Below are 922,746 nucleotides of genomic sequence, written 5' to 3'. Positions count from 1 at the left end.
AATGATGAAGCAAATGTTTACTCATTCAGGCGTGACCATTGAAGAATCGTTCACTGGAACAATCATGATGGTTATGATTGCTTTGGTTTCAATCTTACCAATTGTCATTGTAAACAAACTTTTTTCTGAAGAAAGTCGGTTACACTTAAGTCAGCTTTTTGCTACCAAAGTGACCCGAAAGCAATTATATTGGACCAGTATTGGTTTAGCCATTTTTGCAGGTGTAATAGGAATTTTATTAGCAGCAGGCGGTCTTGGTGGTACAGCTATCACTGCCATGGGTGATAATTTAACGATGGATCTATTTGATTTTCTTGCTGCTGGCTTCAACTTCTTACCATCCGTATTATTCTTTACGAGTCTTGCGGCTTTAGCTCTCGGTTGGAGACCGAAACTAGGTAAAGTGGTGTATATTTATCTAGCCTATTCATTTTTTCTAAACTACTTTGGCAGTATATTAGATTTACCAGAATGGTTTTCAAAAACAGCCATTCAAAGCTGGATACCTAGAATGCCAGTTGAAGAATTTGATGCACCAATTTTCATGACAATAACCGTGATTAGCATTGTTTTGATGATAATTGGTTATCTTGGTTATAACAGACGGGATATGATGGAAGGGGCTTAATATTAACCAAGTGCTAAGTTAGGAATATAGTAAACTTCTAAAAACAAGAATTACTTTTTAGACACTGTAAGAGCAAATTTCAATTTTGAAAATCAAGTCACTAGTATCGGACGCGATTATTGAAGAAAATTCGTCTAATTCCTCGTTGATAATCTAGAGGAATTAGACTTTTTTTATCGTGTAAGATTCTTTAAAACAAAAGCACCCTCTTATACGAAAAAGGAGGTGCTTAATTAGGATTGCCTATAAAAACATCTTCTCTAATTCTAACGGTTCGATGTATTCTCCGTCTTTGTATGCACGCATATTTCCACCGGAGATTTCATCAATCAGAACGATTTGTCTGTCCTCACCAGTACGTCCAAATTCAAATTTTATGTCGTATAAGTCGATGCCTTTTTTCGCGAGTTCTTCCTTCACGACACCACCGATTTGCTGGGTAAGCTCTTTTAAGACTTGATATTCGGCTTTTGTTAAAATACCAAGCATGTCCAACGCGTCTTCACTTATTGGTGGATCTTCACGTTCATCATCCTTTAAGGTAACCTCTACAAACGCATCAAGTTGTTGTCCTTCTTCCGCATATAAGCCATATCTACGCAAAAAGCTACCCACAGCGCGATATCTGCAAATGACTTCAAGACCTTTTCCGAATACCTCAGCGGGTTTTACCGTCATCGTTGCTTGTTCGATATCAGCATCAATATAGTGAGTAGGAATCTCTTTTTCTTTTAATCTTTCAAAAAAGTATGTAGTTAGTTTTAATCCCGCACGCCCAGCACCCTCTATCGTTAACCCAACTGTATTTGCACCTGGATCAAAAACACCATCAACTCCAGTAACGTCATCTTTAAATTTTAATAAATAATCACCATTCTCTAGTTCATACACATCTTTTGTTTTACCTGTATACGTAAGCTTCATGTCCAATCTCCTTAGTATATTAGTATTTATGAGATAACCAACATAATTATCATAATGATAAAATAACTAGAGTACAAGACTAAATAACGAAAAATCAGAATAGTAGCGCAAGGGCTAATGACCTAAGACTAGTTATAGTTTTGTTAGTAATCCCTTGATTGAACATGTAAATGAGATGTGGTTTATTGTTTGAAATTTAATGTGTACGACAATACGTTGGTATTGGAAAATAAAAGGAAAATATTGCGTGTGGCTAGAATGGAATAGCTCCATTAAAATGACAGAGTAGCTATTTTAAAAGGGGGAGAACACTTGAGGAAAATTGTACTATTTCCTTTATTTGCTTTATTGATTTTACTAATGCCATCACTATCTTCAGCAGAGTATGGATGGAATGTTAGATCTGATGATTTTATGATCGATGAATATGATTGGAATGATAATGATACACAAAGTTATGATTATGATTATGATTACGATTATGAGTACGATACTACTAGTAGATATGGTATCGAACCATTAGAATCAAATTATCGTTCGAACATACGTAATAGATATATAGATAGATCATATGAAAACAGCTATATCAAGCCTACACAATATGAACGAGCATCCTACAGAGGTAGTTTGTATGATTATTCCACTTCATCATACTATGATGTAAAAGGCACGGCAGAATCTACTGGTGGTGGTTATCTTAGGAACAAGGGGTCTTACTATGATTATGATTCATCCAAGTTGTAGATTTTGATATTAAGCAAAGTACTTATTCGAATAGTTGGTCCGGCGAGATATATGATAACGAAAATGGATATCAGTATATAGATAGTTATTCTACTCCATACTCCTCTAACTCTTCTTCATTTTCTAGCAGATTACGATGGACATTTAACTAATAAGCAAAATTACTATAAAATGACCTACGTCTATTCAATAGATCTAGGTTTATTTTTTTGCACTAATCTGATTAAAGCCTCTAGTGGTGTTTGACTAAAGCTTATTTCCTCATCTATTACTTTCGTAACAACTTCCTCGTCTTTTAAAAACATAACAAAAAATAGCCCTTTCGACCTTAATGTAAAACTGATATTCATGACTTTTGAATCATTAAATACACACTCCTAATTGGTAAAATTTACAATATATAATATATCCAAGAGGAGAGGGATAATGGATCTCTTAGACGACATAGAACGGAAAGTTCAACGCAGAAAGTATTTACTGATGGTTAATATTTTAGAAGGCCATCGGTCAAATATTAACCAGGCATTAAGCCGAATGGGGAATAGTAAGCAGCTGTATCAATCTGCCCATAGTAGATATGCGTATAACTGGAAAGGGCAGACAAGAGAGGCCTATGATGAAATTGGGGCTGAGTTGCATAGTACTGGGAACAAAGTAAACGTTCAGGGTGAGCAATTAATAAGGGAGATCAATAAAGAGATTCGAAGATTGCTAGCCAAAGCGAAAGGCTTAAGATGAGTGATATTAAGGTCAAGGCGGAGGAGTTGGAGGAGTTTGCGGATCAAATTGGTAAGGCGGAGCGGGAATGTAATGATGCCTTGGATGCGATTAACTGGCACTTCTCTTCTTTGCTGGCCAATTTCCCAGGAGTGGTTCCAGGTTCGATCCATCATTTAGAGGCTGATTTAAAATATTCAATCAAAAAATACAAAAACAAGCTTGACGATGCCCAACGATTAGTGAAGCTCACAGCTGCCAATATGAAGAATGATGAGCAAAAAATGTCTGGGAAAGTCGGAGAGTTTTTGCTAGAGCTTGTCGGTTGGTATGACATTCAGCGTGTATTTAGCGAGTACGACCCTGTGACTGGTGAGAAGCTTTCAGCAGGAGATCGAGTACTAGCTGTAGGATTTCTTGCACTCACATTTGTTCCACCGGCAAAAGCCGCAGGTGTTGGGGGAAGAGCAGTAATCAAAGGAGTCGATGCCGGTCTTCCTGCCTTGGCAAAATCACCAGAAGCATTCATGAAAATACGACATGTGCTAGACCCAAAAAGAGTGCAACAAGCTTTTCGCTCCGTGTATAATGAAGTGGTAAAAAACCCAATTGCAGCTACTAAAGTCTGGTTCGATAAAATCAAAAAAGGCATTGGAGACATTCCCATTCCACAAATCAGACAAGAGGCATTAGCAGGAGTTGGAGTTGTCAACAAAACCGTTAGGGATGCCTTTGGCGATGCGAAGGATTTTATTCAACGAATCAATAGCTCGAAAGTGGATGAAGTGGATGTTAAGGGTGTAGATGGCGTTGAAGGAGTTACTAAGGGTACGGGTAAAGACTATAAAAACTATAAAGCTGTGGACTATACTGGAATAACGAAGGTTAATGGAGAAGAAAGAGATATTAGCAGAAGGGTTTTTCAAAGGATTGATATCGATTTTAAGAGAATCGATCCTGATACTGGCATTACAAATCTTCAATTAATGAAAAAAGGAAGAGCACCAATTTGGAAAGATGGAACAGTTATAGAGCTTCATCATTTAATCCAAAGAGAGCCAGGATCAATGGTGGAAATTCCTGCAAGTATGCATGATGAATATAATAAAATATTGCATGGTTTGGTGGAAAATGGTGGGAGCTTTAGAAATGACCCTGTATTAAAAAAGCAATATGACAACTTTAGAAGTAAATATTGGAGATGGAGAGCTAAGCAAATAGATAAAAGTGAATTGTAAAAGGAGGAACCTTGATTGAATAAAGAGGAATTAATAAATTTTATAAATGAACATAAAGAATCAGATGACTTTACAGGTGGAGTAGATGATAGTCAAATTAATTCTATCCAAAATGAGCTAGGGGTAGAATTACCAGAAAGTTATAAGTGGTTTTTAACTACATATGGTTCTGGGGGGTTATTTGGAGTTGATATTTTAGGAGTGGCTAAGTCAAATAGAGCTCCTGTTGTTGTTAATACAAAGAGATATAGAGATTTAGGAATGGAAAAGAATTTAGTAGTTATTGAAGATGCCGGAGAATATGCTTATTGTCTATATATCAGTGAAATGGTAAATAATGAATGCCCGGTAATAGCGTGGAATAGACCAGGGGGACTTGATGACTACAATACAGCAAAGAATTTTTATGAGTTTTTATCTCAAAGGTTGTTGGAAGCAAAAGAAGCATGGGAAGAAGATTTTTAAGATAGAGAAACAACAAAAAAGCACTTGGCTGTATATTATGCACAAGTGCTTTTTTGTGAGCAACTTACGTAATACGTTATCTACAATGTAATTAATGATAGCCCCAATAGTAAAATAAGTGAATTTTCTTTACATCTTTGTATGTATGCTATTCAATGTGCATGTAGCGAGTACGACACTGGTCCTAATGAGAGCTGGAACGGAATTAGTTCTGCTATATTTCAAGCCATTAAGTCGTCCACTTATTCATAATTTAATCCTACAATTCCCATTTTCCCCGATTAAATCCTAACTATTCGGCATATAATTTTGATAATTCGTTCAATTTTTAACTTGTAGGGGCTTAATGGATATAAAGGAGCTGTTCAAATGCTGAAAGTAAGTGATAGGATCGGATGGCTTGAGGGGATTATCGAGGCAGTTCATGATGGGATACTTGTAATTGACAAGGATGGGATTGTTCAGCTAGTGAATGAGGAATATACAAATATTACAGGTGTCGATAAGGAACAAATCATTGGGAAGCCACTGACGGATGTTCGTCCTGGTGCTCAACTTCCTACAGTAGTAAGTACAGGGCTACCCCAAGAAGGAGTGTTTCGAAAAGAGAAGGGCCTGGAATATGTAGTCGATATGGCCCCCATCTATGATAATAACGAAATTATTGGAGGAGTCTCTGTCTGTAAGAGCATTCCTGAGGTGTATCAATTATCGCTAGAATTAAAGAAAAATAAGCAGCGGATCAATCAGCTGGTGAACGCGATAGGACGTATTCATCAAGTGAAATATACGTTTTCTAATATGATTGGTACTAATCAACGTTTCAAAAAGGTGATTCATCAAGCAAAGAAAATAGCGCCAACGGACTTAAATGTTTTAATTACAGGCGAATCTGGTACTGGAAAAGAGCTTTTCTCTCAGGCTATTCATCATGCTAGTCCAAGAAAGGCATATCCGTTCGTCCCTGTGAATTGTGCTGCGATTCCGAGTGCACTTCTTGAGAGTGAATTGTTTGGCTATGAAGAAGGTGCGTTCACGAATTCGAAAAAGGACGGCAAGGTTGGGCTGTTTGAGCTAGCAAACAAAGGGACCCTTTTTCTTGACGAAATAGGGGACATGCCGATGGACCTTCAGGCGAAGCTACTTCGAGTGCTACAAGAAGGCACCTTTCGAAAAATAGGTGGATTAAAAGAGCAACATATCGATGTTCGAATCATTGCGGCAACGAATAAGGATTTAGTAAATATGGTAAAAAAAGAACGGTTTCGCGAGGATCTGTATTATAGAATTAACACCGTCCATCTTGCAGTTCCGCCACTTCGTGCGAGGAAGGATGATATTCCGAAGTTTGTTTCTTCTTTTATGGACAACCAAAGTAATTCCACACAATTCGAAGTGGAAGAAGATGTTATGAATACGCTCATTCAATATGAGTGGCCAGGGAATATTCGTGAATTAAAAAATACGATTCATTATGCGATGAACATGGCTGACCATGATGTAATTACGTTCGATAATCTCCCAGAAACCATTAAACTCGCATTTCAACATCATAAAAGAGCACCACAAAATCTCCAATCTCTAGAGGAACTGATACGAGAAACGGAACGAAAGGCCATAGTAGCCGTGCTTCAAGAAACAGGGATTACGGTGAAAGGCAAAAAAGCGGCCGCCAAAAAGTTAGGCATTTCATTAGCATCCCTCTATAATAAAATGTCAAAACTCCAGATTAATTTGTGATTTCTAGTTTCTTAGAATAACTCTGAAAATCCTTCTAGTTTTATAGAAAGCCTTATCCGTCAGAGGATACAACACATATTCTAGCATTTGGTTTCTAACTTATAAGAAAAATAATAATCAACCTTACCGTTAGAGCCTTTTAAAATGAGGCTTATTTTTTTTGGCACAAAACTTGCAACATTTGTATGTGAGTGCATTGAAGAAGAAAGGAGGACTATTATCAAGTTGAAATTTTAAATTGGGAGGTATGGAAATGTTTAAGAAAAGCATGTTGAAAAAAATGACTGTAACATTCTTGTTCTCGCTCCTTTTATTGCCCTTGTTTAGCTTACATACGTTTGCTAAGGGAAACCATGGCAAAGTTGCTGCTCCTGAATCTTCAGTCGCGTCAGGTTCCTATTACAAATCTCAATTCGTTGAGTTAACTTCACCAACACCCAATGTCAAAATTCTATATACAACAGATGGCAGTAGTCCGATAAAGCATGGTCAGGTTTATTCCGAACCAATCCTTGTTGATGAAGACACAGAGATTAAAGCAGTATCCGTTCGTGGAAACGTAAATGGAAGAGCTTTGGAAAAGGGCAAAGGGAATACCCATAGTGAGGTTGCTGTATTTACTTACCAGTTTGAAACTAGAGAATCGATTGCTGAACAATTCGAAAGTTTTACCTATGACGGAATGCCGTACCGATTGTATGTCCCTGCTAACTATGACTCTACTAAGTCCTATCCGCTAGTATTATTTTTACATGGTGGGGGAGAGCGAGGAACTGATAATCAAAAACAACTTCTAGCAAATGATGGTGCTATCATTTGGGCTGCTCCAGAAAATCAAGCGAAACATCCAGCGTTCGTACTGGCACCGCAAGCTCGGAATGTCCATGACGGTGGATTCACTGTGACACGTAATACTGATAATATCGTAGACTTAAGCAAGGTTTTCGAGTTTTCTATGGATCTGGGGAAAGCCTATGAAATTCTTCAACACGTGTTGGATGAATATACTATTGATGAGAGCCGCCTCTACTCAACCGGATTGTCCCAGGGTGGATATGGTACATTTAATTTAAATATTCGATACCCAGATTTATTTGCTGCTATGGTTCCAATAGCAGGAGGTGGAGATCCTAGTGAAGCGCATAAGCTAGTCGACAAACCAATTTGGGCTTTTCATGCTGAAGACGATGGTGTTATTCCAGTTGATCACACAAGAGATATCATTGCAGCAATCAGAGAAGCTGGTGGAAACCCAATTTATACAGAATATCCTGAAGATTTAGGCTACAATCATGCTTCATGGGTACCAGCGTATGATACGAATGAAATGGTTGAATGGGTCTTTAGCCAAGTCAATCCGAACTAATCGTTTTATGTAATCTGTACACGTTTCTAAAACTTTAGAAATAGAAAGAAAGACTTCTAAAGTTTTAGAAATGCTTTTATGTAAAGGTCCATACCGTTTTTTTGTACAATCCTTTCTAATTTGTTAGAAATCTTTCTTGCTGATACCACTAAAAAAGTCCTCTATAAGTGGGTTTAAAAGTTGGCACGTAACTTGCAACTATATTATGTAAGCGTTTTAAAAAATGAGAGGGGGATTTTATGTTAGCGTTACTTGGTTTTTTAACGATTGCAATCTTTTTGTATCTTATTCTATCGAAACGAGTTTCTGTCATTGTTGCTTTGATTTTGGTGCCGATTTTGTTTGGGTTATTCACGAGTGAACGAGCAAATCTAGGTACGATGATCTTAGACGGGGTTTCTGGAGTTGCTCCGACAGGGATTATGTTAGCATTTGCGATTTTGTTCTTTGGATTAATGAACAGTGTTGGCTTATTTGATCCGATCATTTCTAAAGTATTAAAAATGGTTAAAGGTGATCCTTTAAAAATTGTAGTAGGGACAGCTGTCATTGGCATGGTAACCCATCTTGATGGTTCGGGAGCATCTACCTTTTTAATTACCATTCCTGCCTTGCTTCCGCTTTATGATCGATTGGGTATGAGTCGCCTAGTGCTAGCGGGGGTTGTAGCACTTAGTGCCGGAACGATGAATCTCGTTCCATGGGGCGGGCCAACAGCTCGTGCTGCTAGTGCACTCGGATTGGATGCGAATACGTTATTCACACCCGTTGTCCCTGCAATGATTGCAGGACTCATTTGGGTCTTGTTTGTTAGTTATCTATTAGGAAAAAAGGAGAGAGCACGTTTAGGTGTAAAAGAATTGCAGTACGATTTTAACCAAGAATTAACTGAAAAGGAACTAAGCTTAAAACGACCAAAATTATATTGGTTTAACCTATTATTAACGATTTTAACAATTGTCGCGCTTGTAGAAGTTTGGTTACCATTGCCTATTGTGTTTATGGTTTCGTTTGCTCTTGCACTTATTGTGAACTATCCAAAACCGAAGGATCAGCAAGACCGAATTACTGAACAAGCAACCGGAATGGTTACCGTTGTAACGATCATCTTCGCTGCTGGTATTTTTACTGGTGTCCTATCTGGAACAGGCATGATTGAAGCAATGGCTACTGCAATGGTAAGTGTAATCCCTGATAGCACAGGTTCTTTTATGGGATTGATTGTTGCGATTACTGGTATGCCACTTAGCTTAGTGTTCACGCCAGATGCCTATTATTTTGGCGTCTTACCGATTTTAAGTGAAACAGCTAGTGCTTTTGGCGTTGCTCCAGCTGAGATTGGACGCGCTGCGATCTTAGGACAAATGACAACAGGGTTTCCATTAAGTCCGCTTACAGCGTCGACATTCCTCTTAATTGGGTTGGCCGGTGTAGAGCTTGGAGATCATCAGCGCTTTATTTTTAAATGGGCATTTGGTACTACGATTGTTATGACGATTGTCGCATTACTAACTGGCGCAATTTCGATTCTTTAATTGAGGAGTGTTTATTTTGTTGCGAATTGGATCTGGAGCAGGCTTTGCAGGGGACCGTATTGAACCGGCAATAGCACTAGTTGAACAAGGAAACCTAGATTATCTTATTTTAGAAGGATTAGCAGAGCGAACCATTGCTCTAGCTCAAAAACATAAGAAAACGAATCCGAGACATGGATACAATATCTATCTTGAAGAACGTATCAGAGTTCTCTTACCACTTTTATTAAAAAAGAACGTTCGTTTGATTACGAATATGGGGGCAGCCAATCCGGTTAGTGCTGCGAATAAAATCATGGAAATCGCGAAGGAAATGGGGCTAACGTGTAAAGTCGCAGCAGTAACCGGTGACGATGTAGTAGACAGGGTAAATGGAGAATGTGAAGTGTGGGAATCAGGTAAACGTCTCGAAGAATACGAACCTATTATTTCTGCGAATGCTTATCTTGGCATTGAGGCGTTACTCCCAGCACTTGAAACAGATGCCAATATCATTGTAACAGGTAGAGTGGCTGATCCTTCACTGGTCCTTGCGCCAATTGTTCACCATTATAAATGGGATCTTGAAAACTATGACTTGATGGGGCAAGGCACATTAATCGGTCATTTATTAGAATGTGCAGGACAAATTACGGGTGGCTATTTTGCCGACCCTGGACGTAAAGATGTCGAGGGGCTTGATCATCTTGGATTTCCATATGCTATTATCGAACCGAATGGCAATGCGACCATCACAAAATTAGCCAGTACAGGTGGCGTTGTAAATTTACAAACGGTAAAAGAGCAATTACTCTATGAAATTCATGACCCGAAACAATATTTCACACCAGACTGCATTGCGGACTTTACTACAGCCCAGCTTGAAGAAATCGGAAAAGACAACGTTCTCGTACGCGGAGCAACAGGAAAAAGGAAGCCAGAAACGTTCAAGGTCTCAGTTGGCTATCACGCTGGTTACTTAGGCGAAGGTGAAATTTCATACGCAGGCTCATCTGCCTACCAACGAGGGGAGTTAGCCCAACAGATTCTAGAAAAGCGACTTCTCCCAAACTACCCGGAGCTAAAATCAGACTTAATTGGCGTTTCTTCACTTCATCACGGCAAGTTTGCTGGGTTTCAACCGTATGAGGTTCGAGTTCGAGTGGCTGCACTTTGTGAGACGGAAGATGAAGCTAGCAGGATTGGGCATGAAGTAGAGTCCTTGTATACGAACGGTCCCGCAGGTGGAGGGGGCGCTAGAAAAAGGGTAGAAGAAGTGATTGGAATTGTTTCAACCTTTATCAATCGAGAAGAAATCAACGTTAATACACAGGTCTTGGAGTGAAGCAAAATGAATAAAGTAAAATTAATTGATATCGCCCATAGCCGTTCAGGCGACAAGGGAAATACTCTTAATATCTCATTAATTCCATATCATGAGGAAAATTACGAATGGCTTTCGTCAACTGTCACCGCTGACAAAGTAAAACATCACCTTAAGCACATTGTAAAAGGAAAAGTAACGAGATATGAACTGCCTAACATAAAAGCATTCAACTTTGTTTGCGAAGATAGTTTAATGGGTGGGGTAACCACGTCGCTCGCCATTGATACTCACGGTAAGAGCATTAGCTCTGCATTACTAGAAATGGAGATTGAGAGGAACTTTTAACCTAAGGGTTAGACACATCATTGCGAATGGTAGTGATGTGTCTAATCCCTTATTTTAGTTATGGAGCTCTACGTTAAGACAACGTTTTACCAAGTGAATAAGTCGTTTCTTAAAACCTTGTTTGGCATTGTGCCTTTTAAGGTTTTTTTTATATTTTTTAGAAAATAGTGTTGCAAAACGACACTAGTGTCGGTATAATAATAGTAAGACAAAACGACATGCATGTCGTTTTTAAAGGAGGGCAAGGGTATGAGTGGGTTAGTGAAAAATAGAAATTATGTAACATTAATGATGGCGCAGGCAGTATCGGGTCTTGGAGATTGGTTAAGTTTGGTGGCGATTATTACACTTGTTGGTCTGAAATGGAATGCTTCACCGATGGAGGTATCACTTCTTATCCTATGTCTGGCAGTTCCAATGGCTCTTTTAGGTCCTGTAGCGGGAACTGTCGCAGACCGGTTTAATCGAAAGGCGTTAATGATAACATCTGATCTTGTTCGGGCAGGGCTCATTCTTGTTCTTACGGTTGCGGATACCATATGGGTTGTGTATCTATGTTTGTTTACAATTGGGGTGTTTTCAACTGTATTTATTCCAGCAAAAAACGGAAAAGTAAAGGAATTTGTTGCTCAAGAAGATATGAAAAGTGCCATGTCCATCACGTCTATGATCGACTCCAGTACGAAGGTAATGGGGCCTTTACTGAGTGGGGTATTGGTAACGGCATTCGGTACAAATCCTGTGTTTTATATCAACTCTGTCACGTTTTTCCTATCTGCTCTTTTCATTCTGTCTTTACCGGGAGGGGTTCAGCGATTTGTAGAAGAAAATGGCAACGAGGATAGAACAGATACTTCCTTCAAAAAAGAATTTTTACTAGGCCTTACTTTTATTAAATCCAACACATATATCCTTGTAGGACTATTTTTCTTAGGATTTAGCCTTTTGATCTTACAGCTATCAGACTCACAAATCATTGTCTTAATTCGAGAGCTTACTACAGCGTCACCGGATTTATTTGGCTATATAGTGGCTTCCTCAGGGATTGGTATGTTTTTATCAGGGCTGCTTTTAGCGAAGAAAACGAATTATAACGCCTTTGCTTTGTTGCTTATTGGTGTTTGTGGAATGGGACTTAGCTTTGGTATCATAGCAGTATTCACTCATTTTGATATACGTTTTTCTATGATTTGGGCCCCTTTACTAGGAATGTTTGCAGGATTTTCAGCAAGCTTAGTGTTTATCCCATTTCAAGCAGCGGTCCAAATTGAAACGCCTGTTCATATGACTGGGAGGGTGTTTGGAGTTATAAATAGTGTAACAACAACAGCGACCATTATCGGACCTTTGCTAGGAGGGTGGCTCTCCACAATTCTAGGGGCCGTTCCAACATTTATGATCACATCCTCACTCTTGGTCTTATTATCAGTAATCGGGTATTTTACAAAGAATAAAATAGAGAGGAGTAAGAAAGATGTCTCCGAAAGTCAGCGAGGAACACCTAAAGCAACGACGAGCTAATATTTTAGAAGCAGCTACACAAGTATTTATCGAACTTGGGTACGAACGAGCAACCATGAAGGATGTAATGGATGCAGCTAACGTAAGCAGGGGAGGATTATATCACTATTTCTCTAATAAAGAAGACTTATATGAAGCTATTTTAAAAGAAAACCAGTCTAGAAAAGTCAGTGAAACAAAGGAATTACTGGATGAATCAAATGATTCTTATTGGGATTTGCTTCTTTTGACAATGTTTGGTGAGGATCGAGAGCCAGATGATAAAATCGACCCATTAGTGCCAAGTAATTTAGAATTCTTCATCACAGGGAGAAATGATCAACGTCGAAGCGCGTTTGGTATAGAACGTTATCAGTATGGTGTCACTCTATTTGCGGATATTATTAGGGCCGGCCAAGAAAGTGGAGAATTCAGTACTACATTTGATAGTGAAATCATTGCCCGGTCTATTGTCACATTCACGGATGGGCTTGCACTAAGCTATGCGATCCTTCCAATGGAAGATCTAAAGGTAAAGGAACAATCTATGTTGTTCGTGGAAAACTTAAAAAATGTACTGGAAGTAAAGTAGATAAAAACAAAGTAACTATCTGTATTGCCTTTATCGCACCCCCGTCCTTAACAGGATGGGGGTATGTGTGTTGGAAGGATTCACGTATCCTTGACGCTTTCATTTCTAGATTTGAATGGTTTTTAAACAAATTGACTACAAAAGCATTCGCAAATGTAGTTTACGAATGCTTTTACCAGCTCGGCTCTATGAAATGCAACCGCATCATCCACTATATGGAAACGAGAGCTCAAAAATTGGCTAGAACTGTAATTACTTTCCAGATTCGAATGCTTTTTATACAAATTTACAGCATAACCATTCGCAAATGTAGTTTGCGAATGCTTTTACTAGCTCGGCTCTATGAAAAGCAACCGCATCATCCACTATATGGAAGCGAGAGCTTAATAATCAGCTAGAACTGCAAGTACTTTCCAGATTCGAATGCTTTTAACAGCTATGCTCTATGACATGCATTCGCATCATCCATAATATGGAAACACAAGAGCACTCTAATCAACGGAAACTATATTCATTTTTTAAATTATAAATATTTTCAAAAAACACTACCATACAAGTATGGTAATATGGTAAGATAAATCCGTACAGAAAAGGAGGGGCGTTAATCCAATGTTTGATATAAGTGCAAAACATAAAGTAAACAATTATTCAACAAGAGATTATGTGTATGAAGTGTTGAAAGAGAATATTATCTCTCTTAAGCTAGAGCCAGGTAGAAGCATCTCAGAGAAAGAGATTTCCGAAATGATCAATGTGAGTCGGACACCGGTTCGGGAGGCCTTCGTAAAATTAGCACAAGAAGACTTACTGGAAGTTTATCCTCAAAGAGGTACATACATATCGTTAATTGACTTGAATCATGTAGAGGAAGCAAGGTTTATTCGAGAACATCTAGAACGAGCAGCGGTGAGAGAGGCTTGTACCAATTTTTCAAGTGAATCTCTTTTGAAATTAAAACACAATCTTAGTATGCAAACACTGTGCGTGGAAGAGAAGAACTATACGAGACTGTATGAATTAGACGAAGAATTCCATTATACGATTGCATCTGGAAGTGGAAGAGAGCTTGTTTGGAATGTGATTCAATTAATGAATGCCCATTTGAATCGGTTCCGAATGTTGAGTTTAGCAGCGAATTATAATTGGGATCTGATTTTATCTCAGCATCAAACGATTATTACAGCAATAGAAGAGAAAAACCCTGATCTAGCAGAAAAAGCAATGGAAGAACATTTGAAGAAAATGTTATTTGAGAAAGATGACTTGAAGAAAGAATATAGTACGTTTTTTAAATAAAAGCTTCCTATATTTCAATAAATTTGTAAGCGCTTCATTTATATGTCGGTTGTCGTCCATTGTCTTCGGAAAATCTAAAATCTAGGGGGAAACGGAAGATGAATGTTAAGGGGAAAGTGATTTCAATTTTACTAGTTTGTGCCATGTTGTTACTTAGTGCGTGTAATGGGGATAAAGCGTCAGGTGATGGAAGTGGGGAAAAGGGTAAAGAGTATAAATTAAAGGTTGCCACAGCTCTAACTGAATCAGATCCTATTTATCAAGGATTGGTTGCGCTTAAAGAAAGTGTAGAAGAGAAAACAAATGGCGAAGTAGTGATCGAGATTTTTGGCGGAGGATCTCTTGGAGAGGATAATGACATTATTGAACAGGCAAAGGTTGGTGCAAATGTCGCAGTACTGACTGATGCTGGGCGTCTAGCGGAGATGGTTCATGAAATCGGAATCTTGTCTGCTCCATATCTAGTTGATAGTTATGAAGAAGCAAATACTGTGGTTCAGTCTGATTTATTTAAAGGCTGGGAACAAAAATTAGCAGATGAACACAATCTTCAAGTTCTTTCATTTAACTGGTATCAAGGTGATCGCCACCTTTTAACAAATAAAGCAATCGAAAAGCCAGAAGACCTTAAAGGAATTCAAATGCGAACTGCAGGTTCTCCAATTTCTCTAGAAACGGTATCCGCGATGGGGGCAAGCCCGGTTGGATTAGCTTGGGCGGAAGTATATCCTGGTCTTCAACAAGGGGTTATTGATGCTGCAGAAGCACATCATTCAGCTACATTTGGTGCTAACTTACAAGAAGTTATTAGTCATATTACGAAAACAAGCCATTTTCAATTATTAACAGGTCTCGTTACTTCTGCCGATTGGATGAAAGCCCTTCCTGAGGAGTATCAAACGATTATCTATGAAGAGGCAGTAAAAGCTGCGGAAGAAGCGTCAGGGAATATTTTGAAAAAGTCTTCTGAATTTGAACAAAAGTTAGTAGACGCTGGTGTGGAAGTGAATGAGGTAGACATAGAACCATTTAAGAAAGCAACTGAGGGAGTTTATGACAAGTTTGATGGCTATCAAGACCTACGTAAAGAGATTAATAAAATTTTAGGAAAATAGAGAGTGATAACTATGATGAAACATTTTGCTAAAGCGTATGTGAAAGCTGAAAATTTTGTCACGAACGTATTAATGATTGGTATTGTGATTTTTGTATTCTTTGCAGCGGTAATGAGATGGGTGGGTTCCCCCATCTCCTGGTCCGTTGAATTTGCTCAGTTACTCTTTGTTTGGGCGATTTTCTTAGGCGCCAACCGATGCTTGCGTGAGGATAAGCATATAAGTGTCGACTTTTTCACAAAAAAACTTCCATTAAAAATACGTGCAGGCATTGAAATGTTAATGAATGTACTCGTAATCGGATTTCTTATCTTCTTAGGATATTACGGGATTCTGCTTAGTATTGAGAATTCAGAGCGAGTCATTAACAATCTATCAATGAGCTATTCTTTGGTCACGTTATCTGTTCCTGTGGGAAGTATCTTAATGATTATTACCATTCTTGTAAAAATCGTAGGAAAATTCAATTTTTCTAAAAGTGTTACAGGAAATGTAGATATAAAGGGGTGAGATAAATGTTACTCGTTGCTGTTATCTTTTTCATCTTACTATTTCTAAACATGCCAGTCGCATTTGCGATAGGGATTGGGAGTTTATCGTTTTTTCTATTCGAACCGAACTTACCAACTGAAATCGTTACACAACGAATGGTTGCTGGTACACAATCCTTTCCATTGTTAGCCGTTCCGTTTTTCATCCTAGCAGGTAACCTCATGAATTCATCAGGGATTACATCACGTCTCATTCGATTTGCCAATTCTCTTACAGGACATTTACGTGGAAGTCTCGCACACGTGTCGATCGTCCTCAGTACAATCATGGGTGGTGTATCTGGTTCGGCCAATGCTGATGCAGCGATGCAAAGTAGAATACTAGGACATCAAATGGTCGCAAGGGGATATTCAGGAGGGTACTCTGCTGGTGTTATTGCCGTTAGCTCACTGATTACAGCAACGATTCCACCAAGTATCGGTCTGATTTTATATGGATATGTAGGAGAAGTTTCAATTGGAAAGCTCTTCTTAGCTGGTATTATTCCAGGATTCTTAATGATGGTATTCTTAATGGTTGTTTCGTATGTCATTGCTAGAAAAAGAGGCTACGATGAAAATGTAGAGATAAAGAAGGCAACTCTCCAAGAGGTGGGTGTTTCCTTCAAAGAAAGTATTTGGGCCCTCCTTTTTCCAGTCATCCTTATTGTTGGGATTCGATTTGGCTTATTTACAGCATCAGAAGCAGGAGCTTTCGCGGTTGTATACGCACTAGCCATCGGCTTCTTTGTATACAAGGAACTTAATTGGAAAAAGTTTAAGGAATCTATTGAGCAGTCTGTTATTGACAACGCTTCAATTCTATTAATTATTGCCACATCATCTATCTTAGGATTTTTGATTACATACGAAAGATTACCAAATAATGCGGCAGATTTCTTACTAGGTCTTACAAGCAATTCAACACTTCTATTAGTCTTAATTTTGGTGTTCCTTGTTGTTGCGGGGATGTTTATAGAATCAACTGTACTTGTGTTGTTACTTACACCAATCTTTTTACCTATCGTGGAGCAGATTGGCGTAGATCCTGTTCACTTTGGAATCTTAATGATGACGATTGTGACCATGGGTGGAATGACTCCGCCAGTTGGTGTCACCATGTATACGACTACCTCGATTATGAAGGTGCCAATTGAGGATTATGTAAAGGAATCCGTTCCATTTTTACTAGGGGTCATTGCATTGCTCGCACTGTTATTGTTAGTTCCTGAAATTGTCTTATTCTTGCCAGAAATGTTTATGTAACTCTATTTTACTATTTATTAAAAACCTTGAAATAATCATGAGATTGCAAGACAGAATATAGAAAACGTAGGTGAATTCAATGAAAATGGTGTTTAGGTGGTTTGGCGAGGGAAATGATCATGTTAGTCTCTCTCATATTAAACAAATTCCAGGGGTTACTGGAATTGTATGGTCACTGCACGATCTTGATCCGGGAGTAAAGTGGCCAAAAGAAAGAATCCAAGAAATGAAACAGATATCCGAGCAAACTGGGTTGAATATTGATGTTGTGGAAAGTGTAAATGTCCATGAGGATATCAAATTAGGACTACCGTCGCGAGATCAATACATTGAACATTACAAAGAAACGATTAGAGACTTAGCGAGTGTGGGTGTAAAAGTTATTTGTTACAACTTTATGCCTGTGTTTGATTGGATTCGAACCGATTTGTTTAAGGAATTGGGTGACGGATCTACGGCTTTATTTTATGAGAAAGCAAAAGTTGAAAATATGAGTCCAGCAGAATTGGTAAACAGCTTTTCCACTTACAATGAATCTACTTTACCAGGCTGGGAACCAGAACGAATGGGTAAGCTCTCAGAGTTATTCGAAGCGTATAAGGGATTTACTGAGGAAAGACTTTGGGAAAATTTGCAGTACTTTTTAGAGCGGATCATTCCGGTAGCAGAAGAACACGATATCAAGATGGCGATTCATCCGGATGATCCACCATGGACGATGTTTGGGTTACCAAGAATCATAACGAACAAAGAAAATATTAGAAGATTACTAGGTTTAGTGGATAGTCCCTACAATGGATTAACCCTATGTAGCGGGTCATTAGGGGCAAATGAAACAAATCATATTTCTGACATGATTCGAGAGTTTGGCAGTAGAATCCACTTTGCCCATATTCGGAATATCAAAAGATATGAGAATGGGAACTTTATTGAAACGTCACATCGAGCGAGTGATGGTTCGCTTGATATTGTGGATATTGTCAAGGCGTACCATGATATTGGGTTTACCGGGTATGCGAGACCTGATCATGGAAGACATATTTGGGACGAAATCTGCCGACCTGGGTATGGACTATATGATCGTGCCCTAGGGATTATGTATATTTGGGGTATTTGGGATTCACTGCAGCAAATGAAGGGAGTACATGATTATGTTGGTGCTAAATAAGGAACTTAAAGGGAAGGTTGCGGTTATTACAGGTGGTAGTGGTGTACTTTGTAGTGCGATGGCAATCGAACTTGGCAGACAAGGCGTAAAAGTAGCAATTCTTAATCGAAATATAGAGAAAGGAAAGGAAGTAGAAAGGGCGATTACCGAAGCAGGTGGTGAAGCCTTGGCAATTCCTTGTAATGTATTACAGAAAGAGGATGTGCAAAAAGCAAGGGACATCATCACGGAGAAGCTAGGAGTTTGCGATATTTTACTTAATGGTGCAGGCGGAAATCATCCAAAAGGAATGACAACGAATGAGACCTTCCAATTGGAGGATCTTGAAGACAATGACATTCAGACGTTTTTTGATCTAACGACAGAGGGATTTGGGTTTGTATTTGATCTTAATATCCTAGGGACACTAATCCCGACACAAATTTTCGCGAAGGATATGGTCAATCGCAAAGGGTCGGTTGTGATTAATATGTCGTCGATGAGCGCACCTTCTCCAATGACGAAGGTTCCGGCATACAGTGCCGCCAAAGCAGGGATTGAAAACTTAACGAAATGGTTATCGGTTCATTTTGCGGATGCTGGAATACGAGTAAATGCGATTGCTCCTGGCTTTTTCTTAACTGAGCAAAATCGTACTCTATTAACAAATGAAGATGGATCCTTGACAGAAAGATCGAATAAAATTATCAGCCATACTCCAATGAGACGATTTGGGAAACCGGAAGATTTGCTAGGAACTTTATTATGGCTGGTAGACGAGAATATGTCCGGATTTGTCACAGGAGTAACAATTCCTGTTGATGGTGGGTTTATGGCCTATTCTGGTGTGTAAAAAAACAGAAATAGAAGGGAAGTTATTTTAATGACAAGAGTAAGCTTTGAAACAATGAAAAGTGAAATAAAACGAGCATTCCTCGATGCCGGGATGAGTGAAGAAAAAGCAGAGATTTGTGCAACTGTCCATACAGAGACCAGTTGTGATGGAGTTCCTTCCCATGGACTTAACCGTGTACCACGATTTGTTGATTACATAAAAAGAGGCTGGGTAGATGTCGACGCAGAACCAACATTAGTTAAATCACTAGGCGCAATTGAAATTTACAATGGCAATCTTGGTCCTGGAATTTTAAATGCTCGTTCTTCGATGGACCGTGCAATGGAAATCGCGAAAACATATGGTGTGGGCATCGTCACTTTACAAAATACAACCCATTGGATGCGCGGCGGTACATATGGATTACAAGCTGTCGAAAAAGGATTTATTGGAATCTGTTGGACAAATACAGAATCCGTCATGCCAGCGTGGGGAGCAAAGGACACAAGGGTAGGGAATAACCCATTCGTTATGGCGGTCCCACGTAAGAAAGGTCATATTGTGCTAGACATGGCAATGTCACAATACTCGTATGGAAAGCTGCAAACAACTGATTTGAAAGGGGAATTGCTACCATTCCCTGGAGGCTTTGATGAAGAAGGAAACCTAACCCGTGAACCAGGTCCAATCGAGAGAACGAAACGCATTTTACCGATGGGGTACTGGAAAGGTTCTGGTTTTTCTATTTTACTAGATGCGATTGCTGCGATCATGTCTGGTGGACACTCCACAAATGAAATCGACACGATTCAAGCTGGTAGCTGTGGCGGATGTTCACAGGTCTTTATTGCGCTTGACCCTTCCCAGATTAATGGAGAAGAGTATTCGGAAAAAATTACAGATGGCATTGTCGAATATATTAAAGCGTCTGAGCCTGAAAAAGAAGGCGGTCAGGTTTTCTATCCTGGAGAAAACTCGAAAAACAATCGTCAAACGAACATGGTAGAAGGAATCCCAGTTGATGATGGGATTTGGAAAGAGGTCTTATCTCTTTAAACGTTTATAAACGTTTTTTACGAAAGGAGGATGTAGATGAAGGCGATTTATGTAACAGAACCTGGGAAATTAGAGATAAAAGAGACAAGTGAACCAGAAATTATTCATGGTGATGATGTGAAGATCAAAGTAAAGGCTGGAGGGATTTGTGGGTCAGATATCCATATTTATCACGGTACATCTCCGGTCGCTACGTATCCAAGAGTAATTGGGCATGAAATTGTCGGTGAGGTTGTCGAGGTAGGTGAGCAAGTCGAGAATTTCAAATTACAAGATCGAGTTGTCATTGATCCCATTATTAATTGTGGAGAGTGTAAGTATTGTAAAAAGGGTCGACCTAATCTATGTGCGAGCTTAATAGTGAGAGGCGTCCACGAAGATGGTGGCTATCGGGAATACGTTGTAGCACCAGAAAAGAACATTTATAAAATTCCGGACTCGATTTCCTATGAAGAAGCAGTTATGATCGAACCATTTACAGTCGCGGCTCAAGTTAATTCACGCGGTCAAGTCGAACAAGGCGATTTTGTGTTTATTATGGGTTCCGGTCCAGCTGGTCTTAGTGCACTCAAAGTAGCAAAAAATAAAGGAGCCATTTGTGTGGTTTCAGACTTAGTACAGGAAAGGCTTGAAAATGCGAAGAGGCTAGGCGCGGACTATGTAGTAAATGCTAGCAAACAAGATGTGAAGGAAGCGATAAATCAATATACGGATTATGCGGGGGCAGATGTTGTGATTGACGCAGTCGGTAACGCGAAATCCTTTGAACAAGCAATCGAGGTCGTAGGAAAAGGTGGCCGTATTGTAGTACTAGGTTTTACCGATAAACCGTCACAAATCCCACAGCTATTACTCACGAAAGATGAAATTGATATCAGTGGTTCCCGACTTCACAGCAACAAATTTCCTGAGGTAATCAACTGGTTTGAAAAAGGAGAAATCAACGGTAATGACTTCATTTCCCACACCTATCACTTTGAAGACATTCACGAAGCTATTCATCTCCTGGAGACAGAACCAATGAAAGTTTCGAAGGTAGTTTTGAGGTTTTGATTTATATGATATGGGATTTAGGAGGCACATCTGGCTGTTTTTACAGGCTAGGTGTGTTTTTTTGTTTAATAAATACATAGGTCTTTCCGAAAAATTCATTACTATTTGCCATTATTAATTGATTACATAGTCCCTTGTATCTTTCAAATTTGTGATTTATAGTTGACGTTTAATGGAGGTGCATCAAATGGCGAATAAAAATATATTGCTATTATTGATGGTTTTACTTTTTGCTTTAACTGCTTGCAGCGATAACAACGAAACAAGTTCTCCCAATCAAAAAGAAACAAAAAACGAAGATAGTTCTAGAGAAGATAGTAAAACAGTTGTAAGTGACGATAGTGGTACAGCTGTCCTTACGATTGGTGAAACAGGTTTAATTGAATCTACTATTGGTAATTATGAAGTTACTCCTGAAAGTGTAATTTTTATCAATTCTATCGAGGGAAAAACTTCAAGTTATGGAACACTGATTGAAGCGACGATTCATTTTAAAAATGTTTCTGACAAAGCAATTGAAACATCTTCAATTCTTTATGGTGATGGTAGAATTATTCCTTTATCTGATGAAGAAGTTTACGCGATTGCAGTACATATTACAGATGAAGTTCAGGAAATTCAGCCTAATGAAACAGTTACTATGAAAATTGTGTATGACGCTTTAGAAGACAAAAATTATCACCTTGCATTCGGTGATGGATTAACCTCAAATGAAGTAAGATGGTCAATTGAAAATAAGTAAGTAATTTTATTCAGAGCCATAATTTTTTATGGCTTTTTTTGATACTCTTTGACATTTTCAAGACAAGAAAGTAATAGTCTTTGCAAACACTGCCAATCTCCTAATAAGTACTTGTACTATTCAATATTTCCATGACCTTAGTAACAAACACAATTGGTACAATCTATTCATTTTCATAATTTTCAGTATTTTATATTGAGATAAGCTCCTTCCCTTGTTATAATAAAACAAACGTTCTCATCAAAGTGATAGACTGACACAAGTTAACCAACCTAGAGGTTCGATCAAAAGGAAAGGTGACTGTGGGCCAAGTGAAAATAGCTTTGAAGGAGGAGATAGTTGTGAAAAAACAAGTCAAATTAATTCCGTATACCATTCAGTCAGTGGTGGAGCACACGAATGAAACGCCCGAGGGAGTTCAATTGATACAAGCTCCTGATATGTGGGAAAGTAGTGGACAAGGTGAAGGCATTGTTGTGGCTGTCATCGATACTGGAATTGATACGAACCATCCAGATCTATCGGACCGCATTATTGCTGGACGAAACTTCACAAGTGATTATAATGGTGATCCAGAAAGATTTGAAGACAATAATGGTCATGGTACACATGTAGCGGGTACCATTGCGGCTAGTCTTAACAACTCCGGAGTCGTGGGGGTTGCTCCGAAAGCTCAAATTCTCGCTTTAAAAGCGTTAACAGGAGAAGGGGCAGGTGAGTATGACTGGATCATAAATGCTATCAACTATGCTTCAGAATGGCGTGGACCTAATAACGAAAGAGTGCGTGTAATTTCGATGTCACTCGGTGGCCCTGAAGATGTACTGGAAATGCATCAGGCAATCCAACATGCAGTTAGTCAAAACATATCAGTCGTTGTGGCAGCAGGGAATGAAGGGGATTCCCAGGATAATACGTTTGAGTATTCTTACCCTGGCGCCTATAACGAGGTTATTTCTGTAGGTGCTGTCGATATGGATTTGCAACTTGCTCCATTCTCCAATACACATACAGAATTAGATCTTGTCGCACCTGGGGTAGATGTGGTATCCACATATCCTAACAATAGATATGCTAGACTAACAGGAACATCCATGGCTGCTCCACATGTAGCAGGTGCTATCGCGCTACTTGTTAACTTAAGTGAAAAAGAGTTTGATAGAACACTTAGTGAAGCTGAAGTATATGCACAACTAATCAGACGAACCGTACCACTTGGTAACCGAAAAAGCGCAGAAGGAAACGGGTTTCTCATGCTTAATCTGGTAGAAAGATTAGATGACCTGTTTCAACCTTCAAGTATGAGTGTGACAAAATAGATTATGAGAGTGATGAGTGTCTTCGGTTAAGAAGGTAAATTACATTACTCGCTTAGCCTTATTGAGTTTGAGTTAGTAAAACACATTTATATTTCCTAGCAAAATACAAATTAGTTCAATGTAAAACGGAGTGCCAAAGTATTGGCGCTCCGTTTTTTCGATTTAGAGTTAGTAAGGAGAGAAGGGAATATTATAATTTGGATATTGTGAGTATGGGTATGGGTATGGGTACTGGTATGGTGGATAAGGTGGATAATAAGGGTATGGGGGGTATTTATAACCAAATCCAGGTCCTGGCGTCAATAATGCACCAGTAGCAAGACCTCCTAAAAAGCCTAAGCCCAATCCTATACCCGGTAGTCCAAATCCTAAACCAAATCCAGGGAGGAATCGTTGATCATTGAAACGATTCAATGTTCTTGGTAACCCGATATACGGATAAGCATTATACAAAGTAAACACCTCCTATTCATTACATTTCAGTCCAACCAAATAGACTTCTGCACTTATTAAAAACAAGTAAACGATTGGATTTGTCGTAGGTCCATTCCAAAATACATCCACCTTGATCCTGTCCAACGATACCCTGAAACAGAGTTTCTTCCAACAAATGTTGGGTAAAACCAAAACTGTTCAAAACCTCTCAGCCATACATAGGTGTATCTAAATTGGCATCCTGCAATACTTCCTGGATCAACAGCAAATTATTCTACGTGTAGTTGAGGGATATACACTCCATTACTCAGTAATCTCTTAACATCATATTCTCTAGTCATTTACCTATCAACTTGTACCCACATAAATGTGTGTTTTACCTATTAGATTTTTACGAACCCTTATGGTGCCATTTACGTAGTAATCTGCATATGGTAGACCAAGTAATTACCAAGAAAAAATTGAGAAAAACACTTTTTTTACGTAAAGAAACGAAATGGTCACAAATTAAAAAGTTCGTTTCAGCACATCACAATAATTTTATAGGGAGTGGTTTGAGCTGGAATGCTCATTGTGGTAGGACCATATACAACAAGTAAATTTCTGTTTGTAGGAGGTAAGTTGAAGGGTTGATTGTTCTGTAATAATATCGGGGTATACATGGAAATATTTAATTGTAACTGACCATCACTACTCACCAGTTGATTGTCAAAAAAGTCTACTTTTACATTTTGATAAGGATGATCCTTGGCAATAATAAGAGCTTGATATTGTGGTGGGTAAATAAGGAGAACAGGTGCATTGGCATCAAAAAAGCCAGTTACACGGTCTCCGATTGAAACCATCACATGGTCAAGAAAATAGGTTGTTGGACTAATAACGAAATTTACTATCGTCCCGTCTTCACTTACTAATGACATTAACTTAAAACACCCATTTAATTCCTCATCTGAACCTACTGAATAATCTTGAATCATGGTAACCGTCCCAGAAATTGAACTATATTTTTTCATGTCATTCCCTCCGTTTGTTGAGTAAGTAACAAAATTGCATGGTTTAGGACTGAATATGCAATTTCTAGTAGTCTTTCATCCTATGTTTTTAACGAAAAGTGAGTGCTTATTAATATGAAGCACTCGTTTAGAATTCTTTTAGAATGCAAGAAATTGAAAGGAGCAAGTTATGTATTCGTATTACGCTAGGCAGAATATGATCCAGCCGCATGTAGTTTCGTTTGCTCGGGGAGATGTAACGGGGGATAGAATTCCCGATAATGTCTATTTAACGGGGATAATGACTCCAGATAGTCCATTTATACAAAAAATCACACTTCATGTTCAAGATGGAAAATCAGGCGAGCTATTCATGATCCCACTTGGTGAGAATGCAGGTTACAATCCGACTGTATTCTTAGGAGATTTTACGGGGAATGGAGTAGATGATATTTTCGTAAGTATTAATTCAGGTGGTAGTGGTGGAATGATGTACCATTATCTTTATTCCTTTTTGAATCATACATCACAATTATTATTTGATTTTACTGTTTATAACGATATGTACCAATATGAGGTTACCTATCAGGATGAGTACAAGGTGGAAGTGATAAGCAAGATTAATAATAAAAAGTACATGATAGACATCTCAACAAAAGACATTGAGTATTTACATGAAATATATGATAAGAATGGCAAACTGAAAAGTCCGATTACTGGATTTGTAAATCCTCTTAGTGGTTTATATCCTGTAGATTTTGATTTAGATAACAAGTATGAGCTATTAGCCTATCAGAAAATTGCAGGGAGATATAATGCTGATACGTTAGGGTTTGTGTTAAATACGTTAGACAGGTCGGATAATAGGTTTGTATTGCAAAATCAGTATGTTGCTATATTGGGAAGTTAGGATAAAGATATAAAAAACTCATTTCGTTACCAGACTGTGAACCGTATCACAAATAGTGCTAAAGCAGAGAGTGGAAGTAACTCTGGATAAAGATTTATTAAAAGCCAATTTAAATTGAAGGAGACCGTTTGTTATTTAGACGGTCTCCTTTTGGTTTCTTAAACTTGTACTTCACTCATAAATGCATGAGTATTATCTTCTGTATCTTTAAAAAATACCATCCATGTTTCTGTTTGTCCCATTTTCGCTACAACATGTGGTTCATCAATAAAGATAACTTCTTTACCTATTAAGCGCTCATAAGTATCTTTAATATTAGTTACTTGAAAATAAATAACTGAACTTGAATGAGCGAATTTATCTTTTTCTGGTAGTGATAACATTAGTCGCAACCCATTACATTCAAAGAAAGCCATACTATCAGTGTTAAATAAAAGGGAGAGACCTAATTTCTCTTTATAAAAATCTAATGCTCTATTCAAGTCTTTAACAGGTACACCAATCTGCCCAACCCTTTGAACCATTGTTGTTTCCATAAAACATTTCTCCTTTCAAATATCTATTCGATAAGCATAAGTAATTTCCTCTAATTTCTCTTATCCAATATCACCTTTTTTCGATATTCTGTAGGAGATATACCAACATGTTGTTTAAACATTTTACTAAAGGACACAGGGTTTTGAAATCCAAGAATAAAGGTTGGTGTTTTTCCTCCTTCCAATCTGTAAAGGCAATTTGCTACATACAGTGACCTCACAACTCAAAATTCCTTGTTTTACGACCACATGCACCAAAAGTACTAAAAAGGTACTATTTCCTTCAAAATATGCATGGAAAAAGATGCTTGAAACAAAATATTTAACTGAAGGAGGGGGAAAAGTGCCGTCATTTTTTAAAAAGAGTGAAAAGAAACGACAAGATGTCTCCTTACCAGACAGTCAAGTGTTGGAGTCAAAGAAAGTGACAATAAGCAATAACGTAGAACAAACCATTGATGAGTTTACACAGATATTTCAGAAGGATATCGATTTTTCAACAAGAAGGTTTCATTTGTACGGTGAAGCCTCTGCTGTTGTCCTTTATATAAGTAGTTTAGTTGACCAGGAAAAAATAGATAGAGACATTATTAGGCCTCTTCAAGAGAGCAAAAGACCTGAACGTGACCATGCTTGTATGACAACAACTTTACTGAAAGACGTGCTCTATCACTGTTCAGGAACAGCAGAGTCTGTACTTTCTAGCTTGCTTTCAGGACTAGTAAGAGGAAAATGCATCGTTCTTATTGAGAATTCAGACAAGGCTCTCCTCCTAGATGCTTATAAACCCGAAAAAAGGGGGCTCACTCAGCCCGAGACAGAAAGAGTGGTTCGTGGTCCACGCGATGGGTTTATCGAACAGATTATGACCAATGTATCGCTCTTACGGTACAGATTACCAGTACCAGAATTTAGAGTGGAACATATGGAAGTTGGTGAACGGACAAAAACAAGAGTAGGGATTTGTTATATGGAGGGGATTGTTAACCAAGAGCTTTTAACAGAAGTGAAAGTGCGCTTGGACAAAATTAATATTGATCGAATCCTAGATGCTGGGTATATTGAGCAGTTAATTCAGGATAATCCACGGTCTCCGTTTCCTCAGGTTCAAAATACGGAGCGTCCAGATAAAGCGGTAGGTAATTTACTTGAGGGCAGAGTCGTCCTTTTAGTAGATGGGTCACCGTTCGCCTTAATAGTTCCTGCCGTTTTTAACCAGTTTTATCAAACGAGTGAAGATTACAATGAGAGATTCATGATAACAAGCGCCATACGTATGATTCGCTTTATGTCTTTGATTTTTTCATTAACGTTTTCTTCCTTCTATGTAACGGTACTATCGTATCACCCGGAAACGATCCCAGCGAAGTTTGTCGTTGCTGCATCTAGTGGCAGATCAGGAGTACCTTTCCCTGTATTTATTGAAGTGCTGCTAATGGAGATTGCGATGGAGATATTGCGTGAAGCCACAGTCCGCATGCCTCAACAGGTAGGGGGAGCTTTATCTATTGTTGGGGTTCTTGTCATCGGACAAGCAGCTGTCATGGCAGGTTTTGTTAGCCCGATAACAGTTGTGATCATCGCTCTATCCACAATTGGCTCGTTTGCAACTCCCTCCTATAATGCAGCAACAGCCTTTCGGATGCTTCGGTTTCCATTAATTGTTCTAGCTGGCACATTCGGTTTACTTGGGTTAGCGTTTGGGGTCATTTTTATCCTAAATCATATGCTTTCCTTACGTTCTTTTGGTCTACCATATATGGCACCAGTGGCACCTGGGAATTTTACAGGAATAAAAGATACCTTTATTCGTGCACCACTTCGCTGGTTAAAGGAACGACCTGCCGAGTTACAGACACTGGATGTGCGAAGAACGGATCCTGGAAAGGAAAGAGTACCTAAACCAACACTGAATGGTCAAAAGGAAGGTGACTCTAATGGATAAGCAAAGAGAAAAGATTACTACCGTACAGGTTGCATTTATCGTCATTAGCTCCATCATTGGTGTTGCTATGCTGGCTTTCCCAAGGTTTGTTGTGAAGGGAGCAGGGACGGGTGCTCCCTTTGCTAGCTTATTAGGAGTTGCTATCGGATTTATTGGTCTTTTGGCAGTAGTATATTTAGGAAAACGATTTCCGAGGCATACCATCATCAAATACAATGAAATCATCTTAGGGAAACCTATCGGTCGTTTTTTTAGTGTAAGTATTATCCTTTTCTTTATGCTTAGTATGGGGCTTGAAACAAGACAATTTGCAGAAGTCGTTGCAGGTGCACTGCTGCCGAATACACCCATTCATGTTGCCATTTTTATGATGATTTTCTTATGTGCCACAACTGGCTTTCAAAATGTGGCGACATTTGCGTATATTCATTTTTTCTATATGCCCCTTATCCTTTTTCCTTTAGCCTTAGTGCTTTTACCTGCTATCGGTGATATTGAGATCTATCATATTACTCCTCTTTTAGGGAATGACCCAGCATGGAGGGGGTTTTTACAAGGTGGTCTTGTTGTTACTCAAACCATGTTAAGCTTTTTTGTTATAACGATGGTTATTCCGTATATGAAAAAACCAGAAGCATGTATAAAGGGAGGAGTTTTCGGATTCTTGATTGCTGGTTTTTTTGTCATTTTTACCGTTGTCATGACTGTTGGTGTATTTGGGGATGAGGAAATCTCTCAAATGATATGGCCGACCTTAATACTTGGGAGAATGATTTCTGTTCCAGGAGAGATTCTTGCTAGAGTTGATGCAATCTTGGTTATTTCCTGGATATATGGAGTTTTTACAACGTTACTATCTAACTATTTTATCATTGTCCGAGGTATAGGTGAATTATTTCGTTACTACAATTACCGAGTTATCTCACTAGCTGGGTTTCCAATCATCTTCTGTATTGGACTGTTCCCTCAAAACATATATGAAATGTCTCATTATATTTTGATTGTGACATTTTCAGGGTTACCTTTACTCATTGTTTATCCTATCATTCTTTTAGGAATTGCAAAGTTTCGTAAAAAAGGAGGGGTTTCTGCATGAAAAAAGGACTTGTTTTCGTAGTCCTCCTTATTATAACTTTTTGCCTAACAGGATGCTGGGACCGGTATGAGCTAGAGGATCGAGCGAATATTCTTGCATTAGCGATTGATCTTGCTGAAAAAAATGTGGAGGATCAGGTATCTCATAAAAAAGGCGACTTTCCGATTAAAAATAGAGACACATATTACAAGGTAACGGTGCAGGTCGCTTTGCCAGGTAAAATCAAGTTAGGTCCTGAAGGCGGAGGTGGGGATGGCTCGGAGAAAACAGCTTGGATCCTTGAAACATATGGCCATACGCTAAGGGATGCGATGGGCAATCTGCAACAACAGCTTGCCGAGAAGTTATATTTGGGTCACTTGCAGATTATTGTTGTTTCGGATGAAATTGCAAAGAACGGTATAGAGGAAATCAATGAATTTTTAAAACGGGACTATGAAGTCCGTAGAACAGCTTGGATGGCGATCAATAAAAAGAATGCGGCGAAGGTATTACGAACAGCACCACCATTAGAAACAGTTCCAGCTCTTTATCTGTCAGATACTCTAGACAATGCCGTGCGTTTTGGGAAGCTTCCAAAAGAATATTTAGGGAAGTTTTGGATTGATGCTTCCGATAAAGGGATTGACCCAGTTCTACCAGGAATTAGAGTGATCGACAATGATCGAATTTTAGTAGATGGAATTGCATATTTTCGAGGAGAAAAGATGGTGGGGTTAACAACACCAATTGAAATTGGTGCATTTATGGATATGAAAGAGAAGAACTCTGGAGGGTATCCACTCAGCTTATCCTTAGATGATGGGGATGTCTATATCATTCAGTCGCAAGAAAGACAGTCTGACATTCAAGTCGATGTGAAAAATGGAAAACCTTCCGCATCCATCCATGTAACAGTAGATGCCAATTTAGACGAGGCAATAGGAGCAACCGTAAATGCTGACAAAATAAAACGGATCGAAAAAGCAGCTAATAAGAAAATGAAGGAAATTAGTGAGGAATTAGTCATGCAGCTGCAGGAAAAGGGATCAGATGTACTCGGACTAGGGGCTCGCGTTAGAGCAAAATTTGGAACGTACTGGAACGAAGTGGTAAAAACTGATGAAAAATGGTCTGATATATACAAGGACATGGAGATACACGTGACGTTTGACTATACGATACGACGGACAGGAATAGATTGGGAGTAATTGTAGTGTTGTTGTTAGCATAGGGGCCATGTTCTTATATGGCCCTGGGTTATTGATACCTAAATCAAAGAGGAAGAGATACAACTTTTTTCATGATAGAAATCGGTTTCTAAAAATACGTTTTTTCTGCTGAAAACCTTTGTTTTTCTATGAGTTTTTGGAAGATACACTTGGTTTCAAATGCATATTTCAGTATTTAAATTTAGAAAATTTTTAAAAAATGTCTTGATTTTTCCATTTTAAGAGATTAATATGAAGTTGAAAGCGGATACATATTATTTTTTTGACCATTAGCGAAACCGGTTTCCTAAACTTGTCCATAACCATAAGGGGGTGTTCATTTCTTTCGCAAATCAATAGAGTTTTTAAACTAGTAAAATACTATATTTGGGGGGCATGAAACGTGAAAAGTATGAAAAAATTTGCTGCTCTTGGTTTATCATCGATGCTTGCACTTTCGTTAGCGGCTTGTAGTGGAGATAATGCTGAAAAGTCTAGTAACACAAATGATGGCGGGAAAAAGGAACAAATTACGTTAGACTTCTGGACGTTTGGTGCAACAGGGTATGAAGATTTAGCGAAGGAATACGAAAAACAAAATCCAAACATTAAAATTAAAGTGAAAGCATCTGAAACAGCGGATCATCATGATGCCCTATTTACGTCTTTATCTGCTGGTAGTGGTGCACCTGATATCGCGATGCTTGAGATTGATCAATTCGACCGTTTCAAAGTAGCTCAAGATCGATTTGCGAACCTTTATGATCTTGGTGCAAATGATGTGAAAGACCAGTACTTAGAATGGAAATGGGAAGTTGGAGAAAATGCGGATGGCGATTTCTTATTTGGTCTTCCAACGGATATCGGTCCTAAAGCGTTGTATTACCGCACAGACTTATTTGAGCAAGCTGGTCTTCCAATAGAGCCAGATGAGGTAGCATCGCTCATTAATTCACCAAAAGCGTTTGAAGAAGCTGGTGTGAAAATTAAAGAAGAAACAGGAATGCCTTTTGTGGATAGTATTGAAATGGCATACCGTGCATACTTAGATGCTGCAAAAACTGCTTACTTAACTCCTGAGAATGAATTAAATCTTGGGGCAGATAGTGAAGTGAAAAAAGCATATGACTATGCTGTACATTTAAATGACATTGGGATCGTAGGGAAATATACGATGTGGAGTCCTGAGTGGGCGAATGCTGTCAACAAGGGTGAGTTTGCAGCTGAGTTAGGTGCAGGTTGGTTAAAAGGCTGGATGGAAGGAAATGCTCCTGATGCTGTAGGTAAATGGAAAGTGGCTACATTGCCAACAGAATTTGCAGCTAACTGGGGTGGTTCATACATCGCAGTACCAAATGAAACTAAACATGCACAAGAAGCGTATGATTTTGTTGAATGGCTCGTATCACCTGACAATCAATTGAAATCTTTCCAAAGCCATGGTTTATTCCCATCTGCTCATGCTGTCTATGATATGGAAGAATTCAAGTCAAATCAAGATGAGTTCTTCGGTGGGCAAGCGTCTGCTCCAGTATTCGCTGAAGCTGCTCAAGATATCGCGGGTATTGGGTATAAAGGGGAAAAGTACTTCCCAGTTCATAATGAAATCTTAAATGCACTTAAAAATGTTCAAAACGAAGGGGCAGACCCAGAAAAAGAATGGGAAGCTGCTGTGAAGCGTGCCGAAGATTTAATGAAGCGCTAATCTAGTAAACTTCGTAAACAAGAACAAATAAATTGATCTGGTCGGCTTATGAAAGTAGGCCGACCATCCTCACATAAAAACGTGTGAATGGTCAAGACGGAAGGAGATGAAGCCCTATTCTACCTGAAACAGAAAAGAGGCGTGAAAAAGTGAATTCGATCAGTAAGAAAGAACCAAGCGTTAGGAAAAGGAAATACAGGTCTGAAGAAAAGAAAAATATGATTTCAGGATATTTATACATAGCGCCTTTCTTTATCATCTTTTCAATTATTGGTCTATACCCAGCCCTTTTTAGTATTTACCTAGCCTTTCAAAAATGGAACGGGTTAAGCCCGATGACATTTAATGGATTAGCTAATTTTGAACTTGTGTTAACTGACCCTCTGTTTTGGAAGTCAGTGTATAACACCATTGTAATAGGAATTATGGGGACTGCTCCACAGTTAGTTGTTGGTCTTATTCTAGCCTACTTACTAAATATGACTTTTCTTAAGTTTAAAGGATTTTTCCGAGTGACCATCTTTATGCCATACTTAACGTCAATGGTTGCGGTTGCTTTAATCTTTAGTGTGTTATTTAGCAATCATGAATCCTCGCTTGCCAATTATGTAATGACTCATTTCTTTGGACTTGACCCAATTGCTTGGGCGGCTTCAGAATGGGGAACCAAAATTGCCATCTCGATCATGGTTTTCTGGAGATGGGTAGGGTATAATACAATCATTTATTTGGCAGGGATTCAAAGTATACCAAATGATTTATATGAGGCAGCTACTGTTGATGGTGCCAATAAGTTTCATCAGCTCTTGTATATTACCATCCCAATGATGAAGCCATTTATTATCCTGACTGTATTCACATCAACGGTTGGTGCGATGCAATTGTTCTCTGAACCGACTGTCTTCTTAGGATCTGATGCTTTTACAAGGGACGAGGCGATGACGATTGTGATGTACTTGTACCGAGATGCGTTTCGATTACAGTCATTTGGAACAGCTTCGGCAACAGCGATTATTCTGTTAGTCATCATTTCTGTATTTGCTGTCCTTAATATTAAATTAACGCAAGGCTTTGGAAAGAAGAGAGGTGTCAATAAATGAGTACTGTAGCAAAGAAAAATCGAAAAAAGTTTTCGGTAGGCAGAACACTCGTTTACGTATTTTTGCTCATTGCCGCGCTCCTTTCTTTGTTTCCATTTTATTGGATGTTCGTGATGGCGACTCGACCAAGTGCTGCTTATAACAGTATTCCGCCAACCCTTACACCAGGAACAATGTTGGTCGAAAACTTTAAAAAGGTACTAAGCCAGATTGATTTCTTTGGTGGGATGTGGAATTCGTTTGTGCTGTGTGCTGTCGTTACAATTGTCGTTCTGTTTATTAGTTCATTAGCAGGCTTTGCGTTTGCGAAGTTTAAATTCCCAGGCAAAAACATATTCTTTGTCGCCATTTTAGTAACGATGATCATACCGCCACAGCTAGGGTTAATTCCTCAATATTTCTTAATTTCAAAAGCAGGGCTTCTTGATACCTTACAAGGGGTTATGATTTTATTCTTTTTAAATCCATTAGGGATTTTTCTAATGCGACAGTATATTACGGAAGCCGTTCCGGATGAATTAATAGAAGCAGCGAAATTAGATGGATGTTCAAACTTCCGAATTTACCGAGGAATCGTCTTACCGATTATTTTACCGGCATTTGCAACACTTGGAATCATTGTTTTTACAGCTGTTTGGGGAGAATTCCTATGGCAGTTTACGGTATTACGTGATCCAGAAATGTATACGATTCAAGTTGCATTGGCACAATTGAGCAATACCCATAATGTTGATTTCGGGATGATTTTATCTGGTGTATTCTGGGCTACGGTTCCATTACTAATTATTTTCTTATTATTTAACCGATTGTTTATTTCAAGTATTACGGAGGGGTCCGTAAAATAATGAATTTTCCTGCCAAGCTATTGTTTCACTCTGTAACTCTTAGTAATCTAGCAGTAGGAGAATTTTTAGACGGAATAGAAGGGATAATACGATGAGTTTAACGATAAAAGACATCGCACAAATGGCAGGAGTTTCACAGGCAACCGTTTCGAAGGTCATCAATAATTATGGCGGGATAAGTGAGAAAACAAAGAATAAGGTCCTGACGGTTATCAATGATATGGGGTATGCGCCTAATTTTTCGGCTCGCTCATTGGCAACGAAAAAATCGAATCTGATTGGCCTCATTTATGCCGGTAAGATCAATGTTGATATGACCCATCCCTATTTCAATGAGGTTATTTCAACCTTTAAAAAGAATATTGGATTACTAGGGTACGATATCTTATTGTTTTCCAACGAACATTTTCTACAAGACCAAGGCAGTTATCTAGCGAGATGCAAGCATTTTAACGTGGATGGCTGCTTGGTTATTGCTGGTGAAAAAGTAGAGTCTGCGACCTATGAACTAGCGGAAAGCGGTTTCCCTTGTATCGGAATTGATATAGAGTTAACAGGACCAAGGGCGAGCTATGTGATAACGGATAATGAAAATTTATCACGAAAAGTGGTCGAGCATTTTTACTTGAATTCAGTTCGCAAAATCGGATATATCGGCGGGATGCGAGATTCTGTCATTTCAAATTACCGGTTAAAAGGATATACGAATGCAATGACTCAGTTTGGTCTTGAGAAAAGAGATGAGTGGATTCAGTACGGTGACTACAATGAGGAAAGTGGTTATCGTTGCATGAAAGAAATACTGAAGCTGAAGGAATATCCGGAAGCTATTTTCGCTGCATCGGACTTAATGGCACTAGGGGCAATAAGGGCTATTAAGGAAGCTGGGTTACAAGTTCCGCGTGATATCCGAGTTGTTGGATGTGATGACATTGCCGCTTGCCGATACAGTGACCCTGCCTTAACAACAGTGAAACAGGAGAAGGAGAAAATCGGAAAGCTTTCCGCTTATATGTTAAATGATTTAATTGAGGGAAAATCAAAATTAAAACCTGTGTTCACGGACTCTGAAGTGATTGTCAGGGATTCGTGTGGCACGAAGAAAACCTTCTGGTAAATTCAGAACATCACGCCTGATTTTTTCAGAAAAGGAAGAACAACAAGAATGTATGAGGTGTAAGGGGGGTTACGGTGAACTATTATGCAGTTTTCGATGTTGGTGGTTCCACAATCAAATATTCCCTTATGGATGAAAGATGTGGTTTTTTGGAAAAGTCTTTTCTTCCTACACCGAAAGATGGCATTGATGCTTTTATAGATGCGATTGATTCAGTGGTGAAGGAATTTCAAAAAAGTCATGTACTTAGTGGCATCACCTTAAGTATGCCTGGGGCTGTCGATGTGGAGTCTGGATATATTAAAGGATTCACGGCCATTCCATATATACATGGTCCCAATATAAAGGAATTAATTCAAGAACGAACAAAACTTCCGGTTGAGCTTGAGAACGATGCGAATTGTGCAGGCTTAGCGGAAGGCTGGATTGGTGCTGCGAAAGGTGTCAATGATTACATTTGTATTGTGATCGGTACTGGAATTGGCGGTGCACTCGTTCTTGATAAAAAAGTTCGCCGTGGCAGCAATCTTTTCGGCGGAGAATTTGGGTATATGATTCTCGAAGACTATTTGAATCAGCCAATTGGGGAGACCTGGAGTTCGCTTGCCGCTACATGGGGCTTGGTTATGCAAGTCGCAAAGCGTAAAAACATAGACCCACATACGCTTGATGGGCTAAAAGTGTTTCAGATGGCAAATGAGGGCGACCTAGATGTACAGGATGAAATTGACAAGTTTATTAAACGCTTAGCAGTAGGGGTTTATAATTTGCAATACATTATTGATCCAGAAAAAATTCTAATCGGCGGCGCCATTAGTAAACGGGAAGGTTTCATTGATCGTATAAATGAAAAGCTTAAGGCGATGAAGCCGAATGAAGAATGCATCGACATTCAAATCTATCCGTGCCAATTTGGCAATGACTCAAATTTAATTGGGGCGCTATGTCATTTTTTACAAAGAGAAGCATCACGTCTAGTAAACAATGTGAATCATTCACATGATAAGGAGGGAATACATTGATACATGAGAAGTTAAAGCCATTTCCTAGTACCTTTTTATGGGGGTCAGCCTCGGCAGCCTATCAAGTAGAGGGCGCATGGGATGAAGATGGAAAAGGACCGTCTAACTGGGACCAATTTGTCCGAATTCCTGGTAAAACGTTTAAAGGAACGACCGGTGATACGGCAGTCGACCATTACCATCGCTATAAAGAAGATGTTCGTCTTATGGCAGAAATGGGCTTGAAAGCATACCGATTCTCCGTTGCATGGACCCGTATTTTTCCAAACGGCAAAGGGGAAGTCAATGAAAAAGGCATCCAGTTCTATAGTGATTTAATTGATGAACTACTTGCTCATAAAATCGAACCGATTCTAACAATCTATCACTGGGATTTGCCACTGGCGCTTCAAGATGAGTACGGTGGATGGGAATCTCGTCAAATTGTAGAAGACTTTACCAACTATTCCGTTACCTTATTCAAGCATTTTGGTGACCGAGTAAAGTATTGGGTGAGCTTAAATGAACAAAACATTTTCACTAGTTTTGGATATCGAACGGCCCTTCATCCTCCAGGCGTAAAGGATGAGAAACTCTTTTATCAAGTAAATCATCACGCAAACCTTGCGAATGCAAGAACGATTAAAGAGTTCAGAAACTATGTTCCAGACGGTAAAATTGGACCGAGTTTCGCATACTCTCCGTCCTATGCTGCGACCTCTCATCCAGAGGATATCCTTGCTGCAGAAAATGCGGAGGAGTTTAATGCCCATTGGTGGATGGACATCTATACATGGGGAACGTACCCTAAGGCTGCGTGGGATTACTTAGAACGAAAAGGCGTCGCGCCAACACTTGAGAGTGGTGATCTCGACTTATTAAAAGAAGGTACACCTGATTTCATGGGATTAAACTATTACCAAACCACAACCTTCGAAAAGAACACATTAGATGGTGTGTCTGCAGGGAAAATGAATACATCCGGAAAGAAAGGCAGTTCACAAGATACGGGAGTTCCTGGTCTCTATAAAACAATTAAAAATGAAAATCTCGAACGCACCAATTGGGATTGGAACATCGATCCAACCGGGCTGCGAATTGCTCTTCGTCGGATCACGAGTCGGTACAAGTTACCAATCTTAATCAGCGAAAATGGACTTGGTGAGTACGATGTTCTCGAAGAAGGCGATATCATAAATGATGAGTACCGCATTCAATATCTTCAAGCACATTTAAAAACAATACAAGAAGCGATTAGTGATGGCGTGGACATGCTTGGCTATTGCACTTGGTCATTTACAGACCTATTAAGCTGGCTAAATGGCTTCCAAAAGCGTTATGGATTTGTTTATGTAAACCAACATGAAGAAGGGACACACGATCTCCGCCGCATCAAAAAGAAAAGCTATTATTGGTATAAAGAAGTTATTGAAACGAATGGTAGTATACTAGAATTTGCGGAAACGGCGAGTGAAAGAGAGTAAGAAATTTTGTGCGTTAGCGAATATGGGTACAGTAATGACGTGTGAATTGTCACACGTCATTTTCTTGTTTATTAAGGTTTTTAGACTTTTACAACTTTATTTGCAATACAATTGACTTTTATTAATAAAGGACAATAGGTATTGTAACTTCTTACAGGCATTTAATCTATTATTTTTTCAAAATTTATTTAATAAGGGCTTTTTTGTGACCATGTGTTTGTATAAAATAAAAATAGAATACATACATAGTTAAAAAAGGGGAAATTATGGAGGATAATAGAGAGAACACAGTGAATACAGAGATACCAGACGTATCTAAAGAGTTGATTTCGAGTAAGATTAACCTACTTAAAACCGATTTACAGCCGATTCTTACAAAGATTCGTACTGGACTTGGAAAAGAAGATTGGGATAAATATTGGTTCAAATTATATGTTCAGAAACCTTGGTCTAAGAGCAAAGAGACGCTCTTAAACAATAAAATTATTGCAGGTGTTACATTGGTAGTAGGCACGTTCCTTACCTCTAAATTCGCAACACCAATCGAAGATTTCTCAACATTTCTTTTTGAGAAAATCAATCAGCTGGACAACCCACTTGTCAAAGATTTACTCACGGAGAATGGTGAAGCCAAACTCGATGAAAAAGTGAAAACTTATGCAACTGCAATCATTTCCGCACTCCCGGTAACTGCTCTTATCTATGCAGGTTTACATATATGGCATTTTGGTACTGCTAGAAAAGAGATGCTTGACCATAAAAATGAATCTTTTAATTTAGGATTGTATAAGATTCATAATCCTGAAATTTTTCAGTTGGCAGAATCGTTCGGGAATGGTGGTTTTGATTTAGGTCAATTTGAAAGCTACATCCGCTCGGATGACGACAGTGAAAAACAACAAAAAACCATTGAAATGATTATAGATATGCAAACGGGTTTGAAAAAATTTCAATCTGATGCAATCAGTCTAACCAATGATACAAATGCATTGAACGAATTGTTGGATACTTTTCAACGAAACTTCAACCGCCTAAGCAACGTAGTGCTTCATAAAGATTTTGATAACTTCGAATTTAGTTTGTCTCTTTTGAGTAAAAAGTTTGTCCTTTATCGCTTTATAAAGAATGATAAAAATGCCGAAAAAATCACAGAGTCAGGAGAGGTCGGAACGGATCGCTTTTTAGAAATAGAAGCGAATAAACACCAACCTTTCATCGACCTTTACTTAAAGGATAAGAGTTCCTCTATAGACCATAAAGTCGTTTCTTATTTGGTCAGATTGAACGATGATGAAACTTGGGTCATTACATATTATTTGGACACTGATACAAATCTAAGAGTGAAATTCTTGATTGGAGATGGTAAAATAGGGGAAGAAGAAGAGAGTATCTTTTTCAGTCAAGAATTATACGATATTATTCGAAAGCACCTGTTGGTAATCCATCATATTGATTCGATAATGAATTCAGTAGAGGAGGAATCGTAATGAGTAAACCGAATAAAACATTTCGTTTGAATAAAGAGATAGAGCATAAAGCAGTTTTGCTCTCCAAAGGTGTTAAAGGCTTTAAAGTTAAAACAACCGATGGGCGTGTCCTAACTGTTAAAATCAGCAATGAGCTAAGCCCAAGAGGTAAAGCGGTAAAAGTTCAGTTAGAAAATGAGCGGGAAGAAATTTTGAAAAGAGCACAATCTATGGACCAAAAGTTTGCCGAACTTCTTCAACTGGTCAGCAGTAAATAAACAACAAAGATAAGTCTCCTTATTAAAGGAGGCTCATTTCTATTTTTTTTGAACGTGCTCTATGAGCTTGCCCATTTTTTGGTTTAGATGTTCAATCTCTTGATTAATTTTATCTGATTTATTTTTCATAATTCCTTTTATGCTCTTCATATCCCGATAGTTTTTATATTCTTTTGCCACACGGAAACCTCCCCGTCAAGATTCCTTCTCTGATAAGTATGAGCCAGAAGTTTGAGGTATTACTATCTTTGACCAATTTTGTTCACCTGCTATCATCATAAGTGATTAAATTTTGATAAGTTAAATCGCAATTAATAGTCAAGTATCTCCCGCAATTGATTTCATAAGAATTTTCTCTTGAAATATTAAGGTTCATTAGATGAAAATGGACTTTAAGGAAAAAGGATACCCGGTTTAGATCCTAGCTAGATTTTTATTACAGTACCTTGCAATGTACAGTACAACATGTTATCTTATACTCAACTGCTATATTTTATGGTTAGGTACTGTCTATTGTAAGGTAGTGTTCATTGTTATATATAAAGCAACCAAGAGAAGAGGTGAGTACAGGTTGAACGTTCAATTTAAAAAGGGTGTCTTAGAATTATGTGTGCTTGTGCTGCTGGATAAGAAGGATCGGTATGGATATGAACTCGTGCAACGGATTTCTGACCAAATTGAAATCTCGGAAGGATCGGTCTATCCATTATTACGACGGTTAACGAAGGAAGAATATTTTACAACATATTTACAGGAATCAAGCGAAGGGCCATCAAGAAAGTATTATCGACTGACTGATAAAGGGCGTACTTACTTACACCAATTAGTAGATGAGTGGAAGGAATTTTCCGAAGGGGTCAATCAGCTAATTAAGGAGGGAATATCCCATGAATAAGAAACAATTTTTATCAGATTTGGAAAGGCGGTTACGAACGCTGCCAAAAGAAGAAAAGGATGATATCTTACAAGATTATCAGGAATATTTTTCGATCGGACTGGAAGAAGGAAAAACCGAAAGTCAGATTGCTGAATCACTAGGTTCACCGAAACAACTTTCAAAAGAGCTATTGGCGACTTATCATATTGAGAAAATGGAAACCACCACTTCCACTCGAAATATGTTCAGTGCGGTATGGGCAGTGATTGGCCTTGGTTTTGTTAACTTATTGATTGTTCTCGGACCATTTCTTGTCATTCTTTCCCTTTTACTAGCAGGTTGGATTACGGGCGGAGCAGGAGTGTTGAGTCCACTATTGGTAGTGGTTAATACCGTCGTACAACCTGACATATTTGAATGGTTTGATGTATTCGTTTCAATCGCGTTTTGCGGAGTGGGTTTATTTATTTTAATAGGAATGTATTATGCAAGTATTGGTGTGAAAAATGTCTTCCTTCGTTACTTGAAATTCAATGTGTCCATTGTGAAGGGTGGGGTGAAACATGGCTAAAAAGTTATCGGTAGTAGCACTATTATTATTCCTTATTGGTGCAGTCGGCAGTGCCGTTACATACGGTTCGGTGAATCAACAAGTTACCATCCATGAGAAGAAACCGATTGAAAATGAGAATATCACATCCATACAGGTAGATCTAGATAGCACAGATGTGGAGTTCATATCTGTTCCAAGTATGGATGAAGCACGAGTGGAGTTAGTCGGAAAAGGTGTAGAAACGACAACGAATGATTTTTCTGTAATGGAAGATGGTCAAACGCTTTTTGTTTCGTTGGAATCGAATCGTGAAAAATGGTTTAGCTTCGGGTTTAATTTTCCGTCCCTAACCTTAAAAATATATGCACCAGAAAAAATGTATGAGAACGTAAAGGTAAAAGGATTCTCGTCAGATTTGCTTGTCCAAAACCTTCAGTCAAAAACAATGAATCTAGTAACAGATAGCGGTGACATAAAGGTAGAAAATATCAAATCTGAAAAAATGAACGTCAAAACATTTTCTGGTGACATCCATATGAATCAGGTAGAAGGGGTTATTGAGACGGAAACAGACAGTGGAGATCTAACCGTACAAGATGCATCTGTCACATCCTTTGATGCCGTTACATTTTCTGGAGATCTTGAATTAGAGAACATACAGGGTGCAATCACAACAAAGACAGATAGTGGTGACGTTTTTATCTCGACAAGTGAAATTACCGATGATATACATGGGAAAACATTTAGCGGGGATATAAAAATTAAAACTGCGAAAGAACCAACTGACGTGACCTTTGAAGTGAGTACATTTGCAGGCGATGTGAATTTATTTGATAAATATAAGCATAATGCCAAAGTAGGAGAAGGAACGATTTTGATTCAATTAGAAACAGATAGTGGAGATATTACAGTTAAATAAATGAAGAGAGTGCTTTCCCCAACAAAAGGGACAGCACTCTTTTTTATGTTTCAGGAGCTTTTTTCACTAGAGCCAGTAAGACGATCATTCCAATAATACAGGCAGTTCCAAGCCATTGATAAGCCCCAAAAGGTTCTTTTAACCAGAAGACTGTCGTTAACACGGCTGCTAATGGCTCAAGCGTACCGAGTAGACTTGTTTCTTTAGGAGAAAGACTTTGTAAGCTTTCAATATAAAACCAAAACGCGATCATTGTTCCAAAGATGATGACAAAAAATAAGTAGAAATAGGCTTCCCCCGTTAGACTTGCAAAGTCTATCTGCCATGGGGGATGGATAAAGCTTAATGCAAAGCCACCAATTATCATCGCCCAGCCAACTATCAAAAGCGAATCATATTGAGCAAGAAGCGGAACAGCATACAAGGTGTAAAATGCTAATGCTACCCCTGATAAAACGCCCCAAATAATCGCAATTCCTGGTACAGATAGCTCGGAAATGGAGCCGTTTGTTAATAAGAAAAAAGATCCAACTAAGGCAAGAATTACAGTTACTAGATCTTGACGGGTAAGGACAGTTTGTTTTCGTAACAGCAAATAAATGATTATCATGACAGGTGCTAAGTATTGTAAAAGAGTCGCAACAGCAGCATTTCCATGATTAATGGAAGCCATATATGTATACTGAACCGCGAGCATGCCGAGTAGACCAAAAATTATTAGTTGAGCTGCTACCTTTTTATTTTTCCATACACCTAGTATTTGAGAACGGTCCTTTCTCAAAAAGTGTACGCCCAAGAGTAAAATTCCAGCAATGAGCAAACGTGTGGTTACGAGCCAGTTCACATTTATGTCGTATGCTTGAAAGAGCTTCTGAGCAACAGTTCCACCAACACCCCATAACGTTGCCCCTGTAATGACAAGAAGTAATCCAATTCGTCGAGTCGAATTATTCATAATTATTCTCCATGATTTATATAATTTTAGTTTAATAATAACTGAAAAAACCTCAATTTAGTACGAATACGTAAAAAAAAATCCAAGTGTATAACGTGTGAGGTAGAAATGTAATAGATTCAGACCGTTTAATTATGCAGAAGGTTTAACTGAATGTTCAAAATATTATCGAATTACAGCAGAATGTGTTAAAGATTTGTGTTATAATTAGTGAAAAAATCATAACAGGTGGCGAAAATTGGAAGTTTCATGCATTACAAAACTAGCTAGTTTACTTACATAATTTGCAATTGGCACGGAAACTTGTTTATACAGAATTTTATAATAAGGGGTAGCTTATGGGTGTTTTTGAAAAATGGCGAAGGAAGAAAAAGAAAAAGAAAATAAATGACCAGCCTCGCTTAGTTGATCAATTAAAAGATTCGTTTTTTACATTAGACAAAGATTGGCGTTTCACGTATATCAATCAAAAAGGCGAAAAGCTTCTTTTACGAAAAAGAGAAGAGCTCCTAGGGAATATTGTCTGGGATGAGTTTCCTGAAGCGTTTCGAACCACTTTTTATTATGAGTACAACAAAGCGATGACAATGAGGAAACCTGTTCAATTTCAAGAGTATTACTCTCCGTTAAAGACATGGTTCGATGTAAGTGCATTCCCATGGAACGACGGTCTTGCTGTCCATTTCCAGGATATTACGAAAGAAAAAGAAGAGTTAGATATGAACAGGGAGCATTACCAATCACTTTTTGAGAATAATCCAGATGCGATTTATTCATTAGACCTGGAAGGGAATTATTTATCTGTTAACAGTAGTTTTGAGAGAATGCTTGGATACAAGAAGGACGAGGCTCTTAGACTGAATTATAAACCAATTGTAGTGGACGAGGACTATGAAAAAACAAAAAGACACTTTCAATTAGCGGCAAAAGGGGAACCTCAAAACTATCAAGTACATGCTGTCTCGAAGCAAGGAGAGAGGCTAACTCTCTCTGTTACAAATATTCCAATTTTGATAAATAATAATATCGTGGGTGTTTACGGTATCGCGAAGAATATCACGGAAAGAATAGTTGAACAGGAGAAACTACGTAAAAGTGAGGAATTACATAGGTTGATTGGAGAAAACTCTCAGGACATCATTAGCAACAGTACAGCAGATGGCTTGTTCCACTATGTATCTCCAGCCGTATATCATCTATTAGGATATAACCCTGAAGAACTAGTAGGGAAAAGTAGAGATAATCTCATTCACCCAGATGATTTAGAAGCCATAAATAATCGTTCATACTGTGATTCAAATATTGTAATGTGTAGATTGAGGCATAAAAATGGGACGTATCTTTGGTTTGAAATAAATAACAAGGTGATTCGAAATAAACAGGGTGATATTGAAAATATTCTTAGTGTAGCCCGAGATAGTAGTGAACGAATTGCAAACGAAGAGTTGATTCGGAAATCCGAAAAACTTTCAATGACAGGTCAATTAGCCGCAGGAATTGCACATGAAATCCGAAATCCGCTAACAGCAGTTAAAGGATTTATCCAACTCATGCAAAATGGCCAACATCTTGAAAAAGAGTATCTCGACATTATGCATTCCGAAATCACGAGAGTAGAAGGGATCATCAAAGAACTGCTGCTCTTATCAAAACCAAATAAAGAGAACTTCAGCGACAAGAATATTGTCTCTGTTTTAAAAGAAGTGATGACACTTATGAATACAGAGGCACTATTGGCGAATGTGCGGATTATCTCAGATTATGGCAGCGAAGATCAATATATAACCTGTGATGAAAATCAATTAAAGCAGGTGCTAATTAATCTCATACAAAATGGAATTGAAGCCATGCCAAGCGGTGGAGAAATCCTGGTCCAAACCTATAAAAATGAGCAGTATGTGGTGGTATCAATAGCAGATACTGGGCATGGGATACCAAAAGAGATTTTATCGAATATAGGACAACCATTTTACACAACAAAAGCGAATGGAACAGGACTCGGACTTGCCGTATGCTTAAATATCATCGAAAACCATAAAGGCACGATTGAAATTGATAGTGAGGTTGATCAGGGAACAACCTTTACCATGAAGTTTCCGCTGATAGCTAGTAATACATACATATAGCCTTTGAAGTAATGGTAGTACAGATATAGAGGTAGTAGCAAAAATCTTAGCTAGATGACTGTTTAGCAAACAGTAGTGAGTAGATTGATTATTGAAATTGACGGGTTCTCTCAAAGAGTTCTCCTTACTGGTAAAAAGTGTTCAAAGCAACAATTGAAACAAATGTATCATCAAGCCAAAAAAGTAACCTTTGAGCCTAGCGAATTTCCACATGTATTTTGTAGACTTTACAGCTTTGAACAAATCCCGTATTCAGAGGATATCGAGGTTGACTTTGTTTTGGATACAGACACTGATCGCATTTATTCTCCTTCATATTAATATTAACTATATGAAAGCACTCCTTTATTGGGAGTGCTTTTACTGTTCCATTTTACTCTTGGGGTGCAGATGGAGTCGAAATACTTTGTAAGGCTTGCTCAGCCTCGTTTGCGAATTGATTCTCTACAGCTAGATCCCCTAAAGCAACCATTCCAACAATCTGACCATTTTCTTCGATTGGTAATCGGCGAATTTGGTGCTGCGCCATTAGATTTGCTGCCTCATGCGCATCCATATCAGGTGTACCTTTTACAATTTGTTGTGCTGTCATTACTTGAGAAACCGGTGTTTCTGGACTTTCCCCCTGAGCTGTCGTACGAAGGGTAATATCGCGATCGGTTACAATACCAACGATTTGCTTGTTGTTATTTACAACTGGAATAGCGCCGATATTATATTGACTCATTAATGCAGCCGCTTCCTTCACCGTCTGTGTTTCGTTCACTGTCAGAACGTCTGCTGTCATGATATCTCTAACGTTTTGTGCCATTACAATAACCTCCACATTCTATTATGTAATACCGTTATAGGATTACGAATATCCGCAATTAATATGCGACAATACGTTTTCCATCTTTTGTAGAATAGCGGAAAGTGAATGAAGGGTAATTTGAAGAGCACACTAACAGCATAATACAATAAATGTAGATGTACAGCCTAAGTGACAATTACAAGTAATAGGGGATAGCAATTATGTATTATTTTTCACATTACAAAAGAGATAAAATCATCCTAAGAATACTCTGGTTGGTGACAGCAGGACTATTACTGAAATTTATCCCAAAAGATAAAGTAAGACACGGATTAGTTGCCTTTACATTCAAACAGACCGTAACGTGGTTGTTCGGCCTACTTGTAGTTGAAAAGCGTCTCATAAAATATCCTGTTAGGGATTTTAAGAGGGCAAATAAAACAAGTTTTTCATTCGAATATTTTATTTATCCAGCCTTGTGTGCGATGTTTAACTTACATTACCCCGAAAAAAAGAATCGATGGATCAAGTTTCTTTACATACTCTCTCATTCAGGCGCCATCACAATTGGAGAATTGATTGCCAAGAGATATACAAACCTTATTAAGTATGTAAAGTGGAAGTGGTATTGGAGCTTTCTCACAGTAGGGGCAACAAATTATTTATCAAGGATATTTTATCGTTGGTTTTTTAAAGAAGAGTACAAACAAGATTCCATTCATTAAAAACAGTTTGTCCTACTGGAAAAATTCCATATATGTAACAGATTTAAACCATTCGTGTTAAGCCAATCTATACAAGAGCGTTTAATATCCTAGTGATTATATAAACGTCTTTATATAAAAAAGGGGGCTAACACATGAGAAAATCAGTACCGTCTATTTTAGGCGCAGCTATATTAGTGGTTGGACTAGCAGGATGCGGGACGAACGATAATAATAATAACTTTGACACAAAAAATGATGGGAACGTAAGAATTCTAGATCAAAGAAATCAAGACGATAATGGCAACAATCGAGGCTTCAATCAAAGAAATAACGAACATAGAAACGACAATAACAATGGACGTAGTAATATAATGAATAACCGTGTACAAGATTGTGACGAAATCAATGGCCAAAGAGGAACTGGCATTAATAGTACAGGCGGAGCCGGAGGCACTGGTACTACGGGAACTGGAACTGGAACAGCTGGAGATGGAGGAACTGGCATGATGGGAACTGGAACAGGGACAAGTGGAGCTGGCGGTGCTGGCATTACTGGAACTGGGCCTTGCGGTAACGGAACAGGTGCTGGTACTTCCGGAGCTGGAGCTGGTACAGGCATAGGATCTAACAACCGCTAATCCTTACTTCACTAAAAGAGAGACTGTAAACAACCTCACCTATAGGGATGTTTACAGTCTCTTTTTACATGGAAAAGGGTATGTAAGTGTTTATTGTTTGTTTTTTTGACCACGATTTTGATTGCGGTTTTCGTTGTTTTCTCCTGTAATGGTGTCTACAACATTTTCAATCGTTTGGCCAACTTTCTCCATAAAGCCGCCATTGTTGTCGTGACGGTTTCTATTTTGACCATTATTTTGATTTTCCATAAGTATCACCTCCCATTATAGAATGTGTAGAATGCAAGATTCTACACATATTTTTTTCTATATAAAAAAGCTTGGGCACTTTATACCCAAACTTTTGGTACTTATCTTTTATTTACCTGCAACATGATTTTGGTAACGTATTGTTCCTTTTGATTTTTTACAACTGTATCATAAATATACTCTTCAAACACATATTCACCTAAACCTAAATCAAGACGTTCCAGCTCGGTAAATAGTCTCTCGTATGTCGTATGTATGGTCTTTTCATCACCGATATGATATCCAATTAGGAAATCACCCTTGACTGCCTGGAAATACGGATATCCTTCCTTTGGATGTGGTTGCTCAATGTATAAATAGCTATATTTTGAGTATTCACCCTTAAGGATTCGCTCACGTTTCGTTATGCTACCTATCGGATAGCCTGTATCAAGCTGCAATTCATTTAATTCACTAATAAATTCAGAAATTACCTCTACAAATTCTTCATTTGTAATGTTTTCAATGTTTCTGCTTAAATATAGGGTAGCCGCTGGAAAATGTTCCAGCGTAATTTGATGAAAATCTAGCTGAGAAGCCTCCTCCATTAATGCTATTTTTGTTTCGACTAGTTTCTCCTTCATTTCAATCTCCTGGCGCTTTTTCACAATTTCTTCTTTCTTTTGATACATTAACGCTAAGAAACTCTCAGGAGATTTATTTTTCGTGTACTGCTGAATATCATGTAGCGACATGTCTAGTTCTTTTAGTAAATCGATCACAAAAAATAACTCGATTTGGTTGATGATATAAAAACGATAGCCTTTTTCATTTTTATAAATAGGAGAGAGCAGACCAATTTGATCGTAGTAAAAAAGGGTTTGTTTGTTTACTTTGCAAAGCTTTGCGAATTCACCTGTGGTTAAATATTTTTTGTTTTTTTTACTCATTTTTACATCACCGCCCTTGACTATATAGTTACTATATACACTAGGATATAGAAAGTAAAGATTTCGGGTTGGTAAGGAGAATATAGAAATGAAGTCTTATAAAGTAACATTAGGATTATTATTATTGAATTTATTTATCGCGTTTATGGGGATCGGTCTTGTCATACCAGTACTACCTACACTGATGAATGAATTAGGAATAGATGGAAAGACAGTAGGATATTTAACAGCAGCCTTCGCAGTTGCTCAATTAATTGTTTCGCCATTTGCTGGGAAAGCAGTCGATACATTTGGCAGAAAAATCATGATTGTTCTTGGATTATTTATTTTCGGATTATCTGAGTTATTATTTGGACTTGGTAAAGAAATTGAAATGTTGTTCTTTTCTCGTATTTTAGGAGGGATCAGTGCGGCATTCATTATGCCAGGTGTTACTGCTTATATTGCGGATATTACAACACTGGAAACTCGTCCGAAAGCTCTAGGCTATATGTCAGCTGCGATTAGTACAGGATTTATTATTGGTCCAGGGATTGGCGGGTTTTTAGCTGAATTTGGAACACGTACACCATTCTATTTTGCTGGAGCACTTGGTACTGTAGCAGCGATCTTAACGATTTTGTTTATTTCGGAGCCAGAGCGGGTAACAGAGGTGTCTGAACAAACGTCAATTGGAGGCAAGAATGGTTTCAGACGTATTTTTGAGCCGAAATATTTTATCGCGTTTATCTTGATTTTTGTTGCTTCATTTGGTTTATCCGCTTTTGAATCGTTCTTTAGTTTATTTGTGGATCACAAATTTCAATTTACACCATCTGATATAGCTATTGTTATTACTGGTGGAGCGATTTTTGGTGCTGTTTCACAAGTCTTATTGTTTGACCGGTTAACACGAATCTGGGGAGAAATTAAGCTGATTCGATATAGCCTGCTATTATCAGGACTGCTTGTGTTTTTAATGACGGTTGTCCATTCGTATTTTGCTATTTTACTTGTTACGTTTATTGTATTTGTTGGCTTCGATTTATTCCGACCAGCGGTCACTTCCTACCTTTCAAATATCGCTGGGAACGAACAAGGTTTCGTTGGTGGGATGAATTCGATGTTTACAAGTCTAGCGAATATAACTGGCCCAATACTAGGGGGCATATTATTAGATATAGATATTGACTATCCGTATTACTTTGCGACAGTGGTACTTGCACTTGGAATTGTGATGACATTCTTCTGGAGGAAGCAGGCAGTGAGTGCTCCAACCGAAGTGAAGGCTAGAGTGGCGAATGTATCAAACTAAATCATAGAAAGAACAAAGGCGCAAGCGCCTCGTATGAGGAACGTCGACTAAAACTGCCACGTCCTGTGGCAAACGTCGACGTCAGTACATCCTCGAAAATGCTATGCATTTTCTTCGTGCGATGATATGCTATCGAAGCTTTCCTTGTCCTGTGCAAGTCCGACAAGTATAAGACGATTTAGATAGAAGGCGCTCTTTGCCTTCAATGCTAAATTGACTTATGACCTCGAGGGGCTTGTTGCTGGAACTTGATGTCCAAATAAATATCCACAGTTCAAAAATTTTAAAATTACCTAAACAAGAAAAAATAGCTCACTGAACTGAGCTATTTTTTCTATTTTATAAATAATCTTTTCGTAGTTCCTCTGCTGAACGTGGCGAGATGTAACTAGGTGCCACATCATAAACGGTTTTCGCACCAAATTGCTTCTCACGACTTAAGCGATAGGCAGCTCTTGCATATGCCACAAGTACACTAGCTGTAAATTCAGGATTGCTTTCTAATGTAAGAGAGAACTCATAAATTTGTTTGTTATTGTCTCCGGTATTTCCGCCACGAATCACGAATCCACCATGTGGCGCTTTCGAGTGGTCGCGTTGCAATTCTTCCTCTGCAATAAAATTCACTTCTGTCTCATAGTCTGCGAAATAATTAGGCATCGTTTTGATTTCATTTTCAATGGCAGCCTTGTCCGCACCATCTTCCGCAACCACATAGCACACGCGACGATGTTTTTCAGCCGTAGATAATTCTGGGTTTGCGCCGCTACGTACTTTTTCTATTGCAGCCTCAGAAGGGATAGTGTATTGTACACCATTTTTCACGCCATTGACTCTTCTAACTGCATCCGAGTGACCTTGGCTAAGTCCTTTGCCCCAGAAAGTATAGTTTTCACCATTAGGTAAAATCGCATCTGCCATCACACGGTTGATAGAGAAGAGACCTGGATCCCAACCTACGGAGATAATCGCGGTCGTCCCATATTTTGTTGCCACTTCATTTACAGATTGATAGAATTCAGGGATTTTTGCATGAGTATCATAACTATCTACTGTGTTGAACATGCTCGCAAAATGTGGCGTTTGTTCAGGAAGATCTGTTGCAGAACCACCGCAAAGCAGCATAACATCAATCTCAGATTTATAATCACTCGCATTTGAAATATGTACAGTTTTCACATTCGGCTCATCAAGAATAAGTGTTTCCGGATCTCTTCTCGTAAAAACAGCTACCAATTCCATATCCGGTGTTTGTTTAATCGCTTGAATTGCACCCTTACCTAAATTCCCATATCCAACGATCCCAATGTTAATCTTATTACTCATCTTATTCATATCTCCTTTTCCAACATCTTTACTAGTAATCTATATGTCGATTTAAACATATTCCTCTAATAATAATAGAAATACTCAAAATTTGCGAATATTTGGGACAGTGGGATGATTGTGGGTCAAGCGTGGGTCAGGGGGACAGGTCAACTGACCCACTTTTTTATCGAGGTTGATAGATCCAGGTGGGATAAGGAGTTGCATCAGGTGGAATTTACCCTTTTTTTGTCAAAGTCCCCAACTCAAACTTCTTGATAGGACACCATTTTTCCTCTAAAATAATAGAATGTAATGGTCTGATTGATAAATCAGGCCTTTTATTTTTGTGTATATGAAGGGACAACTAGATATGAATTCATCACAGTATTTTTATCAATTTTTAGAACCAGTATCAAAGGAGTTGGCATCGTTAGCAGGGGAATTGGAGAAAAGTATTTTTACAAGTCCTCGGACCATGCTAACTCATTCGCGTGTACTGATTGAGAATATTCTTCAGCAAGTCATGGAATATGAAAAGCTTAAGGAACAGCCACGGATTACATTAAAAGAAAGAATAACCATACTAGATAATGAAGGGATCCTGACTGATGAAATCAGAGATGCCTTACATCTTGTGCGTCAAATTGGAAATCAGGCTTCACATGATACACGGATGTTTCGTTTTTCGGAAGCACTCACATCGTGGGAAGCCATTTACAAGATTGTTAGATGGTTTATCGAAGTCTATTCTTCTTTAACGATAGAAGTACCAGAATACAAGGATCCGACAACACCAAAGGATCAAACCTATGACATTTCTGAACTAGAAATTCGGTTGAAAGCCATTGAAGCATTATTGAAGCAGGAAAATGAAGGACAAGAGGTGCAGGAGGAAGTGGCAGCAACAACTACAGCGACGCCATCAGCCAAATTAGTGGAACCCGGATATACTGCGATTCGAATAATCGAGTACAAAGGGGAAACTCTTGAAGTACCATATTTCCTTCGCGATGCGTTTTTATTACCGCAGCGCTTCGATAAATCAGAGACGTTTTTGATTCGATTAGGTGCAGAGCAACAGGCGCGTATCATGAGCGAGTTGCCTAGCAATCTAGTAGACTTGCATAAGCATGTGAAACGATTTAACGAGAACAATGACAAGCAATTCTTTGAAGAGCTGCAAATCTTCATTGAAGAAGAGAAGGTACGTAGAACTGTAATCCTTGAGCGACCAGGGGAACTATTTTTATTTTATAAAGCTGATTACATCATCTTAACCGATGCATTAAAAGACATCACACTTACGAAAGAAGAATTCACTGGCATCCCAAGCCTTATCAAACAATTAAACGAAGACGGCATCCATACCGTCGGACAACTACCAAAAGAACTCGTGATTCTAGGGAAATACAAAAACGTAGGAGTCGTGAACGTAGGGAGATTATTTGAGCAGTTGAAGGGGAGGTGAAAGTGGGTCAGTTGACCTGTCCCCCTGACCCACATTTTCAGTCACCAAAATCTTTTACATAGAAATTCACAAAAAATATGTCCAAATAGACTAAATTGGATTTTACCATTCTCGCTTTAGCTCTATCTGGTAAAGCTTCTAATGTTCAAATCCCTATGGTTACTCATGGTTCGTTATATGCCATTATGATTGTAGTAAAATAATTATACCTCTGATTAAGAATGAAAGACTTGGTTATATATGGTAAAATCAAATTATGGAGGGGATGTAGAGTGGCAATAGGTATTGCTTTACTTATCGTTATTGGCGCTATCGTAATTGGGTATAAATTAAGTGTTGGTAAGTCAAAAAAAAGAAAATTCACCATCTGGGGTATAGCTACCATGGTTGGAATAGCTCCATTCTTTTCATGGTTAGTTGGTATTTCATATGGAGATTATGTTGGTGATGGTTTTGCAGGGGGAGCAGTAATGGTGTTGTTGTTCGGTATCCTTTTTCTAATCGGTCTCATTACGCTTTTAGTGGGTATTTTTAGTAAGGATACTAGTACAGTTTAGCTGTTTCTCGGTGCAACATGCGTATTCATCTTTGTATTTGTTATAAAAGTAATTAAAAAGAAGAAACACATTAGAGTTCATACAGGAATTCTAATGTATTTTTTTATTCTATTGTAGAATTAACACATTGAATAATAATAAGATTACCCTAATACATAAATTCACCTTATATTAAATATATTGGGGGTTAATGAAACTAAGGAACTGGAAAAAATAGGTGATATGATTTAAAGAAAAACTAACGGTGTTAAAGGAACGGCTCAATGAACTAAGTCGTCGAAATCGTTCTATTCGTATGTTGAAAAACTATCATAAGTGAAATTTTGACTTGAGTGAAGACGACAACATACAGAAAAATCCTCAAGATATCATTTGGGACACGGGGACAGGTACCGTGTCCCACAATAGACACTCACATGTGTAATCAATTCTTACATAAGTGGGTGTTTTTTTATTTACTACCCACTAATCTTTTCTATGTTTTATTGGCATAAATTTACACCTGTAAATTCGACCTTTTTAGAACAAAAAAAAGAAGGAAATTCTCATCTTTTGACGAATTTATAGGAACGTCCCACTAGAAATGTAGATTGTACTAATAAGTGGAACCTGTATGAAACATATTGAAAATTTCCATACAGTTAATCTAGTAAGTTGCTGGAATGTAGGTAGCCCTTCGTTTTGCTTTCCTAATAAGACTATCAGGAGGAATAAGGTGTTTTCATATCTAGAAACGTTATTATTAAATATGCTTTTTTTAGTCGTTTTTCTCTTATTTATTCCTCATATCATCGAAACGAATGTTAAGAATATATCGAGTAGACAAAAATATCTTATTAAACTACTCTCAGTCATCACGGCTATGATTAGTTGTATGCTCTTCCCGTTTCATATTGGCGATGAGATTAATATGGATTTACGAACGATTGCGCTAATGGTCGGAGGGTTATACCTCGGAAGAAAAACAAGTGTAACCTTAGTAGCTATTTTTATACTTTTTCGAATGTACATAACAGGCTTAGGAAGTGGTTTCTATGCATCGGCCATTTCCTCAATTGTCATTTTGGTTATGTTATTTCTTATCTGGAAATCGTTCGATAAAGCTATGAAGAAAAAACGAATCATGATAGCTTGTAGTTTTTCATTTTTTGTCTGTATGGTTATTTTTGTTTTACGATTTTTTCTATTTGACCATATAAATTATTCAGATTACATGGTGATACTCACGTTTTTCTCAATTCATTTACTAAGCACGTTTTTTATTGTTTATTTTTATGAATTGTTACAAGAGAGTGCTTATATGAATCAGCAAGTCATAAAAGCAGAAAAATTAGAGGTCGTTAGTCACCTTGCGTCAAGTATTTCCCATGAAGTCAGAAACCCTCTTACTGTCGTGAAAGGGATCTTACAAATGCTACATAAAAAAGAGTGGGATGAGGAAAAGAGTAAAGAGTTTATTGAAATCTCTCTTCAAGAAATAGACCGAGCAAATGATATTATTATCAATTATTTAACGTTCGCGAAAACAGCTCCAGAAAAACATATAACAGTCGATCTTGCACAAGAACTCAAACGTTCAATAAATGTCATCACTCCCATGGCAAATATGAACAGTGTTGATATTCAAACCACTATCGTTCCTTGCCAGATCAAAGGGGACCCACAACTTCTACAGCAATGCTTCTTAAACATTACGAAGAATTGCATAGAGGCAATGCCAAATGGCGGAAATTTATTCATAAGGACAGAAGAAATAAATGATAGTATCCTAGTGGAAATAAAAGATACGGGCGATGGAATGACAAACGAACAACTAAGCCGTTTAGGAGAGCCGTTTTTTACAACGAAAGGCAGAGAAGGCACCGGTTTAGGAATGATGGCCGTCATAAAAATCATAAAACTACTGAAGGGAAAACTAGAAGTAACGAGTAACAAAAATGAAGGAACTCAATTTCGTCTTACCTTTCCTCGGGACAGGGGGACAGGTCAACTGACCCAAAACTAATTTATATACAATAACGTAAGCAGTTCTGCAACTAGCAGAGCTGTTTTTTTTTGTGTGTAATTAGGGATTAGAGTACAAATTGCACCTTCATGGGGGTTAATTGCACCTTCATTGGGATAATTGCGCCTTCCCGGGACAGATTTGCACCTTCATTTGAATAATTGCACCTGCATACCGAATAATTGCACGTTACGAACATTTTTCGAAAAAAACCATGTGGTAACAAGGGAAGGCCTTACACAATCAAGAAACAATAAAAACTCAAATTGTGCGGAAAGTATAAGATTCTAGTTAATTTGAACCACTCCTTATTACCTAATTTATTTTGCGTCACATTCTCGTCAATAGGAACGCAGAGGAAAACACAACATTACCTAGAATCCTAGTGTAACAAGGTGAAGCGAAGGCCTTGTTTTAAATATAAAGAAAGTGGTGGAGTCAATTTACTATTCTTTACTGTACAAAAATTAATGAGGAGGTAGATATATTGAAGAAGCAAAGAATGAAAAAGCAGCTCGTGCTGTTATTCTGTTTTACGCTCATTTTCACCATGTTTGCACCATACACGGTATCAAATGCGCAAACAACTGGGATCAACACAACGGATGTTACTGTCACCAACGGGGGATTTGAAGAAGCCGAGATTCCTGGTTGGAGTCTAGTCACCAATAATCTAGACACAAGTATTGCGATAAGTGATGATCGAGCAAATACGGGAACAAAAAGCTTATATCTGAAAGATTCAAATACGAATACTTCTGGCGGGAATTTACAGGTCACAAGCGAGAAAATTCCTGTTACATCAGGAGATTCTTACACAGCGAAAGCATTTGTGAACGTTGTCAGTCAATCCCATAGTATTGGCTATGAGGTACACTATTTTGATGCTGAAAACCAAAGAGTTGGAAGTGCGACATTTGTTAACTTTCGCACTGGTGATCTTGGAACAAATCAATGGAGAGAAATCACTGTACGATTTGCTGTGCCCGAGGGAGCAACGGCTGTTGAGCTTCGTTTCAACTCTGGCCATCCTTCTAACACAGAGGCGTACTTTGATGATGTGAAAATTGTGAAGGACTCTGACTCTACAGAAACACTACCTGCAAATGCATCCTTTGAAGATGAGGTTGTTCATCCAGGCTGGAGTTTGGTTACAAATACTCCTTCTACTAGTTTCGCAATAAGTGGTGAAAAAGCACGTACTGGAAACAACTCTTTATATTTCTTAGATGAAAACAGCAATAGCCCAGGCAACCTACAAGTAACAAGTGAGAAAATTTCTGTTATTACCGGTGAGTCCTACACGGCGAAAGCCTTCGTCAATGTCGTACGACAATCCCATAGTATCGGATACGAAGTTCATTATTTTAACGACGAAGGACAAAAAGTTGGAAGTGCAACCTTTATTAATTTTCCAGCATCAGATCTAGGAAAAGACCAGTGGACGGAAATTAAGGTCCCTTTTACCGTTCCAGTGGGGGCGACACAGGTGGAACTTCGATTTAACTCTGGTCATCCATCTATTACGGAAGCGTATTTTGACGATGTATCCATTGAAGGTACAGCGATTGAAGAACCTCCGGCAGAGGATATCAATGCAGTAGTCGAAAATCCTGGTTTTGAAGAGGCGGTTGCAGATGGAAATATTCCTGGTTGGAGCTCAGAGTTTGAAGGTCCTGGCATCCAAATTTCAGCCGATCGAGCTCATACGGGTGCGCAAAGTTTACACCTACATGATACAACTGATAAGGCAGGTGTAAGTGTGTTAAGTGATAAGATTGCAGTTGAACCTGGTTCATCTTATTTATTAACTATCTATTCAAATGTGGTAAGTCAGACACATAATGTCGTGACAGAAATTCGGTATTTTGATGCGAACAATAATAGTATTACAGATCATCGAGAACTGAATGGAAATCTACCGAAAAATGAATGGACAGATTTAAAAGTATTTAGTGTAGCTCCAGCTAATGCGGCATATGCAAGACTTGCCTTCTATTCTGGTGGAATTAGTTTTACAGAAGTCTATTTTGACGATGTTACATTTGAAAAAGTAACCGATGATTCTCAATTTGATCGAGAATATGCAGATCCTATTAATCTAGGGGAAATGGTTCATGTACAATTAGGACAAGCGGGTGCAATCCAAGAAAACAGTCTAGGTGAAAATGAAGTATACTACCATTCAAATGGTGCTCCAGGAACATTCTCTGTTTTAGACGCGGAAACGGGAGAGTTAAAGTTTTCTAAGGTCATTGCAAACACAGAAGCTGTCTGGGCAATTACAATTGGTTCGGATAAGAATGTGTATTTTGCTAGCACATCTGACGGTAAATTATATCGATACGTTCCAGAGTTAAAAGAAGTCCAAGATCTCGGAGCAAATCCGTCTGATGCATGGGTGTGGGATTTAGAAGCAACGGAAGATGGAAAAATCTATGGTGCAACATATCCTAGTGGTGGTGTATTTGAATATGATACGAACACTGGTGAATATAAGGATTTTGGTAGAGTAACAGACCAGGAATATGCACGTGGGCTAGCGGTAGATGGCGATTTTATCTACGTTGGAATTGGAACAACGAAGCATGTGTATAAAATCAACCGACACACAGGTGAAAAAGAAGAGCTCCTTATCGAAGGACATTCAGGAGAAAGTGGATTTATTCAGGACATTTGGATGGTAAATGGTAAGCTTCTTGTTGCGGTTTCAACAATCAATATGATTGTTGTGAATCCTGACACAATGGAAATTGAAGACTCCTTTGGATTCAGTAATATGATTTCTGAACCAGACCCAGCGAATCCAAACGTGATTTATTATAAAAATGGAACCCAATTTTACAAGTATGACCTTAGTACAAATGAGGAAACATTACTTGACGTTCCATTATTACCAGATACGCCACGTGTAAAGGATATGGCGTGGATTACGTTATCAAATGATGAAACGGTATTGGCAATGGTGACGCAATATGGTGAGTACATGCTATATAATCCAGAAACAAATGAAATGAACTTTGTCGCGTTAGACCTTGCTGCAACAGCTGTCGCGATTCAATCGCTAGAAACCGGTCCTGATGGCAAGCTATATATGGGCGGATATCAGCGTGGAATGAGTGTTTATAATCCGTTCACCGATGAAATCGAAGTGAATATCTCATCCTTTGCGCAACCAGAGGGAATCGGTTTCTTGAATGACACTGTTTATTTTGGGACATATGTCGGTGCGATTATGTACAGCTATGATCCAACAAAGCCAGTGGATTTAAATAGCAATCCAAATCTAGAATATGATATTACAGATGAACAAGACCGACCTTTCGCCATTACTTCAGGTGATAACAAGCTGTTCGTTGGTACAATTCCTGATTATGGTGTGTTAGGCGGAGCTCTTGCTATCTATGATGAGGAAACAGATGAGTGGACGCAGCACCGAAACGTAGTGCAGGATCAAAGTATCATCGGCCTCACGTATCATGACGGTAAGCTATTTGGAGGTACATCTGTTTGGGGTGGATTAGGAATCGATCCGAAAGCGGAAGAAGCAAAAATCTTTGTCTGGGATGTAGAGAAGGGTGAGAAAATTACGGAATTCACACCGGATATCCCAGGAATTGACGTTACACCTCGCATGATTGGTGATTTATCAATAGGACCTGATGGGTATTTATGGGGTGCTGTTGAAGGAACTATTTTTAAAATGGATCCAGAAACCTATGAAGTTGTAGATAGCAAAATGATTCGTCCTAGTTTATACAACAGCAGTAAATGGTTCCCATATCGTCTTCAATGGGGTCCAGATGGCATGCTTTATACTACGTTATCTCGTAGTCTAGTTGCCATAGATCCAGAAACGCTAAACTACAAGGTGCTTGTAGAAGATTTCATGAACAGCATGACAGTCGGTGTAGATGGAAGCATCTATTATGCACATGAAAGTATGCTATATAAAATTCCAGTTGCTGAAACGGATGCGACCTTGAAATCACTCTCGATTAATGGGGTAGCTCTTGAGGAATTCCAGCCTGGAGACTTACACTATACTGTACAAGCTGACCAGACAGAAAATATCGTAGCGGAGTCTACTCAAGCTGGCGCAACTGTTGATATCGCACACTCAACCGATCTAACAGAAATTACTGTCACTGGAACGGATGGAAAATCAACACTAGTTTATACCCTAAGCTGGGCGGATGAGCCTACGAATCCAGAAGAACCTGGAAAGCCAGATAAGCCTGGGAAGCCTGACAAACCAGGAAAACCGGATAACCCTGGAAAGCCTGACAAACCGGGGAAACCAGAAAAGCCTGGAAAGCCGGATAAACCGGGGAAACCAGAAACGCCTGGGAAGCCTGACAAACCAGGTAAGCCTGGAAAACCTGGACATCCAGGAAAACATAGTTATGCGAAGTAAAAATACCTTAATGGCTATTAGTTGTTTTTCAACTAGTAGTCTTTTTTATTGGGTAAAAGTGAGGAAATATTGAAGTTGTTAGGTTTGTAAAGTGGGATTCTATATAAAAGGGGTGATATGACCCAAGATGGCTCCATGCTTTTTGTGTTATGGTTAAAGAATCACTTTTTAGAAAAATAATTGCACCTTCAAGGAGCCTAATTGCATCTTCATTTAGATAATTGCGCCTTCATAGCTACGAATTGCACGTTACGAAGATTTTTCGACAAAATTAGATGGTTGCGAAAACGTCATATTTTAATTAGAAACACTTAAGGCAATAAATAATAGAGAATACTGGAAAAACGATTAGTTAGTTCTAACCAGTTAAGGGAGAGATTATTGTGGAACATCATTGGGAGATTGCAGTCGATTCACTTTCCAACATTACAGTTTTATCAAATCCGAATAACGAGCCAGTCACGATTATGGGGGATGCTGACGACCTAAAGTGTATCGGGGTTGGAACAGATGCGGCGGTTTTTCGTTTTCTACCTGCCCCAGAATATGCATATAAGGTCTATGCAAAAGACAAAGCCGAAAAGATTAAAATTGAAGCCGAGGTTTACCAGACACTCGGAACTTCTCCATACTTTTCTACATATTATGGTTCTGATGAAAATTACCTTGTATTAAGCTACGAAGAAGGGGAAACCCTCTATGATTGCATTCTCCAAGGAATTCATATCCCGAAGCAGGTTGTAATTGATGTAGAAGATGCAAGGGATTTTGTTCGTAGTAAAGGCCTAAACCCACGTGATATTCATCTGAAAAATATCATGCTGCAAAATGGAAGAGCGAAGATACTTGATGTTTCTGAATATATTCTGCCAGGGAATGATTATCGTTGGGAACATCTAAAAAAAGGGTATGAAGAGTATTATCATTTAATAGACGGAAAGTCTGTTCCGTATTGGGTCTTAGAAACAGTCCGCAAGTGGTATAACCAACAAAGTACCTATTTTCCGTCCTTCGATGACTTTATGAAGATCGTTCAGAAGCTAATGTTTATAAAGTAAATGATAGGAAGCAGCAGAAGAATCATATTTTGCAACCTGCTGCTTCTTGCTACACCCTAATTTTTCCATCATAGGGAATGTAAGCGATTTTTCTTGTGGTTTTTTTCTCCTGTGCTATACTAATGCTTTGAGTGTAAACAAATCAAGGAGGAAAAAATGAAACGACATCCATTGTTCAGCTATCTATATATTTTTTACTCATTCGTTTTTGTATTGTCTGTTGTAAATGTTTTTATAGATAGTGAGACTATCAATTACATATTAGGGATATTAGCTATCATCATGCTGATCGTGTCATTCCCACTGGCAACACGACTTTTCAAAATTCTTGGGGGTTCCTTTCTATTAGTAGGTGGAATATTATACTTTACTACAGGTAATTCCTTCGCTTCCATTCCTAGTTTACTAACTTCGAATCTATCACTATTGACACTTTTAGCTATGCTTCCTTGGATGAATAGTATTGTTCGGAGTGGAAGATTTGACCGGAATATGAATCTACTTATGAAAGCGAATGTCTCAGACCTGGGTAAGCTGTATCCGCGGAGTTCATTAACGACGCATATACTTGCGGCCTTTTTAAATTTATCAGCTGCTACCATCTCACAAGATGTACTAAAAAGCACGCTGGCACCTTTTAGTAAAAAAATTCGTAATTCATTCATCACAACTGCGTCACTTAGGGGATATTCATTAGCGTTATTATGGAGTCCATTGGAGATCATGGTCGCTGTTTCTATTTTTGCTACAGGGGTAGAATATGTCACACTCCTGCCATGGCTAATTCTTATGGCATTTATTGCCTATTTACTAGACTCCGTTTTTGGTCACTTTTATTATAAAAAATACAAATTTGAAGATGTACAACTACATAAACAGCCGAAAATTAATTTAAAAGCAGTTATGAAGAAGATCATACAGCTTGTCATTGCACTTGTTCTATTCTTGACACTTGTTGTCGTAATTGGAAAGCTGTTTGATTTAAACTTTACATTAACCGTAACCATCTTGATCTTCCCATTTGCTTTCATTTGGTCAATCCTAATGAAAAGACGGAGAAGTTTTTGGACAATCGGTTGGAATAATTGGAAAACCAAAACAAACACCATGCAGAACTTTATCGTATTATTTATCTCTCTCTCCTTATTTTCTAGTAGTTTAGGAGATACATCGTTTCTGCAGGTCATTCAAAAACCACTTGCGTTTGTTTCTGAATATCCATTGCTTATCTTATTCCTGATTCAAATTATTTTTGTATTCTTAAGTATGTTCGGGGTTCACCCAATTGCAACTGTAGGTATTTTAACTGGAATCATCACACCGTTGTTAGATGTGATTAATCCAGTAAGTATTGCTCTCGTTATGATCACAGGATCTGTTGCTACCTTCACAGTAGGAACTTACGGATTGCTTGTGACATTAACCGCAATGGGGACGGAACAAAGTCCATACCGAATTACCTTGCAGAATATGCCATTTGCGATAGGGATGGGGATTATCGGAACGTTTGTTGCTTATATGTTATTGTAATTATTTTGATATAAATAAAGAGTAGAGCGTCCAAAAAGGATTGCTCTATTTTTCTATATTTTTTTTATTTAAAATCTACTTATACCTAAACTTCAAATAGTAATTCCTTTATAATGGAAATAAATTCTATATTTCTAGATAGTGCATGACTATAGATAGATACGTTTTGTAAGGGGGAAAAATTGTGGTTTTAGGACCGAGACATAATCCGTTTAAGAAAAACCATTCAACAGCAGTTAGAGAATTTACAGATCGGGAAGAACCACGAAAGGCGTTTAGAGATGCTTTTCTGAAAAAAGATATGAATCAATATAAAATCCTTACTTATTATGGTGTTGGTGGTATCGGAAAAACTCGATTGTTGGAGGAGCTCTTTCAACAGGTAAATCAACTGAATCCAAGTGCACTAAAAGCATTAATTGATTTTAAAGAGGAAAAGTTTCGTCTTGCTGGTGAAGGTTTGATCGTTTTAAGAGAAGAACTCAGAAAACAGCAGACTATCAAATTTTATAGCTTTGATCTTGCTTACTCAATTTATTGGAAAAAATTAAACCCCCAGGTATCGATGAAAAATAGTCGGAATGACTTGCCTTTCATTGAAGAAGGGAGTTTTATCGCTGATTTAATGGAACAGCTGAACTATATACCATTTGCGCAGTGGGTGCCGAAAACACTTAAACTTATACATACAATGGGCAAGTATAAAGACTCATTCCAATGGTGGCATGGAAGAGGCAAAACAGTGATGGAACAGCTGGAAGGATTACAACCAAGTGAGATTGAAAACATGCTCCCCGCATTCTTTGCTATCGATTTGAAGGATTATTTAGAAAAAGTAAATTCAAAGATTGTATTATTTATAGATACATATGAAGCGCTTTGGGAGAAAGGGCGACTACATGGCTCATTTTATGATAAAGATACGTGGGTACAAGAACTTGTCCTCCAGCTTCCAGAGGTTCTATGGGTTATTGCTGGCCGGGAAAAAATTCACTGGGCTGACAGTGAACGAGAATGGGAACTTTATTTAGAACAACACTTAATGGGTGAACTCTCGGTTAAGGACTCCGATCGGTTTTTATCGTCGTGTGGAATCTATGATGCCACAGTGAAACAAATAATCATTGAAAGCAGTAAGGGATTGCCTTACTATCTTGATCTTATGGTTGATACATATATGCTTATTCAAGAAAACGAAAAACGAATTCCTGTGCCAAAGGATTTTTCAAAAACGCCAGAAAAAATTCTGAACAGGTTTTTATGGTATTTAGATATCAGAGAGAAGGAAACGCTGAGAGTTTTATCTTTTACAAGATTTTGGGATGAGGAGCTATTTGTTACGCTTCTGACAGAGTTTAAGACTGGTTATCCTGCAACTGCCTATATGGAATTGTTCCGTTTTTCATTCGTAAATGAGATAGATGATGATATTCGCAAATGGACTATGAATCGGATTATGGCTACTAGTCTACAAGAGGATGTTAAGAAAAAGAACCCAACTCTCTATCATCGGATCCATACCTTTTTGTTTGAGTATTACAACGAAAAATGTATACAAGTCGCAGAAGAGAAATACTCTGAAACAGACAAGCTTCATATCCAGGAAGCTTTTTACCATGCGCCATTTGTATTGACATCCGAAGCGTATATTTCCTGGTTTTTAGAAACAGTGAAATGGCTCCAATTTAGCGGTCAATTGGAGTTTGTATGGTCTGTTCGAGACGATGTGTTTACAAAAATTGCTGATGAAAAGACGATTCAAGCTGCTGATGTATACCAAAAATTTGGAGAAATTGGCTGGATGAGAGGGAAATATGATCAAGCAATTGAATTGCTACAAAAATCGATCAATCTTACTAAAATGATAAATACTGATTTGAATCCAGCATTACGTAGCAGAATTATGAAAAGCTATGCTGATATGGGAGAAATTATGGTTCAAGCTACGGATTATGATAAAGCATTTGAGTATTTTTCCAAGTCTGCATTACATATTCAACATACTCACAATAAGAATGTTCAAACATTGAAACTTGAAGCACAGCTTTTCACTCGTCTAGGAAAATTAAATATTCGTTTTTCCAAATATGAGGAATCAAAGGCGAATTATCAACAGGCCATAAAGGCTTGTATGAACGCTTTAGAAATGTCATCAAAGGACTCAGACCTGTTTGCAATAGTTGCAGAATCCAATGAAAAATTAGGTGAACTCTACGGACGTAAACAATACGAACTTCAGGGAGAATGTTACCATAAGTCAATTAACTACTATAAAAAGGCAATTGAGACTAGATCTCTGACTAATAATATAGAGGTTCACACAAATATGGGACTCGCCTATAAACGATTAGCTGAGCACTATAGTAAACAAGCCGACCCAGTAAAAGTCATCGATTGTTTTGAAGAAGCAATCAAAATATACAATGATGTGCTTGAACAGGCTCCTGATTATGTTGATGCATTGGAGAAAAAAGGCCATGCAGCAGTAGATTACATGATGTTCCAAATTAAAATAGGGCAGTATGACCATGCCTTGAGCACCTTCACGAAGGCAGTGGACACCTTTGAGAAAGCGATTGAACTATCTCCAAAACAAGGAAGTTCAAAAAATAGAGTCGGTTCTGCCCATCGAGAAATAGCTAAAATGTACATGAAAAATAATCAAAAAAATGAAGCATTAGCCTATTTGAACAAAGCCGAAGCAATCTACAAGGAACTATTAACTGAATCGAATTATGTCTATATTCATAATAGCTTAGGAAAAACGTATGAAACATACGGTGATATCTATACTCATTTTAACGAGCCAGACCATGCAAAAACAGATTATAAACTTGCCATCCAGGAATACAAAAACATGTTGAAGTTGGCCCCTCAATTGAGAGAACCATTGGAGGGGATTGAGCGATTAGAGGGAAAAATAGGTAGGCTATAATTTTAGATTATATTTTTAAAGAAGCAAAAAGGTCCGTAAGTTGTAAGAGTCACGGGCCTTTTTGTCTTGTGATAGCAGTAATAAACTCGTATATATATAGTCACAATAAGAATGTAAGAATTCCTATTTTTATAAAATAAGTATTCTCACTTCACCGCCGCTAACCCCTTATTAATCAAATTATTGATCAACTCCGCCATTTCCTTCGGTGTTTTGTCCATTCCGTTGTATAACCAGCTCTTCATGACATAGATACTTCCACTTATAATAAAGGTGGTTAGGTATTCAGAATTGTCTTCATTCAGATTGTCCACTGCCCAATTTTTCATGAGGAATTGATGAGCGACGTTCATCACTTTTTGCTGAAAACTTGTATCTCCGTTTTCCTTGAATAACGTTTGACATACATCCTGCTTCGTCACGATGTACTCAAGCAATTTTTCAGTCATTTGTAAAGTTTCATCTTCTTTATCAAAATTATATTGGCTGAGGTAGGTGAACATTTCCTCTATGATTTCTGTTTCAATCTGTTCAAGTAGGTCAAATTGATCCGAATAATGTGCGTAGAAGGTGGAACGGTTGATTTCAGCATGTGCACAGATTTCTTTTACTGTTATCGCTGAAATTGTTCTTTCCTTTAACAACTGCATAAGAGTATCCTTTACTACCATGCGTGTATATTTTTTTCGTCTGTCCATTTTTAAAGATGTCATAGTGGTTTTCCTCTCTAGTTTTCGAGTTATCCAACACAAACTTATAAACTGTTGAATTATGTACTTATTGTAGAAAACTGTTTGTTGAATTGGCCAACACCGTGTCGATATAATGTTATAGTGGAATTGTCGTTTATGCAAGAGAGGGTGAAAGGCTATAGGTATTGCAGCAAGAATTATTAAACATAGAAAATCCGTCGTAATTACATTTATGATCGTAACCATTGTATGTGTTATTGCACAATTTGCGGTTTCAGTTAACTACAATATGGTTGATTACTTACCTGAGGATGCACCATCAACTATTGCAATGGAAATTATGGAAGAAGAATTTGAGGGAGCTGTCCCTAATACAAGGGTAATGATCCATGATGTTACCGTACAGGAAGCGCTTGTTTTTAAAGAACAACTCGCCGCTATTGATGGTGTATCAGATGTCACCTGGCTTGATGATGCCATTGATGTTAAAACGCCGATTGAAATGGCAGATACAGAAACGGTGGAATCCTACTATAAGGATAATGACGCATTATTTTCGTTTACCATTCGTAAGGGTGATGAAGTTGCAACAACAAATGCAATCTATGACTTGATTGGTGAAGATAATGCAATGGCAGGGGAGGCGCTCGATACAGCGACCTCACAAAATATGGCTGGTCAGGAATCATTAAATGCAGGCCTTTTATTAGTGCCAATTATTATCATCATATTAGTACTATCAACAAATTCATGGGTGGAACCTGTGTTTTTCCTAACAGCTATAGGCGTTTCGGTCCTCATTAATTTAGGAACGAACATTTTCCTCGGCGAAGTATCGTTTGTTACACAATCGGTTGCACCAATCTTACAGCTCGCGGTGTCGCTCGATTATGCGATCTTTTTGCTGCATAGTTTTACGGATTATCGAAAGACTGTAGAGGATCCTAAGGAAGCGATGAGGCTTGCAATGAAAAAGTCGTTCCCAGCAATTACAGCTAGTGCATCAACGACCTTCTTTGGGTTTATGGCATTATCGCTCATGAATTTTGAAATTGGTTCCGATCTAGGGATCAACCTAGTAAAAGGAATTCTTTTAAGTTTTATAAGTGTGATGGTTTTCTTACCAGCACTTACGCTTTTATTCTTTAAGTGGATTGATAAAACACAACACAAGCCACTTATTCCAAGTGTATATAAGGTAGGACGTCATATTATCAAGATTCGAATTCCAACATTACTCCTTGTCGCTCTGATTATAGTACCTGCGTTCTTGGCACAAAGTCAGACCAACTTTATTTATGGTCTTGGTGATCAACCTGAGTCTTCGAGGGCTGGAAGTGACAAAATCAAAATTCAGGAACAATTTGGTGCATACACACCAATGGTTCTACTTGTACCAAAAGGAGATATGGCTAAGGAAGAGGAGCTCGTATCTGACCTTGAAAAAATAGACCAAGTATCAAGTGTCCTTTCGTATGTGAACACAGTAAGTAGTGCGATTCCTCCAGAGTATTTGGATGAATCCATCACGGACCAATTTTATTCCGAGAACTACAGTCGAATTATTGTGAACACAACGACGAAAAATGAAGGCGATGAGGCATTTTCTTTAATTGAAAACATTCAACAAACCGCAAAAGGGTATTATGGAGATGAAGCTCATTCTCTTGGTGAGAGTGTGACTTTGTACGATATTAAAAATACGGTCCAAAAGGATAACGCGTTGGTCAATCTGTTAACAGTTCTTACAATTGCCTTGGTTCTAATTGTGACATTTAAATCGATTTCGTATCCGATTGTGCTACTACTCACCATTCAAACAGCCGTTTGGATCAATCTATCGGTACCATATTTCTCAGATTCATCATTGGTCTATGTCGGCTATTTGATCATTAGTACCGTGCAGCTTGCAGCGACTGTCGATTATGCCATTCTATTAACAGAAGATTATACCGGAAATCGAAAACAAATGACCGCGTTACAAGCGATAAAGAAAACCATTGATGAAAAACTTTTCTCAATCGGAATTTCAGCTGCTATTTTATCAAGTGTTGGTTTCATTTTATCCTTTACATCTTCAAACCCAATCGTTTCGTCCATTGGTCTTCTATTGGGAAGAGGGGCATTGCTTGCATTTATTATGGTGGTTTTGTTCCTACCAGCAATGCTATTGGTGTTTGATAAAATAATCGAAAAAACAACGTGGAAACCAAATTTTCATTAAGGAGAAATGATGATGAAGAGAATACAAAAAGTATTACTAGTCTTAGTTGCATCCACTCTTGTATTGCCGTCATTTCTTGTCTCTGCTGCTTCAACTGAAGGGGATGTTTCATCTAAGGATGAAGTCGTATATGCGACACTCGGTGCCAAGGGTGAACAACGAGACATCTATATTGTCAATACATTGGACATTGAAAAAGCAGGGAAAATTACGGATTATGGCTCATATTCAAGTCTGAAAAACCTAACAGATTTATCGGAAATTGTGCAAAAAGACAATACAGTTGAAGTGGAAGCGAAAGAGGGAAAATTTTACTACCAAGGTTTGATTAAGGAAAAAGCATTGCCTTGGGATATTTCTGTTGCGTACGTATTAGATGGAAAAGAAATTGAACCTCAGAAGCTTGCAGGTAAAGAAGGACATATCGAAATACAAATTTCAACTTCTAAAAATGAAGAAGTAAACCCTGTCTTTTTTTCCAATTATTTGTTACAGATATCACTAACACTAGATCCGGCTATCTACAGCAATATTCACTCAGACAAAGGGATGCTCGCGAACGCTGGGAAGAACAAACAGGTGACGTTTACAGTCATGCCTGAAAAAGAAGAAGAACTTGCTCTTGAAGCGGATGTTGTAGACTTCGAATTAGAAGGAATTAACATTACAGCTGTTCCATCCTCCATGTCAATTGATGTGCCCGATATAGACGATATGACAGGAGACATGGAGACATTAACGGATGCAATTGAACAGCTGCATGACGGAGTAAGCAAATTAAAAAATGGTGTGACCGAATTAAATAGTGGTGTCTCTGAACTTCGAAATGGGTCAGGGCAATTTAAAAATGGAATGACTGATATTAGTAAAGCATCCTCGGGACTTGTAAGTGGTTCTAACGAAATCGATGGCGCATTACAGACAATCAGTGAATCTCTAAGTGGTAGTTCAGAAGAAATGAACCTGGGCGAGTTAGCACAACTTAGTGAAGGGCTTGCGCAAACAGCTGATGGACTTAGAAACATGTCAACTGGACTAGGCACATTGAAAGAAAATTATGCGATTGCCTATACGTCCTTAGATCAAGCCATGGGAGCAATTCCAAATCATGAGGTGTCGGAAGCAGATTTCAAAGCACTATCTGAAAGTGGAGCAAATCAAGAGGTACTTAACAAACTAAAAGCAACGTATTCGGCTGCTATGGCGGCAAAAGAAACGTATTCCAAAGTGAAGCAGGGCTTTGCAGCAGTTGATGGTGCATTACAGGAATCGATGAATGGTCTTGGCGGTGTAGCAACAAAATTGGATGAGATGGCGAACGGTTTATCAGCTTCGCTAGAACAAAATAATGTGACGGAGTCTCTTGCTCAATTGCAAAAAGGAATCGGAACACTTGCTACAAATTATAGAGCCTTTCACTCTGGATTGGTTGAATATACAAATGGTGTTGGGACATTGTCTAGCTCCTATCAAGAGTTACACAATGGAATTGTAGAATTTTCTCAAGGGACAGGAGAACTCGAACAAGGTGTCGGTGAACTTCAGGATGGTACTGGTAAACTATATGAAGCTACAAGTGATTTACCAGATCAAATGAAAGAAGAAGTGGACGAAATGATCTCAGAATTTGATAAGTCAGATTTTGAAGCCGTCTCCTTTGTTTCCGACAAAAACGAAAATGTAACCCTAGTACAGTTTGTGTTAAAAACAGAAAGCATTCAACTTGAAGAACCAGAAGAGAAAGAAACAACCGAAAAAGAAGAAAAAGGCTTCTGGGCAAGGTTGATGGATTTGTTTAAATAGGAATGAGAGGGATGTCAGGAAATCTGGCATCTTTTTTATTGTTTAGCGTACAATGTCAAATACTTTTTTCAAGTTTTTGGGTAACTCAAACACGCTTACTGTAGTTTCCTTTTTCTACCAGTAACGATTAACCAAGTTTTTATAAGACAGGTGCCATCTTATTGATTCAGAAATGGGCTTTCACTCGCTTCTTGGTCTGCATTGATGCAATCTGGCATTGAGTACAAATTTAATATTAACGTACTGATTCGCATTTACAGGACGAGTGGGATAAGGCTAAACATCGAGGTCTGGGCCTCAGGAAAATAGATTCGATCTCCACTCGAACCAAAAGGATGGCACCTATTTATTTTTGTTTTTTAAGCAGCTATTGGTAGTGACAGTTTTTTAAAAACTTCTTCTTTGTAATTAAAAGTGGAGTTATTCCACTCAAATGGTTTTTTGTTTTTAAGCATCGCAAAAGCAATTTTTAGAAATTTGTTTCCCATCGCAATATATATGGAACCTGCTTTTTTCCCTTTTTCTTTTAAACGTGTAGAGAAGGGTTTTAGTGCTTCATTATGGACAGAAAGGCTCTTACCGGCAGTATAAACCGCTCTACGCAAATTCGCGTTTCCTTGCTTGGAAATACGGCCATGATAGCCTTCTGCTTTACCAGATTGTTTAATAACAGGGTTTGTTCCGGCATTTTTTATGAGCTGATTAGCACTTGTATAATGAGTAAGGTCGCCCATCTCACAATAAATTTCTGCAGCTGTGACTAGCCCGATTCCTGGAACAGTAAGGAGAAGCAAACCATCTGTTTTGATGAGAATGCGTTCGATTTCCTGCTCATAGGTTTGAATGTTTTCGGTATGCCATTCATAATCTTTTAATTTCTGTTTCAAGAGAAAAAGCTCAGTAGAAAGGTCTTCTAAAGGCTTAGATACACTTTCATTGGCAGCGAAAAGAAGCTTTCTTATCGTTGTATTGCGTATCTTTAAATTATGTTGTTTAGAAATTCTCTTTAAGCCTATTTCTCCAAGTTCAAGAATCTGGGAAGCATGAGGGTAGTAGGTAAGTATATGCAAGCTTGACTTCCCCCAAAAGTCACTAAATATCTTTCTCGTCTTAATCTTACCCTCCTCTAAAATGGAGCACCCTTGGTATTCACGCCAGATGTGGTCATGTAGGGTACGGATCTCTGTTTTGATCCGGGAGCGCTTATTAATTTCACTTCTTCTAGCTCGGGTAAGATTTTGCAGCTTTCTATATTTACCAGAAGAAAGCTTGGCATTCGTCGCTTTATTGCCCACCAATGCCTCGGCAATCAGGTATAAATCGATGTCATCCGTTTTGGTATAAGTGAGGTGTTGTTTGCGCTCCTCATGGGTGGAGGCAGGATTAATTATATGAACAGAGAACCCTTTGGTTGTTAAAATGCGAACAATATATTCGTAATAATGACCAGTGGCTTCAATACCTACAAAAAGTCGATCAGCCTGGCAAGATTTTTTAGCCTCCTCCATCTTTTGGATGAGGAACTTTATGCCAGTTTGATTGACCATAAAGGCAAATGGCGTATGAACCACATCACCAAAATAATTCAGGATCATTGCTTTCTGTACAACCTTTGAAGCATCGATGGGAATAATCAAACCTCTTTCTAAATCAGCACCTTTAAGTTCTTTTGCGAATTGACTTCTTCTTAATCCTTGTTTACCATTAAGTAGTCTCATTGACTATGACCTCCTTTGGTTGGTGGGTGATTGAGTAAACTTGGTTAAGTATCACAATCGTAGCATAGTCATGAGACTTTTTTGTGTCTGAAATCATTATTTCATACACCAGGAAATTATAAAAAATCAACCTTGTGGACAAGTTGTAAATGAGTTTATCTACATCCAGCTCCAGCGCCTAGCCCCTCGAGGTCATAAGCCAATCCGTCAAGAAGGTCAAAGAGCAACCTTCTCACCGTCTCGTCTTATGCTTGTCGGGGCTGATCAAGGCGCTTGCGCTTTTGTTATGTCAGGTTTAAGTACATAAAAGGTTATTTTAGACAATATTAATTTTCTTCAATAAGTATAGTAGAATTGTTGAAGGATGTCGGTTTTCAACGAATGTTAGTTATGATAGACTTAGTTTATCAAAATTTTCCAAATGAAATTTTTAGTAAAAGAAGGTACTTGAATGGAGTTTTTGACAGAAAAATTGTTATTTATAGCCTTATTTATTTTTATCATTCATTCGATAGAAACACTTGCTTATGCAGTTAGATTATCGGGTGCAAGAGTTAGAATGATAGCTTCGGCTTTATCTCTTTTTAACATTATGGTCATCGTTTCAAGATTGGCTAATATGATGCAACAACCTTTCACAGGTAGTCTAATTGATACTGCCCCAAAAGAAAACGCACTGGAGTTTGTAGAAACTCAATTTCGAGTTCTTATCGGAGCTTCCACTATTGGAACTGTGTTTGGCATTATCTTGCTTCCTACTTTTATTGCGTTATTTTCAAGAGCAATTATCCATTTATCAGAGGAGCGAGGTTCTGTACCATCTCTAATGAAAAGGATCTTCTCAATCCGATATATAAAGCGAGGGATAACACATTTCAGTCTACCCAAGTTTTCATACTTACAGGATACTAGAGTGAAAGATATACCCATTCGACTATTTTGCGTGAATATGATAATCACTGCCATTTATACAATCGGAGTATTATCTGCTTTATATGCAGCCTTATTAGCCCCTGAAAGAGCTTCAACAGCTATAATGGCATCAGGTCTCATTAATGGGATAGCAACCATACTATTGGTAATCTTCATTGATCCAAAAATATCTGTAATCGCAGATGATGTTGTTAACAGAAGGGGTAGTTATAATAAGTTAAAGAGTTTGTCATTAATGATGGTAACATCAAGGTTATTAGGTACCATACTTGCTCAATTCATGTTCTTATGGGGGGCAAGGTATATTGCTTGGTTCACAAAATTCATTGTATAAACCTTCTTCTATTATCATTAATGGAAAGAAGGGAACTCCATAATTTCTTGGAGTTCCCTTCTTTTGCAATAGTTATTTTTTAAATACTTCCTCAATTGCAAGCACATTATTTTGTAGTGTAATTTTGATAGCACCATCAACATCACTATTCTCGAGATGTTTCGTGAAGTCTTTAAGATGCTTGATTGCTTGATCTGTATTTCCTTTTTCTTGATGATGTGCTGCTTGTGATAAGCGGTTCGTGAGTTGCTGAGCTACTGAATGAGGGATACTCCCAGCAGCTTCTAAACTAGTAATCTGGTTGGATAATGTTTCTGTTGTGACGTTAACAGTTACGACAATGGTGTTTGTTTTAAGTTCTTCACCATTGTACCAAACAGTCGCATGTATCTCGGTAGTGCCTGCATTTTTCCCAGTAATTTTTCCGTCTTCAAGACTTGCAACATCAGGATTTGAGTTAATCCATTGAACCTCTGCACCAGCAAGATTAACTGTGTTTCCGTTGACAAGTGTAACGATTAAGTTCAGGTCTTGAGACTGTCCTTGTAAAAAGGCATCATTCTCTACCGATACTGTTCCTTTTTCCAGTTTGACAGGTAATTGATACAGGTTGTGGTCAGCCGTATAGTAAATATTTCCTTCGTTATCAACATCCAATAGATTGACATTATCTGTGATCAATTGTTTACTTTTCATTGTTTCTGGATCTATTACTGTTAATTTACGAGCAGCTGTTGTATACATGAGGCCCTGGTTATCCCAACGAATGAAGAATGGACGCCATTGACTGCCTCTTGTTACACCTTTGTAAAGTTCCAGACTTTTTACAATTTCCCTGTTTTCAGGGTTCATGGCGAAAATGACTGTGTTAGCTACACCAGCAGAATCTAACCCCCAAGCAACACCCCAAATGTTTCCATCAGGACCAACAGATAGTTCACCTATCATTTCTGGTTTTGCTAAACCATCTACTTGTAGGTCAAATACTTCATGTGTACCCGTTTTAACATCGTATTCAAACATTTTTGCTTCTGGCTCGGATGGGTCAATCCCTAGGCCACCAGCAGTTGTAGAACCACCAAATACAGTACCATCATGATAAGCTAATCCAATTATACTTTGATTTTTAATGATATTACGAATTGTCTTCCAATCGTTCGTATTCGCATCATATATTGTGAGAGCTCCGCCTAATCTTCCATAATCAGAGATGGTTCCAACGAAGAGTTTGTTATCTCCTGATGTAAAAGTGAAAGGTCTACTTTGATCATCCCCAATGTCATACACCATCTCAGGATTATCACCACTTCCGCCGCCTGTGAAGGTATAAGGTAGATCTGGATTATATTTAAAAATTCTAGCTCCACCGTACGTACCTAGATATACATCACCATTCAAGAATCCAATTCCTTCAATTTGATGTGGATCACGTTCTTGTAGGATATATTCGTCAGTGTTTGTATCAAAGACTCCAAAAGAACCTTGGTAACCACCCATATATATTTTTTGATCTTCTCCAATTTCTAAACTCTGCATTAACAGACCTTGCATATCCACTTCAGGGTAACTAATTTCTACAGAATTTGTAGTAGGGTCATAGATTGAATATTCAATCTGGTGATGTAAAATGGCTAATACATCCTTACCATTTTCATCCTTTATCCAACTCATGGCTTTTGAAGGGGTAGCAGGTAACTGTACAGTCGGTTCTACCTTTGCTGTTTCATGTGTTGTCATATCGTACGTCCATAATTGCTGTGTATTCTTATTAATATAGTAGAGTATGTTTTCATCATATGGAGAAGGGGATGAGATAATACCGTCAAAAGTACTTTCATCCTGCCAATTCATTGTATTTTCTTCCTCACCTGTTGTTTTGTTAATCGTCACCATTGAAGTTCCGTATACAACAAAAATATGATTTCCATATTCCCAAATATTCGAAACGGATGTTGACGTACCCGTAATCGGTAACTTTATTTCGGACTTTTCACCTGTTGCAAGGTCCATTTTCATTAAATAGGCGTTTGTACCAATCCCAACATAAAGGCTATCTTCGGTAATACCTAGTCCTCGTGCATATTGTTGGCCTTCATAAAAGCTGCCTAAATCTTTAAATTGAGCAGATTCGATATCATATTCAAAAACTTTTGCATTAGGGTATGTTGCTCCGTAAATTTTCCCATCATGTGAAGCCTCTAATTGCCATACCCAATTGTCAGATGGATTCTTACCAAGCTGTTCTAGACGCTGTTCCTCCACTACATATCTGTATAGTATTCCATTGTATGTGCCTGCAAAATAGACATTCCCATCCGAACCGATTGTCATTGCCCACACAACATCACTTCCAGGTAGCTCCTGAGAAAAAATCTTCTTTCCTGTTTTAGCATCTGCTGCATAAAACATTGCAGGTGATCCATTAGTTGCATAGTATAACTCACCATTCCCAATGGCAACTCCTTGTGATTTTGCAGCTAATGCCGCAGGACCGTGATTAATAGGTGTTCCATATTCAAATGGTAGGTCTAAAATGTCAGATTCTTTTTCAAATAACTTTACATCATCATAATATCCCTTCATCTTGGAAGTTGATGATTGATAGATAAATATTTTTACACCAGTTGCACCCGCAGGAGCTGTTGCTTGAATTTCTACTGTTTGCCATTCATTTACATTTTTAACTTCGAAGTATTGTGCAGTATTGGAAATAATTGTCCCTTTATTATCGATCCAACGTAGCCAAATACCTGGTTTTCCTTCGGATTCCTTTATATACAGCTGTGCAGACAATTTATATTGATTACCTTCTGTAACATCAATAAGCTGACTAAATAGGCCAACAACACCGTTGTTATCAACGGCTAGACTTTGATCACCCTCATTCACAACATCTTCTGATATTTGCATACCTGCTTTAAAGCCACCCGTCCAGTAATCCCATGATGGCAAATCTGTCTCAACTGATGGTTTAGCTTCAAAATCACCATTCACCACATTTAATTCTTTCCACTCATTAGAAGCAGCATAAACTGATTGTTGAAGAATAGGAAGGGTGGAGAATACTAGAATCATAACAACTAAAACAATCGTAAATTTTTCCATGTGTTTCCTCCTTATATTTTTTTATAAAATGACAAGTGTAAAGGGATGAGCCAGTCAAGTTACTCTATAAATCTATCTTCTGTACATTCATTCCTATTCGATATGAGATTTTTCCATCAAATTCTTCTAACTTCTTAGAGTTCAATTTTTAGTATTTAATTACTTATTACATACGTTATCGAACATATTCACCCCCAATTTGATGATTGATACAGAGTTCATTTTTTTCTTCTAGGATGACATGAATAATAGTGGACAGTTAAACCCAAAGAAAAAGTTACCAATCAGAGGATTGCGAAAATTAACTGCCTTATGTAGGTGCTGAATGAACTCATAAAACTATTTAAAATTTTCTAACTTCACTTAAAGGATATAGAAAGAACCTAGTCTTTAAAATGACTATTTGATTTTTGAGTCTTTAGTAGGAGGGAGGTATAGTGTGTCGTGGAAGTAGATTTTTCACTGCCAAGTCATGATACGGTTGTTTTCATAGAGGGAAAGTAGCCAAGATTCATTTAAAAACGAGGAGGACGTAGGTTACGATAGAACCAAACAAAATCTAGTTCTTTGTACGCATAGAGAAAAGACCCCATTTATGACAATGGAGTCCTTGTATTTATTGCTTTCCGAAAGTCTCTTTCATCCGTTTTACAGGGTCGTCCTCAATAGAATCATCCCATTCCAGTACTTGACCAAATGAGACTAATTCTTGTTTTAATTGTTCGTAGGAAACGTTCTGAACGGTTGTATGATTGCGGTGTGCTAATGCAGCCGCTGCTCCCGCAGATTGTCCCAAAATCATGAACACTGGTTCCATACGGATGGATCCATAGGCAATATGTGAGCTTGATAAACAAACCGGTACGAGAAGATTTGTACATTCTTCAGCTTTAGGTCGAATTGAGCGATACGAAATCGGATAAGGGGAGATTGGAATTTCTACATCACCTTCATTGTAGACACGTCCATCGATAATCACTCTTCGTACATGATGAGAATCCATCTGATAGGAAGCTAGTCCGATTGAATCGTCAACGGTCCTGTCTCCTAAGCAATTGTGATCGGTCATCACATAGTCCGCAATCATTCGTCTCGCTTCCCGAATATAGAGTTGATGTGGCCAATGACCTGTTTTTTCAAACTCATCACGGGCTAAACCCCACTGACTAACCTCATCACGGATAGCTTGTGGAACTTGTTCATCAGTAGCTAAAAAATAGAGCATGCCGAGATTGTATGTAAAATGGTCCTGGAAAATCCTTTCACGTGTCTCATAATCACCATCTGGCCATTGATAATTCATCCCGATGTTATCTGTAGAAAATCCTCCATAGTTATTTAAGTCGGTTTTTCCATTCGGTAACATCGTATGTAGATTCATCGCATCCCAAACTCCCGCATTAATATAGCGGAGTAATAACGCATAGCGCTCTCGATTATAGGAGGGAGGCTTCGGAAATGCAACACGATTAGCAGGATTCTTCGTTAAGCAAATTCGAAAATTATAGGCTTGTATTCGGTTATCACCTTGGCCTTGAAACCCTAGAGTTTCTTGACTGGTTTCTGTAATACCTGGTAACACGCCACTAGAAGGGTCACCCTCCACAACATATGGATCGATCCATTTTTCAAATTGATGGTGGGGATGTCCAAATTGTACACCATTATATGTCTCTTTATAGGTTGCATTTGATTCTCTTCCCACGATATAGGTAACACCGGCTTTGGCCATCACATCACCTTCGTAGCTTGCATCAATGAAGTAATCACCATTATAAATCGTGCCATCTTCCATTCGTAATTCTTTGATGCTTTTATTCTCTGTTTTTACGTCTATAACGTGTTGATTAAAGACAATTTCTATTTCATATTCGTGTAGCATTTTTTCAAATACATAGGAAGCCGCCTTAGGTTCGAACGTCCATTGTTCTTCCTTATTGTAATAGTTTCCTAGTTCTAGGAAAAATTGTCTAGATAACCCGCCAATTGCTTCTTTTGCACCAACATCTGAGGCTCCTAATCCACTAGCTGTAATTCCGCCAATATGTCTACCAAATTCAGCAATAACGACTGATAGACCCATTCGTTTCGCCTGTATGGCTGCGGTTATTCCAGCAGGTGTTGCCCCATACACGATTAAATCCCTTGTAAAAACCTTAGGTTCATTCGCCTTGGGAGTAGGCGAATAATAATATAGTTGACTGAAATCCATTTTCTGTTCCTCCTTAGGTGATACCCTAATAATCCATTAAACTTATATAAAGTGTAAAAGAATAGTAGGAATAATCAAGACTTTTAACGGTCTTTAAATGATAAGCAAGTATCAGCAAGGTGCATATAATTTTTTAAGAAGATATTGACATTACATTTATCACTGTTTATATTATAGATAACCAAACGGTTATATGAAAAGTGAGGGAATGTTAGTGCCAGATATTTATCGTGCATTAGGAGATCCAACTCGACGATGTATCTTACGTTTGCTTAAACAAGGAAACAAAACCCAAAAGGAGATCGTTGAGGCATTTGATATCTCTCAGCCAGCTGTTAAAAAGCATTTGAATATTCTTTTAGAAGAAAAAGTGATTTCAGAGAGTTTGAAAGGAAAATATCGCATTTATTCATTACATACTAGATCACTACAAATTGCGTACCATGAAATGTTGCAATACATCGAAGAACTACTTGATGATCAACTTGTAAGTCTAAAAAACTATGTTGAAAAAGGAGAGGTTCGAGATGAACAAAAGCATTGAATCCGTAAAGCGGGAAATTATAGTTTCCGCGCCACTTGAGCAAGTGTGGGATGCACTGACAAAGCCTGAGCACTTAAATCGGTGGTATACAAAACATGCTGAGATTGACTTTCGTGTCGGCGGAAGAGGGTATATGAATCATGGGTGGGGAGCAACATCAGAGGGTGTATTTACAGAAATAGTTCCGATGAAACGCTTTGTCCTTCAAAGTCTTGATGGGGATTTCACAACCATAACTTCATTAGAAAAACTGGAGGAAGGGATAAGTGTCCGTATTGAATATCAAACGTCCATTCTTGATGAAATGAATCAAGCTACAAAGGAAAATATGCTATTCGGAACGGGTCAATTCTTAGAAAATCTGAAAAGTGTCTATGAAAAGGACACAGACATACGCCCAAAATTATGGAGAACTTGGATTGGAATCACACATACAACAAATGAGAGCTATCCTGGAACAAAGGTGTTACAAGTGAAGGAAGGTTCATTAGCTGCGGCAGCGGGAATCCAGCCTGGAGATATTATCGTAGAGATGGATGGAGAACAAATTGTAGGTTATGAATCCTTTGAACGAACAATAAATCAAAAAGCAGTCCATTCTATCGTAACTTTAATGGTAAGTAGAAAGAGCGAGAAGATACAGTTAAACTGCCTTGTAGATACGTATCCTGTCTCTTATTAATTACTATTTGTTAGAACCATAGTTCCCATGGTAACTTTATATTTAACAGAGTAATAGATAGTGCCCTACTTCCTCTTGTGAGTGGGGCATTTATTTTTATATCTAAAAATGTAAACTAGTAGTCTAACAATTGAATATTATTGGAGGTAATGTAGGTGAAAGCAGCCATTTATCGTACGTATGGTCCCCCAGAAGTGATTGGTATCAAGGAAGTTGAACAACCGACCATTATAGAACAAGATAGGGTGTTGATTCGTGTACACAGTGCATCTGTCAATACATTAGATTATTTGTACCGGAAGGGTTATTTACCCACAAGGATGGATAATGGACTAACAAAACCAAAGAATCCTATACTAGGCATAGATGTTGCAGGGACGATTGAGGCTGTTGGTGAAAATGTCCGTAAATTTAAGGTAGGTGATCACGTTTTCGGGAGTTGCTTCGGATCTCATTCTGAATATGTCGCTCCACGTGAGAACTTCCTTAGTCATATGCCAAATAACATCTCTTTTGAGGAAGCGGCTGCTATACCGTGTGCTGCTCAAACTGCATTACAAGCATTGCGAGATGTAGCTCAGGTTAAGCAAGGTCAAAGAGTCTTGATATATGGAGCTTCAGGAGGAGTAGGACATTTTGCCGTACAGCTCGCAAATTACTTTGGGGCTGAAGTAACTGCAGTATGCAGTACCTCCAATATAGATTGGGTTAAGAAACTTGGGGCACAATATGTCATTGATTATACAAAAGAAGATTTCACGGATAATGGAATAAAATACGATATTATACTTGATGCAGTTGGGAAGCGAACCTTTTTCAGTTGTTTACACTCTCTAACCGAAAAAGGGCTTTATATTACGGAGCACCTATTTTTCCCTACATACCATCCGTTTCAATTGATGATAGGGTCATTAATAGGGCGCAAGAAAGCGAAAACTCATTTTACAAAACCGAATGATAAAGATTTAGATTTCCTACGAGGACTTGTAGAGGAGGAAAAGGTAAGACCTGTTATCGAGAAATGTTATCCCTTTGAAGAAATTGCAAAGGCACACCAGCATATTGAAAATGGACATACAAAGGGGAAGATCGTTCTAAGAGTTAAATAGATACATATTTGAGAGCATTGATGTTATAAAAAACAAGCGTTTTTCGTACCTGATATCGCTCCGAAAAACGCTTCATCGGTGGTATGAAGGGCTTTTAACACTTGATACCGCTCCGAAAAACGCTTCATTGGCACTATGAAGTGTTTTTCACCCCCATTTCGGCTAAAAAAAGTCCTTCATAACCGTTATGAAGGACTTTTTTTTCAATATCACCCTAAATTATTATTTTCTTCTTTTCGAATGATTCATCTCACTTACGAAAGATGTACACTCTTCTTCTGACCTTTGATCTTATGCAAAGCTCGGTTGCTGCACCATGTAATCGCGACCGCTAGTACACTTCCAGTAAACAACGGGATGATTCCAGGGATTAAATTGACCACAATCCCAAGTAGCATACAAGCTGTTAAAATGAGAAGAGTCTCTAACAAAGAACTAGCCCCAATTAAAAATGATTGCTTGATATATTGAAAGAACTTCATCTCAAATTGCGTGTAGATAGGGAAGAAATAGAGTAACGCTACCAAATAACAAATCGCTAAAAATAGAAGAACGGGAAACAGCAATTGTAGCTTGTCCACATTCTGATAAATAAACAAAAAGTCATATACCAGCATATAACCAATTAGGATAAAAAATAATCCGTATTTGTTAAGATCGAAAAATTCTTTTCGAAAGGTTTTCCAAAAAGAATGAAAGATCCTGTCAACCGGTTCGTTTCGCAGCCATTTTTGTACAATTTCAAACATGGCACCAGTTGCTGGAAACAAACCGAACACTCCTAATCCTGCGATTGTAAAGCCAATCCATAGTAAATTCACATAAGCCACTTTTACCATCCATGTCGCATAGCTATTAAACTTTTCCCAACCACTCAATATCTGTCACCTCATTATGAAAAAATAGTTGTGTGGAATTATTAAAGACACTTAATAGACTTGTCACTTATTAAAATTCAAATAAAATAGTAAGTAAGTTCAGATAGTTGTATTATAACATGATTCAAACTGTTAGCGATTACAATTTTCGAAGTTGGGAAAGCTGTAAGGTTGTAAATACGAACAAAATTTCATAGAAATTGAGGTGAAACAAATGGTTGAATATAGACTACTAGAGGAAAAAGACTTTCAACAGGCGATTGATTTAGCTGATAAAGTGTTTCGTAAAGAAGGTCATGTTTCCATGGGAATTGCCTTCCCGCAAGTTTTCTCGTCAGCATTCCACCAATCCTACGGTGCTTTTATGGACGGAAAATTGGTTTCTTTTATTGGATTGGTTCCCTCCGTGCTACATATTGAGGATGCTGAGGTTCAAGCGTATTCGATTGGTGCCGTATGTACGGATCTGGATTACCGGAAGAGAGGATTAGCTAACACACTTTTACAAATGATTTTTGAACATATCAACAAGTCTGGTGCCTCTGTGCTCTTTGTTTCTGGTGATTTACCACTTTACTTGAAACAGGGCTGTACATTCTATGGGAAGATGAACCAATATACCATTCAACAAGGCGATTTGAAAAAAGGGAAAGGTTATACTGTACGCGAACTTCAGCCAACCGACTGGTTTCATATGAGGAGACTTAGTCATCAACGCCCGATACGGTATGAGCAGAGCATATATGAAATCGCACAACTTAATGAAGCGGCAGGATTCGCAAGTATTTCTAAAATGAAGCACAAGGTTCTTGTGGCAGAAGAAAACAGCGAAGTAAAAGCATTTTTAGTGTTCGGCGTACCATATCAGGAACAAGAAAACGTTAACTCCCGAATTATTGAGTGGGGAGGGGATCCAGAAGCGATTCAAGATTTGATTGCTGAAGCATTTACATCTGGGTTACATACGTTATTATTCAACCTACCAGTCTATGAAAAAGACATGGCTCAAAAGCTTGACTCCGTACTGGAGAAGAAGGAACAACCGTTTCCAGGAACCATGAAGATAATGAATCTAGATTTATTGCTGCAGCAGCTTGCTCCTTATTTTAAGGAAAAGCTCCAGGTTTCGAAAGTAGACGAACATACTATAAAACTTACATCTAAAAACGAGTCAGTTACCATCAGCCAGTCTGAACTGGAAGAGCTAATCGTAAAAGGAGACAAAACCAAAGATTCCTGGTTAGATGAATTCTTTCCAATTCCGTTCCCATTTCCACAAGGTTTAAACTACGTGTAATCAACACATATTTGTCTGGGAACTAAATTAATTCCTGGTTTTTATTAAAGACACTTTATAGACTTGTCACAATATTACAAACGAACTAGAATAAGAGTAGTAAAGTAATTTGAAATTACAGAATTTTTTTAAGACAGAATGTATCGGCTTTCAATTTTGTGTATTTTCTCAAACGTTTAAAGGGGGGATTGCTTAAAAGAATATCTGATAGGTTGTTAGTTTTTTCAAGATTTTATTTATGAACTTAATAGGGGGTAATTCGTAGATGAAAAAGAAACGTTTTTCGTTCATGGCACTTTTGCTTTCAGGCAGCTTACTTTTTTCAGCTTGTAGTAATGACTCAAGTACAGAGCCTAAAAAAGAAGATGGTAAAGTTGATGGTGAAATCACTGTATGGGTACATCCTTACACAGGTGATGCTAAGAAAGAAGAAGAAATGTGGAAAGAAATCACTGCAAATTACAATGAAGAGTTTCCAGATGTAGAGGTAAATATCGAAACAATTCCATGGGCAAATCGAGACCAGAAAGTTCTAACTGCTCTAGCAGCTAACAATGGACCGGATGTATTTTATGCAATTCCTGACCAAATGCCTCAATATGCGGATGTAGGAATGCTACTAGAATTGGATCCTTACTTAGAAGATGGAGACCTTGATGGATTCGTAGAGTCCTCATTAGTTTCTACAACTTGGAAGGGTAAAAAATACGGTTTACCAATTCTTCAAGAAGCGTATACGTTCTTCTATAATCTAGACGTAGTGAAAGAAATTGGCGAAGATCCAGCAAACCTTCCAACAACATGGGAAGAATTTGATGCTTGGGCTGCAAAAGCAAAAGAAAAAGACATCTATGCTTTATCATATCTAGGTGGTGGATCCATGAATGGAACAATCTATCCTTGGATTTGGCAAGCAGGCGGTGATGTTGTCACACAAGACAATGAAGTGTTAATCAATAGTCCAGAGAGCGTGAAAGCGTTCGATTACGTGAACAACATGTATCAAAAAGGGTATATTCCAGAAGATTCAATCACGGCAACTACTCAAGACGAATTATGGTTCGGTGGAAAATTATTAGCAGTTCTTGGATCTGGAATAAGCATTACAACAACACAAAAAGAAGGTACATTTGAATTTGCTATCGCACCACCATTAACTGGGGAAAAGCAATTAACATACGGAACAACTGGTATGTTCGTAGTACCATCTAACAGTGATAATCCAGATGCAGCTGCAGAATTTGTAAAGTCAGTAACGAATGCTGAAAACCAACGTATTTTCAATACAGTAACTCAGTATATCCCGACTCAAGAAGAGGCAAAAGATATCTTTGACTCGAACGAATATATGAGCCAGCTTGCACAGTATACAGAATTTGCATTACCTGGAGTTATTCATCCAAAAGGTCGTGCGATCATGCCATATATTCAAGCTGAAGTTCAAACAATGATGGCAGGAGAAAAAACTCCTCAAGAAGCAGCAGATGCAGCAGCTGAAGCAATCGAAGCTGAATTAGCTAAGCCGTAAACAAATAGCTTCTTACTAATGAGAGTTTTATTCCTTCGTGAATAAGACTCTCTGTTTATTAAAGGTCATTTATTAAAAAAGAAATAAGGTGATAGCTTGGAAAAGGTCGTAGAAACTCATAACAAAGCACCCCTAAACACTGTAAAAAAAGTCAAGCCTCCTTTAAAAAATAGGATTAAAGCTGAATTAAGAAAAAATGGTATCGTGTATATTGTACTGACTCCAGTTCTAATTCATTTTTTAATATTTCAAGTCATTCCATTTGTTTATAGTTTCGTATTAACGTTTCTTAATTATCGAATTATCGGTACTTCTGAGTTTGTTGGATTACGAAACTGGAAGCAACTATTTGATGATCCGATTGCTTTAAAATCAATTTGGAACACTGTATTATTTTCCTTCTATTATATTCTTCCTACAATGGCACTTGGTTTGATTTTAGCGCTTGTCATAAAATCAGGAGTTCGTTTTACGAAAATTTTCAAAGGGATCTTTTTCCTACCTGTTGTTACATCGTTTGTTGTTGTAGCTGGGATCTGGGAATGGCTGTTTTCTGGTACAGAATCTGGTTTTATCAACTATTTGTTAAGCCTAGTTGGTGTCGATACACAATTATTCTTATCTGATGCTTCACAGGCCCTTATCGTATTGGCTGGGTTGAGTATCTTCAAAGTATCAGGTAGTACTATGATCTATTATTTTGCAGGTCTGCAGTCCATTCCAAAAGATATGTATGAAGCCGCAAAAATCGATGGTGCTTCACCTTTAAAATCCTTTTGGTTGATTACTTTCCCATTGTTAAAACCAATCCATTTCTATGTGTTAATCATAACGACAATTGGTTCGTTCCAGATCTTTGACTCTGCATTCTTATTAACAAATGGAGGACCAAACTTCTCGACAAGTACCATTGTGTTTTATCTTTACCAAATTGGATTTACGAATTTGAACTTCAGCTATGCAGCGGTTTTATCTTATGTATTATTCGCGATAATCTTACTCATATCGCTCATTCAGCGAAAATATTTTGGTAAAGATCAAGGTATCTATTAAAGCTCGAGAGTTGAAAGGAGATGAACGAACTTGTTTACGAAACTACTAAAATACATTGTCACGATATTCTTAGGATTTTGCTTTCTCCTACCATTTTTGATAATGGTATTAAGTTCATTTAAAGAGACAACATTTGCGGCAATGGACCCATTATTCTGGATTCCAAGTGATCCGTCTATCAATAACTTTACGTATCTATTCCGAAATGATAACTTCTTACGATGGATCATAAACTCTATTGTAATAACAGTTATTCCAGTATTTTCACAAATGTTTTTTGCTGGATTATTAGGCTATATTTTTGCTAGAAAGCAATTCGTTGGAAGGGAATTTATTTTCTGGACATTCATGGCCGTCATCATGATTCCTTCGCAATTGTTAATTATTCCGAAATTTATCATGTTCTCGAAATTTGGCTGGATCAACGAGTATCAAGCATTAATCGTTCCTGAACTTTGGGCTATTATGGGTGTGTTTTTAGTTCGTCAATTTATGCAAGGGATTCCTATGGAATTAGATGAAGCAGCAAGAATGGACGGGGCCAATGATTTTCATGTGTTCCGAAAAATTTATATGCCTTTGGCATTTCCATCCATTGCAACAGTTGGAACGTTTGCATTCGTAAGTAACTGGAATGATTTGTTCCAACCACTTATTTATATGACAAATGAAAAAATGTATCCAATTACAGTAGGGTTAGCTTCAACCTTAAGTAAAGAAGGGAACTTTGGAATTGAAATGGCAGGGTCAACGATCTCATTTATCCCTACATTTCTAATCTTCTTATTCTTCCAGAAGTATTTTACAGAAGGTATTCAACTATCAGGACTAAAATAATAGTTTTTGAGGAGTTAAAATATGAGGGACGTAAAAATAGGAATGATTGGGTTAGATACCTCACATGCATCTGCTTTTACTAAATTATTAAATGATCCGACCAACCCCTTTTCTATTAAGGGAGGGGAGGTAACGATTGCCTTCCCGGTTGGATCAGCAGATTTTGAGCTGAGTTATTCTCGTATCGAGGGGATAACAAAAGAAGTGGAGCAATATGGAGTTCAAATAGGTAAGTCAATTGAAGAAGTAGCAGAGCAATGTGATGCGATTCTCCTAGAGTCTGTCGATGGCCGAGTTCATCTAGAACAGGTACGTAAACTCGTAACTTATCAAAAGCCTATATTTGTCGACAAACCGTTTTCACTATCTTCTTCAGAGGCAGCTCAAATGGTAGCCTTATCTGAACAATATGGTACTCCTATCATGAGTTCCTCTGCTTTACGGTTCGCAGAAGAGGTAAAGCAAGCACTCGCCATACAGGATAAAGGAAAAATCATTGGAGCCGATTGCTATGGACCAATGGAGATGATTGACACCCAACCAGGTTATTTTTGGTATGGGATACATACGATTGAGATGCTCTATACCATTTTAGGTAGTGGGGCGCAGCATGTCACTTCCGTATCTACTGAGGATTCTGATCTGATTGTTTCACAATGGAAGGATGGCAGAATTGGTACGGCAAGAGGGAATAGGAAAGGGAATGGCGAATTTGGAGCGATTATTCATTTTGAAAAAGGCAGTCACTCCGTATCGATTTCGAATTCCTCAAAACCGTTTTATGCTAGTTTATTAGAAGAAATTATGCTGTTTTTTACTAGTGGAAGATCAAGTATACCTTTACACGAAACTGTGGAAATCATTCGTTTTATTGAAGTGGCTAATGAAAGCAGGAAGAAAGGAAAACGGGTGTATTTATAGGATACCTCCCAGATTGTTGACAAACGCTCGCATACTGCGTTGCTTGCCTCTCTAATCCGCTCATGAAGGCAAGTATTTATGGGGAACCGAAAAAATAAACAGCGGGTAATCAATGTTACCCGCTGTTTATTTTTTCTCACTTTGTATTTATTCATTTTCATCAATGATGAAGCTAAGTCGATAAATTCGTCTAGGTCTTCCTTTGTAGGTGATTTTTTCTTCCCCTACAATATCTACTAAATTGGCATCCATCCATTTTAATAGGATGCGATGAGCACTTCTTGTTGTAATGTTTAGTGTATCAGCTAGCTCTTGAGCCGTATAATCAAATTTCTTATGGCGCGCTACCCTTGCCATAAGCTTTGTCATATAGGCAGCAGACATTCCTGCTTTTTCTGCCTTTTGGAGAAGTTCAGCATCTGTGATCGATAAGTCATATTTTTCATATTGGGTATCGGTTATCATATCAACTGGCCCAATTACACTCTGGTCTTCACGAACGATGTAACAGACATTACCGCCTAACTCTTTTGATTGTCGGAGTGCAAGTCTTGCGTGGTTGCCAGCTTCAGCTGCCGAGAGCCCAAACCCAACTCCAATACTGATTGATACACCTAGTTCGGTTTTCGCATTATTCAATAAGGGGATAAATTTATAACCACGAGTTTCTCGTTCAAAAATACCGCGAGTGGTAATAAAAGAAAATTCTTCACCACCGGAATTGATTAAATGTCCATCAAGGAGCTTTGTATAATTCAACATCATTTGTTGGAACTTTAACTTAAATACTTGTACTTCATGCTCTGATGTATATTTTTCTGTAGCTCTATCAAACTTGTCGATATCTATGATTCCAAAAACGATTTGAGATTCCTTATGTTTACGCGCTTCCGTCGCAAGCAATGCACGCTCAAGTGAAACGATTAAGTCTTGGGAAGTCGGGGTGACCCATTCATTTGGTATGTTTACATCCGAAAGCCTTTGTGAGATTTCTTGAACACCGGTAATCGCAATGGAACCATACCTTTTAAAATTTTCTTGGTGAAATTGAACAATTTCCTCAAATGAATCTGGCTGACTGGAGTGGGGGGAGGATGTACAGGTAAAGTTCGTCTCATCTAATTCGTATAAGATCCGGCGAATGTACTTTTCTTCAACCGTGTCGATGGAGAAGTGTTTACTATCATATTTATTTTTAATCAGGAATAAAGACCGATAAAGACCTGTCCCCATTAAAGGTACATAATGTGCTGGTTTCGAAAAATTGATAAGCTGTTTGGCTTTTAAATAAGTAGGAAATTCCGTAAACAATAGAACTTCCACTTTAATGAGTAAGCTAGTTAGTACCTCTGATTCGATAGAAGATGGGGTCGAGTGTAAAAAGATCGGTTGAAAATTAGGAAATGCTTCAAGCGCTTTCATTATTTCCTTTTCAAGTGCTTCGGGACTGACTATGCCGATAATAATTTCAGTACCATTGTCTGATAATTGATTTGTTTTCATCATGTCATCTCCTGTTAAAAGACATATTAAAGAAATGTCTTTAAATAATCATACTATAAGAGTAAAAGGAATTTTTAGAAATGTCAATCAATTTTAACTAATTATTAAAAGACCTTTAAGTGACTTGTCTTTTAATAATGTCATAGATAAAATAAAGGTAATTCAGAATTATCAAAGTTTTATGTTGTAGAAACAGCTAAACTACGTTACGAGGAGGATTTAGATGGAAACGATTGCAGAATTAGAGGATTTTATGTCAACACCTAGCACAGATTTAATAAAGGATCTCCAGCAACTTGATGGAGATATCATGATATTAGGTGTAAGTGGAAAAATGGGACCGACTTTAGCGAAATTAGCCAAAAGGGCTGTTGATCAGTCAGGTCAAGCAAAAAAAGTAATTGGTGTCGCAAGATTCTCAGATGAGAGTTTAATAGATGAATTAGAAGCATGTGGTATTGAAACAATCAAAGCGGACTTTTTGAATGAAGAAGACCTACAAAACCTGCCAAATGTGAAGAACATTATCTTCATGGCTGGCACAAAATTTGGAACAGTTGGAAATGAGCATCGTACATGGGCTATGAACGCTTATTTACCAGGACGCATTGCAGAAAAGTTTAAAGACTCGCGAATTGTTTCTTTTTCAACCGGGAATGTATATCCACTGACTTCTGTTTTAAGCAATGGGTGTACAGAGGATGTAGCACCAAATCCAGTTGGTGAATACGCACAATCCTGCCTAGGTAGAGAGCGAGTTCTAACTTACTTTTCTCATAAAAACCAAACGCCAATCGTTCATTTCCGCTTGAACTATGCGATTGATCTACGCTACGGAGTTCTACTTGAAATTGCAAAATCCGTACACAAAGGCAATCCAATTGATTTAACAATGGGGAATGTTAATGTGATCTGGCAAGGGGATGCAAATGAATACGCGATTCGCTCCTTGTTGCATACAAATTATCCACCAAAGATCATCAATGTTACTGGGCCTGAAACATTATCAGTTAGATGGCTAGCAAAAGAATTTGGAAAACGAATGGAAAAAGAACCTGTGTTTGTGAATAGTGAAGACCCAACAGCGTTACTAAACAATGCGTCACAAGCTCATAAATTATTTGGGTATCCAAAAGTAACGGTTCAACAAATGATTGACATGATCGCTCACTGGGTTGTGAGTGATGGGCAGACAATCAATAAACCAACACACTTCCAAGAAAGAGAAGGTGCATTTTAATGCTAAACGAGGCTGTTAAGAAAAAGCTTCATGAAGGCACAGTCATACCAGCCCATCCGCTAGCGTTAACGGAAGATAGACAGCTGGATGAAGCTGGTCAACGCGCACTGACTCGTTACTATATCGATGCTGGTGTTGGTGGGATTGCAGTAGGGGTTCATACCACTCAGTTTGAAATTCGTGATCCTGAGTTTAACCTGTATGAAAAAGTCTTATCCATCGCGATTGAAGAAACAAAGCGTGCCAAGGTACCGGATGATTTTATTAAAGTGGCAGGGATTTGTGGACCTACGGAACAGGCTCTCCAGGAGGCAACATTCAGTAAAGAGGTTGGCTATGATTTAGGACTACTGAGTATGGGTGGTTTGAATCATTTATCTGAAGATGAATTACTAGAGCGCGCTGAAAAAGTGGCAGAGGTTATTCCCGTATTCGGTTTCTATTTGCAGCCAGCAGTAGGCGGCCGAATATTTACCTATGAGTTTTGGGAACGATTTGCTTCCATTCCAAATGTTCATGCAATAAAAATTGCTCCATTTGATCGCTATTGTTCTATTGACGTTGTTCGCGCCGTATGCCATTCTCCTCGAAATGAGGAAATCGCTCTTTACACGGGTAATGACGATAACATCATTAATGATTTAGTAACGACCTTTGAATTCACTGTTGGAGGTCAGAAAATCGAAAAGCAAATTGTTGGTGGTCTTCTCGGACACTGGTCCGTATGGACGAAAACAGTTGTTGATACCTTTAAGGAAATTAGGATGGTAAGAGGTCAGAAATCGGTTCCTAATGGGCTATTAACACTTGGACAACAAATCACAGATGCAAATGCAGCAATATTTGATTCTCGCAACTCATTTAAAGGAAGTATCGCTGGAATTAATGAAATATTGGCAAGACAGGGTTTGTTACAAGGAAATTGGTGTTTAGTTGATCGCGAAGTGCTAAGTCCAGGCCAGTCAGAAGAGTTGGATCGGATTTATGCAAACTATCCACATTTACATGATGACGAATTTGTAAAAGCAAATTTATCAAAGTGGTTTGCGAAATAATCGACGGAAGAAGGATTTCAAATGAAAAGATTGGTCGCACACAACAAGAAAGTTGAAATCATTGAAGATGAAATGCCAAGCCTGGAAGGAAGATCATCTTATGTGCTAGTTAAAACATTATATTCCGTTATTTCACCTGGAACGGAACTTTCGATGCTTTCACAGAGTGAAAATAAACAATTTCACTTAGGATACAGTGCAATGGGAGAAGTTATTGAATGCTCAAGCGACATCACGGATGTAACGAAGGGTGATTTGGTAGCCTGCTATGGTGCACCATACGTACATCATGATGAATATTTGCTTGTACCAAAAACACTATATGCGAAGGTTCCCGAATCTGTGGATCCGAAAGAAGCTGCTTTAGGTGGCTTAGGAGCGATTGCCATTCACGCCCTTCGCATTGCCAGCCTTCAATTTGGTGAAACTGTCGTTATTGTCGGTCTTGGTGTTCTCGGACAATTAATTGCAAAAATTGCCAACGCAGCTTCCTATAATGTAATTGCATTTGACCTACACGAAAGTCGAGTAGAAATGCTGAAGGAAGACACTATCAAATCCTTTGCGACTGTTGAGGAGATGGAGGAGGCAATTAGGCTTGAAACAAAATCTCGTGGTGCCGATGCCGTTCTATTATGTGTAGGAGGGAAACGCTCTCCGCTTACTCATGAATGCTTGAACTGGATTCGAAACAAAGGTAAGGCAGTCATCGTAGGTGATATTGAACCTGATTTCCCACGTAACCTCATGTTTGGGAAAGAGGCGCAGCTTCTTATTTCTCGAGCAGGTGGGCCGGGTAGATATGATAGCGTCTATGAAAAGGAAGCCATCGATTATCCGTATGAATATGTACGCTGGACAGAAGGCAGGAACCTTGAAGAATATATACGACTTGTGAACGAAAAACGAATCGACGTTTCTCCGTTTTTAACAGAGGTTGTAGAATTCGAAGATGCTCCACAGGAATTTGAAAAATTGTTAAACAAGGAATCTACAACACTTACAAAATTAATCTCATTTAAATAGAAGAAAGTCAGGTACCAAACGGAAAGGATTTGGAAGTCTATGATGAGTAACCACTTTTACGTATACGGAAATGTTGTTACGGATAAGAAAAGCTATGAAAATACGCTTGTGGAAATCAAAGACGGAAAAATCATTTTCGTTGGTAAAAAGTCTACTATGATACGAAAGGATCTACCCTTCTACCAAATAGATGGGTGGATCTGTCCTGGTTTTATTGATACTCATATTCACGGTCTGAATGGTGTTGATTTTATGGACTGTACAAAGGAAGGTTTTTATCATATTCAAGATGGGCTCCCACAATTTGGTGTGACAAGTTACTTGTCAACATCAAGGGCTGCTTCATTAGAGGATATTAAAACCTTCCTTTTGTTAAGTAAGGAAGTTGCAGATGAACAACGTACTGGTTCCCAACTAGTAGGTATTCATTTAGAAGGACCTTGGATTAATCAAGAATATAAGGGTGCGCAAAGAACGGAGTTCATCCTAAATCCAACTTTGAAGGACGTACAATCTATTACCAAATTGGCTGAAAAGTTGATTCGAATAATCACATTAGCACCTGAGCTACCAAATGCACTAGATGTCATTGACTATTTACATGATCAAAAAATAGCGATATCAGCTGGTCATACGGCCGCTAACTATGAAAATATCGAGGAAGCAATGAGACACGGTCTTTCAAGAGTAACGCATTGCTTCAATGGAATGGCACCGATTTCACACCGGACAGCAACAGCAGCTTTTGCGGCCCTTGACATACAAGCGTTACATTGTGAAGTCATAGCAGACGGACTTCATGTCCATCCGAAAATGATTGAATGGCTTTATCACATAAAAGGTGCAGATAACATTACCTTGGTATCGGATTGTACAGGGACGAATCAATTACAGGATGGGTATCATCAAATTGGTGGGAAAACAGTCTACAAACAAAAAGGAAAAGTAACTTTGGCGAATGGTAGTCTTGCTGGAAGCTCATTAACGTTAGATAAAGCAGTCCATTTTCTAGTAAATCGATGTTGCATACCGATTGAAGAGGCTGTATATATGGCTTCTTATAATCCAGCTACTGTAAGTGGGCTCGGTGATCGAAAGGGAAGGATTGCGATTGGCTATGATGCGGATCTAGTCATCTTATCACAAGATATAGAAGTGGAAAGCACGTTCATAAAAGGTGAACATGTATACAAGCGTAAATAATCTTTTTTTTCTTGAATAATATGAGAATAGTAGAAATGAAAAGAGGTACGTATATGAAAATCAATTTACAGGGCGAAACACATTCCATCATCGATGGGTTACAGTTATTATCAGATGATCTGAACATTCAATTACACGAAGACGGATATCCCATATCTGTCACACAGAGGGTTGGTCCTATTGTAGTAAGCAATAAAGGCGGAAAAGGTGAGATATTCTTTCAAGAAAAAATTCATTTCTTTCGTGCTATCGGTGTTTGGATTGAGAACTATACCAAAAGTGGTGAATTTCAAATAACGGAACAACCTAAATTTCAGACAAGTGGCGTCATGCTTGATGTTTCCAGAAATGCCGTTCTAAAAGTAGATGGTGTTAAAATTCTGTTACGACAAATGGCTGTCATGGGATTAAATGTTGTTATGCTTTACACAGAAGATACATATGAAGTACCCGATTATCCGTACTTTGGGTATATGCGTGGCCGATATTCGGAAGCGGAATTAAATGTATGTGATGAATATGCAGATACCTTTGGCATCGAGATGATTCCATGTATCCAAACTCTCGCCCATCTATCAATGGCTTTAAAATGGGGTTACGCAAAAGAGATACGAGATACAGCTGATATTTTATTAGTTGGAGAATCAAAAACATACGATTTTATTGAAAGTATGATCAAGGCTGCTTCAAGACCTTTCAAATCAAACCGCATTCATATTGGAATGGATGAAGCCCATCAACTTGGGCTAGGTCGGTATTTAGATTTGAATGGGTATGAGAATCGTTTTGACATAATGAATCGTCATCTAGATCAAGTCGTCTCAATTGCAGAGCGTTATGGATTGAAACCTATGATCTGGAGTGATATGTATTTCCGACTCGGTTCAAAACTCGGTGAATACTACGATAAAGACTTAGTTATACCAGAGGAAGCAATACATTCTATTCCTAAAAATATTCAACTTGTGTATTGGGACTATTATCATGATGACGAGGAGTTCTATCGTTCTTATATTCAAAAGCATAAGGAGCTAGGTAGGGATACCCTTTTTGCTGGTGGAGCATGGACATGGAATGGAATTTCACCAAACTACGGGAGAGCATTTGAGACAACAGAGGCTGCCTTAGCTGCGTGTAAAAAAGATGGATTACAAGAAATCTTTACAACATTGTGGGGAGATAATGGAGCAGAAACACCGCTTACAACAGCACTGCCTGTCATTCAGCTTTACGCAGAGCATACCTACCATGAAACAGTCACAAAGGAACACTTATCCCAACGGTTTCATTTCTGTACGGGCAATCATTTAGAGGATTTTCTCATTCTAAATCAATTAGACGAGACGCCTGGCGTTATGAAAAATAATCTACATTCATCAAACGCTTCAAAGTTTTTATTATGGCAGGATCCTTTAATGGGCCTATTTGATGAAAATATCCGTGGGCTTGACATGAATGCGCATTATCAAGCGCTAGTACCTCAATTGCAAGCTGCGAAAGAAAGAAACCCACATGCATCTCACGTTTTTGGGTTTTATGAACATCTGGCAAGAGTGTTGGGTGTGAAAGCAGAGATAGGAATCCAGTTGAAGGCTGCCTATGATCAACACGATAAGGGGAGAATGACTACTCTCTTGGATGAACTTAAAGAAATGGCCAAAGTGGTAGGGGCGCTTCATAGCAAACATCGGGAAGTTTGGTTCTCTTCAAACAAACCTTTTGGATGGGAAATTATCGAATTCCGCTATGGTGGACTTATTGCCAGATTGGAAACGATACAATTACGAATTCAACAATGGCTTGAGGGTAACATTGAGAAAATGGAAGAATTAGAAGAAAAGAGACTAGTACACGATGGGCCAAATGGAATTGCAGAAGGTTCTTTAGGTAACCATTTTTACCATCGAATTGCAACAGCAGGTAATTTTCACATGTAGTAACTAGTAGGTTTATAGCCTATAAAGAGATAGAAAGGGGAGTCTGGAGAGAGGGTAACTCTTTATCCCAACTCCTTTTCATCACTAGAAACATACAGATCACGAAAAACTATGGAATAGAGGGTCGATCTTATGCAAAACGTGTTAGTAATTGGTGCAGGAACAATGGGATTGGAACATGCCACCTCCTATTATGCAATGAAGGATGTACATGTAGTCGGAATTGTTGATATACGAACCGAACAAGCAAAAAAAATTGTTGGAGATCATGATACGAGAGTATTTCAAACGGTAGAAGAAGCAGTAAACGGACTCGAACATATCGATGTGATTGATATTTGTGTTCCTACTTTCCTACATAAGGAGTATGTACTCAAGGCAGCCGATTATGGAATCGATGTCATATGTGAAAAACCATTAGCGTACACCCTCCAGGATGCAAGAGAAATGATTGATTATTGTAATGAGAAAAATGTGAAATTATTTGTGGGCCATGTTGTACGGTTTTTCCCGCAATATTCAGAAGCAAAACAGCTTGTTACGAATGGTGCAATCGGAGATGTTGGGGTTGTTCGTACGAGACGTGGGGGGAACTTCCCAGCAGGTTGGAGCGACTGGTATGCAGACCATGGGAAAAGTGGTGGAGTGATTCTTGATTTAATCATTCATGATTTTGATTTCCTACGTTGGACGTTTGGGGAAGTTGAACGAGTATATGCAAAAGGGCTCGCTGAAAAAAATCTGGAGCATCTTGATTATGCAATCGTAACATTGGTTTTCAAAACCGGCGTCATTGCACATGTGGAAGGATCCTGGGCACATGACAGATTTTCTACTCAGTTTGAATTTGCCGGTAAAAAAGGAATTATTGAATATGATAGTTTAAAAGAAGAGCCCGTTTTACTTTCTCTCAAACAAAGTAGTGAGGAAAAAGCTGGCGTTGCGGTCCCTCAAAGTCCCTTGAAAAAATCACCTTATTTTATCGAGCTAGAACACTTTTTAACATGTTTGAAGACCAATGAAACACCACTTGTTACGGCAGAGGATGCATATAAAGCGTTGGAAATTTCAGCAGCAGCTCTTCAATCCTTACAAACAGGGGTACCTGTCATTCTAAATCAAAAGGGGGAGAACTAATATGAAAATTGGAATTATTAGTTTTGCCCATATGCATGCCACTAGTTATGCTTCTGTTCTGAAAAAGATGAAAGGTGTTACGTTAGCTGGAATTGCTGATGATAATGAAGAACGAGGTCAGAAGTATTCCAAGCTTTTTGATACAACGTATTATAAAAATTATCAAGAATTGCTAGATTCTGATGTTGATGCCGTTATTGTCACATCTGAGAACAGTCTTCATCACCAGCATGTGGTAGCAGCTGCCAATGCCGGGAAGCATGTACTATGTGAAAAACCATTAGCTACTACTCTACAAGACATGGAAGAAATGATCCGGGTATGTGAACAAAATAAAGTTTTATTAGGAACCGCGTTTCCTGTTCGATTTAACACACCTATTCAGCAAGCGAAAAAATGGTTGGATCAAGGTGCCTTAGGGGATATCTTAGCGATAAAAGGTACAAATCGCGGAACCAATCCTGGAGGGTGGTTTATCGATAAGGAGAAATCAGGTGGTGGGGCCGTTCTTGATCACACGGTCCATGTTGTCGATATTATGAGATGGGTTACAGGAGCAGAAGTAAAAGAAGTATATGCAGAAATCGGCAATTTGTATATTGATCACCCAATTGATGATAGCGGCATTCTTACGATGGAATTTACAAATGGAATGTTTGCTACATTGGATTGTAGTTGGTCAAGAAATGACTATTATCCAACTTGGGGCGATGTAACCATGGAAATCATCGGCACAAAAGGAACAATAAAAGTTGATGCTTTTTCACAGAAAATCGATTTATATTCCAATCAAGAAGGTGTCAAATGGATTGGATGGGGAGACGATATGGACGCAGGTTTGATTGAGGATTTTGTAGCGAGTGTGAAAGAAGGTAGATCCCCACTTGCTACAGGACACGCAGGCTTAAAAGCAGTCGAAGTTGCTCTAGCAGCCTATCAATCTTTTGAAGATAAAATGCCTGTAAAATTGAAGTAATCTGTCGGCTAAAATAAAAAATAATGATGCCCCCACATATATAGGTGGGGGTTGAATGCAATCGTACAGAATTTATGAATGGTAAGGTTGCTCTTTTCAGCTAGGAAACACGTCCATTCAAACTGAGGAAAACCAAGACAAGATACGGGGTGAAACATTGACAATCTCTCAAGAATTACATGCAGATTTGGTGATTATAGGTGGAGGTCTCGGAGGGTGTGCTGCTGCACTGTCCGCCCTACAGACTGGAAAAACGGTACTGATGACAGAGGAAACTAAATGGATTGGTGGTCAAATTACAAGCCAAGGCGTGCCGCCAGATGAACACCCATGGATCGAAAGCTTTGGCGCAACAAGAAACTATCGAAAGTTCCGAAACAAAATACGAGAATACTATACAACCAATTACCCAGTAACGACAACGCAACGCTTCAATGATCAATTTGATCCAGGGAATGCAATTGTGAGTACCATTAGTCATGAACCAAGAGTGGCGTTGCACGTGCTCTATGATATGCTTGCTCCTTATCTTTCAAACGGGAAGCTCACCTTATTACTCGAATACAAAATTGTAAAAGCAGAAACAGAAGATAATCAAGTTCGTGCTGTTACTGTTCAGCACAACGTAACAGATCAGACTTATCTATTAATAGGAACGTATTTTTTAGATGCAACAGAAGTCGGTGATGTGTTGCCTCTTGCGAATGTCGAGTATGTGACCGGTGCTGAATCACAAGCAGATACAGGTGAAGACCATGCAGCCAAAGAAGCAGAGCCCTCTAATATGCAAGCTTTTACCTATTGTTTTGCCATTGATCATATAGACGGGGAAGAGCATACAATTGAAAAGCCAGCTCAATATGAGTTTTGGAAAAACTATCGTGCTGACTTTTGGCCGAAAAAGCAATTAAGCTGGTGGGGACTGGTGCCTCATACCTTGGAACCAATTCAGTATTCCTTTTTTTATGAACCAAATACATTTTCATTATGGAATTATCGGAGAATCGTAGATAGCAGTAATTTTGAAAAGGGTACGTATCAAAGTGATATAACAGTAGTGAATTGGCCACAAAATGATTACTGGCTTGGTCCAATCATTGATGTAACCCGTGAAGAGAAAGCCAAGCATTTATATAATGCCAAACAATTAAGTTTATCACTGCTGTATTGGATGCAGACGGAAGCACCTCGTCCAGATGGCGGATTCGGATATCCAGGGATACGGTTACGAAAGGACATTTTGGGAACAGAAGATGGTTTGGCGATGTACCCATATATCCGCGAATCACGACGAATTAAAGCAGAATTCACAGTAAAGGAACAACATATCAGTGGTGAAATAAAAGGAAAAGAGAGTGCTACCTATTTTGAAGATAGTGTAGGAATTGGCTGTTACCGTCTCGATCTTCATCCTAGTACAGGGATGAACACATATATCGATTTTTCGGCACACCCTTTTCAAATTCCCCTTGGTAGTTTGATACCAATCCGAGTCCAGAATTTGTTGCCAGCAAGTAAAAATATCGGTACCACACATATAACAAATGGATGTTATCGACTTCACCCTGTTGAATGGAATATCGGGGAAGCTGCAGGACATTTAGCATCATATTGCATCGATCATGGGCTTGTACCACATGACGTACGGAACAATGAACAATATCTAAAAGATTTTCAATCACAATTAGTGAAAGCTGGTATTGAACTGGAGTGGCCAAAAATCCATAAGGTATGAGGTGTTTGTAATGATTGCTGTCGTTGACAAAAGTAAGAACATGAAAAGTCTTGTGAACCATACACATCACTTTTCAAATCCAAATCAATTACTAGATGAAGATCTCCGCCACTATCACTCCATTTTTATTAATGGTAACAACAATGGGGTACCGATGAAGTTAGACTACGAATTACTTGAAAAGCTTTGGGCATTTGTTGAGCAGGGTGGAATAGTGTACGGAGAACTACTGAATTGTGAAGACTTTCCATCCTCCCGTCTTTTCGGTTTCAAGCAAGACTTTGCAGTTACCAACCGACGTCTCGAAAAAGCCGTCATTTCAACGGAAAATCCCTATTGTAAAATAGGACAGGTACTCGAATGGCAGGGTCCATTTTTGACAGGCTTTACCTTTGATACAGAGAGATTATTGGATATTGGTCTTTTCAAAGAAACACATAGGACAGAAGAAAAAGGGAAGTATCCTGGTATTGTTATGAAGAAACACGGTAAAGGAACAGCCGTTTATTCCACGTTTTCCTTTTTAGGAAGTGACCAGAATTGGACATTACTACCGAATTGGTTATGGAATAACGTTATACAATGGCTGCAAAATGACTTTGGGCTGCCCATTCAAAGCCTTCCATCCGTTATTCAACCTTCCAAGGAAACGGAAAGCAAAAAGACAATCGAAAAGGGCATGAACTGGTTTTTGCATTCAGGGATTCTACCAAAGGATGATGGAACTCTTGGAATTTATGAAAATGTTCATTCGATTCGAAGTGATATAAGTAAGGATTATCGACCAGATTGTCATGCCCATAGTGCATTGCTATTTTACTTGTATGGAGAATATTCGAAGGATCAAACGTGGGGGGAGAGATCTAGCAATTTACTCACCTACTTGTTTGAAGCGGGTTATCAAGATACAGACCCTTCCTCCGCTACATACGGTTTTTGGAAGTGGTTTCAAAGTCCTAAGAGCAAGCCGGATCAGATATTTTCAGATGACAATAGCTGGGTTGCACTGGTGTTATTATATCTATACCGAAAAACAGGCAATGAAGAGTATAAGAAAAGAGGCTTATTAACCGCGTACGCTCTGCTAAACACGCAAAATAGTAACGGATTACGTCCGGAATGCATTCGTGAACATGAATTACTCGACAAAGGGGTTACTTATTTTCAAGAGTCAACAGGAGCCAGTATGAATCCTCATTTTGAATCAATCGTTCATGCTGCATTTATACAAGCGTATGATGTTTCAAAAGATGAACGTTTCTTACAGACAGCTAAAAAAGGTACCTTATATATGCTCGAGAATAAAAATGAGTTAACGTTCATGTATAGCAAGACGGCAGGGTACAGTCGATTTATATTAGCTTTAGCCCAAATGTATGCCGTTACAAAAGATAATCGTATCCGCAACGGTTTATATGAAATCTTTTCCTACTTAGCTGATAAGCAACATGAACTAGGAGGAATTGAGGAAAGTGATAATCCAGATCCAGAGCGCTATGGGACCGAAGATACAGGTGTGTTCCGTATGAATGGGGAGGGTATTGCTGACCAATTATATACCAATAACTTTTTACTTATGAATGCATGGGAAGCGTGGAAGGCAACGAGTGACCCGGCTGTGAAAGAGATGAATGATAAATTGGGAACCTTTTTAACGTCTATCCAAATCTCGTCTCAAAAGCAGGAATTTGATGGGGGCTGGATGCGTTCCTTCCATTTGGATAGCAGGGAGTATTTCGGAAATAACGGTGACACTGGTTGGGGTGCATATGTGATTGAAAGTGGTTGGACAAATGCCATTATCTTAACTGGACTTATTTTAAAAGAACTAGATCAATCCATCCTTGATTGATGGAAGGAGACGCTATATGACAGCTTTTACTTGTAGTATACTGAGTCAGGAAACAACTATTGTATTTGCGAAAGAAGAGCTACTAAAGTATGGGGGACAGGTTCATCAACCTATCTCTTATTCATTTATCATTGGGCTTGAAAAAGACTTTCTTGAAAAAGGTTTACTTGATCAACCTTTACTTACAGATTCTTTGGTTGATGCTTTTCAAGTCGTATACAAAGGAAATGACATCTATATTATCGGTTCAAATCCAAGGTCCGTGTTATTTGGTGTATATCATCTATGTAAAAAATTGTTTGGCTTTAAATGGGTCAATTTTTTATCAAAGGAAAAACTTGAATACAAGGAAGATCGTTTCGTCCCATCTACCGTCCAAAATGGGAACATGAAGAGAAGGGGGTTAGTCATTGAAAATTATGACGACACTTCATTTCTGTTACAGCTAATTGATTGGGCAGGAAAACATTACATCAACGAGCTGTTCTTTACATTTATGTTATGGGATAAAGTAAAGCAAGTAGTCGAGCCAGAGATAGAAAAACGCGGACTGTCCATTACGATCGGCGGACATAGTATGCACTATTTGTTAAAGGGTATCTCAGACTCGGATAAACAGCAGATTAATTATAAAGATGATGGGTGGAAAGCACCACTTATTGATAAAATAAGGGGTTATCTTGAACAATCCTCATCCATCAATCGATTATCATTGTGGCCAGCAGATATTGGGATTGACGATGACCAAGATTTCTTAACATGCTACATCGAATTTACTGAACAAGTAAAGAAAGAGCTTCCTAGTATTGAAGTTGAACATATAGCCTACAATGCAGGATTATCGTGGGATATGTTAGAACTTGCTGATGGGGGTGCGAGCTCAAAAACAGTGAATACGCTATTCGCTTATTGGGGTCGAAATTATCAGCAGTCCTTTACGAAGGAAGAACGAGCATATGATGCCTTACAAAAATGGTGTCACGCAACAAAAGCGAATCAACAACAACTAACCGTTTTTGAATATTACAGTGACCATTTTATGTTGGGTGATTTATTCCCACCTTTATTTCACAGGATACATGAGGATATCAAGATGTACTCTAATCTAGGAATTGAACAAATGGTCAATTTAATTGTTCCGTACATTCCAAAAGAAGATGCTAGTGACTTGGATCACCAGTTCCCATGGGAATTACTGCAGTTACTAAACAGTTATTACTTTGCTCGCTTAACTTGGGGTGATGATTTTGAGGAGATTGAAGAAGACTTTTATTCAATTTTTGATGATCAACAAATGGAAGTAAAACAAGTCTTTCGGAAGATGGAGTCTATACTCTCGGAGGTTTCAGGCTGGAATGTACCTTTGTTTCCAAGTCGAGTAATCGATCCTGAGAAAGTAACAGAGTATATGGATGTTCAATACATTATATCAGACTTGAAAAAGTGGAAAAAAGAGGCAGCACCGCTTCAGTTGCATGCCGTAAACGAACTAGTAGACCCATTTACGATGATTTCGTTTTATAGGTACTATATATGTGAAAAATTAGAAGAATACTTGTGTAAATGGGAGAATAAAGCCGCTGCTTTAGGCAAGAGAATCACATAGTCAGTTTGTTACGATCTTACTGTAAAGTCTACTTATTGAGTATGCTTTACAGTTTTTTCTATACATGTCTAGCAAAATACTACAAACAAAACGAAAAGGCCCCAAAATAGGTTGGAAGCGGAGCCTCGTTACAAATGTTCCTTATCATAGATAAGAACTTAGTCTTTTTTCTTTTTCTTTTTTTTCGTATTTGCTAGATTTTCATTCATTTCATCGAATCGTGTTAGTAAATCGTACATATCATCCTGTAGCTCTGAAATCGATTGGTTGACCCTATGATGTAGATTCATTTCACTTTGCAAGTTAATAAGTCTACCATTTATTTCATTTAAGAGGGAAGTAGAATCATTATCCGGAGAGTCATTACCAGGTTGATTCATTTGATTTAGCTTTTCTAGGATCTCCTTAAGCTTTGTGTTTACATCATCTTTATTTGATGACGAAGTAGTCAATTTTTTAAACATGCTACCCAAACCTCCTATTCCAGCCCCTGAATTTAATCCGGATAACCCATTTAGATTCAGATCCTTTAGACCAGGTAGTTTCGAAACGTTTTTAATAATCTCTTCATTTACAAAAGCAGCGTCGCTCTCTTCAAATTTTGCTGATAATTTCCCTAATGTTTCTGGACTAAATAAGTTTTTTGCCACTTTCATTAAATCATTCATATCGTCTGTATTTAGTGCACTGGTTGATTCCGTCTGTTGCTCTTTCTCATTCATTCCACTCATATTTCTCACCTCATTTACAGTTTAAATTTAGAAAGAGTTCCCTCAGATAGAAACCTATCTAAGGGAAAACTCAAGTTGGTGGGATTATACGTTACCCGATTGTTCCTAGAATGTCAGAGATACAATCTCTAACGATATTGCGTTGTTGTGGGCTTCCTAGTAATAGAGTAATTAGCAACGCGATAAAGAATAACACAGCAACTAACAATGCAGCTATGTTCATAGATGTCATCCTCCCTTCAGATTTCTTTGTAGGAGACGTCTCAATCATAATGTATGTAAAACGAGAGCAAGTGCATTGGACAAAAGCTTGTTTTCTAGTAAAAATGGTCAAAAAACTAGAATAACTTGTACAATGAACTAGTAAAAAAGTAGTAGGTTCTAGGGAAAATGGTAGGGAAGACGGTGTAATAAAGTAGTAGCTACAATAAAAAAACCTGCAGGCGAGTACCCACAGGTCCTTGATACTTATTATTTTTTCTTCTGATAAGCTTCCGTGAATTCTTTCATGATTTGTTCTCCACCTTGTTTTACCCATTCTTGAACGGCTGCCTCAAATCCTGCTTTATCTAGCTGTCCAATCATATATTTATAAGTAGCATCATCAATGATTTGTTGTAAGCTAATGCTCTTTTCATTGAAAGTAGGGGAGTGAAGACCAACTGTTGGGTCTTGGATTAAATAGGACTCGTTATCAATAAATAAATCTTCTGCCTTCGCCATTGGTTCGTAATCGTACTTCGCCTTTAATCTGCCATTCGTTTCTTGCTCTGCAATTTCAAGTGTTTGGATAGGCAAGACTTCTTTGTCAAAAAGGTTTTGGTCTTTGATAATCACTTCATCGTTTTCGACTGTATAATGTTCACCTTCAATTCCCCAGAATACTAGATTTGCACCCTCAGGAGTCATTAGGTAATCATAGAAACCGAGAATCTTTTTTAACTCTTCTTCATCTTTAACAGATGATTTAGGGAAGAGAATTGCATTACCATATCCTGGTATTGACCAAACAGTAAATTTCCCATCTGGACCTGCAACTCTGTTATGTACGTCAAGTTCAGCGCCAGGATTGTTTGCTGCTGTATCAAGATAGAGTGATTGTACATCACCCATTGAACCGACATACACACCTGCTCTTCCATTTTTCAATAATGCTTGCTGATCTGTTTTACTTGTAACAGGGAAGTCTTGGTTTATGTAACCCTTTTCATGTAAGTCTCTGAAAAAGTCTAACGTCTTCATATATTCTGGGAACATAAATTCCGGCTTGATTTTTCCATCCTCAATACCAAAATTGTTTGGAGTATGGAACCAGGATGCAACTGTTTTAAATGCACCAAAGATTAATTCATTTCGATCAGTCAGTCCAAATGTATCATCCTTACCATTGCCGTCTGGATCATCCTCCGTGAAAGCTCGCAGCATTTCATAAAATTCATCAATGTTGGTTGGAGCGGAAAGACCAAGCTTATCGGCCCAATCTTTTCTGTAAATGACACCTTGACGTGAAAGTGGCTTACCTTCATAGATCATATAAAGCTTGCCATCCACCTTTGTGTTTTCAAGAACTTCTTTTTTCATCTTACTTAGGTTCTCAAATTCATCTAAGTAAGGACCAATTTCCCAAAACTGTCCATCTTGAATGGCTTCATGATATTGGGTAAGCATATCTAAATCTAATACAACTGAGTCAGGGAATGAGCCAGCTCCAAATAGGGCATTTACTTTTTCAGGATATGTTGTTGCAGGGACAAATTGAATATCTAATTCCATGTTGGTTTTTTCTGAGAGGACGTCTAAAATCTTTTTGTTAGGAACTTCTGGGGAGTGGAGTTTAACCATAGCTGAGAATTTGTACGTATCATCCGATGAAGCGTTTTCATTTCCGCATGCAGCTAATGTACTAAGACCAATTGTAGCGGCACAAACGAGAGAAAGAACCTTTCCTGCTTTCTTCAATAAGATCAACCCCTTGGTATTTGGTATTTTGTGTTTGATATTTGATATATCATGTTTTTTATCTTAAAGGATGAGGTTGAAATAGTAAATACTTTTTTTAGAATTTTTTAACTGTTTTAAATAATTAACTAATAAGAACAAGCGTCAGAACCGCATGAACACTGGATTTGTAGGGGTTAGGAAACGCTTTTGAAAAACGAATAGATATTGACAACGCTTTCATCCTAGCTTTAAAATTGAAATATGAAATATCAGAATTTTATTACACTATCTTATTATGACTAATGGAGGGGAACGCAAATGAACATTGAACTAGTTGAAAAATTAAGACAGGATTATAAGCAATCAGAAGGGAAATGGTATTCGCACCGTTGGCATTACATTGAATCATGTATTTTAAAATCTTACCTGGATAGCTATGAGGATACAGGTAATGAGGAAGATTATGAGTTTGTAAAAGACTATATTGATCGTCTTTATAATGTTGATGGAGTTATAGAGGAAATTGACATTACATATTACAGCATTGATCAAATCCGAATGGCGAATATTTTATTTACTCTTTATAAGAAAGAAGGAGATGAAAAGTATAAGAGAGTCTTAGATTTATTGTATTCCCAACTAGATACATACCCACGCACAACTAGCGGCAGCTTCTGGCATAAATCCAATTATGAAAATCAAATTTGGCTAGATGGTTTATATATGGGTCAGCCATTCTATGTACAATATATCAAGGAATTTATTGCGAAGAAGGATTACTCAGATACAATCAATCAATTCAAAAACGTGAGAAAGTATCTATATAATGACAATACTAAGTTATATGTCCATGCATATGATGAAAGCCGCAGCATGTTTTGGTGTGATAAGGAAACAGGACATTCACCACATGTATGGGGACGTGCAGTCGGTTGGTACGCAATGGCCTTAGTGGATGTGTTGGAACTTCTAGAGGGTGAGGATGCAGGTCAACAAGAGCTAATCGATCTTTTAACAGAGACTGTTGATGGTATGCTTCAGTATCAGCAATCAAATGGGATGTGGTACCAGGTAGTTGATTATGTAGGTGAAAAGGGCAACTACTTAGAAACAAGTGGAACATTAATGATGTCGTATGCGATTTTAAAAGCTGTTCGATTAGGATACTTGTCAGAAATCTATAACGAGCATGGAATTGATGCATTTGAAGGAACAGTGAAACAGTATGTACGAGAAGAGAATGGTGAAGTATTATTAGGCGGTATTTGCAAGAGTGCTGGTCTAGGCAGACACCCTGAAAGAGGCGACATTCGTAAGGGAGATTATGAGTATTACGTGTTCGGAGAGAAGATGGTAGACAATAACGGGCATGGTGTTGCGCCATTGTTCATGGCCTACAATGAAATGAAAAAAATAAAGGTGTCAAATATTTTAGACTAATCAGTATTTACAAAAAATACAACACGTGCTAGTATTTGATATATCAGATATCACACTTCAGATTTCAGGAAAGGAGGTTTGTGATGGAAGATTTCGCAAACAACGACGTATTTTCATTTAAAACGGAACAGGTTCGATCATTACGGGATATTGTTGTCGAATCTCTTAGAGAAGCGATAATTACTGGGCAATTGAAACCGGGAGATCACTTAAAGGAACGTGAACTTTCAGAAAAAATGGGGGTTAGTACTACTCCCATTAAAGAAGCGTTTCGTATGCTTGGTCATGAAGGACTTGTTGAAACGGTCCCTCGGAAAGGAACGTATGTATCATCACTAGCAGAAACAAATATTCACGAGGTCCAAATTCTACGCGCATCTGTCGAAGGCGCATGTGCACAGTTAGCCGCAATGAAAATCAATGAAGATCAAGAAAAAGGGTTAACTCAACAAATTGAAAAAATGGAATACCTTCTGAACAAAAACGAAGGAAACCAATTGGTCGAAGAAAATACAAAATTCCATCGGTTAATAAGAGACATTGCAGATAATCCAATGGTTTCACAAATATTGGATACAATTGGGAGCTTTGATAAGGCTTTTCGAAAGAGAGCTCTAAAAGAAAAAGGTGAATTATTATTGGGCTTTACAGAGCATCGAAAAATATATGATGCGATTGTTTCACGAAACCCAGGGCTTGCTGAACACCTTATGAAACAACATATTTTACGAACCGTTCATGATGTGTTACATGGTGCGAAACAAAAGTAATAGATTGTCCAAATTACGATTAAAAGGAGGAAATTATGTACTACGCTGAATGGAAGAAAAAATTTGAAACCATATCTGGTATTACCATTACACCTTTTAAAAAAGAGACAAGAGAAATTGATTGGGATGGAGTAAAGGACAATGTCGAATTTCTAATCCAAAAAGGAGTGAAGGTCATTGTTCCTTGTGGAAACACAAGTGAATTCTATTCCCTAACAATAGAAGAAGCAAAAGAAGAGATTAAGAGAGTTGTAGAATATGTAAATGGAAGAGCCATCGTTGTTGCAGGAATTGGATATTCCGTTGATACAGCCATTGAACTCGGAAGATATGCACAACAGGTTGGCGCTGACAGTGTCATGATTCATATGCCAATTCACCCATACATTACAAACGAAGGGGCTTATGAGTATTTTAAAGCCATTATTGAAGCTGTAGATTTACCTTCTGTTGTATATTTCAAAGATCCAAACTTAAGTGACGATGTACTTATCAAACTAGCCCCCTTAGAAAAACTCGTTGCAGTAAAATATGCTGTAAATAACCTCCCTAGATTTGCTAACACTGTACAATCCGTTTCATCCGAACACAATATTGCCTGGGTTTGTGGAACTGCTGAAAAATGGGCGCCATTTTTCTTCCAAGCCGGCGCAGTAGGCTACACTTCCGGACTCGTCAATTTATACCCTGAAAAATCATTTGAAATGTTAGAAGCCTTACAATCAAATAATCTCGAGAAAACATGGAAGATTTGGAAAGAGGTTGTTCCATTCGAAAATCTTCGCGCAAAATACAATAACGGAAATAATGTGGTTGTCATTAAAGAAGCAATGGAGCTCATCGGATTAAACGCGGGGATTACAAGACAGCCGGTTTCCTCGCTTAATGAACACGATCGAAAAGAAGTACGAGATCTCCTTGATTCCTGGGGATTTACATCGCAACTTGTTACGAAGGGGGAGATGATCGTAAATGAACCAAGTCTATGATAATTTCATTAATGGAAGCTGGAGTCAATCCAGTAATGGGGAAACACTTGAAAGTAAAAATCCAGCAGCCTTCGCAGAAAATGTAGGACTTTATCCAAGTTCGACAGAAGCCGATTTGGACAGTGCTGTTCAATCCGCTAAAAATGCGTTTCCAGCCTGGAAGAATCTCTCCGCACTAGAAAGAGGGAACTATTTACATAAAACGGCTGACATTTTAGAAAAGAAGTTGGAGGATATTGCGAAAACAGCAACATTGGAAATGGGGAAAACCTTAGCTGAGACGAAGGGTGAGGTTACACGAGCTGTTCAAATTTTACGCTACTACGCCCAAGAGGGATACCGCAAAATAGGTGACAACATCCCATCTGGAGGAAGTCAGAATCTCTTATTTACAACAAGAGTGCCCGTTGGAGTCGTTGGAATTATTTCGCCATGGAATTTCCCGATTGCAATCCCAATTTGGAAACTGGCTCCTGCACTTGTATATGGAAATACCGTCGTTTTGAAGCCTGCATCAGAAACAGCTATAACCGCTATTAAAATTATGGAAGCCTTTGCAGAAGCAGAATTTCCAAATGGTGTTGTAAACATTGTTACAGGTAAGGGATCAGTCGTAGGAGAAAGACTACTCAATCATCCGGACGTACATGCAATCAGCTTTACAGGTTCAAATGAGATTGGAAAAAAGGTTGCAATGAGTTGTATTGAAAGAGGAGCTAAGTATCAATTAGAAATGGGTGGAAAGAACCCTGCCATTATCCTGGATGATGCCGATTTGGAACTTGCAGCAGAATTGACGGTAAGTGGGGCCATGAAACATACTGGACAAAAATGTACAGCTACCAGTAGGGCGTATATACAAGAAGCGGTATACGACGAATTTAAAGCAAAGGTTTTAGAAAAAGTTTCAGCTATCAAAATCGGTTCTGGGTTACTTGAATCTACGTATATGGGGCCACTTGCCTCTAAATCTCAGCGTGATACTGTCTTGGATTATATAGAAGAAGGTAAAAAATCGGGTGCAACTCTATTAACAGGAGGAAAGGTTCCCGAAGACATCGAATTCAGAAAAGGTTATTTTGTAGAGCCTACTGTGTTCGAGAATGTTGACAACAAGAGTGCCATTGCTCAAGAAGAAATTTTCGGACCTGTGCTATGTTTATTTAAGGTTACTAGTCTAGAAGAGGCGCTACAATTAGCCAACGATAATAGGTTTGGATTATCTGCCTCGTTATTTACACGTGATATCGGAAAAGCATTTACGTACATTAATGAAATAGATGCTGGGTTAATCAAGGTGAATGGTGAAAGTGCAGGTGTAGAACTACAAGCACCATTTGGTGGAATGAAACAATCTAGCTCACATTCAAGAGAACAAGGTGAAGCTGCGAAGGAATTCTTTACTTCTATTAAAACAGTAACGATTACACCAGTTTAATACATAAAATTACTCAGAATAGGATGATGATAGATGAAAATTACAGATCTTACGTTAACCGTAGTTGGCGTTCCGCGTCATACAGGATTTGTCAATAAGCATGTAATCATAAAAATCTTCTCAGATGAAGGAATTGTGGGAATTGGGGAGATGTCGGATTTCTCCCATTTACCACGCTACGCACCAGATGTGGAGGATTTAACGAATGTGTTGAAATCAATCCTCGTTGGAGAAAATCCATTTGATATTATGAAGCTTAACAAAGAGTTACAAGGGAACTTCCCAGAGGCAATGTATTATTATGAAAAGGGAAGCTTTATTCGTAATGGGGTAGATGTGGCGCTGTATGATCTATGTGCAAAATATCTTGGGATTTCCGTTGCTGATATGCTAGGTGGTAGAATTAGAGAGAAATTTAAGGTGTGCTACCCGATTTTCCGCATGAGATTCATGGAGGAAGTAGAGGAGAATCTAAAAGTCGTTCGAAAGCGCCTTCAGCAAGGTTTTGATGTGTTCCGCCTATATGTAGGGAAAAATCTTGATGCAGACGAAGCATTCTTAGCTGCTGTACAAAGTGAATTTGGGGACAGAGTGAAAGTAAAGTCACTCGATTTCAGTCATCTACTAGATTGGAAGACAGCGTTAAAGGCTGTGAAACGATTAAGTAAGTATGATCTTGGTCTAGAAATGATTGAAAGTCCAGCACAAGCAAACGACCATGAAGGCTTCCACCACATTCGCATGAGAACGGATTATCCTATAAGTGAACATGTGTGGAGTACAAGACAGCAATACGAAATGATCAAACATGATTCTGTTGATATATTTAACATTTCACCTGTATTTATTGGTGGGTTAACGGCAGCAAAACGTGCCGCAGCAGTTGCAGATGTTGCTGGAAAAAGCGTCATTCTTGGGACTACTCAGGAATTATCAATCGGAACAGCATCAATGGCACATTTGGGAGCAAATCTCGTAAATATGAATTATACATCAGATCCAACAGGTCCAGAGCTGTACATCGGTGATGTTGTGAAAAATAGAATTACCTATCAAGATGGGTATCTACATGTACCAAATCGAAACGTGCCTGGTCTAGGAATTGAGTTGGATGAGGAATTAATCGAAACATACCGAGTGAAGGATTTAAGCTGGGGCGAGGTTTCGGTACATCAATTACAAGACCGCACAGCGCAGACAGCAAAATAAAACTTCCTAATTAGTAAATAACAGAGAGACGATCTTGTCACTCTGTTATTTTTGTGTATTATATGATAATAGTAAAAATAATTATATGAAATTACTTGAAACATTCCAATTATTGTATTAGAATGACAATTGAACTCAGAATAGTCAATCAACTAAATAGTTATGTACTAGGGGATCCCTTGATAAGGGCTGAGAATAAAGTAGTTACTTTTAAACCCTCAAAACCTGAACAGGTTAGAACCTGCGTAGGAAAGTAGCGATTGTTTGTACTTGTTTGCATGTAAACAATTAGTAAACCAAACCACTTTTCTATGTAGAAGAGTGGTTTTTTTATGGAGAAAAATACGAAATCTGTTTGAAACTAGGAGATTGGTAGATAGCAATTGCCTTTTTAAGGAGCGAGTAATGTGAAGCTAATGGCAGTGACAGATGATACACGATCTGTACGTAATCTTGCATCCATGATTATTGAAATAAAGAATACCATCGACAGAGTTCAAATACGTGAAAAGACAAAAACAGCTCAAGAAATGATTACCTTACTACAGTATTTGGAAGAGGGTGGTGTGGAAAAAGAGAAAATTATCCTAAATGACCGATTGGATATTGCTTTGTTAATGAGTATCCCTACTATCCATCTACCAGAGAACGGTCTTCCTGTAAAAATGGTAAAACAACGTTTTTCTCATATAAAAGTAGGACGCTCTGTTCATTCTGTTGAGGGAGCTAAGAAGGCGGAAAGGGATGGAGCCGATTATGTTTTATATGGCCATTGTTTTGAGACTTCTAGTAAGAAAGGAAAGACTCCAAATGGTACACAGCCCGTTCTTGAAATGAAAGAGAAGCTACGCATCCCTGTTTATGCAATTGGGGGTATCAACTTAAAAAACATATATAAGGTACGAGAAGCGAAAGCAGATGGCATTGCTGTCATGTCGGGGATTTTTTCCGCACAAAAACCATCCTATTCAACTAAACAGTATTATGAGGCGATAAATCATGAATCAATCATATGATGTAGTCATAATTGGTGGTGGAATTATAGGTTGCTCCATTGCTTATTATCTAGCAAAAGAAAACATGAAGGTAGCAATATTTGAAAGCAATCAAATTGGTTCCAAATCGACAAGTGCAGCCGGTGGTATGCTTGGGGCTCACTCTGAATGTGATGGAGATGTTGATGTATTTTTCCCATTTGCTAGGAGCAGTCAATATGCATACTCGGAATTGAAAGATGAACTGTATCACCTAAGTGGTATTGATATCGGATACAAAAAAGGTGGTATTTTAAAGCTTGTCTACAATGAATCTGATAGAAATGGACTTCAGACTATCCTGTCACAACCTACTGTAAAATGGCTCGATAAAGAGGAAGTTTGGGAGATGGAACCTTCTGTTTCTTCCAATCTAGCAGGAGCAGCTTATATTGAAGAAGATGTCAATGTGATGCCGAGCTCTGTTTGTCAGGCATTTGCCAAAAGTGCTCAGATACGAGGGGCTTCTCTTTTCGAATATACACCCGTATTCGAAATTCAGAAAAAAGGGAATGGCTTCTTGATTCACACTGCAACTAGTAGAGTTGAAGCCAAGCAAGTAGTGGTTGCCAGTGGGGTTTGGAGCACGCCATTTTTTAAGCAACTTGGGTTAGACCATCAAGTAAATCCTGTAAAAGGAGAATGCATCTCTGTACTAGATGAGAAAGCAACATTAAAACATACAATCTTTCATGATGGCTACTATATTGTACCAAGAACTAACGGAAAACTGGTGATTGGAGCTACCATGAAAGAAAATGATTGGAATGAAAGAGTTAGTCTGGATGGAATCGACACCCTTATTGCAAAGGCAAAAATGATGCTTCCAACTATTGCAGATATGAAAATTGATTCATTCTGGGCAGGATTACGTCCGCAAACATTTGATCAAAAACCATACATAGGACACCATCCGGAAGATGAAGGAATTTTATTTGCTACAGGGCATTTCCGTAATGGGATCCTACTCGCTCCTGCAACAGGACAAATGATACGAGATTTGATACTCAAAAGAAAAATAAAAAACGAATGGGTGGAGGCCTTTAAAATCGACCGCCAGAAACCACTAACAGTAAGCAGGTGAAAAAAATGTCAATTATTCTAAATGGAAACCGCGTTGACCTTCAAGAGGGAGTCACGACGGTTGAACAATTACTTTCACATTATCAGGTAGAAAACCGTATTGTCATCGTTGAGGTCAACAAGGAAATTGTCATGAAAGAAGACTATCAAACAATAAGTCTCTCACATGGGGATGTTGTTGAAATCATTCATTTTGTAGGAGGAGGATGAAGTATGTTACAAATTGCAAATCGTACGTTTCAATCTAGACTTTTATTAGGAACTGGTAAATATCCTTCGTTTGAAATTCAGAAAAAAGCGGTGGAAGTATCGGAATCAGAGATTTTAACATTTGCGGTTAGAAGAATGAATATTTTTTCTGAAGAACAACCAAATTTTTTAGAACAACTGGACTTGACTTCATATACGCTTCTTCCTAATACAGCAGGTGCGAAAACAGCGGAGGAGGCTGTTCGGATTGCGAGATTGGCAAAAGCTTCTGGACTATGTGACATGATTAAGGTTGAAGTCATTGGTGATGATCGCACACTTTTACCAGACCCTATTGAAACATTAAAAGCTTCAGAACTATTATTGGAAGAAGGATTTATTGTTTTACCTTATACGTCCGATGACGTTGTGTTAGCTAGACGTCTTGAAGAACTTGGAGTACATGCTGTTATGCCAGCTGCATCACCAATTGGTTCTGGCAAGGGACTTATCAATCCACTTAACTTAAAGTTTATCATTGAGCAGTCGTCCATTCCGGTAATCATTGATGCGGGTATTGGTTCTCCTAAAGATGCTGCATTCGCGATGGAGCTAGGTGCAGATGGAGTGTTACTAAATACAGCGGTATCAGGTGCAAAAGATCCTGTTAAAATGGCAGAGGCAATGAAGTTGGCAATAAAAGCAGGGAGACTAGGATTTGAAGCGGGGAGAATTGAAGAAAAAGACTATGCAGTCGCGAGCAGTCCCACAACTGGGCTGGTGACTTCTTGACGGGTTTGCGTTTGCAGTAAGGCACTCCTAAATGAACGCTACACATAAAGACAAGTGTACGATTGATTGGACATCTCAAGGGAGGTGTCTTTTTTTGTACATACTATTTATACAATACATACATAGAAGGAAATAATTCTTTACACTTTCTTTATACTTTTCTAGTCAATTTATTTATCACTACCATTTATTCTAAGTATAGTAACAAGCGAAGGGATGATATTGATGTCGGAAACAATTCTTAAAGCAACAAACATATCAAAAATCTACGGAAAACATAAAGCCCTTAATAAAGTTTCAATTGAAATAAAACGTGGAATGATTTACGGATTAATCGGAGAGAATGGCGCAGGAAAATCTACTTTCATGCGGACGGTCATGGGATTAATCACAATCGATGAAGGGGATATTGAACTGTTCGGAAAAACTGGGACGAAAGGATTGCAGCATGCACGAAGAAAAATGGGACAATCCATCGAAACACCAGCACTTTATCCAGAATTAAATGCAAGAGAGAATTTGCGTGTACAGGCAGCAAACGGAGGCGTGGGTGAACGCGAGATTGATGATTTGCTACGCTTGATGAATCTTGGCAATACGGGAAAGAAGAAGGTCAAGAACTTTTCATTAGGGATGCGTCAACGATTAGCTATCGCCATCACACTTATCACAAATCCTGAGTTCTTAATACTTGATGAGCCGACGAACGGACTTGATCCATCAGGTATTGTTGAAATGCGTGAAATTATTCAGCGATTAGTGACAGAACGGGGAATCACTGTTTTACTTTCAAGTCATTTGCTTGACGAGCTATCACAACTTGCCACACATTACGGAATTTTACATGATGGAAAACTAATAAGTGAACTATCTCGAGAGCAGCTCGCACGAGAAACTCGCCAGTATATTGAATTAGAAACGACAGAAGTTCAAAAAGCAGTCATTGTACTTGATAACATTGGAATAAAGGATTATGAAGTAATCAATGGGACTGAAATTAATATATATGAACGCTTAGATGAAGTTGCCTCAATCAATCGTTCGTTAGTCTTGGAAAACGTGAATGTTTTACGAATTGGGACAACACGACAAAAACTAGAAGATTATTTTTTGCAATTAACAGGGGGAACAACACATGCTTAATCTTTTAACAGCTGAACGAATTAAATTGTTTCGAAGTAAAAAACTATGGATCGTACTAGGCATATTAATTTTCCTTCCTATCTATCAAGTCATCAATAGTAAAGTATCTGTGAATTACGGTGCAGATTTAGTACAAGCAAAGGATACAGTTATCAATGGAGCAACAGGTATCCTAATGATTGAGAAAAATGGATTAACCATTTTATTGGTCATCATGGCTTTTGTCAGTTTCTTTATTGGAGAAGAATTTCAAAATGGTACGATTCGTAATGCGTTGTCATTAGGGCGTAGTCGAACGCATTATTATTTATCAAAACTTGTAATTGCTGCATTACTAACTCTTATTGGTACAGCCGTACTAACAGCATTAGGTATAATGGGATATACAATTGTGTTTGGATTTGGTGAAGTTGCTGCCATTAGCAATTATGGTCAATATGCGTTAAAAGTGTTTGGTACGCTATATTTATTAATTTTGTCAAATGTATCTATTTTTGTGATGATTAGTTTCCTGACAAAAACGAGTGGGGTTTCATTGATTTGGAGTTTTTTATACACAATTGGTACCGGATTTGGTGCGGGAATCTTCCAGCAAACTGAACATTTTACGTTCATCACGAATTGGTTTACAGAAACTTTCTTGTTCTATTACGATTTTGCACAACCAGCACATATCGCGATGTTTCCTGAGTTGATATTGGTAAGTATCATCACAATCGTGGTATCATCGACAATAGGAATTCTTCTATTTAATAGAACGGACATAAAGTAGGTCGATTGAGATGGCAGTGGTTTTACTCATAGAAGACGATAATGCAATACATTCACTTATTAAAGAAACGTTGGAGCTTAATGGGTATCAAACACTTAGTGCATACTCAGGAACGGAAGGGAAACTACTTTTTCAACAAAATCAAGTAGATGTGATCCTCTTAGATCTAATGCTTCCTGGGATGGAGGGTGAAGACTTTTTAAAAGAAATTCGCCAACATTCAAGTATCCCTGTAATTGTGATTTCAGCAAAAAATGACCAAGAAACAAAAGTAGATCTTTTGACAAATGGGGCAGATGATTTCATTACTAAGCCTTTTGATGTGAAGGAACTACTTGCACGCATTCAAATTCAATTACGACATTCAATGAAGGCATCATTCAATCATACGAAAGAAATCCACTATAAAAATATCAGCATTTATTCTGAAACTCGAGAAGTAAAGGTCAATGAACAAACAGTTCATTTAACTGGGCGGGAATACGCTATACTTCTACTTTTTATAGAGAACCCTCAAAAAGTCTTCAGTCGTGCCAATATTTATGAAAGTGTGTGGAATGAACCCTATTTTGATAGTGATAAAACGATTAACATGCATATCAGTAATTTACGAAACAAGATTAACGTGGATGACCAAAACTATATTAAAACTGTATGGGGCATAGGCTTTAAATTTGATTAAAATTATTAATGTTAAAGGAGCGTGAATGTGATGTGGGGATGGATATTTGTCTTACTAGCATTGGCGCTTTTTCTTTATATTCTCTTCTTGAAGCGTGAATTAAAGAAAGTAACACTTGAAATAAAGGACTTACCAAGACGATCAAGCTACGGGAGTAGGCTTTCTTTAGATTTCCGTGAAAAGACATTAATGAACTTACTCGATGAATTGAATCAAATGGTGGATGCTTTTGAAGAAAAAAATCGTCAAGCTAGACAGATGGAAGAGAATGTAAAGTTATCAATTGCTGGACTCTCCCATGATCTACGGACACCACTCACATCCATCAATGGGTATGTTCAACTCTTACATACAACTACAGATGAAACGAAGAAGGAGCACTATTTACGGATAATCGAATACAGTATCAAACGTTTGATGGAAATGACTGACCACTTTTATGACCTTGCACGCATTGATACCAATCAAAAAGAGATGTCCTTAACATCGATTACTCTTCCCAATATGGTTGAAGAAATCTTTTTGTCGTATTATGAACAATTTGAGGAAAAGAATATTGAGATACAATTTCCCGAGCACAGTAATGAGGGACAAATTATTGCTGATCATTTAATGCTAACACGGGTTATACAAAATTTGGTCCAAAACATACTTCGATATGCCAAAAGCAGAGCGGTTATCAGCTACCGGAATGAAGAAGACTATCTACTTTTCACCGTTAAAAATGATAGTAAAAGTGATAGTAAAATTGCGATTGAAAAAGTTTTTATGCGTTTCTATACAGAAGTCGAAAGTCGGACGAACACAGAATCCAGTGGGTTAGGCCTTTATCTATCGAGAAAGCTAATTGAGAAGATGAACGGAAAAATGGAGGCTCAACTGGATGGCAATTGGTTTATACTTACCATATCTCTACCGATTAACAGAATCCAAGAACAGTAGGGAATGAAAACAAGAAAAAGTTTGGTAGCTTGCAACTCTATATTCACGCTTATCAATCAAAACTTCTACACAGATGCTGCTTTTTTTGAGCATCTGTTTTTTTATGCAGAAACTAACACTTTTCGACACTCTACTATTTGTATAATAAGGGAAACTTGTGTATTAGGGAGGATCGAATCTTGGTAGGAATTAGGAATGAGTTTTATTTAAGTCGGACTGAAAAACTATTAATCGTACAAGGAATCAAACGCGGATTAGAGCGTTTTTATAAGGAGAAGGGGACATCGAGCATCATTACTTCTAGAAACTTCATTTCACGACAACGTGCTTCCTATGTATTTGACTCCATTTATCACCTCGCGAATCAACACCCAGAACTACAAGTCACACCTGAAATTCGAACAGCAGGATTATCCTACGAATATGTCTCGTTATTTTTTGAACACAGGAACATTGTGGTCACCTTTAGCCAAGTAAAACGTCCCGAGGACCTGCCTGAATATAGTGAATACAGAAACGAATATACAGAGGGTAATCGTTTGTACAATCCTCAGCTATCCTTCTTTCGAGAAGAGGAGGAACGCAATTTAAAAATCTATAAACACCTCGTGGTAACGTTTAACGGCTCCCATGGACCTGATCCACTCTTTGTTTGGATTGGTGCAACCACTCCAGAACAAAATGCTTGGATTTATCATGAGGATATGGTGGAAGAGCTGAGTGCAGTTGAAAACTAAGAAGATCTGGGTGGCAGTGTTGCTACCCATTTTTTTGTGGACATGAAGTTCTTTATGCTGGTTTTGTGATGACAGATATCAACTGGTATGATATATGTAAGTCATTGGTATAAGTAGGGATGTGGTAGCTATGCAAACATTAAATCGTGCAATACATTTTAGTAATGTGAATTACTCTTCTGATGATAAGCATATTTTAAAGAATATTACTGGGTCTTTTTATGAGGGTACAATCACGTCTTTGGTGGGACCTTCTGGGGCAGGGAAATCGACACTGCTCAAGCTTTGTAATGGATTACTCTCACCCCAATCTGGTGATATTTACATTAATGACAAAAGCATCAATGACTTCGAGCCAGTTGTCTTAAGAAGGAATGTGGGAATGGCTCTTCAAAATGCACCAATGGTAAATGGGAGTGTGCTTCATAATATTGCATTACCCCTGACACTTCAAGGTAAGAAGTTGGAAGCAGAGAGAGCAAAGGACTTAGTAGAGCATGTAGGCTTGGAGCAGGATTATTTACAGAAGGATGTTCGAGATTTATCTGGTGGACAACGCCAAAAGGTTTCGATTGCACGTACATTGGTTAATAAACCTTCTATTTTATTATTGGACGAGATTACGTCTGCACTCGACCGAGTTTCCAAGGCAGAGATTGAAGAACTCATCGTAAAAATCAATCAGAAGTTTAACGTAACCATTATCTGGATTACACATAACCTCCAGCAAGCCATTGATATCGGACATTATGTCTGGGTGCTGATGGAAGGCGAAGTCATCGAAACAGGAAAGAGTTCTATATTGACGTCTCCTACAAATGAAAGAGTGAAGCATTTTGTAAAGGGGGAGATGGGATGAGTACGATTAGTCTTGTGATTGCATTGGTTTTTGTCCTGATACCGATTTTTTTATCCAAAACCTTTAAACTTGGATTAGAGAAGGATACTACGATTGCTGTTGTACGTTCCATCATTCAATTGTTTGCTGTCGGATATATTTTAAAATTTGTGTTTGATTCGGAGAGCATAATTTACATACTTCTCATGGTCGTTGTCATGATTGTAGCGGCAACACTGAATGCCAGAAAAAAAGGGAAGTCAATAGAAGGAATCACATGGAAGATCGCGATAACATTGATCTTTATGGAAGTGTTAACACAAACGATTTTACTTGGTTTTAGCATCATACCACCAACCGCACAATACATTATTCCCATAAGTGGAATGGTGGTAGGAAATTCAATGGTTCTTTCAATTTTGTTTCTGAATCGTTTTACCGCTGAAGTTGACACACATCAAGAACAGACTGAACTGATTCTCTCTTTTGGCGGGACTCCAAAGCAAGCTATACATACACAGCTGATTACATCCATCAAGGCAAGTATGATTCCCACAATCGAAAGTCAAAAAACAATTGGTCTTGTACAGCTGCCTGGAATGATGAGTGGACAAATAATTGCGGGAGCAAGCCCCATACAAGCCGTTCAGTTTCAATTGCTCGTTCTTTTTTTACTGTTAACCACTGCAGCAGTGACCAGTACAATGCTTGGATTCTTGTCATATCCGACTCTGTTTAATCAGAGAATGCAATTTATGAAAATTCGATAAAAGATATGGAAGAATCAATAACCTTAATTTGCAACATCAAAAATGCCTGAACGCATTGGTTCAGGCATTTGCTCTTTTATATAAATTGGCTACCAATTGGTTTCCATCTTATTTTCAAATTTACACTACTTTGGCTATCCTTTTAATATTTAAACACATGTCGTCCAATTTCAACAGCGGTTGCTCTAGTATCTAACCAACGACTTGTGGCAATGGTAGGATTGTAAAAGAATAGAGCACCTTGTACAATATTTCTTTGACCCGAAATCGCTGCACGCACAGCTTTTATCGATTCTTCATCGGCTGCTCGATTAATTTGACCATTAGAAACGGGTTGGAATTGACCACGCTGGTAAATAACTTCTCTAATTGAATCCGGAAACTTAGGGCTTTCTACTCGATTTAATACAACTGCAGCAACAGCTACTTTACCTTCAAATGGCTCAGTTTGAGCCTCAGCTCGTACGATTCTAGCTAATAAATCAAGTTCTTCTGCTGAAAAATTATATGTTGTTGAAGCACTTTTTACCTCAGTCACAACTTTTTCTTCTTTTTTAACAACTTGTTGCGTTACAGGTTCTACCTTGGAAATATTCATTCCTTGAAAAAGTTTGGGTGCATTATCATCTACATCCGTATATATATTTTGCCCGACAACAATCAGGTTTAAATCGTTCACTTGTGGGTTCATCTCTGCTAACTCACTTAAGCTCATTCCATGCTCACGAGCAATTTCTGACATGGTATCGCCTTGTTTAACCGTATATGCAAATGCGGAATCTGCAAAGAATAGAGATGCTATAAAGATAGCTAGTCCAAATATTATTTTTTTCATAGTGATAGTTCCTCCTAGTCAATTTAAGTACTGGGTAACTCTCTATGGTTAATTTCTATGAAAAAAATTGATAGGATAGTATTACAGTTGTATTACAGGTAAATTACAGCTTGTTCTATTACCAAATAATAGAAATCATATAGATGTAAATTGAACGAAAACCTACTATTAGCCGCATTTTATATATAAATAAGAAAGTAAGCCGGATTATAATTGTATGGGTATATGTAAAAACTTACCAAACTAATAGAGTAATAGAAGGAGCTGTATTACCCTTCCAAAAGAGAAAGCTAAATCCTTTGATGAGTTGACAAATCAATTGTTCGCCTTCCTAGAAAGCAAAAAACTCTCCTTATTGGGATCGATGATTGCAGAGGATATATAATGTAGAAAATCATAAGCCACATGAAATAGCTAATATTGTTAGAAGTGGATTCGAAAAAGAATGAAAAGCAGCAAAGTATTTATTAAGTTTACCAATTAAATGGTATAATATAGTAAAAAAAGGGTGGTTTCTTTGAGTTTGAATATTGGTGATATACTATTCCAGCTATTTTCTTTGCTGATTCCTATTGTTTTTATAATGGTAGTAATAAGTTTGTTTCGTTCTTCAAGGAAACGCAAACAACAATTATCCCGGATTGAAGAGAAATTGGATGAACTATCGAAACAAGATTGAAGGACTACTCGACTATCAAAGTCGAGTTTTATTTTATATAGTGAGGTGATTTAGTTTGATCCATCAAATGGGATTATACGGAGAGTACATGAATGCCATTACATCAGGCAAAAAGAGGGTAGAGGTTCGTCTATATGAAGAAAAAAGAAGAAAAATAAAAGTGGGGGACCTGATTGAGTTCATCAAAGTTCCGGAACAGGACGAAACAATTAGAGTAGAGGTTACTGGTCTACGAACCTACAAAACATTTGAAGCAATGTACAAGGACATTCCATTCGAAGAGTTTGATTGTGAAGGATGGACGATGGAGGAAATGGTTAGAGGAACATATGACATCTATTCACCCCAACAAGAAAAGGAATGGGGGACACTAGCGATATACATAAAGGCTCAATTCAGATGAATTGAGCCTTTAAATATTGTTTTGAAAATGAAGGTAAGCTTTTCTACATCCAGTTCCAGCGCCAAGCACCTCGAGGTCTTATGCTTGTCGGGGCTGAACAAGGCACTTGCACTTTACATTTTATTCATATAATCCTTCTAATTGCTCAATTAAGTCACCCACATAGGCAACAGCCTTGCGAATCGCATCTGGTTTTGACATATCTACACCCGCATATTTCATTAATTCAAGTGGTTTCATTGTGCCACCAGCTTTTAACACTTCTAACCAACGATCAACAACAGGTTGACCTTCTTCTTTAATTAACTGTGCAACAGCAGTAGAAGCAGTCAAACCAGCAGAATACGTGTATGGATATAGACCCATATAATAATGAGGTTGACGCATCCATGTTAAGCTTGCAGCATCATCGATTTCAACTGTATCTCCCCAGAAGGATGTTAGCACATCACGTTTAATTGAGCTTAAACCAGGAGCTGTAATTGGCTTACCTTGTTCTGCTAACGCATAAACTCGTCGTTGATACTCACCTTCAAGTAAATGGGTGACAAAGTTATGATAATACGTTCCTAATAGCTGAAGGATTACCCAGCGCTTCATTTGCTTATCATCTGTTTTCGATAAAAGATGTTCAGCTAGAAGAAGCTCGTTAATGGTAGATGGCGCTTCAATAAAGTAAGTGGAAGGACGTGTATTTCCAACTCGTTGATGTCCATTTGCTAAGTAAAAATGACCTGCATGTCCAAGTTCGTGAGCTAGAATAAATGCTCCGCGCATTGTATCAGTCCATGTAAGTAAAATGTACGGATGTGATCCGTATGGACTTGAACAGAATGCACCTGTTGATTTTCCAACGTTTGCAGGAAGATCAACCCAACGTTCGGTTAGACCTTTCTCCATGATGGCATTATATTCTGGCCCCATAACCTTTAATGCTTCAAGAATTGTTTCTGATGCTTCCTCATAAGTTGTTTTTGGATTGAAATCTGGATCAAGCGGTGCTTTTAAATCACAAAAACGCAATGTATCTAAGCCAAGAACGCGTTGTTTTAACTTTGCGAATTTACGCATATGTGGTGCAAGCTCGGATTGAATAATATCTAATTGATTATTGTACATATCCAATGTAACTTGCTGCGGATGCAACAGCATATGTGTCACAGATTCATAGTTACGTAGTTTTGATAACGCAACTTGCTTTTTCACTTCTGTGCCATACGCAGCTGCAAATGTATTTTGATATTGCTTTAAGCCATTTGAAAAAGCTTCATATGCGTTACGTCTAACCGTTGCACTTTCTGAAAGTTCATAGCGATCTTCAAATAATGCAAAGGAAAGAGGAAGTTCGTTACCTTCTTCATCCTTAAACGAAGAAAATGTCATATCTGATGCTTTACTACGTTGGTAAACCATATATGGTGCATCATGTACTTCACCAAGTGCCGCTAACGCTTCTTCCGTTTCTGGTGATAGAGTATGTGGTTTTCTTTCAATAATCAGTTGCAGATTATTTTGGAATTCTTCTAATTCTTTTTCTTCCTTTATGTATTGCTCAACTGTACCCTCTGGCAAAGTTAGAATTTCAGATTCGATAAAGGATAGAGCAGCGTTGATTGATGAAAAAATAGACGAAATGCGTGCTGCATTTCCTTGATTCTCTGGGTTTGTGGCGTCCTCAGAGAAACGTAGACTTGCATATGTACCAACTAAAACCATTCGTTTTTGAAGTGCTTCTTTCGCAAGAAGGCAATCTACTAGTGTTTTTGCTCCATTTGCTAAATTGCCTTTATATGCTGTTACAGTAGATACAGCTGCTTCTACTGCTGCTAATTCTTCTTCCCATGCTTGTACTGATGGAAACAAGTCCTCAAGTTTCCATGTTTGTTCAACAGGTACATCGGCACGTGTTAACAACTTTTCTTTTACTTTTGTCAAGATCATTACCCCCTCATGTTTGTTATAAAAAGTATTTCGTAACTCTAACAATATCCATTATAAACGAAATGAGGGAGTAATTAATAGTTTTTTCAGAATGCTTACAACATTTTTTCGAAAATATGTTGCTAACGCCGATAGATTTCAATTATCGCCGATAGAAAGCAAATAACGTTGATTAAAATCATGTAATGCCGATAGAAGTACGTTTTCTCTACGTTTCCTTCACCGAAACCAGCCTTTCCGTTTAAACCACACAAACATCCCAATGCCAATTACTATCATAATTCCTTGAATAACAAAATACCCATATCGATAGGTGAGCTCCGGCATATGTGCAAAATTCATTCCATAAATACCCGCTATGAAGGTAAGAGGCATAAAGATTGTCGTAATAACCGTTAAAATACGCATAACCTTGTTTGTTTGATGAGAATTTAAAGAAAGATAGCTATCCCGTATATCAGCCGTTAATTCTCTACTAGCATCAATCTTTTCTGTTAGCCGTAAAAGATGATCATGGATATCATGGAAATATTCAATCCGGTGCTGGAGAATATCAAGCCGGTGTGAATTGATAATTCGGTACACAAGATCTCTCATTGGTGTTACTGTATGTCGAAGTGTCAGCAAATTATGGCGAGTGTCGAATAATTCATCCAACAGTTCTTCCATTGACTTTTCATTTGAATTATTTTCGATTTCATTTAATGTATCCTCAAGTTTATAGACAATTGGGAAGTAGTTATCAACCAGCTTGTCAATAAGATGGTATAACACAAGGGAGGGGTCCCATTTGTTAATTGCGTCACTATATACTAACCGGTTCCAGACATCATTTACTTCTTGTGACTCTTTGAGATGAAAGGTAACGATGTATGTATCACTCAAAAACATATTGATTTCTTCTTTTTCCAACGATTCCTGATCGAGACTGTGTGAGACAAAGAATGTATTAGTCTCATAAAAATCTAATTTGGGCCGTTGTAAGACATGAATGCAATCCTCGATTGCCAATGGATGAAAATGAAGGGTTTGTGATAGTTCGTCAATCTCACTCTCAGTAGGACGGTTAAAATCAATCCAACACCATTTCCACTCTGTGTTCGTTATTTCTTTTATAGAGATGTCTGTACGGAGCTTATCTTGTTTTGTAACTGCTGTAATACGTATCATGAATGAACCTCATTTTCGTTAGTAAACCTCATTTTTTAGTATAAATTACTTCTTCTTATTGCAAATATCTGTAGTATAATGAAATGATTCTATACGGTAAGGGGAAAGACGAAAAATGAAATCAAAATCTAAATCATTTGTTTTAGTAAGTATTGTTCTTGCCATGCTTATTAGTGCGATGGATACAACCATTCTTCAGACAACTGCACCTAATATAGCTGACGCATTGGGTGGGTATAAATATTATGGCTGGATGTTCTCGATCTATGTTTTATTCTCTACTGTTTCGTTACCAATATTCGGGAAGCTTGCTGATATTTATGGCAGAAAAAAGATATTCATCATATCGATGATTCTGTTTACGATTGGATCATTGCTATGTGGTCTTGCAGACTCGATGCTTGAATTAATTGTATATCGTGCAATCCAAGGGTTAGGTGCTGGTGGCGTAACACCACTAACAATGATCATTGCAGGAGATCTTTATTCAATTGAAAAGCGAGGAAAGATACAAGGCTTTTTCTCTGCCATGTGGGGAATTGCGGCAGTCATTGCACCACTCGTCGGAGGATTTTTCGTTGAAACAATGTCATGGCGCTGGATTTTCTTTATTAATATTCCAATTGGTATCCTTGTTCTTCTATTACTGATTCCATATGAGGAACATATAACAAAGGATAAAAGTTCTCTTAATTATGTGAGTGCATTCCTTTTCACAGGAAGCATGCTAGCCTTCCTCATGAATACAATTACGACTGACAATCTAGTAATTTATAATGTACTTGGCATACTGTTTTTATTTTTATTCATTTATACTGAGAAAAAATCGGATAAACGATTTATCCCAATTGAACTATTAAACAATAAAAATATATCTTGGCTAAATATAAACGGTGTTTTACTATTTTTAAGTACGTTTGCATTCCAAAATTATGTACCTCTGTTTATGCAGGAAGTACAGGGATATTCAATAACAGTAAGTGGTCTTGTTTTATTCGGTATGAGTATTGCCTGGTTGTTTGCAGCTGTTCCCGCTGGTACTCTTATCTTAAAGTATGGGTATCGGAATACGATCTTCTTAGGAAACGGACTTTTACTGCTTGCAGCCATTCTTGCATTATTTATTAATAAGGAATCAAGCTTTTGGTATCTATTCGGTATCTTAACGATTCAAGGGTTTGCATTCGGTCTAGTCGTAACCATTGGCACAATTGGCTCACAGGAAATGGCCGCGGCGCACCAGAAGGGATTATCGACAAGTCTGCACTTCTTTGCCAGAAACATTGGCACTACCTTTGGGGCAAGTATCATGGGAATGCTCATTACAAGACAAATTCATGTCGCAGATGGCATGCATGATTTAATTATCTACATGCTCGCATCCGTCATCATTGCGATTGCGATTAGTTACTTTGCCAGCCAGCGATTATATACACATACACTTCAGAAACAATAAATATATCACATCAAAAGCAATTGCTTTTGGTGCCAGACTGTTGACAAACGCTCGCATACAGCGTTGCTTGCCTCTCTCGTCCGCTCATGAAGGCAACTTCTATTCGCGTCTTCGATCGACTGCGCGCCTTGTCTGACAAGTGTTTTCAAGACAGTCTGGGGAAAGTAATTTATTTTTAGAAGTACTGTGAAAAATCGTGTAGACAAAGTCAGTACTGACTTTGTCTACACTCTGACATCAAAAGCATTGCTTTTGGTGTTTTTTTTACTTACACATCATATATTGATGGAAAAAGAGAAGTGACTATGGTTTTCTAGTAAGTAGATAGCAGATAAAAATTAGCATAGGGAGGGTTTTCTTTGAAATTATTAATTCTTGGTGGCACCAAATTTTTAGGTAAGCATTTGGTTTTAGAGGCTTTGAAGCGTGGACATGAAGTTACACTATTTAATCGCGGGAAGAGCAATCCTACCTTATTTCCGGAAATAGAAACCATTATTGGAGACCGGGACAGCGATTTGAAGGGCCTTGAGGGGAGAACTTGGGATGCCGTAATCGATCCGTCAGGATATGTTCCAAGAATCGTTCAAAAATCTGTTGAGAAATTAAAAAATCATGTAAAACACTATACATTCATTTCCACTATATCCGTTTATGAAGATTACAGTCATGCTGGGATTTCAGAGACGGATCCTGTCAGTACGTTACAAGATCATTCAGTAGAAGAGGTAACAGGAGAAACGTACGGCCCATTAAAGGCCCTTTGTGAAGAAGTCGTAAAGGAACAAATGCCAGAACAACAGCTTACTATTCGTCCAGGTCTTATCGTTGGGCCAGATGATCCGACTGACCGTTTTACATATTGGCCAATGCGTTTTTATGATGGAGGAGACATTCTCGTACCTAATTGTCCTAATCAGCCAATCCAATGGATTGATGTCAGAGATTTAGCAAGTTGGACTCTACACTTAATCGAAAATAAAAGCACAGGTACATATAATGCGGTCGGACCATCGGCTCCTTATACATTCGGTGAATTTCTTGACGAGTGTAAGAACTTCTCGAGTAAAGAGACTCAAGTTCATTCTGTCGAAGAAGACTTCTTATTAAAAAATGAGGTTGGTATGTGGGTAGAGATCCCTTTTTGGCTGCCATCAGTACCAGGAGAAAACGAAATGAAAGGAATGCTCCAGATCAACAATTCTAAAGCAATCGAAAATGGTCTTACTGTTCGACCACTGAAAGAGACCATTGAAGCAACAATCAAATGGAATTTAAATGAAAAGGGTGGCGAAGTGACACGTGCTGGATTATCAAAAGAGCGGGAGAAGGAGCTTTTGCATAAATGGCACAGTTTTGCTGAAAATAAATAGGAAATAATAAACGAAGCACAAGAGAAATGATGAAAATCACTCTTGTGCTTCTTTCTTTACGATAAATATGGAAAAGAAACCCTTTGAAAAGTTTCATAATATAATGTATTTAGACGATGTTTATTGTATGATAGTAATATTCAGAAAATGATGACATGTTTTTGAGATAATTTGGAGGCCATTATGTTACGAATGTTTACGTTTTTAAAACCCTATCGAATAGCGATTACAGTTGCAATTCTATTGACACTTGTCGAGCTTGCAGTTGAACTTTCGCAACCACTACTAATAGCAAAAATCATCGATGATGGTATTTTACAGAACGACCTCTCTGTTGTTATGAAGTGGGGAGGAATTATGGTTGGAATATCATTACTTGCCTTTATAGCAGGAATCACGAATTCATTCTTTTCTTCCCATACAAGTCAAGGTTTTGCTTACGATATAAGAAAAGAGTTATTTGGAAAGATTCAAGCCTTCTCCTTTTCTAATCTTCAAAAGTTTGATACAGCTTCATTAATTACAAGAATGACAAATGATGTTACTCAGTTACAAAACACTGTTTTTATGAGTCTCCGAATCGCAATGCGTGCACCTTTACTAATCATTTTTGGTATAGCAATGGCATTGCTGGTTAATGTGAAACTTGCCCTCATGTTACTCGTAACAACTCCGTTTTTAGTATGGTTTCTCATTTTTGTGATGACAAGAGCGAGGAAGCTTTTCCAATCTGTACAAAAGAAATTGGATAATGTGAATGGGGTCATGCGTGAAAATCTTTCAGGTATGAGGTTAATTAAGGCATTTGTACGTTGGAAACATGAAACAAAGCGATTCTTCCATGCAAATGAAGAACTGAAGGAACGCACGGTCAAATCACTCCGTCTCATTGAGCTAACCATGCCAGTCCTTTTGTTACTTATGAATGCTAGTATTATGGCGATTCTTTGGTTTGGAAGTATGGATGTCAATTCAGGCAATGCTGGGGTCGGAGAAGTAGTAGCTGTTATCAATTATGCTACAAGGATAACTGGAGCATTAGGTGTGTTTTCTTGGATCATTATGCATTTTTCTCGCGCAAAGGCATCATCCGAGCGAGTGGTGGATGTGTTAGATACGGAAGTAGACCTAATTGAATCAAAAACAAATGTGAAAAGTCTTCCGCAAGGAATTGGAAGCATATTGTTTGAACATGTGGATTTTCAGTATCCAGGAACCAAAACGAAGGTGTTACAGGATATTTCGTTTTCGATAAATCCTGGAGAAACGGTTGCCATTTTAGGTGCGACAGGCTCTGGGAAAACCTCCATTTTTCAATTAATCCCTCGACTTTATGACGTGAATAATGGTCGTGTCATGATTGACAAGATTGACGTCAAGGAAAGGAAGCTTGACGAATTACGTAAGCAAATTGGCTATGTGCCACAGGAGGCACTATTATTTACTGGAACAATTAAAGACAATATTCGTTGGGGTAAACAAGATGCAACAATGGAAGAAATAATGGAAGCAGCAAAGATGGCACAAATTCACGAAACGATTGAAGAGCTTCCACTACAATACGACACGGTCATTGGTCAAAAGGGTGTCAATTTATCAGGTGGTCAAAAACAACGAATCTCCATTGCAAGAGCACTTGTTCGTAATCCGAGAATTCTGTTACTTGATGACAGTACAAGTGCTTTGGATTTAAAAACAGAGGCCAAGCTATTGGCAGAACTCAAAACATATACGTGCACAACGTTAATAATTACATCTAAAATTTATACGGCAATGGCAACAGATACAATTTTACTTGTAGAAGATGGAAAATTACTTGCTACTGGCAGTCATGAAGAACTAGTGAAGTCCTCTTCATTTTACAAAAAGGTTTATGAGACACAGTTTGGAGAGGAGGCACACCGTCATGTCAATGCGAACTAATGAATCAAAACGAAATGATGGTAAAAAACCTCAACTAACAAAAGACAGAGTGGGAACTGTTAAACGAATTTGGTCCTATCTAGCTGTGAATAGCAAGTTATTGTATGCAGTGCTTGCTATGGTACTTGTTAGTTCAGCCCTTGGATTACTTGGTCCATTCCTATTAGGTAGGGGGATTGACAACTTCATAGTGACCAAGGATAACCATGGGATTGTACTTCTTTTAGTGGTACTAGCAGCTGTTTACATTCTTCATTCCTTATCACTTTGGTATCAAAACTATTGGATGGTAGGAATCGCACAAAATACCGTATTTTCGATGAGAACGGAGCTTTTTGACCAGCTTCATCGATTGCCGATTCATTTTTTCGATAAGCGACAGCATGGTGAATTAATGAGTCGAATCACAAACGATATTGAAAATGTCAGCTCCACGTTGAATACTTCTGTCATTCAAATTTTCTCTAGCATACTTACTTTGGTCGGTACAGTCACGATTATGCTTTGGCTTAGTCCACTTTTAACATTGATTACAATGATCATTATTCCCATCATGTTTTTGGGGCTTAAATGGATTACAAAGCGAACAGGTAAACTATTTAAAGAGCAACAAAAACATCTAGGTGAGCTAAATGGTTATATTGAAGAAACCATTTCAGGTCAACGAATTGTAAAGACTTTCTCACAGGAAGATACCGTGATTGAAGAGTTCTTAGAAAAAAGTACAAAGCTAAAGAAAGCAGGATATTTTGCACAAGCGTATTCTGGATTCATTCCAAAGCTAATGAACGTATTAAACAATCTTAGCTTTGCCATCATTGCAGGCGTTGGTGGGGTGTTAGCCCTAAATGGTCATATTACAATTGGTACAATCGTTATTTTTGCGGAGTACTCTAGACAATTCACTCGGCCATTAAATGACCTGGCAAACCAGTTCAATACCTTGTTATCTGCTATCGCTGGTGCAGAAAGAGTATTTGATATTCTGGATGAAGAGGTTGAAGCAAAGGATGAAACACATGCAGAACAGTTGAACAGTATATATGGGGATGTTTCCTTTAGGAATGTTTCCTTTTCCTATGAAAAAGAAGGGAATACCCTTAATGATGTTACATTCGATGTAAAAGCAGGGCAGTCTGTTGCATTTGTTGGTCCAACGGGTGCTGGTAAAACAACGATCATCAATTTATTGTCAAGATTCTATGATCCAGATTCAGGGTCTATTTTAATTGATGGGATCGATAGTAAGACGATGACGAGAGAAACACTTCGTCAACATATGGGATATGTTTTGCAGGACACATACCTATTTCAAGCATCGATTATGGATAATATTCGATACGGTAGATTGGATGCAACAGATGAAGAGGTGATTGAAGCAGCAAAATCAGCAAATGCCCATTCATTTATCATGAAGCTTCCGAATCAATACCAAACCATTTTAAAACAGGATGGCAGCGGGATTAGTCAGGGTCAAAAACAACTACTTTCCATCTCACGAGCAATCCTTGCAAATCCGTCAATATTGATACTAGATGAAGCAACAAGTAGCATTGATACGGTAACTGAAATGAAAATTCAAGAGGCCTTGCAACGTCTTATGAAGGGGAAAACAAGCTTCATTATAGCTCACCGCTTAAATACAATTGAAAAAGCAGATCAAATTATTGTGTTGAATGCAGGTCAGATTGTTGAGAAAGGAGATCATCACTCCCTCCTTGAACAAAATGGCTATTACCACAATCTATTTCATAGTCAGTTAGAGAAACAAGTGATGTAGCTCCCAGTCGTGGAGCTTTTTTTGTCCAAATATTACCTTCTATATTCTTTAGGTTATCTTCAAAAGCTATAGGAAATAAGAAAATAGAAGGTGATTTTTACAATGAAGCATGCAAAAGCTCTAGGAATCAAATTTATCGTAGTAACCATTGTGATTCTGTCACTGTTTGGGATATTTCGTGACACCTCGATTTGGGAGCTCCTCTTAATGAGCGTACTTGTTACAGGTCTTGCATATGTAGTGGGTGACTTATATACCTTACCAAGAGCAGGGAATGTGGTAGCAACTATTGCAGATTTCGGGCTAGCCTTCTTCTCTATTTGGGCTTTGAGTTTCATGTTGATGGAAAATAACTCTTCTCTGATTACAGCATCACTTGCTGCAGCTGGTGCGATTACCTTAAGTGAAATACTCTTTCATGCATATATGAAAAAGAAGGTGTTTCCTAACGAAGAGAATCAAACACAAACACATACACAAACGAAACAGCAACTCAGACCTAGTTATCAAACCGAGATTGCAGAGGAGTATGACGTACGAACAAAGGATTGGGGAAAAATAAAACCACATGATGTAGAGACAAAAGATTTAAAAGAAGAATAAGATTAACAAGGACTAAATCTGATATGGTTTAGTCACAGAGTGTAGACAAAGTCAGTACTGACTTTGTCTACACGATTTTTCACAGTATATCTAAAAAGAAATTACTTTCCCCAGACTGTCTTGAAAACGGTTGTCAGACAAGGCGCGCAGTCGATCGAAGACGCGAATAGAAGTTACCTTCATGAGCGGACGAGAGAGGCAAGCAACGCAGTATGCGAGCGTTTGTCAACAGTCTGGGACTAAATCTGGCATGGATTTAGTCCTTTTTCTTGCCCTAAAAGAAGGATTCACAATTTTTATGTTGAATATTGTGAAAAGACTATTTAAGTTTTAGGCAATTAAAGGGGAGACATACAGTTTGATAGAACTTGATACAGATCCAGTTTTCTATAAGATGAGAAGAGAAAAAGATCTCAATGTCATGATTGACTGGATTGAGAATAGGAAACACCTTTTTTATAAACTTTGCTGGAATTATGTAAAAAACCCACCTGAAATTCAGGACATTTTTCATCGTGTGATGAATAGGATTCTAACTGAGATTCGACAACAAAAAAAGAATACGTCTTTTGACACATGGGTGTATTCTCTATTTTTACAGGAATGTCGTGCTAAGAGTGTAGAAAAGGCTGAAATGCCCACATCCTCTTTGGAACGACTTGACGCGAGCTATAAAGAGCCCATTATTTTAACATATGTCGTTGGTTTATCTCATGATGAGTCTGCAAACATCCTTCAGATATCTGTTAAAGAGGTTAAGGATCGACTACATAAAGGAATCCAGCAAATTAGTGGAATGGAAGAAGGTCACTACCAGGAGAATTTTCTGGATTACTTAAATCGCACTCTACAGAGGGAGAAAAAGATAGAGCTTGAGATTCATTTACATGGTTGTCAAAGCTGTCAACTTGCACTTAGCGCATTCCAGGAGACAATCTATCGAGTTATCAATGAATCAGAAGCTATTAAAGTACCTGTTGACTTACTTGATAGCATCATAGCTAACCTGCAGGCAATTGATGAGCAAAAGCAGTTGAAGAAAAAGAAGCGTAAAACAGCTAGTGTGGTAACAGTCATCGGCATAACACTTATACTTATTCTTGGGTATGTCACAAATAGTTTTTCTTATGCCTATTATACCTGGCTTGATTGGCGTGGACAGGAGGACGAAGAACTACTAGCGTTTTATAAAAGTGGAATTAGCGAACCACTAAACCTCGTTCAAGAAAACAATGGTGTAAAAATAACGATAAAAGCTGCAATAGCGGATGACAATCAGACGCTATTGTACTATGAACTGGAAAGTCTAGAGGATAACGAATCCTATGCGATTAATTTTGCCGATGGTGTCATGGTAGAGAATGAATCTGAAATCATTAATCTGAATTACTATCCAATGTACCATTTTCCTTCATATGAAAATGTAAACGAAGAGGGCGTTTATCAAGGAAAATTAGGACTTCATCCCATCTCAAAAGAAAGTGGAACAATTAAGCTTAAAATCATGAAGGTAGAAAAGGTAACGGAAAGTCTTGCCATTCCAACCTGGTTTTCTCCTGAAAGTGAAACGGAAACGATTCGAGGAGATTGGAGCTTTGAAATTCCTGTTGTAAAACAACCTTCGATTGAGGTTGAATTGAACGAAGATGTAGTCGTTGACGGCGCGACAATGATGTTTGAGAAACTCATTCTTTCACCAACATCAACTGTTCTACAATATATGTTTGATGGCGATGTAAATCATCAAAAGAGCATTAATAATATCAATATAGAGAAAATAGAAACAGATGAAACCGTTGCAAAGGCTGATTCCTGGATGGGAATGTATCCGAATCCCAATGGGTCAATGGATGAGTTTTCGTATCATTTACGGTTCGACTCACTCTACTTTACGAAGCCCAATGAAATCGATATTCATTTAAGTTCCATTGATTATTCGGTTCAAGATAATTTCACATTCCAAATTGACAATAAAAAGGATTTTCCTCAAACCTTTGAATACCTTGGTAGTGAAATTTCAATTGATAAAGTAGAAACAGGGGGGCCAAGTAAAATCGAAATAGCAATTGAAATGTCTGAGGATCGAAAGTTCGAACAGCTTTTTGTTGATTTAGTTGATCAAAATATGAATCCTATTACAGCTGGAATGATGAATAGCGATGCAGTATTGATGGACAGGGATGGAAAAACATTTAACAGGGAGGAATATAATTTTTTTGAGCATTTGGATGCCAAAGAAAGCCCACGTTATTATCAAACGAAATATGTATTTGAAATGCATGGAGATGAAAATCCTGGCGCTCTCACGATACAAGGGTATACTTCCACAACTTATTTAGATGAAGTAGTGAATATAAAGATAAAATAAACCTCAGATTCAGATCTGAGGTTTTTTCACATTGTTATCAAATTTTTAATTTCAACCTTGTGAATAAATTGCAAATTAGTTTATCTAGCTTCAGCGCCTAGCACCTCGAGGTCATAAGCCAATCCGTCAAGAAGGTCAAAGAGCAACCTTCTCGCCGTCTCGTCTTATGCTTGTCGGACTTGCACATGATGTGCTGATGTCCACGTTTGCCACAGGACGTGGAAGCCTTTAGTGGACGTTCCTTTATCAAGGCGCTTGCGCTTTTGTTCCTACATTTTTGAGTTTCGAAATTGTAAATACTCTTTTTTAACGGAAGGGTTGTCTTCGAAAAAGTCGAGAAGGTTGGACAAACAAAGAGCAGTCTCTTTGCTTATATAATGCTCGAGCTTTTCCACTTCCTCATAAATGTTCTTATCGTGAACTCCGATCATTTTTAAGAAGTCCTCTAGCATTTCATGCTTCTCTACAAGCTTTTTTGCTACATTTGTTCCTTTATCAGTAAGGACAAAGCCTCTATATTTTTCATAAATTCCAAAGCCTTCCTCGTCCAATTTCTGCATCATTTTTGTAACAGACGAAGGTAAGACATTTAATGAAGAAGCAATATCTACGCTTCGTGCGTAGCCTTTTTGCTGAATCGATAAATAAATTTTTTCTAAATAATCTTCCATACTCGGTGTCGGAATCGCCATTACCGCCTTTCAATCAAATACGCCTTGGCATTTTTACGCACAGATTTTTATCCGAGGCATGTGCCAGTGGCTTACGCTTATAAGTAAAGGTTGTGAACCTTATTAGATGGTATGCTTTCCTTTATGCTAGCACAACTAGTCATAATGGAAAATACTTCATAAGCTTATTATATAATGAAACACTGGTAATTTTCTATTCTATTCCTCCAATTTAAATCGGAATTCATCTGTTACATAGCCAATTGACGTATTTAAGTCTACAACGTCTACTGAAATCAATGATATTTCACTCAATTCTACGTCATCAAGTAAAAACGTGATGGAACCACTAGCATCGTCCGTAATTTCAAAAAGCTCCATGTTTTCATCTTCATAGTTTGATAGATTTAACCGATATGCCACATCTTTTTTCTTAGATATTGAGAAAGTAAGGCCTTCGTCTGTTACTCTATCAAGTTTTGGAGTGTGAAGTTTTCGCTCTTCATCAATTTTCACTCCTGTTTCATGTTCTAAAAAGGCATGTAGTTTTTCATTTCCGAGTACATTTTGTAGTTCTTGGTTTTCATGCTGGGTACGCATATAAAAAGCCTCATTTGAGGTAACATCATGTGGAGTAACCTCATTAGTTGCACCATATAAAAGCACATAATCCTCAGCAAAGATCTCTTGAGGATGCCATTTGTGATCAGATATTGAGTAATTGAAGAAAGAATTCCAGCGTACAGGCATATCATCTAACCCACGTAATTCTGCCCATTTAGAAAAGGGAAAATGATGGGAAGGGAAGTAATGATAAGCAAAATGATGTCCATATTCATGTGACAGTGTATCACGGTAGTCACTTGCTTCTGTATATTGATTACCCTTATAAAGGGTTATGCTATTTAGTAAAGGTTGATAGATTCCAGTGATGTTTGGATGTGAGGTTGACTCTCCACCCATTACACGAATCTCCTGTAATAGATTTATTTCATCACCATGTTTGTTTTTGAGTAATTCTTGATAAAGGTCCTCTAATTGTTGTTCATTCCATGTTTCTGAATAGCTAAGGAATTGAATTCCTTCGGGAGACTCATATTTAGCATGATAGGAAGAGTCATACGTAATAGGATCTAAACTTGCTAGAATGGGAAGACTACAAAATAAGAACAGAAAGAATAATAGTTTGCCATTTTTCCTCATCATATCACTCCTCCTCGTCATTTTATCATGCGTCTTACTTTTGGTTCGATGTTTTATTTTGCCAAAGGATCAACATACCTCCACATCTTTGTGTATAAGTTTTTTACTCTAACAATCATATAAGCATGATAGAATAAATACGCACACCCCAAAATGTAAGAAAATCTTAAGAATTGAATTCAATGTTTGTTAAGATTTCATTGATATATTTCTTTAAGCAAATACTAAAGGAGTGTCTGAAGAAAACGTATACCACTCAGAAGTAGATTATAATGAAAAAGGAACTTTTTAAATTCTAAAATAGGTTGGTGAATAGAATGAGTTTTCAATCTCAAGTAGTAATCATAACTGGGGCCGCAAATGGAATTGGTAAGGGTATTGCGAAGGCTTATGCAGAAACAGGAGCAAAGGTAGTTGCAGCAGATATTGATGTAAAAGCAGGAGAAAAGGTAGTAAGTGAGCTTCTAGATTTAGGTATGGACGCCATTTTTATCAAAACAGATGTAAAAAATGACCAGGATATTGTCGAATTAATGAACCAAACCGTTCAAACATATGGTAAAATTGATATTTTAGTAAACAACGCTGGTAAAGGCCTATTTAAATCACCGTTTGATGTAACAGTTGAGGAATGGGACGACATCATCAATACGAATCTACGAAGTGTTTTCCTTTGTTCAAGAGAAGCGGCTAGATATATGAAGGAAAATAAAAATGGTGGCGCAATTGTAAATATTGCTTCAACAAGAGCGATCATGTCTGAACCACATTCTGAAGGCTATGCAGCAACAAAAGGTGGCATTGTGGCCATTACCCATGCACTTTCAGCCTCATTTGCAACTGAACATATAACAGTGAATGCTATTTCACCAGGGTGGATCGAAACTGGGAACTATGATGAACTCCGTGAGATTGACCATGAGCAGCATTTTTCAAAACGTGTAGGGAAACCAGCTGATATTGCAAATGCCTGTCTTTACCTTACAGACCCAAAAAATAATTTTGTAACAGGAATTAATTTAGTGGTAGATGGTGGCATGACAAGAAAAATGATATATGAGGAGTAACATAGAGGGGAAGCTATAAAGTTATGAAACTTGTTTCATGGAATGTAAATGGTTTACGAGCTTGTGTAAAAAAAGGATTTCTCGATTATTTTCACGAAATGGATGCAGATATTTTCTGTGTACAAGAAACTAAGCTACAAGAAGGTCAAATAGAATTAGACCTTGAGGGTTATCATCAGTATTGGAATTATGCGATAAAAAAAGGATATTCAGGTACGGCTGTTTTCACTAAGAAAAAGCCACTCTCTGTTTCATATGGTGTCGGAGACGATACAGAAGAATCAGAAGGACGCATTCTTACATTAGAGTATGATGATTTTTATTTAATCAATGTTTACACACCGAATTCGCAAAGGGATTTAGCAAGATTAGGCTTCCGCTTGAACTGGGAAGACCGGATTCGAGACTATCTTATTGAATTAAATAAGATAAAACCTACCGTGCTTTGTGGAGATTTAAATGTGGCTCACTCTGACCTAGATCTAAAGAATGCCAAATCAAACAGAGGAAACTCTGGTTTCACTGATGAGGAACGAGGAAAGATGACAGATTTACTTAACTCTGGATTCATTGATTCGTTTCGACATTTTTATCCTGATAGGACTGATCAATATTCATGGTGGAGCTACATGCGAAATGTTCGCGAAAGGAACATTGGGTGGCGTATAGACTATTTTATCGTTTCTGAGCAACTTAAGGAGCGATTAAAGGATTCACACATCCATTCACATATATACGGAAGCGATCATTGTCCGGTCGTTTTAGAGCTTCATTAATCTTAAAAATTTTTACATGCATACTTTAAACAAGGACAAACATAGATTACAATAAGAATGCTATCTATCAGTGAGCCTTTATGTAAAATTGCATAGAAGCATCTTATTTGGAGGTAAAAATGGAAAATTGGATAACGGAATTTATGGACCAATTTGGGTACCTGGGAATTTTTCTATTAATAGCACTGGAAAATATATTCCCACCCATTCCATCTGAAGTTATTTTAACAGCAGGTGGATTTATGACGATTAAGACAACTATGACAGTAACAGGAGTCATCATTGCTGCAACACTTGGTTCTGTTGTAGGTGCCATCATTCTTTACGGAATTGGTCGATTGCTTGATGTTGAACGTCTAGAAAAAATTGTTGACCGTTGGGGTCGTATTTTACGAGTAACAAAAGAGGATATCCACAAGGCAGACGCATGGTTTGATAAATATGGGTATTGGACAGTATTTTTCTGTCGTATGATTCCATTGATTCGAAGCTTAATCTCCATACCTGCGGGGATGTCCAATATGAATTTTTGGATGTTTATTCTATTTACAACGCTTGGTACTTTAATTTGGAATGTGATACTTGTTTCATTAGGTGCTGCATTTGGAGAATCATGGGACGTAATTGTTCATTACATGGACGTTTATTCAAACATTACCTATGCGCTTATTGCACTAGCGGGAATTGGATTTTTGGTTATATTTTTTACAAAGAGACGATCTAAAACTAGATAAAAGATAAAGGAGTACTTTACGACTAATGGATATTATTGAATTACTAAAAGCGATTATATTAGGATTAGTTGAGGGACTTACTGAGTTCGCACCAGTATCCTCAACTGGACACATGATTATCGTGGATGATATGTGGTTAAAAACCGAGGAATTTCTAGGGAAGTACCCAGCAAACACATTTAAAGTAGTAATCCAGCTTGGTTCAATCCTAGCAGTTATTGTTGTCTTTAAGGACCGTTTTATTGACTTACTTGGTCTGAATCGAAAAAATAAGATTGTTCCTGTCGGAGCAAGTCATTTAAAATTAACACACATCATTGTAGGTTTACTTCCTGCAGGGATTCTTGGAGTATTGTTTGAAGATACAATTGATGAATATCTGTTTACAACCGAAACAGTTTTAATTGGTCTAGTTATTGGAGCTATTTTAATGATTTTTGCTGATCGTTACAGCGCAAAAAACCCAAATACGCAAACAGTTGACCAAATTACGTACAAGCAAGCATTAACAGTAGGTTTGATTCAGTGTTTATCGCTTTGGCCAGGGTTTTCACGATCAGGGGCTACCATCTCTGGTGGTGTACTAACTGGATTAAGTCACAGAGCGGCAGCAGATTTCACATTTATTATGGCTGTTCCAATTATGGCAGGTGCTAGTGGAATATCACTTCTGAAAAATCTAGAGTATTTCTCAATGGATGCACTTCCCGTATTTATTGTAGGTTTCATTAGTGCTTTCGTATTTGCTCTGATTTCGATTCGATTCTTCCTACGTCTGATTGACAAAATCAAACTTTTACCGTTTGCAATCTATCGTATCGTGTTAGCAGCTGTTATTTATTTCGTATTTTTATAAGTAATACAAGGGAGATACCATTCGTAACTGAATGTGTATCTCCTTTTTCGTTTTAAGGCATCATAATCCCCCGACTTTTGTATAAAATATGGTAAAGATTCCATACTTGTACATATGTACTAGTGTGTAAGGGGGGAGACCTATTAACAAATCTAGAAAAATCCAACTATGTCTTGTCCTACTGATCCTACTTGCTACGATACCCACACTTCACCCGCAGCAAGGTAAAGTAACCGCAAACAGTAATCAAAAGCAAGTGTTCCAGCAACTGAACCAACTTGTTATAAATGAGCCCAACCTCAAAGGGGCAATTGCTGGTATTAGTATTCGATCAGCCAAATCAGGAGAAATCCTCTACGAACATGCAGGGAATATTCGGCTTCGACCTGCATCAAATCTGAAGCTCTTAACTGCAGCCACTGCCTTGTCATCACTAGGAGAAGATTATCAATTTTCAACGGAAGTCTTAACTGACGGAAAACTTGTCGGAAAACGATTAGAGGGTAATCTCTATCTGAAAGGAAAAGGGGATCCAACCCTGTTACAGGCAGATATGGATCTGCTAGCGAAAAAAATTAAGAACGCTGGTGTAGACGTCATATTCGGAAATGTCATTGCAGATGACTCGTGGTATGATGATGAACGCTATTCCATCGATTTAACGTGGAGTGATGAAACCTATTACTATGGTGCTGCAGTATCCGGATTAACTGCATCGCCTAATAAGGATTACGACTCCGGAACCATTATTGTCGAGGTGTCACCTGGACGAAAACCTGGAAATAAAGCATCCATTTCGGTAAGCCCGACCAATAATTACGTAAAAATCATCAACAACACAAAAACAGTTCAAGAAAAAGAGAAGAAGGATATCACTATCATTCGTGAGCATGGCGAAAATGTGATTACAATAGAAGGGACTATCCCGGTAAAAGCAAAGCCTATTGAAGAATGGATTACCGTTTGGGAACCAACAGGCTATGCGTTAGATTTATTTAAACAAGCATTAGCAAAGCAGGATATCCATGTGATTGGAGCAGAGGGCATTGCAAAGGCACCTGAAACTGCAAAAGTGATTGCATCTGATACATCGATTCCCCTGCGGGAACTTCTCGTTCCTTTTATGAAACTTAGTAACAATGGCCATGGCGAAACACTGGTTAAAGAAATGGGACGGGTAAAGCAGGGAGAGGGTAGTTGGGAAAAGGGTATTCAAGTGGTAGAAAATGAGCTTAGTAAAATAGGAGTCGATCCAAGTAGCATGGTAATAAGAGACGGATCAGGAATATCCCACGTAAACCTTATTTCAGCGAATGATATATCAAAGCTCCTTTTTTCCGTTCAAAAACAGAGTTGGTTTCCTTCATTTCTTCACGCATTACCTGTTGCAGGGAATAGTGAAAGGATGATTGGAGGCTCATTACGATATCGACTGAAACAACCAGAAATGGCAGGGAAGGTAAAGGCCAAAACAGGAACCATTCGAACCGTGAGTTCGCTATCAGGATATATGGAAACGAAGAGTGGAGAGGAGATCATCTTTTCAATTCTGTTAAATAACCTTATGAACGATGAATATGGAAAACCAATCGAGGATAAAATCGTTACATTATTATATCAATACTAAGAAAAGCAGGCGTTGGCCTGCTTTTAGACTGTTGACAAACGCTCGCATACTGCGTTGCTTGCCTCTCTCGTCCGCTCATGAAGGTAACTTCTATTCGCGTCTTCGATCGACTGCGCGCCTTGTCTGACAAGTGTTTTCAAGACAGTCTGGGGAAAGTAATTTATTTTTAGAAGTACTGTGAAAAATCGTATAGACAAAGTCAGCTGACTTTGTCTATACTCTGAAAGCAGGCGTTGGCCTGCTTTTTTTGATGTTTATTATGCTTTTTGAGCTTCGATTTCTAACGAGATTTTCACTTGATCTCCTACAAGTACTCCACCAGTTTCAAGTGCTGCGTTCCATACTAGACCATAGTCACTACGGTTTAGACTTCCAGATGCACTGAATCCAGCTTTTTCATTGCCCCATGGATCTTTTCCTTGACCTTCAAATACGACTTTAAATGTTTCTGTTTTTGTAACACCATGAAGTGTTAGATCACCTGTTACAGCATACTCTCCATCGTCTGTTTTCACGATTGAATTTGATTTGAAAGTCATGGTTGGATGATTTTCTACATCAAAGAAGTCAGCTGAACGTAAGTGATTATCACGGTCTGCATTCTTTGTATTTACACTGTTAAGATCTACTTTAAATTCAATATTTGCTGTAGTTAAGTCTGCTGGGTCTGCTTCAATCGAAGCCTCAAAGCTCTCGAAAGAACCTTTTACCTTTGCAATCATCATGTGTTTCACTGAAAAATCAATACTGCTGTGTGATGCATCTACTGCCCATTTCGTGTTTGTCATGTTAAAATCCCCCTAAAATTAGTTTGTCTTCATTTATCTTAAATTCAAGATAAATAACTTTAAGATAAGTATAGTTTCGGTATGACTGAATGTCAATATAAATATTGTAAAGAATAGGTAAAACTTAAAAACCAGATATCATGTTCGCGTAAAAAGCATAATGAACCAAGAAGAAGGGGAATTTATAAAAATAATGATTGTTTCCGCGTTTCTTACTTTGGAGGTTATGAACATGCTTGCTGAAATCTTAATACTTGTTCTTTTAATTTTATTAAATTCATTTTTTGCAGCTTCTGAAATGGCGATGGTTTCGTTAAATGACAATAAAATAAAGATGATGGCTGAAAGTGGAGATAAAAAAGCCCTACTGCTTCAACGGCTCCTTTCAAATCCTAGTGGATTTTTAGCAACCATCCAAATTGGTATCACATTAGCTGGGTTTTTAGCAAGTGCATTTGCAGCAGGTAGTTTTGCTACTTATTTAACAAACTGGTTACTTAACTTAGGGGTACCAGTTGCACCTGCAGTCCTTGATTCTCTCTCAGTCATAGTCATTACCTTGATTTTATCCTATTTCACTCTAGTAATAGGGGAGTTAGTACCCAAAAGACTTGCCCTACAAAAAGCAGAACAAATTTCATTATTTGCTGCTAGACCCATTACATTACTGTCAAAAGTGACATTACCCTTTGTTAAGTTTCTCACCTTATCCACAAATGGAATTGTGCGACTGTTTGGGGTAGATCCAAACGCTGAAGACGAGAACGTGACAGAAGAAGAAATCCGGATGATGGTTGATGTAGGGAAAGAACGTGGAACGATTCAGGAATCAGAAAAAATAATGATCAACAATATTTTCGAGTTCGATAATAAAACCGTCTCTGACATTATGACACATCGAACAAATATCGTTGGGATACCTCTTGATTATACACTTAAGGAAATCATTCATTTGGTAAATATCGAAAAATATACCCGTTTCCCTGTTTACAATGAAAGCATTGATCAAATTGTAGGCATTTTGCATTCCAAGGAACTTATAAAATTTGCGGAAGACTGTGATGAAACTACATTTAACTTAAAAGAGCTTTTGCGTGATCCATATTTTGTCCTAGAATCAAAGCATACAAATGAATTATTTAAAGAAATGCAAAAAAATAATCTTCATATGGCTATCGTAATTGATGAATACGGTGGTACAGATGGAATAGTCACAATAGAGGATCTAATAGAAGAAATTGTTGGGAATATTTTTGATGAATATGATGATTATACCATTGACGATGAAGAAGTTCTTCAACTTGATGAACATACGTATTCCATGGTGGGCACAATTAACCTCCACGATGTGGAAGATGTCTTAAACATTACACTACCAACTGATGAATATGACACATTAAGTGGATTTGTTATCGGACAATTAGGGTATATACCATCAGCCGAAGACTATCCAGAGATTCAGTACGAAAACCATACATTTAGTGTGATAGAAATGGATGAAAAACGTATCATGAGAATTAGGGTCATTCTAAACTCACCTTCTTTAGAAGAAAGCGATCAAACAGAATAAGAAAAGCATTAATTGAAAAAGAGGCGGGACATAACGAAAATCTCAATTAATGAATGCCGAACATTAAAGTTGTGAAAATCACAAAAAAGAATATACTTCTTTTAAAAGTTTGCTGCATTTGTTTATAAATGGAAACTATGTTGATTGAAGAGAAAGGCGGCGACTCCTGCGGGACAAGCGTGAGACTTGAGACCCCACAGGAGCGCAGCGACGAGGAGGCTCAAGTTACGCCCGAGGAAACATACTAACATTAGTAGTACAGACCAAGGCCACGGTTTGTGCTACTATTTTTATATAGTAGAAGTGAAGTGAAGTCGTGCGGACGCTGGGATCTTAGAATCCGTATAAGGAAACCGACTCACTTCACACCCTTATTAGAATCAGTTTAGTATGTTGGGTCTTCGAGATCGTGTATAAGAAAGTGGAATCGATGAGGCGCTGTGAAGAACTTCTATGGTATATAAACAGGAGGAAGAATTTTGAAACATGTAATTGCTTTTGACGTAAGTATGGGGAAAAGTACAATGGTAATCTATGACAGCTATCAACGCTGTCAATATGAAGGGGAAATAGAACACACGATATCTGGATTCGAATCATTAAAAGGTCGTATCGAATCACTTAGGAAACAGGATGGCAAAGTACCTGACATTGTCTTCGAGGCTACGGGTGTCTATTCAAAAGGGCTTGAGGACTTCCTGCAGGTACATCACTATCCTTACGTTCGCTTGAATCCATTGGAGGCCAAGCTACAGATGGCAGCCATGCGGCGACATAAGACGGATATCAGTGATGCCCATGAACTGGCTAAATCCCATTTCAGATCAGAGCGGCAGGAAACATACGTACAAGAAGACTACTTTGAACAAATACGAGCACTTGGACGCTACTACGAAGATATAGAAAAAGAGATTAGGCATCACTATAACCGGCTACACGCTTTCCTACAATTAAGCTTTCCGCTAATGGAGAAAGTATTTGTGAAGAGCTCAGTCCTGTTTTTAAATATCGTGCAGCTCTATCCACACCCTGCATTCTTACATATGCTTTCTAAAGAGGATTTACGCAACCAAATCAAACAGGCAACTCGTAAAAATATATCTAATCAAAAAGCAGAGGAGAAAGCAGCCTTACTAATCACCGCTGCAGAAAATTCTTACTCGGCTATCAGTCCGGAGGACGTACGTTGCCAACATCTAAAACAATATGCAAAACGTATCTTAGAACTGGTTGATCAGAAAAAGGATATCATCAGACAGATGGTAGATTTATCGAAGGAACGAGTGGAATTCCAGGTCCTCGTGTCATTTCCTGGAATTGGAGAATCCACAGCAGTTAGATTAATTGGCGAGTTAGGCGACATCCGCCGCTTTAAGAGTCACAAACAGATCAATGCATACGCAGGAATTGATATCCAACGGTTTCAATCGGGTAAACTCCAGTACCAGGATAGGATAAATAAACGTGGTAACCGAAGGTTGAGGAAAATCCTTTATTTTATGGTGATGTCAATGATCTCTTTGCGGACAAAAACTAAAAATACGATTGTCCATTATTACGACCAATTAAAAAGGCAACCCCAGGGTAAACCCCATAAGGTTGCGATGATTGCATGTGTGAATAAGTTCTTGAAAGTCGCATTTCACCTTATTCAACATGACCTCCTGTATGATTATGAATCTGCCAAAGCTTCTTAACAGGATAGCTCTACTATAGCACATAAGACCTTGCGAAAAAAACAATTATCCGCTAGGTCTATTTGGTATCCCCATTTCTATAAATTTAATCGCACCTGTTGCTTGGAGTGCAGGCGCTCGACTCCTGCGGGAATAGCATGAGCCTTGAGACCCCGCAGGGAGCACGATTTTCGCTACCGAGGAGGCTCAAGCCATGCCCGCGGAAAGCGAGCGCCGGAACGGAGAACAACAGCCTGTTGAAAAGATTAAACACTTTATATCACTCAGACAGAAAAATAATTATAAAAAACACTTGACTACAGGTAAGAAAGCGTCCAACTGTAGCGCAGATCAACAGTGTAAAACCCAAAATGTATGCGAAAACTTCAAAGAAAAAAATCCGAACTAATATGAAATTCAATTTAGAATTTCAAATAATAGTTCGGAATTTTCTTTGCTTGAACCTTTCTCCTAGCCTCTTTATATGACCCCAAGACTATCTAAGAACACGATAACTATCACTACTGGAATCACATAACGAATCAAGAAAAACCAAACTTTAAATAATCCTAGCGTTAAGTTACTTCCTTGGCGAAGTTCCTCGTAAAGAGCTTTTCTAGGAAATTTAAAAGATACAAATAATGAAATAAAAAATGCACCAATCGGCAATAGGATATTACTCACAACAAAATCCGCAAAATCGAAAATTGATTTTCCAAATAAGCTTACATCAGCTAAAACCCCGAACGATAGGGCAGAGGGAACTCCAAGTAAAAAGATAAATAAACCAATTCCCCATGCAATGGGCTTCCGTTTTTGTTCATTTCCTTTTGATAGAACAGCAACAAGTAACTCAAGCATCGAAAACGCGGAAGTTAAAGTAGCAAATAAAAACAAAAGTAAAAATGCTAGTAAAAAAATGATTCCAAATGGCATCTTACTAAAGACAGTTGGTAATACATTAAAAAGTAAAACAGGTCCTGCATCAGGCTCCAACCCAAATGCAAAGACTGCTGGAAATATCGCCAACCCGGCTAAAAGTGTCACGAGAATATTTAATAGTACAATTGATACGGCAGACTGCACAAGATTCTCTTTTTTCGGTAGATAAGAGCTATAGGTAATCATGACGGATGCTCCGACACTTAAAGCGAAAAATGATTGCCCTAACGCAAAAAGAATGGTTTCAGATGTTAGTGATGTAAGAGAGGGTTTCAGTATAAATAAAATTCCCTCTAAGGAGCCTTCAAGCATAACTGACCGAACGATGATAAAAACAAACAATATAAATAATGCTGGCATCATCCATTTGCTTGCTTTCTCAATTCCTGCCTGTACCCCTCTTGCGACGACAACAATCGTTAGTAAAATAAATAAAAATTGTGCTACCACGACAAGGATGGGATTTGCGATGGTGACTCCGAAAAACTCACCATATTCCACTTCCGACAACCCGTTAAGTCTTCCAATGATTCCACTCACCAAATAGATTAAAATCCAACCACCTACTACACTATAGAAGGAAAGTAAGATGATATTCGTTACAAATCCTAAACGTCCGATCAAATGCCAAGCACTATGCGGCGCTAATTCTTGGAACGACTGTATCGCATTCTTTTGTGTGGATCTTCCAATCACAAATTCGGCTAATAAAAGAGGCAATCCAATTAAAAGCGTAAAGAGTAGAAAGATAACGAAGAAAATACCGCCACCACTTGTTCCTGCCACGTAAGGAAACTTCCAAATGGCTCCTAACCCGATTGCAGAACCTGCTGCCGCTAAAATAAAACTAATTTTTGATGACCATTGCTCTGATTGCTTCAAATATACACACTCCAATCAAATGTGCCTTTACGTATTTACACATGATTTTTAATCGTCCTCGTGAGGTGGCGTTCATCCTATAAAAAATCAAGGCACTGCTATCATTATAGTATTTGCTATGTATAGCAAAATATGTTGCTTTTCCATTCTAATCTATTTTTGCACAAAAGCTATTAAGCAGAAAGTGTAAAATCTTCAGAAAACAATTGACGGAAGGCGTAAGGAATGATAATATTACGATTAACCAATGACGTGCATTAACGCTTTTATGCTTTTATGCAATAAAGTTATTGCGTAAATGCTATTCTAGTAAAACAATAAACTACTAGAGTATAAAAAAGAATCCGGGGGGATATCGATGAAACGATCAAGTAAGGTTTTAGGAGTATTGTTAGCTGGCTTCCTTGCTCTAACAGGATGCGGAACTGATGCTGCAGATGACACTTCAAAGAGTGCTAATGGCAGTGCTGAGAAAGACCAGGTGGTAGTTGGAATTACCCAATATGCACCACATACATCACTAGATGCTGCGACTGAAGGCTTTAAGAAAGCATTAGAAGATGAAGGTTTTAAAGATGGCGAGAATTTAAAAATTGACTTTAAAAATGCACAAGGTGAGCAAAGTAATACAGCAACAATCGCACAAAGCTTTGTTGGTGACAAAGTGGATTTAATATTTGCAAATGCAACTCCAAGTGCAATGGCTGCACTTAATGCAACAAACGAAATTCCAATTATTTTTACATCTGTTACAGATCCAGTAGGGGCTGGTTTGGTTGAAGCTTTTGATAAGCCAGGAGATAACATTACAGGTACAACTGACAACCATCCAGATGCAACAAAGACAACAATCAACTTCATGACGCAAGAAATGGGAGCGAAGAAGATAGGAGTTATTTACAACTCTGGTGAACAAAACTCTGTGGTTCAAGTTGAACAAGTAAAAGAATTTGCTGAATCAGACGGTGCAGAATTAGTTGAAGTATCTGTTTCAACAACTGCTGAAGTGAAACAAGCAGCGGAAAGCTTAGTTGGGCGTGTAGATGCCATCTATATTCCAACTGACAACACGGCTGTTCAAGCATTAGATTCCATTATTGCAGTAGCAAATGAAAAGGACATCCCACTATTTGTTGGAGAGCTTGATTCAATGAAAGCTGGTGGATTTGCAGCTAGTGGATTTGATTATTTCGATTTAGGATACCAATCCGGACTTATGGCTGCTCAAATTTTAAAAGGTGAGAAAAAAGCATCCGAAATTCCAGTTGAACTTCCAGATAGCCTACAGCTTGTTATTAATAAGAAAGCAGCGGAAGAGCAAGGAATCGAATTAAAAACAGAATGGGAAGATATTGCTGACATCTACGAAGAAGAGTAAAAGAAAGGATGATTCAACATGTTTACAGCAATTTTTGGGGCATTTGAATCAGGAATCATCTATGCAATCATGGCAATTGGTGTATACCTGTCCTTCCGTATATTAGATTTTCCAGATTTGACGGTTGACGGCAGCTTCGTAACAGGAGCTGCTGTTTCCGCCATCTTGATTACAAATGGAGTAGATCCTTTTATTGCAACACTTCTAGCATTAGTGGCTGGTTTTATTGCAGGTAGTATAACGGGGTTACTTCATACGGTTGGTAAAATAAATGCATTATTATCTGGTATTTTGATGATGATTGCTCTATATTCAATCAATCTACGAATAATGGGCAAATCAAATGTTTCCCTATTAAATATTGATACTACATTTACAGAAGTATCGACTTTATCTGCTTCATTAGGATTGGATTCATTATTTAATTCCATTCTTACAGCAGTCGGCTTAGGGGATAGCCTACCGAAAACATGGGGCATTTTGCTATTCATGATTGTTGTTACGTTTGTAATTAAGATTGTAATAGATCTCTTCTTGCGAACAGAAGTAGGTCTTGCAGTTCGAGCAACGGGAGATAACAAGAAAATGATCTCCAGCTTTTCTGCAAATACAAATATGATGACAATTCTAGGCTTAGGTCTTTCTAATGCACTTGTTGCATTTTCAGGTTCTTTAATTGCCCAACAAGGTGGTTTTGCTGATGTGGGTATGGGAATCGGGATGATTGTTATTGGCTTAGCATCTGTTATCATTGGTGAAGCACTATTTGGTGCAAAAACAATCGTACGTGCAACACTTGCGGTTATCGGGGGAGCCATTATCTACCGTATCGTTGTTTCATTGGCTTTACGTGTAGAGTTCCTACAGCCTGGAGATATGAAGTTAATTACAGCAATTATCGTTATAATCGCATTAGTCCTTCCAAAAATTCTTGAGGGAACTAGAGATAGAAGAAGACGGGTAAAACGACAACAACAACTTGTAAAAATGAACAGCATACCGTCTAATGGAAAGGGTGAGGCGAGTGCTACACTTAAATCAAATTCATAAAATTTTTAATGAAGGTACACCAGATGAAAAGATTGCACTTGACTGGACCAATTTATCCTTAAAAGAAGGCGACTTTGTTACCGTAATCGGCAGTAATGGTGCAGGAAAATCCACGTTAATGAATGTCATTTCAGGTGTATTAATCCCTGATGCTGGTTCCGTTCAAATAGCTGGTAAGGATGTTACTTTTTTACCAGAACACAAGAGAGCTAAGTTAATTGGCCGTGTATTCCAAGATCCAATGGCAGGTACAGCGCCAAATATGACGATTGAAGAAAATTTAGCAATGGCTTATTCTCGTGATAAAACACGTAGCCTTCGTAGAGGGGTTACAAAAAAAAGAAAAGAGTACTTTAGAGAGGTTCTCGAATCACTAAACTTAGGCTTAGAAAACCGATTATCTGCTAAAGTAGGACTTTTATCGGGTGGAGAACGTCAAGCATTGTCATTGTTAATGGCAACCTTCACAGAGCCAGCCATTCTATTGCTTGATGAACATACGGCAGCACTTGACCCAGCACGTGCTGAGTTGATAACAAATTTAACAAAAGACATTGTGAAAAAATATAACCTTACAACATTAATGGTTACTCATAACATGCAGCAAGCTCTTGATTTAGGTAACCGTCTTATCATGATGGATAAAGGACAAATTATCTTAGAAGTTGATGAACAAGAAAAAGCGAACTTAACAATTGATCAACTACTAAACGAGTTTCAAAGAATTAGAGGTTCTAAGCTCACGAATGACCGTGCGCTACTCTCTTAATAGTAGTTTTCAAATTAGAGCACACTCGAAATCATATATGATTTCGCGGTGTGTTTTTTGTTTTAGTTGATGATAATTTACGATTCTCGAATTAGATGTAAAATGTGATGAAGTACATAATTCACGGAAAATCTTTGGCTTATGTTCTTCATAAGAGGGGATGAAGAACTTAACCAATTAAAAACACAGCACGAATGTTCTTCATAAGAGGGATGAAGTACTTAACTATTCCGAAAACAACAAGAAATGTCGTTCATAAAGCTTATGAAGTACTTAACTCATCCAGAATCCCAGGCTAATGTACTTCGTAAAGGAAATGAAGTACATAACCCTAGCAGAAATCCTCTATTAAGTACTTCATAAACCCATGAAGAACATACCCCGTAAAAAAACCAGTAGTAACGTCCTTCGCAAACCAAAAGGGACATTATACCTACTATTATTGTCGAAAATTGAATATATCGACTTTTCTAAAAATAACATTGACAGCGCTTACAACACCCGGTTAACATTAAAAATGAGCAGTTCGTTTTACCTAAAACATATGAATTGGAGGGATTTACTTGAGTGCAATTTGGTTAGCCGTATTCGGAACAATTGTGTTTATTTTAGGTTACCGATATTATTCCAAGTTTGTAGCAGAAAAGATTTATCGCCTCGATCCAAATTTTGTTACACCTGCTCATGAATTTAATGATGGTGTAGACTTCGTACCAACGAAGAAACACGTGTTATGGGGGCATCACTTTACCTCTGTTGCTGGAGCTGCACCAATTGTAGGGCCGGCTATTGCTGTTTATTGGGGATGGGGACCGGCACTTCTATGGGTCGTGCTAGGAACAGTATTTGCTGCAGGCGTACATGATTTTGGAACGCTTGTACTTTCTGTTAGAAATAAGGGGCAGTCCGTGGGTACTCTTGCGGATAAATTGATTGGTAAAAAAGCAAAGCTCTTATTTTTATTTATCATCTTGATTTTAGTATTAATGGTTAATGCTGTGTTTGCATGGGTTATCTCAAATCTATTTATCAAATTTCCGGCGAGTGTTATCCCAGTGTTTATCGAGATTCCACTTGCGATTTGGATTGGGATTGCCGTTTATAAAAGAAAGGGAAGTATGTTACTTCCTTCGATTGTTGCATTAATTGTCATGTACGGCTCAGCTGTACTTACTAGTAAGATTCCGGCTTTACAGATTGATTTAGTTAGCTACTTTGGAGGAGCAGAAGCAACAACCTTATTTGGGCTAAGTGGTGTCTCAATGGCGTTCTTCGTTTGGATTATCATCCTAATGGTGTACTGTTATTTTGCTTCGACGTTACCCGTATGGAAATTACTCCAACCACGTGATTATATTAACTCTCATCAATTGGTTATAGGATTAGCCATCATGTATTTGGGTCTTGTATTTTTGAATCCAGAAGTAACTGCACCAATGATGAATGGTGATGCGGTAGATAAATCATGGTTACCGCTCATGTTTATTACAATTGCCTGTGGTGCCATTTCAGGATTCCACGGACTTGTATCTTCTGGGACCTCTTCAAAACAATTAGACAAAGAGACAGATGCACGGTTCGTCGGTTATTTCGGTGCTGTTGGTGAAGGTTTCTTAGCGCTTATTTCCATCATCGCGTGTGTAACTTTATTTGCTAATGCTGGAGATTTTAAAGCAGCATATAGTAGCTTTGGTGCTGCAAATTCAGGTGGGTTAGGAAACTTTATTTCTGGTGGAGCTAATTTAGCTACTGGAATTGGGATTCCCGCGGATATTGCTGCAACCATTATCGCCATTATCGTCGTAAGTTTTGCTGCTACAACATTAGATTCATCTGTTCGTTTAATGAGATATATCATTGCAGAATTAGGTGCGGAATATAAACTGCCTAAGCTTCAAAAAGCTCATGTTGCCACAACTGTTGCTGTAGCAACGAGTGCGGCCCTTGTTTTACTGCCAAAGGGTCCAAATGGATTTGGTTCAGGTGGGTATGTATTATGGCCACTATTCGGAACCTCAAACCAGCTTTTAGCCGCAATCAGTTTACTATTAATCTCTGTTTGGTTAAAACGTCTGGGGCGTAACTACTTAGTTACACTCATCCCAATGCTCTTCCTACTTGTCATGACTGTGTGGGCGATGATCCAACAGGTTGTGTTCGAATGGTCTGGTGTAGGGACAGCAGATGCAAACTTACTGTTATTTATCCTTGGTAGTATCATATTAATTTTTACAGTGTGGATTGTTCTTACAGCATTTAGAGAGCTAAGTAAAAATGACACACCACCTAATATCGATTCAGAGATGTAAATGAGAAGTGATGGGGAAGGAACCTCGATATCCGGGGTTTCCTTTTTCACTTTATACAAAGTAGGTGATGAAATGAAAGGAATAGACGCTCTAAAAAGAATGCTTCAATTGTATGATGATATATTGTCTGTCAATCATCGGACCGAAATAGCTAGAGAACTGAGAGATGAGGATGATCTATTTTTACTTCTCTGTTTATCTGAAACTCTTGGACTGCCAAATCCAGCGTTTTATTATACATTGGAATTGTATCCATATATACTAGAAAAATTTCACGAATGGCATTTACGAATGGGGATGGAGAAATCTCCACTTACCGGGATTCGGTGCTGTTAAGGGGGGATAGAGATGTTAGGAGAAAAGAAGATACTATTTGTCGGAGGAAAAGGTGGAGTTGGAAAATCCACGAGTGCTGCAGCCCTCGCATTATTGCACGCCCAGCAAAACAAGAAAACATTACTTGTTTCGACCGATCCAGCCCATAATGTTGGGGATATCTTTCATAAATCATTGAAAAATCAACCTCTTCAGGTTTATACAGGCTTGGATGCGATTGAAATAGACCCTGAGATAGAATCAAAGAATTATATAAATACTGTTAAAGAAAACATTCAGGGGGTTGTTAGCTCCCATATGCAGGATGAAGTGAACCGCCAAATCGATGCGGCAAGTTCTTCGCCTGGTGCAGAAGAGGCGGCTCTATTTGATCGTATTGTATCCATCATTTTAGATGAAAGTGAACACTACGATACGATTATTTTCGATACAGCACCAACTGGGCACACAATCCGATTGTTGACACTTCCTGAATTAATGGGTGTATGGATTGATGGAATGCTTGAAAGAAGGAAAAAACGAAATGAAACGTATACACAGCTATTAAATGATGGAGACCCCATTGATGACCCAATTTTTAAAGTGTTGCAACGAAGGAAGGAGCGCTTTGCAGCTGTTCGGAACATACTCTTGAATCGTAACGAAACGGGTTTTATTTTCGTGCTAAACCCGGAGCGACTTCCCATCATTGAAACTGCAAATGCATTAAAATTGCTCGGAAGACATGACATAGAAGTCCATACGTTGATTATTAATAAAATTCTTTCTGAGGAAATAGACGGTGAGTTTTGGAAAAAACGTAAAATAATCGAAACGGAATATATTAATCAAATTGAAGCGGAATTCACGCGTCAACAAAAATATTATATTCCGTTATTAGAAACAGATATAAATTCCGTAGAACTACTAGAACAATTTGCAACCCATTTAAAATCAAAAATCCTTAAAAAATAGGAAAAACGGCCGCTTCATTATAAAGCGGTCGCTTTTTTATGCGGCACTCTGACTTTGACTTAACTGATTTTTCTCTTTTTCCATTTCGATGGCAGACACAATATATGCAAAACCATTTAGAACAAAAATTACCACGTTTGTTTGTACCCGTTCTTTTTCCCCTAAATAGGTGTTCATCAAGATGATACCGGAGTATAGAATGACAAAGAATAATGCCATTTTATTTACAACTGCCAATCTACCACAACTCCTTTGTCAATGGGATATTATTATTGTATTTAGCCTACTGGTAGTCCTATGTGCTCAAAGAGAAAGATTTCCAAAAATCCTACAGATGCAGTAAATATTTTCACGATTAAGGATAGAATGTGTATAATAAGTACGGAGTTACTAGCACGAATATAAAAAAGGTGGTAAAAGAATGAACATTAGTGGATATTCTGTTGAAAAATTAAAGGATCCGACTGGTATTCTAGAGGGTGAGCGATTTGAGTTCTTTTTAGATATAGAGGTTTCAGAAGATGACGAGCTTTATTCTGAAAATGGAATTGAACTAAAAGTGATTTATGCCGTTGACAGTAAAGGTGCTCGGATTGCCCAATATCATTTTTATGAAAAAAGCACAGGGAAATTATTAGAATTTGGGTTAGAGGAAGAGGAAGAAAAAATAGTTAATGAATTTTGTAGGACTCATGTAGATGAAGAAATTGAATAAAAATGTCTAAAATTCTTTATTGAGTGCGAATCTTTGTGTAAAATGAGAGAGTACATCATACATACTATCGCAATAAGGAGTAATGAATAAATGGAAAAAGTACTTGTTTTTGGTCATAAGAATCCTGATACTGATACAATTTGTTCAGCAATTGCATATGCTGAGTTAAAAAAACAGCTTGGCTTAGATGTTGAAGCTGTTCGTCTTGGTGAAGTGAATAGTGAAACACAATTTGCGTTAGATACTTTCAACGTAGAGGCACCACGTTTAGTGGAAAATGTAGCGAACGAAGCAAAAGCTGTTATTTTAGTTGACCATAATGAGCGTCAACAAAGTGCAGATGGACTTGAAAATGTTTCAATCAAAGAGGTTGTCGATCATCATCGTGTAGCGAACTTTGAAACGAGTGATCCATTATATTTCCGCGTTGAGCCTGTAGGTTGTACGGCAACCATTCTTAACAAGCTTTACAAAGAAAACAATGTTGAAATTTCAAAAGAGACTGCTGGTCTTATGCTATCAGCAATCATTTCTGATTCACTATTATTCAAATCACCAACATGCACGGAAGAAGATGTAACAGCTGCTCGTGAATTAGCTGCCATTGCTGGTGTAGATGCGGATAGCTATGGTCTTGAAATGTTAAAAGCAGGTGCAAACGTAAGTGATAAAACAGCACAACAATTAGTTTCATTAGATTCAAAGGAATTTTCAATGAATGGAAGCAAAGTTCAAATTGCACAAGTAAACGTTGTTGACCCACAAGACGTCCTAGCTAGACAAAATGAGTTAGAAGAAGTTATGAATCAACAAATCAATGAAAATGGTCTCGACTTATTCTTACTTGTTATTACAGATATATTGAACAATGATTCTGTTGGTCTTGCTCTAGGAACAAAATCAAACGCAGTTGAAAAAGCATACAATGTAACACTTGATAACAAAACGGCAGTACTAAAAGGCGTTGTTTCTCGTAAGAAACAAGTTGTTCCTGTACTTACTGAAGCATTTTCTAACCTATAATACGACTAGAGTGAAAAGCCCCGAAGGATTACACCTTCGAGGCTTTTTTTAATAGTCATCAGCAATTAATTGTCTGTCTAAGTATGTTTCAATCATTTCACTAATTTGGTAGGATACTTGAGGCAGGTCGTAATTTTCATACACATGTTCACATGAGTTTTTATAAGCCATTGTTTCATCATAATGATTCATGTGTCGCTCAATATCTGATTCGCTATCCCCACGTTCCTTTTGTCTTTGATATACAGTGTCTCTGTCTGCATAGACGAAGATACGAATGGCTTTGTCACCATACATCTCCTTTAGAAGCTGTGCACCTTCATGATTCAATGTTAAGTAAACAACCTTATTCTTTTTAAAAATATTTACGATGTCAATTTCACGAATACCATAATAATGTCCATCTATTTCGACACTTTCGAGAAATTCATTTTGTTGAACCATTTGCTGAAAGGTTTCTTTACTTACAAAGTGGTAGTCTTCTCCGTTGTTTTCAAAAGGGCGGGGGCTACGGGTTGTGAATGAGGGTACGGTTTGCATTTCAAAAGCTGTTGCGACCATTTTTCCTAGTGTTTTTCTACCGGATCCATCTGGACCAGTATAAATAAAAAGCATCTCTTTGTCCTTTAATCGATACATAGGTTTCCTCCTTTTGAATGATAGTGAGTTAGAACAAACAACAAGTTGAAATATTCTGTATATTAAGTATAGCATAAAATAGCCTATCTATTCTATTTGGTATGTTAAAAATTTGTGTATTTTTGTTAAATTCCTAATTTTCTCCAGCCATATATGACATTTATCATATTTTCGATATGACACCTATGTCTACCGCTTTTCTTTTTTCTTCGGTACCATTAGAAATGTAGAAAACAGTAGGATTTTTAGCTACTCAAATCACTAATTTCCGAATAATTTCATCGAACAAAATTCAACATAATTATATGAAAAGCGAAAAAAGAAAGGATACGATTACATGAGTAAATTAGATCATCGTAGTTTACGAAAACAGGTAGCACCTTTTGAAAAATCAAATTTGAAAGCTAGTATATGGCAACTAATCAATACCCTCGTTCCATTTTTTGGTCTATGGGTACTTGCTTTTTACTCACTAGAGATATCTTACATTTTGACACTAATGATAAGTTTTGTAGCAGCGGGCTTTCTGGTTCGAATATTCATCATCTTCCATGACTGCTGTCATCACTCTTTCTTAAAAAATCGAAAAGCAAATAAAATCATTGGTACTATTTGTGGAATTCTAACATTATTCCCATACAGCAAATGGGGTCATGACCATTCCGTTCACCACGCGACAAGTTCAAACCTTGATAAACGTGGAACAGGTGATATCTGGGTAATGACGGTTGAGGAATACTTGGAGGCATCTATTTGGAAGCGTATGGCGTACCGGATCTATCGTAATCCATTCGTTATGTTCTTTTTGGGCCCGATTTTTGTATTCTTAATTGAAAATCGTTTTAACCGAAAAAAGGCGAAAATGAAGGAACGCCTAAATACGTATATAACTAATGTTGGAATTGTGGTACTTGCGACTATTTTAGGAATGACATTAGGTTGGCAGTCGTTTTTACTTGTACAGGGAACTATTTTTATGATTTCAGGTATTGCAGGTATATGGTTGTTTTATGTTCAGCATACATTTGAAGACTCCTATTTTGAAGAAGACAAAAATTGGGAGTATGTAAGAGCAGCTGTTGAAGGAAGTTCATTTTATAAACTTCCACAACCATTACAATGGTTAACAGGTAACATCGGCTACCACCATGTTCATCATTTAAGCCCTAGGGTGCCTAACTATAAGCTTGAAGAAGCGCACAATCAAACTCCACCATTGCAACATGTACCAACCATTACACTAAAAACAAGTCTAAAATCGCTCAAGTTTCGTTTGTGGGATGAAGACGAGAAAGTGTTTGTAGGGTATGGAAAGGTAAAAGAAATGGTAGCAAAGCAAAAAGATATTAAAAAGGTTCCCAGCTTAGAAAAATAAGCTGGGTTTTCCTTATTATGTATTTTTTGTGATATCATACAAATTAACTACGTTTTAAAATGAGGGTTTATCCTATGAAGAAGTATTCATTGTTTCAAAAATGGTCAGGTATTTCACCCTATATATGGGCTGTTTTTAGTATCCTGCCGTTTTATTTTATCTTTCAGTCATCGTCAACTGCTGAAATTATTGTTGGTATTACCTTAACAGTTATCTTTTTTATCACATTCCGATTAGCATTTGCTTCAAAAAAATGGCCGGTTTATTTGTGGACATCCATTTTAATTGGAATATCACTTGCAATGACAATTCTTTTTCAATTTATCTATTTTGCATTTTATATCGCTTACTACAATGGAAATATAAAAAACCGTGTAGCATTTATGACTCTGTATGTTATACATTTAGTCGCTACGACCTTTTCCATCAATTATAATCTCGTATTACAAGATGAATTATTTTTAACTCAAATTCCATTCATTATCATCATTTGGATAAGTGTTATCCTGTTACCATTTAACATATACAATAAAAAGAAACAGGAGCAATTAGAGGAGCAACTCGAAGATGCAAATGAGAGAATTGCGGAGCTTGTGAAACAGGAAGAACGACAGAGAATTGCAAGGGATCTCCATGACACATTGGGACAAAAGCTTTCGATGATCGGCTTAAAAAGTGATTTGGCTAGGAAACTTGTATATAAAGACCCCGAGCAAGCACGAAATGAATTAAAGGATGTACAGCAAACCGCAAGAACTGCATTAAATGAAGTGAGAAAAATGGTCTCTCAAATGCGTGGAATTCGCATAAAAGATGAGATACACTTGGTACAAGAACTGTTACGGGCAGCAGGTATCAATTTTGAGTTTACACAGAACGAACCAATTAAAAATGTTTCTTTATTCTATGAAAATATAATAAGCATGCTAATTAAAGAGTCTGTTAACAATGTTGTCAAGCATAGTAAGGCGACACATTGCAGTATTACGATTACTCATACTGAAAACGAAATCAGTGTAACCGTTAAAGACAACGGTGTAGGTATAAACCTGGAAAAGGATATACGGAATGGGAACGGACTACAAGGTATGAGAGAACGATTGGAATTTGTAAATGGAAGCCTGGATATTTTATCAGATGAAGGTACAACCTTGTTGATTAAAATACCAAATATACGAAAACACCTAGAGGTGGAGGGGCTAGTATGATTCGGATAGTTATTGCGGAAGACCAGCGGATGGTTCTTGGAGCTTTAGGATCACTACTTAATTTAGAGGATGATATGGAAGTAGTTGGAATGGCAAATGATGGGCAGGAAGCAATCTCTCTTGTCAAAAAGCTTCAGCCAGATATTTGTATGATGGACATAGAAATGCCTAAAAAAACAGGCCTCGAGGCAGCTGAAGAAATAAAAGATTTGGAGTGTAAGGTAATCATTTTAACAACCTTCGCTAGAACGGGTTATTTTCAACGCGCGTTAAAAGCGGGAGTGAAGGGGTATCTTTTAAAGGATAGCCCGAGTGATGAATTAGCAGACTCGATTCGAACTGTTATGAGCGGGAAGCGTGTGTATGCTCCAGAACTTATGGATGATTTATATTCGGACGAAAATCCGCTTACAGACCGTGAGAAGGAAGTTCTTGAGCTAGTTGCTGATGGTAAAAATACGAAAGAAATTGCTGATGAGTTACGATTAAAGACCGGAACAGTCAGAAATTATATTTCTACCATTCTAGATAAACTTGAAGTGAAAAACCGTATTGAGGCGATTACACAATCAAAGGAAAAAGGCTGGTTTAAGTAAGGAGTGATAGGATGCTTGAGCGAGTAAAAAACGCCTTAGATAAAGCATTATATGATTGGGGCATGATGCAAAAGACAACTGGGGACGAAGGCGCAGAATGGGCGGAAATTTTTGAACGAGATTTTTATCTTTTCATCGACTCATTCGAGGCTTGGTTCCAACAAGTCACTCCAAAGCCTCAATCTATTGAAGCGGCGGAAAAATTACCAGAAATACAAAACATTCAACAAATCCTTCCTGGACCACTTCAGTTGAATTTTGAAATGGAGCTAGAACGGATTATCGACGGACAGACAGATTATCGTTATGATTGATTAGTAATTTCAGAAATGGGATTGAAAAATGAGTGAAAGAGGAATAAAATTGTAGTGCAATACATATCGACTTTAAGGTGGAATAATCATGGGAAACCTAGGTATCGGAGAGCTACTACTAATTGTATTTTTTGCATTACTTATTTTCGGACCTAAGAAGCTACCAGAGCTTGGGAAAGCTGCTGGAACAACACTTCGTGAGTTTAAGAAAGCAACAAAGGGTATTCTAGAGGATGACGAAATAGAAACTAAAAGAAAATAGTTTATGGAGAGAGATAACCTCTCTCAGAGTGTCGACAAAGTCAATTGACTTTGTCTATACGATTTTTCACAGTACTTCTAAAAATAAATTACTTTCCCCAGACTGTCTTGAAAACACTTGTCAGACAAGGCGCGCAGTCGATCGAAGACGCGAATAGAAGTTACCTTCATGAGCGGACGAGAGAGGCAAGCATCGCAGTATGCGAGCGTTTGTCTACAGTCTGGGAGAGGGATAACCTCTCTTTTTTTTGTCTTACATTTTCTTCAATCACATCCTTCCTTACTATCATACTATACGTAAAAGGTAGTAAAGGGAGGCTATGAAGTGAACAGAAAAGCAAGTGAGAAACCATCCACATCTCGTCGACCTAATTTCTTATTTTTTATTGTTGATGAGATGCGTTTTCCAACGGTCTACGAGGATGAACAGTTGAAAAAATGGTGTAAAGATAATCTTCGCACACAAGAATTATTTCGAAATAATGGGTTTGAATTTCTAAACCATTATGTAGGAAGTACTGCTTGTTCTCCAAGCAGGGCAACCTTATATACAGGACAGTATCCATCCTTACATGGACTTACAAAAACTATAGGAGGTGCAGCGGAAGGCTTCGAACCTGATGTGTTTTGGGTTGACCCAAATACAGTACCTACATTCGGTGAGTATTTACGTAAAGTAGGTTACCAAACTTACTGGAAGGGTAAATGGCATGCTAGTTTACAAGACATCTTAATCCCAGGTACACATGATGCTCTTCCTAGCTATGATCCTTCAACCGGTGTTCCTGATCCAACATTAGAGAAAGTGTACCTAGATGCCAACCGTCTGGATGGTTTTGGATTTTCTGGTTGGCTTGGTCCGGAACCGCATGGTGCAGATCCACGCAATTCCGCTTCTTCGGCAGCAATTGGAACGAAAGGACGAGACGAAGTATATGCAAGAGAGGCTGTTGAATTAATTCAGTCACTTGATAACAAATCAAACGGGGATAGCGACGAACCTTGGCTACTTGTATCATCATTCGTAAATCCACATGATATTACGTTATATGGTGAACTTACGAAGAACTCTCCATTGTTTCATTTTGAAATTGATCCATCACTTCCATTTATTCCACCAGCACCCACAGCAACTGATTCATTCGATACAAAGCCTTCTGCACAGGAAAGTTATCATGAAACATATCCGAAAACCTTTCAACCAACTAGAGACAGCCTCTTTTATCGTCAATTATATTATTCGCTTCAAAAGCAGGTAGACCGTGAGATGGCGAAGGTGTACGACGCATTAAAAAACTCTCGTTTCTTTGAAAATACGATTGTCATTTTCACATCCGATCATGGTGATATGTTAGGAGCACACGGAGGCTTATTTCAAAAGTGGTATAACGCCTATGAAGAATCAATTCATGTTCCATTTATCATACACAGTCCAAAACTATTTCCAGAGAGAAAATCGACAACCATGCTTACAAGTCATGTAGATATTCTCCCTACGTTATTGGGACTTGCGAATGTTGATATAAATAAGGTACAAGAAGAATTACGGAACGATCACTCCGAGGTTCATCCACCTGTTGGACGTGATTTAACTCCATTATTAAGGGGGAATTCTGAGTTTTTCAGAGCGGATGAACCGATCTATTTTATGACTGATGACGACGTGACTAGAGGGCTTAATCAAACAACAAATAGTGGGCAGCCCTACAATTCTGTCATTCAACCAAACCATCTTGAAACAGTCATAGCCTATCTACCAACAGGTGTAAAACGGAAAAACGAACTCTGGAAATTCACTAGGTACTTTGATAATCCTCAATTTTGGAGCGAGCCAGGTGTAGAAGACCAAGTGACAACCATTGAAAGTCAGGTACCGGTTACCGACGATGTGGTGATTTCCGTTTCAAAAATCACTACAAAAACGGAGCCGGTCGAAGATCAGTACGAACTTTACAATATAACGAAGGACCCATTGGAACAGGAAAACCTTGCACACCCAAAATATGCGACGATTGAATCAAGATTTGCCCAAACATTGCTCACAGGATTGCTAAACGAACAACGTAACCAAAAGAGACTTACGCCAACCAATGATAAGTAATTATTCAAAAGCATGTGCCCCAATCAGGTACATGTTTTTGATGTTTATCCCAAAAAAAGGAGTCACAAAAATTGAAAAATTTCTCAACCTATGAGAAACTGTTTATGGTAAATCTTTCATTCTTAGGAGGATAAATATGGTAAAAGGTCTTCAGGAAACAACTACATTACATAATGGTGTAAAAATGCCTTGGTTTGGACTTGGTGTGTTTAAAGTTCAAGAGGGTCAAGAAGTTATTGATTCTGTAAAATGGGCCATTAAACATGGGTACAAAAGTATTGATACTGCTGCTGTCTACAAGAACGAAGAAGGTGTTGGACAAGCTATTCGTGAAAGCGGAATCAACCGTGAAGAATTGTTTGTAACATCAAAGGTTTGGAACGGTGATCAAGGATATGAATCAACGCTAAAAGCGTACGATACTAGTCTTCAAAAGCTAGGGCTTGATTATCTAGACTTATATCTAATTCATTGGCCTGGTAAAGATAAATACATTGAAACATGGCATGCATTAGAAAAGCTATACAAAGAAGGCCGTGTTCGCGCGATTGGAGTAAGTAATTTCGAGATCCATCATCTTGAAAACCTAATTAAAAACTCAGAAATCAAACCAATGGTGAATCAGGTGGAATACCATCCGCATTTAACACAAGTTGAGTTACACGAGTTTTGTAAAAAAGAAGGCATTCAACTAGAAGCCTGGTCTCCACTTAAGCGCGGTGAACTATTGAATGACCCAACAATCGTTGAAATTAGTCAAAAATATAACAAGACTGTTGCTCAGGTCATTTTACGTTGGGATCTTCAAAACGAAGTGGTCACAATTCCAAAATCAATCAAAGAACACCGCATTCAAGAAAATGCTGATATCTTTGATTTTGAACTCACTCAAGAAGATATCGAAAAGATCAACGCACTTAATAAGAATGAGCGTATAGGTTCACACCCTGACGAAATGACAGCTGGGTTTGAGTGATAGGTGAGAACAAGTTTTATATTAAATAAATGGTGAATAGCAAAAACGCTAATGATTTCAAGTTTAAAAATCATTGGCGTTTTTTTAGTTATTTTTCGATTCTGTTTTAGATGAAATGCCATATGTATGTAAAGATTATTAAAAGGGTGAAAGATATATGAACCATTCTACATTTCTATATTTGACAAAAAGAAGGAGAAATACCTTTTTTTGTAGAAATACATTTCTTTAGTGAGGTGGCGCGTAATGACAATTGGAAATGAGTATCTAAAAGTAGTCCAAGAAAGATTTAGAAGTGTTAAAGAGTTAGGGGATAAGACTATCCAACAATTGTCTGACGAAGATATACATTGGGCATTTAATACATCTTCTAATAGTATTGCCATTATTGTAAAGCATGTAAGTGGCAATATGATTTCTAGATGGACAGATTTCTTAACAACAGATGGAGAGAAAAAGGATAGAAACCGTGACCAAGAATTTGAAAACACCATTTCTTCAAAGGAAGAAATGATTTCTATTTGGGAAAGAGGTTGGGAGACTCTTTTTCATGCTATCAATCATTTGAAAGAAGAAGATTTAGGTAAAACGATTACGATTCGGGGCGAAAGCCATAGTGTGATAGATGCGATTGAAAGACAAATCGCACATTATGCTTATCATGTCGGGCAAATTGTATATGTGGGTAAGCAAAGAAAAGATCTCGAATGGGAGAGCCTGAGTATACCTATTGGAAAATCAGATGAGTACGTAAGAAAGATGCTTGAAAAACATAGAAAATCTAAGTGAATTGTCAAAGGGGCTTGATTAAGTAGAATATCTAGTTCTCTATAGATTTTAGTAAGTCGGAATAGATTAGTGTTTTATAGTTTCCAATATATAGGAGTAATACATGAAGCTAGTAAATAAAATAGAAAAATGGCTATTGTATATTGGAGTTGTAACGAGTTGCTTCGGCTTGATGTATGTATTAGATATGTCAAATCGTATGGAATATATGTATGCTAGTGGAATTGGTCTTATCTTGACAGCCGTAAGTGTATTCCTTAGTTCCTTTTCTAAGAAGAATATGTAAATACCTGTTCATTTTAAGAGGAAGTATCTATTTGTCGTTTTATCCAATACAGATTACATTATTTGAGGTGATAGAAATAAAGACATTAGCGTTGCAAAAGTGGATCGAGTATTCATCAGATTTACATTATATTGATGGTCAAATAACTAGGGATGGATCATTATTATTAATAGAAAGTAAGTTACAAGAGCTTGATTTTTTTGAACGCCCTGTGCCTAAAAATGACTGGAGCATTAAGATCATTAAAGACGGGAGTATACAAACTATAGAAGTAAAAAATTTACCGCTTATACCTACAGAGGTTGACTTGTTTTCAGATGGAACATTACTTCTTGTACAAGGACGTTGTGTAAAAGATGGCACATACATTGAACGAAACGCCAGGAGATATAATCCTAACGGGCAATTAATCGATGCATTTACGTTGGGTGATGGTATTAATGACGTGCAAATTGACGAGACCGACACCATTTGGGTAAGTTATTTTGATGAAGGGATATTTGGGAATTTTGGCTGGGAGCAGCCTATGGGTAGTGATGGAATTGTTGCCTATTCAATGAATGGCGAACGATTATGGGGTGCAGGTGATTATGGAATCATTGATTGCTATGCACTAAATGTTGTGAGTTCGAAGGAAGTCTATTTCTACTACTACAATGATTTTTATCTGGTTCAACTGAATGAAATGAAGGAATCAATTCGTTATCGTGTAAATCGTCATCATGAGCCGATACAACAATTTATAATCGATGAAAAGGGATTAATTGGCCAAATAGATACATATACATTGATGCGTTATCGAAAAAACATTCACAGTTTTGACCCAAGAGAAAAGCTCCAATTAACAGATGAATATGGCAAACGGATCATGGGACCTGTATTCATGCGAGGTTCGTATCTTTATGCGTATGGAAAAGACGGGATTTATAAAAAGACATTTGAATAGGTAACATGACGATCCACAGAAATGGGGATAAAACCGAAGATATTTCATCGTGTTTATTTTATAAATAAGGTCAGGAAAACGATCTTTCATGTATATGATGACAGAGGGTGTGATGTACTAGCATCCAATCCAGACACAATAAAAAGTGTCTATGAAACCTTTAACAGGTGGATAGTAAGGTTGTAAGAGAAACGGAAGAACCCATTCAATAATTGTTAGTACTTAGGTATACATATTAACTAGAAACCTTTTGTAAAATAAAGGAAATACCTAAATGAAATCATATAAGGTGGTGGCAACCTTGTTTTCAGATTTAATCGGAAAGCAATCAACGAAGGTTAAGAATGTTATTGAAAGAGGCGCTGTTAAAAAGTTCGCAGAAGCTATTGGAGATCCTCATCCAATTTATGTTGATGAAGAGGTTGGCAAATCGTCGAGATACAAAGCAAATATTGCACCACCTACATTTCCAATGGTTCTTGATTTTGGACACATTGAGGGGTTTAGTCTTTCGGCAAAGGGACTTATTCACGGAGAACAGGTCTACAAATATCTACGTCCATTGCTTGTGGGAGAAGAGGTATATTGCTATTCGGAAATTGAGGACTATGTAGAAAGAAAGGGTTCAACAGGTACATTAGGGATTGTAACCATTAATCAAAATGGTGAAAATAGTAATAGCGAACTAATCTTTACTTCAAAGATTGTTGTCATTCTTACAGAAGCCGTAAGAAAGGGGATGATGGCATGAGCTTGAAGAATCTACAAATTGGAGCCTCACTTGAAGAAATACAACTACCACCAGTAAGTCGACTCGACTTAATTAAATATGCTGGAGCCTCAGGTGACTATAACCCTATTCATACGATTGATGAAGAGGCGAATAAAGCTGGTTTGCCTGGAGTAATCGCACATGGAATGTGGACGATGGGTAACCTAGCAAAACTGTTTACCCCATTTTATGAAGAGGGATTTGTCCAAACATACTCGATTCGCTTTCGTTCCATGGTATTCTTGAATGATGTAATTACATTAAAAGCTTCATTAGCAGGAAAAAATGAAAATGAGTATACCTTCCATGTTGTTGCGGTCAATCAGAATGAAAAGAATGTGATTAAAGGTAATGTCGTGTTTCAAATATTTGAGTAGACCAGACCAGACCAGACTGTCTTGAAAGCGTGCAGTCGATCGAAGACGCGAATAGTAGTTACCTTAATGAGCGGACGAGAGAGGCAAGCAACGCTGTATGCGAGCGTTTGTGGTCAACAGTCTGGACCCATTTACAAATGGGTTTTTTTTATGTCTTTTACTTTATCCTAGTAGACTGCTACTATATTAATATACTAAAATTTACCAAATTCATTGACATATAGATTGGCTCCCCTATACAATAATAATAAGTTACTAGATAATAGGAAAATTCAGAAATTAGAGGTCTTTTATGAGTCAAAAAATTGCAATCGGGAAAATAGCTGTACTCCTTGCGACACTTACGGAACAAGAACTCGAAATACTTTCTCCTACACTACACGATATTACGTACTGCCAAGGAAAAGTGGGTTCGATGAATATGCAGAAAGTCATTGCTGCAGTTGAAACAGCTGCTAAAAGACATGGCCTAATCCACGAGTCGCGCTACCGTGAAACTCATGCCTTATATCATGCGATTCTAGAAGGAATTGAGGGTGTGACACGAGGGCAAACCGCGATTGGTGAGATTAGTCGGACTGTCGGACTGCGTTTTGCAGTTGTTAGAGGCGCACCTTATAAAAATGAGGAAGAAGGCGAATGGATTGCAGTTGCTTTCTACGGAACAATTGGTGCACCGATCAAAGGTTTGGAACATGAAACAATTGGGTTAGGAATTAATCACATCTAACTTTTATATGTATGTTGTTTACATTGCCTATAGTCCTTTAGTCAATAGGAGGCGATGATGGTATCTCTATGCCATTATCGTCTCTTTTTTGTTTTTTAGACTCAAAAAGAACTAAGATTTCTAGATAAAAAAAGCAAAATATAGGTTTAGGGGGATGATGTATGGTTGAGTTAACAGGACATTCACTAACATTAGATCAAATTATATCCATATGCTATGACGAGGAACAGGTGACAATAAGCAAGCAATCTCTTCATAAGGTAAAACAAAGCCGTCGTGCAGTTGAAAGAATTGTGGCCGATAAAAAAACTATCTATGGGATTACTACTGGCTTCGGAAAATTTAGTGATGTCATCATTGCGGATGATGATGTGAATGATTTACAACTTCATTTAATTCGTTCACATGCATGCGGCGTAGGCGATCCTTTTCCAGAAATTGTTTCACGGGCAATGGTCTTACTACGATTGAATGCTTTACTGAAGGGTTTCTCAGGAATTCGACCCGTCATTGCAGAAAGACTAGTCACCTTATTAAATATGAAAATACATCCAGTAATCCCTCAACAGGGCTCACTCGGCGCATCGGGGGACTTAGCACCTTTATCCCATCTTGCTCTCGTCTTACTTGGAGAGGGAAAGGTGCACTACAAAGGTAAGATTCTTCCTACCAAAGAAGTGTTTCTAACAGAAGGGATTCAACCAGTTGTCCTACAAGCAAAAGAAGGGCTTGCGCTAATCAACGGTACTCAAGCCATGACAGCCATGGGAGTCGTCAATTGGATTGAAGCTTATCAGCTTGGGTTACAAAGTGAACTAATCGCATCTCTTACACTTGAGGGGCTTGAAGGAATAATTGATGCTTTCCACCCAGCCATTCATGAAGTACGTGGATATCCTCAGCAAATGGATGTAGCAAAGAGAATACGAGATTATTTAGTAGGAAGTCAGTTGATTACGAGACAGGGAGAAAAGCGTGTTCAGGATGCCTATTCCTTACGCTGCATCCCCCAGGTTCATGGTGCCTCTTGGCAGGCATTGGATTATGTGAAGGAAAAACTAGAAATTGAGATGAATGCTGCAACAGATAACCCATTGATTTTTGATGATGGAAATCTGGTCATTTCAGGTGGCAATTTCCATGGTCAACCGATTGCGCTTGCGATGGATTTTATGAAAATAGCTGTTGCTGAGTTTGCGAGTATTTCGGAGCGTCGAATTGAAAGATTGGTAAATCCTCAGTTGAATGATTTACCACCGTTCTTAAGTGCACAGCCTGGCTTACAATCTGGTGCCATGATTATGCAATATGTAGCGGCGTCACTCGTGTCTGAAAACAAAACACTTGCTCATCCAGCAAGCGTCGATTCAATCCCATCTTCTGCCAACCAGGAGGATCACGTAAGTATGGGAACAATTGGTTCGCGTCATGCATACCAAATTATTCAAAATGCGCGCCGTGTTCTTGCAATTGAATGCATATGTGCTCTTCAAGCGGTTGAATACCGGGGTATTGAGAAGATGGCTCCTGCTACTCGTTCATTTTACAAGGAAGCTAGAAAAATAGTTTCTTCCATCACCTGCGACCGTGTATTCTCAGAGGACATTGAAGAAGTTACGGAATGGCTTAAAAAAAATAAACTAGTTGGGACAGCCAATTCTGAAGTCATAAGATAACTATTATGAAAAGGGGAGAAGTATATGACAACTGAAAATCGAGTGGTTCGTGTAAAAAAAGGAGTAGAACTAGAGTGTAAGGGTTGGGAGCAGGAGGCAGCATTACGTATGCTTTATAACAATCTAGACCCTGAAGTTGCAGAAAAACCAGAGGAGCTTGTTGTATACGGAGGAATTGGCAAGGCCGCTAGAAATTGGGAAGCGTTTGATGCAATTGTCACCACTCTTCGTCGCTTAGAAAATGATGAAACAATGCTTATCCAATCAGGAAAACCAGTTGCTGTTTTTAAAACCCAAAAGTCCTCACCACGTGTATTGCTTTCGAATTCTGTTCTCGTTCCAAAATGGGCAAACTGGGAACATTTTCATGAATTAGATCAAAAGGGTTTAATGATGTATGGCCAAATGACGGCAGGAAGCTGGATTTACATTGGATCTCAAGGAATTTTACAAGGAACATATGAAACATTCGCAGAGCTAGCACGCCAGCATTTCGGAGGTACATTAAAGGGAACAATTACTCTCACCGCAGGATTAGGTGGGATGGGCGGTGCACAACCACTAGCTGTGACAATGAATGGCGGTGTTTGTATTGCAGTAGACGTAGACCAAACCCGAATTCAGAAACGAATTGATACAAAATATTGTGATAGAATAACAGATTCCATCGATGAAGCACTTAAATGGGCAACTGAAGCAAAACACAACGGAGACGCCCTGTCGATAGGACTGATCGGAAATGCGGCTGAAGTACATCTTGAAATTCTAAATCGAAACTATGTGATAGATGTGATGACAGACCAAACGTCTGCCCACGATCCGTTAAATGGCTATGTTCCGGTAGGTTATTCCCTTAAAGAAGCGAATGATTTGCGAGTGAAAGACCCAAAGAGATATGTTGAATTATCATCTGCCTCGATGGCTCAGCATGTTCGTGCAATGTTAGAATTTGAGCGTCGTGGAACAGTGACATTTGATTACGGAAATAATATACGCCAAGTCGCAAAAGACCATGGTGTTGCAAATGCATTTGACTTTCCAGGATTTGTCCCGGCCTATATTCGTCCATTATTTTGCGAAGGGAAAGGCCCATTTCGCTGGGCAGCACTTTCGGGCGACCCACAAGATATTTATCGAACAGATGCATTAATTAAAGAGCTTTTTCCAGAAAATGACGCATTGCTACGCTGGATCGACATGGCGCAGGAAAAGGTAGAGTTCCAAGGTCTTCCTGCTCGAATCTGCTGGTTAGGCTATGGGGAACGAGTAAAGATGGGTCTTGCCATAAATGAATTGGTTCGAAAGGGCGAATTGAAGGCACCTATCGTAATCGGCCGTGATCATTTAGATTGTGGATCAGTTGCCTCACCTAACAGAGAAACAGAAGCAATGAAAGATGGCAGTGATGCAGTAGGAGACTGGGCTATTTTAAATGCATTAGTGAATGTCGCTGCTGGAGGTTCGTGGATTTCAGTACATCATGGAGGCGGTGTAGGTATGGGTTACTCCCTACACGCTGGCATGGTCGCCGTAGCTGACGGAACGGATTTGGCTGAAGAACGCCTACGTCGTGTACTAACAACAGATCCAGGCATGGGGATTGTCCGCCATGCAGATGCAGGGTATGAAAAAGCGATAGAAGTAGCAAAGGAAAAAGGTGTCGATATCCCGATGTTGTAAGGAGTCTGCGTATTGACTTTTTTGGGATTGTCCCATTTCCCTCTAGTATTGTCCTATAAACCTAAAGAAGTGGGACATTTATCTAAAGTTATGTCCCATATTTCTTGAGTTATGTCCCATATATTTGTTTCTTTGTCCCATAAATCAGAAAATCCCATACTTAAACATTCAAATTCTATCATTCTACCTAAGAAAGGAGATAAAACCATGGAATATGATTTACTCGTCCACAATATTGGGCAACTTATTTTACCCAAAGAAACTGAAAAACCTTTAAAAGGCGAAGAAATGAAACAACTATTCATAAAAGAAAATGCAGCCTTCGCCGTCAAAGACGGAAAAATTGCTTGGATTGGTACAAATAAAGAGGCAAGCCACTTACAAGCAAAAGACAACGTCAACGCAAACCATAAAGTAGTATCACCCGGCCTTGTCGATCCACACACACATCTCGTATTCGGCGGTTCACGTGAGAAGGAGCTTGCTTTAAAACAAGCCGGTGTCCCGTATTTAGAAATCCTTGCAAATGGAGGGGGCATTTTATCAACTGTAGAAGCTACGAAAAAGGCAACGGAAGAGGAGTTGCTTGAAAAAGCATCCTTCCATTTAGAACGAATCATTTCTTATGGTGTCACTACAGTGGAAGCCAAAAGTGGCTATGGATTGGACGCTGAAACGGAACTAAAACAACTTAGAGTCGTCAAAAAGCTTCAAGAAAAATATCCAATTACAATCATTCCAACATTCTTAGGTCCACATGCCATCCCTCATGCTTACAAAGGAAAAGAGGATATATTTCTGGAAGAAATGATTGAACTGCTTGATACGGTGATAAATGAGAAGCTGGCCAAATTCGCGGATATTTTTTGTGAAACAGGTGTATTCACAACTCAACAATCAGAACATTTTTTACAAAAAGCAAAAGAGAAAGGATTCGGCTTAAAAATTCATGCAGATGAAATCGATTCTTTGGGAGGTACAGAGCTGGCAGTAGAGCTTGGGGCAACGAGTGCTGACCACTTAGTAGCTGCATCTGACAAAGCAATTAACATGTTAGCCAATAGTGAAACAGTAGCCGTTTTATTACCGGGAACCACCTTTTACCTAGGGAAAGAAGCGTATGCACGTGCCCGAAAAATGATTGATGAAGGTGCTGCCGTAGCACTTGCGACAGATTTTAATCCAGGTAGTTGTGTCACAGAAAATTTACAGCTTATTATGTCACTAGCCGCGCTGAAACTCAAAATGACTCCTGAAGAAATCTGGAATGCTGTGACGGTAAACGCTGCATGTGCCGTTGGTCGTGGTGGAGAAGCCGGAATTCTCGCAGTTGGAAAGGAAGCAAATTTTGTCCTTTGGGATATTCCAAATTATATGTACCTTCCATATCATTTCGGGGTAAACCATACAAATCGTGTGTATGTACATGGAGAGTTACTATGGGGGAAACATGCTCATGTTTAATTACCTGACCCCCGGCCAATCAACAGTCTTTAAGGATCGATATGTAACGAAGGTCACTGAATGTATAAAACCGTATTCAAGCGAGGAAAAGGGAGACATCGGAATCATGGGTCTGCCATCATCAAAGTCATCACTTTCACCATCGCTAGCAGCTGATGCAACGAAAACAATTCGGCATTCTCTTCAGTCTTACTCCACCTATTCCGGGGTGAAGGAGCATGATTTCAAAGACACATCGATTCTTGATTTTGGCGATGTTCACACACATCCTACAAATACGGAAGAGACAATCGAGCGGCTATACATTAGTGTAAAAGAAATGCTACAAACGAATGCCTGTAATCGCTATATCCTGCTTGGAGGAGACCATGGAGTAAGCTATCCATCCATACGTGCATTTCACGAGCACTTTGGAAAAGTCGGAGTCATCCAATGGGATGCACACCACGATGTTCGAAATCTAGAGGACGGTGGACGTACAAACGGCACTCCTTTTCGAAGTTTATTGGAAGGTGGGTTTCTTCATGGGGAGAATCTCACTCAAGTTGGCATTCGCGATTATGCAAATGCGAGGGAATACCACAAGTATGTTAAAAACAAAGGTGTCACAGTATACACGATGGACGATGTTGATCACATAGGAATACTACCAATCATTCAAAAGGAAATCGTAAGACTGTCACAGCAGGTCGATGTCATCTATCTATCAGTTGATATGGACGTCGTTGATCAGGCGTTTGCACCTGGATGTCCTGCAATTGGCCCTGGTGGTCTAACATCTCGTGAACTGCTATCAAGTATTTCTACGGCTGCAGCTCACCCTAAGGTCAAGGCGATGGATATTGTCGAAATTGATCCCTCAAAGGATGTGCGAGACATTACGAGCAGACTCGCTGCACATGCCATGTTACGGTTTATGTATAACAACAAAGGCTAGGTTTAAAATAAATGGTAAAAAGGAGATGCGTTTTGGTCATCTCCTTTTCTAATGGAGAGGATTAGCATGAAAGAACATATTGTAGAGATTTTACAGCAAATTGAAAAAGAGTATGACATCAAAATACTTTATGCATGCGAAGCAGGAAGCCGGACGTGGGGGATTTCCTCTGATTCGAGTGATTACGATATCCGTTTCATTTATATACATAAGATCGATTGGTACCTTTCCATTGACCACAAACGTGACGTCCTCGAATTTCCAAAAGAAGATCAACTAAACATACCCATCCAATCGTTAGTTGATGCGAGTGGCTGGGAACTAACAAAGGCTTTACGTCTTTTTCGAAAGTCAAATCCTGCTTTACTGGAGTGGCTGCACTCCAGTATCGTCTATTACCAAGAATCTTCATTACTTGAAAACATACAAAAGCTCGAGCCTATCGTTTTTTCACCTGTACCATGTATATATCATTATGCCAAAATGGCTAAAGCAAATTTTAAAAGAATACAGGAAAAAGGAGCAGACATAAAAACATATATCAATGTAATCCGACCTTTATTGGTTGCGACTTATATTATGAAAAATCATAAAGTAGATACTCTTAACGTACATTCTTTGATTGAAACTTTACTACCAGAAAGTGAATTAAAAACGAGTATACAAACAGTACTAGAAATGAAAAGCAATAAAGAAATGATACATAACCGGATACCCATTATAGATCAGTTTATTGAAGAGCAAATTGATCATTTAGAAAAATATGTGTCAGCAATAGAGCCAGCAATAGAAAATCCAACAAATAAGCTTGATCAATTATTTCGAGACACATTATATGAGGTATGGGGTTAGACTCGGTAGGGGCGTTTTGCACTCATTGACCAAACGCTACTATACTGCGTTGCTTGCCTCTCACGTAGAAAACTTTATTCGCGTCTTCAATGGCAACATCAGTAGTGACTTTGTATATATTAAAGGAGCTGTTACCCACAGCTCTTTTTTTATAAAAATAGGCAACCTATTATTCAAATAATCCCTTGAATGACAAAGAAGAAAAGATGTATACTTTATTCAAGTGAACACTTTAATGAGCAGGGGGAGGACTGAACATGACACAAAAAGATACATGTGAAATTTATTGTTATGATGAAGAAAAAGTGAATCGGATACAAGGCGAACTTGAAGCAGTCGAGTTTCAAGAAGTAGCCCAGTTGTTTAAAGCCATTGCCGATGAAAATCGAGCTAAAATTACCTACGCTCTGTGTCAGGATGAGGAATTATGTGTTTGTGATATAGCCAATATCATCGGTATTACAGTTGCAAATACCTCTCACCATCTTCGGACCCTTCATAAACAGGGCATAGTTACGTATCGAAAAGAAGGGAAACTAGTGTTTTACTCCTTAGATAATGAACATGTTAGGCTATTACTCTCAGTTGCTCTAATTATGCAGGAGGTGGAAAAACATGTCTGAACAACAAACAAAAACATACCGAGTGCAAGGCTTTTCCTGAGCAGGCTGTGCAAAAACGTTCGAAACGAACGTGAAACACCTGGATGGTGTTTTAGATGCAAAGGTTAACTTTGGCGCTTCAAAAATTACAGTAACAGGGGATACCACAATTGAAGCCCTAGAAAAGGCTGGTGCCTTTGAAAATTTACAACTTCGCGACGAACATGAAAAGAAGGTTCAACAAATTCCATTCTGGAAACAAAGACAAAATTTCAAAGTCTATCTCTCAGCGATTCTCCTTCTCATTAGCTGGCTTATAGGTGAACAGGTAGGAGAAGGACATCTATATTCAACAATTGGCTATGGTGCATCTATTGTTATTGGTGGATATACCTTGTTCCAGAAAGGTGTAAAAAACTTACTTCGTTTTCGCTTTGATATGAATACACTCATGACTGTCGCAGTTATCGGTGCTGCCCTCATTGGAGAATGGGGCGAAGGTGCAACGGTTGTGATTCTATTTGCAATAAGTGAAGCCTTAGAGCGATACTCGATGGATAAAGCGCGCAAATCAATTGAATCGTTGTTGGAAATCGCTCCGAACGAGGCATTGATTCGCCGCGGAAACAAAGAAATATTGGTGCATGTTGATGAAATCGTAATTGGGGACATTATGATTGTCAAGCCCGGTCAAAAGGTAGCAATGGACGGGATCATCGTAAAAGGTACATCTACTATTAATCAAGCAGCGATAACAGGGGAAAGTGTTCCTGTTGCTAAAAAACGAGATGATGAGGTGTTTGCGGGTACACTGAATGAGGAAGGTCTTCTTGAAGTAAGGGTTACGAAAAGAGTAGAAGACACAACAATCTCAAAAATCATTCATTTAGTTGAAGAAGCACAAGCAGAGCGTGCGCCATCACAGGCGTTTGTTGATAAATTTGCAAAATATTATACACCTGCCATTATTGTTTTAGCCGTACTAATTGCAGTTGTACCACCGCTATTGTTTAACGGAGATTGGAATGCCTGGGTGTATCAAGGCCTAGCTGCTCTTGTTGTCGGTTGTCCCTGTGCTTTAGTTGTATCAACACCGGTAGCGGTCGTTACTGCGATAGGAAATGCAGCAAGACATGGTGTTCTAATAAAAGGTGGGGTCTACCTAGAGGAAGCAGGGGCACTTTCAGTCATTGCGTTTGATAAAACGGGAACCTTAACAAAAGGTGTACCAGTAGTGACTGATATCGTCTCATATGATCCGAATGAATCCGAGTGGTTAACGGTTACGGCTGCTATTGAAAATGGATCACAGCATCCACTTGCTTCAGCAATCCTGAAAAAGGCTGAGGAATATGGATTATCCTATCAAAATCTTCCGATTGAAGAGTTCCAATCTATTACTGGAAAAGGTGTAAAGGCAAAAATGAAAGACATAGAATATTTCGTTGGGAGCCCTCATTTATTTGAAGAATTACACGGCAGCCTTTCTTCTGAAACAAAAGAAAAAATTGCAGAATTGCAATCTCAAGGTAAAACTGTAATGGTTTCAGGAACAAATACAAAAATTCTCTTGCTACTAGCTGTAGCAGATGAAATAAGGGAGTCTTCGAAAGAAATTATTCAGAAGTTACACGAGGTTGGAATTAAAAAGACAGTGATGCTGACAGGGGATAATAAACGAACCGCGGACGCCATTGGTAGAAGATTGGGAGTTTCAGAAATTAAAGCAGATCTACTTCCAGAGGATAAATTGAATTATATTAAGAATCTCCGCCAAAAACATCAATCTGTCGCCATGATTGGGGATGGCGTGAATGATGCACCAGCATTAGCGGCTTCAAATGTAGGTGTTGCTATGGGTGGAGCTGGAACAGATACTGCACTGGAAACTGCAGACATTGCCCTGATGTCAGACGACCTTAGCAAATTGCCTTATACCATTAAACTAAGTCGCCAAGCATTACGTATTATCAAACAGAATATAACGTTTTCCTTAGGAATTAAAGCATTGGCCCTTTTATTAGTTGTTCCAGGTTGGTTAACACTCTGGATTGCTATATTTGCTGATATGGGTGCAACATTGCTTGTGACCTTAAATAGTTTGCGGTTATTGAAAGTCAAAAAATAGGGGTAACATCGTTATCCCTTTTTTTATGCGATTTTGTTATCCGAATCATCATCCTCGATTTTGTTCAGATGACTATGCCGTACATCCCAAAAATAAACTCTCGGGAGTCCCCAATGTAACCAATATTCGTGAACCAATGTTGCTCCTACAAATAAAATCATCTGAACATCTAATTGTTTCATCATTATCGCCCCCTTAAAAGAGTATACGGTTCGTTCTAGTTGTCCCATGACTTAAAGAGCAGTTTTTCATTTTCTTTGTTAAAAGATTTGAGTAGAATGGGACGAAATACATCGATATAAACAATAAAAAAACCCGTACCAATTGTGCATCTAGGTACGGGCAATATGTATGGATTGTAAGTCACTATCTATCGCAGTTACTTTTTCCGATTCTCACGAGCTGCTTTTTTTCGTGCCTTTTTACTGAGACCTTGCTCTGAACCAAATTCAGTGTCCATGCTTTTAGATCCAGTATGAGGTTGCTTTCGATTATCATTCTTATTAGTCAAACCAATACCTCCTTTCATTTTTCTACCGCTGATTTTTTCCTATATTTTACAGCGGTTATGTTATATACTGTATAACTACTAGAAAATTATACAAAAATCGACAAAATGATGTTTTCTTATTCTTTTTTTCAGTAAAATAAAATTGAAATATCTTTGAAGGGAATTAGGTAAATGAATACATATATTGTTGTAGGAGCAGGGATTCTTGGGGCATCAACTGCGTATCATCTTGCAAAAGCAGGTGCGAGCGTTACAATTGTAGACCGACAGGATAAAGGGCAAGCAACTGATGCTGCAGCTGGAATTGTCTGTCCATGGCTTTCTCAACGACGAAACAAGGCCTGGTACAATCTTGCCAAATCTGGTGCGAACTATTATTCGTCATTAATACCTGAGCTTGAGGCAGTAGGGGAAACAAAAACTGGATATAAAAAAGTTGGAGCCATAAGTTTACATAGTATGGATGACAAACTGCAGAAAATGGAAGAGCGTGCATATACACGACGCGAAGATGCTCCTGAAATTGGAGAGATTACAAGGCTGGACGCATCTAATTCTAAAAAACTATTTCCACCTCTTTCGGATGAATACTCGTCCGTATACATTAGTGGAGCTGCAAGGGTAAATGGACGTGAACTCCGGAATGCACTCATTCGAGCGGCCAAACACTACGGTGCTGTTGAGAAAAATGGAAGTGCAGCCCTACTTCAAGAAGGAGATCATTTAATAGGCATAAAAGTTGAGGGTGAAGTAGTGAAAGCAGATAAACTAATTGTGACCGCTGGGGTGTGGGCACATGATCTACTTGCTCCACTTGGTATCAATTTCCTTGTTTCGTCCCAAAAAGCTCAAATTGTTCATTTGCAGCTTGAAGATACGAATACAGAAAATTGGCCGGTTGTGATGCCTCCAAATGACCAATATATTTTAGCCTTCGATGAAGGTAGAGTGGTAGTTGGTGCTACACATGAAAACGATAAAGGTATTGATTTGAGAGTAACAGCAGGTGGTCTTCATGAGATTTTTGACAAGGCTATACCCATTGCTCCAGGTTTATCAGATGGAACAGTACTTGAGACACGAGTTGGTTTTCGCCCGTTCACTCCTGATTTTCTCCCTGTGATTGGATCAATCCCAGGATTTGATAACCTTTATGCAGCTAATGGTTTAGGGGCTTCTGGGTTAACCGTCGGCCCTTATCTAGGAGGAGAACTGGCAAAGCTTGCAATGGGACAACCACTTGAAATTGATAGTAGTCAATACGACATTGAAAAAGCAATCACAAAAGAGTCATAAGAAAGCCAAAGTTCCATGCCTGACACATTCGAAGTGTCGGGCTTTTTGAGTTTCTATAAATTGAAAATATTTGTAAAATACTACAGAAAAACTTCCAGAAAAATGATAAAATAGGCGTTATTGGGAGTTTTCCGTTACATTTTGCAATAGTCCTACTCTTCGATAAGTAAAGCATACAAACTCCTTCACACAATTGATTACATAATAGGGGGATTGAACGTGGATACAAAATTTTCTAAGCCAAAAGGTTTTGGTGAAATCCTTGACCACACATTTAGCCTGAGTAAGAATCGGTTTAAGGATTTTTTCACCATTCTTCTTATTTTTATGGGACCCGTATACTTGCTTGAAGCTATACTCCTATGGGCTTCTGGAGCAAGCTTTTTTCGAGAGGTTGCGGCAGGGGATGACTGGTTCTCCCAAGTACTTGGAAGTTTTGATAAGACAGCCACATCAACTGAGTTCAGTTTTGCAACAGCTTTTGCTTCCTTTATTGTTGGCCTTGCAACGATCGTTTTCTTTCCAGTTGGTGAAGCTGCCATTCTCATCGCACTTAACCATATTCGTAAGAATGAGGAGTATACGATAGGATCTGTCATTAAAAAGGCGTTTACAAGATTTTGGCCCATTCTAGGTAGCAGCATTTTGTACGGACTGATTATTTTTGGATTTGTTCTTATTTCGTTTTTCATCATATTTACTGGAGGCATCTTCGGTGTAGTTGCGAATCCGTTTGGAGGAATCCTACTAGGATTGCTGTTAGCACTCGGATTATTTGTGGGATTAGGGTATCTACTTACTCGTTGGAGCTTTTACTTTGGATCTGTTGTTCTAGATTATGAAGCACCAGGATTTACTAGGAGCTGGCATCTCACAAAGAGTCGACCATGGGTACTTTTTGCACTTTACATTATCTTCTTCCTAATTATGGGTGCAATTAGTTTTGCCGTTGAAGCTACTTTTGGAATCTTCTTGGGTAATAGTGTGCTTCTCACGCTAATTCTCAGTCTGACAACTATATTTACGAGTTTACTATTTGCGGTAGGATACGGTGTGATGTACCTAGATTCAAAGATTCGCTACGATGCAGAAGATTTAGATGAAATGATTGAGGAATTCAATGATCCTAGATAAGTTAGGTGAGTGAGAAATGGGACAAATAAAGGATGCAAAGAACAGCCTTGAAGAAATCCTTGATGGAAAAGAATATCGAATTTACTATGATGAATCAAGAAATATATTCGAGGTATGGTGGGATCGTGCTAAGGAATGGTTAGCTAACTTACTTGAAAATCTATTTCCTTCAATTCAATCAGGAAGTGGCGCTGCGGGAATCGTTCTTTTTTTTGTTGTTCTTGTCATTGTTTTACTTTTGGGCATTTCAACTTTTTTACTTGTCCGATATAGCCGTAGAAACAAGAGATTTAGGAAGCAAACACCTCTCCATTCTGCTGAAGAATTAAGTTGGACCTATCACAAACACTTACATGAGGCAAAGATACAGGAAGAGAGTCAGCAGTACTCTTTTGCAGCAAGACATTACTTTTTGGCACTGTTGCTCTATTTCCATGAAAACGAATGGCTTGAGGCCAAATTGTGGAAAACAAACTGGGAGTATTATGAGGAACTTCGTAAAATAAACCAATCCTGGGCAAATGAATTTTATGATCTTGCTTTACTATTTGATAAGGTTGCATATGGAGAGTATGAGATTTCAAAAGAGGAATTTATTCAATTTAAAGAAAAAGCAATGGTGTGGTTCAACAATATAGAGAGGAGTAAGGAGGTAAAGCATGCAGAATCGTAAAGTCTGGATAACTTTAATAGGATTAATCGCCGTCTTCCTCTTTCTAACTTATTTTATAGATACGTATAATCCAAAAGAATATCCACATTATGTTTCTGAATCTCCTTCTCCGACCGGTGTAAAGGCATTATATACCTATTTAAATGATGAAGCAGAAGCTAAAAGATGGATACATTCTCCAGAACGACTATCCAATAGCGATGAAAACCAAATCCTACTTATGGTGGAGCCATTTTTCACACCTGAGCAAGAAGAAATGAATGCGTATCTAGATTTTATTGAAGCTGGAAATACGATCGTGCTATTTAAATCAAACCCAAAAGGGATGTTTACTATAAACACATTGCCAGCAGATGTTGAACCTTTCGACAACGAAGCTATTTCTATAAGGAATCACAATGGTCATGAATATAAAGCAAAGCTAGAAGCAACCAACAGAATTATTCCGAATGATTCGGATACGGTACTTTTGGAGGACGAGGCAGGGGTAATTGCTACAAGTCGAACAATCGGAAGTGGGGAATTAATTACGTCTCTTTCGCCGGAATGGCTTATGAACCAAAATCTACTAGACTATGAACATATACCATTACTCATGTCACTGCTCGATATTGGTCCAGCTACAAGCTATTATTTTGATGAATATATCCATAGCCCGAAGAATGCTTCTACACTTACAACCCTTTATCCAAATTGGTTCTTACTCTTACTTCTTCAAGGTGCAATACTAGTCGTTTTGTGGCTATGGTATAAAGGAAAACGATTTGGACCGGTACGTATACCTAGAGAAGAAACCGTTCGTTTTAGTGATGAGGGCATACGTGCAGTGAGTGCTTGGTATTTGCGTGGCCGTTACTATCACGATTCTCTACACATTCAAGCAGAGTATGTAAAACAACTTTTACAGGAAAAGTGGGGGATTCCGTATCATAAGGAATGGACCGACCTTAGCCTTACACTCCAACAAAGATGGACGGATAAAAAGCCGAAAGAAATTCAACATTACCTACGTGCCCTTTCAAATATGTTAAAAAATGAGAAGGTATCTGAGCAAGAATATTTGCTATGGTCGAGGAATCTAGATGAATTACGAAAAGAGGTGGAGAAAGGATGAGAACAGAAATCACATCCTTACTGGAGAAATATGAGCAACGAATTTTAGGACAGAATATCAATTTGCGACTTTTACTAGCTAGTATTCTAGCTGGTGGCCATGTATTGATTGAAGGTGTACCTGGAACGGGGAAAACACAGATGGTACGAACTCTCGCAACGTTGCTTGGAGGAGATTTTACTCGGATCCAGTTCACCCCCGATCTGTTACCGAGTGATATTACCGGAAGTATGATTTACAACATGAAGGAAGGTACCTTCGAAACATTAAAAGGCCCTGTTTTCACAAATATCCTTTTAGCGGATGAAATTAACCGTACTCCTGCAAAAACACAAGCAGCGTTATTAGAGGCGATGGAAGAAAAACAGGTAACCATTCAAGGGGAAACATATCCGCTTCCAGAAATATTTTTTGTTGTTGCGACACAAAATCCTATCGAATTTGAAGGCACTTATCGCCTGCCAGAAGCACAACAGGATCGCTTTTTATTTAAGTTACAAATCGATTTTCCAGCCTTTGAAGAAGAGAAAAATGTTGTGAGACAGGTGATTGAAAAAAGCTTCGAAACTCTTGGTTCTTCACAAGTACTTGATTTACATACATTTTTATCAATTCGTAAGGAAATTGAACGTGTTAACGTAGGTGATGGTGTATTAGCATACATCATGGAAATTGTTCGTAAAACAAGAGAATCCGAGACGATTCGTTTTGGAGCAAGCACAAGAGCAGTGATTTCAATTGCCAAAGCAGCTCAGGCTTGGGCATATTTAGCAAGTCGTGATTATATAACACCGGATGATATAAAGATGGTAGCAAAGCCCGCATTACGGCACAGAATTCAGTTATCCCCGCATTCAGAATTGGAGGGAATAACCATTGATGAAGTCATTGAAGAGCTTGTGGGATCGGTTCCTGTTCCTAGATAAAGGGATACTTCCGACAAAGCGTTTACTCATCCTATTGTTTCTTCTCTCGGTTGGTCTTTTATTACTGACTCCGTTTACGCTTTCTTGGGGAACCATTCTTGCAGTCAATGTGTTTGTTGTTTTTGGAAGTTTAGTAGATATCGTCTTTTCTCCGAGGAAAAAAGAGCTTACGGTAAAACGTAGGGTGGAAGCTGAAATGGAGCGAGGGCTTCCAACTACTGTAAAGCTAGAAATAACAAACAATTCTACATATGATGTAATGTTTCGATTGATAGATGGAGTTCCGGATAGTTTCACCCAAGCATTCCCTTTGAAAGGAAGTCTTTCGAAGGAAACGACCTCTGTATACTCTTACGAAACAAGACCGTTGGAACGTGGAGATTATCAAATAAGCAAACTATATCTCAGATACAAAAGCATGTTGGGGTTATGGGAAAAACAACTTACATTTCCTCTTTCTACTCAAATAAAGGTGATTCCTGACCTTTCTGAAGCAAGACAGTATTTGGAAAACGCACAGAAATACTTATTATATGATGGAGTGAAAATAAGAAAACAGCAAAGTGGTACTGGAGAATTCTCAAAAGTAAGAAGCTACGTAGTGGGAGATGACCCCCGTACAATCAATTGGAGACAAACCGCAAAGCTTCATCAAGTAATGACGAATGAATATGAACCCGAGCACGGGAAGTATATTACGATTCTACTTGATTGTGGAAGAATGATGGGGGCAGAATTGGAGAAGGGAAATCGACTTGAAAGGGCAGTTGAATCAGCTATAACCGTTGCAACCGCAGCCCTACAAAATGGTGATCATGTATCTGTTCTGGCATTTTCAACGGATGTAAAGGTATTTGTACCGGCTGGTAAAGGAATGCCCCATTTACAGACAATCTTACAATCTATTTATCATTTAAAAGTAGACGCAGCAGAATCAAATTATGGTGCTGTTTTATCTTATTTGGAAACGGTGCAAAAGAAACGTAGTCTTCTGCTTTTATTTAGTGATGTACATACTTTTTTACGTGAGGAAAGTACCTTACTGTATTTAAAAAAGTTGAGGCAGCGTCATTATTTTCTACTTATTGGTGTAGAGGATAAAACGCTACAAGAACGGATTGAAGACGTTCCTACTGGTGTTCAAGAAGCTATGTTAAAGAGTATAGCTCAGCAACAGATGCTCATGAAAAAGCGGGAAAAACGTAAGTGGGAGAATCAAGGCCTCATTATGGTCGAGGCCAAGGAAGAAAAATTGGCAGCTACCGCAGTTTCCCATTATATCGACATTATAAATCGGAATTTGCTGTAGCCTCTTTTTTTACTAGAAATAGTTTACCGGTGACAATGTAGAGTACTAATCCAATAACCGTAATAAATGCTACCGCATATTTAGCTTCTAGCGATATGGCAGCAGGGGTGATAAAGCCTTCAATAATACCAGCTATAACGAATAGAGGAATTGTTCCTAGAAGAAGTTGAACAGAGCGTTTTGCCTGAACCTTCAGCTGATATCCTCTCGTATATGTTCCTGGGACGAGAAGCTTGTAACCCATTAATAATCCGGCACCACCGGCTATAAAAATCGCAGTCAGCTCAATCATTCCGTGTGGAACAATATATGCCCAAAAATCGTATGTCATATCATAATGCCAAAATAATGCGGCAAGGGCACCAACGATAATCCCGTTATAAATTAATATATATACGGTTAGTAAACCAAAGGTTATTCCACTTGCAAATGCAAGAATGGCAACCTGAATATTGTTTGTCATGATGCTTGCTGACATTGATGACGAGTCAACTGCACCATCTTGACTGCCTAAATAAGTAGGATCTACATTCTGAGCAATATCAGCTGGCAGAATCGAGTATAGATGGAGGGGATCCTGTAGGACAGAAATATAAGATCCTACTCCACCTAATGTGAACAGAATCATAGCAGCAACTACGAATTTCCATTGTTCAAGTAAGAGCCCAATGAATTTCGTACTAAAGAAATATCGAATTTGTTTAAAACTCGATACTTGGTCCTTATAGAGGAGATTGTGTGCTTTTGAAACAAGTCCGTTTAAATAAGGTGTAATCTCCTCATTCGGAAAGTATGTCTGACTGTAGGAAAGATGCTGGGCGACCTTTTGATAAAGTCTATGAAACTGATTAACATCGTCACTATTATGGGCTTTTCTACGATTATGTAGGGTGGAAATCAATTGTTCAAGCTGCTTCCATTCGTCTCGATGCTGTTTCACAAATTGCTTTATATTCAATGAGCAACACCTCTTGGGTTTTCGAATACCCTTATTATAGTAATTTTAGAGAAAAATAGAAACAGTATATGGAAAATACACCTAGAAATGGGGGATATTTTTGAAACATGAACAGGCATATATTAAAACTCCAGAATATGTTTCGATTCAATTTCAATTAGCTGGGTTAGGTAGTAGGGCCGCAGCTTTCATACTTGATACTTTGCTGCTAGGTGGAGTAAGTATCATTGTATTACTTGTGCTTTTTCTTATTTTATACGGGGCACCAGATATGTGGTTTTTCACGGAAGAATTTTTTTCAGTACCCGTTGCACTTACAATAATACTTTTATTTCTATTAAATTGGGGTTATTTCTTTGTACTTGAATTTTTTTCAGGTGGGAAAACTCTAGGAAAAAGAATAGTAGGTATTCGCGTCATCCAAGAAAATGGCCATAGTATCACATTGTTATCAAGTTTCATTCGCAACTTTTTGCGTATCATCGATACCTTACCCGCTAGTTATTTCGTTGGGATTATGATGATCTTTTTCCATTCAAAGCATAAGAGAATTGGAGATCTTGTTGCAGGAACAATTGTCATTCATGAAAGAAGAGCTAAAAATCACAAAAAACTCACTCCTCTTGAAAAAGAAATACAGAACAGAGGCCTTTCGAAAGATACCATAACCGTTGATCAATGGGCGTTAAAAGCATTTGGTAACAAAGAATGGAAACTTCTTCAGACGTACAGCAATCGTTTTTTACAGCTGAAAGACGATGTAAAAAACAAAAGAACCAAACAAATTGCGGATATTTTACTTCCTATAGCAAGGCGTGAGGTCAATGGGAAAACGTTTGAGGAATTAGAAAATGAGCTATTAGTCCTATACTTACTTTTGAAAGATGAATGGGACTTTGAACAAAAATAAAGTACGAAATGAATATAAAAATGTAATAGATAGTAAGATATCATCCCTCATACACTTCTGACAAATATCTACAATAACGTAAATAAATCTCCTACTTTAGACTGACATCTAAAGCTGTCACCTGTATAATAAATGGTAGATTCGCACTACGAGACGAACATCCACATTGTATACGGGTAAGATTGCCTACAAATACTATGTGTTTACAGATGACAGGAGAATTTACATATGAAGACAAGATTTTTGTTAGTTGGTTTCTTATTATCGAGTATGCTCCTTGGTTGCTCTTCGAACGAAACAAAGGAACCAGAAGAAGTAAAGCAAACAGATCGTAAGGAAGTGAAAATTGAAAGAACTGAGGTTGAAATTGCTTCTGAAGAAATAGCAGCCGAACCAATTGAACCTCAGCCTCAGCAGCCGGTTATTGAAACTGAAACACCGATAGTTGACCAGACCACAACGGAAACTTCTACAAACGTAAAGGAGGAACCTAAGGTTACTACTACCAGCAAAAAGCACGAACCTGAAAATGTAGTACTCGTGAAACCAAATATTTCTACTGTTGAGAAATTATTACCACTGGATCATTCCGAGGCTCGTACAACAGATACTACCCACATCATGATTCATTTTATTAGCAATGCAGCTGCTAACCCGAGGGACCCCTATAATGTAAATGATGTCTATTCAATTTTTGAAGATTATGGTCTATCCGTTCATTACATGATCGATCGTTCTGGCCAAATCTACCAGTTGGTCTCAGAGAATAGGGTTGCATACCACGCAGGAAAAGGGAGTTTACCTAATCTTCCTCGATATGAAAATAAAATGAATGACTATTCCATTGGAATTGAGTTACTTGCGATTGGAACAAAAGAGGAAATGACGGCCATTATGCCTGAAAACACCTATAATCAAATTGATTCCTCTATTGCGGGATATACGGATGCACAATATCAGTCACTGCAGGTATTGATTACAGATATTGTAAAGAGAAATCCATTAATACATAGTAACAGACAACATATAATTGGACACGATGAGTATGCACCAGGGAGGAAAACAGACCCTGGCTCGCTATTTGATTGGTCAAGAATAGGTTTTTAATGAAATATCCTTACCTTGAGGAAGTACACTTCCTCAAGTAAGGATTCTTTTCACTTGCAAATAATTTGAAAACTCTGTAAATATTCCTTATAATGAAAACGTGTACATATCGTTTTATTTTCATTAAAGGGGGATGCTGAATTGTACGTACCTTTACTTTTATCTCAATTCTTAGATCGAGCTGTAAAACTCTATGGAGGAAAAACAGCAGTGATTGACGATGACAAACGTTTTACGTATTCAGAAATAAACGAAAGAGTGAACCAGCTTTCAAGGGGGTTACGTCATTTAGGGATTAACAAAGGGGACCGTGTTGCCTATTTAGCCCCGAACACTTCTGAAATGTTTGAGGGATTTTATGGTGTGCTGCAAATTGGTGCAATCATTGTTCCGTTGAATACTAGATTACTTCCAACTGATTACGAGTACATATTAAACCATAGTGAAACAAAAATCCTTTTTGTTGACCATGAACTTGTGGAAAACATTGAGCCAATCCGAGCAAACTTAAAAACGGTTGAGACGATAATCGTCCACGGACAACAAAACGATAATGAATGGACAATTTCTTATGAAGAGTGGTTAGCGCGGTTCGAAACGACATCGATTGATCGCCCAGAAATGGATGAATCTGATATTGCAACACTTTTATATACTAGTGGAACAACCGGAAAACCAAAGGGTGTTATGTTATCACATCGTAGTAATTACCTCCATGCATTAACAACCATGCATCATCTACGCGTATCAGACCGTGATACTCTTCTTCATATTCTGCCAATGTTCCATGTTAATGGCTGGGGTTCGCCATTTTATTATACGGCTAATGGGGCTACACAGGTTTGCTTACGAAAGGTAAAGCCTGATGAGATATTTAGAAAAATAAATAGGTACAATGTAACAGTCATGCATATGGCTCCTACAGTTCTTAATACATTATTACAATATGCATCTACTGAAGGATACACCAAACAAGAACAAGCGATTCGGATAGTTGTTGCAGGTTCAGCACCTCCACCAGCATTTGTAAAGCGTGTGGAAGAAGAACTAGAATGGGAGTTCATACAGGTATATGGCATGACGGAGGCAGCACCACTTATCACAACATCCATCATCCGAGAAACACAGACTGACATTCCAAAAGAAGAAAAATACCGGTTAAAAGCTAAAGCCGGTTATGAATTTGTCGGGGCCGATGTGCGTGTTGTGAATGAATTTGGAGAGGACGTAGCCCATGACGGGAAGGAAATTGGTGAAGTAATTGTTCGAAGCAACACCGTAATGGAAGGCTATTTAAATAACAAAGAAGGAACCGATGAAGTCATTCGAAATGGCTATTACCATACTGGAGATATGGCAATTGTAGACGAAGACGGGAATATCGAAATAGCTGATCGAAAGAAGGACATTATTATCAGTGGAGGAGAAAATATTTCCTCCATTGAAGTCGAAGGAGCTTTATATGATCATCCTGCTGTTTTGGAGGTTGCTGTAATTTCGGTTCCGCATGAAAAATGGGGTGAAACTCCTCAAGCAATCGTAGTAAAACGTGAGGGCCACGACGTGACAGAGGAAGAACTAATTTCGTTTTCTCGAAGCCGTCTCGCCCATTTTAAAGCACCAACAAAGGTTGTTTTCACGAATGAGCTACCAAAAACAGCCTCAGGTAAAATCCAAAAGGTACACTTGCGTAAGGAATACTGGCAGGAAAAAGAGAAGTTTGTAAACTAACCATCCAATTGAATAGTAACAAAGAATACACACGTCGATTTCATTTTAGAAATATGTGTGTATTTTTTGTTGTCATGTAAAAGCATTCACCCTAGATTTAAAGGATTTTAATACTTTTTAGCGAATAGAATATAAAAAATATACTGGAAAGGTGTTTCATGTTTATGGAATTATTTTTAACTCGACCATCAATGGATTACGAAACTGAGTATCTATCTTTTTATAAAGAATGGAAAGAAAGTTTGGAGGTTATGATTCCTTGGGTCATCAGTAAGGATCCATCAAATTTCCGTGAAATGATCCAATCCTTAGTAGATTCTGAGAAAGGTGAAAATCTTCCCGAAAATTGGGTACCTGATTCAACCTTCTGGTTAGTAAATACAAATAAAAAAGTAATTGGTGCTGTTAATATTCGACATCAATTAACTGAAACGTTATTACATTGCGGTGGACATATTGGGTATGGTATCCGTCCTTCTGAGAGGAAAAAAGGATATGCTACAAAACTTTTATCCCTCGCACTTAAAGAAGCTAAAGAGATGGGTCTAGAGAGGGTACTTGTAGTATGTGATGAAGATAATATAGGTTCTAAGAAAACAATTCTGAACAATGGTGGTATTCCAGATAAGGATTTTATCGAAGAAGACGGAAATGTTATAAAAAGATTTTGGATTGAAATGTAAAATGCGTTGATCAAAAGATTAACGTATTTTTTAATTGAATGAAAAAGAAAATTTACATGAACATTGTTACAATGAAAATGTTAGAAGAGTATCGATAGTATCAAATAAACTGAGAAATACTGATAGTAACCGATTTTTCATATTGGTAAAATCGAAAAGATGGGATGGTATAGTTTGATAAAAAGATTTGTGATTCTTACACTACTTATATGCCTTGGATTTACAACAATCGCATTTGCACTAACAGAAACGAAAATTGTATCCAATGAAGCGGATAAATCTTTGATAATTGCTCATCGAGGAGCAAATGATCGGTTTAATGAGCATACATTAACAGCTTATAAAATTGCTTCGACTGATGGTGTAGATTATTTAGAAGTTGATCTGCGTATGACAAAAGATGGAGAACTTGTGGCCATGCATGACGAGACCATCGATCGAACAACAAATGGAAAAGGGAACGTTTCTAATTACACATTAGATGAACTAAAACAGTTCCATACAACATCAACTATTAATCATAAAGTAGTATCCGAAGAAATACCAAGCCTGCGAGAAATATTGGATGCATTTTCAGATACCGAGAATTTTTATATTGAAACAAGACTAGTGAATAATCAGGTAGCCATGGAGGAAAAAGTTCTAGAACTACTAAAAGAATATAACCTACTACATAGTGACAGGGTCATTCTGCAATCCTTTTCTACTGACAGTCTAGACAAGATTCAATCAATAGCACCAGATATCCCACTTACACTACTATATAAAAAAGGGCAATTTGATGTGGATACCGCTATTTCATCGAACTATTCTATGATAGGGATAGAATCAAGAGATGTAACACAAGAGATTGTAAAGAGGTTACAAGATAGCGGGAAGAAAGTACATGTTTATTTTACGAATAAGAAATCGCAAAAAACAGAACAAACGCGGATGAAAAAATTCAAGGTAGACGGTTATTTTACAGATTACATACTTTATACGAAAGAATTATTGCAAGATCAATAATTATAACCTTACGTTATTCCTTGCAACTAAAAAATGCTTAGATTTCGTCTAAGCATTTTTGTTATGAAGGATAATTTATACATCAAGAGTATGTACTGCTTTTTTTTCCTTTGAAAACGTCCAATTCACTAAAAAGATTCCAGCAAAAATGAAAAGAGCACCTAGATATACAAACCATTCTACAACTTCATTCAACAGAATCCAACCTGATAGTACGCCGAAAAACGGAGCTAAAAATAAGAAGGCGGATGTTTTTCCTGGGTCACCCGTATTAATCAAATAAAACCAAATTGCAAATTGCACAATAGAAGCCATGATGGCAAGCCATAATATGATAAATATAGAGGTTGCTGTAAACTGAATACTTGGTGTTTCAAGAGTGACACTCAGTAAAAGAAGAATCATTCCCCCAAATAACATTTGGTATGCCGTTAACACCCAGATGTTAAACCGCATACCCCATTTTTTTATTAACAATGTGCCAATCGACCAAGAGATAGAAGCACCTAACCCTAACAATATCCCGAATTCTAACTGTAAATGAAAGCCAAGCGTGATAAACACTCCTGAAAATCCAATAAGTACACCCAACCAATGAAATAGGTTATAACGGATTCCTAAAAAAACAGTACTTAAAATGACAACAAGTAATGGATTACTAAAGGTGAGAATTGATGATTCTCCTGCTGAAATTGTCCGTAGGCTTAGAAAGATACAGCCCATTACACCAGCTGTTTGAAAAAAACCAATCGTAATGATTCGGAGCCAATCAAGACTATTTCTAGGAAGTGGCTTCCTCCAAACCAACAAAGCCATTAGAATACCGGCTATTGTGAAGCGTAATCCAACTAGTAGCAGGGGTGATACATAGGTTAATCCAATTTTGCCAACCGCAAAGGAGGATCCCATTAATGCAGTAGTCGTAACCACAAGTACTCCAAATAAATATCGATTCATGTATGAACTCCATTTTTTCCCTATCATAACATAGGACAAGAGTTGGAATATACAATTTAAAAGAAAAAGGCAAGCCAGATATGGCCTACCTTTTCACAATCAATGAGTTTATTGGTGATACGTATTGAATATTCCTTTTTACGCTAGAGCTGGGATTCGTAATAAATAAGCAAGTCTAGAAGTTAACCTTCTAATAAAGATTGATACCTTTACGAACGAATAAAATAACTCTGGGAACAAGCGAAATAGAATATTCAATGTTTATCCCTCCACATTGATGTAGTTGTGAGAGTAAAACCCTACACAAGGTTAGTGTTAACAATTAAGCCTGAATTAATGAGTATGTCAAAAAGAAATTCTTATTATCACGGTAAAAAAGGGAAAGATAGCACTATATAAGGTATGATAGGAGTGAAAGAAAAAATATCAAAAATTTACCTATTTATGGTATTAATTACTTTCAGTACTGGAAAGATAGATAATGTACATACATTTTGGGGAGGAAACAAACATGGAAAATGTGAAAGTAGGAGAAGTATTTTCAATTAGCGATGAATCTGGAGAAGAACAAGATGTTGAAGTTCTTGGAGTAGTCACAATTGAAGGAACTGATTACGCGGCAGTTAGCTTTTTAGCAGATTTGGAAGAAGAAACAGAGGACGATATTGATATCTTCTTTTTAAAGATTGATGAAGAGGGTGACTTCTCAGCAATCGAAAGTGATGAGGAGTTTGAAAAAGTATCTGCTGCATTCGATGAAATTTTTGATGAAGAAATAGAAGATTAATTAGTAAAAAATGTGTTCACGAAACAATTATTACGGCTTTTACAATTGTTTCATTGAATATTTCACACGGGAAAGGGCTAAGAGGAACGATCTCTTAGACCTTTTTTTGTTCCTAATGAAGTATATTCATCTAAAACTATTTGTTGAGAAAATTTCTTTATAGATACTATTTCACGAGCCTCTAACTAGATGATTATGTGTGCTTCATTATTACATATACTTCGCAACTAACTCGTAGCATCTTTCTCTTGTAAGTTCTGCTTGTGTAGCTACATATTCTAATGCTTCTGTAGAACCGCCCTGATATTTTAATGATGACTCTTTCGCAACTTCATCTCTATGTATTACCCAATCACGTTGTTCAGCTTTTAATGATTCAAATTGTTGTGTAGTAAGCTGCGCTTTCAGTAAGCCGTATATTTCATTTAATTCATTATCCCATTTTTTATATCTTTCTTTTTCTTGTTGCTCCATTTCTACCGTTGTTGTTTTAGCCTCTTCGTTTCGATCAGCTTCTTCCATTTCATTTAGCTTCTTAAGATATTCATCTTTGCTGATTTGTGTACTGTTACTAGTAGTTGATGCTTCTTCATTCGTCTTATTGGTAGAAGTTTCTTCGTCCTGTTTAGTACCATCTTTTGACGGGTCTACGGCCGACTCTTTCTCTGAATCTGATACTTCTTTATTTGACGAAGCATGATCTGTTTCAGGTTGAGTGGAACTGTTATTTGATACTTGGGTACTAGATTTGATTTTGGTTTCATCTGCTGAATTTGAACATGCAGCCAACAAACCAACTACTACTGAAAACAATACCAGTAAGAATTTCCTATTATTTTTCACGATTAACCCTCCGAAAACTTTATGCTTATTTAGTTGTCATCCATGTACGTACTCATTAAATATGAATTTTCCCAACATTTTAATAGTAACATAATAAATGGATATTTAACCTTATGTTTCCTACTAAAGTTGCAATAAATTGGTCTTGTGAATTGACATATAAACTACCACTAAATTGGATATATATGTTAATATTAATAGAAATGATACTTATTAAGAGGATTCTATGAACATACCATTTATATAATCACACAAGTGGCAATGTATCTTTGTGCAGGTAGTTATCTACTTTTATTTATGGATAAGAATTTTGGGTAAGAATAGTAGGTGAAGGATCATACTCTTATAAATGTTATTCTCTCCATTCCTCGATAATTTTTTTCACTTTCTTTTTATCGATGATGTTAATCGCATAGTACGTAATTTCTTTACTTTGCATCTTCCGGACAGGATGATGTGAAACACCATATAAATCACCTAGAATCAACACGTCCTCCACTGTAAAACCAATTAGAATAATCATTGGTTTTTTATTTCCTGTCCATGTACCCTTTGTTCCTAAAACAACGGGAAGAGGTTTGCTTTTCTGATTCATATACTTATATACCCAATCCTGCTCAGTTATCGTTTTGAACATATACCCAACTCCACATCCAACTTTGCACTCATAAGATTTAACAAAAAAGACATATTCTATTCAAATTTACATGTAATTCATATAAAATGAGAGCTATAGCCTCATAATAAAGCAATGATATAAATGTTTCTTTGCTAAGAAATGTACAGCTTATTTATTGTTAATAGGAGGAATACATATGAAAAAAGCCTTGTTGAACATTGATTATACAAATGATTTTGTCGCTACTGATGGAGCATTAACCTGTGGGGAACCTGGACAAAAAATCGAGAGTGAGATCGTCCGGATTACAGAGGAATTTATCGCCAATGATGATTTTGTCGTATTTGCGATTGATATGCATACTGAAGGAGATCATTTACATCCGGAAACAAAATTATTTCCTCCTCATAACATTGAAGATACATCAGGTAGGTTACTTTACGGTGATTTACAGAGAGTTTTTAATGAGCAACAAGCAAATCCTAATGTGTTCTGGATGGATAAGACAAGATATTCTGCTTTCGCAGGAACAAACCTTGAGATAAAATTAAGAGAACGTGGTATAACTGAGGTACATCTCGTGGGAGTATGTACTGATATTTGTGTGCTGCATACTGCTGTGGACGCTTATAATAAAGGATTTAGCATTGTCGTTCATCATTCAGCAGTGGCAAGCTTTAACCAAGCTGGACACGAATGGGCACTGGGTCATTTTAAAGATTCTATTGGTGCAGAAGTTCGTTAAATAGAGAGACAGACGTGGGTTAATTACTGGAGGTAAATTTTAATGAACAAGTATTTGAAAGACGACAGCCTTGCATTACATACCGATCTATATCAAATTAATATGGCTGAAATATATTGGAGAGAAGGACTACATAAACGAAGAGCCGTTTTTGAGGTTAATTTTCGAAAGATGCCATTTGGGAATGGGTACGCCGTTTTTGCAGGTCTAGAAAGAGTGATTCAGTTTCTTGAAAACTTCTCTTTTAGTGAAACAGATATTCAATATTTAAGAGAAGAAGGATATAAGGATGATTTTCTGGATTATCTAAAGGATTTACGGTTTACTGGTACACTCCGCTCAATGAAGGAAGGCGAGTTAGTTTTTGCAAACGAACCAATCATTCGAATTGAAGGTCCTATTTGTGAAGTTGTTTTACTCGAAACACCTATATTAAATATTATCAATTACCAAACATTGATCGCGACAAAAGCATCAAGAATTAAGCAGGTTGTCGGGGACCAAACTGCAATGGAATTTGGGACAAGAAGAGCTCAGGAAATGGATGCTGCTATTTGGGGAACTAGAGCAGCATATATTGGTGGTTTTGATGCAACATCTAATGTTAGAGCTGGTAAAATATTTGATATCCCAATTTCAGGAACACATGCACATTCTATGGTACAAGCATATCGTGATGAATATAAAGCATTTAAACATTATGCACAAACACATAGGGACTGTGTGTTTCTAGTTGATACATATGACACGTTAAAATCCGGTGTTCCTAATGCAATTCGAGTTGCAAAGGAAGAAGGCGACAATATTAACTTCATTGGAATACGGTTAGATAGTGGTGATTTGTCCTATTTATCGAAAGAAGCGCGAAAAATGCTCGATGAAGCCGGTTTTAACGATGCAAAAATTGTCGCGTCAAATGATCTTGATGAACATACAATCATCAACCTAAAATCCCAAGGAGCTAAGATTGATTCATGGGGTGTTGGAACTAAATTGATAACTGCCTATGACCAACCAGCTTTAGGCGCGGTGTATAAACTTGTCTCCATTGAAGATAAAGAGGGGAATATGGTAGACACTATCAAAATAAGCGGAAATCCAGAAAAAGTGTCTACACCAGGTCTAAAGAAAGTATATCGCATTATTAATATGGCCAATCAAAAATCAGAAGGTGATTATATCACCCTCGAGCATGAAAACCCTGGAAACGAAGAACGTATCAAGATGTTCCATCCTGTACATACGTTTATTAGTAAATTTGTAACTAACTTTGAAGCAAGAGAATTACAGCATACTATCTTTGAAAATGGCCAGCTTGTATATGAGGTGCCAACTCTTCAGGAAATTCGTGAGTTCCTTGAGGAAAACCTAACTCTTTTATGGGACGAATATAAGCGTACTACATTACCAGAAGAGTATCCTGTCGATCTTAGTCAAGCATGTTGGGACAATAAAATGAAGAGAATTGAAGAAGTAAAGCTAAATATAGAAGACATGATTAAGAGAATTAACCAATAGCAGTTGTTGCATAAATGGAACCATTCATATATGGAGGGGATGCTCATGAGTATTCAGCAACGAATTATGAAAGAATTACATGTAAAAGCTACAATCGATCCTAAGGAAGAAATAAAAAGTAGAGTACAATTTTTAAAAGAGTATCTTAAAAAAAGCAAGACGAAAGGCTTTGTGCTAGGTATCAGCGGAGGACAAGATTCAACATTATCTGGAAAGCTATGTCAAATGGCTGTTGAGGAACTGCGGGAAGAAGGATATGATGCTACTTTTATCGCAGTTCGTTTACCGTATCACATGCAAAAGGATGAAGATGATGCACAAGCAGCGCTTTCATTTATTAAGCCAGACCGAGCAATTACCTATGATATCGCTAATACAGTCGATGCCTTTGTGTCAGACTACAGCCCATCTACATCAGAAGAGTTAAGTGATTTTACGAAAGGAAACGTAAAAGCAAGAGTACGCATGATTACCCAATATGCAATCGGGGGCATGCACAATCTACTAGTGGTTGGAACCGACCATGCAGCCGAGGCAGTAACTGGCTTCTTTACGAAATATGGGGATGGTGGGGTAGACCTTACGCCATTAACAGGTCTCACGAAGCGTCAAGGGCGTACTCTTCTCAAGGAATTAGGGGCTGAGGAGCGTCTTTATTTGAAAGTTCCAACAGCGGATTTATTAGACAATAAACCACAGCAAGCAGACGAAACAGAGCTTGGCATCTCGTATGACCTACTAGATGATTACTTAGAAGGTAAACAAGTTCAGCCAGACATTGCTAATAAAATTGAAACGCGCTATTTTATAACACAGCACAAGCGAGAGCAACCAGCAAGCATGTTTGATACTTGGTGGAAATAACACTAAGCCTGTACCCCGGTATGATCATAATCGAGGGACAGGCTTTTTTTTGAAACAGATACTTGTTATTGGAAACTTTTGTTAAAATGTAGGTAACAAGGGAAAAGGAGACTTTCAATGAAAAACGTAATTATCGGCATTTCATGTCTCATAATACTTATTTTAAGCATTTCACTTTTTACGTATGAAGAATCACTTACTCTTTATACTCCAACACAAGATATAGAAGAGTCTACAGATGAGATATCTAAGGATGGTACCAAATTTGAGGAATTACGACCAATCATCGTAAGTGATTCCATAGGGTATTCCTTACAAAATAACGAGCTCAATGTTACATATGACAATGGAGAAAATTGGACGAGTGTTCCAATCTTCGTGGATGCACTATTTACCGGAGAATATAGAGGAAATAAACAAGAGCTAATTGAGAATAGTTATATTTTGACAGAGGCTAGAACTACATTTTTATTAGCTGAAGATTCGATTAAAATAGTCACTTCGTTGGATCAGGGGAAAAGCTGGAAGAAGTCGGTTGTTACCGAAACTTTCCCACCTCTTCGGTATCGAAAGGTAGACTTTCTGACTGATCATTTTGGTTATGTCATTCTATCTGGCGATCGTACGATGTCTCAAGAGTGGTCAACTGTTTTCGTTACGAATGATGGCGGACAGAGTTGGAGAGAGGCATCTCAATCAGGTACAACGAGGTTACTTTACGATGGCGGCTTTGTAGATGAACGCACAGGGTTCTTGTCTTACGGAATTATTAATCCAGAAACACCTGATTTGTATGTAACCCTAGATGGAGGATCTTCCTGGACAAAGGCGAACATTGTTATACCAGAAAAATACAATAAGATTTTTGTTACTGCTGAAATACCTTACAAAGAAGATGGCAGTTTAGCAATGCACCTTAATCAAGGTCCAAATGGTGACTATAAAGGGGGAAACGTAAAAGGGAAATTTGTTTCAAGGGATAATGGCTTAACATGGGAATTTGTTATGGAGGTACCACCAAATGCAACCGAATAAGAATCAGTTGTTAAAAATAGGAGGATGGTTGTTATTCCTTCTCGCCTTAGGTTTATTTTTTGTCCAAATTGGCTACTCTTTTCTCCATACAAAATACGAAATGGAATATAGTGATAATCGGATATTTTATTTTATTAATATAACAATAGCATTCTTACTAGCATCAGCTCTACTCCTACTACTAAACGTAAATAAGAAATGGATCTTCTTTGGTTCTTCTCTATTGCTTGTTTTTATAACGATAAATGGTGTGGGAGTTTACAATCATAAAATTAACCACATTGTGAGTATTTCTGCAGACAATAACCATGTTTTTGTATTGAAAGAAGATACGACAAATGGTGAATCTACTTATTATCGAACCTACTACGGGTTATTTGCTCGTAAAGCAGAAACATTACCCTATAAAACAAAGAGTGCATTCAAGGTAAAATGGGTAACAAATGACGTTGCAGCTCTGACATACAAAGCGGAAGATCAAAAAGTCCATCAATTTATTGGTACATACGGAGATCGAGGTGGGGGAGGCTCTTATTATTATGTTGGTCCGTCCATTTATGGGGAATGGAAGGGTGATACAAGTCATGTTAGTAGTTCGTCAGAAGGGATCACAGTTACAACCGACAGAGAAATTGAAACATTCACTTGGGATTCAATTGTCCAATTTGGTACGTTGGCAGTTGTATTGGTTAAGGATCAAGAGGCTAAATGGATGATTGCATTAAATGAGGATTTTAAAATAGATTCATCTACAAATGAACCACCTAAAGGTACTATTAGCCTTTACAAAGCTACGATGGAGGAAGAGAACTCAATTATTCAACTTGTACGAGAAAAATAGAAGAATACCTGTCTAATGGGGAGGAGATACAATGTTTGATGTAGTCCCAGCTATCATTAATATCGTATTTTTTGTATTTATTATTTATTTAATTTCACGTGTGGCACAACACTTTCATAATACAAAAGTCAAATTAAATGAAATTGACCAAAAGCTTGATGAAATTAAACAACTCATTTCTGAAGAGAAAAAGTAAGGTGCGATTGAATTACTTGAGTGAGCTTTATTATTAGTGATTTTGTAGCCCATGCTACTCACACAACTCATCAAAAGAACGCACCATGTAAAGTGCGTTCTCGAAAGTCATACTATCATCGTCTTTTCTTTTTCTTATCATCGATTAGTTTTTTACCTTTTTGAATGCGGTCTAATGCCACATGGATTTGTATATTTTTATCATCAATGGCTGTTACACTTGTGACCTTACCTTTACGTCCCTTAATTTTTATATCTTCATCAACAATTGGTACACGTTGTACAAATTGAGTTAATACGTGACTTCTATTTTCATAGTAATGAATAAAATACATCATACTCACCTTCTCGTAAAGATTTATAAAAGCCCAAAGATTTTTCTTGATAATATATGAAACAAATCAATTTTGGTTATTAAAAATAATAATAAATGTTGTTATTTTAATACCTCAATTCAAACCAACATTAGTTTCGTATAATCATATTATGTAAACTACTAATGTAAAACGTATTCTCCTACAAGGAGGGTACGTTCTTTTTTTACAAACAATCCACAATTGTCCACTTTCAATAAAAATTCATATCATTATTAGATTGGTTTAATCAATAATCAATATAAGGCCTATAAAACCCTTGAAACTACAAGCCTACCAATTTATCGGACTATCAATTTCATGCGACAAAACCCTATAAATCAATACTTTTTAAGCAAAAATACATAAAAAACGGACAAATATCCTATAGTTATTCATTTTATTAATCTCAAAATTAGATTGATTTAATGAAATATTGATATTGTTTAGATTAATACTTATGCCATACAATAAATTCCAAGAGGGAAAACGATTTCGAAAATTTGTAAATCATTTTCTAGCTATTAGATTAACAAATGGAAAGGGTGACATGATGCAACAATACAAACAACCAAATAAACAGGGTCTGTATGATCCGAAGTTTGAACATGACGCTTGCGGGATTGGATTTATCGCCAATTTGAAAGCTGAGGCTACCCATCAAACGGTTACGCAAGGTATTTCCATGCTTTGTCGATTGGAACACCGTGGTGCGCAGGCTGGTGATTCAAAAACTGGAGACGGCGCAGGGATCTTAACACAACTCCCACATTTGTTTTTCCAAAAGGTTTGTTCAGAAGTGAGCATAAAAGATCCAGGTAGTTATGGAGTGGGAATGGTATTTCTTCCTCAAGAGCCTTTACTCAGAAAACAATATGAGGAAGAGTTCCAATCAGTTGTTGAAGAAGAAGGACAAGAGGTACTCGGTTGGAGAACAGTACCTGTTCAGGATAATACTATTGGGGAAAGCGCGAAGCAGAGTCAGCCTTTTATTCGTCAGCTATTTATAGGTAAATCGGAAAATGTCAGAACTGAAGAGGAGTTTGAACGAATTCTATACGTTATTCGAAAGCGAGTAGAAAAGCGTATTCGAGAACAACAATTTGCAGATAGTGATTCATTTTATGTAGCAAGTTTATCTGCAAGAACGATTGTTTACAAAGGAATGTTGACTCCTGAGCAATTAGATCACTTTTTTCTTGATTTACAAGATGAGGCGTTTCAATCATCCTTTATCCTCGTTCATTCCCGCTATAGTACGAATACATTCCCTAGCTGGAAACGAGCACATCCAAATCGAATGTTAGTTCATAATGGGGAGATTAATACTCTTGATGGGAATATCAACTGGATGAAAGCACGTGAGCAAATGATGGAGTCACCTGTTTGGGGAGATAAAATCAAGGAACTCCTTCCCATTATCGATCAGAATGGTAGTGATTCAGCGTCTTTTGATAATGTTTTAGAATTCCTAATCCAATCCGGAAGATCGTTGCCACATGCTGCGATGATGATGGTTCCTGAACCTTGGGAAAAGGACACATCAATGGACGAATCTGTAAAGGCGTTTTATGAATACCATAGTCATCTAATGGAGCCTTGGGATGGGCCAGCAGCCTTTGCTTTTTCAGATGGCCTACAAATTGGAGCCATGCAGGATCGTAACGGACTTCGCCCAGCACGTTACTATGTAACTGTTGATAATACTGTCATATTTGCATCAGAGGCTGGGGTTATCGATGTAGAACCTGATCAAATTCTGGAAAAGGGCAGATTGAGTCCTGGAAAAATGCTACTGATTGACTTGAAGAACAAGAGAATCATTCAGGATGAAGTTGTGAAAAAAGAAATTGCAAATGAGTACCCTTATCGCGAGTGGTTAGAAACCAATCGTTCACATCTTAACCACCTACCTGTTTCACATCAAGAACAACATACGTTTTCTCTTAGTACCTATCAGCATGCATTTGGATATACAGTGGAGGAACTGTCACAAGTAATTGGAGCGATGGCTTCAGACTCTAAAGATCCTATCAATTCAATGGGAAATGATATGCCGCTAGCCGTTCTATCAAATCATTCACAGCTTTTATACAACTACTTTAAACAGTTGTTTGCACAAGTTACGAATCCGCCAATTGACGCGATTCGAGAAAAGTTTGTTACATCCACAACATCTTTACTTGGTGCTGAAGGAAATCTTCTACAGCCTTCAGAAGAAAGCTGTCGACAGATACGGTTACAGACACCCATTTTGTCAAATCATGAACTAGTTAGTCTCGAACAAACAAGCACATTCAAGGTAAAAGAAGTTCCAATTGTGTTTAACGCATCCGACAATGAAGGAGTTTTAGAAACGGCATTACAAGACTTATTTTCTAAGGTCGACGAGCTCATACAAGATGGCTATACTTTTATCAAATTGTCTGATAAACACGTTACGAACGAATACGCTCCGATACCAGCATTACTTGCAGTTAGCGGGCTTCATCACCATCTTGTTCGTCAAGGAACAAGAACAAAAGTGAGTATCCTCCTAGAAACGGGTGAAGCGCGAGATGTTCATCAATTAGCAATGCTAATCGGTTATGGTGCAGATGCTGTAAATCCATATGTAGCATTAGCTAGTATACAAGAGTTGGTAGAAAAAGACGAACTTCAAACAGATTTAGAGAAAGCCGTACAACACTATATCAAAGCAGTAACAGACGGTATTCTTAAGATTATGTCAAAAATGGGAATCTCGACAATCCAAAGCTACCGAGGTGCACAAATATTTGAAGCCGTTGGAATTTCAGAGAACGTGGTTAATCAGTATTTTACTGGAACAGCCTCAAGCCTAGGAGGTATTACCCTAGATATAATTGCGAAAGAAGTCATTATGAGACATCAAATTGCCTTTAGCGAAGAGGAATCAAAACTCAAGCCAGGTAGTGATTTTAAATACCGAAAAGACGGAGAACTTCACGCTTTTAATCCACCCACAATTCATGCACTTAAAAATGCTTGTCGGAAAAATGATTATGAGCTTTATAAAAAATATGCTGAAAAGGCAAATCAAGAACAGCTAATTTTCATTCGTGACTTATTAAAATTTAAAGAAACGACACCGATCCCTCTTGATGAAGTAGAGCCTGTAGAATCAATACTCCGACGTTTTAAAACAGGAGCAATGTCGTACGGTTCATTAAGTCAAGAAGCTCATGAAACATTAGCGATTGCAATGAATCGAATCGGCGGAAAAAGCAATAGTGGAGAAGGTGGAGAACATTATGACCGATTTATCCCTGATGCAAATGGGGATTCCAGAAGAAGCGCAATTAAACAAGTAGCGTCTGGAAGGTTTGGTGTTTCAAGCCACTACCTTGTAAACGCAGACGAAATTCAGATAAAAATGGCACAAGGAGCAAAACCTGGTGAAGGTGGACAGCTACCTGGAAACAAGGTATACCCGTGGATTGCAGAAGTACGTGGATCTACTCCAGGTGTTGGGTTAATCTCACCACCGCCACACCACGATATTTATTCAATTGAAGACCTTGCTCAACTTATTCATGATTTAAAAAATGCGAATCCAAATGCAAGAATTAGTGTGAAGCTTGTAGCAAAAGCAGGTGTCGGAACGATTGCAGCTGGTGTTGCAAAAGGATTAGCAGATGTCATTTTAATTAGTGGGGCTGACGGTGGAACAGGGGCAGCACCAAGATCAAGTATTAAGCACGCTGGGATGCCTTGGGAGATTGGTTTGGCAGAAACCCACCAAACACTTGTACTTAATGGGCTTCGTGAAAAGGTTGTTCTTGAGTCAGATGGAAAAATGATGACAGGACGCGATATCGTCATGGCTACATTATTAGGTGCTGAGGAATACGGTTTTGCTACATCTGCCTTAGTCGTATTAGGATGTGTACTTGTTCGACAATGTCACTTGGACACATGCCCTGTAGGAATTGCAACACAAGATCCAGAGCTACGCAAGAAATTCTTAGGGAAACCTGAACATGTTGAAGCATTTATGAGATTTATCGCGCAGGATGTGCGTGAAATCATGGCCCAATTAGGCTTTAGAACCATTAATGAAATGGTGGGTCGAACTGACTTACTTGTCCCAAGCGACCGTGCTACGTCGCATTGGAAAGCAAAATATCTAGATTTAAAGAAAATCTTGCATCAACCAACTTTAGGAAAAGGATCCTTGTACAATCAGAAACAACAGAACCATGGGTTAGAGAATTCTCTTGATTATCAAGAATTATTCAAGGTTTGCAAACCGGCACTTGATATGCAGCAAAGAGTGAAGGCAGCCTTTTCAATCAAAAATACGAACAGAACGGTTGGTACAATGCTTGGCAGCGAGATTTCAAAGCGCTATGGCCGAGAAGGACTACCCGAGGATACAATCCAGCTTTCATTTAAAGGATCTGCAGGTCAAAGCTTTGGCGCATTTATCCCTAAGGGTATGAGCCTTGCTCTTGAAGGCGATGCAAATGACTATGTTGGAAAGGGATTATCAGGTGGAAAAATCATTGTTTATCCAGGTGAAAACTCTATTTTTGTTCCAGAGGAAAATACGATAATCGGTAATACAGCATTTTACGGGGCAACCTCAGGAGAAGCTTATATTCGCGGGCTTGCAGGTGAGCGCTTTGCTGTAAGAAATAGCGGGATGAAAGCCGTTGTGGAAGGAATCGGCGACCATGGGCTTGAGTACATGACAGGTGGAATTGTAGCCGTACTTGGCAGTGTTGGCAAAAACTTTGCCGCAGGTATGTCAGGTGGTACTGCCTTTATATTCACAGAAGACTATGAACAATTCCATACAAATTGTAATCACATGCAAGTGGATATTGACCCTATGGAAAAAGAAGATCAACTTCAACTTCGGGGACTAGTAGAAAAGCATTTTACCTTAACAGGTAGCACAAAAGCTTCTTATATCCTTAACCACTGGGACCAACTTCTAACAAAATGGGTAAAAGTGATTCCGAAAGAATATAAGAAAATTTTACAAAGTCACGTAAAAGATACCTTACTGAAATAACACTGATTCCTATTGGACGAAGTGATTATTATATCAAACTACTAAACTTACTTTTAAGGGAGGAAATGACATGTCACCAGTACATTCATATTCAAAGGAACAAATTACACAAATAGTAAATGAGGAAAATGTTCGTTTTATTCGTTTACAATTTACCGATTTATTCGGTCAAATAAAAAACGTTGAAATTCCAGTAAGTCAGCTTGAGAAAGCATTGGATAATAAGATGATGTTTGACGGATCATCAATCGAAGGCTTTGTACGTATCGAAGAATCTGATATGTATTTATACCCTGATTTAGATACATTTGTTATTTTCCCTTGGACTGCTGAAAAAGGAAAAGTAGCTCGATTCATCTGTGATATTTATCATCCAGATGGAACTCCATTTGAGGGTGATCCAAGAAGTAATCTAAAAAGAATACTAAATGAAATGAAGGCACTTGGCTTCACAGATTTCAATGTAGGGCCAGAACCAGAGTTCTTCCTATTTAAATTAGATGAGAAAGGGGAGCCAACTCTAGAATTAAATGACCAAGGCGGTTATTTTGATCTAGCACCAACTGATTTAGGTGAAAATTGCCGACGTGATATCGTGCTTGAATTAGAGGAAATGGGATTTGAGATTGAGGCTTCTCACCATGAAGTGGCACCAGGTCAGCATGAAATTGATTTTAAATACCAAAATGCATTAAAAGCATGTGACGATATTCAAACCTTTAAGCTAGTAGTAAAAACAATTGCTCGTAAGCATGGACTTCATGCAACATTTATGGCAAAACCACTATTTGGTGTGAATGGATCTGGTATGCATTGTAACCTTTCATTATTTAGTAACGGGGAAAATGTCTTCTACGAACCAAACGGAGATTTAGAATTGAGCGATACAGCAAGACAATTTATTGCAGGGATTATGAAGCATGCAACGAGCTTTACAGCTGTAACAAATCCAACTGTCAATTCTTACAAGCGTTTAGTTCCTGGCTATGAAGCTCCGTGCTATGTTGCTTGGTCAGCAAGAAACCGAAGCCCGCTTATTCGTATCCCGGCATCACGCGGATTAAGCACACGTGTTGAGGTTCGAAGTGTAGATCCATCTGCGAATCCATATATGGCAATGGCTGTTTTACTTGCAGCAGGGCTTGATGGTGTCAAAAATAAATTAACGCCACCAGCACCGGTCGATTCGAATATATATGTAATGTCAAAAGGAGAAAGAATTGAAAATGGAATTGTAGACTTACCAGCAACCTTAGCAGCTGCTTTAGAAAATCTAAAGAAAGATGAAGTAATAACAAATGCGTTAGGCACCCATTTAGTAGAGCATTTTATTGAAGCGAAAGAAATTGAATGGGATCAATTTAGAGTATCTGTTCACCCTTGGGAAAGAGAACAGTACATGAAGCAATATTAATCAAATAGAAGAGCTTCCTTAACTACCCAAGCCTTAACATTATTCAGTTGAATGTAACCTTATTGATATTAAAAAAAATCCTACTTCCACTAAAAAGGACTTCAACTGGATAATGTTAAAAAAATAGGAAAGAGTGATGACAATTGTGTGGAATAACAGGATTGGTTGATTGGCAACAAGATGTAAAACAACAACAGGTTTTCACAGTCAAAAAGATGGCGCAAACATTATCGAAGCGCGGTCCAGATGCTTCGAATGTGTTTAGCGATCAACATGCTGCACTAGGTCATACAAGACTCATTGTTGTCGATCCAGTCGGAGGCGCTCAGCCAATGACAAAACAGTCAAATCAAGGAAAATCATATACAATGGTTTACAATGGAGAACTTTACAACACCGAAGATCTCCGTAAAGAATTACAAAAGAGAGGTCATATTTTTCAATCTCATTCCGATACGGAGGTACTTCTTACTTCCTATATTGAGTGGGGTGAGAACTGCGTTGACCATCTGAATGGCATTTTTGCCTTCGCTATTTGGGTGCACCAGGATGAAAAGCTCTTTATGGCACGAGATCGTCTTGGAGTAAAACCATTATTTTACAAACATGACAATCATAGACTCCTCTTTGGCTCAGAACTGAAAGCCATTTTGGCTCACCCTCAAGTAGATGCTGAGGTTGATCGCGAAGGACTTCAGGAAGTTTTCGGATTAGGCCCTTCCCGAACACCTGGAAGCGGCATTTTTAAAGGAATTAATGAGTTAAGACCTGCGCACACTCTTCTTTTTACCCGAAATGGCATGAAAATCACACGTTATTGGAATGTAAAAAGTCACGCACATCAAGATTCCTTTGATGAAACAGTTGAAAAAGTTAGATACCTTGTTACGGATGCAGTTGAAAGACAGCTTGTCGCTGATGTTCCTGTTTGTACATTTCTATCGGGTGGCCTTGATTCAAGTGCCATAAGTGCAATCGCTTCTCGTTATTTTGAAAAGGAAGGGAGAGGCCGTCTTCATACTTATTCGATTGATTATGAGCGTAACAGTGAATTCTTCGAATCTAGTATGTTCCAACCTGAAGAGGACCGACCGTGGATTGAAAAAATGGTCCAATACTCGGGTGTCAAACATCATTCTAAGGTGATTACACAGGAAACGTTAGTCAAATTACTCGAGGATGCCGTCATTGCAAGGGATTTACCAGGAATGGCAGATGTGGATTCTTCTTTGCTTTGGTTCTCTGAGGAAATCAAACAGAACTTTACAGTTGCGCTTTCAGGCGAATGTGCAGATGAAATCTTTGGGGGATACCCTTGGTTTTATAGAACAGAATTACTTCAGGATGACCATTTTCCATGGATGAAGTCTGAAGAAGAACGCCATAAGCTACTACTTCCACATTGGCAGAAAAAGCTCAAATTAGGAGATTATGTGAGAGATAGATATAGAGAAACAGTGAATGAGGTTCCTAGATTAGACGGAGAAAGCCCGTTAGAGGCACGACGAAGAGAAATGTTTTATATGAATATGCTATGGTTCATGTCCACGCTATTAGAGAGAAAAGACCGAATGAGTATGGGAGCTAGCCTCGAAGTACGTGTACCATTTGCAGACCACCGTCTAATTGAATACGCTTGGAATATCCCTTGGGATATGAAGATGCATGACGGTCGTGAAAAAGGGATATTGCGAAAAGCACTAGAAGGAATCCTTCCAAATGACATCTTATATCGAAAGAAGAGTCCTTACCCAAAAACCCACAACCCAGAATATTTACGACTCGTAAAAAATATGCTTACAAACATCATTGATAACAAAACTTCCCCGCTGCTGGAAATCGTTTCAAAACAAAGGGTTAAGGAAATTATTGATTCAAATGGATCCTCCTTTAAAGTCCCTTGGTTTGGCCAACTTATGACAGGGCCTCAGCTTATTGCTCATTTATCCCAAATTAATATGTGGCTTGATCACTATAATGTAAACATTATTGATTAAACTGTCTAAAAAAAGAGAAAGAACGCACCTCCTAGTGCGTTCTCTTTCAATTATAGTGTAACTATTTAGTAGTCATCCCGCCTGAAACAATAAACTTCATTGCATCCTCTGGTTTCACATCAATAATTTCGACTTCATCCTTTGGAAATAAAAAAGTGAAGCCTGCAATCTGAAACGTTTGTTGAACATAAACAGCTACATAATCCTGTAGAGGATCATAAAAACTTGCAACATCTTCTGTGGTAATAAAGCCTATTGCTTTGACCTCTGTTCCTGGAATCGTGATGAGAGCAACTTTCGAGAAGGACTTCTTTTCTCCAAGAAACGAGTTGAATGTGTCTTTTATAACAGAATAGAGCGTTTTAATTAATGGAATCTTTTCTAGTAATCTGTCAACTACTCGAAAGACGGTTCCGGTAAAAAACTTTGTTGACAACCAACCTAAAATAGTAATTAGAACAAACGTAAGCAGTAAGCCTATTCCAGGAATATAATCCTCCCTTAAATACGGTTTAAGGAAACTCCCTAAGATGCCATCTAAAAACATAAACACTTTAAACACAACATACACAACTAAAATAATAGGAACAATCGTTAAAATTCCTTTGATAAAATTTTGTACGATACTCTTCATTCTTTTTTCTCCTTATAGAGTAATACAGTGCTGGTACAAATTGTACACCACTTCTCATCGTGGTTACAAATGTAAATGGTTCTATTTTTTCATGTAATTTATATGATAAACTTTACAAAATTATCCAAACTTTTGATAGAATAAAAGATAGAGATAAAGGGGGAACGGTAAAATGGGATTATTTAGTTCAAAAGAGTCGTCAAAAAAGAAGGTATCCTCAAACGAAATTTCATGGAGAAAAAATAAAATCACAATTACAGATGATGGATATTTAGTAACTGAGGGGGTTATTAATGTCAATAGAATTCCAATCCGACATATTGAAACAGTTACATACAGTATAAACGTAACAAAGGATGTGGCTGCGCCAGAAATTCAATTAATTGGAAAAGGGGTTGTATTAGGTACACTAAAGGTTGGAAACGAAACAAAGGACGAAATCCAAGACTGGCTGCTAGAGAAACTAGGGATATGATGAAAGGCAAAGCTCGATTCTTACATCAGCTTGCCTTTTTTTATTGATCTTTTACTAGTCTCTTTGATTCCATATTATATCTAATTAGTTTGAAGTTTTGTTGCATCAGCCCTCTCTTTTAAGATTATTGTTACATATTTTATTACATAGGTAGGATAAAGGAGGGGAAGAGAATGAATCAAAGAAGGGGGTTCGGTTTTTGTATGCCTGGTTATAGATGGTGTGGACCAGGCTGCGGGGGATCAGGTCCGCCAACCAACCAAGTCGACTCTTGCTGCATGAGACATGACCTATGTTATCAGAGATATGGCCCGTCGCGTGAATGCGATCATGCATTTATGAACTGTTTACGTCATAATAGAAATCGGTATACAAAACAAGGTAGGGATGCCGCTTTTTTCTATAATGTCATGAGGTTTCGGGATCTTTTCAGACTATAAAAAAGTGCCTTTCCATACAACTATGTAGGGAAGGGCACTTATCAGAACTCCACCTTAGGCAGTTCCTAATGTTACACCTAATTTTTTTAAATATTGTCGGTATGCAATACTCATACGATCTGATTTTAAAGAAAGTTCAACCTGTAGATCTAACGGAAGGTCTTCAGGTTTTTGATTTTCAACAATAGGTTTGTCCTGTGCAAATATCATATCTTGAAACTCAATCGTTTCTTGATCTGATGTTCCTGTATCATAGTTAAAAGAAATAATACCGTGAGCGATTGATTTACCTTCTGTTACTGGTTGAATCATAAGAACAATTGTCATTTTATTATCTGAATCCGGGTCTCTTTTTGTAAACTGTACAACAAGTGGATTAAACACTTCGTACGTATAATACACGTCTTTCGATACACCAGTACCATCTGGATCTGGTTGAAATATTGCAATTTCATCTGAATAAATACGTTCCTCATCCTGATGAACACCGTAGTCCCCAATAACTGGTTTATCTTGAACCCCAAGGAAACCTTCATGAACAAAAGCGAGATGACCCACATCTAGGAAGTTCTCAACAACCCTCGGTGGGTTTGCATGAATTTCAGTTTGTCCCCATAACACATTTCGATAACTATCATCTAGAAACGGACGATAGGTAAACATTTTTGGATTATTATTATTTAAATTGACCCACACATAGCCATATTCTTCTCTACATAAATATTTGATTGCTTTCGCTTTAAGCGGAATCGCTCTACCTTCTGGAAGCTGAGGTATCTTTGTACATTCACCTTCCGAATTGTATTCCCATCCGTGATAAGGGCAGACAAGTTGTCCATCTTTTACACATCCTAATGAAAGAGCCGCACCACGGTGTACACAGAGGTCTTTAAACGCATGAATACCATCTTCAGTTCTAAAAAGTACAATTCTTTCCCCTAAAACAATGACTTGTTGAGGTTCTTCTTTAATCGTTTCAGCTTTTGCTGCAACCACCCAATTATCTCGTAATACTTGGTCTTCAACTAACATGACCAATCCTCCTTATTTCTTGTATTCCCTGATTATATTCTAGTGATAATTCTTTATTTAGTCAACAAAAACCGAACATTAAATAAACCGCATAAATAAATATTCGTATTTTGTATTTACATTTTTGGAATCTTTATTTATAATGCAAAATATGTTACACGAAAAGCAATTTTCTGAATCATTCCGTTTTTACCATTCGTAACCAGAGTATTACACTCTGAAGTAGCAGTCATTTTTCATATTTTTCATTTCTAGGGGGAAGAGTAGTGGAACAAAAAGTGCAAAACCCGAACTTAACAGTCGGTGTAAATGACAAAATCAGTGTGGGAAAATCACTATTATTAGGTTTTCAGCATGTTCTAGCTATGGATCTTTACATCGCACCAATTATTATTGCGGGACTACTAGCTTTAAACACAATGAACACAACTTACTTTATTCAAATGTGTTTCCTTGCAGCTGGTATCGCAACGCTTATCCAGACAATTGGGGGATTAAAATTGCCTGTGGTACAAGGACCTTCCTACGTTCCGATAGGTGCATTAGCTGCAATTGGCGGGAAGCTTGGAATGGGGGCTGTATTTGGTAGTTTATTACCTGGGGCACTCCTAATTGCGATCTTAGGCTATCCGCTAAAAGTTTTTGCTAAAACCGTTCGAAAGATTATTCCTCCATTAGTAGGCGGAACTGTTATTGTCATTGTAGGAATTTCATTAATGCCGAGTGCATTTAACAGCATTTATTCAGCACCGGGAAATGTAGGTCATAACGTACTTATTGCTGCTGTGTCAGCCGGAGTATTAATCATTAGTATGTTACTTGGTCGCAAGAAATCAGGAACAGGAACATTCTTCCGTTTGCTTTCTGTTATTTTCGCAATTGTTGTAGGAACAATTACTGCTTCCATATTCGGAAATGTAGATTTTTCACCAGTTAAGGATGCAGCATGGATTTCATTACCTAGCTTTTTCCCATTTGGTGCACCCGTTTTTGATCTACAAGCTGTGTTAACAATGGTATTCATTTATATGATTATTTTAATTGAGACAACTGGTACGTGGTTTGTAGTTTCAACGGTTACTGGGGAAGAATTAAATGACAAACGTCTAAATCGTGCATCAGCAGGGGAAGGAATTGGTTGTTTTGTAGGTTCTTTATTTGGTGGAACTCCAATGACTGGCTATTCATCAAATGCAGGAATTATCGCGATTACAGGTGTTGCGAGCCGTATGGCAATCATCGCTGCAGGTGTTATTTTAATTGTTCTTGGTCTCATTCCAAAGCTATCTGCGATTATTACATGTATCCCTGAACCAGTTATCAACGGGATCTTTGGTGTCGTTTGTGTAGCCATCGTGATGAATGGACTTAAAGTTATTCAACATATAGATATTGATGATCGTAATATGATGGTAATTGGTGTTCCTATCCTTTTAACTGTTGGAACGATTGTTATGCCAAAAGAAATTTTGTATAGCGTACCAGACTTCGCAAATTACATTCTTTCTTCTGGTACTGCTGTTGGGGCAATTGCCGTACTTGTTCTGAATCTGTTGATTCCAGAGGAAAAGAAGAAAACGAAAAAAGCTGCTGCTTAAAGACAAAAGCGCAAGCGCCTTGATCAGCCCCGACAAGCATAAGACGAGACGGTGAGAAGGTTGCTCTTTAACCTTCTTGACGGATTGGCTTATGACCTCGAGGGGCTAGGCGCTGGAGCTGGATGTAGATAAACTCATTTACAACGTTGATTTTTATAATTTCCTAATCAACATAGAAGCCATCTAGCATAAAAGCTAGATGGCTTTTAACTAGTTTGAGAAATCACTAGTTACTTACTTAGGCATTTACTGTTTCGGTAACAGGTTCTTGTAATTCACTTGCTGGACCGAAAAATTCAAAATGAATGTTATCATCGGCAACTCCCCAAACCTTTAACGCGTTGTACATCATCTTCATAAATGGCACTGGACCGCAGAAATAGAAATCTGCTTCCTTTGAGTCAACAGTCGCTTTTAACCAATCTAAGTCAACAAAGCCTTCCTTATCAAAATTCATCTCTTGTTTGTCCTGTTCGGTAGGGGAAGAATACACTACAAAATTCTTCACATTTTCTTTTGTTGCTGCTATTTCCGCTACCTCATCCTTTAATGCATGAACCTGACTATTTAGTGCACCATGGATAAACATTACTTCACGTTCTGGCTGTTGCTCTACAATTGTATGAAGCATACTAACCATTGGTGTTAACCCAACTCCTCCACTAATAAGCACAACTGGTGTCGCTTTTTCATTAAGTACGAAGTCACCTGCTGGAGCACTAATGGCAACAACATCGCCTTCATTCACATCTTGATGTAAAAATGAGGAAACCACACCATGTTCTTCACGTTTTACACTGATTCTATAATAATCCTTACCAGGTGCATCAGAAAGACTATAGTGACGTAGATGTGTATACGTATCACCTTTAGGCTGAATTTTTACAGTTAGATATTGACCAGCCTTGTATGACGCGATTTCTTTTCCGTCCTCAGGTTTTAAGTAAAAGGAAGTAATGACTTCACTTTCAGTAACCTTTCGATCAACAATGAAGTTTCTGAATCCAGCCCAACCTCCAGACTGTTCTGCAGCTTCTTTATACATTTCTTCTTCAACACCAATAAATGCATCTGCAATGACACCGTATGCTTCTCCCCATGCATTGATTATTTCATCGGTAGCTGCATCACCAAGAACATCTTTAATGGCAGCAAGTAAATTTTCACCAACGATAGGATAATGCTCTGGCTTAATTCCTAATGCACGGTGTTTTTGACCAATTTGTTTTACAACTGGAAGAATAGCTCCTAAGTTATCAATATTTGCTGCTGCTGCATATACAGTATTTGCAAGGGCAGTTTGTTGGCGTCCTTGTCTTTGATTGGCATGATTAAAGATATTCAATAATTCAGGATGGTTACTAAACATTACTTGATAAAAACGTGTTGTGATATCTTTTCCGTGTTTTTCAAGAACTGGAACTGTGCTTTTAATGATTTCAATTGTTTTTTGATTTAACATTACGAAAAAACGCCCTTCCTAAACATATATTTACTATACATGTTTATAATATAACGACAGTGATAACAAAAGATACCCTAAAAATACATCTTTTAAAAAGTTGTCACATTTACGAGGGGCCGGGACTTTCGTGCTATAATAGAATAGAAAGCTCATCAATTTAAGGAGTTTTAGTAGAATGAAGTTAACAAACTATACCGATTATTCCTTACGCGTACTCATGTATTTAGCTATGAAAAATGAGGATGAATTAAGTACCATACAGGAAATTGCAGATACGTATCATATCTCTAAAAATCATTTAATGAAAATTATTCATCATTTAGGAAAGCTAGAATATATCAAAACCGTTCGGGGCCGTAACGGGGGATTCAAGCTAGCAATGCATCCAAAGGATATAAACATTGGAGAAGTCGTTACCAAAACAGAGGATGATTTTACAATAGTAGATTGCTTTAAAGACGGTGGGGGATACTGTTCGATTTCTCCTTCTTGCAAATTAAAGCATGCCCTTTATGAAGCACTTCAGGCATTTATTAATGTACTAAAAAGCTATACATTAGAAGACCTTGTGACAAACAAATCTGATCTTGTTCAGTTAATTCGTGCATCTACTGATAGTACCGATTGATCGGCAGAGGTACAGCATACTATGATCCCACAAAGAAGAGCATCGATCATTAGCGATGCTCTTTTTTGTTATCTCGTTTCCACAATTGATCGACTTCTGTATAACCACAAACCGATACCGTAAGATAGAAGACCCCAGATTACAATATTGCCTATTCCAAGCCAAAGTGATGCTGTAAATATACTAGTATCATAGACCATACTATCTCTCAATCCTTCTGCAAAATAAGTAAGTGGTAAAATGTTTGAAATAGGCTGTAGCCAATCAGGCATTGTTTCAACCGGAAAGAAGATGCCACTTAAAAACATCATCAGAAAGCTACTAATATTCGCAACTCCCATATACGCTTGTGTTGTGTTGCTAAAAGAAGAGAAGAGGTATCCCATTGCAGTAAACGCTAGTGAGCCAATTAAAAATATGACAAGTAGACTCGGAAAATTAATGAACAAATTCGCGCCAAATAATAAAATTCCAATTAGGGTTAATAGTACGATTTGTACAACACTAAATAATAGTCTCATGATGATATCACTCAACCCAAAAAGTCCCATGTGCGCAGGGGTCATACGTAGTCTTTTAATCAATCCTTTTCGTCGCATGTCAACCATACCAACCATACCAAACATTCCACCTTGTGATATCGACAAAGCGATCATACCTGTTAAAAGAAAATCAGTATAGCTCAATTCAGTATTGCCTGCAGATACTGACTCAAATTCAATCGTATAAGTAGGAGAGGCTCCGACAACTGATAAGTTCGCTTGTTGAACAAGTTTATCTAAAATCGCTGAAACCGCTTGGGTGGAAACAGATTGTTCATCTTCTTTATTAACAATAAGTCCAATCGAATTTCCTTCTCCTGAATCCGGTAATACGATTGCAGCATCAACATCTTTTTCTTTTACTAAATGGATGGCTGTATCTTTACTAACAGGTTCTTTTGTTTCGATTTGTAAGATTGGAATGCTGGATATTTGAGAGAGCAACAGTTCTGAGTTTTCGTTACTACTGTTATTTACAATCGCAACCTTAGCTTGAAAATCTTCGCTTGAAGAACCACCAAATATAAGCATAAAAATACTCATTAAAATAACAGGATAAAAGATTCCCCAAAACCAAGCTTGTTTTTCACGGAGCGTCATTTTCCATTGTGCAGAAAACATTTTCTTAAACTGATTCATTTAATCCCTCCATTCCTTACCGGTAAAGGAGATAAACACATCTTCCAGACTCATTTCACGAATTGAAACCTGCTCAACCGAATAATTATTCTCCTTTGTAAATTTAAAGATGTCATATAACGTTTCTTCTGGTTGAATCGTCCAGAGTTTTACATTACTGCCATGGCGTTCAGTTCTAGTAACTGTTTCTAGGGCATTCGAAATTTCCTCCGCTTTCATCGCGACTTTTTCACCGTCTAGAAAGGATAATCTTACTTCTCGTTCCTTTGTCAATTTTTCAATAAGGGCGGAAGGAGTATCGATTGTCACAATTTTGCCCTGATCAACAATACAAACACGATCACTCAGTTTCTCAGCTTCTTCCATATAATGAGTTGTAAGAATAGTCGTTTTCCCTAGCCTTTTTAGCTCCAAGACGATATCCCATATATTCCTACGTGCTTGAGGATCCAGTCCAGTGGTTGGCTCATCCAGAAAAATAATTTCAGGATCACTAATCATCGCGAGTCCGATTGCTAATCTTTGTCGTTGTCCACCAGATAGTTTTTTCACTTGATTTTTTCGGTGCTCCATTAGATTAACTAGTTGTAAAATTTCTTCAGCAGACCGCGCATAATCGTAAAAGGAAGCAAACAATTCTAAATTTTCCTCTGGCGTTAGCAGGTCAAACATTGCCTCAGATTGCGGTTGAACCCCAATTTTCTTTTTTATCTCTGTTGCATGTTTATCCCATGTTAGCTTTCCAAATTGTATGTCACCTTGATCAGGAGTAACCAAACCTTCAATCATTTCAAGTGTAGTTGTTTTACCTGCACCATTCGGTCCAATAATCGTGAACACTTCGCCAGGGTTTACATAAAAGCTAATATCTTGCACAGCATGAATTGTACCGAACGATTTCTTTAGATTTTTCACTTCAAGAATTGTCATCTATTTTCACTCACTTTCTAGAAATCTATATTTCACGATTTCTATGGTTCATCCCAAAGAAGTATATGTGTAATCACAAAGTCTTACGACAGAAATCCGAAATAGGAACCAAAAATTGTCGTCGCACATACATTTAAGTAGACGAAGTAATTAGAAAATATGAGAGAAAAAGGAGAAGAAAAGAGATGACACGACAAATGTCTGGTTTTTACTGCCCTTATTGTCATGGTTACGTAGATACACGGAATATGTATGAACAGCATTACTATCAGCCATACACACCACAATACCCGGGACCATATTATGGATGGGATTGGAATCGAAACCCAGAGACAATTTTAGGAAAAGCAACGTGGACATGGGGAGGGACCCCAACAAAGTGTGAAATTGGGTGGTCCTATGATAACAACATGACAGTGGCTGTCGGAGAGAAAAGTCCTTACAAATGTGGTCAGCAATTACGTATACGAAATGTAACGTTTGTTCCACATCAGGACATTATAGTTACGGTAGTTGATGAGGTAAAAAATTATCCTGCTAACCGAATCAATCTCCATCGGAAGGCTTTTGAAGCATTAGGTGCCGCACCAAGTGTAGGGGTATTAAATGTAGAAATCACACCTTTATCGTAACAAAAGGAAAGGGATGACAAGTACAAAAAATATTTGTCATCCTTATTTTGACTACTTATCTACGTCTGTTTGAGACATCTGCTCAAGAGCCTTTTCCTCTTGGGCTCCATCATGGTTTGTTTCCTCATTACTTTCAGCATGTAACGCATCATACGCTGGATTCGTTATGTAAAGTACTTGATTCTTCAGGTGTTCGTTTTTCTCCATTAATACCCATCCTTTCTAACATTTTATTTTTCTAATATGGCTATTTTGGATAAATTTTACACATCAAAATCTATTTTCTTCTCCTTAGCATAAGAAACCCTTATACGCACTTTGAATGAAAAACAGATGAAGTAGTAGATAGACTTAAGAAGGAATGGAAAGCATACATCCAAACTGCAGACAAAAATGAAACACACTTAATACATATGGGTGACTTATTAACGGATGGCATTGTCAAACAGTTTCCAGATAAATTTAAATAAGTAACAAAAAAGACCGTCCACTAGATGTAGGCGGTCTTTCAAAATGGTTACAAAAACTAGCGTACGAATTTGCTAATTCGCCGTCTTAATTCCAGCACTTTCTAAGATTTAACTAAAGATTCTAGAGTCAAACATTCTAAACCGGAGTTGCTAGCAACTCACCTAGATGCTTGTCAATTTGCTCAAAATAAGCTGGACCATCTCCACCAAACAAACCAAAATGACCACAGATGCTTGTAATAACTCTAAGCTCACTATTAGGGATCATTTTTTGTTCGGCTTCGCAATCTCTTGGTGGAAAGAACATATCTTCATCAATAGGCATGACAAAAGTTTTTGCTTTTATCCTTCCAAGTGCTTCTTCTAGGTTTCCATCTGTTAAACGACTAACGTCTCCGCGCTGCCATTTCCACGCCATTGTTAGTAACGCATTTGGATCCATCGCGGCAAATAGAGGTTGTAAAAAGTCATTTACAAATTCATCTACAGAATTCACACCAAACGCGGTCCATTTTTCCTGCTTATAAAACTCTGTACTTAGTCCCATAACAGCCCATATTTTCGCATGTCGGTTTAGCCCATCTGTCACATCCGCACTAGACTGATAGTTTCCGTCATTCCAGCCTGGATCTGATGTAATAGCCTCCATTAAGGTGTCTGTGAAGATAAAATCATGTATCGTATTTTTAGCAGTCCCCGCAATTGGAGCCGCACGTTTCACCATGTCTGGATATCTGACTGCCCATTCATATGTTTGCTGTGCACCCATCGATCCACCAACTACAAGGGCAATTTCCTCAATTCCATACTTTTCTGTAAGTAACTGATGCTGTGCCCGGACATCATCACCAATTCTAACATTCGGGAAACTAGCCATACTTATTGGTGCAGGACTATTATGAGGGGAACTAGACAGCCCATTCCCAATTTGGTTCATAATTATAATAAAATACTTGGAAGGATCAAGTGCTCGCCCTTCTCCAATATAAGGCTCGTATGCCTTATTTGTACCAGAAAACCAAGTAGGGATCACAATAACATTATCCTTTGCCTCGTTTAACTCACCGTATGTTGCATAGGCAAGATGGCAATTAGGAATGTTTCCTCCTTCTTCAAGTACAAAATCTCCTAGATTATGTAGTTCATATGGGCCATGAAATTCTTGCGTATAAAACGAATTTTCTATCATATAAAATACCACCTTTCTTCCTACTAGATTCTATTACTAAATATATAGAAGAACTACGGTATTCAGAACTACAAGATGGACAAACTTAAACAAACCGTCCTAGGTTGGATATAATAGATTTATAAAACTATTGACTGTGTAGTGTACCCCATAGTTTACGATAATAGGGGAGGACAAATAAAGATGTATAAAATTAGTGATTTTGCTGAAATGACAGGTTTAAGTAAGGAAACGTTACGGTATTATGCCGAGGTAAAACTGCTCGAACCAGCTTACATCGACCCAAAAAACAAGTATCGCTACTACGATGATGGCAGCTATTTTCTAGCAGTGCTTTTAGTGAAACTTCGGAAACTAGGCTTTTCCATTCAAGAAATGATTTCAGTAATGGAAGACGAGTCTTTCGCAAACTTAGATCAATTACTATTGCAAAAAAGATACAAGATCGAAAAGGAAATGGATGAACTTCGTCAACAACGTAAAGAAATTGATGAATTTCTCGCATCAGGCAAGGAGGAAATAGAATGATTCAGTGGAAAGAAGAAATGATAATCGAAGCAAATATTGAAAAGGTATGGAGTTTGTTTGCGGATCGAAACATTAAAAAGATCATGCCCAAAGTGGAAGAACATACCCTAATCGAAAAATCAGAAATTGAGGTCGGAGCGAAGCACCAACAAACATATCGTGAAGGAAAACGATTGGAGACGTACATTGTTGAAACCAAACAATATGAAAACAAAGAGGATCTAAAGCTTAAACAGACAAGCTTTGTATTAGGGAAAGCCTTTGAAATTAAGACAACCTATACATTAGTAAAAATAGACGAGTCCCACACAAAGTTCATTTATGAAGGACAAAACAAAGGAGTAAATTTTGTTGGTCGAGCTATGCTAAAACTCAGTAGCCAGAATGCGAACAATCATGTTGTAAAAGAATTCATGGAACGAGTACGTGACGAAGCACTAACAAATTGATTCTCATTAAAAATATTTTTATTCGTATGCACATATTCGGTTTCCCATCATATACTACCTATTGTGTGAGAAAATAGTTAGAAGGGAAGTAAAGAACATGAGCAACCAGATTAAAACACCTATTACCAATGATTACAAGGATCAAGACGGCTACAAAATTATCGAAGTAAACATCGCTAATCCAACAGAAAACCTCTATGCTGTCGTAACTCCTATCAAAATGCAGTAGTCATATAATAGAAATACTATCTTTTCAACGTAATGTTACATAGAAAGGATAGTATTTTTTATTTTCTTTTTATTCTGCCATTTCCTAAACCATATGTTTCCAAAATATAGTAATATAGAAGTAGGAATTTTGATCTTTTCGATACCACTTTAGGAGGAACGTATGAGAGTAGCTGCAGGGATATTCATCGTTTTATCAGTCGGTTTTATTGGATTTATCGCAACGATTTTTTCGGCTCTATCAAGGAACGCTGAATTTTATGTACCTTTTACCATCATCAGTACGATTGGAGTCATCATCTTTCTTAATCTAGCAATCTTTGGACAAGTAAAGAAAAAGATTCCAAAGATTGTATCACTATTATTTTTTGCTCTATGCTTACTATCTATAATTACTTTTAACGGATACCAAGCCTATGTAAATAGTCTTGAAGTAGTAAGCACACAAGATGTTGATTTAACAGAGTACCAACCTTTTACTGAAAATACAAAAGCTGTTTCATTAGAAGAGCCTTCTACATTTAAAATAAAGGATAACCTGCCAACGATTGATGGTGCGACTGCTCTTTATCCAGTTTATTCAGCTTTTGTGCAAGCCGTCTATCCTGAAAAGGAATACCCACTATACGACAGCGAAGTGGTATCTAGTCAAACGAGCGAGGCTTTTGGGCGCTTGCTGAATGGGGATGTCGATCTTATATTTATGGCACACCCTTCAGATAATCAAATGAGGAGTGCTGAAGCACAAGGAATCGACCTACATTTAACACCAATCGGCAGAGAAGCTTTTGTTTTCTTTGTCCATTCAAAAAATCCCATAAGTAGCTTAACAGTTGGACAGATTCAAGGTATTTACTCTGGGCATATTACAAATTGGAATGAAGTTGGAGGAAAAGATGAAGAGATTCGTGCATTTCAACGTCCTGAAGGAAGCGGTAGTCAATCTGCTTTACTCCGTATTATGAATGGTCTCTCACTCATGGAACCTCCTTCTGAAGATATTGTATCTGCTATGGGTGGCATTATAACCGAAACAACGAATTATCAAAACAGAACAAATGCAATCGGATTTTCTTTCAGACATTTTTCGCAGAATATGGTTCAAAATGGTAAAATTAAAAATATAGCGGTTGAAGGTATTCTACCCACTAAGGAGAACATTCAAAACGAAACCTATCCATTTGTAGATCAATTCTATGCAATCACTGCTAAAACTGATAATCCACATATAGAGGCATTTCTTACCTGGATGACATCTGAACAAGGTCAGGAAATTGTTGAAAAGACTGGATATGTACCATTGAACTAGATTGTATGTAAAAGGATGTTAGATAATGAATGAGATAACGTATTTAACTGCATTATTTGAAGAGAATCGGTACATTGAAAATGCAGGACCCATGCAAAAATATATGAAAAACCATTTTCCGTTCCTAGGTATTAAAACACCAGTAAGACGGAAATTGATGCGTGACTTTTACGCCGAAACAGGGATTGTAAAACAGGAGTTTCAACAGGAACTTGTAGAGCAATTATGGAGGAAGGAAGAACGGGAATATCAGTATGCTGCGTTGGATTATTTAGTGAGGTCATTAAAGAAGCTTACTTCCTCGCATCTACCATTTATCGAAGAGCTTATCACAACTAAATCATGGTGGGACACTGTTGACGTTTTATCTCCACATATAGTCGGGAAGATTGGGAGGGAAACGCCTCAAGTCATTACCGAAACAATTAATGAGTGGGCATATAGTAATCATTTATGGCTAATACGTTCCTCGATTCTGTTTCAGCTAAAATACAAAGAAGAAACAAACGAAACCATTTTATATCACTACATAACTGCGAATGCTTCCAGTAAAGAGTTTTTCATCCAAAAAGCTATTGGCTGGGCATTACGGGAATACTCCAAAACAAGTCCTGACTCGGTACGAGCTTTTATTCAAGAAAATACGTTACCAAAGTTAAGTATCAGAGAAGGTAGCAAGTACATATAAGAAGGTTGAGTTATTATCCCCGACTGTTTGAGAGCGCTTGTCAGACAAGGCGCGAAGCCGATCGAAGACGCGAATAGAAGTTGCCTTCATGAGCGAGGTAAGCAGCGCCGTTTTGCGAGCGTTTGTCAACAGTCTAAAGACCAAATCAGTTTTGATTTGGTCTTTCATCATTCACTGTTAAAATAGTATACTTTCCTTGTTTAAAAAGATAGGTAATATCATAGGTCTCCCCATTCTTAAATACAGCGCAAAAATCTTCCACCTCTTTTTTATCTTCACTAAAAAATTGATAAACAGAGTACGGATCATTGACATTACAGCTGTATTTTCCATCGCTATTTTTGTCAGAAGACACGGACGTTTCTTGAACAATAATCGATGTGTCTTTTTCATAGGAAGGACGAAGCTTTCCAGATACCATTGTTCCGACAATAAGGAAAATTCCTATTACACTTAGCATAATAGCTTTTTTATGTTCCATTTTCACAAAAAACATAAAGATTCCGCAACCAAGTGCACCAATACCTACTGCAAACAAGGCCACCATTACATAAAAGAACTTATTTACACTCCTTTTATAGTACGAAAATTCGAACAGTTTCTTTAATAATACCATATTATGGGTACTAGCTCTTTACAATTAATTATGAAAGGTCTATGATTATAGAAAGAATATTCGCAAACTACTAGGGGTGCCCGGTTGGGCTGAGAGAAAAACGGACGTTTTTTAACCCTTTGGACCTGATCCGGGTAATACCGGCGGAGGAAAGTAGAGAGTAAGATGTCCATTTTTCTTGCTAACTAACTAAGCCAGGTCCATTTTATGTGGATCTGGCTTTTTTGCGGTTTCTTTTTATCTACTAAATTAGGAGGATACCATAATGAAGCTACATAATCAGATTGTATTGGTAACGGGCGGGGCTCGTGGATTAGGAAAGGAAATTGTAAAAGCTTTTGCAAATGAAGGTGCAAAGGTTGTAATTAACTACTATCAAAGTGAAGAGAATGCAATGTTATTGCAAGAAGAGATTGGGGAGCAAGCTTTAGCCATTCAAGGAGATATTCGAAATCGAAAGGATGTCCAACACATTTTCGTTCAAGCGAAGGAACACTTTGATCAGCCCATTACAACAGTTGTCAACAATGCGTTGATTGATTTTCGTTTTGACCCGATTGGCAGGAAAAATGCGGAAGCAATTTCGTGGGAGGATTATCACATACAGCTTGAAGGCGCAATTCGAGGAGCATTACATACTACACAAGCTGCACTTCCAGACATGAAGGAGAACCACTTTGGAAGAATTATTACAATAGGAACAAATCTTGTCCAAAATCCAGTTGTTGCCTATCACGATTACAATACAAGTAAAGCAGCCTTATTAGGGTTTACTCGTAGCATGGCAAAGGATTTAGGAGCTTTTGGCATTAACGTAAATATGATTTCAGGGGGATTACTACAAACAACCGATGCAAGCTCAGCGACTTCTGAAGAAGTATTTCAATTAATCAAGGATTCTACTCCACTTCAAAAGGTGACAACACCTGAAGATGTCGCAAATGCGGTGCTTTTCTTTGCATCACCTTGGAGTTCAGGGATAACTGGTCAAAATCTTGTCGTTGATGGTGGACTCGTAATGGATTAATACATAGAAAGGGGGACTTAGCTTGAATAAAACATTAAAATTGACACTCACTGCCATGTTTGTGGCTATCGGAACAATTACAAGTCACTTATTTTCGATTCCGATTGGATTTACCAAGGTTTTTCCGATGCAACATTTCATCAATGTATTATCAGCAGTTATACTTGGGCCAGCCTATGCTGTTCTGCAAGCATTCTCAGTAGCGCTTCTCCGTAACATGTTAGGTACAGGTTCCTTGTTTGCGTTCCCTGGGAGCATGATCGGAGCCTTTTTAGCAGCTTATTTGTACTCAAAAACAAAAAAGGCGTCAATGGCTATGACTGGTGAAATTGTCGGAACAGGGCTTCTAGGAGCAATGGCTTGTTATCCAATCGCGACTCTAATCTTAGGGCAAGATGCCGCATTATTTGGGTTCGTTCCATCTTTCATTTTTAGTTCACTAGTCGGATCAATATTTGGTTTTGTGATTGTAGGAATTGTGTTAAAGAACTCAGCTTTTAAAACGTTTCAAGAACGTAATTTGTAACATGCGAAATAGACTAAAGCCCAACGGTTTAGTCTATTTTTTATCAAATCATTACACCTGCGATAATATAAAAAACAATAGCTATGACTCCACCCACTGCAGAGAGTCTTAGTTTGTATTGAGCATAATCGACAAGATCCATATCTAAGATGGAGGCAGTGGTAATGGTCGTATCGCCCAACGGTGAGGTCAATGCCCCAAACGCACCGCTTGCAAAAACCGCACCCACGGTTAATGGAATGGAAGCTCCAGTAGATAAGGCTAGGGCAATTCCTAATGGCATAAATAGCCCCCAGGTTCCCCACGAAGAACCAATAAAATAACCAACTACTGAACCTATCAAGAAAATGGTAGCAGGTGTTAAGAATCCTGGTAAAAACGAGCCTAATGTTGAACTAATAAATTCTGAAAATCCAAGCTCTTCAGCAGATAATGTGAGTGCCCAAATCAGGATGAGCAGGCTAATCGCTTGCATCATTTGATTTCCACCATCATAGAAATGATACATGATTTCGTTTAATTTTTGCCTTCTGACTACATAAAACACAAATGTGAATATCAAGGTGATGAAAACTGCCAAAAGCATCACAAAGGTTGCATCCGCCATAGAAAATGCTTCAAAAACCGTCTGCGCGCCAAGTGATGTTCCATCCTCCCATAAGAGATAAAGTGACAATCCTAATAGCAAAAATACAGGCACTATTAAATTCCACGGCTGCGCTTTTACCATTGACAGCTCTTTCTTGATCCCCATTCGGTGAAACTCATGCTCTTCTTCCTCTAGATCAACCTGGTTATTCGATTGGTTCGCTGTTTTAGACGGCCAAAAGGTTTGAATTATACCAATCAGTAACATGACAATTGCATAAAAATTAAACAAGATACTCAATAAAAACACTTGATATGGTGACATACCTAAATCAAGTTCTCTAATGCCACCCTCAACAAGTGACACCATAAACCCAACAAAAGCTGTTGCAACTGGTAGCAGCACAATGACTGACTCCGTTGAAATATCTAATGTCATTCCAACCTTTTGTTTCGATAGATTCATTTTTTTAATTAATGTTTTTATAATAGGACCTATCATCATAATCCGAAACATCGGCATCATAAAGGTGAAAGGGAGGGTAAGCCAGATTAAACCAAGTAAGCCTCGCTCTGATTTTATCTTTGTTCCTATCCATTCCGTAAAACCTTTAATGCCTCCTGCAATATTCATCATTCCAACTAAACCGCCAAATACATAAAGGAAACTGACGATCTTAATATTGGTCGAATCTGATAAAGTTGTGACCACATACGTAACAGACTGTTGTGTGCCACTTAATATATCAGACGTAACAAGAATTGATCCAACAAGGAGCCCAATTACAAGACCCGGTAAAATATCCTTGAGCCAAATAGCAAATAGAATCACAATCAGAAAGGGTATCAAAGACAGCCATGTATGTTCCAATCCTAAATCCTCCACTTCAAAAAAAACTCTATCTAGGTAGTATGACCAATTTTAGGGGTGAGTATTTGAAAAGGAAGGATGGAGTGATTTTTTCAAGTGCGATTGGATGAACTACTAATCGTTTTTTTAATGATATAAAAAGATAGAGACGTGTTCATTTTCATCAATCGTCCCAAGTAGAATTTCATTAAGTGTGACATGGTTATAGGTGGTTGATATTTTTTGTAACAGCCATTCTTCACTTTTGCCCAGCTGTTGTAACTCGTTATAATCGATTTTCCTTTCTTTAACTACTGTTTTCGGATACTGAAACGTTTTAACAGGTTTCTCATGTGAAAACGGAGTGAGTGGTTGATATTCAGACTTTAAAAAGAATGATACTGTCCCACTTGGCTCCCAAAATGCAAGAGCTACCTTTTGAATATCTTCTACATTTTTTCGACGCAATTCAGAGAGTAAGACATCAATTGATATTCTGGATTTAAGAAGATTTTTATACAAAATTATACCGTTTTCAATGATGGGTATGGGAGCAGGAATGAATAATTTCCTTATCCTCACTGACCGTAAACTTAATAAAATCCCGATCAAATACATTACAAGAATAACAGTCATGGTAATCATTGACCCTTTTAATCCAAGTCCTTCATCTGATAACGGATGTGCGATAATATTCCCGATTAGTAAGACGATTACAAAATCAAGAAGACCCACCTGGGATATCGTTCGTTGTCCCATAATTCTAGCAATCACAACAAAAAACGCGAAGCCAACAATTGCTCTTAGCATCCACTCAATAGCATTTAAATCCTCCTGAGAAGCAAAAAAGTGCATAATTACTCCACCTTACCCTTAATTTTCCTCCTTAGTGTGTACCAATTTTTCTATAAACATAAAAAAATAAATGCACTTCCAACCATGAGATTGAAAGTGCATTTTACTACTAAAATAACCCAATTAATTGTTGGACAGACAAAATCACAAATAATATCAAACAGGCAGTTAACACGAAATTTGATAAGAAACTATTACTATATTCTTTATCAACTCGTTTTGAATTCAACAACCACAATAAACTAATAGATAAAAACGGCATGAACAATGCACCAAGTGCGCCGTACAAAATAATTAATTGAACTGGCTTACCAAAGAATAAGAGAAGCATCGGAGGGAAGGTTAACCACGCTAAATACGCACGGTAAGCTGGATCTTTTTCAGTCGCTGTCCGATACTGTTTTTTTTGCATAAGTCGTACAAAGTCTGCAAAAAGATAAGGAACACCGTTCCACACCCCTAAGAGAGATGAAAATGCGGCTGACCAGAAACCAATTAAAAACAGCCATGTAAAGACACTACCAAACTTGTCTCCAATCATCTCTGATAATTGATAAAGACCTTGTTCACCTTGTATCACAATACCAGTTCCATGTAGAAATTGGCTTCCAACGATAAGTAGGGAGAGAGTGAAAAGTGCTGTCATAAAATAGGCAGCCTTCGAATCTAAACGCATCATCGGTACCCATTCTTTCCCTTTCCAACCTTTTTCTTTTAACCAATAACCATAGGAAGCCATCGTAATCGTACCACCGACACCTCCAATTAACCCAAGTGCAAGCATAAATGAGCCTTCAGGAACCGTTGGAACAAATCCCGTTAACAAATTACCGATTGTAGGAAGAAATAGTGCTGCAGAACCAATTACTGTTACAAACATTAACCCTATTAAAATCATCATCACTTTTTCAAATAAAAGATAACGGCCAGTCCAAATGAGTAGGAACCCAGCAATCGCGTGAATGATTGCCCAGGCCCAAAAGGGAAGGGCAGGGAACATCGCTGTCATAGCAAGTGCACACGCAGATGTGGCTGCAGCTCCATATACAAATCCCCATATCACGGCGTATACTCCGAAATAACCAGTAGCCCATTTACCCATCTGCTGCCAGCCTTCAATAATCGTCTTTCCCGTAGCAAGGTGCAATCGACCTACACCTTCATTTAAAAAATACTTAAGAATTGAACCAATAACGATTGCCCACACAAATACAAGTCCAAAACCCGCACCTGCTACCAATGCTGCAACTAAATCCCCAGTACCGACACCTGTTGCAGCTGCAACAAAACCTGGACCAATCATAGCTACTCTCTTTTTAAAAGTCTTCGGTGCCTTAACCGGGAAATTCGTATGTAGATTTGCCATGTTAAAAGCTCCTCTCATGGTGAATTTAATGTTTGCTTCAAATATTTTTTAAATTATAACACAATTAAGACAATTCCTCTTGGTCTAATAGTCTGAACTTTCGAAAACACTTTACTAAGCAAGATAGTTTGTTTCTTGTCTTTCAATTGGTAAGATAGTAGGGAAACGAAATGGAAGGAATGAATATTGCGAATGACTACTATAAATATACCTATGTCAGTTCTGAATCTCGCACCTATTCGTAAGGGAGAGACCGGGAAGGACGCAATCGATGCAATGGTCGATTTAGCTCAAGCAACAGAAAAAATGGGGTATACACGTTATTGGATTGCGGAACATCATAATTCACCAACTCTTGTAAGTTCTGCAACGCCTATTTTAATTAAACATACCTTAGAACATACTGAGAAAATCCGTGTTGGTTCGGGCGGTATTATGCTACCAAACCATGCACCTCTTGTCGTGGCAGAACAATTTGGGACAATGGCAACCATATACCCAGAACGTCTTGATTTAGGATTAGGGCGTGCACCAGGGACGGACATGATGACGGCGAACGCACTAAGACGTTCAAATAAAGATTCAGTTTATACATTCCCAGACGATGTAAATGCGTTACTTACTTATTTTGGACCACTTGAACGCCAAGGTTATGTTAAGGCATATCCTGGTGTGGGTACAAATGTACCAATCTATATTCTAGGATCGTCAACTGATTCCGCATATTTAGCTGCAAAATTAGGACTACCGTATGTATTCGCATCCCATTTTGCACCAAGATTCATGGAGGAGGCGATTTCGATCTATCGTAGTCGATTCCAACCATCGGAATACTTGAGCTCACCATATATGATGGTTTGCTTAAATGTAATAGCTACGGAAACAGATGAAGAAGCAGAAAGAGAATTAACGACCATGCAACAATTCTTCTTAAATGTGGTTCGTGGCACACAATCACCACTACAACCACCTATCGATAGTATGGATTCTCTTTGGACTCAACCTGAAAAAGAAATGTCATCAGCAATGTCTAGTGTCACATTGTTAGGAAGCAAGGATTCCATCCGTTCACAGCTAACAAGCTTCCAGGAAAAATACAATGTAAATGAGCTTATGGCTGTTTCCTATATTTTTGATCGCGACAAACAAAAGCGTTCATACGAGATATTAAAAGAAGTTGTTGACGGAAAGTAACACTTTTAACGGACCCTATGCATAAGACATAGGGTCTATTTTAACGGGTAAAAGTGTTATTCAAGCATTTCTCTTCACAACACGACAATTTATTGGTAAAATGAAGTGAAATTAAATATGATCTATCTTCGGGGCCGGGTGAAAATCCCGACCGGCGGTGATGAGAGATACTCTCTAAGCCCGCGAGCCGCAAGGCAGGATTTGGTGCGATTCCAAAGCCGACAGTATAGTCTGGATGGGAGAAGATGGAGGTTCTGCGCGTTCAAAAAATTTTATTCTTTGAACGTTTATTAAGCATGCCTTTACATTAACTCCCTCAAGAATTCATTCTTGGGGGTTTTTTATTTGGGTATGTCTTAAATATGCCGAACCTTTCTTCTTTTGAGGTGGATCGACAAAAGAGGAGAGGACAGTAACATGAAAAAAATACCTTTGCGTCAATTTGTGGCAATCGGAATGTTGAGTACAATCTCATACATTTTAATGTTTTTTAATTTTCCATTGCCAACATTCCCAAGCTTTTTAAACGTCGACTTTAGCGATGTACCAGCACTGCTCGCCGCGCTCATATTCGGACCGATGGCAGGAGTACTTGTAGAATTGTTTAAAAACTTGATTGATTACTTTATTACAGGCAGTGAAACAGGTGTACCAATTGGTCACATGTCAAACTTTGTAGCAGGCATAATTTTTGTTCTCACAACCTACTACATTTTCAAGCTACTTAAAACAAGAACAGGCTTAACAATAGGTCTAGTTGGCGGAACAGCTATGATGGCTATTATCATGAGTGTGCTAAATTATTTTATTTTTCTGCCGGCATTCAACTTTTTCTTAAACATCCCATTGATGTCATCACCAGAAACACTCAAAATGGTAGTCTATATGATTCTCCCTTTTAATCTACTAAAAGGTCTCATCGTCGCAGTCATTTTCATGCTGTTATACGCTCGCTTACATCCTTGGATAAATAAACAAGCTTCTATATAAAGTTTGAAATGGCAGGCACCCACAGGTTTGTGGGTGTCTGTTTTGGTTTGTTAATACTTTTTATAAGACTGAAAACCATAACTTGATATACAGACTACGTTTTGCTTTTCGTGTGTTGGATGAAGTACTTAACTAGGTACTAAGATCTAAGTTATATTCCTCACAAGTTTGATGAAGCACTTAACCTGATTCGAAGTCATGAGTTATGTTCTTCATAAGCCCGATGAAGTACTTAACTTGGTACTATGATCTAAGTTATGGGCTTCATACACTCGATGAAGTACTTAACCTGGTACTAAGATTTAAGTTATGGGCTTCATACACTCGATGAAGTACTTAACCTGGTACTAAGATTTAAGTTATGGGCTTCATACACTCGATGAAGTACTTAACCTGGTACTATGAGCTAAGTTATGGGCTTCATACGCTCGATGAAGAACTTAACCTGGTACTAAGATTTAAGTTATGGGCTTCATACACTCGATGAAGTACTTAACTTGGTATTAAGACCTGAGTTATGTTCTTCATAAGCCCGATGAAGTACTTAACCTGGTACTATGATCTAAGTTATGGGCTTCATACGCTCGATGAAGTACTTAACTTGGTATTAAGACCTGAGTTATGTTCTTCATAAGCCCGATGAAGTACTTAACCTGGTACTATGATCTAAGTTATGGTCTTCATACACTCAATGAAACACTTAACTTTGCATGAAAATCTGAGTTATGTTTCTCATAGGCTCAACGCTAGAAAACCAGTGCTGTTTTACCACCCTAATAATTCCTACTCGTAATAAGACCATTGGTGCACACCTATTCTTTTATAATGCTTATCTAAAATCCTACCTATTCTTTTTTTAGACTCCACAACCCGACACCACTCATAAACCAGATTTGTAGTAATCCGCATATCCGGAAACACCAACTTCAGCTCTTCAACACTACGTTTTACGGCATCCACAACCATTTCTTCATTCCCACAATCCCGACAAATGCACTTTCTACCAACAACATCTATCGAAAATGACTTACATGACTCACAGAGAATTCCTTTTCGAAGTTGTTCAAACTCATACGCTGAATAGTTCCGAAAGGGGGAGTTCTCAATATGTAAGAAGTCTAACTTTTCAGCGAGGGCTCTATGCTTCTTATTTAGTTTTGCCGATAACATATTTAAGTTTTTACAAAAGGCATGTAGCTGTGTTGGAAAAATAAATGGTTTATGAAGAGGTGCTTGATATAGGGTAAATGCGGGGTTAATAAAGATGCAGAAAGCCTGTACTGGTATAGTAAATCCATGGCTTTGGAGCAACTGTCGTAGTAAAGATTCACTTCGACTCATCTGGACAAGAGGGTTATTAATTTCTATTTTTGTTTTCGTATAAAGTCGATCGGAGTCGTAATAAAAATCACCTTCGTAATTTTTCACTTCAAAAAGATAAAGGACATCTGAGGTAATTAGTAAAGAGTCAATTTGAAATGTAGTGTTGTTGAACTGGAGTAATAAATCATTCAAAACGAGGCATTCACATTCTAGTTTTTCAGTAAGCGTATCAAACATAACCTCGCCCTCATAGCCTTTGATAAGATTAGAATGATACTGTTTTTCTTTATTTGATAAGTCCAACCGATGATACAAAGATTTCGATACAAGCATATCAGCAGTTTCTGTACGAGATTTATAAATCATATCCCACCAACCTTTCCTATTATTCAAAATCTATTATACTTGTTTTTCTGACAGAAACAATACAACGCGCACCAAATAATGGTAAAATAATTCTAAGTCAATAGAAGGGGATGGTATTATGAAAAAGAAGGTCGTCCTTGCGGGTGGAACAGGATTTGTAGGTACATATTTTTCAAAAAGATTTACTGAACTCGGTTATGAGGTCAAAGTTATATCCAGAAATACACCGAACATAACATGGAATGACCGACAAGAGATTATTCAAGCGCTCGACGGTGCTGAGATGCTCATTAACCTTGCAGGAAAATCCGTAAACTGTAGATATAATGATAAAAACAAAGAGGAAATATTGAATTCACGGATTGAAACTACAAATATAGTAGGGGATGCGATTAACCAATGTCAAAATCCTCCTTCCTTATGGATCAACTCGAGTACAGCAACGATCTATCGGCATGCCGAGGATAGGCCGATGACCGAGGCAAGTGGCGATATCGGAACCGGATTTTCGGTGGATGTGGCAAAGAAATGGGAAGAAGCTTTTTTCTCCTTTAAATTTGCGAAAACCAGGCAGATCGCTCTACGAATCTCCATTGTACTAGGGGCAGAAGGTGGCGTAATGATTCCGTATAAAAACCTTGTAAAATTTGGACTTGGGGGAATTCAAGGACCTGGCACTCAAAAATTCAGTTGGATTCATATAGAGGATCTTTTTAGAATCATATTATTCCTTAGGGATCGTGAGGATTTATTCGGTGTTTTTAATTGTTCAACTCCACACCCAATCACAAACCATGAGTTGATGGCAAACCTGAGAAAAGTTTACAATCGTAAATTCGGTCTTCCTGCACCAGAATGGTTACTTAAAATCGGTGCTGTTTTTATCAGAACGGAAACTGAATTAATTTTAAAAAGCAGATGGGTGGTTCCTGAACGTCTCCAAAGAGAAGGGTTTATTTTTACATATCCAACAATCGAAAAAGCCCTAAATCAAATTAAGAATTTTTGAAACTATTTGCACCGGTATTCGTAAATAATAGTAGTTTAAAACCATATCGGAGGGGATAACATGCAAAATAAAGGCTGCGTAAAATGCGGTAGCACAAATGCTGGAACCAAAGATGTTGCAATGACTGGAGCAGGAATTTCGAAAATGTTAGACATTCAAAAAAATCGATTCACTGTTGTCTATTGTAAGAACTGCGGGTACTCTGAATTTTACAACAAGGATACTTCAACCGCCTCTAATATACTAGATCTTTTCTTTGGATAATTGATAAAGGAGAATGCAATAAGATGCTACAAAAATTCACCATACAAACAAGCAAACGTGATCAAATGATTGATGTTACTGATAAGGTTCAGGAAATCGTCGGCAAAAGTGGCATTATAGAGGGAGCAATAATTGTATATTGCCCGCATACGACTGCAGGCATAACGATTAATGAAAACGCTGATCCAGATGTTAAACGTGACATGCTTCGACGATTTGATGAAGTCTATCCATGGGAACATAAACTTGACCGACACATGGAAGGAAACACAGCAGCCCATATGAAAGCAAGTACAGTTGGCGCATCACAACACGTGATTGTAGCTGATGGTCGATTACTATTAGGTACATGGCAGGGTGTTTACTTTTGTGAATTTGACGGCCCACGAACTCGTGCCTTTTATGTTAAGATCCTGTAAAAAAAGCGGATGCTCGAATTCGCTTTTTTTGTTTATATTTTTTCAAATATCATGACCACAATATAAGACCATGTCCACAGTCCTATGATTCATGTACAAAAGTAGTAGCAAAATAGTACAAAAGCTATTAAAAGTTACACCCAAAGGTGAATAGATACAAAGTTTCACCTAGTAGATAATGAAAGAAAAAGTAGAAACTTACTAGTAGGAGGGTTAAAATGAGGAGAAAAGTACTATACCTATCAATACTTGTACTGAGTGTAACAATATTTAGTATTTCACCTACAACAACAAATGCAGGATATCAATTGGATGAAAGCATTATTAATGTGGAACGCCCGAATTTTGCTTAATATGGTGATCTAAAAAGGACTTGATCGTGCTGGTTAAACAGGATCAAGTCCTTTTAATTTGTTTAAAAAATGAAGGATTTCATCTTTTTATAACGAACCTTTAAAGTATCAAATTCTCCTAGGAGGAAATTACATGGACAAAAGGTACCCAATTGGTGAATTTCAATTCGAGGGACAAGTTACGGAAGAGTTGATTGAGAGTTGGAAAAAAGAACTTGAAATATTACCTTCATTAGTAAGAAAGGCTGTTAAGGATTTATCAGAAGAGCAACTAAACACACCCTATCGTGAAGGCGGTTGGACTCTTCGACAAGTTGTACACCATATTTCAGATGCGTCGATGAATTCGTATATTCGTTTTAAATTAGCAGCAACGGAAGATAGCCCAGTTGTTAAACCATATGATGAAACGAAATGGGCAGAACTTGCGGATTCAGCTATATCGATTGAAGCGTCATTGTCCATCATAGATGGTGTTCATCAACGTTGGGTAGCGCTTTTACAAAACTTTACTATAGACAACTATCAATTAACTTATATCCATCCTGATGCAGGAGAAATGAAACTCGGAGTATTTTTAGGTTTCTGTGCATGGCATGGTAATCATCATTTAGCACATATCACTTCTTCACTTACTAATAATGGATAGCCACTCCTAAGATAGGGGGATACCAGTATGTCAAATCAGGAATCATTAAAAGTACATCTTGAGAAATTGGAAAAACGTTTATTATCGGCCGAAGTGAGAACATCACCTAAGAAAATTAGTGAATTACTTGACAATGATTTTTTTGAGTTCGGGAGTTCAGGGAACATATGGTTTAGAAAAGATTTTGTAGGAGAGAGTGGAATTGGTTTAATTGATGTGAGCTTACATAATTTTGAGATAAGAATGCTAGCTCCTCATATAGCACTAGCTACATATATTATAAAAGACAATACACAAACTCGATACTCGCTTCGTTCTTCTATATGGAAGCAAGTAAATGGACTTTGGAGAATGTCGTTTCATCAAGGAACAATCACAAAAGCAAAATCTGTTATTTCACTCACTGAGTAAGGGGGCATTCCAATGGCAAAAGGAAAGACAAATGCCATGCGAATTTTAGATTCAAAAAATATCCACTACACGATTTTTACCTATGAAAGCAATGATGGAAAAATAGATGGAGTTTCTGTTGCGCATAAAATAGGAATTGATCCAAAGAAAGTATTCAAAACATTGGTTGCTCAAGGCAATAGTAATGAAACGTTTGTATTCATAATCCCTGTAGAACAAGAGCTAGATTTAAAAAAGGCAGCAAAAGCAGCAGGAGTAAAAAAAGTTGAAATGCTACCAGTAAAGGATATCCAAAAACTTACCGGTTATATAAGAGGTGGTTGTTCACCTATAGGGATGAAAAAATCATATCCTACATTTATAGAACTAACCGCAAACCAACATGATAGCCTTATTGTAAGTGCAGGTAAGATAGGGATGCAATTGGAGCTTCTAGTTTCAGATTTAGAAACAGTCACAGATGCTACTATAATTAATGTAGTTAAAGATTAACTACATGTGCATCGTACATCATTTGTTATATTGATATAATTAAAAAAATCCACAATATACCATTTGAATACACTTTGAATTGGTGGTACTATATTCATTGTCGCTTCAAACAAAAGCGAATTTATTCACACAAAAAATTAGGTTTGACATAAACAAATCAATATGTTAATATAATTAAGTCGACAAAATTCGACAAAAAGATCTTTGAAAACTGAACACAATACAAGCGTCAACGTTTTAAAAAATTTATTGAGCTTATTTAATACTCAATAAAAAAGGTTTAGAAACAAAGAGTTCGAGGAAGATGAGGAGATAAACACCGGAGTGTACACAAACGTACATGAGGATGTTTGTGGACGAGACTGACGAAGAAATCTGCAGTTTATAAAGCTTTTTTTGGAGAGTTTGATCCTGGCTCAGGATGAACGCTGGCGGCGTGCCTAATACATGCAAGTCGAGCGGATCTTTGGGAGCTTGCTCCCAAAGATTAGCGGCGGACGGGTGAGTAACACGTGGGTAACCTGCCTGTAAGACTGGGATAACTTCGGGAAACCGGAGCTAATACCGGATAACATATAAGACCACATGGTCTTATATTAAAAGATGGCTTTTAGCTATCACTTACAGATGGACCCGCGGCGCATTAGCTAGTTGGTGAGGTAACGGCTCACCAAGGCGACGATGCGTAGCCGACCTGAGAGGGTGATCGGCCACACTGGGACTGAGACACGGCCCAGACTCCTACGGGAGGCAGCAGTAGGGAATCTTCCGCAATGGACGAAAGTCTGACGGAGCAACGCCGCGTGAGCGATGAAGGCCTTCGGGTCGTAAAGCTCTGTTGTTAGGGAAGAACAAGTACCGTTCGAATAGGGCGGTACCTTGACGGTACCTAACCAGAAAGCCACGGCTAACTACGTGCCAGCAGCCGCGGTAATACGTAGGTGGCAAGCGTTATCCGGAATTATTGGGCGTAAAGCGCGCGCAGGCGGTCCTTTAAGTCTGATGTGAAAGCCCACGGCTCAACCGTGGAGGGTCATTGGAAACTGGGGGACTTGAGTGCAGAAGAGGAGAGCGGAATTCCACGTGTAGCGGTGAAATGCGTAGAGATGTGGAGGAACACCAGTGGCGAAGGCGGCTCTCTGGTCTGTAACTGACGCTGAGGCGCGAAAGCGTGGGGAGCGAACAGGATTAGATACCCTGGTAGTCCACGCCGTAAACGATGAGTGCTAAGTGTTAGAGGGTTTCCGCCCTTTAGTGCTGCAGCAAACGCATTAAGCACTCCGCCTGGGGAGTACGGTCGCAAGACTGAAACTCAAAGGAATTGACGGGGGCCCGCACAAGCGGTGGAGCATGTGGTTTAATTCGAAGCAACGCGAAGAACCTTACCAGGTCTTGACATCCCATGACAACTCTAGAGATAGGGCTTTCCCTTCGGGGACATGGTGACAGGTGGTGCATGGTTGTCGTCAGCTCGTGTCGTGAGATGTTGGGTTAAGTCCCGCAACGAGCGCAACCCTTGATCTTAGTTGCCAGCATTCAGTTGGGCACTCTAAGGTGACTGCCGGTGACAAACCGGAGGAAGGTGGGGATGACGTCAAATCATCATGCCCCTTATGACCTGGGCTACACACGTGCTACAATGGATGGTACAAAGGGCAGCGAAACCGCGAGGTTAAGCAAATCCCATAAAACCATTCTCAGTTCGGATTGCAGGCTGCAACTCGCCTGCATGAAGCCGGAATCGCTAGTAATCGCGGATCAGCATGCCGCGGTGAATACGTTCCCGGGCCTTGTACACACCGCCCGTCACACCACGAGAGTTTGTAACACCCGAAGTCGGTGGGGTAACCGTAAGGAGCCAGCCGCCTAAGGTGGGACAGATGATTGGGGTGAAGTCGTAACAAGGTAGCCGTATCGGAAGGTGCGGCTGGATCACCTCCTTTCTAAGGAAAAAGTCGAAAAGTGAAGGCGACTGTACAGCCTCGACAAGTGCTGGAGCTTCTGTCGGAAAAGTCAATAGACTTTGACAGAAGAAGTGAAGCAACCTCGAGAGGCTAGGAGCCGTAACTAGACATTAGAAGTTCTACGAACTTCATAAAAAGACGCTTTGTATTGTGGTCAGTTTTGAGAGTGCTTTTTCTCTCAAAGGTAGATTTTTGCTTGTTGCAAAAATCATTGCGCTTGCGTCTACAAGATGAATCGAAGATGATTGATTCCTCAGCGCAAGGCAGCATGATGCCGAAACACTGATGATTAATCACGATGTGATTGAAGTCAGTAGCCTCGTTCCTTGAAAACTAGATAACGTAACAAAACATTCATTGAAGTAACATGTAAGTTCTTTAAACTATAGGCGCACGAGAAGCAAGGAGTTCGAGGAACCGATTGAGAAAGCACCGGAGCGTACTTAAGGTACGTGAGGATGCTGACGAATGAGGTAACGAAGAAATCCGCAGCTTATCGAAGCCGAACAGGTTAAGTTAATAAGGGCGCACGGTGGATGCCTTGGCACTAGGAGCCGATGAAGGACGGTACTAACACCGATATGCTTCGGGGAGCTGTAAGTAAGCATTGATCCGAAGATTTCCGAATGGGGAAACCCACTGCCCGTAATGGGGTAGTATCCATACCTGAATTCATAGGGTATGAGAAGGTAGACCCGGGGAACTGAAACATCTTAGTACCCGGAGGAAGAGAAAGCAAACGCGATTTCCTGAGTAGCGGCGAGCGAAACGGAAGATAGCCCAAACCAAGAGGCTTGCCTCTTGGGGTTGTAGGACACTCTATACGGAGTTACAAAAGAACGGAGTAGACGAAGCGACCTGGAAAGGTCCGTCAGAGAAGGTAACAACCCTGTAGTCGAAACTTCGTTCTCTCTTGAGTGGATCCTGAGTACGGCGGGACACGAGAAATCCCGTCGGAAGCTGGGAGGACCATCTCCCAAGGCTAAATACTCCCTAGTGACCGATAGTGAACCAGTACCGTGAGGGAAAGGTGAAAAGCACCCCGGAAGGGGAGTGAAATAGAACCTGAAACCGTGTGCCTACAAGTAGTCAAAGCACATTTATGTGTGATGGCGTGCCTTTTGTAGAATGAACCGGCGAGTTACGATCCCGTGCAAGGTTAAGTTGAAGAGACGGAGCCGCAGCGAAAGCGAGTCTGAATAGGGCGAAATAGTACGTGGTCGTAGACCCGAAACCAGGTGATCTACCCATGTCCAGGGTGAAGTTCAGGTAACACTGAATGGAGGCCCGAACCCACGCACGTTGAAAAGTGCGGGGATGAGGTGTGGGTAGCGGAGAAATTCCAATCGAACTTGGAGATAGCTGGTTCTCTCCGAAATAGCTTTAGGGCTAGCCTCGAGTATAGAGTCTTGGAGGTAGAGCACTGATTGGACTAGGGGCCCTCATCGGGTTACCGAATTCAGTCAAACTCCGAATGCCAAAGACTTGATTCTCGGGAGTCAGACTGCGAGTGATAAGATCCGTAGTCAAGAGGGAAACAGCCCAGACCACCAGCTAAGGTCCCAAAGTATACGTTAAGTGGAAAAGGATGTGGAGTTGCTTAGACAACCAGGATGTTGGCTTAGAAGCAGCCACCATTTAAAGAGTGCGTAATAGCTCACTGGTCGAGTGACTCTGCGCCGAAAATGTACCGGGGCTAAACGTATCACCGAAGCTGTGGATTGTTCTTACGAACAATGGTAGGAGAGCGTTCTAAGTGCAGCGAAGTCAGACCGGAAGGACTGGTGGAGCGCTTAGAAGTGAGAATGCCGGTATGAGTAGCGAAAGAGGGGTGAGAATCCCCTCCACCGAATGCCTAAGGTTTCCTGAGGAAGGCTCGTCCGCTCAGGGTTAGTCGGGACCTAAGCCGAGGCCGAAAGGCGTAGGCGATGGACAACAGGTTGATATTCCTGTACCACCTCTTTACCGTTTGAGCGATGGAGGGACGCAGGAGGATAGGGTAAGCGCGCTGTTGGATATGCGCGTCCAAGCAGTTAGACTGGTAAGTAGGCAAATCCGCTTACCGCGAAGGTTGAGCTGTGATGGCGAGGGAAATATAGTACCGAAGTTCCTGATTCCACACTGCCAAGAAAAGCTTCTAGCGAGGTAAATGGTGCCCGTACCGCAAACCGACACAGGTAGGCGAGGAGAGAATCCTAAGGTGATCGAGAGAACTCTCGTTAAGGAACTCGGCAAAATGACCCCGTAACTTCGGGAGAAGGGGTGCTTTTTAGGGTGAATAGCCCTGAAAAGCCGCAGTGAATAGGCCCAGGCGACTGTTTAGCAAAAACACAGGTCTCTGCGAAGCCGCAAGGCGAAGTATAGGGGCTGACACCTGCCCGGTGCTGGAAGGTTAAGAGGAGGGGTTAGCTCTAAGCGAAGCTCTGAATCGAAGCCCCAGTAAACGGCGGCCGTAACTATAACGGTCCTAAGGTAGCGAAATTCCTTGTCAGGTAAGTTCTGACCCGCACGAAAGGTGTAACGATCTGGGCACTGTCTCAACGAGAGACTCGGTGAAATTATAGTACCTGTGAAGATGCAGGTTACCCGCGACAGGACGGAAAGACCCCGTGGAGCTTTACTGCAGCCTGATATTGAATTTTGGTACAGCTTGTACAGGATAGGTAGGAGCCTTGGAAGCCGGAGCGCTAGCTTCGGTGGAGGCGTCGGTGGGATACTACCCTGGCTGTATTGAAATTCTAACCCGAAGGCCTTATCGGCCTTGGAGACAGTGTCAGGTGGGCAGTTTGACTGGGGCGGTCGCCTCCTAAAAAGTAACGGAGGCGCCCAAAGGTTCCCTCAGAATGGTTGGAAATCATTCGTAGAGTGTAAAGGCACAAGGGAGCTTGACTGCGAGACCTACAAGTCGAGCAGGGACGAAAGTCGGGCTTAGTGATCCGGTGGTTCCGCATGGAAGGGCCATCGCTCAACGGATAAAAGCTACCCCGGGGATAACAGGCTTATCTCCCCCAAGAGTCCACATCGACGGGGAGGTTTGGCACCTCGATGTCGGCTCATCGCATCCTGGGGCTGTAGTCGGTCCCAAGGGTTGGGCTGTTCGCCCATTAAAGCGGTACGCGAGCTGGGTTCAGAACGTCGTGAGACAGTTCGGTCCCTATCCGTCGTGGGCGTAGGAAATTTGAGAGGAGCTGTCCTTAGTACGAGAGGACCGGGATGGACACACCGCTGGTGTACCAGTTGTTCTGCCAAGGGCATCGCTGGGTAGCTATGTGTGGAAGGGATAAGTGCTGAAAGCATCTAAGCATGAAGCCCCCCTCAAGATGAGATTTCCCATAGTGTTAAACTAGTAAGATCCCTCGAAGATGACGAGGTTGATAGGTCAGAGGTGTAAGCATGGTGACATGTGTAGCTGACTGATACTAATCGATCGAGGACTTAACCATATATACAACTTCATGAATGTTTCAGTTATCTAGTTTTGAAGGAATGAATATTTCTTCATATAGTTTAGTGATGATGGCGAGAAGGTCACACCCGTTCCCATACCGAACACGGAAGTTAAGCTTCTCAGCGCCGATGGTAGTTGGGACTTTGTCCCTGTGAGAGTAGGATGTCGCTAAGCACACGAAAGACCAGCTAATAGGTTGGTCTTTTTTGTGTTTAATCTAGATAATGTTGCGATTGTTGATTAAAGAAATCACAGAAAAGCAACCTAAACAGTATAAAGCTAACCCGAGAAACGATAAATCATTTCCCGCAAACGAGCAAAACGGGATTTAAGCTAAACCGGCCACCTAACACAGTAGGTAAGCTCACCAACCGATAGTAATTGAGAGATTTTCCCCTCTTAGAGTAAGCCATTACTAAGCTAACTAAAACGACCAGTCACCATACTGGTCGTTTTTTCATATATACATTTTTTATTTAAATTAACACTCCCGTTATCTCTAAAGGGGATAGCGCATCTGTACTGTTCACATAGATAAATCCATCATACCGCTCTGACATGACAGATGGAACATAGTTTCCATACTGTTCATACTGTGGATTGTAGACAACACCTATTGCACGATGACCGATTTTATTTTGAAATAGTTGCCTGTTTTCTTCTGTAAATACAATCAGCTTATCATACGCTCCAGCCTGATACATAACATCTTCCCAGCTTCCTGAAACCGCAGGAGGGATGAGCATTCTTTCATAGTTTACACCCCACTCGGATGATGCTATAACCGTCCCATGATGGGTGCCAAACCCTATGATATATACATTCTCAGCACCAATTTGCTCTCGCAGTAATTGTCCTACATTTACAATTCCCTCATTGATCATATCCGTAGCTCTAGCATCACCAACATGTGTATTGTGTTCCCAAATGATACCTTTTGAGCGATTGTTATAAAATGAATCGATTTTATGGATTACTTCTACCATATGTTGGTCCCGAATATTCCAAGATTCATTATCATTTACGATCATCGTTCTATAATAATTTTCTGCATTAGCCGTAATGAGGGCATTTACTTCTAGATTTAAATTACTCTCTTCGGAATCCTTATATATATGCTTGTTTAATGTTATTTCTGTCAATAGTTTCGTTACTTCCTCATGACAGCCTTCCGAGTAAAAAGAGGCAGATAACGCATATTTTTCGGCTTCTTTATTAAATGGTTCAAAACAAGCAAAAGCCTTTCTCGCTGTATCTAGGTCTGGTGAGTTTCTTTTTTCTAAATAAGCTAAAATTTCATCCATCGATTCCCATAAACTATAAATATCAATACCATAAAACCCAACTTGCTTATCAGCTGGCTTTCCTTGATTGTAGTCCTTTAGCCACTCAATGAGACCAACTATTTCTTCATTTGCCCACATCCAGGTTGGCCATCGTTTAAATGTTTGTAACACGTCGCGAGCACTGTTATAGATATGGTCGTATCCTTTAATATAACGATTTACTTCCTGACATGCAGGCCAGTCACCTTCAACAGCTATATAGGTAAAACCCTTTTCGATTATTAATCTTTTTGTGATCTCAGCTCGGATTTTATAAAACTCCGAGGTTCCATGTGAAGATTCGCCTAATAGTACATGTTTCTGATTCTTTATATTCTCAAGAAGGTGAGGCAGGGCATTTTGGTCGTTAAGTGGAATGGAATATTGTTTAATACCTTGTTTCATTTTATCAGTCATAGTACAATCCCTCAGTTTTTGTATTCTGCATTATACGAATTATTGCCTGAATGAACAGATAGTAAAGTATCGGCGTATCCAACTAAACGGTTGACTAACTCATCTGATATAGCATAGACAAGTGAATGTTTTGACTCAATATGTAATGCAGGATCATCGAAAATAATGGTCGTATTGATAAAAATTTCTTTTGTGTCATAAAGGTTGTAGTGAATAATAACTTTTCCAGCCGCACCACCAGTAACAGGATCCTGGTAATTAGGTAAAAAGACATACCATTCCTCCGCAGTTGGTGATCGAAAGTTCTTGGTAAATTTCATTCCATTCATTTCTTCATCAATTTGTTTACGTAGTAGAGGATCGCTCAAATCAACTATTTTCTTTTTCATATCATTTTTCCTCTTTCAAAACCTACTCAGCAGGGTTTGCGTCAACTGCTATTTCATAAGCATCAAGTACCATATCCCGTTCTGATGGGTCATTGACTCCTACTAAGTACTGGCCTTCATCTGAATTCTCCACTTGCATGACAAAGGTGTGGTCCGCATTTTGTGGAGAGCGAAGTAACGCGAATGTTTTGTTCTTCATATCAAATAACGCCTCGACAGAGAACTCTTTTTCAATACCATTTTCATCCATCACTACAATTTTGTCCCGATATACATCGCTGAACATGTATTCCACCTCCAACATATATTTTTACCCAAACGCTAAAAAATACTAAAAAAAGACCTATCAGAAAATAGGTCTTACGACTGTACTTAACACATATTAGGAGGAATCATATGATCTTTTAATACACTAGGTAATGTATCATGAATATATGGTGGTGCAGGACGTAAAACTGGTTTCTTAGCCAATGGTTGAGGGTTTTCAACATATTGGAATACACCTTCACCATCCATACTTGGTCCGCTAGCCCATCTTCCTGTAGCACTTTCATTTCCTCTTGAAAAATTAAATAACACGTGTGAAACTTCTCGTTTTTCAAGCTCACGAGGGAATGTACTTGGTACAACAATATTTTCTTTTGATTCAAGTTCATAAATAGCAGCTTTCCATTGGTTTTGATGCATGGTGTCTCTGGCAATTAACCATGAAAGCATATCCTTTACACCACGGTCCGTAGTTGATTCATACAAACGGACTACCTGAAGTCTACCCTGGGATTCTGCATTGAGGTTTGCTCGAAAATCTGCTAACAGATTTCCACTTGCAATAATATAATCGGCAGTCCAGCGATTACCTACAGAGTCAGCAGGCATAGCACCAAGACCGGAAACAATGGCATGCTGTGGATTCATCCCACCTAAGATAGCTCCAATGACTGGATCTTTGGCCGCTACCTCCTGATCACCTACAGGAGCTCCATCTAATAATCTGGCAATCATAGTAGCTAACATTTCAATGTGAGCAAGCTCTTCCGCACCCGTATCCATTAGTAGGTCTTTATACTTTCCGTCTGATCCGCGAACAGACCACCCTTGAAATAGGTATTGCAAGGCAACGGAGATTTCTCCGAATTGTCCTCCAAGTACTTCTTGTAATTGTTTTGCGAACAATGCATCTGGGCGATCTGGCTTTGATCGATATTGTAATTCTTTAATATGATAAAACATCTTTCATCAACCTCTCACAATGTAATCATCATAAAACTGGGGTATTATCATGTTTTCCCATATCCTTACCTTATGAAAGAGTGACAAATTAGGTGTTTACCATGTATAAAAATAGGTGGAATGCCTATAATCGTTCTAGAATTCATCATCCTAAAAAGAGGTTGTTAGAGATTAGCCCATATGGTAAAATATATATCAAATAACTAAATTACATAGTACCATCCTTAAGGGGAGTAGCTTTTACAGCAGGGTCGTCAATACAGAGATACTATCTCTCGGCTTTGTTGGCAACTATCACGTTGTTAGCAAGACCTTACCAGAAAACATGGTATAGGTCTTTTTGCCTTTTTATAGGCCTGTATCCATCGAGATATAGGCCTTTTCATTATGTGAAAATAAGAAAGGGGAGTCTTTATTTGAATATATTTACAACGAAGACGCTTCCAATGTTTATCGCAAAAGAACTTGAACAACTACACGAAAAAATTGGTCCGATCATGGTAAAGACCTCTAAATACATGTTTTGGTCGTTTCCTTTGATCACCATTTCACTTATTAATTTATCTTTTTTACTCTTTTTCATGCCGTTTACAAATGAAGCAATTCCTTCACTTGTTATTTATGCACTTATAGGAGCAATAGGTTTTGCATTATCAAAAGAAGCAAGACATAAAAAGAAAGAAATTGAGACAATCTCTTCAACCTATATCATTGAACGTATAAAGAAGAGTGATGTTCTAACAGAAGGACGGCAGCAGGATTATATTACACGTCTAAAAAGCCAACCTAAACTTGCTTTACAGCATTTTATTGAATTTTTAAATGAGGAAAAACAGAAAGAAAATAGAAGTCTATATTCGTAATGGAGGAGATAAACTTAATGAAAAATGAAACAAAGAACGAAAAACCTGGACCTGTAAAACCAAAAAAATCGATTCAACAAATTTTATTTCAACTTCAAAGTCAAGGTGTAAATGCTAAATTATGCAAAAGAAGTAAATTTGTTTTAGGATCCTAAAAGGAAAACCTGACCCACAAGTCAGGTTTTTTTCGTTTTTAACACCGTATGTAACATCAGCATAAGGGATAGGTACACACCATATCCCAAAAATGAATAGATGTGTTTCCAGGATTCGACATGTACAAACAGACCAAATTCCTCCGACAATCTTTCTCCAACGGACATAATCGAGGAAAGCAGTAGGATAACACTTATTTTTTGCCAAAGTCTTAGTCTTTGACAAATATAGAGAAATACACAAAGCATCATTGGGAGCCCAAGTAGAGTGAAGCCTATATGAATCGTGAATATGTCAGATAAAGGTCTCATAGGAAAAGAATATACACCCTTGCCAACAAAGTATAAATCAAGATACGTACCAATTACTGTACCTACTAAAATAGTAACTAGATAACTAGAATCAATCCAAAATTGAGATTGCTTTTTTGGCAATTGCTGCGAGTTCGAGTTTTTCAAGTGTTTTACAGTATTCATGTAAAATCTCTCCATCCACATTTTCTTGATCATCTACTAAATAGGTAATTACTTGCCAATCCTTGTACCAATCTCCACCACCCAAACCGTGATGCTTCCTGTTTCTCCACGCAACCTCCAATCTTGGGCTGTATATTCTTGGTGAACCATTTGTTAATTTACATGATTTAATCCGCATCTTTAATAATGAACCAGGTAATCCTTCGTCAACATCATTAAAAATATGTGGCCAGTAATCCTTTCTTGAACCGGTATGTCTGACTGTATTTGCCCAAGTTTCCACTAATTTTAATCGTTTTTTATCACCAAATAATAGGGAATATAACCGTTTGCCTAAGTTAATGCGTTCACTCACACTAGTAAACTGGTGGAGTGTTTGACCCATTAAATGAACAGATCCTTGTTTGTAAGGAAATAAAATATGGCTCAAATCCAAAAAATCCTGCAACTTAAACTGTAATGTATCGAAGATTTCTTTTTTATAGGTAGGATTAGATATCACTCTTTCCTCGAGACAACTTTGCTCATTAATAATTTGGGCAATAGTTAATAAATAGGTGTCCTGCTTTTGCCAAAAATAATTCCACATGGTTTCCATAAAAATCGAGACGTGAAAGAAGGGAAGTAAGTAAAATAAATTTTGCTGATATAATTTACTTGCTTCATAGAGTAGAAACTGGGGAAATGCATCTTGAAAAATGAGCCAATTTCCTCGTTCCAAAAATGAAAAATAAGACTCCGCTTCTTGCTTGGTTAGAAGCCTTGAAAGCTGTCCACCTTTTAGATCGGTCATATTCCAGCCACCATTTCGTGAAACCATATGTCCAAGAAATGCCCAATGAATTTCGGGGTGAGCCTTATAATAATCGAGATATGCTTTTGTCCTCGTAACATTATTTCGATTAAGTCTAGTCGTCATTTCATTAATTTTCCAAATGAGATGACGTTCTTCGACGGTAAGCTGTACGATTGTTTTAGTCTTTTTTTTATTTTTCTTTAAGTCTTTCTTTATTTGTAAAAGAGATTCAGAGAGTGGTGGACTTTTCTTTTTAAAGAGTTTACACATATGAACGCCTCCTCAATGAATTCTCTCGTCTGATAATGAATAAGATTGACTATGTTACTATTTTCACGGGAGGAGAGGATATATGATGAATCACGTTTCTGAAGGAATACGGAAACTTATAGATACTGTAAGACGTGACCAGTCCCCGAATGGTGCTTGGGATTACCCCTTTGAAACGGGAATATCGACTGATTGTTATATGATTATCTTATTAAGAACTCTTGAAATAAATGAGGAAAAATTAATACAGCAATTAACAGAAAGAATCTTGAGCAGACAAGAAGAAAACGGAGCATGGAAGCTTTTTTATGGTGAAGGAGATGGAAACCTGACCGCTACAGTGGAGGCATACTATGCTCTTCTTTACTCTGGATACATTCCTAAACAGGATGTAAAAATGAGGCGCGCAAGGAATTTTATCATAAGAAATGGTGGAATAGAAGCTTCTCATATGTTTACAAAATTTATGCTTGCTTTGACTGGACAACTCAAGTGGCCATCTTTTTTTCCTCTGCCAATTGAACTCATTCTTGTACCTACTACCTTCCCCGTACATCTTTATAGTTTCTCAGAATTCGGAAGAGCAAATCTGATTCCGATAATGATCCTAGCTGATAAAAAATTCACTCGTAAAACATCGAATAGTCCAGATCTGTCTAGTTTGTTTACCAGCCGAAATGAAGATGATGTATTTCAATTTCGAAGATCTGATGAATGGCGTTCAATCTTTGCAACTATCAAACAGGCACTAAAAAGCATAATTGGATTCCCTTCACATCTACATCGGCTAGCAACTGAACAAGCCAAACACTATATGATTCGAAGGATTGAGCCGGATGGAACATTCCTGGGCTATTTTAGCTCGACATTTCTTATGATTTTTGCATTACTCTCACTCGGGTATTCGAAACGAGATCCTCTTATAGTGAATGCAATACACGGATTAAAAGGAATGGAAACAGATATTGATGGTCATCCACATATGCAATACACGACCGCATCCGTCTGGAATACTTCATTACTAGGTTATGCCCTGCAGGAGGCTGGAGTACCTATTACAGATTCAATGATTAAGAAGGCTAATCGCTATTTACTTACTCGTCAACATGTGATGTACGGGGATTGGGCAATTCAAAATCCAGGAGCAATACCTGGAGGATGGGGATTTGCCGATATCAATACAATCCATCCTGATGTAGACGATACAACTGCTTCCTTACGGTCTATCGCAAGGTTGGTTAAGAAAGAACCCATATACCGGCAATCCTGGGATAGAGGAATAGCGTGGCTCTTATCCATGCAAAACAGTGACGGAGGCTGGCCTGCATTTGAAAAAAATACGGATAGTAAGTTACTTCGCATTTTACCGATCGAAAAAGCAGAATACATTCTAACTGATCCATCGTCAGCAGATGTTACAGGAAGAACTCTTGAATTTTTAGGCAACTATACAAACCTTCCAAAAGAACATCCATCTATCCAATCTGCTTTAAAATGGCTTTTTAAAAACCAAGAAAACGACGGTTCTTGGTATGGTAGGTGGGGGATTTGTTATATCTATGGTACGTGGGGAGCAGTCACAGGCTTACGAGCAGTGGGGATTTTACCAAAACATCCTACTATCAAAAAAGCAGTAACATGGCTAGAAAACATCCAAAATGAGGATGGGGGATGGGGAGAATCTTCAAAGAGTGATAGCAAAAATAAATATATTCCGCTTGGAACAAGTACATTGACACATACGGCATGGGCAATCGATGCGCTTATTTCTGTGAGTGATACCCCAACAAAAGCGATTGATAATGGGGTGAAATTTTTGGTTTCTAATTTGGATCGTGAAGACTGGACGACACAATATCCGAAAGGGCAAGGAATGGCAGGTGACTTTTACATACATTACCATAGTTACCGCTATATTTTTCCAATGCTTGCGCTATCACATTACAAAAGAAAATACTCACAAGAAAAAAGCTAAAAGAACATCATGCTCTTTTAGCTTTTCTTTAATTTTGAAGGGTTGTTTATTTTATACTGAACAGGTTCCTCAATGATAAATTCTTCTTCCACATCTTTACCTTTTGCTAATTTCTTTTTGACAATCTTGCCATCAAACTCTAGGCTCTCACCAGGTTGCAGCTCTAATTTTTTCAAGGTTTTGGAATGAGAGCACCAGGCAAGTCCTATTTCAATCGGATTCTCATGCTGAATTACAACATTCTCAAGAATAACGACTTCATCATTGTCTTCGTTAAAATGGTTCCATGTTAACGCAAATTGTTTTACATTAGCAGTAAAGTGAACCTTATCTTCTGGCAATTCTATTTTTGGAGATTTTTCCTTTTTAGGCTTTTTCTCGGTATTCTCTGCTTGAACTTTTTTTACCTCTTGTTTACTTGCAGACTTTTCCTGTGGATCCTTACTTGTTGTTTCTTTTTTCTTTGTAGGTGTTGTTGTTGTATCTGAAACAGCACTTTTTCCGAAACTAGGCGATTGCATTTCTTTTAAATAGGCAGGGTGAATACAAGTTAGGTTGCCATCCTGGAATTCGAGAACAATAGTATGATGTTCTTGCGTTTGTCCGTACACTTCATATCCTTTAATTGTGACAAGCCGCTGTATTGTCCGTTCCTTGTACCAATATTCCTTTTTTACGGAGAGACCCCATTCTCTTATTTTTTCTTCATAGTGAGCTTCATCCACAAAGGTTTCGTACTCTCCTTTTGGTGGAAAATAGACTGTACTCTGAGAGTCTTCTATATGTGGCAATTGGTTCGCCATGTATGAACATCCTTTCATTTTTTACAAATTTATGTAAGTACTTTACAATAGATAAGACATATCATATTTCATATCATATCGATATTTCTTACATAATAAAAGGGGTTAGCCTGGAATCATACGAATAAAATATGTACTATTACCACATTTTACTAAAAAAGGAGAATCGCGATGACCACTACATATTCTTCACGAAACGAAGTACCGGAACAAGAGAAATGGAACCTCCAGGATTTGTATAGTGACATCAGTAAATGGGAAGAAGATTATCAGCTTATTGAAAAAATGGGTGAGGAGCTGAAAAAATTTGATGGCAACATCCATGACGGACACTCTTTATGTGAGTATTTAACACTAAGCGAAAAGCTTTCTTTTCATTTTAATAAGCTGTTTGCCTATGCCATGTTGAAGGTGGATGAGGACACAAGAGTTACAAATTCGCAGTCATACCTAGACCGCGCAAAGCAGCTTAGTGTAAAAGTTAGCTCAGCAAATTCCTTTTTCATGCCATTTTTATTAAGTCTAGAAGAAGAAACACTAAAAAAATATATAGAAGATGAGGACGGACTTCAGTATTTTGAAAAAGAACTGTTTGAATCCTTTCGCTATAAACCACATGTCCTTACTAAAGATCAGGAAGAAATCCTTTCCCAATTAGGAGAAGCACTTTCAGCACCAAGCAATACATATGGAATGATTAATAATGCAGATATTCGCTTTGGGAAAGTAACGAAAGACGACGGAGAAAAGGTTGAACTAACAAGGGGAATGTACGCGAAGCTAATAGAGGATGAGAATCGCGAGAAGCGGAGAGAGGCCTATAAAGCATATTATGAGCCATATGTTCACTTAAAAAATTCAATTGCTTCTACCTTGTCAGCAGCGATTAAGAACAATGTCACCCTTTCTAAGCTTCGCCATTATCCATCTGCTCTTGAAAAAGCATTGTTCGGAGACAACGTACCTAAAGAAGTCTATGTAAATTTAATTGACACAACGAAGAAAAATATCGATGCTATGCACAGATACACGAAACTCCGCAAGGAAAAACTTGGTCTTGATGAGTTACGACAGTATGATTTAAGTGTTCCACTCGTTAGTGGGGCAAAGAAGGCTATATCTTATGAGGAAGCTTTTGAAACCATGTGTCGTGCATTGGCTCCATTGGGTGAAGACTATATCAAAACGCTTCAAGATTTCAAAGAGGCTCGCTACTTTGATGTGAGGGAGACTCCTGGAAAGCGCTCAGGTGCCTATAATTTAGGAGTGTACGGTGTGCATCCATATATCCTCCTTAATCACCAGGATGACTTAGACAGTTTATTTACATTGGTGCATGAATGTGGTCATGGGGTGCATAGTAAGTTAAGCTCTGAGCACCAGCCACAAATTACGGCTAGATACAGCATATTTGTGGCGGAGGTAGCGTCAACTGTAAATGAAGTACTTTTGATCAATTACTTATTAAACAATGAAAAGGACGAACAGGTTAAAAAATACCTACTAAATCATTTTATTGATAAGTTTAAAGGGACATTCTTTACACAGGTTATGTTTGCTGAATTTGAAATGAAAACACATGAAATGGCCGAAAAGGGGATGCCTTTAAATGTGGAATCATTCAGTGAAGTATATGAAGGATTGTTTAGAGAATACCATGGCGGGGAATTAGTCTTTGATGAGGAAGTAAAATATGGCTGGTCACGAATCCCGCATTTTTATCGACCATTCTATGTTTACAAATATGCAACAGGCTTTGCTTCCGCCATTCATATTGCGACAAAGATTCTAGAAGGGGATCAACAGACACTAGAATCCTACCTGGAATTCTTAAAGAGTGGCAGTTCAGATTACCCGCTAGAATTATTGAAAAAAACCGGGGTTGACCTCACAGCACCATATCCAATTGAAAATTCATTAAAGAAATGCAATGAATTGATTGAAGAGTTTTCAAAGCTATCATAACAAAAGTGGAAGTGCCATTAATAGCGGAACATCTACTAATTACCGCCACGTCCTGTGGCGAACATCGATGTCAGCACATCCTCTGCAAGTCCGACAAGCATAAGACGATTTAGAATAGAAGGCGCTCTTTGCCTTCAATTCTAAATTGGCTTATGACCCAAGATGCTTAAAGCTAAGCTTTTCGCAAAGATACTCCTAGAAGCTTATTCAAGGTGAAAACTGGCTAGGCACTGGAACTGGATGTAAACACTCTTATCCATCATTCGAGATTGTATTAAATTTATGAAACTAACAAAACTGAGCCTTCATGCACTAGGAAGGCTTATTTCAATTCCTTCGGATAAACCATTTCTTCAGGTTTTACATATTGATCAAACTCTTTCTCAGTCAATATCCCTAACGCCAATGCTGCTTCCTTTAAGGTGGTGTTATGTTTATGTGCATACTTTGCGATTGTGGCTGCTTTTTCGTATCCAACATATGGATTTAAAGCTGTCACAAGCATTAAAGAATCCTTCAAATAGTTCAGAATCACCGCTTCATTTGCTTGAATACCTGCTACACAATTTTTGTTGAAGGATTCCATCGCATCCGCTAACAATCGGACAGATTGCAAGAAATTATAGATAATCACTGGTTTGAACACATTTAGCTCAAAATTCCCTTGGCTTGCAGCAATTCCGATCGTTGCATCATTCCCCATGACTTGTACTGCCACCATCGTCAAAGCCTCACTCTGTGTAGGATTCACTTTTCCCGGCATAATCGAACTTCCTGGTTCATTTTCTGGGATAGTAATCTCGCCGATTCCACAGCGCGGGCCACTTGCAAGCCATCTTACATCATTCGCAATTTTCATGAGATCAGCAGCAAGGGCCTTCAAAGCTCCATGTACAAACACTATTTCATCATGACTTGTGAGCGCATGAAATTTATTTTCTGATGAAGTAAACGGGAGTTTTGTATATTGAGCTATCTCCTTAGACACATATTCACCAAACTTCGGATGGGCGTTAATACCTGTACCAACGGCTGTACCGCCAATGGCAAGGGCCAGCATCTTTTTTGAGGACTCTTGAATCATTTCCTTAGAACGTCTTACCATATGGACCCATCCACTGATTTCCTGACCCAGCGTTAACGGTGTTGCATCCTGAAGATGCGTTCTCCCGATTTTTACAATGCCAGCGAACTCCTTTTCCTTTGCTTCTAATGTTGCTTGTAATCGACCAAGAGCAGGGAGGAGGAGCTTTTCAATCGCTTTTACCCCAGCAATATGCATAGCAGTGGGAAAGGTGTCATTTGAACTTTGACTCATATTGACATCATCATTCGGATGAATGTTCTCATCTATGCTATTTTTCCTTAGCCACTGATTCGCGAGATTTGCTATGACCTCATTCACATTCATATTACTTTGAGTCCCGCTGCCTGTTTGCCAGACAACAAGCGGGAAATGCTCATCAAACTTTCCTGATAAAATTTCATCACATGCAAGGATTATAGATTTCGCTTTCTCTGGACGTAACGCACCTAATTTTTCATTGGTGATAGCCGCACTTCTTTTTAAAATTGCAAAAGCCTCGATTACCTCCAGTGGCATTTTCTCCGTACCGATTCGGAAATTTTCTCGGCTTCTTTGAGTCTGTGCTCCCCAATATTTATCGGCTGGTACCTTTATTTCACCCATCGTATCCTTTTCGATTCTGAAATCCATAATAGTCACCTCATCATTCCTTCTTTATATAAAATACCAACTACAACCTTAGATTATGAATCCACTTTGGAATCATTTCGAGAATAGATGGATTTCATTACCCTTGTCTATGAAAAAAATAGAGACTATAATGATACTTTGAATGAATTGGAGGTGGCTAACATGCAGAAAGAGGATCACTTTTTTAATCGTAAAAAAGAACAGCTTGGCGTTCAGCTAAATGATATACAGAAAAAAGCTGTTCTTCATACGAAGGGACCTCTACTCTTATTAGCGTCACCCGGATCGGGTAAAACGACAACAACTATTATGCGAATTGGCTATTTGATTGAAGAGAAGGGCGTACATCCTTCTCGAATAAAGGCCGTTACCTTTAGCCGTGCGTCAGCTACCGATATGAAAGAAAGATTTGCCCGCTTCTTTCCAGAACATCCTTCCGACACAGTGGATTTTTCAACGATTCATAGTTTGGCGTTCCAGGTTGTACGAGATTATTTCTATAAGCAAAATATTTCTTATCAACTGATAGAAGGTAACCAAGACGGCACCCCCGGGATGAACAAAAAGCTTCTACTGCGGAAAATATATAAATCTATTAATGGTGAGAATATTACGGAAGAGCAGCTAGAAGAGCTAACTACGTATATTAGTTTTATTAAAAACAAGCTACTTCCAAAGGCTAAATGGGGAAGTGTTGATTGCGATATTCCTAGCGTGGAAGGAATCTTTGAGGAATATGAAAAAATCAAGAATCAAAATCCTTACAGTCTCCTATTAGATTATGATGATATGCTTACTATCGCGAAAGATGCATTCACAAAGGATCAAACGATTCTACGAAAATACCAGAAAAGATATGAGTATATACTTACCGATGAAAGTCAGGATACCTCACTAGTTCAACACTCAATAATTGAGAAACTAGTAGAACCTCACAAAAACCTGTATGTTGTTGCAGATGATGACCAATCCATTTATTCATGGCGTGGAGCTGAGCCAACGTACTTGCTTGATTTTAAAAAAGTGTACCCAGAAGCCGTCATCCTGAAAATGGAGCAAAACTATCGTTCCTCAAAGGATATTGTAGACGTTGCAAATAAGTTCATCAAGAGAAACAAAGACCGATACGACAAAAACATGTTTACAGATAATCCAACTCATCAACAAATTGAAATAAAACAGTTTGAGGATTACGGTATTCAAGCAAAATATCTTGTTCACAATATAGCTCCCATAGAACATAAGAAGGATATCGCGATATTGTATCGTAATAATTCATCCTCCATTATGTTAATCAACGAACTAGACCGGAACAATATCCCTTTTTATAGCAAGGATTCCGATAATCGCTTTTTCTCACATTGGGTCGTTAAGGACATATTAAACTTTATGCGAATGACCTTCACAGATAAACGCTATGATATATTTGAACAAATTTATACGAAATGTGGCTTTTTCTTAACGAGAGAACAATTGTTCGATATTGCAAAAAAGAAGCCCACCGAATCTATTTTTGATAGACTTTTACAAAATAAAAGCTTGAAGGACTATCAAGTTAAGCAAATACAAGAATGCAAAAACACCTTTCTACAAATGAAGGGAACTGCACCGCGTCAGGCTATTAAAATGATTCGAAACCAAATTGGCTATGATAAAACGTTAAAGGAAATGAGTAAGAAGCTAGGGTTTAAAACAGACTATCTTTTCGGAGTACTACAAACACTTGAGGAAATTGCCGATACTCTCCAGACAATGGAAGAATTTGCAGAGAGACTAAAGCATCTAGAGAATCTATTAAAAGCTTCCAAATTTAATAAAAGCAAAGATGCCATTACACTTTCAACATTTCATAGCTCCAAAGGGCTTGAATTTAAAAAAGTATATATGATTGATCTCATTGAAGGACTCATTCCTTCTCACGACGAAATCAAGAAATATAAAGATGGCGATAATCGGCTAATGGAAGAAGCAGTCCGACTATTTTATGTAGGTATGACTCGTGCAGAGAAAGAACTTGAGCTACTGTCTTATAAAAGACAAAATGGGAAGGACGTCATTCAATCTCGTTTCGTCATGAATGTAAAGAACATCATTTCGCCACCTGTAAGAGTTCAGTCAGACGATGAGATGATAAGAAAAATCAATCAAAAAAAGCCAGTTATTCCATTTAATCCTCATGCAATGAAGAGGGAAGATGAAGTCAAAGTCGGAATCATTGTCAAGCATCGGGTATTTGGACATGGGAAAATTGTTGAGGTAACTGATGACCGAGTTGATATTCAATTTCAAAAAGAACGGAAAACCCTGCTACTGGAAACATGTTTGGAAATGGGGCTGTTGGAGCTGGCGGATGGGGTTCAAGCGAAATAACTGCATGAAGACCATAACTTTGGTAAATGACCATCATATAGGTTTTCATGGAGCTGATGAAGGACGTAACTCTTGAAATTTAGCATTATTATGGTCTTCATACGCTCTATGAAGACCTTATCTTTTGAAAGTAACGAGCATTATGGTCTTCATACGCTCTATGAAGACCTTAACTTTTGTAAATAACTTGTATTATGTTCTTCATGTCAACGATGAAGAACGTAACATTTGAAATTGACATGCATTAGGGTCTTCATCCCTGTCATTTTGTTATTTTTTAAAAATAGTTTCATTTGTTCGTTTTATTTTTCTAATTCGTCTGTTTTCACTACATCTATTTGTTCACTATCAATTTTCACAGGCGTATCTTCAGACTTCGCTGCTTTCAACTGTTCCACTTCTTTTTCCAGCTTTTTAATATGTCTTTGTTGTTTATATTGACGAAGAATCCCAAACATCCCCACAATAAGGCCACCCAATAAGGCAGAACCCAAAATAATAAGGATTAGCGGGCTATCCGCATATCCAAATAAATAATTGACCCGGACAGGATCAACATTCACGACTGCAAATATCGCGACAATAAGTGCAAAGATAAGACCTAAAATTAAATTCCATTGAAATCTCAAAACATACAACTCCTTAAAAAATTTTCCCTATATTTTATCCTACCCAATTGTAGCATATATGTTCTACATGAAATTCAATTATTCGTAATTGAATTACCAACTATATATAATAAACGTATTGAGCCTAATGGAGTTGATTAGAATGAGCACTATTTTCCCTAAGTTGTATGACTTTTTCATGAAACCACTTGAAAAAGGTACATTTAGAACCATCCGACAAGAATTATTAGAGAATGCAGAGGGGAAAGTACTAGAATTAGGGTCAGGAACAGGCATAAACTTCTCACTTTATCGTGATGTTCATAGTGTTACAGCCATTGAACCCAATCCTTCCATGACTGAACGAGCTGTTCACAATCGATCAAAAGCAACAATCCCAATCGAAATTGTTCAATCGAATGCTGAAAAACTCCCGTTTGCAGATAATACATTTGATACAGTGGTAGCTACTCTTGTTTTCTGTACCATACCTAATGTTACTGAGGCAATACATGAAATGAAGAGAGTCTGTAAACCGAATGGAAAAATCGTAATGTTCGAGCATGTTAGAATGAGAAATGCTTTTTTAGCAAAATTGCAGAATGTGCTCACTCCAGTGTGGAAAAGGGTTTGTGATGGCTGCTGTTTAAACAGAGATACAGTTACAACCATTACACAAAGCGGATTCCTACTTGTTGAAAAGAAGGAATATTATAAGGGACTATTCGTATCAATGGTGATAAAAAACAGGAAAGAAGAGGACGTTACTTATGACAAATGAAATATACTTGAATGATTATAAATTGAAGATTACGGATTACAAGGAAGATCTCCATGAGGGAGTACTGCGTGTAACTGTTGATTTTAAAGTATCGAGCGAAGATTATCACGATGTAACAACGCTTTTATATAAAGGAAAGTTTGACTTAAAAGTGCCTGATAGGAACATTGAATGTAAAGTAAGTATCGAGCAATATTCAACTTCCATAACAAATCTATATGAAAAAGATCAAGTAGGAGATTTCACCTTATCACTTGTAGAAGTGAAAGAGTAGAAGGAGAGCTGGTAAGATGAAACTTAGTATTTTGGATCAGGCTCCCATTTCAGCTAATCAAACTCCACGGGAAGCATTGATAGAGTCCATGAAGCTAGCAAAAGCGGGAGAACAATTGGGTTACACAAGATATTGGATTGCTGAGCATCACGACCTGCCTGGTCTTGCAAGTCCAGCACCTGAAGTGATGCTAGGTTTTATTGGTGCCAACACGAACTCCATTCGCTTAGGGTCCGGAGCTGTTTTGTTGCCACATTACAAACCATACAAGGTAGCTGAAATCTATAATATGCTTGCGACTTTATTTCCAAATCGTATCGATATTGGAATTGGTAGGGCACCAGGTGGCTCAGCAGAAGCAACCAACGCACTGTCAGATAACTTTCTGCAACAGGTTTATAAAATGCCAGAATTAATTGAGGATCTGCTTCATTTTTTACATAATGACTTTCCATCTGATCATGCGTTTTCGACTCTTAAAGCACCACCACTTCCTCCAACACCACCTGTTCCATGGTTGTTAGGAACAAGCAAAAAGAGTGCACTACTTGCTGCAGAAAAAGGAATGGCTTACACATTCGGTCTATTTATGAGTGATAACGACGGCGAAGACATTGTACAGCAATATATCCAAAACTTTACCCCACGTAAGGAAGGGGACAAACCACAGGTTATTGTCACGGTCTCAGCCATTTGTGCCGAAACTACAGAGCGTGCACAAGAAATTGCCTTAAGTTCGTATGCCTGGGGAAAACAAAGAGAAAAGGGAGAGGAGACTTTCGGAGTGCCATCTATCGCGGAGGCTAGACAATATCTAGAGAAGAATAACCTCCTTGAATCATTTGAAAACATGAAACAAAAGGTCATTATCGGTAACCCAAGTGAAGTAAAAGAGAGACTCGTAGCACTTCAACAAGCATACCAAGCCGACGAAATTATGATTGTCACAATCACTCACACACCTGAGGATAGGATTTCATCTTATGAGCTGATTGCGAAAGAGGTAGGTGATTAATCGTTCAACAAATCCTCCAAAAGAAAAATTGACAAATGGAAAATATTGAAATAAACTAAATTTTATAATAAAAGGCATTGAAGAGAAAAAGTAAAATGTACATGTTTTTCGACAGAGAGCTTCGGTAGCTGAAAAGAAGCAAAAACAGTCATTTGAACAATGGTCTCTGAGCTGCGTACTGAACATACGTTACGTATAAGTAGGATACGACGAGATTTGGCACTCGTTACAAATGTCACAGTATAAGAGTAGCATTAAATACTCCGTACTTGTTGAGGCAAATGGCATGAGCTATTTGTGAATAAAGGTGGTACCGCGTGGAATGTAAACCTCGCCCTTAACTTATTACAGTTATGGGCGAGGTTTTTTTGTCTTTCTATTTCATTTTAGGAGGTAAGTTTGATGAGTATTTTTATTGGTGGAGCATGGGCATACGCGAATGGTTCATTACATGTAGGTCATATTTCGAGTCTGTTACCTGGGGATATACTAGCTAGGTATTACCGTTTAAAGGGAGAAAGTGTTTTGTATGTATCAGGGAGTGATTGCAATGGAACACCAATTACCGTACGAGCAAAACAAGAAGGTGTTTCTCCAAGTGTGATTGCAGATCGGTATCATGAAGAATTTGAAGACTGTTTTTCAAGATTAGGATTTTCCTATGATATGTATACAAGAACGGACACCCAACATCACCATAAAATAGTCCAAGAGATTTTTCTAACATTACTTGAAAAGGGACTGATTTACAAAAAAGAAATGGAACAAACGTATTGTGAGCATTGTCAGCAGTTCTTACCTGACCGGTATGTTGAAGGAATTTGTCCAGTATGCAAAGAGCCTTCTCGTGGTGATCAGTGCGATAACTGCTCCACGATTGTAGAGCCGCTAGAACTACTCGAAAGAAAATGTAAAATTTGTGCACATGAACCCTCTACAAGATTAACTGAGCATTTTTATTTTGCATTAAGCCATTTCCAAACAATAATAGAAAACTATACCCAAGACGCAGAAAACAAGAAACGTTGGAGAGAAAATGCCATTACTCTTACGAAACGATATATAAACGAAGGGTTACAAGATAGGGCAGTATCTAGGGATTTGCCAATTGGAGTAAGTGTTCCAGTAGCTGGATATGAGGATAAGAAAATCTACGTTTGGATTGAGGCGGTGTCCGGGTATTACACAGCAAGTAAACTATGGGCCAAACATACAAATAACGATGACTCTATCTTTTGGAATTCTTGTGCTCGATCCTATTATGTTCACGGGAAAGACAATATCCCCTTTCATTCCATAATATGGGCTGGGATACTTGCAGGACTTGAAATAGATTCCTTACCGACGCATATTGTTTCAAACGAGTATTTAACTCTAGAAAAGAAAAAATTATCTACAAGTAAAAACTGGGCAGTATGGGTTCCAGATCTTTTAAAAAGGTACGATCCGGATTCTATTCGATATTTCTTAACGATTAATGCACCTGAGAACCGAGATGCCGATTTTTCTTGGAAGGAATTCATCTATAGTCATAATAGCGAATTATTGGGTGCTTATGGGAACTTTGTTAATCGCACGCTCAAATTTATTGAAAAGTCATTTGATGGTGCTATTCCTAAAGGTAACATAACTTCATCTGTACAAGATAAAATAAATCAGTTATACAAGGAAGTAGGGGATTGCATTGAAACGACTTCCTTCAAACAAGGCTTGGAGAAAATATTTGAAGTTGTTAGATTTTCAAACAAATATTTTGATGAACAAAGACCGTGGCAACAAATAAAGGAAGATACTACATCATGCAAGCAAACACTAGCAGATTGTGTCTATCTTATCGCAAATATATCTCATATTCTCACTCCATTTCTTCCTTTTTCAAGCAGAAAGGTCAAGGAAATGATCAACATAACAGAAACGAGCTGGCAAGCATTCTTCGTCCATTCGGAACATCTGTCAAACGTAGAACCATTGTTTGAACGAATAGACCCTGTAAGGATCGAAGAGGAGCTTCGAAGATTAATTTAAGGAGGAACGTATACTTGAATAGAAGTAAAAACAATGGTTTTGAATTCCTTGATCTACTTACCATCCGCGAAGAGGAAATACATTACTATGAACCCGTTGCTGGTTCTTTTGCAATCATTACGTGCTCTGGCAAGTATCTCCTATGCTTTAACACGTGGAGACAACAATGGGAAATACCTGCTGGAAAAAGGGAAGAAAATGAAACACCACGTGAATGTGCGATAATAGAATTATATGAAGAAACAGGGCAAGAGGTAGGACATATGGAATTTTTGGGTTTATTGAAGGTCAAAAACATTTCAAATAATGCTCTGAAATATAACCCAATTTACTTTGCCTCTATTGAGAGTTTACAACCCTTTCAAAAGAATCATGAAACATCTGATATAAAATTATGGGATGTAAAAGAAACTATTGGAACAATAGATGAAGTTGACTTTACATTACTTACAACGATATCTAAGAAGCCTGGGTTATATTGGTAAATATCAGACTGTAAGATATAATGTTAAGGTGGGGGTGGTTAAATGAAGGAGTCCAAGATTACGCAAGGTCTAGACAATCATGTTAAATCTGTATTTTCAATTCAAATGGCTATTACTATCATCACTCTAGTTTTATTCTTGTACCTAGCTTTTTCAGATAATATGATGGTGGCTCCATTCTTTTACCTATCACTTAGCCTTTGCTTTTTTGTAAGTGGTTATCGGTTATATAAGAAGAATAGAGTTGGTAGTCAAAAACGAGTCTTCTATTTTGCTGGAATTGTCATATCTATTATTGCCATCCAAGATTTCATGCAATAAGGTTCCCCAAATATATACTTACTAAAAAAACAAGGCTTAGAGATAATATTCTCTAAGCCTTGTATAATTAGTTTGTGTGAACCGAGTACATTACCCTATACATCCGTTGTTAAGGTCACCTTTTTCTTGGCCCGCAGGAATTTAACTATATTGATGACAATTGTTTTGACAACTGCATAGGTCGGGATAGCTAATATCATACCCAATACTCCTGCAAGGTTACCCGCTGCGAGTAAGAGAATAATAATTGTAGCTGGATGTGTATCAAGAGATTTTCCAAGAATGAGAGGGGAAAGTACATTCCCTTCGATTTGTTGAGCAACTAATATCACCACTACAACTAAAAATGCTTTCGTTGGTGAGTCGAATAGAGCGACTATCACTGCAGGTGCTCCACCAAGAATTGGTCCGACATATGGGATGATATTTGTGACAGCAACAATTAATGCCATCACAAGGGCAAACGGTAAATCAATTATTAAATAACCGATAAAGGCTAGCGTTCCGACAGCTAAAGCAACTGTCACCTGACCTTGGATATAAGAAGAAAGTGTTTCACCTGTCTCTTTTAAAATGGTAAGTGCTTCATCTCTGTATACCTTTGGGAAAAATCGAACAATTGCCCCTGGAAATTTATCTCCATCCTTGAACATATAAAATAACAAGAAGGGAACGGTAACAAGTATGATTGCAATACTTGTTATTACCCCAATGATTTGAGTAATACCACCAGTAATTCGGTTTGGAAGTGTATTCGCAAAGGCAATTAATTTTTCCTCAATTGTTTTTAGTAAATCCTGCTGTTCATCCTGAATCCATTTAAATTCCGAGGATTTAGAGAAATCCTCAAAAAAGTCCATCGCTTGATTCGCATAACCTGGGAGAGCATTTCCTAACGCTGTAAATTGAGCTGAAATAACAGGGACTAAATTTCCGATTGCTAGCACTATTAAACCAAAGAACACGACATAAATAATTAATATCCCAAGAACTTTTGGCACTTTCTTACGGTGTAAAAACCGAACGACAGGATTTAATAAGAAATACAGGAATCCTGTAATTAAAATTGGGAAAAAGACTGTAGAGAAAAACACGCCAATTGGTTTAAACAGAAATGTAATTTTCGTAGAAACAAAGATAATCGTTAAAATTAATAGGATTTGAATTAACCAATATTGTAATTTTTTTTTCGACAATGTGTGTACCTTCTTTTCTAATAATATACAAGAAGTATAACAATTCGGGAAAAAGAAAACAATTACTTCCTATAAAGGAAGTATCTTCATCATTTAGTTCATAGTTCCATATGTCTGGTTATACAAATCTGTAGTAAAATCCCCGGGTATTCCATCGAAAATGATCTCTCCATTTTTCAAAGAAATAATTCTAGTAGCAAACTGTTTTGCAAGCTCGACATCATGAAGATTCATCACAGATAAGAGATTATGACGTTGATGTAGTTCGTTTAATAAAGTAAAAATCCGATTGGCTGTTCCGGGATCTAAACTTGCGACTGGTTCGTCTCCTAAAAATACACGTGGCTTTTGTAGGAGTGCTCGAGCAATCCCAACTCGTTGTTTTTGTCCGCCGCTCAAGTGTTCGATCCTACGATTTTCAAACTCAGAAAGTCCTACAATCTCAAGGACCCGTCTAGCATGTTCCATTTCTTCTTTCGAGAACAAGCCAAGCAGATTCTTAATCGAACTTCGATATCCAAATATCCCTGTTAATGCGTTTTGTAAAACAGTTAAACGAGGGATTAGGTTAAAATGCTGAAATATCATCCCGATTTCTCTCCGAGTCTGCCGTTGCTGTTCAGTACTCTTTTTCGTGAATGCTTCTCCATTAAAAAACACATCGCCAGTTGTGGGTTGTTGCAGCCCATTCATACAACGAATAAGCGTTGACTTTCCTGCACCACTTTTACCTAATATACAGACAAATTCACCCTCAGTTAATTTGAGATTTACCGAGGTTAAAGCAGGTTTATTAGAATTAGAATAATAAACAGTAACATCCTTCATTTCGATCATCCCTGACAACCTCCATTAGATAACCCGATTACGAACATAGCTTCCAATTGAGTCCACAACAATCACAAGTATCATAATTAGTAAAACATCTAGCGATACAGAAGAGTATTGAAAGCTTTTAAAATCATTAAAGAGACGTTGGCCAATCCCTCCGCCACCAATAAAACCCAAAATAAGGGAGGTCCGAATCGCCACTTCAAATCGATAGAAGAATTGCGACAATACATTGGGCCAGATTTGTGGGAGGATGCTAAAAAGAGAGGCGAACCAATCCTTTGATCCTACCGCTTTCATTGCTTCCTGTGGACCAGGGTCAGCCGACTCGATTAGCTCAGACACTAATTTGCCAAGTACTCCCGTATTATGAAACATAATCGCCAAAACGGCAGGGAAGGGACCAAGTCCTAAAGCCGTTAATAATATCAACCCAAACACGATTTCTGGAATCGACCTCACAAAACTTAATATGAACCTAACGATGTTATAAATAATAGGGGAGGGTGACGTGTTTCGAGCAGCAAAAAAGCTAATCGGTAAAGCGATAATAAGTCCAAAAATACTTCCTATAAAAGCCATGGCAAGTGTTTCAGCACTATCCTCAAGCATTCGAGGTAGTGCTGAAACATCCATAGGAAACCATTGAGAAAGAAAATGAATCATATTCCGAAAATCACGAAACTTTGAAAGGTCAAATTCAGTTATTCTCATACTAAAATATACTGCGATACTTAATAGAACCACGGTTAGCAAAGTAGTTCGTTTAAACCACATGTTTATCAGCTCTATTCGTTTATTATTCCTTGTTTGACAGCAGCCTGACGTATGCTCTCATAATCTTCATCAGATGCTTTCGTAAAACCACTAGCTCCAAAAGCATTTAAGATTTCCTCGTCTTTTATGGCTAAAAAGGCGTCTTTCAGCTTATTGATTGTTTCTTCGTCTGTGTCTTTATGTACAGCCCATGGATATTGAAATAATTTCTCGGATTGCCAGATCTTTTTAAATAAAGAGCCATCTATTTTTCCAGATTCAACTAACTGGTTGTATATAGCACTATCGATTGCTCCTGCTCCAACTTGTTGATTTTGAACGGCTAACGCTGTAGCATCATGAGAGCCTGTGAATCGGACAGATTTAAATTGGTGTTCATCCTCTGATGTATAAACTCCTTGATCCTGTAATTCGATAGAAGGGATGAGAGAGCCAGACGTCGAATTAATATCACCAAATGCGAAATCAATATCTTTTGAATTTGCTACTACATCTTCAATCGAATTCAACGGACTATCTTTATGAGTGATAATGTAAGAGTGATAAAAGGGTTCACCATCTATCAATTGAGTAATAATTGCTTTTGCTCCACTTTTTTCATGAGCTACCACATACGTTAATGGACCAAAATAAGCCATATCAATTTTGTCGTAATTCATTGCTTCTACAACACCGTTATAGTCCGGGTATACCTCTACTGAAACATCTTTATTCAATTCTTCCGTTAAAACCGTTTGAAGTTTATCCATCGCGATTTCCATTTCTCCGACTGTCTGAACAGGAATAACACCTATCGTAAAAGCTTCTTTTTTGTCTTGTTCCTTATCTTCACCGGTCTCTGTACCACAGGCAGCAAGTAAGAGAGTAAGGAACAAACTAATACACATAACTATTTTCTTTTTCATTTGAGCACCTCGTTATTTTTCTCTAGCTGTTATTACAATCTAAAAAGGACTCAGTAAAGAGTCCTTAGATAACCTTAATATAACCCGGAGAGTCTTTTGTTACTTCCCCAATCATGCTCGCAATTACATTTTTTCCCTGTAACTCCTGTAGCATTTTTTCTGCATCCGCCTCAGGAACTGAAATCAGAAGCCCGCCTGACGTGATTGCATCACACAGGATGAGTTGATCTACTTCATCAAGTGTGGAATTATATTCAACACGTTCAGCTAGCCAAGTATGATTTTTCTTGGTTCCACCAGGAATTACCTTTTGTTCAGCGAGTTCTTTTGTTTTGGGTAGGATAGGAACATTCTCAAAATGGATGGTCATTCCTACATCGCTTCCTTCAGCCATTTCCATGGCATGTCCAAGAAGTCCAAAACCAGTTACATCTGTACAGGCATTTACATGGTAGTTTTCCATGACTTCAGCCGCGTCTTTATTTAACGTTGCCATTACTTCTGTAACCTTGTGAATATCAGCTTCATCTAGAAGATCTCTCTTGATTCCTGTTGTTAATATCCCAACACCAATTGGCTTTGTTAAAATCAAACGGTCACCAGGCTTAGCACCTGCATTTGCTCTAATTTTGTTTGGGTGAACAGTACCTGTTACGGATAACCCGAACTTTGGCTCCTTATCATCAATGGAGTGTCCTCCGACTAAAGAAGCACCTGATTCTCTTACTTTTTCCGCAGCGCCAGCCAAGATATCAGCTAAAATACTTTTATCCAATGTGTTAATCGGGAAGGCGACGATGTTCATGACAGTAATCGGTTTTCCTCCCATTGCATACACATCGCTTAATGCATTCGCTGCAGCAATTTGACCAAACATATATGGATCATCCACAATAGGGGTGAAAAAGTCTAACGTCTGCACAAGTGCGAGTTCATCATTAATTTTATATACACCCGCATCGTCAGGTGTATCAAGTCCTACTAATAAATTAGGATTTGGTGTTGCTTTTGGTAAATGACGCAGAACCTGCGTAAGGTCCTCAGGACCGATTTTGCATCCTCAGCCAGCTTTTGTAGAAAGGGAGGTCAATTTAATAATTTCTTCCTTCTTTGACATCAATCTTCACTCCTTCCACATTTATATTCTTTTACATTTTCACTTTATTTTTTTGGCGGGACTGTGTGGGAATCGAACCCACCGAAGACGACACGCGCCTCCCTCAGGGTTTTGAAGACCCAGGGGGACACCAGCACCCCAGCCAGCCCCAAGACATCTTTCATTATATACAGGAAATTCTTGATTAGGCAAATAGAAAGAGTTAAATACCTTCTACTTGAATTTCCCCTGTAGTACCTAGTAAAGTAAAAGATAGAAAATACGGACTAATTGAGAGGAGGGGAGTCAATGGTTGATGCATTCTATACAATTGGAATGGCGGGACATATTGATCACGGTAAAACAACACTTACAAAAGCATTAACAGGTGTTGATACCGATCGATTAAAAGAAGAAAAGGAACGACAGATATCCATTGAACCGGGTTATGCACCTCTCCAATTAGAGGGTGGAACTCACGTGTCCATAGTAGATGTACCAGGTCATGAACGATTTATCAGGCAAATGATTGCGGGAGTAGCCGGGATTGATCTTGTTCTCCTTGTAATAGCTGCAGACGAAGGGGTTATGCCGCAAACAAAAGAGCATCTGCAAATCCTAACATTCCTAGGAATTAAAAAATGTTTGGTTGTCCTAACAAAAATTTCGAAAGTGGAAGAAGAGTTACTAGAACTTGCTTCAGAAGAGATTAAAGACATACTATCTGAAACAAATTTTAAGGATGCCCCCATTTTCTCCGTCGATAGTGTAACCGAAAAAGGTATTCCCGAACTAAAACAGGCTATCCAAAAGGAAGTTGCACAGCTTGAACAGAAGGAGAGAAGAGGTTCGTTTCGTCTACCTATTGACCAAGCATTTACCGTACAGGGCCATGGAACTGTCGTACGAGGTACTGTTTTTGAAGGTGAAGTGACGACTGACACACCGTTAACGTTATTACCAGCAGGGAAAAAGATTAAAGTACGCCAAATTCAAGTACATAATCAAGAAACAACAAAAGCAATAGCTGGGCAACGTGCAGCCATTAATATAACTGGTGCAATAAAAGAGGAAATTCAGCGTGGTGATGTATTAGTAGATTCTGATACATATCAAGTTACGAGGACAATTGATATTGCACTTAAGTTGGTTCCGTCCCTTTCCATTCCGCTTAAACAACGAGCACCTGTTACGTTTCATGTTGGAACCTCTGAAACATTTGGAAGAATTGTATTTTTTGATCGTAATGATGTACAGGATTCTTCTGAAGAATTACTTTGTCAGGTACGACTTGATAACGAGATTGTGGTTCGCCGTGGCGACCGGTTTATTTTACGACGACCAACACCTGTTGAGACTCTAGGTGGCGGATGGATTATTCAACCTCAGGCAGGAAAATACCGGTTCGGTGAAGAAACTATTACTAAGCTTAAAAAACAAATGGAGAGTTCACCTGATGAAATAATACATGATCTTTTCCGTACACATAAACTACTCTCAAAGGAACAGTTACTCAAGCTTTCCTCCCTACAAGAGGATGAACTTACTCCTATTCTAACAACTGGAATAGAAGCAGGTGAGTACATAGAAATTAACAAGAACAGCTATAGTTCATTATATAGTGTGCTAGATCTCCAGCAAACTATAGTAGACAAGCTGGAAGAGTATCACAACGAATACAGCTTACGAATAGGTATGAGTAAAGCGGAGCTACTTCAGGTACTTGGGAAACAAAGTCCGAAAGACTTAATTGAATATAGTCTAGCGGATCTTATCCTTCATAAAAAAATAAAAAAAGAAAATCAATATGTATCAATGGCTACTTTTCAGCCTAAAGTAACGAATAAAGCTATGAAAGCAGTTATTCATGATCTTGAAAACGACGGAATACAACCAAAAAAATGGGAAGATTATATAAAAGATGCGTCGATTTCAACTCATGATGCTAACGAGCTCAGAACGCACCTTATAAAATCGTCACAGGCAATGGTAGTAAACAACGAAATCCTTATTCACAAACATGCCTTTGATAAAGCGGTGCAACAATTAAAGAATCAAACTTCTGATCATTTTTCAATCACAGAAGCAAAAGAGATCCTATCTCTCTCCCGAAAATATCTCATCCCATTCCTTGAGCTACTTGATGAAAGAAAAATAACATCACGTGCAGATGGGAATCGGGTTTGGATAAATAAAGAACAAAAGTCCTAAAATAAAAAAGGTACTGGAGGTTATTTTTATGTACAAGGTGTCAATTGAATTCTGCATGCAATGAAACTATGCACCAAAAGCCGCAGGTCTTGCGGAATCATTACTAACCCACTTCAGGCAGAATATATCAAGCTTTGAACTTATTCCTGCTTCAGGTGGTGTGTTTGAGGTAACAGTAAATGGGGAACTCATTTTCTCAAAGAAAGAAATAGGAAGGTTTCCACTACCTGAAGAAATCATTACAAAAATGGAACAAGCATAGATGCCTTTGATAGGGCATCTTTTTTTCTGTTAATACTTTTTACGCCAAAGGGAATACTACTAGGAAAACTGTGTAAATAGGTGAAAAATATGAAAATCCTATGTATTGATGGGGGCGGAATTCGCGGGGTATATGCTGTTGCCATTTTACGTGCTATTGAAAAGGAATACAAGAAACCCATTTCAGAGATGTTTGACTTGATTGCAGGTACGAGTACGGGAGCCATCATTGCTGCTTCAGCCACTCTAAACCTACATATGGGAGATGTTCAAAAAAGCTATATAAAATATGGGAAGAAGATCTTCACAAAGCAAGCGAAAATTGGCTTTCTTAAAAGTGTATACAGTGATAAATACTTACGTAGCTATATTCAAGAAGCATTTGGGGAAGTCACACTTTCTGATATAAAAAAACCCTTGCTCATCCCGGCTGTCGATATAACTCACGGAAATCCTTTTGTGCACCGGACCAATTATGGAAATAGAGAACAAAACGATTTCTCTATAAAGCTATGGGATGCCGTTTTGTCGTCATGTTCAGCACCTGTTTATTTTCCACCTAATAATATCAATAACAACTATTTAGCAATAGACGGTGGACTATGGGCAAATAATCCATCCTTAGTTTGTATCACAGAAGCCCAGCATCATTTTAATAAAAAATTAACAGATATTCAGATTATGTCAATCGGAACTGGATTACAAAAAATTGACTTTATGATTGAAACAAGAAAAGAGTGGGGTGTTAATAAATGGCTACCTTTTCACCTTCCATCTATGAGAATGACACCAAAATTATTAGACCTTGCTCTTCATTTATCCTCTGAATCTGTTACGTATCATTGTCAGCACCTCCTTGGTGAACATTATTTTCGAATAAACGAAGACCTTGGTCAGGAGGTTCCGTTTGACGCACCGGAATATGTTGATTTTTTAGTAGGACTGGGAGAAAAATCATTTCAAAAACACAAAACAGAAATATCCGCATTTTTATCAAGAACATCTACATAATTGACACATAAAAAAATTTATGTTATTAAAAAAATGGGTGTTAGCACTTAGGTTTTCCGAGTGCTAACTAAAAAAACATAATAATAGATACCGTTTATATGGAAAGGGGAGCTTGCAGTGGCAAAGAAACAGTTTAAAGCAGAATCTAAACGCTTATTAGAGATGATGATTAACTCTATTTATTCACAGCGGGAAGTATTTCTACGAGAATTAATCTCAAACGCTAGCGATGCAATTGACAAGATCTATTACAAAGCATTAACAGACGACCGCTACCAATTCAACAAAGAGAGCTATTTTATTAAGGTGACACCTAACAAAGAGGCTCGAACTCTTACCATCTCTGATACTGGTATTGGTATGACAAAAGAAGAGCTGGAAGCAAATTTAGGAACAATTGCGAAAAGCGGTTCACTTGCGTTTAAAAATGAAACAGAAATTAAAGATGGACATGATATCATTGGCCAATTCGGCGTTGGCTTCTATGCAGCATTTATGGTTGCTGATGTTGTAACGGTTCGTAGTAAGGCGCTTGGAAGCGAGGAAGCATATCAATGGGAATCCAAAGGTGCAGATGGTTATACGATAAAAACAGTAGATAAGGAAACAGTAGGTACAGAAATCATACTAACAATCAAAGAGAATACGGAAGATGAATCGTATGATGAATTTTTAGAAGAGTACCGTTTAAAAGAAATCATTAAAAAATACTCAGATTTTATTCGTTATCCCATTAAAATGGATGTCACAACAAGCAAGTTAAAAGAAGGTAGCGAATCTGAATATGAACAGGTTACAGAAGAGCAAGTAATCAATAGTATGGTTCCAATTTGGAGAAAAAACAAAAGCGAACTAACCGATGAAGACTATGAAAATTTTTATAATGAAAAGCACTATGGGTTTGATAAACCTTTAAAACATATTCATATTAGTGTAGATGGTTCAATTCGCTACAATGCCATTCTATATATTCCCGAGAATATTCCATTTGACTATTATTCTAAGGAATATGAAAAAGGACTTGAACTGTACTCAAACGGTGTTCTTATTATGAATAAGTGCGCAGATTTACTACCTGATTATTTTAGCTTTGTAAAAGGGTTAGTAGACTCTGAAGACCTATCACTTAATATCTCACGTGAAATGCTTCAACAGGATCGACAATTAAAGCTTATCGCCAAGAACATCAATAAGAAAATTAAAAGCGAACTACAAAGTATGATGAAGAATGAGCGTGAAAAATACGAAACATTCTTTAGTAGCTTTGGCCGCCAATTAAAATTCGGTGTGTATAGTGATTTTGGAAGTAATAAAGATACGCTTCAAGACCTTCTACTCTTTTATTCTTCCAAGGAGAAGAAGCTTGTTTCATTAGATGAATATGTTTCAAGAATGCCAGAGGATCAAACCTATATTTATTATGCAACTGGTGAGTCTGTGGATCGTATTGACAAACTACCACAAACAGAATTAGTAGCGGATAAAGGCTACGAAATCCTGTATTTCACTGAGGATATCGACGAATTCGCGATAAAGATGCTACTGAATTATAAAGAAAAAGAATTTAGATCCGTATCAAGCAGTGATTTAGGATTTGAACCTAGTGAAGAGGACAAAGTAACCGAGGAAGAGAAAAACGAAAATAAAGACCTCTTTGACTATATGAAGAATGCGTTAGCGGGTAAGGTTACAGATGTACGAATCTCAAAACGATTAAAAACACACCCAGTTTGCCTTTCTTCCGACGGAGATATCTCAATCGAAATGGAAAAGGTGTTAAATGCGATGCCTGATAATCAAAACATCAAGGCAGATAAAGTCTTAGAGATCAATGTGCATCATGATGTATTCCAATCTCTAAAGAATGCGTTTGAAAATGATAAAGCAAAACTAGATTTATATACACATTTATTGTACAACCAAGCGCTTCTAATCGAAGGACTTCCACTACAGGATCCTGTTGATTTTACAAATGATATTTGCAAAATCATGGTTTGATTTGTAGGCACGATTTTTGATTATGGCCGATAGCTGGCTTTAGCCACACTTAAAATAGCAACAGCCAAGAGAATATGGCTGTTGCTTTTCGTATTCATTGATCGCTCAATATAATTTCTGCTTCACGTAATGCATCACATGCAGCATCCAACTTTTCAAGTGAGTCCGCTTCAATTGTGTGCAAGTGGACACCATTCGTCAGTTGGGATAGGAGGGAGGCCTTTGTTTCATTTACTTTTTCGATAAATCGTTTTACCTCAAGACGATTGCTTATTAAAAGTGAGCCTGATAAATCCCCATAAACTGGATGCTCAACAATGACGTCTCTTACAGTTACGCCATTATCCACTAATATATTTAGTTCCTCAGCAGTTTGCTCTTGGGTGTGCTTACATACAATTAAGCGTGAGTACTTATCTTTCTTTGTTTGATCTTGCAGATAAATATATCCTTGACTGGTGGCAACAATCGGCTCATTTCTGGCTTTTAATAAAGATATATCCTGTACAATCACTTGGCGACTTACATTTGCCCGCTTTGAAAGTTCCTCGCCAATTATTGGGGTGGGGCTTTCTTTTAACCATGTAATGATCGTTTCTCTTCGTTTTTCTCCTAGTAGTTTTTTATCTACATTCACTTCTACCACTCCTAAATATACATATCAAATGCGCCTTGACGTATTTGCGCCCGATTTTTTTTCGAACTTGCTCGAAAAACTTCTTTGAAAAATCGAGGCATCCGCCGGAGGCTTTATCTTTATCCAGCCAGGGTTTGAACCCATTCCGAATTGAATAATTATTACATTCATCACACCTCTTAGAAAGTGAGGGACTTCTTCGGAATAAAGTTATAACTGTTTGGTGATTTTTTGTAATACTTCAAGCACCTTGTCAATATCCTTCATTTCAGTTAACCGCCCAAAGGAGAGGCGAATAAGCTGTTTTGCCTCATCCTCCGTTTTTCCAATGGCAAGCATCGTTTTCGAGGGCTTTTGCCTGCCAATTTGACATGCACTTCCAGTTGAGATCGCTATACCATATCGATTGAATTCAAGCATGATATATTGGCCCTGACTTCCCGAAACAGACATACCTACAATGTGTGGAAGCTGGCTAGTAGGATGACCCTCCACGGTAATGTCATGCTCTATATTGATTATGCCTGTCAGCAGTCGATCCCTCATAGCACGATATTTTTTTTCGTTACTTTCCATTTCGCTAAAAATGAGTTGGGCTGCTGTAATAAAAGCGGCAATACCGGGTACATTTACAGTTCCAGGGCGAAATCCATTCTCATGGGAAGTTCCTGGCACTTGCTCTTTCCACATTACCGAAGGACATATATAACAAGCTCCTACACCTTTAGGTCCATAAATTTTATGACTTGAAATAGACAAACTATCAATGCATGCCTTTTTCACATCAATGGACACTTTTCCAAAAGCCTGAACACAGTCACTATGAAACAAAACATTATTCGAGCGAAGCAGTGTTCCGATTTCTTTTATTGGATGAACTGTACCTATTTCGGGATTCGCGTATTGAATGGATGCCAGTATCGTTTGCTCTGTAATAGCTACTCGCACATCCTCCAATCGTACCTGACCATATTGATCAACAGGGAGGTAGGTAACCTCATAACCCTCTGTTTCTAAATGTTGGAACAAATGGTGAACAGATGAGTGTTCAATAGCGCTTGTAATGATATGATTTCCTTTTGTTTTATGTGCATCAAGTAAGGATCGAATGGCAAGTATATTGGATTCAGAACCACCACTTGTAAAATAAATACCTTCTGTTTCACCATTTATTTTATCAGCAAGCTCTTTGCGACACAATTCAAGTACCTGCTTCGCATTTGATCCAGTATCATGTAAGCTGCTTGGATTCCCAAAATACGTTCTTGAAACCTCTGTATACACCTGTAAAGACTCCTCACGGATAGGAGTAGTGGCTGCGTAATCTAAATAAATCATTTTTTCTCATCCTCTCAATCTATCTCAACCATACTATAAATCACTCAATAAAAAAATCTCTTGTCTTTAGTCTATATTTGTGTAAATATAGGTGTCAAGACAGTTGTAAAGTTTACATGTGTTTTACCATTTTTGGAGGACTTGTTACAAGGGAGGCTTATAAATGCCGAACAACGATGTCGTTATTATCGGCAGTGGTATATCAGCATTAACCGCTGCTTATCGATTACATTCGGATAAGAATGTGATTATACTCACAAAGTCTAATATGACGAATAGTAATTCAATTCTTGCGCAGGGAGGTGTTGCAGCGAGTATTGGACAGGATGATTCTTGGCACTCCCATTTTACCGATACAATGACCGCTGGATGTCACCATAACAGTGAGGAAGCCGTCGAAACATTAGTGAAAAATGGCCCTTCCTATATGTTTGAACTGATTAGCAAAGGGATGAAATTTGATACAGATAGCGAGCAAAACCTCTTACTTGGTAAAGAAGGGGCACACTCCACTAGACGCATTTTACATGCAGGCGGAGATGCGACAGGAAGAGCACTCGTTTTGCACATGCTAGAACAAATAAAAAATAGAGTTCAAGTTATTGAAAATCATACTGCGATAGATCTACTACTGAACAAAAATCGTTGCAACGGTGTCCTCGTTAAAACACAACAAGGGACGGTTAAACCGTTTTTTGCAGAGCATACGATTTTAGCAACTGGGGGCTATAGTGGCCTATATTCCTTTACATCAAATGATAAAACCATTACAGGTGATGGACTTGCGATGGCATATAGGGCAGGTGCTGAGCTTTCAGATTTAGAATTTATTCAGTTTCACCCTACACTTTTACATATAAATGGAAAAGTGTGCGGGCTTGTATCTGAAGCTGTAAGGGGAGAAGGAGCTATTCTTGTGGATGGGGACGGAACACCAATCATGAAAGGGATACATCCTTTACAAGACCTCGCTCCAAGGGACGTGGTCTCCCGAACAGCTTACAACACAATACTTGAGGGTAAAAATATCTTCTTAGATATATCGATGATTGACGATTTTGAATCTCGTTTTCCAACAATTACAAATCTATGTAGGGCAAATGGAATTGAGACTTCTCATGGTTTAATCCCTGTTATACCAGGAGCTCATTTTTCAATGGGAGGGATTAAGACGAACGAAAAAGGACGCACATCTATTCCTGGATTATATGCGGTTGGGGAAGTAGCCTGTACGGGTGTTCACGGGGCGAACCGATTAGCTAGTAACTCTTTACTTGAAGGAATTGTATTTGGAAATCTCCTTGCTGAAGATATTCTTACTAATCTTTCAGTTGAAGAGGCACCTAGTTTTCATCTAACTGAGGCTGCTAGTAGACATACATCTATTCATTTACCAACAAAAGCCCAAATCCAACACATGATGATGGAGAATGTGGGAATCGTCCGAAACAAAGAAAGACTCCAACATGCACTTACGTTTTTTGAATGTTACAAACAAAAACTGGATGGAGTTTCGCCCGAAATCTTATCGATTGAACAGATTGAGGTACTAAATATGATTACAGTTGGTTGGTTAATTACCGGATCCGCTTTGTTACGTACAGAAAGCAGGGGAGGTCATTTTCGTGAAGATTTTCCTCTAGTGGATGATTTTCATTGGCTCAAAAAAGAAGTGATACGAGCGAAATATAAAGAAGAAGCTGTATATTCTTAAAGATTACTAGAAAAGGAGTCAGCCAAATGAATGAGATAAAACTAAAAGAGATGCTACAATCCTATTTCATTGAGGATATTGGTGAAGGAGATATTACAAGCGAAAGCATTTTTCCATTTGATACGCGAGGAAAAGCTGAATTTTATGTAAAGGAAGATGGAATCTTAGCTGGTGCTTCCATTATCAAAAGTGCATATTCTCTTCTTGATCCTTCCATAGAGGTTTCACTCGTAAAAAATGATGGTGATCCACTTCGGAAAGGTGACACCCTTGCTATTGTCGAAGGACCGATGGGAAAACTCTTAACTGGAGAAAGAGTTATTCTAAATTTGATTCAGCGTATGAGTGGTATTGCAACGGCTACCAATCGAGCAGTTGCTGCCTTAGATAGCTCTCATACTAGAATCTGTGATACTAGAAAAACGGTTCCTGGATTAAGAATGCTAGATAAGTATGCTGTTACATGTGGCGGTGGTTACAATCACCGTATTGGTCTTTATGATGGTGTAATGATCAAGGATAATCATATTGCTTTTTGTGGTTCGATAACAGAAGCCGTTAAAAAAGTAAGAGAAAAAGTAGGGCATATGGTGAAAATTGAGGTTGAAACAGAATCTAAAGATCAAGTAATGGAAGCTGTTACTGCCAATGCAGATATTATTATGTTTGATAATCGAACACCTGACGAAGTTCGTGAATTTGTCAAACTAGTTCCAAAGCATATTGTGACTGAAAGCTCAGGAGGAATCACACTAGAAATATTACATGAATATGGAACTACAGGCGTGGATTATATTTCATTAGGCTTTTTAACACATTCAGTAAAAGCACTAGATATAAGTTTACATGTGTAAAAGGAGGGCGTATAGATTATGAATATACTAGAAATGATGCAAAAAAACTCAAGTACCGTTATACCAGATGAGTATAAACATTTATCTATTACCGAAATGGAAGAACGAGTACTAGAAATCAAAGCAAGGCTTGGTAAAAAACTGTTTATTCCAGGTCATCACTATCAAAAGGATGAAGTAATTAAGTTCGCTGATGCAACAGGTGATTCTTTAAAACTTGCTCAAATTTCAGCTGAGAACAAAGATGCAGAGTTTATTGCCTTTTGTGGTGTTCATTTTATGGCCGAAACAGCCGATATTCTTACAATGGAATCGCAAAAGGTCTTTTTACCTGACATGCGTGCAGGCTGCTCAATGGCTGATATGGCTGATATTAATCAAACAGAAAGATGTTGGACGAAACTACAGGATCTGTTCGGTGATACAATCCTTCCATTAACTTATGTAAACTCAACCGCTGCAATTAAAGCGTTTGTCGGTAGGAATGGAGGTGCGACTGTTACATCATCAAACGCGAAAAAAATGCTGCAATGGGCATTTGAGCAAAAGGAAAGAATTTTATTTCTACCTGATCAGCATTTAGGAAGAAATACAGCAGCCTTTGAATTAGGAATACCACTGGAAAGAATGGCTGTTTGGGATCCTATCAATCATTCCTTACAATATCGGGGTGACCTGGAGGACGTTATAATCATTCTTTGGAAGGGACATTGCTCGGTTCATGAAAACTTTACACCGGCAAATGTAGAAGCTCTACGTAAATCAAAGCCTACTATGAATATCATTGTACATCCTGAATGTCCATATGAAACAGTGGCTCTTGCAGATTATGCAGGCTCAACATCGTATATTATCGATATGATTGAGAAAGCACCCGCAGGCAGTCAATGGGCAATTGGTACGGAGATGAATCTTGTTCAGCGGATTATCAAGCAGCATCCAGATAAGGAGATAATCTCACTCAATCCACATCTTTGTGCATGCTTGACGATGAATCGTATTGACCTCCCACATCTACTTTGGTCATTGGATATGATTGAAAAAGGGGAAGGTAGCCACATTATTAAGGTGCCGGAATACATTGCGAAAGATGCAGTACTAGCACTCGATAGAATGCTAGAGAGAGCGTAAACTAAAAAACAGCCCGATTCAAAGGAATCGGGCTCAGACTGTTGACAAACGCTCGCATACAGCGTTGCTTGCCTCTCGCGTCCGGCTCATGAAGGCATCTTCTATTCGCGTCTTCAATCGGCTGCGCGCCTTGTCTGACAAGCGCTTTCAAGACTGTCTGGGAAAGTAAATTATATATAGAAATCCTGTGAAAATACGAGTAGGCAAAGTCAGTACTGACTTTGCCTACTCTCTAAAGCCCAATTCAAAGGAATTGGGCTAGTTTTTTACATGACTAGATTTAGATTTTCATAATCCCGCCAGTGCTTGCATTTGTTACTAGTTTTGAATAGCGAGCTAAGTAACCTTTTTTCACTTTTGGTTCAAAACCTTTCCAGTTCGCTTTGCGCTTTTCAAATTCTTCATCAGAAATTTCTAATGTGATTTTACGATTATTTAAATCAAGCTCAATGATATCGCCATCTTCTACGAATGCAATAGGACCGCCTTCAGCAGCTTCTGGTGAGATATGTCCGATTGAGATTCCTCTTGAAGCACCAGAGAAACGACCATCCGTGATTAGTCCAACCTTCGCACCAAGCCCTCTACCTACGATTTGTGATGTAGGAGCAAGCATTTCTGGCATTCCTGGGCCACCCTTAGGTCCTTCATAGCGAATCACAACAACATCGCCTTCTTTTACCTTCCCAACAATGATAGCTGATAGGGCATCCTCTTGAGAATCAAAGCAAATTGCAGGACCTCTATGATATCCTCCAACCGATGGATCAACTGCGCCTACCTTAACAACCGCACCCTCAGGAGCTAAGTTACCAAATAAAATCGCTAATCCACCTTGTTCAGAATGTGGATTATCAAGCGGGCGGATAACTTCATGATCCGTAATTTCGCAACCTTCCACATTTTCACGAAGTGTTTTACCTGATACAGTTAAACAATCTCCGTTAATAGCTCCAGGCTTTTTAAGTAATTCATTTATAATTGCACTAACACCACCTGCATTGTGTACATCTTCAATATGATGATCAGAAGCAGGGGCGATTTTTGCTAAGTGTGGAACACGAGCTGCAATTTCATTAATACGATCTAATGAATACTCAATTTCAGCTTCATTTGCTAACGCTAGAGTATGAAGTACTGTATTTGTTGAGCCACCCATCGCCATGTCTAAAGCGAATGCATTATCAATTGTATCTACTGTCACGATATCACGTGGTTTAATATCTTTTTCAATTAACTCCATCAATTGTTTCGCTGACTTTTTGACAAAATCTTTTCTTTCCTCAGCTACTGCTAAAATTGTACCGTTACCTGGAAGGGCAAGTCCAAGTCCTTCAGCTAAACAGTTCATCGAGTTTGCTGTAAACATTCCAGAACAAGATCCACATGTAGGACAGGCAACTTGTTCAATCTCTTGGAGTCTAGCTTCGTCAATTTGGCCCGATTGGTAAGCTCCAACTCCTTCAAAAACAGAATTTAGGTTTAGAGCATTACCAGCTGCATCTCTACCAGCTTTCATCGGACCACCACTTACAAAGATGGTTGGGATATTTAAACGCATAGCCGCCATCATCATACCCGGTGTGATTTTATCACAGTTGGGAATACAAACCATTCCATCAAACCAGTGAGCTGCAACAACTGTTTCTACTGAATCTGCAATAATTTCACGACTAGGTAGGGAATATCTCATTCCAATATGACCCATCGCGATTCCATCATCAACACCAATTGTGTTCATTTCAAATGGAACACCGCCAGCTTCACGAATGGCATCCTTAACTATTTTTCCAAACTCTTGTAAATGAACATGCCCTGGAACAATATCAATATAGGAATTTACTACTGCTATAAATGGTTTACCAAAATCCTCTTCCTTAACTCCAGCTGCGCGAAGCAAACTTCTATGAGGAGCTCGATCGAACCCTGATTTAATCATATTACTACGTTGTTCTGCCATTAAATAAACCTCCATTATTAAAAAAAATTACATATAATAGGATGTAAAAAGTCGCGATAATTTTAGTCCATGTCGCTTGGTCTCTAAGTTCCTCACGTTTTCATGAATACGTAAAGGACCCCTAAGCCGTCGTTCCATTATTTCGCCAACTTTTTGAACACACATTATAATCAAAAAATTTAAATTATTACTCATTGTAACACTATTTTTGAGATAATCAATTATTAATTCTTGTACTTTTTCCAAGATTATATTAATAATAGAGTGAAAACTTCATAGAATCTCCCAAACTCAAGTGTTGACGAAATACTTTAAAGGGTGATATTCTCTTAGTATAAATAGTTAGTTTAGAAAACAAATTAATTATTTAGCTAAAATAGCATCTTTTAGAAAACAATAGTAATAATCAAATAAAAGATACGCAAAATAACATCATGTTTGCGATAATTATATTTGTTTTCTATATCTATTACATAAGTGGAAAGGTTGATTTAAATGTCTAAGCAACAAATTGGTGTAGTTGGTTTAGCGGTAATGGGTAAAAACTTAGCATTAAACATAGAGAGCAGAGGATACTCTGTTGCTGTTTTTAACCGTTCTTATGAAAAAACAGAAGAGTTTCTTCAAAATGAAGCATTAAACAAAAACTTTGTTGGTGCAAAAACAATTGAAGAGTTTGTAAACTCACTTGAAAAGCCTCGTAAAATCTTATTAATGGTTAAAGCTGGTCCAGCAACTGACGCAACGATAGATTCTTTAAAGCCGTTTCTTGAAGAAGGCGATATCCTAATCGATGGTGGTAATACATTCTTCCAAGATACAATTCGCCGTAACAAAGAACTAGAATCTACTGGTATCCACTTTATCGGAACAGGAGTTTCTGGTGGAGAAGAGGGCGCATTAAAAGGACCTTCTATTATGCCTGGTGGACAAAAAGAAGCATATGAATTAGTAGAACCAATTCTTACTGCTATTTCTGCAAAAGTAGAAGGCGACGCTTGTTGTACATATATTGGACCAAATGGTGCAGGTCACTATGTAAAAATGGTTCACAATGGTATTGAATACGGAGATATGCAACTGATCTGTGAAGCATACTTCATCTTAAAAAATGTACTAGGTTTAAGCACAGATGAACTTCATGAAGTATTTGCTGAATGGAATAAAGGTGAACTTGATAGTTACTTAATCGAAATCACTGCAGATATCTTCACTAAAAAGGACGACGAAACAGGTAAGCCACTTGTTGATGTAATCCTTGATACTGCTGGTCAAAAAGGTACTGGTAAATGGACTAGCCAAAATGCTCTTGACCTAGGTGTTCCACTACCAATCATCACTGAATCTGTATTTGCTCGCTTTATCTCCGCAATGAAAGATGAGCGTGTGAAAGCTAGTCAAGTACTTTCAGGTCCATCTTCAGAAGGCTTCGATGGTGATAAGCAAGAGCTTATTGAAGCAGTACGTAAGGGACTATACTTAAGCAAAATCATTTCTTATGCTCAAGGATTTGCACAAATGCGTGCAGCTTCAGAAGAATACGATTGGAACTTAAGCTATGGAGATATCGCGATGATCTTCCGTGGAGGCTGCATCATTCGTGCACAATTCCTACAAAAGATTAAGGATGCTTATGACCGCGATTCAGGATTAGCTAACCTATTATTAGATCCTTACTTCAAAGAAATCGCAGAAGGTTACCAAGCTTCTCTTCGTAAGGTAATTTCAGTAGCAGTTGAAAAAGGAATTCCAGTTCCATGTTTCTCTAGCGCAATTGCATACTACGATAGCTACCGTACTGAAACATTACCAGCAAATCTTCTTCAAGCTCAACGTGATTACTTTGGTGCTCACACGTACCAACGTGTTGATAAAGAAGGTACTTTCCACACAAACTGGATGTAAAGAAATATTGTTGGGGTTTCTCAATGGAAACCCCGGCTTTTATTTGTATATAGTACTACTTCCCAATGTAAGGGATTACAATTCGTAAGATAGCCAATAGCGACTCTATTAAAAAAGTAGAGGCATTGTTATACATAATACGTAACCTATATAAAGGTTAACATTTATATCTGATAAGGAGGGAGTCTTACAATGGGTATTCTCCAAGAATTATTAAAGGATATACCGGTTCCAAAGATGGTCAAGGTGAAGCAACAGTTTGATGAATCAAAAATAGAAAACCTTGAGGAAGAGTTAAAAAGTCATTTACAACGAGAAGCGGTTAAACAGACGATAAAACCTGGTATGGAAATTGCAGTTGCGGTGGGTAGTCGTGGAATTGACCGCTTAGTTGACATTACGAAGATAACCGTTCAATTTATTAAGGATCTTGGTGCTACACCTTTTATCGTACCTAGTATGGGCAGCCATGGTGGAGCAACTGGAGAAGGTCAACGTGAGGTTCTTGCACATCTAGGGGTAACAGAAGAAAGTGCAGGCTGTGAGATCCGTTCCTCTATGGAAGTTATTAAATTGGGCGAATTACCAAATGGCTTACCTGTATACATTGATAAGTACGCTTCAAAGGCAGATGGTATTGTTGTAATCAATCGTGTAAAACCTCATACAGCCTTCCGTGGCCCTGTTGAAAGCGGCATACAAAAAATGATTAGCATTGGTCTTGGTAAACAAAAAGGGGCAGAAGCGTGCCATCAATTAGGTTTTAAATATATGGCAGAGAACGTTCCTGCAATGGCTCAAATGATCATGGAGAAGACACCTGTTATTTTTGGTGTTGCAACTGTGGAAAATGCATTTGACAAGGTTGCAAGAGTGGAAGTTCTTTTACCGAATGAAATTATCGAAAAAGAAACTGAGCTTCAACAACTTGCTAAAAAATTGCTACCAAAGCTTTTCTTTGATCAAATTGATGTACTTATCATTGACCAAATCGGTAAAAACATTAGTGGGGATGGAATGGATCCGAATATCACAGGTCGATACCCAACTCCTTATGCACACGGCGGACCTGAAGTAAACAAAATGGTCGTTCTTGGGTTAACTCCAGAAACGGAAGGAAATGCAAACGGAGTTGGAACAGCTGACTTCACAACACAACGTCTTGTTGACAAAATGGATTTAGAATTCACTTATGCAAATGGACTTACTTCAACAGTTGTAGCACCTACAAAAATTGCGACAACACTTCCTAATGACAAAGAAGCGATCCAAGCTGCAATTAAAACGTGTAATATTTTAGATTTTACAAAGGTAAAAATGGTTCGTATCAAAGATACCTTGCATGTTAGTGAAATCGAAGTCTCTGAAGCATTACTAGATTACATTAATGAACATCCAAATATTGAACAGGCGTCAGACCTATATGAACTAGGGTTTGATGAAAAAGGCAACTTATTCTAAAAAGTAGTAGAAGAAGGGATCCCCCTTCTCCTACCTGATTACATAAACAAGAAAAAGGGGAATAAACATGACGAATTTATTTGACTTAACTGGAAAAACAGCTGTAGCAATCGGTGGAAATAGTGTTCTAGGTTCTTCTATTTGTAAAGGGTTCGCTGCACAAGGAGCAAAGGTTGCAATTGTGGGACGTAATCTTGAAAAAACAGAAGCAGTTGTAAAGGAAATTGAAGCAGAAGGTGGAGTAGCAAAAGGATTTACTGCAGATGTTCTTTCACGTGAATCACTTGAAACCGTTGCAAAAGAAATTGAAGCATGGTCTGGTGGAATTGATGTTCTATTAAATGCACCAGGAATGAACAGTCCAACTCCATTCTTTGAGCTTGATATGGACGAGTATGACAAAATCATGGATGTAAACCTAAAAGGTTATATCGTAGCTACTCAAATTTTCGCAAAACGTATGATTGATCAAGGTCGTAAGGGAAGTATTATCAATATTTCTTCTGTATCATCTACAACTCCATTATCAAGAGTATTCACATATTCCGTTTCAAAAGCTGGAGTTAACAGCATGACACAATTCTTAGCAAGAGAATTTGCACCACATGGTATTCGTGTAAATGCGATTATTCCTGGATTCTTCCCTGCTGAGCAAAACCGTAAGATCCTTAGCCCAGAGCGTATCGAATCTATCATGAATCATACTCCGATGAACCGTTTTGGTAACCCTGAAGAGCTTCAAGGTGCAGCTGTATTCTTAGCGTCAGACGCTGCTTCAAGCTTTGTTACTGGTACATTCCTTCGTGTTGATGGCGGATTTGGAAGCATGACTATCTAAATTCGTACTTCTTTTACGTAAGGAGAAATTATATAAATAGAGAGAAAAAATCATCATAGACACCTTCAGCGTATCTGGCATAGATCCTTTCGAGTTGCTCGAAAGGAGTCAATGTCAGATGCGAAGGAAACCTTGTTAGAGGAGCAACCTCCTCTAACTTAAGGTATATTACAACCGGGAGAGAAGGGAGAAGACAATGTTCGACGAAAAGTATCAAAAGCTTGTGTCAATTCTCCAAGAGATGGGATCAGTTGTCGTTGCATTTTCAGGTGGTGTTGACAGTACGTTTTTATTAAAGGTTGCTGTTGAAACATTGGGGAAAGAAAATGTGTTAGCTGTTACTGCTGATTCAGAAACATATCCCTCTAGCGAACTTAAGGAAGCTCAGGCTCTTGCTCAACAAATCGGAGCAAATCATCGCGTGATTGAAACATCAGAGCTAGCCATCCCAGGCTATACTGAAAATGATCGAAATCGTTGCTATTTCTGCAAAAGCAGTTTATTTGACCATTTACTTCCTGTTATGGAACGTGAAGGCTTCAAAAATGTTGTGTACGGGGTAATTGCCGATGATCTAAATGAATTCCGTCCTGGCATGAAAGCTGCCAAGGAAAAAGGAATTCGTGGTCCTTTACAAGAGGCAAATCTATTTAAGGATGAAATCAGAGAATTATCTAGAGATTTTGGATTACCAACTTGGAGTAAACCATCCTTTGCTTGTCTATCTTCACGTATTGCATACGGTGAAAAAATCACCATTGAAAAACTGACGAAGGTTGAAAAGGCAGAAGAATATTTAAAATCTCTTCAAATTCGTCAAGTCCGTGTTCGTACACATCAAGATATCGCAAGGATTGAAGTGGAACCTGCGGATATGAAAATTGTATTAGAAAACCATGAAGCTATTACAAAAGAACTTAATTCAATAGGATATAAATATATAACACTAGATTTAGTTGGGTATAAAAGTGGAAGTATGAATAAAGTTCTTTCTTAAAGATTTGTTGTCTAGCTCCAGGCGCCATCGGCTCGAGGTCATAAGCCAATCGCTTCGGAAGGTAAAATGCACCTTCTGTCAGCGCTTCTCTTATGCTTGTCACCGATAAGCGGGCGCCTTGCGCTTTTCTCATAAGAGTGCTTTGGAACCTTTCCAAAGCTTTTTCTTTGTAAAGAATAATATGGTACCATTGGGATAAATAATAACCACTACTAATAGAACGTGTAAAGGAAGATGTTGTATGTCACATGAGTACGTCATAGGTCTCGATCTCGGGACAACCAGTGCAAAAGCAGTTATCTTTACATTAAACGGTAAAGTAGTTGCAGAAGCAGAGGATTTAATAACCTCCTATTATCCTCAACAGGGTTGGGTTGAACAAAACCCTGTTGAAATTGAAAGATCTGCCGTAAAAGCTATCAATATGGCAATACAGCAGGCTAACGTCAAAAAAGAAGAGATCCTCACATTAGGTATATCTGCAGCGATGCATTCGCTCATTTGTATTGATGCGAATGGTACACCACTTTCTCAAGCCCTAATTTGGGCAGACGGTAGAAGTACAAAACAAGCGAATGATCTAATTGAAGCTGATGGAATAGAGATTTTTTCAAGAACTGGTATGCCAATCCATCCAATGTCACCATTAGCAAAATTAATTTGGATGAAGGAAAATGATTTTTCACCATATAACCAAGCAAACTCTTTTCTATCTATTAAAGAATACCTACTATTAAAATGGTTTAATCAACATGTTATTGATTATGCAATGGCGTCAGCGACAGGTATGTTTAATGGGACTTCATTTAATTGGGACCAGGGTGCTCTTGAGAAAGCTGGCATTACAGAAGAAAAGCTTTCAAAAATTGTTCCGCCAACCTATCAATTAACAGATATTGAACCTGAGATTGCTGAACAAATGGGGATATCAGAGGACATGCCATTTGTCATTGGTGCAGCTGATGGGCAATTTGCGAATCTCGGTATCGGAGCAATTTCCCCAGGCGAAGTTGCCATAACAGTAGGAACAAGTGGGGCAATTCGCCAGTTCACGAAAGGCTTTCAATCGAACAAAAATCACGAGACCTTCTGCTATGCATTCTCTGAAGAGTACTTTATAGTTGGAGGACCAACGAATAATGGTGGAATCGCACTTCAATGGTTAAAAGAGTTACTCAATTATCAAGAAAGCTTTGACCATTTCACAGCCGAAGCTTCGAAGGTAGAACCAGGAGCAGACGGTTTGTTTTTCCACCCATATATAAATGGGGAACGTGCACCATTATGGAATCAACAAGCAAGAGGAAACTTCTTCGGAATGTCTGTCACTCATAAAACTGAACATTTTGTACGTGCGGTTTTAGAGGGGATAACATTTAACCTCTACCAAATTGGGAAGGCACTAGAGAAACAAGCTGGTGAGCCTGAAAAGCTTTATGTAAACGGCGGAATGGCTCGTTCTAAACTCTGGCTACAAATGCTTGCCGATGTGTTTGGTAAAGAAGTGTACGTTCCAGAAAGTCATCATAGTGCAGCTTGGGGAGCAGCATGGACAGGACTTGTTGGTATTGGCAAAGCAGATTCATTTGAAGATATTAAAGACAACATCCCAATGGGAGAGGCTGTAGTTCCAAATAAAGAAAATCACAAGAAATATCAGGCGATTTATGCAAAATATGAAGTACTGGCAAAGGATATAATGAAACATTTCTAAATTCAAAAGCGTCAGTATTGTACTGGCGCTTTTGGAAATACATAGATGATAAATACGCCTTAGCGAATGATGCTGATCCTTAAGCTTGTTGGCAAGTTACTGGCAATGGAGCAGGTACCTTATCCTATCAGATCATTGTCTAAGGCTATATTTTGATGAAGAATATAAAAAAAATCCTTCTGAAGAAAGTTAATTCGATTTTCAAATCGAGTAAGGTGTGTGAAACATGGTAGATAAAATTTTAGAGCAAGTCAAAAAAGGAACGTTAAGTATTGAGGATGCAAAGCAGCAATTATCCACCTATGAGAATTTAGGCTTTGCAAAAATTGACCATCATCGAAAAAATCGACAAGGCTTTCCCGAAATCGTGTACGGAGAAGGAAAGACAAAAGAACAAATACTTACGATAATTAATGCGATTAAGGATAAAGGGGACAATGTCCTCGTAACTAGAATTTCACAAGAGAAGGCAGATCATATTTTAAAAACTAACCCCGAATTTGTTTACAATGAAACGGCAAACATACTTTATTGGAAAGATCATTCTGTAGAAGCCCCACAAAGACATGGCTATATTGCCATTGTATGTGCTGGTACCTCTGATTTAAGAGTTGCCGAAGAGGCAGCTGTAACTGCAGAGGTTCTAGGAAGTGACGTGCGTCGTTTTTATGATGTAGGTGTTGCAGGCATTCATCGACTATTTGATAATATTGAAGAAATTCGAAACGCTAATGTATCTGTAGTTGTGGCAGGGATGGAGGGAGCCCTACCAAGTGTTGTGGGAGGGCTAGTCTCGCATCCGATAATAGCTGTCCCAACAAGTATTGGATATGGGGCAAACTTTCATGGATTATCTGCACTATTAACGATGCTAAACTCCTGTGCCTCTGGAATTAGTGTCGTGAATATCGATAATGGATTTGGCGGGGCATACAATGCAGTTTTAATTGACCAACTTGCACAAAAGGAGAACAAGGAATAATGAAGACACTATATTTTGACTGTTTTTCCGGTATTAGTGGAGACATGGTGGTAGGCGCACTTATTGATGCTGGTGCAGATCCACAGATACTAGTTGAAGAATTAAAAAAGCTAAAATTTGAAGATGAATACCAATTGGAATGGAAAAAGGTTGTAAAAAATGGGATTACCTCTACAAAATTTGATGTCTTACTAAAAAGTGATCACGCACATACTCATCACCATGAGCATCATCACGAACATGAGCACAATCACAGCCATGACCATGAGCATCATCATACACATGATCACGATCACAGCCATAACCATGAGCATCATGAACATGAGCACAATCATGAACATAGCCATTACCATCACCATACACATGATCACGATCACCATCATAGCCATGAGCATGGACATCATCATCACCACCATGATCATCGTGCCTATAAGGACATTGTGAAAATGATTGAGGAATCAGAATTAGCTCCTGAAGTTAAGGAAATGTCATTGAACATTTTTAAGAAAATTGGTGAAGCTGAAGGTCTCATTCACGGACTTCCATTAGAAACGGTACATTTCCATGAGGTTGGTGCTGTTGACTCCATTATCGATATTGTTGGGGCAGCTATTTTGCTTCACCAATTAGGGGTAACAACGATCAAATCATCGTCTGTGCCAGTTGGAACAGGGAGGATACATATCGATCATGGAATCTATCCTGTACCTGCCCCAGCAACACTAGAGATTCTTAAAGGTGTTCCAATTGAGCAAAGTGATGTCCGTTTTGAGCTCACAACACCAACCGGGGCAGGAATAATCTCTGTACTTGTTGATGAGTTTTGTAGTTTCCCGTCAATGAAAGTTGAATCAATTGGATATGGAGCAGGTACGAAAACGTTTAACGATCGACCTAATGTTCTTCGCGTTATTATTGGAGAATAAATTGTTTTTTAGAGTCCCCGTCAATTTCTATTTGATTGGGGACTTTTGTATGTATTATCGTACTATTGACACATAATATAGTAGTTGATATAATTATCTTGAATTAAAGATATTTTAAGTAGAGAGAATTTATCAACACCAAAAGAAGTTAGAAACAGATACATTGGAGGCTTATTATATAATGAATGGATTAAAGGGGATACATCACGTTACAGCTATCACAAGTAGCGCAGAGAAAAACTATGAATTTTTCACATATGTATTAGGTATGAGACTGGTAAAGAAAACAGTTAACCAGGACGATATACAGACGTACCATCTATTTTTTGCAGATGATACTGGAAGTCCAGGTACAGATATGACATTTTTTGATTTCCCTGGTATTCCTAAGGGAGTCCACGGAACAAATGAAATTTCAAAAACATCTTTCCGTGTTCCAAGTGACGCAGCTATTGATTATTGGATAAAACGCTTTGACAGACTGAATGTAAAACACACAGGTGTAAAAGAACAGTTTGGCATTAAAACACTTTCATTTGTTGATTTTGATGACCAGCAATATCAATTGGTGTCAGATGAGAATAATAAAGGTGTACCTGCAGGGACTCCATGGCAGAAAGGACCGATTCCATTAGAGTATGCCATTACAGGTTTGGGACCTCTGTATGTACGTACGGCACATTTTGATTTCTTTAAAGAAATGCTTGAAAAAGTGTTACAATTTAAAGAAATTGATGCAAATGGTTCTTTTCACTTATTTGAAGTTGGAGAAGGCGGTAATGGTGCTAGGGTAGTAGTTGAAAATAATACAGTTCTTCCAGTTGGGCAGCAGGGCTTTGGAACTGTACACCATGCAGCTTTCCGTGTAGAAGATAAATCAGTCATTGAAGAATGGGACAAGCGTTTACGCGGATTTGGCTTCCAAACCTCCGGATTTGTTGATCGATTCTTCTTCGGCTCCCTTTATTCTAGAGTTGCACCAGGAATATTATTTGAGTTTGCTACAGATGGTCCTGGATTTATGGGAGATGAACCATACGAGACACTTGGTGAAAAATTATCTTTACCACCTTTCTTAGAATCAAAACGTGAAGCCATTGAAAGTTACGTTAGACCGATTGATACAGTAAGAAGTACAAAAGAATTAGTAAAAGAATAGCATTATGTAAGGATGTCTCATTTACGGGGCATCTTTTTGTATGTATATGAATTAGTGTATGGGCTTTTGACTTCTTTTTGTATATAGGTCAAAGGTTGCGAAACAGTACTATTTCCTCGTTAATTATTTCCATTCGTACTGACTATGGAAGGATTTTAGCGAAACTAATCGAAATTTGTCTCATTTCGTTGTATAATTATCTGTTGTAAGACTAAAACGCAAGGAGGATGATGTCCAATGATGGAATGGGCGTTGGTCATATTATTTGGTGTAGCAGCTGTGTTGCTCATTTTATCTTATGCACTTACTAAAAAAGCAAAATCAGCAGAGAAGCGTGAGCTTGAGTTGTTTTCAATAGGTTTTATGGAGGAAATCAATAAACTCCAGAGTCAAATGAGAGACCTTGAACTTGATAATGAAATACTTGCAAACCAAGCAGGAATTGATACGAGTGATCAAACCCAACGAGAACTGCTTCGTCAGGTACTTGATTTATATAAAAGAGGATACTCTATCACAAGTATCGCAAACGAAACAAATATGACGGAAAATGAAGTACAAGGCATGCTAACTCCTTTTTCAAAGCAAAAAGAAGAAAGGAGATTAGTGGCCAATGAACGCTAAAATAATAAGTAGCTTCGCTTCTGGAGTACTTCTTGCAGCCGTGGTATGCGCCATTATTTATTTTTTTGGACCAGATCAAGCTACAACTACAAAGGCGGAAGAACAACCAACTGTTGATGAGCTTAAAAGTCAATTAACAGCAAAAGGGTTTGTCATCCATACTGAAGAAGAATGGAATGCAGCAATTGCTGAAGCAAAGAAGCCTGTAGAAAAAACTCCGGAACCAAAAGAAGAGGTTAAGGAAGAAAAGAAAGAAGAACCGGCTGAACCAGCTGAACCGGCCGTTACCTCAACAGTCATTACGGTTTCTGAAGGTATGACAAGCTATGAAGTTGGAAAAGCCTTAATCGCAGCAAAAATAATTAGCGGTGATGCCTGGGATTTCGCAAATACAGTTGAGAAAAAGGGAGTTGCTAAGTATTTAAAGCTTGGTAGCTTCGAGATTAACAGTAACATGACAACAGATGAAATTATTGCAACCATTTTTAAGAAGAACTAACGTTTTATGACCAAATCAGGTAAAATGATTTGGTCTTTTTTTGTCCAGCTCCAGCGCCTAGCCCCTCGAGCCGGCTAGTTTTGTACTTGTCGGAATTGCACTGGACAAGGAAAGCTTCGACAGCATATCTTCAACCGAATAAAATGCATAGCATTTTCGAGGAATTGCTGACATCGACGTTTGCCACAGGACGTGGCAGTAAGTAGTCGATGTTCCTCGTTCAATTCGCTTGCGCATTTCTGTTTTTGTGAAACAATTTCGTGAAACAAGAAAATTCGGTAATGACAGGCACAAAAATTAGGCTTTTATCACAAAAAGTAGACAATTGTTATCATTTTGGTGGTGCTTACATATTATAGAGTATAAATTAATAATCATTATTAATTTAGTACGTAGTTAACTATATACAACAGAAGACAACTTATTCTGTTATATATAGTTAAGACCTCCAGCGGAAGCCTCGATTTTCCAATCAGAATTTCAGCAGCAAAATAATCGTGTGCAACTACGCTAAGGCGAATTTGTTTTTGAGTGTTTATAAAAAAGATTTCTGTCAAGAATGAATGTATAATAAAAAAGCTATGGGGTGATACGATATGTATACCAATAAAGCAATTCAGGTTCTTGACCGTATGCGTTTATCAAATGGTGCTTATACTGCCAGTTTATCAAATGATTATAACTATGTCTGGATTAGAGATATAGTATATACAGTTCTTCCATTTATTAATGAACCTTCTGAAAGATATGCAAAAGCTTATCATGCATTGTTTGATATGTTTAGAGCCTATGAGTGGAAAATTGATATCCATCGGAAAAAGAAACCTATCTATTTATTTGAATATATCCATTCCCGTTATTCCACAGATTTAAAGGAGATGCCTGTTGAATGGGGGCACGCGCAAAATGATGCAATTGGCGCTTTTCTATGGGGCGTTGGTGAAGGTTACCGCCTTGGGCAAAAAGTAATCCGTGATAAAAAGGATATTGAAATCGTCCAGAAGCTTGTAGATTACCTTGAGTGCCTTCAATATTGGCAGGCAAAGGACAATGGTATGTGGGAAGAAAATATGGAGGTTCACGCCTCTAGCCTTGGTGCCTGTGTAGCTGGGTTGAATGCCGTGAAGATCCTCGTTAACGTGAAAGACGATCTTATTAAAAAGGGTGAAGACGCACTCCGAAATCTATTGCCAAGAGAAAGTGAAACAAAGGATACAGATTTAGCATTACTTTCACTCGTCTACCCGTACCGAGTTGTTGACAGAGATACAGCACTGAAAATTGTTGAAACCGTTTCCTCAAAATTAGAACGTAATTATGGTGTTATTCGCTATGAAAACGACCAGTATTATAATGAAGGCAGTGAGGCAGAGTGGTGCTTCGGTTTCCCTTGGCTTGGTCTGTGTTACCTTGAACTTGGTCTATTCAATAAAGCAAACGAATATATAGAAAAAACTAAACGAGTTGTTCCAGACAATTGGGAAGTTCCTGAGCTATATATCGGGGGAACCAATCGTCCAAATGGAAATACTCCGTTAGCATGGTCGGTTGCTATGTCCTATATCTTCCTAACTAAGATTGAAGACCTCTTGCAACAAAAAATTTCGTAAAAGAAGGTAGTAAAAATAGTACCCTTAAGATGGATCATATATCCACCTTAAGGGTTTTTTAGTGCACAGTCGTAGGGACGTACGTTTATTGTTATTTTAATATAATAAAATACACGCAACTTATACTAGGTAACAAATTATTATAAAATAATAATGAGTATTATCAAAATGTAAAAAACTCTCAAAAATCAACAAAAATATGTAAACGGTTTCAGTCGAAACGTGAAATTTATCTCCAAGAAAATAATATTTTTCTTCTCATTCTACCTTATACGACAATAAAAAACATTATTCGCTAAAGGAATATATATGCCTTAACACGAATTAATATAATAAAGTGAAACAAAGTAATACCACCTTTGGAATTATTTGAATTTTTGAATTTCATACATATGACATAAGTTTATGGTATTACGAAGGTTATCATTACATATATCAAAAGGAGGATATCATGGATGTATTCAATTGCTGAAAAAGAGGCGAGACTATTGCCAAGTGATTTAGAGCTTTATTTATTTCATGAAGGTACATTATTAGAAGGCTATAACATGCTTGGTGCCCATCTTATTTCCTACAAAGGAGAAGAGGGAGTACGATTTACTCTATGGGCTCCCCATGCAAAATCTGTTTCCGTAGTTGGCGATTTCAACAGCTGGGATGGCGATAGGAATATACTTGAAAGAGTATCAAACTCTGGTATATGGACTGGATTTATTCCGGGGTTACAAGAAGGCAACTTGTATAAATATGAAATCACGACAGCCAACGATGAAAAAAAGCTTAAAGCAGATCCATTTGCATTTTATTCTGAAGTCAGACCGAATACAGCATCGATTGTCAGAGATTTGAGCAAATATGAATGGAACGATAAAAAATGGATAAAAAACAGGGATAAGGCAGAATCCTTCAATAATCCTATGCTTATCTATGAGGTACATAGTGGATCATGGAGAAAAAAAGAGGATGGAACCTTTTATACATATCGTGAACTTGCAGATGAACTAATCGATTATGTTATCGATCATGGATTCACGCACATCGAGTTAATGCCTATTATGGAACATCCATTTGATTTATCATGGGGCTATCAAATTACAGGTTTTTACTCTGTCACGAGTAGACATGGTACACCAGAAGACTTTATGTATTTTGTGGATCAATGTCACGCAAAGGGGATTGGAGTAATCCTCGATTGGGTGCCTGTACATTTCTGCCGCGATGAACATGGACTTGGTAGATTTGATGGAACACCGCTCTATGAACATACCGAGTCTAAAAGAGCCGACCGGCCATTATGGGGAACGTATAGCTTTGACTTTACTAAACCAGAGATTCATAGTTTTTTATTATCAAATCTAGCATTTTGGATGGATGTTTATCATATTGATGGCTTTCGTATCGATGCAGTATCATCTTTAATTTACCTCAACCACGATAATCCACAACAAGAAAAACTAGTAAACCAATTTGGTGGGGAAGAGAATTTAGAAGCAATTGCGTTTATAAAAAAAGCAAATGAAGCTATTTTCGAGAGATATCCAGGAGTGTTAATGATTGCAGAGGAAGCAACTGATTATCCTCTTGTTACAGCACCAACCACTGCAGGTGGTTTAGGGTTCAACTATAAATGGAACATGGGCTGGGTAAACGACGTTTTGAAATATATGCGGCTACATCCAGCTGAGAGGCGCTATCACCATAATTTATTAACTTTTTCTTTCTTCTATGCATTTTCTGAAAATTTCATATTGCCATTTTCTCATGATGATGTAGTACATGGGAAAAAATCGTTATTAGATAAAATGCCGGGTGATTATTGGCAAAAATTCGCCAACCTGCGGCTTTTATATGGGTACCTGATGACTCATCCAGGGAAAAAACTTTTATTCATGGGTGGGGAGTTCGGACAATTTACCGAATGGAAAGAACTTGAACAATTAGACTGGTTCCTTTCAGATTATGAATCTCATTCTACGCTTCAATCATATTTCAAGGAGCTTCAGCATTTTTACCATATGAATTCAAGTCTCTGGAGACTGGATCATGAGGAAGAAGGCTTTGAGTGGATTGATGCAGATAACCATGAACAATCCGTTCTTACTTTTATGAGACATGGAAAGCGTAAGGGAGACTATTCTATTATAGTTTGTAATTTTTCAACCGAAGTCTATGAAAATTATCGCATTGGCGTTCCATCTACTGGAAATTATATAGAGTTATTTAATAGTGATGCAAAAGAATTTGGAGGTTCAGGTCAACTGAATCAATCTGAAATCCAGGTTGATAAGACGCCATGGCATAATCAACCATATAGCATGACAATCAAAGTTCCACCATTAGCAATAAGTATCTTTAGAAAACAGACAAATAAGCGAAAACGAGGTGTCGTCAAAAAATGAGGTCAAAGAAGTGGATTGCAATGGTTTTAGCAGGAGGTCAAGGGTCAAGATTAGGGGAGTTAACAACAACCCTGGCCAAACCCGCTGTTCCGTTTGGGGGTAAATACCGCATTATTGATTTTCCTTTAAGTAATTGTACACACTCTGGCATAGATACTGTCGGTGTGATTACCCAATATCGCCCACATGTTCTAAATAATTATGTTAGTAACGGACGTCCGTGGGATTTAGATCGTAATAACGGAGGTGTAACAGTCCTACCACCATACCTAGGTAAAAATGGTGGGGACTGGTACAAAGGAACTGCCAATGCAGTCTACCAAAATATTCACTACATTGAGCAATATAATCCTGAATATGTTCTAATTCTATCTGGCGACCATATTTACAAAATGGACTATAGTAAAATGCTACGCTATCATCTTGATAAAGATGCTGCAGCTACAATCGCTGTTATTCAGGTTCCATGGGCAGAAGCAAGCCGTTTTGGAATTATGAACACAAATGATGAAGGTAGAATTGTAGAGTTTGATGAAAAGCCAGCAAATCCAAAAAGCAATCTAGCATCAATGGGGATCTATTTATTCAAATGGGATTTATTAAGACAGTACCTAACCGAGGATGAAGAAAACATTCATTCTTCAAATGATTTTGGGAAGGACATCATTCCTAAATTGCTGAGTGATGATAGATCATTATATGCCTATCAGTTTGAAAGCTATTGGAAGGATGTAGGTACAATCGAAAGCCTATGGGAAGCACATATGGATTTATTAGATGATGCTCCAGGCTTTGATTTATATGATCCTAGTTGGCCATTCTTTACGGGAATTGCAACTCATCCACCACAATATATATCATCAGCCTCAAAGATTTCTCAATCACTTATTAACGAAGGCTGTATTGTGCAAGGGACGATTGATCACTCGGTTCTCTCATACAATGTCCAGATTGGAGAGAATTCCGTCATTAAAGACTCAGTAATCATGCCGAATGTAAAAATCGGTAAAAATGTGACCATACACAAAGCCATTATAGCAAGTGACCTTACGATTGAAGATGGGGCACAAATTGGGTCTGATTCCCCCGATGCTCCTATTACATTAATTGGAGAAGTTTCTACGACAAGACCTTTAACGATTAGCAAATAAACACTTACATTCAAAGGGGAGCGATAGGGATTGGAACGAGTAATTGGGGTAATTAATTTAGTGAATGATAAACAATATTTAAAAGAATTAACACAGCATCGTTGTTTAGCTGCGGTACCATTTGGGGGAAGATACCGATTAATCGATTTTACTATGTCAAATTTTATTAACGCTCAAATTAAAAAAGTAGCAATCTTTACAAAGGATAAATATCGTTCCATTATGGATCATCTAGGTTCCGGTAAGGAATGGGACCTTGATAGACGAAATGGTGGTTTATTTATATTACCTCCTATTCATCCTGACAAAAGCATAGCAGGAGATATTCAACAATTTTATGATCATATTGAGTTTTTCAAGCGTTCACATGAAGACACTGTCATTTTTTCTCCTGGTCACCATGTTTGCAAATTAAATTTTAATGAAGTGATTAAAAGTCACAGAGAAAGTGGCGCAGATCTTACCATTGTCTATAAACGTTTTGATGGTGAGCCTGTTAACAAACCGATTTATCATAAATGCGTTCTTAATTCTGAAAATAATGTGACAGATATTGAACTCTATTCATCTCCAAAACAAGGGGATCTTGTATGTACGGAAACTTTTGTTTTCTCAAAAAAGTTATTAATTGACCTACTTACAAAATGTCATGAAAATGAGGAATACGATTTTATTCGAGATATTGTTAAAGCTAACCTCCATCGGCTTAAAGTAAACAGCTATCATTTTACAGGTTATATGCCATTTATACATTCTATTTCTAGTTATTATAAAAGCAATATGGAGTTTTTAAATCCGGAGGTCACAAAAGAATTCTTCTTTACAAATTGGGAGATTCATACAAAGATTAAACATGAGCCTCCTGTCAAATATTCTACGACTTCTTCTGTTTGTAATTCGCTAATTGCAAACGGAAGTGATATAGAGGGGACTGTAGAAAATAGTATTATTTTCCGCGGTGTAAAGATTCGCAAAGGCGCGATTGTTAAAAATAGTATTATCATGCAAAAAGGTGTAATTGACGAGGGTACATACCTTGAAAATGTCATCACAGATAAACAAGTGAACATAACTGCTGAAAAGGTGATTGTCGGGGAACTTTCTCCTAAAGTCATTAAAAAGGCAGATATCATTTAACCTTATTAATCCACTTACCTACAACTAAATAAGGTTAAAAGCCTTCGGCGGATGCTCAGATTTTTATAGGTGGTTTTTAGAAGAAAAAATGAAAGACCACGAACGCCACATCGTGTGGGCCTAAAGAAATCTGGGCTATTACGCCAAGTCGCATTTGATTGGGGGAAAAATCATGAACGTATTATTTGCCGCATCTGAGTGTGCCCCATTTATTAAAACAGGCGGACTAGGGGATGTCATAGGTGCTTTACCACATGCATTACAACAGGAAGGAGTACACGTGTCGGTAATTCTTCCTAAATATGGTGATTTAAAAGCTGAATACAAAGACCAGCTAGAATTGGAAAGAATCATTGAGGTTCCACTTGGCTGGCGAAGACAATATTGTGGAATTGAAAAAATGGTCCAAAATGGCATAACGTACTATTTTTTAGATAATGAATACTATTTTAAACGGTACGGTAGCTATGGGTTTTACGATGATGGAGAACGGTTTGCATTTTTTTCAAGGGCTGTGTTAGAAGCAATTCCTTATCTCGAAAAAAAGCCTGATATCATCCACTGTCATGATTGGCAGGCTGGACCGATTCCACTGTTACTTGATGCTCACTATTCGAATCATCCTGAGTACCAAAGGATCAAAACGGTGTTTACCATACACAATTTACGCTACCAAGGAGTTTTTTCAAAATCTGTATTAGGTGAATTACTAGATGTTAGTGATCGATATTTTCACATTGATGGTGTAGAGTTTTACGGGAATGTTAGCTACATGAAGGCTGGCCTTGCATTCGCGGATTCCTTAACAACAGTAAGTCCTACCTATGCAACCGAAATTCAAACAGCTTATTTTGGGGAACAGCTCGATGGTTTCTTACGAAAGCGAAACCAACAACTACAAGGTATTGTTAACGGGATTGATCATGTTGCCTATAACCCAGCTACCGATAAAGCACTTTTTACTACATATGATTCCTATGAAGGAAAAATGGAAAATAAACAGGCGCTACAGGAACAGCTGGGACTTCCAGTTAACGAAGAGATACCCGTTATCTCAATGATTACTCGTCTCGTAGAACAAAAGGGGATAGACCTTGTCTTACATGTAATGGAGGAAATTCTTAGTCAAAACATACAATTCGTCTTGCTTGGAACAGGTGATCAGAATTACGAGGATGCATTTCGTGAATTAGCACACCGATATCCAACAAAGGTTTCTGCTAATATCTTTTTTGATGAAGAATTATCACGAAAGGTATATGCTGGCTCAGACCTATTTTTAATGCCGTCACAGTTTGAACCATGTGGTATCGGTCAACTATTGGCGTTCCGCTATGGTACATTGCCACTTGTAAGAGAGACTGGGGGACTAAAGGATACGGTCCAACCTTACAATGAGTTTACAGGAAAAGGGAATGGGTTTAGCTTTAGCAATTACAATGCACATGATATGCTTTACACGATTGAGCGAGCGCTTTGGTTCTATCGATTCCAGCCTAAGAAATGGAGACAGCTATCGGAACAAGCACTACGTCTTGACTTTAGCTGGGCTGCATCTTCAAAAGAATATCTGGAGCTTTATGAGGAACTACTATTTGCAAAAGTGTGATAAGAAATGCTTCCCGTGTCTCCTTGTCAGCACCTAAAGCTGAACAACGAGAAAATAGAATGTTAAATTTTATATCTTTATGTAGAAACGTTAGGAGGACCTAACGTTTTTTACTGTTTTCGACCTACTTGTGTTAGTGCTATACGCCTTAAGGATGAACTACTAAAATCAGCGGGATTTCTTTTTTTAATTCGCTCCCTTATCGGGTTATCACCTGACATGGCATGTTTGTCTTCATGGTTAGTAGTATCCACAAGGTATTCCTCCCATCCTTAAGATGGCTTTATTATATCCATATGACCTCTTCTTTATGAAAGCCTACACAAGGGGATAATAATGTTCATACCTAGGATTGTAATAATACGGTGGTCTTGTTCCTATGTCGGGCAGTTCAAACTGATCGTCATTATTATATAAAACATTAACTCTTTCCATTGATTCATTCATTAGCAAAAACTTGACCTCTAAACTAAAGTAATAATGCATGGCAATACCTCCTTTAGGATCTTACCATTTAGTGTATTCATTAATTCTTAAGATGAGCCCGTACAGCCTAAGTCGTTTCCAGATGCACTAGTGCAAGTTCATTGACATAGTCTACATCAGATTGTGTATGCTAGGAGGTTTATCATGTCCCATTCAAGAGAACAAAACAAAGAGAATCAACGTTATCCGATGTATCCTAATTACGGAAAAATCACAGAATACCAAGATGTCGCTCTAACAGTACCTGAACAACGTCAATTCAGACAGCCAGGTATTGAGAGCCTAATGGTACCAAGACCAATTATTGAAAATCCTGCTTATAAAGGTAGTGGAAAGTTAAAGGATAAGGTTGCACTTATAACCGGTGGTGATAGTGGAATTGGTGCAGCTGTTGCAATTGCCTTTGCAAAGGAAGGCGCAGATGTAGCCATTTCTTATTTAGACGAGCAAGAAGATGCAAGTCGCACGAAAGCAAGAATAGAAGAGTTAGGGAGGCGGTGCTTACTATTACCAGGTGATGTACGCCAAAAACAACAGTGTATTGATATTGTCGAACAAACCGTTCAAACATTTGGAAAGCTTGATATACTCGTCAATCATGTAGGTATTCAATTCCAACAGACTAATCTTTTGGACATCACAGATGAACAATTTGATGATACTTTCAAGGTCAATGTATACTCTCATTTTTATACAACAAGAGCCGCATTATCTCATTTGGAAGCAGGTAGCTCCATTATTAATACGGCGTCAGTTGTAGCTTTTTATGGGAATGAACAACTACTCGACTATTCAGCTTCAAAAGCTGCGAATGTTGGTTTTACTCGTGCACTTGCAAATAATCTTGTTACAAAGGGAATCCGCGTCAATGCTGTAGCACCTGGACGAATATGGACTCCGCTCATTCCTTCAAGCTTCTCCGCCGACCAAGTTCCGCTAGCTGGAAATCCAATGGATCGGCAAGGACAGCCTTTTGAGCTCGCCCCAACGTATGTATACCTGGCATCAGATGATTCCCGCTTTGTAACCGGTCAAACCATGCATGTAAATGGTGGTCAGATTACATCTTCATAAGTATGAGGGACACATTATTTACTAAAGAAAAAAGTGATTCGTGCTGAATCACTTTTTATTGTTTAGTTTTCCTTTTTTATCGATACATTTTGAGGACGTTTTGGATGTCCCACTTTTCCTTCTTCTTCGCTAGGACCTGTAATTGTATTTCTTTTGTCCAACGCCTTTCCTGAGAATTCAACTGGATTTTGATCTGCCATGGTTTTTCACCTCCATCTTTAGGATGGATAAAAACACAAATAACATGACAATTATTTTCTTTTAAAAGCATATAAAAAATACCCCAGATTACCTCTGGAGTACTAAGCAGGTTTATTTCATAGAATAGTAATTCTTACTGTTCTTCGCTGCTAACGATTCATGAAGAGTAGCTGTTAAACTATGTGCACCTTTTGCGTCTAGTCCAAGCTCCCAAATCATCATTCCACCAAAACCATTATTTAAAGCAAGTTCCGTTTTTTTCGTCATCATCGTTTTTCCGTTATAATAATACGTCGTCCCATTCATATTGACAGTATCACTCAATGCATTTTCGGGATTTTCATTTATTATAGCATCATATGATACTTGTTTACTATCTGGATTAACTGGCTGAGCGTAGGAAGGTACACCAAGTACTAGCTTTTCTTTTGAAAGCTTGTGATCATCGAACAAATTCGCCCAGTAGTTTACAATACTTTCGGTAAACGGATATGGTGATAGATTTTCCGCATGATATCCACCATCCCATTGACCATCGTATGCCATGATATTCACATAGTCGATATACTGAAACATGGGAGGCTCATATTTTACATATGCTAATTCAGTCAATGTTTGTCCATGTATTTTTGAGTGAACGGCAATGGAAAGTTCCTTGTTTTTAGAATGAAGCTTTTCACTTAACTCCTTCATAAAAACATGTAAATTCTTCGCATCCGCGTCCGTACGAGGGTGTTCAAAATCAATATCAATTCCATCAAGGTTCTCACGTTCCACTATCTGAATAAGTTCTTTCAAAAGCTTATTTTTACTTTCCTGATTCGCTAGCGCAGCAGAAAAATAGTCATATGATTCTCCACCATTCATATGGAACCAACCACCGACAGCAAGCATTACCTTTGTATCATGTTTTTTTGCATTCGCCACCATTGCTCGAAGATTCCCTAGAGCATGGTCTCCAGTAAACAAAACCTTTCCATCTTTTGTTGGATGTGCGAACGAAAAGATCACATGTGTCAGTTTTGAATAATCTATTTCATTTGGATTTCTAAAATCTTGCACGTATCCAAGTAATACGTTCGATTGTTTTTTTTCAAGTCCTGGCATTTCTTTTGGTACTGGCACTTTAGAAGAACGAGGTGTTATAGTTACATTCTTTCTTTCTTCAGACTCATTTTTTGTCAACTTTGCACCTGTTAAGAATCCACCAATAAATATAGTAATTAGTAAAATAATAAGGAAGACATACCGTTTTTTCATGTTGTTTCCTCCTGTTGTCTTTATCCTTAAAATTGTATCAGACAGTTGACGAATAAAGTTGTGGTAATATAAACCTTAATAGTAAATAATTTTTCATAACCTATATAAACTAAGAACATTACGTCATAATGCAAGGGGTTCACTATGGGAAATAACCTACAAGAATACTTTAACCAAGCTGTCGTCCGAGCAAAACAAATGGTGCTAGATGATATTCAGCATTACTTTGAACAAAACGAGACAATCCCTTCGTATGAACAATACATACGTGAAAGAGGACATTATATTGATCAAATCTGGCAAAATGCCTGGTTAAATACTGCTGGAAGTCATGCTTCTTTTGCAGAGAAAAGAAAATATTTAACACATAAAGGATTTGAAGTAGAAGGGGTAGCAAAAAAACTGCTAAACAAATTGTTTCGGACAGAAATTCGAAATGTCGACCCCTATGATTTAATGGGGTGGCTTGAAGACACATTTGCTAACCAACCGAAGAAGTGGGAACAAAAGTATACGAAGGCAAGGGAAGAATATAAGGCTCGAATGAAAAAGCAACAAGAGCGCCAAAAAAAGAGTAAATTTCTTGATAAATTTGATTTCTATTTGAATGAAATCCTAGGTGACCATTATGATGAACTCTATCTACGAATTCGGTATTTACTAGGAAGTCACCTCGCAATTGAGATTGAACAAAAAGGCATTGTCCTATCCTCAGAGGATGTATCATTTTCCTCATACTTGTATCAGGAAACGGAACTTGCACACAACCGATACTTTTTCGAAGAAGATATTGTGGAGCAATATGAAGACATTATCTTACATCAATTAATGGATTTTGGGCCGAATTGGTTAAAACAACACCTGCCAAAACATGTGTTCGATGATTATCAAGATGCATTTGGCGACCCTTTAGCATCTGCCTTTCTACAAGAGGTAGCATATGAATACTTTCTAGATTTACGTGCTGATTTATTCGAAGATATACTTGAAGAATATGTGTCAGACCTGATAAAGCTACTTGATATACCGTTTGATGTCGATACGCATCGTGAAATATTTGAAAAAGACATCACAGAAAGAGAACAGCGTGTTAAGAGAGAAAAAGAAGAATTAAAGAGGCAACGTGAAGAAGAGCTAAGAATGATTGAAGATATCTTCGGTCGAGAGTATAATCTGTTTCCGGGCCGAAACATTCAATATGTGGTTCACGTCGGTGAAACAAATACCGGAAAAACCTTTCAAGCCATTCAAAGAATGAAGGAAGCGAGCAGTGGTATCTACTTAGCTCCCTTACGGTTATTAGCACTGGAGATATATGAGACATTAAATGGGGATGGCGTTCCGTGTAGTTTAAAAACTGGAGAAGAAGAAAAAGTGGTAGAAGGGGCAAGTCATATGTCCTCTACAGTTGAAATGCTACGGGAAAAAGACTTTTATGAGGTTGTCGTTATTGACGAAGCGCAGATGATTGCGGATAAAGATCGTGGCTTCTCGTGGTACAAAGCCATCACAAAAGCAAACGCAAAAGAGGTACATATAATCTGTAGCTTCCATGCAAAATGGATGATTCTACAACTACTTGGGGAGTCAAATGTAGAAGTTTATGAATATGTGAGAGATGTTCCATTAGAAGTAGAATCCCAACATTTTCGGTTGAACCAAACACGAAAAGGGGATGCACTCGTCTGTTTTTCAAGGCGCAGAGTACTTGAAACAGCATCTGAACTTCAACGAAATGGTCGTCGTGTTAGCATGATTTATGGTAGTATGCCTCCAGAAACAAGACAAAAGCAAATTCAGCGATTCAACAAGGGGGAATCAACCGTTATCGTTGCAACTGATGCCATTGGGATGGGACTAAACCTCCCCATCAGAAGGATTGTATTTCTGGAAAATGATAAATTTGATGGTACCAGAAGGAGATTGCTTACCTCCCAGGAGGTGAAGCAAATAGCGGGAAGGGCCGGCAGACGAGGTATCTATGATATAGGGAAAGTTGCATTTACAAGTGATATCAAAACAATGACGCGGCTACTTGAACAAGAAGATGACCCGCTCCAAGGGTTTGCGATTGCACCAACCATCGCTATCTTAGAGCGGTTTCAAAAATACTCACGTAAAATGAGCATGTTTTTCTACCTATGGGATCAATTTAAAAGCCCAGAGGGGACAAAAAAGGCAAGTCTTAATGAAGAACGGCTACTCTATGAAATGATTGAAGACACCATTATTGAAGCAAAGCTCTCGTTACCCGACCTATATGGATTTTTACATTTACCTTTTTCCACAAATGAACCAATATTACGCGCACAATGGAAGAAAAATCTTGAAGCGATTGTTGATGGACTCGAGCTCCCAGACCCTATCCTTAAAGAATCGGGTCTAGAGGAACTAGAATTATCGTACAAAGCTGTAGGACTACATTTATTATTTTTGTATAAACTCGGAAAACAAACAGAGGCCCAATACTGGGAAAGAGTAAGAGATGAAATTAGCGATAAAATACATGAACAATTGAAAACTGGGATACAACCTGCCAAACGTGTGTGCAAACGGTGTGGCAAAAATCTACCGATCGGTTTTTCGTTTAATATTTGTAATGAATGTTATTTTGAGCGACCAAGAAGAGGGCATCACGGATAATTCTTTTAAAAAAGTAGCTTAGCGGCTGCTTTTTTATTATGTAGAAATTATCCAAATAAAGCTTTGATTCCCTGGTATGCAAAATAAAGGCCGAAGCCTACAAGGGATAAACCTGACAAAATGGAAATCCATATTAATACGATGCTATTAAGATATTTCCGAAAGACTGTTGTAAGGGCGGCTACGAAAATGTCCCAAATGGTTAAACCTAGAAATATCATCGAACTATAAAGCAGTAAATCTCCTGTCCCATTTTCCTGAGCTGTTTTCGCCAAAACGGAACCATAAATGCCGAGCCAAAATAGGATTGATAAGGGACTTGTAATTGACATGACAAAACCTGTTAGAAAACACTTTAAGAGGGAATCCTTTTCTCGTTTGTACTCTAACTCAAGGGAATTAGCTCCTAACATACTTTCAATACCAGAATAAAGGAGAATAAAGCCACCGAATAACCACAAAAACACCTGAACAGGGGGAATTTCAAGAAAGTGAACCAACCCTAAATATACAACAAGCATAAAAATCGCGTCTGCAATCATTGAACCAAAACCAACTACCCAAGCATGCCAAAATCCATTCTTAATTCCCTTATCAAGTCGTACGGAATTAACAGGACCTATAGGTGCCGCTAACGTTAACCCTAAAAGAATATAACCTAGTAAAATACTAACATTCAAAAGCCCTCACTCCATTTATAAAATGCGCCTTACCGTATTTCTGCCCGATTTTTCAGCCCCACAAGAGATGGGTCACAAAGATGTCGCAACAGGTTGTGGCGCACTTAGTCTTTGACCTTATGCTCGAAGATCCCCTTAAAAAATCGAGGCATCTACCGGAGGCTTATCTTATTCAGCCAGAATTTGATTCTCTACTAAATTGATGTTCGTGCATTCACTTTTGCTGAAAAAAGGTAAAAAATACAACTTGTACATTTTATGAGAAACCCTAGAATGTATTACTGTTTGTCCAATAAAAATGTATTTATCTATGGTAAAATTAGGGTTATGTAAGTAGTAGGTTATAAAAGTATAGGGGGTTAAGTATGAAAATGTTTCGATTTGACCAAGAAATAGGGAAACCCATTCATCAGTTTGGTTCTACTTTTACAATGTCCCGAATTGGACTGTTTGATAGTACGCTTCATATTGGCTGTATGCACCTAGATAACAATGGACTTATTGGAAGACATGAGGCAGTTACAGATCAATTATTTCTTGTTATTGAAGGAAGTGGTTGGGTTTCAGGTGATTCTGGAGAGGTGATTGAAATTAAAGCAGGACAGGCTGCTTTTTGGACCAAAGGAGAAAGTCATGAGGCAGGAACCTATTCAACAACTATGAAAGCCATTGTGATTGAAGGCGATAATTTACAGCCTGAAAAGTTTATGGGCAGCTAAATGCTTTGTATAAGTTGCGTTATCTGATATAACTAATTAAAAACTTAGAGAAATGAATAGGTGGATTTGCATGGCTAAATCATTAGTAGAAAAAATAAACTTACAAAAGTATGGTAAAAAAGCGGTATTACATATACCTGAAGGAACTGATTATCTGTCCGATTTAACTGATTACGATACTACTTTACGAGGTGGCATTTCGTATGACCTGATTTTTGCATTTGTGATGGATCTGGATACATTAAAACACCTTATGAATACAGTGATTGAGAATAACTCCCTCAACAAGAAGGGCTATATTTACGTTGCATATCCGAAAAAGGGGAATAAGGTCTATCCAACGTTCATTCATCGTGATGATCTATTAAGCGGGTTAGGTGCGGGTGAAGATTATTATATCGGTAACAGTACAATCAAATTTTCAAGAATGGTTGGATTGGACGATGTCTTTACCGTTGTCGGATTTAAAGAAGAGGCAAGGAAAAATACAAAGTCTCCAAAAGCAAGTCAATGTGTCGATGACTATATTGATTTAATCCCATCTATTGAGGATGATTTGAAGGATACTCCTGACCTTTTATCATTCTACCAATCGCTCACACCTGGATATCGTAAGGATTGGGCACGTTATGTCTATAGTGCTAAACAAGATGCTACAAAGCAAAAACGTCGTGATGAAATGAAAATGATCTTATCAGAAGGCTATAAGACCCGTGATTTATACCGTATGGGTAAAAAATAAATACTATTTGACGGGGGCACTTAAAAAGTCACTTTCTAAAATTGGTGTTGATTTCCGCTGCATGTACTCGCTTTCCGCGGGCGGTCCGGGAGCCTCCTCGTGAGCTGCGCTCCTGCGGGGTATCCCCTGGCCACGCTTTTCCCGCAAGAGTCTCGTACCTTCCGCTTCAATCAACATCGTTAAAGAGGTATTATTTTCTCTGAATTTGAGAAAATAATACCTTTTTTCATTGTATAATTGTTGGTCAATTCTTGTGGGTGGCTTCTATGACTCAAAAACAACAATCAATGATTTTTAGTCCGTTTATGCAAATCTATGATATTGTCGTTCCAAAGGATAATATGCTACTACGGAAAAGTAATGAACTTAGTTGAATATAAAAATCGCAAGTTTTTCAGCAGCCTCCTATTTGACCGACTATTCTACTGGTCGGTCAAATTTTTTATTAAAAATAAATAATTTTAGAAAGTTTGTAAAAAAATGAAACTATTTGTTAAAATTTGCCGTTATAATAGGTAAGGATATATTTTGGGTTTTTGAGTCTCTTTATTTTGCCAACTAGAAGAAAGAACAACCTGTAATAGATAGAGAGATTCCCAATTGCCCTATCCTGATGAAAATATAGGGGGATGTATGGTGAAGAAAAAGAAAATTATCATTTGGGTTTTATCGGTTGTCGGGATTTTGGCAATCGCAGGTGGTGCTGCAGCTTTTTTACTGAAGGATAAGACTGTTGCATCAGTAGGGAATGAAATGGAAGAAATTAGTGTAACTGTACAAAAAGCAAAAGAACAAGAATTAATTGAAACAATCTTAGTGACAGGTGAAATTGTTCCAGAAGGTGAACAAAAGGTATTTTTAAATCCAGAGCAAGGAGAGATAAGTGAATACAAGGTAGAGGAGAATCAAACGGTTAAGGCAGGAGATCCTTTATTTGTCTATGATTCTTCAAAGCTAGATACTGAGATTACTAGGGCAACAAGGGAAAGAGATTTAATACAGGTACGTGCCAAAACGGAACAAAATCAAATTGCTGCACTCGGGAAACGAATAGAAGAAGCAAAAAAGAACCTTGCCGCACAAAAGAGCAAACCAAAGGTTGAAACGAAAACAGATTCGGATGCAGATCCAGAAGCTGAAATGAAAACCGAAACAGAGCCAGCAGAAGAAATTCCAGTTGAAGATGTAAACCAGCTTACAAGTGAAAAAGTTCAGATGGAACTCCAATATGAGAATACGAAATCAGAAGTAGCTGCGGCGAATGAGCGAATTACTGAACTTACAAATCAAAAAAAAGAAATGACAGTTGTAAGTAAGATTAGCGGTATTATTGTTAAAATTAATAAAAATGTTGCAGCAACTGAAACGGGAGCAACTGAACCAGTTATACATATCATTTCAAACCAACCGTATAAGGTTATTGGTACGATGAGTGAGTTTGATGCTGTCAAGATACAACAAGGACAAGAGGTTATCGTCCGTCCAAAGGTATTTAAGGATCGAGAATGGAAGGGTGTTGTAGAATCTGTTTCCCATTTCCCTAATGATGATGGTAGTGGCGGTGGAGAATTTGCTGGAATGGGTGGTGCCAATGTCACGATGTATCCATTCAAGGTTGGAATTACCGATGATACGTCCGAGCTTCGTCATGGCTTCCACGTATCATTAGAAGTTAGAATTCCTGGAGCAGAGATTCTCCCAGTTATCCCTCATACAGCTATCATGGATGAAGGTGGCGTCGCGGTTGTTTACGTGTTAGCAGACGGATTACTTCAAAGACGTGAGGTCCAAACTGGTTCTATGAATGACGAATTTATTCAAGTTACAGAAGGTGTAACCAAGGATGAACTAATTGTACTAACACCTTATGAAGGATTGTATGACGGAATGGAAGTGACCTCCTTTGATGAAGTTGAGTAATATTACAAAGGTGTACGGAAACGGAGCATTAGAGGTTCCGGTCTTACATGGAATCAATTTGACGATAGAAGACGGTGAATTCGTTGCTATTATGGGGCCATCTGGATCTGGTAAATCAACTTTGATGAATATCATTGGATTTTTAGATTCCCCATCTTCAGGAACATTCGAATTGAATGATGAGTCAATAGGGTTAGTCAAGGACAAAAAGTTAGCAAAGCTACGAAACGAACATGTTGGTTTTGTTTTTCAGCAGTTCTTTCTTCTGCCTCGTCACAATGCACTAAAGAATGTAGAGTCTCCTCTAATTTATGCAGGGATCTCTAAACGGGAAAGAACAGAACGGGCAAAGGAAATGTTACAAAAAGTAGGTCTTGGCGACCGAATGAAGCATTTACCTAACCAACTATCCGGGGGGCAAAAACAAAGGGTTGCAATTGCAAGAGCGCTAGTTAATAACCCTTCAATTGTGTTGGCGGACGAACCAACCGGTGCCCTTGATTCGAAAACAAGTGAACAAATAATGGACCTTATGGTTCAATTGAACAAAGAAGGAAGAACAGTGATTATCGTCACTCATGAAGAAGAAGTTGCCGCATATGCAAATAGGGTTATCACGATAAAGGATGGTTTGATAACGGATGATAAGAGGAGAAATCTATGAGTCTATGGGAAAGTTTTAAAGTAGCATTATCCTCTATTTGGAATCATAAGGTTCGGTCCATATTAACCATGTTAGGTATCATTATTGGTGTTGCAGCAGTTATTATCATTGTTGCAATTGGACAAGGTGCTAAAACAAAAATGACTGAGGAGCTTTTTAGCCTAGAGGAAAATGCAGTTGATATTTGGTATCAACCAATGCCTCCAGAAGGTGAAGAAGAATCAGAGATGTATTGGATGGAACCTGAACTGACAACAGAAGACGTTGAAACTCTATCAGCGGTACCTGGTGTAAAATCAGTCATTGCTACAAACCAAGGCTGGGGTCCAATGATCTATGATGATCAACAAGGTGAAATGCAAATAACGGGAGTAGGGCCTGAATTCTTTTCAGCCCGGGACATTCAGATAGTCGAAGGCCGTCCCATTAATGCAAGAGATAATGATGGCAAGAATCGAGTTGTGATGATTGACACGGTAGCAAGGGAAAAATTCTTCAAAGATAAGGAAGACATTATTGGTGAAATCGTTGATTTAAACGGAAACCCCTACAAACTAGTTGGAGTTTATGAATCTCCTATTCCAGAACAATATCGATATAGTGAAAATGGTGAAATGCTCATGCCTAGGGGAGTTATCTCGATGATGTTTGGAAATAGAGAGATTGAACGATTAGCTATCATCGCGGATGACCCTGAACGTATTTCTGAAATAGGAAGAGAAGCTGCTGAAACTCTAACGGTTTCGAAAAAGATTGAAAACGGGATGTACACGGTAAATGACTTCTCAGATTATGAGGAAGAAGTCGATACTGTCATTACAATCATGACTTTAGTAATTGGGAGTATCGCTGGCATTTCCTTATTAGTCGGAGGTATTGGCGTTATGAACATTATGCTAGTTTCTGTAACTGAAAGAACAAGAGAAATCGGATTACGGAAAGCACTAGGAGCCACAAGAGGTCGTATCCTACTACAATTTCTTATTGAATCCATGACACTCACCTCATTAGGAGGGTTAATTGGTATCGGTTTAGCATCATTAGGAACATATATCGTAACACAATTTGCACCAATATCCGCTAGCGTGAGCCCAATCATCGTGCTTATTGGGGTTGGATTCTCAGCGTTTATTGGAATTATTTTTGGAATCCTGCCAGCAAATAAGGCGTCAAAACTGAGCCCGATTGATGCACTGAGATATGAGTAGAAATCTTATAAGGCTGGTATAGTAGTAATTGCAAGGAGGTGCCAACCTCCTTTTTTTATTTGTAGAAGGAAGTATTGCATTTCTGTCGAAAGTTTATAGTAGAAAAATTCAATTTTTTATAGGGATGTGAACATATTGATACATGAAAGAATAGAGCTAACTCACAATAACGAAAAAGCGGATTTATATACATATCTCCTTGATAATTCGCCAAGTATTGATCCTGACCGAAAAAGACCAATGGTACTTATCTGCCCTGGCGGGGGTTACGTTCATACTTCAGATCGAGAGGCTGAGCCTGTTGCCATTCAAATGCTTAGTCAGGGATTTCATGCAAGTATACTAAGATATAGTGTGGAGCCCGCTATCTTTCCAACGTCACTTTGTCAATTAGCAAGTGCGATTGGATTGATTCGAAAAAATGCGGATGAATGGAATGTTGATTCCAATCGAATCATTGTAATGGGATTTTCAGCAGGAGGACATTTAACTGCAAGTCTAGGGGTTTTCTGGAACAAAGAATTTTTAGCCGAGCAGCTAAACTTTACAAATGAGCAAATAAAACCAAATGGATTAATTTTAAGTTACCCAGTTATTTCATCTGGTGAGCATGCACACGAAGGAAGTTTCAAGGCCCTTCTAGGTGACCAGCATGAAGATGCAGCACAATTAGAATTCCTTTCGCTTGAAAAACAAGTTACGAGCGAAACACCTCCAACATTTTTGTGGCACACTGTGACTGACGCTTCAGTACCAGTTGAAAACAGTATGCTGTTTGCACAATCACTTTTAAAAGATAAAGTGCCTCTTGAAATGCATATATATCCTGAAGGGGTTCATGGATTGTCCCTTGGAACCGAAGAGACACAATCTGCGGGGAAAGATACACATATTCAGCCCGAAGTAGTCAATTGGATTGAAATGGCTGGTAGATGGGTGAAGGGACTTAAATAATAGAGTTACCTTATACTGAATCTTATTTTATGACATACAGTAGCTATCATTTGGTAGTTACTGTTTTTATTTTTCCTAGAAATACCACGGCAAACAAGAGTACCTATTACTTTGACAAAAATTTCTACAAAATAGTTAGTGACATAATAAAATTACCGAAAAGTATTTTAGTAATACCGTAATTATAGGTATAATTAACTAATAAAAATACAGATACGTTTTTTCTTAAGTAGTAACGAAAGGTTGACTAAACAACGATGCGTTTAATTAATATTGAAAGATGCTATTCCGGGCTAATATTAGGCCAATCAATTTATAATGAGAAGGGTACCGTTTTATTAGCAAAAGGGACCGAACTAACAGAGATCTACATAAAAAAACTACTAAAATATAATGTAAACACGATATATATTGATGATGGTGTATCAGAGGGTATTGAAATTATTGAAACGTTTCCTGAAGCATTACGGATGGAAGCTATAACTAAAATCACAGAGGGACTTCAAACTATTGCAGATATACAGACAAGCAAACCCACGCTTCAAAACATGATGAATTCTAGTAAAGCGATAAGAGGTTTTCAAAGGGTATTTCAAGACATTTTACAAACGTTAACAGAGAATAAAACGGCATTAAATCTGCTAGCATCTACTAAGGTTTATGATAATTATTTGTATTCACATAGTGTGAACGTAGCCATCTACTCATGCCAATTAGCCCTTTCTAATGGACTACCTCTAAAAAAAGTAGAGGAGATTGGACTTGGCGCTATCTTACATGATGTGGGAAAACTATCAGTTCCTCTCGAAGTTTTAAATAAACCTGGAAAACTAACTTATGAAGAATACGAAAAGGTTAAATTACACTCATCGATTGGCTTTGATTTTTTACGGAAGATTCATGAAATACCGGTAGTCATATCTCACTGCGCGTTACAACACCATGAAAGAATAGATGGGAAAGGCTATCCAAGGGGTTTAAAAGGAGACGAGATTCATCCTTACTCAAAAATTATTAGCGTCGCAGATGTTTTTGATGCCGTCACTAGCCAACGTACCTATCGAACAGCCCTCCTTCCTCATATGGCAATGGAGCTGTTATATAGTGGAAGTGGTACACAATTTGAAACTGAACAAGTACGGCTTTTTAAAGACGGAATAGCTATCTATCCAGTAGGAATTACCGTTACATTAAATGATGGCAGGACAGGGATTGTTTCAAACTACAATTTCAATGCCGTTGGACGACCTGAAATCCGTATTATAAAGGATGAAGAAAACCAAGAAATAGAACCATATGAAATTGATTTAGCTGCGTACGAGAATTTGAGTAAAGAGATTGTTGAGGCGGATGCACTGTTGTAACAGAACAATGCATCCGTTTTATTACGTTTTTTAAGGGGCTACCAGAAAGCTTTTTTTCTGACAGCTCCTATTTTTGCATATTTTTTATTTGTTAAAACACTATTCCACTTCTTTATCCTATCAACCATATGTATATGCTTGTTGATATGAAGGGAAAATAAGTCTTTCTATAAACGAAACCTAACCGCTATATAAATCGTATAAACATAGTAACAGCACTTATATGAAAATAATAACTTTATAAATTCTAAAATTTTAACAGATTTAATTCAAGTAGGAGGTTCATAAATGGGAATTGTAAAAGCAGCGGTTAGCGCTGTAAAAGGAAATCTAGCAGATCAATGGCTTGAGGTCATCGAACCACAGGATATGAGTGATACGACAGTGATGTCTGTAGGTGTTCAAGTTAGATCCAAAGATCGACGCAATCAAAATTTTAAAGGAACAAACACCACTATTTCAAACGGTTCAATTATTCATGTATATCCGAATCAATTTATGATACTCGTTGATGGTGGCAAAATTATTGATTACACGGCAGAAGAAGGCTATTACCAAGTTGTAAACTCTTCTCAACCTTCCTTATTTAATGGGCATTTTGAAGAAGCATTATATGAAACATTTAATCGCTTCAAATTTGGAGGCGTTCCGTCAACATCTCAAAAAGTGTTTTATATCAATCTGCAGGAAATCAAGGGTATTAAATTCGGTACACGTAACCCAATAAATTACTTTGATATCTATTATAATGCTGAGTTATTTTTACGAACTCACGGTACATATTCAGTGAAGATTGTAGACCCAATCAAATTTTTCATGGAAGCAATTCCACGAAATAAGAATAATGTCGATATGAATGATATTAATGAGCAATATTTATCTGAATTTATGAACGCCTTACAAACGGCAATAAATCAAATGTCTAGTGACGGAATTCGAATTTCACATGTTTCTTCTAGAGGAATGGAACTTGCAAGGTACATGGCAAATGTCCTTGATGAAGAGTGGAAAAGAATGCGTGGAATGCAGGTTGAATCCGTCGGGATTAACAGTATCAGCTATGACAGTGAATCCCAAAAGCTTATAAATATGAGAAACCAAGGTGCCATGCTTCAAGACCCATCCGTTCGTGAAGGTTATGTGCAAGGTGCCATTGCAAGGGGTTTAGAGGCCGCTGGTTCCAATGAAGCGGGATCTATGCAAGGTTTTTTAGGTATGGGTATGGGTATGCAAGGCTCAAGTGGATTTATGGGCACTGCTTCTGAAACCAATCGTCAGCAAATGAAACAACAAACAGAACAACAGCAAAACCAAAAAGGTGAAGATCCAAACCAATGGAAATGCTCATGTGGACAAACAAATACAGGGAAGTTTTGTTCAGAATGCGGATCGCCAAAACAAGAAGCGAAAAAAGAAACCTGGACATGTGAATGTGGACAAGAAAATAGCGGCAAATTCTGTTCGAACTGTGGTACTAAAAAACCGGAAGAACTTACATGTAGTAATTGCGGGTATAAACCTTCGAATCAGAATGCGAAATTCTGTCCAGAATGCGGAAATCGACTTGAGAAATAGTCTTAGATAAGCACCATATACCAAAGAATAAGAGGTGATACTGGTTGGGGCTTGTAGTATATAAATGTATAAATTGCGGGGGACCATTAGCATTTAAAGCGGACACCCAGAATTGGACATGTGATTACTGTTTGAGTGAATTCACCGAAGCAGAAGTGAAAAACTTTGTAGATAACGAAAAGGTAGCAGAAGAAGCCGAAGTAAGTGAAGAGGCTCTTCATCATGAGAAAGAATTAGACCAGGAGTTCAATGAGAAAGCGACAGGCTATACCTGTAACAGTTGTGGAGCTGAAATTGTAACTGATGATACGACAGCCGCAACATTTTGTTATTATTGTCACAATCCAACAATTATTCCTAGACAATTAGAGGGAGAATTTCGACCTGAGAAAGTGATTCCATTTAAGATAGACCGAAAGAAGGCTGAGGAATTATTCATCAAATGGTGTAAAGGGAAGCCTCTACTGCCAAAGTTTTTCACTTCAAATTCACAGTTGGAAAAACTCTCAGGAATCTATGTTCCTTTTTGGTTGTTTGATAGTAACACGTCTGGGAAAGTTGAAGGTGAAGCGAGAAGAGTTCGAACCTATACTAGAGGAGATACAAGGTATACAGAAACTAAATACTATAAAGTCATGCGGGAAGGAAAAGCAAAATTCCGAGATGTACCTGCTGACGGTTCAAAAAAGATGGATGATAAGCTAATGACCATTCTTGAACCATATGATTATAAGGATTTAACAGACTTCTCAATGTCCTATTTATCAGGTTTTTTTGCTGAAAAATATGATATGAACCAGAACGATGTATATGGCAGAATCTCAAACCTTCTTCGAGATAACATAGGAACCTTACTCGAGGGAACCATTCATGGCTATAGTGTTGTTTCAATACAGAATACAAATGTAAAACTATCAAATGTGAAAGCGAAATATGTTTTATTACCAGTTTGGATGTTTACGTATCAATTTAAAGGGAAGACCTATATTTTTGCGATGAATGGTCAAACTGGAAAAATTGCAGGTGACTTGCCTATTAGCATTGGAAGGGCCAGTAAATGGTTCGGTATGATTTCAGCTAGTATTTTTGCAATTCTTTCAGTGGGAGGGTTATTTATATGGTGAAGAAAATCCTTGCCTTTATCCCATTTTCCCTTCTGATCTTATTCATTTCTGCGAATGCTATTTTTGCCAATACTGAAGCTATATTTGACCAGGCAGATTTATTTACAGAACAAGAAAAAATAGAGCTTCAAGAGCAAGCAACTAGCTTAAGTGAACAATTCCAAATGGATATTCGTATTGTCACAACATTTGACAGCGAAGGAAAATCAGCTAGACAATATGCAAGTGATTTTTATGATAGTCACGGATTTGGTTATGCTGGGACACAGGACGGGGTACTGTATCTAATCGACATGGATAACCGTGAAGTGTATATCTTCACAAGAGACCGAATCGTTGATTACTTCCCAGACGTAACAGTGGAGGAAATACTTGATCATGTTTATCCATTTTTAACGGAAGAAGCATTTGGTGAAAGTGCAAAAGCCTTCTTGTCTTATCTAGAAACAACAATGAATGCAGGTATTCCAGAAGGATCAACTTCATCTGGTGGATATGCACAGTCAGATAATTACACATCTTATACAGAGGCCACAAGCGATGGGGAGCTGCTAAAAGAACTCTTACTTTATCTCGCAATTGGGATTGCAGCTGGAGTTATTTCGGTTGGTGTGATGGCGATGTATAACAGGGGGCGTGCCACTACCACTGCCAATACCTATCTGGAATCGAACTCCTTTACTGTTACAAACAAAATGGATCGTCATTACAATACAAGAGTAACTCAGCAAAAAATTCAAAGAAATAACAATAACGGTGGAGGGTCTTCTTTTTCCGGCGGCGGTAGGTCAGGCGGTGGGGGAAGAGGATTCTAAAATTAATAAGAAAGGAGGTCTTTCTTACTTGCATTATGATGTAATTGTAATTGGAGCAGGGTCTATGGGAATGGCGGCAGGATATTTTTTATCAAAAAGCAGGAAAAGAACTTTATTAATAGATTCTTTTAACCCTCCCCATAATAAAGGAAGTCATCACGGTGACACGAGAATCATTCGGCATGCGTATGGTGAAGGGGAGCAATATGTTCCATTAGCGCTCAAGGCCCAAGAATTATGGAATGACTTAGAAAATGTGACAGGGAAGCAATTATTTCTTCCAACCGGGGTATTAAACGTTGGTGAGGAAAAAGCGAGTTTTATCAGAACATTATCTCAAGTTCAAGAACCTATTCATTGCCACTTGAGGTATTGGATTCAAGTGAAGTGAATAGTCGTTGGCCAGGCATGAATTTGCCGGACGAATACATTGGGTGCTTTGAACCAACATCAGGAGTCCTGAAATGCGAGGATTGTATAGAAGCTTATCGAGAACTCGCAGAGAAACACGGAGCTACCATCTTAACCAATAATAAAGTAAAAGAAATATCCGTTCATGATAATAAAGTTACCATAAAAACCGAAAATCAAACTATTAATGCCGATGCATTGGTGGTTGCGGCAGGCGCATGGTCAGAAAGACTTCTTTCTATGTTAGATTTAAATCTTCCTCTACGTCCTGTCAGAAAAACTTTTGCATGGTTTCATGTTGATGAAAACTTATATAATTCTAAAGATTTTCCTGCCTTTTCTTTTGAAACATCTCATGGCCAGTATTATGGATTTCCAAGCATCAATGGTTCTGGATTAAAAGTTGGCCGACACGATGGAGGAGAAACAATCAATCCAGATGAGTCTATCCTAGCATTTGGAGAACTAGAGGAAGACGAAGTAGATGTAAGTCAATTTTTACATCAATATATGCCTTCAGCACAACAATTGAAGTATGGGAAAACCTGTATGTATACACTTACTCCAGATGAAGATTTCATTATTGATCTACATCCTAGCTATTCAAACGTTGCTATTGCTTCAGGCTTCTCAGGACATGGCTTTAAATTTAGCAGTGTAATTGGACAAATTTTAAGTGAATTACTTATTTCAGGGAAGACAGAACAGAACATCTCTCCATTCTCAATCAAGCGATTCTCATAAAATCTCTAGCAAACCTTTTGCATTTATTCAATAATAAAATTATCAAAGCAGACAATTTTGTATATTGCCTGCTTTTTTTCATTACTGCCTTAATAGCTACTAGATAATATAGGACAAATTGTTGACTATTCGAGGAAATATGGTAATCATTTCATCAAATGGTAATCTTTATATCACATTTATATACCAAAACTAGGAAAATAGGACCAGAGAAGTCTGAAAATTCAATAAAATGATTGTATACGTAACAAATGAAGGCTCGTAAGATTGTATTCATGTTCCCGTTTTCAAAACAAACGGTTAGGAACAGCACTTTTGAAAACCCTTACTTTTGTTCTTTTTTACAAAAGTAAAAGGGTTATTTACGTTTGAAAGGAGGTTATACATATTTGCTTTTGTATTAAAATTCAATAGGAAAGGTGGCATTTATTATTGAAAAGGTTTAGAGCATGTAGCACAATCTTGTTAGCAATTGTTTTAACATTGAGTACTTTTAGTGGGGCTGCCAGTGCAAATAAGCAACCCTCAGTTACTGGTCCTGAAGTACCTGTAAACCTACAAATTCCAAATCTTGCTTTCGATGAGGACAGTATTACCCTTGTATGGGAAAAACCAGAGAATTACAGTGATATCGTTGATTTCAATGTGTACATGAATGGTAAGAAAATTGGAAGCGCTTTAAAAGATAATAGCGGTCCAGCAAAAGACTATATTGATAATTTCTATGAAAATATAGACAAAGATAACTTCCATACAAAGATTCTTATTCATAATTTTATGGTTAGTGATCTTAAACCTAATAAATCGTATGAATTCTATGTAACGTCGGTCACTGCAGATGGTGTTGAATCATTACCTTCCAACAAAATTACGGGAAAAACAACTAAAGTTCCCGAAGTCTTCAACATTACAGATTTTGGGGCGACACCAGACGATGAAACAAAGGATACCGTGGCCATTCAAGCAGCAATCGATGCTGCCACACCAGGTTCAAAAATAGTCATTCCAACTGGAAAATTTATATCTGGAGAGCTATGGCTTAAATCAGAAATAACCTTACAAGTGGATGGATATCTACTCGGCTCGCCGGATGCAGAAGACTATAGTATGAACTTTTGGCTATATGACTACTCTACGGATGAGCGTTCTTATTCACTCATTAATGCTCATACCTACGATTATGGAAGTTTAAAGAATATCCGTATAGTAGGAAATGGAATCATTGATGGAAACGGATGGAAATATGATAAAGCTCATCCAACTACTGACGAGCTAGGAAACGAGTTACCTCGATATGTGGCAGGTAATAACTCTAGAGTTACCGGAAATGTGAAGGTTGAAAATGGGAAAATGAGTCCTTTAGATCTCGGATCCGATAATACTTACGGAATATTAGCAGCGACCCAATCCTATGCTGCACAAGAAGCCGGCATGGATATGAAATCTGCTTATGCCACACGTTCAAATTTAATTACAGTACGTGGGGTCGATGGAATGTATTATGAAGGAATTACCCAACTCAACCCTGCCAATCATGGAATCGTTAACCTTCATAGTAAAAATATTGTTGTGAATGGTACGATTTCAAAAACATACGATGGAAATAATGCAGACGGATATGAGTTTGGAGATTCACAAAACATTATGGTTTTCAATAACTTTGTTGATACTGGCGATGATGCGATTAACTTTGCATCAGGTATGGGTCAGGCAGCAGCAGGAAAAGAACCAACAGGAAATGCCTGGATTTTTAATAATTATATTCGTGAAGGTCATGGTGGCGTTGTAACAGGTAGTCATACCGGAGGATGGATCCAGGACTTTCTAGTAGAAGACAATATCATGTACAAGACGGACGTTGGTTTGCGTAGTAAAACAAACACACCAATGGGTGGAGGAGCAAAGAATATTATTTTCAGAAATAATGCATTGGAAGGGATTGATGGTGATGGCCCATTCGTCTTCACTTCATCTTATACAGATGCGAATGCGTCCATCCTCTATGAACCGTCACAGAAAATTTCTCAATTTAGAGATATGGAGATTGTCGATACAACTGTCCGCAACCAAGGGGGCAGTAAGAAACAATCAATTCTTGTAAACGGTAACAATGATGAAGGAGAGGTCTATCACGAAAATATCACCTTCAAAAATGTGAAGTTCGATAATGTCTATTCTGTAAATATGAATTACGCAAAAGATTTCAAGTTTATTAATGTATCATTTACTAACGTAAAAGATAATGGTGGGAACCCGTGGAGAATAAAAAACTCTACTGGACTAGTTTTTGAAGATACTACAGCGGCTCCTGACGATGCTACTCAACAACCACAATGGAATCAAGACTCAGCTATTGAAGCCCAGTCTTCATCGGATGGAAAAAGTGTAACATTATCTTGGAACGAAGCAACAGATAATAAAGGAGTTACCGGTTATACCATCTATCAAAATGGAGAAAAAATTGGGGATGAGTATACAACAACGAATGGTACTAGTTTTACTGTAAAAGGCTTGACTCCAGCAAAAGAGTACACATTTAAAGTTGAAGCAGTTGATGCAATCGGAAATCGTACTACTAACGGCCCTGAAATTACACTTACAACTGATGGGGTAGTCGATCAAACGGCACCAACTCTACCAAATAATACCCAAATCAAGGAATCTACTACTAAGATACCTGCTAGTGATACTTTCAGTGGTAAAGAGGTAAATGTTGTTTATACAGGATTTACTTGGACATCAATTACGTGGGCAGCTGCAAGTGATGACACTGGAATCGCAGGTTACAATGTTTATACAAATGGAGAAAAGCATGGATTTGCAACATCCAACAAATATACTTTAACCAATCTTGAACCAGGTACAAAATATAATATTGAAGTAGAAGCTGTAGATCTTGCAGGGAATACAACACCTTATAATAGTTCACTAGAATTTGAAACAGCTATTCCATATGCGATTGGAGCTCCGTCTTTTGATGGTGGATTAGAAGCAACAATTGGAAAAGATGGTACTAGCGTTTCCCTTTCTTGGAATAAAGCAACAGCAAAAAATCAAGAGGTTATTGGATATCGGGTGTATGTGAATGGGCAACCAATTAAACCTGATGGTGCTACTTTTACACCAATAAACGGGGAAATGACAACACCTGAAACAAGTTATACAGTAACTGGCCTAAAACAAGGGAAAAAATATACGTTTAAAGTGGAAGCTGTTGGACATGGGATCAAATTTTCTAAAAGAGAAAGATTAGCCGATGTCATTCCAAATGGTTTAGTAAAAGTCTCAGGATATCGATGGAGTGGGTTTGGTCATAGTCTAAATGTCCACCTAATTCCTGGTAAAGCTGAAGGTAAGAGTAACTAATTCAGGTTTCTAATATACCTACATGTAAATGTGAAGATGGCATTAACAAATTGTAATGCCGTCTTCACATAAGTTTACGATTCAAACAAATCTAACAAAGGTGTGATATTGTGAATTTTAAAAAATCAATAATTTGGTCATTGATCTTATTTTTAGTTGCTTCATCATTGTTTTTAGGTGAAGGTAGAATAACAGAGGCTGCGGTAATTGACTCTATACCAAATACCACAAGAGAATTTAAAGACTATGACAATAGTTTTCTATCAGTTACTGGTTATGCATCGTTAGGAGTTAATGACAGAAGTAAATACATTGATACCTCCTTTTATCGTCAGGTAAAAACAGAAAGAGAATTTTTGCAGGCTATTTTGGATGCTAAAAGTGGAAGTGTGAAAGTAATCGAGGTAGCGAAAGATTTGAACTTTGGGTGGTCCAACCTAAATTTAAGTAAAGAAGAAGCAGCTAAATATCGATTTATCACAAAATATCGTGATCCAATGAACGGATTTACAAATCCAAACTTGGCTTCCTCCGGTGTCTCACAAATGAATATTGATGGTATTGATGGCCTAACTATTTTTTCAAAGAAAGGCAAAACAATTAGGTCTGTAGAGTTAAAATTAGCTAGATCTACAAATGATATTATCTTTAGAAATCTGAAGTTTGATGGCATGTGGCAATGGGATGATACTGGAAAACATAAGGAAGTAGGCTGGTCATTTATTAAAGTAAATGGTGCGAATAATGTATGGATCGACCATTGTAAATTTACCATTGCTTCAGATGGATTAATTGACACAGAGAACGGTGGTTCTAACATTACCATTTCATGGTCTCAATTTGGTTTACCTGCAAGTGAAAATCCAGCACAAGATAGTGATATTTATCAATCCATTCAGTTTATGGAGGAAAAATATGCTGCAAATGAACTGAATTCTGATAGTGTGTACAATAATATGCGTAATGGCGGTGCGACAAAAGAACAGATAATGGCTTATGCAGCCTATCACAGTAAGGTGCACTTAACTGGTTCCGGAGATAAAGACTATACGAACTATGTGAGTGGTAGTGGAGTAGATTATAAAGATGGAAATCAGAGAATCAGATTAACACTAGCCTATAACACGTATACCAATGTTGGTCAGCGAGTACCGATGATACGACAAGGAACGGGCCATGCATACAATTTGTACCTAGACAATTCTACACATCAAGATGTGTTGGAGAATGTAAGTGCAATTGCGGAATATGGCACAGACAAACTTTCACGTGCGTTAAATGCGAGGAACGGGGCATCAATCGCAGCAGATACGTCCGTATTTAAAGACATTAACGAGCCAATCACAGGTGCAGAAATTCAAGGTTTAGATATATCTAACATGAACCAACAATGGGCTGAGTTATTCCATGATGCGTATAACAGAAATTTAATTGTAAATTCCAAAATCACCAATCAATATGGAACATATACAGGAAGCAGTTGGGACAATAATGGGGAAAATCTATTTACAAAAGGATTTACTTGGCATGACAAATCAACAATAGGAAATTGGGCATGGTCTTCTCATATTGTGGGAAGTGAAAATATGAGTAAAATGAATCCACCAACTGAACCTTTTACGTTTGAATATAAGTATAATGAAGAACTACCTTATACCTATACTGTTCTTCCTTTAGATAGTGTTGTAGCAACACTTACAAAGCATGCAGGGGCAAACAAAGTGAATATGAGTCCAATAGGTTGGTTAAAAACAACTTATTAATTAGTAATGTTTGATTTATAATTGCGGGTTAGGGAAAACAGTAAAGTGAAAGTATAAAATAATAAGAGTTTTTAAAAAACTTGTTGACAAGTAAATGCTTTCGATGTAACTTAGTAACTACAATTAAATAACAGATGAATTCTTATCTAGAGAGGTGGAGGGACTGGCCCTTTGAAGCCTCGGCAACAGACTTTGAAGTACTGTGCCAAATCCTGCAAGCCGTGAGCTTGAAAGATGAGAAGAGATGAATAAATTTACATTAAAACTCTCTTCTTTTGTGAAGAGAGTTTTATTTTTGCCAAATTTCAAGTAATCATTGGTCAACCAAGGTACTGAAGGGAGATGGAAAATGAAATACAATGTTTCGTTTGAAAAAGGAAGACTCTCCAAAAGTGGAAAATAGAAAATAAAATACTATGCCGATTAGACAACTAAAGGCATCTTTATCCAAACGCTTCTTTTGAGGTTGTTGGAATAAAGATGCCTTTTTCTGTCTTTTTAGAAGAAATTATGAAACCAACCAAGATCAGAGGAGGATAACAAGTTGATTAAGTTTGAGGAAGTAAGCAAAGTTTTTAGTTTCGGCGGGAAGGAGGTTCATGCGGTACGTAATGTTTCATTAACGATTTCAAAAGGAGAAATCTTTGGGGTAGTAGGATTTAGTGGAGCTGGGAAAAGTACATTGCTCCGACTCGTAAATTTACTAGAACGTCCAACATCGGGAAGGATATCGATCAACGACGTAGATATATCTAGTATTTCTCAAGCAAATCTCCGGAATTTGCGGAGAAAAATCGGGATGATTTTTCAATCTTTTAACCTCTTTAACTCTCGTACTGTTTATGGAAATATCGCTTATCCTTTAAAGCTTGCCAAAATGCCAAAAGAGCAAATTGACAAACGAGTAAAAGAATTACTTCAATTTGTTGGATTACAAGATAAGGCAGATCAATACCCAGAGCAGCTCTCAGGTGGACAAAAGCAAAGAGTCGGTATTGCAAGAGCATTAGCGACATCACCAGACGTTCTTATTTGTGATGAAGCCACTTCTGCGCTGGATCCCGAGACAACCGGAGAAATCCTTCACCTATTACGGAAGGTGAATGAAGAGTATAACATTACAATATTGCTTATAACTCACGAGATGCATGTAATCCGTAGCATTTGTCATCGAATGGCCGTGATGGAAAATGGTTCGGTAATTGAAGAAGGAAATGTTTATGATATATTTTCGAATCCACAATCAAAAACGACGAAAAACTTTATTAGTTCTGTACTAAACGATAAGCTTTCTAGCAAACTTCTAGAAAAATTACGAACTAGTCATTCTGCAAATTTGTATCGAGTGATTTTTACTGGGGCAGCTTCGAGTGAGCCAATCCTATCACGAGTTACAAGAAAGCATGGGATTGATTTTAACATTATCTATGGAAGTATTAACGAATTACAGGATCAATTATTTGGTAGTTTGATTGTTGAGTTTCAGGGTGCTAGTCACCTCATTCAGCAAGTCATTACTGAGCTCAAAGAAATTGTGGAAGTAAGGGAGGTGATTAACCATGAGAGTTGATTGGACTACATTTTGGCCACGTATTGTCGAAGCAACTGGAGAAACAATTTTGATGGTCATTTTCACGTTAATTTTCTCAAGCATTATCGGGATCGCAATGGGCGTACTCTTTTTTGTCACACGTAAAGGAAACATATTGGAAAATAAATATATCTTTTTCTTACTTAACCTATTAGTAAACATTGTTCGTCCAATCCCTTTTATTATTTTACTAGTTGCGCTTAGTCCCTTAACTCGAGCAGTAATGGGAACTACCATTGGAACGGCAGCAGCAATTTTTCCTATGACGATCGCTGCATGTTTTGCGGTCGCCAGGATCGTAGAGAGTAATCTTGTCTCGGTAGAACCAGGAATTATTGAAGCCGCACAGGCTATGGGTGCAAGTCCATTACGGATCATATTTGGCGTACTTATCCCTGAAGCGTTGGGTCCCCTTATTCTAGGTCTCACCTTTGTAACGGTTGGGCTTGTTGATTTCTCAGCAATGGCTGGAACAGTTGGCGGCGGCGGATTGGGTGACTTAGCCATGACATATGGCTATCAACGATTTGATACATCAGTCATGATTGTAACAGTTGTAATCTTAATCCTACTTGTTCAAATTGCACAGTTTTCTGGAAACTTTTTATCTAGATTCTTTTTACGAAGATAATTAAAAAAGGAGAGATACAAATGAAAAAGCGGTTGATTATTTTCTTATTCATGGTGTTTTTTGTTTCATTACTTACAGGCTGCACTAACAGTACATCCGGAAAAAACCAAGAGGTAGTAAAGATTGGTGTGACAGGTGCTGATGGACCTTACTGGAAGCTTATCGAAGAAAAAGCAAAGAAAAAAGGGATCACAATTGAGTTGGTTGAGTTTTCCGACTACATACAACCAAATAATGCGTTAGCAAATGGAGAAATTGATATGAATTCGTTCCAGCATCTTGCTTTTCTAGGTCCGGCTAACGTAGAGAATGGGTATACGATTGTTCCGATAGCATCTACGACAATTAACCCAACAGGGATTTATTCTCAGAAATATGATGATTTATCAGACATACCAGACGGGTCACAAATTGCCATTTCAAACGACCCTGCAAACCTTGGAAGAGGCCTTCTTTTATTAGAAACTGCAGGACTAATTGAGCTAAAAGAGGGTGTTGGTATATACGGTACATTAGATGATATTGCGAAAAATCCAAAAAACTTAGAAATTGTTCCAGTTGTTTCGCAACAAACTGCACAGGCACTTCAGGATGTTGCCGCATCACTAATCAATAATGGGATTGCTGGTCAGGCTGGTCTGAATTTTAAGGATTCGTTATTATACGACGATCCAGAAAGTGAAGAAGCAAGACCCTATGTAAATGTATTTGCCGTTCGCGAAGAGGATAAAGACAATGAAACACTCAAAACGATTGCCAAACTATATCAAGAAGCTGACGTGAAAGAGGCCGTCATAGAAGATACAAAAGGAGGAAGTATTGTCGTAGATATCCCCGCGGAAGATCTTCAAACGACTTTAACACAGTTAGAAGATTTCATAAAGAATCGCCAATAAAAAGGGAACATGAAAGATTTATAGGTTTAATAATCTAGTAAAGGAAGTGGTAATTTTGGTAAAACAAATACGACTAAATGCATTTGATATGACCAGTGCTATGCACAATTCACACGGGCTTTGGAAGCATCCAAAAAGTGAACGACATACCAGGTACAAGGATTTGGACTATTGGATAGATTTAGCAAAATTATTAGAACGAGGAAAGTTTGATGCCGTATTTTTTGCAGATGTGCTAGGTATTTATGACGTTTATCAGCAAAGTAAAGACCCTTCCATACGTGACGGAGTTCAGGTGCCATTAAATGATCCAGCTTTTGTAGTACCAGCAATGGCAAGTGTAACAGAACATCTTTCTTTTGCAGTGACAGTAAGTACTACTTATGAGCATCCGTTTGGCCATGCTAGAAGGTTTTCTACCTTAGACCATCTTACAAAGGGAAGATTGGCATGGAATATCGTGACTTCCTATCTTCCTAATGCAGCAAAAAACTTTGGTTTACCAGAAATGCTCAAGCATGATGCACGCTATGATTTGGCTGACGAGTTTTTAGAAGTCTCATATAAGCTATGGGAAGGGAGCTGGGAGGACAATGCTATCATTGGGGATGTTGCTAATGAGGTCCTCGTGGATCCGTCAAAGGTACATGAAATAAATCATGTAGGTGAGTATTTTTCAGTAGAAGGACCTCATTTAAGTGAGCCTTCCTTACAACGAACCCCTGTTCTATACCAAGCAGGTACGTCGGAACGTGGCAAGGAGTTTGCAGCTAAACATGCAGAATGTGTATTTATTGGAGGAACAGTAGAAAAAATAAAATCTTCTATTCATGATATCCGACAAAGAGCGCAGAAGTATGGTCGAAATCCTGACCATATTAAGGCATTTACTTTTCTGAATGTTATTGTAGGTGAGACCACTGAACAAGCAGAGGAAAAGTATCAGGAAATTGCTAGTTATTGGAGTGCTGATGCGGCAAAAGCCCAATATGGTGGCTCTAGTGGTTACGATTTATCACAGTATACAGATTTAGATAGTCCTTTTGAATACAAACATACCGAACACGGGCAATCAAGGGCAGCCTCCCTTACAAAGGATGCACCTAAAAAACTAACAGTTAGTGAAGTGTTAAACCGATTTGAAACACTAGATCGGAATCATATTCTTGTAGGAAATCCGCAAGAAGTGGCCGATGCGATTCAGTTTCAATTCGAGGAGAGTGGTGTAGATGGCTTTAACCTAGCACATCTTGTCACACCAGAAACCCTAAAGGATTTTGTAGATTTGGTCATTCCTGAATTACAGAGACGCGGAATCTATAAAACTGAATATAATCAGGGAACCTTTAGAGAAAAGTTATTTGACCACGGGAGTTCTTTATTACCTAGCGATCATCCAGGAAGTCAGTATCGGAAAACAGCCATTTTGGAAGGGAAGTAATATTTCAATTGTTACTAGAAATGGGGAGATTTTATGAAATATAAAACAATAGGAGATACGGGCATTTACGTATCAGAGTTGTGTTTCGGGACGATGTCTTTTGGTGGGATAGCGGATGAAAAAACTTCTGAAGCCATGTTTAACCGTTGTCGGGAAGTTGGGATTAATTTTTTTGATACAGCTAATATTTATAATGAAGGAAGGGCCGAAGAGATACTTGGTAAGTGTATAGCGGATTGTCGTGATGATATTGTGTTAACATCTAAGGTCGGCCTTCCTTCTGGGGTTGACCGAAACGAAGGTGGAGCATCAAGAAGACATATTTTTCTTTCGATTGAAAAAAGCCTAAAACGTTTGGGAACAGATCGCATTGAATTTTACTTCCTCCATCGCTTTGACGATAAAACAGATATTGAGGAAACACTTATTGCATTAGATGATTTACAAAGACAAGGTAAAATACTATATCCTGCCGTTAGCAATTGGGCAGCCTGGCAAATTGCAAAAGCTCTTGGTATATCAGAACGAAAAGCTTTAGCTAAATTTAAACTTATTCAACCGATGTATAATCTAGTGAAAAGACAAGCGGAAGTTGAAATACTACCACTTGCTAAATCGGAGCAACTTGGAGTAATTAGCTATAGCCCATTAGGTGGAGGACTATTAACCGGTAAATATGGGAAAGCAGAGAAGCCTAAAGAAGGGAGACTACTAGAACAACGAAATTATCAACTGAGATACGGCCGAGAAGATTATTACGAGACTGCTGATCGATTTACACAATATGCAGATGAAAACGGATATAATCCAACTTCTCTTGCTGTCGCATGGGTGAAAAATAATCCGAGTATTACTGCGCCAATTATTGGTGCAAGAAACCTAGAACAATTGGAGCCATCACTTGATTCTATTCATATCTCTTTAGAAAAGAGTCAGTGGGAAGAAATTGCTTCCTTGTCCAACACTCCGCCTTTAGCTACAGACCATCATGAAGAGGAAGGAGTAGGTAAAAGGAAATAGGATAAGGAAACCTGTAGCGTGACACGCACTGCTGCAGGTTTTAATTTTGTGAAAGTATATAAAATGATACATTCTATGTGATAGAACTGAATCCTAGGTGAGGAAATAAATAACATAACCATAATGCTAATCTAAATAAATATTAAAATCATTCCTTCCGCTTGAAGGAAAGAACATTTGTTCTTATAATAAAATTATAGAACGAATGTTCCTATTTCGTTGGAAGGGGAGAGAAATATGAATCGAACTACTAGGAGGACAAAAAGAAAGAGAACACTAGAATTCATTGAAATTATTAAATTATACGAGGGAGGGCATGAAACATCTGAGATTGCAGAACTTGCTAATGTGTCTTCTAGATACATACGCAAGGTACTATCAGAACATCATGTAGAAATGAGGCCATTTGGTAGCTGGAAACGTCAGTATAGCCTTAATGAAAATTATTTTAAAGAATGGTCAAATAATATGGCATATATCTTAGGTTTTATTCTTGCAGATGGCTGTATATCAGGCGAAACACAGACTGTTACAATTTCTCCAAAAGAACCGGAGATTCTAGATAAGATCAAAAAAGAGGTAGGATCTAATCAGCCATTGCAACAAAATAAGAAAACAGGTGTTTATTTATTAAACCTAAATAGCAAGATATTAAAAGAAGATTTAATTACCTTACACGGCATTACACCAAACAAATCATTAACCGTGCAATTTCCTAACGTACCAAAAGAATATTTGAGCCATTTTATTAGAGGTTATTTTGATGGAGATGGAAGTGTTTATACAAGAGGTTATTTTGTCAGCTTTGTTGGAGGCTCAATAGATTTTATGATTACTTTAAAGGAACTACTAGGATATCATGGATTTGAATCCCGTATAATACATAAAGGTAAACATTATCGTTTATATATTAGCGGTAGAAAAACTATTAAAAACTTCCATGATTGGATTTATGAAAATAAAGATATATATTTAGAACGGAAATTTAACTCTTTTCCTGATAAAGATCTAAACTCAAACATATTAAAAGATGCAAAATTTAAGACCAATAAATCTGCTGTTATTGAAAGAAAGAATATATTTATTCAAGCCTATACAACTAACCAATGTTTAGAAACTGCTTGTGCTAAGGCAGGTATAAAAAAAGAAACACTCTCTAATTGGATTAAAAGCGATAATGAATTTAAACTTACAATTGACGAACAAAATGAAAATAATAATAACCAGGAAAACTATGAGTAGGCGGGTTATCGAATTCACCTATTTCCTTTTAAAAATAATCTAGCAGACATAATATCTACTAGATTTCGACAGGAATCGATTTATCATAAACTTCCTATAATTATAGAAACGGGATAGTTATTTATACGGTGTGTCAAAGTCAGTTATGTTTATTAAACATAGCCGTTTTTATAATGTCTTTTAAATTAAGATGTTAAACCTGTTATCAAATTAAAAGTGGAAGCAAAAGATGAACTAAAAGCATTTTACCACATTTCATTTTAAATAAATCGAGATTACGTCGAGGAAAATGTTCTAGAAATATCCCGTTAGAAAACTTTATGTCTTTCGTTAATTATGGAAGTAGTAGTATGTGCAAAATAGAACTATTTACAATAAAAACAATTATCGAAAAATAGTTAGGGGTTGAAGTGGACATAAAAAAGATGACTTCGGAAACTTACCGAAATCATCTTCTAGTTTGTTAAACCAGTACCAATTTCTCTTTTAATAATGAAAACTCTATAAAATAATTAGTTTTAGTGAGAAAATAGTACCCTTTAATAATCCTAATTTGTTTAACTTTCATAAATAGATTTTCTTTAAAGAAGATAGATTAAACTTGCAACTAAAATATCACCCGCTTATTTAATCCTTTCATCATTACCATGTCATATATATAACCAATTTCAGCAATAGGTATAGTAATCGAATAATTTTTTTCGATAGATGAGAAGGATGTCTTGACAATATTTATAAAATTGTGTTGTTCATTTTCGAAGTAAATGATATTTGGGTAACTGTCAATTGGACGTTGAGTTACTAATCTTTCTACCAAGCAGCACAAATGTATATACATACTAATCCTAGTTGCATTTGTGAATACAATTTGTAAAGCCTCTTGTAAATCATCTAAGGCATCACTAAGATGCTCCATTAATTGATTTGCATTCAATATAGTCAGGTGGTTTAAAACACTTTGTAATGAAAAATACTTTATCATATTATTATTAATCTTTTTAATACTCTCCTCATCAATAAAAGGAATTAAGAGATTTGTAAGTTGATCCTCTTTGTATCCCGAAATAATGTCTTCTAAAGCAATAAATGAAATTGTATCTATCTCCGGATTTGCTGTACCAACGATGCAAATAACATTAAAATCGTGAAAGACAGCCTCTTTTTCCTGATTATTTTTCAAGCTAGAGTAATCACATGCAATAATGTGGATGTCTTTTCCCTTAAAGCTTTTTTCAAGTAAGTCTTTAATTTTTCTAGCCGTTCCAATACCTGTTACACATGTAGCGATTATTGCTTTTGGTCGCTCCTTAACTTTTGGATAAAATATCTTATATTGTGGCTTATGGACATGTGTAATCTCTTCAACAATATTATTAATTGATATCCCTTTTAGAATCTTTTCTCCTGCATCTATTGCTAGTTGAGTTGTTATATTGTTAACTACAGCAACGGTTGAGTGTTGTAAAGAATCAAGATGCTTATATATATCAACTAAAGATCCCATATCAACAAAAATAATAATACCTTTTGATATATCAACATTTTTTAAATAACTGTTTAATTGTTTACCAATTTCATCTGGTTCAACTTGTAGTGGCATGTCAAAAGGTTTAAACATTTGTTTTTTTAAAATACGATTAGCTACATTTGCTATGCTACTAGCTGTTGAGAAGCCGTGAGCTAAGATAAGGCATTGAATGTTTTCTACAATTAGCTGACCTCGCAAATCGCAAATAAATATTACAAGGATACACTTGTCTAAAGGAGAAAAGTGAAAGTTAAAGGTTTTTGAAAGCTCTTTTGCAAGTATGTCAATAATTTCCCACTCGGTCTGAAACTTTTCTTGAAGATAATTTACTAATAACTGACTTTCACTCATTCCATAAAATACTCTTTGATTTGAGCAGTAAAAAATAAAATGTGTCAATGCAATTATCGTATTTCCATTCATTCTAGACCAAATTTCTGATGAATTATTATTTTCTTTGTGAAGAGAAACTAATTGCTTTAGGAATTGGTGAATGACAATAAACTCAATTCTCTTAGTTTGATTTGTTGATGCAAATATGATCTTATCCATGAAGTGGTTTACAAAATGTCCAACCCGGTCAATGTAATATAAATTATTTTCTTTCATTGAATCATTAAATTTTGATATCAGATGATTATATAGCATTTCTAAATCAGTTTTAAATTTTTCAGTATGGGGATCTGGATGAAGGGTATTATCGATGTTTATGGGTATAAAATGGTCAATATAATGTCTATAATTCTCTCCTTTTAAAGCATTATTCATGTAATTATGTACTTCATTTGATGGTAAATGTTTAAGAGTTATTTGTAGCTTTTTATTTCTTCCTTGCTCTAGATTTTCTGAATAGGCTTTTGCACATGAATAACGGATAATATTTTTTAAAGTACCAACATTTCCTTCATAGCTCTTATTCATAAAGAAATCTAATACATTCGTGTGAAGACTTACATTTAATCCCAACTCCAAACTTTCTTTTTGATAAAAAGTTGTAATTAAAAGATATTTTTCTTCTGTAGATCTGTTAATTAACGAAGGGATCTCAACGACAATTGGGATTCTCCTAGTTAGAGTAGGTAAGAATACCTCATTTGGATTTTCAGTTGTAGCAAATATAAGCCGAACATTAGCTATTTTCCACTGATTATTATCACCTAATCTGTGAAATATACCTTGATCCATAAAAAGAAAAAGTTTTTCCTGGCATTCTGGTGTTAAACGATGTGCCTCATCAAGAAATAAGACCCCTCCATCAGCCTTCTCTATAAGTCCGATATTATCTTTATCTGCACCAGTAAAAGCACCCTTTTTGTATCCAAATAAATTTCCCGTTACAAGTTCTGGGTTATTTGCATACTCAGCACAATTCATGGTGATAAATGGTGAAATTTGTTTAATTACCTTTTGATTAATTGCATGCTGATGAACGAGAGATGCAAGATAACTTTTACCAACTCCACTTTCCCCAAGTAATAATACCGGTAACCCTTTTGGTGGGTAACAAATAGCTGCTTTACATTGTTCAACAGCCGGAAAAAGACTTTTATCCCATCCAATTAATTTATTAAATGCGTTTATACTTGTTTTTCTTACTAATCCAAGTGCTTCTTCTAAATCACTAAACTGTTGGAACTCTCTATATTCTAAGTAACAATTAAATAAACTTTCAATAGATTTTCTATGAAAAAAATAAACTGGTCGGCTGTTAATCTTAATTAATACACCTTCTTTTACAAGTGAATTTAGATATCGACTAGCAGCAGTTCGATCTAGTAATAGTTCTTTTGCAATTTCCATGGTGTCCATGGCATTTTCGAGGCTAAGTGATTGGGATTTAATATTTTCTACCTTCTGTTTAATTAGTAGTTCAATTTGTTTTTTCATTAATATCACATCCTCTATTACAGAAATAATTGAATCTAAAATTTATCCTCCTTTATTTACCTAGCAAAAAGTATGCCAATATCTGTGATTTCTTATTTTTTCCTATACAATAGCGAAAACTTTTAAACAGCGGCACTTCCTTGCACACTAAATTGTATTTTATGAATATTTTAACTTGTGTGATTATTTTACATTATATTTATTGATTTTACTAATATTAGTTACTTCTAAAAAAGTACGCACACAACTTGGCATGATATTTGCATTAAAGATAGTTAGCCTAACACAAAAGAAATGGAGTGACTTAAGACATGTGGAAATTTATCATTGCCACTCACGGAGACCTAGCAAAGGAACTAGTAAATACTGTTCAAATGATAACTGGGTTAGGTAAAGATTTTAACTATTTATCAATGAAGGAGGATACAAGTGATGAAGAAATTAGAAACAGCCTAGAAAAATCGATAACAAATCTAAAAGAGGGGGATTCAATCTTAATATTAACGGATATTTTTGGAGGAAGCATAACCAATATTTGTACGAATTATCTAACTAACGGAAATGTCCATATCGTTTCTGGAGTAAATCTCCCTATGTTATTAGAGTTGGTTAATATGCAGAAGGATATCCCAATTGATGAGATGATTGCATCCTTAGTTAATCAGTCAAAAGAAAGTATTATTCATATCAATAAACTTTTAAGGAAGGAAGTGTAGTATTGATGATTAAATTAATTCGAATAGACGATAGACTTGTACACGGTCAAGTAGCTTATGCCTGGACAGGAACTTTGAATGCAAATGTCATTCTAGTTGCAAATGATTTGGTTGCCAAAGATGAATTTCAAAAAATGACTTTAAAATTAGCTACTCCTGGAGGTGTTGATTTACTTTGTTTGAGTGTTGAAGAATCAATAACTTATTTAAATGGAGAAACTTCGAATTCGAAAAATGTTTTTGTTCTTGTTAATAATTCTTCTGATGCATTGGCGCTTGCAAGAGAAGTAGAAGAGGCAAAGAAAATTAATATTGGTGGTATGAGAATGGGTGAAGGCAAAAAGATGAGAACCGCCGCTGTTGCCTTAGATGACAAGGATATAGCTAACTTTAGAGAAATACTAAAAACTGGAGTAGAACTAGAAATTCGACAGGTCCCTTCTGAAAAAATTAAGAGATTAGAAGACATAGTAAAATAAATGGAATGAGGTGGAATATTTATGGTATCAGCCTTATTAATTGGTTTAATTGCAGGTTTAGCCTACATGGATTCGAGGGTGTTTGGTGAAAATTTTCTAGGAAGACCAATCATAATTGCCCCACTTGTTGGACTTGTTCTAGGTGATTTTACTCAAGGATTAATAATAGGGGCTACTTTAGAACTCATCTTCATTGGAATTATTGGTATTGGAGCGACGGTACCTGCTGATGTAATTACTGGTTCAGTTGCTGGCACAATTTTTGCTCTTACCTTAGGCGAGGGGCCAGAAATGGCTGCAACCCTTGCTGTACCAGTTTCATTACTAACCATTCACTCAATTAATCTAGCAAAAGTTACTAATTCAATTTGGATAAATAAAGCAGATAAATATGCTGAAACAGGGAATTTGACAGCAATTGAATGGCTTCATAGAGCTGGATATGTTGTATTGTTCCTTTGTATGTTTATTCCCAACTTTATTATTGCCTACTTCGGATCCGCGTTCACAGAAGCAATATCTAATTCTATTCCAAGTTGGTTAACTGCTGGATTAAGTGCGGGAGGTGGCCTTTTAACAGCAATCGGTTTTGCAATGATCATGCAAATGATACTAAGAAAGAGTCTTCTACCATATTTTATTGGTGGTTTTATTCTAGTCACATATTTTGGACTTGATATCACAGGTGTTACTGTCGTTGGAGTCTTGATAGCCTTTGTTTTAATGAAAGTTAGTGAAGGAAAGGTGATGAACGATGTCGGATAAAGACCAAAAATTAACCAAAAGGGATTTAATTAAAGTATTTTGGAGATCTCTGCCTCTTCTAGGTTCTTTTAATTTCGAAAGGATGCAAGCATTAGGTTTTGCGTTTGCAATGATTCCAATTATTAAAAAACTTTATAAAACGAAAGAAGAAAGAGCAATCGCAGTTAAACGGCATCTAGAGTTTTTTAATACGGCTACACAACCAGCAACTTTCGTAATGGGTGTTACTGCTGCAATGGAAGAAGAAAACGCTAGAAATAAGGACTTTGACTCAAAATCAATTACAGCACTGAAGGTAGGATTAATGGGCCCACTTGCTGCTATGGGAGATTCTTTGTTTTGGGGAACGATTCGATTAGTTGCTGTAGGAATAGGAACCCAACTAACTCTGCAAGGTAATCCTTTAGGACTGTTATTCTATATTTTAATTATTAACATTCCTCATTATATTATGAGATACTTCGGTCTTTTCCTAGGTTACCGTGTAGGAGCAAGTTTTTTAAGTAAGGCCATGGAGAGCGGAATCATGAAAAAGATTACCTTTGCAACTTCTATTGTAGGTCTGATGGCTATTGGTGGAATGGTAGCAACAACTGTCAAATTTACTACACCACTCGAAATAGGGTCCGGAGATGGGGCAGTAAAAATTCAGGATATGCTCGACAGTATATTTCCTTCTATATTACCGTTAGCATTTACGTTCTTAGTTTATTATCTACTTATTAAACAAGTAAAAGTTGTTTATATAATCATTGGAACACTATTATTTGGAATTCTTGCAAGTGCTATTGGAGTTATGTAAGGTTAAGCGAATATATAAAACTTAACTTTTTAGTATGTATTTTCTGTTACTTACTTTAATTGTTATAAATTTAAATTGGAGATGAAAACTATGACATTATTAAACCAAGATTTCTATTTAGATAGAGGTCAAAAAAACTGTGATTTACGATCAACTGCAGAACTAATAGCAGATGAAATATCTGAAAAAGGTTATAAAAATATCTTTTTTGTGGGTTCTGGTGGTTCGATCGCGATGCTCACATCATTTGTAGATTATTTTAAGAAACTATCAGATATACCTGTATACGCTGAAACATCTGCTGAGTTTATAGTTGCTAATTACAAACAACTCACAGGAGAATCTTTAGTCCTTTTAGTGTCAAAAACAGGTGATGCGGAAGAAGCAGTAAAGGTCGCACAATATTGCCAGGATCAAAATATTCCTTTAGTTGCTTTTGTTGGTGTAAAGGATTCTCCAGTATATAAATTAGCCCAATATAAAATATTTATTGATGAGGATATATCTGCTTTTCGATATATACAAGTATACTTCTTAGTGTTTAAACTACTATATAATAAAGGCTATTTCAACGAATACCCTAAATTAGCCGAGGAAATAATTCAGTTACCCAAAGCATTGATTAATGCTGCGCTACATTTTGATGTAATAGCCAAAGAATTTGCGCATAGGCATCATACCGATGATTATCAACTTTGGATTGGAAGTGGTCCGAATTTTGGAGAACTTCGTAGATATACTGAATGTGTATCTGAAGAGTTATTTCGAATTAAAACACAAGCAGTACACTCTGCAGAATTTTTCCACGGTAGTTTTGAAATAGTTAACGAAGGGACATCAGTAATCCTTGTAAAAGGAGATAATGAATCTCGAAAGGTAGATGAACGTGTAGAGAGATTCTTAACAAAATATTGTCCAAACGCATTAATAATAGATCTTAAAGAATTTCCTCTTTTGGGGATTAGTGAAGAGTTTAGAAAATTTTTTAATCCGCCATTACTATCTATCCTTTTAGGAGATCGATTACGTAAACACATGGTGGAGTTCACTGGATTATCATATAACACTAGAAAGTATTATCGTGTTGTTAATTACTAAGCATGTTAGTAATAACGTTAGATATTGAAAACGGAGATAGATAAAAGGAGCACTTAGTATGATATCTAAAAATTTTTTAATTACTGATAAACAAGGAATGCATGCAAGGCCGGCATCTTCTTTAGTTAAAGTTGCATCTAAATATTCTTCGCAAACTGAACTTAATATCGGGGAAAGAAAGGCAAATGTGAGATCGATAATTAGTATCATGACATTGAATATTAAAAGTGGAGAAAGGGTTACATTGGTCACCGATGGTCCAGATGAAGAGGTAGCTATGGCCTCACTAATAGAAGTTATTGAGAAAGAAAAAATTGGTCAATTAATCTAAACGATTTGATAGTTTTGTTAAAGAAAATACCCGAATAGCGACACTTAAAAGTGATACTATTCGGGTATTTTTGTTAAAAACCTAGTTTTTCCTCAAATTTATCCCAACCCTTTGATTTATCCGACCACCCGAGGTAGTTAACGGTATGACTCCAAGATTATAAGGAACCTAAGAGGGGGGCATGATTTCTAGAAACTTAGAACAATACTTATTGCCGAAGTTTCTAACAGGTAGACATAATATCTATTCTAGGAACTTAGTTCAATTAACAAAATTAACAGCAATCCATGGTATAATAAACTACAAATACATATAACTCGTTACGTTAAAGTTATAACAACCGTTTCATTTACTACTGACATACATCAATCTACAATTCACATATCTCAATTCCCAGGAGTTGATCTACATATGCCGTACGAAAGTAAAATTCGACCACACAACGCTGATCGTGTTACCAAAAATACTACGGTTAGCAGCCGTTTGCTACAGCAGATAAAAGAAATTGCAAGCCACAATGACGTGCCATTTAACCAACTACTTAGCCAAGGAATTGATTACGTACTAAATACTTATAAAAAACCTAAAGAATTTACGGTACCTACAAAACCTGATGATCGAATTCAAATGGGAACTACTTTTAGTAATGCGCAATATGAATTGCTAAAGGAACGTGCACGTAGACTACACACGACTACCAATACATTACTTGAACTTGGAATGAAGTATATTATCGAACTGTATCAAAAAGAGTAACCCTCCCTCTTTTTCAGTAACTTTTAGTTTACATAATATTATTATGGTTACTCTTTGTTTTTTCATTAATGAATACAATAACCTCTAGTTTAATCTTGCACGTATATCCCTCAATTCTGACAATAGCTCCTCCATCTCATTTTGACTAATCCTAACGGGTATTTGATCATTTAGTGTAATAAAATGCTCTTGTACTCCACCTTCTACCTCCTTCTTCAAATACTCACAAATTGCATCAAGTCTCTCTCTACTGATTACCGATTGTGTCTTCATATGCTTAAACTGAGTTAAAATATATGTATTATCTTCAATGTCTCCAGCAATAAGTCGATTCTCTTCCACCCTATTTCACACTCCTTATGTACCTTTAAAATGCTCCTCCTCTCTCTTTTTTATGACACATAAACGTTTATTTATTGAATCTCTGTCTCTTTTCTTGTATGTTTTTAATATCTACTGTCGAAAGGACCGAGTAAACCATGACGAAAAAGCTATATTATGATAAACCGTATCTAACAAATTGGTATACAACTGTTAAAGAAGTGATCCAACAGGATGACTATTGCCTTGTTACTCTAGAAGAAACAGCATTTTATCCAGAAGGTGGTGGCCAACCATCTGATTCAGGTTTTATCGATGATATAAAAGTATTGGATGTTTTTCAAGAAGGTGGAGTCGTGTATCACAAGCTCCCCCATCCCCCAGTATCTACAGCAGTAGAATGTCAACTTGATTGGGACCTTAGATTCGACCATATGCAACAACATACCGGGCAGCATTTATTATCTGCAATTTGTATAGAAGAGTATAACGCTCATACATCAAGCTTCCATTTGGGCAAAGACATCGTTTCAATTGATTTAAGTACTTCAGGGTTTACTGAAGAACAACTCTTGCATATTGAAAAGCTAGTTAACAAAGAAATCCTACAAAACCGAGAAATAAGGACGTACTTTGTTTCAAAAGATCAAGCCACTTCACTTCCGCTTCGTAAAACGCCTGACGTCGATGGGGATGAGATGCGAATCGTTGAGATTAATGGAATTGATACATCAGCATGTGCTGGTACCCATGTAGCAAGAACAGGTGAATTAGGTCTTATGAAGCTATTAAAAACCGAGAAAAGTAAAGGAAATACTCGAGTTTATTTCATCTTTGGTGTTCGTGCACTAAACGATTATCAAGCTAGCCATACTGTTCTAACAAAATTAATGAATTTACATAGTACAAACCGTGACGGACTCCTCGAAAAGATTGAGAAACTAGAGAATGAAAACAAACAATATCAAAGAGAAATTGAGCTATTAACTAATGAACGTAACAACTTCCTTGCAAAAGAACTAATTCACTCTCAGGAGGGTCCACTCATTATTAAGTCTTTTTCGGATAAATCGCTAAAGGAGCTTCAAGGGATTGCCAAACAAATAAACGAAATTGCCAGTCTGTGTGTAATCTTTACAACATCCCTTGAAAATAAACTTCTCATCTCACATAATGGCTCGATACCAGTTCATTGTGGGCAATTATTTAAACAGGAGCTACGAAACTATAATGGTAAAGGTGGAGGCAATAGCACTGCTGCCCAAGCTGCTTTCGAAGACACAAATGACATGGAGTCTTTTAAGGAATTCTTAACATCTCAAATAAAATAATCTGCAAATAGAAAAAGCTACCGTATTGGTAGCTTTTCTTATAACTTATCAGATTTCGTAAAGCCAAGATTAATGACTCCCGCTTTTGTTAGTGAATCGTAAAGGATAACAAGTAGTGGTCCGAGTAAGAGACCTATAATACCTATAATTTTAAATCCTAGATACATACTAACTAACGCTGCTAACGCACTTATGCCAAAGCTTTGTGAATAGACTTTAGGTTCTATTATCTTCCGGATAACTGTGATTAACACGAATAGAATTAATAATCCTACACCAAGCTTAGTGTTCCCGTTAATTAAGACAAACACTGCCCAAGGAACAATAAATGACCCGGTTCCTAAAATAGGTAGTAAATCAACAATCACGATAAGTAACGAGACTATTAAGAGGTAATTCACATCTAGGATCCAAAGACCTATGTATGTGATAAGGAAGGTTACTCCACTAAGTACAATTTGCGCTTTTAAGAAACCTACAAAAATCTTTTTTAATTGGGTCGTTACAATTTTCATTTTTTCTATCGAGCTATCCTGTAATAGATCTTTTAACTTACTCTTTATTGTCGGCAAATCGTTCATGAATAGAAATGCTGCAACTAAGTACACAATGAGTTCTAACAGTAGCTCCGGTAGACTTGAAACGAATCCGAATGTACCCTCCGTAATGTTACGTGCAACTACAATTAATAGGTCCTGGAAGGAATACAAGGTATTCATGATTGAATCCATTACTTCTTTTGGTAAACCCTCAAAATAGGTTTCTAGCTTTTCAAACGTAGATATGATTTGGTCTGTATTAATATTTGAAATATAAAAGGGTATATTTTTCACGATGGTAATTAACTGATTAATTATTACGTTGATTAATAAATATCCCATGAATAAAACAAACACCATAAAAATGACAAAGGTTACCGTCACAGAATAAATCCGCTTAAACCTATACTTTTCTATTAGAAAACGAACAATTGGCTCTAATAACATAGCTGTAAGAAAAGCCAATATTAATGAAATTGACATTGGTAGTAAATACAATAAAACAACTGCAATGATAATAAGGAGAATATTTCTCTTATTTATATATTTTTTTACCATCTTCTCATAATTACCTACTCTCTACTTACTAATCAAATTCGCTTTGGAGTATGTATGCCCGATTTTTTTGGGAAGAAAAAGTTAAACTTCAAACTGTGGATGATCTATTCTACAGATTGTTTGTTTAACCAATCAATCATTTACTGGCAGTTGCCTGCGAACGCATACTGCAAGTAATCCAGGGAAAACTTCCTTATAAAAATCGTTGCATCCGCCGGAGGCATTAAACAATTATCCAATTAAGTTTCAAACCCTGACTGAATAAAGAAATCCGACATCCTTATACAATTATTGTACAGTAAAGCAGGCATATTTAAAATATAAATATTTTTCAAAATAAACCCCATATCATTTGACAATCTTACGCATACAAAAAGAAGCTACTGATATATCAATAGCTTCTTTTATCTTTCCTTACTTTGTTTCTTCCGTACTATCCTCTTGGGTAATGACCCATGTATCAATTACTTCTCCTGCAGCCTCTGTATCGACTACAAAGGAACCATTACTGTAACGATCATTCGGACGTAAGGAATTGGCATTTATTGATTCTATATTTCCGTTCTGAGTTTTCATGAATATCTCATCTGAGCCAATTACAAAATGTGCACCTGCCACTCTATGTGCATGATTCTTCAACTCTCGAAGCATGACTAACCCACGTTTTGCTCTTGTTGCTTTCTCGAATTCCGTTAGCTTCATTTTCTTTGCGGCACCGCGTTGAGTTACGATACTTAATTCGGCTGGAGTGGACGGTGGTAATACATGTCCCGCTATTACATAATCTCCATCCTTAAGGTTAATCCCTTTTACACCCGCTGCTCTTGCACCAACGATATTTACTTCTTCCTCGCTAAACCATAAACCATATCCAAGATGAGTCACAATGAATACATCCATATTTCCGTTAGTTACATAAACATTGGTCACTTCATCTTCATTTTTTAGATTAATAGCAACAAGCGGTTTGGAATAACGCTGTGCCTTATATAAAGATAACTCCGATTTTTTTACCATCCCATTTTTCGTAACAAAAAGTAGATATTCTGGTAAATCGAAATTGGTAACCGGAAATGCCTCAATGATGGTTTCATCTCGGTCTATAGGAATAATATTTGCGACATGCTGACCTAGGTCCTTCCAACGAATATCAGGAAGCTCATGTACAGGAATATATAAGTAATTCCCTTTGTTTGTGAAAAGTAAGAGTGTATCTGTTGTGTTAATTTCAAATTTCCGTAATAATCTATCTGTATCCTTCATTCCAAAATCCTGCCCATTCGAAGCAGCATAGGAACGAGGACTTGTACGCTTCACATATCCATCCTGAGTAACCGTTACAATTACATCCTCCGAAGGAATCATAACCTCAAGATTGATTTTGATTTCTTCAATTTCGTCCTCAATTTTAGAACGACGATTGTCAGCATACGTCTTTTTTACACGTTTTAGGTCTGTTTTGATAACCTGTAGTAGCTTACTTTCATTTTGAAGAATATCAACTAATTCACTTATTTTTTGATTCAACTCATCAAATTCTTGTTGAAGAGCTGTGATATCTGTATTTGTTAACCGGTATAATTGGAGCGATACAATTGCTTCAGCCTGTGGCTCAGTAAAATCGAATTGTTGTATTAAGTTATTTTTTGCATCCCTTTTATCTTTTGAAGCACGAATGGTTGCAATAACTTCGTCTAGAATTGATAAGGCTTTTATGAGTCCTTCCACAACATGCTGGCGTTCTCTTGCCTTTTCCAATTCAAAATGTGAACGGTTGGTAATAACCTCTTTTTGATGGTTGATATAAGCATCTAGTATCTTCGGTAAACTCATCAATACGGGGTGTCTATCTAAAATTGCAACCATATTAAAATTATAATTAATTTGAAGATCTGTATTTTTATAGAGGAAGTATAAGACACCATGAGCATCTGTTTCTTTCTTTAGTTCGATCACAATCCTCAATCCCGTACGATCTGTTTCGTCACGGACTTCATTAATTCCTTCTACTTTACGATCTAAGCGGAGCTCATCTATCTTCTTAACAAGATTCGCTTTATTCACTTCAAATGGTATTTCCGTAATAACGATTTGTTGTTTTCCACCACGAAGATCTTCAATTTCAGCTTTACCACGAACAATTATTTTTCCTTTGCCTGTCTCGTATGCTTTCTTTATCCCTTCGATTCCTTGAATAATCCCACCGGTAGGAAAGTCAGGTCCCTTAATAACCTTCATTAGTTCATCTACTGTTGAGCTAGGTTTATCAATGCGCATGATAACCCCATCAATAACCTCACCTAAATGATGTGGTGGGATATCAGTAGCATAACCAGCTGAAATCCCTGTTGAGCCATTGACAAGTAGGTTGGGGAACATAGCAGGTAAAACTACTGGTTCCTTACTAGTATCATCAAAGTTCGGAATAAATTCTACAGTGTTTTTATCAATATCCTGCAATAGTTCAGCAGCAAGTTTTGACAGACGTGCTTCTGTATAACGCATCGCTGCAGGTGGATCACCGTCATTACTACCGTTATTCCCGTGCATCTCAATTAATACATTCCGTACCTTCCAGTCCTGGCTTAGACGGACCATCGCTTCATACACAGAGGAATCTCCATGTGGATGATAGTTACCAATTACGTTACCAACCGTTTTAGCTGATTTACGAAATCCTTTTTCCGCTGTATTCCCTTCGACATACATTGCATATAAAATACGTCTTTGAACGGGTTTCAAGCCATCTCGTGCATCAGGTAATGCACGATCCTGAATAATATATTTACTATATCTGCCAAAGCGATCCCCTATTACTTCTTCTAAAGGTAAATCACGATATCTCTCTGTTTGTACCATTTATTGTTACTCCTCTTCTACGACCGTTAAATTTTCATTGTCCAAAATATTCGAATCATCTTCTAAACCAAATGCAACATTCGTTTCAATCCATTTTCGGCGCGGTTCAACTTTATCGCCCATTAGGGTTGTTACACGGCGTTCGGCTCTTGCTGCATCATCGATACGGACTCGAATTAGCGTTCGTGTTTCAGGATTCATTGTGGTATCCCATAGCTGATCTGCATTCATTTCTCCTAAACCTTTATAACGCTGAATAATGTAGCCTTTTCCTACCTTTTTGATAGCACCACTCAGTTCGTTATCGTTCCATGCGTATTCGATAATTTCTTTTTTACCAGAGCCCTTACTTACCTTATAGAGAGGAGGTAGTGCAATATATACCTTCCCCGCTTCAATTAAAGGCTTCATATAGCGATAAAAGAAGGTTAATAGTAATACCTGAATATGTGCCCCGTCAGTATCAGCATCTGTCATAATAACAACTTTGTCATAATTGATATCACTAACAGTAAAATCAGCTCCAACACCGCCACCAATTGTATGAATGATTGTATTAATCTCTTCATTTTTAAAGATATCAGCGAGTTTGGCTTTCTCAGTATTGATGACTTTACCCCTCAGTGGCAGAACTGCTTGGAAACGACGATCACGTCCTTGTTTTGCTGAACCTCCTGCAGAATCTCCCTCAACTAGGTAAAGTTCATTCTTATCAGGATTACGTGATTGAGCTGGTGTTAACTTACCACTCAGTAGTGCTTCTGATTTCTTTCTCTTCTTACCACTTCTTGCTTCTTCTCTGGCTTTTCTAGCAGCCTCTCTAGCTTGAGATGCCTTTATCGCTTTTTTGACAAGAAGTGTACTCACATTGGGATTTTCCTCAAGAAAATATGCAAGGTTTTCTGATACAACTGAATCGACAGCAGAGCGAGCTTCACTTGTTCCAAGCTTTCCTTTAGTCTGTCCTTCAAATTGCAACAATTCTTCAGGAATCCTCACGGAAACAATTGCAGTTAAACCTTCACGAATATCGGAACCATCAAGATTTTTATCTTTTTCCTTTAATTGACCCGTTTTTCTGGCGTATTCATTAAACGCACGGGTCAATGCCGTTTTAGATCCTACTTCATGAGTACCGCCATCCTTTGTTCTAACGTTGTTAACAAAGGATAGTATATTTTCTGAATATCCATCATTAAATTGAAAGGCAAAATCCACTTCAATCCTATTTTGTGTCCCTTCGAAGGAAACTACAGGATGAAGTACGTCCTTTTCCTCATTCAAGTACTGAACGAAGGCTTCTATTCCACTTTCATAATGATATACATCATGGAAATCATTACGCTCATCTATTATCTCGATTTTTAATCCTTTTAATAAAAAGGCGGACTCTCTTAAACGTTCGCTTAGTGTTTCAAAATTATACGTAATTGTACTAAAGATTGTTGGATCAGGTTTGAAATGGATTGTTGTCCCAGTTTGATTGGTTTTTCCTACATTTTCTAATGTTGTTACTGGGATACCACCGTTTTCAAAGCGCTGCTCATAAACAAAACCATTACGCTTGATTGTTACCTGAAGCCATTCAGATAATGCATTCACAACTGAGGCCCCTACTCCATGAAGACCACCACTTGCTTTATAGCCACCTTGTCCAAATTTACCACCTGCGTGTAATACAGTAAAAATGACCTCAGGTGTTGGCTTACCCATTTTATGCATTCCAGTAGGCATTCCGCGTCCTTTATCTTGAACACTAATACTATTGTCTTTATGAATTTTTACAATGATATGGTTTCCATAGCCAGAAAGTGCCTCATCTACAGAATTGTCTACAATTTCATAAACTAGATGGTGAAGCCCTTTGCTATCTGTACTTCCTATATACATACCAGGTCTTTTTCTAACAGCTTCAAGGCCCTCTAGTACCTGAATTGCATCATCATTGTAATCAAATTGTTGTTGCTTAGCCAAAAAACATACCCCTTTCGTCTACAAAACACTTGGAAAGTAATCCAAGTACATGGCTCATTAGCCTCTCTCTATATAAGTAGTATCACTATAATAAGTATATCTTACTTGCAGAACAAATGTTTTATTTTTTCAAACTCTATGTCTTATTTTATAACTTTCTCCAGATTTCGCAAACCGTTTATGGCAAAAATGCAAAAATCCTTGCCTTTACACAAGGATTTTTCTCACTTATATTGCGTTTTCGAAAGCCAAAGTGGAAAAAATTACGTTACTTCGTTAATGCATGTTCTACTTTAATACACCGATCCATAACAACTGTATACCCTTTTCCCTTCAAGAAGTCAAAAGCTTCCTCACTCACACAACCAAGTTGTGACCAAAATACATCGGCATCAATGTTGACAAAATCTTGAGCCACATCCATTAAATACTCTGAACGGCGAAAAACATTTACAATATCAACATGTCCTTCGATATCAGTTAGCGATTTAAGAGCTTTAACACCTAAAACTTCATCGATGGTTGGGTTTACAGGAATGATTTCATACCCTGCTTCCTGCATTGCCTTACTAACCATATGGGACGTTCTTTCAGGGTTACCTGACAAACCTACAACAGCTATCCTTTTACTCTTTTTTAAGATCTTACCCAGTTCTGTACGTGATGGAATTTCCATTGGCATCTTAAACAAATCCCCTTCTTACATTTTCTCATTCGTTACGACAAAATCTTGTTAGTTAGTATTTCGGTCCTCTTCGGAGTTATTCCTGCATTAAATGGTAATCGTCATAAAAATCATTATTTTCATCGTGGCTTTGGGAAAGTTTTGTCGAAATAAAAAGAAAACATCATATTATGATAAAAAATTTTGTATAATGATAATACTTGTACAAGCATGGTATCATGAGTAAATAGTGATACAATGATTTACATGCACTTATTATTATAATTATATTGAAGGAGTTATGTGTATGGGATTAGAAGTAATAATTATACTCCTTGCTTATCTTCTTGGATCAATCCCTTCTGGTTTAATCGTAGGGAAGGTTGGCTACGGTATTGATATACGGGAGCATGGTAGTGGAAATTTAGGAGGGACAAATACGTTTCGTACCCTCGGAAAAAAGGCAGGCTTAATCGTTACAATTGCAGATATTTTAAAAGGAACACTTGCTACAGCACTACCTTTGATAGTTTCTTCAAGTGACTTACATCCTTTATTAGTTGGGATGATTGCTGTTGTTGGACATATGTATCCGATATTCGCTGGTTTCAAGGGTGGTAAAGCAGTAGCAACCTCTGGTGGGGTATTATTGGCGTATAACCCAATTCTATTTATTACAACACTTCTTGTCTTTTTTATTTTCTTAAAGGTTACGAAGATGGTGTCTTTATCATCTATGCTAGTAGCCATTTATTGTGTAACATTTAGTATTGTTTATAGTATTTTTATTCAACTAGATGTTCCACTAATTATCGTCGTTTCATTACTAGCAGCTTTTGTGTTTTATCGACATCGTGCCAATATTACTAGAATTAAAAATAAAACCGAACCAAAAATAAAATGGTTATAAGTAAAATATTAAAGAAAGGACGTGTGACATCATCTTAGTCGCACGTCTTTCTACTTTACTTAGATAAATCGATCAAAGAATTCCAATATACTACGATTCACTTTAATTTCATTCTCCTTTTTCGAGAATCCGTGACCTTCATCTTCTAATACAAGATATTCGACTTTTACCCCTTTGTCCTGTAATGCCTGAACAATTGTATCAGACTCTGCCTTTACTACTCGTGGGTCATTTGCACCTTGAATAACTAACATCGGTTTAACCATATTATCTAAATGTGTAATTGGTGAAAACTCAATTAACTTCTCGCGATCTTTTACTGGATCTCCCACCCATTGGTTCATGACAGGCTTCCAATGCTCAGGAACAGATTCGATAAAGGAGAATAAGTCACTTGGTCCAAATATATCAATTACAGCCTTGAAATATTCTGGATGTTTCCCATGGAGCAAGAGTGACATATACCCACCAAAACTACCACCTAATAAAAGAATTTTTTCTCGATCGGCATAGCCATTTTTTATTAACCACTCAAGACCTTCAACGTTGTCTAAACGTGGTCCGTGTCCCCAATCTCCTTCTACCATTTTCGAGAATGACAATCCATACCCAGTTGATCCTCGGAAATTAGGAGCAAAGATAGAATAACCACGGTTTACTAAAAACTGAAACATTGCTCTAAAAGACTTTCTTTCTGCAGCCTGTGGACCACCATGTGGCCATAAAATAACATGACCATTTGAGACATCCTCGTTTGCTTTAAAAAATAAAGCCTCGATTTCCAATCCATCGAACGAAGGATATGTAATAACATCTGGATTAACCAACTCATCCTCGCTTACGCCAGGTACTCCAAGGTTTGTACAAGCATCCCATGTGTTTTTATTTACAGAACGCTTATAAATGTTAAATGGTTGTGTTGCTGAACGTCCTAGAACATAAAGATTATTATTTTCAGTTACAAGTAATTTTTCAATGACGCTCGTTGGAGTATCAAGTTTTTCTATTTCACTAGATTGAATATTAAAAGAGTATAAATAGTCTTCAACACCCTTTTCACTTACGATGTAAATGGATTGTGATTGTTTATTATACTTAATGCTCTTGAAATTTTCCTTTTCAAAGGAAATAATTTTTGTGAATTGGTTAGATAGAATATCAAATTTTGCTAAATAAGAAAAATCGTCATCATAATCTGTCACTACATATACCGTATTCTCATCAGTAAATAGTACATCTGAGACAGTATGTTGTCTTTGTGTTTCAGGAGTTAATCGAATAACCTCATTATCTTTGTGTAAGTATACTAAAGAATACGTATTGGCAAAATGCTTCAAATACACTTGAGCTGTTTCTTCCGGGCTAATCGCAATTAAGTACGTTGCAGCATCAGCTCCTTCATTAATAAGTATCTCTTCTTCGGTATCAAGATTAAAGCAATATGTATTCAAATACATCTCGTTTTCTTTCGTTGAAGTATAATACAATTTACTTCCATCATTGGATAAGATGGGAATCATATGTCTGTGTCCTTCCGCTACACGTACAGGCTTTAGCTCTCCTCCCTGGGGCTGAAGTGCAAAAAGCTGAGTATTCTCGTCACCATCTTTATCGAAGCCCGCGATGAAAAATTGACCATTTTTATCATACGTAAGCTCTTGGCAACTTTGATCAATAAAAGTAAGCGGATAAGGATAATTGTTTGGAAGATCCATTGCCCACAAATTATATGTACCACTTAGATTTGTACTAATTACTAGCTGCTTTTCATCCGGGCTTACCGTGAAATTTTGAATTGCAAAGGTTCTAAAAAACTGTTCAACATCAGGTTTTTGAAAGTTCATTCTCCTACACCTACCTATTAGAAATAAAAAAGCTATATGCATTTTATTCGACAAGTTGTTTGAATATCCTCCCTAATTATTTCGAGTTATGAAACATCTTATAGTTATGACAATTTTCGCTAAATTTTTAACATTTTTTCATTCATTTATATTATAGTAGAATTATCATATCTTAGGGAGAAATGTCATATGAGAAGAAGTAGAAAGAGTAGAAAAACAAGAAATATCTCAAAATACCTCATAAGTTTTATCCTTCTACTACTTGTATCAGCAGGTGTTTATTATTCAGTAGATCGTATAAAGTCCAATAGTTCAGCTAAAGTCTATGTTGCTCATAGTCATGACTTAAAAAAGACCGCACAGGAATTTAAACCATTTACAACATCGATGACACTCGCAGCAGTTGGTGATATATTAATACATTCAATAGTATATGATGATGCGAAGACTGGTGAAGGATATGATTTTAAACCAATGCTAGCAAATGTTAAGGATTTGCTTAAAAATCCAGATCTTACGATTGCAAATCAAGAAACTATTGTTGGTGGAACGGAAATAGGTTTATCTACCTACCCATCCTTTAATAGTCCATTTGAGGTTGCTGATGCTCTTAAGGATGCAGGTGTTGATATTGTATCAATCGCAAATAACCACACCCTCGATCGTGGTGAGAGAGCTATTTTAAGTGCAATCGATTACCTTACTTCGATTGGAATCGAATATACAGGGGGCTACCGTAGTCTTGAGGATAAAAGTAGAATTCGTGTGTTAAACCGAAATGGGATAAGTATAGCATTCCTATCGTATACGTATGGAACAAATGGAATTCCAGTCCCTAAAGGAAAGGAATACCTAGTAAACCTAATTGACATGAATCTCATTAAAAGTGATATAAAAGAAGCAAGGCAAGTAGCCGATGTTGTTGCAGTAAGTATGCATTGGGGTAATGAATATCAACTCTACCCAACTGATCAGCAAAAACAGCTTGCACAGGAGCTGTCAGATGAAGGTGTAGATCTCATTATTGGTCACCATCCCCATGTATTACAGCCTATGGAATGGATAAAAGGCAAGGATGGAAATGAAACATTTGTCATATACTCACTAGGGAATTTTATCTCTGGTCAAATGTGGGATTATAAGGATATTGGTGGCGTATTAGAAATTGAAATTGTAAAAGAAGTAAAATCAAAGGATGTAACAGTTGTTCAATTACAAAACCCTGTATTCACTCCAACTTTTGTTTCCAATAGTCACTATCGAAACTTTCAAGTTGTACCCTTGCAAAACGCTGGATCGTTTGGTCTGAAAAATGCTAACAGCAAATATGAAGAAATGAATCAACATATGAACCAATGGATGAATTCTACACAACAAAATTAATAAACTTTAAAAGGAAACAAATTATGTAGTAAATAAAATTTATTAATAAACCACTCTCAAACGTCCGATTTAACCTACATCGGACGTTTTTTTATGAGTGAGATTTTAAGCAAATTAACAGGAACGAAACTGATGTATAACGAATAAACAAGAACATAAAGGTAGTAAAAATGCATAAATGCTCAGAAATTCTCTGAGCGATTTCTATGTATTATTTTTATGTTGTTTTGTTTTTATAAGACTTTTATTTATCAAACTTTCACTTATAATTCCTTCTGTTTTTTCGCTTTTTCATATGCTGCGTGCCAATCTGGATAATGCTTTCTAATTTGAATCGGACGGAACGAATCCTTCTTCACACAAACATGTGATGATGTAGCAAAAACCGACAACTCACCATCTGGCGTTTCAACTTCATACCCATAAATAACACGTAAACCATCATAATGCTCAATCCAAGTTTTTACGAGTGCTGTTTCACCATAGCGTAATGGTTTTTTGTATGATACTTGAAGGTCAATGACTGGAGAGATAATACCCTCACTCTCCATTTCAGCATAACTGAAGCCTAGGTCTTTAATCAGTTGTGTTCGTCCTACTTCCATCCATACTAAATAGTTGGCATGATATACAACACCCATTTGATCTGTTTCTGCATATCGTACTTCAACTTCCTTCTTTGAAATAAGCACATAAACCTCTCCCTATCTTCATTCAACTTTTTATTACAATAATAGTATCACAAATAGGAAGCGTCTAAAAATGATACGAATATGTCAAAATATAAAAAGGAGTATGCCGTATGGGCATACTCCCTGTCAATTACTGATATCCATTTTCACGAGCTGATGCTTCATCTTTAATTTCTTCTCTCATAGCCTCAATAGCCTCTTCACGACGTTGATTTTTAGCTTGAACTCGTTGACGATCTTGTTCATTAGAAAACGCCATAGATTCTTCTGCCTCTTCGATGTTTTCAATCGTGTTCTGAACCATATCTTGAAGTTTTTCTACATTATCGCTACGATCATCTGGTTTTGGTTTGTTGTGAGTCATTTTCTTTCCTCCTATGTAGTAAGTAGTAACACATACCTATTTTGCTTCATATATGGAGATTTTATTTCTGCTATTAAGAAGATTTAACTGGTAAAAGGATAAAAATAAAAGGACGTTGTCAAAAACGCCCTTTTATCCAATGTATTACTATTCACCTTTTGTTTGCATAACCTGTGCATGTTTACCTGATGTATCTTGCATTTGTTTCCCTTTATTTCCACCAAATCCACGTGGTTGTGTTCCAATTTGGTTGTTTTTAAATTGGTTATGATGATTTTTTGGCATGTTTTATTTCCCCCTCCTCCTTTTCATTATCACCCGTAAAGGTGTTTCTCATGTAATAAAAAGAGTGGAGAATGTATCCAGATATATATAAAACATTAAAGATTTGATGGGAAATTTTACTCAGCTTTTTCTAATCTTTTTTGCTCTAGTCTCGCCTCAATACGCTCCATTGCTTCCTGGTCTTTTAGCAATTGTTGCTTGTTTTCCTTTACCAAATCAGCAAATGAAACCTTTCTAACTTTTCTCAATATTCTCACCTTCCTCTATCTACCATTGTAATAGTAATAATCTCCAAAAAACGCATAAATTATTACAAATTTTCGAAAATTTATTCAAAACTTTTTTATAAGTAAAATTTTGTGTTGACATTCACATAATATATTCAAGAATACACTTAAAAAGTGTAGACGTTTGTCTACACTTTTAGTAATAAATCTATTTAAGTTTGCTCACATAGCTCTCTAACATCTCTAAATCCATTTGACCCTTTATATAATCATTAATTGTACCATCTGAGTTGATAAAGAAGGTTTCAGGCAATCCTAGAACCTTGTAATCACTACTAGCTTGGTTTTTTGGGTCTACTAACAAGGGAAACGTATAACCTTTACCATCTACAAATTCTAGCGCATTTTCAGCTTTTACTTCTGAAGCAGTCATATTAACCGCTAAAACCTCTATATCATCACTTTTTGATTCATAAAATGTTTGAATCTCCGGCATTTCCTCACGGCATGGCTTACACCAGGATGCCCAGAAATTAATAACCACCTTTTTTCCTCTAAGATCAGAGAGTTGAATCGTATCGTTTTCATTATTTAATACTTGAAGTTCAAAATCAGGAGCTGTATTTCCAATCTCAATACCTGTAACTCCTCTTTTCTGCTCCTCCAAATATTCAAATACAGCATATCCGATAAGACCAAGCAGTACCAAGCCAATTACAATTTTTTTAACCATATAAACCTCCGTGTTCTTCAGCCCATATCAATTACGCCTCGGCATAATGGCGTCCAGATTCGAATTCGTGTTTCGAATAAACTCTTCTCCAAATCTGTGACATCCGCCGAGGGCTTCAACATTGTTCAGTTGGCGTTACAACCTTAGAAAGCTAAAAAGCATAGCTCACCACTTATAGAGGGAAGAGTTCAATCGACAATGTTAAATTGGTTCCGGTATTACTATTACCCTAATTAAACCATAAAAATGGACAAAATTAAAAGGCAGTTCTGTGAAATTCACAAAACTGCCTTATATAAAGGTTAATTTTAGCACCAGCTCCCAACGACTAGCGAGACTTCCCTCACCTTCTGTACGATAAGTCAACATCGATTCACTATGTTCTTCGTGTTTCCTTTATCTCCCAAAAGGAACACAGACTAAGTTCGCCACGTCCTGTGGCAACGTCTGTGTGACCTTCATCCTGTAGGCCTCAGTCCGTACGTCGTTATTCAGTCGCTTTTGCCTTATGATTTAGCCTTTCATTTTGTCACGTAGAACCATTTGTAGGATACCACCGTGACGGTAGTAATCAATTTCAACTTCACTGTCGAAACGAACAAGTACTTCAAATTCTTTCTTGTTTCCTTCTTCGTCAGTTGCAATTACTTTTACATAATCACGTGGTTTTACAGTTTCATCGATTTGGACCTCAATAGCTTCTTTGCCAGTTAAGCCAAGAGTCTCAGCATTTTCACCTTGCTTGAATTGTAGTGGTAGAACACCCATTAATACAAGGTTACTACGGTGAATACGCTCGAAGCTTTCAGCAATAACTGTTTTAATGCCAAGTAGGTTTGTACCCTTAGCAGCCCAGTCACGAGATGATCCCATACCATAGTCATTACCAGCGATAACAGCTAAGCCAGTTCCATCTTGCTTGTATTTCATACATGCATCATAGATTGACATAACTTCACCAGTTGGCCAATAAGTAGTCCATCCACCTTCAGTGCCTGGAGCAATTTGATTGCGAATACGGATATTCGCAAAAGTTCCTCTTGTCATAACACGGTCGTTACCACGACGTGAACCGTAAGAGTTAAAGTCACGAGGTGTTACACCTTTTTCTTGTAGGTACTTACCAGCTGGTGTATCTTTACCAATAGAACCTGCAGGAGAAATATGGTCAGTTGTTACGGAATCACCGAATTTACCAACTACACGTAAACCACCTAATGGCTTAACTTCACCTGGTTCTTTAGATAAGCCTTCAAAGAATGGTGGGTTTTGAATATAAGTTGAATCCTCATCCCACACATAAAGTGCTTCATCAGTGCTTTCAATTGCATTCCAACGCTCGTTATCATCAAATACACGTTCGTATTCTTTGCGGAATAGCTCTGGTGTAACAGTCTTTTTAACTTCTGCCTTTACTTCTTCTGCTGATGGCCAGATATCATTAAAGAATACATCGTTACCATCTTTATCCTTACCGATAGGTTCTTTTTCAAGGTCAATATCAACAGTTCCCGCTAATGCATAAGCCACAACAAGTGGTGGAGATGCAAGGTAGTTACCCTTTACTAATGGGTGGATACGCCCTTCAAAGTTTCGGTTACCAGAAAGTACAGACGTAATAACTAGGTCATTTTCTGCAACAGCCTTTTCAATCTCATCAGCTAATGGACCGGAGTTACCGATACATGTTGTACATCCATAACCTACAGTACTAAATCCAAGCTTTTCTAGATATGTTAGTAAGCCTGAATCTTCTAAATATCCTGTAACAACCTTAGATCCAGGAGCTAAAGATGTTTTTACATATTTAGGAACTTCAAGTCCTTTTTCAACAGCCTTCTTCGCAACAAGACCAGCACCCAACATTACGTATGGGTTAGAAGTGTTTGTACAGCTTGTAATTGCAGCGATTGCAATATCACCTGTTTTCATTTTTACTTCTTCACCATTGTTGAAAGTGACAGTAATTTCCTTATTAACTTCTTCAGGTGTTAAACCATAGCCTTGGTTACCAGTAGCTGTTAGAGCTGTTTGGTAAGCTTCTTTCATTTTTGAAAGTGGAATTAAATCTTGTGGACGCTTAGGACCAGATAGATTCGCTTCAATTTCAGAAAGATCGATTTCAACAACGTCAGTGAAGACAGGATCTACTGCATCTGGTGTGTAGAATAAACCATTCGCTTTTGAATATTCTTCTACAACCTTTACATGCTCTTCTTCACGACCTGTTAGGCGAAGATATTCTAATGCTTCGCTATCAACAGGGAAGAAACCACAAGTAGCACCATATTCTGGAGCCATGTTAGAAATTGTTGCTCTGTCTGCCAATGGAAGTTGTGAAACTCCAGGACCGAAGAATTCAACAAATTTACCAACAACACCTTTTTGACGCAATACTTGAGTTACTTTAAGCGCTAAGTCAGTAGCAGTCGTACCATTTGGTAGTGTACCTACTAATTTAACACCAATAACTTCAGGAACTGGGAAATAAGAAGGCTGACCAAGCATTCCAGCTTCAGCTTCAATTCCACCAACACCCCAACCAAGTACACCAATACCGTTAATCATTGTTGTATGTGAGTCAGTACCTACTAGTGTATCTGGGTATGTTTCATACTCTCCATTTTCACCTTCAACAGCATGAACAACATTTGCTAAGTATTCAAGGTTAACTTGGTGAACAATACCTGTTGCAGGTGGTACAGCACGATAATTATCAAATGCCTTTTGAGCCCAGCTTAAAAACTTATAACGCTCTGCATTTCTTTCAAATTCTAAATCCATATTAAATTGAAGTGCATCTAGAGTTCCAGCTCTGTCAACTTGTACGGAGTGGTCAATAACTAGATCAACTGGAATTTCAGGATTGATTTTTTGAGGATCTCCACCAATATCAGCCATTGCCTTACGAAGTGAAGCCAAATCAACAACCGCAGGTACTCCAGTAAAGTCTTGTAGAATTACACGAGACGGTTTAAATGGTACATCAACCTCTTGTAATTCATCAGTTCCCCATTTTGCTAAGTTTTCAACATGTTCTTTCGTAATTACTCTTCCATCAACTTGACGTAGTACAGATTCTAAAAGAACCTTAATGGAATATGGCAATTTTGAAACGTTACCAATTTTAGCATCTTCTAATGCTTGTAAGTTATAATAGTTATACTTTTTGCCGTTAACTTCGAAAGAAGAACGTGCATTAAAAACATCACGATTTGCCATATGTATTCCCCCTTTGTTTAAATAATATCGCAATTTAACGAAATTGTAGAAATTTGAGAGAACAAAATCTCTCCACTGTAATTCACTTACATTACATATAGTAATATAACTATATTCATAAGTAAATAACAAGTAAGTTATTGCGCCCTATAAGTTTTACTTATCAACCAGCCGGATAATTTCATGGTAAGAGATACAAAATAAAGTTGGAGGTGAAAGAAATGTCGAAACGAAAAGCCAATCATATTCGCCCTGGTATGAATAATGCAAGTGCACAAGGTGTGGGAGCAGGTTATAACGAAGAGTTTTCAAATGAGCCATTAACAGCAGAACAGCGTCAAAACAATAAAAAACGCAAAAAAAATCAATAAACATTAAGATAGACGTAAGGCGCGCAGACTTAGGCGACAAGCACAAGACAAGCGCTGACAGTAGGCGCTATTTGCCTTCAGAAGCGATTGGATTGTGACCGCGAGCCGATGGCGCCTGAAGCCAGAGATTGAATACTAAGTACGAAATTTTATACTTTCTTACCTGTAAAAATAGCCCGCTTTGGCGGGCTTGTTTGTTTACTCATTAACCTCATTTAAAATCGATTGTAAATCCTGTTGATATTGCTGCAGCTGCGTTTTTTGGTGTTCAGATGCAACTTCTAATGCATTTTCAATCTGTTGATAAGCCTCATTCACTTCGTTTTTTAATCGCTTTAAGTGAGTACCATAATCAGGATCATCTTTTACAATATTTTCATACACGTCTCTAGCTTGTTCTGTTCCTTGCTGCGCTGCTTGAAAGGCTTGTTGTTTATCTTTATAATATGGCATAATTTCAACTCCCTTACGTGATATAGGTGCAATAATAGCTTACCTTTTTTCCAAAAAATCATTCCGGAAGCTTCGCATAAAAAAGTGGAAAAAACCTATCCTAATACATATGAAGGGGGGATAAAACAATGGGAGAAAAAAATACTTTCAAGGATATTAGAGCTAACGGTGGACAAAGTACGGGTAGTCAACCACAGCCAATGAGTGGTTCTAAAAAAGTGAAAAATCGTAATCATTCCCGTCAAAATAACAATCCAGGGCATGATATGTAAGTTAAAAAAGCCGCTTATCTGCGGCTTTTTACCCTATTAATTCACATGCTCTCACAACTTCTTCCATATCGGCGCTTGTGACTGTGCGAAAATCAAATAATACCTCATCATTTTTTATCCTTGTAATAATTGGAACCCGGTGTTTTCGAAGAAATGTTGAAACCTCTTCAGCAGACTTTGCAGAATGTTTCATACAAACTACATAGGTAGGTACTTCTATTCCCGGCATAGTCCCTCCACCAATAGGTGAACCATCCTCTTTTATTTCAACCGTTAAATCATTTGTTTTATCCCCAACCATGTCAATAAACCACTGGCAACGCTCAAGTATTTCCTCTTTTGGAGTTAGGATATCTCTTATTGTTGGAATATCTGCGTACTTTCTTCTTTCATAAGTCAATAATGTGGCTTCAAGTGCAGCATATGTCATCTTATCGACACGCAGAACTCGTGCAAGCTGATGCTTTTTCAATGTATCAATCAGTTCCCTTTTTCCTACTATAATACCTGCCTGAGGACCACCCAAAAGCTTATCTCCACTAAAAGAAACAAGGTCCACCCCTTGCTCGATGATATCCTTGATAACTGGCTCATCACCGATTCCATGTTGGTTAAAATCGTATAATACCCCACTTCCTAGATCTTCATATATAATAAGATCTTCTTTTTTCTCACGTAGTGTGATTAAGTCAGAAAGTTCTACCGTTTTTGTAAATCCAATTGTCTTAAAATTACTTGTGTGTACTTTCAACACCATAGATGTCTGCTCTGATAAGCCATTTATATAATCTTGTAAATGGGTTTTATTGGTTGTACCTACCTCAACTAACTGCGCACCGCTTTCCTCCATGATGGCAGATATTCGGAAGGAACCCCCAATTTCAACTAATTGGCCACGGGAAACAATAACCTCTTTGTTTTTAGCTAATGCTCTCAATATAAAAAACACAGCAGCAGCATTATTATTCACAACAATCGCGCCCTCTGCACCAGTTAGTTGCATGAGTAGCCTTTCAACAATGGAATGTCTTGATCCGCGCGTACCAACAGAAATATTATACTCTAAATTCGAGTAACCTCTCGCTATCTTTAGAACCTGTTGGATAGCTTCGTCACTAAGCCTTGCTCTACCCAAATTGGTATGTAAAACCGTACCTGTGGCGTTTATTGTTTCTATCAAGTAATAATTTAATCTGTTCTCTAGTTCACATTCCGTTTTTTGCAAAATCAGTGTAGTCATTTCATCCTTAGAGGTGATGTTCTCTTCCCACTCGCCATTAATGATTTGGCTACGAATGGTGGTAACTACTTCACGTAATACTGTTGTGGCATATTCCATCCCAAAATGTTTGTCTGAGAGTTGTTTGAAAGTTGATTGAGCCTGAAGCTCATGAATAGCTGGGAGCAGTTGAAGCTTATTTTTCATACCAAAATCCTCCAATAAGGCACATGTACCTTTATTTTTACATTATTCAATCGCATTTTACAAACAGATTGTACCATTTTTCAGATTTCACTATCACGAACAGAATGCGTTTTGAATATCATGAGTATAGAATTCCATGGAGGTCTGAACATGAATAACTTTGAAAATTCAAAGCCTCTACCCATAGATGGTTTGGAAGATTGGATGAGGCAGTTTTTGGAAGACCCTTATTTACTAGATGAATACCAGTTTAGAGTCGATTTGTTTGAAACACAGAATGAATATATAATTGAGGCTGAATTATCTGGTTATCAACCCGAACAGATTCAGTTAAAGGTTAAAGACGATACCTTCCACATTAAACTATCTAATTGTGACGAGCCCTCTACGAACACCGTGTTGGCTGAAAGAATTGTTACACTTCCATTTGAGTTGGAAAAGAAGAAGATAGAAGCTCTTTTTCGAAATGACATTCTTGAGATCTATATCAAGAAGAATGGAAAACGGAAAAAGAAAAAGAATACGATAAAAATAAAAGTCCTGTAATAGTTACAGGACCCTCTCTATTCTACTAGTCGTTATGGATTAATCTTTGTAATGGTTGTTCCTGGAAAATAGAATTGAATGATCTCATCATATTTTTTCCCTTGGTCTCCCATTTTACTTGCACCCCATTGACTCATCCCTACTCCATGGCCATACCCTCTACCCTTCATCACATATGTCGTGCCATTATCTTCGAGGGAATCAATATAATAACTTTTAAAAACACTTCCTCCAATCATCGGGCGAATACGATTTAAATTAACATTTTCAAGAGAGATATTGCCTAAAAGAACTGTACCGTCAATCAACCTTTGTAAAAATTCGACCTCAATTGAACCGGTTTTTGAACGCTTTGATTTATAAGTATTAGGATCTACTTCAAATTTAGGGATCGATAGAATGGCTATATCCCCTCCATAACCTTGACGATTAATAGAACGTTTCATGGCGGCTGATATCTCTTTGTTCTTTTCTTGAAGTTGGTCCCATGCATCCTTTGAGTTCCAATCAATATCCTTGAGATTAATTTGCGTCTTCTCAAGTGTAAATTCCCATGGCTGTATTGGATCATACGGGTCTTCTTTTATCGGGTAGAACGACCTGCTCTCACCACCCCACACATTTACATTATTCTCTGTCATTCCACCATTGCTAGCTGAATAAAAGGCATCTACTAGTTTGTTATGATACGTAATCACTTGTCCTTTCGTTGCTTCAACTGCCCTAGTCGTTCTGGCGTTCCAGGCATATCCTCCATATACTTGGTAAAAGGTTGTATCATCCATCTCCTCGTTTATATGAGAGACTGCATAAGTTCTTGCAGCTAGGGCCTGTGCCTTTAATGCTTCTATGTTCCAAGATGGAAAAACTTCTAATGGGACTACACCCTTTAAATAATCTTCTAATGGGAGTTGGTTTACAGGACGAACGTAACGCTTATTCTCAACCTTAAATTCCATTGCACCTAAGTAAGGACGCTCATCAATGTTGACTCTCGTTTCCTCACTATATGTTCTTGGAATTAATAAAAAGGGTTGATCTACCTGTTGGCTACTTTTTCCTCCTCTAATATACAAATTCCCTTTTTTTACATATAACCGATAATTCACTCCCTCTTGTAAGTGTAAAGTTGGATCCAACGTAAAATAGTCCCCTGTGAATTGCAGTTGAATCTCATTTGAATCTCCAACAAAGTTTTCAAGTCTTACCCGCACCATTCGTTCTTCTTCTGCATTCCCTTGATGTACGTGTAAGGTAAACACAATGATTAATGTAAAAAATAGAATTCTCTTCATATTTGTATATTACCCATTTGAAATCATTTATATAAAAAAGGTAGAATTCAGTTTTATTGACAAAAAGATAATATTTAAACCATCTATTCTAGTTCAAAACAATTGTCGAATAAGGTATAATGAACCATTGAGGTGAACTTATATATGGGTCATTTAACAGGATGGTTTTTATGGTTTATTCTGATATGGGTATTCTTTTTTATAACAATGCTAGGAATCGGTGGTTATTTTATGTTCCGAAAGTTCTTAAAAAAACTGCCAAAAGAAGACGGAAAATCAGATTTAGACTGGCAGGACTATTACATAGAAAAAACGCGACACTTATGGCCAAGCGATCAGAAGGCATTACTAGAAGATTTGGTCAAACCTGTTCCAGAACTTTTTCGCGATGTTGCTAGAGAAAAAATTGCTGGTAAAATAGGTGAACTTGCACTAACTGAAAAAGCGGATCGTATTTCACAGGATTTAGTTGTTCGAGGATATATAGTTGCTACACCGAAAAGAGACCATAAATTTCTTCTAAAAACTCTTAAAGAAAAGCAAATTGATGTAACACCCTATAAAGAGCTTTTTTAACTACTAAATCGATAGTTGGCCAACTATTAAAAGTGATGAATAAAAAAGGGATTAAACACGCTTCACATCTATAAACCCTACTTTGGTTTTCCCCTTATTACGAAGTAAACAGAACAACCCCCTTAGCTGGATAAACGAGCTTAGGGGGTTGTTTGTATAGTTAATTTTTTTGTGTAAGTTCTGACGCAAGCTTTTTGTATTTTAGATACATAGCTATTCTCCAAGGAACTATCATAGCAAAAGCAAGTATCCAGAACATACCACTTATCTCTCCAATATCTAGAGTTGTACTTAGGATTGATTTTAAAACAATCCGGATTACTAATAGTCCTACTAGAATATAGATGAACGCCTTTGAACGTTTTAAATAGATTGCATGTTCCTTTATTTCAAAGGTTGATGTTTTAATCAATAAGATTGAGAAAAGCATCCCTACAGTAACTGCCTCGAGTATCTCGATGGGGGTAACTCTAAACATAGGGTGTATAAACATCAAAGCCCCGGTACTCATGAAAACAGGTGGCAGAATAATTTTTTTTACAGTAGCTGGTTTTTGTGCAGATCTTGTTCTAAGAAATGTCACGAACACCGCCATCATAATTGCAACGATAGAAGATGCAATTGCCAAATGAATCAGTCCTTTATATACAAAAAGTCTACATTCCATGGAGATTAGAAACCCATTTAAGACAGCGTCTCAAATGGGTCTCGTCCTAATTTAACACTCTATTAATTGCTTCAAGAACTCTGCTACCGTCAAAGGGCTTTACCACATAGTCCTTTGCCCCGGCTGAAATAGCCTCCACGACCATTTTTTGTTGTCCCATTGCAGAACACATGACAATACAAGCATTTGAGTCAATTTCTCTAATTTTTTTTACAGCATCTATGCCATTCATTTCAGGCATAGTAATATCCATTGTAACAAGGTCTGGCTTTAACTGTTTGTATTTTTCTACAGCTTCAATGCCATTTTCAGCCTGCGATACGACCTCATGGTTAGCGTTTACTAGTATATCCGTTAAGGTAAGTCTCATAAATTTAGCATCATCTACTACTAAAATCCTAGCCATTCCTTGGTCCTCCTTGAAAACAGTGCTCACTTATTACTAATTCAACTAAAAACCGGTAAATCCTCCAAATAAAGCGGAAGCATATGCAATTATTTTTGTCATCCAGTCAAAATATAGGACAACTCCCATAATGATCATCGCATATCCTCCAATTTTTACAATTTTCATGCTGTTTTTTCGGATCCATTGTATGCGACCAATAAAAAATGAAAGTACAAGAAATGGTATGGAAAATCCTAATGAATACATGATCATATATAACATTCCTGACTCAGGATTCGAACCTGCAAGGGCAATAACAGACATTAAAATAGGACCTGTACATGGTGTCCACCCTGCTGCAAATGCCATACCAATAAAAATTGAACCCACATATCCGGCTGGTCGATTTTTGAATTCGAACTTTCGATCTTTCATTAAAAATCCTGGTTTTAAGATTCCAACAACTACTAAACCAAAGAATATAATAAAAATCGCACCCAGCTGACGGATTAGATTTTGATAGTCACTAAAAACTTGACCAATAAAAGAAGTTCCAAAACCAAGCATAATAAAGATACTAGAAAAACCTAGTAAAAAGAAAATTGTATGTAAGATACTACGTTTTTGCAGCATTGCGTTATCAGATTTTAATTCACTCACTGAAGCACCGGTTATATATGATAAGAAAGCAGGATATAACGGTAAACAACAAGGGGATATGAACGATAAAAATCCTGCACCAAAAGCAAGAAACATATTTACATCTGCCATTTTTAACAACTCCTAAATAGATGTCTTTATCATTCTAGCAAATATACGTTAGGTATCATAATTATTTGTATGAACTTTTTGTGTCACCTACGTTTAACTTGAATACATTTCCAAAAGAACTTGTCTTACTCCTATTACCATTATATGTTATACTATAATGACTCAAAGGGGTTTCTTCGTTCCTTATCTAGGCAAAGTACAAAAAGAAAGGACTAATCCTTGTGTCTAAAGAACAACTTCTACTTAAAATCGAACAAAAAAGAGCTGAACTAGTTGAAATTGTTACAAAATACGGTTTTACTTCAGCATCAACTATTAAAGTTAGCCAAGATTTAGATAGTCTTTTGAATCAATATAATACAGGAAGAACAGGAAAGAGTCTCTCAAGATCTTGAGAGACTTTTTTATTTTATTTACATCACAGCATTTTCAACCCTATCTGCACTACCGTTTTGGAGTAAGTACATCTTATAATATAAACCTTTTTGTGCAAGAAGCTCCTGATGTGTTCCTCTCTCCACAATTTCCCCTTGGTGCAATACCAAGATCAAATTTGCATCCTGAATGGTCGACAATCGGTGAGCAATTGCAATCGTCGTTCTGCCTTTTCTCATTCTATTAAGCGCTTCTTGAATGGCCTCTTCTGTCTCAGTATCGATATTTGCAGTTGCCTCATCCAAAATCAATATTTTTGGATTGGTAACAATTGTCCGTGCAAATGCTAATAATTGTCTTTGGCCACTTGAGAAGGTAGATCCTCTTTCGGTAACCTGATAGTCATAACCACCATCCAGATTTTCAACAAACTGGTCAGCTTGAACAAATTTAGCTGCTTCTTCAATCTCCTGATCTGTTAGCTCGGTGTTATTCAACCTCAAATTATCCTTAATTGTCCCTACAAATAAAAATGGATCCTGAAGAACTAATCCCATTTTTTGACGAAGTTCATGATTCTTATATGACTTAATTGAGTGCCCATCAAGGAGAATATCTCCTCTCTCAACATGATAGAATCTCATTAATAAATTAATAATTGAGCTTTTTCCACTGCCTGTATGACCAACTAACGCTACAGTCTCACCTTTTCTAGCTGTAAATGAGATATTTTTTAACACATCACGCTTACCATCATACGAAAAGCTTACATTTTTAAATTCTACTTCCCCAGTCTCAATGGATGGATTTTCATTTCCATTTGACTGTGGTGCAAGTTCATGATGATCTAAAAGCTCAAATACCCGCTGTGAAGCAACAACTGCTTGCTGTAGTAAAGAGAGCCTCATCATCATGTTATTAACAGGCTCAAAAAACCTTTCAAGGTAATTTACGAATGCATAAAGAACACCTATTTCAATTGGACTTTCTAATGCTGATATTCCGAAGAAGCTTAACACCATGATAATTGTTAAAATATAAATAAAATCAACAGCGGGTCGAAGCAGTAGACCATCTAATTTAATGTTCTTAAATCCCGCTTGATAATGAGCTTCATTGATTTCAGCAAATTCTTTTCTCATTCTTTTTTCCTGACGGAACACCTGGATAATAGACATCCCTTGAAGAGATTCATTAAGCTTTGCATTAAGCTGACTAATTCTTTCTCTCATATCATGGTAATACTTTGAGCTAAATTTGCGATACGTCTGCATAAGGATAAATATGATCGGTATTAAGAGTAAACAAACGAGAGCTAACTTAACATTAAGATAAAACATTGCCACAAAAATCCCAATCAAAAACACACCATTTTGCACAAAGGTTGCGACTACCTCTACAAACATATCCTTTATTGCTTCCGTGTCATTGGTTACCCTGGAAACAATACTTCCACCTGGGGTTTTATCAAAATACTTTAGTCCAAGTTTATGAACCTTTGAAAATACTTCAATTCGCATTTCACGTATTATTTTTAATGCAATTTCCTGGAATTTCACTAATTGAAAATATTGCAGAATTACCTTTGCGAAATGAATGAATAGATAAATAGCTCCCAAATAAATGAGAGGCTCCATAGGGAGATTTCTAGGTGTTAGATAATCGTCTATGAAAATCTTAATGATGATAGGTCCTACAATGTCTGCAATCGTTGCAAGTAAAAGTAACGCAAACGCAAATACAAATTCCTTCATATGAGATTTCGTATAGGAAAGTAGTCGTTTCAAAACACGTCTTTGTTCTAGCTTTGTTTTTTTATCCATATCCTACCCTCCATGCTCAACGAGAGACTCAAGTTGCTGGCGATGGTACATATCACGATACCAACCTTCTTGATCCATTAACTCGTCATGTGTTCCGTGCTGTGCAATTCTCCCATCCTCTATGACAAGAATGCGATTCGCATGCTGTATTGCACTTAATCGATGAGAGGTAATAATGGTTGTTTTACCTGCTCTGTTTTCCCGTAATGCGCGTAATATTTCTTCTTCCGTCTTCGCATCAACAGCTGATAAGGAATCGTCGAGGATAAGAACTTCTGGATTCGTAAGCAATGCTCTTGCTATGGAAATTCTTTGCTTTTGTCCTCCCGATAAGGATACTCCTCGTTCCCCTACTACTGTTTCATATCCATCGGTAAACTGCAAGATATCCTCATGGATGTTTGCAAGCCTTGATGCTTCTATGATTTTACTAAGGGAAGCTGTCGGATTTGCAAAAGCAATATTATCGGCAACAGTTGCTGAGAAGAGGAAATGATCCTGAGGAACATAACCAATTCCTTTTCGTAAACCCTCTAGTGTATAATCTGTTATTTCATGATTCCCTATTAGGATACTTCCTTCAAAACCTTCAAATTCACGAATCAACAGCTTTAATAAGGTTGTTTTCCCGACACCAGTCTTCCCAACAATTCCTAGCGTCTCACCACGCTTTAATGTAAAATCAATTCCTTCTAGTATATGTTTTTCCTCTCCAGGGTAAGAAAAATGAGAAATGGAATACGTGATGTCACCAGTTGGAATCGTATCTCTAGCATTCTCATAATCTCTAATTTCCACAGGTTCGGCAAGTAGACTAGAAACACGATCATATGAAGCCCTTCCCCGCTCTACGATATTAAATAACCAACCAAACGCAAGAAGAGGCCAAATTAGTAAGCCTAAATATGTTGTAAATGTAACTAATTCACCAAGTGTCATTTCTCCAATTAACACATATCTTGAGCCAAATACTACGGCAAGGAAAAAGGATATACCAACGATTAATGAAATAGTTGGATCGAATAATGCATCAACCTTTGCTACAGAAAGATTCTTTTTCACAACGTCATCTGACTGTTTTCGAAAGGAAGCAATATCTTCTTCTTCTTGGCCAAACGTTTTAATAACCTTAATTCCACTGACACTTTCCTGTACTTTATCGTTAAGACTTGAGAATGCCTCCTGTGCCTTATGAAACCGTTTATGTAAAAGTGTACCGTAATAATTTGTTGAAAGAGCCATGAGAGGCATTGGGATTAAACAAATTAACGTAAGCTTCCAGTTAATTGTAAATGCCATTGTCAGTAAAACAAAACCACCGGTAGCAAGGGAATCTACTAATGTTAATACTCCGGAGCCGGCTGTTTGTTGAATCGCTTGTAAATCATTGGTGGAATGTGCCATAAGGTCACCGATTCTTCTCTTTTGGAAAAAGCCTTGTGACATCTTTGTAAAATGTTCATACAAGCTGTTACGTAATAATCTTGCCAACTTCACAGATGAACCAAATATCATAATCCTCCAGAAAAAACGTACAATATAAACTGTACATGCTGTAGCAAGTAACAAACCTAGCCATTTCATTAATGAATCAATAGTTAACGTTCCTTGCGTAATAAAATCTACAATCATACCAATTACTTTTGGAGGAATTAGCTCCAAAAAAGCAACAATTAGCAATAAAAATATGCCTGTTAGATATGATTTTTTTTCTTGCTTAAAAAACCACATTAAATCTAAAAAGATTTTCATCCTATAGTCCTCCGAAAGGCGAAATGAGTGCGTAAATAGTTTATCAAATTTTAAAATTTCTGGAAAGAATGAATATATAGGGGAAAACATAAATTCAATATAAGACAAAACGAGAATGCTAAAGATTTATATTTTATTGCTTTTTACAATATAATGAACATAGTCGATAAAATGAATGAGGTGAAGTCACTATGATTACATATAAAGAAATCCATCACGTAAGCCTAACTGTTACAAACCTTCAAAAGGCGAAGGATTTTTACAGCAATATTCTGTGTTTGAAAGAAATTGAACGGCCAGATTTTGATTTCCCTGGCGCTTGGTATGAAGTACAAAATCAACAATTACATCTAATTGTACTTCCTGAATCACAAACCATTCGAAAAGAGAAATCAATACAAAGTCGTGAAGGTCATTTTGCACTAAGGGTTGAAAATTATTATGATACACTGAATTGGTTGACGATGCACAATGTTACAGTACTAGAAAAACCAGATAGTGTTAGCGGGTTTGCCCAAATATTTTGTGCAGATCCCGATGGTAATCTAATAGAGTTAAATGTCGATCAAAGGGACTTATAATCTATGAACAAAAACAGCCACTCTTCTGAATCGTTTTCGTCGGAAGAGTGGCTGTTTTTCTTAGAGAACATCTTTTTCCAGGTAACTCCCTTCCCCCAGCAACGGTGAATTCGTTAGGAAGAGCATTATCATGCATGGCAGGTAACGGCTAGAGAAGAAAACATTATAGCTACTTTAGAAAAGTACTACCTCCTCATGGATTTACTGCAAGGAATTATACGAACTATCAACTAAATAAGGAATATGGATGGGGCATTTATCAATATTTTTCAACCAAAAAGACCGCTTATCTACTGGATATTTCAACAGTAAAAAAGCGGTCTTTGTGAACCCTTGAAAGTTAAATCAAATGTTTATCAAAATGAACGTGGAAGATTTCACGAATGTACCGTAATCTTAAAAACCGTTACCTCAATTGAACGAATAAAAGTGACAAAAAACCCTTATATGATAAGGATTTAGCTTGTCCAACTTATTATTGCTTGTCCATCTGACCGTTCATTGCTTTTAGCATTTGATTGATCTTCTTTTGGGATGGTTTCATACCCATTTGCATCATCATTACTTTTAGCATTTGCTCATTAATTGGTGGGTTTTTCTTTAGGTAGCTCATCATGTATTTACGCGCAATAAAGAATCCCAATGCAACGCCACCAAGTAAAGCTACCACAATTAGCAGGATAGCTAACCATAATTCCATAAAAACTTCCTCCTTCATGTTGTCTACATTACAGTGTACTAAACCAATAGCTATTATACAATATTTACTTTATGTTTTCCTAGCTTTTATACAAACTTTCTTTCCTTGATAGGATTTAGCCATCCATATTTATTAGATTTGAAGTCCATAGCTAAAAAACATCTATCATATTTACGTAAGATTTCAAAAAAGGCAGTCTCTGCCTCATAACTTCCGGTAGATTGTAAATGGATGTACTCACTAGTAATCGTTAATTTTGCATAGCTATTAAATTCGTTCCATTCAAGGGTATGAATATTTGTATGATATTGTTTATAAACGGAGTAATGTGCAAGGCTTGATTCTATTTTTTTCTGGATTCGAAACGTAGGAATAGCCCTTGTAATAAACTCTATTTGTTTGTATAGTACTTCCTTTTTCTCTTGATTGGAATGGTTGTATTCTAAGAACAAATGATAGATTAGCGATTCACGTCCAAAGTAATGAGTTGCAAATTCTTCTTCTATTAAGTAAATATAATATTCTCTCATAACTCTTTCCTCCTAATACTATCCACTAATAATACTAGTAGTATATTCGAAAGAGTCAGTGTTTTTTGTCTTAAGTTGGAGTAAGAATCGTCTAGTTTTGTCGAAACGAAAATTTATTATAAAAGGGGTCGTATCCGACCCCTTTCACTTGGATTATTGCAGCAACTTTTTCACCTTATTCACGACATTTTCAACTGAGAATCCATATTCCTTCATAACAATTTCACCGGGTGCAGATGCTCCAAATTCATGGATCGCAAGGATATCCCCCTCATCACCCGTATATTTTTCCCAACCTAGTGGGGTTGCCATTTCAATTCCTAAACGTTTTTTCACATTCTTTGGAATAACAGACTCTTTATAATCCATTGGTTGTGCCTCAAATCGGTCCCATGAAGGCATACTTACAACTGAAACATCAATATTTTCAGTTGCTAATTGTTTTTGTGCTTCTACAGCTAAGCTTACCTCAGATCCTGTAGCCAGTAGTAACGCGTCTGGTTGTCCTGATTTAGCAGGAGAGATCACATAAGCACCTTTCTGGACTCCTTCATAAGCCTTTTTGTCAGTCCCCTCTATTGTTGGCAAGTTCTGTCTTGTTAAGATAAGGGCTGTAGGTACACCCTTTGATTCTAAGGCTGTCCGCCATGCTGCTGCAGTCTCATTCCCGTCTGCTGGACGGATAACAGAGAGATTAGGCATTGCTCGTAGCGCTGGTAATTGTTCAACAGGTTCATGAGTAGGCCCATCCTCACCTACAGCAATACTGTCATGTGTAAATACATATGTCACAGGCAACTTCATTAATGCAGCTAGTCGGATTGCAGGTCGTAAATAATCTGAGAACACAAAGAACGTTCCACCAAATACTTTTAGACCCCCATGTAGAGCCATTCCATTCAATGCCGCACCCATCGCGAATTCACGTACTCCAAACCAGATGTTTCGGCCACTATAATCATTTGGCATAAAATCTGCTGCGCCATTTATCATGGTTTTATTAGAACCTGCTAAATCAGCAGATCCTCCAAAAAATTGAGGGACACTATTTGCAATAGCATTTAACGCTTCACCTGAAGATGCACGAGTTGCCAGCCTTTTTCCTACCTCATAGACAGGTAACGAGTTTTCCCAGCCTTGCGGAAGCGTACCATCAATTGCCATTTCTAATTGATTTCCTAATTCAGGATTAGATTCCTTATAGGAATCGAACAAACGTTTCCACTCTTGTTCTTTTTGCTCTCCTGACTTTTTAATCGTTTCCTCAAAATGAGTATATACCTCGCTTGGAACATGAAAGTCTTCCTCAAACGTCCAATTATACGCTTCCTTGGTCAGCTTTAATTCATCAGCACCAAGTGGTTCACCATGGGCCTTTGATTTCCCTTGTCGATTCGGAGAGCCATACCCAATTGTTGTTCTAACTTCAATCATTGTTGGACGTGAAACATCACTTTTCGCTTCTTCGATTGCCTTATCAATCGAATCCACATCATTGCCATCCTCAACTCTTATATATTGCCACCCGTATGATTTATATCGCTGCTCAATTGATTCTGAGAATGCTTGATCCAAGTCACCATCCAATGAAATATCATTAGAATCATATAAGACAATCAAACGCCCAAGTTTTAAATGACCAGCAAGCGAGGAAGCTTCTCCAGAAACACCTTCCATTAAATCACCATCCCCACAGATAGCATATGTATAATGGTTGACTATCTCGAATGATTCTTTATTGTAAACTCCTGCTAAATGACGCTCTGCCATAGCCATTCCGACCGCCATCGCAATACCTTGTCCAAGTGGACCTGTTGTTGCATCTACCCCTGCAGTGTGACCAAATTCAGGATGTCCAGGTGTTTTGCTTCCCCACTGACGGAATTGTTTTAGGTCATCTAGTGTAAGGCCATAGCCTGCCAAATGAAGCATGCTGTACAACAAGGCAGAACCATGTCCTGCTGAAAGGACAAAACGATCACGGTTAAACCAACTAGGATTCTTCGGATTATGATTCATATGTCTTGTCCAAAGAGTATATGCCATAGGTGCTGCACCCATCGGCATCCCCGGATGCCCTGAATTTGCTTTTTCTACAGCATCAATAGAGAGTGTTCGAATTGATGCAATTGATAAATCAGTGATTGAATGAGTCATATACATAATCATCCTTTCAAAAAAGTTCATTCTTTAAGAGATAACACATGAATGATTGTTCTTATGTAGTATGTACAAAAAAGAAAAGAATACATAGAAACCTATGTATTCTTTGTTAATGTAATCTTTTTCGTTTGCTATCTTTTAACTTTTTGGGTGTTACATCCTTACCTTCCGGATCAACGACCTTTACTGAGTGCAATGTATTTGTCATTGAGTTCCTAAATACTCGCAAATACTCCTGCCTTAGTTCTTGCTGTTCTTCCTTTTCCTGCTCAGAAAGACCAACTGACTTAGCTTTTTTTGCAAGTGTATTGATCCGATCTATTTTATCTTTTGAAAGCATAGAATATCTCCTTAAAATTATCTTTTCTAAATCATAGTTCATAGTACTAGAAGAAAAGGTATTTTACAAGTATTCTACATCCCTCTATTCTTCACAATTTTATGTAAATGCAAGTTAACTTGCTGTTATAAAAACCATGCCCATACTTAACAACAGAAAAAGAATATAATAGATAAACCCGCTTTGTAATTTTTTCAACATCTTGTTTCACTCCTATAAGAATGTTCGTTCGCATTTGTTGATTTTATTATAAACCGAACAAATGTTTTGTGTCAACAAAAATTCGAACTTATGTTTGTATAAACTAGTAAAACATGCTATACTCTACTTAAGAATTTCGGTATTTTTAATAACCAAAGGTTCTCACCGAACACTTTCAAAAGGAATGAAAATACATAGAACAATATAAAAATTACTATATAGGGGATGAGCGGGATGACAAAGCTTTCTAAAAGACAGCAGGATATTTTGAATTACATTAAACAAGAAGTCAAAGACAAGGGTTATCCACCTTCCGTGAGGGAAATAGGAGAAGCTGTAGGACTAGCTTCAAGTTCTACTGTTCATGGACATTTGTCCCGGCTAGAAAGCAAAGGTTTAATAAGAAGAGATCCAACAAAGCCTCGTGCTATTGAGGTCTTACAGGTCGATGAAAACGAAACAATTCCAACCGCTAACGTTATCAATGTACCTGTAATAGGAAAGGTTACTGCAGGTCAGCCAATAACCGCAGTTGAGAACATTGAGGAGTATTTTCCATTACCTGACCGTTTTGCTGCACACGACGATCAAATTTTTATGCTTGAAATTATGGGTGACAGTATGATTGAAGCAGGAATACTTGATGGAGACTTCGTTATCGTTAGACAACAAATCTCCGCTAACAACGGCGATATCGTGGTTGCAATGACAGAAGAAGATGAAGCTACCGTAAAGCGCTTCTTTAAAGAAAAGGATCATATTCGATTACAGCCAGAGAATTCTATGTTAGACCCAATTATTCTTAAAAATGTATCAATTTTAGGTAAAGTTATAGGTGTCTATCGAAACATTCATTGATAATCCAGGAACATTCAGACGAATGTTCCTTTTGTTTGCAAGAACAAAAGCGCAAGCGCCTTGATCAGCCCCGACAAGCATAAGACGAGACGGTGAGAAGGTTGCTCTTTGACCTTCTTGACGGATTGGCTTATGACCTCGAGGGGCTAGGCGCTGGAGCTGGATGTAGATAAACTCATTTACAACTTGTCCACAAGGTTGATTTTTATAATTTCCTAAACCAAAAAAACCCTCAACACCAATCGTGTCAAGGGTCCATTAAACTTAGTACATTGTCATACATTGCTCACGTTCTCAACGATGAATTTGTGTACGGAACATTATCAAAAACATTTTTATTGACCAGGATAATGCATCTCTTCAAAATAGCATTTCATTTTATTTTTTATAGCATCAAACATTTGTATTGTAGGCGTGTCTTTTTTACGGAAAAAAGTTAAGGATAAAACTCTCCTATAATAAGCGTTCCTCACGCCTATCAAATCTTCCCCTCACCTCACCAACTCATACGTATTAAACTCCCCTTCTGGCGCGGTGTTGAAATAGCTTGTTCCATTAATGTCATAACGCACGGCATAGGTAATCCCACCACCACCATCTCGGATTCCTTTTATCTGGACAGATCCTGTCGATGGTACCGTTAATTCCCTTGGTTTATGCTGAATCATAAAAGATTCCGAAACGGGGGTGCCATCAACCAAAACTTGGACATAGTCGCCGTCCTCTGCTGCATAATCCCAAACCCAAATTTTCGTCTCATCCAGATCAGAGGCATGCGTTATTGTGTAATCCTGCGCCCCTAGATTTTCATCATTTTCAAGGAGTACAACACCTGCGGATATAGCTGTTGAAATTTGGTTTTCAAGTGCATTTCTTGCTGACTCAGACGTATCCACAGTTGTTGTATCCGTGAACAACAGTGCACCAATTCCAATCGCTAACGCAATATATCCTAAACGTTTCATCCCTTTTAACTGTTTCCCTTCAAATACCTTTCCTTTATCTAAAGGCACAGTTTCAATGTTTTCTTTTTGCTCTACGAACTGTGCCTCATTTCCCTGCTGCACACCTTCATCTCTAAATTCAACATCACTATGTTCCTCCCCAAAAGTTTTCATTTGTCCAGCATTCTTTGATTTTTCTTTAGCTCGTTGAATTCGTTCTTGTAAATCCTTTTTATACTGGCTCATTGTTACTCACCTTCTTCATGGACAGGATTTCGATGAAAATAGAAGCTCATCCCCAGACGTCCTAGTACAACAAAAACAATCATTAAGATAAAAAATAACATATGTCTCGTACCACTTACCGTTTGATAACCAAAATTCAGTATCGAAAGGGCTATATTAATAATGACCATGCCTACAAAAAAGATCTTCACAAAAGGATACAACCACGGGAAAACCGCGTAAATTCTACGTAAGACTGGGACCAGTAATGAAATCCCAATCACAAGTCCACTTACCCCAATCATCGAAAGTGCAGTATCTGGCCCAGCAAAACCAGATGTTCGAATCGCACTGACATCCGAAAGAAACATCAACGGGGTAACAAGCAGTATAAGTAGGATAAAGCTCATCGGAAAGATTAAATAACCAAACGCCAACGTACTCCCTAATAACTTTCGCATCACATTACACCTCTTTAATATCTTCCAGTGTGATCGTCGTGAGCATTTCTTCTGTTAAGTTCTGCTCTTTGCTTAAACGACTAGCCTGATGATTCAACGATTTCTCATATACATTTCGGACATAGCGACCATTTCCGAAGTTATCCATCGAGCCTACACGTTGGAATATGTCCAATAGCTTGTCCTTGGCCTCTTCCGTTAGGACAAAGCCCTTTTCTTCATAAAACTTCTCCGCGATCTCCATTAATTCATGTGGAGAATAATCCTTGAAATCAATAATAGTCGGAAATCTTGACCGCAAGCCAGGATTCAAGCTTATAAAACGCTCCATATCTTCATCATAGCCTGCTAAAATGACGACAAGTCGATCCCGATGGTCATCCATCATTTTCACCAGTGTATCAATTGCTTCTTTACCGAAATCATTTGGACCACCTTGAGCAAGTGCATAAGCCTCATCGATAAAAAGAACACCATCTAATGCTTCCTTGATGACTTCTTTTGTCTTGATTGCAGTTTGCCCAACATAGCCAGCAATCAAATTGGCGCGATCAGTTTCCACCAATGTATTTGTTTGTATAACACCTAGATTATACAAAACATTGGCCACAATTCTTGCCATCATCGTCTTTCCTGTACCTGGATTTCCTTTGAAAATCATGTGTAACGTTTGTGTACCATCAACTGGCAATCCGAATTTTTTACGCTCTTTTTCCAAACGTAATCGAGCCTGTAAGCTCCGGATATAATTCTTCACTTCATCTAGACCAATAATGCTAGCAAGTTCAGTTTCTAAGTCAAAATTCTTTAAAATCCGCTCAGTTGGCTTAATATCTGTCGGTAAAATAACATTTAGTTCCTCAACAGGTACATCATTCATCGCAATCCGAACCGACTGATTGCGTGTAATTTCTTCAATGAAATTTCGAATCATTCGTCCATTACCTGATTCACCTATTGTTTTCCGGTGTTTCTTCGTAATTTCCTCCATTAATACCGATTCAGCCGCATTGACAAGGCCAAATCCTTTAAAAGAGATTTGTATTTTCGCAATCTCAAACAATTCTCTTGCTGAATAATCGGGAAAATGGATGCGGTGCGGGAAACGAGATTCAAGTCCGGTATTAACCTTTAGAAATTCATCCATCTCTTTTTCATATCCAGCTAAGATTACAACGATATCTTCACGGAAATCCTCCATCAGCTTGACTAACGTATTAATTGCTTCTAGGCCATAACTTCCACCACTTGTTGCTAGTGCATAGGCTTCATCAATAAACAAGACTCCACCGAGGGCCGAACGAAATACTTCCTCTGTTTTCTTCGCTGTATGTCCTGCATATTGCCCTGTCAATCCACCACTATCGACTTCTACAAGATGTCCAGCTTTTAACAGTCCCATGTCCTTAAACATCGTTGCGATAATTCGAGCAATCGTTGTTTTCCCCGTCCCAGGATTCCCACTAAAAATCATGTGTAACGTTTGGGACGTATCTACCTTCAATCCTGCATTCCGTCGCTTTTCCTGCGCAATTAACATATGATATTGATTCCGAACAAAATCCTTCACATGATTCAGCCCTACTATTGGAGCCAAACTCGCCTCCAAATCAAAGCTTGATGTATCGTCAAATTTAAAATCTTCATAAGTCAATTCGTTAATGTCCGCTGTTTGATTTTGAATTAGCCGCTGTGATTGATTCAAAATCGCAGCCTCAATCGTATTTCGTACCAGCCTTCCGTTCCCACTGTCGTTTTTCCCTTTAATTTGGCTCTTATCATATAATTCAATCAGTGGTTTCTGACAAGACGCTGCGATGCTGTAGCCTTTTTGTTTTGCAATAATTTGCGTGATTTCCCACATCTCTTCTGATGTATAATCAGGAAAATGAACATTATTTGGGAAACGCGATTTCAAGCCGGGGTTCGCTTTTAAAAATGTCTCCATCTCTTCGCTATACCCTGCAAGGATGACAACCAAGTCATCACGGTAATCTTCCATTCCTTTTACCAATGTATCAATTGCCTCTACACCGAACGTGTCGTGTTCATTCCGATAAAGAGCGTATGCTTCATCAATAAACAAGACACCCCCGAGAGCGGACTTAATCACATCATTCGTAAGTCTGGCTGTTTGTCCCACATATTCCCCAACCAAATCCGCTCGACTGACTTCCCTTAACTGACCCGTCGATAACACACCAATCGCTTTTAAATACTTCGCAACAATTCGAGCAATCGACGTTTTCCCTGTACCAGGATTTCCGGTAAACACCATATGCATAGAGATTCTCGAATTCTTCATCCCGTGACTTTGTCGACGTTTTTGGATTTCGACATGATCCTCCAATTGCAACACATAATCCTTCACTTCTGTTAATCCAACAATCAAGTCAAGTTCTTTCTTTATATCTTCTAATCCCGCTTGATTGGTATCACGGACATAATGATGTAATGGAATGCTCTGCTGATTTAACTGTGCTGCGATCATGCCATCGGTCAACATTAAATTGACGGCATCATTATCCATTTGCGTATTTCTCAACTTATATTCCGCCAATGGTTTAAAAATTTCTTGTTCCACTACGGTTTCTAATCCTTTTATTCCAGTTGAATCAGAGAATTTTTCTGCAATATAAGAAGCTACATCATCTGACCATTCCAGCGCCATCGAAAGCTGACTTCCGACTTTTTCCCGTATACCAATAAGAGCACGCTCTGCCAACTGCTTCTTTTCTTCATCGGAATACGGCTCTATATGAATGAAATCACCAACAGCATTCATAAAATGGGATCCCACTAAATCCATCAAACTTTGCTGATTCTTATCATAAAGAAAAACGAGGTATTTACCATTCGCATAGATCTCACTAATCGACTGCTGCAGTAGTGCCCCTGTTGCCTCGACAAGATTATTTTTTTCCATGATATATCGTGCTGGTAATGCATATTTTCCAGCTGTAGTTAGTTGTTTGATTGAATTGAGCACTTTCGATGGTGCTTTATCAATATGTTCAAAGAGAACGATATCCGACTTCGCATATAAACATTTATATAAGTCCGTTAAAAATAACTGAAATTCAGAATCCGTCGTATAGGACGCTAAATCAAGGATAGAAATCGTATCGTACTTCACTAATTTATGCTTTTCAAGAAGTTGGGCCATTTCCATTACACTTTGTTTTCTACCTGAACCAGGATGACCAAATAAAACGAAGGAATTCTTCGGTTTATCCTTAGTTATCCCCGTGACAAATGGTCGCTTCATTGCCAAAGAAAGTTCGTCCAAATATCGTTTTTGTCCAACCATTTTCTGACCCATTTCATTCCGTATGGTGTTAAAAATGATGTCCAATTGGTCGCTCTGTATGGTAGGCTGCTTTTCTTTTCGTGTGATAGGATGATTAGTTGTTGGTTTATGAGCAGCTGGAATCCCACCTTTCTCTGTAGAGCGTGACATAGATTGGGGAACTTGGGTTTGTCGTACTTGTTGTGTAGACTGGGTCTGGGCTCTGAATGTAACTCCAGCCTTTCTAATCCAGCCATGTTTTTTTATGCTACGAACGACTTGCCACTCCGGAAATAAAAACGTTACGATCTCTTTTATATTCCTTCTCATTGTATGAAATCACCTACCAATCTGTAATTCGTTCCACTGGTCGAAAGCCCTTTGTCTTCAAATGGTCGATATGATGCTGGAAATTTTCCATGGCGTCAGAAGGGTCAAGTCTCTCAAAGTTTAGTCTATCCAATGTTGCCCGATTGAATAAAATCGATAAAAGAACTTGGTTTTCCATATTACCAGTAGCTGTGTTCAACGCATGTTCGGTCACATGTACCAAACACCGCTCAATTGGCAAAAAAGCAAACAAATGACGTGCGCCCCAAACGGCATGACTACAAACATAATCCTTCTTAATCTCGTTATAGTTAGAAACTCCCATTTTACGTCTGGATACCTTACCTGTTTTCGTTAAGGACAATTGCTCGGTTGGAACTACATCTCCATTCACCTGGAACTCCAGTTCAACAGTATGGGCATCATGAACATGGAAATCATACGATAATTCTTCAAACTCACTACTCTCTGTGATTACTTTTTGATAGGCTCGCGACTGACCAGCTAAAACAGCGTTTGCCATAGTAGTTAATTCCTGCCACTCTTGATAATCTGATTGATCCTGTAGCTTAGCCTGCTGGATTGCATGTTTTAATTTTTCCTTCTTACGTTGTGCTAGTTTCTTAATGATGCGTTCCAAAAAGTTTGGTGTGTAAGTCTGAAGGTTATGTAACGCTTCTTGCTGTAATGGACCCATTTCGCCTGGTGTAAATGGGGCCGGCATTGCTTGGATTTCTCTCCAATCGATTGGTTCTGGGGAAATTTGATGCATGGATGTGATTGTTTGAATATAGTGATTATGTTCTTCGACCAGAGCCTGGTTGTCTACAGTGTGAGATGTAGAAGTGGAGGATACTGTCCCTGAAGAATTTTTCTTTTTCTTACCGGAAGTGGTCTTTACATAGGAGATACCTGTTCCCGGAATTCCAACAGACCTCGTTCGTCTTCCAGATGAATGGATCGAATAACGCATCCCTCTTGTACCAACACTTACCCCCATTCCCTTTTTACCAAAGTTGACCCGAACACCCTTTGCTATTTTGATACTTTTTCTAAAGCGGAAAGCCATTGTTGTCACCTCTTATTAGGATATAAAGTCTCTCGATATTAAAAAAAAAGCAGTAGTTCCTCATTTAAGGGGCAACTGCTTTATTAAGAATTATTTAGAAATAGACATTATCTATCACAAAAACTAACAATCATTGTTGGCATTGTTTAGTATGGGTCTAGAAATAGGCTCTTATTAATTTTTATATAAATAGGGAAATTCATCGCTTATATCAGAATCTTTTTTTCTTATCAACTTAACAATAAAATAAACAAAAAAGAAAAACCCTCAACACCAACGGCATCAAGGGTTATATCCTATTAATACATTGTCATATATTGCTCACGTTCCCAAGGATGAACTTGTGTACGGAACATGTCCCATTCGATTTCTTTTGCTTCTACAAAATGTTCAAATAAATGACCACCTAATGCCTTAATTAGCACTTCATCTTGCTTTAATTTATCTAATGCAAGTGCTAAAGTTGGCGGTAAGTCAACAATTCCTGCTTCATTACGTTCTTCTTTATTCATAATGTAAATATTTCTATCCACTGGTGCTGGTGGTGTAAGCTTGTTCTTAATTCCATCTAATCCAGCAGCCAGTAATACAGCCATTGCCATATATGGATTCGCTGCAGGATCGACACTACGTACTTCCACACGTGTACTTAAACCACGAGAAGCTGGAATACGCACAAGCGGACTTCTGTTTTGTGCTGACCATGCCACATAGCAAGGTGCCTCATAACCAGGTACCAAACGTTTATATGAGTTGACTGTTGGATTCGTTACTGCTGTAAAATTCGGAGCATGCTTTAGAATACCTGCAATGAATTGCTTTGCAGTTTCGCTTAATTGCAGGTCTGCATTTGGATCAAAGAATGCATTTTGTCCACCTTTGAATAGAGATAGGTTACAGTGCATACCTGAACCTGCTACTCCAAATAACGGTTTTGGCATAAATGTTGCATGTAGACCATGCTTACGTGCTATCGTTTTTACAACTAGTTTAAAGGTTTGAATTTCATCACACGCAGTAAGTGCGTCTTCATATTTAAAGTCAATTTCGTGCTGACCAGGGGCTACCTCGTGGTGGGAAGCTTCAATTTCAAAGCCCATTTCCTCCAGTTCTAACACGATATCACGTCGGCAGTTTTCTCCAAGGTCAGTTGGTGCCAAGTCAAAATATCCGCCATTATCGTTTAACTCAAGAGTAGGCTCCCCATTTGCATCCAATTTAAATAAGAAAAATTCAGGCTCAGGTCCGAGGTTGAAATTCGTAAATCCTAACTCTTCCATTTCCTTTAATACTCTCTTTAAATTATTACGCGGATCTCCCTCAAAAGGAGTTCCATCTGCATTATGGATATCACAAATTAAACGTGCAACTTTTCCTTTTTCAGCTGTCCATGGAAAAACAACCCATGTATCGAGATCAGGGAATAAATACATATCTGATTCTTCAATTCGTACAAAACCTTCAATTGAAGAACCATCAAACATCATTTTATTGCTTAATGCTTTTTCTAATTGACTTACTGGAATCTCAACATTTTTAATTGTTCCTAGAATATCTGTGAATTGTAAACGAATAAATTTTACATTTTCTTCATTTGCCAAACGAAAAATATCATCTTTCGTATATTTAGCCATTAAGACTTCCTCCTCAAACCTTCTGTAAGTGTAAGTATGAAAACATTTTAATTATGAAAAAATCTCGACATATCACCATGATGTGGACTGGATTGTTTTTTAAACCTTCCTGCCTGTAGCAACTCATTTCTCAAAAGTTTTCTCAGCTCAGAATTAGATAATTCCTGTTTCACTGGCTCAACCGGCTTTTCTTCTACAACTGGCTCGGGATTTTGAACTGCGAAAAGCTGTTTAATCCCTGCTAAATTGACTTTCTGTTCGATCAAGCTTTTGATTTCAAGTAGTCGGTCAACGTCATTAAATGAATATAGTCTTCGATTTGTTTCAGTTCTTGCAGGAGAAATCAAACCATTTTCCTCATAATATCGGATTTGACGTGCAGATAATTCAGTTAATTGCATGACAATTCCAATTGGAAATAGTGGCATGGACCGTCGAATAGTATCACCCAATATATGATCCTCCTTTTTGCAATGATAAATTGATTTTAAACGATGTTATATTTTATGTCAAGGTGATGTAAGGAAACCTCACATGAAAAAAATCAAAAAAACAGAAGCCTTTACTCTTCTGTTTTATATGTTAACAATTTATTTGTTAATAATCTATTTAACGCCAAGCTTATCGCAATTTTCACATGAGAATATGTAAGACCACCCTGTATATATGCCACGAATGGCGGACGTGTAGGTCCATCAGCCGTTAATTCGATGCTTGCTCCCTGAATAAACGTTCCTGCAGCCATGATGACATCATCCTCATACCCTGGCATGTAGCTAGGATAAGGCGTTACATGAGAATTTATAGGTGATGCAAACTGAATGGCTTGACAAAATGCAACCATCATCTCTTTATTATCAAATTGTACGGATTGAATTAGATCAGTACGTTTACTGTTCCAACTAGGATGAGTTTTTAATCCGATTCTCTCTAAAATAGCTGCTGTAAATACAGCACCCTTTAATGCTTGTCCAACAACATGCGGCGCAAGAAACAACCCTTGATACATATCTTGCAAAGTATAAAGGGACGCTCCAGCCTCTGCTCCAATTCCAGGAGATGTCATACGATACGAGCATGCCTCAACAAGTTCTTTTTTACCCACTAAATAGCCACCTGTTTTTGCAAGTCCTCCACCTGGATTTTTTATAAGAGAGCCCGCTATTAAATCAGCACCTACATGACATGGTTCTAATTCCTCTACAAACTCGCCATAACAATTGTCAACAAATACCACTACATCAGGTTTGATCTCCTTAACAAAGTCAATCATTTCTTTTATCTCTGCAATTGTAAAAGAAGGTCTAGTAGCATAGCCTTTTGAACGCTGGATCCCAATCATTTTGGTGTTTTCATGAATGGCCATTTTTATCGCGTTAAAGTCAGGTCTTCCCTCTGGAGTCAAATCAACTGTATTATACCCAATTTGAAATTCCTTCAAAGAGCCGTTGCCTGATCCACGAATCCCAACAATCTCTTCTAATGTATCGTATGGTTTTCCCGTAATATACAGCAATTCATCATTAGGTCTTAGGACTCCAAAGAGGGCAATCGAAATCGCATGTGTACCAGAGATAATTTGTTGCCGGACCAGGGCACTCTCCCCACCAAATATATGGGCATAAACAGCCTCTAATGTATCTCGACCGATATCATCATATCCATATCCTGTTGAAGGGATAAAATGAGAATCACTAACTCTATTTTCTTGAAAGCTCTTAAGAACACGGTACTGGTTGTAATCAATATTTTTTTCAATATTCTCATGTACCTCTTTAATTTGTGTTTCTGTTTCGTCCACTAATGTTTCTATCACTTTACCATAATCTAATTCTGTAAACATCTTGCTTCCCCTTTATGAATAAAAATCACGCAGCTGTCCAGTTAAGGAATGATTCGAAAAAATATAGCCGGTACAATCATATTTTTCCGACTCTTCATTGTATCTAAGTTCTTTTAATATCGTTTCTTGTTTTAAATGTGCTAAAATTCTACCTTCCGAACTAGGAAGTGACACTTGATATTTTTCCATTTCACGGGTCATGGTCTCTTCAACATTTGTCTTAATGTTTACCAGATCATTTTCAACAAATGCGCTAACCAATATCGAGGTTGTCTTTGATGACGGCACAAAATCCGGGTGAACTTTATCTTTTTTATTATATAGAGTAAGAATTGGTATTGATTCTACACCTAGGTCATCTAATAGCTTTAGGACCGTTTTTTCATGATTGAAATAATCAGGATTAGACGAATCAACCACATGCACAATCAAATCAGCTTCTTTTACCTCTTCTAAAGTCGAACGAAATGCTGCGATTAGAGACGTTGGTAAATCCTGAATAAAACCTACCGTATCTGTTAAAAGTGTCGTCAATCCACATGGAAGTATCATTTTTCGAGTCATCGGATCTAGTGTCGCGAATAATAAATTCTCTTCGAACGAGTCTGCCTCAGTCAAGCGATTAAACAACGTAGACTTCCCTGCATTTGTATACCCTACGAGAGCAATTTGGTATGTATTATTTTTCTTCCTTCTTTCACGATACCGTTCCCGATGTTGAACGATAACGGATAGTTGATTTTTAATATCGTCAATTCGCCTATGTATGTGTCGTCTATCCGTTTCTAATTTTGTTTCACCTGGCCCTCTTGTACCAATTCCTCCTCCTAATCTTGATAATTCAATACCTTTACCAATAAGTCTAGGAAGCAGATATTGGAGTTGCGCTAATTCAACCTGTAACTTTCCTTCTTTTGAATTTGCTCTCGATGCAAAAATATCAAGAATAAGTTGTGTCCGATCAATGACACGCGCCTGAAAACTCGAGGATAGATTACGAACCTGACTAGGTGATAGTTCATCATTAAAAATAATGACATCTGGTTCTAGTTCTTCTTCTAAGTTAACTAATTCTTCCACTTTTCCTTTACCAATATATGTGGCAGGGTGTATGCGTTCCCGCTTTTGAGTAACGGTCATTACAACCTTTCCCTTAGCTGTCTTTGTCAATGATTCTAATTCTTCTAGTGAATAGTGAAATCTACTCTCATCATCATTTTGAGTTTGGCATCCAACAAGTATTGCTTTTTCGAATTCCTTGTTTTGTTCATTTTTCAATCCAGATTCCTACTTTCATGAAAGGTAATTTTCCTTACACTATCATATCAAAATTATCATACTAACACCAATCCAAAGAGACTCTCCTATTATACACAATAAATATGCCACCCAGAGTGGGCAGCATATTTATTCTTTGAAAATTAAATCCTGAGTGCGTATTGTTTGAAGCTCTTGTTTACTATACGCATCATCTACTAATAATCTCATCGCTTGGGTTCGTATAGACTTCTCAATAATATTACGTACATAGCGACCATTGCTAAATTTCCCAGGGTAAGAATCTTTTTTTATATTTAATAGATGATCTCGCAATTTCCGTTCAGCTTCAGTACTGAACACATACTCACGTTCCGCCATCATCTTTGCTGAAATTTCCATCAATTGATCAACGGTATAATCGGGAAAATCAATGACAAGTGGAAATCGGGAATACAGTCCGGGATTTAAGGATAAAAAATGTTCCATTTCTTTGGAGTAGCCTGCTAGGATTAAAACAAATTCATGCTGCTTATCCTCCATATGTTTTACAAGGGTATCGATAGCTTCCTTACCAAAGTCCTTCTCTCCACCCCTTGCTAACGAATAGGCTTCGTCAATAAAAAGAATGCCTCCTATTGCCTTCTTAATCAAGTCTCTTGTTTTTTGCGCAGTGTGACCTATATACTCACCGACTAAATCGGCCCTTTCCGCCTCAATAAGATGACCCTTCGATAGCACATTCATTTGGAGAAATAATTTCCCTAATAATCGAGCCACTGTTGTTTTCCCTGTCCCCGGGTTTCCTTTAAACATCATATGCAAGGCTTGCTTACCAGCTTTTAATCCCTGTTCTTCCCTTTTTTTATTAATATAAATCCATGCATATACCTCTTTAATCATCTTCTTCATTTCATCCATACCAACAAGAGTGCTCATTTCTTCTTCTATTTCTTTAAGAGCTGTATGCTTTGTTTGTATTTTGGAGGAAATGACTTCCTTAGAAGCTGGATGCAAAACTTTTAATTTTTTCTTTTCTCCATTTAGAATTACATTTATTTGTCCATTATTTTTCATTGTAATTGGTTGATCCAAGAGCTCTCACCTCTCATTCTGTGTACATTATACGTTGTTGTGTTATTTTTCGTGACAAAAGCCCAAGGAAAAAAACAAAAGTGCAAGCGCCTTGAATAGCGGGACATCGGCTAACTGCCGCCACGTCCTGTGGCGAACATCGATGTCAGCACTTCTTGTGCAAGTCTGACCAGGCCACCTCGAAGGGCCAGGCGCTGGAACTAGACGCAGAACGCAAGCCTTTCCCTTTTGTATTCCTACAAAATAATATAAATTATTACAAAAACCTCTTGCTTTTTGTCAAAGATTGCGCTTTCCCAAGAAATATTTCATAACACTATATGTATATGAGACAATTTCTAAATCTTGAAGAAAAAAATAGACAAGAAGAAAAAAACAACCCTACTCTTAAAAGTAAGGTTGTTTTTACTACATTATTCAAGTTCAAGCTTAATATTTTTTTGTGGTGCAAAAGTAGAGATTGCATGCTTATAAATTAGTTGCTGCTTTCCTTCTGTTTCTAGTAGGACCGTAAAGTTATCAAACCCCTTAACTAATCCTCTTAATTGATAACCGTTTAATAAGAATACAGTTACAAATGTACCATCCTTACGTAATTGATTCAAACATTGGTCTTGAATATTGATTGCTTGTTTCATATTCTGTCCTCCTCTAGATCTTTCCCATATACTTAGGAACTAACATATTCCATTATGGATACTTGAATAACCCTATTATTATCTATTCTCTTAAATTCCTAGCTTTCCTGCTATATATTTATAAATTTCATTAAATTTTTCATTTAAATCGGTCTTCCCTGTCATATCGAACCATTGTACATCCATTTTATTTCGAAACCATGTCAATTGTCTCTTAGCATATCTACGAGTATTCTGTTTTAATTGATTGATTGCTTCTTCTAACGAGACCTTACCCTCTAAATAACTGTAGATTTCCTTATATCCAATTGCTTGGATGGATTGACAATCCCTTAAACCTTGTTGAAAAAAGAAAGAAACCTCATCGAGTAAACCCGATTCAACCATTACATCAACTCTTTTATTAATTCTGTCATACAGGCTTTCTCTTTCCATTGTTAATCCAACGAGGGCAACTTCATAAATAAGTTCTTGCTGTTGCTCTTCCATGTATTCCGTCATCGTTTTTCCAGTTGTCTTACATATTTCAAGCGCACGAATGACCCGTCTGCTATTATTCGGATGAATTCGCTCTGCACTTTTAGGATCAATTTGTTTCAGTTCCTGAAAAAGAGGCTCAACCCCATTTTCTTCTAGTTGTTGTTCTAGCAATGCCCTATACTTTGGATCAGATGCTTCATCAGTAAACTGGTAATCATAAATAACAGACTGAATGTAAAGCCCAGTTCCGCCCACAATCATTGGTAATTTTCCTCGTTTATGTATATCCGTAATCAATTTTCTTACAATTGTTTGGAATTCTGCAACTGAAAAGCTTTCATGGGGCTCCTTAATATCGATTAGGTGGTGTGGAATTCCATCCATTTCTTGTTTCGTTATCTTTGCAGTACCGATATCCATCCCCTTATAAATTTGCATTGAATCTCCACTTATAATCTCTGCATTTAACTTTTTCGCTAGTTCAATACTTAATTGTGTCTTTCCAACCGATGTTGGACCAATTAGAACAACTAGATTTTCCTTCTTCATTTCTTCCAATCAATCACTACCTTTACATCAATTCATATTATTATCGTATCATAGATAATAAGACGAATACTAAATTATTATAACCAATTTATTTAAGAAAATAACATTTTTTTCAAACCTTATCTAAAAATCAATAATACTTTTGTCTTATAAGTAAAAAACTCGCTTAAAGGCGAGTTTTGTTAGCGAACAAATCTATTTTTTACATAACTCTTTTAAACATTTTCTCCATTTCATAGGTCGAATGGTGTATGATTATCGGTCGACCATGTGGACATGTAAAAGGATCACTTGTTTTCCGAAGTGTCTCTAATAAAGAAAAAATCTCATCATTTCGCAAATGATGGTTTGCTTTTATCGATGCCTTACAGCTCATCATAATAGCTGCAGCTTCTCTTAATTTCTTAATATCAATTTTTTTATCGTTAAGCACCTGTTCAATTATTTCTTCAATTACCATTTTTTCTTCACCCTTTGGAAACCATTGAGGGTGGGATCTCACGATATAACTGTTATGACCGAATGGTTCAAGAAAAATCCCAACCTGTTCTAGGTCATTTTTATGGGCATTGATATGAATGCACTCGTCAGTTGAATATTCTAGAGTAATCGGTAAAAGTAGTTCTTGAAGATCGGTTATGTTTTCTCCTACTTTTTCTTTGAAGTACTCATACTTTATCCGTTCTTGTGCGGCGTGTTGGTCAATTATATATAATCCCTTATCGTTTTGAGCAAGAATATACGTTCCGTGCATTTGGCCAATTGGATACATGACAGGCACTCGCTCTTCCACACTTCCATACTCCTCAACAGCTTTTAAAGGAGTACTTTTTTCTTCAACTGCATTCATGATTAAATCTTCATTTTCCGCAATCATTACATTCTCTTTATGAATGATTGTATCTCCATAAGAAGAATCAGATGTACTCTCCATTTCACTCGAAGGAAAAACTTTATTTGGAACTTCCTGTTGGTCTACAACAACAGTTGAAGATACAAATGAGTATGGTTGATTTTTTGGAAGTTCGGTTGCAGGCGAATGCTGAAACACAAATTGCTGTTGCTCTGGCTTTTGGTGATTCTTCATCTTTGGAATAGACACTTCTGGTATTAATTGTTTATGTTTAAAAGCATCCCTAATCCCCTCTTCAATGAGTTGATTCAGCTCTTGCTCTTTACTAATTCTTACTTCTAGCTTAGCAGGGTGAACATTGACATCCACTAGTAGAGGGTCCATTTGAATGTTTAATAATACAATAGGATACCTCCCTATCGGTAATAGAGTATGGTAGCCTTGTTGAATTGCTTTCACTAACGGAAAGTTCTTTATATATCTCCCATTGATAATTGTGGAGATATAGTTTCTGGATGCTCTTGTAACCTCTGGCATAGAGACGAAACCATCAATTGTAAAATCCAAGGATTGTAACTTTACAGGAACCATTTGCTTTGCAATACCTAAACCATAAATAGCAGCAACAACCTGTCGTACGTCTCCGTTTCCACTTGTATATAGGAGTCGTTTTCCATTATGCAACAGACGGAATGATATTCCAGGATGAGATAGCGCAATTCGGTTCACGGCATCTGTAATATTCCCTAGCTCTGTATTTACTGTTTTTAAATACTTCAGGCGAGCAGGCGTGTTAAAGAAAAGATTTGATACCGTGATATCAGTACCTTTGCGACTATTTGTTGCTTTTTTTTCAACTACGTGACCGCCTTTGATAAGGATGTGAGTCCCAGAATTGTCACCAGTGCTCGTTTTCATTTCGAGTTCGGAAACGGAAGCAATACTTGGAAGAGCTTCTCCTCTAAATCCTAACGTTCTGATTCTAAATAAATCATTTTCATCTTTAATTTTACTAGTTGCGTGTCGATGGAAAGCATTTAAACAATCTTCACTGTCCATCCCATCACCATTGTCAATTATTCTAATTTTTGAGAGTCCCGCTTCTTCAATCTCAATTTCAACAACGGTACTGTTCGCGTCAATTGCATTCTCTACTAGTTCTTTGACAACAGAAGCTGGGCGTTCCACAACCTCTCCTGCCGCTATTTTATTTGAAAGAAGGTCATCTAGTTGTATGATTTTCCCCATGCCTTCACCTCATTTTCTTAGAAATCGTTCAAAAAGTCGAAGTCCCACTTTTTCTCCGGTCCCTTTACTCTTCTCGTTAGAAATTAGTTGACTTTTTACATTCTCATTTTATCCCTTTAGTTGTTTTTGAATCTCATATAGTTGATTGATAGCTTCTAACGGTGTAATACCTAGTAGATCAATTTCTTTTATAGACTTTAGTACTTCCTTTTCCTTCGATGATAAAACCTTCTCTTCCTTCACAAATGATGATTTCGTTTCTTCGAAAAATGACAGCTGTTGGTTGTCAGCTTGAGAAATATTTTCTTCTTTAGCTGCGGAGATCTGTTTTTCACCTTGTTCAAGCGTAAAAAGTATTTCTCGAGCACGTTCGATTAGATTTGGCGGTAGCTCTGCAAGCTGGGCAACATGAATACCATAGCTTTTGTCAGCTGGTCCCTCTTTAATTTTATGAAGAAAAACAACCTTTTCGTTTTCTTCAATCGCACTAACATGAACATTTACTAAATTTTGTAGCCCACTATCTAAATCAGTAAGCTCGTGATAATGGGTTGAAAATAAAGTATGTGCACCGATATTTTCATGGATATACTCAATTATTGCTTGAGCTAATGCCATACCATCATAAGTAGATGTACCACGCCCAATCTCATCAAATAATAATAAACTATTTGATGTAGCATTTACGATAGCATTTCTTGCTTCGAGCATTTCAACCATAAATGTACTCTGGCCAGATATGAGATCGTCAGCAGCTCCAATTCTAGTAAAAACTTGGTCGTATATCGGCAAAATTGCCTCACTAGCAGGAACAAAGCAACCGATTTGTGCCAATATAGCCGTTAATGCAATCTGTCTCATATACGTACTCTTACCTGACATATTAGGTCCAGTGATAAGTAGTAAAGAGTGACCATCCTCCATCATACAGTCATTTGGTACATATTCTTGAGCTTTCATCACTTTCTCAACTACAGGATGGCGCCCATCCTTAATAAAGAGCTTGTCCTGTGAAAAAACAGGCTTACAATAGTGTCTTTCCTCACTAATTGTTGCAAAACATTGCAGGACATCAAGCTCACTAATTACCTTTGCTAAAGACTGCAGACGTGGAATATACTCTTTTACCTGCTCACGAATTTCACTGAATAGATCATATTCTAATTGGACAATCTTTTCCTCTGCTTCAAGAATAAGCGTTTCTTTTTCTTTTAAATCAGGTGTAATAAATCGTTCAGCGTTTGTTAATGTTTGCTTTCTTTCATACATACCTTCAGGCAAAAATTGTAAGTTAGCCTTCGTAACTTCTATATAATATCCAAATACGCGATTGTATCCGATTTTTAATGATTTGATCCCTGTTCGTTCTCTCTCCTGCTGTTCCAATGAAGCAATCCAGGTTTTTCCGTTTCTACTTGCATCACGATATTGATCAAGGGTTTCATTATAGCCATCTTTAATAATGTCTCCCTCTTTGATTGATAATGGTGGCGATTCCTTAATTGAACGTTGAAGAAGATCTGTTAGCGATTCACAAAGATCCATTTGCTTACTTAGGTTTCCTGCATGTGGATGTTGTAATTGATTGACAAGCTTATATATCCCAGGAACCTGTTCGAGTGAACTTTTTAGCTGTAAAAGATCTCTTGCATTTACATTTCCATAAGCCACTCTTCCAGCAAGACGCTCTAAATCGTAGACCTCTTTTAACATATCCCTTAACTCTAGACGCTCAAAATACTGGTTAATAAAGGTTTGTACCATATTCAGGCGAGATTCGATCTCACTCTTATTTATTAACGGTCTGTCAATCCATTGTTTTAACAAACGGCCACCCATTGCTGTAACAGTCTGATCAAGTAACCACAACAAAGAACCTTTCTTTCCTTTGCTACGAATTGTCTCAGTAAGTTCAAGGTTACGCTTCGAATATAAATCAATCTTCATAAATTGATTTGTAAAATACACCTGTACCTGTTGCAAATGGTCAAGTGATCTTTTTTGTGTCTTAATTAGGTAATTTATCAATCTGCCAAAGGTTAGGACAAGTTTTTCATCTTCTAGACCACCGAGAAGATGCTGCATTCCAACATCAACGTGACCATTATCTTCATATGAAATTGTAACTTGGCAGCGATCTATCATTGCTTTTTTGTATTTATCGTCAAAATCTGATGGTACCACAATCTCCTTTACACCATTCGCGTAGATTTCTCCAATGACATCTTCAAATTGGGCAGATAATAGTGATACTCTGTTTTCACCAGTTGTTAAATCTGTTAATGCAAAACCAAAATAACCATCAGAAAAGATGGAGGTAGAGGCTAAGAAATTATTTTCTTTTTCTAACAAACCTTTCCCTTCCATAACTGTACCAGGTGTAATTAATTGAACAACCTCACGCTTTACAACACCTTTTGCATTCTTTGGATCTTCTGTTTGTTCGCAAATTGCCACTTTATATCCTTGATTCACTAATTGTTCAATATACCCAGGAGCTGAATGATAGGGTACCCCACACATAGGGATTCGTTCACCCACACCCGCTTCCCTGCCTGTTAAAGTGATTTCCAAAACCTGTGATGCTTTAATCGCATCATCAAAAAACATTTCGTAAAAATCACCTAGTCTAAAAAATAAAAAGGCATCTTTATAATCTGCCTTAATCGTTAAATACTGCTTTATCATCGGCGTATACTCTGCCATTTATAAATCCCCCAACACTTCAATTCTTTCAATATTATATCATAAGTGTAAGTGGTGGTGGGTAAGACTTGTCTTCCATAAAATGAAAAAAAACTAGGAAGTCATACCTCCTAGTTCTCCATTATTCCTCTAAATCTCCAACTAAAAAGTCAGGATTTAGATCTTCAAATTCTTCATCATCTACATCCCAATCCTTGTCGTCGTCATAGCAACCATCAGGATTCACGTGGACGCAAACCTTTGTTTCTCCAATAATTTCTGCTAGTAATTCCCTTTCAACCTCTACAAGAATTTTGTTCCCGTTTGGTGAAATGGTACATTCTAGGCAGTTAGGCTGTTGAAGAACTTCTACAATCACGTCACAACTATCACCTATGGAATTCTCATCTCTATACTTTAGTTTGATGCTGTCGTTGTATGAAAGTGTTTCGGTAACGACCTCTGTTTTTGTATTGTTACCAAAGGAATACCACACGTTGACATCAAATTTACCATGTACTTCTACTTTATTACCCTCTTTCTTCGCCTCATAGCGGTGATTAATAATCCAGCATCCCAAAATACTTGATGGGTTGTGAGGTGGAGCAATCGTATAAGTAGATTGCGAAAACTTACGTCCCTTACCTACAACAGCTTTTGTGATAATCTCTCTGTATTCAGACATTCGAACAAACCCTCCTCAATCAATCTTCAATTCATCCTATGCGGGACATATGACTAGTGTGCTAAAGACTGATTTCTTTTTAAAAACTTTTTACAGTACTACCATGCTCAGTGTTGAACCACTGAAAAAGTTGATTAGCTATTTTTGAATAAGTACCTAAATAGTGTTCAAATAGTCGACGAATCATAAGTGAGCAACGATAAGAACGTCAACATCAAGAACCAATCGTACCTATCTATACATGAGAAATGAGGTCGATTGATGCCGCCAAGATTCGAAGTTATATCATCAGATGACTCTTTGAACTATCGCTAAAAACGCATTGTTTTTCTCTCTATACATCAACCCTTACGATTACCGTATAGTTCATTCTATGCGGGTTCGCCTATTTATGTACCTTTTTTTAAAAGCTGTACAAGCAAAAATAAAAAACTCGGTAAAATTACCGAGCTCAAAAAGAAAAGACAAAAGCTATATGCTTTTGTCCATTATTATTTAGAGAATTATAAAATTCTTCACTACATTTTCGAGGATGTGATGACATTGACGTTTGCCACAGGACGTGGCGGAGATTAATCAATGTTCCTATTTCAAGGAGCTTGCGCTTTGTTCCTTAGTGACATCCACAGCCACTCTTATTATTTAACTTTGAACCAGTTTCACCTTGTAATAGGTTTCCGCCAGTTGATGTGATGATTTCATTTGTTACATTATTTGATATCGTGTGAGCAACAAGTTGTAAAAGATCATTTACTTCTAGTTGAGAATTTTTGAATTCCTCTACAACTGGAATGCTATCAAGTTCTGCTTGAAGATTATCAATTTTTTCCTCTACTTGCTTTAGTGCTTCAGACTTTCCATAGTGTTGGAAATTGACAGCTTGTTTTTGTAAGCTCTTGATTGTATCAATAATCTCTTGAACTTTTTTGTTCTGATTTATTTGTGCTTCCGCACGCTTGAAGAAATCAACTTCTTCTGTTTCCGCAATCATTCTTGCAAGCTCAGTTGCGCGTTCCACGATTTGTTCTTTTGTAAATTGTGCCATTTTAGTTCACCTCTACCACTTCTTCGATCATTTCCCCATCTAATGACCAAGTTTTTGCTTGTATAATTTTTACTTTTACAATATTACCAATTGCTGATTTTGGACCTTTAAAGTTGACTAGTTTATTTTTACTTGTGTATCCAGCTAACACATCCGGATTGTTTTTACTTTCCCCTTCAACAAGAACTTCAACAATTTGATCCTGGTATTCAAGATTTTTCTTTGCAGAAATTTCATTTACAAGTGCATTTAGACGCTGAAGTCTTTCCTTCTTTACTTCCATTGAAATATTGTCTTCCATTTTTGCTGCTGGTGTTCCCTCACGCGGTGAATAAATAAAAGTATAAGCAGAATCAAACTCTACTTCTCTGTACAAGGAAAGAGTTTCTTCAAATTGTTCATCCGTTTCATTAGGGAAGCCTACAATAATATCTGTTGTAAAGGAAGCGTTCGGTATTTGTTCCTTCATTTTACGTACAAGCTCTAAGTATGACTCTCTTGTATATTTACGTGACATCAATTTTAGAACTTGTGAGCTTCCAGATTGTACAGGAAGATGGATGTGCTCCATCAGGTTTCCACCTTTAGCAAGTACTTCAATTAAGTAATCATCGAAATCTCGAGGGTGACTTGTTGTGAAACGAATTCGTGGGATGTCGATTTTACGAATCTCGTCCATTAAGTCTCCTAATCCATAGTTGATATCTGTAAAGTCTTTACCATAGGCATTTACGTTTTGACCAAGAAGCGTAATTTCTTTATAGCCTTGTCTTGCTAAGTGACGAACCTCTTCAATAATATCCTCTGGGCGACGGCTACGTTCCTTTCCACGAGTATAAGGAACAATGCAGTAAGTACAGAATTTATCACAGCCGTACATAATGTTTACCCAACCCTTGATACTCCCTTTACGTACTTTAGGAAGGTTTTCAATGATGTCACCCTCTTTAGACCATACTTCAACAACCATTTCTTTACTAAACATTGCCTCTTTAACAATGTTAGGAAGACGGTGTATATTATGTGTACCAAAGATCATATCGATAAATTGATGTTTTTGAAGGATTTTATTAACTACTGATTCTTCCTGGGACATGCATCCACAAACACCAATTAAAAGATTAGGATTTTGCATTTTTAATGGTTTTAAATGCCCGATTTCACCAAAAACTTTATTTTCTGCGTTTTCACGAATCGCACAAGTGTTAAGTAAAATAATGTCAGCATCCTCGGCTTTTTCAGTAGGCTCATAGCCCATTTCCATAAAAATACCAGCCATTACCTCTGTATCATGCTCATTCATTTGACAACCATACGTACGGATTAAAAAGCGTTTTCCTTTTCCTGCGTTCATCATGTCCTCAGGAATTGAAAATTCTTTCAAGTAATTAATTTGTTCTTTACCACGTTTCTTTGCATCTTTTAATGAAGGTGGCTGGTAAACGGTTTGAAAATACTGACTGTAATCCTTCTCGGATTTTTTGTCCGAAGGTGTTACTTGAGTACTTTCAAGACGTTGTTTTTCGTTCATGTTGGAGCTCCTTCCTTTTTCGAAAACTATCTTACTAGAAACATGTTGATAGTTCCTCACGATTCACTACCTTACAAAACCTACACATTAAACTAGTATAAGGTTTAACAAAATTTAATACAATAAAACAATGAAATTGTAGAAATTTGTACAATTTTAAAAGAAATGCGCAAGCGCCTCAGGTTGAACGTCTATTAATAACCGCCACGTCCTGTGGCAAATGTAGAATACAGCACATCCTCGAAAATGCTATACACTTTGTTTGTGAGGCAAATAAGCTTTCGATGCTTACCTTGTCCTGTGAAAATCCGACTAGCATAAGTCGATTTAGAATAGAGGTCCATAATACCTTCAATTCTAAATAGGGTCTACGCGTTAAAGCTAGACATTACTAGACAAGAGTAATGTGCAGTTTTTCCTTTGTATTCAATTCTACTAATTTTTCAAGGCATACATGATTATTCTATCATTCAAGAATAAGCGAGTAAAGACATAACAAATAACCCTACTAAGTAAAATATACTAAGTAGGGTTATGAATTATCTTACATAAATTCTGTTACTAGTTTATTAAATTTTTCTTCATCTAACTCAAGATCAGCATGTACTAGAGGTGTTTCACTATACCCGTGTACTAGTTCTTGGTAGGATGGCTTTTCTGTGTTTTGATAAATTAAACCAGTAACAAGACTATTATTCTCCATCAACGTTTGCATTGCTTGAGAACGATTTGAAGGATCATACCCCTCAATCGTACCTAGCTTTGTTAGGTTTTCTTTAAACCAGTCATACGTGTTTACTTTGTTATACGTAACACACGGACTAAACACGTTAATTAAAGAGAAACCTTTGTGCTTGATTCCAGCTTCAATTAAAGCTGTTAAGTCCTTAAGATCTGTAGAGAAGCTTTGCGCAACAAACGTAGCTCCAGCCGTTAATGCCATCTCCATAACAGAGAGTGAAGACTCGATGGATCCTTGTGGCGTACTCTTCGTTTTAAAGCCCATATCACTTCGAGGAGAAGTTTGGCCCTTTGTTAACCCGTAGATTTGGTTATCCATAACAATATATGTGATATCAATATTACGGCGAATAGCATGAATGGTATGACTCATACCAATTGCATATCCGTCACCATCTCCACCTGATGCAATAACGGTTAAATCACGGTTTGCCATTTTCACACCTTGGGCAATTGGTAAAGAACGTCCATGAATCCCATGTAATCCATATGCATTAATATATCCAGATATCCGACCAGAACAACCTATCCCAGAGATCACGGCTAAGTTTTCAGGTTCAAGTCCTACATTTGCAGCGGCACGCTGTATTGCTGCTTGTACAGAGAAGTCCCCACACCCTGGACACCAGTTAGGTTTTACATTATTTCGAAAGTCTTTAAATGTTGCCATATTAGAACAACTCCTTACACTTTGTGTGAATTTCATGAGGTAGGAATGGATTACCATCATATTTAAGGAAATTGGTAATCTTATCGGCATGTCCTACATTCATCTTCATAATGTTTGCGAGCTGACCTGTAGCGTTATTTTCAACAACCACTACCTTTTTCGCTGATTGAACTAAAGGTAGCAATTCATCTGTTGGGAATGGGTGAATTAAGCGAATTTGAGCATGATTAACTTTTATTCCATCATTCTCGATTCGAGTCATTGCTTCCTCAATTGCACCACGAGTAGAGTTAAAACCAACTAATAATACATCTGCTTCCTCATGCTTCACATTCTTATGAACAGGAGTCTTAAATTGAATATTATCTATTTTTTTAAGTCGTTTTTCCATTTGATCCTTACGATTACTTGCTACTTCAGATGGTTTACCTTGCTCATTATGTTCCACACCCGTTACATGGTGTATTCCATTTTTTACACCTGGAACCACACGAGGAGAAATTCCATCTTCTGTTACTTCATAACGCTTAAAATACTCTTTGTTCTCTAATTCTGGTAGTTCATCATTTAGAATTAGATGTCCACGACGGATTTCAATTTTTGAGTAATCAAGTGGCTCAACTGTTTGCTTACCAAGTGAAAGCTGTAAATCTGTAAGGAAAATAACTGGACATTGATATTCCTCTGCAAGATTAAATGCCTCTATAATGTCATAAAATGCTTCCTGTACTGTACTAGGAGCCATAACAATTTTCGGAATTTCTCCATGAGTACCATATATCATTGCCATTAAATCTGATTGTTCTTGCTTTGTTGGAAGTCCTGTACTTGGGCCACCACGTTGCGTATCGATAATTACAAGTGGAGTTTCAGTTATACCAGACAAACCAATCGCTTCCATCATTAATGATAAACCTGGTCCAGCAGAAGCAGTTAGGGCACGAACACCCGCATAGTTAGAGCCAATTGCCATTGTACATGCTGCGATTTCGTCTTCTGTTTGGATTACAGTTCCACCGAAGTCTGGTAGTTTTTTTATTAAGTATTCCATGATTTCAGAGGCAGGGGTAATAGGATATGCAGGCATAAATCTTGCTCCACCTGCTAGAGCACCCATAGCAATTGCATCATTACCAATCATGAACATACGTTGTTTTCCGTCGGCTTTTTCTAGCTTCATTTTCACGTCTTCAGTTAGTTGTTTTTGAAGGAATTCAGCACCAGCCTTAATCGCTTCCATGTTTTTTTCCACAACTTGCTGACCCTTACGCCCAAATATTTCATCAACAACATTTAGGTATACGTTTAAATCAAGGTCTAATAATGAGCTTGTTGCACCAATTGCAACCATATTTTTCATTAAAGACGTACCTAACTCTGTTGCCATTTCGGTAAAAGGAACTGAAAAAAGATGAACTTTTGTATTTTCAGGAATCGTTGGTCCGAACTTTGAATCCGCTAGAACAACTCCTCCGTCTCGTAATTCATGAAAATTAAAATCAATTGTTTCTTGGTCAAAAGCTACTAAAATATCAAGGTCGTCTGCAATTGAGCGAACTTGAGTCGTACTTACACGAATTTTGTTATTCGTATGTCCACCTTTGATACGTGATGAAAAATGGCGATAACCGTATAAATAGTAGCCTAAACGATTTAGAGCTATGGAAAAGATCTCTCCCGTACTCTCAATTCCTTCCCCTTGCTGTCCGCCAACTTTCCATGAAAGTTGATTGATCATGTCTTACACCCCTTTGGAATACGTTCTATATAAGATTTTTTTAAATTTTTTAATGAATAGTACCCTCCAACGGAGTTCCAAAATTCTCCTGTTAGTATGATACGAAGTACGAAAGAAGGGCTCTTTCTCCAATAAAAAATGATGTTTATATATTACTAATATTGAAGATTTAAAAAAGCTTCTAATTCGCATGTTGGATATGTACTAAACGCTTTCAATTCTAGACCTATCAACCCAAAAAAGCAACCCTTAGTAAGCAAATAATGGATAAAAATAAATATTTTTTTACTTTTCGCTCTATTTATTTTTCCACCCACTTAAAACACGATTATTTACTGGGGTAAATGCTCAAGAAAATTCCGATAGAGAAACTTTTTCACTTGAATCTCAGAGTAATGCTTTAGCAACAGATTAATTAATCCATCATATCCAGAATAATTTTCGAGCCCGGTTACAGTTTCTGTAATGCCATCAAAATCAGAACCAAATCCAACATGATTTTCTCCACCCAGTGAACAAATATAGTCTAGATGCTTCAATACATTATTAATTGTTGAATGGGACTGACTGGTTAAAAACGGGGGAACAAATGTAATGCCAATCATTCCATCCTTCTTTATCAATGCTTCAATTTGATCATCTCGTAGATTGCGGGGATGGTTACAAAGTGCAATTGCATTTGAATGGGAAGCAATTGGATAATCTGCAAGTTCAATGACATCCCAAAATCCATTTATCGATAAATGAGAAACATCTGTCCATAAATAAGAGCGATTAAGTTCATGAATAACTTTTCTTCCAAAGGTCGATAGCCCCCCACCTCGTCTCTCAAGAATACCATCAGCAACAAAATTCGAATAATTCCATGTCAATCCAACAGATGAAACACCAAGTCTAATTAGTGTTTGAAGCTTTATGAGACTTTGGTCAATAGCGTCACACCCCTCTAGTGTTAAAAAAGCACCTATCTCATCTTCTTTTAATGCTAAAATATCATCCCTAGTCTTTACCACCTTTAACAACGGAGAAGGTGCTACTACCTTTTCGTAAAAGATTTCTACCATTTCAAGTGCAATTTCAAAACGACTTTCAGGTCTCACTTCTTCAGGTATGTAAATGGCAAAGCACTGGACTTTACTATTGTTTTCTATTAAATGATTATAGGTAATATGCAGTTTTGGTGAATCCGCAAAATTGATGGAAGGATCCATCCACATTTTATATAAAACATCTGAGTGTGCATCAAAGATTTTCATACTGATCAACTCCTTTTTCAAATGCGCTTTGGTGTATTTGCGCCTATATTTTTGGGCCACACGATGTGGGCAGAGGACGTTGCTTCCCTAGTCTTTGTTCACCCAATAAAGTTAATCCTTTTACACAAAAATACCTGTTTGTCTTTATATATGACAAACAGGTATTTACCCGCTAGTTGACCACTTTATAAAAACGTACATACACTTAACGAGGTTCGATTATTAATTTTATAGCAGTTCTTTCTTCTCCATCAATGAGAATATCCGTAAATGCAGGAATACAAATTAGGTCCACTCCACTCGGTGCTACAAACCCTCTAGCTATCGCTACTGCCTTCACTGCTTGATTTAATGCACCAGCTCCTATCGCCTGGATTTCTGCAGCTCCTCTTTCACGTAATACACCCGCTAGTGCCCCAGCTACAGAGTTAGGATTAGATTTTGCTGAAACTTTTAATATTTCCATTTCTAATTTCCTCCTTGTTCTTTACAATGTTCATGAGTGTTTGGTAGAACCATATACATTATGTGCACGCCCTGCCAATACAGCGATCTATTATCCCCTAACATTCTCTTATCACTATACCAAGCACAGGCTTCCTATGTTCAAAAAGGGTTAGCATACCCTTTATTTGAACAATAAATAATGATCCCATAGATACTATATTCACTAGAAACTCCTAGTATTCCTGCTTGTTCGTAATCTTTTTCTAAAAATTCAAAAACTTATAATATAGAATAAAAAAAACCAAGACTACCGAAATTGGTTGTCTTGGTTTAAATAATTAATCAAAAAATGGATGGTCATCATTAATAAGAATACGTTGAATTCCTTTTGCCTTTCCACTTTTAGGATCGATATCTATAAGAACCCCATTTAATTGTGTTCTTCCTTCATCTACCTCAAAGCGAACTGGTAAGGCAGTCTGAAACCTTTTAATAACTGCATCTTTATTCATTCCTAAAATTCCATCATACGGACCAGTCATTCCAACATCTGTAATGAAAGCTGTCCCCTTTGGTAATACACGATTATCTGCAGTTTGAACATGTGTATGTGTTCCAACGACTGCAGTAACCCTTCCATCAAGGTACCAGCCCATCGCAATTTTCTCACTTGTCGCTTCTGCATGAAAGTCTACAAAAATGATTGAAGTCCGCTTTTTTGCTTGTTCAATTAATTCATCGCATTTTTTGAATGGGCAGTCTATAGCCGGAAGAAATGTCCTACCCTGGAGGTTTATTATGGCAATCTCTTGACCATTCACTTTACTGTACATGATTCCTTCTCCCGGAGTTCCTTCAGGAAAGTTTGCTGGACGTATAATGAATTTAGCAGTATCAATAAATTCAAAAATATCCTTATTGTCCCACGTATGATTTCCCATTGTAATGGCTTGTGCACCATTCTCCAGAAACTGATTATATATCTTATGGGTAATTCCTCTACCCGATGCTGCATTTTCCCCATTAACAATGGTAAGCGCTGGGTGAAATTTTGCCTTTAATTTTGGAAGATATTCTCGGATCATATCTCTCCCTGGTGAACCAACTACATCACCTATAAATAAAATCTTCATGTAATAGCCCCTTTCATACTAACAAGTGAAGCATACTATCAAAAATATAACAATGAAAAATACAACTAGTTTTCATATAGTTTATCAAAAAAAATAAAGTGGTCAAAATGACCACTTTATTTTGCATATTCAACTGCTCTCGTTTCACGAATGACCGTTACTTTGATATGACCTGGATAATCCAACTCTTCTTCGATTCGCTTCCGAATATCACGAGCTAATCGATGAGCATTAAGATCATCAATTGTATCAGGTTTTACAATTATTCTCACTTCACGTCCTGCTTGAATAGCAAAGGATTTTTCAACGCCTTCATATGACTCTGAAATTTCCTCTAGTTTTTCAAGTCGACGGATATAATTTTCAAGCGTTTCACTTCTCGCACCTGGTCTAGCAGCAGATAAGGCATCAGCTGCAGCAACTAGTACAGCTATTATTGATGTTGGTTCTGAATCACCATGGTGGGAAGCAATACTGTTGATTACAACTGGATGCTCTCTATATTTCGTTGCTAGTTCTACTCCAATTTCGACATGACTACCTTCCACTTCATGGTCAATAGCTTTACCGATATCATGTAAAAGTCCAGCACGACGAGCTAATGTTTCATCTTCACCAAGCTCAGCTGCCATTAAGCCTGCTAAGAATGATACTTCCATTGAGTGTTTTAAGACATTCTGGCCATAGCTTGTACGATACTTCAAGCGACCTAGTATCTTAATTAAATCCGGATGGAGTCCATGAACACCAACCTCAAAGGTTGTTTGTTCACCCACCTCACGAATATACTCATCTACCTCACGTCTAGACTTATCAACCATCTCTTCAATACGTGCAGGATGAATTCGTCCGTCTTGAACAAGTTTTTCAAGTGCAATTCTCGCTGTTTCACGGCGAATTGGGTCAAAGCCAGATAAAATGACCGCCTCAGGTGTATCGTCAATAATTAGATCAATACCCGTTAGTGTCTCAAGCGTACGAATATTTCGTCCTTCTCTACCAATAATACGACCCTTCATCTCATCATTTGGCAGGTTAACTACAGATACTGTGGTTTCTGCAACATGATCAGCGGCGCATCTTTGAATAGCAAGCGAAAGTATCTCTTTTGCTTTTTTATCGGAATCTTCTTTTGCACGATTTTCTGCTTCCTTCACCATGATTGCAACATCATGTGAAAGCTCATTTTCAATACGATCAAGGATAATTTGCTTTGCCTCTTCACGTGTTAAGCTAGAAATTCGCTCAAGTTCAGCTTGTTGCTTGCGTATCATCTCTTCCACTTTGCTTTCCATCTCTTCAATATGCTGTTGTCTTTGAGCGAGAGAATCTTCTTTCTTCTCTAACATGGATTCACGTTTATCTAATGTTTCATCCTTGCGATCAAGATTCTCTTCTTTTTGCATTAAACGATTTTCTTGTTTTTGTAGTTCGTTTCTTCGATCTCGGATTTCCTTTTCAGCTTCTGTACGAAGTTTGTGAATTTCATCCTTTGCCTCTAATAGTGCTTCCTTCTTTAGTGAATCAGCTTCTCTATTCGCATCATCAATAATTTGTTCAGCAACACTTTTTGCACCAGCAATTTTAGTTTCGGCAATAGATTTACGAACATAAAAGCCAACAATCGCACCGACGATTAGGCCAAACAAAGCGGAGATGATTATAGAAATGGGATCCATCTTCTTCACCTCCTCTTGCTATAAACTTTTTCTTGCTAGATCAAAATGTCGGCATGTACATTGTTATTATTGCAACATACAGCACTAAGGCTTTTTAAGCTAATCAGATTCTTAGGTTACGACCGAAAGCAGCGAGTCACTACTCCGGGTCTGAATAGCAAAAGCTCTAAACCGAGTTTTGCTTCTAACGTTTTAAGACTAACAAAAATGTAAAATATACATTTTAATTGTAAATGTGTGAAATTTTATTGTCAAGGCCTGTCAGAAATAGAATTACATGAAAATGGAATTTCAAGGAATATTTTTTGTAGTAAGCGTGGTGAGATAAAGAACTTAGTTGAGATATGGGGATATGTTTACGGGGAATACATTATAGAAAAGAGACACAGCTAATGTGCCTCTTCAAAATTAATCTAGTAATTCAAACTCATCTTGTTCTTCGTCAGCAGGTGCAACTACTACACCGTCAAGTCCATAATGATTTCTGATTTGCTGAAGGATATCTTGACGGACATCAGGATTTTCTTTTAAGAATTGTTTTGCATTCTCTCGACCTTGACCAACTCGTTCTTCTTTATAAGAATACCAAGAACCACTCTTTTGGACGATATCAAGTTCCGCTCCAATATCAATAATTTCGCCCTCAATTGAAATTCCTTCTCCGTACATAATGTCTACTTCGGCAGTTCTAAATGGTGGTGCTACTTTATTTTTAACAACCTTCACTTTTGTTCTATTACCTACAATATCATTACCCTGTTTTAATTGTTCTGCACGACGTACTTCTAGTCTTACTGAAGAATAGAATTTAAGAGCACGTCCTCCTGGAGTTGTTTCTGGGTTTCCAAACATAACTCCAATCTTTTCACGGACTTGGTTAATGAAGATTGCAATTGTATTTGATTTGTTGATTGCACCTGATAACTTACGTAGTGCTTGTGACATTAGGCGTGCTTGTAGACCCATATGAGAGTCTCCCATTTCACCTTCGATTTCTGCTTTTGGAACAAGTGCCGCAACAGAGTCAACAACTAAAATATCGACAGCCCCGCTTCGAACTAACGCTTCAGCTATTTCTAATGCTTGTTCACCTGTGTCTGGTTGTGATAATAATAATTCATCAATGTTTACACCTAATTTTTGTGCGTAAACTGGATCTAGTGCATGTTCTGCGTCAATGAAAGCAGCTTGTCCACCAGTTTTTTGTACTTCTGCAATTGCGTGAAGTGCTACAGTTGTTTTACCTGAACTTTCTGGGCCATATATCTCAATTATCCGTCCTCTTGGATATCCGCCTACTCCTAATGCAACATCTACAGCTAATGAACCACTTGAAATTGTGGATATTTTACGATCAGTTTGTTCTCCGAGCTTCATGATGGAACCTTTACCGAACTGTTTTTCTATTTGCTTCAGTGCCATTTCTAAGGCAGCTTGACGATCACTCACAATGTTTCCTCCTTTATTCTTTGAAACTATTATTACTATACAATGTTTTGATTGATTTGCCAAGTAAAAAATCGAACGTTTATTCGGTTTTTTTGGTTAGTTGTTTTTTCCATAAATTCATTTATTATCTAACAAAAATCAATTTTTCAGAGCAATAACATGCAATAATTTTTAATTTCGCCTAATTTAAAAAATATAAAAACAGCTGAAATACATCAGCTGCTGTGTTCGGTTAATAACTTTAATAAATAATAGAATCCATACTTTACAGTTCTAATCCGAATTCCTTGACGGGAACCAGCTAGGTTTAGTTTATATACCTTTGTTGGTTGGTCTAAATAGGAAATACCGATATACACAGTACCTACAGGTTTTCCTTCAGATTCAGTTGGACCTGCAACACCAGTAAAGCTAATCCCAATATCAGATTTTAAAAGCTTTCTAACGTTCTCTGCAAGCTGTTCAGCCGTATTACTACTAACGGCACCATCTGTTTCAAGTGTTGTTTTCTTAACGGAAAGTACCTGTTCTTTTACTTCGTTAGTATAGCAAACGACTCCACCTTTCACAACCGCAGAAGATCCTGATAGATTGGTAAGTTCTTCTGCAAACAAACCACCTGTTAGGCTTTCTGCACAAGCTATCGTATAATTCGAGGCTTTAAGTTTATTCATCAACTCATTTACTAGAGAAGTGGAATTATACCCATACAAGTACGAACCCACTCTTTTAAGTATTTGTGCCTCTGTATCGTCTAATAGCTTGTTTGCTACTTCAAGTGAACTATGTTTCGCTGTTAATCGGAGTGTGACTTCCCCATCACTTGCTAAAGGAGCAATCGTCGGATTTGTTTGATTATCGATTAAATCCTCAATTTCTGTTTCTAGCTGAGATTCTCCTATACCGAAAAAACGTAAGACCCTTGATTCAATTCGTTCCACGACACCCAGTGACTGTAATAAATACGGGGCGCCGTATGTCAAAAACATTGGATTCAACTCTTTTGGTGGTCCTGGAAATAGCATGTACGTAATATTATTTACGTTAAGTCCCATACCAGGTGCCATCCCATGGTCATTCGGTAAGACCTTGGATCCCTCAAGAACAAGTGCTTGTTTTTTATTGTTCTCAGTCATATGTCGATTCGTTTTCTTAAAATAATCCTCTATACTTTGTAAAGCATCCGAATCAAAAGTAAGCTTTCTACCTAAAAGCCTACCGATTGTTTCCTTTGTAAGGTCATCTTTAGTGGGTCCTAGACCACCAGTGAAAATGATCAAATCGGAACGTGATTGAGAGATTTTTATAGCATCTTCTAATCTTGTGGAGTTATCACCAACAACTGTGTGGTAGTAAACATTAATACCAAGCTCAGCAAGCTGTTTTGATAAAAATTGTGCATTTGTATTTGCGATTTGCCCCAAAAGGAGCTCAGAGCCCACTGCTATGATTTCAGCATTCATTGAATCACCATCCTATTTCGAGTTTGCAAATACACCTTTGTTCTTAGCAAAATAATCCCAACCAGAAATAACAGTAAATATCACTGCCACCCAGAGTGCAATCATATCAAATGGAATTGAAATAAATTCAAACGGCCAATTATGTAATAACAAAGCAGAAACCGCGACCACCTGTGCCCACATTTTAATCTTACCTAGCATTTTAGCAGCAGATACCTCTCCACCTTCTGCTAATAGCAAACGCAACCCAGTAACTGCAAACTCTCTACTAATAATAATAATGACCATCCAAGCAGGTGCTAAACCGAATTCCACTAACGAAACCAGTGCAGCCGAGACAAGAAGCTTATCAGCAAGTGGATCTAGAAACTTACCCAGGTTTGTTACTAAATTATGCTTTCTTGCTAAATACCCATCAACCCAATCGGTACTGGATGCAAAGATAAAAATTAAAGCTCCGACTAAGTGCGAAACAGGAATTGACATTGAACCAATTTCTAAGTTGCCCCAACCAAATGGAACAAACATCACAATTAAAAAAAGTGGGATTAAAAATATTCTTGCTACAGTAATCTTATTTGGTAAATTCACGTAAATACCTCCAAAATAATCTAAATACCTACAATAGTGATAATACACGTACAAGAAACAAAAAGCCATCATTTAGATGGCTTTTGCTATTCTTGGGCTTTAGGAGTGAACTTTATGGTAATAATTTGCTGAACCACATCACCCGTGTTAAATGGATATTGGAATGGTTCACCGTTTATTTCAATAGCAAGATCAGAGGACCTTCCTATATTAAAATTCACTTCAGTTTGATTAGATAAATCTACTTCCTCTGATTGACCATCGGCAATTGTTTTATAAACAAATTTTTCCCCTTGTCTATTTCTAACAGATACCCAAGCTTGGCCTCCAGCCTTTGCAGTAAGCTTTACCTTAAACGAATCCGTATTCTTCAACTCATAGGCTGCACTGCTAGTTCCTTTTTCAATTTCAACAAACTCTTGAACAGGAGTCTCTACCGCAGGTTGTTCTTCGTCTGTCTGTTGTCCTTCATCTGTTTCACTAGCTACTTGTTCCTCTTCATTAGGTTCTTCCTCTTGCTTAGCAGGAGGTGGCTCATTTGATTCTTCATATTCCGTTTCTCCACTTTCAACCTGCGTATCAGGCTCTTTTGCTATGTCCTTATTCGAAACAAACCAATATATTGTCATAGCACCACCAAGGAGAAAAATAACCAATAATATCATTGGTACCTTATCTACTATTTTGGACCCGGTAGAAGAGATTTGTCTTCTTGATTGGACCCTCGAAATTTGTTCAGGGATTTCATCGTTAGTTGTACCAGGAATTTCTGACTTGTATTCTTCAAATATCTCATCAGGGTTAAGTCCTACAGCTTCTGCATACTGTTTAATGAACGCACGCACATAAAATTTACCCGGCATAACATTATAATTACCTTCTTCAATTCCAACCAAATACCTTTTTTGAATTTTCGTCATTTGTTGAACATCGTCTAAACTCAATTCTCTTTTTTCCCTGGCTTCTCTAAGCCTAGATCCTAATTCGCTCATTATTTTCACCTACCAATTCAAATGCGCCTTAGCGTATTTGCGCCCGATTTTTAGCCCACACGAGGTGGTTAACTAAGACGTTGCACAGAGTGTAACATTCTTAGGCTTCGGTGTTATACTCGAAACAATTTCCTTTGTAAAATCGAGGCATCCGCCGGAGGCTTTCCCTTTAATCAGTAGGTTGAACCCTACTGATAACTTTCATCCCAACTACATATAGAAGTGGGAGACTTCTGTTAAATAACGTTAAAAATCAAAACCAGAAAAATCAGACCCCGAAAACATACGTTGGTCTTCAATCTCATATGTAATTTCCTCTTCTGGATTGTTACGAAGTTCGATTATATAATCAAAATCCTTCAGTGTATACTCAGTATGACGTACAAAAATGTCAGGATGCTCCACAACCTTTACAGCTGGAAGCCTCATTATTTCTCTTACTAACTGCAAATGTCTTTCCGTTGCACGCTTAGTCGAAACAATTCCATCTATAATAAAGAGGTTATCGGCATTGTACTCATCCTGAATAAGTTCACTTCTCATCGTTTGTTTTAATAATGTTGAGGAAACAAATAACCATTTCTTATGTGCACAAACACTAGCAGCAACAACTGACTCTGTTTTTCCGACCCTTGGCATGCCTCGAATTCCTATTAACTTATGACCTTCTTGCTTAAAAAGCTCAGCCATGAAATCAACCAGCAAACCTAATTCATCTCTAGCAAAACGGAATGTTTTTTTGTCATCCGCATCACGCTGAATATATCTACCATGTCTTACTGCTAGTTTATCCCGAAGCTTAGGCTCTCTTAGTTTTGTAACATTTATCGTATCCATTGTATGTAAAATTGATTCAAGGCGCTCTATTTGTTCATTATTGTCACTTAATAAAAGCATTCCCCTTCTACGGTCATCTACACCATTTATTGTAACAATATTTATAGAAAGCATTCCTAATAAAGAAGAAATATCTCCAAGTAGTCCTGGGCGATTTTTTGCAATTTCATATTCTAAATACCACTCTTTTTTTTCCAACTAGGCCAGCCCCTCACAACAATGGTGGTTATAATTTCCAACTATGAAACAGTGCATCATTTTCATTATAAACCAATCATTTCATATTTTATAGAGGGTTGTAAAAATTTCAGTTCTGATTTTTTTGTTCGTTAACGTTCGTGTAATCGCAAAATAAAAAAGAGAGGAAATTCCTCTCTACATTTAGAACTGCTAACTATTGAACAAGCTTTACCATTACGTTAGCAATCGCTTGTTGTTCTTCTTCAGAAGCAACGTTCCAAAGGTCACGTAATACTTTTTCTTGAGCATTCTTTGGCTCTACCTCACTTGCAAGGTAATCACCTAATTGATGAGCCATATCATTAATCACATTTTGGTCCATTCCTTCAGATTTAGCATGTTGCAAGCGATTGCCTAAAAAATCTTTCCACTCTTCAAAATTGTCTAGTACTGACATAAGTGACCCTCCTTATTGTGTTAGTCATAGTTAGTTTGTCGTTTGTAAAATAAATTATTCATTTTTATATCAGATAAAACTCGGAGTGTTAGTGCGAGGCTTGCTGCCATCCACAGTTAACAATACCAGCCTCCATTTACAGATAAAACTTGACCTGTAATATAGGACGATTTATTAGACAGTAAAAAAGATACTACATCCGCGACCTCCTTTGGTTCTCCAATTCTTCCAAGTGGAATTTCTTCACTGATACCTTTTAGATCATCTTCGGTAAATTTCTGAAGCATATTAGTATTAATAGCTCCTGGTGCGACAGCATTTACTCGAATTCCGCTTAATGCGACCTCCTTTGCTAATGCTTTCACAAATGAAAGTTGTCCACCCTTTACCATAGAATAGAGTACCTCACATGAGGCACCCGTTAATCCCCAAATAGAGGAGATAACAATTATATTCCCGCTCTTTTTTGTAATCATATTTGGGAGCAGTGCCTTAGTTAGTAAATAAGGGGTACTAATATGAAGTTGTACCATCTGATCAACTGTTTGTTGATCAAAGTCTGTCATAAGCCCAAAGATACTTTTGCCTGAGTTATGTATAACTGTATCTATAGGGTGCTCCAGTTGGCTCATAGCCTCTTCCACACCATGTGATTGACTAAGGTCTGCCTTTACGAGATGTATGTCTACTCCTTGACTAACCAATTCTTTAGCCAAAGCTTTTACCGCTGATTCATTTTCATTATAGTGAAGGTATAAGGAATAGCCACAAGTTGCTAATTCCCTTGCAATAGCACTTCCTATCCCTCCACTTGCACCCGTAATTAACGCATATTTGTTCATTATTCATTCTCCTTAAAAAAGCATCCTTTGCGCAAAGGATGCTTGCTAACACCTATTTTTTCGGAACAACTTGACACTCTGTCATACGTTCCTCTTCAAAAAATTGATTTGCTGTACTCGTGATTTCATCAACTGTTAAGCCTTCCATCACAGGAACAACATCAAATAAGTTCATATCATTAAATGCATACCTGGTAAATTGGTTCGCTATATAATCTGGTGAATTAAGGGATCGTAAGAAGGCCCCAATCTTTTTCTTTTTCACACGTTCAAGTTCTTCCTCTGAAATTGGAGAATCTTTACTTGTAAGCATGATGGACCGTAGTCGTGATGAAAGTTCGTCAGGATTTGCTGTATCACCACCAACGACCGCAAAGCCAAAACCAAGTTCCTCCGTATAATCATACGTGAATGTATCATCAATCAAACCTTCATCATACAAAGCCTGATAATGGCTAGAGCTCTTTCCAAATAACCAATCCAGAAGAATAGTTAATGATAGTTCCTGTTTTAGCAATTCGTCTCCAGAACGCGACGGGTTCAATGCCTTTACTCCTACCATACATTTAGAGGTTTGTACATTCATTTCAAGAACCTTCTTCTTTTCATTAACCTGGACAGGCTCTTCCTCAAAATGACGTTGAATTTCTGACTGTTCCTTATAATCTTTTTGATCTTGGTTTGAGCGAATTTGCTCCATTATTTTCTCTGGATCGATAGGTCCAACTATAAATAAAACCATATTACTTGGATGATAGAAGGTCTCATAGCACTCATAAAGCATATCTTTTGTTATTTTTGCAATTGATTCAATCGTACCTGCTATATCAATTCTAACAGGGTGATTTTTATACATATTTTCAATTACACCAAAATAAAGTCTCCAGTCAGGGTTATCATCATACATTGTAATTTCTTGACCGATAATTCCCTTTTCCTTTTCAACTGTTTTTTCTGTAAAATATGGACTTTGCACAAAATCAATTAATGTCTCTAGATTTTGTTCCACATTCGATGTACTAGAAAAAAGATAAGCCGTTCTAGTAAACGATGTAAAGGCATTTGCAGATGCTCCTTGTTTACTAAAGTCCTGAAACACATCTCCATCTTCTTTTTCAAATAGCTTATGCTCCAAAAAATGCGCAATCCCGTCAGGAACGGCTACTAATTCGTTTTTTCCTAATGGAACAAATTGATTATCAACCGAGCCATATTTTGTCGTAAAGGTTGCATAGGTTTTGTTGAATCCTTTTTTCGGAAGGATATACACATTAAGGCCATTTGCAAGCTTCTCATGAAAAAGATTCTCTTGAAGTTGATCAAATGTTATTTTTTCCATTAAAGATCAGCCTCCAATCCAGTAAGGAAGTAGATTGTATCAAGCTCAATTTTCTTTGCCACATTGACTACTTCCTCCTTTGTAACTGCTTCAATACCTGATATCCATTCCTCAATTGTTCGTGAGCGTGATGAAACTACATTATGATATAGTACTTCTGCTATACCACGTGAATTATCAATTGTTTCAAGTAACTGGTTTCTAATTACAGCCTTCGTTTGGGATAAGGTTTCATCTGTGAAGTCCCCATCTACCATTGCCTTCATTTGTTCTTTAATAATGGTGACTGCTTTTTCATAATTTTTAAAATCAATGCCGGACATCACCATTAAAAGCCCCTTATGACTTTCAACTCTTGATGCAGCATAGTAAGCAAGGCTTTCTTTTTCACGTACATTGATAAAAAGCTTAGAATGCGAGAAACCACCAAATATACCATTGAATACTTGGAGAGCATCATAATCCGGGTCACTATATGTTGTATTTGTTCTAAACCCAATATTAAGCTTGCCTTGCTTCACATCTAGCTTTTCTATGACTTCATTCACATTATCTACTTTCCTAGGTAAGCTTCGAGCGTGAGGTTGCTTATTTCGGTCTGCAAAAACAAATGCATTTGAAACCGTTTCTGTTACCTTCTCAGGATCAATATTTCCGATAATATATAAATCAATTTCATCTTCTGATAAAGCTTTTTGATAATAATCAAATAGTGATTGTGCAGTAATACGATCAAGGTCTTCAATTCTGCCGTTTACATGTAAATGATACGGCTCTTCTTTACACATCTCTTCGACTAATCGTAAATTGGAATACCTCATTTTATCATCATATACCGCTTGGATTCGTTGTTTTAGACTTCGTTTTTCTTTCTCGACAACTGAATTCTTAAACACACCATTTTCGGTTGCAGGTGAAAGCACTATTTCACGTAATAAAGTAATAGCCCTATCGAACAATGGGGTCTGATCCTTTAAAAAGATTTCATTTGCAATTTCCATACTGAACGAAAGAATATGGTTCTCACCTTTTTTGGCTAAGTCGACATTCAATGTCGCACCATATAAATCATCTAAATAGGCCCTTAGACTTGTTGTTGAAGGGTAACTAGGCGTTTCACTTTGAAGGACATATGGTAATAGAGCTCTTTGAGTTACAAACTCTTCCTCCAACGCTGCTTTCATTCTCAAAACAATGGTAATCGTTTTAAATTTATCTGTTTTAATCGTGTGGAGCGTCATACCATTCAATACATGCTCAGTTTCATTCAATAATATCATCTGAACATAGCCTCCTTTTTTGGTCATATCAAAACCCTTTATAGAAGATGTTCAAAAAGGCACCTAATGATAAGCTTCGAATCTCAGCGTCACTCTGCCTCTTGAGGTCCTCACGTATTAAAACAATACGCTCCTGTCCTCAAGGCTGTCGTTCCTTGATCTTCTTGCTTTTTGATTCGTCGACTTTTTGAACACTCACTTAAAGCTATTTTTCAACTAAAACCTTTTAAATAATCTTAAAATCACTATAACCTCTAATTAGCAATAATTTCAAGTTTAAAAGAAAAGTGCAAGGCGCCTGCTTATCGGCGACAAGCATAAGATAAGCGCTGACAGAAGGCGCTTTTTTGCCATCAGAAGCGCGATTGGCTTATGACCTCGAGCCGATGGCGACTGAAGCTAGCCATAGACCCATACTATTTCCTAACAAAGAAAAACAATCCAGCTATGTAACAGGTACAATGCATAGCTGGATTGTTTTATTATATGCGATTTTTCACTAACTCACCTTTTAGATAAGATAAAAACTCACGAGCCTTCTCTTCAGGTGCTTTAGTAGCCATACTCACACCTACAAATAAAAGAATTGAGAGCAGTAACCCCCACACACCAGAACCATATCCAAATGGTTTAAGTTTCATGGCTTCTAAGAAAATGACAACCAAACCACTAACCGTCACACTAGAAATAACACCCGCCGCTGTCCCTCTCTTCCAGAAAAAAGCACCAATAATTGCTGGTACCACAACAATTAAACCTGCTGAAGATGCCACAGAAAGAACAGCAATTAAGTCTAATTGGAGTTCCGCAAAACCATAAGCAAGAATAGCGATAACGGGGATCACAAACTTCCCAATTTTTAATTGTTGACTTTCGTCTTTCCTCTTTGAAGAAAGTCCATACACATCTCTGGCAAAAAGAGAAGAAAGTGTTAATAATATGGAGTCAATTGTAGAAATGGCTGCTGCCATAATCGATACCATCACGATAACACCAAGTAATGGTGGTACATGCTCAGAGGAAAGTAAACTTGGAGTCGCCACATCCGGATTGTCGAGTCCAGGGAATAGCAGAATGGCTGAATACCCCCACATCACTGAAACGATAGTATAAATAAATCCAAAAATTAGAAAGCCTAATAACATTTTTCGTAAGCTACCTAGTGATGCCGGCATATATAAACGCTGACTCACCTGCGGATTTGAAAGGCTAAAGAAAATCCAAGGTATTGTTAAGGATAAAAATGTCGGGAAACTAAAATAACCATTTCCAGGAACAGTTAAAGAGTCTGGATGACTAGTATGCAGCTCATTAAAAAAGCTATTAAATCCACCTAATGCGTTAACCAATAGTATAACAACGAGTGTAGATGAAACAATCATCACAAGTGCTTGTAGAGAATCAGTCCACATAACAGACCGGATACCTGAGATATATGTAAATACGAGAGCTAAAATAGTAGCAATTATTGCACCCGTTGAAAACGAAATACCACCATTTGTGATACCTTCAAGTAAATAACCAACACCCGCTAGTTGAACGGCGCTATAAGGAATAAGAAATATACAACTAGAAATGGAAACAATGGCGGCCACTCTTTTATCATTGTACCGATCTCCTAGCATTTCTGACGGGGTTACATACCCATACTTTTTTCCTACAATCCAAAAGCGTGGACCAAAAAAAGCAACTAGAGAAACTCCAATAAAATAAATAATTTCAAAACCCAGTGCACCCACGCCTCCGCGATAAGTCAGCCCGGCTAAACCTACCATCATAAAAGCACTATATGTCGTGGCACTATAGCTTAGCGCGGAAATAAATCCATTCATTTTTCTACTTCCTAAAAAGAAGCCCTCCATGCTGACTTGTTTTTCACTTCTCGATAAATAGGCTATATAAATTGCTATGACAACATAAATGACAATACCCCACCAAACAACAGTTGCACTCACGTTACAATCACTTCCAGTTCCTTGTTAAGATAAAATTAATTATGATTATTAGAAGAGCTAAGACAATCCAAATAAGAAAACTACCATACCAGACTGTCACACCTGATAAAAACCCATACGGAATTACATAAGCTAGTAGGACTAAGAAGAGACATAAACTTCCGAATAAGGTCTCTTTTTTACTCATTTGCCAAACCTCCTACATTGATTATTTTAAAAAAGGAATGACATTTTCAGCCATTCCTTCATTACTACTATATAATTAACGTTTACCTGAATCAAATGGTTCCCCAGCAGCCTTAGGTGCTTGTGAAGACTTAGAAAAGATAACCAAAGCAATCAAAGTCACCACATAAGGGAAAATCTTAAGAATAATTGGTGGAATTACTGCTAATTCCGGAATTACTTGAGAGACGTTTGCAACTGTTGTTGCAAATCCAAAAAATAAAGTTGCGCCTAATATTCCAAAAGGTTTCCATTGACCAAAGATTAATGCAGCAAGCGCTAAGAACCCAAGACCACTAACGTTACCTGTGAATTCTCCTGCATACGTTACTAAAATAAGAGCTCCACCTAGGCCAGCACATGCACCAGATAACATTACCCCAACATAACGGACTCTACGGACATTAACTCCCGCAGCTTCTGCAGCTTGTGGAAATTCTCCACATGATCTAAGTCGCAAGCCAAATTTTGTCTTATATAATGCAAATGCACTAATCAAAAGGACTGCTAAGAACACCCATGTCGTTAAATACGTGTTAGAGAAAAATAACGGACCGATAATTGGAATATCCGAAAGAAATGGAATATCATCAGATAAAAATCCTGAAGTAATACGAATGTTCCCACTACCAGTAATATTTCTCGCTAAGAATATAGTTAAGGCTCCTGCGATCATATTAATTGCAGTACCACTGATGATTTGATCAGCATTTAAATTTATACTTGCAAAAGCATGTAATAAAGAAAACAACATACCCGCAATTGCAGCGATGAGTAAGCCAGCCCAAAGAACTAACGAATTATTGGATATAACATCCTGTAGATAATAGATAGAAAGTGCCCCTGAGAAGGAACCGATAATCATTAATCCATCTAGACCAATATTTACAACACCACTTCGTTCACTAAATAATCCGCCTAATGCTGTTATTAGAAGAGGAATAGTATAAATTATTGCATATGGAAATATCTGCTCAATTAACGCCCACATATTATACTTCCCCTTTCTTGACAGTATCATCTTTTGATTTTGCTCGTTTAGTATTAAACTTAGCAATTAATCGATGAATTAAGATGCTAGTAGCCGCAAAATAAATAATAATAGCAATAATTGTGTTTGCAATTTCAGGTGGAATTTCAGTCATTGCATTCATAAACCCTGTACCTGAATAGAGGATCCCGAAAAATACAGCTGCAAAAAATACACCAATCGGCGCATTAGCTCCAAGTAATGCAACTGCAATACCGTCAAAACCTTGAGATGGCATGATACCAATTTGCATGGTAGAAGCGTTACCAGAATACATTGCAACACCTGCAAGTCCAGCAAGTCCTCCTGAAATAAGCATTGATAAAATGATATTGCGATTCACTCGCATACCAGCATATTCTGCTGCATCACGGTTAAAACCAACAGCTTTTAATTCAAAACCAAGTGTTGTTTTATTAATAATAAAGCCAACGATTATTACAGCAATAATTGCAAGGAATAGACCTAAATTCACATAAGATCCCTGAAACATTTCTGTTAAAAATGGAACTCGTAAAGAAGCTGTATCTGGCAACTTTTGTGATTCAGTCTCTAAGAATTCACCTTTAAAGTATCCTGGCACTACATAGTAAACTGTCCAATAGCCAACCCAGTTCATCATAATAGTTGATACTACTTCATGAACATTAAACTTTGCCTTTAATAAACCAGGAATAAACGCCCATAGAGCTCCACCGATAAAACCAACAAGAATCATTACAATGAGTAGTAAAGGTCTTGCCAAATCAAATGTTAATCCGACTGCAGTTGCACAAAGTCCCCCGATTAACATTTGACCAGGTGTACCGATATTAAACAACCCTGTACGGAAGGCAAATGCTACGGATAATCCTGTAAATACTAGAGGAGTAGCTGTAGCTAATGTATTACCAATACGTTCGAGATTTTTTAATGCCCCTTGAAATAAATATGAGTATCCTTCAATTGGATTACTCCCAATGAAGAACATTAGTAACCCACCGGCGATGAGTCCTAAAAGCACAGCAATTAATGAAACTATCGTTGTTCTCATACACTTCTCTCCTTACTAACGCCCGCCATCATTAAGCCAACTTCATTTTCGTTAGTTTCAGAAGCATTAACAACGCCAATTAGCTCACCATTATTTACGATGGCAATACGATCAGAAAGCTGTAATACCTCGTCAAGCTCTAACGATACAAGTAGGACAGCCTTTCCGCTGTCACGATGGCTTACTAACCGCTTGTGGATATATTCAATAGATCCTACATCTAATCCACGTGTTGGTTGAACAGCAATTAAGAGATTAGGGTTTAACTCTAATTCTCTTCCTATAATCGCCTTTTGCTGGTTACCACCTGATAACGTTCTTGCAATAGATGCTTCTCCTTCTCCAGAGCGCACATCAAAATTCTCAATTATTTTCTTAGCATACTCTTTAATGGCTTTGAAATTGAGAAGTCCATTTTTCGCAAATGGCTCTTTATTATAGACTTGTAAAACCATGTTAGATTGTAACGGATAATCTAGGACGAGCCCGCGTTTATGTCTATCCTCAGGAATATGTCCAATTCCCTTTTCGATTCTTTGGTGAATTGAAAGATTTGATATCTCATCGCCGTCCATAAAAATTTGTCCATTTTCAGCTTTACGTAGGCCTGTAATTGCCTCTACTAATTCAGATTGACCATTACCCTCAACGCCTGCAATACCAACAATTTCTCCAGCTCTAACTTCAAGAGAAAAGTTTTTTAACCCCAATACTTTTCGATTATTCTTAACAGACAGATTATCTATTTTTAGTACTACCTCTCCTGGAGTACTTTCTTTCTTATCAACGTTAAATGATACATGGCGACCAACCATCATTTCAGCAAGACTAGCTTCACTAGTTTCAGCTACATTTACAGTTCCGATTCCTTTACCTCTACGAATAACAGTACAACGATCAGCAACTGCTTTAATTTCCTTTAATTTGTGAGTAATAATAATGATAGATTTTCCTTCTTTAATTAAGTTACGCATAATATTCATTAATTCATCAATTTCATTTGGAGTTAATACAGCTGTAGGTTCATCAAATATTAACACATTTGCTTCACGATAAAGCATTTTCATAATTTCTACTCTTTGTTGCATTCCAACAGATATATCTTCGATTTTTGCATGTGGATCTACATTTAACCCATAGCTCTTTGAGAGTTCTTCAATCCTTTTTGCAGCGCTTTCGGTATCAAGTACAACTCCCATTTTTCTAGGTTCACTACCTAAAATAATATTTTCAGTAACAGTAAAATTATCAACCAACTTAAAGTGTTGGTGCACCATCCCAATACCTAGACGGTTTGCCACATTTGGATTCGAAATACGAACTTCTTCACCATTTACTTTAATTACACCTTTTTCAGGCTGATACATACCAAACAATACTCCCATAAGAGTCGATTTACCTGCACCATTTTCTCCTAATAATGCGTGTATTTCCCCTTTTTTCAACGTAAGCGTGATATTATCATTTGCAACAATACCAGGAAATTCTTTTCTGATATTCAGCATTTCAACAACATATTCCATAATAGCACTCACCTTTTTTATAGACTCGTATCCTTTTTATAGGAGTCACCTATCCCAACATAAAAATTGCAACTGAGATTCAACTTTCAGCTAGGTAATTACTACATTAATGTAGGTCATAGACAAAAGAGACGGAGCAAACCGTCTCTTTTATCAACAATGTTATTACTTGATTAAGTTACCTTGTTCACCAGAGACTTTAATTTCGCCTGATTTAATCTTTTCATACACATCGCCAACTTGTTTAACAGTATCTTCACTTAAGTTTGGATTTTCTTCTGGAATATTAACTCCATCATTTTTTACATCATATGTTAGAGTTTCTCCACCAGGGAATTTACCATCAAGTTCTGCTTTAATTAATTCTTGTGTTGCAAAAGCTAACTTTTTCATTGCAGAAGTTAAGATTACAGATTTGTTATTAGCTTCATCATAGATTCCATCTGCATATTGGTCTACGTCTACACCAACGATCCATACTTCCTCACCAGCTTGTACGCGTTTCTTTGCTTCGTCAATAGCACCAACACCTACACCACCAGCAGCAGCAAAGATTACATTTACACCACGATCGTACATTTGAGCTGCGATTTGACCACCCGCTGCTTTATCATCAAACGTACCTTGATATACAACATTGTCTTCTTTAATAGTTAAATTTGTGCCTAAGTTTTCGTTTGCATAAGCTAAACCTTGTTGGAAGCCCCAGTTAAACTTTTGAACAGCTGGAATTTCCATACCACCGATAAATCCTGCTTCTCCTTCTTTTAATTCAAGAGCAGCAGCAACACCTGCTAAGAAACCAGATTCATGTTCAGCGAAGAATACTGCAACAGTGTTGTCAGCAACAGCTGGAACAAAGTCACCCTTATGTGGGTTACCATCTAATATTACAAATTTAGCATCTTCATATTTAGATTGTGCTTGGAATACTGCAGTTTCGAATTTAAACCCAGGTGATACAATGAATTTGTAACCTGCATCGTATAAGTTACCCATTTCTTTCAGGTATTCTGCTTCAGTAGTACCTGCTGGCTTTAGATATTTTTCTTGGATTCCTAGCTCTTCTTTAGCTGCTAGAATCCCTTCCCAAGTACCTTGGTTAAATGATTTATCATCGATAGTACCTGCGTCAGTTACCATACCTACTTTTAGGTCAGCACCTTTAGCGTCACTTCCGCCATTACCTTCTTTTTCGTCTGCACCACCACATGCGCCAAGTAATGTACCAGCCGCAAGCAGAAATGCTAATCCTAAGCTAGCTTTCTTTTTTAACATGGATATACCCCCTAATAATTTGTAATAGTACTTTCCTTAACTATTTGTAAGTAACGGACTACTTATTCACCTCCTTAAAGTGTGCAATAACTCCCATCTTTATAACAGGCGCTTCCTAACTACATGAAATGAAAATTTATCCGCTCTAAAATAATTTTGAGAAAATAATACGGGTTCATCCTTTTCGTCAAAATGCATTTGCTTCAATAAAAGTAAGGCTGTCTCCGGCTCACAGTTCAAAATGGGAGACACATTCTCATGGTAGCCTATAGGCTCAATATGGGTAACCGCATACGAAATCTTTCTTCCCGCTTTTTTTTCAAGTAATTCAAATAAAGATTCTTCATGAGAGTAATTTGCTGGTAAATTTTTAGAAAGTATTTTATCGACACAATAGACGACAGGTTCTCCGTTAGCGGTTCTAACTCTTTCAATTACAGTTATTTCATCATGTTCCCTACAACTAAATCCCTTTATATCACCATCAGTTGGTCCTTTAACGGTTTTAGACAGAAAAATAGTTCCTGGTGTCATTCCACCTTTAATAATCATATCTGTAATACTACTTATTTGCTCAATCCCTGAATTGAAAAGTGGTTTTGAATTAACAAAAGTTCCTACACCATGTCTTCTAATGATGACATTCTCTTCCTCGAGAATTCGTAATGCTTCTCGTAAGGTAGCCCTACTGACACCTAATTGTTTTGCTAGGAGAAATTCTGATGGTAGTTTTTCTTTTTCTTTATAAATACCATTTTCAATATCAAGTTTGATTTGATCTATCACTTGTAAGTACAATGGTCGATTATCTAACTTGATAGCCACTACGATCCCCCCTATATGTATAGTCATCAGACCTCTGATGTTAGACAATGTTTAATCCGAAATAAATATATCATTTTTTCCAAAATAAATAAACAAGAATTGAATAAATTGTCGAAAAAAAAAGAAGAGCTAGTAACTCTTCCTTTACACAATTAGTTAACTCCCTACATCTTCACTTTTAGTAGAGATAAGTACGGCTCTCGGTTTACTTCCTTCATATGGGCCTACGATACCCCTAGCTTCCATTGCATCAATCAGTCTAGCAGCTCTTGTATAACCAATTCTAAATCTTCGCTGAAGCATTGATACTGAAGCAGTTTGCATTTCGATTATGAGCTGGACAGCATCATCAAATAACTCATCTTCTACCTCTTCTGTAGCTTCAACCGTTTCAGAAGGAATCATTTCCTCTTGATATTGTGCCTTTTGCTGAGAAATGACAAAATCTACTACCTCTTCAACCTCATCATCTGATAAAAATGCTCCTTGAACACGTACAGGCTTCGAGGCACCAACAGGTAGGAAGAGCATATCACCTCGTCCTAATAGCTTCTCTGCACCGCCCATATCAAGAATCGTTCTAGAATCTGTTTGTGATGATACACTAAATGCAATCCGCGAAGGTATATTTGCTTTTATGACACCTGTTATAACATCCACAGATGGCCTTTGAGTTGCAATAATTAAGTGTATACCTGCGGCACGTGCCATTTGTGCTAATCGTGTGATAGAGTCCTCCACATCAGAGGATGCAACCATCATTAAATCTGCTAATTCATCTACTATAACAATGATATATGGTAGAGTAGGTTGTTTTGCCTCTTCTTCCGCATTGTGACGACGAATATAATCATTATACCCTTCTATATTTCTTGTGTGCGTATGAGAGAATAGTTCATATCTACGTTCCATCTCATTTACAACTTTCTTAAGAGCTTGAGATGCCTTTTTGGGGTCTGTGACCACAGGTGCTAATAAATGAGGAACACCATTATAGACATTCAATTCAACCATCTTTGGATCAATCATCATCATTTTAACTTCATGAGGCTTAGCTCTCATCAAGATACTTGTGATAATTCCATTAATACACACACTCTTACCGCTTCCAGTTGCGCCTGCAACTAAAAGATGGGGCATCTTGTTTAGTTCCGCAAACATTGCTTCTCCAGAGATATCACGCCCCAGTCCAATTAACAATTTTGAGTCTGAGCGTTGGCTGTCTGATGCTTCTAGTACCTCACGAAGTGACACAACCGCTACTTCCGAATTTGGAACCTCAATTCCGACTGCTGATTTTCCAGGAATGGGTGCTTCTATCCGAATGTCCTTAGCCGCTAAAGCAAGTGCTAAATCATCGTTCAGATTTACAATTTTACTTACCTTGACTCCCACATCCGGGTAAACCTCATACTTGGTTACTGCAGGTCCTAAGTGTACCTTTGTAACCTTCGCCTTAACACCGAAGCTATGAAATGTTTTCTCTAGCTTTCTAGCATTTTCATAAATGTTTTCATGCTCAGCGCTTTGGCTTGTTTTCTTTGGTGGATGTAAAAGGTCAATCGGTGGTAATTCATAGTCCACATTCTCAAGTTCACCCTCTGTAAAGGTTATTGGGATCTTTTCTTCATGATCATCTTGTGCATCCTTAGTTGGGTTCCCTTTTTCACGAGGTGCATCCTCCTGAGTAGTATAGGCCCTATCGGCAAAATTTGAAATGATCGGCTCAATAGGAATTTCTACAGGCTCTGCGTGGAACTGTTCTTCTAATTGTGTTTCACTATCGACATTTTCTTTTTTCTTACTGCGTTTTTCCTTTTTGGGTTTTGTCTTGTGTTGATGAAACCAATCCTTTGTATCTTCTATAAAACCTGCCCATTGATTCTTGCTAAAAGTTACAATTGGCCCAAAGAACTTAGCAAGTGTATCATGTAGCGATTTACCAGTTACAAGGACACCGCCAATGATAATTAAAAAAACAGATATTATTTTTGTTCCCGCTTCATCAAATAAAAAATAAGAAGCGGCAAAGAGTATTGATCCTATCATTCCTCCGCCAAGATCTGTCGTTGTCGTATTACCACTAACAACAGCCCAAAACATTGCCCATGTATTCTTGATAACACTAGGGTCAGTAAACTTACCTTCATTTGTTTGTAAGTTAAATAACGGAATGTGACTTAATAAGAGAATTGCACTTATGATTAAATAGACGCCGATTAATTGCCTTGTAACAATCCTTGGCCAGGCACGGTTCCAGATTATGTAAAATGAAACGAGTAGTAATCCAATTAACCCGAGAATATCCCAATTCCCTAGGAAAAAACGAAATAAATAAACAAGTCCCGTTCCAACAGTTCCTAGTCTAGCTAATCCTATACATGCTAAAGCTAATAATAATAACCCAAGTAACTCAAATTTCAGTGTCTTTTTCCACTCATCTTTTCTCTTCGCACTCCTACGTTTTCGTTTAGCCATACTACACCTACTTCATCTATCAAATGCTCCTTAACTAGTTGTGTCAGATTTCTTTTGTGTTTTAAAGAAATCTACATCCTAAGCCAAAGGTTTTTACCTTAATCAGTATAAAATCAAGACTACTATTACTGAATATATACTGCATAACGAGAAAGCAGCCACTTCATGGCTGCTTCTTCTAAAATCTAGTTAAATTATAGCACATTATACCAATGTCGGACAATTGGTAGTGAAAACAGGCTTTAGGAGATCATGCAAGGAAATAACATACCTTGTCTCCTTCTTCACTTTACATTTCAATTCCCCAGTAGCTACAAAAATAGTATGTTAAAGTTTTATTTTTTGTCCTGGTGAATATCTTCCGTCTAAATAGTGTTGAGGATTCGTACTCATTATTCTTTCAATGGTATATTCACCGTTAGATGCTTGACTAACCGCTAATGAAACTCCATTAATGTCAACAAATTTCAAGTTGCTTTCGTGCTGTTCATCTTGTGGATATATGAGTTCCTGTGGCATCATTGTATATAAAATCATTGAATCATCTGCTCACTTTCTTGCGCAGGGTTTCTCTCATCAATTAACTCATTCAACTTTTTGATTGCCTGCCCGATTCCACCAATATCATCTATAAGTCCATATTTAACAGCATCGGAACCTATTACATTTGTTCCAATATCTCTTGTTAGGTTCCCCTTAGAGAACATTAATTCCTTAAACTTCTCTTCAGAAATATTTGAATGTCCTGTTACGAAATTAACAACTCGATCCTGCATTTTGTCGAGGTATTCGAAAGTTTGTGGTACTCCAATGACAAGACCTGTAAGTCTGACGGGATGGATTGTCATAGTTGCAGTTTCTGCAATAAACGAATAATCGCATGCCACTGCTATTGGTACACCAATAGAGTGCCCGCCTCCCAACACAATTGATACAGAGGGTTTGGAAAGTGATGCTAGCATTTCTGATATAGCAAGTCCTGCCTCAACATCTCCACCAACTGTATTTAATACAACAAGTAACCCTTCAATCTTTGGGTTTTGTTCGATGGCAACGATTTGAGGAATGACATGTTCATATTTAGTTGTCTTATTTTGTGGTGGCAATTGGATATGTCCCTCAACCTGACCAACAATTGTTAAGCAATGTATCTTACTATCATTTGACAATTGAGGGACATTTGTTTGCCCTAATTGTTGTATTTTATCAACTAAAGAAGATCCTTTTGTCTGTTCATTTTTATCTTGATCCCCTTGTGGTTGTTCTGCATTTATGTACTGATCGTTATTCATAGTAATCTCCTTTCAAACCCATTTACGATTTAGTATTAACACAAGAATAATTTTCATTCTTGAAATAAACGAGTGAAAGAAAACCACTAGCTTAGAGAATCGCTATTGCATACTAACCATATATCTTAACATCTTATTAATTTACAAAATAAAAAGCCAATCATCATGATTGGCTTTACTGTGAGGATTATTATCCTGAGATTAGTTTTGTTAGTTGAATCCGTTCCTGTTCGGTTAATGGCACTAATGGTAATCGAACAGAACCTACATCTAATCCTTTTAGTTGGAGTGCTGTCTTTACTGGGACTGGGTTTGGAGATGTAAACAGTCCTTTCATAATAGGCAATAACTGCTGATGAGATTTCGCTGCTTCGCTAATGTCACCACTCACAAACGCTTTTACCATTTGTTGCATTTCATTCCCAATTACATGAGAAGCAACAGAAACAACACCTTTTGCACCAACAGAGAGTGCAGGTAATGTTAACCCATCATCACCACTGTATAAGACAAAGTCTTGATCTGTATTTGCAATAATCTCAGTCATAGCATCTAAATTCCCACTTGCCTCTTTAACAGCTACAATGTTTGGTATATTTGACAACTTTTTAATGGTTTCTACCGACATATTTACAACTGACCTACCAGGAATATTGTATAGCATAACAGGAAGATTTGTACTTTCTGCAATTGTTTTAAAATGCTGATACATGCCTTCTTGATTTGGTTTATTGTAATATGGGACAACAAGCATTACAGCGTCAACGCCAACTTCTTGTGCTTTTTTGGTAAGTTCAATTGATGCATAGGTATTATTACTTCCTGTCCCAGCAATAACAGGAACTCTCCCGTCCACCACTTTTACAACATGACGAAAAAGAGCAACCTTTTCCTCAGATGATAAAGTAGGAGATTCTCCAGTTGTACCAGCCACAACAAGTGAGTCTGAACCATTATTTATTAGATAATTAATTAATTGTGTTGCTTTTGGGAAATCGATGTTTCCTTTATTATCAAATGGCGTCACCATTGCTGTAGAAATTCTACCAAATTCGATCATGATATCACACCTACTCCCATTTCAAATACGCCTCGGTAAGTATTTTGAATAAAATACCCCGAGACTTTGTTCACAAAATTTCCAATTTGAATTATATCATAAAATGAAGGAAAAGCCTTCACTATAAATAAATTCCTTGTGCAAAACTTAAAAGTCTTTAACTTCTGAACCTACAGGGCCATCTGAAAGTTGGAAGGCCTTATGAAGTGCATTAATAGCCTCATTCATTTCAGTTTCTCTTACTAGTACCCAAATCGTTGATAAGCTATCCGCAGACTGTAGAATTTGAATTCCTTTTTCTGAGAGTGCTGTTACAATTCTAGCTGTTACTCCAGGGACTCCATTCATTCCCGCTCCTACAGTCGCAACCTTAGCACACTTCTCAGTAACCTGAGGTTCATATCCTAATTGTTTCAGTTTTTCTACGGCACGTTTGGTCATGTCTCCAGACACGGTGTAGACAACTCCATTTGGAGTTATATTAAAAAAATCCACACTAATTTTTTCATTTGCCATAGCTTTAAATACTTCTGTTTGAAGATTGTACTGCCCCTTTTTAGCTTGAACCTTTAATTGAGTTACATTTGTTACATGAGCAATGCCAGTTATCAAGCGATCTTTCACTTCTATGCCTTTGCTACGCTGTTCTAAGGTTGTAACAAGTGTTCCAGGTGCATCAGAATATGTTGAACGAACTCTTATTGGCACCTTTGCTTCCATGGCTATTTCAACAGCACGGGGATGTATCACCTTTGCTCCTTGGTATGCCATATTACAAATTTCATTGTACGTTACGACAGATAAAGGTCTTGCGTCTCCTACAATCCGTGGGTCAGCCGTCATAACACCTTCAACATCTGTAAAAATATCAATCCATTCTGCCTGTAAAGCTACCCCAAGAGCTGCTGCTGAGGTATCACTTCCTCCTCTTCCGAGTGTAGTAATATCTCCAACCTTCGAGATCCCTTGAAACCCAGTAACGACAACTACATCGTGATCTTCAAGTGTACGAAGCAATCTGTCACAATTCATCTCTATAATTCTAGCATTCGTATGATCATTATTTGTTCGGAATCCAGCCTGCCCCCCGTTAAGCGCAGCAGCTGAAAGGCCATGTTTATTTAACATATTTGTAAAAACTACACTAGAAATAATCTCCCCACAAGAAATAAGCATATCCGTTTCCCGATTGCTAATCTTGGCATCTGTATCTTCGACTAAACTTAGTAATGTATCCGTGGCGTAGGGATCACCCAGACGTCCCATTGCTGATACCACGACTACTACTTTATATCCGTCAGCCACAGCACTTTCAATATGCTTCCTAGCTCTTTCTCTTGACTCTTCATCTCTTACTGACGTTCCACCAAATTTTTGCACAACAATTTTCATGAAACCACCTCATGTTAGGTTAAAAAAGAATATCTTGCAGTAAGGAAATAGTACATTGTTCAAAAAGAAGGATGAAAAGGACGGTGTCATCAAGTACATACTTGTGGCATGTTGACTCTAACACGTCATGTACGACAAATGTTTGATGCGGCAAAGCTCTTACGGTCCCAATAAATACGTGAGGGTTGCCAAAACATGCCAGCAAGAATTTCATTGTGTTATTTCACCAGACTCTACTGAACATTCTATATTTATTTTGAGACTAAACCTAGTTTTAATAGACTTCCAGCAATTTGTACAGAATTCCATGCAGCACCTTTTAATAAATTGTCAGAAACAACCCACATGTGGAATCCATTGTCCTGGTCTAAGTCCTTTCTAATTCTTCCAACGAATACATCATTCTTTCCAACAGCATGTATTGGCATTGGATAAAGCTGTTCTGCTGGATTGTCTTCCAGTACAACTCCTGGTGCAGAAGCTAGTAAATCTTTTACTTCTTGAGCGGAGACACCATTTTGAGATGTTTCAAAATAAACAGATTCCGAGTGACCTGTTTCAACTGGTAAACGTACACAAGTTGCAGCAACATGCAGCTCTGGAAGATGCATAATTTTCTTAGTTTCGTTTATCATTTTCATTTCTTCAAAAGTAAATCCGTTATCCTCGAATTTATCTATTTGTGGAATGGCATTAAATGCAATTTGAAAATGCTTTTTATCTCCCTTTACAGGTAATACTTCTGGAGTAAATTCATTTCCTTCAATTATATCCTTCGTTTGATTCTTTAGTTCTGAGATAGCTGCGACTCCTGATCCAGAAACAGCTTGATAAGTTGAAACAATTACCTTTGATAATCCATACGCTTTGCGGATTGGTTCTAATGCTACTACCATTTGAATTGTGGAGCAGTTTGGATTTGCAATGATACCTTTATGAGTATGGAGGTCATTTTCATTAACCTCTGGTACTACTAGAGGTACATTCTCATCCATTCTGAAGGCACTCGTATTATCGACAACAATAGCGCCACGTTTCACTGCCTCAGGAGCTAGAACTTGTGAAACACTACCCCCTGCACTAAACAATGCAATATCAACACCTTCAAACTTCTCAGGCGTTGCGACCTCAACTGTTATTTCTTGCCCTCTATACATAATCTTTTTACCAGCAGATCGTTCTGATGATAATAAGGTTAGTTTCGTTAAAGGAAAATCTGTTTTCTCAAGAGTCTCAATCATTTGTTTTCCTACGGCACCTGTAGCACCTACAACGGCTACATGTAATTCTTTTTCTAATGTCATTTTTGATATACCCCTTCCTAGTAGCGCTAGAATGTCTAAAATTACGTTTAATGATATATATTTTACCACATACAAGCACTAAAGGAGAGAAGAATTTTCATTCTTCCCCTTTATTTAAGCTAATTGTTTTTATTTTTCGTCATCCCGGAATTTTTCAATAATAACGGGCTGTAATTGCCTTCCCTCAATAGCCTCTACAACCGTGTCTCTTAGCAGTTCCATCCGTGCAACCATTGAATTTGGTTTTGCTGTAGGAGCATCTTGACCATAAGGGATAAAATAAATATTTTTTGTGGCCATAAGTCTCATTAAATTTACACCATTTAATCCTAGTGCATCATTCGTGGAAATTCCTAAAACGACTGGACGTGAGTTTCTCAACGTTGCCTTCGCAGCCATTAACACTGGAGAATCTGTTAATGCATTCGCAAATTTGCTCATTGAATTACCTGTAAGAGGTGCAATTACCATACAATCAAGCGGAATTTTCGGCCCTAGAGGTTCCGCTTTTACAATGGAATCAATCACCTTATTTCCAGTCACCTTTTCAATCTTTTCAATCCACTCCGCACCTTCTCCAAACCGAGTGTTCGTTGATTGAACAGTATATGAAACGACTGGAATTACGTTTGCACCCTCATCTACAAGTCTAATAATTTCTGGTAAGACAGCATCATACGTACAATGTGATCCAGTTACACCGAAACCTATTCTTTTACCTTTTAAAGAAGTCATTTACTTATTCTCCTCCCTTTGCTGTAATAACTCTAAAAGAAGCTGTGACAACACATTTGCGACTATTTGCCCCGCCGTCTTCGGAGCGACAATTCCAGGCAAACCAGGGGCAAGCAATGCTTTAATTCCTCTCTTTTCGGCATATCTAAAATCCGTTCCACCGGGTTTAGAAGCTAAATCAACAATTAGTGTGTGTGCAGGCATTTTTGAGATGACGTTTGCAGTAACGATTAGATGAGGTATTGTATTAATGCAAACATCTACATCCTTCACTTCGTTCGCAATTTCAGATAAATGAAACGGGGTTAATCCCATCTCAGTAATCCTAGCAATATGCTCAGTTTTTCTTGCGCCTACTTTCACTTGTGCGCCTAACGCTGCAAATGTTCTTGCAACACTCATTCCTACTCTACCAAGTCCAAGCACCGCAACCTTTGAGTTATGAATGGTTATATCCGTATGTTGAATAACCATCATGATGGTTCCCTCTACAGTGGGGATTGAATTATAAATTGCGACATCATCTCGTTCGAATAAGCGTACTAGTTTACGATTTGTTGCATCAATTATCTTATCTAAATAGGAATTGCTGATTCCAGAGTAAACAACACAGTGTTCAGGAGTATTTGATAAAATTTCTTCAGATAATATGACTGTTTCATTTGAAAAAATCGTCTCTACTTCACCCTCACTGTTTGTTCCTGAAACTGGTAAAATAATGGCATCTATATCTGAAAAGTCGATTTCGTCTACCCTCTCTTTTGATGCACCTGTAAACCCGTGATCCAATTGATCAAATCCAATTAAGGACAGTCTTGCATCTAACTCAATAAGTTTACGAATCACTTCTAGCTGTCTTGCATCTCCACCAATAATTGCAACATGCATATTTGTTAACATAAGATTTATCACCTTCTTTTATTTAAAGTGAAATGAGGTTGTTTCTATAGTAACAATCAGAAACGTTACCTCATCAACTACATCCGCATTAAATTGAAGATTAATAAGCGGTATTACCTCTGGAGAGCATTTAATAAAATCACCATAATTTTATTTACTTCACATACTATGAGGTAAATTGTAAATCGGTGAATAAACGACACTAATTCCGCCCATTTTCCTTCTGCGAGTAACACAGTTTGAAATATATACATCATAACCACACAAAAAACCCGTGGAAAACAATCCACGGGTTTAACTTGTTTATTATTGATTTTCTTCTGAGCCATATTCGTCTGGAATATCAATAATAATCATATCAGTTCCTATTTTACGAATATGTTGCCATGAAACTCTTACCTCACTACCTTGCTTTTTTAAACCAAACCACTTTAATGAAGGTATAATGAGCGCTTTTATTTGCCCTGTGCGTTCATCTATTTCAAGATCGGTTTGGCCTAGAACACCTAATCGCTCTGCTCTTTTTACATCAACGATTTCTTTTCCACTTAATTCACTTAGCCTCAAAATAGACCACTCCTTATTCGTCCTTATTACATGTTATGGAGTAGTCCTATTTTTTAGAAGTAAAATCAAAGTGACAGCTTTTGTGGTAGTTCGTCAGCTGGGCCGATTAATGCAAGTGAAAAGTCATTCGTGAAGATTTGCTTCGACATATCATTTACACTATTTTCGGTGACTTCATTAATTTCGTCTATTATTTCGTCCAGACTCTTATGTCTTTTAAGTAATAACTCGTTCTTACCGTTACGACTCATCCTGCTATTAGTGCTTTCAAGACTCAGCATTAAACTACCTTTCATTTGTTCCTTGCTGTTCTTTAATTCTTTTTCAGTAATTCCCTCTTGTTTAAGCTTAACTAACGTTTCTTGGATGGTTTCAAATAAAAGGTTTAATTGTTTACTACCTGTTCCACCATATACCGTTAACATTCCAGTATCCTTATATGAAGAATGATATGAGAATACCGAATAAGCTAACCCTTTTTGTTCTCGTACATCTTGGAACAGCCTACTACTCATCCCACCACCAAGAATATTATTTAACACAATAAGATCATATACATTCTTATCTCCGATTTGTAGGCCATTAAAACCTAAACAAAGATGAGCTTGTTCGGTTTCTTTTTTACGCGTAATTTTATTTGTATGAAACGATGGTTTCTCAATGCTTTTGTTTATGTGATTTGTAGAGTACGATCCAAAATGATTTTCGACTTTAGAAATAAAGGTTTCATCTATATTTCCGGCTATAGATATAACCACATTTTCAGGTATATAACTCTCATTCATATACTGACGGAGCATATCACCATTAAAAGTTTCCAAGGTCTCCTCTGTTCCTAAAATAGGATAGCCTAACGGATGATTTTCATATGTAGCTTTGCTTAATAAATCATGTACGATATCATCAGGTGTATCTTCGTACATTTTTATTTCTTCTAATACTACGTTCTTTTCCTTTTTTAATTCCTCTTCATCAAAGGTTGAATGAAAAAACATGTCAGCTAAGACATCTAACGCATAATTAGCATGCTCATCAAGCACTTTTGCATAATAACAAGTATATTCCTTAGAGGTAAACGCGTTTACCTGTCCACCAATACTATCGAATGACTCTGCAATTTCTCTCGCCGTTCTGGTTTTTGTACCTTTAAAGAACATATGTTCTAAAAAATGCGAAATCCCATTGTTTTCTGGAGTTTCATTTCGTGAACCTGTCCCAATCCACACTCCTATAGCAACAGATCGAACAGTTGGGATATTCTCTAATACAATTCTTACGCCATTTTGACAAGTATATTTTTTGATCAAGGTTGTAATTCCTCCAGTTCTATAACACGATTTATTACTTTTTCTTTAGTATTATACGTTCTTCGTTTAATAATGTAGAAACATTATCGATTGCTAGTTCTTTTTGTTTAATAGAGAGTATGAGTCTCTCAAGACTTTGTGCAGTTGGCGATGTAGGATGCATTAAAATCATTGCACCTGGGTGAACCTTTCCCATAACTCTTTGAACTAACACATGTGGTTGTGGCTTTTGCCAATCAATTGTATCGACACTCCACATGATTGTCTTCATCCCTAGCTCATCAGCTATTTTCACAACCTCATCCCGATAATTTCCACTTGGTGGTGCAAAGAGTGTTGGTTTTTTTCCGGTTGCAGCCTCAATAACATCGTTCGTCTTGATGAGCTGCTCCCTAACAAGCTCAGTAGATAAAGTCTTCATATTAGGATGAGTATAGGAATGATTCCCTACTTCATGTCCAGCATCTACAATCATCTTAGCCAAGTCAGGATTTTCCTTGACCCATCTGCCCTCTAAGAAAAAAGTAGCGTTTACTTTGTGCTTTTTTAGGGTTTCAAGCATGTCGGGAATATATTCATTCCCCCATGCAACATTTATTAAGAATGAAACAACAGGTTTGTTTGGGTTTCCACGGTATATCGCTGTAGCTGGTAAATCATTTAGATGAACCTTTGGAGAAATTTGTTTATAGACAAGCTTATTTTGATCAAACACTCCATCTTTTTTCATCTTTTTATAAGATTCCTCAACATCCACCTCAACTCCATTAATTCCAGGAGTTGCTTTCCAAACAGGGTCTATTTTTGCGTCCTCTGCTGGGATATGATATTCAAAAGCCCTTTTTTCAATTTCATTTAGGAGCTTATCACTTCCACTAACACTAACTGCAATTTCATCAGAATTTGCCTTTAAACTACTAACGTAGTCATTTGTAAAAGGATTATGTAGTGTTCCAATTGATATCAATAGAATACAAATAAAAACAAAAAATTGTATGTACTGTCTTTTCATAACAATCCCCCTCTTTACTAGAAAATATGTAAAGTAGGGACAAGGTAGAACATAAATTAAATAAATCGACGTATTTTAGATAAATGCATTTATATAAACGGAAAAAGCCCGGTTTACCAGGCTTTTTCATACTTTCTATTGTTGTTGCTTTTCTTTCTCTTTTTCTTCACGGATAACAGCTTTCCTAGATAGGTTAACACGACCTTGCTTATCAATTTCGGTAACCTTCACGAGTAATTCATCACCAATGGAGACAACGTCTTCCACTTTTCCTACACGCTCTTCAGCAAGTTCAGAAATATGCACTAGTCCATCTTTACCACTAAATATTTCAACGAACGCACCAAACTTTTCAATTCGCTTAACTTTACCTAGATACATTTGCCCCACTTCTACCTCACGAACAATATCCTCAATGATCTTCTTCGCCTTTTGATTCATTTGCTCGTCAACTGAAGAGATAAATACAGTACCATCTTGTTCAATATCAATTTTTACACCAGTTTCATCAATGATCTTATTGATTTGTTTACCACTTGGTCCAATAACATCGCGAATCTTATCTGGATTAATCTTCATTGTTAAGATTTTTGGTGCATATTTTGATAGCTGTGTTCTTGGTTCTGTTAAAGTTGCTAACATTGAATCAAGAATTTGCATTCTACCCGTTTTCGCTTGCTGTAGTGCTTCCTCTAAAATTTCACGAGAAAGACCAGCAATCTTAATATCCATTTGTAATGCCGTTACACCTTTAGATGTACCTGCTACTTTGAAGTCCATATCTCCGAGATGGTCTTCCATACCTTGAATATCCGTTAATACGGTGTAATGTTCGCCGGATTTAACAAGTCCCATTGCAATACCAGCTACAGGAGCTTTAATTGGTACACCTGCATCCATCATTGCCAAGGTACTTGCACAAATACTCGCTTGAGAAGTAGAACCATTTGATTCTAGCACCTCAGAAACAAGGCGGATTGTGTATGGAAAATCTTTCTCATTTGGAATCACAGGTTCTAATGCGCGTTCACCTAATGCCCCATGTCCAATTTCACGTCGACCTGGGCCTCTCATAGGTCCCGTTTCACCGACACTGAACTGTGGGAAATTATAGTGGTGCATAAAACGCTTTGTCTCCTCAATTCCTAAACCATCAAGAATTTGCACATCACCTAAAGCTCCAAGCGTACAAATACTTAATGCTTGGGTTTGTCCACGTGTAAACAAGCCCGAACCATGTGTTCTAGATAAAATTCCTACTTCAGAAGAAAGAGGACGAATTTCATCAGGCTTTCTACCATCTGGACGAACCTTTTCAACTGTAATTAGTCGTCTAACTTCCTCTTTTACAAGTTTGCTTAGGATTTCCTTCACTTGCTTCAAGGTTGCGTCATCTGCTTCTTGTTCTTCATAGCTTGCAACGATTGAACTTTTCACTTCATTAATTGCATTTTCTCTTGCGTGTTTTTCAGCAACTTGTACAGCTTTAGTAATGCTCTCTTCCGCTTTTTCACGAATTTGACCTTCTAGGTCTTTATCAAGCTCATAAAGAACAATTTCTCTTTTTTCCTTACCAATTTCAGCTACAATTTTCTCTTGAAATGCAATTAAACGTTTGATTTCATCATGCCCAAACATAATTGCTTCGAGCATAACTTCTTCAGGTACCTCATCGGCTCCTGCTTCTACCATGTTTATTGCGTCCTTTGTTCCGGCAACAACTAAATGGATATCACTAATTTCTTGCTGTTTTACAGATGGGTTTATGATAAATTGATTATCCACTCTTCCAACTGTTACCCCAGCAATCGGGCCTTCAAATGGGATATCTGATACAGATAGTGCTAAAGAAGAACCAAACATTGCAGCCATTTCTGATGAACAGTCTTGGTCGACACTCATGACAATGCTCACTACTTGTACTTCATTTCTAAATCCATCTGCAAATAAAGGTCGAATTGGTCGATCAATTAAACGACTTGCAAGAATTGCCTTTTCACTAGGTCTACCCTCACGTTTAATAAATCCTCCAGGGATTTTTCCAACTGCATATAATCGTTCTTCATAGTTTACAGTAAGTGGAAAGAAATCCAATGGTTTTGGCTCTTTTGATGCTGTTGCTGTACTCAAGACAGCCGTTTCTCCATAGCGAATTAATGCAGCTCCATTAGCTTGTTTCGCTAGCTGACCGATTTCTACGGTCAGCTGTCGGCCAGCCCACTCCATAGAAAAGACTTGCTTTCCTTGATCCATATAATAGTACCCCTCTCTAAATCACATTAATCAAATGCACATGGAAGATCTACAAACAGATTTTAAAAACCTTAGTGTCATTCCGCCAATGGCATTTACTTATCAGTAGTTTTTACCCACTTAATTCTAAATACTATATCTCACATTTATCCACCTTGTTATGTAAAAACACAGATGAATAAAGGTAATAGTAAATGTATATTATGTATTGATAGTATTGACTAATTTATTAGAACATATCAATACTAGCTAAATATGTAAAGTGAATTTTGTACAAATAGATAGTAACAGAGGAAAAAAATCCCTCTATTTTTAACCTAATAAAAAAGCGGGAATTCTCCCGCTTTTTCGTAGATTATCGACGTAGTCCAAGCTTGTTGATTAATTCACGGTAACGAGTTACGTCATTATTACGAAGATAAGTTAATAAATTACGACGTTTACCAACCATCTTTAATAGACCACGACGTGAATGATGATCCTTCTTATGTGTACGTAAATGATCATTCAACTTGTTAATTTGCTCAGTTAGGACAGCGATTTGAACTTCTGGTGAACCAGTGTCATTTTCATGAGTTTTATACTCGCTGATAATTTCGTTCTTACGCTCTTGTGTGATAGCCATCCTATTCACCTCCTATAATAGTATCCCCGATTACCTAGCAGACGTTGGTGATTCGAACTGCCAAGCAATGGTTCTTTTTCATACTTATCTAGAATACAACTTATTATGAGAAAAAGCAAGTATGTTCGCCTACATTTTCAAAGTAATTCTGGGCCTGCTCCTTATCCAATCCAATTTGTTTCACTAATTCATCAATTGAAGTGAATTTTTTTTCGGACCGAATTCTCTTATGCCATTCAACAATAACATCCTCTTGATAGATATCCTCATTAAAATCAAAGAGATGAACCTCAATGGAAGGTACTGTTTCATTTTCATGGAATGTAGGTTTCACACCTAAATTACATACACCATTATACCATGTAGAACGAACTTTTAATCGGACTGCATAAACACCCATTTTAGGGATGATGTAATCCTCATTTGTTTTCACGTTTGCTGTAGGAAAGCCTATTGTTCTTCCACGCTTTTCACCATCAATAACTGTACCCTGAATAGTATAATATCTTCCCAACAGCATTGGAAGTTGATCTACTTCTCCTTTTTGAAGTAGATCACGAATCAAAGTGGAACTAACCTTTTCATGATTGAAGGTTAATTTTGATACAGTTGTCTGTGTAAATCTTCCTTCAGCATGTTCGGGGAGAGTCTCCATTGTCCCTTTCCCGAATTTCCCATAGGTAAAGTCAAAACCTGCCACAACATGTTTTACATTAAGACCAATAATGTATTTATTAACAAACTGTTTTGGTAATAAACTTGCAAACTCAGATGTAAAGTTCACAATATACAAATAATCTATATCCATTTCTTTAAATAATTCTTCTTTGTGCTGTAACGGAGTAATATACTCTATATGGTTTACGTTTTTCCCTAACACAACTGATGGATGGGGGTCAAAGGTCATGACAGAGCATGTTAATCCTTGCTTTTCTGCTTCTTTCTTTGCCGTTTCCACAACCTTTTGATGACCTAAATGTAAACCATCAAAATATCCCAACGCTAAAACAGTTGGTGGTAAATCCGAATTATTAAATGAATGTGGATGAGAGATTCGAATCGTTTTCACTTCTATTTCACCTTTTCTACTAGATCAAATGCGCCTTGGCGTATTTGCGCCCGATTTTTAGGCCCACACGAGGTGGGTCACAAAGACGTTGCCACAGGAAGTGGTGTTCTCTTTGATCTTATGTGCGATAAATTACCTTTGAAAAACCGAGGCATCCGCCGGAGTTTACAACTTTATTTAATCTGAATTACTACTTAGCTATTAACTCTTATTGCATTCATCCCACTTTTGTGGAATAAGGGATACCTATTTTAATTCTTGATTATTCACTAATACTTTTATAGGCTTTAGCAATTGTGTCTTTTCTGGATGTTTTTGGTATATTGCTAGGATTTCCCTATTATGTTCAACTGCAATTGGTTCTCCCACCTTAAGATCATGCAGTTCTTCAGGCAGGGGTAATACAGAACCATTTTTTACTTTCTCTGCTACTTTATCATTAATTAAAATTTTCCGCAAATGTGCTAGAGCGTCTTCGATTGTTAATAGATGGTCCTGAATCGATTCATTTTGCACTAGATTTTCTACATCTTGAAGTGTTATACAATGCTCAAGAGTAAACTCCCCAGAAGCTGTACGTATTAAATCTGACATATGTGCTGGAAAACCAAGTTCTTCTCCAATTTGGACTGCCAAAGTTCGCACATACGTACCTTTGCTACAAGTTACTTGAAATCGAAATGTGACAGTTCCATCGTTATGTTGGATGTCACTAAGCAATGTTAATTCATGTATTACTATCTTGCGGGACGGTCTTTCAACTTCAATTCCTTTTCGTGCATACTCATAAAGTCTTTTCCCATTAACTTTAATAGCTGAATACATAGGGGGAGTTTGCGTAATTTCGCCAGTTAGTGATTGAAGTACTTTAATCACTTCATCCTTTACTATGGGACGCTCTACCTTTTTTTCATTTACTTTTTCCCCAGAAGAGTCTTCAGTAGTTGTTGAGTAACCAATTGTTACTTCACCTACATAGGTTTTATTTGCAGCGGTTATGTATTCAACAATCTTTGTAGCTCTACCTAGGCAGATTGGTAAGACTCCTGATACATCCGGATCGAGGGTTCCTGTATGTCCTACCTTTTTCATCTTTACTAATTTGCGGACCTTGAATACACAATCATGGGAAGTCATCCCCTTTGGTTTATTTAGGAGTAAAATACCATCCATTTAGACTCGTTCCCCTTTTCTACGTAAAATTAATTGAAAAAAAGGGATAGGCTTTTTAAAAAGCCTATCCTCCTCTTATTCTTGATTTGATTCTTGATTAGGTTGCTTATTAATTTCATGAAGGAGTGTTTCAATACGATTTCCATAATCAATTGATTCATCAAATTCAAAAAGAATTTCAGGTGTTTTTCGTAATCGAATACGTTGCCCAATTTCTGAGCGGATAAAGCCTTTTGCTTTTGCAAGACCCTTTAACGTATTCTGCCTTTGTTCTTCATCACCTAATACGGAGATAAACACTTTGGCTTGCTGAAGGTCACCCGTGACTTGAACATCCGTGACAGTTACAAAACCTATCCGAGGATCCTTGATCTTTCGGCCAATAATGTCACCTAGTTCTTTTTTCATTTGTTCTCCAACACGATTTGGTCGTAAACTCATACTACTATCACCTCGTTTATAACCACTCAAAGTCTGTTACTGTTCGATCTAGTTCAGGGAACGAATCAATAAACTTAAGAGCATTGTTTAATTCGAGTTCAGATTGCTTACGGCTAGATGATACAGTAACAATCGCTAATTTGGTTCGTTGCCATGTATCTTGGTAATCAACCTCTGCAACTGATATATTAAACTTTTGCTTAAGTCGAGTGATGACACTTTGTAAAACTGAACGTTTTGCTTTTAAGGAATTGGTATCATATATTACACATTCACATTCAACAAAGCCAATCACTTACGATCAACTTCTTGCATGACAAATGCTTCAATGATATCTCCTTCTTTAATATCGTTATATTTTGCAATTGTTATACCACACTCATAATTTGTTGCAACTTCTTTTACATCATCCTTGAAACGCTTTAATGTATCAATTTCACCTTCAAAGATAACAACTCCATTACGAATGAGGCGAACTCCGCTATCTCGTGTAATTTTACCATCTGTTACATAAGCTCCAGCAATGGTTCCAATTTTTGAAACTTTGAAGGTCGTACGTACTTCTGCTTGACCAATAACTTTTTCTTCGAATTCAGGATCAAGCATTCCCTTCATTGCTGATTCGATTTCTTCAATTACTTTATAGATTATACGGTGAAGTCGGATATCTACCTCTTCTGCTTCTGCAGTACGCTTGGCATTCACATCAGGTCTTACGTTAAATCCGATGACAATCGCATTTGACGCAGAAGCAAGGGTGATATCTGATTCATTAATAGCCCCAACACCCGTATGAATAATTTTAACTTTAACACCTTCTACATCAATTTTTTGAAGAGAAGCTGCTAAAGCTTCAACAGAACCCTGTACATCTGCTTTTACAATTAGGTTGATTTCTTTCATTTCACCCTGTTTAATATGTTCAAATAAATCTTCAAGACTTACCTTCACTTTATCGCCACGTTGCTCTACTAACTGCTTTTGAGCTCTAGCTTCCCCAACTTGACGTGCTTTCTTTTCGTCTTCAAAAACAACGAATTGATCACCAGCTTGTGGTACATCATTAAGACCTGTGATTTCAACCGGAGTTGATGGACCTGCCTCTTTCACACGGCGGCCAACATCATTAACCATTGCACGGACACGACCAAATGTGTTTCCAACTACGATTGGGTCACCAACACGTAGAGTTCCATTTTGAACCAATAGAGTTGCAACAGAACCTCTACCTTTATCAAGCTGAGCCTCAATTACTGTACCTGTAGCTCTTCTCTTTGGATTTGCTTTATATTCCTCAACTTCACCAACTAGAAGAATCATTTCAAGTAGGCTATCGATTCCGTCTCCTGTTAGCGCTGAAATAGGAACAAAGATTGTGTCGCCACCCCAGGCTTCAGGAACAAGACCATGTTCTGTTAATTCTTGCATAACACGATCAGGATTTGCAGTTGGTTTATCCATTTTATTCACAGCCACAATAATTGGTACTTCTGCAGCTTTAGCATGGTTAATGGCTTCAACTGTTTGTGGCATTACCCCATCATCTGCAGCCACCACTAGGATAGTAATATCAGTTATTTTTGCACCTCTTGCACGCATTGTTGTGAATGCAGCATGCCCTGGAGTATCTAAGAATGTAATTTTCTTTCCATTATCCACAACCTGATATGCTCCGATATGCTGTGTGATTCCACCAGCTTCTCCAGCAGTAACTTTCGTATGACGAATAGAGTCAAGAAGAGTTGTTTTACCATGGTCAACATGTCCCATAATTGTAACAATTGACGGTCTTTCGACTAAATCGTCTTCGTTGTCATCTTCAACATACTGTTCAAATTCTGTAACATCAAAAACAATTTCTTCTTCAACCTCGACACCATATTCAGATGCAATAAGTTCGATTGAATCCTTATCTAGCTCCTGGTTAATGGTAGCCATAACGCCTAACATGAATAACTTCTTAATAATCTCAGAAGGTTCTTTGCCTAGTTTTTTTGCTAATTCCCCAACTGTTAATGAACCGATAAAAGTAATCTTTTCAGGTAATTTTTTTTCAGGCTTTGGTTGCACAGGTTGTTGTTGTTGATTTGGACGATTATTACCCTTTTGTCTGTTTTTATTCTTTTGGTTATTGTTTCTATTATTTTGCTGGAAACCTTTTTTCTGTCCTTGTCCTTGATTTCTAGAAGGTACTGGCTTATTTTTAACTTCTTTTTTGTCAGCCACTTTAGTAGCAGTGTTATTATTCACTGTTGGTTTAGGATTATTGTTTTTATTTTGTTCGCTTGTAGCCTTAGTTGTTTCAGGCTTTTTTCCAAATGATTGATCCAATTTATTCAAAATATCTCCTTCAATTGTTGCCATATGATTTTTAACCTCTATGTCCATCTCTTTTAGCTTGTTAATAACTTCTTTGCTTGAGATATTTTGTTTTTTTGCATATTCGTATACACGCATTCTGCTCATATGTTCACCCCCAAATATTTAATCGAGCAAGTGATTAATTTTTTTTGCAAACCCACTTTCTGTTATAGCGACAACTACCCTTGCCTCTTTCCCAATGGCATGGCCTAGTGTGTAACGGTCGCTGACAGTACGAAGTTGAACTTTATAATACGTGCTTTTATCCGTAATTTTTTTTGTAGTGTTTGCTGATGCATCTTCAGATATGAGAACTAACTTTGCGTTTCCATTGCGTATTTCCTTTACAACTAGTTCTTCTCCTGAGATTACTTTTCTCGCTCGATTAGCAAGACCTAATAACGATATCCATTCATTATTTGCCATCTATGAAAGTTTCTCCTTTTCAACCAATTGCAGTAACTCTTCATAGATCGAATCGTCAATTTTAGCTTTCAGTTGATTGGCTAGAATGTTCTTCTTCTTTGCAAGTATTATACATTCTTTATCCTTACTGAGGTACGCTCCACGACCAGACTTTTTTCCTGTGAGGTCAATTGAAACATCACCTTCTTTAGAACGTACAATCCTTACAAGTTCTTTTTTGGGCTTCATTTCCCCACTTGCTATGCATTTACGTAATGGTATTTTTTTATTACCTACCATCTTTCATCACCTCACTCGATTTCTTCAGATTGCAAATCGAATGTTTCTTCTACAAGCTCTTCATCTTGATCATCTTCAAATAATCCAAAATCTTCTCTTGGGTAAATTCCGGCTTGTTCTGCCTCTGATTGACTCTTAATATCTATTTTCCACCCAGTTAATTTTGCTGCTAATCGAGCATTTTGTCCACGTTTTCCAATTGCTAGTGATAGTTGGTAATCTGGAACAACAACTGTTGTAGCCTTGTCCTCTTCGCTTACTATCACATCAAGTACTTTTGAAGGACTCAACGCGTTGGCCACAAACACAACTGGATCATCTGACCATTTTACAATATCAATTTTTTCGCCTTTAAGTTCATTTACAATTGCCTGAACGCGTTGTCCCTTTGGACCGACACATGAACCTACGGGATCAACTTCTGAATTATCAGAGTGAACTGATATCTTTGAACGATCACCAGCTTCTCTTGCTACTGATTTGATTTCAACTGTTCCATCATAGATTTCTGGAACTTCTATTTCGAAAAGACGTTTTAACAATCCTGGATGCGTTCTTGAAACAAAGATTTGCGGTCCTTTTGTCGTTCTTTCAACCTTTGTTATGTAGACTTTAATTCGATCATGAGGCTTATAACGTTCATTTGGCATTTGTTCATTAACTGGCAGTAATGCCTCAATTTTCCCAAGGCTCACATAGATAAACTTTGAGTCTAATCGTTGAACAATTCCCGTCATGATATCTTCTTCACGGTCAATGAATTCAGAATAGATGACTCCTCTTTCTGCTTCACGCACTCGCTGTGTAACTACTTGTTTTGCAGTCTGAGCAGCAATTCGACCAAAATCCTTTGGTGTAACCTCGATTTCTACTACATCTTCCACTTGATAATTTGGATTGATGGTTCTAGCTTCATCAATGGAAATTTCCAATCGTGGGTCAAATACTTCTGACACGACATCTTTTCTAGCAAATACACGCATTGAACCGTTAGCTAAATTTAAATCTACTCTTACATTTTGAGCTTGATTAAAATTACGCTTATAAGCAGAGATAAGTGCTGCCTCAATTGCTTCAATTATAATATCCTTGCTTATGCCTTTTTCTTTCTCGAGCAATGTTAAGGCATCTAATAATTCACTACTCATTTGACTTCTAATCCCCCTTTATTATCTCAAACCTTATCAAATGCGCCTTGGCGTATTTGCGCCCGATTTTTTTGAGCAAGCTCGAAAAATTCCCTCTGAAAAATCGTGGCATCCGCCGGAGGCTTTAACTTTATTCAGCCAAGGTTAAACCCCACTGAATTGGTTACTCTAATTGCCTTTATCCACCCACATAACTAAGGGACTTCTTCTGAATAAAGTTAGTTAAATGTAACAGCAAGTCTTGCATTTGCAACTTTGTCATACGGAATTTCGATTGTTTTCTTCCGTGTTTTAACCATTACATCGATTGTTACGATGTTTCCATCAAATGAGGATAATACTCCCTCGAAAATCTTTTCACCGTCGATTGGTTCGTATGTTTTCACATAAACTTGTTTTCCAATTGATTTTTCGAAGTCACTATCCTTTTTTAAGGGACGCTCTGCACCTGGACTTGAAACCTCTAGAAAATAGTTATAAGGAATTGGATCTGTTTCATCAAGCTTTTCGCTTAATTTTTCACTAACTGTTCCACAATCCTCTATATCGACTCCTTTTTCAGAATCGATAAAGACTCGTAAAAACCAGTCTTTTCCTTCCTTTACATACTCAATATCAACAAGCTCCATTTGTAATTCCGTTAATATAGGTATCACTAATTCTTCTACTATTTGTGTTACCTTTTTACTCATGTTTTTCCTCCTTAGCTAATAAGGAATTGTTGTTTTATACATTAGTATTTCCTAAGTAGTGTAAAAACACCCTGCTATAGTAGCAGGGAGGCAGTTGGAAAATATAGAGAAGTTCCATCAATCAAATACGCCGTGGCGTATTTGCACCCGATTTTTTTCCGAGCCTGCTCGAAAAAACACCTCTGAAAAATCTTGGCATCTACCAGAGGCTATAACTTTATTCACTAAAGATCGTCTACTGAATAAAGTTAATCTAAGCTACACAAATGTTTTTACCTCAGCCAAATAATAAAGAGTGGGAAGACCCACTCTTTTACCAGTAATATACATAGCATTTCCATAAAAACTATAACATAATCGCTATTTATATGCAAATATAATTAAAAGCGTATGGTGCTTGGCACTTCAAAATATATCTTGGAATAATTGCGACTGAGGTTATTTTCGAACTTGTCCTCTTAAAAAATCGAGGCTACCTTAAGAAGCTTTAACATTGTTAAGAATGGATTTGAATCCCCTTGTAAAATATCTTTAATATGGCATACATCACACATCATTTACATTGGGGACTCTGCTGAATAATATTAAAACAAGGATAATTGATTTTGTTCAGGTAAGGCCTCTAAGCATCCATGATTATCTAAGTATTCCATGATTGTCTTAGATACCTTTCCTCGTTTTTGTAAGTCTTCTTTTGATAAAAATTCACCTTGTTCTCTGGAATTGACTATATTTATTGCAGCATTTGTACCTAAGCCGGGAATAGAATTGAATGGAGGAATTAAAGAATCTCCATCTATGATAAACTCTGTTGCACTTGATCGATATAGATCAACTTTTTTAAATGAGAAACCACGTTCAACCATTTCGAGAGACAGTTCCAAAACGGTCAATGTGTTTTTTTCCTTAGGTGAAGCATCAAGTCCTTTTGCATTGATTTCTTCTATTTTTGCTCGGATTGTACTTGAACCTCGGACCATTGCCTCGATATCAAAATCGTCTGCACGAACAGTAAAATAAGCTGCGTAATATAGTAACGGTAAATGCACCTTAAAGTACGCAATCCTTACAGCCATTAACACGTATGCTGCGGCATGGGCTTTCGGGAACATGTATTTAATTTTCAAACAAGAGTCAATATACCAATCCGGAACATTGTTTTTCTTCATCTCTTCGATAAACTCATCGGTAAGTCCTTTTCCTTTACGAACCGATTCCATAATTTTGAACGCTAATGATGGGTCTAAACCTTTGTAAATTAGATATACCATGATATCATCACGACACCCAATTACTTCACTTAATGTACATATATTATTGTGGATAAGCTCCTGCGCATTTCCTAACCATACATCTGTACCATGTGAAAGTCCAGAGATCTGTACTAACTCAGAGAAAGTAGTTGGCTTCGTATCCTCAAGCATTTGACGAACAAATCGTGTCCCAAACTCAGGGATACCAAGAGTTCCAGTTTTACACATAATTTGTTCCTCAGTTACACCTAATGATTCAGTGCCGCTAAAGATTTTCATAACCTCCGGATCATCTGTCGGGATGGTTTTCGGATCTATACCACTCAAATCCTGTAGCATCCTAATTACCGTAGGATCATCGTGCCCGAGAATATCAAGCTTAAGGACATTATCATGTATGGAGTGGAAATCAAAATGGGTGGTTTTCCATTCAGAACCCGAATCATCAGCAGGAAACTGAATTGGAGTAAAATCATAAATGTCCATATAATCAGGAACAACGATGATTCCGCCTGGATGCTGACCAGTTGTTCGTTTTACACCTGTACAGCCTGAAACCAAGCGATCCGTTTCAGCACCGCGCATCGTTAGGTTATTGTCATTGGCATACCCTTTTACATACCCATAGGCTGTTTTTTCAGCTACAGTACCAATTGTACCTGCACGATATACATAATCCTCACCAAACAATACCTTCGTGTAATTATGGGCTCGTGGTTGATATTCACCTGAAAAGTTCAAGTCAATATCAGGTACCTTATCACCTTTAAATCCTAGGAAGGTTTCAAACGGTATGTCGTGGCCATCTTTTTTATAGTTTGCTCCACAATTTGGACATACCTTATCAGGCAAGTCAAATCCAGAACCTACCGAACCATCATTAAAGAACTCAGAGTGCTTGCAATCTGGACATACATAATGCGGCGGCAGTGGATTCACTTCTGTAATTTCAGTCATAGTTGCAACTAAAGAAGAACCTACTGAACCACGAGAACCAACTAGATACCCGTCATCAAGTGATTTTTTTACAAGTTTATGGGAGATTAAATAGATTACCGCAAATCCATGTCCGATAATACTTGTAAGCTCTTTTTCTAATCTCTTTTCTACAATCTCAGGCAAGTCGTCCCCATAAATACTTCTTGCCATATCATAGCTCATATTACGAATTTCGTCTTCTGCACCTTCAATTTTAGGCGTATATAAATCGTCCTTAATAGGTTTTACATCGTCTATCATATCCGCTATCTTTTGTGTATTCGTAACTACAATTTCCTTTGCTTTTTCTTTTGCAAGGAAGTGAAAGCAATCTAGCATTTCGTTTGTTGTTCTAAAATGAACCTCTGGTAATGTGTGGCGATTTAATGGATTTGCCCCACCTTGAGACCTGACGAGAATTTTTCTATATATATGATCTTCAGGGTTTAAATAATGAACATTGCCAGTTGCAACAACTGGTATATTCAACTTTTCTCCTAAATTAACAATATTTTTCAATATATCCTTTAGTTCTCTCTCATTTTGAATGAGATCTAGTTCCAGAAGATGCTTATAGTTTGAAGGTGGCTGAACTTCTATATAGTCATAAAATTGAGCAATCGATTCAACTTCCTCCGGTGATTTCTGCATCATTCCCTCAAATACTTCACCTTTATCACAAGCTGTCCCAACAATAATACCTTCTCTAAATTTTTGAAGTTGAGAACGCGGGATCCGTGGAACACGGTAAAAATAATTTAGATGAGATAAAGAAACTAATTTAAATAAATTCTTTAATCCCACTTCATTTTGAGCTAGAAGTGTCATATGATACGGTCTTGATCGTTGATACGCCTTTCCTTGTCCCATATAATCATTCAATTGATCATGATATTGGATTTCCTTTTCGAGTGCGTCCTTTAGTAACTTCACCATTAAATATCCCGTAGCTTCTGCATCATAAATCGCACGGTGATGCTGTGTCAATTCAATATCAAACCTCTTACACAGCGTATTTAATCGATGGTTCTTTAGGTCGGGATATAAGAACCTAGCAAGCTCAAGTGTATCAATTACAGGATTGGTTGCATGGCCAAGGCCGCACCTTTTATAACCTACATTTAAAAATCCCATATCAAAGCTAGCATTATGTGCAACTAACACTGCATCTTCTGCCCATTCTTTAAATTTAATAAGGACATCTGAAACCTCAGGGGCAGTATTAACCATATCGTCAGTAATTCCTGTAAGTTCGATTGTTGTCGCACTTAATCTATGGTGTGGATTTGCAAAAGATTCAAAGCGGTCAATTATTTCACCATTTTTTACTTTAACAGCAGCCAATTCGATAATTGTGTTGTAAACCGCTGATAAACCAGTTGTTTCAACGTCAAATACAACGTACGTATCCTCTTCTAAGTGTCGGTGCGCTGTATTATAGGCAATTGGTACTCCATCATCTACTAAATTTGCTTCTACACCGTAAATCATCTTGATTCCGTTTTTCTTTGCTGCTGAATAGGCTTCAGGGAAAGACTGAGCGCCACCATGATCGGTTAAAGCAATAGCTGTGTGCCCCCACTTTTTGGCTTGCTCAACTAATCGACTAACAGAGGTTACAGCATCCATCTGACTCATTGGAGTGTGCAAATGAAGTTCAACACGTTTTTCTCCCTCAGGTGCTGTGTCCTTTCTTTCATTCATAGGCTTTATTTCATTTATATCATTCGCAATCATAACAAGATCCCGAACAAACGTATCGTTTTGAATACTGCCTCGAACTCGTACCCACATGCCTTTTTTAATAGACTGAAGTAAATGTACATCCTCTTTATCACGAGAAAATACTTTAACAAGAATTGAATCAGTATAGTCCGTAACTTTAAAGGTTAACAGAGTACGGCCACTACGTAATTCCCGGGTCTCAGCAAAGAACACGTACCCTTGAATAGCAATTCTTCGTTCTTCATCAAGGATAGAGCTAATTTCTTTAAAATCTTCATCATCCTTGATTGTATAGCCAATCGTAATCGGACCTGAAGCAGTGTTAGCTTGGTCTTTTTCTTTCTCTTTCTTTTGCATATCAGCTACTGCTAACATTGCCTTTTCCTGATCTTCCTGTTGCTTTTTCTCTAGGAACTGTTCATATTCATGGCTGGAGGCTTCTACCTCTGATTCAAGCTGAAACATAGGAAAACCAAAACTTTGATACACATCACTAATCATTTGGGCATACTTTTTCTTAATAGTCATAGACTCAGTATCATTTCTAGTTTTTATCTGTAGTTTAAAACCTAATTGAGTTGGTATTTGGTTATGCAATAAGGAAAGAATTGGTGGTGAAATACCATCTAACTCTTGTAAGCAAAGTGGCCAATAAGCTTGTACTATTTCCTCTGTAACATGTTGTGACTGGACATGTATTGAAAAGGTTACAGATGCAATATGGGCGAACTTCGATCGGAGTTGTGTTGAAAATAATTGCATAACATCAGGTGGTAACACTTTTTCAAATGAGAAAAAGAAATGCCAGGCTTTCTTTTCTTTGTCTATGATTAATTTCTCTATCGCAGCATTTGCGAAATGAGTGACAATTGCATCATCTGTTAATTCAAGCTGTTGAAGCAATACCATAAATCGTTCTTTTTGCTGTGGAGTTAATTCCATCCTCGTTCCCCCTCTTCAGACAGAATAATGAAGGTACCTCATTCTAGAGGTACCTTTTATGTTTTCTACTATTTATTTTACTACATATTTCTCAATTGTCTCGACAAGATTTTCAATATTAATTTCCAATGTTTCCCCTGTCTTTCTAATCTTCACTTCTACAACACCTTCATTTGCACGCTTACCGACGGTTATACGTAAAGGTAAGCCCATTAGGTCGGAGTCTGCAAACTTTACACCTGGACGTTCTGTACGATCATCGAGTAATACGTCATATCCGCTTTCTTTAAGTGTATGGTATAAGGTTTCGGAAAGAACTCTCTGTTCTTCACTCTTCATATTTACAGGGATCAAGTGTAAATCAAATGGTGCTAAGTTTGCTGGCCAAATGATACCATTTTCATCATTAGATTGCTCAGCAACAGCTGCTAGTGTCCTCGAAATTCCAATACCATAACAACCCATAATCATCGGTTGCGCTCTTCCATTTTCATCAAGGAATGTTGCATTCATAGCTTCACTGTATCTTGTACCTAGCTTAAAAATATGCCCAACTTCAATTCCCTCAGCAAACACGATCTTACCCTGTCCATCAGGAGATGGGTCACCTTCTTGTATAAAGCGTAAATCAGCATATTGAATACCTGCAAAATCCCGATCAGGATTTACATTGATATAATGGTAATTTTCCTCGTTAGCTCCACATACACCGTTAACGATCGATGCTACAGCATGGTCAGCAATTACTGTTACTTCTTCTTTTATACTTATAGGCCCTAAAGAGCCAACTGTGCAGCCCATAACATTTTCGGTATCCTCAGTACTTGCTAATTCAACATTAGTAGCCTCTAGTAAATTCTTTACCTTTATATCATTTACTTCATGGTCTCCACGAACTAATACAAGTAAATACTTTTCATCTGCTTTGAAAAGAAGAGATTTAATACATTTTTCCTTTGAAACCTCGAGGAAGGAAGCAACATCTTCAATTGACTTTTTGCCAATTGTTTCTGTCTTCTCTAATTCTTTTACAGCTTCATCGCTTTTTGGATATTCCATAACAACAGGTGCCATTTCTATATTTGCCGCAAAAGAGGAAGTATCTGAATAAGCGATGGTATCCTCACCGATTTCAGAAAGAACCATGAATTCATGCGTATCTTTCCCACCCATTGCACCGTAATCAGCTATTACTGCTCTAAAGTTAAGACCACAACGCGCAAATATATTTGAATATGCAGTGAACATTTTTTCATACGTATCATGAAGACTATCTTGATTAGCATGGAAGGAATATGCATCTTTCATGATAAACTCTCTTCCACGTAATAAACCGAATCGTGGTCTTTTCTCATCTCGAAATTTCGTTTGAATTTGATATAAAGAGAGAGGTAGTCTTTTGTAGGACTTAATTTCATCTCGTACTAGACTAGTAATTACTTCTTCGTGGGTTGGACCTAATACAAAGTCTCGCTCATGGCGGTCATGAAGACGCATTAATTCAGGACCATATGAATACCAACGGCCAGACTCCTGCCATAATTCAGCAGTTGTCAAAGCAGGCATAAGTAATTCTGAAGCACCTGCTCTCTCCATTTCTTCACGTACAATCGTCTCTATTTTTTGAAGTACTCGTTTTGCTAATGGAAGATAACTATAAACTCCACTAGCGTTTTGTCTAATAAACCCTGCACGAATTAAGAGTTGGTGACTTTTAATTTCTGCATCTGCTGGTACTTCTCGTAGTGTAGGTATAAGCATCATACTCTGTTTCATCTTTGCACCTCATTATCGTTATCAACTTACTATCAAATGCGCCTTGGCAATTTTACGCCAGGACTTTATTCGAGTTTAACCCTTGTTCAAAAGGACGGTGAAACGACCAAGCCGATAAGTTTCACCAAGCCTTCTGTACATGCTTTATAAGAAAAATCTTTGAATATCATTCCACGTCACAACCAACATAAGCAGCATCAGTAAAGCAAACCCAATAAAATGAACCATACCTTCCTTTTGCTTGTCAATTGGTTTTCCACGAACAGCCTCAACTGCGAAAAATACTAATCTACCACCATCAAGAGCCGGTAGTGGTAAAAGGTTAACAATTCCCAAGTTAATACTTAATATGGCAGCCCATTTCATGACATAGAAGATTCCAGACTGTACAACCGTATCTGTTGAAACGTATATACCCACTGGACCAGAAAGCATATCAATTGAAAATTGTCCAGTAACCAACTTTCCAAGACCTAGCAAAATCTCCTTTGTCCAAAGGAAGGTTTCCATTACCCCATATTTTAAGGAAGGTAACACTGATTTTTCAACGGGTCCGTAGACTCCAATGATTCCAATTGTCTTATCCTCTTCCAGTTCTTGAGCCTTAGGAGTAACACTTATCTCACGAAGCTCGCCGTCACGTTCAACAACAACATCGATTTCCTCATCTGGATGCGCCTGAATAATAGTCACAATTTCTTTCCACGTTGAAACCTGCTCGTTATCTATCTCTCGAACAATATCCCCTTCTTGAAGACCTGCCTGAAGGGCAGCACCATCCTTTGTTATTTCACCTAGGATTGGTTTATCTATAGGAGTACCCTGTAGTAACCCTAATGCAATCAATATGATAAAAGCCAAGATAAAGTTCATCGCTGGGCCAGCAGCGATTGCCAGCGTCCTTTGCAGTAACGTTTTGGAGGCAAACTGACGATTGTATGGTGCAATTTGGGTTTCTTGTCCATCTACAACAAAAAATGCCTTCTCACTGATCTCATATCTTTTAAGGTGTTCATCTTCCCCATCTTCATAACCTGAAATAAAGAGATTGTGTTCTAAGTCAGCTTCCTCAACCTCTATTACCTTTAAGTCAGGGTATTTGTCTTTATTGTTTAATACAATTTTATTTATCTTCCCATCTCGGTTGAATAGCAAGCCAATATTATGACCAGGCTTAATTTCAATCATTTCTGGGTCTTCGCCAGCCATTCTAACATACCCACCAATAGGTAGGAGACGAATCGTATATAGTGTTTCATTCTTACTAAAGGTAAATACCTTTGGTCCCATCCCAATTGCAAATTCGCGACAGAGAATTCCCGCTCTTTTTGCCAAGAGAAGATGTCCTAATTCGTGAAAAAATACGAGTGCACCAAATATTATAATAAAGGCTATCACAGTCTCCACATATTTAACCACCTTTTGTTAGATTGACTATGGTAATAAGAAAAGCGCAGTGCACCTGCTTATCCGCGATAAGTACAAGGCCAAGCGCTGACAGAAGGCGCATTTTGCCTTCAAAAGCGATTGAATTGTAACCTCGAGCCGATAGCACCTGAAGCTAGACCATTGAAAACTAAGTAGGAATAATAGTTTATTTTTTCTCTAATAAATCTCGAACGTACATCCGTGTTTCTAGATCTACCTGTTGTATCGCTTCCAAACTCGGGTTTTGGATGGTGTTATGTTTTTCTAAGGACTCTTCAATAATTTCCTCGATGCCTAAGAATGATATTCTACCACTTAAAAATCCAGAAACCGCCTCTTCGTTTGCCGCGTTTAATACGGTTGGTAGAGTTCCACCTATTTTTCCGGCATGAAAGGCAAAGCCAAGGCAAGTAAAGCGCTCAAAGTCTAATTTGGAAAAATGAAGTTTCCCGATTTCCCAGAGTTGTAGTCTTTCCTTTGTAGAAGGCATTGGAAACCGATCAGGATAAGAGAATGCATACTGAATTGGCACCTTCATATCTGGAGTACCAAGTTGAGCTATTACACTGCTGTCATGAAACTCAACCATAGAATGGATAATGCTTTCTTTATGTAGAAGTACATCTATCTTTTCATACGGTAAGCCAAATAACCAATGAGCTTCAATTACCTCTAGTCCTTTGTTCATCATTGTTGCAGAGTCAATTGTTATTTTTGCACCCATTGACCAATTTGGATGATTTAGTGCATCCTCAATGGTTACATCTTTTAGCTCATTACGTGTTTTATCCCGAAAACTACCGCCTGAAGCAGTCAGAATAATTTTTTCAATATTCTTTTCTTTTTCCCCTTGAAGACATTGAAATATAGCAGAGTGCTCACTATCAACAGGCAATATGGGGACATTATGTTTTTTGGCTGCTTCCATTACTAAATGTCCGGCTGTTACCAAAGTCTCCTTATTTGCTAATGCAATTGTCTTTTGTGCTTCAATTGCCTTTAAGGTTGGCAGTAAACCAACACTTCCAACAACTGCATTTAGTACTACTGAAGCTTCATCAAAGGTTGCTACCTCAATTAATCCCTCATCACCATAAACAAAAGTAATATGACTTGAAAATTCATTTCTAAAAATGTCATATGTCTCTTTTGTTTTTACAGAGACAAGTTTAGGTGAAAATTTATGTATAATTTCTCGACCTAAGGTAATATTTTCACCAATTGACAAGGCTACAAGCTGTAACTCTTCAGGATGCTGCTCAATAACTTCAAGAGTTTGTTGACCAATTGAGCCAGTAGCACCTAATAAACTAATTTTTTTCACAAGCTCACTCCCTACTACATACAAAACAATCCGTCTAAAATCCATTAGTTTTTCTGCAAAAGTTTATCAAGAATGTCAGCTTTATAAAAATTTGCAACATTGCTTGATTTACCCGTCTATTCAACTAAAATTCCTTTGTAAAAAGGGACCGTCTTCTGTATAAGATTAAATAAACACAATTAAAAAGTAAAGAATTGGAAGGATAAATAGCATGCTATCAAAGCGATCTAAAATTCCACCATGACCTGGTAGTAATGTCCCTGAATCCTTCACCTTATAATGTCTCTTAAGTGCCGATTCTACTAGGTCCCCAATTTGTCCAAAAATAGAAACCAATATTGTAACAATCAGTAGTGAAGAGAAGGATTCAAATACATCTGCAATCATATTAAAGATAAACGCAAATACAACAGCAGTTACAATTCCGCCAATAAAACCTTCTATTGTCTTATTAGGACTGATTTCCGGCCATAGCTTTTTCTTACCGAGTTTTCTACCAACAAAATAAGCTCCCGAATCAGTTGTCCAAATAACGACGAATGCATAAAATATGAATTCTAACCCTATTGCTCTTATTTCAAGCATATAATAAAATCCAAATCCAATATATAATGCTGATAATATTACAAGTCCAGCATCATCAAAGTTAAAGCTATTTTTAGAAACTACTGTATACGTTAATATTAATAACACAAAAAGGAGAACTATTTCTATTTTAGTAAATTTAAGAGTAGTAAATACCTCATTATATTCAGTAGGAACTAAAACAATCCATAATAAAATAATAGCAATTACGCCTGGGATCGATGCGATTTTAAGCCGTTTCATGCGTAATAGCTCAAAAACAGCAATCGCCCCCATAAGATAGACTAAAATCGTGAACGGGATACCCCCGATAATGACAATAGGTAGAAAAACTGCTGCAGCGATAATTGCTGTAATAATTCGTTGTTTCATCATATCATTCCTTTTATTAATGCAAACTTAGGTGGTTAAATACCACCAAATCGTCGCCCTCTCTTCTGAAATGCATGAATAGCCTCTAACAGGTGTCTCTCTTTAAAATCAGGCCATAATACATCGGTAAACCAAAATTCAGTATATGCCAACTGCCAAAGCATAAAATTACTTAATCGTATTTCTCCACTTGTCCGAATTAACAAATCTGGGTCTGATAAACCATCGCTCATCAAATACCTAGAAAATTGCTGTTCATCTACTTCATTCTTAAGTTTACCTTCCTTGGAATCAGTTATGATTTTATTCACCGCTCCTAATATTTCAGCACGTCCACCATAATTAAGAGCGAAATTAAGTACAAGTCCAGTATTTTGCTTTGTTTCCTGTATAGCCTTATTTACCGCATTCTGAGTGTGTGCAGGTATTTCTTCTTCATTACCCATAATTCTTACTTGTACATTTTCTTCAATTAATTCTGGCAGAAAGGTTCCCATAAATTCCTGTGGAAGTTTTAATAAGAAATTAACTTCGTCCTCTGGTCGCTTCCAGTTTTCAGTTGAAAATGCATAGACCGTTAAAGTCTTAACACCAAGTTTACTTGCAAGCTTTGTTACTCTCTTAACTACCTTCATGCCTTCATGATGACCGGCAGTTCTAGGAAGTGACCGTTTCTTAGCCCATCTCCCATTTCCGTCCATAATAATGGCTATGTGATCAGGAATTGGGCCTTTTGCTATTTCTTCTTCTGAAATAGAAACTGGGTTTTTCTTTGACTTTATAAATTTTTCAAACATACATAAGTCCTCCAACACCCTTATCAAATGCGCCTTGGCTACTTGCTACTCGATTACGCACACGTTCTAAAAAATCTGTGGCTTCAACCAGACAGTAACTTTATTCAGGAATATCACTCTTTTCTCCATAAAAATAAAATAAAGTTATAATCCAGTTTCATTTATTTTACCACTATTTATGAAACGAGGCAGTAATAGTAGACAGTATTAACAAAAAAACCCCCTGTAAACGTTAGAGGGTCTTTTTACAAATATATTGTACATTGAATTGGTTTAGACTTCCATGATTTCTTTTTCTTTTTCTTTAGCAACTGCATCAATTTTAGCAATTGATTCATCAGTAAGTTTTTGTATATCTTCCGTAAGGCTACGTAGCTCGTCCTCAGTGATTTCGCCATTTTTCTCAAGCTTCTTAAGATCATCGTTTCCATCACGACGTACATTTCGAATAGCAACTTTGGACTCTTCTGCATACTTCTTTACGAGCTTTACCAATTCACGACGTCTTTCTTCTGTTAATGCCGGAATGGAAATACGAATAATAGAACCGTCATTCGTAGGATTTAACCCTAAATCAGCCTTTTGAATTGCTTTTTCCATATCGCCTAGCACTGACTTGTCATACGGTTGAATAACAAGCATTCTAGCTTCTGGAACATTGATAGAACCAAGCTGATTTAATGGAGTAGGTGCCCCATAATAATCAACAGTTACTTTATCTAGAAGGGCCGGGTTCGCTCTACCAGCTCTAACAGATGCAAGTTCACGAGATAACGCTTGGATTGCCTTAGACATTTTATCCTTAACTTGATTTATTGTGTTATTTGCCATAAAGTTATTTCCCCCTTACAATTGTTCCGATATTTTCTCCTAAAACAACGCGTTTAATATTTCCTTCTTCCATAACTGAAAATACAATCAGCGGAATATCATTGTCCATACAAAGAGAAGATGCTGTGGAATCCATTACAGCTAACCCTTCTTTTATTACATCGAGGTATGACAATGTCTCATATTTTACTGCAGTTTTGTCAATAGATGGATCCGCACTGTATACTCCATCCACATTGTTTTTTGCCATTAGAATAACTTCAGCTTCAATTTCAGCAGCACGTAAAGCAGCCGTTGTATCTGTGGAAAAATAAGGATTTCCTGTACCTGCCGCAAAAATAACAACACGTTTCTTTTCTAAATGACGAATCGCTTTTCTTCTTATGTATGGTTCTGCGACTTGACGCATTTCTATCGAAGTTTGTACACGAGTTTGAATTCCTTGATTCTCTAAACTATCCTGTAAAGCCAAGGAGTTCATTACCGTTGCAAGCATTCCCATATAGTCTGCATTTGCACGATCCATACCCATTTCACTTCCGATTTTACCTCTCCAGATGTTTCCTCCACCAACGACTACTGCAACCTCTACTCCAAGTTCAGCAATTTCTTTCACTTGTTTTGCCACAGATTGGATTACAGATGGATTTATGCCAAATCCCTGATCTCCCGCTAATGCTTCACCACTTAATTTTAACACTACACGTCTATATTTGGCACTACTCACTATCATAAAACCTCCATCCTTGAAAAAGAGGGAACACATAATGTGTTCCCTGTTTTCTTTTTACTTCTTCACTTGGCTCATTACTTCTTCAGCAAAGTTATCTTGACGTTTCTCAATACCTTCACCAACTTCGTAACGAACGAAGCTTTTCACTGTAGCACCTTTTGATTCTACAAATTGACGAACTTTTTGATCCGGGTTCTTAACAAAGCTTTGGTCAAGAAGACAAACATCTTCGAAGAACTTGCCAAGGCGGCCTTCTACCATTTTCGCAACTATGTTTTCTGGCTTACCTTCATTTAACGCTTGTTGTGTTAATACTTCACGCTCACGCTCAACTTCTTCAGCAGAAACTTGATCACGAGTTACATACTTAGGGTTAACAGCAGCAACATGCATTGCTACATCTTTCGCAGCGTCAGAATCAGTAGTACCAGCTAAAACAGCTAACACACCAATACGGCCTCCAGCATGAAGATATGCACCGAATGCATCATTATCCTCTTTTGTTACCACTTCAAAGCGACGAAGAGAAAGCTTTTCACCAATTTTTGCAATTGAAGCATTAATGTATTCGCCAACTGTTGAACCGTTGTCCATTTTTTGTTCAGAAGCTTCCTCGACATTTGCAGGTTTATTAGCTAGTAAGTGAGCAGCTAAATCCTTTACTAATGTTTGGAATCCTTCATTTTTTGCAACGAAATCAGTTTCAGAGTTAACTTCTAAAATTACTGCTTCGTTACCTTGTACCTCAATACTAGTTAAACCTTCTGCAGCGATACGGTCACCTTTTTTCGCAGCTTTAGCAATACCTTTTTCGCGAAGGTAGTCGATTGCTTTTTCCATATCACCATCAGTTTCAGTAAGAGCTTTCTTACAGTCCATCATACCTGCTCCTGTTTTTTCGCGAAGCTCTTTTACCATTTGTGCAGTAACTGCCATTATGTTTTCCTCCTTATTTACACTATGTACAAAATCTAAAACACTAGATAATACATGTTAATTGGTTAATCTGTTACTATTATTACTTAATTTGCCAGATAATAATCTTTAAAAAAGGTGATAAAAGGCATATCCCTCTTATCACCTTTCGCCCATTAAGCAGATGTTTCTTCACCTTGTTTAGCTTCTAGGATTGCATCTGCAATTTTTCCTGTTAAAAGCTTAACCGCACGAATTGCATCATCGTTTGCAGGAATTACATAATCAATTTCATCTGGATCACAGTTTGTATCAACGATACCTACGATTGGGATGTTTAATTTATGTGCTTCTGCAACAGCAATACGCTCTTTGCGAGGGTCAATAATGAATAAAGCATCTGGTAATTGCTTCATATCTTTAATTCCGCCTAAGAATTTTTCTAGTCGCTCTAATTCTTTCTTAAGTTGAACAACTTCTTTCTTAGGTAGAACATCAAATGTTCCGTCTTCTTGCATTCTTTCAATGTCTTTAAGACGCTTGATACGCTTTTGAATTGTCTCAAAGTTAGTTAATGTACCACCTAACCAACGTTGGTTAACAAAGTACATTCCAGAACGTTCAGCTTCTTCTTTAACAGAATCTTGAGCTTGCTTTTTTGTACCAACAAAAAGCATAGTTCCGCCGTTACCTGCTAATTCCTTTACGAAATTATACGCTTCTTCAACCTTCTTAACTGTTTTTTGAAGGTCGATGATGTAGATACCGTTACGCTCTGTAAAGATGTAACGCTTCATTTTTGGGTTCCAACGGCGTGTTTGGTGACCGAAGTGAACACCAGCTTCAAGCAATTGCTTCATAGAAATTACTGACATGTGTAAATCCTCCTAATGGTTTTTTCTCCTCCGTCCATATCATCTTTAAGTAAAACTGATTTCACAGCACCATTACTCAAATCTATGAACGTGTGTATTAACACCAAAAATTAATATAACATAATCCGTTCTTTCAAGCAAGAAAAATTAGTTGTTTTGACGAAATTTGAGTAAAAGCTCGATTTCTGTTTTCCCTTTATTAAGTTTCTTTGCGATTTCTTCCTGTGAGAGTCCCATTTTTTGTAACAATTCAATATCCTTAATTAAGGTACCAACATCATCCTCTTCTTTTGAAGGCAATTTTTCTTCTGTTTCGTTATCAGTTATTATGCCACTTAGATCTTTAGTATTCTCCTTATCTGGATAGGAAGGTAACAGAGCTTGGATATCTTCTTTTGTTAATTCTAGTTCTTTTATTTGAATGTTTTCTGGTTTATTTTTTTCTTCCTCTACTACTTCTGCATCGTTTTTTTCCTCATAATTACTAGCAGTCTTAGCTAGTTTCACGTCCTTGATTCTATGTAAAAACACTTCATTTTCTTCCTTCATTTCCAAAACGTATGAAGTGATAACACTCTCAAATTCTTTTAGTAGTCTCTCTTGTTTTTTTTCTATATCCTTTAATTGGGTAATTTTTAAATATAATAGGATTATCATAAAAAAAGCAATTGCCAATAATGTAAAGCACAGAATAAATAATATTGTAGTCATGTAACTTCCCTCTATCTCATAATGTCAATGACATTACCCTTATATGGATGACGTTCCTTTTGTTCAGTTTCTGGTTTATTTTTCTTTTCTGTATCTTTGTGTTGGAACGGATATGATGGTACGTCCTTATGTATGTTAGCGTCTTCAGGTTCGTTATTTTCATTTACTCTCGTTCTTCTTCTTTTATCTGATTTATCAGCCTCTGCTGTAATATGATCCTGCAAATGCTGGCCGCGCATATTTAACTGTTCCTGAATTCTTCCCGCATCCTGTGTTCTAGGAATAGCAACCTGTAATTCAACTAACTTTAGACTCATTTTTTCACTTCTCTCATTTCTTATTTTCAGAAAAGATAGTAATTGAAATCTCTTTGTTTACTAGTTGCACTTTCACATGATGAAATAGTCGATTTATGTTCTTTTGATATTTGCCAATTTGAATACGTACATTCGGAAACAGTGTTCCGGTTACTATCAAATAATTAGCCATTTCTTCTTTTTTAGTGATTATTTCATTTAATTCAGCTTCTAGTCTACTTAATTTATTTGTTAATTCTACTTGAGTAAGCTTATCACGCCTTAGTAGTAAAATCTCTTCATTTGAAAGCGAGGAGGTTATCCTGTATTTTTCAGCTAGTTTTTGAAGGATTAAGAGTACTTTTTGAAGTTGAATTTTGGCTTCATTTATTTCTTGAGTAATCCTTTTCTCATCGTCATTATAGGAATTTCCTGGTCCAATATATAGTTCTGTCTTTGTATGATGTTCATTACCTACATCCTTGGCTGATATATAGCTACCCGTAGTCATACTTCCACCTATAATACTTCCCGCTAACGAACATATCTCTCCTTTAGCATGACATGTACTATGAAGAATAGATCCTGATACTTCAATGTTATTTCCTGCATTTACTGTACATTGATTCAAATACGATGCAAAAATATCATTTTTGGCAGTAATAATAGCTCTGTTAAAACCAACAATTCCTCCTGAAATATAAATAGATCCACCTGCTTTAAGCTCGGCTCCTTCTACAATCCCATATATAGATATATCTCCACCTGCTTTGATGATATAGTCGCTAGGAACATTGCCTTTTATTGTTACGTTTCCAATAAAATCAATGTTTCCTGTTTTAAGACTTATATCGCCTATTACTTCAAAAACAGGAAGAACGTTTATCCTTTTCTCTGATATATTGATTTGACCATCAGTTGTAGCATAAATTTTTCCATTGACCTCAACTACATTTTTGCCTAATTTAAAAGTATATGGTTTACCATCAATAGCCTTTAGTAGGTTACCATAGACATCTTTTCCAGGAATACCTGGTGTAGGTGGAAAAATCGTTGCGATCAATTGACCTTCTTTTACAGAAGGAATTTCCCTCACATTTCTAAAGTTTAAAACACGTTCAAATTTTCCCTCTTGGTCCTTTTCTACTCCCTCTAACTTAATAAATCCATCCTCGCCTGTTTTAGGCGCTTCCCCTTCTGCAATCAACAAGGGAAAGGTGGTTTCTGGCAAAGTAGCAATCATCTTTGTAATTTCATCTCTTTTTATTCCAAATGATATACCTTGCTTAGAGAGTAATGCGTATATATCTGACTCATTTATTTTCAATTGCGCAAGATTCTCTTTCAAACTTACATATACAGTAAATTTATCCTTTGAGACTAGAAGTTCTACTCCTGACACAGTCCTCCCACCCTTTTAGTGGATATGTTTTTGTAAGATATCCTTTAGTTTAAAAAGTGCTTTAGAATGTATTTGAGAAATTCTAGATGTCGATAAACCCATTACTTGTCCAATTTCGGTCAGTGTAAGCTCTTCTTTATAAAATAAGCTAATAATAAGCTTTTCTTTATCATTCAGTTGGTCAATTACACGAATTAGTTGAGTAAGTATCTCTTTTTTCACTACATGCTCTTCAGGTGTTAACGTCGTATTATCTTTTATAGAAAATGCTGACTTATCACTTCCGTCGTCATCAAACTGATAATCGTCCATGGAAAGGACATTTGCAAAGAAACCTTCATTTATTGTTTGATAAACCTCATGTTCACTCATCTGAACTTCTTCAGCAACTTCCTGAATGGTCGCGTTTCTCATTAATTTTTGTTCTAATTTTTCGATTGCAGCCTCTACCTTTTTTGACTTTTCTCTTGTGCTTCTTGGGAGCCAGTCTTCTTTCCTCAGACCATCAAGTATAGCCCCTCTCACTCGAAAGGAAGCGTACGTATCGAATTTTAAATCTCGAGTAGGATCGAATTTCTCAAGTGCATCATATAATCCAATCATCCCTAAACTTTTCAAATCATCTTTACTCACACTTTTTGGAAGCGTTGCTGAGATTCGTTGAACATGATATGTAACGAGTGGCATATACTTACGAACAAGCATATCTCCGGCATGTGAGTCACGTGAATCAATCCACTTCTGCCAATATTCCTGATGATCGGTGGATGTTATTTTGGACATTCTACTCCTCCTCTACATGCAAAACTCTAATTTTTTTCGACTATAACTAAGATTAACTTTTTTTAAAAGAAAGATACGAGGGATCTCCCACGTATCTGTTATTTGATTTATGTAAAACTGTAAAGTTACTGTTTTTTCTACACTTCTTTTATACCTTGATTGACTGTACGAATTTGTAGTATTGATGTCCCGGGATTGAATTCAATTGTCCGTCCATTACTACCACCAACATCAGAGGCTACAACTGTAATATTAAGGCGTTTAAGCTCTGATAGTACTGCATCAACATTTCGTGGGCCAATTCTCATAATATCACTGCCTGAAGTGAATTGGAACATCTGGGCTCCACCAGCAATTTTAGCTTTTAAACTTCCTGCTTTACCGCCAACATATACTATTTTTCTAATAAGTTCCTCAATAGCTGTATCTGCATATTTAGCAGGATTTAAATTTGTTCCTTTATGTAAAACAGAGCTGGGTAACATGATATGAGCCAATCCAGCTATCTTGCGAGCTTGGTCATATATAACTACACCTACACATGATCCTAACCCAGAAGTTCTGATTAAACTTGGAACAGTGATAACATTCATATCAGCAATCCCAACTTTTACAATCTCACTTTTCTCAATCATGCGTCGTTAACTCCTAATGCGGCGAAAATTTTATCGAATGAATCCGGGTCAGGTAATAATAAAAAATGGCCATTGATATTAGATTCTTTTTGATTGCCTGGTTCATTTATTATTGTGTCAATAACAATTGCAAAATCACTCACCTGAGATAGTTCTAATAACCCATAACCAATAATTGCACCAACCATATCAATTGAAAAACCGGGTACAGAAGGAAATAAATTCAGTTGAGTAAAATCAGATAAGGAAGTTAAGTAGGACCCGGACAGTATATTCCCTACTTCTTGAAAAGCTGATATCCCCATTTCATTCTGAGCTTCACCAAAAAAAGTGAATGTTTCATCCCCAATTAATTCTTGTATTAATTGGGTGGCTTGAGGTAGTTGTAGAATGAAGAACATGTTGCCTGTAACATCCCCTTCAATTCGGAGAAATAGGCCTGCAACAACATTATCGGCCCCTCCAGTAAAATCCATCATTTCATCAAAGGAAACAATTTTTACATTCGGTACAGTCATATCAATTTTCCGATTTAAGAGTTTGGAGAGTGCAGTAGCAGAATGTCCGGCTCCTATGTTCCCAATTTCTTTTAAGATATCTAAATGAGTTGAATCGATTTTTTGATAAAACGACATAGCTCCTACCCGTCAACCTTTTCAGTAACAATCTCTGGATTTAGAACCTTTTCAAGATTTAATAGAATAAGGAGTCTTTTGTCCAGCTTTGCTACACCATCTAAATATTCAATCTCAACACTGCCGACTATTTCTGGTGGTGGTTCAATTGAATCAACAGGAATATCCATTACATCATTGGCCGTGTCTACGATTAAACCAACCTCGAGTTCTTCTGTTGCAACAATAATGATTCTAGTATTATCTGTATAAACTGATTCACTAATACCAAATCGAGTCCGTAAGTCGATAACAGGTGTAACAACTCCTCTTAAATTAATCACACCTTTAACAAATGGCGCAGTTCTTGGTACTCGAGTAATATGCTGCACCTTTTCAATTGAACGCACCTGTGCTACCGGAATTCCATACTCCTCATTCTCAAGTGAAAATACAATTACTTTTAACATTGAAACTGCTTCCTCAGACATCGTAATCTCCCCTTTCACATTTGAACAACTTTATTTTATTAATGCATTACAATCGATGATTAGGGCTACTTGACCATCACCTAAAATCGTTGCTCCGGAAATAGCAAATACAGATGATAGATACGTACCAAGCGACTTCAATACAATCTCTTGTTGTCCAATAAAAGAATCAACGACCAAACCAGCAGCTTTATCACCTTTTTTCACGATAACAACTGATAATAAGTTATCTTCTTCTGACTGAGCTGGAACATCGAAGATATCCTTCATATTTAGAAGCGGAACAACCTTTCCTCTAAAATCAATCACCTTTTGATTATGTGCGTAAAGTATCTCATCTTTCTTCACAATTGCAGTCTCTATTATTGAAGATAATGGGATTGCATATTTCTCTGCTTGAACTTCAACAAGCATTACAGAAATAATAGATAGAGTAAGTGGTAACTGAATTGAAAACGTTGAGCCCTTCCCAAATGTGGAACTAATTGTTATAGAACCACCTAAGGATTCAATTGTATTTTTTACAACATCCAATCCCACTCCACGTCCAGAGACATCTGAAATCTTCTCAGCTGTTGAAAACCCCGAAGAAAAAATAAAATCAAATACTTGGCTATCGGATAAAGATTCTGCTGCCTTAGCTGTAATTAGACCTTTGGAAATGGCTTTATTAATTATCTTATCCCTGCTAATTCCAGCGCCATCATCCTCAATTTCAATGAAAACATGGTTCCCACTATGATATGCACGTAACACAACTGTACCTTCTTCTGGCTTACCGTTACGTGATCTGACCTCAGGTGTTTCGATTCCATGGTCTAGTGCATTTCGTAAAAGATGTACGAGAGGATCTCCAATCTCATCAATTACTGTACGATCCAGCTCTGTCTCGGCACCAATGATTTGCAAGTCAATTTTCTTCTGTAAATCCTTCGCCAATTGACGCACCATTCTTGGAAAGCGATTAAACACTGTCTCAACCGGAACCATTCTCATTGTAAGAATGATATTTTGCAAATCTCCAGAAATTCTCGACATCCTCTCAACTGTTTCATGCAGTTCCGAATGATCCAAATCCTTGGATATTTGCTCTAGACGTCCTCTATCAATCACCAATTCTTCAAATAAGTTCATTAGAATATCAAGCCGCTCAATATTCACCCGAATTGTCTTTTGATTGCCACCGTGTTTGGTTGAAGCTTTGGCAGGCTTGCTCTCATTTTCTGACTTTTGTTCAACATTTTCAGCTTCAATAGTAGGAGCCATTTCAGTATTCACTTGAATTTGTTCACTAACTTGGGAATCCAATGAATGGAGTAGAAGTTCAGTAATATCTACTTTATCTATCTCAGATACCTTTAATATGCGCTCTTTCAGATTTTGTAAGGATTCCTTCGAAACGATTGTTACACTAAACTCACTCTGAAATTGCTCATCTTCAAGTTGATCGACTGAAGGCATTGATTTAATCACTTCACCAACCTGCTCAAGTACCTCAAATACCATAAATACACGAGCAGCCTTTAATAAACAATCCTCACGTAAACGAATTGTTATTTCATAACAGGTAAATCCTTGTTCTTTAGATTGATGTAATACCGTTAATTCAAAGTCATCATAAGTCGTTTTGACTTTTTCACTTTCATTTCCAACTGGTAGGTTAGTGGACATGGTATTCTCTTGATTTGAGATTTCTTCACCATTCTCGATTTTTTTAAGCAGGTAAACAACGTCAGAAACATCCTTCTTTCCTTCGCCACCATCTGCAATTGAAAATATCATTTCTTCAAGATAGTCCACTGCTTTAAATACAACATCTAAAAGAGCAGGGGTTACTTTAATTTTCATATTACGAATGCCATCAAGTACATTTTCCATTTGATGGGTAAGACTAGCCAAATCTTCATACCCCATCGTAGCAGACATCCCTTTTAATGTATGTGCAGATCGAAAAATCTCATTAACAATCGTAATATTTTCAGGTTCTTTTTCTAATTGCAACAAATGTTCATTGCAAGCCTGAAGATGCTCTTTACTTTCTTCAATAAATACCTCTAAGTATTGGTTCAATTCCATCCTTAACTCTCCTTCACTTATGTAAGGCTTAGTACAGTACTTGCAATATTATCTAATGCTTCCACTCTATCAACTAAATTGGTCTCAATCGCAGCCTTAGGCATACCAAACACAATCGAGGTTTCTTGTGATTGTGCAATGGAAATAACTTGTCCATATTCTTTGAGTTTCTTCAAACCATGAGCCCCATCAGAACCCATACCTGTCATAATAACTGCAATCTTTTGAATTCCCTTAATTTCACAAACCGATTCAAATAACACATCAACTGATGGGCGATGACCATTTCTAATTTCACTATCATCTATGCTTAATGCAAGTGTAGTACCGATTTTTTTGACCTTCATATGATAACCACCAGGTGCAATATATGCTGTTCCCGCTTTCACGATTTCACCATTTTCGGCCTCTTTTACCGTTATCTCACACAAGCTATCGAGCCTTGTTGCCAATGATTTCGTAAATCCCTGGGGCATATGCTGAACGATAACAATAGGTGCAGGATAGTTCTTAGGAAGTGCCGTAAGTACTTGTTGTAATGCCCTAGGTCCACCAGTCGAAGTACCAATACATACGATTTTATTTACATGCCTTCCTCCGACTAGTTCTATTTTACTATATTCTACGACTCTACTAGTAGGGAATTTCTTTGTAATTGGTGTCTTTTTTAATAAATCTAAATTAACTTTCTTTGCATGTAACACTTTTGCCACAATTTCGTTTTTTATCAGATGAAGATCCATAGAGATTGGACCTGAAGGTTTTTGAATAAAATCAACAGCTCCCAGTTGCATAGCAAGTAATGTATTATCAGCACCTTCGTTCGTAGTACTCGATAACATCACAACTGGAAGAGGGTGTTCACTCATAATTCTCTTTAGTGCTTCAATTCCGTTCATTTCAGGCATTTCAACATCCAATGTTATGACATCAGGATGTAACTTCTCAATTTTATCCAGTGCGTCTATCCCATTTCTTGCTGTACCCACTACATTTATACGTGAATCCTCTTCAAGAAAATTAGAAATAAGCTTTCTCATAAATGCCGAATCATCTACGATTAGAACCTTTGTTTTTGTCATTTGTCGCTCCTAACTACCACGCACGAAGAATCGCTGCAGCTTTGAGATGAAGGATACATGATGGTTTTGGTCAATTATTTGAACCTTGTTTTGTTCTAAGTAGTTTTTACAAATTTCCTGTAGGGATTTACTAACCAATGACTTGGGAGAATATAGTAAAAAAGGCACTTGATGAGTTACAGCCTTTTGGACAGTTTTATCATCTAATAAAACACCCAATGTGTTAATCTCTTTTACTAGAAATTGTAATACAACCTGTTTTAACCTTTTCATTGTTTGAAAGCCCTCAGCTTCGCTTTCAGCACGGTTAACGAGTAGATAAAATGGAATTGATTGATCAAACATACATAAATATTTCATAGCAGAGTATGCATCAGTAATTGAAGGAGGTTCTGGTGTAGTTACGATGAATATTTCATCCATGGCCATTAAGAATTTAACATTCTCTTCAGTCATCCCAGCTCCCATGTCAAAAAGGACGTAATCATAGTCTTTCAAAACAAATTGCAATTGTTCAATTAAATACTCTGACTTTTTATCATCTAATTTAAATAAGTTAGGTAACCCGTTCCCTCCCGCAATATAGTCAATACCTTCCGTCCCCTTTATCAGCAAATCATGTATGGAAAGATTCTTCTCAAATAGATCCACGATTGTATGATGGGCCGTTACCCCCATAAGAATGTCAATATTACCCATTCCTATATCCATATCAAAGAGCAATACTTTTTTTCCGAATTTAGAAAGTGCAATGGAGAAGTTAAGTGACAGATTAGACTTACCTACTCCTCCTTTTCCACTGATTACAGCTATTGTCTTCGGTTGTTCTTGATTGTTATTTATCATTGCGAGTTTATTACGAAGAGCTGTAGCTTGATCTATCATAGTTCATCGACTCCAAGGATTGTATTCGCGATTAATGAAGGGGAAGCAACAACAATGTCATCAGGCACATTTTGTCCATTGGTAAGATAAGCGACACCAACACCTGAATTGGCAACTAGATTTACCATCGCACCATAATTTTTCGTTTCGTCTACTTTTGTGAAAATAAACTTCGATATTGCAATTGTTGAAAATTGATTATAAATTTCTTCCATGTCTTCCATTTTCGAAGTAAGAGATAATACCAAAAACGTATCCATGTCATTTGAAAAGTGAATGAGGTTATTTAAATCCTCTACGTATTTTTTATTTCGGAAATTTCTACCGGCTGTATCTACGAAAACAACGTCATAATCCATATATTTATTTCTTGCCTGTTCAAATTCTGAAAAAGAATAACATACCTCTACTGGTGCACCAAGAATTTTCGCATATGTTTTTAATTGTTCAATTGCAGCAATTCGAAAAGTATCAGTCGTTATAAATGCTACTTTTTTATTATCTTTTAACATGCAATCCGCTGCAATTTTAGCAATGGTTGTTGTCTTACCGACACCTGTAGGTCCCACCACATTAATAAACTTCTTCTTGTACGACAAACCTCCGTACTTTACATTTGAAATTTTTGAAACAATGATTTCTTTTGTCCATTCCAAAACTTCTTTATGAGAAGCTTTTTCTGATAAGGAGTACCATTTCTCCAATAGTAGTGAAATTATATCCCTTCGAATACGAAAATTCAGTTCCTGTTTACGTAACAAACGATTTATATCCTGAATTGGTTCTGCAAGAGGTCCGATGTCAGAAGAAAACTCCAACATTACCTCTTTTAATTCTTGAACTTCTTTTAGAATATCTGGTGATGTCTCATACTGATTTTTTGTTTGGTATTGAATGTTTTGAGGTTCTTTAATAACTGGTATTTCTTCATTAGCCTTTCTAGTAGAAACCGGAGTTAATGGAACCTTTTCTTTCTTTTGAACGTTTTGTTTAGTTCGCACCTCAGGATCTATGGCTGCAATTACCTCAAAATTCTTTTTACGAAACAAGCCAAAAATTCCTTGAGTTTGAACAACCTTCGAATTTAAAATAACGGCTTCACTGCCTAATTCGTTACGTATCATTTTCATCGCTTCTGGCATAGAAGGTGCAATATATTTTTTTACCTTCAATCTATATTCACCACCCCAACACTTTGGACTTCGACATTTGCTTCAAGCTCATTATATGAAAGCACAGGAACCTGAGGAAAGTAACGTTCTATTAATTGACGGACGTACATCCTAACAGCTGGTGAGCATAATAATATCGGAGCTTGCGCTTGTATGCTTACACTTTCTATTTGCTTAGCGATTGATTCAATTATCGACTGAGAAACACTAGGTTCTATCGACAGATAGTTACCATGTTCAGTTTGCTGAACACCATCAGCTACGTGTTTTTCTACTCTACCTGAGAGTGTGACTACCTTCATAGTCTCTCCTTGGACAATATATTGATTAGTAATTTGTCTTGCGAGCGATTGCCTTACATACTCTGTTAATAAATCAGTATCAGTTGTCATTCTGCCAAAATCAGCTAAGGTTTCAAATATAACAGGAAGATTTCGTATTGAGACATTTTCCTTGAGCAATTTTGCAAGCACCTTTTGGACCTCTCCAACAGAAAGTGGATTGGGAGTGACTTCCTCAACTAGAATTGGATAAGATTCCTTCAAATGGTCAATTAATTGTTTCGTTTCTTGTCTTCCGAGTAAATCATGTGCATTCCTTCGAATTACTTCTGTAATATGTGTGGATACCACAGAAGGTGGGTCAACTACTGTATATCCTTGCATTTCTGCATGGTCCTTTATATCATCAGATATCCATTTAGCCGGTAGCCCAAAGGATGGTTCTATTGTATCAATACCTTCAATTGAATCATCCTCGTAGCCTGGACTCATAGCCAAGAAATGATCGAGCAACAGTTCCCCTCTTGCCATTTCATTTCCCTTAATTTTTAATCGATACTCGTTAGGCTGTAATTGAATATTATCGCGAATCCGGACAACAGGAATAACTAGTCCTAACTCAATTGCGAGTTGCCTCCTTATCATGACAATTCGATCTAGTATATCTCCACCCTGGTTTGTATCAGCTAACGGGATTAAGCCATAACCAAACTCAAACTCAATAGGATCCACATTTAAAAGATTGACAACACTTTCTGGACTTTTCAAATCTTCAACCTCTACTTCTTCCTCCGTATCAGTTTCCAATTGAAGTTCTTGATCCTTATTTCTTGAAATCATAAATGCACCAACCGCTAAAAAGCCAGAAATCGAAATTGTTAACAAATCATGTATTGGTGTGAATAAGCCTAGTAAGAATATTGTGCCGGCAGTAACATATAACATTTTCGGATAAGCAAATAATTGTTTTGTGATGTCTGTACCAAGATTACCCTCTGATGCAGCACGGGTGACAACAATACCTGTAGCAGTAGAGATTAATAAGGCAGGAATTTGACTTACGATACCATCTCCTACAGTTAAGAGTGTGAATTTTGAAAGTGCTTCTTGAAACCCTAACCCATGTTGTGTCATACCGATAATAAAACCAAAAATTAAGTTTATGAGTACGATAATAATCCCAGCTATTGCATCACCTTTTACAAATTTACTAGCTCCGTCCATAGCCCCGTAAAAATCAGCTTCTCTAGATACCTTCTCACGGCGTTCTCGTGCATCCTTTTCGGAAATCATGCCCGCGTTTAAGTCTGCATCGATACTCATTTGTTTTCCGGGCATTGCATCTAACGTAAAACGTGCAGCAACTTCAGATACACGTTCAGACCCTTTTGTGATTACAATAAATTGAATAACAATGAGGATTAAAAAGACAACAAATCCAACTACAACATTTCCCCCAACAACGAAGGTTCCAAAGGTGTGAACAACCCCGCCCGCTTCTCCAGTTGATAAAATAGATCTTGTAGTTGAAACGTTGAGCCCTAATCTAAATAAGGTTAAGAGTAATAATAATGATGGGAAAATTGAAAATTGAAGTGGTTCTTGCATGTTCATAGAAGTTAAGAGAACTAAAAGTGCAAGAGAAATATTTATAATAATTAAAATGCTTAGCAGCCATGATGGAAATGGAATGATCAGCATCGCAACTATTAAGATAACACTTAACAAAACAGATAAATCTCTTGCTTTCATTGTATTTCTCTCCTTCGGTGGTAACTCATGTGGATTTGAGGAGTAGCAGACTAAATCTCCTCGTACAATCTTTCACTTTGAATTTCATATTCTTTCTTTTAAACGGTATACATACGCAAGAATCTCAGCTACTGCCTTAAAGTATTCCTCAGGGACTGCATCTCCTATTTCGGTCTGACTGTAAAGTGCTCTTGCTAATGGTCTATTTTCAATTGTGGTAATTTCATGTTCTTTTGCAATTTCCTTTATACGTTGAGCTACAAAATCGACGCCCTTTGCGACAACAAACGGAGCATCCATTTTTGATTCATCGTATTTTAGTGCTATGGCAAAATGAGTAGGGTTTGTTATAATAACATCTGCTTTTGGGATCTCTTGCATCATTCTTTGCATGGACATCTCACGTTGTTTATGCTTTATTTTAGACTTTATGAGTGGATCCCCTTCTGTCTTTTTATATTCATCCTTAATATCTTGTTTTGACATTCTGATATTTTTTTCATGGTCAAAGCGCTGATATAGAAAGTCCAAAAATGACAGAAATAGAAGTGCACCAGCAGCAAATAGTCCCATTTGCACTGTCAGTTTTGCAAGGACTATTAGTGCAGCACCTACACTTTTTTGTGACAGAGACAAGATATCTTCTAATCGAAACCAAAGAATAGCAAATGTTACTCCTCCTACAATGACAATCTTCAATATTGATTTAATCATTTCAACAATTGCACGGATTGAGTAAATTCGTTTAAAACCTTGGATAGGATCCAATTTATTTAATTTCATTTGAATCGATTCAGTTGAAAATAAAAAACCCACTTGCATTAAATTAGCTGCAATTGCAGCTAATAGTGCCACAACCATAATGGGCGCTAAAAGAATGGCAGCTTCTAAAGAAAGCTCAATAAAAATTTCTTGAACACTTTGTTCGGTCGGGGTTATCGACAAATAATGACTAAAGGAATGCTTCAATACTGCTAAGATACGATCAAGTAAAAATCCGCCAAATACTAGCAGAGTAAAAAATATTGCAAGTAATAAGATCGCTGTATTAACATCTGCGCTCTTTGCAACCTGTCCCTTTTTCCTCGTATCTTGACGCTTTTTAGGAGTGGCTTTTTCTGTTTTTTCACCTGCAAAAAACTGTAGGTCTAGTTGAACAAAATACATCTAGCTTCCTCCTATTAATTCCATAAGTCCTCTCATCGTATATAACATGTTTTCTGCCAAGTTCCCTACCAACATAAAAAGCATAGACATTGAAATTATTAAAACGATAAAACTAACCCCTATTTTGAGTGGTAATCCAACAACAAAAACGTTAAGTTGTGGTACTGTTCGAGCAACAATACCAAGTGCAATATCAACTAAAAATAGAGAACCTACAACTGGCATTGACATCTGAAAAGCGATAATAAACATCGAATTAAATGCTTTAATAACAAACTCTAATAAATTCTCATTACCAAAAGGTATCCATAATTGTTCCATTGGTACAAATTGATAGCTATAAAATACCCCGTCTAGCAGAAGATGATGGCCATTAATCGCTAATAAAAACAATAAGGCAAACGTATATAAATACTGGCCAATCAAGGGGCTCTGTGCCCCAGTTTGCGGGTCAATTACGTTCGCGATAGCAAACCCCATTTGAAAATCAATGAAGCTCCCTGCTATTTGTATTGCAGCAAAAATCATATAGGCAATCAAGCCAATCAACAAGCCCACCAATGCCTCTTTTATTATCAACATATAAAAAAAGCCATCAATTTGAAGGATTGGTTTATTCATTGACAAGAACATAATCCAAGCAACAAAAAAAGCGACTCCAATCCGATGACTTGCTGGAAGAGTCCGATAAGAAAACAAGGGTAGTGTCACGAAAAAACTAGATACTCGCACTAATACAAGCAAAAAAGCTGGAAGATAGGAATAGACCTCTGTCATTTTTTTACCCTACAAATCTCGTTAAATTACTAAAAATATCATGTGTATAAGCAAGCATCTTTGAAAGCATCCACGGTCCAAAGAAAACTAATCCAACCAATACGGCTATTATCTTTGGGATAAATGCCAGGGTTTGTTCCTGTATTTGTGTAGTTGCTTGGAACACACTGACAATTAGTCCTACCACTAAAGCTACCAACAATAGTGGACCACATATCATCAAAGTTGTATATACGCCTTTTTCTGCCAATGATATCACTACTTCAGGACTCAACAATGTTCACCTTCTTCTAAAACGTTTGTAATAAGGATTTAACGATTAAATACCATCCATCAACAAGGACAAATAAAAGAATCTTAAATGGTAAAGAAATCATGACCGGAGGTAGCATCATCATCCCCATAGACATGAGTATACTTGCTACGACCATATCAATTACGAGAAAGGGAATAAAAATCATAAAGCCGATTTGAAACGCCGTTTTAAGCTCACTTATTGCAAAAGCTGGAACTAAAGCTGTTAATGGAATATCTTCAATAGACTCAGGACGTTCTGCCCCTGTATAATTTAAAAACAACTCTAAATCCTTTTGGCGGGTATGTACGCTCATAAATTCTTTAAATGGTGTGGCCGCACGATTATAGGCTTCTTCCAAATTGATTTCCTCATTAAACAACGGCGTTAATGCTTGATCGTTAACATCACTAAATGTTGGTGCCATTATAAAAAAGGTTAGAAACAACGATAGTCCTAGAAGTACTTGATTAGGAGGCATTGACTGGGTCCCTAATGATGTACGAACAAACGATAAAACGATAATAATCCTCGTGAAGCTAGTCATTAATATCAAAATACTAGGTGCAAGTGAGAGAACAGTTAGCAGAAGAAGCATTTTTACCGATGTCGATACATTTTCAGGGGCGCTAGTATTAAAAAACTCCATAAATTCATTCATTCTTGCTAGACTCCTTATTTTCTAAATGCTCGACAATTTTCTTTCTACCTTGTTTTAGTTCAGATAGCTGTTTTTGTAAAACAGAGGAGAATAAAGGTTTCTCGCTTTCCTTTGCTTCATTTCTTTTTTCAAGGAAACGATTGAGAATATCTCTTGGCTGAATCATTGATTCTAATGATGTATTGTGTTGCTCGATAATTTCATTAATTTCGTCAGTATCTTCAATTTCCTTCAAAAGCTGGATTGAATCTCCAACCCCAACGACTAGAATTCGATCGCCTACTTTTATCATTTGTATTGATCGATTTGTACCTAAACTTGTACCACCTAAGTTTTCAATATGTTTATATTGATTAAATAACTTGTTTCTCTTGTTAACGAATTTTAGTAATAAGTAGATAAGCCCAATTACAAACAAGGTCGTAAAAATCATTCTGAAGAAATCCCCAGCTGTCAGTTCATCGGCAGTAGTAATTGGAACCTCATCTACATTGTTCTCTTGCTCATTATTATTCGTTTGTTCTTCTTGCTTTCCGAAATTGTCATGTACACTTTTATCAATCTGTCCATCTTCTGCTTGTACAGGAAAAGTGACAAGCAAGGCATGGAAAAATAGTATGGCTATTACAACTTTTTTAATGAAATTCACTTTTGTTGCCACTCTCCTGGAAGATTTACATTCGACCCCTCTGAAAACAGGGAACGGTGACGAAATTTAACTTAATGTTTTACTGATTGCTTCAATAACTCTATCTGCTTGGAACGGCTTAACAATAAAGTCTTTTGCTCCCGCTTGGATTGCATCAATTACCATTGCTTGTTGTCCCATTGCTGAACACATAATAACCTTTGCATTTGGATTAATCTTTTTGATTTCCTTCAATGCAGTTATGCCGTCCATTTCAGGCATCGTAATATCCATAGTAACGAGATCTGGTTGATGTTCTCTATATTTGTCAACAGCCTGTGCACCATCTGCTGCCTCCGCAACAACTTCATACCCATTTTTAGTTAGGATGTCCTTAATCATCATTCTCATAAATGCTGCATCATCCACAATTAAAATTTTATGTGCCATATAAAGTTCCCCCTAAGTTAATTTAATTTCTTTAATCGGTCGCTTTGACTAATAATGTCTGTAATTCTGACACCGAAGTTTTCTTCGATTACAACTACTTCACCTTTTGCAATTAGCTTACCATTTACAAATACATCGACCGGTTCACCTGCAAGCTTATCTAATTCAATAATAGATCCGGCAGATAATTCTAGAATATCTTTGATTGATCGCTTTGTTCTCCCTAGTTCAACTGTTACTTGAAGCGGAATATCTAAAAGCATATTAAGATTTCTAGACTCCGTTTCTTGGAGTGGTACAGGGTCAAAATCCGAGAATACTGCAGGCTGAATTTCCGGTTGCTTTGCCTGTGTTCCACCTAGATGTTGCGGACTATTATTTGGTTGTGTTGGCATGTTTTGTCTATTATCTTGTACCCTGTTTGGCTGGTATGATGAATCATACTGATGTTCAATAGACTGTTCAGATTGACTAGATTGCTGTATAGGCACTCCAACATTACCTAAACCTGAAGGAACTTCCAATGTTGGCGCAGCCTCAATGCTTGAGGTTGGTGAAAGGAGTTCACTTACAAGTTCTTTTGCAAATTCAACTGGTACTAATTGCATAATATTGGAGTCAATGAGTTCACCTATTTTTAATCGAAATGATATTTTTACTAAAATATCATCATGTGGAAGATTTTCTGCACCTTCACCCTGTCTAATATCTAAGATATCAATGCTAGGTGGTGAAATGTCTATTTTCTTACTAAATACTGTTGACATTGAGGTTGCGGCTGAACCCATCATTTGATTCATTGCCTCTTGAACTGCACTTAATTGAATCTCTCCTAATGAATCAGGAGCAGCTAGTCCAGACCCACCTAGCATTAAATCAGCAATAATAGCAGCGTCACTTTGTTTAATCACTAAGAGATTTGTTCCTGTAAAACCCGCAGTATAGTTTACATAGACTGCAACATGTGGGTGCGGGAACTCATCAGCAAGTTTTGAACTCTGAACAAGAGTCACATTTGGTGTAGTTATTTCAACCTTTTGATTGAGTAGTGTTGATAAAGCAGTTGCTGAGCTGCCAAAAGAAATGTTACCAATCTCCCCAAGTGCATCCTGCTCAATTAATGATAAAAAATCTGCGACAAGGGGTTGTTGAGTACTAGCTACCGGTTTTTCGTTGTCTAAATCTTCAGTACCTCTTAAAAGAGCATCTATTTCATCCTGTGATAGCATATTTCCATTATTCATCTACACTGTCCCCCCTTTTAATCTCCTCTAGGATTTGTACAGCCTGTTTCTTATTAACCTTACCAACCTGAGCGTAAAATTTCGGTATACCCTCTACCTTAAGTTCAATTGGTTGTTGAATCGTCTTCTCAAGCTGTATTGTATCTCCCGTATCTAATGATAGAAAATCCTGAATTGCTATATTGGCAGTCCCTAATTCTGCAATTATAGGTAGATAAGTATCCTTTAGGTTATGTTTAATATTTGAGAGTTCCTCAGAATTCCGATCCTTTTTAGGCGCTGTTTGCATCCAGTAATGGGCAGACAATTTTGGAATAATTGGCTCTAGAAACACATGTGGAATACAAATATTTATCATTCCACTTGTTTCTCCAATTTGAGTGTTAAGCGAGATAACAACAACTGTTTCATTAGGTGAAACCATTTGAAGAAATTGTGGATTTACTTCAAAATCGGTTAATATCGGATCAATTTCAACTAGATTCCCCCATGCTTCTCTCGCATTGTCAAAAGCCTTTTCAAACATATTACTCATTATTTTCGTTTCAATCTCCGTTAGATTCTCAATTTTATTATAGCCTGCACCTCTACCACCTAGCATTCGATCAAGCATTGCATATGCTATGTTAGGGTTGACCTCTAAGAGAATTCGACCATCTAATGGTGGCATTTCAAACACATTTAAAATTGTCATTTTAGGAATTGAACGAATGAATTCCTCATAGGGTACTTGATCTGCAGTCCCAACAGTAATTTGCACAAAGGTTCGAAGTTGCGCAGAAAAATAAGTTGTTAATAACCTTGCAAAATTTTCATGTATTCTCGTAATGCTTCGGATTTGATCCTTCGAGAAACGTAGTGCCCTTTTAAAATCATATACTTTAACACGACGCTCACTTTCTTCTCGTTTAAGCTCTTCAGGATTCATTTCACCTGTTGATAGGGCCGAAAGTAAAGCATCTATTTCACTTTGAGATAATATTTCACCAGGCAAGGTTCCACCTCCGCTCATTAAGGACTTTTATTGCTTTATGCTTTATTGCGGAAGAAAAGAAGTCGCATATACTTTAACGACAGTACCATCTTGCATTAACTCGTTAATACGTTCCTTTAATCTATTTTCTAGATTTACGATTCCTTCTTCACCTTTAAACTCCTCGGACGTCATATTGGAAAGCTCTTTTATAATGAGATTATTTACCTGGAAGCTACGCTTTTCCAATTCTTCTTTTGCTTTTTTACCATCTGTTTGCATGTTAAAAGAAATACGAATATAATCATCACTCAATAACTTTGTTGTGATCTCTGGAATCTCTACGGTAGACTTGATCACTTCATCGATGGATGGTTCCTTTTCGCTATCACTAGCAGTTACCTTCGTTAAGATAACAAAGGCAGTTGTTCCAACTAATGTAATTGTGCTTAAAATAATGATCATAATAATGAGCAACTTGTTTTTCATAGCACCTTATCCCTCCAGGTTTTTACGAAGGCCCAGTACATTTATTTTTTGATAAAACTCAATAACCTTCTCTTGTACATCTTCTTCTGTTTCCTTCACAACAAACTTTTTACCATTCGTTAATGTAATGGTTGTATCAGGAAAGGATTCAACCTGCTCTATATATACTGCATTTAGAGTGAAACTTTTATCATTTAATTTAGTTAAAGTTATCAATATTTACCGGGGTTCTTTATTCTGTCGGAGCTTAACCCCGGACAGAATAAAGATACTACTTAAACCCCTTACCCCCTTAACGTTTTAAGTTTACTAATTCTTGCAGAATCTCATCAGAAGTTGTGATGATACGAGTATTCGCTTGGAAGCCACGCTGTGCCACAATCATCTCAGTAAATTCTTCAGAGAGATCAACGTTCGACATTTCTAGGGCGCCAGCCATTAATTTTCCGCTTCCTCCATTACCTGCTGTTACCGCAGTTGGGGTACCGGAGTTCAGAGTTTCAGAGAATAGATTATCACCTTGTTTTTCAAGACCATCAGGGTTTGCAAAAATACTAATTTCAAGTGTTCCTGCAGTTACTAGGTTACCTGCATTATCTACGTAACTTACAGCACCTGAAGTATCAACGCTAAAGCTTTTTGCATCTGATGGGATATTAATTCCTGGTTGCACATATAATCCGCTAGCAGTTACCAATTGACCTGTTTCATCTAAATAAAAGTTCCCAGCTCTTGTATAAAAGTCATTTGTTCCGTCAGTCACTGTGAAATAGCCTGCACCAGATATTGCTAAATCAAGTGGGCGGTTTGTAGATTGGATACTTCCTTGGGTAGAAATTGTATCAATTGTAGCTAACGTAGAACCCAAACCGACTTGTTTTGGGTTTACACCACCCATTGTACCGTCATTTGCTTTTGCCCCTTGAATTGTCTGATTCATCATATCTGAAAATATCGCTCTACCTTTTTTAAATCCAAACGTATTGACGTTAGCGATGTTATTCCCGATTACATCTAACTTCGTTTGGAAATTTTTCATACCACTGATTCCTGAATACATTGAACGTAACATTTGTTTTTCCCCTTTCGATTATGGTGGCTTCTATCAGTCCGCACACCTTTGGCTTCCTGTTAAGGTCCAGCCCGTTTTTAGTTTTTAGTCTAAAATAATGGTTCCATTGATATTGGTGAAAATCTGAGAATTTGCTTCATCACGATTCATTGCCGTAATGACCGTGTTATTTGGGACATTGACAATTAAAGCTGCATCATTTGTAACAACCAATGAATCTCGTATTCCCTTTGTTTTTGCCTCTGAAATTTTCATTTGGATTTCGTTCCATTTAGAATCTTGAATACTTATGTTTCTCTCATCCAATCTCTTTTGAGCATGCTTGCTAATAATTAACTTTGTCTCTTGTTGTAAAGTGTCCTTAAAAGAAACATTTGGTTTCTCTGTATGTTGTACTTTTTTACGAGTTTGCAACGACAAAGGATGATTTTGCATTTGTAATATACGATGGTCCACGGTAAACACCTCCTACTCTTCTTCGTTAGAAGGTTCCTTTACTTTCGTAATTTCATCACTATAAATTTTTGTTCCATCCTTTAACTCGAGTTCAATAAAACCTGATTTTTGAGATACTGAATGAACCAACCCTTGTCCATCCTTTATTACTTCATTGCCATTCTCATCTGTAGATTTATAACTGTACTCAACTTCTTTTCCAATCATGCTGCTGTATTTTAGAAGCTGTTCACCTTGTTGCCCATTCACAAACTTTTCTAATGTACTATTCATATTTGTCATTTGTTCAAGCGAGGTAAAAGAAGCCATTTGAGCAATAAAGTCTTTATCCTCCATCGGATTCATTGGATCTTGGTTCTGGAGTTGTGTCATTAGTATTTTTAGAAAATCATCTTTTCCCAGAATATCAGAACCTGTTTTCCTCTCCTGTTTAAGATTGGTAAGATACAGGCTTGAATCAATTTTTGCAGTCACTTTGTTCACCACCTACACTTTGATATTTACGAGTTCATCTAGGAAAGAAAAAAAAGATTGTTCTTCATTCGTTTCATGCTGCTCATTTTCTTTTTTCCCCTGATCAGGTTGACGTTTTTGTTGTTCACTATCCTTATACAAATTACTTTCCTCCGTCTGATACTGTAACTGTGAAGAAACTTCTATTTTTTCAACAGTTATATTCTGTGATAAGAAAGAATGTTTTAGGTTAGTTAACTGCGATTCAATCAGTTCCTTCGCTTGGCTAGTTGTTGCCATAATTCGTGCAATCATTCCCGATTCACTTTGAAGGAGCTCAATTCTTAATGAACCTAAATGTTCAGGATACAAATTAAGTAAGAGCTTTTGTCCTCCCGCCCCATTCATAAAGCTACTTCTAGCGAGGATGTTTTGAAACTGCCTAATAAATTGTTGTTGGTCCGGTAATTGTTTAGCACCTTGTTCAATAAACAAAGAAAATTGCTGCACTTTTGGTAACTGGTTATTGCCAATATCACTGGCAATCAAACCTTCACTTGCAATAGAAGATACTTGCGTTGTATTACTAGCCTTTTGCAATAGCCTTTCAGTAATCAACGATTCCTTCGAATCTATCCCTTTAGGTGTAGTGAAATACCTAGCATGGACTGTTTGTAAATAATGAGTTCGAGCTGTTAAATCTATTTGTGGCTTCTCACTAACGGTCAGCTTGTTCTCAATATTTTGTATTAAATCATTAATAAGCTTATTAGATCTATAATCAGTTTGAACGATCTGCTTACTCTCTTGCGTGTTTGCATTAGCTTGAAGTGTTTCTGTTACATCCGCCTTCAATTGTTTAAATACGTTTAATAGATCTACCTTATTTGAATGAGTTTCTTCTTCAACAAAACGAGTTGTTAATAAAAGTAAGCCAATTCGTTCAGGATTTGCTGTTACCTGTTCTATTTTTAGATCGTTAGTGCCATTGATAATACCAGTAAGAAATGCTTTGATTTGTTCAGTTAATTCAGGCGGTAACATATAAAGAATTTCATCAAAATCAGATATGTCAACCTCATCTCTTACGAAAGCTTCCATTTCTGCTAAGAATTGATTAAGCATTTCAACTGATTCTTGCTGGAGTTGCTCTACTTCTTCATTATCACTCCGTAAAACATGTGGTAGTTTTATATCAGTATTAAGTGTTGAAAATGTAGAACTACTCATAATCATAGATTGTAGTTTTTCACGAAAAGAATCTTCTTTGACACCAGGAGTCACTTTCCCAATTATCGTAGGTGCTCCCGTTTTATTTGGTGATACCGTCGTACCTAAATTTGCTACCATGTTCACTTGTTTCTCACCCCCTTTCAAATAGGATCATACGATTCTATCTTCGACTACTGCGTGATTAATTCTGTGAATCTTGCTGCATCTTGAGGAGACATTTTTTCAAAAATAGCTGCTAACTTTTCCGTGTCAATACTAGTCAGGATCTCTTTTGCTTCATTCTCCTTCAGATTCGGGATGATTTTAGCTGCATTTTTGGGAGACATTAGCTCATACATCTGCGTAAGCTCCTGTAAGGATTTACTTTTTGCCAAGTGTTCTTCTTGGAGCTGAACGATTTCTTCTGAAAGTCTATCAATCTCATACTGCAAGGAATCTATTTCTCCACTTTTTTTATCCAGTTGATTTTTTAGATCTGCAATTTCCGATTCTTTTGTCTGGATTTCTAATTCCAAATCTACGGTTGACACTTCAGCCTCTCCAGTTTTTTGTGTCTGCTTATCTTCCTCATCGTTAAAAAGAGAAGACACTACCGGTAGTTTGTTTGTAAACTCCTTAATTGTTCCTACAGGATTAAATCCAGCAACAGTTAATAGTACAAACACAACAACTAGAGTAAAGAGAGAAGGTATTAGAACAACAAACAGAAACCACTGGAATTTGCTATATTCTTTTTCGGTTGTTTCCATTCAATCACCTATCTTCCCTTTGACAAAAATTGTTGGATTGAGATTTCATCCATCATTTGACTCTCATAAATCTTTAATTGTCCTTCATAATTGGCAATATCCTTTTCATGGATAACCTCATATTTTTTAACCTCAATGTTCTTTTCAGTCAATAATGCCTGTAATTGTTGCATCTTTTGTCTTGTTTTAATAACAAGTTGTTGATAATATACAATCGTTTTCTCCAGACCCGTAATAAAAGATTGCTGATGACGAATACTGTGAATGGATAAACCATTGGTTAGTTGCTGTCTTTGATGTTCTTCAAGTGTTTCTTTCTTTTTTAGCGATTCATATAAAGCTTCCGCAGCTGTCTCAAATTCCTTGACTGATGATTTATAATCCGCAAGTACTTGATTCTTCTCACTCTCTTTTATCGACAATACCTTTTGAAACTTGAACTGATAACTCATTGGTATTATTCACCTTTTTCAGCTAACTGTGCTAGTAAGTGTAAGCTTTCTTCAAATGTATATTTATCATCTGTTTGTTGTTTGACGAACGAAATAATCTTTGGATAATATCTTATTGCTTCATCAACTTCAATTGACGAACCTCTTTTATATGCACCAATATTAATTAAATCCTCTGAGTTAAGATACGTTGCCATTAGCCCTCTAATTTTTTCTGCATAAGCTTTATGATCGCTTGTAGTAATCTGATTCATTACACGACTTATGGATTTTAAAACATTAATAGCCGGGTACTGCCCCTTATTTGCAAGGCTTCTGTCTAAGACAAAATGCCCATCTAATATCCCTCTAACTGTATCTGCAATCGGTTCATTCATATCATCACCGTCTACTAATACAGTATAAAAGGCGGTGATTGAACCTAAATGATTCGTTCCCGTTCTTTCTAGTAGTCTTGGTAGGGTAGTAAATACACTTGGTGTATAACCTTTTGTAGTTGGAGGCTCTCCAATTGCTAATCCTATCTCTCTACTTGCCATTGCTACACGAGTAACAGAATCCATCATGAGCATTACATCTTGACCCTTATCTCTAAAATACTCTGCAATCGCTGTTGCTGTCATTGCGGCCTTTATTCGAAGAAGTGCTGGCTGGTCAGAGGTTGCAACAACCAATATAGATCTTTTAAGACCTTCCTCACCTAAGTCCTTTTCAATAAATTCTCGGACTTCGCGGCCCCGCTCTCCGACAAGAGCTATAACATTAATATCTGCAGTTGTATTTCGGGCAATCATACCCAACAATGTACTCTTGCCTACACCACTTCCTGCAAATATACCAACACGTTGTCCTTTACCCACCGTGAGAAGAGTATCAATCATTTTCACGCCTACCTCTATCGGCTCATGAATAGGTGGACGAGATAATGGATTTGGAGGATCCTGCTCAGTTGGAGCAGCTGATAACCCCTTTGGAAGTGGAGTTCCGTCAAGTGGTTGCCCTAGTGGGTCTAGTACCTTTCCAATCAAACCAGCACCTATCTTTATGTCCAGTGGTTTACCGGTTGCTTCTACAATGCTACCAGGTGATATATCCTTCACATTTGAAAATGGCATTAGTATTACATGTTCCTCACTAAAACCAACCACTTCAGCTTGGATGGACCTTCTGTGTTTCAAACCTACATAAATATGGCACAAATCCCCAATAGAACACTCCGGCCCCCGTGATTCAATCATTAGACCAACAACTCTAGTAACCTTGCCATATCTTTTGTAGGAGTCTATTTCACGTATCTCATCTAGAAGTTCGATAGCCTTCACAGCCTATTCCTCCAATAGCAAAGAGAAGAGTTTCTCTTTAATCTCTGTTAGCTGGGTATCTACACTTGCATTAATCTTTCCAAAAGAGGATTCAATCACACAATCTGTCTCGTTCAACTCTTCTTGAGGATAGATGAAAAGATCTGTTTCTCTATTAAGGATGGCTAGTAACTCTTCTTTTTGTTCCACAATATACGGATAAAATTGAGGACTTACATGTATTGTGACATCTGAATGTTCCTTTACTTCCTTAATCGCATTTTTTACAAGGTTTTTAAAATCCTCAGGTTTAGTAGATAAATGAACCCCTATAATCTTCTCCGCAACTGTCATTGCTAATTGCAAAATGACTTCTTCAGATGAAGAAAGATAGAGATCATAATCCTTTTTGGAAGCATCAATAATTTGTCTTGCCTCAGAAAGAATCGTTACAAACTCTTCATATCCTTTGTCTCTACCTTCTTTCAAACCAGACTGGAAGCCTTCGTCAGAAGTTCTTTTATAAAGCTCCTGTTGTTCTTGCTCCCAATTTCTCTTTTCAACTAAAATTTGTTGCCTTAGAGAATTTGAATATGCGATTGCATCCTTCACAATCTTGTCAGCTTGTTCTTTCGCTTCATCTAGCACTTTTTGGGATGTAAACTGTTCTTTATGATTTTCTATTTGAATATCGTTATTTGATTGGAGTGTTTTTAGCCCGATAATTCTTTCAGGTAGGTCTCTCGTTCTAGCCATATCCGACTTTATGACATTAGACAATAATATCATCTCCTCCACCACGAGCGATGACGATTTCACCTGCTTCTTCAAGTCTTCTTATAACAGCAACAATACGTGATTGTGCTTCTTCTACATCACGTAATCGAACAGGCCCCATGTACTCCATTTCTTCTTTAAATGATTCGACCATTCGCTTAGACATATTCTTAAAGACAATATCCTTAACCTCTTCACTTGCAACGCGAAGTGAAAGCATTAAATCTTCATTTTCTACATCACGAATTACACGTTGAATTGCACGATTATCAAGTGTAACAATATCTTCAAATACAAACATTCTCTTCTTTATTTCTTCTGCAAGTTCTGGATCTTGAATTTCTAATGCATCAAGAATCGTTCTTTCAGTAGATCGATCTACCCCGTTTAACACTTCTACAACCGCCTCTATACCACCGGTTTGTGTGTAATCATGAGTCACAGTTGCTGAAAGTTTCCTCTCTAGAATTTGCTCTACTTCATTAATTATTTCGGGTGACGTCCGATCCATTATTGCAATTCTTCTAGCGATATCAGCTTGAACCTCCTGGGGAAGCTCCGATAAAATCTGAGCTGACTGTCTAGAATCCAAATACGATAAAATTAAAGCAATAGTTTGAGGATGTTCATTCTGTATAAAATTTAATATTTGTCCTGGGTCAGCCTTCCTTGCGAAATCAAAAGGCTTAACCTGAAGTGAAGATGTTAACCGATTTAAGATAACACTCGCTTGTTCCTCTCCAAGTGCTTTTTCAAGTACCGTTTTTGCATAACCAATTCCGCCCTGTGTAATGTAGTCTTGGGCAATTGCTATTTGATGGAACTCTTCCATGATATGTTCCTTAGTATCTGACTCTACTTTACGAACACCCGATATTTCTAACGTCAATTTTTCAATTTCTTCTTCAGAAAGGTGCTTATAAACTGAGGCTGAAACATCTGGTCCTAGTGAAATGAGGAGAATGGCTGCTTTTTGTTTTCCGGTAAGCTCATTTTGACTGTCTCTCTTTGCCATTTCTCCACCTCCTATTCTTCTGCTAACCATGAACGTAATAATTTTGCAAAGTCTTCAGGCTTATCCTTAGCAAGCTTTTCAAGCTGTTTTCTTCTTGCCGAGGCATCCGTTTCTTTTTCTTCGTTAACATCTGGTATTTGATTAAAGAAAATTGGCTCCGATTCGGGAACTTCTTCTTCCAATCTCTTTTCTTTCTTTTTACGTATGAACAAGAGTAATAGAATGATAATACCTACAACTAGAAGTCCCCCAATAATATAAATATATAAAGGTATCGTTGCTGTAACAGGAGTTTCGGTAACAGTTGTACTTTTCCCATTAAACTCTTGAACCGAAACGACAATTTTATCTTGAATCTCTTCTTGAGTTAATTCATTGTTTACATCTTGGTTTATACTAGTACTAACAATTGTACTTAGTATTCTCTCAATATCATCTACACGTTCCTGTGGCATTGATGCAGGGTTTTCCGGGTCCGGAGCTTCGACCATTACCTGGATTCCTAAATCTCTGATCTTATATGGAGCTTCAACAATATCTCGAGTAATTCGACTTACGTCTTTGTTTACTCGTTCTTCGATTCTTTCATAATCCCCATTGCCTGCTTGTCCATCTGCATTATAGGTTGGAACGTCTGTTTCCCCAGTTCCAACAACTCCACCGACCTCAGCACCATCACCAGTAAATGTTTCTGTTATACGTTCTACACTGATTTCGATACCTTCCATATTTTCTTGGTCAACGGGTGTAACTAAATTTTCTTGGCGATTTTCTTGAGTAAAATCTATATCAGTTGTGACAGACACAACTACTTTATCTTGTCCCATCATTGTTCCGAGCATTTGTTGTACATGCCTTTGGATATCTCTTTCAATTTCACGTTTTAAATCAAGCTGTGACGCTATATTTCCAGCTCCTGATAAATTTTCTTCATTTTCGAGATCAAAGTACTCAAAATTTTGGTTCGTTATGACGATATTATCAGTAGGTAGGTTAGGAATACTTTTCGATACTAAGTGATACAGTGATTTTATCTCTTGTTGATCAAATTTGTATCCAGGTTTCGTATTAAGGACAATTGACGCAGATGCCACTGCTTGGCTGTCCGTAACAAAAATACCTTCATTCGGCAAACTAATCATTACCTTTGCATCGTTAATTCCATCGATGCCTTTGATTAGGTTTGCCAGCTCAGTTTGTGTCGATTCAAGCTTGAGCATATTAAATTCATTATCGGTCATACCAAAACCAGCGTTTTGTCCGAAAAATGAGTAATCAATATTACCACTATCTGGTATTCCTTCTGCCGCAAGATCAACCATTAAGGTTTCTACCACTTCCTCTGGTACCTTAATGGTTGTTCCATTATCTGCTATTTCTGATTGAATGCCCCTTGAATCTAAATTCGCTTTAATTTGTCCTGTTTCCTGTGGAGTAAGATTGCTATACAGAGGAACAAGAGTTTGCTTCGTCGTAAAAAACACAGCAACGGAAACAACTAAAATTAACAGCAAAGGCAATCCAATAATAGAAGTCTTTTGAAGGGCAGATTGTTTTTTCCAATATTCACTTATCTTGGTTTTATACAAAGTTAAATTTTCCTTCATGACATACCCCTATGCAACAAGTTTTTTTACCACTCTAGACTAAACCTGCATTCTCATAATTTCTTGGTATGCTTCAATTACCTTATTTCGAATTTGAAGTGTTGCCTGAAGAGACACACTCGCCTTCTCTGAAGCAATCATTACCTGGTGTAAGTCTACGTTTTCGCCTTTAACAAGCTTTTCAGTCATTTTATCTGATGTTTGCTGTGCTTCATTTACATTGTGTAAAGCGTCCTTTAAAAAACTGCTAAATTCCTTTTGGACCTCATTAGCAGTTTTTGATTGAATTCCAGGTTTTGAAAAAACACCGGGTGTCGTTATATTTATCTTATCAATCACTTACATCACCTATTTCCCGATTTCTAATGCTTTCATTAACATTCCCTTTGATGCATTAAATACTGTAACGTTTGCCTCGTAGGATCTTGTGGCACTAATTAAATCGACCATTTCTTTTAGTGGGTCTACATTAGGAAGAACTACATAACCATCCTCATTTGCATCAGGATGCTCTGGATTATAGACAAGTTGAGATGGAGTATTATCCTCCACGATCCTTGACACCTTTACGCCGTTTCCTACATTGCTGTTATTCATTGCTTTTGATAAATAGGATGAGAAAGTTGCACCTTGGGGTTGCTGAACAACCATTTTTCTTTTATAAGGCTGCCACTCACCATTTACTAACTTCCCTCTTGTAGTATCAACATTAGCCATATTAGAAGAAATCACATCCATGCGAAGCCTTCCAGCAGTTAATGCAGAAGCACTCGTATTAAGACTATGAAAGATCGACATGGTTAGTTCCCTCCTCGTATCACTGTTTTTAATGTATTAAATTTCCCACTTATTCGCTGTGTTACCGCATTGTAATAGATCTGATTCTCTGCAAGTAACGACATTTCTTTATCGATATCAACGTTATTCCCATTATGGTTATACGCAGTGTCATTTTTTGTAATATATGGACTGCTGTTAAAATGACTACTACGTTTAAAGTCAAAATGCTTTTCACTTGTTCTATTTGCACTCATTTGACTATTCATCTCGTTTGATAGGATGTTTTTAAAGCTAACGTCCTGTGACTTATATCCTGGTGTATCAACATTAGCGATATTGTTGGATATCACCTTCTGCTTTAAAGCTGAATAATCCAATGCTTTTTCGAGTGAATGTATCGTATTAGAAAAAAGTTTCATTATATCCCCTCACAAAATTTCTCCAAGTAACGAATAAATATATCGAATTGTGTTAACCCTTCCTTATTGTAATGAAATTAAGTCTATCTGTCTATGAAGCTTTCGTTAAAAAGTGATTAATTTCGACAATATAGGACTTTTTTCACATAAGATTCTACTGTAATTATAGAGTGTTGTAAGCAGACTTTCACGCTTTATTTACAGAAAAAGACAAGTACATATTTCCACTAGCATTACTTCGACATTTTATGATAGTAATCTATTTACAAATTTTAATAAAAAAATAAAAAAACGAAGATGGTTTTGACCATCTTCGTTTTTTATCTTAGTGTGATTTTAATTTTTCTAATTCAAGTAAGAATTTATCGTTTAATACTTTGATGTACGTCCCTTTCATACCTAATGAACGAGATTCAATAACACCGGCACTTTCAAGTTTTCTCAAAGCATTAACAATAACTGATCTTGTTATTCCAACTCTGTCAGCAATTTTACTTGCTACTAAAAGTCCTTCATTACCATTAAGCTCTTCAAAGATGTGCTCAATCGCTTCAAATTCACTATATGAAAGTGAACTAATTGCCATTTGAACAACTGCTTTACTTCTAGCTTCCTCTTCAATTTCCTCAGACTTTTCACGAAGAATTTCCATTCCAACTACAGTTGCTCCATATTCAGCTAGAATTAAGTCATCGTTTTCAAAGCTTTGATCCAGTCTCGAAAGAATAAGGGTACCCAATCTCTCGCCACCACCTATAATAGGAACAATTGTCGTTAACCCACTTTTAAATAGTTCCTTGTTCTCCACTGGAAAAGCAGTATATTCGCTATCCATGTCAAGATTAGAAGATGTTTCACTAATATTGAATAGATTTTGTGTGTACTCATCTGGAAACTGACGATCTTCAAGCATCTTTTTCATTCTTTCATTTTCAATTTGCTGGTTAATTGCAAATCCTAAAAGTTTTCCACGGCGACTAACTATAAAAACATTTCCTCCGATTACATCGCGTAGAGTTTCTGACATTTCTTTGAAGTTAACTGGTTTACCAGCCGCTTTTTGAAGCATTGCATTAATTTTTCTAGTTCTTTCTAATAATGGCATTTTTACCGTTCCTCCTGATAATCTTAGTGAGTGTTCAAAAGGAGGATGAAAAGGACCGAGAAGTTCGGGGCGGCGTAGTTCCTGCGTAGCGGAACGTATGTAGTTAATACGTGAGCAACGGAAAAACAAGCCAACGAAGAAATTCGATGTGTCATTTTCACCGGACCTTTTGAACATCCTCATTACAAAATAAACTGACTTAAATCCTTGTTCTTAACAATTGTACTTAATTTGTCATCAACGTATTGTGGCGTGATTGTGATCTTTTCCATCGTAATATCAGGGGCCTCATATGATAAGTCCTCTAAAAGTCTCTCTAATATGGTATGTAGTCGGCGAGCACCTATATTGTCTGTGTCCTGGTTTACTTGGAAGGCAACTTCAGCTATCTTACGAATAGCATCGTCAGAAAATTCGAGTTGTATACCTTCTGTCTCTAATAATGCAGAATATTGTTTCAATAGTGCATTATCCGGTTCTACTAAAATCCGATAAAAATCATCAATCGTTAGCTTTGTTAATTCTACCCGAATTGGAAAACGGCCTTGTAGTTCTGGGATTAGGTCAGAAGGTTTAGACATATGAAATGCACCTGCTGCAATAAATAACATATGATCCGTTTTAACAGAGCCATACTTTGTTACGACAGTGGATCCCTCTACAATTGGTAAAATATCGCGTTGAACACCTTCTCTTGAAACATCAGCCGAAGAAGAATTATGACTTTTACCTGCAACTTTGTCAATTTCATCTATAAAAATGATTCCCGTTTGTTCTGCACGATTAATTGCTTCTTGGGTAACCTCATCCATATCAATTAATTTTGCTGCTTCTTCATTCGTTAAAACTTTACGAGCTTCCTTAACAGTTAACTTACGCTTTTTACGTTTTTTGGGCATTAAGTTACTAAGTGCATCTTGCATGTTCATACCCATATTCTCCATGCCTGAACCCTGGAAGAGATCGAACATGGAAGTCTGTTGCTCCTCTACCTCAACTGTTACATAATAATCCTCAAGTTCGCCTAACGCAAGCTTATGAGCCATTTTTTTTCTTGTGTCACCTAAATTATCTTCTTCAGACGACTTTTCTGTTTCAGAATCATTAGTTGCTCCACCAAATAACATTTCTAGTGGATTCTTATATGAAGTTTGTTTTTTTGAGCTCGGAACGAGCAATTCTACAATGCGTTTATTCGCATTTTCCTCGGCACGTTCTGCCACTTCTGCCATCTTCTCTTCTTTAACTAGTCGAACAGAAGTCTCCATAAGATCACGAACCATTGACTCAACATCTCGACCAACATAACCGACTTCAGTAAACTTCGTTGCCTCAACTTTAATAAACGGAGCTCCAACTAATTTTGCGAGTCGTCTAGCAATTTCTGTTTTACCTACTCCAGTTGGTCCAATCATTAAAATATTCTTAGGTACAATTTCATCTCTTAGTTTTTCATTTAGTAAACTACGACGGTACCTATTTCTTAGTGCAACCGATACAGCTTTCTTTGCTTGATTCTGCCCAATAATATATTGATCTAATTTTTCTACAATCTGTCTTGGGGTTAAATTTGTTTTCAATGTAATCCCCTCCTTATAGCTCTTCAACTATAATATTTTGGTTTGTATATACACATATCTCGCTAGCAATTTCTAATGAAGCTTGTGCGATTTCCCTAGCTGTTAAGTGATCACCTGAATATTTTTTCAACGCACGTCCAGCTGAGAGAGCATAATTTCCTCCTGATCCAATGGCTAAGATTCCATCATCGGGTTCAATTACCTCACCAGTACCAGAAATAAGCAACAAGTCCTTTTCGTCCATTACAATTAGCATTGCTTCTAGTTTACGAAGGACTTTGTCACTTCTCCATTCCTTTGCAAGTTCTACGGCAGCTCTCTGTAAATTACCATTGAATTCCTCTAAACGCCCCTCAAACATTTCAAAAAGAGTGAAGGCATCTGCTACAGAACCAGCAAATCCAGCAATGACCCTTCCTTGAAATAGCTTTCGCACCTTTTTAGCTGTATGCTTCATAACAACAGCATTCCCGAAGGTTACTTGACCATCTCCTGCCATTGCCGAGTTCCCTTTATGTTTAACAGCGAATATTGTAGTTGCATGAAAATTTGACATTTCGTCTAACTACCTCCTTATGCACGTGGATGTGAGGACATATAAATATTTCGTAAATGATCCTTTGTAACGTGTGTATAAACCTGTGTGGACGAAAGATTTTCGTGACCAAGTAACTCTTGAACAGACCTCATATCTGCGCCCTCGTTTAGTAGGTGTGTAGCAAATGTATGTCTAAGTACGTGTGGACTAATATGTATTGTCGAAGAGGTCTTTTTAATCATATTATTTAAAATTAACCTAACCCCTCTAGGCGTCAAGGGTCCACCCCGAAAATTTAAGAATAAGTGGTTTGTATGTACTTGCGCTTTTACTGCTAGTTCATTACGACCTTCAGAAATATAACTCGTTAATGCGTCTTCCGCATAACTACCAAAAGGAACATAGCGTTGCTTATTTCCTTTTCCATGAACAAAGACGGTACCTAAGGAAAAGTCCAAATCCTGTAGTGTGAGTTGACAACATTCACTAACACGAATCCCAGTCGCATATAATAATTCTAGTATAGCCTGATCCCGTTGACCTAAACTTGTCGTAACATCTGAGACTCCAAAAAGCTTTTCCAATTCTTCCTCATATAAAAAATGAGGGAGTTTTTGTTCCCTTTTTGGTAATGAAACCAACGCAAAAGGATTATGGGTGATTAGCTTTTCTTTTAAAAGATAGTTAAAAAAACTACGCAATGTTGAAATCTTTTTAGCTACAGTACGTCTAGCATATTGTTTCTTATACAACTCAGTTAAATACAAACGTACATCTAAATATTCTACTTCAGACAAATTCGAAATGGTTTCCCGCTCCAAAAACAAGAAAAAGTGTTCGATAGATTGCTCATAATGAACAATAGTATATTCTGAATAATTTTTTTCTATTTGTAAATATTCTTTGAATAACTGTAACGATTTGTTCACATTTTCCAATATTTTCACCTCACAAGGGCTACTAAATATTATCACAATTTAGTAGCCCTTGCAAATAAAAACTCTGATTTTTTTACAAAATTCTGAATTGTGTTCAATAGGTAAAAAAAGATGAATTTCTAAAATAACTAGTAAAGTGGTGAGCAGCTTTTTGTGCTCACCACTTCATGTTATTTTTGTGCTTCTTCTTTAAAATCACAAGTAACACATTGTACCTGTATACCTTTTTTAAGCTTTTTCTCAACTAGCAGACCTTCACATTTAGGACATTTCCTTGGAAGTGGCTTATCCCATGATAAAAAGTCACATTCAGGAAATTGATCACAGCCATAAAAGATTCTTCTCTTCTTACTCTTTCTCTCAACAATGTTTCCTTTTTCACACTTAGGACATGGAACACCGATTTCCTTAACGATTGGTTTTGTATTGCGACATTCAGGGAAATTTGAGCACGCCATAAATTTTCCATAACGCCCCATTTTAAATACCATTGGGTGGCCACAGTTTTCACAATCCACTCCAGCTGGTTCATCCTTTATTTCTACTTCCTTCATTTCTTCTTCGGCAACTTGTAAACTCTTTTCAAAATCCTTATAGAAATCATTAATGATAGAAATCCACTCTACTTTTCCATCTTCAATCTCATCTAGATCATGTTCCATTTTAGCTGTGAACTTTACATCTAATATTTGAGGGAAAAATTCTAGTATTAAACTATCAATGATTTCACCTAATTCAGTAGGAATGAAGCGTTTATTATCTAAAGAAACATATCCTCTTTTTTGAATGGTATCTAAGGTTGGTGCATAAGTAGATGGTCTACCTATTCCTAATTCTTCAAGGGTTCTAACGAGTCTTGCCTCTGTATATCTAGGAGGTGGCTGAGTGAAATGTTGTTTAGGATCAACATCCTTAGAAAAAACAGTATCCCCTTTTTCTAAGTCAGGTAGCATGTTTTCTTTTTCTTCAATATTATCATCAGTACCCTCAACATAGACTTTCATAAATCCAGGGAATTTCACCTTTGACCCTGTAGCTCTGAATACGACATCCCCGTTGTTCAGATTGACACTCATTGTATCCATGATAGCCGATGCCATTTGGCTTGCTAAAAAACGTTCCCAAATCAATTTATATAATCGAAACTGATCTCGACTTAGGTATTGTTTTACACTACTCGGTTCTCTAAAAACAGAAGTAGGTCGAATCGCTTCATGAGCATCTTGTGTATTTGTACCCTTTTTTTCTTTTCTCTTTGTATCCGATATGAATTGATTCCCAAATGTGCTTTCGATATATTGTGAAGACTCTTGGATAGCCGTCTCTGAAACCCTTGTTGAATCCGTACGCATATACGTAATTAAACCAACAGTTCCATCTTTTCCAAGATCAATTCCTTCATATAATTGCTGCGCAAGCATCATCGTCTTCTTGGCACGGAAATTTAATTTTCGAGCAGCTTCCTGCTGTAAAGAAGAAGTAATAAAAGCAGGTGCAGGGTTTCTTTTACGTTCTTTCTTCGTAACTGAGGTGATAGAAAATGAGTTCCCCTCAATGGTAGCAAGTACCTTCTTAACCTCATCTTCATTATTCAACTCTACCTTCTTACCATTTAAGCCATAGAACTGCCCCTCAAATTGTTCATTACCCTTTATGAAGTCTGCTTTAATGGTCCAATATTCTTCAGGTTCAAACTTTTGAATCTCTTGTTCTCTTTCAATGACAAGTCTAAGCGCAACAGATTGAACTCTTCCAGCACTTAATCCTTTTTTAACCTTTTTCCAAAGTAGTGGGCTGATATTGTACCCTACTAATCTGTCAAGAACTCTTCGTGCTTGTTGTGCATCTACAAGGTCAGTGTTTATTGGACGCGGATGCTTGAATGATTCTTTAATCGCATCCTTGGTAATCTCGTTAAATACTACACGACAATCAGATGTTATATCTAGGTCAAGACTATGAGCCAAATGCCAAGCAATCGCTTCCCCTTCGCGATCCGGGTCAGCTGCTAGATATATTTTCTTCGCCTTTTTCGCAGCAGTTTTTAGTTCTTTTAGGACAGGTCCCTTGCCTCGAATTGTAATATATTTTGGTTCAAATTGATTACCTACATCCACACCCATTTGACTTCTTGGTAGGTCACGAATATGACCCATTGAAGCTTTTACTTTATATTTTTTCCCTAAGTATTTTTCGATTGTTTTTGCTTTTGCTGGTGATTCAACTATGACTAGATAGTCCGACATGTATCGCTTCCTCCTTGGAGGTAAAATAATTTTTCAATTTTATGATCAAATTAGACTCAGCGGCAAAACTTCTTTTTAAACTGAAGAATCCGCCAGAGACTTTATCTTTATTCAGCAGTGTTTGAACTTCCGCTTAATAAAGTTAAATCTTACCTATTATTAAATAATAATGTTTAGTTTGTCAAACCGTTCTTATGATTTTTATACATTTTTATACTTCTTTTTATCTTTAAATATGTATTTCAGATAGAATATCTCCGCTTGTGAGTACCAATTTTGCCCCTGTTTGTATCAATTTATTTGTGCCTACACAAGAAGGTTCTAAAATCGAACCTGGAACAGCAAAAACTTCTCTCCCTTGGTTTAAGGCTTGATCAGCTGTTATCAATGAGCCACTTTTCTCCTTAGCTTCCACAACTAACGTGCCATGCGTCAACCCACTGATAATTCGATTTCGCATAGGAAAATGCCATTTTTCAGGTCTCGTATTTGGGGGATACTCAGAAATTAGTATATGATTTTGAGTTATTGTAGTTGCTAATTCTCTGTTTTCTTGAGGATATATATGATGCAGGCCACCTGCAATTACCGCAATCGTTTTGCCATTATAATTGATTGCTAGTTGATGTGCCATCGTATCAATTCCACGTGCCAAACCACTAACCAATACCCAATCTTGCCTTATTAAAGGTACTAAAAGCGTTGTCATACTTTGTTTACTAGTGGCTGTTGGAGTTCGTGAGCCAACAACACTAAGTAATTTATCGCTATTTAATAATGCATTGTCACCTGACGTATACAAAACCCAAGGCGGATCATAGATTTGCTTGAGAAGACGAGGATATTCATTATCGAAAATGGTTATTATCCCCACATTGTTATTGCTATATTGTTTTAGCATACTTTGGATTGTTAAAGAATGCAAATCTTTTAAAAAAATATTCATTTGGTATTTGGATAATGGAAGAATTTTTTCATAGTAGGTTGAGGGGATATTATATATAGAAGAAAGTGTAGGGTCATGTTGCAGGATTCGAAAAATTGACTTCCAGCCAATGCCTCGACAATGGTGCAGATGTATTAAATTTTCACGAAAGTTGTCCATGCGGTCTCCTTTATTCATCACAAAGAGACAGTTCCTTTGAGGAGAACTGTCTCTTTTCATTTTATTAGTGAGTTTTACATTTTTCGTATAAGCCTTTTTCTTTTAAAACAGAAATTAATGTTTCACCCATTACAGATGGTGTTTCAGCAACTTTAATTCCACATTCATTCATTGTTTTGATCTTTTCAGCAGCAGTTCCCTTACCACCTGAAATAATCGCACCAGCATGACCCATACGCTTTCCTGGAGGTGCAGTTTGACCACCGATGAATCCTACTACTGGCTTAGTCATATTAGCTTTTACCCATTCAGCAGCTTCTTCTTCAGCTGTACCACCGATTTCACCAATCATGATTACAGCATATGTTTCTTCGTCTTCATTAAATGCCTTTAGTACATCAATGAAATTTGTTCCGTTAACTGGGTCTCCACCAATACCAACAGCTGTAGTTTGACCAATACCAGCTTGAGTTAATTGATGAACAGCTTCATATGTTAATGTTCCAGAGCGAGATACTACGCCTACATGGCCTTTTTTATGAATGTAACCAGGCATGATACCAATTTTACATTCGTCAGCTGTAATTACACCTGGGCAGTTAGGACCAACTAAACGAGTCTTTTTCCCTTCCATGTAACGCTTTACTTTTACCATATCTAATACTGGAATATGTTCAGTAATACAGATTGCTAGATCAAGCTCTGCATCAACTGCTTCAATAATAGCATCAGCAGCAAATGGCGCTGGTACATAGATTACTGATGCAGTTGCGCCTGTTTGGTCTACTGCTTCTTTCACAGTATTGAATACAGGAACTCCTTCTACTTCAGTTCCACCTTTACCTGGAGACGTACCTCCCACGATTTTTGTACCATATTCAAGCATTTGTTTTGTATGGAATAATGCCGTTGCTCCAGTTATCCCCTGAACAATTACTTTTGTATCTTTATTAATAAAAACACTCATGTTTGTCCCCTGCCTTTCTATCCTACTAGTGATACGATTTTTTGTGCACCGTCTGCCATTGACTCAGCAGCAGTAATATTAAGACCAGATTCTTGTAAAATCTTTTTACCTAAGTCTACGTTTGTTCCTTCAAGACGTACAACTAGAGGAATTTCCAAGCCTACTTCTTTCGTTGCAGCTACAACACCTTCAGCAATAACATCACACTTCATAATTCCACCAAAGATATTTACAAAAATACCTTTAACGTTTTCATCAGATAGAATAATTTTAAAAGCTTCTGTTACTTTCTCAGCAGTTGCGCCGCCCCCAACATCAAGGAAGTTTGCGGGATCTCCACCATAATGCTTAATAATATCCATGGTAGACATTGCAAGTCCAGCTCCATTTACCATACAACCGATGTTTCCATCAAGTGAAATATAGCTTAGGTCATATTTAGAAGCTTCAATTTCCTTTACATCCTCTTCGTCTAAGTCACGATACTCTAATACGTCCTTTTGACGGTATAATGCATTGGAATCGAAGTTAAGTTTCGCATCAAGTGCCATTACTTTACCATCCCCTGTTACAACTAACGGGTTGATTTCAGCAATAGAGCAATCTTTTTCAACAAATGCTGTGTATAACGCTGTCATAAATTTAACAGCCTGATTTACTAGTTCTTTTGGAATATTAATGTTAAAAGCGATTCGACGGGCTTGGAATGGTAATAAACCTACTACTGGATCAATCGTTTCTTTGAAAATCTTTTCAGGAGTCTTTTCAGCAACCTCTTCGATTTCCGTTCCACCTTCTTCAGAAGCCATTAAAACTACGCGAGAAGTTGCACGATCTAGTACTAGTCCAATATAGTACTCTTTTTTGATATCGCATCCTTCTTCAATTAGAAGACGCTTCACTTCTTTACCTTCTGGTCCTGTTTGGTGTGTAACAAGTGTTTTTCCAAGAATTTCGTTTGCATATGTGCGAACTTCATCTAGGTTTTTTGCAACTTTTACGCCACCAGCCTTACCGCGTCCCCCTGCGTGAATTTGTGCTTTTACAACACAAACTTGTGTTCCGAGTTCTTTTGCCGCTTCAACAGCCTCTTCAACCGTGAATGCAACCTTTCCATTTGGAACAGCTACCCCGTATTTTCTGAGGATCTCTTTCCCTTGATACTCATGGATATTCATTTCCCATCCTCCATTCTTATGTAAAAAAAGTAAAAATTCTAATGCGCCTTCATTTATTTGCGCCCAGAGTATGAAATCTGAGGCAACTACCAAAGGCTTTAACTCTACTCAGTCTAGGTTTGAATTTGTGCTACTATTTTTCACATTCATCGAACCAAAATAAAAGTTTACGAGTGTTACTGAATAAAGTTAAGAATGTCAGTCCAAATGTTATTATACATTTTCTTTTTGAAACTTTCTATGACAATTATAATTTTTCTAAAAAATCTAATTGTTAACGAAAGCTAGTTTTATTACTTACGTAATAGTCAAGTCTTTACATTACTGTAGGCAAGACAAAAACAGACTGCGCTTTCATTTTATAACTAGATTTTCTAATTGTCTACCATTTAGAACGAATTTGTCTTATTTTCCGACAAAATAAATTATATTAACAAACTATTTTTCAGCATTTTCAAGATCACGATCAACATTGTAAATAAAAGCAAAAACCTCAGCGACGACTTGAAACAGGTCTTCAGGTATAGCGTTATTCACTTGTAGTTTGTTTAATAACTCTACTAAATTCGTATCCTCTTTGATTGGGATTTTATGCTCTTTGGCCATTTCAATGATAGTATCTGCAATTATACCTCTTCCTTTTGCAACAACCTTTGGCTCTGAATCCACTTTCTCATCGTAGGATAGTGCAACAGCTTTTGTCTCTAAAATCTGGTGGCTCTTCTTCATATTTTCACATCTACCTTTTCATGAGATTCTCGAGATTTTACTAAATTTGAGTAACTATCCTTATCCATTTTTTCAACAATTTTTATTGATGAAAGCTTATAACCATGATTTTCAATTTGCGATTGAAAGGTAGGTTTTAACGCATCGATTATGTACCTTAATCCTGGTGTTTGATTATAGATTGAAATGGATAAAATGCGGTTTTGGACCTTAACATCAATAACTACTTCTTTCATACTTTTTAATTCTAAGAAAAAAAGAAGATGACAAAAATCAGTGTCAATTTTCCCATTCTTCTTTTTTCCTGACATTTGGATTCTACCATTCATAAAGTACTTATTTGCCTGATGCAGAGAAATAGATTGGTTTAGGATTTGATCAGAATTATTTGATGTAATTTCAATTGTATCGGTAAGTGCTCCAAATTTATTCTTTCCTGTACTTTCGGTCCTTTCGTCTTTAAATACTTCCTTTAACCCTACTAGGTCCCCGAGAGGTTTTAAGACCTTTGGTTGACTGTGCATATGACCTGGAAGGTTATCGAACATTTTAAACGTATCATTTCGAAACAATATATCAATTAGATTAATTGGTTTCATTTGCTATTCCTCTATGATCAGCTCTCGAATGGGTGCAAAAGAACGTCGATGTTCTTCTGTCACACCATGTTTCTGTAACGCCTCAAGATGGAAAGTAGTACCATAACCCATATGCTTTTCAAACCCATATTGAGGGTAGGTATGAGATAAACGTTCCATTAGACGGTCTCTTGTAACTTTCGCAATAACCGAACTTGCTGCGATTGACACACTCTTTGCATCACCTTTAATGATAGACGTTTGAGGTATATTGATTGGAAGTTTCATTGCATCTACTAGAATATGGTCAGGAGTCTCAGACAATCCAAGAACCGCTTTTTTCATCGCCTGTTTCGTAGCTTCATAAATATTTATCTCATCAATGATTTTCGCAGGAATAATCCCGATTCCAACCGAAATCGCACACTCTGAAATTTGGCTAAATAATTCCTCTCTTTTTCGCTCGGTCAACTTTTTTGAATCGTTTAGCCCTGGTATATAAGCGTCCTGAGGTAAGATGACAGCTGCGGCTACTACAGGTCCTGCTAATGGCCCGCGACCCACCTCATCTACTCCAGCAATAAACCTATTTCCTTCTTGGTAGAGTAATTGTTCGTATCGGGACATCTCTATGTATTGATGTTCTAACGCCTTTTCATCGGCCCTGTTCTTTTTCCAACGTTGTAATAGAGTTTGTACGCCTTTTCGATTATCCTGTTCGAATTTTATAAATAATTCATCCTGTTCGTCACGTATCATTGCTAGTATTTTTTCAATTTCCTTAATTGTAAATTGTGACATTCTTTCACCTTCGATTTCATTCTTTACGTATTATATCGGCTATTTTTGAAAAAAGTAAAGGCTCGCTAATGCGCGAGCCTCGTTTACATATCTGGCTTCTCAAATGTAAGCCTTCCTAATTTCTCAGATCTGATTTCTCGAATAATTAATTCAGCTGTTTTGTCATAGTCAGTTATACCACCCGACATCATACAACCTCTAAGCTTCGCAATTTCATCAAATAGCTCAACAATATCCTCAGGGATTTCAGCAAGATTAAAGCGCTCTGTTAATCGTTCTGGATAGTTATGCTTTAAGAAACGCAATGCGTACACAGCAATATCTTGTAGGTTTAAGATTGTATCTTTAATTGCACCTGTGGTCGCTAATTTCAATCCAACCTCTTGGTCCTCGAATTTAGGCCATAGAATACCGGGTGTATCAAGTAGCTCTAATTCTTTTCCTACCTTTATCCATTGCTGCGCCTTAGTGATACCTGGGCGATTACCTGTTTGTGCAATATTTTTATTAGCTAACCGATTAATCAAGGTTGACTTACCAACATTTGGAATTCCAACAATTAATGCTCTAATAGCACGCGGTCTTATCCCTTTTGCTGCCATCTTGTCGAATTTCTCTTGTAATATAACCTTTGCTTCTGCGACAATTTGCTTCATGCCATTCCCAGACTGTGAATTAATTGCTAAGGCAGGAATACCATTTTCTTTATAATAGGAGATCCACTCCTTTGTAATCTGTGGGTCTGCCATATCAGCCTTATTTAGTAACAGAAGTCTCGGTTTGTTCTTAATAATTTCATCTATCATCGGATTTCTTGATGATGCAGGTATTCGGGCATCAACTAATTCAAATACAATATCAATTAGTGATAATTTTTCTGTTACCTGTCTTCTAGCTTTTGCCATGTGGCCTGGAAACCATTGAATAGTCAAACATTCTCACCAACTTATACGGGTAATTTACTAAAAAGTTAATTCGCTCTCCTCATTACAAGGGAGCTAGTCCATCAATATTACATTGTTTCGTATCAAACTCCGAAGACTTATTCCACGATACCAAAGTCTGATAATGGCCAATAGATTAAACTCGTTTCCCCTAATACCTCGCTAATAGGAACAGGTCCTATATGACGGGAATCTTTGCTGTATCTCCGATTGTCCCCCATAACAAAAAGATGTCCTTCTGGAACTTCTTCAAATACGAACGGGTCAGTTAGTGGCCCATCGATAAGGTTCTTCTTGTAATCAGCTAAATAGGGCTCATCATAGGATTCACCATTGATATAGAGAATATCATTCTTATATTCAATTCTATCACCTGGCAATCCAATTACTCGCTTAATATAATCCTTTTCTACGGTTGCGTGGAAGACAACAATATCAAAGCGATCTGGTTCTCCGACTTTATATCCTATCTTATTGACTATCATTCGGTCTTGGTGATGCAGGGTGGGCATCATTGATAGCCCGTCTACTACAATTGGCGCAAAGAAAAAATAACGTATAACTGCTGCCAAAATAACAGCAATCGCTAACGCCTTAATCCATTCCCAAAGTTCATTTTTTTGTTTGGCCATCATTGCTCCTCCACTTGTTCTTATCTCTATTACTAGTCTCTATATCTAAAACCATTATTATGTAATCAATTGAAGTGGATAACTTCTGTTGAATAAAGGTACTACTACCATTATAAATTTTATCGACACAAATGTAAAAGGAGCTTGTTACTTTTATACAAGCTCCTTTCAGGTTTATTATCGAATTTCTTTAATACGTGCTTTTTTACCACGAAGTTCACGTAAGTAGTATAATTTCGCACGGCGTACTTTACCACGACGAACTACTTCAAGCTTCGCAATTTTCGGTGTATGCACTGGGAATGTACGTTCAACACCAACTCCGTAAGATACCTTACGAACTGTGAATGTTTCGCTGATTCCTCCACCACGACGCTTAATCACAACACCTTCGTATACCTGAATACGTTCACGAGTACCCTCGACAACTTTCACGTGTACACGTACAGTATCACCAGGACGGAATTCAGGAAGGTCAGTTCTTAATTGTTCTTTTGTGATTTCTTCAATAATATGTTGCATCGTCTTTTCAACTCCTTCCAACAGATGCTCTTACCAATATTCATTCATTGCAGCGGAACATCTTAATAAGACAAAAGAGCAATTATGCCCAAGTCACAAAGAGTATGATACCATAACGGCACTATAGTTGCAATAGTTACTCTGGATTTGATTCAAATTCTTTTATCCACTTTTCTTGTTTTGATGTCAGCTCATAGCTTTTAAGTAAATCAGGTCGTCTTTGAAATGTTCGGCGTAGCGATTCTTTCTCACGCCAGTCTTCAATATGCGAGTGGTTACCGGAAAGTAATACATCAGGAACTGCCATTCCTCTAAAATTTGCTGGTCTAGTATAGTGAGGATGTTCTAGCAATCCACTACTATGTGAATCGAGAACAGGAGAGTCCTCGTTTCCTAGCACACCAGGTAGTAAGCGCACAACGCTATCAGATATGACCATAGCTCCAAGCTCTCCGCCAGTCAGTACAAAATCTCCGATTGAGATTTCTTCTGTAATAAGGTTCTCGCGAATTCGTTCATCATACCCTTCATAATGACCACAAACAAAGATTAAATGCTCTTCCTTAGCAAGTTCTTCCGCTTTTTTTTGGGTAAATTTCTCCCCCTGTGGACAAAGAAGGATCACTTTCGGTTTTGAAGTAGTTTGACTGGTTAAATCCTCTACTGCATCAAAGATAGGCTGTGGCATTAATACCATTCCCGCTCCTCCACCATATGGATAGTCATCTACCTTTTGATGCTTGTTATCCGCATATTCTCGAAAGTTAATAATCCTAAATGACACCTTATCTTTTTCCTGTGCCTTTTTTAGGATTGACTCACCTAACACTCCAGTAAACATGTTTGGAAAAAGAGTTAGAATATCGATTTTCATCCTAAATTAATCCTTCCATAAGGTGAATTTTTATATTTTTTTCTTCAATATCGATTTCTTTAACAATCTCATCAATAAAAGGAATTAGTATTTCTTTTCCCTTTGCTCCCTTTACTACCCAAACATCATTTGCTCCAGGGGTTAATATTTCCTTAATCGTTCCTAATTCTTCTCCTTCATCTGTGACAACTTTGCAACCAATAATTTCATGGAAATAATACTCTCCTTCTTCCAATTCACCTAGTTGACTTTCATGAATTTTGACTATAGACCCTTTAAATGGCTCTACTTCATTTACATTATCATATCCCTCAAAGGTAAGTAGATCGAAGTTTTTGTGAGTTCTATATGATTTTACGGTAACTTCTATAGGTTCCTTATCTGGTGAAAATATGTGCAGCGTATTTCCGACTTGATATCTTTCTTCAGGGAAATCCGTTCTTGAAATAATCCGTACCTCACCTTTAATACCATGCGTGTTCACAATTTTCCCTACATTGTACCATTTGTCCATTTCTTTTCACCCCTAGCGAATTTCTTCAACGATACCTTCTTTAATTACAATTGTTCGTGCGGTTGTTACTTCATCCCAATTATCTCCTACATTTATATCAATAATCGATTGTACTTCCTTATCTTTAAATTCACTACCTACAGGTAGCATATGTATTTGTTCCATCTGAAAAACAATATGTTTGACTTTTTCCTGCCTAGCGTCTATTTCGCTTGTAAAATACAACTTTATTTTAGAAGGATCATACTTTTTAAGCTTCTCCATCTTCTTTAGTTCGAATTTTAGCTGTTCACACTCTTTTTGGAGCTGGTCTTTGCTACTTTGTAATGAATATAATAGCTTTTTCTTACTATTTTCAGTTAGGATTTGTTTGATTTCAACTGTTTGGATGATTTTCACACCGACACAACTCCTACCATTTAATATAGAAAAAAAGGGGAGGTTGCCCCCACCCTTTTTCTATGTTCTGTGTAGCTACAGCGGCTAGAAACTCGAGAATCTTCAACTCCTCCAGCAGAAGCAAAAAACGCTTCTTCGTCGGAGTATCCATATTTCTCGTTTCTGAACAAGCCGCTTTCACATTTCATGTCATTCGTTAATTTCTAGATGAATTCGTTTATTATGTCCAGTTCCTGCTGCATAAACAACAGTTCTGATCGCTTTTATAACACGACCTTGTTTCCCGATTACCTTCCCCATATCTTCCTTATTTACTGATAGCAGATAAGTGATACTGCGGTCGTCAGATGTTTCAGTGACTTCTACATCCTCGGGACGATCAACAAGCGGCTGTACGATTGTCTTAATTAACTCTTTCATCTGTAAGTTATCCATTACTTACCGTTTTTTGCGTTATGGAATTTCTCCATAATACCTTGTTTCGAGAACAAGTTACGTACTGTGTCAGATGGTTTTGCACCATTTTGTAACCATTTTAATGCTAATTCTTCGTCAATTTTAACCTCTGCAGGTTGAACAACTGGATTATAAGTTCCAACTGTTTCGATTTGACGTCCATCACGTGGAGAACGAGAATCAGCTACTACAATACGATAAAAAGGAGATTTTTTTGCTCCCATGCGTTTTAAACGAATTTTTACTGCCATTTAATATAGCACCTCCGAAAATATTTCAACAAGATATAATATTAACTGTTCCAAATGTGTTTGTAAAGTGTTTTTTCTTTACATCTATGAAATGGTTATTATTACTACATTTTTAATAGAAAAGCGCAAGGCGCTCGTTCATCAGCGACAAGCATAAGAAAAGCGCTGACAGAAGGCTTTTTTTGCCTTCAGAAGCGATTGACTAGCTAGTGAGCCGAAAGCGCCTGAAGCTAGTCAAAACTAAGTATTACATAAAAGGAAATTTCATTCCTTTTTTCTTACCTTTTGACATATTCGTCATTTGCTTCATCATCTTCTTCATGTCTTCAAATTGCTTTAAGAGACGATTTACTTCTTGAACAGTACGACCGCTTCCCTTTGCAATCCTTTTCTTGCGACTTGAATTTATGATTTCAGGTTGTTCTCTTTCCATTTTTGTCATGGATTTGATAATCGCTTCCACATGACCAATTTGTTTGTCATCAACCTGAACATTTTTTAAACCCTTCATTTTGTTTGCACCTGGTAACATACCAAGAATCTCATCAAGTGGACCCATTTTACGAACCTGTGCTAACTGATCGAGGAAATCATCAAATGTAAAGGACATTGACTTGAATTTTTTTTCAAGTTCTTTTGCTTTATCTTCGTCAACTGAAGCTTGGGCTTTTTCAATTAGAGAAAGAACGTCACCCATTCCTAAAATACGAGATGCCATTCGTTCTGGATGGAATGCTTCAATTGCATCCATCTTTTCTCCAAGACCCACAAATTTAATTGGAGTATCTGTAACTGCTTTGACAGATAATGCAGCACCACCACGGGTGTCTCCATCAAGCTTAGTCAACACAACTCCTGTTAATCCTAGTAAATCATTAAAACTTTGTGCAACATTGACTGCATCCTGCCCTGTCATTGCATCAACAACAAGAAAAATCTCATCAGGTTTTGCCACTTCTTTTACCTGTTTAAGCTCTTCCATCAGCTCTTCATCGATGTGTAAGCGACCAGCTGTATCAATTAATACATAATCATGATGGTCTTCTCTTGCTTTTTCTATAGCTTGTTTCGCAATTTCTACAGGACTTACCTTATCTCCAAGGGAAAATACAGGCATACTAAGTTGTTTCCCAAGAGTTTGTAATTGATCAATAGCAGCCGGACGGTATATGTCTGCAGCTACGAGCAATGGTTTACGGTTATGTTTTTTTCGCAAAAGATTAGCAAGCTTACCAGTAGTAGTTGTTTTACCTGCACCTTGTAAACCAACCATCATAATAACAGTTGGTGATTTTTTGGCGACAGCAATTTTACTCTGTTCTCCGCCCATAAGTGCTGTAAGCTCTTCTTGAACGACTTTGATAACCTGTTGTCCAGGAGTTAAGCTTTTCATAACTTCTTGTCCAACAGCTCTTTCACTAACACGCTTTACAAAATCTTTAACAACCTTGAAGTTAACGTCAGCTTCTAATAAAGCAAGACGAACCTCTCGCATCATTTCCTTTACATCGGATTCTGATACTTTTCCTTTGCCTCGAATTTTCTGAAGTGTTCCTTGCAGTCGGTCGGCTAACCCTTCAAATGCCATCTTTGCCGCCCCCTATTCTAATTTCTCAAGCAACTGTATCACATTTTTAAGCTCTTCGCTATCATCATATACATGAGAAAGTTTCCTTAGCTCTGTAATAAGTTTCCTTCGCTCTTGAAATTTCTGAAATAGTAACAGTTTTTCCTCATACTCTTCAAGCATTGTTTCTGTTCGTTTGATATTGTCATATACAGCTTGACGACTTATCTGATATTCCTCTGCTATTTCACCAAGGGAAAAGTCCTCTAAGTAATATAAAGACATATAGCTTCTTTGCTTAGGTGTTAACAACGATTGATAGAAATCAAAGAGATAATTCATTCTCGTTGTTTTTTCAAGCATAGTATCTCCCCCTTGTTAAGTGAAATACCTTTACAATTCACTAGTTTACAGATTAAATGATAGATTGTCAAGCTGTTTTACTTTACAAAAAAAGAACCAGAAATTGGCTCTTTTTTATATATTATTCTTCTGTTTTCTCTACTAAATCCGCAAACAATCCATAAACGTATTGTTCTGCATCAAACTCTTGAAGGTCATCTACCTTTTCTCCGAGTCCTACTAGTTTTACTGGTATGTGTAATTCATTACGGATAGCTAAGACAATTCCTCCTTTAGCTGTTCCATCTAACTTTGTTAATACAATACCCGTTACATCTGTCGCTTCTGAGAAGGTTTTTGCTTGCGTCAAGGCATTTTGTCCTGTTGTAGCATCAAGTACTAATAAGACCTCATGTGGGGCACCAGGTAGTTCACGTTCAATAACACGTTTTACTTTTTCTAGCTCCTTCATTAGGTTTACTTTGTTTTGTAAGCGACCAGCTGTATCACAAATTAACACGTCGACATTCCGTGATTTTGCTGCTTGAACTGCGTCATACATGACTGCAGCCGGATCAGAACCTTCTGACTGCTTGATGACATCAACTCCAACTCGTTCTCCCCATACTTCTAGCTGTTGTATTGCCCCTGCACGAAAGGTATCTCCAGCAGCCAATAGTACTGATTTCCCTTCATTTTTAAGTCGATTTGCAATTTTCCCGATTGAAGTTGTCTTACCAGCTCCATTAACCCCCACAACTAAGATGACAGTTAATTCATCATCTTGTATGTTTAATTTAGGAGACTGTTCCTCACTTCCCTTGTAGATGTCAACCAACTTCTCTGAAATAACACTCTGAACTTCTTTTGTATCCTGGATGTTTCTTCGCTTTACTTCCATTTTTAATTCATCGATAAGTTCCATAACTGTCGAAACCCCTACATCGGCTGCAATTAATATCTCTTCAAGCTCTTCAAAAAAGTCTTCATCCACTTTGCGGTAACGAGCTACGAGGTCATTCACTCGCTCAGAGAAAGAATTACGGGTCTTAGAAAGACCATCCTTAAATTTTTCAGTAACGGAATCGGCTTGATTAGCAATTTTTTCTTTTAACTTCTTAAAAAAACTCATGTAAATCCCCTTTCAGCTTTATGTTTGTGAAACCAAATTCTCAGATTCTTCAAGTCGTACAGAAACTAGCTTTGAAACTCCTGATTCCTGCATTGTTACACCATATAATACATCCGCTTCCTCCATCGTACCCTTCCGATGAGTGATAACAATGAATTGCGTTTCTTTACTAAACTTTTTTAAGTATTGTGCAAAACGAAACACATTTGCTTCGTCAAGTGCAGCTTCCACCTCATCAAGTACACAGAACGGGACTGGTCGAACCTTGAGGATAGAAAATAACAAAGCGATTGCTGTTAGCGCCCTCTCTCCACCAGAAAGCAGGCCAAGATTTTGCAGTTTCTTTCCAGGTGGTTGAGCAACAATATCTACCCCGGTATTTAATAAATCGGTAGGCTCTGTTAATCGGAGATCTGCCCGTCCACCGCCAAATAAGGCCTGAAACACGGTTTCGAAATGAGAACGAATGCTTGTAAATGTTGCTTCAAACCTTTTTTTCATTTCGTCATCCATTTCATCGATAACCTGAAACAGTGTGTCCTTCGCTTCTTGAAGATCATTTTTTTGTTCAGTTAAGAAGGTATATCGTTCGGAAACTCTGTCATACTCATCAATTGCACCTAAGTTAACATTTCCGAGTTCTTCAATCGCGAGCTTTATCAGTTTTACCTTCCTTCTCGCTTCAGAAACTTCAATTTTAAGAGGAAACTGTTCCTTCGCCGCCTCATAGGTTAATAAATACTCTTCACGAAGATGGGTTAAACAATTCTCAAGCTCTACATCTAATCGATTCACTCTTACCTCTTCGTCCTGCACAACATCCACAAGCTGTTTATACTGACGTCTATCTTCCTTTAATTCACGCTCTACATCTTCTAACGTTGTTTGTAATTGAAGTCTATACTCTCTTTTGCTACTAATCATTTGAATAGTGGCGTCTTTATCATTTGATTTTTGTTTTGCAGCTTCCTCGAGCTCCAGTTCACCAGAATTACTTGAAGTCATTTCATTCTCAAGAAGAGCTAAGTCTTCCTTCAACTCAGTAAGTTTAGCAGATCCGTCTGAAAATTCCTCTTCCAAACGGTCCACTTTTTCTTGTTGATGCTCGTAGGCCTGTTTTTTTCTTGCTAGTAAAACTTTTTGATCGGTAATTTCGGCTTGTACTGTTTCACGTGATGTCTGTTGATGAGATTTTTGTGAATTCAGCTTAGTAATGGTTTCATCTAGTTGTTGCAATTCCTTTTCAAGCATAACTAATTCCTGATTAAGTTGCTCCAATCGGCTAGTCATACGTTCTTTATCTAATTGGAATTGCTGTTTTTCGTCATCATATAATTCTAAATGCTCATTTACATTTTGCTCTTTTAAAGAAACCTCACGATATTCTCCTTTAACGGTTTGTTCTTTTAACCGTAATGTTTCCCCTGCTTGTCTAAGCTTTTCTACCATTGTTTCTTGTTCGGTTATTTGCTTCTTCTTTTCCTTTACATCCTTTTCAAGTTCGGCTGTCTTTATCTCCATATCGGTAAGCTTCTGGGTAATAGCCTCTAACTCTCGTCCTCTACTTAATAAAGAATTCGATTTTTGTTTTACAGCTCCCCCCGTCATCGAACCTCCTGGGTTCACGACATCACCATCAAGAGTTACAATTCGATACCTATGACCCATAAGGGAAGCAAGCTCATTTGCGCCTTTTAAGTCATTTGTAATCAGGATTGTCCCTAATAAATTGCCCATTACATTCTGGTAGCGCTCTTCAAATGTCACTAATTCTGAAGCGACTCCAATAAATGCAGGATGCCCCTTAATCCCTGAAAGTTGAGCTGGTGAAATGGTGCGTTCCTTAATCACGCTCATTGGTAAAAAAGTAGCACGTCCGTATGAATGCTTCTTTAAATACTGGATAGCAGTTCTAGCATTCTTTTCATTATCCACAACTATGTGCTGTGTCGCAGCACCCAAGGCGATTTCAATAGCCGTCTCATATTCCTTAGGAACTTGTACTAACTCTGCAATGGCTCCTTCTATTCCTTCAAGCTTCTCATTTCTCGCCTTTAATACTTCCTTAACACCCTGAAAGAACCCAGAGTAGTCATCTTGCATTTCTTCTAACATTTCTTTTCTAGACTTCGTTTGTTGTAGATATTGATATGCCTGATAAAGCATACTTTCTTTCTTTTGGTAAATTGTCCTACTGTTTTCGAGCTTAGCCTGTAACTCCCTAAAAGATACAATTTGATTATTTATTTCTTGTTCAATCACAGAAAGCTTTGTTTGAAGTCGAACTTTCGCATCAAGGATCTCATTACGCTCAAGAATATATTTCTGATTAGATGTATCTAAACGTGCAGCCTTACCTTCTTGCTGCTGTAACTGGTCCTTAATATAACCGACTTCATTTCGATAGGAGGCCTGTTTATTTAGCAACTCAAAATAGTCACTTTTCAAACTTTCTATCTTCTCTTCAATATTTTGATCATAGGAAGCTAGTAATGTCATTTTTTCTTTTAATTGCTGCTCTAAATCCTTAACTTCCTCTACTAGAGAAATAAGCTCTTGTTGCTCAAATTGTTTCTTTTCTGAAATATTCTCGAGCCTTTGAGTTAAATCCAGAATAGATTGTTTCAGTTGACCTTTATTTTGACTTGCATTTTTTTTACGTTCCTTAAGAACTTCTTTTCTACCTTCTAATTTTTCAAGCTCCTCACTCGTACGCAATAGCAATTGTTGAAGCTCATGAATGGATGAATCTGTATTCTCGATCCCACTACGAAGTTCCTCTATCTTCGCTTCCTTACTTTGTAGGACAGTATTTAAGGAAAGCTCTTTTTCTTTATGCTCCTCGATAAGTTTGGATAGGTTTTCCCACTTTTCATGCAGGTCTTCAATTTCGTAAACAGTTAAACCTACTTCAATCGTTTCAAGCTCTTCTTTTTTTTCAAGATAATCCTTTGCAATCGAAGCCTGGATTTGGAGTGGCTCAATTTGAGACTCAAGCTCATGAATAATATCATTCACTCGATTTAAATTTTCCTGGGTTTCCGCAAGCTTATATTCAGCTTTCTTTTTACGGGTTTTGTACTTAAGTACTCCAGCAGCTTCTTCAAAAATACTTCTTCTTTCTTCAGCTTTACTGCTCAAGATTTCTTCTACTTTCCCTTGGCTAATGATTGAAAATGCTTCACGGCCAAGGCCAGAGTCCATAAATAAATCAACGATATCCTTTAACCTACATGATTGTTTATTAATAAAAAATTCACTTTCACCCGACCGGTATACACGGCGTGTTACACTTACCTCATGGTAATCAATTGGTAAAAACTGATCCTCATTATCTAAAGTTAATGTAACTTCAGCTACATTAAGTGCTTTACGGCTATCACTTCCTGCAAAAATGATGTCTTCCATCTTTGTGCCACGCAACGATTTTGCTGACTGTTCTCCTAGAACCCAACGTATTCCATCGGTAATATTACTTTTACCACTACCATTAGGTCCTACAACAGCAGTAACGCCTGGTACAAAATCAACTGCTATTCTTTCTGCAAACGATTTAAATCCTACTATATCTAAACGTTTGAGGAACATAAACTTCCCCCTCAATCTTCATAATTTTTTACCAAATACGCCTTGGCGTATTTTCGCCCAGACTTTATTCGAGCATGCTCGAAAACTTCCTTTAAAAATCTGAGGCATCTTCCGGATGCATTAACTTTATTCAACAGGGTTTAAAACCCTGCTGAATAAAGTTAATACACAATAAGTCCTACATATTTTATCACAAAGTATTATTTAATAGGATTACTTTTTATTAACTTCCTTGAAACTAGTAACCCCACGTCTTGAATATACGTGGGGTTGTTGTCTATTTTATTAGCACTTTGGATTACTTTTTAAGCTTTTTTAAAGCTACTTCAGCAGCATGTTGTTCTGCTTCTTTTTTTGACCTTCCTGATCCAATTCCAAGTTCCTCCCCATTTAGGGAAACTCTTGAAACAAATTCACGGCTATGTGCAGGCCCTTTTTCTTGAAGAACCTTATACTCGAGCGTTCCTGTTCCATCTCGTTGTACGAGCTCTTGCAACTGACTCTTATAATCCATCACATGAGAAAAAGCACCAGCATTAATTTTAGGTATGACCGTTTCGTCTAAAAACTGGTAGACAACCTCTAGTCCTTGATCAAGATATAGAGCACCAATAAACGCCTCAAACACATCGGCAAGCAATGCAGGGCGCTCTCTTCCACCAGTCATTTCCTCTCCCTTTCCAAGTAATACAAGTTCCCCAAATTTTAGATCATGTGCAAAAGTAACAAGTGATGGTTCACACACGATTGCGGCACGCATCTTTGTTAATTCCCCTTCACTCATGATTGGAAACTTTTTAAATAGAAACTGGGAAATGGTAAGTTCTAAGACAGCATCTCCTAAGAATTCAAGCCGTTCGTTATCTTCGTGCGGCTTCTTTCGATGCTCATTCACATACGATGAATGTGTAAATGCCTGTATAAGTAAGTTCTCATCATGAAAATGTATATTTATTTTCTCCTGAAAATCTTTAAATTTCAGAATGAGCTTACTTCCCTTATCTTTGTTCGTTCGTTTCACATTACGTACCTCCATTTAAGAAAAGCGCAGGGCGCACAGCCTTTGGCAACTAGCACAAGACAAGCGCTGATAGAAGGTGCCTCTTACCTTCAGAAGCGATTGGGTTGTGACCACTAGCCGATGGCGCCTGGAGCTAGACACCATAACTTGAGAAAGCCCCGTTTACCAACGGGACTTTTACATTGTAACAAATTTAGAGCTGGCTTTGTATGTAAGTAACAGCGTCACCAACTGTAGAAATTTTTTCAGCCTCATCATCTGAAATTTCCATGTCGAACTCATCTTCAAGTTCCATTACTAGTTCAACTACGTCTAGTGAATCCGCTCCAAGATCATCCTTAAAAGAAGCCTCTAACTTTACTGCTGATTCCTCAACACCTAAGCGGTCAACCACGATTTTTGTAATTCTCTCTAAAACATCTGCCATTTTGATTCACCTCCCCTCAAAGTATTATATTTTGTTTTCTACAAAAAAACTAGTTTCTATTTTACTATGTTGAAGTAGAAGGAGAAATTCAACTAGTAAAATGTACTTTTTACATCACCATTCCACCATCAATATGCAAGGTTTGACCTGTCATGTAGTTACTACTATTTGACGCAAGGAATAATACAACTCCAGATATATCAGTAGTTTCACCAAATCTACCTAAAGGAATCATTTTAAGCATTTCATTTTTCACATCTTCTGGAAGCTTCTCAGTCATATCCGTTGTAATAAAACCTGGAGCCACTGCATTAACAGTAATATTTCTGCTCGATAATTCTTTTGCAGCAGTTTTTGTTAAACCAATAACACCAGCCTTTGCAGCAACATAGTTTGCTTGTCCTGGATTCCCACTAACACCTACGATAGAAGCTATATTAATAATTTTTCCAGAACGTTGCTTCATCATTTGTCTAGTAACAGCCTTTGTGCACAGGAAGACACCCTTTAAGTTTATGTTAATGACATCATCCCATTCTTCTTCTTTCATTCTCATCAATAAATTATCTCTTGTAATTCCAGCATTATTAACAAGAATATCAAGACTACCAAATGTTGTGATAACCTCTTTCACCATTTCTGTAACAGAATCAGCATTTGAAACGTTGGCTTGTATAGCAATTGCCTCTTGTCCTAAAGCTTTAATTTCATCTACAACTTCATTTGCTCTTTGTTCACTACCAGAATAATTGACAGCTACCTTCGCACCAGCTTTTGCTAATTCAATGGCAATAGTCCTACCTATCCCTCTAGACGCACCTGTTACTAATGCAACTTTCCCATTTAGCATATTACTTCCCCTCCTGTAACGCGCGAATTGTTGCCTCAAGGGTTTCTGAATCACTAATTGCATATGTAGAAACCCTACGATTTACCTTTTTAATTAATCCAGAAAGGACCTTTCCAGGACCAATTTCTATAAATGTGTCTACCCCTTTATCTAACATATATTCTATTGAATTCTCCCACAATACAGGTGAGTATAACTGCTTCACTAGATTTTCTTTTATTTGCGTTGCAGATGTCATCTCTTCTGCATTTACATTTGCGATAACAGGAACGGACGCGTCCTTGATCTCAATTTTTTCTAAAACAGAACGAAGCTTTTCTGCAGCTGGCTCCATTAAAGATGAATGAAACGGACCACTTACCACAAGTGGTATAGCTCGTTTTGCTCCTTTTTCTTTTGCTAGCTCACAAGCTTGCTTCACACCTTCAGCAGATCCCGATATTACAATTTGACCAGGACAATTTATATTAGCAAGTTGTACAGGGTTACCCGTTGCGGAGATACTCTCGGTAACTTCTTGTAATTCTACACTATTCATTCCTAATATTGCGGCCATGCTACCTTCTCCTGCAGGAACTGCTTCTTCCATAAATTCACCACGTTTGCGTACCGTATAAACAGCATCCTCAAAACGAAGTGCACCTGCAGCGACCAAAGCAGAATACTCACCTAGACTATGGCCCGCAACATAATGTGGAGTAATGTTTGCTTCCTTGAATTTTTCAAGTATGGCAATGCTTGTGGTTAAAAGAGCCGGCTGCGCATTTACGGTTAACGTAAGTTTTTCCTGAGATCCAGAAAAAATTAGAGTCGAAAGCTCTTCCTCTAATGTATTATCAGCTCTTGTAAAAACCTCTTTCACAACTTCAGACGAGTCAGCTAATTCCTTCCCCATCCCAACTATTTGAGAACCCTGTCCTGGAAAAACAAATGCGATATTTCCCATTCTACATCCCCCTATTCCTCTACCTTCGGATTACTATCCTCTAATGCTTTATAGATGGTTCCCGCAACATCCTTTTCAACCATTTCATATGTTTGACGAACGGCGCTAAATATCCCATTCGCATCGGATGAACCATGTGCTTTTATAACAGGAGCTTTTAGACCAAATAAACCAGCTCCTCCATATTCAGAGTAGTCCAATGTCTTTTTTAATATTTTTAGTTGTGGCATTAACATACCCGCAGCTAATTTACTTTTAAGATTACTTGTAAACGCAGTTTTGAGCATTGAAAACATAGATAGTGCTGTACCCTCAATCGTCTTTAACGCAACATTCCCTGTAAAACCATCCGTTACAACAACATCTGCTACACCCTCAAGCAGATCACGTGCCTCTACATTACCAACAAAATGTAAATTTGTTGCTTTAATTAAGTCAAATGCCTGTTTTGTAAGCTCATTTCCCTTTTTATCTTCTGTACCTACATTCAATAATCCAATTCTTGGATTCGTTATTCCTCTGACTTTTTCAGAATATATTGACCCCATAATGGCATATTGAAGTAAATGCTCAGGTTTCGCATCGACATTTGCCCCAACATCTAGCATAAGAAACCCCTTTTTATCTAAAGTAGGCAATGTAGGTGCTAATGCTGGGCGATCAATTCCTTCAATCCTCCCGACAATGAAAAGGCCCGCGGTCATCAGTGCACCGGTATTGCCAGCCGATATACAGGCATCAGCTCGTCCTTCACTGACCTCTTTAGCCATTAAAACCATGGAAGCATTCTTCTTTCTTCTAACAGCTCTCACCGGTTCATCTGTTGCTTCAATCACATCTTCAGTATGTATGATTGTTACTCTTTCCTCATTTGTTAAAAATTGTCGGATTTTTGTTTCGTCACCAATTAGTGTTACTTCAAGGTCTTTATAATGTTGTAGAGCGTTCATTATGCCCTTTACGATTTCTTCTGGTGCATGATCTCCACCCATAGCATCAATCGCTAGTCTCATTATGTATCATTCCTTTTGTTTTGCATTTAGTAAGTATGTACTTTATCAATCAGTATTTACTTGTTTATTAGAGCGATACATTGTAAATTCTCCTGAAAATACTAGTTCATTTCCAACATAACTATTTACTTCTACCAATGTTCTCCCTTTTTCCTGCCCGATACTCTTTACTTTTGCCTTAGCAACGATCCTTTCACCAACCTTAACCTGCCGGGTGAATCGGATATTAGCTGTAGCAGTTAGAGCAAGTTCGTCATTAATCACCGCGACTGCAAGTGAGTTTGCTTGGGCAAACAGATGGTGACCACGCGCAATCTGATTTCGTTTAAAAACGTGCTCATTCGTTACCTCGAATATCGATATGGCACTTTGATCTAATTCTATATCAATAATTTCACCAATCACTTCATCAATTGGTAAGGATTTCACTTCATCTTCTAACTTTTTTTCAGCTACATGCTTTATTCTCTCTCGTAGTTCTGGGATAGATAATTCGAGCCTATCCAAGCGAATGGTTTGTACACTTACCGAAAATGTTTCTGCAAGATCTTCATCCGTAATAAATGGATTTGCTACTATTGTATCCTGAAGTAATTTCTGCCGTTCCTTTTTATTTCTTCTCATAAAAAATACACCGTCCGCACTCTTAAGACTAGGTACTAACAGTAAGTATATAATTAAAAAAAGCAGATTGCAAGAAGAAATCCTTCTAACAATCTGCTTCTAAATGAGTGAAAACCACAGTTGACTTAAACTGAATAGATAGGTAATTTAAGTGTGTCTACATGCCTATAGTATTTATATCTTTTAGGATGGTTCGAGGTTAATCAAGCTTATCCCCATCTAAGATTCCAGCCTGCTCTAGACTTTCCCTAAGGTATCTATACGTAGGATCCTCCCAAAAGCTTTTCGAATTTATTAGTTTTACGGCATCATCTCTTGCTACCTCTAAAGCTCGGTAGTCATGGACCATGTCAGCTACTTTAAATTCCGGAACACCACTTTGTTTTCTGCCAAAAAAGTCACCAGGTCCACGAAGTTCTAGGTCCTTTTCAGAAAGGACAAAACCATCATTGGTTTCGGTCATAATACGCATTCGCTCTTTTCCTACTTCAGATTTTGGATCAGCAAGAAGAATGCAATAAGATTGTTCACTTCCTCTACCGACCCGGCCTCGCAATTGGTGAAGTTGCGATAAACCAAATCTCTCAGCATCATAAATGACCATCAACGTTGCATTAGGAACATTCACTCCAACCTCAACAACAGTCGTTGACACGAGAATCTGAACTTCATTTTCACTAAATTGTCTCATTACTTGTTCTTTTTCATCGGCTGAAAGTCTACCGTGCATCAATCCGACCTTCCCTTTATTTTGAAAATGATAGGAAAGCATTGAGTGAACATCGATTGCGTTTTGAACATCAAGCTTATCTGATTCCTCAATGAGAGGACAAATTATATAGGCTTGTCTTCCTTTTTGTAGTTCTTTCTCAATAAAGACGAGAATTCGCTCAAGCATCTCATGTTTTACCCAATACGTTTCAATCTTCTTTCGCCCTGCTGGCATTTCATCAATAATTGAGACGTCCATTTCACCAAATACTGTAATGGCAAGTGTTCTTGGAATAGGGGTAGCCGTCATAAAGAGGACATCGGGATTTTCACCTTTTTCACGTAAAACCCTTCGCTGTTCTACACCAAATCGATGCTGTTCATCCGTAATGACAAGTCCAAGTTTATAGAAATTTACTTCTTCTTGGATAAGGGCATGTGTTCCAACAATAATATGAACTTCACCTGTTGCTAATTTTTCGAGTATATCTCTTCTTCTTTTTCCTTTAACAGAGCTTGTTAGAAGCTGAATATTTAATCCAAATGCCGAAAACAACTCCAAAAGAGATTGCGCATGCTGTTCTGCTAAAATTTCTGTCGGTACCATTAGTGCCCCTTGATAACCTGATAGAATAGCTGCATACAACGAAATAGCTGCAACTACTGTTTTACCAGAACCTACATCACCTTGTAGCAATCGGTTCATCCGATACGGAGAACATAAATCTTGAATGATTTCATCCACAACCCTATTTTGTGCATTGGTTAACGGGAAAGGAAGTTTATCCATAAATCCATGTAGTTGATCCATTGAAAAATTGAGGGCTGTTCCTTTAGTTTGTTCCCTTTCAAATTTTCGCAATCCTTGCATCTTTAGCTGAAACAGCAAAAATTCCTCGTACACAAAACGCCGTCTCGCTTGTTTTAAGTCTTGATGGCTTACTGGCTGGTGCATTATTTTAATTGCCTCTTTTTTGGGTAATAATCGATACCTTTTTAATAACGTCTCAGGAAGATTTTCCTCAATCGAGTCAGCGTGTTGTCCGAGGGCAATGGCGATAAAACGTTTTATACCTTTAACCGTTATTTTACCCTTGACAGAATAGACGGGTTCGATTCGATTGTCTTTTGTGATTGGAGCAAAAACAAGCTCACTCACTGTGATTGTTTGACGATGCTGGTCCCATTTCCCAGTAATCGTAATTGTATCGTTTAGAGTGAGCTTATTTTTATAATAGGGTCGATTAAAACACGTTGCCGTGATTAAGTAACGACCAACCAAGACTCGAAAGGTTAAGCGTGAACGTTTGCGGTTGTAATAAGTTAAAAGGGGTTCACTGTGAACTTTACCTTCTATTGTTATCTTTTCTTCGTGCTTAACCTCTGCTAGATCCCTAAGACTGTAGTCTTCAAATCTATAAGGGAAGTATAAAAGTAGGTCTTCTATTGTGAAGATATTCATCTCAATTAATTGTAATCCTGTTTCCTCACCGATGCCTTTCAATCCGGTAACAGGCTGCTTAAGGAGTTTATTCACCCTTATTTAGCGATATCCCAAAGATCTTTGCTTCAAGAGCACGACCTGTTGGGGTAGCCGCTAACCCTCCCTGTGCTGTTTCTTTAAGTGCCGTTGGCATAGTCTGACCTATTTTATACATCGCCTCAATAACTTCATCACATGGTATCCTGCTTGTAATTCCAGCTAACGCCATATCTGCTGCCACCATAGCGTTTGCAGCCCCCATCGCATTTCGCTTTACACAAGGAACCTCAACAAGACCAGCAACAGGATCGCATACCAGACCGAGCATATTTTTTAGAGTTATCGCCATTGCTTCTGCAGATGCTTGGGGGGTACCACCCGCCATTTCAACAATAGCAGCAGCAGCCATTCCTGCCGCTGAACCAACTTCAGCTTGACACCCACCTGCCGCTCCTGAGATCGAAGCATTATTTGCTACTACAAATCCAAATGCACCCGCTGTAAACAGAAATTGAACCATTTGTTCCCTGGTAGGATTTAATTTTTCCTTCACAGCAAACAGTGTACCAGGTACAACACCCGCTGAACCTGCTGTTGGTGTAGCACAAATGGTACCCATGGCTGCATTAACCTCATTTGTTGCAACTGCTTTACTTACTGCGTCTAGTACTGTTCTTCCAGATAAAAAAGTTCCCTTTTTCATATATTCTTGTAATAGAACTGCATCTCCACCTGTTAATCCAGAGTGGGAGGATACCCCAGCAAGACCTCTTTCAACCGCTTGCTCCATCACTTCTAAATTTTGTTCCATCTGGGAGATTATCAGTTCACGGCTTTTACCTGTCACTTCAACCTCTTGTTCAATCATTACTTCTGCTATTTTCATATTTTTAGTAGTAGCAAGCTCTACTAGTTCAGCAACATTACGAAACATATAAATCCTCCTGTTCGATAAAACGTTGGATGGGTTATATAATTTGAGAATTAGTCGACAATTTTGGTTACCTTTAAGATATTTGGCAATGTAGCTAATTCATCTAAAACCTGCACGTCAATATTTTGATCCACTTCAATTGTCATGAGTGCCTGCATTCCTTTTTCTTTTCTAGCCACTTCCATGTGACCAATATTAATTGCGTGCTTAGCCAGGACATTAGCAACTCCTGCAATTGCGCCATATCGATCATTGTGGACAACTAGTATAGCAGGATGATTACCAGATAATCGTAGCTGAAACCCATTTAGTTCCGTTATCTCAATTTTTCCACCGCCAATTGAAATACCCACTAGTTCTAGATCACCATCATCATCACCGATTGAAACCCTAGCTGTATTAGGGTGATCAGTAACAGCATCCTCTTCAATAAACTTTACCGTCATCCCTGCTTCTTTCGCTATATCCAAAGATGTTTTTATTCTTTCATCAAATGTATCAAAATCAAGTAGGCCACCAACTATTGCTACATCTGTACCATGACCTTTATACGTTTCAGCAAACGAACCATAGAAGGAGATAGTAGCCCATTTTGGTTCTCGACCAAACAAACTCCGCGCAACCCTTCCAATACGAGCCGCTCCAGCTGTATGAGAGCTTGACGGGCCTATCATAACCGGTCCGATAATATCGAATACACTTCTATACTTCATATTTCTTCCTCCCCTTAACCAAATGCGCTTTGGCATGTTTTTCCAAAATTTATTCAAGCATGCTCCAAAAGCTTTCTTTAGAAAATCTAAAGCATCCGCCGTAAGCTAAACCTTTTTGCAGTGAATATATTCCCTACTGATTAAAGATATATTTATGGAGGTAGGCCAAACTTTGTTACTGCGTTAACAAATGTGCTCGGATATTTGTCGCCAAAACCTTTAGCCCACACGAAGAAGTGCACATGATGTTGTCACATAATCCGTAAAAATACGTGACTACTTTATATATACATACTATTACTCTATTTCTCTATCGTTTCTTTATCTACAGGAAAATGTCTCCAAACATTGAAATAGAAGGGATTCATCCCTTCTATAGTATCTCATTATTCAACTGAAAAAATAAAGGAGTAAAGTGGTTGGTTTCCATTGTGAACTTCTACCTCAATATCCTCATATTCTGTTTCTAAGTATTCAACCATTGCGTCCACATCATCTTGTGATGCATCCTGACCATAAATTATGGTCACAATTTCATCCTCGTCAGCGGATACAATATTTGCTAGTAGACTTTTTGCAGCGTTTAATTTGTCCTTATCAGTCACTACAATTTTTCCATCAGCAATACCCATAAAATCATCTTTAGAAATATCAATTCCATCTATATTTGTATCTCGAACAGCATATGTGATTTGTCCTGTCTTAACATTTCCTAATACCTCGGTCATAGAAGCCTTATTATCTTCTAGTTCACCTGACGGGTTAAATGCTAGTAAAGCCGTCATCCCTTGTGGTACCGTCCGAGACGGAACCACAACTACATTACCACCAACAACAGAAGCTGCTTGTTCAGCTGCCATGATAATATTTTTGTTATTAGGAAGTATAATAAAGTTTTCAGCATGCACTGATTCAATTGCCTTTACAAAATCCTCAGTACTAGGATTCATTGTTTGTCCGCCCTCAATCACAGCATGAGCGCCAATACTCTTAAATAAATCCGTTATCCCTGACCCCATCGCAACCGTAATAATCCCATACTTTTCTTTTGCTTTAGCCGGTTTTTCTTGGCTAGAAGAGTGTGATTCATCTTCACTAAGGATCGCTGTATGCTGTTCACGCATGTTTTCAATTTTCATGTTAATTAGGCTTCCGTAACGTTGTCCGTAAGATAATACATCTCCAGGTTTTTCTGAGTGGATATGTACTTTTACAATATCATCATCAGAAATTACCAATAATGAATCCCCTAAATGACTTAGATCATTACGGAACTTATCTTCAGAAAATGGATTATTACTTGTTTTTTCATCCTCGAATTTCACCATAAATTCGGTGCAATAACCAAAAATGATGTCCTCTGTGCTCATATGGCTTTGTACACTTTTATGGTGTTCAGCATTTACTAGTTCATTCATTGATGGCGCTGTAATTGACATTTCGTCAATTGTTTCACCTTTTAATTCTGCAAGAAATCCTTCATATACAAGTAATAACCCTTGTCCTCCACTATCTACTACACCTACTTCCTTTAAGACTGGAAGCAAATCTGGTGTTCGATTTAGTGACGCTTGTGCTTCTTTTACAAGCTCCTCCATCACTACAATAATGTTTGTTTCATTTTTTGCTACAGCAACCGCATGTTTTGCAGCATCTTTAGCAACAGTTAAAATTGTTCCTTCAACCGGCTTCATCACTGCTTTATATGCTGTCTCTACACCATTATCAAATGCATGAGCAAATTCAGAAGCTGTTAAAGTTTCCTTCTGTTCGATCGCCTTTGAAAATCCTCTAAAGAGCTGGGAGAGAATAACACCGGAATTACCTCTTGCGCCCATTAGTAATCCACGAGCTAAGGATGAACCAACTTTTCCAATATGTGATGTAACATTATTTTTCACTTCTTTTGCTCCGGATGTCATAGACAGGTTCATGTTTGTTCCTGTATCTCCATCTGGAACAGGAAAGACGTTAAGGGCATCCACCATTTTCGCGTTATTAGATAGGTGATTAGCACCTAATAACACCATTTTTGCAAAACGCTTTCCATCTAATGTAGTAATTGACACGCAAATTTCCTCCTCTTCTAGGGGTTCGTTACACGAACTCCTTGCACGTAAATATTAACCGAGTCAACAGCAAGTCCTACTGTTTGGTTTAATGTATATTTCACCTTTGATTGAACATTGTGAGCAACCTCAGATATTTTCGTGCCATAACTTACAATTATGTACATGTCGATATGAACTTCATCATTTTCTTGACGAACAACAATACCGCGGGCAAAGTTTTCTTTTCGTAAAAGCTCAGTAATTCCATCTTTGATTTGCTTTTTTGATGCCATTCCAACAATACCATAGCAATCAATAGCAGCTCCTCCTGCAACTGTTGCGATTACGTCGTTAGAAATATCAATTTGTCCGTATTTCGTTTTTAATTCGATGGACATGTAAGTCTCCCCCTTTATAATTGTTCATCTTGGCTACAGTCATTTTACTATAACATTGCATATTTTAAAAGTAATTCATTAGCTAACCATTTGTCGTCATTATCTTATATTATACAGCATTTTAAAAATTCTATGTCTTGACAAGTATTTTTCCTTTAAACACATGACTTGAACTATTGCAATATCGAAACAGTTATGATAAATTATATAAGTATTTCTATGAAAAAAGCGATATGAATGATTGTTGCTTGTGCAAGTTAGGAGGGAAATAGAATGGCACGTAAATGTGTAGTTACAGGAAGAAAAACTAGTACTGGTAATGCTCGTTCCCATGCAATGAACGCTTCAAAACGTAAATGGGGAGCTAACCTACAAAAAGTTCGTATTTTAGTTGACGGTAAACCAAAACGCGTATACGTTTCTGCAAGAGCATTAAAATCTGGTAAAGTAGAACGCGTGTAATAATGAAAAGCGCAAGGCGCTCGGCCTTAGGGACAAGCATAAGACAAGACCTGACAGAAGGCGTTTTTTGCCTTCCAAAGGCCTTTGCTTAGACTTGTGCTAATGGCGCCTAGAGCCAGACAATAAAGAAATGAATTTAGCTCTTACATAATGTAAGAGCTAAAATTATATCTAAATTTTATACTGAAGTTTTAAATTACATAAAACATAACAGAAAAAAGCACCTATTAATCGGTGCTTTTTTTATCCCTTTTTAAATGATCCTAACATCGCACGAACGATACCACCTAAGAACTTCGGTAACTTAATCGTATAAAATTTCATACTTTCCCTCCTCAATGCAATATCCACGTTCTTTCATTCAAGATGAAGTCTACCTTATAATAATATTCAAATGAAAATAAAGAGTACCAACGTACATATAAATAATAGCTAAGAAATTTTTAAAGCTTCTTACCATCATTCATATGCCACACCGAATAAAAAAAGTACAATTCAAAAAAAGTTCGTTACTAAATCATAGAGAAATGGCATCATTTTTATACTAAAAAGTAAAAAAGAACAGAAAAAAATCTGTTCTTTAGAAATTACCCAAGGACAACCACTCACTACCGGATGTGTTACCCCAAGTTAGTTATTATTCAATTAAAGACATCACTAATTAGTATTCCAATCAATCTATTTTCATATCTCAGTAAAGTTGATTATCAAGCAAACAAAGCTCTACTCTACTTACATGCCTCTAATTTTTTCTATTGCTGCTTTCCGATCACTTTGGTTATAAATAGCCGATCCAGCAACTAAGACATTAGCACCAGCTTCGACACATAATCTAGCTGTCTCTTCATTAACTCCGCCATCCACTTCAATCTCTACATCTAGATTTCGTTCCCTAACCATTTGTGCTACCTCTCCGATTTTGGCTAATACGGAAGGAATAAACTTCTGTCCACCAAAGCCAGGATTAACGGTCATTAATAGCACCAAATCAATATCATCAATAATGTGTTTTATCGTATCTACTGGTGTTGCAGGGTTTAGAACAACCCCTGCTTTCACACCGTGTGATTTAATTAATTGAATGGTTCTATGTAGATGTGAACATGCCTCTACATGGACCGTTAAATAATCCGCACCAGCTTCTGCAAACGCTGGAATATATTGATCAGGGTTTTGAATCATTAAATGCACATCTAATGGTAAAGTAGTGATCGGACGTATTGCATCAACAATTAACGGGCCAATTGTGATATTTGGAACAAAATGACCATCCATGACATCAACATGAATATAGTCTGCTCCCCCATTTTCAACATCCTTTATTTCTTCTCCAAGCTTTGCAAAATCTGCTGAAAGAATGGACGGTGCAATTTTTATCATGATTAGTACCTCGGCTTTCTATCCTTTATTTCTTCATAAAAACTTACATAATGTTCATAGCGAAATTTTTGAATAGTACCATCCTCGAGTCCTTGTCGAACGGCACATTTTGGCTCAGAAGTATGTGTACAACCTCGAAATTTGCAATTTGCACCTGCATCATATATTTCTGGAAAACAATATGAAAGTTCATCTAATTCAAGTGTTAAAAATTCTAATGAACTAAAACCCGGAGTATCAGCAACTAGACCATTCCCAACCTCAATTAGTTCCACATGCCTAGTCGTATGCTTCCCTCTACCTAACGAGGAAGAGATTTCATTGGTTTTTAATTCGAGGTCTGGTCGAAGGGTATTTAATAAAGATGATTTTCCAACCCCAGATTGTCCAGCAAAAACGGAAATTTGATCTTTTAATAACGGTAAAAGGGTATCCATTCCTCCCTTTTCTTTTGTAGAGGTTAGTAACACAGGGTACCCAATCTGCTTATAATGTTCCGCATAGTCCTTAATTTCCTGCAAGGATTGATCTGGGATCAAGTCCGTTTTGCTAATACAAATTATAGGTTTTATATCGTTTGATTCAACTAAAACAAGAAAGCGATCTAATAACAACGGACTGAAATCAGGTTCTATCGCTGAAAAAACTAAGATAGCTTGATCGACATTTGCGATAGGTGGCCGAACTAATTCATTTTTCCGTTCAAAGACCTCTAAGATATAGCCATCGGTTTCGTTTTCTGCTTGATACAACACATGGTCGCCTACTAATGGGTTAACTTTATTTTTGCGAAATACCCCTCTTCCTCGACATTGTATCATTTCACCATCTTCATTTTTAACATAATAAAATCCGCTTAGTGCCTTAATGATTTTGCCTTCAGGCATAGTTTCACTCCTTGTTAATTTCGTTCGTAACGATATAGGAGGTAGTGGAAATTTCCACTACCATTTAAACTACCTATTCTTCGGGATACTGAATAACTTTTTCTTCATAAGGTACTCCATCGACAAAAATAACATATTTAGCCGATTCATCAGGGTTAATTGTAAAGGTAATGTCCTCAGTCCATGTGGCTGTTATTGGAAATTCCCTATAAACTGTTGTGATAGAATTATTTACATCCTGGATATAAATTTTTACCTGTTGCGGTGTTCCCTCTTCATCAGCAGTGTAAGGAATGGTAATTGTTTGTGTAACCTGCTTTGGTTCTTTAGGTTCCGGTCCTTTGGACATGATTACCTTAACAGTGTCGCCCTTTTTCAATTTAGCACCTTTTTCAGGTGATTGAGAAATAACTGATCCATCAGGAATGGTATCTGAAAACTCCTCTTCAAATTCAATAACAAGTCCCTCTGTGCCCGCATAATCAAGAATGGCCTTTTCTGTATAATCTTTGAAATCTCTTAGAATAATAGTTTCGGCACCTTTACTAACTACAAACGAGACTTTAGTCTCTTCGGGTACCACTTCTTCGCCTTCTTCGATTGATTGACTAAGAATGGTTCCTGCAGCACTTTCGTTAAATTCTTCGTCAAAACTTACAGCTAAGTAACCTTCTTTTTCTAAGCGTTCCATTACTTCATCGATATTTTCACCGATATAATCCTGAAATTTCTGCTTTTCTTTACCGATGCTCTCATATAAATCAATGGTTGCCCCTTCTTTAACAGTTCGTCCAGCCTCAGGATCCGTTTTAATAATATAACCTTGAGGTATATCTTCATCACTTAATTCAATCGTATCACCGATTTTAAAACCAGATTCTTGCAGTTCGTTCTCTGCTTCCTCATATGTCATGTTCGTTACATCAGGAACATCAACATCCTTAGGTAAAAATAATGCTGGAATTATAGTTACAATAGAAACTCCTGCAGCAATAATTAAGAAGAATATTATAGCAAGAGTTACTAAGAGCTTATTCTTCTTTTTCTTAGGCTTTGGTTGATCTGAATCAGTAGGACTTTGATTTTTCTGAGATTTACGGACAGCTGTTTCAGTCATTGGTGCCGGGTTGCTATCCTTAATAATTGGAATCGCTTTTGTTACCTCATCATCTGTATTAGGGATAACAAACTTCTCTTCATTTAAACGATCTGGATATAATGCAGTTTGTAAATCTACTTCCATTTCTTCAACTGTATCATAACGATGAAATGGATCCTTTGTCGTTGACTTCAAAATAATGTTTTCTACACTTTGTGGAATTGTCGCATTCCATCTTTTTGGTGATGGAGTTTCCGATTGTAGATGCTTTAACGCAATCGAAACAGCAGATTCACCTTCAAATGGAACCCTTCCAGTCAGCAACTCAAACATCACAATACCAAGAGAATAAATATCAGATTTACGTGTTGACAAACCACCTCTTGCTTGCTCAGGTGATAAATAATGGACAGAGCCCAGTACAGAGTTTGTTTGTGTAATAGTTGTTGAGCTAAGAGCAACTGCAATACCAAAATCAGTTACTTTCACTGTTCCGTCATGATCAATTAGTATATTCTGAGGTTTTATATCACGGTGAACAATCTGGTTTTGATGTGCATGTGATATTGCAGATGTTAATTGCATCATGATATTAATCGCTTCTTTTGAATGGAGCGGAGCATTTCTCTGTATGTATTGCTTTAAGGTTTGTCCTGGAACATATTCCATAACAATATAATAAATATCTTCCTCTTCGCCAACATCATATATACCTACAATATTTGGGTGAACCAAGCTCGTAGCTGCATGCGCCTCTCTCCTAAAACGCTTGATGAATTCTTCATCATTAGAAAAATCTAAACGAAGAACTTTTATAGCGACATCTCTCTCCAAAATAACATCTCTGGCTAGATAGACATTTGCCATTCCACCCCCGCCAATGACCTCGAGAATTTTATATCTTCCACTTAATCGTCTTCCAATAAGCATAAGACTATTCGCCCTCACTTTCAGGCGTGTAGTCGACGATTACAAGGGTAATATTATCTTCTCCACCATTGTTATTTGCTACATCGACGAGCTGTTCACCCTTAGCTTCAATACTCTTTTCACTTTCTAGGATGTTCTTTAGCTCTTCATCTGCTACTTTATTCGATAACCCATCTGAACAAATCAAAAGCATATCTCCCTCTTCTAAAATAAGAGTCTTAATGTCCATTTCTACGTGGGTTTCCGTACCTAACGCACGTAATACAACATTTTTACGAGGATGATGTTCTGCATCTTCCTTAGAGATATGACCTGACCTTACAAGCTCATTTACAAGGGAATGGTCTTCCGTAATCTGTTGAAAGCCATAACTATTAAGCACATAACCACGGCTGTCTCCGATATGAGCAACGGTTGAGAACAAATCTGTACATATTGCTACAACTACGGTTGTCCCCATACCCTTGCATTCTGCATTATTTTGTGCGTGTGTATAAAGATTTGTATTTATCTTAGAAATATGCTGTTTAAGCCACTCTTCTGCTGTCTCAGAAGTTGAAATATTTTCAGCTTCCTCCCAAAATAACTGAAGTTGTGACGTAGTCATACTACTAGCAACATCTCCTGCCAAATGGCCACCCATTCCGTCTGCAACAACTGCCAAAACTTGTCCGGACTTATTATGAAATACGCCACAACTATCCTCATTGATTTGCCTTACTTTTCCCCGGTTTGTTAAAAAGAACGACTTCATTTGTTCACCTCGTCTCCTCTTTACGCTCCTTTGCTCGTAATTGACCACAGGCAGCATCTATATCATGTCCTTGCTCACGACGAATTGTCACATTTACACCATGTTTCTTCAGTGTCTTTTCAAATTCAAAGATCTGTTCTTTTGGTGTTCTGACATAATCTCGTTCAGGTACATAGTTTACTGGAATTAAATTCACGTGGCACTTAATTCCTTTTAATAGCTTCGCTAACTCTTCGGCATGTTCAACTTGATCATTAACTCCACCGAACAGCCCGTACTCAAAGCTAATTCTTCTTCCTGTCTTATCAATATAATAACGAACAGCTTCCATTAGGTCAGGTAGTTTGTATGCACGATTTATTGGCATTAACTTACTTCTTATTTCTGTATTAGGTGCATGTAAAGAGATTGCAAAATTTATTTGTAATTTTTCATCAGCAAACTTATAGATCTTTGGAATGATTCCACTTGTCGAAACGGTAATGTGACGTGCTCCAATATTGAGTCCTTTATCATGATTAATGATTTTTAAGAATGAAAGCATTTGGTCATAGTTATCAAACGGCTCACCGATACCCATTATTACGACATGACTGACACGCTCACCAAGTTCATCAAGTGCTTTTTGAACCTTGACCACCTGTGCTACGATTTCACCTGCTTCTAAATTACGCTTTAGTCCACCTAATGTTGACGCACAGAAGGTACAACCTATCCGACATCCAACCTGTGTTGTAACACAGATAGAGTTTCCATATTCATGTTTCATAAGGACGGTTTCAATTGAATATCCATCATGCAGTTCAAATAAAAACTTCATTGTCCCGTCACTTGATGTTTGTTGAATAATCGTATTTAATGTCGTAATCGTAAATTTCTCTTCAAGCTTTTGTCGTAGTGCATTTGAAAGGTTCGTCATCTCATCAAATGATGTAACTCGCTTCGTATAAAGCCATTCAAAAATCTGATTTCCACGAAATTTCTTTTCGCCATTTTCAATCAACCAATTCTCAAGCTCAGCTAATTGAAGAGAATAAATTGACGGTATTGTATTTGTTGTGTTTTGCTTTTTCCTTCTAGTTGCTTGTACTTCTTCCAATTACATTACACCTGCTTTCTTAATCTTGCAATATAAAATCCGTCCGTTCCAAAATAATGTGGATAGAGCTGTAGTTGTCCGTTATTCACATATGGTTTCACTATTTCAGGCAGAAGATTTTCGAGTTTGTCGTCTAACATAAAATCTTGATTATGTTCTAAGAAGGTTCTAATTACCCCTTCATTTTCTTCATGATCTATTGTACATGTGCTATAAACGAGTATACCACCTTTTTTTAGTAAAGTTGAAACCTCAGTTAAAATTTCAAGCTGAATGCGTGCTAGATTATTGCTATCAGATCCTGATTTTGAGTATTTAATGTCAGGCTTTCTTCTAATAACACCAAATCCTGAGCAAGGTGCGTCAACAAGTATCTTATCAAAGGATTCTTTTTCGAATACCTCTCCAGATTTTCGACTATCCATTGCTTTTGTATCCACATTCTCTAGTTTTAACCTAGTAACCTGCTCATTGATCAATTTTATTTTATGTTCATGAAGATCTAGGGAAAATAGTTTTCCTGTGTTTTGCAAAAGTTCTGCAATATGAGTTGTTTTTCCACCAGGGGCGGCACAGCTGTCAAGAATGATATCTTCAGTCTCAACCCCGAGTGCTCTTGCAACGAGCATCGAGCTCTCATCCTGAATTGTAAAATAGCCCTCTTTAAATGCCTTTGAATGTGCTAGATTTCCACGTGTAGCTTCAATCGAATCAACTGAAACTTTTCCTTCAGTTGCCTCAATCCCTTCCTCCTCAAGCCTTTGTATGAGTTCTTGTTTTGTGGTTATCATTGAGTTCACTCGAGCTGTTTGTAACGGCGGAGTACAGTTTATCTCGCACATTTTACGAGCTTCATCTAGTCCCATTTGATTAACCCAACGCTTCACTAGCCAAAGTGGATGACTCGTTTCTATTGCCAATCTTTCAATGTCATCCTTAATACTTGAAATTGAAGGTAATCCTTCTCGTTGAATAGAACGTAAAACCCCATTTACGAGGGACGATGTTCCTTTATGTCCTCTTTTTTTCGCAATCTCTACAGCTTCGAAAAAGATGGCACGCTCAGGTACTCGGTCCAAATAAACCATTTGATAAAGGGAAAGTCTTAATAAAATCCTTACCCACTGTTCGAGCTTTTTACTCTTTTTCAGAAATGGCGCTAGATAAAAATCTAGCGTGTCTCGTCGTTGGATTGTTCCGTATACTATCTCTGTAAGTAAGCCGATGTCCTTTCCTTTCAAATCGTTCTTTATGATCATTTGATTTAAAAGGAGATTGCTATACGCTTGGCTTTTTTCAATTTGCAATAAAATGTCAAGTGCAATGTCCCGAACCTTATTTTTCGTCATTTTCGGCTCCCAACCTGGCTCCCACTTCTATACCTGCCCCGAGCAAGAATTGCTCTGCACTCATTTTTTTCTTACCAGCAGGCTGAAGTTGTGTAATCTTAATAAAAGTAGTATTCCCGGTCGATACGATAAATCCATCTTTCTCAACTCCAACAACTGTACCAGGTTTATTGGTAGTAGAAGAACTCACTTTTTCACCCCACCATACCTTCATAACATCGCCTTCTAAAGTTGTATAGGCAACAGGCCATGGATGAAGTCCACGAATATGGTTATAAATATCCTCCCCATTTTTTGACCAATCTATCTTTTCTTGCTCTCGTTTTATGTTTGCAGCAAATGTAGCTTTTGTATCATCCTGTTTAATGGGTGTAATTTTTTCAGATAACAGTAATGGAATAGTCTCTGAAAGTAGCTTTGCTCCAGCAACACTTAGCTTGTCATGAAGGGAACCCACATGATCTGTATCTAAGATCGGAATTTCAACCTGGGTTAATATATCCCCTGCATCTAGTTTTTCCACCATGTACATAATCGTTACACCTGTTTTTTTCTTTCCTTGTAGGATGGAATAATGGATTGGTGCTCCACCTCTTAATTCTGGAAGTAATGATGCATGTACATTTATACATCCATGTTTTGGTGCATCCAGTAATTCATTTGGAAGGATTTGTCCAAATGCCGCTGTAACAATTAAATCAGGTTGGTAGCTTAATACTTTTTCAACCTCTTGTTTTTCCCTAATTTTATTTGGTTGAAGAACAGGAATATTATGCTTTAACGCCTCCACCTTTACTGGAGGCGGTGTCAATACTCTTTTTCTCCCAACTGGTCTGTCTGGCTGTGTAACTACTGCAACTACCTCATATCCATCCTCAATAATTTGTTGTAACACTGGAACGGAAAAGTCTGGGGTACCCATAAATACAATTCTCTCCATACGCTTACCTACCCTTCTATTTCTCCTTCTTCATAATACCGATTCACCTTTGTGGTAAATAATATTCCATGTAGATGATCTATTTCGTGCTGTATTGCGCGAGCTAAGAATCCACTTGCCTCAATTATGTATGTTTTTCCTTTGCGATTTTGTGCACGTACCTTCACAAAGTCATAACGCGTTACTTCACCAAAAAGGTCCGGAAAACTTAAACAGCCTTCTGGACCAATCTGTTCACCTCGTTGTTCTATGATCACAGGATTAATTAATTCAATAAGTCCGCTTTCATCATCAATTTCTACAATGGCGATTTGTTTTGCAACTCCTACTTGAGGAGCGGCTAGTCCAACACCATCCGCCTCAAGCATTGTATCATACATATCGTTAATTAATTTTGAAAGTTTTCGATCGAATGTGATTATTTTTTCACACTCAATCTCTAATATTTCATTTGGATATTTAACAATCGGTAATAATGACAAACCATTTCCTCCAACGTTCTACTTTTTTACTATTCTCTACTTTCTAGCATTACTTTAAACTACATCATGATATAAGGGTTTAAATCGATAGATAATGTAAGTGAGTTTTGAGTCATTTCTTTTTGATAGCGATCCAATATTCCCTTTAACATTTGGTTCAAATTTGGTTCATTTTTGTATTTTATCATGCATTGGTATCGATATCTATTATTAATCCTTGCGATTGGCGATGTAACTGGACCAAGAATAATCGCCCGATTCGATAAGGACTTACGTAAATAGGAGGCAATTTTTTCTGCTACATCCACGGTCTTCGTAAGTTCTGGATGTGTGACAGTGACAAGCGCTAGAAAATAAAACGGTGGATATGCATGTGACTTTCGAATCTGCATCTCATTTTGATAGAATCCATCATAATTGTGCTGACTTGCCAACTCAATACTATAATGCTCTGGCGTATAGCTTTGTATCACTACCTCTCCAGGCAATTCATGTCGTCCAGCTCTCCCGCTAACCTGTGTTAGAAGCTGAAATGTTTTTTCTGAAGATCGGAAGTCAGGCAAATTTAGCATTGTATCTGCAGTAAGTACACCAACTAATGTCACATTCGGAAAGTCCAGTCCTTTTGCGATCATCTGTGTTCCAAGCAGAATATCAGCTTTTTCATCACCGAATTCCTTTAATAATCTCTCATGAGAGCCTTTTCGGCTTGTTGTGTCAACATCCATGCGAATAACCTTTGCTTCAGGTAGAATCTTTGCAAGCTCTTCCTCTACCTTCTGTGTTCCAGTACCAAAGAATCGAATATGTTCACTTCCACATTCATTACAAGTGTTAGGCATATACGTTTCATACCCACAATAATGGCATTTTAAGCTGTGACTAGAACGATGATAAGTCAATGAAATGTCACAATGTGGACAATTGGCTACATACCCACAATCTCTACACATGACAAAGGAAGAGTGTCCCCTCTTATTTAGGAATAAAACAGACTGTTCCTTCCGCTCAAGTCTAGCTGTTAATTTTTCAAATAAGGCTGTCGAGAACATGGAACGATTACCTGATCGTAATTCTTCCCTCATATCGACAATTTCTACACTTGGTAGGGGGCGATTATTGACTCTTTCTTTTAATGTTATCAGTTCATAAACATTCTTCGATGCTCTTGCGAAGGATTCAAGAGTAGGGGTCGCACTTCCTAATATTACGGGACATTGATGTAACTCACCACGAAAAATAGCGACATCTCTCGCATGATACCTAGGATTATCCTCCTGTTTATAACTTGATTCATGTTCTTCATCAATAATAATAATTCCCAAATTTTCAAAAGGAGCAAATATTGCTGACCTTGCACCCACAACGACACTTACTTCCTTACGATAAATTTTCCTCCACTCATCGTACTTTTCACCCGTGCCAAGTCCACTATGCAGAACAGCTACACGAGAGCCAAATCGACCTTTAAACCGGTTTACCATTTGGGGAGTAAGTGCAATTTCTGGTACAAGGACTATTGCCTCTTTACCTTCTTTCAATACAGCATCAATCGACTGCATATACACTTCCGTTTTACCGCTCCCGGTCACTCCATACATTAAAAACACTTTATGTATATAATCCTCAATAGAAGTAAGTATAGGAGCAATTGCATGTTGCTGTTCCAAAGTTAACGGCATTGGTTTAGTCGGTTCAAATTGCTTGTCCGCGTATGGATCACGATATACCTCCACTGCCTGTTCCCTTAATAGTCCTTTTTTCACCATTGTTCGAATCGTACTATCAGTGACTCCTACCTTTAGAAGTAAATCCTTTAACAGAATAGGCTTAGGATGTAGTAGAAAAAATTCGAGTACCAATTTCTGCTTATTTGCTGAAGCTGGGAGGTCTTCTAGTACCTTTTCCGTTTCACTTGATGGTATAGCCAGCAGAACCTGTTTCAACGTTTTTTTATTGCTACGATTCTTAACGTTGTAGACAACTTCTAAGAGTCCTTTTTTTATCTCCTTTTGATAAACATGTAACAAATCATTTTTCTCTGCTTCTTCCCAGTTTATTGTATCCTTATGCTCGAACGATGCCTGAATCGCAGGATCTAACTCAGTTCTTCTCTGGGTGTCTAGGAGTTTTATTTCTTTTTCATATTTTGCTCGCATTGCTGAAGGAAGCATAGCTTGTAAAGCCGAAACGGTAAAACAAAGAGTTTTCTCCGTCAACCATTTTCCAATATGCAAGAGCTCTTGATTTAAGGCTGGAGTTAAGTCTAGTAAAGAATGAATTTCTTTAAGTTTATTCACTTCTGCTTCGTTTGATAGACTCATAACAAATCCTTGAACCTTACGAGGACCAAAAGGAACAACAACCCTCATACCAGGAACAACAATATCTTTCCATTTTTCCGGAATCAAGTAATCAAACGTTCGATCGGTTTGCATTGCCGGCACATCGACGATAATACTTGCAATTTTCATCTTCTTTCTTCCTCATCCAACACTTGTTTCAGTTCATGAAGAATGGCTTTTGCAACTTCTTGCTTTGTCATCATAGGCAAATCAAGTTGTGTCCCATCTTTTTTAAAGATAGTAACAATGTTTGTGTCTGTTCCAAATCCCGCTCCTACTGTTGTCACATTGTTCGCAACAATCATATCTAGGTTCTTAGATTCGAGCTTATTTTTTGCATATACCTCAACATTGTCCGTTTCAGCTGCAAAACCAACTAAAATTTGATGTTCCTTCTGTGTACCCAATGTTTTTAATATATCAGTAGTTCTTTCAAGCTCTAGAACAAGATCTCCTGATTTCTTTTTCATTTTTTCATTATAGATGTGCTTTGGTCGGTAATCGGCCACAGCTGCAGACTTTATCACGATATCACTATCTTTATAATGTAACATTACCTGAGTTAACATGTCCTCGGCAGATTCGATTTGAATCAACTTTACTCTTGGGGGAACCGGTAAGTTGGTAGGTCCAGATATTAAAGTAACGTCAGCGCCGGCTGCACTAGCTGCCTCTGCTAGGGCATAACCCATTTTCCCTGTCGATCGATTTGTAAAAAACCGAACAGGATCAACCTTTTCCCGAGTTGGACCCGCTGTAATGACTATTTTTTCACCTTTAAAAAGTGGTTTTTCTGAAAAATGTTTATGTAGGAGGTCAACAATTTTTTCAGGCTCCTCAAGCCTTCCCTTTCCAACATAACCACATGCAAGATATCCTTCTGAAGGCTCTATAAATTGATAACCATCCTGAGCAAGAATCGATATATTTCTTTTAACAGCAGGGTGATCATACATATGGACGTTCATAGCTGGTGCAATCCAGACAGGTGCTGTTGTGGCAAGAAGAGTAGTTGTAATCATATTATCTGCGACACCATTTGCAAGCTTTCCAATGATATTAGCAGTTGCAGGTGCTACTAGTATCAAATCAGCCCAATCCGCTAGATCAATATGTGCTATTACTGCTGGATTCTTTTCATCAAATGTATCATAGTACACATCATTTCTTGAAAGTGCTTGGAATGTTAAAGGATTGACGAATTTTATTGCAGATTCACTCATAATCACTTTCACTTCAGCGCCTGCCTGTATCAGCTTGCTAGTTAAAGCAGCAGCTTTATATACCGCGATACCTCCACTAACACAAAGTACTATTTTTTTATGTATCATTCCAAATCCCCCTTATTTGAAAAGCGCTAGGCGTGTAGCCTTCGGCAATAAGCATAGGACGAGAGCTACAGAAGGTTCTAATCACCTTCCGAAGCGGATTGACTTATGCCTGAGTGACGAGGCGCCTGGAGCTAGACAACGAAAATTTTGGTTACTTTTTATGCTTCCTTTTCCTTAAAAAAATAACAACCTACATGAGAGGTTGTTATCCTAATCAAATACGCCATGATGGCCTATTTGTGCCAAACTATTATCGGGCTTGTTAGTCTGTAGTAGTTGGTGTTGTATCAACACTTGTTTTCTTCTCATTTGAATAAAAAAGGATTCCACCATCAATTTCTTCTAAAGCTTTTCCGACTGGTTTATGTGACACAGGTTTTTTTACCATTCCATCATTTTTATCTTGCATAACTCTTGCTCTCTTAGCAGCAACCGTAACAAGTGTATATTTTGAGTTTATTTTATTCATTAATGAATCTATAGACGGATTTAACATATTAAAAATCACCCTCCAGCATTTTTTTATAACGTCTCGCTACACGGTCACGTCTGCAGTGTTCTGCAGTAACAATTGCATTAATCCTTTTGCAGGCTAATTCAACTTGATCATTCTCTACTACATAATCATACGCGTCCATCATTTCAATTTCTTCTCTAGCGACCTTCATCCGATTTAGAATTAAATCGTCTGTTTCAGTACCTCTTGTAATAATTCTGTTTTTTAATTCCTTGAGGCTTGGAGGTGCTAAGAAAATAAATAATCCTTCTGGAAAAGCATTACGTACTTGTAGTGCCCCCTGAACCTCTATTTCCAGAAAGACATCTTTGCCTTCCTGTAAGGTAGACTCCACATAATCAATTGGAGTTCCGTAGTAGTTACCCACATATTCTGCCCATTCAAGGAGTTTATTCTTTTTGATTAATTCTTCAAACTCTTCTCTCGACTTAAAGAAATAGTCTACACCGTCTACTTCTCCTTCACGAGGTTTTCTTGTTGTCATTGAAATCGAGTATTGAAACCTTGTATCTGGCTCTGAAAAAATCGCTTTTCGTACTGTTCCTTTTCCTACGCCAGATGGACCAGATAAAACAATTAGTAAACCTCTTTCATTCATTGCTTCTTAACCCTACCCTTCGTCTGTTAGCTCATCCTCTTTTGATAGTCTTTGCGCGACTGTCTCTGGTTGGACTGCAGAAAGTATAATATGATCACTGTCCATAATCATGACAGCCCGTGTCCTTCTCCCATATGTTGCATCAATGAGCATTCCTCGATCACGCGCATCTTGTATTATTCTTTTAATCGGAGCAGATTCCGGACTAACAATTGATATAATGCGGTTTGCTGAAACAATATTTCCGAAACCAATATTTATTAACTTTATTTGCACTTAATCTCCCCCAAGTCATATCCCCCACTATTTTTGCCGTGAAAATGTCTTTATAATCAAATTTATTCAATATTTTGAACCTGTTCTTTAATTTTCTCTAATAGGCTCTTCATTTCCACTACATGTTTAGTAAGTAAAGAATCATTTGCTTTTGAACCGATAGTGTTAATTTCTCGATTCATTTCTTGAACGATAAAATCAAGCTTTCTACCTATAGGTTCATTAGTAAGTACTGTTTCTCTAAATTGACTTATATGGCTTTGTAGGCGTGTAAGCTCTTCACTGATATCAGCTTTTTCCGAAAATATTGCTACCTCTGTAAGAATCCGATTTTCATCAAATTCATTCCCCACATAGTCTTTCATTCTTTTTTCAATGCGCTCACGGTAATGAGAAACAACCAATGGTGCATAGGTCTCAATGTTATGTACGTTTTCTTCGATTAGGTCAAGAAATACAGCTATATCTTGAATTAACTTCTGTCCTTCAATTTCTCTCATTTTTTTTAATTGCAGTACGGCGATTTCTATCACCTCAAGAACAGTAGATTCTAGCTCAGTGTTCTCCAGTTCCTCTTCCTCAATTGAAAGTATGTTTTCATTTGATAACAGTTGTTGTGTTGTTATCTGATCAGTGAGTTGATACTTACCTTGAATTTGCATTGTGGCGGCTAAAAGGCTATCTAATAATTCCCAATCAATAGCAAGTGACTTTTTAACAAGCCCTTCTCCATCAATCGTGAGGAATACTTCAACTCGACCTCTTTTCACATGATGCATGATTGCCTTTTTTATTTTATCCTCAAGGATTAATAATTGTCTAGGTAATCTTATATTGATTTCACAAAATCGATGGTTTACTGACTTTATTTCTGCAACAACTGAAAAAGTGGCCGTTTCCTTTTTGGCACGTCCAAAACCTGTCATACTTACAATCATCATATCACGTCCAATCTTACATAGCAGGTAATCCATTTATAAGAACACCTGACAAATTTGCACCTAGATTTTTCTATTGAAGTATTGTAAGCCTTCCCTTTATTCAGCCACAGTTATTTATTCCCACTTAATTATACACTATCATACATTGTTACTTTATAGAGGGTGTTCAAAAAGTCCGGTGAAAATGACACAGCGAATTTCTTCGTTGTCTTGCTTTTCGGTTCCTCACGTATTAGTCGAATACGCTCCGGTACGCGGGAGCTTCGCCGCCTCAAACTTCTTGGACCTTTTCATCCTCCCTTTTGAACATGTATTTATATAGAAGTAAAGAACTACTGCTGATAAAAGATATAATGCAATACTCATTTTACCATTGTTCACCAAAATGTAATAGATGTTAGTAGATCATAAGGAATTAAAAAAGGTAATAGAGCTTTAAACTCCATTACCTTAAAAATTATATCATAGTTTCTTATCTAAATACCAAGTTGAAAAACTTATGCTTGTGATGTAGAACGTTTTTTTGTTAATAATGACCCAGCCAAGAGGAATGTAGGTACTGCTGACATTCCAAGAATCAATAACCAATCTCTTGGTTCGATTGCATACGTCTTAAAGATTGGTTGTAATGGTGGATAATAAATAACAATTAACATTAATACGATTGATGAAATAACAGCCCATACTAAGTACATATTTTGGAACGGATTCCGATGGAAGATAGAGCGTTCACTCCGGCAATCAAAAACATGAATTAACTGCGCCATTACAAGTGTTGCGAATGCCACTGTTTGTGCGTACCCTAGGTTATTAGGATCTCTTCCATACACAACCATAAAGGCTGCAAGGGTAGCAATACCAATCAAAAATCCTCGACTAACGATTTTCCAACCCAAGCCCCTTGCAAACACTCCTTCCTTAGGATGACGCGGACCTCGTTTCATTACATTACCTTCTGGCTGATCCAATCCAAGAGCCATCGCTGGCAATCCGTCTGTTACAAGGTTAACCCAAAGAATCTGAATAGGAACGAGTGGTAACGGCAGACCTAGTAGCATCGCAAACAACATAACAAGAATTTCACCAACGTTAGATGCTAATAAATAACGGATAAACTTCCTAATATTTTCATAGATGTTTCGTCCTTCTTTAATAGCTGCTTTTATTGTGGCGAAGTTATCATCAAGTAATACAAGTGATGAAGCTTCTTTAGCTACATCTGTACCAGTTATCCCCATTGCAATACCAATATCAGAAGCCTTAATCGCCGGCGCATCGTTTACACCATCACCTGTCATGGCAACAATATGCCCTCTACTCTGAAGAGCTTTCACAATTTTCAACTTGTGTTCTGGTGATACTCGTGCATACACATACACGTCATCTACGATTTCTTCTAATTCCTCAACATCCATTTTCGATAACGCGTTTCCATCTAGTACCTTTCCACCATGTGGTAAGATCCCAAGTTGGGTAGCTATAGCCTTTGCAGTAATAAGGTGGTCTCCTGTAATCATGACGGTTTTTATACCAGCATCCTTACATTCTCTTACCGCCTCTTTTACTTCTGGTCGAGGCGGATCTATCATTCCTTGAATACCAATGAAGATTAAATCACATTCTGCCTCATTCTCATTCAATACGTTTTGATTGGGACGTAGAGGTTTAAAGCCTACAGCTATTGTACGTAATGCATCTGAAGCTAGTTCTTCAATTGCATTCATTATCTTATTCTCGTAATCTCCCGATAATGGTTGTTGCCTATTGTCCCATAATACAGATTTACTAACTCCCAGTAATACATCCGGTGCACCTTTTGTAACCACAAACTGATTTCCGGAACTATCCTTTACTATGACACTCATCATTTTTCTTCCAGAATCAAAAGGAAATTCTTCCACTATTTCAAATTGGTCTGCCAACAGGTCTTTCGTTAGTCCAGCCTTCATTCCAGAAACGATTAACGCACCCTCTGTCGGATCACCATCTACAACAATGTCATCTTCTTTTCGTTTGAGGGAAGCATTGTTACATAGCACACCAAAGGTTAGTAATTGGTGAAGTGCCTTATTATCGGTTGGTCTAATTTCCTTTTCACCTGCAAAGAATGTACCCTCTAAGTCATAGCCCGTACCAGTTACAGACCACGTTTTACCACCAGACCATAGATGTGTGACAGTCATTTTATTTTGTGTCATTGTTCCGGTTTTATCTGAGCAAATAACAGAAGCACAACCTAATGTTTCAACGGCTGGAAGTCTACGAACAATTGCATTTTTCTTGATCATCCTTTGAACACCCAGTGAAAGAGCAACTGTTACAATCGCTGGAAGCCCTTCCGGAATCGCTGCAACGGCCAAGGAAACGCCAGCAAGGAACATATTATATAGATCATGTCCATTAATAACGCCTACAACAACAACTAACAGTGTTAGTAAAAGGGCAACCGTTATTAATATTTTACCTAATTGCTCTAGTCTTCTTTGTAACGGTGTAATCATTGTCTCTGCAGATTGGAGAAGCTCAGCAATTTGACCCATCGCCGTATTCATTCCAGTTCCTACTACTACCCCCACACCACTTCCACGTGTCACCATGGTTCCCATGAAGGCCATATTTTCTTGATCACCTAAAGAAATTTCACCCCCAACAATTGGAGCCACATGCTTTGTAACGGGAACAGACTCACCAGTTAAAGCCGATTCCTCAATCTCTAAGCTTTTTACGTCAATTAATCGAATGTCAGCTCCGATTCTGTCACCACTTGTGAATTTAATTACATCTCCTACAACAAGTTCCTTCGAGGGAATTCGAACCCATTCCTTATTTCGAAGAACATTCACCTGAGGTGCAGAAAGCTCTTTTAACGCTTGTAGTGATTTTTCAGCTTTTCTTTCTTGGAAAAAACCTAGGAAGCCATTAATTAAGACAATTGCCATAATGGCGATGGCATCAATGTATTCCCCTAACAATCCTGATATTAGGGTTGCTGCAAGTAATACAAGTACCATAAAGTCCTTAAACTGAGCCAAAAAAAGCAATAGTGCTGAAGGGGTTTCAGCTTCCTTCAATTCATTATAACCAAATTGCTTTTGACGCTGTAATACATCTTGGTCTGAAAGACCCTTGGAAAGGCTTGTATTTACTTTTTGTTCGATTTCGTCTGATCTGAGCTCATACCACTTCATTCTTGTTTTACACACCCCTCATACATAATCAAATGCGCCTTGGCGTACTTGTGCCTGACTTTTGCGAGTCTGTTAAATTGATTTCTCAAAAAATATCATGCATCTGCCGGAGGCTTATCCTTATTCAGCTAGCTTTGAACCCTTACAAGCTTGTATACTCTTATTGCATTCATCCCACCCCGTAAAGTGTGGGGGACTTTTTGCTGAATAAAGTTTATCTACATCCCTATGAAAGCTTATTCAGTCTCGTCCAAAAAAATGCTATACTTTTTCTAAGTTACTGTTTTGTTGAAATAAATTGTTTAGGCTATGTAGAGGGGAACCCTTCTATGTAATAGAAAAGAGGAAGAATACACATGACATTCGATGGAATCTTTACACACGCAATTGCGGATGAATTAAAACAAGCGCTTCAAAATGGAAGAATTTCAAAGATATATCAACCATACAAAAATGAATTAATCTTTCAGGTACGTTCAAATGGTAAAAATCATAAACTACTGCTATCTGCCCACCCAAGCTATGGCAGAATCCATTTGACCAATGAATCGTATGAAAATCCAAATGAACCACCAATGTTTTGCATGCTCCTCCGTAAACATCTTGAGGGTAGTATTATTGAAAATATTCATCAAGTTGAGATGGATCGAATTATCATATTTGACGTAAAAGGCAGGAATGAACTTGGTGACATATCCTACAAACAGTTAGTTATTGAGATTATGGGAAGACATAGTAATATCATATTAATTGATACCGAAAAACAGACGATCCTTGATAGTATTAAACATATATCCCCAGCAGTGAATCGTCACAGAACAGTTTTACCTGGATATTCATATGTGTCACCTCCAGCCCAAGAAAAAACAAATCCATTCACTGTGGATGAAGAAGGTTTCTTGAAGAAAATCGATTTTAATGCAGGTCGATTGGATCAGCAGATTGTTAGTAAATTTTCTGGAATCTCTCCATTGTTTGCAAAAGAGGTCATATCTCGGGCTGGCATTGCTAACCGTAGAACACTTCCTGGCCCCTTTTTATCAATGATAGAAGAAATTCAAGAGAACAAAATCTCACCGCAAATTATTTCAAAAGGTCAAAAGGATTATTTTTATATCCTCCCGCTTACCCATTTAGAAGGAGAAGCAAGGAAATTCCCTACCATTAGCGAAATGCTCGACCGATTCTACTTTGGGAAAGCAGAACGAGATAGAGTGAAGCAGCAAGGGAATGATTTAGAGCGTTTTATAAGTAATGAGAAAACGAAAAACGAGAAAAAAATAAAAAAACTGGAAGCTACACTGGTTCAATCGGAAAAGGCCGAAAAATATAAATTATTTGGCGAACTATTGACTGCCAATATGTATGCTATAGCTCGTGGAGATAAAGAAGCAAAAGTTCAGAACTATTACTCGACCGAAAATGAGATAGTGAATATACCACTTCATCCACAGAAGACACCTTCTGAGAACGCGCAAAGCTATTTTTCTAAGTATCAAAAAGCGAAGAATTCAGTGGCCTATATTGAAAACGAGATTCAGAAGGCGAAAGCAGAAATAGATTATTTCGAGTCATTATTACAACAAATTGAATCTGCAGCACCAAGAGACTTACAAGAAATTCGCGAGGAATTAATGGAAGAAGGCTATCTTAAGAATAAGCAGCAAAAAGGAAATAAAAAAAATAAACAATCGAAGCCTATTATAGAGAACTATGAATCAAGTGATGGTACACCAATTCTTGTTGGCAAAAACAATAAACAAAATGATTATCTCACAAACAAACTAGCTGCAAGGGATGATATTTGGCTTCACACAAAGGACATACCCGGTTCACATGTCATCATTCGCAGCAAACAACCTTCTAAGGAAACGATTCTTGAGGCAGCAACAATCGCTGCATATTTTAGTAAGGCAAAGAACTCATCATCGGTACCGGTTGATTATACGTTGGTACGTCATGTAAAGAAACCAAATGGTTCAAAGCCTGGGTTTGTCATTTATGACAATCAACAAACTGTATATGTAACTCCAGAAGAGGATCTAATAGTAAAACTTAGAAAATAAACAATACCCTAGGTGTGAAAACCTAGGGTATCTTCTTATAATTTTGTTGTAAGCCATTCTGCTGGATTTTGTCTCCAGCTTTTTAAACTATCAATATCACTTTCTGTAACGACCTTTTTTTCTAAGGCAACATCAAGTAATGTAGAGTAGTCTGTAATGGTATGTGCCGTGATGTTTGCTTTTTTGAAACTTTCTTCTGCAGCAGGCAGTTGATATGTAAAGATGGCAACAATTCCTACCACCTCACAACCTGCTTCACGAAGTGCTTCAGCTGCTGTAATCGCACTTCCACCAGTTGAAATAAGGTCTTCTACAACAACTATCTTCTGTCCCTTTGTTACTTTTCCTTCAATTTGATTACCTTTTCCATGTGCTTTTGCTTTACTTCGCACATAACACATCGGTAGATTTAATTCATCACTTACCCATGCTGCATGAGGAATACCTGCTGTTGCCGTTCCGGCGATTACTGCTGCCTCTGGATAGTGTTCTGTTATCAATTTTGCTAATCCCTTTGCAATTTCCTTACGAACATGTGGGAATGAAAGGGTCATACGGTTGTCACAATAGATGGGAGATTTTATACCCGAGGACCATGTAAATGGCTCATTTGGTCGTAAAAAAACTGCTCCGATGTCCAGTAAATATCCTGCTATTTCTTTCTTCATACTGTTACCCCTTCCCACGCTGTTTTCATATTTTTATAGGTTTCTAATGGGTTATCTGCCCTTGTTATCGATCTTCCAACAACAATCGCTGTTGAACCTAGCGCTCTTGCTTCTTCTGGTGTAACTACACGTTTCTGATCCCCAACTTCATCACTTCTCTGACGAATTCCAGGTGTAACTGTAATAAAATCAGTTCCTTGGGTTTGATTAATATATGGTACCTCGAGGGACGAACAAACAACACCATCTAACCCACTATTTTTCGTTAGAGTCGCATATTGAACAACCACATCTAGTAATTTTTTTTCAATCAATAATTCTTTTTTCATCATCTCTTCAGATGTGCTTGTCAGCTGTGTGACAGCAATACAAAGTGGGCGCTCCTTACCGACTGATGTTCCTGCTTCAAGACCTTCACGGGCAGCCTCCATCATCTTGGTTCCGCCTGCTGCATGTACATTGACTAAATCAACGCCAAGCCCAGCTAAACGTTTCATACTAGAATATACTGTATTTGGAATATCATGTAGTTTTAGATCAAGGAAGATGGAATGCCCTTGCTCTTTTAAGAGACTTAGAACGGATGGACCTTCTTGATAAAACAATTCCATGCCTACTTTTACAAATAATTTTTCTCCTTGAAAATCTTCAAGAAATTCTTTGGTAGCATCTAGATTAGGAAAATCAAGCGCGATAATGAGTGGTCGTTGCATATTGCTTCCAGCTCCTTCCTCGACATTCAGAAATATGGTCAAATCCGTACTTATCTAGTAATCTCGGAAGTTCATCAATGATGGTAGGACAGACAAATGGATCAACAAAGTTTGCCGTACCTACTGCAACTGCACTAGCACCTGCATAAAAATATTCGAGAACATCTTCAGCAGTTTGGACGCCTCCCATCCCAATGATAGGAATTGACACAGCTTGACTTACCTCATGAATCATACGGATAGCTACTGGTTTTATTGCTGGCCCTGATAAACCGCCTGTCTTATTTGCCAAGATAGGATTGCCTGTTTTTAAATCAATCCGCATTCCAATTAACGTGTTAATCATGGTTAAACCGTCTGCACCTGCATGTTCAATCGCCTTTGCCATGTCTACTATATTTGACACATTCGGAGATAACTTAACATATACAGGAACACTAGAAGCGTTTTTAACATGCTTTGTGAGTTCAGCTGCAACTTCTGGAATCGTACCAAAGGCAATTCCGCCAGTTTTCACATTAGGGCAAGATATATTTAATTCAATGGCATGAACATTAGGTGCTTTTGATATCTTCCTAGCAACCTCTACATAGTCTTCAATTTGAGAACCTGCAACATTTGCGATGATTGGCACATCAAATTGTTCCAACCATGGTAATTCCTCCGTCATAACCTTATTGAGTCCCGGGTTTTGTAGACCTATGGCATTCAACATACCTGCACTCGTCTCAGCAACACGAGGTGTTGGATTTCCGAATCTCGGCTCTACAGTTGTTGCCTTTATCATGATTGCTCCTAATTCACTTAGATCATAAAAGTTGGCATATTCTTTTCCAAAACCGAAACAACCAGATGCTGGCATGATTGGATTTTTTAGTGTTAAACCTGGTAAATCAACGTGTAGTCTGTTCATAGTACCACCTCTCCAACCTTAAAAACTGGGCCATCGCTACATATTTTTTTATAAGAGTGGCCGTTGGGATCACTTTGTAAATGACAGACACATGCAAAGCATGCTCCAATGCCACATCCCATTCTTTCTTCAAGAGAGATGTAAACATTTCGTTCCGGATAAGACGCTTCGAGTGCACGAAGCATAGGAGTAGGTCCACATGCATAAAGCGTATCAAATGGAATACCGTAGTTTTCTATTATATCTGTTACAAATCCTTTTGTTCCCGTTGAACCATCTACTGTTGCTATATATGTTTCGCCTAGCGCATGGAATTTCTCTTCATAAAATACAGCTGATTTTGATCGAAAGCCTAAAACATGAACCACTTTGACACCTTTCGCGACTAATTGCTTTGACAATTCATAGAGAGGTGGTACACCAATACCACCACCGACTAACAATGCCGTTTCACCCTGCTGAACCTCTTCCACTGGGAAGCCGTTTCCTAGTGGTCCTAGGACATCTACAAATTGATCCTTGTTTTTTTCAGAAAGGACTCGGGTTCCGAGTCCTTCCTTTCGATAAATAAGTGTACATTCCTCTTGTTCACGGTTAATATCTGCAATACTAATCGGTCTTCTTAACAACGGATCTAAACCTTCACTGACTTTTACATGGACAAATTGTCCAGGTTGTAACATTTTATTTACTACCGATCCCGCCAATGTTAGTTCGAAAATATCCTCTGCAATCCTAGAGTGTTTTATTATTTTCATATTTTGTTTTTGCATCATGAATGTACCACCTCACGCTTGGTAACGTGAGAGGCCATTGCTTCACTAGAGAATGTCATAGATTCTAAAACTTTTACAATTGCTTTTGCAGTATCAAGAGAAGTTAAGCAAGCCACTCCATTTTCAACTGTTTCACGACGAATTCTAAAGCCGTCTCTAGCAGGCTGTTTGCCTTTTGTTAAAGTATTTATCACAAATTGCGCTTTACCTTGACGAATTGTATCAATTAGATTTGGCTTCTCGGAACCAATTTTATTAACTACGGTTACAGGTATATTTGCCTTTTGTAAATAGCTTGCGGTACCACTTGTAGCTAATAGCTGATATCCAATTGTATGGAATCGCTTTGCAATTTCTAATGCTTCTTCCTTGTCCTTATCAGCTACGGTTAATAGAACCGATCCGTATTTCGGAATTGTAATTCCTGAAGCAACTAGTCCTTTATATAAAGCTTTTTCGAGCGTACTATCTTTCCCCATTACTTCACCAGTAGATTTCATTTCTGGCCCAAGTGAAATATCTACATTTCGAAGCTTTGCAAAGGAGAAGACAGGAACCTTCACATATACACCTTCGCTTTCTGGGTGTAATCCAGTTGTGTAACCTAGTTCAGGCAATGTCTTTCCAAGAATTACCTTTGTCGCAATATTTGCCATTGGTACCCCAGTAATTTTACTTAAAAATGGTACTGTACGGCTTGAGCGTGGATTTACCTCAATAACAAATACTTCTTCTTTATAGACAACAAATTGAATGTTTAGGAGGCCAATTGTGTTTAGTCCTCTTGCTAAAGCAATTGTATGATCAATGATTTGTTGCTTTACATTTGCAGATATCGTTTGTGGTGGGTACACTGCAATCGAATCACCAGAGTGAACTCCTGCACGCTCTATATGCTCCATAATTCCTGGAATATATACTGATTCCCCATCCGAAATCGCATCTACTTCTATTTCTTTCCCAGTTAAATAGCGGTCAATTAAGACTGGATGTTGTGGGTTTACCTTCACTGCGTTTTCCATATAATGAAGTAGTTCATCCGTTTGATAGACAATTTGCATTGCTCTGCCACCTAATACATAAGAAGGTCTTACGAGTACTGGGTACCCTATATCTTCTGCAATGACAATCGCTTCTTTTACAGATGTTGCTGTTTTTCCTTTTGGTTGAGGGATACCAAGCGTTGTGATAGTCTGCTCAAATTTATCCCGATTTTCAGCTCTATCTAAATCTTCTAGTGATGTACCTAAGATTTTCACGCCACGCTCTTCTAGAGCACTAGCAAGGTTTATTGCTGTTTGACCACCAAATTGGACAACCACACCAAGTGGACGTTCGAGATCAACGATGTGCATGACATCCTCAATTGTGAGTGGTTCAAAATAAAGCTTGTCAGAGATACTGAAATCTGTCGAAACTGTTTCAGGGTTGTTGTTAATAATAATAGCTTCATAGCCTGCTTCTTTAATCGCCCATACTGAATGTACTGTTGCATAATCAAATTCAACACCCTGACCAATTCGAATTGGGCCAGACCCTAGTACGATAACGCTCTTTCGGTCCGTTACAATTGATTCATTTTCTTCCTCATACGTTCCATAATAATAGGGTGTTTCGGATTCAAATTCAGCCGCACAAGTGTCAACCATCTTATATACGGGAACTAGTCCAGCTTGTTTACGAGTTTCATAGATTTCTAATTCTGTAGTATTCCAAAGCTTCGCAATAATCGAATCAGCAAAGCCTTTCTTCTTCGCAAGCTTTAATGTTTCAATATCATCTATATTTTTGATTAACGTGTTTTCAAGAGTAATGATATTCTCGAATTTTTGGAGGAAGAAAAGGTCAATTTCACTCCACTCATGAATTTGTTGGATTGTGATTCCTCGTCTAATCGCTTCTGCCAGATAAAATAGGCGTTCATCCCCTGCTTTTCGGATTCGTTTCTCAATCGTAGTTATATCAGCATTTGTTGCATCTTCAAGATTCAAATGATAAACTCCTGCTTCAAGTGAACGAACAGCCTTTAAAATCGACTCTTCAAAATTTCTACCGATAGCCATTACCTCTCCAGTTGCTTTCATTTGTGTTCCAAGTCTACGATTGGCAGACTCGAATTTATCAAACGGCCAACGTGGAATCTTCGTAACGACATAGTCAAGTGCAGGTTCAAATGCTGCGTACGTTTTCCCTGTAACAGGGTTAAGCATTTCATCAAGAGTTAATCCAACTGCGATCTTTGCCGCAAGCTTTGCAATCGGATAGCCAGTTGCCTTTGATGCTAATGCCGATGATCGGCTCACACGAGGGTTTACCTCGATAATGTAATAATTAAAGCTATACGGATCAAGTGCTAATTGAACATTACAGCCGCCTTCGATTCCAAGTGCACGAATAATTTTTAATGATGTATTGCGTAGTAGTTGATATTCACGGTCACTTAACGTTTGGCTTGGTGCTACAACAATGGAATCACCAGTATGAATGCCAACTGGATCGACATTTTCCATGTTACAAACAACGATTGCTGTGTCAGCAGAATCTCGCATAACTTCGTATTCAATTTCTTTAAACCCTGCAATGCTCTTTTCAAGAAGACATTGTGTAACTGGGCTATTTTTTAAACCACTCGTCACAATCTCAATTAGTTCCTCTTCATCGTTACAAATACCGCCACCTGTTCCTCCTAATGTGAAGGCCGGACGAACGATTACAGGGTAACCGATTCTTTCTACAAAAGAATATGCCTCTTCAAGCGTATGGATAATATCACTTTCTGGAACTGGTTCATTTAGTTCGTTCATAAGGTTTCTGAATAAATCACGGTCTTCAGCCTTTTGGATGGCTGATAATGTGGTACCAAGGATTTCAACACCACATTCCTCTAGAACTCCTGACTCAGAAAGCTCTACTGCCATATTTAGACCCGTTTGTCCCCCTAGTGTAGGAAGAATGGCATCTGGGCGTTCCTTACGAATGATTTTACTTACAAACTCGAGTGTAATAGGCTCGATATATACTTTGTCAGCAATTTCCACATCTGTCATAATTGTTGCAGGGTTTGAGTTAACCAAGATTACCTTATAGCCTTCTTCTTTTAATGCTAGGCATGCTTGTGTGCCCGCGTAATCGAATTCTGCAGCTTGCCCTATAACAATTGGTCCTGATCCAATTACTAATATACTTTTAATGTCTAAGCGTTTTGGCATTGCTCTTCCCCTACCTTCTTGAAGTTTTCAATCATCTGTAAAAAGTCGTTAAACAAGTTATTTGCATCCTCAGGTCCTGGAGAAGCCTCTGGATGATATTGAACTGTAAAGGCTGGAAAATCGAGATGTTTTAGTCCCTCAACCGTTTCATCATTAAGCGCAATATGTGTAACCTCAAGTCTAGTGGAATCCAACGATTCTTTTCGTACCGTATAACCATGGTTTTGAGAGGTAATGGCAACTTTTCCTGTTTTAAGTTCTTTAACCGGGTGGTTGGATCCTCTGTGACCAAACTTCATCTTTTCAGTATCAGCACCACTTGCGAGTGCAAATAATTGGTGCCCTAAACAAATTCCGAATACAGGAACTCTTCCAAGAACCCCATTAATCATTTCAATTGCTTCTGGTACATCCTTTGGATTTCCAGGTCCATTACTGAGCATAATACCATCAGGGCTTAAGCGTAAAATTTCTTCCGCCGTAACATTATAAGGAACGACAATGACATCACAGTCGCGATTATTTAATTCACGTAATATCCCATGCTTCATTCCAAAATCCACTAGCACTACTCGGTGCCCTCTACCAGGACTTGGGTAAGAGCCTTTTGTTGAAACTTGCTTAACTTGATCAGTAGGAAGTGTGGTATTTTTTAATTGCTTAATGATTTCATTTAGATTGACATCCATTCCACAGATGGCACCTTTTAAGGTTCCATATTTACGAATAATTCTAGTGAGCTTTCTTGTATCTATACCCGAGAGACCAGGAATATTCTTTGATTTAAAATATTCATCCAGGTTAAATTGACTTCTAAAATTAGAAGGATGATCACAAACCTCATTGACGATAAACCCGCTAATTGCTGGGTTAATTGATTCAAAGTCATCCCTGTTAATCCCATAGTTTCCAATTAAGGGATACGTTAATGTTACGATTTGTCCGCAATAAGAAGGGTCTGATAAAATTTCTTGATATCCCGTCATCCCAGTATTAAAAACAATTTCACCTATATTTTCTGTTTCACTCCCAAATCCTTCACCAACAAATACTGTTCCATCTTCTAATATTAATTGACGTCTCATACGAGCACACTTCCTTTCTGCCAAACAATGCTGCCATTTACGAATGTCATTACCGGCCAACCTTCACACTCCCAGCCAGCAAATGGTGTGTTTTTTCCTTTTGATACAAACGTACTTGGATCAATCTGATCTTTCTCATCTAAATCAATGACCGTTAGGTCAGCATTGGAACCAACCTGTAATGTCCCTAATGGTAAGTTAAATGTATTTGCTGGTTTACTAGTTAAAAAGTCTACTAGTTGTTTTAACGTGATTATGTTTGTTTTTACAAAATGAGTGTAAAGGAGTGGGAAAGCTGTTTCTAATCCTACTATCCCAAATGGAGCTAGAGACATGCCCGCTGCTTTCTCTTCACTCGAATGAGGAGCATGATCTGTTGCAATAAAGTCAATTGTTCCATCGAGTAACCCTTCAATTAGTGCTTCTAAATCCTCTCTTCCGCGTAACGGAGGGTTCATTTTATAATTCGTATCTAAACCAGGGATATCTTCCTCACATAGTAATAAATGGTGAGGTGTAACCTCTGCTGTCACATGGATTCCTGCGCGCTTTGCATCTCTTATCACACGTACAGATTCCTTTGTACTTACATGACAAACATGATAATGACATCCAGCGGCCTCAGCTAATAACACATCCCTTGCAATATGTACGGACTCACATACAGACGGAATCCCATTCATTCCGTGTTTCTTAGAGAACTCACCCTCATGAACTGATCCTTTATTGATCAGTGTATTTTCTTCACAGTGTGCAACAATTGGCATATTGATAGCTGCCGCTTGCCTCATTGCTTCAAGCATCATTCCTGCAGACTGAATTCCAACACCATCGTCTGTAAAAGCGAATGCCCCAGCTTCTTTTAACCCCTTCATGTCTGTTAACTCTTGGCCAAGCTCTCGTATTGTAATGGAAGCATATGGTAGAACATTTACATGTGCCGTTTCCTTGACTCGTTGGTGTAACCAGTTCATCTGTTCCACTGTATCAGGAACTGGTCTTGTATTTGGCATTGCTGCAATTGTCGTAAATCCTCCTTTTGCAGCTGCAAGACTACCTGTTTCAATCGTTTCTTTATGTTCTCCTCCTGGCTCTCGTAAGTGCACATGAACATCTACAAATCCAGCTGATACAAACTTACCTTGCACATCAATTACTTCACAGCCGCTCTGCCCAAGGTTATTACCTATTGCCTCAATTTTTCCATTGTTCATTTTCACTTCTACTGTTACAAGTTCACCTTGTTCATTAAGAATCATTGCATTTGTTAATAGGATACTCATATTAAAATTCCTCCTTCTACTTGTTGTAAAACTCGTTTTAGCACAGCCATCCGTACATACACACCGTTTTCCATCTGTTTAAAGATACGTGAATGTTTTGCTTCAACTAGTTCACTTGCCATTTCCACACCACGATTAATGGGAGCTGGATGCATAATAATACTTCCATTCTTCATATTGTTACCTCGTTTAAGCGTTAGCCCGAATTGTTCGTGGTACTCTTCCTTTGTTAATCCCATCGTTGATTCGTGACGTTCATGCTGGATTCGAAGGAGCATTACAACGTCAGCTTCCTCGATTCCCTGATCAAGGTTAATGTACGATCCGTATGGATTCGTTTCATCTTGCCATTCTAGTGGAGCTGAAAAATAAACGTTTGCTCCTAGTCTCCTTAGTACCTCTGCATTGGATCTGGCTACTCTACTGTGGCGAATATCTCCAACAATAAGAATATTTAAATCTTGAAATCTATCAAACTCTTGTTTGATTGTTAATAAATCAAGGAGAGATTGTGTTGGATGATGTCCACACCCGTCACCTGCATTTATAATTGGAATGCTTATTCCATTACGTAACTCATTAAAATATTCGTCCATTGGGTGACGTATCACGACCGCATTTGCTCCGATTGATTGGAGAGTTCTTACCGTATCATAAAGACTTTCACCCTTTTGGACGCTTGAGTTCATCGCTTCTAAGTGCAAAACTTCTGCACCAAGCTTTTTTTCAGCAACCTCAAAGCTAAATCTTGTGCGAGTACTAGGTTCAAAGAAAAGATTGGCGACAAATGTTTGTTTATCGAGCTTCCATTTGCTTCCTTCCGAAAACAGCCTCGCATCAAATAAAATTCGGTCAATATCTTCAACGCTCAACTCAGTCATAGTCAGTAAATGATTCATATTCTCTCCTCCAGTCCGTTCGATACTTATAAAAAAAACCTTACCTTGGACAGGTAAGGGTGTATAGAAAGGTATTTTAAAGCTAAAAGGGTATAGATAAACGAACCCTTTACGCCAAAATAACTAACACCCTTAATAGTCTCTCTGTACTACTTTAAAAGGTGATGCTTATGCAACTGAGTTATCATTCTCAAGATGAGTCTCATATATATCTTCCTCTTCCTGAACTTTACCACCAGGAAGTAGTATATTTAATAAAACACCGATAATTGCAGATAGTGCCATACCATGAATCTGAAAGCCAGCAATATCGATAAACGCTCCGCCAATCCCAATTACAAGGATCACAGATGAAATAACTAAATTTCGATTTTCTCCAAGATTTACTTTACTATCGACTAACATCCGTAATCCTGAAGAAGCGATAATTCCGAACAAGAGGATGGATACTCCACCCATAACAGGAGTAGGAATGGAACTGATTAGTGCATTGATTTTTCCAACAAAGCCAAACACAATCGCTACTACAGCTGCCCCGCCAATAACATAGATACTATAAATACGTGTAATTGCTAGTACCCCTATGTTTTCCCCATATGTTGTATTTGGTGGACCACCTAGTAATGCTGCAATCATAGTTGCGACTCCATCACCCATTATAGAACGGTGTAAACCAGGATTCTTAATTAAGTCCTTTTGCACAACCTTACTTAAAACCATTTGATGACCAATATGCTCTGAAAGAGTTACAACTGCTACTGGAACGATTAGCCAAAACATTTCGTATGAAAAGCTCGGTGTGTATGATACGAATGGTATGATAAAATCTGGCATTTCAATAAACTTAGCTTCTTTTACCCCTGTTAGATCAACCAACCCGACTGCTAGTGCATATAAATATCCACCAATAATCCCAATTAATACTGGGATTAGATTGAAAAATCCTTTAAAGAATATCGTTGCTATGATAACAATTGCCAATGTTACTAACGCTACTGAAAAATGTAGTAAACTATAATCCCCTGCTGGGTTATTCATTGCCATTCCGACTGCAGTACCTGCTAAACTAAGACCAATTACAATGATAACTGGACCAACTACAACTGGTGGCAATATTTTCACAATCCATTTATGTCCTGTTACTTTGATTAACACTGCCACGATACCGTAAACAATACCTGCTAGCAAGCTTGCCATCATCGCAGCTCCAGGGCCATCTGCTGCAATTGCCGTTTGTAATGGAATAATGAACGCAAAGGATGATCCTAAATATGCTGGCACTCTGCCTTTTGTAATGAGTAGGAACGCTAATGTTCCTAGTCCACTCGAGATAAGTGCAACTGCAGGACTAATACCAACAAGGAATGGTACAAGGATTGTCGCGCCAAACATTGCAAATAAATGCTGAAGGCTTAATATCGCAAATAGTCCTGGGGATGGTTTTTCATGTATCCCTAAAACTACTTTCTGGTTTTCTTTTTTCAATTTGGTTCCTCCTCATTAAATAAAAAAATCTTTGTGTGTTTACACAAAGAGGTATACCAATCCTTTCAATTCGAGAAGGAATGTTACCCCTTTGCTAGCCTCTCTGGACTACAATTAAAGGGTGATATTATTTTTTTATCTTTAGTGCCGAAACTCATAGAATTTTGATCCTCTGTCTTAGCATTAGGTTTTTATTTTTTATGAATGGTTACTTGGTCTTCCTTATCAATTTCTTCTAGTTCTACTACAATCTTTTCAGCGCTAGATGTAGGAATATTTTTCCCAACATAATCCGCGCGAATTGGGAATTCCCGATGTCCTCTGTCAACGAGAACAGCTAATTGAATCTGAGCAGGACGGCCTATATCTATCAATGCATCAAGTGCAGCCCGTACAGTTCTTCCTGTGTATAATACATCGTCCACAAGAACAACCTTCTTATTGGTAATATCAACTGGGATATCTGATCCTTTTACAATTGGTTCGCGATCTTGTGTTTTCGTTGTTAGGTCATCTCGATATAAGGTAATATCCAGTTCTCCGATTGCAATCTTTTTCCCCTCAATTTGTTCGATTCGTTCTGCAATTCGTTTAGCTAAATAAATACCTCTTGTTTTGATTCCAACAATAACAGAGTCTTCAATACCTTTATTTTTTTCTATAATTTCATGAGCTACTCTCGTTAATGCTCTTCTAATTGCTTGGTTATCAAGAACTACAGCCTTTTCTGCCATTTATATTTACACCTCACTTAAGGAAAGATTAACTTCAAAAAAAATGTCCCCCCACCGTAAGTGAGAGGACATAGACATAACACAATCAGATACATCGTATCTCTGTGTCATCCGTTACCTTCTCAGCCTCACGGGACTGATTTTAAAGGAGCTCATTAAATTAACTTAATCTTACCTTCCATATCGAAATTTGTCAATCATTTATTTATACATTATTAATGTCTTAATTTTTGAAGGAGTTCCTCAAAATATGGAGGAAGTGGTGATTCGAATTCGATATATTCAGAAGTTCTAGGATGTATGAAACCTAATAAACCAGCATGGAGAGCTTGACCACCAAGATCCAGCGACTTTTTTGGTCCATATTTTGGATCACCCGCTAACGGATACCCTATATATTTCATATGAACTCGTATTTGATGCGTTCTTCCAGTCTCAAGTTGACATTCAACAAAAGTAAAATCTTTGAATCGTTCAATAACATTAAAGTGAGTGATGGCCACCTTGCTGTTTTCATCAGTTACTGTCATACTTTGACGATCTCTTTTGTCTCTTCCAATTGGTGCATCAATGGTGCCATGATCATGCGGAATTACCCCGTGTACGATAGCCTTATACTTCCTTGTCACTGTTTTTTCTACTAACTGATTTACAAGTGATTCATGCGCAAAGTCATTTTTTGCAACCATTAAAAGACCTGAAGTATCCTTATCAATTCTATGAACAATTCCAGGTCGTAGAACCCCATTGATACCAGAAAGATCTTTACAATGTGCCATCAGCCCATTAACCAGGGTACCTCCTGTATGACCAGGAGCTGGGTGAACTACCATACCTTTAGGTTTATTTACTACAAGAACATCTGCATCCTCATAATAGATATCCAAATTCATCTCTTCAGGGACTACATCTAATAATTCTGGTTCAGGAATATCGATTAGTATCGTATCCCCAAGACTGCACTTATAATTAGGTTTTGTGGGATTCCCGTTAACCTTTACATTCCCTTCTTTTATCCATCCCTGTACTTGACTTCTTGACCACTCCGGATTATAGGCAGAAATGATCTTATCAATTCGGTCATTCTGCTGATGTTCTTCAATCGTTAGTTCGAATTGATTCATCGGTTTTCTCCTTTTCTAATTTTCCTTCTAGTAAAGTTAATAGTAATATCATAACAACACCAATTACTAATGCAGAATCGGCAATATTAAAGATTGGGAAGTCATATGTAAAAATGTATGTATCTATAAAATCGACAACTTCCTTACGAAAGATACGGTCAATAAAATTACCAATTGCACCGCCCAACATGAATGCAAGAGCAAGACCAAATAGTTTCTGATTTGGCTTGAGACTTCGGATGTATAGAACCAGCATAATAACAACGATAGTGGTCACAATATAGAAGAACCACATTTGCCCCTGTAAAATCCCCCAAGCCGCTCCACGATTACGGTGAGAAGTTATGTACAAAAAGTTTTCGATTATTTGAATAGAATCCCCTTTTTCCATATAGCGAACAATTATCCATTTAGTTATCTGATCTAATACAATCACAAACAAAGCAAGCAAATAATAATACACACCAAACGCCCCCATCTTAAGAAACTATACCTTTTGAATTTTAGCATAAGTTTAGGGGGCTGTACAATGGATTGTGGGATTTGGGAACAAGACGAGAGATGGAAACTATTCCAAGACACTCCGGCGTATTCTACCTCAGATTCTTTTGAGTCATAAATCTCTCGTGATGAGAAATGTGGTAACCACCGAAGGCCAAAAACTTTATTCAGCAAATGCTGAATAAAGTTCTACTTCTGTTCCACTAAATATAGATGGTTTTCACGATGAAGAGGTATGACTTTTCGGTCATATAAATCAGTGAAGGAAAATTCAAATATGCTACGTGCAGTAGGTAGTATTCTCAGTTTATCAATTGGGATTTCTGTTCCTGTTTCTTCACATATCCCATATATTCCAGAACTCATTTTATTTAATGCTCTTTCCACGTCGCTTAGATCTTCTTTTATATGATTCATTACAATTTTTTCTTTTTCCGTTTTTGCATTCGAAAATAAAAACTCTTCGCTAACCTCATATTGTGTTGACTGCATCAATCTAGATAATAGTTCCTGCTTTGTTAACTCTAACTCCGCTTTAATCTCTGCATACTGATCGTTCATTGGAACGCCTCCTTATCATGCTTTTGATTAAATGCTAAAGAACATCTTTATAAGGTAGTAAGGATAGTGTTACCTGAACTGTTTTCCATTAAAGCCAACAAGTTTTTCCTGTTAGGAAGTAATGAAGTATCCAGATGTTTTGCCAGCTTGCTTATTGTATTCATTCTGGTAATCATTGTTGTGCTACTTCTATTTACATAATACGTTTTTCACAGTTATATTTGACGGCAGACAAGTGTTTTGGATGATTACAGTTATATTAACGAAATATTTCATTATGTCTAGGAATGCAAAAATAACGCCAAGAACCTTTTGATTCATGGCGTTATTTCTATAAATTATTCAGTGTAACTAGTCTCAATTACTGTAGCACAACGAGTACATAATGAAGGGTGATCTGAGTTCTCACCAACTGTTGGAGTTACAACCCAACAACGGTCACATGTTTCACCTTCTGCCACACTTACAGTTATTTTAACATCATCAAATACTTGTGCTGCGTCAGGAGCTTGATCATATGAACCACCGATTGAAAAACCAGAGACAATAAAGAGCTGTTGTAGATTTTCTTCCACAGATTGTAGTAGCTCTTGCGTTTTTGAATTTGGATAAAGGGTGATACTCGCAGCGAGTGATTTACCGATAACCTTCTCATTTCTCGCATTTTCTAACGCTTTAAGAACATCATCACGTAACTTCATAAATGCATCCCATTTTGCTTCAAGCTGATCTGCATTTGGAATCTCTACTGAAGTTGGCATATCAACTAATTGAACACTTTCTTCTGAGACTGAATCAATATGTGACCATACTTCATCCGCAGTATGAGGTAGTATTGGTGTAACAAGCTTTGTTACACTTAATAATGTCTCATATAATACAGTTTGAATTGAACGACGATCGTGCTGATTAGCTGCTTCAATATATAAAATATCCTTCGCAAAATCAAGATAAAATGAGCTTAACTCAATGGTACAGAAATTATGAACAGAATGATAAACAGCTGCAAATTCATAATTCTCAAAAGACATTTTTACTTTATCAATCAAATTATTTAATTTTACAAGGATATAACGGTCAACTTCACGTAATTCATTAACTGGCACAGCGTCTGTTTCAGGGTTGAAATCATTTAAATTACCTAGTAAGAAGCGGAATGTATTTCTAATTTTACGATACACTTCTGCAACTTGTTTTAAGATGTTATCTGATACTCTTACATCTGCTTGATAATCAACAGAAGCTACCCATAAGCGTAAAATATCTGCACCCAGCTGCTTCATAACTTTTTCTGGAACAACAACATTACCAAGGGATTTACTCATCTTACGTCCATCACCATCTAAAGCAAAACCATGGCTTAGTACACCTTTGTATGGTGCTTTACCTGTTACTGCAACGGCAGTAGATAGAGAAGAGTTAAACCAGCCTCGATATTGGTCAGAACCTTCCAGATATAAATCTGCTGGACGTTGTAGTTCTTCTCTTTCAAGGAGAACTGCTTGGTGTGAAGAACCTGAGTCAAACCAAACGTCCATGATATCTGTTTCTTTCGTAAAGGTACCATTTGGGCTCGCTTCATGCGTAAATCCATCTGGTAATAAATCTTTTGCTTCACGTTCAAACCAAACATTTGAGCCATGTTCTCTAAATAAATCAGAAACATGATTAATTGTTTCATCCGTGATAATTGGTTCACCATTTTCCCCGTAAAATACTGGGATTGGAACACCCCAAGCACGTTGACGTGAAATACACCAATCTCCTCTATCACGAACCATATTATACAGCCTAGTTTCTCCCCAAGAAGGTACCCATTTAGTATCTTGAACTGCTTGCATAAGTTCATTTCTGAAATCCTTAATGGAAGCAAACCATTGAGCTGTTGCTCTAAAAATCGTAGGCTTCTTTGTACGCCAATCATGAGGATAAGAGTGCGTGATAAAGGAAAGCTTTAATAATGCACCCACTTCTTCTAGTTTCTCTGTAATAGATTTATTTGCTTCATCATAGAATAAGCCTTCAAATCCTTCAGCTTCCTTCGTCATATACCCCTTTTCGTCAACCGGGCAAAGAACGCCAATTCCATATTTTTGACCAACGATAAAGTCATCTTCTCCATGACCAGGAGCAGTATGAACACATCCAGTACCAGCATCTGTTGTCACGTGTTCACCTAACATGACTAACGAATCACGTCCATAAATTGGATGCGACGCCACTACATGTTCTAATTGGCTCCCTTTTAACGTTTTAACTACTGAAACTGATTCCCAACCAATTTCTTTTGATACAGATTCAACTAGGGCAGAAGCAACAACAAACTTATTACTATCAACAGACACTACACTATATTCTAAATCTGGGTGTACACTAATTCCAAGGTTAGCTGGAATGGTCCATGGTGTCGTTGTCCAAATTACGATTTTTTCGTCACCCTCTAGTACACCCTTACCGTCTTTTACAGGGAATGCTACATAAATGGAAGCTGAACGCTTATCCTGGTATTCAATTTCAGCCTCAGCTAGTGCAGATTCACTTGATGGGGACCAATAAACGGGCTTTAGTCCTTTATAGATATAGCCTTTTTTAGCCATTTCCCCAAAAACCTTAATCTGCTGTGCTTCATATTCAGGTTTTAACGTAATATAAGGATTTTCCCAATCTCCACGTACACCTAGACGTTTGAATTGTTCTCTTTGGTTATTGATTTGCTCGTACGCATATTCTTCACAAAGCTTACGAAATTCTGCTACGCTCATTTCTTTTCGTTTGACTTTCTTGTTTTTTGTAAGAGCTGTTTCAATCGGGAGTCCATGAGTATCCCATCCTGGAACATAGGGAGCACAATAGCCATTCATTGATTTGAAACGAACAATCATATCTTTAAGAATTTTATTTAAGGCATGCCCCATATGAATATCACCATTAGCATATGGAGGTCCATCATGCAAAACAAATAAAGGGCGACCTTTTGTCCGTTCTTGAACCTTTTCATAAATATTCATATTCTCCCATTTTTCTTGCATCTGTGGTTCACGATTCGGGAGATTTCCACGCATCGGGAATTCTGTTTTCGGCATCAATAATGTGTCTTTATAATCCATTTGTATTTCCTCCTAAATGTTACATCAAATTATTTCTACAGTTTTAAAATGTCTTAAAACGTAAGGGATTGGCACCTAGTACTATGTAACTCGTATTGAAACTAAAATTTTACATACAAAAAGACCTTCTCATCCCAAGAAGGGACGAGAAGGTCTCCCGCGGTACCACCCTTATAGACGTATGACTCTACTCATTCGTCCACTTTATCATTCGTAACGTGAATGATACGCTAATGCCTACTTTAGATGGTTGGAAGTGATACACTTTCTAACCGTCCTTACTATGTTCAGCACAGAACTCCAGGGTGATTTTCATTCCTATCACTTATATCGAGCTTCCACCACCCTCGACTCGCTGTCTTTTCATTTAGAATAAGTGTTGATAAGAACTACTGTCCCTTTCATAGCTGCTGTTATATTTGATTAATTAGTTGTTTTAAAATTATATGCGTATTATGACGAGGAGTCAAGTATAGATATTATTTTTCTTCAGTTTCTGCAAAAACAGGCTCTACGTTATATTCCATAAGATGATCCCAATCATCGTTATCTAGCATATCCAGTTGTGCTTCGATTAGCATTTTAAATCGATTTCTAAATACTTTAGATTGTTTTTTCAATTCTTCAATTTCAATTGAAATTTTTCTAGATTTAGCTAATGATTCATTAATAATACGATCTGCATTTTTTTCTGCTTCTTTAACAATGAGTTTTGCTTCCTTCGATGCATTTCGCTTAACTTCCTCAGCTGTTTCTTGAGCTATCAAAATAGACTTATTTAATGTTTCCTCAATATTTGTAAAATGGCCTAGCTTTTCAGTAAGCTCTGAAAGCTTAGATTCTAATTCCTTTTTTTCACGAATAACCATTTCGTAGTCTTTGATTACCTGATCGAGAAACTCATTTACCTCGTCCTCATCATAGCCTCTGAATCCTTTATTAAATTCCTTATTATGAATATCTAATGGCGTTAAAGGCACGAATGCCACCTCCAAAATTAATAAAATGAAATATTTCTTTTACATCAATATATGAATGATACTTTATATTTCGACAAAAAATAGTAAAATCCTGCATTCTTTTTAAAATTTATTTATGTCTTCCTACAGTAATTCGCCATTTGTCCTTTTTCGTTTTACCTTCAATTGAACGAAGTTTGCTTCTTCCATATCCTCTGACTGAAAGGACATCTTCTTCCTTACATTCAAACGAAGATTGTTCAATCTGCTTCCAGTTTACTTTTACAAGCCCACCTTCAATGAGGACTTGTACTTTTTGTCTTGAAAGATTAAGAATAGAAGATAAAAGAACATCCAGACGTAAGGATGAAACTGTTACCGTTTGTTCAGACCAATCCTCAATTGGTTGGAGTAGGTCAGATCCAAGAATTTCCGATAGTGTTACTGTTGCTTTACCTACCGAATTCAAATTCATTCTCACGTAATCAGCAACCTCTTTTGCAACGACTATTTGAATTTGTATGTCATTTGTAAGAATATCACCAAACTTTGTACGTTTTAAACCAAGTGACATAAGAGAACCTAGTACTTTACGGTGATCAACTGTAACAAATTTAACTGGATACTTCACCTCGAAATAGATAAGGTTAAAATCTGTTTCGTTTGGTTCAAAATAAGCTGGATACAATAATGCCCTTTTTCGTTCAAAGCCAGGTTTACCCCCAAAAAAAGCTACTTGTGTATCACCTGTTGTTCCAATAACTTGTTTCACAATTTCCTGTTCCCGTGGATCTAAAAAATCAGTTAGCTTTGGACTATATTGGTTCTCAACAGATTCTTTCCACTCAATTACCTGATCAATAAACGCATGTTCTTCTTTTCTAAAATGTTGATATAGATTCATCTTTTGTCTACCTCTTATAAATCAAAACAATTTTATTTACTTGTTGTTTATTTTGTAAAAATTTTCGTATACTCCATCACATAGCCAGTATAGTCGGAGACGAAATTACTGAATTCATTTCAGGAAAAAAAGAAAGGGACCTACGTAAAGAAAGGCCCTTTTTTAGAACATAGATTGAAGCATATGTACTCCTCTGCCTGCAAAATTCAACACTAAGATTGCTACAATTGGCGAAATATCAATCATTCCTAATGGTGGTATAAACTTACGAAACGGCTCCAAGTAAGGTTCACAAATTCGTGTTAAAAATTGCCCAATACCTGATTCACGAGCATTAGGAAACCATGACATTAGAATGTAGATAATAAGCGCATATGAGTACAACACCAATGCTTGGCTAATTATATAAAAAACGATATCCATTTAATCTACCACCCCTTATCTGAGAATTCTTCATTAGCAACAATTTCAGAGATATTACCGGATACATCAACATTATCAGGGGTACATAGAAATATATTTGACCCAATTCGTTGAATATCTCCACCTATTGCATAAACAGTACCACTTAAAAAGTCCACAATCCTCTTAGCCTGGTCGTGTTGTACTCGTTGAAGATTTACAACAACCGCTCGTTTGCTTTTAAGATGGTCAGCAATTTCTTGTGCTTCCGCATAAACACGGGGTTCAAATAAGACTACCTTAGAAGCTGTAGACTTTTGAACACTTTGTAAGCTTACGACATTTTGTTTTGTATTTGCTCTTGTTGGTTTAGGTGGTTCAATCTCTTCCTCTTCATAATAGTCATCTTCTTCATAATCATATTCATCTTCAAGTGCAAAAAAGCTCTTAAATTTTGACTTTATACCCATTCTTATCACCTCATATCAAATACGCCTTTAGCGTTTGTCCAACAAACTTCTATAAAATTAATGACATACGCTGATGGCTTGCCTTTTTCCATCTGATAGTACATTAATTCACTTTCAATTCATTCATATCCAAAAGAAGCGAATAATTAGAACTCTTTTCCAACAAGCGATGTTCCTATCCTGATGAAAGTAGCACCTTCTTCAATTGCAATGTCATAATCATTTGACATTCCCATGGAGAGCTCTTTACAAGGAGCGTAAGGAAGATTTAGAGCTTGTACATCATCTCTGAGTTTTCGCAAATTATTAAAACTTGTTCGAATAACATCTTTGTCCTCAGTATACGGAGCCATTGTCATTAATCCGACTACCTCAATTGATGGAAACTGAGCAAGTTTAGTTAAGAATTCTCCGATGTCATCAGGTGACATTCCATGCTTCGATTCTTCTCCAGATGCATTGACTTGTAGAAAGCACTTTATTTTATTTGTCGATCTCTTCTGAATCTCTTCTGCTAAAGAAAGTCTGTCTAAAGAGTGAATGTAATCAACCTTATCAATGATATTTTTGACCTTTCGAGTTTGAAGCGAACCGATAAAATGCCATATAGGTTTTGAGCCAATCTCTTTCCATTTCTTCAGTAGACCATCATCCCGGTTCTCACCAATATGTACAATTCCTGATTCAATGGCTTCTTTCGTTGTTTCTATACTAACATATTTCGTTACAGCAATAACAGAAACTGAATCTATAGGACGATTCGATTTTTTGCATGCTTGTGCAATATTTTTTTGTATATCTATTAAATTCTCTTTTACGCCCATGTTTATTACTCCTCCTTAAAACCAATAAAACTCATCATTCTTCCAGTTTTCCCTGCATCTCTTCGATGGGAAAAGAACAACTGATTCTCACAAGATGTACAATATGAGGAAACTTGAATATTTTCAGGAGGAATTCCTGCTCTCGTTAACAACTGATTGTTCAGCTCTTTTAAATCTAAACGATATTGATTATCCATTATTTGTTGATACGCTTTAGAGTTCACATTTTCTAATTTATTAACAAAATTGATTACATAACCGTCTACTATGTAACAACACTTTCCGATTGCTGGGCCAACAACAGCTTGTATCTCATGAGGCTGGACACCCTCTTGTCCCCATTTTCGAACCATTTCTCCAGCTATATCCTGTACGGTTCCTTTCCATCCTGCGTGTGCAATACCAATGATTCCTTTGGATGGAGCGAAAAAATAGAGAGGAACACAATCTGCAAAACAGAGTGTTAACAGTACATTTTTTTCTGTAGTGTATAGTCCGTCAGTGTCTTTTATACTATCCTCATAAGTAATAACGCCTGACCCAAGATGCTCTTTATAAATTTTAGCAATTTTATTCTTATGGGTTTGTTCAGAGCATGCCCAACTTTCAAGTGGAAAGCAAAGGATGTTCGATAACTTCTTTCGATTCGCCACAACTGTCTTCTCATCATCATTGACGTGTAAACCAAGGTTAAAAGAATCGTATTTCATTTTGCTATCTCCACCATTTTTAGTGGTGAATCCAGCAATTAGTTGGTCTGAATAATGATTCCAAGTAGTAAGTTCTAACACTTGTTCTTCATTCTTTTGAAAAAATGGTTCAAGCTTCATAACAACAATCCCTTATGTTTTGTTCTTCATTTCTTAACAGAGTTTTATTTGAAAGATGAAGCCTTCCTTTCGCTTATTTTATCATAGTTTAGCAAAAGAAAGGAGAATATGTTAGGAAAAATGTCAAATTTTAGCCTCGAGAGGGTGGTTTTAAAAGTCCAAGTGACAAGGCTACTAAACTTGGTATCCCACCGCCACCAAGTTTCACAAATTATAAACGTAAGATTTTTGCCTTAAGCTGTTGTTCCTTGTCTTCTAGCTTTTGTTACGACAACTTTTTGAACTCACATTTATTGTTCAAGATTATTTTGTGTTCGTACCAAAATTACATCTTTTCCTACCTTTATGATATTTCTCCATGGAATTACAATTTCCTCGTCACGTCCAAATAATCCTAACACTTTTCCATAACCGCTTATAATGATTGATTCTATTTTACCAGTTGATAGATTAATATCAATATCTCCAATATTGCCAAGTCTTTTCCCATCCACAACACTCACAACATCCTTAGCCTGAAAATCAGAAATCTTAACCATATCTGCTGCCCCCCTCAATTAAATACACCTTAGCGTATTTTGATTTTCTCTTCTCACACTGTCGATTTTATTTTTTATATAAATTCCTCTTATTGTACTACTATATGTTTAACTCACTACCTTTTATGAGAAAAATAGACGGATGGAGAGGGTAAGATTTTTTGACGATAAAAAAGACATTCGAAGAAACGAATGTCTAGTTATATAACCTTATACATGCTATTACTTGTCCACCAATGGGGAAAGTCATTATTAGTTTTGGATATTCTTATTCATTTGTTTAATTGCCGCTTTTTCAAGACGTGATACCTGTGCTTGAGAAATTCCAATTTCTTCAGCAACTTCCATTTGTGTTTTCCCTTGAAAAAATCGTTTTCGAAGTATTAATTTTTCACGATCATTTAGTCGTCTCATACCTTCTTTTAAAGCGATCTCTTCAATCCACTGGGTATCACGACTGCGCTCATCGCTTAATTGGTCCACCACATAAATAGGATCTCCACCATCATTATAAATTGGTTCAAATAATGACACTGGGTCTTGAATTGCATCAAGCGCAAATACTATTTCTTCATGTGGAACTTCTAAGACCTTTGAGATTTCTTCAGCCGTAGGTTCCCTGGATGTTTCACTCATCAAACGCTCTCTTACCTGTAGAGCCTTATAGGCAATATCACGAAGTGAGCGTGACACCCTGATAGGATTGTTGTCTCGCAAATAGCGCCGAATTTCACCAATAATCATTGGTACCGCATATGTGGAGAATTTTACATTTTGACCTAGGTCAAAGTTGTCGATTGATTTCATAAGGCCAATACAACCCACTTGAAACAAGTCATCAACAAATTCTCCTCTGTTGTTAAATCGTTGAATGACACTAAGTACAAGCCGTAAATTTCCATTTACGAGCTTATCGCGGGCAGACAAATCACCACTTTGCATTTGTCTAAATAACTGCCGCATCTCTTCATTCTTCAGTACTGGAAGTTTTGAAGTATCAACACCACAAATTTCTACTTTATTTCGAGTCAATTCTTTCCCTCCTAACAGGAGTTGCTGTACAAAGTTAAGTATCTCCGTTAGAGGGAAAAATATGCATTTCTAATTCACAACTATTTCCAAAACAGGCTCAAAAAAACTTAAAAATCCCGGTGTAGCAAGAATAAAATCACTTTTAATTTATTTAAAATTAAATGCCTTATATCCTGTTCATTTATCGCTTCACTAACTAGAAAGAAGTAGAACTACTACTTTCTTACATTAGACCATTTTGTTAAATTCTTTTCTAAGTCGTTTAATGATTCGTTTTTCTAATCTAGATATATACGATTGAGAAATCCCTAGCATATCAGCTACGTCCTTTTGTGTCTTTTCTTCACCGCCAATTAAACCAAAACGCAGTTCCATAATTTGTTTTTCACGATCATTTAACTGGTGTAATGCTTTTACTAAAAGTTTACGATCAACATTTGCTTCTAAATCCTTTGTGATAATATCCTCTTCGGTCCCGAGTACATCGGATAATAATAACTCATTTCCATCCCAATCAATATTTAATGGTTCATCAAAAGAAACTTCTGACCTTATTTTATTATTTCTTCGTAGGTACATTAATATCTCATTCTCAATACATCGTGAAGCATAGGTAGCGAGTTTTATTTTCTTTTCAGGATTAAATGTATTGACAGCTTTAATTAGTCCAATTGTGCCGATACTTATTAAATCTTCAATGTTAATTCCTGTATTTTCAAACTTACGTGCAATATAAACAACAAGACGCAAATTTCTTTCTATTAAGATTGACCTAGCTGCTTGATCCCCGCTTGGCAGCTTATTAAGAAGTACCTCTTCCTCGTCCTTTGACAACGGGGGAGGAAGCGCTTCACTTCCTCCAATGTAATAAATTTCATCCGTTTTTAGTCCTAGTTTTATTAAAAGTTTATACCATAAATATGTAAGTTTTAATTTTAGTTTAGCCACAGTAAGTTCTCCCTTCTAATTTGTAAAAAAATGAGTATGATATTTATAAATAGTAGTTAGATTAGTTCCGAATTAAAGAAACTTATGAAGCTGTCTGGATACTGGATGAAATAAGCATTTTCGGATGTACGATACAATCATATTCACCATCGGTTGAAAGTGTTGTGTGATTTAATGCCATTAGTCCTTTCTTCACAACATGCTCTTCATTCTCATGGTGGATTATTATTCGATCTGGTTTAATAGCTAGTAAGAATTGATGCTCTTGCCCAACCCCTCTATACGGAATAAGCCTTACTCGACTTTCCCATTCATGGGTTTCGGTTGTGATATCACCTGTTAATAGCTCTATATTCTTTGATTGTTCAATAAGTAATTTTGGGAACTGGTCCTCATATTTTTTAGTGTCTAGAATCATTACGGGACTTTTGGTAATTGGGTCAAACAGTTGATTCCCACTATCGACTAAGCCCTTAAGACGCAAAACAAGTCCATCAATTTCAAGTGTGACTGGAACAATTTGATCATAATGAATTTTTTTCGTCTCGATGTCTTCAATTCGATTCTTTGAGAAATACCATATGATTGGAAAACCAAGTAAAACAAATCCCCAAGATATTGGGCTTCCATAGCCTGATGATTGTGTCAATATTGTTCCATCAAATGCATTCACATCAAATTCTAGGAAATAATGAACCCCTATCATTCCACCTCCAATCATGAAAGTAGCAAAATAAAAGGTTAGCAAGCTTTGTATAAAAAAACGGAATCGTTTATATCCAAAGGCAACTCCTACAATCACCATCGAAAAGAGTAGTTTCGTACCAGGATGTGAACCAACCGTAGCGAATGGGGAAACTACAAAAAAAACTAATAGTGATCCAATGAACGCACCTGTTATAATCCGCCATTTAACAATTTTTCGCTTTAAAATAAGAGCAGTTAAAAGTAATAGCAGGGCATCAAAGAAAAAGTTCAACAACCATATGACATCCAGATAAATAGACAATCCTTTTCTCCTTTCACTAAACTTACTGCCTTTATTTACAATCTCAAAAGAATATCATGAATTCTAAAATTAAAATACATCCCATTCTATAAGACAAGTTGGCAAAACTAGATAACTTAGAAATTAGTATATAGTACATCTTATATGAAAGTCTGTCAGTTCATGCCGACTGTTAAAGAGAAATTTTGGAAGATTACTTCTTATTTTGTCAATTTACAATTTTTCATTGAAAGCTACCAATAAATTAGGAGGAGATAGGATAAACATAAAATAAAAATTTCAGCTAGTTTCCGGGCTTAAGTAGGTCGAATCCTACAGTTAGGCGGGGGATATGAAATTTGTCGAAGAGACTCGTTACTATTTTGTCGCTAAAAAGGAGGAAAAACAAAAAAGCACTCGACAATTTAACTTGTCGAATGCTTCACCATTAACTTAGATTATCCTCTTCTATTACGATTACGCAAGAAAGTAGGAACATCGATTTCATCATCTGCATGAATTGTACCTCGTGGACTTACATCCTGTACTGGTTCTTCACGCTTGATTTCCCTTCTAGGGGAAGTAACTTGTTGTACTTGTTGTGGTTGTTGTGGCTTTGAAGTAAATGAAGGTCGACTCGGACGAGTTGGGTCAAACTCCGCTTCTGTAAAACCTGTTGCAATTACAGTTACAATAATTTCTTCTTTTAGATTTTCATTAATTACAGAACCGAAAATCATGTTAACCTCTTGATCTGATGCAGATGCTACGATATCAGCCGCCTCTTGAACCTCATATAGGCTAAGGTTAGTACCACCTGTGATATTCATTAAGACACCTTGCGCACCATCAATCGATGTTTCAAGCAATGGACTAGAGATAGCCTTTTTCGCAGCTTCAGCAGCACGGTTTTCACCTGTAGCAACACCAATACCCATAAGAGCGGAACCTTTATTGGACATGATTGTCTTTACATCTGCAAAGTCAAGGTTAATTAAACCAGGGACAGCAATTAAATCCGAGATACCTTGTACACCTTGACGTAATACGTTATCTGCCTCACGGAATGCTTCAAGCATTGGTGTATTTTTGTCTACAATCTCAAGAAGACGATCATTAGGTATAACGATTAACGTGTCAACAGATTCCTTCATTGCAGAAATTCCACCAGCTGCCTGTGTTTGACGCTTTCTACCTTCAAAAGTAAATGGTCTTGTTACTACACCAACAGTTAGTGCACCTAGATCTTTAGAGATTTGCGCAATGACAGGGGCAGCACCTGTTCCTGTTCCACCACCCATTCCAGCAGTTACAAATACCATATCAGCTCCTTTAAGAGCTTCTTCAATTTGTTCTCTACTCTCTTCGGCAGCTTTTTTTCCGACCTCAGGGTTTGCACCAGCACCTAACCCACGTGTCAACTTTCCACCAATTTGCATTTTTATTTCAGCTTTTGAAAGGTTTAAGGCTTGAGCATCTGTATTAACTGCGATAAACTCTACACCTTGAACTCCATGTTCAATCATTCGGTTAACCGCGTTATTACCACCGCCACCTACACCTATTACCTTTATAGTAGCTAATTGATCAACGTTTGTATCAAACTCTAACATTATAAGATCCTCCTAATTTGCAAATATACTACATTAAAATCAACAGTGCCTTTAGCGTAATTCACACGGATTAGTAACTTGAAAGATTTCCTAGTTTTAATCTGATGCGTCCGCCGGAGGCTTTACCTTTTTTCATTTTTAGGATCCGGTTTAAACTTGAATTCTATAATAATAGCTCTTCATCGTCTTAGGACAACCTATGAATAATGTTACTAATTATTCAAAGAAGAGACCAAAGAATCGCTTTACCTTTTTCCCAATGTTTGGTTCATCTTTATCTTTCGTGTTTTTAGGTTGATTTTTAGCTTGTGGCTGTCTTGTAGGTCTTTTTTCTGTAGTTTCCATAGAGACAGTTGTGCCAATCTTTCTCCCTTGAATTCTTGCCTGTTCGTATGCAAATTGAATTAACCCAACACCAGTTGAATATTGGGGCTCTCTAACTCCAATATAATCTGGCTTTGCGATTCTAACATTACTTCGTAATACAAGCTGAGAAAGTTCTAAAACACCAGGCATATTCACTACTCCACCCGTAAGTACAAAGCCCCCAGGAAGATTTCCTACGCCCATTTTCTTAAGTTCTTTTTGAACCAATAATAAAATTTCCTCGAATCTAGCTTCAATGATTTCAGAAATTTGCAATTGTGAACAACGTTCTTGTTGATCACTGCCGATAATTGGAACATTAAAAACTTCTTCTTCAGATGCATCATCATAGAACGCATGTCCATGCTTAATCTTGATTTTTTCAGCATCCTCAGTAGATGTTCGTAATCCAATTGCTAAATCCTTCGTAATATGGTCCCCACCAACAGGTAAAACACTGGTTGCTTGTAAGTACCCATTATTGAATACAGCAATAGTCGTTGAACCTCCACCAATATCAACAAGAGCAACACCAAGATTTTTCTCATCATTAGATAAGGAAATTGAACCTGAAGCAAGAGGCTGTAAGGAAATAGCAGTAATGTCAAGTCCAGCTCTTTCGACACAGCGAAGCAGGTTATGTAAGATTGTTCGAGAGGTAGTAATAATTGTACCTTCAACTTCCAGCCTAACACCTAACATACCACGTGGATCACTAATTTCATCGTACCCATCCACAATAAATTGTTTTGGAGTCATATCTATAATTTCTCTTTCCGGAGGTAGAGAAATAAATTGTGCCGCATCAATTACTCGTAATACATCTTCATTACTAATTTCACGATTCTGACGAGACTCAGTCGAGACAGCCACTACACCATGGGCATCTTGTAATTGTACGTTGATAGCTGGAACTGATACAACTACTTGGTTTATTGAAATGCCCACCATTCTTTCTGCTTGCTCAACTGCCTTTTTTATAGAATGAACGGTTTCATCAATGTCTACAATCGAACCTTTTTTCAATCCTTCTGATTTAACATTACCCACACCAATTATGTTAAGGGAGTCATCTACCATTTCTCCGATGATTACCTTAACACTGGATGTACCGATGTCAAGACTAACACATATTTCATTGCTGTTCATTCTGTGGCACCTCCTTTTTTCCCTTAGAACATTTCATAAAAAACTATTATTATTAAACAACACAATTACTATTATTTTTCATAAAAAATTATACATATGAAAAATATTCAACAACCATTTGGAATTTCCCTCTATAAAAATCAATTTTTTTCTATTTTATCACGAGATAGGCTCCATTTGGATAAAATTATTCGTCTGATAACCGCAATATTTTGGAAAAGCCTCACCCCAAATGCAAACACAGCTACCAAATACAAGTCTACACCAAGATGTACGCCTAGAAAAGCTAAACTTGCTGCCAATAAAATATTAAAAAAGAAACCAGAAACAAAGACGGACTGATCATAAATATTTTGCAAGTGGGCACGAATACCCCCAAATAACGTATCTAACGCTGCTAAAACAGCAATGGATAAATAATTTGAATACTCTGCGGGAATTTTAAATTCAGATAACAGCCCGAGGATGATTCCGACTATAAGACCAAAAATTGGAAGCCACATTCCTTTGTTCCACCTTTATCACTTTTTATCTGGTTCCATATTAGGTTCCATCTCTGTAATCCTAATTGCGTCATCATAGGCAGGTATTGTTACTACCTTGCTTGGTTTTGATATTTTCAATCGTAAATTATCGATAAAAAACTGACGCTCTGCTTCGGATGCTTTTAATTTGTTATATAATCGCTCCGCATCTTCTGCAATGACTTTTATTTCAATCGGCAAAGGACTAATGGTATATGAGTCTATTTTAGGTCGGCCCTGGATTTCACGTATAACCGTTGTTGCTATGACCCTATGTCCATCGATAGATATTGCCTGTGCTTGGTAAGAGTTTAGTTCATTTATTAGCCACCTTAGCAGGCTCGGGGATATAGTTGTTGCTTGCCGTCCTGCTTCATTGAACGATTGCTCAACTGTAATCGTAATCCCGGTACCTGATACTGTTGTTAAACCAGCCTCTTTTTTCAATTCATCTAGTGTCTCTTTAAGGATAAGGACTCTACTATCTTCACGTTGATTTTCATATTGATCTAACTTTGCCTCATATGTATAGATCTTTGTTAACAGATCTGTATATAATTCTTGAGATTGTTTTAAATCCTCGCGTAATTCCCATAAATCACGGGTATCACGTATTTCAGGTTCTTTAATGGTTTGAAATTGGACAGCAACCATAAACCCTATTATGCTCGTAATAACCGTGAAACTTATGCCAGTTTTTTTGTCCAATTAAACCACTCACCCACATTAATTTTTTGCACGAAGTAGAGGATCCATTTGAATTTGTGCTTTATTCTCTAGTTTTACAACGATATTATCCTGTATTAATTGATCAGTTATCCCACCATTCATATTTAGGGCAGGTGTTAGGACATTCGGATCACCAATTGCTGATATAACAAAAGGCGCAGGATAGGGGTCACCATCTACCACTACTACGGGTCCATTACAGTAGATATAAGAATCGTGACTAAGTCTTTTGCCATTTACCGACACTGCTTGTGCGCCAGAGATGTACAATTCATTAATAACCTTGAATAAGTGACTTTCGTGGACAAGATAATTATTCACGTCTTTCCCTGATGGTACATAAGATGCATCCTCAAGTGTTACGACAACACCTGGACCTTTTACCCCTATCTCTCCAACAACCATACGGTATTTTTCTACCTCTTCAACTAGGTTGTAATAAACTTGTTCCTGTTCCTTTTTTGCGAGTTCTTCTTCAATTGCTTGTATTTGATTTTGTTTGTCTAGCAGTCTTAATTGAAGTTCATTATTTTTTTCATTTTGATCATTTAGTTCTGTTCGGATTTTAGACACTTCGTTCCATTGTTGCTCGGTGACTTGATTTGATTCCAGTTGTTCTTTTGTAAATTGATACGAGAATGAAATCATAAATCCAAGGACCAAGCATACAAATGAGAGAATGACATGTTTACCCTTCACCTTCATTTGTAACCATCTCCTCTAGTTCATTAGTGTTCTCGTATTCATATGGAATAAAAGTCGGTACAACATCAAGTTCAATATATCCATTCCGGGATGGGTCTAACTCAGACACTATTGACGGGTAAGCAGTTATATTTTTTGCAAAGTTTCGAACAGTTGCTTTTACTTCATAGCCATCAATCATATAAAGTGTCATCTGCAGAGGATCGTACTCTGTAGGAGTATGATGGATTTCAGAAATAAGATTTGAAATAGATGGTTGAACCTTTTCCAATTCTTTTGCAAGTATTTCTAATGCCTCGCTATCCCAATTTATTAGAATTGGAGCATCTACTGGTAGGGCTTTCGAACCGTTCTTTTCAGCATTTTTAATAATGGTCCCATCTTCGAGAATAGGATTAAAAGTGTTTTGACTGCTTAAATAACCTACCCTTTTATACTCACTTACATGAATCATAATTTTATTTGGAAGTTTTTTTTCAAGTTTTACATCCTTAATTTCCTTATGATTACTTATATTTTGAATCACTTCATCCTTGCTAACTTTCCAAAAGCTTGTCCCAATTTGCAAATTACTAAGCTCCTTAATTTGCTCGGATGAAATATTTTGGTTTCCTGTTATTGTTATTTCGCCGATTTTACTTAAAGGGGATTGAAAATAGAGAATTCCTGAAATCAATAAAAAGAAAAAGGTAATGTACATAATCAGTCTTCGATTCGCTTTTTGTTTTCTACGTTGCTTTAATTTTGGAATGCGGTCTTCAATTGTAACAACCTTTTGCTTCGCCAAATACATTCACCCCACTAGGAATACCTAGATATAAATACTTATGTATGAATTGTAACTACCTTTTAAAATGTAGTACGATTTATTTCTTTTTCACGAAAGAATAAACGGCATGTATACATGCCGTTTAAGGATTAAATACCTTGGCACTTTTTCGAGCAGCTACCAAGGTTTAACCATATTCAGCCGGGTTTTAGCTCCCGGCTGAATATAGTTACATACAGTAACACAAACATGTTATTGTATTATATCATATTTTCCTAGAAATTGGGTGATGAAACTATCTACATTCGACCAATTATTTCAACCTCTGTTTCCATTTGCACACCATGTAGTGAGTCGATCTTTTCTTTTATAAATTGAATCAAGTCAAGAACATCTTGTGCCTTTGCATCACCTGCATTGACAATGAAATTCCCATGCATTTCTGAGATTTTTGCTCCCCCTATGCTATATCCTTTTAATCCGGATTTCTCAACTAATTGTCCTGCATAGTTTGGAAGGGGATTACGGAAAATGCTTCCCGCACACGGAAGGTCCCAAGGCTGAGTGTCTCTACGATATTCTTTATTCTTCTTCATTACCGCTGAAATAGCTTCTTTTTCCCCCTGTTCAAGTTGAAAAACAGCTTCAACAACAATACCAGGTCGATTTTTCTGAAGGACAGAGGTCCGATACGAATATTGCATGTCTTCATTCGAAAGCCATTCTAAACTTCCATCCTCAAAAAGAATATGGGCCTTCGTTAATATTTTAGATATATCAGAACCATGTGCACCTGCATTCATATAAACAGCACCACCAATAGAACCTGGAATACCGCTTGAAAATTCTAACCCGGATAATCCCTTCCGAGCAATTTGAACCGCTAAACTTACAACAGAGTACCCAGCCCCGACAGTAATTGTTGTCCCATCTATTTCTAGGTGATTTATTCCATTTCCTAGTTTTATTACGGCACCTTCAATCCCTTTATCAGATACTAGTAAATTGGAACCTCTCCCAATTGCTCTCCATTTGATATCATGCTTTTTTATAATGTCTATTGTCTTTTTGATTGAATCAATGCTATTTGGTTCTATAAAAATATCTGCCGGACCACCAATTTTAATGGTTGTATGTTTAGATAAAGGTTCGTTTACTAAAACCTTACCAACGTTCGCCTCTTGAAGTTCTTTTACAATTTTGTCCATAATAACCTCCTTTACCAGCACTGTATACATGTAGATAAACGTTACTTATACTATATGCACCACTTTACCTTCATGGTACATTTGCCTACTTACCCCTAGTTACCCTTGCTTATTTGCACAAGATTTACTTAAGGACGCATGGTGTTACCACATAATCAGCATTCGTAGTCATAAATTAAGAATCAAAAAACTCCGCTATTAAAAATCGTTGAATGCGCCATAGGGCACTACATTCATTCAAAGTTAAGTTAGTTCATTTATCACATTGTATAACCTTTTTGCAGCGTCTGGTATACCTATTTTTGAGGAAGCTTTTTTCATATCCTCTAGTCTTTTTTGATTCAAAAGGATTGAATCAATATCATCGATAAGCTGTTTGCCTATTAATTCCTTTTCTAAGCGTAAAATAGCAGCTCCCTTGTCACTTAAGGATCTTGCATTTTTCTCCTGATGATTGTTAGTAACATATGGACTTGGAACCAGTATGCTCGGAAGGCCTAAAGCGGTCAGTTCAGCCAATGTTGTCGCACCCGCTCTGGCAACAACGAGGTCAACTCCAGCCAATACTTCTGGCATATTATGAATAAACGGTTTAATAATCACATTATCAGGGTTTCCAACAGCAGAAACCTTCTCCAGCACTGCATCATAATGAACCTCGCCAGTTACATATAGAAATTGATAATCTTTTTCTTTTGCTACTGGTAATGCGTCTAGAAATGCATCATTTAATGGTCTTGCACCTCTACTGCCACCCACAAGTAAAACAGACTTCTGAAAACTGTTTAGACCTACAGATTCTCTACCTTTTGCATCATCTTTTCCTACTACCTCAGAAGCACGTGGGTTCCCTGTAAGGATTACTTTTTCTTTTGGAAAGTACTCCTTTGCCTCTTCAAAACAAACGGCTACTTTATCCACGTAACGACTCAAAAATTTGTTCGTAAGGCCAGGAATGCTATTTTGCTCATGAATGATAGTTGGAATATGTAGTTTCGATGCTGCATATACGACTGGACCACATACATAACCGCCTGTACCAATAACAACATCTGGATTAAAATCCTTTATGAATCTTTTACTCTTTTTTACACCTGTAATAAAACGAGATATTGTTTTGATGTTGTCAATGGAGAGCTTGCGTTTAAAACCTGTAATGTCTATTGTTTTAAACGGAATACCTTCCCTAGTTACAATACCGTTCTCAAGACCTTTTTCGGTGCCAATATATAAAAATTCAGCTGAAGGATTAAGTTTTTTAATTTCTTTGATTAAGGCTAGTGCAGGATAAATATGCCCACCTGTACCTCCACCACTTATAACTATTTTCAAGGAAACTCCTCCCACAATGAAAAGCAAACGGCGACTGTCTATCGAAGAGGTTAGAAAAGATGATACTAACAAAATGTTTATCTCACCTTTCTAAGCAAATGGCCTATGTCGTTGAGTCAATAGAGCCAGTTACTAGACATCTAAAGTCGGCCGAACTTTCCTATTTTTTCATTCATAAAATGGTTTAACCCTGTTAGTTAAAACAGGGTTAAACCATTTCATAGTATAACATATATTCATACGATTTTGGGTTAATACCTTGAATACCTACTTATATTTAAAAGGACTCCGACAGCCATTAACATTAAGGTTAAAGATGAGCCACCATAGCTCAAGAATGGAAGAGTAATGCCGGTTACTGGCATTAGGCCGGTTACAACTCCGATATTTATGATAACTTGGATTGCAATCATCCCGATAATTCCAATTCCAAGGAAACTTCCATAAAGATCTGGGGCACCTAAGGCAATTCGTACGCCCCTCCACAACAAAATACTAAATAATATTATAACAAAAGAGCCACCAATGAAACCCAGCTCCTCGGCAAGTATTGCAAAAATAAAATCTGTTTGAGGTTCAGGAAGATAGAAAAACTTCTGCCTACTTTGTCCTAAACCTAATCCAAATAATCCACCAGGTCCAATTGCATATAATGATTGTATAATTTGAAAACCAGTTCCTAACGGATCTTCCCAAGGATTTAAAAAGGAGGTAATCCGTTTTATCCGATAAGGTGCAGACAAGATCAATCCGACAAATCCAGCAGCACCGATTAAACCTAGAACAGCAAAATGAGAAATCCTTGCACCAGCTACATAAATCATAACTATGCAAGTACCTACCATTACAGTTCCTGTCCCTAAGTCAGGTTGAAGCATAATCATTCCAAAAGCAAGAAAAACTAGAGCCAATGAAGGCATTAACCCTTTTTTAAAGGATGTAATTTTTTTCTGATTTTCAGATAGATATTTTGCCAGAAACGCAATCATGGCCAATTTCATAAACTCCGAGGGTTGAATTGAAAATGCCCCAACACCAATCCAGCTTTGAGATCCATTTCGTTCCATCCCAATTCCAGGAATTAATACAAGAACCAATAAAACAAAACAAATAATAATAAGTACTTTTGCCCAGGTTCTCCACGTCCAATAATCTACATTCATAATAAAAAACATGGCGATAATTCCAACACTTGCAAATAAAAGTTGTCTTTTAGCAAAGAAAAAGGAATCATCAAATTTATATGTAGCCCATATTGCACTGGCACTATACACCATTATCAATCCAACTGCTAAAAGAGTAAGTGTTGTAATAATTAAAATAATATCCGGAGTCGTTTTTTGGGTCACAATCAAAACACCTCTACATTCTAGATTCAGAGCTTATGAAAAACAATCCTCAAAGTGAATTTCCGAAAAATCCACCACAAGCCTTTCTCTAGATTGTCCAAGCCCTTACTTAAGCTTATGCACGGCGTTTATAAAAATGTCTCCTCTTTCTTCAAATGTTTTATGTTGATCCCAGCTCGCACAAGCAGGTGATAGTAATATAACATCACCTTCATTTGAAAGGTTGTAAGCTTCTTTTACCGCTGCTTCAACATTATCGACATGTTTAATTAAATCTATTCCGGCAATCTTTCCTGCTCGTTCTAGCTTGTGCGATGTTTGACCAAAGACAACCATCGTCTTTACCCTTTTTAATTCAGGTACTAGATCATCAAACTCATTTCCTCGATCAAGTCCACCTGCTAAAAGAATTACAGGTTGTTCAAATGCAGTAACCGCTTTTTGTGTAGCTAGAATATTCGTTGCTTTTGAATCATTATAAAACTTTCGACCCTTAATCGAAGTTACATACTGAAGTCGATGTTTTACACCAGTAAATGTAGTAAGTACTTCGATAATTGCAGTTGTAGGAACTTGTTTAAGTTTTGCCACAGCTACAGCAGCCAATATATTTTCTAGGTTATGTGCCCCGGGCAGGACAATATCCTTAATCTCAATTATTTTCTCATTCGCAAAGTAAATACTATGGTCCTTAATAAAAGCACCGTCTTCTATTTGTTGTGTAGTAGAAAATAAAACCTTTTTCGCACGACAAGTTTCTGCCGCTTGAAGGACCTCTTGGTCATCGTAGTTGATCACACAAAAATCCTCTTCCGTTTGATTTTCAAAGATTCTTGCTTTTGCCTTAATGTATTCTTGCTTCGTCCCATGATAATCAAGATGAGCATCAAAAATGTTTAATAGGACTGCGATTTTTGGAGCAAAATCTTCTATGCCCATTAATTGAAAAGAGGAAAGCTCTGTAACAATTACATTTTCCTGCTTAGCAACTTTTGCAACCTCACATGCAACTGTACCGATGTTTCCGGCAATTAGAGGGTTTTTAAGTCCTTTATCGAGCATTTCAAATATTAAAGTAGTGGTAGTTGTCTTTCCGTTTGAACCTGTAATCCCAATAAAATCTGTAGCAGAAATGTGATAGGCAAGTTCCACTTCCGTTAAAATGGGAATCCCTTTTTCCTTCGCTTTAACAAGCAATGGATTACTGTATGGAATTCCTGGGTTTTTTATTACAAAGTCAAAATGATCATCCAAAATATCAATTGGATGACCCCCACAAATAACCTTTATACCCTTTTTTTCGAGCTCTTGAGCAGCCTCATTTTCTTTAAACGGCTTCTGGTCATTAACGGTGATATATGCCCCAAGCTCATAAAGGACATTTGCAGCTGCAAACCCACTTTTGGCGAGGCCAATTATTAATATATGTTTTTTTGTAAACTTCATTGTATTTTTCAATTAAACCCACACCTCGATATAGATTCCAAGAATCGCACATAGTAATCCAACTGTCCAGAATGTCACTACAACACGCCACTCAGACCATCCTACTAGTTCGTAATGGTGATGCAAAGGACTCATCCTGAAAACACGTTTTCCTGTTGTTTTAAATGAAATAACCTGAATAATAACAGACAAGGTCTCAATGACGAAAACCCCACCAATTAACAATAATAGGATTTCAAGCTTTAGCATAATTGCAACTGTAGCAATAGCTCCCCCGAGCGCAAGCGAGCCCGTATCCCCCATAAATACCTTTGCAGGGTTTGCATTAAATACAAGGAATCCTAAGACAGCACCTACCACCGCCACACAGAAGATCGCTACATCATATTGGGCTTGATTCCAGGCTAATACCGCGAACGCTCCAAACGCTATAGCTGCAGTACCTGATACTAACCCGTCTAAACCATCTGTTAGATTCACAGCGTTTGAAAAACCAACTAACCAGATGATTAAGAACAGTACATATAGTATTTTCAAGTCAAATTCAATTTCAGTACCAGGAATAGAAATTGAGGTAGAGAAATTATTTTGTTTGAAAATAAAATAAAAGATAATAGCAATTATGATTTGACCAAAAAGCTTTTGTCTTGATGTTAAACCAAGATTTCTTTTTAAAACAACCTTAATAAAATCGTCTAAAAATCCTAAAACTCCATATCCTAGTGTTACAAATAAAAGCAAATATGTAGTTACTGATAGCTCACCAAGTCTATTTGATACTAGGATAGTAGTAATCAAAATAGAAACAAGTATAATAATACCACCCATAGTTGGCGTACCTGATTTCTTCTGGTGAGACTTTGGACCTTCTTCGCGGATACTTTGTCCAAATTTTAATCTACGTAAGAAAGGGATAAAAATGGGTGAAAGGACTACACTTATGACAAAGCCAATTGCAATGGAATATAATACTACTTCTTCAATCATTCTTATCCCCTCCCTTCTTCAATCATAGCTAGCTTATTAGTAAGTTTCTTCATTTCGTCTATTGTGTTTTTTTCATAATTCATTTCTTTTTCATCTGTGAATAATATAAATTTTGTCATTGTATCATACCTATTTTCTTCGATTTTTTGCTCGTATAGTTCGACTATTTGTCTGAGTGCTTGTAGTGTATCATTTACTAAGAATACAGGAAAATGATTAGGAAGAAAACGTGGAAGTTTTTCACCCTTTGGCCACACTGCTCCAATTGCGCCATTATCCAATGCACGTTTTAATGACTCATCACTTTTTTCTTTCTTAATTGAAACATATAATCCTTTTTTTGAAACAACAGACGGACTACACACTACTTGTTCAAAGACAATTCCTGCATCTTTTATACCAAATGCATTATTAAATAGCTTCCATAAATCTTGATTGGATAACAATTATTTCAACTCCTTAATTGCACGAGCTGCAACAAGGCGATCATCAAATGTATAGGTTTTGTTACCGATAATTTGATAGGTTTCATGTCCTTTACCAGCAATGACTATTATATCATTTTCAACCGCATTTGAAATAGCATAAAATATCGCTTTTTCCCGATCCGGAATCGTGAAATAAGAATCTCCCGTAACTCCTGCTTCCATCTCACTTAAAATTGTCATAGGATTCTCGGAACGGGGATTGTCAGATGTAAAAATAGGGACATCTGCGAACCTCGTTGCAATTTGAGCCATGATCGGTCGCTTAGACCTGTCTCGGTCTCCACCACAACCCACAATAACGATAATTCTCCCAGCTGACAATTGTTTAACAGTTTTCAAAACATTCTCTAGGCTATCAGGTGTATGAGCATAATCCACAATCACAGTAAAGTTTTGTCCTTCTTCGACTATTTCAAACCTCCCAGGAACACCTTTTACTTTTTCTACTCCAGCTATTATGGATGACATCGATAACCCCGACACAAAGCACGAGGCTATTGCTGCAAGTACATTATACACACTGAATAAACCGATTAATTTCGTTTTCACTTTGTAAGATCCTATTGGTGTTTGTAATTCAAATTCTGTTCCAGAAGAAGTCATTTGTATGGTAGAAGCCATGAAATCACTAGATTGATTGATTCCGTATGTAACTATAGTTGCGGAAGTAGATCTAGTGTATTCTTCTGAAGCAGGATCATCATTATTTAGGACGGCATATTTGGGGGCTTTTGCCTCGAAACGGTTTCCTAAACTAGCAAACAATAAACCCTTTACCCTACGATATTCATCCATGGTTTGATGATAATCTAAATGATCTTGGGTCAAATTCGAAAATACAGCAACATCAAAATCACAGCCATGAACTCTCCCTATATCGAGCGCATGAGAAGAAACCTCCATAACAACTGTATTCACATTTTCTGAAACCATTTGTTGAAAACTCTTTTGAAGTGTTAATGATTCTGGTGTAGTATTTTGCATTTCAATTGTTTTGTTTCCAATTTTCGTATACATCGTCCCTATTAAGCCCGTTTTTCGTCCTGCCTCATTAAAGATCTGTTCGATAATATGACTTATCGAAGTTTTCCCGTTAGTCCCGGTAACTCCAATTAAATGGAGTTGGTGTGTCGGGTGATGATAAAACGCATCAGCAAGTTTTGCCATTGCTCTACGTGTATTCTTTACCTTAATAACTGGAATAGACACAGCAACCTCTTGTTCGGCGATAATTGCAACAGCACCTTTTTCTTCAGCCTGTTTCGCAAAAGAATGACCATCAAATGTACTGCCTTTGACACAAAAGAATAAACTTCCCTCTATTACCTCCCTCGAGTCCATTTCAAGAGATGTGATTAAAGGATTTGCATTACCTTTGTTTGTAAAATCATGCAAGTTAGCTAACAACTCTTGTAATCTCATCATGAATTTTACCATTTCCTCTCGAAAAATTTACTCAAGATTTCACATACAAATTAACATATTACGCTAGACTTTTCTTGTTGTCTAGTACCCTATTTCCTATTACTTATCATCTGAAAAAAGGACACCTTACCAAAAATTTTATTCCCATATATTAAAGGTATTCCTTTTTATAGAAAAAAGAAGCCAAAAGGGGGATTCCTTTTTGCTTCTTAGTTCTGATTTTTCGATTCTTTTTTGTCGGAGGATTCCCCAAGGTGGATTCGTAGTGTTGTACCTTCTTGTACCCGCTCTCCTGCTTTTGGAGCTTGGTCAACTACAACATTTCCTTCTCCACTTATATCAAGTTTTATATTGGTAAGCTGCTGCTGTAGTTCTTTTTTTGTTAAACCTAGCACATTGGGAACTTCAATATATTTTTTGTCTGTCCACAATCTAATTTCCTTCTCGATTTGTTCCTTTCGCTTTTCAATACCTAATAGGGGCAAGCTTTCCCTCATGATATCACCAACGATTGGAGCGGCAACTACGCCACCAAACTGAACTGTTCCCTTTGGATTATCTACTGCAATGTAGACAACAATTTGGGGGTCATCAGCAGGTGCAAATCCGATAAATGAAACAATATGATTATTCTGAAGGTAGCCACCACCCTTTTTGGATTTCTGGGCTGTACCTGTTTTTCCGCCGACACGATATCCATCCACATACGCTCCACCACCCGATCCTTTAGCAACAACATTTTCAAGAGCGTATCGTACTTTTTCTGATGTCTCTTCAGAAATAACATTGCGCTTTGCCTGTGGTGTATTACTTTCGACAACCTTACCTGTTATCGGATCAATCCATTCTTTTGCTACATATGGTTTGTATAAGGTTCCTCCATTAACAGCGGCTGCAACAGCTGCTACTTGCTGAATTGGTGTTACTGCAACCCCTTGACCAAATGCGGTCGTTGCTAATTCAACAGGTCCTACATTCTCTGGTTTAAATAGTATTCCAGTACCTTCCCCTTGCAAATCAATTCCTGTTTTTTGCCCGAAGCCAAAATCCTTAATATACTTAAATAATGTATCTTTTCCTAATCTTGTACCAAGCTCCACAAAACCTGGGTTACAAGAGTTTTGAACCACTTCTAAAAAGGTCTGATGTCCATGACCTCCTCTTTTCCAGCACTTTAGTGTAGCCCCTCCTACCTTGACAAAGCCAGGGTCATTAAAAGTGTCCTTTTCTAAGTCCACTTTCCCCTCCTCAAGTGAGGCTGCAAGAGTAATAATCTTAAAGGTGGAACCTGGCTCGTATGTACTCCAAACAGGTAGATTACGATTATAGATTTCCTGTGGTACATTACGGAAATTAGCTGGGTCAAAGTCAGGACGTGAGGACATCGCAAGTATCTCACCCGTATTCGGGTCCATGGCAATTGCAATAATTCCATCAGGATTATATTGAGCCTCAGCAATATCCAACTTATTTTCAATAATTGTTTGGATACGTGAATCTATTGTTAACCGTAAATTAAGACCATCTTTCGGGGGTGTATAATCATCTGCAATATCGGGCATTCTTTTACCTTTAGCATCTGAATAAAACTGGACACTACCCCTTTCCCCTTTTAACTTTTCATCGTAATTCTTTTCAATACCTGTTAATCCTTGATTATCTATCCCCGCAAATCCTAATACATGGGAGAGATAGCTTCCATTCGGATAATGACGTTTCGAATCTTCCGCAATATACACACCTTTTAACTCTAATGCTCGAACTTCATTCGCTTTTTCATGGGTTATTTTTCTGCCTTCAGGGTTAATGTAAACTTTAGACTCATTCTGGGTAATTTTTTTATAGGCTTTTTCCTTGGACATGTTTAATACAGCTGCTAGTTTTTCTGCTGCTTCTGCTGGGTTCTCAATTTGTCTTGGAACCACTAGCACTGTTGGAGCACTTTGATTTGTAGCTAATTCCACATCATTCCTATCAAGGATTTTTCCTCTTTCCGGCTCAAAAGGGATGTCTCTGCTCCACGAATCCTTGGCAAGTGCGGTAAGCTTTTCTCCTACAAAAAACTGAACATACCCTAAACGCACGTCAATAATAAGAAATAATAAAAAACCTATAAATAAGACTAGTGATAATCTTCTTCGAACAGTCACGTTTGAAACCCGCATATTATTTACCTCCTAATGCATCCCACAATAGAAATTGTGGACCTTTTCTGATAAATAGTCGCCCCTTATTAGATTCCATTGAAAAGTTAATGAATAAGTATTTCAGGCTCGTCTAAATATATGCTTGTACAGAAATGATTAGAACGGAATAACAGAGATACATAACTTATAGAATTAAAAAAAGGAACTGAATATCAGCTCCTTTTACCCTTCGTCTTTTGTTTCTTCTTCACTAGTTTCCTCTATTAACGGATCCTCTTTTTTTGTGTTCGGCGGTTCTAATGTTACCTTCACAGAATCTCCAGCCTTTATAATCGATCCAGGTGCTAAACTTTGTCCAATGACATATCCACTTCCATCAAACGTTATAATTGCACCAGTTAAATCAGCAACCCTCATAACGTCACGCAATGACCACCCCGTCATATCAGGCAAGGTTAGCTCTTGGTCTGTCAGCAACAAAATAGGTTCATTCGGGAGGATCTTTTCACCCTTGGCTGGACTTTGTCCAATTATATTCTTGCCATTACCGATTATCGTTGTTAGTAGATTTTGTTTTTCTAGTATAGAAGTAGCCTCATTTGTTGTTTTACCAATATAAGAATCTACTTCTATTTCTCTGTCTAAATCCACGTTATCTTCTTGCTTTTTTTCAGTAGGTTGAATATTTAGATACTGTAAACTATTTTTCATTACATGATTAAACACTAGTGCTACAGGTTCATTTCCTACATCTGTATCTTTAAGCTTTGGTTGCTTAACGGCTATATAAACGATTAATTTTGGATCATCTTTCGGAGCCATTCCTAGGAAAGAGTAAAAATAATTACCCCGTCCACTTAAATAACCACCCTTTGGACTTGGAATTTCGGCAGTACCGGTTTTACCTGCGACTTGGTAGCCTTCTAAATTATAGAGCCTTCCTGTTCCATCTGTTACAACCTTCTCTAATAAGTTTCGGACATGTTTCGCGGTGTCCGCAGATACTGGTTGTCCAACAGACTTGGGCTTATGATCAACTACGATTTTTTCTGTATCAGGATCCACGATTTTATCAACAACATATGGCTGCATCATTTTCCCATCATTCGCAATCGCAGTTGCTGCTTGGATCTGCTGAATTGGAGTAACTGATGATGCTTGTCCAATCGCAGTTGACACCTTATCAATCTCCCATTTGAAGTTTATGGTGTTCTTCACTTCACCTTCTAAATCAATGCCTGTCGGTTTATCTAGACCAAAACGACCAATATATTCTAGTAGCTTGTCAGTTCCTAACTGTTCATTCGCAATTTTGGCGAATGCCACGTTAGAGGATTTAAGGACACCTTCGTCATAGGTGATATTTCCCCAACCTACCCTATTATAGTCGCGAATAGTCTCCCCCCCAGCCGTATAACTTCCGGAAGCAAATTCTGCATTGCCATTATATACACCTTCTTCAATAGCGGCGGCAAGTGTAAAAATCTTCATTGTTGAACCAGGCTCATAGGGATAAGAAATGACATCGTTTAAGTAATTCTCAATATCTCTTATATTAGGGTCAAAGCTAGGTCTTGAGGACATTGCAAGTATTTCACCTGTCTTAGGGTTTGCTACAACACCGATTATCTTTTCCGGCTCGTATTCCTTAACAGTTGTATTCATTGCATCTTCTAAGAAGGTTTGTATCGTTTGGTCAATGGTCAAATAAACATCACTACCGTTATCTGGTGCTACAATTTGTTCCTTAGCGTCCGGTAGTTTGTAACCTTTCGTATCACTTCGGAATGTCATATACCCATCTTTTTCACTCAAGTGATCGTTCAAGCTCTTCTCGATTCCAAGCATTCCTAAAGTTTCTGTTTTCTTATTATCCTCATCTGTTACTTTTTGGGCATATCCAACAACATACGAAGCAAAGGTCCCGTGAGGATAGTACCGTTTCATTTCTCTCCGAAAGGCAATGCCTGGCAATTCTAGTGCCTCAATTTCTTGCTTTAATTGCTGACTAATATCTCGCCCAAACGTACCAAATTCAACCTGCTTTTTAGGTCTAGTTAAAATCTCATACATATCGTTTTCTTCCATTTGTAGAAGTGGAGCAAGCTTTCGAGCTGTCTCTTCAGGATTTACAACATGCTTTGGGTTGTCCTTATTTACAGTTAATTCTTCATCTAGTATGGCAACAACCGTATAGGAGGATGTATCTTCCGCAATCGGGGATCCATTTCGATCGTAAATTGTTCCTCTTGTAGCCTCTATTTCTCTTTGTTTTGTATATTTTTCCTCAGCTAGTGCAGCTAATACGACACCATCAACCTTACCTGTCACTTGTATGTGAATAAATCTTGCCATTAATATAAAAAAGAGCAAAGCAAATATTAAAGTAATAAATGCTGCTCCTCTATTTATATTATTATTTTTACTCTTCATTTTCATCACTATTTACCTTGAACAACCTTAACATTATTCTCATTCAAGTTAAGACCAAGTTCTCTTGCTTTTTCCCAAAGACGCTCATATTCACTTAATTCTTGAACTTGAACATATAAATCACTGTTTGTCTTTGTTTGCTGGCTGATAGTTGATTCGATTTGCTGAATTTCAATATTAGTTTTATATATCGATACTTGGTTTGATATGATATGGATTGCACAAACTACTACAGCCACGGAAAAAAGAATACCTAAAAGCTTCTCTCCTATTGTAAGTCGAAATTTCTTTTTAATGATTGGTTGTGTCTTTGGTGTTTGTTCTGGTTGAATGTTTTCTGTTTGTCTAACTTTATATGCTAAATTACCCATCATATCCCTCCTTGAGTATCTTTCTTAAAATAATTGTGACATTCTAGTCACGGCCCAATTTTCAGGCTTTTATTATAGTTTTTCTGCTATTCGTAGCTTTGCAGAACGTGCTCTTTTATTAGCTTCAATTTCTTCTTCTGAAGGTATTATCGGCTTTCTTGTAATAAGTTTTAATGTTGGTTTATATTCATCGGGAATAATTGGAAGTCCAGGTGGTAGCGGTGGTCCCTCACTTGCCTTTTTAAAGGCTACCTTACAAATCCTATCCTCAAGTGAGTGGAAAGTAATAACACTTACACGTCCACCAGTTGCAAGAAGCTCAATAGACTGATGAATAGCATCCTCAAATACCTTTAACTCATCGTTTACAGCAATACGAATTGCTTGAAAAATTCTTTTTGCAGGATGTCCTCCAGTTCTTCTTGCAGCAGCAGGAATTCCTTCTTTAATTAGTTCAACTAATTCCCCTGTTGTTTCAATCGGTTTTTTCTCTCTGGCAGCTTCTATTTTTCTAGCAATTTGCTTTGAGAATTTCTCTTCTCCATATTGGAAAAAGATTCTTACCATTTGTTCATATGTCCAATGATTCACGATTTCATAGGCAGATAATGATGCATCCTGATTCATTCGCATATCAAGTGGGGCATCGTGGTGGTAACTAAATCCTCTTTCAGGTGTATCAAGTTGTGGTGATGATACTCCCAAATCAAATAAAATACCGTCAACAGCCGTTACACCTTGCTCATGTAGTTTTTCGGTAATATTTGCAAAATTACTTTTGATGATGGTAACAATCTCGCCATATTCAGCAAGCTTGTCCTTTGCATTTTCAATCGCAATGTCATCTTGATCAAATGCATATAACTTTCCATTGGTAGAAAGTTTTGAAGCTATGTATGAGCTATGTCCTGCCCCACCAAGAGTACAGTCAACATATATTCCATCTGGATGAATCTTTAATCCATCTGCAGCTTCTTCTAATAGAACGGTTTTGTGTTCAAACATGCTAGCACCTCTTATAATCATCTTGTTATATCCTTATTATCTTTAACACAATAGATAATTATATATCAAAACCGATCATATTTTCAGCAATATCAGCAAAAGATTCTTCGGAAGCAGCGAAGTATTCTTCCCACTTCTCCTTACTCCAAATTTCTATACGGTTTGATACTCCAATCACAACACATTCTTTTTCTAGCCCTGCATACGAAACAAGTGGCGTTGCAATGTTTACTCTACCTTGTTTATCGAGTTCGCATTCAATTGCACCAGAAAAGAAAAATCGTGTGAAAGCTCTTGCGTCTTTTTTTGTAAGTGGGAGTGTTTTTAATTTTTCTTCAAGTATTTTCCATTCTGATTGTGGGTATCCAAATAAGCATTGATCTAAACCACGAGTTAGAACAAACGTTTCACCAAGGTTTTCCCTAAACTTAGCAGGTATGATCATTCGGCCCTTGTTATCAACAGTATGATGGTATTCTCCCATGAACATATCTATTGTCCCCACTTTCTGAATTTATTCTACCACAATCCCCCACTTTCCACCACACTAAATTTATTCTATTTTTATAAATAAAAAAATCCTCGGAATTCCGAGGATTTTCAACAAAATTTATACTATTTATGGTGAAGATTAAAGTTTTATCACCTTATGTTTTCCATTAAATTCAAAAGATAAATGTAATAGGTCAGAAATAAAGTCTTCACCATATTTATTTAAGTAGTAAAATATATTCCAAATTCTCTCCTGTGGGGAGCCTAAAGGAAGAAGAGACACTTCAACTCGATTGTACCGATTAAGTTCAATGTCATTACGCTCCATGATCCTCCGATTAAACGTATTCTTCAGGAAATCAAATTGGTCTTGAATCTTCTGAGCGTTTTTTAATAAAAGGTCAGATAACCCTGGATCAACATCAAGTCCAACAGTTCTGATTCTTTTATGAATGGATTCTACTTCTTGCTTTGCTGCTAGGATCACTTCATCCACATCAGCAGTTTGTTTTTCCATCCAATTTTCTTTTTCTTTTCTAAGCTCTCCAGTTAACGCACCTTTAATGGTTAATCCGATATCCCCTATATTTGATTCTATTGGTCTTTCAACGATTGTCATCATTAGACGAGGTACTACGGGTGGCATCTTGATGCCCATAACTGAAAATACTTTTTTTAATTCCGACCAGTATGAAACCTCACCAGGGCCAGAAATAAAAGCAAGTGTTGGAAATAATAATTCCTGCATTAAAGGCCGTGTTACAACATTATTACTCAAATACTCCGGTCGCTTCTCGGCCACCTCAAGTAATTCTTCACTACAAAGTATACATTCATTATTCTTTCCGCTAAACAGATCATGCTCAACATTATATTCGAGTAATATCCTTTCTTCATTTTGATGATAGAAAAGATTTGCGCTATTTTCATTCATTTCAATTGTACTCGGATATTGAGAGGCAGATAATACTTCCTGTTGCAATAGTAGCGCATCATGAATCTCTTTATTTTTTTCAATCATTTTTTTAAAATATACTGTTTCAAGACTTCTAAGCTCTTTAGACCCTGAATCGACTAGAACAAGTCCTGTTTTTCCAAATAAATCATTTACAATCTGGACAAAAAAATCAACATATGTGGCTGACTTTTCAACATATCCACGCAATCTTCCGAGTAGATCCCTGGTATGACTAGTTTCACCATATGTCTCGAAAATCTCTTCAATCCACCTCACAACTCCATCTTTTTCGATTTCAATTGAAGAAACCATTGTTTTTAGATTGTGTTGTTGAGGAACAGTCTTTTTACGAATACCATTTTTAAGCTTTACATATAAATGATTAATTTCTGCAAAGTCGTGGTCCTCACCCGCAATCCAAAAAACTGGTATAACAGGAACATTAAGTTTTTCTTCTTGTTCTTTTGCAAGCTTAATAATCGAAATAATTTTATGTATTGTGTATAAAGGCCCAGTAAGTACTCCCGCTTGTTGGCCACCTATTACAACAACAGAGTCTGGGTCTGTTAATTTATGTATATTAGTAATGCTATTTTGATGATAATTTAATCGTTGATTAAAGGTAAGCAAATGCTTGACAAGTTCTTCCCGCTCAAATTGCCTACTTGTTACTTCTTTTTTCCTAACCTCATACACAAGTGGAGAATGTATGTCATAGTCAAAAAATTTATCTATATCCATTTTATTTGTAAGATAGTCGTTCACTAACCTATTTGAAGCTGGCAAAGAGAGATCCATAACCTCCATAAAATTTCGTTCTTCCTTTCTTATCCAGTATGTATCTTAGAAGAGTATAGCACGCTTTCTTAGGAAACAAAAAATATCCGCTCATTAGAAATCAATTTACCGAAACTGAAAGGATTCGATGAAAAAGTCCTATAAGCAACAAAACAAAATAAGCAATAGTAGACGCTAGGAATGCAAATCGCCAACTCTTTCTAAGAACCTTGACTGTTTGAATCTCTTGTCTATTTCGCCAATTGATAAACCCAAAAAATATGACAGCTAGTACCAGTAACAGAATTATAAGCCAAAGTGCACTTTTACCAAGAATTACAAGTAAAAGATAATGCACAGCAATTAAGAAGAACACAGTCGTAATATCGACCGTTAGAAAAAAAGATTTCCTACTGTTTTTCAAAATGAATCTACTTATTAGATAGACTAGTATAAATCCAAGTAGTGGAATTGTAACAAATGTGGCAACTATTCCTGCAAAAAAGTTTACCATCTACTCTACTCTCCTCTTTTTTCTATTCCTTTTATTGAGTGATAAAGAAATGTAGTAATAACTATTTCTTTATTCAATGTAGCTGCTTTTTTAACTATGTAGCCAAGAATGGCATCCACCTCAGTTTTCCTACCTTCCTCAATGTCGCGAAGCATAGAGGATTTGTTGTTCGCAGTACTTTGACAAATTGAGGTAACGAGCTCCCACACGTCATTTGTATTGGACTGAATAACAGATGTTACTTCGTTGAACAACGTTTTCATTTGATTGTAAAAATACTTATTTTGGAGTAATTCCCCATTTTTCACTCTATACAAAGCTGTTAAAGGATTTACAATGGCGTTAGCTATTAGCTTAGCAGAAAGAATATCATGCCAGTTGTTATGAAATTCAAATGGAAAATCATTTATACTCCCCAGCGCGTGAGACACCGTGTTGTGTGTGCCTTTAAAAATTCCAATTTTAGTTCGACCAACCCCCGTGTGTTTCACAGTTACTTCATTTACTTTCATTGCACCATGTTCAACAACTCCAACAAGCACATTTGGGTTAGTTAGTTGTTCGAGAAGGTCAATATGGCCCATACCATTTTGTAGAAAACAAATAGTTTGTACCTTTTCTATGTCCTTAACTTTTGTCAAAACATCTTCTAACGAATATTGTTTTACTGCCACTACAAGGAGTTCTTCCTCGATTACGCTAGCATTGGTTGTATCAGCATGTATTCGATACGTTTTAGTTGTATCATTTTTACGAATTGTAATGCCTTTGCTTCTAAGATATTCAGACTGAATCTCTGTTCTGGTGTATATTGTTACATCATGCCTATCCGCTAGGTAACCTGCAAATAAGAGTCCAATTGAACCTCCGCCTATAATCCCTATTTTCATCGTTCCAACTCCATAGTTCGTCCTATTTTTTATTTTACCAAAACACCCAACAATATGACTAGTATGGTCGTAGCTTTAAAGGATCAGTTTTTTCCTGTTGTACTTGCACCTTTTCTTGAGAGAGTAGATGAACGACCTTTACTACAGGAGGGTAAATTTACAAATCGTTAGGTTAGGAATACGGTTACTTAATGCAGAAAGACTAATACCCTATTACTTTTCTATTAGAAATAAAAGTAACCCCAAAGGATTAACCTCTGGGGAAAATACAATTATTATTTATACGGGATAAACAGGGTGTTTTTTATGAGCTATTTCAAGTTCCTTTGTCTCATAAGCTGCTAATCTGCTAACAAGAACATTTCTAAGTGCAGATGCCGGAACAATATCATCTACAATTAACTCGGATGCAAGCTTGTAAATATCAATATGCTCTTTATATTCCTGTTGCTTTTGCCCAACAAATGCTATTTTTTCTTTTGGGTCTTCTATCTCATTAATTTTATTTGAATAAACTGCATTCACAGCAGCTTCTGGACCCATTACAGCGATTTGAGCTGTTGGGAGCGCTACGCAATAATCCGGTTCAAATGCCGGACCTGCCATCGCATACAATCCTGCGCCATATGCTTTTCTAACAATAACTGAAATTTTCGGTACAGTCGCTGAACTCATAGCCGCAATAAGCTTCGCACCATGTCGAATGATTCCTGCCCTTTCGACCTTTGTACCAATCATAAATCCGGGTACATCAGCTAAGAACAACAATGGAATATGGAATGCATCACATAACGTTATGAATTTAGCAGCTTTATCTGCTGAATCTACAAAAAGCACACCACCTTTTACTTTAGGTTGGTTTGCAATTATCCCAACAGGTCTTCCATCAATACGTGCAAGACCTGTAATAATTTCTGGTGCAAAGAGCTTTTTAATTTCATAAAAACTTCCTTCATCTATTAGTGCATCTATACCATCATACATATTAAAAGGAGCATTCTGATTTACTGGTATGATGTCTTGTAGGTTTTTCCCTTCCTTTGGTAAGCGTCCCTCTGTAAGAGGTGGTTTATTTTGATAATTCGCAGGAAAGAACGTCAAATACTCACGTGCACTTTGTATTGCTTGCTCTTCATTAGCAGCAAGGATGTCTCCGCAACCACTAACAGTACAATGCATTCTTGCACCGCCCATTTCTTCTAGTGTAACTTTTTCACCAATGACCTTTTCGGCCATTCGAGGAGACCCCAGGTACATCGATGCATTTTTATCGACCATTATCACAATATCGCAAAAGGCAGGTATATAAGCACCACCTGCAGCAGAAGGACCAAATAAGATACAAATCTGTGGAATCATACCTGAAAGCCTTACTTGATTGTGAAAAATACGGCCTGCCCCACGTCGATTCGGGAACATTTCAAGCTGATCCGTAATACGTGCTCCTGCTGAATCTACTAAATATAACAGAGGAATTTTAAGTTTCTCTGCTGTCTCTTGAATTCGGATGATTTTCTCAACTGTCCTCGCACCCCAAGAGCCCGCCTTAACTGTTGAGTCATTCGCCATTACACACACTGTTTGCCCATTGACTTCACCAATTGCAGTGACTACACCATCAGCTGGTAGGTTATCCGCTATATTGTTTGCGAATTTTCCATCCTCAAGATACTGTCCGTTATCGAACAACGCCTTTAGACGGTCCCTGACAAACAATTTATTTTGCTCTTTTAACTTCTGATGATACTTTTCGTGTCCACCAGCTTCAATCTCTTTACTTTTCTCTACAAGACTCTGGTCTAAATCCTTTGTATGAAGCATTGGTATCCTCCTATTCTAGTACAAGTAATACATCATCTTCATTTACAAAATCACCTATGCTCACTCTTACTTCCAGAACTTTTCCAGCTAGTTGACTTTCAATAGGAATTTCCATTTTCATTGATTCAAGCATAACGACAACTTGGTCCACTCCTATCTCTTCTCCAGATGAAACCAATACCTGTAAAACCGTCCCTGCCATACTTGCTGTAATTTCCTTCATTTTTTTCCTCCTAGTAGCTTCTTTATTTAGATTTTTGTTGATTGAATATGTGTTAAATAATTTGTTGTATAATTTCCTTTACGATAGGAGTCTTCCTCTATAATTTGTTGAAACAACGGTATATTCGTTTTTATTCCCTTTATAACTACCTTGTCTATAAAGTTCTTTGCGCTATGTAGTGCTTCTACGCGAGTTTTGCCTTTCACGATAATTTTCGCAATCATAGGGTCATAGAACGGTGTAACATTCGTCCCTGCTTCGTATCCATTATCCACTCGAACGTTCGGATGATCCGTAGGAAACGTAAACTCCTCAATTTTTCCTGGAGAAGGTAAATAACGTATTGGATCCTCCGCATAAACACGAAACTCAATTGCGTGTCCAGATGATATTATTTCTTCCTGTAATAGAGGCAGTTTGTTACCACTTGCAACAAGAAGCTGCCACTTCACTAGATCAACATTTGTAATCATTTCAGTAATGGGATGCTCAACCTGAAGTCTTGTATTCATTTCTAAAAAATAAAAGTTTTCATTTTCATCAACAATGAACTCAATTGTTCCGGCATTTGTATATTTCACATGCTCTGCTGCCTTTTTCGCTGCATTGCAAATTTTTTCCCTTGTCTCTTTTGATAAAAACGGCGATGGAGTTTCCTCCACTACTTTTTGATTTCGGCGTTGAATAGAACAATCTCTTTCAAATAAATGAACAATATTTCCGTAGCTGTCACCGAATACTTGTACCTCTATATGTCTTGCATTTGGAATGAACTTTTCAATAAATACCTCATCATTTCCAAAATAGGTTTTCGCTCGCGTCTTTGTTGTTTGAAACGCCTTTATTAATTCATCTTCTGTGGAGCAACAAACCATTCCGATACCGCCACCTCCACCACTTGCTTTTAGCATGACCGGATAGCCATAAGCTTCTGCAACCTGGCAAGCATCTTCAATTGTCTGTATATTTTTATCACTACCTGGAACAACTGGCACCCCCGCTTCAATCATAGTTCTTCTCGCTTTTACCTTATCCCCCATTAGTGAAATGATGTCAGGGGAGGGACCGATAAATACGATCGATTTTTCTGCAACCGCCTTCGCAAAATGCATGTTCTCGGATAAAAATCCGTAACCTGGATGTACAGCATCAACCTGCTCCTTTTCGGCAATTTCACTTATCTTATCGACTTGAAGATATGATTTCACAACGGGAGGTTCACCAATTCGATATGCTACAGTCGCCTCTCTTACAAATGGTAATTCCTTATCTGCATCCGAATAGATTGCAACTGTCTCCACCCCCAACTCACGGCATGTACGAATGATTCTTGAAGCTATTTCCCCCCTGTTTGCAATCAACACTTTTTTCAAGAATTTTTTCCCCTTTCGTCAAAAGATACAGCTGACATACTATTATTTCTACATCTATCTACATATTCCTGCACACAATTGAAAACGCTTTCTATTATTTTCTACAGAATTTTTTGTCACTTTGTTGTATAATGAATGTATTATCATATTTACTGGTTACAGAGTAAAAGTTTGAGGGGGATACCAAATGTATACGGCAAAGGTTGAAAAATTATTAGTAAACTATAAAACGCTTGAGGAATTCAAAAAGTTTAAAGAATACGGCCTTCAAGAACTTTCTATGCTTGAAGACCTTGAAGCCAATATTATTGAAAATGATAGCGATTCACCTTTTTACGGTATTTACTTTGGAGACAAACTGGTGGCTCGTATGAGTCTTTATCGTGTAGATAAGAATTTTAATAAATACTTCGAGCCTGCACAAGATTATTTAGAGCTCTGGAAGCTTGAGGTCCTACCAGATTACCAACAAAAAGGGTTTGGTAAAGCGTTAGTTGATTACGCAAAATCATATAATTTACCGATAAAGACCAATCCAAGGGTTAAATCTTCCGAGTTCTGGGAAAAAATGGGGTTCACACCCGCAGCTTATAATATGGAACGTGACCTTGGTGAAAACCCACTTCTTTGGTTCCCAGAAGGTGTACACGAAGTAGAGTAGTTAGAAAGACTTATAGCACTATTCTATGAGTCACATGAAAGAAAACAGCTGATTATGTTGTCAGCTGTTTTCTTTTTTATTTTTCAACTCTTTCTAAATTACCATTGCGATCCATCTGAAATTTCACTTTTTTGCTTCTTTCATCCTCTTGCAGTACCACCATTTTGCGTGCTCGCTCCATAATTTCAATTAATGCCTTGTAATCTTCCTCAATTAATTGAATATTATTTTCCAATGTCTTATTTTCTGCTTTCAACTCCTTTATTTGCCCTTGGAGTTTACTTATTTGAGATGTCAATGTTTTATTTTCGTTCACAACATCTTCGAGCTGACTCTCGGTTTTTTCATATTCCTCGAGGAATCGAATCACATCCCGTAATCGAAGCTCCGTTGATTGGTGTGTTGTACTCTCATCTAGTTCAGGATTTGATTGATCCAGAGGTACCTGTTCCACATTATGCTGTTGTTTCTTAACCTCTTTGCGCTGTTTCTTTGCAAGTTCAATGCCTGATTTATATTGTTTTCGAACATATGAATTCCATCTAAACCCACAAGCAGCCGCAGTACGAGATAATGCGCGACCAACCTCTTCAAATGCACCGAGTTGAGTGCCTCCCTCTCGAATATGGCGAAGCACAACCTCAGCTAACAATAAATCTTCATCTTGAGTCCATGCATCTTGACGTGTTGAAGTCATATCTTTCCCTCCTAAACTTCTTTTTACATATACATATGCATGTAGTAGAAAAGATAGACTATTCACACTCTATCAAGAACAGAATTATTCTTTTTGCATAATCTTACTAACAGCCTGATGATGCTCGTCTGAAGCCCACAAGTAAGAGCATTCCTTGATTTCCTCCTTCATTCGTTCCTTTACTTTTGTAGCAAACCATTTTCTATTTACTACCTTTTTATATGCGTTTATTACTTTAGTAGTATGTAAAAATTCTTTTGATATATATTCTTCACATTCCTGTGTGAATTCATCAGATTCTAGTACATGCTGGATAAAACCAAGCTCCTTACCCTCTATTGCTGAATAAATTTTACCGGTCATCAGCAAATGAAGCGCCTTCTCTATAGGTAACCTTTCTAGTAAGATAGTTGCACCGCCCCAACCTGTCGTAATTCCTTGTGTACCTTGAACAAATCCAAATCTACTTTCCCGGAATGCTAGTCTATAATCACAAGCAGTTGCTAACTCACACCCACCCCCAATTGCTAGTCCATTCAATAGAGCAATCGTGGGCTTCGGTAGCGTGGCAAGGGAATATAGTATCATTCCCATTTTTATAAGCATTGTGTAGGCTTCCTGCTCAGTATGAAGATGTTGAAAAACAGATAAATCTCCTCCAGAACAAAATGCTTTTTGGCCCATACCCGAAATAACTAGTATCCTATCGGGATCATTTTGCTTTACTTCATAAATAGTTTTTTCTAATCCGTCCATCACATCATAATCAATGGCATTCCATTTTTCTGGTCTATTGATCGTAAACCAAACAATCCCCTTCTCATCTCTTTTTACCATATATTTTTGCATAGTTCCACTCCCCACCATTAACTATGTATCCTTTTAATATTCTTATCTTTATTGTAATGTGTGAAAATAGAGGTTAGCAACAATCTCATTTGAGTAAATAAAAATGAATTACTGTTCAAGAAGGGGTTTTAGACAAATTAAAAAGCGTACTGATAACATAGTTATCAGTACGCTTTAACTTGTTAACAAAGATTATTTGTTAACAACTTCTTTTCCTTTGTAAGTACCGCATTCTTTACATACACGGTGTGCTAATTTCATTTCACCACAGTTTGGGCATGCCACCATACCTGGCACTTGTAATTTGAAATGTGTACGACGTAGTCTTTTTCTTGTTTTAGAAGTTCTTCTAAAAGGTACAGCCATTATTCCCACCTCCTTAAAAAATGGTTAAGAGGATGTCCATGCAGAACACACTCTTGAAGATAGATGGATTCTATTCGTCTTCAAAGAATTTTGCTAGTCCTGCCAAACGGGGATCAATCTTGTTCTTGTTATCCTCTTCCGTGATAACTTCCCAATCTTTACCTGATTGTGGTGCAGCATCTTCTGAGTTCGAATCATCACAAAAAATCTGAATTGGTATTTCAAGCAAAATATTTTCCTTGATTAGAGGAAGTAAATCAATTACTTCTCCTCGTACTTGATGAACATCTTCTTCTGACTCAAAGTCTAAATCAGATGTCTGTCTAAGTAAAAATGTTTCAGTAGTTCGTATCTCAAATGGAAATGTAACATCCACTAATGTTCGAGAACAAGGTAGGATCATTGAACCACTAATTGTTACATGAAATGTGATCTTAGTTGAACTAAGATCGCCACGACCCGTTACGTGGACCGGTGAGATATCTCGGATAGATTTTTCGATATCCTTTAACTCACTTACATCAACAACATCGTCAATAAGTAACCCTTTCCGAGCTAACTGATTTAATTGATTAATTGACCATTTCAAGTGAAATCACCTCAAGGCAACAAAGGTAATTATAGCTTTGCAGATTACATTTGTCAATATTTTTTCTTTACACTATACTAAATGTAAATATTCTTATATACTATACCAGTTTTTCCAGAGAAATGATATTTTTAAATTTTTTCTACAATACGATAAAAAGGGTGAAACCATGAAGGCTGTTGGTGTTATTGTTGAATACAATCCATTCCATAATGGACATAAATTTCATCTAGAAGAGACAAAAAAGAAGACAAAAGCAGATTGTACCATTGCAGTTATGAGCGGAAACTTTTTACAACGCGGTGAACCTGCTTTAGTCTCAAAATGGACGCGAACAAAAATGGCATTAGAAGCTGGCGTTGATCTTGTCATTGAATTACCTTATGGATTTGCAACACAAAAGGCAGAAATCTTTGCAAGTGGTGCTATATCCATACTTACTGCACTCCAATGTAACGAAATTTGTTTTGGTAGTGAAAATGGCACGATTGAAGACTTTGAAAGCACTGTGCATTTTATGAAAGACAATCAACAAGCATACGACAAGCATATTGAGTTGTATATCAAACAAGGTTACAGCTATCCTAAAGCAGCTTCTCTTGCCTATTCTTCACTTTCGGGTACAGATACATACCTTGATTTATCTAAACCGAATAATATTTTAGGTTATCACTATGTAAAGGCTACCCTTGATCAAAAAAGTCCAATAAAGGCATCTACGATCAAGAGAATGTCTGCCGATTACCATGATGAAACATTTACACACGAATCGATTGCTAGTGCAACTAGCATTCGAAAAACCTTGTTTTCAACCGAAAAAAATATGGATGAAATCAAAAACTATCTACCAGCTACGACGATCAAATGGCTGTTGGCTTATTACAAGGACCATAAGCTTTTCCACCGTTGGGAGGAGTATTTTAGTTTATTAAAATACAAGCTACTTACAACAACACCTTCTGAACTAGCTAACATATATGAGGTGGAAGAAGGAATTGAAAATAGGTTGTTAGCCAATATCTCAGAATCCCTTTCTTTTCAGGATTTCATGGAGAATATCAAAACGAAACGTTATACGTGGACAAGGCTCCAAAGGCTTTGTTCTCATATTTTAACAAATACAACAAAAGAGCAATTAAAGCCAATTTATGATCATCCAAACGCCTCATATATACGATTATTAGGCATGTCCAAAAAAGGACAAAACTATTTAAATTTTGTTAAAAAAGAAGTGGAGATTCCAATTATCTCAAAAGGAACAGGATATACAGATCTACTCTATTCACTTGACTGGAAAGCTACCCAAACTTATTTAGCTATATACCCTGAGCCTCTACGTTCTACATTGTTACGACAAGAATATACCACCCCACCAATCCGATACGATGAAGAAGAAAATACATACCTATAAAGAACAGCCGTTACGTAAAAGTAACGGCTGTTTTACCTTAATTCTTCTTATTCAAGTCCCTCTAAATAATGAAGTGCGTCTTCAAACGTATCAACGGGAATAATTTTCATGTCACTTTTAATATCCTTGGCTGTGGCTACAGCATTTTGAAAGTCCGAATTGGTAGCTCCATTTTGATTTGGCGCAAAGAAAATATCAACATCCGAATTGTCTGCTGCTACTATTTTTTGACCGATTCCCCCGATTGGTCCTACCTTTCCTTCCTGATCTATGGTTCCTGTACCAGCTATACGTAAACCTTGAGTAAGATCCTGTTCCGTTAACTGGTTATAAATTTCAAGTGTAAACATAAGTCCTGCAGAAGGCCCTCCAATTTTTTCTGTATCAATTTCTATTTTAGGATCGGTTATCACCTCTACATCTGTTATCAATTCAATGCCAATCCCAATTTTGTCGGGATTAGTCGGAAATGGGACAAGAGGTACAGAGATTGTTTCTTCTTCTCCGTTTCGTTCAAAAGAAATGGTTATTTCATCATTTTCCTTTTTTGCAGAGACATAGGACATAAATTCTGTGTGTTCTTTTATTTCCTGACCATCAACTGCAAAGATTCGGTCTCCCGGCTTTAATATTTCGCCAGCAGGCATTCCTTCTACAAGTCCCATAACGTAAATACCGTGGTTTTTAGTAGTTACTTGCTTATTTGCATATTTATATGCAACAGTAATAGCAGATTCTTGTGAGTCCTCCATATAATATAATTGCCGATTTGAATACTCCTCATCACTCTCATTCTCTCTTCTAATATGATTAATGGGAATAATTTCATGATATTTCTGGAATTTTGCCCAGGCATAGCTAAATATATTGGCCTTCCCCATTCGAATCGTCGTTAACATGAAATCTCCTTCTTCTTTATAGCCATCCTCTACAGCAATAATTGGGTCAAGTTCCGTCGCCATACCCGGCTTTGTTATGTAATATGGGAGCTGAATAAAGGTCCCTAGTACAGCAAGAACCACGCCAATTACAAGTGCCCTTATATAAGCTTTATTTCTCTTTTTCTTCATTCACGCTAGGCTCCTTCCACTTTGCTATCACCTGTTTGATTACTGGGATTTGCTTTCTTGCTTCTTCTTCCCCAATTTGGATGATCTCCTCAATATTCGTAAAAGCTCGTGAGCTATAATGAGCAACATGTGGTCGAATCATGATGTCAGATGAAAGCTCACCATATTTAACTAGCTCCTTTTGCATGATATCTATACTTTGTAAAATGACATCGAATATTGAAGCTACTTCTTCATTTATTTTAACATGGGAGACGTCTACAGCAATAACAATATCTGCTCCCATCTCTTTTACTACTGAGATTGGTACCCTATCGATGACACCTCCGTCAACGAGAATACGTCCATTCACTTTCTCTGGTACAAATATACCTGGTATCGCTATACTTGCACGTACGGCGTCAGCTACTGGCCCATCTCGAAAGACAACCTTTTCTCCTGAAAGCAAATCGGTAGCCACGATTCCAATGGGTATATCAAGTTGTTCAATATTTTTGCCATGAGTAAACACACGGATTAATTCTTTCACTCTTTTTCCAGCAATAAATCCCATTTTGGGAACTGTAAAATCCAGGTAATATTTACGTTTAAAAACCTTTGCGAGCATGTAGAGCCTTTCAATATCTAAACCTGCTCCGAAAAAACCGGCTACTAATGCCCCCATACTACTTCCAGCAATGAGATTGATTGGGATTTTTTCTTCTATTAGAACTTTTATTACTCCCAAATGCGCAAATCCTCTAGCACCACCAGATCCTAATGCCAAACCGATTCTAGGTTCATTCAAGTGAATCGTCCCCTCCCTTTGTTCCAACACGTTGCAACTAAACCTATTCCAGTATATGAAAAAGAAATGAAATCTTGTACATTCTTTTTGGTCTAAACTGACTACCTATATACGTATATTTAAATAGATGTACAAACCATTGATTAAATTCGAAAGATGTTAATACGCAATCTAATTTTGTGTGAGCTTCTTATAGAAGAAAAGGAAAATTGTGGGCTCTCTTATTTTATCACTAATAATGTTGTTCAAAAAGGAGAATGTAAAGGACCAAGAAGTTCAAGGCGGTGCAGCTTTGAGTAGCAGAACGTTTGTATTAATACGTGAGCACAAAGGATTGCTTCTAAGAATCCGCATCGCACGAAGGAAAAGTGGTTTTCTTTTCCGAGGAACGGCGAGTCTTGCCAACGAGCTTCCACAGGAAGTGGTGACTTCGATGTTCGACACAGGAAGTGTCGGTATTTAGTCGAAGATCATCTAAAGATGTGTCATTTTCATCAGACTTTTTGAACTTCCTCTCAAATGAACTCACTGTATAGAAAAGAAGACTTCCATAGGAGGAGTACCATTGACACGTTCAAGATTTAAAACCGTAGCACTTGCTGCAGGAATATCTTTACTAACCATCGCACTAATTTATTTTCCAAAAGAATCTCTTGAAGCATCAAGAGTTGGGTTAGAAATGTGGTGGAAGATTGTTTTCCCTTCATTACTACCATTCTTAATTATTTCCGAATTACTAATTGGCTTTGGTGTAGTTAAATTTATCGGTGTATTATTCGAACCATTAATGAGGCCCTTGTTTAAAGTACCAGGAGTTGGTGGCTTTGCATGGGCAATGGGAATGGCTTCGGGTTTTCCAGCAGGTGCCAAACTAACAGCAAGACTTCGACAAGAGAAACAAATTACCCGAATTGAAGCTGAAAGACTAGTATCCTTTGCAAACGCATCAAACCCACTATTTATATTTGCAGCAATATCTGTTGGCTTTTTTAACAATCCTCAACTTGGGATTTTATTAGCAGTTAGCCATTATCTTGGGAACTTTTTTGTTGGGTTAATCATGAGATTTCATGGCAAAAAGGACGATGAAACTACTCCGACGAATCAAGGAAAAACCAAAATTGTTATTAAGGCACTCCAAGAACTACATCGAACTAGATTAAAAGAAAAGAGACCATTTGGACAAATATTAGGCGATGCAGTAACCACATCTATACAAACATTGCTAATGATAGGTGGATTTATTATTTTATTTTCTGTCTTTAATAAACTCCTATCTCTTATTCATGTAATTGACGTTATTGGTGCAGGTATATCAGTACTGTTAAAGGTATTTCAAATGCCCCCAGATCTTAGCATTCCTCTTATCTCAGGCATATTTGAGATTACAACAGGCTCAATGATGACTAGTGAATTGGAACATTTAACATTACTTCCAAAGGTAATTGCTGTAAGTTTTATCTTAGGATTTTGCGGTCTATCCGTACAAGCACAGGTTGCAAGTATTCTTGCCGAAACGGATGTACGATTTAAACCATTCTTTCTGGCTAGAATTATGCATGGATTTTTAGCCGGTATTATTACATTCTTATTATGGAAACCTCTCTATGTTAAGAATGCAGATTCCCAGGAAACTGGTGCTGTTATCTCCCCACTGGTACCAGAGCAAACACAAATGTGGGTTAGCATGATGTGGAATGGATTATTAAAATACGGACCGCTAGTTACGATTATGTCATTACTACTTTATATATTCATTTATAGCAGCAAAATGAAAAGCCCTCGCATGTAAATTGCGGGGCTTTTCATTTCCAAAGCTATTTAATTCTCTTTTGTAGCGGAAAATTTCCCTTTAAGAGCTACTTCTACTGGTTTTGGTACAAGTTCCGAGATTTCTCCATGATATTTTGCCGCCTCTTTAACAATACTTGAGCTTAAAAACGAATATTGATTATTTGTCATCATAAAAAATGTTTCAATTTTCTCATTTAATATACGGTTCATGGAGGTAATTTGCATTTCATATTCAAAATCCGAAACGGCGCGAAGCCCCCTTAATATTGCACTTGCATTTTTTTCACTAGCATAATCCATCAAAAGTCCTTGGAAAGATTCAACTTCAATATTTGGCAGGTCCTTTGTCACCTCTTGTAAAAGTTCAATCCGTTCTTCCACCGAAAACAAGGGGTTTTTGGAAGAATTATTTAGCACACAAACATAAATTTTATCAAATACCTTGGAGCCTCTTTTTATTATATCAAGATGCCCATTTGTTACTGGATCAAAACTCCCCGGGCAAACCGCAATTCTTGTCATATCTTTTCCCCCTCCTGTCCCTCAATACGTCTATAAATGGATACTCCAATAACCCCATAGACTTCATGACGTACCTGTGTCAGCATACCAATAGATTTTTCTAGGATTACATCAGACCCATGCTCCGCAACAACGTAGCCCTCGTTTGATAAGACCTCATGTTCGCTAATTTCTGTCATGAGTTCAGTTAATTTTTGTTGCTTGTATGGAGGATCTAAAAAAATTAAATCAAATTGTAACTCCCGCTTTACGATAGCCTTTAAAGCTCTTGAGGCATCATTTCGGTATACTTCCGCTTGATTATGTAGGTCACAGGTTTCTAAATTTGTTTTTATGGTTTGGATTGCTTTTTGGTCACGGTCAACAAAAATCATCTTATCAATCCCGCGGCTTAAAGCTTCTATACCAAGTCCTCCGCTTCCGCCAAATAAATCTAGTCCATACCCACCTTCAAAATACGGGCCAATTATATTAAATATTGCTTCCTTCACCTTATCGGTTGTAGGCCTTGTCGATACTCCTGGTACCGCTTTCAACCGAAGACCTTTTTTCATTCCAGATACGACTCTCACAAAATCACCACATTCTAGTATGTATATGTATCAAAACACCATGCGTATTTACTTCGAAGATTTCTTCGGGCTAGGGTGAAAAATTTCTCTAAAATCTGAAGCATCCGCAGGCTTTACGTCTTTTTTGGAGTTAACAATCATAATAAACGTAAAAAGATAACATTATCCTACCATAAACCATTTCGTTTGTTAATGAATAACCAAAAATTCTAGGTACAGGTTCACTAAAATTTTATTCAAATAATAAAAATAACTGAAGCATGTATACACAATTTTCAATTGGTCATAATTAGTACTAACAACATCATTCGAGGATGTTGTTGCCAACCGCGGAGAAGACTTACGTTTCCCCATAAGTTCTTCCTCCGGTTTCTCCTCTCCCTTTGCCTTCTCCCATGTGAACGTACAAAAAACATGGGTTAGAAGGACCCTGCAGGTAAACTTGCAGGGTTTTTTTGTTTTTGCGTTTGTTGAACGCTCTATTTTCATGGTACAGTATAATTGGAAACTATCTAATTAAGGGGAATAATATATGATACAACGTTTTATAGAGCTTGGAGAAGGTTATTCTGATATTTATGAAATACTAGAACTAATTAGAGGAAATAGACATAGAGTCTCAAAGTTATTTGCTTTTCACACCACTATTGGAGATAAGCAAGTTACTTCCATAGCTGTTGCATTTATACCTACTAACCCAGGAAACTTTCAGGCAATTTATATTTGTAGAGAAGGTATTCCTAATCCAGAATTCACACTAAACAAACGGTATACTCTTTTTGCAGAAGTAGCAAACGAACTAGATATGAAGATTATCTCGCTTGAAGTAAAGCCGTCAACCATGTTTAACGAAAAAGAACTTTATTATCAACACTTAATTGGAATATTACGAATGAACAGGTACATTCCACCCATGCAATAAGGAACAAACGTCCCCGAAAGGCTGCTATTTTCAGTACGTCCTGTGCAAGTCAAACAAATTTACCTCGAGGGATTAGGAGCTGGAACTAGATTCCACTGCAATTAGCCTTACGTTTTGAAAATTCTGTTACTCTAACAATGTAAAAAGCTTACCACATAAATGGTAAGCTTTTTTATAATCCAATCTTATAATCATATTCCTTAGCTCGATCTGGCTTTTTATTTTCAAATTCAATCTTTAAAAATGGCTTATATGAAGGCTCAACCTTTTTAATGTAAGTTAAAGAGTTAAGTTTTTCTACGATTGAATCTGTATTTTCCATATCGTTATAAAGGACTACGTATTTTAGACGTTTGGATACATAGTGTATATTGCCAAATTTCCGCAGCATCTTTGAGTGCTTAAGCGAATGAAGCCAAACGATAATTCCTTGGCGCTGTCCAATCATAGTGTTTTCTCCTTTAAATCAAATGCGATCTTGGCGTGTTGTGCACATAGAATTTTTGAAATCAATTTCGTAAGACCTAAGCCTTCAAAAAATCTGTGGCACCGCCTTTTTTAATGTCAACAGTGCATTGTATTGAATAAAATAAAATACTTATTCATTAGTCTAGCATATTGAGTTAAATTTTTACAATATGAAATAAGGTAGAAAACTTATTTTTTTCTGAAAAATAGTGAATCTTCATCCACACCCACAGCTTCCGCCACTTCCACAGCCTCCACCGCAGCTTGAGATGGAGTCAAAATATGGGTTTCCAGTCGGAACTTTAATATGTTTTGAAACAGCTCCACCTAGTAATATACTTATCTCATCTAACACCTTTTGAATACCATCCTCTGCTTGTTTAAAAGCAGCAATCGTATCATGAAGGTCAAGTTTCCTTTTTAATTCTCTCGTCTCTTTAGAAACTGTTCGAAAATCAGGATGATATTTGCCAAATCGCTGAACTTCATCGTATTTTTCTTTCATTTTTTGAAAGTCTGCAATTAATCTCTGTGCTTCTCTATCTCTCTGGACTTTATATAAACAGCTTCGGTATTCCTCAGCCAGTTCTGATTGTAGAATCATTGATGAAATTTGTTCTGCCTCTTCAAGGATCTGAACTCTTTCAATTGTAGCTATCAAAAAAAACACCTCCACATTCACTATACCATGATTTTTAGTGAATAGCACCTGCAGAGTACTTGTTATATTGAATGTAGAAGAATCGAAGTTTCTTTTTTAATCATTTTGTCGCATTCCTTGATACATTTGGAGCATAAAGGAAGCCATCTCTAAAGATTGATTAAGCTTTTGTACCTTATGTGGGAATGTCTGTTTAAAATAAGCCTTCGCTTCCCTTTCTAATGCTTGAAAATCAGAGGGATTTCGTGAAAGTTTCCGATACCAAATTGGATTTTCACGTATAAAGGTTTGTATCTTCTTTTTTGATTGTATATATTCATATGTTTCTTTTCTCATCCTACTCTCCTTCCTCACCTAATCTTTTCGAAAAGCAAAAGGATGTGGATGGCGTTGTTGAGGTTGCTGAGTCGTTGTATTCTTTTCACCTTTGAATTGGTGGATAACAGCTTGAATCGTTGTTATTGCCTCACCTACATTAGATATCTGTTGTTGAATGTCATCCATATTTGCATTTTTAAAAGTTGAAAAAATCTTACCAATAAAATCATCTTTGTTACTTTCAGTATCTTTCTCGTCTTTTTCCTTATAGTCCTTCCACTTCTCGTCTTTTTCGCCCAGTAAATACCAGTCCTCATAAATTTCCTGCCACGAGTATGTTCCTTTCCGTACCTCCATTATTAACTTAGGATGTTTTTTAACAAAACTTTTAAATTCTTGTACTGTTGGGTGTAACGGTTTACCCATATCAATCACCTCGTTTTTATACGTTTGCCTACTATATTTTATCTTTTATAAAATGAATTGTTCGCCCATTTTAAATTGCCAACTTTCTAATGTAGTTGTTAAAATAAGAATAGTAAAAAAATTATGGATTTGAGGTATGTGTTTATGGAAGATCGTATTTTGGAGAATTTACAAACGTTCTTATTGGAGGCAAATGAGGAAGAAAAAAAAGCATTGGAACACGTAATAGAAGCCGTGATTCGAAAACAAACAAAACAAAACGGATCTTATATAGGTGCCCTACTACAAACGAGCCGAAAAGTAATTGATGATCATATCTATGAGATCACCATTCCTAATACAGAATTAATTCAAAACCCTCTACAAATCGTACATGGCGGTATTACAGCAACGTTACTAGACTCCACAATGGGGTCAATTGTCCACCACGTCCTTCCAAAAGATAAGGCGGCTGTAACAACGGAAATGAAAATTAATTATGTTGCCCCTGGAATAGGAAAGGAATTACGATGTGTAGCTTCCATGATACATACAGGATCAAAGATATGTGTTACAGAGGGGAAAGTGTACCGTGACGACGGTACATTGATAGCACATGCAACGGGTAGCTTCTTTATCATTAATCGTCCAAAAATCAAGTAAAGAGGTGTAGGCATGGTTACTGCAATTGTCATTCCAGTTATCATTCTATATTTTTATTTTTTATCAAGGAAAGAAAGGAAAAAATATGAAGATAAGTGGAATGCTCTTGAGAACGTGAAGGAAGAAGCGGTAATTCATGGACGAATCATCAACAAAAACGAAGAAAAACAGAGATTTTATTACCATAAAGTCATCGTAGTTACTGAATTAACATTAAAAACATCCTCAGGGTTAATTAAAGCCAGGCGCATACTGCCACTTAAGGATGATGCTTCTCCACTTGAGCTAAATATCGGCGATGATATAACATGTATCGGGGAATGGACGAAGGACTGCTTCCGATTTATTAACCACAAAATTTCAAATAAAAATTAAGTTTTCATAAGGTATGTAGAGTGTAGACAAAGTGATCAAAATTTTATCTACACTCTCTTTTTTCACAGGCAATATTCGTGATATCTAAATCCACTTGAGTTCAGCCAATTAGAGGCGTCTGTAACAATGGAGCATAGTCGTTATATTGTAGGTTATCTGTCACTTAGTTTTTCTGGATGAAATTTTGCGTATAATATTTTTCATATACCCCAACACCAAGGTAATTGTATTCCTCATGTAAAAGAGTATCTCGGTGTCCCTCACTATTCAACCAGCCCTCTACTGCAGCAATACCATCAATATACTTTGCAGCAATGTTTTCCCCTGCCAAAAGATAACTGACATTTCCTTGTGCAAGTCGCTCTGCCAAACCACCTTTTGTTGGTGAAACATGGTCAAAATACTGATTCGTGCTCATATCTTTACTATGTAGGTAAGCTACCTCAGCAGTTTGTTCATCCCATTTTAGTGGAGGAATACCATGTCTCATTCTTATAATATTAGATAAATCCAGAATCTGAGCCGTATTTCCTTGTTCAATCAACTTCCATTCATTTGAGGATACTTCGTTTGCAGAAAGTAATTCTCCTCGATATGCTAATTCATAGGGACGCAGCTTTATTAAAGTCTTTCCATCTAAAAAGCGTACGCTTGAAATAGATTTTGTAAAAGTGTCAACATATAGTTGGACATAAACACTTCCCATTGCAATTAGAGGGTTTGTATTCAATTCTTGTTCGGTTAGTTCAAATCTATACGGATTTTTTTCCACAGATAGCGAAATTTCAGGCTTAATTAATCCCTTTGACTGAAGCTCTTCAATTGGTTGTCCAATATGAAAAGGCGAAATGTTTACATTGTCTCCTGTCCCAAAAACAGTAACTACTTTATTATTTTCAATCCCAACTTGAATATAATTTTTGGGATCCGAATTATAAACCCACCATACATAATCATATGACGAGTAATCAATTCGTTTTGGTTCTCCCAATATATCTTTTATCTTAGACTGTTCCATCCCGATAAATGAGTAGAGTCCATCAAATTGTTGAATACCATATTTATATTGTTCATTTTCCTTAAGTGAATTCGTGTGTGTAGTAACTACTTGAATGGCGTCTAATTCATGTATCTTTTCTACTCTTCCATGGTTAATTGAAATAAAGTAAATGCTAGAAACAAGAAGTAAGACAATGGCTACAATCTTTGCTACTTTCAGAAGAATCACTTCCTGACATTGAACATATTTCTACCATGTATATTAAAAATTCACTAGATTTATTCATGGTGTCAGGTAAGTTTTTATAGGGAATCACATAACGCAAACAGGCACCCAAAATAGGTGCCTGTTCGTTAATGGAGTTGGTCTTGTTCAGATATGTCGCTTAACGCGTCTCCCGCGCTTTCATCGGAAGTCGTATTTGTGGCCAAATCTCCTAAAGAGACGATCCCAACTAACTGATCATTCTCTACAACAGGTAAACGTCTAATTTGATGCTTAGACATGAGCTGAGATGCTTCATCAAGCGATGTATCGGGTGAACATGTTATCAGGTTTTCGCTCATAACATTTGTAACCTGGTTTGATCCTGGTCTTTTTTCAGCAATACCACGCACGACCAAATCTCTGTCTGTTATCATTCCAATTAACTTATTATTATCTAGGATCGGAATCGCCCCAACATCTAAATCCTTCATTTTAACAGCAACCTCATATACATTATCAAGTGGTGTACAATACTCAACATCTGTACTCATTACGTCACGAACAGATTCCATAATATCCTCCTTCCATCTTCATTACTTACCAATAAACATCTGTGTCCAGTAATGCCTTTTTGAACCGCCTTCCGCATAACCTACACCAATATGCGTAACATCCTGTTTAAGAATATTTGCACGATGTCCTGGACTATTCATCCACGCATTTACTACTTCCTGTGGAGTTCTTTGACCTGCAGCAATATTTTCAGCAGCTGTTCTGTACGTTATGCCAAAGTTTCGCATCATTGTAAATGGAGAACCGTAAGTCGGTGAAGTATGTTCAAAATAATTACGGTCTCGCATATCAACAGATTTATAACGCGCTACTCTAGATAGCTCCCAATCAGCCTTTAGTGCTGGCAAACCATGCTTTGCTCTTTGTTGATTGGTTAAAGAAATTACCTGATTCTCAATACTTTTTACATTATCCAGAATTGGAATGGTAACCTTTTGCCCAGGATAGATAAGATGCGGATTAGGAAATTGTGGGTTTGTCTGTATAATTTCAGACAGTCCGATCTGATATCGTACGGCAATCTTCCACAAAGAATCACCAGGCTGCACGGTGTATGTAGTTGTACCTTGTCCATTTGCAATAAGTGGACTACATAATACGAATAAAAAGCATACAAAGCTTAAAAGAATTTTTTTCATTTTGCTCCTCCTTTCTCCATTAGTTTGACCAATACATCCAATCAAATGCGCCCTAAGCGCATAGTCTGGAGAATTTTTTAAACTGTATTAAAAACTTCTTTTTAAATAAGTGGTTCCTATAAATTATCCACATTTAGTAAGCCAACAGTAAATGAGTATGTCTCTACCTGGTATGATTATTTTTACAAATAATTATTTATTTTTAGTGACATATTAATGTCAAACGTTGCAACTTCCATCTTTTCGTACTATTATTATACTGAGAACATATAAATCGTATTGACGGTTTTGGAGGGAATTTTAAATGAGATTTGAAAAAACGGGGATTGAAAATGTAACGATCGAATTGCCAAGATTAACTGATATAATGAGATCGGAAGGATTTATCCTTGCTGGACAATGGGATTACGAAAGAATTACATATGATCGTAAGTTTGAAATTAAAGGTGAGATTTTCTACCTTCGCGTACAAGGATATGCTGTTGAAGGTGTAGTTGAAGAAAATGCTACTGATGCAGTAATCAAATTGCTTACTCCATTCGTAGGAAAATACTATTACCCACATGGTGTGGAATATGGTGAAGATGAAAACTTCCCGAACTCACTTATCGAACAATGTAATCGTATCCTAGCAAAAGTAAAAGAAAATCTTGATGCAGTTGTAAACGCATAAGTTCAATAACGCAAAAAGGGAAACCTAGGGTTTCCCTTTTTTTACGGTGCAGGTGTTAGGCCCTCGACTTTAATTGTTAGACTAGAGAGGCTTATACCTGTCATTGCTTTAATTTCATTTAAGATTGCCGACTGCAAAATTTCGCATGTTTTAAAAATTTCCATCCCATACTCAACTGCAATTTTCACTTCAATACCAATTTGTTCGTCTTCTTCGATTACGGTAATTCCATTTCTATGGTAATATCGATTTAATATACCTGAAACGCCATCCTTTAATCCTGAAACAATATTTACCCCTTCCATTTCCTTTGCACAAATGGATGCAATCATCGCTAATACATCGTTCTTTATATAAAGAGAGCCATTATTTAATGCCTTTCTAACCAACCCAACCACACTCCTTCTTAATCTCATATACCTGTTGTTATATTAACTTATGCTAGAAGAAAAAATTGGGCACTAGTCTAGAAAATTTTTTTTAAAATGTACATGCATTTAGTAAAGGCTCCATATCCATCATGAAAATAATAAGAAACTCTCAAATTGTCATTTATATTACCTTACGAAGCTCCCATGTTAAAAATCTACCATCCTTCTTTGTACATCTCATTCCAAGTTTTTCAAAGAGCTGAATGGACTGATAATTGCTATCACTACATTCCATTAATACTTTTTTTGCATCAGCCTGTGTAATTAACCAATCAATTAAAGCATCAACTGCTTCATACGTTAGGCTGGTTTTCTGATATTCACGATTCATGGTATACGTTAATTGAACATTTCCTTTCTTATCAGGCTTACCTTGCAGATAAATATCACCTATTATCCGTTTTTCCGCATAATTAATGATTAGCCACAGTCCCCAACCATAATGACTTTCATCCTTTTCAAGTTTTTCTATATAAAACGGAAGAATACCTGTAATTAATGGTGAAGGCCAATTGGTTGGAATCGTTATAGGTGATCGCTTTTCAAGTTCTGTGCGATGGAATATTAATGATTTTGCGATATCCAAGGAACAAGGTACCAATAATAAGTTTTCTGTAAAGATTTCAATCATCCTTAACACTCCCTTCTACCTATATTGAAGTAAAATGTGTTAATGCAATTTAATAATCCTATCAAATGCGGCTTGGTGTATTTGTGCTAGAAAAAACCCGTGGCATCTGCCGGTGGCTATACCTTTATTAATGGGGTATCCCCAGTGAATAAAAGTATACTTGATGAAACCCTATCTACATTCATGTGAAACTACATACAAAATAAAAAGGTGCTCTAGAATATTGTATTCTAGAACACCTTATACATATTACACCCAATCATATTTAGACTTTTACCTTAGAACCCTAGTATTGCTTTAAACATGGATGTTGTTTCCCCACCCTTATAAAAAACGTACAATAATAAATACACGGCAACACCAGTAAGAGCTGAAAAGAACCAAATAATACTCGTTATCGGGCCAATCTTACGATGCTTTGCAATCTTATCTTTATAGCCAAGATATAACGTGACAATTCCAAATATTGCTCCTATTGTAGCTAACGTTATATGAAAAACTAAAAAGATAGTATAGTAAATCTTGATATCGTCTGGTCCACCAAATGATGTATTCCCAATAAATATGGTTCTTGACATATAAATAATGAAGAAGATTAAAGCAAAAATCGCTGCAAGTGTCATCGTTTTTTTATGTGCGGCAATATTCTTCTTTTTTATAAAATACCAACCGATTGCAACAGTTACTGCACTAAGAAAAATAAAAATGGTACTAATTGTAGGCAGAATTGGTAGATTAAAATTCATGGTTACCCTCTCTCATAAAACTTCTTTATTAGTTTGTTTGTGGTTCAAGCAATTGTTCATCAAGCTTATCTTGTTCACGTTCTTTACGTACCCATTCAAAGAATACTATACTTAGCAATACTGCATATACAATTTCTTGGATAATCTTCATTATTACTCCACCTGTACGTTGATCTTCAAGCGCTGGCATAAAGTTGAACATTTCTGGACCAGTTAACGTTATACCAGAAAGCATAGATGCTGGTACACAAAGTTCTAACGCATTAACCCAAGCCCCCATCTCAGTATAGGTTGCATACAAAGCAGTTTCAGAGAAAATAATGAGTGCACATGCGGGTGTTAATAACATTCCATCCGCAAAGATATAACCTACCTTTTTGAGTCCACTCAACGTATCCCATTCCTCTAATTTATTAAGTAATGGCCACCACATTAAAAGTGAGAAAATAAAAATAACTATCGTAGTTACAGCATGAATAATCATGCTTGTTTTAACAAAATCAAAAATTAGTGGAATATGGTAGAACGAAAATAATCCATTAAACATAACTAATGCGATTAGTGGCTTTGTAAGAAATGTAAAAATCGGTTTAATTAAGGCCGCATTTATAATTTTCCTCCATAGCCAATTCGGTAATCCTACGATTAATAATGGCGGTACCACTAAATATAGAAGAGCCATTTGTGTCATATGCGCACTAAAAATGATATGACCTAATAAATCGATCGGGCTCCCTTTACAAATATATAGTAGGATCATTCCTAACACAAAAAACAATTTTGTCTTTATAGACGTAGGTTCAGATTGGGCAAAACGATGTCGCCATGGACCAACAATCATAAAATAAAGAACAGTAATGATTAATAAAGAAAGAAAAAAGTATGGACTCCAAAGTGCCCGAAATCCAAATATATCAATAGTCATTAAACCTTCACCCCACTGAAATAAAATAACTTGCATATTTGCTCACGTTTTCACTATAGTTTGCTTTGCCTAATTATAGTTAGATAAAAAATTCATGCAACACCGGAGCTGTTTTCTATAACCATCAGAAATTCACTTCCACTAAATGATTAGCTTTGTTCCGTTCATCCTAACACTAAAAAATTTTTGCTCTAATAAAGGAATTTAGGAATAAACATTATACACATATTATTAATTATACCCCTAGGGTAATAGCCATGCAAACAAACCATTATGAACATTTAGTGTCAAAAATAACAAACAAGCAAGCTATTCAGACTGCGTTGGAACAGGATCTTCATGTAGTTCCTAACCTTTGTGATAGACACTATTTATTTGACGAGATGTAGGTATTTCAAATAGTTCTAGAATTCTAAAAAAATAAAAGAAAGCCGGCTTTACGCCGACTTTCTGTTTTCCTTACCACCAAATAATTGTCATGAAGCATAAGACTGTAATTGCAGCAATTAATACTCCCGAAAACAAGAACATTTTTGGTGCTTCATGACCCTTATGATTCATATGCATGAAGTAATACAATTGTAAAATTACTTGAATTACTGCCAATAGCAGGATAAATGGTACTACAAACCATGGTGAAAAATCACCATATCCAACTGCTATAAAGGCAATAATAGTAAGAAAAATCATTAAAGCGAAAGAAATGACATGATGTTTCATTTCTTCAGCGCTTTTTCTTTTACGATACGCTAAATCAACATTAGGGTTACCTGAATTTGAATTATTTGTCGCCATCAGTTTATCCCACCATTCCCATTAAGTATACAACAGTAAAGATGAACACCCAAACTACGTCGATAAAGTGCCAGTAAAGACTTGCAACATAAAACTTAGGTGCATTATAAAGATCTAACCCACGATTCGCATTACGAATCATGATAGTAAGGATCCAAAATAGCCCAAATAATACGTGAGCACCGTGTGTTCCTACAAGAACATAGAATGCAGAACCAAATGCACTACTTTGAATCGTATGCTCTAAATGTACATAATGATTAAACTCATAGATTTCTAATCCTAGGAATGCTGCACCAAGAAGTACAGTTAAGCCTAACCAAAGTTGCATCTTTTTAAAGTTGAAATTTTTCATGTGATACATTGCGTACACACTAGTTAGCGAACTTGTTAAAAGAATCATTGTCATAGCAAAAGCTAATGGTATTTCAAACAAATCCTGTGAAGATGGACCTGTTCCATGGTTATTTTTTAATGCTAGGTAAGTAGCAAATAATGAAGCGAAAAGAACCGTTTCGCCTCCTAGGAACAACCAAAAACCTATAAATTTATTTTTCCCTTCAAGGGTTGCTTTTTCAGGCTCTGCAGGAAAAGTTTCAGCTGTAAATTTTTCTTCAACATGCATTATGCCTTAACCCCCTTATCATTATCATCAACTAATTCTTCTTTGTGAATATGATATCCATGATCATCTTTAACTGAACGTAGGAACATGGAACCAAATGTGATAATCGCACCAATGATGATTGCAGCAATATCCCATGACTTTTCAGTATAAAATAGGAATCCAAACGCTGCTACGAATAAACCTAATGAAATCGTGAATGGTAAGAATGAACTATTAGGCATATGGATATCCCCTAGTGGTTCAGCAGGTGTCATACCTTTTTTACCTTGCATTTTCTCAATCCATAATGCGTCTAAACCACGAACCAATGGTAATTGCTTAAAGTTATACTCTGGAGGTGGTGATGAGATTGCCCATTCAAGAGTACGTCCATCTCCCCATGCATCAGCTTCAGCTTTTGGTCCATTAATAGATGTCTTCACAATATTATATAGAAGAACAAGTACTCCAACTGCCATAAATGCAGCGCCAATTGAACTGATTAAGTTTCCAAGTTCCCACCCATGATTTGGTAAGAATGTGAATACACGACGAGGCATACCCATTAATCCAAGGAAATGTTGGATAAAGAACGTTAAATGGAAACCAATTAAGAATAACCAGAATGTTACTTTACCTAAAGTATCATTTAACATTCTCCCAAACATTTTAGGCCACCAATAATGTGTCCCTGCTAATACTGCTAATACTACCCCACCAACAATTACATAGTGGAAGTGAGCAACTACGAAATAAGAATCATGATACTGATAATCTGCAGGTGCAGATGCTAACATAACCCCTGTTACTCCACCCATGATGAATGATGGAATAAAAGCAGCCGCATATAACATTGGTGTAGTGAAGTGGATTGATCCACCCCAGATTGTAAAGATCCAGTTAAAGATTTTAATACCTGTTGGAACGGCAATTGCCATTGTTGCAACAGCGAAAATCGCATTTGCAATTGGTCCTAATCCAGTTGTGAACATGTGGTGAGCCCAAACCATGAATCCTAAGAACCCAATTAGTACAGTTGCGAAAACCATTGATGAATATCCAAATAGGCGTTTTCTTGAGAATGTAGAGAAAATCTCAGAGAAAATTCCGAATGCTGGAAGAATTAAGATATAAACCTCTGGATGACCGAAAATCCAGAATAAATGCTCCCAAATAATTGTATTTCCTCCCAATACTGGGTTGAAAAACGCAGTTTCAAAGATACGGTCAAACATCATTAGCAGTAGCCCTACAGTTAATGGAGGGAATGCGAATAAAATTAGTGCTGATGCAACAAATGTAGTCCATGTAAATAATGGCATACGCATGTAAGTCATTCCAGGTGCTCTCATTGTAATGATGGTCGCTAAGAAGTTAATACCACCAATCAATGTCCCAATACCTGAAATTTGGAGACCTAGAACATAGAAATCTATACCGTGTCCCTCTGAATGTAATGCAAGTGATGCATAAGAAGTCCAACCTGCATCAGGTGCACCACTATCTGGTCCACCTATGAACCAACTTAGATTTAAGAATACTCCTCCGAAGAAAAACAACCAAAATCCTAATGCGTTAACAAATGGGAATGCTACGTCACGAGCTCCAATTTGGAGTGGCATGACAGCATTCATAAATCCAAGTAAGAGTGGCATCGCTGCCAGGAAAATCATTGTTGTACCGTGCATGGTTATCATTTCATTAAATAAACCAGCACTTACGAAGTTATTGTCCGGTACAGCAAGCTGTATACGGATAATAAGGGCTTCTATTCCTCCGACGAGGAAGAAAAAGCCACCTGCCATTAAATAAAGTTTAGCTATTTTTTTATGGTCAACTGTTGTTAAATAATCCCATAAAGTAGCGCCAAACCCTTTTTTCTGAGCTAACGTACTCACTGTGTGACCTCCTTATTCAGTTCTAAAACATTATTCTTCAATTTTTAGTCCCATTAAATATTCAGCTAAAGCGTCTAAATCTTCCTCACTTAAACCTTTATTATCATAAGTACCTGACATTTGGTTACCTGGCTTAATAGTTTCAGGATCCTTTATCCAAGCCTTTAGATTTTCTTCGCTGAATTCTAATTTACCAGCAATACTTGAACGTTCTCCAAAATTAGCTAAGTTAGGAGCATTTCGTTCCATTTCGCCAGGATTAACAGCATGACAAGCAATACAGCTGTTAGCGTTAAATACTTCTTCTCCAGCTCTCGCTAAATCTGATGCTGGTTCAGGTTTTTCTTGGTCCTTTGCAGCAACCATGTTATCAACCCACTGGTCAAACTCAGCTCTTGGAAGTGGTTTTACCTTGAAGTCCATTAATGCATGTGATGGTCCACAAAGCTCTGCACACTTACCATAGAATAAGCCGCCAGCTTCTTCTGTTTTTTCTGAATCAAACTCTAACCAGAACTTGTTAACATTTTCTGTATTAGTGTCCATCTTACCCCCAACTGCAGGAATCCAAAATGAGTGCTTTACATCATTAGCCTTGAGGTTGAAATAGACCTTTTCATCCATTGGAACAACAAGTTCTTGTGCAGTTGAAATAGCATGGTCAGGATATTCAAACTCCCACCAATATAAATTTGCATAAACATCAATTACAACTGCGTCTTCATCTCTTGTACCTTCTTCCATTGCTCTTACATCAGCTAATTCAAATGTAGCGGATACAGTTGGAACTGCAAGAACTAAAAGTAAAAGAATTGGGATAACAGTCCAGATCACTTCTAAAGTGTGATTTCCTTCTACCTGCTTAGGTATCTTGTTTTCGTCACCCTTTTTACGTCTGAATTTCACAATAGAGATAACAAAGATAACTCCAACCACTGCCATAACGATTACCATGATTACTGTAGCTAAAATCATTAAATCGTATTGCAATTGTGCAACTTCACCTGATGGACGAAGTGCAGAAACGAATGGTTCCCCACACCCTGCTAACAGTAGCGCCATGAAACTAAACAGTGTAAACATGCGCATGTTTGGTAGCCATTTTTTCATAGCTTAATCAAACCCCTCTTTCAAGATATATTTAATAATAATATTAAATCCTTCTAACATAGTTAGAAGAATTAATTATATTTTGAAACCCGCTTATATCAACGTAACGATTATCATTGCAACAAACATAATCGTCAAGTAGTTTAACGAGTAAACAAACATTAGTTTTGCCCATTTGATATCATCTTTCATCTTAAAGCCTCTAATACCTAACACCAACCATCCAAGGTTTAAAAGAGTTGCTAGTATAACAAAAGGAATACCTAATGGATACATATAAAATGGAAGTGGCAGTAAACAAATAACCCAAATGACTATTTGTCTTTTTGTCATTGCAAATCCGTGTACAACGGGAAGCATTGGTACCCCTGCTGCACGATATTCCTCCACTCGCCTCATTGCAAGTGATAAAAAATGTGGAGGCTGCCAAATAAACATAATTAAAAACAAGAGCCATGCTATTAAATGTAGTTTAGGATCAATAGCTGCCCAACCAATTAGTGGGGGCACAGCCCCAGATATACTTCCGATAACGGTATTTATTGTATATCTACGTTTTGACCACATGGTGTATAGAAAAACATATGAAAAGACTCCAATTAAACCAATTACTGCAGCAGTAATAGTTGTTAATAGTAGGAATCCGGTTCCTATTAGTATGAGTATTAAACCCATTCCTAAAACATGAATTGGATTAATTCTCCCTGTAACGGTTGGACGTACTTTTGTACGTTCCATAGCATGATCAATATCTCTATCATAGTAATTATTAATCGCACAAGACCCGGCAATTACTAATGCCGAACCAATAAGCGTATAAAGAACGATGTCTAACTCTTGCAAAAAGCTTTGGCCGGTAAAATGAAGCGCAAGCCAGACACCCGTAAACGTAGTAATTAAATTGGAATTTACAATCCCAATTTTTATCAGTTCAAGAAAATCCTTATATGCTGTGGTTTTATATTCTTGATCACGATTTTTTTCATTTTGTAACTTTTCATCTGCACTAAGTACAGACCTTGTCGTAGCCATCGTGTAGCCTCCTTAAACTTATCCACCCATACTTTTGTGTAAATCATGATGAAACAAAAAGTTACATCTTTACTCATTTATCTATAGTAAGTAGTCGTTTGCGAATCTTATTTCCATTTTGCACTAATATCAATCTTAAAAAACGCTCTTCCAAAAAATAAAGCGTTTTCTAGTCTTGAGGTATGTAAAAATATACTTCCATACTTTTTATCGGTTTGGTATGTGGATAGTATAAATTATATTAAAAAATACCCTTTCTGTATATTAAATCACATTTTTTAGTTTTTTTGTGAACATTTTGTTAATAAATTATGACTATTTTGTGACCTGAAAAAAGATAGGATAGATCTGTAAATACTATTACCACTATAATAATAGTGTTAACCTAACAAGTATGTAAGGTGGTTATTTGAAAAATCTTATCCCCCTATCTATTTCTAGCAAACTCCTTCATAATATTCAACCTTTTTTACTATAATAAAATTATTTTTTTCATTTTCTGGTGGTTGTAAAGAATGCATAAATTGTGTAATATCGATAGGAATGTGTTTCTTTGAAATTTATCTATTTATTGGGTATGATGAATATCGTAGAAATGTACTATAAGAATAACTATATAAGTTTTATTACGGTAAGAAGGTGATGTCTTGAGCCGTCCACTAAAATGGCTATCAGTATTAACAACGATCGGTATGCTATTTGTACTTATCGGGGGTGCACTTGTAACTAAAACAGAATCAGGTGCTGGTTGCGGGGATTCATGGCCGCTTTGTCATGGTAAGTTAATCCCAGAGGAAATTACTTTTGAGTTAGTTATTGAACTCAGTCATAGAGTTGTTTCAGGTGTAGTTGGTATTTTAGTTCTAGTATTATCAATATGGGCTTGGAAAGCAATTGGCCATATTAGAGAAACAAAGTTTTTATCATTCATCTCATTCTTTTTCCTTGTTTTACAGGGATTAATCGGGGCAGCAGCTGTTATGTGGGGACAATCTGATGTTGTACTTGCACTACATTTTGGCATTTCGCTCATTTCATTTGCATCAGTATTATTACTAACATTACTGATCTTTGAAGTAGATAAGAAATTTGATGCTGATTCTCTTGTAATTGACAAAAAGCTGCGGATACAATTTTACTCATTGACGATATATAGCTTAATTGTTGTCTATTCTGGGGCATTGGTTAGACATGTAGGTGCTTCCCTAGCTTGTCCTGACTGGCCAGTTTGTACGTACAATAATATAGGCCTACCTACTCAGATGCATGAGTGGGTTCAAATGGGACATCGTGCCTTGGCCGGTGGAATATTTATTTGGGTTTTACTTTTAACTATTCATATTATCAAGCACTATAAGACTGAAAAGGTGTTATACAATGGATGGTTAATAGCTTTAGGTCTTGTTTCAGTACAAGTAATTTCTGGTGCTGTTATTGTATTCTCTAGACTTAATTTATTTATTTCTTTAGCACATGCCTTGTTTATCGCTTGCTTATTTGGTGTATTTAGTTACTTTATTCTTTTATCATCTAGAAGTAAGAAAAATGAAATAGCCCTACAAGCAAAAACAGAGGGTTCGAATGATGAACAGGTTCAACCAAATCAAACAATTACAGTTCAATAAAGTAAAAAATAACCCAAGGATTGCTAGGGTTATTTTTTTTGCGCATCAGGAAACCCCGAAGATTTATCTTCAGGGCTTTACTAATTAATTATTTTGTTAGTTCAAGTAATAAATCACCTGTTTGTATAGCTTCACCATTAGAAACATGTATATCTTTTACAACACCTGTGAATGGTGCCTGAACAGTTGTTTCCATCTTCATAGCTTCAGTAATCATTAAGTGATCACCTTTGTTAACTTTGTCACCCTTGGAGACTAACACTTTAATAACCGTCCCCGGCATGGTAGCACCAATGTGATTTTGATTCTCACGATCAGCCTTATGTTTAGCTACGACTGTTGACTTAATACTTGCATCCTTTACAATTACCTCACGCGGTTGACCATTTAATTCAAAATAAACAACTCTTGTAGCGTCTGCTTGTGGTTCACCAATTGAAACAAGCTTGACGATCAGTGTCTTCCCTTGCTCAATCTCTACTTCAATTTCTTCACCTAGTCTCATTCCATAAAGGAAAGTTGGAGTGTCTAGCATTGAAATGTCACCGAACTGCTCAAACATCTTCTGATAATCCAAGAATACCTTTGGATAAAGAGCGTATGAAATCATTTCTTGCTTACTCACATTATTACGATGAAGACTATGAGTTAAGGTATCTTTTATTTCATCAAAATTAACTGACTCTAGTAATTCTCCAGGTCGAACTGTTAATGGCTCACGGCCTTTTAAAATAATACGTTGCAGTTCTCTTGGGAAACCACCATGTGGTTGACCTAAATATCCTTCAAATAACTCAACTACTGAGTCAGGGAAATCTAGCGTTTCTCCTCTTTCATAGATATCGTCTTCAGTAAGGTTGTTTTGTACCATATAGAGTGCCATATCACCAACTACTTTAGAAGATGGAGTTACCTTAACGACATCACCGAACATATCATTTACACGTCGATACATTTCCTTAACATCTTCCCACTTTTCACCAAGTCCAACTGCTTTAGCTTGTTGCTGTAGATTGCTGTATTGACCACCTGGCATTTCGTGTCTATATACTTCGGTATGTGGTGAGTTCATGCCGCTTTCAAAATCTTGATAATATCTTCTAACACCTTCCCAATAACGTGCAAGCTCTTCATATGCACTTACTGAAAGTTGCGGTTTTCTATCATTCTCTTCTAATGCATATAATAGTGTATTGGCACTAGGCTGAGATGTTAAACCAGCCATAGAGCTTACAGCTACATCAACAATATCTACACCCGCTTCAATCGCTTTCGCATAAGTGAATATTCCATTTCCGCTTGTATCATGTGTGTGTAAATGAATAGGAATTGATACAGTTTCTTTAAGCGCTGATACTAAAGTATAGGCTGCCTGTGGTTTTAGTAACCCAGCCATATCTTTAATACCTAATAAATGTGCGCCGGATTGCTCCAGTTCTCTAGCAAGGTCTTTATAGTATTGTAAATCGTATTTTGTACGTGTTGGGTCGCTTATATCACCTGTGTAACAGATTGCAGCTTCGGCAATTTTTCCATTATTTCTTACAGAGTCAATTGCAAGTGACATCCCTTTTACCCAGTTTAAGCTATCAAAGATACGGAAAACATCAATACCTGCTTCTGCCGATTCTTTTACAAATTCTCTAATGAGATTATCAGGATAGTTTTTATAACCCACTGCGTTTGAAGCTCTTAATAACATCTGGAACAAAATATTAGGTGATTGCTTACGCAATGTTTTTAAACGGTCCCAAGGATCCTCATTTAAGAATCTATATGCAACGTCAAACGTTGCCCCTCCCCACATTTCTAGAGAGAATAACTCCGGTAACAATCTTGCAGTTGGATCTGCAATATGTTTAATATCAGTTGTTCTAAATCTTGTCGCCAATAATGATTGGTGGGCATCACGGAATGTAGTATCAGTGAAAAGTACTTGTTTTTGTTCTTTGACCCAATTAACGACTCCTTCAGGACCATATTGATCTAAGATTTGCTTTGTTCCTGCTGGAACTGGCTCATTGTGTCTTACCTTAGGGATAAATGGCTTGTCAAAAACAGGCTTCCTTTTCTTCTCTACACCTGGAAAACCGTTAACTGTAACCGTTCCAATATAGGATAGCATTTTTGTTCCACGGTCTTTAGGCTTAGGGAAAATGAAAAGTTCTGGTGAAGAATCAATAAAGGATGTATCGTATTCTCCTGATAAAAACTTCTCATGCCTAACTACATTTTCTAAAAATGGAATATTTGTTTTAATTCCACGGATTCTGAATTCCTTCAAGTTTCTGACCATTTTGGATGCAGCATGTTCAAATGTCAGTGCCTGTGTCGATAGTTTTACTAGTAGTGAATCATAATATGGTGTAATAACAGCACCTGTAAATCCATTTCCTGTATCAAGACGGACTCCAAATCCTCCACCACTTCTATATGCACTAATCTTTCCTGTGTCAGGCATAAAGTTATTTAATGGGTCTTCCGTTGTCACACGAGATTGAATCGCATAACCGTGAGTTTTAATGTCTTCTTGTGCAGGAATACCAACTTTATTACTGTGTAAAGAATGTCCTTCAGCTACTAAAATTTGCGTTTGAACAATATCAATTCCAGTAATCATTTCAGTAATCGTATGTTCCACCTGAACACGTGGATTTACTTCAATGAAGTAAAACTCATTATTAGAAACTAAGAATTCAACAGTTCCAGCATTAACATACTCTACTTTTTTCATCAACTTTACTGCAGCATCACAAATATCTTGGCGTAATTGCTCTGGTAAAGATACGCTTGGAGCAACCTCGACGACTTTTTGATGTCGTCTTTGAACGGAGCAATCGCGTTCATAAAGATGAACTATATTACCATCTACGTCCCCAATGATTTGAACTTCAATATGCTTTGGATTTTCAATAAGCTTTTCAATATAAACTTCATCATTACCGAAAGCAGCCTTAGCTTCAGACTTTGCACGTTCAAACGACTCTTTCAACCCAGCCTTGCTTCGGACAATTCGCATTCCACGTCCGCCACCACCAAGAGAAGCCTTTATAATAACTGGATAGCCGTGTTCTTCTCCAAAGCGAACAGCTTCTTCTAAACTTTTTAAAGGTCCATCGCTTCCCGGAATTACCGGAATTTCAGCTAACTCTGCTTGGTGTCTAGCTTTCACTTTATCCCCAAACATATCTAAATGCGTAGATGTTGGTCCAATAAAAACAATTCCTTCTTCTTCACATCTTCTTGCGAAATCGATATTTTCAGATAAGAATCCATATCCTGGATGGATAGCATCCACACCATTTTCCTTTGCGATTTCAATAATACCCTCAATGTCTAAGTAGGCATCAATTGGCTTTTTTCCTTCTCCGACTAGATAGGCCTCATCCGCTTTATAGCGATGGAATGAGCCAACATCTTCCTTTGAATAGATCGCTACTGTACGGATATTTAATTCAGTACAAGCTCTAAAAACCCGTATTGCGATTTCTCCTCGGTTTGCTACTAGTACCTTCTCGATGCGCTTATTCATATGTATCCCCCTTTTATGATTTGCGTTTATAAGTAATTCTTTTATCATCAACAAATAGATAGGTATTATCTATATGAGACATAGTTTTTTTGAAAGTTACGAACTTGTTCGTCTTGTGGCTTTTTTTCTTTTTTATTATACATAGATTGATAGTTTGTGAACATTGAAACGTTAATCAATATTCCCATGGAAGCAAGCAATAATAGAAGAGATGACCCGCCATAACTAATAAAGGGCAATGTTACCCCAGTAATAGGAATTAATCCTGTTAGTCCACCTAGGTTTATTGAGGTTTGTATCGCAATCATTGAAGAAATACCTATTGCTAGCAAACTACCGAATGGGTCTGTACATTTTCTCGCAATTTGGAATCCTCGAAAAACAATGTATGCTAATAATAATAATACAAACATGACTCCAAATAAACCTAATTCTTCTGCAATAACGGCCATAATAAAATCGGTATGGGCTTCAGGTAGATAGTTGAATTTTTGTATACTTTGCCCTAAACCTAGGCCTGTCCAACCTCCAGCACCTAATGCAATATAGGAATTAACTAATTGGTACCCATTTTTTTCATCTTCAAAGGGATTCATAAATCCTAAAAAGCGACCCATTCTACCCTCTGATAATATCCCATCCGATAAAAAATATAAGAATGGTGATAATAGAATAGCTGTAACGATACCTAGTAAGACTAGTTTACCTATGCTTTTAATTCCCATTCCTGAACATAAAATAATTGATAACGAAATCAACCCAATAATAAAGGCAGTTCCATAGTCAGGTTGGATTGCTACTGTCATACAGATAAATAAGGTGAACGCAATAGGTGGCATTACTGCTATACCGAACTGGTTTATATATGCTTGTTTTTTAGAATAAACCGCTGCAAGATAAATGATTACGCTCAATTTAGTAAATTCAGATGGTTGAATCCCCCTAGCACCCACCATAATCCAACTTTGAGCATTATTTGCAGTATGTCCTATGCCGAAAACTAACAAAAGCATTGAAACAGATCCCAGAACGATAATTAGGAGAATTTTTTTGTTAGCATATATTTTATAAGGTAATATCATCGTAAACAAAAAGGCTCCTGCACCAATTAACAACGCTATTTTTTGTCTATCAAAAAAGAAGGAGGGATTTTCTCCAAACTTAGGTGCAGAGGCAATGACCATACTTGCACTATAAACCATGACTAGTCCAAATGAACATAATAGAAACACGGCAAGTACTAATGTATAATCATATGATTTTATTATTTTTTTTAGCATAAGGCATCTTCCTCTAAAAATAAATAGGCAAAGTTATTTATTTATTGTACTATATTTTTTCGATTTATATCGAGAAAATCCTGCATTTCTTATAAACTTGCAGCCTTTCATATGCAAAAATACTATTAAATACAAGGGTCCCTCTATTTTGTTTTTTAGAATGAAGTAGGCCTATCTTTATAAAAAAACTCAAATTATCCTTTAGCAGAATAATTTGAGTTAATTTTATCTATAAGTTTACTTACTTTCGAGTCGAAGCTTCATGTAGAACGGATAATTCACGCTCAAGTTTTGAGAGGAGCTCTTTGCCTTCAAGCCCTTCTATTAATCCTAATCTAACAGCAAAGTCAATTTCTCTGGATAATCCAAACATTTGTGTATCAAGCACTTCTTCATACAATGGGCATTGTGGCATTGTTAAATTATCCATTTGAACTTTTATAAGTTTCAATATTTTTTCTGCATCTGCCTGTAATAAGGACAATGCTTTCTCACGATGATTCACCGAAATCTCTGACGTCAATTTATAACCCCTCCGTTCAGAAGCGATACCTAATCCTATCTATAAATATTAACCTGTATATAGTAAAATTGCAAGAATAAATAGATAAGACTAGCATTCTTTTATTTGAAATAGAGTAACAATTCGTTTACTTATTCCTATTCATTCAGCCACTAAAGAGAATCTACTTTCTATAATATTTCAAAACAATTATAATAAAGAATGAAAGGATTGGTGCATGTATGAATTCAATAATTATGATTGAGGGAAAAACGAAGTATAAGATTACCCTTGACCCTAGTGTGTGGATATTTGATGATCGTAAAGTTGATTTACTTACATATTTTCAGTCAAATCAAAAGGTCGAAGAAGACTTAGCTGAATACACAAAGGCTGTTTCTCATCAATGGGATAGGGAAATAAGGGAAGGTGCAATATATCCTCCTACCTTAAAAACAGAGAAAAAATATGAGAAGGAGAAAGTGTTAACTGGCACATTCGGAATTCCTTTTAATGATTTTATCAAAAATGCAGAACCAGAAATGGAAGCTACTACTTTAAAAATTGTTCAAAGAGAAAAAGAAACTGTTATTCCACTTATTGAAGCACAAGATGCGATACTAGGATTTTCAAAAGTAGGAAAACCTCTACGCGAAGATGGTCCTGTCCATTTTTATTTTGGAGATGGGTCAAATCAAAAAAATCCAATAAAAAATATAACTGCTTTTATCGTTGAATAACATTTGTTCTCGCCTGCCACCAACATAAAATTGGTGACAGGCTTTTTTGGGCCTACTTTTAAAAGACAGTGAACTGTCGAATCAGTTACAGTATATCTGCTGCGAGCTGTGCAAGCCCGGAACGCTCCCCTTTTACTAACCGAATATGGCCAGCTATCTTTTGGTCTTTAAACTTTTCAACCACATATGTTAGCCCATTATTATATTCATCTAGGTACGGGTGGTCAATTTGTTCCGTATCTCCCATAAAAACAATTTTACTTTTTTCCCCTACCCTAGTTAAGATTGTCTTAACTTCATGCTTGGTTAAATTTTGCGCTTCATCGATGATAATGAATTGCTCTGGGATACTTCTTCCTCTTATATAAGTTAAAGCCTCTACCTCGATTGAACCCATTCCTGCTAGAATAGCATCTAACTCGCCAGGCTTTTTCGTATTGAATAGGTACTCTAAATTATCATATATCGGTTGCATCCACGGTCTAAGCTTTTCCTGTTTTTCCCCAGGTAAGAAGCCAATATCTTTCCCCACTGGGACAATAGGTCTTGCAACTAAAAGTTTCTTATAATAACCTAAATCCTCTGTCTGCAAAAGACCTGCAGCAAGCGCTAATAGTGTTTTTCCTGTACCAGCTTTACCGATTAATGTAATCAACGGGATGTCTTCTCTTAATAATAATTCAAATGCCATGGTTTGTTGTACATTTCTAGGCTTAATCCCCCAAATATGATCTTGTGTAAATATGAGTTTTTTTACAATTTTGCCTGTTTTATCTACAATACCTATCGCTGAGGAAGAGCCTCCTAAAGCATCTTTTAATAGTACAAATTGGTTTGGATAAAAAGGATGATTCACTAGTTCTGTAACGTGAAGCTCACCTTTTTCATAAAAGAGATCCAATAGATTTCGATTTATATATATCTCGAGAAACCCCGAATATATATGATCTACTTCAACCACACGATCATTCAAAAAATCTTCAGATTGCAATCCTAATGCGTCTGCCTTTACTCGTACAAGCGCATCCTTACTAACTAAAATGACCTGTTTCCCATTTTCTTTTGATTGTTCTTCTAAGGAGAGATTTTTGGCTACTGCTAGGATCCGATTATCATTTGTTTTTTCAACAAATATATCTTGCAATTCATGGAAAGACCTATGATTCAATTCAATCCGTAAGCTCCCACCCGTTTCAAGCTGAATCTTTTCATGAAGCTTTCCCGTTTTTCTAAGATTATCGATAAGTTTAGAAACCTGCCTTGCATTCCTACCGATTTCATCCATGTATCTTTTTTTCGAGTCTACCTCTTCTAACACAACCGCTGGTATTACAACCTCATTATCTTCGAATAAAAATATTGATCTTGGATCTTGTAGTAGTACATTTGTATCTAATACGTAAATTTTCTCCAAATTTATGCCTCCTACTCAAGTATGATTCATTTTTTGTTTTAGGAGTGAAGCCGGTAATTCATCTGTTAAAAAATCGTTTTATTTATATTTTTATTATATTAGTCAATCCTATTTTTGTTCGTGAAGGACGGACCATTGATAAAAATATATGTCTTGATGCATAAAGATAGAAGAATAATTAAACAATAAAAAAAGAAAACACAAGAACGATGGGAGGCAAAACTATGAGATATATTTATATCCTTCTGTTCGCAAGCATACTCTTTATGTTATCTGGATGTGGTACAACGAATAATAATGCTGGAGAAGATGAGAAAGAAAGTCGTGTACAGGTTAAAAATACAGTTGAAGATCATGTTGACAGAAAGACAGGACAGGAAATCGCTAGCCACCTTGTAGAGATAGCAAGTAGTGTTCCTAACGTAAATGACGCTACGGCAGTCGTGATAGGGAAATTTGCAGTTGTAGGCATTGATGTAAGTGCCAAACTGGATCGTTCTAGAGTGGAGACTATTAAGTATTCAGTTGCAGAGAGTTTACAGCATGACCCACATGGAGCAAATGCAGTCGTTGTAGCGGATGCAGATACTTTCGAACGCTTACGTAAAATGGGACAAGAAATTGAAAAAGGAAGACCTATTACAGGTATATTAGACGAACTTGCGCAAATTGTCGGTAGAATTATTCCAGACGTTCCTAGTGATATTATTGATAATGACAATACGGAACCAACCGAAACAAATGATCGACAATTAAATCAAAAAGAAGAAAAGAAAATTAACAAAGAACAGGATGACCAATCTAACAATAATATGGATAAGTAATGGTAAAGGAGCATTGTTCAACACGTGAATGCTCCTTTTTATATCATTCCATCTACCTCTCCCTCGCTATTAAAAAGACAAACTTTGTCAGAAAAGTATGTATTGTTGTATAATAAGAAAAGTGCAAGGTGCGTTGATATAGGTGACATAAGGATAATGCTGAGCGACGATACTCATTACTTTAGCAGCATTGGCTTATAAATCTGAAACCGATAGCGCCTGGAGCTATATATTAAATAAGAATAGATACTAGATAATACTAGAGGGGTTCAAAGATATGAAAGTAAAATGCGTAATATGCGATATAATTGAAGACATAGAGGATGAATCAAGCCTCGCAAAACGACTCAGAAACCGACCAATACATACATACATGTGCAACCAATGCCATGATCGAATTGAGACAAGAACAAACGAGAGAATCGCAACCAATAATTTCAAACTCTATCGTAAAAAGAAAAAAGATGACGATTGGTGGTAAGAAGTAACAAGGTATCAGAAAAGATATTTGTTTCTTTGAAACCCTAGTCTTAACCTCGAACCGTTACACATTAAAAAAAGCCGAGCTGTACGCTCGGCTTTTTCTTTACTCATAATTTTGATATCTTTCCGGATTTTTTTGAATTTGGTCATGCATAACCTCGATCAATTCAGTTGGAAATCTTGCACTCTTCACTTCTCCATCGATTTTATACGTAACAAGGTACATGACCTCATCCTTTTGAATTGATATATCCTTCAATTTAAACTCATTGACCAGAATATCTTCAAATAGTTCAAAGGTATCTCTTGCTGCTGTATCATCTGGCCTTGCCTCGGCTACAATTTTTATTGTTAACCAATTATAGATTGCATCTTGCAGAGATTTCATTAGTTCGCCTCCCCTATTTTTAGTTATTGCGCTTCACTTTTCTTTGTTTGGTGAAGGCGAACTTTATAAATGATTAAAATAAGAGCGACAATCGCTAGTCCCTCTGCAATAGGCAGGAGTGAACCTAGTAATGTTAAGACAGTACAACCTAACGCTAAAAAAATATAAATGATAATATTTTTTAGCAAAGGGAGTTTCTTTGCAAAGCCCAGATTATAAACAACAACTGATAATAGAAAAATGACAAGATATAAAATATTGCCACCTACTGCCGGATCAGTGTTGCTATATATTGTTCTGGCAATAGGCCACATTTGTTCAATAAAATCCATTCAATCCCCTCCTTCTCCCAGTTTCCTATCATTAAGGTAGCAGAAAGGGACAAGGTTCACAACATTATTGATTTACTTCTGCAAGTTTTTTTCTTTTTGCCGCTTTTTCACGTTCATTTTTATCAAGGACTTTTTTACGTAAACGAATTGATTCTGGTGTAACCTCACAATACTCATCATCATTCAAGTATTCAAGTGATTCCTCTAATGACATGATTCTAGGCTTTTTCATTGTTGTTGTTTGATCTTTGTTTGCTGAACGCATGTTAGTCATTTGCTTCATTTTTACAACATTAACAGTAAGGTCATTTTCACGTGTATGTTCACCAACAATCATACCTTCATAAACCTCAGTACCTGGTTCTACGAAGATCGTACCGCGGTCCTCTATACCCATAATTCCGTATTGTGATGCTTTCCCTGATTCCATTGATACAAGAACCCCTTGTCTACGTCCACCTACGTTTCCTGCAGCCATTGGCTTATAGCTGTCAAACGTATGGTTTAAAATACCAAAGCCTCTTGTTAATGTTAGGAATTCTGTTGTATATCCGATGAGACCACGTGCCGGTACCATGAAAATAAGTCTTACTTGACCATTTCCATTGTTAATCATGTCTAGCATTTCACCTTTGCGGGCACCAATAGATTCCATAATTGCACCTGTATGCTCTTCTGGAACATCAATTTGAACACGTTCAACTGGTTCACAACGAACTCCATCAATTACACGAACAATAACCTCTGGCTTCGAAACTTGTAGCTCGTATCCTTCGCGTCGCATATTCTCAATTAAAATGGAAAGGTGAAGCTCACCACGACCAGATACAACCCAAGCATCAGGAGAATCCGTATTTTCAACTCGTAAGCTTACATCAGTTTGAAGCTGTGCACGTAAACGCTCCTCAATTTTACGAGCAGTTACAAACTTTCCTTCACGACCTGCAAATGGACTGTTATTTACAAGGAAAGTCATTTGTAGCGTAGGCTCATCGATATGCAAAATTGGTAAAGCATCCTGATGTTCAATAGGACATACCGTTTCACCAACATTAATATCTTCCATACCTGATACAGCTACAAGGTCTCCGGCTTTCGCTTCTTGGATTTCAACACGCTTTAGCCCAGTGAATCCAAAGATTTTTGTCACACGGAATTGTTTTACACTGCCATCAAGTTTCATTAAAGCAACCTGTTGTCCAACAGTCATAGTTCCTCTAAATACACGTCCGATTCCAATTCTTCCAACATAATCATTGTAATCAAGTAATGCAACTTGAAATTGCAATGGTTCTTCACTGTTATCAACTGGAGCTGGGATATTTTCTATAATCGCTTCAAACAATGATTCCATGTTCTCATCTTGTTGATGCGGGTCAGTACTTGCAGTACCATTTATAGCTGACGCATAGACAACCGGAAAATCAATTTGTTCTTCAGAGGCATCAAGCTCGATAAACAAATCAATCACTTCATCCACAACTTCCTCTGGTCGAGCAAAGTCACGGTCAATTTTATTTACAACAACAATTGGTGTAAGGTTTTGTTCTAATGCTTTTTTTAATACAAAACGAGTTTGTGGCATACAACCTTCATATGCATCTACAACTAATAAAACACCATCAACCATTTTCATAATACGTTCTACTTCGCCACCAAAATCAGCATGGCCTGGTGTATCCATAATGTTGATTCGTGTATCTTTATAATTGATTGCAGTATTTTTCGCAAGAATTGTAATACCGCGCTCACGCTCAATGTCATTAGAATCCATTGCACGCTCTTCAACATGCTCATTGGTACGGAAAGTTCCTGATTGATGAAGCAATGTATCAACAAGTGTTGTTTTACCATGGTCTACGTGGGCAATAATTGCTATATTTCGTAAGTCATTACGTGTTGTCACTCTTTCACATCTCCTACTGTCAAATTAAATTAGAATAGCGCATAGCGCTTTATCTAGGCACTAATAACTAGATTTACATTTTTTTACTTCCAAAAAAACTTGTAACTAAAATATTATAAACCATAGAGTAGAAATAATACACATTTATCTGTAAAATAATAATGGAAAGGGGCTATTACAGATGAAAAATGTGAATATACCTATGCTTTTGATTGCAATTGCTACTGCGGTTTGTATTATGTTAATTGGTGTTGCAATTGCTGAAAAAAGTCTCCTTGGTATTATTTTGTCTATTATTGCTGTTATTATTTTTACAGGTTTAGGATTTACGACAAAGAAAAAAATGCGTGAGAATGGCAGACTCTAATTCTGCTCCTTCTCACGCTTTTCTTTTGGATTTTATTTTCTCTTTAAAAAATTAGTAAATATTTCATTATGTAAATTAGCTCTAGCAACAAAAACACTGTTTTCTGTTAGTAAGTTAAGTGGTTCTCCATCCAATGTTGTTATGACTCCTCCAACTTCTTGAATCAACACAACACCTGCAGCAAAATCCCATGGAGATAATCGCATTGTAATATAGGCATCAATTCTACCTGTTACAACATATGCTATTTCTAATGCAGCAGACCCGTATGATCTTGTTCCACGAACAGCATTCACAATTGGTATAAGAATCTTTGGATCAATCCGCTTATTTTCCGTCACCCATGTAGCATTAATTGCTAACATGGCCCTTTCAAGTGGAACGTCCCCCAGAGGTTCTATCTTAGTTGAATTAAAATAAGCACCCTGTCCTTTTCTTGCACGATAAAGTTCATCATGTACAACATCATAAATAAGACCTATATGTCCTATCCCTTCTTCATAAACAGCAACTGAAATGGCAAAATGACGCTGTTGGTGAACAAAGTTCATAGTGCCATCAATCGGATCTATGATCCAGGTTATCTCCTTCAGCGCTTCAATTTGGTCCCCTAGACCTTCTTCTCCAAGAATTTTATGAGTTGGATAAGTTTGATGTATCTTTTCAATGAAAAATTGTTCCGTCTCCTTGTCCATATTTGTGACAAGATCATCTGGGTTTGATTTGGTTTCAATAACAAGCTTCATGTTAAAAGATTGTCTAATTCGTTCCCCAGCCTCTTTTATCCATGCTACTGCATGATGTTCGATTTCATCCCAATTAACCATATTATGAACCTCACTTTTATCAATTGCACTTTAGCGTATTTAGTATACTCCAAGAACGGTTTCACGATTACTTGTGTTACATTTACTGTAAAAAGCTTACTTTAGTCGTCATCGAAAAAGCAAGTAATAAGCAACTTAAAAGGCAACAAGAAACCATTATCATCTTCTATTCTTATAGATTGGCTTTAACTTAATTCAGCCGGGGTTCGTAACCCCGACTGAATTAAGTTATGCTCTTAAAATAGTCATTTCTTGTCTAAGTTTTTCTAATTTCTTTTTACATTCTGCTTTTTTTATTTCATCTTTTTCAATCATCGCATCATAAAGGGTTGCTAATTCGTAATCTACTTCCAAACGTAACACAGCCAAGCGTTTTTCTCCGTCTTTCCGCTTCCGATCATTAATTACTTGTTTCATTTTACGCACCCCTTTCACTTATTTCAATCAACCACTTTCCCCTTTTGCAACTACCTTCGAAAGTTACTATTATCTTATGATGAAATTTGCGCATCGTAACAAATATGTGCGTATACCTAGAAATGCTCTAATCGTCTCCTATCACACGTATAAAAAACACGCAATATTCTAAGCAGGCTAGTTCAGATTTTGATTCGTTGTATGTTAAAATACGAAGTGAATACCATTAGGAGGATATAAAATGACTTTTACAGGATTTACGGAAGATGACTTTGATGTTTTTACAATAGATGGACTTGAAAACAGAATGGATGCGTTAATTTCACGTGTTCGACCTAAACTTGAGGAGTTGGGTAATCACTTTGCACCTACACTTTCGAGTCTTACGGGAGACGAAATGTTTCCTCATGTTGCAAAACATGCAAGAAGGACCATCAACCCACCTAAAGATACTTGGGTTGCGTTCGCAAGCAGTAAGCGTGGATATAAAATGCTGCCTCACTTCCAAATTGGGTTATGGAATACACACCTGTTTGTTTGGTTTGCTGTTATTTATGAAGCGCCTATAAAAGCTGAATTCGGAAAAATACTGTTGGATCATTCAAAACAAATTAGAGAAAGTGTCCCTAACCATTTTGTTTGGTCAGCAGATCACACAAAACCAGAAACTATTTCACACAACGATATGAGTGAACAGGAACTAGAGTTGATGTTTTCGCGTCTACAATCAGTTAAAAAGGCTGAAATATTATGTGGTATAACAATTTCTCAAGACGAGGTAGTGACAATGAAGCCAGAAGAGTTACTCCATACAATTGATGGAACCTTCAGAAAGTTATTACCATTATACCAGTTTGCACAGAAAAGTTCAAAGTAAAAAACAAATATGCAAGCGCCATATCAATAGGTACATGACTAGTTATGTAACCTTGTTGCAACTACGAAGTTTGTCTTATCGTTTCAATGTAGAAAGCAATGTAGTTGGATTTTGCCTTAGAATACCTCCATTTCGAATTTGATTTTAAATTTTCCATAACAAAAAGGATGTCCTACACAAATATAGGACATCCTTTTACATTCTTACATTTTCACTAATTCTTTTTCCTCTTTTGCTTTTTGAATCACACGGTATGCAGAATAACCGCTTGTTTCTTCAAATTGCCCACATACCTGCTTTTCCTCTAATTTACTTGGGATAATTTCTTTAAAACGCTTATAAGACTTCATGAGATGTTCTCTTCCAACCCCTTTTTCATATGCCTTTTCAACACATTCAAAAAAAGCAATGACATCTACAACTTCTTCCGTACTCCACTCATATGATATCGGATACTGATAATCCAACTTCATCACCTCTATTTACTCCACTTATTTCGGATTTGCTCTGCTTCTGAGATTATTCGTTCAAAAAGCTCAGCAACAGTAGGTTCGTCTTTTATTAGACCCATTACCTGACCTGCCCACGCATACCCTTCATTCATTTTCCCCTCATATATATAGTTCATATTTGCTTGGCCACTTATGTATTCTTTTAAGCCCTCATAACCACTATTTATTTCTTCAAGCTCTAGTATCTTAGACGTCCATTCATTTGATAGGGCTCTTCCTGGTGCGCCAAGTGAGCGTTTAATAACGACTGTATCATTTTCAGTCCCTTTAATCAATGCTTCCTTATACGATTGGTGGGCATGAACACATTCCTTTGTAGCGATGAAGCGTGTCCCCATTTCGATTCCTTCTGCACCTAAGCTAAGTGCAGCCATTAGTCCTCTTGCATCTCCTATTCCCCCAGAAGCGATTACAGGGATAGAGACTGCGTCCACAACTTGTGGAATAAGAACCATCGTACCAATATCCTGTCTCCCAAGGTGTCCGCCACCTTCTTGTCCGACAACCATTACCGCATCAGCACCTAATTCCTCAGCTTTTTCTGCCTGCCTTCTGGCTGCAACAAGGACTAGTTTTTTTGTATTTACACCTTTTAATTGTTCAAAAATAGGAGCTGGATTTCCCCCAGTCATGGTAATGACTGGCACCTCTTCCTCTATTGCCACCTCAAGCATATGCGAAAAAGGTCTCCCGTGTTGACCAATGGCGTAATTTACACCAAAAGGTTTGGTAGTTAATTGTTTTACTTTTTGAATTTCCTTGCGAAGATCCTCTGGTGTTTCTAGGGACATAGCTGTTATTTGGCCAAGCCCACCTGCATTTGAAACCGCTGCTGCAAGTTCAGAGTATGCTAAATAGGCAAGCCCTCCTTGAATAATTGGATATTTAATACCAAGTAGTGTTGAAACCTTTGTTTTCCAATTCATTAAAAATCCCGCCTTTCTACCATCCATTTTCGATTTCTGCACTTAAATATCCTTTTTTTAATAAATGATTTAACTTTTATGGTTAATAAAGCGTGGTTGTGACAATTTAAAAGAGAGAAATATTTTCTATGCAAACTGTTTTAGTAGTGCTATAATTCATTTGTTTTATTGATAAGATTTGAATTCATACAAATGCCAAGTCTTAATTTAATACTATTTACTACATATAAAGAGGTGTGATTATCAATTGTCTCAAAACGAAACACCATTATTTACTGGTCTTGTCGAACATGCTAAAAAAAATCCAACACAATTTCATATACCTGGACATAAAAAAGGAGCTGGCATTGATCCAGAATTTCGATCATTTATCGGTGATAATGCCCTTTCCATCGACCTGATAAACATCGGACCACTAGATGACCTCCATCAGCCTAAAGGAATTATTAAACAGGCACAAGATCTTGCAGCTGATGCATTTGGCGCTGATCATACATTTTTCTCAGTTCAAGGTACTAGTGGGGCCATTATGACAATGGTAATGGCGGTATGCGGCCCCGGGGATAAAATCCTCGTTCCTAGAAATGTGCATAAGTCAGTCATGTCAGCAATCGTCTTTTCAGGAGCGGTACCAATCTTTATCCATCCTGATATCGATAAGAACCTAGGGATTTCACATGGTATCACCACTGACTCTGTCGAAAGAGCACTGGAGCAGCACAGTGACGCAAAAGGATTGTTAGTCATTAATCCAACGTACTTCGGTATTGCAGCTGACTTAAAAAAGATTGTAGATATTGCTCATTCCTATAACGTGCCTGTCCTAGTTGATGAAGCACATGGAGTTCACATCCATTTCCATGAGAGCCTTCCTCTATCAGCTATGCAAGCAGGAGCTGATATGGCTGCTACAAGCGTCCATAAGCTTGGTGGGTCTATGACGCAAAGCTCTGTGTTAAATGTACGAGAGGGCTTAGTCTCATCAAACCGAGTTCAATCGATTTTGAGTATGCTAACAACAACTTCCACTTCCTATTTGTTACTAGCATCATTAGATGTAGCAAGAAAACGATTAGTTTTAGAAGGACATGAATTAATTGAAAAAACAATACAGCTTGCTAATTATACAAGAGACAGGATTAATGACATTGAAAAGCTTTATTGTGTAGGGAAAGAAATATTAGGAACAAAAGCAACATTCGATTTTGACCCTACAAAACTAATTGTATCCGTAAAAGACCTCGGGATTACAGGATCTGATGTAGAGGTTTGGTTACGGGAAAAATACAATATTGAGGTCGAAATGTCGGATCTCTACAACATCTTATGTATATTCACTCCTGGTGATACCAAGAAAGAAGCAGATTTATTAATTGAAGCACTTGCGGATCTTGCAGATGAGGTTTCACATTATTCCGAATCGAGAACAATACCAGATGTATTACTTCCAGACATTCCGGTACTTGCAATTTCTCCAAGAGATGCGTTTTATTCAGAAACAGAAATTATACCAATTGAAGAATCTGCCGGAAGAGTAATTGCGGAATTTGTGATGGTGTACCCTCCGGGGATTCCAATATTTATCCCAGGAGAAATTATTACAGAGGATAACCTAACGTATATCCAGAAAAACGTCGAGGCAGGTCTTCCCGTACAAGGACCTGAAGACTCTGAACTAAAATATCTGCGCGTCATTAAAGAGCATCGTGCAATAAAATAAGAATACTCCTATATAGTAAGGGTTAAAATTTTTTCATGGAGATAAATGTATTCTTTACTTACTACTTACACAAAAAGCAGTTGCACCTGGAAGACAAAAATAAAGCATGCAAATCTGCATGCTTTTTTCATATACTTTATTAAATTCCTAGTTCTCTTTTTGGTTGCAATCGCAGTGGTCACATTTTGAATAAAGTGTTGTAACCTTCTCATATTCAAAGTGCTCGATTGTTTCACTGCAAGTTTGACAGATGATTGTACCCATTATTCAAAACCCCTTTCAAAGTGTGTTTACTTTAGATTGTTTTGAAAACGCTTTATGTTATGTTATTTATATAATAGTATGTCATATTAAGTTAGTCAATGGTTATTTGTATAACATTTTAATGTTTTTATATACATATTTATTTTTGAAGTTGCTGCAGACAAAGACGTAGTTGTAAGTAGGCTGAAATAAATGCTAGAATAATAGTGAATTCATAGAGGAACTTACATAAATCACACATTAGGGAGTGGGAGTGAAGAATTTGGCAAACGCATACATAAAACTTGTATCTGCATCAACTGCACAAAGTATTTCACTTGAAGAAGTTAAAGATCTATTTATCTATTACAAAGAAATAACTAGTAAAACCGGCCAGCAATTAGACTGGGAGTATAACAACGCTGCATTTCCGTATCAAATTAAAGAAGTCGATCAACAGAACAACTGGTTCTACTTAAAATCAGATCATCAAAATTACAATGCCATTATTGTTGGAGTAGGCTCAGAGGAACTTGAAGGTGAAGATGGAGAAAAAGTGGAACAATTCTATATCCAAGTTTCCCTACCACAAGTTTCAACAGCCGGTGATAAAGGGAAAGCAAACGAGTTTTGTAAGTTCCTAGCGAAAAAGCTGGAAGGTCAACTCCATCTTTTTAACGGAAGAATTATGTATTTTTACAAACGAAAATAGCCGTTAAGGCTATTTTTTTGTTATTCTTTTCGTACTTATAGCAAAATTCCCTTTTACCCTAATGAGTAACATCATACGTATTACTTCCTCATATTTCAATTACTCCATATTACTTATTATGTACATAAGATATACAGATAAATATAATCTTTTTTTACGTAAATGCCCAAAATAGCTTTTCAAACGAAAAGAAACAGGAAAACGAGATGATAGTTATAAGCAAAGAGAGTTTGCGTGTAGTTCCGAATTTAATGGCAATAATAAAAGCTAAATAACAAAATAGAACTAATAGAATTCCTTTAGCCAGCAAACTATCTGACCGTGATAACCAAGTCACTAAGGAAAAGGCACTCCAAATTAAAACCTGTACCAAAACAATCACATATATCTTCATTACAAAGACTCCCCTTTACACTAGGCTTCTTTCGATTGTCCTCTATGAATATCGTATTACTATATTAATTATTATGCACAGGAATATGGTAGTATTTTTCATTTGTGTAACAAATTGATTACATTGAATAGAATTTTTTGAATACATGATAAAATGAATTCGAATAAAGAAATAGGTGTTTTGTATTAGTAAAATAGCTGTTAAGACCTATACATTTTGATTATTTAAACGGAAGAGTGATAATAAAATGAAAGCATCCATTCTATTTGTACTTTCTTTTTTTATTCTTTCCTCTTGTTCTTCAACTAAGTCGCAGCCTCCGGTATTAGAATCTGACGAGAAACAGATTATCTTTTTTTCAGATGAGGATAATCTCAGAGATGAAAGTAATTATTATGATGCCTTACTTGAGCTTAGAAACAAATTTCCCACAGAAATCGCAAACATGAAAGTCATCTCTTCAGATGACACCAGATACTATACACAATACGATATAGAGGAATATCCCTCTTTATTAGTTGTTCACCAAGACAAGATCCTACAAAAAATTGAAGGCATTGCTGAGAAAGAGGAAATTATGAACCCCATTGAGGATGCTTTGTCATCTACTACCAGTTCAAAAAAGTAAATAGAAAAAAATCGCCCACAAACATGTGAGCGATTTTTTAATGTAATGACATCCAGTTTCAGAGCCTAGAACCCGAGTCATAAGCCAATTTAGAATCGAAGGCAAAGTTTTGCCCTCAATTCTAAATCCTAATGCTTTTCAAGGTGAACGTAGCTACTTGAAGTTTTGTTCTTTATTTTACAATGTGTATTGGCATACCTAAAGCTACTTCAGCAGCTTCCATTGTGATTTCACCAAGAGTTGGATGAGCATGTATTGTCATAGCGATATCTTCTGCAGTCATACCCGCCTCAATAGCAAGTCCTAATTCAGAAATAATATCAGAAGCACTCTCACCAGCTACTTGCGCACCGATTAAAAGACCGTCTTCTTTACGAGTAATTAGTTTTACAAAACCATCTGAAGCTTCAAGTGCAAGAGCACGACCATTTGCTGCATATGGGAACTTAGCTGCAATAATATCAATACCCTCATCTTTTGCTTGCTTTTCAGTGTAACCAACTGTTGCTAGTTCAGGTTCAGAGAAAACGACAGCAGGAATTCCTAAGTAGTCAATTTCAGAACTCTCTCCAGCAATAGCCTCTGCTGCAATTTTACCTTCATAAGATGCCTTGTGTGCTAATTGTGGTCCAGGAACAACATCTCCAATTGCATAAATGTTGCTAACACTTGTACGGCACTGTTTATCGATTTCGATAACGCCTCTTTCGTTCATTTTCACACCTGCAAGCTCTAATCCTAGCTCATCAGTATTAGCACGACGTCCTACCATAACGAAAACATAGTCAGCATCGATTGATTTTTCTTCACCGTTAGCTTCGTATTTTACAGTTACGCCAGTTTCAGTTTCTTCTACGCCTTTAGCAAGGGCCTTTGTAATAATTTCAGCACCTTTTTTCTTTAGGTTACGTTTAACAAGTGAAGTCATTTGTTTTTCAAACCCAAGAAGGATATCATCTGCACCCTCTAAAATCGTAACTTGGGATCCGAAGTTAGCATATGCTCCACCAAGTTCAACACCAATAACGCCGCCACCAATAACAACGATTTTCTCTGGTACTTCTTGAAGGGCAAGAGCGCCTGTTGAATCTAGTACTCGTTTAGAGTATTTGAATGATGGTATCTCAATTGGGCGAGAACCAGTAGCAATAATAGCATTTTTAAAGGTATAAGTTTGTGCTGAGTTTTCACTCATCACTCGTAAAGAGTTTGCATCTACAAAGTATGCTTCCCCTTTAACAGTCTCAACTTTATTACCTTTAAGCAGTCCTGCTACTCCACCAGTTAATTTCTTTACAACACTTTCTTTAAATGCTTGTACTTTTGAGAAATCTACTGTAACATTCTCAGCTGTTATTCCCATTGACTCGGAATTTTTAGCTGTTTCATAACGATGTCCAGCGGAGATTAGAGCCTTTGATGGAATACATCCAACGTTAAGACAAACACCACCTACATTTTCTCTCTCTACAATAGTTACTTTTTGTCCAAGTTGTGCAGCACGAATAGCTGCTACATATCCACCAGGTCCAGCACCAATAACTATAGTATCTGTTTCAATTGGGAAATCTCCTACTACCATTTATTACGCCTCCATTAATAATAATTGTGGGTCATTTAATAAGCGTTTGATTTGGTTGAGTGCGTTTTGAGCGGTAGCCCCATCGATCATACGGTGATCAAAGCTTAATGATAAAGCAAGTACTGGAGCCACAACAATTTCACCATTACGAACAACTGGCTTTTCTGCAATTCGACCAACACCTAAAATAGCAACTTCAGGATGGTTAATTACAGGAGTAAACCATTGGCCACCGGCTGAACCGATATTGGAAATTGTACATGATGCGCCCTTCATTTCATTAGGAGCAAGCTTACCATCACGTGCCTTACCTGCTAATTCATTGATTTCATTTGAGATTGCAAAAATTGACTTACGGTCCGCATCTTTCACAACAGGTACTAAAAGACCTTTGTCTGTATCAGCGGCAATACCGATATTATAGTAATGCTTATGAATAATTTCATCAGTTGCATCATCAAGTGACGTATTTAAAGCTGGGAAATCACGTAATGCAGCAGTTAAAGCCTTAACTATATATGGAAGGTATGTTAATTTAATACCTTTGTCAGCTGCAACAGCCTTGAATTGCTTACGATGTGCTACCAACGCAGTAACATCTACTTCGTCCATTAATGTAACGTGCGGAGCAGTATGTTTTGAGTTTACCATAGCTTTTGCAATTGCTCTACGGATTCCACTCATTTTCTCACGAGTTTCTGGATATTCTCCAGCTGGAATTGGTTGTTTTGCAGGAGCTTTTACTGCTTCTTCAGCAGCTGCCTTTGGAGCTTCTGTTGCTGGAGCAGCAGTTGCGCCACCAGTACCAAACGCATCGATATCCGATTTAAGAACTCTTCCATTATCTCCGCTACCAGCAACCTTCTTTATGTCAATTCCCTTTTCACGAGCATATTTACGAACTGAAGGCATTGCGATAACACGACGGTTCTCGTCAACCTCTGTTGTTGCTTCTTGGTTAGCAGCGGCTGGTTGTTCTGTTTGTTCTTCTTGTTTAGCTTCTTCTGCTTTCGGAGCTTCGTCTGAATCATCACCTTTAAATTTAAGGTCCTCGTATCCGGGAGCGTCAAATTTAATTAGTGTGTCACCAACAACAGCTACTGTTCCCTCTTCTACTAAAACGTCAAGTACTTTTCCTTTTACAGGAGATGGGATTTCTACTACAGCTTTATCATTTTGCACTTCACAAAGTACATCGTCCTCATTTACTTCATCGCCTGGCTTTACAAACCATTTTACGATTTCACCTTCATGGATACCTTCACCGATATCTGGCAGCTTAAATTCAAATGCCAAGGTTTTCGCCTCCTAATTTAGTTAGTTTCATGTAGTATAGCCCTGACGTATAAAGATACTTTTTAAAAAACGCCGAGGGCTTTTAAAGGGGAATAACCCCCGTTATGTTTGACTAACTTTTGTTTTTTATCAATTATCCCTTACGGAATTAGCCTTGATTATTAAATACCCACACGATATGGGTCACAAAGACATTAAACAGGCAATACCGTTCGTAATCTTGGTCTACTTAAAAATCATGGAATCCAATAATGGCCATTCTTATTTATTCAAATAAGGTTTATACCTAACTAATAAAGTCTTTTACATTACCCAATCAAAAAAGGTAACTTAGAAGCTTAATACTTTTTTCGCTGTCTCTAATACATCCTTGAAGTTTGGTAACCAAACTGATTCTGCTTGTGAGAAAGGAAATACTGTATCAGGTGCAGCAACGCGTAGAACAGGAGCCTCTAGACTTAAAATTGCACGGTCATTAATTTCTGCAACAACATGAGCTGCTACCCCCGCTTGTTTTTGAGCCTCTTGAACAACAATTGCTCGTCCAGTTTTTTCTACTGAGGCAATAATAGTTGGAATATCTAACGGACTAACCGTACGAAGGTCGATAACTTCAGCAGAAACACCTTCTTTTTCCAACTCAGTTGCAGCCTTTAGACATTCATGTACCATAGCACCGTACGTAATCATTGTAAGGTCTGTACCTTCACGCTTAACTTCTGCCTTTCCAATTTCAATTGTATATTCGCCTTCTGGAACTTCTTGACGGAATGAGCGATATAGCTTCATATGCTCAAGGAAAATAACAGGATCATTATCACGGATTGCAGCAATTAGCAGACCTTTTGCATCATAAGGAGTTGATGGAATTACAACCTTAAGACCTGGTTGTTGAGCCATTAATCCCTCTAAGCTATCAGCATGAAGTTCTGGTGTATGTACACCACCACCAAACGGCGAACGAATCGTTACAGGTGCACTATAACGACCTCCTGAGCGGTAACGCATACGTGCTAATTGACCACTAATTGAATCAATAACCTCATATACAAATCCAAAGAACTGAATTTCTGGAACTGGACGATATCCCTGTAAGCTTAGACCAACAGCAAGCCCGCCAATACCTGATTCAGCTAACGGTGTATCGAATACTCGATCTTCACCAAATTCAGCTTGCAGTCCTTCTGTTGCACGGAACACACCACCGTTAACACCAACGTCTTCCCCAAAAACTAAGACATTTGGGTCATTTTTTAATTCTGTGCGTAACGCATCAGTGATTGCTTGAATCATTGTCATTTGCGCCATGGCTTACTTCGACTCCTTCGCTTTATAAATTTCCATCTGCTCTTCAAGATTTTGAGGCAGTTCTTCATACATAAATGATATCAAGTCAGTTACCTTTTGTTTTGGAGCTTCATCCGCTTTTTTGATTGCGTTTTTAATATCTTCTTTCGCTTCTTCAATTACTTTGTTTTCTAGCTCTTCATTCCAAACACCTTTTGCTTCTAGATATTTACGGAAACGAACTAATGGATCTTTCTTTTCCCACTCATTGTCTAGCTCAGAAGTACGATATCTTGTTGGGTCATCCCCAGCCATAGTGTGTGGACCATAACGATATGTTAATGTTTCAATTAGTGTTGGACCTTCGCCATTAATCGCACGCTCACGAGCCTCTTTTACAGCTGCATAAACTGCAAGTGGATCCATTCCATCAACTTGAATACCAGGGATACCTGCAGCAACTGCTTTTTGCGCTAATGTACTAGCTGCTGATTGTTTTTCAACTGGAGTAGAAATTGCAAATCGATTGTTTTGAACGATAAATACTGCAGGCGCTTTGAACGCACCAGCAAAGTTGATTCCTTCATAGAAATCACCTTGAGACGTTCCACCATCTCCAGTATACGTAATGGCAATTGATTTACTGCCTCGCTTTTTCATACCTAATGCAACACCAGCACATTGTATGTATTGAGCACCAATGATAATTTGTGGTGAAATTACATTTACACCTTCAGGAACTTGATTCCCATGAAAATGTCCACGAGAGAATAAAAATGCCTGATAAAGTGGTAGACCATGCCAAACGATTTGAGGTACATCACGGTAACCAGGTAAAATGAAATCCTCTTTTTCTAAAGCAAATTGAGATGCTATTTGAGATGCTTCCTGACCTGCAGTAGGTGCATAGAAACCTAAACGCCCTTGACGGTTTAATGAAATGGAGCGTTGGTCAAGGATTCTTGTATAAACCATTCTTCTCATTAATTCTTTTAATTGATCATCACTTAAACTAGGAACAGCAGCTTCATTAACTACTACACCTTCCTCATTTAAGATCTGAAACATAGGAAAGTTTTCAGCAACTTTATTTAGTTGCCCTTGTAAATCAAAGACATTTGCTTTTACAGCCATCTTCTTCTCGCTTCCTTTCTTACCCTATTTTTCAATGAAAATACAACGAAACATACAGCTTTAGGTTACCCAAATTTATATCTTTTCAAAGACTTTTTTTAACCAGTTGTTCATGGTCTAAAAAAATTATCGCAATTTCAAACTCCTCAAAAAGTAAATTCCGTTTCCTAAATGACCTGTATCATTTTATTTGGTAAAGCAATTAATACAACTGCTCTTTATCCAAAACCAAGTTTACAACAATAGAACATACACGTCAAATTGTTTGTTTACTGTTTTATTTCCCATTCGACAAAAAATTATTTTTGAATAATTTCCCATTATGAAAATCTGTATCAATACAGCTTTTGTATCTGTACTATAAATAAATCGATTTTTACAGTACAGGTATTCCCCTAAAAAAACACCCACAAAGAAAAGGACTACCCTTAATTGGTAGCCCTTTCATTGCTGTACTATTATTTTTCCTCTTCAAACTCTACTTCAAGTCCTGCATTTTCGTAAAATGAAACTTTTGATTTGTTATATTGGTCTGTGAGGTTATTAAATGTTTCATTTGCTGATACAACTTTTTCATATGTGTCATTAATCAAATTTATTTGAGTTTCCAGTTCATCAAATGTTAGTTCCTTATTTTGGAACATTTCGTATAATTTTCTATCATGTTCAATTGCCTCATTGTAAGTAGAGTACAAATCCTCATAGCTTTCATAACGTTTCGTCATTACAGTAACCAATTGATTTGCTTCCTCTTTTACTTTATCTTCTTTAATTTCTGAGATAAAATCCTCAATCTTATTAAATTCTTTTTTAGAAGCTTTTATACTTTCATATTCGTTCTTAATCCTTGTTTCACGATCTGAAACGATAGTTAAAGCTTCGTTAGAAAGAGTTACAATTTGATCAAATTCTTTCATCCCTAATGTTAAAATTTCATCATATATCTCTTTTTCTTTCTTTTCGAGCTCAAGTAACGGGTCTTGCTGCTCGGCAAAATCTTTCTCAACAGCCACAACTTTCTCTAACGTTTCATAAATTTGCTCTTCAGGCGAGGGTCCCCCCATACACCCTACTAAAAGTAAACTTACACTAATTAATAGGAATACTGCTTTATACATGTTTTTTTTCACATCGTGTTCCCCCTTAACTACTTCCAATATACTATATATTAATACGATTTCATAACTATAAATATATATATGGATATTTAAAAGTCGGGTGAATTATGACACATCTAAAAAGAGGCTTCAACTAAAATATGCCACGTCCTATGTCGGCATCGAAATTCGCCACATCCTGTGCAAACTCTTTGTCTTGCTGTTTTAGTTCCTAAATTATTAAATGTATAGGTTCCCGTACTAAAAGCTTCGACTCCTCGGACTTTTGACGTACAGGATGTGGCGTTCTTATCGACTGGTCCTCTTCCACCTCCTTTTTGAATATCGCATATATATAGAAATGCTTTTAAAATATATGTACTAGTCACTGCTTTAGAACGAGCTACATTGGTGTTTGCCTGTTTAAAATACAATGAACCTTTGCTACACTAAAAAATGAATACAGCTACAAAGATCAGGATGTGATAAGAATGATTACAATGGAACATATAATACGTGAAGGTCATCCTACATTGAGAATGGTTGCACAGGAGGTTACGCTTCCACCTTCAGCAGAAGACTGCAAAATATTGGAACAAATGATTACCTATGTAAAAAATAGTCAAGATCCTGAAATCGCTGAGAGGTATGGTCTCAGACCTGGAGTCGGTCTTGCTGCCCCACAAATAAATATTTCAAAGCGTATGATAGCAGTCCATGTAAAAGATGATAACGATTGTCTTCATAGTTATGCGTTATTCAACCCAAAGATTATTAGTCATTCTGTTGAAAAAAGCTATTTAACTAGTGGGGAAGGTTGTCTATCGGTAGACAGAATTGTACCAGGTTATGTGCCGCGATATGCCAAAATTAAGGTAAGAGGTACTTCGCTAGCTGGAGAAGAAATGACAATTAAGCTAAAAGGTTTACCTGCAATTGTATTTCAACACGAAATAGATCATTTAAATGGAATTATGTTTTACGACCATATTAATCAGGAAGATCCGTTTAACGAATTGGAAAATGCCATACCAATTCAAAGGTAAATTGAGAGGAGTGCTGTTACGTCTAGTTTTTAGACGAGTCAGTGCTCCTCTTTTAATACACAGACTTTATTCCAATTTTCTCCATGATAAACTTCCCCTTTTTACCACATAATAAAAACAAAGAAAATGAACAAGCGCGTCGCTGCGTTGGAATTGAAGCTTAGAGCGTCAAAGATTTCTACTACCTTCTATAAAATTTCACTAGCAAACTGCCCCTTACTGGAATGTTTAAAGTTTAAAAAAAAAGGAGATGATAGTCATGCTTAAAAGGTTACGGAAAAGATTGCTCAAGCAATGGCAGGATTTACTGAGAAGGAAAACAATTGCTTAAATAAAAAGTAGGGAGCCCCTCAAATTTGATGGGCTCCTCATATACTATTATTCGCTCGAATGCTATAATATCTCTATTATGTATATTGAAAACTCTTTCATAATGCGTGAATCTCGTAACAGTTATGGTAATAACCTCTAAGTGATTCCCCCTCTTTTTACCTATTCTTATATCATTCGATAAGAATTATTTAGGAAAAGTAAGAAAAAACATGAAAAACATGTTATATTTTTATATAATAGAAAAAGTTACTCTAACTTTCGGAAATTAAGGAGAGATTTGGCAATGATTTTTAAAGTATACTATCAAGAAAATGCCCATGAAGTTCCAGTAAGAGAAAATACAAAAACCGTTTATATTGAAGCAGAATCTCAAGTTGAGGTCCGTAGAAAATTAAAGGAACGGAAAATTAATATTGAATTTATTCAAAAGGTTGAAGGGCCTTATCTTGAATATGAAAAACTAAATGAAGATTATAATGTATTGGAGATTTGATGAATTATGAAATTTGTAAAGAATGATCAAACAGCTGTTTTCGCCTTAGGTGGACTCGGGGAAATTGGTAAGAACACTTATGGCGTGCAGTTTCAGGATGAAATCATCCTGATTGATGCTGGAATTAAATTTCCAGAGGACGAGCTGTTAGGGATCGATTATGTTATTCCTGATTACAGCTATCTTGTAAAGAACGTAGACAAAATTAAGGGGTTATTTATTACTCATGGTCATGAGGATCATATCGGTGGAATCCCTTATTTACTCCGTGAAATAAACGTACCTATCTATGGAGGTAAACTTGCCTTAGGATTGATACGAAATAAACTAGAAGAACATGGATTACTACGTCAAGCAAAGCTTATTGAGATAAAAGAAGATGATGTAATAAAATTCCGAAAAACATCGGTTACTTTTTTCCGAACAACACATAGTATTCCAGATTCCTATGGGATTGTTGTAAAAACCCCTCCTGGACAAGTCGTACATACAGGTGATTTCAAATTTGATTTTACTCCTGTTGGTGAGCCAGCAAACCTTCAAAAGATGGCGGAAATCGGAAGAGATGGTGTTCTCTGTTTATTATCTGATAGTACAAACAGTGAAATACCTCATTTTACAATGTCAGAGAGACGTGTCGGCGAAAGTATCCAAGATATATTCCGTACGGTAGATGGGCGCATAATATTTGCTACTTTTGCATCAAATATCCATCGTCTACAACAGGTGGTTGAGGCAGCTGTAAAATATGACCGAAAGATTGCTGTATTCGGAAGAAGTATGGAATCAGCAATTAATATTGGCTATGATCTCGGTTATATTAAATGTCCAAAAGATACATTTGTTGATGCAAACCAAATCAATAGAATCCCTGCTAACCAAGTCGTGATTCTTTGTACAGGTAGTCAAGGAGAACCAATGGCAGCTCTATCAAGAATTGCAAACGGAACTCACCGACAAATTCAGATTATTCCTGGGGATACAGTGGTATTTTCATCTTCTCCAATTCCAGGTAATACACTGAGCGTTAGTCGAACAATCAATATGCTATACCGTGCCGGAGCAGAAGTTATATCCGGACCTCTTAGTGACATCCATACATCTGGACATGGCGGACAGGAAGAACAAAAATTAATGCTTCGCTTAATGCAACCTAAGTATTTTATGCCAATTCATGGTGAATATCGCATGCAAAAAATGCATGCAAAATCCGCTGTTGATTGCGGTGTTCTAGAAGAAAACTGTTTTATTATGGATAATGGCGAAGTTCTCGCTCTAAGTGAAAATGAGGCTTCTGTAGCAGGCAAAATACCTTCTGGAAATGTATATATTGATGGTAGCGGTATTGGTGATATTGGAAATATTGTGTTAAGAGACCGTCGTATTCTTTCGGAAGAAGGACTTGTAATTGTAGTGGTAAGCATTAATATGAAGGACTTTAAAATTGCAGCAGGTCCAGATTTAATCTCTCGTGGGTTCGTATATATGCGTGAATCTGGTGATTTAATCAATGATGCACAAAGTCTAATTACAAAGCACCTAAGTAAAGTAATGGAAAGAAGAACAACTCAATGGTCCGAGATTAAAAATGAAATCACAGATACACTTGCACCATTCCTTTATGAAAAAACAAAACGCCGTCCTATGATTTTACCAATTATCATGGAGGTTTAAATTATCAAACCACCACTGAGGATCTTACCTCAGTGGTTTTTGCTTATCTTTGAAAAAAAAACGCCTCATATCCGAGACGTTTTACTCCTCTATCAAGTTTTTCTCAAAACGGCTAATGTCCGTATCCGCTCCAATAATAATTAATATATCTCCCTTATGTATCTGCTCTGTTGCCTGTGGCGATACAATGATTTCTTTTCCTCTTTTCATCGCAACAATTGTGACACCATATTTTGCACGTACATCTAATTCAATTAACGATCTACCATCAATCCTTGAGCTTGCTACAATTTCAATAATACTATGTTCATCTGAGAGCTCTAAATAATCCAGCACATTATTAGATATAATGTTATGAGCAATTCGTTTCCCCATATCTCGTTCTGGGTGGACAATTCGATCTGCTCCGATCTTACTTAAGATTTTCTCATGGTAATCATTCTGAGCTTTTACCCAGATTTGTTTAACCCCTAATTCCTTAAGGATAATGGTTGTTAAAATACTGGCCTTCAAGTTATCTCCTATTGCGACAATAACAAGGTCAAAATTTCGTATGCCTAGACTCTTAAGTACTGATTCATCTGTGGAATCACCAACAACTGCATGAGATGCAATTGTAGAAAATTCATTTACTTTATCTTCATCTAAGTCCATCGCCATTACTTCCATGCCCTCATCACTTAATGCACGACAAATACTACCACCGAAACGACCAAGACCAATTACTGCAAATTCTTTTTTATTCACTACTATTCCCCCATCAATTTGATGATAACTTTGATTTTAACATAAGTTTTATCTAATGTGTAATCACCTTTGCTATCCCACAAATATTAGTAAAAACAAAAAAAGAAAGAACTAGTAGTATAGTTCTTTCTTAGCTTATCTACATTGCTTCTAACATTTTAAATTGAGCTTTTACTAAGCCGAAATATTCGCCCTGCTGTTTCATTAATTCATCATGATTTCCATGCTCGATAATCTCACCGTGATCTAATACGAAAATATTATCTGATTCACGAATGGTTGATAGTCTGTGAGCAATGATAATAGCTGTTCTTCCTTTTAGTAGTTTCTTTAAAGCTTGTTGAATCTTCACTTCTGTTTCCGTATCAATACTCGCTGTTGCTTCATCTAAAATTAATATTTTCGGATCAGCTAACAAAGCACGAGCAAAGGAAAGGAGTTGTCTTTCACCAACTGATAAAATATTCCCTCTCTCCTCGACTTCTGTATCATATCCGTTTACGAGTTTTTCGATAAAGTTATGGGCACCTACTGCCTTTGCAGCTTCCATTACTTCTTCATCCGACGCATCAGGACGTCCAAAACGTATATTATCTTTAATGGTGCCAGAGAAGATAAAGGTATCCTGCAGAACAACACTTATTTGAGAGCGGACACTTTGAAGTGATAATTCTTTAATATTGATCCCGTCAATTTTCACTGCACCACTTGTTGCGTCATAGAAGCGGCTTATTAAATTCGCTATCGTCGTCTTTCCGGAACCGGTATGACCCACAAGTGCAATGGTTTGCCCAGCATCAATAGTTAAGGAAATACCCTTTAGAGCCTTCCGAGTCTCGTCATAAGCAAATTCAACCTTATCAAATTCAATTTTTCCCTTCATCTCAGTTATTTGAATTGGATTTTCTGTTTCACCAACGATTGGTTTCTCATCTATAAATTCGAAAATACGTTCAGATGAAGCCATCCCAACTAATAGTTGATTATAGACTTGACCCAATCTCGAAATAGGCTCCCAAAACATTCCTAAATAGAAAGCAAAAGAAACAAATACACCAATTGTTAAACCATCCGCCTGGATAAGGGTTGCTCCAAACCATATTAGAATGGCGGTCCCTACCGCATTTGTCATTTCAACAAATGGACGAAACATAGCATTCTTTTGGCTAGCATCTCTCCAGCTTTCAAAATTTTCATTGTTCACACCGTCAAAAAACTCAATATTTTCTTTTTCCTGTGTAAATGACTGAGTAACACGAATCCCCTGAATACTTTCATTTAGATGTGAGTTAAGCATAGACTGTTTGATACGAACCGTTTGCCATGACCTCCGGATTTTTCTTCGTAGCTTTGTTGTGATTAATACCATAAGTGGCAAAATAATCAAAATCGCTAACGTTAACTCTGGGCTTAACGCAAAGAGAATAAAGATGACACCAAATAACAAAACAAAATCCATTAATAGATTGATAACCCCATTCGTAAATAACTCTTGTAGAGAATTTACATCATTTAATATACGGACTAAAATGGAACCTGCTGAACGCTTATCAAAAAAGCGATGAGAAAGACCTTGCACATGTGTAAAGAGGTGCTTTCGTAGATCATAAATGATGTTTTGCCCCAGCATATTCGTCCATTTTATTCTAAAAATATTTGCAACGTAGTTCACTGCATAAAGACTAGCAATGGTTGCTACTAAAATGATTAAAAAATCCGTATCTTTATTTGCAATTGCATGGTCAATTGCATATTTCCCAATTAATATTGGAGCTATTAATCGAACTGCTGTCGTAAGTAAAACCATCAAAATTGCTAATGGTAATAGACTTTTAGAATAAGGCTTCATATATCCTAATAGACGCGCCATTTGTTTCCAGTTAAATGGTTTTTCAATTGCTTGGTCTGTTGAATAATGGAACCGATGTTTCACATCTTGTTTTTCTTTTTCCGTTGACATATGACTCACCTACCCTACTTGTGACTGAAGGACTACTTTTTGGTCTTTGTATTGGATATCATAAATTCGTTGATAAGGTCCTTCATTTTTCAATAACACTTCATGTTTCCCACGTTCAACAACTAATCCGTTTTCTAATACTAGAATTTCATCAGCATGTTTTAGAGAAGAAATTCGGTGGGCAATGATAAATGTTGTACGCCCCTTCATCACTTCTTTTAACGCCTTTTGGATTTCAAATTCTGTTTCCATATCGACGGCACTAGTCGCATCATCTAAGATTAAGATACTTGGGTCTATGCAAATAGATCGTGCAATGGCAATTCTTTGCTTCTGACCTCCAGATAGTCCCATACCACGTTCTCCAAGCATCGTATCGTAACCATTTGGCAGTTCCATGATAAAATCATGTGCTTGAGCTCGCTTCGCAGCATCAATTATTTCTTCCATGGAAGCGTCGGGTCTACCGTACGCAATATTCGCACGTATGGACGACGAGAATAGGAAGGATTCTTGCATAACAAAGCCAATATTGCTTCGTAACGTTTGAATCGAATAATCAGTAACATCTCTACCATCTAAAAGCACTTGACCTTTTGCTGGCTCATAAAATCTCGTCATAAGTTGAGTAATACTTGTTTTCCCCGAGCCTGTCGCTCCAATAAGACCGATTATTTTCCCTGGTTCTGCTGTAAAAGTGATCGATTGGAGGGCAGCCTCATCTTCTTCTGTATATTTCAGTGTGACGTCTTTAAATTCTACATGACCTCGTAATCTTTCATTTGCAAGAACATCTTTTCGGTCAACAATCTTTTCATCTGCCTCAAGAATTTCTAATAACCGTTCCCCTGAAGCTTTTGCTTGAGAAAACATATTGATAATAAACCCTAGATTCATAATAGGGTTCAGTAAGTACCAAACCAAACTAAAAAAGGCAACGAGTTCCCCATGTGAAACCGAACCTTCAATTACTAAATATCCCCCATAAGAAAGGAGTGCTACTACACATACATTTCCGATAAACTCCATCAACGGAAAGAATTTTGCCCAAATCGTTGAAGTTGCTAAGGAAACGTCGCGATACCCCTCGTTTGAACGATTAAACTTATTAATTTGAAACTCCTCACGTGAAAGTGACTTCACAGTGTTAATTCCACTTATATTTTCTTGAACATTCGTATTTAACCGCCCAAAGTTTTTACGTACTTTACGAAATGCGGGATGTACGCGTTTGTCAAAGCGATAAACAACTATCCCTAGAAAAGGCAAAGCCATAATAGTGACTAATGTAAGTGGAATTGAGTATGAAAACATTACAATTAAACTAAAGATAATTAAAAGTGTAAACCTAAGTAACTCCGCAAATCCGAAGGAAAGGAAGAACCGGAACCCCTCTACATCTGCTGTAAGTCGGGACATGAGATCTCCTGTTTTCGCATTGTCATAATAGCTAAAAGAGAGGCGTTGTAGCTTTTCATATAACGCATTCCGCATTTTATAAACAGCTGTAATTCCGAAAAAGTCTCCTAAATATTGATTAAAATATGTAGCCACCCCTTTTATAACCATTATGGCAACAAATCCCAATGCAAGGTAAGGAACAAGCTGATAATTTCCTGCTCGAATTACTTCATCAATCGTTACTTGGAGTACAATTGGGTAGACAACTGTAATTCCAGTAACAAAAAGCATTGCAAATAGTGACCAGTAAAAAAACTTTCGATGTGGCCAATAAAACTCCTTTAATTTCTTAAAGGTCTCCATTATAAATCCCCCCTTGGTGTTTCAAAAAACCAATTAAAAAATTCGCAACACGTAACTAATAATATATCGGTTTTCGAAATAAATTACTAGTGTATTATCTGAAAATGTTAAATTTTTTATAAAATAGAATAAGGACTAAAAAAGGCCGAATCAACAGACTCGGCCAGTTATAGTAGCGTAGAATGCGCGTTTTGCCCTCAAATTATAATGTTTTATGACCTCAAGGGGCTACATGCTAAAACTCAGATGTCAGTACACTTATCCCAAAATCTCAAGAATTTTATAAATTTCTTACCCATGGAAAAGACTAGGTATTTTTACCTAGTCTAATTTCGCTTTATACTTATTTAAGCTCTTCCTAAACGACTTTCTACTTCTTGACATACCTGTTCAGCAGATAATCCGTTTGCCTCAATAACAGATCCTTGAGTTACAGTATTTGCAATTCCCATAACATTTGAGTCTAAACCTGTAACAACGCAACAGTCACAGTTTTGTGCATCGCTTTCTTGACGAAGCTGAACAACGTCATACCCTTTTTCTTGAAGAGCTTGTTGAACATTTGTTAAGGAACCTTCAATTCCAATTTTTGCCATTAATCATCCACCTCCTCATATATGTAATTTGTCACAATCAGACTTTGATTATTCTACACATATTCCGAGATTGGATTCATCGATTAAGCAAAAACTAGTAGGAATCGATATTATGCAAGTATTTTGTTACAAGATCAATTGCAATGGGTATGGCATTTTCATTTGGAGTAAGTTTCGCATGGTGTAGACCATGTTCAGAATCAACACCCAACCAGAACATAAACCCAGGAATATCACGGAGCATATATCCAAAATCCTCTCCAGTCATTGCTTCCTTGCATTCGATCACTCTTACATTTGTTTGTTCGCTTGCAAATTTCATAAACTCTCTTGTTAATTCATGATGATTGTATACTTGGTGATACATGGCACCATAATCTATCGTAACTTCACATTGGTACCCGACTTCCACTCCATGTACCAATGCTTCAATTCTTTCTTTTACCTTTTTCATGGACTCAACAGATAGGGTTCGAATGGTACCTTCTAACCTTGCTCTTTCTGAAATGATATTCTGAACAGTACCACCGGTAATTTTCCCGATTGTGATGACTGCACTATCCAATGGATCAACATTGCGCGAAACAATGGTTTGTAGCTGTGACACTAAGGTGCATGCAGCTATTACCATATCGTTTGTTTGGTGAGGATATGCCGCATGCCCACCCTTCCCTTTTAGATCAATAAATAATTCGGAAGTATTGGCAAAGAGTAGTCCTTCCCTTGTTGCTATCGTCCCTACTGGATGTTCTGGTGCGACATGTAAGCCAACTATCATATCTGGTTTCCATTGCTTCATGATCTCACTTTCCAACATTGGTAATGCACCACCTGGGCCCTCTTCAGCCGGTTGGAAGATGAACAAAACATCATCATTTATTGGATTTGAAACAACATTTGTCAAAATTCCTAGTGCTATACTCATATGAAAATCATGTCCACAAGCATGCATTGCTCCTGGATGCTCTGATTGAAAATCATAGTTTGTTTCTTCATCAATTGGTAATCCATCAATATCCGCTCGATAGCCAATCATTTTATTCGGAGAATCGCCTTGTACTTTTACAAAAATACCCGTCTTCCATGTTTTCACTTCGATTCTTTCAGCCGGCAACGATTGTATATAATCAAGTAAGTATTGTTGTGTCTTTGTTTCTTGAAAACCTAGTTCAGGAATTTTATGAAGATCTCTTCTTATTTTTATATATGGGCTTACATTCGTCATTTTCATCTTCTCTCCCGCTATAGTTTAGGCGTGGATGATCACATCCACGCCTTAGTTTTTTACATATATTTTTTATAACTGGCGAAGTTCTTGTTTGATTTCTGTCTTGGACTTTGTTTTTTCATCAATTTGTTTAATGACACGAGCAGGTGTTCCAGCTACAACTGTATATGGAGGAACATCTTCAATAACAATTGCTCCTGCAGCAACTACTGCACCTTTACCAACAGTCACACCTTCTAGAACAACTGCATTTGCACCAATAAGAACATCGTCTTCAAGTACAACTGGTTTTGCAGAAGGTGGCTCAATTACACCAGCTAACACGGCGCCAGCACCAACATGACAGTTCTTACCTACTGTAGCTCTTCCACCTAATACTGCATTCATATCAATCATTGTACCTTCACCAATAACAGCTCCAATATTGATAGAAGCTCCCATCATAATAACCGCATTATCACCAATTTCAACCTGGTCACGGATGATTGCTCCAGGCTCGATCCGAGCTTTAATACCTTTTGTATCTAATAATGGTATTGCGGAGTTTCGACGATCATTTTCTACAACATAGTCTTCAATCTTACTCTTATTTTCTTCAAGAGTAGCTTTGATTTCAGACCACTCTCCAAAAACAACCCCAGTATTTCCAGTAATAAAAACTTTTGAAGTATCACCGAATGTTAATCCTTCTAATTTACCCTTTACGTAAACCTTTACAGGTGTAGATTTCACACTGTTCTGAATAAAAGAAATAATCTCATTTGCATCCATTTGTTTCATATGTAATTCCTCCTCAATACCAACTGTATGTCATTTATTTAATGTAACAAACAATTTATTTGGTGACAAGAAAAAAAATCTAATGAAGTTTTTAGTACATAATTTGAATTAATTAATCTTCCGACCATGAATCCATGTTTTCCTTTATTAAGGATACAAATGCTTGTACCTGTTTTAGCTCAAATGCGTAATCGTAGCCAACTAACCATGTGTCACGTTTCATAGGTTCATTATTCTCATTAAGTAACGGTATTTTATAGATATTTGTTTCCTCATCATTTAACGTTACTGATGGTAAAATTGCATAACCTATTCCGTTTAAGGTCATTTGTTTACATGTTTCGATTTGGTCGACTACAATTGTACGTCGAGGTGTTGACTGAAACGTACGGTGCCACCATTCCTGTATCTCTTGATAATAGGTAGAATCACTTTTAAATTGAATAAATGGTCTGTCTGTTTCCCAAACCTGTTCTATTTTTTGAATTTCTTTATCTACTAAATACATCGTATCCGTCAACAGATGATGTTTTGCACCTTTCCAGTCTGGTTTACCCCGAATTATACCTATATGTACAGTATCGTCATAAAGATTCTTTAGAATTTCACTACTCCATCCTGTAATTAAAGAAATCTTGGCATGAGGATACTTATTTACATATTTTTTTAACACCTTTGGCAGCCAGTTTTGGCCAATAATAGATGCACATGCAATTTTTAATGTTCCATGGACCTCCTGATTAAGCCCTTGGAGCTGCTCCCTTATTTTTTCTTCCTTTTCAACTACCTCTTTTGCAAAATCAATAATTTTTTCTCCAGCCGGAGTCGGAGTAAGTCCTTTTTGTGATCGTATAAAAATTTTGGTGTCCCAGGACTTTTCAATCGTTTGCAGACGTTGAGATAGTGCAGGCTGAGTGACAAATAACCGTTCAGACGCCTTTCTCATATTTAATTCTGATGATAATACAACTAATAATTGAAACTCTGAAAATTGCACGTATTTTCCTCCTGATCTCAGGTATAAGTTTTACTTATATTATATGTTATTACATTTACATTTTCATTATTAACAAAGGAAGACCCTCCAACAAAAATGTAGAGGGTCTGTTTGTATGACGTTACCTATTTTGGCTTTTCACTTGTTTATTTACTTGCTTTAAAATTGCACGACGGGTAAATATCCCTTCAAATACTAATTCATCATTTTCGACACATACGAAAGGATTATCGATCACTAGGTCTAGGCCCTTCCCTACATTGTCATTCAAATTTAACCTAGGGATCTCCCTATTCATTACCTCTTCAACCTTCATTTTTTCTAAGCGTTCAAACTCTATACGTTCTAATCCCAGAATTGCGTCAAGAATATGAGTTGAGCTGATTAAACCGTGTAGCTTATAGGTGGGATCCAATACAGGAACAGCCGTATAGCCTGTTTTTGTGAGAACAAGAAGGGCGTGTTCCAAGCTATTGCCAATTTGTACATGAGCTACCTTATCTGCAGGTATTAATAAATTTTGTATTGTTGTTTCAAAAATGTTTTCACTTTGAAGACTAAACATGAAAGCCTCACAACCTCACATCTTAGTTATTTTCATATATTACCAGGTTCCATTTTTTATACTCCTCCTTTATTTTAACATAATTTTCAAGGGATAACTTGTATTATTTGGTTTGAATTTCATTAGGGTAAAATTCACAAAAAGAAAAAGGCTCGGCGTTGTGCCGAACCTTTTTAGCTAATTAAATCAAAAATTTCAATTGCAATCATATCAATATTATCAAATTGGTATGTTTTTGGTTTTTCCCCTTGCTGATATACCTCAAGTTCAAACGTGCTAGTTTTGCTAAAATACTTCACGCTACATCTTCTTTCACCATTAACTTCGAAAAAACGTTGAGGTGGCTCTCCACCATTTGCATTTTCTTGAAGACTTATAAGACGGGAAATAATTCCTTGTAACTGCGACATATGTAGCCTCTCCTTTCGTATGTATGAAGCTTTCTTCTTTTAGGATTAAGCAATATTAGCTCTTCTATCCATGATATTGACCATTTTTCAACCGAATAATATTTTCAGAATATTTTAATCAACATCTTTACACAACTACTATGTAACAATACAATAAAATTAGCCTTGAAACAATAAAAATTAAGGAGAAGAACATGAAAAATCCTATTCAACTTACTGAACGTATTTTTCTAATCGATGCTCATGATCTAGGAAGACTCAATCGAACAGGCGTTTATATACTAAAAGAGGAAAAAATAACGATTATCGAAACGAGTGCTAGTCCCTCTATCCCCTATATCTTGGAAGGACTAAAAACGCTAAAAATCGATCCATTCGATGTAGAGTATATTATTGTGACCCATATTCATTTAGACCATGCTGGTGGTGTGGGCTTATTATTGCAATACTGTCCGAATGCAAAGGTTGTCGTTCATCCAAAAGGTGCAAGACATTTAGCTGATCCGACTCGCTTGATTGCTGGAGCAAAGGCTGTATATGGGGATACATTTGATTCTTTATTTGATCCGATAGTACCGATTTCTGAGGATAGATTAATTGTGAAGGAAGATAAGTCCCAACTAGAAATTAGTTCCAATTGTTCACTCGTATTTTATGATACGCCAGGGCATGCCAATCATCACTTTAGTATCTATGATCCTGTTAGTAATGGTATTTTTACAGGTGACACAATTGGTGTCTATTATTATGAACTTTTACAGGATCAAATTGACCTATATTTACCATCGACATCTCCTAATCAATTTCGTCCTGACGCAATGCTAGCATCAGCAAATTTGATTAAGGATCTAAACGTATCTGCTATTTATTTCGGTCATTTTGGAATGTCAACAAATGTGGATGAGGTTTTCAACCAACTTTCCTATTGGTTGCCTATCTATGTTAATGCGGGGCATGAAGCTTTTCAAAATTATCTGTCAGCAACACCGATGGAGCAAAAAGATCATGTAAAAGAAAACTTGTTACAGGCTATTTACACTTATTTAGACAAGCGTAATGTCCCTAGAGACCATGAGGTGTATGAAATTATTCAAATGGATGTTGATGTATGTGCAATGGGTATAGTCGACTTACTAATGAAAAACCCAAAATAGGTATCTCTATTTAGAGATTTCCTGTTTTGGGTTTTTTACTGAGTTAAAATATTCCATGGAAATAACCAGCATACAAAGGTGTTCGACTCTCCATTTCAAGTAAAGAATAAATTGTCATCTTAAACGGATTCCATGTATGAAATGATGTTAATTTAGTCTCAATAGCCTCTTCCACGTCTTCTTTCTTTTCTACGCTCTCTTGTATAATCGGAGGCTCATCCTGCATTGACAGTTCAGTAATTAGCCAATCCTCATTTCTCTTTTCAATCGTAATCACTTCATAATGATCATCATACGAAACAGGTCCTGATTCTGGTGTTTTAAATAATTCGTATACAAAGATTTTTTCCTTTTCCTTGTCATACATCACTTTCGTTTCTTCCGTATAGGAAAAGAACGGAATAAAATAAAGAGCAAAATCAGATCCATACACAATATATCCTTCTTCTTCTTTCATTAGATTTTCTTCTAAAAAGGATGAACTGTATTGCTCATCAAAGTATGGAGAAAGAATTTGTTGCACAGCTTCATACGTACGAAACTCAAATGTTAAGGAAGACTGCGCTTGAAAAGCCTCCTGAAGAAGGGTAAACACTTGGTCATTTGATAGAGGCTGCTTAGATGAAGCGTTAACTGGTTGGGTAATCACTAGTCCGAATAAACATAATACAACCATGAATAGTGCGATTCGCTTACTCAAAATACCACCCTTTCCTCATAATAAAATCCGCCTTGAAATAATTACGAACAGACTTTCTCACAAATATGCTTACATTCCTCTAAAGGTTAGTGAAGGTTAACATTGTATCGGATTCAAATGTAATTTATTATTCACCTTCATACATCATACGTAAATAGAGTATGAGTTCGATTGAATAAGAGTTACGTCTTTTACAAGTACCCTCATTTTAACAAGTTCAGGACAAGCAGTGGGCACGAATCGTTCGTTAAATAACTGCACAATCTGACACCTTTTTGGGAATACAATCAAAATATTCAAACTATAAGCGTGGAAAAGATAGAATTTTGGCATAAAAAAAGACCACCCGTGTGGTTTTCCTTTCTATGACACCTACTTTTGCAGCTACGAATGCATAACATCAGCTCCTCAACCAACTTTTTGTTTCTATCTATCCAATTCTTTGCTATACAGACTAGAATTCTTTTTTTCTTTCCTATTACAACTGTAATACATATTTAAAAATCACTAGCATACTAATGTGCTATAATAACCACTATGTGAAAAAGAAGGAACCATAAAGTAAAAGTAAAAAATGATAGGTTGGCGTTGAGGATGTCTAAAAAATATACAAGACGAAAATTTTTAAAACGTGCATTTATTACTACTTCTACAGCTGTTCTTGCATCCTCTTTAGGATATTGGTATGCAAGATACTTCGAGCCCAAACAAGTAGAAATCACTACACATACTATAAAAAACCCTATCATTCCAAAGGAATTTCACAATCTCAAAATTGTACAATTTAGCGATACCCATATCGGCCATTATTTTACATTGGAACAACTTACGAGGATCGTCGATAAAATTAATGAACAAAAACCAGATATCATTTTCTTCACTGGGGACTTAATGGATGAGCCAAATAAATATGCAGCTGCTAATCACTTGATTCCATTACTCACTCGATTAAAAGCACCACTCGGGAAATTTGCCATTTACGGAAACCACGATCACGGAGGCTATGGTTCTGAAATCTATAAAAACATAATGAACCAGGCCGAATTTACACTATTATTAAATAGCTCAAAAGAAGTAGTACGGAATGATTCCAAAATAACAATCGTTGGATTAGACGATGTCATGCTTGGAAGGCCTGATTTCGAACAAGCCTTTCAGGATGTGGAATCTTCAACATTCACCATCTTGCTGGCACATGAGCCTGATATTGCCGAAAGAGCTGCTGAGGTTGGTGCACACGTTCAATTATCTGGTCATAGTCATGGTGGGCAAATTCAGCTACCATTTGTTGGACCACTCATTACTCCACCCCTAGGCAGCATCTATTATGAGGGTGACCATATGATCGGGATTAACCAAATGTTTTTGTATGTGAATAGAGGATTAGGAACGACAAGGCTTCCACTCCGATTTTTAGCAAAGCCTGAAATCTCTATCTTTACGCTTGTATCGAATTAGATTATTTGAGGTAATGGTTAAATTACCATTTAGTAGATTAGTCACATAATATTTTTTATTGGTTTAAGTAAAATGTATTGTTAAAAAGCTTGGTGATCTACCAAGCTTTTTTGATATTGTTGATTACACTTTGTTATTTAGCTAAAAGAAGCTTAATTATTATCTAAACTACTTCAGCAAAGTATGTTTGTTTTCTTTTTACCTAGTTTTTTTGTAAATAGTGCTCCACCATTTCCTGTTCAGGTATCGGTTTGCTGAAGAAATAGCCCTGTGCTTTATGGCATCCCATAAGCTTGAAAAATTCTACCTGTTTTTCCTCTTCTACTCCTTCAGCAATTACTGAAAGTCCGAGGCTATGTGCCAAATGAATAATTGTTGTTGTAATTGCAGCATCTTTTTCATCTGTTAGCACTTCTCTTACAAAGGACTGATCAATCTTCAATGTATCGATTGGTAGTTGCTTGATATAACTTAAGGAAGAGTAACCAGTTCCAAAATCATCGACAGAAAGCCGTACACCTATCTTCTTTAATTGTGTGAGAGTTCTTAAGGTATTCTTTGGATCTTGCATAGCTCCTTCTGTTAGCTCAAACTCAAGACTACTTGGATATATTTGATTTTTTTTAATATTGTCTTGGATTAACTCTACTAATCCAGGTTGCTTAAATTGTTTAGGAGATAGATTAATACTTACTGAGACTGTACCATAACCCGCTAACTTCCATTCTTTAATTTTCTGGCAAACGGTATTAATAATCCATTCTCCGATAGATAGAATAAGGCCAGTGTCTTCTGCAAGCGGAATAAACTCAGCTGGCGATACAAATCCAAGTGTGGGATGTTTCCATCTTAGTAACGCCTCGAAACTTGTTACTTTATTTGTTGCGAGATCTAACTGTGGTTGGTAATAGATTTCGAGCTCATTTTTCTCGATTGCCTTTCTTAGCCCAGTCTCCAATTGCATCAAATGGGACATTTGTTGTTGTAAGTCAGAATGATAAAACTGATAAAGTGATCTACCTAATTCCTTGGCACGATACAGGGCTGTATCCGCATTTTTAATAAGTGTATCTCCGTCTTCGCCATCTGATGGAAATAGACTTATACCTATGCTAGCCGAGATAAAGAACTCCTTTCGTTGCAATACGAAAGAATTTTCAAATGCATGGATTACCTTTTCAGCAAATTGTACAGTTGATTCTCTAGATGTATCGTTTAGGATGACAATAAACTCGTCACCACCCTGGCGAAAAACTTTATAGTTCTTTTGATCAATTGATGTTAATCGTTTCGCAACCTCTTGTAATAAATGATCCCCTGCAACATGACCCATTGAATCATTAAAAAATTTAAAGCGATCAAGATCAATAAACATTAAGGACAGCTTTTTATGATTCGTTTGTGCGTCCTCGACAGCTTTGTCTAATTCTTTTTTTAATGAACTTCGATTTGGCAATCCCGTGAGTTGGTCATGATAGGCCATGAAGGTAATCATTTCTTCATCAGCGACACGCTTAGAAATATCCCGTGTAACACTTACGATGAACTGAATGTTTTCATTTTCGTCAAATATTGGGGTTAAAATTGACTCACCATGAACAACCTGTTGGTCTGATAGAATGACAACGTCTTGAAATGATACTACTTCCCTTTTTTCCAAGACAGATGTATATTGTTCATGTAAGTGATTAGCCGTATCAATCGGTAAAACCTCATGAAGTGTCTTGCCAATACTTGAACTCGTTAATTTGGCGTGTCCCCTTGCTTCCTCATTTAAGAATACATATGAAAATGTACCATCATTTACCCTCATCACATAAATTAAATCTTTTATATGCTTAAGAATGATTTCAAAAATAATTGTTTCTATTTTGTCGCCAAAATGGCTGTATTGTTCGCCCGTTAAAATTATATTATTCATTCGATTCATGAGACCATTCCCTATTAAAAGTAATAACTATTCTTTCTACATATATCGACAAAATCCTGTATTTCTTTATCATTATTTTTTCGTAATAGAGATTTGGCTTAATCTTTACAGGAATTTGCAATAAAACCAGTAATACCAGTATAATAAAAGATAGAAAGGAGAGAAAGTATGAAAAAACAGGTAAATCCAGTTCCACTTGAGCCAAATGTGGACAACCTTGCTCGAGCCATCTTCGTAGTCAACCGACACGCCAAAACAGCAACCAACCCAAAATTTTTATACTTACTAAAACGTAAAGCATTAGAAAAGCTACTTTCTGAAGGAAAGGCAAAAAAAGAAGGACTTCATTTTTCTCGAAATCCAAAAAACAGTCAACAACAATCTGATGTATTAATTTCAGCCGGAGATTATTATTTTCACATGCCTCCTACAAAAGATGACTTCTCTCGCCTACCACATCTTGGAAAGTTAAATCAGACTTATCGCAACCCTAAAACCCAACTATCTCTTACACTTGCAAAAAGCCTACTACAGCAATATGTAGGGATTGAAGAAAAGAATGAACATACGCATAATCCAAATAAAAAAACATACCAAAAACCAGTCTTCAAAAAATTAGGAGAAAGCTATCGGTAATTTTTTTCCCATAAATAGGATTAAACCAGGTACAAGCTACCTGGTTTTTTGTATGATAATTGTTCTTAGATTAAATGTGATCTGCCCTATATCGTAAAATGCTAGTCAAATTAAGATTGCCTTCATACGAGGTTGGGAATAGGTGTAACTACAATGAACGACGCTAAGTATAGTTATGTTTATGCTATCGTAACGTTATTGAACAGTTGTACCTGATAAAAGGTAAGCATGTTCGAAAATAACAAGAGTAGTAATCATTATCACTTTGCGCATTGTTTCTAAACGAAAAGAACGTTATTGCATGTGTAACTTCAATTTGCGGATGCTTTTACTTATAGTAGGTCACTAAAAGCATGTGTATAATCCAATAAATAGTAAAAAAAACCAGAAGGCACTGAAAATTGTAAGTATTATCCACTTATGCATGCGTAATTACGATTCTCGCAGTCATCATTATAAACAGTCTGAGTCATGCTCTTTTATTCTAAAATAAAAAATTCATTGCCCGCTGATCAGCCAAATTTGTATCGATTGGGCATTGGTCTGCATCTCTTCCATATTGCCAAACCCACGTATTTGCTTTACATTTCGGGGACGCTGGCTTAAAGGCCGGAGCATGTCGCTCCCTTGTTACCCCTGTTTGAGGTTCAGCGCTCCATAAAATTGCTTGTACGCCAATTTGGCTATTATTCCGAACTGCTTCACAATACGCCGCAGCAAACGCACCTTCAACAGGATCATGATATATTCCTGGACGAAATCCTGACGGATAAATGGATTCCACCCAACCGCGAATCCATGCTTCATCAACTGCAAAAAAACGCTCCACATTTGCAAACAATGCTACATTATTGGGAATTGCTAGCCTTCTTGCATTAAAAACTGCATTTCTTGCGGCAATTTGCCCTTTCTCATAACCGACTGCATCTGAAAAAACATTATATATGGGTAAGATCTTAATTCCCCGATTCCTCAAAAACGAAATTTCTTCCCTAGTTAAACCTGCAGATACATTTGGTACCTCGCTAAGATATCTTCCCCAGAACTTAGGATTCCCAAAATTTTGTTTCACGCAAGAATATAGTTCTTCATCAACCGACGCCGCCGAATCTACACCCCAAACATACCTAGGCATATTTCTCAACCCCTTTTCATAATCTAACCTGTTTATATGTATATGAGGAGATAGTCTGTCTAAATCAATCTAATTCATAGATGTATAATCGATAATAATTTCTGTTTAAATAACAAAAAAAAGGGCATCACTGCCCAAGTTAAGCTTTCCACTTATGAATTAACTGATCTTTATCTCCTTTAGCAAAAACATCTATTCGATTTCGGCCCCATGAAGCTGAAGAAGGCTCAGAAGTTAATGTTCCACCGAGATCAACCCAATCATTCCAACGACTTCCATCCCAATTTTTATAATAGAGATGGTCATTCGTACCTTTCACAAATACATCAATATTATTTGGTTCTCTGGAAGATGCAGCTGGACTTGATGTTAATTGTCCGCCAAGGTCTTCCCACTCACTCCAGGATGAGCCATTCCAATACTTGTGATATAGCGCTCTATTTTGCCCGCGGCCAAACACGTCAACTCGATTTGGTCCCCACGAAACAGCCCCTGGAGCAGAAGTCAGAATGCCACCTAAATCTTCCCACTCACTCCATCTCGAACCATCCCAATAGATATGATACAGATGACGATCCGTACCCCTGCCAAACACATCAAGTCGATTTTCAGACCAAGATGCTACTGCGGGGGATGAAGTAAGTACCCCACCGAGATCCTCCCAGTCACTCCAGGAAGAGCCATTCCAATACTTGTGGATTAATTGCTGATTCTCTCCCCTTGCGAAGACATCAACTCTGCCAGGTCCCCATGAAACTGCTGCTGGAGATGAAGTAAGGGTCCCGCCAAGATTTTCCCAATCTGTCCATCTCGAGCCATCCCACATTCGATGATAAAGAACTCGATTTCTTCCACGAACATAGACGTCAAGTTGATTTCTCCCAGGAACCGCCACAGATGGACCAGACGTTAAGACGCCTCCCAGATCCTCCCATTCGCTCCAACTCGATTCTGGTGTGTATCCAATATTTTCATAGGTTAGTCTAATGATTGCCTTACTTACCCTTTCAATCTCTTGATTTGGAATCCGATAAGGTGCCAATACGACAAATAACCAATTCATTTGATTACGGAACGCTTGGTACGTGCGATTTACCTTTTGGTCAAGTGACCCGGAATATTGATTTTGTGTCATCACGGTAAACATAACCAATTGCATGGCAAAATACTGAGATATCCTACGGGTAACATTATACTCTGCTAATTTGTTGTATTGTGGTGCAAGTTTGTCTCGTACTGCACCCCACACTTGTTGAAAATCCTCCATCTGTCTACTGTTTTGATTTTGTAGTGGAGTATTTATATAATATGCTTGCTGATAACCATTCGCTGGATGGTACGGGTAATAATAGTGAGGAACTTGTCGATAATAAGGATTCATTTGGTATCCACCATATGGTTGATTCATATACGGTACCTCCCTTTCAAAACGTCTTCATATCATATTATGAGTATGAGTAGGAAAGTAACCCATTTTTTCGTATTCTCCAACATATATACAAGCGAGAAGTAGTATGTTAAGTTCTGATATATCTAAATTTTCTAAATAATGCTTTACTTTTTTCATTTTTGCCTTCATAATGGAAAGACAACTAGAAATTGAAATGTTTTCCTACGATAACATGATTCTAGTTGTACATTTCGTGAAGTACGTGAAAAAATTGAAGGAGTGATTAGCAATGGACCATTTGAACAAAGAGCAAAAAAACGAAGTAGTCGTTATTTCTGAAATGCCTGATGAAGAAATCTATGAAAAGGTAGCCGAAATGGTTCTAAAACAATCACAGGCCTCCTTTAAAAAAGAACGATTGCTACAACAAATTGACCAATCACTAATTGATCGAGATGAGACATTATTTATGGAACTTACAAAACAATATAATATGTTATTGTCACAATACAGCTTTTTGCAATAACCATTGGCTAGTGCTATGCACTAGTCTTTTATTTTGTCTATATACATAATTGAAATCATGATATTATTGTGAGACAAGGAAAGAAAGGAAGGATTCAGTTGGAACATCTACTTAATCAATCTGCAAGAAACATTGAAATCTCAGGGATTCGGAAATTCTTTAATATGGTATCTGACTATGAGAATGTAATCTCCCTAACAATCGGACAGCCTGACTTTTTTACACCAGAGCATGTTAAAGCGGAAGCGAAAAACGCAATTGACCAAAATTACACTTCATACACCCATAATGCTGGATTTCCTGAACTTAGAAAAGCAGCGACACATTTTATCAAATCAAAATACAATCTTTCTTATGATTATGAAACGGAGGTTATTACAACTGTCGGTGCTAGTCAAGCGCTAGATATAGCCTTCCGTACAATTTTATCTCAAGGCTGTGAGGTAATTCTTCCTGGGCCGGTGTATCCTGGATATGAACCATTGATACGATTAGCTGGTGCAACTCCAATCCTTGTGGATACAACTCATAATGAATTTCGTTTAACAGCTGAATTAATTGAAAACAATATCACTGATAAAACGAGATGCATCGTACTTCCCTATCCGTCTAATCCAACAGGCGTTACCCTTTCTACGCATGAACTTGAGGAAATTGCATCATTGGTAAAGGGTAAAGATATCTTCATACTATCTGATGAAATCTATAGTGAACTAGTATTTGACGGAAATCATCACTCGATAGCTACATATTTACCTGAGCAAACAATCGTTATTAATGGTTTGTCAAAATCACATTCTATGACTGGTTGGAGAATAGGTTTTCTGTTTGCACCTGCATTTATTACCAAACATATTCTTAAGGTACACCAATACAATGTTTCTTGTGCCTCCTCCATATCACAGAAAGCTGCTTATGAGGCATTAACAAACGGGATCAACGATGCAGATGGTATGAAAGCAGAGTATGTAAAGCGAAGAGATTTTGTATATCAACGATTAGTTGATATGAACATTGATGTCGTGAAACCAAACGGAGCATTTTATTTATTTCCTTCTATCAAAAAGTTTGGGCAACCATCCTTTGATTTTGCATTAAACCTTGTGAAGGAAGCAGGTGTTGCTCTCGTACCTGGGAGTGCATTTTCCCCTTTAGGAGAAGGGTATGTCCGACTGTCCTATGCATACTCCCTTGATACATTAGAAGAAGCTTTACATCGACTTGAAGGATATATCATGCGAAAATAAATTTAAAAAAACGATGGGACCAAGTTTTGGTTACATCGTTTTTTCAATTACTCTTGGCAGCATGATTTCGAAGGTAGTTCCTTCATCCTCTTTGCTATCTACGGATATTTTCCCATTATGGTTTTCAATTATATTATAACTGACCATAAGTCCAAGCCCAGTCCCTTTTTCTTTCGTCGTATAAAAGGGCTCTCCAACGCGATCCAAAATGGTGCTCGGAATTCCACAACCCTCATCAATGAAAAAGGTATAAATGGAATCTTTCGTTACAACAGTTCGAATAAAAATATTTCCCCCATTCTCCATCGCATCGATCGAGTTTTTGATAAGGTTTATAAACACCTGTTTGATCTGATTCTCGTCACACGTGATGATAGAATCCTCATTTGCAAAATCAATATTTATTTGAATGTTTTGTAGATTCGCTTGGGTATCAAGTAATGTAATTACATCACGTAATATCGTTCGAATATCTTTATTTTTATACTTAACCTCAGATGGTTTCGCTAGTAACAAAAGCTCACTTAGAATCAATTCAATTCTATTTAATTCGGAAAAAATAATGTCAAAGTAATTCTGTCTATCTTTTATTTCAGCATTAAATAATTGCAAAAATCCTTTTATTGCTGTTAAGGGATTTCTTATTTCATGCGCAATTCCTGCTGCAAGCTGTCCGGCAATTGACAGTTTTTCAGATTTAATCATTAACTCCTCTGCTTTAATTCGATCTGAAATATCACGAATGATAACCTGTACCGCAGACTCGCCAAAGTAGGTGGTTGGAATTCCGATTAATTCCGTGTATACCTGAGTTCCCTTCAATGTGTACCATGACTGTTTACTAAAATTAATTTCCTTTTTTTCCGCATGTACAATATCAATAAAATCTCTAACTTGTTGGTGATTTTCTGGATGTAGAAATGTATATATGTTTTTACCTAACATTTCAGTGTAGCTATTTGCCCCAAACATTTTTACCCCTGAGTCATTAATAAAGACCCAGTTATTCTGAAAAATAACAGCAATTGTATCGATTGAATTTTGTACAATTCGTTGGTATCTTTCGCGACTTCGATGAATGATATCATGAAATGATTTACGTGAAGAAATATCGTGTAAAACAATGTATTCATATATCTCATCATTCACATAGAGTGGGACTTCCTTTACCTCAACGAAAATATCTTTCTTGTTCTCTTTTTTCCACTTTTGTTCGATAATTCCAACACGAAAACCATTCTGTAACTGTTGGATTCGTTTTGTAACCACCTCGTGAAATTCATGATCGATAAGCTGATGTATAGAGTTTCCGATTACCTCTTGTGGCTTTTTAATTTCCAATAAAGATATTAGTTCTTTGTTTATATAAACGATCCGACCCAACTTAGAAATAATGATCGGGAATGGCGCCTCATCAAGAATAACGGAAGCATCTAATAATTGATCCGGGCTCATCTCAACATTTGGAATCATTTTTGAAATAAGACTCGTATGAGTACCATCATCAGCGTCAGTACAATTTGAAGACTCTACGATCAATTTCATTTTTAAAAGAACCTCATCATAGGTAGTGGAACTAGTGTGATAGATAGGTTCAATTGTTGTTTCAAACCAGATATACTCGCTAGTCGTTCTCTTAACCCTTAATGTACAGGTTAGGCTACTTTGTTTATTAAAAAGGAAACTTTCCAGCATAAAGCGATCATCATCATGAATGATATCTTTAATAGAAGTTCCGATTACCGTTTCCTTTGCATAACCAAGAGTCTCCTCACAATTATTTGAAACATATAGAATTTTCCCATTAACAGTTACTGTTAATACAAGATTTACAGCAGCCTGTCCGTGGGATAAGTGTTCGGGCAACACACTTACCTGATTTTCTGTTTTCATGTGATTCCCCCTCTCCCTACTGATTATTTTTTTGTACAAAAACGATATATATATAAAGGACCTTAGATTCTTTTGTAGAAGGTAAAATATATGCTTAACCCAGAATTTTACTATACTATTACATTAATTTAGGCTTCAACCCATATCCATAGGTAGAAAGACCTGTTTTAAACAATTTTAAAGAAAATTCGGCAAAGTTCAATTTCCAATTTCGACATTTCATTTTTTATAAAAAAAATCCAGGTTCAGTTTTAGAACCTGGATTGTTGATACAGTATATTTACTTATTTATTAAAGTCCACCTTGATATTTTCCATCATTTTTAGAAGCCTTTTCTTTTTTCGCTTTTTTCTTATGCATTTGATTTGCAGCATGACTGCCAAATTCTTTACCAAATTCAGAGTCAGTTACAGCTGAATCAAAACCTTTTTTATTTTTCTGCTCAGGATCATTCTTTTTCGTACGTTTAGCCATGGTATTTGTACCCCCTTAGAAAATAATCATAGTTATTGTCTGCCTATCGGGGATTTTCTATACCATTTCTACTCGTCTTATCGTTTTACAAGTTGCAATGAATAAGTTATGAGAAAAAGCCTCTGACGGGATTCGAACCCGTACTCCTTTCGTAAGCATAGGCTAGGGGAGAACACGCTTCCCTACGGAATTTCACCGACAGGAATTTCACCTGTCTCAGCTTAGTTGCTTTTCGGTGCTTCTGAAACCCTTGCCTTGCGACCCGGTTCTACAATGTTTTCCGGCGCTCTTCCCTTCTAGAGCTACAGAGGCGTATATATCCAATATATGCAAAATAACTCATCGAATCAACCTAATCTTAACGAAACTAGCTTTTGTTCCATTAAAGGAATAGATCTTCAAGTCGATTCAAAAGCACAATGTCCTCCGATTGAAAGATGAAACGCAATCTAATGTAAATAATATAGTTAAAATGCGATTCTCATTGTCAATTTGGGATTCGTTTAAAGTTTAAAAACGATACTCCATTCTAAGAGTATCGTTCCGTCGTACTGCTATAAATTATATAAAATTATCTTTAGAGAGTTGGATTTAAATAGTGACTTACTATTAGTCCCATAGTTTGTATAAAGCTTGTGTTCCGCTATTCTCTTCTCCCTTCTCAGCCAATTCATCATACATTTTTTTCGCAAGCTTTAGTCCAGGCGTTTCCATTCCCATAGCATTTGCTTCCTCAAGTGCAATCCCCATATCCTTAATAAAATGCTTAATAAAGAAACCAGGTTCAAAATCTCCTGCAATCATCCTTGGTGCCAAGTTACTTAGGGACCAACTACCCGCCGCTCCAGTAGAAATACTTTTTAACACTGTTTCAGGATCTAATCCAGATTTTTTAGCATAAGCCATTGCTTCACTAACACCGATCATATTGGATGCAATCGCAATTTGATTACACATCTTTGTATGTTGTCCGGACCCAGCTTGTCCTTGATAGACGATATTTTGTCCCATCATTTCAAGGAGAGGTGTACAAGCGTCAAATACTTCTTTATCTCCACCGACCATTATGGCCAATCGTGCTTCCTTTGCCCCAATATCCCCACCAGAAACTGGTGCATCTAATGAGTACATTCCTTTTTGCTTCGCCTGTTCATATATTTTTACAGCCAGGGAAGGTGTTGAGGTTGTCATATCAATAAAATATGTACCTGGCTTCGCATTCGCTAAAAGACCATTCTCTCCTACATACACTTCTTCCACATCATATGGATATCCAACCATCGTGATCACGATATCCGCTTCTTTAGCAAGCTCTGCAACTGACTGTTTCCAAACTGCACCCTGATCGACAAGGTCAACTGCTTTTTCCTTTGTACGAGTATAAACGAGTACCTTGTATCCCTTTGAAAGAATGTGTCCAGCCATACTTTTCCCCATTACACCTGTTCCAATAAAACCCACTACTGTATTCTCTTGTGAAATATTTGAATGATCCATTTTTTCATCCCCTTTTTGTTTTATCATATCATATCTAAAAATAGTCACATCTAAAAGATAGCTTGTCAATGTAGAGAAAGAATCTTTTTAAAAAATATAGGAAAATTGGGGATTTGTACCTTACGAAAACTGTGTACTTTCCATAGGATATAACAAATAGATATGGAGGTGTTCTAAATGAGTGGAGGAAAAGGCGCAGGATATGGAGCAGGCTTTGCTTTGATTGTTGTATTGTTCATTCTATTGATCATTGTTGGAGCTGCATATGTGTATTAAATTCTTTAATTAATTTTGAAGATTAATAATAAAAGAAGAAAGGGAGATGTAAAATGGGCTATTGTGGATACGGAGGATATGGATACGGCGGCTACGGTTATGGTGGTGGCGGCTACGGTTTTGGATCAGGTTTTGCGTTGATTGTAGTATTGTTCATTCTATTAATCATCGTTGGAGCTGCTTGGTTCTAAAATAACCATAAAATTAAAAGAAACCAGCAACTAGAAAAAGTTGCTGGTTTCTTGATGTTTCTTACTTGTCCCCTTCGAAAAACTCACCAAACTTCTTCATTTCTTTATCAACTTCAGGTTTTATATGAAAAGGGTTTTTGGGCTGAGTCAGATTCTCGGGATTCACATCAGATCGTACTCCCATCTTTTCCCCGCCTTTGTCATCATTTATAACCCCTTCATATCTTCCATCAAAATGCGGATCTCGTGCATGATAATCTCGATCATTTCTTTGCATGGGTAACTACCTCCTTATGAATTAAATTGTCATGTTTTGTGAAAAATATGTACATTTCGTATAAGTAAAAAACCAAATTTAAAAGGAGAGATTATATGGGAGCAATTGAACGTGATGGCTATCGTTTTGAAACAGAATATAGTGTTATTAATCAAAGAGGAGCTGTCCATGTGTATCGAGAAGGTGAATTTGTAAAAGAGTTACCATTTTCTTTTACTGGTGAACAGCCCGAACCTGCCTTACTTGAAGATGTAGTGGAGGCATTTTTTGTCACCAACCAAAAATGTGAATAGTTTTGCTTCTCATCCTCTAAAATGTAACGTAAAATGTGGATGTGAGGTGATAGCATGTTTCATAAAGAAGTATATGTTTTTGCTGAGAATAAACCTAAAAAAGCAGTAATCCGTAACTATGGTGAGAATGATTTTGATGACCTAATTCGCGTTCAACAAGAAAGCTTTCCCCCACCATTTCCTTCTGAATTATGGTGGAATAAAGAACAATTACATAATCATGTGACACGTTTCCCTGCAGGTGCCCTTTGTGTTGAAATTGATGGAAGAATATGTGGTTCAATGACAGGTTTAATTGTTCCTTTTGACCCAGACCATCCACAGCATACGTGGGAAGAAATCACAGATAACGGATATATTCGAAATCACACAACCAATGGGAACACTTTATATATCGTTGATATATGCGTGAGTCCCGCTTACCGTAAATATGGCTTAGGAAAATGGTTGATGCAGTCGATGTACGAGGTTGTTGTACATTTAAATCTCGATCGATTACTGGGTGGTGGACGAATTTCCGGATATGCGAAGCATGCAGAAGATATGAGTGCTCAAACTTACATTGAAAAAGTAGTTGATGGTGCATTAAAAGACCCAGTAATAACATTCTTACTACGCTGTGGTCGTACTCCTGTACAACTCATTGAAAACTATCTCGAGGATGAAGAATCCTGTAATTATGGATTATTAATGGAATGGAAAAATCCTTTCAAGCAAGCATAAAGAAAACGAGTCTAACTCTAATAAAGTCAGACTCGTTTTTATTTTTAGTTCATGAAATTTGCTTTAACAAACTCCACAACCTCTTCTGTTGTACTCATAGAAAGAATCTTATCTTTAAAGCTTTCGATCTCTGCTTTAGATAGCTTTTTAATTTGAGTACGTGCAGGCAAGATAGATGTTGCACTCATACTAAATTCATCTAGTCCAAGTCCTAAAAGGATTGGAATTGCAATTGCGTCTCCTGCCATTTCTCCACACATACCTGTCCATTTGCCTTCTTTATGAGCTGCTTCAATAACCATTGAAACGAGGCGTAGGATGGATGGTGAATATGGCTGATAAAGGTAAGACACCCGCTCATTCATACGATCAGCAGCCATTGTATATTGAATTAAGTCATTTGTTCCAATACTAAAGAAGTCAACTTCTTTCGCGAATTGATCCGCCAATACAGCAGTTGACGGAATTTCAACCATAATTCCAATTTCAATTGAATCAGAAACTGAAGTTCCATTTGCAATAAGCTTTTCTTTTTCGTCAAGTAAAATTGCTTTTGCTTGTCTAAACTCATCAAGTGTAGCAATCATAGGGAACATGATTTTTAAATTGCCGTGTACACTAGCTCTTAGTAAAGCTCGTAGCTGGGTACGGAAAATATCCTGTTCCTCTAAGCAAAGACGAATTGCTCTAAAGCCCAAGAACGGGTTCATTTCCTTTGGTAGGTTTAAGTATGGAAGTTCTTTATCCCCTCCAATATCAAGAGTACGAACAACAACTGGCTTTCCTTCCATTTTTTCAAGAACCGTTTTGTAAGATTCGTATTGCTCTTCTTCTGTAGGTAGTTGATCACGGCCCATGTACAAGAACTCTGTTCTATATAGCCCAATCGCTTCTCCACCGTTTTCTAAAACTCCCTTTACATCTTCTGGTGTTCCGATATTTGCTGCAAGCTCTACATGTTGCCCATCGCTTGTGACAGTTTTTTCATTTTTTAATTTTGCCCATTCTGCCTTTTGTGCTTCATATTGCTCTTTCTTTTGACGGTACTGAGTTAACACTTCTTCTGAAGGATTAACAATAACATCCCCATCGAGTCCATCTACAATGACCATCACGCCATTTTCAATGTCTGAGGTGACTTTTTTTGTACCCACTACTGCTGGAATCTCCATAGATCTTGCCATAATAGCAGAGTGTGAAGTACGTCCACCTATATCAGTTGTAAAACCTTTAACATAATTGCGGTTTAGTTGAGCTGTGTCAGAAGGAGTTAAGTCCTCTGCGATTATAATGACTTCTTCTGAAATCATACTTGGATTTGAGATTGTAACACCCAAAAGATGTGCTAATACGCGTTTTGTAACATCACGAATATCTGCAGCACGTTCTGCCATATATTCGTTTTCCATTCCTTCAAACATCGTAATGAACATAGATGCAACTTCATGTAAAGCGAATTCAGCATTTACACCTTCTGAGCTTATTTTATCTTTAATTGGTGAAATAAGCTCAGGATCACTTAAAACGAGAAGATGAGCGGAGAAAATTGCAGCTTTGTCTTCCCCTAGTTCTTCATTCGCACGATTTTTTATAGCTTCTAATTCTTCTTTTGATTGGTTTACTGCTTCATCAAAGCGTTTGATTTCAGCATCTTTGTCACTGATTATTTGTTTTTCTACAGTTAAATCAGGATGCTCTAATCGAAAGCTTTTTGCTATTGCAATTCCTGCTGAAGCAGCAATTCCTTTTATGATTGTTGACATTATTCACCAAGTCCTTCTTTTTGAATAGTTTCTGTTAGAGCTGCAAGTGCTGCATCTTCATCTGAACCTTCAGCAACAATTTTCACTTCTGCACCCTGACCAACACCAAGGGACATAACACCCATAATTGATTTCAAGTTAACGGACTTCCCATTATATTCTAAATGAATATCTGAGTTATATTGTCCGGCTGCTTGTACTAAAATAGTTGCTGGACGTGCATGTATTCCTGATTCACTCGTAATTTTAAACGTTTTTTCTGCCATTTTGCATTTCTCCTTTATTGTGTAATTGAAATAATATTTTCTTGTTTTGCTTCAACAGTACCTTGCTTGTTAATGGTGATTTGTTTGCCTTCTTTTAAATTCGTAAAGACAATTGGAGTCATTAAAGATGGTACATGTTGTTTTACATAATTTATATCAACTTTTAGGAGAGGTTGTCCTTTTTCAACATCGTCCCCTTGGGTAACCAATGCCTCAAACCCTTCTCCTTTTAAGTTAACTGTATCAATACCAAAATGAATTAAAATTTCTCTACCATTCTGAGTCTCAAGACCAATCGCATGCTTTGTAGGAAACAGATTTACAATCTTTCCTGCAGCAGGTGCTACAACTAATCCTTCACTTGGGAGAATCGCAAATCCATCACCCATCATTTTGCCCGAAAAGACTGCGTCCGGTACGTCTGTTATTGGGTGTATTTCACCTTTAAGAGGCGAAACAAATTCATCAAGACCAAGATTATTTTCTAATGGATCAGGCATGACATCTTCAACCTGCTCCTTCACTTCTATTTCTGGTGATACATTACTTGGAGTCGGAACTTTGCCATCCATTATATCTTTTATCTGAGATTTTAACGTATCTGATTTGGGCCCAAAAATCGCTTGAATATTATTCCCAATCTCTAAGACCCCAGAAGCACCCAAACTTTTTAGTCGATCCTTATCCACTTGCTTACTGTCATTAACACCTACACGTAATCTTGTTATACAAGCATCAAGGTGTGCAATATTTTGCTTTCCTCCCATTGCTTGAAGAATATTGTATGGAAGATCTCCTGATTTTGCTGCAGCTTTTGTTTCTACTGCATCCGCTGTAACATCCTCACGACCAGGAGTCTTAAGGTTAAATTTACGGATTGCAAAACGGAAACCAAAGTAATATATCAAAGCAAGGATTAAGCCGACAGGAATGACTAACCACCAATCAGTTCTACCTGGTAAAACTCCGAATAATAGGAAATCTATCACTCCACCCGAGAAGGTCATTCCAATCTTCACATCCAATAAATGCATGGTCATGAATGATAGTCCAGCAAAAATCGTATGTATTCCGAATAGTACTGGAGCAACAAATAGGAATGAGAATTCTAGTGGTTCTGTAATCCCAGTTAAAAATGATGTTAATGCTGCAGAACCCATAATCCCTGCGACCATTTTCTTTTGTTCTGGTCGGGCTTCATGGTAAATAGCTAATGCTGCAGCAGGTAATCCAAACATCATGAATACAAATTTCCCAGTCATAAATGTACCTGCTGTTAACTCAACACCATCTCTGATTTGTTCGAAGAAGATTTTTTGATCTCCGCGAATTAATTCTCCAGCAGCATTGGTATATTGTCCAAATTCGAACCAGAATGGGGAATAGAATATGTGATGCAAGCCAAAAGGTATTAATGCACGTTCAATAACCCCAAAAATGAAAGCCGATAAGGTACGATTTGAATCCACCATAAAATGAGAAAAAGCATTAAGACCCGATTGAATTGGCGGCCAAATAATAATCATGAGTAATCCTAAAATCAAAGCAGATACAGCTGTGACAATAGGAACAAAACGCTTACCTGCAAAAAACCCTAAATATGAAGGTAATTCTATTGTATAAAACTTATTATACATATAGGCTGCGAGTATACCAACGATAATACCCCCAAAGACACCCGTTTGCAGGGTAGGTATACCTAAAATATATGCATATGAAGGATCTGAAAATCCAGTTGTAACAGGATCTTGACCCGTTATCGTTACTTTTGAGGAGACATTTAAAACAACCCCCATTGTAACATTTAAAATAAGATATCCTATAAATGCTGCTAATCCGGCAACTCCTTCTCCACCTGCTAAGCCGATTGCTACACCAACAGCAAATAAAAGGGCGAGATTATCAAAGACAATTCCTCCCGCTTGCTCCATAACAGTCGCAACAAGTTGAATCCAATCTGTTTCAAGAAATGGCAAGCGCTTTATTAAATTTGGGTTCTGAAAAGCATTACCAAAAGCCATCAATATACCAGCAGCTGGAAGGATAGCAACCGGTAGCATCAATGCTTTTCCGACCTTTTGTAGTGTGCCAAATATGTTTTTAAACACAAATATACCTCCTTTTTATTTTTCTGTGATACACGCATTAAAATAAAAAAGGCATGAGCAAATAATGACGAAATATGTATAGGGATAGATTACCCTAGATACATGATTTCAATCATTATAAACTCATGCCTGATCGTATCAGTAACACGTAAGAATTTATTTGTTTTTGGTTACAATCCGTTGAAGATGCATGGTCAAGTACACCGCCTCTGCATCATAAACCTTTGTCTTCAATGCTTGTTGCATCACCTTAATCACTTTCCAGGACAGATTATAGCATATTGGATATTCTTGTTTCAAGACTTTTTTTAAGCTCTCAGGTTCTTCAATAATTTCCCCTGATTTTACCCGTTCAATGGTATACCGTAAATGGCGGATTAGCCTTAAGAAATTGATGCTATCCCGATCCAAAGAGACATTCAATGATTTTTCAATGATTGCAATGATTTGTCCGATTAACTGAGAGTGTTGATTAACCTCAGATAGAGTTCGATTTGAAATAGCACTATGAATGTGTAAGGCAATAAAGCCTATCTCACCTTCTGGAAGCAAGACCCCTATTTTGGTATAAAGAATTTGGACAACTTCCTCCGCTATCTCATATTCGGTAGGATATAATGTTTTTGTTTCAATCAGGAATGGGTTCGAAAAATCTAATCCCTGCTCCATTCTCTTTATTGCAAAAGAAAGGTGATCCGTTAATGCAATATGTATATGCTCATTAAGCTGACCTTCGACTCTACTTTTAATATGATGTATGACATCATTCATCACTTCAATAAAATCTTCGTCAACTTGAGAAACGAGCATTTTATATTGTTCTTGTTCTTTTTGATTTTTTAAAACAAAAATTTTCTCAGCTTTATCTGGAGAAATTTCTTCACCCTGCTTCTTTCCAAAACCAATACCTTTGCCGATTAAAACAACCTCTTGAAAGTTGGAGTGGGCCGCTATAAGTACATTATTATTTAATACTTTCTTTACTTTATAGGATTCCATACTAATTCCCAGCTCCTTAATACTTATAACTAACTTAACCCATATATCTTACTAATCATTTAAGGTGTAAGTCAATTATAAAAGGCTTACAAAAATTGTTTTTGGATGATGTTGACAATAGTAGAAAGTGTAAAGGTACAATTCTTTTTAGATTTCATGTATAATGGCACAATATTGAAATTCACCTATAAAAAAACAAAACATAGAGGTGTTAGCATGATTAAACTGATTGTAAGTGATTTAGACGGGACACTACTACAAGAAGACAATACCGTTAAACCTAAAGACGCAAAAGCCTTAAATCAAGCTTTACAAAGTGGACTTCAAATAAGCATCGCAACGGGTAGAATGGATACTGAAATAAAAGAAGTCTTAAAATCAATCGGACAAAAATTTCATCGAATTAGTCAAAATGGAGCATTTGCATCAACTATTGATGAGAAGTCGATTTTTTCCCGTACATTCTCATCAGAAATTGCCGAACGCATTTATCAAAAGGTATTAGATCCTAGATTCGTAACAATTGTCTGCAATTATGATACAAATTTCACACATGAAAACAATGAGTATGTCGAGGATATTCAAAAAAGGATGTTCCACCCCATTATCATTGACGGAGAAATCGGGACGAAATTTAACGAAATCAAACCATCAAAGATTACCTTAATTGGACTTGAAAATGATATTTTCGCTATTCACCAAAAACTTTCAAATGAATTTATGGATGAAATAGATTTATACATTTCAGAAAAGCATGTTTTGGATATTATGCCAAAACAAATTAGTAAGGGGAATGCAATTAAAAAGCTACTGGAGGATCTATCTTTAAACCCAGATGAAATTGCTTGTATCGGTGATTCTTTTAACGATATCCCAATGTTTCAATTAACGCCTTATAGTTATGTCATGAGCCATGCACATGAACTGGTAAAAAAGGAAGCAAATTATATAGTTGATTCTGTAGCTGAGGCTGTTGAAATGGTAATAAAAGAAAACAGTAAGCAGAGTGTGTAACCCTTCTCACTTTCACAATAGCAAAGACCCGAATCGTATATTTGGGTCTATTTCATGTTCATCATTTATATGATAGTGAGACATACTATTTATCGAAGTATTGTTGGAAAGGAGGTTGTTAGATAATGGCAAAAAAAGGTAGACAAAACAAGGTTAGCCAAGAAGTTGCAAACCCAAACGTGTCTCATAACGAGGAATTTGGTGAGGAAATTGGAGGAACACCTAAAAAACAAAAAAAGAAGAAGAAATAAACGAGTTTTAATAGAACGAAAAAGAACCTATCCGCTAGGTTCTTTTTTTAATCCACTATTTTCTCTTCGTCCTCTTCAGACTCTTTATTTTTTCTTTCAGTTGTTTCACAATTTCCTCGCAAGCCAGGTTTTCTTCTGTAGATAATTCTTCATCGCCATATCTGACTCTCCCGTACATCTCTGTAAGACGTGTATCTAGAAAATTGGTTCGTCCCAACCATTCTGTTACACTCTCATAATGGTATCTGCCTAAATCGTACTGCGACGCGAGCACTTCTAGTTCAAGAAGTAGTTTACGAACTTTCGCTTGAGGAGTTTGACGCTTTGGTCTTATCCACTTTCGTGAAGTTGTTGAAATAGATTCGGTCACAGTCGAATACTCATATGCTTCCACAACCGCTATGGGTTCCTTTATAAATCTCTTTCTAGCTACTAAAAATACTAGTAGAGCCAGGATAATTAGACCAATAATAGAAAGGTAAAACCAGATATCAAAACTCCCAAGAGCCGCGAGAAACGGATTTTTCTGCTCAGTGTCTTCCCAATTTAACGTTCCCACACTTTCTCCTGAGGTCCTTCTTGAAGAATCAATATCCTCCACTGCATTAAAAAGTGGCCTTGAAATAAAATATAACCCATTTCCAACAATCGACATAATTAGTGAGAGTACTTTTGCAAACACAATTGGAAATACAACAGCTAAAGCTATTGCGCTTACAAACAACCCACTAATTAAACCAAAGACTGACCAAGATTGCTTTCTCATGTCTATTTTTTTCATGACAAGTGAACTATTTACCACATTATTGCCAATTTTTCCGATAAAAAAGAAGAGCAATTGCGAAAGCAGTAAATACAAAACAATATCGCTATAGATATATCCTTGTACACGTGCTGCAAAATAGATCAGACCCCCAATCAGTAGACTCCCATTTAGGATCATTGCTTCTGTTAACTTTGGAGTCTTATGAAAATGAACGATTACCCGGTAACAAACGACTGCTGCAATGACGAGACTTTCTCCAAACCCTACTCCCATTTCACTACTAACAAGAGCAAGAAGTGGTACTACAAGCATGATAAATACATACGGAGTATTTGTCTTCATTAATGATAATAAAAGAGTAATTAAGATTGCCCCCACACCTGTAAGAAAAAGAAATGGCAGGATGGGCGGTAGCATGTCTGTATGGATATATAAAAGGTTCATTACAATATAGAGAAGGATGACCTCCATTACATACTGATACGACTTAAGTAAAGCTAGACTAAATCGCACGGGAATCCGCCCCCCACTCAGATGCTTTTTGTAAGTAGATTGTTTCCTCATTCTCGAAAAGCGTAAAACAACCCACACCTTTTCTTGCAAAACCACGCAACAAGAGTTGTTCGTTTTCCTCTAACTCCCCAATCATAATTATATAAGGTGAAAGTAGCTGCTGTCTTTGAATACCATGAATCATAAAATGAAACGGTATCGTAACACTATGTTTACTAAGTCTAGCAATCAATTCTAATGCTTTTGCAAGATGTTCCTTCCCCGTTCCAAGGGGTAAATGAATAAAAGGTGTTTTGCCAGCTCTTCTAACATTTACGAAAACCTCAAATGGAATATTCTTTACTGTTGCAGTTTCAAGTAAGTACGTTAACCCACTCAAATACTGTTCTAGCTTTGATTCACGTACATTAATGATAACAGTCCACGAAAACTGTGCTGTTTTATCGAAAAGCTTTGTTTGAAGAGTCGTTGTCCTTGCACTAGCCTTCCAATGAATCCGGTTAAACGGATCTGTTGAAACATAACCTCTCGTACCAACAATTGCAGTCTTGTCTTCATAATAAGAACTACGAATACGGTAGTCACCTTGATTTTTCGGGATGATTTTCTCAATTCCTCCGACTGTCTCAGGGGACGAATAAATAATTGTTTCATAGTCTAATGGCTTCGTATAATGTAAGTATACTTCGCCAAACCCAAATAAATGGGGAATTCTAACCTCCAGTGAACGAACCTTTGCTACTCCCCTCAACCGACCTTCAAATGGAAGAGTCAGGGTATAGGATTGCCTACCTAAAAGGGTAATCGGCAATGAAAGTTCGATCTGTTCTGTCTCTAACATTTTACGCTCATCCTGAAAGCCAATTACATCATCAACGGTGAGCCGAATCTGCCCATTGAAAATGGGCAAAAGGCCCTCCTGCTTAAAAGTGAGAGAAAACTCACTTTGTTCACCTTTAAATAGCTTGATAGATTCCTTGTCGATTGAGACGCCCATTTTATGACCTATATGTTTTAGATAAAATCTATTAGCGTAGACAAATACTAAAAATAAAACCCCAACAAAAATAAGTAAAAATACTTGTGAAATAATCCCTACAAGAATCATGACAGATGAAAGAAAGGATAAATACGATAGTTCATTTCCAATCGATATTTGTCGTTTCCAGTTCATTACTTAACAGCTCCAGCTTCCACCGGAACGGTAACCGTAGCAAGTAGCTCTTGAACAATCTGGCGATTGGTTTTCTTCAATGAACCCTCCATAGTTAGTACAAGTCGATGAGCGATTACATATGGAGCCATAAATTTAATATCTTCTGGTGTTACAAACATCCTATCTTCTAGATATGCCTTACCTTGGGCAGCCCTCATCAGCGCTAGAGCACCCCTTGGACTCACACCAACCTCCACATCTGCATGTTCTCTTGTTGCATGAACTAACTTCAGCAAATAGTCCTCTACATCACCAGAAAGAGATACCTGTTGAACTTCCTCTTGCATCGCTTCAATTTCTTCCTTTGATAGAACCTCTACAATGTCCTCAATCGGATTATTTTGACGATATGCTCTCATAATTTGTTTTTCTTCTTCAAAGCTTGGATAGCCTAAATCAATCTGAACAAAGAAACGGTCCATTTGAGCTTCTGGAAGTGGAAATGTCCCCTGTTGTGATTCAATTGGGTTTTGGGTTGCGATTACAATAAACGGTCTAGGAAGTCGTAATGTCTCACCATCGATGGTAACTTGTCTTTCCTCCATAACTTCTAATAAGCTCGATTGTGTTCGTGGTGTTGCACGGTTTATCTCGTCTGCTAATAGTATATTCGTCATAACTGGACCAGGACGCAGTTGAAACTCTTGTTCCTTAGGGCTAAAGAACTGTATCCCTGTAATATCACTAGGAAGAACATCCGGTGTAAATTGTATCCGTTTAAACGTACCACTAATAGATTTCGCAAAACTTTTCGCAAGCATCGTTTTCCCTGTTCCTGGTACACTTTCTAGTAAAATATGACCTTTATTGATAAGTGAATTTAATACTAGTTCAATGACATGATCTTTCCCAATAATGACTTTTCCAATATTTTCTTTCATTTTACGAACATTTTCTTTTGTAGACATAAAAGCCTCCCGTTTTCTCCAAAGAGTAGTAATACTATGATAATTTAAATTTATCAAAAATATCACGATATTCCAACATAAATATAGAAGGAGATGAAAGTCTCCTTCTAGTTATGGGGTTTTACTTTTTTGAAACTGGAAGAGAAATCATTACTTTTGTACCAAATCCTACCTTACTCCTGATTGTAAATGTTCCCTTATGGTCTTGAATAATTTTATTGCTCATCGTGAGTCCAAGTCCCATTCCCTTCTCTTTTAAGGTAAAAAAAGGCTCGCCAATTTTTTCAAGTCTCTCCTCCGGAATCCCTACACCTGTGTCAATTACTTCAATATAAATTGTATCGTGTTTCATATGAGTACGTATTTTAGTCTGTCCGCCATCTGGCATGGCATCTATTGAATTCTTTATCACATTTACTAGTACTTGAATTAATTCATTTATATCGCCATAAAGAATAGAGTGTTTTGCATCATTCTCTACTGTTACTTCCACATTGTGAAGAATTGCTTCATGTGATGTGAGCTTAATGACGTAATCAATTAATTCCCCAACTTCAAATTCTTTCATGATTTTACTTTGTGGTTTCGAAAATACCAGCAGTTCGCTTACAATTTGATTAATCCGGTCTAGCTCAGAAAGAATAATATCAGAAATGTGAGAGGTGGAATCATTTTTTTCCCGTTGCAACTGGACAAACCCTTTAATGGTTGTAAGAGGGTTTCGAATCTCATGGGCAATTCCTGCGGCTAGCTCACCAACAACTGATAGTTTTTCTCTTCGTAGCGCTAGTTCCTCAGCAGCTTTGACGTTTGAAATATCCCTTCCAATTGTGACAAGCCCCGACCTTTGCCCTTCTTCATAAAGAGGCACTCGAATGACATCAAAAGTTCTAACCCCCCCACCAGGTATAGGTACAGATTCCTCGATTCTTGTCGTACTTCCCTTTTCCCAAGCCTCCTCATCAGAAAGTGAATTATGTAATAATGTTTCTTTAAATTCCGGATAAGACTCCGCTATTTCACGGTCTGTTTTATTTTTAAAAATTTCTTCCCGAAGATGATAAAGTTCCTTCCCATATTTATTAACGCGGAGCCATCTTCCTTTTCCATCTTTAAAACTTACAAAGTCCGGCATAGCATTAATCAAAGTTGATAATTCATTTTGCTCTTCTAATGCTCGGATATATGCATCATGTTTTTTTATAATAAGGTGGATAAGAACTGTAGTAAATATAACAAAAAGAAATCCTTTGCCAATTTGAAAATAGTTATCGTTAACTGATGGTATTCTATCGATCAATACCTCAGAGGAAGCAATCCAAATAAGACTTACTAATAGATAAATGTATAACAGGTTCTTCTTTATAAAATGTTTAAAGGACATGAAAACAGCACCTCAATGTTAATTTGACAAAGTGATTTAATTGTTATATAATTAATTTTTGTTCCCTATAACTTCAAAACATAATTTTTATATATAGATAAAGTAATTTTCGTTTTATCTTTTACATTTGAGAAAGACTTATTCACACTGGACCGGCTTCGGAGCCGAAAGGACGAAAGAGAGGTAGGGCTTTCGTTGTGTAAGATTTTCAAATCTACCGCGGCAATATAAATTAAATTATGAAACAGAGTTACATGTTACGCCCAAGCATGAAAAACCAACCGTACGTTACGGTTGGTTTTTTTAGTATAGTTGATACATCCCCCCATGCAGATGTAGTAATTTTTCCTTACTTGGAGAAATACCGATTACATATGGCCTTTCCCTCTTTGATTGATTTGTAATGCTAAAAAAGATTTCAATTGAATCAAATTTTACTTTCTTAGCTTCAACTTGATATCCAGGAATCAATGCATCACTAACAGTTCCGTTGAATGTTTCAGCCCAAATGGCAGCAGTTTTATCCGGATCTTTTACCGAATAACCGATGTATGTAATTTCCTTTCCATCTGGTACATAAAGTTCTTTAGAAATTAGTTCCTGCTCTCTCGTAGTATCCTCATCGCCCCACTCGATAAAAAATGGCATAGTAGAGGTATGTTCAATAAAGAGCATGGACCATTTTAGGAGAGTCCCATCTGGCCGTTTCCTAGAGCCAGGAAAAGGTCCAATTGTTTTGATTCCTTTGTGTGTAAGTTCAAGTTGAACATCCTTTATAGAGGAAGTTCGAAATGCAATGTGGGAAAGACCTTCCCCATACTTATAATCGGCTAAGAGATGCTGACTAAATGGGTGATTCGATGCTCTCGTTACATCTAAATGCTTGATTCCAATCCATTCGATATAAGCAAGGTTTTTAAAATAACTCAATGTATTATATGTCCCCCAACTTTCATGGTTTCCGCCATTGGTAGTATGAAAACCACTCTTACGAAATGACTTCATCGCCTCCCATGGATCTTCCACATAGTGCACAACATGATCAAGTAAAATTTCCAATCTATCATCTCCTAACCCTATTTCCTAAATAGTATCATGGTATGAGGAACAAAAAGTATAAAAAAATAAGACCCAAAAGTGGGCCTTATCTTTTCTATTATGCACCAAGTTCTTGTGTTGGACTTGTGTAAACTTCTGTATCTAGCTCTTTTGTAACCTTACTTGTTAGAACACCTGCTGTCATACTTCCACTTACGTTAAGTGCTGTACGACCCATGTCGATGAGTGGTTCAACAGAGATTAGAAGACCAGCCAATGCAACAGGTAAATCAAGTGCAGATAATACGAGGATGGCAGCAAATGTTGCACCCCCACCTACACCAGCAACACCGAATGAACTAATTGCAACAATCACAACTACTGTGAAAATGAATGCCGGGTCTAACGGATTAATCCCGACTGTTGGAGCAATCATGATTGCAAGCATGGCTGGATACACACCCGCACATCCGTTTTGACCAATGGATAGTCCAAATGAACCTGCAAAGTTTGCAATTCCTTCTGGTACACCCAAGTCATTTGTTTGAGCCTTAATATTAAGCGGTAATGTACCCGCACTTGAACGTGATGTGAATGCAAATGCTAATACCGGGAATGCCTTTTTAAGATATGTGAGTGGATTCAACCCTGCTAGCGTTAGTAACAAAAGATGGATGGCAAACACGATTAATAGTGCGACATAGGATGCAACAACAAATTTACCAAGCTTAAAGATGGCAGCATAATCACTTGTAGCTGTCACACGTGTCATAATCGCTAATACACCATAAGGAGTCAATCGTAGGATTAATGTCACAACGCGCATGACAACTGAGTAAATCGCATCGATTATTTTAGCAAATAGTTCTGCATTCTCTTGATCTTTTCTCCTTACTCCTAGAAAAGCGATCCCGATAAACGCCGCGAAAATAACAACGGCTATTGTTGATGTTGAACGAGCACCTGTAAAGTCTAAGAATGGGTTAGCTGGTAATAAATCAACAATCTGATCCGGGAACGTTCTGTCTTGTATTCCAGCATACCTTTCGTCAAGCGCTGCTCCCCTGGCTGTTTCTGCTTCTCCTGCTTCAATTTGGAAAGCTTCTAAATCAAATGCAACTGTTGTACCGATTGCAACAAGAGCTGAGACAGCAGTGGTACCTATTAAAATCCCAATAATTAAAACACTAATTTTTCCAATATTGTTCGCCAATTTCATCTTAGTAAAAGCAGCCACGATTGAGATAAAAACAAGTGGCATGACAATCATTTGTAACAGTTTTACATACCCATTCCCAACAATATTAAACCAACTAATCGACTCGGTTATAACCTCCGAACCAATTCCATAGATGAGTTGTAGCACAATACCAAATACAATCCCTAAACCTAATGCTGTAAATACTCGTTTTGAGAATGATACGTGTTTTCTTTGCATGAAGAATAATAAAACTAATAATAAGACCATTGCCACGATATTCACAATACCAAGTAAACTCATATGAATAAACCCCCTTTTATATCAATGTATTAAAATATAATTCCTTTAGACCTATTCGTCAAGTAGGATTTTTAATATTTCGGAAAATCTAATATGTAGAAGAAAAAACGCCTAGAATATTTTATTCTAGACGCCAACCTTTTCTATGCTACCTTTATTGCCTTCCCAAATGGTACCTTAGGAACATAGTCATCAGGTACCAGCCAAAACACCTCGGCTTTTACATTTAGTTCTTCATAAAAATAGCCTGTTACATCTGTTATATAGAAAAGTGTATCTATCTTCTCTTGATCTGCCCATTCAAGTACCTCCGTATATGAGGACTTACCATGTGTATAATACTTGATACTAGGATTTTGAATAGGTGTGATACTTCTTATTTTAAAATCTGCCTGAACGAGTTGTGTTTCGGGTATCATCTCACCAAAAAATTTGATGATATTATTTATCAAGATGGTACGTGTCTGGTTAGTTGATGTATCAATCGCAAGTGCTATAGACTTATCTTTTCTATTTTTAAGTAAATCCAATAGTGACCTTTGCCATCTCACTCACATTCAACTCCTCATGAATCAAATACGCCTTGTTTACGCTATTCCTTGGCTACACTATTTTGTCACGTTTAGAGGACAAATATTAACCTTAGGAATAGCAATACTTGGATAGCTTATTTGGGTCATTTTAGGAAAAACTAACAGCAGAAATAGGGGGGTGCAAATTAATGAACTTATCAAAAGAAGAGATCCTACAAAAGCTCAAGGAGAGCAACGGGATTGGGTTTGTGGAATTGAACGGTGTGTTACATGAAATAAGACTAATAAATGAGAATCAAATTACCTTCTCCGGCGCTTGTTGGAAATGGGAGCAAACCGAAATGCCATCCTCAAATGGAGACTATTCAGTATTAACTGATGTTCTTATTGAAGAGGACCCTATTATGCACCATTTCCCTTTGCAGCATTCCTATGTATATTACGAAACAGTAAGTGACTTTCTTTCTTAAGCAAGTTAGTGGATATTTGTTACCCTTTTGAATTATAGTAAATGCAAACAACTATAAAAACAAAGGTGGAAATACATATGGCAAACTTACAATCTTGGTTTGAAAAAGGCATGAATCAACATGATTATATTCATCATATGCAAGTCAACAAAGAAAACCTATTAAAGGTATATAATGAATTTCAATTAGAAGAGTCCGATAGAGAATTCCTCCAAGCACTTCAACAAAAAGAATTAAAAGCAGTAGTTCTTACGGCTGATTGGTGTGGAGATGCAATGGTGAACCTTCCCATTTTAATGCGTATAGCTGATGAAGCATTAATGGAAACCCGCTACTTAATTCGCGATGAAAATCTGGAATTGATGGATCAATATTTAACAAATGGTACAGCTAGATCCATTCCAATTATCATTTTTGTTAATAAAGAATTTGAAGAAGTTGCAAAATGGGGTCCTCGATCACCAGAAGCACAGAGAGTTGCAGACGAATTAAAAGCAAATGTGCCACCAAAAGAATCTCCTGATTACGAAGCAGCCTTTAAAGAATTCATTACATCATTTGTAGGTAAAATCACATCTGATGAATCTCTCTGGGCTGACATTAAACAGGATATGATTTCAACATTAAAAAACATTTAATTAAAGGGAATGAATGAAGTTCCTAGACAAAACATATACTGAATGTAAGGCCGTCCACCTCTTCTAAATCGCTTCGTTGCGGGACTAACCAGACCGGAAATGTGGACGGTCTTTTTATGTTCAAATTGGCAGAAACAAGTGCAATAAGAATGAAAATACAAACAGAAATGCAAATGTATAATGAGACTTTCTTCTGCGGCCCGAAGCCTTTTTATGCCGAAGATATCCTGCAAAAAGTGTAATTCCTAGTAGCATGATAGAAAAAAAACCGCTTATGATTTTACCGTGAGTATACCCAATTACTTCTCCGAGTTTTACTAGCATTATTCCCCCATGAAACACAATCAGTATTGTCCCTAACACTGCTAGCTTAATATGTGATTTCATCATCTGGCGTGAGAGCTTAGCAAGTGTAATTTTCACATTTCTTACCCTAGTTTTGCGAATAACTAAAAAAATATAATACATATTTACATTCACAATAAAAAAGAGTATCGCAATTTGTGCAAATACCTGTCCAAGGGTAACAATTTGAGAATCATGCGTTCGAAACATCCAAATGTAAATCAATGTACTTATGATGAGTATTCCATTAAGAAGGAGCCAGATAAAATATGCCATTTCCTGTACCTCCATGTTTAGTCTTTGCCCATTGTACCAAATGGTGAGTATTGATGATGTGGTCTTTGTCACTTTTATGAAACACTGCGATATTAATCCTTTATCAAACATGCTAGAATGAAAACTATCATAATATATGGAGGTCTGTTCATGTCTACTTGTAATCTTGATCATTCAAAAGAGGATGTATTCAAAAAACTCAAAAGTCAGGACAGCTTTTTACCGAAGGAAATATTTGAGGCTGCTGGTGAATTTTTAACAGGAGATCGTACGCAATCGGAACTTAATGAGTTGTTTCACCTTTTAAAGAAATACGATTTGGCTACGGAAGAAGAACAACTAAAGCGTGAACAAGGGATGGAAAAACTGTTTCAAGCTTGATGTATTCTGTCCATTATTAGCCTAGAACACTCTTACGAGACACGTTTGGGCTCTTTTATCCGAAGCTTGTTTCTCCGAAAATACATAGAAAAAGGCACCTCATTCTAAGTGCCTTTTCCATTGCTATCTAATATTTCATCGATAGAGCCTTTTGCGCTAATGCCACATCATTGTTCAGCAACTTTTCAAAATCGTAGGACGGGTAATAACCCTTTTTATACATATAGTTATAGACATTTGCATGACATTTGATGGCCTTTTGTAGATGCTTTGTAAATACATTACGTAATTGCGGTGTAGCTGTTTCAGTTATTGCAATGGCATAATTTCGAACGGCTGTTTTTGCAAACGCTAATAAATCACCTGCATAAAATGCCTTATCCAATCGTCTTTCATCCACTTCTCCCCGGGGAGCCATTGGATAGAAAACTAGTAAATCATTTAAATTTGCCTCTAAGTCCTTGATGGTTTGTCCATAGAGCTCCTTTAATTGCGGGTCTTCTACCTTTCCGATTGCATCCTTAAGCTTTATAAGTCCAATTGATTGAAAAGCCACAATTTCATGTAGTTCTAACGTTTCGTGCCATGCAAGTGTTTTTTGTCGCATATCGTTTGAATTGTTGTAATAATCCATATTCTCTCTCCTCTTACACAATAGTCCTTACAGAACTATTCTTAGAGAGAGAGAATGGTTAATTGTCCTAGGTAAAATAGGCTACACAACTACATACTTATTACTGTACTGCTACATTTTTTTCCTCTACATACTTTCGAATCGCAGAAAGAAAATCGGCGCCATAGCGTTCCATCTTGGTCCCTGCAACCCCTTTGACCTCTAACATTTCTGATTCATTCATTGGGGCTGTTTCACTCATTTCACGTAGTGTGCTATCTGAAAAAACGATATATGGTGGCACATTATCACGAGCAGAAATGCCCTTTCGAACCTCACGAAGTATTTCAAACAGATTATTATCAGTTACAACCTGTTTTTTTGTTACTTGTTCTTTTTTATAAATCTTTTCTTCCCCTTTTAAAACAGGTACAGCTTTCGCATCAAGAACGAGAACAGGGTATTGCGAGTTTGTTAGTTTGACATACCCTTCTGCAGTTAAGTAATCAATTAACCCAACTATTTGCTTTTCCGAATACTGTTTAAGCAACCCATAGGTGGATAATGAGGTAAATCCGAAATCCTGAATCTTTTTATTCTTGGATCCCTTTAGCACCTGGGCTACTAGTGTTTTCCCATAACGTTCCTTCATTCGTTTGATGCATGAAAAAACCATTAGTGCTTCCGTCGTTACATCTATTTTTTCTCGGTCATCTGTACAATTTACACAACGTCCACATTCCACACTTTCATCTTCCCCGAAGTATTCAAGTATATAGGTCTGTAGACATTTTTCCGTATGACAGAAATCAATCATTTGTTGAAGCTTATGGTATTCTTTTTCTTTTTTACTTTCGTCCATAGTTGATTGCTCAATCAGAAATTTTTGAAGCTGGATATCTTGGGACGCAAATAATAGATAGCAATCACTTTTTTCTCCGTCTCGCCCTGCTCGACCAGCCTCCTGATAATACGCTTCGATATTCTTCGGAAGACTATAATGAATCACATATCTCACATTGCTTTTATCGATTCCCATCCCAAACGCATTTGTCGCGATCATTACGTTTACATGATCAAACAAGAAATCCTCCTGTGCCTGTTTACGCTCTCCATCTGAAAGTCCCGCATGGTATTTTCCAACTAAAAAACCTTCTTTTTCTAGAGAAAAATGGAGCTCGTCCACCTCCCTACGCGTAGCAGCATACACAATACCAGATTGATTCTTATTTTCTTTCAAAAAGCTCTTTACAAAATCACGTTTGTTTTCTCCCTTAAGAACATTGAACGTTAAATTATCACGTGCAAATCCAGTGACAAACACATCGGCAGAACCAATCTGAAGCTGATTACAGATATCATCCTTCACTTCCAGTGTGGCAGTTGCTGTTAATGCAGCAACAACTGGTTTTGCAGGTAGTTCCGCAATCATATAATCGATATTTCGATAACTCGGCCGAAAATCATGGCCCCACTGAGAAATACAATGTGCCTCATCTACAGCTATCATAGAGATAGGTAATGAAGAAAGCAAGGAACGGAATTGGGAGGATTCCAGTCGTTCAGGAGCAATGTAAATAATTTTATAACGGCCCGCACGTGCATCCTGGATTCTTTCCTGGATTTCCTGTAGTGAAAGACTACTATTGATAGAGGTAGCTGAAATACCTACTCCGTGCAACGTATCTACTTGATCCTTCATTAAGGAGATTAAGGGTGAAATGACGATGGTTGTGCCTTCCAAGATCAATGCCGGAATTTGATAACACAGTGACTTACCTCCACCAGTAGGCATGATTGCTAATGTATCATTTCCTTGTAAAATATTTTGGATAATATCCTCCTGACCTGCCCGAAAAGAAGAGTATCCAAAATACGTTTGTAAAACCTGTTTCGCCTGTTCAATCATAAAAAACACCTTTATTTTTAAATTGTTTTTAGAAATGGAGTTCAATCTACCAAAAATGTGCGTTTGACGCAGTGTACATACCCCACATGTCCGTAGCACTTCTTGCATACTATACAGTGTGGTGTTAGCTCCTTATTCTTTATCTGTTCGTGTTTGGAAGTGAGTAGTCACTTCCTCTTTTTTGTTTAAAGAGCTTTTCATTATTTTATTGAATACAATTCATTATAGAGGAATATGCATGAGGTGTGAAGGGTCGGTTTTCGATGTCATTTTATCCAACATTGTAAGAATGCGATACTTTTTTATTATACTAAGACACCTTTTTACTAGTAAAGGTGAAATCTTACAATTTAGAAAAACATAAGTTCTATTCCAACATATATAAGCTATGGTAAAATGGAATAAGTCAATCTATACATGTAAGTAAAGGATGAATGATGTGAGCAACGCAGATGTACAAGTACGTCAATCTTCGTATGAGAAAAATACACTATCTATCGGCACTTCTATTTCATTTCGCAACAAATTACCAGGCGTGGCCCTGGTCTTAATTATAGGTATTTTAGCTAACTCACTAGGAAAGGATTTTCCTTTAGTCGGTGGCGCAGTTATCGCCATTATCATCGGAATTCTCGCTCGGAATTTCCTTGGTATCCCTGCAGTTTTTACAGAGGGAATCTCTTATACATTAAAGACATTACTAAAGGTAGCAATCGTTCTACTTGGATTTGGACTTAGTTATGCGAGCATTTTTCAACTTGGATTTGAAGCAATTCTTTTAGTGGTTGCAGCTGTTCTCTCGGGTATTTTATTTACGTTTACCCTTGCGAAACTATTTAAACTTGAGGGCAATATTCCGATTTTAGTATCCCTTGGAACAGCTATTTGCGGGGCGACAGCAATTGTGACATCGAGCCCAATTGTTCGAGCAAAAGAGGAAGAAACAGCATATGCGATCAATACCATTTTTGCTTTTAATGTGTTAGCAGTCCTATTCTATCCACTTTTAGGACAAGTCTTTTCTATGACTGACGAAGTATTTGGGTTATGGTCAGGGGTTGCTATACATGATACTTCTTCTGTGGTAGCTGCAGGATATAGTTATAGTCATGCAGCTGGTGATACGTCTGTTGTCATTAAATTAATTCGAACACTTATGCTTATTCCTGTTACCCTCCTTCTATCATTCTATATTTCTATGAAGGCAAAAAGAAGCAGCAACAAGGTCAAGGTCAGCAAAGTGTTTCCAATGTTTATTTTATTCTTTGCCGGTGCAGTAGCTGTTAATACAATATTCTCACTGCCCACATCACTAACGGACATTACAGACAGTGTTGCGAAGTTTTTAATCTTAATGGTAATGGCAAGCGTCGGTCTTGGTACAGATTTTAAAAAGATAAAATCAGTTGGTCTACGCCCCTTATTTGTTGGGTTACTTTCTTCTGTGATAATGGGACTCTTAACGTTATCTCTAATCCATCTATTATTTTAATGTGTGTTTTAACAAAACATGAATCGTTTTTCCGCTCATGAGGACAAACGTCACAATAACCCAATCCACTACCAAAAAAGACGTGTGAATTTACACGTCTTTTTTTGGTCCCATCATTCTCCGGCTTCTTTTCGTTCTTGCAAAATATCGAGAATCATTTGAATATGAAACGACGCCCAAGCCTTCTCACGGAAATGAAGAATTACACTAAAGAAAAGCAAGGTAAAATAAACGATACCAAAGACTAACCAGTGTAGACTTCCTGTTTCAAATAGAAACTTTTCTAATTGGTTTGATACAAGAAACAAAAACCAGGGGATAGCTGTGATGAGAATAGGAATGATTCCTGAACCGTTCTTTTCCTTTAACATTCGATAATGAATGACTTTTAATGTTGAAGTATCAAGTCCTTTATAGAAACGTTGAATATTTCGCACTTCTTCCATTTCCTTAAGATGTTTGAAGGTCCGGTCCTTTCGCGCATTACTCTTTAACTTCAAATAGATTTTATGTGCATCTCCACGAAACGAAAACAATTGTAACATCCCTTCTTGACGAACTAACTGATCCCTTGGTTTAACTGTTCCCTCTTCATACCGTAAACATGTAAAAAAACTCCCCCAACAAACATGTTGGAGGAAAAATAATTATGCTGGCGGATTTACATCCAAATCATCTTCAATCTCTTTTTCTTGGTATTGCGTATCTTTACGAGCATTGAATCGTTCTGCTTTCTCTACATAGACCGCAATATTGTAATCAGGAATCCCTGCATATTTTTCATATCTTCCTCTCGGTAATAAGAAATTCCCCTCTGGAAAATGGACACCTAGATTTTTTTGTGCAATATCCGCGAATTTTGCTTTACCTTGAAATACACCAAAGCCGTTGTGAACGACGATAGCTTCACCTTCTGTTACACGTAGTTGCTGAGCATCCTTAGGATTGATTAACACATCATAGCGGCCTGCACCATTAAATGGGTCTACTTCCTTATAAACCATGGAGTTAAATTGTTTACCACGACGCGTCGTTAACACGAATTGCTCCTCTTTTTTACCTAAGTCAGGTATTTCAACCTGGATTAAGCTACCTTTTCCATCCGGTGTTGGACAAACCCCGCCTTCACATAACCATGCTCCACCCCATTGGAACACATCACCTTTTTTCTTCAAGTGTTTGATACCATTGTAGTTTGGGTTAGCAATTGCGATTTCATCTCGGATTTCCTGTCCCGTTTTAAAATCAATCAAGTGAGCGTATTCAGGTTTTACTCGTTTGGCTAGATCAATATAGATTTTCCACTCAGCACGCGCTTCTTCTATTCTATTTTTATTACCTTCTATTTCTGGTGAAAAATAGACCATGCGCTCGGTTGATGTTGATGTTCCACCACCCTCTTGTTCATAACGCGTTTTAGCTGGCAGAACAAGTACAGCTTCTTTTGCATCTAGTAAGGTAGATGTATTCAAGATGATATCTTGATGAACTCGAATTTCAAGCTCGGACAAAGCCTTCTCTACGAAGTTAGGATCAGGCATCGTTTCTAAGAAATTGCCACCCGACATATAATATAGCTTTATTTTTCTGTCATGATCCTCTTGAAGTACGATATTTTCAAGTGTAACCCCGACAATATCTCCTTGCCATCTTGGAATAGTAAATCCCCATACCTTTTCAAGACGTTCTCTATTCTTCTCATCAAATTCACCGCCAGGTAAGACAAACGGATCTGCCCCCATCTCACCCGATCCCTGAACAGAAGAGTGACCACGGAACGGCATAAGACCATTATTTTTTCGTCCAAGGTGACCACGAAGTAGAGCAAGGTTCGCTACTTGTGAGATATTATCCGTTGCGAAAGAATGCATTGTTAAGCCCATTGCCCATGTATAAACGGCATTTTTACTTTTTGCCAAGAGCTCTGCCAATTCTATGATTCTCTCTTTTGTCACACCAGAGGATTTTACAATGTCGTCCCAGTTTTGTATATTGACATGTGCTTTCAAATCCTCGTATCCGTTTACATGTTCCTTCACGAACGGATGATTAATCGCAGAGCCTTTCCTTTTTTTATCCATATCAAACCAATGCTTCATAATGCCAAACATAAAGGCAATATCTCCACCGATATTTACCTGGTAGAAATCATCTGCAACCTTCGTCCCGAAGAGTGCAGATTCCATATTGGATGGAATCCAATATTTGTCCATGGCAGGCTCTCGATGTGGGTTAATCACAATAATTTTTGTACCACGTTTTTTCGCTTCCAACATATATTTTGTTGAAACAGGTGAACTATTAGATGCTACGCTTCCCCAGAACAATAAGACATCAGCCCCAAACCAATCCTGATAATTGGCTGTTGACGCTCCTACACCTACTGAACGCTTTAATGCAGTCTTACTAGGCGAATGACAAATACGTGATGCATTATCAATATGGTTAGTTCCCAGAAAGCGCGCTGTTTTGGCAGCTACGTAATAAGATTCATTCGTGATTCCTCTAGAAGTTAAATAAAATGCATATTGCTTTGGATCAAGCTTCTTCATTTTCCCTGCAATCATATCCATTGCCTCATCCCAAGAGATACGAGAAAACCTCCTCTCCCCTTTTCGACGGATGAGCGGATACGGAATTCTACCAAGCTGTCTAAGCTCCGTACTATTAAATTTACGTAACTCATCAATATCTGAATGAAGAATCTCTTCCTTAATGGCTGGCATGGTGCTTAATCGAAGCACATTCAATCGGGTTGTACACATATGTGGACCTTTTAGGGTTTGGTCATATAGACCAGAAACACCTAATGCACAACCGTCACAAACACCTTGAGTCAAAATCCGAGTTGCATAGCCAAAATTGTCTTTGTTTTCCCAAGCTACTTTCATTGTATCTCGTATATGTTTTGGTTTCACCTTTCCTAAGCCAAATGGTATTGGACTTACCCAGTGCTTTGGTTGAGGCATTTTCGTTCCTTTTATCGGTCCAGGATGTTTCGTTTCTCCCACGGTAAATTCCCCCTCTACTTATTCTCTCTTATTATTTGTATGGTTAAAATTTATATATATTCAAGTACGCCTTGGCGTATTTGTGCCCAGATTTTAGGCCCACACGAGGTGGGTCATGAAGACGTTGCCACAGGATGTGGCGTTCTTAGTCTTCAATCCTATACTCGAAAGACTTCCTTTGAAAATCTGTGGCATCAGCCGGAGGCTTTACCTTTGCTTTCGGATTCGTGTTTTCTATATATAGAAAAACCACCGAACATAATTCTATGATGGTAGAAAAATGCTACGGTGGTTAGTCTTTAGCAGGATCGCTACCAAGTGCCAACACAATGATTTTTATTTAGTAGAAAACCTTTTTTCTAAGTCTTGATCAAATACAAAGACTGACATTCCAAAATCTCTGTCGATATCAATATCAACAAATAAATCTACTAGATTTGAACCTAAAAATTCTTCCATTTCAACTGGTCGATTTTTACGATACATTTCCTTTACCATTTCTGTCCTAGCCGAACGAAGAAATTGTTTTCCTTCATCTGCACCAGCAATAAATTTTTCCACAGGGGATAGGTTCCCCTCCATCTCACAAATGGCCCAATTCTTACAAAAGGTTGTCGTAATTTTACTAGGTCCTTTTCCCATATGTTTTTTCCGAAAAGACCTTACTAGATTACTAAACTCAGCCTCGTATTTATTCATTTTGTCCAACCCTCTAACTTGAAACTTCATTAATTTTAGTTAATCAAGTTACTCAATGAATGTCAACTAGCAAGCTCAGAACCTTGTTGTTTTTGTGCATTTCTAAGCTTCTTAATATCTAAACGAATTAACAATGATACAGCAAGTGCTATTGCAAATAAAGCTGTAAACACTGTCAAGCTTTGCGCGTAACTTCCAGTAGTTTCCCGAATCCATGAAGCAAACAATGGTCCTGCGAGTCCTGCTGCTGCCCATGCTGTTAAAATATATCCGTGAATTGCACCAAGTTGTTTTGTACCAAATAAATCTCCAATATATGCAGGAATGGCCGCAAATCCTCCGCCATAGCAAGTATAAATAAGAGCCAATAAAATCTGGAATAACAATGGGTTTGAAACATGTGGTAATAACGGGAATGCAATGACCTGGATGACGAAAAATGTTGTATATGTATTGGGTCTACCTAAGAAATCTGAAATCGATGCCCAACCAATCCTACCTAATCCATTAAATGCACCTAATACACCAACTAATGCTGCAGCAGCTACTGGAGTTAATCCAATACTTTCTTGCGCAAGTGGAGAAGCCGCTGAAATTATTGCAATTCCACACGTTACATTGATGAATAACATAATCCATAGATAGTAAAAACGCTTTGTTTTTACAGCTTGGTTTGCCGTTAATTGAGATAGATCTTGCTTTACCTGTTTTGTCCCTGCATCTATTTTTTCTTTAAAATCCGCTGGTAACCAACCTTCTTTTGGTGGCTCAAGGTATAAAGATGAAGCAATCATAATGATAAAATAGGAAATTCCTAAAATATAAAACGTATTTGCGATACCGACGCCTTCAATTAATGACTGCATAATTGGGCTACTAATCAAGGCTGCAAACCCAAAGCCCATAATCGCTAAACCAGTAGCAAGACCGCGTCGATCAGGGAACCATTTTACCAGTGTAGAAACTGGAGCAATATAGCCAACACCTAGACCAATTCCACCTAACACACCATAGAATAAATATAATAATGGCAGTGATTCTAATGTAATGGCTAAGCCAGATCCTGTAATACCTACGCCAAAAAAGATAGCAGCAAGTGTTCCAGCTTTACGTGGTCCGTATTTTTCAACAAAATGGCCTAGAAACGCAGCAGACAATCCTAAGAATAAAATGGCGATACTAAATGTCAAACTTATGTCTGTAAGGTCCCACCCAAATTGTGATTCAAGTGGTTTTGTAAACACACTCCAAGCATAAACAGAACCGATTGATAAATGAATCCCAACAGCAGAAGCGGCAATTAACCAACGATTTTTTGTCTTTTCCATTTCTTCTCTCCTTTATTTTGAATTTGTGATGTAGCACATCCACACATTCTTGCAGCTAATACATGCTTTTTCGAATGCCCACGCAGGGACACCTTCACGATTCTTATAAACATCTGATAGTTTAATGCATGTAAATAAGCAAGACGTGTAAGCCCTAAATAATAAAAAACCGTCAACAACCCTATGCCTGTTAAGCGTTAGGGTATGATGACGGTTAATTTCACTAGCAGGGTCGCTACTATAAAACTAACAGTAATCGCTTACAATTTCCACCTTTTGCAGCAGAGACAGGGTCGCTATCCTGTGACAAAAAAGTGGCAATATTGTGAACTATTTGTTACGATATTACCACATACTAGCAATTTAGCACAACTGTTTTTGAAAAATAATTCTGATAATATGATAAAATATAAAACTTGTGCTACCAAATAAAGTATGATTAGATAATTAGTAATCAAAATGACAAGAGTTCACATGTAAAATAAATGTAATCTAGTTTGATAGTGAGGTGAATCAATCATGGAATCCATTACGGTAAAAAAAGAAATCATCAAGTTTGAAGATGGTCAATTAGTTGAAGAAGAAGATGTAATTGTAACTGAATTTCCTTTGACGATCATCTTGAATCAACAGGAGTTTGCAACAATGGTCTGTTCCCCATCAGAGCTTGATGAGCTAGTAGTTGGCTTTTTAGCTTCTGAGGGCGTGATTCGTTTCCGAGATGATATCAAAAGCCTGCACATTGACTCAGGCCAAGGATACGCTTATGTTGAAACGGTTGCTCCGGTAACGACAAGTCAAGAGTATTATTCAAAACGATTTATCGGTTCTTGCTGCGGAAAAGGTAGACAATTCTATTTTGTAAACGATGCCAAAACAGCAAAAACTTCAACATCTACCATCACCCTTACACCTGAAGAATGCATTGATCTTATGAACGAAATGCAACAAAATAGTCTTGTCTTTCAAGATACAGGTGGTGTTCACAATGCGGCACTATGCATACCAGATAAGATGATTGTAAACAGAACCGATATAGGACGACATAATGCTCTAGATAAAATTCTAGGACATTGTTTAATCCATAAGATTCCAGTAAGGGATAAGGTGATTGTTTTTAGCGGAAGAATTTCCTCTGAAGTACTACTAAAAGCAGCAAAAATCGGGGTTGGTATTGTATTATCAAAATCTGCACCTACTGATTTAGCAATCAAAATCGCAGAGGAACTGAATATTACTGCAGTCGGCTTCATTCGTGGAGGCAAACTAAATGTCTATAGCCACCCAGAACGTATTGTACAAGAATCATTCGAGCATTCAAGTTAAAAAGAGAGTAGTAGATTTGGTCTACTACTCTGCTCCTGTAATGGTGATAATCGTTTTTTCTCCAAACTGTATCCTCATACTAGAATCTAAAACCTAATTTATTGACCAAAGTTTTCAGGTAATGACCATTATGAATACTTTTCTTTATAGATTCTGAAGCAAGTCCTTTACATTTTTCATAAATTCTTCTGATTGTTTATTATTCGACCCCTTCATTAACAGTTCACCTATTGACGCTAACTTACCTGTTAATTCAAAATCCATTTCATATTCAACCAAAGTTTTATTTTGTTCAATTGTTTTTAGTTGTGCCGTCAGTGTATTTGTAAAGGAACCTGCCAATTTAACGGGCTTCCCTTTCATTTCAACGACTATTTTTTCGTTCTCAACGGACTCTTTCAACTCCCCAATCCCTTGAATTTTAATAGGGACAAACTGCACCTTTACCTCGACCAATGCCTCATATTTTGTTGGGCTTATCGGTATTACCTCTTTACAACCAGGAAAACACGGACCTAATTTCATTGGATCCATAAAAACGGCATATACACTTTCTCGGTCAGCATCTACAATAAATTTATCAACTTTTTTCAAACTCCCACTCCTTACGAACTTTTTCTAGGATGATGTTACAAGTTTATTAAATAAATCATTTTGTAGAACAAAAACAGGTAAGTGTTACTCTTTTGACACAATCTACTATCCTTTTTGCTTTTTGGTATAATAGATAAAACTGTTTGAAAAAAAATTAGAGGTGGAACAGATGGCATTTGGCATTAAGCGAAAGGAACTCATTGAGTGGAAGGAAAAGGTTTCCCAAGGTGAGATCGCCTTTCTGACGCATTATTGGATTGATGACCGGTTTCCCGGAGCAAAGACTGTGACAAAGGTTGGTTGCGCGAATATTAAAACACTTATTGAATGGGGGCAGAAATACAATATCCCTTCAAAATATATCCATAACCGGGCTGGTTTTCCCCATTTTGATTTATTGGGAGAGAGACAAATTGAGATATTAAAAAGTGAAAATATGCTACATCAACTGGAGAGATTTAAAGGTTAATCCATTAGTCCTATTCCCTTTTGAATGGACTTCTGTAAAATTAGGATTGGATTTGAAAGGAGAATTATATATGCTTACTGAATTTAAAAAATTTGCGTTAAAAGGCAACGTTATTGACCTTGCAGTAGGGGTTATTATTGGTGGCGCGTTCGGAAAAATTGTAACATCTCTTGTTAATGATATCATTATGCCACTCTTTGGCTTCCTCCTTGGAGGAGTAGCTATCTCAGAGGCAGCAACTACATGGAACGGAGTAGAACTAAAATACGGTGCTTTTCTACAAACTGTTGTTGACTTCTTAATTATTTCGTTCTCTATTTTTCTATTCGTTCGATTCTTCCAACGTTTTAAGAAGAAAGAAATAGAAGAACCTACAGTAGAACCCATTCCTACGAAAGAGGAACTATTGCTTACTGAAATTCGTGATTTATTAAAAGAACAACGTAAATAAAAAGGATGTCCAACGTCAAAATTTGACTGCGGACATCCTTTTTATTTAAATGTTCAATTTTCTAATTTGGGAGCTTCCGTTTTTCCAATTTCCCATGGTAATGCTAAACTAAATCTACCTGCCATTTTTTCATTTTCTTTTTTGCGTTTTTTCCTTGTTTCTGCTCGTTCCTGTGCAGATTCATGAAGCATCTTTTCCTCGTCCGAACGAGGGATAACCTTTGGAACCGGCTTTGGTTTGCCATTTTCGTCAAGGGCTACAAAGGTTAAAAAGGATAATGCACAAATGTTACGTTCTCCCGTGTATAAGTTCTCGGAAATCACTTTCACAAATACTTCCATCGAGGACCGCCCTGTATAGGTTACATATGCCTCTAAACAAACAGAGCTTCCTTCTTGAATTGGATGTAGAAAGTCTACTGAATCAGTAGAAGCTGTTACAACCGCACTACGTGAATGCCTAACAGCGGAAATGGAGGCAACATCATCAATATAAGCCATCAATTTTCCACCAAACATCGTACCATGATAATTTGTATCAGGCGGAAACACGTTGCTTGTCTTCACAACAAAGGATTCCCTGCAATATTTTGTCTCTTCCATTAAGTAGTAGTCTCCTTTACTGTATGCTATGTACTATTCTACACTATCTTTTTTCATTAAAGCATATAATTAACTAGCTTTTCTCCCCAAGGAGCCATTCCTTTCGATTGAAAACCCACACGTAGATATGTTCTTTCTGCCTCAATATTTTCGGGCTTGTAGCCAATGATTATCTCATTCGCGTCAGGCTTCTCCTTGATCCGTTCGATTACTTGTAAGAGTGCGTTCGTTCCGTAACCCTTCCCCTGGAATCGCTCATCTACCAGTAAGCGATAGACCCAATAATTATGATCGTCCTCATCTAATCCAAACATGACAAAACCAACCATTTTGTCATCTGCATAAATGGCCAACGCCTCAAAATTCGGTAAAAACTGAACCTCGGCAATTGAATATACAGTAGGTGCCACAAAACTTTTTTGCGCTTCACTAACCTTCAATTCAATGCATTCTTCCCAGTTTTCACGAGTAATTTTTTGCAATGTTACTGTCAAGTACCATTCCCCCGGTATGTATAGTAGGTCAAAGGCGCGTAACTTGCACCCTCTTTAGATACAATACGCTTTTGCCAAATGAATTTCAATTTATTTCACAAAGAAAATATATCATAAGGAAAATAATGTTATTTTTATGGTATAATTATCATAATGTTCTAATAACTTACTACCCACTTATGGAGTGTGATTCCAATTGGTAAAAAGAAAAGTAGGAATATCATTTATTGCCATATCAACTATTTTAATCGTAATTAAAATGGTTAGCGATATCATGTTAGGACGCGAAGTTGGGAGTAGCCTTATTACTAGTAGTCTATTTGCACTCTTAGTTGGAATGATTTATTTGGCTTGGGGAGAATCTGAGAAATACAAAAGAAATAAAGGAAAATGAAAAAAGCGCAAGTCACTTGTGACTAACGCTTCAGTTCATTATGCTGTAAATTTTTGTTCAACAGGGTTATAGATATATGCACGATCCATAAAATATGCATAAATGGAAGCTAATATTTGTTGAAAGAGCATACCCACTACAACAGGTACAGCAACTTCTGCCGGAAAGAAGGTAATTGCTATAACGGCACCTGCACTAATATTACGCATACCACCTGTGAAAACAAGCGCAATAATGACTTCTTTTTCTAATTTCAAGAATCGACCAATCCCCCATGATAGTAGATAGCCACAAAACGCGATGAAAAATACGACTGCTGCAATCATTACAAGTTTTAGGTCTACATTTTTTAAGTATGGAGCAATCTCAGCACTATTAATCATCACCACTACTCCTAGTCCAATTTTAGAAAATGGAGCTAGATTTGGGCTTATCGTTTTTGTGCATGTACCATTCGTTGCATGGTTTACAACCATACCAAGAATAGACGGTAATACAACCATAAAAAATAGACCTTGCATAATACGTAAAATATCCATTTCAATATTACTTCCCACAAAAAGCGTTAAACTATAAGGAACCACAAAAGGAGAAATCAAGGTATCTATTAATATAATAGAAAGTGTCAGCGCAATATTCCCGTGCTTCATTGAGACCCAGATAAAGCTAGAAATACCTGTTGGAATGACCACAGCCAAGATTAAGCCGGTTATGGTAAAGTTATCACCAGGAAAAGTTACATGTCCAACCAGCCACGCCCAAGCAGGCATGACGAGATGCAAAATAATCAGAGCAAGAATGATTGGAAATGGATGAGTAATTGCTCGATGCAACGACCTAAAATTGGAACTTAGTGCCCCAGAAAATGTAATAAATGCAAAAATCCATGGAACTAAAAAGGAAAGCGGACTTAAAAAAGTTGTAAGTAATACACCCAGTACGACACTTGTTGGGGTGATAAGTGGCATGAGTTTTTCTAATTTTTTGTTTAGCTTTTGTAACATAAACTATTCTCCTACATTGTGAAAATCCTTTGATCTTCTAAATTATTATTTTAGTATACTACAATATACGATTGTATGACTTATCAAATATTTGGATAAGATTATCGAGTGACATAAAAAAGAAACACCATGTCGTAGTGTTTCATCAAAGATTTGCAAGTCGATCATATACATCACGCAACGTTCGAAACCCTAATTCCTGGGCTTTTTGTATGTAAAGCGCCCAAAGTTTCGCTGTTAACATCGCATCACCCAATGCGTGGTGTCGGTCCTTTACAGGTATTTGGTGATGTTCGCATAATTCTTCTAATCTAGTCAATCGCACATTCGGTTCGGCAATTCTATATAAGAAGGAGGTATCAATAATGCGGTGCTTAAACGGAGTACGAAACTGCTTCCAGCTCGCTGCATGCATGAAAGCTTTTTCATGATTCGCATGGTGAGCAACGAGGGGATTCCCTTTGGCAAATTCAAAAAATTGAATGAGTACCTGTGAAAGCGGTGGGGCGTTTTGTAACTCTTCAGACGCTAACCCCGTTAGTTCTTGGATACTTTCAGGCAGCTTATTCTTATAGAATACAAGTGAATAGAATAAATCATTTTCACGAATGACTCCACCCTCCACTTTAACAGCGCCAAGCGATATAATTTCATCTCCTCGCTCAGGAAAGAAACCCGTTGTTTCAATATCAAACACAACAACACATAATTCATCAAGCGGAATGGTCATTTTATCTTCTTGTTGGAGGTCCCTTTGAATTTGACGGAGAAAGGCAGCCTGCTGAAAGCTAACACTCTGATTGCCGCCCATGCCACTAGTATTGATTTTACCTTGCAGACCACGTACAAACTGGATAAACGGTTCAAATGCCATACACGAAACACCCCTTTACACGATCACAGAACGAACATAGTGATGCAATTTTAAGCCGCTTTTTATTATAGTCCGAAGCTCTTTTTTGTGTAGTTTATCTAGTTGCGAAATCGGTATATAATGGCTTGCTTCATAAGACTGATTCTGTTTAAAAAATTGGTTTCGTAGAGTGAGTAAACGTTTGAAATGAGTAAGATATTCAAGAAACTCAGAAGGGTAACCTTTCTTGATTAATATCTCCATACGATCGATTGTCGATGTTTCGGATAGACCTTCCTTCATAGCAAGTACTCTAATCGCGCTTACGTAAGGCAAAAATGCTGTCTGCTTTAGATCGAGAGAACCTTCATACTTACCGCTCTCCTCCCCAACTAGTTGACCGAGTGGACCAATCGCTTTTTTGACAAACATTACATTCTCCATATGCCGCTTAAACAAATGGTTATTTACAGCTTGATAGGTTACCATTTGTGACTTGAGTTGCCGTAAAAGTCGACTACTTCCAACTAGAACTCGTGAATCATAAAAGATTTGCAAATAACGAATCGCCTCGAAACTTTCTTCTTCCATCCATGTTACTACCTGATTCTCCCATTCTCCCACCGTTTTACACCAAAGAGGATTTGATGCCATAATTTTACCTTCACAAAAAGGATATCCAACCTTAGCCAAACCAATAGAAAGCTCTTTTCCTAATTCACTGAAAAAATAGTTGGCTTCTTCGGAATTCTCCGCGTAAATGATTCCATGGTCTTGGTCACTCATATAACCCTGCTCAAATCTACCCCCGCTACCTGTTATAAACCATGCAAATTCACAAGGTGCTGTTGCTTGCTTCAGTTGTCCCACCGCTGCATCAAACACATATTTCATTACCTTATCGTGAAAATGGTTAAGAGAATTCGAATCAATTTGATATTGGTAAATCAACTTATCCTTTAGTTTTATTATAGATTCGTATGTTTGTACGTTCCCATTCATAGACACACCCCCTACCAAGAAACATTTATACTATGATAACTCCATTTTTACATGTTGCAATGCAACAAACTAGAAATTTACCAATTATTATTAAATAATCTATGCGTATTTACAAAAACCTTACTTCAAGTACCTATTCTATTAAAAACAGCAAGGCTCTCCATCACAGAGGCCTTGCATATATTTTACGAACTAAGCTTATCTTCCTTTGCTGAGAAAACTTCCGGATATCCATAACTACCATGTTCACTAATATCCAGCCCCATGACTTCCTCTTCTTCTGTTACACGAAGTCCACCCATAATCTTTTTCAATACCGCAAGAATGACGAATGAAACAACAAATGCAAAGATACCAGAAGTTGCTACACCCAAGATTTGGACTCCAAGTTGTGAAAATCCTCCTCCATAGAATAGTCCTGCCTGCCCAACAGTTGCAAGTTCAGGTGTTGCAAAGAAACCTGTAGAAATAGTTCCCCAAACACCAGCTACACCATGAACTGATAATGCAAAGATTGGATCATCAATTTTTCTCTTTTCAAAGAATTTAGCACTATAGAATACGAGAATACCAGCAATCAATCCAATTACAACCGCTGCCCACGTATCAACAAACGCACATGATGCAGTAATCGCCACTAGTCCTGCTAATGCTCCATTTAACATTGTTGGTACATCAGCCTTACCTGTTACGACCCAGGAGATGAATAGAGCTGCAACCACTCCAGCTGCTGCCGCAAGATTTGTATTAAGTGCTACAAATCCAAAGAACCCCTCATCAACTGATACAGTACTACCCGCATTAAATCCAAACCAACCTACCCAAAGAATTAGTACTCCCAATGCTGTGTACACTTGGTTATGTCCATGAAGCGCATTTGAGGAACCATCTTTATTGTATTTCCCAATTCGAGGTTTTAATAAGATAGTTGCAGCAAATGCGGCCATCGCACCTGTTAAATGAACGACCGTGGAACCAGCGAAATCTTGCTTACCATGTTCCGCTAACCAGCCACCTCCCCAAATCCAGTGAGCAACTACCGGATAAACAACTGCCGAGAAAAGAATCGTAAAAATTACGTATACTGGTAATTTGGCACGTTCAGCAAAACCGCCTGTTGCAATTGTAATTGCTATTCCAGCAAATGCTAATTGGAATACGAAGAAGACAGATGAATTAAAACCTAAATCAAGTTCATCCCCAGAATAAAAGAAATTCGATAACCCTACAAAGAAATTCGCATGATCACCAAAGATAAATCCAAATCCTACTGCCCAAAACACTAATGAGGCAAGACCAAAAGTAAAAATCGTTTTACCTGCAATATGGCCTGCGTTTTTCATTCGAGTAGAACCAGCTTCAAGAAGAATGAAACCACCTAACATAAAAATAACTAAAATTGCACCTACCATAACCCACAAGCTGTTCATTAAATACATAACATCCATTTCAATTCCCCCTTATCGTAAATACATCACATTCAATGTTAGATAATCTAACATCACGTTATGATTATTAATATTAATCTAAAATGTAGATTGAAATCAACAACTTTTTAAAATTTTTAGATTAATTATTTTTAAATCTATATCAAATTGTTAGTTTTCCTTATCTTTCATCACCAAAAAAGCATTACCACCGTGTGTGATAATGCTTTTTGTTGCTAACTTAGGTCATTTTCATCTAATGAAAGAGTAGTAACGTTTGTATAGTCACCACTTTCAACCTCTTCCATTGTCGCATCCTGTTGTAGGTCGCCTTCCGTATCCATTCCAACAGCAATTGTCGGTTCTTCGTTATTTTTTTCTCGTTTTTTCAATTTTGTAACAGCTCCTTTCGAATTTATGTTTCCTTTGATTGATCTAACTCATTCCTTTTGTTTTAAATTATGGAAAAAAAGAAGGTAGTTGGGAATGCTACAAGAAGAAGGTAAAGACACCAGCTTATTTTTATGCATAAAAGAGAATTTTTATAATAAAACTCTTTCTTTTTACTGCAAAATGTTATAAAGTATCATTTGTGACTTTTTGCAAGTAACAACTAGAAAAACCTAGGCTTCGTCACATGCCAAGGGCAGATTTGATATTATTTGAGGTGAAACAATTGGCAATCCAAAAACAACAAGAAAAACAATCCTTTGCTATTACGGACTATTTACAATTTATTATTCCATCATTAATCGGAATTATTTTATTCATTATCCCACTTCCATATGGGGATGGTTTTACGATTCCTGTTGCGATTTTAGCAGATAGGGTTCAAATTTTATTAGGCGGTTCAATTCCTTATATTATGACCGCACTTATTACAGTTATGGGAATCATTTCTCTCATGACATTATTTACAAAGCCAGCATTTATTACAAACTCTCCCTTCTTATCAGGGTTGTTCTACGTAACACCCGTATGGGTTGTGACAAGAATTCTCGGGATGATTTTTGCGATTATGACGTTGTTCCAACTTGGCCCAGAGGCAATTTGGTCAGAAGCAACGGGCGGACTATTGTTATTTGATCTCATTCCTGTTTTGTTTTCCGTATTTTTATTTGCAGGACTATTTCTACCATTGTTAATGAATTTTGGTCTCCTAGAGTTGTTTGGTGCGTTATTAACAAAGTTTATGCGCCCACTATTCAAATTACCAGGTCGCTCATCAGTTGATGCGATTGCATCCTGGTTAGGCGATGGAACCGTCGGGGTACTTCTTACCAATAAGCAATATGAGGAAGGCTACTATACGAAGAAGGAAGCAGCGATTATCGGAACAACCTTCTCTGTCGTTTCGATTACATTTACTGTCGTGATATTAAAGCAAATGGAATTAGAAAATATGTTTGGACCTTTTTATATCACGATTGTACTTGCAGGTTTAGCAGCGGCGATTATTACTCCAAGGATACCACCATTATCGAGAAAGAAAGATACGTACTATGAAGGAGCTACACAAAAGTCTGAAGAGACAATACCGACGAATGTAAATCGGTTAAAATGGGGAGCTAACCAAGCAGTGGTACAAGCGAAGAAAAATGCCGGTATCTCAGGGATACTAAGAGGCGGAATGCAAAACGTACTAGATATGTGGATGGGAGTTGTTCCAGTAGTTATGGCGATTGGAACAATCGCATTAATCATTGCCGAGAACACTCCACTGTTTAAATATCTAGGTGCACCATTTGTTCCAATTCTTGCTTTACTTCAGGTACCAGAAGCTGCAGCCGCAGCAGAAACTATGGTCATTGGATTTGCTGATATGTTCTTACCTTCTATCATTGGGGGAGATATCGAAAGTGACCTCACTCGATTTGTGATCGCTGGTGTATCGATTACTCAATTAATCTACATGTCAGAGGTTGGCGGACTATTACTCGGTTCAAAAATACCAGTAACGTTCTTTGATTTGGTTCTTATTTTCTTATTACGGACTATTATTACGTTGCCAATCATTGTCGGAGTTGCACATTTTATTTTTTAATATAGTTAAAATAAGTGCTCCGAAATACTTTCGGGGCACTTTGTCTAGGTTAGTTGTCTTCGGATAAGCTTAGTGTCAGTATTTTGGTAGATAGTGACAGTATTTCTTGAATAGTGACAGTATTTGTGTGGTTAGTGATAGTATTTGTGCAATAGTGGCTGTATTTAAATAAATAATTGCACGTTCTATGATGTTAAATCAACAAACAATACCCATGGCTTACCATGGGTATTATTTGAATTACACGTATTTCTCCAAAAACTCCATGATTTTTCGATAAACTTTTAGCGCATTTTCCGTCTTTGTGAAGCCATGGCCCTCATCCTCGAGCACTATGTACTCGACATCTTGTCCTCTTTGTGCCATTGCTTCAACAATGACATCTGATTCAACTTTTACCACGCGTGGATCGTTTTTGCCCTGGATGACAAGCATCGGCTTTGTCATTTGATCGATATACGTCATTGGAGAATCCTCTATTAATTTTTCACGGTCCTCCACTGCATCACCAATTAATTCACGATCTGCTGCTTTCCAATGTTCCGGCGCTGTTTCAATTGTCGTAAACAGGTTACTTGGACCAAAGATATCGACAAAAGCTTTAAAGCGGTCTGCGTGCCGCCCATGGAGCAGCAGTGTCATATATCCTCCATAGCTACCCCCAATGCAAAACCATTTGTCAGCCTGTGATTTTCCTTGTTGATCAAGCCAATCCATACCTGCAATGATGTCTAGTCTAGGGCCACCGCCCCAATCCTTATTTACAAGCTTCATAAAACTATCACCATATCCTGTACTTCCTCGGAAATTTGGCGCGAATACACGATAACCTTGTCCGCTTAAATATTGAAACAATGGGCTAAAATTATTTCGGACTGCATGTTGTGGACCTCCATGTGGCCACAGTATCGTATGACCGTTATCACATTCAGGATTAGCAGCAAAATATAATGCCTCAATTTCAATACCATCATAGCTTGAATATGTCAGAACATTAGGCTCCATTAACCTCTCGTCTCCAACACCTATTAGTTGATGTCTTGTCAGTTGTTTCCACGATCCTCCATCGGGACTAAAGAATAGATTTGCAGGTTGTGTTGCTGAGCGTCCTAAAGCAAACAATGTCCCCTTTTTCCCAACAACAACCTTATCCACAATATCAAATGGTGTCTCAAGCAATGTGAGACTTCCAGAAGTCATTTCAAAAGTGTAGAGCTTATCTACTACACCACGACTGGCAACAAAAAATAGTTGGTTACGGTCATTATCAATTGTTAGTTCACCAAGTTCATAGTCATTGATTTCCACCACTTTTTCAAAGCTGCGTGTGCTAATTTGAAACTTCGCTATGTAGCTAAATTCACTTTGATAGTTTGTGACAAGTAGTAGTGTGTCATTATCAAGATATTCCACTTGGTGTACTGCATGAGGAATCTCTTGTGATGGTGTGACTGGAATAGACTCTTCAGCCTTTAGAACATATCCAAACACACTACTGTTACCAATTTCCTTTGAATAGGCTAAGGAAGATTCATCAGGACTTACTGAAAAAAGATAGCTCGGCCCACTTTCACCTCGGATTAACACTTCATTTTCACCAGATTCTAACCCGTACCTACCAATATTCAAAAAGCTTGGATTATCTAGACTTGTTATGTAATATAGTGTCTTTCCATCTTTCGAGAGGTCACCATAATAGTATTTTTCCCCTTCTTTTTGAAGCAATGGTGTGGTTTCACCACCCGTTGGTGGCAATGCAAAAATTCGATTATCTTCATCTCCATCAAGATCATGACCTAGTAACAAGAAATCTCCGTTAGGATCATATTTAACAAATGAAATGGTTTGGTTCACAGTCGTTAATTGGTATGGGTATGGATGGTTAAGCTTCATCCCCCACAGATTGTAATATCCATTAATGTTGGTTGAGAAGACAAGTTCATCCTCGTTTGGATGAACATCAAAATCAGTAATATTTAACGTTCTAAAATAGCTTTCAATATTTGCTTTTGGAAAAGATAGCATAATTAAGTTCCTCCTTATACCTTTACCGGAATTTCTTCCTTCGTGAAGCCTTCCTGATAAATACGGCTTATGATTGATTCGATCTCTGGTTCTTCCACAGTAAGATCAGTTATGTTATGAGTTCTTGTAATTTGAGAAATTACATCTGAAGCAGAGTGGATATCTCGATTGAAACGAATCCATTTTCGATTTCCTTCTTGCCTGCATATTTCACCATTCGTAACTAGTAAATCAACACCATTTTCCTCTACATCCACAACGAGCGTACGCATTTTTCCATAGCGAGATTTTACAGCTTCAATTTCCCCATCATATACCTTTTGACCATGATCAATGAGAACCATGCGTTTACATAGCTTCTCAATATCTTCCATGTCATGTGTGGTTAAAATAACCGTTACATCTCTAAGCTTATTAATCTCTTGAATAAATTCGCGCATTTTCTCCTTTGCTACTACATCCAATCCTATTGTTGGTTCATCCAAAAACAGGATATCTGGATCATGTAGTAATGATGCGGCTATATCAGCTCTCATACGTTGGCCTAATGAGAGCTGACGTACTGGCGTATTTAAAAACTCACCAAGACCTAATATGTCGGAGAATGTATCCATATTTTCTTTGTATCGTTGACTTGGTACCCGGTAGATTTCCTTCAATAATTCAAAGGATTCAATTGTCGGCAAGTCCCACCAAAGCTGTGTTCGCTGTCCAAACACTACTCCAATGTTTTTCGCGTTTTCCTTCCGGTTCTCATACGGGATTATTCCATTTACACGAACTGTACCACTTGAAGGGACAAGGATTCCCGTTAACATTTTTATCGTAGTAGATTTACCTGCACCATTTGGTCCAATATAGCCAACCATTTCCCCTTTTTCGATTGAAAAGGATATATCCTTCACAGCCTCTTTAATCACAAACTGACGGTTCGTAATGCTTTTTAATGCCCCAACGAAACCAGTCTCTCTTTTTGCAATCTTAAAATCTTTCTTTAGGTTTTCAACCTGTATGATGGCCACATGTAGCCCTCCTTTTTTACGAGCCTGCGCTTTTATACCGACTTAACCCTAACATCCATACATAATACGCAAGCCCAAAAAATACAACACCTACGAGTGGTGTAAAATACCCGATGTAGGAAGGAAAATGTGGCGTTTCCTTCTCTAAAATGACAGCTGCAGGAAAGTAGTTTACAAACCCGAACGGAATAACAAATGCTGTTACCCATTGGACCATTTTTGGATAAATCGAAAGTGGATAATTTGTTAAATTTCGTGCAGGATACATGACCACCCAGTAAAAACGCTCAGATTTTGTAGTCCAAAAGGCAATCGCTGAGATTAAAACAAGCAAGCCACCTTGGACTAATATCCCCCCTATAATAGCTCCAAGTAAAAAAAGGAGTTTGCCAACCTGCCATTCAATCCCTAGGGTATCGCTTACCCAAATAAAAATAAAAATACTGAAAATGAATTGACCTGCAGCACCAATATCAAATTTCATCGCCATAAAATGAAAAAATGGATTGATTGGCCGTACTAAGAACCTATCAAAGGTCCCATTGACAATATATGTGTCCAAGCTTCTAAAATGGAAAAAGAGAATAATACAAAATCCCCATGATAACACGGCTAGTGCAAATAGAAACAGGAGCTCATAAAAATTCCATTCTCCTAGTTCTTTAAATTGATAGAGCATCACCCACATGGTAATCGCTGTTCCCGTGTATGCTGCAACCATTCCAACGATACGCATGACAAACGCAAAACGATATTGCATTTGGGCACGGACACCGGCACCTACCAGTCGAAAATATAAACGTACATACTCTAGTAATTTTTTCATTATTTACCCTCCCTGTACAATTACTTTGTTTGAAGCTTTACGCCAAACAAAACGGAGGATTGCGTATGATACAGCCACCCAAAACAGCTGGATGCCAATCGAAAGAAGAACCTCATTACCGGTTATTTCTTCTATAAAAATAGCATTCGGAATAAAATAGATTCCCTGAAACGGTAAATACTCTGCAAACGTTTGCAACCAACCCGGGAAAAACCACAACGGAATGACCGATCCGGATAAGAGTGAAACAGAAAAATAGAAAATATCCTCTATTCCACCTGTTTCAATTAGCCAAAACGTAAATAAACCAAATGTCAATTCAATACAATATCGAATGAGAAATCCCAAAATCCCGGAAATGATAAACAATATCCATGTAACCCAATTTGTTGGAAAGGTCAAATCAACAAAGAAGAACAAGACAACATACAAGGGTACAAGTGCGGTAAGCATATAAAATGCCACACTACCAAAGTCTGCAAATAGATATCTCAATGGCACATCAAACGGCCTCATTAATTCTAACGCAATATCTCCAGTTCGTACCTTTTCTTGTAGCTCCCACAACGGAGTTCCTGCACCATTTACAGCCGTTAGAAACTGGCTAACAACAACATATGTAAGCATTGCGGTTAAGGAGATCCCACTTGCCTCTTCCCTATCACCGTAGAGGGCATACCAAATCGACATCCACATTAAAAGAAAGATAATATTCGATATCAGCCTTGTCCACACATCAAACCGATAGGCTGCCGACCTCAAAAAGGCCTTCCTCGAAAAAGCGATATACATTTTGACTGTATTCATTCATCCACCTCTACTAAACCATTACTCTATAAAAGAGCCTAGAAAATCATACACATGAAGTTAACAGATTTTTCTATATAGTAGCATAGTTGTGCATGTTTCGACTAGAGGGTTTGTGATTGCTTCATTATGTTCGTTTCGTCTTCTTTCCACCTATTCTTACCAGAGTTTGTTCAATTATAATAGCAACAACCGTTCCGAGTACTAACCCGTTATTTAGGATCGATGTTAAGATCGGTGGTACATTTTTAAACGCATCTGATGGCACGAACATAGACCCGACACCAACAAAGAGGGAAAAGACAATAACCCGCCGTTCGCTGCTACTCTTTTCTAGCTTTTCAAAAGCAGAGAAAGCTGGGAGCATTAAATTTGCAAATATAATAAAAACAGTCGCATATCCTACTGGTGCTGGTAACCCCGAAACAAAATTCATCACACCTGGAAAGAAACTAATTCCAACTAAAATTACGCTCCCAACAATGAAGGGAAGCTTCGAATTAATTCTTGTTGTCGCGATAAAACCTGCTGCCCCTGAAATCGGAACGGGGGCAACCGTTGAGAATACACCAGACAATAGTTGGTTTATTCCAGCCATAAAGCCTGCAGGACGAAATCTACTTTTTTCAGTTGTCACATTTTGTGAATGGAGAATCTGTTCAACAACTTTTACACTTGCAATTAAGTTTGTTAAGAGTAGTAATGTCACGAGTATAGATGTAGCAATCATTCCGCTCTCAAATAGTGGCTTTCCAAAAGGAAAGATGTTTGGAATCTCGATTAACTTTGCAGAAGCAACTTGTGTCGGTTTGGTAAGCCCGAACACTGCAAATAGGAGCCAGCCGAGGGCTAAGCTAATGAGAACTGAATATTGCTTTAGAGCCTTTGGTCCTTTTTCAGCAAATAGGATGGTAAAAAGGATAAGCAAGATACAAATTCCCGCTATTTTTAAATCTACAGTCTCCGCTCCTTGATATCCCACGCCAAAGATTCCACTTAAAAAGGATCCACTAAGCTGAAGAGACAGTAAAATTAAATAAATCCCTGTTACAACTGGTGTAAACAATTTTGAAATTCGGTCAATGATACCAAAAACACTTAGGATTATAAAAAGACCTCCACTTGCTAAAATTCCAGCTTCAATAGCACGAAGTGTCACTTCACTCGATCCGTATAAGGTTGGCCCTAAGCCGGCATAAATAATAAATACACCCCACCATAACCCTGCCGGCCCCTCATTAATCGGCAAGCGATGCCCCATAAAAACCTGTAGCAAACCAGCAACCCCCAGCACAAGGAAGGTGCGTTGAACGAAGCTCGCGGTTTCAGCAGGATCCATTCCATAAAGTGCAGCAATAGCAATTGGAGCCACAATTGAACTAGCAATGATAAACGATAACCATTGTAATGAGCTAATAAATACTTTCAAATTCCTCATCCCTATCTTTTTATATGCCTACTTATTTTATCATTTTTTCCAAGACTTGCATGTTTGCTATAATGATTATACACTTTTCTCTTACATTCATTCATAATAGGTTAAGCAACTAGATGTTATAGCATTTAGGTGCTAATAAAAAAATCATGCAAGGGTATTTTACGATTTGGAGGATATTTATTTATGATTCGTTTTGGAATTATCGGAACTAACTGGATTACAGATGCATTTCTGGAAGCCGCACAGGCTCTAGATGATTTTCAACTTACTGCCGTATATTCACGGACAGATGATCGCGCAAAGGAATTTGCCGAAAAATACAAAGCAACCTACACATTCACCTCACTTGAGGAAATGGCAAAAAGTGATGTGATTGATGCAGTCTATATCGCAAGTCCGACATCTTTCCATGCATCACAAGCAATCATTCTTTTGAAACACGGAAAACATGTATTATGTGAAAAGCCGATTGCATCGAATACAAAAGAGATTACCGAAATGATACATACTGCAAAACTAAATAATGTACTTTTAATGGAGGCGTTAAAATCAGGGTTCCTCCCTTCCTACAAAAGCATTCGAGAACATTTACATAAAATTGGACCTGTTCGTCGCTATTTTGCAAGCTTTTGTCAGTATTCATCACGCTATGATGCATACAAAAAAGGAACGATTTTAAATGCGTTTAATCCCGTTTTCTCAAATGGATCTTTAATGGATATAGGTGTGTACTGTATCTATCCAATGGTCCAGCTATTCGGAAAGCCAGAGTCTATCAAAGCAAGTGGGCTCATGCTTGATTCAGGAGTGGATGGTGAAGGTAGTATTCTTGCACACTATAAGGATATGGAGGGTATGGTGATGTTTTCAAAGATAACAAACTCCTATATCCCTTCCGAAATTCAAGGTGAAAATGGGAGCATATTGATTGATAAAATCTCATCACCAGAAAAAGTGGAAATTCACTATCGAGATGGTCGTATTGAAGATATTTCTAATCTCCCTGATAAGCACACGATGTATTATGAAACAAAGGAATTTATTGAATGTATCAAAAATGGGTTCTTAGAATCAACAGTAAATACACATGAAAATTCAATAGCAGTTATGGAAATGTTAGATGAAGCTCGTAAGCAAATCGGGTTGGTTTTTCCAGCCGACAAATAAGGAAAGGCATGTCTAGACCAAATGAGAAAACACGTTATCTCAACTATGAAGTAACGTGTTTTTTCTCTTTCTATTCATCTGAGTCTACTTATACCTGAAGTGATTCTGCTTGCATTCGATACATTTGAGCATATATGCCACCATGTGACAATAGTTCTTCATGTGTACCTTGTTCTTTAATCTCACCTTTTTCTAATACAAGAATTCTATCGGCATTTTTGATTGTTGACAGACGGTGAGCAATAATAAAGGTGGTACGTCCTTTCTTAAGAACATCCATCGCATGTTGAATAATCTCTTCCGTCTCCGTATCGATATTTGAAGTGGCTTCATCCAGGATTAATATCGCTGGATCAAATGCAAGTGCTCGTGCGAATGAGATGAGTTGGCGCTGTCCAGACGAAAGGGTACTTCCTTTCTCAATTACAGGTTCGTCAATTCCTTTTTCAAGATTCTTTAGAACTCGTTCTGCCCCAACAGCTTGTAATGCTTCCTCTACTTTATCCCGAGAGATCCTTGGATCATTCAAGCTTACATTCGAAGCGATGGTCCCTGTGAACAAATACGGGTCCTGCAAAACAATTCCCATATGTTGACGAATCGTTTGTCTAGGCAATTCCGTAATATCAATGCCATCGATAAAAATTTTTCCTTTAGATGGATCATAGAAACGGAATAATAGATTCATGATTGAACTTTTTCCTGACCCTGTATGACCAACTAGGGCAACCGTTTCACCACGTTTTGCTTCGAATGATAAATGCTTTAATACATATTCATCATCCTTATATGCAAAAGTGACGTCATCAAAGACAACGTGACCATCATATCTTTGAATTGTTTCCTCTGATACCGTTTCACCCTTCATATCTAACACATCGAACACACGCTTACCTGCAACAAGTGAGCGCTCTAACTGAGAAAATTGATTGACAACATTCGTAATTGGATTAAAAAGTCTTGTTAGATAATCAACAAAAGCATACATTGTACCTGCTGATACCACCTCACCCATCGATAAGGATTGTGTTCCAAAATAGATGATGAAGATGGTGAACATAATAAGACGCAGCGTATTGACCAAGTTAAACGAAGTTGCTGAGTCTAATAATAATAATTTTCTCCCATATGCATAATGCTCATCATTCATTTCGTCGAATTCTTTCGTCATTTGTTTTTCACGTCGAAACGCCTGTATGATCGTCATACCTTGAATGGATTCATTAATCATCGCGTTAATATCCGCAATCTTTTTACGAATCACCTTATTATATTGTGATGCGTATTTCCGATACAAAATCATCCAAAGGTAGATAAGTGGAATCATAAGTAATGCAAACATCGCCATTTTCCAATTGAGTATGAAAAGAGCAATATATACACCGGCAATCGAGATTAAGCTTGTAGCAAAATTCGAGAGAACTTGCACGTATAAATTCCGTACGGCTTCGGTGTCATTTGTGACACGTGCGACAATTTTCCCGGCAGGAAGTTGATCAAAATACTGAATTGGTAATGTATGAATATGACCAAACACATCTTTTCGTAATTTTTGTATGACGCGATTAGCCCCTACCTGTAAATAAACATACATGAAATACCGTAACACCGCGGTTGCAATTGCTAAAATAAAATAGAAACAAAGCAACCAAGCAATTGGCCCAATTTCAATATTTCCTACAACCATATGCTCATCAATAATGTATTTTGCAATGAATGGACCTGCAAGTTCTGTGAATACAGCAATCGTCAAGAAAAATAATCCTAGATAAATCGGCTTCTTATAATACAGCGCATATTTTGTTAATCGTTTACCCGTACTCATGCCCCGCCCCCCTCTAACTGTTGACGGTCAAATTGTTCCTTATACCAGCCATTTTGTCTTAGTAACTCTTCGTGAGTTCCTTGTTCTGTAATTTGTCCCTCATCCAGAACGATGATGCGATCAGCGTGTTGAATACCAGATAAGCGGTGAGTTGTAATAATCGTTGTTTTATCACTTCGTTCTGTCTGTATGTTTTTAATGATACGTGCCTCTGTTTTTGCATCAACTGCTGACAAAGAATCATCCAATATTAAAATTTCCGGATCTTTGATTAGGGCGCGCGCAATGGACACGCGTTGTTTTTGTCCTCCGGATAAGGAGACTCCCTTTTCACCCACAAGAGTTTCAAGCCCTCTCGGTAAGTGTTCCAAATCTTTTTTGAAGTATGCCAAGTGAATCGCTTTATCTATTTCAGCGTCAGTCGCATCTTCTTTACCAAACAAGATGTTTTCACGAATCGTACGCGAAAATAGCACATGATCCTGCGGAACATATCCAATCCAATCAAGTAATTGTTCCTTCGTTTGTGACGCAATATCAATCCCATCAATGTGTAATTGCCCTTCGCCCAAAGGGTATTCACGAAGTAATTGTCGTAAAAACGTTGTTTTACCAGCCCCTGTTTTCCCAACGATACCCAGAGTCTCTCCTTTCTTTAGAGAAAGGGTTATCTTCTGGAGATTTTTCACTTGGCTTGTAGGATACTGGAACATTAAATCATGAAATCCAATGTTAGTTGGTCGAGAAAGTTCAACAGGATTAGTTGTGTCCTTGACATCAGCTTCATATTGTAGCGTTTCTTGTACTCGATCAAGTGATGCATTTCCTTGTTGCATGACATTAATAAGTTCCCCTATTGCAAAAATTGGCCATACAGCAAGCCCTAAATACACATTAAATGTAACAAGCTGACCTACTGTCATTTCACCATTCGTTACTAGAAATGCTCCGTAACCAAGCGCAACAACATAACTTATGCCAGTTCCAACCTTAGTGATTGGACCGAATAAAGCATTTATTTTTGCAGTGTCCATATTTTTTTGATAGACTTCCTCGCTCTTAGTCGCAAAGACTTCTTCATCTCTCTTTTCTTGTACATATGCACGTATAACTCTTACTCCTGCAACAGACTCTAGTACATTATCATTCAATTCTCCAAATGAATCCTGTGCTTTCATATATCGCTCATGGACAATTTTCCCCAAATACTGAATCAGAACGGCCATGATTGGAACAGGTAGCATGGAAAAGAATGTTAGTTTCCAGGAAATCATGAATCCCATCGCAAAAATAATCGTGCCCAAAAATAAAGTGGAATCGATTAAGGTCATAATTCCAAAACCTGCAGTTAATGAAACAGCATTTAAATCATTTGTTGCACGTGCCATTAAATCCCCTGTACGATTTTTCTCATAAAAAGTTGGCGTCATTTTTAGAAACTGTAGCATGAGCTTTCGACGCATAAGCTTCTCGAGATTTAAAGAGCCTTCAAATAAACGGTACTGCCAGAAAAAATTCAAGATATAGCCAATTACAATTATCGCTGCAAAAATAATAACGTATTGGATTAGTACTGTTTTTGTCATTTCACCCGCTGTTAATATATCAATAATGGAACCAAGTAAATATGGTGGAATCACTTCCAATACAGTAGCAATCATTAACAGAACGATAGCAATTGTATATTGCAACCAATATTTTTTAAAGAACCAGCCAAGCTTTCCTAAAACTTCAAACATATCTCATACCTTCTTTCTTTTGTCACTGGCTGATGACATAAGCTACCCACTATCCAGCAACTCCTTATTGAAAATTAATACTCTTCGTTTCTTCCACATTTTTCATCTCTCCTTTTTGATTTTTGGTGCGTCTTGCCAGCTCGTCACCTATGAAGTCAGGTGCTAGACTTCCTCACTAAGAATATCCAACCACAAAAAAGATGCATACCCAAAAAGAGCATGCATCTCTATGGAAGGTATAGTACGTGTACCATACCTTTTATTGCAATCGGAATCTACAATTATGCAAATAAGAGGTATGGACAATGTATAAAATTGTTGTAGTTTTGTAGTAATAAGTCTTTCATTGTCCTTTCCTCCTTTGTCAAATTTTTCTTAGTGCTCTTGCAGATTATCATTTTTTTCATGCAATTGTCAATAATCAATTTCTATCAAAATAAGACTTCATTTCGACAGTTATATAAAATGTTAGTATAACATTTACTTTTACCAATATATAAAACAACAAAAATGGGATACATTACGGTTACTACTAAAAACATTATTCGTCTCTTACTCTGATACAGGAGGCCTTTGTCCCTTAGTTCCTATCACTTCAATCTTTTCTTGGCGCTTCAAATACCAGTTTTCAAATTCTTTCGCAAATGACAAGGGTATATCCTGAATAACTTCGACATGTGTCGGTGTCGAACGATTCATTGTCGTTATGGATGCCACTTGGAAGAGACTTTGTAATCTTGATTGCGAATACGACATTTCAATCACTTGTCTTCGTTTCGTTATGAACATGGTACTCGTTAGACCGCCATGCCACCATTGAACTTGGTCTTCATTTACCGCGTATCTTGTATGATGATAATCCAGGATGCGATGTAAGGCAATGATACAAAGCAACAAAAGGGATATGATCCACCACATCTGATTACTACCGAATAACTCCGGCTTTACATAGAATAAAATGATTGTTGCAATGATCCAAACCCAGCTTGGCCTCGCTAATTTTAACCATAATGATTTTCGTGGTAATCTTTCTAGTGTGGTTGCATTCAACTGATAGTGTGGAAGTAATTCTTCAATTAACTCATATGCTTTTTGGACTGGCAAAAATGGATATAAGGAGTTAACATTTATTGATTCTTCCGCTTTATTCGGATTCGCAGAACTAATCAATTTGACTTCCGCTAACCCGAAAAGACGCTTTATCCATGTTTGCTTCATTTCTAAGCCTTGGATTTTCCTCTTTTCAATCGCAAAATAACTTTCATCCAGTACCCCTCGATCAATATAAATATATCTTTCATCAGATGCTATTTCATATTTTCCATATCGAATGAACGTCCTTGCAACCCCGAACGTGACAGCCACAATAATAGCTAAAATAAGGACTATAACAAATAGCCACTTACTAGCAATCAACACCTGAAAGGTACCCTCTAACTGTTCGGTATCTGGTAAAAATGGCCTTAAATAATCCAGTCCTGCAAAAACGATAGGAATAATCGCCAGGAAGCTTAACGATGTAAAACTTGCCTTCCATAAGTCTTTTTTCTCTGGTGTAAAATGAACCGTACGACTTTTTTTCTGGACGTTTTGCTGTAGCTCTTCGTCTTCTATTTCTTGTTGCACTTCAACATCCTGTTGCTTATCAGGTTGAACCAAATCTAGTAAAAAATCCGCATGTTTCTTCGATAGAACCTCAAACCTAATAGCATCATCTTCCCCGTCCATTGCTGTTTCAAAAGTAAGGGACGTTACTCCTACTATTTTATGAAATACGGAAGTCTTTCTCGTGACATTCTGAATTTTAGAAAACGGGATAGTTGCTGTACGTCTAACAAAAACGCCTTTTTGAATATGGAATGTACGGTCTTCCCATTCATATTTCTCAACAAACCAACTAACCACTATGTAAGACAATCGGAGCACAACTAAAACCAGAAAAGCATATCTTCCATATACAAATAACCAAGATTCTGAGTCTCTTCTAATTACAAATAAAAGCAAAATGAGGACGAAACTACTTTTTATGAATTGATAGATTCGATAACCAATACTAAGTGGATGATGGCGCATCATTCATCAACTTCCTTCAACTTTGCATATTCTGCTAACTTCTCTCTTAGCTCTAAAGCAACATTTTCTTCCAACGCCGGTATTGTATGGGAAGAACCCATTGTTTCTACCTTGATTGAACGGGTATGATAGCGTTTCATAATAGGGCCTTGACTCGTTGCTACCGACTGAATTTTCGTCATCGGTACAGTCACCCATTCTTTTGTAAAAACGCCGTAGCTCAGTTGGAGGTATTCATCGTTAAACGTATAGCTCCAATTACGATAAAGCAGTCCAGGTTCGATAAAAGACCAAATCGTACCGAAAACGGCGAACACAAGTACAGCAATCAGTATCCAAAATACCCAAGATGGCCAAGAGAAATAATGATTCAACCAAAAGAAAAACCCTACAAGTAAAAATCCTACAAGATTTGTAATCGTATCAGAAATCATTTTGATTTTCGGAAAAGCAGGGGACAATTTATTTTCTAAGTTTATACCACTCATATAACGCAACTCCTTATGTAATTTTTAATCTAGTAGTTTAGTGCTGCCTTTATTACATAACAACACTTCCATTTCTATAGTTTTGAGTAGATTCTTCCATATTTTACGATTACTAGAGTCATAAAGTTTCATTTTATATATATAAATATTTTTGGTATTTAAAAAACGCCTGCGACAAATCGAGTCGCAGGCGTTAATGCTATTCACCTTTTATGTTTTTCAATGCATCTGTAATGGGTAGTTCCCCACTTACAAGATCGAATGATTGATAATAAGTATTTTCTTCAGTTAAGGCTGCAACGATTGTTTTAGCTACATCTGCACGAGGAATGGAACCTCTAGTTAGTTCTTCTCCAACATATACTTTCCCCGTACCCTCTTCATTTAACAAGCCGCCTGGTCGAAGAATCGTATAGGTTAACTCACTCAACATAAGCATTCTATCAGCATAATGCTTCGCTACATAATAGGGACGAATCGCCTCATTCCAATTCTCTCGCTTGTGGGCACCCAGTGCACTTACCATAACAAAACGTTTCACATTTGATTGCTCTGCAGCTTCAATTGTTTTAACAGCACCATCAAGGTCAATTAATAGGGTTTGATCTGGGCCAGTATGTCCTCCTGAACCTGCCGTAAATACAATCGCGTCACAGCCTGTGATTGCTTCAGATATACTGTCTACATCTTCCGAAATACTTGCCAAGACTGTATCCACACCCAGATCCTTAAAATAGGCCACCTGCTCTTGTTTACGCACCATTGCAATTGGTGTATGTTCACTACTTTTCTTTAATAGGTCTACCACCTGTTTTCCAATCTGTCCATTTGCTCCGACTACACAAACCTTCATCCATCTAGCCCCTTTCCTTACCATTTTTCTTTATTATGGCAAGATTATACAGAGATAGCAAACGATACGGGTTGTTAAACATCACACCAAAGGAAAGGACTATCTCTTGGATAGCCTTTCCTTTTTTAGACTTGAAGTGGTGCTGAGGTGGTAGGACTACCTCCTGAGTCTTGATCATTTCCATCGTTGTCCATCCACCCATTACTCATCGGTGACCATACTTTCGAAAGGTCCCCAATACTAAATGCATTCCCCTGTGCCTTCACTGTAACAGAACTACTGGAAATGGTGGCATCCCCAAAATGGATAGATGCATTTCCAGAGACCGAATTTATCTTAATGCCTCCGATGCTACTGCCGTCAATCATGGTTTACTCCCTTCTATGGATAAATCCCGGTTAAAGCCGGGGTTTCCTCTTCTTTTTCTTGTTCTATCTTAGACTGTTTATTTGTTTTTCTCTTTTTCTTCTCTACTTCCTGATAATTGGTCATTTTCGAATAATTGTTTGAAGAATCACCTATCGAACTATTTGTGCCTTGTGATTGATCTGTATATGAGAGTTCTTTTTGCCTCGACTCCCCTACAGTAAAAGAAGAATTTCCACTCATGGTATAAATCGTTATTTTATCTAATGTAATATTGATTTTCATTGTAAGCAGCACCCTTCTCCCAGTTATTCTTACTTTATGTGTATTTTTAGGAAAAGGTGTTGGATTAAGCATGAGAATTTCGCCTAGTGGAATGCTATGTAGATAAAATGTAAACATCATTAAAAATTAAAAGAGAGGGGCTTTATGGTGGAATTTCCTGAATTACTTTTGCGAATTAGTCTTGGATTTATTACATTATTTATACTAACGAGAATCTTGGGCAGGAAAGAGATCAGTCAGATGACGTTCTTCAATTTTGTTTCCGCAATCGCTATTGGGTCCATTGCAGCCAATCTTGTTGTAAGTCAAAATCTAAGTATTCGTAATGGGTTGCTGGCACTTGCAGGTTGGACAATATTTACACTATTAATGGATTTTATAGATATTAAATCAAAAAAGGCAAGAAAAGTTACGACTGGTGACCCGATCGTTGTAATAAAGGATGGAAAAATCGTGGAGAAATCTCTTAAGAAGAGCAGACTTGATATCGACTCCCTAATGGCAATGTTAAGACAACAAAGCGTCTTTTCGATGAAGGACGTAGACTATGCGATATTTGAAACGAACGGAAAGTTATCTGTCCTTAAAAAGGAGGAGAAACAAAATGTAACGAAAAGCGATTTAAAAGTGACACCATCAACGGACAGGATTTATCCTATTGCCACCGAGGTTATAACGGATGGTACTGTCTTAGAAACTAATCTATCACAGCTTAATTTAAATCAAGAATGGTTACATCAACAGCTTAAGCTAGCTGGGATTTCCTCTCCCTCAGACGTGATGTATGCGGAGGTCCAACAAGATGGCTCATTATTTATAGATAGTAAGGATCAAATACTTCATTAGTAAAAAAAGAACGGTCATTTATTTAGGTGACCGTTCCATCTGTTGGTAACGTGAGAAATCTTAACTACCTAATTTTACTGCTTTTATCAATCGAAATATCTCGCTTGAGACGGTTTTTAAATTTTTATATGTACGCCTAAAGTCCATCGCTTCATCTAAACTCATTGGTTCATTACTAATGGAAAAGAAAGAGGTGACTCCACATTTATGTAATGATTTTGTTTCATCAGTTGTCGCACCTGCCAATGCAATCACTGGAACACCTTGTCTATTTGCCATTTGGGCAACACCAACTGGGGCCTTTCCCATTGATGTTTGGCCATCCATCTTCCCCTCACCAGTAATCACGAAATCAACACCCTCTAACTGTTTATTCATTCCAATGGTTTTAAGAACTAACTCAATACCAGATTGAAGTTGCCCATGTAAGAACCCGCTAAAAGCAGCTCCGAGACCACCTGCTGCACCTGCTCCTGGGAAGGAATGAATGTCAATGTTCATACTAGCTTGAACAACTTCCGAAAAACATCTAAGACCTTCATCGAGTTCTTTTACCATAGTTTCATCCGCCCCTTTTTGCGGACCAAAAATAGCGGCCGCCCCATTTGGGCCATACAGTGGGTTGTGAACGTCACAAGCAATCTGAAACGTACATTCCTTTAGAACAGGATGAACATTGGTAGTATCAATTCTTTCAATCTCTTTTAAGACTTGTCCACCAAAGCGAACCTCATGACCTTCCTTAGTAAGAAACCGATAGCCAAGGGCTTGCAGCATGCCTACTCCAGCATCATTCGTTGAGCTACCACCCAAACCAATTACAAATTTTCGACAACCTCGATCACAAGCATCAAGAATTAATTCTCCTACACCATAGGAGGTTGTTACTGCTGGGTTCCGCTTTCCATTTGGAATAAGTGGGAGTCCACAGGCGGCTGCAATCTCTATAACAGCTGTTACTTGATCACCTAAAACTCCGTAAACAGCATGTACCTTCTCTAATAGAGGACCAGTAACGGTTGTCTCAATTAGATTCCCAGAAGTAGCATGAAGTAAAGCTTCAACAGTTCCTTCACCTCCGTCCGCTAGTGGCAGGATGACTATTTCAGCTTCCTGATATACCTCTCTTATACCTTCTGAAATTGCCTTACTTCCTTCAATTGAAGAGATGCTTCCTTTAAATGAATCGAGTGCGATTAGAACCTTCATTGTGATCTCCCTTACGTATTTCTGATAAACCGATACCTTCCCCTTATCTAATGCTTTAACCATTGCTTTCGCAGCTTTTTGCACACTGCTTCTATTGTCATTTATAAACTCTTCAGCAATCCCTCGGATTTCCGATGGTACATACCTCGACACAATCACCTATTAATGTCATTTCTTGCTAAATACATCGCCCAATAGAGGCCCTGGATCCTTGAGACATTCCCGCGCATCCCTACGGTTCCCTTCTTCCGATCTATCTCCTAATTGAGAAGATAACTTATTTATAATGGTCATGAGTCCTCACTCTTTCACGAAAATTTCGCTTTAATTTCTTCTAAATGCCGTGAATCTTTTTCCTTTATGAGCAGACTCATTGTGATGTAAGCAACGAGTGATAACAGAACTGGTATCACAACTGAATGCATCCCAAATGGCTCAGGATGAAACGTATGAATGAATACATAACTGCCTACCCCAACCACCATCGACGAAATGGCACCATACTTATTCCCAGTCTTCCAATATAAACCAAGTACAATTGGCCATATAAAAGCTGCTTCTAGTCCCCCGAATGCGAAGAGATTTAACCAGATTAGTAAGTCAGGGGGATTGGTTGCAAATAATAAAACGAGAATACCAATAAGGGCTGTAACAGTCATGCTTAATCTTTTGACAACACGTTCTGATGCATCAGGTCTTATATAATTCAAGTACACATCCTTTACAATCGCTGAACTCACCAATAACAATAAAGAATTCACAGTAGACATAATCGCCGCCATCGGAGCAGAAAGAACAACCCCTGCTAACCAAGGGGGCAAAACCTCCATCGCAAGTAATGGCATAACTGTGTCTGGTACTTCAATTCCCGGAATGATTGCTCTTGCAAATACACCTGACAAATGCATACCTAGCATAATAAATCCCACTACTATCGTACCGATAATTATCGCTTGGTGCATAGCTTTCGCATGCTTATATGACATTGCTCTAACAGCTATTTGTGGCAATCCGACAACCCCTACGCCAACAAGAATCCAAAATGAGGACAAATATAAGGGAGAAAGCGACCCATCATGCCCAAATGGAGATACTAGTTGTGGATTTTCTGCTACAAGTTCTTTGATAATAGCTGGGATACCACCACCAGCAATAATAGTTCCTACTAGTATAATAACTGTTCCAACGAACATAATGATTCCTTGAATCGTTTCTGTTAGTGCAACTGCCCGAAATCCTCCAATTGTCACATAAACTAACACAGAAACTGCGAAAATAAACAATGAAGTTGTATAGGATAACCCTGTTAGGGACTCAATTAATCTGCCTCCGCCAACCCATTGTGCAGACATTGATGCAAACAGAAAGACAATGATACTCCCCGCCGATAGAAGAACAACCCATTTCGAGTTATAGCGTTCTTTTAAGAAATCAATAAGGGTTACCGCATTAATCTTTCGGGCAACAATTGCAAACTTTTTTCCTAAAACCGCTAGGACAAAATAGCCTGTAACTACTTGAATCATGGCAAGCAGAACCCATCCCATCCCAATATTGTAAGCAGCCCCTGGCCCACCTATAAAACTACTTGCACTACCATAGGTTGCAACCATTGTCATAGCAAGGACAAACCCGCCAAGCTCACGACTCCCTAAGAAATAATCTTGGAGAAACCCAGAATTCGCTTTTACACGACCTGCAGCATACATTCCAACAAAAAAAATAATGACTAATAAACCAAGCATTGGTAATAATACTTCCCAGTTCAAAAGGAGTCTCCTCCTTCATCATCAAAAGGCACTTCTTTAAATACACCTTTTACTAATATGACCACCAATAATACAACTACTAAAAAGCCAACAACGCAGCTATAGAAAAACCAGCTTGGTAATCCAGCAATATATGTATATTCTTCAACAGGCTTTGAGCCTAATCCATAGGCAAATCCAAACCACCATATAAAATTAAAGATAGCTAAACAAATCCCAATTATTGCTTCTCTATTGGCGACCTTGTACCTACGGTCACCTGTATGTTTACTATTTTTCATTCCTATTTGCTCCTTAATAAGTTCAGACTTGTACTTATATTCTTTATCCTTCCCTAAAAATCCTGCATGAACACGAACATCGCTGGTTCCTGACAGCATAGATTCTCTATAAAATGCAAACGCTAAGATGTGAAAAATGTCTAGGAGGTCTATAATGAATACACAACGCGCACAGGAAATTGCATCATCACCAGATTTAGCAAATGTTACATACAATGGCGTTCAAGTTTATATCCAAAACGTCGACGATAAAAATGAAACAGCAAGAATTTTCCCATTAGATAATCCACAGCAAGAACAAGATGTCCCCCTATCAAGTTTAGAAGAGAATTGATTTTCGTTAAGTTGGCTAGTTAATGAAGTACTTAACTCTACCTCGGGCGGTGTGTTTTGTTCCTCATCCACGTGATGAAGCACTTAACTCTACCTCGGACGGTGCGTTTTGTTCCTCATCGGCGTGATGAAGGACTTAACTCTACCTCGGGCGGTACGTTTTGTTCCTCATCGGCGTGATGAAGGACTTAACTTTGACTTGTTCGAAGCGTTTTTTTCCTCATCCGCGTGATGAAGGACTTAACTCTACATCGGGCGGTGCGTTTTGTTCCTCATCCGCGTGATGAAGCACTTAACTCTAACTCGGGCGGTGCGTTTTGTTCCTCATCCGCGTGATGAAGGACTTAACTTTGACTTGTTCGAAGCGTTTTTTTCCTCATCCGCGTGATGAAGGACTTAACTCTACATCGGGCGGTGCGTTTTGTTCCTCATCCACGTGATGAAGGACTTAACTCTACATCGGGCGGTGCGTTTTGTTCCTCATCCGCGTGATGAAGCACTTAACTCTACCTCGGGCGGTGCGTTTTGTTCCTCATCATCATCCCAAATTCAGACCGTTCCACTAGATTATGCCCACAAAAAAGCTACCTAAGAGATTGGCTCTTAGGTAGCTTACTTTTATTATTCAGATTCCTCATCAGAGAGATAGTTAAAGTCTGCTCGATTAATTGGTTCAAACTCTGGAGGAGTATAGAATCGTAAAAGATCGCCATTGACAACCTTATCTGATGTTGATAATTTTTCCTCTACAACATTACGAAGTTTTTTGGCTGCTTCTACTCGTTCTTCCTCTATTTCGAGTCCAGTAACGGAATCATAGTACTTACCGTCAACTGAAGAAATTAACGGACTTACAAAATCACCATTTCTGAATGGAACAACCTGATCATGTTGTTCAGATAGTAAGTCTGTACCGAATTGAACATATTCCTTCGTATCGACACCAAGTAAGTGTAGCAATGTTGGCAGAAGATCAATTTGCCCACCATACTGGTGCATCTCTCCACCTTCCATGCCTGGAACACGAATAAACAATGGTACACGCTGAAGACCCGCGTTATCAAATGAAGTGATTTCTTCTTTTTCTAACACTTTCTTCATTGCTTTGTTATGGTTAGCAGAAATACCATAATGGTCTCCGTACATAACAATAATGGAGTTATCGTACAATCCACTATCTTTTAAATCATTGAAGAATTGCTCAAGTGCCTCATCAGCATAACGTGCAGTTTGGAAATATCTATCAACAGAACGGTCACCTGTTGTATGAGGATCAATTGTCGCATCCTCTACATCAATTAAATACGGATAATGGTGAGTTACCGTAATAAACTTTGTATAAAATGGTTGAGGCAATGTTTCAAGTAAATCGATCGATTGCTCAAAGAACGGCTTATCCATTAGACCATATTCAGCAAGTTCCTCTGGATTCATGTCATAATAACTTGAATCGAAGAAATGGTTATAACCGAATGATTTATAGATCTCATTACGGTTCCAGAAACTACCTGAGTTACCGTGGAACACAGCAGATGTATACCCTTTTTGACCAAGAATAGCTGGTGCTGCTTGATATGTGTTCATACCTTTTGTAGTAAAAGCTGATCCTTGTGGAAGCCCGTATAATGAGTTTTCAAGGATAAACTCTGCATCAGCTGTCTTACCTTGTGCTGTTTGATGGAAGAAATTATCAAAGTAAAGCGTATTTTCATCTTCCGTTAATGAATTTAGGAAAGGTGTTACCTCTTCGCCATGTAATTCATAATCAATTAAGAAATTTTGGATAGATTCAAGATGGACATAAATTACGTTCATCCCTTCACCTTTACCAAAGTACTTCGGATTTGGCTCCGCATAATTTGCTTTTGTATAGTTAATAACTTCAACACTGTCATTGCTATCCGCGAGTGCCCTTTGCGTTGAAGCTTTCGTACTTTGTACAGCATCGTAGATTGTATAGTTATACATTCCTAAATATTTCACAATATAATGTCTGTCAAATCCACGAGTTAACAATTGTGGACGATCAACCTCAGCAAGAGCTAAGTTTGCAACAGAGATTAAGATTGAAAATGCAAATAAAGCAGCTACTTTAAATCCTTTAATTTGAGTTGTCTCAATTTTTACTACTTTGAAAGCAACAAGTGCTACTAAGACAATCCAGTCAATAAAGAATAAAAAGTCGTAAGGTTTTAACAGTGAGACAACACTTCCACTTACATCACCAAAGTTTTGTGTTTGAAACAGTGTTGGTAATGTAATAAAGTCACTGAAAAATCGATAATACATAATATTTGCGTATAAAAGGAACGACATTAGAAAATAGATAATGAGTAATCGTCTATATCTCTTTGTCCCTTTACCAAGAAATGCAAAACCTAAGAAAAACAATGCAGATCCCAGTGGGTTTAGTAGTAATAAAAAGGTTTGTAAGGAATTATCTATTCCTAGGTTAAACTCTGATACTTGAGCAACATAGGTCTTTAGCCAAAGCAATAGTACCGCTAATAAGAAAAAGCCAAAAAAGTTAGTGAAGATATTTTGACCACGTTTTAACATATTCATTTTCATGATTGCACCTACCTTCAATTAAGGAAAGAATATTATATCACTAATAATTCTTTTTATGAAATCTAATAAACATTTTATCAAGAAATTATGAACAAATTATTAACAAACCGAGAATGAAATTTACATCTGTAACACATCATATTACTTTACTACGTTTATTAAAAATGTCAAGAGTCCTATAAAACCGCGAAATTTTCATAAAACTTTTATAATCCTTTTTTTAAATGCCTGTACACGCTTTTTACGACAATTATATCGTACGTTAAAACACCATTAAATATGACCATTTTTTTCTTTACAAAGGACAAGCAAAACAAAGGACGTATCCTAGGGTTTCAATTATACTATTATAATAGGAACAAACTTAACTAGAAAGGGCTTTTTGGACTATGTTAGTAGTAACGGTTATTTTATTTGCTTTGTTCTATGTCGGAATGTGCACCTACTTTGGAATCACAGGGTGGAAATGGCTAAAGAATTCCTTCTCGTTTCAATATAAAAAGACGTATAGTCTCGTAATTGTTTTACTCTCCATTTCCATATTCGTTGGGTATGCGACATCTTCCGCTTTTTTACAAACAATTGGCTATTATTGGCTTATACTTATTGGCTATGGACTTATCCTACTCCCGATTGCAACTCTCCTTTTCTTTCTAATAAAGAAGAAAGGAATCCGAATTATTGGATGTAGTGTCGTCTCGATTTATATGTTGATTTTCATTTTCGGGACTTTTTATGCATGGAGTCCTGTCGTTCGAAACTATGAAATTACTATAAATAAAAATATTGAACGTAACCAATTGAAAATATTGATGGCATCCGATTTTCACCTTGGCCCAATTGTTGGAAAAGGACATCTTGAAAAGTTTGTTCATTTAGTTGAAGAATCACAGCCCGATATTGTGCTGCTACCAGGGGACCTTATCGATGATTATATCGAACCTTATTTAGATGAAAATCTGGGTGATGTTTTTAAGAAAGTTTACGCCCCGCTTGGTGTTTACGCTACATTAGGCAACCATGACTATTACGGAGACGATGATGAACAAATTGTCTTAGAAATGGAGAAGCTTGGCTTTGAGGTTTTAACGGATGAAGTCAACATGATTGAAAATGAAATCTATATTATAGGAAGAAATGATAATACAGATAGTGAGAGAGTGCAGATTAAGGAGCTTATACAAGCACTAGACCAGTCGAAACCGATGATTATGCTCGATCACCAACCCAATGAACTAAGTGAAGCAAAAGAAAATGGAGTTGATCTCGTATTATCCGGCCATACCCACAGGGGGCAGGTATTTCCTGGAAATCTCATAACCGATATGCTCTATGAAAATGACTGGGGATTACTGAAATCAGAAGACTTCTATTCCATTGTTTCGTCTGGATTTGGTACATGGGGGCCACCATTAAGACTTGGAACACGGTCAGAGGTAGTTATTATTAATGTTACATTTACTAAAGAATAGGCAATTGAAAGAGCATTACTTCCATTAAGAAGTAATGCTCTTTTTTGTACAATTAATTCACAGAACTTGAAGTAGTACTCTCTTTCCCTTTAAAAATAAGTTGATCAAAGGCAAGTGCCTTTGAACCAGATATTACAAGGAACACCGCCATTGCAAGTAATGCTACGTCTAATTCGTAACCTGCCATCTGTCCATTTCCTAGAAATCCTAATGATAACTTCGCCTTAACAATGGCACCAACCATTACTAAAGCAAATAATACTGAAATAGCTCTACTAAACAAGCCAAGTACTAGCATGATTCCTCCAACGAGTTCTATAATCGCGACAACATATGCAAGTATACCAGGTAGTCCAATGCTTTCGAACCAGCCTACAGTATTCTCAATTCCACCTTGAAACTTCACAAACCCATGGATAAAGAAAGTTATTCCTAACACTACCCTAATGATTAAAGTACCTAATTCAAATTTGTTATCCATTTCTATATTCCTCCATTTTCCTGAGAATTCGTGATCCATTCGACTAAATCACGATAATTTTGTAAAGAAACTATATGTCCTTCTGGATAAGAATGAAAAGTCACGTTTGCACCTAGCTTTTTGAAAAACTCTTTGCTCTCTACTCCCCATTCAAATGGGAGTACATTGTCATATTCCCCATGAGATATAAATAAAGAAAGCTTGTCATTTAACTCAATATTGTATTCCTCTTTTACGAAATAAGGAATATATCCACTTAAAGCCGCTATACCTTTAATTCTTTTACCCAAGGTGAGCCCAAGAGTCATTGAGATAATGGCACCTTGACTAAATCCTAGTAAATAAATGTTTTCCTGGTCGATTGGATATTCTTCTGAAGCATAATCAAGAAAGCTGGTCAGTTGTTTGATATTTTGGTCAAATACCTTTCTATGAGGTTTTCCATAGCCTTCAATTGTGAAAAATGCATACCCTGGCGGTTGTGACAAAGGACCGCGCAAACTAAATATATAAAATTTATCCTCCAACCCACTTACTAATGAAAGCAAGTCCTGCTCATTGCTCCCTTACCATGCATTAAAAACAATGCAGGATATTTTTTCGTAGGAGAAACTTTTGGTGGTTTACGAAGCTCATATACCATAGGCGAATTAATATTTATCATCTCCTTCTCTAAGTACTTATTAAAAAATATTCCTACAAGTGTATTTAAATAGGAATAAAATATTCATAAAGAAAAACATAAGGGCAAAAAAAGAAGCCTTTTCAGCTTTTGTTTCTAAATATGAATATTTGTTATCTATAAGATAACTTCAACCGAAGTAGATTGTCAACACTTTATTTGCTACTATAGAAATATGTTTCATAAATGAAAACATGTGAGGTATGAAAATGGATCTTGGAACAAAAATACGCGCGATACGTAATAAGAAAAAAATCACAATTGCCCAGATGTGTGAAGGCACTGGTCTCTCAAAGGGTTTTATTAGTAATGTAGAAAATAATAATACATCCCCTTCTATTAATACATTAAAGACGATAACAGATTTTCTTGGTGTACCACTTTCCTATTTATTATTAGAGAAGAAAGAACATATGCGAGTCGTGCGTATGGGTGAACGAACTTCATCTACATTTAACAATCTGAAAGTAGAGCATCTTACTTCAAAAGGTGGTCTTCGTATGATGATTGTTGAATGTCCACCAGGTGCTTCAATGGGGGAACCTAACGCACATGAAGGAGAAGAAATTCATTTGGTATTAGAAGGTAAGATCCTTGCTGAACAAGGTGAAGATTCAGTCATTGTGGAGGCAGGAGACTCTTTTAGTTGGAACGCAAGTGTACCCCATTTTGTAAAGAACATTGGAGACACAAAAGCCGTTATTTTAATTTCTGTCTACTCAGATACTAAAATGAATGATATTTTTTAAATAACAACAGGCCTGCAATTGCAGGCCTAAAATTCTAAACTCTATTTTTGTAATGCCTGCCGCAGAGTTTCTAGGTTTTCTCTCATCAAAGAAAAATAATCCTTCTTGCTTTCCAATTCTTCCTCTGAAATTGATTCTAAGTTACTCAAATATAGAATTTCTGCACCAATTTCATCCTTCAGAACATTTGCTATTTTACTAGTACTATTTTTATCGAAAATAATATATTTGATAGAATGCTCCTTTACTGATTCAATAATCTCAGTTAATTGCTTTTGACTTGGCTCTTGGGATGGTGCCAACCCATTTATAGAAATTTGTTCAATCTTGTAACGCTCTTCCCAATAACCATATGCCGCATGTGATACGAGGATTTTGTTTGTAGAGGCATTAGAAATGACGCCTTTCATTTCCTCATCCAGTATTTCTAACTCTTCTTTCACTTCTAAAAAGTTCTGTTCGAACTCTTCTTTTGCTTCAGGCTTTAATTCACTTAGTGTGTCTTTTATATTTTCAGCCATCGTAATCGCTCTTAGTGGGTCTAACCAAATATGTGGGTCTGTGTCACCATGACTATGAGTATGGTCTTGTTCATTCTCATGGGCATGTTCTTCCTCCTGGGCATGTTCGTCCTCATGAGCCTGTTCTTCCTCGTGGGCATGTTCTTCCTCATGAACATGTTCATTCTCATGGGCATGTTCTTCCTCATGGGCTTGTGTATTTTCGCTGCTTCTCATTGGTATTCCCTTTGAGGCCTCTATTAGCTTCACATTTTCCTTTTCCAAGACCTCTACTGCTGCATCCACAAAACCTTCAATTCCAGCACCATTATAAATAAAGGCATCTGCTTCTGCAATTTGAATCATCATTCGGGTTGTCGGCTCAAAAGTATGTGCATCAACATTCGGTGGATATATGCTTTCTACGAGTACATGCTCCCCGCCAATCTTCTTCGTAAAATCGTATATAGGGAAGATTGTTGTATATACCTTTAGTTTCGTTTTATCTTGATTGATGACTTCCCCACTACTTTCCTTTGATTGACAACCATACATGAAGATTGAGAGAAATAAAACCGTTAATATTCCAGTCATTGCTTTTTTCATAATGTTTACCCTCTTTCTCAATTCGTAATTATTACGATTTAAACCACAAAAAAATTATGTTTTTTAAAATAATTGTATGTAACTTAAATCGTAACTATTCCTATTTGTAACCAAAAACTACTTTAACACCGTTTCCTATGTTTGGCAAGAATTTTTATTAGACACATTTTTCGGTTAATAAAATCTTTGACAGTGTCTTTAAAATGTTGTACATTATCTAATGTACGAACATTATTAAATAACAAAGAAAATAATATTCGGTTTTAGGAGTGTTTTTAATGGATAATGTATTTGATTACGAGGATATTCAATTAATACCTGCAAAATGTATTGTAAATAGTCGTTCCGAGTGTGATACAACCGTTACATTGGGTGGACATACATTTAAGCTTCCAGTAGTACCGGCAAACATGCAAACTATTATAGATGAAAAGATCGCAAATTATTTAGCGGAAAATGGTTATTTCTACATCATGCACCGTTTTGAACCTGAAAAACGTGTTGATTTTATAAAAGATATGCAATCACGTGGACTAATTGCATCAATTAGCGTTGGGGTTAAGCCTGAGGAATATACATTCGTTGAACAATTAGCAGAAGAACAACTTGTACCAGAATTCATTACAATCGATATCGCACATGGTCATTCTAATTCAGTAATTGAAATGATCAAACATATCAAAAAAAATCTACCAAACAGCTTTGTGATTGCTGGTAACGTTGGTACTCCAGAGGCTGTAAGAGAGTTAGAAAATGCTGGAGCTGATGCTACAAAAGTAGGGATTGGACCTGGTAAGGTTTGTATAACAAAGATCAAAACAGGTTTCGGTACAGGTGGTTGGCAGTTAGCTGCATTACGTTGGTGTGCAAAGGCAGCTACAAAGCCAATTATTGCAGACGGAGGAATCCGTACACATGGAGATATCGCAAAATCAATCCGTTTTGGAGCGACGATGGTTATGGTCGGTTCCCTTTTTGCGGGCCATGAGGAATCACCTGGTGAAACAACAGAAATTGATGGTAAGTTAGTAAAAGAATATTTTGGTTCAGCTTCTGAATTCCAAAAAGGCGAGAAGAAGAACGTTGAAGGTAAGAAAATCTATGTGGAGCACAAAGGTTCATTACAGGATACGTTAAGGGAAATGGAACAAGATCTTCAGTCTTCAATCTCATATGCTGGTGGAACTAAGTTAGATTCAATCCGCCACGTCGACTATGTGGTCGTAAAAAACTCTATCTTTAACGGAGACCGAGTATACTAATAAAAAAGGGATGAGCTAGTTATATACTGCTCATCCTTTTTCTATTTACTTCTAACAATTTTCAGCGCGATATTGCTTATTCTTACTATTCATTTCCTTCTTTACTCACATTTTTTTCTACAAGCTCGTCTATGAATTGATAAGCAAGCGTCCCTTCTGTGGAATAATGGAAGAAACCTTTATAGCGAATGGTGTCTTCAGAGTTAATAATGAGCTCCTCAATGGGGTACCCCTCTACGTCGTAAATAGTTGTATTAAATCGATACCCCAAATAACCCGCTGAGAGTTTTCCTTTTTTAAACGTAACCTCATTTAGGTTATTAATGATATGACTAATTTCTTCTTCTGATGTAAGTGTAATCTCATATCCAGAATTACCATCAAAAATTTCAATACGGGAAACCTCGGTTGGGTCCATCTCAAATAATGTTTGAGGAATATATGTTAAACTGTATAGTAACAGGAGCATGAGTGGTATTAAAATAAGTGTGAGTTTCAGTTTTAATTTCATCATTCATCCACCTTCTTCTGAGGGATTTACACATACATATTTATGGGAGTGGTTTGTCATGCATATTAAATTAACAAAGGAACAGCAACAACTGATGATTTCCGACATACAGCGCTTTTTCATAGAAGAAAAAGATGAAGAGATTAGTGAATTTGCAGCGGAGCGTGTATTACATTTTGTAAAAGAAAAGCTCGCTCCACACTTCTATAATGCTGCCGTACACGATGTCAAGCACGTGGTGGAACAACATTACGCATCCCTTGAGGATGAAATACTAACACTAGAAACACCAATAAAAAGATAGCTAGGTAAAGGGAATTGCAAATAGATTGCAATTCCTTTATTCTTTTTTTTGATGCCAACGTCTATTTTTTATATAAAAATAGAGAAACCAGCTAGCAACACCTAAGAACACATTTACTAGAAATAAATAGGACGAGACACTGTCCCCTCCAAGGCCCAGTTCGTCGGCAAGTATACCCTCGTAAAATAACACTTGAGCAGAAACAAAGACAGAAATGAAGGCTATAGCTACCACACTGAATCCGTTTAGAACTTGTATTCTCGTTTTCGGAATAATGACTAGAATTAATAGTAGAAGCAACACAATTGTAATCATGATCAGGATCGGTCTGAGTAACGTAAATACCCCTAAGGTTTCAAATGAATCGTATGTATACATAAATATCCTCCAACTTAGTAGCACACTTTTGCATGCATTTTAAATGATTGTGAAAACTATAAAAAAGAAGAGTAGGAGTGAATCGGATGAAACGAAAAAAAGAAAAAGTTTTTGATCCAAACGATACATATGGTGTATTGCGAAAGGAAATGGAAATAGACACAGATGTCAACGAAGATATGAACCGAGAAAATTTGTTAGATGATTCGCTTGATGCATTTCTTGAAGAAAAAGGGTTTGACCACAAGTAATCGTTCCCCTACTAATTCTAGTTAGTTGTATCTATTTCCTTCATGAAGTTTTGGAGTTTCGTAATTTTCAAAAATAAATGAGTGAAAATGACTTTGCTAGTATGGCTCATGGACAGTTCACTTCAAACTGAATTGTTTTTGTATTTGAGACCCCTCCATAAGGATATAGAACCTAGCGGAACATATTAAACGTCCTAGAGAATATACCCTTATGAAAAAACGTTTCAACTTATTTTTACAAACTTTTCAGAAAAAATGTGATAAGATAGTGAGTAATTTAGGTACTAATGGAGGGTTATGCTATGAATGATCTCTTCACGTTTTTGGTTCTATCTCTTTTCGTTGTTATGAGTCCAGGAATCGACACCGCGCTTATTACAAAACGAACTATCGCAGACGGTCGCAAAGATGGCTTTATGATGGCAATAGGTATTACCACTGGATCTGTGGTTCACACTTTCGCTGCAGCATTTGGACTTTCTGCCATTTTGATGCAATCTGCCTTAGCTTTCGAGATCGTTAAGTATGTTGGTGCATTTTATTTAATTTACTTAGGTGTTTCTTCATTGATCACAAGAAAATCAAAACCAAAAAATGATGATCAGTCTCTAAAAAGGGGCTCAGCATTTAAACAAGGACTCCTTTCAAATGTTCTCAATCCTAAGGTTGCGATGTTTTTCTTAACGTTTTTGCCTCAGTTTGTGATAATTGGTGAGAATACAACCATTCAGTTAATATCAATGGGACTCATCTATACTTTTTTATCAATTTCCTGGTTCATCATTTATGTCGTCTTTATAACCTATTTACGAGACTGGTTATTGTCACCAAAGGTTCAACAGGTAATGGATCGTGCTACAGGTATTGTCTTGATTGTATTTGGGCTAAAGCTAGCGTTGAATAAACAGCAGTAGGAGAATTTCAACCCACACCACACCACAGCACTTCTAGGCTCCAAATACTGGGTGAATGTGAATTTCAAAAAAAAACGGATAATCTCAAGCCAAACACAAAAGCTAATACTACATTATCGGACTGGGGGTATTGTAGTGTTAAATAGAGGGACAAAAATCACAACCTTGTTTTGGATTGCCATACTCGGAGTCATATTAACGACAATCTACACGATTGTGATTATGGTACAAGGTAGTAAAACGATGAAGATGATCCGATATATCTATAACCAGAATAAAAAATTTGAGAATGAAGAATATAGCGGGGAATAATCCCCGCTTCAGAGTGTAGACGAAGTCAGTACTGACTTTGTCTACACGATTTTTCACAGTACTTCTATAAGGAAATTACTTTTCCCAGACTGTCTTGAAAACGCTTGTCAGACAAGGCGCGCAGTCGATCGAAGACGCGAATAGAAGTAACCTTCATGAGCGGACGAGAGAGGCAAGCAACACAGTATGCGAGCGTTTGTCAACAGTCTGTAGCGGGGAATAATCCCCCGCTTTTTATAGGTATCATCTCCTTTTTCCCATAAACTTCATCCACTTCTTTTGCTTATAATTACAAATTAAATACCCAACTCCCGAAATTAAGGTCAACCCTGTTGAGATGATTACAATATTAGGGTGGGAAGAAATTGTTCCTGCTGCAACCCCCACTAGACCTAGTATTGATAGCTGGAATAAATGCTTTTTGTGATTTTCATATAGAGTAAATTGAAAATTCCTTCTTTGTTCGACCTCCTTCATGTCCTCTAGCTTTTGAGGCAGATGTAAAAACTCCGTGACAGAATGAAATATTTTAAAAACGGGTTGTGCTTGAATCCACTGCCAAACAAAGGACCATTTGTGATTTCCTTCTTTGTTCACCCACTCCATGAACACAGGTTTTGCGATATCGATTATCTCATCCTCCCTTACCAATTTAAGTATGATTCCTTCAATTGATACAAAAGAACGGCCTAAAAAGACAAACCGGGTTGGAACCTGAATTGGTAGTGCTTGAACGATATCATTCATTTCGAGTTTCAGGGCAATGAGATCCATTTCTTTTAATTGATAGGGCTGATGGGCCATCAATTCCTCCAATAATTTTTCCATTGTTCGATGATCTGCTTCCGGTAATAAAAATCCTAGCTGTACGAAACTTTCTACTGCTTTTGAGTAATTTTTCGTGAGAAAACTCTGTATTAATCCTTGAAAGTTTGTCGCATCCTTTTTCGTGATTTCACCCACCATTCCGAAGTCAAGTAGGATGATGTTCCCTTCCTTAGATACAAGTACATTACCAGGATGGGGATCCGCATGGAATATTCCAGGTTCAAGCCATTGTGGTAGAAATAACTTCATTAGATTCTGAGCTAATTTGATACGATCTTCTTTTTGCAAAACCTCCGCTTCCGATATTTTCATTCCATCAACCCATTCCATAACCAACACCTTCGAAGTACAATATTCTGGGTATGATACAGGTATGCTGACACTGTCTAGATCCTTAAACCTTTTTTTAAAAGCTTCCAGGGCTTGTAGCTCCTTTGTATAATCAAGTTCACGTTCAATTACTTGTTTTATTTCTGTAAATAACACGTTAAAATTGATAAATCCTTTTGGCACTGGGGCAAAACGATCGGCAAACCAAATGATAATAGCAAGCGTTCGAAAATCTATTTTTAAGATGGAGTGTATATGTGGCCGCTGCACTTTTATAGCAACTTTCTCACCACTTTTCAAAACGCCTTGATAGACCTCACCAATCGATGCTGATGCAACCGCCTCTGTTTCAACAGACAGAAAATGATGATGAATCGTTGTTCCCCATTCCTCTTTTAGAATGTTTTCAATCTCTTCCCACTTTGATGGAGGAACCTTATCTGTAAGGTCTTGAATTTGTTTAATAAAAGGCGTAGGAAGTAAATCAGCCCTTGTACTTAGAATCTGCCCGACTTTAATGAGCAAACCCTCTAATTCAAATAATGTTTTCCTAAATCGTGAACCCATTTCTTCCCATAACCGATCCCACTCTGCTTGGGGTTTTTTACGAATTTTATACCAATAAATCTTACTAAAGATGACAAACGCCAAGGATAGCACCTTTATCATTCGAACCCATTTATTTTTCGTGCTCATACTAAGACCTCTCATTCACAAACGATTGTATGTAAATCAATTCAATAAAAAAAGCATTTCTCCTTTAAAAGAAATGCCTTTTGTGTAAAGCTATACTATGAAGTTCTTTCTTTCTTCTGCAATAATACAGCAGCAATTACAATAACTCCTTTAAAGGCTTCTCGTAAAAACGGTGGTACCCCGAAAAGATTAAGAAGGTTATTCATAACGGCAATGATTAGCATACCGTAGACTGTGCCCAGAATGAAACCTCTCCCCCCCATCATATTCGTTCCACCGACAACCGCAGCCGCAATAGCATCCATCTCCATTCCTCTCCCTGCATTTGAAAAGTCCATGGATCCAATCCGAGATACTTGTATAATTGCTGCAATTGAAACAAGAAGACCCATTAATGCATACACACGCAGTTTTACTTTTTCTACATTGATACCTGAAAGCTTTGCAGCTCTTTCATTTGATCCGACGGCAATAATATGTCTTCCAAATGTGGTTCTTTTTGATACATAATATAAAATATAGGCAATGACTGCCCAATAAATAATTGGCATAATCATGTAATTTCCAATTTTAAAGCTTGCAATCTGCAAAAATTCCACTGGAACGGTTGGATTATAACCCTGCATAAAATGCTGTGTAACACTTCTAAATATCATCATTGCTCCTAATGTAGCAATGAATGGCGGCACATTCCCCTTTGTAATACTGACACCAATCAGTGATCCTACTAAATATCCTGCTACTAAAACCAATAAAATTGTGATGATAAATGCTGGTACACCTGAAATTCCCATCATTCCTAGGAATCCATTTGTACCTGTATCAAGGAGCATCATCGAAAATGCACCTGTTACAACTAAAGTAGATCCAACAGCTAAATCAATACCACCAGTCATTATAACAAACGTCATTCCCAAGGCGATAATAGCTGTACCTGCATTATTTCGCAAAATATTAATCCAGTTATTCGTCCAGGAATGAAACCATTCTCCAAATGAATCATAATCAAATCCTAATACTAATGTTTGTAAAATAACCATAATGAGCAACGCAATCGCAATACTAAACAGTGGATCATTTGACCACTTGTAGGAAAACCATACAAAGAAGTTTTTCTTATTTTTTATGGGTGTATGATTTATACTTGGTTTCATATCCTTACCTCTCCCTCAATTAAGTCCCCACCGGTTGCAAGACTCATGATGGAATGCTCATTCATATTCTCGCCAGAGACCTCACCCTGAATGACTCCATGATACATGACAATCGCCCTGTCACAGATGCGGATGATTTCATTTGCTTCACTGGATAAAACAACAACTGCAATGTTTTCTTTAGCGAGTTTCAAGATAATATCATATATATCTTCCTTCGCACCCACATCAACACCTTGAGTAGGATTGTCCAAGATTAGAAGTTTTGGACTGGCTGCTAACCATTTTGCAAGGACAACCTTCTGCTGGTTTCCTCCGGAGAGACTTGTGATACTGTCTGTATGCTCCCCCATTTTCAACCGCAATGCCTTCTTTTGCTCTTCAAATATCTCTTGGTGCTTTTTCATATTAATGGTGCCTCGTTTTGAAAAAAAAGGCCACGTGACAATAGATGCATTCTCTAAAATAGTCATGTCCTTAATAATCGCATTTTCTTTGCGATTCCGTGGTAAATAGGCAATGCCTTCCTTAATTGCTTTCGCAGTACTCGTTATTTTTACTTCTTTCCCATTCAGAATAATTTTTCCCGATAAAATTTTATCTGCTCCAAAAATAGATTGAAAGAGTTCACTTCGACCATCCCCTAGAAGACCTGTAAACCCAACAATTTCTCCTGCTTTGATAGAAAAGCTTATATCCCGAAAGATATGACCTGACGTTAAACCTTCAACCCGTAAAACTTCATTTCCTACATTCTTCATTCTTGCTAGCCGCTCTGTTCTTACATCATGACCTACCATATAACGTGCGAGATCATTTGTTGTCACTTCTTCGACATTTCCCTCTGACACCAAAATACCATCTCGCAGCACGAGATAACGATTACAAATCTCCATTACTTCATTTAATTTATGAGAAATAAAAACAATCCCGACATGGTGCTCCTTTAATGTTCTCATCATCGTAAATACGCGCTCGATTTCCTGATCTGTTAAGGAAGTAGTCGGTTCGTCCATAATAATGAAAGATGCATTTGTCATCATCGCCCGGCATATTTCAATAATCTGTTTATAGGAAGCATCAAGACTACCTACCAATTTATTTGGATTTAGGTCAACGTTCATTCTCTCAAACATATCTTTTGTTTTTTGATACATTCTAGCTAGATCCAAACTTCCGTTCTTGGTTTTCAGCTCTCGACCAAGAAACATATTTTCATAAATGGGTAAATCATTTATCAAGTTCAGTTCCTGGTGGATGAAGGCAATTCCAGCTTCCTGGGATTGCGCCGGTGAAGCAAATTCCACTTGCTTCCCGTCCATATAAATGGTACCAGAATCCATTTGTAGCACCCCGCCTAAGATGTTCATCAAAGTGGACTTTCCAGCACCATTCTCCCCTAGTAACGCACAGATTTCACCGCCCTTTAAGGTGAAAGATACGTCCTTGAGGACATCATTGTTTCCGAAGGATTTACGTATATGGTTCATTTCGATTATCATGTAATCACTTCCTTAAAAATCAATCCATCTCGGTACTACGGTAAGGAAAATGATAGGCTATAGCAGTTTTGCCATAGCCCACTTTATATCCCGAGCCTCTATTTCTAGTAAGGTGAACCCCCATCGAGAAATTCTTCATAATTCTCTTTATCTACAATTGTGGTAGGAATAATCGTTTCAAGTTCTACGTCTTCACCTTTAAGAACCTTAATTGCAATATCTACAGCATCTTTAACCATTGCAGGGCTATATAGAGCTGATTGAATCCAGATATCTTCATTTTCTGGCATCATATTAAAATATTCCTGCATACCACCGCCGCCAGTTACAACTTTAATATCTGTTCTTCCTGCTTCTTTTATTGCCTGTAGTACACCAATAGACGTTTCATCATCCATTGAGTAAACAGCATCTATTTTATCAAGGCTTGTTAAAATATCGGCAAAATCCTTCAATCCATCTTCTCTCGTAAATTGTGTGGCATATGTGTGTAGTTCTATATTTGGTGCAATTTCTTCAAGTGTATCAACAAAGCCTTTCTTTCTTAGCTCTGAAACTGAACCTGCTGACGGAACTTCAAGCACAACGACATTTCCTTCTTTACCAATCTTTTCAACGATGTAATTTGCACCTTGCACACCCATATCCTCGTTGTCTCCAGCTACACGATATACACCATCTACATCAATTGCAATATCAAAGTTTATAACTTTGATTCCTTCATCTAAAGCTCGTTGAATAGGTACTTCCATACCCTCCCATTGTGGGAAAGCAACAATCGCTTCTGCGCCCCACGTTATTAAATCATCTAATTGTGAGGTCATTTCTGCAGCATTGCTACTTGTTTGAATCTGGTAATCAATTTCATCACTAAGTTCTTTTGCGCGTGCTTCCGCATGGTAAGCAACTGCTGCAACCCATCCATGTGTGACCGCTGGCGCTAAAATACCTACCTTATATTTATCACCCGAGTCTTTTTCAGAATCCCCACTACTAGAATCTCCCGTTTGTTCTGAGTTACCACATGCACTAAGGACTGGAATTAAAAGCAATACAAGCAACGACAATAGACGTAACGCTTTTTTCATTTACATAACCCCCTCGTTTTTGTAAAACTAGAAATCTATTACAAAATGAAATGAAACCTTTTTCAATTGCATTCAAGCCTTGTGCCTTTGTACTTCAAGTTTTGAAGGCCATATGATTTGGATCATACTGTGGCTATCCTCAATCACCGTTGAACTTCTTATTCTAGCTGAGGTACGTGAACTTATATAAGTATTAAATTAAGCGCTTCCATAACAATAAAATTATTTCCATTTTAACTGTAGGGTCTTTGGTATAGTACGAGGTTTTGTCAGCTATACGAAGACTTCTTTTCTTGTTACCAATGACTCTTCAATAGCCGTGAGAAGTTTTATCGTATAGATGACATCTTCAAGTGGAACAGTTTTGTTTACTTCTTCCTTATCAACACAGTTAACAAAGTATGCTAGTTCATTTTGAAATGCATCTACCTCATCAATCAGTAGGACGGACACTTCATTATGATGGTAGTAGATTAATTGTTGTTTACTTTCGTCAATATTTTCAATATTCTCGCCAGCAGTCAGTTTAAACTCTAGGGTCCCTTCAGCTGCCTGTGCTCGTAAGGACATTGTAAAAGGATATCCAATTGGCATTCTCTGAGAAGCCTCAACAAATGCTTTACTCTTATTTTTAAAGGTAAGAATTGTCATGACATGGTCCCAAGCGCCATACTTATTCTTATTACCTACTGCATACACAGACTCTACCTCGCCTTGTAAGTAAGAAACGAAGTCAATATCGTGTAGATGAAGATCAAATAGGGAACCTCCGCTTTTTTCTGGATGTAAAAACCACTCACTCCATGTAGGTACCTGACCTAATCTCTTTGCATGAATAATCTCAATATCTTTTAATTTATTCGTTTCGCTTAACGTTTTAAACATTTTATACGCAGGCCAAAATCGAAGGACGTGTCCTACAAATAACTTCACACCATTTTTATTCACTTCGTCGATAATGCGATTTGCAGATTCTGTTGTTAAGGTTAATGGTTTTTCACAAAAAATATGTTTACCTGCTCTAGCAGCCTTAAGAATATATTCTTCATGCAAGTATGTTGGTAAACATAGATCAATTATGTCAATTTCCTTATTCCGTAACAAGTCATCGTAATCTGTAGCAATTGATCCAGCGAAATGTTCAACAATTTCTTGGTCTTTTATTTTACTTCTTGTTAAGATAGCTTTCACCTGGCAGTGTTCGATATGGTGATACGCCTCAAAATGCTTTTTACCGATAAACCCCAAACCGACAAGCCCAATATTCTTCATTATTCCCTCCCATATTCTATTAATCTAGAAAGTTATTCAAGAGCTACTAGCAAAGGCGCGTTTACACATATATTCAATTGCTACTAAGGTAACCAACAACGAAGATGTACTATATGTATGGGAGTGTATGGTGTGCTATGTTACCATTGTTCGCTCCAACTACTATTTTCACATATTGATATAGAACAAGCATTTACTAAAATCAATACTTGAGGAGAGGAATTGTATGTAATCCGTTACAATCATACTATAAGATATCAAATATTCAGTCAATTCTTTTTTAGGTATATTTGTTCATTTTTACCAGAAATAGTATATAAGGAAATTAATAGCCCAGGATTTGTTCAACTACTCGGAGAGAAGCAATTGCCTGCTCACCAGTTATTGGTGGTTGTGTGTCATGAATGATTGAATTGATAAATGCATCGATGACACCTGTGTTCGTTTGATTATCATTTGTCTGAATCGCTTCCAATTCATACTTCACAGTAGAGCCGTCTCTCATCTCTATGATAAGTTGTGCATGAGGATCATGATATATTTTCATTATCCCTTTTTGACAGTATAGTATCGTAGAATTATCTTCTGACCCATAATACGCCCAGGAGAACGATGCCGTACCCAAACGCCCCTTCTTCGTTTTCAACGCACAAACAACATTGTCACATACTTCGATGGGATTTCCATCATTATCAACTTTATCCAATATGCCATAAAAGGATCGAACATCTTCAATCTCATCATCTAAAAGATAATGGATTAAATCAATTTTATGAATTCCTAAGTCACCTGCTACTCCTAAATGGGATCTTTCTTTTTTAAAAAACCAGGTGGAATTTGTTTTATTTACTCCCCAACTCTCTGGTCCTTTGTGACCAAATGACGTTTTAAATGTGAGTACATCTCCTATTTCCTTTTTCTCTATAATTTCTTTTGCTTTTTGATGAGCTTTCGTGAAACGTTGATTATGATCCACCATTAGTTTTTTACCTGATTTTTGAGCTGCTTCTAGGATCTTCTCAGCATATTTCACATTAATGGCTATAGGCTTTTCACATAATACATGCTTCCCACTTAACAAAGCATTCGTAGTGTTGATATGGTGTGCTTCATTCGAGGAACAATCACTAACTGCAACAATTTCTGGGTTATTAAAAATTTCTTCGACTGTTTTTACGGCTCGCCCACCAAATTCTTTTGCTAGACGCTCTGCTCTTTGAACATGATGATCATAAAAAATAATCTCCTTAACGTGAGGATTTGCTTTATACTCAGGTGCGTGTCTATACCTTGTAATGGAACCACATCCGATAATACCCACTTTTAGTCCCACTCATGAATACCTCCCCTACTTTTCAAGTGTAAGTAGGACAACCTACCCCATTGTTGACTCGCGAATAATTAATTCATGATCTAATACTGTACTTTCTACTTTTTCTCCTTGAATACTCGTAATCAACATATTTACCGCTATGCAGCCCATTTTATACATTGGCTGTGAAATTGTCGTTAATGTAGGATTCGTCATAGTAGAAAAGCTAATGTTATCAAAGCCGACAATGGCAATATTATTTGGAACATGTAACCCACTCACATTCATTCCTTTTAGGGCTCCAATTGCTAGTGTATCTGATACTGCAAACACGGCAGTTGGTTTTTCATCTTGCTGGAATAATATCCTTATTGCTTGAACTCCGTTTTGGAAATCTACTTCTTTTGTATGGTAAATCCATGCATCACGTAGTGGTATCTCAAATTCTTTGAGTGCTCGCTCATACCCATTCCTTCTTTGCCTGGCATATAAAAACTTTTCATCCGAGTTAATGAGAGCAATTTTTTGATGACCTAGTTTAATCAAATGTTTAACAGCCTGATATGCTGCTAATTCATTATCTATTGTCACATAGGGGATTCTTCCTCCCTCTTCATACTCACTACAAAGAATTACTGGGTAATTTCCCGCCAATTCGTTAAGCTTTTGCATGTTGACCGTCGGATCCATTGAGATAACACCATCAGCCAATTTGTTCTTAATCATATTAAAATAAATGTTTTCACGTTGTGGATTTGAGTCTGTTTCGCAGAGAAGGATGTTATAGTTGTGGGCAATTGCTGTATTTTGAATTCCATTTATGATTTCTGTGTAAAAAGGATTTGAAATACTTGGAAGTAGTACTAACAAAAGTCGACTTTCAGAGTTTCGAAGATTTCTCCCTAACATACTGGGTTCATAATTTAGATCTTTTATCGCATTTTCAACTTTAAGTCTTGTTTTGGTACTTACGGATGGAGCATTATTTAGGACCCTTGAAACCGTTGCAACGGAAACACCTGCTTTTTGTGCTACTTGTTGGATATTTGCCATTTTGGTCCCCTCTTTCAATACTATGATAGCAAATTGTAATCGATTACAATTTTGATTGTAGATAGCAAACGAATATTTGTCAATGATTAACCATATACCTGAAATTACACATTTTCGGACATATATTTTAGTAATTCTTGTGATAATTTGATGTAATGGATTACAATTCATTACGGGAGAGAATATATATTTAGCAAACGTTAGATGACAAGGTTTATATGAGAATCGAAAAAGAGAAGTTTTCGCAACTTCTCTTTTTTAATACTATTCCTGAACCTGAACCTGAGCCCCTGCTTTCACGAGTGCCTTACTACCTAGTAGGAAAAACGCTAGAATGAACATGAAGATTCCTGTTCCGATCATAAGCCATTCAATATCTACAATATCTGCAATTGGACCGAAAATGAGCATACCTAATGGCATCATGGAGGTAGAAATCATACCTAAGACCCCAAATACCCTTCCTAGATAGTTTTCCTCCACCTTTTCCTGTAACAACACAGTAGCAGGTGTATTGAAAATCGGCATCGCAATACCTGTTATGAGCATGAAAACTAGATAAATCCAAAAAAGAGGTACAATTCCTAATGCAACTGTACAAAGACCGAACATAATACTTGCCAAAGTCATGGTATGAATTTTATTTTTAAAACCACCCCATGTTGCGATAACTCCTCCACCAAGCATCATCCCGATAGAAAACGCTATTTCAATTGCTGTTAACCGCCACACATCGTCTCCGAAGCTACGCGTCACCTGTAATGGCGTGAGAAAAGCGGCCGGTGCCATTAAAATAAAAAAGACAGCAAAAAATGTAAAAAACGGCTTTAGAAAATCATGATCGCGAATATATTTGAATCCTAACTTTAAGTCTTCAAGATACCCGATAACTTGCTCCCCTTTTGCCTTCGCATGAGAAGGAATTTTAAGAAAGACAAGCAAGGTGAAGATGGCAATCGCTGCTGTAATCACATCAATAAAAAATATAATTTCAAGTGAAGAAACTGTAAGTAACGCAGCACTAACCATCGGGGCAATCAGCATAATTACAGCCTGAATACTTCCGTTCGCCCCGTTTACCTTTGTAAGCTTATCCTGAGGCACAATTTGAGGAAGAATCGCTCCAACTGCTGGAGTTTGAATTCCTGTACCAAGGCCTCGGATCGCTGACATGACGAAAAGCAGCCAAATCGAGTCATAGCCCATTAAAAACAATATAGCGAGAATGAGTGTTGAAAAAGCTATCATTCCATCTGCTATGATAATTAACCATTTTCGGTTATAACGATCCGCCCATACCCCAGCAAATGGAGAAAGAAAAAAGGTAGGTAAAAATCCAAATATTATCGCAAGCGTCATCATCACACCAGATTGAGTATTTAGCGTGATATACCACATAATTGCGTACTGAACGAGCGCTGATCCAAACAGTGAAATCGTTTGACTTCCTAAAAAGAGAACTATATTTCTTTTCCAATTATCAAAGACTTTATTATTCATCGTACCCATATATTCTCCCCTATCTTACAATAAGATAAGAAACTCCCCACAAGAGTTCCGGTTACCAAGAATAATAGTATCCCATTTCCTGTTCGTTTACCATTAGATTTTTTATTTAATCATATCTAAAGGTAGTGGAAACATAGTAAATAAAAAGAGAATCCATAAAACAGATAAGCCCCATGTGACGAGTGGTTTTTTATGATGGAGAAGAAGCATAGGAAACATCACGATATTAAAGAGTATCGACCAAGGCATACTCCAGCCATTATGATGTTTAATTAAATGTAAATACTCAAGATTAATGTATTCAATCGTTACGTAAATAAATATCCAAAATACTATCCATACAAGTTGTTTCCATCTTTCTTTTGGAAATCGTCCAAGATAGATGAGAATCGTGGCGGGATATGAAATATACATAATCATTAAAGAGATAAACGTATGATTACTAAAAAGATTTTCAGCAAAAATAGTTTCTTGATATGTCCAAAGCAAATAATCATGAAACAGAAAATTTTTTAAAAGGTCACCCATGATAAAGAACAAAATGGTTGGGTAGTAACTACGCCATCCTTTCCAATCACCCCATTTAACAGCAGCCAGAAGGAGAGTGGCGTTATAAACTAAATGCATAAGAGACACTCCTGAAGTAGTAGTACTTTTAGAGTACCCAATATTTTACATATCATTTAATACACTAAAAAATTTTATAAAAATAGAAGGCTGCTCCACACGGGAATACCTTCTGATATTTTTCAACATGGGTCAGGGGGACAGTGGGTCAGGGGGACAGGAACCGTGACCCACAACGCTATTTGTATTTAATTGTAAGAAACCGTTTATGTACTAAGTCAAATCTACCCGTTTATTGTCCCTAATAATAAATTTTTGGTCCCTTACTATCCATTCCTTAATTAACCAAGGAACTCCGTTTCAGTCTATCGACTACTTCTTGTAAAATCTCTTCTTCTTGAACAAGACCAATGCGGACGTAGCCTTCACCACTAGGGCCAAATGCGTTGCCAGGAGTGACCACGATACCCGCTTCGTCTAACAATAAATAAGCAAATTGTGTTGATGTGTATGTATCAGGAACCTTTGCCCATACAAACATGGATGCCTTTGGTGAATCCACTTGCCATCCTGCATCAGCAAGACCACGCACAAGAATATCACGTCGTTTTTTATAGACTGCTCTCAAATGGTCGCTAAACTCTGCTGAATAACGTAATGCCACAATGGCTGCTTTTTGGATCGGTAGGAATACACCATAATCTAAATTCGATTTTAGTCGGTTTACTGCTTCAATGACAGTTGCGTTGCCAACAATATATCCGATACGACAACCAGCCATATTAAAGCTTTTCGAAAGCGAGTTGAATTCAACACCTACATCCTTTGCACCTGCAACCGACATAAAACTAAGTGGTTTTTCCTCATAATACAATTCCGAATATGCAAAATCATGCAAAATAACAATTTCGTGTTTTTTCGCAAACTCAATTACTTTTCTAAAGAAATCCTCCGTTGCCATTGCTGGAACAGGATTACCAGGAAAGTTGAGAATCATTAGCTTTGCTTTTTTACAAATTTCCTTAGGAATCGCATCCAAATCAGGTAAAAACAGATTTTTCTCCTCTAACGGCATTCCATATGGAGTTGCACCTGCCAACGAAATCCCTGCCGCATACGCAGTGTAACCCGGATCTGGGACAAGAATCACATCCCCTGGATTTGCAAATACCATTGGAAAGTGAACAAGACCATCCTGTGAACCCATCACCATTAGTACCTCATTATCCATATTAACCGAAACTTCAAATCTTTGGAGATAATAATCAGCTATCGCATCGTATAATTCGTCAATGCCTGTTAACGAGTAGCCATATAAGGAAGGATTCTTTACATGTTTCTCTAATTCTTCCATAACAAAAGAAGGTGGAGGTAAATCAGGGCTACCAACACTTAGATCGATAATGTCGTGCCCTTCTCGTAGTTTTCGTTTTTTATAGTTTGCTAGTTCATTAAATATTGATTCTCCAAATTCGTTCATTTTCTGTGAAAGAGTTATTTTCATTGCTGTCACCTCAGTTGTTTGAATTAGTATCATTATAGCAAGATTTTACTAGCTATGCTTCCTACTTTGGACAAGCAATACATATAGGTACATACATAGCATAAACCATGTTCCCCCTGCTAAATACCCACCAATTACATCTGATACATAATGTTTATTTAGCACTACCTGACCAACACCGATAAAAACTATGAGAAGGGAAAAGATTGTAATGAAGATTCTTTTTACTCCTTTGGTTTTCAGTTTGGATACCAGCAGATAGATAAGGAAACCAAAAAACAACAGCCCCTTCGCAGCATGGCCACTTGGATATCCGTACGAAACAAGAGTTTCACCGATGTTCATAAGATCAATATATACAATCTCACCAGGCCTCTCCCTTTCAATGGTAATTTTCAGCAAAAAAGTGATGACCACTCCCCCTCCCATGACGAAGAGAAATAGGATCATTTGAGCAAGGAATCGTTTTCTAACTAAGAACACTATCATAATTAAACTTAAAATAAATAGTGTACTCGTGTCTGCGAAGAAGGTAATGGCTTGTAGTAGGTGAGACGAAGACGAAGTAACTGCTAATGTAGCCCAATTGGAGGCTAGGCTGTCTATTTGTGAAATACGTTCGGTGATGACTAAATATGTAAAAAGAACAGTGCAAATTACAAGAATGATAGTGAGTATTCCTATAGATTTTGTACGTTGAATCATCAACCCCTCCTTTGAACTAAATCCAACATATTATTTAATTTATATGAAGAAAGTCGCAAAAAAAGCATGTGTCCATAAAACACATGCTACTTTGTAAAGTTTATCACAGCTTGTCTTTAATGTTACAAAAAGAAGGTATTTTTTTACATCTCCTTTTTTGTTTGCCAATCATGAATCATCATTTTATACACTTCTTCTATGTCCAAACTCCTATACTCTTTTAACTTTTCTTCTTTTACCCATTGTTTGGCAAGAGACACCGCATATGGATAGTCCTCCTCCATCATATCAATTACAGCAATACCTTTTTCATATCCTAGTTTCAAATCAAAGTATACATTCAGAAGAATAGACAAATTAGCTAATTGCTGGATCGGACCTGCGATCTTAATTTGTTTTCTACTTAGATAAGGAGTTGTCCCCACTAAATTTGTACTACCACCATATTTATCCTTAGCTGCAAATGCGAGATTTTTTATCCCACTCATATAGAACGCTCCGAAGCAAAGGGGACAAGGCTCCATTGTTGTATACAGAGTATACTTATTAACTTTATTATGTATCCGATTATCAAGTTTAAGCATGGCATTCATTTCAGCATGAGCTAGTTCATTGTGACTCACAACTGTATCGGATAGCTCACCAAAAACAGCACTTTTTCCTCTGGCAACTATCTCATCCTCAGCATTCACAATTACAGCGCCAATCGGCCTTGAGCCTTCCTGAAATGATTCCCATGCTTCTTGAAAGCATTGTTGCCAGGTTGTGGGGATGGTGGACCATTTATAATAGATTGGTAGATGTGTACTATTAACTACCATTGTGCTCACCTCGGATTATTCCTTTACCTTGATTATAAGTAAGTTCGAATTTTTCGTCACTAAAAAATGGCGGAAAATAGAAAATAAGCAAAACCTAAGCTCTTACAGAAATTATCCTACTTTTTTTACAATGGCTCTTTTCTAAAAGATTGTTGCTTTTATATAAAGTGCCAACTATGTTGATTGAAGAGGAAGGTGGCGACTCCTCGAAAATGTATTCACATTTTCTTCGTGCGTGGGTTATTTCAAGGAAGCTATTCAAAGTCCTACGGGAAAAGCGTGAGACTTGAGACCCCGCAGGACTAATTTCACAAATCATATTCCCCCTTTGGGTCAAGGTACCTGTCCCCCTGTCCCAGCACCCCTTTGCACCCTTTATTATAGGTATAATTATGTAAAGTATAAAAAAATGCCAGAGTCCACTATTTTGTGGTCCCTGGCATTTTAATTATACTTGATCCTACTATTTTACTGCTCCCAAATACTCTTCTAATGTAAGGTTATGTTCGGCTATATATTTAGCATGCTCTACACCTACATACCGAATATGCCACGGTTCATACATATAGCCCGTGATGTTCTCTTTGCCTTGTAGATAGCGAATGATAAAACCGAATTCAGCAGCGTGCTGTTTCACCCATTGTCCTTCGGGTGTGTCCCCAAATTCTTGAACGAGTTGGTTGTCCACACTTTCACTCGTAACATCCATGGCAAGACCTGTTTGGTGTTCACTTTCTCCGGGCTTTGCGCTAAAGGTACTTGCCTCTTCCATGCCAAATCCGCCGACATATGAATCAAAAATCACTGCCTGTGTTGAATATGATCGATATCCTGATTGGGCGTGTAGCGTAATTCCAGCATTACTTGCCTCGGCAAACATTTTTTCCAATGCTTCCGCAGCCTCTTTAACCATAAGCTTCCGTTCAGCAACATTTGTGGAAAACGCAACGTTTGGAACAACAAGATTAGCAGGTACATAGTCTTCGGCTAACACTCCAACTTCCTTATTGACAAGTAAAAGAAAGGGGTTATTTGAATCAATCACTGGTTTTATATCTTCAGGCTCCACATTTTCAATCTGTTCACCTGCTGTTTGTGTTTCGGGTGCCTCAATTGTATCTGGCAATCCAGCTGCATTGCTTTCCTTACTTTGGGCAATTTTCCCTACTACAACTTCTTTAATCGACGTATAGCCATCTTGTAAAATATCTGAAAAAGCTTCCTTTGTGAATAGAAAGGAAGACGCTACTAATACGACCACAAAAACCATACAAAACAAAATAATCTTCTTCATGTTTCTATCACTTCCCTATAAAATCGAACTCTAGTACTCTATCTATCATTCTACTATATATTCCACAATTCGACATAGGGAATTAGTTGTAAATTTTCTCCACGGAAAAGGCCGCTTCCCATAAAACACATTAGAATCGTTACCTTGTTTAGCATTAAAGTAGATCAAACCAGTTTTTGTAATTATTTGGCATGTTTATTTTGATTTAAGAGAACAAATGTTCTATTATATGTGTAGGATAATATTCGGGGGTGATAGTAATGAGGCCAAATTTAACCAAAGATCTTAGCGTAGAGGACTTTCTTGATTACTATTGGTTGAAAGAGGAACTGCAATCCTTTTGCAGAGCAAATGGGATAAGTGCTGCTGGATCAAAAATGGAGATTTCTGATAGAATTGTAGCATTTCTTCAGTCAGGAGAGATAAGAAAACCTATTAGAACAACCAAAACAAACAAGAAACCAGATTCTGAATTAAGTCTAGATACAGTCATTCATGAAAACCTTCGTTGTAGTCAAGATGTAAGAGCCTTTTTCAAATCAGTCATTCCAAATTTTCATTTTTCTACCTATATTCAAAACTATTTTAAGAACAATATCGGGAAAACATATCGTGATGCAGTTGATGCTTGGCATGAGGAAGAAGCGCGTAAGAAAGACCCATCTTATAAGAAAATGATCGCTCCTCAATTTGAATACAATCAATTCATTCGTGATTTTTTTGCAGACCCGAGAAATCGTGGAAAAAGTCGTGGAGAAGCGATTGAGGCATGGAATTCTATCAAGAGCGTACCAGGAAGCAATATATATACAGAGTAACACTTATGAGATTGGGTCAGGGAACCTGTCCCCCTGACCCACTTTAACATAATGATTATGTTTCACCCATAACCAGTGGTAACCTAACATTAACAGTAGTCCCTTGATTTTCAATACTTTCAAATGTAATGGTTCCCTTGTGTTCTTTTATAATTCGATAGCATAACATTAAACCTAGACCTGTTCCCTTTTCTTTGTTACTAAAGAATGGTTCTCCAAGTTTCTTAAGTCTGTCTTCGCTAATACCAGTGCCGTTATCAATGACTTGAATAAGTAATATATTTTCATCCTCAAAACGTACAGTAATTGTAACGAATCCATCTTTCTTAGTATCGATTGCCTCGATACTATTTTTACAAAGGTTCAGTAAGACCTGCTTGATTTGATTTGCGTCACACATAATCATAGGGATTTCTTTTTCAATCTTTAGTAAAAATTCAACATTTTTGAGATGAGCTTCTGACTCTAGTAGGGTTGTTATGTCCTTCACTAAAGAAGGGATACTTGCCGGTTTTAATCTTATTTCCTGTGGTTTGGCAAGCGACAGAAATTCCTTAATAATGTCTTCAATCCTATTAAATTCATTAAGAATTACATGAAAGTATTCTTCTTTTCTCACTCCTTGCTGGAAAAGCTGTATAAAACCTTTAATAGAAGTAAGAGGATTTCTTATCTCATGAGCAACACCTGCTGCTAACTCCCCTACTAATGATAACTTCTCGGATTTCCATAATAGTTCTTCTGCTTTTCTTTTATCCGTAATATCTTTTGCAACAACCATGATATGTTCCACCAAATCATTTTCACCTATTACAGCTGTACCAGTACATTCAAATAACTTCCAATTTCCATTTGAATGTAAAAGCCTCAATTCCACCTTAGATGGAGTTTTCGTCTTAATTACCTGTTCGAAATGATACAAAATAGTAGGCAAATCCTCAGGATGAATTAGGTGCTTTGTATCTTTCGTCTCAAAATACGTTGGAGAATAACCTAGTATTGTTTCATGAGACGGTGATGCATAAATTCCATTTCCGTAAAGATCGAATAATATAATTAAGTCAGTCATGTTTTCAGCAATCAACCTATATTTAGACTCACTCTCAAGTAAATCATGTTCTACCTTTTTCCGGTCTGTAATATCTATACAGGAACCAATCACCTCAACGACTTCCCCACCTCGGTATATAGGACTTAATGCTGCTAGATAGCTAATCCCATTTATCTCTCCTTCATAGGTAACATTTTCTTCCCCATTCCAGGCTCTTTGATAGTAATTATTCTTTTCTTGGGCTTCCTCTGTTGGGAGAAAGTTAAATAACTGCTTCCCTACTACATCTCTTGGAACTAAACCTAATCGATATAATAATTCACCGTCGCATAAAGTATGAATAAATTGGTTACTCACTTTTTTATATTTAAAAGTCATACCTTGCTGAAGACGTATTGTTTCAGTAAGTTCTATTTTTTGTTCATTTACTTTAAGTTGATTATACAAGTGTACGTGTGCACTTTTATATTCTGTAATGTCATAAATGGAACCACCTATCGCAATGACCTTACCCTCATCATTAAATATAGGGGTCGATCGATCTCGTAGCCACTTAATTTCCCCATCAGCTCTAATAATTCGATATTCTATATCTGTAGGTAATCCTTTCAACTGTTGACTAATCACACTTTCTATCATGATCCTATCCTCAAGATATACCGAGTCTATCCAGAGTTTAGGATGAGTGATAAAATCTGACTGCTTATATCCATATAATGAGGCATATCCAACCGATACAAATAAGGTTTCGTCTATTATATTTCTGTACCAAATCGTTACTTCTGGACTATCTAATAGTCTACGTACTTGTTCATTAATCTCTATATTTTCTTCAAAAAGTGAAGCAATAGATGTAACATTCATTTGAAAGCTCCGTTCCTTATATAAATATATAAAAAGACTTCTCTTCTTAAGAAAATAACCAGTACATATATCTTTGATGTAACCTTTACTTTTTACGATTCACTACTTTCTTTTAAATTTAATTCAAACTTATACAGGAAAAGTATACTATGTATTCGAAGTAAATTAATATAATTTTCAAGTAATTTAAAAATAAATTTTTACAGAAAAATAAAGCCCACCTTCATGAATAGGTGGACCTTACTTAATACAAAATTTTATGCAACTGTGTTTACTCTGTTTTATAGTTTTGTATACCATATGAAAACGTCTACTCATCAATTCCCTAACAACTCTCTTGTTTTTTCCAAAATCTCTTGATCCTTTAAACGGAATTTGAATTCAACTCGACGGGATTCTTGATTGCTGTAGTTTCCATTGGGATCCGTTCGTCCATCTGTAAACGACCGACCGTTTACGGTTAGTTTTGTTCGTAGGTGTTCCTGGATGTTTTTATAAGGAAATTGTGGACTTAGGATATATTCTGCCACACTGAATGCCCTCTGCTGGGAAAGTTCCATGTTATATAAATAGGTTCCGTCTTTATCAGCATGTCCTTCAATGATGATTTCAGAAATATATTCCTCATAGCCGTTTTCAAGCAACACGTCCAAATAAGCAGGGACGAACTCGTTTAAAAATGTAAATGCCTCAGGCTTCAATACAGCTGAATCATATTCAAATAAAATATCTGTATTAAAAAGCAATGCACCCGTTTTTTCATCAATTTCAATGCTCGAGTCACTAAATTTTTCATTCAAATCCTCTATTAGTCCTACCCTTACTCCCATGATTTGATCAATCGTTTTCTTCATTTCTTGGATTTGGAATGATTTAATTACCATCATAATGATAAATACCAGAATAAAACAAAGTAAGACTGTTGTTAACAAATCTGTAAATGACGGCCAAAATGAACTTTCCTCTTGCTCCCGGTGAAATAACCTCTGATATTTATTAATCATTGGTCCCAATCCTTATCCGACTGTGTTCTTGTACCGTGTTATGTGCGATCGTCTGAAGTTGACGATTGAGTTGTTGAAATTCCTGACCAATATCTCCAAGCGTTTGCTGCAACTGACGCGCGCTTCTTTGCTGTGTATCTCCAGTAATATCGCTAATTTGCTTAAACTCCCGCTTCACAGCATCATTCATTTCTATGATATACTCCCCAATATTCCTACTAACTTTATCAAGCTTCTCGCCAAGCGTCCCTTCCAAACTAGAGACATACTTTGAAAGAGTATCCCTTAATGCATTCACACTCGTATCAATTTGATTCTCTTTATACGTGAAGGAATCTGCCATTTGTGTGATTGTTCGATTCATCTCTTGTAATAACTTCCCGTACTTCATAGCTGTCTGTTCATTCGAACGGGAAGCTTCACTTAAGTAGCTTTCGATTGCTTGAGAATTTGTTAGATGAACCTGTAAATGTGAATTAAATTCATGGGTAAACTGTGTTAGCTCATCGAACCGATAGGATAATAGGTTCTTATACTCACTTTGTGCTTTATTAATTGTGTCTAACGCATGTGGCAGACGACTAATGGAATTACCGAGAGCCTTAAAATCATTCCGAATCTCACGCATGGAAGAGATGACATCAGAAAGCTTGGAGCTAACTTCGTTCCCAAATACACGTTCAAACTGTTGATTGTTTTCCTTAGCAATCTTTACAAACTGCTCACTTTGAGCATTCATTTTATCAAATGCACCATAAATCGATTCCTGCCTCTCGGCAACCGAGGAGAAATAATCCCTCACATCAACAACTGATTGCTGGAAATGTGTCATAGTTTCCTTTTGAGCAGTTGTTAGTTCAGATACTTTTTTATACGTTTCGGTAAAAGCACTTGTCATCTTTTCATTACGCTGATCCATTTTCTCAAAATAGGAGAACAATTGATCAAATTTTTGATTTAGATTCTTTACACCCTGGTCGAATCCCTCAGTTAAATCCTTAACTCCATGAAAGATAACTGAGAATTGTTTTAAATTATCTGTGAGTCCTTCATTAAACTTCGCAAGGTCTTTTGCAGATTGCTGTAAACCGACTGTATATTCTTGAAACCCTTTAAATGAATTTACAATGCTTTGAAGTGATTCTTGATTTGTTTCGCGTAACTCCAGTATCGAAGAATTAATCGTCTCTGAAACCGTGATGAGCCGCGCCATTCCATCCTGTTCATTTCCTTCTAAGATTGACTCTGTTTTCAGCATGATATCCGTTAACATGAATTCCGTGTTCGCAACCCGTGTCACTACTGTCATAATAAGGGATAGTCCCATACCGGCAATACTTGTGTAAAACGCCACATCAATTCCTGCAAGCACCAGTGCTACATTTTCTACCAACTGATCACCTGTTGCATCGATGCTTCCGAGTGACATCGCAAGACCTATAAAGGTCCCTAACACACCGATTAAAATAAAAATGGATACGGTCATCTGAATGATTTTTATGAGATTCACAACTGGGACTTGAAACACACGCCATCCTGATATTTTGTTTTGAACAAATGTCTCGAATTTAACTGATTCCTTTTGATTGATTTGTTCAAAATCTGCCTGAAATCGATTCAGTGGATCAATATCTAATGAATTGGTATCCCGGATAAAATTTCGTACCCTTCTCAATTTTCCGTACAACGTAAAATGGGCAAAAATCGTGATAATGAACCCTACAAATAAAATCAAGAAAATAAGCTCGACCAACGGACTTGATAACACAGCTTCTACCTGCTGTTCACTAACAAAAACTTTCAAAATCGCTTCTACCATTATAAGTCCCCCTTCATTGCACGTCCAAAATATACCTTGTTTATAGCTATTCGATAAATGGACAAATCATGCAAAGAAGCTTCCGTGAATTTCTTTATTTCACTCACACACTTTTTCTATTTGAATATGATGTGGAAAAAAGGACTGTGATATATGCCTATTTCGTTTCCTGTAAATATAAGTACGTTTTTTGTTGGCAGTGGACCAGATAAGAAGGTTTTTTATCCACAAGTATTTCACTTGAGAAATCCACAACTACAACACTTAATTAATCAATCCGTCAATCAGCAAACACAACAGCTTATCAATCAGCAAGTTGGTAATATGCCATCCACGGTAAAAGAAATGCTAGGTTCGTATGAAATTAAAAACAACCAACGACAGGTACTTAGCCTATCACTCTCTAACTATACGTATCACGATAGAGCTGCACATGGTATGACCTTTATAAAATCTCTAACATTCGATTTAGAAAAAGGGACACGTTGTGAATTGAAGGACCTATTTAAGTCTGGGAGTGATTATGTCAATCGGTTATCTACTCTGATCCAAGAGCAAATCAAGGAACGCGATATACAGTTAATTTCTGACTTTACAACCATCGCACCAGATCAAGATTTCTATGTAGCAGATAAAACACTTGTCATCTACTTTCAGTTGTATGACATTACTCCATATGTATTTGGGTTCCCAATGTTCCCTATCTCTGTGTATGATATTCAAGACATCATTGACGAGAATGGACCACTAGGGCGGTTGGCAGAGAATAATTAGAGTAATGGAAGTCGTATCAGCTGCACTTAATATTCTTGCCAAGAAGCAATACCCCAGTAGTAAATAATAAAAAGGACATACCTATTTATCTAAAAAATTAGGTTATGTCCTTCTATTACTATTACTCTCAAATTAGGGATTAATTTTTTCATGTATGGGTCATTATATCCCGATCGCACAAATGTCTCTTTAAGAACCTATGTCTTTCTTGGTAGGATAATATACATAGAACATACCTAGCGCATATAGAAAAAGCCCAATAGTCGTAGCTCATGGAAAATAACCATCACCCGCTTGTAAGATAATACTAACAAGCGCACAAATACCAATAATAGCAATAAAAAGTAAACCGAAGGGTAAGCAGAATTTTTGATCTTTCTTAATAAAAAAAACCTACTTTTAAACTTGTTGATTTTACTTGAGCTTGAGATATAAAAATAGCAGATTAATTAGAAATGTAAGTAATAAAAGTGAAATAGTGAGTGTTGTGGAAGATATTAAAGGATCAGGAGAATGAATGATATAAAATACAACGCTAAAGGAACCTATTAATTAAAGTAAGATATGAAATACTAAGTATCGTTTCTATTTCTAATACATTCATATCGTCCTAGTCCATTTATTAAATTTCGAATAAGTAGGCCATACCAGAGAGAGGAATCCATAGCACCATAAGTTCTACAATAAATTTCTACAAAAATAGCGTTAATCCTTCTAGAATTAACGCACTCGTATGTAGAACGGTTAAGGTGCTTGATGCGCTTCACTTATTGATAATTAATACTAGAAAGCACAATAGTTTCAATCATCTGTTGATCAGTTAGGTTCTTTAGCTTAAAAAATCCTTTTTATAGCGAATAGCTAGATATATTCCTGAGGCGCAGAATGCAAGAGAATATTTAAATAAGAAGAAAATTTGCCACATATATTCTTTCGGGAAAATCACATCACACAAAATTATGACACATAACATAATAAGGGTACTTATCAAAGTTATTTGATTTGTTCTTTCGTCAGCCTTACCCATTTTTCTTTGAAAAACATATATTAGTATAAATGCTAACCTAAGAATGTACAAAAGTGATTGTTTAAATATGTACACTTTTGACGAATTATCTGCATAATATTCTTGGAGGGGAATATCATGCATATGCAGATAAATATTAATACTGACATAGAAATTAATAGTCTATTAGATTTACCGAAATTAAAAATGTTAATGGAGAGCTTAAACATGAAAGTTAATAAGAGTAAATTAGCTCGAGATATGGGAGTTGATCGGAGGACGATTGAAAAATATCTTAATGGTTATCTGCCTAAAAAGAATCGAGATAGGTCATCAAAGATTGATGATTATTATGAAATTATAAAGCTACTTCTTTCGGAGGAGTCAAAACAAGTATTTTATTATAAACGAGTTTTATGGCAATACCTACAGGATAATCATGGATTAATGTGTGGTCAATCCACATTTCGAGCGTACATATCAAGCATACCTGAATTCCAAAGTTATTTTGATTCAGGAAATCGAAAGAGTTCCAACAGCGAAGTAATTCGATTTGAAACTCCACCAGGTGAACAAGCCCAGTTGGATTGGAAGGAAAATATTCGATACATCACTAAAGATGGGGAGATTTTGTATATAAATGTTTGTGTACTTTTACTCGCCCATTCAAGGTTTCGAACATTTAATCTATCAATCTCAAAATCACAAAGTGTGTTACTGTCATTTATTACGGAAAGTTTTGAGGTATTTGGGGGTGTTCCAAAAACGATTGTAACGGATAACATGAAGACGGTCATGGATGAAGCACGAACAGAGTATCAAAAAGGAAAAGTGAATGAACGGTTTTATCAATTCTCAAAGGATATGGGATTTGAAGTAAGGCCTTGTATAGCTGGAAGACCAAGAACCAAAGCAAAAGTGGAAGCCCCAATGAAATTTCTTGATGAAATTCATGCTTATCAAGGAAAATTTGATTATGAAGAACTACATCAATTTATACAAAAGTTATGTAATCGTATAAATAATAGTTACCACCAGGGTACAGGAAAAATACCAATATTAGCACTAAAAAAAGAAAGAAACCTCTTATCCCAATTACCACAAAAGAGAATAAGAGATTTCTATAAAATTGACCATATACCTGCGAAAGTGAATACATCAAATATGATCACTTTCAAGTCCAATCAGTATTCAGTCCCACCTGGATACATAGGAAAAACTCTTAGTTTACAAGTATATGATAACCATATCTTTGTTTATTATAACACGGATTTAATTGTCCAACACCCTATTAGCCATCAAAAACTTAATTACAAACCTGAACATTATGTTGATGCATTGGCTAGAGGGCTTCCTTCTTCGACCAATATTGAGGAGCTAGCAAGGAAAAATTTAGAGGCGATTAATGAGGTGTATAAAAATGAATAGTAGTTATAGCAAGCTAGTACAAAATTTAGAGTATTTAAAGTTGAAACAAATGATAGCTCATCTTGATGACACAATTGATTTTATGACTAAAAATCAATTGTCATTTACGGATACACTACTCAAACTTACGGACTATGAAATTGATATGAAAGAAATAAACATGGTGAAATCAATGGTAAAGGTAGGTGCCTTTCCACATTTCAAAGAAATTAAAGACTTTGATTTTGATTTTCAGCCTTCAATTAATAAACAGCAGATATTGGATTTCTCCACCTTACGGTTTATTGAGCAAAAAGAAAACATCGTTTTCTTAGGCACAAGTGGAGTTGGGAAAACCCATTTGGCGACCTCTATTGGAATAGCAGCTGCCAAGAAAAGGACGAGTACGTATTTTATAAAGTGTAATGATTTAATCATGAATCTAAAAAGAGCAAAACTTGAAAACCGCCTGGAAAATAGACTTAAACATTATGCGAAATATAAGCTGCTTATCATCGATGAGATTGGTTATTTGCCTATTGATGCAGAAGATGCCAAGTTGTTTTTTCAGTTGATTGACTTGCGGTATGAGCAGAAAAGTACCATTTTAACAACGAACGCTAGTTTTAAAACCTGGGGTGAGATATTTCAAGACCCCAAAATAGCCAATGCGATTTTAGATCGTGTCCTCCATCACGCAACAGTGGTGAATATTATCGGAGATTCATACCGTCTAAAAAACCATTTCGATAAAGAAAACAGCAAACAAGGAGATCGATGAAATGAATGCATTGGTGTTAACAGAAACTATAAAGTTCTTTCGCTCATACGGATTAAAATGTGATGAGAGGTTGGTTGAGGAATGGCTAGAAACTACTCCCGATACCAAAATATTTAATTTTCAAGTGTCTGAGGATGATCTTTACGATTTTAATGAATGGTGCAGATGGAAAGGTACAGCATGTGAGAATGGAATAGATGATAAGACGAAAATCGCAAGATTATTAGATGAAATAAACGAACTGAAATGTGAATTATCATTATTAAAAAAGGAGAAAGAACGTTTAGAAGGTAAACTAGAGATTTTTTGAATTAATAAATCCTCCCCTATCCTGATTAACGACTGCTTGGGGAGGATTCATAAAAATAGTTGAGAAGCAAAATTGTACATCCTTAAACGAGCGAAAATGTACATTTTATCATTGACATTTATATATTAGAATCCCTCCGACTAAAAGCAATACAAAACCACTACCAATAAGCATATTCCAATTAGCAGTTGATTCTTCGGCCCAGGTTTTAAAAGGATGAAAGATTGTATTTGATATTTTTGTTAAATCAGTTTTCATTACTTTACATCTCCTTTCACATAAGAAAAAATATCGGTAACCTCTACGTTAAAGAAGTCAGCTATTCGAAAAGCTAATACAAGAGAAGGTGAATAATTATTTTTTTCCATAACAAAGATGGTTTGTTTAGACACGCCAACAGCATCAGCCAACTCCTTTTGTGACATTCTCCTTAACACCCTGTATTCATAAACTTTATTTTTTATTGAATCTCCAAAATCTGCTTTCAAAGCTAACACCTTCCTTTTTGCTTATAAACTCATATTATACTTTTATTTTATAAAAGTAAAGTAAACTTATACAAAATATATTTATTTCTTTATTTACGTGAAGTTTACATTTGTCATATACCTTCAAAGTAATAAAAAAGGTTAGTTTCTAAATGTTGATTAGAAACTAACCCTATTTATTATGATTTTAATTCCGTAACGTTATTAAATTCTTCCTACACTCCTCAGTTTAAGACGAATCTGTTCGCAAAAATTTCATATCCCTTAAAATTGGATAGGAGTGAATTATCGAGCAATTGCACTGGCAGTTAATCAGAATGTTTATTTAATGCTGTCCATTGATTTCATGCCACTTAAGATCTTCGCTTTTAAATTCATTTGTATCCTTTGGGTATCCAAAATAATATAATTTTTTTCCAGCTTTATTAAATGCTGTTGGATATAGAAAGTCTATTTGTTCACTGAATGGAAACAAAAAAGAAATACGTTCTCCTTTTTTTATTTCCTTCCTTTCTAAGCTTGGCTCAACACCAGCCTCTATATATGCAACCTCTTCATCGTATGAAATCACACTTAACAAAGTTGCTGCATCATTTTTAGTGGTAAAACTAATACCCCCAACTGTTTGAATAGTATCGGAAATATACGGAATAGTAGTGGATGCACTACTACGATATAACAGACCTGACTTTTCAGATAGTACCGTTTGGTAAATCTCTTCCTCATCATCTTTAAATAAAAAAATAACTGATGCACCTATTTTATATTGTTCCATCAATTCTGCATCTTTTGAAAGGAAATCATTACTTTTGGCGGCACTAAACGCTGTAAACCTATACCCACTTATAAAAAAAATAAATATAACCACAATTAATAGGGGTATACCAAGTTTCCATTTTCTCACCTATAAACTCCCCTTATATTCCATCTCCTAGATTCAATCACTCTGTCGTTACTTGAAGAAGAAAAAACATTATTAATTTTAAGTAATGCCAGCTATATAAAAAAGGAATGGTATTATATAAACCATTCGCCCTGAGCAATTTTCACTACTTTACCTCCTACATAAACATTGATTTTCCCATTCTTCTCATTGGCTTTTAAAAATAATAATGAAGGTCTTTTTATTTCATAACCTTGTTCTACCCGAATGTTGATTTCACTTTTATTGAAATACTGATAGTTAACCAAGTAAGAAGCTAAGCATCCATTAGAACTACCAGTAGCCGCATCTTCGGGAATCCCATAATAATCCGCAAAATCTCGAACATTTACGTCATTTTCTACTTGGTATACCTCATGAGAAAAAACCATTATTGCTTTTGCATCTGTATGCTCAATTAATTCAAAGTATTTTTCTTTATTTATTTTGACACTTTTCACTGCATCTAATGATTTCAAAGGGACAATTATTACCGGAAGGCCCGTAGAAACTTCTTGGATAGGAAATCTATTATCTATGTCTTCTTTATTAATGTTTAAAACATCCGAAACTATTTTACTATCGAAAACTTCACCAAACGTTGGTTCATTTTGTTTCATCCATAAAACTTCTTCCTGATCATTAAATGAAACGGGTATCTTTCCGCCTTTGAAATTTAGTACAAGTTCTGCTGTTGGCTCTTTTAACACTTCATTTTGAATGATATATGCAGTTCCTAAAGTCGGATGACCCGCAAAAGGAATCTCTTCATTAGGTGTAAAAATACGAACATCAAAACCACCATTGTTCTTTGAATCAGACAAGATAAATGTAGTTTCGGAAAAATTTATTTCTTTCGCTATTTGTTGCATTTCGCAATCGGAGATGTTTCCAGCATTTTTAAAAACAGCAAGTGGATTTCCTGTATATTTCCCTTCTGAAAACACATCAACAATGGAATAATGAATTGTCCCCATAAGAACTCTCCCTTGTTAGTTTTTTCAAACATACCTTTTATTTCATTTTAAGTTATATTATTCATGAGTTTCTGTCATTCTACTTAGCGGTAACGCTCCCAATATAACAAATTTACAAAGCGGCTCTAGTTCTCCCCTTATCAATCACAATGGTTGCTCCAATAAGAATAAGGGTAAAGATCAGTAAAAACATTGGAAATAGATTCATACCGATATCCTGAAAGAGTGTTCCCACTAACGGTGGTAATACTGTTATTCCAACATAACCTGATGCTACCTGAAACCCAATTATTGCCCTCGAAGATTTTTCTCCAAACCTTCTTGGAGTTTCATGCATCATGGTTGGAAAGATAGCAGCACACCCAAAACCAATTAGGATAAATCCGACATATAATATAATACTTCCTGACCCAAAAGCAACTGTAAGAATTCCTATAAGAAGAGTGATCTCACTAAACAACAACAACTTTTGATTTGCTAACCAGAAGGTGATAAATCCTGAAAAAATCCTTCCAACCGTAACACTTGCGAAAAAGATTGATAATATGAAACTTGCTGTTGGGACAGACAACGATTTCGCTTCGATTAAGTAACTACTCCCCCACAAAAAAATAATACCTTCTAAACCAACATAAAACAAAAAGGATAACAGTGAAAAGATAACTCCTTTTTGTTTCAAGATTGTTTGAAAAGAACCTGAACTATTGTCAGATTCATAAGGGATACTTTTTTCATTTTGCCGCCAAAGTGGTAGAGAAAGAATGAGAATAACCACTAAAAGCAATTGAATAACACCAATTATCAAATAACCACTTCTCCAAGAAAAATGATTATTCAGAGAAATACCCATAATAATTGGTCCTATGGTTGCACCCACTCCCCAAAATGCATGCAACCAATTCATATGATGTGCCTTAAAGTTGACTGATACATAGTCGTTTATAGAGGTGTCAATCGCACCCGCTCCAAAACCTAAAGGTAATGCTGCAACTATTAATAGTAAGAAATTTTGTGTATACGCAAACCCTAATAATCCAATCGCAGTTAGTAATACACTACCTAGAACTAGTTTTCCAGTTCCTATTTTTCTAGTAATTCGTATAGTCTGCAAACTTGAAATAACGGTACAAATTGCGATTGTCATTGAAATAATTCCAGCTGCACTATATGCAACCTGAAACTCCCCTACCATTTCAGGCCAAGCTACTCCTAAAAGTGAATCTGGTAATCCTAAACTGATAAAGGTGGCATAAATAATAAATATAAAAAGTAAATTACGCACGTAGCTAGCCCCCATTATTCTCCTATGTATAGACGATACATCACAGTCTCTACCTACAACTTATATGCATTCTTTAGTATAACAGAAAAGAGGCAATAACCCTTTATGAAAAAAGGAATGTACATAGTTTTCTCCATCGTTACGAATCAAAGTAAGATTAAGCGTGCTTTTCTTGTTATCTGCTAAAATATCTACGTATACTATAACAACCTTTAATTTAATAATATTCAACAAAAAGAACTACATTTTTTCCTATTTTTGGTATAAAATAAAAACATAAAGGAGCTGTTGTGATGGATTTTCTTATTGGTATTTTACGAGCAATTGGTGATTTTGCTTCTGCGGTCGCAACTGCGGCGATTAGCAAATATCATGATAAAGCTGAACAAGATTAGATTCTTTTTGGGGCTATCTGTAAAGATTAAGCCTTTTTTTATTATCTAGCCTTTTTTATCTACTTTGAAAAACGTTAGTGTAAAAAATAAAAAACGATCCTTTACTGAAGAATCGTCTCTGTTTCAAGAAATATATCTCGTCTAGATTATGTACGTGAAAGTTTAAAAACACTCGTTGTTCTTCTGTTAATAACTGACATTGTACCCTGCTACTCTAACCTAAGAATTTCAGCAATAATTTCAGAACTCCCAGGTGTAAATAAAAAGATTGATAAACCTACTAACAAAATACCAATAGCACTCAAAAATATAACCCTTTTTTGTGACATTGAATTGTGCTTAAATGCTTGAAAACCTGCTCCTAAAATAAAAATGATCCCTAGAATAAGGATTATAAAATAATAAAATCCCACTTCATCACCTCATCACTTCTTTGTAATCAAACGTCCCCTCGTTATACAAAGGAAAAGTTTAATTTACTTAAGAGTAAGTTTATCTCATATTATATTGAATTACAATAAATAAATATCATTTTTAATTATTTATTTATCCTTTTATTTACCTCCTATTATAAACTTATTAAATTTTACATACTCAAAAAAATGCCAAAGGCAGTAGGATTTTTTGAAAGTATAACACTGCCTTTTGCAAGTAAGATCTGTTACAGTAACTGAATATTATATTCTTCACACTCTTTCATGATTTGTTCATTCCAAACTGATGCTTGCACTTCTCCAATATGGGCCTTCTTTAACAGGAAAAGACATAATCTCGATTGTCCAATCCCCCCGCCAATTGTATAAGGTAGCTTTTTTTCGAGGATAGCCTTGTGATATGGCAGTGTTTTTCGATCCTCATTGAACGTAAACTTCAACTGTTTACGAAGGGATTTCTCATCTACTCGTATCCCCATTGATGAAATTTCCACGGCCGTTTGAAGTACCGGACTCCAGAACAGAATATCACCGTTTAATGTCCAATCATCATAATCTGGTGATCGTCCATCATGCTTCTCACCCGAACGCATAACCCCTCCAATTCCCATAACAAAAACGGCACCATGCTTTTTGGTAATTAGGAATTCTCGTTCCTTTGCTGTGTTATATGGATACATATCCTCAAGCTCTTGCGCGGTTATAAAGAAAATGTCATTCGGAAGAATCGGTGTCAGTTCTGAATGCAATTCAAACATGTGATGTTCAGTTGCCCTAATTGCCTTATAAATTTTCCTAACTTCCATCTTAAGAGTGTCAATGTTTCGTTCCTCTTTTGAGATTATTTTCTCCCAATCCCACTGATCGACATAAATCGAATGGAGCGAATCAAGCTCCTCATCTCTTCGAATCGCATTCATATTTGTGTACAGACCTGTACCCTTTGTAAACCCATAATCATGAAGGGCTACTCTTTTCCATTTCGCGAGTGATTGAACAACTTCAATCTGTTGATTCTTAATGTCTGATGCCTCAAACGAAAGAATACGCTCATACCCATTTAGGTTATCATTGATTCCCTTACCTGCTTTCACAATCAAAGGTGCCGTAACCTTTAATAAGCTAAGAGACTTAGAGAATCTATTCTCAAAATAATTCTTTAGTTCATGAATCGCAACCTGTGTGTGGAGGATATCAAGCACAGGCTTATATCCACCTTGTAATGATGTATAACGAATGGTTCATCCACCTCCAGAAATTTAAACCGCGCACTTCTTACACGACTCGGAGTACTATTTACTATGTGGCAAAGACCTACATAGGTGTTGACTTTTTTACAATATGAAAAAACACTCTATTCTGTTACAGTATCGAAGTATAGATATATGAAAAAAACCGCTCAAGTATGAGCGGCCCGCATGTATAAATGTGAAAATATGAAAAATGCCTATGGACGTCCTGGTTCTGTCCACTCTTTGTTTCATCTACAGCGTAAACAATAACATTACTTATTTAGGATATTTTCCTCTAGAACTTCGGATTTATCTCCATAAACCTTAACGATATGAGTTTCTCCCCATGCACATAAAGAATCTAATATATGTTCTAAACTTTTACCGTATTCACTCAGTTTATATTCCACTTTGGGTGGTACTTGATTATACACAATACGTTCAATTACACCGTCTACTTCAAGCTCCCTTAGTTGTTGTGTGAGCATTTTTTGTGTGATATTCGGCATCAGTCGTTTTAACTCACTTGTTCGTTTTGTTCCATGTGTTAGATGGCAAAGTATTACACATTTCCATTTTCCGCCGATAACTTCCAATGTAGCCTCAACTGATATATTGTATTTCTTTTTTTGCATCGTTTTGTCCTCCCACTTATAGGAACCAAAAAGTACCTATGATACTTTTCGGTGTCTATATTACATAAAAGTGCGTACTTTTCTTTTAGAAACAACTATCACATAATAGCATTTGTCGGCCGACAAAACTACTGATTTTATTATTCTACAAAAATGATGACTTATCATACATCACAAACAAAGAGGAGGAACTATGATGGCTAACGGCAAATCATCAAGTACGTTTGCATTGCTTGCTTTAGCAGTAAGTGCTTTTGCAATCGGCACAACTGAGTTTATCAGTGTTGGTTTATTGCCATTGATCGCTAAGGATTTAAACATCCCAGTAACCACTGCCGGGTTAACTGTTTCGATATATGCATTGGGTGTAACATTTGGGGCTCCTATCTTAACATCCTTAACATCTAAAATGCCTAGGAAGACTTTATTACTTTGGATTATGGTTGTATTTATTATTGGAAATAGCCTTGCTACTATGTCTACTTCAATCGGACTATTATTAGTAGCTCGTATCATATCCGCATTTTCACACGGTGTTTTTATGTCTATCGGATCTACCATCGCTGCCGATTTAGTTCCAGAAAATCGAAGAGCCAGTGCGATATCTATCATGTTTACTGGACTAACAGTTGCCACAGTAACAGGTGTACCATTTGGAACTTTTATTGGCCAAGAACTAGGCTGGAGAGCTGCATTTATGGTGATTAGTATCATAGGTGTCATCGCGTTATTTGCAAATAACATTCTAGTACCAGCGACCTTACAAAAAGGAAGGATGACAACATTTCGCGATCAACTTTCACTTATTAAAAATGGTCGCTTATTGTTAGTATTTATTATTACTGCTTTCGGATATGGTGGAACCTTTGTTGTATTCACATTCTTATCACCATTACTTCAAACAATTACAGGATTTAAAGAAGGATCAGTGGCAATAATTCTCCTTATTTATGGAGTTGCAATCGCAATTGGTAATATGGTTGGTGGAAAACTATCAAATCATAATCCAATTCGCGCCTTATTTTATATGTTTGTTGTACAAGCAATCATTTTATTTATTTTGATGTTTACGGCACCATTTAAAGTTACCGGGCTTATCACAATTTTATTAATGGGATTGTTCGCTTTTATGAACGTACCCGGATTACAAGTATATGTTGTCATGCTTGCAGAGAGATTTGTACCACGTGCAGTAGATGTAGCTTCAGCAATAAATATTGCAGCATTTAATGCAGGTATCGCCATAGGTTCATATGTTGGTGGGCTTATTACGGATTCAATCGGTCTCATTCATACTTCATGGATCGGTGCATTAATGGTCTTAATTGCCGCTCTCTTAACAGGTTATAGTAGATTGTTAGAAAAAAAGGATAAAGTAAAACTTGCAGCATAAGTAACAATAAAAAGTACATGGAGGTTATTAATATGGTTACACATTTACAAGATAAAACAACTTTGCATAACGGAGTAAAAATGCCTTGGTTTGGGCTTGGAGTATTTAAAGTGGAAGAAGGTCCTGAACTCGTGAACGCTGTAAAAACAGCAATCACTCATGGCTATCGAAGCATTGACACTGCTTCGATTTACGGGAATGAAGAAGGTGTCGGAATAGGTATAAAAGAAGGGATTCAAGCAACAGGAATCGCGAGAAAAGAACTATTTGTTACATCAAAGGTTTTGAATTCGGATTTAGGATATAAATCAACGATAGCTGCGTATGAAAAAAGTCTATCAAAACTTGGGTTAGATTATCTAGATTTATATTTGATTCATTGGCCAGTTGAAGGAAAATACAAGGATGCTTGGAGAGCTCTAGAAACATTATACAAACAAGGTCGAGTAAAAGCGATTGGGGTAAGTAATTTTCAAATCCATCACCTAGAAGACTTAATGAAAGATGCTGAGATTGTACCTATGATTAATCAAGTTGAATACCATCCACGTTTAACACAACGTGACTTACAAGCGTTTTGTCAGAATAACGGCATTAAAGTAGAGGCATGGTCACCATTAATGCAGGGACAATTGCTAGATAATGAAGTCCTACAAAGAATTGCAAGGAATCATACTAAATCAGTTGCACAAATCATTTTGCGTTGGGATCTACAAAATGGAGTCGTTACAATCCCAAAATCAACAAAAGAACATCGAATCATTGAAAATGCGAATGTATTTGATTTTGAATTAACTAATGAAGAAATGGAGATCATCCATGGTTTGAATGAAAACCTTCGCGTAGGACCAGACCCAGACAATTTTGATTTTTAATATATAAACACGGAGATAGGTATGTAGTTATTTGCCTATCTCTTTTTTTATTTTAAATGAAAAATAACAAAAAAAGACATGGCTATTCCATGTCCTAATAGTACTTTTCACAATCGTAACATTAATAGTGTCGATACTGTTGCCCGTATGGTTGCTGTGGGTAATGTTGAATATATTGTGGTTGTTGGTATGCGGGTGGCATTTGTGTATGTGTAGGCATACTATTCGGTCCATTGTTACAATCTGTATATGGACCAATATAGGTGGAAGGTTTAATAGGTGCAATTACTTGTTTCCATTGATTTTCGTCTAGACAGTAAGTATGTGCCATAATATGTGTTGGAGTGAATTTTAAAATATCCGACCCTAGAATTACTTGGGGAGTAGGTGCATTAAAGATCGCTAATAGATGTGTGTTATCTACTGTGGCAATTTCATAATGCCACCAACCTTGCGGAACATTTGCCACCTGTCCAGGGGTAATCGGAAAATTAAGTATCTGTTTTGTGAACGGATTTAGAATCGAAACCGTGGCTGCACCGGAAATACAGTAGACAAGCTCAGCTGCATTTTGGTGATAATGAGGCTCGACAACATTATTGGTACTAAGAAAAATGTCTAACAAAGACACGTTTTCCAACGTATTTAGCTGTTTCTCACCTAGCACGTTAATATAGTTTTTGTTATCCTTTATAAACAAGGGGCTCTTATTTACATCAAAAGCAAATTGAGTCGTTGGGGCTGTATAATCCATATATGAAACCATAATCTTCACCTCTTTTTTTATAGGCATATAGTATGCCTATATTACAATTGGTGTGATAAAAGTTTTGTAAATGTGACCTATAGTTTCAAGTAAGACCTAAGTGAAGGAGAATGTATATGAAGATTCGAGAAATAAAAAAAGAAGACAATCCGAGAGTAAAAGAAATCATCCAAGAATCATTAAAATCACATGGGTTAGCAATTCCTGGAACAGCTTATTATGACCCTCAACTAAATGACCTACACCACTATTATCATAATCTAGAGCATGCGAAGTATTGGGTCATTGAGCATGAAGGTGAAGTGGTTGGTGGAATAGGTATTGCACCGTTTAATGAACAGGATAAAGTTTGTGAATTACAAAAGCTGTACGTAGATTCAAAAATGCAAGGGTTAGGCTACGGAAAGAAGTTAATGGAAACCGCTTTGTCTTTTGCTTCACAATATTATGAAACGTGCTACTTAGAAACAACGAATGAACTAAAAACTGCATGTATTCTGTATGAAAAGTTTGGATTTACACGGTTACAAGAACCACTACCAGGTTCTGACCATTCAGCTATGGATGCATGGTATGTGAAAGATTTGACAGATTACTAATGTCTGAACGTTTTTACTTTCATAGGTAAGATAATAACTTATCAAAAGAACTAATCTCGGCATATGGCTTTATTTCGGTATCATTCTTGATTTTGTTTGGATTAAACCATATGCCCTTTATATTTGCATTCTGACAACCTCCAATATCCTTTTCTAGGTCGTCTCCTACGAATAACGCTGTTTCCGGTTGGACGTTAAGCTTATTTAATGCTAATTCAAATATGCGTTTGTCAGGTTTACTAAATCCTACTTCTTCAGAAATAATGATCGTATCAAAAATACCATCTAAATGAGTGTTCATTATTTTTGCTTTTTGTCTCTGAGTAGAGCCGTTAGTTATAATGGCAACGTTAACAAAACTCTTTATCGTATTTACGATGTGTATCGTTCTTTGGTTGATAGAAAAACATTGAGGAAAATGCTTGTCCCAAAAATCTTGAATAGTAGTGCGTGCCAATCTATGTTTTGGTGGAAAATCTTCGAAAAACGCTTCCAAGACTTTTACCTTATCATTATTACCATAGCTTCTGCGATCATATGCTTTGAAACTTTGTAACATCTTGTTTTGGGTTGTTGATGTCACAACCTCATAACACCTTTCTAAAATAAGTAAAAATATTTTATCTACTGCCTCACCCCTATTAAGTAAAGTGTCATCTAAATCAAATATCATTGCTTGATAATATGTACCCAAAAAGCTTCACATCCTTTTTTACATAATTAAATAATCCCTAGAATTTCTTACAAATGAGAATTAATTTGAATTTGTACTTTCTCTTTCTTTTAAAATATAAAATTCTCTAACAAATGCACCTATACATAAAGAACTCCCAATTACCACAAGTAAATTTACAACTCTAACAAAATTGAATGGGGAAAAAATCACTTGTAAACTTCCGGTAATAATAGATATTCCAAACATAAAAAAACCAATGATAAGCTGCTTTTTTACCTTTTTCGCTGGCATCTTTTATACACCCTTTAGTAAAAGTATTTCATCGTTAGCTACATAAGTTCAACAAAACAAGCGAAAACCCTTCTTGGATCTTCGCTCAATTATTTCTTTTATTGTTGTTATTTAATATACCTCTCGATTGAACCCGTCAACTTAAATAGACTTGCGTTCTAAATGTCACTCATGTGTATCGCTGCCTTTTTTCTTAACAGGCATCCATATTTCACTATATACATTTTCTGATGTGGCATTGTACTTTGTAAATGAAATTCCAGGTAAATTTGTTATTTCATAATCAGATGTAGGTAACCATTCAGAATATACTTTGGCAGTAGTTTCCTGAAGTGTAGCCGGAAATGGTCCTTGGTTAGGGAAAATGGCCCACAAACTTTCATCTATTGTTATCTGCTCTAAGTCTTCGAATGGATTTTCTTTTGTCGTTGCAAAACCAATCATATGCGTTAAATATCCTTTTTCTTCCAAGTATCCTTCATCAAAATCATAAGATACATTCAAGACTTGTTGAGGATATAAATCAGCCAATTGATGCATTTCGTTTCTTTGTTGCTCTGTAATGGTTTTGGCTAGTTCAATAATTGCATTGTTTTCTCCTTCGAATTGAATAGGCACTCTTTTCGATCTACCTACTATATTAAATTTCTCTTTCTTTTCAATTTTGAATTCCATGGATATTCCTCCCCTTATATCAATAAAAAATGTAAATTTGGGAAATGACTTTTGAATTTTGTTTTTTGTTACTTCTGAGGGTAAAAAACCACTCCATTCACGGAACGCTCTTGAAAATCCTTCTATAGACTGATAGCCATATTTTAAGCCTATATCTGTAACTTTTGCTCCATTAATTAATTCAGCATTCGCGACGGATAATTTCCTGTTCTTGATGTATTCATTCAATGACATTCCGGCCATATACGAAAACATTCGTTTAAAGTGATAATCCGATAGTCCGACAATCCTTGAAATATCTTTTCCGGAGATTTCTTCCGTTAAATGTGTTTCAATGTAATCCATTAACTGATTGAATTCATGTAACATAATTTCCCCTCCTTTCCTAACCATCATATCGTCACAATTTATTTTTTACTCGATATTATACATACGGGTTATATCGGAACTTGTTTTCCCTTATAGTTACTAGTATAGTCGCTTAGATTACCATTTCAAAAGCATTGCATCTTTATTGATAAAAGAACGTAGTCTTTCAAAATGCCTTTCGATTTAAGAAATTATGGAATTAAAATTGCCAGCCAATTAATCGTCCATTTTTAGCAGCTGGATTAAAATTAATGAGAAAAAGGGACAGTACTTTAAAACAAGCACTGTCCCTTTTATGATTTTATTAACAAGTTTAATAAGTTGGACTTATAGCCCCTAATACAATTAGTTCACTTTTCTTGACCTATCAATTAGCTATTAATCTTTTAAGCCGATAATCTAGACTAAAGTTTCCGAACGGAATGAACGCCACCAGAAATGCACCAACCGTAAATTCTCGTACTCACTTCTTTTTTAGTTGCAATTACAATATTTTGAGTCGAATGAACAGTAGGTTCCATTATCACACCTCCACTTTAATAAACCCCATTAATAAGATCTACCAATTCGTCTAACGTTCCGAAGCACTTTTGGATCTCAGGTAAATGATAAAATGTGCTGGTGGTTTCAAGATTATCTATTTCATTGTTCGTTGAGTAAAGATAGACTTTCTTTCTATTCCCAATAGCAATGCCGAGTTCAGTGTGGCTACCCTTACCTGCTGGAAATAAAACAACGACAAAATCAGCTTCTAGTACAGCATTTGTTTCCTTTTGACCGATCTCCCTTAGTTCTTCTAAAGTTGTTACGTTTTCATTTTGAGTCCAATCATATGTATGGATGAATCCTTTTTCTTTCAACCTTTTGCTAACGTATCGAACATTTACTTTATTGTTAAGACTGGATGCAATATAAAACTTCAACGAATTCTCCCCCTCATTTATGAACGATTCCCTTTCTAGAAAACCACAAGCGTAAATAAGAGTAAACCTACTAAAAAATAATAGGTTACTTTCTCACCCTTTGGTGCTTCTCTCTTTTCAATTAATGCATAAAATAGAATGACTAAAAGTACTATATTTATTGTTTTAATGATAATATCAATCAAAAAGGAATCCTCCTTTTAGCTTTAGTCTATTGTAGTGCACTAGCTTAATACTATAACGTGCGTGCGGCATCCTCTTCTACTATTTTGATATTAATATTTGAAGATGAACCTCCTTCAATGTGGTTTGGTACATCTGATAAATCTAGTAACTTCCTTAAATGAATAGATTTTTTTTCATTAGCTTCTACTGTAATATGATATGGACCAGCTAGATTCATAAGTGACTCCATTCGGGCACCATCATCCATAAATAATGAGTCTAAAAACTCCAAGTCGAATGATACTGCTGTATTACTTCGATTGTGTAAAACCAGACTGCATTCCCCATCCAACACGTCGTCATTCACATACAGAAAATTGCAATTTCCATTTCCATCGTAAGAAATGGCATTGATCCCACTTGCGAATGTTTCTTGGTACAACATAATAAGAATGTATGGTAATAGTGTATAGACGACTAGAACAATAACGATTGTTCTCAAATGATATTTCTTCAGGCTACGAGCAAGTAAAATAATGGCGATGATAAACAAAATGGAGCCGATGATTCCGAGCAAAATGTACCCATTGCTGTTGCGAATTGGGAAAGACATGATCGTAGAACGGGCTTCAATCATACCATTATTTGGAAACGGAAAGAATAAACTCATGCAAATACCCAATAGAATAAACGAAGTAATGAGTGTCTCTTTATTTTTGATCATCTTATCTCCCCTTACTAAACATCTGTACTACTATTACGTTTTACAGATGTTTAGGTTACAGACTTTTTGGTAAAAACAAGAAAAAAGGGGGTAATCCACCTTGGACCAACGCCCCCTTAAGAGAAACTTAGATAATTAAACCTTAATAGCTCTCGTAGCAATAAACGATTTTATATACTTGTCTAGAATCCTCGTTCCCCCAAAATCATCTTCATAGAATCCTGTAAGAACTAAACCAGCATCTAGTTGCCCTTGAATTTGGTCTTCCAACGTATGCGCATATTCAATGGTCTGGCTTGAATTGAGATAGTCTTGAACTTCATCCTCTGGTAAATGGTCCAATGTCGATGAAGGGATGGAATGCTTGACATCAAGAACCCCATTCCTTTCTTTTAGGTCATCAAATATCCATACTAATGGATTTGTAAAACCAGCTATTAAAATACCATTCATTTTTAACACTCTTGAAATCTCATTCCATACTGGACGTACATCTTTTACGAATAAATTAGAAACGGGATGAACGACAACATCAAAAGACTCATTTTTAAAGTCATTAAGGTCTGACATATCACCCTGTACCGTTTTCAACGTTAAACCGTCACGTTTCGCTACCTTTTCATCTTGTTCTAATTGTTTCCTAGATATATCTAGCACTGTTACATCCCTGCCATTTTAATCCTACTGCCCGATAAGCTGGTAACGTAATAATTTGATAACTAACTTTAATCCCTCCGATCATAAAGATTTTATACTCGCCTATATTAAGTAGTGAAACAGAATCTGCGACTCTCCTTATCACACAATAGAAATTGATGATTATTTGTCTTACTGTTTTATGTTATTCAAAATAACTGGTTAATTCTCAGGATGTCATAGCCATTCTGATTAAGGAATTCAATAAAAAATTTAAATTTCCTGCATCAAAATTCCGCCTTGATAGTATATTAATGGCCACCATTTTTTCTCTTTCAGTTTGATTTTATTAAAATAACTAATATTCATAATTTCATAAAAGGATATGGGTATTATTGGTAGAATTATTTATATAAGAAAATGTAAAGGTGGTTTGTTTATGACCTCAACTGTTTCTCCAATTGCTGGTAAGGTAAATAATGTTTTTATTCATGTTAGTGATCTTAAAAGTTCTGCAGAATGGTATAGTGATTTACTTGGTTTACCATTTAATAATGATGAAGTTAACTCCCCTGTTTACAATATTCCAGTCACCTCAGAAACCGGACTCACATTAGATGACCACACATTTGATCCAGGTTTTACTTTAAAACCTTCTGAACATGTTTTATTTAACTTTTTCGTTAGTGATATTGATGAAGCCTATGCATTTATTAAAAACAAAGACATTACAGTCGTGAAAGAGATTGAGCGTATCGGAGATTTTGCCTATTTTAATTTCAAAGATTTAGATGGTAACGTTTTAATGATATGTAATTCTTAGCAAAGGTAGAAATTTCCTGCCTTTATTATCCGTATTGCATAATGTACACTATCCGTTATTACACATTTAAACTTGTTACCAGTGGACATTCTCATGAGTCATACCTTGGACGACACAAAAGCAACAATATAAAGAGCGTGCAAAAAGCATTCTTTGGAACAAACTTGACCGTGGAGTATTTGGGTAAATCGAAGATAAAGAAATGACAAAACAATGCAACTACAATAAAGTTAACTGTTTTTTGAATTACGAATTAATGAATCGTTTATACTTCTACCACATAAATATGCAAGGTAAAACACATTACAATCAGCATAGAAAAACGCTCCGAGTTGTTAAAAACTTAGAGCGTTACTGTCCAATGTCTAATTCATATTAAGTATACTTTTTCACTCAGCGGCTTTCGTAATTTTATAATTTTTATGATTGACTATGGTTGTAATGGGTTCGTCTTTTTCTTTATTGTAACCGTACTCAACAATAACAGAATTTTCTCTTACAACTGTAACTTTCCCTTCATGACTTTTCCCTTCACGTTTAAAGGAAATATTGTCCCCCATTTTAGCAGTTGCCATATTATCACCTCTTGACTTATTATTTTCATCAAAAATAAAAAAATGCAGGAACAAATAAGAAAAAGTTTTTGAGCCTTTTCTTTATTTTTATTGGCCCCTATTTACTAAATATTATCTTCTAGCTATCATCTCAATTTCAACTTGTGCACCAAGAGGTAGGGATGACACACCTATTGTTGTACGAGCAGGATAAGGCTCCGAAAATTGTTTCGAATAAACTTCATTCATTGCTGTAAAATCATTCATATCAGTTAAGAATACATTCACTTTTTCAACATGATCTGGAGTTAAACCTGCTGCTTCCAATACATTAAAAAGATTCTTAAAACATTGATTTGTCTGTTCAACAATATCTCCTTCTACAAGCTTTCCAGTCTGTGTGTCTACTGGGGTTTGCCCAGATAGAAATAGTAAATCTCCTGCTTCAATTGCATGCGAGTATGGACCTACAGCAACAGCTCCAGTTGCACTAAAAGCCTTTCTTGACATGTAAAACTCCTCCTTTAGATATAATAAAGTAAAAAAGATACATAACGTAATAGTGGTAATGCAATAAATGTGATAATACTTAGACCTCACCCATTTTTACGAAAAGTACTTATTTTATCGTTTTATTGTAAAATCTCCTCTTTTCTCACTAATAGGAATATTGATACTATCACACTTTTTACAGAAGCACGTTTCAAAGACCTCATTGATTTTATTAGAAAATCTACCTTCGATTCTTCTCCCTGTAGTTCTGCTTCTACACTACCATCTTCCAAATTTTTTACCCAGCCTGTAACGTTCAATCTTTGAGCAATAGTAAATAATTCTAAACGGAAGCCTACTTTTTGAACTCTCCCAGAAAAAATGACTTTTTTTCTGACTACGATACTAGAAGGAAATTCGGGAAGTTTTATACGATTCGCGTGCCGGATAACATAATCATCTCTTAATCTTTTTAATGCATTCATTCCTCTTCTAATCCTCTTTCCACAAATGTTATGGTAGCACCGATTTTTTACAAGCAACATTAGGCATTATCTATTTAAAAGCATTCCAAAATCATCTATTTATCTTATTTAAGTAAACGAAATACCCATATCCCCTATTTTATACCAATTTGAATCATAAAAACTGTAAAAGTGATTATAAAATTTCATAAATTTACCTAGTTCTAAATATTTTCAATTATACATTCCCGATTGTATATAAAACTTGTCCCATGATAAGATATGGTTCCTTTCATAGATATGCTACGAATGGCCTTCCTTCATAAACAGACCACAGGTCATAAAATCAAACCTTTGCCACTAATAAAGAAACACGCTATTCTAGCGATGAAATAGCGTGTTTCTTGACATATATATTTTATGCATAACTCGTCCTACAACTTGGACAGGTTAACGTTGATGTTAGGAGCTTTCAAGTATGCATCATTAGGAAGTTACTGCTGAATGATTTGAAGAAGGTTACCGCATGTATCGTCGAAGACAGCTATGGAGAAATCGCCCATTTTTGTCGGCTTCATTGTAAACCTTACACCTTTTTCCGTTAATCGTTTGTATTCTGCCTCAATATCTGCAACTCCAAACATTGTCACTGGGATTCCTTCAGCGAATAATTTCATCTGATACTCTTTTGCAGCTGGATGATTATTCGGTTCGAGTACGAGCTCGGTGCCATTTTCGTCCTCAGGAGAAACCAACGTGATCCACCTAAACTCCCCACTAGGTACATCATGTTTCTTTACAAATCCTAGTGTATCTGAGTAAAAGGCAAGTGCCTTTTCTTGGTTTTCTACGAATATACTGGTAACAATGATTTTCATATTATTATTGCCTCCTTTAGTAGTTACTGTTAAGTACAGTACTATTATTCGGCTGTGCCATTACAACCATACGTTAGTCGAAAATTACCCTATCCATCCTTTCAATAAGTGTTTAAGTGGTTCGTTATTGAATAGTAGTACCCGATATTTTCCCTTTCGTTTTGAGGTAACGAGCCCTGCATCTTCCAATACAGAGAGATGTTTAGCTATCGCTTGTCTTGAGATCGAAAGGTCATGCTTCGTAATAAGACGTACCGTAAGCTCATACAACGTCTGTTCGTTTTGCTCAGAAAGCTCGTCTAAAATTAAACGTCGAGTCGAGTCACCCAACGCTTTGAATATAGCATCTTTATCCCAATTCATATAATAAGTATAAGCAACTATATAGTTGCATGTCAAGTGTGAGCAACCTATTGGTTGCATGAAAAAAGAACCTGTTTTATAACAAAAATCATTGTACATACACCCTAAAACGTAAAATACTTTGATGAAACCAAAAAGATAACAAAAAGTATTCCTGTTAGTCCAGAAACGCTTTTACATATCTGTTGTAAGTAAAAAATATTCCAAAAACTTTCCTGAACTATTTATCATTATCTGAAGGATATATTAGCCATCTTTCTTCCCTTCAAAAGGTATTCTCGCCCAATTATACAGGGCGAAAAACAAAACATGATAATACGGACACCTAAATTATTTATCCTTTGAACATCTTTATTAAAAAATGACTGCCAAATAATTGATACCACAAAATATATCAGGGGATATCTGATGCTCTTCTTTAGCATTCTATACATCCAAGCAATACTATCTTTAGTAATCCATTCTGCTTACATTTGTTAAAGTACATGATTTCACAAACTTTCATTCTAACCTTCTATTTACCTCTTAAAATACTTGAAAGTTCAAAAAATTGACGTGGAAATCTGTTGCTTGTTATTATAAGGAAAAACTACATAGTATACGGTGGGACATTTTTCGCGTCTAATGACCGTGCAGAAAGGCGAGACCAACATGAACAAACCTACAGGAACAAAACGTTTGCAACTTGCTTTACTTTTAGGCTCACTTGGACTCCTAGGACCTTTCACGATTGATATGTATTTGCCATCATTTCCTACAATTGTGGAAGATTATGAAACGACTGCATCACTAGTCCAAATCAGTCTAACGACATGCTTGCTAGGACTAGGAGTAGGGCAATTAATTATTGGTCCAATGAGTGATGTACTAGGTCGACGAAAGCCATTACTTATTTTTCTTATCATGTATTTGATTGCTTCCGTCATTTGTGCTTTTGCCCCATCTATTTATCTATTTATTACTGGACGTTTTCTTCAAGGATTTGCTGCAGCCGGTGGGCTTGTCATTTCAAGAGCGATTGTTCGGGATCTCTATAGTGGAAGGGAATTAACCAAGTTTTTCTCATTATTAATGTTGGTTGGTAATCTCGGCCCTATTGTCGCACCAATTGCTGGTGGCGGAGTACTTGCATTTACTGATTGGAAAGGTGTATTTATTGTATTATCAGTTGTTGGCTTGGTGTTGTTTCTTATCATTTCCTTTAATCTTGAAGAAACATTGCCGGTGGAAAAACGCGTGCCTAGTAATCTAGCACAAGTACTAAGTAATTTTGGTTCACTTTTCAAAGACCGAGAATTTCTCGGGTATGCACTTACACAAGGCTTTATCGTTGCTGGTATTTTTGCGTATGTGTCTGGCATTCCATTTGTTTATCAGAATATTTATGGAGTGTCACCTCAAGTATTTAGTTTGTTATTTGGGGTTAATGGTCTGGCATTAATAATTGGAACCCAGTCAGTTGGCCGTTTATCAGATATTATCCCAGAAAGAACTTTCTTGAAAATCGGGTTATTTCTATCGACTACAGCGGGTACTTGTTTACTTGTAGCCCTTTTGTTAAAAGCACCACTTCTAGCAGTTGCGATTCCGATTTTCTTTTTAGTGTGTTCGATTAGTATTATTTCAACAACTTCCTTCGCATTAGCTATTGAGTCGCAAGGACATATTGCCGGAAGTGCATCCGCACTATTAGGTTTACTACCATTTGTTCTGGGTTCATTAACGTCACCGCTTGTTGGAGTAGCGGGAGAATATTCAGCCATTCCGATGGGTGTTGTCATTTTATCAACAAGCTTACTTGCTCTACTTTCTTATTTCGGGCTAGTTCGTAGATCAACTATACGCGTACAAACTACTAAGAAATATACTGGTTGATTAGACTCTTACATGGCACTCTTAAACAAGTCCAGTTGTAAAAAAAGGCTTATGTCGGATATTACTATCAGACATAAGCCTTTTTGAGTAAGTACAATTTAGATGAATTATTTCTATTACTATTATACACTGAGCTATTCATAACATTAAGAATCATAAAATTCTTACTGAATTTCTATAAACCAAGTAAATAGAACGTTACGGGTGACTGATAAAAAACACTTTACTATTTCAGTGTTTTAGTCATGATAAAGTCCGTTTGTTCCTCATCACCCATATAAAAAGAATGAGCTCCTGTTTGAACAAACCCCATTTTCTTATAAAAAGCAATCGCATTTTCATTCTTTTCCCATACGCCTAACCAGATTTTTTGTTTATTACGTTCCAACGCAAATTCAATCGCCTTTTGTAGTAGATATTTACCTAACCCGTGTTTTTGAAACTCTTTCTTTATATAAATCCTCTCAATTTCCAGAGCCTCATCACCCATTTTCTCTGACTGAGCATGATTGGTATTAATCTTTAAATATCCAGCAACTTCATCCGAAAAATAAATAAAATAAAATTGCGAAGAAAGATTGGATAATTCTTTTTCTACTTGTGTTAAGCTAAATGCTTTTTCCAAATAAGCCTGCATATTTTCGGGTGAGTTTTGGTCCTTAAATGTTTCATTAAACGTTTCATAACTAATTTCCTGGAGTATATGTAGGTCTTCCCTGGTGCATTTTTTAATCGTTATCGTCATATAAAATAACTCTTCCTTCCTTTTAAAATTACCTTCTAACCTAGACGAATAACAAGATTCAAACCAATCCCAAAAATAATGGAACTAACGATAATCCACATTGTTTGTATGTACACAAATGGACGTACTACATTCGTTTGTTTTAGGTTAGCTCTATGTGCAGCAACTTTTACATTGATTGGAACAAAATAAAGTGAAAACAAAAACCCTCCTGTGAGCGACATGCATAGATGAACAATGACAAAGTTGGCTGTTACATCTGAAACTGCACTTCCAATAACAAAAACAGGAACACCAGCCCAGATAAAAAAGGTTAAAAGTAACAGCATGGAAGACATAATGACTAACATATAATTCTTTTTAAGCACATATGTATAATTTTGAAAATAAAGGCTCATCACTACCTACTCCTTCCTGTACTGTAAGGTTTCTTTACTCAAAAAACTCCATGTGATTTTTGTCTTGTTTATAGTAATCCAATCGTTCTTGTAAAGTACCCGTATGAAATTCAAACTTATGACCATCCGGGTCTGTAAAATAAATCGATTTCTTATCTTTGTCTTCTCTTGGACGACCAGGCAATATATGTACCTCTAATTCCTGTATTCTTTCATACATTCTATCAAATTCGGCTTCCTCGATGGTAAAAGCAATGTGGGTATATGATTGACTTATTTCATTACGCGGAATGTCCTTCTCTACATTAAGAGCAAGCCACATACCTTGTAGATCAAAGTATGCCGTATTTTCCCCTTTTACTAACAGTTTAGCACCAAATACGTTTTGGTAAAAATTAATTGAAACATCTAAATCAGAAACTGAAAAGAGAAAATGATTAAGACCTTTGATAATCATTGATATCACTCCTACGTTAAAAATCTACCGAATATTAAACTTCAACAAGGAAAAGCGATACTCCTTCAAGATTACTTAACAAATTCATTATCCTAAAAACATAACAAAGAAGCGATGCTATATTAAAAGCATCGCATCGGATATTATATATCCGTTCCAAAACAAGCAGACATAGCTCCTCTTTTCCCTTAACTGCACGATTTACCATCTCGAACCTACACTTATTCACACTCAAAATACTCAACACTCTTATCCGCTTTCTTTAAAATTATCCCTCCTGCTTGAAGAGTAACAATCAAAAATTAAATGCTTTTAGGCAAACAAAAAAGCCACAGGGTACAAAAATAACCCTGTGGCTTTAAAATACGTGCTTGCAAAGATATGCCCACACTAGGGCATCAAAATACTTTGAGCAGATTCTAAAACAGTCCCAAATTTAACTCTCATTGTTTCTACACTAATAAAACTGTTCTATTTAACTCTTTTCCTTCTCATCCATTGTGTAGCAGCCCACTTATCACCCATTATGACAGGTGCCCCGCTGTGTAAGGTTAAGTCATTTATAGATTGGTCATTATAAAAGTATTCAAAATACACGGCCATACCCTTTTGTGGAGATACTGAAAAATTCAGCTTCGGGAAGTACGTTTCCCCACCATGCTCCACATCGCTAAGATACATGACAAGTGTACTAATTCTAGGGTTGTTATTTGCAGCACTAGCAGAATTGAAAAAGTCAAAATGAGCTTTATATTCTTGTCCGATCTTATAATTAAGAACTTGGAGACCTTCCCCATGTTCAGTTGGTATATTCATAATTTGTGAGATTCGTTTCTCAATTCTAGTGACAATGATATTTTCACTTTCTTCTAAAAATGTACTACTACTTGTTCTCATTGTATTAACTTGTGCATTGGCAATCTTTGAACGATGCATCCGATCCTCTGCCAGCCTAATTAACTCATCACATTCTTCTTCACTTAAAACATTTCCTAAGATGACGATTAATGGCTCTTCCAATCTTGCGATAATCTTTATCTCACGATCATCCGTTATGATTTTATTCCCACTATGAGTAAAAATTGTTGGCTCTTTCATCGTTACATTTGTAGCATCCATTGTCACTTTCATCAACCTCTTCAATCAATAAGATTTTTTTAAATAAATGGATTGATATAAAAACTGAAAGCAATTAGTTAGTAGATTTTGTTGTGTGGGTCCCCCCTATAATTCAAAATGGATGTCAATGTTTAGAAAATTAAATTTTGTTTTTTTATTTTACACCTTAAGTCGTGATTTTTCTATTCTTTTTTTAGCCAAAAAGAACCGCACCTCCAATTGTTAATCTATAAGTAACAATTGGGGTGCAGTTCAATCATGAAATACACTATTTCTTTATAAACACATTCAATTTTTCAGGCTTTTGACAAGTACTCTCTAACATATAATGCGTTCCAAAATCGGATGAATCATGGAAGCCATGCATAGCTTCTAGCACATGGTACGCCAATTCTCCTGATGCACGGAACGGTTCTTGATGTAATATCGCATTTGCCATATCAGCAACACCGACACCTCGGTTATTCTTAGGGTTCTCAAAAGTTAGAGGTACTTCTACAAATTCTTTTTCATCGCGTTTCCTAATTTTAACAGGCCCATCAAATGTGTTAGGGTTTGGAACAAGAAGGGTTCCTTCACTTCCATAGATTTCAATTGGAGGCAACGTTGTACCACCAAAAGCATCAAAACTTGTCGTAATGGTTCCAATTGCACCAGAAGCAAAGTCTATCGTACCAGCAATATGGGTCGGAGTAACAACTTCGATTTTTGTTCCCTTCTTCGGTTCACTAAGAACCGTCCGCTCATGATAACTAATTCGAGTCGAACCAGAAATTCGCTTTATTGGACCTAAAAGTGCAACTAACGCAGTCAAGTAATATGGGCCCATATCAAACATTGGACCGCCACCGTGATCATAATAAAAGGCTGGGTCTGGATGCCAATGTTCATGACCACGATTAATCATAAAAGCAGAGGCTCCAACTGGAACACCAATTTCACCATTTTCAATTAAATGGATAGCTGTCTGAATTCCAGCTCCCAAAAAAGTATCTGGAGCTCCACCAACAAGTAAGTTATATTTCTTCGCCGTTTCTAAAATCTGTTTTCCCTCTTCACGCGTGACAGTAAGAGGCTTTTCCGTATAAACATGCTTACCCGCTTCTAATGCCTGCAAACTAACTGTTGCATGGGCACGAGGGATCGTTAAATTAATCACCAACTCGATTTCTTCATCAGCCAGAAGCTCTTCCACAGAATAAGCTTTAGGTATTCCAAATTTTTCTGCTTGCTGCTTTGCCCGGCTAACGTCTAAATCTGCACAAGCAACAAGCTCAAGTTGATCAAATTTCTGAGTATTTTCCATATAGATCGAACTAATTGTGCCACACCCGATAATACCTAGTTTCACTTTACTCATTTATTGTTCCCCCATTTACTAAGGCTGACGTTTATTGGCTATCTCCCATTCCGGAATATGCTCGAACATCTCCAGAAACAGATCCTACTAAACTAGCAGCATGTTGCTTACCGTCTGCCGCCCATAAAAATCCCCTACGCATAATTAAAGAAACCTCTGGCATCTCGATAATATCCGCATGATGTCCTAATGAATTATAGAACACACGCCCTTGCCCCCAACGCTTTGTCCAAACGACAGGCATATCAACTGCATTGTTGGTCGAATGAGGACCATCAACAACCGGGAATCTCGTCGTTGCTAATACTTCGACAGCAGGATCAACATGAAGATAGTACTGCTCACTAACCACTTTAAAATCTGACAATCCTTCTAATAATGGACTTGAGCTCTTTTTAATGTTAACCATGTACTCAACACCATCATTACCAGGATGTGCGACCCAATTCCCGCCAGTCATAAACTGCCAATCTACATTCTTACGAAAAGAGTCACACATTCCACCATGGCATCCGGCTATGCCAACTCCGTTCGCTACTGCATTTGAAATATTCAGCACATATTTTTTCTCAATCTCTCCCATTGTCCAATGAGGAACAAGCAAATCTAACGTTTGTAATTTTTCAGAATCAGCATATGTTTCAAGCGAATTCGAGATCTCGACTTCAAAGTTTTCTTCTTCGAGGATATTTTTAAAAATACTGGCAACCTGTTCGGGTTCATGACCATCCCAGCCACCCCACACGATTAGTGCTTTCTTTTGCATAAATAACACTCCTTCTTACAACTCTGATATTTTTACCCATTGACGCTTTTCAATCGAATATTCCACAGCCTCTAACACCGCCTGGCATTTGACTCCATCGTTAAAATTAGGAACAGGCTGGCGATTTCCTTGAATAGCATCCATAAATTCGACCATTTCGTGAATAAATGTATGCTCATACCCAATCGTGTGACCTGCTGGCCAATAGTGTTGGATATACTCATGGGTAGGCTCTGTTGCAACTACACGTCGGAATCCTTGTGCATCCTCCCTGTCATCTGTAAAATAAACCTGAAGCTCATTTAATCTCTCAAAATCAAAAATGACACTACCTTTACTACCATTGATTTCAAATGAGTTTGTGCTACGATGTCCTGTTGCAAAACGAGTTGCTTCAAAGCTACCTAACGCACCATTGGCAAACCGAGCCATGAATAATGTAGCATCATCGACGGTCACCTGTCCCTTTTCACCTTGACTACTTCCGGTTGCTGATAACCCCGTCATATTTTCTGGCAACGGTCTTTCTTTAATAAACGTCTCACTCATCCCAATTACCTCAGTGATATCTCCGATTAAGTAATGGGCCAAATCAATAAGATGAGCACCTAAATCACCATGTGAACCAGAACCAGCAATCTCCTTTTGAAGCCTCCATGTAAGTGGGAAATTTGGATCAACGAGCCAATCTTGGAGAAACCAGGCACGGAAATGATAGATGTCCCCCAATGCGCCTTCGTCAATTAGCTTCTTCGCCAATCGCACGGCCGGTGTAAAACGGTAATTAAATCCAATCATATGCTTCACACCTGCTGCCTCTACTGCATGGAGCATTTCACGAGAATCCTGAAGTGTAAGCGCTAACGGTTTTTCACAAAAAACATGTTTCCCCGCGTTTGCTGCAGCAATTGCAATCTCTTTATGTACATCACTTGGTGCATTAATATCAATCAAATCAATATCATCTCGATCAAGAAGCGTTTGCCAATCAGTTGTATACTCTTCCCATCCAAACTGTGTTGCTGCCTCTGCAACCGCTTCCGTATTTCTGCCACAAATCACTTTCATTTTAGGATGTAGACTATCTGGAAAAAACAGAGGAAGATCACGATAGGCATGACTATGTGCTTTCCCCATAAACTTGTAACCAATCATTCCGACATTTACTTGTTTCATAGGTACCTCCTTTTTTCATATACAATTTACATGTATATGTACTACCTCTATTAAATCATACGCGGTTTATAACGTTAACTATCATTTTGTTAGAATATACAGTAATTTCTCGTAACTATATGTTTTCTTAGTTTGGGATTCGGCAAATTAAAACACCCAACGTATACGTCAAGTGTCAGATAAACTAAGATATTGTTTACTTCGATTGATGTGGTGGTGATTCGTCCTTCATACCTGCTGGTAGCATTTGAATGGAGTCAATGACAAAACACTCTTATGAAACGATGATGACCTTATAATCCTTTTAAACAAAGTTAGAAAAACGCCTATTAAGAATTAATCAGATTCTGAATGTAAGTTACTTTACTAACACTTATATCCCTTTACTTATTAAATGATATAAGTAATATCATATTTATTACACAACACTTACTTAACCATGTCCTAAAGCCTCCTGTATAAACGTATACAACCCCACATCCATACCATACTGCAGACCATTATTAGGGTTTTCCGCATGGAATGTTTCAGTTTGTTTTTGTAGTGCTTGATCATTCCCTGTGAATGAGTAGACAATGTCACTCCATCTCTTTGCAAGAACCTGAACCTTTCTACTCGTTGGAGGGTTTCCCTTTTCTTTCTCTGCTTGTAATTTATTTAGTAACATCATAAATTCTTGTTCTACTTCTTTTAGAGTATCTTGGTCGTATTGTTCATAGCACGTCTTCATTTTGTCTAGTTGCTCTTTCGTAAAGTATTTTCCTTGATAAAGTTTCATTGCTCCTATTAGTTTTGTTACTTCCTCTACAGACATGGATTTTTTACTTTGGATGGCCTTTCGCGCACTCTCTAATTCAAAAAGTAGATTTTTTTGAGCTTCAATATCTTTTTTTATACGCGTTATTTGTGTTTCAATGATTGTGACGGTTAAATCATCAGATTGGTTCTCGATAACATTCTTTATATCATCCAAAGGTATTCCAATTTGCTTTAAAGCCAAGATCTGTTGAAGTTTTGACAAATCCTTTTTTGTATATAGTCGATGTCCCGATTCTGTATATTCGGAAGGAGAGAACAAACCAATTTGATCATAATAACGTATTGTTCGTATCGTGAGCCCCGTTAATGTCGCAATCTCTCCTACCTTCCAGTTTTCTTGCATACTTTCTTCTCCCTTCACATGTTTAATCTCTATCGTTATTTACAAAAGACTTTTTATATCATCATGATCGAAATGATAAGTCCTCCCACAGATTTGACAATGTGTATCAATTTTATCTCTATTTGTAATCGCTTGTGCTAGTTCATGCTCACCTAAGGAATTGAGCATCCCGTAGAACATCGCTTTAGAGCAACCACAGAAAAATTGTACAGGGCTATATCCAATGACTCTTACATCCTCAAATAGTTCACGCAGCTTTTCTTCTATGTTGTTCTCACTACATTGATTCAAGTTGGTCAAGAACTCTTGATTTCCCTTAACCTTGTGTTTTACTTCATCAAGTAGCTCAAGCATAGCACCTGGAAGCAATTGAGCATACGTCGCAAAACTATATCGTACACAGTTGTTTGTTCCAAATTCAATATGGGTTCCTATATATGTTTGGGTTTGCTCACTTTGATTAAAATAATGGGATATGTCATCCGCAATGTTTCGGTGTGGCATATCAGTAATGCCAGTAAATTGATTCATAGCCGAGCCTTTTATCACACGAATCGTTCCTTTATTACCGATAAGGCGGTCAAGTGATACATGATTTAAATACTCTTTAGAGGTGTTTCGAAGATCCCCATTGAGATAACCACGAACATTCCCTCTTGCATCGGTATCAGCAAATACTTTAAAGGTTGGGTCACCCATCGTCAGTTGGAGACTCATCCTCTGGTCCCCTTTTAAGGTTCCTGAAAGTACGCTCGCAACGGAGATTGTTTTTCCTACTATATTTTTAAGAATTGGGCTTGTTTCATTGTTCATTCTAAGAATTTCATTTATTAGTTTTGTATTATCAACAAAGTACAAACGAATTTGTTTGTCATAAATAAGTGTCTTAACAATCGTATTTTCCATTTAACTTCTCCTTCTCTGATAAGCTATTACGTCCACTATAAAACATTACCTTACGTAAGGTTCAAGTATAAATAGTAAAATTATTATCCAATGAATTAAGTAAGCCCCAAGACCTAGTTCAAAATATTCCTTAGGTTCCTTACTAGCATGGCCTTTGCTCGGTACGATGGAGGTACTAGAAAAAGGTTGAGGAGTAGTGAAATGTATGAAAACGAAACGGAAGTTTAGATTTTGGATTGTCGTACGGAAGGTTCTATTTGCTATCTTAGCTACACCGGTGATGTGGTTCATTGTAAACAGCATTATGACGGTCTATGAACAGAATAAGTATCCTCCAATTGGGGAGTTAGTAGAAGTCGATGGGAAGGACATGCATGTGTATACGCAAGGTGAAGGTGAGGAGACGATTGTTTTATTAAGCGGTCTTGGAACGGCTGCACCAGTACTAGATTTCGAGCCTTTGATAAATGAATTATCTAAGAAACATAAGGTAGTAGTGGTAGAAACATTTGGGTACGGATGGAGCGATCTAACCAACAAGGATCGAACAGTGGAAAACATCGTAACGGAAATCAGAACGGCGCTAGAAAAAGCAGACATTGCTGGGCCATATGTTTTGATGCCTCATTCGATTTCTGGGATCTATAGTATGTATTTAGCTACTACCTATCCAGAAGAAGTGAAAGCCATCATCGGAATCGACCCAACATTACCTCAGGCACTGAACTATTTCAATGAAGATGCCCCTAGCATGCCAAGTTATTTGGGGCTTGTGGCACCAACAGGAATTGCCAGATTTGCCTTAATCGCTGACCCCGAAGGTTTTTTACCTATTAGTGAGGATGGTACTTATTCTTATGAAAATAGGAAAATCACCAAGGCGATTTCCGCTTGGAAGGGTATTAACATAAATATCGTAAATGAAGCAAATGAAATAAATGAAATAAATGATAATATCGACAAAACGGTTACGATGAATTTCCCTATTACCATACCCGTATTACTGTTTACACCGAAGGAAGATGAAGTAACAGACGATGGTAAAAACATGGTAACTTTTTATGAAACACAGCTAACTCCTTCTCCAGCTAGTAAAATTGTTACGTTAGAGGGGCATCATTATCTTCATTGGACTCGTTATAAAGAAATGAGTATGGAAGTAAATCATTTCATAGATTCATTTTCTACTACTGAATAAAAATAAGGTACATTAATTTGGGCTAGTTTTCTCACTGTCGGAAGGTCCGCTGGTGCCCAGTCCAACCTTAGAAGCTCTTCCGGTGACAACCATTGAAGTGCCAGATGTTCAGTGAGTGTTGGTATTCCTTGTATTAATTTGCATTCATACGTTGATAGGTGAACAATGCCAAAATCATATTCATAGTCGGTTTCATCAATTTGGGAACCGACTTCTATTGAACAAAGCATTTCTCTTTTATTTCACGATCAAGTGCCTCTTCAGGCGTCTCTCATGTTTCGATTTTCCCACCCGGGAATTCCCATTTTAACGATAATAATTGGGATGGTCCCCGCTGAACGCAGAGGATTTTATCGTTATGGGTAATAACTGCTCCAACTATATAGATACGCTTCGCCATACTTACCTCCTATTTGGTAAATAAAGTGTATTCCACATAGTTCCTACCTTCTCCTTTTTGTTAAGATCTTCCGACAGCAAATGAGAAGAAGTCCAGAAATCAAAGCAAATCCAATAAAGGTAAATAACAAAAATAGTGGAGATCCTCCCACACCAAAAGCTACTTCTAGATGTAGGATTTCTACGTTTTCTCCTTGATTTGTTATTACTGGTTTATATTTTTTTGTTTTAACATATCCAAATAGCAATGTTCCACCTATAACAAGGAAATGTACAACAAAAGAAATAATGAATGATTGAATAATAGTTTTCTTTCTAACACACCCTACATTTCCTTTCTTTCCATATTAACTAAGAGGGAATTCAGTAAGCTATGCTTTAATAGGTAATTTCGGTATGTCATAGCATCTTCTTAACAAAGATAGCACTGATTTAGTAAAAGGTTCCCCTACTCCAGTGCTATAGGTTGCTTAATGTGATTCTATTCTTTCATGTTTACCCCTTCCATGAACTTCGTTTTAAATACCTTATCTATTAGTCTTAGTAAAGGAAATGCACTAAATACAAACAACATGGCCAAAAATAGTAACATGGGGCCATCAGAATGCTGTTCAATTTTGTATCTGCTATTAAAAAAAATAACATTCCAAATGCTACACAAGCAAGATAGATACCCGCAAGTAACAGAACTAACTCAATACTGAAAAAGTTAGTTTTTATCGTATCTATTAATCTATTTCCTAAATACATAAGGGCACCAATAAAACCGCCGATTAATAAATAACTTCCTACCGTTCTGAGAGCCTTCATTATTAATTAACTCCCCCGTCAACATGTGATTTATCAATTTATTATAAGACGGATTAAATGTGCTAACAATGATTCATTTCAAAAAAGTGGAAAATAGGACTTTATTCGTATCTAAAATCTATTTACATTCCGACCAGTATAGCAGTCATATCCAATCATACCCCCTCATACCCTTTGTAGTAAAAGGAGGGAAAAACATGTTAAATAGAGTGTCTGAACGTTTTGCTCGAGTGGTACAGCGTTACTTACCAGATGCTTTTGTAATTGCGGTATTAATGACATTGCTCGTTTTTGTTCTGGCCTTTTTTACAGCTCCTGCCGATCCGAGGGCATTATTTCAGTCTTATGGCGATGGGTTTTGGACGTATTTAGCGTTTACCATGCAAATGGTGCTTTTACTTATGACTGGGATGGTACTTGCATCGGTTCCTTTTATTCGTAGAGGGTTAGAAGCAATCTCGGCTATGGCGAATACTGCAACGAAAGCCTATTTATTCACATTCTTTATCTCCGCTGCTGCGTATTACATTAACTGGGGATTAGCGGTTGTTGTCGGGGCAATCGTGGCTCGTGAGGTTGGAAAAAGGAATCAAAATGCCCACTTCCCGCTTTTGGTTGCTTGTGCATACGCTCCAACCGTGCTCTACACAGCTGGACTCTCAAGTTCGATTAGTCTAACAATCGCAACTGAAGGTCATTTCCTTGCAGATGTCATGAATGTCATTCCAACATCTGAAACAATCTTCCATCCAGGGACAATTACTATCTTCTTAGCTCTTCTTTTCACCATACCTATCTTTATTCTTCTAATGGCTCCAAAAAAGAATGTCATTCCATACACCGCTATAAAGGAGAAGCCCCTGACAGAGGTGGAAACTACCGAGGAAGCTAACACACCAGCAATACGACTTGAGAACACACCCATATTGGGGATCTTAATTGGTTTAATTGGTATCGTTTATACGGTTATACAATTTTCGAACAGCATTGATTTAAATCTTAATCTTATAAATATCTTGTTTTTATCTTTGGGTTTGATTTTCCACCGTTCACTTGGTCAATATGGTCAGGCTTTCAAGGACGCAGCCGGTTCTATTTCGCCAATTATCCTTCAGTTTCCTTTCTATGCCGGGATTATCGCATTACTAGGAAGTTCGGGACTAGCGGACAAAATTATTCAAGGGATGGCTTCTATGTCTAGTGCTGAATCATTTGGCGTCTTCACCTATTGGACAGCAGGACTTGTAAATATCCTTGCTCCATCTGGTGGTGGACAATGGGCACTACAAGGTCCGCTACAAGTTCCAGCAGGAATGGAACTTGGGGTAGATCCTGCCGTTGTGGCAATGGCAGTCGGCTGGGGAGATGCATGGACAAATCTCATCCAACCATTCTGGGCATTGCCTATACTTAGTATCGTTGGCCTCCATATTCGCCATATTATGGGTTACTGTATTTTGCTTAGTGTGTGGATTGGGATAGTAACTTCGATTTTGATATATTTTGTTTATTAGGTGTAAATCTATATAAGCGAACAAGGCGCCTCTTCAACAGAAGCGCCTTGTTTCTTGCTATTGTCTTACCTTTCCTTTAATCTGATTATGCTTTCATTTTGTTTCCTTGTGGTTTAACTGGTTAGTTTTAGGCAAAATGTAACAGGTCTTTAAAAGAAACGTGTTCATACAAAGGGATTTACTCACGAAATTCAAAGTGAAGTTATAAAAGGTCTTGAAATCGACATATTATGGATGATATTACCATATGCGAATGGTCTTCAAGATAAACTGCGATTAAAACATGCGGAAGTGAAGGGTGCGAATGCTTTTTGCTAATTCAGGTATATAAGAACATTCACAAAATCCAAAATGTGGTAAAATAAGTCTTCCAAACCGCATTTTATGTAAATCTTTCCACTTGCGGATGGTTTTTAAAAATAACGGCCATAAAAACATGCGGAAATCAAGGGTGCGAATGCTTTTTGCCAGATCAGGTTTCTAAAACCATTCACAAAATCCAAAATGTGGTAAAACAATTCTTCCAAACTGGAGTTTATGTCAATGTTTTCCATTCACGGATGGTTTTTAAGAATACAGCAAAAAAAAATGCGGAAATGAAATATACGAATGCTTTTTGCTAGATCAGGTATATAAAACCATTCGCAAAATCCAAAATATGGTAAAACATGTCTTCCAAACCGCATTTTATGTAAATCTTTTCCACTTGCGGATGGTTTTTAAGAATAACTGCCAAAAAAACATGCGGAAATGAAATATACGAATGCTTTTTGCTAGATCAGGTATATAAAACCATTCGCAAAATCCAAAATATGGTAAAACATGTCTTCCAAACCGCATTTTATGTAAATCTTTTCCACTTGCGGATGGTTTTTAAGAATAACTGCCAAAAAAACATGCGGAAATGAAATATACGAATGCTTTTTGCTAGATCAGGTATATAAAACCATTCGCAAAATCCAAAATATGGTAAAACATGTCTTCCAAACCGCATTTTATGTAAATCTTTTCCACTTGCGGATGGTTTTTAAGAATAACTGCCAAAAAAACATGCGGAAATGAAATATACGAATGCTTTTTGCAAGATCAGGTACCTAAAATCATTCAACAAATCCAAAATATAGAAATCCTACTTGGAGGAGATCAATGTAACCATTGGATCACCATCAACGCGATAATTACTCAAGTAGCTCACATCTATAAATAAAGGAGACCAACATATGACAGAATTCTGGGAATCAAGTTTTATAGATAATCAAATGATGTGGGGCTATGAACCTGCAGACTCTGCGATACTAACAAAAGACTTCTTCCTTGAAAAGAATGTGAAAGATATATTGATTCCTGGTATTGGCTATGGCCGGAATGCAAAGATTTTTCTTGAAAACGGAATGAATGTTACAGGAATTGAGATTTCAAAAACAGCAATCGAATTAGCAAGGCAAAATGGACTGACGATTCCTATCTTTCATGGTTCAGTATCCAATATGCCTTTTGACGACAAACGTTATGACGGAATTTTTAGTTATGCACTTATTCACTTATTAGGTAAAAGTGAGAGGCAGAAGTTTATACAAGATTGCTATAATCAGTTAAAGCCAAATGGATATATGATATTTACTACGATTTCAAAAGAAGCCTCTATGTATGGAAAGGGCAAACAACTCGGTGAAGACTATTTTGAGATTATGGAAGGAGTCAAAATGTTCTTTTATGATTCTGACTCGATTAAGCAAGAATTTGGAGATTACGGACTCATCGAAACTTCAAAAATTGTTGAGCCACATAAACATGCGGATCATAAGCCTCCATTTACCTTTTTAATGATAAAGTGTCGTAAAAAATAAAAAATAGGCGCATACTCCTCAAAGAGAGATGCGCCTGTTCATTATTCACCTAGTTGTTTAATTTGGTCAATTGTATTAGTGATTTCCTGTAAATTTATAAGGAGTTCACTATTTTCAAAGAGAGCTGGATCAATTTGTCCATTCTCGACATTTTCTAAATAGACGTTAATCCCTTCGATAGCCTGTTGGTTATAATCGACAATTTGCTGATGAAGATCTGAGGCTATGCCGGGTGCCTCAAGAGAATTGAATGATTCCATATCTTCAAGCATTTCGGTTAGTTGTGTTTCTAAATCAGCCCTTGCCTGTTCATCAGTAACCGCTTGTTCCGCTAGACTAGGAGCATCATTAATAAACGTACTCACTTCATTTACGTAATCTGTTGCTTCATTCACATAAGTAACCGTATTATTCACATCCTCGAGTACCGAGCAAGCCCCAAGGAATAACAATCCTAGTAAAGAAAAAGCTAAAAATCGTTTTTTCACTTTATCTACCTCCGTTACGGTCATAGTATATATACGATTCAAAACGGAAAAGGTTTCAAAATAAAAAAGTGAAGCTCCCCACGAGTAGCTCCACCTCCTATAAAATCAACTAGAAATGAATAGCTTCATCAAAAAGAACAACCTGCTTTCGATTTCCAATCCCATTACTTTTTTTATCCCAGAATGGCAAAAAGTCAACAGTGATATGGTCAATATACAAAGGCTCTTCCATTAAAGTAAGAAAAACATACTCTTCCCTCTCATTCCCACGATACTCAATGGCAATGTCCAAGTCACTTTCATCATAAAAATACCTGTTTATTCGACTTCCAATTATAGCGATTTTTTTTATTTCTATATCAAGATTTTGTAGAGGGTCTTTAATATGAGTCATAATGAATGATGTGATTTCTTCCCTAGAGTAATGGCTTAAACCGTAAACCTCTAACCTACCCAGAATTACACCCCAATTCTAGCTTTTACATAGTGTATTTCTTTTTTACCTATTCGTGTGGACTACTATCACGGTTAATGAAAAATCATTACGTTCTATCAAGTTAAATCCTCGGATTCTGAGATTTCCTTTTTACTGATGCCTATTTTCTAATCTTAAGTTGAGGTGAAGCTTTGTCTCTTTCTTATGCTATGCATAATTTGGAAGCGCAAGCAAAACCTAACAATAGTGGAATGTAAATGGCGGTGTTTGTATGCAATTTTCTCGAACTCAATTATTCTTTGTTCTTATTCTTTTTATCGGAATTTCCAATCATGTTCTCATCATGCCTCATTTGCTCACAACAGGTAAACGGGATGCATGGATATGCGCATTGGTTGCTTATGTATTCATACAGTTTTGGGGATATATCCTTAATTTGATTATGAAAAAAATCATCAGCGATTACGACTTTATGAATGGATAAAGGCACGTGCTGGGGTCACGGTTTCCCGTATTATTAGTAGCATCCTCTCAGCCTTTGTTTTCTTGATTACAACAATTTCTTTTTATGATTTACTTCAATCCATTAATATTTATTTTCTACCCCGAACCCCATCCTTTGTGGTGATGTTCCCTTTCCTGTTTATTAGTGCTTGGTCCGCTTATAGTAGCTTAAAATCAATAGTCTATGTTTCATCTGTTTTATTGCCGATTGTTTGGGTAGTCGGGATATTTGTTGCTACGTTTACAATGGAAGAAAAAGATTATTCGTATCTTTTCCCTGTTCTCGTTGAGGGCTATCAACCAGTTGTATATGGGACAATCATCATTCTTGGTGGGAGTGCGGATTTGCTTGTACTTCTGCTTCTTCAGCATCATTTAAAAAAATCATTTTCATTGATGAACCTATTCTTACTTATAACCATATTAGTTGGCTTGATACTTGGCCCTACCATGGGCTCCTTGTCTTCATTTGGTCCTGCTGTTGCATCTGACAAGCGATTTCCCGCCTTTGAACAATGGCGACTTATTACCTTGGGAGAATATATTTCCCATGTTGACTTTTTGGCTTATTTCAGTTACTAAGTGGTGAAATCATCAGGGTTTCGTTAGGCCTCTACCTTCTTATGGATATGGGAGGCCTTTCGATGTTGTCTCAAAAAAAGCACATGATTGTTGTCTCTTCCCTTCTTTTAGGGTTACTGACGTTACTTCCGTTAAGTGATATATGGGTGCAAACAATCATTGGAAAATACTTTTATCCAGCTGCTTTTGTTTTTGGGGTGTTAGTTTCGTTGGCATTGCTGATTATTAGCTACTTGCCGATGAAGAAAGGAATTCAGAACATATGAACATGAAACAAATAGATCAATTTTTAGCAGATGGGACGTTAACATGTAATGAAGTAGCACGATTTTTCAATAACTATGCCGATATTACGTTTATTCCAACCGAGAATGAAGAGAAACTTCAAGCATTCTATTGCAGAGATTGATTTTTTAAACTTGGAGCACCTGATTTATAGAAAATATCACTCCGATTGGAAAAAGCTTAACGATCAGGATACCTTCCTACGTGAAGATAGCATAAAGTCAATTGAAGTGCATATCACGCTCGAACATTCCGGGTCATTTAAAAACCGGAAAATACAGATTAAGGAATAAATGATTGCTGAGCCCCCATCTTCACATCAAAAGCAGCCTGGATCTCAGGGAACTTATCTCTTAAGAACTGTAAGCATACGTATATACGTATGCTTTTTTCATTTTTTTGGTAGAATTCCATTCGTGAGTGGAAAATTATTATAATTATTGCCGAAATCGAGGTCATTTTTTCCTTATTATGGATGTATCGAATGGAATTCTACAACCTAGCTACAATAACCATACGAATCTACTTTGTTAATTTAATTGTGAATCATTAGAACTAAAAAAGAAACTACTAACGTATCATTGTAACTCCCTACAACTTCTGCAACTCATTCACCGTTAGAAACGTATATCCCTCAGTTTGTAACGCCTGTATAATACCCTCAATCTCTTCCAGCACCTTATCAGTCTCTTCGTACATTGGATGCATCAAGATGATAGACCCTGGTGTAATTTTATCTTTCACATACTCTATTCTCTCATCGGATGCTGCAAAATAACTATCTGGCTCGAGGTTCATTGTAATTGTTTCTTTGTTTTGTTTGGAAAGATAATAAGGTAGTCCTACAAGTTTTTTACTGTTTGGTGGGCGAAAATCGATTTCCCCCTCGTAACCTGCAGACCGAATAAGTTGGTCCGTTTTTTCAATTTCTTCTTTTATAAAGGATAGTGATTTGAAAATCATTCGGTTGTGGGAATAGGTATGATTCCCAACCTGATGCCCCGCTCCAACAATCTGTTGTGCTTCTTCTGGGAATTTCTCCATATCTTGTCCGATTAAAAAGAAGGTCGCCTTCACATCGTACTTTTCTAAAAGAGGTAGTATTTCGTGCACATTCTCTGTTGGCCCATCATCAAAAGTTAATGCAACCACCTTTTGATTAGTTTCTACCTGTTGCGTAAGACCCCCAAATAACTGGAATTCCCTTGAATTCATTAGTTTATACACTCCGAATAGCACTATAAATACCAGCAAAATTCCAATGCAACTAAACATTAGTTTCTTTTTCATATAATACCTCTTCATAAATTTAGTAACTTTTATTCTATTATAGTAAAATAAAACCATCAACTATAAAAATAGAGAGATTTATCGCTCTAGTTAGGAGTTACTATGGAATCTTTAATTCAAGCATTTAAAGAAAATTACTACGAATTAACAAGAGAGACAACAAAATCAATTGAATTTGTACATACGAAAAATGGTGGGATTATCTATTTACTTCCCTTCCAAGAAGCTACGATTGCAGTTCATCCTGCAATTGTGGAGGCCAATCAGAACTTACTAGAAAAATCTGCTGGATACTCACACAATACGTCCTTTAGAGAATTTCCAAAGAGACAAAATACAGGAAAAGGCCCAATCCAATACGGGTATTCTTTTAAGTTCCAGTCTGCAGAAGAGTTGTCAAGCTTTTTAAAGGGATTGTATGTGGGATAAAGTAGTTGTTTACCTACTTTACTTTTCCAAAAATTAGCATTATAATATTGATAAGAGTAAGAATTCAATGAGTATAAATCATATAAAGAGGTGCTTATTTGTGAGTGCGGTAGTTTCTAAATAGGAGAAATATAAAAGGAAATAAGGATGAGAACTAACAAGGAATTCTGTTCATTTCAGACCCTTTATTTTGTTATGTCTTATTTCCACCTATGAAGATACCTACCCCATTTTATAAACAAGCGTGTAGACTCCTGAGTAAAACTATATCTTATATATAGTTTTATTTATGTACCTACTTTTGCCTGTAATCATAAAAGCTGCGGTAGCTACCGTAGCTTTTTTTGTATAGAGTTCTAACCTGTAGGTATCTTCAGTGCTGATCAAAATATCTCATTGAGGAGAAAAAAATATGAATATAGGTACATTTGAAAAATTACAATTTAACGAACTTAAAGAAATCGTAAAAACGTACTGTGTTAGTGGTCTAGGTAAACAACTAATCGATAAACTATCACCTAGTCCTATTATAAAGATTGTCAAACATCGGTTAACAGAAACAACGGAAGCACGGGCCATCCTTGATGCAGGTGGAACTGCCCCTTTTACAGGTGTGTCAAACATTGAACATCTTATTACCAAATTAGAAAAAGGCATGATTTTAGACCCTTCTGAGTTGGTCAGTATTTCGGATTTTTTACGAGGGTGTCGTAAAATTAAAGTGTTCATGACTGACAAAGAATTTTCTGCACCCACACTTGCGTCGTATGCTAATTCCATGACAGAGTTCATAGATATTGAAGAAGAAATTAATTTTTCGATTAAAAATAATCAGGTTGATTCAGCTGCCAGTAAAGAACTCAAACGGATTAGGTATCAAATTCAAACAACTGAGCAAAAAATTAAAGAACGATTAAATAAATTCTTAAACAGCAGCACAAACAAAAAATTCATCCAAGAATTCATAATTAGTATAAAGGATGACCGATTTACCATACCTATTAAATCATCTTACAAAAATCAAGTACAAGGTACGGTTATCGAAGTATCATCAAAGGGTTCGACCGTCTTTATGGAGCCACAAGTGGTCGGAAAACTAAGTATTGAATTAGCCTCATTGAAATCAGAAGAGGAAGTAATTGAATATCAAATACTCGCAACGTTAACTGGAATAGTGGCAGAAAAACTCCAGCCTATTAAAATCAATATCGAGCTAATCTCCCAATACGATATGATTTTCGCGAAGGCAAAATATAGCAGACACATAAATGGAATAGAGCCGAGATTAAATGATTATGGTCACATCAAATTAGTAAATTGCAAGCATCCTTTACTCTCTGGCGATGTAGTTCCACTTCAATTTGAGATTGGAACGGATTATCGTAGTTTAATCATTACCGGACCAAATGCTGGAGGAAAAACAATTGTATTAAAAACGATAGGTCTTGTTACGTTAGCGGCAATGTCAGGTTTTCATATTACTGCTTCAAAGGAAACGGAAATTGCAGTATTTGACCATATTTTCGTGGATATTGGTGACAATCAGAGTATCGAAAATGCACTTAGTACGTTCTCGTCTCATATGAAGAACTTGTCAGAGATTCTACGCCAAGTAAATAACAATACCCTACTCCTTTTTGATGAAATTGGCAGTGGGACGGAACCAAATGAAGGAGCGGCTTTAGCGATTTCCCTTTTAGAAGAGTTTTATCTAAGAGGATGCATGACAGTAGCTACTACACATTATGGCGAAATAAAACGCTTTTCCGAAATGCATAGTGACTTTATGAATGCAGCCATGCAATTTAACTCAGAAACTCTCGAACCATTGTATAAGCTCCTTATTGGTCAATCTGGAGACAGTAACGCCTTATGGATATCACGGAAGATGAATGTACCTGAACATGTGCTGTCACGGGCCTTAGGCTATATGAAAAATAAAGAATATGGGCTAGAACGACTACATGAAAGCAAAATGAGAAAACCAAAAATTGTTGCAGATAAAGTAAGGAACTCAGTCGATTATGAAAAAGGGGATCGAGTCAGACTACTTGATCACGAAGACTTTGGAATTGTTTACCAAGAAAAGGACAAATTTTATAATGTCACTGTTTTTTATCAGAATCAGTTTATCGAGGTACATGAAAAGCGGCTAGAACTAGAGGTTAAAGCTACTGAGTTATACCCAGATGGTTATGAGTTAGATTCTTTATTCATTGATTATAAGACAAGAAAACAAAATCACGATCTTGAACGAGGTTCAAAAAAAGCACTACGTAAAATAAATAAAGAGATTCGAAAAAATAGGTAAACGAAAAAGGGGCCAAGATTTGGCCCCTTCATGTTTGGTATCATTACTATCGGATCAATAGATTCTAAATGTTTTAGAAGCCGAACTGCTAGAGTACCCGCTTTTTGATGCTGTTGCATCCACACGATACGTACCTGTTGCTGTGGAGTAGCTCGTTCCAACAGACCAAGTCGCTACACCTGAAGAGTTTGTTGTAGCAGTTGAAGTAATCGTTGTGCCGTTTGGACGAGTGATTTTGAAATTCACTGTTGCGCCAGCTACGGCAGCTCCATTTGAATCCTTTACTGTGCTTGAAACATGAATGGTCTCACCACGGTAATAGTAGCTATAGTTTGTAAATACGGTTGTAACTGTTTCTGTTGATGCAGGCGGTGGTGGAGGTGTTGATCCGCCCCCTCCAGAAGCAGCCACTACTGCTGCATGTGCATCAACAATACCATACCCATATTGAGTAAAGCTTCCTGCTGATTGTGCTGTGTCACGTAAAATTTGTCTTGCTTCAGAAACAGAGATGTTAGGATTCGCTGCTCTTATTAATCCTGCTACCCCTGCCACGTGAGGAGTAGCCATTGATGTCCCCGATAATGTTGAATAACGGCCGTTTGGATAGGTGCTGTAAATACTTGAACCCGGTGCCATCAGCTCTAATCCTGACCCATAATTTGAGAAGCTTGAACGTGTACGATTCGATGTTACAGACCCTACTGCAATTACACTGCTGTATGCAGCCGGGTATGAAATACTAGATGCTCCATCATTCCCAGATGCAGCAACTACGATTGTTCCTTGTGCAGCAGCTGTTTGGACAGCCTCATCCATACTCTGATTGTATCCACCGCCACCAAGTGACATATTGATGACGTCTGCATCAATATCGGCAGCATATAAGATTCCTTGTGTAATTCCATACAACGAACCGCTTCCATCATCACCTAATACTTTTACCGGAATAAGGGTGGCATTTTGCATTACGCCAGAAACAGATCCATAACTAGCAATCGTTCCCGCAACATGGGTACCATGACCTTGAACATCCATTGTCGTACCACCTACAAAACTTCTGCCTAAGCTTGTGTTTACAAAATTTGCTAAGCTAGGGTGATTATGGTCAATTCCTGTATCCAACACCGCAACCTTCACTGCGCTAGACCCGTTTGTCACACCCCATGCCTGTGGAGCCTTAATCATGTTGTAGTGCCATTGCTGATTCTGGTGAACAGCTTGGATTGTTGCTGTCCCTTCAATTGCCATCATCTTATGGTTTTCGGAAATATATCTCACTTTGAAACCAAGGTCCATTAGTTGTTGTTTCAATTCTTTTTTTGCTATATTGCTAGATTTAAACGTATCTGGAGAGTATTTAATTAAGTAGACCAAGCCCATTTTTTCGACTACTTTTTTATTAAAGTTTTTACTAATAAGTGGTTTGATTGAGGTATCCTCTACGTGAAGTGAATCAATAATTGAAAATCCTGATGCTTTTAAGACATCTTCATTTCCTTTTAAACTATCCGAGCTTTGAATCGAGACGTCGGCCTTTTTCTTCGGTTCTACCGAAACAATTAGTTCACCTTCAACAAAATTCTGATTCCCTTTCGCTTCTGGTTGGTTTGCAAATGTTGTCCCAGCAAACATCGTTAACACTAATAAAACTACAATTGAAATACTTACAATTTTCTTCATCCACATACCTCCGTTAATCTTTTCTTTTTACCCAAAGAAATAGATGATTTTCGTTGAAGCACTCCTTTCTATGTATGTATATACAGTTAAAAAAGTAATAAAGAAAGAAACACATTCTATCTTTTTACTTTTGGACTGTCACGACCTATCTACTTGGGAGTCTAATTTAGGATTCTTTGAGGAATTGTTGAGTAGATGTTGAATGCGTTATGCTAATGTAACGTTTGTAAAGTTCTCTGTCCTCCATTACACTACTATCTTTCGTGGATTACGGTCAATATTTTTTGTAAATTCAGTTATTTGTTACCAAGTTCTTTCTTTATGATACGTATCCGTACGGGCCTAATTAGCTAAATGAAGAGACAATCTTATAGTAGGATAGTCTTTTACAAGAAATCACCGCTTTGATGCGGTGAATGGAGGTACTATGAGGATTAGTTAGGAGGAATTATATAATATGAATGAAATGGTTAATGAATATAAAAAAAGAGCCCCAATCACCATGCAAATTTGCATAATTACGGCTCTTTCATTTTATACCCAATTATTTAAAAATAAATAATTTAGTAGTTCTTACTTTTCAATAGGGGCTCCCCAACTAAAAGTATAAGTTTATCAGTCATTTCTTTAGACAACGTATAAATTGTATGCGTATCATCGGTATTCATCAATGTAGTCCTTTGTGAGGTTTGGTCTATCCATAAATCAAATCTTTGCTCACTTTCATTTCCATAGACAACATCTACTATATAATCTGGATTAGACATATTTGCTATACCGTCTTCTTTCACAGCACTCGATAGGATACTTCTAAATGATTCAATATAATCTTCATTTTCAGACGCAGTTACAGTACTTTTACTTGAATCTGAAATAATAACCTCTGTTATCTTCGAATCTAGTAGCAATGTTATATTGTCTTGGTGTAGTTCAGGTTTTTGAGTTTTACTTGTAGATTGGCAACCAAATAGAATAACAAAAATTAAAATTAAAAATAATAGCATGGTGAATTTTTTCAAATTATATATCCCCCATTCCCTTACTAAAACTTGCTTTAAAGACTTATCTTATTTAGCCTGTAAGTTGAAAATCAAGTTTGATCAAATAAAGTCGTGTTATATTATTTTTATAAAGAATAGTAGGAAGGCGGAGTTTTTACTAAATACTGAAGTGTAAAAGGGTTAAAGTAAAGTTATATCCGTTACTGTTGTCGGTGCGTTTTTTTATTTTATTGATTCCTGTACTTTTTTCTTTTTACGTATAATCATCTTTTATAGCCTACCGTAGCTTCCTTACTAACGCCACAATCTACCTTGCGTTACAACTATACTTCCCTACCCATTCGTACATCCATTTTTCTTTTACTGTTCACTCGTTTTTGCTTTCTTCATTCGTTGTATAATGTAAACACCAATTGCTAGTATGATAAGAAAAGGTAAAATATATATAGCTACATTCATCCAATGAAAAGGCGCTTCGTTAACATAAACGGCTTTTACCCACTGCTTTTTCTCGATTTCAACAGCAATTGCTGATTCAGTAGGCGTACCACTAATTTCATAATACTTTGTTCCTTTTGGATAAGAATTTGATGCATTACCATAGAAATTCCCTGTCATATCGTTAGGTTTTGTTTTAACTTCCCCGATGACTTTCCCTATTTCAGTTTCAATCATATTTTCGTCTGTGACTTCATATACATTTCCATTCCATACGACAAAAGAATACGCCCAACTTAGTGCCTGAACAGTAGATGTAAACGAAAATAGAACGAATATAAAAAACAATAGCTTTCTTTTCAAACGCATCCTTCTCCTTTATCCACTACATTTTAAAATACAGCTAAATCAACAATTACTTTACATTGTCTTCGCATCTTGTTTCGACGCTTTATTTAACCTAATCATTTAATCCTTTACCATCTAGAATTTGTTGCATATATTTCTCAACCCTTGACACTCGAGTTTTTGATTGTTTGGGTTGTGAGAAGTACAGTATGTATTGCCTTTGCCTACCTGGAGTTAATGCTTCAAAAGCAGTTTTTAATCCAGGAATATCGACGAATTTATTTTGAAGTTCTTCTGGAATGGTGTATTCTGAAATCTCTTTTAACTTCACCTCCATTCCGTTTTTTTCAACTTCAATCGCTTCGAAAATATACGCTTTCAAAATCGATTCCATTTCATCTATTTCCTGAACGTTTGTGAACCGAATCTGACGTTGCGTCTGCGAACTCTCACCTGGTTTAATTAAAATAGAGTGAGGATCCTTTAATAAAACTCCTTTGAAAAACATAAGTGCACAATATTCTTTAAATCCTTGTATGATAACTATGTTGCTTTTTTCGAACATGTAACAAGGCTTGTTCCACTTTAACTCTTCGGTTAGTCCACTGTCATGAATGATCATTCGTAACTTTTCAGTTTCTTCCTGCCACCTCGTTGCTTCCCTTATATATTCATCCACCTTGGGATTCATTCGATTATTTGTCATCAAGGAGCACCCCTATTTCCATTAATTTATTACCAAAATGTATCTTCTTATTTTAGCATTTCGTATAAAACATGAATCCTACTTGGGATAATAATCCTTTATCAATCACTCTAGCGTCATTATATTACCTTCTACAAAATAGAAAATCCTCCTTGAATTATCGTGGTTCAATTCTACTTTGGGAGCCAGTTTTCTTACGTAATTTATCGTTGAGGTTGTAATAATAAAACCATATCAATATCAAAAAACGTGTTTGTTGGTGAGCTTCTTGTTAAAACATGCCTTTGTTATCCAGTTCCTTGATTTCTTCAGGAATATTATAAGACAATTTCATATTTACTTAGCTCAACACGGCATTAGCTACCTACTCATCTGAACTCAATGTGACAACCACTATTTCTGGACGATTAAAAACCCTTATCGGAATTATACTGTTTCCAAGCCCTCTATTTACGATCATCGTTGTGCTATCTAATCGGTATGTCCCAGATGTATACGTTGGAAATAATCCTTGGTCTGGAGCAATTAAACCACCCACAAAAGGAATTCTGAACTGTCCACCGTGTGCGTGTCCCGAAAAAACAACATCAAACCCATACTCACGGTAAAGAGAAAACATTTCAGGTCTATGTGATAACAGAATTTGAAAACTAGGTTTTCCCTTTATCCCTTTTATTGAATTCATGATATTTTCTTCCGTTATAGCCCTTTCTGTATATGATTCGGTTCCATACGTCGGGTCATCAATACCTATCATTTGAATTTTGTCTTTTCCAATGGTGATTTCCTCTCTTGTATTTCTCATTACGTTGACACCAATACTGATTAACTTTCTCTCTAGTATATCGAACTCCCCAGACCACCGTTCATGATTACCTGTCACATAGTAAACTGGAGCGATCTGAACCAATCTTTCCATCAAATGTAAACTAGGATCCTCATCATATCTGTCTGAATCTATTAAATCTCCTGTAAAAACAATCAAATCTGGTCCTGTCCTTTTCACCTTTTTAAGTAAGTTGTTTTGTTCGTTTCCGAAAGACTTATTGTGAAGGTCAGATAATTGAACAATTTTATAGCCATTAAAACTTTGTGGAACCTTGTCAGAGCGCACCGTGAATTCACTTGTTACAATGGAATTGTTTTGAAAATAAAAAAAGAACAGGATCAGAACTATGCCAATGAAAAATGATACCCACAGCTTTTTCGTTTTTTTCTTCATGATGTATCTCCTCTATATTTATTATCTACTTATTTATTGTTTTGTACTTCAATCATTACAACAGAAATAAGCGATAATCCTTCTAAGACTATCGCGCAGTTAAAAAGCAGGAATATCATGTCGTATTGATTTAGATTCAAGTAGCCACAATGAAAATTGTTACTTAATTTCTCTCTTGGTTTGGGGAACAATATCTTTGAGGTGGTCTACATGATAAGGAATGTGTTGGTATCTTTATTTATTTTTCAAATAATTTCAACTACTGTTATGGCTCAACCTGCCCAGCAAATACAAGTATTTGATGTCAAACAAGGAGAGGTTATACAACATGTTGAACGAAACACAGAAATACAAAAAGAAGTAGAAATATTTCTTGAACGAATAACAGGCGTATTTTCTAAATACAATCCAATTCCTTCTAGTGGATACATGATAAGAATTCCACTAGAACCAAATATCGTATTGAGAAACAAATGGTTTGACGACCTTGTAGATGAAGTAACGATTGTTTTATCTGGTCAAGATGATCCATATTTAATGATATTTGACGATGAAAACAAACCTTATTTCTTACTATTTGAAGGCAATATAGATAAGCTATTGGCATTATTTTACACCATAGACCTCATTGAATTGGGGTCTTTTTTACCTATTAAATCTACAATTGCATACTTTTACATACGTTAGGAATCTGTATTTCTAGAAGTAACTAGTTTGTTTGCTGCATAAGAAATTACAAATATTGTAACACCTATTAATATGGCCCTTACTACATTATTCTCAATGAAAATTACGATTAAAACTGCAATAATACCGGAGATTAGCGAGGAGATACACGCACTTTTTAAATTAAATGTTTTCATTCTAGTCTATCCCCCTACTTTTTGATTAATCGCCTTATCTTTACATCCCGATATATTTCGTTTCATCCTGCTCAAGATCAAGAAACTTCAAAAATCGTATAATCTCCATATCCCAGAAGTCCCATGTATGACCGTATCCTTCAGCACTTTGATATGTATAGTCATAGGTATGCTGTAACCCATAAAAGAAGTCCCGCAACGTTTCATTTAAATCCAACCACGGATCGAGACTGCCACATGCATGATAGATCCTAGGTAATTCTTGCCCTGATTTAGCTGCTTGAACAGCTAGGTACTTAAGGTCATGATGTGTGTTCTTGATATCACCGTCACCAAATACTTCGATACGTCCTTGCGCCTTCTTAGATCCATCATTCACAAAAGGAACATCCGCCTTATCTCCTGCTGACAATGCTCCAATAGCTGAGTATAGGTCTGGCCTTGCTAAACCAATTCGTAAGCATCCATAGCCACCATTCGAAAAACCAGATATGTAGTTATCATTGCGTTCCGGAGAAAGTCTTGGAAACAATTGTTGCATGATAATAGGGAGTTCCTCCGTCATATACGTGTAGAACTTTCCCCCATGTTCCATGTCCGTAAAGCATGAGTTCATCCCTCCAGGCATAATAACCGCAAGTCCATATTGGATCGCATAACGTTCAATAGTACTCATCCGATGCCACGCGGTCTCATCGCCAGAACCACCATGAAGTAGCCATAAAACCTTATGTTTTGTATCTTTACGAAAGGGCTGCTTTTCCTGTGGATGAATGACATGTACAGGTACTTCCATACTCAACACTTCGGAATATACATAAGTTTCAATCCAGGCCATTCAGAGTCCCCCTTTTTACAATACTTGGCTTATTTTGAGCTAACCATGTAAGAAACATTTCTAATGAGGAATCCCATTGTTTCCAGCCCTTATTCCCAATTGTCGTTTTAGAGAAATGTGGTTGAAGTCCACATTTTTCCAAATGCCGGTAAAAATGTTCATTCTCCTTTACAAATTCATCTTCAGAATCAGTAGACAAATAGATTTCTGGAACAGGCTTGGTCGTGTTTAGGAAGGAATCTACAATTGCGTACAGGTCATGAGAACTTCCTTTCAACTCATCCAAGTTTCCAAAGACGTCTGTAGCCTTTTCATGTTCTAATCGATTTACTATTCCCATGACATCGATTGGACTTGAATAGGAAGCAGCAACACTAAAAACATGTGAAGCTGACAGACCAGCTTTCATTGCCCCATACCCGCCAATACCATTACCCGCAATAAATCGGTCGCTTCGATCTTGACCTAAGGGAAACATGTTCTCACAAATCGATGGTAACTCCTCCGTGATAAATGTAAAATATGGTTTTCCATTTTGCATATCACTATAGTAGCCAAGGTGTCCCGCCGGCATTACAACTGCGAGGGATAAATCTTCAACATATCTTTCTACACATGATTTACGTAACCATGAAGAATGTCCATCGCCCATATCATGTAAGAGATACAGAGTTGGGTAGGTTTGAAGATTTCCAGAATGTGGTCGTGGCAAGATAACCTCCATTTCAACAGGCATACCTAATGTTTCAGAATAATAATGTACATGTAAACAAGCCATTTCAATCATCTACCTCTATAAAAGTTAATATTACTATCTTTCTAACTAAAAGAGAAAATTCCTTCTTTTACTTGAATGGAATATCATTCTGAATAAACTTTTGTTGAATTTTATTTACTTCTTGTACATATGACTTCTGTATTTCTAACGTCTCTACCTTCCCATTTTCAAATAGTAACTTAATCTTTTTTGTAGGTTCTTGGGTACTGTTACTATAAGTCGCTTCTTTAATGTCATTCCAATTATAAGTAGATTCAGACATAGATTTCCTAAATGTAATCTCATTATTTGAAATTAGTGTATAGTTTCCAAAACCAGCGTAGTACCCCATCCCCAATGCTGCTATCAAAAATAATATCCCTATATAGTTCCAAGCTTTATTTTCAAACAACATACCAATGCAAAATAAGACAAAAAAGGCAAATGCAATGAACATCAAAATATTTGAAATGATAGGAGTTAAAACTAAAAAGGTAGTACCGTGTTTAAAAAGCACGAGGTGTAGGAATTGAGGCCCTATAAATCCAAGTATGAAAGATAAAATTACAGTGATGACCAATAAAGCTACCCAATATGTTTTATCTATTTTTTGTAACATAAGCTCTTCTCCTCACTATGCAATAATAATATGTACGGATTATTATTGGAAAAAGTTTCATTTTTAATGCTAATTAACTAAGATAAAAATAGTAGGTCATCCTATCTATTAGGAGGGATGATTCGTGCGAATTTGTATATTTTTATTTATAATCTTATTCAGTTTTCATATACCGATAATGGTGAGTGCTAGTTCTCCACTCACTGCCGCATTTATACGTGACCATCAGCTATGGATCAAAAACGGAGATACTGAGATCCAACTCACCAAAGACAAATATGTTTATTCTCCAAAATGGTCATATGATGGACGATTTCTGGCTTATGTTGATAGTGATAAGCTTGGAGAGAAGGCGGAGTTATTCATTTATGACACAAAGGAAAAAGAAATTTATCAGCCCTATGTTACGGTTGAGACTAGGAATTTTAAATGGTCACCTAGTAAAAATCAATTAGCGTACAATTCACACGGCGTGTTAAATGTAACAAAAATGAAGAATGATCGCCCTGAGGGGTTTGAAAATGTTGCATTAGGGGTTAGTGATTTTGAGTGGTTTCCTATTGGGGAAAAATTTATCGTTTCGTCTCAAGCAAGCCTACGTCCAACAGGTTGGGGGCCGGTTCCACTTTATCAAATTCCTGTTGATGCAAACCTGGATACAAGTAAGATGAAGCCTTTTTATACCATCCAAACAAAAGAACCAGATTTATTTGCTATTTCGGCAGATGATTTTAAGTGGAGTTTTGACGGAAATTGGGTTAGTTTTTTAGCCACTCCCACTGCTTCGTGGTCAAATGACAGTAACACATTGTGTGTGTTGTCCTCAACAGGAAAGCAATTTCTAGCAATCGGAAAGATGCTTTGGTACCCCCAATGGATAAAGTGGGCTCCATCTGAAAATAAACTAGCCTATATTTCAGGAGAAGGTCGTTTCTTCGTCGAAAATAAAAAAACAGCCATTGCAGATATGCCTGCTGCTACCCAACAAAAGGAATATACCCCAAAAGGCTATGTTGACCTTAGTCTTGAATGGTTCTCTGAGAACGAGGTGATTGTATCCCGCTCAAAAGAGAATAAGGTGTGGAATGAAGGACCTGTTCCCACTATGTTCACGGCCCTATATACGATCAATTTAAAAACCGAGGAACAAAATCAACTCACGTTCCCAAAGAAGAATGAATTTGATCGAGATCCTCAAGTTGTTCATTCTACTCTAACTTGGCTTCGAAAAAGATCAGAGGAAGATCACGGAGATGTATGGGTGAAGGAAGGTTTAACCGGTAAAGAGCATATATGGATTAAAGATATTGATTCAGCCCCTACCTTTTTTATGCCTTAAATAAAGGACCTACTAGTAGTAGGTCCCTCAGTGACTGTTGACAAACGCTCGCATACTGCGTACAGTCTGGAAAAATAATTATATTAGTAATCTGTGAAAAATTGTGAAGACAAACTACTTGTTTATACCATTATCTGTACCATAGTTATCTGCAATTTTTTGTAACTGTTCTAATGTTGATTGCAAATAGGTTTGTTCGCTTTCAATCTCAAATTGGAGGATATTCTCTTGATTTGTTACTTCTTGAAAAAATCCTTTTATCCTTACCTGACCTAACGATGTAAAAGTAAGGTCTATTTTAAGTTTATTCTCTGATTCCGAGAAGGTAGCACTACCTGTTAAATTGTTATAGCATTCTTGTAGTTGAATGAAGAATGTGTATATTTGACCTGTTGAACACCAAAGTTCAGCATCTTTCACTAAATAATTTCCGCTCTTAATCTCAACCTTGCTTTTCACATCATATCCACCTAAATAACTTGTTTCAGTTGGATAACCATATACTTCAACAAACTCAATTCGTATAAATCCCTGTTTCCCCGCAATTATAAACTCTTTCACCTTTGCCAACTCTTTTCAAACGATTACTAATATACTTGATTCTCCCTACCAACCTAATCCATAAAAAATTACTGACTATACTTCTCTCTCCACCTTATTCACTTTACTAAGCAAACTAATGATTGCTCGAAACGCTACTGGAAAAAATATGGCCGCCATAATAAATCCAATAATTTCAATTGGATTGAGAAACGCTAGAATCAACTGAATAGATAGAGCAAAAAAATAAAATATTACAACCGCTTTATACATGAAATTAAAGTATTTAGAACGAAAGTTATCTTCTTTTTTAAAAGGCTTTCCAAACAGAAAATGAACCAATTTCTTCATTGATGACCCTCACCTTCACTTACCATTGCTTCTTCATTTATTTGATACTAGATTCATATAAAATCATAACATAAATATGGATAACCATGAGTGAAAACATGAACTTTTAATGAAATTGGATATACCTGTGTTTCTACATCTATTTTTAATCGTCCTTTATCGTCATACATATTCCTTCACCTTAATCCCACTCTACTATTAAAGACTACCTGATTAAAATTATAGAAGCACCTATCCTTTGGATAGGTGCCAATTAGTTTAATACCCCGAGTCCTCAGATGTCAGAATGTCTAGCATTGTGAAATCGTGCTGCTGTAATGGTTTCTCTGCAGGTCCTTCCAAGACCTCACCTGTATAGGAAAATCTCGAGCCATGACATGGACAATCCCACGATTTTTCCCCTTTGTTCCACTCTACCTCACAGCCCATATGAGTACAGGTAGTATCAACAACAAACAGCTTTCCGGTTTCATCTTTATAAGCCCCTTTACGCTCCCCGCCTACTGAAATAACAGCTCCTTCTCCGACTGGAATTTCGTCAGCATTTCGTTGAGGAAGATCCAATTTTCCTTTGATTAAATGCTTAACCACATTCGCATTTGTGACGAAGAACTTTTTCAGACTAGGATGAGCATAAAATCTCGAAGGTGAGTAGATGTCACGATAAGGATTCTTTCTTTTTAAAATGATATCTCTTAATAACAAGGCAGCTAGAGTACCACTCGTCATTCCCCATTTTCGATAGCCGGTTGCAACCAAAATCCTTGGTTCGCTCTCCGTAATTTCGCCAATGTATGGAATCTTATCCAACGTGACTAAGTCTTGCGCAGACCATCTATACTTAATGCTTTCAACATCAAATACTTGTTCACTAAACGTCCCTAACGAACTGTATTGTTCATCTGTATCTTGTAGTTCTCCGGTTACATGACCTCCACCAGCAACAAGAATGATTTCCTCCCCATTGTCACTTGCGGAACGTAATGAACGAACCGGTTTATCAGCACTAATATACATTCCTTCAGGATAATTGTCCTTTGTTTTGACACCAAGTATGTATGAACGATCTGCGTGCATTCTGGCAGAATACAATCCTCTTCCTTCATAGAATGGAAAATGGGAACAAGCAAGAGCAAAACCACCGGTTACCCGATTTCCATCTCGTGTAAGAACCGTTGGATTTTCACCTGGTTCTACATTAACGGCAACTGTTTGTTCAAAAATCAATCCGCCCTTTTCCTTAATAATTTGGACGAGATGTGTCAGATATTTTATTGGATGGAACTGTGCCTGATTTTTCATAACCAAAGCATTTTTCACTTTTATATCGAATGGAATGGAAGGAACTAGCTCGCCTTCAATTCCGATCTTTTTATAGGCTTCAGCTTCTTTTTCAAGCTTCTGTGCATACTCATCTGTCGTAGAGTAAATGATTGCATCTTGGTCTTTAAAATCACATTGTATTTGGTGCTCATTCACAGTTTTTCGCACAAATTCTAGCGCATCAATATTCGCTTCATAATAGAGTCTAGCTGTCGTTCTACCGAAATTTGTAATGAATTCATCGTAAATCAAATCATGCTGTGCCGTAATCTTAGCGGTCGTATGCCCGGTTGTACCGTTCAATATTTTATCCGCTTCTAATACAGCAACTTTCAATCCTTCATTTACTAACACATAGGCTGATGTAAGTCCGGTAATCCCACCTCCGACAATGACAACATCTACTTCAAGGTCATTCTCTAACTTCGGAAATTCCGGAATATCAACATGCGCTCTCCATAACGGCTCAATTTTTTCAGGAAGTTTTTTGTCATTAGACACAATAAACTCCTCCATTCTAAAATAATAATATTTGCCATTAGGTTTTCCAGTAATTTACGTATCATGCATGTTAAGGGAATGTAGGTTTCTATTAATAAAGAACCAGTTACCGGTATAAGTTATTAAATTTGTAATAGTTAGAAAACTCTCGAGCGGAAATATAGTTATATATGTTAATATCAGTTGAAAAGGTATGTGCTTAACGTAAGAGTATGCCTTGTTGATGAGAATTGTTTTTTATATAAAGAAAGGAGGATATTTATGGATACGTGGAAACTTATTTTAACTGCGTTAATGGCTGGTATCTACTCTGGTATTCTGGATGGAGTAGAAGCAAATTACGGACTTAGTCATTTTGTAAGTGCTAGTATATTAATACTGCTAACATTTATGACAGGATACCTGTTGGTTAAGATGCGGCCAAAAGTAGTAGCAGATTAAATAATAATCTTTTAAAGCATAAAAAATAGCAGAGCGAGCTCTACTATTTTGCTTATGCCTTGTAAAGACACACGAAGAATATTTAGCTAACACTATCTGTCATAAATTTTGTATAGGGTATTTGACTTCTTCGCGTGATACATTGCCATATCCGCATGACGAAGGAGTAATTCCATGTCTACCCCATGATCAGGATAAAAGACAACCCCTATACTGGTAGTTACTTGTACAATCGTATTTGCGATATATATAGGTTGTTTTATAACTTCAGCCATACTATTTGAGATTTCTCTTATTTCAGTTTCACTTTTTTGTCCGGGGAGTACTATTGCAAACTCATCTCCACCTAATCTATAGATGAGACCTGCAGAACCTAGGACTCCGGTTAATCGTGCAGTAACTTTTATTAAAGCTAAATCTCCAGCCTGATGACCATAAGAATCATTAACTGGTTTTAATCCATGCAAATCTAAATACATAATCGTAAACATTGTATCTTTGTTAATCTCTTCTTCTAAGTCTAATTGAAATCTCAGACGGTTTGGTAAATCAGTTAATGTATCATGATAGGCACGATAACGGATCAAATCCTCTTCTTTCTTTTTGTTTGTAACATCCCAAAACACTACCTGTACAGCTGTTTCTCCATCTAATTGAACAGGCATCCCATTCACTTCAACGTCTATTTCCCGGCCATCCAATCGAATAAATTTTTCATATAAGGTTGGAACACTCTGTCCATTTTTTTCAACACTTTCAATTCGTTTTGATGCAACAAGTCTGTAACTTGAATGGATTATATTCAAAATATGTAATCCGATTACATCGTTTAGTATTTCAGCTCCTAATAATCGTAACGCTGTTGTATTAGCATATTTAATTATGCCTTTTTGATGTACCAAAATCCCCAGTGGTGAAAATTCAACTAAATGTCGATAACGTTCTTCACTCTCTTTAAGTGCCTGTTCCATTTTTTTTCGCTCTGTGATATCACGGTAACTTAACATGATCGCTTTTTCACCTATATAAGTAATAGGAATTGCTGAAAGAACCACATCTTTAAGTTGTCCATTTTTACTACGAATTTTTATATCTATATCTAAAAGTGGTTTGTTATTGGCCAACATTTTCTCTATAGCCCTTTGGGCAATAGTAATATTTTTCTGTTCGATAATTTCTGCAATAGATTTCCCTACAATTTCTTTTGCAGTTGAACCAACTAGGTCCGCTGCAGATTTATTAGCATACATGATTATATCCTTGTTATGTACCATAATAGGATCTGGCGAATAAGTTAAAAGGTTCCGGAATCTTTCTTCACTTTCGATTAAATCGAGTTCCAAGCGTTTTCTTTCCATGATATCTTGTACTTGGGCAATTAAATATAGAGATTTATCTCCCTCTCGAACAATGGATACCGATAGAAACACCCATACAAGTTCCCCACTTTTATGAATATACCTCTTTTCCAGCTCGTATGAATCTCTTTTTCCATCAATTAATTCCTTTACAAAGGTAACATCTACTTCTATATCACCTGGATACGTTATAGCTTGAAACGTACTTGAAAGAAGCTCTTTTTCGCTGTAGCCAGTAATCTTGGATAACGCTGGATTCACCTTTATCCAATTTCCTTCTAGTGAAACTAACGCCATACCAATTGGTGAATAGTGAAAAGCTTGCTCAAATCTATCAATAAAATGTAACATAAAACTCCCTCTATTATTAAAATATCTATTATTGTTTAAATAGTAACATACTTCAGTTTCCACAAGTTTTTGTTTAGTACCACACAATAAAAATAATTATTTTTTTATGAAATATAATCGTAGTAAGGACATCTTAACATAAAGACTAGACCTTAAACAAAAGGCACTTTAGGTCCAATGATGGAGCTTGTAAAACATTCATGCAAAAATGTCCTCAATTAAAATTATTTACAAAAATTTCTTGACTTGTTATAATTATCATATTAAATAATGAACGGAAAGAGAGGGATGTATTATGAAAAGCATTGTATTGGTACTTGTATCTAAATTGAATATTCATACACAGCCCTCTTGTGAACGATACTGATCGAAAGAAGTTACTTCTTTTGAACCCTAATGTTACCGTGGGCTGTGTGCTCACGGTTTTTATATGTCTCAATTTATTGAGAGAATGGACCGTATTTGTGTACGGTCCTTTTTTATATCTAAAATTAGGATTCAGTTGGAGGAATTTAATAATGAATGTAAAACAACTAGGTTGGAATGAAACTTTGCAAGAAAGCTTTAAGAACTATGAATTAGATGGATTCTCAGTTGGAAGAGTAGCATTAGAACATAAACATATGTATCGTGTAATTACAACAAATGGTGAAGTTTTGGCGGAAGTATCAGGAAAGTTTCGGTTTGAGGCAATCAATCGAGAAAGTTATCCGGCAGTTGGCGATTGGGTTGTTTTGTCAATTAGAGAAAATGAAGGAAAAGCAATCATCCATGGGGTCCTCCCGAGATTTAGTAAGTTTTCTAGAAAGGTAGCTGGAAATGTAACAGAGGAGCAGATTGTGGCTTCAAATGTAAATACAGTCTTTCTCGTAAATGCATTAAACCATGATTTTAATGTACGTCGTATTGAGCGATATTTACTAATGGCATGGGAAAGTGGAGCAAATCCAGTAATTGTTTTGACAAAGTCAGACCTGTGCCTAAATATTGACGAGAAGATCAATGAGGTAGAAAATGTTGCGTTTGGTGTTCCGATACATGCATGCAGTGTAAAAGAAGACATCGGTATCGAGCAATTGAGAGTTTACTTCGATGATGACAAGACGGTTGCTTTGCTTGGCTCCTCAGGAGCAGGAAAATCCACTTTAACAAATGTGCTACTTGGTGAAGAGAAACAGCTTGTACAGGATGTTCGGGAAGGTGATGACCGCGGAAGGCATACGACAACACATCGTGAGCTTCTTCTATTAAAAACAGGAGGAATCATTATTGATACACCAGGAATGCGTGAGCTTCAATTATGGGAAAGCGATAATGCCTTAAATCAAAGCTTTCAGGATATTAAAGCAATCGCAGAAAATTGTCGTTTTCGTGATTGCAGCCACAAATCTGAGCCTGGCTGTTCCATCCAATCTGCCATTTCTTTAGGCATGCTCGATGAAAATCGATACCAAAGCTATGTTAAGCTTCAAAAAGAACTTGCGTACTTGGAGAGAAAAACAGATAAAAAAGCTCAAATCGCTGAAAAAGAAAAATGGAAAAAGATAACCAATGGTGTAAAAAAGAAAAGATAGAATTCTCAATTAAGGATTCAAACAGACCATTTTCCTATTTCGGAAAGGGTCTGTTTTTTATAAATATATTATTTTTTTCATGGTCAGATTCCAAGTGAGTCTCTTAGTATCGTTGATAAATAGGCAACATTCGTTATTTTCTTATTGCATTCGTTACTATCTGCACAAATAAGATTGCCGATAGCCTTGTAATAATCAGGATTATTTGACTTTTTTGCTTTTGTTACGGTAGAAAAATAGGCAACCTCACCAAAACTTTTACACAATGAACAAATATTCTTTTTGCTAGTCGGTGCAAGTTCGCATTCAATCCCTACCAAATTTCCTTCTAGCTCGTATACGATAAATGTCTTATTATACCTTAGATCGTTCCAGCCTAAATAGGTCACGTGGTTGTGGTCGATATTCGAAAAATCGGGCAATTTTAATTTTTTATGTTTCGGAAATATCTTCTTCAATTGCTGCTCTGTGATTTTTGGAAAGGGTAGCATATAGTCCGAAAGACTCTGAATATATTGGTCATATTCTTTATCTGTTTTCAATCTGGAAATGTCCAGTATTTCTTGTTGCTCCACTGATACATTTGGAAAGATATCCAGGATGTTAGTATTAGCTAAACCAATTGCTGCAGCTAATACGTTTTGGGGGACGTTCTTTTTGGTGCTATCCTTAATAAAATCAATCTGTTTTTTTATAAAATTCAATTGTTCATTTTTAATAAACTTTTCAATCATTGCTATTTCTCCAATCCTTTCTACTGGCATATCTACTAACCTATTTTACACAATCCAGCCATTATCAAAAATGGAAAAAATGATTCAGAAACGTTTTTTACATAGAAGAAGCACTGATGAAAAGAAGTTCACCAGTGCTGTTCGCCTACTTTTTATGTGAATATACAATTTTCTTAATGGTTTCAGTCGAAAGGTAATATTCATCAGCCAGTTGCTGGATATCGCTGCCGTTCATAAAAGCTTTTCGAATGTTCTCGTTACGGCGATCAAGTTTCTCTCTCCCACCACTCGATGTTCCCCATTTCTTGTACTCTGTTTCCAGCTTCGGTATATAAAGGGTATCCCCCTGGACATACTTTTGAATTTCTATTATAAGCTTTTCAGGTAAGACTTTGTTTGCATTTATATATTTCACTTTTGCCCGCACTCCTTATTTTGATTTAGGAAAAATAAGGTGCAAAGCCAAATTAGAAGAAAAGCTTGCAAAGCGATAAAATTAAATGTTTCGCCCCATGCAAAGTATCGCCTTTCCAATAATAGGCTTTGCATGAGTGTGAGAAGTACCAGATAGTCTTACAAGATTATCCAACTGTAAGCACCCCCTTTAGATAGAATTATAGCGGAATTTATTTATAATTGAAATGGAGGTATTCCTTTTTTTGAAACCTATTAGAATAATAAATTGGAAATTAGATACGGATAGGTAAATTCCTTCTTACAAAATATTTAAGAATTTGTAAACAAAATACACACACATCCTCCTATTGCTTTTTCATACTTTCTCCATCCGCTATATTACTCCTAAAATTTGTAGTTCAGTGCTCATAGCTTTAATCCAATAATCATGTTTGTTTCCTTGTATGTTAGTTCCTTTTTACTGTTATTACCGATTTACAAAGTCCACACTTGTCTTTAATCAAACATTAAAACTACCAGCCTATACTCATACTTGAAATAGATTATGAGGAGGAATAATGGATGCGCAAAAAGAACATGAAGAAGAAGCTTTTACCATTAGCTGTTTTATCTGCGGTTACAATTGGTAGTTTAGGAGGTGCCTTTACGACTGCAGAAGCAAAAGGGCCAAGTGATAACAACGCAAAAATTAAGAATGTCATTTTCCTTATCGGAGACGGAATGGGAGTTTCTTATACGTCTGCATATCGATACTTACAAGATAGTCCTGATTCAAAATTTGTAGATCGTACCGTACTAGATCAATACCTGGTCGGTCAACAAATGACGTATCCCGAAGACCCTGAAGAAAATATTACTGACTCTGCCTCAGCAGCAACAGCAATGTCTGCTGGCATAAAGACATACAATAATGCAATTGCTGTGGATAACGACGGTTCTGATGTAAAACTGTCCTGGAGGCTGCGAAAGAACAAGGCAAAGCAACAGGACTTGTCGCGACTTCAGAAATAACGCATGCAACTCCTGCTTCATATGGCGCACATGACCACAGTCGTCAGAATATGAACGCGATTGCTGAAGATTATTACGATGACTTAATAAACGGTGAGCATAAAATTGATGTTCTGCTTGGTGGTGGATCAGATTTATTTGTTCGTGACGATCGAAATATTGTTGAAGAGTTTAAAGAAGATGGTTTTAGCTATGTTACGAATAAACAAGAGCTTCTAAAAGATAACAATGAACAAGTCCTTGGTCTTTTCGCTGAGCGTGGCCTTCCAAAGATGCTTGATCGCGCGGAGGATGTTCCATCATTAGAAGATATGACTACTTCAGCGATTAACCGTTTAAACAAGGACAAAGACGGATTCTTCCTTATGATTGAAGGAAGTCAAATCGACTGGGCGGGGCATGACAATGATATTGTTTCAGCGATGAGTGAAATGGAAGACTTTGAGAAAGCCTTCAAAGCTGCGATTGAGTTTGCAAAAAAGGACAAGCATACATTAGTTGTAGCTACCGCGGACCACTCTACTGGCGGTTATTCAATTGGATCTGATGGGATTTATAACTGGTTCGGCGCTCCGATTAAAGCTGCAAAACGTACTCCAGACTTTATGGCACAAGAGATTGTAAATGGTGCAAAGGTGGAAGACGTGTTGTCTAGCTACATTGACCTTGATCTTACTACTGAGGAAATCAACTCGGTCAAAGATGCTACTGCTACTGGAAAGCTAGTTGCTATTGATAACGCAATTGAGAGCATCTTTGACAAACGTTCCAATACTGGCTGGACAACTGGTGGACATACTGGTGAGGATGTCCCAGTATACGCATTTGGACCTGGTGCAGATCGTTTCGCTGGACAAATTGACAATACTGACAATGCAAAAATCCTCTTTGATATTCTTCAAAAAGGGAAAAAGAAACCAGTCATTAATGATAAGTAATATGGGATATGAACTGCCCCCTGTCAAGTAGACAGTGGAAATAATAAAAAATGACCTAAGCGGCTTTAGCTCTATATTCCATAGGGCTGAGGCCGTTTAGTCGTTTTTGATATCTATTATGATTATAGAAAAATATATACTCGTCTATCGCTTTAGATAATTCTTCAAAAGTCCCATACTTACGCAAATAATACTTCTCGCATTTAAGCGTTCCCCAAAATGATTCCATAGGTCCATTATCAATGCATCTTCCAACTCTGGACATGCTTTGTGTCATCTCTGCCTTGTCTATTCTGCTTTTGAATCCGTTAGAAGTGTATTGGAAACCACGATCGCTATGAATAAGTGGATGGTCTCCATCCAACAATTGTGTAGCTTGATCGAGGGTCTTAAAAACAAGTTTATTGTTATTTGAATGTCCTAATACATAACTCACAATCGATCCATCATATAGATCACGAATAGCGCTTAAATAGGCCTTCTTTGATGTTCCATATTTAAATTCCGTGACATCAGTTACCCATTTTTCATTTGGTTTTTCAGCCGTGAACTCGCGGTTTAATACATTTTCTGCAACATGTTGAGGGATAGAGTGCTTATAACGTTTCTTCTTTTGCCGGATGACAGACTGTATACCAGCGACTTTCATTAGTCTATAAAAACGTTTGTGGTTGAAGTTTTGCCCAAGTTTTCTATTAATGGTCATCGTCATTCTCCGATATCCATAGATGCCTTCTACCTCTTCATGAAGGTCTTTCATCTCTTTAATAATTTCTTCATTCTGTAGTTCCCGTTCAGAAGGAGTACGCTTTAGCCACTTATAGTAAGCTGCCCGTGTAATACCAGCGATATCACAAAGTAACAAGATGCTTAGATTTTCTTTCTCATGAAGTTCCTTAATAGCGATGTACTTGTCCTCAAATCGGATTTGGCTTATTTTCGCCTCCTTTCGATCTCCTCTAACTTTTTTAAGAACAAATTCTCCGCACGCAAACGTTCATTTTCTCTTTCTAACTTTCTCATCTGTAACTTGATCTTATCCTCTGGAGTTAACTCAGTTTCTTCTTTTTTTCTACCACGATTATCCTTAAGCGCTTCATCTCCACCATTTTCATACTTCCTAACCCATTGATATACCTGTTGATAGGATACTTCATAAGCCTCAGCTGTTTTCTTAAAATCCTTCCCGTTCCCTATACAATCCATTACTATTTCAATTCGTTCAACCCAAGTAGTTTGTCTCCCTTTAGTCATAGAGCTCGTCCTTCCCTTCGACGTATCCTTTAATTCTCTATGACTATTATACTTGGAAATCCACCTCTGAAGGACACTTCTACTTGAAATTTCATACTTTCGAACAATCTCATATTGTGAATATTCCCCCGATGTGTAATCTAGAACAGCGGCTAATTTCACCTCTTTAGAATAGGACTTCCAGGTGCTAGAGTATTCAAATCCTTTTTCCCCATCTTTATCAAATATCTCTACCCATTTATATAAAGTAACTTTAGGTATTTGATATCTCTCGGTGAGTTCTTTGTATAATCTTCGTTCTTATAAGCTGTTACTACTTCATACTTAAACTGACTAGAATAGATTTTATTGGACATAAAAAACTCCCCCTAAGGTAAAACAGATTATATTTTTTAATCTGTCTACCTAAGGGGGAGCATATCAACTTGACGTCAGCCTTTCTTTTTGACAATGGAGGGATTTCAATTGAAGAAATATATGGTACTTTTACTCTTATTCACTCTTATTCTAGTAGGTTGTACAAACCAAGTATCAATTAATACAAGTAAATCGGTTGCAAATGAGACTGACTATCTGAATGACTATGCAGCAAATCCACAAGTTCCTGATGACCGTACACTTCTTGAAGCTGGGCAATCTATCTTAGATGAAAAAGGCGAAATTACCTTAAAAAGAATCAAGCAGGTAAATGAAACATATGAAATCGGTCCAATCAAGATTACGATTCGGGATATGAAGCTTATACACTTACGGCCTGATTATAGTCTAATCGATTACTTTCATGTATTAACACATAAGGAGGAGTTTGATTTTGTGAAGGTATTTGTTGAAATTGAAAATACGTCTTCTGAAGAGGTTAATTTTGCTCCAGTTGCCCTGCTGAATTCAAATACAGGTGAGACATTCGATTGGGAGAAGGATATATACTTAGAGGATTTAAATGGTGTAATAGAGGGGAATTCTTCAAAAAAAGGCAATCTTGGCTTTATCCTCAAGTCATCTGATAACCTCGAATCCATTGAAATCACAACGAGTGATGTATTTGACCAGGATGAAAAGAAAATTACGAATGCGCAAAAGGTTACACTTGAGTTTTAACTTAATTAGTAGCCGACTAGGAACACTTCTATCGGTGGTGAGTGACTAAGCTCAAACACGCTAAGGCGCATTTGATTAAGAAAGCGCCTCCCTCAAAACGGGAAGGCGCTTGATTTATGTTACATAAAATACTCCATTACACCATACACAACCATGCATAGCAAGGACCCAACTAAAAAAGGATTAACCCTTAATGTTAACTTGTCATTTCGGGGCTTGTAGCTACCTAGAAATGTATTAAAAACAGCAACCTCGGAGTTTTTTGTGAAAATATCTCCTGATGAGCCGGTTAAGAATGCAAAGAGAACAAAGAAACAGGAGCCAAAAAACATGGTCGTTAACAGATTATAGTCAAAATAAAGGGATATTCCAAAGAGAATCGCCACCTCAACGGCAGTAACTAGCAGTGAATACGTCATAAATCGTACCACAATCATTCCCCCCTTCCCCATGCAGTCATTACCTTATCTACGAATAAGAGCGAGAAAAGTTTCGGAATATTATATATTATTATATTCCTCAATTTCCTTATTTAGTCCAACGAACAAAAGCGCAAGCGCCTCATATGAGGAACGTCAACTAAAAGCTGCCACGTCCTGTGGCAAACGTCGACGTCAGTACATCCTGTGCAAGTCCGACAAGGGCACCTCGAGGGGCTTGGCGCTGAAACTAGATGTCGGAATAATTATCCATAGTTCAAAAATTTTATAAATTCCCATACAATAAAAAAAGCCTGAACCAGGTCTTTCTGGTTTCAGACTTCATTACTTTTTATATCGCCTTCACCATTCCACCATCAACCAGGAAGGATTGACCCGTCATATAAGAATTTGCGTCTGACGCTAAAAATGTGACGAAGTTTGCAAATTCTTCTGGTGTACCATAGCGTTTCAATGGAATTGTTTCCTTAAACATTTTTTCAACTTCTTCTATGGACATGCCAAGTTTCTCCGCATTCACACTGTCAAGATGTGTAACACGATCTGTTGCAATTCGTCCTGGTGCGACTGTGTTGATAAGAATATTATGAGGCGCCAATTCCTCAGCAAGCGTCTTTGATAAGCCAACAATTCCTAGCCGGAATGTATTCGATAAAATCAAACCAGGAATTGGCTGTTTGATAGAGGAAGAAGCAATATTGATGATTTTCCCACCTTTTCCCTGCATATATGGAAGAATGCCTCGAATCATACGAATATAGCTTAATAGATTTAATTCAAACGCATCTTGCCATGCTTGATCATCCAACTGATCAAATGTACCAGCTGGTGGACCACCTGCATTGTTGACCAGAATATCAATTGTTCCAAATGTATCAACTGTATGCTTAACTAGCGCATTAATATCTTCTGTTTTCGTGATATCTGTTTGAAGATAGGAAACGGCAGCCTTGTTGTAACATGTTAGCTCTTCTTGAACCGTTTTTAATTTTTCCACATTTCTGCTAGCTAACACAACTTTTGCGCCTTCTTTTACAAGCTGTGTAGCGATTGCCTTTCCAAGTCCTTGACTTGATGCAACTACAATAGCTACTCTGTCTTTTACATGTAAATCCATATGTAGGTCCCTCCTTAGATTCTATATGTCTAGCTTACCTTTTGCTGTCCGTCTTAGCAATTGTTGCTAATTCTGTAACATTGTAATCAGCCAAATTAACATTGTTATTCCTATTAGATTTTTTCTAGTAGTACCATGTTTTTGGATATTTGTGCTAGTTATCAGTAAAAACATGCCTTACAAACCAAATAAATATTCTATTCTCACGAATACAGGCCAGCCTCCCAGTAAGAATGCTGACCTTACATATCTATTTTGCTACTGTAACGCCAACCTGCTTATCACGTCGCGGTTTTCTCTCAAACAATTCTGTACCTAACAATACCCCACATACAATTAAAAGAAATCCTACTAATTGGATAAACTTAAATTCTTCACCTAGAAATAAGACTGATCCCACTAATGAAAAGAATGGTGAAAGATTTAAGAAAATCGCAGTTTCCCCTGGACCAATTTGTGAAATTGCAAAATTATAACACAAGTTTCCAATACCCGTAGATAAAATGGCGGATGAAAGGAAAATAAGCCATAAGTAAGTAGGGCCACTTCCAATGCTGCTGATTACCTGATACTCCATTCCAAAACTCAGTACAGTCAGAAATCCTGCTCCCATTAACAATGCATAACAGGTAATTGTTTTTGTACCTAATGTATAGGAAGCTTTTCTAATAAAAATAAAACTAAGCGCCTGGGCAATAACGGATAAAAACACTAAAAAGTCACCGCTCGAGAGCTTTGTAAAAGAGCCCCCACCCACTACTAAAATAAAATAGATTCCGATAATTCCTAGTAATACACCGCCTATTTTCAAGAATGTCATTTTTGCTTTAAGAAGAAAGACGGCTAAAATGTTAGTAACTAGCGGAATTAATGCAAGAATTGATGCACCGTTGGTTGCACTTGTATGTACCAACCCTATTGAAAGCAAGGCTTGATGACCAAAGATTCCTGTAAGTGCACTCAGTGATACATATCCTAATTCGTGCAGGTTCATTTTTTGAAGGTCTTTTTTCATGTATAAAAACACAAAAATAACAAGACCCGCTGCAAAAATCCGTAGTGCTGTAATAGTTATTGGGGGAAAGTTTTGAACAAGAAGCTTAATCGCAACGATATTAAACCCCCAGGCCATCATTACAAACAGCAATAATCCATATAAATAGAGTTTCCGCATGTCACCCATCCAATCTCACATTCTCAATGGACTATATTATACTCTATTACACGTAAAAAAAGGGTCGAATCCCTTTAAAATTATGTAAAGCCTTGAGAACACAAAAATCCGGCAAGAAACATCAAGAACGCCTTCTGCCGGACTCATCCTATTCAATGGGAAAGTCCCTTTTTCAACAAATTTATTTCTGTTTTGAAGTGCCCCAACGCTGCCTCTGATGTAAGTTCGTGTGCAAATGCATGAATTAAATTTCGTAACATCACAGATGTAATAATCTGCATGATATGGAATAATTCCTTATCGTCCGTAAAATTTAAGTTACTGGTATCTATTCGCGAACGTAGTGCAATAAAATTTTCATTTATTTCATGTTCACTCGTCATTCGGTCAAATGTGCTTTCAATTTTATGGGTCATGTTAAGTAATGCGTTCTTTAAGAATGTCAGGTTTTCATCTTCTTGCAAAAGTAAATCAAAGAAGTCGACAAAGGTAGGAAATATATTACCATTATAATTATCTAACATCGTAAGAAATTCCGTCTTCTTTTCCTTTGCAAATTCACCTAATAAAAAGAAAAAGGCATCCTCTTTATCTTCAAAATATTGATAAAAGCTACCACGCGGAATTTTAGCAGCTTTAATAATATTTGAGATGGAAGCGTCAAATAAGGGAACTCGCGAAAATTCCGTTTTTGCCGCTTCAATAAGTGTTTGTTTTTTGTCTTCAGGTAAGTTGAAAAACGTAATCTTCGGCATGTCACCTCTCCCTTTCGCTACTTTCTAATCGATGCCAAAAAATCATAAGGCAGGAGTATTTTATCTTCATTACTGAAGAGGTCTTCCTTCCTTGAAGTTTCTTTTAGTTTGTTCATCTCTTGTTGTAGTTTTTCCATTTTTTTATCCAAATGAGACGCGGTTATGGCTGCTTCTTTTAATTCATCCTTAATATGCTGTGGAATTTCTTTATTGTATTTATAGTATATTTTGTGTTCTAAGCTTGCCCAAAAGTCCATCGCAATTGTACGAATTTGTATTTCAACAAAAATATGTTCCACTCGATCTGACATAAATACTGGAACTTGAACAATTAAATGAAAACTTTGATACCCATTTGGCTTAGGATGTGTTATATAGTCTTTACATTCAATGACAGTTACGTCCTTTTGTTTTTGAAGCATTTCACTTATTTTATAGATATCCGAAATATAGGAGCAAGTAATTCGAATCCCTGCAATATCACGGATATTTTCTTTTATAGAATCAATGGATAATTCATATCCTTTTCGATGAATCTTATTTAAAATACTTTCTGGAGATTTTACACGAGATGTTATATGTTCGATGGGATTGTAATCATGGATATACTGAAACTCTTGTTTTAAGATATTAATTTTTGTGTTCATTTCTTCTAATGCAAATTTATATGACATCATAAAACGCATGAGTTCCACTTTTAGTTCTTTAAATTGATTGATTGTTATATCAACAGACATTTTGTTCTCCCTTAGGTTAGTTTCACTATTAAATGCGGCTTGACGTATTTTTTCCCAGATTTTTTCGAGCTTGCTCGAAAAACTTCCTTTGATAATCTGAGGCATCCCTCGGAGGTTTCTTTATTCTACGAAATTATTAACTTTATAATTGATCTCTTACTAAGAACAAGATGGAACTTCTACCTCAATAAAGTTACAGGTTTCTTACAGATCGTAGCTTTAACACCTAGATCTTGTAACCGTTCTACAAGCTTTCGCAGCCTTTCTTTGTGTTGTTCCTTAGTACCCTCTACTTTTAACATGACATCATGTCACCTCACTATCGCAATCATAAACGACACATTGTCATTTGTAAATGAATTATGACATATTGTCATAATTTCTACACAAATTAAAAAGGTTCAAGGAGTCATACGTAAATCAAAAAAACTCCCTTCTCATTGATGAGGAAGGAGTTTTTTCTGAATTAAGCAAAATCTAAATAATTCCCTCTACTGTATGTACATCTTCAGCTTCCAGTAACCTAGTATGCTCATCAAAGAGTTCTCTTGCAAATTGGCATATTTCCTCTATATCAATTGTCTCCCACTTTTCAATCCGTTTTTCAGCAACTGTATCAAAGAAATGGTTCGAAAATCGTTTTAGTATGATATATGCTGAGTAATTGTGCGGGTTCGGGTTATTTACTGCTTGGACAAGTAATTTTTCAAAGAAATCAAGATTTGAATAGTAGATTATCTCAACAAGCTTTGCTCGATACTCTAAGTCAGGTCCCTTCAATTTTGGAAATTGCTCATAATCGCTGAAATGCTGTGCTTCGTGCTTTAGAAACGATACATGAAACGCGTCTGTATCTAGCTTATCGAAATAATTAGGCAAAACGCAGTACAACGCATCCTTTCCTGCCCAGCCACCTGCATATACCTCTCCAAAAGTGGCAAAGTGCAACCAACTGATCATCAGAAAGTCATCCAAAAAGCGTACCTCAACCTTCTTTGTTGCCCCAGGAAGGTCGACTATATACTCTTTTTTGTACTCGCTTTTCCAAATAAACGGCCCATAATGAGGTTGAACCTTTCCACCTAAAAAGGAATAACCCTTTTCGTTAAAAATAACTTTTAAATTGTCCTCAGTCGTTTTCATGTTCGTTCCTCTTTGACCGATGGGTAAATAATGATTTAATTTTTCAAGTAAACGCCTTTCTGCTTCCAAACGGTCGACTCGATTGGTTAACACAACCTCAAAATACTCCCGATATGTATTGATTATATGTTTAATCCATGTATCCTCATGTTCAATCAAAATATTCTTTTCTTCCTTAAAAAAACGGTTTTCATATTTCTCCACTAGCTCAAGTTGCTCTTCCGTCTTAGGAACTAGTGTTTTTAAATATTCGTACGTTTTAATCACATTGCCTTCAACGCATTGATGAAATAAATGTTTCACCTGTATTCCCCTATCAAAAATTGATTTTTGAACTATTCAAATTCTACCATAGATATTCCTTCCACACATGAAAAGGAGTGAATTTCTAACACGAAATCCACTGCCCCATTATATACGTATTTACGTTATACAACTGTTCCTGTTTTTTGCGCGACGGCTTCATTCTTTCCAAGGTCCGGATGAGCTTTTCGAACAACACTCGGTCTAGCTAAGAATAACACTACCCCAATTAATATAACTGCAGAAGTAATGAGAATATATTGCCCTGGTAATACATCGTACAGATAGCCAAAGATAATCATACCCAATGGCATTAACGCAATGGACATTGTCTCTAGGATAGAAAATACTCGGCCCTTATAATCGTCATCAATAAGCTTTTGCATCATAACTTGTAGCGGTGTGTTCACCAAAATTATGGTTGAACCGAATAAGAACATTAGAATGAAATAAAAGGTAAACACAGTCCAGTATGACATCGAGAATAGTAATGGAATTGACATTAATCCCATAATAACACCTAACCCGAGTATTCCCCGCTTAGAAAACAGGAACGGATATTTTACTTCTTTTCGAATTGAGAAGTAGATTGAGAACAACAACATGCCAATAGCAAATGCTCCTTGTGTAAAACCAAAATGCTGGGACTCCAGTTTTAATTTTTCAATTAGAATAAACGAGTAACCTACTTCAAACGCTCCAAATAGGAAGTTTATGATTAATGAAATCCAAATCATAATCATAATAACTTGTTTTGTTTTTAGATAGGTAATCCCTGCTTTGATGCTCTGCCATACTGTTTCGTTTTGATCTCCCTCTGCTTGTTTCTTACGTTTAGCAAAGAGAGTAAAATTCATTGTTGATTCAAGTATGACAGCTATCACAGATGCAACAATATACATCACTAAAAATAATTCCATGGAGACTGCACCATACAATAGCCCACCGACTGCAGGACTACCAATTGCAGCAAAGGACATTGAAATCTGGTTTAATGACATTGCTTTTTGAATCCTCGCTTCATCCACTAACCCTGTAATCGATGAAGTGAAGGTTACCCCAGTAAAAGAAGTAGCAATGGAGAGGACTACGGTTGTAGTATAAATCGCAACCAATGATAACCCATAGGTGAGACTCACTACTAACAGTCCGGCAATTGCGGCAGTAGTGACAAGTTGTGAAATAATAATAATTTTCTTTCTTGAATATTTATCTGCTGCATACCCTGCGAGTGGTGCGACGAGTGTTCTTGGTAAAAGGTTACAGATAAGGTTTGTGGCAAAGCTTGTTGCTGACCCGGTTAGTTGTAGAATATAAAAGCTGATTGCAAATGCGTATACTTGTGCGCCAAATGAGGAAATGATTTTACTAAATGTGAACGTATACAAATGATACGTTGCCCTTCTAAGCTTTTGGGTTTCATTCATGTTAATTCCTCCGCTTTCGGGAAAGTTTAATTTAATTAAACAAATCATACCATACATATTACTTTCCATTCAATAAAAAGTTTAATATAATTAAACAAAATAACAAAAATAGGGGAGTGCCTACTACACATGCTTGGTGAACGTATACGTAAATTGCGAAAACAGAAGAAACTTACCCTTGAAGAGCTTGCAGGAACAAAGCTCACAAAAGGCATGCTAAGCCTGATTGAAAATAATAAAGCAAATCCTTCCATGGAGAGCCTATCCTATATTGCCGAACGATTAGAGATTGACCTGTCACAGCTCTTACATGAGGTTAATTTCGATGAATTACGTGATGTGTTAGACGAGGCTGAAAAACTCTTCGCTCTTGATTTTGAAGATCAGCCTGATAAATACAAAAAACTATTACAGCTGATTGAACCGTTTGTAACTAAATTAAACACGGGATATGTAGCAGCAAGATTGTTAGAGCTCTATGGATATTGTCTTTACTGGGAGAAAAAAGTTGATTGGCAAGAACCACTTAATCGAGCAGCTCTTCTTTATGATCAAATGAATATAACCACAAAGAGAACTAGTATAGGTATTTTTCGTGGAATCGTTTATTTGATTGATAAGAAATATGAAAAAGCATTAGAGACAATTCTTTATGAGCGAAATGAAATCGAACAGAAGCATGCGTTTATAGATCCAATTTCAAGATTAGATCTTGATTATCATGAAGCAATCCTTCAATTCGCAGTGGGTGATACTCACTCAGCAAAACGTGTTATGGACGAGGCAATTTCATTTTCTCAACAAAACAAAACATTTTATTTAATTGATGATTTATATAGACTTGCTGCTGCTTATGCAATGATGGCAGAGGAATGGGAGTTACATGATTACTATCTAAAGAAATTAAAGCAGTACGCTGAGTTCTCAGATGATGAAATGTCCAAGGCCTCATATCAACTTTTTTATCTTGAATCTTTAAATACGGTGAAACGAGATTACAAGCAAGCTCTCGAAATCATTGACAAGTCGTTAACTGAAATAAATGTTAATCCACAATTAAAATATTGGCTCTATCTTGAAAAAGGGAAGGCATTACATGGATTAACCCTTTATGAAGAGGCGATCGAATTCTTTGACCAAGTTCAGATCCCCACATTCCATCACCATCCATTTGATTTGTCTCAATTTTATTTAGCAGAAACGTATAAAGCCCTTTGTTATTACGAACTCGGCAACACAACAGAAGCCATCTCTGCTGCCAAAAAAGCCGTTGAATTATTTGATCATCTTCCTGATTCTCCATTTAAAGAGTTTAGTTTTCAAACGTACCATACTCTTAAAACCGAGAGTTCAGAATACTAAAACAAATGTAAAAAAGGTATTTTTCTAACCCGAGAATCGGAAGAAAAATACCTTTTTGTTACTCTGTTAGTTTAAGTGCTGTTTGAGTAATAGCTAGATCAGTTTGTAGTTGCTCTCGCAAATCATCTGGGTGATACATTCCATTTTGAATCATATAATTTGTGATGTTTTCATGTGTTTCAACCGCATTCCTTAGTTGCTCTCTTAATACATCCCTTACCTGGGGAGTTGATACCTCAGTAATCGCAAATGCAATGTTTCGGATACCAGCTTTGGCAGAAATGAGAAAATCGGTTGCAATAACCTTATCTGTCATCCCGCCCATACCCATAAATTTTTTAATTAAATCATTCATTGTTTTGGCTCCTATCCGTGATTAATTGCTGTAGTTGGGTAATAAATTTTCTTCCCGATGCCACATCATTCGTTAGGATACTTTTTAGCTGAGGGTCTTGAACAAGTCCGCTCATCGTAAAGGCCTTTGTCACGCATAAATTTTTAAATGTAAGTAATTCATGAACCTCTAATGTCTCATGCAGCCCCATATATTGTGTCATGAAGATTCTCCTTTCTCATGTTTCTTACTGTTAGATTTCCTTTGACGTTGTATCTTATTCCACCCCTAGCACTTACTAAATTTGGTAATAAGTATTTTCATTATTTTTGGTGGTTCATGTAAAAAATAGGTCATCCTAACATTAAAAAGGAGTGACACATTGATGAATCATGATGCTCTAGGCTTCCACGAAACGATGGATACCCATGAAATGATAAATTTTAAAACAATTTGTTTGGTTCGCTCAAAATTAATGCAAGGCATTTGCTTTGATAATGATTTAAAAAAGCTTATGCAAAAAGATGTGCAGCAATCAGTTGCAGCGATTGAAGAATTGAAGGCATTGTATGAAAAAGCACGTACGAATTCAAAACAGTAAGAGGTGATGATGATGAACCAGGATTATTTAGATCCTAAATACTCAGAAGGAATGCCAAAGATGGCCGATGCCTCATTCGCGATGGATTTCTTACTTTCTGTAAAAACAGGAATCCGTTACTATTCAGTTGCTTTAACTGAAACGGCAAACCCTGAGTTACGACAAGCACTATACCGGCAGATGGAACAAGGAATTGATTTACATCAAGAAATTACAGATTTAATGATTAGCAAAGGCTGGTTGTATCCCAATGATGTTGAAAAGCAAATTGAATTAGATCTAAAATCTGCTGATATGGCCCTTGCCATTGCTAGAATGGAGCTTTATCCGAATGACACTGACAGACGCGGAACATTCGCAACACCGAATAAATAGAGTGCAGGAGGAAATTACCAGATGAAAGCTGTTACATATCAAGGCATCAAAGATGTTGCTGTTAAAGAGGTTGAAGATCCCAAAATACAAAAAGCGGATGATATTATTGTGAAGGTAACAAACTCTGCCATTTGCGGATCGGATTTGCATTTAATTCATGGCATGATCCCAAATACGCCTGAGAATTTTATCATTGGGCATGAACCAATGGGAATTGTGGAAGAGGTTGGACCAGAAGTTACAAAGGTGAAAAAAGGGGATCGGGTGATTGTTCCATTTAATATGAGTTGTGGAAAGTGTTGGTATTGTTCCAATGACTTCACAAGCCAATGTGACAATGCGAACGAACATGGTGAAATGGGTGGATTTTTAGGTTATTCGGAAACAACAGGTGGATTTGCTGGTGGACAGGCTGAGTATTTACGTGTGCCCTATGGAAATTTCATCCCTTTCAAAGTACCAGAAGATAGCGAAGTTGAAGATGAGAAACTTGTATTACTAGCTGATGTTTCATCTACTGCGTATTGGTCTGTCGAAAATGCAGGGGTAAAAAAAGGAGATACCGTCATTGTTCTCGGTTGTGGTCCAGTAGGTTTACTTGTTCAGAAATTTGCCTGGATGTTTGGAGCAAAAAGAGTAATTGCAGTTGATTATGTAGAATACAGATTACAGCACGCCAAAAGAACCAATAACGTTGAAATTGTGAACTTTGAAAGTGAAGAGAACATTGGAAATCACCTAAAGGAAATCACCCAAGGTGGCGCAGACGTTGTGATTGACTGTGTAGGTATGGACGGAAAAATGACACCAATGGAATTTTTAGCAACTGGCTTAAAACTCCACGGTGGTTCAATGGGTGCCATTGTCATTGCCTCTCAGGCCGTAAGGAAATGTGGAACGATTCAGCTCACTGGTGTTTATGGTATGAGATACAATGCATTTCCTCTTGGAGATATTTTTGAGAGAAACGTCCAACTAAAAATGGGTCAAGCCCATGTTATTCCTGTCATTCCAAAACTTCATGATCTCGTTGCTGAAGGAAAGTTTGATCCTAGTGACATCATTACTCATGTGATACCACTGGAGCAAGCAAAACATGGATATGAGGTATTTGACACCAAAACTGAGGATTGTATTAAAGTTATATTAAAGCCGCATTAATCAGGACAGAAAGGTTTCCTTTCTGTCTTTTTATATGGATGTAACTTTGCTACTATCAAGATAGTGAGGTGAAAAAAATGATTGATGCACATATCCATCTTGAGCAATATGAAGGTAACACAATTTTTGAGGATCTAAAAAAATGGCAGGAAGCTGGGATTACTGGTGTTATAGCTGTTTCAAATGATCTTTCTTCCTCCTACCGTACTCTAGAGCTTACATACCAATTCCCCGAGTTCGTCCATGCAGCGTTAGGGTTCCATCCTGAACAACCACTTCCGTCTGAACTGGATTATCTTGAATGGGAACAATTAGTTCATAAAGAAAGAGGAAACATTGTTGCTATTGGTGAAATTGGCTTGCCTCATTACAATCTTGCAAACTTACCGTTTTCATTAAAACTCTATAATGATTTTTTAGACCGTTGTTTGGGTGTTGCTGCCCAGAACCATTTACCAGTTGCCCTCCATGCGGTCCATGATAAAGCCCAGATGGTGTTAGATTTAGTAGAGAAAAATCAGATCACACATGCCCATTTTCATTGGTTAAAAGCACCAACGGATGTCATACAAAAGATTGTTCAAGCAGGTTATTTTATTTCGGTCACACCTGAGGTTTGCTACCGGTCTCGTGATCATGCATTGGTAAAACAAGTTCCACTATCACAGCTGTTAATTGAAACCGATGGTCCTTGGCCATATAAAGGTGATTTTACAGCTCTGCCTACTACTCCACTGTTTTTGCAGGATATACTTACGCAGCTCGCCCTGTTGTACCGAATGGAAGAAAAGGAATTACGAAACCTGCTTCTCGCAAATACACAACGTTGCTACCGAATAAGGAAATAAAAAGTACCTTTATTTGCCCCTTACTTTTTGATATTATACATTAAGGAAAAAGCATTATATTGAAATAGGTGAAGAATATGGATTATCAAGTATTACTTTATTATAAATATACAAACATTGAGGACCCACAAGGTTTTAGAGACGCTCAATTTGAGCTTTGTTCTTCCATAGGACTACGAGGAAGAATACTTGTTGCCACAGAAGGAATCAATGGTACGGTTTCTGGAACAGTCGATCAGACTGAAAGATATATGGAGATAATGCGAAGTGATTCCCGTTTTTCAGATATGGTATTTAAGATTGAGCCAAGTGAAGAACATGCATTTAAAAAGCTAAAGGTCAAAGTAAAACCAGAAATAGTGAATTTGAACTTAGAAGAAGACTTAAATCCTAACGAGATAACTGGGAAACACCTTTCTCCAAAGGAATTCCTCGATACACTACAACAAGAGGATGTTATCATACTTGATGCACGTAACACGTATGAGTATGACCTAGGCCACTTCAGAGGTGCAATTCGACCTGATATTGAAACTTTTCGAGAGCTTCCAAAATGGGTAGAAGAAAACTTAAGTGAGCACAAGGATAAGAAAATTTTAACTTATTGTACCGGTGGAATTCGCTGTGAGAAGTTTTCTGGATTTCTTGTAAAAGAAGGCTTCCAGGACGTTTCACAGCTCGAAGGTGGAATCATCTCATACGGCTATGACCCAGAAGTAAAAGGTGTACTTTGGGACGGAAAATGTTATGTTTTTGATGAGAGAATCTCTGTACCAGTCAATCGAACTGGTGAAGAAACAGTGGTTGGCAAGTGCTATCACTGTGGAAAATCTGAAGAACGATACGTGAAATGTGGCAATCCAGAATGCAACAAGCACTTACTACTTTGCGAGGACTGTGAGCATGAGCATTACAGATCCTGCAGCCAGGAATGCAAAGATCATCCTCACAATCGATATGTGAAGGAACATCAATTAGCATAGAAATGTGAGCACGGTCTATTCTAAAAAGAGCATGTAAGGGCATGAGTCAGTATGATGCTGGGCACATGCCTTTATATGTAAGATTTATAAATCTCTCCAATAATCCCTTTCATCTGATGTACACCTAATTCAGTATTCGTCATAATAATGGTACCTTTTTCTATATGCGGATACGCCACCACCATACACTGAAAACCTACTCCCCAGCCTAAAGCTGTAACTTCTAATTCGGTTCCAGTTCCCTCTAGAAATACACCTAATCCTGTCCAACTTTTTCCTCTTTGAGACGTTATCATTTCTTTAGCCAAACTTTTTGAAATTCCAATCTTACTTTCCCCTTTTACAGCATCCATTAACTCGAGGACCAATGTAGCTAAATCTAATGAAGTTGTCCATACTCCTGAAGCTGTTGGATAAGGGTAAATAGGATATTTCCCATTAACTACTTCGCCCTTTCTATTATGACCACATGAAAATTCTTTTTTCTCTATCTCTTCCAATGTGTTATGGAAATAGCTATTTTTCATTCCTAATGGTTGAAATATGAACTTATTTACTACTTGATAAAATGGCGTTCGTGTCACATCTTCTATAAGTTGCTGAATAATACAATAACCTGCATCTGAGTAGTGAAATTCACTCTCCGGCTCGTAATGTACTTCAATAGGATCCTTACAATAAGGCGTCTTTCCCTCTAGTAATTCAACTAGTAATGGAGTACCTATGTCAGATCGTAGTTCATAAAAACTCCCTTCAGGATCCAAAATTCCAGATTGATGACTGAGTAAATTTCTTAACGTAACTTTTTTAATTTTTGTATAGTTATTTTCAGGCACTTTCCATGTTACCAGTCTATCATTTGCATTTTCATCTAAAGTAAGATGTCCTTCCTCTACCAGCTTTAAAGCCGTCAGTCCAGCTATGAATTTACTAATAGAACATGCACTAAAAATAGAATTCTCATTTACTTTTCGATTACTGTTCGCCTCAAGAATTCCATAATTCTCTGTTCCACTAATTTGACCGTTTTTAATCAATGCAATACTTACACCTTGAACTTTATAATGTTCCATTCGTTCTTGTATATTAATAGTAATCACCTTTTCTTCATAAGGTTTTTAATTATCATAACACGAATATATGTTCGTTTGTTTGTGTTTAGAAAATAAACTACTAGGATCTTACATTTGGTTCAAAGCAAGTAAATTCTATAACCCTTGTGTACTGAAAAAAGACACACCTTTTTGTGAAATTGAGTGTGCCTTTGCTAAATTTAATTGTTTTCCTTCTGGGAGGATTGCTCGCACTACTTCTTCCCTATCTCCTCAATTTCAGCAGAGGAATAAATTATTTGGTCTTTCCCTTTTCCCTGAGCAACTCGGTACATTGCTCTTGCAACTGTTTTTCCTTCAATTGCTTTATACTTCTTAAGCGGGCCGACAAATAAGAATCGTAATCCTTTTGATAACGCAGCACCAATTTCCTCGCCAAGCCTGAATTCTTGCCTGTTACCAAGAAGAAGAGATGGACGGAAAATAGACAGTTGCTCAAAGTCCAAAGCTTTTACTTTTTGCTCAAGCTCACCCTTCATCCTTGAATAAAAAATTTTTGAATTTGGATCAGCGTTCATTGCGCTCACAATTGAGTAATGTGTTGCTCCATTTTCCTTGGCAATACGTCCAATTTCTACAGGGTACTCCACATCAATCTTATACATTGCTTCCTGTGTCTTTGCCTTTTTAATCGTTGTACCCAAACATACAAACACATCATTAACACTAAAGTACTGTGAATACTCATTTAGAAGACTGAAATCGACTACAACTTCTGTTAGCTTTGGATGATTCATCCCTAGTGGGTTTCGTACCAACGCATATACCCGTTCATATTGTGTTGTTTGTAACAAAAACTGGAGCAACTCACTTCCAATTAAACCTGTCGCCCCAGCAATAAGTGCACTTTTCCCTTCCATTTTACAACTTCCTTTCAAACCTCAACTATGTAAAAATTATAGCATTACATCAGGCTCCATGCTATAATGAATGAACATTCACTCAATTTACATATAAAAGAGGTGTTTATATGGAACGAATTGGACCGCTCCTTATTATTGAAGGTCCCAGCAAAAGCAAAGTACCATTTTCACGAAGCCTTTATATTGATTGTCCTGATAAAGTATTAATTGATACCGGTGCTGCGCCTGAGGCATTGGTAGAAATAGAGAGTCGAAAAGGGGTTGACCTAATTGTAAACACTCATTACCACCCCGACCACACACAGCATAACCACTTGTTTCCCTATACACCAAAGCTGATTAATTCGATTGAATATAAGACTGCACGTTCCATTGACGGTGTCGCAAAATTGAATGGAATTTATCAAGAATGGGGGTCGTCTGGAGTTGAGTTATTTCGCAATTCTGTGCCAACAGAATGGGTAGAAAACCTTACCGATATTTCGGATTTCTATGAGTATGAAAAAGAATATCGATTTGGTGATGTAACTGTTAGATTCCTTCATACACCGGGACATACAAAGGGATTCGCTTGTCCTTATTTCCCTGACTTAGGTGTTGTTTTTGCAAGTGATTACGATATGACAACCTTTGGACCTTGGTATTGTGGAACAGATGGAGATATCGATGAATTTATTGCTTCTGCCAAAAGATTACTTTCCTTAGATGTGAACACCTACATAACCGGACATCAAAAAGGTGTTTTTACAAAAAAGGAATTTAACGAAGCGATGGTTCCTTATTTAGATATAATTAATGAGCGCGATCGAAAAATTGAACAACTAGTTCACAAAGGTCTAGATTTTGAAGAACTCACGAATGTAGGTATTTTTTATCCTAAAAAAGCACTTACACAACCTCTTTACCAAACGTGGGAAAGAGTTGGGATTCGTAAGCATTTAAAACGACTTGGATTATCTGTACCAGAGGCTTCTTCTACATTTTCATTGCAGAACTAATAGGTTTTGGCTAGCCCTGCGACTGCTTGTCCACAATCAGGAACGCACTTTTTAAAAGTGCGTTTTAGTATGTTATCCACTCGATGTCCTCACGATCAACTAATTCTTGAATCGTTTTGAGATGATCTGAGTGATTTGTTATTTCATATTCATCCAGAAACTCCTCGTCTAAACTAAAGTTAATACTTTCCGTATAAAGAATGTCATCTCTTTCATTCGTTGTAAGAATACTTATCCTGTATTTTCTATATAATTGTCGTGCGTCTCTATCCTCTCTAAGTTTCATGGTTGAGAAATCTTCCAGAACATTTTCAATTATTTTTTCGTCCGTAAGAATAACACTTGCTTTTCTATTCCCAGTAGAAGGTTCCAGAATCTGAATAGAAACATTCTGAACAATACTCTGTTCATTCAAATTACGAGATACTAATTTGTTAAATGTTGTGCGCTTATCAAGCTCAAACAGGAGAAAAGTTCCCAGAAGAATGATGAGCATTACAAAAATCACAAGTATTCTCTTTTTTAATGTTAAATCAATACCTAAACTCCCCAAAACCCGATCCACAATATTATTCATCCGTTCCTCCTCTTGTTCTCAATATCTATAACAATAGTAAATAAGGAATATGTAACAGTAAGTAATAAGTCCCATTTTAACCCAAATTCATTCTATTTCAAAGGTTTTACTTGCCCAATTGCTATATAAAAATACTTATGAGAAATAATTTACAAAATCTGTAGAATTATATTGTCGAAACATTAAATCTATTATAAACTTTTAGTATCAACTTCTTTTGTAGGTGAATTATGGAAATTACACAGCACTTCTTATTTAACCTTGCAATATTAATTATTATTCTATTTATTGGATTAATATGGTTTGAACGAAAACGAAACCTGACCATCTCAAAATGGGAGGCTTTCTTAGGGTGCGTTGTGCTTCTTTTGATTTGCTTTACAATTTCTTTTAAACCTACTCCTTCCTCTTATTACGACCTCCGTTATCTTCCAGTTTTAATTGGAGGATTGTATCTAGGAATAGGTCCATTTTTGTCTATTGCAGTCATCATTATGAGAGGTATTTTCGGTCTTGACCCAGGATTTTATGCGACTGCTCTACTGTATTTCCCTCTTTCCATTCTCTTATGGAAGATGTATCCATGGTTCTGGAAACAAAGTTCTAATAAGCGTGTGTGCATCGCTGTCTCTTTGACTTTTATTATCTCTGTATTAACAGCCTGCGGCATGCAGTTTTTCACACCGCCAAGCGATCCTTTTGATGCTTGGTTTGCTTATTTGGTCGTTCCACCCGTTGGATTAGGCATTTTATCTTATTTAATCGAATTTATTAGAAAAAATATTCAGTTGCGCCTGACTGTTGTAAAAACAGAAAAATTACAGGCTGTCGAACAAATGGGGGCAGCTATCTCTCATGAAATTCGAAATCCACTTACAGCAGCATCCGGTTTTGTCCAATTACTAATGACGAGCAACCTTCCGCGTCATAAGCAGAAAGAATATCTATCAATCATAAAAGAAGAGTTAGGGTCTGCCGAAAGAGTTATTCAGGATTATTTAACTTTTTCAAAGCCTGCTTTAGAGACTGTTGAAGAACTGCAGGTAAAAAGAGAATTACAACAAGTTATCTCGATTTTAAAACCAACTGCGAATCAATATTCAGTCAAAATCAATACAAGCTTTGCTCTAATTGGCTCTATTGATGGTGACCGCCAAAAATTCCATCAATGCTTTATCAATGTTATTAAAAACGCTATAGAAGCAATGCCACGCGGTGGTGAATTATTTGTAGAAACTGGCTATGATCGATCAAATGTTACAATTGTCATTAGAGATACAGGTATAGGTATGTCAAAAGAACAGATTGAACGACTTGGTGAGCCCTATTATTCTACAAAAGGCTCTAAAGGGACTGGCCTAGGAATGATGGTGGTTTACAGTATCGTCAAGGCAATGAATGGAGCTGTACGCGTTAAAAGTACGATAGGAGAAGGAACTGAATTCACGTTTGAATTTCCTTCCATTACGTAACAACCCCACGCCTAACGTGGGGCATTTATTTTGATACCTTCCTTATAATTCAATTTATACATATTCTAAAAATGCTTTTCCCCTCTTTTTAGCTCTAATCGTACTCTTAATTGACTCGTAAACTGCGTTTTTCGTACCTTTCAATTCCAAGTTTTCACCCGTTAACATGCAATAGAGTAGTTTTAAATCTAGTGCAGTAGAATCCTTCATGACTGTTGTTTTCGAGCTTCCTTCTATATAATCAACAACTTGTTGTGGTGTCTGTAGCTCCGTATATGTTAGTTTTGTCCCCGATAATTCTCCGTACTTTTTTTGAAATAAAAGGTCTACAGTGGTAGAGAATGACATTTTCCCCTTTTTAGTTGCTTGTTTACCCGTTTTCTGTTGCTCGGTCACTAATGCATCGATCGAGATTTCTCCGTATTTTTTAAAAGTCTCTATTGCTATTTCAATTTCACTAATCTCCTTTCTTGAAAGGTGTAGTGTTTCGTAGATTGATTTTACCTTTTCTAAATGAACAACTAGTTTTTGAAATGTAACTGTACTCATCGAATACTTCCCCCATTTATAGATAGCTATTGAATAAATTTGGTTCCAAGCAAGCTAGAATTTCTTCGGTTAAATCAGCGTATTCGGAACGCTTCTTTCCATGAGCTGTATCACGAGCAATATCTTCATAATTATTAATAATTGTGGTAAATAGATAATTCCCCTTCTCTATATCCGACAACATGGAGTCAATCCCAGATGCTATCAGATCTTCTTTTAGCTCCTGTAAAACAGATTGATTTTTTACAGACCCTTTCTTCAAGGTTTCAAATATCCCCATAAGCATTGGTTTCGGGCCAAATAAAAGGGTTGCGAGGTTCGCTTTTTCATCTTCTACACAATGCTTTCTATATATCTTTTCGACCGTCTTAATATAATGAACGACTCCCCGTATACTCATCGTTTGTATAATTGATGGAATAACGTAATAGTCTGATAGAAGAAATGCACCTTGTGTAATAACATTATTGCTTGGTGGACAATCAAATAAAATATAATCGTAGTTATTTCCAATTCCACTATTTTGGAAGAATTGTTGTAACACGACAAGGTCCTCAAAATCATCTTTCAAATATGTAGCAATTTGATCAAGACCCCCATTTCGATAAAAGATATTGGATGGAATAAAGTGGATTTTTTCAGAGGTTTGTTTTATTAGGTTTTTCGTATCAAGAGTATAGGTCAAATATGGATATTGTTTAAATTGGAGCCACATATCATACACATAATTTAGGCACTCTTGTCCCTCAAGTTGATCAAGGGTAGTACCAATCCTTGTAAGACAAATCTCACTTAACGAACATTGTGGGTCTAAATCGATAAGCAGTACACGTTTCCCTGCTGCTGTTAGGTGTAAGGCAATCTGGTAAATACTCGTAGTTTTGCCTACTCCTCCTTTATAGTTACCAACAAAAATTTTCTTCCCCTCCGCCACGCGCGTACCTCCTCAGTCGTATTCAATAAAATGTATTAAGGAATGGGGTTACTTAGAAGTGACTACCTGAAAAAGAAGGTAGCTCGCACAACATGTGACAGGCAGGATTTGTCCTTTTTTGATAAGAATGATAAAAAGCCGACATGTTTCTAGGCTTTTTTCATACAATTCTTGTAGAGGTGATGAAAAGTGCCAAGAGTACAGTACACAGACCAAGACATCTCTTTAATGGCAAGGATGATGAGGGCGGAAGCAGAAGGCGAAGGCCGACAGGGTATGCTGATGGTGGGTAACGTCATTGTTAATCGACGAAAAGCGAATTGTTTAGATTTTAAAGGGTTACGGACAATACGGCAAGTGATATATCAAGTGCAAGGTGGAAATTATTCTTTCGAAGCCGTTCAAAAAGGGAATGTTTTCTATCAACCTGCTCGTGATGTAGAAAAAAGGTTAGCCAAACAAACCTTAGACTTCTGGAGAGAACATCCTTCCAAACATGCTCTTTGGTATTTTAATCCGTATGCTGAATGTCCACCCACATGGTACAATCAACCATTCACAGGGCAATTTAAGCAACATTGTTATTATGAACCACAACCTAATACATGCGAAGGTGCTTATAGTTGGTAGTCTATCCCCACAATTGTGGGGATTTTTTATTATGCAAGTTTTATTTTCGTAGGCTTATGAAGTCTATTATGTTACTAAGATTGATTAGTTACAGTCTTCAACAGGCGTTGAAGTACTTAATCCCTATCTGTTTCATACGTTATGGTCTTCATCATGCCTATGAAGAACATAACCCCTATCTGTTTCATGAGTTTTGGTCTTCATCATGCCTATGAAGAACTTAACCCCTATATGTTTCAGAAGTTATGGTCTTCATCATGCCTATGAAGTACTTAACCCCTATCTGTTTCATACGTTATGGTCTTCATAAGGAGTATGAGGGCTACAATGTTCGTCAGTTTCATGAGTTATTTACTTTATTTAGATTATAAGACTAATACGCTAGGTAGTTTCAAACGTTATGTTCTTCATCTGAGGCATCACGTTTAGGCTTATAGGATGATAATATCAATCCAAGTAATAGCGCAATAAGTCCCCCTAAACCTGTCGTAATAATAGACAGTTCCTCTTTAAAAAAGTACTCACTAATCCCTAAAAATAGTATAATAGCAAAGCCTATAATGTTTATTTTGGTTACTTTCATTTCACACCACCCTACCTAGCTTTAGTTACATGAGCTCTTTTAACCGTTTCATTACCGAATGAACTGTTAATCTGTGAAACGAAATGAGTTCTCCCTTGAATACAACTGAAAAGATACCATATGGCGTTGGAGAGGTCTCCATGAGTTCTTCTCTGTTATTAAAATCAATTATGGTAATCTCTAAACCTAATTTATCTGCAGCTGCCATGATGTTTTCAGTCGCAACCTCTACATATGGACACTGAAAGGATCGTAGTATAGTAAGACCCTCGAATCTAACTAGCCTTTCTTCCCAATTTGTTGGGAAGGATGGTAGTGGTTTGCTATGATCAAACTGATAAACGAGTAACTCAAAATGAAAAGGTGCTGTATCAACTAATGTAAAATCGTTCTTAAAAAAAATATCCTTACTAGGTGTCCAGGATGTTCTAGGATTTGTCACCACTACGACACCTTGCTTGCCTTTTCTTCTTGCATCTTGAAGACATTTCGTAATTAATTTGGTTCCATATCCTCTTCCCGTTTCACTTACCCAAAGACAATGGATGACCAAATATTCCTCAGCATGAACGACTCTAGAGGAATACTCTGCCTCCGTGTATTCAATAAATCCTACTTGTTTGTCACCTTCCATTAATTGTATGTACTTTAAACCTTCTTCAAATCTCTGATGTAACCACTTATTTTTTTTGATATATCCCCCCGATTTCTTTTTGCTCCTGAGACAAAAGCTCCCTATCCCTTCGAGAATTTCAGTATCAAGCTCTACCAATTTTACATCCACAAAGCAGCCCCCCCTTTTTCTATATAACTACTTTCGCAACTAGTTAACCTTTATACAACTTTTAATACGTATATTTTACCATTTTCCTCCAATAAGAGTGATAGTAACTTACCCTTCCCTAACAAGTAAACGACCTTTATTCTCGGCGACATCCAGATTAATCTCTTCTCCACTCTTCAAATGGATTGTAATCATTTCTTCATGATTCTTTTCATCAATATAAATAAAGACATAGTCTCCTTCTTCGATTGAAACAAAGCCTTCTTGCTCTCCTTGTTGAAGTTCAAGCAAACCATAACCTCCACTTGAGTATGTAAATAAAGCAATTGTTGGTGCTTCATCAATGCTTAATGCAAATGCTGTTAGTTCACCTTCCATCCATTCATCTTTCTTAGTTATATGGGAAAGTTTTTTATCTAACGTATAAGTTTCACCGTAGATATATTTGATTTCCTGCCACAAATCATGCTGCCTTGGATAGTCTTGATTGGTCCAAGTGCCAATTTGCTTCACTTTCCCCTCTTTATCTACCCGAAAGGTTACCCCCACTGTGGGTGTCTCGATATCATTAATATCAAACTGACCGACTGTATATCCTTCTTCATACTGTTCAGGTACAACCGTAAACTCTCTATCCCGATAGTTGTTATTTAAATAGTCGATAACTAGGTCATATCGTTCCTCATGCTCGTTTTCTTTCAGAGTAGGATAGTACACGTAGAATCCCAGATAGCTAATGACAAGCACACCCGTCACAGCAAGTGCCCACCTTTTTCGTCTTCTTAACTGAAACCACAACAGTAATATCACTGCTAATATAGTGAACCCAATAAGAAAGAAGTATCTTTTTTCAACACGCCTCAACTACATTCCTCCTTTCAAAATCATTGCGTCACATTTTCAAATATGATAATTACTAATTCTACGTATCATTCAAAAAACCTGTTAGGATTAGTCCCTATTAATTGGGATCTTTTATAATTAAAATCGATTGACCTGCCATAACACTATTATGACTTACTTTTATGTAGAATTGGTATAAGGGCAATCTATAAACACTACATATTCTTGGACTTTTGGGTTAACCTGGTTAAAGCCGTATTATATACCAAGTTATCACCTCAATCTTTGATGAAATTGGAATCTCCCCACAAACTTCCCATAAAAAAATCGATGCTCCAAACAGAGCATCGATTCCGGTTCCATAATTCTTTTATAACTTTCTATCAATTTCTTCCTTAACCGGGCTTGCGCTTAGGCATTCAACTAAGAGATAGCTACCGTCGCTAGGATTTTGTTTTGTTGCGTTCATTGCATCCAAGTCATTAAAATGCCACCATTCAGATGCTAACGGGGTAAGACCCGCACCCGTTAGATACGATTGAAGTATAATAGCAGACTCATTCATTGTTTCCGCTAATTCGGCCTCTTTCCAAGCTGTAGGAGAAGATGATGGAACTGGTGTAGTAAACGTAATAGATGCCAAACTTAGTTCGTGTATAGGCGTTGGCATTGTATACTCTGTGTAATCGGTTATTTCAATAGCGAAATAGTCACCAATCGCTATGTCTTCCTTTGAATCGACTTTAGCAAGACTTACATCTATTGCATATCCCATTTGATGATTAGAGACATTTCTTGCAATAAACCACCCAGTGCTCCAAGGATATGTGTTGATACCAGCCATCACAGCCATATCGTCGTTTGCTAAGGTAGTCAAGGCATCCACGACTGCTTGTTGAACAGAATATGGTCGATATCCTTCGTAGATAATTAATGAGTCGCCGTTAGCCAATGCCTCTTTCTGAGCAAGAGATATCTTTTTTGACATAGAATATAGGACTGGTACGATAAATTCTTCTTTTCCAAGTCTCTCATTAAAGGTTCTTCCTTCATACAAAGCCTGATCGGTGATTGCCGGAATCACTTTACCAGATGACACAAATTTGGAAGCATACGTATTGCTACTATCATAAATGATAGACGGGATAACATCAGGAAGATTAATTAAGCAATACGTGCTATCAACCCATCCTTCTGAAAAATCATTTTGAACAAACCACCATTTCCCTTCTTCTTCTATTATTTGAAAGCCTGTGCCAGCTTCTAGTATTTCAATAGTTTCAGAGTTAGAATTTGGTGAAGTTTTTACATTTAATTTTACAGATGCATATCCCGTAGCACCATAAACAGGCAACTCCAATTCCCCTTCATAATGAATTGGAGCAGGAATTGGATTTAATTCTTGTAATGGATCCTGCTCCTTAATGGTAGCCATTGTCTCTTCAGTCTCGACTACTTCTTCAACCTTTGATTGATTTTCAGAATGAGAACAAGCTGTTAGAATCAGTACAAACGATATAAATACAAACATATTTATTTTACTTATTTTCGGCATAGTACCTCCGCTAGGCAAAAATAATGTATTTGATAATATAAAGAATGATTAAATGTACGGGATAAAAAACATAGAATCCCCATTTTAACAAGTTTGATTTTCTACCACGTCTACCTTTGTACATGACTAACAAAGGGATCGCCAAGAAAACTCCAATTTGATACGCATGGTGTAGACCCATATTTAGAATAGTCGGTATGAAATGAACAAAAATTCCTATTAATACAAAGCTGATAATTTGTTTTTTTACTTGTCCTCGGTATATTCCAAAAAATAAGATCCATAACACAGCCACGTAATTCCAATCTGCAGGATACGCAAGCATACAACATAAAAATACAAGACCCAGCTTCGTCAAGAGAGGAAACCTTTCATTTTTTGCAATTGTCAAAGCGATTAATCCTAACGCTAACCCCCATATAACACTTGTCGTTTTCCACCATGGTAACTTAAAGTATAATACATATGGAAAATGAGAGATAGCTGCAAATATAACCAGTCTTTCGATATACTTTTTAACATTTGATGTGTAAAAATACCCCATCGCGATTAAATAACAAAAAATAGGTGCAGCAAGCCTACCAGGTGTACGTAATATCAGCTCTGCTACTGTCTCTTGAGGGACAAAACCAGCAAACAGATGATCAAAAAACATGGCTATAATCGCTATATACTTTAATGCATTTGAAGACAAATCCTTCTGAGCAGTCATATTCTGCATTCAATCCCTCACCTTTTGGAGACAGGTTCCTGAAAGGAGATCCTTCTCTAACGACTAATATTATAAAACTCATTTTATATTTTCGTTTAAATACGAGATAATATACAAGGAACTATAACCTCACTTATATACGGATGCAAAAAAACAAGGTTAGTCTTGATATACAAGACAAACCTTGTTGAAATGCTATCCTTTTTTCAATAACTTGTTACCCTTCGTCAGGTCTGTATTCTAAAAGATCTCCAGGCTGGCACTCTAATGCTTTACAAATCCCCTCTAAAGTGGATAATCGAATTGCCTTTGCCTTGCCATTTTTTAATATAGAAAGGTTCGCCATCGTGATTCCAACCCTTTCCGAAAGTTCGGTTACACTCATTTTTCGTTTCGCCAACATTACATCAACATTTATTATAATCGCCATGTTTTCACCTCAGACTGTTAGATCATTTTCTGATTTTATGTTAATCGCATCTTGTAAAAGTTTTTGGAGAACAGCGGCGAATACTGCAATTACCAACCCAGCAAACACTGGAACCATTCCAATAATGATGAGACCTGGTGCATCGTCTAGCTCTGCTAAGAAAAATACAAATGGCAAAATTACCACATACAAACCACTAAATGCTATTGCACTGTATTTGATAACCTTAAGAGCTTTGACAGACATTTGCGAGAAGGCTTGGTTTTTGTCAATATAGCTTAAAAGTTTATACGCTTGATACAAGGCAATGAAAAACGGTATTACTGAAAGATACATTCCTGTTACAATCGGATAGAGGATTTGGTCATAATCTGGGTTGGCTGGATTATTCACCAAATAATATAGACCGAATATACCCATAGCAAGAACGGGAAGTCCCATTAGAAAAACCGTTATTTTTAAAAATAAAGTAGACCCTATTTTCATGTAAAGCACCTCATTTATTTAATTTCTCTCTGATTATAATTCTATATTTATCGTTTGTCAATAAACTATTGCTGAAACTTATGATATTATTGTTGTTAAAATATCTCAAACACAACAAAAGACGTGCAAAAATTCACACGTCTCTTTACATACTTTATTATAATGCATAGCAATGATTAAGTGGTCCGCTTCCTTTTCCAAGGTCAAGGTTTGCTTCTAGGGCACCTGTTATATAGCGTTTCGCCCCATCTATACTTGTTCCTATATCTAATCCTTTTGCTAAGTTACAAGCGATTGCCGAAGAGAGCGTACAACCTGTGCCATGAGTATTAGGATTGTTAATTCGTGCTCCTGGGAACCACGTATATTCCCCTTTAGTATATAACAGATCATCCGCTGTTTCTTGAAGATGACCCCCTTTTATTAAAATAGCACCTTTGTACGTTTCTGCCAATTTGACTGCTGCCTTTTGCATATCTTCCTTTGTAAGAATCTCAAATCCACAAAGTGCTTCAGCTTCATGAAGATTTGGTGTAATGATTGTGGCTAATGGAAATAAACTTGTTATTAGTGCATCCATTGCTGATTCACTTAACAACCTGCTTCCACTTGTCGAAATCATAACTGGATCTACTACTATATTCATAGGTTTATATTCTTCTAGCTTTTCCACAATCTTGTGTATAATTTTAGGAGAAGAAACCATTCCAATTTTCACACTATCAGGAAAGATATCTGTCATAATGCTATCAAGCTGCTGGCCTACAAATTCGGGTGTAGAGTCAACAACACCGAATACTCCCGTTGTGTTTTGTGCAGTTAGAGCTGTAATTGCACTCATTGCGTACATTTTATGTGCGGTGATTGTTTTGATGTCGGCTTGAATACCTGCTCCTCCACTACAATCAGAGCCAGCAATTGTAAGTACCTTTTTCATAAAATACTACTCCCCACTCTTATTTTTGGTTGACCATTTTTGTTGCAAGAGTTCGTAATTCTTGGGTTGCTTCAACAATATTTGTCTTTGCAAAAATGGCAGACACAACCGCAACCCCATCAACTCCACTTCCCATTAACTCCAAAATATTGGATTCATTTATTCCGCCAATTGCAACAATTGGAATTGATACGCTTCTACATATTTCTTGTACCGTTTCAAACGTCATCGGTTTTGCGTCTTGCTTAGTGCTTGTTGGAAATACTGACCCAATTCCCAAATAATCTGCACCAGCCTTCTCAGCAGCAATAGCTTGTTCCACGTTCTGTGCAGACACACCAAGAATTTTTCCAGGCCCAATCATGTCTCTCACCTTTTCAACTGGCAAGTCCTCTTGTCCAACATGAACTCCATCGGCTTCGCATGCAAGTGCAATCTCGACATTGTCATTAATAACAAAAGGAACCTTATAGGAGTCTGTAAGTTCTTTTATTTGCTTTGCTTCCTGTAAAAATATGTTGAAATCCAGACTTTTTTCCCTAAGTTGGACAAATGTCACTCCACCTTTTAGGGCTTCTTCCACCTGTTCAACTAGTGTTTGTTTTCCTGTCCATGCACGGTCTGTTACCGCATATAAAAGCATCGTTTCTTTACTTACTTTCAATGTTCATTCCACCTTCTAATGTTGGATAATCTAGCATGCTCATGTAATCAATCAAATAGGTTCGGAACGATGAGGTTCCTCCATTGGTCTCTTCCACATTCTTATAGGCCTGCTCACCGCAATATCCAAAAGCACTCACTGCAAGTACGGTACTATGTAAAATTTCACTAGGATTAGCCCCACAATATGCACCAATCACAGATGTGAGCATGCAACCAGAACCTGTAATTTTAGCCATCATGGGGTGACCATTTCTGATAATAAAAGCTTCTTCTGCATTTGCAACAATATCAATCGCACCAGTTATTGCAACAACCGCTCCAGTTTGCTTACTTACTTGTTTTGCAAATTGAATGTCGCCCTCTAGATTGTTTTCGGTGATTACATCCTCTTCAGCAGCGTCTACGCCTTTGGTATTCCCGCTACCCTGATGGACTGTTTTTATTTCAGACATATTCCCTCTAATCACAGAGAATTGAACCTCGTGTAATAAGCGGTAAGCAGTATTCGTCCGCAATGTTGAGGCACCTGCACCTACTGGATCCAAAATAACAGGACGTCCTAGTTTGTTTGCAGCTTTTCCTGCTAGAATCATAGATTCTATTGTTCGTTCATTTAACGTTCCAATATTAATGACTAAGCTGTTACAAATGCTTGTAATGTCTTCTACTTCCTTTGGATCGTCCGCCATAATTGGAGATCCCCCACAAGCCAACACCATATTTGCCACATCATTTACAGTTACATAGTTTGTAATATTATGTACAAGTGGGCAATTTTCTCTCACATTTACTAGGATTTGTTCAAACATTTCGATTCCTCCTGAATGATGAATACAAAAAAGCGGTATACCTAAAAAAGATATACCGCATGAATATACATACTTACTTACATTCCCTACGTTGGCATTATCCAAATCAGGTTAAAGGGTTAAAGCTACGTTTCGCTTACTCTCAGCCTGCATGTGCAAGCTCCCCTAACTTTATTCACTTTTAATGTAGTATAACATATTTCGCAATCATCCTGTTAGAAATAGCCTTGTTACTTTTTAAGAATTCCTAAGTATTCGGTCCATGGACCAACATCATCTCGATATCTTTCCGCCATCACCCGTACAATTTGCGAAATATGTGTTAAATCATGTACGACCCATGTTGATAACAATTCCCTTACCTTTACAATTCCAAAGGCTGGATGATACCCTGTCACCTCAAGGAATTCTTGAGTGTGAACAAGTTGCTTCAATTTAAGGATATTCTGTTTTCGAATCACTTTAAATTCAAGTAACTTTTCTTCAATTGAACGATTTTCTTTTTTCAAATGTGAGAAACGATCGAATGCAGGAAATGGCTTACCTTCACCTTCAGTTAGGATGAACTCTAATCGTGGTATCCAATTGTTCTTTTCACCCTCAATAAAATGCTCTATCACGTCTGAGGCATTCCACGTGCCTTCCCCTTCGTTACAAGTGAGCCACCCTGCTGATATTCCTGATAAAAAATGCTCCAAAGTTTGTGGTGTACGTTCCAACACTTCTATGGCCTCATATAGATTGAAATTCACAGACATCTCCTCCCGTTGATTTATATGTTTCTCTTATTTTGTAACATCTATTAAAAAATATATCCATACTCTTTTTACTAAAGTTTGTGACGTGATTAGTTGTCCTAATCTTTTCAGTTATGCATATAGATAAATTAAAGGAATTTGTGCTCAGGAAAAGGAGTTTGGTAACATTGAATAAATTCATGGTAGCCATTGGCATTCTTTCAATTATATTTGTGGTCGGTATTATGGAGGCAGACGATGTATACAGGTATAAGGATGAGATTGTTGTTTCTGATATGACCCCAAATGAAGAAGTTTCTGCCAATCCAGATGCTGAAAACGCGGTGGAAGAGTTAATTCCAACCTATGAAATGGAATTAGTAGATACGGAAGTAATTAATGGAAACAAAGTAGAAATCTATCGTGAATATGAAATCTATCGTAATGATGCAAACGAAGTGGTTAAAAAAGTACCTACCGACAATTACGAGTATTTGGAGTATTGGAGATAATGGAGCAAGACCCTGCTAACAGGGTCTTGCTCCATTTTCTTTGGGCTAATTTATATTTTTGTCATGACTTCTGGATAAATCTTGAACAAGTCCTAGTTTAAACTCCATTTATATCAAGACTTTTGGACATATACGGAAATACTCAGATGTTAAACTCCATATTACTTTTGACCATTGGATAAACCTCGATAACATCATACATTATCCTTTAACAACTCTCTACAAACCTAGTAAAAATACGCTTAGCCACTTCATTTCCGTTGACCGCCAGACACTCTGGATGCCATTGGACCCCTAACACAAAGGAATGTTCCTTACTCTCGATTGCCTCGATAATACCGTCGGAGGCAACACCTGACACTTCAAGTGGAAAAGGTACATGTCGGACTGCCTGATGATGGTACGTATTAACCCTAAATTTTGTCTCTCCCGAAATTGTGGCTAGTAGACTATTTTCTTTTACTTCTACATAATGGGCTAGATGATCCCTTGTAGCTTTTTGAGAATGCTGGAGCAATTGGCTGTCATGCTGTGTGTAAATATCCTGGTACATATCCCCGCCTAGTGCAATATTCAATATTTGAATTCCCCGACATATTGCAAGGATTGGCAAATCCTTTGTAAGCGTTTCTTGAATAATCGATAGTTCAAAACTATCTCTACCTGGGGAGATCGTTCCAAGCTTCGGATGAGGCTCCTCACCAAATAAGGTTGGGTCAATATCCCCTCCCCCTGTTACAAGGAGTCCATCAAGTTTTTCAACAATTTGAGCAACATCCTCATCAATCCCAATCGGTAAAATGACTGGAATTCCTCCAGCTTTAAGGATGGCTTGAATGTAATCATTGGACAGCGTATGTTTAAAATCTAGTTCAACATGTGAGGTAATGCCAATAATCGGTTTCGTCATGTTGTATTAACCTCCACAACGTCAATTTGGTAAGATAACTTTCATATAATCAGCTAGTGAAAATAATGTGCTTCCGTTACGGGTTATTGTTGTGTTTGCATGTAGCATTGATTGTAGAATTGCTTCCTCGGTTGCATCAGCCACAGCTAGAAAAGCATGGTCCATATCCTCTTCGTGAATGACTTTTAGAGAAAGCAATTCTCCTTTGTTTTCATGGCTAATTGTTGTTGCCGTTGAAAAGCCAATGAAAACATCCCCACTTCCATTTCCAATAAACGAACCTGTTCTGCTAAGTCCAACTGAAGCTCGTTTAATGATCCGTTTTAATTGACGAGAGGTGACCGGCAAATCGGTACCTACTAGTACCATAATTGAACCTTTGTCACCGTCTTGTTCCCTTACACCTAATTTCTCTTTAAGCATGGGTCCCACAAGATTTCCATTCAATCGAAACTGTTCCATTTCGCCAAAATTTGAGAGTACTAGTACCCCAAGAGTATAGGTACCATGTGGATAAGTAAGGACTCTTGAAGAAGAACCAATGCCACCTTTTAAACCAAAGCATTTCATCCCTGTCCCCGCACCTACACTGCCCTCCTCAAATGAAATATCTGCAGCCTCTAATGCCTCTCGAACATGTTCTTTTGTAATGGATCGTTTACGGATATTGTTTACATACATATCATTGCATTCACCAACAACTGCATTAACAGTCCCCGTGCTATCCCCGATTTCCTCGTTATGTTCAAGCATGTAATCAATTAGATGGCTAGCACACTCTCCTACACATAACGTATTGGTGAGCAGAATCGGTGTTTCAATTGTCCCAAGCTCTTCAATTTGAATGGTTCCCATCGTCTTTCCGAACCCATTCATAGCATATGAGGCACCCACAACTTTATTGTTAAAAATATTTCCCCCATGAGGAAAAATTGCCGTAACACCTGTTTGGATATCCCCATTATCTATCGTTGAATGACCTACTCTAACACCTTTTACATCTGTAATCTTATTTTGAGGTCCTGTAGGCAATGTACCAATTTGAATTCCATAATCTCGTAAACTCTTTTTCATGTTACATCCTTTCCAATTGTTTTTTTATTAGTATAGGCAGATATGAGAGAAAATACGAATACAAATGTTAGGTGGGGGTATGTACTTTACCAATTATTAGGAACCTGGTAATCTTAGGGAACCTGCAGCAATACCTATTAGTTGAAATTTTAAAAGATTCTATTAGAATAGAACTATATGTTGGACGAATTAGGAGGGGAAAGAATGAAAGCGTTTGTACACCACAAAATTGCTGGAATTGAAGGAACTGCTTATACAGAGATTGCTGAAAAAGAACCAAACCATGGTGAAGTAAAGATAAAACTGAAAAGTGCTGGTCTAAACCACCGTGATTTATTTGTTTTAGATAGACACAAAGACACAGATCCACCGCTGGTAATTGGTTCTGACGGGGCTGGTATTATTGAGGCTGTTGGTCCCGGTGTTGAGGATGTAAAAGTGGGAGATGAAGTTGTCATCAACCCCTCACTAGGCTGGAAAGAAAAGAGTGATGCTCCACCAGAGGGACATGAAATTCTTGGTTTACCGGACCATGGTACGTTCGCTGAAAAAGTTACGATTTCTGCAGAGAACATTGGTCCAAAACCAGCCCATTTAACATGGGATGAAGCCGGAGTACTATCCCTTGCTGCACTAACTGCCTACCGCGCCTTATTTACACGAGCAAACGTCAAAGCATCGGATACTGTTCTTTTACCTGGAGTAGGCAGTGGAGCGGTTACTTTCCTTTTACTCTTTGCAAAAGCGGTTGGGGCACGTGTGATTGTAACATCACGTTCAGAGGCTAAGCGTAAACAGGCCCTCGAATTAGGTGCGGATATCGCAATAGATAGCAATGGAGATTGGAATGAGGCACTGAATGGAGAAAAAGCTGATATTGTCATCGAAACGGTTGGGGCTGCAACATTCCAAAAATCCCTTGGCCAACTACGTAAAGGTGGCAAAATGGTGACCTTCGGCGCGTCTGCTGGGGATGTTGTGGAATTAAATCTCCGCGAGTTCTTCTATGGACAATTCACATTACTCGGCTCCACTATGGGCAGTACGGAAGAATTTAATGAGATGCTTCAATTTTTGAATGAGCATAAAATTAAACCAGTCCTAGACAAGGTATTTGCACTAAGTGAAGTTGAGAATGCATTGAAACGCATGGATGAAGCTGAACAATTTGGAAAAATAGCAATAAAAATTCAAGACTAAGAACAAAAGCGCAAGCGCCTTGATCAGCCCCGACAAGCATAAGACGAGACGGTGAGAAGGTTGCTCTTTGACCTTCTTGACGGATTGGCTTATGACCTCGAGGGGCTAGGCGCTGGAGCTGGATGTAGATAAACTCATTTACAACTTGTCTACAAGGTTGATTTTTATAATTTCCTAAACAAGAACAAAAGCGCAAGCGCCTCGAAAGTGAACGTCCACTAAAGACTGCCACGTCCTGTGGCAAACGCGGACGCCAGCACTTCGGAGTGCAAGTCCGACAAGGGCACCTCGAGGGGCTTGGCGCTGGAACTAGATGTCGAAATAAATATTCACAGTTCAAAAATTTTATAATTTCCTAAACAAGAAGCTTAACAAGGTTCGTTTTGCTATAGAAGACGAACCTTGCTCTATTATATATAGAGTTAGTATTAGATCATCACTTCTTCAATAATGGAATGACCCTCCGTTCTCTCATCATCAAGCCATTGCCAGTTTTCGTGTAGTCTTATTCGACCATCGGCCAATATTTCAGGTGTAGAAGAACATTTTCCACCTCTTATTTCATTTTTACTATTTACATGATTATATCGAAATTCTAAACTTCCTTCTTCCTTCACCATTCCAATTATCGTACCTTTTACAATTTCACCTCCGCTGTATGTTGCAAAAAGGATATTTCCTTCTTGGCTATATGTAAAATAGGTTTTATCGGAAACCTCTCCGTTTGAACTGTTTTCAGTAGATACAAAAGTCTTATTATTATAATTAATCACACTACACACCCCATCTTTTGAATGTTGAGTAAATCATACCTTATTTTTGTGAGGTACGGTACTAGTAATCTATACGATTATACATACTTTTTCTAAGCTGCTTCTCCCGTAAAAAATTCTTACAGTAGGAAAAGTAGCATATTAAAATTGGATATTTATGTTAAAATAATTGTGTTGTCTACTAACATATATTCAAGCTTGAGGAGGGAATTATGGGATATATTGAGGACTTACGAAGTGTTGTTGGCAATCAGCCTCTCATATTAGTTGGAGTTGCAGTCGCTGTTTTGAATGAAAATGGCGAGATTTTATTACAAAAACGTCGAGATGGAATATGGGGTGTTCCAGGTGGATTTCTTGAATTAGGTGAATCGACCGAGGAAGCTGGTAGAAGAGAAGTCTTAGAGGAAACCGGAATTGAGATTGGTAAACTTGACTTGGTGGGTGTTTATTCAGGGAAGCAACATTTTGTAACTTTACCAAATGGAGATCAATTCTATCCCGTGACAATTGCTTATGTTTCTAACGAAATTAAAGGTGGAATCCTAGAGGCTGATGGTTTAGAATCGACTGAGGCGAAATTTTTCAATGTAAATGAATTACCAGAAAAACTTAATCCTTTACTAAAAAAGCTTATTACACAATATTCACTGTCGTTTAATAGATAGACAATGTAATCGTAAATTTTCAAAACAAGGAGGGGTTTGAAACCTATTTTCTAATTAATACCCGGTCCAGGAGAAAGCTCTAATCACAATTCAGAATTTTATACCACACCACGGTTATTCTTTTATTTTTCTCACCGCAGTCTTTACATTCTTTCACATTACGCCAAAATAGATTATACTTGATTAACTGTTCCATTAAAAAAAGGAGGAATTTCCTATGACCGAAAATAATCAAACTGAAGCACCGAAAAAGAAAATCAGCCTGCAAGAAGCTATGAAACAACAGCTTGAAAACAAAAAGAACAAAGCAGCTGCTGGAAAAGGAGTAACGAATGGGGACCTTTCAACGAAAAAGTTGAAGAGTCAGCAAACGAAAAAACCAAGCAATACTCGCAGAAAAATGGGTGTTTAATTTACCTCGAGCAATATAAAAAAGGATGGAGACCAATGTCCCATCCTTTTCATTATATCTGAATTATTGGATATCGTCTGCTGCAATTTCCCATACAAGCTTGTTAGGGTTAGTTCTTCCACCTAATTCAATTGTGTAAGTTTCTGAGTTCCTTGTATCAAAAATAATTTTGCCAGTGACTGAATCACCTTCATTTACCTCACCATTAATTTGACTACCAAAACTGAATGATTTATCAAAACCTACATTATTCCAGTTGATCGTATCATCTATATATATTTTAAATCCCAAAATATCTTGTACATTTACAGCCTTTGAAGCCTTACTTGTTACAGTAATATCTGCGACAATGTAGGATCCTCGTAGAGATGCCTCAGACCCATCACCCGTTTCAGTCTTAACCTCGTTCATTACAACCTCAAAATCACCTGAATCAGTCTTAAAAAGACCCGTTTCACCTATTGTTAAATTTCCGTCTTCACTTACATCGCTTCCTGTTTCTGAAGATCCTCCACAAGCACTTACCACCATCACCAAGAAAACAAGTACAAACAAGAAACTAAACTTTTTCATTTCATCAACCCCCATCTATTTTTATAAAAATAAAACTACCAAGATTATTTTTTTCTAATGTTTTGGAAATCTAGATGTAAATATTTGAGAATATTTCGAAAACTAAAAGCGCAATTTTACCCTGATTATATTCCTCCCCACTAGATTTATTTATAAAGATTCGACAATCATTACCATAATACCTTCAGATAATGATAAATATTACTAGTTTTATATGAAAATTTTAAATATTTTTAATTCTAAATAAAAATACTTTTATAAAATGAATGTTTATTTCTTTTTTTATACCTGGATTTGAATAAGCTGCCAATAGACAGCTTAAATTTTAAGTTTATCCAGTGTATTACTATTACTTCTATTATTCTGACAGTTGAACTAGTTGGTGATTACTCATTATTAGTAAACACAGTCATCAGTTCAATGCAAAGTATTCACCTAGTCTTCTTTTCATTTGTTGCTTGTTTTCGGCAAATTGTTTATGGCGATGCCCATTGCCTCCTGATGGATGTGGGAACCCATGAAGAATGGATTCAGACGACAGATAACCAGCTTCTGCAAGATGATTCACCACTGCTGACACATTTACACCTAACGGGATAATAAGCGGTTGTTTCTTAAGACATTCCACTTCTTTTGCAAACCCCTCCATAATGTAATGCATTAACATAGTAGACCGTAGCATTTTCGGAGTTGACCCGCTGTAGTTTTTCCCCTTATAAAACACTGGATAACGAATCACGGAAGCCGTCTGCACGAGATGACTTGCAGTTGAAAATAGCTCTGATGTTGAATCTATGTTTAGATATGTATGTAACTCAAGCTCATCAAGCATATGTATTAAGTTTTTCCTCATAGGGCCCTCAAAACTAGAGTTCTTCTTTACCTCATGTAACAACTCTTCATCACTAAGTTGATAATTAATGGGATCAAGTATTGTGGAATAAGATTTCTTCATTTGGTAGAGTCCTGGAGTAATTCCTACAATCAGTACTTTTGCATCATCATTTACGTATTCAAATGGCGCATAGTAAATCTCAAGACTTTTTGACTCGTCCTTGTCCAACAAAAACGTGTCACTTTTAAGATCTTGTTCTCCATACTCCAATGGTAATGCCAGGATTTTATTTTTAAACGTATTGAACTTCGAATTTGGACCAATTGCCATTGTCACTCCTCCTAATCTCTATATGAAAAGCATACCAATTCTGGTATGCTTCCTTACGCAACGACATCTCGTTCATTTTTATATTTTTCATATTGTTTTTCAGTCATTATTGTTTTTAACATTTGAACAACATTCCAAACATCTTCAAAGGAATTGTACAGTGCAACTGGTGCGAGTCGAATCATATTAGGTGCACGGAAATCTGGAATCACACCATTATGTTTCAATGCTTTACAAATTCTCGCTGCTTCCTTATGCTCCAAACCAACATGCCCACCTCTTTGGGTATCATCACGTGGAGAACCAATTATAAATCCCATTCCTACTAACTCGAGGTCAACTAATTCAATTAAAAACCTAGTCATTGAAAGAGATTTCTCACGAATATTCTCAATTCCTGCCTCTGCAAACATGTCAAGTGATCCAAGTAAAGGTGCTAGACTTATTACATGCGGTGTTCCGATTTGAAAGGCACCCGCATTTGTTGCCGGTGTAAATGTATGCTCCATATCAAATTGTTTTTCTTTATTGGAACCGAACCATCCTGCTAATCCAGGTAATACACCAAAATGCTTACGGTTTACATAGAGTCCGGCAACACCACCAGGTCCCCCGTTAAGGTGCTTGTAATTGCACCAAAAAGCAAAATCGACATCCCACTCACTAAATGAATGTGGGATTGCCCCGACTGAGTGGCAGGCATCAAATCCTATTAAAATGCCCCGCTTATGTGCTTCGGAGGTCAGTCTCTTCATATCTACTATTTGACCACTTCGATACAAAATGGACGGCAATACCACAAGTGCTACCTCATCTGTCATCGCCTCAATTATATCTTCCTCTACCAAATAGCGACCGTCCCGACTTTTTACCCGTACAAGATGTTCATCAGGGTCAAGTCCATGAATTCGCAGTTGGCTTTGTAAGGCATAAATATCAGATGGAAAATTCAATTCATCTGCTACAATCTTTGTTCTCTTCCCTTTTGGTTGATAAAACGTTGCCACCAATTGGTGTAAATTAACTGTTGTCGAGCCAGTAACTATTACTTCCTCACGTGAAGCCCCTACTAATGGCGCAAGTACTTCACTTGCTTTCTCTGACATATAAAACCAAGGCTGTCTTCCTTGCGTCCAGCCATCAATCCCATGTTCCTTCCAGTCTGCAATTGAATCGAGCAGTGATTGTTCTGCTCGTTTTGATAATAGTCCCAATGAGTTTCCATCCATATAGATTGTATTAGGTTTGAGATAGAACTCATCCCGAAACGTAGCTAAAGGATCTTCACCATCAACTTTTCTTGCATATGCTAAAAAGTCCATTACAAACACCACCTTTTAGAAAAAGTCATACATAAATCCAGGTTGATTTGGGATCATTTGTTCAAATCTTAGTACGTTAGCTTCATTCCCCGTAATCATACCTGCCTCATATAATTCAGTCGGCCGTTGGTGCCCAAAAAGTGCCGTTGACAATGCATTAATAGAAAGTATAAGAGACTCATCACTTTCTTCACTAATAGAAACACTTCCATTTTCAATAACAAAGGTCTTTTCATTCCATTCTGCATAAGGATCGGTTATCTGAAGCTTCAAGCTTTCGTTACTAACAAATTTGTAATCTTGTAAAAATGACTCTACATCAACAATTCGAACCATAAAATAGGTGGAAACCTCACGTTTAACCGTCTTTTGTTTCTTTAGAGCGAAGAACAAAGGCTCTCTCTCATACGAACTAATTTCTACTTCCGTAATCATGGAGTCATGTTGGCAGATAAAGTTCCATAAACCTTGACGGGCTTCAAATGATAAAGCCACTAGCTCCTCAACTACCATCTTATTTTCTTTTATTTCATAAAGTAAATACCCTAGTGGTTTTTTGGAAGAATCATAATAAACTGCTATCGTAAGATCATCTATAACATTTTTCCACCACTCATGATCACGTACAAGCATGCCAGAAAATTTTGTGGCATATTGTATATAAAGTTGTTGAAGTTCTTCCAAATCAACATTCTCAAAAAGATAACGTTTCACTTCTCCCTCAACAGGTTCAAGCATAAGCAAGTCACTGCCCTGTTGAATTGTTTTTAAGCGATTACTATATAGCTCCCACCCAAATTTTCTATAGAAAGACACATCAAAAGGGTGTAGCATAGAAACATTCATGCCCTGTGATTTCATATTTTCTAAGACATGTATAAGCATTTCTTTTACATAGCCTTTTCTTCGGTACTCTGGATATGTCGCAACACCCGCAATTCCACCCATCTTATATGTCTGATTCCCTATGTATGTAGTAAGAGGAATCAAATGTAGTTTCGCTGCTAGGTTATCATTGTCAATAATTCCAAAAAGTTGATGCTTTTTTAGTGTTTTATATCGTTCCTCTATCTCATCCTTCGGTACCTTATACCGAAACGCATACTCTGATAATCGAATTGCCTCTAAAAAACGTTCATCCGTTACTCTTTTTACTACCATCTTCAACACCCCAACCTATCAAATATGAAAAAAATGAATCATCCTAAATCGGGTGGATGTACCCTATATTTACTCACACGTTACCTTGGAAAGACCAATGAATAATTTTTCTTCAATAAAAACGTTCCCATCATCCTCTCCTACTAAAAGGGTACCATAGGTACTAACATTTTTACATTTCTAAAATATCTAACTTTAAAACTTGTAAGATCATTTAAATAGATTTTTAGGTATCGGAGGTGTATGATAATAACATTAACACAAGGGAGATGGTAAAAAATGAGGAAAATAGTATCCCTTGTTATACTCTTGTTCGCTGCGATCCTCTTATTTTCAATTACTTTCGCACATTCCCATACCTTTTTATCTTCTGATATTGAAGAAACAACAAGTTCAATCAGTAGTGGATCTCATGATCAATTTCCATTTGATAATAATGATGGTAAAGTAAAAATTTCAAGCATACTCTTTTTAGTTACATTGATTTTTATAGTCTTGCGAGGGAACTTTGATAACCACTTACTTTATCAGTCCATCCGTAGACCAGTTTGGATGACCCCCATTTTTTATCAATCCAATTATGTGATTAAAACTCTTTGATTTTTTATATTTTTTAAAATCAAGGAGGAAAAATAAATGTGGTTTAGATTGATAATGATTGGTTTATGTTCGGTAACGGTGACAAGCCTATTCATCTTTCAAGGAATTGAAATTACCCAAGCATTTAAAGACTATTTTTCATCAAAATAGTGACACAAAAAACGAATGTAGGAGTTCACTACATTCGTTTTTTGTCGTGGTAAATGATACACCATCGTACGAGAAAAGAGCAGGAAATAAGTCAAATACAAAATTGACTTAAACCCTACTCTCTTTTTCTGCTCTTATATTTCAACTTTTTTTATAATCCTCGCGGGATTCCCACCAACTACAACATTATCAGGAATGTCTTTCGTAACAACCGCACCTGATGCGATCACAACATTATTTCCGATTGTTACCCCTGGGTTAATAACAGCTCTTCCACCAATCCAAACGTTATCACCAATTCTGACTGGTTTGCCAAATTCAATCCCTGTCGCCCTTTCCACAGGGTGAAGTGGATGTGTAGCAGTATAAATATGTACGCCAGGTGCGATAAAACAATTTTCACCAATTCGTATCTCACAGACATCTAGGAAGACACAATCAAAATTCGCATAGAAATTTTCACCCACGTGAATGTTATATCCATAATCACAGCGGAAGGTCGGCTCGATGCAAATCTTATCGCCTACTGTACCGAATAGATCCTTCAAAATCATTCGTCTTTGCTCATCGTCCGTTTCCATGGTTTGATTGTAATAACGTGTTAACCGTCTTGCATTATTTCTATCTTTTACTAATAGTGGATCTGCTGCATGATAGAGCTCGCCATTTATCATTTTTTCTCTTTCACTTTTCATGTCGAGACCTCCAACATTGTTGCTACTATTGATTTACTTCTCTGTAGATTAATTTATTTACAGTTAGGCTGTATGAATCAAAAAATTCATCCTTAAAAGACTCCCATTCACCTAAAGAATCATAATATTTAGCCATCGTGTTTTTCTTTCCGACTTTTTTTCCTCTAACCGTAAATTCTTTTGATGGATAGTGATGAATATCTCCATTTTTCCTTAATTTAAGAGGGATGATCACGGAAAAATCAATACCCATTTTTTTATCTCGTACCACCATTTTTTTCGTAACATTGTTTTCGTTTCGCTCGATAACCTGAGTTAAACATAGTGCCCGATCATTTTCAAATGTGAACTTGTTCTCGCCTTTACTTTTTACACTAACCATTTTATCCGTCCTCCTTAGGGTAATTCCTACTCTAATCTTACCACACAAAAAATATAAAGCTAATTTTTGTCAGAAAGCCATATTTTGAGAATAAAAAAAGGATGAAACCAGTGTTGATTTCATCCTTGAATAAATAGTCCGTCACATTATATTTTATTCTTTGTTTTTGCCATTTCCGTTGCCATTGCTTTTACCATTGCCGTTATTTTTATCGGCATTTTTATTTTGACCGTTTTGCTTGTTTTCTTTTGCTTGTTGTTTTTCAGCCTGTTTCTCTTGAGCCGCTTGCTTTTTTTCTTCAGCTTTTTGCTGTGCCTGCTCACGCTTCTCATTTTCTTTAACTTGTTTCTTTTCTACTACAGGTGAAACTACAACCGGTGCTGCCTCTGTTTCAGTAGTTTCTTCGACTACCACTGGTGCAACAGCAACCTCTTCCTCAACTACAATTTCCTCTTGTTCCACAATCCGCTCTTCAACGATTTCTTCTTTTACATCATCGTTTTTAGCAGCAAACTTCGCAGCCTTTTTCTCAAGCTTTTGAAGTTTCTTATCTAATTTCGCGAAAGACTTTTGAATATTTTTCATTAAAGCTTGTTGAGCTGTTGGATTTTTTACCTTTGCTAAAGCAGCTGTTAACGCATCGATGTTGTTTGCAAGCTTCACTTCTACCTCTGTTTCTTCAGAGTCCTCAGCTACAACTTCTTCTGTTTCTTTTACTTCATCAGGAGCTACTACAGTATCATCCTCAGCAACGACCTCTTCAGCAGTTTCTGTTTCTTCACTAGCTTGCTCATCAGACTCTACAAAGTTTTCAGTAGCAGCCTCTTGAGACTCAATTGCTTTTTTAAGTAGTTCTTCTGCTTCTTCTGTTTTACCTTCTGCAAATAATGCATTTGCCTCAGCAATACGTTCAGCAGCAAAGTCGGCTAGCAAACGTGCTTCATCGTAGTCATTGAAGGTTACAGCAAGACGAACCTTCTCAATCATGATTTTTGCAAAATAAAAGAAATCTCCAGGTACAAGTGATGGAGCTTTTTCGTCTGTAACTTCATCGCCTTCTTCTACTTGTCCATTTTCCTCAGTTACATCTTCTTCAACAGATACTTCTTCAGTAACCTCAACACGATCTTCCTCAGTATCTACATTCTTTTCCGTAATTACCTCTTCGGAAGTGCCGTAATTAACTGGAATTTCTTCTACAACAGTTTCATCCGTTACTATTGTATTCTGATCAGCTGCCTCTTCATTTGCGAGTGCAGCAGGTGTTGCTAATGTAAAAATAAGCGCAGATGCTACTGTCCCGCTAATGATAGACTTCTTGATCTTCCCACTTGTCATAATTTATTTTCCCCCTAATTGTGAATTACGATAAAAACATTCGACGAAAGCTGACACATATATGTCCGTCTATCCAAAATAAAAGAATATATGATTCGTAAGTCTAATGAAATGGAAAATATCCACCAAAAAACCTAGTGCTGCTCAGCACTAGGTCTTAGTCCATTTTTCATGATGTTGCTTTCGTATCTACTATTTTCTCAGCAATGATTTGTTCAATTGCTTCTGTTGCTTCCTCTACATTCTTCACATGCAATACAATGTTTCTGTCTTCCGCGATTTTTTCGGCTGTATGATGGTACCGAGGATCGTAATAATATTCTAATAGCAACTTCACGGCATTTCCGTATTCTTCATTCTGGAGATCTACTTCGATCTGAGCCGCGATAGGAGTATGAATCCGTTTTTTAATCCGTTGAAAGGCAGCCATACATTCATTCGGAAACTCCCAAGGACGATAATCCTCTAATATGTTCATGACTCGTTCTTCCATTGGAAGGTCGATAAAAATATGAAATCCTTGTTCTTTAATTTGAAGCAGAAAATCAGGGACTGTTGCTCTACCAACACGCTTGCTTTCCGCTTCTAACAAGACATAGGGGGAATCCTTAATTTCTAGCGCCTGCTCCACCAACTGTAAATCAAACACTTTTTGATTATGTGGTTTCTTCCCAATTTGTCCAAATACAGAGCCACGGTGGTTTGCCATTCCTTCAAGATCTAGGACAGGGTAGCCCTTCTCTTGTAACTTGTGTAATATTTTCGTTTTTCCAGAACCTGTATATCCATTAATAACTAGGCCATTTGCTGTAAAATCAGTCGCAAGCTGCTCTAATTTCTCTACCACCCATGTGCGGTATGCATGAATTCCGCCGATTAAACGGTTGGTTTGGATTCCCATTAAGTCAACTAATGTAGCCGAGGTTTTACTACGCATTCCACCACGCCAACAAAATATCACTTTTTCACCTGGGAGTTCAGAAAACTGTTTAATAAAAGTAGGAAGCTTAGCAGAAACTATTTCTAGTCCACGTTCCTTTGCTGCATCGGGACTAGTTTGTTTATAAATCGTTCCGATTTCCGCTCTTTCTTCATCCGTAAATATAGGAATATTTATACTGCCAGGTATGGTTGATTCAGCAAATTCAGAGGGTGACCTGACATCAATTAATGCAAGAGGTTTCTCCTTCTGCATTTCCCGAAGATAATCTACTGAAATATCTTGAAACATCTATTTTCTTCCCTTCACACATATCTATCTACACTATATCCACAAATCCTACTCTCTATTATATCCCACAAAACCAATACTCGCACAAATAGTGCTACTAGAAAATACTTCTAGCTTTTCTATTCTACTTACATACAACCAAATGATAGAATAAGAGTATTATGAATTTTCGGGGGTTGTTTATGCTGATACCATCACTTGCGAAGAAAATAATTAAAGAGGTACGGAGATTAATTGATGAAGATATAATCATTGCCGATGTTACGGGGACAATTATTGCGAGTACGGATATAAGTCGTATTGGTAGCTTTCATGAAGGTGCATTCCTTACGGTTAATAACAAAAAAAGAATGACCATTACTGCTGAGATGGAAAAAACCCTAAAGGGAGTAAAAGCCGGCATTAATTTACCAATCCTGAATAACCATAAGGTTGTAGGTGTCATAGGTATTACCGGAAACCCTGATAAAGTTAATGCCTACGGGGAGCTAATGAAAAAAATGACCGAACTTCTGATTCAAGAAAGCTATTATGCTGAACAAATGGAATTGGATTCCCGTGCTATTGAAACCTTTGTTTTCGAATGGCTTCAAAACAAGGAAGTAACGGTCGAGTTTAGGAACCGCGCTGAACATCTACATATTGATATTGAAATGGAACGTCAAGTCGTAATCAGCTCCATCAAGAGTGATAAAGAAATTCCACTTCGAGATATATCAAACCACCTTCAGCAAAACTCATTGTTACATGAAAATGAAATTTTTGTTAGATGGGGAAATGATCGGTTCCTCCTCCTATTAACGGACCGTACGAAAGATCAAATTCAAAAAATACTTCGTCACATAAAAAAAGACGTAGAAGATACCTTTACTGTACAAGTAGCGTTTGGAGTAGGAAGCTCTGGTTACTCGTTAAGGAAATCATTTGATGAAGCTGATCGTGCCCTTGAGGTTGCAAAACGATCTAACACGATACAATTTGATGAAGACCTACTATTGGAGATGCTCCTAGAGGAATTAAGTGACCAAGTTCAATTGGAATATATACGACGAACCACCGTTAAGCTTCTCGAAGATATCGATTTACTCAAGACACTACTCGCATTTATTAAACAAAATCAATCCATTAAAGATACTGCAGAGACTCTACATATTCATGTCAATACTCTTTCATACCGTTTTAAGAAAATTGAAGAGCTTACGGGCTTACACCCAAGAAACTTTTCTGATTTAGCAATCCTCTATATCGGTATTTTGATTTTAGATAAAGCGGTAAAAATTATTGATTAAAATCGGAAAATTTTGTAGTTATCTACATAGCGGATTACTCCGCTTTTTTTTATGCTTAAGGTAATGAAATCTATTGGAGGCGTTTTCATGATTGATACCAAAGCTAAACAACAACTTATTACTATCGTTGGAACAGAAAACTTTGATGATACAAACGCAGGGAGACTTGTCTATTCGTACGATGCTACGCCACAATTCCAGTCCATGCCTGATGCAGTAATCGCACCACGAAGCAAAGAGGAAATCTCTGAGATTGTGAAGGTTTGTAGTGAGTACAAGATTCCAATCGTTCCGCGCGGATCCGGTACAAATCTATGTGCCGGCACTTGTCCTACGGAGGGTGGAATTGTTCTATTATTTAAACACTTAAACAAAATCATTGAGATTGATGAAGAAAATTTGACTGTTACTGTCCAGCCTGGGGTCATTACACTTGACCTGACGAATGCAGTTGAAGCAAGAGGTTTATTTTATCCTCCAGATCCAAGCTCCATGAAAATCTCAACCATAGGTGGCAATATTAACGAAAACTCTGGTGGATTACGTGGCCTAAAGTATGGTGTAACAAGAGATTATGTAATGGGACTTGAGGCCGTATTAGCGAATGGTGAGATTATTAAAACAGGAGGAAAGCTAGCCAAGGATGTAGCTGGTTATGACCTTACACGTCTATTTGTTGGCTCTGAAGGAACACTTGGCATCATTACTGAAGCAACACTTAAACTGATACCTATGCCTGAAACAAAACAGACCATACTTGCTCTTTATCAGGATTTAGATGCTGCAGCCAAGTCTGTCTCAAAGATCATTGCCAGCAAAATTATCCCTACAACACTGGAATTTCTAGATCAACCTACCCTTGAAGCGGTTGAGGCCTTTGCACAGATTGGACTTCCAACCGATGTAAAAGCAATCCTTCTCATTGAGCAGGACGGACCAGAGGAAGTTGTAAAACGAGATATAGCTAAAATTGTAGACATTTGCCAGGTAGAACATGCTGTATCAGTGAAAGCAGCCGAATCGGAAGAAGAAGCAGAAGCCCTCCGTACCGCTAGACGCGCTGCATTATCTGCACTTGCGAGATTAAAACCAACAACCATTTTGGAAGATGCTACAGTGCCACGTTCAGAAATTGCCAATATGGTTCAAGCAATTGAGGAAATAGCAAAAAAATATGAGTTGCGTATCTGTACGTTTGGTCACGCTGGTGATGGTAATCTCCACCCAACATGTCTTACAGATGTTAGAAACCATAAAGAAATTGAACGAGTCGAAAAAGCTTTCGAGGAAATTTTCCAAAAGGCTATTGAACTTGGTGGTACAATTACGGGTGAGCATGGTGTTGGTGTGATGAAGGCTCCGTATCTTGAGATGAAGCTTGGAACAGCTGGGATTGCTGTCATGCAGGCAATAAAGAATAGTTTAGATCCACTTAATATTATGAATCCTGGTAAGGTATTTGCAAAGGATTCTAAAAAACGTGTGGTGATTTCAAAATGACAATTGGTAAAGAACAGCAAGCGATACAAGCAGAGTTCAAGTCACGGATGGATCAGGATGAATTATTAAATTGTATGCGATGTGGATTTTGTCTCCCAAGCTGCCCAACCTACATCGAATCTGGCTATCAAGAATCACACTCACCTAGAGGAAGACTAGCGTTAATGAAGGCAGTCGTAGACGGTTTAATTGAGCCGGATGAAGACTTTGAAAGATCACTTAATATGTGTTTAGGCTGTCGCGCATGTGAGCCTGTATGTCCATCTGGGGTAAAATATGGGCATTTATTAGAAGAAGCAAGAGATATTGTGAACCAAAACAAGAAGCATTCACTGCCAGCTAAGGCGATTAGAAAAACTGTTTTTGAAGGGCTCTTCCCTTCTCAAAATCGAATGCGTACGATAACAGGTTTACTAGGAGTCTATCAACGCTCTGGAATGCAAAAAGTGGTACAAAAGAGTGGTATGATGAAGCTATTTCCTGAAAGCTTAGCAACGATGGAACGCGTCCTACCAGAAGTACCTACTATAAAGGAATTAAAAAATCGACCTCGACACTTAGAACCGATTGGTGTTCAAAAGAAAAAGGTTTCCTTTTTCTCGGGTTGCCTAATGGACACCATGTTCATGAAAACAAATGATGCGACAATCAAACTCCTTCAAATAGCCGGATGCGAAATTGTTATACCTACATCACAAGCTTGCTGTGGTGCACTACACGGGCATAGTGGTGAAAAAGCAAAAGCAAAGGAATTAGCAAAAAGAAATATTGAAGCATTCGAGGAGATAGAAGCTGATTACATTATTACAAATGCGGGTGGCTGTGGTGCCTTTTTAATTGACTATGATCACCTTCTTAAGGGTGAACCACAGTGGGCAGAACGTGCGAAGGAGTTTTCGAAAAAGCTAAAAGATATCTCATCTGTCTTAGTAGAATTAGAGTTTCATAAACGGGAGCTTTCTTTACCAAACCAAGTGATTACTTATCAAGACTCTTGTCATTTGCGAAATGTAATGAAGACAGCATCTGAACCAAGAATGCTTCTCCAACATATTAATGGGGCAACTTTTATGGAGATGAAACATGCTGATAGCTGTTGTGGTTCAGCTGGGATTTATAATATCGTAGAGTCTGAGATGTCAATGAAAATTCTAGATTCGAAGATGAAACATGTCAAAGACACTCATGCAAAAACCATTGTTACGGCGAATCCTGGTTGCTTGCTACAAATGAAGTTAGGAATTGAGCGGGAAGGACTAACAGATAAAGTGCGCGCTGTCCATATTGTGGACTTATTGCTTGAAGCCATTGTAGGATAAGGATAATTGCCCCATTTAAACAACGCTCAAAAAACATGAGCGTTGTTTCTCTATTTTAGCAAATATTTTTCCAGATAATATTTTGTTACCGATAAATATTCTCGTCCGTATGCCTTCAGCAACGTAACTGATGGTGTTTTTGCAGGCAGCCCCTCAACCTTTAAGTCTGCATCACTCGCAAGCTGCACAGACCGATAAAGATGATAATCGTTTGTTACCACAATCCCAAACCTTGCGTTTTCAGGTATAAATCTCTTTGAAAATTTAATATTTTCATAGGTACTCGTTGAGTTGTCTTCAAGAAAGATCCTTGATTCCTGAATACCCCTGTCTACCAATACTCGCCTCATCGCCTCTGCCTCTGTAATGTCCTCACCAGGTCCTTGACCACCAGAAACTATTAGAATTGTGTTTTTGTTGGCTTTTGCATACTCAGCTGCTGCATCAATTCTATACTGCAAGGCAAGCGACGGGATTTCTCCATTCACCTTTGCGCCTAGTATGATGAGGTAGTCCGCGTTCTTTGGTGGAACATGGTTCACATATTGAGTAATTTTATAATGAATACTTCCGAAATAAATAATCGCGAATAACAGTAGAATTCCAAATAGTAATAGCAGCATTTTTCTCCTCTTTTTCAAAGAATAAACAACCCCTTCAGCTCCTATTCTACCATTATATAAACCGGCGAAAAAGGATATTTCTACATAAAAAAAACGTGCCTCTAATCTCCTATCGAAGCACGTAACACCTATTAGATAACTACCTTATTCACACTTATTCTTACTGTTCAGCTAAGGTCTATTTCTTAAAATATCATTCTTGATAGATAGATTAGGATAGTAACTGTAATTGTGCTTATGACAGTCGAGCCTAGCACAATTTGCGCTGCCATATCAGGTTCATTTTTATATTCTTGCGCAATAATTGCACTGTTTACTGAACTTGGTAACCCCGAAGCAATAAAACATACTTGAGCTAACACTCCATCAAACCCTACTATCAAAATGAGTCCATAACCAATCAGAGGGCCTAAGCCTAACCGTACAATCAAACTTATATAAACCGAATGCAATTTTTGCTTTATTTGTAACTGTGCAATCTGTGCCCCTAGCGTAAACAAAGCAATTCCGACCATAGCCTGTGAAATGAGTTCTCCAGGTTTTAGTAGAAAATGTGGAAGTGTAATATGTAAGGCATTCAATGCAATTCCCATTATCATTGCATACAATACTGGCATTTTTAACATACCAATTAAAGCTTTCATCCGACTTTTGTCCACTGCCAGTAATGAAAAGATTCCAAATGAGTATGCTAGTATATTCTGAAAGGTCATAATGATAACTTGGATAGACATAGCAAAGGGATCTTGCTTGAAAACTAAATCATTTAACGGGACTCCAAAGTTCCCTGCATTAAATAAAAGCGTACTGTTTGTAAACGCAACGCGTATTCCCTTGTTAAAAGAAAATAATCGTGATATCAACCAAACAACTACATACAAACAGAAAATAAGGAGGAATAAGAAGACCAGTACTTTGAAAAAAATCTCAGCGGATATATCTGTTTTATAGAGGCTGTTAAATACGAAACCCGGAATTAAAAAATATACATTTAGTTTAGCAAGTGTATACAAATCTAATGAGAATATCCGGTTCAGCCAACATCCAATCCCGATAAGAATAAAAACCGGAAGAATGATATCGATTAAAATAAAAATGATTTCCAAGTTTCTACCCCTTACTACCAATATTTAGAATTCGAAAAGAACCTATACGAGTGAGTGCTCGCTCACGTCATTGATTGTCTCGAAACTCTTATAAGCAATCCACATATTGAAATATACGAAGAAACTTATTCCGAAAAGAGGAATCATTCCTGGAAAGGTAATTAGAAAATAATATGTACCTACACTTCCTATAAGTAACATGACAAGTGTTGCTGGTCGTAAAAATCCAATTTTTAAAGCATGTGTTATATATTGATAAATTTTCAAATCAAAATGAACAAAGACCGGAAAAATAAAGAGTAGGAGAATGATATACACTAATCCGACCATCATCATCAAATAATTTAGTACTGTGTAAAAGGAACCTTCAAATTGACGGAAAAATTGCAGGTCAAAATACCAGATTAGACCAATTACAATAAGCAACAGTCCTAACACATTTGCTCTCATAAATTCTGAGCGGTATGTCTTCCAAAACGTGGTAAAGGTTGGAACATCTTCAATGCCCATTGCCTTCTTCCTCGCAACAGCAAACATAGCAGCTGTACTTGGGAATATCCCTAATACTCCAACACCAAGTACTGTAAAGAGAACCCACAAAATATGTAGATAAGCTAAATGTGTTATCCATTTACAAAGATTATAAATACCTGACCATAGTCGACTCATTTCCATGTAAAATTCCTCCTACGTTGCTCTTGTTGCAGAGAACCCAAGTGAGTTCTCTGCAGTACTCTACTTTTCTATAATTGTGTCACTTGTTTTTTATGTAAAAGGTCATCAATGAAAATTGGTTTATTTTCTTTAACCGAACGCCAAACTGCTTCCCCTGTTGTAACAGCGTATGCTCCATCTATACTACCAGAGAGAATTTGATATGGCCTTGTTGGATCCTCACCTAAGAACATATCTTCTTGGATAACTGGGTCTCCTCCCCCATGGCCACCCTCTCTTTTCACCACATGGATTGTTTCTTTTGATCCAAAGAGCGGGAAATACTCAATTGTTTGTTCTGGTACCGGGAACGGAACACGTGACGGAGCATGAAATTCTGTTGTTTCAATACGACCTTTCGTTCCATTTATCGCTAATCTATATCCCTCGTAAGGCAATGAGAAATTAATCGAATAACTCAATAGAGCTCCCTTGTCGTATTTGACAGTTGCTGTATAGGTATCCTCTATTTCAATCTCGGAATCAAAGATACATTGATCTGGACGATAATTCGTATACGTATCCTTTCTTCGAGCATCAGAACTAATATGGTCATCCTCTACCTTTATCGTGTTACTTCTTGAATTCCATCTCGTATAATACGAGCATTTATCCTTCACATTACAGGTTACACAATAGCGGCCATCCTCTTGTGCAGGGTTAAGCTCGCTTTTCTCTCCGTAGTAATTAAGTCCACCGAAAGAGAACACCTCTACTGGCTTTTGGTCAAGCCACCAGTTAACCAAGTCGAAATGATGGGAGCTCTTGTGTATGGAAAGTCCACCTGAGAACTCTCGCTTGCGGTTCCAACGTTGGAAATAGCTAGAACCATGGTAGGTATCAATGTACCAATTTAGATCGACTGAGGTAATTCTCCCTATTTTCCCTTCAAGGATTAATTCCTTGATTTTTGTATGGAAAGGACTGTATCGGTAATTAAATGCAACTGTTACCGTACCCTTACTATTTTTTTCTGCATCCAATATTCTCTTACAATCTGCTGCAGTTGTTGCCATCGGTTTCTCAGTAATAACATCCAAGTCATGCTCTAACGCTTTGACAATATAGTCAACATGTGTATCATCTCGACCAGTTACAATGATGACATCAGGTCTAGTCTCAGCAACTAACGTTTCAAATTCGGCCTCAAAAAACTCTGGGACATTGATTATCTCTGGATACTCTTCCTTACAAACTGAAAACCTCTTTGAATCATTATCTAGTAATGCAACCAATTGACTTTGTGTAGAAAAGTTCTTAACCATAGGTTCAATAAACATACCCATTGCTCTTTTACTTACTCCACATACTGCATACTTCTTCATGTCTTCACCTCGTTATTTTTCTATAACCAACCTAGAATTAACCTTCATGCTTACGACTTTAATCCACTCGTACTGATTCCATCTACGATATAACGCTGGAAAATAAAGAAGATAATAAATACTGGGACAAGACTTATTGTTGACATCGCAAACATAGCACCCCAGTTTGTCACTGAGTTTGGATCAGAGAATAGCTTTAACGCCAACGAAACAGGATATTTTTCTGGCGTTGTTAAATATAGTAGTGGCCCCATAAAATCATCCCATCTCCAATAGAACGAAAAGATTGCAGCTGTCATCATCGCTGGGACAACTAGCGGTACAATGATACGGAAGAAAATCCCAAACGAACCGCAACCATCGATTCTTGCAGCTTGGTCCAACTCCGTAGGAATGGTACGGATAAACTGCATAATCAAAAAGATAAAAAATGGTGCTCCAAAAAATGTTGGTAAAATCAGTGGGAGATATGTGTCAATCCATCCGAAATTATTAAACATAATGTATTGTGGTATCATTACCATCTCGTATGGAAGCATCATGGTAAGCATCATAGCGACAAACCAAACTTTTTTTCCTACGAAATTAATTCTCGCAAATCCATAGGCGATAATTGTGGAAGAGATCACACTACCAACAGTTGAGATGAGTACGATAATAAATGAGTTTTTAAAGAAAGTTGTAAATGTGATACCACCAAATCCATTCCAGCCCTCCACATAATTTGCAAATCGAAAAACTTCTGGAATTAATTTGTGGGCATCTATAAACACTGTTGAACTCTCTTTAAACGAGCTACCAACCATCCACGCAAGAGGATAGAGCATGATCGCTGTAAAAATTATCATTAGAATATGTTGTATCGTTTTATTAAGTCTCTTTTTTGTTTTAATATCCATATATACTCCCCCTCCGATTATTTTTGGTCAGCTTCGTAATGCACCCAGTGTTCAGAGCTTTTGAAAATTAAAGCTGTTAATAATGCAATAATTAAAAGCATTATCCATGCCATTGCAGAACCATAGCCCATTTCAAAGAATTCAAACGCTCTACGATACATATAAAGAACAAATAATACGGTACTGTTCATTGGACCACCGTTTGTTACGATAAAACTCGGTGTAAATGCCATAAAACCTTGGATAACTTGCATTACCGTGTTAAATAAAATGACTGGTGTTAAAAGAGGTAACGTTATCTTAAAAAACTGCTGTATTGGGCGCGCCCCATCAACACTTGATGCTTCGTAATATGTTCTAGGAATATTACGTAATCCTGCTAAGAAAATTAACATAGATGATCCAAATTGCCAGCCATACAAAACGATAAGTGTCCAGATTGCTGTATCAGGGTCACCTAACCATGAATGAGTTGGTAATCCAAGCGATGATAAAATTGAATTAAATGCGCCATCGTTACCAAAAAGCTGTCTCCACATAATCGATACTGCGATACTACCGCCAACAACCGATGGTAAATACAACAGGGTTCTGTATAGACCAACCATTTCGACCATTTTATTTAATGCAAGGGCCACTAGTAGAGCAAAAACCAAACGAATCGGTACAGCTATTCCTGCATAGAAAAATGTTGTCTTCATGGAAGTCCAAAACATATCATCATTCGTTAACATCCGTACATAATTATCTGTCCCAACCCATGTTGGTGAGCCTAATAAATCATAATCCGTAAATGATAAATATAAGGAATATAAGATCGGGTAAAGAGTTAATACTACTAACCCAATAATGAAAGGAGAGATAAATACATAACCCGTTAGGTTATCATATCCTGGTTTTTTATTTTTCCGATTGAACTTCTTAACTGGCTTTTGTTTTGGAAGATTCACAGCTGATTCTACTTGTTCCGTGTTTTTTGGTATCATCGCCAATCAACTCTTTCTTATAGTATTTAGAAGAAAAGGTGACTTAAAATTATAGAAACTATGAAACTCCTTCTTCTTAGAATTATTATCAAATGTGCCTTGGCATATTTGCGCACAGATTTATTTCGAGTTTACTCGAAAAACTTCCTCTAAAAAATCTGAGGCATCTGCCGAAGGCTTTAACTTTATTCAGTCGTGGTTTGTAACCCAATTGAATTGGCTACAATTATTGTATTTATCCCACCTCTGATAGAACTGGGAAATTTCTGCTGAATAAAGTTAAAATACCTTTTTAAAAAAAGTGGTCTGGTGAGTGAAGAGTTACCAGGACCACTTATTTTAGAGTTACTGAATAATTCTTAAAACTTTAGGATAAATGTTTCGAAGTCTAGTTCAATTGCCCTGCACTTTTCTTACTTATCTACCTAAAATTTCTTCTGCTTGTTTTCTAAATTGCTTCGCACCTTCTTCAGGAGTTAATTCACCATAGATAACTAACTCGTCTGTGTCAGCCAATGCTTGAAGTACCTCAGTAGCCGTTGGAGGGAAATTAGAATCAATTGGACTACTATTTTCAGTTACTAACGTAATGTAATCAAATACTTTCTTGTCAACATCACTTAGATTTGGTTCCATTGCGTCTCTCATTTCTTGTTTAATTGGAACACCACGGTCAGATCCTCCAATTTCGTATACCTTTGCAGTGTTCACGAAGAAGTTAATAAATAATGCCGCTTCTTCTTTATGCTTTGAAGATTCCGGAATAGACCATAGCATTGCTGGTTTTAAATACATACCTTCTGCATTTCCTTCACCAGGAAGTAATGTTAGTTCAAGTTCCTTACCTGCAGCACTTGTTAGGGCACCCACTTGGTTAGACCAACGGAAATCAAATGGCGCTTTACCATGCGCAACTAATTCGTCTTCCACACCTTTTATTTGTTGGATGACATCATATCCAGGAGAAATTCCAGCATCAACCAACTCTTTATTTAATTTGAAGTAATCAACTAATAATTGATCATCATCATAGCCTAAACCTGTTCCATCCTCGTTGAACATTTTGTATCCTTTTTCACGTAAATAGTATTCAAAAATATTCTTAGGTTCTAGTAATCTAGTACCATATGTTCCTAATTCCTCATGAACTTTTGTTGCAATTGCAACATAATCTTCCCAAGTCCAATCTTCACTAGGTAGGTCTGCACCAGCTTTTTCAAGCATTTCTTTGTCATAAATTGCAGCTAATGCATTTGTACCAGTTGGAATACCTAGAAGCTTACCATCTTGCGTAGCAGATGCCATGATTGTGTCACTAACACCTTCTACATCGATTGTTCCAGCTTCAACAAATTCTGTTAAATCTGCTAATAAACCTTTATCAGCATATTGATTTAAGTATTCACCAAAGTTTTGTTGCATAATGTCTGGTAGGTTGTTCCCTGCAGCCTGTGCTGCCATCTTTTCAAAATATCCGTCAAAACCGGTAAATTCAGGTTCAATTTTGATGTTAGGATATTCTTGTTCAAATAGATCAATGATCTGCTGTGTCTGATCATGTCTACTTTGTGAACCCCACCATGACATCCTCAATGTAACTTGGTCGTCTTTTCCTTCTTCAGCATCTTTACTATCTTTTTCATTTGATGCTTTGTTTCCTGAACATGCAGAGAGAACTAGAGTAAAAATAATCGCTAAAACAAGTAACAGATTTCTCTTTTTCATCCTTTTAACCTCCCTTTTTGTTTTGAAAACGCTTTCTATTTTTATCATAAAGGATTTTGTTTTTTCAAAAAATAAAATTTTCAGACATTGGTGTTCAAAAATCAGAGTTCTTCTCCTATTAATTGGGTATATTTATCTACATGGCATCCTTTATCCTACCAATAAATAAAAAAAAGCTAACTAAGGGCTCCCCCTAGCTAGATAATAAGCTACTTCTATATTCGGAAGGTGTTACCCCTGTATACTTCTTAAACACTTGGCTGAAATAACGTGGATTGTTTCCAAAACCTACTTTTTCAGCAATTTCAAACATTTTCACATGATCCTGTTCTTCAATTAATTCAATTGCTTTCTTTAACCTAAGATTTACTAGATAAGTAGAAAATTTTTCTCCCATTTCCTTTTTAAATAGTTTTCCTAAATAATCTGGGTTCATATAAAAGATATCATTTGCAATTTTTGATAAAGAAAGTGTCTCATCACAATAATTCTTCTCGACATACTCAAATAAATTACGAATAACTTCACTTTGTGCTTCCTTCGTTCGATCATAATTTTGTTGCGCAACCTCAACGGAAACTAATTCAATAAATTCTTTAAAATGCTCCAGGGTTGTAAAGCTTTGAAGTTCGATAATCTTTTGAAACAATTGATCCATCGTTTCCTTTTTTGCCTGTCTTATTATCGACATAAACATCTCTAGACAATGGGTCTTTACTAAATTAATTTCATATGTATTCTTCTTCAGTTGTTCAAAAAAGTGTTCAATATACTGACTTAATTCATTGATGTTTCCACTACGTATCGAAAAGATAAAATCCTCATGATCAAAAAATTGCAAACTCTCTTGATAGCCTTCTTTTTTATGAATATCGTTCTTTGAGATGATACTCCCATTCCCTAAGTAAAATCGTTGTGCTAGGCCGTCTAATGCCTCATTATAAAGTTTTCTAAGCTCATCAACACCACCAGGATCACTAATCCCCGTTGTAAAATCCAAGTTGTATAGGTTGGAAAATACCTTTTTTATACTTCTTATATGTTCCAATAAATGATGAAGATTGTTTTCACATAATAGTATAATTCTCTCGCCAATCGTCGTGCATAACTGTACAATTTCATTATCCTTAAATGTACTTTCTGTAATTTCCTTTAATGCAAATATATCCCCCAAGTCATAGTCTTCATCAATCTCTAAGACTACTAAAATAAACCTTTTTGACTCTAGCTTTAACTCAAATAAATTGCTGAAATGCTCCCATTCTGTAATTCCGTATTTTTTATTAGTAATCAGTTCCTTTAAAAATTGTTCTTTTGCCTTTGGCAATACATCTTGGAGTTTGTTTTTAATAGTGGTAACAATTTCTTCTTTCCGCTTTTGTTCATTAAGTTCCGATACAACCTTACTAAGAGCTTCCTCAATCTTTGTTTCATTACTCGGTTTTAACAAGTAATACTTAACGTTATATTCCATTGCTGTTTTTGCGTATTCAAATTCATCATGTCCTGATAGGATAATAAATTTAATATGAGGATAAACTTGATGAACTCTTTTAATTAATTCGACACCATTTAATCCCGGCATTTTGATATCCGATACTACAATATCCGGAGGATTCTGCATAATATACTCTAGTGCCATAGTTCCATTGTTCGCTTTGTAAATAAGGTTGGTCCCACACTCAGCCCAATTAACAATCGTTGCGATGCCTTCAAGAATGTTGACTTCATCATCTACTAATAGTACGTTATACATGATTTCATTCACCCCACATACATGGTATCGTAATGATGACTCTTGTCCCTCTACCTATCTCAGTCTCTATTTCAATACCGTATTTCTCTCCAAATAGTAACCTTACTCTTTCATTAATATTTCGTAATCCGATCCCGGTTCCCTTTGGCTTCAAATCTCCTGTAAAGATAGATGAAATGGTTGATTCATCCATCCCTGGTCCTGTATCTTCAACAATAATCATAAGGTTTTCTTGATCTGTACTCGTAATATTTACATAAATATCACAGCCAGCTATCGATTCCTCTACCCCATGTTGTATCGCATTTTCTACTATCGGCTGAATTGACAGCTTCGGAATAGGCAGGTCCTCCAAATCAGGCTCTACCTTTATCGAAAAGTTTAATCGATCATTGTACCGATATTTTTGAATAGTGACATAATTATTTACAATTTGTAATTCATCCGATAGTGAAATAAGTGGTTCTTTTTTACTAATAATATTCCTCATTAATTTCCCTAATGACTCAGCCATACTAGATATGTTGGGCTGTTTATTCACTTTCGCCATCCAATTAATCGAATCTAAGGTATTGTATAAAAAATGTGGATTTATTTGTGCTTGCAATGCCTGATATTCAGTGTCCTTTATGATTAACTGCTTTTTATAATTCTCTTCGATTAATATATTAATTTCGTTAACCATTGTCTGAAAATCTTTATTTAACTGTCCGACTTCATTTTCAAGACTCAAATCATTATTAAATTCGATTTGCTCAAATTCCCCTTTCTGAACTTTTTTCATTTGTTCTGTTAACTCTTCAAGTGGTTTAGAAAATGTAATGGCAGCCCGCCGACTTAAGTAAATCGTTAGGGCAAGCATAAAGAGGAAACATAAAATCATCCATTGTTTTATAATAATCGTTTGTTTAGTAATACTTGCAAAAGGAATAAAATGATAGTATGTAAAATCAGCATACTCTGATTCGTGAAAGGCAACTAAATAATCCAGACCATTTATTTCTTTCATTTCGTAGCCTCTACCACTTTTTGTAAATGAAAAACGCTCAACATCCAATTCATTGTAGTGGCTCATATACACGATTTCCTTCTGCCGTGCGATAACAAAATCGTTATTATTGGGTATATCGAGGCTTTCATGTAGGAGTTTATCCATATTAATGGTAATAAATAAAGTACCTAAATGTTTTAAATTTATGTTTTCCTTCCCTCGAATAACTCTTGATGCGGTAATTTTATTTTGTTTTTCCAGGCCAGTCCAAATATTTGCACCTTCTGCCTCTACTGCTAGTCGACGCAATTCTTCCGTATCAATTGTCACTTTCGTTTGATAACCAGCGACATATTTCTTTCCTTTTTTATCGTGTATTTGGATAGACGATATATATTTCTCTTGTGTCGCAAATGTTACCAATGCATTAATTAATTCCGCTTTTCTACGGTGCAAGTCAATTTCTGACTCATTTTCATTTATGAATACTAGGGAATTTTGGATAAAATTATCCGTGCTTATCTGAAAGGACAGTTTTTCAATTTCCTCTAATTCTTTATCCAATACAGCTGAGGAAAGTTGAAGTTTCTCAGCCGATTCTCTGTAGATTTCGTTTTCATACATTCGTGAAAAAAAAGAAAAAATAAAGATCCCTATCACACAAAAAATGACCAGTAAGAGTAACATGACTGAAAAAATCTGATCCTTAATCTTAAATCGAGAATAAAAGGGTGATATCTTCATAGCGTTCCATCCTTAACAGGTATGTTTTTCAATTGATAAAAAGAGAGGGAATCCTTATCTCTCATCATTAACACATCCTAGACTCGTAAATATGCCACTCTATTAGGAAATGTTCCTACTTTCGAAGTCCTATTACTCCAATTAGGGAAGCACGCGTAAAAAGAAACGCTCAAAATTTGAAAACGCTAACAATTCTTCTACTTTATAATAATAAATTTGTCTGATAATAACTATACTCATCTGATATATTTCTAGAATCCCTTATAAGATGAATACCATGTGAAATAATGATTATGTACTGTATTTAGAAAAAAAATAAAAACCGAGCAAAGCTCGGCTATGACAAATAATCATTCATCTGTTACGCAGTTATATGTATCTTTTGTTCACTGTTCTTCTTACTATTCATTTTATTCACAATCATAAAAACGACGACAAGACTTACTACTTCTCCAAGAGAAGCAGCAATTGCCCCATTAATTCCATTCCAACTAGGGACAAGGTATACAAGGATCAAAAGTGATACTAATACCGCAACAAAATTAAATGCTTGTGGGATTAACATACGATTTGTTTTTCTTTGCAGCATTAAGAACCCATTCAGAAAATCAACGATTGGAAACACCAATGTCTTTAATAGGAAAAACTTTAATACGGTCAAGGTAGTACTAGCTAAAACCGGATCAGCCCCCATAATAGTCGTCATAAACCAAGGACCTAACGGGGTAAAACACAAGATTGCAAGTAAGAGAGATGGAATAACACTAATAATTAGGGTAAAACGTAGCACCTTTTTTCTATTTTCTTCATAAAATTGCAAAACAATTTGGTGGGTATACATAAAGAAGCTAAGTACAAGATTAGTAATACTATAGGCTAAAGCAAAAGAGGCAATACTCATTTGAATCTGTTCTGAATTCGCGAGAAATATGTAAATGATAGGAATCAGCATCGTTTGAATAATAAAATAAAAAACTAAAGGGGTGTAAAAGTGGTGGATATCAGATTTTTTTAATTTACTAGAGTCTGCAGATTCCGGATATTTCTTTAATAGAAAATGCCCTTTCCAAGCGCTTATCACACATTCAATAATCATTCCCATTAAGAAAATGAATGCACCACCAGCACTTGTTACATAATCAATTTCCACTAATACAAAGGAGACAATAAACATTGCGACAAGTCGAACAATAACACCAATCGTTAGCCACTTCGTCTCGAGGTGGTTGATGATAATTCCTTGATATATTCCACGAATTCCGGAAAAAATAAGCACAATTGAAATGACCTTAAATGTTTGTGAGATTGTGTGAACCATCTCTACATCTGCATTAAAGAATCTAATATACATCCAATCCCCTATAGGTGTATATGCGACTATTGAGCTTATTAAAAATATACCTCCCATCACATACAATAAAAATAATGTAAGCAACTTAAAGGATTGTTTGTCATGAACGAGGGCAGAACATGTTTGTCTAAAAACAATAATCGGCCTTTCAACAATTCCAAAAAGTGCAAAGGCTACTGCGTAGCAAGCAATGATAAAAGCAGCATTTTCTCCGCGCGTCATCGTACCATTAATAATGACATGCGTAATTGATGTTAGACTTGCAGAAATTCCCAGTGGAATAAAAAAAGCACTAAGCTTTTTATATGATAGCTGGTTATCCATGCTCTTCAACACACATTACCTCTTTTCCTCTTTGTCTAGGTTCTAAATACCATGATGGTCTAAAAGACTAGTTAAACCAATTATTAAAAGCATGAATACTTCTAACTGCTCCTAAACACTAAATAAAAGCGCTAGCAACTAGTCACTAACGCTCACCGTCATATGCTTCTATGCTGAGATTTTTTGATCCATTTTTTGAAAGGGATACGCCCGATCAATAAAGACCCCATAAATCGAAGCAAGTATTTGCTGGAATAGCATTCCTATTACAACAGGAACAGCGACTTCGGGTGGGAAGAAAGTAATCGCAATGACTGCACCTGCACTTATATTTCGCATGCCACCTGTATAGATGACCGCAATTATAATATCCTTATCGAATTTCAGTAAACGCGCGATCCCCCAAGAGACTAAGTAGCCACAGAATGCAATAAAAAATACGATTACTCCCGTTTTAATAAGCTTTAAATTAATATTTTGGAGGTACGGAGCAATCTCAGCACTGTTAATCATGATAACGATTCCAAGAAATATTTTTGAAAATGGTGATAAGATGGGGCTTATTGTCTTTGTACAGTTCCCCTTTGTTAGATGGTTAACAATCATACCAAGTATAGATGGCAGAACAACCATGTAGATAAGTCCCTTCATGATACTTAGAATATCCATCTCTACATTACTACCAACAAATAAGGTTAAACTATACGGTACAACAAAAGGAGAAATTAAGGTATCGATTAATATAATAGAAAGAGTAAGTGCGATATTTCCGTTCTTCATTGACGCCCAGATAAAGCTTGCGACTCCTGTTGGTATTACAACTGCCAAGACTAGACCAGTGATAGTAAAGCTATCTCCTGGAAAGGTTAGGTGTCCTACCATTAATGCCCATGCCGGCATAATTAGGTGCAAGACAAGCAGAGCAACTATGATTGGAAATGGATTCGCGATTGCCCTGTGTAGAGATTTAAAATTCGAACTTAGTGCTCCAGAAAATGTAATGACCGCAAAAATCCAAGGAACTAGATATGAAAAAGGTGCTAAATAGGCGGTTAGTAACACTCCAATGACAACACTTGTTGGTGTAATAAGAGGCATGAACTTTTCTAATTTCTTATTTAACTTTTGTAACATCACCATTCTCCTACTCCAAAAAATCCTTCGTTTTGCTAAACTATTTATTTAGTATACTACAACTCTATATTTAATTGGTAGGTCATTATTGAAAATTTTTAAAATTTAGTTTTTTTACCCAATTGTATACCCTAGTCCTTAGCAAAAAAAAGCCCCTCACTTGAAGGGTCATTTAATTAAGCCATTTTTGATTTTCCAGTTCTTCATTGTAGGCGAAAAAGCCATCCATTCCTGTTTCTTTTTGTTTAAAAATATTCTCAGCATTCACCTTTGAAACAAATCCCAGTTCACGAGTTGCATTATCTGTTGACCATGGTTTATCTTTGTTATCAGAAACTCCGTAATAGGTGCCAAATGTAACCGTTGACTGGATTGCTAAATCAAATAACTGGATGACATCCTCATGACTTAACAAGGTTTTGTGTAAACGAGGCATAGTTTGTAAATCCTCAGCCTCATCACGTCTAACACTTCCGATTCGCAGATTAATTACTGCGAGATTATTTTCCTCTTCGTATGCCAAAATACGACCGATATTCTCTGAAGCCAATTTAAGTGTTCCGTATAAATTCTTGGAGAAGGGATAGTCGTTCACATTGATTTTCCTGCCAAGTTCGGAAATACCATCTTTTTCATAAAAATCTGTCACATGGTTACTACTTGCATAAACCACTTTAGGTATTCCTAACATAATGGCCGCACGAAGAATATAAAAGGATGCAAAAAAATGAACCTCTGTCTTTTTATGAAATTGCGACAAATCCTGAAAGTCGTTATTAGTTTTTACATTTAATAAATTTACAAGTGCATCACAATCCCGTGGGATTTTACCAATGAGGTCATCAAAGTCGGTAGCATCAACTTCAATATGATGTGGCTTCTGACCTACCTTTTTATCAAGGATGACCATATCATATTTTTCCTTTAAACCTTCTTCAAGAATGGAGCCAATGAGACCAGTTCCTCCAATAATTGCAAGCTTCTTTTTCAATGTTTATGCTCCTTTTTGTTCTTTCTTCGGTAATCATAATTTAGTGTAATCTGTTATTAAATCATCCCTTTTGGATCAATTGCCTTGAGTACATCTTCTGTTAATAAGCCTTTTTCTTCAAGAATTTGTTTTAACGTTTTGTTTTGTTCATCTGCCTGCATCCCAATCTCTGAAGCCATATCATAGCCAACCTTCGAACTTAATCCAGTTACCAATGCGAGACTCTCTTCCATCCATTTTCTGCATTGCGCTTCATTCGCTTGAATGCCATTTATACATTTTGATTCAAGCGTTTGAATCGCATTTGTCATAATTTCAATTGAGTGTAAAAATGTATGGGCAATCATCGGCATCATTACATTTATTTCTAATTGTCCGGCTGTCCCTGCAGTTGAAACAGCCGTTTCATATCCAATTACTTGACAGCAGACCATGTGCGTCATTTCTAAAATCGCTGGATTTACTTTACCAGGCATAATCGTGGATCCTGGTTGAACAGAAGGTAATGTAATTTCAGCAAACCCTGTTCTCGGACCTGAACTAAGCAAACGCAGATCACTAGTGATTTTAATGAGATGAACGGCCAATTCTTTTAGTGTCAACATACAGCGGATTGGCTCATTCATATTTTGCATAAATGCAAATATATTGGAAGGTTTACGAAATGGTAAATTTGTCAGTTTGCAAACCTCTCTAATAACTTTTGGCGTATAATCTTCTTCCAAATTGATGGATGTTCCGATAGCATTTCCACCTAAACCAATTTGATAAAGAGACTCCACTTTTTCTTCCAACTGTCTGCGAACAGATCCAATTGATTCTGCGTAGCCAGAGAACTCTTGGCCCAAACGTATTGGAACAGCATCGTGTAAATGTGTACGCCCCGATTTCAGGATAGGCATAAATTGTTCAGCTTTCTTATGAAATGTTTGTTCAAGCTTATGTAGAGCTGGGAGTAGCTTCTGAATCAACATCTCTGTGGCAGCGATATTAACTGAGGAAGGGAATGTATCATTCGTAGACTGCGACATATTTACATGGTCATTGGGATGAATCTTCTGATTACCTCCCATTATTTCGGTAGCGCGTTTTGCAATGACCTCATTGGTATTCATATTTTGTGAGGTTCCTGCTCCCGCTTGGTAGACATCCACTACAAAGTGCTCATCCCAACGACCTTCCATTACTTCTACAGCTGCATGGGTAATTGCGTGACCCATCTCGGGCGAAAGTTTTCCTAATTCAACATTAACAGTTGCAACTGCCGCCTTCACGATTCCTTGCGCCCGAATGAACGCTCGGGGTAGCTTTAATCCGCTGATTTGAAAATTTTCTACAGCCCGTTGCGTTTGCGAACCATAATAAACTGAAGTGGGAACCATAATATTACCTAAAGGATCATTTTCCAATCGATACTGGTTAGATGTATCCATTTTTTCTCTCCTTCATTTTAGAAACTACTAGTTATTGGTATTGTTTCCCGAGTGCCTGGGTAATAATCAATATTTCCACTTCAGCGATTTACTTATACGGTTACAAATCTGTTCGGGGTCACAAAGTAGAGCTGTTTACTCGCCACTTCTTCACCAGTAATTCTTTCCCAGATTTGATGGTATATATTAATTTGATCTTTATAGAAGCTTGTAAGCTCTGGTAAATCTGCAAGGTCCTTTGGCCGATCCGTTTTATAATCGATGATATTCCATGAATTGTGTATCTTATACACAAGGTCAATAACACCACTTACATACATGGTTTTTCCCCTGTTCTCCTTGTCCAGATACTCAAATAATGGGTCCAGGGCACTTATCCTCAACGTGAACGGCACTTCGGTTAGCACTTGCTCCGCGTTTTGTAACTCCTCCCAGATGTTTGTTCTCGTAAACTGATCAATAGTTTGAGCAATCTCCTCCATTCTTCCTAATGAAAGTTCATGTTTCTGCAAGCTATCTACGATTGCTTTCTCGACTTCAACACCCATTACTATCTTATCAAATACCTCATGGATGACAGTCCCCCAGGTTAATCCGCCCCCTTTTTCACGTTCAATTTCTAATGTGAAAATATCTTTCTTCTCCTCTGTTGGACTATAAGTTGAGAAGGAAGGAGTAGTTCTGTCCTTAATCCAAGAAAGCAACCCTCTCGTTTCTTCTTGAAATTCACTGTATGTAACATAACGTTCCGAATCTATTATTGTATCCTGAACAGGATCTGGAACTTCTATTTCTTCCAGATTTGGAAGCCCCTCTAAAAGAAGATTCCAAGGATTGTTGCTGTTTTTCGTCTCGAGCGTGCTAATAATCATAGCCTTCTCTGCTCTTGTAGCAGCCACATATAAAACTCGGATTTCTTCCGCTATTAAATAAGCTTCCTCCGCATGAAGTAATTCCTCCCACTGTAACGGCTGGGCAACTGGTTTATTGGTAGAACCATGTTTCCTTGAAAACATAAAATACCCTGTCGAAGATTGATCTTCCCGACTTATATGGGACCATATATGTTTGATGATTTCTGTCTTTTTTCCTGGAAAGGCCAAAAATACTATGGATGCTTCTAACCCCTTTGCTTTATGGACATTCATAATTCGAACAGCGTTTACGTCTTCGTCAAGACTTATAACCTTTGATTTTTCCTCAATTTGTTCTTGGGCATATGCGGTAGCTTGCCCAAACGTAATTGCTTCGGTCTCTTCCTTTACACGAAGAGCTTCTAAGATTTGAAGGAGATTCGTTACTTCCCTCTGACCATATCTTTTTGCAAGGAATAATGGATAAATCCCAATGTCATTTAGTATTTTTTCAATCGCAACTGCAGGAGAAAATGCTGTCTTCCACTTTGCATATTTCTGTAGCTTTGTTAAAGCCTCTTGAAAATGTAGCTTTGTCTCGTTTTTCAGCGAGTTAGGTAAATCCGCATAGAGTGAGAATACACCCCCAGCCTGTCTCCATTGAAACAATTCTTCATCACTTATACCAAACCAGATACTTCGCAGTGCTGCAACGAAGGCAATCTGGTCGGTGGTATCAACAAGTGCATGTAACAGTCTAATGAGATCTTGAAATTCTGCTACTGTTCCAATCTCCATTTCACCACTGACACTAACCGGGATTCCCGCTTCTTCCAAAACAGAAGCATAGACATCTATGCCTTCGGTTAATCTTGTTAAAATCATAAACTCTCGGGGCTCGTGACCTTTGGCAAGTAACAGCTTGATGTAGGAAGTAATACTCTCTGCATCTTTTTCAAGAATGGTTCCTTTATTTTTGGCAAAATCATCTGAGATGACAAGCTTTTTGATACCCGTAAGCTCCGAATCATTCCCTTTCTTATAGGATTGGAGTGGTCGATAAGCGGCCTGATGCACGGTCTCTTCCTCTGGTAACTGCCCCTTAAATACATCGTTTAAAAGCTGAGTGACCGTATCTACCGTCCGGAAGTTCATGATAAGCTGAAGTACCTCACCGCCATGAAAGGCGATCAATTCCTTTACTAGATTGTATATATCGATATCTGCGCGCCTAAAGCGGTATATCGCCTGCTTCGGATCCCCTACAACGAACAATGAACCCCAACGTGGCTTACACTTTGTCCAATTTGTTTCCGTGACGTCCTCACCGGTTAAATAAAACATGATCTCAGCCTGAATCGGATCGGTATCCTGAAACTCATCCACTAAAAGCCTTTGATATTTCTCTTGAAAATAGGTCCGTACCTCAGCATTATGCTTTAAAAGTTGCGCTGTTCTCATCAATAAATCTTGAAAATTCATCAACGAGCGTTCCTGCTTTATTTTTTCATACTCCACAAGTGCACCTTGAAATAGTTCAATAACAAATGGATGACAATACTCGCTCCAATTTGAAAGTAAGGGTTGGATTCGGTCCTCAACAAAATCTGTTATCCTAGCTTGGTACTCCTTCGCATCTTCCTTTGTTACCCATTTGTATTGGGTAACTTTACCTGCAGATTTTTTATCAAACATCCGAAAGATTTCGAGCATCAGCTGGTCGGTTTTCTCTCGGTAGTTCACTAAACGAAGTGCGTCCTTAATTGCTTCCTGTAGCTGATCGGGTCCTTTCGGGATATCTGCTGGAATGTAGCGGCTTGCCTCATTTAACAGCGTAATAAAGCTTTGAAATGTACCCTCTAGACTAGGCTTTTCAACCTTATCGCTTGCCCACTCAACATCAGGGTATTTTTTCATTTTACAAAACCGATCAGTTAGCTCCTTTTCTTCAAGTCCTAGCTCCCTCACAATTCTCTTTTTATGAGGACTATTTTGCTCAAGCTTTTGAATATACACATACCAAGCCGCTTCCGCTATTTTATTGTCTTCTGCTTCTTCTAGTTCTGAAAAGTTGACATCAAGTCCTGCCTCAACAGGACGTTCTCTAAGCAAGCGAGCACAAAACGCGTGAACCGTTCCGATGAAGGATTCCTCAATGTTCTGTAGTGCTTCTTCGAGCCGGATTTTAACATCTAGGTTGGTTTCCTCTTTCACCTTCTTTTCTAACACTGTTAAAAACCTTGTTTTTAACTCATCAGCCGCTTTTCTCGTAAAGGTAATTGCGACAATCTCCCCGACCTTTGCACTACCTGTATATATTAAGTTGATCATTCGTTCTACAAGACTGGTTGTTTTTCCTGAACCTGCCCCCGCTTCAACAAGGAAGTTCTGATTTAGGACATTCTTAATTTTATCTCTTGCTTCCTGATCAATGATTGATTTAGTCATAGGCTCGTACCCCCAAAAAGCTTTTTATTCCATGGGCTGTCGGATCCTGCTGTTTCTGTTTCAATGCATCTTTATCATACGTAGAACGTCGACAAATACTTTTTAGTTCACAGAATTTACAATCATTCTCATCATCTGTCATTGTAAAATGACCATGTTCAATTATGGAGAGTAGGTTGTCTAAAATGTCTTTCCCATTTGTACGTGTGGCTTCTACTTGCTCTCGTACAAACCGTTTCCCTGCTCCTTTTCGCGTTGGAAATACATATGAGCTTTTCTTCACAGACCCTTCCTCTATTCCTAAATGGGCCTCAATTGCTAAAGTATAAAGTAAATGCTGTAGCTGACGCCCACCTTTAAAGAATGCCTTTGTCTTATATCCCCAACTACTTCCTGTTTTATAGTCGATGATATGATAGGAACCATCTGGAAGTTGATCGACCCTGTCAATAATCCCCCTAACCTGTACCGTTCCAGAAGGAAGCTCAATGACTGCTGGTGACTCTTTCCCAAAGGAATACTCAAAATAAAGCGGCTCTCCCTTTTCACTATTCTCCTCTTCAATTCGTAAAAAGGTCTCACACGATTCGATAATCTCCTCAGATTCGATACGCTCTGTACGCGCATTCGGAGACGGAACAATAGTTTTCACATACTCCAGGCTTTCATTAGCAATTTGAAGAAGAAGGTCTATATGCTCTGTATAGGAAGGCTTTACTTGACGAGCTTGGACTTCCTTATAAAACTTCTCGAAAATCTCGTGAAGTAGAGTCCCCCTTGTTTTAGCATCTAACCACTTTGTTGGGTCGTATGTAGCTTCTTCAATTCCCCTAATACGTAAGACATTTTCTAGGAAGTAGGCATACGGACAAGTTGCAATTTTTTCAAGCTTACCAGCCGAAATGGTAATATCAGGGTTTTTCCTAGGATCAAACGGAGTTGTATCGCTTTCAATTTTTCCTTCAAAAATGGTAAATGAGGAATCTATTCTCATTTTTTCAGCATACAACCCTCTCCCAATATGTGAGTAATGGGTTAAAATTGACTCATCTTGTTGCACTTTTGCCGAGCTTGTGAGTTTCCCAATCCACCAGTCTTTTGCTTCTAAAAGGAGATTTCGATCCACACTAGGAATCTTTTCTCTTAAAGTAGTAAAATCTGCTGAGTGGTCACCAGATTGGATACGGTAACATTGTAAAAATAAATAAGCTGGTGAAATCGTTCTGTTTTCGTTGATATCAAATCTACAATAACTGACTGTAATCTCACGGGTTGCAGATGATGCTAGTAGCTGCAACATCTCATACAGATCTCGCTTTGGCTTCTCTTTTTCAAGCGGCAGTAGCCTGCCTATTCTCTCTCTTTCCATATCAAGAAGAAGTGGATTTTCCCCCAAATTTCCTGGAAAGCGTTGATTATCTAACCCAACTACGAATATTTGCTGTCGATTAATAAAGATACCCTGTTTATAAGTTGTTATATGTAAATAACCAGGCTTCGGCCGTGACTGTCCTACACGAACCGAAAGGAAATCCTCCTCAATCCGTTGGAACCCCTCTGCTTCGGTTACGACTTCATCTGCATACGGAAGTAGACTTTCGATACGCTCCACTAATCCCTCTTTCGCAGCTTTGTCAAATCCAGAAGTAACCTTGCAATAGTTTTCTAGAAAATAGCGAACAGCGTGTAATAGTTCGTGATAGCGAAATGTACCATCTTGTTTTTTGGTTGGCATATGCGCAAATACAGAGGTAAACCATTTTACTAGAAATGAATACTCTTCAATTCGCTTTTCTGCTTTGAGTTTGCTTTCCCCGGACTCTATTTCTGCAAGTTCTGCTTCCATTTCCTCAATCTTCGCTTGCAAAAGCACAGCATAACGTTTAGGATCCCAGCCGATATTTGCTTTCCGTAGCAAATCTGCCCATCTCGCTTTTGAAGGAGCGTCTTCATCCAACTCAATCGCATTACCCTGAAGGAGTTTTACAAAAGCTTTTGCACTATAAAAATCCTTCATCCATGTTATAAGCCCCGCTACTAATTTTCCTGGACGCGTAAAGCCAATCGGAATCCCCTCCCCAAACGCAACTGGTACATCTAAGCGCTCTGCCAAATGATACATCACGGTTACATATTGTGAACTCGAGGTATAAAAAATGGCTACCTCATCGAAACGGAGCCCTTTTTCTTTGATCTGAAATAGTACTTCCTTCAGTTCCATGTCTACCGTTTTAGCAGAAAAAAGGGAAAGTGTCGGCACAGTTGTTGGGGATTGTTCCACATTATAGAGATAGCTTAATGGAGTATCTTCTCCAAATACAACCTTCGAAAATGTTGAATCCTCGGGCGTTGGAACCCCTTTTACTAGTTCCATTGGTAGATGAACATATTCTTTTGGTACGACATCTTTTAGAAACTCCTCCTGTAAATAGGCAACCTTTAGGTTACTTTGAAGGATAAAAAGCTTTCCTCTAGAGTTATATTTTCCTAGAGCCTGTCGGTAAAGCTCTGCCTCATCGTGTATAGTAGATTCTAATAGCAATTGTTCAAAAGACGCAAGAATTCGTATCATATCCGCACCTTTTTCTGCCGATACAAAAAAGGTACTCGAAAGTGTACTACTTGTGTATCCTGCCAAACGTAGACGTTTTATCGTTTGGTACATACCACGGCTTAAGGCTGGGGTTATCTCTACTTCATGAAAATAGGTTAGGTTTGGTTCAAGCTTGCCTAAAATGGAATACATGAAATGTGCCCCCAGTGCGTCACTCATTACATGATTGTGTGAAATTGACACGGAATCCATCGCAATATCCTTGATTGTTTTGATTTTTAGATTAACTGCATGGCACCCTTTGTCCGTTAACTGCCTTATGATTTGCTCCCCAATCATATACGAGTCCACAAGTAGGATTTTTTCAATTAAAACATGTTCTTTGCATATGGTTTCTAGCTGTTTAGTGAGAACTTCCAACGATTTCACTCCCTGTTATAACTGGTTTTCTCTTTTATTGCTGATATTTCGGTAATAAACCGGATTCTGCCGGTGTTATTTTAATCTATCAGGTGTTATTTTTGGTCTATCGGCGTTATTTTGATTCTATCGGTTTTATTTCACTTTCTATCAACTTTTGCCAAAAATAAAAAATAGGACGTCCAAATCTTCATTCAGACATCCTTCGTTGTATTAGTTTAGTAATTCTTTTATCTTTTGTATAGTATTCCCATTTATCGGCTCGCTAAACTTCCCATTTATCCTTACTGCCGATCCAAAATGGTATTCTGTCGCATGTAGCTGTTCGTGGAGTTCCACAATGTTGTTATGAGATAATCCTGAACCAGGCATAATGACGGGTGATGATTTCTGACTAGCTAACTCAATCATTGATGCAAGGTTCTCAACTCCAGCTAAAGCTGTTGCTTCTCCTCCTGATGTTAAAATTGTTTGTATGGAGTCACTGTAATGTTGAAGTGTCTTATACGCTTCCAAGATATCCCTTGCCTCATCAATTGCCCGGTGGAAGGTAATTTTCATGCCATTAGCAGATTCAATCACCTTTTCAAGGAAGCTTACATCGATTTCTCTGTCTTCCGTTAAAGATCCAAAAACAATCCCTGCCGCACCAAGCTTTTTTATCATTTTAACATCTTCTAAAATTACTCGCTTATCATACTCCGAATACGTAAACGAATAACCATGTGGACGGACCATTACATGAACAGGTATAGAGACATTCTGAACTACTTCTTTGATTACACCATATGAAGGTGTTAAGCCCCCTTCTGTCATGGCCGTTACGAGTTCTAGACGATTTGCTCCATTTTTCTCTGCTAGTTTTGCATCTTCAACATTTTGTACGATAATTTCAATTAACACATCAATTCCTACTTTCTTTACTTGCGTAATGTAAACATCCTGTACATATAATAGCCAATTGTCCCGAAAATAGACAATAAAAACCCAATCATATACCAAATCCCCATGCCTTCTAATCCTTGAGCAATTTGTATCATTTCCCATGCCCCTAGAGACATAAAGAAGGTCATAAAAAAGTTTATGGTAATCATCATTTCCCGGGAAGCTCGATACAAACGCTCCGCATTATCCTTTGTAACGGTTACCGGATAATTTAAAACATGAGGAAATTTGCTTAGGATATACAATGTCTTAAACAAGAATGTTGCAATGATTGGGAGGAGAAGGACACTTGCTTTACCACCCCAATTATCAGGCTCTCCTGCGAAATTAAAATGGGTCGGAACTCTATCAGGTATTTCACTCCAGTTCACAATAATGAAAATGTATATTCCAAGTAAGCATAGAACCGACAGCACTTCCAATATTTTTTCAGATAAGGATTTTGGTATCTTTAACACCGGCCTTGAGTTATTTACCATAAATGACCACTCCCTTTCATACTTTTTATACGAAAAGAGAGAGGCAATGGTTTCAGTTTAAGATAAAAAGACAGCCCAGACAGCCCGTTTCTCTTCCCCCAGTTTTGTTTTAGACAGGGAATTTTGATAAAAAGTCTAGTTTGAACATCGTTTATGTTTATCGTAGAAGAAGATATGACTTAATCTTGGCTTATGATTGGACTTTTGGATGAAGTTGGAAAATGCCATATCTTATACACCTCGTATGATTCGTAATCTTGAGAAATATGAAAAAAGGAAACATAATAACAAAACCCAATATCCAGTTTTTAAAATACTCAATTTTCTTATTTCGTTGGCCAAATCATTTCTGTTACACTAGTAAAGAACCATCTTACTTTTATGCTAGAATTACTAGCACTAGACAAAGGAGAATACATATGTCTAACTTCGAATTATTATTAGAAAAATATGCTGACTTAGCTGTTCGGGTCGGTGTGAATGTTCAAACGGGACAGAATTTACTTATTAATGCACCTATTTCAGCTGCTGCTTATGTTCGAAAGGTTGTGAAAAAAGCCTATGAGGCTGGTGCGAGAAATGTTTATGTGGAATGGAATGATGATGAAATTACACGTACTCGTTTTGACCTTGCACCTGATGAAGCTTTTCTCGATTATCCAATGTGGAAAGCAAAGGGAATGGAAGATCTTGCTGAAAATGGGGCAGCCTTTTTATCCATTATCTCCTCTAATCCTGATCTACTAAAGGGTGTGGATCCTGAGCGCATTGCAAATGCAAACAAAACGGCAGGAAAGGCAATGGAAAAGTATCGTAGTTATGCTCAATCTGATAAAGTCAGTTGGTCAGTTATAGCTGTTCCATCAGAAAGTTGGGCTGAAAAAGTATTCCCTACTCTTTCTTCAGAAGAACAAGTTGAAAAGTTATGGGATGCGATTTTCCAAGCGACCCGAGTTAACGTAGTAGATCCTGTTCAAGCATGGAAGGAACATAATGCTACCCTCCATGAGAAGGTTGAATACTTGAATCAGAAAAAATATAGTAAATTACATTATAAAGCACCTGGTACTGATTTAGTTGTAGAATTACCTGAAGGTCACGTATGGATTGGTGGCGGTGGAAAAAATGAAAGAAATATAGAGTTTGTTGCAAATATGCCAACGGAGGAAGTGTTCACCGTACCTGCAAAAGAAGGTGTCAATGGCTATGTATCTAGTACAAAACCTCTTAATTACGGAGGAAGCCTAATTGAAAACTTTACACTAACGTTTGAAAATGGACGAATCGTTGACGTAAAGGCTGAAACTGGTAAAGATACATTAAAAAGACTTGTAGAAACAGACGAGGGTAGCCATTATTTAGGTGAGGTCGCACTTGTTCCTCACAGCTCTCCAATCTCACAATCAAATATTATTTTTTACAATACGCTATTTGATGAAAATGCATCCAACCATTTTGCAATCGGAAATGCATATGCCTTCTGTATCGAAGGTGGAAAAACAATGTCTCGTGAAGAGCTTGTTGAAAAAGGTGCTAACTCCAGCATCACCCATGTTGACTTCATGGTAGGCTCAGCTGAAATGGACATTGATGGGATTACAGAAGACGGTACGACCGAACCCGTTTTCCGGAATGGTAATTGGGCGTTGTAGGAAGAACAAAAAAACCAAGAGAGCATTTCTTGGTTTTTCATTTTTATTCTCCAGTTTCAGCAAATCGTTTAATTCTTTCGCCGATTTGGTCTCGAACACGCTGGAACACAGCCCATTTTTCTTCATCTGTTCCTTGTGCTTTTGCAGGGTCATCGAATCCCCAATGATCTCGTTTTACATGTGGTGGTGTCATCGGACACTTGTCAGCCGCATCTCCACATAAAGTCACTACAAAATCAGCGCTGTTTAGGATATCAGTGTCAATAATATCTGAAGTTTGGTTAGAAATATCAATGTTAACTTCATTCATCGCTTTTACAGCATTTGGGTTTAGTCCATGTGCTTCAATCCCCGCGCTTAGTACGTTCCATTCATCACCTAGATACTTTTTCCCCCATCCTTCTGCCATTTGACTTCTGCATGAATTACCTGTACATAAAAAATAAATTGTTTTTTTAGACATAAATGAATCTCCTTTTAGTCTTTTAGATAATTAGTAACCAAATATATAAACCAACTAACGTAATGAACAATGTTGGGATGGTTAGGATGATACCTGTTTTAAAGTATGTTCCCCATGAAATCTTTACTCCTTTTTGCGAAAGCACATGCAACCATAATAGTGTTGCAAGGGAACCAATTGGTGTAATTTTTGGACCCAGGTCAGAACCAATCACATTCGCATAAATAAGCGCTTCTCTAATAACACCACTTGTATTTGTATCTGCAATTGCAAGTGCATCAATCATAACAGTCGGCATGTTGTTCATAACAGATGACAAGATAGCTGCAATGAATCCCATTCCAATTGTTGCAACGAATAATCCTTGGTCTGCTGTTACTTGAATCAAGTCTGATAGTATATCTGTTAATCCTTCATTACGTAAGCCATATACTACTACATACATTCCGATTGAAAAAAATACGATATTCCAAGGTGCACCTTTTATCACGGAACGCGTATTTACTACTGAACTTCTTCTTGCCATTAGTAAAAAGAAAATCGCAACAATACCTGCAACAATGGATACAGGAATATTAGTAAATTCACTTCCAAAGTATCCAATAAGTAGTATTCCTAGTACAATCCAGGATAATCGAAACATTTTCACATCGCGAATCGCATCTACTGGCTTTTTTAATTGAGTCATATCATAATTCTTTGGAATGCTCTTACGGAAAAAGAGATATAACACTAAAATACTTGCACCAAGTGAAAAGAAGTTTGGAATTATCATCCTTGATGCAAACTCGGCAAAACCAATACCAAAAAAGTCTGCTGACACAATGTTAACTAAGTTACTTACTACTAGTGGTAGAGACGTCGTATCTGCAATAAATCCACTTGCCATAATAAATGGAAATACCATTTTTTCGTTAAAGTTTAAGTTTCGAACCATTGCAAGAACGATTGGAGTTAGAATTAATGCTGCCCCGTCATTGGCAAAGAAAGCTGCAACTAATGCTCCTAAAATGGATACATACACAAACATCCGAACTCCGTTACCCTTTGCTGCTCGTGCCATATGAAGGGCAGACCATTCAAAAAATCCAATTTCATCTAGTATTAAAGAAATAATAATAATGGCAATAAATGCTAAAGTCGCATTCCACACAATCGCTGTCACATCAACCACATCGTTAAAATCAACAACTCCTGCGAGTAAAGCGAGTATCGCTCCCCCAAATGCCGACCAACCAATTGATAATCCTTTAGGCTGCCAAATAACCAAAACAAGTGTTAGTAAGAAAATTCCTGATGCTACTAGTACTGATGTCAATGTAAAACCCCCATTAATTACCTGTTCAAAAGGAGGATGAAAAGGCCACGTCGACAAGAACGCCACTTCCTGTAGCATGTAAGCAATGTCGACACTAGCACGTCTTGTGCGTCGAAAGTTTAAAGATGCGAATCTTGAAAGAACCGGATAAGCATGCCAACGTACTTTCACAGGATGTGGTGACTTCGACGTTCGACATAGGACGTGTCGGTATTTAGTCGAAGCTCAACTATATTGTGTCATTTTTCACCAAACTGTTTGAACATCATTTATTAATTACATGAGATACGTAATCCCTGTACTTCTAACTCTTCTAGCCTAAAATCCTGACTAGGCAGATGCTCTAGCAGGTCTTGTACAAATGGATAATACTCGCTTTCTTTATTCAGTGAGTAAATAATCCACTGTCCTCTTCGTGTTTCCCGAACGATTCCAGCGTCCTTTAGTTTACGAATATGCTGACTAATTCCTGGTTGACTTGTCTTAAATATTTCGACAAATTCACATACACAACAATCATGATTGTCCAAAATCTTAACCATTGTTAAACGCGTTTTATCTCCTAGCAGTTTTAGAACAGTTGCTGCTTTCTCTACTTCTAGGGTCGCTTTTTGCACAAAAGCACCTCCAAATCATCACTATATAATAATTCACTTATATAATACTTTGCTTATATATAATTTACAAGTATCAATTTCGCAAAGAAAAAGTAGGTTCCAGTAAGCATAGTTTGAAACCTACTTTATTCTTTATACAAGCTCTTTTCCTATAACAGATCCCTTTTCTTTTTCATCAACGCTAGTAGTCGATTGTCCAATTCCTGGTAGCACGAGTCATCCTTCGAAAGGATGGATAATCTGCCAATTAATACACTTATTTCATTTTCAATTAGAAGCTTTTCTTCCTCTACATTGGTTTCTATCATTTTCTGTTCTCTTTGCTGATATTCCTCAAGAGTCATTTCCACCCTCTTAATTTCGGTGTTTTCAAAAACAAGTAATTTGTCACACATTTTCTGTAGAAAGTAATAGTCATGAGATACGGTCAAAATCGTACCTCCAAAAGACTTCAACATATTTTCTAATGATTCCCGGCTTGCCAGATCGAGATGATTTGTTGGCTCATCTAAAAGTAATAAATCGATTTCTTCCAACAAGAGCTTAACTAGCTTTACCCTTGTTCGTTCCCCTAAACTAAGGCTTGCAATAGGCTGAGTCAGTTTATCTGCTGGAAAACCGATATTTGCAAGTAAAGTCCTCGCTTCACTGATTTCTTCTTTACTTGTAAGTCCTAGATAATCAAGTATCGTATTTGTATCTTCTAAGTCCGTCATATCCTGTGACAAATACCCAATTTTTAATGAGTTACTTTTCCAAATCTCCCCACTTGTTAGCTCCATTTTCCCCATAATAATTTGAAGTAAGGTAGTTTTACCACAGCCATTCTCACCAAATATCCCCACCCTTTCACCATGGGTAAGATAAAAATAGCTATTTTGGAAGAGGGTAGTTTGATTAAATTTTTTGCAGCCATTTTTCACTTCAACAATTCGTTTCCCACGTTTATTGGGTTGTTTAAAATAGAACTGGATCTCTTTCTCTTCTTTAGGTTTATCAACTTTATTTTTCTCTAGTTCTTTTTCAAGACGCTTCATTTTCGATTTAATTTGCTTATCCATTTTTTTAGCCTTCACACGGTAAAATTCTTTAAATCCGTCTTGTTTCGTTGATTGATTATGTGCCTGTTGCGACCAATTTTGTAGATTATTCATTTGGTTTTCAATTTTTTCTTTCCGTTTTTGCTGGATTTCGTGGTTGTGTTGTTGACTTAAGAAACGTCTCTCTTTTTCTTTTAGATAGTTTGAATAATTACCAGGATAAAGTGAAGACACTCCGTCCTCAATTTCAATAATTTGTTGTACTGTTTTATCTAAAAAATACCGATCATGTGAAATTACTATAATAGTTCCTGGGAAAGCTTCCATTTCCTTAATCAGCCATTCTACACCCTTTAAATCAAGATGATTGGTCGGCTCATCTAACAGTAACAAGTCAGGCATAGTAGCCCATACTTTTGCTAGTGTTAACTTTGTTCTTTCCCCTCCACTCAGATGGTTTCCTCGCTCTATATCCCATGTATGGACCTTCGACAATCCAAGCTGACTAGTTTTTTTCAGATTGTCTCCAGACATAGAAGTTTCTTGCAACTCCTGTGAGGAAAGCTCGGCTGCCTGCTTAACATACCCAATCGAAATTGTTCCAGCGGGCATTTCAATAGCCCCTTGGTCCATCTCTATCTTCCCAGTAAGAATATTTGCAAGTGTTGTTTTACCTGCCCCGTTATTTCCGACAATTCCAATTCGATCACCTTTTTGAACATTTAACTCGATATCCTTCAGAATTTCTTTTTCTCCATAACTCTTCTTTATCCCGCTAATTTTTAATAATGACATAAAAAAACCTCCCTAGAATGTATCTAGAGAGGTTGTATGTTTCCAGCACAAATAAACGTATGAATGTACATAACACACATACAAATGGAGTTGGAAAAGGGCATACGAATCCTATTCTCTAGATACACATTTTTCATATGTTGATGTTCAAATAAACATGTGGAGGCTTGACTAAATCGACACAGAATGTTTCGAGTGTCAACTGCGCTCCTTCATGATGAACACACATTTTATTGAAAAATCGGTCTGAAAATAAGATTAGTTATCCATTGCCCCTATACCATTCCTTTCGACTTAATTAGCTTTAGTATATGTGTATTCTTAGACCAATGTCAATCTCATCTGACTCTTATTTGATTCTTACCGTAATCCTTTGCTTCGTATAATGCCTTATCGGCTCGGTTAAGCAAAAGATGAATCGCCTCATTGTTCCTTAATTCTGTAACGCCAAAGCTAGACGTAACAATTCCTACCTTTTCTACCGTTGTTTGCTCTAACAACAACCGAATACCCTCGGCTATCTCTGATGCTTCTGAAACAGACATATTTGGGAGAATGATAAGGAACTCTTCACCGCCCCACCTACCAAGCAAACCTTTATCAGCTAGGAAGGACTTAACACACTCAGAAATTTTTATCAATACAGCATCCCCGATATCATGTCCGTATCTGTCATTAATTTTTTTAAAATCGTCCACATCAAATAGAATAACAGATAGCTTATCTTTCTTCTTTAGTTCGATAAGGAGGAGGTTGTGCATGTACCTTCTATTCGGTAGCTCCGTTAAAAAGTCCGTATTGGATGACTTTTTCAACGCATTCGCATCTAACAAAGCTTCTTTTAGCCTTTGTAGAAAGTATAGGGCAATGACATACACGATATTTGAAAAATGGAACTGAACAATTGGGCTTACACTTAGCCGGTCAAAATCATGTGAAACGACATAATCTATCGCTATTAGCAAGGTTGAAATTAAAAATAATAACGATACAGTTAGAGCTCTTTTACCATTAAAGGTGAAAAAATTAAAAATAAATAACAAAGGAATCCAATCAAAAAATTCTCCAAACGTATTTAATCCGTTAACACCAAACTCGTAATGAATCGTAACATAAAATTTACCTAAAAATAGAATACTTCCGAAAACAAAGGTTACATATTCAATATATCGAAAATGACGCGAACTGAGTTTGAAAATAAGAAAGTTCATAAGTAATAGCCAAGCCATAATGGTCGGCAAGGCATACCTGTTATAAATACTTTCAAACTCATTTATATAATCTAGAAAAATGCCAAAAAGAGAAGCAATGATTAGCACAGGGATCATGAATTTATATGTTTTTATTTTTAAATCTGCAAATGAATAATCTTCTGTATTGAATCGTTTCAAAGGTGTTCCTCTTCCCTGTTAGCAAATATTCGTTATAATAGTGGTATCACTAATTATAAAAGATATACACTCTATAAGAAAGACAGAACGAGGAGTCAGAATGAAAAAAGTTGAAGTTTTTATTTTATCTGGATTTTTAGGAAGTGGAAAGACCACTTTATTACAAAACATACTTACGCAAGAAAGAGATTTAGAACGCAAAGTAGCAGTCGTAATGAATGAGTTGGGCAAGGTTTCAATTGATTCTAATGCTGTATCTGAGAATACTCCTCTAAAAGAGTTGTTAAATGGCTGTGTGTGCTGTACGATACAAGGTCAGCTTGAGGTTCACCTGCAGGGGCTATTGCAGGATTATGACCTTGATGCAATCTACATTGAAACAACTGGTGTGGCACATCCGATTGAGGTCTTGGATGCATGCATGTCGCCGCTATTTGCTAATCAATTAGTCGTACAATCCATCGTTACACTTATCGATGCGCAGCGTTGGAAGGAACGAGATGCTCTCAGCGCTCAATTGCAAATGTTATTAAGAGAACAAGTTCACCATGCTGATGTACTGTTACTAAATAAAGTAGACCATTTAACAGAACAGGAACAGAGCCAAATCATTTACGAAATACAATCGATAAACAGTGATGCAAAATGCATGTTAACAAAATATGCTGCAGTGAAGCTTGACAATCTGCGGACTCTCAAAAAAGCTGAACGAAAGCCACACGAACGTGCACATGTGGAACTTGATTTAAAGCTCAAAACATATGTACATACTTTTTCATACCCAATTGATATTGATTTGTTCGAGAATTGGCTTCGAAATATGCCTGACACCATTTATCGGATAAAGGGTTATATGAAATTTACCCATTCTACAAACACGTATTTATTCCAATACTCTTATGGAACACCGATTTATTTAAAAGAGCTGATGAATTACAAGCCTACATTGGTATTTATCGGTGAAAAGCTTAGTCCACAATGGATGAAAACTGAAATGGAGAAAATGGAGGAAGCTAGCATAGAGGAAAAATAAAGCTTGGTGGTTATTGCTTATTTTCAAGGCTATATGCCAATATCGAAATTTTTTGTGCCAAATTCTCTAAAAATTGGTAATTTATGTGCCTAATCCCAAAGGTTATGGTCCAAAGTCGACTCGCATGGTTTGAATTTCCACCTTTAAAAGTGAATGCTTTATGCTACTGGTGGAAACTTAGATAATGAGTAATCGTTTGGTTACTCAAAAACTTGTCGGGAGTGATGTATCATGGCAAGAAACAAACTATTGGTTCCAGGTAGCGAAAATGCTCTAGATCAAATGAAACAAGAGATCGCCAATGAGTTTGGAGTTCAGCTAGGTGCAGATACGACCGCACGCGCTAACGGTTCCGTTGGGGGCGAGATGACAAAACGCCTCATTCGTATGGCGGAACAACAGCTCGGAAATGGTTCGCAGCGATAACCTTTCCTTTAGGAGGTCCTACCAACAGGGCCTCCTTCTTTTATGAACATAATAAAAACCGCCACTTTTTCTATAAGTGAGCGGTCTTTTCTACATATATCGTTTCATCCGTAATCAGGAGAGCTGTAGTTCCTTTTGCCTCAATCGTTTTTACCCCATAAAAAATCATACCAACAACAACTAGTGCAAACAACAATACAATAATACAATTTTTAACTAATGCCATCCTTTACCACCCTACCATTTTATCCATTACGACGGACGTTCATTTTACCAACAAAACTATTCTATTCGGGAAGAATCAATATATTCATAAATATGATAAATTGATTAAAATATCTTGGTTTTCCTCACTTTCGGCGTTTGTGGGACATATAGTGTACTAAAGGAGGGGAAACCATATGGATAAATTTGTCTTCTTATTTTTAGCATGCATTTTAGCAGGTTTCGCATTGATTCGAGTAACAGCGTATGACACCGTTTTAACGAGCCTGCACACAGTATTTACTCTGGTCGGGGTTATCTCGATTATTGTATTTTCGTTTGTCCTTATTTTCAAGGGGATATTAGCCTTGCTGGGTAAATAATAAGCCATCTTTTCATTTATTTAGGGAGATTGTACCTTTCACTTCTAGAAATGAGACATATGCTAGTACTACCTCGTAAACAAGGGTAGGTGAAAAAGCATATGGCTATTTTTTTAGGCCCTATCGAAATTAACAGCAATGAAGGAGTTATCATTACAGGTAATTCATTTAATGTCTCTCCTACATCAACCAATAAAACATATTCAGGTTCAGGTTCATTCAATACAGGTATTTATATAACCAACAATAATCTTATAAGTTCGTCCAATACAAATGATAATGATGCAAGTGATTCAAACTTAGCCGAAGGAATCTAAAAACCGTCTCCCATGTGGAAGACGGCTTTTTTTATTATGCATACATTGCTTCAATTTGCTTTTGTAGTTCTGTATCTTCAAGATATTCATCATATGTCATTTGCTTATCGATAAGACCATTAGGTGTAATTTCGATAATGCGGTTTGCAATTGATTCAATAAATTGATGGTCATGGGATGTAAAAAGGATAGATCCTTTGAATGCGATTAACCCATTGTTTAATGCTGTAATTGATTCAAGGTCTAAATGGTTGGTTGGATCATCAAGTACCAGCACATTCGAACCACTCAACATCATTTTTGATAGCATACAACGTACTTTCTCTCCACCCGATAGCACGCTTGGCTTCTTCAGAACTTCTTCTCCAGAGAAGAGCATTCTTCCCAAAAACCCTCGAAGGAAGCTTTCACTTTGATCATTCGGTGAAAACTGACGGAGCCAGTCAACTAGCGTAGGCTCATTTCCATCAAAATACTTTGAATTATCCTTAGGGAAATAAGCTTGTGAAGTTGTCACTCCCCACTTGTACGTTCCACTATCGGCTTCCATTTCGCCCATTAAGATTTTAAATAAAGTTGTAATTGCTAGTTCACTTTTACCTACAAACGCAAGCTTATCTTCCTTGTTCATAATAAAGCTTACATTATCAAGCACTTTAACGCCGTCAATGGTTTTGCTTATCCCATCTACACGTAGTAGATCGTTCCCAATCTCACGCTCTGGTGTGAAACCAACGAACGGATAACGACGAGAAGATGGTTTGATATCATCAAGTGAGATTTTTTCCAATAGTTTTTTACGAGATGTTGCTTGTTTTGATTTTGATGCATTCGCACTAAATCGAGCAATAAAGTTTTGTAGTTCTTTAATTTTTTCCTCTTTTTTGCGATTCACGTCTTGCGCCATTTTTGATGCAAGTTGGCTTGATTCATACCAAAAGTCATAATTCCCAACATAGATTTGGATTTTTCCGTAATCTAGGTCTGCCATGTGAGTACATACTTTATTTAAAAAGTGACGGTCATGGGATACAACAATTACCGTATTTTCAAAGTTGATTAAGAATTCCTCTAACCATTGAATTGCTTTTAAGTCCAAGTGGTTGGTAGGCTCATCTAGTAATAGTACATCTGGTTTACCAAAAAGAGCTTGTGCTAGTAATACTTTTACCTTTTCAGAACCTGTAATATCAGCCATTTTCTTCGTATGAAGGTCTTCTGAAATTCCTAACCCTTTTAAAAGGATGGCCGCTTCAGATTCTGCTTCCCAACCGTTTAATTCGGCAAATTCACCTTCAAGTTCAGCAGCTCTCATGCCGTCCTCATCAGAAAAATCAGCCTTCATATAGATTGCGTCCTTTTCCTGCATCACTTCGTAAAGACGAGCATGTCCCATAATTACGACTTTTAGAACCTCATGCTCTTCATATTCAAAATGGTTTTGCTTTAAGATGGCTAGACGCTCACCTGGTGTCATATGAACATTACCAGTTTGGGGCTCAATTTCTCCTGAAAGAATCTTTAAGAACGTTGATTTCCCCGCACCATTTGCTCCAATGAGTCCGTAGCAGTTTCCCGGTGTAAACTTTATATTAACATCTTCAAAAAGTTTGCGGTCACCGTAACGCAAACCTACATTTGTAACTGTAATCATCTATTGTAAATCCTCCATTTCATGTCATTGCTACTGATTATACCATTTTCATAGAAACTTCTCTACTTTTCGAGTAATAAGGGTATTTATAACAAATAAAAATGGCCCTTCTTACAGATTCCTGTAAAAAGAGCCAATTAGCCAAAAAAGATTTTCTTTATCAAATCCTGACTGCATTTCCCAGCATTACATCGCATCATTCTTCTTCGTATTCTCCTGTTCTTTGTTTTGTTCGGATGGTATCACAACTTGTTTAATAGATTCATCCTGTCTTACGATCTCAAATCTTTGCATGATCTTTTCTCCCCCATAACCTGCTAAAATTGAGAGGAACACAACACGAGAAATCGATTCTGCTTCACTCGAAACTACGACTAAAACCGCGGCTACTGTTCCGATAATCATTTCCTCAAAGAAGCCAAGATAGATAAAGCGTTTCGTAATACGAGGCTTCTCAATCTTCCCCTGTTTTTTAGCATGTCCCAACAACCCCATACAACCACCAATGATGACTGCTAGCACGAGATGTAGTAACATGTTTTCACCCCCTAGGTCCATTTTTTGTAATGCTTGACCTTAGGCAACAAACAGAAGCTTCCTTATTCCCATTATATGCTAAATGAGGATAAGAAAGCTTGGGTATATTTTCCGAAAATTGTAAATATTTAACTGATTCTAACGTCCTATTTCTTTCTTAATTATCTATCCGACCACTTGTCATCACTTTGATAAAGTCCTCTATGAATTTTTCATAATTAAATCGCAATCCAATTCGGTCTAGTGTTTCAGGTGGTTGTTCTTCAGGATTTGGACGAAAATCAGCAATACTCCTTCCCTTCGAAAACCCGTGCGTTTCTACATTTACTTTGCGGCGGGCATACTGAACAATAGATGGATTTACAATCGCGCTTAATGCAACAACATCGTGTAGAGGAGTGCCTTGAATGCCAGGAACATTTTTCTTATAGGCTTCGAAGTAATAGTCGAAAATTGGCTTAATAAGATTTCGATAAGGATTCTCTTCCCCCTGTTGTACAATCTGATCAACCATTTCAGACGTTAAAATGGCATCACTTGTAATGTTTAGAGGAAAAATAGATAGGTTCTTCGCATGTTCTACTATATAATTTGATGCAATGGGGTCACCATAAAAATTAGCCTCTGCTTCTGATGTAACATTACCTGGAACGAGAAATGCTCCCCCCATTACGTAGTACCCTTTTACTTTATTCATAACATCACCACCAAGGATAAACGCAAGCGCAAGTGAAGTAGATCTCCCCACATCGACAATATATAGTTCATTCTCGTGCTGCTCAATAATCGTAAAGATCTCGTCAAAGTTTAATAACTCTGCCGTAGGAAGTGTATCGGGTGGTTGAATCGGCCCAAGCCCTTCCTCCCCATGAATTTCCGGATAAAAAGGAGTCGCTTCCCCAGACATTGGCCCCTTTGCACCGCCAATAATCGGGATATTTGTTTTACCTGCCAAAGATAGTAAATAGGCAACATTTTGAATCGCTTGCTCCTGTTCCACATTCCCATAGCTAGGAACAATTCCCACAATCTCTATTTGGGGATTAAGCAGACCATACATAATGGCAAGTGAATCATCAATTCCTGGATCTCCAAAAAACAACACCTTCTTTACCATAAACTAGTAGTCTCCTTCCGTTTTTTATGCATAATACTCACTATATGTACAATAGCCCCAAAAAAACCCATTTCAACCTGAGTCGAAATGAGTATTTTTAAGAAATCTTATTTTGCAAATCTATGGTTACCAATTATAGTAGTGACTTCTCTTGACATCATGAATTGGTTATTTGATTTTTCTGGATTGAAGAAATATACAGATCCTTTCCCTTGTCCACGGAATGTTAGAGCTTCTTCTACTGCACGTTTTGACTCGGCATCTGCCGGTTCATTGATTTGACCATCCTGAATAGGGCTGAATGCATAGTTTCCACCTTCTGGACGCTCATAAATGACTTCCTTAATTGTATTTGGGAAATCAGCTGAATCTACTCGGTTTAACACAACTGTTGCTACAGCAACTTTTCCTGCATAAGGTTCACCCTTTGCTTCTGCATGTACAAGTTTTGCAAGCAAGTCTTTATCAGAAGCCGAAATTGAATCTGGAATGACAAGCTCTTCTCCTGGATAAATGAAATCACTTGTTCTTTGATTCGCATCTTTTAGTGATAATACAGAAACACCATACTTCATACCGAGATTCCAGAACGTATCACCTGACTTAACTGTATGTGTGGCTGCCGATGCACTAACACTGGATGCAAATAATGATAGTGATAATGCTGTTGCAAATGCAAGTTTCTTAAACTTTTTCATATTTTATTTCCTCCTAGTATTCGTTTTGGCTCTACTAGAAGGTTACCAGCTGTAATATTTCGTTTCATTGTCCAATAAATGGTAGGTTGCTAGACTACCTGATACACTTTCACTTATAAATCAATTGGAAAACATATCCTTAGTAAAAAATCCACCTAAATAGTGGTTTAGGTGGAAGATTCCGGTTTGTATTTTACAAATATCTCATGTGTGTATAAAGTGTTTAGCTTATTTTACTGTTATTTCATAATCAATTTAATGAGTTTCAATCCATGCTTCATGGTTGGGTAACGGAAAGGAAGATCAAACCTGGTGGTTTGTTTCATGATTCCCTTCTCGTGAGAAAAGATATCAAAGCTTCCTTTCCCATGATATGCTCCAATGCCACTCTCACCAACACCGCCAAAAGGTAGATGTGGCGATGTAAAATGATATACTGTATCGTTGACACAGCCACCACCAAATGAGATGGACTCAAGTACTTTGTTTTGGACCCGCTCAATTTCGGAAAAGATATAAAGAGCCAGCGGTTTAGGACGTCTATTTACTTCCTCAATAATCTCTAACAGGTCGTCATAACCTATTATCGGTAAAATAGGACCAAATATTTCGTCCTCCATAATGGGGTCTCTCCACGTTATATCCGAAAGAATAGTTGGCGCAATGATTCGTTTGTCTGCATCATATTTGCCACCATGATAAATCGAACCGCTGTTAGTAAGAAAAGCGGTTAACCGTTTAAAGTGATTGTCACTAACGATTTTCGTGAAACGGCTATCTTCACGTAAGACATCGCCGTACAGGTCATCGATTGCATTCTTTAATAGCTGTAGGAACTCATCCTTTACGTCATTATGAATATAAAGATAATCAGGCGCGACACATGTTTGACCTGCATTCGTATATTTACCCCATGCGATTCTCTTTGCTGCGTAGCGGAGATTTGCATCCTTATGGATAATACAAGGGCTTTTCCCGCCTAATTCTAGTGTGACAGGAGTTAGGTTCTTTGCAGCTGCCTCCATAATAATTTTCCCTACAGATACACTGCCTGTAAAAAAGATGTAATCCGATTTTTCATTTAATAGGGCTGTACTCGTTTCGACACCACCTTCAACAACCGCAATATATTCCTGCGGAAAGGCTTTACTTATGAGGTTAGCTAGCAGCTTTGAGGTTACAGGTGTAAGTTCGGAAGGCTTTAAAATAGCGCAATCCCCAGCCGCAATTGCCCCGATTAATGGTGCAAAGGCAAGTTGGAACGGATAATTCCATGGTGAGATAATGAGTGCTACTCCATACGGTTCTGGATAGATATAGCTTTTTGTACCAAATCCTGACAGAGTTGCTTTCACCTTCCTTGGTTTTGCCCATTTCTCAATATGCTTTATTGTAAATCGAAGCTCTTCCAATACAAATCCAATTTCGGTTGTATATGCCTCGAACTCTGACTTATTTAGGTCGATTTGTAGTGCTTTCATGATTTGTTTTTCATTCATTTTAATGATATTTCGAATTTCTTTCAGCGTTTCGATTCGGAAGGCAATTTCTTTTGTTTTTCCAGTAGCAAAAAACTCTCTTTGTCTTTTTAGTAATTCACGATAGGTATTCATCTAATCCTCCCTTATCTTCAAATTATTATCTATACGTATATAAATAAGATATGTATCTGTATTTTCCCTCTTTTTCGTATAATATTTCCTTATAAAAAAAGATAAGCACTATAGGCTTACCTTTTCTTTCCCTTTTATATCGTTGCCACTGGCTGGAATATGACCAGATTTTTCAACTTTTGTAGCTAAATAATTTTCATTGTATTCAGAGATATCTCCCCAAAGTGGGATATGAGTGTCGGCTAAGAGACCATACTCTCTAAGTGCAGCCAATTTTTTGGGATTATTCGTAATTAAGGTTACTGGATTACTCCGTAACTCTGTAAGCACCCGGATAGCATCCTCATAGGAACGGCTATCATCCTTAAATCCTAGTGCATGGTTTGCTTCAACCGTATCAAAGCCTTCTTGCTGTAAAATGTATGCGAGAGATTTTGAAAACAATCCAATTCCTCTGCCTTCATGATCTGCTAAATAAAATAGTGCCCCTCGACCATTCGAAACAATCATCCTCATTGATTCGCGAAGTTGGAAACCACAATCGCAGCGTTTGCTTCCAAAAATATCACCACTGTGACAAATACTATGCATTCTAATTAGTGCATCGTTTCCGGTTTCAAAGTCCCCATACACAAGGACTGATGATTGTTGCATTGAAGCAAGAGAAGAATGTGATAAAGACTCCAACACTTCTTTCTCGTTTAATTTACCGTCCACTTTTAACCATGTATACCATTGAAATGTCACTACTTTATCATCTAATTGAACTGGCAGTTTTACTGGCCCAACTAAACAGATGTCCTGTTCCCCCGTTTTTTGAACCATTTTCATTTTATGTAATAGAAGGTCTTTTACCTTTTCTGATATCATTTCTATCTCCCTTTCCAAAAACCACTAACTATTTGAAAAATTTTATCATTGTTTTGAAAGTATAGTATGTTAGTTAAAGGGTGGTCAAGTAATTTACCTCTTTTGACTGAAGTCCATCACTTCGAAATTTGGTAGGATGTTACAATTTGCGCGGCATATTCCCCACTGCATAGAGTTAAAGCCTCTAGCGCGAGTCTCGATTTAGTAAATGAAAGATACCTACAAAGACTATGAAGGTTATGTCCTGTGTCTCTCAAGTTGAAATACACATTCTGTTCCTACCCAAACAACGCCACAGGAACGAGTAACCCTCATAATCATGACCTATAATTTTTCAGCATGATAGCCTAATTTCTTAAGGAGACCCATCATCTCTTCTTTTTCAGAGTCTGTTAACGCACCCATGATTTCTTCAATTGCTTGCTGATGTTTAGGAAAAATTTCATCCATGAATTCCTTTCCCTCATCAGTAATAGATGCCCATGTAACTCGTCTATCCTTTGGGCAAGGGTTTCGAACAAGGAAATTCTTTTTCTCTAATTTATCTACAACATATGTGATACTTCCGCTTGATAACAAAACCTTCTTGCCTATATGTTGAATCGGTTGGTCTCCTTTATGATAAAGCAGCTCCAACACTGCAAATTCTGTTAAGTTTAATCCATATCCCTTAACGTCCTCTTCTACCCGCTCATTTACTGATCGAAAAGCCCTAGATAGTATTACAAAAAATTTTAGGGAGAGGTTAGGAACGTTGATTGCTTCATTCGTTTCCATACTATCCATCCTTTTTCATTATCTTGAATTCAAGATAATTTTACTAGATTTGCCTGCTAGTTGTCAACCTTTTCATTAAGCCTTTTGTCCTATTAACTTCTTGCCGTTTCCGTATATCGGTAAAGTACATTACCACCGTGTTGTGCAATTCCACGAAAATGCTTGAAATCTTCCCTTTTAACTAATGTATTTCGAAATTCAAGAAACTGTTCTTTCTTTACTAAGTACTCACTTAATTCGCCATCTCGCAACTTATTTAATACTTCATTTACAAATTGTTCATTCATTCTATACACCTCTTGTTAAATTATAGTAGTTCAGAAATGAAGAAACAAGGCAGATACCCATTTATAGTAAGATTCCACACATTATGTTTGTGTAGGCATATGATAAGGTGGAAATGTCTAATAGGCATTATTCACTAGAGGAAACGAAAAAATCATTCATATTAAGCTGTGATTTTCTGTTGATCTGTAATGCTACTAACTTTGTTTATGATTTGTTGACTTATTTATAAGAGAGGTGGATTCTATGAAAAATCCAATGTTTATGAACCCAAATATGTATGGCGGGCAACCCGGAATGGCTAATCCTTACATGCAACAAGAAGTAGGATACGGACCTGGTTATGGTCCTGAAGAAATGACACAAGGAATGAATTTCCCACAAATGCAAATGGGATACCCAATGGGTCCTACCCAAAATATGGCTGGCCATATGATGGACAATGATTGTGGATGTGGCGAGGATCACCATGAAGGTCCTGCTATGCCTGCTGGAGTAAATCCTTATGGACCAGCAGTTTCACCAAGTATGATGGGTGGATTTGGCCCCCATGGTCCCGGGTGTGGATGTGGGCAACAGCAAGGACCAATGGCTGCACCTATGACAGGTGGCTTTGGTCCACAAGGTCCTAGCCCTGGTATGATGGGCGGGTTCGGCCCACAAGGTCCTAATCCCGGTATGATGGGCGGGTTCGGCCCACAAGGTCCTGCTCCCGGTATGATGGGAGGGTTCGGCCCACAAGGTCCTAATCCCGGTATGATGAGTGGCGGGTTTGGTCCACATGGTCCTGGCTGTACTTGCGGCCAACCTCACGGACAAATGGGAGGCTTTGGCCCTCAAGGTCCTGGTTTGCCTCAACAAGGTCCAGGTTTTGGATTTGGCCCCGGAAACCAAGGTAGATAAGGTCTAACGTAGATAAAGGAAAGCTCGGATTTCAAACTGAAACTCCGAGCTTTTTTAAAATCTGCGTGTACGTTAGTGCTGCCAATCTCCTTTACTTCGTCAGCCACCTTTGAAATTGACTAAACTGTGCAGCAGCATCCTGGTAACCAAGCTCATACAATTTTGATAACTTTACAGGATTTCTTTCTACACGCCCTACCTCTAAAGGTTCTGTGGGACTGAAAACGAAAACCCTACCTGCCTTCTCTTCTTTTTCAATATAAGCAATCGTATCATTATAGCGCTTATAGCGCTCTTCCACCGCTTTAGCTAAATTTGGATATTCTCTATAAGAACGCCTAACCACCCACATCATATTTGATTTCTTTTTCAAATATCCTCGATTGCGAGTCAAGATCACTATATTTTTTAGATTGCCGTCCTTTTGTGCTTTTTCTAACGGGATAGGGTCAGTGATACCACCATCCAATAACTTTTTACCTTTAAATTCAATGATAGGCGCAACAAAAGGTAGAGAACTAGAAGCTCGGATCACCTTGAGTATATCGTTGCCGTAGTCCTCCTTTTTAAAATAAATCGGTTCGCCAGTTTCACAATCAGTCGCTCCCACTACAAATTCCTCTTTTGATTGGTAAAATGATTCATAGTCATACGGTACATGTTTATTCGGTATCTCATCAAAGATAAAATCCATCCCAAATAATTGTTTATGCCTCACAACATTACGAAACGATAAATAGTTTGGATGATTCACATAATCTATATTGACCGTACGATTTCTCCCCATTTGTCTTGATAGATAGGACGCAGCCATACATGCTCCTGCCGATACGCCAATTACATAAGGGAAATATAGCTTCTGTTCCATAAAATATTCGAGAATGCCCGCAGTATATACACCACGCATTCCTCCCCCTTCTAAAACCAATCCAACATCATTCACAAATTTTTCTCTCCCTTATTACAACTTATTTTATTACTATAAAAAATTTACTTGCGATTGTCACATGATTTACAAAAAATAAATATAATTTTCTATAAATTACTTTACGTATATACAAAAGTAAGGCAAAATATAAAAAAATGGTTTTTTTGTAAATTAAAGCGCTTCATGAAATTCATTTGAAGTATCATAGAGTGCTATGGAGGGTGACAATATGAAAATTGCTGAAATTGGAGATATCATTGAGTTCAAAGAAGGTCTTAAGGGCGTAGTTGAAAAAGTAAATGAAAATTCGGTTATTGTTGATTTAACATATATGGATAATTATAGAGATCTAGATTTAGAGAGTAGAACTGTCGTGAATCATAAAAATTACAAAATTGTAAACGCTGTCTAAACGGTAACGGAGCTGATCTTATCTGATCAACTCCGTTTTACTATGCACCCAAAGATTTATCTTTTGTAAATTTGGGCTGAAAGGATGTTAAGAATTTTGTTTTTGATAAGGAATAGATAAGCAATGCCACCCAGATACAGATGAATGTTAGTAAATGAACCTTCGTAAAATGCTCGTGAAATAGAAATACCCCTAGTATGAGACTTATTGTCGGTGCTATATATTGAAGGATTCCTATCATCGAAAGTGGGATTCTATTGGCACCTGCTGCAAACCATAGTAAGGGCAATGCTGTTGCTACCCCTGCTCCCATTAATAATAGCTTCACATCAAAAGTAGCCCCCACAAAGGAACCTTCTCCTCCTTGAAAAAGGAAAGTCAAATAGATAAGTGCAAGTGGCGCAACGACCATTGTTTCCATCGCTAGACCAACTAATGAATCAAACTTTGCAAGTTTCTTTGTTAATCCATAGAATCCAAAGCTTAATGCTAGTGTGAAAGCAACCCATGGAAAGCTTCCATATTGCAAGGTCAAAATGAGAACACCCAAACCTGCTAAAGCAAAAGAAATTCCCTGCCAAAATAACAGACGTTCCTTAAGAACAAGTATGCCTAATAGAACGCTAATCAACGGATTGATATAATACCCCAAACTAGCCTCAATAATATGATCTGTATTAACTGCCCAAATATAAGTAACCCAATTGATACTGATCAAAAGTGACGATGCAATAACACCAATTACCTTTGTTTTATTTTTAACAGTATCCTTAAGGCTGGTTACCAACTGTTTTCCTTTATTCAATACAAGGATAATTCCAAGAACAAATAAAAGCGACCATACAATTCGATGAGCGAGGATTTCAACTGGGGGAATAGTATCGACAAGCTTCCAATAAAGAGGCAATACTCCCCACGCAACATAGGCGATAGCGGTGTATATAACCCCTATCTTATATTCTTTTGTGTCATCTTGATTCATGTTAATGATTCCCTCTTCCCATTCATAGATATCATTGTTCATTATATTTCGGTTCCCGATATTTCACAATGAAAATGAATTGGAAAATTTGTAAGCAGGGGGCTTCTTTAGGACATGCGGTACAGTTGAGTCCTTTGATTTTTTGAAAGTGGAACTTGACATGTGAGGGTGAGTGATTGAATTCTCCTAGAAGTTGGATTCTGATGGATTTCTATGTGGGATCGTGTTAGCTCAATCTCCTAGTATCTGGGGTGTTGTGGAGTTGTAAGAGACTTTGAACTTACTGAACCTCCTATTATCTGGGTTCTGGTGGCACTAACAGAGCCTTTAAGCTACCTCACTCTCCTAATATTTGGATTATCCTGGCACTAAAAGAGACGTTGAGCTACCTCATCCTCCTAATTTCTGGTGACTCTTGGCACTAAAAGAGGCTTTGGGCTACCTCATTTCCCTAATATCTGGGGGCTAGCGACTCTGAATAACGCTTTGTGCTATCTCAATCGACTCAGATCTGGGTCTCATGAAAGTGAAAGAGGAATTGACTGTCTCCCTCCCAATAAAAGGAAACTCTATTCCTTTAAGAAATCCCATATATCTAGACAATAAAGCACACCTCCTTTCGGTAATCCCAAATTGGAGAGTGTGCGGTAAGTAGTCCGTTACTAATTTATTCCTTTGCGTCTTTCCCCGCTTCTTCTGCGAGTTGTTCAAATGATTTTACTTTTCCGTGAGGATTTTGTGATTGCTTTCTTACATTCCATTGACGCTCTTGTTGACGCTTTGACTGAGTCATTCTACCCCTCCTTCTTTCCCAATCTCATATTTAGGATTAGTCGACCATGATTATTTATTCTAAAAAAATTTCAGTCATGATAAAATGACAGCGATACACTTTGAAAAGAGGACTATATCTTGAATAAAACATTTTATCTTCTATTAGTAGTAGTACATATTTTATTATTTGTAAGTTTCCAGTCCATGTTTCCATTTTGGGTTATGTTTACCGGTACCTTCTTGTTATTATCAATCGTAGCTATTCGGAACAGTAAGCTCTATCTGGACAACTTTTCTATTGAAAACACTATTGTAGCCATTTTTTCTGGTATTTTGATGTATGGGCTCTTTTACATTGGAAAAGTGGGCTCTGCTTTTCTATTTCCAGCACAATTAGCAGACGTTGTAGTTTTATATGAGAAGGTAAATCCAGTTCTGTCTTGGCACTTTGTCGCACTCTTTCTGATTATTATCCCAGGTGAGGAACTATTTTGGAGAGGTTATGTTCAGGGGAAAATCGAAGCCAAATGGAAGAATAAGATCACAGTTGTCGTCATATCTTCTCTTTTGTATACATCCGCCAATATTTATACGTTTAATCCGCTATTCTTACTTGCAACCTTTACAGGGGGTATCGTATGGGGAACACTCTATATATGGAAGAAAAACATCCTACTCACAATTCTTTCACATCTTGTGTTTAATTTATTTTTACTCATATTATTTCCACTCTTTTAATGTTAGTAGCAACTGACTAATTCACCGGTGGGTGTCACAGATATTCATTGGGGAATCAACCCGAAAAGATGAGCGTAAATCTGCCAACTCCATAAAAGGAAGGAGAGAATAAAATGAGGATACGTAGAAAAAGGAAATCGAAGGATGGTCGGTACACCCTTTCCGATTTCCTAACAGATGTTCTTTTTTCTTTGCCTGAGATCATATTTTTCCCCTTTCGTGTCCTTTTTCATATAATAAGGGGGTTCTTCAAAATATTTTTGATTTTTTTACTTAACTTTTATTGGCCTTGCTAGGAGTACTAATAATATCAAACTCATGTACCCATATAACGGATACAAGAAAGAGATAAGGGATCCATACCCTAATTGGCTAATAACGTAGGCAATTGATAATATCCCGGCTATGATTATAACTGATCGTACTTGGATGACATTTGTTATCTGTCTTTCTAGTCCAAATAAATTCCCTATAACTGATGTAAATATCTCTCCATATATTACTAAGATATACAGCCAATAAAAAGCAGGCATATAACTCTTCATTACTTCAGCCATTGGTATTTCAAAATTCTCTACATTAGGTAATGCTGACAAGGAAATATGGCTTGTTAATAGGATGAGACATAACGCACCACCACCAATAAAACCACCCCATCTTAGAACTTTTTCATCTTGCATTTCTTTTGCAAGTGGGACTAAAACTGGCATTGCCATTGTCAGATTAAACGCAGCATATAAAAATGGCGATATCAACCATCTATAGCTTTCTGTGCTTGTGTCGGTCATATAGAAGATATTGGTTTCATCTGTAAACATCACTTCTACCGCTAGTACAACACTAAAAAAAATCATAATCGGCACAACAAACATGTTTACACCAAATAAACCTTTTACACCGTACGTAAGGACAAAAATGGAAAGTCCAATCGTTACAAAGATTCCGAGCTGATACGATAGACCCAATTGCTCTTGAAACACAGCCCCTGCACCAGACAGCATTACAGAGGTTACCCCTATTAACACAAGTAACATCAGAATATTCACTATGAACCCTATCTTTTTACCAAATAAGTATTCATTAAATTCTTTATATGAATCAGCTTGAATCCGATTTGCGATAATCATGATCCTGGTTCCTAGCCAAATAAATAAGAAGCCACTAACCCCAATCCCTGCTAATCCAAAGACTCCATACTGTGTAAAAAACTCTACAATTTCTCTTCCAGTTGCAAAGCCTGCTCCTACGATTGTTCCTACATAGACAGCACCTATTTGAAATGCTGCTCCCCAATTCCCTCGCACAATAGCCACCTCATTATTCATCCTTATATTTGATGTATATGTGCAGGTCCCTTAAATAAGACGAGCTATTCTTTCGGAAAAAGATGAAGAAATTTCCAGTGCTTTTCTCTTGAAAGTCAAATTTGGTCAAAGTATACTATAGTCAAAGGTCAAAGTTGGTCAAACAACCACTAAGATCTTATAAACTGATTAAATCCGTGGAAACACGGTTTTTAAATATCAAATTAGTCAAAGTTAGTCAAATTATTAAGGAGGTATTTGTTTATGTTTTGTCAAGCATGTAATCAAAATGAAGCTACTGTTCAACTACACATTCAACTAAACCATGAAAAACGACAAATTCAGCTTTGCAGTGAGTGTTATGCGAAGGAGAAGAACAACATGAAAATACCTTCAGGAATGAATGGTTTCCCTAACTTCTCATTTGATGAATTGTTAAAAGGGTTTTCTGGTCAACAAATGGGAATGAATCAACAACAAACTCAAACGAAACACGGTGGAAATGGTGGAGGTCTACTTGACCAATTTGGTCGTAACCTCACTCAAATGGCAAAGGCTGGGCTGATTGATCCAGTTATCGGTCGTGATGATGAAATCCAGCGTGTAATTGAAATTTTGAATCGCCGAAATAAAAACAACCCTGTTCTAATTGGGGAGCCAGGTGTAGGGAAAACAGCGATTGCAGAAGGCTTAGCCCTACTAATTGCTGAAGGGAAAGCACCAAAAAAGCTATCAAATAAACAGGTTTACTTACTAGATGTCGCATCACTTGTAGCTAATACTGGTATTCGTGGTCAATTTGAAGAAAGAATGAAACAGCTTATTGCTGAACTTCAAAAACAAAAAAATATTATTTTATTTATAGATGAAATCCATTTATTAGTGGGTGCAGGATCTGCAGAGGGTTCAATGGACGCTGGTAACATCCTGAAACCAGCTCTTGCTCGTGGCGAACTCCAACTGGTAGGTGCAACAACATTAAAGGAATACCGTCACATTGAAAAAGATGCTGCACTTGAGCGTCGTTTCCAACCAGTAACTGTGGACGAACCAACAATTGAGGAAGCCATTCAAATTCTTGAGGGAATAAAATCAAAATATGAGGACTTCCATGGAGTGAAATATACTGATGACGCCATTCAAGCATGTGTAACCCTTTCACATCGTTATATTCAAGATCGTTTCTTACCGGATAAAGCCATCGACTTACTTGATGAAGCTGGATCAAAAATGAACTTACTTTCTGGTGGAACTAATTCAAAGGATATTGAGGAAGAGCTATCAAGAATAGCTTCGGAAAAAGAAAAAGCAGCTCAAGAGGAGAACTATGAATTGGCAGCAACACTAAGACATCAGGAAATTCTTCTTGAAAAACAATTAAATACTCCGGAAAAAAATGAAAATCACATTGTTGATGTAACAAATATTCAACACATCATTGAGAAGAAAACAGGTATTCCTGTTGGTAAGCTTCAAGAAAATGAACAACAAAAAATGAAGCATCTAGCTGGTAACCTCGCGAAGAAAGTAATTGGGCAAGAAGAAGCTGTTAACAAGGTTGCAAAAGCTGTCCGTCGCAGCCGTGCAGGACTCAAGGCAAAGAATCGACCAATTGGTTCCTTCCTCTTCGTCGGACCAACTGGTGTAGGTAAAACTGAATTAACGAAAACACTTGCCGAAGAACTATTCGGTTCTAAAGATGCCATGATTCGTTTAGATATGAGTGAATACATGGAGAAACACTCTGTATCTAAGATCATCGGTTCACCTCCGGGCTATGTAGGTCATGAAGAAGCAGGTCAACTAACTGAAAAAGTACGTAGAAATCCTTACAGCATCATTCTTCTAGATGAAATTGAAAAGGCACATCCAGATGTTCAACACATGTTCCTACAAATTTTAGAGGATGGTCGTCTCACAGATAGTCAAGGACGTACTGTAAGCTTCAAGGATACTGTAATCATCATGACAAGTAATGCTGGTGTTGGTGGTCCGAAAAAGATAACAGTAGGCTTTGAAAATTCTGAGACAGATGCATATAAGGAATCTTCTATTCTAGATTCATTAGGTTCCTTCTTCAAGCCTGAATTCTTAAACCGTTTTGACGGTATTATCGAATTCAAACAACTGGACAAAGAACATCTACTCCAAATCGTAGATCTTATGTTAGTTGAACTTGAAACAACTCTTGCAGAGCAAAACGTAACGATATCTGTTGACGATGCAGCAAAACAAAAATTATCCGAACTTGGCTACCATCCTGCATTTGGTGCACGTCCACTTCGCCGTGTTATCCAAGAACAGCTGGAAGACCAAATTACGGATGTCTTATTAGATAACGAAAACCAAACAAGCCTACAAGTAACAGTTGAAGAAAATAAGATTGTTGTTAAGTGAGACTAAAAGAGGTAAGCAGAGCAATGCATTTGCTCTGCTCAGACTGTTGACAAACGCTCGCATACTGCGTTGCTTGCCTCTCTCGTCCGCTCATGAAGGTAACTTCTATTCGCGTCTTCGATCGACTGCGCGCCTTGTCTGACAACCGTTTTCAAGACAGTCTGGGGAAAGTAATTTCTTTTTAGATATACTGTGAAAAATCGTGTAGACAAAGTCAGTACTGACTTTGTCTACACTCTGAGCAGAGCAATGAATTTGCTCTGCTTTTACTTTTTTTATCAACATGTTCATTTGAGATTCTTGCTCGACTTCCATTGTTACAAGAGCTTACACTTTTTTGCCCTAATATAGAAAGTCTCTACAACGATTTCGTTTTCAACTTATTTACCTCAATTGCTGTCTTTCTATTTGAGTAAAGACTATGGAGTACCATACCTCCTGCAATCAGTAGAAGTCCGATAAAGGAATACATGGTCGGAATCGGTTCGCTCAATAACAGTACCTCTCCAAGCATTACAAATATAATTTGAGTTGCTTGAGTCGCTTCAACTGCAGCCAGTTTAACCTGATCATGTTTGACCATCTCAGTTGCAAAAAAGAATAAAACCGTTGCAATAACCCCAGATGAAATGCCTACAATAAATGATTGCACCACTTGCCCCATACTCGGCAATCCTACAGTTGCATAACCTAGACCTGCAATAATAATCCACAACGGGGTACATGCAATTGTCATCCCAAGTACACGCTGAAAAGTATCAAAATTATTTTTACAATGCTCCATCATTTTCCGATTACCAAGAGGATAGGCAAACGCAGCAACCACAACAGGAAGAATACCTACAAGAAGCATTTCACTCCCTATCCCTCCCGTAGCCTCTTGAAGTTGAATCACAATAATACCAATAAAAATTAAGCTTGAAAAAATAAGTCCTTTAAACGGAATCGTTTCTCTTACCTTCTTTGGTCCATTCTCTGTTTCGACTGATTTATAAAAAAAAGGAACCACGAGTAAACCCGCTATGATGACGAATTGCCATGTACCTGCTACTAACCAACCTGGTCCTGAAGCAGCCGCAAACGTGAGAGGTCCATAAAATAAGCCAAACCCAATCGTACTCCAGGTAATCCATTTAAGTGGATGAGTTTTTAGTTCTTGTAACAGGCCCCTCATGTTGCCTCTTGCAAGTACGATTCCAACTAGAAAAGGAAGCATGAAAAAATAGCGGAGGGACGAACTCCATAGCCAGCTTCCACCTGATAAATCCATGGAACGATTTAAAATAAACGTCACTGCAAAAAACACAGAAGAAATAATGCCTATTATGATTGCCTTCATTTCCTTACTCCTTCCAGATCAGCCAGAACAACTCCCCATACCAAATTATTAGACCTTAAAACAATACACATCCTCATCAACAAAGCCCTTGATTATCTCGCCGGTCTTCTTAAATCCAGCCTGGGTATAAACATGAATAGCTGTCTTGTTATTCGGAATAACTGATAAGTAGATCTCATCACAATAAGGTAAGGTTCTTATCATTTCTGCAATAATTTCCTTCACGGCAGCCGTTCCATACCCTTTTCCTTGGTATTTATAATCGATCATAATCCTACATAGTTCATAGCGATTTCTCTCATTATCCAGACCATACATTGTAAAACCAATCAATTGGATTCCGTCATAGATTGCCTTAGTCTCCCAACCAGGTTGAACTTTTGCTTGGGCAAGTGAAAAAACATTTGATGCAATCCATTTTTCAAATAAAGCGAACTCTTTATCCTCTGATTTCAATTGAATCACAGACAATAAATTATCCATCGTTACATCACGTAAGATGATTTTTTTCACATTTACCCTACCTCCTTATACACAGTTGGTTTGGCAAATTCTAAATCAAATCCACCTGACAAAAGGTTTAAATATTCTAATAATTCATTTTACCATAAAGACTTGCTCTGCTTTCACTTTAAATCCTTCTTTTTTTAATAAAGAAATAAGAATTTTATATGATACCGAAATATTCACAGCTGTTCGAACTACCTCTATATCTGTTGGTCCATACACCTTATTAAGTAGAGCTTTTACCACATCTTCTTTTTCTAGAAGTAATGGATCTGCCTCACATTGCAATAGAATAATAGATTGAAGTTGTCCTTCCTCAGTAAATCTTCTTTTGTAAATGGCATAGCCAGCTACTTCACCTTTCTTATTTAAAGCTAAAACAGATTCACCATCACGCGCATTTTCCCACTGTGTCTGCCACGGAACCATTGCTGTATAAAACGGAACACGCGAGGCGTCAATTGGAATACCCGTAGTAAACGTAAACTCGTTACTCTCGGTTGTCCATGCACTTTTTGATTCATCTACATCGTGTTGTAGATGAATCAACTCATCAACAATTTTATAGCCAACTTTCTCGTATAAGGATATAGCTGGCCCATTTTCCTTTATAGCTTCAAGAGTAGCAACCTCAACACCCTCGTTTTCATAGATTGCTAGTACTGCTTCAATTAACTTCTTCCCAACACCTCTTCCACGATAGTCGGAGTCAATTCCTGTTCCACCGTTCCACGCTACCTTCTTACCGTTGATCAATCGTATACCATTCAAAATAATCCCCACTGGTCTTGTACCATCATATGCAACAACAGACAAGGTTGGCGAAAGCCCTTCCAAAATCATCCTTCTCGTAAAAAGGTCAACCGTTGTTGTCATAGTAAAATAGTACCCTTCAAATCCTTTATTCCAAGCAACTACAGCATCCTCTAGAGTACACTCGGATAATCGCTTTATTGTAATCATTTTTTTCTCCCTTCTCCTATTAAGAAGTAATTAGTTGATTAATTTAATCATATTTCAAGTATACCTTCAAGATTTTTTTGGAAGCATTACCATTTTTATGTTATTCGTGTACCAAACTCCTGTCATCTACCTTCGTTTCACCTCATATATATAATCTGAGGTGTATAACATGTCCATCATTTCCAGATTTTTTCTATTGTTCTCGTTTTTAATTCTATTTCTTAATGGTTCTTCTTTAGGTTTTATTTTCTTTAACGAAAGGTTTGGTACGTTATTTGGGTTTGGCTTTTTTATGTTTACGAGTTTAGTCGGAGCACTTTTTGCTTCCATCGCGGAGGAGCCTGGTACTACAAAGAGGTTTTATTGTAGGTACTGCTTATATGGTAACTTTATAGTGGTGTTATTTCCTTTCTATTATCAATTAGTTGGAGACTCTTTGGTTCCAATCCTGATTGATACACTACTTTAACAAATAAAAATAGGCCACAATAGCTTTGGGCTTGTGTGGCCTATGTTATTAGGCATCTTGGTCAGTCAAAATGAGTGGTCCATCTTGTGTAATTGCAAGTGTATGTTCATATTGTGCTGATAAACTGCCATCTACTGTACGTGCCGTCCACCCGTTTTTATCCATTTTGGATTGCCATTTTCCAACATTAATCATTGGTTCGATTGTAAAAACCATGCCTTCTTTTAAACGTAATCCCTTATTTGGTTGCCCGTAATGTAGAACTTGTGGTTCCTCATGCATGGTTGGTCCAATTCCATGTCCGATAAAATCACGAACAACTGAAAATCCTTCAGCTTCGGTATAAGATTGTATCGCATGACCAATATCACCTAGTCGATTACCGATGACAGCTTGCTCAATTCCTTTATACATCGCTGTTTTTGTAACATGAAGAAGTTTTTCAGCCTGCTCAGATAATTCGCCTACACCATATGACCATGCCGAATCTGCCAGTGCTCCGCCCAGGTTTACAACCATGTCAACTGTTACAATATCTCCATTTTTTAATGGTTCCTTACGTGGGAAACCGTGACATATTTCATC

At 37.3% G+C, this 922,746-nt stretch carries 886 protein-coding genes, 1 tRNA gene, 3 rRNA genes, 8 pseudogenes, 5 riboswitches and 2 other annotated features (2 of these 905 running past the window's edge); of the genes and pseudogenes, 350 read left to right on the top strand and 548 right to left on the bottom strand.

The window, feature by feature from the left end:
* Positions 1-628, top strand: the 3' end of a protein-coding gene (locus tag ACWNMY_RS22240; protein WP_449540430.1) for an ABC transporter permease. It extends 986 nt beyond the left edge of the window; the window shows 628 of its 1,614 coding nt (coding positions 987-1,614); its start codon lies off the left edge, out of view; it ends in the stop codon at positions 626-628.
* 243 nt (positions 629-871) lie between these two features.
* Here ACWNMY_RS22240 and ACWNMY_RS22235 read toward each other — a convergent pair whose 3' ends face one another.
* The gene (locus ACWNMY_RS22235; protein WP_449540429.1) at positions 872-1,552 is read right to left on the bottom strand and encodes a phosphoribosylaminoimidazolesuccinocarboxamide synthase; all 681 of its coding nucleotides are present in this window, start codon (positions 1,550-1,552) and stop codon (positions 872-874) included.
* Between the two features lie 312 nt (positions 1,553-1,864).
* On the opposite strand from ACWNMY_RS22235, the gene ACWNMY_RS22230 reads away from it, so the two are divergent.
* The 21 genes from ACWNMY_RS22230 (at position 1,865) to ACWNMY_RS22130 (ending at position 23,459) form a co-directional block, all read left to right on the top strand.
* Complete coding sequence (locus ACWNMY_RS22230; RefSeq protein WP_449540428.1) at positions 1,865-2,296, top strand: hypothetical protein; 432 nt, start codon at positions 1,865-1,867, stop codon at positions 2,294-2,296.
* Positions 2,297-2,722: 426 nt separating this feature from the next.
* Positions 2,723-3,034, top strand: coding sequence for a hypothetical protein (locus tag ACWNMY_RS22225; RefSeq protein WP_449540427.1), 312 nt, complete (start codon positions 2,723-2,725; stop codon positions 3,032-3,034).
* Entirely contained in the window at positions 3,031-4,251 is a 1,221-nt protein-coding gene (locus tag ACWNMY_RS22220) for an HNH/ENDO VII family nuclease (RefSeq protein ID WP_449540426.1), read from the top strand. Before ACWNMY_RS22225 ends, ACWNMY_RS22220 begins: the two co-directional genes overlap by 4 nt.
* 15 nt (positions 4,252-4,266) lie before the next feature.
* Positions 4,267-4,716, top strand: a complete 450-nt coding sequence (locus ACWNMY_RS22215) for an SMI1/KNR4 family protein (RefSeq protein ID WP_449540425.1) — start codon at positions 4,267-4,269, stop codon at positions 4,714-4,716.
* Positions 4,717-5,085: 369 nt separating this feature from the next.
* A complete protein-coding gene (locus ACWNMY_RS22210; RefSeq protein ID WP_449540424.1) occupies positions 5,086-6,456 on the top strand; it encodes a sigma-54 interaction domain-containing protein in 1,371 nt (456 codons plus the stop codon).
* Positions 6,457-6,709: 253 nt separating this feature from the next.
* The gene (locus ACWNMY_RS22205; RefSeq protein WP_449540423.1) at positions 6,710-7,822 is read left to right on the top strand and encodes a chitobiase/beta-hexosaminidase C-terminal domain-containing protein; all 1,113 of its coding nucleotides are present in this window, start codon (positions 6,710-6,712) and stop codon (positions 7,820-7,822) included.
* A gap of 239 nt (positions 7,823-8,061) precedes the next feature.
* Positions 8,062-9,357, top strand: coding sequence for a CitMHS family transporter (locus tag ACWNMY_RS22200; protein ID WP_449540422.1), 1,296 nt, complete (start codon positions 8,062-8,064; stop codon positions 9,355-9,357).
* A 7-nt stretch (positions 9,358-9,364) separates the two neighbouring features.
* On the top strand, positions 9,365-10,681 hold the full coding sequence (locus ACWNMY_RS22195) for an acyclic terpene utilization AtuA family protein (RefSeq protein ID WP_449540421.1): 1,317 nt from the start codon (positions 9,365-9,367) through the stop codon (positions 10,679-10,681).
* A 6-nt stretch (positions 10,682-10,687) separates the two neighbouring features.
* Complete coding sequence (locus tag ACWNMY_RS22190) at positions 10,688-11,008, top strand: AtuA-related protein (protein WP_449540420.1); 321 nt, start codon at positions 10,688-10,690, stop codon at positions 11,006-11,008.
* A 249-nt stretch (positions 11,009-11,257) separates the two neighbouring features.
* Positions 11,258-12,529, top strand: coding sequence for an MFS transporter (locus ACWNMY_RS22185; RefSeq protein ID WP_449540419.1), 1,272 nt, complete (start codon positions 11,258-11,260; stop codon positions 12,527-12,529).
* Positions 12,483-13,100: a TetR/AcrR family transcriptional regulator gene (locus tag ACWNMY_RS22180; protein WP_449540418.1), complete on the top strand. Its 618-nt coding sequence runs from the start codon at positions 12,483-12,485 to the stop codon at positions 13,098-13,100. The genes ACWNMY_RS22185 and ACWNMY_RS22180 overlap by 47 nt, the downstream gene beginning before the upstream one ends.
* A gap of 609 nt (positions 13,101-13,709) precedes the next feature.
* Positions 13,710-14,396 (top strand): GntR family transcriptional regulator, encoded by a 687-nt coding sequence (locus ACWNMY_RS22175; protein WP_449540417.1) that lies wholly within the window; start codon positions 13,710-13,712, stop codon positions 14,394-14,396.
* Positions 14,397-14,494: 98 nt separating this feature from the next.
* The gene (locus tag ACWNMY_RS22170) at positions 14,495-15,511 is read left to right on the top strand and encodes a C4-dicarboxylate TRAP transporter substrate-binding protein (RefSeq protein ID WP_449540416.1); all 1,017 of its coding nucleotides are present in this window, start codon (positions 14,495-14,497) and stop codon (positions 15,509-15,511) included.
* A gap of 12 nt (positions 15,512-15,523) precedes the next feature.
* Positions 15,524-16,021 carry a TRAP transporter small permease gene (locus ACWNMY_RS22165; RefSeq protein WP_449540415.1) on the top strand — a complete coding sequence of 166 codons (498 nt, stop codon included), beginning with the start codon at positions 15,524-15,526 and terminating at the stop codon, positions 16,019-16,021.
* Positions 16,022-16,026: 5 nt separating this feature from the next.
* On the top strand, positions 16,027-17,307 hold the full coding sequence (locus ACWNMY_RS22160) for a TRAP transporter large permease (protein WP_449540414.1): 1,281 nt from the start codon (positions 16,027-16,029) through the stop codon (positions 17,305-17,307).
* 79 nt (positions 17,308-17,386) lie between these two features.
* Positions 17,387-18,475: a mannonate dehydratase gene (gene uxuA / locus ACWNMY_RS22155; protein ID WP_449540413.1), complete on the top strand. Its 1,089-nt coding sequence runs from the start codon at positions 17,387-17,389 to the stop codon at positions 18,473-18,475.
* Positions 18,459-19,307, top strand: coding sequence for an SDR family oxidoreductase (locus ACWNMY_RS22150; protein ID WP_449540412.1), 849 nt, complete (start codon positions 18,459-18,461; stop codon positions 19,305-19,307). The genes uxuA and ACWNMY_RS22150 overlap by 17 nt, the downstream gene beginning before the upstream one ends.
* A 30-nt stretch (positions 19,308-19,337) precedes the next feature.
* Positions 19,338-20,345 carry a 3-dehydro-L-gulonate 2-dehydrogenase gene (yiaK, locus tag ACWNMY_RS22145; protein WP_449540411.1) on the top strand — a complete coding sequence of 336 codons (1,008 nt, stop codon included), beginning with the start codon at positions 19,338-19,340 and terminating at the stop codon, positions 20,343-20,345.
* A gap of 36 nt (positions 20,346-20,381) precedes the next feature.
* Positions 20,382-21,398: a zinc-binding alcohol dehydrogenase family protein gene (locus ACWNMY_RS22140; RefSeq protein ID WP_449540410.1), complete on the top strand. Its 1,017-nt coding sequence runs from the start codon at positions 20,382-20,384 to the stop codon at positions 21,396-21,398.
* A 187-nt stretch (positions 21,399-21,585) separates the two neighbouring features.
* Positions 21,586-22,140 carry a hypothetical protein gene (locus tag ACWNMY_RS22135; RefSeq protein ID WP_449540409.1) on the top strand — a complete coding sequence of 185 codons (555 nt, stop codon included), beginning with the start codon at positions 21,586-21,588 and terminating at the stop codon, positions 22,138-22,140.
* A gap of 341 nt (positions 22,141-22,481) precedes the next feature.
* The gene (locus ACWNMY_RS22130) at positions 22,482-23,459 is read left to right on the top strand and encodes a S8 family peptidase (RefSeq protein ID WP_449540408.1); all 978 of its coding nucleotides are present in this window, start codon (positions 22,482-22,484) and stop codon (positions 23,457-23,459) included.
* Between the two features lie 168 nt (positions 23,460-23,627).
* Here the strand turns inward: ACWNMY_RS22130 and ACWNMY_RS22125 are convergent, their stop codons facing one another.
* Both ACWNMY_RS22125 and ACWNMY_RS22120 read right to left on the bottom strand, forming a co-directional pair.
* On the bottom strand, positions 23,628-23,921 hold the full coding sequence (locus ACWNMY_RS22125; protein WP_449540407.1) for a hypothetical protein: 294 nt from the start codon (positions 23,919-23,921) through the stop codon (positions 23,628-23,630).
* A 494-nt stretch (positions 23,922-24,415) separates the two neighbouring features.
* On the bottom strand, positions 24,416-24,907 hold the full coding sequence (locus ACWNMY_RS22120) for a hypothetical protein (RefSeq protein WP_449540406.1): 492 nt from the start codon (positions 24,905-24,907) through the stop codon (positions 24,416-24,418).
* A gap of 169 nt (positions 24,908-25,076) precedes the next feature.
* On the opposite strand from ACWNMY_RS22120, the gene ACWNMY_RS22115 reads away from it, so the two are divergent.
* Positions 25,077-25,796, top strand: a complete 720-nt coding sequence (locus ACWNMY_RS22115; RefSeq protein ID WP_449540405.1) for a VCBS repeat-containing protein — start codon at positions 25,077-25,079, stop codon at positions 25,794-25,796.
* 158 nt (positions 25,797-25,954) lie between these two features.
* Here the strand turns inward: ACWNMY_RS22115 and ACWNMY_RS22110 are convergent, their stop codons facing one another.
* The gene (locus ACWNMY_RS22110; RefSeq protein ID WP_449540404.1) at positions 25,955-26,332 is read right to left on the bottom strand and encodes a VOC family protein; all 378 of its coding nucleotides are present in this window, start codon (positions 26,330-26,332) and stop codon (positions 25,955-25,957) included.
* A gap of 50 nt (positions 26,333-26,382) precedes the next feature.
* A pseudogene (locus tag ACWNMY_RS22105) lies at positions 26,383-26,496 on the bottom strand (helix-turn-helix domain-containing protein); the annotation flags it as partial.
* A gap of 179 nt (positions 26,497-26,675) precedes the next feature.
* Here ACWNMY_RS22105 and ACWNMY_RS22100 point away from each other — a divergent pair.
* From ACWNMY_RS22100 to ACWNMY_RS22050, 11 genes are all read left to right on the top strand, one after another.
* Positions 26,676-28,277, top strand: coding sequence for a spore germination protein (locus ACWNMY_RS22100; protein ID WP_449540403.1), 1,602 nt, complete (start codon positions 26,676-26,678; stop codon positions 28,275-28,277).
* A complete protein-coding gene (locus tag ACWNMY_RS22095) occupies positions 28,270-29,373 on the top strand; it encodes a GerAB/ArcD/ProY family transporter (protein WP_449540402.1) in 1,104 nt (367 codons plus the stop codon). Before ACWNMY_RS22100 ends, ACWNMY_RS22095 begins: the two co-directional genes overlap by 8 nt.
* Entirely contained in the window at positions 29,370-30,563 is a 1,194-nt protein-coding gene (locus ACWNMY_RS22090) for a Ger(x)C family spore germination protein (RefSeq protein ID WP_449540401.1), read from the top strand. Before ACWNMY_RS22095 ends, ACWNMY_RS22090 begins: the two co-directional genes overlap by 4 nt.
* Before the next feature lie 412 nt (positions 30,564-30,975).
* Positions 30,976-32,268: an ABC transporter substrate-binding protein gene (locus ACWNMY_RS22085; RefSeq protein WP_449540510.1), complete on the top strand. Its 1,293-nt coding sequence runs from the start codon at positions 30,976-30,978 to the stop codon at positions 32,266-32,268.
* 149 nt (positions 32,269-32,417) lie between these two features.
* A complete protein-coding gene (locus tag ACWNMY_RS22080) occupies positions 32,418-33,368 on the top strand; it encodes a carbohydrate ABC transporter permease (RefSeq protein WP_449540400.1) in 951 nt (316 codons plus the stop codon).
* Positions 33,365-34,213, top strand: a complete 849-nt coding sequence (locus ACWNMY_RS22075) for a carbohydrate ABC transporter permease (protein ID WP_449540399.1) — start codon at positions 33,365-33,367, stop codon at positions 34,211-34,213. The genes ACWNMY_RS22080 and ACWNMY_RS22075 overlap by 4 nt, the downstream gene beginning before the upstream one ends.
* 91 nt (positions 34,214-34,304) lie before the next feature.
* A complete protein-coding gene (locus tag ACWNMY_RS22070) occupies positions 34,305-35,330 on the top strand; it encodes a LacI family DNA-binding transcriptional regulator (protein WP_449540398.1) in 1,026 nt (341 codons plus the stop codon).
* 74 nt (positions 35,331-35,404) lie between these two features.
* Positions 35,405-36,352, top strand: a complete 948-nt coding sequence (locus tag ACWNMY_RS22065; protein ID WP_449540397.1) for an ROK family protein — start codon at positions 35,405-35,407, stop codon at positions 36,350-36,352.
* Positions 36,349-37,815 carry a glycoside hydrolase family 1 protein gene (locus tag ACWNMY_RS22060; RefSeq protein ID WP_449540396.1) on the top strand — a complete coding sequence of 489 codons (1,467 nt, stop codon included), beginning with the start codon at positions 36,349-36,351 and terminating at the stop codon, positions 37,813-37,815. The genes ACWNMY_RS22065 and ACWNMY_RS22060 overlap by 4 nt, the downstream gene beginning before the upstream one ends.
* 266 nt (positions 37,816-38,081) lie before the next feature.
* Positions 38,082-39,302 carry a hypothetical protein gene (locus ACWNMY_RS22055; protein WP_449540395.1) on the top strand — a complete coding sequence of 407 codons (1,221 nt, stop codon included), beginning with the start codon at positions 38,082-38,084 and terminating at the stop codon, positions 39,300-39,302.
* Entirely contained in the window at positions 39,302-39,559 is a 258-nt protein-coding gene (locus ACWNMY_RS22050; protein WP_449540394.1) for a hypothetical protein, read from the top strand. Before ACWNMY_RS22055 ends, ACWNMY_RS22050 begins: the two co-directional genes overlap by 1 nt.
* A 39-nt stretch (positions 39,560-39,598) precedes the next feature.
* Here ACWNMY_RS22050 and ACWNMY_RS22045 read toward each other — a convergent pair whose 3' ends face one another.
* Complete coding sequence (locus tag ACWNMY_RS22045; RefSeq protein ID WP_449540393.1) at positions 39,599-39,739, bottom strand: hypothetical protein; 141 nt, start codon at positions 39,737-39,739, stop codon at positions 39,599-39,601.
* 391 nt (positions 39,740-40,130) lie between these two features.
* On the opposite strand from ACWNMY_RS22045, the gene ACWNMY_RS22040 reads away from it, so the two are divergent.
* Genes ACWNMY_RS22040 through ACWNMY_RS22030 form a run of 3 tightly spaced genes read left to right on the top strand, consistent with a single transcriptional unit; the run spans position 40,131 to position 41,908 of the window.
* Positions 40,131-40,454, top strand: coding sequence for a PadR family transcriptional regulator (locus ACWNMY_RS22040; protein ID WP_449540392.1), 324 nt, complete (start codon positions 40,131-40,133; stop codon positions 40,452-40,454).
* Positions 40,447-41,007, top strand: coding sequence for an HAAS signaling domain-containing protein (locus ACWNMY_RS22035; protein WP_449540391.1), 561 nt, complete (start codon positions 40,447-40,449; stop codon positions 41,005-41,007). The genes ACWNMY_RS22040 and ACWNMY_RS22035 overlap by 8 nt, the downstream gene beginning before the upstream one ends.
* The gene (locus tag ACWNMY_RS22030) at positions 41,000-41,908 is read left to right on the top strand and encodes a DUF4097 family beta strand repeat-containing protein (protein ID WP_449540390.1); all 909 of its coding nucleotides are present in this window, start codon (positions 41,000-41,002) and stop codon (positions 41,906-41,908) included. The genes ACWNMY_RS22035 and ACWNMY_RS22030 overlap by 8 nt, the downstream gene beginning before the upstream one ends.
* 43 nt (positions 41,909-41,951) lie before the next feature.
* Here ACWNMY_RS22030 and ACWNMY_RS22025 read toward each other — a convergent pair whose 3' ends face one another.
* Positions 41,952-42,863: a DMT family transporter gene (locus ACWNMY_RS22025; protein WP_449540389.1), complete on the bottom strand. Its 912-nt coding sequence runs from the start codon at positions 42,861-42,863 to the stop codon at positions 41,952-41,954.
* A gap of 338 nt (positions 42,864-43,201) precedes the next feature.
* On the opposite strand from ACWNMY_RS22025, the gene ACWNMY_RS22020 reads away from it, so the two are divergent.
* Positions 43,202-44,989 (top strand): PAS domain S-box protein, encoded by a 1,788-nt coding sequence (locus ACWNMY_RS22020; RefSeq protein ID WP_449540388.1) that lies wholly within the window; start codon positions 43,202-43,204, stop codon positions 44,987-44,989.
* A 75-nt stretch (positions 44,990-45,064) separates the two neighbouring features.
* Positions 45,065-45,310 (top strand): hypothetical protein, encoded by a 246-nt coding sequence (locus tag ACWNMY_RS22015; RefSeq protein WP_449540387.1) that lies wholly within the window; start codon positions 45,065-45,067, stop codon positions 45,308-45,310.
* Positions 45,311-45,362: 52 nt separating this feature from the next.
* Here the strand turns inward: ACWNMY_RS22015 and ACWNMY_RS22010 are convergent, their stop codons facing one another.
* Positions 45,363-45,800, bottom strand: coding sequence for a CBS domain-containing protein (locus tag ACWNMY_RS22010; protein ID WP_449540386.1), 438 nt, complete (start codon positions 45,798-45,800; stop codon positions 45,363-45,365).
* A 203-nt stretch (positions 45,801-46,003) separates the two neighbouring features.
* Between ACWNMY_RS22010 and ACWNMY_RS22005 the strand changes: the two genes are divergently transcribed.
* Together ACWNMY_RS22005 and ACWNMY_RS22000 are read left to right on the top strand one after the other, a co-directional pair.
* On the top strand, positions 46,004-46,507 hold the full coding sequence (locus ACWNMY_RS22005) for a CBO0543 family protein (protein WP_449540385.1): 504 nt from the start codon (positions 46,004-46,006) through the stop codon (positions 46,505-46,507).
* A gap of 134 nt (positions 46,508-46,641) precedes the next feature.
* Entirely contained in the window at positions 46,642-47,127 is a 486-nt protein-coding gene (locus ACWNMY_RS22000; RefSeq protein WP_449540384.1) for a hypothetical protein, read from the top strand.
* 90 nt (positions 47,128-47,217) lie between these two features.
* Here the strand turns inward: ACWNMY_RS22000 and ACWNMY_RS21995 are convergent, their stop codons facing one another.
* Both ACWNMY_RS21995 and ACWNMY_RS21990 read right to left on the bottom strand, forming a co-directional pair.
* Entirely contained in the window at positions 47,218-47,376 is a 159-nt protein-coding gene (locus ACWNMY_RS21995) for a hypothetical protein (protein ID WP_449540383.1), read from the bottom strand.
* Positions 47,377-47,477: 101 nt separating this feature from the next.
* Positions 47,478-48,305, bottom strand: a complete 828-nt coding sequence (locus ACWNMY_RS21990; RefSeq protein WP_449540382.1) for a MerR family DNA-binding transcriptional regulator — start codon at positions 48,303-48,305, stop codon at positions 47,478-47,480.
* 88 nt (positions 48,306-48,393) lie between these two features.
* Here ACWNMY_RS21990 and ACWNMY_RS21985 point away from each other — a divergent pair, with 88 nt between their 5' ends.
* The gene (locus ACWNMY_RS21985) at positions 48,394-49,599 is read left to right on the top strand and encodes an MFS transporter (RefSeq protein ID WP_449540381.1); all 1,206 of its coding nucleotides are present in this window, start codon (positions 48,394-48,396) and stop codon (positions 49,597-49,599) included.
* A 339-nt stretch (positions 49,600-49,938) separates the two neighbouring features.
* Here ACWNMY_RS21985 and ACWNMY_RS21980 read toward each other — a convergent pair whose 3' ends face one another.
* On the bottom strand, positions 49,939-50,925 hold the full coding sequence (locus ACWNMY_RS21980; protein WP_449540380.1) for a diaminopimelate dehydrogenase: 987 nt from the start codon (positions 50,923-50,925) through the stop codon (positions 49,939-49,941).
* Positions 50,926-51,277: 352 nt separating this feature from the next.
* On the opposite strand from ACWNMY_RS21980, the gene ACWNMY_RS21975 reads away from it, so the two are divergent.
* The 7 genes from ACWNMY_RS21975 (at position 51,278) to ACWNMY_RS21945 (ending at position 64,877) form a co-directional block, all read left to right on the top strand.
* Positions 51,278-52,375, top strand: a complete 1,098-nt coding sequence (locus ACWNMY_RS21975; protein ID WP_449540379.1) for a DUF4145 domain-containing protein — start codon at positions 51,278-51,280, stop codon at positions 52,373-52,375.
* A 272-nt stretch (positions 52,376-52,647) separates the two neighbouring features.
* Positions 52,648-52,932, top strand: coding sequence for a hypothetical protein (locus ACWNMY_RS21970; RefSeq protein ID WP_449540378.1), 285 nt, complete (start codon positions 52,648-52,650; stop codon positions 52,930-52,932).
* Between the two features lie 715 nt (positions 52,933-53,647).
* A complete protein-coding gene (locus ACWNMY_RS21965; protein ID WP_449540377.1) occupies positions 53,648-54,937 on the top strand; it encodes an ATP-binding protein in 1,290 nt (429 codons plus the stop codon).
* A gap of 487 nt (positions 54,938-55,424) precedes the next feature.
* Complete coding sequence (locus ACWNMY_RS21960) at positions 55,425-59,354, top strand: carbohydrate binding domain-containing protein (RefSeq protein ID WP_449540376.1); 3,930 nt, start codon at positions 55,425-55,427, stop codon at positions 59,352-59,354.
* A gap of 383 nt (positions 59,355-59,737) precedes the next feature.
* Complete coding sequence (locus tag ACWNMY_RS21955; protein ID WP_449540375.1) at positions 59,738-60,412, top strand: serine/threonine protein kinase; 675 nt, start codon at positions 59,738-59,740, stop codon at positions 60,410-60,412.
* A gap of 156 nt (positions 60,413-60,568) precedes the next feature.
* On the top strand, positions 60,569-61,942 hold the full coding sequence (locus ACWNMY_RS21950; RefSeq protein WP_449540374.1) for a hypothetical protein: 1,374 nt from the start codon (positions 60,569-60,571) through the stop codon (positions 61,940-61,942).
* 184 nt (positions 61,943-62,126) lie between these two features.
* Positions 62,127-64,877, top strand: coding sequence for a hypothetical protein (locus ACWNMY_RS21945; RefSeq protein ID WP_449540373.1), 2,751 nt, complete (start codon positions 62,127-62,129; stop codon positions 64,875-64,877).
* 146 nt (positions 64,878-65,023) lie between these two features.
* Here the strand turns inward: ACWNMY_RS21945 and ACWNMY_RS21940 are convergent, their stop codons facing one another.
* Entirely contained in the window at positions 65,024-65,590 is a 567-nt protein-coding gene (locus ACWNMY_RS21940; RefSeq protein ID WP_449540372.1) for a TetR/AcrR family transcriptional regulator, read from the bottom strand.
* A gap of 211 nt (positions 65,591-65,801) precedes the next feature.
* Here ACWNMY_RS21940 and ACWNMY_RS21935 point away from each other — a divergent pair, with 211 nt between their 5' ends.
* Together ACWNMY_RS21935 and ACWNMY_RS21930 are read left to right on the top strand one after the other, a co-directional pair.
* Complete coding sequence (locus ACWNMY_RS21935; RefSeq protein WP_449540371.1) at positions 65,802-67,793, top strand: efflux RND transporter permease subunit; 1,992 nt, start codon at positions 65,802-65,804, stop codon at positions 67,791-67,793.
* A gap of 12 nt (positions 67,794-67,805) precedes the next feature.
* Positions 67,806-69,596, top strand: a complete 1,791-nt coding sequence (locus ACWNMY_RS21930; protein WP_449540370.1) for a YhgE/Pip domain-containing protein — start codon at positions 67,806-67,808, stop codon at positions 69,594-69,596.
* 359 nt (positions 69,597-69,955) lie between these two features.
* Here the strand turns inward: ACWNMY_RS21930 and ACWNMY_RS21925 are convergent, their stop codons facing one another.
* Complete coding sequence (locus ACWNMY_RS21925; protein ID WP_449540369.1) at positions 69,956-71,314, bottom strand: IS110 family transposase; 1,359 nt, start codon at positions 71,312-71,314, stop codon at positions 69,956-69,958.
* A gap of 451 nt (positions 71,315-71,765) precedes the next feature.
* Between ACWNMY_RS21925 and ACWNMY_RS21920 the strand changes: the two genes are divergently transcribed.
* On the top strand, positions 71,766-72,581 hold the full coding sequence (locus tag ACWNMY_RS21920) for a lipid II flippase Amj family protein (protein WP_449540368.1): 816 nt from the start codon (positions 71,766-71,768) through the stop codon (positions 72,579-72,581).
* Positions 72,582-72,653: 72 nt separating this feature from the next.
* Here the strand turns inward: ACWNMY_RS21920 and ACWNMY_RS21915 are convergent, their stop codons facing one another.
* Positions 72,654-75,686 carry an FIMAH domain-containing protein gene (locus ACWNMY_RS21915; RefSeq protein ID WP_449540367.1) on the bottom strand — a complete coding sequence of 1,011 codons (3,033 nt, stop codon included), beginning with the start codon at positions 75,684-75,686 and terminating at the stop codon, positions 72,654-72,656.
* A 616-nt stretch (positions 75,687-76,302) separates the two neighbouring features.
* A complete protein-coding gene (locus tag ACWNMY_RS21910; RefSeq protein WP_449540366.1) occupies positions 76,303-77,898 on the bottom strand; it encodes an FAD-dependent oxidoreductase in 1,596 nt (531 codons plus the stop codon).
* A 214-nt stretch (positions 77,899-78,112) separates the two neighbouring features.
* On the opposite strand from ACWNMY_RS21910, the gene ACWNMY_RS21905 reads away from it, so the two are divergent.
* The 3 genes from ACWNMY_RS21905 (at position 78,113) to ACWNMY_RS21895 (ending at position 80,233) form a co-directional block, all read left to right on the top strand.
* Positions 78,113-78,442, top strand: coding sequence for a metalloregulator ArsR/SmtB family transcription factor (locus ACWNMY_RS21905; protein ID WP_449540365.1), 330 nt, complete (start codon positions 78,113-78,115; stop codon positions 78,440-78,442).
* Positions 78,426-79,124 (top strand): SRPBCC domain-containing protein, encoded by a 699-nt coding sequence (locus ACWNMY_RS21900; protein ID WP_449540364.1) that lies wholly within the window; start codon positions 78,426-78,428, stop codon positions 79,122-79,124. The genes ACWNMY_RS21905 and ACWNMY_RS21900 overlap by 17 nt, the downstream gene beginning before the upstream one ends.
* Before the next feature lie 155 nt (positions 79,125-79,279).
* Positions 79,280-80,233 (top strand): NAD(P)-dependent alcohol dehydrogenase, encoded by a 954-nt coding sequence (locus tag ACWNMY_RS21895; protein ID WP_449540363.1) that lies wholly within the window; start codon positions 79,280-79,282, stop codon positions 80,231-80,233.
* 254 nt (positions 80,234-80,487) lie between these two features.
* On the opposite strand, the gene ACWNMY_RS21890 is transcribed toward ACWNMY_RS21895, so the two are convergent.
* Entirely contained in the window at positions 80,488-81,111 is a 624-nt protein-coding gene (locus tag ACWNMY_RS21890; RefSeq protein ID WP_449540362.1) for a YesL family protein, read from the bottom strand.
* Positions 81,112-81,325: 214 nt separating this feature from the next.
* On the opposite strand from ACWNMY_RS21890, the gene ACWNMY_RS21885 reads away from it, so the two are divergent.
* The 5 genes from ACWNMY_RS21885 (at position 81,326) to ACWNMY_RS21865 (ending at position 86,747) form a co-directional block, all read left to right on the top strand.
* The gene (locus ACWNMY_RS21885) at positions 81,326-82,408 is read left to right on the top strand and encodes a GNAT family N-acetyltransferase (RefSeq protein WP_449540361.1); all 1,083 of its coding nucleotides are present in this window, start codon (positions 81,326-81,328) and stop codon (positions 82,406-82,408) included.
* Positions 82,409-82,673: 265 nt separating this feature from the next.
* The gene (locus tag ACWNMY_RS21880; protein ID WP_449540360.1) at positions 82,674-83,936 is read left to right on the top strand and encodes a sugar ABC transporter substrate-binding protein; all 1,263 of its coding nucleotides are present in this window, start codon (positions 82,674-82,676) and stop codon (positions 83,934-83,936) included.
* A gap of 96 nt (positions 83,937-84,032) precedes the next feature.
* Positions 84,033-84,989 (top strand): carbohydrate ABC transporter permease, encoded by a 957-nt coding sequence (locus ACWNMY_RS21875; protein WP_449540359.1) that lies wholly within the window; start codon positions 84,033-84,035, stop codon positions 84,987-84,989.
* Between the two features lie 30 nt (positions 84,990-85,019).
* A complete protein-coding gene (locus ACWNMY_RS21870) occupies positions 85,020-85,826 on the top strand; it encodes a carbohydrate ABC transporter permease (protein WP_449540358.1) in 807 nt (268 codons plus the stop codon).
* 21 nt (positions 85,827-85,847) lie between these two features.
* On the top strand, positions 85,848-86,747 hold the full coding sequence (locus ACWNMY_RS21865; RefSeq protein WP_449540357.1) for a Gfo/Idh/MocA family protein: 900 nt from the start codon (positions 85,848-85,850) through the stop codon (positions 86,745-86,747).
* Positions 86,748-86,894: 147 nt separating this feature from the next.
* Here ACWNMY_RS21865 and ACWNMY_RS21860 read toward each other — a convergent pair whose 3' ends face one another.
* A complete protein-coding gene (locus ACWNMY_RS21860) occupies positions 86,895-88,250 on the bottom strand; it encodes a hypothetical protein (RefSeq protein WP_449540356.1) in 1,356 nt (451 codons plus the stop codon).
* A gap of 223 nt (positions 88,251-88,473) precedes the next feature.
* Between ACWNMY_RS21860 and ACWNMY_RS21855 the strand changes: the two genes are divergently transcribed.
* The 10 genes from ACWNMY_RS21855 to ACWNMY_RS21810 all read left to right on the top strand — a co-directional run bounded on the left by ACWNMY_RS21855 (position 88,474) and on the right by ACWNMY_RS21810 (position 102,017).
* A complete protein-coding gene (locus ACWNMY_RS21855) occupies positions 88,474-89,490 on the top strand; it encodes an NAD-dependent epimerase/dehydratase family protein (protein WP_449540355.1) in 1,017 nt (338 codons plus the stop codon).
* The gene (locus ACWNMY_RS21850; protein ID WP_449540354.1) at positions 89,490-90,545 is read left to right on the top strand and encodes a dihydrodipicolinate synthase family protein; all 1,056 of its coding nucleotides are present in this window, start codon (positions 89,490-89,492) and stop codon (positions 90,543-90,545) included. Before ACWNMY_RS21855 ends, ACWNMY_RS21850 begins: the two co-directional genes overlap by 1 nt.
* Positions 90,546-90,566: 21 nt before the next feature.
* The gene (locus ACWNMY_RS21845) at positions 90,567-91,571 is read left to right on the top strand and encodes a zinc-dependent alcohol dehydrogenase (protein ID WP_449540353.1); all 1,005 of its coding nucleotides are present in this window, start codon (positions 90,567-90,569) and stop codon (positions 91,569-91,571) included.
* A gap of 39 nt (positions 91,572-91,610) precedes the next feature.
* A complete protein-coding gene (nagA, locus tag ACWNMY_RS21840) occupies positions 91,611-92,774 on the top strand; it encodes an N-acetylglucosamine-6-phosphate deacetylase (RefSeq protein WP_449540352.1) in 1,164 nt (387 codons plus the stop codon).
* Between the two features lie 53 nt (positions 92,775-92,827).
* Positions 92,828-94,711: a family 20 glycosylhydrolase gene (locus tag ACWNMY_RS21835; RefSeq protein WP_449540351.1), complete on the top strand. Its 1,884-nt coding sequence runs from the start codon at positions 92,828-92,830 to the stop codon at positions 94,709-94,711.
* A 132-nt stretch (positions 94,712-94,843) separates the two neighbouring features.
* Positions 94,844-95,848, top strand: coding sequence for a Gfo/Idh/MocA family protein (locus ACWNMY_RS21830; RefSeq protein WP_449540350.1), 1,005 nt, complete (start codon positions 94,844-94,846; stop codon positions 95,846-95,848).
* Between the two features lies 1 nt (position 95,849).
* Positions 95,850-96,824, top strand: coding sequence for a Gfo/Idh/MocA family protein (locus tag ACWNMY_RS21825; protein ID WP_449540349.1), 975 nt, complete (start codon positions 95,850-95,852; stop codon positions 96,822-96,824).
* Positions 96,825-96,987: 163 nt separating this feature from the next.
* Positions 96,988-98,559 (top strand): FAD-dependent oxidoreductase, encoded by a 1,572-nt coding sequence (locus ACWNMY_RS21820; protein WP_449540509.1) that lies wholly within the window; start codon positions 96,988-96,990, stop codon positions 98,557-98,559.
* Positions 98,560-98,569: 10 nt separating this feature from the next.
* On the top strand, positions 98,570-100,411 hold the full coding sequence (locus ACWNMY_RS21815) for a hypothetical protein (RefSeq protein ID WP_449540348.1): 1,842 nt from the start codon (positions 98,570-98,572) through the stop codon (positions 100,409-100,411).
* 16 nt (positions 100,412-100,427) lie between these two features.
* Entirely contained in the window at positions 100,428-102,017 is a 1,590-nt protein-coding gene (locus ACWNMY_RS21810; RefSeq protein WP_449540347.1) for a hypothetical protein, read from the top strand.
* A 158-nt stretch (positions 102,018-102,175) separates the two neighbouring features.
* Here the strand turns inward: ACWNMY_RS21810 and ACWNMY_RS21805 are convergent, their stop codons facing one another.
* The 3 genes from ACWNMY_RS21805 to ACWNMY_RS21795 form a co-directional block, all read right to left on the bottom strand.
* The gene (locus ACWNMY_RS21805) at positions 102,176-102,748 is read right to left on the bottom strand and encodes a hypothetical protein (RefSeq protein WP_449540346.1); all 573 of its coding nucleotides are present in this window, start codon (positions 102,746-102,748) and stop codon (positions 102,176-102,178) included.
* A 91-nt stretch (positions 102,749-102,839) separates the two neighbouring features.
* Positions 102,840-102,971, bottom strand: coding sequence for a hypothetical protein (locus ACWNMY_RS21800; protein WP_449540345.1), 132 nt, complete (start codon positions 102,969-102,971; stop codon positions 102,840-102,842).
* A gap of 248 nt (positions 102,972-103,219) precedes the next feature.
* Entirely contained in the window at positions 103,220-104,713 is a 1,494-nt protein-coding gene (locus ACWNMY_RS21795) for an extracellular solute-binding protein (RefSeq protein ID WP_449540508.1), read from the bottom strand.
* A gap of 294 nt (positions 104,714-105,007) precedes the next feature.
* On the opposite strand from ACWNMY_RS21795, the gene ACWNMY_RS21790 reads away from it, so the two are divergent.
* From ACWNMY_RS21790 to ACWNMY_RS21715, 16 genes are all read left to right on the top strand, one after another.
* Positions 105,008-106,129: a glycoside hydrolase family 88/105 protein gene (locus ACWNMY_RS21790; protein WP_449540344.1), complete on the top strand. Its 1,122-nt coding sequence runs from the start codon at positions 105,008-105,010 to the stop codon at positions 106,127-106,129.
* Positions 106,130-106,212: 83 nt separating this feature from the next.
* The gene (locus ACWNMY_RS21785) at positions 106,213-106,899 is read left to right on the top strand and encodes a GntR family transcriptional regulator (RefSeq protein ID WP_449540343.1); all 687 of its coding nucleotides are present in this window, start codon (positions 106,213-106,215) and stop codon (positions 106,897-106,899) included.
* A 35-nt stretch (positions 106,900-106,934) separates the two neighbouring features.
* Positions 106,935-107,888 carry a dihydrodipicolinate synthase family protein gene (locus ACWNMY_RS21780; RefSeq protein WP_449540342.1) on the top strand — a complete coding sequence of 318 codons (954 nt, stop codon included), beginning with the start codon at positions 106,935-106,937 and terminating at the stop codon, positions 107,886-107,888.
* On the top strand, positions 107,872-109,326 hold the full coding sequence (gucD, locus tag ACWNMY_RS21775; RefSeq protein ID WP_449540341.1) for an alpha-ketoglutaric semialdehyde dehydrogenase GucD: 1,455 nt from the start codon (positions 107,872-107,874) through the stop codon (positions 109,324-109,326). The genes ACWNMY_RS21780 and gucD overlap by 17 nt, the downstream gene beginning before the upstream one ends.
* Positions 109,327-109,359: 33 nt before the next feature.
* Entirely contained in the window at positions 109,360-110,535 is a 1,176-nt protein-coding gene (locus ACWNMY_RS21770; protein ID WP_449540340.1) for a mandelate racemase/muconate lactonizing enzyme family protein, read from the top strand.
* A 159-nt stretch (positions 110,536-110,694) separates the two neighbouring features.
* Positions 110,695-110,804: riboswitch (TPP riboswitch) on the top strand.
* Between the two features lie 147 nt (positions 110,805-110,951).
* Entirely contained in the window at positions 110,952-111,551 is a 600-nt protein-coding gene (locus ACWNMY_RS21765; RefSeq protein WP_449540507.1) for a thiamine phosphate synthase, read from the top strand.
* Positions 111,535-112,653, top strand: a complete 1,119-nt coding sequence (thiO, locus tag ACWNMY_RS21760; protein ID WP_449540339.1) for a glycine oxidase ThiO — start codon at positions 111,535-111,537, stop codon at positions 112,651-112,653. Before ACWNMY_RS21765 ends, thiO begins: the two co-directional genes overlap by 17 nt.
* A gap of 5 nt (positions 112,654-112,658) precedes the next feature.
* Positions 112,659-112,862: a sulfur carrier protein ThiS gene (thiS, locus tag ACWNMY_RS21755; protein ID WP_449540338.1), complete on the top strand. Its 204-nt coding sequence runs from the start codon at positions 112,659-112,661 to the stop codon at positions 112,860-112,862.
* A 3-nt stretch (positions 112,863-112,865) separates the two neighbouring features.
* Positions 112,866-113,633, top strand: a complete 768-nt coding sequence (locus ACWNMY_RS21750; protein WP_449540337.1) for a thiazole synthase — start codon at positions 112,866-112,868, stop codon at positions 113,631-113,633.
* A 225-nt stretch (positions 113,634-113,858) separates the two neighbouring features.
* Positions 113,859-114,776, top strand: coding sequence for an ATP-binding cassette domain-containing protein (locus ACWNMY_RS21745; protein WP_449540336.1), 918 nt, complete (start codon positions 113,859-113,861; stop codon positions 114,774-114,776).
* Positions 114,769-115,548 carry an ABC transporter permease gene (locus tag ACWNMY_RS21740; protein ID WP_449540335.1) on the top strand — a complete coding sequence of 260 codons (780 nt, stop codon included), beginning with the start codon at positions 114,769-114,771 and terminating at the stop codon, positions 115,546-115,548. The genes ACWNMY_RS21745 and ACWNMY_RS21740 overlap by 8 nt, the downstream gene beginning before the upstream one ends.
* Positions 115,549-115,558: 10 nt before the next feature.
* On the top strand, positions 115,559-116,230 hold the full coding sequence (locus tag ACWNMY_RS21735; protein WP_449540334.1) for a response regulator transcription factor: 672 nt from the start codon (positions 115,559-115,561) through the stop codon (positions 116,228-116,230).
* Between the two features lie 30 nt (positions 116,231-116,260).
* Positions 116,261-117,172, top strand: a complete 912-nt coding sequence (locus tag ACWNMY_RS21730) for a sensor histidine kinase (protein ID WP_449540333.1) — start codon at positions 116,261-116,263, stop codon at positions 117,170-117,172.
* A 179-nt stretch (positions 117,173-117,351) separates the two neighbouring features.
* Positions 117,352-117,909 carry a hypothetical protein gene (locus ACWNMY_RS21725; protein WP_449540332.1) on the top strand — a complete coding sequence of 186 codons (558 nt, stop codon included), beginning with the start codon at positions 117,352-117,354 and terminating at the stop codon, positions 117,907-117,909.
* Positions 117,910-118,039: 130 nt separating this feature from the next.
* Complete coding sequence (locus tag ACWNMY_RS21720) at positions 118,040-118,768, top strand: ABC transporter ATP-binding protein (protein WP_449540331.1); 729 nt, start codon at positions 118,040-118,042, stop codon at positions 118,766-118,768.
* Positions 118,765-119,517, top strand: coding sequence for an ABC transporter permease (locus ACWNMY_RS21715; protein WP_449540330.1), 753 nt, complete (start codon positions 118,765-118,767; stop codon positions 119,515-119,517). The genes ACWNMY_RS21720 and ACWNMY_RS21715 overlap by 4 nt, the downstream gene beginning before the upstream one ends.
* 142 nt (positions 119,518-119,659) lie before the next feature.
* Here the strand turns inward: ACWNMY_RS21715 and ACWNMY_RS21710 are convergent, their stop codons facing one another.
* The gene (locus ACWNMY_RS21710) at positions 119,660-120,352 is read right to left on the bottom strand and encodes a cell wall hydrolase (RefSeq protein WP_449540329.1); all 693 of its coding nucleotides are present in this window, start codon (positions 120,350-120,352) and stop codon (positions 119,660-119,662) included.
* 734 nt (positions 120,353-121,086) lie between these two features.
* Here ACWNMY_RS21710 and ACWNMY_RS21705 point away from each other — a divergent pair.
* On the top strand, positions 121,087-121,434 hold the full coding sequence (locus ACWNMY_RS21705; protein ID WP_449540328.1) for an ASCH domain-containing protein: 348 nt from the start codon (positions 121,087-121,089) through the stop codon (positions 121,432-121,434).
* 120 nt (positions 121,435-121,554) lie between these two features.
* On the opposite strand, the gene pepF (ACWNMY_RS21700) is transcribed toward ACWNMY_RS21705, so the two are convergent.
* Positions 121,555-123,369: an oligoendopeptidase F gene (gene pepF / locus ACWNMY_RS21700; RefSeq protein ID WP_449540327.1), complete on the bottom strand. Its 1,815-nt coding sequence runs from the start codon at positions 123,367-123,369 to the stop codon at positions 121,555-121,557.
* Positions 123,370-123,594: 225 nt separating this feature from the next.
* Positions 123,595-124,545: a magnesium/cobalt transporter CorA gene (corA, locus tag ACWNMY_RS21695; protein WP_449540326.1), complete on the bottom strand. Its 951-nt coding sequence runs from the start codon at positions 124,543-124,545 to the stop codon at positions 123,595-123,597.
* 115 nt (positions 124,546-124,660) lie between these two features.
* Between corA and ACWNMY_RS21690 the strand changes: the two genes are divergently transcribed.
* The 6 genes from ACWNMY_RS21690 to ACWNMY_RS21665 all read left to right on the top strand — a co-directional run bounded on the left by ACWNMY_RS21690 (position 124,661) and on the right by ACWNMY_RS21665 (position 134,048).
* Entirely contained in the window at positions 124,661-126,001 is a 1,341-nt protein-coding gene (locus ACWNMY_RS21690) for an MFS transporter (protein ID WP_449540325.1), read from the top strand.
* A gap of 359 nt (positions 126,002-126,360) precedes the next feature.
* Positions 126,361-127,374 (top strand): NAD-dependent epimerase/dehydratase family protein, encoded by a 1,014-nt coding sequence (locus ACWNMY_RS21685; protein ID WP_449540324.1) that lies wholly within the window; start codon positions 126,361-126,363, stop codon positions 127,372-127,374.
* Positions 127,375-127,557: 183 nt separating this feature from the next.
* Entirely contained in the window at positions 127,558-129,297 is a 1,740-nt protein-coding gene (locus ACWNMY_RS21680) for an ABC transporter ATP-binding protein (protein WP_449540323.1), read from the top strand.
* Positions 129,281-131,077 carry an ABC transporter ATP-binding protein gene (locus tag ACWNMY_RS21675; RefSeq protein WP_449540322.1) on the top strand — a complete coding sequence of 599 codons (1,797 nt, stop codon included), beginning with the start codon at positions 129,281-129,283 and terminating at the stop codon, positions 131,075-131,077. Before ACWNMY_RS21680 ends, ACWNMY_RS21675 begins: the two co-directional genes overlap by 17 nt.
* A 102-nt stretch (positions 131,078-131,179) precedes the next feature.
* Positions 131,180-131,680 (top strand): YndM family protein, encoded by a 501-nt coding sequence (locus ACWNMY_RS21670; RefSeq protein WP_449540321.1) that lies wholly within the window; start codon positions 131,180-131,182, stop codon positions 131,678-131,680.
* A 358-nt stretch (positions 131,681-132,038) separates the two neighbouring features.
* Complete coding sequence (locus ACWNMY_RS21665; RefSeq protein ID WP_449540320.1) at positions 132,039-134,048, top strand: DUF4179 domain-containing protein; 2,010 nt, start codon at positions 132,039-132,041, stop codon at positions 134,046-134,048.
* Positions 134,049-134,317: 269 nt separating this feature from the next.
* On the opposite strand, the gene mntR is transcribed toward ACWNMY_RS21665, so the two are convergent.
* Entirely contained in the window at positions 134,318-134,740 is a 423-nt protein-coding gene (gene mntR, locus ACWNMY_RS21660; RefSeq protein WP_449540319.1) for a transcriptional regulator MntR, read from the bottom strand.
* 198 nt (positions 134,741-134,938) lie between these two features.
* Positions 134,939-135,925 carry a hypothetical protein gene (locus tag ACWNMY_RS21655; RefSeq protein WP_449540318.1) on the bottom strand — a complete coding sequence of 329 codons (987 nt, stop codon included), beginning with the start codon at positions 135,923-135,925 and terminating at the stop codon, positions 134,939-134,941.
* A gap of 314 nt (positions 135,926-136,239) precedes the next feature.
* Between ACWNMY_RS21655 and ACWNMY_RS21650 the strand changes: the two genes are divergently transcribed.
* The 5 genes from ACWNMY_RS21650 to dacB all read left to right on the top strand — a co-directional run bounded on the left by ACWNMY_RS21650 (position 136,240) and on the right by dacB (position 140,982).
* Positions 136,240-136,989: a glucose 1-dehydrogenase gene (locus ACWNMY_RS21650; protein ID WP_449540317.1), complete on the top strand. Its 750-nt coding sequence runs from the start codon at positions 136,240-136,242 to the stop codon at positions 136,987-136,989.
* A gap of 23 nt (positions 136,990-137,012) precedes the next feature.
* Positions 137,013-137,765 carry an exodeoxyribonuclease III gene (locus ACWNMY_RS21645; RefSeq protein ID WP_449540316.1) on the top strand — a complete coding sequence of 251 codons (753 nt, stop codon included), beginning with the start codon at positions 137,013-137,015 and terminating at the stop codon, positions 137,763-137,765.
* A 119-nt stretch (positions 137,766-137,884) separates the two neighbouring features.
* A complete protein-coding gene (locus ACWNMY_RS21640; protein ID WP_449540315.1) occupies positions 137,885-138,499 on the top strand; it encodes a DedA family protein in 615 nt (204 codons plus the stop codon).
* Positions 138,500-138,524: 25 nt separating this feature from the next.
* On the top strand, positions 138,525-139,355 hold the full coding sequence (locus tag ACWNMY_RS21635; RefSeq protein WP_449540314.1) for an undecaprenyl-diphosphate phosphatase: 831 nt from the start codon (positions 138,525-138,527) through the stop codon (positions 139,353-139,355).
* A gap of 142 nt (positions 139,356-139,497) precedes the next feature.
* Positions 139,498-140,982, top strand: coding sequence for a D-alanyl-D-alanine carboxypeptidase/D-alanyl-D-alanine endopeptidase (dacB, locus tag ACWNMY_RS21630; protein ID WP_449540506.1), 1,485 nt, complete (start codon positions 139,498-139,500; stop codon positions 140,980-140,982).
* Positions 140,983-141,239: 257 nt separating this feature from the next.
* Here the strand turns inward: dacB and ACWNMY_RS21625 are convergent, their stop codons facing one another.
* Positions 141,240-141,770 carry a YceI family protein gene (locus tag ACWNMY_RS21625; RefSeq protein ID WP_449540313.1) on the bottom strand — a complete coding sequence of 177 codons (531 nt, stop codon included), beginning with the start codon at positions 141,768-141,770 and terminating at the stop codon, positions 141,240-141,242.
* Positions 141,771-142,002: 232 nt separating this feature from the next.
* Here ACWNMY_RS21625 and ACWNMY_RS21620 point away from each other — a divergent pair, with 232 nt between their 5' ends.
* Both ACWNMY_RS21620 and ACWNMY_RS21615 read left to right on the top strand, forming a co-directional pair.
* The gene (locus tag ACWNMY_RS21620) at positions 142,003-143,340 is read left to right on the top strand and encodes a hemolysin family protein (RefSeq protein ID WP_449540312.1); all 1,338 of its coding nucleotides are present in this window, start codon (positions 142,003-142,005) and stop codon (positions 143,338-143,340) included.
* Positions 143,341-143,819: 479 nt separating this feature from the next.
* The gene (locus ACWNMY_RS21615; protein WP_449540311.1) at positions 143,820-145,037 is read left to right on the top strand and encodes an IS110 family transposase; all 1,218 of its coding nucleotides are present in this window, start codon (positions 143,820-143,822) and stop codon (positions 145,035-145,037) included.
* A 459-nt stretch (positions 145,038-145,496) separates the two neighbouring features.
* On the opposite strand, the gene ACWNMY_RS21610 is transcribed toward ACWNMY_RS21615, so the two are convergent.
* A complete protein-coding gene (locus tag ACWNMY_RS21610; RefSeq protein ID WP_449540310.1) occupies positions 145,497-146,840 on the bottom strand; it encodes a sodium-dependent transporter in 1,344 nt (447 codons plus the stop codon).
* 358 nt (positions 146,841-147,198) lie between these two features.
* Here ACWNMY_RS21610 and ACWNMY_RS21605 point away from each other — a divergent pair, with 358 nt between their 5' ends.
* The 6 genes from ACWNMY_RS21605 to ACWNMY_RS21580 all read left to right on the top strand — a co-directional run bounded on the left by ACWNMY_RS21605 (position 147,199) and on the right by ACWNMY_RS21580 (position 153,636).
* Entirely contained in the window at positions 147,199-148,218 is a 1,020-nt protein-coding gene (locus ACWNMY_RS21605) for an ABC transporter substrate-binding protein (RefSeq protein WP_449540309.1), read from the top strand.
* An 18-nt stretch (positions 148,219-148,236) separates the two neighbouring features.
* Positions 148,237-149,268 carry an ABC transporter permease gene (locus tag ACWNMY_RS21600; RefSeq protein WP_449540308.1) on the top strand — a complete coding sequence of 344 codons (1,032 nt, stop codon included), beginning with the start codon at positions 148,237-148,239 and terminating at the stop codon, positions 149,266-149,268.
* Positions 149,243-150,037, top strand: a complete 795-nt coding sequence (locus tag ACWNMY_RS21595; RefSeq protein WP_449540307.1) for an ABC transporter ATP-binding protein — start codon at positions 149,243-149,245, stop codon at positions 150,035-150,037. Before ACWNMY_RS21600 ends, ACWNMY_RS21595 begins: the two co-directional genes overlap by 26 nt.
* Before the next feature lie 563 nt (positions 150,038-150,600).
* Positions 150,601-152,346, top strand: coding sequence for a carbon starvation CstA family protein (locus tag ACWNMY_RS21590; protein ID WP_449540306.1), 1,746 nt, complete (start codon positions 150,601-150,603; stop codon positions 152,344-152,346).
* A 72-nt stretch (positions 152,347-152,418) separates the two neighbouring features.
* Positions 152,419-152,682, top strand: coding sequence for a cory-CC-star protein (locus ACWNMY_RS21585; RefSeq protein ID WP_449540305.1), 264 nt, complete (start codon positions 152,419-152,421; stop codon positions 152,680-152,682).
* 12 nt (positions 152,683-152,694) lie between these two features.
* Positions 152,695-153,636: an ArsA family ATPase gene (locus tag ACWNMY_RS21580; RefSeq protein ID WP_449540304.1), complete on the top strand. Its 942-nt coding sequence runs from the start codon at positions 152,695-152,697 to the stop codon at positions 153,634-153,636.
* 36 nt (positions 153,637-153,672) lie between these two features.
* Here the strand turns inward: ACWNMY_RS21580 and ACWNMY_RS21575 are convergent, their stop codons facing one another.
* Positions 153,673-153,873: a hypothetical protein gene (locus ACWNMY_RS21575; RefSeq protein ID WP_449540303.1), complete on the bottom strand. Its 201-nt coding sequence runs from the start codon at positions 153,871-153,873 to the stop codon at positions 153,673-153,675.
* Positions 153,874-154,057: 184 nt separating this feature from the next.
* On the opposite strand from ACWNMY_RS21575, the gene ACWNMY_RS21570 reads away from it, so the two are divergent.
* Both ACWNMY_RS21570 and ACWNMY_RS21565 read left to right on the top strand, forming a co-directional pair.
* Positions 154,058-154,351: a DUF6509 family protein gene (locus ACWNMY_RS21570; protein WP_449540302.1), complete on the top strand. Its 294-nt coding sequence runs from the start codon at positions 154,058-154,060 to the stop codon at positions 154,349-154,351.
* Positions 154,352-154,441: 90 nt separating this feature from the next.
* Positions 154,442-155,374: a manganese-dependent inorganic pyrophosphatase gene (locus tag ACWNMY_RS21565; protein WP_449540301.1), complete on the top strand. Its 933-nt coding sequence runs from the start codon at positions 154,442-154,444 to the stop codon at positions 155,372-155,374.
* A 48-nt stretch (positions 155,375-155,422) separates the two neighbouring features.
* Here the strand turns inward: ACWNMY_RS21565 and ACWNMY_RS21560 are convergent, their stop codons facing one another.
* Positions 155,423-156,013: a guanylate kinase gene (locus ACWNMY_RS21560; RefSeq protein WP_449540300.1), complete on the bottom strand. Its 591-nt coding sequence runs from the start codon at positions 156,011-156,013 to the stop codon at positions 155,423-155,425.
* A gap of 337 nt (positions 156,014-156,350) precedes the next feature.
* On the opposite strand from ACWNMY_RS21560, the gene ACWNMY_RS21555 reads away from it, so the two are divergent.
* The 21 genes and pseudogenes from ACWNMY_RS21555 to ACWNMY_RS21455 all read left to right on the top strand — a co-directional run bounded on the left by ACWNMY_RS21555 (position 156,351) and on the right by ACWNMY_RS21455 (position 176,083).
* Positions 156,351-157,388 (top strand): fatty acid desaturase, encoded by a 1,038-nt coding sequence (locus ACWNMY_RS21555; RefSeq protein ID WP_449540299.1) that lies wholly within the window; start codon positions 156,351-156,353, stop codon positions 157,386-157,388.
* Positions 157,389-157,462: 74 nt separating this feature from the next.
* Positions 157,463-158,596 carry a sensor histidine kinase gene (locus ACWNMY_RS21550; protein ID WP_449540298.1) on the top strand — a complete coding sequence of 378 codons (1,134 nt, stop codon included), beginning with the start codon at positions 157,463-157,465 and terminating at the stop codon, positions 158,594-158,596.
* Positions 158,593-159,192, top strand: a complete 600-nt coding sequence (locus ACWNMY_RS21545; RefSeq protein WP_449540297.1) for a response regulator — start codon at positions 158,593-158,595, stop codon at positions 159,190-159,192. Before ACWNMY_RS21550 ends, ACWNMY_RS21545 begins: the two co-directional genes overlap by 4 nt.
* A gap of 11 nt (positions 159,193-159,203) precedes the next feature.
* Positions 159,204-159,506, top strand: a complete 303-nt coding sequence (locus tag ACWNMY_RS21540; RefSeq protein ID WP_449540296.1) for a hypothetical protein — start codon at positions 159,204-159,206, stop codon at positions 159,504-159,506.
* Between the two features lie 88 nt (positions 159,507-159,594).
* Positions 159,595-159,768: a twin-arginine translocase TatA/TatE family subunit gene (locus ACWNMY_RS21535; RefSeq protein WP_449540295.1), complete on the top strand. Its 174-nt coding sequence runs from the start codon at positions 159,595-159,597 to the stop codon at positions 159,766-159,768.
* 324 nt (positions 159,769-160,092) lie between these two features.
* Entirely contained in the window at positions 160,093-161,868 is a 1,776-nt protein-coding gene (locus ACWNMY_RS21530) for a sulfatase-like hydrolase/transferase (RefSeq protein ID WP_449540294.1), read from the top strand.
* A 136-nt stretch (positions 161,869-162,004) separates the two neighbouring features.
* Positions 162,005-162,844, top strand: a complete 840-nt coding sequence (locus ACWNMY_RS21525; protein WP_449540293.1) for an aldo/keto reductase — start codon at positions 162,005-162,007, stop codon at positions 162,842-162,844.
* 246 nt (positions 162,845-163,090) lie between these two features.
* Entirely contained in the window at positions 163,091-163,633 is a 543-nt protein-coding gene (locus ACWNMY_RS21520; RefSeq protein ID WP_449540292.1) for a DUF1572 domain-containing protein, read from the top strand.
* 103 nt (positions 163,634-163,736) lie between these two features.
* Positions 163,737-163,919, top strand: a complete 183-nt coding sequence (locus ACWNMY_RS21515; protein ID WP_449540291.1) for a hypothetical protein — start codon at positions 163,737-163,739, stop codon at positions 163,917-163,919.
* A 31-nt stretch (positions 163,920-163,950) separates the two neighbouring features.
* A complete protein-coding gene (locus ACWNMY_RS21510; protein ID WP_449540290.1) occupies positions 163,951-164,865 on the top strand; it encodes a hypothetical protein in 915 nt (304 codons plus the stop codon).
* An 18-nt stretch (positions 164,866-164,883) separates the two neighbouring features.
* A pseudogene (locus tag ACWNMY_RS21505) lies at positions 164,884-165,051 on the top strand (DUF3885 domain-containing protein); the annotation flags it as partial.
* Between the two features lie 115 nt (positions 165,052-165,166).
* On the top strand, positions 165,167-165,616 hold the full coding sequence (locus ACWNMY_RS21500; protein WP_449540505.1) for a MaoC family dehydratase N-terminal domain-containing protein: 450 nt from the start codon (positions 165,167-165,169) through the stop codon (positions 165,614-165,616).
* Complete coding sequence (locus ACWNMY_RS21495; protein WP_449540289.1) at positions 165,613-166,014, top strand: MaoC/PaaZ C-terminal domain-containing protein; 402 nt, start codon at positions 165,613-165,615, stop codon at positions 166,012-166,014. Before ACWNMY_RS21500 ends, ACWNMY_RS21495 begins: the two co-directional genes overlap by 4 nt.
* 292 nt (positions 166,015-166,306) lie before the next feature.
* Complete coding sequence (gene hutP, locus ACWNMY_RS21490; protein ID WP_449540288.1) at positions 166,307-166,744, top strand: hut operon transcriptional regulator HutP; 438 nt, start codon at positions 166,307-166,309, stop codon at positions 166,742-166,744.
* A 161-nt stretch (positions 166,745-166,905) separates the two neighbouring features.
* Positions 166,906-168,420, top strand: a complete 1,515-nt coding sequence (gene hutH / locus ACWNMY_RS21485; RefSeq protein ID WP_449540287.1) for a histidine ammonia-lyase — start codon at positions 166,906-166,908, stop codon at positions 168,418-168,420.
* Between the two features lie 24 nt (positions 168,421-168,444).
* Positions 168,445-170,100, top strand: a complete 1,656-nt coding sequence (gene hutU / locus ACWNMY_RS21480; RefSeq protein ID WP_449540286.1) for a urocanate hydratase — start codon at positions 168,445-168,447, stop codon at positions 170,098-170,100.
* 207 nt (positions 170,101-170,307) lie between these two features.
* Positions 170,308-171,564 carry an imidazolonepropionase gene (gene hutI / locus ACWNMY_RS21475; RefSeq protein ID WP_449540285.1) on the top strand — a complete coding sequence of 419 codons (1,257 nt, stop codon included), beginning with the start codon at positions 170,308-170,310 and terminating at the stop codon, positions 171,562-171,564.
* Positions 171,557-172,501, top strand: a complete 945-nt coding sequence (gene hutG, locus ACWNMY_RS21470; protein WP_449540284.1) for a formimidoylglutamase — start codon at positions 171,557-171,559, stop codon at positions 172,499-172,501. Before hutI ends, hutG begins: the two co-directional genes overlap by 8 nt.
* A 66-nt stretch (positions 172,502-172,567) precedes the next feature.
* Positions 172,568-173,353: a nucleotidyltransferase domain-containing protein gene (locus ACWNMY_RS21465; RefSeq protein ID WP_449540283.1), complete on the top strand. Its 786-nt coding sequence runs from the start codon at positions 172,568-172,570 to the stop codon at positions 173,351-173,353.
* Positions 173,354-173,610: 257 nt separating this feature from the next.
* Positions 173,611-173,976 carry an ArsR/SmtB family transcription factor gene (locus tag ACWNMY_RS21460; RefSeq protein ID WP_449540282.1) on the top strand — a complete coding sequence of 122 codons (366 nt, stop codon included), beginning with the start codon at positions 173,611-173,613 and terminating at the stop codon, positions 173,974-173,976.
* Complete coding sequence (locus ACWNMY_RS21455) at positions 173,969-176,083, top strand: heavy metal translocating P-type ATPase (RefSeq protein WP_449540281.1); 2,115 nt, start codon at positions 173,969-173,971, stop codon at positions 176,081-176,083. The genes ACWNMY_RS21460 and ACWNMY_RS21455 overlap by 8 nt, the downstream gene beginning before the upstream one ends.
* A 23-nt stretch (positions 176,084-176,106) precedes the next feature.
* Here ACWNMY_RS21455 and ACWNMY_RS21450 read toward each other — a convergent pair whose 3' ends face one another.
* Both ACWNMY_RS21450 and ACWNMY_RS21445 read right to left on the bottom strand, forming a co-directional pair.
* Positions 176,107-176,268, bottom strand: coding sequence for a hypothetical protein (locus ACWNMY_RS21450; RefSeq protein WP_449540280.1), 162 nt, complete (start codon positions 176,266-176,268; stop codon positions 176,107-176,109).
* 194 nt (positions 176,269-176,462) lie between these two features.
* The gene (locus tag ACWNMY_RS21445) at positions 176,463-176,594 is read right to left on the bottom strand and encodes a hypothetical protein (RefSeq protein ID WP_449540279.1); all 132 of its coding nucleotides are present in this window, start codon (positions 176,592-176,594) and stop codon (positions 176,463-176,465) included.
* A gap of 171 nt (positions 176,595-176,765) precedes the next feature.
* On the opposite strand from ACWNMY_RS21445, the gene ACWNMY_RS21440 reads away from it, so the two are divergent.
* The 6 genes from ACWNMY_RS21440 (at position 176,766) to ACWNMY_RS21415 (ending at position 183,046) form a co-directional block, all read left to right on the top strand.
* Positions 176,766-177,890 carry an NAD(P)/FAD-dependent oxidoreductase gene (locus tag ACWNMY_RS21440; protein WP_449540278.1) on the top strand — a complete coding sequence of 375 codons (1,125 nt, stop codon included), beginning with the start codon at positions 176,766-176,768 and terminating at the stop codon, positions 177,888-177,890.
* 219 nt (positions 177,891-178,109) lie between these two features.
* Positions 178,110-179,024, top strand: coding sequence for a hypothetical protein (locus tag ACWNMY_RS21435; protein WP_449540277.1), 915 nt, complete (start codon positions 178,110-178,112; stop codon positions 179,022-179,024).
* Between the two features lie 16 nt (positions 179,025-179,040).
* The gene (locus ACWNMY_RS21430) at positions 179,041-179,697 is read left to right on the top strand and encodes a DUF4129 domain-containing protein (RefSeq protein WP_449540276.1); all 657 of its coding nucleotides are present in this window, start codon (positions 179,041-179,043) and stop codon (positions 179,695-179,697) included.
* A complete protein-coding gene (locus ACWNMY_RS21425; RefSeq protein ID WP_449540275.1) occupies positions 179,684-180,811 on the top strand; it encodes a DUF4350 domain-containing protein in 1,128 nt (375 codons plus the stop codon). The genes ACWNMY_RS21430 and ACWNMY_RS21425 overlap by 14 nt, the downstream gene beginning before the upstream one ends.
* A complete protein-coding gene (locus ACWNMY_RS21420) occupies positions 180,808-181,737 on the top strand; it encodes an AAA family ATPase (protein WP_449540274.1) in 930 nt (309 codons plus the stop codon). The genes ACWNMY_RS21425 and ACWNMY_RS21420 overlap by 4 nt, the downstream gene beginning before the upstream one ends.
* Positions 181,691-183,046 (top strand): DUF58 domain-containing protein, encoded by a 1,356-nt coding sequence (locus ACWNMY_RS21415; protein WP_449540504.1) that lies wholly within the window; start codon positions 181,691-181,693, stop codon positions 183,044-183,046. Before ACWNMY_RS21420 ends, ACWNMY_RS21415 begins: the two co-directional genes overlap by 47 nt.
* On the opposite strand, the gene ACWNMY_RS21410 is transcribed toward ACWNMY_RS21415, so the two are convergent.
* Positions 183,024-184,004, bottom strand: a complete 981-nt coding sequence (locus ACWNMY_RS21410) for a stage II sporulation protein M (protein ID WP_449540273.1) — start codon at positions 184,002-184,004, stop codon at positions 183,024-183,026. The genes ACWNMY_RS21415 and ACWNMY_RS21410 overlap by 23 nt on opposite strands.
* A gap of 100 nt (positions 184,005-184,104) precedes the next feature.
* Between ACWNMY_RS21410 and ACWNMY_RS21405 the strand changes: the two genes are divergently transcribed.
* The 5 genes from ACWNMY_RS21405 to ACWNMY_RS21385 all read left to right on the top strand — a co-directional run bounded on the left by ACWNMY_RS21405 (position 184,105) and on the right by ACWNMY_RS21385 (position 189,443).
* On the top strand, positions 184,105-184,914 hold the full coding sequence (locus ACWNMY_RS21405) for an RDD family protein (protein WP_449540272.1): 810 nt from the start codon (positions 184,105-184,107) through the stop codon (positions 184,912-184,914).
* Between the two features lie 228 nt (positions 184,915-185,142).
* Positions 185,143-186,021 (top strand): N-acetylmuramoyl-L-alanine amidase, encoded by an 879-nt coding sequence (locus tag ACWNMY_RS21400; protein ID WP_449540271.1) that lies wholly within the window; start codon positions 185,143-185,145, stop codon positions 186,019-186,021.
* Positions 186,022-186,162: 141 nt separating this feature from the next.
* Positions 186,163-187,752 carry a long-chain-fatty-acid--CoA ligase gene (locus ACWNMY_RS21395; protein ID WP_449540270.1) on the top strand — a complete coding sequence of 530 codons (1,590 nt, stop codon included), beginning with the start codon at positions 186,163-186,165 and terminating at the stop codon, positions 187,750-187,752.
* 164 nt (positions 187,753-187,916) lie between these two features.
* Positions 187,917-188,435, top strand: a complete 519-nt coding sequence (locus ACWNMY_RS21390; RefSeq protein WP_449540269.1) for a GNAT family N-acetyltransferase — start codon at positions 187,917-187,919, stop codon at positions 188,433-188,435.
* Positions 188,436-188,609: 174 nt separating this feature from the next.
* Positions 188,610-189,443, top strand: coding sequence for a glycerophosphodiester phosphodiesterase (locus ACWNMY_RS21385; RefSeq protein WP_449540268.1), 834 nt, complete (start codon positions 188,610-188,612; stop codon positions 189,441-189,443).
* Positions 189,444-189,518: 75 nt separating this feature from the next.
* Here ACWNMY_RS21385 and ACWNMY_RS21380 read toward each other — a convergent pair whose 3' ends face one another.
* Positions 189,519-190,400, bottom strand: coding sequence for a DMT family transporter (locus ACWNMY_RS21380; RefSeq protein ID WP_449540267.1), 882 nt, complete (start codon positions 190,398-190,400; stop codon positions 189,519-189,521).
* A gap of 511 nt (positions 190,401-190,911) precedes the next feature.
* Between ACWNMY_RS21380 and ACWNMY_RS21375 the strand changes: the two genes are divergently transcribed.
* Positions 190,912-191,187 carry a DUF1292 domain-containing protein gene (locus ACWNMY_RS21375; protein ID WP_449540266.1) on the top strand — a complete coding sequence of 92 codons (276 nt, stop codon included), beginning with the start codon at positions 190,912-190,914 and terminating at the stop codon, positions 191,185-191,187.
* Positions 191,188-191,397: 210 nt separating this feature from the next.
* On the opposite strand, the gene ACWNMY_RS21370 is transcribed toward ACWNMY_RS21375, so the two are convergent.
* Complete coding sequence (locus tag ACWNMY_RS21370) at positions 191,398-192,030, bottom strand: lysozyme inhibitor LprI family protein (RefSeq protein ID WP_449540265.1); 633 nt, start codon at positions 192,028-192,030, stop codon at positions 191,398-191,400.
* 352 nt (positions 192,031-192,382) lie between these two features.
* The gene (locus ACWNMY_RS21365; protein WP_449540264.1) at positions 192,383-192,667 is read right to left on the bottom strand and encodes a hypothetical protein; all 285 of its coding nucleotides are present in this window, start codon (positions 192,665-192,667) and stop codon (positions 192,383-192,385) included.
* Positions 192,668-192,845: 178 nt separating this feature from the next.
* On the opposite strand from ACWNMY_RS21365, the gene ACWNMY_RS21360 reads away from it, so the two are divergent.
* The 6 genes from ACWNMY_RS21360 to ACWNMY_RS21335 all read left to right on the top strand — a co-directional run bounded on the left by ACWNMY_RS21360 (position 192,846) and on the right by ACWNMY_RS21335 (position 197,848).
* A complete protein-coding gene (locus ACWNMY_RS21360; RefSeq protein WP_449540263.1) occupies positions 192,846-193,394 on the top strand; it encodes a cysteine hydrolase family protein in 549 nt (182 codons plus the stop codon).
* 42 nt (positions 193,395-193,436) lie between these two features.
* Positions 193,437-194,912, top strand: coding sequence for a nicotinate phosphoribosyltransferase (locus ACWNMY_RS21355; RefSeq protein ID WP_449540262.1), 1,476 nt, complete (start codon positions 193,437-193,439; stop codon positions 194,910-194,912).
* Positions 194,913-194,957: 45 nt separating this feature from the next.
* Positions 194,958-195,776 carry an ammonia-dependent NAD(+) synthetase gene (nadE, locus tag ACWNMY_RS21350; RefSeq protein ID WP_449540261.1) on the top strand — a complete coding sequence of 273 codons (819 nt, stop codon included), beginning with the start codon at positions 194,958-194,960 and terminating at the stop codon, positions 195,774-195,776.
* Positions 195,777-195,893: 117 nt separating this feature from the next.
* On the top strand, positions 195,894-196,811 hold the full coding sequence (locus ACWNMY_RS21345) for a WD40/YVTN/BNR-like repeat-containing protein (protein ID WP_449540260.1): 918 nt from the start codon (positions 195,894-195,896) through the stop codon (positions 196,809-196,811).
* Positions 196,798-197,652 (top strand): hypothetical protein, encoded by an 855-nt coding sequence (locus ACWNMY_RS21340; RefSeq protein WP_449540259.1) that lies wholly within the window; start codon positions 196,798-196,800, stop codon positions 197,650-197,652. Before ACWNMY_RS21345 ends, ACWNMY_RS21340 begins: the two co-directional genes overlap by 14 nt.
* A 31-nt stretch (positions 197,653-197,683) precedes the next feature.
* Complete coding sequence (locus ACWNMY_RS21335) at positions 197,684-197,848, top strand: hypothetical protein (protein ID WP_449540258.1); 165 nt, start codon at positions 197,684-197,686, stop codon at positions 197,846-197,848.
* Between the two features lie 115 nt (positions 197,849-197,963).
* On the opposite strand, the gene ACWNMY_RS21330 is transcribed toward ACWNMY_RS21335, so the two are convergent.
* Positions 197,964-198,185, bottom strand: coding sequence for a hypothetical protein (locus ACWNMY_RS21330; protein ID WP_449540257.1), 222 nt, complete (start codon positions 198,183-198,185; stop codon positions 197,964-197,966).
* Positions 198,186-198,753: 568 nt separating this feature from the next.
* On the opposite strand from ACWNMY_RS21330, the gene gltB reads away from it, so the two are divergent.
* The 3 genes from gltB (at position 198,754) to asnB (ending at position 206,652) form a co-directional block, all read left to right on the top strand.
* Positions 198,754-203,241, top strand: a complete 4,488-nt coding sequence (gene gltB / locus ACWNMY_RS21325) for a glutamate synthase large subunit (RefSeq protein ID WP_449540503.1) — start codon at positions 198,754-198,756, stop codon at positions 203,239-203,241.
* A 70-nt stretch (positions 203,242-203,311) separates the two neighbouring features.
* On the top strand, positions 203,312-204,655 hold the full coding sequence (glnA, locus tag ACWNMY_RS21320; protein WP_449540256.1) for a type I glutamate--ammonia ligase: 1,344 nt from the start codon (positions 203,312-203,314) through the stop codon (positions 204,653-204,655).
* 143 nt (positions 204,656-204,798) lie between these two features.
* Complete coding sequence (gene asnB / locus ACWNMY_RS21315) at positions 204,799-206,652, top strand: asparagine synthase (glutamine-hydrolyzing) (protein ID WP_449540255.1); 1,854 nt, start codon at positions 204,799-204,801, stop codon at positions 206,650-206,652.
* A 61-nt stretch (positions 206,653-206,713) separates the two neighbouring features.
* Here asnB and ACWNMY_RS21310 read toward each other — a convergent pair whose 3' ends face one another.
* Positions 206,714-207,286, bottom strand: coding sequence for a DUF502 domain-containing protein (locus tag ACWNMY_RS21310; protein ID WP_449540254.1), 573 nt, complete (start codon positions 207,284-207,286; stop codon positions 206,714-206,716).
* A 172-nt stretch (positions 207,287-207,458) separates the two neighbouring features.
* Between ACWNMY_RS21310 and ACWNMY_RS21305 the strand changes: the two genes are divergently transcribed.
* Complete coding sequence (locus ACWNMY_RS21305; protein WP_449540253.1) at positions 207,459-207,761, top strand: hypothetical protein; 303 nt, start codon at positions 207,459-207,461, stop codon at positions 207,759-207,761.
* A gap of 173 nt (positions 207,762-207,934) precedes the next feature.
* On the top strand, positions 207,935-208,201 hold the full coding sequence (locus ACWNMY_RS21300) for a Parvovirus coat protein VP1-like protein (RefSeq protein WP_449540252.1): 267 nt from the start codon (positions 207,935-207,937) through the stop codon (positions 208,199-208,201).
* 54 nt (positions 208,202-208,255) lie between these two features.
* Here ACWNMY_RS21300 and ACWNMY_RS21295 read toward each other — a convergent pair whose 3' ends face one another.
* Positions 208,256-209,233: a Rieske 2Fe-2S domain-containing protein gene (locus ACWNMY_RS21295; protein WP_449540251.1), complete on the bottom strand. Its 978-nt coding sequence runs from the start codon at positions 209,231-209,233 to the stop codon at positions 208,256-208,258.
* A 266-nt stretch (positions 209,234-209,499) separates the two neighbouring features.
* On the opposite strand from ACWNMY_RS21295, the gene ACWNMY_RS21290 reads away from it, so the two are divergent.
* The gene (locus ACWNMY_RS21290) at positions 209,500-210,831 is read left to right on the top strand and encodes a uracil-xanthine permease family protein (RefSeq protein WP_449540250.1); all 1,332 of its coding nucleotides are present in this window, start codon (positions 209,500-209,502) and stop codon (positions 210,829-210,831) included.
* A gap of 238 nt (positions 210,832-211,069) precedes the next feature.
* Here the strand turns inward: ACWNMY_RS21290 and hmpA are convergent, their stop codons facing one another.
* Positions 211,070-212,293: an NO-inducible flavohemoprotein gene (gene hmpA / locus ACWNMY_RS21285; protein ID WP_449540249.1), complete on the bottom strand. Its 1,224-nt coding sequence runs from the start codon at positions 212,291-212,293 to the stop codon at positions 211,070-211,072.
* Between the two features lie 178 nt (positions 212,294-212,471).
* On the opposite strand from hmpA, the gene ACWNMY_RS21280 reads away from it, so the two are divergent.
* Positions 212,472-212,924 (top strand): RrF2 family transcriptional regulator, encoded by a 453-nt coding sequence (locus tag ACWNMY_RS21280; protein ID WP_449540248.1) that lies wholly within the window; start codon positions 212,472-212,474, stop codon positions 212,922-212,924.
* A gap of 68 nt (positions 212,925-212,992) precedes the next feature.
* Here the strand turns inward: ACWNMY_RS21280 and ACWNMY_RS21275 are convergent, their stop codons facing one another.
* Both ACWNMY_RS21275 and ACWNMY_RS21270 read right to left on the bottom strand, forming a co-directional pair.
* Positions 212,993-214,105 carry an ABC transporter permease gene (locus tag ACWNMY_RS21275; RefSeq protein ID WP_449540247.1) on the bottom strand — a complete coding sequence of 371 codons (1,113 nt, stop codon included), beginning with the start codon at positions 214,103-214,105 and terminating at the stop codon, positions 212,993-212,995.
* A complete protein-coding gene (locus tag ACWNMY_RS21270; protein WP_449540246.1) occupies positions 214,106-215,035 on the bottom strand; it encodes an ABC transporter ATP-binding protein in 930 nt (309 codons plus the stop codon). It lies immediately after the preceding gene.
* A 185-nt stretch (positions 215,036-215,220) separates the two neighbouring features.
* Here ACWNMY_RS21270 and ACWNMY_RS21265 point away from each other — a divergent pair, with 185 nt between their 5' ends.
* A complete protein-coding gene (locus ACWNMY_RS21265; RefSeq protein WP_449540245.1) occupies positions 215,221-215,667 on the top strand; it encodes an RlpA-like double-psi beta-barrel domain-containing protein in 447 nt (148 codons plus the stop codon).
* A gap of 51 nt (positions 215,668-215,718) precedes the next feature.
* Here ACWNMY_RS21265 and ACWNMY_RS21260 read toward each other — a convergent pair whose 3' ends face one another.
* Positions 215,719-215,874 (bottom strand): hypothetical protein, encoded by a 156-nt coding sequence (locus ACWNMY_RS21260; RefSeq protein WP_449540244.1) that lies wholly within the window; start codon positions 215,872-215,874, stop codon positions 215,719-215,721.
* A gap of 399 nt (positions 215,875-216,273) precedes the next feature.
* On the bottom strand, positions 216,274-217,326 hold the full coding sequence (locus ACWNMY_RS21255; protein ID WP_449540243.1) for an alpha/beta fold hydrolase: 1,053 nt from the start codon (positions 217,324-217,326) through the stop codon (positions 216,274-216,276).
* Positions 217,327-217,509: 183 nt separating this feature from the next.
* On the opposite strand from ACWNMY_RS21255, the gene ACWNMY_RS21250 reads away from it, so the two are divergent.
* The 5 genes from ACWNMY_RS21250 (at position 217,510) to ACWNMY_RS21230 (ending at position 220,528) form a co-directional block, all read left to right on the top strand.
* Complete coding sequence (locus ACWNMY_RS21250; protein ID WP_449540242.1) at positions 217,510-217,854, top strand: MerR family transcriptional regulator; 345 nt, start codon at positions 217,510-217,512, stop codon at positions 217,852-217,854.
* Positions 217,851-218,303 carry an SRPBCC family protein gene (locus ACWNMY_RS21245; RefSeq protein WP_449540241.1) on the top strand — a complete coding sequence of 151 codons (453 nt, stop codon included), beginning with the start codon at positions 217,851-217,853 and terminating at the stop codon, positions 218,301-218,303. Before ACWNMY_RS21250 ends, ACWNMY_RS21245 begins: the two co-directional genes overlap by 4 nt.
* Before the next feature lie 97 nt (positions 218,304-218,400).
* The gene (locus ACWNMY_RS21240) at positions 218,401-218,532 is read left to right on the top strand and encodes a hypothetical protein (RefSeq protein WP_449540240.1); all 132 of its coding nucleotides are present in this window, start codon (positions 218,401-218,403) and stop codon (positions 218,530-218,532) included.
* Between the two features lie 162 nt (positions 218,533-218,694).
* The gene (locus ACWNMY_RS21235) at positions 218,695-219,840 is read left to right on the top strand and encodes a PstS family phosphate ABC transporter substrate-binding protein (protein WP_449540239.1); all 1,146 of its coding nucleotides are present in this window, start codon (positions 218,695-218,697) and stop codon (positions 219,838-219,840) included.
* A 25-nt stretch (positions 219,841-219,865) separates the two neighbouring features.
* Positions 219,866-220,528, top strand: coding sequence for a DNA alkylation repair protein (locus tag ACWNMY_RS21230; protein WP_449540238.1), 663 nt, complete (start codon positions 219,866-219,868; stop codon positions 220,526-220,528).
* Positions 220,529-220,673: 145 nt separating this feature from the next.
* Here ACWNMY_RS21230 and ACWNMY_RS21225 read toward each other — a convergent pair whose 3' ends face one another.
* Entirely contained in the window at positions 220,674-221,066 is a 393-nt protein-coding gene (locus ACWNMY_RS21225) for a hypothetical protein (protein ID WP_449540237.1), read from the bottom strand.
* Positions 221,067-221,206: 140 nt separating this feature from the next.
* A riboswitch (TPP riboswitch) is annotated at positions 221,207-221,313 on the top strand.
* Between the two features lie 96 nt (positions 221,314-221,409).
* On the opposite strand from ACWNMY_RS21225, the gene ACWNMY_RS21220 reads away from it, so the two are divergent.
* Entirely contained in the window at positions 221,410-222,171 is a 762-nt protein-coding gene (locus tag ACWNMY_RS21220) for a 3-oxoacyl-ACP reductase (RefSeq protein WP_449540236.1), read from the top strand.
* A gap of 22 nt (positions 222,172-222,193) precedes the next feature.
* Positions 222,194-222,697: an energy coupling factor transporter S component ThiW gene (gene thiW / locus ACWNMY_RS21215; RefSeq protein ID WP_449540235.1), complete on the top strand. Its 504-nt coding sequence runs from the start codon at positions 222,194-222,196 to the stop codon at positions 222,695-222,697.
* Positions 222,698-222,740: 43 nt separating this feature from the next.
* Here the strand turns inward: thiW and ACWNMY_RS21210 are convergent, their stop codons facing one another.
* The 3 genes from ACWNMY_RS21210 to ACWNMY_RS21200 all read right to left on the bottom strand — a co-directional run bounded on the left by ACWNMY_RS21210 (position 222,741) and on the right by ACWNMY_RS21200 (position 226,356).
* Entirely contained in the window at positions 222,741-224,156 is a 1,416-nt protein-coding gene (locus ACWNMY_RS21210; RefSeq protein WP_449540234.1) for a Na+/H+ antiporter NhaC family protein, read from the bottom strand.
* 126 nt (positions 224,157-224,282) lie between these two features.
* A complete protein-coding gene (locus ACWNMY_RS21205) occupies positions 224,283-224,990 on the bottom strand; it encodes a DUF421 domain-containing protein (protein ID WP_449540233.1) in 708 nt (235 codons plus the stop codon).
* A 109-nt stretch (positions 224,991-225,099) separates the two neighbouring features.
* Positions 225,100-226,356, bottom strand: a complete 1,257-nt coding sequence (locus ACWNMY_RS21200; RefSeq protein WP_449540232.1) for an Nramp family divalent metal transporter — start codon at positions 226,354-226,356, stop codon at positions 225,100-225,102.
* A gap of 192 nt (positions 226,357-226,548) precedes the next feature.
* Here ACWNMY_RS21200 and ACWNMY_RS21195 point away from each other — a divergent pair, with 192 nt between their 5' ends.
* Entirely contained in the window at positions 226,549-227,550 is a 1,002-nt protein-coding gene (locus ACWNMY_RS21195) for an LLM class flavin-dependent oxidoreductase (RefSeq protein WP_449540231.1), read from the top strand.
* Between the two features lie 120 nt (positions 227,551-227,670).
* Positions 227,671-227,801, top strand: a riboswitch (FMN riboswitch).
* A gap of 166 nt (positions 227,802-227,967) precedes the next feature.
* Entirely contained in the window at positions 227,968-228,540 is a 573-nt protein-coding gene (locus tag ACWNMY_RS21190; protein ID WP_449540230.1) for an ECF transporter S component, read from the top strand.
* 783 nt (positions 228,541-229,323) lie between these two features.
* On the opposite strand, the gene ACWNMY_RS21185 is transcribed toward ACWNMY_RS21190, so the two are convergent.
* Positions 229,324-230,229, bottom strand: coding sequence for a nuclease-related domain-containing protein (locus ACWNMY_RS21185; RefSeq protein ID WP_449540229.1), 906 nt, complete (start codon positions 230,227-230,229; stop codon positions 229,324-229,326).
* Between the two features lie 118 nt (positions 230,230-230,347).
* On the opposite strand from ACWNMY_RS21185, the gene ACWNMY_RS21180 reads away from it, so the two are divergent.
* From ACWNMY_RS21180 to rrf, 10 genes are all read left to right on the top strand, one after another.
* Complete coding sequence (locus ACWNMY_RS21180; protein ID WP_449540228.1) at positions 230,348-231,238, top strand: TIGR01777 family oxidoreductase; 891 nt, start codon at positions 230,348-230,350, stop codon at positions 231,236-231,238.
* Between the two features lie 60 nt (positions 231,239-231,298).
* Positions 231,299-231,502 (top strand): zinc ribbon domain-containing protein, encoded by a 204-nt coding sequence (locus ACWNMY_RS21175; RefSeq protein WP_449540227.1) that lies wholly within the window; start codon positions 231,299-231,301, stop codon positions 231,500-231,502.
* 23 nt (positions 231,503-231,525) lie between these two features.
* Positions 231,526-231,921 carry a secondary thiamine-phosphate synthase enzyme YjbQ gene (locus ACWNMY_RS21170; protein WP_449540226.1) on the top strand — a complete coding sequence of 132 codons (396 nt, stop codon included), beginning with the start codon at positions 231,526-231,528 and terminating at the stop codon, positions 231,919-231,921.
* Positions 231,922-232,139: 218 nt separating this feature from the next.
* Positions 232,140-232,274 carry a hypothetical protein gene (locus ACWNMY_RS21165; RefSeq protein ID WP_449540225.1) on the top strand — a complete coding sequence of 45 codons (135 nt, stop codon included), beginning with the start codon at positions 232,140-232,142 and terminating at the stop codon, positions 232,272-232,274.
* Between the two features lie 133 nt (positions 232,275-232,407).
* Complete coding sequence (locus ACWNMY_RS21160) at positions 232,408-232,923, top strand: YfiT family bacillithiol transferase (RefSeq protein WP_449540224.1); 516 nt, start codon at positions 232,408-232,410, stop codon at positions 232,921-232,923.
* A 27-nt stretch (positions 232,924-232,950) separates the two neighbouring features.
* Positions 232,951-233,334: a nuclear transport factor 2 family protein gene (locus tag ACWNMY_RS21155; protein WP_449540223.1), complete on the top strand. Its 384-nt coding sequence runs from the start codon at positions 232,951-232,953 to the stop codon at positions 233,332-233,334.
* A 12-nt stretch (positions 233,335-233,346) separates the two neighbouring features.
* Positions 233,347-233,826, top strand: a complete 480-nt coding sequence (gene ybaK / locus ACWNMY_RS21150) for a Cys-tRNA(Pro) deacylase (protein WP_449540222.1) — start codon at positions 233,347-233,349, stop codon at positions 233,824-233,826.
* A gap of 393 nt (positions 233,827-234,219) precedes the next feature.
* A 16S ribosomal RNA gene (locus ACWNMY_RS21145) occupies positions 234,220-235,769 on the top strand.
* A gap of 530 nt (positions 235,770-236,299) precedes the next feature.
* A 23S ribosomal RNA gene (locus ACWNMY_RS21140) occupies positions 236,300-239,233 on the top strand.
* Positions 239,234-239,296: 63 nt separating this feature from the next.
* Positions 239,297-239,412: ribosomal RNA gene (gene rrf, locus ACWNMY_RS21135) — 5S ribosomal RNA — on the top strand.
* Together the 16S, 23S and 5S rRNA genes form the textbook arrangement of a ribosomal RNA operon.
* 302 nt (positions 239,413-239,714) lie before the next feature.
* On the opposite strand, the gene ACWNMY_RS21130 is transcribed toward rrf, so the two are convergent.
* From ACWNMY_RS21130 to ACWNMY_RS21115, 4 genes are all read right to left on the bottom strand, one after another.
* Positions 239,715-240,980: an erythromycin esterase family protein gene (locus ACWNMY_RS21130; RefSeq protein WP_449540221.1), complete on the bottom strand. Its 1,266-nt coding sequence runs from the start codon at positions 240,978-240,980 to the stop codon at positions 239,715-239,717.
* Positions 240,981-240,991: 11 nt separating this feature from the next.
* Positions 240,992-241,369: a hypothetical protein gene (locus ACWNMY_RS21125; RefSeq protein ID WP_449540220.1), complete on the bottom strand. Its 378-nt coding sequence runs from the start codon at positions 241,367-241,369 to the stop codon at positions 240,992-240,994.
* Positions 241,370-241,391: 22 nt separating this feature from the next.
* Entirely contained in the window at positions 241,392-241,655 is a 264-nt protein-coding gene (locus ACWNMY_RS21120) for a DUF1292 domain-containing protein (RefSeq protein ID WP_449540219.1), read from the bottom strand.
* A gap of 86 nt (positions 241,656-241,741) precedes the next feature.
* Positions 241,742-242,599, bottom strand: coding sequence for a manganese catalase family protein (locus tag ACWNMY_RS21115; RefSeq protein WP_449540218.1), 858 nt, complete (start codon positions 242,597-242,599; stop codon positions 241,742-241,744).
* 416 nt (positions 242,600-243,015) lie between these two features.
* Here ACWNMY_RS21115 and ACWNMY_RS21110 point away from each other — a divergent pair, with 416 nt between their 5' ends.
* Together ACWNMY_RS21110 and ACWNMY_RS21105 are read left to right on the top strand one after the other, a co-directional pair.
* Positions 243,016-243,462: a DUF5392 family protein gene (locus ACWNMY_RS21110; protein ID WP_449540217.1), complete on the top strand. Its 447-nt coding sequence runs from the start codon at positions 243,016-243,018 to the stop codon at positions 243,460-243,462.
* Positions 243,463-243,479: 17 nt separating this feature from the next.
* Positions 243,480-243,617, top strand: coding sequence for a hypothetical protein (locus tag ACWNMY_RS21105; protein ID WP_449540216.1), 138 nt, complete (start codon positions 243,480-243,482; stop codon positions 243,615-243,617).
* 21 nt (positions 243,618-243,638) lie between these two features.
* Here ACWNMY_RS21105 and ACWNMY_RS21100 read toward each other — a convergent pair whose 3' ends face one another.
* Together ACWNMY_RS21100 and ACWNMY_RS21095 are read right to left on the bottom strand one after the other, a co-directional pair.
* Positions 243,639-244,094, bottom strand: coding sequence for a CBO0543 family protein (locus tag ACWNMY_RS21100; protein WP_449540215.1), 456 nt, complete (start codon positions 244,092-244,094; stop codon positions 243,639-243,641).
* Positions 244,021-245,160, bottom strand: coding sequence for a DUF2515 domain-containing protein (locus ACWNMY_RS21095; protein ID WP_449540214.1), 1,140 nt, complete (start codon positions 245,158-245,160; stop codon positions 244,021-244,023). The genes ACWNMY_RS21100 and ACWNMY_RS21095 overlap by 74 nt, the downstream gene beginning before the upstream one ends.
* An 85-nt stretch (positions 245,161-245,245) precedes the next feature.
* On the opposite strand from ACWNMY_RS21095, the gene shc reads away from it, so the two are divergent.
* On the top strand, positions 245,246-247,135 hold the full coding sequence (shc, locus tag ACWNMY_RS21090) for a squalene--hopene cyclase (RefSeq protein WP_449540502.1): 1,890 nt from the start codon (positions 245,246-245,248) through the stop codon (positions 247,133-247,135).
* A 17-nt stretch (positions 247,136-247,152) separates the two neighbouring features.
* Here shc and ACWNMY_RS21085 read toward each other — a convergent pair whose 3' ends face one another.
* Positions 247,153-247,938: a hypothetical protein gene (locus tag ACWNMY_RS21085; RefSeq protein ID WP_449540213.1), complete on the bottom strand. Its 786-nt coding sequence runs from the start codon at positions 247,936-247,938 to the stop codon at positions 247,153-247,155.
* A 171-nt stretch (positions 247,939-248,109) separates the two neighbouring features.
* Here ACWNMY_RS21085 and pepF (ACWNMY_RS21080) point away from each other — a divergent pair, with 171 nt between their 5' ends.
* Positions 248,110-249,903: an oligoendopeptidase F gene (gene pepF / locus ACWNMY_RS21080; protein WP_449540212.1), complete on the top strand. Its 1,794-nt coding sequence runs from the start codon at positions 248,110-248,112 to the stop codon at positions 249,901-249,903.
* 322 nt (positions 249,904-250,225) lie between these two features.
* On the opposite strand, the gene fumC is transcribed toward pepF (ACWNMY_RS21080), so the two are convergent.
* On the bottom strand, positions 250,226-251,620 hold the full coding sequence (fumC, locus tag ACWNMY_RS21075; RefSeq protein ID WP_449540211.1) for a class II fumarate hydratase: 1,395 nt from the start codon (positions 251,618-251,620) through the stop codon (positions 250,226-250,228).
* A 162-nt stretch (positions 251,621-251,782) separates the two neighbouring features.
* Between fumC and ACWNMY_RS21070 the strand changes: the two genes are divergently transcribed.
* Positions 251,783-253,990, top strand: coding sequence for an ATP-dependent helicase (locus ACWNMY_RS21070; protein ID WP_449540210.1), 2,208 nt, complete (start codon positions 251,783-251,785; stop codon positions 253,988-253,990).
* Between the two features lie 302 nt (positions 253,991-254,292).
* Here the strand turns inward: ACWNMY_RS21070 and ACWNMY_RS21065 are convergent, their stop codons facing one another.
* Positions 254,293-254,619: a LapA family protein gene (locus ACWNMY_RS21065; protein WP_449540209.1), complete on the bottom strand. Its 327-nt coding sequence runs from the start codon at positions 254,617-254,619 to the stop codon at positions 254,293-254,295.
* A 142-nt stretch (positions 254,620-254,761) separates the two neighbouring features.
* Here ACWNMY_RS21065 and ACWNMY_RS21060 point away from each other — a divergent pair, with 142 nt between their 5' ends.
* From ACWNMY_RS21060 to ACWNMY_RS21035, 6 genes are all read left to right on the top strand, one after another.
* Complete coding sequence (locus tag ACWNMY_RS21060) at positions 254,762-255,379, top strand: class I SAM-dependent methyltransferase (protein WP_449540208.1); 618 nt, start codon at positions 254,762-254,764, stop codon at positions 255,377-255,379.
* Entirely contained in the window at positions 255,369-255,653 is a 285-nt protein-coding gene (locus ACWNMY_RS21055) for a DUF3219 family protein (protein ID WP_449540207.1), read from the top strand. Before ACWNMY_RS21060 ends, ACWNMY_RS21055 begins: the two co-directional genes overlap by 11 nt.
* Before the next feature lie 16 nt (positions 255,654-255,669).
* Positions 255,670-256,668 carry an LLM class flavin-dependent oxidoreductase gene (locus ACWNMY_RS21050; RefSeq protein WP_449540206.1) on the top strand — a complete coding sequence of 333 codons (999 nt, stop codon included), beginning with the start codon at positions 255,670-255,672 and terminating at the stop codon, positions 256,666-256,668.
* Positions 256,669-256,736: 68 nt separating this feature from the next.
* Positions 256,737-257,010: a binding site (T-box leader), on the top strand.
* 60 nt (positions 257,011-257,070) lie between these two features.
* The gene (metG, locus tag ACWNMY_RS21045) at positions 257,071-258,693 is read left to right on the top strand and encodes a methionine--tRNA ligase (protein WP_449540205.1); all 1,623 of its coding nucleotides are present in this window, start codon (positions 257,071-257,073) and stop codon (positions 258,691-258,693) included.
* Between the two features lie 14 nt (positions 258,694-258,707).
* Positions 258,708-259,178: an NUDIX domain-containing protein gene (locus tag ACWNMY_RS21040; protein WP_449540204.1), complete on the top strand. Its 471-nt coding sequence runs from the start codon at positions 258,708-258,710 to the stop codon at positions 259,176-259,178.
* A gap of 42 nt (positions 259,179-259,220) precedes the next feature.
* Positions 259,221-259,499 carry a hypothetical protein gene (locus ACWNMY_RS21035; protein WP_449540203.1) on the top strand — a complete coding sequence of 93 codons (279 nt, stop codon included), beginning with the start codon at positions 259,221-259,223 and terminating at the stop codon, positions 259,497-259,499.
* Positions 259,500-259,594: 95 nt separating this feature from the next.
* Here the strand turns inward: ACWNMY_RS21035 and ACWNMY_RS21030 are convergent, their stop codons facing one another.
* From ACWNMY_RS21030 to ACWNMY_RS21005, 6 genes are all read right to left on the bottom strand, one after another.
* Positions 259,595-260,695, bottom strand: a complete 1,101-nt coding sequence (locus ACWNMY_RS21030) for an AI-2E family transporter (protein ID WP_449540202.1) — start codon at positions 260,693-260,695, stop codon at positions 259,595-259,597.
* A gap of 93 nt (positions 260,696-260,788) precedes the next feature.
* Positions 260,789-261,532, bottom strand: a complete 744-nt coding sequence (gene phnC, locus ACWNMY_RS21025) for a phosphonate ABC transporter ATP-binding protein (protein WP_449540201.1) — start codon at positions 261,530-261,532, stop codon at positions 260,789-260,791.
* A gap of 15 nt (positions 261,533-261,547) precedes the next feature.
* The gene (gene phnE / locus ACWNMY_RS21020) at positions 261,548-262,303 is read right to left on the bottom strand and encodes a phosphonate ABC transporter, permease protein PhnE (RefSeq protein WP_449540200.1); all 756 of its coding nucleotides are present in this window, start codon (positions 262,301-262,303) and stop codon (positions 261,548-261,550) included.
* 11 nt (positions 262,304-262,314) lie between these two features.
* The gene (gene phnD / locus ACWNMY_RS21015) at positions 262,315-263,208 is read right to left on the bottom strand and encodes a phosphate/phosphite/phosphonate ABC transporter substrate-binding protein (RefSeq protein WP_449540199.1); all 894 of its coding nucleotides are present in this window, start codon (positions 263,206-263,208) and stop codon (positions 262,315-262,317) included.
* A gap of 64 nt (positions 263,209-263,272) precedes the next feature.
* The gene (gene selD, locus ACWNMY_RS21010) at positions 263,273-264,325 is read right to left on the bottom strand and encodes a selenide, water dikinase SelD (RefSeq protein ID WP_449540198.1); all 1,053 of its coding nucleotides are present in this window, start codon (positions 264,323-264,325) and stop codon (positions 263,273-263,275) included.
* 53 nt (positions 264,326-264,378) lie between these two features.
* Positions 264,379-264,475, bottom strand: a tRNA-Sec gene (locus ACWNMY_RS21005).
* Between the two features lie 138 nt (positions 264,476-264,613).
* Between ACWNMY_RS21005 and selB the strand changes: the two genes are divergently transcribed.
* The 4 genes from selB (at position 264,614) to htpG (ending at position 269,785) form a co-directional block, all read left to right on the top strand.
* Complete coding sequence (gene selB / locus ACWNMY_RS21000; protein WP_449540197.1) at positions 264,614-266,515, top strand: selenocysteine-specific translation elongation factor; 1,902 nt, start codon at positions 264,614-264,616, stop codon at positions 266,513-266,515.
* A gap of 28 nt (positions 266,516-266,543) precedes the next feature.
* On the top strand, positions 266,544-266,777 hold the full coding sequence (locus ACWNMY_RS20995) for a SelT/SelW/SelH family (seleno)protein (protein WP_449540196.1): 234 nt from the start codon (positions 266,544-266,546) through the stop codon (positions 266,775-266,777).
* Positions 266,778-266,866: 89 nt separating this feature from the next.
* Positions 266,867-267,787: a CBASS cGAMP-activated phospholipase gene (locus tag ACWNMY_RS20990; protein WP_449540195.1), complete on the top strand. Its 921-nt coding sequence runs from the start codon at positions 266,867-266,869 to the stop codon at positions 267,785-267,787.
* A 117-nt stretch (positions 267,788-267,904) separates the two neighbouring features.
* Entirely contained in the window at positions 267,905-269,785 is a 1,881-nt protein-coding gene (htpG, locus tag ACWNMY_RS20985; protein ID WP_449540194.1) for a molecular chaperone HtpG, read from the top strand.
* 94 nt (positions 269,786-269,879) lie between these two features.
* Here htpG and ACWNMY_RS20980 read toward each other — a convergent pair whose 3' ends face one another.
* Positions 269,880-270,422, bottom strand: coding sequence for a 3H domain-containing protein (locus ACWNMY_RS20980; RefSeq protein WP_449540193.1), 543 nt, complete (start codon positions 270,420-270,422; stop codon positions 269,880-269,882).
* A gap of 210 nt (positions 270,423-270,632) precedes the next feature.
* The gene (locus ACWNMY_RS20975) at positions 270,633-271,760 is read right to left on the bottom strand and encodes an IscS subfamily cysteine desulfurase (protein ID WP_449540192.1); all 1,128 of its coding nucleotides are present in this window, start codon (positions 271,758-271,760) and stop codon (positions 270,633-270,635) included.
* A gap of 163 nt (positions 271,761-271,923) precedes the next feature.
* Between ACWNMY_RS20975 and nadB the strand changes: the two genes are divergently transcribed.
* Genes nadB through nadA form a run of 3 tightly spaced genes read left to right on the top strand, consistent with a single transcriptional unit; the run spans position 271,924 to position 275,459 of the window.
* Positions 271,924-273,474: an L-aspartate oxidase gene (gene nadB / locus ACWNMY_RS20970; protein ID WP_449540191.1), complete on the top strand. Its 1,551-nt coding sequence runs from the start codon at positions 271,924-271,926 to the stop codon at positions 273,472-273,474.
* 26 nt (positions 273,475-273,500) lie between these two features.
* Positions 273,501-274,328: a carboxylating nicotinate-nucleotide diphosphorylase gene (gene nadC, locus ACWNMY_RS20965; protein ID WP_449540190.1), complete on the top strand. Its 828-nt coding sequence runs from the start codon at positions 273,501-273,503 to the stop codon at positions 274,326-274,328.
* 18 nt (positions 274,329-274,346) lie between these two features.
* On the top strand, positions 274,347-275,459 hold the full coding sequence (gene nadA, locus ACWNMY_RS20960; protein WP_449540189.1) for a quinolinate synthase NadA: 1,113 nt from the start codon (positions 274,347-274,349) through the stop codon (positions 275,457-275,459).
* A 280-nt stretch (positions 275,460-275,739) separates the two neighbouring features.
* On the opposite strand, the gene ilvD is transcribed toward nadA, so the two are convergent.
* Complete coding sequence (gene ilvD, locus ACWNMY_RS20955) at positions 275,740-277,419, bottom strand: dihydroxy-acid dehydratase (protein WP_449540188.1); 1,680 nt, start codon at positions 277,417-277,419, stop codon at positions 275,740-275,742.
* Between the two features lie 495 nt (positions 277,420-277,914).
* Between ilvD and gndA the strand changes: the two genes are divergently transcribed.
* From gndA to glgA, 15 genes are all read left to right on the top strand, one after another.
* Positions 277,915-279,324, top strand: a complete 1,410-nt coding sequence (gndA, locus tag ACWNMY_RS20950) for an NADP-dependent phosphogluconate dehydrogenase (protein ID WP_449540187.1) — start codon at positions 277,915-277,917, stop codon at positions 279,322-279,324.
* Between the two features lie 192 nt (positions 279,325-279,516).
* Positions 279,517-280,785, top strand: a complete 1,269-nt coding sequence (locus ACWNMY_RS20945; protein ID WP_449540186.1) for a lactate racemase domain-containing protein — start codon at positions 279,517-279,519, stop codon at positions 280,783-280,785.
* A 67-nt stretch (positions 280,786-280,852) separates the two neighbouring features.
* Positions 280,853-281,623, top strand: a complete 771-nt coding sequence (locus tag ACWNMY_RS20940) for an SDR family oxidoreductase (RefSeq protein ID WP_449540185.1) — start codon at positions 280,853-280,855, stop codon at positions 281,621-281,623.
* Positions 281,624-281,819: 196 nt separating this feature from the next.
* The gene (gene larE / locus ACWNMY_RS20935; RefSeq protein ID WP_449540184.1) at positions 281,820-282,620 is read left to right on the top strand and encodes an ATP-dependent sacrificial sulfur transferase LarE; all 801 of its coding nucleotides are present in this window, start codon (positions 281,820-281,822) and stop codon (positions 282,618-282,620) included.
* A 241-nt stretch (positions 282,621-282,861) separates the two neighbouring features.
* Positions 282,862-284,334, top strand: a complete 1,473-nt coding sequence (locus ACWNMY_RS20930) for a gluconokinase (protein WP_449540183.1) — start codon at positions 282,862-282,864, stop codon at positions 284,332-284,334.
* A 226-nt stretch (positions 284,335-284,560) separates the two neighbouring features.
* A complete protein-coding gene (gene larB, locus ACWNMY_RS20925) occupies positions 284,561-285,316 on the top strand; it encodes a nickel pincer cofactor biosynthesis protein LarB (RefSeq protein ID WP_449540182.1) in 756 nt (251 codons plus the stop codon).
* The gene (locus ACWNMY_RS20920) at positions 285,316-286,242 is read left to right on the top strand and encodes a LarC family nickel insertion protein (RefSeq protein ID WP_449540181.1); all 927 of its coding nucleotides are present in this window, start codon (positions 285,316-285,318) and stop codon (positions 286,240-286,242) included. Before larB ends, ACWNMY_RS20920 begins: the two co-directional genes overlap by 1 nt.
* A gap of 181 nt (positions 286,243-286,423) precedes the next feature.
* Positions 286,424-287,401, top strand: coding sequence for a ring-cleaving dioxygenase (locus tag ACWNMY_RS20915; protein WP_449540180.1), 978 nt, complete (start codon positions 286,424-286,426; stop codon positions 287,399-287,401).
* A 237-nt stretch (positions 287,402-287,638) separates the two neighbouring features.
* Entirely contained in the window at positions 287,639-288,025 is a 387-nt protein-coding gene (locus ACWNMY_RS20910; RefSeq protein WP_449540179.1) for a hypothetical protein, read from the top strand.
* On the top strand, positions 288,015-288,524 hold the full coding sequence (locus ACWNMY_RS20905) for a hypothetical protein (RefSeq protein ID WP_449540178.1): 510 nt from the start codon (positions 288,015-288,017) through the stop codon (positions 288,522-288,524). The genes ACWNMY_RS20910 and ACWNMY_RS20905 overlap by 11 nt, the downstream gene beginning before the upstream one ends.
* Positions 288,525-289,120: 596 nt before the next feature.
* The gene (locus ACWNMY_RS20900) at positions 289,121-290,134 is read left to right on the top strand and encodes a glycoside hydrolase family 15 protein (RefSeq protein ID WP_449540177.1); all 1,014 of its coding nucleotides are present in this window, start codon (positions 289,121-289,123) and stop codon (positions 290,132-290,134) included.
* Positions 290,135-290,589: 455 nt separating this feature from the next.
* Positions 290,590-292,533: a 1,4-alpha-glucan branching protein GlgB gene (gene glgB / locus ACWNMY_RS20895; RefSeq protein WP_449540176.1), complete on the top strand. Its 1,944-nt coding sequence runs from the start codon at positions 290,590-290,592 to the stop codon at positions 292,531-292,533.
* The gene (locus ACWNMY_RS20890; RefSeq protein ID WP_449540175.1) at positions 292,530-293,684 is read left to right on the top strand and encodes a glucose-1-phosphate adenylyltransferase; all 1,155 of its coding nucleotides are present in this window, start codon (positions 292,530-292,532) and stop codon (positions 293,682-293,684) included. Before glgB ends, ACWNMY_RS20890 begins: the two co-directional genes overlap by 4 nt.
* Positions 293,685-293,714: 30 nt before the next feature.
* On the top strand, positions 293,715-294,821 hold the full coding sequence (gene glgD, locus ACWNMY_RS20885; RefSeq protein WP_449540174.1) for a glucose-1-phosphate adenylyltransferase subunit GlgD: 1,107 nt from the start codon (positions 293,715-293,717) through the stop codon (positions 294,819-294,821).
* Positions 294,822-294,993: 172 nt separating this feature from the next.
* Positions 294,994-296,430, top strand: coding sequence for a glycogen synthase GlgA (glgA, locus tag ACWNMY_RS20880; protein ID WP_449540173.1), 1,437 nt, complete (start codon positions 294,994-294,996; stop codon positions 296,428-296,430).
* Positions 296,431-296,540: 110 nt separating this feature from the next.
* Here the strand turns inward: glgA and ACWNMY_RS20875 are convergent, their stop codons facing one another.
* Together ACWNMY_RS20875 and ACWNMY_RS20870 are read right to left on the bottom strand one after the other, a co-directional pair.
* Complete coding sequence (locus ACWNMY_RS20875) at positions 296,541-296,684, bottom strand: hypothetical protein (protein ID WP_449540172.1); 144 nt, start codon at positions 296,682-296,684, stop codon at positions 296,541-296,543.
* 64 nt (positions 296,685-296,748) lie between these two features.
* Positions 296,749-296,916, bottom strand: a complete 168-nt coding sequence (locus tag ACWNMY_RS20870; RefSeq protein WP_449540171.1) for a hypothetical protein — start codon at positions 296,914-296,916, stop codon at positions 296,749-296,751.
* Between the two features lie 144 nt (positions 296,917-297,060).
* On the opposite strand from ACWNMY_RS20870, the gene ACWNMY_RS20865 reads away from it, so the two are divergent.
* Positions 297,061-297,990, top strand: a complete 930-nt coding sequence (locus ACWNMY_RS20865; protein ID WP_449540170.1) for an SDR family oxidoreductase — start codon at positions 297,061-297,063, stop codon at positions 297,988-297,990.
* Positions 297,991-298,052: 62 nt separating this feature from the next.
* Here the strand turns inward: ACWNMY_RS20865 and ACWNMY_RS20860 are convergent, their stop codons facing one another.
* Both ACWNMY_RS20860 and ACWNMY_RS20855 read right to left on the bottom strand, forming a co-directional pair.
* Positions 298,053-298,190 carry a hypothetical protein gene (locus ACWNMY_RS20860; RefSeq protein WP_449540169.1) on the bottom strand — a complete coding sequence of 46 codons (138 nt, stop codon included), beginning with the start codon at positions 298,188-298,190 and terminating at the stop codon, positions 298,053-298,055.
* Positions 298,191-298,302: 112 nt separating this feature from the next.
* Complete coding sequence (locus tag ACWNMY_RS20855; RefSeq protein ID WP_449540168.1) at positions 298,303-299,451, bottom strand: glycosyl hydrolase family 18 protein; 1,149 nt, start codon at positions 299,449-299,451, stop codon at positions 298,303-298,305.
* 144 nt (positions 299,452-299,595) lie between these two features.
* Between ACWNMY_RS20855 and ACWNMY_RS20850 the strand changes: the two genes are divergently transcribed.
* Entirely contained in the window at positions 299,596-302,094 is a 2,499-nt protein-coding gene (locus ACWNMY_RS20850; RefSeq protein WP_449540167.1) for a DEAD/DEAH box helicase, read from the top strand.
* Between the two features lie 47 nt (positions 302,095-302,141).
* Here ACWNMY_RS20850 and ACWNMY_RS20845 read toward each other — a convergent pair whose 3' ends face one another.
* Entirely contained in the window at positions 302,142-302,774 is a 633-nt protein-coding gene (locus ACWNMY_RS20845) for a LysE family transporter (RefSeq protein ID WP_449540166.1), read from the bottom strand.
* Positions 302,775-303,139: 365 nt separating this feature from the next.
* On the opposite strand from ACWNMY_RS20845, the gene ACWNMY_RS20840 reads away from it, so the two are divergent.
* The 20 genes from ACWNMY_RS20840 (at position 303,140) to ACWNMY_RS20745 (ending at position 326,964) form a co-directional block, all read left to right on the top strand.
* Complete coding sequence (locus tag ACWNMY_RS20840; RefSeq protein WP_449540165.1) at positions 303,140-303,493, top strand: cupin; 354 nt, start codon at positions 303,140-303,142, stop codon at positions 303,491-303,493.
* A 70-nt stretch (positions 303,494-303,563) separates the two neighbouring features.
* Entirely contained in the window at positions 303,564-304,235 is a 672-nt protein-coding gene (locus tag ACWNMY_RS20835) for a YdeI/OmpD-associated family protein (protein ID WP_449540164.1), read from the top strand.
* A 636-nt stretch (positions 304,236-304,871) separates the two neighbouring features.
* Positions 304,872-306,155, top strand: a complete 1,284-nt coding sequence (locus ACWNMY_RS20830) for an efflux RND transporter periplasmic adaptor subunit (RefSeq protein ID WP_449540163.1) — start codon at positions 304,872-304,874, stop codon at positions 306,153-306,155.
* Positions 306,139-306,819 (top strand): ABC transporter ATP-binding protein, encoded by a 681-nt coding sequence (locus ACWNMY_RS20825; RefSeq protein WP_449540162.1) that lies wholly within the window; start codon positions 306,139-306,141, stop codon positions 306,817-306,819. The genes ACWNMY_RS20830 and ACWNMY_RS20825 overlap by 17 nt, the downstream gene beginning before the upstream one ends.
* Positions 306,816-308,027, top strand: coding sequence for an ABC transporter permease (locus ACWNMY_RS20820; protein WP_449540161.1), 1,212 nt, complete (start codon positions 306,816-306,818; stop codon positions 308,025-308,027). The genes ACWNMY_RS20825 and ACWNMY_RS20820 overlap by 4 nt, the downstream gene beginning before the upstream one ends.
* A gap of 135 nt (positions 308,028-308,162) precedes the next feature.
* On the top strand, positions 308,163-308,981 hold the full coding sequence (locus ACWNMY_RS20815; RefSeq protein WP_449540160.1) for an alpha/beta hydrolase: 819 nt from the start codon (positions 308,163-308,165) through the stop codon (positions 308,979-308,981).
* A 257-nt stretch (positions 308,982-309,238) separates the two neighbouring features.
* Positions 309,239-310,345 (top strand): HD-GYP domain-containing protein, encoded by a 1,107-nt coding sequence (locus tag ACWNMY_RS20810; RefSeq protein ID WP_449540159.1) that lies wholly within the window; start codon positions 309,239-309,241, stop codon positions 310,343-310,345.
* Between the two features lie 288 nt (positions 310,346-310,633).
* Positions 310,634-311,920, top strand: a complete 1,287-nt coding sequence (locus ACWNMY_RS20805) for an SPFH domain-containing protein (protein ID WP_449540158.1) — start codon at positions 310,634-310,636, stop codon at positions 311,918-311,920.
* 131 nt (positions 311,921-312,051) lie between these two features.
* A complete protein-coding gene (locus tag ACWNMY_RS20800; protein WP_449540157.1) occupies positions 312,052-313,044 on the top strand; it encodes a hypothetical protein in 993 nt (330 codons plus the stop codon).
* Positions 313,038-313,859: a TPM domain-containing protein gene (locus ACWNMY_RS20795; protein ID WP_449540156.1), complete on the top strand. Its 822-nt coding sequence runs from the start codon at positions 313,038-313,040 to the stop codon at positions 313,857-313,859. Before ACWNMY_RS20800 ends, ACWNMY_RS20795 begins: the two co-directional genes overlap by 7 nt.
* Before the next feature lie 28 nt (positions 313,860-313,887).
* On the top strand, positions 313,888-314,250 hold the full coding sequence (locus tag ACWNMY_RS20790) for an FAD-dependent oxidoreductase (protein ID WP_449540155.1): 363 nt from the start codon (positions 313,888-313,890) through the stop codon (positions 314,248-314,250).
* On the top strand, positions 314,217-315,014 hold the full coding sequence (gene solA, locus ACWNMY_RS20785; RefSeq protein ID WP_449540154.1) for an N-methyl-L-tryptophan oxidase: 798 nt from the start codon (positions 314,217-314,219) through the stop codon (positions 315,012-315,014). Before ACWNMY_RS20790 ends, solA begins: the two co-directional genes overlap by 34 nt.
* A gap of 432 nt (positions 315,015-315,446) precedes the next feature.
* Positions 315,447-318,380, top strand: a complete 2,934-nt coding sequence (locus tag ACWNMY_RS20780; protein WP_449540153.1) for a fibronectin type III domain-containing protein — start codon at positions 315,447-315,449, stop codon at positions 318,378-318,380.
* Between the two features lie 110 nt (positions 318,381-318,490).
* Positions 318,491-320,143, top strand: a complete 1,653-nt coding sequence (locus ACWNMY_RS20775; protein WP_449540152.1) for a hypothetical protein — start codon at positions 318,491-318,493, stop codon at positions 320,141-320,143.
* 139 nt (positions 320,144-320,282) lie between these two features.
* A riboswitch (SAM riboswitch) is annotated at positions 320,283-320,384 on the top strand.
* A gap of 303 nt (positions 320,385-320,687) precedes the next feature.
* Positions 320,688-321,713, top strand: coding sequence for a methionine ABC transporter ATP-binding protein (locus ACWNMY_RS20770; protein WP_449540151.1), 1,026 nt, complete (start codon positions 320,688-320,690; stop codon positions 321,711-321,713).
* Complete coding sequence (locus ACWNMY_RS20765) at positions 321,703-322,365, top strand: methionine ABC transporter permease (RefSeq protein ID WP_449540150.1); 663 nt, start codon at positions 321,703-321,705, stop codon at positions 322,363-322,365. The genes ACWNMY_RS20770 and ACWNMY_RS20765 overlap by 11 nt, the downstream gene beginning before the upstream one ends.
* A 20-nt stretch (positions 322,366-322,385) precedes the next feature.
* Positions 322,386-323,261, top strand: coding sequence for a MetQ/NlpA family ABC transporter substrate-binding protein (locus tag ACWNMY_RS20760; protein ID WP_449540149.1), 876 nt, complete (start codon positions 322,386-322,388; stop codon positions 323,259-323,261).
* Positions 323,262-323,316: 55 nt separating this feature from the next.
* On the top strand, positions 323,317-324,702 hold the full coding sequence (locus ACWNMY_RS20755; RefSeq protein WP_449540148.1) for an LLM class flavin-dependent oxidoreductase: 1,386 nt from the start codon (positions 323,317-323,319) through the stop codon (positions 324,700-324,702).
* 33 nt (positions 324,703-324,735) lie between these two features.
* Positions 324,736-325,722, top strand: a complete 987-nt coding sequence (locus ACWNMY_RS20750; RefSeq protein ID WP_449540147.1) for an aldo/keto reductase — start codon at positions 324,736-324,738, stop codon at positions 325,720-325,722.
* Between the two features lie 237 nt (positions 325,723-325,959).
* Positions 325,960-326,964, top strand: coding sequence for an LAGLIDADG family homing endonuclease (locus tag ACWNMY_RS20745; RefSeq protein ID WP_449540146.1), 1,005 nt, complete (start codon positions 325,960-325,962; stop codon positions 326,962-326,964).
* 607 nt (positions 326,965-327,571) lie between these two features.
* Here the strand turns inward: ACWNMY_RS20745 and ACWNMY_RS20740 are convergent.
* Complete coding sequence (locus ACWNMY_RS20740; protein WP_449540145.1) at positions 327,572-330,379, bottom strand: sigma 54-interacting transcriptional regulator; 2,808 nt, start codon at positions 330,377-330,379, stop codon at positions 327,572-327,574.
* 311 nt (positions 330,380-330,690) lie between these two features.
* Between ACWNMY_RS20740 and ACWNMY_RS20735 the strand changes: the two genes are divergently transcribed.
* The 7 genes from ACWNMY_RS20735 to ACWNMY_RS20705 all read left to right on the top strand — a co-directional run bounded on the left by ACWNMY_RS20735 (position 330,691) and on the right by ACWNMY_RS20705 (position 335,326).
* The gene (locus ACWNMY_RS20735) at positions 330,691-331,095 is read left to right on the top strand and encodes a PTS sugar transporter subunit IIA (protein WP_449540144.1); all 405 of its coding nucleotides are present in this window, start codon (positions 330,691-330,693) and stop codon (positions 331,093-331,095) included.
* Between the two features lie 5 nt (positions 331,096-331,100).
* Positions 331,101-331,574, top strand: a complete 474-nt coding sequence (locus ACWNMY_RS20730) for a PTS sugar transporter subunit IIB (RefSeq protein WP_449540143.1) — start codon at positions 331,101-331,103, stop codon at positions 331,572-331,574.
* A gap of 21 nt (positions 331,575-331,595) precedes the next feature.
* Positions 331,596-332,339, top strand: coding sequence for a PTS mannose/fructose/sorbose/N-acetylgalactosamine transporter subunit IIC (locus ACWNMY_RS20725; protein ID WP_449540142.1), 744 nt, complete (start codon positions 331,596-331,598; stop codon positions 332,337-332,339).
* On the top strand, positions 332,329-333,141 hold the full coding sequence (locus ACWNMY_RS20720) for a PTS system mannose/fructose/sorbose family transporter subunit IID (RefSeq protein WP_449540141.1): 813 nt from the start codon (positions 332,329-332,331) through the stop codon (positions 333,139-333,141). Before ACWNMY_RS20725 ends, ACWNMY_RS20720 begins: the two co-directional genes overlap by 11 nt.
* Before the next feature lie 90 nt (positions 333,142-333,231).
* The gene (locus tag ACWNMY_RS20715; RefSeq protein WP_449540140.1) at positions 333,232-334,239 is read left to right on the top strand and encodes an SIS domain-containing protein; all 1,008 of its coding nucleotides are present in this window, start codon (positions 333,232-333,234) and stop codon (positions 334,237-334,239) included.
* Positions 334,240-334,297: 58 nt separating this feature from the next.
* Positions 334,298-334,570, top strand: a complete 273-nt coding sequence (locus tag ACWNMY_RS20710) for an HPr family phosphocarrier protein (protein WP_449540139.1) — start codon at positions 334,298-334,300, stop codon at positions 334,568-334,570.
* Between the two features lie 411 nt (positions 334,571-334,981).
* Positions 334,982-335,326 (top strand): hypothetical protein, encoded by a 345-nt coding sequence (locus ACWNMY_RS20705; protein ID WP_449540138.1) that lies wholly within the window; start codon positions 334,982-334,984, stop codon positions 335,324-335,326.
* An 84-nt stretch (positions 335,327-335,410) separates the two neighbouring features.
* On the opposite strand, the gene ACWNMY_RS20700 is transcribed toward ACWNMY_RS20705, so the two are convergent.
* Complete coding sequence (locus ACWNMY_RS20700; RefSeq protein ID WP_449540137.1) at positions 335,411-335,668, bottom strand: hypothetical protein; 258 nt, start codon at positions 335,666-335,668, stop codon at positions 335,411-335,413.
* Positions 335,669-335,805: 137 nt separating this feature from the next.
* On the opposite strand from ACWNMY_RS20700, the gene ACWNMY_RS20695 reads away from it, so the two are divergent.
* The gene (locus ACWNMY_RS20695) at positions 335,806-336,978 is read left to right on the top strand and encodes an alanyl-tRNA editing protein (protein ID WP_449540136.1); all 1,173 of its coding nucleotides are present in this window, start codon (positions 335,806-335,808) and stop codon (positions 336,976-336,978) included.
* A 38-nt stretch (positions 336,979-337,016) separates the two neighbouring features.
* On the opposite strand, the gene ytvI is transcribed toward ACWNMY_RS20695, so the two are convergent.
* The 4 genes from ytvI to ACWNMY_RS20675 form a co-directional block, all read right to left on the bottom strand.
* Positions 337,017-338,075, bottom strand: coding sequence for a sporulation integral membrane protein YtvI (ytvI, locus tag ACWNMY_RS20690; protein WP_449540135.1), 1,059 nt, complete (start codon positions 338,073-338,075; stop codon positions 337,017-337,019).
* A gap of 414 nt (positions 338,076-338,489) precedes the next feature.
* Entirely contained in the window at positions 338,490-340,934 is a 2,445-nt protein-coding gene (parC, locus tag ACWNMY_RS20685; RefSeq protein ID WP_449540134.1) for a DNA topoisomerase IV subunit A, read from the bottom strand.
* Between the two features lie 6 nt (positions 340,935-340,940).
* The gene (gene parE, locus ACWNMY_RS20680; protein ID WP_449540133.1) at positions 340,941-342,908 is read right to left on the bottom strand and encodes a DNA topoisomerase IV subunit B; all 1,968 of its coding nucleotides are present in this window, start codon (positions 342,906-342,908) and stop codon (positions 340,941-340,943) included.
* A 268-nt stretch (positions 342,909-343,176) separates the two neighbouring features.
* Entirely contained in the window at positions 343,177-343,590 is a 414-nt protein-coding gene (locus tag ACWNMY_RS20675) for a CoA-binding protein (RefSeq protein ID WP_449540132.1), read from the bottom strand.
* Positions 343,591-343,879: 289 nt separating this feature from the next.
* Here ACWNMY_RS20675 and plsY point away from each other — a divergent pair, with 289 nt between their 5' ends.
* On the top strand, positions 343,880-344,482 hold the full coding sequence (plsY, locus tag ACWNMY_RS20670; protein ID WP_449540131.1) for a glycerol-3-phosphate 1-O-acyltransferase PlsY: 603 nt from the start codon (positions 343,880-343,882) through the stop codon (positions 344,480-344,482).
* A gap of 59 nt (positions 344,483-344,541) precedes the next feature.
* Here plsY and ACWNMY_RS20665 read toward each other — a convergent pair whose 3' ends face one another.
* Entirely contained in the window at positions 344,542-346,326 is a 1,785-nt protein-coding gene (locus tag ACWNMY_RS20665; protein WP_449540130.1) for a S9 family peptidase, read from the bottom strand.
* A 189-nt stretch (positions 346,327-346,515) separates the two neighbouring features.
* Here ACWNMY_RS20665 and ACWNMY_RS20660 point away from each other — a divergent pair, with 189 nt between their 5' ends.
* Positions 346,516-347,709 carry a CapA family protein gene (locus ACWNMY_RS20660; protein WP_449540129.1) on the top strand — a complete coding sequence of 398 codons (1,194 nt, stop codon included), beginning with the start codon at positions 346,516-346,518 and terminating at the stop codon, positions 347,707-347,709.
* Between the two features lie 263 nt (positions 347,710-347,972).
* Here the strand turns inward: ACWNMY_RS20660 and ACWNMY_RS20655 are convergent, their stop codons facing one another.
* The 6 genes from ACWNMY_RS20655 to acnA form a co-directional block, all read right to left on the bottom strand.
* Positions 347,973-348,401, bottom strand: a complete 429-nt coding sequence (locus ACWNMY_RS20655) for an acyl-CoA thioesterase (RefSeq protein ID WP_449540128.1) — start codon at positions 348,399-348,401, stop codon at positions 347,973-347,975.
* A 130-nt stretch (positions 348,402-348,531) separates the two neighbouring features.
* The gene (gene tlp / locus ACWNMY_RS20650; protein ID WP_449540127.1) at positions 348,532-348,765 is read right to left on the bottom strand and encodes a small acid-soluble spore protein Tlp; all 234 of its coding nucleotides are present in this window, start codon (positions 348,763-348,765) and stop codon (positions 348,532-348,534) included.
* A gap of 147 nt (positions 348,766-348,912) precedes the next feature.
* On the bottom strand, positions 348,913-349,050 hold the full coding sequence (locus tag ACWNMY_RS20645) for an acid-soluble spore protein N (protein ID WP_449540126.1): 138 nt from the start codon (positions 349,048-349,050) through the stop codon (positions 348,913-348,915).
* Positions 349,051-349,166: 116 nt separating this feature from the next.
* The gene (locus ACWNMY_RS20640; RefSeq protein WP_449540125.1) at positions 349,167-349,298 is read right to left on the bottom strand and encodes an FbpB family small basic protein; all 132 of its coding nucleotides are present in this window, start codon (positions 349,296-349,298) and stop codon (positions 349,167-349,169) included.
* Between the two features lie 187 nt (positions 349,299-349,485).
* Positions 349,486-350,010, bottom strand: coding sequence for a redoxin domain-containing protein (locus ACWNMY_RS20635; RefSeq protein ID WP_449540124.1), 525 nt, complete (start codon positions 350,008-350,010; stop codon positions 349,486-349,488).
* A gap of 513 nt (positions 350,011-350,523) precedes the next feature.
* Positions 350,524-353,232, bottom strand: coding sequence for an aconitate hydratase AcnA (gene acnA, locus ACWNMY_RS20630; protein WP_449540123.1), 2,709 nt, complete (start codon positions 353,230-353,232; stop codon positions 350,524-350,526).
* 221 nt (positions 353,233-353,453) lie between these two features.
* On the opposite strand from acnA, the gene sspO reads away from it, so the two are divergent.
* The gene (gene sspO / locus ACWNMY_RS20625) at positions 353,454-353,603 is read left to right on the top strand and encodes a small acid-soluble spore protein O (RefSeq protein ID WP_449540122.1); all 150 of its coding nucleotides are present in this window, start codon (positions 353,454-353,456) and stop codon (positions 353,601-353,603) included.
* Positions 353,604-353,801: 198 nt separating this feature from the next.
* On the opposite strand, the gene ACWNMY_RS20620 is transcribed toward sspO, so the two are convergent.
* The gene (locus ACWNMY_RS20620; RefSeq protein ID WP_449540121.1) at positions 353,802-354,056 is read right to left on the bottom strand and encodes a hypothetical protein; all 255 of its coding nucleotides are present in this window, start codon (positions 354,054-354,056) and stop codon (positions 353,802-353,804) included.
* Between the two features lie 128 nt (positions 354,057-354,184).
* Here ACWNMY_RS20620 and ACWNMY_RS20615 point away from each other — a divergent pair, with 128 nt between their 5' ends.
* Positions 354,185-354,328 (top strand): small acid-soluble spore protein P, encoded by a 144-nt coding sequence (locus tag ACWNMY_RS20615; protein ID WP_449540120.1) that lies wholly within the window; start codon positions 354,185-354,187, stop codon positions 354,326-354,328.
* Between the two features lie 28 nt (positions 354,329-354,356).
* Here ACWNMY_RS20615 and selA read toward each other — a convergent pair whose 3' ends face one another.
* Positions 354,357-355,754: an L-seryl-tRNA(Sec) selenium transferase gene (selA, locus tag ACWNMY_RS20610; RefSeq protein ID WP_449540119.1), complete on the bottom strand. Its 1,398-nt coding sequence runs from the start codon at positions 355,752-355,754 to the stop codon at positions 354,357-354,359.
* 150 nt (positions 355,755-355,904) lie between these two features.
* Here selA and ACWNMY_RS20605 point away from each other — a divergent pair, with 150 nt between their 5' ends.
* On the top strand, positions 355,905-356,300 hold the full coding sequence (locus tag ACWNMY_RS20605) for an Hsp20/alpha crystallin family protein (protein WP_449540118.1): 396 nt from the start codon (positions 355,905-355,907) through the stop codon (positions 356,298-356,300).
* Between the two features lie 32 nt (positions 356,301-356,332).
* Here ACWNMY_RS20605 and ACWNMY_RS20600 read toward each other — a convergent pair whose 3' ends face one another.
* On the bottom strand, positions 356,333-357,595 hold the full coding sequence (locus ACWNMY_RS20600) for a SpoIID/LytB domain-containing protein (RefSeq protein ID WP_449540117.1): 1,263 nt from the start codon (positions 357,593-357,595) through the stop codon (positions 356,333-356,335).
* A 144-nt stretch (positions 357,596-357,739) separates the two neighbouring features.
* On the opposite strand from ACWNMY_RS20600, the gene ACWNMY_RS20595 reads away from it, so the two are divergent.
* Entirely contained in the window at positions 357,740-358,171 is a 432-nt protein-coding gene (locus tag ACWNMY_RS20595) for a DUF2621 domain-containing protein (RefSeq protein WP_449540116.1), read from the top strand.
* A 160-nt stretch (positions 358,172-358,331) separates the two neighbouring features.
* On the opposite strand, the gene ACWNMY_RS20590 is transcribed toward ACWNMY_RS20595, so the two are convergent.
* Genes ACWNMY_RS20590 through ACWNMY_RS20580 form a run of 3 tightly spaced genes read right to left on the bottom strand, consistent with a single transcriptional unit; the run spans position 358,332 to position 359,997 of the window.
* Positions 358,332-358,838, bottom strand: coding sequence for a CcdC family protein (locus ACWNMY_RS20590; protein WP_449540115.1), 507 nt, complete (start codon positions 358,836-358,838; stop codon positions 358,332-358,334).
* 46 nt (positions 358,839-358,884) lie between these two features.
* Positions 358,885-359,244, bottom strand: coding sequence for a response regulator (locus ACWNMY_RS20585; RefSeq protein ID WP_449540114.1), 360 nt, complete (start codon positions 359,242-359,244; stop codon positions 358,885-358,887).
* Between the two features lie 45 nt (positions 359,245-359,289).
* On the bottom strand, positions 359,290-359,997 hold the full coding sequence (locus ACWNMY_RS20580; protein ID WP_449540113.1) for a cytochrome c biogenesis CcdA family protein: 708 nt from the start codon (positions 359,995-359,997) through the stop codon (positions 359,290-359,292).
* 221 nt (positions 359,998-360,218) lie between these two features.
* Between ACWNMY_RS20580 and ACWNMY_RS20575 the strand changes: the two genes are divergently transcribed.
* Positions 360,219-360,392, top strand: a complete 174-nt coding sequence (locus ACWNMY_RS20575; RefSeq protein ID WP_449540112.1) for a Spo0E family sporulation regulatory protein-aspartic acid phosphatase — start codon at positions 360,219-360,221, stop codon at positions 360,390-360,392.
* 18 nt (positions 360,393-360,410) lie between these two features.
* Here ACWNMY_RS20575 and ACWNMY_RS20570 read toward each other — a convergent pair whose 3' ends face one another.
* Together ACWNMY_RS20570 and ACWNMY_RS20565 are read right to left on the bottom strand one after the other, a co-directional pair.
* A complete protein-coding gene (locus ACWNMY_RS20570) occupies positions 360,411-362,195 on the bottom strand; it encodes an ABC transporter ATP-binding protein (RefSeq protein ID WP_449540111.1) in 1,785 nt (594 codons plus the stop codon).
* A gap of 3 nt (positions 362,196-362,198) precedes the next feature.
* Positions 362,199-363,947 carry an ABC transporter transmembrane domain-containing protein gene (locus ACWNMY_RS20565; protein ID WP_449540110.1) on the bottom strand — a complete coding sequence of 583 codons (1,749 nt, stop codon included), beginning with the start codon at positions 363,945-363,947 and terminating at the stop codon, positions 362,199-362,201.
* 191 nt (positions 363,948-364,138) lie between these two features.
* Between ACWNMY_RS20565 and ACWNMY_RS20560 the strand changes: the two genes are divergently transcribed.
* Positions 364,139-364,528 (top strand): VOC family protein, encoded by a 390-nt coding sequence (locus tag ACWNMY_RS20560; RefSeq protein WP_449540109.1) that lies wholly within the window; start codon positions 364,139-364,141, stop codon positions 364,526-364,528.
* 475 nt (positions 364,529-365,003) lie between these two features.
* On the opposite strand, the gene ACWNMY_RS20555 is transcribed toward ACWNMY_RS20560, so the two are convergent.
* From ACWNMY_RS20555 to ACWNMY_RS20540, 4 genes are all read right to left on the bottom strand, one after another.
* Positions 365,004-365,228, bottom strand: coding sequence for a YneF family protein (locus ACWNMY_RS20555; protein WP_449540108.1), 225 nt, complete (start codon positions 365,226-365,228; stop codon positions 365,004-365,006).
* Positions 365,229-365,314: 86 nt separating this feature from the next.
* Entirely contained in the window at positions 365,315-365,758 is a 444-nt protein-coding gene (gene sirA / locus ACWNMY_RS20550) for a sporulation inhibitor of replication protein SirA (protein ID WP_449540107.1), read from the bottom strand.
* Between the two features lie 153 nt (positions 365,759-365,911).
* A complete protein-coding gene (tkt, locus tag ACWNMY_RS20545; RefSeq protein ID WP_449540106.1) occupies positions 365,912-367,915 on the bottom strand; it encodes a transketolase in 2,004 nt (667 codons plus the stop codon).
* A gap of 115 nt (positions 367,916-368,030) precedes the next feature.
* Entirely contained in the window at positions 368,031-368,261 is a 231-nt protein-coding gene (locus tag ACWNMY_RS20540; RefSeq protein WP_449540105.1) for a DUF896 domain-containing protein, read from the bottom strand.
* A gap of 435 nt (positions 368,262-368,696) precedes the next feature.
* On the opposite strand from ACWNMY_RS20540, the gene lexA reads away from it, so the two are divergent.
* Complete coding sequence (gene lexA / locus ACWNMY_RS20535) at positions 368,697-369,320, top strand: transcriptional repressor LexA (protein ID WP_449540104.1); 624 nt, start codon at positions 368,697-368,699, stop codon at positions 369,318-369,320.
* A gap of 491 nt (positions 369,321-369,811) precedes the next feature.
* On the opposite strand, the gene ACWNMY_RS20530 is transcribed toward lexA, so the two are convergent.
* The 31 genes from ACWNMY_RS20530 to yfmF form a co-directional block, all read right to left on the bottom strand.
* A complete protein-coding gene (locus ACWNMY_RS20530) occupies positions 369,812-370,510 on the bottom strand; it encodes a hypothetical protein (RefSeq protein WP_449540103.1) in 699 nt (232 codons plus the stop codon).
* A gap of 2 nt (positions 370,511-370,512) precedes the next feature.
* The gene (locus tag ACWNMY_RS20525) at positions 370,513-370,950 is read right to left on the bottom strand and encodes a hypothetical protein (protein WP_449540102.1); all 438 of its coding nucleotides are present in this window, start codon (positions 370,948-370,950) and stop codon (positions 370,513-370,515) included.
* A gap of 4 nt (positions 370,951-370,954) precedes the next feature.
* On the bottom strand, positions 370,955-374,569 hold the full coding sequence (locus tag ACWNMY_RS20520; RefSeq protein ID WP_449540101.1) for an AAA family ATPase: 3,615 nt from the start codon (positions 374,567-374,569) through the stop codon (positions 370,955-370,957).
* Between the two features lie 13 nt (positions 374,570-374,582).
* A complete protein-coding gene (locus tag ACWNMY_RS20515; protein WP_449540100.1) occupies positions 374,583-375,638 on the bottom strand; it encodes a DUF4236 domain-containing protein in 1,056 nt (351 codons plus the stop codon).
* A gap of 299 nt (positions 375,639-375,937) precedes the next feature.
* Positions 375,938-377,272 (bottom strand): type I glutamate--ammonia ligase, encoded by a 1,335-nt coding sequence (gene glnA / locus ACWNMY_RS20510; protein WP_449540099.1) that lies wholly within the window; start codon positions 377,270-377,272, stop codon positions 375,938-375,940.
* A gap of 47 nt (positions 377,273-377,319) precedes the next feature.
* Positions 377,320-377,724: a MerR family transcriptional regulator gene (locus tag ACWNMY_RS20505; protein WP_449540098.1), complete on the bottom strand. Its 405-nt coding sequence runs from the start codon at positions 377,722-377,724 to the stop codon at positions 377,320-377,322.
* 110 nt (positions 377,725-377,834) lie between these two features.
* Complete coding sequence (locus ACWNMY_RS20500; protein WP_449540097.1) at positions 377,835-379,115, bottom strand: methionine gamma-lyase family protein; 1,281 nt, start codon at positions 379,113-379,115, stop codon at positions 377,835-377,837.
* 12 nt (positions 379,116-379,127) lie between these two features.
* Complete coding sequence (gene hflX / locus ACWNMY_RS20495; RefSeq protein WP_449540096.1) at positions 379,128-380,393, bottom strand: GTPase HflX; 1,266 nt, start codon at positions 380,391-380,393, stop codon at positions 379,128-379,130.
* 129 nt (positions 380,394-380,522) lie between these two features.
* Complete coding sequence (gene spoVK, locus ACWNMY_RS20490) at positions 380,523-381,449, bottom strand: stage V sporulation protein K (protein WP_449540501.1); 927 nt, start codon at positions 381,447-381,449, stop codon at positions 380,523-380,525.
* A gap of 431 nt (positions 381,450-381,880) precedes the next feature.
* Positions 381,881-382,105: an RNA chaperone Hfq gene (gene hfq, locus ACWNMY_RS20485; RefSeq protein ID WP_449540095.1), complete on the bottom strand. Its 225-nt coding sequence runs from the start codon at positions 382,103-382,105 to the stop codon at positions 381,881-381,883.
* 90 nt (positions 382,106-382,195) lie between these two features.
* Positions 382,196-383,143 (bottom strand): tRNA (adenosine(37)-N6)-dimethylallyltransferase MiaA, encoded by a 948-nt coding sequence (gene miaA / locus ACWNMY_RS20480; protein ID WP_449540094.1) that lies wholly within the window; start codon positions 383,141-383,143, stop codon positions 382,196-382,198.
* Positions 383,144-383,336: 193 nt separating this feature from the next.
* Complete coding sequence (gene mutL, locus ACWNMY_RS20475) at positions 383,337-385,235, bottom strand: DNA mismatch repair endonuclease MutL (RefSeq protein ID WP_449540093.1); 1,899 nt, start codon at positions 385,233-385,235, stop codon at positions 383,337-383,339.
* 108 nt (positions 385,236-385,343) lie between these two features.
* Positions 385,344-387,941 carry a DNA mismatch repair protein MutS gene (mutS, locus tag ACWNMY_RS20470; protein ID WP_449540092.1) on the bottom strand — a complete coding sequence of 866 codons (2,598 nt, stop codon included), beginning with the start codon at positions 387,939-387,941 and terminating at the stop codon, positions 385,344-385,346.
* 121 nt (positions 387,942-388,062) lie between these two features.
* A complete protein-coding gene (locus tag ACWNMY_RS20465; RefSeq protein WP_449540091.1) occupies positions 388,063-388,605 on the bottom strand; it encodes an outer spore coat protein CotE in 543 nt (180 codons plus the stop codon).
* 613 nt (positions 388,606-389,218) lie between these two features.
* Positions 389,219-389,650, bottom strand: a complete 432-nt coding sequence (locus ACWNMY_RS20460) for a RicAFT regulatory complex protein RicA family protein (RefSeq protein WP_449540090.1) — start codon at positions 389,648-389,650, stop codon at positions 389,219-389,221.
* A gap of 1 nt (position 389,651) precedes the next feature.
* Complete coding sequence (miaB, locus tag ACWNMY_RS20455; protein ID WP_449540089.1) at positions 389,652-391,181, bottom strand: tRNA (N6-isopentenyl adenosine(37)-C2)-methylthiotransferase MiaB; 1,530 nt, start codon at positions 391,179-391,181, stop codon at positions 389,652-389,654.
* A 544-nt stretch (positions 391,182-391,725) separates the two neighbouring features.
* Positions 391,726-392,592, bottom strand: a complete 867-nt coding sequence (locus ACWNMY_RS20450; protein WP_449540088.1) for a 2-oxoacid:ferredoxin oxidoreductase subunit beta — start codon at positions 392,590-392,592, stop codon at positions 391,726-391,728.
* Position 392,593: 1 nt separating this feature from the next.
* Complete coding sequence (locus ACWNMY_RS20445) at positions 392,594-394,330, bottom strand: 2-oxoacid:acceptor oxidoreductase subunit alpha (protein ID WP_449540087.1); 1,737 nt, start codon at positions 394,328-394,330, stop codon at positions 392,594-392,596.
* A gap of 332 nt (positions 394,331-394,662) precedes the next feature.
* Positions 394,663-395,586 carry a dipeptidase gene (locus ACWNMY_RS20440; protein ID WP_449540086.1) on the bottom strand — a complete coding sequence of 308 codons (924 nt, stop codon included), beginning with the start codon at positions 395,584-395,586 and terminating at the stop codon, positions 394,663-394,665.
* A 205-nt stretch (positions 395,587-395,791) separates the two neighbouring features.
* Positions 395,792-396,052 (bottom strand): stage V sporulation protein SpoVS, encoded by a 261-nt coding sequence (spoVS, locus tag ACWNMY_RS20435; RefSeq protein ID WP_029281188.1) that lies wholly within the window; start codon positions 396,050-396,052, stop codon positions 395,792-395,794.
* A gap of 319 nt (positions 396,053-396,371) precedes the next feature.
* Positions 396,372-397,166, bottom strand: a complete 795-nt coding sequence (locus ACWNMY_RS20430; protein ID WP_449540085.1) for a TIGR00282 family metallophosphoesterase — start codon at positions 397,164-397,166, stop codon at positions 396,372-396,374.
* Positions 397,167-397,282: 116 nt separating this feature from the next.
* Positions 397,283-398,845, bottom strand: a complete 1,563-nt coding sequence (rny, locus tag ACWNMY_RS20425; RefSeq protein WP_449540084.1) for a ribonuclease Y — start codon at positions 398,843-398,845, stop codon at positions 397,283-397,285.
* Between the two features lie 408 nt (positions 398,846-399,253).
* Positions 399,254-400,294, bottom strand: a complete 1,041-nt coding sequence (recA, locus tag ACWNMY_RS20420) for a recombinase RecA (protein WP_449540083.1) — start codon at positions 400,292-400,294, stop codon at positions 399,254-399,256.
* A gap of 215 nt (positions 400,295-400,509) precedes the next feature.
* Entirely contained in the window at positions 400,510-401,757 is a 1,248-nt protein-coding gene (locus ACWNMY_RS20415) for a competence/damage-inducible protein A (protein WP_449540082.1), read from the bottom strand.
* 12 nt (positions 401,758-401,769) lie between these two features.
* Positions 401,770-402,348 (bottom strand): CDP-diacylglycerol--glycerol-3-phosphate 3-phosphatidyltransferase, encoded by a 579-nt coding sequence (gene pgsA / locus ACWNMY_RS20410; protein ID WP_449540081.1) that lies wholly within the window; start codon positions 402,346-402,348, stop codon positions 401,770-401,772.
* A gap of 86 nt (positions 402,349-402,434) precedes the next feature.
* Positions 402,435-403,340 (bottom strand): RodZ domain-containing protein, encoded by a 906-nt coding sequence (locus ACWNMY_RS20405; RefSeq protein ID WP_449540080.1) that lies wholly within the window; start codon positions 403,338-403,340, stop codon positions 402,435-402,437.
* A 246-nt stretch (positions 403,341-403,586) separates the two neighbouring features.
* Positions 403,587-404,375 (bottom strand): YmfK family protein, encoded by a 789-nt coding sequence (locus ACWNMY_RS20400; protein WP_449540079.1) that lies wholly within the window; start codon positions 404,373-404,375, stop codon positions 403,587-403,589.
* A gap of 196 nt (positions 404,376-404,571) precedes the next feature.
* A complete protein-coding gene (locus ACWNMY_RS20395; RefSeq protein ID WP_449540078.1) occupies positions 404,572-404,814 on the bottom strand; it encodes a DUF3243 family protein in 243 nt (80 codons plus the stop codon).
* A gap of 116 nt (positions 404,815-404,930) precedes the next feature.
* Positions 404,931-405,656, bottom strand: a complete 726-nt coding sequence (gene ymfI / locus ACWNMY_RS20390) for an elongation factor P 5-aminopentanone reductase (protein WP_449540077.1) — start codon at positions 405,654-405,656, stop codon at positions 404,931-404,933.
* Between the two features lie 52 nt (positions 405,657-405,708).
* Positions 405,709-406,995 (bottom strand): EF-P 5-aminopentanol modification-associated protein YfmH, encoded by a 1,287-nt coding sequence (gene yfmH, locus ACWNMY_RS20385; protein WP_449540076.1) that lies wholly within the window; start codon positions 406,993-406,995, stop codon positions 405,709-405,711.
* The gene (gene yfmF / locus ACWNMY_RS20380; RefSeq protein ID WP_449540075.1) at positions 406,995-408,275 is read right to left on the bottom strand and encodes an EF-P 5-aminopentanol modification-associated protein YfmF; all 1,281 of its coding nucleotides are present in this window, start codon (positions 408,273-408,275) and stop codon (positions 406,995-406,997) included. Before yfmF ends, yfmH begins: the two co-directional genes overlap by 1 nt.
* Before the next feature lie 347 nt (positions 408,276-408,622).
* Here yfmF and ACWNMY_RS20375 point away from each other — a divergent pair, with 347 nt between their 5' ends.
* Positions 408,623-408,778 carry a hypothetical protein gene (locus tag ACWNMY_RS20375; protein ID WP_449540074.1) on the top strand — a complete coding sequence of 52 codons (156 nt, stop codon included), beginning with the start codon at positions 408,623-408,625 and terminating at the stop codon, positions 408,776-408,778.
* Here ACWNMY_RS20375 and ACWNMY_RS20370 read toward each other — a convergent pair.
* From ACWNMY_RS20370 to ACWNMY_RS19835, 108 genes are all read right to left on the bottom strand, one after another.
* The gene (locus ACWNMY_RS20370) at positions 408,758-410,230 is read right to left on the bottom strand and encodes a sodium:solute symporter family protein (RefSeq protein ID WP_449540073.1); all 1,473 of its coding nucleotides are present in this window, start codon (positions 410,228-410,230) and stop codon (positions 408,758-408,760) included. The genes ACWNMY_RS20375 and ACWNMY_RS20370 overlap by 21 nt on opposite strands.
* Positions 410,231-410,237: 7 nt before the next feature.
* Entirely contained in the window at positions 410,238-410,417 is a 180-nt protein-coding gene (locus ACWNMY_RS20365) for a hypothetical protein (protein WP_449540072.1), read from the bottom strand.
* Between the two features lie 75 nt (positions 410,418-410,492).
* Positions 410,493-411,446: an ABC transporter permease gene (locus ACWNMY_RS20360; protein WP_449540071.1), complete on the bottom strand. Its 954-nt coding sequence runs from the start codon at positions 411,444-411,446 to the stop codon at positions 410,493-410,495.
* Between the two features lies 1 nt (position 411,447).
* Entirely contained in the window at positions 411,448-412,518 is a 1,071-nt protein-coding gene (locus ACWNMY_RS20355; protein ID WP_449540070.1) for an ABC transporter permease, read from the bottom strand.
* On the bottom strand, positions 412,515-414,041 hold the full coding sequence (locus tag ACWNMY_RS20350; RefSeq protein ID WP_449540069.1) for an ABC transporter ATP-binding protein: 1,527 nt from the start codon (positions 414,039-414,041) through the stop codon (positions 412,515-412,517). The genes ACWNMY_RS20355 and ACWNMY_RS20350 overlap by 4 nt, the downstream gene beginning before the upstream one ends.
* Before the next feature lie 165 nt (positions 414,042-414,206).
* Positions 414,207-415,319 (bottom strand): BMP family lipoprotein, encoded by a 1,113-nt coding sequence (locus ACWNMY_RS20345; protein ID WP_449540068.1) that lies wholly within the window; start codon positions 415,317-415,319, stop codon positions 414,207-414,209.
* A 99-nt stretch (positions 415,320-415,418) separates the two neighbouring features.
* Positions 415,419-416,144: a GntR family transcriptional regulator gene (locus tag ACWNMY_RS20340; RefSeq protein WP_449540067.1), complete on the bottom strand. Its 726-nt coding sequence runs from the start codon at positions 416,142-416,144 to the stop codon at positions 415,419-415,421.
* A gap of 156 nt (positions 416,145-416,300) precedes the next feature.
* A complete protein-coding gene (locus ACWNMY_RS20335; protein WP_449540066.1) occupies positions 416,301-418,622 on the bottom strand; it encodes a DNA translocase FtsK in 2,322 nt (773 codons plus the stop codon).
* 327 nt (positions 418,623-418,949) lie between these two features.
* Entirely contained in the window at positions 418,950-419,159 is a 210-nt protein-coding gene (locus tag ACWNMY_RS20330) for a YlzJ-like family protein (protein ID WP_449540065.1), read from the bottom strand.
* The gene (locus tag ACWNMY_RS20325) at positions 419,156-419,914 is read right to left on the bottom strand and encodes a ClpP family protease (RefSeq protein WP_449540064.1); all 759 of its coding nucleotides are present in this window, start codon (positions 419,912-419,914) and stop codon (positions 419,156-419,158) included. The genes ACWNMY_RS20330 and ACWNMY_RS20325 overlap by 4 nt, the downstream gene beginning before the upstream one ends.
* Positions 419,915-420,104: 190 nt before the next feature.
* Entirely contained in the window at positions 420,105-420,974 is an 870-nt protein-coding gene (gene dapA, locus ACWNMY_RS20320; protein WP_449540063.1) for a 4-hydroxy-tetrahydrodipicolinate synthase, read from the bottom strand.
* A gap of 147 nt (positions 420,975-421,121) precedes the next feature.
* Entirely contained in the window at positions 421,122-422,366 is a 1,245-nt protein-coding gene (gene dapG / locus ACWNMY_RS20315) for an aspartate kinase (RefSeq protein WP_449540062.1), read from the bottom strand.
* Between the two features lie 251 nt (positions 422,367-422,617).
* Positions 422,618-423,670: an aspartate-semialdehyde dehydrogenase gene (gene asd / locus ACWNMY_RS20310; protein WP_449540061.1), complete on the bottom strand. Its 1,053-nt coding sequence runs from the start codon at positions 423,668-423,670 to the stop codon at positions 422,618-422,620.
* A 129-nt stretch (positions 423,671-423,799) separates the two neighbouring features.
* Entirely contained in the window at positions 423,800-424,405 is a 606-nt protein-coding gene (locus tag ACWNMY_RS20305) for a dipicolinate synthase subunit B (RefSeq protein ID WP_449540060.1), read from the bottom strand.
* Positions 424,406-425,305 carry a dipicolinic acid synthetase subunit A gene (gene dpaA / locus ACWNMY_RS20300; RefSeq protein ID WP_449540059.1) on the bottom strand — a complete coding sequence of 300 codons (900 nt, stop codon included), beginning with the start codon at positions 425,303-425,305 and terminating at the stop codon, positions 424,406-424,408.
* Between the two features lie 306 nt (positions 425,306-425,611).
* Positions 425,612-425,872 carry a YlmC/YmxH family sporulation protein gene (locus tag ACWNMY_RS20295; protein ID WP_449540058.1) on the bottom strand — a complete coding sequence of 87 codons (261 nt, stop codon included), beginning with the start codon at positions 425,870-425,872 and terminating at the stop codon, positions 425,612-425,614.
* A 65-nt stretch (positions 425,873-425,937) separates the two neighbouring features.
* Complete coding sequence (locus ACWNMY_RS20290) at positions 425,938-427,179, bottom strand: M16 family metallopeptidase (RefSeq protein WP_449540057.1); 1,242 nt, start codon at positions 427,177-427,179, stop codon at positions 425,938-425,940.
* A 34-nt stretch (positions 427,180-427,213) separates the two neighbouring features.
* The gene (locus tag ACWNMY_RS20285; protein ID WP_449540056.1) at positions 427,214-428,191 is read right to left on the bottom strand and encodes a polysaccharide deacetylase family protein; all 978 of its coding nucleotides are present in this window, start codon (positions 428,189-428,191) and stop codon (positions 427,214-427,216) included.
* A gap of 135 nt (positions 428,192-428,326) precedes the next feature.
* The gene (gene pnp, locus ACWNMY_RS20280; RefSeq protein WP_449540055.1) at positions 428,327-430,444 is read right to left on the bottom strand and encodes a polyribonucleotide nucleotidyltransferase; all 2,118 of its coding nucleotides are present in this window, start codon (positions 430,442-430,444) and stop codon (positions 428,327-428,329) included.
* A gap of 355 nt (positions 430,445-430,799) precedes the next feature.
* Entirely contained in the window at positions 430,800-431,069 is a 270-nt protein-coding gene (gene rpsO / locus ACWNMY_RS20275) for a 30S ribosomal protein S15 (protein WP_449540054.1), read from the bottom strand.
* Between the two features lie 103 nt (positions 431,070-431,172).
* On the bottom strand, positions 431,173-432,138 hold the full coding sequence (gene ribF / locus ACWNMY_RS20270; protein WP_449540053.1) for a bifunctional riboflavin kinase/FAD synthetase: 966 nt from the start codon (positions 432,136-432,138) through the stop codon (positions 431,173-431,175).
* A 246-nt stretch (positions 432,139-432,384) separates the two neighbouring features.
* Positions 432,385-433,311 carry a tRNA pseudouridine(55) synthase TruB gene (truB, locus tag ACWNMY_RS20265; RefSeq protein WP_449540052.1) on the bottom strand — a complete coding sequence of 309 codons (927 nt, stop codon included), beginning with the start codon at positions 433,309-433,311 and terminating at the stop codon, positions 432,385-432,387.
* 75 nt (positions 433,312-433,386) lie between these two features.
* Positions 433,387-433,752, bottom strand: a complete 366-nt coding sequence (gene rbfA / locus ACWNMY_RS20260) for a 30S ribosome-binding factor RbfA (RefSeq protein ID WP_449540051.1) — start codon at positions 433,750-433,752, stop codon at positions 433,387-433,389.
* Positions 433,753-433,768: 16 nt separating this feature from the next.
* Positions 433,769-434,047, bottom strand: coding sequence for a DUF503 domain-containing protein (locus tag ACWNMY_RS20255; protein WP_449540050.1), 279 nt, complete (start codon positions 434,045-434,047; stop codon positions 433,769-433,771).
* Positions 434,044-436,218, bottom strand: a complete 2,175-nt coding sequence (gene infB, locus ACWNMY_RS20250; protein ID WP_449540049.1) for a translation initiation factor IF-2 — start codon at positions 436,216-436,218, stop codon at positions 434,044-434,046. Before infB ends, ACWNMY_RS20255 begins: the two co-directional genes overlap by 4 nt.
* 18 nt (positions 436,219-436,236) lie before the next feature.
* On the bottom strand, positions 436,237-436,539 hold the full coding sequence (locus tag ACWNMY_RS20245; protein WP_449540048.1) for a YlxQ family RNA-binding protein: 303 nt from the start codon (positions 436,537-436,539) through the stop codon (positions 436,237-436,239).
* Positions 436,540-436,818, bottom strand: coding sequence for an RNase P modulator RnpM (rnpM, locus tag ACWNMY_RS20240; RefSeq protein ID WP_449540047.1), 279 nt, complete (start codon positions 436,816-436,818; stop codon positions 436,540-436,542).
* An 11-nt stretch (positions 436,819-436,829) separates the two neighbouring features.
* Positions 436,830-437,966: a transcription termination factor NusA gene (gene nusA, locus ACWNMY_RS20235; protein WP_449540046.1), complete on the bottom strand. Its 1,137-nt coding sequence runs from the start codon at positions 437,964-437,966 to the stop codon at positions 436,830-436,832.
* A 218-nt stretch (positions 437,967-438,184) separates the two neighbouring features.
* Entirely contained in the window at positions 438,185-438,658 is a 474-nt protein-coding gene (gene rimP, locus ACWNMY_RS20230) for a ribosome maturation factor RimP (RefSeq protein ID WP_449540045.1), read from the bottom strand.
* Between the two features lie 584 nt (positions 438,659-439,242).
* Positions 439,243-443,556 carry a PolC-type DNA polymerase III gene (locus ACWNMY_RS20225; protein ID WP_449540044.1) on the bottom strand — a complete coding sequence of 1,438 codons (4,314 nt, stop codon included), beginning with the start codon at positions 443,554-443,556 and terminating at the stop codon, positions 439,243-439,245.
* 72 nt (positions 443,557-443,628) lie between these two features.
* Entirely contained in the window at positions 443,629-445,332 is a 1,704-nt protein-coding gene (locus tag ACWNMY_RS20220; RefSeq protein WP_449540043.1) for a proline--tRNA ligase, read from the bottom strand.
* 144 nt (positions 445,333-445,476) lie between these two features.
* Positions 445,477-446,739, bottom strand: a complete 1,263-nt coding sequence (rseP, locus tag ACWNMY_RS20215; RefSeq protein WP_449540042.1) for an RIP metalloprotease RseP — start codon at positions 446,737-446,739, stop codon at positions 445,477-445,479.
* Positions 446,740-446,926: 187 nt separating this feature from the next.
* Positions 446,927-448,084, bottom strand: a complete 1,158-nt coding sequence (locus ACWNMY_RS20210; protein WP_449540041.1) for a 1-deoxy-D-xylulose-5-phosphate reductoisomerase — start codon at positions 448,082-448,084, stop codon at positions 446,927-446,929.
* 165 nt (positions 448,085-448,249) lie between these two features.
* Complete coding sequence (locus tag ACWNMY_RS20205) at positions 448,250-449,041, bottom strand: phosphatidate cytidylyltransferase (protein WP_449540040.1); 792 nt, start codon at positions 449,039-449,041, stop codon at positions 448,250-448,252.
* Positions 449,042-449,076: 35 nt separating this feature from the next.
* Complete coding sequence (locus ACWNMY_RS20200) at positions 449,077-449,838, bottom strand: isoprenyl transferase (RefSeq protein ID WP_449540039.1); 762 nt, start codon at positions 449,836-449,838, stop codon at positions 449,077-449,079.
* 273 nt (positions 449,839-450,111) lie between these two features.
* Positions 450,112-450,669, bottom strand: coding sequence for a ribosome recycling factor (gene frr, locus ACWNMY_RS20195; RefSeq protein ID WP_449540038.1), 558 nt, complete (start codon positions 450,667-450,669; stop codon positions 450,112-450,114).
* A 4-nt stretch (positions 450,670-450,673) separates the two neighbouring features.
* Positions 450,674-451,396, bottom strand: a complete 723-nt coding sequence (pyrH, locus tag ACWNMY_RS20190) for a UMP kinase (protein WP_449540500.1) — start codon at positions 451,394-451,396, stop codon at positions 450,674-450,676.
* 60 nt (positions 451,397-451,456) lie between these two features.
* A complete protein-coding gene (tsf, locus tag ACWNMY_RS20185; RefSeq protein ID WP_449540037.1) occupies positions 451,457-452,338 on the bottom strand; it encodes a translation elongation factor Ts in 882 nt (293 codons plus the stop codon).
* A gap of 155 nt (positions 452,339-452,493) precedes the next feature.
* The gene (rpsB, locus tag ACWNMY_RS20180; protein ID WP_449540036.1) at positions 452,494-453,192 is read right to left on the bottom strand and encodes a 30S ribosomal protein S2; all 699 of its coding nucleotides are present in this window, start codon (positions 453,190-453,192) and stop codon (positions 452,494-452,496) included.
* 147 nt (positions 453,193-453,339) lie between these two features.
* Complete coding sequence (locus ACWNMY_RS20175) at positions 453,340-453,903, bottom strand: hypothetical protein (RefSeq protein WP_449540035.1); 564 nt, start codon at positions 453,901-453,903, stop codon at positions 453,340-453,342.
* A gap of 11 nt (positions 453,904-453,914) precedes the next feature.
* Positions 453,915-454,220 carry a hypothetical protein gene (locus tag ACWNMY_RS20170; protein ID WP_449540034.1) on the bottom strand — a complete coding sequence of 102 codons (306 nt, stop codon included), beginning with the start codon at positions 454,218-454,220 and terminating at the stop codon, positions 453,915-453,917.
* Between the two features lie 13 nt (positions 454,221-454,233).
* A complete protein-coding gene (locus ACWNMY_RS20165) occupies positions 454,234-455,601 on the bottom strand; it encodes a DUF342 domain-containing protein (protein ID WP_449540033.1) in 1,368 nt (455 codons plus the stop codon).
* 15 nt (positions 455,602-455,616) lie between these two features.
* Positions 455,617-456,384 (bottom strand): FliA/WhiG family RNA polymerase sigma factor, encoded by a 768-nt coding sequence (locus ACWNMY_RS20160; RefSeq protein ID WP_449540032.1) that lies wholly within the window; start codon positions 456,382-456,384, stop codon positions 455,617-455,619.
* A 137-nt stretch (positions 456,385-456,521) separates the two neighbouring features.
* Positions 456,522-457,019 carry a chemotaxis protein CheD gene (locus ACWNMY_RS20155; protein WP_449540031.1) on the bottom strand — a complete coding sequence of 166 codons (498 nt, stop codon included), beginning with the start codon at positions 457,017-457,019 and terminating at the stop codon, positions 456,522-456,524.
* Positions 457,016-457,654: a chemotaxis protein CheC gene (locus tag ACWNMY_RS20150; RefSeq protein ID WP_449540030.1), complete on the bottom strand. Its 639-nt coding sequence runs from the start codon at positions 457,652-457,654 to the stop codon at positions 457,016-457,018. Before ACWNMY_RS20150 ends, ACWNMY_RS20155 begins: the two co-directional genes overlap by 4 nt.
* A gap of 5 nt (positions 457,655-457,659) precedes the next feature.
* On the bottom strand, positions 457,660-458,124 hold the full coding sequence (locus ACWNMY_RS20145) for a chemotaxis protein CheW (protein ID WP_449540029.1): 465 nt from the start codon (positions 458,122-458,124) through the stop codon (positions 457,660-457,662).
* A gap of 30 nt (positions 458,125-458,154) precedes the next feature.
* Positions 458,155-460,200: a chemotaxis protein CheW gene (locus ACWNMY_RS20140; RefSeq protein ID WP_449540028.1), complete on the bottom strand. Its 2,046-nt coding sequence runs from the start codon at positions 460,198-460,200 to the stop codon at positions 458,155-458,157.
* A gap of 17 nt (positions 460,201-460,217) precedes the next feature.
* The gene (locus ACWNMY_RS20135; protein ID WP_449540027.1) at positions 460,218-461,282 is read right to left on the bottom strand and encodes a protein-glutamate methylesterase/protein-glutamine glutaminase; all 1,065 of its coding nucleotides are present in this window, start codon (positions 461,280-461,282) and stop codon (positions 460,218-460,220) included.
* Positions 461,283-461,291: 9 nt separating this feature from the next.
* Positions 461,292-462,167, bottom strand: a complete 876-nt coding sequence (locus ACWNMY_RS20130) for a MinD/ParA family protein (RefSeq protein WP_449540026.1) — start codon at positions 462,165-462,167, stop codon at positions 461,292-461,294.
* Positions 462,164-463,339 (bottom strand): flagellar biosynthesis protein FlhF, encoded by a 1,176-nt coding sequence (gene flhF, locus ACWNMY_RS20125; RefSeq protein ID WP_449540025.1) that lies wholly within the window; start codon positions 463,337-463,339, stop codon positions 462,164-462,166. The genes ACWNMY_RS20130 and flhF overlap by 4 nt, the downstream gene beginning before the upstream one ends.
* The gene (flhA, locus tag ACWNMY_RS20120) at positions 463,336-465,372 is read right to left on the bottom strand and encodes a flagellar biosynthesis protein FlhA (protein ID WP_449540024.1); all 2,037 of its coding nucleotides are present in this window, start codon (positions 465,370-465,372) and stop codon (positions 463,336-463,338) included. Before flhA ends, flhF begins: the two co-directional genes overlap by 4 nt.
* Before the next feature lie 84 nt (positions 465,373-465,456).
* Positions 465,457-466,539 carry a flagellar biosynthesis protein FlhB gene (gene flhB, locus ACWNMY_RS20115; RefSeq protein ID WP_449540023.1) on the bottom strand — a complete coding sequence of 361 codons (1,083 nt, stop codon included), beginning with the start codon at positions 466,537-466,539 and terminating at the stop codon, positions 465,457-465,459.
* Entirely contained in the window at positions 466,540-467,316 is a 777-nt protein-coding gene (fliR, locus tag ACWNMY_RS20110; RefSeq protein ID WP_449540022.1) for a flagellar biosynthetic protein FliR, read from the bottom strand.
* 4 nt (positions 467,317-467,320) lie between these two features.
* A complete protein-coding gene (gene fliQ / locus ACWNMY_RS20105; protein WP_449540021.1) occupies positions 467,321-467,590 on the bottom strand; it encodes a flagellar biosynthesis protein FliQ in 270 nt (89 codons plus the stop codon).
* Between the two features lie 16 nt (positions 467,591-467,606).
* The gene (gene fliP / locus ACWNMY_RS20100; RefSeq protein WP_449540020.1) at positions 467,607-468,272 is read right to left on the bottom strand and encodes a flagellar type III secretion system pore protein FliP; all 666 of its coding nucleotides are present in this window, start codon (positions 468,270-468,272) and stop codon (positions 467,607-467,609) included.
* On the bottom strand, positions 468,265-468,921 hold the full coding sequence (locus tag ACWNMY_RS20095) for a flagellar biosynthetic protein FliO (RefSeq protein ID WP_449540019.1): 657 nt from the start codon (positions 468,919-468,921) through the stop codon (positions 468,265-468,267). Before ACWNMY_RS20095 ends, fliP begins: the two co-directional genes overlap by 8 nt.
* A 66-nt stretch (positions 468,922-468,987) precedes the next feature.
* Positions 468,988-469,350: a response regulator gene (locus ACWNMY_RS20090; protein WP_449540018.1), complete on the bottom strand. Its 363-nt coding sequence runs from the start codon at positions 469,348-469,350 to the stop codon at positions 468,988-468,990.
* A gap of 17 nt (positions 469,351-469,367) precedes the next feature.
* On the bottom strand, positions 469,368-470,594 hold the full coding sequence (fliY, locus tag ACWNMY_RS20085) for a flagellar motor switch phosphatase FliY (RefSeq protein ID WP_449540017.1): 1,227 nt from the start codon (positions 470,592-470,594) through the stop codon (positions 469,368-469,370).
* On the bottom strand, positions 470,587-471,588 hold the full coding sequence (gene fliM, locus ACWNMY_RS20080; protein WP_449540016.1) for a flagellar motor switch protein FliM: 1,002 nt from the start codon (positions 471,586-471,588) through the stop codon (positions 470,587-470,589). The genes fliY and fliM overlap by 8 nt, the downstream gene beginning before the upstream one ends.
* Before the next feature lie 42 nt (positions 471,589-471,630).
* The gene (fliL, locus tag ACWNMY_RS20075; RefSeq protein WP_449540015.1) at positions 471,631-472,056 is read right to left on the bottom strand and encodes a flagellar basal body-associated protein FliL; all 426 of its coding nucleotides are present in this window, start codon (positions 472,054-472,056) and stop codon (positions 471,631-471,633) included.
* A gap of 6 nt (positions 472,057-472,062) precedes the next feature.
* Positions 472,063-472,272 (bottom strand): flagellar FlbD family protein, encoded by a 210-nt coding sequence (locus ACWNMY_RS20070; protein ID WP_449540014.1) that lies wholly within the window; start codon positions 472,270-472,272, stop codon positions 472,063-472,065.
* A gap of 76 nt (positions 472,273-472,348) precedes the next feature.
* Complete coding sequence (gene flgG, locus ACWNMY_RS20065) at positions 472,349-473,128, bottom strand: flagellar basal body rod protein FlgG (protein WP_449540013.1); 780 nt, start codon at positions 473,126-473,128, stop codon at positions 472,349-472,351.
* A gap of 84 nt (positions 473,129-473,212) precedes the next feature.
* Positions 473,213-473,584, bottom strand: a complete 372-nt coding sequence (locus ACWNMY_RS20060; RefSeq protein ID WP_449540012.1) for a TIGR02530 family flagellar biosynthesis protein — start codon at positions 473,582-473,584, stop codon at positions 473,213-473,215.
* A gap of 12 nt (positions 473,585-473,596) precedes the next feature.
* Positions 473,597-474,058 (bottom strand): flagellar hook assembly protein FlgD, encoded by a 462-nt coding sequence (flgD, locus tag ACWNMY_RS20055; RefSeq protein WP_449540011.1) that lies wholly within the window; start codon positions 474,056-474,058, stop codon positions 473,597-473,599.
* Positions 474,059-474,070: 12 nt separating this feature from the next.
* On the bottom strand, positions 474,071-475,387 hold the full coding sequence (locus ACWNMY_RS20050) for a flagellar hook-length control protein FliK (protein WP_449540499.1): 1,317 nt from the start codon (positions 475,385-475,387) through the stop codon (positions 474,071-474,073).
* A 53-nt stretch (positions 475,388-475,440) separates the two neighbouring features.
* The gene (locus ACWNMY_RS20045) at positions 475,441-476,019 is read right to left on the bottom strand and encodes a MotE family protein (RefSeq protein WP_449540010.1); all 579 of its coding nucleotides are present in this window, start codon (positions 476,017-476,019) and stop codon (positions 475,441-475,443) included.
* A gap of 8 nt (positions 476,020-476,027) precedes the next feature.
* On the bottom strand, positions 476,028-476,471 hold the full coding sequence (gene fliJ, locus ACWNMY_RS20040) for a flagellar export protein FliJ (RefSeq protein WP_449540009.1): 444 nt from the start codon (positions 476,469-476,471) through the stop codon (positions 476,028-476,030).
* A gap of 5 nt (positions 476,472-476,476) precedes the next feature.
* The gene (gene fliI, locus ACWNMY_RS20035; RefSeq protein ID WP_449540008.1) at positions 476,477-477,793 is read right to left on the bottom strand and encodes a flagellar protein export ATPase FliI; all 1,317 of its coding nucleotides are present in this window, start codon (positions 477,791-477,793) and stop codon (positions 476,477-476,479) included.
* Positions 477,794-477,796: 3 nt separating this feature from the next.
* Positions 477,797-478,552: a flagellar assembly protein FliH gene (fliH, locus tag ACWNMY_RS20030; RefSeq protein WP_449540007.1), complete on the bottom strand. Its 756-nt coding sequence runs from the start codon at positions 478,550-478,552 to the stop codon at positions 477,797-477,799.
* Positions 478,545-479,564: a flagellar motor switch protein FliG gene (fliG, locus tag ACWNMY_RS20025; RefSeq protein ID WP_449540006.1), complete on the bottom strand. Its 1,020-nt coding sequence runs from the start codon at positions 479,562-479,564 to the stop codon at positions 478,545-478,547. The genes fliH and fliG overlap by 8 nt, the downstream gene beginning before the upstream one ends.
* Before the next feature lie 11 nt (positions 479,565-479,575).
* Positions 479,576-481,171 carry a flagellar basal-body MS-ring/collar protein FliF gene (fliF, locus tag ACWNMY_RS20020; protein ID WP_449540005.1) on the bottom strand — a complete coding sequence of 532 codons (1,596 nt, stop codon included), beginning with the start codon at positions 481,169-481,171 and terminating at the stop codon, positions 479,576-479,578.
* A 39-nt stretch (positions 481,172-481,210) separates the two neighbouring features.
* Positions 481,211-481,510, bottom strand: a complete 300-nt coding sequence (gene fliE, locus ACWNMY_RS20015) for a flagellar hook-basal body complex protein FliE (protein WP_449540004.1) — start codon at positions 481,508-481,510, stop codon at positions 481,211-481,213.
* A gap of 9 nt (positions 481,511-481,519) precedes the next feature.
* Positions 481,520-481,969 (bottom strand): flagellar basal body rod protein FlgC, encoded by a 450-nt coding sequence (gene flgC, locus ACWNMY_RS20010; protein ID WP_449540003.1) that lies wholly within the window; start codon positions 481,967-481,969, stop codon positions 481,520-481,522.
* A 2-nt stretch (positions 481,970-481,971) separates the two neighbouring features.
* The gene (flgB, locus tag ACWNMY_RS20005; protein ID WP_449540002.1) at positions 481,972-482,370 is read right to left on the bottom strand and encodes a flagellar basal body rod protein FlgB; all 399 of its coding nucleotides are present in this window, start codon (positions 482,368-482,370) and stop codon (positions 481,972-481,974) included.
* Between the two features lie 325 nt (positions 482,371-482,695).
* The gene (gene codY / locus ACWNMY_RS20000) at positions 482,696-483,475 is read right to left on the bottom strand and encodes a GTP-sensing pleiotropic transcriptional regulator CodY (RefSeq protein WP_449540001.1); all 780 of its coding nucleotides are present in this window, start codon (positions 483,473-483,475) and stop codon (positions 482,696-482,698) included.
* 182 nt (positions 483,476-483,657) lie between these two features.
* Positions 483,658-485,055 carry an HslU--HslV peptidase ATPase subunit gene (hslU, locus tag ACWNMY_RS19995; protein ID WP_449540000.1) on the bottom strand — a complete coding sequence of 466 codons (1,398 nt, stop codon included), beginning with the start codon at positions 485,053-485,055 and terminating at the stop codon, positions 483,658-483,660.
* A gap of 13 nt (positions 485,056-485,068) precedes the next feature.
* The gene (gene hslV, locus ACWNMY_RS19990; protein WP_449539999.1) at positions 485,069-485,611 is read right to left on the bottom strand and encodes an ATP-dependent protease subunit HslV; all 543 of its coding nucleotides are present in this window, start codon (positions 485,609-485,611) and stop codon (positions 485,069-485,071) included.
* A 17-nt stretch (positions 485,612-485,628) separates the two neighbouring features.
* Complete coding sequence (gene xerC, locus ACWNMY_RS19985) at positions 485,629-486,531, bottom strand: tyrosine recombinase XerC (protein WP_449539998.1); 903 nt, start codon at positions 486,529-486,531, stop codon at positions 485,629-485,631.
* 170 nt (positions 486,532-486,701) lie between these two features.
* Positions 486,702-488,777 (bottom strand): type I DNA topoisomerase, encoded by a 2,076-nt coding sequence (gene topA / locus ACWNMY_RS19980; RefSeq protein ID WP_449539997.1) that lies wholly within the window; start codon positions 488,775-488,777, stop codon positions 486,702-486,704.
* A 229-nt stretch (positions 488,778-489,006) separates the two neighbouring features.
* On the bottom strand, positions 489,007-489,882 hold the full coding sequence (dprA, locus tag ACWNMY_RS19975) for a DNA-processing protein DprA (protein ID WP_449539996.1): 876 nt from the start codon (positions 489,880-489,882) through the stop codon (positions 489,007-489,009).
* Positions 489,883-489,946: 64 nt separating this feature from the next.
* A complete protein-coding gene (gene sucD, locus ACWNMY_RS19970) occupies positions 489,947-490,849 on the bottom strand; it encodes a succinate--CoA ligase subunit alpha (RefSeq protein WP_449539995.1) in 903 nt (300 codons plus the stop codon).
* A gap of 17 nt (positions 490,850-490,866) precedes the next feature.
* Positions 490,867-492,027 (bottom strand): ADP-forming succinate--CoA ligase subunit beta, encoded by a 1,161-nt coding sequence (gene sucC / locus ACWNMY_RS19965; protein ID WP_449539994.1) that lies wholly within the window; start codon positions 492,025-492,027, stop codon positions 490,867-490,869.
* Positions 492,028-492,465: 438 nt separating this feature from the next.
* Entirely contained in the window at positions 492,466-492,756 is a 291-nt protein-coding gene (locus ACWNMY_RS19960) for an EscU/YscU/HrcU family type III secretion system export apparatus switch protein (RefSeq protein WP_449539993.1), read from the bottom strand.
* Complete coding sequence (locus ACWNMY_RS19955; RefSeq protein ID WP_449539992.1) at positions 492,753-493,355, bottom strand: hypothetical protein; 603 nt, start codon at positions 493,353-493,355, stop codon at positions 492,753-492,755. The genes ACWNMY_RS19960 and ACWNMY_RS19955 overlap by 4 nt, the downstream gene beginning before the upstream one ends.
* A 3-nt stretch (positions 493,356-493,358) precedes the next feature.
* A complete protein-coding gene (locus ACWNMY_RS19950) occupies positions 493,359-494,135 on the bottom strand; it encodes a ribonuclease HII (protein ID WP_449539991.1) in 777 nt (258 codons plus the stop codon).
* Between the two features lie 83 nt (positions 494,136-494,218).
* Positions 494,219-495,067, bottom strand: coding sequence for a ribosome biogenesis GTPase YlqF (gene ylqF, locus ACWNMY_RS19945; RefSeq protein WP_449539990.1), 849 nt, complete (start codon positions 495,065-495,067; stop codon positions 494,219-494,221).
* A 110-nt stretch (positions 495,068-495,177) separates the two neighbouring features.
* Positions 495,178-495,711, bottom strand: coding sequence for a signal peptidase I (gene lepB, locus ACWNMY_RS19940; RefSeq protein WP_449539989.1), 534 nt, complete (start codon positions 495,709-495,711; stop codon positions 495,178-495,180).
* A gap of 177 nt (positions 495,712-495,888) precedes the next feature.
* Positions 495,889-496,233, bottom strand: a complete 345-nt coding sequence (rplS, locus tag ACWNMY_RS19935) for a 50S ribosomal protein L19 (protein ID WP_449539988.1) — start codon at positions 496,231-496,233, stop codon at positions 495,889-495,891.
* Positions 496,234-496,369: 136 nt separating this feature from the next.
* Positions 496,370-497,107 (bottom strand): tRNA (guanosine(37)-N1)-methyltransferase TrmD, encoded by a 738-nt coding sequence (gene trmD, locus ACWNMY_RS19930; RefSeq protein ID WP_449539987.1) that lies wholly within the window; start codon positions 497,105-497,107, stop codon positions 496,370-496,372.
* Position 497,108: 1 nt separating this feature from the next.
* Positions 497,109-497,621, bottom strand: coding sequence for a ribosome maturation factor RimM (gene rimM, locus ACWNMY_RS19925; protein ID WP_449539986.1), 513 nt, complete (start codon positions 497,619-497,621; stop codon positions 497,109-497,111).
* 12 nt (positions 497,622-497,633) lie between these two features.
* Entirely contained in the window at positions 497,634-498,020 is a 387-nt protein-coding gene (locus tag ACWNMY_RS19920; RefSeq protein WP_449539985.1) for a YlqD family protein, read from the bottom strand.
* Positions 498,021-498,209: 189 nt separating this feature from the next.
* Positions 498,210-498,440 (bottom strand): KH domain-containing protein, encoded by a 231-nt coding sequence (locus tag ACWNMY_RS19915; protein WP_449539984.1) that lies wholly within the window; start codon positions 498,438-498,440, stop codon positions 498,210-498,212.
* A 14-nt stretch (positions 498,441-498,454) separates the two neighbouring features.
* Positions 498,455-498,727, bottom strand: coding sequence for a 30S ribosomal protein S16 (gene rpsP / locus ACWNMY_RS19910; protein ID WP_077617792.1), 273 nt, complete (start codon positions 498,725-498,727; stop codon positions 498,455-498,457).
* 247 nt (positions 498,728-498,974) lie between these two features.
* Positions 498,975-500,315, bottom strand: a complete 1,341-nt coding sequence (ffh, locus tag ACWNMY_RS19905) for a signal recognition particle protein (protein WP_449539983.1) — start codon at positions 500,313-500,315, stop codon at positions 498,975-498,977.
* A gap of 12 nt (positions 500,316-500,327) precedes the next feature.
* The gene (locus ACWNMY_RS19900) at positions 500,328-500,657 is read right to left on the bottom strand and encodes a putative DNA-binding protein (protein ID WP_449539982.1); all 330 of its coding nucleotides are present in this window, start codon (positions 500,655-500,657) and stop codon (positions 500,328-500,330) included.
* A 121-nt stretch (positions 500,658-500,778) separates the two neighbouring features.
* Positions 500,779-501,768 carry a signal recognition particle-docking protein FtsY gene (gene ftsY, locus ACWNMY_RS19895; protein WP_449539981.1) on the bottom strand — a complete coding sequence of 330 codons (990 nt, stop codon included), beginning with the start codon at positions 501,766-501,768 and terminating at the stop codon, positions 500,779-500,781.
* Positions 501,769-501,786: 18 nt separating this feature from the next.
* Positions 501,787-505,356 (bottom strand): chromosome segregation protein SMC, encoded by a 3,570-nt coding sequence (gene smc / locus ACWNMY_RS19890; RefSeq protein ID WP_449539980.1) that lies wholly within the window; start codon positions 505,354-505,356, stop codon positions 501,787-501,789.
* 298 nt (positions 505,357-505,654) lie between these two features.
* Positions 505,655-506,392 carry a ribonuclease III gene (gene rnc, locus ACWNMY_RS19885; RefSeq protein WP_449539979.1) on the bottom strand — a complete coding sequence of 246 codons (738 nt, stop codon included), beginning with the start codon at positions 506,390-506,392 and terminating at the stop codon, positions 505,655-505,657.
* A gap of 178 nt (positions 506,393-506,570) precedes the next feature.
* Entirely contained in the window at positions 506,571-506,804 is a 234-nt protein-coding gene (locus ACWNMY_RS19880; protein ID WP_449539978.1) for an acyl carrier protein, read from the bottom strand.
* Between the two features lie 109 nt (positions 506,805-506,913).
* On the bottom strand, positions 506,914-507,654 hold the full coding sequence (gene fabG / locus ACWNMY_RS19875; RefSeq protein ID WP_449539977.1) for a 3-oxoacyl-[acyl-carrier-protein] reductase: 741 nt from the start codon (positions 507,652-507,654) through the stop codon (positions 506,914-506,916).
* Position 507,655: 1 nt separating this feature from the next.
* Entirely contained in the window at positions 507,656-508,600 is a 945-nt protein-coding gene (fabD, locus tag ACWNMY_RS19870) for an ACP S-malonyltransferase (protein WP_449539976.1), read from the bottom strand.
* 11 nt (positions 508,601-508,611) lie between these two features.
* Entirely contained in the window at positions 508,612-509,613 is a 1,002-nt protein-coding gene (gene plsX / locus ACWNMY_RS19865; protein ID WP_449539975.1) for a phosphate acyltransferase PlsX, read from the bottom strand.
* A 45-nt stretch (positions 509,614-509,658) separates the two neighbouring features.
* A complete protein-coding gene (gene fapR, locus ACWNMY_RS19860; RefSeq protein ID WP_449539974.1) occupies positions 509,659-510,237 on the bottom strand; it encodes a transcription factor FapR in 579 nt (192 codons plus the stop codon).
* A 199-nt stretch (positions 510,238-510,436) separates the two neighbouring features.
* Positions 510,437-512,485, bottom strand: a complete 2,049-nt coding sequence (recG, locus tag ACWNMY_RS19855) for an ATP-dependent DNA helicase RecG (RefSeq protein ID WP_449539973.1) — start codon at positions 512,483-512,485, stop codon at positions 510,437-510,439.
* Positions 512,478-513,365 (bottom strand): L-serine ammonia-lyase, iron-sulfur-dependent, subunit alpha, encoded by an 888-nt coding sequence (sdaAA, locus tag ACWNMY_RS19850; RefSeq protein WP_449539972.1) that lies wholly within the window; start codon positions 513,363-513,365, stop codon positions 512,478-512,480. The genes recG and sdaAA overlap by 8 nt, the downstream gene beginning before the upstream one ends.
* A 50-nt stretch (positions 513,366-513,415) precedes the next feature.
* The gene (gene sdaAB, locus ACWNMY_RS19845; protein ID WP_449539971.1) at positions 513,416-514,078 is read right to left on the bottom strand and encodes an L-serine ammonia-lyase, iron-sulfur-dependent subunit beta; all 663 of its coding nucleotides are present in this window, start codon (positions 514,076-514,078) and stop codon (positions 513,416-513,418) included.
* 386 nt (positions 514,079-514,464) lie between these two features.
* Positions 514,465-516,147 carry a DAK2 domain-containing protein gene (locus ACWNMY_RS19840; protein ID WP_449539970.1) on the bottom strand — a complete coding sequence of 561 codons (1,683 nt, stop codon included), beginning with the start codon at positions 516,145-516,147 and terminating at the stop codon, positions 514,465-514,467.
* A gap of 17 nt (positions 516,148-516,164) precedes the next feature.
* Positions 516,165-516,527, bottom strand: coding sequence for an Asp23/Gls24 family envelope stress response protein (locus ACWNMY_RS19835; RefSeq protein ID WP_449539969.1), 363 nt, complete (start codon positions 516,525-516,527; stop codon positions 516,165-516,167).
* Between the two features lie 273 nt (positions 516,528-516,800).
* On the opposite strand from ACWNMY_RS19835, the gene rpmB reads away from it, so the two are divergent.
* On the top strand, positions 516,801-516,989 hold the full coding sequence (rpmB, locus tag ACWNMY_RS19830) for a 50S ribosomal protein L28 (protein ID WP_449539968.1): 189 nt from the start codon (positions 516,801-516,803) through the stop codon (positions 516,987-516,989).
* A gap of 243 nt (positions 516,990-517,232) precedes the next feature.
* Here the strand turns inward: rpmB and spoVM are convergent, their stop codons facing one another.
* From spoVM to ACWNMY_RS19750, 16 genes are all read right to left on the bottom strand, one after another.
* A complete protein-coding gene (gene spoVM, locus ACWNMY_RS19825) occupies positions 517,233-517,313 on the bottom strand; it encodes a stage V sporulation protein SpoVM (RefSeq protein WP_010282530.1) in 81 nt (26 codons plus the stop codon).
* A 408-nt stretch (positions 517,314-517,721) separates the two neighbouring features.
* Positions 517,722-518,369, bottom strand: coding sequence for a ribulose-phosphate 3-epimerase (rpe, locus tag ACWNMY_RS19820; RefSeq protein WP_449539967.1), 648 nt, complete (start codon positions 518,367-518,369; stop codon positions 517,722-517,724).
* Positions 518,370-518,371: 2 nt separating this feature from the next.
* On the bottom strand, positions 518,372-519,256 hold the full coding sequence (gene rsgA / locus ACWNMY_RS19815; protein WP_449539966.1) for a ribosome small subunit-dependent GTPase A: 885 nt from the start codon (positions 519,254-519,256) through the stop codon (positions 518,372-518,374).
* A gap of 73 nt (positions 519,257-519,329) precedes the next feature.
* Positions 519,330-521,285: a Stk1 family PASTA domain-containing Ser/Thr kinase gene (gene pknB, locus ACWNMY_RS19810; protein ID WP_449539965.1), complete on the bottom strand. Its 1,956-nt coding sequence runs from the start codon at positions 521,283-521,285 to the stop codon at positions 519,330-519,332.
* Between the two features lie 4 nt (positions 521,286-521,289).
* Entirely contained in the window at positions 521,290-522,039 is a 750-nt protein-coding gene (locus ACWNMY_RS19805) for a Stp1/IreP family PP2C-type Ser/Thr phosphatase (RefSeq protein ID WP_449539964.1), read from the bottom strand.
* Between the two features lie 4 nt (positions 522,040-522,043).
* Entirely contained in the window at positions 522,044-523,138 is a 1,095-nt protein-coding gene (gene rlmN / locus ACWNMY_RS19800; protein ID WP_449539963.1) for a 23S rRNA (adenine(2503)-C(2))-methyltransferase RlmN, read from the bottom strand.
* 5 nt (positions 523,139-523,143) lie between these two features.
* Positions 523,144-524,487, bottom strand: coding sequence for a 16S rRNA (cytosine(967)-C(5))-methyltransferase RsmB (rsmB, locus tag ACWNMY_RS19795; RefSeq protein ID WP_449539962.1), 1,344 nt, complete (start codon positions 524,485-524,487; stop codon positions 523,144-523,146).
* Positions 524,474-525,427, bottom strand: coding sequence for a methionyl-tRNA formyltransferase (gene fmt, locus ACWNMY_RS19790; protein ID WP_449539961.1), 954 nt, complete (start codon positions 525,425-525,427; stop codon positions 524,474-524,476). The genes rsmB and fmt overlap by 14 nt, the downstream gene beginning before the upstream one ends.
* An 8-nt stretch (positions 525,428-525,435) precedes the next feature.
* Complete coding sequence (def, locus tag ACWNMY_RS19785; protein ID WP_449539960.1) at positions 525,436-525,909, bottom strand: peptide deformylase; 474 nt, start codon at positions 525,907-525,909, stop codon at positions 525,436-525,438.
* 59 nt (positions 525,910-525,968) lie between these two features.
* Entirely contained in the window at positions 525,969-528,383 is a 2,415-nt protein-coding gene (priA, locus tag ACWNMY_RS19780) for a primosomal protein N' (protein WP_449539959.1), read from the bottom strand.
* A complete protein-coding gene (coaBC, locus tag ACWNMY_RS19775; protein WP_449539958.1) occupies positions 528,380-529,585 on the bottom strand; it encodes a bifunctional phosphopantothenoylcysteine decarboxylase/phosphopantothenate--cysteine ligase CoaBC in 1,206 nt (401 codons plus the stop codon). Before coaBC ends, priA begins: the two co-directional genes overlap by 4 nt.
* Positions 529,586-529,847: 262 nt before the next feature.
* Entirely contained in the window at positions 529,848-530,081 is a 234-nt protein-coding gene (gene rpoZ, locus ACWNMY_RS19770; RefSeq protein ID WP_449539957.1) for a DNA-directed RNA polymerase subunit omega, read from the bottom strand.
* A 1-nt stretch (position 530,082) separates the two neighbouring features.
* A complete protein-coding gene (gmk, locus tag ACWNMY_RS19765; RefSeq protein ID WP_449539956.1) occupies positions 530,083-530,700 on the bottom strand; it encodes a guanylate kinase in 618 nt (205 codons plus the stop codon).
* Between the two features lie 12 nt (positions 530,701-530,712).
* A complete protein-coding gene (gene remA / locus ACWNMY_RS19760; protein WP_010282579.1) occupies positions 530,713-530,976 on the bottom strand; it encodes an extracellular matrix/biofilm regulator RemA in 264 nt (87 codons plus the stop codon).
* Positions 530,977-531,038: 62 nt separating this feature from the next.
* Positions 531,039-531,914, bottom strand: a complete 876-nt coding sequence (locus ACWNMY_RS19755) for a YicC/YloC family endoribonuclease (RefSeq protein ID WP_449540498.1) — start codon at positions 531,912-531,914, stop codon at positions 531,039-531,041.
* Positions 531,915-532,414: 500 nt separating this feature from the next.
* Positions 532,415-535,105 carry a calcium-translocating P-type ATPase, SERCA-type gene (locus ACWNMY_RS19750; RefSeq protein ID WP_449539955.1) on the bottom strand — a complete coding sequence of 897 codons (2,691 nt, stop codon included), beginning with the start codon at positions 535,103-535,105 and terminating at the stop codon, positions 532,415-532,417.
* Between the two features lie 356 nt (positions 535,106-535,461).
* On the opposite strand from ACWNMY_RS19750, the gene ACWNMY_RS19745 reads away from it, so the two are divergent.
* A complete protein-coding gene (locus ACWNMY_RS19745; protein ID WP_449539954.1) occupies positions 535,462-537,171 on the top strand; it encodes an Rqc2 family fibronectin-binding protein in 1,710 nt (569 codons plus the stop codon).
* 35 nt (positions 537,172-537,206) lie between these two features.
* On the opposite strand, the gene pyrE is transcribed toward ACWNMY_RS19745, so the two are convergent.
* The 48 genes from pyrE to ACWNMY_RS19505 form a co-directional block, all read right to left on the bottom strand.
* Entirely contained in the window at positions 537,207-537,839 is a 633-nt protein-coding gene (pyrE, locus tag ACWNMY_RS19740) for an orotate phosphoribosyltransferase (protein ID WP_449539953.1), read from the bottom strand.
* On the bottom strand, positions 537,836-538,552 hold the full coding sequence (gene pyrF, locus ACWNMY_RS19735) for an orotidine-5'-phosphate decarboxylase (protein WP_449539952.1): 717 nt from the start codon (positions 538,550-538,552) through the stop codon (positions 537,836-537,838). Before pyrF ends, pyrE begins: the two co-directional genes overlap by 4 nt.
* Entirely contained in the window at positions 538,524-539,465 is a 942-nt protein-coding gene (locus ACWNMY_RS19730; RefSeq protein ID WP_449539951.1) for a dihydroorotate dehydrogenase, read from the bottom strand. Before ACWNMY_RS19730 ends, pyrF begins: the two co-directional genes overlap by 29 nt.
* A complete protein-coding gene (locus ACWNMY_RS19725; RefSeq protein WP_449539950.1) occupies positions 539,462-540,241 on the bottom strand; it encodes a dihydroorotate dehydrogenase electron transfer subunit in 780 nt (259 codons plus the stop codon). Before ACWNMY_RS19725 ends, ACWNMY_RS19730 begins: the two co-directional genes overlap by 4 nt.
* Positions 540,238-543,450, bottom strand: a complete 3,213-nt coding sequence (gene carB / locus ACWNMY_RS19720) for a carbamoyl-phosphate synthase large subunit (protein WP_449539949.1) — start codon at positions 543,448-543,450, stop codon at positions 540,238-540,240. The genes ACWNMY_RS19725 and carB overlap by 4 nt, the downstream gene beginning before the upstream one ends.
* Positions 543,435-544,535 carry a carbamoyl phosphate synthase small subunit gene (locus ACWNMY_RS19715; RefSeq protein ID WP_449539948.1) on the bottom strand — a complete coding sequence of 367 codons (1,101 nt, stop codon included), beginning with the start codon at positions 544,533-544,535 and terminating at the stop codon, positions 543,435-543,437. The genes carB and ACWNMY_RS19715 overlap by 16 nt, the downstream gene beginning before the upstream one ends.
* A complete protein-coding gene (locus tag ACWNMY_RS19710) occupies positions 544,532-545,818 on the bottom strand; it encodes a dihydroorotase (RefSeq protein ID WP_449539947.1) in 1,287 nt (428 codons plus the stop codon). Before ACWNMY_RS19710 ends, ACWNMY_RS19715 begins: the two co-directional genes overlap by 4 nt.
* Positions 545,815-546,717, bottom strand: coding sequence for an aspartate carbamoyltransferase catalytic subunit (locus tag ACWNMY_RS19705; RefSeq protein WP_449539946.1), 903 nt, complete (start codon positions 546,715-546,717; stop codon positions 545,815-545,817). The genes ACWNMY_RS19710 and ACWNMY_RS19705 overlap by 4 nt, the downstream gene beginning before the upstream one ends.
* Before the next feature lie 168 nt (positions 546,718-546,885).
* Positions 546,886-548,202: a solute carrier family 23 protein gene (locus ACWNMY_RS19700; protein WP_449539945.1), complete on the bottom strand. Its 1,317-nt coding sequence runs from the start codon at positions 548,200-548,202 to the stop codon at positions 546,886-546,888.
* Positions 548,203-548,393: 191 nt separating this feature from the next.
* Complete coding sequence (gene pyrR, locus ACWNMY_RS19695; RefSeq protein ID WP_449539944.1) at positions 548,394-548,936, bottom strand: bifunctional pyr operon transcriptional regulator/uracil phosphoribosyltransferase PyrR; 543 nt, start codon at positions 548,934-548,936, stop codon at positions 548,394-548,396.
* A gap of 215 nt (positions 548,937-549,151) precedes the next feature.
* Positions 549,152-550,060, bottom strand: a complete 909-nt coding sequence (locus tag ACWNMY_RS19690) for an RluA family pseudouridine synthase (protein WP_449539943.1) — start codon at positions 550,058-550,060, stop codon at positions 549,152-549,154.
* Positions 550,035-550,523: a signal peptidase II gene (lspA, locus tag ACWNMY_RS19685; RefSeq protein WP_449539942.1), complete on the bottom strand. Its 489-nt coding sequence runs from the start codon at positions 550,521-550,523 to the stop codon at positions 550,035-550,037. Before lspA ends, ACWNMY_RS19690 begins: the two co-directional genes overlap by 26 nt.
* Positions 550,524-550,750: 227 nt before the next feature.
* On the bottom strand, positions 550,751-551,122 hold the full coding sequence (locus ACWNMY_RS19680) for a TraR/DksA C4-type zinc finger protein (protein WP_449539941.1): 372 nt from the start codon (positions 551,120-551,122) through the stop codon (positions 550,751-550,753).
* Between the two features lie 338 nt (positions 551,123-551,460).
* Positions 551,461-554,229 (bottom strand): isoleucine--tRNA ligase, encoded by a 2,769-nt coding sequence (gene ileS, locus ACWNMY_RS19675; protein ID WP_449539940.1) that lies wholly within the window; start codon positions 554,227-554,229, stop codon positions 551,461-551,463.
* A 137-nt stretch (positions 554,230-554,366) separates the two neighbouring features.
* Positions 554,367-554,643: a binding site (T-box leader), on the bottom strand.
* A gap of 65 nt (positions 554,644-554,708) precedes the next feature.
* Complete coding sequence (locus ACWNMY_RS19670; protein ID WP_449539939.1) at positions 554,709-555,209, bottom strand: DivIVA domain-containing protein; 501 nt, start codon at positions 555,207-555,209, stop codon at positions 554,709-554,711.
* A 109-nt stretch (positions 555,210-555,318) separates the two neighbouring features.
* Entirely contained in the window at positions 555,319-556,092 is a 774-nt protein-coding gene (locus tag ACWNMY_RS19665; protein ID WP_449539938.1) for a YlmH family RNA-binding protein, read from the bottom strand.
* Positions 556,093-556,254: 162 nt separating this feature from the next.
* Positions 556,255-556,515, bottom strand: a complete 261-nt coding sequence (locus tag ACWNMY_RS19660; RefSeq protein ID WP_449539937.1) for a YggT family protein — start codon at positions 556,513-556,515, stop codon at positions 556,255-556,257.
* A gap of 5 nt (positions 556,516-556,520) precedes the next feature.
* The gene (locus ACWNMY_RS19655; RefSeq protein ID WP_449539936.1) at positions 556,521-556,964 is read right to left on the bottom strand and encodes a cell division protein SepF; all 444 of its coding nucleotides are present in this window, start codon (positions 556,962-556,964) and stop codon (positions 556,521-556,523) included.
* A gap of 146 nt (positions 556,965-557,110) precedes the next feature.
* Entirely contained in the window at positions 557,111-557,788 is a 678-nt protein-coding gene (locus ACWNMY_RS19650) for a YggS family pyridoxal phosphate-dependent enzyme (protein ID WP_449539935.1), read from the bottom strand.
* Between the two features lie 5 nt (positions 557,789-557,793).
* Entirely contained in the window at positions 557,794-558,618 is an 825-nt protein-coding gene (pgeF, locus tag ACWNMY_RS19645) for a peptidoglycan editing factor PgeF (RefSeq protein WP_449539934.1), read from the bottom strand.
* Positions 558,619-558,908: 290 nt separating this feature from the next.
* Positions 558,909-559,157: a YlmC/YmxH family sporulation protein gene (locus ACWNMY_RS19640; RefSeq protein WP_449539933.1), complete on the bottom strand. Its 249-nt coding sequence runs from the start codon at positions 559,155-559,157 to the stop codon at positions 558,909-558,911.
* Positions 559,158-559,409: 252 nt separating this feature from the next.
* Positions 559,410-560,231, bottom strand: coding sequence for an RNA polymerase sporulation sigma factor SigG (gene sigG / locus ACWNMY_RS19635; RefSeq protein WP_449540497.1), 822 nt, complete (start codon positions 560,229-560,231; stop codon positions 559,410-559,412).
* A 186-nt stretch (positions 560,232-560,417) separates the two neighbouring features.
* A complete protein-coding gene (sigE, locus tag ACWNMY_RS19630; RefSeq protein ID WP_449539932.1) occupies positions 560,418-561,137 on the bottom strand; it encodes an RNA polymerase sporulation sigma factor SigE in 720 nt (239 codons plus the stop codon).
* Positions 561,138-561,219: 82 nt separating this feature from the next.
* Entirely contained in the window at positions 561,220-562,146 is a 927-nt protein-coding gene (spoIIGA, locus tag ACWNMY_RS19625) for a sigma-E processing peptidase SpoIIGA (RefSeq protein WP_449539931.1), read from the bottom strand.
* 437 nt (positions 562,147-562,583) lie between these two features.
* Positions 562,584-563,738 carry a cell division protein FtsZ gene (ftsZ, locus tag ACWNMY_RS19620; RefSeq protein ID WP_449539930.1) on the bottom strand — a complete coding sequence of 385 codons (1,155 nt, stop codon included), beginning with the start codon at positions 563,736-563,738 and terminating at the stop codon, positions 562,584-562,586.
* A 216-nt stretch (positions 563,739-563,954) separates the two neighbouring features.
* Positions 563,955-565,253 (bottom strand): cell division protein FtsA, encoded by a 1,299-nt coding sequence (gene ftsA / locus ACWNMY_RS19615; RefSeq protein ID WP_449539929.1) that lies wholly within the window; start codon positions 565,251-565,253, stop codon positions 563,955-563,957.
* Positions 565,254-565,393: 140 nt separating this feature from the next.
* The gene (locus ACWNMY_RS19610) at positions 565,394-565,756 is read right to left on the bottom strand and encodes a small basic family protein (RefSeq protein ID WP_010282644.1); all 363 of its coding nucleotides are present in this window, start codon (positions 565,754-565,756) and stop codon (positions 565,394-565,396) included.
* Positions 565,757-565,774: 18 nt separating this feature from the next.
* Positions 565,775-566,485 carry a DUF881 domain-containing protein gene (locus ACWNMY_RS19605; RefSeq protein WP_449539928.1) on the bottom strand — a complete coding sequence of 237 codons (711 nt, stop codon included), beginning with the start codon at positions 566,483-566,485 and terminating at the stop codon, positions 565,775-565,777.
* A gap of 18 nt (positions 566,486-566,503) precedes the next feature.
* Positions 566,504-567,211 carry a DUF881 domain-containing protein gene (locus tag ACWNMY_RS19600; protein ID WP_449539927.1) on the bottom strand — a complete coding sequence of 236 codons (708 nt, stop codon included), beginning with the start codon at positions 567,209-567,211 and terminating at the stop codon, positions 566,504-566,506.
* Positions 567,195-568,004, bottom strand: coding sequence for a cell division protein FtsQ/DivIB (locus ACWNMY_RS19595; protein WP_449539926.1), 810 nt, complete (start codon positions 568,002-568,004; stop codon positions 567,195-567,197). The genes ACWNMY_RS19600 and ACWNMY_RS19595 overlap by 17 nt, the downstream gene beginning before the upstream one ends.
* A 275-nt stretch (positions 568,005-568,279) precedes the next feature.
* On the bottom strand, positions 568,280-569,188 hold the full coding sequence (gene murB / locus ACWNMY_RS19590; protein WP_449539925.1) for a UDP-N-acetylmuramate dehydrogenase: 909 nt from the start codon (positions 569,186-569,188) through the stop codon (positions 568,280-568,282).
* Between the two features lie 243 nt (positions 569,189-569,431).
* Complete coding sequence (gene murG / locus ACWNMY_RS19585) at positions 569,432-570,520, bottom strand: undecaprenyldiphospho-muramoylpentapeptide beta-N-acetylglucosaminyltransferase (RefSeq protein ID WP_449539924.1); 1,089 nt, start codon at positions 570,518-570,520, stop codon at positions 569,432-569,434.
* A gap of 251 nt (positions 570,521-570,771) precedes the next feature.
* Positions 570,772-571,872, bottom strand: a complete 1,101-nt coding sequence (gene spoVE, locus ACWNMY_RS19580) for a stage V sporulation protein E (RefSeq protein WP_449540496.1) — start codon at positions 571,870-571,872, stop codon at positions 570,772-570,774.
* Positions 571,873-571,974: 102 nt separating this feature from the next.
* Entirely contained in the window at positions 571,975-573,327 is a 1,353-nt protein-coding gene (gene murD / locus ACWNMY_RS19575; protein WP_449539923.1) for a UDP-N-acetylmuramoyl-L-alanine--D-glutamate ligase, read from the bottom strand.
* Positions 573,328-574,302: a phospho-N-acetylmuramoyl-pentapeptide-transferase gene (gene mraY / locus ACWNMY_RS19570; protein ID WP_449539922.1), complete on the bottom strand. Its 975-nt coding sequence runs from the start codon at positions 574,300-574,302 to the stop codon at positions 573,328-573,330.
* 2 nt (positions 574,303-574,304) lie between these two features.
* Positions 574,305-574,748: a hypothetical protein gene (locus ACWNMY_RS19565; RefSeq protein WP_449539921.1), complete on the bottom strand. Its 444-nt coding sequence runs from the start codon at positions 574,746-574,748 to the stop codon at positions 574,305-574,307.
* A complete protein-coding gene (locus tag ACWNMY_RS19560; RefSeq protein ID WP_449540495.1) occupies positions 574,749-576,212 on the bottom strand; it encodes a UDP-N-acetylmuramoyl-L-alanyl-D-glutamate--2,6-diaminopimelate ligase in 1,464 nt (487 codons plus the stop codon).
* Positions 576,213-576,424: 212 nt separating this feature from the next.
* Positions 576,425-578,380, bottom strand: a complete 1,956-nt coding sequence (locus tag ACWNMY_RS19555) for a stage V sporulation protein D (RefSeq protein WP_449539920.1) — start codon at positions 578,378-578,380, stop codon at positions 576,425-576,427.
* A gap of 204 nt (positions 578,381-578,584) precedes the next feature.
* Positions 578,585-580,801: a penicillin-binding protein gene (locus ACWNMY_RS19550; RefSeq protein WP_449539919.1), complete on the bottom strand. Its 2,217-nt coding sequence runs from the start codon at positions 580,799-580,801 to the stop codon at positions 578,585-578,587.
* Positions 580,802-580,803: 2 nt separating this feature from the next.
* Complete coding sequence (gene ftsL, locus ACWNMY_RS19545) at positions 580,804-581,166, bottom strand: cell division protein FtsL (RefSeq protein WP_449539918.1); 363 nt, start codon at positions 581,164-581,166, stop codon at positions 580,804-580,806.
* A 72-nt stretch (positions 581,167-581,238) separates the two neighbouring features.
* Positions 581,239-582,171: a 16S rRNA (cytosine(1402)-N(4))-methyltransferase RsmH gene (gene rsmH, locus ACWNMY_RS19540; RefSeq protein WP_449539917.1), complete on the bottom strand. Its 933-nt coding sequence runs from the start codon at positions 582,169-582,171 to the stop codon at positions 581,239-581,241.
* Between the two features lie 58 nt (positions 582,172-582,229).
* On the bottom strand, positions 582,230-582,661 hold the full coding sequence (gene mraZ, locus ACWNMY_RS19535; protein WP_449539916.1) for a division/cell wall cluster transcriptional repressor MraZ: 432 nt from the start codon (positions 582,659-582,661) through the stop codon (positions 582,230-582,232).
* Between the two features lie 141 nt (positions 582,662-582,802).
* Entirely contained in the window at positions 582,803-584,428 is a 1,626-nt protein-coding gene (bshC, locus tag ACWNMY_RS19530; RefSeq protein ID WP_449539915.1) for a bacillithiol biosynthesis cysteine-adding enzyme BshC, read from the bottom strand.
* A gap of 91 nt (positions 584,429-584,519) precedes the next feature.
* Positions 584,520-584,912, bottom strand: coding sequence for a DUF3397 domain-containing protein (locus ACWNMY_RS19525; RefSeq protein WP_449539914.1), 393 nt, complete (start codon positions 584,910-584,912; stop codon positions 584,520-584,522).
* Between the two features lie 5 nt (positions 584,913-584,917).
* Positions 584,918-585,802, bottom strand: a complete 885-nt coding sequence (locus ACWNMY_RS19520; protein ID WP_449539913.1) for a 2-dehydropantoate 2-reductase — start codon at positions 585,800-585,802, stop codon at positions 584,918-584,920.
* 279 nt (positions 585,803-586,081) lie between these two features.
* Positions 586,082-587,623, bottom strand: coding sequence for an acyl-CoA carboxylase subunit beta (locus tag ACWNMY_RS19515; RefSeq protein ID WP_449539912.1), 1,542 nt, complete (start codon positions 587,621-587,623; stop codon positions 586,082-586,084).
* Positions 587,624-587,633: 10 nt separating this feature from the next.
* Positions 587,634-587,846, bottom strand: coding sequence for a biotin/lipoyl-containing protein (locus ACWNMY_RS19510; RefSeq protein ID WP_449539911.1), 213 nt, complete (start codon positions 587,844-587,846; stop codon positions 587,634-587,636).
* 26 nt (positions 587,847-587,872) lie between these two features.
* On the bottom strand, positions 587,873-589,219 hold the full coding sequence (locus ACWNMY_RS19505; protein WP_449539910.1) for an acetyl-CoA carboxylase biotin carboxylase subunit: 1,347 nt from the start codon (positions 589,217-589,219) through the stop codon (positions 587,873-587,875).
* A 187-nt stretch (positions 589,220-589,406) separates the two neighbouring features.
* Here ACWNMY_RS19505 and ACWNMY_RS19500 point away from each other — a divergent pair, with 187 nt between their 5' ends.
* Positions 589,407-589,880, top strand: coding sequence for an N-acetyltransferase (locus tag ACWNMY_RS19500; RefSeq protein WP_449539909.1), 474 nt, complete (start codon positions 589,407-589,409; stop codon positions 589,878-589,880).
* A gap of 76 nt (positions 589,881-589,956) precedes the next feature.
* Here the strand turns inward: ACWNMY_RS19500 and gerR are convergent, their stop codons facing one another.
* From gerR to ACWNMY_RS19480, 4 genes are all read right to left on the bottom strand, one after another.
* On the bottom strand, positions 589,957-590,577 hold the full coding sequence (gene gerR, locus ACWNMY_RS19495; protein ID WP_449539908.1) for a sporulation-specific transcriptional regulator GerR: 621 nt from the start codon (positions 590,575-590,577) through the stop codon (positions 589,957-589,959).
* An 84-nt stretch (positions 590,578-590,661) separates the two neighbouring features.
* Positions 590,662-591,426: an enoyl-CoA hydratase/isomerase family protein gene (locus tag ACWNMY_RS19490; protein WP_449539907.1), complete on the bottom strand. Its 765-nt coding sequence runs from the start codon at positions 591,424-591,426 to the stop codon at positions 590,662-590,664.
* Between the two features lie 192 nt (positions 591,427-591,618).
* On the bottom strand, positions 591,619-591,792 hold the full coding sequence (gene rpmF, locus ACWNMY_RS19485; RefSeq protein WP_077617716.1) for a 50S ribosomal protein L32: 174 nt from the start codon (positions 591,790-591,792) through the stop codon (positions 591,619-591,621).
* Between the two features lie 70 nt (positions 591,793-591,862).
* Positions 591,863-592,381: a YceD family protein gene (locus ACWNMY_RS19480; RefSeq protein WP_449539906.1), complete on the bottom strand. Its 519-nt coding sequence runs from the start codon at positions 592,379-592,381 to the stop codon at positions 591,863-591,865.
* A 169-nt stretch (positions 592,382-592,550) separates the two neighbouring features.
* On the opposite strand from ACWNMY_RS19480, the gene ACWNMY_RS19475 reads away from it, so the two are divergent.
* Positions 592,551-593,792, top strand: a complete 1,242-nt coding sequence (locus ACWNMY_RS19475) for a nucleotidyltransferase (protein ID WP_449539905.1) — start codon at positions 592,551-592,553, stop codon at positions 593,790-593,792.
* Positions 593,793-593,839: 47 nt separating this feature from the next.
* On the opposite strand, the gene ACWNMY_RS19470 is transcribed toward ACWNMY_RS19475, so the two are convergent.
* Positions 593,840-594,862: a SepM family pheromone-processing serine protease gene (locus tag ACWNMY_RS19470; RefSeq protein ID WP_449539904.1), complete on the bottom strand. Its 1,023-nt coding sequence runs from the start codon at positions 594,860-594,862 to the stop codon at positions 593,840-593,842.
* On the bottom strand, positions 594,843-595,649 hold the full coding sequence (locus tag ACWNMY_RS19465) for a patatin-like phospholipase family protein (RefSeq protein WP_449539903.1): 807 nt from the start codon (positions 595,647-595,649) through the stop codon (positions 594,843-594,845). The genes ACWNMY_RS19470 and ACWNMY_RS19465 overlap by 20 nt, the downstream gene beginning before the upstream one ends.
* Before the next feature lie 565 nt (positions 595,650-596,214).
* Here ACWNMY_RS19465 and ylbJ point away from each other — a divergent pair.
* Complete coding sequence (ylbJ, locus tag ACWNMY_RS19460) at positions 596,215-597,441, top strand: sporulation integral membrane protein YlbJ (protein ID WP_449539902.1); 1,227 nt, start codon at positions 596,215-596,217, stop codon at positions 597,439-597,441.
* 29 nt (positions 597,442-597,470) lie between these two features.
* Here ylbJ and coaD read toward each other — a convergent pair whose 3' ends face one another.
* Together coaD and rsmD are read right to left on the bottom strand one after the other, a co-directional pair.
* On the bottom strand, positions 597,471-597,965 hold the full coding sequence (gene coaD / locus ACWNMY_RS19455; RefSeq protein ID WP_449539901.1) for a pantetheine-phosphate adenylyltransferase: 495 nt from the start codon (positions 597,963-597,965) through the stop codon (positions 597,471-597,473).
* The gene (gene rsmD / locus ACWNMY_RS19450) at positions 597,962-598,537 is read right to left on the bottom strand and encodes a 16S rRNA (guanine(966)-N(2))-methyltransferase RsmD (RefSeq protein ID WP_449539900.1); all 576 of its coding nucleotides are present in this window, start codon (positions 598,535-598,537) and stop codon (positions 597,962-597,964) included. The genes coaD and rsmD overlap by 4 nt, the downstream gene beginning before the upstream one ends.
* 532 nt (positions 598,538-599,069) lie before the next feature.
* Between rsmD and ACWNMY_RS19445 the strand changes: the two genes are divergently transcribed.
* Positions 599,070-599,459, top strand: a complete 390-nt coding sequence (locus tag ACWNMY_RS19445; RefSeq protein WP_449539899.1) for a DUF7147 family protein — start codon at positions 599,070-599,072, stop codon at positions 599,457-599,459.
* A gap of 172 nt (positions 599,460-599,631) precedes the next feature.
* Here ACWNMY_RS19445 and ACWNMY_RS19440 read toward each other — a convergent pair whose 3' ends face one another.
* From ACWNMY_RS19440 to ylbD, 4 genes are all read right to left on the bottom strand, one after another.
* Complete coding sequence (locus ACWNMY_RS19440) at positions 599,632-599,907, bottom strand: YlbG family protein (RefSeq protein WP_449539898.1); 276 nt, start codon at positions 599,905-599,907, stop codon at positions 599,632-599,634.
* Between the two features lie 237 nt (positions 599,908-600,144).
* Complete coding sequence (locus tag ACWNMY_RS19435; protein WP_449539897.1) at positions 600,145-600,588, bottom strand: YlbF family regulator; 444 nt, start codon at positions 600,586-600,588, stop codon at positions 600,145-600,147.
* A 96-nt stretch (positions 600,589-600,684) separates the two neighbouring features.
* Positions 600,685-600,924 (bottom strand): YlbE-like family protein, encoded by a 240-nt coding sequence (locus ACWNMY_RS19430; protein WP_449539896.1) that lies wholly within the window; start codon positions 600,922-600,924, stop codon positions 600,685-600,687.
* An 18-nt stretch (positions 600,925-600,942) separates the two neighbouring features.
* Positions 600,943-601,332 carry a spore coat protein YlbD gene (ylbD, locus tag ACWNMY_RS19425; RefSeq protein ID WP_449539895.1) on the bottom strand — a complete coding sequence of 130 codons (390 nt, stop codon included), beginning with the start codon at positions 601,330-601,332 and terminating at the stop codon, positions 600,943-600,945.
* 144 nt (positions 601,333-601,476) lie between these two features.
* Between ylbD and ACWNMY_RS19420 the strand changes: the two genes are divergently transcribed.
* Together ACWNMY_RS19420 and ACWNMY_RS19415 are read left to right on the top strand one after the other, a co-directional pair.
* Positions 601,477-601,974, top strand: coding sequence for a PaaI family thioesterase (locus ACWNMY_RS19420; RefSeq protein ID WP_449539894.1), 498 nt, complete (start codon positions 601,477-601,479; stop codon positions 601,972-601,974).
* A 12-nt stretch (positions 601,975-601,986) separates the two neighbouring features.
* Positions 601,987-602,349, top strand: a complete 363-nt coding sequence (locus ACWNMY_RS19415; RefSeq protein WP_449539893.1) for a hypothetical protein — start codon at positions 601,987-601,989, stop codon at positions 602,347-602,349.
* 163 nt (positions 602,350-602,512) lie between these two features.
* Here ACWNMY_RS19415 and ACWNMY_RS19410 read toward each other — a convergent pair whose 3' ends face one another.
* From ACWNMY_RS19410 to safA, 3 genes are all read right to left on the bottom strand, one after another.
* Positions 602,513-603,577 (bottom strand): CAP domain-containing protein, encoded by a 1,065-nt coding sequence (locus ACWNMY_RS19410; RefSeq protein ID WP_449539892.1) that lies wholly within the window; start codon positions 603,575-603,577, stop codon positions 602,513-602,515.
* A gap of 125 nt (positions 603,578-603,702) precedes the next feature.
* The gene (locus tag ACWNMY_RS19405; protein ID WP_449539891.1) at positions 603,703-604,128 is read right to left on the bottom strand and encodes a CBS domain-containing protein; all 426 of its coding nucleotides are present in this window, start codon (positions 604,126-604,128) and stop codon (positions 603,703-603,705) included.
* A 21-nt stretch (positions 604,129-604,149) separates the two neighbouring features.
* Complete coding sequence (safA, locus tag ACWNMY_RS19400) at positions 604,150-604,767, bottom strand: SafA/ExsA family spore coat assembly protein (protein ID WP_449539890.1); 618 nt, start codon at positions 604,765-604,767, stop codon at positions 604,150-604,152.
* A 304-nt stretch (positions 604,768-605,071) separates the two neighbouring features.
* Between safA and ACWNMY_RS19395 the strand changes: the two genes are divergently transcribed.
* Complete coding sequence (locus ACWNMY_RS19395; protein WP_449539889.1) at positions 605,072-605,440, top strand: YugN family protein; 369 nt, start codon at positions 605,072-605,074, stop codon at positions 605,438-605,440.
* Between the two features lie 41 nt (positions 605,441-605,481).
* Here the strand turns inward: ACWNMY_RS19395 and ACWNMY_RS19390 are convergent, their stop codons facing one another.
* The 9 genes and pseudogenes from ACWNMY_RS19390 to cyoE all read right to left on the bottom strand — a co-directional run.
* Positions 605,482-605,829 (bottom strand): Asp23/Gls24 family envelope stress response protein, encoded by a 348-nt coding sequence (locus tag ACWNMY_RS19390; RefSeq protein WP_449539888.1) that lies wholly within the window; start codon positions 605,827-605,829, stop codon positions 605,482-605,484.
* A gap of 163 nt (positions 605,830-605,992) precedes the next feature.
* Entirely contained in the window at positions 605,993-606,502 is a 510-nt protein-coding gene (locus tag ACWNMY_RS19385; protein ID WP_449539887.1) for a GNAT family N-acetyltransferase, read from the bottom strand.
* A gap of 278 nt (positions 606,503-606,780) precedes the next feature.
* Positions 606,781-607,248, bottom strand: a complete 468-nt coding sequence (locus tag ACWNMY_RS19380) for a DUF420 domain-containing protein (RefSeq protein WP_449539886.1) — start codon at positions 607,246-607,248, stop codon at positions 606,781-606,783.
* 28 nt (positions 607,249-607,276) lie between these two features.
* Positions 607,277-608,173: a cytochrome c oxidase assembly factor CtaG gene (gene ctaG / locus ACWNMY_RS19375; RefSeq protein ID WP_449539885.1), complete on the bottom strand. Its 897-nt coding sequence runs from the start codon at positions 608,171-608,173 to the stop codon at positions 607,277-607,279.
* Between the two features lie 459 nt (positions 608,174-608,632).
* On the bottom strand, positions 608,633-608,968 hold the full coding sequence (gene ctaF, locus ACWNMY_RS19370; protein WP_449539884.1) for a cytochrome c oxidase subunit IVB: 336 nt from the start codon (positions 608,966-608,968) through the stop codon (positions 608,633-608,635).
* A 4-nt stretch (positions 608,969-608,972) separates the two neighbouring features.
* A complete protein-coding gene (locus ACWNMY_RS19365; RefSeq protein WP_449539883.1) occupies positions 608,973-609,593 on the bottom strand; it encodes a cytochrome (ubi)quinol oxidase subunit III in 621 nt (206 codons plus the stop codon).
* Positions 609,593-611,473, bottom strand: a complete 1,881-nt coding sequence (ctaD, locus tag ACWNMY_RS19360) for a cytochrome c oxidase subunit I (RefSeq protein WP_449539882.1) — start codon at positions 611,471-611,473, stop codon at positions 609,593-609,595. The genes ACWNMY_RS19365 and ctaD overlap by 1 nt, the downstream gene beginning before the upstream one ends.
* A 30-nt stretch (positions 611,474-611,503) precedes the next feature.
* Positions 611,504-612,583 (bottom strand): cytochrome c oxidase subunit II, encoded by a 1,080-nt coding sequence (coxB, locus tag ACWNMY_RS19355; protein ID WP_449539881.1) that lies wholly within the window; start codon positions 612,581-612,583, stop codon positions 611,504-611,506.
* A 93-nt stretch (positions 612,584-612,676) separates the two neighbouring features.
* Positions 612,677-613,531: pseudogene (gene cyoE / locus ACWNMY_RS19350) on the bottom strand (heme o synthase); the annotation flags it as partial.
* Between the two features lie 731 nt (positions 613,532-614,262).
* Here cyoE and ACWNMY_RS19345 point away from each other — a divergent pair.
* Positions 614,263-615,240 (top strand): COX15/CtaA family protein, encoded by a 978-nt coding sequence (locus ACWNMY_RS19345; RefSeq protein WP_449539880.1) that lies wholly within the window; start codon positions 614,263-614,265, stop codon positions 615,238-615,240.
* 88 nt (positions 615,241-615,328) lie between these two features.
* Here the strand turns inward: ACWNMY_RS19345 and pyc are convergent, their stop codons facing one another.
* The 3 genes from pyc to ACWNMY_RS19330 all read right to left on the bottom strand — a co-directional run bounded on the left by pyc (position 615,329) and on the right by ACWNMY_RS19330 (position 620,575).
* Entirely contained in the window at positions 615,329-618,772 is a 3,444-nt protein-coding gene (gene pyc / locus ACWNMY_RS19340; protein ID WP_449539879.1) for a pyruvate carboxylase, read from the bottom strand.
* Positions 618,773-618,837: 65 nt separating this feature from the next.
* Positions 618,838-620,052: an FtsW/RodA/SpoVE family cell cycle protein gene (locus tag ACWNMY_RS19335; RefSeq protein ID WP_449539878.1), complete on the bottom strand. Its 1,215-nt coding sequence runs from the start codon at positions 620,050-620,052 to the stop codon at positions 618,838-618,840.
* 241 nt (positions 620,053-620,293) lie between these two features.
* The gene (locus tag ACWNMY_RS19330) at positions 620,294-620,575 is read right to left on the bottom strand and encodes a YlaN family protein (protein ID WP_229140547.1); all 282 of its coding nucleotides are present in this window, start codon (positions 620,573-620,575) and stop codon (positions 620,294-620,296) included.
* A gap of 221 nt (positions 620,576-620,796) precedes the next feature.
* Here ACWNMY_RS19330 and ACWNMY_RS19325 point away from each other — a divergent pair, with 221 nt between their 5' ends.
* Positions 620,797-621,294 carry a peptidyl-prolyl cis-trans isomerase gene (locus ACWNMY_RS19325; RefSeq protein ID WP_449539877.1) on the top strand — a complete coding sequence of 166 codons (498 nt, stop codon included), beginning with the start codon at positions 620,797-620,799 and terminating at the stop codon, positions 621,292-621,294.
* Positions 621,295-621,379: 85 nt separating this feature from the next.
* Here ACWNMY_RS19325 and ACWNMY_RS19320 read toward each other — a convergent pair whose 3' ends face one another.
* Positions 621,380-622,708, bottom strand: a complete 1,329-nt coding sequence (locus ACWNMY_RS19320; protein ID WP_449539876.1) for a PhoH family protein — start codon at positions 622,706-622,708, stop codon at positions 621,380-621,382.
* A 224-nt stretch (positions 622,709-622,932) separates the two neighbouring features.
* Between ACWNMY_RS19320 and ACWNMY_RS19315 the strand changes: the two genes are divergently transcribed.
* Together ACWNMY_RS19315 and ACWNMY_RS19310 are read left to right on the top strand one after the other, a co-directional pair.
* Complete coding sequence (locus ACWNMY_RS19315) at positions 622,933-623,532, top strand: YhcN/YlaJ family sporulation lipoprotein (RefSeq protein WP_449539875.1); 600 nt, start codon at positions 622,933-622,935, stop codon at positions 623,530-623,532.
* A gap of 277 nt (positions 623,533-623,809) precedes the next feature.
* On the top strand, positions 623,810-624,013 hold the full coding sequence (locus ACWNMY_RS19310) for a YlaI family protein (RefSeq protein ID WP_449539874.1): 204 nt from the start codon (positions 623,810-623,812) through the stop codon (positions 624,011-624,013).
* A gap of 105 nt (positions 624,014-624,118) precedes the next feature.
* On the opposite strand, the gene ACWNMY_RS19305 is transcribed toward ACWNMY_RS19310, so the two are convergent.
* The 3 genes from ACWNMY_RS19305 to typA form a co-directional block, all read right to left on the bottom strand.
* Positions 624,119-624,403 carry a hypothetical protein gene (locus ACWNMY_RS19305; protein WP_449539873.1) on the bottom strand — a complete coding sequence of 95 codons (285 nt, stop codon included), beginning with the start codon at positions 624,401-624,403 and terminating at the stop codon, positions 624,119-624,121.
* Between the two features lie 23 nt (positions 624,404-624,426).
* Positions 624,427-624,717, bottom strand: coding sequence for a YlaH-like family protein (locus tag ACWNMY_RS19300; RefSeq protein WP_449540494.1), 291 nt, complete (start codon positions 624,715-624,717; stop codon positions 624,427-624,429).
* Between the two features lie 82 nt (positions 624,718-624,799).
* A complete protein-coding gene (gene typA, locus ACWNMY_RS19295) occupies positions 624,800-626,641 on the bottom strand; it encodes a translational GTPase TypA (RefSeq protein ID WP_449539872.1) in 1,842 nt (613 codons plus the stop codon).
* Between the two features lie 181 nt (positions 626,642-626,822).
* Between typA and ACWNMY_RS19290 the strand changes: the two genes are divergently transcribed.
* On the top strand, positions 626,823-627,008 hold the full coding sequence (locus ACWNMY_RS19290) for a YlaF family protein (protein WP_449539871.1): 186 nt from the start codon (positions 626,823-626,825) through the stop codon (positions 627,006-627,008).
* Between the two features lie 32 nt (positions 627,009-627,040).
* On the opposite strand, the gene ACWNMY_RS19285 is transcribed toward ACWNMY_RS19290, so the two are convergent.
* On the bottom strand, positions 627,041-627,835 hold the full coding sequence (locus tag ACWNMY_RS19285; protein ID WP_449539870.1) for an inositol monophosphatase family protein: 795 nt from the start codon (positions 627,833-627,835) through the stop codon (positions 627,041-627,043).
* Positions 627,836-628,063: 228 nt separating this feature from the next.
* On the bottom strand, positions 628,064-628,252 hold the full coding sequence (locus tag ACWNMY_RS19280) for a hypothetical protein (RefSeq protein WP_449539869.1): 189 nt from the start codon (positions 628,250-628,252) through the stop codon (positions 628,064-628,066).
* 241 nt (positions 628,253-628,493) lie between these two features.
* Here ACWNMY_RS19280 and ACWNMY_RS19275 point away from each other — a divergent pair, with 241 nt between their 5' ends.
* Entirely contained in the window at positions 628,494-629,129 is a 636-nt protein-coding gene (locus ACWNMY_RS19275) for a YktB family protein (protein ID WP_449539868.1), read from the top strand.
* 203 nt (positions 629,130-629,332) lie between these two features.
* Here the strand turns inward: ACWNMY_RS19275 and ACWNMY_RS19270 are convergent, their stop codons facing one another.
* Both ACWNMY_RS19270 and ACWNMY_RS19265 read right to left on the bottom strand, forming a co-directional pair.
* Positions 629,333-629,596 carry a UPF0223 family protein gene (locus ACWNMY_RS19270; protein WP_449540493.1) on the bottom strand — a complete coding sequence of 88 codons (264 nt, stop codon included), beginning with the start codon at positions 629,594-629,596 and terminating at the stop codon, positions 629,333-629,335.
* A gap of 11 nt (positions 629,597-629,607) precedes the next feature.
* Positions 629,608-630,567 carry an NAD(P)H-dependent flavin oxidoreductase gene (locus ACWNMY_RS19265; RefSeq protein ID WP_449539867.1) on the bottom strand — a complete coding sequence of 320 codons (960 nt, stop codon included), beginning with the start codon at positions 630,565-630,567 and terminating at the stop codon, positions 629,608-629,610.
* A gap of 247 nt (positions 630,568-630,814) precedes the next feature.
* On the opposite strand from ACWNMY_RS19265, the gene ACWNMY_RS19260 reads away from it, so the two are divergent.
* Entirely contained in the window at positions 630,815-632,287 is a 1,473-nt protein-coding gene (locus ACWNMY_RS19260; protein ID WP_449539866.1) for an aminotransferase class I/II-fold pyridoxal phosphate-dependent enzyme, read from the top strand.
* 147 nt (positions 632,288-632,434) lie between these two features.
* On the opposite strand, the gene ACWNMY_RS19255 is transcribed toward ACWNMY_RS19260, so the two are convergent.
* Positions 632,435-632,551 (bottom strand): GapA-binding peptide SR1P, encoded by a 117-nt coding sequence (locus ACWNMY_RS19255; RefSeq protein WP_449539865.1) that lies wholly within the window; start codon positions 632,549-632,551, stop codon positions 632,435-632,437.
* A 262-nt stretch (positions 632,552-632,813) separates the two neighbouring features.
* Here ACWNMY_RS19255 and ACWNMY_RS19250 point away from each other — a divergent pair, with 262 nt between their 5' ends.
* Complete coding sequence (locus ACWNMY_RS19250; protein WP_449539864.1) at positions 632,814-633,242, top strand: DUF1885 family protein; 429 nt, start codon at positions 632,814-632,816, stop codon at positions 633,240-633,242.
* A gap of 641 nt (positions 633,243-633,883) precedes the next feature.
* The gene (locus ACWNMY_RS19245; RefSeq protein WP_449539863.1) at positions 633,884-634,264 is read left to right on the top strand and encodes a small peptidoglycan-associated lipoprotein; all 381 of its coding nucleotides are present in this window, start codon (positions 633,884-633,886) and stop codon (positions 634,262-634,264) included.
* Between the two features lie 172 nt (positions 634,265-634,436).
* On the opposite strand, the gene lpdA is transcribed toward ACWNMY_RS19245, so the two are convergent.
* The 5 genes from lpdA to ACWNMY_RS19220 all read right to left on the bottom strand — a co-directional run bounded on the left by lpdA (position 634,437) and on the right by ACWNMY_RS19220 (position 640,693).
* Positions 634,437-635,846, bottom strand: a complete 1,410-nt coding sequence (gene lpdA / locus ACWNMY_RS19240) for a dihydrolipoyl dehydrogenase (RefSeq protein ID WP_449539862.1) — start codon at positions 635,844-635,846, stop codon at positions 634,437-634,439.
* A 3-nt stretch (positions 635,847-635,849) separates the two neighbouring features.
* Positions 635,850-637,142, bottom strand: coding sequence for a dihydrolipoamide acetyltransferase family protein (locus tag ACWNMY_RS19235; protein ID WP_449539861.1), 1,293 nt, complete (start codon positions 637,140-637,142; stop codon positions 635,850-635,852).
* A gap of 330 nt (positions 637,143-637,472) precedes the next feature.
* Positions 637,473-638,450 carry an alpha-ketoacid dehydrogenase subunit beta gene (locus tag ACWNMY_RS19230; RefSeq protein WP_449539860.1) on the bottom strand — a complete coding sequence of 326 codons (978 nt, stop codon included), beginning with the start codon at positions 638,448-638,450 and terminating at the stop codon, positions 637,473-637,475.
* Between the two features lie 3 nt (positions 638,451-638,453).
* Positions 638,454-639,563: a pyruvate dehydrogenase (acetyl-transferring) E1 component subunit alpha gene (gene pdhA, locus ACWNMY_RS19225; RefSeq protein ID WP_449539859.1), complete on the bottom strand. Its 1,110-nt coding sequence runs from the start codon at positions 639,561-639,563 to the stop codon at positions 638,454-638,456.
* A 458-nt stretch (positions 639,564-640,021) separates the two neighbouring features.
* Positions 640,022-640,693, bottom strand: coding sequence for a YkyA family protein (locus ACWNMY_RS19220; protein ID WP_449539858.1), 672 nt, complete (start codon positions 640,691-640,693; stop codon positions 640,022-640,024).
* Between the two features lie 458 nt (positions 640,694-641,151).
* Here ACWNMY_RS19220 and def (ACWNMY_RS19215) point away from each other — a divergent pair, with 458 nt between their 5' ends.
* The 3 genes from def (ACWNMY_RS19215) to rnjA all read left to right on the top strand — a co-directional run bounded on the left by def (ACWNMY_RS19215) (position 641,152) and on the right by rnjA (position 644,206).
* Positions 641,152-641,706, top strand: a complete 555-nt coding sequence (def, locus tag ACWNMY_RS19215) for a peptide deformylase (RefSeq protein WP_449539857.1) — start codon at positions 641,152-641,154, stop codon at positions 641,704-641,706.
* 616 nt (positions 641,707-642,322) lie between these two features.
* Entirely contained in the window at positions 642,323-642,532 is a 210-nt protein-coding gene (locus tag ACWNMY_RS19210; RefSeq protein WP_449539856.1) for a DNA-dependent RNA polymerase subunit epsilon, read from the top strand.
* A 6-nt stretch (positions 642,533-642,538) separates the two neighbouring features.
* A complete protein-coding gene (gene rnjA / locus ACWNMY_RS19205) occupies positions 642,539-644,206 on the top strand; it encodes a ribonuclease J1 (RefSeq protein ID WP_449539855.1) in 1,668 nt (555 codons plus the stop codon).
* 81 nt (positions 644,207-644,287) lie between these two features.
* Here rnjA and ACWNMY_RS19200 read toward each other — a convergent pair whose 3' ends face one another.
* The 9 genes from ACWNMY_RS19200 to ACWNMY_RS19160 form a co-directional block, all read right to left on the bottom strand.
* On the bottom strand, positions 644,288-644,953 hold the full coding sequence (locus ACWNMY_RS19200; protein WP_449539854.1) for a potassium channel family protein: 666 nt from the start codon (positions 644,951-644,953) through the stop codon (positions 644,288-644,290).
* 139 nt (positions 644,954-645,092) lie between these two features.
* A complete protein-coding gene (locus ACWNMY_RS19195) occupies positions 645,093-646,913 on the bottom strand; it encodes an ABC transporter ATP-binding protein (RefSeq protein WP_449539853.1) in 1,821 nt (606 codons plus the stop codon).
* 9 nt (positions 646,914-646,922) lie between these two features.
* On the bottom strand, positions 646,923-648,677 hold the full coding sequence (locus tag ACWNMY_RS19190; RefSeq protein WP_449539852.1) for an ABC transporter ATP-binding protein: 1,755 nt from the start codon (positions 648,675-648,677) through the stop codon (positions 646,923-646,925).
* Between the two features lie 347 nt (positions 648,678-649,024).
* The gene (locus tag ACWNMY_RS19185) at positions 649,025-649,273 is read right to left on the bottom strand and encodes a YkuS family protein (protein ID WP_449539851.1); all 249 of its coding nucleotides are present in this window, start codon (positions 649,271-649,273) and stop codon (positions 649,025-649,027) included.
* Positions 649,274-649,367: 94 nt separating this feature from the next.
* A complete protein-coding gene (locus tag ACWNMY_RS19180) occupies positions 649,368-650,498 on the bottom strand; it encodes an N-acetyldiaminopimelate deacetylase (RefSeq protein WP_449539850.1) in 1,131 nt (376 codons plus the stop codon).
* A gap of 72 nt (positions 650,499-650,570) precedes the next feature.
* Positions 650,571-651,281 carry a 2,3,4,5-tetrahydropyridine-2,6-dicarboxylate N-acetyltransferase gene (gene dapD / locus ACWNMY_RS19175; RefSeq protein ID WP_449539849.1) on the bottom strand — a complete coding sequence of 237 codons (711 nt, stop codon included), beginning with the start codon at positions 651,279-651,281 and terminating at the stop codon, positions 650,571-650,573.
* A gap of 112 nt (positions 651,282-651,393) precedes the next feature.
* Positions 651,394-652,278 carry a LysR family transcriptional regulator gene (locus ACWNMY_RS19170; protein ID WP_449539848.1) on the bottom strand — a complete coding sequence of 295 codons (885 nt, stop codon included), beginning with the start codon at positions 652,276-652,278 and terminating at the stop codon, positions 651,394-651,396.
* A 121-nt stretch (positions 652,279-652,399) separates the two neighbouring features.
* Entirely contained in the window at positions 652,400-652,843 is a 444-nt protein-coding gene (gene cbpB, locus ACWNMY_RS19165) for a cyclic-di-AMP-binding protein CbpB (protein WP_449539847.1), read from the bottom strand.
* 173 nt (positions 652,844-653,016) lie between these two features.
* Positions 653,017-653,253, bottom strand: coding sequence for a YkuJ family protein (locus ACWNMY_RS19160; RefSeq protein WP_449539846.1), 237 nt, complete (start codon positions 653,251-653,253; stop codon positions 653,017-653,019).
* Between the two features lie 194 nt (positions 653,254-653,447).
* Here ACWNMY_RS19160 and ACWNMY_RS19155 point away from each other — a divergent pair, with 194 nt between their 5' ends.
* Positions 653,448-654,407, top strand: coding sequence for an MBL fold metallo-hydrolase (locus tag ACWNMY_RS19155; protein ID WP_449539845.1), 960 nt, complete (start codon positions 653,448-653,450; stop codon positions 654,405-654,407).
* 43 nt (positions 654,408-654,450) lie between these two features.
* On the opposite strand, the gene ACWNMY_RS19150 is transcribed toward ACWNMY_RS19155, so the two are convergent.
* Positions 654,451-655,107 carry a DUF3993 domain-containing protein gene (locus ACWNMY_RS19150; protein WP_449539844.1) on the bottom strand — a complete coding sequence of 219 codons (657 nt, stop codon included), beginning with the start codon at positions 655,105-655,107 and terminating at the stop codon, positions 654,451-654,453.
* 594 nt (positions 655,108-655,701) lie between these two features.
* On the opposite strand from ACWNMY_RS19150, the gene ACWNMY_RS19145 reads away from it, so the two are divergent.
* Positions 655,702-656,565, top strand: a complete 864-nt coding sequence (locus ACWNMY_RS19145) for a metallophosphoesterase (RefSeq protein ID WP_449539843.1) — start codon at positions 655,702-655,704, stop codon at positions 656,563-656,565.
* 202 nt (positions 656,566-656,767) lie between these two features.
* On the opposite strand, the gene ACWNMY_RS19140 is transcribed toward ACWNMY_RS19145, so the two are convergent.
* Positions 656,768-658,495, bottom strand: a complete 1,728-nt coding sequence (locus ACWNMY_RS19140) for a putative bifunctional diguanylate cyclase/phosphodiesterase (protein ID WP_449539842.1) — start codon at positions 658,493-658,495, stop codon at positions 656,768-656,770.
* A 168-nt stretch (positions 658,496-658,663) separates the two neighbouring features.
* Between ACWNMY_RS19140 and ACWNMY_RS19135 the strand changes: the two genes are divergently transcribed.
* Positions 658,664-659,131, top strand: a complete 468-nt coding sequence (locus ACWNMY_RS19135; RefSeq protein ID WP_449539841.1) for a YkyB family protein — start codon at positions 658,664-658,666, stop codon at positions 659,129-659,131.
* 484 nt (positions 659,132-659,615) lie between these two features.
* Here the strand turns inward: ACWNMY_RS19135 and ACWNMY_RS19130 are convergent, their stop codons facing one another.
* Together ACWNMY_RS19130 and ACWNMY_RS19125 are read right to left on the bottom strand one after the other, a co-directional pair.
* Positions 659,616-660,266, bottom strand: a complete 651-nt coding sequence (locus tag ACWNMY_RS19130) for a glycoside hydrolase domain-containing protein (protein ID WP_449539840.1) — start codon at positions 660,264-660,266, stop codon at positions 659,616-659,618.
* Between the two features lie 139 nt (positions 660,267-660,405).
* On the bottom strand, positions 660,406-661,674 hold the full coding sequence (locus ACWNMY_RS19125; RefSeq protein ID WP_449539839.1) for a sialidase: 1,269 nt from the start codon (positions 661,672-661,674) through the stop codon (positions 660,406-660,408).
* A 271-nt stretch (positions 661,675-661,945) separates the two neighbouring features.
* Here ACWNMY_RS19125 and ACWNMY_RS19120 point away from each other — a divergent pair, with 271 nt between their 5' ends.
* Positions 661,946-662,182 (top strand): IDEAL domain-containing protein, encoded by a 237-nt coding sequence (locus tag ACWNMY_RS19120; protein ID WP_449539838.1) that lies wholly within the window; start codon positions 661,946-661,948, stop codon positions 662,180-662,182.
* Positions 662,183-662,280: 98 nt separating this feature from the next.
* Positions 662,281-663,429, top strand: a complete 1,149-nt coding sequence (locus ACWNMY_RS19115) for an aminotransferase A (RefSeq protein WP_449539837.1) — start codon at positions 662,281-662,283, stop codon at positions 663,427-663,429.
* A gap of 30 nt (positions 663,430-663,459) precedes the next feature.
* Here the strand turns inward: ACWNMY_RS19115 and ACWNMY_RS19110 are convergent, their stop codons facing one another.
* The 3 genes from ACWNMY_RS19110 to ACWNMY_RS19100 all read right to left on the bottom strand — a co-directional run bounded on the left by ACWNMY_RS19110 (position 663,460) and on the right by ACWNMY_RS19100 (position 667,293).
* Complete coding sequence (locus tag ACWNMY_RS19110) at positions 663,460-665,322, bottom strand: PAS domain S-box protein (protein ID WP_449539836.1); 1,863 nt, start codon at positions 665,320-665,322, stop codon at positions 663,460-663,462.
* 291 nt (positions 665,323-665,613) lie between these two features.
* Positions 665,614-665,796 carry a hypothetical protein gene (locus tag ACWNMY_RS19105; protein ID WP_449539835.1) on the bottom strand — a complete coding sequence of 61 codons (183 nt, stop codon included), beginning with the start codon at positions 665,794-665,796 and terminating at the stop codon, positions 665,614-665,616.
* Between the two features lie 609 nt (positions 665,797-666,405).
* The gene (locus ACWNMY_RS19100; RefSeq protein ID WP_449539834.1) at positions 666,406-667,293 is read right to left on the bottom strand and encodes an NAD(P)-dependent oxidoreductase; all 888 of its coding nucleotides are present in this window, start codon (positions 667,291-667,293) and stop codon (positions 666,406-666,408) included.
* Positions 667,294-667,470: 177 nt separating this feature from the next.
* Between ACWNMY_RS19100 and ACWNMY_RS19095 the strand changes: the two genes are divergently transcribed.
* Together ACWNMY_RS19095 and ACWNMY_RS19090 are read left to right on the top strand one after the other, a co-directional pair.
* Complete coding sequence (locus ACWNMY_RS19095; protein ID WP_449539833.1) at positions 667,471-667,569, top strand: YjcZ family sporulation protein; 99 nt, start codon at positions 667,471-667,473, stop codon at positions 667,567-667,569.
* Positions 667,570-667,676: 107 nt separating this feature from the next.
* Positions 667,677-667,760 (top strand): annotated as a pseudogene (locus ACWNMY_RS19090) (YjcZ family sporulation protein); the annotation flags it as partial.
* A gap of 61 nt (positions 667,761-667,821) precedes the next feature.
* On the opposite strand, the gene ACWNMY_RS19085 reads toward ACWNMY_RS19090, so the two are convergent.
* Positions 667,822-668,037, bottom strand: coding sequence for a hypothetical protein (locus ACWNMY_RS19085; protein ID WP_449539832.1), 216 nt, complete (start codon positions 668,035-668,037; stop codon positions 667,822-667,824).
* Between the two features lie 95 nt (positions 668,038-668,132).
* Here ACWNMY_RS19085 and ACWNMY_RS19080 point away from each other — a divergent pair, with 95 nt between their 5' ends.
* On the top strand, positions 668,133-668,330 hold the full coding sequence (locus ACWNMY_RS19080; protein ID WP_449539831.1) for a DUF5370 family protein: 198 nt from the start codon (positions 668,133-668,135) through the stop codon (positions 668,328-668,330).
* 54 nt (positions 668,331-668,384) lie between these two features.
* Positions 668,385-669,053 carry a GNAT family N-acetyltransferase gene (locus ACWNMY_RS19075; RefSeq protein ID WP_449539830.1) on the top strand — a complete coding sequence of 223 codons (669 nt, stop codon included), beginning with the start codon at positions 668,385-668,387 and terminating at the stop codon, positions 669,051-669,053.
* Positions 669,054-669,097: 44 nt separating this feature from the next.
* Here ACWNMY_RS19075 and ptsP read toward each other — a convergent pair whose 3' ends face one another.
* The 4 genes from ptsP to glcT all read right to left on the bottom strand — a co-directional run bounded on the left by ptsP (position 669,098) and on the right by glcT (position 674,189).
* Positions 669,098-670,816, bottom strand: coding sequence for a phosphoenolpyruvate--protein phosphotransferase (gene ptsP, locus ACWNMY_RS19070; RefSeq protein WP_449539829.1), 1,719 nt, complete (start codon positions 670,814-670,816; stop codon positions 669,098-669,100).
* The gene (locus ACWNMY_RS19065) at positions 670,816-671,082 is read right to left on the bottom strand and encodes a phosphocarrier protein HPr (RefSeq protein ID WP_449539828.1); all 267 of its coding nucleotides are present in this window, start codon (positions 671,080-671,082) and stop codon (positions 670,816-670,818) included. Before ACWNMY_RS19065 ends, ptsP begins: the two co-directional genes overlap by 1 nt.
* Positions 671,083-671,096: 14 nt before the next feature.
* Entirely contained in the window at positions 671,097-673,190 is a 2,094-nt protein-coding gene (gene ptsG, locus ACWNMY_RS19060; protein ID WP_449539827.1) for a glucose-specific PTS transporter subunit IIBC, read from the bottom strand.
* 156 nt (positions 673,191-673,346) lie between these two features.
* On the bottom strand, positions 673,347-674,189 hold the full coding sequence (gene glcT, locus ACWNMY_RS19055) for a glucose PTS transporter transcription antiterminator GlcT (protein ID WP_449539826.1): 843 nt from the start codon (positions 674,187-674,189) through the stop codon (positions 673,347-673,349).
* A 216-nt stretch (positions 674,190-674,405) separates the two neighbouring features.
* Here glcT and ACWNMY_RS19050 point away from each other — a divergent pair, with 216 nt between their 5' ends.
* Both ACWNMY_RS19050 and ACWNMY_RS19045 read left to right on the top strand, forming a co-directional pair.
* Positions 674,406-675,203, top strand: coding sequence for an HAD family hydrolase (locus tag ACWNMY_RS19050; protein ID WP_449539825.1), 798 nt, complete (start codon positions 674,406-674,408; stop codon positions 675,201-675,203).
* A gap of 125 nt (positions 675,204-675,328) precedes the next feature.
* Entirely contained in the window at positions 675,329-675,454 is a 126-nt protein-coding gene (locus ACWNMY_RS19045; RefSeq protein WP_449539824.1) for a hypothetical protein, read from the top strand.
* 55 nt (positions 675,455-675,509) lie between these two features.
* Here ACWNMY_RS19045 and ACWNMY_RS19040 read toward each other — a convergent pair whose 3' ends face one another.
* The 7 genes from ACWNMY_RS19040 to ACWNMY_RS19010 all read right to left on the bottom strand — a co-directional run bounded on the left by ACWNMY_RS19040 (position 675,510) and on the right by ACWNMY_RS19010 (position 683,331).
* On the bottom strand, positions 675,510-676,733 hold the full coding sequence (locus ACWNMY_RS19040) for a hypothetical protein (protein WP_449539823.1): 1,224 nt from the start codon (positions 676,731-676,733) through the stop codon (positions 675,510-675,512).
* Positions 676,723-677,907, bottom strand: a complete 1,185-nt coding sequence (locus tag ACWNMY_RS19035) for a hypothetical protein (RefSeq protein WP_449539822.1) — start codon at positions 677,905-677,907, stop codon at positions 676,723-676,725. Before ACWNMY_RS19035 ends, ACWNMY_RS19040 begins: the two co-directional genes overlap by 11 nt.
* Complete coding sequence (locus ACWNMY_RS19030; RefSeq protein ID WP_449539821.1) at positions 677,907-678,857, bottom strand: AAA family ATPase; 951 nt, start codon at positions 678,855-678,857, stop codon at positions 677,907-677,909. The genes ACWNMY_RS19035 and ACWNMY_RS19030 overlap by 1 nt, the downstream gene beginning before the upstream one ends.
* A gap of 121 nt (positions 678,858-678,978) precedes the next feature.
* Positions 678,979-680,241, bottom strand: a complete 1,263-nt coding sequence (locus ACWNMY_RS19025; protein ID WP_449539820.1) for an ATP-binding protein — start codon at positions 680,239-680,241, stop codon at positions 678,979-678,981.
* A gap of 303 nt (positions 680,242-680,544) precedes the next feature.
* Positions 680,545-681,300, bottom strand: coding sequence for a VOC family protein (locus ACWNMY_RS19020; protein ID WP_449539819.1), 756 nt, complete (start codon positions 681,298-681,300; stop codon positions 680,545-680,547).
* A 97-nt stretch (positions 681,301-681,397) separates the two neighbouring features.
* Positions 681,398-682,780, bottom strand: a complete 1,383-nt coding sequence (locus ACWNMY_RS19015; protein ID WP_449539818.1) for an L-cystine transporter — start codon at positions 682,778-682,780, stop codon at positions 681,398-681,400.
* A 143-nt stretch (positions 682,781-682,923) separates the two neighbouring features.
* Entirely contained in the window at positions 682,924-683,331 is a 408-nt protein-coding gene (locus ACWNMY_RS19010; protein WP_449539817.1) for a VWA-like domain-containing protein, read from the bottom strand.
* A 170-nt stretch (positions 683,332-683,501) separates the two neighbouring features.
* Here ACWNMY_RS19010 and ACWNMY_RS19005 point away from each other — a divergent pair, with 170 nt between their 5' ends.
* Positions 683,502-683,783, top strand: coding sequence for a hypothetical protein (locus ACWNMY_RS19005; protein ID WP_449539816.1), 282 nt, complete (start codon positions 683,502-683,504; stop codon positions 683,781-683,783).
* Between the two features lie 77 nt (positions 683,784-683,860).
* On the top strand, positions 683,861-684,421 hold the full coding sequence (locus tag ACWNMY_RS19000; RefSeq protein WP_449539815.1) for a thioredoxin family protein: 561 nt from the start codon (positions 683,861-683,863) through the stop codon (positions 684,419-684,421).
* A gap of 120 nt (positions 684,422-684,541) precedes the next feature.
* Here ACWNMY_RS19000 and ACWNMY_RS18995 read toward each other — a convergent pair whose 3' ends face one another.
* Complete coding sequence (locus ACWNMY_RS18995; RefSeq protein ID WP_449539814.1) at positions 684,542-685,042, bottom strand: hypothetical protein; 501 nt, start codon at positions 685,040-685,042, stop codon at positions 684,542-684,544.
* A 150-nt stretch (positions 685,043-685,192) separates the two neighbouring features.
* Here ACWNMY_RS18995 and ACWNMY_RS18990 point away from each other — a divergent pair, with 150 nt between their 5' ends.
* Positions 685,193-685,423, top strand: a complete 231-nt coding sequence (locus ACWNMY_RS18990) for a hypothetical protein (RefSeq protein WP_449539813.1) — start codon at positions 685,193-685,195, stop codon at positions 685,421-685,423.
* Positions 685,424-685,550: 127 nt separating this feature from the next.
* On the opposite strand, the gene ACWNMY_RS18985 is transcribed toward ACWNMY_RS18990, so the two are convergent.
* Complete coding sequence (locus tag ACWNMY_RS18985; RefSeq protein WP_449539812.1) at positions 685,551-686,057, bottom strand: spore coat protein; 507 nt, start codon at positions 686,055-686,057, stop codon at positions 685,551-685,553.
* Between the two features lie 100 nt (positions 686,058-686,157).
* Positions 686,158-687,945, bottom strand: coding sequence for a DNA helicase RecQ (recQ, locus tag ACWNMY_RS18980; protein ID WP_449539811.1), 1,788 nt, complete (start codon positions 687,943-687,945; stop codon positions 686,158-686,160).
* Between the two features lie 439 nt (positions 687,946-688,384).
* Here recQ and ACWNMY_RS18975 point away from each other — a divergent pair, with 439 nt between their 5' ends.
* Entirely contained in the window at positions 688,385-689,437 is a 1,053-nt protein-coding gene (locus ACWNMY_RS18975; RefSeq protein ID WP_449539810.1) for a YeiH family protein, read from the top strand.
* A gap of 113 nt (positions 689,438-689,550) precedes the next feature.
* Here the strand turns inward: ACWNMY_RS18975 and ACWNMY_RS18970 are convergent, their stop codons facing one another.
* The 4 genes from ACWNMY_RS18970 to ACWNMY_RS18955 form a co-directional block, all read right to left on the bottom strand.
* Positions 689,551-689,982, bottom strand: coding sequence for a hypothetical protein (locus tag ACWNMY_RS18970; RefSeq protein WP_449539809.1), 432 nt, complete (start codon positions 689,980-689,982; stop codon positions 689,551-689,553).
* A gap of 102 nt (positions 689,983-690,084) precedes the next feature.
* Positions 690,085-692,448, bottom strand: coding sequence for an FdhF/YdeP family oxidoreductase (locus tag ACWNMY_RS18965; RefSeq protein ID WP_449539808.1), 2,364 nt, complete (start codon positions 692,446-692,448; stop codon positions 690,085-690,087).
* Positions 692,449-692,784: 336 nt separating this feature from the next.
* The gene (locus tag ACWNMY_RS18960) at positions 692,785-693,147 is read right to left on the bottom strand and encodes a DUF2294 domain-containing protein (protein WP_449539807.1); all 363 of its coding nucleotides are present in this window, start codon (positions 693,145-693,147) and stop codon (positions 692,785-692,787) included.
* Positions 693,148-693,209: 62 nt separating this feature from the next.
* A complete protein-coding gene (locus ACWNMY_RS18955) occupies positions 693,210-694,475 on the bottom strand; it encodes an L-lactate MFS transporter (protein WP_449539806.1) in 1,266 nt (421 codons plus the stop codon).
* A gap of 516 nt (positions 694,476-694,991) precedes the next feature.
* On the opposite strand from ACWNMY_RS18955, the gene fdhD reads away from it, so the two are divergent.
* Positions 694,992-695,801, top strand: coding sequence for a formate dehydrogenase accessory sulfurtransferase FdhD (gene fdhD, locus ACWNMY_RS18950; protein WP_449540492.1), 810 nt, complete (start codon positions 694,992-694,994; stop codon positions 695,799-695,801).
* A 144-nt stretch (positions 695,802-695,945) separates the two neighbouring features.
* Here fdhD and ACWNMY_RS18945 read toward each other — a convergent pair whose 3' ends face one another.
* The gene (locus ACWNMY_RS18945) at positions 695,946-696,395 is read right to left on the bottom strand and encodes a CoxG family protein (RefSeq protein WP_449539805.1); all 450 of its coding nucleotides are present in this window, start codon (positions 696,393-696,395) and stop codon (positions 695,946-695,948) included.
* Positions 696,396-696,564: 169 nt separating this feature from the next.
* Here ACWNMY_RS18945 and ACWNMY_RS18940 point away from each other — a divergent pair, with 169 nt between their 5' ends.
* Positions 696,565-696,864 (top strand): hypothetical protein, encoded by a 300-nt coding sequence (locus ACWNMY_RS18940; RefSeq protein ID WP_449539804.1) that lies wholly within the window; start codon positions 696,565-696,567, stop codon positions 696,862-696,864.
* A 70-nt stretch (positions 696,865-696,934) separates the two neighbouring features.
* The gene (gene mscL, locus ACWNMY_RS18935) at positions 696,935-697,315 is read left to right on the top strand and encodes a large-conductance mechanosensitive channel protein MscL (RefSeq protein ID WP_449539803.1); all 381 of its coding nucleotides are present in this window, start codon (positions 696,935-696,937) and stop codon (positions 697,313-697,315) included.
* Positions 697,316-697,368: 53 nt separating this feature from the next.
* Here mscL and ACWNMY_RS18930 read toward each other — a convergent pair whose 3' ends face one another.
* Together ACWNMY_RS18930 and ACWNMY_RS18925 are read right to left on the bottom strand one after the other, a co-directional pair.
* Positions 697,369-697,917, bottom strand: coding sequence for an acyl-CoA thioesterase (locus tag ACWNMY_RS18930; protein ID WP_449539802.1), 549 nt, complete (start codon positions 697,915-697,917; stop codon positions 697,369-697,371).
* Positions 697,918-697,973: 56 nt separating this feature from the next.
* Positions 697,974-698,411: a GNAT family N-acetyltransferase gene (locus ACWNMY_RS18925; RefSeq protein WP_449539801.1), complete on the bottom strand. Its 438-nt coding sequence runs from the start codon at positions 698,409-698,411 to the stop codon at positions 697,974-697,976.
* A gap of 196 nt (positions 698,412-698,607) precedes the next feature.
* Here ACWNMY_RS18925 and ACWNMY_RS18920 point away from each other — a divergent pair, with 196 nt between their 5' ends.
* On the top strand, positions 698,608-698,805 hold the full coding sequence (locus tag ACWNMY_RS18920; RefSeq protein WP_449539800.1) for a hypothetical protein: 198 nt from the start codon (positions 698,608-698,610) through the stop codon (positions 698,803-698,805).
* Positions 698,806-698,843: 38 nt separating this feature from the next.
* On the opposite strand, the gene ACWNMY_RS18915 is transcribed toward ACWNMY_RS18920, so the two are convergent.
* The 5 genes from ACWNMY_RS18915 to ACWNMY_RS18895 form a co-directional block, all read right to left on the bottom strand.
* Positions 698,844-699,809: a bile acid:sodium symporter family protein gene (locus tag ACWNMY_RS18915; RefSeq protein ID WP_449539799.1), complete on the bottom strand. Its 966-nt coding sequence runs from the start codon at positions 699,807-699,809 to the stop codon at positions 698,844-698,846.
* 145 nt (positions 699,810-699,954) lie between these two features.
* Positions 699,955-700,683 carry an exonuclease domain-containing protein gene (locus tag ACWNMY_RS18910; RefSeq protein WP_449539798.1) on the bottom strand — a complete coding sequence of 243 codons (729 nt, stop codon included), beginning with the start codon at positions 700,681-700,683 and terminating at the stop codon, positions 699,955-699,957.
* Between the two features lie 15 nt (positions 700,684-700,698).
* Positions 700,699-701,664 carry a DUF294 nucleotidyltransferase-like domain-containing protein gene (locus ACWNMY_RS18905; protein WP_449539797.1) on the bottom strand — a complete coding sequence of 322 codons (966 nt, stop codon included), beginning with the start codon at positions 701,662-701,664 and terminating at the stop codon, positions 700,699-700,701.
* A 185-nt stretch (positions 701,665-701,849) separates the two neighbouring features.
* On the bottom strand, positions 701,850-703,112 hold the full coding sequence (locus ACWNMY_RS18900) for an ammonium transporter (protein ID WP_449539796.1): 1,263 nt from the start codon (positions 703,110-703,112) through the stop codon (positions 701,850-701,852).
* Between the two features lie 215 nt (positions 703,113-703,327).
* Positions 703,328-703,483 (bottom strand): hypothetical protein, encoded by a 156-nt coding sequence (locus ACWNMY_RS18895; RefSeq protein ID WP_449539795.1) that lies wholly within the window; start codon positions 703,481-703,483, stop codon positions 703,328-703,330.
* Between the two features lie 284 nt (positions 703,484-703,767).
* On the opposite strand from ACWNMY_RS18895, the gene ACWNMY_RS18890 reads away from it, so the two are divergent.
* Positions 703,768-705,135, top strand: a complete 1,368-nt coding sequence (locus ACWNMY_RS18890; protein WP_449539794.1) for a YjiH family protein — start codon at positions 703,768-703,770, stop codon at positions 705,133-705,135.
* A gap of 240 nt (positions 705,136-705,375) precedes the next feature.
* Here ACWNMY_RS18890 and ACWNMY_RS18885 read toward each other — a convergent pair whose 3' ends face one another.
* The 5 genes from ACWNMY_RS18885 to ACWNMY_RS18865 form a co-directional block, all read right to left on the bottom strand.
* Positions 705,376-707,160 carry a S9 family peptidase gene (locus tag ACWNMY_RS18885; protein WP_449539793.1) on the bottom strand — a complete coding sequence of 595 codons (1,785 nt, stop codon included), beginning with the start codon at positions 707,158-707,160 and terminating at the stop codon, positions 705,376-705,378.
* 14 nt (positions 707,161-707,174) lie between these two features.
* Positions 707,175-708,182 carry an ABC transporter ATP-binding protein gene (locus tag ACWNMY_RS18880; protein ID WP_449539792.1) on the bottom strand — a complete coding sequence of 336 codons (1,008 nt, stop codon included), beginning with the start codon at positions 708,180-708,182 and terminating at the stop codon, positions 707,175-707,177.
* A gap of 16 nt (positions 708,183-708,198) precedes the next feature.
* A complete protein-coding gene (locus ACWNMY_RS18875; protein WP_449539791.1) occupies positions 708,199-709,008 on the bottom strand; it encodes an ABC transporter permease in 810 nt (269 codons plus the stop codon).
* Between the two features lie 3 nt (positions 709,009-709,011).
* Complete coding sequence (locus ACWNMY_RS18870) at positions 709,012-709,815, bottom strand: ABC transporter permease (protein WP_449539790.1); 804 nt, start codon at positions 709,813-709,815, stop codon at positions 709,012-709,014.
* Between the two features lie 127 nt (positions 709,816-709,942).
* Positions 709,943-711,244 (bottom strand): purine/pyrimidine permease, encoded by a 1,302-nt coding sequence (locus ACWNMY_RS18865; protein ID WP_449539789.1) that lies wholly within the window; start codon positions 711,242-711,244, stop codon positions 709,943-709,945.
* 192 nt (positions 711,245-711,436) lie between these two features.
* Between ACWNMY_RS18865 and ACWNMY_RS18860 the strand changes: the two genes are divergently transcribed.
* Positions 711,437-712,420, top strand: a complete 984-nt coding sequence (locus ACWNMY_RS18860; protein WP_449539788.1) for a Gfo/Idh/MocA family protein — start codon at positions 711,437-711,439, stop codon at positions 712,418-712,420.
* Between the two features lie 88 nt (positions 712,421-712,508).
* On the opposite strand, the gene ACWNMY_RS18855 is transcribed toward ACWNMY_RS18860, so the two are convergent.
* From ACWNMY_RS18855 to ACWNMY_RS18825, 7 genes are all read right to left on the bottom strand, one after another.
* Positions 712,509-714,245 carry an ABC transporter ATP-binding protein gene (locus ACWNMY_RS18855; RefSeq protein ID WP_449539787.1) on the bottom strand — a complete coding sequence of 579 codons (1,737 nt, stop codon included), beginning with the start codon at positions 714,243-714,245 and terminating at the stop codon, positions 712,509-712,511.
* Positions 714,242-715,984: an ABC transporter ATP-binding protein gene (locus tag ACWNMY_RS18850; RefSeq protein WP_449539786.1), complete on the bottom strand. Its 1,743-nt coding sequence runs from the start codon at positions 715,982-715,984 to the stop codon at positions 714,242-714,244. The genes ACWNMY_RS18855 and ACWNMY_RS18850 overlap by 4 nt, the downstream gene beginning before the upstream one ends.
* Positions 715,985-716,536: 552 nt before the next feature.
* Positions 716,537-718,060: a PH domain-containing protein gene (locus tag ACWNMY_RS18845; RefSeq protein ID WP_449539785.1), complete on the bottom strand. Its 1,524-nt coding sequence runs from the start codon at positions 718,058-718,060 to the stop codon at positions 716,537-716,539.
* The gene (locus ACWNMY_RS18840; RefSeq protein WP_449539784.1) at positions 718,057-718,545 is read right to left on the bottom strand and encodes a PH domain-containing protein; all 489 of its coding nucleotides are present in this window, start codon (positions 718,543-718,545) and stop codon (positions 718,057-718,059) included. The genes ACWNMY_RS18845 and ACWNMY_RS18840 overlap by 4 nt, the downstream gene beginning before the upstream one ends.
* 199 nt (positions 718,546-718,744) lie before the next feature.
* On the bottom strand, positions 718,745-719,398 hold the full coding sequence (locus ACWNMY_RS18835; RefSeq protein WP_449539783.1) for an SDR family oxidoreductase: 654 nt from the start codon (positions 719,396-719,398) through the stop codon (positions 718,745-718,747).
* A gap of 125 nt (positions 719,399-719,523) precedes the next feature.
* On the bottom strand, positions 719,524-719,766 hold the full coding sequence (locus tag ACWNMY_RS18830) for a spore germination protein (protein WP_449539782.1): 243 nt from the start codon (positions 719,764-719,766) through the stop codon (positions 719,524-719,526).
* A gap of 13 nt (positions 719,767-719,779) precedes the next feature.
* On the bottom strand, positions 719,780-720,049 hold the full coding sequence (locus ACWNMY_RS18825) for a hypothetical protein (RefSeq protein WP_449539781.1): 270 nt from the start codon (positions 720,047-720,049) through the stop codon (positions 719,780-719,782).
* 147 nt (positions 720,050-720,196) lie between these two features.
* Here ACWNMY_RS18825 and ACWNMY_RS18820 point away from each other — a divergent pair, with 147 nt between their 5' ends.
* Positions 720,197-720,895 (top strand): DUF421 domain-containing protein, encoded by a 699-nt coding sequence (locus ACWNMY_RS18820; RefSeq protein ID WP_449540491.1) that lies wholly within the window; start codon positions 720,197-720,199, stop codon positions 720,893-720,895.
* 60 nt (positions 720,896-720,955) lie between these two features.
* Here the strand turns inward: ACWNMY_RS18820 and ACWNMY_RS18815 are convergent, their stop codons facing one another.
* The 3 genes from ACWNMY_RS18815 to ACWNMY_RS18805 form a co-directional block, all read right to left on the bottom strand.
* Complete coding sequence (locus tag ACWNMY_RS18815) at positions 720,956-722,257, bottom strand: glycerate kinase (protein ID WP_449539780.1); 1,302 nt, start codon at positions 722,255-722,257, stop codon at positions 720,956-720,958.
* Between the two features lie 155 nt (positions 722,258-722,412).
* Positions 722,413-723,873, bottom strand: coding sequence for a sodium/pantothenate symporter (panF, locus tag ACWNMY_RS18810; protein WP_449539779.1), 1,461 nt, complete (start codon positions 723,871-723,873; stop codon positions 722,413-722,415).
* Positions 723,870-724,154 carry a YhdT family protein gene (locus ACWNMY_RS18805; protein WP_449539778.1) on the bottom strand — a complete coding sequence of 95 codons (285 nt, stop codon included), beginning with the start codon at positions 724,152-724,154 and terminating at the stop codon, positions 723,870-723,872. Before ACWNMY_RS18805 ends, panF begins: the two co-directional genes overlap by 4 nt.
* 154 nt (positions 724,155-724,308) lie before the next feature.
* Here ACWNMY_RS18805 and ACWNMY_RS18800 point away from each other — a divergent pair, with 154 nt between their 5' ends.
* A complete protein-coding gene (locus tag ACWNMY_RS18800) occupies positions 724,309-724,488 on the top strand; it encodes a small acid-soluble spore protein H (RefSeq protein ID WP_449539777.1) in 180 nt (59 codons plus the stop codon).
* Between the two features lie 620 nt (positions 724,489-725,108).
* On the opposite strand, the gene ACWNMY_RS18795 is transcribed toward ACWNMY_RS18800, so the two are convergent.
* Positions 725,109-727,058, bottom strand: a complete 1,950-nt coding sequence (locus ACWNMY_RS18795; protein ID WP_449539776.1) for an LTA synthase family protein — start codon at positions 727,056-727,058, stop codon at positions 725,109-725,111.
* Positions 727,059-727,447: 389 nt separating this feature from the next.
* Here ACWNMY_RS18795 and ACWNMY_RS18790 point away from each other — a divergent pair, with 389 nt between their 5' ends.
* A complete protein-coding gene (locus ACWNMY_RS18790) occupies positions 727,448-728,530 on the top strand; it encodes a metallophosphoesterase (protein ID WP_449539775.1) in 1,083 nt (360 codons plus the stop codon).
* Between the two features lie 52 nt (positions 728,531-728,582).
* Here ACWNMY_RS18790 and ACWNMY_RS18785 read toward each other — a convergent pair whose 3' ends face one another.
* Together ACWNMY_RS18785 and ACWNMY_RS18780 are read right to left on the bottom strand one after the other, a co-directional pair.
* Complete coding sequence (locus ACWNMY_RS18785; RefSeq protein WP_449539774.1) at positions 728,583-729,011, bottom strand: DoxX family protein; 429 nt, start codon at positions 729,009-729,011, stop codon at positions 728,583-728,585.
* Between the two features lie 2 nt (positions 729,012-729,013).
* Positions 729,014-729,559, bottom strand: coding sequence for an alpha/beta hydrolase (locus ACWNMY_RS18780; protein ID WP_449539773.1), 546 nt, complete (start codon positions 729,557-729,559; stop codon positions 729,014-729,016).
* Between the two features lie 343 nt (positions 729,560-729,902).
* Here ACWNMY_RS18780 and ACWNMY_RS18775 point away from each other — a divergent pair, with 343 nt between their 5' ends.
* Complete coding sequence (locus tag ACWNMY_RS18775) at positions 729,903-730,442, top strand: helix-turn-helix domain-containing protein (RefSeq protein ID WP_449539772.1); 540 nt, start codon at positions 729,903-729,905, stop codon at positions 730,440-730,442.
* Positions 730,443-730,483: 41 nt separating this feature from the next.
* On the opposite strand, the gene ACWNMY_RS18770 is transcribed toward ACWNMY_RS18775, so the two are convergent.
* The gene (locus ACWNMY_RS18770) at positions 730,484-731,548 is read right to left on the bottom strand and encodes a metal ABC transporter solute-binding protein, Zn/Mn family (RefSeq protein ID WP_449539771.1); all 1,065 of its coding nucleotides are present in this window, start codon (positions 731,546-731,548) and stop codon (positions 730,484-730,486) included.
* 278 nt (positions 731,549-731,826) lie between these two features.
* Between ACWNMY_RS18770 and guaC the strand changes: the two genes are divergently transcribed.
* Positions 731,827-732,810 carry a GMP reductase gene (guaC, locus tag ACWNMY_RS18765; protein ID WP_449539770.1) on the top strand — a complete coding sequence of 328 codons (984 nt, stop codon included), beginning with the start codon at positions 731,827-731,829 and terminating at the stop codon, positions 732,808-732,810.
* An 85-nt stretch (positions 732,811-732,895) separates the two neighbouring features.
* On the opposite strand, the gene ACWNMY_RS18760 is transcribed toward guaC, so the two are convergent.
* Positions 732,896-733,321 (bottom strand): hypothetical protein, encoded by a 426-nt coding sequence (locus ACWNMY_RS18760; RefSeq protein WP_449539769.1) that lies wholly within the window; start codon positions 733,319-733,321, stop codon positions 732,896-732,898.
* A 58-nt stretch (positions 733,322-733,379) separates the two neighbouring features.
* On the opposite strand from ACWNMY_RS18760, the gene ACWNMY_RS18755 reads away from it, so the two are divergent.
* Positions 733,380-733,625, top strand: a complete 246-nt coding sequence (locus ACWNMY_RS18755) for a DUF2164 domain-containing protein (protein WP_449539768.1) — start codon at positions 733,380-733,382, stop codon at positions 733,623-733,625.
* A 36-nt stretch (positions 733,626-733,661) separates the two neighbouring features.
* Here the strand turns inward: ACWNMY_RS18755 and ACWNMY_RS18750 are convergent, their stop codons facing one another.
* A complete protein-coding gene (locus ACWNMY_RS18750) occupies positions 733,662-734,003 on the bottom strand; it encodes a hypothetical protein (RefSeq protein WP_449539767.1) in 342 nt (113 codons plus the stop codon).
* Positions 734,004-734,089: 86 nt separating this feature from the next.
* On the opposite strand from ACWNMY_RS18750, the gene ACWNMY_RS18745 reads away from it, so the two are divergent.
* The 3 genes from ACWNMY_RS18745 to ACWNMY_RS18735 all read left to right on the top strand — a co-directional run bounded on the left by ACWNMY_RS18745 (position 734,090) and on the right by ACWNMY_RS18735 (position 735,480).
* A complete protein-coding gene (locus ACWNMY_RS18745; RefSeq protein ID WP_449539766.1) occupies positions 734,090-734,254 on the top strand; it encodes a hypothetical protein in 165 nt (54 codons plus the stop codon).
* A 302-nt stretch (positions 734,255-734,556) separates the two neighbouring features.
* Positions 734,557-735,168: a LysE family translocator gene (locus ACWNMY_RS18740; RefSeq protein ID WP_449539765.1), complete on the top strand. Its 612-nt coding sequence runs from the start codon at positions 734,557-734,559 to the stop codon at positions 735,166-735,168.
* A 135-nt stretch (positions 735,169-735,303) separates the two neighbouring features.
* On the top strand, positions 735,304-735,480 hold the full coding sequence (locus ACWNMY_RS18735) for a hypothetical protein (RefSeq protein WP_449539764.1): 177 nt from the start codon (positions 735,304-735,306) through the stop codon (positions 735,478-735,480).
* Positions 735,481-735,723: 243 nt separating this feature from the next.
* On the opposite strand, the gene ACWNMY_RS18730 is transcribed toward ACWNMY_RS18735, so the two are convergent.
* The 13 genes from ACWNMY_RS18730 to ACWNMY_RS18670 form a co-directional block, all read right to left on the bottom strand.
* Positions 735,724-737,334: an ABC1 kinase family protein gene (locus ACWNMY_RS18730; RefSeq protein ID WP_449539763.1), complete on the bottom strand. Its 1,611-nt coding sequence runs from the start codon at positions 737,332-737,334 to the stop codon at positions 735,724-735,726.
* Between the two features lie 95 nt (positions 737,335-737,429).
* On the bottom strand, positions 737,430-738,488 hold the full coding sequence (locus ACWNMY_RS18725; protein WP_449539762.1) for an ABC transporter permease: 1,059 nt from the start codon (positions 738,486-738,488) through the stop codon (positions 737,430-737,432).
* Positions 738,485-739,990: a sugar ABC transporter ATP-binding protein gene (locus tag ACWNMY_RS18720; protein ID WP_449539761.1), complete on the bottom strand. Its 1,506-nt coding sequence runs from the start codon at positions 739,988-739,990 to the stop codon at positions 738,485-738,487. Before ACWNMY_RS18720 ends, ACWNMY_RS18725 begins: the two co-directional genes overlap by 4 nt.
* A 104-nt stretch (positions 739,991-740,094) precedes the next feature.
* Positions 740,095-741,078 carry an ABC transporter substrate-binding protein gene (locus ACWNMY_RS18715; protein WP_449539760.1) on the bottom strand — a complete coding sequence of 328 codons (984 nt, stop codon included), beginning with the start codon at positions 741,076-741,078 and terminating at the stop codon, positions 740,095-740,097.
* A gap of 273 nt (positions 741,079-741,351) precedes the next feature.
* A complete protein-coding gene (locus ACWNMY_RS18710) occupies positions 741,352-742,350 on the bottom strand; it encodes a Gfo/Idh/MocA family protein (RefSeq protein WP_449539759.1) in 999 nt (332 codons plus the stop codon).
* 325 nt (positions 742,351-742,675) lie between these two features.
* On the bottom strand, positions 742,676-743,683 hold the full coding sequence (locus ACWNMY_RS18705; RefSeq protein ID WP_449539758.1) for a Gfo/Idh/MocA family protein: 1,008 nt from the start codon (positions 743,681-743,683) through the stop codon (positions 742,676-742,678).
* A gap of 42 nt (positions 743,684-743,725) precedes the next feature.
* Positions 743,726-744,715 (bottom strand): LacI family DNA-binding transcriptional regulator, encoded by a 990-nt coding sequence (locus ACWNMY_RS18700; protein WP_449539757.1) that lies wholly within the window; start codon positions 744,713-744,715, stop codon positions 743,726-743,728.
* Positions 744,716-744,979: 264 nt separating this feature from the next.
* Entirely contained in the window at positions 744,980-746,224 is a 1,245-nt protein-coding gene (locus ACWNMY_RS18695; protein WP_449539756.1) for an MFS transporter, read from the bottom strand.
* A gap of 102 nt (positions 746,225-746,326) precedes the next feature.
* Entirely contained in the window at positions 746,327-746,851 is a 525-nt protein-coding gene (locus tag ACWNMY_RS18690; RefSeq protein ID WP_449539755.1) for a CBO0543 family protein, read from the bottom strand.
* A gap of 277 nt (positions 746,852-747,128) precedes the next feature.
* Positions 747,129-748,295: an LL-diaminopimelate aminotransferase gene (locus tag ACWNMY_RS18685; RefSeq protein WP_449539754.1), complete on the bottom strand. Its 1,167-nt coding sequence runs from the start codon at positions 748,293-748,295 to the stop codon at positions 747,129-747,131.
* Between the two features lie 48 nt (positions 748,296-748,343).
* Positions 748,344-749,000 carry a phosphatase PAP2 family protein gene (locus tag ACWNMY_RS18680; protein ID WP_449539753.1) on the bottom strand — a complete coding sequence of 219 codons (657 nt, stop codon included), beginning with the start codon at positions 748,998-749,000 and terminating at the stop codon, positions 748,344-748,346.
* A 143-nt stretch (positions 749,001-749,143) separates the two neighbouring features.
* Entirely contained in the window at positions 749,144-749,821 is a 678-nt protein-coding gene (locus tag ACWNMY_RS18675) for a nucleoside deaminase (RefSeq protein ID WP_449539752.1), read from the bottom strand.
* A gap of 463 nt (positions 749,822-750,284) precedes the next feature.
* Positions 750,285-751,115, bottom strand: a complete 831-nt coding sequence (locus ACWNMY_RS18670; protein WP_449539751.1) for a M15 family metallopeptidase — start codon at positions 751,113-751,115, stop codon at positions 750,285-750,287.
* A gap of 260 nt (positions 751,116-751,375) precedes the next feature.
* Here ACWNMY_RS18670 and ACWNMY_RS18665 point away from each other — a divergent pair, with 260 nt between their 5' ends.
* Positions 751,376-751,933, top strand: a complete 558-nt coding sequence (locus tag ACWNMY_RS18665) for a DUF6434 domain-containing protein (protein ID WP_449539750.1) — start codon at positions 751,376-751,378, stop codon at positions 751,931-751,933.
* A gap of 55 nt (positions 751,934-751,988) precedes the next feature.
* On the opposite strand, the gene ACWNMY_RS18660 is transcribed toward ACWNMY_RS18665, so the two are convergent.
* From ACWNMY_RS18660 to ACWNMY_RS18650, 3 genes are all read right to left on the bottom strand, one after another.
* Positions 751,989-753,848 (bottom strand): PAS domain S-box protein, encoded by a 1,860-nt coding sequence (locus tag ACWNMY_RS18660; RefSeq protein WP_449539749.1) that lies wholly within the window; start codon positions 753,846-753,848, stop codon positions 751,989-751,991.
* Positions 753,849-754,165: 317 nt separating this feature from the next.
* Positions 754,166-754,852, bottom strand: a complete 687-nt coding sequence (locus tag ACWNMY_RS18655; protein WP_449539748.1) for an OmpA family protein — start codon at positions 754,850-754,852, stop codon at positions 754,166-754,168.
* Complete coding sequence (locus ACWNMY_RS18650) at positions 754,845-756,671, bottom strand: MotA/TolQ/ExbB proton channel family protein (protein ID WP_449539747.1); 1,827 nt, start codon at positions 756,669-756,671, stop codon at positions 754,845-754,847. Before ACWNMY_RS18650 ends, ACWNMY_RS18655 begins: the two co-directional genes overlap by 8 nt.
* 153 nt (positions 756,672-756,824) lie before the next feature.
* Between ACWNMY_RS18650 and ACWNMY_RS18645 the strand changes: the two genes are divergently transcribed.
* Positions 756,825-757,445: a DUF3298 domain-containing protein gene (locus tag ACWNMY_RS18645; RefSeq protein ID WP_449539746.1), complete on the top strand. Its 621-nt coding sequence runs from the start codon at positions 756,825-756,827 to the stop codon at positions 757,443-757,445.
* Positions 757,446-758,274: 829 nt separating this feature from the next.
* Here ACWNMY_RS18645 and ACWNMY_RS18640 read toward each other — a convergent pair.
* On the bottom strand, positions 758,275-758,547 hold the full coding sequence (locus ACWNMY_RS18640) for a DUF2178 domain-containing protein (RefSeq protein ID WP_449540490.1): 273 nt from the start codon (positions 758,545-758,547) through the stop codon (positions 758,275-758,277).
* A gap of 42 nt (positions 758,548-758,589) precedes the next feature.
* On the opposite strand from ACWNMY_RS18640, the gene istA reads away from it, so the two are divergent.
* The 3 genes from istA to ACWNMY_RS18625 are packed head-to-tail and all read left to right on the top strand — an operon-like array spanning position 758,590 to position 760,949.
* Positions 758,590-759,879, top strand: a complete 1,290-nt coding sequence (istA, locus tag ACWNMY_RS18635) for an IS21 family transposase (RefSeq protein ID WP_449536317.1) — start codon at positions 758,590-758,592, stop codon at positions 759,877-759,879.
* Positions 759,872-760,639, top strand: coding sequence for an IS21-like element helper ATPase IstB (gene istB / locus ACWNMY_RS18630; RefSeq protein WP_440274940.1), 768 nt, complete (start codon positions 759,872-759,874; stop codon positions 760,637-760,639). Before istA ends, istB begins: the two co-directional genes overlap by 8 nt.
* A 1-nt stretch (position 760,640) precedes the next feature.
* Positions 760,641-760,949, top strand: a complete 309-nt coding sequence (locus ACWNMY_RS18625; RefSeq protein WP_449536318.1) for a hypothetical protein — start codon at positions 760,641-760,643, stop codon at positions 760,947-760,949.
* Positions 760,950-761,057: 108 nt separating this feature from the next.
* On the opposite strand, the gene ACWNMY_RS18620 is transcribed toward ACWNMY_RS18625, so the two are convergent.
* The 7 genes from ACWNMY_RS18620 to ACWNMY_RS18590 form a co-directional block, all read right to left on the bottom strand.
* Positions 761,058-761,207 (bottom strand): hypothetical protein, encoded by a 150-nt coding sequence (locus ACWNMY_RS18620; RefSeq protein WP_449539745.1) that lies wholly within the window; start codon positions 761,205-761,207, stop codon positions 761,058-761,060.
* Entirely contained in the window at positions 761,207-761,437 is a 231-nt protein-coding gene (locus ACWNMY_RS18615; protein ID WP_449539744.1) for a helix-turn-helix transcriptional regulator, read from the bottom strand. Before ACWNMY_RS18615 ends, ACWNMY_RS18620 begins: the two co-directional genes overlap by 1 nt.
* A 325-nt stretch (positions 761,438-761,762) precedes the next feature.
* Complete coding sequence (locus ACWNMY_RS18610; protein WP_449539743.1) at positions 761,763-762,341, bottom strand: hypothetical protein; 579 nt, start codon at positions 762,339-762,341, stop codon at positions 761,763-761,765.
* A 113-nt stretch (positions 762,342-762,454) separates the two neighbouring features.
* On the bottom strand, positions 762,455-763,336 hold the full coding sequence (locus ACWNMY_RS18605) for a PhzF family phenazine biosynthesis protein (protein ID WP_449539742.1): 882 nt from the start codon (positions 763,334-763,336) through the stop codon (positions 762,455-762,457).
* Between the two features lie 112 nt (positions 763,337-763,448).
* A complete protein-coding gene (locus ACWNMY_RS18600; RefSeq protein ID WP_449539741.1) occupies positions 763,449-764,618 on the bottom strand; it encodes an MFS transporter in 1,170 nt (389 codons plus the stop codon).
* A gap of 1,056 nt (positions 764,619-765,674) precedes the next feature.
* Positions 765,675-766,685: an aspartate--ammonia ligase gene (asnA, locus tag ACWNMY_RS18595; RefSeq protein ID WP_449540489.1), complete on the bottom strand. Its 1,011-nt coding sequence runs from the start codon at positions 766,683-766,685 to the stop codon at positions 765,675-765,677.
* A gap of 266 nt (positions 766,686-766,951) precedes the next feature.
* Positions 766,952-767,314, bottom strand: a complete 363-nt coding sequence (locus tag ACWNMY_RS18590) for a winged helix-turn-helix transcriptional regulator (protein ID WP_449539740.1) — start codon at positions 767,312-767,314, stop codon at positions 766,952-766,954.
* A 196-nt stretch (positions 767,315-767,510) separates the two neighbouring features.
* Here ACWNMY_RS18590 and ACWNMY_RS18585 point away from each other — a divergent pair, with 196 nt between their 5' ends.
* Positions 767,511-768,707: an MFS transporter gene (locus tag ACWNMY_RS18585; protein WP_449539739.1), complete on the top strand. Its 1,197-nt coding sequence runs from the start codon at positions 767,511-767,513 to the stop codon at positions 768,705-768,707.
* Positions 768,708-768,739: 32 nt separating this feature from the next.
* On the top strand, positions 768,740-769,582 hold the full coding sequence (locus ACWNMY_RS18580; RefSeq protein WP_449539738.1) for an aldo/keto reductase: 843 nt from the start codon (positions 768,740-768,742) through the stop codon (positions 769,580-769,582).
* Positions 769,583-769,703: 121 nt separating this feature from the next.
* Here the strand turns inward: ACWNMY_RS18580 and ACWNMY_RS18575 are convergent, their stop codons facing one another.
* Positions 769,704-770,348 (bottom strand): cupin domain-containing protein, encoded by a 645-nt coding sequence (locus ACWNMY_RS18575; RefSeq protein ID WP_449539737.1) that lies wholly within the window; start codon positions 770,346-770,348, stop codon positions 769,704-769,706.
* Between the two features lie 116 nt (positions 770,349-770,464).
* Between ACWNMY_RS18575 and ACWNMY_RS18570 the strand changes: the two genes are divergently transcribed.
* The gene (locus ACWNMY_RS18570) at positions 770,465-770,947 is read left to right on the top strand and encodes a GNAT family N-acetyltransferase (RefSeq protein WP_449539736.1); all 483 of its coding nucleotides are present in this window, start codon (positions 770,465-770,467) and stop codon (positions 770,945-770,947) included.
* Between the two features lie 19 nt (positions 770,948-770,966).
* Here the strand turns inward: ACWNMY_RS18570 and ACWNMY_RS18565 are convergent, their stop codons facing one another.
* From ACWNMY_RS18565 to ACWNMY_RS18535, 7 genes and pseudogenes are all read right to left on the bottom strand, one after another.
* Entirely contained in the window at positions 770,967-771,620 is a 654-nt protein-coding gene (locus tag ACWNMY_RS18565; protein ID WP_449540488.1) for an HAD family hydrolase, read from the bottom strand.
* Between the two features lie 81 nt (positions 771,621-771,701).
* A complete protein-coding gene (locus ACWNMY_RS18560; protein WP_449539735.1) occupies positions 771,702-771,914 on the bottom strand; it encodes a hypothetical protein in 213 nt (70 codons plus the stop codon).
* 165 nt (positions 771,915-772,079) lie between these two features.
* Positions 772,080-772,958: an AraC family transcriptional regulator gene (locus tag ACWNMY_RS18555; RefSeq protein ID WP_449539734.1), complete on the bottom strand. Its 879-nt coding sequence runs from the start codon at positions 772,956-772,958 to the stop codon at positions 772,080-772,082.
* Positions 772,959-773,494: 536 nt separating this feature from the next.
* Entirely contained in the window at positions 773,495-773,881 is a 387-nt protein-coding gene (locus ACWNMY_RS18550) for a nucleoside 2-deoxyribosyltransferase (RefSeq protein WP_449539733.1), read from the bottom strand.
* A 35-nt stretch (positions 773,882-773,916) separates the two neighbouring features.
* Positions 773,917-774,066: a hypothetical protein gene (locus ACWNMY_RS18545; RefSeq protein WP_449539732.1), complete on the bottom strand. Its 150-nt coding sequence runs from the start codon at positions 774,064-774,066 to the stop codon at positions 773,917-773,919.
* Between the two features lie 50 nt (positions 774,067-774,116).
* Positions 774,117-774,770 carry a hypothetical protein gene (locus ACWNMY_RS18540; protein WP_449539731.1) on the bottom strand — a complete coding sequence of 218 codons (654 nt, stop codon included), beginning with the start codon at positions 774,768-774,770 and terminating at the stop codon, positions 774,117-774,119.
* A 135-nt stretch (positions 774,771-774,905) separates the two neighbouring features.
* Positions 774,906-775,442 (bottom strand): annotated as a pseudogene (locus ACWNMY_RS18535) (class I SAM-dependent methyltransferase); the annotation flags it as partial.
* Between the two features lie 403 nt (positions 775,443-775,845).
* Between ACWNMY_RS18535 and ACWNMY_RS18530 the strand changes: the two are divergent.
* Positions 775,846-776,229 (top strand): VOC family protein, encoded by a 384-nt coding sequence (locus tag ACWNMY_RS18530; protein WP_449539730.1) that lies wholly within the window; start codon positions 775,846-775,848, stop codon positions 776,227-776,229.
* Between the two features lie 389 nt (positions 776,230-776,618).
* Here ACWNMY_RS18530 and ACWNMY_RS18525 read toward each other — a convergent pair whose 3' ends face one another.
* The 5 genes from ACWNMY_RS18525 to ACWNMY_RS18505 form a co-directional block, all read right to left on the bottom strand.
* On the bottom strand, positions 776,619-776,804 hold the full coding sequence (locus ACWNMY_RS18525; RefSeq protein WP_449539729.1) for a DUF2187 family protein: 186 nt from the start codon (positions 776,802-776,804) through the stop codon (positions 776,619-776,621).
* Between the two features lie 111 nt (positions 776,805-776,915).
* Complete coding sequence (locus tag ACWNMY_RS18520; protein ID WP_449539728.1) at positions 776,916-777,293, bottom strand: RidA family protein; 378 nt, start codon at positions 777,291-777,293, stop codon at positions 776,916-776,918.
* Between the two features lie 122 nt (positions 777,294-777,415).
* On the bottom strand, positions 777,416-777,760 hold the full coding sequence (locus ACWNMY_RS18515) for an acylphosphatase (RefSeq protein WP_449539727.1): 345 nt from the start codon (positions 777,758-777,760) through the stop codon (positions 777,416-777,418).
* A gap of 473 nt (positions 777,761-778,233) precedes the next feature.
* Positions 778,234-778,617 carry a VOC family protein gene (locus ACWNMY_RS18510; RefSeq protein ID WP_449539726.1) on the bottom strand — a complete coding sequence of 128 codons (384 nt, stop codon included), beginning with the start codon at positions 778,615-778,617 and terminating at the stop codon, positions 778,234-778,236.
* A gap of 84 nt (positions 778,618-778,701) precedes the next feature.
* Positions 778,702-778,980: an ArsR/SmtB family transcription factor gene (locus tag ACWNMY_RS18505; protein WP_449540487.1), complete on the bottom strand. Its 279-nt coding sequence runs from the start codon at positions 778,978-778,980 to the stop codon at positions 778,702-778,704.
* Between the two features lie 651 nt (positions 778,981-779,631).
* Between ACWNMY_RS18505 and ACWNMY_RS18500 the strand changes: the two genes are divergently transcribed.
* On the top strand, positions 779,632-780,855 hold the full coding sequence (locus ACWNMY_RS18500; protein ID WP_449539725.1) for a Bcr/CflA family multidrug efflux MFS transporter: 1,224 nt from the start codon (positions 779,632-779,634) through the stop codon (positions 780,853-780,855).
* Positions 780,856-781,081: 226 nt separating this feature from the next.
* Here ACWNMY_RS18500 and ACWNMY_RS18495 read toward each other — a convergent pair whose 3' ends face one another.
* The 9 genes from ACWNMY_RS18495 to ACWNMY_RS18455 form a co-directional block, all read right to left on the bottom strand.
* The gene (locus tag ACWNMY_RS18495; protein ID WP_449539724.1) at positions 781,082-781,600 is read right to left on the bottom strand and encodes a GNAT family N-acetyltransferase; all 519 of its coding nucleotides are present in this window, start codon (positions 781,598-781,600) and stop codon (positions 781,082-781,084) included.
* A gap of 35 nt (positions 781,601-781,635) precedes the next feature.
* A complete protein-coding gene (locus ACWNMY_RS18490) occupies positions 781,636-781,998 on the bottom strand; it encodes a hypothetical protein (RefSeq protein ID WP_449539723.1) in 363 nt (120 codons plus the stop codon).
* A 34-nt stretch (positions 781,999-782,032) separates the two neighbouring features.
* Positions 782,033-782,452, bottom strand: coding sequence for a FosM family fosfomycin resistance protein (gene fosM / locus ACWNMY_RS18485; protein ID WP_449540486.1), 420 nt, complete (start codon positions 782,450-782,452; stop codon positions 782,033-782,035).
* A gap of 474 nt (positions 782,453-782,926) precedes the next feature.
* Positions 782,927-783,586, bottom strand: coding sequence for a 2OG-Fe(II) oxygenase (locus tag ACWNMY_RS18480; protein WP_449539722.1), 660 nt, complete (start codon positions 783,584-783,586; stop codon positions 782,927-782,929).
* Positions 783,587-783,842: 256 nt separating this feature from the next.
* Positions 783,843-784,934, bottom strand: a complete 1,092-nt coding sequence (locus tag ACWNMY_RS18475) for a Gfo/Idh/MocA family protein (RefSeq protein ID WP_449539721.1) — start codon at positions 784,932-784,934, stop codon at positions 783,843-783,845.
* 31 nt (positions 784,935-784,965) lie between these two features.
* The gene (locus ACWNMY_RS18470) at positions 784,966-785,700 is read right to left on the bottom strand and encodes a ThuA domain-containing protein (RefSeq protein WP_449539720.1); all 735 of its coding nucleotides are present in this window, start codon (positions 785,698-785,700) and stop codon (positions 784,966-784,968) included.
* Between the two features lie 15 nt (positions 785,701-785,715).
* Positions 785,716-786,876 (bottom strand): Gfo/Idh/MocA family protein, encoded by a 1,161-nt coding sequence (locus ACWNMY_RS18465; protein WP_449539719.1) that lies wholly within the window; start codon positions 786,874-786,876, stop codon positions 785,716-785,718.
* Between the two features lie 433 nt (positions 786,877-787,309).
* Positions 787,310-788,038: a MerR family transcriptional regulator gene (locus tag ACWNMY_RS18460; protein WP_449539718.1), complete on the bottom strand. Its 729-nt coding sequence runs from the start codon at positions 788,036-788,038 to the stop codon at positions 787,310-787,312.
* Between the two features lie 39 nt (positions 788,039-788,077).
* The gene (locus ACWNMY_RS18455; protein WP_449539717.1) at positions 788,078-788,944 is read right to left on the bottom strand and encodes an Hsp33 family molecular chaperone HslO; all 867 of its coding nucleotides are present in this window, start codon (positions 788,942-788,944) and stop codon (positions 788,078-788,080) included.
* A 205-nt stretch (positions 788,945-789,149) separates the two neighbouring features.
* On the opposite strand from ACWNMY_RS18455, the gene ACWNMY_RS18450 reads away from it, so the two are divergent.
* Positions 789,150-790,142 (top strand): alpha/beta fold hydrolase, encoded by a 993-nt coding sequence (locus tag ACWNMY_RS18450; RefSeq protein ID WP_449539716.1) that lies wholly within the window; start codon positions 789,150-789,152, stop codon positions 790,140-790,142.
* On the opposite strand, the pseudogene ACWNMY_RS18445 reads toward ACWNMY_RS18450, so the two are convergent.
* Positions 790,109-790,542, bottom strand: a pseudogene (locus tag ACWNMY_RS18445) ((deoxy)nucleoside triphosphate pyrophosphohydrolase). The gene ACWNMY_RS18450 and the pseudogene ACWNMY_RS18445 overlap by 34 nt on opposite strands.
* Before the next feature lie 539 nt (positions 790,543-791,081).
* Positions 791,082-791,351 (bottom strand): hypothetical protein, encoded by a 270-nt coding sequence (locus tag ACWNMY_RS18440; protein WP_449539715.1) that lies wholly within the window; start codon positions 791,349-791,351, stop codon positions 791,082-791,084.
* Positions 791,352-791,548: 197 nt separating this feature from the next.
* On the opposite strand from ACWNMY_RS18440, the gene ACWNMY_RS18435 reads away from it, so the two are divergent.
* Both ACWNMY_RS18435 and ACWNMY_RS18430 read left to right on the top strand, forming a co-directional pair.
* A complete protein-coding gene (locus tag ACWNMY_RS18435; RefSeq protein ID WP_449539714.1) occupies positions 791,549-792,865 on the top strand; it encodes a short-chain fatty acid transporter in 1,317 nt (438 codons plus the stop codon).
* Positions 792,866-794,085: 1,220 nt separating this feature from the next.
* Complete coding sequence (locus ACWNMY_RS18430; RefSeq protein WP_449539713.1) at positions 794,086-794,712, top strand: class I SAM-dependent methyltransferase; 627 nt, start codon at positions 794,086-794,088, stop codon at positions 794,710-794,712.
* Between the two features lie 41 nt (positions 794,713-794,753).
* On the opposite strand, the gene ACWNMY_RS18425 is transcribed toward ACWNMY_RS18430, so the two are convergent.
* Together ACWNMY_RS18425 and ACWNMY_RS18420 are read right to left on the bottom strand one after the other, a co-directional pair.
* Complete coding sequence (locus tag ACWNMY_RS18425; RefSeq protein ID WP_449539712.1) at positions 794,754-795,200, bottom strand: DUF6376 family protein; 447 nt, start codon at positions 795,198-795,200, stop codon at positions 794,754-794,756.
* 109 nt (positions 795,201-795,309) lie between these two features.
* Complete coding sequence (locus tag ACWNMY_RS18420; RefSeq protein WP_449539711.1) at positions 795,310-795,594, bottom strand: hypothetical protein; 285 nt, start codon at positions 795,592-795,594, stop codon at positions 795,310-795,312.
* 313 nt (positions 795,595-795,907) lie between these two features.
* Here ACWNMY_RS18420 and ACWNMY_RS18415 point away from each other — a divergent pair, with 313 nt between their 5' ends.
* The 4 genes from ACWNMY_RS18415 to ACWNMY_RS18400 all read left to right on the top strand — a co-directional run bounded on the left by ACWNMY_RS18415 (position 795,908) and on the right by ACWNMY_RS18400 (position 797,131).
* Complete coding sequence (locus tag ACWNMY_RS18415; protein WP_449539710.1) at positions 795,908-796,120, top strand: hypothetical protein; 213 nt, start codon at positions 795,908-795,910, stop codon at positions 796,118-796,120.
* Entirely contained in the window at positions 796,117-796,722 is a 606-nt protein-coding gene (locus tag ACWNMY_RS18410) for a GerAB/ArcD/ProY family transporter (protein ID WP_449540485.1), read from the top strand. The genes ACWNMY_RS18415 and ACWNMY_RS18410 overlap by 4 nt, the downstream gene beginning before the upstream one ends.
* A 62-nt stretch (positions 796,723-796,784) precedes the next feature.
* A complete protein-coding gene (locus ACWNMY_RS18405; RefSeq protein ID WP_449539709.1) occupies positions 796,785-796,988 on the top strand; it encodes a hypothetical protein in 204 nt (67 codons plus the stop codon).
* On the top strand, positions 796,985-797,131 hold the full coding sequence (locus ACWNMY_RS18400) for a hypothetical protein (protein ID WP_449539708.1): 147 nt from the start codon (positions 796,985-796,987) through the stop codon (positions 797,129-797,131). Before ACWNMY_RS18405 ends, ACWNMY_RS18400 begins: the two co-directional genes overlap by 4 nt.
* A gap of 467 nt (positions 797,132-797,598) precedes the next feature.
* Here the strand turns inward: ACWNMY_RS18400 and ACWNMY_RS18395 are convergent, their stop codons facing one another.
* Positions 797,599-798,297 carry a polysaccharide deacetylase family protein gene (locus tag ACWNMY_RS18395; RefSeq protein WP_449539707.1) on the bottom strand — a complete coding sequence of 233 codons (699 nt, stop codon included), beginning with the start codon at positions 798,295-798,297 and terminating at the stop codon, positions 797,599-797,601.
* 102 nt (positions 798,298-798,399) lie between these two features.
* On the opposite strand from ACWNMY_RS18395, the gene ACWNMY_RS18390 reads away from it, so the two are divergent.
* Positions 798,400-798,726: a hypothetical protein gene (locus ACWNMY_RS18390; RefSeq protein WP_449539706.1), complete on the top strand. Its 327-nt coding sequence runs from the start codon at positions 798,400-798,402 to the stop codon at positions 798,724-798,726.
* 412 nt (positions 798,727-799,138) lie between these two features.
* Positions 799,139-801,037, top strand: coding sequence for an endonuclease MutS2 (locus tag ACWNMY_RS18385; RefSeq protein WP_449539705.1), 1,899 nt, complete (start codon positions 799,139-799,141; stop codon positions 801,035-801,037).
* Positions 801,038-801,091: 54 nt separating this feature from the next.
* On the opposite strand, the gene ACWNMY_RS18380 is transcribed toward ACWNMY_RS18385, so the two are convergent.
* From ACWNMY_RS18380 to ACWNMY_RS18360, 5 genes are all read right to left on the bottom strand, one after another.
* The gene (locus ACWNMY_RS18380) at positions 801,092-802,720 is read right to left on the bottom strand and encodes a S8 family serine peptidase (RefSeq protein WP_449539704.1); all 1,629 of its coding nucleotides are present in this window, start codon (positions 802,718-802,720) and stop codon (positions 801,092-801,094) included.
* 563 nt (positions 802,721-803,283) lie between these two features.
* Entirely contained in the window at positions 803,284-803,739 is a 456-nt protein-coding gene (locus ACWNMY_RS18375; protein ID WP_449539703.1) for a hypothetical protein, read from the bottom strand.
* Positions 803,740-804,081: 342 nt separating this feature from the next.
* Entirely contained in the window at positions 804,082-804,522 is a 441-nt protein-coding gene (locus ACWNMY_RS18370; protein WP_449539702.1) for a hypothetical protein, read from the bottom strand.
* 97 nt (positions 804,523-804,619) lie between these two features.
* Entirely contained in the window at positions 804,620-805,213 is a 594-nt protein-coding gene (locus ACWNMY_RS18365) for a YdeI/OmpD-associated family protein (RefSeq protein WP_449539701.1), read from the bottom strand.
* Positions 805,214-805,577: 364 nt separating this feature from the next.
* On the bottom strand, positions 805,578-806,435 hold the full coding sequence (locus ACWNMY_RS18360; protein WP_449539700.1) for a metallophosphoesterase: 858 nt from the start codon (positions 806,433-806,435) through the stop codon (positions 805,578-805,580).
* Between the two features lie 210 nt (positions 806,436-806,645).
* On the opposite strand from ACWNMY_RS18360, the gene ACWNMY_RS18355 reads away from it, so the two are divergent.
* Complete coding sequence (locus ACWNMY_RS18355) at positions 806,646-807,122, top strand: hypothetical protein (RefSeq protein ID WP_449539699.1); 477 nt, start codon at positions 806,646-806,648, stop codon at positions 807,120-807,122.
* On the opposite strand, the gene ACWNMY_RS18350 is transcribed toward ACWNMY_RS18355, so the two are convergent.
* The 4 genes from ACWNMY_RS18350 to ACWNMY_RS18335 form a co-directional block, all read right to left on the bottom strand.
* On the bottom strand, positions 807,119-807,298 hold the full coding sequence (locus ACWNMY_RS18350) for a hypothetical protein (RefSeq protein ID WP_449539698.1): 180 nt from the start codon (positions 807,296-807,298) through the stop codon (positions 807,119-807,121). The two genes, ACWNMY_RS18355 and ACWNMY_RS18350, sit on opposite strands and share 4 nt — an antisense overlap.
* Positions 807,299-807,338: 40 nt before the next feature.
* Positions 807,339-808,136 (bottom strand): alpha/beta hydrolase, encoded by a 798-nt coding sequence (locus ACWNMY_RS18345; protein ID WP_449539697.1) that lies wholly within the window; start codon positions 808,134-808,136, stop codon positions 807,339-807,341.
* Complete coding sequence (locus ACWNMY_RS18340; protein WP_449539696.1) at positions 808,123-808,914, bottom strand: alpha/beta hydrolase; 792 nt, start codon at positions 808,912-808,914, stop codon at positions 808,123-808,125. The genes ACWNMY_RS18345 and ACWNMY_RS18340 overlap by 14 nt, the downstream gene beginning before the upstream one ends.
* Positions 808,915-808,981: 67 nt before the next feature.
* Positions 808,982-809,512, bottom strand: coding sequence for a hypothetical protein (locus ACWNMY_RS18335; protein WP_449539695.1), 531 nt, complete (start codon positions 809,510-809,512; stop codon positions 808,982-808,984).
* A 124-nt stretch (positions 809,513-809,636) separates the two neighbouring features.
* Here ACWNMY_RS18335 and ACWNMY_RS18330 point away from each other — a divergent pair, with 124 nt between their 5' ends.
* A complete protein-coding gene (locus tag ACWNMY_RS18330) occupies positions 809,637-810,851 on the top strand; it encodes a translocation protein TolB (RefSeq protein WP_449539694.1) in 1,215 nt (404 codons plus the stop codon).
* A gap of 114 nt (positions 810,852-810,965) precedes the next feature.
* Here the strand turns inward: ACWNMY_RS18330 and ACWNMY_RS18325 are convergent, their stop codons facing one another.
* The 3 genes from ACWNMY_RS18325 to ACWNMY_RS18315 all read right to left on the bottom strand — a co-directional run bounded on the left by ACWNMY_RS18325 (position 810,966) and on the right by ACWNMY_RS18315 (position 813,581).
* Positions 810,966-811,412, bottom strand: coding sequence for a WapI family immunity protein (locus tag ACWNMY_RS18325; RefSeq protein ID WP_449539693.1), 447 nt, complete (start codon positions 811,410-811,412; stop codon positions 810,966-810,968).
* Positions 811,413-811,487: 75 nt separating this feature from the next.
* Positions 811,488-811,742 (bottom strand): hypothetical protein, encoded by a 255-nt coding sequence (locus ACWNMY_RS18320; RefSeq protein ID WP_449539692.1) that lies wholly within the window; start codon positions 811,740-811,742, stop codon positions 811,488-811,490.
* A 258-nt stretch (positions 811,743-812,000) separates the two neighbouring features.
* On the bottom strand, positions 812,001-813,581 hold the full coding sequence (locus ACWNMY_RS18315; protein WP_449539691.1) for an FAD-dependent oxidoreductase: 1,581 nt from the start codon (positions 813,579-813,581) through the stop codon (positions 812,001-812,003).
* Between the two features lie 246 nt (positions 813,582-813,827).
* Between ACWNMY_RS18315 and ACWNMY_RS18310 the strand changes: the two genes are divergently transcribed.
* On the top strand, positions 813,828-814,007 hold the full coding sequence (locus tag ACWNMY_RS18310) for a hypothetical protein (protein ID WP_449539690.1): 180 nt from the start codon (positions 813,828-813,830) through the stop codon (positions 814,005-814,007).
* Between the two features lie 92 nt (positions 814,008-814,099).
* On the opposite strand, the gene ACWNMY_RS18305 is transcribed toward ACWNMY_RS18310, so the two are convergent.
* On the bottom strand, positions 814,100-815,716 hold the full coding sequence (locus tag ACWNMY_RS18305) for a PAS domain S-box protein (protein ID WP_449539689.1): 1,617 nt from the start codon (positions 815,714-815,716) through the stop codon (positions 814,100-814,102).
* Positions 815,717-816,234: 518 nt separating this feature from the next.
* Here ACWNMY_RS18305 and rsgA (ACWNMY_RS18300) point away from each other — a divergent pair.
* Positions 816,235-817,290 (top strand): ribosome small subunit-dependent GTPase A, encoded by a 1,056-nt coding sequence (rsgA, locus tag ACWNMY_RS18300; protein ID WP_449539688.1) that lies wholly within the window; start codon positions 816,235-816,237, stop codon positions 817,288-817,290.
* Between the two features lie 83 nt (positions 817,291-817,373).
* Here rsgA (ACWNMY_RS18300) and ACWNMY_RS18295 read toward each other — a convergent pair whose 3' ends face one another.
* Positions 817,374-818,024, bottom strand: a complete 651-nt coding sequence (locus ACWNMY_RS18295) for a FusB/FusC family EF-G-binding protein (protein WP_449539687.1) — start codon at positions 818,022-818,024, stop codon at positions 817,374-817,376.
* A 145-nt stretch (positions 818,025-818,169) separates the two neighbouring features.
* A complete protein-coding gene (locus ACWNMY_RS18290) occupies positions 818,170-818,439 on the bottom strand; it encodes a CD3324 family protein (protein ID WP_449539686.1) in 270 nt (89 codons plus the stop codon).
* A 563-nt stretch (positions 818,440-819,002) separates the two neighbouring features.
* Here ACWNMY_RS18290 and ACWNMY_RS18285 point away from each other — a divergent pair.
* Positions 819,003-820,390 (top strand): annotated as a pseudogene (locus tag ACWNMY_RS18285) (alkaline phosphatase).
* 55 nt (positions 820,391-820,445) lie between these two features.
* Here ACWNMY_RS18285 and ACWNMY_RS18280 read toward each other — a convergent pair.
* Together ACWNMY_RS18280 and ACWNMY_RS18275 are read right to left on the bottom strand one after the other, a co-directional pair.
* Positions 820,446-821,836 (bottom strand): annotated as a pseudogene (locus ACWNMY_RS18280) (IS3 family transposase); the annotation flags it as partial.
* 38 nt (positions 821,837-821,874) lie between these two features.
* A complete protein-coding gene (locus ACWNMY_RS18275; RefSeq protein ID WP_449539685.1) occupies positions 821,875-822,000 on the bottom strand; it encodes a hypothetical protein in 126 nt (41 codons plus the stop codon).
* Between the two features lie 121 nt (positions 822,001-822,121).
* Between ACWNMY_RS18275 and ACWNMY_RS18270 the strand changes: the two genes are divergently transcribed.
* Positions 822,122-822,742, top strand: a complete 621-nt coding sequence (locus ACWNMY_RS18270) for a hypothetical protein (protein ID WP_449540484.1) — start codon at positions 822,122-822,124, stop codon at positions 822,740-822,742.
* 119 nt (positions 822,743-822,861) lie between these two features.
* Here the strand turns inward: ACWNMY_RS18270 and ACWNMY_RS18265 are convergent, their stop codons facing one another.
* From ACWNMY_RS18265 to ACWNMY_RS18230, 8 genes are all read right to left on the bottom strand, one after another.
* On the bottom strand, positions 822,862-823,173 hold the full coding sequence (locus ACWNMY_RS18265; RefSeq protein WP_449539684.1) for a hypothetical protein: 312 nt from the start codon (positions 823,171-823,173) through the stop codon (positions 822,862-822,864).
* A 340-nt stretch (positions 823,174-823,513) separates the two neighbouring features.
* Complete coding sequence (locus ACWNMY_RS18260) at positions 823,514-824,299, bottom strand: SDR family oxidoreductase (RefSeq protein ID WP_449539683.1); 786 nt, start codon at positions 824,297-824,299, stop codon at positions 823,514-823,516.
* A gap of 250 nt (positions 824,300-824,549) precedes the next feature.
* Positions 824,550-825,473 carry a DMT family transporter gene (locus ACWNMY_RS18255; protein WP_449539682.1) on the bottom strand — a complete coding sequence of 308 codons (924 nt, stop codon included), beginning with the start codon at positions 825,471-825,473 and terminating at the stop codon, positions 824,550-824,552.
* 152 nt (positions 825,474-825,625) lie between these two features.
* Complete coding sequence (locus tag ACWNMY_RS18250; protein WP_449539681.1) at positions 825,626-826,228, bottom strand: TetR/AcrR family transcriptional regulator; 603 nt, start codon at positions 826,226-826,228, stop codon at positions 825,626-825,628.
* Between the two features lie 17 nt (positions 826,229-826,245).
* A complete protein-coding gene (locus ACWNMY_RS18245) occupies positions 826,246-826,965 on the bottom strand; it encodes a GTP pyrophosphokinase (protein ID WP_449539680.1) in 720 nt (239 codons plus the stop codon).
* Positions 826,966-827,144: 179 nt separating this feature from the next.
* Positions 827,145-827,267 (bottom strand): hypothetical protein, encoded by a 123-nt coding sequence (locus ACWNMY_RS18240; protein WP_449539679.1) that lies wholly within the window; start codon positions 827,265-827,267, stop codon positions 827,145-827,147.
* A 175-nt stretch (positions 827,268-827,442) separates the two neighbouring features.
* The gene (locus ACWNMY_RS18235; RefSeq protein ID WP_449539678.1) at positions 827,443-828,411 is read right to left on the bottom strand and encodes a hypothetical protein; all 969 of its coding nucleotides are present in this window, start codon (positions 828,409-828,411) and stop codon (positions 827,443-827,445) included.
* Positions 828,412-828,536: 125 nt separating this feature from the next.
* Complete coding sequence (locus tag ACWNMY_RS18230) at positions 828,537-829,838, bottom strand: MFS transporter (RefSeq protein WP_449539677.1); 1,302 nt, start codon at positions 829,836-829,838, stop codon at positions 828,537-828,539.
* Positions 829,839-829,967: 129 nt separating this feature from the next.
* On the opposite strand from ACWNMY_RS18230, the gene ACWNMY_RS18225 reads away from it, so the two are divergent.
* A complete protein-coding gene (locus ACWNMY_RS18225; protein WP_449539676.1) occupies positions 829,968-831,200 on the top strand; it encodes a helix-turn-helix domain-containing protein in 1,233 nt (410 codons plus the stop codon).
* 58 nt (positions 831,201-831,258) lie between these two features.
* Here ACWNMY_RS18225 and ACWNMY_RS18220 read toward each other — a convergent pair whose 3' ends face one another.
* Positions 831,259-831,555: a spore coat protein gene (locus tag ACWNMY_RS18220; protein ID WP_449539675.1), complete on the bottom strand. Its 297-nt coding sequence runs from the start codon at positions 831,553-831,555 to the stop codon at positions 831,259-831,261.
* Positions 831,548-831,757: a hypothetical protein gene (locus ACWNMY_RS18215; protein WP_449539674.1), complete on the bottom strand. Its 210-nt coding sequence runs from the start codon at positions 831,755-831,757 to the stop codon at positions 831,548-831,550. The genes ACWNMY_RS18220 and ACWNMY_RS18215 overlap by 8 nt, the downstream gene beginning before the upstream one ends.
* A 162-nt stretch (positions 831,758-831,919) precedes the next feature.
* Here ACWNMY_RS18215 and ACWNMY_RS18210 point away from each other — a divergent pair, with 162 nt between their 5' ends.
* The 5 genes from ACWNMY_RS18210 (at position 831,920) to trhO (ending at position 835,502) form a co-directional block, all read left to right on the top strand.
* Positions 831,920-832,135 (top strand): spore coat protein, encoded by a 216-nt coding sequence (locus ACWNMY_RS18210; protein ID WP_449539673.1) that lies wholly within the window; start codon positions 831,920-831,922, stop codon positions 832,133-832,135.
* Positions 832,136-832,147: 12 nt separating this feature from the next.
* The gene (locus tag ACWNMY_RS18205; RefSeq protein ID WP_449539672.1) at positions 832,148-832,510 is read left to right on the top strand and encodes a spore coat protein; all 363 of its coding nucleotides are present in this window, start codon (positions 832,148-832,150) and stop codon (positions 832,508-832,510) included.
* 21 nt (positions 832,511-832,531) lie between these two features.
* Entirely contained in the window at positions 832,532-833,671 is a 1,140-nt protein-coding gene (locus ACWNMY_RS18200; protein ID WP_449539671.1) for a zinc-dependent alcohol dehydrogenase, read from the top strand.
* Between the two features lie 77 nt (positions 833,672-833,748).
* The gene (locus tag ACWNMY_RS18195) at positions 833,749-834,519 is read left to right on the top strand and encodes a TatD family hydrolase (RefSeq protein WP_449539670.1); all 771 of its coding nucleotides are present in this window, start codon (positions 833,749-833,751) and stop codon (positions 834,517-834,519) included.
* A gap of 77 nt (positions 834,520-834,596) precedes the next feature.
* Complete coding sequence (gene trhO, locus ACWNMY_RS18190; RefSeq protein ID WP_449539669.1) at positions 834,597-835,502, top strand: oxygen-dependent tRNA uridine(34) hydroxylase TrhO; 906 nt, start codon at positions 834,597-834,599, stop codon at positions 835,500-835,502.
* Between the two features lie 71 nt (positions 835,503-835,573).
* Here the strand turns inward: trhO and ACWNMY_RS18185 are convergent, their stop codons facing one another.
* Complete coding sequence (locus tag ACWNMY_RS18185; RefSeq protein WP_449539668.1) at positions 835,574-836,602, bottom strand: serine hydrolase domain-containing protein; 1,029 nt, start codon at positions 836,600-836,602, stop codon at positions 835,574-835,576.
* 206 nt (positions 836,603-836,808) lie between these two features.
* Positions 836,809-837,474 carry an oxidoreductase gene (locus ACWNMY_RS18180; protein ID WP_449539667.1) on the bottom strand — a complete coding sequence of 222 codons (666 nt, stop codon included), beginning with the start codon at positions 837,472-837,474 and terminating at the stop codon, positions 836,809-836,811.
* Between the two features lie 110 nt (positions 837,475-837,584).
* On the opposite strand from ACWNMY_RS18180, the gene ACWNMY_RS18175 reads away from it, so the two are divergent.
* Complete coding sequence (locus tag ACWNMY_RS18175; protein ID WP_449539666.1) at positions 837,585-838,475, top strand: MBL fold metallo-hydrolase; 891 nt, start codon at positions 837,585-837,587, stop codon at positions 838,473-838,475.
* A 64-nt stretch (positions 838,476-838,539) separates the two neighbouring features.
* Here ACWNMY_RS18175 and ACWNMY_RS18170 read toward each other — a convergent pair whose 3' ends face one another.
* Positions 838,540-839,052, bottom strand: coding sequence for a hypothetical protein (locus ACWNMY_RS18170; RefSeq protein ID WP_449539665.1), 513 nt, complete (start codon positions 839,050-839,052; stop codon positions 838,540-838,542).
* Positions 839,053-839,282: 230 nt separating this feature from the next.
* Between ACWNMY_RS18170 and ACWNMY_RS18165 the strand changes: the two genes are divergently transcribed.
* Positions 839,283-840,524 carry an ATP-binding protein gene (locus ACWNMY_RS18165; protein ID WP_449539664.1) on the top strand — a complete coding sequence of 414 codons (1,242 nt, stop codon included), beginning with the start codon at positions 839,283-839,285 and terminating at the stop codon, positions 840,522-840,524.
* A 54-nt stretch (positions 840,525-840,578) separates the two neighbouring features.
* On the opposite strand, the gene ACWNMY_RS18160 is transcribed toward ACWNMY_RS18165, so the two are convergent.
* Together ACWNMY_RS18160 and ACWNMY_RS18155 are read right to left on the bottom strand one after the other, a co-directional pair.
* On the bottom strand, positions 840,579-841,073 hold the full coding sequence (locus tag ACWNMY_RS18160) for a hypothetical protein (RefSeq protein WP_449539663.1): 495 nt from the start codon (positions 841,071-841,073) through the stop codon (positions 840,579-840,581).
* Between the two features lie 16 nt (positions 841,074-841,089).
* Positions 841,090-842,007, bottom strand: a complete 918-nt coding sequence (locus tag ACWNMY_RS18155; RefSeq protein ID WP_449539662.1) for a ParA family protein — start codon at positions 842,005-842,007, stop codon at positions 841,090-841,092.
* Positions 842,008-842,196: 189 nt separating this feature from the next.
* Between ACWNMY_RS18155 and ACWNMY_RS18150 the strand changes: the two genes are divergently transcribed.
* Complete coding sequence (locus tag ACWNMY_RS18150) at positions 842,197-842,637, top strand: cell wall hydrolase (protein WP_449539661.1); 441 nt, start codon at positions 842,197-842,199, stop codon at positions 842,635-842,637.
* 391 nt (positions 842,638-843,028) lie between these two features.
* Here ACWNMY_RS18150 and ACWNMY_RS18145 read toward each other — a convergent pair whose 3' ends face one another.
* The 11 genes from ACWNMY_RS18145 to ACWNMY_RS18095 form a co-directional block, all read right to left on the bottom strand.
* Positions 843,029-843,220, bottom strand: a complete 192-nt coding sequence (locus ACWNMY_RS18145) for a hypothetical protein (protein WP_449539660.1) — start codon at positions 843,218-843,220, stop codon at positions 843,029-843,031.
* Positions 843,221-843,245: 25 nt separating this feature from the next.
* Entirely contained in the window at positions 843,246-844,004 is a 759-nt protein-coding gene (locus tag ACWNMY_RS18140; protein WP_449539659.1) for a GNAT family N-acetyltransferase, read from the bottom strand.
* A gap of 108 nt (positions 844,005-844,112) precedes the next feature.
* Positions 844,113-844,868 (bottom strand): tripartite tricarboxylate transporter TctB family protein, encoded by a 756-nt coding sequence (locus ACWNMY_RS18135; RefSeq protein WP_449539658.1) that lies wholly within the window; start codon positions 844,866-844,868, stop codon positions 844,113-844,115.
* 349 nt (positions 844,869-845,217) lie between these two features.
* Positions 845,218-846,402, bottom strand: coding sequence for a M15 family metallopeptidase (locus ACWNMY_RS18130; protein ID WP_449539657.1), 1,185 nt, complete (start codon positions 846,400-846,402; stop codon positions 845,218-845,220).
* Between the two features lie 10 nt (positions 846,403-846,412).
* The gene (locus ACWNMY_RS18125; RefSeq protein ID WP_449539656.1) at positions 846,413-847,123 is read right to left on the bottom strand and encodes a TraX family protein; all 711 of its coding nucleotides are present in this window, start codon (positions 847,121-847,123) and stop codon (positions 846,413-846,415) included.
* Between the two features lie 208 nt (positions 847,124-847,331).
* The gene (locus ACWNMY_RS18120; RefSeq protein ID WP_449539655.1) at positions 847,332-847,544 is read right to left on the bottom strand and encodes a helix-turn-helix domain-containing protein; all 213 of its coding nucleotides are present in this window, start codon (positions 847,542-847,544) and stop codon (positions 847,332-847,334) included.
* A 9-nt stretch (positions 847,545-847,553) separates the two neighbouring features.
* Complete coding sequence (locus ACWNMY_RS18115; RefSeq protein ID WP_449539654.1) at positions 847,554-848,030, bottom strand: DUF2975 domain-containing protein; 477 nt, start codon at positions 848,028-848,030, stop codon at positions 847,554-847,556.
* A 157-nt stretch (positions 848,031-848,187) separates the two neighbouring features.
* Positions 848,188-848,967, bottom strand: a complete 780-nt coding sequence (gene thiD / locus ACWNMY_RS18110) for a bifunctional hydroxymethylpyrimidine kinase/phosphomethylpyrimidine kinase (RefSeq protein ID WP_449539653.1) — start codon at positions 848,965-848,967, stop codon at positions 848,188-848,190.
* Positions 848,968-848,986: 19 nt separating this feature from the next.
* On the bottom strand, positions 848,987-849,631 hold the full coding sequence (gene thiE, locus ACWNMY_RS18105) for a thiamine phosphate synthase (RefSeq protein WP_449539652.1): 645 nt from the start codon (positions 849,629-849,631) through the stop codon (positions 848,987-848,989).
* Entirely contained in the window at positions 849,618-850,442 is an 825-nt protein-coding gene (gene thiM / locus ACWNMY_RS18100) for a hydroxyethylthiazole kinase (RefSeq protein WP_449539651.1), read from the bottom strand. Before thiM ends, thiE begins: the two co-directional genes overlap by 14 nt.
* 66 nt (positions 850,443-850,508) lie before the next feature.
* Positions 850,509-850,619: riboswitch (TPP riboswitch) on the bottom strand.
* A gap of 53 nt (positions 850,620-850,672) precedes the next feature.
* Positions 850,673-851,194 carry a DinB family protein gene (locus ACWNMY_RS18095; protein WP_449539650.1) on the bottom strand — a complete coding sequence of 174 codons (522 nt, stop codon included), beginning with the start codon at positions 851,192-851,194 and terminating at the stop codon, positions 850,673-850,675.
* Between the two features lie 173 nt (positions 851,195-851,367).
* Here ACWNMY_RS18095 and ACWNMY_RS18090 point away from each other — a divergent pair, with 173 nt between their 5' ends.
* Positions 851,368-851,691, top strand: coding sequence for a hypothetical protein (locus ACWNMY_RS18090; protein ID WP_449539649.1), 324 nt, complete (start codon positions 851,368-851,370; stop codon positions 851,689-851,691).
* Positions 851,692-851,899: 208 nt separating this feature from the next.
* Here ACWNMY_RS18090 and ACWNMY_RS18085 read toward each other — a convergent pair whose 3' ends face one another.
* Positions 851,900-852,601, bottom strand: a complete 702-nt coding sequence (locus tag ACWNMY_RS18085; protein ID WP_449539648.1) for a gamma-glutamyl-gamma-aminobutyrate hydrolase family protein — start codon at positions 852,599-852,601, stop codon at positions 851,900-851,902.
* Positions 852,602-852,622: 21 nt separating this feature from the next.
* Positions 852,623-853,675: a DmpA family aminopeptidase gene (locus ACWNMY_RS18080; protein ID WP_449539647.1), complete on the bottom strand. Its 1,053-nt coding sequence runs from the start codon at positions 853,673-853,675 to the stop codon at positions 852,623-852,625.
* Positions 853,676-853,879: 204 nt separating this feature from the next.
* Here ACWNMY_RS18080 and ACWNMY_RS18075 point away from each other — a divergent pair, with 204 nt between their 5' ends.
* Positions 853,880-854,875, top strand: a complete 996-nt coding sequence (locus ACWNMY_RS18075; protein ID WP_449539646.1) for a zinc-binding dehydrogenase — start codon at positions 853,880-853,882, stop codon at positions 854,873-854,875.
* A 428-nt stretch (positions 854,876-855,303) separates the two neighbouring features.
* Here ACWNMY_RS18075 and ACWNMY_RS18070 read toward each other — a convergent pair whose 3' ends face one another.
* On the bottom strand, positions 855,304-855,648 hold the full coding sequence (locus ACWNMY_RS18070; RefSeq protein WP_449539645.1) for a n-acetylglutamate synthase: 345 nt from the start codon (positions 855,646-855,648) through the stop codon (positions 855,304-855,306).
* A 212-nt stretch (positions 855,649-855,860) separates the two neighbouring features.
* Here ACWNMY_RS18070 and ACWNMY_RS18065 point away from each other — a divergent pair, with 212 nt between their 5' ends.
* Together ACWNMY_RS18065 and ACWNMY_RS18060 are read left to right on the top strand one after the other, a co-directional pair.
* Positions 855,861-856,316: an NUDIX hydrolase gene (locus tag ACWNMY_RS18065; protein ID WP_449539644.1), complete on the top strand. Its 456-nt coding sequence runs from the start codon at positions 855,861-855,863 to the stop codon at positions 856,314-856,316.
* 217 nt (positions 856,317-856,533) lie between these two features.
* Positions 856,534-856,728 carry a hypothetical protein gene (locus tag ACWNMY_RS18060; protein ID WP_449539643.1) on the top strand — a complete coding sequence of 65 codons (195 nt, stop codon included), beginning with the start codon at positions 856,534-856,536 and terminating at the stop codon, positions 856,726-856,728.
* 63 nt (positions 856,729-856,791) lie between these two features.
* Here the strand turns inward: ACWNMY_RS18060 and ACWNMY_RS18055 are convergent, their stop codons facing one another.
* The 4 genes from ACWNMY_RS18055 to ACWNMY_RS18040 form a co-directional block, all read right to left on the bottom strand.
* Positions 856,792-857,301 carry a DUF4352 domain-containing protein gene (locus tag ACWNMY_RS18055; protein WP_449539642.1) on the bottom strand — a complete coding sequence of 170 codons (510 nt, stop codon included), beginning with the start codon at positions 857,299-857,301 and terminating at the stop codon, positions 856,792-856,794.
* Positions 857,302-857,713: 412 nt separating this feature from the next.
* A complete protein-coding gene (locus ACWNMY_RS18050) occupies positions 857,714-858,466 on the bottom strand; it encodes a hypothetical protein (RefSeq protein ID WP_449539641.1) in 753 nt (250 codons plus the stop codon).
* A gap of 53 nt (positions 858,467-858,519) precedes the next feature.
* Positions 858,520-859,788 (bottom strand): kynureninase, encoded by a 1,269-nt coding sequence (kynU, locus tag ACWNMY_RS18045; protein ID WP_449539640.1) that lies wholly within the window; start codon positions 859,786-859,788, stop codon positions 858,520-858,522.
* 15 nt (positions 859,789-859,803) lie between these two features.
* Complete coding sequence (locus ACWNMY_RS18040; RefSeq protein WP_449539639.1) at positions 859,804-860,949, bottom strand: GNAT family N-acetyltransferase; 1,146 nt, start codon at positions 860,947-860,949, stop codon at positions 859,804-859,806.
* A 279-nt stretch (positions 860,950-861,228) separates the two neighbouring features.
* Between ACWNMY_RS18040 and ACWNMY_RS18035 the strand changes: the two genes are divergently transcribed.
* A complete protein-coding gene (locus tag ACWNMY_RS18035; protein WP_449539638.1) occupies positions 861,229-861,549 on the top strand; it encodes a hypothetical protein in 321 nt (106 codons plus the stop codon).
* 284 nt (positions 861,550-861,833) lie between these two features.
* On the opposite strand, the gene ACWNMY_RS18030 is transcribed toward ACWNMY_RS18035, so the two are convergent.
* The 4 genes from ACWNMY_RS18030 to mnmH all read right to left on the bottom strand — a co-directional run bounded on the left by ACWNMY_RS18030 (position 861,834) and on the right by mnmH (position 865,345).
* Positions 861,834-862,394 (bottom strand): maltose acetyltransferase domain-containing protein, encoded by a 561-nt coding sequence (locus ACWNMY_RS18030; RefSeq protein ID WP_449539637.1) that lies wholly within the window; start codon positions 862,392-862,394, stop codon positions 861,834-861,836.
* A 25-nt stretch (positions 862,395-862,419) separates the two neighbouring features.
* The gene (locus tag ACWNMY_RS18025) at positions 862,420-862,776 is read right to left on the bottom strand and encodes a hypothetical protein (protein ID WP_449539636.1); all 357 of its coding nucleotides are present in this window, start codon (positions 862,774-862,776) and stop codon (positions 862,420-862,422) included.
* 153 nt (positions 862,777-862,929) lie between these two features.
* Positions 862,930-864,114, bottom strand: coding sequence for a DUF5667 domain-containing protein (locus ACWNMY_RS18020; protein WP_449539635.1), 1,185 nt, complete (start codon positions 864,112-864,114; stop codon positions 862,930-862,932).
* 169 nt (positions 864,115-864,283) lie between these two features.
* Positions 864,284-865,345 (bottom strand): tRNA 2-selenouridine(34) synthase MnmH, encoded by a 1,062-nt coding sequence (mnmH, locus tag ACWNMY_RS18015; protein ID WP_449539634.1) that lies wholly within the window; start codon positions 865,343-865,345, stop codon positions 864,284-864,286.
* A gap of 182 nt (positions 865,346-865,527) precedes the next feature.
* On the opposite strand from mnmH, the gene ACWNMY_RS18010 reads away from it, so the two are divergent.
* The 3 genes from ACWNMY_RS18010 (at position 865,528) to ACWNMY_RS18000 (ending at position 869,453) form a co-directional block, all read left to right on the top strand.
* The gene (locus tag ACWNMY_RS18010) at positions 865,528-866,634 is read left to right on the top strand and encodes a CdaR family transcriptional regulator (RefSeq protein ID WP_449539633.1); all 1,107 of its coding nucleotides are present in this window, start codon (positions 865,528-865,530) and stop codon (positions 866,632-866,634) included.
* Between the two features lie 87 nt (positions 866,635-866,721).
* Complete coding sequence (glcD, locus tag ACWNMY_RS18005; protein ID WP_449539632.1) at positions 866,722-868,134, top strand: glycolate oxidase subunit GlcD; 1,413 nt, start codon at positions 866,722-866,724, stop codon at positions 868,132-868,134.
* Positions 868,131-869,453 carry a (Fe-S)-binding protein gene (locus ACWNMY_RS18000; RefSeq protein WP_449539631.1) on the top strand — a complete coding sequence of 441 codons (1,323 nt, stop codon included), beginning with the start codon at positions 868,131-868,133 and terminating at the stop codon, positions 869,451-869,453. The genes glcD and ACWNMY_RS18000 overlap by 4 nt, the downstream gene beginning before the upstream one ends.
* A gap of 50 nt (positions 869,454-869,503) precedes the next feature.
* Here ACWNMY_RS18000 and ACWNMY_RS17995 read toward each other — a convergent pair whose 3' ends face one another.
* The 17 genes from ACWNMY_RS17995 to ACWNMY_RS17915 all read right to left on the bottom strand — a co-directional run bounded on the left by ACWNMY_RS17995 (position 869,504) and on the right by ACWNMY_RS17915 (position 893,255).
* Positions 869,504-870,094 (bottom strand): YdcF family protein, encoded by a 591-nt coding sequence (locus ACWNMY_RS17995; RefSeq protein WP_449539630.1) that lies wholly within the window; start codon positions 870,092-870,094, stop codon positions 869,504-869,506.
* A gap of 167 nt (positions 870,095-870,261) precedes the next feature.
* Complete coding sequence (locus ACWNMY_RS17990; protein ID WP_449539629.1) at positions 870,262-871,182, bottom strand: AEC family transporter; 921 nt, start codon at positions 871,180-871,182, stop codon at positions 870,262-870,264.
* Positions 871,183-871,224: 42 nt separating this feature from the next.
* Positions 871,225-871,857 carry a YesL family protein gene (locus ACWNMY_RS17985; protein WP_449539628.1) on the bottom strand — a complete coding sequence of 211 codons (633 nt, stop codon included), beginning with the start codon at positions 871,855-871,857 and terminating at the stop codon, positions 871,225-871,227.
* Positions 871,858-871,925: 68 nt separating this feature from the next.
* The gene (locus tag ACWNMY_RS17980) at positions 871,926-873,221 is read right to left on the bottom strand and encodes a Gfo/Idh/MocA family protein (RefSeq protein WP_449539627.1); all 1,296 of its coding nucleotides are present in this window, start codon (positions 873,219-873,221) and stop codon (positions 871,926-871,928) included.
* A gap of 50 nt (positions 873,222-873,271) precedes the next feature.
* Positions 873,272-874,120, bottom strand: a complete 849-nt coding sequence (locus ACWNMY_RS17975) for a carbohydrate ABC transporter permease (RefSeq protein WP_449539626.1) — start codon at positions 874,118-874,120, stop codon at positions 873,272-873,274.
* Between the two features lie 17 nt (positions 874,121-874,137).
* The gene (locus ACWNMY_RS17970) at positions 874,138-875,106 is read right to left on the bottom strand and encodes a carbohydrate ABC transporter permease (RefSeq protein ID WP_449539625.1); all 969 of its coding nucleotides are present in this window, start codon (positions 875,104-875,106) and stop codon (positions 874,138-874,140) included.
* Between the two features lie 417 nt (positions 875,107-875,523).
* A complete protein-coding gene (locus tag ACWNMY_RS17965) occupies positions 875,524-876,831 on the bottom strand; it encodes an ABC transporter substrate-binding protein (protein ID WP_449539624.1) in 1,308 nt (435 codons plus the stop codon).
* A 193-nt stretch (positions 876,832-877,024) separates the two neighbouring features.
* Positions 877,025-878,587, bottom strand: coding sequence for a response regulator transcription factor (locus ACWNMY_RS17960; protein WP_449539623.1), 1,563 nt, complete (start codon positions 878,585-878,587; stop codon positions 877,025-877,027).
* Between the two features lie 4 nt (positions 878,588-878,591).
* Positions 878,592-880,322 (bottom strand): sensor histidine kinase, encoded by a 1,731-nt coding sequence (locus ACWNMY_RS17955; RefSeq protein ID WP_449539622.1) that lies wholly within the window; start codon positions 880,320-880,322, stop codon positions 878,592-878,594.
* Positions 880,323-880,683: 361 nt separating this feature from the next.
* Positions 880,684-882,009 carry a multi antimicrobial extrusion protein MatE gene (locus ACWNMY_RS17950; protein WP_449539621.1) on the bottom strand — a complete coding sequence of 442 codons (1,326 nt, stop codon included), beginning with the start codon at positions 882,007-882,009 and terminating at the stop codon, positions 880,684-880,686.
* A gap of 156 nt (positions 882,010-882,165) precedes the next feature.
* Positions 882,166-883,131, bottom strand: a complete 966-nt coding sequence (locus ACWNMY_RS17945; protein ID WP_449539620.1) for a bile acid:sodium symporter family protein — start codon at positions 883,129-883,131, stop codon at positions 882,166-882,168.
* A gap of 172 nt (positions 883,132-883,303) precedes the next feature.
* A complete protein-coding gene (locus ACWNMY_RS17940) occupies positions 883,304-884,122 on the bottom strand; it encodes an NAD-dependent epimerase/dehydratase family protein (RefSeq protein ID WP_449539619.1) in 819 nt (272 codons plus the stop codon).
* 56 nt (positions 884,123-884,178) lie between these two features.
* On the bottom strand, positions 884,179-885,555 hold the full coding sequence (locus ACWNMY_RS17935) for a class II fumarate hydratase (RefSeq protein WP_449539618.1): 1,377 nt from the start codon (positions 885,553-885,555) through the stop codon (positions 884,179-884,181).
* Between the two features lie 92 nt (positions 885,556-885,647).
* Complete coding sequence (locus ACWNMY_RS17930) at positions 885,648-888,857, bottom strand: UvrD-helicase domain-containing protein (RefSeq protein WP_449539617.1); 3,210 nt, start codon at positions 888,855-888,857, stop codon at positions 885,648-885,650.
* Positions 888,850-891,831, bottom strand: coding sequence for a PD-(D/E)XK nuclease family protein (locus ACWNMY_RS17925; protein WP_449539616.1), 2,982 nt, complete (start codon positions 891,829-891,831; stop codon positions 888,850-888,852). Before ACWNMY_RS17925 ends, ACWNMY_RS17930 begins: the two co-directional genes overlap by 8 nt.
* Positions 891,832-892,044: 213 nt before the next feature.
* The gene (locus ACWNMY_RS17920; RefSeq protein ID WP_449539615.1) at positions 892,045-892,833 is read right to left on the bottom strand and encodes a copper homeostasis protein CutC; all 789 of its coding nucleotides are present in this window, start codon (positions 892,831-892,833) and stop codon (positions 892,045-892,047) included.
* Positions 892,752-893,255, bottom strand: coding sequence for a DUF1648 domain-containing protein (locus ACWNMY_RS17915; RefSeq protein WP_449539614.1), 504 nt, complete (start codon positions 893,253-893,255; stop codon positions 892,752-892,754). Before ACWNMY_RS17915 ends, ACWNMY_RS17920 begins: the two co-directional genes overlap by 82 nt.
* Before the next feature lie 419 nt (positions 893,256-893,674).
* Between ACWNMY_RS17915 and ACWNMY_RS17910 the strand changes: the two genes are divergently transcribed.
* A complete protein-coding gene (locus tag ACWNMY_RS17910) occupies positions 893,675-894,907 on the top strand; it encodes an aminopeptidase (protein ID WP_449539613.1) in 1,233 nt (410 codons plus the stop codon).
* A gap of 43 nt (positions 894,908-894,950) precedes the next feature.
* Here the strand turns inward: ACWNMY_RS17910 and arsC are convergent, their stop codons facing one another.
* The 5 genes from arsC to ACWNMY_RS17885 form a co-directional block, all read right to left on the bottom strand.
* Positions 894,951-895,370 (bottom strand): arsenate reductase (thioredoxin), encoded by a 420-nt coding sequence (arsC, locus tag ACWNMY_RS17905; RefSeq protein ID WP_449539612.1) that lies wholly within the window; start codon positions 895,368-895,370, stop codon positions 894,951-894,953.
* 22 nt (positions 895,371-895,392) lie between these two features.
* The gene (locus ACWNMY_RS17900; protein ID WP_449539611.1) at positions 895,393-896,688 is read right to left on the bottom strand and encodes an arsenic transporter; all 1,296 of its coding nucleotides are present in this window, start codon (positions 896,686-896,688) and stop codon (positions 895,393-895,395) included.
* Positions 896,689-896,960: 272 nt separating this feature from the next.
* The gene (locus tag ACWNMY_RS17895) at positions 896,961-897,305 is read right to left on the bottom strand and encodes an ArsR/SmtB family transcription factor (protein ID WP_449539610.1); all 345 of its coding nucleotides are present in this window, start codon (positions 897,303-897,305) and stop codon (positions 896,961-896,963) included.
* A gap of 149 nt (positions 897,306-897,454) precedes the next feature.
* Positions 897,455-899,140, bottom strand: a complete 1,686-nt coding sequence (gene abc-f / locus ACWNMY_RS17890) for a ribosomal protection-like ABC-F family protein (protein WP_449539609.1) — start codon at positions 899,138-899,140, stop codon at positions 897,455-897,457.
* Positions 899,141-899,478: 338 nt separating this feature from the next.
* Positions 899,479-900,531, bottom strand: coding sequence for a GGDEF domain-containing protein (locus ACWNMY_RS17885; protein ID WP_449539608.1), 1,053 nt, complete (start codon positions 900,529-900,531; stop codon positions 899,479-899,481).
* 100 nt (positions 900,532-900,631) lie between these two features.
* On the opposite strand from ACWNMY_RS17885, the gene ACWNMY_RS17880 reads away from it, so the two are divergent.
* Together ACWNMY_RS17880 and ACWNMY_RS17875 are read left to right on the top strand one after the other, a co-directional pair.
* Positions 900,632-901,564, top strand: coding sequence for a CobW family GTP-binding protein (locus ACWNMY_RS17880; protein ID WP_449539607.1), 933 nt, complete (start codon positions 900,632-900,634; stop codon positions 901,562-901,564).
* Positions 901,565-901,795: 231 nt separating this feature from the next.
* Positions 901,796-901,990 carry a small, acid-soluble spore protein, alpha/beta type gene (locus tag ACWNMY_RS17875; RefSeq protein ID WP_449539606.1) on the top strand — a complete coding sequence of 65 codons (195 nt, stop codon included), beginning with the start codon at positions 901,796-901,798 and terminating at the stop codon, positions 901,988-901,990.
* Between the two features lie 70 nt (positions 901,991-902,060).
* Here ACWNMY_RS17875 and ACWNMY_RS17870 read toward each other — a convergent pair whose 3' ends face one another.
* Positions 902,061-902,216, bottom strand: a complete 156-nt coding sequence (locus tag ACWNMY_RS17870) for a hypothetical protein (RefSeq protein WP_449539605.1) — start codon at positions 902,214-902,216, stop codon at positions 902,061-902,063.
* Between the two features lie 175 nt (positions 902,217-902,391).
* On the opposite strand from ACWNMY_RS17870, the gene ACWNMY_RS17865 reads away from it, so the two are divergent.
* Together ACWNMY_RS17865 and ACWNMY_RS17860 are read left to right on the top strand one after the other, a co-directional pair.
* Positions 902,392-902,577, top strand: coding sequence for a hypothetical protein (locus ACWNMY_RS17865; RefSeq protein ID WP_449539604.1), 186 nt, complete (start codon positions 902,392-902,394; stop codon positions 902,575-902,577).
* Between the two features lie 101 nt (positions 902,578-902,678).
* Positions 902,679-902,894 (top strand): spore germination protein, encoded by a 216-nt coding sequence (locus ACWNMY_RS17860; RefSeq protein ID WP_449539603.1) that lies wholly within the window; start codon positions 902,679-902,681, stop codon positions 902,892-902,894.
* Between the two features lie 34 nt (positions 902,895-902,928).
* Here ACWNMY_RS17860 and ACWNMY_RS17855 read toward each other — a convergent pair whose 3' ends face one another.
* The 8 genes from ACWNMY_RS17855 to ACWNMY_RS17820 all read right to left on the bottom strand — a co-directional run bounded on the left by ACWNMY_RS17855 (position 902,929) and on the right by ACWNMY_RS17820 (position 910,447).
* Positions 902,929-904,548, bottom strand: coding sequence for an ABC-F family ATP-binding cassette domain-containing protein (locus ACWNMY_RS17855; protein ID WP_449539602.1), 1,620 nt, complete (start codon positions 904,546-904,548; stop codon positions 902,929-902,931).
* A 186-nt stretch (positions 904,549-904,734) separates the two neighbouring features.
* Positions 904,735-905,085 (bottom strand): DUF4257 domain-containing protein, encoded by a 351-nt coding sequence (locus tag ACWNMY_RS17850; RefSeq protein WP_449539601.1) that lies wholly within the window; start codon positions 905,083-905,085, stop codon positions 904,735-904,737.
* Positions 905,086-905,242: 157 nt separating this feature from the next.
* Complete coding sequence (locus ACWNMY_RS17845) at positions 905,243-906,202, bottom strand: nucleoside hydrolase (RefSeq protein WP_449539600.1); 960 nt, start codon at positions 906,200-906,202, stop codon at positions 905,243-905,245.
* A gap of 107 nt (positions 906,203-906,309) precedes the next feature.
* The gene (locus tag ACWNMY_RS17840; protein ID WP_449539599.1) at positions 906,310-906,900 is read right to left on the bottom strand and encodes a cell wall hydrolase; all 591 of its coding nucleotides are present in this window, start codon (positions 906,898-906,900) and stop codon (positions 906,310-906,312) included.
* A gap of 239 nt (positions 906,901-907,139) precedes the next feature.
* Complete coding sequence (locus tag ACWNMY_RS17835; protein WP_449539598.1) at positions 907,140-908,513, bottom strand: aldehyde dehydrogenase; 1,374 nt, start codon at positions 908,511-908,513, stop codon at positions 907,140-907,142.
* 108 nt (positions 908,514-908,621) lie between these two features.
* Positions 908,622-909,383 (bottom strand): GTP cyclohydrolase II, encoded by a 762-nt coding sequence (locus ACWNMY_RS17830; RefSeq protein ID WP_449539597.1) that lies wholly within the window; start codon positions 909,381-909,383, stop codon positions 908,622-908,624.
* Between the two features lie 324 nt (positions 909,384-909,707).
* Positions 909,708-910,160 (bottom strand): MarR family winged helix-turn-helix transcriptional regulator, encoded by a 453-nt coding sequence (locus ACWNMY_RS17825; protein WP_449539596.1) that lies wholly within the window; start codon positions 910,158-910,160, stop codon positions 909,708-909,710.
* 92 nt (positions 910,161-910,252) lie between these two features.
* Entirely contained in the window at positions 910,253-910,447 is a 195-nt protein-coding gene (locus ACWNMY_RS17820; RefSeq protein ID WP_449539595.1) for a hypothetical protein, read from the bottom strand.
* Positions 910,448-910,691: 244 nt separating this feature from the next.
* On the opposite strand from ACWNMY_RS17820, the gene ACWNMY_RS17815 reads away from it, so the two are divergent.
* A complete protein-coding gene (locus tag ACWNMY_RS17815; RefSeq protein ID WP_449539594.1) occupies positions 910,692-911,348 on the top strand; it encodes a hypothetical protein in 657 nt (218 codons plus the stop codon).
* A gap of 91 nt (positions 911,349-911,439) precedes the next feature.
* Here ACWNMY_RS17815 and ACWNMY_RS17810 read toward each other — a convergent pair whose 3' ends face one another.
* Positions 911,440-912,291 carry a patatin-like phospholipase family protein gene (locus ACWNMY_RS17810; RefSeq protein WP_449539593.1) on the bottom strand — a complete coding sequence of 284 codons (852 nt, stop codon included), beginning with the start codon at positions 912,289-912,291 and terminating at the stop codon, positions 911,440-911,442.
* 214 nt (positions 912,292-912,505) lie between these two features.
* On the opposite strand from ACWNMY_RS17810, the gene ACWNMY_RS17805 reads away from it, so the two are divergent.
* Positions 912,506-912,688 carry a YkvS family protein gene (locus ACWNMY_RS17805; protein WP_449539592.1) on the top strand — a complete coding sequence of 61 codons (183 nt, stop codon included), beginning with the start codon at positions 912,506-912,508 and terminating at the stop codon, positions 912,686-912,688.
* 40 nt (positions 912,689-912,728) lie between these two features.
* On the opposite strand, the gene rarD is transcribed toward ACWNMY_RS17805, so the two are convergent.
* Complete coding sequence (rarD, locus tag ACWNMY_RS17800; RefSeq protein ID WP_449540483.1) at positions 912,729-913,670, bottom strand: EamA family transporter RarD; 942 nt, start codon at positions 913,668-913,670, stop codon at positions 912,729-912,731.
* A gap of 667 nt (positions 913,671-914,337) precedes the next feature.
* Complete coding sequence (locus tag ACWNMY_RS17795; RefSeq protein WP_449539591.1) at positions 914,338-914,463, bottom strand: DUF6254 family protein; 126 nt, start codon at positions 914,461-914,463, stop codon at positions 914,338-914,340.
* 119 nt (positions 914,464-914,582) lie between these two features.
* On the opposite strand from ACWNMY_RS17795, the gene ACWNMY_RS17790 reads away from it, so the two are divergent.
* The gene (locus ACWNMY_RS17790; protein WP_449539590.1) at positions 914,583-915,182 is read left to right on the top strand and encodes a CPBP family intramembrane glutamic endopeptidase; all 600 of its coding nucleotides are present in this window, start codon (positions 914,583-914,585) and stop codon (positions 915,180-915,182) included.
* 269 nt (positions 915,183-915,451) lie between these two features.
* On the opposite strand, the gene ACWNMY_RS17785 is transcribed toward ACWNMY_RS17790, so the two are convergent.
* Complete coding sequence (locus tag ACWNMY_RS17785; protein ID WP_449540482.1) at positions 915,452-916,486, bottom strand: YkvI family membrane protein; 1,035 nt, start codon at positions 916,484-916,486, stop codon at positions 915,452-915,454.
* Positions 916,487-916,750: 264 nt separating this feature from the next.
* Here ACWNMY_RS17785 and ACWNMY_RS17780 point away from each other — a divergent pair, with 264 nt between their 5' ends.
* On the top strand, positions 916,751-918,883 hold the full coding sequence (locus tag ACWNMY_RS17780) for an AAA family ATPase (RefSeq protein ID WP_449539589.1): 2,133 nt from the start codon (positions 916,751-916,753) through the stop codon (positions 918,881-918,883).
* Between the two features lie 358 nt (positions 918,884-919,241).
* Here the strand turns inward: ACWNMY_RS17780 and ACWNMY_RS17775 are convergent, their stop codons facing one another.
* The 3 genes from ACWNMY_RS17775 to ACWNMY_RS17765 form a co-directional block, all read right to left on the bottom strand.
* Positions 919,242-920,222 (bottom strand): DMT family transporter, encoded by a 981-nt coding sequence (locus tag ACWNMY_RS17775; RefSeq protein ID WP_449539588.1) that lies wholly within the window; start codon positions 920,220-920,222, stop codon positions 919,242-919,244.
* A 48-nt stretch (positions 920,223-920,270) separates the two neighbouring features.
* Positions 920,271-920,735, bottom strand: coding sequence for a GNAT family N-acetyltransferase (locus tag ACWNMY_RS17770; RefSeq protein WP_449539587.1), 465 nt, complete (start codon positions 920,733-920,735; stop codon positions 920,271-920,273).
* 84 nt (positions 920,736-920,819) lie between these two features.
* On the bottom strand, positions 920,820-921,692 hold the full coding sequence (locus ACWNMY_RS17765; protein WP_449539586.1) for a GNAT family N-acetyltransferase: 873 nt from the start codon (positions 921,690-921,692) through the stop codon (positions 920,820-920,822).
* Positions 921,693-921,861: 169 nt separating this feature from the next.
* Between ACWNMY_RS17765 and ACWNMY_RS17760 the strand changes: the two genes are divergently transcribed.
* A complete protein-coding gene (locus ACWNMY_RS17760) occupies positions 921,862-922,161 on the top strand; it encodes a hypothetical protein (RefSeq protein WP_449539585.1) in 300 nt (99 codons plus the stop codon).
* Positions 922,162-922,209: 48 nt separating this feature from the next.
* Here ACWNMY_RS17760 and map read toward each other — a convergent pair whose 3' ends face one another.
* On the bottom strand, positions 922,210-922,746 hold the 3' portion of the coding sequence (gene map, locus ACWNMY_RS17755) for a type I methionyl aminopeptidase (protein ID WP_449539584.1). 216 nt of this gene lie beyond the right edge of the window; 537 of the gene's 753 nt are visible here — the last part of the coding sequence; its start codon lies beyond the right edge, outside the window; it ends in the stop codon at positions 922,210-922,212.

This window comes from Ferdinandcohnia sp. Marseille-Q9671 (genome assembly GCF_976954385.1).
Note: the sequence above shows the minus strand (reverse complement) of the source record. Positions and strands in the feature narration are given on the sequence as shown.

What these genes read in the sequence shown, in the direction of transcription:
- ACWNMY_RS22235 (WP_449540429.1), bottom strand. Translation starts at nt 1,552, where the DNA reads ATGAAGCTTACGTATACAGGTAAAACAAAAGATGTGTATGAACTAGAG.
- ACWNMY_RS22225 (WP_449540427.1), top strand. Translation starts at nt 2,723, where the DNA reads ATGGATCTCTTAGACGACATAGAACGGAAAGTTCAACGCAGAAAGTAT.
- ACWNMY_RS22220 (WP_449540426.1), top strand. Translation starts at nt 3,031, where the DNA reads ATGAGTGATATTAAGGTCAAGGCGGAGGAGTTGGAGGAGTTTGCGGAT.
- ACWNMY_RS22210 (WP_449540424.1), top strand. Translation starts at nt 5,086, where the DNA reads ATGCTGAAAGTAAGTGATAGGATCGGATGGCTTGAGGGGATTATCGAG.
- ACWNMY_RS22205 (WP_449540423.1), top strand. Translation starts at nt 6,710, where the DNA reads ATGTTTAAGAAAAGCATGTTGAAAAAAATGACTGTAACATTCTTGTTC.
- ACWNMY_RS22200 (WP_449540422.1), top strand. Translation starts at nt 8,062, where the DNA reads ATGTTAGCGTTACTTGGTTTTTTAACGATTGCAATCTTTTTGTATCTT.
- ACWNMY_RS22190 (WP_449540420.1), top strand. Translation starts at nt 10,688, where the DNA reads ATGAATAAAGTAAAATTAATTGATATCGCCCATAGCCGTTCAGGCGAC.
- ACWNMY_RS22185 (WP_449540419.1), top strand. Translation starts at nt 11,258, where the DNA reads ATGAGTGGGTTAGTGAAAAATAGAAATTATGTAACATTAATGATGGCG.
- ACWNMY_RS22180 (WP_449540418.1), top strand. Translation starts at nt 12,483, where the DNA reads ATGTCTCCGAAAGTCAGCGAGGAACACCTAAAGCAACGACGAGCTAAT.
- ACWNMY_RS22175 (WP_449540417.1), top strand. Translation starts at nt 13,710, where the DNA reads ATGTTTGATATAAGTGCAAAACATAAAGTAAACAATTATTCAACAAGA.
- ACWNMY_RS22170 (WP_449540416.1), top strand. Translation starts at nt 14,495, where the DNA reads ATGAATGTTAAGGGGAAAGTGATTTCAATTTTACTAGTTTGTGCCATG.
- ACWNMY_RS22165 (WP_449540415.1), top strand. Translation starts at nt 15,524, where the DNA reads ATGATGAAACATTTTGCTAAAGCGTATGTGAAAGCTGAAAATTTTGTC.
- ACWNMY_RS22160 (WP_449540414.1), top strand. Translation starts at nt 16,027, where the DNA reads ATGTTACTCGTTGCTGTTATCTTTTTCATCTTACTATTTCTAAACATG.
- uxuA (WP_449540413.1), top strand. Translation starts at nt 17,387, where the DNA reads ATGAAAATGGTGTTTAGGTGGTTTGGCGAGGGAAATGATCATGTTAGT.
- ACWNMY_RS22150 (WP_449540412.1), top strand. Translation starts at nt 18,459, where the DNA reads ATGTTGGTGCTAAATAAGGAACTTAAAGGGAAGGTTGCGGTTATTACA.
- yiaK (WP_449540411.1), top strand. Translation starts at nt 19,338, where the DNA reads ATGACAAGAGTAAGCTTTGAAACAATGAAAAGTGAAATAAAACGAGCA.
- ACWNMY_RS22140 (WP_449540410.1), top strand. Translation starts at nt 20,382, where the DNA reads ATGAAGGCGATTTATGTAACAGAACCTGGGAAATTAGAGATAAAAGAG.
- ACWNMY_RS22135 (WP_449540409.1), top strand. Translation starts at nt 21,586, where the DNA reads ATGGCGAATAAAAATATATTGCTATTATTGATGGTTTTACTTTTTGCT.
- ACWNMY_RS22120 (WP_449540406.1), bottom strand. Translation starts at nt 24,907, where the DNA reads ATGAAAAAATATAGTTCAATTTCTGGGACGGTTACCATGATTCAAGAT.
- ACWNMY_RS22115 (WP_449540405.1), top strand. Translation starts at nt 25,077, where the DNA reads ATGTATTCGTATTACGCTAGGCAGAATATGATCCAGCCGCATGTAGTT.
- ACWNMY_RS22110 (WP_449540404.1), bottom strand. Translation starts at nt 26,332, where the DNA reads ATGGAAACAACAATGGTTCAAAGGGTTGGGCAGATTGGTGTACCTGTT.
- ACWNMY_RS22095 (WP_449540402.1), top strand. Translation starts at nt 28,270, where the DNA reads ATGGATAAGCAAAGAGAAAAGATTACTACCGTACAGGTTGCATTTATC.
- ACWNMY_RS22090 (WP_449540401.1), top strand. Translation starts at nt 29,370, where the DNA reads ATGAAAAAAGGACTTGTTTTCGTAGTCCTCCTTATTATAACTTTTTGC.
- ACWNMY_RS22085 (WP_449540510.1), top strand. Translation starts at nt 30,976, where the DNA reads ATGAAAAAATTTGCTGCTCTTGGTTTATCATCGATGCTTGCACTTTCG.
- ACWNMY_RS22075 (WP_449540399.1), top strand. Translation starts at nt 33,365, where the DNA reads ATGAGTACTGTAGCAAAGAAAAATCGAAAAAAGTTTTCGGTAGGCAGA.
- ACWNMY_RS22070 (WP_449540398.1), top strand. Translation starts at nt 34,305, where the DNA reads ATGAGTTTAACGATAAAAGACATCGCACAAATGGCAGGAGTTTCACAG.
- ACWNMY_RS22055 (WP_449540395.1), top strand. Translation starts at nt 38,082, where the DNA reads ATGGAGGATAATAGAGAGAACACAGTGAATACAGAGATACCAGACGTA.
- ACWNMY_RS22050 (WP_449540394.1), top strand. Translation starts at nt 39,302, where the DNA reads ATGAGTAAACCGAATAAAACATTTCGTTTGAATAAAGAGATAGAGCAT.
- ACWNMY_RS22035 (WP_449540391.1), top strand. Translation starts at nt 40,447, where the DNA reads ATGAATAAGAAACAATTTTTATCAGATTTGGAAAGGCGGTTACGAACG.
- ACWNMY_RS22030 (WP_449540390.1), top strand. Translation starts at nt 41,000, where the DNA reads ATGGCTAAAAAGTTATCGGTAGTAGCACTATTATTATTCCTTATTGGT.
- ACWNMY_RS22025 (WP_449540389.1), bottom strand. Translation starts at nt 42,863, where the DNA reads ATGAATAATTCGACTCGACGAATTGGATTACTTCTTGTCATTACAGGG.
- ACWNMY_RS22020 (WP_449540388.1), top strand. Translation starts at nt 43,202, where the DNA reads ATGGGTGTTTTTGAAAAATGGCGAAGGAAGAAAAAGAAAAAGAAAATA.
- ACWNMY_RS22010 (WP_449540386.1), bottom strand. Translation starts at nt 45,800, where the DNA reads ATGGCACAAAACGTTAGAGATATCATGACAGCAGACGTTCTGACAGTG.
- ACWNMY_RS22005 (WP_449540385.1), top strand. Translation starts at nt 46,004, where the DNA reads ATGTATTATTTTTCACATTACAAAAGAGATAAAATCATCCTAAGAATA.
- ACWNMY_RS22000 (WP_449540384.1), top strand. Translation starts at nt 46,642, where the DNA reads ATGAGAAAATCAGTACCGTCTATTTTAGGCGCAGCTATATTAGTGGTT.
- ACWNMY_RS21995 (WP_449540383.1), bottom strand. Translation starts at nt 47,376, where the DNA reads ATGGAAAATCAAAATAATGGTCAAAATAGAAACCGTCACGACAACAAT.
- ACWNMY_RS21990 (WP_449540382.1), bottom strand. Translation starts at nt 48,305, where the DNA reads ATGAGTAAAAAAAACAAAAAATATTTAACCACAGGTGAATTCGCAAAG.
- ACWNMY_RS21985 (WP_449540381.1), top strand. Translation starts at nt 48,394, where the DNA reads ATGAAGTCTTATAAAGTAACATTAGGATTATTATTATTGAATTTATTT.
- ACWNMY_RS21980 (WP_449540380.1), bottom strand. Translation starts at nt 50,925, where the DNA reads ATGAGTAATAAGATTAACATTGGGATCGTTGGATATGGGAATTTAGGT.
- ACWNMY_RS21975 (WP_449540379.1), top strand. Translation starts at nt 51,278, where the DNA reads ATGAATTCATCACAGTATTTTTATCAATTTTTAGAACCAGTATCAAAG.
- ACWNMY_RS21950 (WP_449540374.1), top strand. Translation starts at nt 60,569, where the DNA reads ATGAAACGACATCCATTGTTCAGCTATCTATATATTTTTTACTCATTC.
- ACWNMY_RS21940 (WP_449540372.1), bottom strand. Translation starts at nt 65,590, where the DNA reads ATGACATCTTTAAAAATGGACAGACGAAAAAAATATACACGCATGGTA.
- ACWNMY_RS21935 (WP_449540371.1), top strand. Translation starts at nt 65,802, where the DNA reads ATGATCGTAACCATTGTATGTGTTATTGCACAATTTGCGGTTTCAGTT.
- ACWNMY_RS21930 (WP_449540370.1), top strand. Translation starts at nt 67,806, where the DNA reads ATGAAGAGAATACAAAAAGTATTACTAGTCTTAGTTGCATCCACTCTT.
- ACWNMY_RS21925 (WP_449540369.1), bottom strand. Translation starts at nt 71,314, where the DNA reads ATGAGACTACTTAATGGTAAACAAGGATTAAGAAGAAGTCAATTCGCA.
- ACWNMY_RS21920 (WP_449540368.1), top strand. Translation starts at nt 71,766, where the DNA reads ATGGAGTTTTTGACAGAAAAATTGTTATTTATAGCCTTATTTATTTTT.
- ACWNMY_RS21915 (WP_449540367.1), bottom strand. Translation starts at nt 75,686, where the DNA reads ATGGAAAAATTTACGATTGTTTTAGTTGTTATGATTCTAGTATTCTCC.
- ACWNMY_RS21910 (WP_449540366.1), bottom strand. Translation starts at nt 77,898, where the DNA reads ATGGATTTCAGTCAACTATATTATTATTCGCCTACTCCCAAGGCGAAT.
- ACWNMY_RS21900 (WP_449540364.1), top strand. Translation starts at nt 78,426, where the DNA reads ATGAACAAAAGCATTGAATCCGTAAAGCGGGAAATTATAGTTTCCGCG.
- ACWNMY_RS21885 (WP_449540361.1), top strand. Translation starts at nt 81,326, where the DNA reads ATGGTTGAATATAGACTACTAGAGGAAAAAGACTTTCAACAGGCGATT.
- ACWNMY_RS21880 (WP_449540360.1), top strand. Translation starts at nt 82,674, where the DNA reads ATGAAAAAGAAACGTTTTTCGTTCATGGCACTTTTGCTTTCAGGCAGC.
- ACWNMY_RS21865 (WP_449540357.1), top strand. Translation starts at nt 85,848, where the DNA reads ATGAGGGACGTAAAAATAGGAATGATTGGGTTAGATACCTCACATGCA.
- ACWNMY_RS21860 (WP_449540356.1), bottom strand. Translation starts at nt 88,250, where the DNA reads ATGAAAACAAATCAATTATCAGACAATGGTACTGAAATTATTATCGGC.
- ACWNMY_RS21855 (WP_449540355.1), top strand. Translation starts at nt 88,474, where the DNA reads ATGGAAACGATTGCAGAATTAGAGGATTTTATGTCAACACCTAGCACA.
- ACWNMY_RS21850 (WP_449540354.1), top strand. Translation starts at nt 89,490, where the DNA reads ATGCTAAACGAGGCTGTTAAGAAAAAGCTTCATGAAGGCACAGTCATA.
- ACWNMY_RS21845 (WP_449540353.1), top strand. Translation starts at nt 90,567, where the DNA reads ATGAAAAGATTGGTCGCACACAACAAGAAAGTTGAAATCATTGAAGAT.
- nagA (WP_449540352.1), top strand. Translation starts at nt 91,611, where the DNA reads ATGATGAGTAACCACTTTTACGTATACGGAAATGTTGTTACGGATAAG.
- ACWNMY_RS21835 (WP_449540351.1), top strand. Translation starts at nt 92,828, where the DNA reads ATGAAAATCAATTTACAGGGCGAAACACATTCCATCATCGATGGGTTA.
- ACWNMY_RS21830 (WP_449540350.1), top strand. Translation starts at nt 94,844, where the DNA reads ATGCAAAACGTGTTAGTAATTGGTGCAGGAACAATGGGATTGGAACAT.
- ACWNMY_RS21825 (WP_449540349.1), top strand. Translation starts at nt 95,850, where the DNA reads ATGAAAATTGGAATTATTAGTTTTGCCCATATGCATGCCACTAGTTAT.
- ACWNMY_RS21815 (WP_449540348.1), top strand. Translation starts at nt 98,570, where the DNA reads ATGATTGCTGTCGTTGACAAAAGTAAGAACATGAAAAGTCTTGTGAAC.
- ACWNMY_RS21810 (WP_449540347.1), top strand. Translation starts at nt 100,428, where the DNA reads ATGACAGCTTTTACTTGTAGTATACTGAGTCAGGAAACAACTATTGTA.
- ACWNMY_RS21805 (WP_449540346.1), bottom strand. Translation starts at nt 102,748, where the DNA reads ATGAGTGGAATGAATGAGAAAGAGCAACAGACGGAATCAACCAGTGCA.
- ACWNMY_RS21800 (WP_449540345.1), bottom strand. Translation starts at nt 102,971, where the DNA reads ATGAACATAGCTGCATTGTTAGTTGCTGTGTTATTCTTTATCGCGTTG.
- ACWNMY_RS21790 (WP_449540344.1), top strand. Translation starts at nt 105,008, where the DNA reads ATGAACATTGAACTAGTTGAAAAATTAAGACAGGATTATAAGCAATCA.
- ACWNMY_RS21785 (WP_449540343.1), top strand. Translation starts at nt 106,213, where the DNA reads ATGGAAGATTTCGCAAACAACGACGTATTTTCATTTAAAACGGAACAG.
- ACWNMY_RS21780 (WP_449540342.1), top strand. Translation starts at nt 106,935, where the DNA reads ATGTACTACGCTGAATGGAAGAAAAAATTTGAAACCATATCTGGTATT.
- gucD (WP_449540341.1), top strand. Translation starts at nt 107,872, where the DNA reads ATGAACCAAGTCTATGATAATTTCATTAATGGAAGCTGGAGTCAATCC.
- ACWNMY_RS21770 (WP_449540340.1), top strand. Translation starts at nt 109,360, where the DNA reads ATGAAAATTACAGATCTTACGTTAACCGTAGTTGGCGTTCCGCGTCAT.
- ACWNMY_RS21765 (WP_449540507.1), top strand. Translation starts at nt 110,952, where the DNA reads ATGGCAGTGACAGATGATACACGATCTGTACGTAATCTTGCATCCATG.
- thiO (WP_449540339.1), top strand. Translation starts at nt 111,535, where the DNA reads ATGAATCAATCATATGATGTAGTCATAATTGGTGGTGGAATTATAGGT.
- thiS (WP_449540338.1), top strand. Translation starts at nt 112,659, where the DNA reads ATGTCAATTATTCTAAATGGAAACCGCGTTGACCTTCAAGAGGGAGTC.
- ACWNMY_RS21750 (WP_449540337.1), top strand. Translation starts at nt 112,866, where the DNA reads ATGTTACAAATTGCAAATCGTACGTTTCAATCTAGACTTTTATTAGGA.
- ACWNMY_RS21745 (WP_449540336.1), top strand. Translation starts at nt 113,859, where the DNA reads ATGTCGGAAACAATTCTTAAAGCAACAAACATATCAAAAATCTACGGA.
- ACWNMY_RS21740 (WP_449540335.1), top strand. Translation starts at nt 114,769, where the DNA reads ATGCTTAATCTTTTAACAGCTGAACGAATTAAATTGTTTCGAAGTAAA.
- ACWNMY_RS21735 (WP_449540334.1), top strand. Translation starts at nt 115,559, where the DNA reads ATGGCAGTGGTTTTACTCATAGAAGACGATAATGCAATACATTCACTT.
- ACWNMY_RS21730 (WP_449540333.1), top strand. Translation starts at nt 116,261, where the DNA reads ATGTGGGGATGGATATTTGTCTTACTAGCATTGGCGCTTTTTCTTTAT.
- ACWNMY_RS21720 (WP_449540331.1), top strand. Translation starts at nt 118,040, where the DNA reads ATGCAAACATTAAATCGTGCAATACATTTTAGTAATGTGAATTACTCT.
- ACWNMY_RS21715 (WP_449540330.1), top strand. Translation starts at nt 118,765, where the DNA reads ATGAGTACGATTAGTCTTGTGATTGCATTGGTTTTTGTCCTGATACCG.
- ACWNMY_RS21710 (WP_449540329.1), bottom strand. Translation starts at nt 120,352, where the DNA reads ATGAAAAAAATAATATTTGGACTAGCTATCTTTATAGCATCTCTATTC.
- corA (WP_449540326.1), bottom strand. Translation starts at nt 124,545, where the DNA reads ATGATACGTATTACAGCAGTTACAAAACAAGATAAGCTCCGTACAGAC.
- ACWNMY_RS21690 (WP_449540325.1), top strand. Translation starts at nt 124,661, where the DNA reads ATGAAATCAAAATCTAAATCATTTGTTTTAGTAAGTATTGTTCTTGCC.
- ACWNMY_RS21680 (WP_449540323.1), top strand. Translation starts at nt 127,558, where the DNA reads ATGTTACGAATGTTTACGTTTTTAAAACCCTATCGAATAGCGATTACA.
- ACWNMY_RS21675 (WP_449540322.1), top strand. Translation starts at nt 129,281, where the DNA reads ATGTCAATGCGAACTAATGAATCAAAACGAAATGATGGTAAAAAACCT.
- ACWNMY_RS21670 (WP_449540321.1), top strand. Translation starts at nt 131,180, where the DNA reads ATGAAGCATGCAAAAGCTCTAGGAATCAAATTTATCGTAGTAACCATT.
- mntR (WP_449540319.1), bottom strand. Translation starts at nt 134,740, where the DNA reads ATGGCGATTCCGACACCGAGTATGGAAGATTATTTAGAAAAAATTTAT.
- ACWNMY_RS21655 (WP_449540318.1), bottom strand. Translation starts at nt 135,925, where the DNA reads ATGATGAGGAAAAATGGCAAACTATTATTCTTTCTGTTCTTATTTTGT.
- ACWNMY_RS21650 (WP_449540317.1), top strand. Translation starts at nt 136,240, where the DNA reads ATGAGTTTTCAATCTCAAGTAGTAATCATAACTGGGGCCGCAAATGGA.
- ACWNMY_RS21645 (WP_449540316.1), top strand. Translation starts at nt 137,013, where the DNA reads ATGAAACTTGTTTCATGGAATGTAAATGGTTTACGAGCTTGTGTAAAA.
- ACWNMY_RS21640 (WP_449540315.1), top strand. Translation starts at nt 137,885, where the DNA reads ATGGAAAATTGGATAACGGAATTTATGGACCAATTTGGGTACCTGGGA.
- ACWNMY_RS21635 (WP_449540314.1), top strand. Translation starts at nt 138,525, where the DNA reads ATGGATATTATTGAATTACTAAAAGCGATTATATTAGGATTAGTTGAG.
- ACWNMY_RS21625 (WP_449540313.1), bottom strand. Translation starts at nt 141,770, where the DNA reads ATGACAAACACGAAATGGGCAGTAGATGCATCACACAGCAGTATTGAT.
- ACWNMY_RS21620 (WP_449540312.1), top strand. Translation starts at nt 142,003, where the DNA reads ATGCTTGCTGAAATCTTAATACTTGTTCTTTTAATTTTATTAAATTCA.
- ACWNMY_RS21605 (WP_449540309.1), top strand. Translation starts at nt 147,199, where the DNA reads ATGAAACGATCAAGTAAGGTTTTAGGAGTATTGTTAGCTGGCTTCCTT.
- ACWNMY_RS21600 (WP_449540308.1), top strand. Translation starts at nt 148,237, where the DNA reads ATGTTTACAGCAATTTTTGGGGCATTTGAATCAGGAATCATCTATGCA.
- ACWNMY_RS21585 (WP_449540305.1), top strand. Translation starts at nt 152,419, where the DNA reads ATGAAAGGAATAGACGCTCTAAAAAGAATGCTTCAATTGTATGATGAT.
- ACWNMY_RS21580 (WP_449540304.1), top strand. Translation starts at nt 152,695, where the DNA reads ATGTTAGGAGAAAAGAAGATACTATTTGTCGGAGGAAAAGGTGGAGTT.
- ACWNMY_RS21570 (WP_449540302.1), top strand. Translation starts at nt 154,058, where the DNA reads ATGAACATTAGTGGATATTCTGTTGAAAAATTAAAGGATCCGACTGGT.
- ACWNMY_RS21565 (WP_449540301.1), top strand. Translation starts at nt 154,442, where the DNA reads ATGGAAAAAGTACTTGTTTTTGGTCATAAGAATCCTGATACTGATACA.
- ACWNMY_RS21560 (WP_449540300.1), bottom strand. Translation starts at nt 156,013, where the DNA reads ATGTATCGATTAAAGGACAAAGAGATGCTTTTTATTTATACTGGTCCA.
- ACWNMY_RS21555 (WP_449540299.1), top strand. Translation starts at nt 156,351, where the DNA reads ATGAGTAAATTAGATCATCGTAGTTTACGAAAACAGGTAGCACCTTTT.
- ACWNMY_RS21550 (WP_449540298.1), top strand. Translation starts at nt 157,463, where the DNA reads ATGAAGAAGTATTCATTGTTTCAAAAATGGTCAGGTATTTCACCCTAT.
- ACWNMY_RS21545 (WP_449540297.1), top strand. Translation starts at nt 158,593, where the DNA reads ATGATTCGGATAGTTATTGCGGAAGACCAGCGGATGGTTCTTGGAGCT.
- ACWNMY_RS21540 (WP_449540296.1), top strand. Translation starts at nt 159,204, where the DNA reads ATGCTTGAGCGAGTAAAAAACGCCTTAGATAAAGCATTATATGATTGG.
- ACWNMY_RS21535 (WP_449540295.1), top strand. Translation starts at nt 159,595, where the DNA reads ATGGGAAACCTAGGTATCGGAGAGCTACTACTAATTGTATTTTTTGCA.
- ACWNMY_RS21525 (WP_449540293.1), top strand. Translation starts at nt 162,005, where the DNA reads ATGGTAAAAGGTCTTCAGGAAACAACTACATTACATAATGGTGTAAAA.
- ACWNMY_RS21520 (WP_449540292.1), top strand. Translation starts at nt 163,091, where the DNA reads ATGACAATTGGAAATGAGTATCTAAAAGTAGTCCAAGAAAGATTTAGA.
- ACWNMY_RS21515 (WP_449540291.1), top strand. Translation starts at nt 163,737, where the DNA reads ATGAAGCTAGTAAATAAAATAGAAAAATGGCTATTGTATATTGGAGTT.
- ACWNMY_RS21495 (WP_449540289.1), top strand. Translation starts at nt 165,613, where the DNA reads ATGAGCTTGAAGAATCTACAAATTGGAGCCTCACTTGAAGAAATACAA.
- hutP (WP_449540288.1), top strand. Translation starts at nt 166,307, where the DNA reads ATGAGTCAAAAAATTGCAATCGGGAAAATAGCTGTACTCCTTGCGACA.
- hutH (WP_449540287.1), top strand. Translation starts at nt 166,906, where the DNA reads ATGGTTGAGTTAACAGGACATTCACTAACATTAGATCAAATTATATCC.
- hutU (WP_449540286.1), top strand. Translation starts at nt 168,445, where the DNA reads ATGACAACTGAAAATCGAGTGGTTCGTGTAAAAAAAGGAGTAGAACTA.
- hutI (WP_449540285.1), top strand. Translation starts at nt 170,308, where the DNA reads ATGGAATATGATTTACTCGTCCACAATATTGGGCAACTTATTTTACCC.
- hutG (WP_449540284.1), top strand. Translation starts at nt 171,557, where the DNA reads ATGTTTAATTACCTGACCCCCGGCCAATCAACAGTCTTTAAGGATCGA.
- ACWNMY_RS21465 (WP_449540283.1), top strand. Translation starts at nt 172,568, where the DNA reads ATGAAAGAACATATTGTAGAGATTTTACAGCAAATTGAAAAAGAGTAT.
- ACWNMY_RS21460 (WP_449540282.1), top strand. Translation starts at nt 173,611, where the DNA reads ATGACACAAAAAGATACATGTGAAATTTATTGTTATGATGAAGAAAAA.
- ACWNMY_RS21450 (WP_449540280.1), bottom strand. Translation starts at nt 176,268, where the DNA reads ATGATGAAACAATTAGATGTTCAGATGATTTTATTTGTAGGAGCAACA.
- ACWNMY_RS21440 (WP_449540278.1), top strand. Translation starts at nt 176,766, where the DNA reads ATGAATACATATATTGTTGTAGGAGCAGGGATTCTTGGGGCATCAACT.
- ACWNMY_RS21430 (WP_449540276.1), top strand. Translation starts at nt 179,041, where the DNA reads ATGGGACAAATAAAGGATGCAAAGAACAGCCTTGAAGAAATCCTTGAT.
- ACWNMY_RS21425 (WP_449540275.1), top strand. Translation starts at nt 179,684, where the DNA reads ATGCAGAATCGTAAAGTCTGGATAACTTTAATAGGATTAATCGCCGTC.
- ACWNMY_RS21420 (WP_449540274.1), top strand. Translation starts at nt 180,808, where the DNA reads ATGAGAACAGAAATCACATCCTTACTGGAGAAATATGAGCAACGAATT.
- ACWNMY_RS21415 (WP_449540504.1), top strand. Translation starts at nt 181,691, where the DNA reads ATGAAGTCATTGAAGAGCTTGTGGGATCGGTTCCTGTTCCTAGATAAA.
- ACWNMY_RS21400 (WP_449540271.1), top strand. Translation starts at nt 185,143, where the DNA reads ATGAAGACAAGATTTTTGTTAGTTGGTTTCTTATTATCGAGTATGCTC.
- ACWNMY_RS21390 (WP_449540269.1), top strand. Translation starts at nt 187,917, where the DNA reads ATGGAATTATTTTTAACTCGACCATCAATGGATTACGAAACTGAGTAT.
- ACWNMY_RS21380 (WP_449540267.1), bottom strand. Translation starts at nt 190,400, where the DNA reads ATGAATCGATATTTATTTGGAGTACTTGTGGTTACGACTACTGCATTA.
- ACWNMY_RS21375 (WP_449540266.1), top strand. Translation starts at nt 190,912, where the DNA reads ATGGAAAATGTGAAAGTAGGAGAAGTATTTTCAATTAGCGATGAATCT.
- ACWNMY_RS21365 (WP_449540264.1), bottom strand. Translation starts at nt 192,667, where the DNA reads ATGTTCAAAACGATAACTGAGCAGGATTGGGTATATAAGTATATGAAT.
- ACWNMY_RS21360 (WP_449540263.1), top strand. Translation starts at nt 192,846, where the DNA reads ATGAAAAAAGCCTTGTTGAACATTGATTATACAAATGATTTTGTCGCT.
- ACWNMY_RS21355 (WP_449540262.1), top strand. Translation starts at nt 193,437, where the DNA reads ATGAACAAGTATTTGAAAGACGACAGCCTTGCATTACATACCGATCTA.
- nadE (WP_449540261.1), top strand. Translation starts at nt 194,958, where the DNA reads ATGAGTATTCAGCAACGAATTATGAAAGAATTACATGTAAAAGCTACA.
- ACWNMY_RS21345 (WP_449540260.1), top strand. Translation starts at nt 195,894, where the DNA reads ATGAAAAACGTAATTATCGGCATTTCATGTCTCATAATACTTATTTTA.
- ACWNMY_RS21340 (WP_449540259.1), top strand. Translation starts at nt 196,798, where the DNA reads ATGCAACCGAATAAGAATCAGTTGTTAAAAATAGGAGGATGGTTGTTA.
- ACWNMY_RS21335 (WP_449540258.1), top strand. Translation starts at nt 197,684, where the DNA reads ATGTTTGATGTAGTCCCAGCTATCATTAATATCGTATTTTTTGTATTT.
- ACWNMY_RS21330 (WP_449540257.1), bottom strand. Translation starts at nt 198,185, where the DNA reads ATGATGTATTTTATTCATTACTATGAAAATAGAAGTCACGTATTAACT.
- gltB (WP_449540503.1), top strand. Translation starts at nt 198,754, where the DNA reads ATGCAACAATACAAACAACCAAATAAACAGGGTCTGTATGATCCGAAG.
- glnA (WP_449540256.1), top strand. Translation starts at nt 203,312, where the DNA reads ATGTCACCAGTACATTCATATTCAAAGGAACAAATTACACAAATAGTA.
- ACWNMY_RS21310 (WP_449540254.1), bottom strand. Translation starts at nt 207,286, where the DNA reads ATGAAGAGTATCGTACAAAATTTTATCAAAGGAATTTTAACGATTGTT.
- ACWNMY_RS21305 (WP_449540253.1), top strand. Translation starts at nt 207,459, where the DNA reads ATGGGATTATTTAGTTCAAAAGAGTCGTCAAAAAAGAAGGTATCCTCA.
- ACWNMY_RS21300 (WP_449540252.1), top strand. Translation starts at nt 207,935, where the DNA reads ATGAATCAAAGAAGGGGGTTCGGTTTTTGTATGCCTGGTTATAGATGG.
- ACWNMY_RS21295 (WP_449540251.1), bottom strand. Translation starts at nt 209,233, where the DNA reads ATGTTAGTTGAAGACCAAGTATTACGAGATAATTGGGTGGTTGCAGCA.
- hmpA (WP_449540249.1), bottom strand. Translation starts at nt 212,293, where the DNA reads ATGTTAAATCAAAAAACAATTGAAATCATTAAAAGCACAGTTCCAGTT.
- ACWNMY_RS21280 (WP_449540248.1), top strand. Translation starts at nt 212,472, where the DNA reads ATGAAGTTAACAAACTATACCGATTATTCCTTACGCGTACTCATGTAT.
- ACWNMY_RS21275 (WP_449540247.1), bottom strand. Translation starts at nt 214,105, where the DNA reads ATGAATCAGTTTAAGAAAATGTTTTCTGCACAATGGAAAATGACGCTC.
- ACWNMY_RS21270 (WP_449540246.1), bottom strand. Translation starts at nt 215,035, where the DNA reads ATGACAATTCTTGAAGTGAAAAATCTAAAGAAATCGTTCGGTACAATT.
- ACWNMY_RS21265 (WP_449540245.1), top strand. Translation starts at nt 215,221, where the DNA reads ATGACACGACAAATGTCTGGTTTTTACTGCCCTTATTGTCATGGTTAC.
- ACWNMY_RS21260 (WP_449540244.1), bottom strand. Translation starts at nt 215,874, where the DNA reads ATGGAGAAAAACGAACACCTGAAGAATCAAGTACTTTACATAACGAAT.
- ACWNMY_RS21255 (WP_449540243.1), bottom strand. Translation starts at nt 217,326, where the DNA reads ATGATAGAAAATTCGTTTTATACGCAAGAATTTCATGGCCCATATGAA.
- ACWNMY_RS21250 (WP_449540242.1), top strand. Translation starts at nt 217,510, where the DNA reads ATGTATAAAATTAGTGATTTTGCTGAAATGACAGGTTTAAGTAAGGAA.
- ACWNMY_RS21245 (WP_449540241.1), top strand. Translation starts at nt 217,851, where the DNA reads ATGATTCAGTGGAAAGAAGAAATGATAATCGAAGCAAATATTGAAAAG.
- ACWNMY_RS21240 (WP_449540240.1), top strand. Translation starts at nt 218,401, where the DNA reads ATGAGCAACCAGATTAAAACACCTATTACCAATGATTACAAGGATCAA.
- ACWNMY_RS21235 (WP_449540239.1), top strand. Translation starts at nt 218,695, where the DNA reads ATGAGAGTAGCTGCAGGGATATTCATCGTTTTATCAGTCGGTTTTATT.
- ACWNMY_RS21230 (WP_449540238.1), top strand. Translation starts at nt 219,866, where the DNA reads ATGAATGAGATAACGTATTTAACTGCATTATTTGAAGAGAATCGGTAC.
- ACWNMY_RS21220 (WP_449540236.1), top strand. Translation starts at nt 221,410, where the DNA reads ATGAAGCTACATAATCAGATTGTATTGGTAACGGGCGGGGCTCGTGGA.
- ACWNMY_RS21205 (WP_449540233.1), bottom strand. Translation starts at nt 224,990, where the DNA reads ATGCACTTTTTTGCTTCTCAGGAGGATTTAAATGCTATTGAGTGGATG.
- ACWNMY_RS21200 (WP_449540232.1), bottom strand. Translation starts at nt 226,356, where the DNA reads ATGGCAAATCTACATACGAATTTCCCGGTTAAGGCACCGAAGACTTTT.
- ACWNMY_RS21195 (WP_449540231.1), top strand. Translation starts at nt 226,549, where the DNA reads ATGACTACTATAAATATACCTATGTCAGTTCTGAATCTCGCACCTATT.
- ACWNMY_RS21190 (WP_449540230.1), top strand. Translation starts at nt 227,968, where the DNA reads ATGAAAAAAATACCTTTGCGTCAATTTGTGGCAATCGGAATGTTGAGT.
- ACWNMY_RS21185 (WP_449540229.1), bottom strand. Translation starts at nt 230,229, where the DNA reads ATGATTTATAAATCTCGTACAGAAACTGCTGATATGCTTGTATCGAAA.
- ACWNMY_RS21180 (WP_449540228.1), top strand. Translation starts at nt 230,348, where the DNA reads ATGAAAAAGAAGGTCGTCCTTGCGGGTGGAACAGGATTTGTAGGTACA.
- ACWNMY_RS21175 (WP_449540227.1), top strand. Translation starts at nt 231,299, where the DNA reads ATGCAAAATAAAGGCTGCGTAAAATGCGGTAGCACAAATGCTGGAACC.
- ACWNMY_RS21170 (WP_449540226.1), top strand. Translation starts at nt 231,526, where the DNA reads ATGCTACAAAAATTCACCATACAAACAAGCAAACGTGATCAAATGATT.
- ACWNMY_RS21165 (WP_449540225.1), top strand. Translation starts at nt 232,140, where the DNA reads ATGAGGAGAAAAGTACTATACCTATCAATACTTGTACTGAGTGTAACA.
- ACWNMY_RS21160 (WP_449540224.1), top strand. Translation starts at nt 232,408, where the DNA reads ATGGACAAAAGGTACCCAATTGGTGAATTTCAATTCGAGGGACAAGTT.
- ACWNMY_RS21155 (WP_449540223.1), top strand. Translation starts at nt 232,951, where the DNA reads ATGTCAAATCAGGAATCATTAAAAGTACATCTTGAGAAATTGGAAAAA.
- ybaK (WP_449540222.1), top strand. Translation starts at nt 233,347, where the DNA reads ATGGCAAAAGGAAAGACAAATGCCATGCGAATTTTAGATTCAAAAAAT.
- ACWNMY_RS21130 (WP_449540221.1), bottom strand. Translation starts at nt 240,980, where the DNA reads ATGACTGATAAAATGAAACAAGGTATTAAACAATATTCCATTCCACTT.
- ACWNMY_RS21125 (WP_449540220.1), bottom strand. Translation starts at nt 241,369, where the DNA reads ATGAAAAAGAAAATAGTTGATTTGAGCGATCCTCTACTACGTAAACAA.
- ACWNMY_RS21120 (WP_449540219.1), bottom strand. Translation starts at nt 241,655, where the DNA reads ATGTTCAGCGATGTATATCGGGACAAAATTGTAGTGATGGATGAAAAT.
- ACWNMY_RS21115 (WP_449540218.1), bottom strand. Translation starts at nt 242,599, where the DNA reads ATGTTTTATCATATTAAAGAATTACAATATCGATCAAAGCCAGATCGC.
- ACWNMY_RS21105 (WP_449540216.1), top strand. Translation starts at nt 243,480, where the DNA reads ATGAAAAATGAAACAAAGAACGAAAAACCTGGACCTGTAAAACCAAAA.
- ACWNMY_RS21100 (WP_449540215.1), bottom strand. Translation starts at nt 244,094, where the DNA reads ATGAATACTGTAAAACACTTGAAAAACTCGAACTCGCAGCAATTGCCA.
- ACWNMY_RS21095 (WP_449540214.1), bottom strand. Translation starts at nt 245,160, where the DNA reads ATGTGTAAACTCTTTAAAAAGAAAAGTCCACCACTCTCTGAATCTCTT.
- shc (WP_449540502.1), top strand. Translation starts at nt 245,246, where the DNA reads ATGAATCACGTTTCTGAAGGAATACGGAAACTTATAGATACTGTAAGA.
- ACWNMY_RS21085 (WP_449540213.1), bottom strand. Translation starts at nt 247,938, where the DNA reads ATGGCGAACCAATTGCCACATATAGAAGACTCTCAGAGTACAGTCTAT.
- pepF (WP_449540212.1), top strand. Translation starts at nt 248,110, where the DNA reads ATGACCACTACATATTCTTCACGAAACGAAGTACCGGAACAAGAGAAA.
- fumC (WP_449540211.1), bottom strand. Translation starts at nt 251,620, where the DNA reads ATGGATTTCAGAATCGAAAAGGATACGATGGGTGAAATAAAGGTACCA.
- ACWNMY_RS21070 (WP_449540210.1), top strand. Translation starts at nt 251,783, where the DNA reads ATGCAGAAAGAGGATCACTTTTTTAATCGTAAAAAAGAACAGCTTGGC.
- ACWNMY_RS21060 (WP_449540208.1), top strand. Translation starts at nt 254,762, where the DNA reads ATGAGCACTATTTTCCCTAAGTTGTATGACTTTTTCATGAAACCACTT.
- ACWNMY_RS21055 (WP_449540207.1), top strand. Translation starts at nt 255,369, where the DNA reads ATGACAAATGAAATATACTTGAATGATTATAAATTGAAGATTACGGAT.
- ACWNMY_RS21050 (WP_449540206.1), top strand. Translation starts at nt 255,670, where the DNA reads ATGAAACTTAGTATTTTGGATCAGGCTCCCATTTCAGCTAATCAAACT.
- metG (WP_449540205.1), top strand. Translation starts at nt 257,071, where the DNA reads ATGAGTATTTTTATTGGTGGAGCATGGGCATACGCGAATGGTTCATTA.
- ACWNMY_RS21035 (WP_449540203.1), top strand. Translation starts at nt 259,221, where the DNA reads ATGAAGGAGTCCAAGATTACGCAAGGTCTAGACAATCATGTTAAATCT.
- phnC (WP_449540201.1), bottom strand. Translation starts at nt 261,532, where the DNA reads ATGATCGAAATGAAGGATGTTACTGTTTATTATTCTAATTCTAATAAA.
- phnE (WP_449540200.1), bottom strand. Translation starts at nt 262,303, where the DNA reads ATGTGGTTTAAACGAACTACTTTGCTAACCGTGGTTCTATTAAGTATC.
- phnD (WP_449540199.1), bottom strand. Translation starts at nt 263,208, where the DNA reads ATGAAAAAGAAAATAGTTATGTGTATTAGTTTGTTCCTTACTCTCTTA.
- selB (WP_449540197.1), top strand. Translation starts at nt 264,614, where the DNA reads ATGGTTGATGCATTCTATACAATTGGAATGGCGGGACATATTGATCAC.
- ACWNMY_RS20990 (WP_449540195.1), top strand. Translation starts at nt 266,867, where the DNA reads ATGAAAATCCTATGTATTGATGGGGGCGGAATTCGCGGGGTATATGCT.
- ACWNMY_RS20975 (WP_449540192.1), bottom strand. Translation starts at nt 271,760, where the DNA reads ATGATTTATTTAGATTACGCAGCCACTACTCCTATCCGTGAGGAGTCT.
- nadB (WP_449540191.1), top strand. Translation starts at nt 271,924, where the DNA reads ATGCCGAACAACGATGTCGTTATTATCGGCAGTGGTATATCAGCATTA.
- nadC (WP_449540190.1), top strand. Translation starts at nt 273,501, where the DNA reads ATGAATGAGATAAAACTAAAAGAGATGCTACAATCCTATTTCATTGAG.
- nadA (WP_449540189.1), top strand. Translation starts at nt 274,347, where the DNA reads ATGAATATACTAGAAATGATGCAAAAAAACTCAAGTACCGTTATACCA.
- ilvD (WP_449540188.1), bottom strand. Translation starts at nt 277,419, where the DNA reads ATGGCAGAACAACGTAGTAATATGATTAAATCAGGGTTCGATCGAGCT.
- gndA (WP_449540187.1), top strand. Translation starts at nt 277,915, where the DNA reads ATGTCTAAGCAACAAATTGGTGTAGTTGGTTTAGCGGTAATGGGTAAA.
- ACWNMY_RS20945 (WP_449540186.1), top strand. Translation starts at nt 279,517, where the DNA reads ATGGGTATTCTCCAAGAATTATTAAAGGATATACCGGTTCCAAAGATG.
- ACWNMY_RS20940 (WP_449540185.1), top strand. Translation starts at nt 280,853, where the DNA reads ATGACGAATTTATTTGACTTAACTGGAAAAACAGCTGTAGCAATCGGT.
- larE (WP_449540184.1), top strand. Translation starts at nt 281,820, where the DNA reads ATGTTCGACGAAAAGTATCAAAAGCTTGTGTCAATTCTCCAAGAGATG.
- ACWNMY_RS20930 (WP_449540183.1), top strand. Translation starts at nt 282,862, where the DNA reads ATGTCACATGAGTACGTCATAGGTCTCGATCTCGGGACAACCAGTGCA.
- larB (WP_449540182.1), top strand. Translation starts at nt 284,561, where the DNA reads ATGGTAGATAAAATTTTAGAGCAAGTCAAAAAAGGAACGTTAAGTATT.
- ACWNMY_RS20920 (WP_449540181.1), top strand. Translation starts at nt 285,316, where the DNA reads ATGAAGACACTATATTTTGACTGTTTTTCCGGTATTAGTGGAGACATG.
- ACWNMY_RS20915 (WP_449540180.1), top strand. Translation starts at nt 286,424, where the DNA reads ATGAATGGATTAAAGGGGATACATCACGTTACAGCTATCACAAGTAGC.
- ACWNMY_RS20910 (WP_449540179.1), top strand. Translation starts at nt 287,639, where the DNA reads ATGATGGAATGGGCGTTGGTCATATTATTTGGTGTAGCAGCTGTGTTG.
- ACWNMY_RS20905 (WP_449540178.1), top strand. Translation starts at nt 288,015, where the DNA reads ATGAACGCTAAAATAATAAGTAGCTTCGCTTCTGGAGTACTTCTTGCA.
- ACWNMY_RS20900 (WP_449540177.1), top strand. Translation starts at nt 289,121, where the DNA reads ATGTATACCAATAAAGCAATTCAGGTTCTTGACCGTATGCGTTTATCA.
- glgB (WP_449540176.1), top strand. Translation starts at nt 290,590, where the DNA reads ATGTATTCAATTGCTGAAAAAGAGGCGAGACTATTGCCAAGTGATTTA.
- ACWNMY_RS20890 (WP_449540175.1), top strand. Translation starts at nt 292,530, where the DNA reads ATGAGGTCAAAGAAGTGGATTGCAATGGTTTTAGCAGGAGGTCAAGGG.
- glgA (WP_449540173.1), top strand. Translation starts at nt 294,994, where the DNA reads ATGAACGTATTATTTGCCGCATCTGAGTGTGCCCCATTTATTAAAACA.
- ACWNMY_RS20870 (WP_449540171.1), bottom strand. Translation starts at nt 296,916, where the DNA reads ATGCATTATTACTTTAGTTTAGAGGTCAAGTTTTTGCTAATGAATGAA.
- ACWNMY_RS20865 (WP_449540170.1), top strand. Translation starts at nt 297,061, where the DNA reads ATGTCCCATTCAAGAGAACAAAACAAAGAGAATCAACGTTATCCGATG.
- ACWNMY_RS20860 (WP_449540169.1), bottom strand. Translation starts at nt 298,190, where the DNA reads ATGGCAGATCAAAATCCAGTTGAATTCTCAGGAAAGGCGTTGGACAAA.
- ACWNMY_RS20855 (WP_449540168.1), bottom strand. Translation starts at nt 299,451, where the DNA reads ATGAAAAAACGGTATGTCTTCCTTATTATTTTACTAATTACTATATTT.
- ACWNMY_RS20850 (WP_449540167.1), top strand. Translation starts at nt 299,596, where the DNA reads ATGGGAAATAACCTACAAGAATACTTTAACCAAGCTGTCGTCCGAGCA.
- ACWNMY_RS20840 (WP_449540165.1), top strand. Translation starts at nt 303,140, where the DNA reads ATGAAAATGTTTCGATTTGACCAAGAAATAGGGAAACCCATTCATCAG.
- ACWNMY_RS20835 (WP_449540164.1), top strand. Translation starts at nt 303,564, where the DNA reads ATGGCTAAATCATTAGTAGAAAAAATAAACTTACAAAAGTATGGTAAA.
- ACWNMY_RS20820 (WP_449540161.1), top strand. Translation starts at nt 306,816, where the DNA reads ATGAGTCTATGGGAAAGTTTTAAAGTAGCATTATCCTCTATTTGGAAT.
- ACWNMY_RS20810 (WP_449540159.1), top strand. Translation starts at nt 309,239, where the DNA reads ATGCGTTTAATTAATATTGAAAGATGCTATTCCGGGCTAATATTAGGC.
- ACWNMY_RS20805 (WP_449540158.1), top strand. Translation starts at nt 310,634, where the DNA reads ATGGGAATTGTAAAAGCAGCGGTTAGCGCTGTAAAAGGAAATCTAGCA.
- ACWNMY_RS20795 (WP_449540156.1), top strand. Translation starts at nt 313,038, where the DNA reads ATGGTGAAGAAAATCCTTGCCTTTATCCCATTTTCCCTTCTGATCTTA.
- ACWNMY_RS20765 (WP_449540150.1), top strand. Translation starts at nt 321,703, where the DNA reads ATGAGAGTTGATTGGACTACATTTTGGCCACGTATTGTCGAAGCAACT.
- ACWNMY_RS20760 (WP_449540149.1), top strand. Translation starts at nt 322,386, where the DNA reads ATGAAAAAGCGGTTGATTATTTTCTTATTCATGGTGTTTTTTGTTTCA.
- ACWNMY_RS20750 (WP_449540147.1), top strand. Translation starts at nt 324,736, where the DNA reads ATGAAATATAAAACAATAGGAGATACGGGCATTTACGTATCAGAGTTG.
- ACWNMY_RS20745 (WP_449540146.1), top strand. Translation starts at nt 325,960, where the DNA reads ATGAATCGAACTACTAGGAGGACAAAAAGAAAGAGAACACTAGAATTC.
- ACWNMY_RS20740 (WP_449540145.1), bottom strand. Translation starts at nt 330,379, where the DNA reads ATGAAAAAACAAATTGAACTACTAATTAAACAGAAGGTAGAAAATATT.
- ACWNMY_RS20735 (WP_449540144.1), top strand. Translation starts at nt 330,691, where the DNA reads ATGTGGAAATTTATCATTGCCACTCACGGAGACCTAGCAAAGGAACTA.
- ACWNMY_RS20730 (WP_449540143.1), top strand. Translation starts at nt 331,101, where the DNA reads ATGATTAAATTAATTCGAATAGACGATAGACTTGTACACGGTCAAGTA.
- ACWNMY_RS20725 (WP_449540142.1), top strand. Translation starts at nt 331,596, where the DNA reads ATGGTATCAGCCTTATTAATTGGTTTAATTGCAGGTTTAGCCTACATG.
- ACWNMY_RS20720 (WP_449540141.1), top strand. Translation starts at nt 332,329, where the DNA reads ATGTCGGATAAAGACCAAAAATTAACCAAAAGGGATTTAATTAAAGTA.
- ACWNMY_RS20715 (WP_449540140.1), top strand. Translation starts at nt 333,232, where the DNA reads ATGACATTATTAAACCAAGATTTCTATTTAGATAGAGGTCAAAAAAAC.
- ACWNMY_RS20710 (WP_449540139.1), top strand. Translation starts at nt 334,298, where the DNA reads ATGATATCTAAAAATTTTTTAATTACTGATAAACAAGGAATGCATGCA.
- ACWNMY_RS20705 (WP_449540138.1), top strand. Translation starts at nt 334,982, where the DNA reads ATGCCGTACGAAAGTAAAATTCGACCACACAACGCTGATCGTGTTACC.
- ACWNMY_RS20695 (WP_449540136.1), top strand. Translation starts at nt 335,806, where the DNA reads ATGACGAAAAAGCTATATTATGATAAACCGTATCTAACAAATTGGTAT.
- ytvI (WP_449540135.1), bottom strand. Translation starts at nt 338,075, where the DNA reads ATGGTAAAAAAATATATAAATAAGAGAAATATTCTCCTTATTATCATT.
- parC (WP_449540134.1), bottom strand. Translation starts at nt 340,934, where the DNA reads ATGGTACAAACAGAGAGATATCGTGATTTACCTTTAGAAGAAGTAATA.
- ACWNMY_RS20675 (WP_449540132.1), bottom strand. Translation starts at nt 343,590, where the DNA reads ATGCCAATGGAAATTCCATCACGTACAGAACTGGGTAAGATCTTAAAA.
- plsY (WP_449540131.1), top strand. Translation starts at nt 343,880, where the DNA reads ATGGGATTAGAAGTAATAATTATACTCCTTGCTTATCTTCTTGGATCA.
- ACWNMY_RS20665 (WP_449540130.1), bottom strand. Translation starts at nt 346,326, where the DNA reads ATGAACTTTCAAAAACCTGATGTTGAACAGTTTTTTAGAACCTTTGCA.
- ACWNMY_RS20660 (WP_449540129.1), top strand. Translation starts at nt 346,516, where the DNA reads ATGAGAAGAAGTAGAAAGAGTAGAAAAACAAGAAATATCTCAAAATAC.
- tlp (WP_449540127.1), bottom strand. Translation starts at nt 348,765, where the DNA reads ATGACTCACAACAAACCAAAACCAGATGATCGTAGCGATAATGTAGAA.
- ACWNMY_RS20645 (WP_449540126.1), bottom strand. Translation starts at nt 349,050, where the DNA reads ATGCCAAAAAATCATCATAACCAATTTAAAAACAACCAAATTGGAACA.
- ACWNMY_RS20635 (WP_449540124.1), bottom strand. Translation starts at nt 350,010, where the DNA reads ATGGTTAAAAAAATTGTAATTGGCTTGGTACTGCTTGGTCTTATCGGA.
- acnA (WP_449540123.1), bottom strand. Translation starts at nt 353,232, where the DNA reads ATGGCAAATCGTGATGTTTTTAATGCACGTTCTTCTTTCGAAGTTAAC.
- sspO (WP_449540122.1), top strand. Translation starts at nt 353,454, where the DNA reads ATGTCGAAACGAAAAGCCAATCATATTCGCCCTGGTATGAATAATGCA.
- ACWNMY_RS20620 (WP_449540121.1), bottom strand. Translation starts at nt 354,056, where the DNA reads ATGCCATATTATAAAGATAAACAACAAGCCTTTCAAGCAGCGCAGCAA.
- ACWNMY_RS20615 (WP_449540120.1), top strand. Translation starts at nt 354,185, where the DNA reads ATGGGAGAAAAAAATACTTTCAAGGATATTAGAGCTAACGGTGGACAA.
- selA (WP_449540119.1), bottom strand. Translation starts at nt 355,754, where the DNA reads ATGAAAAATAAGCTTCAACTGCTCCCAGCTATTCATGAGCTTCAGGCT.
- ACWNMY_RS20605 (WP_449540118.1), top strand. Translation starts at nt 355,905, where the DNA reads ATGAATAACTTTGAAAATTCAAAGCCTCTACCCATAGATGGTTTGGAA.
- ACWNMY_RS20600 (WP_449540117.1), bottom strand. Translation starts at nt 357,595, where the DNA reads ATGAAGAGAATTCTATTTTTTACATTAATCATTGTGTTTACCTTACAC.
- ACWNMY_RS20595 (WP_449540116.1), top strand. Translation starts at nt 357,740, where the DNA reads ATGGGTCATTTAACAGGATGGTTTTTATGGTTTATTCTGATATGGGTA.
- ACWNMY_RS20590 (WP_449540115.1), bottom strand. Translation starts at nt 358,838, where the DNA reads ATGGAATGTAGACTTTTTGTATATAAAGGACTGATTCATTTGGCAATT.
- ACWNMY_RS20585 (WP_449540114.1), bottom strand. Translation starts at nt 359,244, where the DNA reads ATGGCTAGGATTTTAGTAGTAGATGATGCTAAATTTATGAGACTTACC.
- ACWNMY_RS20580 (WP_449540113.1), bottom strand. Translation starts at nt 359,997, where the DNA reads ATGGCAGATGTAAATATGTTTCTTGCTTTTGGTGCAGGATTTTTATCG.
- ACWNMY_RS20570 (WP_449540111.1), bottom strand. Translation starts at nt 362,195, where the DNA reads ATGGATAAAAAAACAAAGCTAGAACAAAGACGTGTTTTGAAACGACTA.
- ACWNMY_RS20565 (WP_449540110.1), bottom strand. Translation starts at nt 363,947, where the DNA reads ATGAAAATCTTTTTAGATTTAATGTGGTTTTTTAAGCAAGAAAAAAAA.
- ACWNMY_RS20560 (WP_449540109.1), top strand. Translation starts at nt 364,139, where the DNA reads ATGATTACATATAAAGAAATCCATCACGTAAGCCTAACTGTTACAAAC.
- ACWNMY_RS20555 (WP_449540108.1), bottom strand. Translation starts at nt 365,228, where the DNA reads ATGGAATTATGGTTAGCTATCCTGCTAATTGTGGTAGCTTTACTTGGT.
- sirA (WP_449540107.1), bottom strand. Translation starts at nt 365,758, where the DNA reads ATGAGAGAATATTATATTTACTTAATAGAAGAAGAATTTGCAACTCAT.
- tkt (WP_449540106.1), bottom strand. Translation starts at nt 367,915, where the DNA reads ATGACTCATTCAATCACTGATTTATCAATTGCATCAATTCGAACACTC.
- ACWNMY_RS20540 (WP_449540105.1), bottom strand. Translation starts at nt 368,261, where the DNA reads ATGCTTTCAAAAGATAAAATAGATCGGATCAATACACTTGCAAAAAAA.
- lexA (WP_449540104.1), top strand. Translation starts at nt 368,697, where the DNA reads ATGACAAAGCTTTCTAAAAGACAGCAGGATATTTTGAATTACATTAAA.
- ACWNMY_RS20530 (WP_449540103.1), bottom strand. Translation starts at nt 370,510, where the DNA reads ATGAGCCAGTATAAAAAGGATTTACAAGAACGAATTCAACGAGCTAAA.
- ACWNMY_RS20525 (WP_449540102.1), bottom strand. Translation starts at nt 370,950, where the DNA reads ATGCGAAAGTTATTAGGGAGTACGTTGGCGTTTGGTTATTTAATCTTT.
- ACWNMY_RS20520 (WP_449540101.1), bottom strand. Translation starts at nt 374,569, where the DNA reads ATGAGAAGGAATATAAAAGAGATCGTAACGTTTTTATTTCCGGAGTGG.
- ACWNMY_RS20515 (WP_449540100.1), bottom strand. Translation starts at nt 375,638, where the DNA reads ATGGCTTTCCGCTTTAGAAAAAGTATCAAAATAGCAAAGGGTGTTCGG.
- glnA (WP_449540099.1), bottom strand. Translation starts at nt 377,272, where the DNA reads ATGGCTAAATATACGAAAGATGATATTTTTCGTTTGGCAAATGAAGAA.
- ACWNMY_RS20500 (WP_449540097.1), bottom strand. Translation starts at nt 379,115, where the DNA reads ATGTTTACAGAATTAGATTATGGTAAAGTGATAGAAACATTAGTGGAC.
- spoVK (WP_449540501.1), bottom strand. Translation starts at nt 381,449, where the DNA reads ATGAAAAATAATGGACAAATAAATGTAATTCTAAATGGAGAAAAGAAA.
- hfq (WP_449540095.1), bottom strand. Translation starts at nt 382,105, where the DNA reads ATGAAACAAGCAATCAATATTCAAGACCAATGTTTGAATCAATTACGT.
- mutL (WP_449540093.1), bottom strand. Translation starts at nt 385,235, where the DNA reads ATGGGGAAAATCATACAACTAGATGACCTTCTTTCAAATAAAATAGCG.
- mutS (WP_449540092.1), bottom strand. Translation starts at nt 387,941, where the DNA reads ATGGCAGAGTATACGCCGATGATAAAGCAGTATTTAACGATTAAGGCA.
- ACWNMY_RS20465 (WP_449540091.1), bottom strand. Translation starts at nt 388,605, where the DNA reads ATGTCTGAATACAGAGAGATTATCACAAAAGCTGTTGTAGGTAAGGGA.
- ACWNMY_RS20460 (WP_449540090.1), bottom strand. Translation starts at nt 389,650, where the DNA reads ATGGCACAATTTACAAAAGAACAAATCGTGGAACGCGCAACTGAGCTT.
- miaB (WP_449540089.1), bottom strand. Translation starts at nt 391,181, where the DNA reads ATGAACGAAAAACAACGTCTTGAAAGTACTCAAGTAACACCTTCGGAC.
- ACWNMY_RS20450 (WP_449540088.1), bottom strand. Translation starts at nt 392,592, where the DNA reads ATGGCAACATTTAAAGACTTTCGAAATAATGTAAAACCTAACTGGTGT.
- ACWNMY_RS20445 (WP_449540087.1), bottom strand. Translation starts at nt 394,330, where the DNA reads ATGATCAATCAACTTTCATGGAAAGTTGGCGGACAGCAAGGGGAAGGA.
- ACWNMY_RS20440 (WP_449540086.1), bottom strand. Translation starts at nt 395,586, where the DNA reads ATGAAAATCTTTGATGCACACTCAGATGTTTTATATAAAATGTGGATG.
- spoVS (WP_029281188.1), bottom strand. Translation starts at nt 396,052, where the DNA reads ATGGAAATATTAAAAGTTTCAGCAAAATCTAATCCTAACTCTGTAGCT.
- ACWNMY_RS20430 (WP_449540085.1), bottom strand. Translation starts at nt 397,166, where the DNA reads ATGAAGATTTTATTTATAGGTGATGTAGTTGGTTCACCAGGGAGAGAT.
- rny (WP_449540084.1), bottom strand. Translation starts at nt 398,845, where the DNA reads ATGGATCCCATTTCTATAATCATCTCCGCTTTGTTTGGCCTAATCGTC.
- ACWNMY_RS20415 (WP_449540082.1), bottom strand. Translation starts at nt 401,757, where the DNA reads ATGAATGCTGAAATCATAGCAGTGGGCTCTGAGCTCCTTTTGGGGCAA.
- ACWNMY_RS20405 (WP_449540080.1), bottom strand. Translation starts at nt 403,340, where the DNA reads ATGAGCGAATTAGGATCTAGGCTTAGAGAAGCCAGGGAAAAAAGAGAA.
- ACWNMY_RS20395 (WP_449540078.1), bottom strand. Translation starts at nt 404,814, where the DNA reads ATGTCAGTACTAGACAATTTTGAAGAGTGGAAAGATTTTTTAGGCAAT.
- ymfI (WP_449540077.1), bottom strand. Translation starts at nt 405,656, where the DNA reads ATGAACAAATATGCGTTAATTACGGGTGCAAGTGGAGGGATAGGAAGT.
- yfmH (WP_449540076.1), bottom strand. Translation starts at nt 406,995, where the DNA reads ATGGAAAAAATAACATTTGATCAACTTCAAGAGAATCTTTTTCATGAG.
- yfmF (WP_449540075.1), bottom strand. Translation starts at nt 408,275, where the DNA reads ATGATATTATTGAATGAAACTGAGCATGTATTGAATGGTATGACGCTC.
- ACWNMY_RS20365 (WP_449540072.1), bottom strand. Translation starts at nt 410,417, where the DNA reads ATGAGTAAAAAAGAGACCTTATTCGGAAGTTTATGTCTCTTCTTAGTC.
- ACWNMY_RS20360 (WP_449540071.1), bottom strand. Translation starts at nt 411,446, where the DNA reads ATGTGGGCGTTAATTGAGCAGATATTTCCATATGCAATAATTTATACT.
- ACWNMY_RS20355 (WP_449540070.1), bottom strand. Translation starts at nt 412,518, where the DNA reads ATGAGAACAACGATAGTTTCATTAATTGCTGTGCTTTTAGGACTCATC.
- ACWNMY_RS20350 (WP_449540069.1), bottom strand. Translation starts at nt 414,041, where the DNA reads ATGGAATATGTTGTTGAAATGCTGAATATCAGAAAAGAATTTCCTGGT.
- ACWNMY_RS20345 (WP_449540068.1), bottom strand. Translation starts at nt 415,319, where the DNA reads ATGTTAAAAAAGAAAGCTAGCTTAGGATTAGCATTTCTGCTTGCGGCT.
- ACWNMY_RS20335 (WP_449540066.1), bottom strand. Translation starts at nt 418,622, where the DNA reads ATGGCTAAACGAAAACGTAGGAGTGCGAAGAGAAAAGATGAGTGGAAA.
- ACWNMY_RS20330 (WP_449540065.1), bottom strand. Translation starts at nt 419,159, where the DNA reads ATGATTTTATATACAATGATGCCACAGGAACTCATATATCCACAAGAT.
- ACWNMY_RS20325 (WP_449540064.1), bottom strand. Translation starts at nt 419,914, where the DNA reads ATGAATAACGATCAGTACATAAATGCAGAACAACCACAAGGGGATCAA.
- dapA (WP_449540063.1), bottom strand. Translation starts at nt 420,974, where the DNA reads ATGATCGAATTTGGTAGAATTTCTACAGCAATGGTGACGCCATTTGAT.
- dapG (WP_449540062.1), bottom strand. Translation starts at nt 422,366, where the DNA reads ATGAAAATTGTTGTGCAAAAATTTGGTGGAACGTCAGTAAGAGATGAA.
- asd (WP_449540061.1), bottom strand. Translation starts at nt 423,670, where the DNA reads ATGACATTAGAAAAAGAATTACATGTAGCCGTTGTAGGTGCTACAGGT.
- ACWNMY_RS20305 (WP_449540060.1), bottom strand. Translation starts at nt 424,405, where the DNA reads ATGACTTCTTTAAAAGGTAAAAGAATAGGTTTCGGTGTAACTGGATCA.
- dpaA (WP_449540059.1), bottom strand. Translation starts at nt 425,305, where the DNA reads ATGTTAACAAATATGCATGTTGCAATTATTGGTGGAGATGCAAGACAG.
- ACWNMY_RS20285 (WP_449540056.1), bottom strand. Translation starts at nt 428,191, where the DNA reads ATGAAAAGACAGTACATACAATTTTTTGTTTTTATTTGTATTCTATTG.
- pnp (WP_449540055.1), bottom strand. Translation starts at nt 430,444, where the DNA reads ATGGATCAAGGAAAGCAAGTCTTTTCTATGGAGTGGGCTGGCCGACAG.
- rpsO (WP_449540054.1), bottom strand. Translation starts at nt 431,069, where the DNA reads ATGGCTATCACACAAGAGCGTAAGAACGAAATTATCAGCGAGTATAAA.
- truB (WP_449540052.1), bottom strand. Translation starts at nt 433,311, where the DNA reads ATGGATGGTATTTTACTCCTAAATAAACCAAAGGGGATGACTTCCCAT.
- rbfA (WP_449540051.1), bottom strand. Translation starts at nt 433,752, where the DNA reads ATGAGTTTACGACCAAATCGTGTTGGAGAACAAATGAAAAAAGAACTA.
- infB (WP_449540049.1), bottom strand. Translation starts at nt 436,218, where the DNA reads ATGAGCAGAATGCGTGTATACGAATATGCAAAAAAACAAAATATCTCA.
- ACWNMY_RS20245 (WP_449540048.1), bottom strand. Translation starts at nt 436,539, where the DNA reads ATGGCAAATAATGAATGGATATCGTTATTAGGTCTTGCTAATCGAGCG.
- rnpM (WP_449540047.1), bottom strand. Translation starts at nt 436,818, where the DNA reads ATGGTAGGTAATAAAAAAATACCATTACGTAAATGCATAGCAAGTGGG.
- nusA (WP_449540046.1), bottom strand. Translation starts at nt 437,966, where the DNA reads ATGAGTAGTGAATTATTAGATGCCTTAACATTGCTCGAGAAAGAAAAA.
- rimP (WP_449540045.1), bottom strand. Translation starts at nt 438,658, where the DNA reads ATGAGTAAAAAGGTAACACAAATAGTAGAAGAATTAGTGATACCTATA.
- ACWNMY_RS20225 (WP_449540044.1), bottom strand. Translation starts at nt 443,556, where the DNA reads ATGGAATTAACTCCACAGCAAAAAGAACGATTTATGGTATTGCTTCAA.
- ACWNMY_RS20220 (WP_449540043.1), bottom strand. Translation starts at nt 445,332, where the DNA reads ATGAAACAGAGTATGATGCTTATACCTACACTACGAGAAGTACCAGCA.
- ACWNMY_RS20205 (WP_449540040.1), bottom strand. Translation starts at nt 449,041, where the DNA reads ATGAAACAACGAATTATTACAGCAATTATCGCTGCAGCAGTTTTTCTA.
- ACWNMY_RS20200 (WP_449540039.1), bottom strand. Translation starts at nt 449,838, where the DNA reads ATGTTTGAAAAATTTATAAAGTCAAAGAAAAACCCAGTTTCTATTTCA.
- frr (WP_449540038.1), bottom strand. Translation starts at nt 450,669, where the DNA reads ATGGCAAATAACACAATAAATCAAGTTAAGGATAAAATGTCTAAGGCA.
- tsf (WP_449540037.1), bottom strand. Translation starts at nt 452,338, where the DNA reads ATGGCAGTTACTGCACAAATGGTAAAAGAGCTTCGCGAAAAAACAGGA.
- rpsB (WP_449540036.1), bottom strand. Translation starts at nt 453,192, where the DNA reads ATGTCAGTAATTTCTATGAAGCAATTGCTTGAAGCTGGTGTTCACTTC.
- ACWNMY_RS20175 (WP_449540035.1), bottom strand. Translation starts at nt 453,903, where the DNA reads ATGACTACAATATTATTTATTCTGTGCTTTACATTATTGGCAATTGCT.
- ACWNMY_RS20170 (WP_449540034.1), bottom strand. Translation starts at nt 454,220, where the DNA reads ATGAGTCTAAAGTTAGTTGAATTACAGGTTGCTATTCCTAGAACACAG.
- ACWNMY_RS20160 (WP_449540032.1), bottom strand. Translation starts at nt 456,384, where the DNA reads ATGTCCAAAATAACATCCACCGATCATCAGGAATATTGGCAGAAGTGG.
- ACWNMY_RS20155 (WP_449540031.1), bottom strand. Translation starts at nt 457,019, where the DNA reads ATGATTGAGAAAAGTGAGATTGTAAAAGTTGGGATTGCTGATATGAAT.
- ACWNMY_RS20150 (WP_449540030.1), bottom strand. Translation starts at nt 457,654, where the DNA reads ATGTCGTTTTATCAAAAAATCGATTCAACTCATTTAGATATCTTAAAA.
- ACWNMY_RS20145 (WP_449540029.1), bottom strand. Translation starts at nt 458,124, where the DNA reads ATGTCTGAGGAAGCAGTTTCAATGTTAAAAGTAATTGTATTTTCACTT.
- ACWNMY_RS20140 (WP_449540028.1), bottom strand. Translation starts at nt 460,200, where the DNA reads ATGGAATTGAACCAATACTTAGAGGTATTTATTGAAGAAAGTAAAGAG.
- ACWNMY_RS20135 (WP_449540027.1), bottom strand. Translation starts at nt 461,282, where the DNA reads ATGACAAAAACAAAGGTTCTAATCGTAGATGATTCGGCATTTATGAGA.
- ACWNMY_RS20130 (WP_449540026.1), bottom strand. Translation starts at nt 462,167, where the DNA reads ATGATAGATCAAGCTACAGCTCTTCGTAATAAACTCGCAATGATAAAT.
- flhA (WP_449540024.1), bottom strand. Translation starts at nt 465,372, where the DNA reads ATGAAAGCAAGAGATTTATCTGTTTTGTTAAGTGTTATCTTAATAGTT.
- flhB (WP_449540023.1), bottom strand. Translation starts at nt 466,539, where the DNA reads ATGTATTTTGTTCAACTAGACCTACAGTTTTTTGCAGGTGAAAAAACA.
- fliR (WP_449540022.1), bottom strand. Translation starts at nt 467,316, where the DNA reads ATGACAGAGGTCTATTCCTATCTTCCAGCTTTTTTGCTTGTATTAGTG.
- fliP (WP_449540020.1), bottom strand. Translation starts at nt 468,272, where the DNA reads ATGAATGAATTTATGGAGTTTTTTAATACTAGCGCCCCTGAAAATGTA.
- ACWNMY_RS20090 (WP_449540018.1), bottom strand. Translation starts at nt 469,350, where the DNA reads ATGGCACATAAAATTTTAATTGTGGATGATGCAGCATTTATGAGAATG.
- fliY (WP_449540017.1), bottom strand. Translation starts at nt 470,594, where the DNA reads ATGAATAATGGAAATATGCTATCACAGGATGAAATAGATGCTCTTTTA.
- fliL (WP_449540015.1), bottom strand. Translation starts at nt 472,056, where the DNA reads ATGAAAAACAAGTTGCTCATTATTATGATCATTATTTTAAGCACAATT.
- flgG (WP_449540013.1), bottom strand. Translation starts at nt 473,128, where the DNA reads ATGTTACGTTCAATGTATTCAGGAATCAGTGGTATGAAAAATTTCCAA.
- ACWNMY_RS20050 (WP_449540499.1), bottom strand. Translation starts at nt 475,387, where the DNA reads ATGGTAGCAAATTTAGGTACGACGGTATCACCAAATAAAACGGGAGCA.
- ACWNMY_RS20045 (WP_449540010.1), bottom strand. Translation starts at nt 476,019, where the DNA reads ATGGAAACAACCGAAAAAGAATATAGCAAATTCCAGTGGTTTCTGTTT.
- fliJ (WP_449540009.1), bottom strand. Translation starts at nt 476,471, where the DNA reads ATGAGTTATCAGTTCAAGTTTCAAAAGGTATTGTCGATAAAAGAGAGT.
- fliG (WP_449540006.1), bottom strand. Translation starts at nt 479,564, where the DNA reads ATGGCAAAGAGAGACAGTCAAAATGAGCTTACCGGAAAACAAAAAGCA.
- fliF (WP_449540005.1), bottom strand. Translation starts at nt 481,171, where the DNA reads ATGAAGGAAAATTTAACTTTGTATAAAACCAAGATAAGTGAATATTGG.
- flgC (WP_449540003.1), bottom strand. Translation starts at nt 481,969, where the DNA reads ATGTCGATCTTTCATAGTCTTAATACGAGTGCTTCTGCATTAACTGCT.
- flgB (WP_449540002.1), bottom strand. Translation starts at nt 482,370, where the DNA reads ATGAAACTTTTTTCTAATACGATACATTCACTCGAAAAAGCATTGGAT.
- codY (WP_449540001.1), bottom strand. Translation starts at nt 483,475, where the DNA reads ATGCCATTATTAGAAAGAACTAGAAAAATTAATGCAATGCTTCAAAAA.
- hslV (WP_449539999.1), bottom strand. Translation starts at nt 485,611, where the DNA reads ATGTCAAATTTTCATGCAACTACAATATTCGCTGTTAAACATAAAGGG.
- topA (WP_449539997.1), bottom strand. Translation starts at nt 488,777, where the DNA reads ATGTCGGACTATCTAGTCATAGTTGAATCACCAGCAAAAGCAAAAACA.
- dprA (WP_449539996.1), bottom strand. Translation starts at nt 489,882, where the DNA reads ATGGACAACTTTCGTGAAAATTTAATACATCTGCACCATTGTCGAGGC.
- sucD (WP_449539995.1), bottom strand. Translation starts at nt 490,849, where the DNA reads ATGAGTGTTTTTATTAATAAAGATACAAAAGTAATTGTTCAGGGGATA.
- sucC (WP_449539994.1), bottom strand. Translation starts at nt 492,027, where the DNA reads ATGAATATCCATGAGTATCAAGGGAAAGAGATCCTCAGAAAATACGGG.
- ACWNMY_RS19960 (WP_449539993.1), bottom strand. Translation starts at nt 492,756, where the DNA reads ATGAAGAAGAGCCACCAGATTTTAGAGACAAAAGCTGTTGCACTATCC.
- ACWNMY_RS19955 (WP_449539992.1), bottom strand. Translation starts at nt 493,355, where the DNA reads ATGAAACCAATTAATCTAATTGATATATTGTTTCGAAATGATACGTTT.
- ACWNMY_RS19950 (WP_449539991.1), bottom strand. Translation starts at nt 494,135, where the DNA reads ATGTCACAATTTACAATTAAGGAAATTGAAAAAATACTAGCAATGATA.
- lepB (WP_449539989.1), bottom strand. Translation starts at nt 495,711, where the DNA reads ATGGCCAAACAAAAAAATGAACTTTGGGAATGGATTAAGGCGTTAGCG.
- rplS (WP_449539988.1), bottom strand. Translation starts at nt 496,233, where the DNA reads ATGCAACATATTATTGAAGAAATCACAAAAGAACAATTAAGAACTGAC.
- trmD (WP_449539987.1), bottom strand. Translation starts at nt 497,107, where the DNA reads ATGAAAATCGATATTCTAACTCTTTTTCCAAACATGTTTACTGGAGTG.
- rimM (WP_449539986.1), bottom strand. Translation starts at nt 497,621, where the DNA reads ATGGACAAATGGTACAATGTAGGGAAAATTGTGAACACGCATGGTATT.
- ACWNMY_RS19915 (WP_449539984.1), bottom strand. Translation starts at nt 498,440, where the DNA reads ATGAAAGAGTTAATTAAGACAATCGTACAGCCGCTTGTTGATCGTCCC.
- rpsP (WP_077617792.1), bottom strand. Translation starts at nt 498,727, where the DNA reads ATGGCAGTAAAAATTCGTTTAAAACGCATGGGAGCAAAAAAATCTCCT.
- ffh (WP_449539983.1), bottom strand. Translation starts at nt 500,315, where the DNA reads ATGGCATTTGAAGGGTTAGCCGACCGACTGCAAGGAACACTTCAGAAA.
- ACWNMY_RS19900 (WP_449539982.1), bottom strand. Translation starts at nt 500,657, where the DNA reads ATGCTTGAAAAAACAACGAGAATGAATTATCTCTTTGATTTCTATCAA.
- ftsY (WP_449539981.1), bottom strand. Translation starts at nt 501,768, where the DNA reads ATGAGTTTTTTTAAGAAGTTAAAAGAAAAAATTGCTAATCAAGCCGAT.
- smc (WP_449539980.1), bottom strand. Translation starts at nt 505,356, where the DNA reads ATGTTCCTCAAACGTTTAGATATAGTAGGATTTAAATCGTTTGCAGAA.
- rnc (WP_449539979.1), bottom strand. Translation starts at nt 506,392, where the DNA reads ATGGAGGTACGTAATGTGAAACGAACGAACAAAGATAAGGGAAGTAAG.
- ACWNMY_RS19880 (WP_449539978.1), bottom strand. Translation starts at nt 506,804, where the DNA reads ATGGCAGATGTTTTAGAGAGAATTACAAAAATCGTGGTTGACCGCTTA.
- fabG (WP_449539977.1), bottom strand. Translation starts at nt 507,654, where the DNA reads ATGCTAAATGGGAAAGTTGCATTAGTAACAGGTGCGTCTAGAGGGATA.
- fabD (WP_449539976.1), bottom strand. Translation starts at nt 508,600, where the DNA reads ATGGGAAATATCGCATTTGTTTTTCCAGGACAGGGTTCTCAAATAGTT.
- plsX (WP_449539975.1), bottom strand. Translation starts at nt 509,613, where the DNA reads ATGAGACTAGCGATTGATGCTATGGGTGGAGATCATGCACCAGAAGAA.
- fapR (WP_449539974.1), bottom strand. Translation starts at nt 510,237, where the DNA reads ATGAGAAGAAATAAAAAGGAACGGCAGAAATTACTTCAGGATACAATA.
- sdaAA (WP_449539972.1), bottom strand. Translation starts at nt 513,365, where the DNA reads ATGTTTCGTAATGTTGCTGAACTAGTAGAGCTTGCTACTACTAAAAAT.
- sdaAB (WP_449539971.1), bottom strand. Translation starts at nt 514,078, where the DNA reads ATGAAGTATAGAAGTGTATTCGATATTATCGGACCGGTTATGATAGGC.
- ACWNMY_RS19835 (WP_449539969.1), bottom strand. Translation starts at nt 516,527, where the DNA reads ATGTCCATCGAATTAAAAACGAAATACGGACAAATTGATATTTCTAAC.
- rpmB (WP_449539968.1), top strand. Translation starts at nt 516,801, where the DNA reads ATGGCACGTAAATGTGTAGTTACAGGAAGAAAAACTAGTACTGGTAAT.
- spoVM (WP_010282530.1), bottom strand. Translation starts at nt 517,313, where the DNA reads ATGAAATTTTATACGATTAAGTTACCGAAGTTCTTAGGTGGTATCGTT.
- rpe (WP_449539967.1), bottom strand. Translation starts at nt 518,369, where the DNA reads ATGATAAAAATTGCACCGTCCATTCTTTCAGCAGATTTTGCAAAGCTT.
- rsgA (WP_449539966.1), bottom strand. Translation starts at nt 519,256, where the DNA reads ATGCCTGAAGGCAAAATCATTAAGGCACTAAGCGGATTTTATTATGTT.
- pknB (WP_449539965.1), bottom strand. Translation starts at nt 521,285, where the DNA reads ATGCTTATTGGAAGACGATTAAGTGGAAGATATAAAATTCTCGAGGTC.
- ACWNMY_RS19805 (WP_449539964.1), bottom strand. Translation starts at nt 522,039, where the DNA reads ATGAAGTCGTTCTTTTTAACAAACCGGGGAAAAGTAAGGCAAATCAAT.
- rsmB (WP_449539962.1), bottom strand. Translation starts at nt 524,487, where the DNA reads ATGACGAAAAATAAGGTTCGGGACATTGCACTTGACATTTTATTGCAA.
- fmt (WP_449539961.1), bottom strand. Translation starts at nt 525,427, where the DNA reads ATGGAGAGAATTGTATTTATGGGTACCCCAGACTTTTCCGTTCCAGTG.
- priA (WP_449539959.1), bottom strand. Translation starts at nt 528,383, where the DNA reads ATGAAAATTGCAAGTATTATCGTCGATGTGCCGGCAATGCAAACCGAT.
- coaBC (WP_449539958.1), bottom strand. Translation starts at nt 529,585, where the DNA reads ATGATACATAAAAAAATAGTACTTTGTGTTAGTGGAGGTATCGCGGTA.
- rpoZ (WP_449539957.1), bottom strand. Translation starts at nt 530,081, where the DNA reads ATGTTAAATCCGTCTATAGATTCATTAATGAATAAAATAAACTCAAAA.
- gmk (WP_449539956.1), bottom strand. Translation starts at nt 530,700, where the DNA reads ATGAATGAAAGAGGTTTACTAATTGTTTTATCTGGTCCATCTGGCGTA.
- ACWNMY_RS19755 (WP_449540498.1), bottom strand. Translation starts at nt 531,914, where the DNA reads ATGATTGTAAGTATGACAGGTTTTGGACGTGCCAAAAAGGAAACGGCC.
- ACWNMY_RS19750 (WP_449539955.1), bottom strand. Translation starts at nt 535,105, where the DNA reads ATGAAGTGGTATGAGCTCAGATCAGACGAAATCGAACAAAAAGTAAAT.
- ACWNMY_RS19745 (WP_449539954.1), top strand. Translation starts at nt 535,462, where the DNA reads ATGACATTCGATGGAATCTTTACACACGCAATTGCGGATGAATTAAAA.
- pyrE (WP_449539953.1), bottom strand. Translation starts at nt 537,839, where the DNA reads ATGAAGAAAGAAATAGCAGGATATTTACTGGACATCGGAGCAGTTTTT.
- pyrF (WP_449539952.1), bottom strand. Translation starts at nt 538,552, where the DNA reads ATGCAACGACCACTCATTATCGCGCTTGATTTTCCTAATCTAGATGCT.
- ACWNMY_RS19730 (WP_449539951.1), bottom strand. Translation starts at nt 539,465, where the DNA reads ATGAACAGACTACACGTTGATTTACCAGGTTTAACACTAAAAAATCCA.
- ACWNMY_RS19725 (WP_449539950.1), bottom strand. Translation starts at nt 540,241, where the DNA reads ATGATGCAAAAACAAAATATGAAAATAATAAAACACTCTAGGATTGCA.
- carB (WP_449539949.1), bottom strand. Translation starts at nt 543,450, where the DNA reads ATGCCAAAACGCTTAGACATTAAAAGTATATTAGTAATTGGATCAGGA.
- ACWNMY_RS19715 (WP_449539948.1), bottom strand. Translation starts at nt 544,535, where the DNA reads ATGAGACGTCAATTAATATTAGAAGATGGAACAGTATTTGTTGGTGAA.
- ACWNMY_RS19710 (WP_449539947.1), bottom strand. Translation starts at nt 545,818, where the DNA reads ATGAGTATCCTATTAACAAATGCAATGATTCTTAATGAACAAGGTGAA.
- ACWNMY_RS19705 (WP_449539946.1), bottom strand. Translation starts at nt 546,717, where the DNA reads ATGAATCATTTACTGACTATGACTGAGTTGAGCGTTGAAGATATTGAC.
- pyrR (WP_449539944.1), bottom strand. Translation starts at nt 548,936, where the DNA reads ATGGCAGAAAAGGCTGTAGTTCTTGATAACCAAGCAATTAGAAGAGCA.
- ACWNMY_RS19690 (WP_449539943.1), bottom strand. Translation starts at nt 550,060, where the DNA reads ATGAATCAATTCGAACTAACGATTGAAGAACATCAGCAGAATGACCGA.
- ACWNMY_RS19680 (WP_449539941.1), bottom strand. Translation starts at nt 551,122, where the DNA reads ATGAACGATCAGTATGCAGAGATTAAAGCGGAGTTAGAGTTAACAAAG.
- ileS (WP_449539940.1), bottom strand. Translation starts at nt 554,229, where the DNA reads ATGGATTATAAAGACACATTATTGATGCCGAAAACAGAATTCCCGATG.
- ACWNMY_RS19665 (WP_449539938.1), bottom strand. Translation starts at nt 556,092, where the DNA reads ATGAATCTATATCAACATTTTAGAAAAGAAGAACATGCGTTTATTGAT.
- ACWNMY_RS19660 (WP_449539937.1), bottom strand. Translation starts at nt 556,515, where the DNA reads ATGGATATCGTTTTTTATATAATTAGCCAAGCATTGGTGTTGTACTCA.
- ACWNMY_RS19655 (WP_449539936.1), bottom strand. Translation starts at nt 556,964, where the DNA reads ATGGGTATAAAGTCAAAATTTAAGAGCTTTTTTGCACTTGAAGATGAA.
- ACWNMY_RS19650 (WP_449539935.1), bottom strand. Translation starts at nt 557,788, where the DNA reads ATGGGCGTAAAAGAGAATTTAATAGATATACAAAAAAATATTGCACAA.
- pgeF (WP_449539934.1), bottom strand. Translation starts at nt 558,618, where the DNA reads ATGAAGCTTGAACCATTTTTTCAAAAGAATGAAGAACAAGTGTTAGAA.
- ACWNMY_RS19640 (WP_449539933.1), bottom strand. Translation starts at nt 559,157, where the DNA reads ATGGTTAAGATTTCTGATTTTCAGGCTAAGGATGTTGTGAGTGTTGTG.
- ftsZ (WP_449539930.1), bottom strand. Translation starts at nt 563,738, where the DNA reads ATGTTAGAGTTTGATACAAACGTTGATCAATTAGCTACTATAAAGGTA.
- ftsA (WP_449539929.1), bottom strand. Translation starts at nt 565,253, where the DNA reads ATGAACAGCAATGAAATATGTGTTAGTCTTGACATCGGTACATCCAGT.
- ACWNMY_RS19610 (WP_010282644.1), bottom strand. Translation starts at nt 565,756, where the DNA reads ATGTGGCTTCCAATTTTTGGTCTTATAGTCGGAATCATCCTCGGGCTG.
- ACWNMY_RS19600 (WP_449539927.1), bottom strand. Translation starts at nt 567,211, where the DNA reads ATGAAGGTGAAGGGTAAACATGTCATTCTCTCATTTGTATGCTTGGTC.
- ACWNMY_RS19595 (WP_449539926.1), bottom strand. Translation starts at nt 568,004, where the DNA reads ATGTATTTGGCGAAGCAAAAGGTTGTTACAATTGAAGACCGCATTCCA.
- murB (WP_449539925.1), bottom strand. Translation starts at nt 569,188, where the DNA reads ATGGACAAAATTGTAAAAGAACTTCAAGAGGCGAACGTTGGTAAGGTT.
- mraY (WP_449539922.1), bottom strand. Translation starts at nt 574,302, where the DNA reads ATGATTGAAGAAGTAGTATTATATTCCATTGCAATTGGCTTTGTCATA.
- ACWNMY_RS19560 (WP_449540495.1), bottom strand. Translation starts at nt 576,212, where the DNA reads ATGAGATTACAAGAGTTGTTAGCTAACTTGCATGATTTTACAAACAAA.
- ACWNMY_RS19555 (WP_449539920.1), bottom strand. Translation starts at nt 578,380, where the DNA reads ATGCGGGTTTCAAACGTGACTGTTCGAAGAAGATTATCACTAGTCTTA.
- ACWNMY_RS19550 (WP_449539919.1), bottom strand. Translation starts at nt 580,801, where the DNA reads ATGAAAATGAAGAGTAAAAATAATAATATAAATAGAGGAGCAGCATTT.
- ftsL (WP_449539918.1), bottom strand. Translation starts at nt 581,166, where the DNA reads ATGGGTAATTTAGCATATAAAGTTAGACAAACAGAAAACATTCAACCA.
- rsmH (WP_449539917.1), bottom strand. Translation starts at nt 582,171, where the DNA reads ATGTTTGAACACAAAACCGTTCTATTAGAAGAAGCTGCAGATGGATTA.
- mraZ (WP_449539916.1), bottom strand. Translation starts at nt 582,661, where the DNA reads ATGTTCATGGGAGAATACCATCATACTGTTGATAACAAGGGCCGAATG.
- bshC (WP_449539915.1), bottom strand. Translation starts at nt 584,428, where the DNA reads ATGGAGGTTATGGATCTCTCTTTGCCAGCTTCAAATAGGTTAGTGAAC.
- ACWNMY_RS19525 (WP_449539914.1), bottom strand. Translation starts at nt 584,912, where the DNA reads ATGGTAAACTTTTTTGCAGGAATAGTTGCCACATTTGTTACAATTCCA.
- ACWNMY_RS19520 (WP_449539913.1), bottom strand. Translation starts at nt 585,802, where the DNA reads ATGAAAATAGGGATTATAGGCGGAGGTTCAATTGGACTCTTATTTGCA.
- ACWNMY_RS19515 (WP_449539912.1), bottom strand. Translation starts at nt 587,623, where the DNA reads ATGCTTCATACAAAGGATTTAGACCAGAGTCTTGTAGAGAAAAGTAAA.
- ACWNMY_RS19510 (WP_449539911.1), bottom strand. Translation starts at nt 587,846, where the DNA reads ATGAAGGAAATTACAGCAAGTATGGCAGGGACGGTTTTACAGGTATTG.
- ACWNMY_RS19500 (WP_449539909.1), top strand. Translation starts at nt 589,407, where the DNA reads ATGTATACGGCAAAGGTTGAAAAATTATTAGTAAACTATAAAACGCTT.
- gerR (WP_449539908.1), bottom strand. Translation starts at nt 590,577, where the DNA reads ATGACTTCAACACGTCAAGATGCATGGACTCAAGATGAAGATTTATTG.
- ACWNMY_RS19490 (WP_449539907.1), bottom strand. Translation starts at nt 591,426, where the DNA reads ATGCAAAAATATATGGTAAAAAGAGATGAGAAGGGGATTGTTTGGTTT.
- rpmF (WP_077617716.1), bottom strand. Translation starts at nt 591,792, where the DNA reads ATGGCTGTACCTTTTAGAAGAACTTCTAAAACAAGAAAAAGACTACGT.
- ACWNMY_RS19475 (WP_449539905.1), top strand. Translation starts at nt 592,551, where the DNA reads ATGAAGGCTGTTGGTGTTATTGTTGAATACAATCCATTCCATAATGGA.
- ACWNMY_RS19470 (WP_449539904.1), bottom strand. Translation starts at nt 594,862, where the DNA reads ATGAAGAAAAAGAGAAATAAAGCTTATATAAGGGCACTTGTAATTGGC.
- coaD (WP_449539901.1), bottom strand. Translation starts at nt 597,965, where the DNA reads ATGACAAGAATTGCGGTTTGCCCGGGGAGTTTTGATCCAGTAACAAAT.
- ACWNMY_RS19445 (WP_449539899.1), top strand. Translation starts at nt 599,070, where the DNA reads ATGATACAACGTTTTATAGAGCTTGGAGAAGGTTATTCTGATATTTAT.
- ACWNMY_RS19440 (WP_449539898.1), bottom strand. Translation starts at nt 599,907, where the DNA reads ATGATTGGACAGCGCCAAGGAATTATCGTTTGGCTTCATTCGCTTAAG.
- ACWNMY_RS19430 (WP_449539896.1), bottom strand. Translation starts at nt 600,924, where the DNA reads ATGAGAAAAGAAACATATGAATATATACAATCAAAAAAGAAGATACAA.
- ylbD (WP_449539895.1), bottom strand. Translation starts at nt 601,332, where the DNA reads ATGGGTAAACCGTTACACCCAACAGTACAAGAATTTAAAAGTTTTGTT.
- ACWNMY_RS19420 (WP_449539894.1), top strand. Translation starts at nt 601,477, where the DNA reads ATGGAAGATCGTATTTTGGAGAATTTACAAACGTTCTTATTGGAGGCA.
- ACWNMY_RS19415 (WP_449539893.1), top strand. Translation starts at nt 601,987, where the DNA reads ATGGTTACTGCAATTGTCATTCCAGTTATCATTCTATATTTTTATTTT.
- ACWNMY_RS19405 (WP_449539891.1), bottom strand. Translation starts at nt 604,128, where the DNA reads ATGGAATCTGTTCGTGACGTAATGAGTACAGATGTTGAGTATTGTACA.
- safA (WP_449539890.1), bottom strand. Translation starts at nt 604,767, where the DNA reads ATGAAAAAAATTCTTTTAAGCTTTGTATGCTTTTTATTCGTATTATGT.
- ACWNMY_RS19395 (WP_449539889.1), top strand. Translation starts at nt 605,072, where the DNA reads ATGAGATTTGAAAAAACGGGGATTGAAAATGTAACGATCGAATTGCCA.
- ACWNMY_RS19385 (WP_449539887.1), bottom strand. Translation starts at nt 606,502, where the DNA reads ATGATTGAAATCTTTACAGAAAACTTATTATTGGTACCTTGTTCCTTG.
- ACWNMY_RS19380 (WP_449539886.1), bottom strand. Translation starts at nt 607,248, where the DNA reads ATGAATTTTAATCTACCAATTCTGCCTACAATTAGTACCATTTTTATT.
- ctaG (WP_449539885.1), bottom strand. Translation starts at nt 608,173, where the DNA reads ATGACTATTGATATATTTGGATTTCGGGCACTTTGGAGTCCATACTTT.
- ctaF (WP_449539884.1), bottom strand. Translation starts at nt 608,968, where the DNA reads ATGGCGACAAATAATTCAAATTCAGGTAACCCTAATGTTGATTTAGCG.
- ACWNMY_RS19365 (WP_449539883.1), bottom strand. Translation starts at nt 609,593, where the DNA reads ATGCATGTTGAAGAAAAATTTACAGCTGAAACTTTTCCTGCAGAGCCT.
- coxB (WP_449539881.1), bottom strand. Translation starts at nt 612,583, where the DNA reads ATGAAAAAATGGCTACCAAACATGCGCATGTTTACACTGTTTAGTTTC.
- pyc (WP_449539879.1), bottom strand. Translation starts at nt 618,772, where the DNA reads ATGAATAAGCGCATCGAGAAGGTACTAGTAGCAAACCGAGGAGAAATC.
- ACWNMY_RS19335 (WP_449539878.1), bottom strand. Translation starts at nt 620,052, where the DNA reads ATGCTAAAAAAAATAATAAAATCATATGATTATACATTAGTACTTGCC.
- ACWNMY_RS19325 (WP_449539877.1), top strand. Translation starts at nt 620,797, where the DNA reads ATGAATTCAATAATTATGATTGAGGGAAAAACGAAGTATAAGATTACC.
- ACWNMY_RS19315 (WP_449539875.1), top strand. Translation starts at nt 622,933, where the DNA reads ATGAGATATATTTATATCCTTCTGTTCGCAAGCATACTCTTTATGTTA.
- ACWNMY_RS19310 (WP_449539874.1), top strand. Translation starts at nt 623,810, where the DNA reads ATGAAAGTAAAATGCGTAATATGCGATATAATTGAAGACATAGAGGAT.
- ACWNMY_RS19305 (WP_449539873.1), bottom strand. Translation starts at nt 624,403, where the DNA reads ATGAAATCTCTGCAAGATGCAATCTATAATTGGTTAACAATAAAAATT.
- ACWNMY_RS19300 (WP_449540494.1), bottom strand. Translation starts at nt 624,717, where the DNA reads ATGTGGCCTATTGCCAGAACAATATATAGCAACACTGATCCGGCAGTA.
- ACWNMY_RS19290 (WP_449539871.1), top strand. Translation starts at nt 626,823, where the DNA reads ATGAAAAATGTGAATATACCTATGCTTTTGATTGCAATTGCTACTGCG.
- ACWNMY_RS19285 (WP_449539870.1), bottom strand. Translation starts at nt 627,835, where the DNA reads ATGGTTAATTGGGATGAAATCGAACATCATGCAGTAGCATGGATAAAA.
- ACWNMY_RS19280 (WP_449539869.1), bottom strand. Translation starts at nt 628,252, where the DNA reads ATGAAACAAGTAATTAATGATCGGAAGCGGAAAGACGGAGAAAAACGC.
- ACWNMY_RS19275 (WP_449539868.1), top strand. Translation starts at nt 628,494, where the DNA reads ATGACTTTTACAGGATTTACGGAAGATGACTTTGATGTTTTTACAATA.
- ACWNMY_RS19265 (WP_449539867.1), bottom strand. Translation starts at nt 630,567, where the DNA reads ATGAATTGGAAAACAAAGGTTTCAACACTACTTGGTATTAAATATCCA.
- ACWNMY_RS19255 (WP_449539865.1), bottom strand. Translation starts at nt 632,551, where the DNA reads ATGGGTACAATCATCTGTCAAACTTGCAGTGAAACAATCGAGCACTTT.
- ACWNMY_RS19245 (WP_449539863.1), top strand. Translation starts at nt 633,884, where the DNA reads ATGAAAGCATCCATTCTATTTGTACTTTCTTTTTTTATTCTTTCCTCT.
- lpdA (WP_449539862.1), bottom strand. Translation starts at nt 635,846, where the DNA reads ATGGTAGTAGGAGATTTCCCAATTGAAACAGATACTATAGTTATTGGT.
- ACWNMY_RS19230 (WP_449539860.1), bottom strand. Translation starts at nt 638,450, where the DNA reads ATGGCGCAAATGACAATGATTCAAGCAATCACTGATGCGTTACGCACA.
- pdhA (WP_449539859.1), bottom strand. Translation starts at nt 639,563, where the DNA reads ATGGCTGTAAAAGCAAATGTCTTTGATTTACAAGGGCAACTAAATAAA.
- def (WP_449539857.1), top strand. Translation starts at nt 641,152, where the DNA reads ATGATTACAATGGAACATATAATACGTGAAGGTCATCCTACATTGAGA.
- ACWNMY_RS19210 (WP_449539856.1), top strand. Translation starts at nt 642,323, where the DNA reads ATGATTTTTAAAGTATACTATCAAGAAAATGCCCATGAAGTTCCAGTA.
- rnjA (WP_449539855.1), top strand. Translation starts at nt 642,539, where the DNA reads ATGAAATTTGTAAAGAATGATCAAACAGCTGTTTTCGCCTTAGGTGGA.
- ACWNMY_RS19195 (WP_449539853.1), bottom strand. Translation starts at nt 646,913, where the DNA reads ATGTCAACGGAAAAAGAAAAACAAGATGTGAAACATCGGTTCCATTAT.
- ACWNMY_RS19190 (WP_449539852.1), bottom strand. Translation starts at nt 648,677, where the DNA reads ATGGAGACCTTTAAGAAATTAAAGGAGTTTTATTGGCCACATCGAAAG.
- ACWNMY_RS19185 (WP_449539851.1), bottom strand. Translation starts at nt 649,273, where the DNA reads ATGGCAAAAATTGGAATTGAAGGTTCCTTAACAAATGTTCAACAAGCT.
- ACWNMY_RS19180 (WP_449539850.1), bottom strand. Translation starts at nt 650,498, where the DNA reads ATGACGAATGTAAGCCCATATATAAAAATAAGAAGAGATCTTCATAAA.
- dapD (WP_449539849.1), bottom strand. Translation starts at nt 651,281, where the DNA reads ATGAAACAAATGGATGCAAATGAGATTATTTCTTTTATTCAGAACAGT.
- cbpB (WP_449539847.1), bottom strand. Translation starts at nt 652,843, where the DNA reads ATGTTTAGTCTTCAAAGTGAAAACATTTTTGAAACAACAATACAAAAT.
- ACWNMY_RS19160 (WP_449539846.1), bottom strand. Translation starts at nt 653,253, where the DNA reads ATGTCGCAGTTACAAGGAATTATTTCCCGTCTTATAAGTCTTCAAGAA.
- ACWNMY_RS19155 (WP_449539845.1), top strand. Translation starts at nt 653,448, where the DNA reads ATGAAAAATCCTATTCAACTTACTGAACGTATTTTTCTAATCGATGCT.
- ACWNMY_RS19145 (WP_449539843.1), top strand. Translation starts at nt 655,702, where the DNA reads ATGTCTAAAAAATATACAAGACGAAAATTTTTAAAACGTGCATTTATT.
- ACWNMY_RS19140 (WP_449539842.1), bottom strand. Translation starts at nt 658,495, where the DNA reads ATGAATCGAATGAATAATATAATTTTAACGGGCGAACAATACAGCCAT.
- ACWNMY_RS19135 (WP_449539841.1), top strand. Translation starts at nt 658,664, where the DNA reads ATGAAAAAACAGGTAAATCCAGTTCCACTTGAGCCAAATGTGGACAAC.
- ACWNMY_RS19130 (WP_449539840.1), bottom strand. Translation starts at nt 660,266, where the DNA reads ATGCCTAGGTATGTTTGGGGTGTAGATTCGGCGGCGTCGGTTGATGAA.
- ACWNMY_RS19125 (WP_449539839.1), bottom strand. Translation starts at nt 661,674, where the DNA reads ATGAATCAACCATATGGTGGATACCAAATGAATCCTTATTATCGACAA.
- ACWNMY_RS19120 (WP_449539838.1), top strand. Translation starts at nt 661,946, where the DNA reads ATGGACCATTTGAACAAAGAGCAAAAAAACGAAGTAGTCGTTATTTCT.
- ACWNMY_RS19110 (WP_449539836.1), bottom strand. Translation starts at nt 665,322, where the DNA reads ATGAAAACAGAAAATCAGGTAAGTGTGTTGCCCGAACACTTATCCCAC.
- ACWNMY_RS19105 (WP_449539835.1), bottom strand. Translation starts at nt 665,796, where the DNA reads ATGGCTAAACGTACGAAAAAGAATGATCCTGAGCAGAAAAATAAAAAA.
- ACWNMY_RS19100 (WP_449539834.1), bottom strand. Translation starts at nt 667,293, where the DNA reads ATGGATCATTCAAATATTTCACAAGAGAATACAGTAGTGGGTTTTATT.
- ACWNMY_RS19095 (WP_449539833.1), top strand. Translation starts at nt 667,471, where the DNA reads ATGAGTGGAGGAAAAGGCGCAGGATATGGAGCAGGCTTTGCTTTGATT.
- ACWNMY_RS19085 (WP_449539832.1), bottom strand. Translation starts at nt 668,037, where the DNA reads ATGCAAAGAAATGATCGAGATTATCATGCACGAGATCCGCATTTTGAT.
- ACWNMY_RS19080 (WP_449539831.1), top strand. Translation starts at nt 668,133, where the DNA reads ATGGGAGCAATTGAACGTGATGGCTATCGTTTTGAAACAGAATATAGT.
- ACWNMY_RS19075 (WP_449539830.1), top strand. Translation starts at nt 668,385, where the DNA reads ATGTTTCATAAAGAAGTATATGTTTTTGCTGAGAATAAACCTAAAAAA.
- ptsP (WP_449539829.1), bottom strand. Translation starts at nt 670,816, where the DNA reads ATGTCAACAATCATAAAAGGAATTGCTGCTTCAGCAGGAATTGCAATA.
- ACWNMY_RS19065 (WP_449539828.1), bottom strand. Translation starts at nt 671,082, where the DNA reads ATGGCAGAAAAAACGTTTAAAATTACGAGTGAATCAGGAATACATGCA.
- glcT (WP_449539826.1), bottom strand. Translation starts at nt 674,189, where the DNA reads ATGGAATCCTATAAAGTAAAGAAAGTATTAAATAATAATGTACTTATA.
- ACWNMY_RS19050 (WP_449539825.1), top strand. Translation starts at nt 674,406, where the DNA reads ATGATTAAACTGATTGTAAGTGATTTAGACGGGACACTACTACAAGAA.
- ACWNMY_RS19045 (WP_449539824.1), top strand. Translation starts at nt 675,329, where the DNA reads ATGGCAAAAAAAGGTAGACAAAACAAGGTTAGCCAAGAAGTTGCAAAC.
- ACWNMY_RS19035 (WP_449539822.1), bottom strand. Translation starts at nt 677,907, where the DNA reads ATGAACTGGAAACGACAAATATCGATTGGAAATGAACTATCGTATTTA.
- ACWNMY_RS19030 (WP_449539821.1), bottom strand. Translation starts at nt 678,857, where the DNA reads ATGTCTACAAAAGAAAATGTTCGTAAAATGAAAGAAAATATTGGAAAA.
- ACWNMY_RS19025 (WP_449539820.1), bottom strand. Translation starts at nt 680,241, where the DNA reads ATGTCCTTTAAACATTTTATAAAGAAGAACCTGTTATACATTTATCTA.
- ACWNMY_RS19015 (WP_449539818.1), bottom strand. Translation starts at nt 682,780, where the DNA reads ATGAGTTTACTTGGTATTGTGAATATCGTGGCAATGGTCTTATTATTA.
- ACWNMY_RS19005 (WP_449539816.1), top strand. Translation starts at nt 683,502, where the DNA reads ATGAACTTATCAAAAGAAGAGATCCTACAAAAGCTCAAGGAGAGCAAC.
- ACWNMY_RS19000 (WP_449539815.1), top strand. Translation starts at nt 683,861, where the DNA reads ATGGCAAACTTACAATCTTGGTTTGAAAAAGGCATGAATCAACATGAT.
- ACWNMY_RS18995 (WP_449539814.1), bottom strand. Translation starts at nt 685,042, where the DNA reads ATGGCATATTTTATCTGGCTCCTTCTTAATGGAATACTCATCATAAGT.
- ACWNMY_RS18990 (WP_449539813.1), top strand. Translation starts at nt 685,193, where the DNA reads ATGTCTACTTGTAATCTTGATCATTCAAAAGAGGATGTATTCAAAAAA.
- ACWNMY_RS18985 (WP_449539812.1), bottom strand. Translation starts at nt 686,057, where the DNA reads ATGGATTATTACAACAATTCAAACGATATGCGACAAAAAACACTTGCA.
- recQ (WP_449539811.1), bottom strand. Translation starts at nt 687,945, where the DNA reads ATGATTGAACAGGCGAAACAGGTTTTACAAACGTATTTTGGATACTCT.
- ACWNMY_RS18970 (WP_449539809.1), bottom strand. Translation starts at nt 689,982, where the DNA reads ATGTTACAATTGTTTTCGTTTCGTGGAGATGCACATAAAATCTATTTG.
- ACWNMY_RS18960 (WP_449539807.1), bottom strand. Translation starts at nt 693,147, where the DNA reads ATGAATAAATACGAGGCTGAGTTTAGTAATCTAGTAAGGTCTTTTCGG.
- ACWNMY_RS18955 (WP_449539806.1), bottom strand. Translation starts at nt 694,475, where the DNA reads ATGGAAAAGACAAAAAATCGTTGGTTAATTGCCGCTTCTGCTGTTGGG.
- ACWNMY_RS18940 (WP_449539804.1), top strand. Translation starts at nt 696,565, where the DNA reads ATGGCATTTGGCATTAAGCGAAAGGAACTCATTGAGTGGAAGGAAAAG.
- mscL (WP_449539803.1), top strand. Translation starts at nt 696,935, where the DNA reads ATGCTTACTGAATTTAAAAAATTTGCGTTAAAAGGCAACGTTATTGAC.
- ACWNMY_RS18930 (WP_449539802.1), bottom strand. Translation starts at nt 697,917, where the DNA reads ATGGAAGAGACAAAATATTGCAGGGAATCCTTTGTTGTGAAGACAAGC.
- ACWNMY_RS18915 (WP_449539799.1), bottom strand. Translation starts at nt 699,809, where the DNA reads ATGTTACAAAAGCTAAACAAAAAATTAGAAAAACTCATGCCACTTATC.
- ACWNMY_RS18910 (WP_449539798.1), bottom strand. Translation starts at nt 700,683, where the DNA reads ATGGCATTTGAACCGTTTATCCAGTTTGTACGTGGTCTGCAAGGTAAA.
- ACWNMY_RS18905 (WP_449539797.1), bottom strand. Translation starts at nt 701,664, where the DNA reads ATGAATGGGAACGTACAAACATACGAATCTATAATAAAACTAAAGGAT.
- ACWNMY_RS18900 (WP_449539796.1), bottom strand. Translation starts at nt 703,112, where the DNA reads ATGGATGTTATGTATTTAATGAACAGCTTGTGGGTTATGGTAGGTGCA.
- ACWNMY_RS18885 (WP_449539793.1), bottom strand. Translation starts at nt 707,160, where the DNA reads ATGCTATCTTTTCCAAAAGCAAATATTGAAAGCTATTTTAGAACGTTA.
- ACWNMY_RS18875 (WP_449539791.1), bottom strand. Translation starts at nt 709,008, where the DNA reads ATGAAAAAATTACTAGAGTATGTACGTTTATATTTTCGACTGGTAGGT.
- ACWNMY_RS18870 (WP_449539790.1), bottom strand. Translation starts at nt 709,815, where the DNA reads ATGAATACAGTCAAAATGTATATCGCTTTTTCGAGGAAGGCCTTTTTG.
- ACWNMY_RS18860 (WP_449539788.1), top strand. Translation starts at nt 711,437, where the DNA reads ATGATTCGTTTTGGAATTATCGGAACTAACTGGATTACAGATGCATTT.
- ACWNMY_RS18855 (WP_449539787.1), bottom strand. Translation starts at nt 714,245, where the DNA reads ATGAGTACGGGTAAACGATTAACAAAATATGCGCTGTATTATAAGAAG.
- ACWNMY_RS18850 (WP_449539786.1), bottom strand. Translation starts at nt 715,984, where the DNA reads ATGTTTGAAGTTTTAGGAAAGCTTGGCTGGTTCTTTAAAAAATATTGG.
- ACWNMY_RS18845 (WP_449539785.1), bottom strand. Translation starts at nt 718,060, where the DNA reads ATGATGCGCCATCATCCACTTAGTATTGGTTATCGAATCTATCAATTC.
- ACWNMY_RS18840 (WP_449539784.1), bottom strand. Translation starts at nt 718,545, where the DNA reads ATGAGTGGTATAAACTTAGAAAATAAATTGTCCCCTGCTTTTCCGAAA.
- ACWNMY_RS18835 (WP_449539783.1), bottom strand. Translation starts at nt 719,398, where the DNA reads ATGAAGGTTTGTGTAGTCGGAGCAAATGGACAGATTGGAAAACAGGTG.
- ACWNMY_RS18830 (WP_449539782.1), bottom strand. Translation starts at nt 719,766, where the DNA reads ATGATTGACGGCAGTAGCATCGGAGGCATTAAGATAAATTCGGTCTCT.
- ACWNMY_RS18825 (WP_449539781.1), bottom strand. Translation starts at nt 720,049, where the DNA reads ATGAAAATCAATATTACATTAGATAAAATAACGATTTATACCATGAGT.
- ACWNMY_RS18805 (WP_449539778.1), bottom strand. Translation starts at nt 724,154, where the DNA reads ATGAAAAATAGTAAACATACAGGTGACCGTAGGTACAAGGTCGCCAAT.
- ACWNMY_RS18800 (WP_449539777.1), top strand. Translation starts at nt 724,309, where the DNA reads ATGAATACACAACGCGCACAGGAAATTGCATCATCACCAGATTTAGCA.
- ACWNMY_RS18795 (WP_449539776.1), bottom strand. Translation starts at nt 727,058, where the DNA reads ATGAAAATGAATATGTTAAAACGTGGTCAAAATATCTTCACTAACTTT.
- ACWNMY_RS18790 (WP_449539775.1), top strand. Translation starts at nt 727,448, where the DNA reads ATGTTAGTAGTAACGGTTATTTTATTTGCTTTGTTCTATGTCGGAATG.
- ACWNMY_RS18785 (WP_449539774.1), bottom strand. Translation starts at nt 729,011, where the DNA reads ATGGATAACAAATTTGAATTAGGTACTTTAATCATTAGGGTAGTGTTA.
- ACWNMY_RS18775 (WP_449539772.1), top strand. Translation starts at nt 729,903, where the DNA reads ATGGATCTTGGAACAAAAATACGCGCGATACGTAATAAGAAAAAAATC.
- ACWNMY_RS18770 (WP_449539771.1), bottom strand. Translation starts at nt 731,548, where the DNA reads ATGAAAAAAGCAATGACTGGAATATTAACGGTTTTATTTCTCTCAATC.
- guaC (WP_449539770.1), top strand. Translation starts at nt 731,827, where the DNA reads ATGGATAATGTATTTGATTACGAGGATATTCAATTAATACCTGCAAAA.
- ACWNMY_RS18760 (WP_449539769.1), bottom strand. Translation starts at nt 733,321, where the DNA reads ATGAAATTAAAACTGAAACTCACACTTATTTTAATACCACTCATGCTC.
- ACWNMY_RS18755 (WP_449539768.1), top strand. Translation starts at nt 733,380, where the DNA reads ATGCATATTAAATTAACAAAGGAACAGCAACAACTGATGATTTCCGAC.
- ACWNMY_RS18750 (WP_449539767.1), bottom strand. Translation starts at nt 734,003, where the DNA reads ATGTATACATACGATTCATTTGAAACCTTAGGGGTATTTACGTTACTC.
- ACWNMY_RS18745 (WP_449539766.1), top strand. Translation starts at nt 734,090, where the DNA reads ATGAAACGAAAAAAAGAAAAAGTTTTTGATCCAAACGATACATATGGT.
- ACWNMY_RS18740 (WP_449539765.1), top strand. Translation starts at nt 734,557, where the DNA reads ATGAATGATCTCTTCACGTTTTTGGTTCTATCTCTTTTCGTTGTTATG.
- ACWNMY_RS18730 (WP_449539763.1), bottom strand. Translation starts at nt 737,334, where the DNA reads ATGAGCACGAAAAATAAATGGGTTCGAATGATAAAGGTGCTATCCTTG.
- ACWNMY_RS18725 (WP_449539762.1), bottom strand. Translation starts at nt 738,488, where the DNA reads ATGAAACCAAGTATAAATCATACACCCATAAAAAATAAGAAAAACTTC.
- ACWNMY_RS18720 (WP_449539761.1), bottom strand. Translation starts at nt 739,990, where the DNA reads ATGATAATCGAAATGAACCATATACGTAAATCCTTCGGAAACAATGAT.
- ACWNMY_RS18715 (WP_449539760.1), bottom strand. Translation starts at nt 741,078, where the DNA reads ATGAAAAAAGCGTTACGTCTATTGTCGTTGCTTGTATTGCTTTTAATT.
- ACWNMY_RS18710 (WP_449539759.1), bottom strand. Translation starts at nt 742,350, where the DNA reads ATGAAGAATATTGGGCTTGTCGGTTTGGGGTTTATCGGTAAAAAGCAT.
- ACWNMY_RS18700 (WP_449539757.1), bottom strand. Translation starts at nt 744,715, where the DNA reads ATGGCAAATATCCAACAAGTAGCACAAAAAGCAGGTGTTTCCGTTGCA.
- ACWNMY_RS18695 (WP_449539756.1), bottom strand. Translation starts at nt 746,224, where the DNA reads ATGGGTACGATGAATAATAAAGTCTTTGATAATTGGAAAAGAAATATA.
- ACWNMY_RS18690 (WP_449539755.1), bottom strand. Translation starts at nt 746,851, where the DNA reads ATGCATTTAGTTTATAACGCCACTCTCCTTCTGGCTGCTGTTAAATGG.
- ACWNMY_RS18685 (WP_449539754.1), bottom strand. Translation starts at nt 748,295, where the DNA reads ATGAAAATAACTCTTTCACAGAAAATGAACGAATTTGGAGAATCAATA.
- ACWNMY_RS18680 (WP_449539753.1), bottom strand. Translation starts at nt 749,000, where the DNA reads ATGATTCAACGTACAAAATCTATAGGAATACTCACTATCATTCTTGTA.
- ACWNMY_RS18675 (WP_449539752.1), bottom strand. Translation starts at nt 749,821, where the DNA reads ATGGTAGTTAATAGTACACATCTACCAATCTATTATAAATGGTCCACC.
- ACWNMY_RS18670 (WP_449539751.1), bottom strand. Translation starts at nt 751,115, where the DNA reads ATGAAGAAGATTATTTTGTTTTGTATGGTTTTTGTGGTCGTATTAGTA.
- ACWNMY_RS18665 (WP_449539750.1), top strand. Translation starts at nt 751,376, where the DNA reads ATGAGGCCAAATTTAACCAAAGATCTTAGCGTAGAGGACTTTCTTGAT.
- ACWNMY_RS18660 (WP_449539749.1), bottom strand. Translation starts at nt 753,848, where the DNA reads ATGAATGTTACATCTATTGCTTCACTTTTTGAAGAAAATATAGAGATT.
- ACWNMY_RS18655 (WP_449539748.1), bottom strand. Translation starts at nt 754,852, where the DNA reads ATGATTAATAAATATCAGAGGTTATTTCACCGGGAGCAAGAGGAAAGT.
- ACWNMY_RS18650 (WP_449539747.1), bottom strand. Translation starts at nt 756,671, where the DNA reads ATGGTAGAAGCGATTTTGAAAGTTTTTGTTAGTGAACAGCAGGTAGAA.
- ACWNMY_RS18645 (WP_449539746.1), top strand. Translation starts at nt 756,825, where the DNA reads ATGCCTATTTCGTTTCCTGTAAATATAAGTACGTTTTTTGTTGGCAGT.
- istA (WP_449536317.1), top strand. Translation starts at nt 758,590, where the DNA reads ATGCATATGCAGATAAATATTAATACTGACATAGAAATTAATAGTCTA.
- istB (WP_440274940.1), top strand. Translation starts at nt 759,872, where the DNA reads ATGAATAGTAGTTATAGCAAGCTAGTACAAAATTTAGAGTATTTAAAG.
- ACWNMY_RS18625 (WP_449536318.1), top strand. Translation starts at nt 760,641, where the DNA reads ATGAATGCATTGGTGTTAACAGAAACTATAAAGTTCTTTCGCTCATAC.
- ACWNMY_RS18620 (WP_449539745.1), bottom strand. Translation starts at nt 761,207, where the DNA reads ATGAAAACTGATTTAACAAAAATATCAAATACAATCTTTCATCCTTTT.
- ACWNMY_RS18605 (WP_449539742.1), bottom strand. Translation starts at nt 763,336, where the DNA reads ATGGGGACAATTCATTATTCCATTGTTGATGTGTTTTCAGAAGGGAAA.
- ACWNMY_RS18590 (WP_449539740.1), bottom strand. Translation starts at nt 767,314, where the DNA reads ATGCAAAAAAAGAAATACAATATATCAGTTGAGGCTACATTGGAAGTT.
- ACWNMY_RS18585 (WP_449539739.1), top strand. Translation starts at nt 767,511, where the DNA reads ATGGCTAACGGCAAATCATCAAGTACGTTTGCATTGCTTGCTTTAGCA.
- ACWNMY_RS18580 (WP_449539738.1), top strand. Translation starts at nt 768,740, where the DNA reads ATGGTTACACATTTACAAGATAAAACAACTTTGCATAACGGAGTAAAA.
- ACWNMY_RS18575 (WP_449539737.1), bottom strand. Translation starts at nt 770,348, where the DNA reads ATGGTTTCATATATGGATTATACAGCCCCAACGACTCAATTTGCTTTT.
- ACWNMY_RS18570 (WP_449539736.1), top strand. Translation starts at nt 770,465, where the DNA reads ATGAAGATTCGAGAAATAAAAAAAGAAGACAATCCGAGAGTAAAAGAA.
- ACWNMY_RS18565 (WP_449540488.1), bottom strand. Translation starts at nt 771,620, where the DNA reads ATGATATTTGATTTAGATGACACTTTACTTAATAGGGGTGAGGCAGTA.
- ACWNMY_RS18560 (WP_449539735.1), bottom strand. Translation starts at nt 771,914, where the DNA reads ATGCCAGCGAAAAAGGTAAAAAAGCAGCTTATCATTGGTTTTTTTATG.
- ACWNMY_RS18555 (WP_449539734.1), bottom strand. Translation starts at nt 772,958, where the DNA reads ATGTTACATGAATTCAATCAGTTAATGGATTACATTGAAACACATTTA.
- ACWNMY_RS18540 (WP_449539731.1), bottom strand. Translation starts at nt 774,770, where the DNA reads ATGATCAAAAATAAAGAGACACTCATTACTTCGTTTATTCTATTGGGT.
- ACWNMY_RS18530 (WP_449539730.1), top strand. Translation starts at nt 775,846, where the DNA reads ATGACCTCAACTGTTTCTCCAATTGCTGGTAAGGTAAATAATGTTTTT.
- ACWNMY_RS18525 (WP_449539729.1), bottom strand. Translation starts at nt 776,804, where the DNA reads ATGGCAACTGCTAAAATGGGGGACAATATTTCCTTTAAACGTGAAGGG.
- ACWNMY_RS18520 (WP_449539728.1), bottom strand. Translation starts at nt 777,293, where the DNA reads ATGTCAAGAAAGGCTTTTAGTGCAACTGGAGCTGTTGCTGTAGGTCCA.
- ACWNMY_RS18515 (WP_449539727.1), bottom strand. Translation starts at nt 777,760, where the DNA reads ATGAATGCATTAAAAAGATTAAGAGATGATTATGTTATCCGGCACGCG.
- ACWNMY_RS18510 (WP_449539726.1), bottom strand. Translation starts at nt 778,617, where the DNA reads ATGAAAATCATTGTTACCAGTATATTCGTAGAAAACCAAGAAAAGGCA.
- ACWNMY_RS18505 (WP_449540487.1), bottom strand. Translation starts at nt 778,980, where the DNA reads ATGAATTGGGATAAAGATGCTATATTCAAAGCGTTGGGTGACTCGACT.
- ACWNMY_RS18500 (WP_449539725.1), top strand. Translation starts at nt 779,632, where the DNA reads ATGAACAAACCTACAGGAACAAAACGTTTGCAACTTGCTTTACTTTTA.
- ACWNMY_RS18495 (WP_449539724.1), bottom strand. Translation starts at nt 781,600, where the DNA reads ATGACGATAACGATTAAAAAATGCACCAGGGAAGACCTACATATACTC.
- ACWNMY_RS18490 (WP_449539723.1), bottom strand. Translation starts at nt 781,998, where the DNA reads ATGAGCCTTTATTTTCAAAATTATACATATGTGCTTAAAAAGAATTAT.
- ACWNMY_RS18480 (WP_449539722.1), bottom strand. Translation starts at nt 783,586, where the DNA reads ATGAAAGTGACAATGGATGCTACAAATGTAACGATGAAAGAGCCAACA.
- ACWNMY_RS18475 (WP_449539721.1), bottom strand. Translation starts at nt 784,934, where the DNA reads ATGAGTAAAGTGAAACTAGGTATTATCGGGTGTGGCACAATTAGTTCG.
- ACWNMY_RS18470 (WP_449539720.1), bottom strand. Translation starts at nt 785,700, where the DNA reads ATGCAAAAGAAAGCACTAATCGTGTGGGGTGGCTGGGATGGTCATGAA.
- ACWNMY_RS18465 (WP_449539719.1), bottom strand. Translation starts at nt 786,876, where the DNA reads ATGAAACAAGTAAATGTCGGAATGATTGGTTACAAGTTTATGGGGAAA.
- ACWNMY_RS18460 (WP_449539718.1), bottom strand. Translation starts at nt 788,038, where the DNA reads ATGCAAGAAAACTGGAAGGTAGGAGAGATTGCGACATTAACGGGGCTC.
- ACWNMY_RS18455 (WP_449539717.1), bottom strand. Translation starts at nt 788,944, where the DNA reads ATGGAAAATACGATTGTTAAGACACTTATTTATGACAAACAAATTCGT.
- ACWNMY_RS18450 (WP_449539716.1), top strand. Translation starts at nt 789,150, where the DNA reads ATGAAAACGAAACGGAAGTTTAGATTTTGGATTGTCGTACGGAAGGTT.
- ACWNMY_RS18440 (WP_449539715.1), bottom strand. Translation starts at nt 791,351, where the DNA reads ATGAAGGCTCTCAGAACGGTAGGAAGTTATTTATTAATCGGCGGTTTT.
- ACWNMY_RS18435 (WP_449539714.1), top strand. Translation starts at nt 791,549, where the DNA reads ATGTTAAATAGAGTGTCTGAACGTTTTGCTCGAGTGGTACAGCGTTAC.
- ACWNMY_RS18430 (WP_449539713.1), top strand. Translation starts at nt 794,086, where the DNA reads ATGACAGAATTCTGGGAATCAAGTTTTATAGATAATCAAATGATGTGG.
- ACWNMY_RS18420 (WP_449539711.1), bottom strand. Translation starts at nt 795,594, where the DNA reads ATGACTCATATTAAAGACCCTCTACAAAATCTTGATATAGAAATAAAA.
- ACWNMY_RS18415 (WP_449539710.1), top strand. Translation starts at nt 795,908, where the DNA reads ATGCAATTTTCTCGAACTCAATTATTCTTTGTTCTTATTCTTTTTATC.
- ACWNMY_RS18405 (WP_449539709.1), top strand. Translation starts at nt 796,785, where the DNA reads ATGTTGTCTCAAAAAAAGCACATGATTGTTGTCTCTTCCCTTCTTTTA.
- ACWNMY_RS18400 (WP_449539708.1), top strand. Translation starts at nt 796,985, where the DNA reads ATGAACATGAAACAAATAGATCAATTTTTAGCAGATGGGACGTTAACA.
- ACWNMY_RS18395 (WP_449539707.1), bottom strand. Translation starts at nt 798,297, where the DNA reads ATGAAAAAGAAACTAATGTTTAGTTGCATTGGAATTTTGCTGGTATTT.
- ACWNMY_RS18390 (WP_449539706.1), top strand. Translation starts at nt 798,400, where the DNA reads ATGGAATCTTTAATTCAAGCATTTAAAGAAAATTACTACGAATTAACA.
- ACWNMY_RS18385 (WP_449539705.1), top strand. Translation starts at nt 799,139, where the DNA reads ATGAATATAGGTACATTTGAAAAATTACAATTTAACGAACTTAAAGAA.
- ACWNMY_RS18380 (WP_449539704.1), bottom strand. Translation starts at nt 802,720, where the DNA reads ATGAAGAAAATTGTAAGTATTTCAATTGTAGTTTTATTAGTGTTAACG.
- ACWNMY_RS18365 (WP_449539701.1), bottom strand. Translation starts at nt 805,213, where the DNA reads ATGACAAATAATCGAATGAATCCCAAGGTGGATGAATATATAAGGGAA.
- ACWNMY_RS18360 (WP_449539700.1), bottom strand. Translation starts at nt 806,435, where the DNA reads ATGAAGAAAAAAACGAAAAAGCTGTGGGTATCATTTTTCATTGGCATA.
- ACWNMY_RS18355 (WP_449539699.1), top strand. Translation starts at nt 806,646, where the DNA reads ATGATAAGGAATGTGTTGGTATCTTTATTTATTTTTCAAATAATTTCA.
- ACWNMY_RS18350 (WP_449539698.1), bottom strand. Translation starts at nt 807,298, where the DNA reads ATGAAAACATTTAATTTAAAAAGTGCGTGTATCTCCTCGCTAATCTCC.
- ACWNMY_RS18345 (WP_449539697.1), bottom strand. Translation starts at nt 808,136, where the DNA reads ATGGCCTGGATTGAAACTTATGTATATTCCGAAGTGTTGAGTATGGAA.
- ACWNMY_RS18340 (WP_449539696.1), bottom strand. Translation starts at nt 808,914, where the DNA reads ATGGCTTGTTTACATGTACATTATTATTCTGAAACATTAGGTATGCCT.
- ACWNMY_RS18335 (WP_449539695.1), bottom strand. Translation starts at nt 809,512, where the DNA reads ATGTTACAAAAAATAGATAAAACATATTGGGTAGCTTTATTGGTCATC.
- ACWNMY_RS18320 (WP_449539692.1), bottom strand. Translation starts at nt 811,742, where the DNA reads ATGAAGAAATTGGTTCATTTTCTGTTTGGAAAGCCTTTTAAAAAAGAA.
- ACWNMY_RS18315 (WP_449539691.1), bottom strand. Translation starts at nt 813,581, where the DNA reads ATGGAGGAGTTTATTGTGTCTAATGACAAAAAACTTCCTGAAAAAATT.
- ACWNMY_RS18310 (WP_449539690.1), top strand. Translation starts at nt 813,828, where the DNA reads ATGGATACGTGGAAACTTATTTTAACTGCGTTAATGGCTGGTATCTAC.
- ACWNMY_RS18305 (WP_449539689.1), bottom strand. Translation starts at nt 815,716, where the DNA reads ATGTTACATTTTATTGATAGATTTGAGCAAGCTTTTCACTATTCACCA.
- rsgA (WP_449539688.1), top strand. Translation starts at nt 816,235, where the DNA reads ATGAATGTAAAACAACTAGGTTGGAATGAAACTTTGCAAGAAAGCTTT.
- ACWNMY_RS18295 (WP_449539687.1), bottom strand. Translation starts at nt 818,024, where the DNA reads ATGATTGAAAAGTTTATTAAAAATGAACAATTGAATTTTATAAAAAAA.
- ACWNMY_RS18275 (WP_449539685.1), bottom strand. Translation starts at nt 822,000, where the DNA reads ATGTCCAATAAAATCTATTCTAGTCAGTTTAAGTATGAAGTAGTAACA.
- ACWNMY_RS18270 (WP_449540484.1), top strand. Translation starts at nt 822,122, where the DNA reads ATGGTACTTTTACTCTTATTCACTCTTATTCTAGTAGGTTGTACAAAC.
- ACWNMY_RS18260 (WP_449539683.1), bottom strand. Translation starts at nt 824,299, where the DNA reads ATGGATTTACATGTAAAAGACAGAGTAGCTATTGTAGTTGCATCAAGT.
- ACWNMY_RS18255 (WP_449539682.1), bottom strand. Translation starts at nt 825,473, where the DNA reads ATGCGGAAACTCTATTTATATGGATTATTGCTGTTTGTAATGATGGCC.
- ACWNMY_RS18250 (WP_449539681.1), bottom strand. Translation starts at nt 826,228, where the DNA reads ATGCCGAAGATTACGTTTTTCAACTTACCTGAAGACAAAAAACAAACA.
- ACWNMY_RS18245 (WP_449539680.1), bottom strand. Translation starts at nt 826,965, where the DNA reads ATGTCTGTTGATATAACAATCAATCAATTTAAAGAACTAAAAGTGGAA.
- ACWNMY_RS18240 (WP_449539679.1), bottom strand. Translation starts at nt 827,267, where the DNA reads ATGTTAAAAGTAGAGGGTACTAAGGAACAACACAAAGAAAGGCTGCGA.
- ACWNMY_RS18230 (WP_449539677.1), bottom strand. Translation starts at nt 829,838, where the DNA reads ATGAATGAAACCCAAAAGCTTAGAAGGGCAACGTATCATTTGTATACG.
- ACWNMY_RS18225 (WP_449539676.1), top strand. Translation starts at nt 829,968, where the DNA reads ATGCTTGGTGAACGTATACGTAAATTGCGAAAACAGAAGAAACTTACC.
- ACWNMY_RS18220 (WP_449539675.1), bottom strand. Translation starts at nt 831,555, where the DNA reads ATGAATGATTTAATTAAAAAATTTATGGGTATGGGCGGGATGACAGAT.
- ACWNMY_RS18215 (WP_449539674.1), bottom strand. Translation starts at nt 831,757, where the DNA reads ATGACACAATATATGGGGCTGCATGAGACATTAGAGGTTCATGAATTA.
- ACWNMY_RS18210 (WP_449539673.1), top strand. Translation starts at nt 831,920, where the DNA reads ATGAATCATGATGCTCTAGGCTTCCACGAAACGATGGATACCCATGAA.
- ACWNMY_RS18205 (WP_449539672.1), top strand. Translation starts at nt 832,148, where the DNA reads ATGAACCAGGATTATTTAGATCCTAAATACTCAGAAGGAATGCCAAAG.
- ACWNMY_RS18200 (WP_449539671.1), top strand. Translation starts at nt 832,532, where the DNA reads ATGAAAGCTGTTACATATCAAGGCATCAAAGATGTTGCTGTTAAAGAG.
- ACWNMY_RS18195 (WP_449539670.1), top strand. Translation starts at nt 833,749, where the DNA reads ATGATTGATGCACATATCCATCTTGAGCAATATGAAGGTAACACAATT.
- trhO (WP_449539669.1), top strand. Translation starts at nt 834,597, where the DNA reads ATGGATTATCAAGTATTACTTTATTATAAATATACAAACATTGAGGAC.
- ACWNMY_RS18180 (WP_449539667.1), bottom strand. Translation starts at nt 837,474, where the DNA reads ATGGAAGGGAAAAGTGCACTTATTGCTGGGGCGACAGGTTTAATTGGA.
- ACWNMY_RS18175 (WP_449539666.1), top strand. Translation starts at nt 837,585, where the DNA reads ATGGAACGAATTGGACCGCTCCTTATTATTGAAGGTCCCAGCAAAAGC.
- ACWNMY_RS18170 (WP_449539665.1), bottom strand. Translation starts at nt 839,052, where the DNA reads ATGAATAATATTGTGGATCGGGTTTTGGGGAGTTTAGGTATTGATTTA.
- ACWNMY_RS18165 (WP_449539664.1), top strand. Translation starts at nt 839,283, where the DNA reads ATGGAAATTACACAGCACTTCTTATTTAACCTTGCAATATTAATTATT.
- ACWNMY_RS18160 (WP_449539663.1), bottom strand. Translation starts at nt 841,073, where the DNA reads ATGAGTACAGTTACATTTCAAAAACTAGTTGTTCATTTAGAAAAGGTA.
- ACWNMY_RS18145 (WP_449539660.1), bottom strand. Translation starts at nt 843,220, where the DNA reads ATGAAAGTAACCAAAATAAACATTATAGGCTTTGCTATTATACTATTT.
- ACWNMY_RS18130 (WP_449539657.1), bottom strand. Translation starts at nt 846,402, where the DNA reads ATGCCGAAAATAAGTAAAATAAATATGTTTGTATTTATATCGTTTGTA.
- ACWNMY_RS18125 (WP_449539656.1), bottom strand. Translation starts at nt 847,123, where the DNA reads ATGCAGAATATGACTGCTCAGAAGGATTTGTCTTCAAATGCATTAAAG.
- ACWNMY_RS18120 (WP_449539655.1), bottom strand. Translation starts at nt 847,544, where the DNA reads ATGGCGATTATAATAAATGTTGATGTAATGTTGGCGAAACGAAAAATG.
- ACWNMY_RS18115 (WP_449539654.1), bottom strand. Translation starts at nt 848,030, where the DNA reads ATGAAAATAGGGTCTACTTTATTTTTAAAAATAACGGTTTTTCTAATG.
- thiD (WP_449539653.1), bottom strand. Translation starts at nt 848,967, where the DNA reads ATGAAAAAGGTACTTACAATTGCTGGCTCTGATTGTAGTGGAGGAGCA.
- thiM (WP_449539651.1), bottom strand. Translation starts at nt 850,442, where the DNA reads ATGTTTGAACAAATCCTAGTAAATGTGAGAGAAAATTGCCCACTTGTA.
- ACWNMY_RS18085 (WP_449539648.1), bottom strand. Translation starts at nt 852,601, where the DNA reads ATGACGAAACCGATTATTGGCATTACCTCACATGTTGAACTAGATTTT.
- ACWNMY_RS18080 (WP_449539647.1), bottom strand. Translation starts at nt 853,675, where the DNA reads ATGAAAAAGAGTTTACGAGATTATGGAATTCAAATTGGTACATTGCCT.
- ACWNMY_RS18075 (WP_449539646.1), top strand. Translation starts at nt 853,880, where the DNA reads ATGAAAGCGTTTGTACACCACAAAATTGCTGGAATTGAAGGAACTGCT.
- ACWNMY_RS18065 (WP_449539644.1), top strand. Translation starts at nt 855,861, where the DNA reads ATGGGATATATTGAGGACTTACGAAGTGTTGTTGGCAATCAGCCTCTC.
- ACWNMY_RS18060 (WP_449539643.1), top strand. Translation starts at nt 856,534, where the DNA reads ATGACCGAAAATAATCAAACTGAAGCACCGAAAAAGAAAATCAGCCTG.
- ACWNMY_RS18055 (WP_449539642.1), bottom strand. Translation starts at nt 857,301, where the DNA reads ATGAAAAAGTTTAGTTTCTTGTTTGTACTTGTTTTCTTGGTGATGGTG.
- ACWNMY_RS18050 (WP_449539641.1), bottom strand. Translation starts at nt 858,466, where the DNA reads ATGGCAATTGGTCCAAATTCGAAGTTCAATACGTTTAAAAATAAAATC.
- kynU (WP_449539640.1), bottom strand. Translation starts at nt 859,788, where the DNA reads ATGGACTTTTTAGCATATGCAAGAAAAGTTGATGGTGAAGATCCTTTA.
- ACWNMY_RS18040 (WP_449539639.1), bottom strand. Translation starts at nt 860,949, where the DNA reads ATGGTAGTAAAAAGAGTAACGGATGAACGTTTTTTAGAGGCAATTCGA.
- ACWNMY_RS18035 (WP_449539638.1), top strand. Translation starts at nt 861,229, where the DNA reads ATGAGGAAAATAGTATCCCTTGTTATACTCTTGTTCGCTGCGATCCTC.
- ACWNMY_RS18030 (WP_449539637.1), bottom strand. Translation starts at nt 862,394, where the DNA reads ATGAAAAGTGAAAGAGAAAAAATGATAAATGGCGAGCTCTATCATGCA.
- ACWNMY_RS18025 (WP_449539636.1), bottom strand. Translation starts at nt 862,776, where the DNA reads ATGGTTAGTGTAAAAAGTAAAGGCGAGAACAAGTTCACATTTGAAAAT.
- ACWNMY_RS18020 (WP_449539635.1), bottom strand. Translation starts at nt 864,114, where the DNA reads ATGACAAGTGGGAAGATCAAGAAGTCTATCATTAGCGGGACAGTAGCA.
- mnmH (WP_449539634.1), bottom strand. Translation starts at nt 865,345, where the DNA reads ATGTTTCAAGATATTTCAGTAGATTATCTTCGGGAAATGCAGAAGGAG.
- ACWNMY_RS18010 (WP_449539633.1), top strand. Translation starts at nt 865,528, where the DNA reads ATGCTGATACCATCACTTGCGAAGAAAATAATTAAAGAGGTACGGAGA.
- glcD (WP_449539632.1), top strand. Translation starts at nt 866,722, where the DNA reads ATGATTGATACCAAAGCTAAACAACAACTTATTACTATCGTTGGAACA.
- ACWNMY_RS18000 (WP_449539631.1), top strand. Translation starts at nt 868,131, where the DNA reads ATGACAATTGGTAAAGAACAGCAAGCGATACAAGCAGAGTTCAAGTCA.
- ACWNMY_RS17985 (WP_449539628.1), bottom strand. Translation starts at nt 871,857, where the DNA reads ATGGAAATGAGTCGACTATGGTCAGGTATTTATAATCTTTGTAAATGG.
- ACWNMY_RS17980 (WP_449539627.1), bottom strand. Translation starts at nt 873,221, where the DNA reads ATGAAGAAGTATGCAGTATGTGGAGTAAGTAAAAGAGCAATGGGTATG.
- ACWNMY_RS17975 (WP_449539626.1), bottom strand. Translation starts at nt 874,120, where the DNA reads ATGGATATTAAAACAAAAAAGAGACTTAATAAAACGATACAACATATT.
- ACWNMY_RS17970 (WP_449539625.1), bottom strand. Translation starts at nt 875,106, where the DNA reads ATGATACCAAAAAACACGGAACAAGTAGAATCAGCTGTGAATCTTCCA.
- ACWNMY_RS17965 (WP_449539624.1), bottom strand. Translation starts at nt 876,831, where the DNA reads ATGAAAAAGAGAAATCTGTTACTTGTTTTAGCGATTATTTTTACTCTA.
- ACWNMY_RS17960 (WP_449539623.1), bottom strand. Translation starts at nt 878,587, where the DNA reads ATGTATAACGTACTATTAGTAGATGATGAAGTCAACATTCTTGAAGGC.
- ACWNMY_RS17955 (WP_449539622.1), bottom strand. Translation starts at nt 880,322, where the DNA reads ATGAAGATATCACCCTTTTATTCTCGATTTAAGATTAAGGATCAGATT.
- ACWNMY_RS17945 (WP_449539620.1), bottom strand. Translation starts at nt 883,131, where the DNA reads ATGTTACAAAAGTTAAATAAGAAATTAGAAAAGTTCATGCCTCTTATT.
- ACWNMY_RS17935 (WP_449539618.1), bottom strand. Translation starts at nt 885,555, where the DNA reads ATGGATACATCTAACCAGTATCGATTGGAAAATGATCCTTTAGGTAAT.
- ACWNMY_RS17930 (WP_449539617.1), bottom strand. Translation starts at nt 888,857, where the DNA reads ATGACTAAATCAATCATTGATCAGGAAGCAAGAGATAAAATTAAGAAT.
- ACWNMY_RS17915 (WP_449539614.1), bottom strand. Translation starts at nt 893,255, where the DNA reads ATGGTAAATAACTCAAGGCCGGTGTTAAAGATACCAAAATCCTTATCT.
- ACWNMY_RS17910 (WP_449539613.1), top strand. Translation starts at nt 893,675, where the DNA reads ATGTCTAACTTCGAATTATTATTAGAAAAATATGCTGACTTAGCTGTT.
- arsC (WP_449539612.1), bottom strand. Translation starts at nt 895,370, where the DNA reads ATGTCTAAAAAAACAATTTATTTTTTATGTACAGGTAATTCATGCAGA.
- abc-f (WP_449539609.1), bottom strand. Translation starts at nt 899,140, where the DNA reads ATGTCATTATTAAAAATTAGCGGGATAAAGAAGAGTTATGGAGAAAAA.
- ACWNMY_RS17880 (WP_449539607.1), top strand. Translation starts at nt 900,632, where the DNA reads ATGAAAAAAGTTGAAGTTTTTATTTTATCTGGATTTTTAGGAAGTGGA.
- ACWNMY_RS17875 (WP_449539606.1), top strand. Translation starts at nt 901,796, where the DNA reads ATGGCAAGAAACAAACTATTGGTTCCAGGTAGCGAAAATGCTCTAGAT.
- ACWNMY_RS17870 (WP_449539605.1), bottom strand. Translation starts at nt 902,216, where the DNA reads ATGGCATTAGTTAAAAATTGTATTATTGTATTGTTGTTTGCACTAGTT.
- ACWNMY_RS17865 (WP_449539604.1), top strand. Translation starts at nt 902,392, where the DNA reads ATGGATAAATTTGTCTTCTTATTTTTAGCATGCATTTTAGCAGGTTTC.
- ACWNMY_RS17860 (WP_449539603.1), top strand. Translation starts at nt 902,679, where the DNA reads ATGGCTATTTTTTTAGGCCCTATCGAAATTAACAGCAATGAAGGAGTT.
- ACWNMY_RS17855 (WP_449539602.1), bottom strand. Translation starts at nt 904,548, where the DNA reads ATGATTACAGTTACAAATGTAGGTTTGCGTTACGGTGACCGCAAACTT.
- ACWNMY_RS17850 (WP_449539601.1), bottom strand. Translation starts at nt 905,085, where the DNA reads ATGTTACTACATCTCGTGCTAGCAGTCATCATTGGTGGTTGTATGGGG.
- ACWNMY_RS17845 (WP_449539600.1), bottom strand. Translation starts at nt 906,202, where the DNA reads ATGGTAAAGAAGGTGTTGTTTTTTGGAGATCCAGGAATTGATGATTCA.
- ACWNMY_RS17840 (WP_449539599.1), bottom strand. Translation starts at nt 906,900, where the DNA reads ATGAAAAAGTTTAAGAAACTTGCATTTGCAACAGCATTATCACTATCA.
- ACWNMY_RS17835 (WP_449539598.1), bottom strand. Translation starts at nt 908,513, where the DNA reads ATGAATACCTATCGTGAATTACTAAAAAGACAAAGAGAGTTTTTTGCT.
- ACWNMY_RS17830 (WP_449539597.1), bottom strand. Translation starts at nt 909,383, where the DNA reads ATGATATCAGAAAAGGTAAAAGACCTTCTATTACATAAAATGAAAATG.
- ACWNMY_RS17825 (WP_449539596.1), bottom strand. Translation starts at nt 910,160, where the DNA reads ATGGAAACGAATGAAGCAATCAACGTTCCTAACCTCTCCCTAAAATTT.
- ACWNMY_RS17820 (WP_449539595.1), bottom strand. Translation starts at nt 910,447, where the DNA reads ATGAATGAACAATTTGTAAATGAAGTATTAAATAAGTTGCGAGATGGC.
- ACWNMY_RS17815 (WP_449539594.1), top strand. Translation starts at nt 910,692, where the DNA reads ATGAAAAATCCAATGTTTATGAACCCAAATATGTATGGCGGGCAACCC.
- ACWNMY_RS17805 (WP_449539592.1), top strand. Translation starts at nt 912,506, where the DNA reads ATGAAAATTGCTGAAATTGGAGATATCATTGAGTTCAAAGAAGGTCTT.
- rarD (WP_449540483.1), bottom strand. Translation starts at nt 913,670, where the DNA reads ATGAATCAAGATGACACAAAAGAATATAAGATAGGGGTTATATACACC.
- ACWNMY_RS17795 (WP_449539591.1), bottom strand. Translation starts at nt 914,463, where the DNA reads ATGACTCAGTCAAAGCGTCAACAAGAGCGTCAATGGAATGTAAGAAAG.
- ACWNMY_RS17780 (WP_449539589.1), top strand. Translation starts at nt 916,751, where the DNA reads ATGTTTTGTCAAGCATGTAATCAAAATGAAGCTACTGTTCAACTACAC.
- ACWNMY_RS17775 (WP_449539588.1), bottom strand. Translation starts at nt 920,222, where the DNA reads ATGAAGGCAATCATAATAGGCATTATTTCTTCTGTGTTTTTTGCAGTG.
- ACWNMY_RS17765 (WP_449539586.1), bottom strand. Translation starts at nt 921,692, where the DNA reads ATGATTACAATAAAGCGATTATCCGAGTGTACTCTAGAGGATGCTGTA.
- ACWNMY_RS17760 (WP_449539585.1), top strand. Translation starts at nt 921,862, where the DNA reads ATGTCCATCATTTCCAGATTTTTTCTATTGTTCTCGTTTTTAATTCTA.